The organism is Wolbachia endosymbiont (group B) of Germaria angustata, from assembly GCF_964026725.1.
GTDB classification, from domain to species: domain Bacteria; phylum Pseudomonadota; class Alphaproteobacteria; order Rickettsiales; family Anaplasmataceae; genus Wolbachia; species Wolbachia pipientis_C.
The window spans coordinates 57,672-980,417 of record NZ_OZ034691.1 but is presented as its reverse complement, the minus strand read 5'-3'; the positions used below and the strand labels follow the sequence as shown (position 1 = coordinate 980,417).

The window sequence follows — 922,746 nt, the reverse complement described above, 5'->3', positions numbered from 1 at the left end:
ACATCCACTTCTTGTCCTATTGTTACAAAACTACTAATTGGTAAATTACTCTTGCTCCAAGTTATTTCTGATGAGTGTACCAAACCCGCAATCCCAGGTTTAATCTCAACAATGAATCCACAATCTTTTATACCCGTTACACATCCTTTGTGTACGCTGTTAATTGGACATTTTGACTCTAGATCTTGCCAAGGATTGGCTTCTAATTGTTTTACACCCAGGGAGATTTTTCCATTTTCTCTATCTATTTTTATAATTTTAGTTTTTATATGCTGACCACAAGAAAAAATTGCAGATGGATGACTTACATTACTCCAAGAGATATCTGTAATATGTAGCAGCCCATCTATAACTCCCACTGTATCTGATTCATGAATGCCAACAAATGCACCGTAGTTAGTGATGCTTTTTATTTTGCCTTCTACTACATCACCTTCATTTAAAGATTCTAAAAACTTAATTTTTTCACCAACATGCAATTTCTCTAATACCAGCTTTCTTGATACTACAATATTCCCCTGCTTCTTATCCATTTTAAGCACGATGAATTTTTGTTCAGTTTCAATAAGGTGATTAGCATCTTTTATTTGCTTCAAATCCACATGACTCAGCGGTAAAAACGCACTTATTCCATCACCAAGACCAACAATAAAACCGCATTTAATTGAGCGTTTAATGATTCCTGTTACTTCATCTTTTGTAACTGCGCTTTCTTCCAATGTATTCCATTTTTCGTCTCTGATTGCTTTCTCACGACTAAGAACAACATTACCATGGTAATCTTCAATTCTTTCAACATAAACTCTAATTTTCGAGCCAACAGTGATATCATCATTACAACTGAGCTCCTTAATCAGAATTCTTCCATCTGACTTTAAACCAACATCAACCACAATGTCATTAGAATTTCTTCTTGTGATTATACCTTCTACCACATCTCCTTCTTTGATTTTGTTAGCAAAAGAATCTTCACAAAAGTCATTATCTTGATTATCAAATTGATCTTGAAATATCTCTTCTATGAACCTATTTGATAATAGTCTCTTGATAGCAACTGTACTTTCCATACCTTTTAATTTTAACTTCATTAGAACTCATATATTATATAATATTAATAATTAGTGACAAGTAAATTCTCATTAATTCATTTCGAGAATTGTTTAAGCTATAAAAGATTAAGTTATGTAAGATATGCTATCTAGGAATAATAATTGGATTAGGTCATTTTCCAGAAGATCTAGGTTGAAGTTGAATGTTTTGGAGAAGTATTCTATTAAAAACAGCAAGGAATCTATAAAAAAGATCGTAGACTTACAAAAAAGAATACGGGTAGAAATAGGTTTCGGTAATGGTGAAAATATGCTCCATCAGGCATTCAATGAATCTGATCTATTATTTATAGGATGTGAGCCTTATTTAAAGGGGGTCTCTTCCTTGCTAAAAAGCATAGAAGCACACAGCATAAAAAATATTTTAATATGGACAGAAGATGCAAGAGAATTAATTGTCAATTTTCCTGACCACAGTGTTGAAAAATTCTTTATTCTCTTTCCAGATCCATGGCCGAAAAGAAGTCACAACAAAAGACGGTTAATTAATACGGAATTTTTAAATTTATTAGCAAAAAAAATACTTGTCACAGGGGAAATATTTATTGCAACTGATCATCAGGATTATGCAGAGTGGATAGAGTTACATATAAAGCAGTGTAACTCTTTAACTTATAAGGAAGATAGTTTTGCAAATTATACCCCAACAAAATACCACAGAAAAGCGCTAGAATATCAGCGTAAAATAAAGTTTTTTAAAGTAAGTGTTATATCTAAACTGACTTAGATTTACCTCTACTTGTTAGTACAGATGTGTACATGACATTCTCAAGTAGCCCATTATGTATTGGAAATAACAGTTCACTAAATTCTTTAATCTCACTAGGAAGATCAATAAACTTGATAAATATCAACATTATCATCCAGCATTGCTTTTGTAGCTTCAATTTACCTTTTTTATGACCGATTTGGATAATTTTATAATTTATAGCATTTTGTCTATCAACCAATCTGGTGCTTCTCTACCTTTTTCCCACTTAGCAAATCTCATCTTTTCTTTTAGGTAATATTCTCTATAGGCTTCTATTGGGTTACTACATTTATATCGATCAGGTAACGCTTGTGTAAAGCTTGTATATCAGCTGATCGAAATATTAGCAAATCCTTGTTATTATCGCACCAATCTATAACTTCTTCGGATTTATGCGTTCTTTTGTATCGCAAGCTATATTCTATACACAATTCTTTTCCATGTTTTATTAACCAATCAAAGTTTCCTTTTGATTGTCTAGCCCATAAAGAACAAGGATGGTTTTTGTGAGTAAGTTTATATGGAACTTCTATATTCTGGTTTGTAATGCTAACTAAAGGATTTGGCTCTTTTAATGCTATTGAAAAAACACTGCTAAGCAATTGAGCAGTTTCTAGCGGCATTTTTACTATGTGCTTATCGCATAACATTTGTGCTGCAGTTACAGGATTTTCGTCTAATATAAAGATATTCATCTAAGCACCCAGAGATAGAATTTTTGCGTAGTATTTATTTCAATAAACCCTAAAATATCATTTAGAAAATGGATAAGTTAAATAAGCTCAGTTAAAAAAATTATACACAATTCCGAGGAACCTTTTCAAGCTACAATGAACGTATAGCTACCACTCTAGCAATATTGTTTCTCACCCACTGAAGATATTGCACGGTACTGTCTACTTGATCGTCGTGACGGGTTTCTGGAAACATTAAAATCTCATACTCAAAGTCGCTAAGCCATACTGCTTGGTTAGGGAGAAAAACCCGCTCAGATTCTATAATTGGGACAATTCGGTGAAATCGAGTTAATTTGTCATCATGTGGTACTATTTGAATAATAGGTAAATCACTGTTTTTCCTGAGCTCCTGAACCAATTGCTGATCGCTTGCTTTTGCTTCGATTAAAATTGCGTGTGGCTTCCACCTTGCAGCCAGCGATAGAACTTTCTCTTTAAGTTTTGGATATTCAAGTTTTGCGCGATATACATCGAATAAATAGAATGTATTATCTACTTTTGTCCAGGTAGTGCAGACACTAAAGTCACTTGTATTGTTTGTTGAAATTGCAGTATCCCAACTTTGTGTTACATGCAAGAGGCTATCAGGAAAATTTTTATAGCGCTTCAACCACTCTCGTTTAATTATACCACTTGAAAGTGGTAGAGGGTTTTGTTGGTATTGAGCAGCAAAACCATAACTCCCAAGTTCAGCTTTTATCATCTCAATTTCTTCTTTTCCTTCAGTTAGGGAATACAACAATTGACCTTCTTTTCTTGAGTATATTTCCTGTTCATGCTCTGGAATATGATTATTAACTGAATAAATAATCTCCTTATCTTCAGCTATTATTGGTAAACATACATGGTGCCATATGTTTTTTGGTTTACAGAGGAGGTGACCAGTTAAACCTTCCAGGTGTAACCTGTGCATTACAAGAACAATGACTCCTTTTTTTCTGTCGTTGAGCCTGGTTACTAAAGCCTGATCAAACCAGTTTGCAGCACGCTTTCTAAATGTTTCGCTCAAAGCTTGTGCGGGACTTAGTGGATCATCCACAATAATGAAATCTCCACCTTCACCGATTAATGTTCCCCCAACTGATGTTGCAATCCTACATCCTCTTTGCACTGTTTGAAATTTATATTTAGTGTTTTGATCTTTGCATAATTCTACTTTCGGAAATAGCTTTCTATACCAATCAGATTGCATTATGCACCTGGTATCGAGTGAGTGCTTTTCGCTAAGCAACCGAGAATAACTTGCAACTATTATTCTTGCAGTTGGCTGATTTCCAAGTATCCATGCGGGCCATGCAACACTTACACAAATGGACTTCATTGAACGCGGCGGCATATTGAATATTATTCTTCTTGCTTCACCAGCGCTTGCTGCTTCAAGCCTGTCTGCTATGACTTTTATATATTGATAATCATTATACTCACACCCCGGCACTACCGTTTGAAAGCATAATTCAATGAATTTGAGAAGGTTTATATTGTTCATAAATTAAGGTTTGTTGATTTTTTTAAGATTTTGTTGTGTAATTAAACCAGCATAGTGAGAGTTAAAATATGAAAGAAACAAGAGAGCAAACTGAGAGAGAATTTATAAAAACTCAAAACGGGATAAAAATAGAGACAATTACGCTTCTTGGTAAAAATCAAAACAATAATCAAGGTGAAAAACATCTGATATACTTTATTGGTGGAAATAGAGCGTTAAGCCCGGGTAAAGATTATTCCCAAAATTGGAATTGGGCCACAGAGCAAGGGATAACTGTACATCTTTTGAATTATCCTGGACTTGGTTTAAGTAAAAACAGTTCATTGATACGTAGCAATAGAGTTAAATCTGGTATAGCAGTTGTAACTAACTTGTTGGAAAAAGGTATAAAACCAGATGATATTATATTGTTTGGAGACTGCCTAGGTGGACATGTAGCTGCAGAGGTTCATAAAAATTTTAAGTATAAGGATATACATTTAAGATGCATCGTTAGCAATTCTGCAAGTTCACTTAAACAAGCTTCTCTTTATTATTTTGGATTCATAGTAAAATTAAAAATTTTTCTTGCTCCGATAATCAAATTGGTACTAAAGATTTTTGACTGCCACTGGAAGACATATAAAATCGTAAATTCAATTACTCCTTATACAATCTACTTTAATCGAGAGGGAGATAAAACGATAAAACAGCCAGCGCAACTTGCAACAGAAATAGAAAAAATAGATCAAAGCGGTAGAAGGAAAGATTATCAAAAAAAAGAAATATTTGAAGATTTTGAGGAATATGAAGGCTTTTTTAAGCAGCATACAACATTAAGAAAGAATGATAAATGTATTGATTCTAAAAAAGCTGATAAAGATATACATAAATTGCCAATTACGTGTTTAAAGTCTTCTAACAAAACTGATTACACTTTTCCTGAGTTGATTAGTTTATATATTCACATTACAGATGAATATTTTTCTAAATATGGCTCATTAAATAATGAAGAGAAGATTAAAGCATTTAAAGAAAGTAAATTTTATAAAGATTTTTCAAGCTGCAAAAATTCAAAGGACTTTTTGCATAATTACATGAAGAAGCAAGAGCATCCTTTGATGTCATTTCAGCATGTGATAATAGAATCTGGGGAAAAAAGACCTTTCTTAACAAGTCAAAGAAGGCTAGGGTAAAACTTGCTCTTAACTTGACGCGTATACTTTTTTTAACATTTGAGCCATCTGTATCTGTTCAGATGCATGCAAATATTGAAACCAGTGTTTCTTTTCTTATCATCCGAGTACTGGGATCCAGAAGAATTAATTGTGAACAAATAGCTATACGATATTTTCAATGAAGTTACAAAAAGCTGGATTCCACACTGGAATGACACCGTCATAAACTGCTAGAGGTCTTCATAATGTCATTCCAGTCCTCATAGTGTTTATCCCGGCCTTCATAATTTCATCCCAGTGTCCTCTTTCTCTTGTCATCCCAGTACTTGATACTGGGATCCAGATGCATGGCTAATGCTGAAACCAATACTCCCTTTTCTTGTCATCTGAGTACTGGGACCCAGAAGACTCAGGTAATAAGAACTAGATTCTAGCGCCACGCGCTGGAATGACACCGTCATAAACTGCTAGGTCTTCATAATATCATCCCAGTACTGAGATCCAACTAAATTGGTAAACACTTTACAGCATTTTTGATGGAAAGAACTAGATGCCAGTGTCAAGCACTGACCATTTTTTCCTTAAGTTTTTGCAGCTTGTGTTCTATTACAAAACCACTGTGGTACTAACGAGTGGTAAAATGGTAGCGAATCTAAACTAAAAAGAATACATTCTTACACTGCTTGAAAGTTTACTCAATTCGATTTTAAAACAATTATTGAAACAATTCAAATATACTTTGTGTGTGGTTAAGATAGCTCTGGAATAGTATAAAGAACTATGTCATCATTGAAGAGAAATTCATCTGTTGCTGTGTACTCTTTATTAATTTTATAAGAATTATAAATATCGTAATCTGCTTTTCTATGGTAATCACAATATTGAAACTTACCCTCTTTATTAAAAACGCCAAATTGATCAATTAATGTAGCCATTTTCTTACCTTTTCCACTTTTTGTTAATTCAAATACATCAGCTGGGCAGTGGCCTGAAGAATCTTGATTAGTAGTTCCTTTTACAATAAAAAAAGATGGTTTATCGTTAAGTAACTTGCAGAAATTTAGCTTATATTCCTTTTTCATACAGTTTAAACTTATATATTGATATTTATCTGGAATATTTGAGTATTGAGAATCGTATTTTTTATGTTCAAAAAACTCATTACCTAAGAAATTACAAAACGTTAATTTATAATCATCATTATTACTAGACTTAACGACTTTAAGATAATGAAAGTCTCTAGGAATTTTTATCTTTTCTTCTGTAATGTGATTATGTGTGACCAATTGGTCATCAAGCATGCAGTAACCTATTTTTGGTAAAGTAGCTACAAGCTTACCATTCAACATGATATTTGCTTGATAGATATCATCCGATAATTCTTTTCCCTTCTGCAAAGTAAAATCCTGCCCTGCCTTAGCTGGTGTACTGCACTGCTCAGTCTTAGTTAAGTTTTTTATTATTGTTGATACCTCACTAATTTCTAATATATCATGTTCATTTTTTGTGTATTGATACTTATAGCAACTACCATCTTCATATACTGGAAGACATTTTCCTTCTTCATCTGATATATAGATATAATCACCTTCTATTGTAAAATAAAGTCCACTTTTTTCTTCTTTAATCTTTTCTAGTACTGGGTCATTTTCATCGTTAAAATTGATAAAATTGAGTACTCCAGTTATATCTCTACCAGACAATTTGAGGCCAAAGTCAGGACTATCTTTTATGTTGTAAAGCGAAATCAAGATAGGTGTTGATTCAAGCTTTTCTATAATATTGTTTCTATTTGTACTTATTATAGCTTCTTGTTCTACAATAAGATCCTCTTTAATAGAGTTTCCACTTTCATCAGATCTTTCTGCCTGCAGGGGTAAGTTTCCTTCATATAAAGATATTTTATCTCCCTGCTTCTTTAACTTTAAACCATTAATATTCTCTACTTTAATTGGACCAATATGTGAATGGATAACCTTACTATTTTTGTTTAATATATAATATTCAGCAGGAAGTTTAGTCAATTTTTTATAGAGCGGATTTTTATCCTCTATTTTAAATATATGTTTTTCCATGATATTACCTTAAATAACCAACAACTTGCTGATTAATGGCACTTAGGCTACTAGGAGGAGAGACATAACTCATAAAACTCCTTGGCTGCTCATTATCTGCCACTATTTTTTCAGTATTAACGAAAGCTCTTTGCTGCTCATTTAATCTTTTTTCCATATGATCTTTGAAAGTAGCTAAACATTTACTAGTTTGTTTGTAATCAGGTAATGATTTTTTCGCAGCTACACATAAGAGCTTCAACAACTCATTATGATTTTCATCATTAGATAATGACTTATTGATAATGGTTGACTGCAGTTCTACTGGATTAAAATTTAGACTTTTCTTTGAAATGCCGCATTTCACAGCTGTTTCTCCTAATACTTCTTCAAAATTTTTTACAATATCTACTGCATCTATTATTTTTGTCACTCGATTAAGCTCCTCTATTTCATTTTTTACTTTATATTCGTCCTGTCCTACCGCAGGGTAAAAGAAATTTATTACTTGAGATATAAATGAAGTTGGTCTGCTTGCTCCGCTTGTCACTGATGATTTTTTAGTTTCCCTCCTTTTTCTGCGTGCACTACAAACTTGATATGCAGGATTTGTTGTACAAAACATATCTCTTACGCTATCATGAAATGCTTCCGCGTTGTTTGCGGATTGCAGTGCTTGATCAGCAGAATCTTCAGCTTCTCCTGTAAGATTCACTGTTTGATTGTGTAGTATTTTAGCCTTATCTTCCGTATCTTTAGCTTGTTTGGCAAAACCTTCTGAAGCATTTTTAGCTGCCTCTGCTGCTTTTTTAGCATCCAGAGTTTCATTTTTTGCTTTTCTTATCTCATGTAAAAACTGATCAGCTAATGTAGCACCTATTCCATCTTCTCCCTTGGAACCTGGCAATCCATTTGCACCTGGAGCTCCTTTCTCACCCCTATCACCTTTTATTCCCATGGCTCCGTCTAATCCTTTAGGACCAATATCTCCCTTTGTTCCATTTATACCTGGCTCACCTTTTATGCCTTTAGGGCCTATATCTCCTTTTAATCCGTCTATACCGGGCTCACCCTTGTTGCCTGTAAGACCTTGTGTACCATTGAAGCCCCTCAGACCTGGCTCTCCTTTAGGACCTTCTGGACCTTGCAATCCATTTGCACCTGGCGCTCCTTTGTCACCTTTAGAACCTATCTCTCCTTTTTCACCCCTATCACCTTTTATTCCCATGGCTCCATCTAATCCTTTAGGACCAATATCTCCTTTTGTTCCATTTATACCTGGCTCTCCTTTTATGCCTGGCTCTCCCTTAGGACCTTGTGCACCTGGCAATCCATCTGTTCCAGTATCTCCTTTGGGACTTTTTATCTTTCCTGGATTTTGTCTCAACTCTTCTGCTATTCCTTCACGTAAGACTGGATCATTTACCAGCACTTTTTTATCTTGATCATTTTTTGCTTCTAGTACTGCTCTTCCTAATTCACCTACTTTTTGAGTGTCAAAGAACTGATGAACAATATTTTCAACTATTGTTTTTGCTGCATTCACATCGCCTTTTAATTTGGCATACTCAAGCAAATACTCAACTAATTTTTCCTTGTCTATTTCTTGCTTCACGATTTCTAGAGCCTTTGCCTGCTTATTTAAATCACTATGAAGCAGAAGATACTTAGCAAGTGCCCAATCGCTCACCTTACCTTTTATAAGATTGTGAGCTTCTATCTCGCTCATATTGCTTCTATCAACAAGTAGTTTAGCAAGCTTTTCTGCAAATTTTTTATCTTTTTGGAAGGCTATAGGATCGGGATTATTTTTCTTTATGGCATCGCTTGTTATCTGACTCACAGTATCTTTTATAATGTTTTTTGCTTCCTCTAAAGAAAGTTTACTTACTACTCCTTCAGTAAGTTTTGCTACATCAATTTTATTCACAAGTTCCTGCGAATTAAGATTAATTTTACCGGCAATCTGAGTTGCAAGATTTTCACCTTTGATACCATTTGCGTTAAGAACTGCTTCTCCTAGCTCAGCTTTTTTACTGATAACTAATTCAGTTGCAATTTCTATAGCACTTGAGGCATCTCCCTTCTCACCTTTTGAGCCAGTATTTCCTTTAGAACCTTCTGGACCAGGAAAACCCCGGTCACCCTTATTACCTTTGGAACCTTGTTTGCCCTTTAACCCCCATTCACCGTTACGACCTGGTTCGCCCTTTTGGCCTGGAGGACCTTGTTTGCCCTTAACTAACGCTTTTAAAGAATCTTCTCGCTTTACACGCTCACCAAAAAAATGTGCTATTCTTTCTAAAAATCCCATAGAATTACGCTGATCTTCTTCCATTATAGCTGCTGCTAAAGGATATAGATGGGCTCTGTTAGAAGAAAATTCGGTAACAACTTGATTAATACTTGGAGTTATTCCATTAGTGCCTTGATTCCCTTTTTCTCCTTTAGGTCCTTGATCGCCTTTTGATCCATGCGCACCTGACGATCCAGTATCCCCCTTGTTACCTTGAGGACCAGGCGCTCCATCGAAGCCTCTATCACCTTTTTGTCCCCTTTTACCTGGCTTACCTTTAGGACCTTGTACACCAGTATGTTCTAATCTGTCTATTCTGCGTTTTAAAAGTTCAATTTCTGTTTCTAAATTTATATGTTCTTGAATATTCACATCAACCTCCAAAAAGTTATCAAAATTTTCTAAGTTATAATAATAAGGATATGGACCTGGTCTATTGTCGTTCTCATACCCAAAAGAATTAGGGTTAAAATTATAAAAATTTTTGCATGTGCTATTTTCATACGATATGCAACCAACATAACTATTGCCTAACTTTTTTACTGCGAAATAGGTATCTTGTGCTTTCAAGCTTTCCATTGTATGAAAAGGGAATAACTCGAATGTATTGCTTATACGAGTAAATGCTGAAATGATATCATTCAATATGCCAACTTTTCCACTAGTTAAATTATATACCTGAGCGCTCCTATATATTTTGTATATATTTCTTGATTCTTTAAACAAATAGTCTCCTATTTTTATTTTGAGTCTTTTATCAGGTGAACTTTTAAGATCTTCCAAAATAAGACTGACATTTTTGCTACTAATTATGTCTTTTGGATCTATTAAAACTTTCCTGTTTTCTAGCAGTTCATAATAAATACTACAGCTTTCACGATTATATGCCTTAACATGTAAACCATCTGTGTAACCATGAGGTATACGATCAATAGTATCTATCATAGTAATAATAATAAGGTTGATCAGAGGTAGTAACTAAAGCAAATTTGTAATCATTTCTTACGCTTTCTAGCTTTAGTTGTAGCCCTTGAGATAAGTCGTTTAGTATACTTCCCACGTCATGCTTCAAATCCCAAATTTGAAAACGCAGATCAATATTGTTGTCGATGATAATGTAAGATACACTAGGCAGGCTAAATGTTGTTTTGTTATTTAATCTTATTTGTGCATGTATCCTACGACCAGTTCTATTATTACAATCGTTTTGTGGAATATCTTCCTTTTCTAGTTTAAAACGCATTTCCACCTCCTTTTGCGATTAGATATAATTAATTGATGGGTATTAATTATTGATTAATACTGATGATCAGAAAATATAATTATATTTTACACTAATTTAATTATAAATTGATTTGTGAAAGAAAGTTGTTTTTTTACAACTGAGCATAAAAATGCTTTGTATTATCGAACTTCTTACCACTCCAGCTCTTTCATCTTATGGATGATATCGTTCCAGTGCTTGATACTGAAATCTAGTTCTTCCATAACCTCGTTGGAAAGGTCTTCAGTATAGGGACAAATTTTATTAATCTACAGAAACACCCTTACCCTCAGGATAAAGAAGCTAGTTAAATTTGTCAAGCAATTTTTTCATGACCAGCTAGATAAATAGCTACTTCTTCAATTTGATTGAGGTGAAAAATTGATTGCCGTTGCGGTAAATAAGCAACATTACTGAATCTTTGCCGTCTTTTTTTACTGCTGAATCAATTTGTTTTTGAAAATCATTAGTATTTTCAATATCGATTCCATCTAGTTGAATAATTATATCACCTTTCTTAATAACACGTAGTGTAGAATTACTACTACTATCTACACTAGTAACTACTACACCCTTTGTGGGTGCATTATTTTTTAGTTCTTTTGGCAAATTTGAAACGGTTAAACCACTTATATAACTAGATGTTGATTTATTTTCTTCTTGATTATTACCTGAATCATCATTTGTAGATTCCTCGATTGCAACCTTGATATTGACTTCCTTACCTTTTCTAAGTAACTTAACCTGTACTTTCTTTCCGGGCTCAGTTCGTGAAACCATATGAGGTAATTGCGTCATTCTATCAATTTTTTTGCCGTCAAATTCTAATAGTATATCACCTACTTTGATTCCTCCTTTCTCTGCAGGACTGCCCTTTACTACGCTTGCAACTAATGCACCTTTGATATCTTTTAAACCCAAGGATTCAGCAAATTCTTTTGTTATAGGCTGAACTTGCACACCAAGCCAACCATGTTTTATTTTTTTACCACTTTTTAATGTGTCAATAATTGAAATAGCTAGATTAGATGGTATAGCAAAGCCTATACCAACATTACCACCAGACTCAGATGGGGAATAAATAGCAGTATTAATACCTATAACTTTTCCATTGAGATGAAATAGTGGTCCTCCTGAATTGCCTCTGTTAATTGCAGCATCAGTTTGAATAAATTCATTCATAGTACCAATACTAATGTCTCTAGATCTTGCAGATATAATTCCTGTACTCACAGAGCCACCTAAACCAAATGGGTTACCTATTGCAATAACTGTATCACCAACTCTTGCTTTATCAGAATTACCAAATTCAACAAAAGGAAGATCTTTATCAGAATTAATCTTAAGCACAGCAAGGTCAGTTTTTGCATCATAGCCTAAAACTTCTGCTTTGAAATAAGTATTATCGTTCATAGTAACTGTAATATCTTGAGCATTTTTAATAACGTGATAGTTGGTTACTATGGTTCCACTTTTATCTATAATAAATCCAGAGCCAAGCAATGTCACCTCTCTGTTAACACTAGGAGCTCTATCAAAAAATTGATCAAAATGCTCAAAAAATTCTCTAAAATCATCAAAGAAATTATTTCTTGGTGTAAAAGGAATTTTAGTTCTACTGTTATTCTCTTGCTTAACTATTTGCTCACTTGAAATATTTACAACTGCAGGAATCAGTTCTTCCACTGTGTCAGCAAGACCTTGGTTGCAATTGCATACAGAATCTGCAACTGTTTTTGCAAACAGATTAGCATATGAAGAAAATGAAATTAAAAAATATGCAAATATAGATAAAATAATTTTCATAAACTATTTCCATCCCTTGTTCAAAATATCTAAGAAATTATTATTTGGTGAAAGCACAAATTTAGTATTACCCTCAGCAAATGATTTACTGTAAGCTTTCATAGAGCGATAAAAGTTAAAAAACTCTTCATCAACCTTGAATGCCTCATTATAGATTCTAGTTGCTTCAGCATAACCACGGCCTCTTATTTCATGTGATTCTTTTACTGCACTAGAGACAATTCCCCTTTTTAATTTATCAGCTTTTGATCTAATTTCTTGTCCAGCTTGTTCTCCTTCTGCTCTAATTTCTTTTGCTTCCTTTTCCCTTTCAGTTTGCATGCGGCGAAATATTGCAGAACTATTTTCTTCTGGTAGATCTGCTCTCTTAATTCTTACATCTATTATTTCTATGCCAAATTTTCCAGCTTCAGAATAAACTCCACGTTGAATTAATTGCATAACTTCTGATCTCTTTTCATTCAATAAACTAATTAATGAAAATCTTCCTATATTCTCCCTTATGTGAGCTTCTATGACAGGATATAATCTTCTAACTAGCCCTGATTCATTTTTCACAGTTTGATAAAAAGTGATAGGATCTATTATTTTATATTTTGCATAAGCATCTACTATAATACGCTTTTGATCTGCAGTTATCACTTCCCTTGGAGTTTTATCAGGACTTAGATCTAAAATTCTCTTATCAAGAAATTCTACGTTATTTATAAATGGTAGCTTAAAATATAAACCACTGTCCCTAACATCTTTTACGACTTTACCAAGTTGTATAACTATCGCTTGTTTTGTTTCTTGAACAACGAAGATTGAATTAGATAAGGCAATCAATAATACAACAAATATAAAAGCAAAAACAATTTTAATATTACTACTCATGACTATTTCCCTAAATTTGTAAGAGGTAAATAAGAGAACATACCTTTCAGATCGTCTGTTATAACAAACTTATCTACCTTGCTGAAAATATTTTCCATAGTTTCAAGATAAATACGATTCTTAACAAGAGAAGGATTTTGTCTATATTCTTCATAAAGAGATAAAAAGCGATTTGCATTACCTTTCGCTTCATTTATTATTTCGTTCTCATATGCTTCTGCATCTAACTTTATCTTTATTGCCTCACCTTTTGCACGAGGTATAATATCATTACTGTAAGCATATGCTTCGTTTATAGTACGCTCCTTATCTGCACGAGCACTTTGTACATCCCTAAATGAGCTAATCACTTTTTCTGGTGGGTCAATTTTTTTCATTTGAACAGATAAAATTTCTATACCCATTTGATATCCATCAAGAATCTGTTGCAATAAAATTCTAGTATCTCTGGAGATTTCAGCCCTACCTTGACCTTCGAGTGCAAAAGAGATCGTATTTTTACCTATTATTTCTCTCATAGCACTTTCAGCAGCATTTTTAACGCTGAAACCAGGCTTATAATCCCGCACTTTGAATAAATAATCTTTGGCATCTCTAACTCGCCACTGGACCTCAAAGTTAACGTTGACTATATTCTCATCTCCGGTAAGCATCACTCCTTCACCACGATCTGTATCTCGCCCATAAGAGCTGCTTATCCCAATTTCTTCGCGATTTACTTCTTTAACATTCACTTTAAAAACCTTACCAATAGGGTAGGAAAAGTGATAACGCAAACCAGATGTTTCTGTATTGGAATATTTGCCAAAAGTAAGTTCTATACCTTCCTCACTCGGATGGACAATATAGAAACCAGTACAAAAATAAAACAACAAAACAATGAAAATGATGAAATAAGGTTTTTTCCCTCTATTTCTGGTTAAGCCATTAAAAAAGCATCTTATATCAGACACAGCTTTACTTAAAATATCTTCATTACTTGGACCTGACGGTTTCTTTCCAAGATTCCAAGGATTACGCTCATCCATAAAAATTATTAATTGTATAACTAATACGTTGATATTACTTAATCTTATCGAAAAATGCAAAACTATTTTGTTTGCAAATTGAAACGAAGAATATTATCATACACTTTCTTTTCTCTATATAGTACGGTTGATTCTATAGAATTTTCTGGCTTTTTTTAAACTCTTTATTGTCGTTTTTGATAAGTATTTTTAGTTGTATATTAATTATTAACATAAAAGACAATGCCTGGGATTTAGGAAACTTAATTTTAATCAAGTAGCTGCGTAATAAATCATTGTCAAGTGATGGAATGACATTATCTACTATGCAAATTACCTGCAAATTGCAATGTTCAAACAATTGTGTATCTGAGTTTTGAGATGACGAAACTAGGGTTGTATAATCTATACATATTTGTGATAACTTCTCACCTTCGCTCAAATAACTTTTCAATATCGCTTAATTTCATTTCTATATAGGTTGGCCTTCCGTGATTACATTGTCCAGAATAAGGTGTCTTTTCCATTTGCCTCAATAATTCATTCATCTCCTCCAATTTCATCTTTCTGCCTGCTCTTATTGATCCATAACAAGCAATTGTGGCTAGTATTTTATTCACCTTATCCTCTATAGGTAATATATCTTCTATTTCTGTTAGTCTATCCACTATATCAATGAGCATTCTCTTTGTGTCTACTGTTCCTAAGATTGCAGGCACTTCTTTTACTATGATCTTATTTTCTGGTTTAATTTCAATCTCAAAACCCATCTCAAAAAGTTTATCTTTATAAGTTTTAATCATCTCCATTCCAGCTTGATTTTTGATTTCAACCATTTCAGGCAAAAGAAGTTTTTGTCTTTTTATACTTGATTTCTCCTTTAAGCACTCGTATACTAGTCTTTCATGGGCTGCATGCTGATCTACTATAATTAGTTTGTCTCTTACCTCGGCAATAATATAAGTATTGTAGATTTGACAGTGTGCAAACCCAAGTGGATAGTCCCTTATTAGATCGGTTTGTTTCTTTTCCAAAATTGTAGTTTCCGCTCGCGGAGGAGATTTTTGCATACCAGTATAATCAAACGATTTTGAATGTTCTGATAAGCTTTTTGTCTCTATATTTGGAGAAGTAAATTCTCTCATTAACTGGTTTTCAAAAGGATCAGACCTTCTTCCATAAAATTCATTTTTAAGACTAGACCTACTAAAAGGATCTGATGATAGATGATTCCTTGTTATCTCAGTCTGGCTCACCACAGTTTCTGCAAGATCTATTCTCTTTGATAATACTTTTATTAGCCCTCTTCTCACTATTTCATATATTAGCCTCTTGTTCTGAAACCTTACCTCTGATTTATTTGGATGCACATTTACATCTACTTGATCATACGGTATCTCTAAGTGCAACGCTGCAAAGGGATATCTATTGCTTGGAATAAGATCATGATACGCATAACGGATTGCGCCAATAAGTAGATTGTCTTTAATTGGTCTACCATTAACAAATGTATAGATCTGAGTTGAATTGCTACGATTGAGAGTAGGTTTACAGATGTATCCTGTAAGTCTAATGCCATCTTCTTCTTCACTAATTTGCAAAGAGTTTTCATGAAATTCTTTTTCTACTTCGCATAGCCTGCTAAATAATGAGGTCTGCTTAGCATACTTAAGAAGTTTCTTATTATCGGAGATAAGAGTAAACTCAATTCCATAATTGATCATTGCTAAGTTGTTTACAATATCAACAATGCTTTGTGTTTCTGCCCTTTCGGTTTTGAGAAATTTTAGTCTATTTGGTGTGGCAAAAAATAAATCTCGTACTTCAATATATGTTCCTATCGATAAAGGATAAGGAACAAGCTCTCCTATTTTTTCTCCCCCCTCATACCTTATAGACCATGCTTGATCTACTTTGCTTGCCTTAGATGATAATTTTATTCTGCTTACTGCTGCAATTGAAGGCAAAGCTTCTCCTCTAAAGCCAAGATGCTTGATCTCTATCAATTCACTGTCACTCAATTTTGAAGTAGCATGGCGCATAAACGCAAGTTCTAAATCATCCTTTTTTACTCCGCTACCATCATCGATTACAGTAATGAGGTTACGCCCACCACTTTCTATCTTAATTTCTATCTCTGAGCTTCTGGCATCTATTGCATTTTCCACTAATTCCTTTACCACACTTGCAGGCCTTTCTATTACCTCTCCTGCTGCTATACGATTTATGGTTTTTGTATCTAAAAGAACTATTGCCATTATAATGTTGGTTTTTCTTTTACTGCTTGAGTTTGCTCCTCTCTCCATTTTTTTAATCTATCTGCAATTTCACTATTAGAAATCGACAATATAGATGCAGCAGTAATAGCGGCATTGCATGCTCCACTCTCTCCTATAGACATTGTTGAAACCGGAACACCTTTTGGCATCTGCACTATAGATAATAGACTATCTAGCCCATTTAATTGTTTGCTATGCACAGGAATACCGATAACAGGTAAATAAGTGAGCGATGCAACCATACCAGGCAAATGAGCCGCTCCTCCTGCACCAGCTATAATAACCTTAAAGCCTTTTTCTTGAGCAGACTTAGTAAAATTAAAGAGTCTCTCTGGTGTTCTGTGTGCGGATATTATAAATACATCATGTGAAATTTCCAATTCTTTTAATAGGTTAATAGCATGCACCATAGTGCCATAATCCGACTCGCTTCCCATAATTACAGCAACATCCTTTTTCATTTTTTCTGTATTAGACATGATTTTATTTACTAACCAAATAGTATTTTAGAAGCAACAGATATTTAAATTAAATTACGAATATGATATAGCATTCTCATTAAATAGAAACTTTAAAAATTGAAATGAATCCCTATATTAAAATAAATATAGAGGTATAAATTTCGGATATTAAGGGTCTATTCATAATCTTTTTAGAAGCAAAGCGGTGGAAGCAAGAAGACGATTTGTAAGCTAGTATTGAATTTTGCTTATCACGATTGTCTACACTTTTCTATAAGAGTATTAGAGACTTACCTTTTGACAATACGGCAAAGATCTCTACAGTTACATCCTTTTATTTGTTTCTTTGCAACTACTTTTTTATATATGTTTCAAAACACTTTCTTTACTTCCGCTATGTTTTTTACTTCATTTATTAAAATAATCTTGCCATTTTGAAAACATTGTTGATTCACTGAAGCCACTTTTTAGGACCTGTAACACTATGTAAAATACATCCTAAATCTTCTTGATTTTGTTTCTTTCTACAGAACTCTACTCAGTTTTTCTCCTACTCATCTTGCTCTGTTTTCATAATTTACATACTCTATCTCCTGCTTTATTCCTTTCTTGAGATCATATACAGTCTCTAAAACGAGTTTGTAAAATGATTATTTCTGTATTTTAAACTTTGCAATTTCAACTTATTCTCTTTAATAGTAAGTTTTTTTACAAAATAATAGTTTGAAATTACTAGTATTTTGATAAAAATTATAGTCAATTTAAAATTTTGAGTATCAGATAGTTATTGACAAGTTATATACTATTAATATATTGGTATATTAAATATTATGATATAATATTTAATATAGCTAGTTGGTATGTGAGAGTAAAAATTATGGAAACAATATCATTAAACAATCTGGATAGTCAAGCAATAAAAAAAAAATTGCTTGACATAATAAGTAAAATTATAGGAAAAAATACTTGGACTCAAGCTTGTGCGGCTGAGAAACTTGGTGTTGATCAACCAAAGGTGTCACAAATTAAAAGTGGTAAGATAAGTGGTTTTTCTTTAGAGAGACTGTTAGGTTTTTTGAAAAAGCTTGATCATGAAATAACAATTACAATAACAGGAAATCAATCAGTAAAAGCTAAAGAAGAAAAAGTAGAATATAGAATTGGATCTCAATAGATCCGAAGTTGACATCTTATTTTTTGTGATATAGTATAAAGCTTATCAAGGTAGTATTTTATGGTTGAGTCTATTGTAGAAAAGTGTGTAGAACAGGTACATAACCGTTTTAAATTGGTTCTTCTAGCAAGTCAAAGAACGCATGATTTGAGTACAGGGGCAAGCGATCCCGTTGAAATGGTTAAGTTTAAAGATCATAAGGATACGATAGTTTCTTTATATGAAATAGCAGAAAAGAAGGTGAATACCCATGAGTTGTTTAACCTTTTGGTGAAAAGGTGCAAGGAGCACATGAAAGGAAACACAGATAATACTTATGTTAATAGTCCAAGTAAGCTAGCAAATTTGTTAAATTTTTCTGATCATCAATTTAACACAAGTCTGGATGTAAGTCAAGAAAGCCACGATGATGAAATGGATGATTAAGATAGTGGTGAAGAAGTACAGATTTAGAAATTTGCAGAGGTTAAATAGCTTATAAATGATTAGTATTGCTATCTATGCGCTTTTGTTCTGTATGAGTGTAATGTTATGTTGTATAGTATTTAGGTCAAGTGATGTGTACAATAAGATTTTAGCATTCAATAATTTATCAACACAAGTAGTTTTACTCATAACAGCAATATCGATTATTCTGAATGATTTTTTTTTAATTGATATAGCATTGCTATATGCTAGCATCAGCTTTATATCAACTATAGCGCTAATGAGATTAATGTTGTTTTGATAATTTATGGTAGCATCCATTCTCATATTTTTAGGTGTTTGTTTAATAGTCATTTCAAGCGTAGGAGTAGTAGTATTTCCTGATTTCTATACTAGACTACATGCTGCAGGTATTGCAGATTCTAGTGGAGCAATGTTGTTGTTGATTGGTTTTGCTTGGCAAAATGAATTTTCAATCAATACTATTAAAGTTATATTATTGATTTTTATAATATGGATAGCCAATTCAACTAACAGTTATATTTTAGCGCGTACTTATTATAAAAGTAAAGACTACTAAAGAAGGTTAAGATGCTAGAAATACTGAATCTAATATTACTTTTGCTGTTACTCACGGTTACAGTTTTTATAGTTCTTTCGAAACATTTGATTGTAAGTGCTGTTCTAATGTGTGTATTTAGTGCACTTATTGCACTTATGTACTTGATTATGAATGCGCCAGATGTTGCAATTACTGAAGCTTCTGTTGGTGCAGGATTGAGCACAGTCTTTACGTTTGCAGCACTCTCTTTGGTAAAGAATTACAAAGCAAATTTATCTCATAGCCCCACAACACTTTTTTTTATGTTATTTTTGACTGCATGTTTATCATACTTTATGATTCAATTACCAGATTTTGGCAGTCATAATGCTCCAGTTCACTTGCACGTTGCTCCTTATTATGTAGAAAATACTGAAAAAGCTATTGGTATTCCTAATATAGTGACAGCTGTTTTAGCAAGCTTTCGTGGCTATGACACATTTGGAGAAACTATAGTAGTTTTTACTGCTGCACTTTGTATAATGTTAATATTAGAAGAGAAAGAAAGTGATTAAAGATCCGGTATTAAGTGCAGTAACATTTTTGATGATACCTTTTATCATTTTGTTTGGTTTATACATACAGTTTCATGGTGACTATATTCCAGGTGGAGGTTTTCAGGCGGGAATAATTATTGCTTCTGGGATAATATTATATTCTATGTTATTTGATATACCTACAACTTTAAAAGCAATACCTTACTCTATTATCAAATTTACTAACGTACTAGGTATTTTAACCTATGGAGGAGCTGGTATTATAACAGTTTTATTTGGCCAAAATTTTTTATCCTATAGTATATTGTCAGCTGATAGTAGAACAGGTCAAAAATTGGGTATTTTCTTAGTGGAGCTGGGTGTATTGCTTACCGTCTCTTCTTCCATGTTAATCATATATATAAATTTTGCTCGCAAGAAAAAACAATGACTCTATATAATTATGTAGGCATTACTATATTAATGGTGCTAGGTTTCTATATCATTGTAAATGATAAAAACTTAATCAAAAAAATGATGGGATTAAGTATCTTACAAGCATCTGTTTTGTTGTTTTACATATCTTTAGGGTATGTAAAAAGTTCTTCACCTCCTATATTGACTTCAAATTTTCACTTATATACCAATCCTATACCTCACGTCTTAATGCTTACTGCTATAGTGGTTGGAATTGCAACATTTTCAGTTGGATTGTCCATAGTAGTAAGAATGGAGAGATTAGTTGATTAAGAAGAGTGTGAATAAATTGACAGTATCTTAAACTATATGAAGTAGCAAGTAACTATAAATTAAGAATAAAACTATAAGCTTGCTAATTGTAGGTTTATTTGATAAGTAAGAAATAAAATTATGAACTGTAAAGGTAATGATGTCAACTATTAATGGTACGGAAGATAGGAAAAAGATCATCAAAGATCTTGTAACCAAAAGTATAAGAAAGGGCGGTTTTATCACTTTTGATGATATAAATGATAAGTTGTCAGATGAAAGTTTTCCACCTGATTTTATAGATGATACTATAGCTTTATTGCAAGACTCTGGAATTAACATACTCGAAAGTAGTGAAGATGAGGAAGAAGCTCCTTCTAATGATGGTGGTAATAAGCTTGATGATGATGAGACATCGTTGAATACTACTACAACTTTAGTGCAAAATGATGATCCAGTAAGGATTTATTTACAAGATATGAGCTCTGTAAAGCTTTTGTCACGAGCAGATGAAATTAAGATAGCAAAAAAAATTGAATCTGAAAAGCATAACATGTTACGTGCAATAATTGAAACATCAGTGGCATTCAAAATAATCAAAACATGGCGTGATGATTTAAGTGGTGGAACTTTTTTACTGAGAGAAATTATAAATCTGGATGCAATTTATAACTCTGATTTCAATATGGTAGACAAAGAAGAAAGTGAAGCTGAAGATGTTAGAGATTGTGTTAATGATGAGGAAAAAGGTAATGAGAGTGAAGACATAAGTTCAGCTAACTTAAATATTTCTGTTCTTGAAATGGAAAGTGATTTATTGCCAAAGGTTATCACGGCATTGGATGAGATCATTGCTTTAACAAATGAAGCATTGGTATTGAAAAAAAATTCTAAAGATTTCTCTAATGAGCTAGAAAATTTATATAATCAAATATGGTCTGTAGCATTACAAATTCAGTTTAGTGATGCTGCTATTACCAGAATTACACAAAAACTTTACGAAATAAATAGACTAATCACGTTTGAAGAAGCTAATCTTATTACTGAAGCTAGAAAGTACGATATTGATAGAGAAAGTTTTTATAATGTTTATGATGATGTGCTTTTAGAGCACGAGTTTAGTGAAATAAGTTTTCTCAAGATTAATGAAAATCAATCTCTTTTTACAGGTGAATTAAAAAATAAATTCTTAAGGTTTATAAACGATAGCTATGAGTATATAGCTAGTGCCTTAAGCAATATTAAGAGTTATGTACAAGGAGATAAAGTTCAGGAGTTTAAGAAGGTAATTAAGAGAATACAGAAACATGAACAAGAAGTCTCTCAAGCAAAGCAAGAAATGATTAAGGCTAATTTAAGGCTAGTGGTTTCGATTGCTAAAAAGTATTCAAAAAGAGGCCTTGATCTGCTTGATTTGATACAAGAAGGTAATATTGGTCTTATGAAGGCTGTGGATAAGTTTGATTACAAACGTGGGTATAAATTTTCGACTTATGGTACTTGGTGGGTAAAACAATCAATCACTAGGGCAATACCTGAACAGTCTAAAGTAGTTAGAATACCAGTACATATGGTGGAAATTATCAGTAAAATCAACAAAGCATTAAGAAAGATGACTCATGAAATGGGTAGAGAGCCTACATTAGAGGAATTGAGTATAGAATTGGCAATGCCGCTAGAAAGAATACGCAAAGTTATGAAGATAGCAAGAGATCCGGTAAGTCTTGAAGCTCCAATAGGAAAGGATGATAGTAGTACCTTCGGTGATTGTATAGAAGATAAGCGAGTTTCTAAACCAGAGGATGCTGCAATACTTGCCGACTTGCGTGGCATTACGACCAATGTTCTTGCAACTTTAACACCAAAAGAAGAAAGAATTCTAAGGATGCGCTTTGGCCTTGGTAAAGATGGAAAGGAGCATACCTTAGAAGAAGTAGGAAAAATTTTTAATGTTACACGTGAAAGAATTAGGCAAATAGAGGCAAAAGCACTACGTAAGTTGAAACATCCAAGCCGTGCTAAAAAACTTAGAGGTTTCTTTTAAGGCAGAAGGGCTGCTCAAAAAATAGGTAAATTCAGCCAAAGTTCTATAATTTTACCCTATTTTTCTTTTTTTATAGGCTTTATAGAGCAGTATGATTAGATATTGAATGTTATGGCAAATAAAAATAATAACTCTAATTCAAAGTGTAAAAATTTTTGTGTTCTGGGTGATAGTTTATCTGATAATGGTGTAATTATTGAAATTTTAATAACTTATCCTTTGTAAGAAATGTGAAACTTAATGCCCCTTTTTATTAAGGAGGATTTTTAGCAATGGCCTTACTGTTGTTGAATATTTAGCAAAGTATTTAGGTTTAGAAGAATTTAAGTCATCATGGAGATGCTCATTTTTTGATTGATACTATGAACAGCAAGATCATAACTATGCGATTTTATATGCAACAGCATCTGAAATTCTTAACCCTATTTTTTCTTATTTCCTCAATAAATTTCGTTTAGTTAATCAGCTAAACGCAGTAATTAAACATCATCCAGACGTAGGTAAAGGAGATTTTATTTTTCATTATAATCGAGGAAATAATATTATGGGTGCCACTGCTTATAACAATGTTAAAGCAGAAAAAGTATTGAAATAAAGCGGTTAGTGAAATATGTATGCATTTGGTTCTAAATGAATATGGTGTAAAGCATGTGATTGTTGCAAATGTGACTGAGGTTGGTTTGATACTAGCTTTAATAAAGACGAAAAGCAAGAGAGCTGGCTGCAAAGCTTACACAGAGTTTCAATACAAAACTAGCTAATGATTTAGATTATATGAAGAAAGGTGCAGATCTTGAAATAAAAGCATTCGATCTTAACTCTAAAATAAAAAGTATGCTTGGTAAATATAAGAGCAAAGGGTTAAATGATCGAGATGCATACCTATCAAACATCGTAGACCAGTTTGGGGGAGGGTGATTTGGAAAAAGTATGAAGATACTCTTGTTGATATTTAAAGGAAGGCTTGATACTTACTATAATTCTGGATGCAGCACAGAAATACTAAAGGATTATTTCTTCTTTGATTATTTTTATACAACTGCAGAACCTTATTGTGAAGTTGGTAATGAAATGTATGAGTTGATAAAAAATTAGATTTCTTTTAAACATCTTTACGGTTTGTAGTAACTATCTGCGTATCTGAATGGTAAAGGTAGGGGGGTAAACAAAGTAATCTAAAATATAGAGAAAATACACAACGGTGCTTGATACATAGCTATTACGATTTTATTCTCTTTTTGTCATTTTAGTGCTAGAATGACATTCTGCTAGTGAAGTTTATTCTTTGATATATTAACTATAAATATAGAGAAGTCTTACTAAATAAAAAGGTAAAAGGAACCTCTGAGTAGTGAAATTTTGACTCTATATTACTGTAAGTGGTGCTGTAATAATGTTCTAACAAGCGCGACTTGGCTGAGTATAGAAAAAATTTAAAAAACCGCTATAATTTTACGTAATCTACCAATAAACACCTAAGTTTTTACTGGATTTTGTGATTGATCCTATAGTCAAAAACAAATTTTGAGTCATAAATACTTTTAGTGCCATAATAAAATAGGGAGGTTTGTCAAGTAAAGTTCTTTATTTCATCAGATGCGCTGCCAAATTGTTATGCAAGCAAGTTTTTTAGTTTTCGTATATCCGAAGTAATTCTTGTGCATTGGCCTTGATTAGAGTCGGACATTCTCTATCATTTAATAATGAATGCAATATTTCAATTGCACCTTTAATGTCGTTACTGTGTATCTTTACTATAGCAATAGCTTCTTGGCTTGAATAAGGGTACACTGCATTTGATTCTAAATTACTAATTTTATCTTTATTTGTTTTTTCAACGCTGGAGTGAAGTAAGCTCATTACTTCTAAGTATTGTGCTAACTCACGCAAAACATCAGGAGCATCTTTATCATCTGCCAAATTATTATAAATAATAGATGCTGTGTCTGTTGGCATTGAATCTGAGATATGATTGAATGCGCGTTCAAAATTTGCTAAATACTCCCAATTTGAATCTATTTCTTCTAGCAGCGACTTATTATCTTTTTTTAAGAATAATACTTCGTAAAACTTGTCACCTGCAGTTATAGATTGTTTTGTGTTATCAATGTTGCGCAATAAGTATAATGTGATGCCAACTAACATTGGCGCGAGAGCAAGCAGAAAGATGTATTTTTTCATGGTAATATTCCAAATAGTTATATATTTATACATTAATGCTTTTGATTTGCAAAAACATATTGACATAGTGATTATATCACATAATAATATTCTTAAGGTTGTTTGAATAGTTGGAGATTAAAATATTTCTAAAGTAGAAATAAAGACAGCAGTATTAAGCTAAATTATTTTTTGTCGGATTTATCCGATGTACCCTCAACCTTTTATAGGTTGAAGTCTAAATTTGAGAGTTTGATCCTGGCTCAGAATGAACGCTGGCGGCAGGCCTAACACATGCAAGTCGAACGGAGTTATATTGTAGCTTGCTATAGTATAACTTAGTGGCAGACGGGTGAGTAATGTATAGGAATCTACCTAGTAGTACGGAATAATTGTTGGAAACGGCAACTAATACCGTATACGCCCTACGGGGGAAAAATTTATTGCTATTAGATGAGCCTATATTAGATTAGCTAGTTGGTGGAGTAATAGCCTACCAAGGCAATGATCTATAGCTGATCTGAGAGGATGATCAGCCACACTGGAACTGAGATACGGTCCAGACTCCTACGGGAGGCAGCAGTGGGGAATATTGGACAATGGGCGAAAGCCTGATCCAGCCATGCCGCATGAGTGAAGAAGGCCTTTGGGTTGTAAAGCTCTTTTAGTGAGGAAGATAATGACGGTACTCACAGAAGAAGTCCTGGCTAACTCCGTGCCAGCAGCCGCGGTAATACGGAGAGGGCTAGCGTTATTCGGAATTATTGGGCGTAAAGGGCGCGTAGGCTGGTTAATAAGTTAAAAGTGAAATCCCGAGGCTTAACCTTGGAATTGCTTTTAAAACTATTAATCTAGAGATTGAAAGAGGATAGAGGAATTCCTGATGTAGAGGTAAAATTCGTAAATATTAGGAGGAACACCAGTGGCGAAGGCGTCTATCTGGTTCAAATCTGACGCTGAAGCGCGAAGGCGTGGGGAGCAAACAGGATTAGATACCCTGGTAGTCCACGCTGTAAACGATGAATGTTAAATATGGGAAGTTTACTTTCTGTATTACAGCTAACGCGTTAAACATTCCGCCTGGGGACTACGGTCGCAAGATTAAAACTCAAAGGAATTGACGGGGACCCGCACAAGCGGTGGAGCATGTGGTTTAATTCGATGCAACGCGAAAAACCTTACCACTTCTTGACATGGAAATCATACCTATTCGAAGGGATAGGGTCGGTTCGGCCGGATTTCACACAAGTGTTGCATGGCTGTCGTCAGCTCGTGTCGTGAGATGTTGGGTTAAGTCCCGCAACGAGCGCAACCCTCATCCTTAGTTGCTATCAGGTAATGCTGAGTACTTTAAGGAAACTGCCAGTGATAAGCTGGAGGAAGGTGGGGATGATGTCAAGTCATCATGGCCTTTATGGAGTGGGCTACACACGTGCTACAATGGTGTCTACAATGGGTTGCAAGGTGCGCAAGCCTAAGCTAATCCCTAAAAGACATCTCAGTTCGGATTGTACTCTGCAACTCGAGTACATGAAGTTGGAATCGCTAGTAATCGTGGATCAGCATGCCACGGTGAATACGTTCTCGGGTCTTGTACACACTGCCCGTCACGCCATGGGAATTGGTTTCACTCGAAGCTAATGGCCTAACCGCAAGGAAGGAGTTATTTAAAGTGGGATCAGTGACTGGGGTGAAGTCGTAACAAGGTAGCAGTAGGGGAATCTGCAGCTGGATTACCTCCTTAGGCTTTGTACGTAATTCACCATTTCAAATAATAGTGTCATTATGTACTATACTGCTGTCTTTACTTCTACTTTATTTTTTAATTTCTCGATAACGAAATTTTATGAGTAATAGGCCTCTTTCCCCATATTTACAAATATATAAAGTACAAGTTACTAGTTTTTTTTCTATTATGCATAGATTGACTGGTATCTTGCTATTTCTTTTATTAATCATACTTTCTTGGTATTTTATATTATATGTTTACTCCCCTAAGTTAATTATAGTAAGGTGCTTAAATGCATTATTGTTCACTCCTGTTGCTAAATTAGCTTATATCTTATGCTTTGTAAGCTTTGTGTATCATTTTCTTAATGGTATTCGTCATTTATTGTGGGATGCTGGGCTTAATTTAGAAATTGCTAGTGTTTTAAAAAGTGCTATGTTACTAACAATAATGCTATTTCTTTCTACTATGGCTTTTTTATTTATATTTATATGAGTCAATCTGTAAATTCAGTACATCATTGGTGGATCCAGCGTGTTTCTGCGGTGATTTTGTTATTTTTATTTCCTTGGTTTATTTACTCATTTTCTTGCACATTTTATGTTGATAGCCCTTTATCTTTTAATGAAAGATTATTTCAGGCTATTAATCATCCACTAGAGCTTTTGTTTTTTGTTATACTGGTGTTTTGCATTTTTTGGCATGCAGTTCTTGGAATGCAAGTAGTGTGCGAAGATTACATACACAGTGTACCTCTAAGAGTTTTTACGATTACTTGTATAAAGTACTTGTCGAGCATTACTTATATAATCCTCGCTTTTACAATCTTTGTCTTCTACAGGCATATTTTCTTGTAAAATTGCCAATTCTGTATTAATATATTATTAGTGTACTAGTTTTATCATTGAACTATAGTGATTTTGGTTTAGCAATATGTTAGAGGCATTGAAAAAGTGGGGAACAGACCTTACGCTAAAAGTGAAGGATCTATTTAGTTCATCTGAGTCTCAAGTTTATGTCAAAGATCTTAGAAAGGTAATGGTATATAAGGATGGGAGGAAATGCCAGTATCCAAAAAATTATGATCAAATTGTACAGTCTGCTAAAATCATAGAAAACAGGGATATGCATGGAAATGCTATACTAGATAACGATAAAAATCCAACCTATAAACTTTTGTATGGTCAAAAAGATGAGAATGGAAAACAACCAAGTTTCAGATTATCTTTAGTTACCGAAGATAAAGATAATGATAGATCTTATTTTACTATCAATTATATAGACAATCAGGATAAGCAAATTCCTATAGATTGGTTAAGTAAGTCATACTTTGAGCCATTAGGCTTTTCGAGAATGGATTTGAAAAAACACGTGCCAATTTTCGAAGCTCAAAAAACTAATGATCCTAAATATCCGTTTGAATTAACTCACTCTTCTGTACTAATGAAAAAGGTAAAAAATGGAGAATTACTATACACTAGTAATTATAAAAAATTAAGCACTAATTTTTCAGAAATTAGAGATCAAAATGGTAGTCTAGAGCTAGATAAAAGTCTGATATCTGTTCCTATTGTTTTTGCTGCGGGTTTAGCTAAGATTTGTGCTAGACTGCTGACTTTCATTCCTATAAAATTAGGAGAGAATTTGATAGCTAGAAAAAATCGAGTTGCAAAATCTTTTGGTTATCTTTTTTTCACTCCTGCAGTGGTAGTAAAAAATTTAGTAAATATGGGAGCTACAATACTTAAGGTTCCAATTTTATTATTTGTAGCAAATGAGAAAAAGTATGGTGATGCTTATCTTACTATGTCGAAACACCAATTGAAAGAATGTTGGAAAGAAATAAAAAGCGACTTTAATGTTGTTACAAATGGGGAAAGGCCAAAGCTGAAGCAGAAGGATCATAAGCCACTCAGTATAGTGGGCACATGGGATGAGCTTGACGCTAGAAGTCCAGGTATTGAAAGAGACTTGGAAAAGGCGCTGAATAAAAGTAGTGAAAGTATAGATAAATCCAGAGAATCAGGTGTTGGAGAAAGCTTAAAGGAGAAGCTGCAAAACAAAACTGATAAAAAAATAGCTGCAGCCGTTAATCAAAAAAGCAGCACTCCTCATATTGATAGAGAGATAGAAAGAAGACAAGACTCATCACGAAATGTAGGGATTCCATAATGCTCGTAGTCAACCATCACTTTAAATTACTTTTTACTTTAATCATCTCACAATAAAAACTTGCATGCATTTTGCCGTTAGTATAAGATATTAATCAAATAATTAATATCTTAATTAAATACGCCCTGTAATACTGTGTGGTGGTAGTGGCAGCAGACTTTGGCCTCTATCTAAGCCAAAGCAATTTCAGAAAATATTTAGTCAGAATACTATGTTTCACAACACTTTGTTGAGGCTAAAAGGCGATTATATGCCACCCATCATTACCACAAATATACAATATGAGTCATTATTGATGCAGGAATTACATTCATTACAGGAATGTAAAGTAGTTTTTGAACCAGTTAAAATTGGGACAGCGGCAGCAACACTAATTGCTGTGCTTCTCTGCGATAGGAACGAGACAATCTTAGTTCTGCCTTCAGACCATTTTATAGGTGATTTGAATAGTTTTTATGTTTCTATTGAGAAAGCGTCTAAGCTAGCCTCTGAAACTGACTCTATAGTCACTTTTGGGGTAAAGCCTCATGAATTCAATTCTGAATACGGCTATATAAATGCAGTATATGGTCAGAAAGAAAAATGTCATATAGTAAAAGATTTTACAGAAAAACCCGAGCGTAAGGTAAGTAACGATCATTATTGGAACTCTGGAATATTTGTGTTTAGAGCAAAACGCTATATAGATGAGATAAAAAAAATTGCTCCGACTCTCTATAATTTATGTTGTGAAAGTATAAAGCATTTTGTATCACGAGAGAGATTTCTGTATTTAGAACAGCAAAATTGTGCAGGAATGGGTGATACATCTATTGATCACCTAGTGATAGAAAAAGCAGAAAATATTGTAATGATAGAAGCCAATTTCGATTGGATGGATGTTGGCACTTGGGGTTCAGTTTTAGAGTTAAGTAAGAGATTTAATAAGAATTTTGAGTCGTTTCAAGCTGTAACCAAAGGAAGAGAGCCAGTTTTGATGACAGAAAATGATGCAAAAAATTTACTAGGTAGAGTTTATAAACGGCCAAGTAAGAGCCTAATGTTGTTCATTAATAAAGTTAAGGAAGTAAAGCCAATAAGGAAAGAGGTTAAGCCATGGGGATTTTATAGTGTAGTTTTAATGGGCAAGGATTTTCTTATAAAATACCTTTTTATAAATCCACTGAGCTGCACTTCTAAGCAATTTCACCACTATAGAGATGAATACCATATAATACTATCAGGGGTTGGATGCGTGAGTTTAGATGACAAAACATATGCTATAACAAAAAATCATGTAGTAGAGATTCCAAGGAAGGTGTTTCATAAAATTGAGAATAAAAGTACAGGATTTCCTCTTGAGATAGTTGAGTTTCAGGTAGGAAAGTTTTTATCTGATAATGATATAGTAAGATTGGACGATATATATGGAAGGTCTTAATATAGAATATTGAATATATTCTATAAGCTTGCTAAATTTAGACAACCTAATTTGAGGTAAAGGAAAAATTACAGTTATATGAAGCATAAAAAGTATGATATTTAAATCTTAGTATAATGTCTATTGCCTTTGAATTTACTATGGCTATTCGCTATTTGCGAGCAAAGAATTCTAGATTTTGCTCTATAATGGCCTTGTTTTCTATTATTGGTATTGCTCTTGGAGTTGCAACGCTAATAGTAGTAATGTCTGTAATGAATGGGTTCAGAGCAAAGCTGCTCGACTCTGTACTTGGCATTAATGGTCATATTAATGTTTACTTTGATAGAAGCATAAATTCAGATTACCACGCAGTGTTAAAATCTATTGAGAAAATCCCAGGTGTATTAAAAACTACTTCTATGACTAATGATCAAGTGATCGTTGCAGCAAATAGTGGAATTGTGGGTAGCGTAGTCCGTGGTGTGTCAACTAAAGACTTACTTAATAATACTACCGTTAAGAATAATGTAGTTATGGGTAACGTGGAAAAATTCGATGAAGGTATCATAATAGGGGCAAGATTAGCAGAAGCTTTGAATATTGATTATGGTGATAACATTATGCTTATATCACCTGAAGGATTTGATGCACTGTCTGGTGAAATACCAAAAATGAAAGAATATAAAGTTGTAGCAATATTTGATATGGGTATGTTTGAGTACGACAATACCTTGATGTATATGCCCATGAAATCAGCTCAGGCTTTTTTTAATTATAAAGATAGTGTGAGAAATATAGAAGTGTTTATAGACGATATTGCTGCGGCTAATAAGCTAGCAAATGCTATAGTAGAAGAAACAGGAATGAAAGCTGAAAGTTGGCAATCTCAGCAAAGCCATTATGTTAATGCTTTAAAAACTGAAAGAAATGTGATGTTTTTAATTCTTACTTTGATTATAGTTGTAGCAGCATTTAATATTGTTTCAAGTTTGATGATGATAGTGCAAGAAAAGAAATCCGCAATTGCAATTATGCGTACGTTTGGTGCAACAAGTGGAAGCATTATGCGCATATTTTGTGCTTGTGGATTGCTGATTGGTTTTACAGGAACTTGTCTTGGCTCTATTATAGGGGTTGTTTTTTCTCTCAATATTGAAAGTATTAGAGTGTTTTTAGAAAACATTACCAACATCAAACTGTTTGATCCTATGATATACTTTTTTTCAAGTTTGCCAGTGATATTAGTCTCTCAAGATGTGATTAACATTTCTGCACTTGCATTGTTCTTATCATTTTTAGCGACAATTCCTCCTACATTACAAGCAGCTGCTCAAGATCCTGTGGAGATATTACGTTATGAATGATACTTGGAAAAAATGCATAGGTTGGTTCTTAATTATATTGTTGTTTGTTAGCTATATTACAATAAATAACATAATATTTTTTAAAATAAATCAGCAAGAGAGTGAAAATAGTATAAGTATTGTAACGGAAAAGATAGATGAACTTAAAATGTTGCTTGAAGTTAATCAAATTAAGGTAGAGAAAAAGATATTTGATTTAAAGAGAAATCTGCACACTCAATGTGAGCAAGGTGACGGTAGTTCAAGGCATAAGAACCTCGCAAAGTTGCTGCTACTTGTGATTAAGATGAAGAATTCGTTATTGCAAGAAGCCAAGTTTGATAATCATATAAATTCAATAAAGCCTTTGATATCAGAGCTTGACGATCCAGAAATAGAAAATGCAGTAAATGAATTGGAAAATTTGAAAGAGGTAGATACTTTACGCGGGTTGAAATTGTCTTTTGAGAAGAACATGACTGTTATTAACTACAATAAAAGTAACTTGTTTAAAAAAATCATTTCAAATTGGATAAAGATAGATGATCGTAGTGATCCACTCAGGTTAAAGCTTGCAGAAATTGAAGAATTAATAAGCGATAATGATTGGCAGAGCATAGCCACCGCAATAAGTGACTTAACATACCCAGAATTCAAACCATGGCTTAATAAATTGAATGATTTTATTGTAGCTTTCAAGAATACTTCAATAATATATCGTCACTTATTACAATACATCTCATGATTTATTTTATAATTTTTGCTTTTTCGTTTTTATTTGGCATATGGATCAAGGTAAGTGGTGAAGTAATAAAATTGGAATTAGGCAATTACACTATAAGTATTGATCTATATTTCGTTATTCTTGCTTGCGTAGTCTTATTATTTTTATTGATTGCAGTTGCACGTTTTTGTTCTTCTATTTCATCAACATTTGCTAACATAAAAAATAGAAGAAGAAGTAGGGAAGAATTGCTTCTCTTTGAAGCTTTCTTTAGCTTAGACTTAGGTAATATAGAGAGCACCAATAAGCTAATTAAAAATCTAAATGAAGAAAGTGATAAATTATCTTTAGTAAAGCTCTTTAATTCAGGTAAAACGGGAAATTACAGCTTTTTCAGCCATAATTTAACGAGTATTGCAAGTAAAAATCGCAACTTAGCTCTACTTCTGATCAATAAACTGATTATTCACCTAAAGCAAGAAAGGTTAGTCTTTCAAAAATTTATAGAATATTGCTCTAGTTCAATTAATGATAAAATTTTGTCTATTCCCTTTCAAATAGAGCATTGTATATTGCAAGAAGATTGGATAAATGCAATTTCAAAGTTAAAGGAAGCTATCAAATTCAATATTTTTCTTCCCTTTGATCGTAAAAAGATGTTAGCGGTTTTTTATTGCGCTTTAGCAAAGCAATACGAAAGTAAAGGAAGTTTTTACAAAGCTATAGATTATTTAGCTAAAGCACAAAGTTATTATGCAACTTTTCAGCCCATCAATTATTTAAAGGCAGAATTATATATCAAGCTTGAAAAAATCAGAAAAGCTTCCACAGTATTAGAGGAAGAGTATAGAGTAAATCCTACTCTTCAATCAGCTAGAATGTATATCAAGTTAAATAATAAAGGCGCTGAAAGACTATATAACTTACGCCCTGATTATTATTTTAGTTATTGCTTGCTTGCTTTGTCTTCAATTAGCTTAGGGAAATATGATCTTGCAAGTCAGCATTTAGATATTGCTATGAAAAAAGCTAATTACATATCAATCTACCTTGTTATGGTACAGCTCAAGATTATGCTACAAGAGTATGATCAAGCAATTTACTGGCTAAATAAGATGGACTCAGAAGCTGTGCCTGATCCAGGTTGGAAATGTGTTGATTGTAATAAAGAGCTAAAGCAATGGGATTATAAGTGCTCAAGTTGCAATAGTCTTAATTGTATTTACCTTATATTATAAGACTCCATAAGGTGTGATACTTTTACATCGAGATTGCTTTAATATAATCTTTATCTCAAAACAGTAAATCTGTGAGTTTCTTAGTTAGGTTTGACTCCAATGTCAAAAAAACTTGTTTTTAGACATTACCAGTTATATATTTTAATAAATTAGAATTATATACAAAATGAAGAGCTTAAAGGAATTATCCTTAAGAATTAAAAATATTAAGTCTGTGCAGAAAATCACGAAAATAATGCAAATGGTTTCTGCAGCAAAGTTATTACAAAGCCAAAAGAAATTATCAAATTCAAAATTGCATATATCTAAGCTGCATAGCATTATTTCTTCACTAGCGCTATCAGCGGATCAAGAGTTACTAGCAAGAATTCTAAATATCAATAATGAAGATTCTTTCCTAGTATTTATTATTGCATCTGATCGTGGTTTATGTGGCAGCTTTAACTCCTCTGTTGTTAAATTCAGTCAGGAGCATATAAACAAATTAATTGCAAATGATAAGAAAGTAGACATTGTTTTTTTTGGTAAGAAAGCTTTTGAGACAGGCAAAAATAGATTTAATTCTAAAAATATCTTGAAGGTTGAAAATAGTAAGGGAATCACACTAAAGCGTGTGGAAGCCTTGGTTAGTGATATAGATCTAAGTAAATACAATAAAGTTAAGGTTTTTTACAGTAAATTCTATAATACCTTCATGCAAAAGCCAATATTAGAAACAATAAAACCATGGAGTAAAGACTCATTATTAATTGATAATTCTGTAGTTAGTCCTCTAACAGATTACAGCTATGAGTATGAACCACAAAATATTGAGTTTATTTTAAAATCTTTGACTCAAGATTATGTTACAGCTGCTCTTTATTCTGCTTTACTTGAAAGTGCAGCAAGTGAAAATAGTGCTAGGATGGTTGCTATGGAATCAGCAAACAGAAATACAAAAGAAATGCTAAATAAACTAGCATTACTTTATAATCGTTCTCGTCAAGCAGCAATTACAACTGATTTGATTGAAGTTATAGGTGGTGCAGAATCTTTATAGAAACTCAAGGAATGAAAAATGAATATATTAAATATTGCAGCAGATATCACTAAACTAATAAAAAAGCAGAATCAAGACGCAGAAGTTACAATATATGAAACTAATAAGACCTCGGTTTCTCAGCGTCTGTCAAAAATTGAACAAATATCACAATCTAAAAACTGTACTGTCGGAATTAGAGCTATAGCAGGTAAGAACAAAGCTGCGTATATTTCCACAAACGATTTGAATAATCTTAGTAGTGCAGTGAGCCAAGTGGTGGAAATGGCAAAGAATGCCCAGGAAGATCCTTATATTAGTTTTGCTGTAGATGGCAGTAATTATATCTCTTCTGCAGATTTAAATATCTCAGATAATAATGTTGTAACAATTGATAAATTAAAAGAAATTACTGAAGCTGCAGAAAATTCAGCTCTTGCACATAAAAATATTATTAATTCCGAAGGAGCTTCATCTTCACATACTTCAGTAAATACAGTATTATCAACCGTTTCTGGTTTTGTTGGTTCATTTAGTAAGTCAACTTTTGTTAATCAGGTTTCTGTTGTTGCTGGAGAAAAGAGTGAAATGAAAATAGGCTACGATTACGATGTAGCATGCAACTTCAGTGATTTAAAAACACCGGAGTCAATAGGGAAAGAAGCAGCAAAAAGAGCAATAGATCAATTGGATTCATGTACAATCAGGACAGGCAAATTTCCGGTTGTTTTTGAAAAAAGAGCAGCAAAAGAGCTAGTAAAGAGCTTTGCTTCTGCCATAAATGGTAGCAATATTGTAAATAATAGCTCTTTTTTGAGAAATAGTTTAAATACTCAAATTTTTAATACTGAGATTAGCATTATCGATGATCCATTGTTACCAAGAGGTATAGTATCAAGACCATTTGATGGGGAAGGAATGATGAGTAGGAGAAATGAATTTGTAAAAAATGGAGTACTACAAAACTGGATTTTAGATCTATATTCGGCTAAGAAATTAAACTTGGAAACGACCGCAAATGCAACTCGTACAAGTAATGCTGCAATTATTCCTTCAGCTAGTAACTTCTATTTCAAAAATGGTAATAGGTCATTTAAGGAATTAATTGAGGAAGTAAAAGAAGGAATATATGTAACTGATTTATTTGGTTTTGGTATTAATTTAATCAATGGCGACTATAGTCAAGGTGCATGCGGATTTTTTATAGAAAATGGTAAAATAACTGACCCAATACACGAAATTACTGTTGCTGGCAATTTGAAAGATATGTTTAGCAATTTGGTTGTTGCAAATGATCTAACTTTCTGTGGGCAATTTAATTCACCAACGATTAAAGTTAGTGAAATGACAGTAGCAGGTTCACTTAGTGATTAAAAATTTTAGTTGCATTAAGTACAATAATTGTGTACTATTACTATGTAATGTTAAGAATAGACTATGGAGTATAGGAGTTTAGTTGCAGTAACTAAGCTTAAAGCATTCTAAATCGTAATTTCAAAGTTTTTCATCACATTAATAATATTAGTTAGTAGTTTAGGAGTTATCCATATGGAATTTGGTAATATAAAATGGTTTAATGTTGAAAAAGGCTATGGTTTCATCAAGCCAGAAGGTAAAGGTGAGGACGTTTTTGTACATGTTAGTACATTAGAACGTTCAGGAATAAGACCTGATGCACTTCGAGGAGAGGATAAAAAGAAAGGAATGAAAGGGGAAAGAGTAAGTTATGAGCTTAAAGAGGAGCGTGGTAGGAACGGGGAAGATAAAAAGTCTGCAATAAATTTAAGATTAGAAGATTAGTCTATCGTGAAGCTTTTTAATAGGGTAATGTATTGTGAGTAATTTTCATGAAATGGGGCTTCCAACTTTGCTTAGGCAAGCTCTAAGTAAAAATAATCTTTGTGTTCCAACCCCGATTCAAATGCAAGCGATTCCTCTAGCTCTCCAGGGCAAAGATATTCTTGGATCTGCTCAAACGGGAACTGGAAAGACTTTGGCATTTGCTATTCCACTGGTTGCTAAATTGCTGAATGAGCCAAGCATTGGTTCAGCTTTAGTCATCGTGCCAACCAGAGAGCTTGCTCATCAGGTAACAAATGAGATAAGAAAACTCTTATCTCAAAATTCTGTACTAAGAGTCGCTTTGTTGATTGGAGGTGAGCCTATTTTTAGGCAGCTAAATCAGCTTCAGAAAAAACCACAAATCATAATAGGTACTCCTGGTCGTATTATAGATCATATTGAGCGTAAAGCTTTGATTACTCGCAATGTCAGCACTCTTGTACTTGATGAAACGGATCGTATGTTTGATATGGGCTTTGGAATTCAAATTGAAGGGATCATGAAATATCTGCCAAAAATACGTCAGACTCTTATGTTTTCTGCAACTCTTCCTAGTGATATAGTTAAACTTACTGAGAAGTACCTTAATCAGCCAGAGCGTGTTTCTGTTGATTGTCAGGCTACAATTTCTGCAAAAATTAAGCAAGAAATTGTTTATGCATCAGAATCAGAAAAATATGGAAAACTTATTACACAATTATGTCAGCGCAAAGGATCGATCATTATTTTTGTCAAAACAAAGCGAGGAGCGGATCAGCTAGCTGACAAATTGCACAAAGATGACTATAGCGCTTTGGCAATTCATGGTGATTTAAGGCAGCACAAGCGTGAAAGAGTCATTAATTCTTTTCGTCGTGGCCGCAATCAAATCATGGTTGCAACAGATGTTGCTTCTCGCGGCCTTGATATTCCGTGCATTCAACATGTTATCAATTATGATGTACCACAATCGCAAGCTGATTATGTTCATCGTATAGGTAGAACTGCACGTGCGGGAGCTGAAGGATTTGCATTATCTTTTGTTACACCTCAAGATAAGAGAAGACTGCCTGCACTAGCAGATAAAGAAGGAGAGCCAAATTTTGATTGTAGTATGCAATCTCAAAAACGTAACAGCAAAAAGATCTTTAAAAGGCCAAGTACGTTAAAGGCTAAATACGGTAGAAAAAAGATCAATGTATTTAAGAAGAAAAGCAGAGTACTAGAAAAAGCGTATTAATGTACTTAACTATTCTTCTATTCTTTAAAAGCTCCAGTAAGCTTGCTGCAAAGTGAAGTGATTGGAGGATGGTAGAAAGAATATATAGCTAGCCCAAATTAGATTTACCTACAATTTGATAATCTTAATTCTGCTGCTTATAACGTTTTGAGATTATCACAACGGTATAATGTTAGGCTGTGTGGACTATAATCTGTAGCTTCATTCAATTTGGCTACAACGAGCTGCTAGATTTCAGTTTTTTTAATAATTGTGTGCTACTAATTATATATAAATTTACACTTTTAAAGATAATAGATGATTTCTAAAAATTTGGAGGCAAGTTTAAATAGAGCGTTACAGATTGCTTCTGATTGTAAGCTTAAATATGCAAAAGTGGAACATTTGTTGCTAGCATTAACCAAAGATGTGGATGTAAATTATGTTTTATCAAGATATAACATCAGAGCTGGTGAAATCATAAATATAGATAATATTATATTAAGGAATGATAATGGTAATAATACAAAAGGTTTTTTACAAGACAACTCCGAATTAACTGTCAACAAAGTTGAGCCTGATGTGCTATTTCAACGCATAGTACATAAAGCCATGATACGAGCTCATCGTCTGGGAAGAAAAGAAATAAATGGAGCAAGTATTCTATTAGAGATTCTGTCTGAGCAAGATTTATACATTGAAGAGCTATTACGCAAACAGAATGCAAAGGATTCTAATTTGATTTATAACATATCCAATATAAAATATTCAGGTGATATAGAAGAATATGTAACTAATCGCAAGATAAAACTTGATAAGAATAACGATATCTCTACTGTAGCAAATAAAGGTGAATTATTAAAAGATGAAGCAGTTCTGCAAAATTATTGTAGAAATTTAAATGATTATGCAAGAAGCAAAAAAATAGATTATGTCATTGGTCGTGATTATGAATTAAATCGCACTATAGAAATCTTGCTAAGACGCAGAAAAAATAACCCTTTATATGTCGGAGAACCAGGTGTTGGTAAAACAACAATAGTTGAAGGCTTGGTATTGAAAATTATTGAAGGTAGTGTTCCGAGTGTACTGAGATCGAGCATAATTTATGCTTTGGATTTAGGCTCACTTCTTGCAGGAACACGCTATAGAGGTGACTTCGAAGAGAGAATAAAATCTATAATAAAAGTAATTGAGGCAAAACCTGGCGCTATTCTTTTCATTGATGAAATACACACTATTATTGGAGCAGGTTCAACAAGTGGCAGCTTTCTTGATGCTGGTAATCTGCTCAAACCTGCACTTGCAAGAGGTGCGTTGCGTTGTATAGGTGCAACTACATATAGAGAATATAGCAATAGCTTTGAAAAGGATAAAGCATTAGCAAGGAGGTTTCAAAAAATTAATGTAAAAGAGTCTTCTATTAATGATACAGTAAAGATACTAGATGGTATAAAGCATTACTATGAAAGGTATCATGGAGTGTATTACACGAAACATGCCATTAAATCTGCAGCTGAACTTTCACACAAGTATATCACTGGGCGAATATTACCTGATAAAGCAGTTGATGTTATAGATGAAGCAGGGGCATATTGTAAGTTACAAAAAAACAGGCGAAAAGTTATAAACAGTAGAGACATTAAGAGTACTATCGCTAGGATTACAAACGTACCTTGCGGGTTTGATGATATGCAAAGAGTAAAATCTTTGAAAGAAAATCTCAATAGGGCCATTTTTGGTCAAGAGCAAGCGATAGAGTTTCTCGTTAATTCTATTAAAATTGCTAAATCTGGTCTGAGAAGTTACAATAAACCCTTGGCAAAGTATCTTTTTGCAGGGCCAACTGGTGTAGGTAAGACTGAGCTTGCGAAGCAGCTAGCACAAAATATGGGTATGAACCTTATTCGGTTTGATATGTCTGAGTATATGGAACCTCACACAATATCTAGAATGATTGGTTCCCCTCCTGGATATGTGGGTTACGACCAAGGTGGATTGCTTACAGAATCTGTATCTAATAATCAATATAGCGTAGTACTTCTTGATGAAATTGAGAAAGCTCATAGTGATATTTATAATATATTACTACAAATCATGGATTATGGGTGTGTTACAGACACTTACGGACGTAAGGTTAATTTTTCCAATACGATCTTAATTATGACAACCAATGCAGGGGCATTTGAACGTAACAAAAGTTCTATTGGCTTTGGGTATAAAAACTTCAACATCAGTGACAGCGAAAAAGCAATGGAACGGGTTTTTAGCCCTGAATTTCGTAATCGTCTTGATGCAGTCATTTCCTTTTCTGATTTGGATGCGGATGTCATTTTGCACATTGTGGATAAATTTATTCAGGAATTAAAAAAACAACTTGTGCAAAAGGGTATAAGCTGCTCAGTGGAAGAAGAAGTAAAGTCTTATCTTGCGCAAACAGGTTATAGCAAAGAAATGGGAGCACGCCCAATAGAGAGGCTGATTGAAAAAGAGATAAAAAGTCATTTGGCTGAAGAAATACTGAATCGTCGATTAATTAAAGGAAAGAAATTAAGGATTTATATTGGTAAACACGGAATTGCTTTTGATATAGTTTAAATTCTTGCTTGAGTATTAAATTTGTAGTATAGTCACTATTTTTTAATTAGGCTATAGTGGCAAGTTTAACCAGAAATCAATATTACAGTAATCAAGATTTACGGAATTTATTTTCAAGGCTGGGAATAAAAGCGGAAGAAGTAATAAGTCAGGAGTTTGATGATGTACTTAAGTTAGTTGAGCGGCGCTTTAGAAGAGCTTCATTAAAATGTCACCCTGATAAAGTAGTAGGAGAGAAAGAGAAAAAAATAGCTGAAGAAGAGTTTAAAAAACTTAGTGCAGATAAAGATAGGCTAGAGCAATATCTTAACGACTTAAAAGCAGCTGGCATATCTATAACATTACAGCGAGAAGTGCAGGAAAAACAAAGGAGAATCAATGAGATTCTATTGCGTAGAGAGAAAGCTGTGAATAGAGCATGTTTATTTTTTATATTAGCAAATGTGGTACTTGGTCCGTCGCCTCAAGTCAAATATTGCTTATCACAACTTGCTAACAGTGGCAAAGTGCAAAATATTGCTTATAAATTTTATGCATTCAGCATCGGAGTTTGGCCATGGTTATTTATTATATCCTTTTGTAGTATTATCTATGCAGCAAGTAAACAAAGAGGCTCACAAGAAGGAAATATGGATAGATTCAACCGAAGGTTTAATTTACTTATTGCTGCTGATAATTATGTGATATGTATTGCAGTAGCGTTTGCTGTGTGCAGTTTAGCATCGGAAATTGCACAAAATGGCTGGCCTGTTCAATATGGAACAATGCTGATAGTTAATTTGGCATTGGATTTATTATTGATTGCTTTACTTAGAACTTTTACGAAAGCTTCTGAATTATATAGTGAGCACTGCATCCAGCGTTTATACGAAGAAGATGCAGAATTTAGCTACAAGGAAAAGTTTTCATGGTATGACTATAAATTAGTGCTTATGCCGCTCATTCTTCCTATTGTTAAAATGTATTTTGAAGATTTAATTCAAGAAAAACCACAACAGCACACCACCGATCCTAAAGTTACACCTTTAAATATAGGTGTAGGAGCAAGAGTATAAAAAGGTCTTTGCTTCAACTATAGTTTTTGCTACACTTTAAGTAAATTTGAAGATATTAATGAGTGAAGAAGTAAAAAAAATCCTAAGTTATTACGAAAGTGAAAATCCTGGAGTAAAAGCAAATCTTGCTCGTATTCTTATGCATGGAAAACTTAGTGGAATTGGCAAGTTAGTAATTCTTCCTGTAGATCAAGGATTTGAGCATGGGCCAATAAAAAGTTTTGAAGTTAATCCTGATGCTTACGATCCGCATTATCATTTTCAGCTTGCAGTTGATTCGGGAGTAAGCGCATATGCTGCTCCGCTTGGTATGATCGAAGCTGGTGCTTCAACTTATGCTGGAATGCTACCACTTATTTTGAAGCTTAATAGTGCTAACTCCTTGCACTCGAAAAACTTAACTTCTGATCAAGCAATAACTGCTTCTGTAAAAGATGCGCTGCGTTTGGGTTGCGTAGCTGTTGGGTTTACTATATATCCTGGTTCTGCTAAGTGCTTCGATATGATGGAAGAAGCTCGCGAAATTATAGCTGAGGCTAAGTCTTGCGGCCTTGCCGTAGTGCTATGGTCTTATCCACGCGGTGAAGGAATTTCCAAAGAAGGCGAAACAGCAGTTGATGTTATTGCCTATGCTGCGCACATAGCAGCTTTACTTGGCGCTAATATAATCAAAGTAAAACTTCCAATTAACTATTTGGAAAGGGAGAAAATAGAAACAGAAAATATTGAGTCATTATCTAAAAGAATTGAATATGTTAAAAGATCTTGTTTTGCAGGGAAAAGAATAGTAGTTTTTTCTGGTGGCGAGTCGAAATCAGTGAATGACATATGCAATGAAGCGAAAGAAATTAAGCAAGGCGGTGGTAATGGTTCAATTATCGGGCGTAACACTTTTCAAAGAAAAAGAGAGGATGCTTTATCTATGCTAAAAGATATAATGGATATCTATGCATAAAAAACGGCTGGGTGGCAGAATGGCTTATGCAGAGGACTGCAAATCCTTTTATACCGGTTCAATTCCGGTCCCGGCCTCTTACTCCAATTAGATCGTTTTTTCTTCTGAAATTTTAACAAGAAGTGTGGCTTTTAATGAAATATTAAAAAAAATAAGATACTATATTCAAAATATAAGCAGTAAAATGCCAAAGAGATTAACAGAAGTTTTATTATTAATTGGTTTGCCCTTCTTGCTTACCAGTTGCACTTTTCACTATTTATTAAAGAGCTCGTATACTCATCTTGCACCAGAAAAGTACCCTTCATCCAACAAACAGCCGGTTTACGTCGGTACAGCTTACAGTGCACAGACTATATATAATGCGTTATTTAATGACTTTCTGTTAATAGGTAAGTCATCATTCACAGCCAAACATGGGCGTGCTAGTCAATATGTTAACTATGGAAGAGAAGTTGGAGCAAATGTGATAATCGTATCATTTCAAAATATGCAAAAGGATAAAGAGCATTTTAGCATCACAGAAAAACTATTATGGGACACAAGCTTAACAACATTTCATACAAGGACCATTATAAACTTTGATCAGGACGTACTCTTTCTAAAAAAGGTAGGTGATGCAAAAGCTCCATGGGAATATGTCAAAGGAGAATTCAAGCTTCACGAAAAAGACGATACTGATCCATATCTAGGGAATTGGGTAGGATATAGAATATGCAAGATTGCAATATCTTCTTCAGAAGATGAATACTTAGGATTTGTAAATGAAGATAATTGTAAAGAAAAATCTGGAATAAATAAGATGCTTGCTTGGAAAAATGGGGATGTAAGGTTGCGGATTAATAAACAATCAAAACAGGGATTTTATTTAAATCGAAATAAGATTCCTATACTAATAAAATCTCAAATTAACAAATTTGGCTACCTCGAATTAGTAGATAAAAATACTGATCAAGTTCTGGTTTCCCTTCAGAAAAATTAGTTTTTACTACTCATAGAAACTATATACTTACTATTTTGATAAACCTCAAGCTTTCTAAGTTATTCTTGTTGCATGGTAAAAAATAAACTAAAAATAAGCAAAGTGTTTTACAAAATGATATTACGTAATTTATTGTTTTTACTGCCGCCTGAAATCGCTCACTCCTTGGTAATAACGGCGTTAAAAAAGATGCCCTGTAAGAAACCTATAGAACTACCTAAGTCTTTAAATGTAAACTTTTTTGGTAATAAAATTAGGAGTCCTGTAGGTCTTGCTGCAGGTTTTGATAAAAATGCGGAAGTTGTAAAGCCGATGCTCTCATTTGGTTTTGGATTTATTGAGGCTGGTACTGTAACTAAACATCCCCAATATGGAAACAAAAAACCGAGAATTTTTCGATTAATTAAAGATGAAGGAATAATTAATAGATTGGGATTTAATAATAAAGGAGTAGACTATTTTCTTAAACAGATAAGTAAAACTAAACTTGGTGATTGTATTTTTGGTATAAATATAGGAAGAAACAGTACATCAAAGGACCAAATCAGCGATTATGTTGATTTAATAAAGATAGTATATGGAAAGAGCAATTATATAGTACTGAACATCTCATCCCCAAACACACCTAACTTGCGCGATTTGCACAATAAACAAGAATTATCCAAATTGTTGAAATCTATCACTCTAACCCGGAAATCAATCGATAGCTCTGAATCCATACCGATAATATTAAAAATTTCTCCAGATATAGATCAGCAAACAAAAGAAAATATCGCTGAGCTTACACTAGAATATAAAATTGACGGCTTAATAGTAAGCAACACTACGATAAGTCGAGATTCTTACTATAATGAGAGTGGTGGGTTGAGCGGCAGACCATTGTTTCAACTTTCAACCGAGTTATTGAGTGATATGTACAAGCTTACTAAGAGCAGGATTCTATTGATAGGATGTGGGGGAGTTTCAAGTGGTATTGACGCATATGAAAAAATAAAGGCAGGAGCCTCTTTAGTACAACTGTACACTGCTCTCGTATATCAGGGGCATCAAGTTGTGAACAAAATCAATCTGGAGCTTGCAGAATTGGTAAAAAGAGATGGATTTAGTAACATTACTGAAGCAGTGGGTTGTATACATTGATTTTGGAAGTTATTGATATTGTTTTAGTAAAGTAGAGCTAACTTTTTAGTGTAAAGGTATGATAGGGAGTGCTTTTCTTTTGAATGATGAACATGAAAGTTTTGAACGATATAATATCTAAAGTTATTAATTATAAATTTACAGATCATGCAATATTAGAAGAGGCATTAACCCATCCAAGCGTAAATAAAAGGAATAGCGAAGACCAGATCGTAAGCTACGAAAGGCTAGAGTTTTTGGGCGATAGTATTTTGAACATGGTTGTATCTGCTATGCTGTTTAAAATGTTTCCTGAAGAAAAAGAAGGAGCATTGGCAAAAAGAAAAACGGATCTAGTTTGTGGCAGTACCATTGCTAATGTTGCTAAAGAAATAGAGTTAGGTAACTTTATCATCATGAATAATAGTGAACGTTGCAACGGAGGGAAATGTAACTTAAAAAATTTAGAAAATTCGCTTGAGGCACTAATAGGTGCAATTTATATTGACGGTGGACTTGAGAGTGTTGAAAAATTTATTATCCGACATTGGGAAAAGCTAGCTAAAGACATCCTCGATCCTCCTCAAGATCCTAAAACTTCACTGCAAGAATGGACTCAGAGAAATAAATTACCTTTACCAAAGTATGAGCTTGTAAAACAAACTGGACCAGCACACAATCCTGAATTTACTATATCAGTTTGCATAGAGAGTTATGACAAAGTTTCTGCATGCGCTCCTAGTAAGAAAATTGCTGAACAAAAAGCTGCTGAGTTGATCCTAGAAAAAATTAAAAAAACGACTTAGTTTAATCAAAATAGCCGTTAGCATAAATTTAAAGTAAGCTAAGCTCTTTAGTTCAGCTTACATATTTTTTTATCTCAGCCAGAATCTTATCAGATTGACTTTCATCTGAATTTAAATCAGCTACAAAGTGTGTGACATATTTTCCTTCAGGGCCAATAAGGTATATTATTGAAGAATGGTTAATTTCCTCTTCTCCACCTACTTTGTTTGCATATACTTTATACTTTGCAACTACTTCATCTATTTTTTGTCTTTCACCAGTTAGCATTTGTATTCTATGGTCAAATTGCTGCTGAAATTCTTTAAGCCTTTCTATGTTATCGCGCTCAGGATCAACTGTGATAAAAAATGTTTGTATCTTATTGTCAGTTTCCTTATCTAACTTTGCAAGTGTTTCTGAAATTATTCCGAGGTTCATAGGGCAAATTCTTTTGCATGAGGAAAATCCGAAAAAAATCATCATATACTTATTTTTAAAATCACTACTGCGTACTGTTTGTCCGTCTTGATTAATCAAAGAAAAATCCCCACCTATTTTAATTTCTGTATTTTGTGAAACAAATATGCCTTGCTTGGTAAAATAACAATAACCTAAGAAGATAGCTGCTACTGTTATTAGCAAACTAGACAATAACCTTATAAACTTTATCATTAAAGCGTTTCCAATAAAGTTAAATCATATCTTGATTAGTTGATTGATTCAATATATTCCTTCCAAAGTGGGTTGTTAATTTTATCTAACAATTTCTTATGCTCATCAATTTCTTTACTACTTGGTGAATGTTCTCTGCGAGCTAAATTACGCACTTTATGCTGAATAAACGTAGAGTTATTGTCCTGAGCACATTCATTATTAAATAAAAAGGTTTGCAATCCTCCTGTAAGCTCAACATAGACCTTTGCAAGCAATTGAGCATCAACTAATGCTCCATGCAACTCTCTACCTTCCAACGATATATCAAAACGTTTACATAATGCATTTAAAGAAGCAGGTGATCCTACAAACTTTTTTCTTGCAAGTGGTAATGTATCTAGCACTCTATCTGAGGAAATTAACCCAGCATTTAACTTGCCTAACTCCATATTAAGGAACTTAATATCAAATTCAGCATTATGAATTACCAAGATGTCATTAGATATGAAGTCAAGAAATTCAAGTGCAACATCTGAAAATAGTGGCTTATCTTCCAAAAACTCCTCACTAATACCATGAATCTTAAATGAGTGGTAAGGTATATCTCTCTCTGGATTAAGATATCGATGAAATGTTTTACCTGTTGGAATACGGTTAACTAGTTCTACACATCCTATCTCAATAATTCGATGGCCAGACTCAGTGTCAAGACCTGTAGTTTCAGTATCAAGTACTATTTCTCGTAGCCTACTTTCCATAGGTGTAACTAATCTTACTTGTCATTTGCTGTTAAATTTTTATCGGTACTTGCCTTCTTATAGTTAATGGAAACAAGCAACCAGGTTGGATCTGATGAATTAATATTTTTTTTGAATTGCCATACATCCTCAACTTTGTTAATAGTAGACATACTACCTGATATGATGTCTCCTTCACCATTCTTAACGAAGTGAATTTGCTCTGAAAGGAAGTATACTGCAATAAATACTACGTTTTTTACTAGCTTTATTTCTAAGATTTTTTGTGAAACAATAGAAACAATTATAGACTCGTGTATCTCTTTACGATGTTTAATCTTATCCACAAAGCTATTATACAAATCTTTGTCCAGAAGAGATTTTAATTGAGGTAAATTTCCTTGGTTGAAATATTTAATTATTAATTCAAAAGCTATGCTTGAACCTTCTATAAAATTGGAAATAGAGAACTTTCTGTTTTTTTGTAATATTTGTTCATAAGTAGCTTCTATTGAACTTTTGTTATTGCTATAAGTATAATCTTCGATATTTTCTACCACATCCTCGTTACTTTGACTTACATCTAATACACCTGTTAGCTTTTTTAGATTGAGACTGGATGATCTTCCTAAAGAATTATATAAGCGTGAAAAAATAAACGCCGCTAGTAAAGCATATATTACAAGCTCTATCATGGTAACTTACTCCTTGATATATAAAGTATCTAAATATTATTAATTATTGATAAAAATATGTTTTTCATATTAACCTATAGTTAGGTTTACTATTCATTTGTAAATGGATATATTATATAAGAAAGTATTAAACATCTCAACTTAATTAAAGGAGCGTAAGAAATGTCACAACACAAAATGAAAATTCATAGTCAGTATGTCAAAGATTTTTCGTTTGAGAATCCAAATTCGCCATTCCTTCCTTCTAGTAAAGCTCCTGATATTAATGTAATGGTTAATATTAATTCAGCAGAATTAGAAGGAACAGAAAATAAAAAAGGAATAAGTGAAGAAAAGCCTTTTCATGAAATTACTTTGCATATAGAGGCCAAAGCAACGGTAAAAGATGAAGATGTAAAGGGTGATATAGCTTTCATTTGCGAGGTAAAGTATTGCGGTATTTTTTCAATAGAAAACTTTACAGAGCTAAGTGAAGAAGAGGTGAGACAAGCTTTATTTATTGGTGGACCTACTTTTCTTTTCCCTTTTGCAAGAGAAATAATTGCAAGAACTACAAGTAGTGGTGGGTTTCCTCCACTTATGCTAGATCCTATAGATTTTGAAACTATGTATCAGCAGCAAAGTCAACAACAAAAAAGTAGCGCTAGTAATTCCAACTTTAACTAATACAGGATGAACAATTCTTTAAATGCAAAGACGACTTTAAATATTGATGGAAGGTTATATAACTACTTTAACCTAAGTAACGCTGGTAAATTCTTAGGAGTAAATTTAACCAAATTGCCTTGTTCACTCAAGGTATTGCTTGAAAATTTATTGCGCAATGAAGATGGAGTAAGCGTTAAATTAGATGACATAAAGATATTAGCAAATTGCGTCAAGAAACACATTAATCACGAAATTAGCTACAAGCCAGCAAGGGTTTTGATGCAGGATTTCACAGGAGTTCCTGCTGTCGTTGACTTAGCTTCAATGCGTAATTATGTGAAGAAAAACGGAGGTAACCCAAGCAAAATAAATCCATCTGTACCTGTTGATCTTGTGATCGATCACTCTGTTCAAGTAGATAGTTACGGAAGCACTTCTGCATTTGGTAAAAACGTTGCACTGGAAGTAAAAAGAAATTTGGAGAGATATCAATTCTTAAAATGGGGAGAGTCATCCTTCACAAATTTTAGAGTAGTGCCACCAGGTACTGGAATTTGCCACCAAGTGAATCTTGAATATTTAGCGCAAGTTGTATGTAACGATAGCGGAGTTCTATATCCAGATACCTTAGTCGGTACAGATAGTCATACTACTATGGTAAATGGTTTATCGGTTCTTGGTTGGGGTGTTGGTGGAATAGAAGCTGAGTCTGTGATGCTTGGTCAACCAATTAGTATGGTAATTCCAGAAGTAGTAGGATTTAAATTAATAGGAAGACTTTCAGAGGGAGTAACAGCAACTGATCTAGTGCTAACGATTACTAATATCCTGAGAACAAAAGGCGTTGTTGGCAGATTTGTGGAATTTTATGGTGATGGCTTAGATTGTTTATCTTTGGCAGATAGAGCAACCATAGCTAATATGGCTCCAGAGTATGGTGCAACTTGTGGATTCTTTCCAATTGATCAGAAGACACTAGATTATTTAAACTTAACTGGAAGGCCAAAAGAGTTGGTTAAATTGGTTGAAGTCTATGCAAAAGAACAAGGGCTATGGCGTAGTAATGACGAATTGGCGTTCTTTGATACACTGGAGCTTGATTTATCGAGCGTAGAGCCGGTAATGGCCGGTCCAAAAAGACCGCAAGATAAGGTTTTTCTTTCGCAAGTGGCAGAATCTTTTTCTAAATCATTTCCAGTTAATGAGTCAGAGGAAAGCGATAAACTCCAAGATGGAAGTGTAGTTATTGCAGCAATAACAAGCTGCACTAATACTTCAAACCCAAGTGTAATGATTGCTGCTGGACTTGTAGCGCGTAATGCAGTCAACCTTGGATTAAAATCAAAGCCTTGGGTTAAAACTTCTCTTGCTCCAGGGTCACAAGTTGTAACAGAATATTTAGAAAAGTCAGGGTTACAGGAAGATCTAAATGCTTTGGGTTTTAATTTGGTTGGGTACGGCTGTACAACTTGTATTGGAAACTCCGGCCCGCTTCATGAAGATATAGAAAGTGATATTAAGGATAAAAACTTGACTGTTGCAACAGTTTTATCCGGTAATCGTAACTTTGAAGGAAGAATCCATCCTTTAGTCAAAGCTAATTACTTGGCATCTCCGCCACTTGTTGTTGTGTATGCACTTGCAGGTACTGTACAAATTGACCTGACAAAAGATCCTATATGCAAAGATAAGAATGGAAGTGATGTTTATCTCAAAGATATATGGCCAACAAATAGTGAAGTTGAGAGCTGTGTTAAAAGTGTTGTGACGCGTGAAATGTTCATACAAAAGTATAAGGATGTTTTTTCTGGTGATGAGCATTGGCAAAAGATAAGGTGTGAGAAAAGTGAAATCTATGATTGGGACGCGAAAAGCACTTATATACAAAACCCTCCCTATTTTGATAATTTATCGACTAAGAACAATAAAAGCAACATAGTTGATATAAAGAATGCGCAAATACTAGCGATGTTTGGCGATAGCGTCACTACCGACCACATTTCCCCTGCTGGAAATATTGCCTCAAATAGTCCTGCAGGCATATATTTAAAAGGTCTTGGAGTTGAACCGCAAGATTTCAATTCATATGGATCTCGCCGCGGTAACCACAACGTAATGATGCGTGGAACCTTTGCTAATATCAGAATAAGAAATAAAATGGTGAGCGCTGAGGGTGGCTATACAAAACATATTCCTTCTCAAGAAACTATGTCAATTTTTGATGCAGCAATGCAATATAAAAGAGAAGCTGTTCCATTAGTTGTCATTGCAGGAAAAGAATATGGTACAGGTTCAAGTAGGGATTGGGCAGCAAAGGGTACTGCATTACTGGGAATTAAAGCTGTGATTGCAGAAAGTTTTGAACGCATACATAGGTCCAATTTGGTCGGTATGGGTGTTCTTCCACTTGCATTTCAGGATGGAGTAACGAGAAAGATATTTGATGGTAGTGAGATAGTGAGCATAAAAGGTGAAGTAGTACCAAATGGAAATCTAGAATGTATCATTAAAAGAAAGGATGATTCAGAGCAATCCATTCAACTCAAGTGCTGTGTACAAACTGCAACTGAGGTTAAGTACTTGATGAGTGGCGGAGTGTTGAGTTATATACTTGCGCAGTCCTTTTGAGCTATCACAGTCATTAACTAGGTTTTTTGAATCGATTCTCGCTCTTTATTTAAATAATAATTTATTCGATGCAAAGTTATGATATAATCTTACCTTATATATGGTAAAGGGTGTTTTGTAGATAATTATGATCAGTTCTATACAAGAACCTAACGCATTACGAAAACGATTGCAGGCATTTTATCGTGCTGATGAAAAAAGTCACGTACGTTATCTTGTAGAAAAATCAGAACTTTCGGCTGATTCAAAAAACATAATTTACAATATTGCAAAACAAATTGTCGAAAAGATTAGAGGTAGTAAATTAGGCATTATAGATTCTTTTATACAACAGTACTCACTTTCTAACGACGAAGGAGTAGCGCTAATGTGTCTTGCTGAATCATTACTTAGAATACCAGACGATTACACAATAGATGAATTGATCAAAGATAAAATTGCCAACCAAGAATGGAATAAACACTTGGGGCGTTCCTCTTCATTGTTTGTTAATGCTTCTACATGGAGTTTAATTATAGGAAGCAGTATATTAAGAAACAATGAAGAGGATTCAAAATTCTATCACATAATTTCCAGGTTATTGAAAAATTTAGGAGAGCCAATAATCCGCAAAGCGGTGAAACAAGCAATATCCATTCTTGGCAAGCATTTTATTGTTGGAGAAACTATAGCAAAAGCATTGGAAAGCGTGAAATCAGATGACTACAGTAAGTATTTATGCTCTTTTGATATGCTTGGTGAATCTGCTTGCACAGTTGAGGATGCGGAAGAGTATTTTAATTTATACATGCATGCAATAAAAGCCATAGGTGAAGCTGCTGACATAAATGATTGCTTTAAATCTCAAGGGGTTTCAATCAAATTGTCTTCACTGCACTCACGTTATGAATTTAGCCAATTTGGTAATATAGCTGAAGAGCTGAGAGCTAAGTTGCTGGAACTGTGTCATGAAGCGAAGAAATATAACATTTCACTTTGTATAGATGCAGAAGAATCAGAAAGACTTGAGATGTCATTAGTTTTATTTGAGCAATTGCGTCTTGATGATTCACTTTCTAAGTGGGAGGGGCTTGGCTTGGCTGTGCAAGCGTATCAAAAACGTGCTTTATCTGTTCTTGATTTTGTTGAAGATGTTGCCATTCGATCAAAGCATAAAATTATGGTGAGGCTTGTAAAAGGAGCATATTGGGACTCAGAAATCAAGCGCACACAAGAATTAGGGTTAATTGGTTATCCGGTGTTTACTAGAAAAAGCCACACAGATGTATGCTACCTTGCCTGTGCGCAGAAACTTTTAAGCAAAGAGAATCACTTTTATCCATGTTTTGGAACTCATAATGCTTATACTTTTGCTACTATAATAGAGCTTGCCGATAAAAATCATCCTGGGTTTGAGTTTCAGCGCTTACATGGAATGGGTAAAAGTTTGTATGATTATGCAATTTCAGAACTTGCAACAAGCATCAATTGTCGTATATATGCACCAGTTGGTAAACATAGTGATTTATTGCCATACCTTATTAGGCGCCTTCTTGAAAATGGAGCTAATAGCTCGTTTGTCAATCAAGTAAATGATTCTGACGTTAAAATTGAAGAATTAGTCTCAGATCCATTAGAAAAAGTAAAAAGCTTAGAATATGAGCCTCATCCAAGCATTCCGTTGCCACGAGATATTTTTGGAGAGGAAAGAAAAAACTCCTTGGGAATGGATATTAGCGATTCAATTGCAGTTTCACAATTTGCAAATGATGTAAGGGAATTTAGTGAAAAGAAATGGCAAGTTGGCCCAATAATTGATGGAGAGTCGTTTCTTGACAATGCGGAATTTACCGAAGTAGTGAATCCTGCACATTTGGAAAATGTAATTGGAGAAGTGTCAAGTGCAACAAGTGCTCAGGCTTTAAATGCTCTTGAAATAGCACATAGTGCTTTTACTAAGTGGCAGAATATTTCAGCAGAAGAGCGCGCTAAATGCCTTGAAAAAGCTGCAGATTTGCTTGAGGAAAGGATGAAAGAGTTGGTTTACATTCTGATCTTGGAAGCAGGAAAAATTTTATCCGATGCAATAGCAGAAGTAAGAGAGGCAATCGACTTTTTGCGCTATTATGCAATGATAGCAAAAAACGAACTGAATGACTGGAAAAAATTGCCAGGTCCAACAGGTGAAGATAACTTCATCTTTTTTGAGGGCAGAGGAGTTTTCTTATGCATATCACCGTGGAATTTTCCACTTGCTATCTTCATTGGGCAGGTTTCAGCTGCACTTGTAGCAGGTAATGCAGTGCTGGCAAAACCGGCAGAGCAAACGCCGATTATTGCCTATGAAGCCGTTAAGATACTACACGAAGCTGGAATACCAAAAAATGTATTACATCTTGTTCCAGGAGATGGTCGATATTTAGGTAAAATATTAGTGCCAGATAATAGAATTTCCGGTGTAGCTTTTACCGGCTCAACACAGACCGCTCAAATAATTAATAGAATGCTTGCCAGCAGAGATGGTCCTATTGTGCCACTTATCGCTGAGACTGGTGGATTAAATGCTATGATTGTTGATAGTTCTGCTCTTTTAGAGCAGGTAACTAAGGATGTTTTAATTTCTGCATTTCGCAGTGGCGGTCAACGTTGTTCTGCTCTCAGAGTGCTATTTATTCAAGAAGATATAGCAGAAAAACAGATAAAAATGATATGCAATGCAGCTCAAGAACTAAAGATAGGTGACCCAATACAACTGAGCACAGATATTGGTCCAATAATTGACAAAGCATCTATTGATATGCTCACTAAACATACGGAAAAAATATCAAGGGATGAAGATACAAACCTTTTGTCCAAGGTACCCATGGATACAAATTCTTATAATGGTTATTTCTTTCCTCCGTACATTTATGAGATACAAAAAATTTCGCAATTAAAGCAAGAAGTGTTTGGGCCTATTTTACATATCATACGTTTTAATAAGTCGCAGTTAAATGAAGTTATAAGTGATATAAATAATACAGGATATGGACTTACGTTTTCTTTGCAAAGCCGTGTACAAAGTCAGATCGATTTAATAAGCAAGAAAATATCAGTTGGAAATGTATACATCAATCGCAATCAAATAGGTGCAGCAGTTGGAACACAACCATTTGGCGGTAGAGGACTGTCAGGTACCGGACCAAAAGCTGGTGGTCCTAATTATCTGCAACGTTTTTCTATAGAAAAGGTTGTAAGTGTCAACACTACAGCATGTAGTGGTAACATTACACTTGCGTGTTTGGATTGATTTGCAATTTCTAAATTGGAAGTCTGTGCAGTTGTGTATGCAGTACTAAAACCTAAAACTCATACACTGAAAGGATAGTTGTGATTCTAAGGAGGCTTCAAAGAAAGTCTTGTCTTTAATAAAAGAAAAAGGTTGCTATAATTCTGATAAAAGCACTATAAACAAAATGAATGTAAAAAATATCTTATTAGCGTTTTTAGTACAATTTATATTCGATTTGTCATTATTTGCAGCTGATCCTATTTTGCTTAATTGTATTGAAACTCCAGGGATTTATGATCTTGAAACAAGGCCAAAAAGCTTTAACTCTTCAAATAATTTAAGAAGAAAACCTGGCTCTCCAAATAATGCAGCAGGAGAATTAATAAATGTAGTGGGTAGAGTTACTGATGTAAATTGCTTACCGATACAAAATGCTGTGGTTTCTATATGGCACGCAGACTCACTTGGCATGAGCTATTATGATGAAAATGTGGAGCTTGATCCAAATTTTGCTGGATCAGGAAGATTTGTAGTAAATAACCTTGGCTATTATAATTTTATTACAATAGTACCAGGTAAAATTGGTGATAGGGCTCCACACATCAACTTTTTGGTCCAACATCCAGATTTTCCAGAATTCACAACACAAATGTTTTTTGCTGATTATAATTGCGATAACTGTGATGATCTTCTTCTTGGTAATCTTATTGAGAGTGGACTTGCAAGCCTTCTGATAGCACCATTTACTTATAACAATCAGGTTGTGAAGACCTACACATTTAATATAACCCTAGGTGGGCATAACAAATTTTCTGATAAAAGATAAAGCCCTTGCATATCAGGGGAGTTCATAGTAGTCTTAAGCGCTATTGTACTTAAAATGTATATGAAAAATATCTTACTAATGTTTTTACTATGTTTTATGTGCAGCTTACAATTATTTGCAACGGAGATGTCAACGATGAAGATAACAATTTCTAAAGCTTTACCCGATTTTGAGACGCTAGTGGTAGGTTTGTTTGAGGGTGATAAGCTCATAACTAATGTTCTACAAGATAAGCAAGCTATAGATAACATCAAGAAATTTAGTGATTTTAATGGAGGTTTTGGTGAATTTTTTTCCGTTACTTCATCAGAGGGAAAAAATATTATAGTTGCTGGTCTTGGAATGAGAGATGAATGGGATGAAAGCAAAGGATTAAATATTGGTGGTAAAATATATTGTGAGCTAAGCAGATTAAGAATCAAGCGAGCGGCAATCTCAATCGAAGGCAATGCAGCAAATGTTGCATACGGTGCATTTTTGCGCAGTTTTAAATTTGATAAGTATAAAACCAGAAAGGATGAAAAAGTTACAGAAGTAGAGGAGATCACAGTGCTAACGAAAGATGAGCAATTCAGTAGTGCTGAAAAATCATTTGAGCGTTTAAGACAAGAAGGTGAAGGCATATTTCTTGCACGTACTCTTACCATTGAACCACCTAATGTTTTATATCCAGAATCCTATGCTGATTATATAAAAACCGAGCTTACTAAGCTTGGCCTTGAAATCGAAGTGCTTGGTAAGAAGCAGATGGAAGAGAAAAAAATGGGAGCATTGCTTGGGGTAGCACAGGGAAGTAGTAAAGAGCCAAAATTAGTAGTGATCAAATGGAATGGAGCTTCCAAGGAACAAAAGCCTGTAGCTTTTGTGGGTAAAGGCATAACGTTTGATACTGGTGGAGTGTCACTCAAGCCTTCGCGTGGCATGGAGTCAATGAAATATGACATGGCGGGTTCTGCTACTGTGGTTGGGGTGATGCGTACTCTAGCTGGACGAAAAGCAAAGGTAAATGCAGTTGGTGTAGTTGCACTTGCAGAAAATGCAGTGGACGGTAATGCTCAAAGACCAAGTGATGTAGTAACTTCGATGTCTGGACAGACGATAGAAGTGTTGAACACTGATGCAGAAGGAAGGCTCATACTTGCAGATGCTTTATGGTATACACAAGATAGATTTGCACCGAAATTTATGATTGACCTTGCAACTTTAACTGGTGCTATAGTGGTTGCACTGGGAAATAATGAATATGCTGGTCTTTTTTCAAATAACGATGAATTAGCAAATCATCTGATTGATGCAGGAAATGAAGTAAATGAAAAATTATGGCGCTTTCCTATGAATGAAACTTATAACAAAATTATTGATTCGCCGATTGCTGATGTGCAAAATATAGCTCCTACAGGTTCTGGTGGAGATAGCATAATGGCTGCACAGTTTTTACAGCGTTTTGTGAATGAAACTTGCTGGGCACATTTAGATATTGCAGGCACTGCTTGGCACGAAAAAGGTACTGACATTTGTCCAAGAGGAGCAGTAGGTTTTGGTGTAAGGTTACTTAATAAGTTGGTTGAGAAGTACTACGAAGCGAATGATTAAAGGTCTTTATATCGGCTTATTCATGGCTACATAAACGTTTATTTTCGAGAAATGAAAGTAGCTGATATATATTTTTTTTTCTGGTCAGGCACTGGAAGAAGTGACTTTTTATTCAAATAATGATTATAATAAGAGATCTATTGAAACTTTAAAGCCATTTAGCATTGACGGTGTATACTTAAGTGTTAAAATAAAATAAGAAGTTTTTAGGAGTTTATATGGCAGTAGGTGGAAAAGCAAAGACAGCTAGTAAAAATAACCCTACTCAGCGTAAGAAAGCCGAGCAAAAAATGTATAAAGATAAACCGGTAAAACCTGTTAGATATATAGATCGTGACTCGCGCATGAATTACATGTCTGCTCAATATGACAACGGCAATCTGGTTGAAGATGAGGTAAGCGGCAATCCTATAAAGTGGGAAGCTGTATAATAGTTGTGGTTAAAGTTACTATTAATTCTAAAGAATGTGAAGTAGAACATGGGCTCACTATAATTCAAGCTTGTGAAATTGTGGGCGTTGAAATTCCACGTTTTTGTTATCATGAGCATTTAGCAATCGCTGGTAACTGCAGAATGTGTTTGGTTGAAGTGGAGGGTGGGCCTCCAAAACCAGTAGCTTCTTGTGCAATGCCAGTTGCAGAGGGTATGGTTATTCACACGGATACTCCCAAGGTAAAAAAGGCGCGTAAAGGAGTGCTCGAATTTTTACTAAGTAATCATCCACTTGATTGTCCAATTTGTGATCAAGGTGGTGAGTGCGATTTGCAAGATATAACAATGGCTTATGGGAAAGGAATAAGCAGATTTGATGAGCATAAAAGAGCTGTGCCAAAAAAACATTTTGGTCCGCTGATTGAAACTGCAATGAATAGATGCATTCATTGTACTCGATGTGTTAGATTTTTGTCCGATGTTGCAGGTACAAATGAACTTGGAGGAATTGGAAGGGGAGAAAATATAGAGATTAGCACTTACATAAAAAGGCATATTAGCTCTGAATTATCTGGAAATATCATAGATCTCTGTCCGGTAGGGGCTTTAACTTCAAAGCCTTACTCCTTTACAGCACGTCCATGGGAGCTATCACATTGTGAGACTATAGACGTGCTGGATGCTGTAGGAAGCAGTATTAGAGTTGATTATCGTGGTCCTGAAGTTATGCGAATATTGCCAAGACTCAATGAAGAAGTGAACGAAGAATGGATATCAGACAAAACTCGTTTTGCTTACGATGGACTCAAAGTACAACGCCTCGATCGACCTTATATAAAAAAAGAGGGCAAATTAATTCCAGTTGATTGGAATGAAGCATTGGCTTTTGCTGCAAAGAAACTAAAGAATACGAAATCAAACAAAATAGCTGCAATTGCAGGTGATTTAGCAGATTGTGAGTCTATGCTTCTACTCAAAGAAGTGATGCAGAAGCTTGGTTCGGGGAATATAGACTGCAGGCAAGATGGTGCAAATCTTATATCAAGTAATCGTGGATCTTATGTGTTCAATACCACTATCGAGGGTATAGAAAATGCAGATTTATGTCTGCTTATAAATACAAATCCAAGAATAGAAGCACCAATCATTAATGCAAGATTGAGAAAGAGATATTTACAAGGCAATTTTCCTATTGCAAGCATTGGCCCTAACGTTGAGTATTTATACCATATTGAGAGGTTAGGCAATAACCCAAATATCTTAGACGAAATAGCAAAAGGAAATCATAAATTTTGCAAGTTGCTGAGTGTTGCCTCAAATCCTATGCTCATCATCGGTCAAGATGCATTAGTAAGAGATGATTCTGAATCAATTTTAGCGCTAACTGGCAAAATTGCAGAAAAATTTAACATGATCAGAGATAACTGGAATGGCTTTAACGTACTACATAAGGCTGCAGCAAGGGTTGGTGGACTAGATATTGGATTTGTTCCTAGCAAAGGTGGAAAAGACATTAATCAGATACTAAAGCAGGCAGAAAGTGGTGAGGTGGAAGTTGTTTATCTTCTTGGCGCAGATGAAATTGATACATCAAAATTAGAAAATACATTTGTAATTTATCAAGGACATCATGGTGATAGGGGAGCGCATATAGCAGATGTCATTCTACCTGGAGCTGCATACACAGAAAAATATGCAACTTATGTAAATACTGAAGGACGAGTACAGAGAACAAATTTAGCTGTTTTTCCTCCTGGTGAAGCAAAGGAAGATTGGTTGATTATAAAAAATTTATCCCAATATTTGGGTCTTTCCTTGCTATATGATAGTTTATTTGATGTTAGGAAAAAATTAGACACTATTGGTCCACAGTTTAGAAATGCTGATCAAGTGGTAAAAAACACATGGGTGCCAATTAGCAATGATGGGATAAGCTTAAGTAATACACCTTTCACTTTAAAGGAGTGTAATTTTTATATGACGGATTCAATCAGTCGCGCTTCAAAAATAATGTCAGATTGTACTAAGGATTTTTATGAACAATCTACTTAATATTTTATTTATTCTAACACCATTATTACTGATAATTCTGGTATATTTTCAACGAAAATTAAACTCTATATTTTTGTGTAAAGAACAAAATGCATTAGAAAAACAGTTCGTTTATAAGCTACTTTATTTTATCAATGATATTATTGTACTATTTACTGAAGGATATGTATGGATGGCAATAACATTTATTATAGTTACCGAGGGAAGAGGGAATTATTTGCCTCTCACAATGATCTTAATTATGATGTCACTAGTGTCATTCATATGCATATCATGTTACTATTCTATTAAGCTAAATGCTGTACAGAAAAATGTTGTCCTATTGATTTCAATAGGGACATTGTCTGCTGTGTCTAGAGGACTTGCTATATTTTTTATTGCCACAATTATGAACTATTTTTTTGATTTAGGGTTGCATGTACTTGATATTTGATATTCTTTTTCTTCTTCCACTTTTGCTTTCAGTAGCATATTTAGTGTACTTTGAGCGTAAAGTTATTGGTGCAATTCAACTAAGGCATGGTCCAAGTGTAGTAGGGCCATTTGGTTTATTGCAGCCGTTTGCAGATGCTATCAAATTGATAATTAAAGAGCCGATAATACCATTTAGAGCAAACACAATACTGTTTATTATGGCTCCAATGATCACCTTTATTTTAGCATTAATTTCCTGGGCAGTTATACCATTTGGAACTGAAATAACTACAGAAAATGGACAGCAGGTAATAATCCCTAAGGTAATAGCAAATATTAATGTTGGAGTGCTTTATGTTCTAGCTATATCCTCTTTGGGAATATATGGCATTATTATTGCAGGCTGGTCTAGTAATTCTAATTACGCATTTCTTGGCGCTATAAGGTCAGCTGCTCAAATGATTTCATATGAAGTTTCAATAGGTCTAATAGTTGCTACAGTTGTTATTACAACTGGCACATTAAATCTTGGAGAGATGGTGGTAGCGAAACATAATATGCCATTTTGGATTAATTTATTACTAATGCCTATAGGAATAATATTTTTTATTTCTTTGCTTGCCGAAACTAATCGTCACCCATTTGACTTACCAGAAGCTGAAGCAGAGCTCGTCTCTGGGTATAACGTCGAGTATTCATCAATGCCTTTTGCTCTCTTTTTCTTGGGAGAATATGCAAATATGATTTTAGCAAGCGCTATGATGACAATATTCTTTCTAGGAGGGTGGTATCCTCCATTAGAGCTTAGTTTGCTGTATAAAATTCCTAGTTTAATCTGGTTTGTTTTGAAGATAGTTGTACTTTTGTTTATATTTGTTTGGATTAGAGCTACAATACCTCGTTATCGTTATGATCAATTAATGCGTCTTGGTTGGAAAGTATTTTTGCCAATATCGGTACTTTGGGTAATACTCATTTCAGGAGTGTTGCTTTTTACTGGGAATTTGCCTGGATCCAATGTTTAATTTCCCAAATACAAGGTTAAGGCGTAGGCGCTCAGGCAAGTGGATTCGCAATTTAACAAGTGAAAGCACTTTATCAGTAAATGATTTGATTTTTCCCTTATTTGTTCATGACGGAGAAGAAACAATTGAGCCAATTTCTGGCTTACCTGATATCAAATGTTATTCAATAGATGGATTAATTTCTATAATTCAGAAAGCTAAGGACTCGGGGATTAATGCTGTTGCAATTTTTCCTGTAGTTGATAGTAAACTAAAATCTGAAAACGCCGAGGAAGCGTACAATCCTGACAATTTAATCTGTAAAGCAATTTGTGCTGTAAAATCAAATGTACCGGATATTGGCATTATTGCAGACATTGCACTAGACCCATACACTACTCACGGTCATGATGGCATTTTAAAAAGCAGTAGGATAGATGTAGAAAATGACGAGACTGTGTCAGCATTATGTAAGCAAGCACTTGTTTTAGCAAAAGCAGGATGCGATATAGTTGCTCCTTCTGATATGATGGATGGCAGGATAGGAAAAATAAGAAAAACATTGGATGATAATAACTTTCAGAATGTGTCAATATTGTCCTATGCAGTAAAGTACTGTTCTAGCTTCTATGCGCCATTCAGGCAAGTTGTCGGTTCGTGCGCATCATCAAATTTCATCGACAAAAGTGGTTATCAAATGGATTATAGAAATGCACGCGAAGCAATCTGCGAAATCGAAATGGATATAGATGAAGGTGCAGATTTTATTATGATAAAGCCGGGTATGCCATACTTAGATGTAATAAAAACAGCAAGTGAAAAGTTTAATTTTCCGATTTTTGCTTACCAAGTAAGCGGTGAATACGCAATGATAAAAGCTGCAGCAAATAATGGCTGGCTGGATTATAACAGAGTGATTTATGAGTCCTTAATTGGTTTTAAACGTGCAGGTGCAAGTGCAATATTTACCTATGCTGCACTTGATGTTGCAAAAAATTTGGTATCTACTTAGCAGTGTGGAACATCTAAGTAGGTAGCTTGCCGAAGTGACTTGACAAACCTTCCCACTTTCCTTATCATATCAATAAGAGTATTTATCCTTATTTTTAATCTCTGCAGATTTAACAACAAAATTCAGTAAAAAACTCAGGTATATATTGGCAGATTACATAAAATTATAGCGGCTGCATGTCTTTTTTATTTTTGCTAAATTCAGCCAAAATGCGCTTTAAATAAGCGTTAGCACATTATTACAATGCCAATTTACATTATTATAGGGTCAAAACTCACTACTAGGGGATTCTTTTGCCTTTTTCTCACTTGGTAAATTTTTTAATATTTATAGTTAAAGCTTCAGGCCAGCGCGTGACGCATAGCTATACGGAGATTAAAGATGTCATTCAAGTAGCTGACACTGGAATCCAGGAATTTTTTGAGCACAAAGGAGATCTTATTCTAAGTTTTTATTGGTAAGAAAGGCTGGATCCCAGTGTCAGCTACTCGGATGACAAGAAGGGGATAGCACTGGGATGACAAAAAAGGAGGCTACTAGTATAAAGGGGCAACGGTTTAGATCGTTTTTAACTATTTGCCTTTTTTCTATGCAAGAAGTGTATTGATAAGTCCATTACAATTCAGTATTGTGAAAAATATAAGTCAAGTGTTAGTTAGGACATGGGGATTTTTTTTCAATTTTTGGGTAAGATGCTAGGCAAGGTTTTTCCTGCCAAAATAGTAAGCTCTTTTTTAGGAGTAGGATATTTACCGGGTTGGCAGCATTATTGGTCTTCTTTTCTAATATTATTTATTACCTACATTATATTAATGATTATATACGGAGGTGATTTTATACTATATAAAATGCCGAATTCAGGCATAGTTGTAGCTGCTATTTTTACCAAGCTAGCAATAGTTATGTTAGTGCTGCAATTAGTTGCAATATCCATTTTTCACATTCAAGATCCTTCAGCCAGCAGTGATGAGAATATAGTAGTACAAATAGCATCAGGACAGGTGATGACTGTTGCGTTTTCGATGCCGGCAATAATGTCAATTTATTATATTGTAAGTAAATTCTATTTAAGTATATGCAAGGCAATACTTAAATGTCCATTTTGGTTTAATGATCTTATGCATTTGTTCTTTTTCTTTATAATACCTTATTTATTTTTTAATATTGTAGAAGTAATAAAACCATGGCCGATAAGTACGATACAGCTTAGTTATAACAATGCAATATCAATCACATTTGAAGGGATTTTTCATGTGTTTTATGCAGTGATTTTATTGTACTTGACTGCATTTATATTCTGCGATCTGACTATGCATGATGCGATTGTTTTAAACAAAAGCATATTTGAGTATGTAAAAGAAAGTTCAATAGCCTTGAGTGACTATTTTCATGGCACTATTAAAAAAATAAGTATAGAATAGTACTTATTTGCTTATGTATTCAGTTTAAAAGATATACAGTTTGCGTGAATCTACAGGATATAATAAAGGGATTACAAGATTTTTGGGCAGATGAAGGGTGTACTATACTTCATCCATATACGTCTGAAGTTGGAGCTGGAACACTACATCCTGCAACAATCATGTCAGCAATTGACGAAAAATCAACAAAAATTGCGTATCTACAACCAGTAATAAGACCTACAGATGGGCGTTATGGCGACAACCCTAATCGCTTATATCAGCATCATCAATACCAAGTTATAATAAAACCATCTGGCAGCAATTTGCAAGATGTTTACTTAAATAGCTTAAAAGCTCTTGGTGTATCGACAAAAGAATATGATATTAAGTTTATTGAAGATGATTGGGAAAACCCAAGTGTTGGAGCATCGGGACTTGGCTGGGAAGTTACATGCAATGGAATGGAAGTAACACAACTTACTTATATACAGCAAGTGGGAGGCATTGACTGCAGAATAATTCCTGGTGAGGTGGCATATGGGTTGGAACGTTTAGCAATGTGCATACAAGGTGTAGATAATGTTTACGATATAATGTGGAACGATAATGGTGTAACTTATGGAGATATTTTTAAACAAAGAGAGCGAGAGTTTTCTTACCTGGCACTTGATTATTATGATACTAAAGTAGTACAACAGCAGTTTGAGGATACAGAAAAACTGTGTAAATTCCTTGTTGAAAAAGAATTGCCGATAGCAGCTTATGACCAATGTATTAAAACGAGCCATCTACTTAATCTACTTGATGCAAGAGGTGTGCTTGGTGTGAATGAACGTACAGCCTATATTGGTAGAGTGAGAGAGTTAACAAAAAAATGCTGTGAATTATATAGAGCAAAGTAGAATATGTTGTCACAATTATTGTTTGAATGTCTTTCAGAAGAAATTCCATCAAGAATGCAGAATTCATCTGCAGCTCAGGTTAAGAGCTATATCACTAATGCTTTTAGTAAAAATAATGTGAAATTTGCATCTATAGAAATTTATGTGACTGCGCGTCGTATTGCTCTTTTTATTGATGGCATAAGTGCTTTGGAGCTAAAAGATTCTAACAATGAGATTAAAGGACCAAGAGTTAATGCACCGAAAAGTGCTATCGAAGGTTTTTTGAGAAAAAATCGGAAAGGTGAAGAAGATTTACTCATTCGCAAAGTAAACGATGAAGATTTTTACTTCATGAAGAGAGAAAGCTGCTTATTTAACATCAACGGGTTTCTCAAAAATCAACTGGAGGAAATGCTAAAAAACTTTTCTTGGCCAAAGAGTATGAGATGGAGTGAAAGAAAAGAGAGATGGGTTAGGCCAATTAAAAATATTCTATGTATTTTAAATGACGAAATAATACCTATATCTTTTGCAGGGGTTACAGCATGCAACGTGACGTGTGGTCATAGGTTTTTTTCAGGTGATGCAGTACTTACTGTTAAAACACCCAAAGACTATTTTGAATTGTTAGAAAAAAATAATGTCATTCTCCAGTTGGACAAAAGAAAGCAATTTATACTAGATCAGATTAATAAGTTTACAAAAGAGGAGAACTTACAACTTGAAAAAAATGATTATTTGCTTAATGAATTGGCAGGGCTTATAGAGTGGCCAATAGTATTATTTGGTAAAGTAAAATCATCAGAATTACCGAAGGAAGTAATACTTAGTATAATTAATACGCAGCAAAAGTATCTTGCTTTAAGTGATGGACAGAAAATATCACATTTTGTTACTGTTGTAAATGTTAACAATAATGAAGTTGTCAAAGGTCATGAAAGAATATTAGAAGCACGTCTTGCTGATGCCCAGTTTTTGATATCTCAAGACAAGAAGGAAAACCTAGATTACTATGTCAAAAAATTGAGCTCTATTTCATTTCATGCTTCGCTCGGTAGCGTAGAAGAAAAAGTGAAGCGTATTATCGCTCTTTCAAAGTATATAGCGATATTTATTCCACATGCTTCGTTAATTAAAGTTGAACGTGCTGCATATTTAGCAAAGGCAGATCTTGCAACGTTGATAGTGAAAGAATTTCCAGGATTGCAAGGATTAATGAGTGGATATTACGCTTCTTACTTTCAAGAAGATAAAGAAGTAGTAGAAGCTATAACTGAGCACTATAAGCCAATTGGATCGGAGCAAGAATGTCCTAAATCTCCTACTGCGATTGCTGTAGCTATTGCAGACAAGATGGATAGTTTGGTTGGTTTAATTGCAGCAGGTGAGAAAATCTCTGGTTCGTATGATCAGTTTGGTTTGCGGAGAATGACAATTGGTATAATTAGAACAATACTTGAAAATAATTTGCATATTCCAATTAGATTGCTGATAGATAAGTCAGTATCTTTATGTTCAAGACTTCTATTGAATAAAAATATAACTCCAGTTAATAAGCCAAGTGAAAAACAAATTTCAGAACTAGTATTTAAATTCTGCTTAGAAAGGTTCAAGATTATTTTAAAAAATAGAAATATAAGGCAAGATGTTGTAGATTCAATACTATATAAAGTCGATATTAATGATCTGCTGAAAGCGGAAAAGCAAACTGTGATATTGGATCGTTATCTTAGTACAAAAGAAGGTGAACAGGTTCTAAGCACTTATAAAAGAGCCAGTAATATGATGAGCAAAGTGAGAAAAAGTGATGGCACTACTTATAATGCATCTTACAGTAAGAAGTTTTTGATTGAAGATGAGGAGATTGCGCTATCAAATTGTGCTATAGCTGCTTGTAAAAACATCAAACAAGCGATAGAAAATAACGACTTTAATACAGCGCTTGATGAACTTGCTCGTTTTGCTCCATTTATCAATCAATTTATGGACAGTGTAAAGATTAACTGTGATTCTAATGAGCTTAGAATAAACAGGTTATCTTTGCTTGCAAATGTTGTTTCTACCTTTCATTTAGTAGCAGAGTTTAACCTTATACAGGTTAAACAATTGATAAATGCTCAGGCAATATAAGGAACAAATCAAATCATCTCCACAATCCTGTGGCGTTTATAAGATGGTTGGAGATAAGAATAAGGTTTTATACATTGGTAAAGCAAAAAACTTGAAGTCGAGATTATCCGACTACCTTCAATTCGAAAACCTTTCTGAACGAATCAGAGTAATGATCTCACAGGTTATTAAGGTTGAAATATTCATCACTGAGAATGAAATCGAAGCATTGCTTCTTGAAGCACAGTTAATAAAATCGTTAAAACCATCTTATAATATTTTGCTTAGGGATGGAAAATCTTATCCTTATATAACAATTTCTAAGCATGATTATCCAAGAATAGCGAAATATAGAGGTAAGTTTAAGAAGAATGAGTTTCATTACTACGGCCCTTTTCCATCTGCTGCTGCTGTTAAGAACACTATATTATCATTGCAAAGGGCTTTTCTCTTGAGAGTATGTTCAGATCAATATTTCTCTTCAACAAAAAGACCATGTCTTGAGTATCAAGTTAAGCGCTGTTCAGCACCATGCGTAGATAAAATTACAAAAGATGATTACTGCAAATCAGTAAAACAAGCACAAGATACTCTGCTAGGAAGGAATAAAGAAGTGCAAAGACAGCTATTTTCTACAATGGAAAAGTGCAGTAGGGAGATGAACTACGAGCTTGCTGCTGTCTATAGAGATCGATTGAAATTTCTTCAGCAAATTCAAATGCAGCCAATGGATTTTTCTTTTGAAGAAGATGCAGATTTCTTTAGCGTTGTACGTGAGGCAGACTTAGCATGCATTGGTGTACTATCTTTCAGAGATAAAGGTAACTATGGAAGCATTCCTTACTTCATTGAGAATTGTAGTGATCATTCAAATGATGAAATTTTATCCACCTTTTTGGTCAATTTGTATAATCCAGTTAGCACACCACCAGCACAAATTTACGTTCCCGATTTTATTAAGGATAAGGAAATTATAGAACAAGTACTTTATGCTCTTACTCAAAAATCAATAAGAGTTTTGCATACGAAAAATAGTAAAGAGCGTGATTTGTTGAATTTTATTTACAATAATTCTAAGCATAGCCTAGAGCAGAAGCTTACTGATTATAGAAATAACCTAGAAAAGCTCGAAGAGCTTAGGAAGATTTTCTCGTTACCAAATATTCCAAAGCGTATCGAGGTTTATGATAATAGCCATATATCTGGAAATCAACAAGTTGGTGTGATGATTGTTGCAGGGCAGGAAGGTTTTTTAAAAAGTGAATACAAAAAATTTACTATAAAAGAAGAAATTTCAGGTGATGACTATAAAATGATGAGAGAAGTGCTGACTAGACGTTTCTCTGGCAATATAAAAGATATAATCCCTGATTTTTTACTGATTGATGGCGGTCCAGGACATGTTTCCATAGTGCATAATGTGTTGGAAATATTGAATATAAAAGTTCCTTTTGCTTGTATGGCGAAAGGTCATGATCGTAATGCAGGAAATGAAAGATTTTATGTGCCGAGCAGAGAAGAATTTACTCTAGCAAGTGACAGCAAGGTCATGCTTTATTTACAATTGCTGCGTAATGAAGCTCACCGTTTTGCAATAACTTCGCATAGAAAAAAACGCGATAAACAATTTTTTGCTTCACAATTAAGTAAAATATCCGGTGTTGGCAGTAAAAGAAAGAAGGCACTCATGTCTCATTTTGGTTCGGTAGAAAATATAAGCAAAGCTTCTCTAGCTGAAATTCAAAACGTACCTGGAATTAGTAAAGGTTTAGCAGAAATCATTCTTCAACACGTGAATTCTAAGAAAGGTACTCCTAAATAGGTACTCTAAAATTAACCTTTATTTCTTCTTAATAAGACATAAAAAGCTCCTTTGCCACCATGTTTTTTTATGGCTTGCTGATAGTATAAGATCATATTCCGAACTTTTGTGTCATTCAACCACTTATTTAAGCTATTCTTTATAGAATCTATTTTATCTGTACTATTACCATGCCCCGTAATTACCAATAAGCACCTATTCCTTGCTTGATAATTTTTGATAATAAAATCTATCAATTTACAATAAGCATTATCTATACTATAGCCATGCAAATCGAGTTTATCGCTTATAAAATATTTGCCCCTATCGATCTTTAATTTTGTATTGTAGTCAAGACAAAATGATGAATCACCATTATCAGTATTAAGAAAATTTTCTTGTAAACTAGAGGCACCTTTATCAATCATAGATTTTATATTTACTTTGTGATCAACTTTCAAAGTAACTTTTCCACATTCTATTGGCTTAACATTTTTTTGCCAATCTAACTCATCATCTGACATAAATTCATTAATTGAACTGCATAATTTTACAACAATATATAAACACAGTAAAATATTGCTTACTCTATAAAAATCTGATTTTTAATAATGAGATGAAATCATCAAAAGCTAATGAAAACTGTTGGATATATGGAAAGCACACTTGTATTTCAGCATTAAGAAACAAAAATAGGCGGTGTATAGAACTGTTAGTAACAGAAAATTTCTACAGAGAATTTGAGAAAGAAATTAAACAATGTGCAGATAGTAAGGGCATTAAAGCTCGACTGGTAGAGAACAAAATGTTCAATGATGTTTTACCCAAAGGTGCAAATCACCAAGGAATTGCTTTAAAAGTTACTCCTATTTTTCACAGCTTAAATATTGAAGAAATAGCTGAAAGATCAGGTGAAAACTCTACTATAGTCATTTTAGATCAAATTACTGATACACACAATATAGGGTCGATTTTAAGAACCTCAGCTTGTTTCAACATTGATGCACTGGTTTTACCACATCACCATTCACCGAGCGAAAATGCATCTATCGCAAAAGCAGCAAGTGGAGCACTGGATATTGTCCCTCTAATATACGTTACAAACATAGTAAAGACGATGGAGTCTTTAAAAAAGATAGGCTACTGGTGTTATGGGTTTGATTGCAATGCAAAGGAAAATATAGATGAAATAAAGAATTTTGGGCAAAAAAGAGTAATTATTTTTGGTTCTGAAGAGAAAGGAATGCGGAGACTAGTTAAAGAAAATTGTGATTATCTTTTAAAAATCCCAATGTCAAACGTAATTGATAGCCTAAATGTTTCAAATGCAGCAGCAATAGGACTATATTCCATTTACATTAAAACAAAAATCACTGCAAATTAGTTGCAATAAAACAAGGATGTCATTCCAGCATGTGATACTGGAATGACAACAGTAAATGACATCGTACTATGTCATTCACCAGCACTTAAATTACCAATCCCAAGAAAGTGCTTCACTTGAATCTTTTGGAATTTCAAAAGATGGCTGTGACACTATCTCTTTTATCTCATTTTTAAGCCATTCGCTACCATCTTCTCCAGCTTCTTCAATAGCTTTCTTGAAACTGCTCTCTAGTACAGCTTTAGCATCTGCAGCTGCCTGAGGACTACCATTTAGAGTTTCTGCTATTGTAGTTAACTTAATTAACTCAGCATTTAAGTCAGCAGGCATCTTATCAGTTTTAGTTTGTATTGCAGTAACCTTGTCTCCTAAATTAGCAGCATTTGTAGCAGTTTCTATAGCAGTTTCTATAGCAGTTTCTATAGCAGTTTCTATAGCAGTTTCTATAGCAGTTTCTATAGCAGTTTCTATAGCAGTTTCTATAGCAGTTTCTATAGCAGTTTCTATAGCAGTTTCTATAGCAGTTACTTTAGCTGTTAAGTCAGCTGGAATAGTATCAGTCTTAGCCTTTATAGCAGTGACATCAGCTCCTAAGGTATCTGTAATATTATCAGTTTTAGTTTGTATTGCAGTAACCTTATTCCCTAGATTAGCAGCATTTGTAGCAGTTTCTATAGCAGTTACTTTAGCTGTTAAGTCAGCTGGAATAGTATCAGTCTTAGCCTTTATAGCAGTAACGTCAGCAGTTTTAGCTAAAGGAGCTAGTTCAGCAGATTTTGCTAACTTACCTAACTCAGTTCCTAAATCGTCAGGCATCTTATCAGTCTTAGCCCTTATTGCAGTAACATCAGCAGTTTTAGCTAAAGGAGCTAGTTCAGCGGTTTTAGCCAAAGGAGCTAGTTCAGCAGTTTTAGCTAACTTACCTAACTCAGTTCCTAAATCGTCAGGCATCTTATCAGTTTTAGTTTGTATTGCAGTAACCTTGTCTCCTAAATTAGCAGCATTTGTAGCAGTTTCTATAGCAGTTACTTTAGCTGTTAAGTCAGCTGGAATAGTATCAGTTTTAACCTTTATAGCAGTGACATCAGCTCCTAAGGTATCTGTAATCTTATCAGTCTTAGCCTTTATTCCTGATATCATATCTGTTCCGACTTGAGTTTTTATGGTAACTAAGTCAGCGCTTAAGTCAGCTGAAATAGAATCAGTCTTAGTTTTTATTGCACCTACGTTAGTTCCAATACTTAATAATGTAGCAATTGCACCTCCAGTCATGAAGTTTGTTGCTGTAGCACTGTAATCTATTTCAGCAGCACCATTAGGTTCATACCTAAAAGTGTTGAAAACACTAGTATTATCTACACCAAAGGTATACTTATTCTGTGCAGCATCTTCATAAATTATGCTTTTAATGGTAGGGGATACTACATTTGCTCCAGCACTGTCTTTAAAAGTTAAACTAGCCATATCACTTTCCGTTAATTATAAAAACCATAATGTGCATGAAAATAATATAAATTCCGTAAATACTAGATTTTGCAGAAGATTTCCTTGAAGCTTTTCGCTTCAGAATTCTTCTGTTGCCGTCCCAGCCCCCCTTTCATTCCAGTCCTTTCTTCTGTCATCCCAGTGCTTGACACTGGGATCCAGGTGCGGCCACTTATTTAAAGTTAAGTTCCAGTGTCTGGGCACTGGAATGACATCTTTTTTCTGGAGACAAGTATATCTCAATGTTCGTACAGTTGTGTGTCTGGACACCGTAATGACACCGAAGGAGCTACTTGAATGACAAGAAGAGGGCAGGGCCCTCCTTGTATATTAGATATAGGCTGAGTTATGATCGTGATAAACGTGATCGCTTGCACAGTCGAACATTTTCACAAAACCATTCTCTAGATAGAGATTATATTCATGATGTTGATCTAATAACTCAAAGTTATCTTGTGTTTCTAAGCTGAAGTGACTTGAATCTGATAGCAATTCGTAATTTGGATTATCTATTTTACTAATGCTGCTTATTACTTTGCCATTACCATTTGATATAGCCAAACTATAACTATCACCATCCTTCATTATTTTGATGGATACCTTATCTTCAGGTAACACTATAAGCTTTTTCGTATCACTATCGTGAATTAGAAATTTGCCATCTTTAAAGTAATACTTGTCTTCCGGCAAAGCGCCAACCTTATAATCTGATGTGTGCAGTTTGTTCCAAAAATCTAACACAGATTGCTTATCTGCTCCTTCTGCTCTATTATACAAGGCTTTCACATCATTATAATCTATGATTACATTTGCCTTATGCTTTCCTTCTACATCTCTATCATAGCTCTTTTCTATTTTCAAGATTGTGTCTTTCAACACTACCTGCTCTTTCTCCTCCACTGAATCTGACCTTTTTGCCCTTGTTGGAATTTGTGGTTGATCAGACTGTATTTCACTATTGTCGTTTGATACAGTTCTCTCTTCAGCAACAACATTAGTAGTACTATGGCTCATGTTAACCTCTGTCTTAGTTTCACTTACTTGCCCTTTTGGACTTTCGGTTTGTTTCTCTTTTGTGAATATTCTCTGATAGTCAGTGTAGCCTCTATTAGTTTCACCGATATCGCCATCACCTTGATCAAAAGTTATTTTTTTACTTCCATTTCCCATATCCTCAATTTCAACTTGAGGAGAAACAGATGCTAGGAAATCGTTATAACTGTAGTTATAATCAGCAGAAAAGAATATTTTTCCTTTGAAGTTATGGAAATTATTAGATAACATTCCAATTTCTTCATCAGTATCACCATCAAATAGTTTTACTTTAGTGAAATATCTTTGATTGTTGATTCTCACTATTTCACCACTCGAGTTTCTTTGTATCTGATAATCATTTGGATCATGTTTAATGGTAAAAAGTTTACCAGGGGCATATTTTTCTAAGTTTATAAGGCCCACATTTATATGTTTATGAGAATAATCTCTCTTTTCATATTCATGTGCAAATACTGGGTCAATATATTTGTATTCGTCTGGTATGCTACTATATTCTCTTCCTTCAGAATCAGATGGTGCTAATTTATATTGTCCATCTTTTTCCACCAATTTTAGGTGAGTAACATTGCCTGGCAATTGAAACCTTACGTTTTTTCCATGATCATGAATGAACAAGTTACTTTCATTTATAACTTCACCTCTTTCATTTTTTATCTCTTCAGTAATATAGAAACCCATATTTTTGAATGCATGTAGATTTTCGCCTCCTTGCTTTACAACCGCTTCGTATACATCGTCGTCTGTTCTATCAGTCCCTTTATCATCCAATAATGTTTCTTTTTCTACGATTACGCCGCTTTCTCTTTGCTCATCAGAATATTGAGCATGCTTTGAATCCTGATGATTTAGAATTTTGGTCCCTCTAAGAAGCAGAGAATCTAAATCTTTTTGAATGTGTCCAGTGCTAGGATGCAACAATTCATTTTCATGTAAATGTGCTTCATCAAAGTATTCATCACGTTCAACTGTTCTACCGTCTATTAAAGAAGCTTTATAATGACCATTTTCTTTTGTAATAGCCATATAAGCACCACCGTCATATTGAGTATTCAAGTTGTGCAATATGTCCTCAAAAACAAAAGTTTCTTTAGTTTGACCTTCAACTTGCTTAAAAAAGCCCGATTCGCTCGACAACTCTCCAAGCTTTGTATTCCCATCATATATAGATAGTGCACCCATATCTCCGTGACCAAGAGCTTTGATAGAGAAAACTTTACCTTCTTGTAGATTAATATGAGCACCTCTGATTAGGTTTGGATCGATATTGACCATCTCTTCTAACATCTTTTCTACGTCAATGTTCTGAGTTTCTTTTACTTGTTTCAAGCCAGCGTTTATGGTTTTATCAAGCAAATCATCTTTCAGTTGTGTATATTTGTCCTGTGTAGCATTATATAATCTCTTATCTTCATTATGATAATTAGTGCTGGCTGAATTGCATTTTTCTACAAATTTCGCATAAGAGATCTCTCCTCTTTTGTATTGCTCGTATGCATCATGACGCTGTGTTTCTTCCTGTTCACGCAGGCTTTTCAACACATCATTATATTTTATATCCTTCTGCTTATCTAAGTCTTCTTTCCTATCATAGTAAGATTTTCTAAGATCTTCACCATGTTTTGATAATATCCTCAAAGCTTGCATTTTATACTCTTGACTGTTTTGATATTCATTACCTTGTTGATCAGAGTAAGTCAGCTTAACCTGCCCATCAGTAGTTTTTACTGCCTTTAAGAAATGATATTCCTTTGATATATCGAGGTTATCATTTGTTGCCCTATTAATAGCACGAGCAACATCATAAAATGCAACATGTTCTACAGGAGAAAAACTTCCAACGTTTTCTCCATCTATCTTTTCTATATTTGCTTTATAGTAGGATATGTTTTTAATTTTTCCACCCACTATTCCTTGACCAGTTGCTATAAAATCTCCTTTTGTAACTTGCAAAGCGTTGAGATGTTCCATTGCAGTTTCTGTATCATTCTCAGCAAGCCAACTTTTGAAGTCAGTATCATGTCCTTTTATGTCTTTCAAGAAACTTTTTGATTCATCTGAGTTACCTTGACGTAAAGCATCTAGGTAGTCTCTTAATAAACTAGGATCTTTTTCCTGTAAGTACATTATCAACGCATGACCAGTTTTATACACTAAACTGTTTTCTTTACCATTGGCTGAGTATTGTAAATTTAAAATTCCACCTAGATCCAAATTTGCGGCTTCAGTTTTATCAATGCTTGACCCTTGAGCATTGAACTTGTGATCTGAATGATGTTCAAAGTAATCTGCAATTCCCTCCATTAATACTGTAGGTAGAGATTTTCCTCCTGTAGCCAAGTAAGTTAAACCATGTGCAAATTCATGCTGAAGGTTATGAACGCCACCTTGCTGATAGACATACATCTCAGCAAAAACATCAGCTTCTCCTTTGTAGTAACATTTACCACCCTCATCTCCAAGGTAAGAACCAAAACGTTTGCTTCCGCCAAGATGAGTGTAATCAGCCTTATCATCAAACACATAAATTTTGAACGTTTGTTCTGAGCTACCAGGCTCCAACTTAAATGCATCTTTAAAATTAGTAGCTGTTTCTCTTATTTCACTTTCAATTTTAGCAACTTTACTTGCTCTTAAATCGTGAGAATAAACCTCTACTTTAATATTTAAATCTTTAACTTCTATAACATGCTTATCGTTAAAATATTCTTCTTTAGTTATATTTTTATTTACTTGTTGATTAATTGTCATAATTCTAACCTCTAATTTATTAGTCTTTACAATATCAAGCATAAAGTGACTCATCTGAAAAAAACGTAAATTCTTATATTGGTATAATTTATATCTTAATAAAAAAGTATAGATAGTTAACTTAATATGTAACATTTAGAATGTGGCTAAAATTCTATAGCTGACCTTAGGTGGCTGCTAACAAGTAACGGAATTATAAATATTAAGAAATTTATCAATTTTAAAAAAGGCAAAAAAATCCCTATGTAGCGAGTTTTGACCCTATAACAATGTAAATTGGCGTTGTAATAATGTGCTAACAAGCGCGATTTGGCTGAATGTAGAAAAAATTTAAAAAGTCGCTATAATTTTTATGTAATTTGCCAATAAATATCTGAGTTTTTTACTGAATTTTGTTATTAAATCTGCGGAGATTAAAAACAAGGATAAATACTCTTGTTACTATAGTAAGGAAGGTAAGAAGGTTTGTCAAGGAATTTCATCCAGCAAGAATCTAAAAGCAAATTGACTTTCATTTCACTGAAACACTATACTAAAGCTACGATGGGTAATTAGCTCAGTTGGTAGAGCACTTGCTTGACGTGCAAGGGGTCGCTGGTTCGAGCCCAGTGTTACCCACGTTTTTTTGCTCATAAAAAGATTTTATATGACAGCAGTGCACAATGGCAAACACTCAATAGCAGAGTCTAAGCGCTTAATTTATTCCATAATAATAGTTGCAATAACAATGCTTATGGAGATAGCAGGTGGAATAATTTCACATTCGCTTGCTCTGTTATCAGATGCAGGACATATGCTCACTGATCTTTTTGCCTTGGTTTTAAGCTGGATAGCGCACAAATTTTCAGCTAAGAAATCTGATTTACAGAGGTCATATGGGTATCACAGATTGCAGATAATTGCAGCATTTGTTAATGGTTTAACTCTATTTTTCATTGCAGCGGTCATTATAATTGAATCAATAAAGAGATTCATTTGTCCAGTCAATGTGGAATGGAAAGTAATGCTAATAATTGCCACACTTGGCCTAATCTCTAACATTATAGTCTTTTTTATATTACATAGTAAATGCGAAAGTAATATAAACATAAAAAGTGCTGTATTGCATGTTATCGGAGATATTTTAGGTTCTGTAGCTGCTATACTTGCATCCATAATTATCATGTTTACCGGATGGCAAATAGTGGACCCTATTTTGTCAGTATTTGTCAGTGTAATAATCTTAAACAGTGGATATAAAATTCTCAAGAATTCTTGCCATATACTCCTTGAAGGTACACCTGAGAGTGTATCTGCTGAGGAGATAAAAAGTGAGATTGTATCTAAGTTACCTGAAGTGATAGATGTGCATCATATACATGCATGGTCACTATCTGATAATTATTTTATACTTACTATGCATGCCAAGATAAAGCAAAATGGGCAACATACTAATATTCTGTATGAGATAAAAAAAATACTATTAAATAGATTTGAAATTGCACACTCTACAGTTGAAATTGAATACGATGAGTGCGTAGACAGTAAAATACTTAAGCATTGACATCTATAGGCTATTTGTTATTACTACAATATCATAATATTATAGAGAGTAGGCTATGATAGGTATTTCCCAAATACAATTTCCTGGAAAGGATTCTTACAGATTAAAGACAGCAAGTTACTTCGCAGCTTTTGTTTCTTTAAGCATTTTAGTTAATCCTGCCAATGTCTTTTTATCTTTTGCCACATTGTTTTTTAGATCTGAAATAAAAACTTTTTACGTTTATAAAGACATAAAAGCTGCAAAGCAGGAAAAAATAAGTAAAAAGGAATATTGGGAAATATTTTTTGAGAAAAATAAAATTAAGATAGCATCTTTCCTTTTATTTTTTGCTTCTGTAACATATCTAACCTTTACAACTACTTTTCTGCTCGTTTCGTTACTTGCAACAATACCACTTGCAATGGTTTTAATTCTATTACAAAGTGAATTAAGGCCAAAGGATTTTAATCCATTTACGTTACTCAAAGCTGCTATAAGTTTCTTTTTAGAAGGCATAAAAGAAAATACTCGCAGTATGACAAATAAGTTTGATGGTACTTATGAGCATTTACTGCCCCATCAATTAAATAATGATATCATTAAAAATATTGACAAATTAAAAGATAAATATACTGAACAAGTATCTGAAGACACTATTAATAATGAGGGATTTAAAGAATTTATTGAATATATAAATCACTTACATATGCTTGATGGCCAACCATTTAGTAATGAGAATAAGGGAAAATTAGTAATGTTTTTGCAAGATTTTTGCAAAGGTAATGAGAAACATAGCTCTGGCTTCACTGGTGGACAAATTCTTCTGTTAGTTCTTAGAGCCTGCAATGATGGAGATAGAGAAGATGTAAAAAATAAAAAAGACGCGTTGATTGCAAATTTACTAGATAGCCAAACTTTCTCTAGAAAAGAACGAATTCCTAACACATGTTTTACTGGTGTTATCTACAGAATGTTAAGTACATTAGAGGGTATTCATTCCGATCCAGAGATTAAATTTACACCACCTAGACAAATGCTCCTTACAGAAGCAGAAAATGAAGCACGTAAGTTTATGTTAGACAGGCTAAAAAATAAGAAAAACAGTAAAGAAATTCTTAGGGCTTGGCATAACGCCCAAAATAATTATGAAGATGATAAAAGTCAAAAAATAGTTGATGATTTTATTGCAGAAGTAAGCATTACTTTAATGAGAAGATTACTGAGTTTTACTTCTCAATATAGTGAACAAATTGTGCTGACGTTAATGAAAAATATTAACTCTGTAAAGTTAAATAAATTAGAGCACTTTGCGCTGTCTCAGCACATAACAAATGAACTACAGGGGGATGGTTTAGACGATCAACTCGAAAACATCAAAGGAAAAGTTTTTTTGGAGCTTTTAAACCAAAATTTACTTAGAACAGATTTTTTTCTCAAGGACTCATCTTTAACTGAAGCTAAGAGAATAGCTAGCAAAATAATAAAAGAAGAAGTGAAAGAATTAAAATTGAAAGCCAAGAAGACTATTAAGGGTCAAGTGGTCAGAATGTTAGATAGTTTAAGAACGTTACCACTAGAGAAAAGGTGTTATAGGGTATACACGGAACTGAGTAAAAATAGCAGAGACGATAAAGAAGAAATAAAGAAAATTCTGCAAGAAAAGCTAGCAATAACAGAAGCAGTGATAAATAACATGTTAAAAAAAGAAGCTTCACACAGGCTAGAGATAGAGATTAAAGATATTTATAATCAAAATAAGCGCAATGTAACCACACTTTATGAAAAAATACAAGAAGTGAAGCAAAGATTCATTGAAGATGAATTTTTAATACCTCAAGAAGTAGAGAGTATAACAAGAGTAAAAATTACAATCTTAAATAAAGAAGATAAAATAATACCATCAAGCAGTTTATCTCGTAGTTTAAGTGTCAGTGATTTAACATCTCATTGCTTATAAAAACTTATGCTCTCTGCCTTGCAGAAGATTTGCAATATTTTTGTAATGCTTCAAGAAAATTAATATCGCTACAGTGAGTAGTATAAGGAATAACTCCTTTTGAAAAAAGAAAGATGCTATAACAGCTGCTGCATTAGCAGCCAAGGAAGCAAGAGAGGAGTACCGAAAGATAAAAAATACTATTAGCCAGACAAATATAAATGCTAATGCTAATGCTATAGAAATGTTAAGTGCTACTAAAACTCCCAAAGTTGTTGCAACCCCCTTTCCTCCATTGAACCTTAGCCAAATAGGAAACATATGCCCTAGAACTGCTAAAATTGCAGATACATATATATAAAAATCGTTATTATCACAAAATTGTTGTGCTGTATAAACTGCGATAAACCCTTTAGAGGTATCCAGAAATAACGCAATAGCAGCAAGAAATTTATTTCCTGTCCTTGCAACATTTGTAGCGCCAATGTTTCCTGAACCTACTTCTCTTAAATTTATACCATTTATTTTTGCAATAATTAAGCTAAACGGTATTGAACCTAGTATGTAGGATAATATAAGAATTATATATTTCTCCATTATTCTAGCATCCTCTCTCTTGTCATCCCAGTGCGTGACACTGGGATCCAGCGAACTTTATTCGCAAACGAATCTAGTAGATAAATATAAAATTTTACATTAAAATATAACACTACGGTGGAACTATATGCAAAATAGATCCCAGTGTCACGCACTGGGATGACAAAAGGGAATTTTGCTATGAAAAGAAGATGGCACTGGAATGACATCTGTTGTTGTACCTTCATATGCCAGAATTTAATTAATTTTATTATTCCTTAGCCTTTTTAGATAACATTGAACTTCATTGTTAATCTGATTGCTAAACAGTATAAGTGCTGTCATATTGATGAGTGCTAAACAAGAGAATAAAGCCCCACCAATATTAGCAATAGCCATTATATCTTTAGACAAACTTGACAAAAATGCAACTACTACCACCGCTATACGATATATTACTACACTTTTTACACCAAACAAATACAGCCATCCCATTTCACAACAATATACAAATGAAATTACTGAGGAAAACGCAAACAAAGGCGCAGCGATGGTTAAAAGTATAGGAAACCAAGAAGAAACTGTTTCAAATGCTTTTTGGGTGATCAATATTCCCTCGCCAATGCCGGTCTGGTATGCACCTGATATTACTATTGTTATTCCTGTCAAGCAACAAATTAACATTGTATCAAAGCATGGTTCTATCATCGCAACCAGCCCAGTTCTAACTGGCTCCTCATCTTTAGCTACAGCGTGAGTAATTGCAGCAGAACCAACACCTGCTTCACTGGCAAAAATTGCCCTTTGAATTCCAGCAACAAATGCTCCTACTACTCCTCCACCAACAGCATTGAAGTCTATCATACTGGAAAACAATATTTTCAATGTATTGCTAAAATTGTGAATATTGAATGCAATGATTGTGACACAGCTCAAAATATATATGAGTGACATAATAGGAACTAGTGCAGAAGATACTCTAGCTATTCTCCTTATTCCACCGATAATTACCAGAGCAAGTAACGTAGAAATTATGGAAGAGAGAAACCAAGGATGACCATCTACCCAATTTGAATAGCCAGATAATATTGAAACCATTTGGTTAGTCTGAAATGCCACACTTCCACCAAGACCTGATAATATAAAAAATACTGCATATATTGCAGCTAGGACAATACCAAGTTTCTTAAATCCAAATTTCTCTAATCCATTTCTTATATATTGAAAGGGACCACTGAATAACTGCTCCTGGCCTTCTGTTCTGTGTCTGAATGCTAAAGTTACTTCAGCAAATTTTGTAGACATACCAAAAAAACCTGTAATCATCATCCAAGGTACCGCTCCTGGCCCTCCCATTGAAATTGCGATTGCAACACCAGCAACAGTTCCAAGGCCTACTGTGCTTGATAGCGCGGTTACAAATGCCTGAAAATGCGTAATGTGACCATCATGATGATCTGTGTCATATTTTCCACATAAAATAGCGAACGCATGCTTAAACATCCTTATGTTGAGAAATCTAAAACGTAGTGTTAGAAATATATAACCAAAGGCCAATAAAAGTATTATAAATGGTACGTGAAAGATCTTGAAAAACAACACTTCATTCATGAAGTTGCTTACTCCATTTAACGCAGTGTCATAACTTTTATGAAAAATTGAAGCAGCGTATACATCATTAAATGGTAGGCAAAATAACACCATATAAAGCATTCTATAAATCATGTTTAATACCTTTTGTAATAAGAGTCTATTGTATTTAAAACTTCCCTTCTCAGTAGATATATCACAACAGCATTTGGGATCATAAGGCACATAAACAGGCTATCACCTAAATAAGATATAAATTCTATATTTTTTGATATACAGCTGATATACACTGAACCTACTATAAAAAACTGAAGCAATATCAGTACTTTTTTGTTACCAAATAAGTACACTAGGGCAACTTCACAGTAGTAATAGTAAGCTATTATTGTGGAAAATGCAAAGGAAAACATTATCAGCGGGAGAGCTAGCTTGCTAAATAAAGGCAAGCCTGTTGAAAATGCTGAGCTAACTAACGTAATATCACCTACGGTATTAGTGCTATGCATATCGGTGATAATTATCACAATACCAGTCAAAAATGAGACTAATATTGTGTCTACAAATGGTGCAATCATTGCAACACTTCCAACTTTAACTGGGTCTTTCTCTTTTACAATCGAATGTGCTATAGCTGCTGTTCCAGTACCTGCTTCATTAGCAAACACTGACCTTCTTACCCCTGCTATTAATCCACTCAATACTCCACCTCCTATAGCTGATTTGTTAAAGATATCTTGAAATATTATAGATAGAGCATTCAGTAGATTATTTCCGTTTACACAGATTAAATATATACACATGCCTATATATAACATTATCATGATCGGCCCTAAACCTGTTGCAACTAAAGCAATTCGCTTTATTCCTCCCAGTATTACAATTAATACAAATAGCGAGATAATAACAGATATGTTGTATTCAAATAAGTTACTTGACAACGCTGCAATTTGATTTGCCTGAAATGGTATGCCGCCTAGAATCATTGCAACAAGCAGCATAACTGCGTAGATAAATGCAAGGAATTTGCCAGTCTTCATAAATCCAATCTTTGCAAGTCCATGTTCCATATAATAAAAAGCCCCACCAGTTGTGTTTTCAGAGCGATGAGTAAATGCAAGCACTACTTCAGCAAATTTTATTGACATGCCAAGTACCCCGGTAATTATCATCCAAAAAACTGCACTTGGCCCCCCTATTGTAATAGCTATTGCAACTCCTGATATTGTTCCAAGACCAACTGTTCCTGAAATTACCGTTGCAAATGCCTGAATGTGGGTGATTATGCCGTTATTATTATGGCTCTCTAGGTTGAATAGTGTTTGTATCCCATGTTTGAACAACCTAAAGTTAATGAATTTGAATCGAATCGTACAAAAAACCCCAGTTGCAATTACCCAAATAATTATAAATGGTATGTTGAATATCTTTATATATAAAAAAGAGTTTAATAGATCAGTTACTTTTATAATCATGCTGCTCACTATTTTTTATATAGCTGACTAGTTTTATATGCGTAATGTATATAAAGTCCGATACTTATTGGAATAGTCAAGATATAAACTGCACCTAAAATTGGTAGTGTTATCCAGGGCTTACTTATAAAAAATATGATCAATATTCCAAAAAATGACACAAATATATAAGATAAACTTTTAGGAACATAAATGTATTTTGCAGAGAAAGTTGGAATATGACTTATCGAAAAAAATGAAATGGCCAAAAAGTAACAAGCTGTATTCTTTACGTTAAAAAATTGCTCTATAAGAAGTAAATATTCACTTTCATGAGATTGAAAGGTAATAATTATTGGAAACAGAACAAGTAAAGCGCATACAGGAGCTGGAACACCAGAAAAGAAAAATTTTTTCCAGTATAATTGCTCTAAATGTAGCGAAACATTGAATCTTGCAAGTCTTATTGATATGCAGATTACATATATCATTACTAAAATCCATCCTATAACTTTAATTTCATTTAACTTCCAAAAATATAAAAGAAAAGCAGGTGCTGAACCAAAATTTAGAAAATCTGCAAAAGAATCGAGTTGTGCTCCAAAATCGCTAGTTGATTTTAAAATTCTGGCTATCCTGCCGTCCATTCCATCTATTATTGCTGCAATGATAATAAAAATTGCTGAAAATTCCCATTGTTCATTAAATGTGAATTTAAGTGAAGTAAGGCCAGCACATAAACCTAATAAGGTTATAAAGTTTGGGAATAACTTGGTAATAGGTAAAAATTTACTGTTACTTTCATCGTTATTCATATAACATCAAAAGTAAGCTTCTCTTGTTTATTAAAATCTGCTATAACTGTCTCACCGCCAATAACAGTTTGCCCTTCTGAAACTCTTACTTCTGTACCAATAGGAATATAAATATTTACTCTGCTACCAAATCTTATAATTCCAAATCTTTCACCTGCTTTTACGCTCTGAGATGTCCTCAAATTACAAACAATGCGGCGTGCGATAAATCCAGCTATTTGCTCTACAATGATTTCTTTTCCCTTCTCATATTCAATCGCAATAACCTGCTTTTCATTCTCATTACTAGACCTATTGCTTATTGCGGAAACAAACTTGCCTTTTTTATAACTCATTTCCTTTATTGTACCAGATATTGGTATACGATTAACGTGGACATTCAAAACACTTAGAAATATGCTAACAAGCGTAAACTTCTTTTCTTCTTCATTCTCTTCTGATAAAGAGTAACTAATTTCTTCTATCTTTGAAATTACACCATCAGCAGGGCTTAATATAAAGTCCTTATTGTTTGGTACAGCTCTTGCTGGATCACGAAAAAAATAGGTACATAATAACGTTGGAAATAAGCAAGTAATTCCAGCTCCACAAGATATAGAGAATGCTATACATGTTACGATAAAGGAAACAACTATAAATAAATAACCTTCTCTGTTTATATTAGGCAAACCAAAGCACATAATTTATTCTCAATAATTCATTATTAACAATTTATCATTTATAATTTCTCATGAAAAGCTTTTTTTTCACTGCTTCATTTTTGGAATGATTACATAAGCAAATGCTTATGTAATCATTGATGGGTGTTAAATTTTTAATAAAAATTAAAGATTTTTAGCTGTTCTTAATATTATTTTAATAAAAAATTAATAATAATTCTTAATAATATATGAATTGTTATGTTCTTAATTTCGTATGACAGGGGAAATAGAAAAAGATGAATCTCCTTCTCTACGAGATGCAATTCAGGGAGGTGATATTGAAGCTACAGAGCTGCTAATAAAGTTTGGTGCAGATGGTGTGCCGTAGAGATACAAAGAATGTTCAAGTAAGAGCAAACTAAGTGCAAAAGCTGCACAGTAGATGAGGGTAGGTCCCTCGGAGCCGGTTTACAAGAGCAGGCTTCAAACAACCATAAGCTGCTTTGGTAAGGTAGTGAGCGTTATGGAAAAGGCATAATTATATGTCATGTAAGGAATAGAGAGATGAACGAAAGTGAACCACTGATGAAGTGTCGAAACCTTTTAAATGACGTCAAAACCAGGGGGTCGTTTGTAACCTGGGATAAATCTATCGGGAGCTTGTTTACTGGATAGATGGCGTCCGGCATAAAGGTGGCATGAATCCATTTCAGGCTATTGTGTGGAACTACGGGAACCTGTCGTTTCGATGATAAGGGAGAAATCCAAGGAGCTAAACTCTAAGGATGAGAGTACCGATGCGAAAAACAGGGGCGGATCAGCTCGTAGTAGTGAAGAAGTTTCTGTAATGGAAATCGAGAGAAGGGGCTGAGTTATTTAGTTTTAATGATTTATCAACCGAAAGGGAGGAGTTAATGAGTAAAACAAAGTCTTTTGATATATCAAAGCAACTTATTTGGAGAGCTTATAAACAAGTATCGAAAAATAAAGGTGCTGCTGGTGTGGATGAGGTTTCGATAACAAAGGTTGAAGAAAATCTAAAAGATAATCTGTACAAACTATGGAATAGGATGTCATCCGGAAGTTATTTTCCAGAGCCGGTAAAAGCTGTTGTGATACCAAAAGATACAGGAGGGCAAAGAATTTTATGTGTTCCTTCAGTATTCGACAGGATAGGGCAAACGGCTGCTGCTATGTATCTAGAGCCGCTGGTAGAACCAAAATTTCATGAGGATTCATATGGTTATAGACCAAATAAGTCTGCACTGGATGCGGTAGATACAGCTCGTAAAAGATGCTGGAGGTACGATTGGACGATAGATCTTGATATATCTGGATTTTTCGACAATTTGGACCACGGCTTGGCATTGCAAGCTATCAAAAAGCACACAGACTGCAAATGGGTCATACTGTATGTTGAGAGGTGGATGAAAGCCCCCATTCAGCAAGCAGATGGCAGTAAGGTAGTTAGGGATAAAGGAGTTCCGCAAGGAGGTTCAATTAGCCCAATCATCTCTAATATATTCATGCATCATGTGTTTGATATATGGATGAAAAAGAACTACCCGACGGTACCATTTGAGAGGTATGTGGATGATGCGATAGTACACTGCAGAACAGAGAAACAGGCAGAGTTTGTGAAAGTAATGATCGAAGAAAGATTGGCTGAGTATAAGTTGAAATTACATCCTGAAAAGACACAGATAGTGTACTGTAAGGATGACAATAGGAGTGGTGGATTTCCTAAACAAAGTTTTGATTTTCTGGGTTACACATTCAGACCCAGGTTAGCAAGAAATAAAATAGGGAAATATTTTGTCTCATTTCTCCCAGCAATTAGCAACAAGGCCAAGAAAAAGATTACTACAACCATAAGGTCATGGAAAATGCTACGAAATACGCATATAACATTAGAGGAGATGTCAGGAAAAGTAAATCCAATAGTCAGAGGCTGGTATCAGTACTATGGCAAATTTTACAGAACTGAAGTATACAAATCTCTAAAGAATATAGAGCGGCATCTAGAAAAGTGGGTGAAAAGGAAATATAAGAGACTCAGGAGTCACGGAAGACTAGCAAGACAATTTCTAGGAAAGGTGAGAAAGAGGTCTCCGGATATTTTCTATCACTGGACACTAGGGTTAGGCCAAAAGGCTGAATAATGGAAGCTGTATAAATCAAGAGGTTTACGTACAGTTTTGCGAGAGACTGGTGGGGAAGTTCCACTGGTCTACTCTCCTTAACGCAAAAACTGAAAATCATGGCAAAGATGATTTAACACCAATGCACCTTGCAATTTTTGAAAACACGCCAGAGTTTATAGAATTGCTAGCTAGCAATGGTGCGTCAATTGATGAAAGAGAAAGCACTGAAGGACATACACCTTTTCACCTTGCTGCTTTATATGGAAATAAAAGTGTAATACAAGCCTTAGTTGATAAGGGACAGAATATTGAAGATATTGATAATAATGGGCGTACAGCTTTATTTTTAGCTATTAGGCAATGCACTGGAGCAGAGGGTGATAGCAGAATAGAAGTTATCGAGTATTTGATAAATAAACTCAAAGCAGACATAACGAAAAAAGATAATAATAACAACACAATACTTTTTCCTGCTGCTAATAATTGTCCTGGAAAAGTAGTGGAACTCATCATTAAACAATATATAGAAAGCTTTGGTAGAGATCGGTTGAAGAATTTTATCAACCACAAAAATAAAGCTGGAATGGATGCTTTGGATATTGCGCTCAATAGTGGAAATGAAGAGGCCATTGAAGTGCTTAGATCATATGGAGCAGACATTGAGAAGATAGAAGGTGAAAGTCGTCTATTTCGTACAGTAAAAGAAGGTGATATAGAAAAAACGGGGCTTCTTTTAGAGCAAGGGGCAAACATTAATATAAAAAATGGAAAGGGTCTTACTCCTTTAGATCTTGCGATGCAGGAAAACGATCAAGTCATGGCTCGATTCCTAAGAGAGAATAAAGCAAAAACAGGTTTAGAGATCAAAGTTCAGTTAGCGTCATTAGTTACGCTAACTATTATAACTCTTGGTTTAGCACTAGTAGTGTATTTTGTTGTGAAAGGTATTCAAGAAATTGCTGCACAAAAAACAGGCAGTACTCTCAATAATGTAGAAAGTACAAAGATAGAACCTCCTATCAAGCAAAAATAAAGCTTTTTACAGGTAGTTGATAAGTTTCTTGCTTTATTTACATTCTTTCTATAGTATGATATATTAATGTTAGAATAGGGTATGTTTGCAGGTCAAAATAATAATCAACAGCAAAATAGAAATAGAGTACAGGCTTTAATAGAAAGAGTGCAAAATGCTTACAACAACACTAATAAAATTAAAAGATTCATTAATATAGTTTTATTAGTAAGTATGATTCCTTCATTTTTTCTTCTTTTACAGCTCTCTTTGTATTTATCATTAGTAAATTATTTTTTCAAACCAAGGGAAAATGAAAAAAGATTATCAGCGTGGCCAAAAAATGTTATTAGAATAACATTAAGCATTTTTTTAATTATACACATTATTAATTCCTGTGTGCTTTTGGTACTGCCTATATTGTGCTTATGGTTGCTAAATAAATCACTCATTGAAGAAATACAGCAGTTTAACGATTTAATACAACAAATTCCAGAGGAAGAAAGGCCTATTTTCTTTCAAGATTTAGCAGCCATTCCTTTTATGGCACAAACTACTCATGATCCAAGTGCAGTTGCTAGTATAAACTTGAGTGTTGATAGACTCATAGAAAAGTATAAAGAGAATTTAAGCAAAGATGAATTCTATGTACAGCTAAATAGAGGCAACACAACCGACATTGAAGAGTACATCAAACAATCAAATGAATTTACAGAAGGCGATAAATCTCATGCACTTGAATGCTTAAGATTTATCAATAGAACAGGAGATAATTTTAAAGACAATCATAGTAAGTTAACACTAAAGCAAGCAGCTATTTTGTGTTGGAAAGCCTGCAATGATAGAAATACAGGGACAGAAAATCAAAGAACTCCTTTGAATGATGAAGACATAAAAAACAGAAAAGATATGTTTTTAAAAGGTCTTGTAGACGCTGCAACAACTTACGGTAATCAAGGTCAAAGTTGTGCAGGTGGAACATACAATAAATTATTTGAGTCTTTATCTGGCTTACATCCATCAGTGGTTATTACACTCGATGGAGAAGAGGCTAGAGCAATGATAAAAGAAACGATCACACAAAAATTCCCTGAAATGGCCAGAGCCAATTTCACCAATTTCTCTGGAACAGAACAAGAAAGGATCCGTAGCGAGTTACCAGAGTTATCATCTGAAACAGTAAGATATATTATGACTACGCATTCAGCTCTTGAGAGAAGGTGTCAAGAGTTCAGCAATAGATTAAACAATGATAAAAAGAATGAAATATTAGAAGAGTGTATGAGCAACTTATCCTGTGTTGCGCTAGAAAGTCCAATTGAAAGAAGAAGGTAAATTGTATTTGATTGTAGCCATTTATCTTGAAATATGAAGCAGAGTTTTGTATGATTATTTGAACTTAAGTTTATGTATTGAAATAACATGTAAAACCACTTCGTGTAGGTGATATGTTATGTTTTATCTATCTCTCAACTTAAAGATGTTGCTAATCAGCACATACAAATGTAATATTAATTAATATTTATAAATAAAGCAATTCCATGGAAAGTAACTACAATGCTGACGCAATAAAAATCCTAAGAGGTCTTGATGCTGTGAGAAAGCGTCCGGGTATGTACATTGGTGATACTGATGATGGATCTGGTCTGCACCATATGGTGTATGAAGTTGTTGACAATGCGATAGATGAGTCTTTAGCTGGGTATTGCAGTAAGATTGAAGTTAGCATAAATGAAGATGGTTCAGTTTCTGTAACCGACAACGGTCGTGGCATTCCAACAGACATTCACCCAGAGGAAGGGATATCAGCAGCAGAAGTGATAATGACCCAATTACATGCAGGAGGTAAATTTGACAGCAATACCTATAAGGTTTCTGGAGGATTACATGGTGTTGGAATTTCAGTTGTTAATGCGTTATCGAGTTGGCTGGAATTAACCATCTGGCGCAATAAGAAGGAATATTTCATGCGCTTTGAAGATGGTGAGTCTATTGAATCTTTAAAGGTAATTAATGAAAACACAAATAAAAGAGGAACTAGAGTAACGTTTATGCCATCAACGGGGACTTTTAGTAGTATTGATTTTAGTTACTCCACTCTTGAGAGTCGCATCAGAGAATTGGCATTTTTAAACTCAAATATTGAGATCATTTTGCGTGATCTCCGTAATAAACCACATGTAAAGTCTCATTTTAACGATAGTAAAGAGTCTGAAGATAATTTTGGTACAGCGAATTTTGTACGGTACTTAGACAAGAATAAGACACATGTTACTAAAATTGCCAGCATTAGAGATAATGTAAAAGATCTAGGTACCAGTGTAGAAATATCAATGGAGTGGAATGATTCCTACTATGAGAATATGCTATGCTTCACAAATAATATAAGACAACGGGATGGTGGTACGCATTTGGCAGGGTTTAGATCTGCACTAACCAGATGTATCAATAACTATGCAAACAATGAAGGTTTTTTGAAGAAGGCAAAAGTGAATTTGACTGGAGAAGATGTTAGAGAAGGCTTAACTTGTGTTTTATCTCTCAAGATGCCTGATCCTAAATTTTCTTCACAGACAAAAGATAAATTGGTCAGTTCTGAAGCGCGGGCAGTTGTAGAGAGCATAGTTTTTGACAAGTTGAGTACAATACTTGAAACTGACCCCAAGTTAGCAGCAAGTATAGTAGAAAGAGCGATTAGGTCAGCAAAAGGAAGAGAAGCCGCAAGAAAAGCACGAGAGTTAGTTAAAAATAAAAACAATATTAATATTGCAACTCTACCTGGAAAGCTTGCCGATTGTCAGGAAAAAGTTCCTGAGTTATCGGAATTGTTTATAGTAGAGGGTAATTCCGCAGGTGGTACTGCAAAGCAGGGACGTAATCGTAAAACACAGGCGGTACTTGCTTTAAGAGGGAAAATTCTAAACGTAGAACGTGCAGGGCTGGATCGTATTTTTTCATCTGCAGAAATTGGCTCTCTGATCACGGCAATTGGAGCTGGAATAGGGAGTGAGCACTTCGATATTGAAAAAACTAGGTATCATAAAATTATCATTATGACAGACGCAGATGTTGATGGCTCGCATATAAGAACTTTGATTCTAACTTTCTTTTTTAGACATATGCGTGAAGTAATTGAAAAAGGATATTTATACATAGCGCAGCCACCGCTCTATAAAGTTACAAAAAATGCTAAAGATACTTATATCAAAGATGATGAAACTTTTGAAGAGTATATAGTAAATTCAGCGATTAAAAAATTAACATTAAATGGTGTAGGCAAAGATTTGCGTTTCGTTTTGAATAAGTGCCTCAGTATTTCAAACATTAGCAAAAATTATGATAGGGAAATACCAAAAGATCTCTTAGAATCATTGCTAATTTTAAGCAAAAAGAATGCTCTATTGTCTGCTGATGAGATATTAAAATATTTAAAATTGATGTATAGTGAATATAATTGGGAAGTAGAAGTAAAAGATGAGGAAATTCACATTGCTAAATTGTTTCAAGGGTTAGCAGACAAATATGTATTCTCGCTTAGTATGCTTGAAAGTAAAGAAATACGGAATATATTGAGTTCTCTTGATAACATAATTGACTTATTTAATGGTGATTCATTTTTACAATCGCAAGAAACTGAAATAAAAATAAAGTCTCCAAGTGCACTCGCAAAAATAGTGATGGATTATGGTAAAAAAGGTTTAACTCTGCAGAGATTTAAAGGCCTTGGTGAAATGAATGCTGATCAGCTTTGGGAAACTACACTCAATCCAGAAACTAGAACTCTGCTAAAAGTTGAAATAAAAGATTGTGAAGAAGCAGATAGCATATTCTCGGTGCTAATGGGTGATATAGTTGAACCACGTCGTGACTTTATAAATAACAATGCACTTAACGTGCATGATGTTGATATTTGATTTTAGAAACGCTAAACCCTTATGGCTTAGCATTGTGTGCTAAACCGGCTATTTAAAACGTACTACTAACCAATCCATTTCAGAAATCTGAATTGATCTCGGTTGTATTCCCGTTTTCGATCATAAATATATAGATTTTCTGTCCTATTGTTGTTATAATTAATGCCTCGCTAAATTGAATATTAATGAATGAATTGAGAAGGCTCACTATTACAGAGATGCATGATGGACTAAGGCGGGGGGATTTTTCTGCTGTTGAGCTTGTAGAAGCGCATGTTAGTGCAGTTGAAAATGAGCAACTAAATGCATTTGTAACAAAAACCCCAGAAATCGCGATAAAAGCTGCTAAAATAGCAGATGAATACTTTTTGAAACAAAAAGATAATATTTCATCACTTATGGGCATACCAGTTGGTGTTAAAGATTTATTCTGTACACAAGGAATAAAAACAACAGCATGCTCAAAAATGCTGGAAAATTTCATCCCGACTTATGAATCTACGGTATCTAATGTGCTTTTAAAAAGTGGAGCAGCCATGCTTGGTAAACTTAACATGGATGAATTTGCTATGGGCTCTGCGAACACAAATAGCTATTTTGGTCCTGTTAAAAATGTATGGATTAGAAAAAGTGACGGAGAAAAAGTTGTTCCTGGTGGATCATCTGGTGGATCTGCAGCATCAGTTGCTGGGTTTTTATGCGCTGGAGCATTAGGAAGCGATACTGGTGGGTCTGTACGTCAACCAGCAGCTTATTGCGGAGTAGTGGGAATAAAGCCAACTTATGGAAGGTGTTCGCGTTTTGGTATGATTGCGTTTGCAAGTTCTCTCGATCAAGCAGGAGTAATTACTCGTTCCGTTTCTGATTCAGCGTTAATGCTGGAAACAATTTGTGGCTATGATGAAAAAGATTCAACATCGAGCGAAAGACCAGTGCCTAAATTCTCTAATCTTATAAATGGTGATATCAAGGGTAAGCGCATTGGTATACCAAAAGAATATAGAATGGATGGAATTTCAGAAGAAATCGTTCATCATTGGGAAAAAGTTTCTTCCAATTTAAAAGAAAATGGTGCTGAAGTTGTTGACATTACTCTGCCTCATACTAAATATGCGATACCGGTTTACTATCTAATTTGTTCTGCTGAAACTTCATCTAATCTTGCTCGCTATGATGGTGTACGTTACGGATTTAGGGTTGATGCTGATACCCTTGAAGAAATGTATTCGCTAACAAGAGCAGAAGGTTTTGGTAAAGAAGTGAAAAGGAGAATTTTAATTGGTTCTTATGCGCTTTCTTCAGATCATTACAATGAGTATTATGAAAAAGCACAGTGCATTAGGGCATTAATCAGAAATGATTTTACAAAAGCGTTTGAAAAAATAGATTACATACTTGTGCCATCTGCTCCAACAGAAGCTTTTGGCTTAAATGAAAAGCCAGACCCGCTAATTATGTGCATCAATGATGTGTTTACCGTGCCGGCAAGCTTAGCAGGGTTACCTGCTATTTCTGTTCCTGTTGGACTTTCCAATGAAGGCTTACCACTTGCTTTGCAAGTAATTGGAAATTATTACGATGAAGCTGGAATATTAAATATGGCAAGTGTGATAGAGCAAAATTGTGGCAGAATAGTTAATTCCCTTACGTAATATGTTTTCTTATAGTAACTATAGCATTATGATTATTTTGGCTATAGGAAACAAGAGCTTGATTTTTATAGCTAAATAACAGACCATCAAAGGCACACATAAATATCTACAATGAAAGAAAAAACTTTCACAATCATTGATGGTTATGGTTTTCTTTTCAGGGCTTACTATGTCTTACATCATTTAACTACCACAGCTGGTATTCCAGTAGGTGCTGTGTACGGTTTTCTTAATATGGTTCTGAAGTATATTCCCCATTCGGACTACTTAACTATAGCACTTGATTCTGGCAAAAAAAATTTCAGGCACAGTTTGTATTCTGAGTACAAAGCAAACAGAGTAACACCTCCTGAGGATCTAATTCCACAATTTACAATACTGAGAGAAGCGGTAGAAGCTTTTAACTTTAGCTATGAAGAGATTGAAGGCTATGAAGCAGATGACATAATTGCAACACTAGCTGCAAAATATGCCAACCACGAAGACTTTAAAGTAGTAGTAGTCTCATCAGATAAAGACTTATTTCAACTTTTGAATTACAATATTTTAATATTTGATCCTATTAAAAATATATACATAGATGAAAAAAAAGTAATAGAAAAATTTGGTGTAAATTCAAATAAGCTTCTTGATTTATTTTCTCTAACTGGAGATGCATCTGATAACATTCCAGGCGTTCCAGGAATAGGGCCAAAGACTGCAGCTAAATTACTAGATGAATTTGATTCATTGGATAACGTTATAGAAAACATCAATAACATTGAGCAAACAAGAGTTCGTAATATTCTTACTGAGCATAAGGAAAAAGTACTAATTTCAAGAGAACTTTTGTCACTATGCAAAAAAGTAGATCTTCAACATGATATTGTAAAATATGAAGTCCATCCTCCAAATATGGAAAAATTGTTATCCTTTTTGAAGAAATATGAATTTAATTCATTGATAGGAAAAGTAGAAAAGCTCTTTTCTTATAGTGGATCTAGCACAAAAGAGAAAATAGAATATAGTAGTGAAGAATTAGAAAAATTTTTGGAGTATTGCAGATATGAAGGTAAAATTGCAATTCATTGCCACTTTGAAAACAATAGATTGAATAAAATCTCCTTATCTTGTAGTGAGGATAATATTTTCTACATAGATCAAAGCTGCCTACAAGATGCACTTACTATAATAAATTCAACTTTATTTTCAAATGGGGTGCTTAAAATAGTACATGATATTAGAAAGATCAGAGAAATATTTCCTACAATAGAGAGAGTGCTAGACTCAATTGATGACCTGATGATCATGTCATACAGCCTTGACACAGGTAAGCATGATCACAGCATTCCAAACATAATTGCACACAATTTAAGTAAAAATGTAGAAACTTTCTCGGCAAAAATTTTAATAGCGATCCATGAGAAACTGACACAAAGATTATTTCAGGAAAAACTTTTTACGATTTACGAGCGCTTTGATAGACCTCTCATGAAAGTAATATTTGATATGGAGCAAAATGGAATACTGCTCAATATTCAAAAACTACAGGAATTGTCTGATAAGTTTGAGCAGCTAATTGCTGTACTTGAAAACGATATACATAATTTAGCAGGAGAAAAATTCAACATTGCATCGCCAAAACAATTAAGTGATGTTTTGTTTAATAAAATGGAGCTAAGTAAAAAGAAAAAGTCAAAATCTGGGTCTTATAGCACAAACTCTGAAGTTCTAGAGGCACTTGAAGAGGAGGGGACAGAAATCGCAGGTAAAATTTTAAGTTGGCGACATTCAAGTAAATTAAAGGGTACCTATACTGACGCGTTAATAAAACAGGTTGATCCGCTTGATGGTAGGATACATACAAGCTTTTCAATCACTGTGACTGCAACTGGAAGGCTGAGCTCTAGCAATCCTAATTTACAAAATATTCCTATCAGAAGCGAAGAAGGTAGTCTTATCAGGCAAGCCTTTATTGTGCCAAAAGGTTGCAAGATAATTTCTGCTGACTATTCACAAATAGAATTAAAAATCCTGGCACACGTTGCAAATGTTACCGCATTTAAAGAAGCTTTTGCAAATAGGCAAGATATTCATGATATCACTGCAAGACAAGTTTTTGGAGTGCAAGAAATAGATGAGCAATTAAGACGCAAAGCAAAAACCATTAATTTTGGCATTATATATGGCATTAGTCCATTTGGCCTTGCAAAGCGACTTGGCATTACCTTTCAAGAGGCTGCTGAATACATTAATTACTATTTTTCTTGTTACCCAGAAATAAAGGTCTATATGGAAAAAGCAGTATCTATCGCGAGAAATCATGGTTATGTAGAGACTTTGTTTGGTAGAAGATGTTTTGTAAGAGACATCAACAATAAAATTCCTTATCTAAGACAATTTGCAGAAAGGGCAGCAATAAATGCACCACTGCAGGGAACTGCCGCTGATATAATAAAACGCGCGATGATTCGGCTTTTTGATCAGTTAAAGTCAGGTAAAATAATCCTCCAGGTTCATGATGAATTACTTGTAGAAGTGGAAGAGAGCAGAGTGCAAGAAACAGCAAAACTTATGAAAGATATAATGGAAAATGCAGTAGAAATTTCTATACCACTTGAAGTAGAAATAAAAATTAGCGACAACTGGGGCTTTTCTTAATTATACCGTAGACCCTAAGAACCTGTCTTGAAAGGACTTAAGTAGTATCTGTTCAGATGCATGGCTAATGTGTAAATATTGAAGCAAAAGTAATGTCATCCCAGTGCTTGACACTGGGATCCAAATTGCTCACAAGCAACCTAATCATAGATATTAAAAGCAACGCTTTCAATGAGACTACAAAAGGCTGGATTCCAGTGTCAAGCACTGGAATGACACCTTATTGTTGTAAATTCACTTTTACCTTATTTTGCCACACCCCTGAACGGATGCCTTGAGTGGTTAATTTCGCAAGTATAATAGTAGTCATATTAAAGAGTTCTTGAAGTAAGGAGAGCACGTTAAGCAAACAACGTTTACCTAAAATTCTGTGACATTAGCAGCTTTCTTGCCCCGTTTTCAGTAAACAGTGATTTTTCTATATATTAGAAAAATTTTTATTTTAATTAGCGTTAAACAATAGGCGCCTATTAGTTTTTAGCTAAAGTAAAGGTCAAATATCTGGAATTCTGGACATAAAATCCCCCTGTGTAAAAAAAAAAGATTAGAAAAAAGTGCAGCGCACATACAACAGAGATTAAGCATATTTACATGCACTAAAGAAGATACGCTACGCTTTTTGATTAAAAATTTGACTGAAAAGTCTGCAGACAAAGATAGATTTTGAGCTCTTAAAATATCTCTAACTGTAATTATAATCAGATTTAAAATATATGGAAGCAATTTTTTACATTCCCTTATCACTTATATCATTTGTTACTTTTCTATTTTTTGCTTTATTCTTTTCTTTTTTTCTCTTTCAAGACAGGTTCTAAGAAATTTGAACTAATGTGAAAAATATGCTATAATTAAAACATAGGTTAGTACGAATAGATCATTATGACAGTTCCAAAAGCAAAAAATAAGCCTTTAGAGTCATCTACTCAGGTGAACGGGCAAAATGAGATGCTCTTCAAGAAGGAACATAAGGAAATTTACGATTACTTTGTAAAAGTATTAGAAGCTAAAGCCAAATCAAAGAAGGACAAAGGAATAACTGATTATTTTATATCAGCTTATAAGGACATACTACTTAATAATGTCAATCCAAAAGATATAAAATCACTCAGTGAGGAGAATTTTTGTCAGTTTTTACTTTCTGTATTTAAAGAAGTTAGAGAGAAAAAATTAGCGAACAAAGAGAATGTCAAGAATGTTGAAATAAAGAAATTAGTAGATGATTGTGTAGCTGATATACGTGGTACAGAAGCTAAGGATTCACTAATAAAACTTGTTGGGTTACCATTGGGAATAAAAATAGACCCGAAAAATATTTCTGGCTCCTTTATGGAGGGAGTGAAAGAAAAAATACCATTTTTAGGTGGGGATAAAAAAGAAGAGGATGAACCACTACTTAGTGATGAAGAGATGGTAACAAAGTTCTTACGTAAAGTTTTTCTTCCTATTCTTTTTTCCATTGCTTCAATATTAATTTTTGGTCCTACTACACTTGCGATAGTTGCTGCTGTTATTGGTACAATATTTGCTGTAAAGGGAGGAGTTGAGGTTCTTTTTTCAAATAATAGTCCAGGTACTTTATATGACCCTAGCTCACCAGATAAAGATGATACAGAAAAGAGAGCAAAATTGAATGAAAAAATTTACAAGGGTATTGATGATATTTTAAAAACCCCAATTGAAAGCTCTCTTGAAACAATTGCTGACGGGAGTAAAAAACAACCTACTCTGGAACAAGCTCCTCAGGTAGGAAATAAAGGGGGTGAGCAGCTTACTATGCTTGATGGAAAAATTACTATAGATCAGCCAACCAAAAGCACAGAAAAGACAGCAGTCAAGTAAGACCTATTTGCCAAAGGTGAATTGTGTAATAGGTCCTTTATTGTTTTATAACACATACAACGGGAGTATGATCAGATGGGTTTTCTAGTTTACGCAACCTATCATCTATGTAACATATTTCCAATTTATCTGAAGCTTGTGGCGATAATAGCATATAATCTATTCGCATTCCTTGATTGTTTCTGAGTGAATTGCCTTGATAATTCCACCAAGTGAATTGTTGCAAATTTGGGTGAGATATTCTAAACGCGTCTTTAAATCCAAGATTCAAGATTCCTCTTAACTTCTCACGCTCTTTTATATGAAAGCACACTTGGCCATTTAATAAATTTGAATCAAAAACATCAATTTCATCCAGTGCAACATTATAATCGCCAGCTATGATGGTTAACTCTTCATTCTTCAACAAAGTGCCCATCCTTTCATATAGGTTATCAAAAAACTTGAGTTTATACTCAAACGTATGAGAGTCTGGGCTTTGACCGTTTGGAACGTATACACTTCCTACCCTTACCTTATTATTGGTGTGTTTTATCACACACTCTATATAACGTGCTTCTTGATGACTCTCTACAACATCAATTTTTAATTTTTCCAGTATTGGATATTTAGATAAAACACAAACACCATTTCTTGCAACCTGTCCATAGATAGCATATTCATATTCTAATTCTTCTATTTCTGCATAAGGAAATTGCTCTTCCGTACATTTTATCTCTTGCAGCAAAACTATATCTATCTGACTATCAACTATAAAACTACAAAGTTGGTTAATTCTTTTACGTATGGAGTTTACATTCCAAGTTGCAATCTTTAGCATCAACAATCCTTATTAATTATATCAATTAAACTCTCCCCTGTAGGCAACCTCGATGTTATAATTTTTTTCCACTTGATTAACTTTAAACTATCAGCAATGTTTTTACTCATGGTATATGCAACTGTATTATTCATCACAGTAGATAGCCCACTTTTTAGAACTAATGAACAAAATACCCTTGCAGTTTGTGAGGAAAAAAAAGCAACGCTATCAATTTTACCGTCCAATAGTAAATTTTTACACCTATTAGTTAGACTCCTTTTAGTAATTGTTTTATAGAGTACAACTTCTCTTACGTTAAAACCTTCTTCAGATAATCTCTTTTTTAGGTCACATGATACTTCTTGTCCCCTTATATATAAGAACTTTATTGTATTTGAATAATGAGATTTTATGAATGATATCAGACCATCAACGTTGCTGTCTGCTGAGATTATATCGGAAAATCCCAAATTTTTTGCAGCCTGCATAGTTGAATTACCAACCGTAATAATTGGAAAGCCATACTCTTTACATATTTGACTGAAAGCCTTTACACTGTTTTTACTTGTAGATATCACAACGTCAAATTCATACGTAGATATATCAGGATTTAAGTACTTTATTGTGAATACTGGCTCTATAAAAACTTTGTATCCATATTTTTTTAGCGTGCTTCTTGTGCTCAACGAATCTAATAAAGGCCTTGTCAATAAAATAGACTTCATTCTGGTTTATTTCACTATCAGTAAAATAATATCCCTTATACACAAATTATTGAATAAAAACTTTTATTTTTTAAGTTTCTTGCGTAACCTATGAAAAAGGCAAGAGAAACTCAATAGTTGGCCTAGTAATAAAAAATTGATCATAAACAAGCGAATGTTTTTGATCAAATGAAAAAAAGGATGTTACTCAGTTAGTAACATCCTTTTGAAGAAAGTAGGTAATTTTGTTTACTGTCTTTCATTCGTTTTTGGAGCTTGCTGCTCTACATCAACTTCAGCAGTTACTGTTGAAGAAGGTCCCACCAATTTGTCCAAAGAATCTGTCTTTCTTAAGTCAGCTTGGGTTTTTAACTTGCCATTTTTCTCAGTGAACATACCATGTTGCGGAGAAGAACTTGGTGAATTGAACCCACTATCAGAATTACGACGGTAACTAGCAAAGCTAGAAGTTGTAGCAGTACTGTCAGTGCTTAAAGAACCCATTGAATTGCTTCTTGGCGATTTCTCCGGAGCAACATAAAAACGGCTATTTCCTATCTCCGCAGATTGTATCTGATCCAACTCAGAATCTTGATATCTTATATAAGTAGCTTCCTCTGGCTTTTTGCCACCTTTTAGTGATAGTAACAACTTGCTCCAAAATGAAGTAGGTTCTTTTACTTTCTTATGCTCACTAGGGTTTAACAACTCCGCTTCGCTGATAACAGTACTTATAGAACTCGTTGAACTACTACCTGATAAGCTATTTTCCAGTGAATTCATAGAACTTGCTTTAAGCCTTTCTAAAGTATTAAAACGAGTATGCTTTTCCTTGCATTCTTTAATAACTTCCTTAATCTCATCATGATATTCAGAAAAAATTTCATATAGGCTGCTATTATCTTTAGCTAACAAATGTTGCAACTTCTTAGCATCTAATTTATTGATAAAATCTATTTGCTGCTTCAATCGGTTGATCAACTGGTCCTTTTTGGCACTGTGTTGACCATCAACAGAATAAGCTTTCTCTAATATTTTTTCCCCCAGCTTAGAAAATATTTTCCTAGTTAAAGCAGAGCTATTCACACCTTTGTCTTCAAAAACTTCCTTGACAAACATTTCCTTTACACTATTAAAACTTCTCGTTTTTTCTTTTGTTTTCAAAATAACAGTTTGATCTTCATTACCTATTGAATATGCGATGCCACCTAAACTAGAAATGCTTGCACCACTATCACTCATCTTCCTTCCAAGGTTTTGAATGTTATCCCCCATTTTTCTTAATGTAGAGCTAGCTCTCTCTTGTGTTGCCTGTTTTACAGAACTTGCAGTTTCTTTTACCGAATTCTTGGCATATACAGCACCATCTTTGATTTTTCCGCCAATATGCTTCGCTCCTTCAACTGTTTTTTCTGCTGACCATTTGAGTCCTTTATATCCAGATTGAACTGCTTTTACAGCAACTTTCACAGCGAAATATAAGGTAAGACCAACTATAGCACCTGGTATAGCAAGTGTTGCACCAACTGCCAAAAGTGGTATCACTGCTGCAAATAATCCACTTGCTGTACCTACTACAAGGGCCTTATCTCCTTGCTTCATTTTAGAAAATTCTGTATCTCCTTTTAACAAGTCAGTAATTCTTTCCTTTAGTTTTTTAGAATCATGAACAATACCTGCACTTAATGAATCTTGCATAATTGTACTAACACCCAAATTATCTTGTTGAGCTTCAACAGGACGTGAGTTAGATTTTATTTCACTAGGTGACATTTTTAACCTCACTATTAATTAAACATACTAATATTGTATATATCTGATTCTTAAGTTAGGGTTAATTCACCTAACAATGTCCACTTGCTTTCAAATGATTTTGCTTGATGTGTTTTTTTGAAAGCACAGAAAATTAGTGATTATTGCAATATAATATCTCGTTTGGACTGGCTATAGCTGAAGCAAAAACTCATCCTTTTCAAGAAATAGATTTTTAGGAATCTCAGCAGGGGTTGATTTTGGATCTGATAGTTCTGTTCTGACATATTTGCCTTCTTTATTGTATAAATCAATCACTTGCTCTTCAGTTTGAACTTCCATTTCTTTAGTCTTTTTTTGATCTGTTGAAGATGATGCATTAACACCTGCATTTGTACCGTGGTCTTGTGTTTTAGGAACTGTAGTTTCGTGATCACTTGCCTCTATTCCTCTACTTTCATATTCAACTTCAGTTTGAGTTGAAGTAGCTACTTTCGTAGTTACTTCACTCATCTCATCCGCAAGTGATTTTCCAGATTTAAGTTGCCAAATTTCCCTCTCTAAATTTTCATTTCTTTTTTTTAGTTCATTGAATTCTTGAGACAATTGTTTCATCTCTTTAGCCAATGTATTGTTTTTCCCTTTTTCTTCCGTCAATTCTTCTAACAACTGCTTTTCGTGATTATCCTTTAAACCTTCTGCCAATGTTTTCTTTAGATCATTTTCCAAATTTGCATTCTTTTTTTCTAGTGCACTTAACTTAGCTTTGCTTTGCTCTAATTTTTCCTGCTGCTCTTCATTTATTCTATTTGTTGACTGAATCTCACTTTCTTTATCGTTCAATTGATTAGTTAAATCTATTATTTCAACATTTTTATTTTTTTGACTTTGTTCTAGTACGGTTACTTTTTGTGCTAATTGCTCTATGTCTTTATCCTTTTCAGCTAACTCTTTTTCCTTTCTTTTCAATTCATCTTTAAGTCTTGTGACTTCTTTTTCCAAATCTTGCTTTTCCTTGGTTAATTTATTTAGTTCCTCATCACCTTCTTCTGTTATCCTTGTATTATGTTTTTTTAACTTTGCGCTTTGCTCCTTGAGATATGTGTTTTCTTCCTCTAACTCCCTTATTCTATCCTCTAACTCATTTCCTTCTTGTTTGTTCTCTTCTTCATCAAACGTGTTGCTCTCAAATGTTTCATCTTCACCATTAAATTCACTACTAATAGACAAAGAACTTCTGCGTGAAGAAGGTGTATTAAGAGAAGAATATCCACTGCTACTTGGTGTAGCTGACTGTGGTGAATCTTTTGTAAATGTTTCCTCTGCTGGTGTTTGCTGATTGTTCACACTTTTGCCCATTTCACTGAAAGCCTGAACAGACGAAATCTATAAAACCAAAAAGAAACTCTTTCTCTTTACTTTATGTTTTTTGGATATAGTTTTACGAAGAAGCGCTTCTGCAGCTATAACCGAAACAATCAATGGTGCTATAAATGCCCGTTTGAAAGCATGGTTTTGGGGGAAACGGTAAAGCCATTGATGGAGTTCTTTCTGGACTACCTCGTTTAGAAGATTGTATAACCTAACCGTCCCAAGCTGAAGTGCTTCTTATCATAATAGTATAGGAGGAATTTTATATGGCAGAAGCAAAAAGTAAATTAAAAATAATAAACCCTGACGCATCAGGGATTGATATTGGCTCGACTGTACATTATGTATGTGCACCTGAAGGAAGAGATGAACAACGTATCCAAAAATTTGGGTGCTTTACAGTAGATCTACACAACTTAGCAAAGTGGTTAAAAAAGTGTCAGGTTAGAACTGTGGCCATGGAGTCAACTGGAGTATATTGGATTCCCTTATTTCAAATATTAGAATCATATAAATTTGAGGTAAAACTAGTAAATGCGCGACATGTCAAAAATGTGCCTGGTAGAAAGTCTGATGTTCAGGATTGTCAATGGCTGCAACAATTGCACAGCTATGGACTGCTTCAAGGATCATTTAGACCGGATAATCAAATGTGTGTATTGCGTAGTTACGTTAGACAACGTGCTAATCTAATTGAAAATGCAGCTAAACATACTCAACGTATGCAAAAAGCGCTAATTCAAATGAATATTCAATTGCATAAGGTTATTAGTGATATCAACGGTTTAACAGGCATGAAAATTATTAAAGCAATAATTGAAGGAGAGAAAGACCCCCAAAAACTAGCTGAATTTAGAAATTCAAACATGAAGAATGACAAGCCTACTATAGCAAAAGCATTAACAGGAGACTATAGAGAAGAACACTTGTTTGCACTAAAACAAGAATATGCAGCATATACTTTTTTTCAAGAGCAAATAACGGAATGTGATAAAAGTATAGAGAGTTACTATAAAACATTTGAGGCAAAGTCAAATGAGAACAGGATGTTGAATAAAATACGAAAGCGGAAGCAGAAGAATGGTCCAGATTTTGCTGCGGATGAGGATTTAAATCGAATAACCGGGATAGATTTTACTAAAGTCCCGGGATTTGATGTATTAAGTGTACAAACTATCATTTCGGAAACAGGTATAAATCATAATAAATGGCCAACAGAAAAACATTTTTCTTCCTGGCTTGGATTAAGCCCTGCTAATAAAATTACAGGAGGAAAAATTGTTGGAACAGGAACTCGTAAAGTTATTAACCGCGCTGCGAATGCATTTCGAATGGCTGCCCATTGTGTGTTGAGAAGCAAAAGTGCAATAGGTGCATATAGTAGAAGGCTGAAAAAAAGGCTAGGAGCACCAAAAGCAATAACTGCGACAGCAAGGAAATTAGCATGTATCTTTTATCAAATGTTGAAATATGGACAAGAATATGTAGAGAAAGGAATGAACTATTATGAAACACTTTACAAAGAGAGAGTAGTCAAAAATTTGCTTAAAAAAGCAAAGGAATTTGGTTATATACTAATGAAAGAGGAGCCGATAGATGAAAAAGGTTCTTAGGAGTTTGTTAGAAGATTAATTGAAAAGCCTGCAGACTTGAATAAGGTGAACTTCGAGCTCTAAAATACCCTCATTCTCACTAATAATAATTAAACTACCAAATGTGTCAAGTATTTTTTTGCATTTAATTTACAACTACGAACGTTTATTTGCAAAAAATACTATAAACATAAAATGATAGATGTCATAAAAGTAGCCAGCACTGGCATCCAGTTAAATTTGCGAGCATAAAAGTTATGCTAAAATATAACGTTTCTAATGATGATGGAAAATGGATCCCAGTATCAAGTACTGGGATGACAAGAGAAATGGAATAACATTATGAAGGTGTCATTCCAGCGCGTGACGCTGGAATCCAGAAAAAAAACAGTGTCAGCTACTCCAATGACAATTTAAGGTAAAACCTAAATAAATGGGAAAAACTTTGATATTCAGTCTTTGCAAAATTCTACTCGTATAGAAAAGGTAATATAAATGTTTTTTATAAATAAAACCCTAAGGCATTTTTTACTGTAGATTAATCATTTGATTATAGTATCATTTTAATTAATCATAATATTTATGAAGAATACTTTATATTTCATACTATTAGTTGCTATATTTTTATCATCTAACCTGTTTGCTATAGAGCAACCTGAAGAAAATATAAATCAAGAAGACGTATCGAAAAGCAACACTGATGCTGAAAAAACTTCTCCGCTTCTGGGCGAACTCAAAGAAAGCACAGACCCAACAAATGTAATCAATGAAGAAGTACCTTCAAGTAATCAAACAAACCTACAGTCTGAAGAGAAGACTAATATAAAAGATACCAAAGCTCTAACAAGTCCTTTATCAGAAGAAAAAAAAGAAGAACCTGAAGAGAAGAAAATCAGTCACAATAATCAAACAAACCTACAGCCTGAAGAGGAGATTAGCAAAAAAGACACCGAACTTTCAACAAGCCAATTAACAGAGAAAAAGAAAGAAGAACAGCCTGACAATATAACACCTGTGAACAAAAAAAATGAAGAAAGCGAAAAATGGACAAAGCTAAACAAAGAAATAAAAAAACATAAAAGCAAGTCTATATATAAAAGACAATATGATAGCCTAAATGAGCACCTTCCTAAAACTATATTTACTGATGATTACAGTAAGCAATTTTTTTACTGCATCAAGAAGGGCAACTTAATTTGTCTAAGAGGAGTAATAAATAAGCTAGAAAAAATTGGATTAACAATTCAAGAAATACTAAGATTTAGAAATAAATTGGGTGATACTCCTCTAATTTATGCAGTGAAACAAGGTCAAATAGACACAGTTCGCTTTCTCTTATTACAAGGTGCTGATCCTAGAGTAGTTGATAATAATTTTAAGTCCCCTATTGACATAGCAATTGAGAAAAAGCAGATCGATATAATAAATGCAATTGCTGAAATGATGCCATACCTTTTAGAGGATAAAGAAATAAACAATGAAGAAGACTCAGAGATGTATAACTTTGCTATAAAAACAAAAGAAAGTACCTGCGATGCAAAAGATAATTAGACTTTTGATATTAATTTTAGTTGGTCATTTATGCTATGGAGATGATGCAATCAATGATTTTTTAAGTGCTCTGCACGATGTAAAATACGTATCTTACAATACAAAAGATTTTGCTAAATTTTTAGTACAGTGCAACAAAGCAGGCATACCACAAGATTTTAAGAAAGGTTTTGGTCCTAATTTAAATGGTGCTAATTTTAGTCAATTGTATTTAAGCAAATCTATTTTTGATGGAGTAAGTTTAATTGGTGCCGATTTTTCTAACACCGATTTATCAGATGTGTCTTTTATCGATGTTGATTTGCGTGGTGCTAATTTTTCCAATGCTAATTTACATGGTGTTAAAATAAAAGGCACAAATTTAAGTTTTTCAAAATTTGCTTCTACAAATCTAATAGATATCATATTTGATCAATCTAATATCAGTTATGCTGATTTTGTCAATTCTAATCTCAACAAAGTAAGTATGCGTAATATAATTGGTTTGCATACCAAATTCTTGAATGTAAAAATGAATTTCTCCAATTTATCAAACTCAAGTGCCAGCTACATCAATTTTAGTGATAGTGAAATAAACGACACTGTTATGCAGAAGAATAATTTCGACAATGCAAGTTTCTTTGGAGTGGATGCACACAAGCTCAAGATACAATTCTCTTCACTAAAAAACGCTAATATATACGGTGCTAAAATAAAAAAATTGGATTTTACAGGTAGCAATCTTTCGAACGCCTATTTTAATGCTTCTATTATAGTTGATAGTAACTTTGAAAAAGCCAATTTAAGCAATTCACAAATTTCCTATGTGAAAGGGGATAATTCAAACTTCATTAAATCTATACTAAATGGTTCCAAGATAAAACATGCATATGTTTTCGAATCAGACCTTCAGGATGCTGATTTATCTAATATTGATTTTAGTTTTAGTGAATTGCATAAAGTTAATACCTATAACGCTAACATTTGTCATGGAAAGTTTCATAATACTAAAGTTGTAAATTCTGACATGAATGGTTCGTTCTTTGACCATTCATTGTTTACCTCTGCAAAAATAGAAGATTCAGATCTTTCCACAACTTCAATGTATAAGACAAAAATTCAAGACTCTCAAATTTATAATAGTACTCTTTCCCACCATAGTATTGACTTCAGTGAGATAGAAAATTCAATATTCTTCAAATTATTAGCTGATAATTCGAGCTGGTCTAACTTAAAAGTCACTAATTCAAATTTTATTGAAAGTGATTTCAAATTCTCCGTGTTATATGATAATACCTTTAGAAAGACTAGTTTTTTTCTTAGCAATTTGAGTGATTCGACAATAAGTGATATGTCTTTTCTCTCTTCAAGCATATATAAAAGTTCAATTGCTGATATTCATTTAACAGATTGCAAATTTGATAATTCAATTTTGATTGACAATCAGGGACAGAACAAAATTACAGGTCTAGAGAGTGCTATAACTTCAATTAAAGATCTGCAAGAGAAAATATCGCAGGGTGAAAAATTTGATGTAAATTATTCTTACTTTGAGTTTAAAGACATGAATTTAGAAAATGCTAATTTTTCTAATTCAATATTAAGTAGAGCAAAGTTTGTAAACGTTAATTTGAATAAGGCAAGTCTTGAAAAAGCCGATTTACGTTATACTGTCTTTGATAATTCCTCTCTTATTGATGCCAATTTATCAAATTCTAATTTAGAGGGCTCTAGTCTTTTAAACTTTGATTCAAAAAATACAAAGTCTTAAAAAAGCTCTATAATGTACTTGTTAAATAAGGAAAAATGAACGTAAAAAATGAGGGCATACTACTGATTCTATCCTCTCCTTCTGGAGCTGGAAAAACTACTATATCAGAAAAATTACTTGAGCAATCAACCGATTTAGTTATGTCTATTTCTGTAACTACACGCAAACCTCGTCCCGGTGAAGTAAATGGAAAAGACTATTTTTTCGTTACTGAAGAAAAGTTTCATGAACTATGTAAGGCTGGTCAAATGCTTGAATATGCTAAAGTTTTTGAAAATTTTTACGGTATACCAAAAGATTTTATAGAACAAAACCTGAGTAGTGGCATAAGTGTTTTACTGAATATAGATTGGCAAGGAGCATTTCATTTATTTGAAATCTTAAGAGAAAAAGTTGTAAGTGTTTTTATACTACCTCCCTCAATGGAAGAGCTTAGACTGCGTCTACAAAGGCGTAATAGTGATGATGAAATTGAAATAGAGCGAAGATTATCCGAAGCCCAAAAAGAGATAAGTAAAAGTAATAAATATGATTACGTCATAGTTAATGATGATCTTGATAAAAGCGTAGAAGAGATAAAATCAATACTAAATAAAGAAAGGATTAAAAAATTAGAAGAAAAACAAAGCCCGAAAGATCTATAAAAATATTTGTTTATCTCTTTTAGCAGCATTCACGCTTCACAGTTTAGCCACATTTATTATTCTTTAAGATAAAATAGTTAAAATAGTAGACAAGTGCTAAAGTGGGGATTTAATTATGACAATAGATTTTCTAATAGAAACTAGCTTTCCACCTATATTTCGATAACATCTAGCTCAATTTAAAAGTCCAATTCAATAGGCTGTTAGTTGAAGCGCTAACGCCAAATAGCTTTAATATTGAGGTTTTTATATGGTTATAGATTCAAGTGTATTAGTTAGTAATGCAAATAAACTAGACAAATGTATAAACAAAAATAAAAAACCAGAGCAAGATAAAAAAGACAAGCAATTGTATAATATTATAGAGAGAAAGGTAAAAAAAGAAAAACATAAGCATGAAAAACCAAGAAGTCGAGATGGAACACTCAAGGAATGTAAAAGGTTATTTAAGGAAGGCGCTAGTCCTGAAGTATTAACTAAATTAGAAGAATCGCTTAGAGAACAGGAAAAATATCACAGATATTATGTCCAATGTTTCCTTCCAGTGCTAGGTGAAGTAATAGAACGATCGAAAAGAATATCAAATGAAACAAAAAACCAAGTAATTTCTGAAATCACTAAAAGTTGTTTGAGTAGATACAATGAACAAGAAAGTGGCTACGGTAGCGATTTTGAAGATAGAATAAATGGAATATCGGATTCTGATAATGACCAGTTACTAAATGCAATCCAAAATGGAAACAACAGGAAATTTAGAAAATACCTAAAAGATTGCACAAATGTCAGTGGCATAACAGATAAAAAAGGAAATAATATTTTACACCTTATTGCATCGCTCAAAAAGAAACAAAAGCTTAAGTTTCTAGATACCTTGATAAAAATAGCTAACGAGAAAAATTTAGTACAACTTATTGATAGTGAAAATCAAGAAGGAAAGACTCCTTTTCAGGTAGCACTAATTAACAAGATAAAAAAAGGGAAACATGATTCTCACACAATCCAAGATAACGATAACACACTTAAGTTTCTTGTAAAATTGTTAAAGTATAGAGCCAAGCTAAGCTTACCTACAGAGGATTTAGAAAAATTATCTAAAAAGCAAAATGAATACTATCTTAAATTTTTAGAAAAATTGGCTGAGCGAAAACCAGAAATAAAAACAAAAGTTGAAGAAGTTATAGCCCATACCATAAATACTCCAGATAGTAATGATAATTATCAACTACATTTAGCAATTAAAGATAATGATAAAGAACGTTTTGAAGAGTTATTGCAAAAAGGGGCAGATATTAGCCTGAAAGATACAGATGGTAATAATGCTTTACATCTAATAGTTTTAGAATTAAAGCAAAAACGAAAGTTTGAATTTTCAAATATAATATTAAATGTAAGTAAGGAGGAAGAAAAAGAGTATCTTAAAGCACAGTTTAAAAAAGCTATAAATGCTGAAAATACAGCAAAACAAACACCTCTACATCAGTTATTCCAGCATATAAAAGAAAAAAATGAGAATCGATCATGTACAGATAAAAAATTTGAAAAAACAAATAGATATAAAGCCTTAGAGTTATTTCTCCAAAATAGTGCAGACATTACTGCTCAAGACAAAGAGGGTAATAATGCTTTGCACTATATTGCTTCGCTAAAAGGAGAACAAAAGGTTGCATGCTTGGAGTTGATTTCCAGTTTAGTAAAAGAAAAAGAAATATCTGAAGATCAGTTAGGTAAGGCCATAAAGGCCATTAACGAAGAAGGAAGAACACCGCTACAAGTATCATTAACAAAAAAAGCAGAAAAAGGCAACCACCTTTCGCAAATGAAAACAATTTTTGATCTAGGGAAAAAGTACGACAATACAACAAAGTTTTGTGCAAAGCTGCTAGAAATAGGTGCTGATTCCCGTTCTCTGAAACTAAAAGATCGAGAATTTCATACTGAAAAATATTATTGCACTTTACGTAATTTAGAAAATTACTCAAAAACTCCACAAGAAGGAAAGGTAAAAGCTAAAGAACTAAGGAAAAAACTTGAAAAAAAATATAACGTTAGAACTTTTTCAAAAAAATGTCAGCATATTCTACACAAAACAGGAGATGGCCTCAAAGCTGCATGGAAATGCATTGATCCTGGCAGAAGAGCTAGTGTATTGTTAGCAATCACAGTAGCAACTACTATTATTACAATGGTAACACTTTCTTGCTTTCAAGGACAAATTGCAATGGAAGCGGCGTTACCCATCATAGCTATAACAGGAGTGGTCTGTCTGATATTCACTTTGGGACTTAGCGGCATTAGGAAGTCTGTTAAGGAATTAACCAACGATAAGCAAAGCCGTAAAGATGATCACCTAGCTGCAAAACAACCTGAAAATATTACTGAACAACAAAATTTAGCTAACAACTCAGCAGAGCAAGAAGTACAAAGATCGTCAAATCAATCGGAGCATACAGAAAGCCCAGCTACTCAAATGAGCTATGTATCAATACTACGTCAATTTATAAATAAACCAGATGGGTTAACTAATAAATTCTCTTTTCCGGGGTGATGAAATCAATCTCATCGCTCAGAGTTTTTTCAGCAACTTTTTTATAGTCAATCTCTACACTGACTTGGTTTTTCTTTTCTTTAAGCCATGCCATAGTATGTTTCATCCAGTTTTTATCATCACGTTCAGGGAAATCTTCACGAGCATGAGCACCTCTGCTTTCCTCGCGATTAGATGCGCATTCCATGGTAATAACTGCTTGTGGAATCATATTGGCAAGCTCCAGAGCTTCAACCAAATCACTATTCCATATCATACTACGATCTTCAACTGCAATGTTAGGCATCATTTTTGCTACTTCTTTTATAGCTTTTTTACCTTCCTCTAAAACTTTAGCAACACGGAATACCGATGCATATTTCTGCATAGTGTTCTGCATTTCACTTCGTATTTTTGCTACTTTGAACTCTCCAGAAGCAAATCTCATTTTATTAAATCTATCTACTATCAAGTCTGTGCAGTCTGAATGCAATTTTTTATGTGGTGTATCAGGTTTCAATTTTTCTTTTGCCCTAAGCGCGGCAGCTCTACCAAAAACCACAAGATCAAGAAGCGAGTTGGAACCTAGTCGATTTGCACCATGTACAGAAACACATGCTGCCTCTCCTATTGCAAATAATCCTTCTACCACTTCTTCTTTACCTTTTTGCAACGTGATCACTTCCCCATGATAGTTGGTTGGAATACCTCCCATGTTATAGTGAACAGTTGGAATAACAGGTATCGGATCTTTAGTAACATCAACTCTTGCAAAGGTCTTTGCTGTTTCACTAATACCTGGCAATCTGAGCTTTATTACTTCCGGATCAAGATGAGCTATATTCAAGTACATGTGATCTTTCTTTGGCCCAACTCCTCTTCCCTCTCTAATTTCAATTGTCATTGCTCGACTTACTACATCACGAGAAGCCAAATCTTTTGCCTTTGGCGCATAACGTTCCATAAACTTCTCACCCTGAGAATTAACGAGGTACCCACCTTCACCGCGGCATCCTTCCGTCATCAAGCACCCTGAGCCATATATTCCTGTTGGATGAAATTGCACAAATTCCATATCTTCAAGTGGCAACCCAGCTCTTACCACCATGCCATTACCATCACCTGTGCAGGTGTGTGCACTTGTTGCAGAAAAATAAACACGTCCATAACCACCTGTTGCTATTACCACAGAATGTGCACGAAATCTATGCAACGTACCATCACACAGCGACCAAGCTATCACCCCACAGCATGTCCCTTTGTCCATAATCAAATCGATTACAAAATATTCGACAAAAAATTCAGCGTTAAATTTAAGACATTGCTGATATAGAGTATGAAGAATTGCATGCCCAGTTTTATCTGCTGCTGCACAAGTACGCTGAGCCGATTTTCCTTTACCAAAGTGAGTTGTCATTCCACCAAAGGCACGCTGATATATTTTTCCATCTTCCGTACGAGAAAAGGGTACACCAAAATTTTCAAGTTCAATCACAGCTTTGACAGCATTTTTACACATATACTCTATTGCATCTTGATCGCCAAGCCAGTCTGAACCTTTTATTGTATCATATGCATGCCAGCGCCAGTCATCTTCAGCAATATTACTCAAAGCTGCACTAATTCCTCCTTGCGCTGCAACTGTATGACTTCGTGTAGGGAAAATTTTAGAAATGCAGGCAACTGAAAAATTAGTTGCAGCCATTCCAAGTGTTGCTCTAAGCCCTGCTCCACCTGCACCTACTATTACCACATCATATTCATGTTCTATGATTTCGTATGCTAACTTATCCATATCTACTTATTTTATCATTACAGGCTTATAGTAGCACATAAGTAGGAAAAATCCATACTAGTTTTCCAAATGTAAGCTTCTAAAACAAACCTATAGTAAACGATTCATAACAACCATAGGGTGTTATGAAAGTAGCTGACACTACCATAAAGGAGTCAGTGTAGTTACTTGCATAACATTGATGACTCATGCCTATTTAACTAGATCTAAAATTAGATAGAAAAAGGTAATCTTGATAAAACTCATTTACAACAAGTTCTCTCGCATTTGAATTTTCCGTTTGCACTTTTTTGTATCCTAATTTATGGCTTATTGAATCTTTATATGAACTAACTGCTTTATATATCTTACTTACCTCTCCTGGAAAGATACCACCAACAATTATAACGCATAACCCTGCAACTGTTGCAAAAGCTAGAGTTAAACTTTGCCTCCAGCTAGCTTTTTTTTCTTGTATAACAGCAGGGCACAATTCACTTGACATTTCTTTTAGATACTCATGCCACATGTGATTGCAGTTTGTACATTTCACTTTTCTTCCAGATTCACCTATTTGCCCACGAGACACTAAGTAAGTTTTAGTACAATTATGACATTGTATTTTCATAGTGCTTACGTATAAAATAATATAAATTTGATATCAATATGTATATAATAAATGAAAAATTTGCAACTAAAAAATTACAAGGTGAGATAGAAAATATTTGGAAAGATAAAGAAAAACTTAACGACTATAATCTAAAACACGAAGCAAGATTAATAATCAAAGAGGTAATTGAGTTACTTGACAGTGGTAAAATTAGAGTAGCAGAAAAGCTATCAAGTGGAGAATGGATAGTACATAAGTGGATAAAGCAGTCAATATTATTACATTTCCTCACTGAGGAAAGCAAAATAATAGACAACACCAATTGCTGGTTTGACAAAATCGGTAGTAAGTTTAGTGAATGGAATGAAGAAAAATTTTACCATTCAAAAATTAGAGCAGTTCCTGGGTGTTTTGTCCGCCAATCTGCTTACATAGGTAAAAATGTTGTTCTAATGCCAAGCTTTATCAACGTTGGTGCATATATTGATTCTGGTACAATGATAGACACCTGGTCAACAATTGGTAGTTGTGCACAGATAGGAAAAAATTGCCATATTTCCGGGGGAGTGGGAATAGGCGGAGTTCTTGAACCTATTCAAGCTTCTCCGGTCATTATAGAGAATAACTGCTTCATTGGAGCACGAAGTGAGGTAACCGAAGGCGTCATAATAAGGGAAGGATCAGTCCTTAGTATGGGGGTGTTTATTGGAGCATCAACAAAAATTATTGATAGAGAAACGAGTAAACTATCTTACGGTGAAGTGCCACCTTATTCTGTAGTAGTGCCAGGATCCATTCCATCTAAAAATAACATTTCAACCTATTGCGCAATTATAGTAAAAAAAGTAGACGAGAAGACAAGATCAAAAACCTCCATAAATGAAATATTGAGAACCTAACTATTTGCCATTATTTTTTTTATCATTATTACTAACTACAGTAATAGCATATGCACATAATTCTGAAAAAGAGACTCCATTTTCTTTAGATAACTTATATAATTTTTGCAGACTTTCTTTGACTTTATTAGGTATGTTTCCTCCACGCTCCTTTGCAAGCCAGGAATCTTGATGGTGAATTGGATGAGTATCACCCTTTGGATCTCCTATGTATATTGCAAAAGGTGAACTTTGCCCTTTGAAATCACACTGTACAGTAAATTTTTTTATAGACTCAACCATTTAAAGACCTCTGCTTTTCTTTTTAACCGATTTTATAGAAGGTACAAGAGGTGGTTTTTTGATAAAATCTTGCCTATTGAAAACACTTTCTTTCCCTTCCAAAGCTCTGCGAACATCAGCTCTGCTCAATTGTGACTCTTGTGCTAACCTCATTCCATGCTTTACCATAATATTAGCATATGCTAGCACTTTTTTTACTAACTCTAGGTCACCATTCAACATTCGAACTAGTACTTGAAATATTTCTGCTAAAGTTAATCCGTCGGCACCTACAACCTTATTTTCTACAAAATTGATAGCTTCTTTAAATTTATATTCAATACCATCATCTTGAGGTATAAGGGTAACATAATCCGTATCTTGACTATTCATAACCAAAGCACTATCGCCTTTAAACTTATATTATATATATAAATACTCCACTATTTTATAGTATGGCACACTATAGTTAAACATTTATTAATAATATGCTCACTTATATATACAAATTAATTGATAAAAGACAAGGGTCAATATCAATCAGTGATTTTATGAATGCTGCTCTATATCACAAAGAGTATGGTTATTACATGAGTAAATTACCACTTGGCAAAGATGGTGACTTCATTACTGCACCTGAAATTAGTCAGCTATTTGGTGAAACAATTGCAGTGTGGATAATGAATACATGGGAAAAATTAGGAAAGCCATCAAAATTTTCTCTAGTTGAACTTGGACCAGGTAAAGGAACACTCATTAACGATATAATAAGAGTTACTAAAAAATACAGCTGTTTTTTTAGCTCAATGAACATTTACCTAGTTGAAATAAGTCCTCTTTTACAGAAAATACAAAAGGAAAAATTAAAGGGATTAGATATTAATTGGCACACAGATGTCGACAACTTACCAAATCAGCCAACTATTTTTTTTGCAAATGAGTTATTTGACGCCCTTCCAATTGACCAATTTATTTATTGTGATGAGCAGTGGTATGAAAATAGAGTAATAAAACAAGATGATGGCAGTCTTTCATTGTCACTCCAGTGCTTAACCAGACCAAAAACTGGATTCCAGACTGGAATGACAGGGGGTTTCAATGGTGCAGTAGTGGAAGTATGCCTAGCCGGAATCGAAATATTAAAGAAACTTGAGAATAAGATAGTCAATAACGGAGGAGCTGCCCTGATTATAGATTATGGTTATGTATATCCTGAATATAAGAGCACTTTGCAATCGATAAGGCAGCATAAATATACTAATTTTCTTGAAAACGTCGGTAATAGTGACATCACTGCACTTGTGAACTTTCAAGCGTTAAAAGATTCATTAAAATACTTAAATTGTGAGATTTTAACTCAAAGAGAATTTTTATATTTGTTTGGTATAAAGGAAAGAGCGCAAGCTTTAATGAAAAATGCAAGTAATGAACAGAAGAATAAGATCTTCAGTGAATTTTTAAGGTTAACTGAAAATATGGGTACTCTCTTTAAGGTAATGCTGATTCACCATTTGTAGTCTTGTGTAGTTCTTATGTTAAACATACAAATACTAAAAAATTTACAGAATAAAAAAGGTAAAAGAAACGTATCTGTTCAGCAGAGTAGCAAAATAAGATAGACAGATAAGACTATCATAGGAACAAATAGGTGTCATGCAAGTAGCTGACACTGGCATCCAGCCTTTTCGCGCAAAAAACGTTGTAAAGTGTTTACCAACTTAGTTGGATCCCAGCTGGAATGACACTTGGTTATACAAGAAATCTATTGTCAAAAAAAATTACTTCCGCATATTTTGAATCTGATTATAATGACAATTAGAGATATTTTAAGAGCTCAAAATCTATCTTTGTCTGCAGACTTTCAGTTAACTTTTCAATAAAAAACGTAGCGTATCTTTTTCAGCGATCTGTCATATGTGCGCTGCATTTTTTTCTAATCTTTTTATACAGGAGGATTTTATGTCCAGAATTCCAGATACTTGACCTTTACTTTAGCTAATAACAGGCGCCTGTGATTTTTATAAAGAAAGTGTAGGAAATAACCAAAAACTGTTTCTAGGCATAAATTTGCCATATATACCTAAAAAGTAATTATATTAGCATAATATTCATACTTATATGCCAATATTAATATTCTTTGAATTGAAGAATATTATGGAATAACAAGCATCAAACAAAGATATAGGGATTAAATTTAGACAGGATCAATGTAAGCAGAAATGCTATATACCCCAGTTATGGATTATCTGAGTCAATAAAGCTTAGAAATAGAGGGCTTTTTCGACTGCATGGAATACGAAATTAATGTTGAAAAAATATGTACCAAAAAATTTATGTGGGATCTATGCCGAAGCTCAAATTGCATGACACCATTTATTTTTATGGTTTTGTCTATTTTATTTTGCCACTCTGCTAAACGGATACATTTAATTCCATTTTATCGAGCAGATAATTGTCATATATTAGCTTAGTTCTCCTGTTATACTTAAATATAAATCAGCATAGCCCTAATTTTTTTATATATTTTACTTCTTTCTCTATATTTAATAATAGGCTTGAAAATAAATGGTAAACCTATAATTGTTAAGCTTAGAGCTAGGATTGAAAGTACATAAAAGGCTTTGTGTTTACTATGTAGCTCTTTCAAGTAAAGCATCAAAAACCTACAAAATTTTTTGTAATTTTCTTCAATATTTTTTTTGCTATGAGCCTTGTCAATAAACATATCTATTGCAGTATAATCATTACTACAATTAATTGCCCCTTTTTCTATTAATAGCTGAGCTATATCAAAATAATCCTTTTGAATAGTAAGATGCAGAGGTGAAAAACCTTGTTGATCACAAATATTCATATTGGCTTTTACTGCTAACAACATTCTTACAATTTCTACATGGCCTTTTTTAGCTGCAAGTAGCAGAGGAGTTCTGTTGCATCTAGTGACGGCATTAACGTTTACCTTAAGCTCCAATAAGAACTTAACTGCTTTAGTATCACCATTATAGCTAGCTTTATGTAACCTGGTGTTACCGCTACAATCTTGGTCATCTGCTTCTATTCCCTTTGAAACAAGAAATGTTACCATTTGCCTATTATTATGCTTAATAGCGCAATCCAGTGCATCAAAACCATGTTTATTTTTTGTGCAAATAAACTCTTTTAACTTAGCTTTTGCTTGCTTTACAATAAGCTTTACCAGTTGCATTTTGTTGTTATATGCTGCTAGAAAAAGCGTAGTATTATTTTCTGCATCTTTTGCTTCTATGTTTGCACCTTTCTTTATCAGATATTCTATAATCTCTGCTCTACTTTCATAATGTGTAGTACATTGATAAATGGTCAAAAATAAAGGAGTACGAAAGTTGTTATCTTCACATTCAAGATTTGCTCCGCTATCAATTAAAATCTGGACGCTCTTTTTAGAACCGTATAATGAAGCTATGTGAAGAGGAGTATAGCCTTCCTCAGCATCTTTTTCATTAATTTTTGCGCCTTTTGCTATTACAAAATCCATTAATTCTGTGTCATCTTGTAGTGTAGCAAGGTGAAGTGGAGTAAATCCATTTTTATCTCTAGAATTAATTGTCAGTTGATTAACAAGAAGTTTAGCAATTTTTTTGTGTCCATGCATAATAGCATAATGCAGTGGATTTCTATTTTCGTTGTCCACAACATTAAAGTCAGCTTCGTGCTCTAATAATGATTTTACTCCAACTAAATCGCCTTCTTTTGTAAACTTATGCAAGAGAGTGACTCCGCTTACATCTTTTGAGTTAATATCAAATCCACTTTCTACCAATTGATGTATGTCTTCCTCACACGCCATACCATTTTAATTAAACCCTTTTCGCATTAACAATACTCCCACTTAATTAAGTTTGAATGAATCTGTAAGAGAGAGATAAATGTTAGGGAGATTTGTGATAAATAGTAAGAAAAAGAACAGAAAGTCAAAATCTATCTAACACAATTAAAATCACTATTTTACCTGCTTTCTCTGTACTCTATCTCTACTTTTGCATTTACATTCGCTGAATCACTTTCCTGTTTTACAATAAGGAGATCCATATGTTTTTTATTTAGCTAAGCCACAATATTTTTTAATTCTCTAAAATTCAAAATATTTCCCCAACCTTCTATCAAGCTACTCACTTTTTTATTCTCATTCCCAACTTCAATCTTTTTAGATTTAAGACGTTTAAGTACATTATTGAAATCATCTATGGTCACTGTCACTTTTAGCTCTTCATCTTCTGACTCTTCTTCGCAAATCTGATCTACAGCATGAAGTTTTGCTTCATTTACCAAATTTTCTAGATCAGCTCCTGAAAAACCATTAGTTTCTTCTGCAAGTTCTGCTAGATTTACATCTGGTGCCATTGGCACTTTCTTCGTATAAAGATCCAATATTTTTTCACGTAGGCTTTTATCTGGTAAAAGAATTTCAATATGTTTAGAGAGGCGACCTGATCTAATTACTGCTTCATCTAAACTTTCTAGACGATTAGTTGCAGCAATGACTGTCACGCCTTCTATAGGATTAAAACCATCAAGCTCGCATAAAAACTGATTTACAATTCGGTTGTGTTCTTCATCACTTCGTCCACTATTACTACGTTTTGTACAAACAGCATCTATTTCATCTATAAAGACTATGCAAGGAGCATTTTCTCTCGCTTTTGCAAAAAGATCTTTTATGTAATGTGCGCTGTGTCCAGCATATTTTTGCATACATTCAGATCCAGAAACGCTAATAAATTTAGCATTAGCTTCACATGCAATTGCACGAGCAATAAGAGTTTTACCATTTCTAGGTGGACCATATAAAATATAGCCTGTTGGCATTTTGCAACTTAGCATTTCAAGAGCTTTCTTCTTCTTCTCTGATATATGACCACAAATCATTTTTAACTCTTTTCTTACTTCATTTGAAACAATAACATCATCAAGTGTTACTTTTTTCTGCTTGTCTGGATCAACTATCTCTATTCTAGAAGAGCCTTTTATTGCACAAACAAGATCATTTAATTTTTTTGAGCGCGTTGCTTTATTAACCGATTTTTTTTCATCACTCACTTCTTCAATATTTATTATGTTTGAATCTTGCTCGTTTTTAATCTCATTTTCAGCATCCAATTCAGCCGCTTTGTACGTAATATATTTAGCTATAGATGCAAATGCATACAAAATACTTACACACAATAACACCTTTAATACAGGCACATCAGGTACAATTAAATTAACCGCAACAATTGATGTTGCCATAGCAGCACCTAACAACAACATTGAGCCAAAAACGATATAACCTTGAATTTTCGCTTTTTTCAGCTGCATTAAGTATCCAGAGCCATTAGGATGCTTGAATGCATAAATATTCACTGGAGTTTTACCATGAAAATTCTTTAACCAAGGATCTGCATTTTTTCTTATTAGAATTGATATTGTTTTTCTACTTCCATTATCTGCAGCATAATGCAGAGGGGTATTGCCCTCTTTATCCATTACATTAACACTTATTCCTTTATTTAAGAAAAATTCTACTACTTCAACATGACCATTTTCAGCAGCTAAATGTAAAGGAATCTTCTCGTGCCTACTATCTTTCTTATTAACATCAGCTCCTGCTGCTACCAGAACTTTTGCTACGTTTTCAAAGCCACCTCTAGCAGCTACGTGCAACAATGTAAGTTCTTGACTAAATAAATGATTTACATCAAATTTAACTTTCCTCCACTCTTCATGTAGATCTTGATTCTGTTTCTTTAGTTCTTCTTGTATTTCCTGAATTATATTATCTTCATTTAAATCTGTCTTATCGTTAATTATACTCAGTACTTCTGCTAGTAATTGATCACTTCTCATAATCTCATCTTTAATCTTAAATGATATATTTAATTATTATATAATTAAAATAAAAATTCAATATTTATTTGAAACAAGGTAATAATTGGATTGTGAATAGCAAATTAGGTCCTATCATCCAAGTAGCCCCATCTCACACTACTGTCATCCCAGTGCCCAGACACCAGCCTTTCTTACCAACAAAAACTTAGCATAACTTTTGTTCTCAAAAAATTTCTGGATTTTAGTGTCAAGCACTGATCTTCAATCTCCGTACATCTCTGCGTCACGCACTGAAATGACACCCTGAAGCTTTAGCTATAAATATTAAGCAAGCAAAAAAAGGCAAAAGAAGCCTCATGGAGATAGTTGCTCCACTCTTTTTACTTGATGCTGCTCAAGCAGGTCACTTGGATGTAGTAAAATACTTAGTAGAAATAGCAAACGCAGGTGTTAATTATGTAGTTAGTACTCTTAGTCTACCTCATTTTGACTATGAAAAAACTGCTCTAATGTTTGCTGCTAAAAGTAGTCATTTTGTATAGTTTTATCCAACTCAGACGTAGTTTAACCCTAGATTAACTAATTTATCCTTTGCAATTGTAATAAGGTCTATAAACTACTGCAAATCCAAATTTCTATTTGATCTTACATTCTTATTGTAATAACCTCTATGGATCACACAGCATTAGTCGTGTATCTGAACAGATACTTTTGTACATGGATCAGCTTTATGTGTATCAATTCTGTCTACTTCAAGTTTCCAGCAAAACTACTTTCTAATGTATTGCTTTCAATCAAGTTCTTTGTTAAGCTCACTGTTAGTGGATGTTCAATTATCTTAACATAAAAATCAAGGCAGCTTTAGGTATAAATACGAGTAACTCGTATAAGTAAAGAGGCTATAAGAAGTTTCTTACCATTCTATTCAAACGGGTTTTAAACTTTTGAAATGTCATGACATTGTTGATACGTTTGTCAAGAAACGACAGGGTATCTACAAAATCTTCTGAATAATCATTGATAAAAAAAAGTATCGTACTTAAGTACACTCCAGCTAATATTGCTCTTTTTGTATAGTAGTTAAAATCTGTTGATTGATCATGAATGCCATACCAAATCGCGCTAACAGTTCTGTACAAGAGTTTACTAGAAAAATATGTATTTTTGGGTAATATAGAGAATGATAAAACATTTTTTAAAAACTCTCTGTAATTTTGTAACTTAGCATAGTTTGAAAGGCGTATTTGGACAGCTAACTTTATCCGCTCTCTTACCTTAATATCTTCTAAATTGGAATTCCAAAGTTCAGTTTCCATTGAGCTATTTAAGTCCTCTGCTATGTACTCCAAAGCACTATATATTCCATTTTGAAATTTACAAAAACTATTGGCTAGGTTAAGGTTCGTGCACACTTTCAATAAGGTTGCATCACTTATTCCTTCAAATGGAATAACCTTAATCAGCTCATCTACTATTAACTTTTGTTCCATACAATATTATACTAAACATCACATATAATTATACCTGAGATTTTCAAACATTCTGCAAAATGCTTCACCGCGCTCTTCAAAATTTTTCCACTGATCAAAAGAAGAACATGCAGGAGAAAGTAATATCGCTACTTCTTCTTTGCTATTTATGGCCTCTTCAAAAGCCAGTTTAAATGCGTTTTCTAGATTATAGCACTTCATATAATCTATTTTGTTCTCCATAATGTTTGCAAAAACTTCAGTTGATTCTCCAATAAGAAAAGCTTTTCTAATCTTGGTGAAATGCTTGCTTAATGATTCTATTCCACCTTTTTTGCTTTTTCCGCCAACAATCCAATATATGTTTTTATAAGATAAAATTGCCTTTTCGGTCGATTCTGCATTGGTTGCTTTGCTATCGTTGATAAAAAGTACATTATGTATTTTGCCAAGAAATTCATTTCTGTGTCTTAGCCCTGGAAAGGATTTGATTTCATTGACAATAGTGCTGCTATCTACTCCAAGTAACTTGCACACAGCGTGTGCAGCTACTATATTTTCTACATTGGATACTAGGTTTACTTTCATATCACTCATTGATAAGTTGTGATTCTCTAGTTTTAGCGAGATCTCCTGAATCTCAGCACTCCTTTTGTCATCCAAGTAGCTGACACTGGGATCCAGATAATTTCGATCTATAACAGTAATCTGTTCACTATAATCAAGCAAATTGTTATCTGCCAATGATATTAGATCTCTTGCACTACCCTCTGTCATCTGAGTAGTTGGCAATGGTTTTTCTTTTCTGGTCATGCGCTGGAATGACACCAGGGAATATGTTACTGAAATTGGAATTTTGTTCCCAGTGAATTTATTAAATACATCAGCGGTAATTTTGTTATCACATCCTATCACGGCAATCTTGCTACTGTTTATCAGTTTTAATTTAGTTGCTATGTAGTTATTCATACTTCCATGTCTATCTATGTGGTCTGGTGTGATGTTGAGCAATACAGAAATGTCTACATTAATTTTATTTATTAGCTCCAATTGAAAAGAGGAGAATTCAATTACATAAATTTCTGCATCTCTTTCTAAATCCAAAATAGGCACACCTAAATTCCCGCCAATAGCTACTTTTTTCCCTGTGGATTTTAATATGTGCCCTATTAGTGACGTGGTGGTTGATTTGCCATTTGTTCCGGTGATGCCTACAACCTTCTGGCTTGTAGTTTTAGTTTCAAGAAATAGCTCAATGTCTGATTTTATTTTGCAGTCAAAGCTTCTTGCAAGTTTTACTACCCAATGCGTTGGTATTGGCACTCCAGGGCTCAAAATTAGTGTGCTTATCTCATGCCAATTATACTCATTGGGATGAGTAAAGTTACACTCTTTATATATCTTTTTTGCATTTGCTATTTGCTCTTTATTATCATCCCATGCATATATTTTTGCACTGCTTTTTGTTAGAGCATTAATAACGGACAAACCAGTTTTACCAAGGCCGAAAACCGCAACACTTTGATTTTTGTATTTGTTTAGTTGCACTTCTAGATAACTTATGCGAACCATTTTATAAAGATATAATACAAATTATAATGACTTCTTCCATAGTTTTTGGCAGTGCTTAACTTTATTGTCACAACCTTAGCCAATAGAAAACTCCTTGACACATTTTGCCAACTCCCTTGCCATGACAATAAGAGTATTTATCCTTTAGAATTAATTAAGAGAAAATTTTTCTCGACTTGTTGTATAATTTGATAAAAGTGATCAAAATCTAAGCTTGCACTACCAATTAAAACTCCCAATAGATTTGGAATACTGAGCAAGTTTCCTATATTTTCTGAGTTGACTGAGCCACCATATATAATGTGTTTTTTACCAGTACACAATTTTATTATCTCTATCACCTCAGCAATTGCGTCATTATTTGGCACATTTCCTGTTCCTATTGCCCATATCGGTTCGTATGCTATGGTATATTCACCTTGTGTTGGCAAACGGTTTTTGCATTGATATTCTATTACTTCTTTTGTTTTTTTATTTTTATAATCTTCTGAATTTTCACCTACACAGATGATTGGGTGTAATCCTGATTCTATTGCTGTTTTCGATTTAAGTTTTATTTCACTATCTTTTTCATGAGCCCTTTCAGAATGTCCAAGTATTACGTAACTACATCCTAGTTCCTTCAACATTCCTGCACTAATTTCACCTGTGTAAGAACCGAACTCTTTATGATGGCAATTCTGTCCTCCTATTTTAATATTATTGTTCAACCCTATACTGCTTGGAAATGATGTAAAAGGAGGGCAAATTACTAATTTAGAGGTAATTTCGTTGCTCTTGTTGTTAAGTTTGCCTATAAAGTCAACAAATGAAGAACGTGTTCCATTCATTTTCCAATTTGCTACTATTAAAAAAGACATCAATTTTTCTTATATGAATGAGAATGCCGGCTGTCGGACTTGAACTGACAACCTACTGATTACAAGTCAGTTGCTCTACCAATTGAGCTAAGCCGGCATTAAATACACTAACAATATACAATTATTGATGAATTTTCGTCAACTAATTTTTAAAATACTGCATACTAAGATCATATGAAAAAATTTTCACTGAAGCCAAAAAAGAGTCTAGGGCAAAATTTTATTTTATCGAATGAGATAACAAAAAGAATAGTTGCCTTAGCTGGTAGCCTGAAAGATTTTAATGTTATTGAAATTGGTCCTGGGTATGGTGCGTTAACAAGAGAAATATTGGCGTATAATCCAAAGTTTCTACTTTCTATAGAAAAAGATAGTAGTTTAGTGAAACATCACGAACAATTGCTAAATGAGCATCAGGGAAAATATAGAATTATAGAAGCAGATGCACTTAATGTTGTAGAAAAAGAGCTGGTAGAATGTCCAGTCAAAGTCATTGCTAACTTGCCTTACAATATCTCAGTAGCGTTATTTTTAAAGTGGTTAAATAATATAAAATTTTTTACGAATTTGACGTTAATGTTCCAAAAGGAGGTAGCAGAGCGTATTACAGCAGAACCTAATTCTAAAGATTATGGTTCCCTATCAGTGCTAAGCCAGTTACTATGCGACATAAAAAAGGAATTTGATATTGAACCTAAGGAATTTTTTCCAAGACCAAAAGTATATTCTTCAGTAATTACAGTAAAACCTTTACCCACTCCAAGATTTGCAGTAAATCTAGAAACCTTAACAAAGCTAACACGTGCTGTGTTCGCTCAAAGAAGAAAGATGCTGAGAAATAGCTTGCAAAGTATAACTAGTGATGTCTCAACTATTCTTGAGAATGCTAAACTGAGTGGAGACGAACGTCCAGAAAGCTTAACTATTGAGCAGTTCTGTTTGCTAGCAAATAATGTGATTTTGCGATAAATATATTAGGAGCTACATCCCTCTTCTATCCTATTTTGATCTAAAAATAGCTGGAGCCAGGCTAATTTTGCAAAAGCTCTATTGCAATTTCATTAATTGGCGTATAAGCTTTAAATAAAGCATATGAAGAAAATGGAAGCTTGTTATTCGTTTGACGATGTACTTCTCTTACCGGCCTATTCTGATGTATTGCCTCGTGATGCAGACACAAGAACTTATCTAACAAATAATATAGAACTAAATATCCCTCTCATATCCTCTGCAATGGACACTGTCACTGAATCAGGCTTTGCAATAGCTATTGCCCAACATGGTGGAATAGGTTGCATACATAAGAATTTATCAATAGATGAACAAGTGTTAGAAGTAAGAAGGGTGAAAAAATATGAAAGCTGGATCGTGTATAACCCAATTACAATTTCCCCAGATAAAACGGTTGCAGAAGCAGTTTCATTAATGAGAGAGTATAATTATTCCGGCATTCCTGTAGTTGATCAACGCAAGTTAGTGGGAATTTTAACTAATCGAGATGTGAGGTTTATTGAAGACCAGAACATGAATATAAAAGTTTCCGAGGTAATGACAAAAGATAAGTTAGTAACAGTGCGAGAGCAGGCAGTAAACAGCGCCTCAGCAATGAAATTGTTGCATGCAAATAGAATAGAGAAGCTTTTGGTTGTTGATGAAAATTCTTGTTGCATAGGTCTAATCACAGTTAAAGACATCGAAAAATACAATAGATATCCAAATTCATGTAAAGACAGTAAAGGTCGACTCAGAGTTGCCGCTGCAATTGGTACTGGTAAAAAAGATGGTATAGAAAGATGTGAAGCTTTGGTCGAAGAAGAAGTTGATGTGGTTATTGTAGATACCGCTCACGGTCATTCCCAGAACGTTATCAGCACTATTAAGGAAATAAAAAAGATGTACCCGAATACTCAATTAATCGGCGGAAATATCACAACAACAGAGGCTGCTGAAGCGTTGATTGATGCTGGTGTTGATGCAGTGAAAGTTGGAATAGGGCCAGGATCAATTTGTACTACCAGAATAGTTACAGGCGTTGGTATGCCACAATTCTCTGCGATCAAGAATATTGCAGAGGTGTGTAGAGCAAAAAACGTCAGACTAATTGCTGATGGTGGAATAAAATATTCGGGAGATGTTGCAAAAGCTATTGCAGCTGGTGCTGATACTGTGATGATAGGTTCAATCTTTGCTGGTACTGAGGAAAGCCCAGGTGAGATTATCATGTATAAGGGTAGAGCATATAAGGAATATCGAGGAATGGGATCTATTAGTGCAATGAAACGAGGGTCAGCTAGCCGTTATTTTCAAGATTCAAAACTTGATTTAGTCCCACAAGGAGTAGAAGCAAGAGTTCCTTTTAAAGGTCCAGCTTCAGGAGTGATCTGTCAGTTAATTGGTGGGTTGCAAGCTGCAATGGGTTACACTGGCAACCGTAATATAGAAGAGATGAAAAAAAACTGCAAATTTGTCACTATTACTTCATCAGGGTTAAGAGAAAGTCATGCTCATGATATAATCATTACACAGGAAGCTCCAAATTACGCTTACCAAGCATCTAATTTATCATCTGATTCAGAGTAAATATAATCCCCTTTTGAGTGTGTCATTTCAACACTGGTGTACACAATTGATATTAATATTAAGAGTCAAAAAGATGTCATCTAAGTGGCTGACACTGGAAAATCGATTGTAAATAAACTGACTACATAAAATTTTTGATCAAAATCAGTGCTATAAGTTGGAATAGCAACTTAAGGTAGATTGCCAGCTTAATATATTTTGATAAATCCAAATTATTTTAGCTATAAGAGAGCTTTGCTTTTTTGCTCCATCAGAATTGGCTTACTTTTAGTGATTCATGGAGTTAAAAAAGTCAGCATTGCTCTTTGTTAAAAGTAGTTTGTCACGTAAAAACTCCATTGCTTCAACAGATCCCATAGGGTTAAGTATCCTACGCAATACCCATATTTTATTTAGTATGGCCTTATCAACTAATAGTTCTTCCTTCCTTGTTCCGGATTTTGTAATATCAATAGCAGGGAATATACGTTTATCAGCAAGTTTTCTATCTAGTATAATTTCAGCATTACCTGTGCCTTTAAACTCTTCAAAAATAACATCATCCATTTTTGAACCAGTTTCTATAAGGGCTGTAGCGATGATTGTCAAAGAACCACCATTTTCAATATTACGAGCTGCTCCAAAAAAGCGTTTTGGTCTTTGCAGCGCATTTGAATCTACACCACCGGTTAGAACCTTTCCAGACGAAGGAATGACTGCATTATAAGCACGTGCAAGGCGAGTTATAGAATCAAGCAAAATCACTACATCTTTTTTGTGTTCAACCATTCTTTTAGCTTTTTCTATTACTATTTCAGCAAGTTGGACATGACGGTAGGCAGGTTCATCAAATGTAGAGCTTACCACTTCACCCTTTACAGAGCGTATCATATCTGTCACCTCTTCGGGTCTTTCATCTATAAGTAATACTATTAGTTCTATTTTAGGATGATTTGTAGCTATAGAGTGAGCCATTTGCTGAAGCAATATCGTTTTTCCTGTACGAGGTGGAGCAACTATCAATGCTCTTTGTCCTTTTCCAAGAGGTGTAACTATATCTACAGCACGCATGTTTATATCTTTTTTATTATCTCCGCTACTGTTGTTTTCAAGGATGAGGCTTTTTTCAGGATAAAGTGGAAGCAAATTATCAAAATGTACGTACTTTCTTAATTCACTGATTTCAGTAGAGTTTATACTGTGAACCTTAGTTAAAGTAAAATATCTTTCCTTATCACCAGGTGGCCTTATTTCTCCACATGCCATATCTCCTGTACGTAAATTAAACTTCTTTATTTGGCCATTGGAAATATAAACATCATCGGTACTTGGAGCATAATTTGCACTTGATGAACGTAAGAAACCAAAACCATCAGGCAATATTTCCACTACTCCACTTCCTGTGGTTATGCCTCCTTCTTCACTCATTTTCTTCATTAAACTGAATATCATTTCCTGTTTTAGCATCCTGCCATTGCCTTTACCACTAGTTGAAATTTTTCTTTCTTCAGCTAGCTCTAACAATTCTTCTGCTGTTTTCTCTTTCAATTCGCTCAGGTCCAATGTTTTCTTGTGTTTTTTACCATCTTCACTGGTCATTTGTTTTACTGCGTCAGCATTATGAATTTGTTCGCTTTTTTCAGGTTGACCTACAACCTCTCCTTTTGCTAAGACATCTTCATTGATTGTTGTCATAACCCTCCAAAAATTTTAATTGATGCTTACTAACCTAAAATGTGAATATAAAACAATAAATTAGGCTGAGCTAGTTTTTAGTGCGTATTTAGACTTAATTATTATTAAACTAGATACTTTACTACATTGTACTGATAAAAACTAACAAGTCAAGTCAATTTAATATTAACAAAGTACAAGAATTTGAGAATCATCAATAGCTATTATTTATATTTTTTAATCTTTGTTTCTTCTCTTCTTCTACTTTCGCTTTTTCTACTTCCGCTTCTAAATTTTCCTGGCTACATAAACCAAGTAGTACAGGATCTTGAGGTTTGATATTGAGTATGTTATGATGAGATCTATCTCTTATCTGCTCAACTGTGTAATTTGTTGTACCAATTAGCTTAGCTATTACATTATTGTTCAAGATAGGAAATTTTTTTACCAAATAATAAACCGCATTAGGTTTATCTCTACGCCTTGCTGTGGAAGCAAAGGCAAGAAAGCTAATCGTCTTTGCCCTTTTTTTCATATTTTTTATAATCAAATTTGGTACACGATTTGGATTTTTTTTGCAATTATCGATTTCTTTTTCAGTAATTATTTCAGAAATAATAGGGTCATACTTTTCAACTTCTATTTCCTCATCAGCTATGTCTTGTACTTTTTCAAGGGATAACTTGCAACATTTTGCTATTTGATCAAAAGTTAAGCTAGTGTTATCAACCAACCAAGCAGCTACTTGCATAAGAAATTGTTCATTTCTATCTTTATTGTCTTTAGAAGATTCCATTGACATTGAAAAAACATCTCCCATTTTAATATTCCTTTACTGTTATAGAAATAAAATATAAACCATTAAAACTAAAAAAGCATTAACTTTGTCATCCAATGGCTTTTTAGTTTATATTTCTTATCTCTTAGAACCTGTTCATAATCTTTTGAGGAGGAAAGAAGCAAAAGCAAATTTGTAGGCTAGTATTAAGTTTACGCTCGCAATTTTTCCAAAGTCGCCTACATTTTTCCAACCAGGCAAAAGAAGATCTCTCAACAACCCATCTTTTTGGCAATACAGCAAAGGTGTGTAATTCGCTTCACCTCAACAGTTGCACCAATAGTTACTTTCATCTGTGTTGCAAAATTTTCTCCAGTGTAGCCTGCATCAACCAGTATGTTTTTAACTTCAGAGAGACTTTCTTTAGCATTTTTAACCATTGTCAAAGCACTGCTACGATCGGTTATTTCTGCCGTTGTTATATGAATTGCGTGTGTCAAACCTTTTGTATCAACTGCGATATGACGCTTTATTACTGAAATTTTCTTGCCAGCATCATAACCTTTTTTTTCAGCAGTATCGGTATTTTTTACACTTTGGGCATCAATGATGCAGAAGCTTGTTTTGGTATTCCGACCACTGTTCTCTCCAACCAATTTTTTTTAAGACAATTTCTAGAACACTTTCTCTATCTTCATTCGTTTTTTTACTCCATTTCTTGAAGTAATCGTAACAATTTCGCCATCTTGGAAACTCTTTTGCAAGCATTCGCCATTGACAGCCACTTTTTAGTACATAAAGCACACCACAAAATAACTCATATAAACCTAATCTTCTTGGCTTTGTTTTCTTTCGCACGCTTTCTAAAATTAGTCTAATCTTTTCGAATTTTTCACAACTTATGTCACTTGGATATGTATTCCTCATACTTTACCTCATGTCAACTATACCTCATCTTACCATATTCAGAGATCACTTACAGGCTCTTAGGTTAATATAAGCTTCCATTCAATTTAATACACTACAATATTACATATATTAGCTAATTTATTAATAGATTTACAAAGATTAAATTATTGCTATTCTAAATTTAAGTGTTAGTTAACTGAGTTTACAATGAGTATTAGAAATTTTTTTACCAAGGCAATCGTTCTCCTTTTAGTTTGCTTATTAATCTTTATGGGGATTGGCAATCTTTTATCAAATGATGATGAAAGGAAAGAATTAGCTAAAGTAGGAAAGGAAGTTATAACATCAGATGAATATAAATTACTATATCAAAATTATGAAAAGCAAATTTCTGGATCTGATGTAAGTAAAGAACAAGTAAAAAAGCTGAAATATGATTTACTTAACGCACTTATAGAGCAAAAACTATTGTTTAACCTAATTAGCGAACTTGGATTAAAAGTTGGAGAAGAATCTATCAAAAGCCATATAAAAAATACCAAGTACTTTCAGGACGATAAAGGAGAATTTGACCATAATAAATTCCATCAAACTCTAAATAGCTTGCATATAACAGAAAAGGAATATATAGAAAAATTAGAGAAAATCCTGCCTGCAATGATGTTCATGACTTCGTTATTTAAAGATAATTATCCGGTAACTTTTGGTGAGAGTGTTGATGAGCAGATATACAAAAATCGCTACCAAACTAGAGTAGTTGATATTGTTAAAATAACTGAGGATGCAATTACAGACGTTCCTGAACCAGATGATCAAGCCTTACTTGATTTGTATGAAAGAAATAAGTCCAATTTTTATTACCCTGAGTATCGAACTGCGCAATACATTTCTCTGGATCAAAAATATTTTGAAGATCAAATCAGAATTTCAGATGAAGAGGTTGATAGTATAATAGAACATCAGGAACTTAAAAATCAAAGAGACATATTCAATGTGATATTTCCTACCAAAGAAAAAGCTGAAATAGCAAGAAGAGCACTTGAAGAAAGTAAAGCAAGCTTTGAACAAATAATAGAAGAGTTTAATAAAGTGAAACTCGATGAAACCAGAGTAAATAATATAACTAAGGATTTCTTACCTGAAAATATGAGAGAAAAGGTATTTGCTCTCAAAACAGGTGAAGTAAGTGAAGTTTTAACAAGCAATTTTGGATGGCACGTAATAAAGGTAGAAAGCATACATCAAATCTCTGATGAAGACTTGGTTGATTTAAAAAAAGACATAAGGTCAGTTTTAACCAATCAAAATTCTTTTGAAAAAGTCAATGATTTCATAAATCAAGTGAATTATAAGATATACAATGGTGCAACGATTGAAGAAATCTCCAATAATTACAATTTACCTATACAAACCATTGGTCCAGTAGATGCTAGTGGAAAAGACCAAAGTGGTAATGAAGTAGGAAATTCCAGTGATTTCATTTCTTTCATTTTTTCACGCGAGAAAGATCAGAAGAGTTATTTTAAGGGTGTTGGAGATACTGTTGTTGGTGTAAAAATCAGTGATATCGTTCCTCCTAAATTACAAAATTTTGAAGAAAGTAGGGAATCAGCCATAAAGCTTTGGCGTAGTGAATTTATAAAAGAAAGAATGTTTAAAATGGGACAAGAAGTAGCAGTTCAACTAAGAGAAAAGACAGATTTGGAAGAAATGCAAGGTATAAAATTGGTTAAAGGCCAGCAAATACAACGCAATGAACAAAACTACCCTTTTTCTTTCATAGAAGAGATTTTCAATATGAAAACAACTAATTCGGTAACAGATCCTATTCAATACAATAATGAAATTATAATAGGCGTTCTAAAACAAATGCATTCATCAAATGGTAAATTAAACATGCTTGACACCGGAAAACGTGTGATGATATCGCTAAAGGAACAGTTAATTAGCTATCTAAAATCAAAGTATAGAGTAGAAGTTAATCATGCTATGATTGATGATATATAAAAAAGTTTATTATCTTCCTTTTATGAGTGATTGGAGGGGCTATATTGTATTTTTAGGTAAAAGAGGTACAATTAGTTTGACTTGAGCTGTTTATTGTATTTAAATTGTAATTAATATATGAATAAAGGTTGACATGGCAGTTAAAATAAGGTTAGCAAGGTTTGGGGCAAAGAAACGTCCTTTTTATAGGATAGTTGTAGCCGACTCACGAGCACCAAGAGATGGGCGCTTTATTGAGAGAATAGGACAATATGATCCAATGTTGCCAAAAGACAATAAAAATCGTGTTGTGGTAAAAGCTGATAGATTAAAACATTGGCTAAGTGTAGGAGCGCAAGCAACTGAAAGGGTAATGTGGTTCATTAAAAAAGGCATAGTAGATTTAGAAACAGAATCGAAAAAAATAGAAAAGAAAAAAGTTGAGAAAGTACAAGGGCAAGAAGCATAAGTCCTCTTAAATGCTAAACACTGATTTAACAAAAAGTAGTAAATTAGATGATATTGTATCTTCTGATTTATTGGCTATGAATGACTTTATCTTCAAAAATGTCAATGATGAAGGTACTAAGCTTGCTACCGATGTTACATCTCATCTTATTAATTCAGGAGGAAAAAAGATAAGGCCTAAGCTCGTTTTTATTGTGTGTAAAATGCTGAATTACTCTGGAGAGAGTAGGGTCAACATTGCTGCATCGGTAGAATTTATACACAACGCTACTTTACTTCATGATGATGTGCTTGATGAAAGTAAGGCACGCCATGGAGTTGCAACAGCAAATAAAATTTGGGGGAATAAATCAAGCATTTTAGTTGGTGATCTATTATTGACCTTAGCATTTAGATGGCTTATAGAATGTGGGAATTTAAGTGTTCTCTCTATTTTATCTAAGGCATCTAATTTGCTTGTCAAGGGTGAGATAAAGCAGATGACAACACGTTTTGACCCTAACACAATTAGGAAAAATTATTTTAATATCATTGCAGAAAAGACAGCATCTTTATTTTCTGCATGCTGCGAGGCTGCATCAGTAGTATCTGGAGCCACAGGTGACGAAATAGAGAGGCTAAGGAATTTCGGGTTTAATTTTGGTATGGCATTCCAAATAATTGATGACGTGCTAGATTATACTGCTAATCAAGGCACTTTAGGAAAGCAACTTGGAAAAGATTTCTTTGAAGGTAAAGTTACTTTACCTTCTATTATAGCATATGAAAAAGGCAGCCCATCAGAACAAAAATTCTGGGAGAAATCTTTTTCTTCAGCTAGACACAATTTTGACCAAGCATTACAATATATTAATCATCATAATGCCATTCATGTTTCTATGGAAGAAGCTAAACACTATATTAATATGGCGCAAAGTAATATTGATACTTTTTCTGATTCTCTTTATAAAACTGCTTTGATTGACTTTTTAAATGCAAGCATAGAAAGACAAGGATAGCTAACGCTTGATATTTTTAGATTGATTGTTATATATTTATTAAGTTTGTAAGGGTGAATGATATGTCAGATAGTAATAAAGAGAAAAAAAAGAAATTTGCAGATATGGTCAGTAAACGAAAAGGGGATGATCAAGAAAATCAGCAAACAGGTGATTTAAGTGAAGAGCTTAATATATTAAAAGAACGTGCAGTTCAGCTTGAAGATCATTTACGTCGCGCTGTTGCGGATAATGAAAACGTTAAACGTATAATGCAAAAGCAAATTAGCGATGCAAGTGATTATGCAGTCACGAAATTTGCACGTGATATGATCGACTCTTGTGACAATTTAAAAAAAGCAATGGAAAACTTGAAAGATGATGATCCTATTCATGAAGGGATAAAAGTGGCGCACCAAAAGATTGTGAGTGATCTAAAAAAACATGGAATAGAAGAAATAGATCCAATAGGTAACTCTTTTGACAGCAATTTACATCAAGCTGTTGTGGAAAGAGAAGATAATGAAAAAGAGCCTGGCACTATTGTAGAAGTACTACAAACTGGTTATACCATTAAAAATAGGTTGCTTCGTCCTGCAATGGTTATTCTTTCTAAAAAATCTGCTGATTGCGAAAGTAATGAATAAAACACTCAAGGTATGACAGAAGTTGTTTTCTCAGGTATTCAGCCAAGTGGAGTATTACACTTGGGCAATTATCTTGGTGCAATTAAGCAGTGGATAGGCTTGCAGGATAAATATAAATCTCTTTTTTGTGTTGTTGATCTGCATTCAATCACAGCAAATAAGCTTCCCGCAAATGAATTAAAAAATAATATTTTTAAAGCAGCAGCAACTTATATTGCATGTGGAATAGATCCGGAAAAGTCGATTATTTTCAATCAATCCGCAGTTAGTGGTCATGCAGAATTGGGCTGGCTGCTAGGGTGCTATACACCAATTGGTTGGCTTAATCGTATGACTCAATTTAAAGATAAGGCTGGAAGCGATAAACAAAAAGCTTCTCTTGGGTTATATAGCTACCCAGTACTTATGGCTGCGGATATATTGCTGTATCAAACTAAATATGTTCCTGTTGGCGATGATCAAAAACAGCATTTAGAACTTGCACGTGATATTGCATCAGCTTTTAACAATCATTATGAATGTAGTCATTTCATCATACCTGAAATCTTAACTTTGGATTGTACATCAAGGATAATGAGCTTAAGAGATGGAGCAAGCAAGATGAGCAAATCTGATCCTTCAGAATATTCATGCATTAACCTTAACGATACAAATGACTTAATTGTCAAGAAAATAGAAAAAGCAAAAACAGATTCAATTCTAGGCTTTGATTTTGCTACTTTAAAGTGCCGTCCAGAAGTAAACAATTTGGTAAACATTTATTCAGTGCTTAGTGATTTAAATGTAGAAAAAGTGTGTGAAAAAGTGAATAAACATGACATGAAGAACTTTAAAAAAGAGTTAACTGACTTAATCATCAGCGTTATATCACCCATACGCGAGAAGATGAATATTCTTCTAAAAGATCAGCTTCATTTACATAAAATATTAAAACAAGGTACAGAAAAAGCAGCAGAGATTGCAAATAACAATATAAAAAAGATCAAGGATATTATAGGGTTTGTTCAATAGGTTACAACTATTTCTTCCCATGGCTTTCAAATCGTGCAGCTATTTTCTTTACACTAACATGAGTGAGGAGAGGTTTTTTACTAACCGGAAGTTTAGAATCGGACTTTGCTGTTATGGGGTTCATTTTAGATCTTTTATTTCCTACCGGAAATGAGTGAGATTGGGAGGCAGTTTTTTGCGATGGTGCAGGATCTTTCTTCATACCGATATCTGCTTGTGTTGCAGGGGTGGCTTTGCTCTTAGCAACTTGATTTTGCTCAAATTTTTCTACTATTGACTTTACTCTACCGTCCTTCTTGCTATTTACTTCTTCTTTTATAATAACCGCTTTTACTTCTGGTACTGCTTTATCAGTAGCTTTTTTTAGCGGTACTGTTGGGTTACTTTTAGCTGATTTTTACGAAGTCACTTCTACTATTATTGGTTTCGTGCTCACTTGTTGATCAGCACTGCCTAGGTTTTTAGGCTTTGGCAGTATTTCAGATTTATCTTTTTTAGTTTCTTGCCTAGCTTCTTGATTGGTAGCATTTGGCACTGGAGCCTGTTTCTTTCTATTTTCTCTTTTTGCTTCTATATGTTCCTTAGGTATTGTTGCATAAATTGGCTCCTCTTTAGGCAACTTTGAGTGCCGCGAATCTTTCGTTGACGCTTTACTCTTTTTCTCTTGATAATTTGATATTTCCTCATGTCCAGACTCTTCACTTAATGAACTTTCATAGCCTGAATCTTCAGGAGATACATTCTCTATTTCTGGTTTAAAGTGTACCTTTTTTGAGTCAGTAGGAGGTGGTGGAGGTGCCGTTGTTGGCCGTTTTATTTTCTTCATACCTGATTTTCCTGCCGGCTGTTTTCCTTTTTGCAGCTTGAAAGTATCTTCTTTCTGCTTTGATGTTGTTTTATTTTTTGAGCTTACTTCATATGATTTATGTTCTTTATTGTTTTTTCCACTCTGCTTCGAATCTAAAATTTCTTTAAGTCCTTTCTTGAATAGATTAATTGTACTTAAAATATTTGAGTACTCGGCTGCTTTTTCTATAGTGAAACCTGATAATTCATCACCAACAAAATTTTTTATGTCATTATCATTAGTTGGAATATCTTTTCCCAAGACTCTATCTAATATTCCTTTTAATGTTCCAATAAAACCGAGTGGCTTTGTGCTCAAAGGTTCTACATAATTATTCAAGTCACTATATATAACAAACTTAGCTACATCTTTTGCGTTGTTTGTAAAATTCTTCAGAGCTTGAGATAAATCTTTCAGTGTTTCATCATATTGTTCATTAATTTTTTTTGTATCCTTCAGCTTTATGACTCTTATCAAAGAATTGAGATTTTTATCATAATTGTCACTTTTAAATAGATCACTCATACCAATTACTGTTTATCGTTTACTCAAATATAAATTCAAAGTATTAAGACCGAGTAAATGTTATATGACTTATCCTCTGACTCATAAACGCTTGCGTTCCTTAATGTGCAAAAAAATTTCAATAATCTTCAATCAGCAATAGTATAGAAATCCAAAAAACAAGTAGCTAACACTGGAACCTAGGAATTATGATTGGGCACAAATTGATGAGTATAGTTGTTTTATGTTGAGATACAGCATTTATGGAAAGATTAGATGTCAGTCTAGAATGACACCCTTTCTGGAAAACTCAGATTACAGTGTTTGTATAACTTAATAATTAGAAACTAAAGGAGTTCTTTTTTAAAAAACTTAAGTTATACTCATAAGTATTTGATACTTTTGTAGTGATTATGTCCAGTTTTAAAAATAACTCCTGTTTTTATGGCGATAATGTCGAATTTGTGGAAGAAATTTATAGCCGTTACTTGCAAGGCGATAAATCAATTGGAGAAGATTGGTACAGAATTTTTTCGAGCAATTTAGAAGTTAATAAAGCGGAGGCCTGCGGTGCACAACATGTAACTAAGGTGGATGATTCAGTTTCTAGTTTAGCAAATTTTTTCAGATCTTACGGTCATTTTTTTGCGGACTTAAATCCATTATCACCGAATGTAAATAAGGAAATAGATTATCAAAAATACTTGGATCTTTCTCCTACAAGTGACACTAGAATCTACAGAGATATTTACTGCAAGAATATCGGTTTTGAATTTATGCATATTTCCTCTTATGAGGAAAGAGTTTGGCTGCAGGAGAAAATTGAAAATCAGGTCTATACGCTAAGCCCTCAGGATAAAAAAGAAATACTGAGGCACTTGATCGAATCTGAGATGTTCGAGCAATTTCTCCATATGAAATTTCCTGGATATAAGCGTTTTTCTATCGAAGGTGGGGAGTCAGCCATTGTTGCAATTGAAAGAGTTATTAGTGATTCTGCAGCTTTTGGTATTGAAGAAATAGTTCTTGGTATTGCCCACCGAGGACGGCTTAATGTTCTAACCAAAGTTATGGGGAAAGAATATGCGGCAATGCTGTCTGAATTTCAAGGTAACCTTGCATATCCAAGTGGTCTTGAGGTGTCCGGTGATGTCAAATATCACCTTGGTTACTCTTCTGATCGAGCACTTGCTGGTGGTAAAAAAATACACTTAAGTTTATGTCCTAACCCATCTCACCTTGAGGCGGTAAATCCGGTTCTAGCTGGAAGAGTAAGAGCAAAGCAAAATACGAGATCTGTGCTTGGAATATCAATTCATGGTGATGCGGCTTTTATCGGGCAAGGAGTGGTTGCTGAAACCCTGACTTTGAGCAACATTGAAGGTTATAAAGTTGGTGGTATCGTCCATATTGTCATTAATAACCAAGTTGGTTTTACTGCGAATCCTCGTTGTGCACGCTCTTCTTTTTATTGTACTGATGTAGCAAAATCAATAGAAGCTCCAATATTTCATGTTAATGGAGATAATCCAGAAGCCGTGAGTTTTGCCGCGAGTTTGGCAATGGAGTATGTGCAGAAATTTAAAAAGGATGTGGTGATTGACATAATATGCTACCGCAAATATGGCCATAATGAAGGCGATGAACCAAATTTTACTCAGCCACTTATGTATAAAGCAATATCAAGGCATAAAACTCCGGGAACAATTTACGAAGAGAAGCTGGCTGCAGAGAAAGTCCTAATTAGTGATGAAGTAAGTAAATTGCGCAGCGAATTTAGGGTAAGGTTGGATAAAAGTCTTGCTGAGTCAGTGGCTTACACTCCAAAAAAAGCTGACTGGTTTGATGGAGTGTGGTCGAAATTAAGAAGAGCAAAGTTGAACGATTTGAGTGAATATTATACGGACTCTGGTGTTTCACCAGATGAGCTAAAAAAATTAGGTGTACACATAAATAGCAATATTCCAAGTAATTTTAATTTCAATAATAAAGTCAGAAGAATACTTGATGGTAGAATAGACAGTATAAATTCCGGTAGCAACATAGACTGGGCAACTGCTGAAAGTCTTGCATTCGCATCATTGCTTAGAGAAGGAATAGGAGTGCGCTTGTCAGGACAAGATTCTGGTCGCGGCACCTTCTCGCACCGTCATTCAAGGCTTGTTGATCAAGCAACGGAGAAAGAGTTTATTCCACTAAATAACATAAGTGAGAAGCAAGCTCGCTTTGAAGTTATAGATAGCGCACTCTCTGAGTATGCTGTGATGGGTTTTGAATATGGATATAGCCTTGACTCTCCATATTCACTGGTGCTCTGGGAAGGGCAATTTGGTGATTTTGCAAATGGTGCGCAAATCATGATCGACCAGTTTATTGCATCAGCAGAAACAAAGTGGTTGCGATCAAGTGGTCTAGTTTTACTTTTGCCTCATGGTTATGAAGGGCAGGGGCCTGAGCATAGTTCTGCTCGTATAGAGAGATTTTTGCAACTCTGCGCAGAGGATAATATGCAAGTAGTTAATTGCTCTACTCCAGCAAATTACTTTCATGTTTTGCGCCGACAAATTAATCGAGATTTTCGTAAGCCTTTAGTGGTGTTTACACCTAAATCACTATTGCGTCATAAAAGCGCAGTTTCTAACCTTTCTGACTTTGAAGGAAAATTTCTTACGGTAATTCCAGAGTGTAGAAAAGGTTTAGTTGCAAGTGATAAAATACGTAAAGTTGTAATATGTAGTGGTAAAGTTTATTACGACATAATTGAAATGCTTGAAGCACAAAAAATAAACGATATAGCAGTAGTGCGTTTAGAACAATTTTATCCATTCCCGGCCGATAAACTAGGCAGTGAACTTGAAAAATATAAGAACGCTGAAATTACATGGTGTCAAGAGGAACCAAAAAATATGGGAGGATGGTTCTTTGTCAACCCATTGATAGAAGAGGTATTGTCTGGCCTCAATGCTCAAGCAAAAAGACCTAAGTGCATTGCAAGACCTGCTGCTGCATCTCCTGCATGTGGTTATGCTAATATCCATGCTCAGCAACAAGCAGAAATTTTGAAGCAAGTTGCGCAGGCATAACTGTACAAACACTGAACGGCTTCAAGCAGGCTCATTAATTAGACTCTAGCACTTAGATAACTTACAACAATCAAACCTCTTATATACTCATATAAATATAAAAAGACTTTTATTTTTTTATAAAAGTATAATATTTATTAAGATTTTCATTTATTTTTCTCAAAGTAGTTAATATAGTAAATATTAATATTAATTAATATCAGATATATATGAAGACAGAAATATTTGAGAGGCTAATAGGGCAAACTAAGCTACGCAGCAATAGCAAGGCTGAAATCATACAATTAAATAGAAGCGAGAAGGCTTTTATAGATGAGGATAAAAAGTCTATAGAATTAGCAGAGGCTATTTTTGCAGAAAATAATATGTTTCATTTTCGCAAACCAGGTCCTGCTACGGATTACATTTTGCATAAACTAATAAATGATAAAAAGCTTCTCGAGGAAATGAAAGATAGAGGTACAAGTATAATACGTCTCTTTTCTTTGCTATCAATGTATCGTAATCTTCCCAAGTGCTATGTTGTGAGAAAAGAAGGGTGTATTACTGAGTTTGGAATACTTACTTATGTTGACAACGATTTAGAACCATTACCTTTAGAAGACTTTATACTTATTGAGTCTGCCTCGTATCTAGAGTACATTTTGTTTGAGAATGATGATATTAGAAATAGGTTAGCTGAAGATTTGACTGAAGATAAAACAAAATTAGATATTTTCGTAAATGGAATTTTAGCAATAAATAGCTCGGATTTAGTATTATCTTGTATCAACACAATCGAGGCTTTTAATGAGGAAGCTAGAAATTTTGTCAATCACATACAGAAAACCAATAGGATGGACTACCTCTTTAAGGAAAATGGTACAACACTTGTAAAGTTAGTTCTAAAAGAATTATTAAAACTTTCTATTTTACAAGAAAGAGAAAACACTACATTAGAATTTCCTCAAATTTCGAGTGTGGAACATTGTAATGGGCGATAGACTTTAAAATGTGCAAGGCTCATTTAAATATGAGCCTCAGTATCGCTTAACTTTTATGGAGCATACTTTAACTTTATTTCACTTCCACTAAAGGAATATTATTCCAACTGTTACTGCTGTAGTTGTCAATAGAAGCGTTTAGGTAATCTGTATCAAATCGTACTGGTACATCAAATTCGAAGCTTGCGGTGATTATTGTACCTTTTGCTGGTGGTTTCATAAATGCTATTTCTCCAGTTGAATAATTCACTGAATATTTTTCTGTCTTTTCACCATCTAGGTAAATTTTTATTGTATCATGCACTGGCTTTTTAATAGTTCGTGTATGCTTGTCTTTTCCACTTATGTAAATTTTCATCAGTTGAAAGATCGTTTTTTTATCGTCTCCTATGCCAATTTCTTGATTGATAACGGTAAAGTCTGACCAATCCTTAAAACGAAATCCTATTGCTTTACCTTTTCGTGCCTGAAAAAATGTTATGAGTTCTGTTAGCTGCTCGTTTGACCTAACTCCATAAGCTATGTTATACCTGGCACGTGCACGAGACCAATTAATATTGCGCTGCTCACAACCATTATGAGTTGTTACAACGTCAGTGGAAAATTCAGGTCCTCCAGTGGAACCATAAGATATATTTTCTGGAAATCTAATTTCTGTGAATGACATATTTCCTCCTGTAAAAATGAAATTGAGATATTTTAGCTAAGAAAGATATATAGTGGTATCTAGGTTTCTAGATACCACTAAGAGATGAAGTAAATATAAGAAAAAAGAAATTAGTAATATTATTATATTTCAGATGATTGTAATGATGGTGATTTTTTAGACACTTCAGATTCTTGTAGAATTGTTGATATCGCTTTAGCTTGTTTACGATCATGATCTAAGAAATATATAATTAGTCCAGCAGCTATGCCAACAAGAGGAGATGCTATGATTGCACCTAATATAGCACTAGGAAAACTTACTACATCACACTCTGCTGCAATGCTCACACCCACTCCAAATACAATAAAAGTAAGACAGCTGACAGCGAATGTACGCCCTAAAGCATCATATCTAGAACTTTCTTTTTTTGAGCTAGCCTGTTCCATCATGCCTCTAATAAGCTCTTCCCTTGTTTGTCCTTGAGCTAAATCTAATGGAATCTGATTATTCGTATTTTTGATTAAAGGGTTTGCATCATATTTAATAAGGGTCTTTATATTGTTATGTTGACTATGTGAAGCTACGTAGTGCAACAACGTATTTCCTTTATTGTCTTGAAAATCTAGTAGTTCATGAAGCTTTATATATTGACATAACGACCTTTCCTTTATTGTTTTATCTAAATACTTTATTGCATTTTCTAGTGATTGCTCATTAAAATTTTGTACAAAAGAAAGCAGAATTTTATATACTTTCACCTTTGCTGTAGCTTGTGAGAATTCTAAAGCATATTTTAAACGCTTAGCTATCTTTTTATCAATCTTTATTTCAAGAGTTGTTGAATTTAAATTTGTGTTACCCACCATATTGTCCTTCTTAGTAAGGTTAGTTTATTAAAAATAATAATAAATTATATAATAAGTTATATCAAAGTCAAACAAATTAATATACTAATTATTCAAAAAAGCCTTTACTTTTGACTCAACGTCCATTTTTATCTCATGTAAAAATAAAGTTGAGCTGATGTAGGAAAGAGCTTAAGCTTTTGAAGCTACTTTATCAATCAGGCTATAAATTTTTAATCCCGTTTCTTCTAGAAAAGTATGAGCAATATTTTCCTTTGGCTCACTTTTTAGTTCATGAATGTCGTTATGACTTTGCGTTAACTGATATACACAAATACATGCAACAACTAAAGCCACTCCAGCAAGGCATGCTAAAGGAATTGGTTGAGTAAAAACAGCAGCTATAGCAGATGCTGTGAATGCCATAGCTGTTATTACAGCAGCTATGCTATAAATAGCTTCTCTTCTGTAACAACTATTGATTAATTTCTTTTCTATTGCCTCTTGTTGTGTTTCTTGCCCTTGTTGATGAGAAATAGTAATTACTGTATCTGTATGAATTGGCTCACTAGCACTGGTATCAATTCTCTCTTTTTGTGTTTTTTGTTCTTTATGATCTTGCGCAATTGCTGCTTTGCTAGTTCTGATATTATATTGTTCTTCTTGCTCTGATTGATCAGAAGCAGGAATTTCTGTCACCTCACCAAAGATTTCTTCATTAGAAACTGGTTGACTTTCTGTTATATCTTCAGAAATTTCACTTAGAAGTGGCACAAAATGCCTCATGTAATTCACTACTCCTACAGTCTTTTTACTGTTATCCATCTTTAGTTGATCAAGATTCTCGCCTTCTATAAAAAACTCAGGGTCATCATGTGCTGTAATTTTAGTTACTGTAACTTTTTGACTTTCTTCATCTATTGAATAAATATAAAGCTCCACTTCGTACTTCTCACATATCATTCTACCTTCAATGTCTGGACGACCCCATATAGGTGCGTCAGCTGTATGTGTATTAGTGATATACTCTAAATATTTGAAAAAAGACTTCGCCTTGTCTTGCTTATTAAGTCCATTTTCGCTTATTACTTCTCCATCCGGATCTTTTTGAGGTACGAAATACTCTCCGGCATCTCTTATTACCGCTTTATAAACCCACTGATCTGGCTTTCTGTTTGCTCTAGCATAATCTGCGCAGTCTTTTCTTAATGATTTTGCAGTAAAACGATAATCAGGTTTTATGTTTAATTCATTCAATCCTTGAGCCACAGAGTCAAAAAAGCAATCCCCTGTCTTTATAGCAGCCCCGATTTTTAGTTTTTCAGGATAAGCGCTCTTTAGATTATGCAATAAATCACTTGATTTTTTATTTTCTTTGATTTTTTGAAAAAGAGCAATTGGCCCTCTTACATAGTTAGAATCTCTCATGTTATAACTCCAAAATAATAATTGTATTTTAATAGATTAATCAGCCTAGGAAGGCTTATTACTTAAGGTCGTGCTGTATTGCAAGGAAACATCACCCACTTTTCTTGAACTAATATGTAGCTTATACATATTGTTACTTACTATATCCTAACTTAATTATACTTAAACTCTCTTGTGCTGTCAAGCAGGAAATTTATTAATCTTTTAACTCATTCACTTTTTTGCGTAATATATTCAAATCAGTTTTTCCTACAAAAAGACTATCTCCTATTATCAAAAAAGGTGTACCGCCTACTCCTAGATCCCTTACTAAAAGTTTACTGTTGTTTATCATTTGCTCAATTTTGTCTGCATTATTTTTCATAGAGTTATTAAAATCGTTCTCGTTGATCCCTATATTTTTTACTATATCTAATATAGTTTCGTCTGAAAATTCTCCTCTGTGATCTAGTGCAGCATAGTGAAAATCTAAGTACTTTTCTTTATCGATAAAATAAGTTGCTAAAGCACCTTTTGCTGCCTTTAAAGAATTGTTACCAAGTATTGGAGCATCCCTAAAGATATACTTAACTTTGCCATCATTGATCAATTGTTTTACATCGTTCTTTATAGCTTTGCAATATCCACAAGAATAGTCAAAAAAACCTACAGCTATGATATTGCTATTTTCATTTCCTGAGTAAGGATAAGTAGAGTCGAATATTTCATTTTTATGCTGAGAAATTTTATTTTTGGTTGCATTAGCATAACTATTTTTAGCTGACTCTTCCTGGAGAGCTTTTAGAACTCTATCAAAATTTTTACTGATGTAATTATCCAATCTCTCACCTATATAATCATCATTTAAGTTCTGACTGCGGTGTGAAAGCCAATTGTTTATTACTGGTAAACTTGCTACTGCAAGTATAAAAATCAATAAAAATGGTATCTTAGACATATACTTACTTAAAGAATACAAATATTAAAAAAATGCTTAATATTAAAACATTTTTATCAAGAAATGCAAACTTTATAAAATGAAATTTAAGATATTTTTGTAAAGTTCATCATAAGATTTGGTGATGAAAAATTTTGCAGAGTAAGGCATTTATAAAGATTTAGATAGTCTTTACCGCTATTTCTAGCAAATTGTAAGCAAAAAAGTTGATTATCTTGTAATCACTGCATATAATATCGGTAAGCGCGTCGCTAAGTAATATGAACACACTAAGTCTTACATTTCCGATAGTGTTGTTCGGATATAATAGAATGATTTTTCAATAAATGTAAGTAAAAAATGAGGTTTTTAAAAGCTGTCTTTAACTTAGCAATGTTAGCATTTTTTGTAGCTTCGACAGCTGAAGCAAGGTGGAGTAAGTACGAAGATGCTTCTGTTGAGGTTAAGTTTTCTAATGTTAACATTAATGTTAATAGAGATGGTACCTACGAAACGGAAGTAGAACTACAAGCAAAAATACTCAAGGAGTCTGGGCGTGATAGATTTTCTCTGTATAGTTTAATCTACAATGATGATAGTGCAGATTTGACTGTTTTAGAAGCTAAAACAGCTTATAACGGAGAGGAATATATAGTCACTGAAGACATGATAGAGGATAAACCGCTAGCTAGTCCTAGTAAAGGCTTCGATCAGCTAAGGCAAGTAACTATATCGTTTCCTAAAATAGAAATTGGTACAGAAGTATATTTAAGGTATAAACAAGTTAACAAAAAGGTTCCTGTTGATAATTTTTATGGCTTGAGCTTTTCTTATCATGGGGATTATTTACAAGCAGAAAATACTAAAATCAATTCTGAATTACCCCTGGAGATTAAAGTTAATGATCCAAGAGAAGTATTAGAAATCGCTGAGGAAAAAAATGATGATATACACTCTATAAGCATTGCTTTAAAGAAAGCAGTTTATGAAAACACAACAAATGAACCACATAATGGAATATTGAACATAAAACACAACACTTGGGTATCACTTTCAAGCTTATCTGAATGGGAGGATTTAGCTAAAAAATTAGCTCCTGGATATCATAGCGTTATCAATCAGCCGCTTCCTGCAACTTTTGAAGCTATAGCAGAATTTGCTGACAATGAGAGTACCGATGAGGAGAAAATTAATGCAGTCACTTCTTTATTGAATGAAAAAGTTCAGTACATGGGAGACTGGCGTACAGTGTCAGGAAAATTTTTTCCGAGAGATTTGGAGAAAATTGCTGATTCTCAAGTCGGGGATTGCAAAGACTTTTCTGCTAGCACGGCTGCTATTCTGCAAAAACTTGGTTATAAAGTTCAACCTATTTTAGTTATGAGAGGAACTACTAGCACTTCTAATCCTGAAGCATTACCTAATATGGGTAATTTTAATCATGTGATGCTCAAAGTAACAAATAGAGATGGAAAAATATATTGGATCGATCCAACTAATACCGTCAGTATGGCACAGGGTATTTTCCCAGACATTGCTGATAGGAACGCTCTAGTACTCGATTCTGAGGAAGCAGATTACATAAAGATTCCTGCTGTACAAGGTGAAAATTCAAAAGTGATATCCCATAGTGAATTAACTATAGAAGATAACGTTGTAAATGAATATGGCCAGCTTACCGTGCAAGGGGAAGCAGCCTTAGGCTTAACAGGTGTTGGATTATATTATTCAGATGAGCAGTTAAGAGATTCTGTTTTTCGTATGATTAGTGGAGTATATCTTGATGAAGAAGAAAAGAAGTTCTTAGAATTGCCTGACCTTACCTTGCGTAATGTAGAGGATCTGACAATTAAATATGAGTTTCAGCAAAAAAATAAGATTTTTAAGACAAATTTAGGGCCAGCTTTGAATTTAGGAGATAATTGGCTTAATGATGTTGTCAATACAGCTTCTGACCAAGTGTCAGACCTTTTTATTGGTGTTCCTAAAACTAAGGAAAGCCATATGATAATAAAAGATATCAAAATTAAAAACTGTGAAAATTTGAATTTTGAAATAGATTCTCCTTGGTTATATGTAAATAGGTTCTGTAAATATAAAAATGATGGAACCGAATTTAGCAATTTAATAACCATAAAGAAAAGCTTTATTACCAATGAAGAATTAAAGACTGCTGAATATAAAAACTTAAAAAGCGAATTGGAGAATAATTTTTCTAGAGCCTCTATAATAATAAGTGAATGAGTTGTGCTGGGAAAAGCACTTCTTAAAAGGCTTAAAATTTTTAAAATATGTACAATAACTTACGCGACTTCATCAGAGCATTAGAAGAAAAAAAAGATCTAATTAGAATTAAAAAAGAAGTTTCAACTATTCTTGAAATGACAGAAATTCATCGTAGGGTTTTGTCAAACAAGGGACCAGCTATCATCTTTGAAAATGTTGTCACAGAAAATGGCAAAAATTCAATTCCCGTTTTAGTGAATTTATTTGGTACTATTGAGAGAATTGCATTCGGACTTGGTATAAATTCTGATGAATTAAGGGATCTGGGTAAACTTCTAGCATTTTTGCGATCACCTGAGCCACCAAAAACCTTCAAAGATGCTGTGAAAATGTTTCCTCTACTAAAAGTTGTATTGTCGATGCGGAGCAAAGTTGTAAGCAAAGCTCCATGTCAAGAGGTGGTGCTAACTGGGGATAAGGTGGATCTTAGTTTGCTACCTATTCAGACATGCTGGCCAAACGAGCCTGCACCGATTATCACTTGGCCACTTGTGGTAACAAAAGGACCAACAGCAGACAAGCAAGATAATTTTAATCTTGGAATATATCGTATGCAGGTTGTGAATAAAAAAACGACTCTCATGCGCTGGCTTGCACATCGTGGTGGTGCAGGTCACCATAAACGGTGGAAGGAGAGGGGGCAAAATATGAAGTTTCCTGCGGCTGCTGTGATTGGTAGCGATCCTGCAACGATTATTGCTGCAGTAACTCCGGTGCCGGAGACTTTATCAGAATACCAATTTGCCGGGCTGCTGAGAAAAAAACCACTTGAGCTTGTAAATTGTAAAACTATTCCTCTTCAGGTTCCAGCTCATGCAGAAATTGTTTTGGAAGGATATGTAAGTTTGGATAATTACCAAGATGAAGGGCCATATGGAGACCATACCGGTTACTATAATGCTGTTGAACAGTTTCCTGAGTTTAACATCACTGCAATTACAATGCGCAAAGATCCAATTTATCTCAGCACTTTCACTGGCAAGCCACCTGATGAACCATCAATTCTTGGTGAAGCACTCAACGAAATCTTTGTGCCGATTCTCATCAATCAGTTTCCGGAGATAGTAGATTTTTATCTGCCCCCAGAAGGTTGTTCATATAGAATAGCGGTAGTATCGATAAAAAAGGCTTATCCAGGGCATGCAAAAAGAATTGTTATGGGCATACTCTCTTTTCTCAAACAGTTTTTATATACTAAATTTATCATAGTTGTTGATGATGATATAAATATACGTGATTGGAAGGAAGTGATGTGGGCAATGTCAACAAGAATGGACCCTGTGCGTGATACAATTACGATAGAGAATGCCCCAATTGATTATTTAGATTTTGCTTCCCCTGAAAGTGGTCTCGGAGGTAAAATAGGGTTTGATGCAACAAACAAACTTCCACCTGAAACCAAACGAGAATGGGGAAGAAAAATTGAAATGAGCGAGGAAATAATAAAGAAAGTTACAGAGAAGTGGAAGGAATATGGGTTGACAGATGATTAAACTATGATGTAGACTACCGCCGTGTATTTAGGTGTGGTTTGTGAGGCTTTTATATCTTTTATTTTTGTCGGCATGTTTTTCTCTGTATTACTATGTGGGTCCTACATTCTCGCCTTGCCCAAAAGCAACAGTTTGCTTCTCACCTGAACAAGACTGTGCTGTACCGATAATCAGCGAGATAGACCAATCTAAAGAATCTATCTTAGTTCAAGAATATACATTTACTCTTGGAACAGTTGCAAAATCTTTGATTAACGCCAAAGAGCGTGGTGTTGATGTTAAAGTCGTCTTAGATAAATCACAACTCCATTCAAAATATAGTGTCATAAGCGAATTGTTTTCAAATGGAATACCGATTTGGATCGATAATAAGCCAAAAATTGCTCATAATAAGGTAATAATTGTTGATAATCAAAAAGTCATCACAGGATCGTTTAACCTCAGTAAGACAGCTGAAAAGGGAAACGCTGAAAATTTATTAATTATTGAAAATTATCCTGAATTAGTCCAGCAGTATGTGAAGAATTGGGAAATACGAATGTCACAATCCTATCAATATGCTCCCTAGATACTTGATATCAAAAAAAGTCTTTTTATTGATAGATGTAATTTCTTGTGATATAATAAATTAAAAGGTTTTAAGGGGTAGGTAATGGATTACATAAATGATGCTGCTGATAGTTACGCTGCCATTCATGATTTTTTTCAAAATAATGGTGTTGGAGATTACAAAGTTCAATGCAATTATGGTGGTGTACCGTATGCTACTGACGAATATGTACATTCTGGAGACAAATTTTGGAGCAATAATTTTAGAGCCTGTACGTGATCTCTGAATATGGTAAGATGAGGTATAGCTGATATGAGGTAAACTGTGAGGAATACATATCCAAGTGACATAAGTTGTGAAAAATTCGAAAAGATTAGACCAATTTTAGAAAGTGTGCGAAAGAAGACGAAGCCAAGAAAACTGGATTTATATGAGTTATTTTGTGGTGTGCTTTATGTGCTAAAAAGCGGCTGTCAGTGGCGAATGCTGCCAAAAGAGTTTCCGAAATGGCGCAATTGTTACGATTACTTCAAGAGATGGAGTAAAAAAACCGAATGAAGATAGAAAAAGTGTTCTAGAAATTGTCTTAAAAAAAATTAGTTGGAGAGAACAGTGGTCGGAATACCAAAACAAGCTTCTGCATCATTGATGCCCAAAGTGTAAAAAATACCGATATTGCTGAAGAAAAAGGTTATGATGCCGGCAAGAAAATTTCAGGAATAAAGCGTCATATTGCAGTAGATACGCAAGGTTTACCACATGCAATTTATATTACTACAGCTAATATCGGAGATCGTAATGCTGCTGTAGAGATGATTTGTAAAGCAAGGAAAAATCTTTCCGAAGTTCAAAATATACTAGTTGATGCAGGTTATACAGGAGAAAATTTTGCAACTCAAATAAAAACGACTATTGGTGCAACTGTTGAAGTAATAAAACGAAGTGAATTACACACTTTTGTTGTATTGCCAAAAAGGTGGGTTGTAGAGCGTTTTTTTGCTTGGCTGGAAAAGTGTAGACGGTTGTGGAAAAATTGCGAGCGAAAGCTCAATACTAGCCTACAAATGGTCGTTCTTGCTTTTACTGCTTTGCTCCTCAAAAGATTATGAACAGGCTCTTATAGACTCACATTTTGGAAGGGAAATAAAAATGTATCCTCAAAGTGAGCTTTTAGCTAAAGAGTATGCTGGGAATACACTACCGGTTTCAATATCACTAAACGAGGATCTAATAAAAATAAAAGAATGTCAGAAAAAAACTAAATTTGTAGAACTAGAAGGGGAATCAGGTGATATAGTATATGACAAGCAAAAGCATATAAAGTGCTACACGACAAAATTATCATATGACGATGTTTCTGTTCATAATAAAAACAAATTTTCAATACTGAATATTAGATATGATGTGCCAAACGATCCGAGATACAGTTTAAACATAGCCTTCACAAAGGTTAATGATAATAAACCAGGGTTTTGGGAAAAGTTTAAAAATATGTTTTAATAGAGTAGCTTCTCAATTAGTAATGTTCTAGTGGAAAATGAATATCCGTTTAATAATGAGTTTGGTCAGTAGCTACTAAGTTTGTTTCATGGCTATGCAACAAAAGGTTTGTGCCCTCACGTTTATTCTCTGCAACACGAAAAGTTAGTACAGTTGTACATGCTATGTAGTAGATAAACTTCTACTATATTTTTTTATTCAACTTACCTCTTGTCTATTGAATAGATTTTGTATCAAACCTAAAATTCAACGCACCTAAATATATAAGCATTCCCACCAAAATCATAGGTATAGAAAGCAACTGTCCCATAGTTAAATTGAACCATAAATAGCCAATTTGATAGTCTGGCTCGCGGAAAAATTCAACCATAAAACGTGCTACTCCATACAACATAACTGCAACTCCAGTTGTTGCACCATAATACAATCTCATTTTGTTCAAGAAAAATAGTGAATTTACAACTACGAAAAGTAGCGCTCCTTCTAAAAATGCTTCATAAAGTTGGCTTGGATGGCGCAATAAATTATCACCACTTTCTGGAAATACCATACCCCACGGCATAGTTGTAACCCTGCCAAATAACTCTCCATTTATAAAATTACCTATGCGGCCTAGAAGTAAACCTATCGGAACTCCACAAGAAATTAGATCCAGTGTGTAAAATATAGGAATGTTATGTCTTCTACAGGAGATTATTACTGCAAGCAAAACTCCTATAGCACCGCCATGAAATGACATCCCTCCTTCCCAGGTCTTTAGTATCTCGATAGGATTGCTTATATAGAGAACCGGATCATATATCAATACGTACCCAATCCTACCTCCAAGGATAATGCCTATAATAACGGCTGTTAATAACGAATCGTAAAAATTCTTAGTAAATATTTTTTGATTGTCTAGCTTATGTAAATACCAATATGCAAAAACTATACCCAAAACATATGCTAAAGAGTACCAATATATAGAAACAGGACCGATGCTAAAAATAACTGGACTTAAAGACATATTTTACTACAAATTATTCTTAGACAATCTACTTTTCTCACGGTCCCACTCTCTCTGCTTTATGGTTGCTCTCTTATCGTAGAGTTTTTTTCCTTTAACAATAGCAATTTTAGTTTTTGCCAACCCTTTATCATTAAAATAGATAGAAAGTGGCACAACAGTTATTCCAGAGATTTTGATTTGACCAATTAGCTTATTTATCTCTTTTTTATGCAAAAGCAATTTTCGTTCTCTTTTTGGCTTGTGATTCTTTTGGTTTGCAGCTTTATACTCTGCGATATGCATATTGTTTAGCCATATTTCACCTTTTTTTTCGGTAACGTAAGCATCAGAAATGTTTGCTTTTCTTTCCCTTAGTGATTTCACTTCACTACTTAAGAGGATCATACCTGCTTCAAATTCTTCTAAGATAAAGTATTCAAACCTTGCTTTTCTATTTTCTGCAATAACTTCCATATCTAAAGATATCTTTAAGCTTCAATATATTACAGAACTTTTGGTTTAATTCATAACAAAACAATTATCTCAGTAAATGCAAGTTTGGTTAAAAAAGCTCCAATCTTCCTGCAAGTGTAATTTGTTCCACTCTTCCTACTGCCATTTCAGCCCTAGGACTAGCATTACCTGACAAAGAACTTATCACATCTTTGCAGCCCCATTCAATAGCAAAGTGTAAAGGAGCATATCTATTATTGTTCTGTTTACTAACATATGCCCCACTTTCAATTAAAATATCTCTTATACTTTCATGATCGCTAGCAAAATGCAAAGGAGTGCGTCCACAACTATCCCACACATTAACACATGCTCCATGTTCAATCAGAGTTCTTACTATGTTTTCATTATCACTTTCAGCAGCAAAATGCAAGGGAGTGCTTCTATAATTATCCCACGCATCGACATATGCTCCGTGTTCAATTAGAGCTATTACTATGTTCTCATAGCCACTCTTAGTAGCAAAATGTAGAGGAGTGTGTCCATCATTGTTCTGCGCGTTAACATCTGCTCCACATGCAATTAGAGCTCTTACTACACTTTCATTCCCACCTTCGGCAGCAAGATGTAAAGGTGTACATACATCATTGTCCCACGCATTAACATTTGCTCCACTTTCAATTAAAATATCTAATATGCCTTTGTGGTTCCATTCAGCAGCAAAATGTAAAGGAGTGCATCCATCGCTGTCCCATGCATCAACATATGCTCCATATTCAATTAGAGCTATTACTATGTTCTCATAGCCACTCTTAGCAGCAAAATGCAACAATGTAGTTTCTACAGGATCTAGATCACTATGTGTAGTGAATATATGATTGATATTAAATCCACTATCTTCCCACCTCCGTAAATCAATTCTTTCTAATTTTATTTTTATTCGTTCAACTATGTTGTTCTTGCTTAAACCTGAAGTATCATTTATTTCTTCAAGCATTTTTAGAAAATCATCAAGCGTCATAATCTCCACTACTTATTAAAATAACTTGGTTATTATGTTCTTTGACACAAAAATCAAGAACTTTTTATTTTCCTAAAAAATCATTTAAGTTATACTCCAAATCATGAAAGTCAGGCAAAATATTAAGTTTTTTTCTCTATCATTTGTGATTTTGTCTTCTCTATGGATTACATTGTCTGGTTATTTTGAGCCTTTTTTTATTCTCTGTGGAGTATTTTCTTCTGTGTTCACATTGATTATCTTTAAAAGGTTAATTGATGCTGAAAGTGCCCTTAGTCAAATTCTAAATGATAGTGGTAGGCTGTCACTTTATCAGCTTATAAGTTATATACCTTGGCTAATTTACCAAATTATTTTTTCAAGTATTTATGTAACAAAAAAGGTGCTACGATTCAAATCTACAGTTGAGCCAATTGTTATTGTAAGAGAATGCATAGGACATAATGATAAGACCATTGCATTATTTGCTAACTCGGTTACGATTACTCCTGGAACTTTAACTATCAATGTTGAAAAGAAGCAGAAAACATATTTATCTACCATATGTTTGATAGATAAAGATCTTGAAAGTGGCATTTCTGAAATAGAAGGTAAAGTCTTAAAAATGCTACACCTAGTTAAGTAATTGCTTTAAATAAGTTAACAGCGTCTCTGTATTCTCTTCTTAGGCTTTCAAGCATTTCTTTTGGAAGGCTATCAATAACAGTAGAACATAAATAATTGTACAAATCTTCTAGCCTTGATATGTTATTTTTCTTCTTGCTGTTGAATTTGTACGGAAAAATGCCCTCCATAATTTCAATATCAACAACCTTATTTAAAAATGCATTTTCACTTGTTATGCTTATTCTTGTAAGTATAGTATTAATTTCAGGTTCATTACTCGTATAAATATCTGATAATTCTGCCATTTTAATGACGTATAAAGTTACTACTTTTGATAAACAATTATCAGAATATTCACAATTTTTTATTACCTCCCACTGAGTAACCTGAGACTTGCTTGTTTTTGCATTGCTTGGTAATTTATTCATTGAATTTTCTCCATTTAATTCAGTGTAGTAAATTATACTAATACTTTGTTAAATAAATAATAACGCAGCCATAAAAATATGCATTTATTTACCATAAATTGTATAATATTCCTAAAATTAAATGTTAAAGTTACTTCAAACTGAATGATTTCTTTAATTCCATGTTATCCAGCAGTGTAAAGTATTGCTACACAATAGTATTTATTCTAAAATAAACTTTCCTTTTGAGCTATTTTATTAATATCCATTCTTGCGGCTGCACTAAAATGAAAAAGATAAAACTCGGAATACTAATTTCAGGTAGAGGATCAAACATGCAGGCTTTAATAGAAGCATGTCAAGATCAGAATTTCCCTGCTGAAACTGTGTGTGTTATCACAAATAATAGTGAAGCTGGAGGCCTTAAAATAGCAAAGCAAGCAGGAGTTTCAGCATTTGTTATTGAAGATAAGCCACTTGATACTGATAAAATTCATGAAATACTTGTTCAACATAAGGTTGATTTAATTTGCCTTGCAGGGTTTATGAGAATTATAAAGGCCAATTTCCTGAATAAATGGCATAACAAAGTTATAAATATTCATCCCTCTTTACTTCCGTCATTTAAGGGCCTAAATGCTCAGGAGCAAGCTCTGAAAGCGGGTGTAAAAATTACAGGATGTACTGTGCATTATGTTACTCCTGAAATTGATGCTGGAGCCATAATCGCTCAATCTACTGTTCCAGTGTTACCAAATGATGATGTTCACAGTCTCTCAGAGCGCATTCTAGCTGAAGAGCATAAGTGTTATGTAAAAGCAGTAAGATCAATAGCAGAAGGTATTAACTATTGACCTTGAGCGCTTCTTCCAACTTCAACAAAAAATAAATTTTCAGGATTCAGTAAAGAATTTGCCAGCTTATTTACTTCCTCTAATTTAACGTCGTTGATAGTATTTACATAATTATTTATACGGCTAACATCACGATCATTTATTTGCATATCATCCAATAGCATCGCTATACTTACATTATTGGATAGAAAAGAGAAGGTAAGGTCATTTACTAAACTGATTTTTGCATCCTTGAATAGTTGTTCGTCAATTCCTTCCTCTTTTATTCTGCTAAATGTATCTTTTACTGCTGATATAGCTTTGCTAGCAGTGGAACTATCAGTACTCATAAATCCAGATATAATATTTCCATGCTTATTAGGAACATTACGTGCACTGACACCATAAGTAATACCTAGATTTTGTCTCAACTCTTTCATCAGTATTGAGTTTAGACTCATACCACCAAGCGCATTAATCAAAACACTAGCATTATAGTAATTAGGGTCTTCATATGCTATGCCTCTTTGAGAAAAAAGTATTACACTCTGTGGTATATCCATAAAAACGCTCTTACTTTCTGCAGGCCCAAATTCATTTTTTACAGATACCTTCCTAATTTTTGATCTTTTTGATGGTAACTTAGATAAATATTTATCGAGCAGCGTACTAACTTCTTCTTTTGTTGCACAACCAACAATACTAATAACTATATTATCCTTAGTAAAACTACGCTTTATGTATGTTAAAACATCGTCTCTAGTAATGCTCATTATAGTGTCTAGAGTTCCATATGGATCTCTTGAGTAAGGATGTTTTTTGAACAACAACGTATCCAACTCTTTTGCAGCAATAAAATAAGGATCTTTTTCAAAATTATTAAAGTTTACTTTGGCTTTTTCAAAAACTCTATTCAATCCTTCAGGATCAACTTTAGGACGCACTATAGCATCACTTAGTAGTGAAATTGCATCCTCTAGATTCTCAGATAAAGTATTTAATGAAACCCTAAATGCTTCTAAACCAGCAATAAAATTTAAACTAATTCCTTTATCCTCAAGCTTTTTTACAAAATCTTTGGCATCATTCTTTCCTGCTCCTTCTTGAATTACAAGAGAAGTAAACCAAGCAAGTCCCTGCTTTTCTGCACTTTCATACACGTAACCTGCATCTTTGAATGATATATTGAGTGAAACTTTTGGTAAATCACGGTTTTTAACAAACAGAAACTTAAGCCCTTTATTAGTAGTAACCTCCTCTATATTTAGGTGGCTGCTCGCCTGCAAATTAAAGCCTAGACAGAAAAAAAGTAGAAATAAAAGTTTACTTACTCTCATCATTATTACCTCCTTTTGGCAGCAAACGGCCGACTAATTTATTAGTAGAAAAAATAGTACGAATTTTGTGATTTACATCTTTCAGATTGACATCATTAATTTTGCTATATGAAATGTCTATTTCATCAAGTGGGATACCTAGTGCTAGACGTGGTATATAAAACATTGCTACACTAGTTAAATCAGATAGATTATCAAACTGTGCTGCTTTGTATTTAGACTTTGTGCTTTGCAACTCTTCACTTGTTATTTCTTCAGAGGTAAAGTGATTAATAGAATTTTCTAACTCTCTTGCAACAGCATCCAAATCTACCCCGCTTTTTGGAGTTACCCGAATCTCAATGTAACCATTACTAAAAGCTAAGCTATTATAATAAGCAAACACTTCTACTGCTACATTCTTATCTAGAACTAAATCTTTATATAGCTTACTAGACTTGCCATTCCCCAAAACATCAACTGCCAAATCAACAGGAAAAGTTTCACTTATTTGCTCAAATAAAGGAATACTATAGCGAAAGTATAAAACTGGCTCTTTCACTTCAGTGCTTTCTAAAATTACCGATATATCTGCATTATGTATTGAATCTTGGTTCGGATAATGCTTAACTACAGGCTCAGCTTTAATTGCACCATATTTTTCCTTTGCTAATTCCGCTACTTCTTCAAATTCTACATCACCAACAACGAGCAGTATAGCATTACCTGGATGATAATAGTTATCATGAAACCTTGTTATGTCATCTTGATTGTAAGTTTTAATATCGCTCTCCCAACCAATAACAGACCTACCATAGCCATTACGATAAAATGCACTGTTCATTTCCTCCCATAGTAAAGCTTCAGGATTATTATCAAATCTCATCTTTCTTTCTTCTAATACGATATTTTTTTCTCTATCTATTTTGTCTTGAGTAACATCAAAATTGCCCATTCTGTCTGCTTCAATTTCCATTGCTAGTGGTAAATCTTTTTTGAGAACTAATTCGTAGTAGCAGGTGTATTCTTTAGTGGTAAAAGCATTAAATTGGGCCCCAATGCTGCCCAAAGTGGATTCTATGTCTTTAAATTTTCCTGTAGTTTCAAACATTAAGTGTTCAAAGTAGTGAGCCAAGCCTGCTTTGCCAATTGGGTCATCCATTCCCCCAACTTTATATATTATTGCATGAAAAACAGCTGGAATTCGGTGATTAGGTACTACATAAACATCCAATCCGTTACTGAGCTTAGCATGCTTTATGATTTCAGCTTCCAAAGAAATCGGACAAATAAAAAAAAACACAGATAGTATAAAAAAACTAAAGAATTTGCGAAGCATTATTTCATTCCTCATTTTGCTTAGAGATAGACCTATCATATATATACCACTTATATAACAATCTACACATTCCACAAACTACAGATAGATCTGCTAAATTAAAGGCTGGCCAATACCAATCATTGATATGAAAATATATGAAGTCATATACAGCTCCCCAATAGATTCTATCAATTACATTTCCGATCGCTCCACCAATCATCAGAGAAAAACTAAGGTAAATTGACTTATCATTAGATTTATATATCAAGTATGCAAGTATACCAATTATTAATATTGAACATGCTGAAAAAAAGAAGCTGCCATGCGGCAGAGTACTACACATTCCAAAGCTAATTCCTGAATTCCAAACTTCAACTAATTTCATAAAACTAGTAATCTCGATTGACTCCCCCTCATCAATCAAAGAGTTTATATACAATTTACTTGTTTGATCGAATAATACTATAATCAATATAATAATTAAACATATCCTTTTCATAAATTTATCTTTAACTGGTAAGCCTTCATTATATCACGATCTATCTGTTTTGTTAACTCGTTAATACTATGGAATTTTTTTTCTGCCCTAATAAATTTTAAAAGTTGTATATCAACCTTAAAATTGTATACATTTTCGTTGAAGTCAAATATATGCATTTCTACTATAGGTTTTTTTAAGTCCTTAAATGTAGGTCTCATACCAATGTTGACTACTCCATATAGCCAACTTGAACTATTTTCAGAAAATGCAACTTTGGCGTAATATGTACCAAGCTTAGGTTTTATCATGTAATCTTCTATCAGAATGTTTATGGTTGGAAACCCTATTTCTCTACCTCTACATGCACCTTTTGTTACAATACCAGAAACTTGATAAGACCTACCAAGCAATTTATTAGCAACTTCTATTTCGCCTTTTTGTAAACACTCTCTGATTGAGGAAGAAGAGCAAATTTTTCTATCGATTATCAATGGCTCTAATTTAGTTAAAGAATATTCATACATCTGAGAATATTTTTCTAGAGTTAATATGTTACCCAATCGTTTGTGACCAAAAGTACAACTTTCTCCAACAGTTATATGTTTAGCACCATACTTCTTTACCAAAATCTTACCAATAAAGTCATCGCAGCTAACCTCAGAAAAACCTCTACTAAAATTAATAATATACAAGTAATCTATACCATAGCTGCTGATTAGTTCCTTTTTTTGTTCTTGGTCTATTAACCTAAAATTGTTCCTACTAAATAAAACAGTTGATGGGTGAGGCTCAAAAGTTAAAACTGCAGAGGGTAATCCTCTTTCTTGTGCTACCTCCTTTAGATTGGAAATTGCAAACTTATGTCCTAAATGAACGCCATCAAAATTTCCGAAAGTTAGTGCCACATTATCTTTTATCCCTTGCGCACAGTTGTAAATAATTTTCATACAATTTGATATTTTATATATATTTTATATATATTTTTTATATAAAATAGTTGTATTTTATGAACTATGGAGATAAATCGTGAAAAACACTAAAGGAAAAGTTGTAATATATGTGAAGAAGTACTGCCCATTCTGCAAGAAAGCAAAAGAGTTATTGGATGAAAAAGGTGTGAAATACGAAGAAATTGATGTACTTAGAAACTCGGATTTGTTTGACGGTATAAAATCAAAATATAACGTCAGGACAGTTCCACAAATTTTTATTACTGATGAAAATGGTGATTATGTACATCATATTGCTGGATGTGACAAATTGATGGATCTTGAAAAAGAAGGAAAGTTGGATAATATGTTAAATAACAATGAAGATAGCATTAATGCAACAGCTTACACAAGTGGCAGTGATGAACACGAGGGATGTAATATAATACATAATGAAGATTTTATGTGATTTTTTTGTCTTACTGTTGCTGGCATACCCACTTTAAATAATTTTTAATGAATTAAAAATACAATTCATCTAGTGAGTTTTTTTAGTGGGAAAAAATGATAAAAAATATTATAATTGTTAGCAAAAACTTAATTAGTATTGAATTAATTAACAAACAAGATTTAGAGAGTTTCATCAAGATTTTCACAGTGCTTGATAAGCATATAGCAGCTAAAACTCTTTTTACAGAAGAAGTGACAATAGAGTATAAACAACACAATTGCATAGAAGTTGTTGAATTGATAAAAGATACAGGTTTTACATATCATGATGTTGAGAATGTGTTAAATCACCTAAGTAATCATGGAATGAAAGTACCAAGTAGCGTTATAGCAAGCACCCTTTCTTCTTCATACAATCACGCACTTGAGTCTAAGGATGTAGTATTTGCCTGTTCTAAAGGGTTGCCACAATTTTACATCAGGGTAAATAAGAATACCTTTATAATGACTCCTATAAGTGAAGAGAATCTGGAATTGAATTCGCAAAATAGCAAAATGCTTATAGAGTCATTAAAGAGCGAAAAAAGCACTTATGATTGCATAGTGGAAGAAAATATCATCAAAGTTATAGTGCATTCTAAAATACATCAGGCTATAAACTCGATTATAAAATCACTGATAAAGTCTTGCCTTTTAGCAAGAGATGAAGAAGAAAAATTCAAAGAGAAATTGAGACAACTTGCTTTTAAAGATCAAGCTTTCGTTGAGTATTCTAGCATCAAAACCATTCATAGATATCCGAATAACCATCCTCTGAGAAAGCATGAAAGTGTTATTAAAGATATAGAAAATATTTTATGTGATTTCATAATAAATGAGAACAGCGGGTTTACTATAGAGCGGTTAAATAGACTGGGCTCAGAAGTCTCTCCAAATACTCCAAGAATCATCACTAAAACTATAGATAAGCTTGTTAAGTTTCACTAAAATGTTGTTGGAATGGTTTTAGCCAATGTCTACATATATCTGATTTTACTGATTGAGTGGAGCAATTGAGCTGCTCTCTGTCATCCCAGCGTTTAACACTGGGATGATTTCGTTGTATGGTATCTTGTATAGTATTTTACAAATTCACATAGCTATTTCAAATTTACCCATATCAATGTCAGTAAATTTATTGAGAAAATATCACTTAGTTCTTTAAATTTATGTTTTTGGATATATATTAATCATTTATTTTCAAAGCCTCAATAAAAGCATTTTGTGGGATGTTTATGTTTCCCACAGAATGCAATCTTTTCTTACCTTTCTTCTGCTTTTCAAGCAGCTTCATCCTTCGTGTGACGTCTCCACCATAGAGCTTGGCTGTTACATCTTTTCTATATGGGTTAATCGTTTCTCTAGCAATAATTTTTCCTCCTACTGCCGCTTGAATCGCGATTTTATATTGCTGGCGTGGTATCAAGTCTTTCAAACGTGCACATATTTCACGGCCTCTTTTTTCTGCCCTGCTTTTATGAACAATGCAGGCTAACGCATCCACAGGTTCTCCATTAACTAAAAAACTTAATTTATCTATCTGACTTTCCTGATAATCGGATATTTCCCAATCTAAACTTGCATATCCCTTGGAAATTGATTTTAGTCTATCGTAAAAATCAAAAACAACCTCAGACAGCGGTAATTTATACTTCAGTAGTGCTGTTGTCGTATTACCAACATAAGATAAATCCTGCTGTTCTCCTCTCCTCTCTTCACACAGAGATAGAATCTCTCCTAAATATTGATCAGGTACCATTATAGTTGCAGTGATCCACGGTTCTTCCACTATTTCAATTTTTGTAGGGTCTGGCATATCGCTTGGGTTATGGATATTTAAAGCTTTACCATGTTGTGTTGCAACTTTATATATAACACTCGGTGCAGTTGCTGTTAGATCTAAATCAAATTCTCTTTCGAGTCTTTCTTGAATGACTTCAAGATGTAGCATTCCTAAGAAACCGCAACGAAATCCATAACCTAGGGCATTTGACGTTTCAGCATCAAATGTAAAACTAGCATCATTTAAATGTAATTTTTCTAGTGCTTCCCTTAAATATTTAAAATCATCTGTGTTATTGGGAAAAATACTGCAAAATACTACAGGATGTACTTCTTTAAAGCCAGGTAATGCCTTGCTGCACGGCCTTTTCTCTTCAGTAATAGTGTCTCCTACTTTGCAGTCTGCTACTTCTTTCATTGAAGCAGTTATAAAACCAACTTCACCTGCTGAAAGTTCACCAGTCATAACTTTTTTAGGAGTGAAAATACCGATATTATCGACCTGATATGTAGCATTATTAGACATCATAACGATTCTCATGCCTTTTTTTAGTACTCCATTTTTAACTCGCACTAAAATTACTACTCCTAGGTAAGGATCATACCAACTATCAACTAAAATTGCTTGCAGTGGAGCATTTGTATCACCTTGAGGAGCGGGAAGTTTTGTCACTATAGCTTCAAGTACATCCTTTATCCCAAGACCAGTTTTTGCCGATATCAAAATTGACTCAGTTGCATCAATTCCGATTACCTCTTCAATCTGAAGCTTTATCCTTTCTGGATCTGCAGCAGGAAGATCGACTTTATTAAGCACAACTATTATCTCATGATTATTGTCAATTGCCTTGTAGACATTTGCCAGAGTCTGAGCTTCAACTCCTTGGCTGCTATCTACTACCAAAAGTGAGCCTTCACATGCGGCTAAGCTTCGGCTGACTTCATATGAAAAGTCAACATGACCTGGAGTGTCCATGAGATTTAAGCAATATTGATTACCATCATTTGCAGTATAGTTGAGCCTTACCGTCTGTGCTTTAATTGTAATCCCACGTTCGCGTTCTATATCCATCGAATCAAGCACTTGATTGGTCATTTCTCTTGCTTCAAGGCCGTTACATTTCTCTATTAAACGGTCAGCAAGCGTTGACTTACCGTGGTCTATATGCGCTATTATTGCAAAATTTCTTATGTTGTTCATTTATGGCCCACTATACTTAATTAGTGAAACTATTTTACATTTTAAGTGTTGTGAGGGCAATTATTTATTAAGAGACTATTTACTCCTTCAACATAGACGACACTTTTTTCGAGCAGGAAATAACCTTATTAACCATATAGTTTTCATGATTATTATCTATTTTAGGCAACTCATACAGATAATTTACCATCATTCCAGCCGACTGACTAATACCCTTTTCAGAAGTATCCGCCATCCAGTTTAGTTGTCTTATCGATGCACCATTGCTTAAATGAAAATGCGCCACCGGGTCATAAGCATTTCGATTACTATTGTTCACTTTTAGTAAATAATATACACATAGTTTAAGCAAGCATTGTTTTACTGCACTTTCACATTCAATGTTAGTTTTTAATTGCTCTGCACTTTCTAAAATTTCTGCACTAGATTGTTTTATATTTAGTTTGCCCAATAAAGTGACATCTTGGTTTAGATTGTTTTTTAGCCATTTCGTAAAGCCAGGTATTGGAGAAAGAGTTGCGTATGTTTTTATACTTTTAAACTCTTGTGATAGCTTTTCTACAACCCTTTTGATCAAAAAATTACCAAGGCTGATTCCAGATAAACCAGTTTGAGTGTTTGATATTGAATAGAATATAGCAGTGCTTGCACTACTTGGATCACTTGAAGGCACTGATTCATCTAAAAGGTGTTGGATGCTATCTGCAATCTTATTCACCAATGCAACCTCTACAAAAATTAGAGGTTCGTTCGGTATCTTGTAATGAAAAAAAGCAAAACAGAGATGATCAGAATCTAGTCTGTTTTTTAGGTCACCCCAAGAGGAAATTTTATGTACAGCTTCATATTTTATAAGTTTTTCCAACAATGATGCAGGTGAATCCCAGGTGATTTGATGAAGATCAAGTAGATCAACATCAACCAAAGTACAGAGTATATTTTTTAATTCATTTTCTAGAGGATTTAGATTTTCATATTGGTTCTTTAGCTTAAGCACATCAGAGCGCATATCAACAATAAACTTAAGACCTTCTGGTAAGGAGATAAACTGCTTCAATATTTTAGAGCGTGGTGATTCAAGGACTTTTATTAAGTCTTGTTCAAACTTATAGCTCGACTCAGAATCTTGATTTTTCTTATATACTTTTATTTCTTCATCTATTTTCGTTTTATCCGGATTGAACTTTTCTGCCAGGGTTTGTAAAAATTTTATTTGACCTGCCTCTGATAAACTCAAGTACAAATTACCAAGAGATACGGTGTTCTTACGTGCTGAGACTTCACCCCCCTTTGGGTTTAAGCATTCGTTCATCTTCAAGACTAAACTATTGATATCGCGACTACTACTTAAATCAGGGCCAATATTGCCAACCCATGACCTTACAGCATCTGCTACTTCACCTAATATTTTAAAAAAGCCCTTTGTTGCTTTCTTATCTTCAACTTTTACTATATCAGTTTTTGCTAATGATTCTTTTGTCATATGTCCCTTTTATCGTGTATCTATCTTAATTTAAAGAAAAATCTTAGTCTACAAAGAAGGCATATATTTTCATGGCACAACTATTTTGCAATCTATTAAAATTTTCGTAAAGAGAGTTAGATTTTTAATTTCATTATTTCTCTTACAAAAGTACTTTTATTATAAAAATGCCCTTTTGCCTCTTTCTTTTCCGGGTAAGGCTGATTTTTTAATTACCTAGTCGAAGTTACTTAATTTTTACACATCTATTGTAAAGTACAAAATCTGACTTTGGAATGAAAATGCTAGCTGATGCTTGGACTTTATTGATACTTACGCTACTTGAAACTATACTTGGTATAGACAATTTAATCTTTATTTCTCTAGCAATAGATAAGGTGCCAAATCTGCTGAGAGAAAGAGCCCGCCTGATAGGTTTTGGCTTGGCGCTATTGATGCGTTTTGTAATACTATTTTTTATATCACATATATTATCAATGGAAAAGCCTATATTTCACTCTGTATCACTAGATATTTCAGTAAAAGATTTGCTTATGATTGCAGGAGGGTTATTCCTTATTGTTAAAAGTTCTATGGAGTTATGGAGCGAAATTTTTGTACATAAGGAGAACAAAACAAAGGCAAACGTTAAATCACAATTTTTTTTAGTTGTGCTACAAATTATATTAATAGATTTAGTTTTTTCTGTTGATTCAATATTAACTGCTATAGCATTAACTCATAATATGATAATCATTGCTATAGCATTTACATTTTCCATATTAGCAATGCTATTTTCATCAAGTTATACCGCTCAGTTAATAAAATCCAGCCCAAGCTTAAAAGTAATTGCCATTCTATTTATTTTACTCATCGGTATATATTTAATACTTGAAGGACTTCACATAGAGCTACCAAAAGCATGTTTGTATTCTTCATTCATGTTTGCATTGCTTGTGGAAGCTATAAGCAAAATAAAGACAATGCGGCCTTGAAATTATTTTCTACAAAGCAAAAGTCTAATTTTTATTCCGGTGTGTGACGAATATCTGTACGAACATTTCGATGTCATCCGAGTAGCTGACACAGATTCTTTTTTTCTGGATTCCAGCGTTACGCGCTGGAATGACATTAAATAGTTTTCCTTAAAATTTGAGTTATGCAAGCAGCCTCTTTGCTGTGATTCGAGTAGCTGAAACTGGAATGAAATTACTGCTACTCCCACTCAATAGTTGCTGGTGGTTTGGAAGTTAAATCATACACAACTCGATTTACTCCGGAAACTTTGTTAATAATTATACTACTGACGTCTTGCAAAAACCTCCAAAATACTAACGAATGTTGATCTTTATTTTCAAATGGAAATGCATCAGCTGTCATGCCATCAGATGAAGTCACAGCCCTTAAAGCGCAAACATATCCGTATGTACGATTATCTCCCATAACTCCCACAGTTTTTACTGGTAACAGTACAGCAAAAGCCTGCCATATTTTATCATACAGATCATAATTTTTCATTGTGTTGATATATATTTCATCTACTTCTTGCAATATTCGTACCTTTTCTTCATCAACCTCACCTATGATCCTCACTGCAAGTCCAGGTCCAGGAAATGGATGTTGAAATATTATCTCATCTGAAAGCCCAATTTCTTTGCCAAGCAGCCTTACTTCATCTTTAAAGAGATAGCGTAAAGGTTCTACTAGTTTCAGATTCATTTTTTCTGGCAACCCACCAACATTGTGATGAGATTTAATTGTACTAGTGTTTCCTGAAGCGTGACCTGATTCAACTACATCAGAGTAAATGGTGCCTTGCATTAAAAAATCCACATCACCTATTTTTTTTGCCTCTTCTTCAAATACTTCGATAAAAGTATTGCCGATAATTTTTCGCTTTTCTTCCGGATCAGTTATTCCCTTTAACCTACTTAAAAACAAGTTTGATTTATCAACGTAATTTATTGGAATTTCTTTTAACATAGCAGTGGTCTGGCTCTTACGCAATAACCCAGTATCGATAAAAATACAGTTTAATTGTTTTCCTATAGCTTTGTGTGTAAGAACTGCTGCAACACTTGAATCAACCCCTCCACTTACTGCAGCAATTACTTTTCTCCCCCCTACTAAGTTTTGAATTTTTTCCTTCTGTTTTTCAATGAATGACTTCATTGTCCAATCTCTCTCACAATTTGCAATATCTAAGAAATTAGAGAGAAGTTTACTACCATTTGTCGTGGGCTTAACTTCAGGATGGAACTGAGTACAGTAAATCTTCCGCTGTTCGTTGGCAATTATTGCGATTGTTTTATTTATTATACCTGAGGCAATAGCAGTAAATCCTTGCGGTATAGTTTCGACACTGTCTGCATGGTTCATTAGCACATCGACTTCGGAATTAACATCCCAAGTATCCTTTATAATTGGGGATTCTTTTAGTATCTTGATTTTAGTTTTGCCAAATTCCTGATTGAATTCTTTTCTTACCTTTGCCCCGAAATAATGACAAATGAGTTGCTGTCCATAACATATTCCAAGTATAGGAGTGTTTATTGTTTCGTTAAGTTTTATAATTTTATGTGCTACTTCACTTACTTCAGAGCAATTGTCATTTACAGATTGCGGTCCTCCAGAAAAAATAAATCCATTGAATTTTGATACTGTTTCGAAATCGATATTGCTTGGAAATATTTCACAGTAAACGCCCATTTCCCTGATTTGTCTTGCAATAAGCTGTGTAAACTGTGAACCAAAATCAATAACGGCAATTGCTGACAATGTGCTCCTCCATATTATTTAAAGCAATATTTGATAATAAAGAAAACAATAAAGTAAGTAAACTAAGACCTGTTTAAAAACTTTAATATATGACTAAAGTAACTTAAATTTACCGCAACAGATTTATGATTAAGCTGTCTTAATTATCATTCTGATACTCTCTTCTTATCATAATAGCAACCCCAACATCTTTCCTTAAGTTGATACCATTGCCTGAACGGATACGTTTAATATATATATAAATTCCTATCTTTTATATCTAATAAACCAAGTGTTGGTACGATTGTTGCTTTCAGGAAGATGACGGTTTCTACTGTCTTAGCCAGTTTTTGACTTTTGATGCAATAAGTTTTGGTTATCTTTTCTATGCTCTATAAGCCCACCAATTACCATAACTTCGCCGCTCTTAATTTTTAACGTAGAGTGCATTTCTCTGGTTTCAATAATTGGAATGTCACTATTTAATTTCATTTTATTCTGTTGTGCGACATATTCTATATTTGGGTCTTTAGTGTAATTGTTAATTCTTGATAAGGTTGGGTGTATATCCATAAATATTTCGTTAGTATCAATGTTAATGCTTGGGTGGATTATTAACACCACACCTATTGGAGTGCTATTCATCTTGGTAATTAAGGCATGATTGGAGTTTTCGGTATCTTTCTGTATATCGGAAGTAAAATAGATATGGTTTTTAGTAAATGAAATCATTGCTTGCTGATTATTTATAGCATGTACTCTAGGGCTTGAAATTACGGTTGAAGTGCCAAACTTGTCTAAAGTTTTTACTAAATTTTCTAAATCAGAGTTCATTACCAGGCTAGTAATGGAACTATCTTGATTTGTTATAGATTTTGTTTCATTATGCAAATCATTTAAGTTGATACCAGAAAGGTATTTATCGTCTAATACAACTTCAACTATTTTGGCCTCTATCATTACTTGAGAAGACGCCAGTCTCTTAACTTTATTAATATATTCTTCAACAGCTTTATGAATATCCTTCCTGGCATTCAGAATAATGACACCAGCTTCTCTGTTGGATGAAAGAAATTCACCATCATCCATTCCATTAACATCCATTATTGCATTTAAGCCTTTTTCTAATGAACTCCATAAGTCACTTCTATATTGAGACTTTCTAACATTCCTGTCAGCATCGCTGCTTGTAACATTGCCACTAACGACAAAATTGCTTTGAGCAGAGTGTTGAATATTGATGAAGTCTACATAATAATTTTGTGCGTATGGCAAATCCTGTTCAATTCTAATTACACCATTATTCATTGAGTAACGCAATTTGGCGCTGTTGGCTATACTCTGAATTACTTCATTTATATTCTTATCCTTTAGCTTTAAAATAATATTACCTGATATCTGGGGATCTATGTCTAAGTTAACGTCAGAAAGTTTTCCTATCTCAATCAGTAAATCCTTTACTGGTACTTTTTCATCAACATTAATCGAAAGAAACTGGTTACTGGTTGTAAGATCGGGAAACTCTACCGGTAAAGGTATCATTTCTGGTATTGCTGGTTCGTTATTCTTCAAAGGAGTATTATATTGTTGCAACGAATAATCGTGCTTATAATTGTCTATATTAACAGAATGTTGCTTGTTAGGTAGATGTGTACAAGAAATAATGAAAAGGAGTATTAAACATTTTAAAATAGCCATGAGGGCAGCATACAAATCTATACTAATAGTTTTCTATAAAAATGTTAAAAATGTATTTAATTGTATCCGTTCAGGGGAGTGGTTTAAGAAATGATAGATAGGAGATTATGAAAAAGGTTTAGCCGCATAGAAGTAGGATGAAAAGAAGCACTGGTTTCACATACGTCTGAACAGACACCATTTTACAGCATTTTAAATTTGTCCTGTGAAATGTTTGTACAGTTGCGATAAAAATTACTTGACAAATTTTGACAGCTTTGTTATTTTGATAGTGAAGATATTCTAGAGCTCTAAATCTATCTTCGTCTGCAGACTTTTCAACTTCATTAATTTATAACCTCTAGTTAAAGTATATTGTACTTATGTATAGATAACTTCTATCATAGCTATATACATTTTTCTGAGTTTTTTTATATTACTTAGGAGGATCATCATGTTTAAAATCATGGATTACGCATATCATTGACATAAATGCCTTAAAAGGACAGATGGTACCTACGTCCTCTTTATATAGGTTATGTATTTGTTCAGATACGACTACATTGTGTCTAGTGTAGAAAAAATTAGACAAATTCAGCCTTATATAGAACCAAATTCAACGTAAGTAGAATTATCCTCATTTCCATAATAGTAAGGATTTGCTTCTTGTGTATTATTAACAGCAGTTTTTAATAGTACTTCCTTATCACTATTCCATGCAACTTTCTCCATAATTGGAATATAATCCTTACACTTTTGATTGTCTCCACAATCCTTGATTTTACCATCATCATTTAGATAACGCTTCAATGCATCATAGTATACTTTATTGTTATTACCTTCTTTATCTATCATTTGTCCTAAGGTATTAACAAGTATCAATGGTGCAACTTGTTTTGCTTTTACAACACTTGTTTCACTGGACTCTCTAAAGAGATTAGGACATGCTCTTCTGGAAAAAAAGCTCTTGTTGAATTCTGGATTACTACGGTAAACGTTCGGGTAACAGAAACTCTTAATCTCTTCTTCTTGACACGCTAACTCTCTTTGATCATCCACACATTTTTCACATTCTATATTACCAAGCCAGGATATTGAATTAAGATCCTCTGTGAAGGCAAATTTAAAATTTACTGCACCATAATTACCATTTGCTCCCTCTTCTATATATTTTGCAATCTTAGGATTACTGTACATCTCAGGATATAATTCCTTTAGTAAATCAGATGCACTAAAACCTTGACAACCTATCTTATTATCAACTTTATAAAAATGAGAATACGGCCCACAATTTTCATACTTGGAACAATCTGAGGTTACTTTTCGAGATGTAATTTCTCCATTTTCATTCTCTCCTTCATCGGTAACAGGTTCGCCCGTACCACTTCCTTTTTTACATTCTTCAGCTATTTTTTTATACCACTCAGTCTCTGCTTTTGCTCGCTTAACCTCCTCTGCGCATTTCGTAAGTTCCTTTTCTGCGAGTTCAAAAGCTTCTATTACTATTGGAACTGGATTTGTAAATCGCTTCTCAGTCGTAGTTTCACCCTCAGTCATCTCGTCTATACCTTCTTTACCATAAAAAAGTTTGTTGTTATATAAATAACTATTATTAATTTGGTCACTATAGGTGTTTTTTGACATAGGAACCTCCTCTACAGTCAAAACTGGGATTACATAAAAGTATAAGTATCTACCTGAATATAAAGAAACCACAGTTCAAGAAATCTCAGGTTAATTCAGAAATTATTATAAGCTAAAGTAATTAAAAATTTAATAACTTGCATTATAAATATAGCATAATAACCAATAATTAGATTTTCTTTCAATTTCTATCTTATCTTCACCAGCTTTACATAGAGCACATCTTTATTCACTAGAGAATCATGATTCTTCTACTTGCATGTGATTAATCACTATAATCTTGAAGTGTGGTTTGTACGTAATTAGTTCTGGAACTTGCCAATGGATGATTGCTCTACATTTTAATCTCTGTCGCTGTTCACAACATTACACTCTGGAACTATATGCCTAATATCGCATGCTGATTTCTCTCTTTATCTTCTGCAAATTAATTAAATGAAGGGCATTAAGTATCCACACTACTAAAAAGAATGTTGCACAAAATATAAACATTGCAATGAGTGGCAGCAGTAAAGAACCTTCTATTGCTACTCCACCTTTTCTAAAAATACTTGCTGGCTGATGAAGAGTAGACCATAAATTCACAGAAAATTTTACTATGGGAATATTTATAGCACTAAAAATGGCAAATACTGCTGATGATTTCTCTGCTCTTGCTTGATTATCAAAAGCACTCCACAATGAAAGATAACCAACATACAGAAAAAACAAAATCAGCATTGAAGTAAGCCTTGCATCCCATACCCACCAAGTACCCCATGTTCCTTTTCCCCAGACGCTACCTGTGATTAAGCATATTGCCGAAAAGACTGTCCCTGCAGGAGCAGCAGCATGTGCCAAGACACTGGCAATACTATTGTTCCATACCAATGAAATAAAACTAAGTGATGCAATGAGTCCGTATATTCCAAGAGCAAGCCATGCAGAAGGCACATGAAGATACATAATTCGTACGATTTCTCCTTGTTTATAATCTCCTGGGGAGAAGAATAATGCTAAGAACATTCCAATTAAAAAATATGCAAGACAAATAACCCCAAGCCAAGGCAGGGCTTTCTTAGAAAAATGGGAGAAATTTGTAGGCTTTAATAAAAACATTCGTTTTTGAGAATAATTGTGTTAAGAATTTATCAATTAGTTTGAGTTTTATCAACAAGATAGTTTTTCTATATTTACGTAGTATAATAGATTAGCACAATTTCAGTAGCAGATTGCTTGCTATTATTTTTAGTATAACGTTGATGACCCTTAAAAAGCTTAACCTACACTTAGTGTCAGATTCAAGTGGTGAAACTGTTATATCAGTTGCAAAATCAGCTCTGAAACACTTTCGTTCTGTAGAAACGATCGAATATGTTTGGTCTTTCGTAAAAGGAGAAGAGCAGATTGACAAAATTTTAGAGGAAATTAATAGAAAAAGTGATGAGCATAACTTTGTTATATGTACTATTACTGATGATGGACTCAGAAAATATCTAAAAGATAATTGTATCAAGTTAAAAATTCCATATAGAGCAATATTATCACATATTATTAGAGAAATTTCATCCTATCTTGAAATTGAAAAAGATGAAAAACTTGACCTATATACTGAAATAAATAACGAATATTTTCAGCGCATTGAGGCAATAAACTATACCATTAATCATGATGATGGACAAAATATTCAAGATATTGATAAAGCCGATATAATTTTGGTTGGAGTTTCACGCACATCAAAATCTCCCACCAGTATGTATTTAGCTTACCGAGGCTATAAAGTTGCAAATGTTCCTTTTGTTAGCGAGATACCCTTTTACGTCGACTTAGCAAAATTAAAAAATAAACTGACTATAGGAGTAACAATAGAAGTAAGAAGGCTAATAGAAATACGCAAAAATAGACTGACTTCAATTAATAATGAAGGTAATAATATATATGCTGACCCTAGAAAAGTAGAAAAGGAAATTAAAGAAGCGGAGGAGTTCTTTAAGCAAAATAACTGGCCAATTATTGATGTTACGCAAAGGTCGATCGAAGAAGTATCAGCAACAATTATACAATATTTTAATAAAATGTGAAAAATTTATCAATTGACTAACTCTCTGTCAGTGATCATAATGTAAGGTAATTCTATTCTTACTATAGATATGAAAGTTAAAGGGTCACTAAAATCTCATCGTAACAGAGATAAAAATTGTAAAGTTGTGAAAAGGGGTGGTAAAGTTTATATTATAAATAAGGTAAAGCCAAGATGTAAAGCGCGTCAAGGTTCTTAGCTTTTTGTTTGCCTTTTTATGTCATATGTTTTTCATATGGAAGCATGGTTAGAAAGAAACAAAAATTGTTGTATTTAACCATAGCACTGCCCATTTCTTCTCTTACATTATATTTTGGTATTAACCTGATTACAGGCAGACGTGGCTTGTTAACATTAATTAACTTAAAAAAAGAAATTAATTACGTGCGTCAACAAGTCCATGAATTTTAGTTTCACCCTAAGCCCTCTTGAGCTTGAGAATTTTTTCTATATATAGGCTGAGCATGAATGACATCTGATCATCAATTATGCAAATCTGGATCTTGTTGTGCATACTTAAGTCATTTTGCCAAAATTCCCTTTTTGCATCACCTTTTAAACCTCTTGTGTATACTTCTGTAATTGCAGTAAATTTTTGATCATTGGCAGCCATTTCTCCACACTGCTTCCATACATGCTCTCAACTTCTTCTCGCTTTTACTGTGTATTCCTTTTGTGCTCTTTAAAACGGTACCTTCTATATATATCTTTATTGTCATTAGGCTAAGTTACCGCTTTTTTTCCATTTTTATACTTCCTGCCCTTGATTAATTTGACCTGCTAACATTTTGTTTACAGGGCCTGCTATTAACTCTGCACAATTTATTCTTATGGTAAAAACTTCTTCTTCACTCTTATTTTTCCTTAACTTGACGCATATGGTTTGTTAAATACTTCCGTCTGTCAAGGAATTTCTACTCATGAAGGTTATGGCTTGGAAGATTACTGAAATTTTGAAAAATGTAGTCTACTTCTATATTCAAATATATCAAGCAGTAATTCAAAATTAGCTATTGTACCTTTTGCACTATTATATGCAAGGTTGAGCAATTCTCTGTCCTCATATAAATCAGCAAATTTAAACTCCATGCACCCTGATTGTTTTGTGCCTAGAATATCTCCGCTACCCCTCAGCATCATATCCTTTTCAGCAATATAAAATCCATCTTGTGACTCACACATAATCTTTAACTTTGAATACGAACTTTTACTGAGATTGTCATATAACAGTACACAAAAAGACGGTTTATTTCCTCGTCCTACTCTACCTCTTAACTGATGTAATTGCGATAACCCGAACTGCTCTGCATTCTCTATAATCATAATAGTTGCATCTGGTACATCTATGCCAACTTCTATCACAGTGGTTGCAACAAGCAGAGAAAATTCATTCCTCTTGAAGGAAAACATCACTTGATCTTTCTGCTCTTGAGTTAGTTTTCCATGTATTATTCCAACTCTATCAAAAAATGTCTTTTTTAGTTCCTGAAAGCGCATTTCTGCTGCGGCAATATTGAGTTCTTCGTTTTCTTCTATATATGGACAAATCCAATATGCTTTTTCGCCTCTATTTATAGCATCTTTCAGTCTTTGAATAATATCTGATACTTTTTTAACGTTCATAATAACGGTTTTTATTGGCAATCTAGATTTTGGTTTTTCCCTTAAAATAGAACATTCAACATCACCATACATAGCTTGCTGCAAGGTTCTTGGAATGGGAGTTGCAGTAACAAAAAGTATATCGGTATTTTCTCCTTTTCCTACCAACCGATTCCTCTGCATCACTCCAAATCGCTGTTGTTCGTCTATGACTGCGAGTCCTAAATTTTTAAATGTAACGTTGGCTTGAAATAATGCATGAGTACCAATTACTATATTTAAAATACCACTTGCAAGTTCGTTCATAATAATCTTTCTTTCCTTGCGCGCAGTTTTACCGGTAAGCAAAGCAACTTTTATATCAGTACAAGATAGAGTTTCTTCGATCCAATTATAATGTTGCTCCGCTAAGATAGTGGTTGGTGCCATTAAAGCTGCTTGCATGTTATTTTCTACCACATTTAGCATCGCAAAGAGTGCAACTACAGTTTTGCCACTCCCAACGTCACCTTGCAGCAGACTTACCATACGGTATCTGGATTTTTGTCTTTCTGAGATTTCATCTATCGCTCGAATTTGATCATTTGTTAATTGGAACGGTAATTCATTTAAGACCTGCTCTTTGTATTTACTCAATATTATAAATTCTTTTCCCTCTTTTTTTACATGATTTTCCCTTGCAAGCTTTAGTGCCAACTGGTACGCAAATAGCTCATCATAAGCAAGTCTTTCTCTGTAAACTTCTGCTTCTGCGAGTGAGCTCGGTCTGTGCAATCTTATGATGCTTTCTTTCCAATTCAGCCATTTCTTTTGCTTGATTAATGTTTCATCTATCCACTCTGGCAAATCAGGCAAATCTTTTAGATTAGAACTTATTATGTTTCTAATGCTCTTGTTAGTAATACCGCGACATAATTGGTAAATTGGCTCTATGCAGGCTATTTCTTTAAATTGATTGATATCAGATAACATATAATCTGGGTGAGTAATTTGCCAATGTTCGGCAAACTTTTCAAGTTTACCACTGATTACTATATCTGTTCCAACTGGAAATAATTTATACAAATATTTAACTGAGTAATTAAAAAAAACTATAAATAAATACTGACTTTCACTTTCAACGATTATTTTATATGGCCTACCTCTAACAGTGGGGCGCTGGTGCTCATACACTTTTGCCACAAAAGTTGTAAATTCTCCCACCTGAGCATCAGGTAGTGATTTACTTCTATCCACATAACTGAGCGGCCTATAAAACAGCAAGTCCATTACTCTGTCTCCACCGCAAAGTTTAGGCAATATTGCGGAATGAAACCTTGGTATATTCTCAATTTTACTATTTAGAAAAGTCAGCACACTTGACTGCTCATCAACATTCATACTGTGTAAAACCGTTTATTCATAATAGAGCCTTACTAAAATCCTGTCACCCTATTATGACTGTCTATGTTAAGTATATTATTGACATATTAACTATTTTTATGTATTATTATACTATCGGCAATTCATATCAAAGTATTAACAATGAACAACTCTATACAGGAAAAAAAAAGGAAAATCCAGTAGTTACGCTAAAGGCTACAGCGGAAAAGTTTGATTTTAGCAAGTTAAGGGCTGATAAAACCAATAAGTCAGCAAACATTGGTGAGCAGATGCACTTAGATTTTCCAAGAATGAAGTTTATTATCAACAAAAAGGATATAGATCAAGCTTTTATTAATCAATTATATAAAAGACATGCTGGTTTAATTGGAAATGACGGAAATGGAAAGAAGAAATATCGCCAATTTGCAAAAGAAGTTTTTAAGGAAATATTTGAATATGCTGAAGCTCAAGTTCCAAGTGACTCTATCTTAGAGGAATTGGTTACCAATTATAATCAAGCAGGATATGAGTTTATATATGCACCATTTATTGAAGCACTTAATAGCAAACATAAATTACATATGGATGTTAATAGTAGTAACGTTTGTAGAAGGGTACTAATTGACTGTGAAAAAAATTCAGATTCTGTGGGAGTCAGATGTGATACTTCAATGATACCTATTCAAGTGTTGGGAGAAGAAGCCAGAGTATGTGATATATCGTTCTCACTAGAGTTCACACTTGAATCTCAAGATGGGAAAGATGATGTGATATATAAAGATAGCAAATTGTTACTTACTGTGCCCCGAAAATTGAGAGATTACACAATTGATGACAGAAATCTATTTGATATCATTAAAGAATATTTCTACAAATTTTGCGAGAAGTTAGGGTTCAAGTTTGAAGTAGAAATAGAGCATGATTTAGGTGATCCGATGAGCTACCTCGAAGAGGTAGCTCTGCCCATTCATAGCAATGAACATGAAAATACACCCTAAAACTAACAATTAAAATATCTCAAGTTCTGTTAGCTTATTTGCATAGTCAGTTGTACTAGACGCAACTTAATCTGACAGAAAAACTAATATCAATCTCTATGTTTGATGCTACTAATATTTTTCTAAAAAGCAATATGTTTGCTATCAAGAAAAGTCTGCATAGCAATATTTACCTAAATGAGGCCTTGTCTCAATTCCTAAATATAGCTGTGATTTTCTGGTTTATCATAGCCCATATCAGTCAAAATGCGTGATAATAGCACCATCAAAGAAAGATATATTAAAAAGATTAGCGGCAGTAATTGCAGTTTTCTCTGTTTGCCATAGCAACTCTTGAGTAGGTATCAATAATAATGATAATCTATATATCTGCTATAAAACCTCGAGATCCGTAGAATAGGGCTGACTAAGGTTCTCATATATTCCTGTATGCTGAGAACATAAAAGCTCTTTTGATTCTATTCCTAAATCCTCAAGTATTTGTTCCTGTTCAGCTATAAGTTCTGATAGCCCTGTTCCACTTTCACTTACTTCACTTCGTTCAAGACACATAAGTTCTGTTAACTCTACTATGTCCTCTCTAGAAAGCTGATTTTTTTCAGAAAAAGTTGCTTCACTCATATGGTCCTCTTTTTGATATAAAGAGTATCTTATACAAGAGAATAACTAAAATAATCTAAACTCTTGTGTCATATTTGTAGCTTGGTGTAGTTATATGGTACATTGCAGATAAAAGTACTGATTACCTAATTGTAGGAGAAGACCTAGTCAAGATATAAAAAAGCAGTGGAATTGGGGGTGGTAAATTTTAGATGAAGATCAGTGGAATAAAGTGGTAAATTCAGAAGTGTCTGAATAACTGTGTGAACTAAGTTCGGAGGAGAATAGTATCAAGAAAGGAGAAAATTATATGGTCTTACCTTTATTGATGTATTAATTGAGAAGAGTTCTTCAAAGTTAATGTTTTGTTAGTTGTTTTATACTGAAATAGGTATATATAAATAATTAGGGGAATGTTATGCGGTCTAATTCCAATTCACTTAATAAATACGGATATGTATCTGATGCAAATGGATTGTCTCACCAAGAAATGGGAATGTATGATGATTTAGGAAGATATGAAGTTGCTGATGAAGATATGATGTACCAAAAAAACTATGGTATTATTGGTGATAGTTTAAAAAAAATAACAAATCTGACTGGAGATACAGCAAAGAGTATAGCAGATTACCTTATTAAACCTGTTAGTGATCAGGTTGCAAAGCAAATCGTTGTTCCATTAGGAACAGAGATTATAAGTAAAATTGTCGTACCTATTACAAAGAAAGTTGCAGAACAAAATCGAGATATGATAAAAGAGCTAACAGATAAACTCATGGTTCGCGTGGAAGATTTTGCTCGGTTACAAATAGAAAAATTAAAAGAAGACGTGAAGCAAGAGATAACATCAATACCAGGTAAAGTTTTAGAGAAGATAAAACCTTCTTCGTGGCTTCCATAGAAAGCAGAAAGTTTGGATGAAGCTTATTCTGACACTTATGTACCAAATGATATAGATGGATTTGCATGGTAGAGTTTCAGGGTTTAGCAAGATGTTTTTTGGTTTATATTCGCTTGAGGTTAACATCATTGGCCTTAAGCCTTTTTTTCTAAGGAACATAATGTCAAAATGTTAAATGGTCTTACCGCATATCTGCAAATTCTCCCTGTGAGCTCCAACTCTAGCGATTCTGTTAAAGTCTACCAAAAAATAGTCATTTTGCTTGAATATTTGATATAATTTAGATCTATTAAAGCAAAAGCATGAATGAAGTAATAACATTTGGTTGTCGTCTAAATTTTTACGAGAGCGAATTAATCAAAGAAGCATTAAAAAAAGCAAAGAGAGAAAATGTTGTTGTGGTGCATAGCTGTGCAGTGACAAATGAAGCAGAACGTCAAGTAAAGCAAAAAATACGTAAGATCTATAAAAACGACCCAAGTAAAGAAATTATCGTAGTTGGCTGTGCCGTTCAATTAGATCCTAAATCATATAGTGATATTCCTGGTGTAAGTAAAGTGCTAGGTAATCAAGACAAGCTAAGAGCTGAAAATTATCTACTAAATAATGATGAAATCTTAGTTAGTGATAACCAAGTAGAACCTATTCTCATTAATAGATTTGAAGATAAATCAAGGGCGTTTATTGAAATTCAAAATGGTTGTAATCATAGCTGTACATTTTGCTCAATTACTGAGGCAAGAGGGAATAATCGATCTGTGCCAGTAAACAATATTATAGAGCAAATTAAGATTTTTATAGAAAATGGGTATCAAGAAGTGGTGTTTACAGGTGTTGATATTACTGATTTTGGTACAGATTTGTTTGGTAAGCAATCACTTGGTTCAATGATTAGAAGAGTTTTAAAGGATATACCACAGTTAAAGAGACTAAGACTTTCCTCTATTGATGTTGCTGAAGTTGATGATGAACTAATGGATTTAATAGCTAATGAGTCAAGACTTATGCCTCACTTACACTTGAGTCTACAGTCTGGTAATAATTTAATACTAAAGAGAATGAAACGTCGTCACAATAGAGAACAAGTGATAGAATTTTATCATAAAATGAAGAGCTTGAGGCCTAATATAGCATTTGGCGCTGATATTATTGCTGGATTTCCAACAGAAACTGATGAAATGTTTGAGGATACAGTTGATTTACTGAAAAAAATAAATGTAGTTTATCTACATGCTTTTCCATATTCAGAGCGGAAGAATACACCTGCTGCACGAATGCCACAAATACCAGAGAATGTGCGTAAAGAACGAGTAAAGCATCTAAGAAAAATAAATAAAGAAATGATGAGCAGTTTTTATCAATCTTTGCTCGGCACTGAGCAAAGCGTTTTGGTTGAGCAGAATAATATTGGTAGAACAGAAAATTTTGCATTAATAAAACTTACATCAAGAGTTCAAGCTAAAAGTATTGTGAAAGCCCATGTTAAAGGAATAGAAGATAATTGTTTAATTGGAAATATTATTTCTTAATTTTGTGCATTAAAGGAATATATGATATAGTAATCATACTATAAGTGATAATTCATTTATGATAACTAGAATATCTATTGCTTTATTTTTCATCTTCATTCCATGTGTCTATTTTTTTATTACTTATATCAGTAACAATACACACATTGAGCAAATACAACCCTTAAAACTAGAAACAGACAATAATGAAAATGTGATATATTCTGAAGAAGTTACTGAAAAAAAAATACTAATTAATGATTTAAAATATCAAAAGCCTGAAAATAGTTCTGTTGAACAACCTTCTGTTGTTCAAATAACTGATCAGAAAAATATGTGGCCAAGTATTGCAGATCAAACTGAACCTACAAAGGAAAAATCAAAAAAACTTGATTTCTATGTTAGTGCTAACGGTGGTAAGATATGCCATGATAATTCAGAAACATTTGTAAAGGGTATAAAGGCAATAGGAGAAAGGTTTATTAATTTAATCAATACAGCTAATCCTAATCTTTCTTTGCAAGAAAAATTAGTATCAGTGTTCATCAAAGCGGGATTAGTGGATGAAATTCAGAGTATAAAAAAATTTAACGGCAAAATTGATTTCCAGTGGCTTAGGAGCGTATCTTTAGGTTACTATGCTGGGGAAAATGGCCGAGTTGATTTTGAAGCTATGTATTCTACAGCCAATATTGAAGATAGTAATTCTCCTCCGGTATTTGAGAAATCAGCAAGCGTGTTTGGATTTTTATTAAACTTCTATTATAACTCCAGCATTCAAGATACACAATTTGCTCCGTACATTGGTCTTGGTATAGGGCCAACAGTTTTTAGATTAAAAAAGATTAATGGTTCACCAGAAAATTCAATGCCACTGAATGTTCCTTGGTTTGCTTATCAAATAAAGCTTGGTGTTAATTATTTAATAATCCCAGAAGTTAAAACCTTTTTCGGCTATCGTTACTTTAGTATCCCAATACCTATTGCAGATGATATATCCACTCATAGTATTGAAGTTGGTTTGATGTTTAATTTCTAGTAATAATATCTGTTCAAGGGCATCTGAAGCAAAAGTGGTCAGTGCTTGCCATTAGACTTCTTGGATAACTTAAGAAACAAGTAGTAGAAGCAATATTAGGGAAGGTATAAATTTTGAGCAGGTAAGTAAACTTGATGAAGAGAAGCTTCGAAGACTAAGAGGAGTAAAAGGAAAAACATTGGAAAAATAATAGAAATTTTAATAGAGGAAGAGGCCAAGAAAAAGGCAAGAGGAGGAAAACCAAATAAATAATGCATATTTATTAATAGCACTCGAATATTTGTGTAAATACTGTACATATTTCCATATAGCGCAAAGCTATGGAATAAGTGAAAGTTCTTGCTAACAGCTGAATAGAAGATGCATTAATAAAACATCCAGATTTCAGGAAGATAAAGAGCTATTAAAGTCAAATGTAGAATACGAGATTTTAGTAATATAGCTAACCGAAGTGAGATTTGCCTGAGCACTAAAAAACAAAATCAATAGCCGAATTAATATTGGGCCAAAAGGTTTGTAGAGCCTTTCTTATGGCGTGCTTGATCAGAACTTCTCAATCGGATTTAAATCTGGCGAGTATGGAGGCAAGAACAAAATTTTACACCCAATATTTTCTATCAAATTTTTTGTCCTTGCAGATTTATAAAAGCTCGCATTGTCGAGAACAATAGTCTGTCCAGGTTTAAATACAGGAACAAGTACATTTTCTACATAAGCATCAAAAATCTCACTATTGCAGTAGCCATCAATTATCCATGGTGCTTTAACTTTTCCTTCATTCAGTGCTCCAATTATGCTTACCCTCTTTCTTTTAAACCCTGGGCAAATAACTTCTTGCCTCTTTGAGACCACCCATATTCATAAAATTCATTGTCCTCTATTCCAGACTCATCTATGTATATCAAGTTTTCTTTATTTATTTCTTCTACTTTTTTTTATGAACTCTTTGCGTTTCTCTTTCTCGATAAAGAAAAGTTTTTTTTATATGTATAGTTTACTTTGCTAAGGTAGTTATATACTGTGTTTCTACACATATTACCAAATTCTTCAATTATCTTTTCAATTCTAATATCCATCCAGAAATTTGATAAATCTATCCATATCTTTAATCTTATGGCAATATCCTTTGTGATAGCCTGAAGATGGTTTCTTTTTTCCTTTTCCTCCACAAATATATTGTTTTTATGCTTACTAAATTGGTGAGCATGTTACAACGTTTTTGACGACGAAAAGACTGGATAGCTACTTGCATGACAACCATTTAGTTGTCTTTTCTCGTCTATCTTATTTTGTCACTCTTCTGAACAGATACTAAAGTACTAGCTTTTGTGGGTTGATGCACAATTCTATCAGAAGTTTTGTGACTATAATTGCAGAAAACATCGAGCATAAAACTCCTATCGATAAAGTGATAGAAAATCCTCTAATTGCTCCGCTACCAATAATGAACATTATTCCCGCAGCAATTAGTGTAGTGAGGTTTGAATCAAGAATTGTTTTTATTGCGTTTTTAAATCCTTCGTCAATGGCACGAGCTGTTCTTTTTCCTGCTCTTATTTCTTCGCGAATGCGTTCAAATATTAAAACATTTGCATCTACCGACATGCCAACAGTTAGTGCAATTCCAGCAATTCCAGGGAGAGTAAGAGTTGCTTCAAGTAAGGTAAGAATGAGTAGTATAGAGATTACATTAAAAACGAGTGCAACAGACGCTAACAAGCCTAATTTGCCGTAAGTAATGATTATAGATAAACCAACGGCTATGATAGAGATTATTGCTGCAATTTCTCCTGCTTTTATTGACTCTTCTCCAAGGCTTGGACCAATGTTTTTTTCTTCAATTATTTTAAGTGGTGCAGGTAGTGCACCTGATTTTAAAAGTATTGCAAGTTCACTCGCTTGTTTTTCAGTGAAATTACCGCTAATTTCTCCCTCTCCATTTAGAATAGGTTCACGTATTGTTGGTACAGTTAAAACTGTGTTATCTAAAACAATTGCAAAAGGCTTTCCTACATTTTCTTTAGTAATTTTTGCAAATTTTTTGCTTGCTATGCTGTCGAATTTGAAATGTACTGTTGATTTACCTAAATTGCCAAATCTAACTGATGCGTTAACTAATGAATCACCACCTATTTCAGTTTTGCGGAATATCGGGTAGGAATTACCCAAAGAATCTTTGAGCATTACAGTAGTTTCATGGTCTATATCTTGCAACTTTTCTATGTTAGTATTTGCCAAATGAAAAGCTAGCTTAGCTGTTTTGCCAAGCAGAGATTTTATCTGCTGAGTGTCTTCTACTCCAGGAACTTGAACTAATATCTTATTTTGCCCTTGTTTTTGTACACTTACTTCCTTTGTACCAAGCTTATCTAAGCGCCTTTGGACATTAATTATTGACTCTGAAACTACCTCATTGATTAATGAATTCTTATAATGCGGTTTATATGAAATGAAAATTGCAGTATTTTTTCTACTCAATTCTAAATTTGGGTTTATTTTATGTATTAACGTTGAAACTTTTTTGTAATCATCAATATTATTTAAAGTTACAACCACTTGTTTATCGTTCTTTGCGCTAAATTCAATCTTTTGTGTTAACAGACCTTCTTTTATTTCATCGGTTAGCATGCTTAGTTTCTCTTTGAAGTAAAAATCTAAGTCTACGTTTAGGAGTATAGATGATCCACCTTTCAGGTCGAGCCCTAGATTTATCCTCTTTTTTGAGGTGAGAAACTTATTATCAAAGAAGTTTGGCAGTATTATATATAAAGATAGCAAAAAAATTAGCAATACTGAAAGAGATTTAACTGTGAGCTTGTTTAGCATAAATTTAAACTATACTTAGGTACAGTGTAAACTGAATGGTTGCTAATCACAAGCACCTAAATGAAAAGGTCCGTGAAAGATAAAAAACAAGCCTAGAACCAATATCTCTATAATTGATTTTGTTCTTCTAGAACATCATTTATTGAAGCAGTATAAACACATGTATTAGGTTCAGAGTTGGCTCTCAGATTCTCTGTTTGTTTGTTTTGTCTAATTTTGTCAATTGCAAGGTAAGTGCATAAACCAAGTGTTAAGAAAATAACTATGCTAAGTGGTATGTGATTAGCAAGAAATTTACTATAACTTGAATCTTTCCAACCGAGAGGACTAGATAGAGAGGGGTGAGAGAAAAATCTGGGAATTGCTAATACTGCACTTAATGCTGTTAGAATAATAGCGACAGTGGCACCTACAAGAGGTAAAATATTCTTTTTATTAAATCTGCCATTAGAATCTTTTAAAATATCAAACATACATACTCCTCGATTACTAAATGTTCGTGATACTAAGGGCTAATTGTAAAATGTTCAATAACTAAATTGGAGATAATAAAAAATGGGCATAGAATATAGACATATAATATGAAGGATATATGCTAGTTAAAATAGGTACGAGAGGAAGCGACCTTGCGATCATCCAAGCTTTGGAAGCAAAACAAAGATTATTAGAGTCTTTTCCTAATCTATCCGTTGAGATCATTAAAATCAAAACTTCTGGTGATAAATATGCTAATGTAACCCTTGCTGAAATAGGAGGTAAAGGACTATTCCTCAGGGAGATTGAGGCTGAATTACTCAAAAATAATATAGATATGGCGGTTCATTCGCTAAAAGATGTACCTGCGTTTTTCTCGAAGGACTTAACAATTCCTTGTGTTTTAGAGAGGCTAAGTCCATGTGATGTATTTATTTCTCATAAATATAAGAGCCTAAAAACTTTGCCACAGCAGGCTACAATTGCAACTTCTTCAATAAGAAGAAAAGTTCAGCTACTAAATCTCAGGCCAGACTTAAATGTAGTGCCACTGCGTGGAAATGTGACAACTAGACTGCAAAATCAGAATTTTGATGGAATGATTTTAGCCGAAGCAGGACTGATAAGATTAAAAAAACACCATTTAATTACAGAAGTATTATCACCAAAAGTCATGTTAAACGCAGTAGGGCAGGGGGCAATTTGCATTCAATGCCGAAAGAATGATATAAAAGTTATCGATCTTTTAGAGAAAATTAATAATAATATGTCTTTTATAAGGGCAAAATCAGAACGCAGTTTCATGAAGACAGTAAATGGTTCATGCTTTACGCCGCTTGCAGCTTTAGCAGAATATGTGAGTGAAAACATGCTGAATCTTTGTTGTATGTTAGCAGATGAGAAAGGTATATACTTCACTGAGCGTACTTCGTTTGTAGAAGATGCCGAAAAAATGGGTATGGATGCAGGATTAGAGTTAAAATCAAAATGCTTATAAGCTTACCTAAAGTATGTGGAATCTACCGTTATAATGTTTCAATGTCTAAAATGACTTGGTTAAATGTTGGTGGCCAAGCTGATGTACTATTTAAGCCACGTGACGTTGAAGATCTAATGTGCTTGATAAAAGATACTGAGTTACCAATTAGCATTATCGGTGCAACATCTAACATAATAGTGCAAGATAGTGGCATTCGAGGAATAACGGTGAAATTAGGTAAGGAATTTGCATATATTAAATGTAAAGATAATAGCTCCATCGTTGCAGGTGGTGCTGCACTGCTTAGTAACCTTGCCTACTTTGCAGGGGAACAGCAAATTAGTGGGCTTGAGTTTCTTGCCGGAATTCCAGGAACAGTTGGCGGTGGAATAGAAATGAATGCAGGTGCATATGGTAGTGATATTGCGAGTGTTGTAAAATTTATAAGGGCAGTGAATCTAGAAGATGGAAATTTATATGAATTTTCCAGTGAAGAAATGGGATATTTTTATCGTGGACATAGTCTAAAAGGCAGGTGGATTTTTATTGAAGCTGAATTTAAAGGAGTAAGTTCAGAGTATGAGCTTATATTGCAAAGATTGAAAGAAGTTATTGATAAAAAAAATAAAAGCCAACCAGTAAGAGGAAAAACTGCTGGTTGTATATTCAAAAATCCAATAGGCTGCAAGGCATGGAAACTGATTGATGAATCTGGCTGCCGAGGATTAGATAATGGTGTAGCTAAAATTTCTAAGAAACATTGTAATTTTCTACTCAATTACAATAATGCAACTGCACTTGACTTAGAAAACCTTGGCAACAGAGTAAAAGATGCAGTAAAAGATAAATTTAACATTGAACTTGAGTGGGAGATAAGGGTTTTGGGTAGGTAACTTCTAACCTTCTCTAATATGACCTATTTCAATTGAGTACACTTCAATTTAAGTCCAAGGTACACTATTTTGCGAGGATAATTTATGCTTCCTTTAAAGAAAAGCATTCTTTTACTTTTTCGACTGTAGGTTCTATAATACATTCATTTATTTTTTCAACCGTCAATGCTAATAAACCTAATGCAAAAAGACTTACAAATGGTGCAATAACTCCTATTGTTGCACTCATCAAAGCTGCTAATTCTATATTTAATATTACAGTAGGAAAAATAGTACCTATAGCTGCACCAAGACCAATCCCTACTACGGCAGTGGTAGCTAAGGTACATAAAAAATAAGCTATTAGCTTTGTTTGGCTTGTTTTTTCATAATGCTTAAGACTATCTTCTCTGGAAGTAATTAAAATGAGAAATGAGTATGTAGAAACCAAAGAAATAATTCCGCCTATGATTAAAGGTGATAAAGCTGCAAAGTTTAAACTAAAGCCTATAAGTGTTCCTATTATAGCTGCTATCCCATAAGACTTTAAACGCTTTTTAATTTCTGGACCCATACCTCCTTCTATGTATATTTAATTAATAATGAAATGTTACTCATTCTTCCTTCATCTGTAAAGTTATATTAACCTAATTCCAAAAATTGTTGTATAATATCAATTTGAGGTTTTATTTCCAGTGCATAAGTTTGCAGTGTTCTTTTCTATATTGTTTGCAATAGTTGCTTACTATTTAAACAATGAAGTGATATTTGAAGTAGCAAGGCTACTTAGTGATATATTCATCAGTTTATTGAAATTGATTAGCTTACCTTTAGTTTTTCTATCTATCGTGTCCACAATTTCGGGACTTAAAGACTCAATTGAAATTAAAGTATTACTTAAGAAGACACTGTTTTATACGCTGCTTACAACCATTATAGCTGCATTTGTTGCGCTATCTTTCTATTTATTCATAGATCCAGTAAGAAAAAATTTCATAAGTAACACAATAGAAAGTGTGAGTGACAGCAACCACAATTACTTTTCATACTTAAAATCACTCATTCCTTCGAATTTTGTGCAAGTTTTTCTTGAAAATAATGTTATTGGCAGCATATTGATTGCTTTTTTGATGGGTGGAGCTATTATTTCGCTCTCAAAAGAAAAACAAGATATATTACACCAAATATTTTCTGCACTATTTGATACACTTCTTAGAATTGCTCAAGGGTTATTAAAGTTTATTCCTCTTGCTGTATGGTCTTTTATCACATGTTTTTTATACGAGTTAAAAGGTGGCAGCGAATTCCATAGTCTTTTTTGGTATTTTGCTTGCATAATGTCTGCAAATTTCGTGCAAGCATTTGTGATTTTGCCACTACTCATGTGGCATAAAGGTATATCACCAATTCAAACGATGAAAGGTGTTATGCCAGCACTTACACTTGCATTTTTTTCTAAATCATCTAGTGCAACGCTGCCTACAACTATAGAATGTGTGCAAAATCAGCTAAAGGTACCAAAGAAATTGTCATCTTTTATTCTACCAATATGCACAACAGTTAATATGAATGCGTGTGCTGCATTTATTTTAATCACAGTGATGTTTGTTGCAGAGATGAATGGGCACACATTTTCCTTAAGTGAGATGTTCATATGGATTTTTTTAGCTACAGGAGCTGCAATTGGTAACGCTGGAGTGCCGATGGGGTGCTATTTTATGGCAACTAGTTATTTGGTATCAATGAATGTTCCTTTGTACATTATGGGATTGATTTTGCCTATTTATACAATCATTGATATGTTTGAAACTGCAATAAATGTGTGGTCTGATATCTGTATAACACAGATAATTAATAAAGAATTTAAAACTCAAGAATGATATTAGATAATACAATAATAAAAGAATTTGAAGAGGCTGGTGCGATTTTGCACGGACATTTTGTACTCTCGTCAGGGCTGCACAGCAACACTTACATACAATGCGCTAAAATTTTTGAAAATCCAAGCAGAGCAATGAACGTTTGTGAGCTATTGGCGAATAAAATAAGAAAAGAGCTTATTGAACCCATAGATTTAATACTATCTCCTGCAATTGGTGGAATAATCGTGGGTTATGAGATTGGTAGACAGCTTGGAATCCGAACAATATTTTGCGAACGTGTTAATGGTAAATTTAAATTACGCCGTGGATTTAAGATTAAACAAGGTGAGAAGATATTACTAATTGAAGATGTGATTACCACAGGTAAATCTTCACTTGAAGCAGTAAAATGTGCAGAAGAGAAGGGAGGTAAAGTTGTTGCTGGAGCTTCTTTGATCAAGAGAAATAGTGAAACAAAACTACCTTTTCCTATCATATCTTTGATTGAACTAAATATCAAAAACTATAGCGAGGAAGAACTGCCAAGTGAATTAAAACAATTACCCATAATGAAACCTGGGAGTAGAGAATATTTAACAAAATAATTCTATATATGGCTAAAGTGATTCAGTAACTTTTACGTGTTATATGTTGATCTTTTTGCATCAAAGTTAGATATTACAGTTTATTTTCCTGTATTCGTTCAACGGAATGGCAAAATAAGATAGACAAATAAAGATATAAAGTAAAAACAATAATAGGTGTCATTCCGGTTCGTGACACTTGCTTTATGTAGTTTCATTGAAAACGTTGTTTTTATTATAATACCTCCTATGATTAGTTTGCTTATGAGCACCAGTGTCTGGGCACTGGAATGAAAAGAAAAGGCTAATTGAATGACAGGAAAGGAAGTACTAAAAACAAATAGGTGTCATTCCAGCGCGTGACGCTGGAATCCAGAAAAGAACAATGGATCCCAGTGTCTGAGCACTGGGATGACAAGGTAGGAAGTACTGGGATGAAACCTTTTTGCTTCAATATTTTGCACAGTAGCTATGCAACTTAACAGATACTTTTCTCTTCATTTATCCTCAGGTTTTTATGGGTTAAAAAAACATAAAAACCTTATATAAAACCCCTGTTGTAATTAAAAATACACTAAATCTTGGTTTTCACATATTTCATCTTGTGCAGCAAAAGACAATAATTTTGCGCTCTCAAGGAAACTTTTTGCACTAGCTTCTAAGATATTAGATTTTACTTCTGTAAGTTCACATTTAATCTGATCTATTTTCCCATTCAAATTTTTATGTGCATCTTCGATTAATTTATTCATTTCATCTTCTAAAAGTATTCTTATTTCTTTGCTTTGTGAAGTGACAATATCGGCTATTTTGTCTGTGATTTCAGGTTTTATAAGGCTTTCAATTTTTTCTTCAGTGTATTTTTTACTGCTTCTTCTACCTGAGTTTTTATTTCTGGCTTTAGCAGATCTGCAACTTCTGGTCCTACTTTTTTCACTGCTTTTTCAGCTGCATTTTTTGCTGCTTTTTCAGCATTTGCTTCTACTGACTTTACTGTCTTATCAATTGAAGTCGATATTTTTTTTCTATTTGATTAGCTTTTTCGGTAGCTATTTTGTTAGCTTTCTCTTCAGCTAAAGTTAGCATTTTTCCTTCTATTTTTTTTACTTCATCTTGAGCTGCTTTTCTAGCTTCTAGTTTTAAATCGTTACCCATTTTAGATATTACTTGTTCTGCTGCTTTTTTTGCTGCTTTATCTATGCCCAACCAGCTTCCTAATTTATCACTCACACCATATGCTAAAGTTTCAGAACTCAATTGACTTTCCGAATTTTGTGGTTCGTTTAGGTGTACTTTCCATACTGTATTCTGTGTGTCGTAACTCGATTGACTTTCCGAATTTTTTGGTAGTGAATCGAACAGTTCAAGATGTGATTTTAGATCATAATAGCTTGGTTGATCGTTCGAATTATTACTATATTTTGCCATATAATATACTCCTTGATTTAAAAGTAATTCTAATATTAGCATATTAATATAAACGTTATATTAATATTGATATAACTGGTTTTCAGTTTAGTAGTATAAATTTGTAACACCTTTTGAAAAAATTCATGACTTGACGACAAAGAGCATTATATTGGTATCATGACTGACTTGGAAAAGATGAGAGAAAAACTGCAAAATCAAATTAATTATCATAATATCTTATATTATCAAAAAAGTAAGCCAGAGATAAGTGATGCTGAATATGATGAACTGAAAAAAAAGTTAGCTGCGATAGAGCCAGAAGCTTATGCAACACAAGATAGTGTTGGTGCTCCGCCTGATGAGAGATTTTCTAAGGTGGAACATCAAGAACCTATGCTTTCTCTTGAGAATGCTTATGATGAACAAGGTGTAGAGAAATTTTTGTCTAAAATAAAGAGATTTTTAATTGCAGATGAAATAGAAATACTATGTGAGCCAAAAATTGATGGATTGTCATTTTCTGCAATTTATGAAGATGGGAAATTTGTTAAAGCTGCAACTCGAGGTGATGGTTTTGTAGGAGAGGATGTTACTCACAATGTTGCAACAATAAAAGACTTTCCTAAGTTTTTACAAGATGTGCAAGGAAGACTAGAAGTAAGGGGTGAAATATATATCAGTAACAGCGACTTTTTAAAGTTAAATGAAAATAATGAATTCGCTAATCCTCGAAATGCAGCTGCTGGTTCTTTAAAGCAATTGAATGCGAACATTACAGCAAAAAGGCCTCTTAGATATTTTTCTTATTCTTTAATTGGTGGAATAGAGAAAAGTCAAAGTGAAGTACTAGAAAAACTTGAGAAACTTGGTTTTTGCGTAAATGAGCATCGTTCCTTAACAAGTAGTTTGAATGGAATGCTAAAGTTCTATAACGAGATCTATGATTATCGTTATAACTTGGATTATGATATCGATGGGATAGTCTATAAAGTGAATGATTTGGTGCTACAAAGTCGTCTGGGAAGTACACACAAAGCGCCACGCTCAGCACTTGCATATAAGTTTTCTGCGATTTATGCGAAGACAAAGTTAAATAAAATATTTATACAGGTGGGTAGAACGGGGGTTTTAACTCCAGTTGCAGATTTAGTACCAGTCAATATTGGTGGAGTATTAGTTAGCAGAGCAAGTCTACATAACCAAGATGAGATAAAACGTAAAGATATAAGAGAGGGAGATGTTGTAACAATTAAAAGGGCTGGGGATGTAATTCCTAAAATTGTCAAAGTAGATGAAGGTTCTCGTCATACAAATATGCCTGAATTTGTTTTTCCTGACATATGTCCTGAATGTGGTAGTAAAGTGCAGATTGAAGGAGTGGCAGTAAGATGTCCTGAAGAATTTAATTGCAAGGCTCAAATAGTAGAAAAACTAAAACATTTTGTGTCAAAAGATGCATTTGACATTGTTGGCCTTGGTGAAAAACAAATAAAGTTTTTTTATGACCTGGAACTAATAAGACAAATTCCAGACATTTTTATTTTAGAGGAAAGATTAAAAGAGTTTTCCTTAAAAGAGCATCATGGTTGGGGCGAGAAGTCAATAGCTAATCTATTAAGTGCTATAAAAAACAGAAGAGTAATCACTCTAGATAGGTTCATATTTTCTTTGGGTATCAGATTTATCGGCCAAGTTGCAGCAGAATTGCTCGCAAATTATTATGTATCTTATGATAACTGGTATAATTCGATGTCATCAAATGATGTTGAGTTGGTAGGTATAGATGGTATAGGAGAAAAAGTAGCTGAATCTTTAAAATCGTTTTTTTCTCAGGAACGTAACATTAAAATGTTAAATGACCTGACTGCATATCTGCAAATTCTTCCCGTGAGCTCCAACTCTAGCGATTCTTTTTTGAATAACAAAATTATAGTGTTTACTGGTAAGCTACGTGCTATGAGTAGAGGGGAGGCAAAGGTAAGAGCTAAAGTTTTAGGGGCAAAGATCAGTTCAAGCCTTTCTACTAAAACTGACTATTTAATTGCAGGAGAAGATCCAGGTTCAAAATATAAAAAAGCAATGGAATTGGGTGTGGAAATTTTAGATGAAGAACAGTGGAACAAATTGTGCTAAACACAACTTAATCTGACGGGAATGAATTAACTGATAGAAGAATTGAAAACTAATATCAGACTCTTATTTAATACAATTGAACACTCCCTGCTCTTTATAAACAGCTATGCAAAAAAGCCAGTTAAATAGCTAAGCGCCCCTCTAATATATGATTTCTCTTTAACTTTTTCTAAATATGGACTAGGTAATTCTTCCTTATCTACAAATTCGAAATCATCTTTCTCAAGAAACAACTCATGTATTATTTGTGCTAGTATCATAAAGTCTTTCTTTTTAGGGGACTGAACAAAGCCTGGGTATTGCTTATCATGTGCAGTTTTTTCATAAACAGATTGAATGAAAGTAGATATTTTTTTTCTAATTTTCTCAAATTTTCTACCAATTGCTTTTCTCCCGGTAAAGGTATTTGAAGCTTTTTTTGCTTTAATACCTCCTTTTCTGATATGTGACCATAATCGTTAATAAACTTACGTGTTATTTGCTCTAATCTTTCCAAGTCTATTTCTGTATTATAATAAGAAAGAGCTGGATAATTTTCATCTTGGCACAGTTTATTATGATAATCAGAAGCTTCAATAAACTTATTTACTATTTCTTTTAATTTTTGTAAATCATTTAGCTTTTGATTGAAATCAAGATATTTTTTCAACTCCATCCACCACTCATACTTAGCAGATTTTTCTTGTTTTTCTATTTTATTTTCTAGCTCTTCTACTACTTTGCTATCTGCAAATGCTTTTATATATATTTCTTGAATAACAGAACAGAAATTTTTTTTAGAGAACTGTCCTGTACATATATAATTAATGGTCTGAAGACGCTCATTTTTTATCGAGTATGTTAGTATATTAACTAAACTCTTTAAAAGAACTTGCTGCCCTTCCGGATTGTTTTTTATATTTTTTTCAACTAAGTTCAACATTTTTTTTATTAGTCGTTTATTATCAATTAATGAGACTATAGCCAAAATTGTTTCGATCTGCCCTACTTTTCTACTAATGATCTGATTAAAATTTTTTTCATTGAGCTTGGCAATATCATTGCTTACAAGTATAAAGGCATTTTTATATATTTCCCGAATAATTGAGAATTGTGAATTAGGGTACTCGCGCCTATTTCTAGTAGGTTTTTGTGTAAAATGTTCGTATAGGTTTGTAACAATTGAAACATCTGGTTTATTTATAGCTTCCCTTAAAGAAAGAACTAACATTTTCTTTAAGTTAGCTTGTTTATCTATATCAATTAAAAGTCTAGGATCACTTTCTACAGCTAATATCTTTTTCCACCATAAAGTCATAACTTTTTTATTAGAATAATATAGCTTAATTGTTAACTATATCTGTGAGAAAATCAAGAATTATTTATTTTTTTATATTTTATATAGGATTATTAATATTCACTTTAGTTTCAGAAACATACTGCAAATTAGAATCATAGAAATCTTTAATGTTCATTTTTCCAAAAACGCAAAAAAAGTACCTACCTTTGTGAAAATAAGCCTATAAAAATATGGTTGTAAAAATGGAAGCTTAAAATCATTGCAACAAAGTTAGGCAAATTGGTTCATATGTAAATTTAGTGAAAGTAAACCAATATAGCTGATTTCATGGTATAGCAAAATCACTATATTGAAAAGTTTATATGGTACACCAATTGATTCTAAAAAAAATGTTTTCATACTAACTGGTTTTGGGTGCTGGAAGTGACCAAATTACTTAGGTTGTTTAATACTGAATGAGTATAAATTTATTTCCTTCTACTAATCGTACATGGCCCAGAGTGGACAAATGGGAAGATTATACTATTAAAGATCTACAATATTAGAGCTCTGCCTAAAAAGTAAATACATTAACTTTTATTCCATAACTTTGCAGTATTACTTATTTAATGATGAGATAAGAATTACGTATTAATAAATAATAAAGGTTAATCTAGTAATAAATATATCGACGTATTAATAATATTATTATATTCTTAATATAATTAAATAATTAAGAAAAGTTATGAGTATTGTATTGTTTTATAAGAAGTTTAATGACCATGATTTAGGTGATGATAAAAGTTCTTTGAGAAAAAAGTTCAACGAAATAATTTAAGATTTAAAGGAGAACAACAGTACAAGCCAAGGGAATATAAAATTAATAAAAGGTGATGGGAATATTGAATATTCTCGAGCTAAATTAAGTGATAGTGACAGATTATTATTCACAAGTATAAAGATTGATAACAAAGATGCTTTTATTATTTTAGAAGTAATTCTGAATCATGATTATCATAAGTCTAAATTTTTAACAAATAGAGAAAAAATTAAAAACATAGAAATAATAGATAAAAACAATGAAGAAGTTTCTAATAGCGTAAGTACATTGGAGATTGAAGATGCTCCACAAGTTAGTTATCTCGGTAAATTTATTACTTTTAGTGCAAAGCAGGAAGATATAGTTGAAAGGGTTGGAAAGCTTGAATTGCCTTTAGTTATTAGTGGATCTGCTGGTAGTGGAAAGACATCAGTGGCTTTGGAGAGCCTAAAGAAGATAAAAGGGAAGTTTGAGGGAGGAAAAATTCTATATATTACCAAATCCGAAAATCTTATAAAAGAATCAAAAAAATTACTTGAATACGAATACTATGATGAAACTGCTAATGAGTTCAAGATTGCTGCTCCGGAAGAAATTGATTTCTTATCTCTGCATGAGTTTCTTGAAAAGCGAGCAGAAGATATAAAAGGAAAGAAGCCAATCAATAGAAGTAAGTTTTTTTCATGGTTCAACGAAATATGCAAGAAAGATAAATTTAAAGAGTATAAAAAAGATGGAGATAAAATATTCGAAGAATTTACAGCTGTGATAGGTGGAGGAGACTTATTAGGAAAAGATGGAAAAGATAGATATGGTAAATTAGGAAACAGACAATCTATGTTTTCTGTAGACGAAAGGAACAAAGTTTATGATTTTTTTAAAGAGTACAGGAAGTTTATAGAAAAAGATTCAGAGTATTATGATCCTAATCTTGTTGCATATAAGTGCATTACAGAAGGAATGTATAGTGCGATTGTTGTAGATGAAGTACAAGATTTGACCAAAAGCACACTGAGTTTAATATTAAAAAGTTTAAAAGATGAAAGTAAGGATAATTTTTTGTTATGCGGTGATATTAATCAAGTAATACATCCTAGTTTTTTCTCTCTATCTAAGTTAAAATCTTTTCTCTGTCAAAATCAATGTATAAGGGATCAAGGGTCAGAAGTTTTTTATACCCTTGAGAAGAATTATCGTAATAGTGAACAAGTCATTGAGCTTGCCAACCGTATACTACATCTTAAGAATTATTGTTTTGCTTCAGAAGATAAAATAACAGTAGACGATGCTTTTCTAATGAAGAGTGAAACTAAGAACAAAGGGAACGTTGGCTTTATTATTGATGATAAAAAAGAAGAAATAGCAAAAAAAATAAATGAATCTGTAAATTGTGCTGTTTTAGTTCTGGATGATGAAAGCAAAGAAGATGCTCGTAAATCGTTTGATACTCCACTTGTGTTTAATATACATGAAGCCAAAGGCCTGGAGTTTAAAAATGTGGTTCTTTACAAGTTTACATCCTGTAAAGCTTATAATGAAATATGGAATATAGCATGTCCGAATAAAAGTGAGAGGGAGATAGATAATACTATTAATGAAATTCGTGATTCATATAACGAAAGGGAAGTTAACACTTCAAGAAATAAGGATAAGAAAGATAAGCCTTTGGAGAAATATAAATTTTATATGAACGCTCTGTATGTTGGAGTCACTCGTGCTGTTAGTAATGTCTACATTATAGATGATGAAAGTAATTTATTGAAAATAATAGAACCAGAAGAAGCAGGTAATGTAAATATTGAGCAAGAAAAATCGAGTCCTGAAGAATGGAGAAATAAGGCACTAGAGTTAATAGAGAAAGGAAACATAGAGCAAGCTGAACGTATAGCAACAAAATTACAAAACGAAGGAAAAAAAGAATATGCTGAAGAGGTTACAAATGCGTTGAAAGCTAAGGAGTATCATGAAGAACTTCAGAACAACAATCATACAAATTCAGTGTTAGAGAATGATATGAGTTCTAAGTCTTTCTCACAAAGCTCAGAACATGAAGAAAAAGAAGATGAATCTCAGAATAAAAAGGGCAAACATAATCAAAGTAAGAAGAAAGCTAAAAAACGCCATCAAGTTCAAGAGGTGAAACCACAGCTTTCTTTAGATAAAAAAGAGAGTACCAATCAGAGTAAAAAACCTCAGAATGAAAAGCGTGAACAGAACCTAAATAAGGATCAGGATAAGACAAAGTTAGGGAAAAACACAAAGGAATTATTTTCAGCTTTAAAAAATGGTCATTTGCAAAAGGCTAAATGGTTAATTAAGAAAGGAGTGAATGTGAATGCTAAGAATGAGGAAAATATAACTCCTTTACATTTTGCAGCAGGAAATGGTTACTATGAAATAGTTAAACTTCTTCTAGGGGATGGAGCTAAGGTTAATGCTAGGGATATTTTGAATTGTACTCCTTTAAGTATTGCAGCAAGAAATGGTTACTTTGATATAGCTCAACTTCTTTTGCAGCATAAAGCTGAAGTTAATACCAAAGATGCTTTAGGTAATACTCCTTTACATTTGGCAGCAAAAAATGGTTACCTTGATATAGTTGATCTTCTTATGAAGCATGGAGCTGATATTAATGCTAAGACTGAGGAAGGTAACACTCCTTTGTCGTTAGCACTAGAAAATAGCTATTCCAAGATTATTGACCTTCTGCTTGCTGACCTAAATATTAATATTGGTTGTATAAAAGTTGTATCTATTGATGAGAAGAATAAAGAAGGCCGAGAAAAACTTCTTCAAAAACTTCAACAGGATTACAAGTTGTTTAATGTGGTAAAACAAGCAGCAGAAATAGATGAAAACAAGCTAGATAAATTACTTAAAGAGATAGAAGAATTACTGGAATCAAAAAACAAACATGGTTTCAAACCAAGCTTAAACTACTCTCCAGGTGATAATAATGAAAATACGACTATTGAAATTGCTATTAAAGCTGGTGGAGAGTTATTAGATCTTTTATATACTTATGCTAAGAAGAATATAGACATAGAAACTGAAATATTTAAACGACTCAAACATGCTAAAGAAAACTCTCAGTCTAAGAGAGATCTTTGTGATGTTTCTGTTTTAAAACATTCTACTCCAGATCAAGGCTTTTTGTTTAGTAATGGTTAATGCTTCCTTCTATAATGCAAAACTCATACTCACCCAACCTAATTGATTACTTGCAATCTGGATTCCAGTTTTAAGCTACTCGGATGACAGAGAAAGGGCTACTTGCATGACATGAAAAGGAGCACCGAGCAGATCACTTCTTCACAAGGATCTTATCAGCAACACGCATATCAATTATGCTCCAATTGCTAAAAGTAAAGTCGGTTGTATTTTGCAAGTGGCTTAAATAATCCCATGCGCTATAAGGATTATCTTCAGGCAATTTTACTGTGGCACTGTCATCGAGTATGATATTCCATCTTCTATTTCCTACATAAACACAAGAAGAAATATGATCACTTAATTGAGTTTTCCTCTCTAGTATATATTTAATGAATTTTAGGCTTGATAACGAATTTTGTCCTTTGATTATAACGAGGTTATCTATCTGGTAATCATCTACGATTACTTTACCTTCAGAGTTAATTACTGAAGTTCTGTTATCATCTTTCCAAAGAGCAAAAGGTTTGTGTTCATTTACATCAATGAGTAAGGTGTTGGGTAAAATCCTATAAATTCTTACATATTTTATCCATTCGCTTACAGATTGTATATTATCTGTTAGTTTTGAGAGTGATACATACATGATAGGTTGTGTTCTATCTACTAAACTTAGAATGTCCTGTTCATTTGTAAATTTGTTTCCAGTAACGGTTACTTTGTCGATTGAAAATCCATTGCTAATTAATAAGTTCGATAAGCGATCGTTACACCAAGTAAAGTAGTAATTGAATAGATTTGTTATTTTATCAAGTGAACTATAAAGTACTAGTGTAAGGAAAAGAGCAGTTATAATCATGAAAGCACACTTGCGCAAAAAACTCCTTTGGCTTCTAGTAACATTGTTCAACATCGGCTTGATCTCTAATATTCTTGTGGTGTAAACTGTCTTTGACAATAATTTTAATTAATTCATTAAAATCAATTCCTCTTGTCAATTTTGCAATTTCTGGTACTAACGATAATTCAGTAAAGCCAGGATGTGTATTAATCTCAAGCATTTTTAAAGTGTTATTTTGGTGATTATAACGGAAGTCTGAGCGGGAAACAGTTTTGCATCCTAAAAATTGATGAACTTTTAGTGCGTGTTCCAAGGTCATTTTATATATATTGTCAGGAATTTCAGCAGGAAATATATGTTCTGCAAATCCATCTGTATACTTTGCTTCATAATCATAGAATTTATTTTTTGGTCGTATTTCCATAGTGCCAATTGCTTCATTCAGCAACACAGCAGTATGTAACTCTATACCCGGTATGTATTCTTCTATGATCATCTTTTCCATTATAGTAGAACTGTTATTTTTCAGTTCTAAGTAATCCTCATGCGAGAAAATCATGTGTACTCCAATGCTTGAGCCTTCGTTAATCGGTTTTAAGACGTACGGATAATCAATTTTAATATTATTTTTTAGCAGATCTTCTCGACTAATTACATCACCTTCTGGAGTGTCGATACTCAGGGATCGGAATATATGCTTTGACATCACTTTATTCATAGCAACAGCCGAAGCCATAACTCCGGAGTGTGTATATTTTATACCTAAGATTTCCAATAAACCTTGAATACAGCCATCTTCACCATAAGGTCCATGTAGAGCAATAAAAGCAAGGCCCGGATTAATTTTTCTAAGCTTTTCAGCAATGTTGCTATCAACATCTATTTCTATTGCATTATATGAAAGGCTATCAAGCACCTTCTTTACTGCTTTTCCGCTCATAAGCGATATTTCTCTTTCGCAAGAAAATCCACCACTTAAAATTGCTATATTTGGAACCATAAGCACCCTAATATTTTGCTATATATCATATATAAAAGATACTTTTATCTTCAATAGAAAAAACGCTTTGAAAAATTCCACAGCTGTACAGATATTGAAACTTGCAGATGGTGTCATGCAAACTGGTTCCTTTATGATCAGACACCAGATTGCAAGTAAAACTGGAAGATCTTTTTCAGTAATATTCTTTAAAAATTTAATTTTGTAATCCACTTGATTTCCACTTTACATCTTTGTAATCAACTATTTCTACACCTTCAATGTCATATTGATCAGCAACTACAGATAGTTCCATTTCATGATCTATTAAATAGTCTTTCTGCTAATTCTTGAGTGGGCTGCTTAGTAAACTCAACTAGCTTAGCAAAATGCTGTAAAGTTTTTTTACTGAAAGATACATTAGCGTTTGCCGTAAGTTTTACCAAAGTTCATGAGTAATTGTACAATATTTTCCTGAAGTTTTTAATAAAGTAAACTTATCTGGAAAGTAATTATGCTGATATAAATATTATAATTTTATTAACACATAAATGCTACCGTGGCGTTAGTTTTTTAATTTAGGAGTATATTATGGTTATACCTACACAAAACTCGAATTCATTAACGTTTCAGGCACGTAACCTATCTCATATTTGCCACAAAAACTGTGAAGAGGCGTTCAATGAAACAGACAAACCTCTATGCAAGGCTAGATGTGACGTTTTCTTTCCAGTGCCTGAACCTCGTTCACAAATTAGTGAGAAATTAATAGATATTGCAAACAATCTCCGTTTTGAGAGTGCACAATTATCGTCTATGGCAGATGAAATAGACGCTTATAATTCAATGTCTATTTAATCAAAAAAATGTAAGTCTATTTTTGTACTCTATGACCCTAAATTTTCATCAAAATAAGCTGTCTTATCCTTTTTTTCTTTATACTCTTCTGCTGTATCTAGGGGTTGCTTTTTAGCTGTAATGTTTGGCCATTTTTGCGAATATTCTACGTTTATATTGTAAAATGATTTAAAGATTTTTTGTTCATTATTCAGTAAGCCTTCATCTAGCTCTAGAATATCTTTTATGGAATCATCAGTTACAATTGCATCTACTGGACATTCAGGTATACACACTCCACAATCAATACACTCATCTGGGTTAATCACGAGCATATTTTTACCTTCATAAAAGCAGTCAACGGGACATACTTCCACACAGTCTGTATATTTACATTTTATGCATTTATCTGTAACAAAATGCGTCATAAAACACTGTATATTTACATTATCTTGGGTACACTAAATTGATAAGAAATTCAAGCCTTTTATGAAGATAAATAAATTAAATAACGAAGAATTAGAAATATGGCTAAGCTTGGCTAGAACTGTGGGACCAGTAAAGTTCTTTAGTATACTTAGAGCATGTGGGTCGCTATATGAAGTGCTTAAATATCTTAATAAGTTGACTAACAAGGATTATGGAATTCAAAATGCACGAGAAGAAATTAAGAATGCAGAAAAAATTGGAGCCAAAATAACACCAGCATGTGATCCAGATTACCCTGATATTTTAAGGAATATCTCTGGTTTTCCTCCTGTAATAACTATACTTGGTGATGTATCATTATTAAGTCGTGAGATAATTGCAATAATCGGTGGACGTAATTCTTCAATGAATGGAAGAAATTTTGCCAATAAGTTGGCACTTGATTTAAGCCAAGCTGGTTTCATCATAATTTCTGGGCTTGCAAGAGGGATTGATACTGCAGCAAACAGTGTAATATACAAAAATTACCCCACTATTGCTGTCACAGCAAGCGGAATTGACGTAGTATACCAAAGAGAAAATTTTGATCTATACAAAAAAATTACTGAAAATGGCGGATTAGTAATTACTGAGCTTCCATTTGCTACTAAACCAAAACCTCAGTATTTTCCTCAAAGGAATCGAATTATATCTGGTCTATCACTGGGTGTTGTAGTGATTGAAGCATCGAAACGTTCTGGCTCTCTAATAACAGCAGATTTTGCTTTAAATCAAGGGAGAGAGGTATTTGCAGTTTCTGGTTTCCCTCTAGATTCACGCTGTAGTGGTAGTAATTATTTAATTAAAAACGGTGCTAAGCTTATCGAATCCGATGATGACATAATAGAGAGTATTAGGTTTAGTTTACCTCCGCAGCAAAAAAACCTATTTAATGTTGAGCACTATGCTGTTAACCAAAAACAAGAAAAATTGCAACAGGCAAAATATGTTATAGTTGATCATATTAACTCTGTACTTGTTGATATAGATGAACTTATATTAGCAAGCGGACTTTCTGCCAACATAGCTCTAATGGCTCTTTTAGAACTAGAGTTGGAAAACAAAATAGAGCGTTCTCCGGGGAATAAAATATCATTAATTTTCTAGATTTCTTTAGTTATAAGTCCACAACCGTACAAACATTATGATTTGAGTCCACCAAGAAAGATATCATTCCAGCGTGTGACGCTGGCTTTCCGTAATCTCACTAAAAACGTTGTATTTTTACATAACTTTTATACTTACTAACTTAATATATAATCAGAATTCCTAGATTCCAGACTCATGCATCAATAGACCTGCTGCAAAAGGTAATGATAAAATGATGGGAGAGAGGTAGAAGAGGAATAAGTAGATAGAGTAAGGTAAAAAAATGAGCTTTAGTTACTACAATATAAAGAAACACCCAAGAAATTTTCGTAATATAACAGGCTTAACTGTAGAAGAATTTGAAAAGTTGATAGAAAAAGTGGGGAACTTCAAAAAAGTGTGTCAAGCCGAAAAGAAAAGTAATAAATTGATATAAAAAATGGAGGTTTGAAATGAGTCAAGCAAATAGAACTACCGGATTAGTAGACTATAAAGAACTAGAATCAAATATTTTATCATCTATAGCTAACCCAAGAAAGGTTTAGCTATATGGCAAAATTGGTTATAATGGTATAATAAGTAATGAGAAAGAAGAAGATGCCAAGTCCATATAGTGAGGATCTGAAAGAACGTGTTTTCAAAGTAGTCGATAAAAAAACAATGACGATAAAAAAATCAGTCAAATATTCAAAGTGAGCATAAAAACAATATATTTGTGGAGGAAAAGGAAAAAAGAAACCATCTTCAGGCTATCACAAAGGATATTGCCATAAGATTAAAGATATGGATAGATTTATCAAATTTCTGGATGGATATTAGAATTGAAAAGATAATTGAAGAATTTGGTAATATGTGTAGAAACACAGTATATAACTACCTTAGCAAAGTAAACTATACATATAAAAAAAACTTTTCTTTATCGAGAAAGAGAAACGCAAAGAGTTCATAAAAAAAAGTAGAAGAAATAAATAAAGAAAACTTGATATACATAGATGAGTCTGGAATAGAGGACAATGAATTTTATGAATATGGGTGGTCTCAAAGAGGCAAGAAGTTATTTGCCCAGGGTTTAAAAGAAAGAGGGTAAGCATAATTGGAGCACTGAATGAAGGAAAAGTTAAAGCACCATGGATAATTGATGGCTACTGCAATAGTGAGATTTTTGATGCTTATGTAGAAAATGTACTTGTTCCTGTATTTAAACCTGGACAGACTATTGTTCTCGACAATGCGAGCTTTTATAAATCTGCAAGGACAAAAAATTTGATAGAAAATATTGGGTGTAAAATTTTGTTCTTGCCTCCATACTCGCCAGATTTAAATCCGATTGAGAAGTTCTGATCAAGCACGCCATAAGAAAGGCTCTACAAACCTTTTGGCCCAATATTAATTCGGCTATTGATTTTGTTTTTCAGTGCTCGGGCAAATCTTACTTCGGTTAGCTATAGCAGCTATAATGTGCTTGCAACAACTAATTCACTACGGCAACTGCACCGTGACAGTGTTTGTATTTTTTTCCAGAGTTACAAGGGCACTTGTCATTTCTTGAAACTTTTGGAAGTCTGCTATTTTTAGTAGAGCGTGACCTATTGCCTATTTCTTGATTTTCTAGCAACTTAAAGTGCGCTAGGCGGTGAATGGTAAGCTCCCTCCACTTTTCAAGCATCGACTCAAACATTAAGAAAGCTTCGCGTTTAAATTCATTCAGTGGGTCTTTTTGCCCCATGGCACGCAAATTTATGCTTTGTCTTAGGCTCTCTAAGACCGAAAGGTGCTCCCTCCATAAATGATCAAGTGTCATGATCATCACTTGTTTCACTATCGTATTCCACAAATCTGTAGTTTGTTGACTATTGAAATATTTTTCTTTCTCAGTAAAAAATTCTTGTATCTTGTCATTTATATAATCCAAGGCTTCTTGTTTACTCAAAAACTCTGCTAGATTAAACGTTATCCCGTATCTTATGTGGAATTCTTTTGCAATATCTTCAACATAATCTTCGTAATAACCACTTTGTACTATACCTTCTATTATATCCTCATTTACTTCACTATATACTTCAACTAAATCATTGATTTCATTGTTTAAAATATGATTTCTCTGCTTAAAAATAACTTTACGTTGATTGTTGATTACATCATCAAACTTTAGCAAAGACTTCCGCACATCATAATTTCTAACTTCAACTTTCTTCTGTGCTTTTTCAAGTGCTTTATTAATCCATGGATGATGAATAGCCTCGTTGTTCTTTAGTCCCACTCTTTGCAAAAAATTCCTCATTCTATCAGAACTAAATATCCTCATTAAATCATCTTCAAGTGATAGAAAGAACTTAGAAAGTCCAGGGTCACCTTGGCGGCCAGAACGTCCACGTAATTGATCATCTATTCTCCTGCTTTCATGCCTTTCGGTTCCAATAACACATAAGCCACCAGCTTTTATAGCAATTTCCTTATCTTTTTTTACTCTTTCGACTATTTCTTGATATTTTTTTTCTCTTTCATCAGCATTTTTTATTTTCTCGAGCTCTATTTTTGCAATCATTTCAACATTTCCACCAAGCTGAATATCAGTTCCACGTCCTGCCATGTTTGTTGCTATAGTAATGCTGCCTGGTATTCCAGCTTGCGCTATTATATACGCTTCTTGTTCATGATAACGAGCATTCAATACTGAATGCTTAAGGGAATGGCTTTTCAAAAGATCGGAAAATTTTTCAGAATTTTCAATACTCACAGTGCCAACAAGCACTGGTTGAAGACGTGTGTGACATTCCGCTATAAACTTCAATACAGCACTAAATTTTTCTTTTTCTGTGCCATAAATTTTATCATCAACATCTATTCTTTTAACAGGCACATTAGTTGGAATTTTTACTACATTTAATCTATATATATCACGAAATTCTTCTGCCTCTGTTGCTGCTGTTCCTGTCATACCAGAAAGTTTGTTGTACATACGAAAGTAGTTCTGAAATGTGACTGATGCTAAAGTTTGACTTTCATGCTGAATTTCAAGATTCTCCTTTGCCTCCAGTGCCTGGTGAAGACCATCAGAATATCTCCTACCTTCCATCATGCGCCCAGTAAACTCATCAATAATTACCACCTTACCGTTTTTCACTATATAATCTTTATCAGCAGTAAACAGCTTATGTGCACGAAGTGCTTGATCTATATAATGAGTCAGTATAATATTGCTAGTATCATAGAGCGAGGAATTTCCAGGAATGAGGTTATACGATTTTAGTAATTCCTCCACTCGTGAAATGCCATTTTCAGTGAGGAACACTGCTCTACTCTTTTCATCGACTTCATAGTCAGAATCAACTAATTTGATTACTATTTTATTGATATGCTTATATATCTGATTATTTTCCTCAAGTGGGCCAGAAATAATGAGCGGAGTACGCGCTTCATCAATCAGTATAGAGTCTACTTCGTCTACTATCGCGTAATTGAAGCCTCTCTGAACCATATCTTCTTGAGAAAATTTCATATTATCTCGTAGATAATCAAAGGCAAGTTCATTATTTGTTGAGTATACGATATCTGCGCTATAAGCCTTTTTTCTCTCGTCGTCTGTCAAATTATTTGTAATAAATGCAACAGAAACTCCAAGAGAATTATATAATTTACTCATCCACTCTGTATCTCGTTTTGCAAGATAGTCGTTAACAGTTACGATGTGCACACCTTTTCCTTCTAAAGAATTTAGATATGCAGCTAAAGTTGCGACGAGTGTCTTTCCTTCTCCTGTTTTCATTTCTGATATCATGCCATTATGGAGAACCATGCCACCAATTAGCTGAACGTCGAAATGCCTCATGTTAAGGAATCTTCGTGATGCTTCTCGTACAACCGCAAATGCAGGTACGAGAAGGTCATTTAGTGTTTTTCCATTTTTCAGTTCTTGTTTTAATTCCGCAGTTTTACTAGCAAGATCCTCATCAGATAAGCTCTGCATTTCTTGCTCTAGCGCATTAATCTGCTGAGCAATTTTTCTGAAGGATTTTATTATCTTCTTGTTCGTTGATCCAAATATCCTTTTTATAAAAAAAAGTGACAACGTAAAGATGAAGAATATAAGAATAGTTGTTAAAACTAACGTAGAGTCTGGCATAAACTTAGGTAAAGTTTTATTTAATATGAGATTATATTACTAAACGTAACCTGCTGCAATTAGATTCAGAAAATCTTTATTTACAAACTAAGGAAAAGATTCTTGCAGATGAAATGTAAAAGAGTCTATTTATTTTATTAAATATTATAATTAATAATTAAACTTTCTTAATAAATTATTAAAATAGTGTTAAGCTACATGTATAAAACGGTTAGTGGAGTTACAATGTTAAGCAATATTATAAAAGTAAAATTAGAGAAAAATAGTTGTCCTTTTGAAGAATTAGAAGAATTTTTTGCTTCATTAAAATTTGGTACAAAAGGGTTTAAAGATTCTTCAATAAAATTAGTTTGCCAAGTATTGGAAGATTTCACCTTAATTCTACCAAGAGAGGCAGTACCTAATTCTTTCGCTTTGAAGCTTTTATCTTTGCTTAGTAAGGGAAATGAGCTGGCTTTACCTATTATATTAAAATACCTTTCTTGCAGAACTGTATTTAAAGATTTTGGTCAAAAACTACAGGCTAAAATGGATCAAGATATAAAAGAACAAAACGATTCTAAAATTTCTCAGGAGATTGAGTTATGCAAAAAAGACATTTTAAATCTTCTAAATGGTGGTAAATCAGTATTAGATGTTCAATTGAAGCAGCGGTATAAAAAATACTATTCGTCAATAGATAACGAGATTGAAGAGTTAAAGACTAAAATTTTAAAAGAACTAGAAGATTATATTAGCAATACTAACGTTAATAAAATGTATCGAAGCCTTAATAATAAAAAGAAAAGCGAAGAATCATTAAAAGAAGTAGCATTAGGATCTTGTTCATTGGGTGGAATTTGCGTGTTAATATTTTTTTCACTTGGTTTTTTTATTTTTTTGGCAACAACCATTGACCCACTTGCTCATATGAGTATGTATAAAGTAAAGGTTTTTAGGTGTATAGGAGCTTCACCTTTAGTTTTTGTAGCATTAGAACTAACAGTAGTAGGTGTAGCTTACTTAACAAGTTGTTATCTAAATCATAGTTTTACAAAAGAAATACAAGACTATATAGAGCAACCAATAAAATGTATGGATAAGGCAACTAATAATAAAGAATTAGACAATTTTCCTTCTGACAATTATGAAAAAGTACAACCTTCAGCACCGCTTGAGGAACTACTACCTTCATACGAAGAATCGTGTTACAGTAGTTTAGGTTATATTCAACCATCTAATCCAATACAGCAAAATAAGTTGTTGTAGTGAAGGTATAAAGAGAATAAGCAAAATTATATTTGTAATTTTGCTTCCTTTATCATGACTTAGAACATGCAGCAACATGACGATTTGTCTATACTTTATCAAGTATATTAATGGGTAAATGAATTTTAATACAATCTTATTATACTTATAAATACGTTATATGTGAGAAGATATGGAAGATTTTATAACTGAAAGAAGGAAAGATGATGCTGTGATATCTGTTTGTCAGGATAATGAGAAAAAGAACGTATTAATCTTGGGACTCAATCAAGCTGCAAGGAATTTATTAAAATGTGAGGAAGAGAATTTACTTAATAAGCCGTTAATCAATATTTTAAGTAAAAGAGCAGCTGAAGATATGAAAAGCTATTTGGAGTATACTGAAGATGGGCGCGATTTGTCCGATATATTGCCAAAAGTGATAGGCTTTTCTTTAATCGACGCTAAAGGAGAAGATATAAAAACAAAGGTAGAAGTTTTTCGCACAACGCAATTTACTAATAGCAAGATTAATTATGAGCTATTGATACGTGACATTAGCCTGTTTCATAAGCTAGCAATGTTTAAGGATAAATATCTGATGGGTAAGAAATATAAAAAACACAACTTGTTTGATATACCAGACAATGATTCAACGATTTTGGAGTTATATGTCATATTGAATTTTGCCTTTGAATATCAAATTAATGCAGTTATAGGAATAATAGGCTTCAATAATAAATTTAATGAGATAAACGATGCATTGAGTATGATCACAGAGCATTTTTATAAAAATTGCCGTAGTGATGATTTTCTAGGATTTATTGATGAGAATAAGGTGCTTTTTATTTTGATTAACTGTGATGCAAAGAACACATCTAAAATAATTAGTCGTATATATTCTACCATTAATAAGCAGTTACTAAAGCGAAAGTTACCAAGTATATCAATTATTTATGGAAATATAATTCAAAAACATAGTGTGAAGAATGCTTAAACGCTTTTGTCATTAATTGGTTTGTAGTATCTAAGTTCTACACAATATAAGAATTGTTTTTTATTTCTATTAAGCTTATATTAAAAATTTAAGCTTAACTATGAGGTTACTGATCAAACTATTTTCATTATTATTCGTGGTAGGGAGTGTCAATGCTAGGGTAATTCTGGATAAGGAGATGTTTTATGCAGAACTAGATGGAAAAATAGATTTAAGATTTGGCTACGCTTTCAACAGAGATTCTTTTAGCTCTACAAAAGACAAGACCTCAAGTTATTCAGACCTGCGCTTTCTTTATTTGCAGCAAGTTTATCCCAATACGCAAATGGGGTTTAATGTTAAGGCAGGAGTTTCTGCTATTGCAAACCTAAAAGCATTAGACATAGAAAAATTAGAAATGGAGAAGTGCTATTTTATCATAAAGAACCAGGAGTTTGGATCAGTTGAATATGGTAAAGGAAGTTTAGTTAGTCAGAGTATGTTAATTAACACTTCAAAAATTTACACAGCTGCTGGAGGAATAAATGGTCATTGGACAGATTATGCAAATTTGCGCGGTAATAAAAAAAAAGATGATGGTTCTGGGTATGATAAGGATAAGGTATTTTGGGTCAAGCCTAATATTTATAGCGACTATAATAGACTAGAACTAAAGTTAAAACAACCAACGTTAAACTATATCTCTCCTAAAATCTATAACTTTCAACTTGGATTTAGTTATGTTCCAGGTAAAAATAATTTACAATATAACAATCTGATAGCCGCTGGTCTTTCGTATGAAAATGTCCTATCAGATGATATAAGTTTTACTACTGCCTTGGCTGGTGAGTTTGCAAGGGAAAATTTAACTGACTGCTCGGATGGTACTTCTCAAAATTATGAATGCCGTAATCAATTACTACACTGGAATTTTGGATTGAAGCTAAAACTTTTTGAACTTGATTGCATTTTTTCGTACGGTAATGGCGGTAAATCTGGTGAGAAGCGTAGTCCTGAAACAAATAATATGCATTATGTAAATGCAGGTGTTGCTTATCATTCTGATTCTCGTAAAGTGAGCTTAACATATTTTAATAGTGTTAGGTATATTGCAGGTAAAGGTACAAACGAATTCACATCACAGGCTTTCAGTCTTGAATATCCATTAGCTCTTGGCACTTCATACTACTTCGATATTGTAAAATTTAGTACTCAGGAACCTGTAGTAAAAGATAATAACTACGGGTATGTGCTTTTGGCCGGATTGAAGCTAAGTTTTTAGTGAAGTAACTGGTATGTAAGTATTGTAGTAATGAGAGTAAAATTGAGTTGTTAATATATTTGATATTATAAAAATAACTATTACATAAGATTTTCAATAAAAAGACATTCTGTTACTAATCCAAGTGTAGGAGAAAACGGTTATTAATTAGCAAACCAAGCCCTTCAGTAAGCGCATCTCTTCAGGTGCTCTTTTTTTCTTTTTTATATATAAAAAAATTAGATAGTATTGTGAGTGCGGTTTTTTCTGTGTTCTGATGCTTTTCAATTCTATAGCTTTTGTATTGAATTTCCTTTTTTTACTACTATTTCTCTATATTGTTGTAAGAAAGAACAGAAAATTTAGTGAGAATCTTGAGAAGAATTTACTTAAAGTAGAACATGAACTTCAAGAGGCAAAACAGGCTTTAGTAGATAAAAATAAGGAAATAGTTGATTTGAAAGTGAGGAACGCAGAACTTCAAGTAATTCTTCAGAAAGAGCGTGAAGAAAAGAAAAAGGAAATAGAATTACTAACAAAAGCAGAGGAGAGGCTTACGAACACTTTTAAAGCACTTTCTCTTGATGCTCTTCAGGTAAACAATAATAATTTTCTGAACTTAGCAAAAGAAGTGATCGATAATAAGCTAAAAGAAACAGAAAGTGACTTCAAAAAAAGGCAAGCAACGATCAACGAAGTTATCACTCCAATAAAAGAAAAATTAGAAAAATTCGACAGTGAAATACGTGAGCTAGAGAAAGAGAGGGTAGGGGCCTACGAAGGTTTAAGGGAGCAAATTGGAGCATTAATGAACCAAACTTCTAGCCTTGCTAACGCCTTGAGGAAACCTCACATTAGAGGTAAGTGGGGTGAAATGCAGCTCAAAAGAGTGATAGAGATGGCGGGAATGATTGAATATTGCGATTTTTTTACTCAAGCCTCAGTGATTGATAAAAATGAGGACAATTTGTTGCGTCCTGATTTAATAGTAAAAATGCCATCAGGAAAGCAAATAATAATAGATGCTAAAGTACCACTTGATTCTTACATGGATGCTATGTCGCAAAATGATTTACAGATACAAAAGGAAAAATTGAAGAATCATTCTCTGGCAATAAAAAAACATATAAATGATCTAGGCAGAAAGGAATATTGGAACCAATTTGAAAATACGCCAGAGTTTGTGGTGCTTTTTTTAACAGGAGAAGGGGTTTTCAGCGCAGCACTAGAATGTGAACCAGCTTTGATAGAAATTGGAATAGAAAAAAAAGTAATTATTGCAACACCAATCACTTTAATTGCGCTACTTAGGGCAGTAGCCTATGGATGGAAGCAAGAGATGATAGCTGAAAATGCAAAGAAAATAAGTGAACTAGGCCATATTTTATATGAGCGAATCTGCACAATGGGCGAAAATTTTGATAATTTACGCAGAAGCTTAAAAAGTGCTGTTGATCATTACAATAAAACTGCTGGTTCGCTTGAGGCAAGAGTGTTTCCTGCTGCCCGAGAATTCAATAAGCTTGGTATACATGCAAAAAATAAAGAACTCACTGCTGCAAAAGAGTTGGAATCTTTACCACGCAGTTTACATGCTGAGAGGTTGAAAGTAGATTAGTATTTCAGGTCTCCTTAACTTACATTTGCTGATTAAAACAACTTTCTAAAAATTTTTTTTATATAGCTCAATTCCTGCACATCATTTGCTGCATAAACAGGTATAGTTTTTTGCTCAGTACCAGGTATTTCTACAAAAATTTTGCCCACTTCTTGACCTTTTTTAATTGGTGCGGGTACCATATCTTTATACTCAATACGCACTTTAATTTTATCATGTAATCTGCGGTTATAAGTTATGGTAACATCGTTTGCAACTGTAACGGGCACCTTTTTATCTTTTCCATAAACAATATTTATTTCTTCAACTACGCTATCCTTAGCAAATATTTTCTTGGTATTAAAATGATTTAAGGAATATTGTATTAGTCTTTTTGCTTCCTCTATTCGCTCTTTCTCGGTGTCCAAACCATTCACAACAGCAAAAATTCTCCTATCGTTCCGTTTTGCAGATACTATAATTCCATAACCACCAGCACTTGTATGACCTGTCTTTAGACCATCAACTCCAATATCATGGAAAAGTAAAAGATTTTTATTTTTTTGTACAATATCGTTATATGTCAAATATTGTTCAGAGAATAGATCATAGTATTCAGGAAAATCGGTGAAAATTCTTTTTGCCAGTGTTACCAAGTCTTTTGCGCTCATAAAATGGTTTTCATCTGGCCATCCACTTGAGTTAACAAAATGACTATCATTAAGATTCAAATCTTGTGCAACTTCATTCATTTCAGCAACAAAATTCTCTTCTGATCCTACGATACCCTCGGCTAGCGCTATGCATGCATCATTACCTGAGGCAATTGTAATTCCTTCAAGCAGTTCTTTTACAGTAACAAATTGACCTTCTTTCAAGAACATAGAGGAGCCTTTCCTTTCCCATGCTTTTCTACTTACTCGAAATTTATCTTCCATTTTTATTATTCCAGCTTTTAGATAATCAAAAGCTACATATAAAGTCATTAACTTGCTCATTGAAGATGGGGCCATTTTTTCACTGGAATTATGGTCAAAAATGAAAGAGTCTGAAGCTAAATCTAAAACAACTGCTTGCTTTGCTTTAGTTCTAAACTGATATGAGTACGAATTAAAAGGGAGTATAAAAATTAATAGCAAAGTTACTAATTTGCTTAACATATTTATAATTTTAAATTTATAATGTGCTAAATTAATAGTATGATTTTGCACGAGCATTTCAATAGATCTCTTGCATAAAACTTCCTTGACAAACTGCGCCAGCCCCCTTATTATGACAATAAGAGTATTTATCCTTGTTTTCGATCCGCGCGGGTTCAACAACAAAAATTCAGTAAAAAACTCAGATATTTATTGGCAAATTACATAAAAATTATAGCGGCTGCATGTCTTTTTTATTTTTTCTACATTCAGCCAAAACGCGCTTATTTTAAGCGTTAGCACATTATTACAGCGCCAATTTACATTATTATGGGGTCAAAACTCGTTACACGGGGATTTTTTTGCCTTTTTTTTCGCTTGGTAAATTTATTAATATTTGAGGTGTCATTCCAGTGCTTGACACTGGAATCCAGGAAAGTTTAGCTTATGAGCAAGCAAACTAGCATAGAAAGTGGTTGCAACATTTTCGGTGAGATTTCAGAAAGGCTAGATTCCAGTGTCAAGCACTGGAATGACACCCTCTTGGATGGAGGACAGTGTCAGCTACTTTCATGACACCATTTGCTGTCTTCAAAAATTTACAATTATGCTTCATGTGTTTTATTAAATATTTTACTTAAAAATTCAATTTCTTATTATAAGAGATAAGCAATTCATGAATAATGAAAGATTACAAAAAAGGTCATAGAAAGCGCCTAAGAGAGAGAATTATTTTAGATAACGGACAATCATTACTTGATTATGAGATTTTAGAACACATTTTATATTCAGCATATAGTAGAATCGATGTAAAGCCAGTAGCAAAGAGTTTGATAGAAAATTTTGGTAGTTTAAATAAGGTTTTTAATGCCGATTTAGAAGCACTGCAAAATATTAAAGGAGTTAATAATGCAGCCATATCTGCTATCTTTTGTGTGAAACAGGCTTTTGTTCGTTCTGTACGAGAAGAAGTAAAGGACCTACCTATAATCAATAACTGGGAAAATTTGCTTGATTATTTAAAAGTAAGTATAGGAAGCCTTAATAAAGAAAATTTTCGCGTCATCTATATGAATAAAAGATATCGTCTAATAGCGGAAGATCTGCAGAACTTTGGTACAGTAGATCAAACTCCTATTTACGTTAGAGAGATCATAAGGCGCGCTCTTTTGATTGGCTCAACATCCATTGTAATATCCCACAATCACCCAAGTGGAGATATACAGCCTTCAAGCAGCGATATGTTTCTCACTAGACAGCTTAAAGAAGCTTGCAAAAGCGTAGGGATAGAATTAATAGATCACATTATTATCACATTTAGTAGCTATTTTAGTTTCAAGGAAAATAGGCTTTTATTAGAGTAGATCTAAAATTACTTTTGCCATTTTTCTTATTATGGAAGTAAAGCTATACATGAGGTGGTTGCCAGTGGAACAAAAATTTTCCTTCTGGAAGACAATGTGTGATTTAGGTAGTGGCAAATTGAAAGAAATACATGGTATTTGCCACTATTAGAAATCTCCTGTTTTGATAAGACTTATGAGGTCTTTATTGGTTTTTTGAATTTTGTTGAAGCACTCACATGCTTACTCTAATATTTTGTTCACAGAGCCTAGTTAGCTCAATTTCAACGTTAATTTGTGAAGCTCTGAGTTCTGTTAGGGGATTTTCTGGTTGAATATCTAGCTTATTCTGTATGTTCGGTAAACAAATTAAAGCCGAATCAAAAATTTCATCATACTGCTCTGCTTCATGTGCGCAATTGATTATTTCTTCGAATTCTTCCACATCTTGCGGCGTATCTTTTAATATTGCTCTTATTTGGTTTAGGTTTTGACGAATTTTTTCCTGATATCTAGCAATTCTCTCTTGATATATATCAATCATTTTTTGACATGAGGTGCCTCTAAATGGGTGTTCTGCTTTTTCCTTTATGTAGGAGCTCTGAAAATTTTTGCAATTAAGGACTGCTTCTCTACATTTTTTTATGTCACTAATTATACTGGTTATTGACTTACTTGCTTTCTCCTGCTCTTCTTTTTTGATTATACATTCATTCTTTGTTTGGCTCATTTTATCATACAGATTTCTTCATTCTTTATATGATACCAGCGGTTGTAGTATTCCTTCCTCTACACCTTTATTATAAAAATTCTTCAACTCATCGCTTGATAGTATTCGTATAGCATCTTCCCTTTTACCTTGTAATTTAGGATACTTTTTGTTCAGTGAACTAATATAATTTAATAGGAAACTCTTAGTTAAATCTTCCTTTTTAACTTCTGATAATTTTTCTAGTGTTTCTATATATTTCAAAGTTTCCGCAAAAAGCTGCACACCAGATGGAGCAAACCCTGGCAGTGGTTTGCTCTGCGCCTTATAAAAATCGGTTTGTAAAAAATCTTCGGCTTGTTTTTTTATTACTGAAAGTTCATTGAAGGCTTTTTCTGGATTGATTTTTTTTAAAATACTAGTAGCTTTTTTAATCGCTCTTTCTCTCTTTATTATTATCTTGTTTTTCGTTTAAGATTAAGCTTTCAGCTTCAGTAAAAGCATTCCCTTGGGCACTTTTGGCAATATTACAAACAACGTTTTTTACAACTTGCTTAGTTGCTACATAATCTATTTCCTTTGTAAAGCAATCAATAAATAGCTGCCAAATTTTTTTGTTAACGGACTTACTTGTCTTATGTTCGAAATCTTCTACATCTTTGAATCCTAAAATAGTATAGAGATTTTTTTCAATTATTGGTTCAGCATGTTGTTTTGCCACTTTACCTTTTATATTGAATAGAAATTCACTAATCTTAGTTGTGCCCATAATATTACCTCACAATATTAATGTTATATAATATAAAGTATAAAAGCTTAATACTTAATTTTTACTTACTATTAATATAATTGAAGATTAGCTTTGTTCCTATATTAAAACTTTAACTCCCAATTTATTATTAGTAATATCATTATATGAATCTTATGCCTGAATTTGGGAATATATCGCTACTCATAGCCTGTTTGTTATCTTTAACGTATTTGTTTCTACCGCTTAGTTTTTACCGATTCGTCTCCTCTGTCATATTTTTTTGTGTATCAACATCGATGGCTATTTTGATCTACTGCCACATTACAAATGATTTCTCACTCGAAAACGTATATTACCACTCACACACAACAAAACCTTTGATCTATAAGATTTGTGGAGTTTGGGGAAATAAAGAAGGGTCTATGTTGCTTTGGACCTTAGTGCTTGTCATGTATTTATTACTAATGGATATTTATATACCTTCTTTCATCCCAGTGCCCAGACACTGGGATCCAGACAATTTAATTGCAAATGAGTACATCAAATGGCAGTGTAATAAAAACTGGATTCCAGTGTCAAGCACTGGAATGACACCAGAACGAACTAATGGTAGTAAATTAAAAAAAATATCTCTTATCACCCAAGGCTTGATTTGCTTTTGTTTTTTACTGTTCACTTTACTTGAATCCAGCCCCTTCACTAAAATGCCAGGCATCGAAACAGATGGTCTTGGTTTTAATCCGATATTGCAGGATATAGGCCTTGCTATTCATCCACCGATATTATATTTGGGGTACCTTGGATTTAGCGTTCCTTTTTCGCTCTCTATAGCTGGATTAATTGCAAATACTGAAGGAAATGTTTGGGCTAAAATTGGCAGGCCTTGGGTACTTATTTCTTGGTCGCTGCTCACTTTGGGCATCAGCTTGGGTAGCTGGTGGGCATATCGTGAACTCGGTTGGGGTGGATTTTGGTTCTGGGATCCAGTGGAAAACGTTTCTTTGATGCCGTGGCTAATTGCAGTGGCGCTGACACATTTGTTGCTCGTTGTACGAAATTTCAATACTTTAAGGAATTTTACTATTTTACTTACGCTCACAACTTTTATATTGAGTGTGACTGGAACATTTCTAGTCCGCTCAGGAATACTTACCTCAGTGCACACGTTTGCAGATGACCCAAGATATGGACTGTATATATTAGCTCTACTTGGTGTAATTACAGTCAGTAGCTTAGTAATATTTGTAGTGTTTACGAGAAAGAATCACACATCTTTCCAGTATTCGATATTGGAATCTGAAAAGAAATCTGCTACTCAAGTGACAGAAGGTAGAAGATTCTTTTCACGCCTTACGATGATACTGATGAACAATTTATTATTCATCACTGCCTTTTTCATCGTGTTCGTTGGCACTTTATACCCTACAGTGCTTGAGTATTTAACCGGTGAATTAATTTCAGTTGGAGCACCATATTACAATTCTCTATTTAATCCTATTGCGCTAGCTATTTTAGTTCTTACGATAATTGGACAATACTGTTGTTGGCAGGGAAATAGCCTATTACCAATAATTCGTGAATACAGATTTTCATTTTGTAGTGCTGCAGCTATTTTACCGTTTATCTTTCATATGGAGTTAATAATTGTACTATCAATTACCATCTCCATAGCATTATTAATCTTTGTTTTAGAAGCATATAGTAAAAGAATTTATTTATTTAAGGTAGCATTTGGTGAATCAATTTTACTCGCAAGAAGAGTTTCTAATTCTTACTATGCAATGATGCTCGCTCATGCTGGAGTGGCAATCCTTGTGCTTGGTATAGCCTGCTCAGTAGGTTGGCAGGAAAAAAAAGAAAACTACTTGGGAATAGGAGACAGCATAACAGTCAATAAATTCAAAGTCACTTTACGAAACATTGAATTTATAAAAGAAAAAAACTTCCATGCAGTAAGAGGTACAATGGATATCAGGAATTTGCTTAATAGTAAGGTAATAGGTGATGTAACTCCTGAATATAGATTTTACCTTGCAGAAGGTCAAAAAAATGTTGAAAGCAGCATTTATCACAATTTATTTTCTGATATCTATGTTGTTATTGGTGAAATTGACAAAAATAAAAGCAAAATCGCAGCCAAAGTACACTATAAACCAGGAATGTCTATAATTTGGCTTGGATCTTTTCTCATCGCCTTTGGTTCACTACTTGCTGCTTTTTCTTCTAGGAAAAAAGTAGTTCCTTCAGTATCATAAAGTTTGCATTTTTTGGCAATTTAAACTTAAGCTAAGCAACACTAACCTTGCTAGCGAATTTTCTCTATGTTCTGTTGTACAATAGGCAATAAAGATATATTTTCTAATGAAGAACTTACATGATATATGGAATCTACTTCCTCAGGCCTTTTAAAATATCCCTGCTTAATAGCGTCGTAGACAGAAGAACCACTAAGCAAGCAGTTCTCACCTAACTCTTCTTTATAATTTTTAAACTTTTCCAATATTTCCTCCTTGTTACTCACTTCTACTATAATTTTTCCTTCATCTTGCACATCAGAATACAATCTAGCATCTACTTTTCCCAAATCAGTATGAAAAGTCAGTACTATATTACCTATAAGGTCAGTATAATTTCTTACCCCACCTTCCGTTAAAATTTCTATCTCGCTTTCACCTATTGCTATCACGTCTCTTCGAAATTCTGTGCTTTCATCTGTTCCATTTATGATTTTTGCAACCTCGACTATACTATTCTTTAAATATTTCAAGTAGAAAGTGAAGTTGTCCATTTTTGCCTCTTTTACCTTACCAGTAGTTGCGTTTTTTGCAGCTTCCAAAAACCTTAGAGAATAATGTATATAGCTTTTACGTGCTTCTTTCAGATTAGCTTTGTGGTCTTTAAACTTCTCTAGTTTATCAATTACAATTATACTACTTAAAGTTTCAAATACTGCACCTCTTTTTACCAAATTACATACTATGCGACTAGCAACTTCTATGTCCCTTTCAACTTGAAAAATCTTTAATTCACTAATTCTTCTTATTACATAATCTGTAAAATTATACTTATTCTCATAAGTATTTTCATATATATTTCCCTCACAAGTAAGATTGAACCTTACCCTAGATTTTATAGCTTCATTTACAACCTGTTCTAGCTGATTTATGTCTTGAACTTCATCTAATTTACAAAAATATTTATCTGGATCTTGCTCATCTAGTAGAAAATCTTCCCCCCATAGATTTACACTTTTGCACAAATACTTTTTTCCATTATAGTCAGCTTGTGTTTTTTTACGAAAAGTTCCATAAATAACATCATCAGTTAAAAAGCACTCTTTAATATTAAGGTGGGGGTTATTAACTGCAAATTCTATTGGGGTTTTACCTTTTTTATCCTTTATATCAAGATTAGCTCCTTTCCTTAGAAGCAATTTGATAATTGTATCACAATGACCAGAACGAGTAGCATAATGCAAAGGCGTCCTTCCTGTGTCGTCCTTTTCATTAGGATCAGCACCTGAATTCAACAGTAAATCTATGCATTCTTCTGAATTGCTACATTCCATACTTGATAGAATATGCAGTATTGTCAGTTTAGATTCTCCTCTTTTAAGGTTGAGAATGGTTTTTAGATCTTGATTACTTTTATGATCTAGTAAAAATTTTTTAATTTTTTCAACATCGTTCTTATAATCCTTATAAGTAACATGTGGAAAGTCTTTAAAAGTACTTAAGAATTTTTTATTCAATTCCTTCTGACTCTCTGTTAAGTTGGACATGTCAACAAGCCACGTAGATATCAGCTTGCCAAATGCACTTCTTTCGACAACATCCGTTAAGGAGCAGTCATTGCGAAGTAGCAACGAGTATTTAATCAATTCATATTCATCATCTTCTTGTTGCTGTGTTTCTTCTTCTTTCTTAGAGTGCTTAAAATCATTTTTTATTAATTCAATCAAAAGCTTTAATGTGTTAAAACTTTTATGTCCCAATAAAGGATCTGCTTTGTTTTCAAGTAGAATTCTTGCTATTTCTGAATAGCCATTTCTAATAGCCCAGCATAACGGAGTACGCCCGTATTCATCTGCTACGTCAACATTAGCCCTTTTCTCTAATAGGAGTTCTACTATTTCTTCATGTCCATTGATAGTAGCACAATGCAAAGGAGTACACCCATTTTGATTTACTGCATCAACATTAGCCCCCTTGTCTAATATGAGTTCTACTATCTCTTTATTTTCATTGTGAGCAGCACAATGCAAAGGAGTAAACCCATTTTGATCTGCTACATTAACATTAACCCCGTTTGCTATGAGAATCTCTACCACTCCTATACTGCTACTTGCAGCAGCAAAGTGTAAAGTATTCCATCCATCTTGATCTGCTGTATTAACATTACCCCCTTTTTTTATTAAAAGCTCTGCTATCTTTACAAGATCATTTCTAGCAGCTATATGTAACAATGTACTTTGATCATCGAATGTATAATTTATGTTAAATCCATTATCTTGCCACTTTTTATACGTGTCTGGATCTTCTTTTTCCAATTCCTCTTTTACCCTTTCGATTATATTGTTCTCATTTAAGTCACTTATTGTCCTTAATATTTTTAACAACCGTTCATATTCCATAATTCTACCTCAAACTATTTGTTTTTGTACTATAGCTAAAAAAAATTATTGATCCATAATAAAATAACCAACACCAGAGTAAGTGGTTTGCTGCTAACATATTTAAAAATGTTATGAACTTAATAAGAGAAAAAAATACCCCTGTAATGGAGCAATATTTAAATTTGAAAGCTCAATACACGGATCATCTATTGTTTTATAGACTGGGCGATTTTTATGAATTGTTTTTCGATGATGCTATTAAAGCTGCGAAATTGCTGAATATAGTGCTAACCAAGAGGGGCAATTCAAATGGGCAAGAAATACCAATGTGTGGAGTGCCAGCACACAGTAGCGAATCTTACCTACACAAGTTAATAGATTTAGGATTCAAAGTAGCAATCTGTGACCAATTAGAAACTGTTGATGAAGCAAAAAAGAGGGGCTATAAATCCATAGTAAAGCGTGATGTAGTGCGAGTTGTAACTCCAGGTACAATTATAGCAGATTCACTACTGGAGGATAAAAGCAATAATTATCTCGCATCCATAGTTGAACAAAATGACGAATATGCTATTAGTTGGCTTGAATTATCGACGGGAAAATTTTTTCACACTTTAACGAGTTTGAAAGCTCTAGATAGTGATTTATTGCGTATATCACCAAGAGAATTATTAATTTCTGAAAAATTCACTGAGGATGAAAAAATTAGATCGATTTTAAAAAATTATAAAATATCAATTACGCAACACGCACAGAGCTTTTTTGAGTATAGTAAATCTCACAGAACATTATGCGAGTTTTATAAAATCAGGGAACTTGGGAGTATAGGAAATTTCAGCAAAGTAGAAATCATGGCGTGTGGTGCACTGCTTGAATATGTCAGAGTAACGCAAAGGGGTTCCATTCCAAGGCTTGAATTCCCAAAAACCTATAAGCAACAAAATTTCATGCTTATTGATGCTTCAGCAAGGAGAAATCTTGAGTTGTTTTCAACTCAATTTGGTGAAAAGAAAGGTTCACTAATTTCAGTTATTGATTACACAGTAACAGCCTCTGGTGGACGCCTGCTCAAACAAATGCTCGCTTCACCCCTTGCTTGCTCCAAGGCAATCAATTTGAGGCTCAGCACCGCTCAATTTTTTGTAAATAATCATGAGCCACGCAAAAAAATACGAGAGATATTATCTAACATTCCGGATATTGAAAGGTCTTTATCGCGCTTAATACTAGGGCGTGGTTCACCAAAGGATATGAACCTATTGAAAATAGGCCTAGGAAAGACTTTAGAATTGTCTGAGTTCTTATGTAAAATTGAATCAGGTGAAAATGTATCTCTCCCACAACAATATGTCATCCAAACTGAGATCCAGCCAGCGTCACGCGCTAAATCAGACGAGAGTGAACTAAGCACAATACATAAAAGCCTTGGCAATCATAAAGACCTATTTGAACTGTTAAATAGTGCTATACTCGATAATAACCTCAGTTCCGTGAAAGAAGGAGGATTTATTCACTCAAAATACAACTCAGAATTATCTGAGTTATCCTACATATTAAATAATAGTAATAAATTAATAACCAAACTCCGTGAATCTTATCGCGACCTAACTGGCATTGCTGCACTCAAAATATTACACAACAATATACTTGGTTATTACGTTGAAGTGTCGGCAAATCACAAAATAACTTCGGATATATTTATTCATAGGCAAAGCTTAGCAAATAGCATGCGCTACACTACTAATGAATTGAAAGAACTAGAAAATAAAATTCTTACGGCACGTGATGCTGCAATCGGCTTAGAAATGAAAATTTTTAGTGAACTGTGTAGTGAAGTCGCTAAAGAATCTGAAAAAATTGCTCTTGCTGCAAATGCTTTGGCAAAACTTGATATTAGAACCGCGTTTGCAGAGCTTGCAGTGCAAAATAATTACGTAAAACCCATCATTGATGACAGCAAAGAGTTCAATATCTGTAGCGGAAGACATCCAGTGGTTGAAGTTAACGATAAATTCATTGCAAATAGCATCAATTTAGCTGGTATACATCTAATTACTGGTCCTAATATGGCTGGAAAAAGCACTTTCTTGAGGCAAAACGCTCTCATTGCAGTTTTAGCTCATATGGGGTCATTTGTGCCAGCAGAGAGTGCGCATATTGGAGTGATTGACAAGATATTCAGCAGGGTTGGCGCAACGGATAATATAACAGCTGGTTATTCTACCTTCATGGTAGAGATGATCGAAACAGCAACGATAGTAAATCAGGCAACAGATCGTTCCTTGGTGATACTTGATGAAATTGGTAGGGGCACAGGGGTATATGATGGATTATCTATTGCACAGGCGGTGATTGAACACATTCACAACATAAATAAGTGCCGCGCCATTTTTGCAACTCATTATCATGAATTGACTAAAGTAGGTGAATACTTAGAAAATGTGAAATGTTTTTGTATGAAAATAAAAGAATGGAAAGGAGAAGTCATCTTTTTACATGAAGTAATTGAAGGCATTGCAGATGAGTCATATGGAATACATGTAGCAAAACTTGCTGGTTTTCCTGATTCTGTTTTAAACAGAGCAAGAGAAGTATTTGAGGAGCTAAAGGCTTGAGGAAAGTAACATTATATTACTCCACAATTATGGAGTTTTAGTAATCTATGGCGCTTTAATTTTAGTCAGCTTTCTGAGCAGCTAAATTAACGTAGCATTGATCTATTGCCACATTGGTCAAGATTCCAATTCCACCACCTACAACTGCACCTACAGCTCCTAATGCTAGTTGGGTACCAATTCCAGCAGAAGACCCAATGATTAATGGAGCAAGAAAATATAATGCTAAAGCGCAAGGTACTGCAGCTACAGCTACAACAGCAAGTTTTCTTGGACAAAAATTTTCTGATTCATTAGAACTAGGAGTAGGTATTAGTGATGCTTTTACTAGATTTTGTCTACTGTTGTGATCTAAAAGGCCACTCACTGTTCTCATTATAGGACGGGTAGAGTGGTCACCAGTCAAGTAAATTCTATCTCCCACTATATCATGAAGCTCTTTAACTTGAGCTTTATATTCATCCCAATAGTTTGATAACTCTTGTTGATCATTGAGAAGATCTGGTTTATTTGAAGTTGTTAACCAGTGTGAGTCATGTTCCAAAATATATCGAATTGTAGCTCTCCCTATATCTATATGCCCTTCAGTAATTGCATACTTTAAAACACCTTCTGCTTTTTCCCTTCCAACATTAAGATCAGCACCAGCTTTTATCAATAATTCTACTATCTTTGGAGAATTATGAAATATAGCAATATCTAAAGGGACCATCTCATTACAATCTTTGATATTTAAGTTTGCTTTGTGTTCTATTAAATAACTTATAAATTTTAAGATTTTATCAGATTTTTGATCGTCTATGTCTTTATGTCTGTAATATATTCTAATTGCAAAATTCAACGCAGTTTGACCCTTTAACGCACTACCACCAATAATTAAGTTCTGATAGCTTTTTACCTCTTGATTTATTAAGTTAACATCCACACCGTTTTCTATTAAAGCCTTAGCTCCTTCGAAATTGCCTTGTGCAGTTTGCAGATGAAGTAAGTAACGACCAAGATGATCAGTTGCATTAGGATTTGCACCTTGTTCAATCAAATACCTTGCAATTTTATCATTAAATTTGTGATCATAAGTTGCAGATTCTAGTGGCTCAGGATTTTGCGATAACTAATCTTTAGCTATTAAGCTGTTAATCTGACAGATTGATTTTACTGACTCTAAATCTCTTTTTTAACTGCCTTTGTGACTGCAGCGCTAAAGCTTATACCCTTTTCTATTAGATATTCGGCCATTTTGTTATTAGTAGAACACTTTAATAAATTTGTACCGCTTTGGGAATTAACCTCAGTGACAACATCTCGAATAATGGAACTATTTTCCTCAAAAATTGACTTTACTTTTTCTAAATCATTTTTGGTAACAGTGTCAACAAGATCTTTTATTACAGCATTCACCCTCTCTTTTTTAGCTAAAATTTCTTTTAATTCTTCAGGGTTCATAAATACACCTCAACACACATAATAAAAAAGTATATCTAAATCAGAATTGCTTGTAAAGGATCTTTAGATATTATCTTGCCCAAAGGTTAATTTATTTTATAATCTTTTTGTATTCTAGAAATTTCAATTAAATGAACTGTTATAAAACTCACGAGTGTAATGAATTAAGGAAGAATGATGTAGAAAAGGAAGTTATTCTCTCTGGTTGGCTGTATCGCAAACGTGACCATGGTAACCTAATCTTTGTTGATTTAAGAGATTTTCATGGGATTACTCAGTTGGTATTCAATAACGATAAAGATTTTTTTGATGAAATTTCGAATTTAAAATCAGAAAGTGTGATTACTGTCACAGGAATAGTCAAAGCTAGAACTGAAGATACGGTAAATAGCTCTATTTCCACAGGAGAAATTGAAGTTATAGTTAGTAATTTACAAGTTGAATCTGAAGTTGAGTTCCACTGTGATGAAGAAATAGCAAAAGAAGAAAGGAGTATATTAGCAAGTATCGCCGGTGAGCAAGAATACCCAGAAAACATGAGATTTAAATATCGTTTTCTTGATTTAAGACGTGAAAAGGTTCGTAATAACATTATTCTACGTTCACAGATCATTTCAGAGCTCAGGAGGCTCATGATAGAGCAAGGATTCTTAGATATTCAAACTCCCATACTTACTGCCTCTTCTCCTGAAGGAGCACGTGATTATTTAGTGCCAAGCAGACTCAATCCTGGTAAATTCTATGCATTACCACAAGCTCCACAGATTTTTAAGCAGTTGCTTATGGTTTCAGGGTTTGATAAATATTTTCAAATTGCACCTTGTTTTCGTGATGAGGACGCAAGGGCTGACCGTTCTCCTGGGGAGTTTTATCAGCTAGATCTTGAAATGTCTTTTGTAACTCAAGAAGATATATTTCAGGTTATTGAATCTACCTTATATAAAGTGTTTGCCAAATTTTCTCGTAAATCAGTTGATAAAGATTTTCCACGTATTACATACAAAGACGCAATGCTCAAATACGGTTCTGATAAACCAGATCTGCGCAATCCACTATTGATCAGGGATGTAACAGAAATTTTCCGTAATTCAGAGTTCAATATTTTCAAAAGCAATATTGAGCGAGGTATGGTAGTCAGAGCCATTCCTGCTCCCAAAACAGCGGAGGAACCACGCAGCTTTTTTGATAAAAAAATAGAACATGCGCAAAAAGAATTAGGTGCTAAAGGTCTTGGGTATATAACATTTGATAAGGACGGCATTGCAAAAGGACCAATTGCTAAATTTCTTGATGACAATAGGTTAAATTCTATAAAAGAAATAACAAATGTAAAGCCAGGAGATAGTGTATTTTTTGCTTCTGATAAGGAAAATGAAGCAGCAATAATTGCAGGGAAAGTTCGCTCTCTCTTAGGATCACAACTAGGTCTTATAGATAACAATATCTTTAGGTTTTGCTGGGTCATCGATTTTCCATATTTTGTATATGATGATAAAAGCAAAAAAATAGATTTCTTTCATAACCCATTTTCCATGCCACATGGTGGCTTGAAGGATTTAGAAGACAAAGATCCACTAGATATCCTTGCTTATCAATATGATCTCGTTTGCAATGGAATAGAGCTTTCAAGTGGGGCGATTCGTAATAACAAACTAGATATTATGTACAGAGCTTTTGCCATTGCAGGCTACAGTAAAGAGGAAGTTGATACAAAATTTGGCGCGCTTGTGCGTGCATTCAGGTTTGGAACGCCACCTCATGGTGGAATAGCGCCAGGGGTTGATAGAATGGTTATGCTACTTGCAGATGAGCCGAATATTCGTGAAGTAATCTGTTTTCCTATGAATCAGCAAGGAGAAGATGTTCTAATGGGCGCTCCTTCTAAAGTAGATGATAAGCATTTACGTGAATTATCCTTGAAGGTTATTGAATAAAAATTTTTATAGCGGAGTGTGGTAAACTAGAAGTTATGAACGATATTCAAAAAGCAATACTATCAAGTATAATCTGCAATATGATTATATGGTATGAAATAACTCTGTTTGGAGTTTTGACGCATATAATAAGTGACGTTTTTTTTTCATCAGAAAGCGACTACATAAAAAAAATCAAATTCCTTGGCAGTTTTGCAATTGGCTTTGGATTTAGACCACTTGGTGCGTTTATTTTTGGTTACATTGGAGATAAGTATGGCAGGAGGAAAATTTTACTGACTTCCGTAATATTAGCTTCGATATCGTCTACTGCAATTGCGGTTATACCAAGCTTTAGAGAAATAGGAATATTTTCTCCTATACTGCTTCTGTTTTGTAGGATAGTACAAGGAATGGCAGCAGGTGGAGAAACAAGTGTTAACTCTGCTTTTTTAATAGAGCATTCAAGCGATAAAAAAAATCTAGGATTCTTAGGGAGCATGAAAGCGTTTAGTGGTGCTCTCGGTTCTATCACATGCTTTGTAATGATAGCTATTTGCAAAAAGTTTACAGGTGAAAATTATGAAATTTGGGGCTGGAGGTTGCCCTTCTATTTCTGCTTCATTATGGGCATAATAGGCTTTTTAACAAGATATATAATGGAAGAGAGCTTAGCATATAAAATTCATGATCAAAATAGAAGCTTATCTGATTCTCCATTTTTAGAATTAATCAAAACCTACAAAAAAGCATTTATATTAGCAATTGGGCTTGGTATCGCTCAAAATGCAATCGTTTATTCGGTAATAATGTTTTATAACATATCTGTAAAAGCGCTTACTCTGTCAGGTATTGATATTAAAAATGTAGTAAGGATTATAGTTGAAATTACATTTGGAACGTCCGCAGTGCTATTTGCAATACTGTCTGATAAAGTTGGAAGAAAAAATGTAATGATTCCTACATTAGTAGCTCTAGCTTGCGCTGGTTTGCCGGTACTTTCGCTATTATCAAATGATAACCACTATATTGTCACGCTCTCTTTTCTGTTGATAAGTGTGCCGATAGGTGCATCTTTTGGAATATATAATTCTCTTGCCTGCGAGTTATTTCCAACAAAAGTTAGGTGCACCGGCTTTAGCCTCACACATAACATATCTGCAGGTATTTTTGGCGGCCTTTCTCCATCGGTATGCATGTGGCTTATAGAAAAAACCGAAACAAAACTTGCTGCAGGGATTTACCTTACTGTTTGTGCATTGATTAGCCTAATATCTGTACTTCAAATTAAAGCCAAAGACAAAAAAATTGATTGGTGAAATCGCTTTAGTCAAAAGATAGCGCTTCAATAGATTTTTCGATATGTTGAGGGATAGGAGCAGTAATAGTGACTTCTTTATTATTTAGCAATTTTAAAGACAAAGAATATGAATGTAGGTGAATCTGATTTGCTACTCCATCAATAAAAGCTTTTTTACCGCCATATTTACCGTCACCAAGAATAGGACAATTTATATGAGCTAAATGTGCACGTAATTGATGAGTTCTGCCAGTAATTGGTTGTAATTTTAAATAAGCAACATTATGTTTTAACCTTGCTATAATTGAAAAATGCGTAGTGGCATTTTGAGGTGAATCTTCATCAACGACTACTTTTTCTTGCCCTGAAATATATTTTTTCACCAACGGGTAGTCTATTGTTCCATTATCTTTGCTCGGTATACCAAAAGTTAATGCTAGGTAAGTTTTTTTTATCCTCCGTCCTTTAAATTCTTCCATAAGGTATTTGGCAACGCTGGCATTGCGTGCGAATATTATTACTCCGCTTGTATCCCTATCCAGCCTGTGAACAATTTTAAATATTTCTCTCTCTCTTATTTGGTCAAGTAAATCACTAATGCTAATTTTTACCTTTATGCCGCCTTGAACAATGACCCCTGCGGGTTTGTTTATAGCTAGTATATATTCGTCTTCATATAATATGTTCTCTCTTAGTAGATTCACTAACTTTTCATTATATTTGCAGTCAGAATTAGTGTTCTCAATATAGTCTAAGTATCTTATCATTATAGTTTGCCCAGAGCTTACCCTATCGCTGGATTTTGCCGTGCAATTATCAACCTTGATTAATCCTTTCCTTAAAGACTTCTCAATTGCAGATTGTTTCAAATTGGGAAAAATTCTTCTAATGTACCTATCGAGCCTAACGTTATTGTCTTCTACTAATATGGTTTTGATACCTTCTGACATCTTACTTATAAAAATTTTATTGTGTAAACTAAAATCTAATATACCTAATGTACTTCTCAGTTTCAGCTACTTGCATCGAGTGCTACGTGCTGGAATTTAGAGGATTATTTAACTATTTATAACGGCTTCATATTTTCCTACAGCTGAGTAAAGTGGTAACAATGATAGTTTCTCGATCATAGAGAGGTGAGTATTAGGCTCTTTAGTACTAGGGCCTGGACACGCTTCAGTGTTAGGCCCTAACTTCATACACTCAATGCCGTTAGCTAAAGATGTTACTCTTCTTACATTAACATTTTTAGTGCGATATGACCACCTGCAAGGACTATGTAATATTTGTTCTTTTACTCCATCCATTTCAGCTGAACACGCTTTAGTGTTAGTCTCTAACTGCACACATTTAATGTGGTCAGTTATAAATGCTACTCTTTTTTCATTAAGTTTATCGTTATACTGTAATTGTTCAATTTGATTAGCTTGATCTCTTATCATAAATTCAAAGCTGATAGATGGATGTAATTCTATTTCTCTCAACATATATGATGCTATGTGTTGCACTTTCATTAATGCTTTGTTTCTAAGTATACTTGATTCTAAGTTAAGCCGCGTAAGTATATCTAGTGCTCTTTGTTCTGCTTCCACTAGAAGATTACTTATGCCTTGATGTTCAGCTAAATCTCTTACAGTTTCACCGCAGTGATCAGGCAATAAAGTACTTGCGCCATAACATAGTAAAGTCATTACTACTATCCAGTGTCTATGTTCGAAAGCATAAGCTAAAGGAGATTGCCCTGAGCTATCCTGTGCATTAACATTTGCTCCATATAAAATTAAGGTCCTTACTACTTCCGCATGGCCACCTTTGGCAGCTTTATGTAAGGCAGTTGATTCTAAATCGTCACGTGCATTAGCATTTATTCCAGATTCTAATAGAGCATGTACCATTAGTGTATCACCATGTCCGGCAGCACAACGTAAAAACTCAGCTACCATCAATTTCATCACATCCTTCCATATTCCAAGTTGTATTATAGTAGTTATTGCTTCTAGATAATTATATGGACAAATAGAAAGTAATATTTTCTGTGGATCATTTGTCTCAATACTTGCTCCATGGGCTATTAGATAATTCATTACTTTTCTATTGCCTTTTGCGGCAGCACAATTAAAAGGAGTCCATTCCCATGCATCCTTATGGTTAACATTTGCTTCATAGTTTATTAAGAGCTCTACTGCTTCCACATTATCATTCGTAGCAGCAATATGTAAGGGAGATCGCCCAATTAACTTATCCTCTATATCAACACTTGCTCTACATCGTGATGTGACCTGTAATAGGATCTCTAATATTAATGTATCATTCTTTGCAGCAGCCCAATATAAAGGACTCCATCCAAATACATCTACTATCTCAATATTTTCAACAATATTCTTATCATTTTTTATTATACAATTCACCATTGCTTCATCAACATTTGCAACAGCAATATGTAAAAGAGTAAGTTTAAGCGCTCCATTCTTCTTAACATCTGCTCCATTCTCCATTAAGTACTTTGCTACTTCTTCATGGCCATTAGCGGCAGCCTTATATAAAGCAGTCAATCTCGCTAGATCCTCTGCATTAACATCTGCATTATTTTTTACTAAGATTTTTGTTATTTCTATATCGCCATTTACAGCTGGCTGATATAAAGTAGTTCGTTGAGATGAATCCAACTGATTAACATTTGCCCCTTTTTCTATTAGCTTGCGTGCTACTTCTGTGTTCCTATCTTCAACAGCCCAATGTAAAGCAGTCCATTCGGAAAACGGACTTGGTGCATTAATATCGATTCCTTTTACTTTAAGCATAGCATTTATTAAATTGTTCAGCTTAAAATCAATAGCTAAATACAATAACGTGTATGAAAAGCGTTCATGCAAACAATCTACTTTAAACCAATGATTTACATCAAACTTATTTTTCTCCCACTCTCTATACACATTTTTACTTGCTCTCTTTAGTGCCTTTAGTGTCTCTAATATCTTTCCTACATCTAGCATCACTGGTACCTTTTCTGAGATCTTTCGTGCATTTAGCATATCCTCTAGCGCCACTGCTTTTGATTCTTCTAATGTCTCTTGTACACCTAACCTTTTTAGCATTCTTTTTACCATCTGTTGCGCATTTGATACCCTTGACTCCTTTAGTATCTTTTTTGCTTCTTCTTTTGTCTGCGGTACATTTACTACCTTTAGTCTCTTTTTTAATGGCTCTTGTGTCTCTTGTACTCTTGGAATCTTGCTTGATACTTCTAATCCATGCGATATCTCTTCTAACATTCTTGATGTTTCTGCTTGCCCTAGTATCTTTATTTCCTTTAATAGCTCTTTTATTCTTTCAATTACATTGTCTTTACTTAAATTTACCTCTTGATCAATTACACCTAATATTATGTTCCACTGTTCATATGTCATTACCATAGCTTTACCTCATACTATAGAGTATTTTTTGATGCTATATATTATGGTAGAATAGTCAACGCATTTTCCATAGCGTAACTTGAGAGTCTAAAAGGACTGTTATTAACTTACAGAAAACCGAGCTTGCCTGAAACCACTTAATTGATTATAATCATAGGTTTTAAGTCAGTAAAATGACAGCTTTTTTTCCTTTGGTTATTTTTTTAATCTTATACCTTGGAAGTGGTGTCTATTTTTCCTTTATTGGAATTGATAATCCGCTTCGCCAAGTTTCACCGGTAATTTGCCTACTACCGGCGCTATTTTTTGCTGTTGCATGCAGTGCAGGTAAAATTCAACGTAACATCGATACTGTCATCGAGGGTATGGGAGATAAAAACATCCTTACTATGTGTTTAACTTTTCTATTTTCTGGAGCATTTTCTGTGGTGACTCAATCAATTGGTAGTGCAGATACTGTTGCTGATTTAATTCTCAATTTCCTTCCAGCAAGATTACTACTGCCTGGAGTATTTTTGGCTTCCGCTTTTATATCAACTGCAATTGGTACGTCTATGGGAGTTGTTGTATTAATGGTACCAATAGCTGTTAACTTAGCAAAAAGTGGGGCTTTTGGTCTTGAAATAGGAACTGCAACTGTAGTTGGAGGTGCCGTATTTGGTGATAATCTTTCAATGATATCTGACACTACTATTGCATCTATTTCTTCACAGGGGGCCACGATAAAGGATAAACTTAAAGTGAATTCTAAAGTAGCATTTGTTGCCAGCATTATAACGCTTGTCTATCTGGCAATTATGGCAGATAGTACAAAAATTATTCCTACATCAAATTTAGATTATTTATCAGTAATAAAGATTATTCCTTATATTTCTTTAATAATCATGGGGTTATTTGAAGTTACTACTTTAGTAACAATAACTATAAATATAATTGTTGCTAGTGTATTAGGGATGACTTTTTTTGACTATACTATCATTCAACTCTCTCATGACATATATAAAGGTTTCAAAAAAGTAAACGAGATAGTAATATTTGCTCTATTTATTGGCGGATTGATTCATATAATGTACAAGCAGGGTCAAAAGGCATTACACAAACTTATCGATGAAAGCAATATCACAAAAACTAAAGCTGAATTTGTAATAGCGGGCATAGCATCTATGTTTACTGTTTTAGTTGCTAATAATACCATTGCTATTTTATTAAGTGGCGATATTGCAAAAAGGCTCGCGCAAAAGCATAATATTCCGTCATACCGTAGTGCATACTTGTTAGACATTTTTGCTTGCGTTACAAAAGGCATTTTGCCTTATGGTTCCCAGCTGCTGCTAGCAGGTAGCATTGCTTCTGTCTCACCTATTTCTTTGTTAACACAAGTTTATTACTGCTTTATTTTAGCAGCAGTTACAGTAGGTGAAATAATCATCAATGGCAGACGTTGCGCGGCTACAACTTAATGTACGAAGATTTCTCTTCATATTACATTTTTGTGCTCATAAGAAACGAGTTGCCATTTTCATCAGCTACTTGGATAATAGATATATTCACAAAATTGTTCCATTTTTCTCAATAGGTTTTGGTTTTCTTTTCCCCTTATTAGCAGAGCATAAAACTTAGCTTTTTAATAAATCTCATTTTAACTCCAATACACTAACTATGAAACAATCTATATTGCCATCAAAAACGGAATTTATATTGCCAACTTCATGTCCAGTCCTTAAATCCTTTACCATTTGATATGGATGCATAACATACGATCTGATCTGACTGCCCCAACCTATATCGCATTTCTTGCCATATTCTTCGGCCATTTTCTGTTCTTTTTTTTCCAATTCAATTTGATATAAACGTCCTTTAAGTAGTTTAAGTGCTTCATCTTTATTTTTATGTTGAGAACGACCATTTTGGCATTGAGCTACAACGCCTGTTGGAATATGCGTAATACGTACCGCGCTTTCAGTCTTATTTACATGCTGACCACCTGCTCCAGAAGCACGGTAAGTGTCGATCTTTAAATCCTTTTCATCCACAACAGTATCTATTGAATCTTCAATCACTGGAGTTACTCCTACACTTGCAAAACTGGTATGACGTTTACCATTTGCATCAAATGGTGATATTCTAACCAATCTATGAACTCCACTTTCGCTTTTTGCCCACCCGTAAGCTTTTTCTCCGATGATCTTTATTGTTGTAGATTTTATACCAACTGCATCACCATCTAATTTTTCTACAACTTCAACTTTAAAATTGTGATAAATTTCTGCCCATCTTGTATACATGCGCATGAGCATCTCAGCCCAATCATTGCTCTCTGTTCCACCAGCTCCTGAGTGGATTTCTAAAAAGCAGTTATTGTTATCTGCTTCACCAGTAAATAAAGATTCTGTCTCTTTAAGTTTGATTAATTTCTCTAGCTTTACTAACTCACCTTTAACTTCAGAAAAAAATTCTTCATCATTCTCATCAATAGCAGATTTCATCAAGCTGATAGCATCGTTGTAATCGCTTTCTAGCTTTGAAAACGATTCTATGTCATGCTTAATTTTAGAGCGTTCTTTTAAAATTTCTTGTGCTTTTTGATTGTCTTGCCACAGATTATCATTCGATGCTTGAGAATCCAGCTCTTCAAGACGCAACTTCAATTTTTCTATGTCAAAGACACCTCCTGATAAGAGAAATACTTTTATTTAAGCCTTGAAAGTATTCAAGGATTTCTGGATGGGTTTTCATTATACTTTAGACTTTAATATATTTATTATCACTAACAATAACAGCAAACAAAATAGAAATTTAACCATATAATAGTTAATTCAAAATAATTTTATTATACTTGAATGTTCAATAAAATCAAGTGTGTATATTTATTAAAAAAATAAGGTAAAGTAATGAATATTAAAACAAGTTCTCATTATGGTTTAGACAAAAAAGCTATTGATGATTTAATAGAGTCTCTCGATAATCAAGAATTAGAGAATGTTCGTAATATTGTAAAAACGATAGATAGCGTTCAGTTAGCTTATTTTTTATCTACTTCGATCAGTGATCACAGGGAGAAATTAGTTAATATCCTCGATCAACATTTGTTAAGTGATGCCTTAGTACATGTAGTACCAGATTTACAAGTAGAGATCATAGAAATATTGGGAATAGAAAATACAGCAAAGTTACTAATGCTTCTTGATATAGAAGACATAGTAGCTATAGTGAAAGATTTAGATAGAAAGTCTATAGAAAATATACTTAACTACTTACCCAATGCAACTCAAAAATTAGTAGAGGAATTGTTATCATACCCAGAAGAAAGTGCAGGAAGGTTGATACATAAAAATATGGTTATAGCTCCATATTATTGGACGATAAATCAGCTAATGGAATTCTTGCGCAATTATAAAAAAATACCAGAAATATTTTACCAAATCTTCATCATTAACTCGAAATTAGAACCTATAGGTAGTTTCAACTTCAATAAGGTAATATCTCACTCAGGAGAAACAATAATAAAAGAGATAATGAGTCAAGATATAAAAATAATTAAAACTGGAATGGACCAAGAAGAAGTAGCAAGAATATTTAAAGATTACTCTCTATTATCAGCTCCAGTAGTAAATAAGAGTGGTAAAATTATCGGTGTAATCCTTATTGAAGATGTAATCAAAATTGTTCAGCAAGAAGCAGAAGAGGATGTACTTAAAATAAGCGGTGTATCATCTAAATCTGATATAAATGCTCCTATACATAAAACTATAATTAAAAGGCTACCTTGGTTATTATTTAACCTCTTAGCTGCAACAATATGTTCTATAGTAGTTGGCTTTTTCGATAACGTAATAGAAAGTTTTATAGTACTACCAATAATTATGCCAATAATTGCATCAATGAGCGGAAATGCAGGATCCCAAACAGTAACACTAACTATCCGGGCAATCGCAACAAAATATCTAACTGAGCAAAATGCAAAAAGAATACTGATGAAAGAATTTTTAATAGGTCTTATAAATGGAGTGATTTTATCTACAATTTCGCTCGTAGTATTAGCAATAAGGTTCCATAGTTTAAAAGTAGAGATCATTTTCGTGGTTTCCATGATTGTAATGTCGATTATTGCAACATTTATCGGCACTTTCATTCCTATAATGCTTCATCGTTTAAGATCCGATCCTGCTGTTTCGTCTTCAATCTTAACATCAGCAACAACTGATATTCTCTCAGCTCTTATATTTTTTGGTCTAGCCACGATCTTTTTATAAATAGCTGAATCTTGCTATATAAAAAAATTGCTTTACCAGCAACGTTATCATTACTCACAGATACATTGAAGAAGAAAAATAACAGTTGATAAAGAAATAAAAGTACATGAAACTGAGCTGCTTTAGTTTTAAAATAAAAACTAAAATGCTAAAGTATGCAAAAAAATTCTTGCTTTGCTAGATCTTTTTAGCTACAATGCAGTCTAACGTAATGAAAACATGGGGTGTGAGTTAGATGCATTGTATTATGTATATCACTCAGAAAGCAATTCTCGATTTTTTAAGAATATATCTATTTTAGTCAGAAGTCAAAAGAAAAGCACACTGTTACTCAGCAATTAAAGTTACTTAGGATTACCGTAAGGTTTCTACAGCAAATTGGTTTGGTACAGCTGCATAAGAATCAAATGTTGAAATCAATCTTCAGAAAAGAGGTTTACGACAAAACAATCAAAATATGAATATTAAAATATAGGCGGTTTTATGTTAGGTAAAGAAAATATAGGAGAACAAGTAGCAGATAATCAAATGGATTATGTAGATGCTGGATCAGCAATAGTTGATTATGAAAATATATTATCTAGTGAAGAACTTCAGTGTGGACGAAGTCAAGAGAGCCCTAGAGTAACAAGATCTTCATCTATAGGCAGCAGTAGTACATCGACTGATGATGAAGAAATGTTTAGCTGTATAAGCATTACAAGTGATGAAATAGTGAAAAAAGCAACTTTTTTTTTGTTAAGACTTTTATTAAAGAATTCGAGGAAAAACTATCTGAATGTTCTAAAGAAGCAAAACCAGGTTCAAAAGTACGTAAAACAGGTAAAGTAGTAGCTAAGGTTGTATCAACTGTGGGTAATTATATTCCACCAAGTGTGGAGAAAGTAGGTACTTCTCAAGTTATGGAGTGTATGAGTTTTATTTCTACAAACCAACATAGGAAAAAAGCAAAAATATTTTCTACAATAGTTGTGCCTTCAGAAGGTAACTTAAGAAACATTTTAATAGAAGCTGGCTTGGAAATTTTTCAAAGTTTTGAGGAGCAATTCACTAAAATTGTGGATACTAATCAGTTGTCTTGTAATAGGGGGATTGAGAAGTTAGCAATGGATACTGTATCCAGAGTAATAAATTACACTACATCTTGCAACGAGAAAGGAGAATTTCCCAATCTTCACATAACTAAAGGTGTTATTTTAGGTAAATCAAAAAGAAAGTACCCGTTTACTACACGTACTGGACATCAAGTAAAAGATAAACAAAGTGGTGAAATGTTGATGACTTCAGAGTTATATGAAAAGGTGGGAATAGAGAAAGCAGAGGGTGAGATTATTAAGTATTATCAATTGAAGTAGCATGACTTTGCTGAAAAATACGGCTATCGGCTTCCCTTTACGTGGGAATTAGAAAATTGGGAAGAGTTAGAACAAAAATATGTACTTAGTGAAACATCTAAAAAAAGAGAGTATGTGCGTATTTTAGATGAGGAAAAAAAGAAAGGATTGGCTAGTAGTATATTAAAAGAGATCAATGAAAACGATTCAGCAAAAAAAAGGATATACAAGAATTGCGTGCAGAAATCAGAAATTTACGAATACTTCATGAAAAAGAAGGTAAAAATACATTTTCCTTTAATTTGGGCTATTTACCAGAATTCTTTATAAAAAGAAAAGTGATGTTAGATGAATTAAAAAAGAAGTTAGACAGTAAAAATCAAGAAGTGGAAATGTCACGAGTGGTCTTAATTAATGGAAGACATGGAACAGGAAAAAGTGAATTGGCTAAGAACTGCGTATATAGTAAGAAGGAAGAATGACTGGAAGAAAATTGCATGGATAGATGCTACAACATATAGTACTCTTTCACAATCATTTCGTAATTTAGCTAAAGAATTAAAAATTCCTATAGAAAATGATATGAATCTCAACAGTGTGCGAGATAGAGAAATTGAATCTATTGTCAAGGATATATATCAGGATTTTAGAGATGTAAAAAGTCTTTTTATTTTTGATAACGCCAGCAAGTATACGAAGATTGAAAAATTTTTACCATCTCATTTTCCTGATTTGTTTTTTCGTAGAGAAAAGCCTTACGTTTTAATTACTTCTCGCAACAAGAAAAATTGGAAGAAGGAAATAGAAAAGGTAGAATTAGATAATGGATTTCCTCTAGGAGAAGCAATCACATTTATTGAAAGAACCTTAGGAATAAAAGATAGGTTACAAAATTGTTATCTAGTAGAGTTAGCAGAAGCATTGGATTTTCTTCCATTAGCTTTGGCACAAGCAACAGCATGTATCAAACAAGAAAAGATTGATATGATCAAATATCTGAAACAATACGATGAAGCAATGAAAGGATCAAATCTTGATTATTTTGAGGCACAGGGTATCTCTCCAGAATTATTTACAACTTTGAAAGTTAATTTTGATAAAATAAGAAGAGAAAAAAAATATTGGGCAGCAATCGCAAGATATTGTAGCATATGTGGCTTACTTGAGTCCTAATCAAATTGACATAGAAGAAATTTTCCTCCAGAAGAAATCAGAAAAAGATAAGCAACAGATTTTGGACACTCTTGATCAATCTCATAAATTTTCAGTGATTGAGTTAGAGGAGTCAATAGCAAGGATTCATAAAGGGGTACAAAAAATAATACGAACAGAGAAAGAACAAGAAGGAACAGAAGAAGAAACTCTAAGAGTAATTATGACATCATTTTGCCTTAAAAATGTAAATCACATTATATCTGTTTGGAGTCATGTAAGTAAATATAGCAAATTAGTTAATGAATTTATTGATTCTCTTTATGATGGAGATACTGTCTTACATTTACTAGCCCAAGATGGTAATGAAGAAGTTATTAGGCTTATATTGGAGAAAATAGATCCTAATAAATTAAGTAAATTTATTAATAGCATTAATGAAGAGGGTTTTACTTCTTTAAACTATGCTACCATACATGGTCACTTAGGTACTGTTCAGCATCTTGTAAGGAAAGGGGGTGATGTAAATCTAAAGAACACAAAAGGTATGAATCCTTTGCACTTTGCTGCCTTATATGGTCACTTAGATATTGCTAAATACCTTGTAGCGCAAGGGGCTATAATAAAATCATTAAACAAAGATAGTATGTGTCCTTTGCACTTTGCTGTTATACATGGTAGATTGGATATTGTTGAATATCTTGTAGAGAAAGGAGCCAATATAAATCTATATAGCAAAGAAGGTGAGAGTTCTTTGCACTTTGCTGTTATGCATGGTCAGTTAGATATTGTTGAATACCTTATAGAGAAAGGAGCTAGTATAGATAGACAAGATGAAAAAAATATGAGACTTTTGGACTATATTGTTGTATATTCTAACTCAGAAGAAATTATTTATTATCTTGAAGATATGCACTTAGCTCCAGACTTAAAAGCACAATTACATAAAAGAAACCTAGAGACATTTGATGAACATACACTACCTAAAAAAAGAAAATTAGAAAATATAAGTGAAGCATTGCAATTTGAAGATAAAAGCACGGTTAACTTAACTCATAGGTCACCTATATCTTCATTTAACAGCGTCTCTGTACAACCTGCAAACAAGGACTTAAGACTATAATTTTACAGTAAGCTATTTAATTTTATGAGGGGAATTTCAAAAAAACAGAGAAATAAAGTAATAAATTGATATAAATTCGCGTAGAACAAGTGGTAGACCAACCGATTCCAAGAAAAACACTTCTCACTGCCCTTGGTTTTGGTTGCCGGAAGTGATCATATTATTTGAGTTTTTAATGATAAATAATATTAAGTTAATATAATTTGTTTGGAATGGTGAGATCATTTGTTATAACCTGGAGCCTACATGCATTCCAAAAGGATAATATGATTTAGAATCTTATATAGCATGTGCGTAAGCTCAGACACAACACCGCCTAAACTTACGCCAATTTTTTTGCGATTTAATATCAAAGGGAAAAATAGTTTCAGCTATTCTCTCCTAATAGAGTTAACTTTTATTAGTGAAATTGAAGGGAATTTTAAATTCTCCGTGGGATAAGCAATGACATCAAGAACACTTTTCAAGACGGTTCCTACACTGTTAATGCTACTTTTTGAACACTCAATAATGCTACCACAAGTATATTTCACACTACTTTTAACAACGCCAAACGCCGATTGCGATACATCCCAAACATGTACAGCATTATCAACAGTCGCTTTTCTCCGTGCTTCTCCTTCTTTAGAATTGTCAACATATACTCCTAATATTGATTGTCCTACTATTGCTCCTAACATCCCTCCTGTTATTCCTACTAACATCACTCCTACTATTCCTCCTGTTGCCATTGTTCCTGCTACTGCTGCTTTTGCTAACCTAGAAGCAGAATTACCTTCTTCTGAGTTTTTGTAATTTCGTACGTCAATTTCTTTCTCATCAAGTTGCTTTTTTAGGCTAGCAATCTCATTACTTTGTTGATTAAGTTGATCTTTTTTCTCAGCAATAGTGTTGTTTTTACTAATTGCAGCACATGAAAATGCAATAGTTACAAAAGAAAACACAGCATCAACAACAATAAGTGGAAGACCAACACTCAAAGCTGCAACTGGAGCTAAAAAAACAATGTAAGGAGCTACAGCAAATACTCCTGATGCCAATAAAGCCGAAGTAGCCAAAGCACCACTCACAAGATAAGGTGCATTAGCTTTATTAAATATACTTTTCATTATATACCTCTCTATAGTTAATTTATTATTTTAATAAAAATATAAATAAAGATAGAATGCAATACTTTAAATTAATTAATAAACTAGACCTGCAAATTCAAAGAAAAACAGTTCTCACGACCTTTGGTTTTTATTGTTATCAATGGTTATATTATTTGGGTTTTTACTAATGTACATTAAAGAGTTAATACTAATTCATTTGGAAATAATAGAAAAATTTATGATTATTTTGTAATTCATTAATTAAATATATTGATTAATTATTTAATTTCCTATATTATTAAAAGATTAACACTGTATTTTAAAGGTAAAAACATGGTACATTCATCTGCGCAAATATTCACAAAGTTTGATGACGATTCAAAAAAGAGAAATATAGAAGGGCTAGAAAAGACTTACTTGGGAATCTTGCTGTCAATTGAATTAAATAGCAAAACTCCTCAAGCTGCAAAGAAAATAAAAGAAAAAATAGAAAGTCTGTTGAGTAGCAATAAAGATGAAATAAATGATAAAGTAACAATACGTGAAAGAGAAATTGGTGTAACTTTAACGAAGAAGGAAGAAGGTACATACAGTGTTAAATTTGATGAAAGTGATCCTTCTTCGGTAGATATTAAAGATACGAAAGATTACACTGACGAGGATCTACTTACTTTGTACACACAGCATGAGTTAACAATCAGCAGAGATAAGAAAGGTAATCACCATTATAGTGTAACAATCAAAGGTAAAGAAAAAAGTGCAACAGTAGGTGGGCTTGGTAAAATTATAATATTTCCACAACATTTATCTTACATCAAAGAAACAATAGAACACTTAAAAGAAGGTAAGAGTCCAACTAAAGAGTTTGCGCTTGCAACAGGAACTGGAAAAACATTCATAGAACTACTTGTTGAATATTTGCCTGCTAGGCTAATGGATGTACCTTACATATCTCTAGCACCTAATGAAGATCTTGTAACACAGAAACGCGATGACTGGAAAAAAGTATTATCTGACTCCGATATTGAAGATATTGAGTTGAAAGAGATAAGCGATAATAAAGGGTGCTATATATTGAGCAGCGAAAGCTTGATGAAAAATTGGAATCAATTTCTAGAGGCAATAGGTCTTGGACAGCTTCCTGGTATTATAAAAGCTCTCAACATTGGAGACAAAAGATTTGAAATAAGAAATGGAAAAATAAATATAGATGGTAAGGATTTTGTGATTCTTGCGGATAAAATTCAGTTTGATAACAAAGAATATAAAATTCAAGGTGGTAAAGTTACAATTAATGGTCAAGAATTTGAGCTAAATACTAAAAAATCTATATCTCTGTCCTTTGATGAAGAGCACCGAGTGGCAGAGCAGGAGTTGTATAAATATCGTATGGGGCTTTTGTCTGCACTTGTGCCTACGCTGTTTTTAAGTGCAACGCCTTCAATAAGCACTCATAGAGATATTAAAGGAAATGATGGGTTACTTAAAACTCTTTCTTTGACAGATAAAATGAAGTCAGATGTATATGGAGCTTTAAATTTACAAGTTCATACCAAAGTAAAAAGTAAGGATCTAGCAAAAGAATACTCTAATGGCATTGAAGAGTATGTAGATTTTAAGCCGGAAAAAAACGATCAATATAACAATGCAAATTTAACAGACGATGAATTAAAAAAAGAAGTAGAGAATTATTTGTGTAGAAATGTTCAAAGCGTAATTAGTGAACCAGCATTGATTTTAGCTGAGTCAAATAAGCAGATAGATAATCTGAAAAAAATATTGGAATATGATAGAAACGAAACTTTACCAGAGTTTAGTGGATCGAAGATTTGTGATTTCTTACAGCGAATATTCGAACCCAAACCAGACTATAAGCTAGTAACCAAATCAAAAAAATTTACTCTTATAACAGAGCAAATTTCTAAGCAGTTCAATATTAAAAAAGAAAAAGCATCGAAAATTGTAAAAGAATGTTATGACTTCAGTGGTATTGCTGATTATTCTGTATCTCGTGTAATGCATGGAATAATTGAGAATACACTTTCATGCTTAACGGGTCTAAATAGACACGAGCTTGATGAAAAGAGGTGTGCAGATTTGAAAGGCTTAGTAAAAGAAGTTAAAGCGGCGCTAGACAATAATCATGATTTAGAAACATATGTTAAAGACCAAGGTGTTCAAAGCGATAAATTGAAGAAAGAGCTTGTTCAGCATATGAAATGTGTAATTGATGCTCTAAAAGAAAATAAAGACCCTGATTTATTCATAAGATTGATAAGAAACTGAAACCAAGATAAAAAACTTCATCTCTTGATGCCATCCAAAAAATTAGAAAAAGTCCCTGAAAAGCTAGTAGATTTACTAAGTGGCGGCAATTATGCTGTAGTAAGGGACTATCTTGAATATTATGGAGTAGAAGAAAGTAAAATAGATGAATTCTGCCAGCTAGGAAAAGAAGTAGCTGCTGAAAGAACAGAGTTTATTAATTCTTTAAGCGGGTTGAGTAAGGAAAAAAAAAGTGAGCGCAAAGAATCTACACCCCTAGGCAAAAATGAGAAAAATCTACTTGAAGATCTTGGGGAAGTACTTGGAATGACATTAAAAAATGGTAGTAAGCTGACTTATTACTGGTTGACCAGCCCTTTGTATTCTTGTAATAGAAAAGAATATCCATTAGAAGCACTAAAAGATTTTTGTTACGAAAATAAGCACAAAGTAAAATTAGAAAATTTAAATCGCTCAGCCAATTTATCTGCGGCAGATCTTAAGAGTAAGCTTTCAGACTATATAAGTGGCCAACCATTAGAAGAATTAGAGCTTGTAAAAAAGAAATTGTCCCTGAGTGATAATCAAAGCGTATGTGAAGATCTAATTAACCTAGATACATATCATGCTAAGGAACTCAAGAAAGCAAGAACTGAGAAGGATGATTTTTCTATCAACTATCATAAAAAAAGAATTTTAGAAGACTTAAACCAGAAACAATTAGCTCAGTTAGCAATTGACAATTTATCAGAAGATGAGCTAGAGGATTTATATAAGGGTTTATTGAAAGAAGAAAAGGATTATCATGCTTTGTGCCGCATGGGATTAGTTGGTAATGATGTAAATCCTACCAAAGTACAGGGATATAATGATATTAATTTACAACATGTTGGAATGTTAATAGATCCAACATCTACTGATCTCAACAAGCCTGCACAACTTATTCAAGCTCCAGGTAGACTTAGATGCCTAAATTCTAATAGACACTCTACATTCTTTTGCTATTCGAGTGGTGAATTGAGCTTTGACATAAACCTACTCAAAAAAGGAGATTATATTGATGCCTACAATAAATCAGTAGTAAGATTATCAAATCAACAAGCTTATGGAAATAAACTTGCAACGGAGATAATAGGTTATATTAATCGGGAAATAAAAAGCCTGAAAAGAATTGATGATCTGGCTAATCAAAGTATTGAAATTGCCTTAAATTCGTTTATAGAAGTTTACAATATCAATGGGCATGACTTCAATAAAAGTAAGAAGGAATTTATTGATGTATTAAAACATGTACGAAGAAAGCTTAATAATTATGAAAAAGAATTAAGAGATGATTGCCAGGGTTTTGGCATGAAAACACTTAATATGCTGCTAAAAGCTTTAATGATAGTTGAATATCTCTTTAATCGTTTCACGTATTACTTGGAAACAAGGAGTACTTATAATTATTTTTTAAAGAAAGTTAATCGATTAAAAAGTGATCCTAATGTGGATACTTATGCTCATATTATAGAAAAATATAGCGTTAAAAATATTGAAGCGATTAATTTGTTAAATCAGAAATTTAATGAAGTTTATCAACAAAAAGAAAAACCACAAGACGAAACTGACACTAAGAGCTTCAATAATTATTTAGAGCATATGAGTGCATGTTTAAAACATCCAGTGTATCTTAAGTTATTTGATAAAATAACATCACCACTGATGAAAGGTGATTATTTGCTCAAGTTACTTGATCGGATTTATCCAGAAGAAAACAATCAAGATAAAGTAGAGAATTTGAGAAAATTCAGGAAAAATTTAAAAGACAAATCTTTTCAATTCACAAAAGATGATTTAAAAGATATAGAGAAGGTACAATCTTATTTGCAGAGTATAATTAAAAGAATTGGAATGTATAATAATCATTATTATAGAGTAGAAGAGTGTGATACCTCTATTATTCCTACTGAGTTATTGAAGTGTAGGGTTAATAGTAGCTTTAACGTTGAAGAGAGCAAGGAATTACAAAATCATAGAAAACTATATTTAGATTGGCAAGAAGCTAGGGCTAAAAGTGTGTGTAAAAATGACTTAAATGAGCTAGAGATTTTGTCACAAAGGGAAAATATAAAATTGGCAAAAGAAGCTGCAGATTATGTTATCTCTCCACTGCTTGGTGACTCTTCTCGTGCAGCAAAAAATAAGCAAAACTCAGAAGAAGATAAAGAAGTTATCAATGGTGTTGTTGCTAAAGCGGATCAAGTTAAAAATGATCTTGAGAAAAACGTCAAGCCTTTTACTACTGAAGAAATTATTTCACCAAGCACTGAGTTTATTAATCCTATAGCAAAATTAAGAGAAAAAGTTTTGAGAAGAGTAGGTCGATAGGAGGTAAAAAAGAGGGAGGAAAGCTACAAAGGAGTAGTTAAAAAATAAATATTTTAGAGAGCGCAAATATAAAGGGAGTGTTAAATAAACTGTGTCAAGCCGAAAAGAAAAGTAATAAATTGATATAAAAATGGAGGTTTGACATGAGTCAAAAAATAGCAAACAGAACTACCGGATTGGTAGACTATAAAGAATTAGAAACAAATATTTTATCATCTATCAGAGAAGGTAGACCGCTAACGGGAAGAGATGGAGCATTAACACCATTTATAAAAAGCTGTTGGAGGCAAGTCTGGAAGGTGAGATAGAAAGCCACTTGTCTGTTGAAAGCGAGGAAAATAATCGCAGAAATGGGAGGGATGGAAAGACTTTGCGGACAAGTGCAGGTTCATTTGAGCTGCTAACACCAAGAGATAGGGAGGGAAGTTTTGAACCGCAAATAGTCAAAAAAAAGACAAACAAGCCTACATCCAGAACTTGAAGCAAAGGTCTTAAGCACATATGCCAGTGGCATGGGATACAGAGATATAGCTTCACATGTTGAGGAAATATATGACCACAAAATATCAGCAGCAGAGATATCTAGTATTACCGATAAACTGCTACCAGTAATCAATGAATGGCGCAGCCGCCCACTGCAATCAGTGTATCCAATAGTATTTATGGATGGCATGTTTTTTAAGGTCAAGGAGGACGGACATTGCATAAGTAAATGTATATATAATATATTGGGCATAAATCAAAATGGCAGAAAAGAAGTATTAGGTTTTTATTTGGCTGAAAGTGAAGTTCTGGTTGGGAGTACTAAATGACCTCAAAGAAAGAGGAGTAGAAGATATTCTAATTGCCTGTATTGATGGGCTAAAAAGCTTTCCTATCGCTATAAATAGTGTATTTCCTAAAGCAGAAGTACAGCTATGCATAGTGCATCAGATAAGGAATTCACTGAAGTATGTATCTAGCAAAGATGTAAAAGTTTTCATAAATGATTTGAAAAAAATATATCGTGCTTCAAGTAAAGAGATTGCTAAGAATTATTTGCTTGAGCTGGAAGAAAAATGGAGTGAAAAATATCCCTTGGTTACAAAATCATGGCAAAACAATTGGGAAAATTTATCTAGTTATTTTAAGTATTCTGGGCCAGTTAGGAAGATGATTTACACCACCAATCCAATTGAGGGGTTGCATAGACAAATCAGGAAATTTACTAAAACTAAAGGTTCATTTACCAGTACAAATGCCTTGTACAAACAGGTATATTGTGCTATAAAAAAAGGTAGAGCAAAAGTGGACTACAGCTTTGCCTAATTGGGCATTAACTATGTCTCAACTTGACATTTTCTTTCCCAACAGACTGAAAATTGAGTTGAACTAAAAAAATGCGGCTTGACACAGTTTATTTAACACTCCCAATATAAAAGTTAGTGGTCACAAAGTTATTTAAGTAATACTTCTATTCAAGGTCATTTGATTCAGGATAAAGCTAAGTTAGTCTCTTAATTTTTTGATCTCATCTAAAGAAAGGCCGGTTATTTCAGCGATAACATCAATAGAAACACCGGCCTTAAGTGAGTTTTTCGCTACTTCAATTTTACCTTCAATTTTACCTTCAATTTTACCTTTTTGATGGCCGATGTGGATGCCTTCTTGTCTACCTTCTTGTCTACCTTCTTGTCTACCTTCTTGTCTACCTTCATGTTTAGCATCATCGAGTTTTTGAGCAAGGATAGCGTTTTCTTTCTGCACGCTCAATATTCTTTCTTCATATGCGATCAAATCCTTTTCATTCCAGCGAAACCTGTCCAATTCATCATATGCTAGCTTTATTATCGGAGCTTCTGCTGCTATCTTTTTCAGATCTTCATCAGTTGTTTCCTCTGCGTATTTAAAAAAGAAACACCATCTTTCTGTAGTATTCTCTAACTGCTCTACTCTATTTTTTGTAAATTTAGGCAACTCAATAAAGACAAATTGTAGATCTTTTAAGTAATGACCATTGGTTTTGATATCACGTATATTATGAGTAGAAATATAGTCAACTTCTTCAGGCAGAAGGTTACAATTGGAAATAGCAATAAAGAAGACTTTCTGAAGATCAATATAATTACCAGATTTATCTAATTGTCTTGAGTAAGCCTTAGCAGCATAAAGTTGAGCGCGTTTTTCAAAGCCCTTATCACGAGCGAGCTGCATTTCGATGACAAATCTATTACCAATAGAGTCTTTGCAAAGAACATCAACAATGCTTTGTTTGTCAGAGGCAATTTCAGGATCCATAATAGTACTAAGGAATTCAATTTCCATTATTTGATCAGAACTAGAAAAACCTAAGATATCGTTGAGGAAGTGAATGAGGATATTTTTATTCTTTTCAGAGCCAAAGATCTTTTTAAAGCTCAAGTCATTTTTGGGATCAAGAAATTTAGAAAAAGCCATGACGAATTAGCCTAGAAAATATTAGTAATTATACATAATTCTGAGGAAATATTCAACTAAAATTAAAACATAGATCCACAGGAGATAGCATTTCAGGCTGGGTTTTTACAACTATTTCTGTTTTTAAATTAGTTAAGACACCTAATAGAGAACTTGATTTGCATTGATATTCAAGCTATATCCTGATCAGACTGAGAGTTGGAAATATGGCAATAATTCTTTAGACACAAAAACTATAAATCGTATAGCAGCGGGAGAGGTAGTAGAGAGGCCGGCAAGTGTAGTAAAAGAGTTAGTAGAAAATGCAATAGATGCTGGAAGTTCAGAAATAGAGATCAAGATAGAGAGTGGTGGGCGTAACCTCATTGCTGTGATAGATGATGGAAATGGAATAGAAAAGAACGATCTAGAACTAGCGTTTATGAGATATGCCACTTCAAAATTAAGCGATAATGAGTTAATAGAAATCAAGCACCTTGGGTTTAGAGGAGAAGCTTTGCCTTCAATTGCAGCAGTAAGCAGAATGAATTTATCATCTAGGGCAAGTGGAGCAAACGAAGCATGGTCTATAAATTATGAGGGAGGGGAAAAAATAAGAGATATTACCCCTTGTTCTTTGGTGCAAGGTACATATATTGAAGTTCGTGACTTATTTTTGCTACTCCGAATAGACTAAAATTTCTAAAAACTGAAAGGGCAGAAACACAAAGCATTGTTGATATTGTAAATAACTTAGCAATGATTAACTATAGTATTGGGTTTACTCTCACTTCCAGTAATAAAAAGCTCTTGAAATATGTTAAGCAAATTTCATTATTTAACAGATTATGTGAAACAGAAGAAGAATTTCAGAGCAATTCGCTGGAAGTTAAAGAGGAAGAAGAAGGAATCAAACTTACGGGACACATCTGTAAACCAACTATTAGTCGTGGCAATTCAACTCAGATCTATACGTTTGTTAATGGAAGGCCAGTAAAAGACAATCTACTTGTTGGTGCAATTAGATATGCGTATCAAGATTTTATTCCAAGTGGGAGGTATCCTCTTGCAGTGCTGCACTTAGGGATACCATACGATCAAGTAGATGTAAATGTGCATCCAAATAAATCAGAAGTAAGATTTCAGAATAAAAGGTTAATATATGAAATAGTGAGAAGGGGGCTAATAAAAGCGTTGTCAATGAGAATAGGTACCTCTTCAGTGAGTGATATTGATCGATCTAGGTGTCAAGGTATTGGAGAAGAACTGGGTGGTTCACCTTTTAATGTTAGTGAAAGTCAAAGGGATAATGAGCGTGTTAATAATGGAAAAAGCAGAGAAGTAAAGGGTCAAAAAGAATTTTACGAAAGGAGGCCAAGTTCTTTTGAGAATCAGTTAATGAAAGAATTTAACTTGCCAAATGCAGGAGAGAAAGTCTTATTAGAACGGTCAGAATCATTTGACTATACTGGTATACAGAGATTCCCACTACAAGCGGAGACTATGGCTCTAGAAAGGGAGCAAATTGATTTAATAGAGGATCATCCTCTAGAGTATGCACGCTGTCAGGTCCACAGTACTTACATTATTGCTGAGGCTAAAGGCAAATTAATTATAGTAGACCAGCATGCAGCCCATGAGAGATTAATATACGAGTGCTTAAAGCAAAAATCAAGCATAAAAAGACAAAAACTTCTTCTTCCTGAAACAGTTGAAATCAAAAACCAAGCTGGAATGGAGATGGTTGAAACTTATAAAGATGAGCTTTTTAAAATGGGTTTTGGTATTGAAATAGAATCAGAAGATAAAGTAACGATAAAAGAAATCCCTGCAATCTTGGGAACAATAGATGTAAAAGAGATGCTAATTGATATAGTAAATAAATTAGCAGAGATAAAAGATATGTTGCCAATAGAGGATAAGGTGAATAAAATATCGGTCACAATCGCTTGCTACGGAGCAGGAAGAAAAATGAAATTGGAAGAGATGAATGAGATACTAAGACAAATTGAGAAAACTCCATATTCTGATCAAGGAAAGCTAACTTATATAGAAATGAAACTAAGTGATATAGAAAAATTATTTGAAAGGAGATGAGTTCAGTTTGTCAAAAAGGTTCCCAATTAAGTATGCGTAACAGCTCTTCTGGTTATGGAGTATAAAATTTGAGAAAAGAGAATAAATGCTCTAATTTTTTAGATTACAAAGTAATAGGACAGGAAGTAAGAAATCGTAGATTAGCAAAGGGATATACTCAAAAAGATTTAGCAAAAAAAATTGGAACAACATATCAGGTAATACTGCAATATGAAAAAGGAACACGCAGAATTTCAATTAAGAAGTTATATGAATTAGCAGAAGCATTATCAACAACTGCTAGAGACCTAGCTTGCGGACAAGAAGTATCAAATGAGGAAAGGTATGAGGAAGAAGAGATATTAAATCTAGTAAGAAGACATAAAGAGATTAAGGACCAAGAATTACGTGAAACGTTTTATTTATTAACTAAATTCATCCGTATTAGTGAGGAAGAAAGTGGAAAGGCAGTAAAAGTAGAGGTGGCAAAGGGTTTAGTTAAGGAAGGAGTTTCTGCTCATGTTATCTCTCAAACGACCAGTTTATCTATTGATGAATATGATAATGATGAGAAAAAAAATTTCTATTCCGTATAAAGTAGGTCAAAGAATAAAAGAATGGAGATTGATACGAGGATACACTCAAGAAGATTTAGCAAGTAAAGTGGGCGTAATAAATCAAAGAATATATGAATATGAACAAGGACGAGCTGCTGTTTCACTTGAAATGTTAGATGAAATAGCAAAGATGCTATTAATTAATATTACAGATCTGCTTCCAGAAACAAGAGAAAATGAGAATAGTGAAGTGGAATTATCAAGGTTAATAGAAGAATACAAAAAGATTAAAAGCCAAGAATTACGTCATGTACTAATAAAATCTCTGTTTGAAAGCATACAAGTTTGCAAAGAGAAAGTGGAGAGAGTAGAAAGGATGAAAATTGCAAAGAATTTAGTTAAGGAAAGAATTTCTATCAATATTATTTTAAAAACAGTAGGCATCTCTTTAGACGAAATTCAACAAATTTAAAATAAAAAATCAGTATCTATTAATATCTTTACTTTTTGATGAAAAAATAAGTAAAAAAGATTGAAAAATTGATTTGACTTCACTCAAAAGCTATGGTCTTATGCCAATGCTGACAAAAAACAGCAGTAAATATATAAAAACATTTTGTTATTAGTGAAGGGTAATTTTTATGAATAATAAGAAAGATCGTAGAGAAGAAATAGAATTCAGAGCATTAGAAAGCAACGGTAAAGCACTACTTGATCGTGAAGTAATAGAAACGTTTCTAAGTGCAGTGCATGAAAGGGAAGAAGCTCGAATTATTGCTAGAAAGCTAATAGATAGTTTTGGAATAGGAGGAGTTTTAGGCCAGGAAATAGATGACTTGAAAACTATAGAAGGGATAACTGACTCTACAGTAGCAGTAATTTTATGCCGAAAGGAAGCTGCAAAGAGAGTACCAAGAGAAGAGTTAAAGAAAGGACCTGTAATGGATAACTTGGAAACCATAGTAAAATATTTGAGGGTGAGTATTGGTTATTCAGAGGAGGAAAAGATGAAAATAATATATTTTGATCAAAAGTGCCGTTTAAAGGGGGAAGAAGTGTTCACTGGTACAGTGGATAAGGTACCTTTTTACATAAGAGAAGTAACAAGAAAGGCATTAATAAGAAAAGCGACGTCAATAATAATATCGCATAACCACCCAGAAGGAAGGTTAAAGACATCTGATGAGGATGAAGCTGTAACTAAAGACTTGGCTAAAGCTTGTCAGACTATAGGGATTAGGTTGCTGGATCACATTATCATCACAAGTGTTGGGTATTTTAGCTTTAAAGAGCAAGGACTGTTATAAAGCAGATGTTTGAAGATTTTCATGAGTTGTTTAACTACTTGAATGAAGAAAGTATTTGCAATTACATTAATTATTACTTATAATTAATGAGAAAGTATATATTGAATTAATAATAAAGTAATAAAGTCGGTTGTAGACTTAGTAAAATATATTTAATAGCGGAGGCTAATATGAGTAATAAAATAATTGTACCTTTTGATGATCAAGAAGGAGGTACTTACGAGTTAAATATTGATCTTGATAGATTATCAAAAGGTGAGGTGTTAAATGCTATTGTAGGAATAGGTCGTACTAAGGAGCAATCCACCTTTGTAAGCAAAATTAATAAGGCTAAAAAGCCTTAGGAAATAGCACCTTTCCCTGGTAGAGAAGTTCGCGAAAATAAAATCAACTGTGGGAAAGGATTTGACTATGTTTATAGCACAAAACCTGCAAGTGATCAAGAAGATAAAAATCCATTTACCTCCGCTTTGCAAAAAATAAAGCCAAGTATAAGCGAAAGTGAAAAGTTGAGCTGGTTTAAGAGTGGAGTGGTAAAAGCAAAAACCCCAAAAGAGATGAACAAAGTTATAGATGAAGTAATAGGTGATGGAACAAGGCTAAATGCATGTAATGATGGGGAATGGAGTTTCTCAGAGTATGTAGTATTAGGTACACATTTTCATAGATTTGATAAGGTTGATCGTAAAAAGGTAATACGTAAATTAATGTTAAGCGGTGCAGAGTTTCATGATACTCTACTACAGAATAAACTGATAGGTGAAATCTATGATGAGCTACAACCAGAAGTTCAGCCACAGATAGATAAGCAACTAGAAGAACTAGAAAAAGCTGGCGAAAGTGCTGTTCAAGAAGGATCCTTAATAGATCTCGAGATAGACAATACAACATCATATATAGAATTTTCTGATAATAGCAAGGTAGAGGTAGCCAAAATACTGGAAGCAAACAGAAAGTTAGGAAGTAATATTTTAAAAATTGGTAATGATGCAGTTGAGGTTAAAAGCGAGAAGGGAGGTATAAGAAACTATATCGATATGTCAGATGAAAGTTCTATTATATTACAATTTCCTACAAGCATTGGTCAGCTAAATATTATATTGTACCACGATGTAAAAAAATATGATCAAGTACAAGTCAGAGTAGAAAACAAGGAAATGTGGGCTGAGTTACAAAAAAGAGGCGAAGAAATAGGAAAAAAACTGCCTTTTTGGGGGAGTGAAACTTCAAGAAGCAGTAGAGAAAGGTAATTTCACTAGATGTGGCATATGGAATGAAAAGTATGCTATAAAAGAGATTAGCAATGATGAAGTATTGTCTTCATGGGTAAATAGGGTATGTGGAGGTAGTAAAGAAACCTTTAGGGAACTTTAATTCATTTATTTTAAGGTTCCAGAGTTTACATACTGTAATTGCTATTGAATGGTGGAGAGACATACTCCATTATTTTAGCACGAAGTAACAAATTCAATGAATTGGTTCTTCAAAGATAATTTAAACTTTTACAGTAGGAGCAGTCTCATGAAGTATTATAGCGGATTAGATGTCTCACTCAAAGAAACTTTTATTAGTATCGTTGATGAGAAAGGAAAAATTGTTAAAGAAGAAGTTGTTGCAAGCAAAAGTGACGCAATAGCTAAGTACCTGCTTGACCAAAGCAAAGGATACGAATCCATAGGAATAGAAAGTGGACAACTATCAATATCAATGTGCAAAGAGCTGAGAAATTTTGGATTACCAGTAACTTGTGTGGATGCAAGGCATATGGCAGCAGCATTATCTGCAAGAATCAATAAGAATGATAAAAATGATGCAAGAGGTATAGCACAGATGATGAGAGCTGGGCTATTTAAAGAGGTATTAGTAAAATCAGACGAAGCTTGCCAGATTAAAGTGGTGCTTGGGAGCAGAAGACAATTAATATGTAGCAGAAAGAAAATTGAGGGAACAATAAGAGGGTTATTGAAAATACACGGGATAAAAGTTGATCAGCGTTCCAGATCTGCAAGTTTCGCTTTAAAAGTGCAGGAAATAATTAATGAGCTAGATGAAATTAGCAAGAATTCAATTGAAGCATTAGTACATAGCTTAGAAACAATAGAAGAATCAATAGGAAAGCTTGATAAAATACTTTCAGAGCAAGGCAAAAAAGACGAGGATTGTAAATTATTAACTACTGTACCAGGAGTTGGTATTATAGTAGCAATGACATATAAAGCTGCAATAGATGATCCGTATAGGTTTGAAACATCTTATACAGTTGGAGCCTATATGGGGTTGAGCCCAAGACAATACGCTTCTGGAGAGATTGATAGGCATGGAAGTATATCAAAAATGGGACCAGTAGAATGTAGGAATATGCTGTACGAAGCTGCACAAGTCTTACTAGTAAAATGTAAAAGGACATTTAAATTGAGGAGTTGGGGATTAAGGATTGCAAAAAAGAAGGGTATGAAAAAAGCAATTGTTGCTGTAGCACGTAAGTTGTCTGTAATCATGCATAAAATGTTGGTTAACAAAACAGAATTTTGTTACTAATAAATGCAAAAAAGTAGATAATTTTATGTAAAGTAAAGATAGCAATGCCGATGGAAGGGATAAGCAAGAGCTCCGGTTGAAGCATAGACTTCGTAGTTTACATGTTGCCGTCCACTTCCGCCTAACAAGTATAGTGCGGCTTGGCTAAAATATAAACTAGCCATATCAGACCGCGGAGAGAACCATGGAAGCGTGCTATTTTAACTTATATAAAATCATTAAGGCTATGGGGGAAAAAATGATACCTTAGTTTTTATAAGCTTAATGAATATGTGGATAAATACTTTAAATGTGTGTAGGCGTATTTATCCACATATTCATTGGCTACACTAATTTAAAAGGGGTTAATTAGAAATTTAGTACTAGTTTTTAGTTGCCGATAAGGCACTCTTTGATTGAACAAAACAACATGATAGTAAATAAAAGGTTGTATTAGAGCTGAATTTTACATCAGAAAATATTTTTCATGATACAAAAAAAATTATTATTGACTTGTATGCAATTAGAGAACTGGAGCCTTTGAGCTATAGTAGAAAATATTATATATATGGTTTTTTGCGTGGAAAAAAGTCTAGATTATGAAGTAGGACAAAAAGTAAAAAGTTGGAGGTTAGAGAGAGGGTATACTCAGAAGGATTTAGCGGAGAAGGTTGGTGTAAAGTACTGGGCAATACTGCAATATGAAAAAGGGAATCGTAAAATTCCAATTAAGAAATTATATGCTATAGCAGAAGCATTATCAGTAAATGTTAAAGGTCTAGTTTGTGGAGAGACGCTACCAAATGAAAAAAGATATTTTGAAGATGAAGAAATATTAAATTTAGTAAAGGGGTATAAGAATAAAGAATTAAGCGAGGTATTTTATTTATTAACCAAATTTATTCGTTTGAGTGAGGAAAGAAGCAGAAAAGCGGTAAAAATGGAAGTAGCAAGGGGTTTGATGAAAGTAGGAGTTTCTGCTCATGTTATCTCTCGAACAACTAACTTATCTATTGGTGAGTATGAGGAGAACAAAATTCCGGTTCCATACAAAGTAGGGCAAAGGATAAAAGAGTGGAGATTGATACGAGGATATACACAAAAAGATTTAGCGAATAAAGTTGGCATAACAAATCAAGGAATATACGAGTATGAACAAGGGAGAGCTGCTGTCTCACTTGAAATGTTAGATGAAATAGCAAAGGTATTATCAATCAGTATCATAGATCTACTTCCCGAATCAGATGAGGATAGTGAAGCGGAAGAAAAGCTATCAAACTTGATAGAGGGATACAAAAAGATTGAGAGTCGGGAATTACGCGATATGCTAATCAAGTCTTTATTTGAAGGTATACATGTTTGTAGAGAAAAGGTCAGAGAGGAAAAGAAGATTGAAGTTGCAAGGAATTTAGTGAAAGAAGGAATTTCTGTTGATATTATCTTGCAAACGACAGGCTTATCAAATTATATGATTGAGAAATTTTTGTGATTTCATAAAAACTTAGCCAATAGTGGATTTTTGTGATAGAATATATGTTTGCTTCTGTAGGAAAAACAGCTTTTAGAGGATTTATCTATGATAATTCAGAGCATATTGGCTCAGTAAGCTACGAGCTAGGGAAAAAAATAGAAGGTTGTAGGATAGTACAAGGGTATACTCAGGCAAAATTAGCAAGCAAAATTGGTTTAACATATAAGGAAATACATAACTTTGAACTAGGGTGCAAGGCTATTACAATCAAAGAATCGTATATAATAGCAGGAGCATTGTCAGTTAATGTTATAGATCTACTTCCAGTACCAACAGTACTAAGAGAAAACAGTTGGTATGAAGATGAGGATAAAGAAATAGTCTATCTAACAAAAATACATAGAGAAATTAAGGATCAGGAATTACGCAAGAAGCTGTATCCATTAGTAAGGTTTGTATATATTAGCGAGAAAATTAGCCAAGAAGAAGCGAAAATAGAAGTAGCAAAGAATCTAGTGAAAGAAGGAGTTTCAGTTGATATTATTTCCCAAGTGACTCGCTTATCTACTTATGAATATGATGATATAGAGAAAGAAATTTGTACTGATTCTATACTCTACAAAGTGGGGAAAAGGATAAAAGAGCAGAGATTAATACGGGAATACACTCAGGAGGACTTGGCAAATAAAATAGGTTCAACACCTAAAGAAATACACGACTATGAACGAGGATATACAGACATTCCAATTGAAATATTATATAAGATAGCAAAGACATTATCAGTTAACATTAAAGCTCTTGGACTAACAGAATATGAAAATGAGCCAGTTTTTGGGTTTATAGGTAAATGCGAAAAAATTGAGGATCAAGAATTACTGGATACGGTAGCCAGATCTTTATCTAAAGGAATGCAAACTGGTAAAGAAAAGGTTAAAAAAGCAGAGAAAATCAAGATTACAAAAGATCTAGTTAAGGAGGGTGTTGCTATTGATATTATTTTGCGAGCAAGTGGCCTAACTACTGGTGAGTTGGGTGATTATGAAAATTGAATTGCGTTAAACAATATATTAAGATATAAGTAAAAATAGCTATATATTTAATACTTCTATACAGAATTTGTTTATCACTTTTTGATTGTCCTCTACCATTGCATTTGCCTCTTGCTGAAGAGATCTGATATTTTTTGATGTAATATTATCCATGTCAGGTGATGCTATTTTCAATTGCGATTGTATTCTTACGTATCTATTGCCTATTACTTGATTCATCTGATAATTTACGCAGTCTAATCCAGAGGCAAACATCACATTTAACAAAGGTTTTATCCAGCCTATTTTTCCAAATCTCTTTGAATTGGCATACTCTATGCTTCTATCTGTTCTGCCAGTACCTATCGATAACAGTAGAATATCATCATTTGGAAATAACCTCTTACCACTTGCATATGCACAAGCCGCTGGATTATTGGCAAACACCCCGCCATCCACTAATACTCTGTTTATCTGGTCAATTTTTAGATGTTTTGGTATAAAATAAGTAGGTGCAGCCGTTGCAGCTCTGAGTGCATCTTTTAGCCTGATAAAATTTCTGTCTTCTCTCCAGCTCTTAAAAAAGAAAGGATAGTTGTTGTTAATATCATAACTTGTTATCAGTACCTTACTTAATGTGTTTTTTAGAATATCCTCTCCAAAATATTTATCCAGTACAAATTCAATATTTTTATGTGGATATTGTGCACAGTTAAACCAAGATAATATTGATCTCCTAAAAAATGAAGACTTAAAAATATATGGTCCATATTCCCGATAGAACTTGACTAAATCATTAGCAGAATATTGAGGTTTATCTTTTTTACATAATCCTGCTACAACAATCTCACCAGTTGAGGTTCCTGCCATAAGATCAAAGATTTCAGCTATCGGTTTCTTTGCCCTCTTTTCTATTTCTGCTAGAATAATGGCAGGTATTATCCCTCTAATGCCACCTCCATCTACAGATAAAATGTACTTTGTCACTGAAAATTTAGTTCTTATTTGTGTTTGTGAATAGCTTCAAGTTCATTGACTTCTTCAGTGAGGTTTTTCACTCTCTCTTCAAGTCGATAGACTATTTCGATTAGTCCTTGGTTTTTTTCTATAAATTGATCATGGGTGTGTACTCGTAAGTCGAGTTTTGCCAACCACCAGATGAATCCTACAGTCTGTACAACTATTGTTATTATTACCGCTATTGGGATTTTTTGCTTTTTCATGTGAAAATATTAACTTGTTATGGATAGTTTTAGAAGTTTATATACAGATTATAGAAAACTTACAGCTTTAGTGATTACTTTTTGTTGATTCGTATTGATCCTCTGCTTTAGCAAGTAGCTTTATTATTTGATCATAAGGCTTGTCTTTGTTGTACCTTGATGCCATCACAGCTATTTTTCTTGGATTTTTCCCATCATTATCGTTAGTATTAGGATTTGCTCCTTGCTTTAATAGAAACTCAACAATTTCTAAATGACCTTGATCTGCAGCAGAATGAAGTGCTGTCCACTTAAATTTATTGGCAGCATTTACATCAATGCCCTTTTCTACTAAAAATTTCATAATTTCTAAACACCCTTTTCCTGCAGCATAACGCAATGCTTTTTTGCCAATGCTTACATTGTTTTGTATCAAGAGCTTGATATTTTCTAGGTCACAAGTTTCAGATGCAATTTCTAATTTAGTAATGCTATCTTTGTCTCTCTTTTTAGATAATGAAATACATACAATTACAATACATACTGCCAGTGCTATTAATAAAACTAGTCTATTTTTATGTATGATCGAATTTATGCTCATGTATTATACATTTTTTTAGAATTAAATAATCATTTGCTTAAGTTTCACTTAAACAGCTTTGCTCACTGTCGCCTCTACTATAGTTTGATATCCCCTATTATTGAGAATATGTTCTGCCTTGCTAATTACCCATTCACCTTCAATTTCCTGACAAAATCCTGAAAGGCTGATCTTAGCTTCTGCAAATAATTCTGGATTACCAGGAACAGTTACATTTAAATTTGATGTACTACGTTTTAATTGTCTTAACTTAGCTGCTGCTGCACTAATTGCTGATTCTGCAGTAGAGTAAAGCGTTTGCAGAGTATAACTTGGACCCTCATTTCCCACTTTCTCTTCTATAGTTTCTGCCTTTTCATAACTGTGCCATTTTGCAATAACAGATCCATATTTGTTACGCACATTAAAATTTACCTCCCAATTTATAACATCTTTAGGTGTAAGTACTGTTGTGCCTAACATCTTTCCAGTTGCTGATCTTGCTTCTCCCTTTGGAATAAAAATTATATATCCTCCTGCTGGTTTTACTAGTGCATCATATTTTTTGCCTAACCCTTCCAAAAAATTCATGTCGCTTTCATCTGCTTGAATGGTATGTGGTATAAATATATTTTCAAATCTTTCAGCGACTTTACCTTCATACCCATGCTTTTGTGCTATTTCTTTAATTAAATCTCCTAAGGTAATGTCCTTCCATTCCTTTGATTTTCTTTCCTTTAATGATCCTCTTAAACTTGCAGCATCACATTTTATTCTTAAAGTTTGCGGTGGACTTTGTATTGTAATTTGATTTGCCTTATATACCCCCATAGGTAATAAACCTGTTTCTTTGTATCCGAGAAAAATTTGTAAATTACCCTTAAGTTCTAAAGCGCTAGAGTTATAACTAATATATATCTCAGCTTCGTCACTTGTAGTACCGGATCCATCAGTAACACGTAATAATATTAAACTCTTTTTTAAAACCTCTGTTACTGGGTTATTTTTTGCTACTATATCAAAGTCTGGTGTCATTCATCTAAAATATTTATAACAGATTCTTTCGATATTTTCTGAATTTTAGGAAGCTTAATCCTTAATCCAGTAGGCAAAAAACTTCCATGTTCTGCAAGACCTGAATTTTCAAGCAATACTTCCTCCACTGCTCCACTACTGTATCCATAATGTTTCCAACAAATCAGATCTAACATTTCGTTTTCTTTGGTGTAATAATAAATCATTTATTGTAACTTTTTAACTTCAAAATAAACTCAATTTTTCTTGGTGTTCCATCAGGAAAAAATAATATCTGTTTTTCTTCTACATTAGTAATGACAAAATTTCCAAGCACATTTCCTGAATTATCAACTAGAACTTGAGTATCACGTATACTTTTTAGTTGCTTTAAACCATTACTCTGATAGCGTGGATAAATCACTCCTGTCAGATCAATACATTCAATTCCTGAGCCAATGTTTTGTAGCGACGTTTTTTCAATACATTCAATTGTATACCACTTTTCTTCTTTACTGTATCTTAGGCTTATTGGTTCAAGCTTACATTTTCCAAGCAACATCAATGTAACTCTTCAACTATATCAAAAAGTGCCCCACGTGCTTGTTCTCTAAATCGTTCTATTACTGCATCAGCAACGCTGCGGACATCTTCAGACTTAATGTTGATATTAAACGTTTGATAGAATGCTTGGTTATATACTTTCGATTCCCTATTTTCACATCTACTTTTCTTGAATGCTTTCTCAACTTCTTCTTGTTCCATAGCTCTTTTTTCTTCTATAACACTTTTAACTTTAAAATTCTCAAAATTGCTTTTGCTATTTTCTGAAAATTGTTTAACAGCACTATTATTTATCAATGGGTTTCCATTACTGAAAATGCTATTTTTAGAAAGCTTATTAACAACATTTCCATTATTTTCAAATTTTCTAATCGGGCTGTTTTCAGTAAATATGCTGCTTCCCATCCACGAAAAGACTTCTCCTATAGGTTTAATGATTGACTTCCAAAGGCTAGAGAAAAAGTCTTTCACTTTTTGCCAATTAGTGATAACAAGAGCTGCACCAGTGACAAGACTTGCTATTAAAAGTCCAATTGGGTTACTCATTACAGCGAGTGTTATTGCTCTTAGCCCTGTTATTACTGCAGGAAAAACTATACTTGATAAAGATGAAAATGTTGTCAGTATTGTTGCTTTAAGACCAAAAATTGTACTTCCTAATAAAGTAATTCCATAGCCTACTCCCACTACTAAGACTTTCAAACTTATTAAAGCTGCTAAAGTACTCATGATTGCCGTAGTTAAAGTTGAATGTTTTTCTGCAAAAGAAGCTATACGCTCTGTTATTGCTTTCAAACTTCCAGCTACATAATTTAAAGTAGGCAACATTACTGACCCTAGATTCATTCCAGCTTCAAATACTGCATTTTTAAGTAATTGTAATTTATTAGCTGTAGTGTTTGCCCGATTTTCAAATTCTTTCTGCATTGAGGAGCGGTACTTTCCTTTATCAGCTACCTGTTCAATAGCTTTCTTATAAATGTCTAAGCTTCCTACTAAAAGAGCAATGTCATCTTGAAACCCAGCGCCAAATAGATTCATAAGAATACCGGCACGCTCTTGATCGTCTATTCTTTTTAAAGTTTCAAGGAATTGTAATATTGCCTCTTGAGGATTTTTTTTAATGGTTTGTTCGAGCTCTTCTATACTTGTTCCCATCTCATCTAATGCATCGTGAAATTTAGGACTTTGCTCTCTTGCGGTCTGTAATTTACTAAGAAAGTTATTTATAGCAGTTGCTGCTTTTTCAGGTTGTTTACCTAAACTTATGAACGCACTTGCTAAGCTACTTGCTTGATCAACTTCTAAACCAAACTGTTTAGCATTACCACCAATTCTATTTAATGTAAGAACCATTTCTTGTGCTTTAGCAGCGGTATTATCTGAGAGATGGTTTATTATGTTACCTACATTTTCCATACCATCAACTTTAATTCCATAGACGTTGGATATTTTCGCAATAGCATTACCAGCTTCTTCTGCCGACATATCAAACGCTGTGGTCATTTTAGCAACTACTGTTGTAAACTTAATAAGATCATTTTTGCAATACCAAGCTGACCACCACTTGCAGCTATTTGTGCTAATTCTGCAGCTGACAAGGGTATCTCCCAAGATAATTTCTTTAACTCTTTAGCAAACTTTAATGCTTCATCTTTAGTGTCATTTTGCACAAATTTTACTACTTTTTTTACATCAGCCATGGCCGATTCAAAATCAATTGCAACTTTAACTGGAGCTGCAAGCGTTAGCCCTAGTCCAATAGTCTCTATAATTTGTGACTTAAAATGTGCTTTACTTGCTAAAAAACTTTGGTGACTACGTATTGCAGACCCAAGCTTACCATACTTACCTTTTAGCGCTTCAATAGATGAGCCAAGTTTATATTGATCACTTACTAAAGACTTAATGTTTCTTCCACTTTTCCTTACTTCTTCATTGAGTGAATGCAAAGCATCTCTCTTTTTCAAGTATGCTTCTTTTGCTTTTGTTGCGGAGGTTTTGGCCTTGTCAAATTCTGCTTTTAAAGTTTTGCTTGGTTTCTCTATCGCTTTCATTTGTTTAGCTAAAGATTTTACCTGATCCTCAAAACCTTTCCATGACCTTCTGCTAGTTAAAACATCACTACCCAACTGCTTAAACTTTGATACTGATTTTAAAGATGAATCAAGCTTTCTTATATTCTCACCAAGACGGGTAAGTTGACTACTGCTTCCCTTTATTACAGTATTAAAACTGTCATCAAGTACCGCACCTATTTTTATCGATAATACTGACATTTGAACTTCCTAGCTAATTTGCTCCATAAAATAAATTCACTAATCTCCATATCAAGAATGTGCTCAACTCCACCACCTATGATAGAGCCAAGCACTAGTATTTCTAATCTCAAGTTTTTTGGATAATTGATGAAAAAAAATCCTTTAATACTTCTTGCATTTTTACATAATCAGCAATATCCAACTCTTCAATTGCTTCTTTTGCAACTGATGTCAGATTGGCAGTCAAAGTTACTTCCTTACTTAGATCACTACCATTAAGTCTCTCAATAGCTAAATAATCTCTAACTTTTGGACGTCTAATGGTAAGTTCTGAGACAGAAATTCCATCAACTGTTATTGGGTTATTAAGTGTTATAGCTTGCATGTTCCTCCTTAAAAATTAATTAAATAAAAGTCTATATCGGCTTTTACATAACTAATTTTTTTACTATAGTTTTTGTGTTTGATTAACGATCCTTTATACTAAATTTCTCAATATAAAAATGATAGTAGGGGTTATTTTTCCTCAACTTGAATTAATTCTTGAACTTCATCGACAGAAAGACCTGTACACTTGACAATAGTGCTAATATCAACATTATTAGTCAACATCGCCCTTGCAACTTCAATCTTTCCTTCAATCTTTCCTTCTTTTTTGGCATCATCGAGTTTTTGAGCAAGAACAGCTTGTTCATCACGAATACGCTTGACCTCTTGTTCATAAGCAATAAATTCTTTTTCTGACCAGTTGAACCTATTTAGCTCTTCATAAGCTTTTTTGATTATTACGTCATTTCCTATTATCCTTTCCAGCTCTTCTTCACCTGTTTCGTCAGCGTGCTTAAAAAAATATACCCACTTCTCAACTATATTTGAAAGCTGATCTTCTTTAGTTTTGGGAAATTTAGGCAATTCAATAAATACAAAGTAAAAATCTTTTAGATCGTGCTCATTAGTATCTTCATCGCGAATAGTGTGCTTTGATTTATACTCAGACTTATCAGGAAACAGTATACAATCTGCTATAGCAATAAAAATAATTTCCTTAAGATCATGGCATTGATCACCCTTGTCAGCTTGTCTTGAATAGGCTTTAGCAGCATAGTACTGAGCTCGTTTTTCAAAGCCTTTGGTTTTAGCGACCTGCATCTCAATTATCCATTGTACTCCTGTTGAATCTCTACATAGCACATCAACAATACTTTGTTTTTTAGATGCAATATCAGGATCTTGAATAGTACTTAAAAACTCTATATCCTGTATTGCATTTTTGCCAGTAAAGCTCAAAATATCATTTAGAAAGTGAATGAGGATATCTTTATTCTTTTCAGTACCAAAGATACGGCGAAATGCTATATCATTTTTAGGGTCGAGAAATTTAGATAAAGCCATAGCAAAAATTCCTAAAAACCGTTAATAATTATACAGTATTATTAGTAATTTTTCAATAAAAAAGTGGTTGTATGAAAAAGCATCCATCTATTCCATTAAATCCCTAGAATCGTTTGCAGCAAGGCCATTTGATCAACACCATTTATCTTTCTAATCATATTTTCAGCATCGATTTCTATCAATTCATTGCCACCTATAGTAAGTTTGTAGTAATGGGCAGCTACAGTGCATTTTAGAGTGGCTTTTTCAGCAGGTTTCCAGCTACCAAAGTCAAATTCTTTAAAAATGCCTCTTAAGTTGATTGTTACTCCTTCAACATCATTACTACCACCCCCTTGCATTCCATCACGGAGCGTCAAAGCTACCGAATTTCCATTTATCAACCCAAAAAGCCGAAAGAGCTCTGTATCGTATTCAGAAAAAGTGAAATCTGCTTCAAGTTTCTCCATCCCCATATCTATATTTACTGGAATATCCATACCACCAGCTCTATATTTCTCAGTTTTAATGGTGAGCTTCGGCAAGGTTATCTCATCTATTTTTCCTGCATAACCACGACCATCTACGAATACATTAAAATTCTTTAAAATCTTCGGTAACATCTCTTTCTCCCATTTTTATAATATTGTACCACTCACAAGATGTGACCTGAAAGTAATCTGTTCTGCTGGATATGGCGGTGTAAACTCAAAATCAAAATATACTTTTCCACTTGCAATATTTGTTGGTGTATTGAGTTCTGGGGTTGCATAACATTTTCCGTTGATAATTGCTCCTTGCGCTTTTAAATTAGCCAAATAAGAATTCACCCCCTCAATCACATCATCTATATAAGTTTTGGTAATATTGCGATCAACTGCCCATAGATGAGCTCGAAGTAAACTATCATTGATTAAATCTGCAGTACGCCTCACTGACAGAAAGGCCCATTTCGAATCATTTAAACATGTTCTATTTCCCCAAAGCCTGTAGCCATTTTGATGAATTATTGTTGTTACTTCATTTTCATTCAAGTGATTTGCTCTACAATTTGTATTACCAAGCGTAAAATCAATAGGCCTGCTTGTGCCAATAATACCATTTATCTCTTTATTTGAAGGTGAGTGCCAGAATCCTTGTTCGCTATCTACTTTCGCTATTAAACCAGCTACAAATGGGCTTGCTGGCAAAATTTCTTCTTTTCCTTCAATAAACACCTTAACCCATGGATCAACTACGTAAACTCTTGAGCTGCCTACACTTTTTCTCCACTTGATTGCTTCTTCATCATTAGTATTTGGTCCATCTGCAACTATTATAGCTCTTAATTTTTCTGCTATAGGAATTAATGCTGAAACCACTGAATTTTTGCCATCTTCTGGTAGTTGGTGAGTAAATTGAGGTGCAATTAATATTCTTGGGGCAACATGAACTATACTTTCACTGCTGAGGAATGCCTCTATCCCTTGATACTCTCCAGTCTCTTTATCAACACCGCCAATTATATTCTTCAGCGTCTCCTCTTCTTTTAATTTTGGATCGCTGTTTTCACTTTCTTTAACTCGAATAACTACTACTGTTGCACCAATCTGGGAAAATATTCCATTTACTGCAGAAGGTAAACTGCCACTCTTTCCAAGTTTTGCTACTTCTTTTAAGCTTCCTTCTATCAGTACTGGTTTATTCAGTGGAAATTTTTGCTCATTGGCTTCAGGTGCAGTACCAATTACACCTATCACTTATGAATATTGAAAATTACGAAAGGGTTTTTATCAATTTCTGCAGCAATAAGATAAATTACAGCAGCAATATGTTTACAAGGCATAGCCCAATCAGGACAATTGCAACTTGCGTTCATTTCTTCCCAATTCGAAGGAAATAATTTAATACCTGAGTCGTTAAGTTTATCAAACAAAAGTGTTGGTAATTGTTTATTTATTAATTTAGGTAATATAGAGGGAGAATTTTCAATAATACAACGGATAGCTGATGAATTTAATTTGTTTAGTACTATTTTAACTTTATATGGATGAGGTCTTGAACCACTAACTTTGGCTGTAATTGTATTACCATTGATTTGAATACCAAAAGCTCGACCAGTATTAGCATAAGTTCTACCACGTGAAAGGCGGTTATCGTAATCAACTTCACTGAAAGCCTGAACAGACGAAATCTATAAAACCAAAAAGAAACTCTTTCTCTTTACTTTATGTTTTTTGGATATAGTTTTACGAAGAAGCGCTTCTGCAGCTATAACCGAAACAATCAATGGTGCTATAAATGCCCGTTTGAAAGCATGGTTTTGGGGGAAACGGTAAAGCCATTGATGGAGTTCTTTCTGGACTACCTCGTTTAGAAGATTGTATAACCTAACCGTCCCAAGCTGAAGTGCTTCTTATCATAATAGTATAGGAGGAATTTTATATGGCAGAAGCAAAAAGTAAATTAAAAATAATAAACCCTGACGCATCAGGGATTGATATTGGCTCGACTGTACATTATGTATGTGCACCTGAAGGAAGAGATGAACAACGTATCCAAAAATTTGGGTGCTTTACAGTAGATCTACACAACTTAGCAAAGTGGTTAAAAAAGTGTCAGGTTAGAACTGTGGCCATGGAGTCAACTGGAGTATATTGGATTCCCTTATTTCAAATATTAGAATCATATAAATTTGAGGTAAAACTAGTAAATGCGCGACATGTCAAAAATGTGCCTGGTAGAAAGTCTGATGTTCAGGATTGTCAATGGCTGCAACAATTGCACAGCTATGGACTGCTTCAAGGATCATTTAGACCGGATAATCAAATGTGTGTATTGCGTAGTTACGTTAGACAACGTGCTAATCTAATTGAAAATGCAGCTAAACATACTCAACGTATGCAAAAAGCGCTAATTCAAATGAATATTCAATTGCATAAGGTTATTAGTGATATCAACGGTTTAACAGGCATGAAAATTATTAAAGCAATAATTGAAGGAGAGAAAGACCCCCAAAAACTAGCTGAATTTAGAAATTCAAACATGAAGAATGACAAGCCTACTATAGCAAAAGCATTAACAGGAGACTATAGAGAAGAACACTTGTTTGCACTAAAACAAGAATATGCAGCATATACTTTTTTTCAAGAGCAAATAACGGAATGTGATAAAAGTATAGAGAGTTACTATAAAACATTTGAGGCAAAGTCAAATGAGAACAGGATGTTGAATAAAATACGAAAGTGGAAGCAGAAGAATGGTCCAGATTTTGCTGCGGATGAGGATTTAAATCGAATAACCGGGATAGATTTTACTAAAGTCCCGGGATTTGATGTATTAAGTGTACAAACTATCATTTCGGAAACAGGTATAAATCATAATAAATGGCCAACAGAAAAACATTTTTCTTCCTGGCTTGGATTAAGCCCTGCTAATAAAATTACAGGAGGAAAAATTGTTGGAACAGGAACTCGTAAAGTTATTAACCGCGCTGCGAATGCATTTCGAATGGCTGCCCATTGTGTGTTGAGAAGCAAAAGTGCAATAGGTGCATATAGTAGAAGGCTGAAAAAAAGGCTAGGAGCACCAAAAGCAATAACTGCGACAGCAAGGAAATTAGCATGTATCTTTTATCAAATGTTGAAATATGGACAAGAATATGTAGAGAAAGGAATGAACTATTATGAAACACTTTACAAAGAGAGAGTAGTCAAAAATTTGCTTAAAAAAGCAAAGGAATTTGGTTATATACTAATGAAAGAGGAGCCGATAGATGAAAAAGGTTCTTAGGAGTTTGTTAGAAGAATGAAGCCATTTCTTACCCCACCATGTTCTTCCGTAAATAGACATTATATATATTTTAGCCTAAATAAACCCAAGTAATCTAACATAAATCACTACAAAATGCCAAAAAAACAACAGAAAAGGCAATATGAAAACCTTTTTTCTACAGTCTCTTCATTTTTTGTGATTAAAAATTATTTAAACTTTTTTTGAGAAAATCCCGGAAAAAGTAGTAAGAAATCCGGTATATATTAGTATAGGGGCATTAAGTGTAGATGTGCTTCAAACACAAAAGTCGGCAAACGAACAGAGTAGAAAAGATTGAAGAAAGCAAAAGAAATTTAGGCTTTTGGTAAGTTACATAATTGAGAATTTGTATTTTTTTAGATGAGACAAAAACTGTACTTTAAAGCTAGATGTGACTTCAGGGTAAAATACCAACCAAAGAACGCTTCTTTAAAACTTGATCACAAGCCTTGTCACAAATTTTACTTTTTCCATTATAACATCTTTTACTTCTCTTCAACACAGTTAACGAACTACTTTTATCAGCACAGTAAAAGGGTTAATACGGTAGCCATAATCTTTACGTGATGATCCAGGCCAACCAACTGTTTGAATCACATCATTACGTTCGATGTTTAATCCTAACTTTTTAGCTAAAGTGGTTTTTATTGTTCTTTGGATTGTGTTTATTGGTTTTCTAATGTAATGTTCTGGGTCTGCTTCTGGATCAAGATTTAGGCGCTTTTCTATTTCAGTTATGCTAAGCAACATGTGTTTTTCAGGGGGTAATTCTTTTTTACAATCATTCAAAAATTGTTCAAATAATATGCGAAAAACTTTCATACATGTTACAGCTTTCTTATTTAGAATCTCTATATTGTTTACGTAAAGTGAGCCCTCTATCAATTGCAACTTTAGTAATTCCTTCTCTTTAGGAGGTTCAATTAGATTAAGTGAAGTATGCAAAATTTGCATTGAAGTATTTGGTATTAACTCTGGTACTCCTCTTTGTACTGCTTCTTGAAATACTTCAATTAAAGTCTGATGCTGAAAGAAAAGGTCAACCATTTTTACTATGGGCAAATCAAGAGGTATGTTTGATGGATTTTTTCTCAGTATTATTAATACAGTTGGATTAGCTTTAAGCTTATCTATCGTTAAGAATGTTGGATTGGTGCAAAAATCAAGTATGATTAAACTTACAATCTTACCTTGTCCACCAACATGATAAACTCCACTTTCCACTTTTTGCCACATAAAATTTGTATCACTTAGCTGACCTTCAAACCAATTCATAAATTTCTCTGGGTTAAAATATACAGATAAGCGGTGAAATCTTTGCTTCTTGTAGGTATTAGGTAAAATATCACGGTTACAATTTTCACAAATTATATTATCGCATGCTTCGTTAAAGTCCTCATCAATGAAAATCTCATTGTTACAGTATGGATCAACTATATTTGGCCAATCTAATTTATCTTGTCTACGAGAGCAGATAATGTAAGACCTCTCTTGCATCTTAATTAATTCAAGATCTGACAAATACCTTGCTGCTTTGATGTAATTTTGATTTGGATTAACCCAAGAGCTGCCAGAATTAAGAAGATCAGAGATTTGCTCTTGGCAAGATTGTAAGACCATAAAATTGTTTTATGTATGCTTTAAAATCCTCTCTTTCCCTTTTATTCAGAGGATGTTCAGAGTAGTAAATTGCTATATACTCATCACTTCTCTTGAAAAATAAGCCTATCTTTTTGCCTTGAAATATTACTTTAATCGACTCTATAAGTGGCACTATGTTTCCTACAAATGGCTTTAAAACATGCAATTCCGGTGCAATAGGATCATATGGAGCGACAGTCAAAGTGATATTAGTATAGCTGTAATTGAAACGATTTGACTGAAACTTTAACTCAAAAACACGAATATTTGAATCAGATTCATTAATACAAGTTTCTATAAATTTATGCACCTGTTCCGCGAAATTTTTATCCTGCACATCTACAAAAATACATTCGCAGCCAAAGTAACAACTTGCAATGCTATTTGCTATTTCTATAGCTTGATCAATATTTCTAGCACCAAGATCTACCTGAGTGCCATTTAGTAGAAAATCCAAAATCATCCACTCTGCCTTATGGCCATGAATAACTTTGTTTGAATTTAACAACAAATCTATATCGCTAGCTTTTCGTATTAACACATATAAACGATTCTGATGATAGAAGAAACCTTGTAGTTGATTCTCGAAACTGTCATTTCTCTTAATGTTATCTTCTTTCAGTATTTGTTGTATGATTTCCTCTGAGATAAAGTCCTTAAATGGAGTACTTGGTCGTCTTGGTATTTTTTGTAAGGCAAAAGACATGAAACTCTTTCTTTGTATTTTTTCAAAGTGATAGACAGACTTTAAAAGATTGTAATCTGCATGAAACAGTAGAAACAGCAAAGACTTCTTATCATATTTATTATTATTTTTTACAAGGTAGGATTTCATGAGTTCTGTAGTTAATGCAGATCTTGCAATTTCACTGACAGTAACTTCTAGTTTTGCACGGTCAAAACAGGTAATCAAGTAGTAAGTAACGAGAGAATCGGAATAATTAGCAATCACTTTACGTTTGTATTGTACAAATGTATTATCGTAACTTTCATCATCAAAGAGTTGAGCGTTTAATTTATCTTTAAAGGAGTTTTGAAAAATAATATTTAATTGCTTACCAGAAAGTGAATCTATCCAAGACTGACGTATTTTTGTATTGTGAAAACGATCAAGCAAATGGTTAACAGGGACTTCTAAATCATCTTCCCAAAATTTACGATTTGGATAAATGTTCATAAGAAACTAACCACACCATAATAACATAATAGACTATTTAAATAGTTAAGATAGAAATCTGAAAGTCTTGACCAATAATTATGCAAGGGCTGTTTACTGATTTTTAACCAAGTTTTTTCTAAAAAGTTTGCTTAAGAAGAAGATTTTTTGGACAAAAATTTTTCAAATCCTGAATATATATTATATAGCACTCTAGCAAAACAAATTCTGAATATAAATGTCAACCCTAACACTGGACCTTGGCAAACAAACAGGCTGGGCAATTCTAACCAATGGAGTAATTGAAAGTGGAAGCAAAAGTTTTCATGGTAGCCGTTTTAGCGGAGGTGGCATGTGCTTCTTGAATTTTCGTAATTGGCTCAATTCTTTGAAAGACATTTCTGCAGTGTATTTTGAGGAAGTGAGAAGACATCTAGGAACTGATGCAGCGCATTGCTATGGCGGTTTTCTCGCAGTTCTGTCTGCTTGGTGTGAAGAGAACAATATTCCCTACCAAGGTGTTAATGTTAAAACTATAAAACGCTTTATAGCAGGCAAAGGCAATGCAAGTAAGAGTGAAGTTATTGAAGCGATACGTGAAAAAGGTTTTTCACCTAGAGATGATAATCAAGCAGATGCTTTGGCATTAATGTTCTACGTTATGAATCTTAGTAAAGATTTTAACACATTAAAAATACCATAGAAAGTGGGTCCTTTCGGCCATACTGGCGGGTTTGGTGGTGCTGACCCCAAGCCTTCTTTAGCGTCAGACATATTTTAAATATTAACTTTTTAATTATTAAGAATTTAAATTATATGAATTTAGCAATCCACTACTATCCTACTCGAAATCTGGTCGAATATGAGCGTAATCCGCGTAAAAATGACGATGTAGTCAACAGAATGTGTGCTTCAATCAGGGAATTCGGCTTTCGTATACCAATAGTTGCAAAAAGCGATGGAACTGTGGTTGATGGTCATTTAAGACTTAAAGCAGCAAGAAAACTTGGTATGGAAAGTATTCCAGTGGTCTTAAGTGATAATCTAAATGAACCACAAACCAAAGCTTTTCGATTACTGGCAAATCAATCAGCTAATTGGGCAAAGTGGGATGATGATCTTTTAAAGGTAGAAATTCAAGAGCTAGAAGATTTGCAGTTTGACCTTAAAATGACAGGATTTGAATTGGAAAAAGTTCAACGGTTTCTCGATGATTTTGATGGTGAAAAAGAAGATCTTTCTGACTTAGTTGTTGATGACAAAAAGGTAGAAATAACAAAACTAGGTGATCTATGGATTTTAGGTGATCATAGAATCTATTGTGGTGATAGCTCTGTAATTGAATCATATAAAGCACTGTTAGATGATAAAATGGCAGACATTACTATTTGTGATCCTCCATATAACGTTGACTATGGTAGTAGCCAAGAGAGAGAAGATAAAAAAATATTAAACGATAATCAAGGTGAAAAGTATGAGCTTTTTCTCTATGACATCTGTTCCAATATTTTAGCATATACGAAGGGAGCAATTTACATCTGCATATCATCATCAGAGTTTTCAACGTTGCAAAAAGTATTTGAGGAGGCAGGAGGAAAATGGTCAACATTTATCATTTGGGCAAAAAATCACTTTACGCTAGGAAGATCAGATTATCAAAGACAATACGAAGCAATGCTCTATGGATGGAAAAGCGGCAATAAACGTGAGTGGCTTGGAGGAAGAAATCAAAGTGATCTATGGTTTTATGATAAGCCAACGCACAATACACTACATCCAACGATGAAGCCAGTAGAGCTAATGGAGAGAGCAATAGTAAACAGCAGCAGATCAGGAGACATAGTACTTGATCCATTTAGCGGTTCTGGAAGTACACTGATTGCATGTGAGAGAACAGGAAGAATTTGCAGAACAATAGAGCTAGATTCAAAGTTTGTAGATGTAACCATAAAACGTTGGCAAATATACACAGGTAGGGAGGCAATTCTTTCTGGTACTGGTAAAACTTTTGCAGAAATTCAAGAAGAAAAACAGTAAGAAAAAAGTGGAAGAGATAATGCAAACAGAAATTTAGTAAGCCTGAGTAGGTGTAATATTAATTTACTGGTATATACCGTATTTTAATGAGTTTAGTGTAGTAAATAACTTTGGATTAAATGTGATGCACTCAATGAATCAAGCAAAGACGTTAGCTGGAGTAGTAACGTCGCAAACAAGTAATGAAACATCGTTTTCTGAAGAAGTAGAAAATAATGTTTCAGATTCTACACTATCTGTTAAGAAGAGAATTGAATTGTTTGAAAAAGGTACGAAGCAAACACCTATTATTAAGGAGAAACATATGAAGCAAACTTGTGGTAGTCACGATCTGAAGCAGTGCAACACTGAATACAAGGCAGCTTTTTCGAATGTGATTAGAAATGGTAGTGATAGCAGTATTACACTAGAAATGGACGAGGCAGGTGCTGATCAATTTGATGCACTTTCATCATTAGATGAGGGTGAAGACATAGAGGACGAATTTAATGCAGTTTGTGAGGCAAATGGAATAGGATATAACGGTGGATATTATCCTGATCAGTTTAATGTGGCATTCAGCACATCTTCCAACTGCCAAACATATGACAAAATAGATGTGCATGAAGAGGATAGAAAATCAGGGGATAAGCCAAAGTCATCAGATGAGGGTGAAGACATAGAGGACGAATTTAATGCAGTTTGTGAGGCAAATGGAATAGGATATAACGGTGGATATTATCCTGATCAGTTTAATGTGGCATTCAGCACATCTTCCAACTGCCAAACATATGACAAAATAGATGTGCATGAAGAGGATAGAAAATCAGGGGATAAGCCAAAGTCATCAGATGAGGGTGAAGACATAGAGGACGAATTTAATGCAGTTTGTGAGGCAAATGGAATAGGATATAACGGTGGGTATTCTCTTGATCAGTTTGAGGCGGCATCCAACACATCTTCCAACCCCAAAATAGACAACACAAAAGAAATGCAAAAAGAGGAAGAGGATAAAGAATTAGGAGATAAACCAAAGCCGTTACCTAGAAATGGAATGTTGGAGAAGGGCAATATTAGAAATGTAGCTCCACCTTCGCCTAGAACAGCAGAAAATCATCGGTTGAGTATTATTCAGGATATTGCACCACCAAAGCCACCACATTCTTCTTTCCAATTAAATGGAAAAAAATGTGATGAGCAAGAAGCTATAGGAGAACCTATGTATGAAACTATAGACCAAAGTAAAAGATTCTCGAAAAGAGGTTTAGATGGTGAAATAAATGATCAAAGTCCAGAGATAGAAAAGTCAAATTCTGAAGAAACATCAATTAAGAAAGGATCAGAAGATATAATTGGTGAACCTGTAGATCTGAATACAAAATTTTTAAAAAAGAGTTTGGAAGGAAGTGATAGTGGAATAGACAATAGAAGTGCAGAGATGACAAGATCAAATTCTCAAGTAACAGAAATGAGTGAGTTTTGTGGCAGTCAAGGATGGGAGAATATGTCATTAAATCATGATAGTCCAGTTACACTTTCAACTAGCTCATCAGAAAAAAGTGATAATGAAGAAACCCCGTTAATTAAAAAAGAAAAGAAAACAAATAGAATTTTGCCAAGAGTAAAATATGCAGTGCAGCAGAAGGAATTTGTAATTTTCGGTATAGCTGCTGTTGCACTTAGCGCTTCTGCAGCTTTGGTATATCTACAGGATAAAGGACAATTTATTGCATTTTTTGTAAACAGCCCTCTCTATATTACTATGCCAATGATAGCAATTACTTCATTGCTTGCAATTAGCACAATATTTTGTGGAATAAAGCAATTTAGAGATACTGAAGAGTGTCAAATAGGAGGAAAGAATGCGAATGAAACTTTGAATCAGGTGCTAAAGTATCAACCAAAAGATAAAGTAATAAAATCAGTCAAACTGGAATACAGCAATGGTACTCATTCACATTTTACACTTAACGCTTGGAAGGGTAAGAACAACTTCATTAATATTGACGACAAAGTCATTAGTAGAAGAAATAAAGTAGAATCAGTAATCAAAAATAGGCCATTATTTACAGCATTATTAAGCAGTTTGGTTGCTGCAAATATAGTATTGCCTTTATTACTGTATGTAGAAGGTGGTATTAATAGTGTACAGAAGTTTTACCAGAACGCTTTGATTAATAACGTAGGGTTATCACTACTTATAGGCTCGAGTATACTTGCACTATCAGTGATATTCCTTGGAGTACATTACTACAGAAAAACAAATTGCACAAATCTTGTATATTGTGAGGAAAGAATTGAACCAGAAAAAGTTAATGGAAAGTTCATTGAGGAAACAAAGGAAGCAAGGACAAAAGTGCTTGAAGAAAACCATAGTAAAGATGCTAAATGCAGCAGTTTAACGCTAGAGCAAGTAGTGGTTGAATCTCATAACTACAAAGATGTAATTTATAGTATTAGTTGAAAATAGCCAAATTTCACTATGTAAAAAGAAAGCACCGGAGTATTTTGCTTTGTGTTAGTAAAATATCTCTAAAATATTGGCAAGTATAAACAGGTAGGGAATTGCTGATACTGGCAAAACCTTATACCTCTCAAATGGTACCGTCGGGTAGTTCTTTTTCATCCATATATCAAACACATGATGCATGAATATATTAGAGATGATTGGGCTAATTGAACCTCCTTGCGGAACTCCTTTATCCCTAACTACCTTACTGCCATCTGCTTGCTGAATGGGGGCTTTCATCCACCTCTCAACATACAGTATGACCCATTTGCAGTCTGTGTGCTTTTTGATAGCTTGCAATGCCAAGCCGTGGTCCAAATTGTCGAAAAATCCAGATATATCAAGATCTATCGTCCAATCGTACCTCCAGCATCTTTTACGAGCTGTATCTACCGCATCCAGTGCAGACTTATTTGGTCTATAACCATATGAATCCTCATGAAATTTTGGTTCTACCAGCGGCTCTAGATACATAGCAGCAGCCGTTTGCCCTATCCTGTCGAATACTGAAGGAACACATAAAATTCTTTGCCCTCCTGTATCTTTTGGTATCACAACAGCTTTTACCGGCTCTGGAAAATAACTTCCGGATGACATCCTATTCCATAGTTTGTACAGATTATCTTTTAGATTTTCTTCAACCTTTGTTATCGAAACCTCATCCACACCAGCAGCACCTTTATTTTTCGATACTTGTTTATAAGCTCTCCAAATAAGTTGCTTTGATATATCAAAAGACTTTGTTTTACTCATTAACTCCTCCCTTTCGGTTGATAAATCATTAAAACTAAATAACTCAGCCCCTTCTCTCGATTTCCATTACAGAAACTTCTTCACTACTACGAGCTGATCCGCCCCTGTTTTTCGCATCGGTACTCTCATCCTTAGAGTTTAGCTCCTTGGATTTCTCCCTTATCATCGAAACGACAGGTTCCCGTAGTTCCACACAATAGCCTGAAATGGATTCATGCCACCTTTATGCCGGACGCCATCTATCCAGTAAACAAGCTCCCGATAGATTTATCCCAGGTTACAAACGACCCCCTGGTTTTGACGTCATTTAAAAGGTTTCGACACTTCATCAGTGGTTCACTTTCGTTCATCTCTCTATTCCTTACATGACATATAATTATGCCTTTTCCATAACGCTCACTACCTTACCAAAGCAGCTTATGGTTGTTTGAAGCCTGCTCTTGTAAACCGGCTCCGAGGGACCTACCCTCATCTACTGTGCAGCTTTTGCACTTAGTTTGCTCTTACTTGAACATTCTTTGTATCTCTACGGCACACCATCTGCTCCTAGCTCCAGTAATAACTTTACTATCTCCAATTTTTTGTTGTTAACTGCATAGTGCATCGGTGTCTGATTTCGTGCATCAAAAACCTCGATTTCAGCTTTTCCTTCTCTTATCAAAATCTTTACAACTTCTGCATGTCCTATTCCTGCTGCTAGATGTAATGGCGTATGATGCAAAGCATTTCGTACATTAACGTCAATACCTTTTCCTATCAAATATCTAACTGCATTAACTTCACCTATCATTGCAGCTAAATGAAGTAAGCTATCTTGTTCTGACCCGTACTTGTTATTAATTAGCGCTTGTAATATTTCTGCTTTTTTCCCTTCTTTAGCATAGTCAAGAGATGTTTTACCATCATTATCTTCTACGAAAGGATTGATATTCTTTTTTGTGAGTAACAAATCTACCATGCTTAATTCATCAAATTCTATAGCGCAATGTAGTGGGGTTTTCCCGTTTAATCCTCTAACATTTACATCTAATCCAGGTTGATTAATGAGACACTTTATTAACTCCAAACTTAAGTTATCAGTCATTTTATATTCAAAATCTTTTTTATATTTGAAATTTAGTATTAGATAATTCTTGTAATGAGTTTGTAATCTCTTCAGTTAGCGCCATATGAATCTTTTCAGTTTCACTCAGTGATGCAAGCAATGCTGAGACTCTATTTGGAGTATTAAGCAGATTATTACGTACAACTCTTGCTACATTAAATGCATCGCGCTTTACCTCCTCTACTGCTACAAGTTCTCCTATCTCAGCCTTAGCTTTCGCCTCAAGCAGTTTACCTCGTTCCATTTCATTTTTTATTCTAGTTTTTAGCAACATCGTGGAAAGGTTACTTGTATTTTCGTTTTCTGGATTTTTCCTCCTCAGTGGCTGACTTGGATCTCTTATTGCCGCTACTGCTTCATTTGCTTGTTCTCTATTGATCAAACCATCCTCCAACTTAACTATTCCTTTTTTTACTAAATAACAGACGTATTGCTTTGATACTCCTATCTCTCTTGCCCATTCTGTTTGCGTGATTTTCACTTTTTTTTTGCCTATTTTTTACGAGTTTTCTTCTTGAGTCTCTGAAGTGGATGATGCGATAGTACACTGCAGAACAGAGAAACAGGCAGAGTTTGTGAAAGTAATGATCGAAGAAAGATTGGCTGAGTATAAGTTGAAATTACATCCTGAAAAGACACAGATAGTGTACTGTAAGGATGACAATAGGAGTGGTGGATTTCCTAAACAAAGTTTTGATTTTCTGGGTTACACATTCAGACCCAGGTTAGCAAGAAATAAAATAGGGAAATATTTTGTCTCATTTCTCCCAGCAATTAGCAACAAGGCCAAGAAAAAGATTACTACAACCATAAGGTCATGGAAAATGCTACGAAATACGCATATAACATTAGAGGAGATGTCAGGAAAAGTAAATCCAATAGTCAGAGGCTGGTATCAGTACTATGGCAAATTTTACAGAACTGAAGTATACAAATCTCTAAAGAATATAGAGCGGCATCTAGAAAAGTGGGTGAAAAGGAAATATAAGAGACTCAGGAGTCACGGAAGACTAGCAAGACAATTTCTAGGAAAGGTGAGAAAGAGGTCTCCGGATATTTTCTATCACTGGACACTAGGGTTAGGCCAAAAGGCTGAATAATGGAAGCTGTATAAATCAAGAGGTTTACGTACAGTTTTGCGAGAGACTGGTGGGGAAGTTCCACTGGTCTACTCTCCTTAACGCTTTTGAGGATGGAATGATACCTTTGATGTGCATTATTTCAGCTTTTGTTACTAGTAATAACGAGGAACATCAATATTTAGAGTTTATGGCTAAGCGGCTTGTAGAACATAAAAAAATCGATTTAAATATTAAAAGCAAGCAAGCTGTTATTAAGAGAAAACCAAAGGAACATGATGGTTATCCAGTATACATATTTCAAGGTAGAGAAGTAGTAGATATGGGTGAGAGGGGTTGTGTGTACCTTGATAATCAGCAATCTTCTAACAAACTCCTAAGAACCTTTTTCATCTATCGGCTCCTCTTTCATTAGTATATAACCAAATTCCTTTGCTTTTTTAAGCAAATTTTTGACTACTCTCTCTTTGTAAAGTGTTTCATAATAGTTTATTCCTTTCTCTACATATTCTTGTCCATATTTCAACATTTGATAAAAGATACATGCTAATTTCCTTGCTGTCGCAGTTATTGCTTTTGGTGCTCCTAGCCTTTTTTTCAGCCTTCTACTATATGCACCTATTGCACTTTTGCTTCTCAACACACAATGGGCAGCCATTCGAAATGCATTCGCAGCGCGGTTAATAACTTTACGAGTTCCTGTTCCAACAATTTTTCCTCCTGTAATTTTATTAGCAGGGCTTAATCCAAGCCAGGAAGAAAAATGTTTTTCTGTTGGCCATTTATTATGATTTATACCTGTTTCCGAAATGATAGTTTGTACACTTAATACATCAAATCCCGGGACTTTAGTAAAATCTATCCCGGTTATTCGATTTAAATCCTCATCCGCAGCAAAATCTGGACCATTCTTCTGCTTCCACTTTCGTATTTTATTCAACATCCTGTTCTCATTTGACTTTGCCTCAAATGTTTTATAGTAACTCTCTATACTTTTATCACATTCCGTTATTTGCTCTTGAAAAAAAGTATATGCTGCATATTCTTGTTTTAGTGCAAACAAGTGTTCTTCTCTATAGTCTCCTGTTAATGCTTTTGCTATAGTAGGCTTGTCATTCTTCATGTTTGAATTTCTAAATTCAGCTAGTTTTTGGGGGTCTTTCTCTCCTTCAATTATTGCTTTAATAATTTTCATGCCTGTTAAACCGTTGATATCACTAATAACCTTATGCAATTGAATATTCATTTGAATTAGCGCTTTTTGCATACGTTGAGTATGTTTAGCTGCATTTTCAATTAGATTAGCACGTTGTCTAACGTAACTACGCAATACACACATTTGATTATCCGGTCTAAATGATCCTTGAAGCAGTCCATAGCTGTGCAATTGTTGCAGCCATTGACAATCCTGAACATCAGACTTTCTACCAGGCACATTTTTGACATGTCGCGCATTTACTAGTTTTACCTCAAATTTATATGATTCTAATATTTGAAATAAGGGAATCCAATATACTCCAGTTGACTCCATGGCCACAGTTCTAACCTGACACTTTTTTAACCACTTTGCTAAGTTGTGTAGATCTACTGTAAAGCACCCAAATTTTTGGATACGTTGTTCATCTCTTCCTTCAGGTGCACATACATAATGTACAGTCGAGCCAATATCAATCCCTGATGCGTCAGGGTTTATTATTTTTAATTTACTTTTTGCTTCTGCCATATAAAATTCCTCCTATACTATTATGATAAGAAGCACTTCAGCTTGGGACGGTTAGGTTATACAATCTTCTAAACGAGGTAGTCCAGAAAGAACTCCATCAATGGCTTTACCGTTTCCCCCAAAACCATGCTTTCAAACGGGCATTTATAGCACCATTGATTGTTTCGGTTATAGCTGCAGAAGCGCTTCTTCGTAAAACTATATCCAAAAAACATAAAGTAAAGAGAAAGAGTTTCTTTAAAACATAAAGTAAAGAGAAAGAGTTTCTTTTTGGTTTTATAGATTTCGTCTGTTCAGGCTTTTATTAAAGTTTTGTAAAGCTTTTAAGAAGAGAAAGTGTTCCGGCTATAAGTTTTGGTCCTTTAACTATTACAATAAGGGTAACCAATAACGCACAGAATGAAACTAACACTCCTAACGTAGATAAAAATCCATCTTTACCCATAATGCCGAGTGAAATAAGAGTTATACCAATTGCAGGAAGGAAGTGAGTAAAAGGTAATGGAAGAGCTATTATTATTGCACAAAGCAACATCATAAATGCTAGAATCTTTTCACCCGGACCAAGAAAAATAAAAGACATTCTTGGTTTCATGAACTTTTCTATTTTTTTTAATATAGGTGAAGTTTTCTCTACCACGAGAGCTAGTGTTGACCGTTGAAAAGATTTCCTTTCTAGCCAATTAGGCATCCAAGGAGAATCAAACCCAAATAGAAGCTGCAGTGAAAATAAGATTAAAGGTATAGAAAGAATGGTTGTATAGCCAGGTGGAACAGGTATAGGTACTGATAGCGGTAAAGAGAAGATGATTATTAAAATACCAAAACCGCGCTCATTTAAAGCTGTTTTGATGTCGAACAATGTTACTTTATCACTATCGTTGTTATTGGTATCTGCAACCTCTTTTAGAATATCAGAAGCCAATTTTTTATCTTTGCTCAGTTTCGCACTTTTTTGCATAATTGCCCTTTAATAACACTCTAACTAACGTAATTATTAATATATTTCAGTTATACCTCTTCAATTCTTTAGCCTTGTTTAAACAAATGACACGCACTTTAGTGCGTGTCACGAAACATAAGGAAGCTAACGATCTGGTTCATTAGATGATAGTTTCTCTGAATCCTTAAGTTCTTGTTTAAGGTTTTTAATGCCCTTGCCTAAATCACCCATAACTTGTGGTAACCTACCTGCACCAAACAGAACTAAGATTATTATTAAGACTAGAAACAGCTGCCATGGACCTAAACTCATTTGTACCTCCGTTGAAAATATTAACTTTTAGGTATTAAAACTTGACTGAAGCCAAGGGATACATAAATTATATCACTTTTATTGAATTATAAATCAAGAGTTTTTAATTATCTTATAATAGTTTTAGTCTAACATTAAGTTTAGTTTAGCTGTAGAGTAAAAGGAAGCTCACTAAAAAATTTTGCTAACGTATCATCTTTAGGTCTGTGGTATATGTAGCTAGGAACTCCTGATTGAATAATTTTACCATTTTTCATCACGTAAATAAAATCTGCAACTTTCAACGCTTCTTGCGGGTCATGAGTTACCATGAGTACAGGAATATTTTTGCTTCTAAAAAGTGACAATATATGGTGCCTTATTCGATATTTGAGCAGTATATCTAAATTAGAAAATGGTTCATCGAGCAAAACAACATCAGGATTTTGCGCCATTACTCTTGCTATTGCAACTAATTGTTGCTGTCCTCCTGATAAAGCATGAGGGTACATGTTTTCATATTTTTCTATATTAAATAGCTTTAAGATTTCCAATGCAGTAAGGTATTTTTCTTTCTTAGAAGTACTGCAAATAGTAAAAGTTATATTTTCTATTACTGTTTTATGAGGAAATAATGCAGAATGCTGAAAAATCAATCCGATATTTCTACGCTCTATAGCAATTGACACTTTGTTACTTGCAACTAATTTATCATTTATAACAATGGTTCCAGATTTTGGATTTTCTATTCCTGCGATTAATTTTAGAATTGTTGACTTGCCACAGCCAGAATGACCTAGTAAACAGGCAACACTTCCTTTCTTCACTTGAATGTTGATGTTGCTTAAAGCAAAGCCATCTTGATTGCTATAAAAGTAATTAATATTGTTAACTAGCATTAATCTTTCAATTGGAATCGTATTATTAAATATAACAGTATTACATTCAAGAAATACAGAAATATTTTTTATTATTGTGAATTAATTGTACAGGGTGCCTAGAAAAATGCGAGACTTTTTGCTATAATTTTGCATAAATAGCAGAAGACATGGGACTATAGCTCAGTAGGATAGAGCGTTGGATTCCTAATCCGAAGGCCGTGCGTTCGAATCGCACTAGTCCCACTTAATTTTGATAAAGTGGTTTAACAATCAAGAAATTATAATTGGTTTGAAAAGTGATTCTAGGAGCTAGATTGCATGGTTTCTCAAACTTGAATTTACAGGTTCAACCTTATTTTCTCTCATTTCGCTGTAACTTGGAAGTGTAAAATTTTTTACATGTAATCCAGTTACCATTACAACTAAAATAGCTAGGACACTGCAAACTAATGCACCAGCTAAAGATGGAACCGTCACAGCAGCAGCAACAAACAATCCTGCAATAACAACTCCAACAACATCACTCCTTAATGAGGTGTAAAAACTCTCCTTACTTTTTTTGTATTTAGTTTCTTTTTCATGTGGTGGAGAAAATTGAGCCTCTACAAAGCCGTTAGCTTTCTTATCATTATTTGGTGTGACAGTTGGGCCAGTCCTTGTTGATACAGGTGCTTCATTTTTGTTATTATTACCATTAGTACTAACTGGAGGCGCTGTTGCCGTAGGTTTATTACTAATATTTTTGTTAAGTTCTGTTCTATTTTCTTCTACGCTTGGCGTAGTAACAACCTGGTCAGTCCCTGTTACTACAGGTATTTCATCCTTGTTTACTGCTGATGCGCGTGTTTCTTGATCGTTCTGTATTAGCACTGTTGCTGCTACAGAATTATTTTCTGCAATAGCAGTGCAGAATGCATCATCCTTTAACTGTTGATATAATCTGTACAATTCACTTTCAGGATCTAGTTTTGATTGCTCTGCATTAACACTTTGCAGTAACGTGCTCAGAATCTCAGCATTGTCATCATCAGTGTAAGAGACAACAAAGCATAATATAGATTTTTCTCCTTCAATTTTGCTAACGTAATACCTTCCTTCTTGACCGATTGCATTGATGATGGTCATTCCATTTTGTAAGAGAAATTTTATAACGTTCAAATTTTGATCTTTAATTGCATATTCTAGTACAGCATTTTTTTACATTTGCTCTGAAGATTAATTCTCTCCCTTCTTAACCTTTTTTGCAAATCTTCAAAACTAGTAACTGTGCTATCCTGTTTTGTAACCCTATCTATATCAAGACACAGATTCCTAATGTCATCATTATTTAGCGTGAGACCAGTGTTTGTATTACTGACATTGGACTCCGCTCCATCAGGTGTGTTTTTCTTCTCTTTTTTGTTTATTGCTGATCTAAGCAGTGCAATTATTACACAGCTTGAGAGATATTTATTGTGATCAGAATTGCTGAAATCGACTTTAAATTCAGAATCTATTTTAAGTTCTTTTCTAAGTGATAATTTCCCTTCTTCAATTATTTTTAGAAGATTTCTTATACCATCTTCTGGTATACCTGTCATATACTTTAAAAGTAACTTAACTTTTGGTAGGTCGCCATCTACAGAGGCATTACTCAAAGCTTGAACTTTCTCTTTTCCAGTAAATCTTTTGTTATTCAAGAGTATCTTCATAACTTCAGTGCTCTCATTGTGAGGAGCTGTGTTAAGAACCTCTAGTATTTTCGTATGATCTATGTAATCTAAAAATATCTCAAACTCTTGAACTTTACCTTCATTAACGGCGGTCAACAAAGCATTCGATTTTCTTTCTTGATCAAATTTACCGCTATCCAAAAATATCTTTATAACGTTAGGTTTTCCACCTGACACAGCGTAATCTAATACAGTTTTAGAAGTAGTATCTCCAATATCAATTTTAATATTTGACTTTGCGAGCAATTCAACAATTTTTAGAAATGTATCATAATCATTTAAAATACTGCTTTTCCCTGAGCGGAGAATATCCATAAACAAATCACAAATCTTTGCATCTGTTGGCCCACTTTGTTTTAGCTTCTCACCAAATTCCTGAGCAGCTATATTAGGATTATCAGTTACAAATTTCTTTACATCTTCATAAGTTAAATTACCGATCATATTCAAATCTTACTATTATTGCTATATGCTTATTATATCAACTTTTTCATTATTCAGTCAAGTAATCTTGCAGTCTCAAATGGCATGATATATATTGATTTATGATTCTCGAGTAAATGATGGAAGATTTAGCTTATAAGTTAGTGAAAGTAACCGAAGCTGCAGCACTTGCTGCATATAAATTGGCAGGCCTTGGTAATGAAAAAAAGGCCGATCAGGTTGCAGTTGATGCAATGCGTACGGTGCTAAACTCAATAGAAATAAATGGTACAATTGTGATTGGGGAAGGGGAGAGGGACGAAGCACCGATGCTATATATCGGAGAAAAAGTTGGCACAGGAAGTGGCCCTGACATTGACATCGCTGTTGATCCACTTGAGGGCACTACGATTTGTGCTCATTATAAACAAGGGGCAATGTCTGTTCTTGCTGCAACAAAAAAAGGTAATTTTTTACATGCACCTGATGTTTATATGGAAAAGATAGCAGTGGGAAAAAATCTCCCAGAGGGTGTAGTCTCACTAAAAAATAGGATTGAGAAGAATCTGGACAATTTAGCCAAGGCAAAAGGATGTAAAGCAAGTGATCTTATAGTAACTGTACTTAAACGTGAAAGACATGATGAATTAATAGCAAAAATTAGGAAGCTAGGAGCAAAAGTGAAATTAATAGATGACGGTGATGTTGCAGCCATAGTTTCGCTAATAAATGGCAATCACGATATGTATATTGGAACAGGTGGAGCTCCAGAAGGAGTGCTTGCAGCAGCAGCGCTAAGCTCAATCGGTGGGCAGATAGAAGGAAGATTAATATTTGACACGGATCAATTAAAAGAAAGAGCAAAAAATTTGAATATCACTGACCCAGAAAAAATCTACACCGTGAAAGACATGACAAGAAGTGAATCAGTGTTCATTGCAACTGGAGTAACAAATGGAGAGTTTGTGGATGGAGTAAAGTTTGACCAAGATATTTGTCTGACTCATTCATTAATAATATTGCCTGGTAAAGTAATAAAAATACAAACAAAATCAATATCTTAAACATTTGTCATATGCTGATTATAAAATTTTTATAGAAGGAAGATACTTATAATTGTCTTAAAAAATGAATTTACATATTAATTTTAGCTTTACAACATTTGGCATTAAGTTATAGTTAAATAGTAATACTAAGAGATGCTTAATGTTTAGTTCACTAACTAATTTTTTTACTAATACGTCTAAAAAGAAAAGTTCTCAATCTGAAGAAAATAATCATTCTTTCTCTAACAGCACAGAAAGTTTATTAGTCCAATCTACTAAAAAAAATCCTCAACTTGATGATCAAAGTAGAACTGACGCGCCTCCTCAAATAAATCTTCAATTTAGTGAGGATGATGTAAAAAACGTGCTCCAAGACTTCGAAAAATTGGATTATAATGATAGTAAGTATTTTAACAAAATAGCAGAAGATTATGAAAGGAGGAAAAAAAAGTGACCTTTTTAACTACGTAATATTGAATAAGCGAAAATACATAACAGATATATTAGATCAGAGGCTTGACCACAAAGATCAAGAAAATTTTAGGAAGAAATTTAGTGAATATCTTCTTAAAATAAATGAGAAAATGAATTATGGGAAAGAATTTCAAAATAAACTTCAATTTTTTGAAGATAGGGTAGAAGAAGTATTATCAGATTTTAGAAAATTGAATTTTGGCCTTAAGGATAATTTGTGTAAAGATGATAAGGATAACGTAAATTATAATAAAGGCTGGCCTGCAGATCCATTTGACAAAATAGCGAATTATTATCGATGAAATAAGAACATTTTCCTTTTTAATTATGTGGTATTAAGTAAGCAAAAAGAAATAATAAGTATATTGAATGAAAAGTCTATTCCTGAAGACAAGCGAAAGAATTTTAAAAAGAGGTTGGGTAGATATCTTCTTCGAGTCGAAGAAGGGATGAGTAACGGACAGGAATTTCTCAAAACTGATAGTGCAGTTGCCTTTTTTGATGGATGTTATGTGCCATGCGCATATACAAAACGTTCTCTTAATCATTATGATCATCTTAGTATTAATATTTCTAAGCCTGGGTGTAGCTTAGAAATCAGCCATCTTTTCACTGACAAAATTGAAAGGATGAAAAGAAATAAAAATGAGGTAAAAAGAGCAAAAATATACAGCGATGGTAAACTAATTGTAACGATTGAAAAGAATGATAAGCAACAAAGAAATTACTGTTTTGAAGAAAATGCAATATGCAACATCAAAGTTAGGTGGAGTGCAGAAGATGAGAAAGGTAATTCTGTTAACTGCTTTATTAGTTTAAATGTAAATTCTGGTGAATTTGAGATTGAGAAGGCAACTATTAATGATGAAGATGTTGAGCTAGACGAAATTTTGAAATTAGCTAAGCAAAATAAGGATATTCTTATAGAAGGTGAAGCTTTGTACGAATTTTTAGAAAGAGATCTGGAGCAAGATGCACAATCACAGAAAAAGGAATGTATTATAACGCTTAATCCATCTAGTCATTTATTAAATTCACTAAAACCAGGGGAATTACAAGCAGGATGTATAGGAGGAGCATATGATCATTATCTTCCTAGGACTAGGCTTGAAGGGCTATCTGCAGAAGAAAAATCAAACCCAGAGTATAGATCTTATGATCGTTTTCGTTAATTACACATTAAACCTAAAGTGCATTATATCACCATCTTGCACTATATAGTCTCTGCCTTCGAAGCGAATTTTGCCTGCATCTTTACATGCTGATTCGCTTCTATATTTTATATAATCTGCAAAGCTTATAGTTTCCGCTTTTATAAAGCCTTTCTCAAAATCAGTGTGAATTACACCTGCTGCTTTGTCAGCTGTTGATCCTATCTTTACTGGCCATGCCCGTGCTTCTTTGGGGCCTACAGTAAAAAAAGTTATCATACTTAGCACTTCATACATAATGCGCGCTACTCCATCAAGTCCTGATTCTTGCAAGCCAAATTCTGATAAAAAACTCTGTTTTTCTTCTTCACTATCAAGATTTGCAATATCGGCTTCGAGTTTTGCTGAAATGCAATAAAATTTGCTCTTATTTTCCTTCGCCATTCTCTCTACCTTTTTAGATAATTCATTGCCAGTTATAACATTTGTATCTTCAACATTACATACGTACATAACAGGCTTTGTTGTTAGCAGTTGAAGCGATTTCATTTCAGTTTCGTCCACGTTTCTCAAACTTCTTGCAGGTTTACCGAGTTTTAAAGTAGCCAAAACTTCCTGAATCAACACAAGCTGTTTCTTTAGTTCTTTATCACCTTGCTTTGCTTTTTTTTCAAGTTGTGGTAGCCTTTTTTCTATACTGTCAATATCAGCTAGAATTAACTCCATTTCCACTACTTCAGCATCTGATATTGGATCTACAGTGCTGTGTACGTGACTGATATCGTCATCCGTAAAGCACCTGAGCAGATGAACAATGGCATCAACTTCTCTGATATGACTCAAAAATTTATTTCCTAGTCCTTCACCTTTGCTTGCACCCTTAACCAAGCCTGCAATATCGACAACTTCTAGTTGATTGTAGATTATCTTTTCTGAGTGGGCAATTGCGGCAATTTGTTTCAAACGCTGATCTCGTATTGGCACTTTGCCAACATTTGGCTCAATTGTACAGAAAGGATAGTTTGCAGCTTCGGCTGCACTTGACTCTGTAAGTGCATTAAATAAAGTTGATTTTCCTATGTTTGGCAGTCCAACTATGCCACAGTTAAAGCTCATATTTGCTATGTAAAATTATAACTATTGCATAATTTAAAAATTTCTGCTATACTTAATTAGTTACAATTTTGTTAGTATATAGCTTAAATTAAAGTAAAAACTATGACTACAGCTAAGAAACGGAAACTACCAAGTGACTTTCATGATGTTGAGGTTGGAATAAAAAGGCCCAGGATATTAGGGCAAATGAATGTACCTAGGAAACGGAAATCATCAAGTGGTCTTCACGGTGTTGAAAGTCCGAAAAGGTTCAAGAGCTTTGGGGCAAGAAATAACTCTTTTAAATAGTAATTCTTACCCTAACGATTTCTATGAAGGTAAACTTAGTGATGTTGTAGGGCAGTCCGTTAGTGATGTGGAACAAAAACTTTCTAGCAGTCAAGTAGCTAAGTGTGATACTGCAGGAGATGGCAATTGCTTTTTCCATGCCGTGTTTGGTAAAAATAGTTTTGATGTATACAAAACTGACAAAGCTCAAGCAATGCGTAAAGAGTGGCGCGAATTTTTAAATCAGTTTAAATCATTGAATGATCCGAAAATGCCAAATGCTCTTAAGCAACACTTGAGAACATTCTTTGTAGATCTATTGAGTAACATTGGGGAAGTGCTTAATATACCAAAAGAGATGAAAAGAGCTCATTGAGGAAATAAATAAAAAAGTTGACAATGTAATAAATGAAAGTGTTGAAAGAACGAAAGCTTTAAAAAATAACATTATAGAAAAGTTTTCTGAAGATGAAAAATTTTGTAATGAAATATATGAAGTAATAAAGCAAGCTACCAATGCATATAATGAGCGTAATGCGCAGCAAAGAGATTTACTTAGTATTGAAGATTTACTAAAGAAAGAAAATGAGGAAACATTGTATAATAGAGTAGAGGAAGAGCTTGAGTCTTGTGCATATAGACTTGACACCACGCTTACTAAAGAAAAATATAAAGAGGAATATATAATTAATAACGACAGAATATTAGATTCAGTTATTGGTCAAAAAGACTTCTATCAGACTTACCTCAAAGCAATACAAAAACAAGGGTATTTTGTTTTTCACGGTGAAATCCCTATTTTAGCTTCTTTATCTAATACTGAAATCGAAGCATATTTTGAGGGTCAGGAAGGTATGACAATATATAAACCAGACCCAAACATGATAAATCCTGAGTATGTAAGGAAAGATGAATTATGGGGCAATAAGAAGAAGGAAGTAATATACCTGGGTGGAAACCATTACTCTAGAGCTAGGGTTATAACCAAGGAAATTCAAGAGCAAGAAGACTTTCAATTAGCAAAAGAACTTCAATTAGATGAAATTTTGGAGTATTGTAACCTTTCAAAGGATATCTCTGAGAGAGCAGAGGTTGAGAAGAGGTTTGATGAGTTATTGGCAAAAAATGCTGATGGAAACATTGGTGATGTTATAGCGCAGTGCATTAATGATGTACAGCAACGTATAAAATGCCTTGAGGAGCCAGTCTTATCAAGAAGATGCAGTGTGGAAGAAGCACGTGTAGGAAAAGCATTTTATCAACATACTTCTATAGGGGGCATTCTATAATAAAAGCCATGCTCATTTTTAACCACTGCTTAATAAGAATAAAGTCTTAGCAAAACAAACATAAGAACAATAGGATTTCTTGCTTGCAAAGCAACTCCAAGATCGGGAGGAAAAAGACTTTTTCCTTGCACAAGGGCAACTTCAAGAGCAACCCTCACGCACAATCTCTTAACCCAAATGGAAGAAGTAAAAATAGAAGATCAGCGGCAACAAATACTTGTAAAATAATAACTCTATGGTTAATATGCGAAGACTTAAGTAAAAAATGTTGTCATTCTAGTAGCTGATACTGGGCTCCAATGTCAATTACTCGGATAACAAAAAAACACAGGCTTCACATGCATCTGCAGTACTGTATTAGTCTACTATCTTCATTCCCACAACATTATACCCTGAATCAACATGTAAAATTTCTCCAGTTGTACCACTACTCAGGTCGCTTAATAAGTATAGTGCTGCCTTGCCAACATCTTCTATTGTAACATTGCGTCTAAGTGGAGAATTACTTCTATTCCATTCCGATATGGAGTGAAAGTCACTTATTCCAGAAGATGCCAAAGTTCTGATTGGACCAGCAGAAATTGCATTTACTCTGATGTTCTGTGGTCCGAGATCACATGCTATATATTTTACACTTGCTTCAAGTGCTGCTTTACATAAACCCATCACATTATAATTTGGCATAACTTTTTCAGCACCATAGTAAGATAAAGTAAGTAAACTACCGCCATTTAACATCATTTTTTCCGCTCTTTGCGCTAAAGCAGTAAAAGAATAGCACGATATATGCATTGCATTAATAAAGTTGTTTAGTGAAGTATTGACATATTTACCATTTAGCTCATTTTTATCGGAGAATGCTATTGCATGTACCAAAAAGTCAAGAGTATTCCATTCTTTCTTTATTTCCTCAAAAGCATTATCTATGGTTTCCTCATTTGAAACATTACAGTGCAATATTAACTCTACATTTAATTCACTTGCTATTGGTAATAATTTCTCTTTTTTTGTTTCATTTTGATAAGTGATTGCAAGCTCAGCTCCATGTTCTGAGAGAGTCTTTGCTATACCATACGCTATTGATCTTTTATTTGTTATTCCGGTTATTAACCCTTTTTTGCCCTGCAATAGACTTGTTGCCATAAAATTATTTGCCTTTCTTATAATTTGGAATATTAACTGAGTAAAGTCAATTATGTTTTAAAACATAGCTAACGTATAAAAATTACTTCCGCATATTTTCAATCTAATTATAATTACAATTAGAGATATTTTAAGAGCTCAAAATCTATCTTTAGTCTGCTGACTTTTTAATCAAACTTATTAAAAAATGTATTCTTCAGTGTATATCTGTCGTATATGCACCGCATTTTTTTCTAACTTTTTTTACACAGGAGGATTTTATGTCCAGAATTCCAGATACTTGACCTTTACTTTGGCTAAAAATCCACTGGCGCCTGTGGTTTTTATAAAGAAAGTACAGAAAATACTCTAGAGAACATGAAATAAGGATACTGAAATATAAGCTGCCTACATTTGCAAACAGCTCATAAAGTCTTCTTATTTACTTACTCCTTGAGCAAAAGAAAGTTGTTTTGATATAGTCACACTTTCCATACTTGTTGAAGGATTCTGTGAAACTTTTACTATTTCAGAACCTTCTTTACGTAAGTAGGATAGTGCATCATGCAAGGACTTCGCTTCGTATTGTTTTCCTACTTTTACTTCTTTATGTGCAGCTATTTGCTCCCAAGTGATACCATTGCTTTCAATAAGCTTGATAGAACCGTCATCACTAATATTAATTTTCATTTTACACTCTTTTTCTTCATCGTACCAATTCAAAGTCATGTTATATGAGCCATTAGCTACTTCATAAATTCTTACTCCATGCTCATCAACTCGTCCACGCATTCCTCTTTTTTCATCTCCAGGTAGCAACAATGTAACCACCGTTATCCTATTGCTTTCAAAAAAATCATTAGTTAAAATATTACTAATGTTTATTTTTCCTTTATTATCATTCAGCACAATTCTTGCAGTCAACATAGTTCTAATTGGACTTCTCACTCTAAGCTGTACAGATTCTACATCACTGTTTTCTATGTGTTTAGCAATTTCTTGCTTAGTTTCATCAATAATCTTGCCTTTTAGATATTTACCGTGATTTTCATTTTCTGAATTATAAGGAGAGCTATCAGCAAGAATTCGCCTTTTTGACTTTTCATCATCACAATCTAAATATTCAATTTTGCGGTCATGTTTGGTACCTAAAAATGGATGATCATCTTCTCTCACCCTATTATTCGGAGGAAAATTGAAAGTCCTATTCGATTTATCACTTGACACTGGTCCAGGTGTTCCTTGAACAGCCTCAGAGTTTTTTTTCTTTAGAAGAATTACTTAACATTATATACCCCTTATTCTATAAATAGCCTTATCTTAGAATGTTTTTAACATATGTCAAATAAAAATTTTGACATATTTGACATAAAAGCGTTTTAAATAATAAGAGCAAAATGGACAAATCTATTTCGTGAGTAACCAAAAATCGTTTTGTATTCATTCAGACAAGGAGAAATAGTAGATAGTGTCATGCAAGTAGCTGACACCCCTTGGTGGACCACACACACAACTTTACGAACATTTCAATTTGGCACATAGTAAATGATGTCATTCCAGCGCATGATGCTGGTTTTCATTTAATCTCATCAAATTTAGCATAAGCTTTGTAAATTTTTCTGGATTCCAGCTTCACGCGCTGGAATGACACCATCATTCTATAACACTCACCCAACCTAATGCATTACTTGCAATCTGGATCCCAGTACTTGGATAACACCAAAGGGGCTACTCGCATTTTTTAGTCCTAAATCACAGTTCTCGTACAGTAAACACTGACCATTTTTCGTATGAGTTACCTTTGCAAATGTTTGTACAACTGTAACACCCAACTTGAAAACTTCAGAAAAACTTACTTGTCGTTTTTTAATCTGTTTAAATTTCCAAAACCAATCTATTTGGATCTTCTATGTAATTTTTGATTTTAACAAGGAAAGTAACTGCTCCTTTACCATCAACTATTCTGTGGTCGTAAGAGAGGGCAATGTACATCATAGGTCTGATTTCAATTGAGCTACTCACAGCAACTGGCCTATTTTGTATTGAGTGCATGCCAAGTATTCCAGATTGGGGAGGGTTGATTATTGGAGTAGAAAGAAGTGAACCGTATACACCACCGTTTGAGATAGTAAATGTTGCACCTTCCATTTCCGATACTTGCAGCTTACCTTCTCGTGCTTTTTTGCCAAGAGCAACTAAAGTCAATTCAATCTCGGCAAATGACATTTGATCAGTATCACGAATAACTGGTACAACAAGACCTTTGTCAGTGCCAACAGCAACACCTATGTCATAGTAATTTTTATATACAATTTCATCACCTGAAATCTCAGCGTTAATCTCACGAATTTCTTTTAGTGCTTGCACTGCTGCCTTTATAAAAAACGACATGAAACCCAGTTTTATTCCATATTTCTTTTCAAAAGTTTCTTTATACTTTGCCCTCAGATCCATGACGTTTTTCATGTCAATTTCATTGAACGTGGTCAGTATTGCAGCAGTATTTTGCGATGCTTTCAAACGAGCAGCAATGACTTGCCTTATTTTGCTCATTTTTACTCGTTCTTCTCTTCTCTCTCCACTTGCTACGCTTTTTGGCGATTCATATTGTTTTACCGCAGGTTGTTCAGCCTTACTCATATGGTCTATCACATCCGCTTTAGTTATTCTGCCTCCCATGCCAGTTCCTTTTACATTTTCTGCACTAATTGCATTTTCTTCCATAATTTTACGAGCTGAAGGGGCATCTTTTTTATCAGGGCTTTCGCCTTTATCTTCTTTTTTCACTTCTTCTTTTACTTCTCCTACAGAAAGTTTTGCCAATAATTGATCAGGGCTGATTACATCATCTTCTTTCACAAGAAATTCGGTTATTTGTCCTGAAGCTTCTGCAGTTAATTCTAGTGCTGTTTTGTCAGTCTCAATTTCAAAGATCAAGTCATCTACTTTTATTGCTTCACCGATATTTTTCTTTATTTTTACTATACCTTCCGTAACCGATTCACCACCAAGAGTTTTTGGCGCTCTAATTTCTATAATTTTGCTCATAAAATAACTTCTACATAAAACTTTCTATAAATTTATACATGAAAAGAAACATAAATAAACTAATAAATTCATTAGGCCTTTTATCATAATGCTTGATTATTTCCTCCTAATACATGCAAAATTAAAATACTAAGTAAATTGAAATAAGATTATGGATTTTGATAAGGCAGGCAATGCAGAAGACTTATATAACGAAAAACTTCAACTGATATGTAAGACTTATAACAGAGAATTACTATCAAATCAAAGAGTTGTTGATGGTATCAATTCAATGGATTACAGTAAGCTTAAAATCTTATGCAAGTATCATAATAAGTTTAGTCACAAAGGTATTGAAGAATTACTATTAGATGAAAGCATTGTTAATCACATCAACGATTATGATGATGAAATGTTTAGGTCCATGCTAAATGATGCACCTTCGGAGCACAATATTCTAGAAATACTAAAAGGTGAAGAGGTTCGCAGTAGTGAATTTGACAGTAGTGATGGCGAGGAGAATGAAGAAGATTATGGATATTATGATAATTTTGATTACGAGGAAGATGAAAAAAATGATCCGAATAACTTCGCTAAAGAAGCATTAGGAGATAAAGGAACTAATGAAAAACGTGTTGATGATGTTCAGTTTTGCAACGATGCAGATGTGGGAGTACCACTAGACAATCAAAATGCTATTAGGAATATCCGTTTTATTCAATGGATGATAGTTGAGAGTGATGGTAAGCTTAGTGAGCAAAATGTTACAGAATTACTAAAAGATTCGAGTTCTATTGATCTAATTAACTCTCTTGATGATAAAAAGCTTCAACTTATACTCAAGAGTGATAAGTTTAGTGGTGAAAATATTATAGAGTTATTAGGAAATCAAAGAGTTGTTGAATACCTCTATTTTATTGATTATGAAAAATTTGAACTCATTCATAATAGTGATAAGTTTAATAGTAGCAAGTATGCTAGTAGCAGTCACAAGATTATACGTTTGCTAGAAAATCAAGAGCTTGTTAAGCACATCAATTTTATTGATTATGAAAAACTTCAATTCATACTTTGTAATGATAAGTTTCTTCTTAGCGATATTATAAGACTACTAAAAAATCAGGAGGTTGTTGAGAATATCATTTCTTTTAACATTGAAAAATTTCGACTCATATTTTATAGTGATAAGCTTAACTGTGTAGATAAAATAGAATTACTAGAAAATCAGAAAATTGTTGATTGCATCAATTCGATTACTCCTGAGAAATTAGAACTCATATTTCGGAAGTTTAGTCTTCAAGATATTATAAAAGTACTAGAAAATATTGCTCCTGAGAAATCAGAACTCATATTTGAGAAGTTTAGTCTTCAGGATATTATAGAAGTACTAGAAGATCAAAACGCTGTTAAGGGCATCAATTCTGTTACCACTCAAGAGCTAAAAGCAATAACAGATAATGTTACTGGTAAGGTATTTGTTAATATATTTAAAAATTTTAAACCTAGCGTAAAGTCGACTTTGAGGCTTGCTATACTCCTGCGTAAAGCTGGTAAAATTACAGATATTAATATCGATTACTTGAACAACAAGGAACGTATTTACGAAGATATAATTAAATATGTTCCCCAAGAGCTGAGTATATATACTCAATATCCTTTCCCAGGGATTATCTTAGGCGGTAAAGATCTTCCTCAAGAGCAGGACATAAATATAAATTCACTTGTACCATTCCTTACATTTGAAAGATATATTGAATGCAAAGAACCTGTGTCAAAATTATATAATTTATCTTTAGAGCAGGTTATTGAGAATATCAATCCACATAAAAGAGCTAGGTATTTCTAATAACACTAAATTCATTTATTTATAATAATTTTACTATATCGTAAAACCATCTATATCAGACTATTTTTACTATATTTTCTTGGTAAAATCACTGGCAGCTGACACCGAGGTTCAGAAAATTTTTATAATATAGACTATCAATGATTTTTCAGTAATAATATAGTTTTAAGTGGATATAGTGAACGTTTCATACAGAGATATAGACATTAAGCTAATTAGAACAGGTTGAATTCAAATGTTGAATCTAGAATCTCTGCCAAAACATCTAGCAATTATTATGGATGGTAATGGTAGGTGGGCAAAGAATCAAGGAATGGTAAAAATTGATGGTTATAGAAAAGGCAGTGAAGTTGCATTTGATATTGCTAAGCATTGCACAGTCCTGGCCATACCTTACTTAACTTTGTATGCATTTTCCATGGAAAATTGGCTCAGATCTGAAAACGAAACAGACTACCTATTTAATTTATTTTACTCCACTTTAACTAATGAAGATAAAATGAAATTCATTTACAATTGTAACATTAAGTTAAATTTTATTGGCAATTTAAGTCTATTGCCCAGTAAAATATTCGATCAAATCAAAAAAGCAGAAGAAGTGACACATAAGAACGATGGTCTATTACTCACTATTGCAGTTAGTTATGGAGCAAAGCAGGAAATTATACATGCTATCAACAACGTCATAAAAGGAAATATTGATTGCGTATTGGAAGAGGAATTTGAAAAATTTCTTTATACTAAAGATTTACCAAAATTGGATTTATTAATTCGCACTGGTGGCGAGAAAAGGTTAAGCAATTTTTTACTATGGCAAGCAGCTTATGCTGAATTGTATTTTTGTGATACTTTGTGGCCTGATTTTTCTTGTCAAGATTTGAGTAAAGCATTAGCAGATTATACAAAGAGAGAGAAAAAATATGGTAGATAATAATTTTATGGTGAGAACACTGTCTTCAATAGTAATATTACTGATATTTTCTTTTGCTACATATTTCAGTGATTTATCATTTTATCTACTAATTTTTTCAATTGCGGTTCTATCTTCTTTTGAATGGTATAACCTAACTAAAGGCAATAGTATCTTATACATTTTTGCATTACTACTAATTGCACTACCAAATGCATCGCTGATATACTTATATAATCTACCACAGGGAAAATATGAATTAATATGGCTTATCTTAACCATTTGGAGCATCGATATTACCGCTTACCTATTTGGTAAAAACTTTGGTGGTGCTAAAATTTGCCCAATTATTAGTCCTGGAAAGACTTGGTCAGGGCTTTTAGGTGCAGTTTTAGCTGGAGTATTTTGTACAATTTTTGGCTCAATATTTTTGAGTTTATTTCCAATTTTCTATTCCCCAATAATTGGCGTTACAATTGCTATTCTAGCCCAACTTGGAGACTTTACTGAATCACTCATGAAAAGAGTTTACAATGTTAAAGATAGTGGAGGTATAATACCTGGCCATGGAGGAGTACTTGACCGTATGGACAGTTTCATCTTTACTGCCCCTTTTATTGCTATTTACATAAGCTAAAGAATGAAGTGCTATTAACCTTTGGTCCTTTCCTTTTTATTCACTGCTTTCACCTCAACAAATTGAAATTCTTCGGAGCTTACTATTTCACTCATGGGCTTACTGCAATAAGGACAATACATTTCTCCTTCTTTATGTAAATATACTACTGGATGAACAGAACCATTATCATTCTCATCACCACGGCAGCAAACTATTAGATTATTATCCCTCACTTCTGACATACTGCTCCTTTATTTTATAGTATTTTGTACATCGAGCATAACCGCTTTGAAGTGGAGAAAACAACAAATATTTATTCTCCATTTTTTACCCTATTTAGATTAATCAATTCGCTTTGGACACTTTTTGATACAAAATTGCTAACATCTCCTCCTAATCTCGCTATTTCTTTCACAAAACCTGATGAGATAAATTGAGTATCTTCAGATGCAGGAAGAAATATAGTTTCGATTTCAGGAAGGAGTTTATAGTTTACCCAGCTCATTTGAAATTCATAATCAAAATCTGATACTGCTCTGAGCCCCCTGATAATAACAGAAGCATTTTGCTCTTTGGCAAAATTCATTAATAATCCATTGAAAGATATGACATCTGCGTCAATTCCTAGTCCTTTCACTTCATTTTTAGCCATGCTTGTGCGTAGATTTATGTTGAAACTAGTATGTTTGTTAACATTTTCTGCAACACCAATTACTAACTTATCGACTAGCTTACATGCTCTTTTTATTATGTCAAGGTGCCCCAAAGTTATAGGATCAAATGTACCAGGATAAATTCCTATTTTGTTATTAATGTTCATTCTTTGTTTCTATACTTCAAAAACTTTTGATGGACATGATAACGTTTTTTGTCTAAAAATGAAAGTACGTAGTTGGCCTGATAGCTCAGTTGGTAGAGCAAAGGACTGAAAATCCTTGTGTCGCTGGTTCGATTCCTGCTCAGGCCACATTCTTTTTCTTAATGTTCTATAGTATATTATAGTATTAATATAATTATTTAGGAAATAATGTATAAATGTTACAATAGAATATTTAATATACTATTAATTACATTTCTACTATTAAGTAATATCGCTTATAGTGAAAAAGCAAACAAAGAACCATCTGCTTTGACAGCAGAGAATGCAGTAAATTATAATATAATTGTTGGTTTATTGAAAACAGATGAATCTCAAAATATCTATGAGATATTCAATAATTTTGGGGTTAAAACTATATTCATTGACTACGACAAAATAATTAATCTAAAAGAAATCCAAGAAGAGTTTGCAAAACAAGATGAAATATTGGCAAAAAAGCTGATACTAGATCGAATAAAAGTTGAAGTTGCAAAATTTATCAAAAAGCAAAAGATAAACAGAATATTTATTTCAGATAACTTTCATTCAGCTCTTAACCCTTACCGCCAGCTTGTGAATGAAGCAATTGTAAAAATAGTAGATGACAATCCTACAATTCATTTGCTTGCCATATGCGGTGGTTTACAAGACATTATGTATGCAAAAGAAATTGAAGTAACAAATGTTGTTAATGATGAGAAGAATCATTTAAAATCAGCACAAAAAGAGAATATACCTCTTCAGCAGATAAAAATTGTTCCAGGTAGTCGTTTGGAAAAAGTGGTAGCTAGATTTTTACTACCTAATCAAAATGGCTGGTTTTCAACTTATTTTCCGAATGCTCACTCAGGTACAGTAAGTAATACTACAGAGAATAGAAGAAGGCTAGAGCTACTTGGATATAAAATTGCAGCATTTGCCAATGACGGGGTAATAGAAGCTATCGAAGATAAGCATGGTAATATTTACTTTCAAAGTCATCTAGAAGCCCTTGTTGTCAAATCAGATAAAAACTCTCGTTTGTCAAGCCAAAAGGTACGTCAGATTTCAACACTAGTTGCTATAGCGATTATAAATGATTTTCTTCATCGCATTTAATGCTAAAATAAGGAAAATCATCTAATGTCATGCCAGTACCCTTTTTCTTGTCATTCCAGTGCGTGACGCTGGAATCCAGTTTTTCATTTCATCAAATTTAGCATAAGCTCAAGTTTGCTTATAAATTTTTCTGGATGCCAGTGTCTGGGCACTGGCATGACATTATGGAATTTGAGCTCCAGTGTCAGCTACTTGAATGACACCTGATTATGATGAAAGAAATCTAATGATTTATATAAAACCCATAGCATGTCGAACGAAGCTTTTTTTAAGAAAATCTGAATTTTCAACTACCATTAAACCAAGATTTCTCAGAACTTGAGCGCAAAGTATTCTGTTGGAAAATATTCTATTTAGTCCATCAGTTGCAAGTGCCATAGTAAAATTATCAAAGTATCTATCACGTGAAATTTTCTTCAATAGATAGTTACTACCAACATCAATGCCAGAGGATTTTGCAGCAGTTATTTGTCTAATAACACTCTCTACATCTCTCATTCCAAGGTTAAGTCCTTGACCTGCAACCGGGTGGATTGAATGTGCTGCATCGCCAATCAGCAAAATTCTGCTTTTATGCAGCTTTCTTGCAAAAGAAAAACTCAAAGGATAGAATCTTCTTTCACCCTCTAACTCAATTTCTCCCAAATAAGAACCAAATCTTTTTTTGAGTTCTATGATAAACTCCGCTTCAGATAAGCTCATCAGCATTTTTGAAATTTCGCATTTTTCTGTCCAAACGATTGAAGAAGTATAGCCACCTTTCATTGGCAAAATTGCAAATGGACCACCAGGAAAAAACCGCTCTACAGCTAAGTTTTGGTGATGTAGTTCATGTTTTACATTAAATACCATGCTATTTTGTTTATAATCAAATTTTATCATTGGTATAGAAAACAACTCTGGCAGCTTAGAGTTTTTACCTTCAGCGCAGATAAATAGCGATGATATCAATTTTTGATCATTATCAAGAGTAACTTCCACGTATCCTTCGTCACAAGCAATTGTTTTATAGGAACGTGGAGAATATATATTGAGTTTATGCAAAAAATTATTATTGATTGCGTTCCATATAATAGCGCTCTTGATTACATAACCCATTGGTTCTTCACCAACCATTTTATGGTCATAATGCACAGTAAATGGACTATCTCCATCTAATATGCATATATCAAGTATTGGTTCAGCTTCACTCTCTAAGAACTGCCAAATCCCTAATTTTTCTAGTATTTTTTTTGAACCTTGAGAAATAGCGAATGCTCGATTATCATCAACTGCACGTGGCAAACTATTTTTCTCAATTACGGCTACAGATATAGAGTCATTACTAAGGCCAATAGCAGTAATAAGACCAATCAGCCCACTACCTGAAATGATTACATCGTAATTCATTTTATTTACCTAAAATTACATTCTACCCATTTTGAAAATAGTTTAAACGAACTTTGTAGACACTGAACTTCTCATTACTATCTTAGTTATAACCAAAATAGTAATAAATATTAATTATTTTACACTAAATTAGGTCTAATTTTATTAAAGGAGCTAGATTATGACTACAGATTGCAAAAAAGAATTACTAAATTGCATTAGCAAGTACAGAGAAGAACTTGCAGAAAATAAAGCAGCAATTAGACAAACTTTAACTAGCGATAAAATTAATATAAGCGATTACTTTTATAAGGGTGATAAAATCTGTAACAAAGAGCTGTTTAACATAGGAAGTGAGTGTCAAGATACAAAATATGGTAGTCGACAAGAATATACGTATGATGAGTGGAAGGAAAAAATTGAAAAACCTCATGCTAAAGATTTGCTAAAGATGTTACAAAATGAAATAAAAGGTAAAATATTAAAAAGTTTTGAAGATTATGAAAAATATCATAAAAATGCTACTGAAGCTATAAAAAGAGAATTAGACATAGATTCAAAATTAAAGGCAATACTCAAAGAAAAGCAACAACCAGAAACTGATGAAACTCGAGCATATTATGACGTTATACGAGGTTTATATGAAAATGGAGACATGCGCTCTCAACTAAAGTGCAATGATCTTGATTGTTTTAATAGAACAATAGAAGATAATCTATCTCAAAAACAATCCGAGCTAGCTGCTATAAAGGATGACTTTTTGGATAATACGCAAAATATTTTTCAACATATTCAAGTTGAAGATAGTATTTTTTAGAGAAATAAGATTATGCTATTTTTTAATGAAATTTCTTAAGTGGTAGATTATTTTTTACAGCTATGGCTGAGGTAGCTGTCACTACCTGAAATGTAACAAATAAAATACCAATCTTAAATATTGCTATATTTCACGATAGTTTCTCAACTTTACGCACATGCTTTTGGAACATTCTCATTTGTCAAATAGTTTCTGGCATGCTACACAATCTGTAATGCAGGTTTTAACTTACTTTTACGCAATATTGATCATTCTTGAAAAGCAATCTAACATTTTCTATTCCTTGATTACGAATCTTTGATGCAGCTGATTTAGCTACCTGAGCGTTTACAAAAAATGCTACATATCCCTTACTTTCTGCATTGTTTTGTTTTGGGTGACGTTTCTGCATTTCTTTTTCATATTGCCTTTTGTAATGAGGAGTATTTTGTATCAATTGTTCTGACCTCTTTCTTAAGTACTCGACTTTTACCTTCGCAAGCCCAGACTTATGAAGTCCTAAAACTTGTGCTGCTTTTTCTGACAAGTCTATTATTCTACCTTCAACAAATGGCCCTCTATCATTAACTCTTATAACAAGCTTTCTTCCATTTTCTAAATTAGTAACACGAACAAAGCAGGGTAGGGGCAAGGTCTTATGTGCTGCAGAAATCAAGTGACGATTAAACTCTTCACCGTTAGCTGTAATTGTGCCATGATCTTCTATTCCATACCACGATGCTATTCCTACTTCCTCATAACAGCTACAGTATTTTGGGTGGTAGGTGATACCATTTATTGTATAGCTATTGCCAATTTTATAATGACCTGCGGTGTGATTAGACCTATTGCTAAAACTACAACTACTCATCAAAACGAATATTAGACATAGAAAGGCTAGTTTTTTTATCATTGTACTTAGTGAAATGGTTCGATACCATGAGGGTTTTAAATTATACTATAATAAATTTAGTAATAAGTAAACGTCTACTGCCAAATATGCACAGCACTAAAAAAGAAGTAATACATATAATCGGTATAGGTGGAATTGGAATGAGCGCAATTGCTGAAATTCTTCATAATTCCAGTTATAAAGTTCAAGGCAGTGATACGCAATCAAACGACAATATAGATAGGTTACAAAAATTAGGTATAGAGGTCTATATTGGTCACAATGCAAGTAGTATTAGACAAGCTCAAATAGTTGTACATTCTTCCGCAATAAAACCTGATAATGTGGAGCTAGTTGCAGCAAGAAATAACAATAAAACCGTTTTGCATAGGTCAGACATGCTGGTTAAAATTATGAAAGGTAAATATGTGATAGCAGTTTCAGGTTCAAGTGGCAAGACGACGACGACAGCTATGATTGCTTCCATTTTTGATCATTCTGGTGCTGACGCCACTGTAATTGTTGGAGGAATATTAAATTCCTATCAGAGTAATGCAAAACTTGGCAAAAGTGACATTTTCTTAATTGAGGCTGATGAGTCTGATGGAACTATGTTAAAAATTCCTGCAGATATTGCTGTTGTAACAAGTATTAATGACGACCATATAGACCATTACGGTACATTTAACGACATCAAAAATGCGTTTTCTAGATTTGTAAACAACGCGAATTTTACTATTTTGCCTGATTCTGCAGACATCAATCATGATGCGAGTAATTCTATAAAGTTTTGGTTTGGAAATGGTAAAATTAGAGCTAGCAACATCAAACAACACAATAATAGCATAGAATTTGACGTGCTGATTAGTATAAACGAAAGTAATCGTATTCCATTGTCCACTACTCGAGTAGTTGAGAGGGGTGGAATAAAAGCAGCCCTTTCTTCATCACCTCAATGCTTGAAACTGGATTCTCGTTTCAATGTTAAACAAGATACTATAGAATTTAAGAGGACAATCCCTAGAAAATCTCTACATTCAAAAAAAGTAAATCGTACTAATGCTATTTGAACAAGCTAGCGTAAAAGTAAGCTAAATTTTTTAAGGTACAAAAATAGCAAGAAACAGTTGTTTGAAAAAAATTGGAATTTGATTGGATTGCTGAAAATTGGCTCTCAAACTTTAGACGCATGAGCAAGATAATACTCTTTAACTAATATAGATTAGGTGATTTGGAAGAGATACATCTAGAGCAGCCGACAAAGTTACAATACATATTACCGCAATAACTAGAAATGAGAAGGATCTATATGGTAATTATAGATTTTTCCAGACCTTGAAAACAATAAATAGACAGTAAATTAGAACTACTGCAAAAAAGACAAGAATAGCTACACTGGTTGCTTGACCATCGTAAACGTAGCTTGTTAAGCCGATAAAAATAGCCATGATAGAAGCTCTAATAAATGAAATTGCAGAAGAAGTTGTGCCTTTCATTTCAGGGAAAATATTTAATGATGCATTGAAAATGACTGCTTGACAAATTCCACAGCCAATACAAAAAATAACCATAGACAGCGTTACTAAGTAGTAAGCACTGGGCATGATTATACTGAATATTAAAAGTGATAGGGATCCAATAGCAATTACGCCTGTACCGGAAATTACACACCAAATTGCTCCAAGTTTCTTTAAGATCTTACTGGAAAACAGGCTAATTAGTGAGAAAGACCCAACCATTGCACCTTGATGTAGCGCATAAATAGTGCTGGATAAACCAAAAGTTTCCATATACAAAAAAGGGCCACAAGTAATGAATGACATATAAGCCGCAGAAAAAAGGCTCTGTGCCAAAGACAACACCATAAATTTTGAACTTGATAATAATTTTTATAGTCTTTCATCATTTTTTTTAGACTAAAAATATCACGGTCCTTTTTTGTTTCTGGTAACAGAAAAAGCAGCAAAACCCAAGAGATGAAACAAAGTATTGCAACACTTGCATAGTTGCCACGCCACCCAACAATTTTGTTGATGAAACTGCCTAATACTGGTGCAATTGCTATGAGAACTGTGATAATAGAATTCATGATTCCAATAAATTTTACTGCTTCGTTGCCTTTATAGCTGTCTGCAATAATTGCAAACACAACTACAGATGTGCTAACACCAATGCCTTGAATAAAGCGAGAGATTAAAAGCCAAGAAACTGACAGCGCAAAAACACAGCCAACAGCACCGATGAGTAGCAAAGTGTTGCCTATGATCATCATCCTTCTTCTGCCATAGCATTCAGACAATGGACCAAAAAATAACCCTCCTATGCAAACGCCTAAAAAATTATAAGCAATAGTTAATTGAATTGTGCCTTCCAGTACGTTAAAATAGCGTACTATATCAGGAAAACTAGGTACAGAAATATCAATTTCAATGAACTTAGCAATTAGAGATAGAATTAATAAAAACGGTAGTAACACTTAAAATCTTTAATTAATGAATAAAAATATCACATTTAAAGCGTTGAAAGAAGAACATTTTTCACTATTATTAAAATGGGTAGAAACGCCCCATATAAAGAAGTGGTGGGATGCGGATATAAATTGGACACCAGAGTTAATTGAGAAAAAATATAGCAACTACGTTAAAGGATTCAAACGTTTGAAATTTAAGACACAAATTATTGAAAAACCAATGCACGCATTCATTATTAATTGTGATGGAGTTGATATTGGTTATATTCAATATTACAACAAACATGATTTCCCACCTGAACAGATCTATAACACTTTAGAACTTCCAGAAAGTTGTGCTGCTATAGACTGGTATATCGGAGAGCTGAATTATGTAGGTAAAGGAGTTGGTTCACAAGCTTTGAATATATTTTTAAACAAATTTGTCTTTAAAGTTTATGAGAATGCCTTTGTCGACCCAGGTATAGCAAATGTTTGTGCAATCCGTGTTTACGAAAAAGTTGGCTTTAAAAAAAATATGGAAAGTAATAGTGCGATTTTAATGATTAAGGCAAGAATTCCTGAGAACCATTCAAGATGAGTGTTTTTTCAACAATCTACCTAAATTACTACAAGTGGTTTATAAAAATATACAAGGAGCTTTATATAAACTTAACATAATTTAATCATAAAAATATCATTATTAAGTCCTATATAAGAACAAATTTTGGCACTCAGTGAATCTTTTTTAACTAACTATGAACTTGATTAATTGGAAAATAAATTTTATTTGCTTTTACAATACCTTAAAATCTAATATCACTTTATCAGCAAAGATATCACAATAGGCTAGTATGTTCTTCACTCTTTTCCTCAAAATATTACCTATTTACATTACAATACTTATTGGTTACTTAGCAGGAAGATATCTTAAAATTGATAGAAGTACTATATCTCAAATACTCTTTTATATAGCTAATCCAATAGTGATTTTATACGGAGTATCTCATACAGAAGTTAATTTAAAAGTAATTTCTCTGCCGATTTTGATATGGTTTATAGGTAGTACTATGTCCTTATCAGTGTATTATCTTTCTTCTTTTTTATTTAAGGACAACACGAGAAACATATTAGCGTTTAGCTCGGGCAGCACAAGCATGGGTTATTTTGGTCTACCGATTGCCATGGCTTTATTTGATGAAGATTCAGTGTCTGTGTATGTTGTCTGTTACATAGGAATGGCACTATTTGAAAATAGCTTGGGATTTTATATAGCTGCAAATGGTATCTATACTGCAAAAGAATGCGTATTAAAGTTACTCAAACTTCCTTCATTATATGCGATGATTCTAGGCTTCTTTTTAAGTATATATGATATACAAATACCCACTTTTTTGACAGATGTTATGATAAATATCAGAAGTACATTTATCACATTAGGAATGGTGCTGCTTGGAGTAAGTATTGCACAAATTACAAATTTTAAAGTAGATTGGAAGCTTGCTTTGACCACTATTGTAGCAAAGTACATATTCTGGCCGTTATTTGTTTTGGGAATTGTCTTACTAGACAAGCATGTTACAGGTATATATGATGAAAGCATCTATAAAGCACTGATGTTACTGGCTATTATTCCAATTTCTGGATCCAGTATAATACTTGCTAATATTTTAAATTACCAACCAGATAAAGCTACTTTATTGCTCCTAATTAGTACTGCAGTGGGACTATTTTATGTTCCACTTATAATATCATTATTTTTTACTAAACTTGTCCCTTTTTGATCAAAAATTTAAGCGCTAGGCCTATTCACAAAACTTGAATTTAGACTAGACTTCTTGGATAATCATAAAAGAAACTAATCCTTTTTTCCTCTCCTTTCTTATTTTTTTACACAGAATAGGAAGTTATCAATTGATGGAATTTTCGCAATAATGTCAATAGCAGTAAGATTTCCTACACCTTTTAGCAGGTCTATAGTTGAATTTGGATGTTCTATGAGCAGCAACAAATAAATGTAACTTGCCTTTTTCTATATGATGCTATTAACCGAATAGGTATTCGCTTGACATTTCCATATCTTTGTTATCATTAGTAATACTAAAGGAAAAACTAAACTTAATAAGATTTGGAAGCATATTGTTGTTCTATGATTCACGTAATGCTGCTATGCCTTCGTTGCAAACGTCGTCATAAAGTAAATTAAATTCTTTAATATTTGAAAAACTACCACCCCTTAGCGCACTCATTAATATTATTCTACTTTCAACATCAATATCATTAGAAATTAAATCAAGTTTAACAAGATTTGGAAAGTTACCCATTCTTTAACAATTTAGTGATTGCTATTGAGCCTTCTGCGCCAATAATGCTAGAAGTTAATTTACACTCAGTAATATTTGGAAGATTAATATTCTCTAATGCTTCATTTAAAACTTCTCCGCACTGAGCATCAATATAACAATTAGATAAAGTCAAGCTTGTAATATTTTGCTTTTTCTGTAAAAAGTTTACTAGCTTCTCCATATATACATATAGATTATTTCACTCTAAGGTGTTACTATTAACATATTGATTAAAGTCAACTTCCATAGTTTCTGTAAGTTATAGAGCTGCCAATTACAGCATAAATTTAAATAATTGTCAACCTTATGAACAACTAACTTTACTTCTTTTTAACCTGATACCTATGCTTTGTTTCAAATTTCCATCAAAAAGTAACATTACCCCCTCCAGTCAACCTTTCTGCTTCATTTCGTGAAATCAATGCCTCAATAAATTCATCTAGTTCACCTTCTTTTATAATCTGTTCTAATCGATGTGAAGTCAGATTAATTCTATGGTCTGTAATTCTTGATTGTGGAAAGTTATAAGTTCTTATACGTTCAGAGCGATCTCCAGAACCAATTTGGCTTTTCCTCATTGTTGACCTTTCCATTTCTTTTTTTTGTCTTTCAATTTCGTATAGCCTTGCTCTCAACACTTTGAACGCTTTAGCCTTATTTTTGTGCTGGGATTTTTCATCTTGCTGTATTACAACTATCCCTGTTGGCAAGTGGGTGACCCTTACTGCGCTGTCAGTTGTATTCACTGATTGCCCTCCAGGACCACTGGATCTATAAACATCTATGCGTAAATCTTTTTCTTCTATTTCAAAGTCAACCTCTTCTACTTCAGGTAATATTGCAACAGTAGCTGCGGAAGTGTGCAATCTTCCTGAGGATTCAGTTTCTGGCACTCTTTGTACTCTGTGCACCCCTGACTCAAATTTCAGTCTTGCAAAAACTTCTGTTCCATTAATGAGTGCAGAAGCTTCCTTATGGCCACCTATACCTGTATTAGAAATACTTATTGGCTCAAACTTCCAATTTCTTCTTTCTGCATATTTTTGATACATACGAAATAACATCGCTGCAAATAATGCTGCTTCTTCTCCGCCTGTGCCTGCTCTAATTTCTAATATTGCATTTCTTGAGTCATCTTCATCTTTGGGTAATAATGCTAACTTTAGTTTTGCTTTTACTTTCGGTAATAGTATCTTTTGCTTCTCAAGAAGTTCTTCTTTTGCTAACTCTTTTATATCACCATCGCTGTTCTCATCTTTCATGATTTCTTCTAAATCTGAAATTTCCTCCTTTAATATATTATATTCATCGATTATCTCAATAATTGGTCTGAGTTCAGAGTATTCCTTTGAAAAACTAACGAATTCTTTTTGACTCAAATTGGTAGGGTTTTCCAGATTTCTCTCTACATCAGAAAACTTTTTTTTTAAGTCTTGTAAATTATTCTCTATATCCATATAGTACAGGTCTAGTTTTCAGCTGTTTAAGTAAGTAATATATACTGAAATAAAAAATTTCTTATATCAAGCAATAACACTATAATTGTCTTGAATATTTCTACCTAAGTATAATGGCAAAACAGATAACATCAATCTGCAGCTTCATATTTGGAGCTTCAGACAAAAAATCATTACCAGATGAGTCGGCTCCAGAGATTGCATTTGCTGGTAGATCAAACGTAGGAAAATCAAGTTTGATCAACTTGCTGATAAACAGCAAAAAAGCTGCAAGAGTTTCTTCTAAACCTGGATGCACTAGACAAATAAATTTTTACTCTATGTACAATGATAAGTTTAGGATTGTCGACCTACCGGGTTATGGCTATTCTTGTGCAAGCAAGGAAGAAGCAGTACAATACTTAAACCTAATTGAGTACTATCTAATTCACAGGAGAAATCTAAAAAGAGTGTTTGTGCTTATAGATAGCAAGGTAGGATTAAAAGAAATAGACAAAGACTTTGTTTATTGGTTAATATGTAATAATATTAACTTTAATATTGTGCTAACAAAAATAGATAAAGTGAATCAGGAAAGTCTAGATGCTATTCTAGAAAATACTCAAAAGTGGTTTAATAATGAACATGTATCAATTCATCAAATAAGCATTCGTGTTAAGCATAAAATCACCAAGGTAAGAGATGAGTTTTTCAAATTTACAAGATAAAAAAATGAAAAGTGATGAATCTTTAAATGGTAAGATGCCATTGAAGGAAAAAACAGAGATATTATTTGAAGTTCTGTCTAACATACCTAAATTTGTAGGCGAAACTTTTATCATCAAATGCGGCAGTGTAATAATCTCAGATGAAACGCTGCTTAGTGCTTTTGCGCATAATGTTGTTCTGTTGAAACAGCTTGGTATAAATCCGGTGGTAGTTCATGACGGAGAATATGAAATTAACTTAGTGTTAAAAATGCTAGGTATGAATGATAAGTTTATAAATGGTGTCAGACTTACAGACAAAAGCACTATGAAAATCATTGAAATGGCACTGTGTGGTTCAATTAATAAAAAAATTGTTCAGCATATAAATTCTGCTGGTGGTTCAGCTATTGGACTATGTGGAAAAGATGGCAACCTCATAAAAGCTGAAAAGATAAGCACTACGCTTAGGGAAAATAGATTAAATAATATTGAAAAAATACTAGACATGGGATTTATCGGTAGACCAACTGAAATCAATCCTGATATATTATTCTTTATTGAAGAATCAGATTCTATACCAGTTATTGCACCTATCGGTTATGGAAAAAATGGAGAAACATATCATATTGATACTGATAGCACTGCAAGTGCAATTGCACTTGCAGTTTACGCATCTAAAATGATAATCTTGAGTGATACAGATGAAGAAATAAACAAAGTTGGCAATAGAAGAGTCTTGATTAAAAATTTAAAAGAATCGGTTGATTGTGGAAAAATTAAAGGAGAAAAATTTATTGAAAGGCTTATGTCATATACTAAAATGGTAGAAGAATGTGCAGGGGTTGTTCACATAATTGATGGTAGAGTACCTAACATTATACTTGATTTATTTACTAAGAATAATTCAGGTATATCAATAATGGATGATTAATAGCTGTACTACTTATAACCATATAAACATTAAAAATTTGGGAGTAGCTTATGTCAAATTCCTATTCTCTTTTCCAGTTTTTTAGGTTTTTTTTCTTGCAAGCATAATAGTTTCGTATACATAATGAAACCAAATGGTATTTTTAGCTTGATAACAGAGGAAAATAAAGAGGGCTTGGGTGTAACACTCAAATAATGATTTACCTTATGGATACCGATAGAAAAGTTGACTAAGGTATACAATTCTCTCTGCGTCAAGTTACTCAAGACATCGAATCTATAAACGCTTTGGATTGAGTGTGTTTGGTCAATTTGAGTGCTTTAAATGTGAAAGGCGAAAATTGAGCATACTACGCCTCTGTACACAGTACCCTTAATGCAAATGCCCATGTGATTCCATAGATAATCTCTGTTTTTTTATTTTATCTGTCCATTTATTATTTTCTATATCTTGTTTGTTGGTTGCTCTTTTTTCTTGATCAACAATTGCCTTATCTATCTTCTGATGAATTGCATCAATTGCATTTTTTTCTTTGTATACTTCGCTTTTTCCTTCAACAATTAAATTGGTAAAAATATTTACAACAAACTGCACTTGATTATGATTAACCTGACCTTTTATCGAAGAAGGTAAAGAGTTTAATTCCATCAATACTTCTGATGCTGTTTTATCTTGAGTGGAAAGCCCTAAATTATCTGCTACTTCACTTATTAATAACTCTCTGTTTTCTTTATTATCTTCCAATTTATTATAATCACGCAGTAGATCCATAACTGAAGATACTCTGACTTCAATAATATCATCAACATCTTCACCTCCTAGAGCAACTCCTGATCCCAATAACCTCTCTCTGAGATTTTTCTTTAAAAGATTGGTAAATTTTTCATTTGCATCCGATCCTGTAGTAGATATTGTACCATCTAAATAGTTGTTTACTTTGATTTGAGTACCTAAGCTATGCTCTATTTGTATTTTTGCCTTAGGTTTAAATCCTAATTTTGCACAGAATTTCTGAAAATATTCTTTAATAGTGTCAAACAAGGTCTTGCCATTGTCTTTATAGTTTTTCAACTCTTCAGGAATAGTAAGTGATAATTTACCATCTCCATATTTTACAAGTTCTTCACCATATTGAGACTCAAGTGTAAATTCTAATGAGCTGGATAGGTCACATATTTTCTCTTCCGGATTGTCAATCGTGGTTATAGGTATTGCCATATCAGACGTCACTTTTATGCGGTTGTGATCAGTGCAGTAAATGTTTAGCACTTTTTTAGGACTGTGTGGAGTCAAATTACAACTACTGAGTGCGGCATGAGATTCATTAAATATACCAGCCCCATACCCTGCTTGATTACAATTGGTGACTAACTCTTCTAAAATAGCATCACTTGGAACCCTTGCTCCAGCGTATCTAAACATTTCCTTAAAAATTTCCTTTGCTAATGAACGGTAATCTTTTTTGGAGAATAGATGATAAGAGCTTCTCCCTGCGTTATAAAATCTCTCAAATTCCTTTCTATATTCATCAATTTTTTTTTCATCACCAACTGTAGGGCTATTACAATGATTTTCCCAAACTTCAGATAGTCTATCTTGATCAAGCTCCTTAAGTGCTGGTTTCATAAAAGCTTTACCTTCTTCAGAGAGGTTATCAAAATTATCACGGTTAAAAATCTCATTTTTATAATCTTTAACTCCTTCCTTAAATGCAATAATAAAATTTTTATCTATTTCTTTTTCATTAATAATAAAATTCATTCTTTGAAAATCTAAGAACATTGTTTCACCGGAATTCGCTAATTTATTATCTTGATCTGCTCTTAATTTACTAAAATTGAATTCTTTAGCTGTGGCCTTTAATTTAACTACCGGACTCTTCTTTGCCTCTTTCATAATTAACACCTTACTATAAATATGCTGTAAGTTGTAACATATAATGATGAATAATTTGATAATATATTAAGAAAATCGATAGTATATTTCTTTATTTTAGAGATATAGGAAAGGCGTAGATTTCTCTTTTCATTTGTAGCATGCTGCATTAATATTTACGTATTAATCTAGAAAATAGTGATGAATAATATTGTAATTGTTGGTCTGCAATGGGGTGACGAAGGCAAGGGTAAAATAGTAGATTATCTTTCTGAGAATGCAGATGTAGTTGTGAGATTTCAGGGAGGAAATAATGCAGGGCACACTATAGTAATAGATGATGAGGTTTATAAATTAAATTTACTGCCCTCTGCTGTTTTGAGAGCGGACAAAATATCTATTATAGGAAACGGTGTTGCTCTTGATTCACATGCTCTAGTCTCAGAAATAGAGTCATTGAAAGTTAAAGGAGTGGACGTAAACTATAACAACTTGATGGTATCCGAGAGCTGTCCATTAATACTTAGCGTACATAAGGACAAGGAAAAGCTATTTGAAGATTTAAACGTAAATCACAAAATTGGTACAACAAACAAAGGGATAGGGCCATGTTATGAAGATAAAGTTGGCAGGAGAGCTATACGCCTTTGTGACTTAGAAAACACAGATGAGCTCAATCAAAGAGTGGACGCTCTCCTGAGTTACCATAATGCTATCAGAAAAGGACTTAACTACCAGGTAGTTAAAAAAGAAGAAATATTAAAGGAAATTCAAGAGATTTCAGAAAAAATTCTTTTATATAAAAAACCTGTGTGGAAGATACTAAATGATTTTATGAAAGAAGGTAAGAAAATAATATTTGAAGGCGCTCAAGGCGCATTTTTAGATATCGACCACGGAACTTACCCTTTTGTTACTTCAAGTAATACCGTAGCATCTCAAGCGATAACAGGCTCAGGATTATCCTACAATGCACACATTATTGGTGTAGCAAAAGCGTATACAACAAGAGTGGGTAATGGTCCATTTCCTACTGAACAAAATAACGAGATTGGAGACAGCTTATTTTCTATAGGTAAGGAACTTGGAACAGTAAGCAATAGAAGAAGGCGCTGCGGATGGTTTGACGCAGTTTTAGTGCGCCAGGCCGTACAACTCTCTGGAGTTTCAAGCATTGTATTAACCAAATTAGATATTCTTGATTCTTTTGATACTATTAAAATAGGCACTGGTTATAAGTATGGCGGAAAAATGTATGATTATTTACCCGCATCACATTCAATACAAAAAGAATTAGAGCCAATATATGAAGAATTTCCTGGTTGGAAAGAGAAAACTCAAGGCAAAAGGTCAGTTAAGGAATTACCTGCAAATTTGATGAAATATGTGAGAAAAATAGAAGAATTAATAGGCGTATCAATTCATCTAATTTCAACTAGTCCCAATAGAGAGGATGTTATTAAGCTTAAAAATCTATGAAAACGTCTTGTTAACTTTTATCTAATAAAAAACGATACTTGTGTGACTTCAAGCAATCTATTATGCAAAGTAGCAGCGTAAACGTACAGTGAGTAGTGTGATTTTTCTTAAATACATGTTGATTGTTATAATATAAACATAGTTAATGGAGGCGTATTATGATTGCAGGTTTGACTAAGGGAGACAAAGCAATAAAAGCGGAAAAAACAAGTGATCAGCTGAGAGAATTGTCAGTTGCAGAATATGTAGTTAAGTCAATACATGACTTGCAAAAATTGCATAATAGATTATGTTCATCACAGGGCAACAATTGTGTTAATGATAGAGAGAAGTTTGTCCAAGATAGTGATGGGCTTGGTATATTTCAATTTCTCAAAAGCTATATTAATGATGTAGAAAAAAATGAGCCTTCCATTAAGAACCTTACTATAATGAAATTTCTTCGCTCAATTATAGAAGATAGAGAACTGTATAAAAAGTTATGCAGTTTCGATGATTTTCTCGATTGTGAGTTAGAAAATTTGAGAGATAGGATAAGCTTATTAGCGCTTTTAAGAGAAAAGATGGGCTTTACTGATATACAAAAAGCTTATGGTAATTGGCGTTTTAGTAATCTAATAGGTGATAATGATTTTAAGCGAATGTATGTGGATGAAGCAGTAAAAGAAAGAGAAAAGCCTGTTAATGAGGACTTTGAGAAAAATATAGGTAAATACATAGAGTTAGTAAAGGAAGGAAAAGAAGTTGCAAGTAGGTATTTTGGAAAATGGAAAGAGGACTTTCAAGTTTACTGTGAAGAAATTGACAATAATAATAAAGTTTTGAATATTAACCTTACTCATTACGACAATAGTGAGCCAACAAAGATTAGTGACGTTTTACAGCAAGAGAAAGATATTAAAGAACTGAATATCTATTGCAATAAAAAACATGAAATGCACGCTCATAAAAAAGATAAGAAAAGATATTATGAATTTAAAGAAGGTGCATATTATGAAATGACAAGCACTTGGGCTGCAAAAGATGGATCAGGAATGTGTACCATGATTATGAATGTGAGTAGCGATGGCATAACTGAAATACTAAAATTTAATGGTGAAGATTTTGTTTCATCGAAGGAGATTCTAGAATTAATAAAGCAAAACGATGAATTATATATTCAAGGTCTCTCCTTATATGATGCTGTAATGGAATCACTAGAAGAGGATAGGGCTACTCCTATTAATTTTTACAATGAATCTATGGTGGCTTATCAAGGTAAGGAACCAGAGGGGAAGTTAGATCATAAAGTTGATGCTGATAATAGCCTTCCTTCTTCTCCTTCTATTAATAGCAATGCATTGGAAGCCAATTTACAGCACACTGAAACTCAACCAGAAATTGCTTCACAACAAATAACTGATTTACAAAACAGTTTTGAAAAAGAAGAGCGAAAAAACACGGAATTGCAAACTGAACTGGTACAAAAAGATGAAAAGTTAGCAAGTGTGTTAGCAGAGTTACAAGAGAAAGCACAAGAACTTAAAAATGTATGTGAAGCAAAAGGAAAGCTAGAGGGTAAGCTAAAAGGTGTTAATACAGAAAAGAAGGAGTTAGAAGACAAATTAAAAGAAGCAGCACACATAATGAAGGAAAAGGAGCAGTATATAAGCAATTTAAAACTTCAAGTGCAAGAGTTGAAAGATGAGCATAAAGCACAACTGGAATCTTATGAACAAGGGATATGCAAACTAGCATGGTAAGTTGAAGAGTTAAGAAGCAAGCTAGAGTGTGAGAATGAATGGGATGATAAAGTTGTAGAAATAGCTGATGGACTGGGAGAAAAAATTCATGCTGATGAACAAAGAAGCCTCAATAATCAATTTTATACTCCAACAAGAAATATTTTTAATGAGACTAATAATGAGTCTTGTGTTCCACTGGAAGAAAAGATGACGTTACTCAGATCTTCAAGCTCTGATGGCGGATATGGTAGTGATAATGGTTTATCTTCTAACATAAGTTCTATAAGTTCTGTTGAGAAGGTGGCAGAGAGTAGAAACGTAGGTAACTTGCTTTCCTCTTGTATTATATGGAGATAAGTTGCAAGAGGAATACTCACGTAGAGTATAAAAATCTCCTGTATTGATAATAATTTAAAATCTATAGTAGACTGAAAAAGATTATTAAATTATAATACGATAATGATAAAAGAAGACAAATCAAAAGTAATTTTTGAAGTGGAAGGGGCAGTAACTGCTTTACTACCTGCAGCAGAATTTAGAGTGAAGCTGGACAATGAACATGAGATTATCTGTCATGTATCAGGAAGAGTGAGAAGAAGTAAAATACGTATTATTATAGGCGATAGAGTGTTAGTTGAGATGAGTATTTATGATAGGAATGCAAGAAAGGGTAGGATAATAAAAAGGCTCAAGTGATAGAACAATCTCTAGGTAATCTTATTCTTGCTTCATCATCAGAAAGGCGAGTAGCCTTACTAAAACAAATAAATATTAAGCCAGGTTTGGTTTTGCCAGCAGATACAGATGAATCGCCTTTGAAGAAAGAGCTGCCAAAAGATTACTCAATCCGTATGGCAAAAAGTAAAGCCGAGAAAATACAAAGTGCAAATCCAAATTACTTTGTGCTTGGTGTTGATACAGTTGTTGCTTGTGGTAGAAGGATACTGCTCAAAGCTGAAAACGTTGAGCAAGCAGAAAAATGCGTTCGCTTGTTATCAGGAAGAAGGCATAGAGTATACACCAGTGTGTGTTTATTAACTCCTGATCAATCTAAACAGCATATTAGGACTGTAGTTACAATAGTGAAATTTAAGCGTCTCAGCGAACAAGAAATTAAATATTATTTAGCATCAGAAGAGTGGAAAAACAGGGCAGGGGGGTGCAACATACAAGGTCTTGCAGGAATGTTTGTATTATTTTTACGTGGCTCATACTCTTCTGTAATAGGGTTACCATTACATGAAACCCATTGCTTGCTAAGTAATTACTTTAACCTATACTAATACCATTGTCCTTTTTTTGTTTTTCTTCAGCAATAAGTTTAGCCCAGATTCTATTTCTATTTGCTAATGCAATTCTATTGCGATCAGGACTATCATTGCGTTCTGTTAAAGTATCTTTTCTTTCCTCTTCTACTATTCCAGCTTTCAGTTGTGCTGCATCTTTTTCTAGCAATTTATATAGTTCGCTATTTTTGTCTATAGTCAGATTAGTATTATCATTTTCTTGTTCTGCCACTTTTCTTTCTAATAACTTACGTACAGGGTCATATTTTTTACCTTCTTTTACTTCTTTCAACATACTTTCTGAGAATAAATCTTTAGTAGCCTGGTGTGAAGGTTCTCTCAATCCTTTATTCAATTTTTCCAATGTATCTTTTGGTTCAATGGTTTCTAATCTCTTCTCTAATTGCTCAGAATTGACCTGAAAATTATAGTGGCTAGTGTAAGTTGGAGATGAGTAACCTGAGTCGTTTATTTCTTTCTCCGCTGCATTGTCTTTTAGCAATCCAGCTGCTAATAAATGTTCTTTTGTTTGCCCACTCATTTTCTTTTGATTTACTGGTTTTAGCAGGAATTTCTGAGTTTCTTTATCCAACTTACTGGTAAATTCCGTAAGTAGGTTATCATCTCTTTGTTCAACATTCATTAGGCTCGCTTTTAACTGTCCAGAATTTACTCGAGATTTTTCATGATTAGAGTGAGTTGGAGATGAATAGCCCGAATCGTTTGTTTTTATGTCTGTTGAGCTGTATTCTAGAGATTCATTTTCTTGTAATTTATCTTCGGTTTCTTTTTGTTTATCGTTTCCTCTTTCTTCGTTTTCCTTAGTGCTAAGATAATCTTTTTCTTGTTTATAATCTGATTGACGATTTGAAAGCGTTATATACTCATCTTCGTTATCGCTCCAACCATCTTCGAAGTCAGAAAATTCTTCATCATACTCACTTTCACTATGTAATAACTCATTTTTTGCTTTCCATGCAAGAATCGAAGCTACATCATTTAGTGGTTGCTTATTTCCAGTATTGCGTGATTCTTTAGCGTTTTCATACTTAAATGCATCTTTAACTTTTTTGAATGCAACGTCTTGTACTGGTGCAGCGCTTTCAGTAGTTGTAGGATCAAAAATTGCACCTTTTTGCCGATTATTAGATATTTGCTCACTTTCATCTGATTTTCGACTTCCAGGTACAGCATGTCCAAATGTAGCAAATGTAGGATTGTCATACCGTTCATCCTCTTGTGTATTATCTTGATTGTAGATTACAGACTTGGTGAAAATAGTACTGCTCGAAGAAGCATCAGAATATGGAGAATTGTAGTTATTTCTACTATTAATCCGTATTGGCTGATACTCATCTTTTTTCTGATTATTAGGTAATGAACTAGCTCTAGGTGGCAGTGATGGTGGAATCTTTTTAGCAGATGCGTTATTAGAATTTGTAGTGCTAGTCGTTGCATGCTTAAACTCAACTTCTTGATCTTGAGTAGCTTGAACGCCAACACCTTTACTAATATCACTTTCTATGAAAGTTTCAGATGATTGTTGATTCTCTTGTTCTTGTCCTTTCTCCTTGAATTGTATTTGATATAGGAATAAGCCACCTATTTTTACATCTGTGTTTGCTTTTAATTGTTCCTCAGTAACACCATTACGTTCAGTGAGATCTACACCATCTTTATCAATCTTGATTTTGATAGTACATTTTTTTCCATTTTTGTCATGCCAATTCAAAGTCATTTCATATGAACCATCGATTACAACATAATGCCTTATTCTTTTCTCTCCTTCTTCGGCAACAAAACCGTGCATTCCGCTCTTTCCATCACTATGCAGCGTTGAAAATCCCGAAATTCCTTTCTTCTGACAAAAGTCACTATTTAAAAACTCGCTGATTTTAAACTCTTTTTTGTCATCTCCCAGTGTAATACTTGCGTGATCGCCATATATTGAAACTCCTGCGATATCATCAACATACTCTTTTAACCTTGCTTTAACTTCACTTTCAAGCTTTTGTTCGGCTTTCTTTATCTTGTTCTGCTCTGGAAGAATAACTTCATAAGCTTTATTTTTGTCTTCATCTGTCTCCAAATTCCAGACGGAGTGCTCTATTAGAAACTTTACTGCATTAAAACCAACTCTGGAATTATAAATTGGGTCGTCTTCCTTTTTTATTTCATCGAATAAAGTAAAAAATCCTCGAATGAATTCATGATATTGTTGTGTGCTTTGAGTATTCATATTTTCCCTCACTAATAACCCTCTGCCTTTTAGCCTTAGCTAGTACAATTATTACGGGAATTGATTTAGTTTTTATTAAAGAAGTTGTATTGCTAACGTGATGACATGAGCTATTTTATGTTCACATCAAGCAATTTAAGTTGTCATTCCAGTCTGGAATCTAGATTTTTCTAGACTTGATCCTATAGTCAAATTCATAACTACAAACGTTGTAATATAAGAGTAATTTTCACCAAAAAGTATGTCATTTGAGTAGCTGACACTGGGATCCAGTGGCACTCAGTTAGTGAGCATAAAAGTATTATGTTAAAACATAACATTTTTGATGAAGTTCATGAAAGGCTGGATTCCAGACTGGGATGACAACTTAAAATATTGCTTTAGCTCTGTTTTTGCAACTTCAAGTATTTGCTACTCATAGTAAATACTTCTGGATCTTGAGAAGTGAGCTTGAGTATAGCAAGTATGTTTATGAGCAGCAAAGCAGCAATTGAAATATCAGCGATATCCCAGAGTAACTTAACTCCACCGATTGCACCAAATGGAATGATTAAGGTAAAAACTACAGTCCAGATTTTAGTGTATTTATTATCCATAGATACATAGCGTATTGTTTGCTTTGAACAAAAAAACCAAGTAAAGATAGTAGTAAAGGCAAAACAAAACATTATAGCCATAATTAAATAGTCAGTATAGGGCCAATTCATAGCTTTTCTAAAAGCAAAAATGCACATGTTAGTGCTCTCTAAATCAGTAATCCAAGAATCTGTGACAAGCAGTACCATTGCTGTAATGAACACTATGAGTGCAACTATAAAAGGAGATATTATTGTGATTAGACTCTGTTCAATGATAAATTTATTGTTATTTTTTTTAGGAGTAATCGAGGAGTGTACAATTCCTTCGAGGCCAAGTCCTATATCTGTTGCAAAAATACCTCGCAGAGTTCCTACTTGAATAATAGTCAACATTTCTAAAATTAAACCTAAAGATAAGCCAGAGTTAAAGCTACTAGTTGTAAAAAAATTGCTTGTTATTAGTTTTAGAGAAGGAAGAATATTTTCACTAAACTTAAATAATATGATACCGCAAAGTGTGAGGTAACTTACCGTCATTATCGGTATCATAGTCGATATAAAAATTTTAATTTTTTTTAAGCTGAGAGCTGCAACAACAAAAAATATTATGGCCATTACAATGCCGCCAATGACTACAGGTATATCTACCATGCTGAGTGGTATTGATAGAGAATTTACCTGAACAAGGTTACCAACTGTTATTGAAACCATCATCATAATAACTAGAAACACAACTGTAGCTTTTCTAGAGTTAAATGCATCAGCCATGTAGGCTACAGGTCCACCTATAAACCGTCCATTTTTTTCTTTTCTGGTTTTTATACTTAGGTAACAAGTAACATATTTTATCACAGAAGTAACAACAATAATTATTGCCATCCATAAAATGGATCCCGGTCCTCCGGTTTTTAGAGCAACAGCAGTGCCTGAAACGTTTCCTACTCCTAAATTTCCTCCTAAGATTGTAAACAGAGCGGCTATAGAGGAAAATTTATTTTCTCCTCTTTTAGCTCCAATAAGTGAAACGGCATACGGTAGTCTAAACACCTGTAACCATTTTAGTTTAACCGATAGGTAAACACCAGCAACTAGTATGAGTAGTATTGTTGGCAGTAATAAAACAAACTTTACTGTATCCATCTGTAAAAGAGAGATTTTTACTCGAGTATATAGCAAAAATTGAAAAATACCTAACTTATTGTTTATGAGAAGTAACACTATAAAAGCTATAGTAAGCCTGCTAAAATCCTATTTTTCATACCACTCATTTATGAGTTTATTGATATCGTAATCCATAAAATCCTTTAGTGGTTGACTGGTTTTTATCTCGGCATTTTTAGGGATACACCTATCTTTACATATTGCGTACTTTATATGAAAGTTAATATCAGCGTATTCCTGATTTGGAATGATATTAGTTTTAAAGGGAAATAACACCATATCTTCATATATGTTACTAATAAATGTAACTTCCCCAACTTTATCTTCATGTTCCTTGGGAGTAGGCCAATGAATATCTATATTTGATATGTTACCCTGACAGTCAAAGGAAGTAGGAAGGCCGAAATCTCCAGGGTATCTGTAATATATATGCCAACCTGGTTTTATTGTAACCTTTATTGTGCCTTCAATGGTGAGGTTTGCTTTATTTACCTTACCAATGAGCAGATCAAATTTTGCAACTTCTTCTTCAGCGCACAATTGAGTGCAAGAAAAAAGTAAAAGTAGGATTGAGTATATACGTATTTTCATAAATACTCTATTTATGAAGAAAATAATTTAAGTTCTATCTATTATAATAAAAATATTATATAAATCATTTGTTAATATAATATTATGCTAATAGAAATATACTAGCAATTATAACTTTCATATATTATTTTTTTATTTTTAAGCAGTTATAATATTAAAGAGACGTAACAAATATAAATAGTAGTGGCTTTGCATAGAAAATCACAAATTTATTTCCTTTATAAATGTAAGACTTTTTAGTAAGACTTTTTAGAACTAGAAAGATACCTTGGAGCAACTTGCTCCAAGGCTCTTGTTTACTTAGAATCCACCCATTCCGCCCATTGCTCCTGCACCCATAGGTGATGAAGCATTTTCTTCTTTGTTTGGTAGATCAACTATCATAGATTCAGTAGTAATAAGTGCGCTTGCTACAGACACTGCCGTTTCAAAAGCAATACGAACTACTTTTGCCGGATCAATTACACCAGCTGTTGATGCATTAGCGTAGTTCATAGCCTCAACGTTGTATATAAGCTCTTTATCATTCTGCTTAATCAAATAGTCAATTATAACAGCAGATTCAAGACCAGCATTTTTAACTAATCTTTTGATTGGAGCACTGAGAACTTTTTTGACAATGTTGATACCTATTTGCTCTTCATCGCTTGAAGCTTTTAGCTTATCAAGAGCAGATGCAGCGTAAAGAAGTGCAACTCCTCCACCTGGAACTATCCCTTCTTCAATTGCAGCTCTTGTTGCATGAAGTGCATCTTCTACTCTATCTCTACGTTCTTTTACCTCTACTTCAGTTGCTCCACCAACTTTGAGTACAGCAACGCCGCCTGATAATTTTGCTAAACGCTCTCTTAGCTTTTCTTTGTCATAATCAGAGGTTGAAGTTTCAATCTGAGATTTAATCTGGTTAATTCTAGCATTTACTCTGTTTTGTTTGTCACAGTCGCTGTCTTCACTAACAATTGTGGTATTGTCTTTAGTGATTTTAACATTTTTAGCAGTACCAAGATCTTCAAGAGTCAAATCTTCCATCTTGATTCCAAGCTCATCTTTTATGACATACTTAGCACCTGTTAAAGCTGCTATATCTTCGAGCATCTCCTTTCTCCTATCACCAAAACCTGGAGCTTTTACTGCAGCAACTTTTAGACCACGTAATTTGTTGATCACTAAAGTGCTTAATGCTTCACCTTCAACATCTTCTGCAATGATAAACAAAGGCTTACCAGACTTAAAAATAGCTTCAAGAATAGGAAGTAAAGGTTGAATAATATTAAGTTTTTTTTCTGTAATCAGCAAATATGGATCATCAAGCTCCACGCTCATCTTTTCATTATTTGTAACAAAGTATGGAGAGAGATAACCACGGTCAAACTGCATACCAGTTGTAAGTTCAACTTCTAATTCTTTTGAACCCTTACTCTCTTCAACAGTGATGACGCCTTCTTTTCCAACCTTTTTAACAGCATCAGCAATGCTATTACCAATATCTTTATCACCATTTGCAGAAATTATTGCAACTTGTGCAACTTCATCCATTTTCTCTAAAGAAATTGTGCGAGACATTGATGTAATTTCCTTTAATATCACATCTTTTGCCTTCTGTATTCCATTTTTGATACAAATACGATCATTTCCAGCTGCAATTGACTTTGAAGCTTCCATTATCATATTGCTAGTCAGTATTGAGCATGTTGTGGTACCATCACCAACTTTGTCATTACACTGAAAAGCACTTTGAGCAATGGTGCTTACTATCGCAGAGTGTAATGGTTTTTCAGGCTTTATACCTTTCATTACCTTATAGCCATCCTTTGTGACCTCTGGTCCACCATATGGCTTACTAATTCCTATTGTATTTCCCCTAGGCCCTGCAGTTGCTCCCACCGTTGAGTCAACCATTGCTGCAACTTCACGAAAGGCTTCTTGCAATTGTTCGCCTGATACTACTATGTTAGCCATTTTTATCACTCCTTAAATTAATAAAAAATTTAGAATATTAAAATACATAATGCACTATATAGCGCATTAAAATAGGGATACCTACTTGATAACAGCAAGTAGGTCTGACTCCTTCATCACGACATACTTTTCATTGTCATGCTCTACTTCTGTGCCAGCCCACTGCCTGTAGAAAACCTTATCACCAGTTTTTACAGTTAAAGCTATACGCTCTCCGCTTGAGTTGCGTGAACCACTACCAATTGCTATAACTTCACCTTTAGTAGGCTTCTTTTCAGCACTTGATGGTAGTACAATTCCACCTTGTTTTTCTTCAGTAATAGGCTTTATTAGCACGTTATCATCTAATACATTCAAATTTACACTTGACATTTATGTTTCCTCATTAATAGATTAACCTACAATTCTATGTAGTCATCTAAAGGTTACATTTCAAGGGTTGGAGTTAGTAAAAGTATATAATTAAGATTTGAACAGAAGTTTTATGGGTTACATACCGCTAGCAAACCGTAGTCTAATATCTTTATACGGACCAGATACGAGAGATTTTCTTCAGGGTGTTATAACAAATGATATTAATAAACTAAGTAGCCAGCAGGCAATTTACTCTTTATTACTCAACCCTCAGGGAAAATATCTGTACGATTTTTTCCTCATTGAGCATGATAAATATATTTATTTGGAGTGTGAAAATGCCCATCTACAGCAAATAATTGAAAAATTAGACTTGCTCAAAACTTACCTTAGAGTGAGGATTAAAGACATTAGTTCACTATATAAGGTTGGAGTTTTGTTTGATGCTAAGTTGGCGGAGTGTAGTAGTAAGTCACAAGTTATTTTTCAAGATCCAAGGCACAAGCTGCTAGGAATGAGGATCATACATGAAGATGAAATAAAAGAACCGGTTGGAGATTTTATTCAGTATGAAAAAGTTAGAATTAAAAACCTTGTCCCAGATGGAGCAAAAGATATGGTGCAAAATTCATCATTTCCGCTGCAATATTTAATCGATAAGATAAATGGTATAAGCTTTAATAAAGGGTGCTATATAGGTCAGGAAGTTGTAAATCGAATGAGCAGACAAGAAAAATTCAGAAGGAAACTTTACCTTGTTGAGGGAAAAAATGCACTTCCAAATATTGGCACTAAAGTAATCAGTGAACATAATGAAGAAGTAGGAGAACTACGCTCTAGTGTCTACAATATTGGACTTGCATTGCTTAATACTGGAAAAAGCCACGCAAATTTATATGTCGGTGGAGTTAGCATTAAGACGTTATAAAATATCTATTCGAGTAAAAGCCCCTTTTTCTTGTTTAAGTGTTTGCGATACTAGTTAAATTCTTGACTTTATTATTTAAATATATCATAATTAAAGTATATTATTATTTTTAATAGAGTTTGATATGCCATTAACAGAAAAACAGAAAGAATCATTTTAACAATTATATCAAAGATTTAGAGGTAATGGAGATATTGTTGAACTTTTAGGAACAGTATCAAGAGAAGATTTTCTTACTATTTTTAGTGAAACTAATGAAAAAACTCAGGAGTCAATAATTGGAACTTATGAAGCAACTCGTGTAGACTATCTAAAGCAGTTTTGAAGCATGCGAAAGAACTAGTTTTGCTTAAAGAAGTTGTAAGAGCAAAGATTTTATCTTCTAAAAATCAAAATAAGGTGAAATCTATTTCACTGATTGAATATATTACAGATCCTAGTCGCCAATATCCATCAAAAGTTTTAAATAATGTTCTAGAAGTTATTGAAAAAAAAGAAGAATTTTTTGATTCTTTAGAAAAAGGTGAGCTTGAAGAAATTAAAGGTGCTATAGAGAGAGAAATTAAAAATGAAAAATGTGCACAGCAAAAAGGAAATCTTAAGAGATTGATAACCTCAATTAGAGACCTTATTGAAAATAGAGTGAAAGCTGAAAGCAGTACGGATAAAATAAATCCAAATGTTGAAAATAAGCTATTTAGCCCAACTAGTAAAGCAATTGTTGCTGGTGCTATTTGCAGTGTTATAGCTGGATTAGCAGTTGGTGGTGGACTTTTTGCTGCTGGTGTTGGATTACAAATGCTGACTTTAATTGGCATAGCTGTAGCTGCTGCTGTACTCACTGGACTTGTTGCTGGTGGTATTACATATGCAGTATCTACTAAGATAGAAAATCCTGACACATCAAGGTCGGCAACAGAACAAGGTTTGCCTCAGCCAAATTAAGTAAAAGGAAGAAAAGACTTCTTCCTTTTCTCCAAGTTTTTTACTTCGTTAGGTACCCTTAATCCTATTCAGGGTACCTAGATCTGATAATAGGTGTAACCATTGCTCGAACAGAAACAATGTTTTTAGCGTCGTTTTTTAAAGAATGACACTATTTCCATTTGATTAGAAGCCCCTTTTTCTTGTTTTAGTTATTCACAGAATTGTTAATAACTAAGTTGATAACCCAGAGAAATACATATTTTACACATTATGAGTACTTCGGAGATCTATAATAAATATGATCTCCAAATACTAATATATATATAATTGAAAGCAAAAGAACTGTGGATAACTCTAAAAAGTTATATTTATTTTAATATTAAAAAAAAAGAAACAACCATTAAGGGAGCCAAGCTAATACAATCATATAAAAGATTACATATTTGATTATAATTTTAATATTTTTCTAACAAAAGCCAATAAGGGGGTAGTCTTGGAAAATTTTTCCTAAAAGATAAAATTTTTAAGTGCTTTTGAAGTGATACTTTAGGTATTTTTAAAGTAATACTTTTAAAGTATCAATTGAACATTTTTGAGCATTAATCTGGAGGTTCAACAGGCACTTTTTATGCTGTTTGAGAAGAGCAAAAATGCTGAAAGCTTGTGTTTCTTATATTTTCCATAATATACATTATGTAATTTTCAATACTAATAAAACTATTTCCCAATCTTTTAAACAACAACCTATCGAACCTCCGGATTAGTACTTAAAAGGAACTATTAAAGTACCTCTTTAAGTATTAAGAAGCACTTAAAATTTCAACCTTTAGCTCCAATACGACCCTCTATTTGTCTTTTCTTAAAAAGCATTAAGATATTTATCAATTGAGTAAGTTTTTCTGTAAATATTTCAATCTAATCATACTCTTTTTGATGTCTTTTTTGATCTTTTTCAGAGTTATCCACAGTTTTTTTATTCTCAATTATATATAAAAAATTTGGAGAAAAAAGGAAGAAGTCTCTTCTTCCTTTTTTTACTTAACTACACTACCATACTTGCCGCTGTACTAGCTTTTTGTTCTGCATCAACGCTATAGCTTCTCACTAGGAACCTGCTTTGACATTGCATATGTAATACCAAAAACAACAAACCCTATTGCTATAGCAACAGCTGCGCCAATAAAAGCCGATATTAGTAATGAAAGATCAGCAGCAGCAAAAAGTCCATTACCAACTCCCACTCCAGCCGTAATACCAACAATAGCACCAAATTTCATTGCTTTATTGCTTGTATTTATCTTCTGCCTTTTTTAAAAGCTGCTTTGATTCATCACGGGCATGTTTTCTTGCAGTCATTCCATAATGATCCTTTATAAAAAGATTAGCACCTGCATCTAAGTAAAATTTGTGTTACCTCTTTGTCATGACTATTGTGCAAAGGAGTTTTTCCAAAAGAATCTCGTGCATTAACATTAGCACCTTTGTCTAATAGATATCGTATTAACTTCTTCTTCTCCTCCTCTAAGCAATCAAAATCTCCACCTATTACATGCAATAATGTAACTTTATATCTATACTCTCTTTTCTCTAAGCTAAATAGATGATTTATATCAAATTCTTCCTCCTTCCACCTTTGATATGTATCGCAAGCTTCCGTTGAAACGATAAAAAAGGGTGAAGTTACTGCTATTCACTTTTTGTATCGTTTTTAGCAAAAGCTTCCTCCCAAGTGCCTTGAGTTGCTGCACGGCTATACTCTGTTACTCTATTTTCAAAGAAATTTGTATGTTCCACGCCATTTAGTATTTCATCAAGCCACGGAATAGGGTTATCTTTAACATTATATATAGATTTAAGACCTAATTGCGTTAACCTTCTGTTTGCTATGTAACGTATATAATTGCGCACTTCCTCTGCAGATAGCCCTTCAACATCTCCTAAATCAAAAGCAAGACTTATAAATTCATCTTCAAGTTCAACAATAGTGCGACATGCAGAATATAATTCTTCTTTGAACTCGTCATTCCAAATTTCATTATTCTCTTTAATAAACGTATTGAACAAATTGATAATTGAATTGGTGTGCAAGGTTTCGTCACGTGCTGACCAAGCAATTATTTGCCCCATACCTTTCATTTTTCCAAACCGTTGAAAATTGAGCAAAATTGCAAATGATGCAAATAACTGCAATCCTTCGGTGAAGGCACCAAATACTGCTAAAGTTTTAGCAACATGTTTTTTATCGTGCTTTTTACTTTCCTCAAATTCTAACATGTATTCATACTTCTTTCTCATAGCATCATATTTTAAGAATGCTTGATATTCACTTTCTGGCATGCCAATCGTATCTAGAAGGTATGAATAGGCTGCAATGTGTATAGTCTCCATATTGGAAAAGCTTGCAAGCATCATACATATTTCTGTTGGCTTAAATATATTTGAATAATGCCTCATATAGCAGTTATTTACTTCAATATCTGCTTGAGTAAAAAACCTAAAAATCTGGGTCAATAAATTTTTCTCTACATTCGAAAGTTTAGTTTTCCAATCTTTCACATCATCAGCAAGCGGAACTTCCTCAGGTATCCAATGGATTCTTTGTTGCTGCAGCCACGCATCATACGCCCAAGGGTAATTAAAAGGTTTGTATATTGGATCTGCTTCTAACAATGACATAAGACACCTATTATTTTCTAAAGTAAATATTATATTAAGTGATATTGAGAATCAGTCAATTTAACTTTTTTGAAATTTGACGGCAGATAATTTATTAGTGTATTATAGCTTCAAGCAATTTATCAACAGAAATGCGAGTATTAATATCTTTTATTTTATTATTTACAGTGAGCTGCACTCACACTATTCACAATCACGGAGCTCCTGGCATTAGTGTTGAATTGTGGAGCAAGATAAAAGTAGGTGACGATAAAGAAAAAGTGGTTCACACTTTAGGATCACCAACATTAGTATCAAAGTTCGATGACAATGTTTGGTACTATATCTCATATAAAATTAAACAAGCCAACTTTTTAGGAAAAAGGAAGTATAGTAGTAAGTCTCTGCAAATTTCGTTTAATCAGAATGACGAAGTTACAGATATAAGAGAAATCAACGTTGCAGAAAGGTCTTTAGCTGTTGTTGATTGAAAATTTGCTGATCTATTTTTCATCACAAGTAGCTAATTTAGGTAACGTAAATTCACCTATTTAGATTCAACCACTATGGATTGAAATCCAAAGATTGAGAGAGAATATAGAAGTTTTAGATTCTGAAGCTCTTAGCAATTTATTTAAAGAAGAAGGTAATAAACCAAAATTGTATGCAGTAGCAAAAGAAACAGGTGATCAACCGAAACTAAAAGATAGAACAACTCAGATTGTAAAATTTAGTAGTATTGCAACGTACGCATCAGTTATAGTAGCAGCTTTAGCATCAAAGTTGTTTCCAACTCCCGTATGTACTTTAGATCCTGCTTCTGGATTATCTGAGCAGCAGGCACATCTAGGCCAAGCTGATGGTAATTCTACTGTAAATTTACCATCTGCTCACCATGTACCTACTCCACAGACTATGTTGAAAAGTAAAGTTGATGAGTCTCACGAAATGTTAAATTCTTCTTTTAAGAGTGCTAAAAATAATTTCGGTGCATCTTAATCATTTCTTCCAAAGTAGATAACGGTATAGATACATCAAAACGCCAAGGCACTTTTTTTGACTCTGTTGAATTAAAAAGGCTAACTACAGAACGGCCAACTCAGTCTAGTCTTGTAACGGCTTACTAAGGATTCTTTAAATATCGATCCTCAAAAAAATCGGCGTAGGTTTAGGCAGTGTAATGCCTAAGCTCACGCACGCATTGCACAGAGATTGTAAGTTGCGTTGTTCTTTTGGAATTTGCAATTGATCTAGCATCATTTCTGCTGATTTTGGAATAATTGGCTGCAATAAAATACCAATTATTCTGATGTATTCGAGTAGTTTGTAAATTACTAAATCCATGCGCTTTCTATCGGTTTTACTTAACGTCCAGGGTGCACTTTTATCTATGTAAGCATTGGCCTTGGAAGAGATATTGATAATCAGTAGTATAATCTGGTTAAATTCATACTTTGATAGATGATCCATCACTTGATCAAGTATGGCTTTACAATTTGGTAAACTCTCATCATCTTTAAGCAAGTTTCGATCAACTGCTGGTACAATTCCAGAGCATTGCTTGTGCAGAAATGAAATTGTTCTTTGCACTAAATTGCCTATATTGTTTGCCAGCTCTGAGTTTATGCGGCTGATCATGTTCTTCTTACTGAAATTACCATCTTGACCGAAACTTGCTTCCCGAAGGAGAAAATAGCGTAGTTGATCAACACCAAACTCTTCTGCCAGACCAATTGGATCTATAACGTTACCAAGGGATTTGGATATTTTTTCCCCCTCGTTCAGCCACCAACCATGAACTGCAATTTGCTTTGGCAGTGATAAATCTGCTGCAAGGAGGATCGCTGGCCAGTATACAGCGTGAAAACGCAATATGTCTTTACCGATCACATGAACGTTGAAGGAGTTTGTCCAAAATTTCTTATATTCCTCATCTTCTATATTAGGAAAGCCTATTGATGTGAGATAGTTAGTGAGCGCATCTATCCAAACATAAATTACGTGCTTGTCATTCCCTGGTACTTTTATTCCCCAATTAAAACTAGTACGAGAAATCGAAAGGTCAGTAAGTCCTGATTTTACAAACGATACCACCTCGTTTTTTCTGCTCTCAGGAAAGATGAAATTCGGCTGATTTTCGTATAACTCTAGTAATTTATTTTGCCAACTTGACAAACGAAAAAAGTAGCTCTCTTCTTTTATCCACTGAACTTCAGCACCTGTTGGTGCTTTGCCATCTATCAACTCTGATTCCTGATAAAACGCTTCATCACGAACTGAATACCAACCTGAGTAAGAATCCAGATATATTTGCCCTCTCTCTTCAAGCCTATTCCATAGAGCTATAACTGCCTTTTCATGACGTTCTTCTGTGGTGCGAATAAAATCATCATAATCAAAGTTCATTAGCTCAGCTAATTTTTTGAATGTAACACTTATTTCATCTGTAAATTCTTTTGGCTCTATTCCATTTGTTTTAGCTGCTTTTTCAATTTTTTGTCCATGTTCATCTGTACCAGTAGTAAATTTAACGTTCTTTCCAGCTAATTTCATAAATCTAGCTGTAACATCACAGATAAGGGAAGTATATGCGTGGCCGATATGTGGCTTGTCGTTTACATAATATATTGGCGTAGTGATGTAAAAGCTCTCAAATTGCTCCATCTTGTAGTGCTTAAAGCTTTATCGTATCTGCACTAGTAATAAAAATCAATATATATCCTATCGTACAAGCAATCTGAAAAGCCATTATACCGCTGCGTTTTGCAGCGGTATAATGTGAGTAACTTACGTTTGAGTTGCTATGATATTGTTGTCCATAACTTCACAACTGTACAAACATTCATCTGTGAAAGCAGTGTGTTAAATATTATAGCAGATTTTGCCTCAAACACAAAAATGTCATCCCAGTGCCCAGACACTGGGATCCAGAAAAATTAATTGTAAACAAACGACTATACAACATTTTCAATAAAATCACAAAAAAGCTGGATTCCAGTGTCAAGCACTGAACATTTGCTGTGCAATTTACCTTCCAAAATGAATGTTCGTATAGCTATATTCCATGATCTCCAAAATGTTGTTCTAGATAAGAATTATCATCAAATACACTTTGAGGAGGAGCACTTGGAGCAGTATTATGTTCTTCAAAAGGATAAGGAGGTGGTGCCCCACGATGAGAAGTGTCTCTAAAATCATGCCCAGCACGATAGCTACCTACCGCTTCTTTAGCTTTCTCAATATTTTCTGACTCTTTCTCATGTTTCATATGAAAAGCCAAGCCACCAGCAAGGCACACAAGAGAATTAATGCCAAGAATGACTAAACCCCAAACTGGTAAGACTGGGTTAATAGCGCAACCTACCAAAGCTGCTAAAGAAATTGCACCAACTGCAAATTCTATATTTCTGAACATTTTAAGTTTATTATCCAGGTAATCTACCTTTTCTGATTCTCTAGCCGTTTTTTCGCTGTGTTGTACCACACACACATTAAAGCATGGAAAGCAACACACGCAACTACAGCTACTATCCCTAAAGCTAATAATTTCCTGCTGTCTTCTGAGTCTTTTTTCTTATCTTCTCTGCTTTGGTAGCCAACAGTATCAAAACCAGGGTTATTTATAACTGTAGTACGACCACCAAACAGGTTGCTAAGTAGTAAATAATCCCAAAAATCTAAACCTCTATTATCGTTTATATGTACGTGCGTGACTTGAGGGTCTGTAGGTTGTTGCCTATTGCTTCTATCATATTCTGTACTGTGCTGCTCATTAGTTAGATTACTGAGCTTAAATTCCTTATACGCATCTTCAAAAATTTTATCACTCCAGTTCTCAATATTTTGCATACCACGAGAACGTAGAAATTCTTGAACACCATTGTCACTGCCAGTTTCTTTTATATAGGCAAGTGCATACCTTTCTCAAACACTATCACGCATAAAAGTTCCCCCTAAATTAAGGTTAAATTAATAAACATTTATTATAATAAAGTAAAGTTTACTTGTCAATTCAACCATAACCTAATACCCAGTTAATATCCTTTCCACCAGTTCTTTTACTGTCGGTACGTAGCCATTCTCATAAAATGGGTCTTGCTTAAATCTGTAAACATTGTGTCCAGAAAACATGAGTTCATTTTCAACATTGCCGTCATGTACAATGTTTTGCAGTGTCTTTTGTATACAGAAACTCCGTGGATCTGGCTTTCGCCCTGTTGAATGGTCACCATGATCTTTCCAATTGCTAAACAGACAATGGCTCAAACATCCCATGCAATTAATTTGATCTTGTCTTATCTCCGCAAATTTGCTTGGTGTCACAAAAATAACAGTTGTATCTGGAGTTTTCATTGCCTCTGTATAACCTTCCTGACTCCACTTATCTGCCAGTTCTTTGTCTTGTGCAGTAAGGTAAATCTTTCTACCTCTGCTGCCCATTGCAAATTCATTGTTAAACTCTCCGCTTGCACTTTCCGAAAATTTTATTTGACGTGAATTCCTCTCCTGTAGCTCACGTATGAAGTTATTTCTTACTGCAGATGAGTAAAACCCTGTTGGACTAAATTTGTTTAAAAATACGTCACCTTCTTCTAAAGTGAGTAATTTCTTTTTCCACTCCGTAGAAATCGGACTTTCTTTTGTTAAAAGTGGACGAGTGCCAAACTGAAAAGCTATTGGTCCGATTTGTAAATTGTCAAACCAATGTTCCCAATCCTTCAAATGCCACACTCCCCCTGCCATAACAATTGGCGTTTCAGCAAGACCAACTTCGTTCATGAAAGATCTAAGCTCTGCAACTCTTTCAAATGGAGCCTGCGGTAATTCTGGGTCTTCACTATTACTGAGTCCATTGTGACCACCAGCAAGCCACGGATCCTCGTATACTACTCCACCAAGTAAAAAAGAAGATATTTTTTGGTAAGCACGTTTCCATAACGCTTTAAAAGCGCGTACTGATGAGATAATAGGGTAATAATAAACTTGATATTTAGCTGCAATTTCTCCGAGTCTGTAAGGCATACCAGCACCGCAAGTGATGCCATGAACTAAGCCTTTTGCTTTTTCTAATATGCCATGAAGGACTTGTTCTGCTGCTCCCATTTCCCAAAGCACATTCATATGTATTCTTCCACGGCCCTTTGATATTTCATTCGCTATTTTTGCTTGACTAACTCCAGCCTCAATACTATATTTAATCAATTCCTCATGCTTTTCATTTCTTGTTTTACCTCTATAAATCAGCGGTACCAACTCACCATTGTCATCAATAAGTTTAGCATTTGCACCAGAAAACGTACCAACAGCATCTGCTGCAGCAAATGCCCCACTTGATCTTCCATCACTGATTGCAATGCCTTTACCGCCCTCGATGATTGGCCAGACTTTTTTCCCTGAAATCACTATCTTTTTTATCTTATCTTTCAAAATTTCCCCTTAATCTTTCAATCTATTTTACTGAATTACTAAAAAAATAATAGCTTTTCTTTTTTATACCTATGCATTCAGTTTTAAATAGGCATAGGAGATGCTATAAATATAGTTTTATAAGAAATTTGCTATATGATCATAGGTTTAACAGGTGGGATTGCAGTTGGAAAGAGCTTTGTAGCCAATTGCTTTAAAGAATTTGGTGCCGCTTTGTTTGATGCCGACTCTGTCGTGCACCAGCTTTATAAAGCAAACAAAAACATAATAAGTTACGCAGAAGAAAAATTTCCTGGGGTGATAGTAAATGGTGAAATAGACAGAGCAGTATTATCTAAATATTTTTTGGCCTACGATGAAAATTGGAAGCAATTTCAATCTTTAGTGCATTCTGCTGTGCAGAGTGAATTAGCAATTTTTATTGCTCAGGAGAAAGAAAACGACAGAAAACTCCTAGTCCTAGACATTCCACTCCTACTGGAAACGAGATTCCGTTTATATTGCGATTTTATTGTTTTTATCCATGCAGATAGCACTGTACAAGCTCAAAGGCTTAGTGAGCGTAATATGGATAAAAAAAAGCTGGATCTAATGTCTAGTATTCAGCTACCTATTGAAGAAAAAAAGCAAATGAGCGACTTTATCATCGATACCAGTGCAAATGTTCTTTCTCAAGTGAAAGATATAATAAACTCGTTAGACCTTAACACGTGATACGGTTATTCTCCACAAGATTACTCCGAATCTTAGCTATACTATCAGCAGATTTTACCATTAAAATTTCAAACCTTGAGCCTGCATTCAAAAACGATTCTACTGATCTGCCGAAAAAATCATATCTCCATCCCTTGAATAGTTTATCTATCTGCCCAGATATTGAGCCAGCTAACTCATCTTTTGATGAAATTAACTTTCTTGATATGTTATTTTCCTTACATTTGCTCTCCAAAATAATCGAGAGTATATCAAATACAGATTTATCATAATTATCTGACAGAGTATAATTTTGCTGCACAAATTCCTTCTCATTCTCATTGAAAATATCTATAAATTCTAATAAATCTTCCTCTTTTATATTTTTTGTGTTTCTCTTAAGGTCATCTAAAATGTCATCAATATGTTCCACGTTTTTTTCAATTAAACCAGTTATTACAGCATTATTGACTACCTTATTACGATTTATATTGTAACGCTGTGCTAAGGTCTCTTGCCACTCACTAACTGCTTTAACAGTTAACATCAACCTTGGATTTGCTTCATAATTAAATTTAATCCTCTTCCATGCATCTTTTGGATTATGCAAATACTTATTAACATCAACTATTGATTCCATCTCTTCTTGAAACCAACTCATCCTATTACTTTCTTCAAGTTTATTGCACAATATTTGGTATAGATCATATAGATATACCACGTCGTTTATTGCATAGTCTAGTTGATCCTCAGACAATGGACGCCTTAACCAGTCTGAATTTTTAGCTTTAATTTTATCCAGTGCTATTCCTTGATATTGCTCTACTACTTTTGAATAACCAATAAAGTCATGATAATAATGGCAAAACATAGCAGCAACTTGGGTATCAAAAATAGGAGTGGGAACACATTTAAACATAGTGAGTAAGGATTCTATATCCTGCCGGCAGCTATGAAACACTTTGATTATTCCCTGATTTAGCATCATTTTCTTAATGAATGATAAATCAATTTCTGGCACTAATGCATCTACAATAAAACTCTTCTCTCCGTAAGAAATTTGAATTAACGATAATTTTGGGTAGTAGGTTAAATTATTTCTAATGAACTCCGTGTCAATTGCTATAAATTTTGGATCTTTTGCCATCAATTCTTCACATGCATTCTCCAGCTCCGATGTCGTACTAATTAGCATATATTTTTTATTCAGTGGCTATATTTTACCACTTATATTCAATCTCTACAATTGGTTGAAATTCAAAGCACAACTATATGATAACTAACTCTTCCGTAAGTATACAGTTTTGCCAGACACAACGGTACGTATTACGCGCCCTTTCACTTTGCGTCCATCGAAAGGGGAATTTTTTGATTTACTAGCAAAGTTGTCAACTTTAATTTTCCATTCATGATCCAAATCAACTAAAATTAAGTCCGCTGCAAGGTTTTTCTGTATGCGGCCACGTGGCACATGTATGATATCTGCAGGCTTATATGTCAATTTTGCAAGCACATCAAGTAGACCCATTTGTCCACTGTGATATAGTTCAAGTGAAATGGGCAGCATTGTTTCAAGGCCAACAATACCAAATGCAGCATTTTCAAGTGGCAAATCTTTAGAACTAAGATCATGCGGAGCATGATCGGTTGCAATACAATCAATCACACCTGTCTTTAAACCTTCAATCATAGCTAAACGATCTTCCTCTGTACGAAGTGGCGGATTCATTTTTGCGATTGCTCCATGTTGCTTTACTATATCTTCAGTTAAAGTAAAGTGATGAGGAGTTACTTCACATGTAACATTTAACCCCAAATCTTTTGCTCGTTTAATAGCATCAAGTGAATCTTTTGAAGAGACATGTAAAATATGGTAGTGTACATTTTCTATGTCCTTCATTAGTAGTATATCACGAGTTACCATAACCGATTCTGATGCACTCAAGATTCCTTTTACTCCCAATTCTTCAGAAATCTTACCCTCATTAATTGCGCCACCAGCAGATAGATTTAAATCTTCTGCATGTTGAGCAATAGGAACACCAAGCATACTTGAATAAAGCAGTGCCTGTCTCATAATCATTGGATTCATAACTGGCATACCATCATCGGTGAACCCAACCGCACCTGCTTCCTTTAAAAGCGCCATTTCAGTTAATTTTTCTTTCGAAGTGGTAATTTTGGCGTAAAATTCAACATTCACATGTGAAGTTTCAAGTGCTCTATATTTCAAATATTTAGACAAGACAACACTATCAATCGCTGGAACAGTGTTTGGCTGGCAAACTACAGTTGTAACGCCTCCTACAGCTGCAGATTTGCTACCCGTATGTATAGTTTCTTTATGCTCTTGACCTGGTTCACGAAAATGCACGTGAATGTCAATAAGTCCTGGCATTAGAACAAGCCCTTTACAGTCTATTGTTTCATCAACTCCACTTGTTGAAAGTAATGATTCGCTAAAATCAACAATTTTATTCCCTTCAGTTAACAATGAACCTTTTATATCAAGTTTAGTTTCCGGGTCAATAATACGAGCATTGATATACGCAATTTTATAGCCTTCCTTTTGGCCTTTCTGCAATAAATTCCAAGATTGTGTCATTATATTTAAGTATCAATTACAAAATAAATCTAAAGTTTTTTTAGTAAAACACAACCAAATTAAAGTGATGTTACAATAACTAGCAATGAAGAATATTTAAATTAATACTCAAGCAGCTACTCTACAACTAAACTAAAGAATGACTAAGATCATTCCCGATTTGACTAACTTCAACATTATTAAGTGCGGTATTTGCGTTATAAGAACAGTAACATCCTACTGCAAGAAAAGTTAATGCAGCTACAGCAAGCGAAACACACATTGCTAAATGAACCATTGTTAAACTTGTACCAACAGCAAATGCTCCAGATAATACAAAAGAAACAGAAGCATAATTACCTTGCCTTTTACTGTAAGTTCTTGCTTTCAAGAATTTTTCACTTAGCTCTTCATTAAGCTTGGTTACTGTTCTAGTTTGTTCATCCAGCTCTGCTTTCTTTTCTGCAAGCTGATCTTTTGTCCCTTTAAATTCTGCAGTAAGTTTATCTATTTGATCATTGAGTTGATTAGTCTTCTGTTGTTCTTGTGTTAATTTTCCTTTTTCATCATCTAGCTCTTTAGTTTTTCCAACCAAACTTTGTTGTATACTCTTTAACCTTCCCTCTAATTGAGTTTTGTCATTAGTAGGCTTAGCTACTTCTTGTTCTAGTAGTTTAATTTTCTCTTCTAATTTTGGAGCATATTGAATTGGTATCTCAGAAAGCTTAATGTCTTTATTTTCTTCCTCAACTTTTTTAAAGAACTCCTTATCATTCACATCGACATATGACAAAACTGCATGGTAAAATAGGCCAAAAATATAAGCAATATGACGATACTTAGATGGATTGTTATCTGATTTAAAATTTTCCTGCTCTACTTCCCGAACAAGGTTATAATAGATATTAATTCTATGATAGTGCAGTTCTAAGTACTCCAGAGTTTTACCTGTTTCTAATTTTAATGATTTACCTACATGTTTATAGTGCATACCAGCATTACCATGTGGCAAACATGGTACCGGATCTGATTGACAAGCTACTCTAATAGTCTTATTTCCAAGACACTGATTGTAAACTTCAGCAGCACCATTGTAGAAAACTCTTGGAGAGCCAAAAGTTGCAACATGAACATCTTCGGCATCTTCTGTTTTATTAAGACATAAAGCAGCGATATTAGCAAGAGCACCTCCCATGCTATGACCTGTAACATTAATTTTCAAATCTTTGATTGCTAATCCTTTATCATTAGCATGCCCTTTTAATATCTTATGCACACTGGGCCAAGAGCGTTTGAATAAAGAGTAAAAACCAGAGTGAACACGATGATCTTCAGGTAAAAATGACAATTTAGCTAAAGATGCACGAAGATCTTCCTTTACATCATTTAAATCACGAGTACCATGGTAAGCTGTAGTTACTTCCTGACCTTTAATAAAAACATAACCAGCATCTCGATTATATGAATTGCTACTCATTAAAGCATAACCGACATCTTGTTGCTCTAATTTATAATCAGTATCCGAGCAATATTTGTCTTCAATGAGTTCATTGTCGTAAAATTTTATAATTTGATAACCTTCTTCTTCAAATTGCCTTTTAGTTTTGTACTCATCTTGCTTTAATTTTCTGTCCACATTACCGTAGGAAATCTTGCTAAAAGTACACATTTCTTGTAATTTTTCTTTATTAAATCCTGCAATTTGCCCTTTTATCAGATCAGCAAGGTCAAAAGCATCCTTTAATCCAGCACCTTTAAAATCTTCTATCTTCTTCCATGCTTTAATTAGGTCAGAAGTTCCTAGCTCATTAAGGTCAAAACTTTGAGCTTCTAATTCGTTCTTAAATGATTCTAGCGCTTCAATTGCGCATTCTTTTATTTCATTATCACCAATATGTACAATACTATCGCTAATAGAATCCATACTTTGACCATTAGTAATACTTGGCATATTTTTTACCTACTATTTCATTTTATCACGCTTAAGACTCTTATTTATGACAACCACTGTGTCTGCGATCTTATCGTGCCAAGTTTGGCAGCGTTTGTCGAAGTTTGCCCATATAAAACCCAAGAATAGTGGTGCAGTTGACAATATAAAGGAAAAAAACCTCTTTATTGCTTGTTTGAGAGTCAATTTTTCAAAAGTTTGTGCATTTACAACTCTGAGTCCAAGTAATAACTTTCCAGGTGTAGCACCAAACCTTATCCACATATATGCCACATAACTAAAAAGCATAATGAATTGAACTATTTGATTTAGAATTAGTAACTTGATTAGTTTACTCTGCATTGCTGTTTCCTCTGCAGATAGTGGTACCTGCATTTGATATTTTGCAGCAATTTGGCCTAATATTTTACTGCTCTCCGAGCTCATGAAGAGTTGATTTAAGGCCTGACCGCAAAACTGCAAAAATAAAACGATGATGATTAAATCAAGAAGCACTGACAAATAGCGTCTAAGTCCCGTTACATAGCATATTCCATTATCATCCTTTTTCACTTTTTGAATAGCATTTATAGAAGAAAGAATGGAAAATAAACGATTAAAAAATTTATGTAACATATATGCATTTTCCAATGTTTGAGTGTCCCTGGCCGGACTTGAACCAGCATGCTTTTGCAAGCAACAGATTTTGAGTCTGCCGTGTCTACCATTCCACCACAGGGGCCTACTTTAATGCTATAAGCAATACAAGATTAGTCAAATTTTTTATCTTTTAAGTAAGGACTGAATATTCTACAATAATCAATCATTACTCTAAAAACTTAAAATGAATGAATTAGTTAACCTTATTGATTCAAGAGAAGAAATATGTAAATTGCCACATAATTTAGAAGCAGAGCAAATGCTCATTGGTGCAATGATTCGAGATAATAGAATTTGTGATGCAGTTGAAGACATAATCACAGCAGATAATTTCTATGATCCACTACATCAAAGCATTTTTACCCAGATATCTAAAACCAGAAAACACGGCATAGTCGCCAATGAACTAAGCCTAAAGATGTTTTTTGAAAATGATAAAGCATTTGCCGAATGTGGTGGAGTTGAGTACCTAGCAAAACTTGCAGCAAAGGCAAGCATTGCGCTTGACATCTATAGCTTGACCAGAATAATCCGTGATACTTATTTAAGGAGATGCTTAATCAAGCTCGGGCAGGAGATAGTTGACGATAGTTACAACTACGACATTGAAAATCCTGCACAGGTACAAATTGAGCAGGCAATGACAAAGTTGTTCAACTTAGCAGTAAAAAAGCAAGGTGATAAGACATATATAAAGCTTGCAAGTTCAATTAAAGATGTGGTTGAGAAGATCAGCAAGCTGAAGAATAACCCAGAGGCGCTAGGTATTACAACCGGACTTCAAGACCTAAACCAGCTTCTTGGTGGTTTGCAGAAATCTGATCTGTTAATTATAGCTGCAAGGCCCTCAATGGGAAAGACAGCATTGGCGCTGAACATCGCACTTAATGCTTGTAAGATTTTGCAAAAAAGAACAGATAAACAACACTACGTAGCGTTTTTCTCACTTGAAATGTCAGCAGAGCAATTGACTGCAAGATTGATTACTATAGATTCAGGCATTGGTTATTATAAGGCACTGACTGGGAGAATTAGTGATTTTGAATTACACGAATTCATTAATGCTAGTACAGATCTATCCGAATTACCTTTCATCATAGATGACACTCCTGCATTATCAATTAGTGCTCTCCGTACCAGAATACGTCTTCTCTATCAACTATATAATGTAGAGGTGGTCTTTATTGATTATCTGCAGTTAATTCGAGGAACAACAAAAAGGAGTAGTGAAAATAGAGTGCAAGAAATCTCAGAAGTGACGCAGGGTTTAAAAGCAATTGCAAAGGAACTAAATATTCCCATTGTTGCACTATCACAGCTCTCTCGTTCTGTTGAACAAAGGGATGATAAAAAACCACAACTTTCTGATTTACGTGATTCAGGAAGCATAGAGCAGGATGCGGATATAGTAATGTTCCTCTATAGAGAAGAATATTATGAATTAAGAAAGCAACCAAATGAAGGAAGTAATAAACATCGAGAGTGGCAAGAGAAAATGGAGAAAATTAGAAATATTGCAGAGCTGATCATTGCAAAACAAAGAAACGGGCCAATTGGTAGTGTGAAACTACATTTTGACTCCAATAGAGGTGCATTTAAAGATTATACAGAAAGATATAGTCTGTAGCGGTTTTGAGTGGAAGTGTTTAACAAACCATACGTGCCAAATTAAGTAGCTATCGTGAAATATAGCAATATTTAAGATTGGCATTTTATTTGTTACATTTATTTTTTTAGGAAATTCTTATCTAGGATAAGATATTTTTTTAGAAAAATCTATAAATTACTAACTTTATTACTTAATATATAAAATAGTTTTTTCTTATTTCCTTTCTTCATTACGACACTTTTTCTTAACTTGATGCGTATGGTTTATTTAACACTTCCAATCTACAACTAAAAAATAGCAAATTCTCTATAACTTGAATATAATTTTAGCTTTACCTAAACAGAAAGATGAATTACTTAATGGATTTTGTTTTAATATCTCTTTCCTTGCCACTTTTTATTACTGAGAATTATTTGTTAATTACTGCGTTGATCCCACTTTTAAGTGCATTAGCTATTTCTTTTACTAGTAAGTGGCCCAGAGTGAACAATAGCATTACTGTTGTTTCTTCTATGCTTCTATTTGCGTATACATCTCTATGCACTTTATATTTGGTGTATGGTGATCATTCTCAATTTATTCTCATAGACTTTGGTAATAATTTGCATATTAGTTTAAAGTTAGAGTCTAGTGGAGCAATATTCAGTTTATTAATATCATTTTTGTGGGTACTAACCAGTATGTATGCAATATGTTATATGCGAAATAACTATGCTGATAGTAACTACTCGAGTTTTCTATGCTTTTTTTCAATAGCGATTAGCTGTGCAATGTTTATTGCTTTTTCTGGAGATTTGCTCACTACATTTGTCTTTTACGAGCTTCTAACTATTAGTACATACCCTCTGATTACTTACAACTCAACAAATGAATCAGTAATTGCAGGACGCTATTACTTTGGTTTACTATTTTTCTCTTCTTTAGTGTTATTTTTTCCTGCAATAGGCCTCTTATATAATGAATTCCATACTTTAGACTTTGTAAGAGGTGGAATATTCAAGTTTGATACTTCGTTCATAACTTTTATTGCAGTATGTTTTGCTATGCTGATTTATGGAATAGGAAAAGCTGCATTAATGCCAATGCATTTTTGGTTGCCAAAAGCAATGGTTGCACCAACTCCTGTAAGCGCACTACTACATGCTGTTGCTGTTGTGAAATCAGGAGTGTTCATCATCATCAAAGTTATATTATACACTTTTGGCATCGATAATATGCAACGTTTTGCACAGCAAAGTTGGTTTGCTGGAGGATGGCTTCCGTACGCTGCTGGATTTACTATTATTACTGCATCGTTAATTGCATTAAAGCAAAAGGAATTAAAGAAATTGCTTGCTTATTCTACTATCTCTCAGTTGTCATATATTATATTGTTTGCTTCAATTTTTAGTGAATTCAGCATGAGGGTTGCAATTTTTCAATTAGTTTGCCACGCATTTGCAAAAATCACTTTGTTTTTCACTGCTGGAGCAATAATAACGAAAACAGGTGAGAAATACATAGATAGAATTCACGGTATAGGACGTAGTATGCCAATTAGTATGATAGCATTTACTATAGGTGCATTGTCCATGATAGGGGTACCACCTGCTCCGACTTTTTGGAGCAAATTTTTCATTTTTCAAGCTGTTTTTAACTCTAGTAATGTAACACTTTCTGTATTTGTAGCTCTGGTGTTAATTGTCAGTACTATACTCAACGCTCTATACTTTTTACCAATAATTTACAACGCCTTTTTCTCAAAGCCTTCTAGAAATTATTTTATTAAAAAGACACCAATGCTTCTAGTTTTACCCCCAGTTATTACTGCTATATGCACTTTAGTTATTTTTTTTAGCTACCAAATAATGTTATAAATATAATCATCTATATTTATAGCTATTAACAATAAATTTAAATGGTATTATACCAGTTAGAGTTGCTTTCATGTTTGATAAAGTAAAGCTAATCTCCACAGCATAGTCTTTCATTTTCTTATTTTGCTCAGCTGTAAAAACTACAGTAGCGTTTCCAGCAAATGTAACTAAGTTCTTGGTCAACCGGTCAATAGATAATGTTGTTACGTTTATGTTGGTAATTTTTCTTGTGGATGAAACAGCTTCATCGTTTACTTTTTCCTGAAAGTCTTGATAGATTTTATATATAGAATTGTTTTTTATAAAATTTTCTTGATACTTTGATTCAACGATCTGAGAGGACTCGTATGCTTCAACGTATTGACTTACCAAGTACCTTGCTATGGAAGTGTATTCATCTTCTTTTTCACTAAAACTAAGTTTATGTATTGTAGAAAACTCATCTTCTGTGTGGTTCGTGTACTTCACAAAATTTAAATCTTTTTTAACAGGAAGTAATAGGTATATGTTTAGTAATGATAAAAATAAACATACTAAGAGAAGTAACGCTATTAACGCCATCCAAGATCTTTCTATAACGCAGAACAGGTATCTGTGGCAATACCATTCTACTGCTTTCCTGAAATAACTTTTGTTTTTTACTGATTCAACTTCCATAACCTAATTATAATAACTCTAAAAAAACTTTAAAATATGTCTAAATTTTCCAAAATAGGATGAATGATTATATCACCTTGTTCTGCAATAAGGTGAAATTTATCAATTTTCTTCACATCTAAATTTATCATTTTTACACTGAAGCTTTCAGGATCATAAGTATTACTTTCTGCACTTTTGTGATAATTATAGTAGTGTAATTTATTTTGATCATCAAAATAACCAAATTCATCAGCAAGGGTTCCCACTTTTCTGCCTTTACCGTCTCTGACTAGCTCAAATAGATCAATTACATGGTTTTCAGATCCAGGCTCAATAAGACCTTCTACAGCAAAAAATTTAGGTGCATGACCAACATACTCCTTAAATTTTAGATTATTAGTCTTTTTTACACTACCAAAATCCACGAATTTATATTCATCTGAAAGATCAGAATATTGTGGATCATACTTTTTATATTCAAAAAACTCATTACCTAAAAAATTACAAAACGTTAGTTTATAGTCATCATGATTGAGTTTAATAACTTTAAGATAATGAAAATCTCTAGGAATCTTTACTTCTTCTTTCGTAATATGATTAAGTATGACTAACTCGCCACTGAGCATGCGATGGCCAATTTTTGGCAAAGTAGCTATATTGATTGCCTTATTGAGCTTAAAATTTGCTTCATAGATACTACTTGACAGCTCCTTCCCTTTTTCTAAAGTGACGTCTTGGTCTAAAGCTGTATTCTTGAGTAAACTCAATTCTTTCTGCATGTTCAATATGGTTTTTGTTAAAACTTCTATTGATTGCCATAAAGTTAATTTATTATCAGTCAAACTATATACTTTAAGTATTAAATTATCAGGATTTTATCATGAATTTATGTTAAAAGTATTATATTTTTGTGTCATGATGTTAACTACATTAGCTAAAACATGCTTTTTATCTAAGCGAAATTGCTTTGCAGCAACGAAAAGTTCATCTATTTCTTTCCATTGACTTAGCAAAATTTCAACATTATTTACTTCTTTCTTTATACTTTCTAAAATGGAGGTTTGAATGATATGTGATGCTAGTTCTAGCTCAATTTCACTATTAATTATTTTATTAACTATATCAGAATTATTTAGATTACGGAAAAATGTATAAAAATGCTTATGTGATTCATAAGCACCACTGTTTATTGCATTTATTATTACTCCCGGAGTTCCAGGAAACAAAGTAATGATCTCACTAAATATTTTATCGTCGAATTTACACTGAGATGAAACAACCTGCTTTGTTTCATCGTAAGTTAATGGAAGTAAATTCAGCTGAAAACACCTACACCGGATGGTGGTTTGTACATCATATGGCTTATGGCTAATTACAAATATTTTAGAATTTTGTGGCGGCTCCTCTAATATCTTTAATATTGCATTTTTAGCATTGCTAGTCATTGCCTCCAAGCTATCTATTATAGCTATCTTATATTCTGATTGAATGGGGCTTAGGTACAGAAAATTTTTCATTTCTCTCACCTTTTCCACTCCTATTGTATCACCTTCAACAATGTGTAAGTCTAATGCTACTTCATCGTAATTTTTGATAAGAAACCAATTAGAAAAGGATTGTGCAAGTGTTGCTTTTCCTATGCCTTTTTTACCACAGATCAGCCAAGATTGAACAGACAAGTTGTTCATTATCTTTTTTTTTGCTTGGTTGTGGCCTATCACCTTTTTCATTCTTTCTCCTATAGATCTTAGTTTGAAAATTCGTTATTTATTGTTTGTAATGAAATTTTACCTTTTCTTAAAACCTTAATCTTGTCTCCAGTTAAGTCAATAATAGTAGATTCTATACCAGAAACTAATTCATCATCTTCAATTACTGCAGATAAGTGTTGCTTAATAGACTGAGGTATATCTCTTGCTTTGCATATACTTTTTTCTCCTGAAATGTTAATACTAGTTGCAACTACTGGAGTTTTCAGTTCATTTAATATTGAAATCGCAATAGGATGATCAGGAATTCTTATGCCTATACTATCTTTAAAGAACTCATTTGGTAATATACTGTTATCTTGAAGTGGTAAAATATAGGTCATTGGTCCAGGAGAAAAATAGTTTATTAAATTGATATACTCTTCCTTTACCTTTGCTATATTTATCAAACTATCAATATTACTAACAAATACAGAGAGCGGCTTGTTTTGAGAACGCTTTTTTATTCGATATATTTTTTCTATAGATTCGTTACCTAGCGCATTACAAGAAAGAGCATATACTGTCTCTGTTGGAAAGCATGCTAACAAATTATTTTTTATTGCATTTATTACTTCAAATACCATATAGCTAAAACTTATGTCTACAATAGCTCTGGGTTTACCGTTATCTCGCTATATGGTAGCAATTAAGATACCGAAATGGCTACTGTTGTATACTTACAGTAAATTTTATTAGCAACTGCTCGTTTTTACAACAGATTTACTACAATCCGAACTCCTCATTGATTTTATCGACTATCGTCTGTGGTGGATCATCTCCCCATCCTGAATATAAAATCTCTCCATAATCTGCAACATCTATAGAGCCAGTTCTACTTTTTGCCAGAAACATTTCTCTTTTATCTTTATCAACTAATACATAGTGCCAAGCTGATCTTCCTCGATCTTTACCACGAACTAGATATATGAGATCTGATCTACTTCTTCTTGTTGCATCAGTAAAGGATCTTTCATTGATAGTTCTGCTTTTACTCTTTATGCCGCCACTTTCAGAAAAAGCTTCCTTGGCTTCAGCTTTTTTGTTTGCCAATTCAGAAATTTTTCCTTTTGCTCCTAGTGCATGTTCTTTGGTATTTTGAGATGAATACTTACTGGAAAAACCTCCTCTTGTCTCATTAGAAGTCCTATTTGTAAAACGCTTAGTAAACGAGTTATCGTTATCATTTTCTGCCATAAAAGTCTCCAAATTTTAGATTGTAGAATCCAAATTTTTACTACACCCTATCATAGGTTAGTTAAATTAATATAAATGAAAGATAATATAGTAATTATTACAGGAATTACAGCCTCAGGTAAATCAGAATTATGCGATAACTTGATAAAAAAGCATAAAAACATTAGCATAATAAACTGTGACTCAAAGCAGGTATACAAAGAGATTCCCGTAACTACTGCTCAACCACCAAAGCAGAAAGAATTTTATAGGCTATATGGTTATGTTTCAGCAAGAGAAAATTATTCCGTAGGTTTATGGCTAGAGGATTTAAAGAGGGAAGTTAACAACGCGCTGAAAAATTCACGAATACCCATCATCACTGGAGGAAGTGGGCTTTACATTAGCAGCTTAATCAAGGGATTATCATCGATTCCACAAATAAGCCAGGAAGTGAGAGAAAACGTAAATGAACTTAGAAAAAATTTAAGTAAAGAGGAATTCTACAAATTAGTGCTAAGCAAAGATCCAAGGATTCAAGGTAAAATATTTATTAATGACTCACATCGCCTCTCAAGAGCACTTGAAGTTATCACTGAAACTGGCAAGACAATCTTTGTATGGCAAGAAAATAGACAGCCTCCTTTGTTCAATAATTTTAAGGTATATACAATTCTACCTAAACGTGAGGATATATACCGAAAAATAAATTCTCGTTTTATTGAAATGGTTGAAAATGGAGCAATTGATGAAGTAAAAAACCTACTTAGCATGAACCCATCTCCACATTTGCCAGCTATGAAAGCACATGGAGTGCCAGAAATTATAAGATACTTAAAAGGGGAGATTACTTTAGACGAAGCAATACAGATTGCTCAAACAAACACAAGGCATTATGCAAAACGCCAGTACACTTGGTTTAAAAATCAATTTCCGAATTCTCAAGTGATTGACTGTGCAAATAAATTGACAGGATTTTAGATATTTTGATTATTATGTATTATATTGCTATGCCTATGCCTATGCAAACTTTTCTTGATAGTATTAAACTTTTTTCTTAAAGAACTTTCATCATTGCCTAAATTGTGATTATTAAATTCTTTGTAAAAATATTCTTACTTATGAAGCGCTACTATACCTGTAAGAGCCTTTATCACTAAATGAACTATATCACGCAATATTTCATCCTCAATTTTTCTATATTCTCTCACTAATCTTGTAACCACAATCTCCACTTTCATATCCTTGTATAGCTCTTCTCATAATAGTAGGAACAAGATAAGATAGTGATTTAGTGTAACAAGAAGGTAAAAATGCCAGCAGCGTACAGTTATGACTTAAGGAAAAAGCCATTCAGGCGTTGGATGAAGGAGAGAGCAAAACAACAGTAGCAAATTTTTGGCCCTCTCTAATAACTTCAACATCACTGAATTCAAGGGCTTGGCCTTCTATTATTTGGAATCTTTCATGTCCTTTTCCTGCAACTAGCAGAATCATATTTTCATCATGTGCTATATTTATACCTTTCTCTATAGCTTTTTTTCTATCTCCTATCTCCAGTGCATCAGGGCAATGTAACAAAATATCGTGACGAATTTTCCCTGGATCTTCATCACGCGGATTGTCATCTGTGACTATAACTTTACCTGCAAGCATTTGTGCTATTTTACCCATCTCTGCACGTTTTATTTGATCACGATTCCCGCCACAACCGAACACTAGAACTATCTTTTTATTGAAGTGCCATTTTAAAGACAACAGAGCTTGTTTGAGTGCACTTGGAGTATGAGCGTAATCGACAAATGCAAAAGTGTTCACTTTTTCCATTCTTCCAGGTGGAGAAGCGAGTTTATCTATACACATTCTTTGATAGTCCATACCAGATGAAATAACTATACCGATTGCACACAACAAATTATATGCTTGAAATTGCCCAAAAATCGGAAAAAATGCGTTATAAATTTCATCACCGATTTGAATTGTTAGGTATTGACCATTGGCAGTGGGTATCTGCTTTAATAAAGTAATATCAGAGTTTTTTTTTCCATAGGTTATAACTTTGTTGCCACGCTTTTCAGCTATGTTGAGCAACTCTCCATATTCGCCTATATCTGCATTTAAAATCGCTGTTTTTTCTTTTGGCAATACCTCATCAAACAACCTTTTCTTGGCCTCAAAATACTCATCGATACTTTTGTGATAGTCCAAATGATCTTGAGAGAAATTAGTAAAAGCTGCAGCATTGAACCTGAGTCCATGGATTCTGTATTGATCGATTCCATGGCTTGAAGCTTCTAATGCTAAGTGTTCTACGTTCTTATTATTTATGTCACGCAATGTGGAATAAAGATCATCTGCACTTGGCGTTGTAAGGCTATTATCTTTTCTATTATTATTGACACATGTTCCCAGTGTTCCTATAGACGCTGCATTATCTTGCCAAATCTGGCGACAAAATTCCACCACTGACGTTTTACCATTCGTACCAGTTACAGCAGCAACATATTTAGGTTGTTTGAATTGATAAAACCTGCTGACTATTTCACTGTATATTCCTTGAGGGTCCAAGTGGTAAAGCACTGCAAAACTTGGAGTACTTGTCATTCGAGTAGCGGACACTGGAATCCAATTTTTATTATACAATTGCCTAGTGTGCTCATTTGCAATTAAATTTTCTGGATCCAAGTAGTCAAGCACTGGGATGACATCTTTCTTGGCCCCTTGTATCACAACGTCTACACAGTTGTGTACGTAGCACTGTGATTCAGTAGGAAGGATATGGATTCCAGTATCGCATGTTGCGTATTCTTTACTCCTTTCTGACACACAAACGAAAAGATAACCTTCCCTGACTCTCTTGGGATTACATGTAACGCCCTTGATTTCAACGTCAAAGTTAACATCAACAATATCATGCAGTAATTCTCTCAGTTTCATGTCCTACTTCATCGTTTTGAAAGTCTAAACATGGTAACCTTTTTAGTGCGTCATTAAGGTCAAAGATTAAATCTTCAGGATCTTCCAGTCCACAAAATATTCGCACGAAACTTCCACCACAATCTGAATTCATTACAGATCTTGACATAGATCTACGATCTACTGGTAATATCAAACTGTCGCACCCTCCCCAAGAAGCACCAATACTAAAAATTTTCATATGATCAACCATGCAGCTTAGTTCTTCACATGAATATTCTCTATCGAGTGCTATACTAAATACACTACTTGCCCCTTTGAAATAATTTTTCCATAATTCATGTTGAGGATGGGAGGGAAGTGCTGGATACAAAACTCTTTTGATTTTTGAATGTTTTTCCAGCCACTTTGCCACTTGCATTGCTGTACTTTGATGTTTCCTCATGCGTGTTTGCAGTGTTCTAAGTCCCCTATGTGCAAGGTAACAGTCGTGCGATTGAATGGTTACTCCGTAATTTTTATAGCTCTCATAAAGCAATTTAAAAATTTTACCTTCAGCAATCATAGCTCCCATCACTAAATCTGAGTGACCGGCTAGATACTTTGTCACCGCATATAGTGCAATATCAATTCCATAATCAAGCGGCTTAAACAACAAAGGAGTGGCCCATGAATTGTCACAAACGGTTACAATTCCACGTTCTTTAGCAACTTTTACTATATGCTCTACATTCGAAATCTCAAACGTTATAGAACCAGGAGTCTCAATCATGATGAGTGAAGTGTTACTCTGAACTAAATCAGTTATATCCTGTGTCGGATCATAAAAAGTTACTTCTACTCCTCTTTTTGTTGGTAGTTCATTTTCGGCAAATCTCTTTAGCCTATAATAACTATTATCTTGTATCAGAACATGCGAACCTGCTTTAGTGAAAGTCAAAATAGCAAAAGTAAGTGCAAATAATCCAGAAGGGTAGATGAGTGCTTGTCCCCTACCCTCAATTTCAGCCAGTGCATTTGAAAAATAATGAACAGTAGGCGTACCAACATTACTATAGCTGTAATCCCTTGCAACACCATCATTGATCACATCATATATACTCTCCCCATTCGCTGCACTTAAGTAATCCTTGTAAGTAGGAAATAATATGGTAGAAGAATGATAAACTGGTGGGTTCATCGATCCTTTATAATCATTAAATTTTCTTCCTGCTTTAACTAATAAAGACTCTTCTCTCACGTTTCTACTATTTATTTTTTAAATTATATTCACTGTGCGTATATAAGTTAAGAGAAATCGCATGTACTTGTTCTATTTCACTCTTTAATAATTCATAGATCAATTTATGCCTCTTTAAAGAGCTCATTCCAGAAAAGTCATTAGATATTAATACTAATTTGATATGTGAAGGTAGTGTCGAAGAAGAAGCAAAATAATGATCTACATGCTTTGCTGATTCATCGATAATATTAATATCAATTACACCTATTGAATCGCGTAATTTTTCTTCTATTGTCTTAATAATATCCACAATAGTTCCTTTAAGCAACAATACGCTCCTCTTGTCATCCAACAGTATCTGGGCACTGGGATGACAATCGAATTACTTATTCTCTTCTTTATTATCCATGTCTTGATAATCAGAATCTACTACTTTTTCTTCCTCATTATTTGTTGTGGATGAGCTTTCTCCACCTTGTTGTTGTTGAGATTCCTTATACATAGCTTCTCCAAGTTTCATAGATAACTGAGAGAGGTTAGTAACTTTCTGTTGTATTGAATCAGCATCATCAATGTTGTCAGATTTACTCACTTCCTTTAACTCATTAACTGCATTTTCAATAGCAGATTTATCTTCTGGAGAAATTTTATCACCATATTCTGTCAGAGATTTTTCTGTAGAATGAACTAAACTATCCGCTTGATTCTTCACTTCAATAAATTTCTTACGCTTTTCATCTTCTTGTGCTTTTTCCTCAGCTTCTCTCACCATCCGATTTATTTCATCCTCCGATAAACCACCTGAAGACTGAATACGTATTTTTTGCTCTTTTCCAGTAGCTTTATCCTTTGCAGAAACATGCGCTATTCCATTTGCATCTATATCAAATTTCACCTCAATTTGAGGAACCCCGCGAGGAGCAGGTGGTATTCCTTCTAAACTAAACTGACCAAGCAGTTTATTATCAATCGCCAATTTTCTTTCACCTTGATGTACCTTAATTATAACGGCTGTTTGGTTATCTTCTGCAGTTGAAAACACCTGAGATTTTTTTGTGGGAATAGTAGTATTACGTTCAATAAGTGGAGTGAACACTCCCCCTAGAGTTTCAATACCAAGAGAAAGTGGAGTTACGTCAAGTAGTAACACATCTCTTACATCACCTTGAATGATTCCCGCCTGTATTGCAGCTCCAATTGCTACAACTTCATCAGGGTTAACCCCTCTGTGTGGATCTTTGCCAAAGAATTCTTTAACTTTCTCTATGACTTTTGGCATACGAGTCATGCCACCAACAAGAACTACTTCACCAATTTGACTAGCAGACAAACCAGCATCTTCAAGAGCTTTTTTGCAAGGAATTATAGTCCTTTCAATTAAATCATTCACTAAACTTTCAAGCTTTGCTCTTGTTAGCTTCATATTTAAGTGTTTTGGGCCACTTGCATCAGCTGTAACAAACGGTAGATTTACTTCTGTTTCCATTGCACTTGACAATTCTACCTTTGCTTTTTCTGCAGCTTCTTTGATTCTTTGCATAGCCATTGGATCGTTTTTCAAATCAATGCCATTACTTTTCTTGAATTCAGCCAGTAAATAATTTACTACTGCATTATCGAAGTCTTCCCCTCCAAGGTGAGTATCACCATTTGTAGCCTTTACTTCAAAAACTCCGTCACCTATTTCAAGAACTGAAACATCAAATGTACCACCACCAAGATCATACACTACTATTGTGTGTCCGTGCTTTTTATCAAGACCATAAGCAAGTGCTGCAGCAGTTGGTTCGTTAATTATTCTGAGGACATTTAATCCAGCAATTTTTCCTGCATCTTTTGTTGCTTGACGTTGAGAATCATTGAAGTACGCCGGCACTGTTATCACAGCATCCTTTACTTCTTCCCCAAGATAAGCCTCAGCTGCTTCTTTCAGGTTTTGTAGTATAAATGCACCAATTTGACTAGGAGAGTATTCTTTACTATCAGTTGTTTTAATCCATGCATCACCATTTTTTGCTGCAAATACCTTATACGGTACACCTAGATTCTTCATTTCAGGATCGCTATATTGGCGACCTATCAATCTCTTAGTTGCAAAAAAAGTATTATTTGCATTGGTAGTTGCTTGCCTTTTTGCTGGAGCACCAACCAACCTTTCTCCAGACGAAGTAAATGCAACTATAGACGGAGTAGTTCTTGCTCCTTCTTTATTCTCGATTACTTTTGCATCCTTGCCTTGCATTATTGCAACACAAGAATTTGTTGTTCCAAGATCTATACCTATTGCTCTTCCCATAACGAATACTCCCTTTTAAATATTATCTGATGTAAAATATATAAGTATAAAACTCGTTAATTACAAGTCCCGTTTAGTTATTAGAGCCCAAAAGGCGCGAAAGCCATTTAGTTAACCAAAAGTTGCCCGGTAGTTTACCAGCTTCTTTATCCCTGCTATTCACAATTTGACATCCAGAATTCTGCAATGGCTTATAATCATTAAAATTAATATGGTCTCCTTGCTTTAAAATAAATGTATCTGCATCTAAACTATTATCAATACTAACATTTAATGTAATATTGAACTCTTTTTCGATTGTAGAAACCATATCACGCTTATTATTAAAAATGTGTGCTATAACTGCACTGCGTGCTATTAAATCAAAGGACTTATTTTTATTAGCAATATGTTGCAAATCCCTTAGTATCGATGCAACAACCACTTCGTTTGATTTCACTCTTCCAATACCTTTACAGCGTAAGCACTCTGTAGTATTAATTTCCTGTATATTTGGTTTAATTCTTTGTCTTGAAAAGACCATTAAACCAAAGTCATTGATAAAGCTAAATTGAACTTTAGCTTTATCATCTTTAAACGCCTGCTTGATAGCAAATTCAACATTTTTGCAATACTCAAGTTTCAACATGTCAATAAAATCAACAACTATTAACCCTGATAAGCCCCTGAGATTCGCTTGCCTTGATATTTCAGATAATGCCTCCATATTAGTTCTATAAGCTGTTTCTTCTATGTTATCTTCTCCTGTCATTTTCCCTGAATTTACGTCTATTGAAACAAATGCCTCAGTTAAGGTTATCACCAAAGACCCACCAGATGGCAATTCTACTCTATTGCTATATAATTCAGAAATTTGATCTTCGACTCGATAGTAAGTAAAGATTGGAACAAAGCCTCTATATAACCTAGGACGTAATTTTCCTTGTAACACATTTTTAGTGTATTTTCTTACCGCTTCACAAACTTCTCTATCAGATACTATAATTTCTGTATCATTACTACAAAAGTCACGTACAGATCTCATAACTACATCTGCTTCGTTGTAAATTAATGATGGAACATTTAAAGAAGAGAAGTTTTGCTGGATATTTTGCCATAATAAGGTCAAATTATTGTAATCTTGCTCAATTTCTTTCTTACTTTTTCCTGCACCAACAGTTCTTACTATCAAACCTGAGCCTTTTGGTAAATTTATTGAATTTAATATATCCTTTAACTGTTTTCTAACGTTGGTATCTTCAATTCTGCGAGATACTCCACCCCTACTTATGGAATTGGGCATGAAAACACAGTATCTACCGACCAAAGTTACGTATGTTGTAAATGAAGCTCCTTTATTTCCTCGTTCTTCTTTAGTTAATTGAACTAATAACTTTTGATTTACTGAAATCACATCTTGTAACTTATATTTTCTATGTAAAGGTACCCCCCTCACAAAACCACTGCTGGATTCATTACTAGCTGTAGAATCTAGGCCTTCTTCTGTGCAATTATCATTTGAACAGTCCACACCGCTCGCATAGTCTTCATCAGGGAAAATTTCCTTCTCTTTTTCTGGAATATTAAAATAATTTAGAGATATCTCAGAAAAAGACAAAAAACCTTGCTTATTTTTTCCATACTCAATGAACACGGCCTGCAAAGCAGGCTCTATACGCTTTACATAAGCAACGTATATATTACCTCTTAATTGTTTTTTTTCCTTGAATTCTTGTTCAAACTCTACAACCCTACCATTAACTAGTAGGGCAACCCTTACCTCGTTAGAACAGGTAGTACTTTCTATCAACAATAACCTTTTGCCATCACTCACCACTTATTTACCGTCTACTTTCCATTCTGAAATGTTCTTATGCTACTTAATATATTATTGATTGTCAAGAATTTTGCGATCTGCATTATTGGGTTGACTTTCAGTGTTTTGCGTAATAAACTTGCGTAGAGTTTATTATGTCACTAACAATTATGGCGAAAAAAAATGCTTCTTTGCTTGTCAAGCTAGTTAGCACTGCAACTAAAACAACAAAAACTGGAGAAGAGAAACTAACAGGCTATTTTTGTGTAAAAAAACGTAATCCTAAGAACCTTCCCAAGAAGCTCGAGTTTAGGAAGTATGACCCAGTGGTCAGAAGACACGTATTATTTAAAGAAGAAAAATTAAAGTAAGTATATTATCATGCAAAGCTTACAGCTAAAAGGAGTGTAGCTTATTGCTCACTAGTTATACTGTTTTGCATTAGAGAAAGTTTGTTTGAGGTTTTGAAAGATTACGGTAACTTATATAAGTTACGGGAAATTGAGCCACCTGAATAAGGGCTGAAAATGGTAGCGTTTTTGTCCTGATCTGGTCTTTTTATTGCTTAAATGGGACTTGATCTGACACTTTAAATGATCCAGATAGTCTATATACCATCACACTCTGGGACCATACACTTAGAGGTTGTTCACAAACTTTTGAATTCTTTTGTTAAACTTTTACAGAAAAAAAAGATATTTTAAGAGCTCAAAATCTATCTTTATCTGCAGACTTTTTTCATTAAACTCATTAAAAAATGTGGCGTATCTTCTTCAGCGTACGTGGGTGCACACACATACTTAATCTCTGTCGTATGTGCGCCGCACTTTTTTTTCTATCTTTTTTACACAGGAGGATTTTATGTCCAGAATGCCAGATACTTGATCTTTACTTTAGCTAAAAACCAATAGGCGCCTATGATTTTTATAAAGAAAGTTTGGAAAATAACCAAAAACCACTTGCCATAAAAAGTAACTATATTAGTATGATATTCACATTTATATGCTAATATAGATATAATCAGATTAAGGAGTATATTATGGTAAAATTTACACAAGATTCTGCTTCATTGACAGTGCATGGTGTTGATTTACTTAATTTGTGCCACAGACAGTGTGAAAATAAATACGAGGGTAATGATTTATTGACAAAAATTAATAGATCTTAGTGTAAGGCTGACTGTAATAGAAAATTAAAAGCTCCTGAACACCATTCACCAGAAAAAGTAACACTTAGTGAACAGTTAACAGATATTGCAAGTAATCTCCGTTTTGAGAGCATAAAATTATCGCTTATATCAGATGAAATAGACAATTACAATTCAATGTCTTTTTAATTAGAGTAAAAGAAGATATTGGTTATCTTCTTTTTTTTTATTTCTATTATTAACTACTTGAATTTAAGTTCGTTCAGGCAAGATAATTATGAGTAAAAATAGCAGATGCAAGTAGCTGGCACACAGCTGTACTAGCATTCATTTTTGAGGGCATAGCAAATGGTGTCATTCAAGTAGCTGACATTGGCTTGCCCTAATCTCATCAAGAACGTTGTGCTTTAACATAATATTTTTATGCTTACCAACTTAACTGAATCCCAGGCTGGGATGATATACTTCTGGTAGATAATGTCGGTATAGTTGTGATTGGAATAGAAAGCACTAAGTTTGCAATGCTATCTGAATAGATAAAAGAACTCATTACTCAGTGAAACAAGACTTGAAATTTTGTGCAATGCTGCTGATTATATCTAGATATGCATCCTTTCCAGGCTCTACATCTGATCCAATAGGATCAAGAATCACCATTTTTACGTCACTAGAAAAGACATTAGGCTTTATGCTATCCTCTCGTGAATGAGAAACAATACATTTAACGTTTTCCTCTTTCATTACCTTTTTTAATTTCATTAAACTCTTCATACCTATGTAAGAATCTTCTTCTATAGAAAGAATGGCGCTTGGGTAACTTAAATCAAAATATTTTTCGAAATATTGATAAGCATCGTGAGTAACTATGTATTTTTGATTTTTTAACTCATCCAATTCTTTCGTAATTTTTTCTACTTCTTGGTCTATCTTTCTTATAGCCTCCTCTGCGTTAGTATTGTATCGATAGGCATTTTCTTTATCTATATTAGATAATGTTGCACTGATAGAAAGTATCATACTTTTTGCATTTTCAGGGCTCAGCCAAATATGCAAATCTTTTTCATCTTGAATGTGACTAGAAAATGAATGTGTTCGAGCAGGAAGTAGATCGATTGCACTTGATAGCGGTATTAACTTCTTATTTTCTTTAGCGAAAGTTTTAATGAATGTTTCCAAAGAATCATCGATATAAAATATAATATTGCTAGATTCTAATTTACTTGCGTCTGAAGGCCTGAGCATGTAGTTATGTTCAGACACTACTTCGTACATTAGTAGTTCTGGCTTTGAAATTCCATCTGTAACAGAAGCTACAAGTGAGTGTATAGGTTTGATTGTAGCTACAATTTTTAAATTGGATGAAAAGGCACTATTGTAGTATAATGTAAATGAAAGTAATAGAAAAAAAAACAGTAAATGTCTCATATAAATGTTGAGAAGAAGTCAATTTTTGACAAAAAATTAAGTAGTGTCAATAACTGCATTCTAAAAATAGAAAACCTTACTCTTTCATACGGTAATAAAAAAGTTCTTGATAATATCAACATATCAGTACAAAGAGGAGATATAGTTACAATACTTGGTCCAAATGGCGGAGGTAAAACCTCTTTAGTGAAAGCAGTTGCTGGTATAAATAAAAGTTTTATTGGCAGTATTGTATTCGCTGACAATATAAAAATTAGCTATATGCCACAAAATTTTAGTATTGGTAATTTGATGCCAATAACAGTTGAGTCTTTCCTTTTCAATAGCTCCTCGAAGAAATTGAAGAAAAATCAACCCATTGTTACAGAAGCAATAGAATTGGTTGGTATCGGTAACATTCTAAAAAATCAAGTATTAGAAATCTCTGCAGGACAAACACAATTACTGCTGCTTGCACGCTGTTTAATTTCAGAATCTGATTTGATCATTTTAGATGAACCAGTCAGTGCAATGGATATTAACGCACGAGCTAAATTTTATGATATTATAAATAAAATCGCAAAAGAACGATCAGTGTCGATTCTCATGACTTCTCATGACCTTAACTCTGTTCTACCATCCTCAGATTACATAATTTGCATAAATAATACTATCTATTATCAAGGTAAACCTGATGAAATTATGGAGATAAATGAAATATTTGGCAGTTACGCAGCGAAATGATTCAAAATATTCTACGTCTTCTGCAAATAACTACAGTGCTAACACGCTACAATGTGTTACCTTATTTACTTCCACCATCAAAAAAATCAATAAATAAAATACAAGGTCATAAACTAAAGCGTGCTCTTGAAAGATTAGGTCCGGTGTTCATTAAATTTGGGCAATCCATTTCATCACGCACTGATATTTTAAATGAGGACATAACAAATAACTTGCTATTGATATGTGATAGATTGCCATCATTTTCGTATAAAATAGCAGTTAAAACTATAGAAAGTGAGTTTAATTGTAAATTAAGCGACATTTTTTCAAGTTTTTCTGAAAAGCCAATTGCAGCAGCATCAATTTCTCAGGTGCATAGAGCAGTTACAATTGAGGGTAAGGAAGTTGCTGTAAAGGTTTTGAGGCCAAATATTGAGAAAACATTCTCAAGGGATATAAAAATGCTTTCTTGGCTTGCAGAAATTGCAGAAAAATTTAGTGAACAATCAAAAAGGCTGAAGCCAGTTGAATTAGTCAAAACTTTTGCTGAAATTTGCCGATTAGAGTTAGATCTACGTTTTGAGGCTGCCCACTCTTCGGAACTGAAGGAAAATACTAAACATGACAGAGGTTTCTACGTACCTGAAATAGATTGGAGTAGAACTTCAAAAAAGGTTTTAACATTAGAATGGATGGAAGCTATACCAATATACGAAGTTGAAAAGCTGAATAACCGCAAGCAAATAGCTATCAATCTTATAGAATCTTTTTGTAATCAGGTATATAGGGATTGTTTTTTTCATGCTGATATGCATCCTGGAAATTTAATGATCAATAGTAATAACAATATTATTGCCCTGGATTGTGGAATCATGGGTAGAATAGATCGTGAGACATGCTATTACGTTATAGAGATACTCAAAGGCTTTTTAAATAGGGATTATGATCACGTTGCAAAAATGCACTTTAGAGCTGGTTATGTTCCATCACAACATAGAAATTTTGTTACAGCTTGCAGAGCAATAGGTGAACCCATTGTTGGACAGCCTATACAGAAGATTTCATTTGCTCGATTACTTACTCAGCTATTAAAAATAACTGGTGATTTTGATATGAAAGTTCAAACACAATTGTTATTGCTGCAGAAAACTATGATTTTATTAGAAGGAACATGTAGGAAAGTCTATCCAGAAATCAATATGTGGAAAGTAGTTGAAACATGGATAAACAGTCAACATGAAAGTAAAATAGGGTATAGGGAAAAAATTAAAAGCTCTTATCCCATCAAAACAATCCAAGGAATATTTAGCCTTATAGAAAAATTAAACCTAATAGCTGACAAAAAATTACAGGTGAAAAATAAATCAAATGGAAAAGCCTACTTTTTACTTTGGTCTGTAATTATAATTCTCATCGTTAAACTTTTAATTTCTTGAACTAAAAGATAATAAAAGCAAGTTTACAACAACTATTTAAGTCTTGAAACCACTTAGGTTTACATTCACCTAAGATGTTTTCAATATTTATAAAAATTTTCAGTAGAGTTTAGAGAAGAAGTAAAAACCTTAACTCCATCATAAACTGATAACATTACCAAATTCAGTGCTTGTCACATCACTCAGTACTGTACTTGCTTTATATGAACAGTAGCATCCAATTGTAAGGAAGACAAATGCAGCTACAGCAAGTGAAATACATATTTCTAAATTCGATACTGTTAAACATGAACCAACAGCAAACGCTCCAGATAACACAAAAGAGGCAGAGGAATAGTTACTTTGCCTTCTATTATAAATGCTTGCTTCTGAAAGTTTTCTGTTTTTGTTATTTAAGTCTTGATTTTGAGTTTGAAGTTCTGATCTCTGTTGACTAAAATCCCTTTTTAACTGTGAAATTTTGTTAGTGTCTCTTTCACTTACAACCCTATCCAACTCTTGCTCTTTTTTTCTAAGTTGAGTTTTTGTTCTTTCAAGCTCATCTCTAAGGTTTTCAAGTTGACTTTTTTCTCTAGTAAGTTGAGTTACTTGATTAGTGAGAGTGCTAATCCTTGTTTGCTGAGCTGATCTTTCCTGTCTTAAATCCCTTTCTAACTGTGAAATTTTGTTAGTGTCTCTTGTTTTTTCACTTACGACCCTATTCAGCTCTTTCTCTTTTTCTGTAAGTCGAGCCTTTGTTCTTTTAAGTTCACCTTTCAGATTTTCAAGTCGCTGCAATTCTTGAGAAATAAACTCATCGTTTATTTCTGGTTGAACATTATGTGTATTTGCTGAAGGCTGTTCCATACTTGCAGGGAACTTTTCATTTAGATAATGTATAGGTTCATTAACATTTCTCAACACATCAGTGATAATTGCACGATTTATGAAGCAGTTACCTTCTACTAATTTTTTTACATCATTCAAATCTTTTCTATTAATAGCATCAGTTAATCGCTCTTTCATAGCTTGTTCAATGATTTGCTTCAATCTTGAATTTTGCTCTATAGCTGGTATTGGCTTTATTTGACTAAAATCTAGCTCCTTATGTTTTAAAAGTTTTCTCAATACTTCTTCGTTACTTTCTGTTATTCCTTGTAAACATATTAAGCTAAGCGGCGTTTCCATTTCTCCATTTGAATTTCTTTTCCAACAATTAGGGTTGAAATCTTGATTTAATAGTCTTTTTGCTTGGTCAATATTTCTGTTAGAAAGAGCATTTAATAATTCTTTTCCTGTTTGTGCTTTTTGAAATTCTAATTCTATTATGTCCTCAAATCCTCTTGTAATAAGATCTTTAGGGACTTTATTGTGATAATTTTTAATATCAGCTTTTACATCTGGGTGTGTGAGCAATCTTTTCACTATATCTACAGCTCCAGTCCAGCAAGCAATATGTAAGGCAGTATCTTTTTGTATGAAGGATGTTCTTACACTCTTCCTTACACCATCATATATGTAATTGAAAAGTATAGGTGTACCTTGATCATCGATGTTATCTACATTTTGACCATTGCTACAATATATATATTGTAACGGTCTCACTTCTGCCACTTCCTCACCACGAAATAAATATACCGGACGCCCAAATTGATCTCTCTTGTGCTCTTCTTTATAAACAGGTTGCTCACTTTGAGCGTTAATATTGATAATTCTTTTTTGTATAAGCAATTTAGCCATTTTCTCTAACGCAGCCTGTCCATCACTGCTGGCAACATAGGAATTAGCAATAGACATCAAAGGTGTCAAGCCTTCTTTATCAAACTCATTAACATTCGCACCTTCTGCCAGAGCTCGCTCAAAATCTCCTAGATTTTCTTCATCAATAGCTTTAAATAATTTTGTTGTTGATTGTCCTGAAGTTGTTTGATTTTGAGCTCGTAATGCTGTATTATTAACAGCACTTTTTCTAAAACCTACATTACTTCTCGAAAGCATACTAAATTCTCCTCAATCTATAATTTATTAACATAATCATAAAAAAAACAAAGAAGATTGTAAGTAATTTAGTTAAAAATTTTAGAATTAATTATGATTCCAAAAATTTTTCTGCATCAAGTGCAGCCATGCACCCTGTACCTGCTGCAACTACTGCCTGGCGATATACCTTATCTTGAACATCACCAGCAGCAAACACCCCTGCCCTACTGGTTAGAGTTGTTCCAGGTTTCGTAATTATATAACCTTGCTGATCCATTTCAACAAAGCCCTTAAAAATACCTGTATTTGGTGCATGCCCAATTGCAATGAACACTCCATCCACTTTTAATTCCTGAACTGTATTGGTTTTCGTCGATTTAACTCTAATACCAGTAACTTTTTTAGGATTTTCTTCTCCAAGAATCTGCTCTACGGTATGATTCCATATTACCTTTATCTTATCATTTTTAAAGAGCCTGTCTTGCATTACTTTCTCTGCTCTTAACTTATCATGCCTGTGTATCAGTATAACTTCCTTAGCAAATCGAGTTAAAAATATTGCTTCTTCAACAGCAGTATTTCCACCACCAACCACAGCTACAACTTTATTCCGAAAAAATGCACCATCACAAGTTGCGCATGCCGAAACTCCGTAACCTTGAAATTTCTTTTCACTCTTCAGGCCAAGCCACCTCGCTTGCGCACCAGCTGCGATTATAATTGCATTCGAATAGTAGTCACTAGCATTACCACAAGATCTAAATCTATATTCATTAGAATCCTCAAGTTGTTCAACGCTTTTTATTTCGTCATCTATTATCCTTGCCCCCACCTTCTCTGCATGCAACCTCTTCTGTTCCATGAGTTCTGGACCTTGTATAGAAATAAAACCTGGATAGTTTTCAACATCCGTAGTAATTGTAAGCTGACCACCAGGTTGCATTCCTGTTACTACAATTGGCTCTAAATTTGCACGTGCTGCATATATAGCAGCAGCATAACCCGCTACTCCAGATCCAATAATAAGAACTTTTGTACTCAATTTATAATTCTGCACTGTGTGAGTTTAGATAATCAGCCACTCCTTCATCGCTTGCCTGCATTGCTGGCTTACCTTTTTTCCACCCTGCTGGACATACTTCACCATGCTCTTCATTATGTTTTATTGCATCAATAATTCTAATAAACTCATCGATATTACGTCCCAAAGGAAAATCATTTATCGATTGATGACGTACAACAAATTTATCATCAATAACAAAAGTTGCTCTTAGTGCAATTGAGTCATCATATAAGACCCCATAGTCTCTTGATATAGACTTTTTGATATCAGACACTAAATTGTAGCTAACCTCTCCAATACCACCATCATTAACTGGAGTGTTTCGCCATTTATAGTGTGAAAATTTTGAATCTATACTTATTCCTATCACTTCAACATTACGTTTTGAAAAATCTTCTATTTTGTTGCTAAATGATATCAACTCAGTTGGACAGACAAAAGTAAAATCAAGTGGATAGAAAAAAAGGACAGCATACTTATCCTTTATATGTTTACTTAAACAGAAATCATCAACTATTTTTCCACTAGCAAGAACAGCCGAAGCAGTAAAATCGATAGCGGATTTTGTTACAAGATTCATAACTAACCTATTCATTCTTAATATTTATAATTTTATACCTTGATACATTTACATGCAAGTTTTCTTTAGCCCCAATCTTATAAAAACTTCCTCTTATGGCTGTAAAAATGTTATTATAAGAGCTAATTTTCATGAGTAGGGAAATACCCAAATATTACTATCTTTCACCTTTTCTCCCTTCAAATTTTTTAACCATTTCTTTTACACTTACATTCGTGGAAGGTAAATTTTTGCTGGCAAGATGGTTGATCGAAGATTTTTTATTCCCTACTGGAAATGAACGAGATTGTTTTCTCTTCACACTGATATCCGTTTGTGTTACTGAAGCAGTTTTGTTTTCAGCAGGCAACACGTTCTTTACTTGATTTCGCTCAAATCTTTCTTTTAATGCCTTTACTTTACTACTCTCGCGAGTCACTTCTTTTTTCATAGCAACTACTAGTACTTTTGGTCCATCAGCTTTTTTTTGCTGATTCTTTACCATCTTGATTTTCAGATTTTAGTGGTAGTGTAGGGTTACTCTCAGCTGATTTTTCCACTACTATTTTTTGCTCTGTGCTTACTTTTTCGCCTAAATCTTTAGGCTTTGGTGGTACTGCAGGTTTATCTTTTTTCGGTTCTTGTCTAATTTTTGATTGATAGTAAACATTTTCTCTGGAACTGGTGGTACTCTTGGTGGTTTTGGTGGTGCAAGAGATTGAAGTTGTTGTTTCTTCCTATTTTCTCTTTTTGCTTCTATATGTTCTTTAGGAATTGTTGCATAAATCGGCTCCTCTTTAATTGATTGTAGATTACGCAAATCTTTCGTTAAAGATTTGCTTTTTTCCTCTTGATAATTTGATATTTCTTCATACTCAGGATCTTCGTTTAACGAACCTCCATAACCTGAATCTTCTCGCTCATATAAGAGATTTTTCTTTTGCTGTCTATTTTCTAAATTTACTCCATATGACCTATATTTATCTTGACTTCTTTCTATTCGCTCTAAATCTGAAATTTTTTGAATAACATCTGTATATTCGATTACTGTTCTAGCAGTTGAAGGAGGCAATTTATCTTTTATAAAATTACTTATATTCCTAATCGAAACATCTCTTCCTAATATTCTATTGAATATCCTAAGAATTAATGGCTTTTTATTTGCCTTCTTTACACAATTATTCAAGTCATCACGTATAACAAGTTTAGCTACATCTTCTGCCTTATCTGTAAAACCCTCTAAAGCATGAGATAAATCTGTTACTGTTTTACCATATTGTTTCTCTGAATTCCCTAGCTTTATAGCTTTGATCAGAGAATCGAGATTTTTTTTATAATCCTCACTTTTAAATGGATCATTCATACTAATTGTAATATTTTATTGAAATATAGATCTAAAATATTAAGATCTAGTGAATATTACTTTTTTAGTTCATATATAGCTATAGTTATACGGCGATAATGCGTAGCAGAATAACGATTTCGTCATTCTAGTATCTGCTGTTACCCCTTATCTAGGTGTGTAAAAGTGAAATCTAGTTTCGCTATATAACACAGTCTCATACAAGTAGCTTCTCGATTGAGAGTTGTCTTCTGCATTGAGCTCAACATTATTTACTACTTTTTCAGTAATAATTTCGGCAAACTCAGGAGAAAGTTCTTTTGCAGAAAATGCAGCATGTACAGCATTTTTAACAAAGAAACACGTAGCAAGTGCAAATACTGCTGTTGGTACACAGCACCAATATACTAAAAAAAGTTGTAGAAGCTACTAAAGTAAATATTGCTTGAAGCATAATATACTGTTTATCAATGCCAACATATTCAGCCATCAATTTTCTAATTTTGTTATTGCTGCCGTATGGCAAAAAATATCTTAATAAAAGCTGTTACACTATTACTAGCAAGATATCAATCACGCTCTATTGGATCTACATTTTGATTTAAAATCGCCTATTTTCTTGCACCTTTTTGCCATTCATAGAATGTTAACTTTAAACCTCTTGGCTACAAATGCTCTACTTTCCCCTACATCCAATGCTTTTTTCCTTAAATCATAACTATATGCTACTGGCATTCACATCTCCTCGCTACTTTACCTATTCCACCATGTTCACACTATTAGGAAAAGAGCTATAATTTTCAACACTAACAAAACTACTTCCTAATCTTTTACACAGCAACCTATAAAACTTAATTCTGTGAATATATGATCAACAAAAAAAAACTTTGAGAAAAGGAAGAATTATCTTCTTCCTTACTGTTACACGCCTAGACTAAAATAAATTTGTTCTGATAAATCAACATTATTTAAATTCTCACTAGGCTTTGACATTTTATATGTAATACCACCAGCAACAAGTCCAGTGAGTACAGCAGCAGCCATAGCTATACCAATTATAGGCAATACCGGTAATGCAGCACCAAAATACAATCCTAACCCAACTGCCAATGCAGCTATAACACCACAAACATTACCAATGATTATTGGTTTATTAGTAGTTTTTACTATATCTTTAGTTATATTTCCTTCAGTTTTAGGAACGATGCTTTCAGCCATTGAAGACTGTTCATTACTTTCACAATCGGACATAATACTTATTTCAGATGTACTACTTTCATCAGTTATATTTCCTTCAGTTTTAGGTATGCTGCTTTCATCTACTAAAGACTGTTCTTTACTTTCGTAATCAGACATGATCTTTTCAAGTACTGTTAGCCAACCATCAATTTTAGCTTTTTGCTCTTCATCTTGCTCTTGATTTTTTAGTATTTCTAAAATATTCTTGGTTTTGTTAAGATGATCTTTTTTTATACTAGCGAAAACTGCTTCTAACATATCATTATCTTGAGCTACATCTAAAATAATTTTAATGCCTCTCTGACTAACTTCCTGATTAGTAAGATTTATAGCAAAGCTAAGCGGTTTTAGAGTATGTTCTTGATCATATAAAGACCTGATCTTTATATTCTCAGTAGTAAGAACTTTTTCTAATAACTCTTTATCTTTTTTGGCTATATTTAGAATAGTATTAATGCCTATCTGATTATTAAGAATTATAGCATAGGCAAGTGGTGTTAAAGTAATTTCTTGACCATCTAAAAACTTGATCTTTATATTCGCAGTAGTAAGAATTTTTTCTAATATACTATTTTTTTTAGCTACATCTAGAATATCTTGAATGCTTTCCTGTTGTTTTTTATTTATAACAAAGCCAAGCGGTGTTAGAGTATGTTCTTCACCATCTTTAAACTCTATACATTTCACAGTAGTAAGAATTTTCAGCAAATCCTCTTTTGAAAATCCTGTAAGAAGATCAATAATATTCTCATGTTCTTCCATCGCAGCCTGTAACTTACCATATAATTCTTGTTGTGTTCCGTTTAACTCTTCATATTTTGGCATATAAAATTCTCCTATTCAAAATAATAATATACTTTAATTATTATATATTTAAGCAAACAAGTCAATAAATTAATAAAATGCTGTGGTGCCAAAAACACTCAAACAAGAAAAAGTGCTCTGGTGCTCATTCTTTGTTTATAAATAATATTCTTGATTCAATCCTTTGCTTTCTTCTCAATATATCTACATATCAGAATAGACAGCTCATATAATATCAACATTGGAATTGCAAGCCCTACTTGGCTTAGTACATCAGGTGGAGTTAAGATTGCAGCAATAATGAAAATTACCACTATCGCAATTCTCCGTTTATTTGACAAACTTTGTGCAATGATTAGCCCTACTCTCACCATTAAGGTTAGTATGACTGGAATTTGAAATGCAGTACCAAAAGCGAACGCGAATTGAAGAACAAGGTCTAAATATTCACTAACTGATGGCATAAACTCTATTGGTATACCGAAAGATTTACCGCTATGTTCAAAAGCAATAAAAAATTTCCAGGCTAAGGGAAATATGTAGTAGTAAACTACAGCGGCTCCCATTACAAACAAAACCGGTGTTGCAATTAAGTATGGCAATAACACCGCCCTTTCTCTTTTATATAAGCCAGGTGCTAGAAACATATAGAATTGCCATGCAAACACAGGAAAAGAAAACAACAGTGCACTCATTATTGCAACCCTGAGATATACAAAAAACGCTTCTGTTAAGTCTGTATAGATTAGAGAAAAACCATTACTATCTTTTGTAACTTCTATTAAAGGTGCAAGTAAAAAGCGGTATATATTTTCTTTAAAGTAGTAACAAAACCCGAAGGTAACACAAAAAAATAGAAAGCAAAAAATAACCCTTTTTCTAAGTTCCGCAAAGTGCTCATAAAATGAAGCATATTTTTGTGAGTTTTCGTTCATACTTTACAATAACGCTATATCTAACATTCTCAGTGAAAAAGCCCATTCATTGTCATACCATGCTGCAACTCTACAGATATCACCTGTGACATATGTACCAGCTAAATCCACAATTGCACTATAAGGGTTATGGACAAAGTCTATTGAAACTAAAGGCTCGTTACATACGGAAAGCACATGATTTGCTGAATTTTTAAATATTTCGTTTATTTCCTTAGTTGTTGCTCTCTTATCAGCTAAAAATTTAAAATCAACCATAGAAACGTTGCTAACCGGAACTCTAATAGCAGTACCATCTAGCTTACCCTTTAACTCAGGAATAACAGAACCAATTGTTTTTGCTGCTCCAGTTGTAGTTGGCACCATAGAAAGGCCACAAGCTCTTGCCCTGCGTAAGTCTCTATGGTTGCCATCAAGAATATTTTGATCATTCGTATAGGCATGTATAGTGGTCATAAAACCGCTTTTTATACCTAAATTGGAGTGTAAAATGTGTACAATCGGAGCCAGACAGTTTGTAGTACAAGAACCTGCTGAGATCACTGTATGCTCCTTTTTTAGCATATCGTTATTTACGCCGTAAACTATAGTTACGTCAGCATCTGAAACTGGAGCAGAGACAATTATTCTCTCTGCATTATGCTTTGCTGCTTCCGCACGCTTGTTGAATGCACCAGTGCATTCAAGTACTACATCAACATTCCAAGGAATATTTTCAGGGCTACGTTCTCTATATAAAGAAAATTTCCTGCTATTTATAGATAGCCAATTTTCAGACTCGTTAAAATCAATATCGCCGTTAAATTTGCCATGAACAGAGTCATATTTAATCAAATGTACATGCTGCTCAGCACTGAGCGACCCATTTACCGCCACAACTTCTATTTGCTCGCTATAGTTTTCTACTTCAAAAATAGCACGCAATACACTTCTGCCTATTCTACCAAGACCATTAATTCCTACACGAATTGTCATTTTTCCATCTTAAAAGTTTAATTATAGAGGATATTGCCTGATATTTCATTCTATTCTTTTAGTTGTTAATCCTAATGTTATAATATATTGATTGACTAAAGAAACTGTATCACTTAATTAATAATGTCTAAATTTTAACTTGGAGTAGGTTATGCATGGATTACCAATGACAAATTCAGATAATTAGTATCAGCAAAGAAAAATAGAAGCATTGCAAAAAGAAAATAAAGGACTGTCAGAAAAAGTGAAAACACTACAGAAAATGTCAGTGCTGCACAATGAAATGCTAGTAATGCTACAGTGGAAATCAATAACAGAGAAACTGCGCACAGAAATATTAAAAAAACTGCTAGAAGCACCTCAAGCAGCAGTAGCATTTCAATTAGAAGAAAGAGATGAAGATCAGCAAGTAATAGAAGACATACTGGATATGCAAGAAGAATTTGAATCTTCACAAAATTTGGAAAGTACTACTATTGAACAAACAAATATTCAAGGACAGAGCATATAGCTCTTTCCTACTCTTCAGAGTTAGCTAAATAGCTGACTCTGAAAAGTAGATAACATTCTTTTACCTTTTTTATTTAGTAAATTCCTTAATATTTCTAATTATAAAGAACCCGTCAGTTATTTTTGTATTTTACGGCTAAGGATATTACTCTTTGGTATTTTATACTTTAATATATTAATATAAATCTTGATTAAGTAACTATAGTACTATATTATTTAACTCAATATTAATGATAATTATTATGGATTTAAAAAACTTACAACAAGAGTTGCTTGGAATAATTTTTCTCATACTTGCACCAGCTAGTGCAGAAGAAGAAAGAGATATGAAGGAGCGAGCATTAGAGATTATAGGTATATTAAAAGATCATATTAATGATGATATAGAAATGAACAATCTGAGAATGACAATTTTAGACTGCATTATCCTGTGTGATAGTCAAGATAACGTAAGGTTAAATAACAGATCGTTATTAGACTTAGAAGATGCCGTCAAAAGTATTGGAGGGAAAACTTCACAAGAGTTAGGGCGAGTAAATCAGATTCCACAGCAACCAAATAGTATTGGGTTAGCGTTAGCAGAAGCTACAATACAATATGAGGCGCATGTGAGAGAAATGGAAGAGAGAAATGTAAGGATTATCACCTCAATTGGAGTATTAGGTATAACAGCCTTAGGAGTTAATCTTGGAAAATCAAAAGTGAGTGAAATTATTGGTACAACACTTGGAGGACTATTATCCATGCCAATAATGGTCATGTTACCAGCATCAATAGCAGTAGCGTTAAAAAACAGGAATTCAGAGCTTAGAGAAGTAGTACAATATTCTCTTGATGCAACAAGTAAACCGTCAAGGATTGGGTTAGTAGCAGCTTTAGGAGCAGGCGCGATGATGTTAATTAACAATATAACTAGCAGCAGCACTGAAACAAATATGGAATTATTAGGCCCTGGTTTTATAGCTGCAACTGGAGCTGGAATTGGTGCTGCATTGTCAACGGCTTTAGCGAGAAGGATGTTTGCTACTATCTCTACAAATTTGGAAAGTGTTGCCACTGAACAACAAAATATTCAAGGACAGAGCATATAAACTTGTAATAGTTTTAAACTATTACATATAACTTTCTCTACTTCCTTCTTTATCGTTACCCCGGGTGTTGTAAAACTGGGGTAACACCTTCCGCTACGCAAATCACCTACAAAACACAATCTTTTTATTCCCCCAAACAATTAGTTGTGAATTTAAGCAATCATATTAATATAGTAAGTATTTACTTAATATACTAGTATTTACCTTGACTAAACAATTATAGTGCTGTATAATTTGTACTTAAGCTTTAATAGTGAGGTGTTGATGGACGCACAAGAATTAGAAAACTTACAGAAAAGTTCATCAACAAAATCCCAAGATGCTGGGGAGAAAACATCAGAAGAGTTGGAAAGAAATTTAAACCCGAATGAAGCCAATAATGATATATTCTAAAATCTATCAAGAATACGAGATGGACAGAGTCATTAATGAATGGTTTTATAGCCGCTGTTTCTTTGGGATTTGGCTTCCTTCTAGGAAAAATTCTACAAACGAAGCTGTTTCTACAAATCTAGAAAACGCTGCTGTTGAACAACCCAATGTGCAACAAACCCTACCCTTATGTATATAAAATGACAAATTTTATAACTAAAAAAGTACTTCCCCATTTTCAAAGCACTGCATATAATAGAATTATATTACAGTGCCTTATACTCATCCTGAGATATAGGAAAACAATCTATACAACATTTTAAGCTGGCTCAGAGCGCTGGCAAACCCAATACCATAATTTACAAGGAGGACTTATGAATAAGAAATTTCTCTATTCACCATTATCAATAAAAAGCATAGAAGAAAGCGGAGTATTTTCTGGCTATGCGAGCGTTTTTAATATAGTTGATAAGCAAAATGATCTGATATTGCCTGGAGCATTTAAGAGCAACTTAAATAAAAGTCAGATAAAACTTCTTTGGCAGCACAACCCAAGTGAGCCTATAGGTAATATTACAGATATTTGCGAAAATGATATTGGCCTATATATAACTGCACATTTGCTTTTTGGTATTCAAAAAGCAGAGGAAGCATATTTAATGCTCAAAACTGGAACTATTAACGGGCTTTCGATTAGCTATATACCGATAGAGTATGATGTTGATCATGAAAGCGGAGCTCGAGTGTTAAAACAAGTGGAGCTATGGGAAGTTAGTTTGGTCACTTTCCCTGCAAATTTGGCAGCTCAGGTAATCAACGTGAAAAATCAGCACAATGAACAAGAAATGTTAGCAAGAGCAATAGAAAAAGCAAATTCTGTGCTTACGAACATGTGTATTTCTACTTAAAATCTATAAAAATTTTCATACAATTTAACATTTATATTATAATTTATTTAATAATTATATTAATATATATAACTTCAATACTTTGAAAATTAGGTAATTTTATGCTGAATGCTAACAATAAGGTTAATTACGAACCTAGTATTAAACAAAAGGAAAAAAAATACAGCTTATCCACTGTGCTTGCTTGGCTATATCTAAAAACAATTGGATGAATATTGCCAGAGAGATGGAATAAATGGGCAGAGAATATTCTACACCACAATAAGGTTATTGTGGATAGTGGAGTTCAGACTGATGATCTTTTAAATTCTAACAGAGAAAAGGAATTGAAGGATGAAAATGAGAGATTAAAAGAAAAGTTGAAAGAAGGTAGTAAGAAGAAGGAAAATCAGTCAAATTTAAATCAGGAATTAACTAAAAAAGAGAAAGAAATTACTAAACTTAAAGAACAAGTAAAATCATTAGGAGAGGAAAAAGAAATATTTGCTAAATTTTTTGCAGAACAAGCACAGCAGATTGAAGATTTAGAATTAGAGAGTAATGTTTTAAAAGAGGAAAAAGAACAATTAAACTCCTTAATTAAAAAACTTAAAAAGAGTTATAAAGAATTAGCAGAAGTTGCACAAAAAAGAGGAGAAGAATTTTTAGTACAGTTGAAGAAAAAGTCTGAAGAGATATTACATTTGCAGAAAGAATTAATTGAGTGCAGCAAAGAATTTGCAAATAAAATAGAAATGCTCTCAGTAAGGGTAGAAGAAAAAGATGGGGAAATAGGTAGTTTAACGGAATTAAATAAAACATTAGAACAAGAGAAAAAGGAAATGGAGAATAAAAATAATGCACAACAGAAAACTATATTTACAAAAGACCAAAAAATAAAAGAACAAGAGGATTTAATAAAGTCATTTCATGAAAATAAAGATATAAATGAAACTGTGAAGAAAGAGAATGAAAACCTACGAGTGCAAAAAACAGAACTTGAGAATGAAGTTAGTAAGTTAGAAGACGAATCTGATGCTAAAATAAAGGAATTAAAAAATCAACTTGAGGAGAAACAAGCAGAATTAGAACAAGCTGAGGAAAAAATACTAAATTTAGAAAAAAAATTGGAAAGTGCTCAGCAACAATTAGAGCAAAAAAATACTGATCTAACAAATCAATTAAAAGATTCAATTAGTAAACTACATGCTGCTGAAATAAAGAAAAAAGAATTAGAAGATGAAGTTAACGAATTGAAAGAAAAAGCTAAGGGAAAAGATGCTGAAGTAGAGAATCTTAAACAACAATTAGAGAAAGAAAAGACTAATCTAAATACCATTGAAAAAGAGAAAAAAGAATTAGAAGGTGAAGTTAAAGAATTGAAAGAAAAATTACAGATATTAGAAAAAAATAGTGTTGAAATAGAAAAACAAAAGGCAGATTTGGAGGGAAAATTAAAATCTTCACAAGGGGAGAATAAAAAGTTACAAAAACAAATTGAACATCTGAGTGCAAAAAAAACAGAAAATGTTACGACAGTTTCTATTAGAAATAGTAAAGAAATACCTAATCAAAGTGTGACATCAAAACCTGAAAGTAAACAACAAAAGTTACAAAACGAGCAAAAAGATGCTGGTAAAAAGTCAGAAGGTATGAATAAAAAAACTAAAGCACAAGCAAAAACTAAAGAGGTAGATAAAGTTAGTACAGTATCTATTGCAAAATCAACCGCTTCAAAAATTTTGAAGAGTTCCAAGAATTTTTTTGTGAATAAGAATCTCGAAGATTTTTTATCTGATCAAAATGCAAAGTTGAAAAAAAGTTTTCCTGAATTTAAAGAAAAACACTTTTGCCATAACGTGCTTGAGAAAACTATAAAATCTCTACAATATCAAAATGGTTATAAGTTTAAAAGTGATCAGTTACTTGAGTTGTTGGAAAGTAATTTGACAAGATTCGCAAGGGGTATCATAGAAGCTGAAGTTAAAAAAAAATATTGTAATATTGGAAATACAGATAAGGAGTTACGTGGTGGTATGTTAAAAGGAAAGATGTTACTTTCTATTAAAAAATGCATGAAAAATTTAAGTTAGGATGAGGGAGCTGCTAATGCAATTACAGATTCTGTCTGGAACAACTTTCATAGCAAAGATAATAGCAATCTCCAAGAAATTGTTTCGGAGGAGTTAATAAAAGGTAGAATGAAATGTTTTTCAGATAAGATTCAAGAATTACAACTAGCATCAAGTATAAGAGATAAATTTTTATCTCCAGATCAGAAAATGTGCAGTAAAATTCCAGGAGAAAAAAATGAATACCGATTAACAGAGAAAGCTCAAAAAGAATACAAATTAACACCTAATTCTTCCATGAGTCATGCTAATAGCAATCTGTTCAGTGTGAAGCAAGTAGTAACGTCTAGATAAAACTTTTAGCATAAAGTATCAGCTCCTCCTTTGTTAAAGTGTAGGAGCTGTCTTCCCAGTGTTGTCGTAGCAATTCCAAGTTTCTACCTAAATTTTTTCCTGGTTGATGATCTATAGTTATTAAATCATCCCCAGATAAAGGAAATTTTGGAATGTTAAACATCTTAGCAAATGAAATATACTCATCAACATTTATTCCAGACTCAATACCACAAATCTTCATTAAGTCACAATATAATTCCTTACCAAATAAAGATATGTATTTCTTTTGCTCTTTTTCTGAAAGCTCTGTTTTAATATTGTTTGATAATAAAAATAATATTTTTTTCTTTTGCTTATTTGAAAGACGTAAAAACTTGCTCACTTCTTCTCCAAGACTAACTCTATCTTCAGCAGTTCTAAGAAGCAACGCTAATTTTACTAGAGCATCGATTGTGGGATCTAGGAAAGGCGTATGGCCATACGCTGAGGATTTTGTAAGAGGTTTAGTGTTGATAAGAAGTGGTGAAGACAAAATTTCACATTTTACTTCTTTTGGAATGATTTTTTGTAAAACATCAGATTTTTGCATGCTCTTAAATGTCGGAGCAGGATCATTGCATTCCAAGAGTTTAAATATTTCTTCTCTTATTCTCTCTCCAGAGAGGTTTTGAATCATGTGTGAATGCTTTTTGCACACATCCAATATTTCATCACTTAAATCTCCTATGCATATTTTAGCGTGAAAACGAAACGCTCTTAAAATACGTAGATAGTCTTCCTTAATCCTATCTTCAGCGTTACCTATAAAGTTTAACTTTCGTGCTTTTAAGTCCTGAATGCCACCAAAGTAGTCGTATATATGGCCATATTTGTCTGCATAAAGAGCATTAAACGTAAAGTCGCGCCTTGAAGCATCAGCTTGCCAATCATTAGTAAACTCTACCTTCGCATGTCTACCGTCACACTTTACATCATGCCTTAGTGTTGTAATCTCAAAGGATCTTTTATTTAAAATCGCAGTAATAGTTCCATGTTTTAAGCCAGTTGGAATAGTTTTTATATTACGGAGTTTTAACGCTTTAACTGCTTGATTAGGCAGCAGATTAGTAGCAAGATCGATGTCGTGAATGTCACGCTGTAAAATTGAATCTCTAACACATCCACCAACAAGCCTTGCCTCACCACCAAATTTCTCTATGGCCTCAATAATTACACTAGTTTCGTGATCAATTTGCATTTAGGTTACACATACTGAAAATCATGTTACAAAAAATGCGAAACTTTTGCAAAAATCCTCATATAAAAATATATAGGCAGGAGAGTGGTAAAATAAGAGGGTAAAGTGATAGAGTAAGTCTACAACAAATCCAGTGCCTAGAAACTTATAAGTATAAAAGTAATGTTAAAATACAATGTTTTCGATGATTATAAAAAAGCTGGATGAGCCACTTGCATGACACCTTTGTAGCCTTCTCTTGTCATCCCAGTACCTGCTCAAGTAACTGACACTGGTTCCCTTTATGATGGTGTTATTCGAGTAGCTCATCCAGATTTTTATCAGGAACGTTGATTACTCTTTATTCTTCGCCCTTCCTGCACGCTTACGTTCATTTGGATCGAGGAACTTCTTACGCAAACGTATAGATTTTGGAGTTACTTCTACCAATTCATCATCGTCTATATATGCTATCATATCCTCCAGTGTCATTATTTTTGGTGGAGTAAGCTTTATAGCTTCATCGCTACCTGAAGCTCTTACGTTTGTTAATTGCTTACCTTTAAGTACATTTATTTCTAAATCATTGTCACGACTATGCTGACCGACAATCATACCACAATATACCTTATCTTGTGGCTTAACAAACATAATTCCCCTATCTTGCAGATTGAAAATTGCATACGCTACTGCTTCGCCTTTATCTGTTGAAATTAAAACTCCATTACGCCTTCCGGAAATTGAACCTTTATGTGGAGCATAACTGTGAAATAAACGGTTGATTATACCAGTGCCGCGAGAATCAGTTAAAAATTCTCCCTGATAGCCAATTAATCCCCTTGATGGCACTAAAAATGTCAACCTAGTTCTGCCACTACCAGAAGGTCTCATGTCAGTTACTTCACCTTTTCGAAAGCTAAGTTTTTCCATGATGATTCCACTATACTCATCATCTACATCAATTACTACCTCCTCTATAGGTTCAAGTTTTTTGCCATCTTCTTCTTTAAACAGCACTCGAGGCCGTGAAACTGAAAGTTCAAAACCTTCCCTTCTCATATTTTCAATCAGTACCCCAAGCTGCAACTCACCACGTCCACCTACTTCAAATGCTTCACCACTTGGAGCCAAAGTTACAGTAATTGCAACGTTTGTTTCTGCTTCTGCATATAAACGATCTTTTATAACAGTTGAGGTAAGTTTTGTTCCCTCTTGCCCAGCAAAAGGTGAGTCATTAACGCTTATAGTAATCGCCATTGTTGGAGGGTCAACTGGAGTTGAGCTGATCGCAGTTGTAACTTCTGGTGCTGCTATAGTGTCTGAAACTGAAGCTTTCTCAAGTCCTGCAATGGCAATGATATCACCAGCTACAGCTTGCTCTACTGGAACGCGTTTTAAGCCAGAAAATGAGAGTAACTTAGTTAATCTCCCTCGCTCAACCACTTGACCATCAAGATCAATTACCTTAAGATCTGAGTTAACTTGCGCGATTCCTTGGTAAATCTTTCCTGTCAATATTCTGCCAAGAAATTTATCAGATTCAAGTAAAGTAACTAGCATAGCAAAAGGTGCATTTTGATCATAAACGGAAGGTTTTATGTAATCTATCACCGTTGAAAATAATGGGCTTAAATCTTTTCTCTCATCAGATAGCTCCTTAGCACACCAACCGTTTCTACCTGAAGCATAGAGTACTGGAAAATCTAGTTGCTCGTTGGTTGCATCAAGGTTAAAAAATAACTCATATATTTCATTTAGTACTTCATCAATTCTGCTGTCTGGTCGATCAACCTTATTGATTATCACAATCGGTTTTAAATTTGCCTTTAGTGCTTTTGAGAGCACAAATTTTGTTTGTGGCATTGGACCTTCTGCAGCATCAACCAGTAGTAATACACCATCTGCCATGCAGAGCACCCTTTCCACTTCTCCACCAAAATCCGCATGTCCTGGTGTATCAATGATATTGATTTTCTCATCACCCCACATTATTGACGTACATTTTGCAAGTATTGTAATACCACGTTCACGTTCTTGATCACCACTATCCATCACTCGTTCTTGAACTTCTTGATTCTCACGAAACGTGCCACTTTGTTTTAACATGTTATCAAGTAAAGTAGTTTTTCCGTGGTCAACGTGTGCAATTATTGCAATATTGCGGATTGATTTAAATTCACTCATTTCTTATCATTTCAAATTTAATTTAATAACAAGTATACGTATAATATATTTAGAGTAAATAACTAAAGCCGTGCTTTCAGAGTATTTTAGGCAGATCATGGAACTCTAACAAAAAGGTTTCATGTTCGCTGTACTTTGTAGCAACTAACACCAAGACAAAGAAGAATCTTGCTTTAGCAGTACATTTATATAAAATTAAATAAACTAAAGTAATCATTTAAATGCTAACAAGATTCGCTCCAAGCCCAACTGGCTACCTACATGTAGGAAACATACGCACTGCACTCATTTGTTGGATGTACACACGTAATCAAAATGGAAAATTTTTACTACGTTTTGATGATACTGATCTTGAGCGTTCAGATATCAAATATGTAGATAATATCATAGAAGACCTAAAATGGATTGGCATAAATTGGAATTCAAGTTTTAAGCAATCAGAGCGTTTTGAACGCTATAACGAGGTGTTCTTACAGTTAATGAAAGAAGGTCATATTTATGCATGTTATGAAACAAGAGAAGAATTAGACACTAAACGAAAATTGCAATTAAAACAAGGTCTTCCCCCTATTTACAATAAAGGTGCGTTGCTTTTAACTGAGCAAGAGAAAATTCGTTATGAGCAAGAAGGACGAAAACCACATTTCAGATTTAAATTGGATAGAAATAAAACTGTAAAATGGAATGATGAAGTTAAAGGCGAAATAAATATTGCAACAATTCATATCAGCGATCCTGTAGTAAAAAGAGAAGATGGAATTTATACGTACATGCTACCTTCTGTTATTGATGACATTGACTTTAATGTAACCCATGTTGTACGTGGGGAAGATCATGTAACTAATACCGCAGTGCAGATTCAAATGATTCAAGCATTAAAAGCGAAAATTCCTATCTTTGCTCACCTTCCCCTACTACATTTTGATGATAGCAAGATATCGAAACGGAAAGGTGGGCTGGATATCAAGTCCATAAGAGAAGATGAGATTGAACCAATGGCGCTAACTAGCTATTTAGCAAAACTTGGAACATCTGATCCAATAGAAGCTCATGTTGATATGCAGCCTTTAATTGACTCATTTGATATCAAAAAATTTAGCTCAGCATCTTTACAATTCAGCTTGAGTGAAATGTATAAGCTAAATAGCAAATTGCTGCAACAAATGCCATTTGAAATGGTGCAAGATCGTTTAAGTCAAATTGGCTCAGAGTTTTGGTATTTTATAAGGGGTAATATAGAAAAGTTTTCTGAGGTGTCCAAATGGTGGAAAATATGCAAATTTGGTATAGAACCTGTGGTTCTTAATAAAGAGTTTATAAAAATAGCGCTAAGCACATTACCTCAAGGTGATTGTAATGAAAACACATTATCAGAGTGGGTTAAAAATATTCGACAGACAATTGATATAAAGGCAAAAGATCTATTTATGCAGTTGCGCCTCGCTTTAACAGGAACAGAAACAGGTCCAGAACTCGCTAAATTATTAATTTTTATCGGTAGAGAGAGCATTATTGCAAGGTTAGAAGAAAGCCAAAGAATTATACAAAAGGTTTAAATGCACCGAATGTATTTTGAATGACACCAATAAGCATTGTTCAGGAAATGTGAAAATATTAGATTTCTTGTCATTCCAGTTTCTGCTCCTGTCATTCAGTTGTTTTTTCTCGTCTACCTTATTTTACTACTCTGCTAAACGAATAACACCAATAGTTAATCTCATGCTGAAAGATCATTTTATGGTCCAAGTCAGTTCTTTTACAGGTCACTTCCAAGCTCATCAAATTTTCTAAGATCTTCTTAAGTTCTGAAAGTTGAAAACTTTTCAAATGAGATTTAAAACTCTGCAATTGTTTGAAGAACAATGGAGGACTCAGCTGGTCAATTGCAGCTTGTTCATTCATTCCATTTTGTATTAACAGCAAAACGCTTTCTAGCCGTAGAAAATAATTTGATATAATACGGATTAATGCTATCGGTGAAAAATTCTCTTGTAATATCAATAAATCGGAAATTTTGATGAATAGTCCCATGTCTTTACTCACTATTGCAGAGCACAGATTATCAAGTGTAACATAATCATTGCCGGAGGTTGAAAAGCATAGATCTATATCAGCAAGTTTAAGATCTTTTCTTTTTCCTAGATATAAAACTAATTTTTCAAGCTCTGAATATATAGGCAGTTTGCTATGATTAAAATAAGACTGCAAGTGGTAGATTATCTCACTTGTGCACTCTATATCATTTTGTTTCAAGTAACTTGATATAATATCACAAAGATTACTACCGCTGTCCTTATAGCAGGTAATGACACCGAAAATTTTTGAGCTTTCCATATAACTTTTAGTTGTAGAACTATATGGAAGATCATTTGCGATCATTACTATATAATGATCGCCTATATTATGATCCAATATGTTTCTTAACTCTTTAGATATACTTCCACTGACATTTATCAGCTTAACTAACCTTTTTTTAGTAAACATCGAAATGTTTGCCAACTCGGAAAATAACAAGCCAGGCGACTTATTCACTACTGCAAAATCCATCACCTGAACTGAATACTCATTCAAGTTGGCAATTATTTCCTGTACAAAAATATCGACCTTACTATTGTCACTCCCATGAATTAATACACCACTTAAAGTATCGGGTTTCTCAAGGAATTTTTTAACTTTAGATGGCGTGATTCTCATGCCATCTATATTATATTATCACTACTTGGTGGTACATCATTTGATTGCACATCAGTTTCCAACAATTCTGAGCTTTCTTGATTTGCTGTATTCTGCATATCATCAGACACTTCTTTCTTTCCCGTAACATAATTATAAAAATTTTTTATAGGCTGTCCTATATATCTAGAAAAAAATCCTTCGGCCATATCTTTCACTCCACAAATTAACAATTAGCACATAAAAATAACGTAGCAAAAACTACTTTACGCTCAGATAGTTACACTCATTTGTTAATGAATTATGAACTTCCGAGACCAAAATTAAGTCGATCTACTTAACACCAATCTTATAAAATAAGCAATGATTAAATACACAGCTGCGATAAGTATAATTGCAGGTCCAGTTAATAAGTCAAAACTTGCAGATAATATCAAACCTGATACTCCAGAAATCACAGAAAAAACTGTTGCAACAATAATCATTTGCATTGGAGTTTTTGAAATGAGTCTTGCTGATGCAGCAGGTATTAACAAAAATGCAGCAATGAGTAATATTCCTATTAATTGAGCAGAAATTGCAATAAAGATAGCGAGTATAATCAAAAATTCTAGCCTAACAAAATTAACATTTACTTTCTCAACTGTTGCCAAATCTTGATTAATCGAAATCATCAGCCAATAGCGCCATCTAAATATTAATATTAAAGTAACTATTACAGAGGTTAGAAAAATTGATATTATATTACTTTGGTCAATCATTAATATGTCACCAAAAAGTGAGCTAATAATACTATTATTACCTGATGGAAGAAAAGACATAAGTATTAAACTCGATGATAAAACTACATTGGTAACTATGTTCAATATCGTATCAGCAGAGTATAATTTATTAAAATTAAGAGAAAGTAGTATAGCAAACATAATTGCAATGAGCATTATACTTACCGATGGGCTGATATTAAAGATCAAAGCAAGTGCAATACCAAGCAATGAAGAATGGGACAAACTATCACCCAAATACGATAACCTTTGCCATATCATAAATGACCCTAGAGCTCCTGTGACTAGACTAATCATAATTACCGCAATTAGACTGTTTATAAAAAAACTCTGTGTAAATATCTCTAACATGCTATCAGATAACTGACAACAAATCTATCTTCAGATATTAAAACGTTATGGGTTCTGCATGCAGAACCCGTCGTCATAAATTCAAAATTTAAATTCTTTTGCTCCATCAGATAAGACTTCATTGAACAATCGCGTATCTTACCAGTACCTATTATCAAAATCTCTATTTCCTCTGTTAAAAAAGATTTAAAATACTCCTTGTTATTTATATCACTTTCTTTCAATTTAATCACCTTTTCAGGAAAAATTATAATTGAGCCATGATATTCTTGATTATTTACCCAAAATCTTTCTTCCCTGTAACCATCTATAAGATTTTTCTTCTTGGAAATTAAGGACATAAATCAAACTATTAATTCCGTGTCGCACACCCACCATTCTGGATATTCCTTTTTGATATTTGCCGCTGCAGCTTTTGTACTTTCTTCACTATCAAATATTCCAAAACACGCTACACCGCTGCCTGACATGCGAGAAACTATAGAGCCTTCTTGTGACTCTAGTGTTGATATTACATTCTGAATTTCAGGTATAAGACTTATTGCTGCTTCTTGCAGGTCATTTTTTGTCTCTTTAAGAAGCTCTAACAAATTCTCCTCAGTGTTATCACTCCACTTAATTGGCTGAGAGAAATCCTCTTTATACTTGGAAAATACTTCTGATGTATTCAAAAACTTTTTTTTTGGTTTCACAAGTACCAGACTTATGGGTAAAGAGCATTGTTTAATGGGACATAATTCCTCACCAACACCTCTAACAAAAACTGGCTTACTATCTACACTTGCAGGCACATCAGCACCAACGCTTAAAGCTATATCACTTAAAATTTGCCTATCAATATCCCACAGCTCTCCTAGCGTGCGTATCACAGCTCCAGCATCTGAGGAACCACTACCAAATCCTGCAGCAATTGGTACATTTTTTATAACCTTTACAGTGACTTTAGTTCGTATAGGAGCGTACCTAAGCAGTAGACTCAATGCTTTCGTTATAGTATTATATCGATAATTTATTTTAAACTCAGAGTTTACAAATTGAACTGTAGAGTTATCATATCTAAAGTTTTTTTCTCCTACTTTTATCTCTAAAAAATTAGAAAGTTTAGCAAAGACAACCAAACTTTCAATTAAATGATACCCTCTTTCTTCTCTATTTATAATATGTAAAAAAAGATTGATCTTTGCAGGAGCCTTTACACAAAAACTTTCCATCTGTATATCTTCACTAACACTATCTTATTTACTATACTTGAAATGCCACTTCAGTCAAACTTTATACACTCCTAATGAGATCAAATGCCATAAATCCTAACTTCTCTGTATGGGTAAGTGCATCAGCTGGTACAGGTAAAACAAAGATCTTAATAGACAGAGTATTAAGACTTCTATTAGAGAATAAGAGAAATATTCTCTGCTTAACATTTACCAATGCTGCAGCAAATGAAATGGAGGATCGCATTTACAGTACACTTAGTAAGTGGGCAATATGTCCAGAGGGTATATTGGTCGCAGATTTAGAACAATTAGCCCAGTATGTGACCAGAGAAAATAAAGATTATTTAACAAGAGCAAGAAGGCTTTTTTCTGAACTGGAAAATCTTGGTCTTAATATTCAAACTATACACGCCTTTTGTTACAAATTAATCTCCAGCTTTCCTACAGAAGCTGGTATCGCTCCAAATTGTACATTGAGCGAATGTAAAGAATTGCATTCCATCGTATTTGAAAAAACGCTTCATAACGAAACTGTGCAGGACGATATCAATATCGTTGCAGCTGAAATTGATGAAAATAAGCTGCGTGATTTGCTCTATACCTTATGTATAAAGAGATCAGCTCTAGAAAATAATTTAGGATATATAAAAGATAAACTAAGCGTCCCAGACAAGATTGACAATTTACAGAATGAAACTATTGAGCAGATAAAAAGATTAGCTAAAATATTAAGTAAGGGAAGCAAAAGAGATCAGAGTTACAGTACGATACTTTATGATTGGTGTAATAGCACAAAATCGTCCGTACCAAATGTTGTCATCCAAGTAGCTGACACTGGGATCCAGAAAAAAAGAAATATGGATCCCAGTGTCAGCTACTTGGATGACAACAAGATAGAGAACTTAGCTAAAGTATTTCTCAAATCAGAATCGTACGAAAAAAAGAGCATATCATCCATTATAACAAAGGGTGCTTTGGAAAAATTTGAAGACGTAGAGCAAATGATAGAAAGCATTCAAAATGCATTGTTTACCCATGCAAAGGACATAAATTCTTATCAAATATTCGCAAGAACCAGTAGCTTACTTAGTATATTTAAAGTATATGTTGATCTATATAATAGTGAAAAATCAAAGAATGCACTGCTTGATTATGATGATATCATCAATTTAGCAACAAATCTCCTTAGCAATCCAGGCTATAAAGATTGGATATTGTTTAATCTAGATCAAAAAATAGACCACATTCTTGTTGATGAGGCGCAAGACAATAGTATCAGTCAATGGAAAATTATAACAAATCTCTGCAATGAATTTTTTACCGGTGGTGACGAAAAGAGAACTTTATTCGTTGTTGGGGATGTAAAACAATCTATTTACAGATTTCAAGGAGCAAATCCCCATCTATTTAATTACATGCAGCAATATTTTCACACGAAAACCGGTGGCAGAGATTGGGTATCATGTCAACTTGAAAAGTCATTTCGCTCAACTCCAGAAGTTTTGATGCTTGTAGACAGAATATTTAACAATTTTCGTGAAGAAATATCTTTCAATGATAACAAGATAAAACATATTCCATATAGAGAAAACGATCAAGGATACATTGAAATTTGGCCGTTACTGCCAGGATATGAAGAGGAAGAGCAGCAAGCCTTACAAATTCATTTAACACAGAGGAAAGATTATGTAGTAAAGGATCGATTACTTGCTCAGGCAATAGCCCAAAGAATTCACAATTGGTTAAACGAAGGGCGGATTTTAGTCGCCAAAGATCGCCATATAGAACCAAGGGACATTATGATTTTGGTACGGCAACGAAATGCGCTAGTTGACTACATAATAAGTGAACTAAAAAAAGTAAATGTACCAGTTATAGGCCGAGATTATTTTAGAATTATGGATTACATAGCTGTCCAGGACTTAATAGCTTTAGCTGAATTTTTGCTCCTCCAGGCAAATGATCTTGCTCTTGCAAATGTTTTAAAATCACCGCTATTTAACTTCACTGAGGATGATTTATTCAATATTGCATACGATCGTAAAGAACAGTCGTTGTGGGAAAAACTTCAAGATTATCACGAGATTATCTCTAATGAATTAAACTATCTAATTAATTTATCTCAGACAAAATCCCCCCTTACACTATTCACGCATATATTGCGCACAGGCAGGAAGAAATTTGCTGCAAGGCTAGGTCTTGAGTGCTTCGATATTCTAGACGAATTTATGAACCTCGTATTGCAATTTGAGCACCCATCTCTTCAAGCATTTGTTCAGTGGATCAAAGAAAATAATCCTGAGATTAAAAACGATATGCAATCAAAACTCAATGCTGTACGAATAATGACAATTCATAAATCAAAAGGTCTACAAGCTCCAATAGTGTTTTTAGTTGACACAAATACGGTACCAAGAAACAGCGAAAATATTTTGTTTGATGCAACGGAAGCACCATTTTGGTGTGGCAAAAATAGTAATGCTTATTGTAATCAAGTAAAAAGAGAGAAAAAACTAGAGGATTATAACGAATATTTGCGTTTGCTGTACGTGGCACTTACGCGTGCTGAAGATGAGTTATACATTTTAGGCAAAGAGCCAGTGCAAAAGGGCTCTTGGTATGATCTAGTTATTCAATATGGAGCATTATATGAGAGGAAAAAACTATACTTACAGCTGATATTTAAAGAAAAAGTTGAAGTGCTATGCATGAATGCAAACTACCCTTCTATTTATAAAAAACGTGATTATTTTGATGTTTCAGTGATTTCACCTCCATCAAACCTATCAATGTCATTGCAGCACGTGACGCTGGAACCTGGAGAAAAAAAGCCAGTGTCAAGTACTGTGATGACAGATGAGAATGCTGGAATGACAAAAAGGAGCATTGGAACGACAGACAGCTATGCAAGAGGCTTAATAATTCACAGTATATTGCAATATATGCCCAAGATAGAGAAAGACAGGAGAAAAAATTGGGTTAGGAAATATCTTGATAGCATAAACACTAGTGAAGATAAGGATGAAATTTACAGCAAAATATTAACCTTTAATGAAAAATATGATTACCTGTTCGACTTGGAGGGCAAATCAGAAATTCCACTTAGTGGAACAATTGACGGAAAACCAGTATTAGTGCGGCTAGACAGACTGTGCATAACAGAAGACAAAGCAATTATAATTGACTATAAATCACACCATAACGCTTCTATTTCCTCATCAAATGAAATAAAAAAGCAAATGTTGATCTATAAAACCTTAGTGCAAGAAGTCTACCCAGATAAGCAGGTAGAGTGCGTGGTTATTTGGATGGAAGATTTAACCTTACAATCTTTGATCTAAACTCAAATGTTCGTATAGTAGCTACTTGCATTTGTTGTAAACTCACTTTTACTCTATAGTTATCTTTTTACTACTTTATCTATTTTCTGAACTGATTTTCGTACTAGAAAACATCCAATAAGAAGAATTATAAAAGGAATAAACCATAAAATGTAGGTACTAGATTTTACAGGTGGTACAATGATAATTGAATCTCCATAAGAATTTTTTAACTCTGAAACTATTTGCTCGTTAGTATATCTATCACTGATCTTCTTGCGAATTGTCTTACGCATACCATATGCAACTTGAGACTCAGATTCGGATAATAATTCACCAGAGCATACTGGACACTTTATTACTGCAAATAAGCTACTTGCTCGCTCTTCCATGCTTTCGTCTCTTAGTTTATCATCCAAAGTAAAAGCATTTATGCTTAAATGGAATATCAATGTAAAAAGTAAGCTAATTACTATTCTCATTCTTGGTGAATTGAGTGATAAAATCAGTAGTGGATAATTTTCCAATAAAGCCTGAACCTACATTATTGTCGTACTTTATTGAAAATTGAATGTCGTTATTAGTGATTTTTTCTGATAAGGAAGATATTGATTTTTCCAATTTATCTGCAGTCTTTGAATCATTAGTCACAAACGAAATTAATTCTTTATAATTTGATATGGCTACATTGATTTTATCTTCAAATGAAGATGTAACTAAATTGTAATTACTTACTCCACCATTCGCAGCAATAGAAAAGTTATTACTCTCAATCAAAAATTTTTCTATGTTGAAATTAATCTTAGAAGCTGAAATATGGTTTACAAATTCATAATCTAATTTAGCGTCGACACTAAGATAATTTTCAGGACTTGCAGTATGTTTATAACGGTAAGTATAAAAATCAAATTCTAGTTTAGTATTTTCATTCAGTTCTTTATCAAAGTGAAATTGAATGTAATTACTTTTATCATTCACTTCAGTTATAACACTTTGCTGATTTTCTAAAACATCACATTTTAATCCATAATCTTCGTAACGAAATGTATCTATATAGTCTATTACAGTGCTATTTCTGTTGAATTTTAATGAAGATAGTAAATCATTTAGTTTAACAACAAAGTGGCTACTTACGTGTGTGTGACACTTTATATTCTTTTTCTCATCACTACGGACAGCAATGTTTACTTTATTGCTTGGTATATAGATATATACTGACTTATCAAATAATCTGTTTTTTATCACTAAAGCTTCAGATGAAACAGTTAATTGCTCATTAGAAAATTTTGGATTCGTTACACGAAAAACTAGGTTAAAAGGAAATCCCTTAAGATCATGTGAAATATCAACTTTTTCGTCATTAATGTAATCAGTTAAAAGACTTTTTACCTTAAATGCAGAAAAATACCAAAAACCACTATAAGCTAGAGGAATAAACAAAGGTAAGGAGATGAGAATATAGATAAAAATTTTACGCATTATCCTCTTATTTATCTAATGATATATTTCTTGTACCTCTGGGCACGGTTACGCACAAACCGTCAATATCTTTTGTGATTTTTATTTGGCATCCAAGCCTCGATGTCTCTGTTAAACCGAAAGCTAGATCCAGCATATCATTTTCCTCATCAGATATAGGGTTATGTGTTTCTACAACATCATAAAATTTTGGATCAACAATCACATGGCATGTAGAGCAAGCAAGAGAACCTTCACATGCACCTTCAAGCAGATCTGGATCACTTCTGTGGGCTAAATTAAGCAGAGTTTCTCCTTCTGCAGCTTCATAGCTTTTCTTACTTCCATCAGGTAAAATAAAAGTAACGGATGGCATACTATTAAAATCTCTACTAATTTCTCTATATTCTACAAATAATAACTAATATTTGCAAACTCTTTGTAATTCCATTGCCTATCTCTTGTCATCTATATTCCTATCAAGAAAGTAAGATAGATACCACCAGCATCTCACAGAGTTGCAAGTATAGAATTTTCTTAGTTTTAGATTTTACTAAATATATTACTGAATTAACATTATTAAACTTGATCTGCCATTTCTTCTGATCTTAAGTTATAATTTTACTAATGCCATTTGATTAATTGCAACTTCAGCATTGCTATCTTTCAATAAATTTGCAGGACTATTACAATGGTATGTGATTGCAGCAACAACAAGACAACAAACTCCAATTCCTATCCCTAACGCTAACATTCCTGAGTAAACTGCAATAGCTACTTCTAAAGCAACTCCTACTACTGCTAACGTAGAAGCAACTATGATAGAAGTATTACGACACTTAATACGAAGCTCATTTAGTTTATCTAATGCAGTAGTACCATCTTTATATTTTAGCTCTCTTAGTACATCTTTATTTTCACATTTGTTAAGCAACTTCCAAGCATAACTTAACCTTGACGCTTGACCATAAAACCCCTTCTCAACATATTCAACCAAGAGATCAAACGGAGTTTCACCTTGGTCATTTTTAACATCAAATCTCGCACCTGCACTCACAAGTGATTCAACTTTGCAAAGCATTGACTTATCGAAGTGCAAGTTTCTTAAAGCATGATGTAGAGCTGTATCCCCACTTTCATCTTGATAGTCAATTTTATTTTTATGTAAAAAGCAACCAAAAATCTCTTCATTGCAATCGCTTGTCACGATATCTTCTAAAGTAATACTTGAAATTTTTATGTTATTTTCGACTAGGAGATCTAAAGCTTCTTTATGGTTACATTTAATAATAATATCTACTAGTTTATTTAATGCAGGTGTACCTTCTAGCTTCTTTAGCTCATCAGTTTTACAACAACTAAGCACCACCGAAAGATTATTTAATCTTTCTATTTTTTTCTTACGAGAGCAGTATGTAGCATAATTGACCAAGAGATCAAAGTGATATTCCTATCCTTCCTTCAAAGAGCTCGAAAAATTCCACACGATCGTACGCAATAGCAATTTGCACTAGAGATTTAATGTCATCAGCAGCAATTGTAACTTTCTTTATTATATCAGAACACTTTTCATATTCATTTGACTTGATATTGTTCAACAATTCCAGAATAGTGCATAGATATTCGTATTCGATAGTGCGTAGATATTTGCGTTCGGTTGATTCTTCAGTCTCTTTAGCTTTGCCCATCTTGCCTATTTCTTTTAAACTATTGTTTAGCCTTTCTACTTTCTCTTTGATTAATTTTTGACCTTTCAAACAATACATAATCCTTATTTTATTAAAAATTTCTTTTCTTTTCATTTCTTGTTTAAATTTACTCATCTCTTCCCGCAACAACTCCAGTTCATCACTACAATCCCCATCCTCATACTTTCCTCTATCGTACTGGCTTTTTTTTCTTTGGTCAGATAACACTTTGTATGCTACTGATATTTCCTTGAATTTTGTCAATTTCTCTTTAAGTTGAGCTCGTTGATTTTCTTCCGATTGTAGTAGCGTTCTGTTCTTCTTTTCTCGTTCTAGCCTATCTAGCTCTTTCATTTCCTTAAGCAATTTATCTGGATGAAACTCAAGTGCCAATTTGCGATATGCTTTTTTTATCTCATCGTGAGTAGCATCTCTTTTTACTCCTAATATTTCATAATAATCAGGCATTTGTTTCTCCACTATTTTGATACATTTTTTATAACATTAGTAATACTATGTCTTTAAAAGAATTGGTACTATATAAGTATTTTAGCAAATATTATAATATTTATCAACAAATTGAGTGAAAATTTAAAGAGTTATTTATGGTAATTGAGGAGCTACAACCGCATGACGTCTGCCATTAATAACTATTTCACTTATTGCAACTGCTGCAAAAACAAAACAATAATATACTTTTATTAGTATAACAATGGGTGAAAGAGAGGCAATGCTGCTTGCTAGCAATATTTGAGAACCATAAGGTAAGATACTTTTTGTGATCGCAGTAAATATTTCTAATAAATACGCACTACGGTGTGGTGCAATGTTATATCTTTGTGCAAGTCTTTTCGCAATATTACTAGTCAATAAAATAGCAACAATATTGCTGGAAACCAAAATAGTAAACATAGATGATATTCCTGCAATCATAAGTTCAGCTTGACTTCTTGTGAGATTCACCTCATCGGTGAATTTATCTATCTTTTTCTGACTGTATTCGTACATTAAGTGGCTTAATCCACTACTGAAAAGAATAAATATCATTACCTCATTCATCTTATTAAAACCCCTACATATATCATGAGAATAATCAATAATAGAATAATCAAAAAAAGCTATTCCTAATATTCCAGCAACAACCATATTAACAGCTAATGTTACCAGTGTGTTTATTTCAAATAAACCCATAATTATTAAAGATATATAAGGGATAATTTTGACTATGGATAAAGAATTCAGACTTGAGATAGAAACAACTTCTGTGCTATTTGAAATCATTACTAGATAAGTAAGTATTATAAGACCTGTAACAGATCCTGTCTTTAAGGTTAGTTTTAGTTTATCCTTTACTGAAGCTCCTTGTGAAGAAGTAGCAGCAATAGTAGTGTCAGATATCATTGAAAGGTTGCTGCCAAACATAGACCCACCTATCACAGCTCCAACGCCCACCGCACAATCAAAAGCTCCATTTTGTGCTAGATTCACAGCTATTGGTGTTATAAGTGCAATAACTCCGATTGATGTGCCTATTGCACTTGCAATAAACGCAGAAATTAAAAACATTCCAGGAAGTAATAATTGTGCTGGAAGAAAGCAAATAGTTAAGCTAGCAATAACATTTATACTACCAAGCGATTGAGTAACAGTAGAAAATGCCCCAGCAAGGAGAAAAATCAAACACACGGTAAGAGTAGTTTTATTCCCCATACCTTTTATAAGAGTATCAACGCTATGCTGAATTTTGTTTTTATTGAATAGAATAGCAAAAAATAATGCTGGTAATAAGCAAACTAACGGTGAAATTTGATGAAGAGGATTGTCAAGTCCTATAAAGGAAAAATAAGTACCACTACCAAGATATAAGGTTAAAAAAATAATGAGAGGGAGAAATGCAAACACTTGTCGTAATTAAATAAATTGAAAATATACTAGAATAAGCTATTTTAAGCAACTACTAATACAGTGTTTTTCTAATAATTTTGAACATCTTAAGCCATCTACTTTTGAATAAATTCCATTTGCATTTCTTGTATACTATCCTCTATTTGCTTTATTTGTTCTATTAGCCTTTCCTCTAAGTCAAAATTACCGCCCAGCCTTGCTTTAATTTTTTCTTCTTGTAATACATTTAATTCTTTCCGTAATACTATGTTATTCCAGACAGTTTCTGCCGATCTCTTCTCGCTTAATTGACTATTTAGTACGCTAGTTTTTTCAAATATAAGCTTTATAATACTAGACTCCTGTAGCAGAATTTCTTTATTAAAGTTGCTCTCACTAGTTACCATATTAATTACGCACTGTTGTAATCTTTTCATCTCATTAGTAAATTCGAAATGAGAAAATTGCTCAAAAAATATAGGACGGTTCAAGATTTCAGGAAATTCTACGGCTACACGCAAAATTATGGCCTGATTTTGCTCTGCTTCAATTAGCTCTGGAGATTTATTGTAAAGATACTCACCTTTTGTTGTTTTGCTATTAAAAATCAGCTTTTTAAAGTTTCTTCTTAATTCACTGACCTTATTGTAAAAATAATCTCTATAATACCTTCTAATGCTGATGTTACTGATAGCATTTACATATTCCATAAATTTGTGCTCAAGAATTGAATATTTTTCCGGAGCAAATTTTTCATAATTTTGCAAATTGCTACCAATTATGTGATGCCATAAATATTCAGAGTGCAGTTCTGTTGAGCGGTTAAAAGCGGATAGTACATCTTCCGTCTTATATTCTAGTTCATTGCATATATCGTATGGGTCTTTATCGCTCGGCAAAGTTACAAACTTCAATGTATACCCAGGCTCCAGTATCGACAGAACAAGTTCTGCAATTCGAATAGCGGCACGATGTCCAGCACTATCGCCATCCATACAGATGGAGATTTCTTTAGCAAATCTCCATAGATTTTTTATCTGCTCTGCAGAAATTGCAGTACCAAGCGGGGCAACTGTATTGCTAATTCCCGCTTGATGTAGTGCTATTACATCCATATACCCTTCAACAACAAATATGTGTTGTTTTTTGCGTATTTCGCTTAAGGCAAGGTTTAGCCCATATAAATTCTCCCTCTTTTTGAAGAGCTGACTTTCTGGGCTGTTTAAATACTTCGGCTGTTGCTCAGAGTTCAGCGCACGTCCGCCAAAACCAATAACTTTGCCCGTGATGTTGTGTATAGGAAATATCAGCCGATCATAGAAATAATCACGAGAATTCTTATTTATTAACCCAACATCGATCAAAATCTCGTCTTTAATACCAGAGGAGTTCAAATATTCCTTCAAGCCAGAACTTGGTGCATAACCTATTCTAAATTTATCTATGATTTTGAGTGAGATCTTGCGCTGCCTTAAATAAGCCATAACACCTCGATTTTTCTGCGCGAACCAACTTGCAGCTAAGTCTAGCGTTGAAAACAATTTGTCGCTTTCTTTGGTAATATTGGGGTCTTTAGGTAACTCAACACCTGCAACTGATGCTAGCTTTTCCAATGCTTCTTTAAAGCTTAAGCCCTCAGTTTGTGAAATAAACTCAAACGCATCACCATGAGCTGAGCAACCGAAACAGTAATATAAGCCCTTAACATTGCTGACCGAAAAAGATGGGGTTTTTTCGTTATGAAATGGGCAGAGTCCAACAAAACTATCTCCTCTTTTTATTAACCTAACTTTTTTTCCTACTATGTCGGACAACAATAATTTTGACTTTATAATATCTATATGATCCATTTTACCGAATTAGTAGTTGTAGGATAAAAATTATATAGAATTTATGCATATCTGACTCGAAATTTATTCAGAAAGATCAGGAGAGCTTGACAAAAAGCTCAAAATAAATTACCCATATAAATACCCTTAAGTTGCAATTTCTTATATGTCAGATGTGATATCAGTTGCTTCAGACCACGCAGGTTATGAACTAAAATCAGAAATAAAGGCTTACTTGGAAACTTTAGATTATACAGTGATAGACCGTGGCTGCACTGCTGAACAAAAGAGTGTAGACTACCCTGACTATGCTGCTGAAGTTGTAGAAGATATAACAAACAAAAAAGCAAATTATGGAATATTAATTTGCGGTACAGGTTTGGGCATGAGTACTGTGGCAAATCGTTTTGAAGGAATCTACGCTGCTTTATGTAATAGTGTTGAGATCGCAAAATTAGCTCGCGAGCATGGCAACGCGAATATACTTTGTCTTGGTGCAGGGTTTACTGCGAGTGGATTAGCAAAAGACATAGTCAAACAATTCCTCGAAACAGAATTTTCAAAAGAAAGTAGACATAAAGAACGCCTTGATAAACTTAGCAATATTAACAAGAAAAAAACCACAAAAACTTATAACGAAGATGAAATATCAAAATTCGCTAAAATAGCAGGTGAATGGTGGGATGAGAATGGCAAATTCAAGCCATTGCACATGATGAATCCTGTGAGAGTATCATACATCGTTGAGAAAATAAAAGAATTAAAAAAATGCGATTTAAAAGAACTATCATTGCTCGATGTTGGTTGTGGTGGTGGCATTTTGTCAGAGTCAATGGCGCGTGTTGGTATTAGCGTTGCGGGAATAGATGTATGTGAGGAAAACATAAAAGTTGCACAGTCGCACGTGAAGAAAGTAGGGTTAAATATAGAATACACACACACTAGCATTGAAGAGCTAAGCAATGACAAGAAGTATGACGTGGTTTTGTTGATGGAAGTGGTTGAACATGTCGATAATTTAGAGTTTTTCATGAAAAAAGCAATAGAGCTGTTGAAGCCAGAAGGGCTAATTTTTATATCGACGATAAATAGAACTATTAAATCCTTCTGTCTTGCAATAGTCGGCGCAGAGTACATATTAAACTGGCTGCCAAAAGGCACACATAATTGGAATAAATTTCTCAAGCCATCAGAAATTGCAAATCATCTAAGAGAGAACAATGTAACACTACAAGATATGACTGGTATGGAATATAATGTAATAAAGCGTGAATGGAACTTGACCAAAGGTGTGGATGTTAATTATATACTTTGTGGAAACGTTGTAATTTGAAATCTCATTCAAGTACTAGAAGGTAATGCAAATATTCTAGGCAGTTTTACTTTACTTAGCAGCTAATTTATCATATGTATTTCCATAGGGTATCGCTATATTAGAATATGTTACAATTACTAACCTTACTTGCTGTTATCACTTCGGTTGTATTCTTTGGTCATCTAGTTCCAATGGAAGTGAAAACCTTCTTGTATTCAATAAGCCTTAGTATAAAAGAGATCTTACTATTTATAATGCCTTTTATTGTTTTTGCATTAATCTTTAGTAGTGTTAACAATCTTAAGCAGTCGGCTATAAAGTTTATATTGTTACTTATTATAACGATTTTCTTGTCGAATCTAGCTTCAAGTTTAATAGCTTATTCTGTTGGGCATTTCATCACACAAAACACTTATTCAATACAAGATATAACATATGAAGAAACAATTGTTCCTTTATGGTCATTTAGGATACCTGCATTGCTTTCTAATTTTTATGCCCTTGCTTGTGGATTTGTGTTAAGCATATTAGTGTCCACAATATTACCAAAAAAAAGCAAAGAGCTCTCGAACAAAATGTTAGATTTAACTCTCTTTATTTTGAAGACATTTTTGACGCCAATTATTCCAATGTTTGTACTTGGTCTTGCTTTAAAAATGGAACATGATCAGGTTTTACCCATAATATTTAAGGATTACTCAATAATTTTTATTATTATATCATCTGTAACCTACCTTTATGTTTTTCTCTTATATGGAGCAGCAAATTCGTTCAAGATCACAAGCTGGATAGCTAGTATAGGTAATATGATACCAGCATTTATTACTGCAATGAGCACAATGTCTAGTAATATAGCTATGCCGCTTACTCTTGAAGGAAGCAAAAAAAATGTAAAGCAGCATGATATAGCATCGTCTGTTGTGCCAATAACCGCTAGCTTTCATTTAGTAGGTGATTGCTTTTTTATTATAATACTATCAATGATAATGACTTTTGGTGGTGCATTGTCTGCAACAGACTATGTGACTTTCCTTCTCTACTTTCTGTTATTTAAATTTGCTATTGTTGCAGTTCCAGCGGGAGGGATTATGGTAATGTTGCCCGTTCTTGAGAAGTATCTTAAATTCTCCCCAGAGATGCTTTCATTAATTACAGCATTGTATATAGTGTTTGACCCAATAATAACTTCAGCAAATGTTATGGGTAACGGTGCGTTCACTATGATGTTTACAAAGCTCTATGATAAGCTTAAGTGATGTCCATTCTAGCAATTAATACTGTAGGTGCTGGTAGTTCAATAGCAGTAATTGATTACGATGGTAATTGTTTTGTAGAACGCAATTCTGCAAACAATAGTCATGCAGAATCATTTTTTCAAATACTGAATACTTTGTTTGGTAAGCATAATTACAGCTACGATAAAATAGACCATTTAGCAGTAATAGTTGGACCAGGAAGTTTTACTGGAATCAGAGTTGGTATATCAACTGCACAAGGTATAAATCTTGCTACAAATAAGCCGTTATATGGGGTTAGTGCGCTGGAAGCTCAAGCATATGCAATATCGCTACTTTGTGCAAATAGCAAAAAAAATATTAAAGCTATAATCGAAGATGATCAAAAGTTTTATACGCAGTTATTTGATTTCAATTTGTTACCGCTATCAAATCCTGCTGTAGTAAGTGAACTCCAGCCTGAAACGCACTGCATTACATATATGGATTGCAGTTTACCAAAGTTGGATGCTAGCCATGCAGGGCTATTAGTCCGTTATAGACTAAAAAATAAACAAAAATTAAATGGAGTTGAGGCTCTATATTTAAATGAGCCTCAGTATATGAAATCGTTGCCTATTGCGTAAACACTATTAATTCAGCCAAGTTTGTACATCTGACTTACTATTTCTTCTGCTACTTCTTTTATACTCATATTTGAATTTTCTACCTCTATAACATTTTGTGGTACAAATAAATCTTCCTCCCTAAATTTAATACTATTTATATTAGTAACCTTCCTATTTTTTCTTTGCTTTTTTGATATAGTACGCTCTTGTAATATCAATGGATTGCACCTAAGTACTATAGGGAGGATTTTTGTGCTCATTTTTTTACTAAATTCTACTACTGAGTTATATATTCTTATGTTGTAATCATTATTTTTAATTAATTCATCAACAAATATATAATTTTTTGAGTCAATAGGATAGGCTTCTATTGCCTGAAACATAACATGTGTAGTGTTATATATTCTATCTCGAGCTTCTTTGGAAGTTTGATTATATTCAAGTCCACTTACAATTACTGCATTTATCATACTAGATAATACTATTGCTGTAGAAAGTTTACCACTTCCTGGAAGACCAGTGATATATATGAAAAATTTTGTTAGCTGTTTTTTTATGTCAATATTTATCATATTATTTTTAATATTAAAACCTACACTTATAATAACATAAAAACGAGGCTTTAAAATATATGAAATATTACATAAAAAGTCGTTTTTATAGTTAAAATACTATGTAATCTAGAAATGTAAACTCTAATCACCTAAGGCAAGTAAAAGTGCTTAGTATTTTAATGTAGGTTCACCTTTTAGTTTGTAATAAACTTTTTTTTTCACGTATAAATCTTTAGAAAATTTTAGTCAAGAGCTATGTTATTAACAAATAGTGAGTTGAAAAGAGACCTAGTTAACGCCTATCAAATTTTATCTTATCTTAAATTAGATGATCATACGTATACTCATCTCTCTGTACGTTCTGAAGATAAAAAGTCATTTTATGTTTATCCGTTTGGTATACGTTTTTATGAAGTAGATGAAAGTTCATTGATGAAAGTATCGTTTGATGGGAATATAATTGAAGGCAAAGAATATCAATATAATAAAACTGGCTATGTAATCCATGGCTTCATTTATCAAGCAAGGAAAGATATTCAAGCAATTTTTCATCTACATATACCTTCTATTGTAGCAGTTTCTTCTCTCAAGGATGGATTAATCCCAATAAGTCAGTGGGCGCTGCACTTTTATAACAAGGTATCTTACCATGATTATAATTCCCTGGCACTTGATGATACAGAAGGAAAAAGATTAATAGCTGATTTGAAAGAAAATTTTGTAATGTTAATGCGCAATCATGGATCTATAACATGTGGTCAGACTATACAAGAAGCAATGTTTTATACGTATCACTTAGAGCAAGCTTGTAAAACTCAATGCCTGACGCTAGCAATGAATAGGGAGTTGTCAATTCCAAGTGAAGAAATTTGCTCAAAAGCCGTAAAGGATCTTCTGTCTTTCGAAAGCAATCTTGGTGAGAGAGACTGGCACGCATGGGTTAGGTTGATTAAAGGTAAGTTATAAAAGTTTCTGACTCTTCGATAGATATTAGATTTCTTGCATAACCAGCCAGTCTGAAATCCAATAATGGTTTCATACGCTGTAATTCATGTAAGAAGTCTAATGTCTCCATCTCTACTTAAGTTAACACCCTTAACTAAGCAGATACAAGTAAATAACTAGTAAGTTTTTTCAATCCTGCTCCACAGCAAATTTTAATGCTATGTGAGTAGTTATAGTACTGTTAACAATTAAAATGACAAAAATTAAGATGGTGATTAGTAGTGTATAAATATTCAAGGATAAATTTTCAAATTGAGTTAGCAATTTGAAATATACAAAAGTTGGCATTATCATTGGCAAAACAAGAATTTGCGACACTCCTGATGCTAAGTTATTTCGACCAATCATTAATGCATTTCCAGTAGCTGAAATATTAATGATTATCAGCGTATTAAATAATAAAGACACTCCAACTGCTATTGAATGTTCAATATTATTGCCTAGAATTGCAAAGCTGAACATGAAAGAAATCACTGAAATCGGTAACCCAAATAACAACCAGTGAGCGAAGATTTTATAAGCAACTATCAGCCTAGAAGAGAGTGGCTGTACAAAGATTTGCTCTAATATTCCATCATGATAATCAGATGTAAATAAATTATTTGTAGAGATCTGCAAAACAAATGTAGCACATATCCATATTAATGTTAATATGACTTCTTGTTTACTGTTGTTTTCAAGTGTATATGAAGATAAACTTAACATTATAATAAAAATACATACTATATAAGTAAGATTATTATCATTTATTACTAATTTTTTTACCAAACTAATCATACCAGGATTTTAAATGTTTATTATAAATTATAGTGTTTACTTTGAGGGTAGTATAATTTTTTGTGTTTACAAGTTATATAAGTTTTAATATATTTTATTGATAATGCTATGGAAAAATTAATAAAAATAAAGTTACCGGAAGATTACGTTCCTTCAGAAAATGAAGAATATATGAACGTAAAACAACTGGAATACTTTAGCTTAAAGTTACAATCAATACTCTCTGAACTGGAGAAACAAGATCTAGAAGATAGTAGTATTTATTCTGATAGTGAAAATGGAGAATTAATTAAGCGACGAAAAGATAGAAAAGAAAAAATTAAGGAGGCGTTGGAAAAAATAAAATTAGGCATTTATGGTTACTGCGATGGAACGGGAGAAGAAATAGGAGTCGAAAGACTTAAAGCTAATCCGCTTGCTATGTATTGTATTGAAGAACAAGAGAGAATAGAAAAAGAAAAGAACGTTTATAACATTAATGATTAGAGCTTGTCCGGGAATTCAAGCATATTTCTCTCCTTAACATAACTCTACTCATAGCCAGATATATGAAATTTTCAGTGAGTAAATCTTATTCTTTCGATAGTCTTCTATTCCTAAAGCAAAAGTCCTTTCTACAACCCACCTTCTTGGCTGTACTTTAAATCCCTCATTGGTAGTAGCTAAGGCGGTGTGTCTTTGTTGACTTATAACCTACATGAAGGCCTTTTGACAATCTCAATATCCATACCATATTCTTCCTTTATATGATTTTTAAATTTTCTCCTTGGTATCCCATCACATTTTTTTAACTATAGTATATTTTTTTCTTACTTTCCTGTATGATACTCTGGAATAGCTTTCTATTCTTGTCCATTCCCTTTGACTTAGGTCTGCTGGGTGCTTTTTTCTCGTCTTTACCCAGTACTAAAACTTTAGATATTATAGCCTCTTTTACTAATCTCTGGACAAGCTCTAGCTTCGGTAAACTCAGTAGAAGGTTCTTTTGCAAAAAATGCAGCATGTACAGCATTTTTAATAAAAAAACATGCGGCAAGTGCAAATATTGCTGTCGGTACATAGCGCAAAGGAAAAGCTATACTAAAAAAAGTAGCAGAAGCGACGATTAAGCAACAACAAGTCAGTATCGTTTGATCACGTAGATAACGTCTATCAACTCCACCGTATTAAGCCATCAACCCTTTAACTTTATCATTGCTACCGTATGGCAGAGTAAGCGTTTTAATCAAATTCATTACACCATTATTAGTGAAATATGGAGCACACTCTATAACTCTGGAGCCATTAACCTTCTGATTAGGATCTGCACCATACTTTAGAAGCAACTCTAAATATTTTTCGCGTTTATCGTTGTCACAATTGATTGCTTGATATAATGGACCTCGACCATTTTCATCTAACATATTAGGATTAGCACCATATTTCAAAAGTATTTCCATAGTATGATCATCATCAAACAAAAACGCTTCAAACAACGGATTTTTACCATTTCTATCTACCATATTAGGATCAGCACCATATTGTAACAATAACTCTACAATTCTGCTGTCGTCGAGAACCATATAATAGTATAACGAAGCTTCATTATGTAATAGCTTTATATTAGGATCAGCACCATTTTCTAAAAGAAGTTTCAAAATACTATAATTTCTTGAATCTTTAGCTTGCATTAAAGCAATAGATAATGGAAAGTAAATACAAATAAGTTCTTCATTGATGTAATCACCAAATCTTCCATCTTTACTGCTTTTGAATTTGGAAAAAAGCTTTTCAAGAAACTTTATATCCTGATTATATAGAGCCCTACTTAAGTAAAACCTCAAATCTCCAGGCGAATTAATTTCATTTAAATTTTCGTCAGTTAGATTTTTAACCCCTTCTATATTTTCCTTAGTGAGAAATTCATATGCATTACCTAGCTTTTTAAATTTCTCCTCATTTTGTTTCTTTGCAGCTTCTGAATGTTTATCAGGATGATATTTTAAGGCTAATTTTCTATACGCTGATTTAATTTCTTGTTCACTGGGCGCATCGCTTGATTCAAAACCTAATATTTTTAAAGCTTTCTTTCTACTTACAATAAATTCCCCACTGAAATATGTTAAATTAAACGTAACCCAAAATTTCAAAAAGTAAAGCTTTTATGTCAAAATTGCATCTATTTCATAACTGTACAAATATTGTAGATCAGGAAACTTCAGTCCTTGATACTGGAATAACATCTCTATACTACTCCGGGCCAATCTAAATATTAAGAAATTTACCATATAAAAAAAGGCAAAAGAAACCCTATTAGCTATTATCTATTTTTTAAATTTACGTTCTTTATTGTCTCATTTGACGTTCACTAAACAGAATGTAGTCTAAGTACAAACTTGTGAAAGGCTTATGTGTAATGCTTCTCCACATAATCACTAATAATTTCCTTAAATTCTTTAAAAATATTATCACCTTGTAAAGTTTTGAAATATTTGCCGTCTTTGTAGACTGCTGAAACAGGTTTTTCTCCGTATCCAGGCAGGCTGATCCCCAGATTTGCATGTTTGCTCTCTCCAGGACCATTTACTATGCATCCCATAACAGCAACGTTCATATACTCTACACCAAGATTCTTTTTCTTCCATGCCGGCATATGAGTTTTTATATAGCCATTTACTTCCTTAGTTAATATACGAAAACGATCGCTACTTGTGCGTCCACAACCAGGACATGAACTCACCTGAGGGTTAAAGTAGCGCAAACCTATAGACTGCAGTATTTCCTGACATACTACCACCTCATTAGTGCGTGATTCACCAGGGCGCTGAGTTAAAGAAGCCCGGATAGTGTCTCCAATACCATTTTGCAATAAATAAGTAAGCCCTGCTGTGGTATTTACTACGCCTTTGTTACCCATGCCAGCTTCGGTTAAACCCAAATGCAGCGCATAATTGGAAGATTTTGCAAGTGCCGTATAAACTAAAATTAAATCTTGCACTCTGCTGACTTTACATGAAATGATTATTTTCTCTGCATTAAGGCCAATCTTTTCAGCTTTTTTTGCACTACCAAGAGCAGACATTACAAGCGTCTTACGTAATATAACATCAGAAGTTTTTGGATTACTAGACAAGGAGTTTTCATCCATTAATTTTTGTGAAAGGTACTTATCAAGACTACCCCAATTTACTCCAATTCTGACAGGAAGATCATGCGTTATTGCATACTCTATAATTTTTTCAAATTTTTCATCACGTTTATCACCAAAGCCTATATTACCTGGATTTATCCTAATTTTACCCAGAATTTTAATGTTGTCTGGATAATCCTGAATCAGCCTGTAGAGCTCATATTGTCCACAGCCTACTAATATCTTACCATCAAAGCCTTCTTTATTTATTTCCTCTACTATATAAGGTATTGCTTTTGCTACTTCCTCTGAGTTCAAAGCAATTCGCACCAATTCTGAACCTGCATGCGCTAGTTCTATTACTTCTTTTGCATATTTCTGAGCACTGCTTTTTATGTTGTCAGAATCTATATGTGCACCAAGTGCCATGGATTGAACAACTATAGGATTATTTCCACCTATCTTCACTTGTCCAACTTTTACAGTATGAGTTTTATGCCTGGAAACCGGCGATGACTCATATGCATCATCACTCAATGTCAGGTCTCTATCTAGCATATTATTAATCGTGACACTGTTTTACTGTGTCAACTACACTGCCAAATGAACTTGAACCATTTAAACTATGCTGTGGTGTTCTATTTAGATCAGTAATAGAATCATGAGAGCACGTTCTTCTTGATGGACTTTCTTTTATAGTAACATTTATAGGGGAAACTTTTTTTTCTCGTGTTGAAGTAACTTTTTTCCCTTTTTGTTGTTCACTTTTATGCTGCTTACTTTCATACTGAGAAACTGGCTCTTGATCTATAAATACAGCACCCTTTAAACGTGCAAGATTAATACCATGCTGATTGATCATAGCATCCTCCCCATCTTCAACTATGCAAGCTCCCACGTTGTTTGGCTCGTTATCAAGGCTAGCAATTTTTTTTTCTTTTAATTTTTTGATTAGATCTTCTTTATTTATAGCTAGATCTTGTAACTTTTTTTTCTTGAGGAGCTCCCTACGCTTCTCATACAGTTTATATGACTCAGCAAAATCCTCGTCTGCATGAAAGTTTGCACCATCAGGGTTACCAGGAGGTATGTACCTCTTACTGAACTTTACCTTAGACTTCGCTTCAACATTATGTACAGTAAAGAAACTAGAAACCAAAAGTATTAATATAAATAAAACTTTAGAAAAGATCTTAAGCATACTATAGTGAATATTGTACCTTAAAAGATACCAATTAACAAACTTCAAGTAAATCAGAATCTCTACCAACTTTATAATACAAACATCTTTCTAAAAAATTTACTACCAAAACCTGCAAAATCTAAAGAAAGTTTAAGGTGTTACAAATTTTACGTAACACCCTTTCAAGAAGAGCATTACACTCTTCCTTGCTGTAAGTTATCCTTCAGTTTTTCAGCACTATCGACACTAAACTTCTCATTTGTTGGTGTATCTTTAGATGAGTCGTTTTTCTTTTCCCTATCAAGCTTAACTCCTTGATAAATACAGAATGCAACGAAACTAGTTACTGCTATTGCAGCAACAGCACTGACTATGGCACAAATTAGTAGTGTTTTTTCTTGATCTGCTACTGTTTCTGTCAAATCTGCAATTTGTCCCGTGTGATCAGATACTGTTTTAGATAGTCTTGGGTTTTCCTCGTCCCCTAGTACGATTTTTCGTACATCTTCAAACTGCTTAGTACCAACCTTGTCTTTTAATGCACTAAAAACTTTTCCAAACTGCTCAACATCTATCTTTTGAGCTTCTTGCCACTCTTTTAATGCACTAAATACCTCTTCAAACTGTTTAGCATCTATCTTTTGAGCTTCTTGCCATTCTTTTAATGCGCTAAATACTTCTTGAAACTTTTTAGCATCAATATTTTGACTTTCCTGCAATGCTGTTACATCCGATTTATCAAAACCGAATACAAATTTGGTTATACCCATTTTTAACCCCCTAGCTAATTAATATATTACTATTGTACGTTTTTAGTAGTTAATTTAGTATTAAACACTATACAACTGGGATCCAATAAGAAATATCTGATCATGCGCTGGAACTTTTGAATTCCAGTTATGCAAGAGATCTATTGATCTTAAAATAACTTTCTTTGGTTTAAGTTAAGGGTTATTCTACCAATATCTCTCTCTTTCCTGAGTAACTCGGAGCACTGACAATACCTTCTTTCTCCATTCTTTCAACAATATTTGCAGCTCTGTTATAGCCTATTCTAAGTTGCCTTTGAATGTAACTAGTTGAAACCTTTTGATCTCTCTGAATAATGGCCACTGCTTGATTGTAGAGGTCATTTTCTTCATCATCTGTTTCACCTTCTGATTCCGCAAAAGAATTTTCATCTTCTCGAGTGATTTCCTCCATGTAGTTTGGCTCACCTTGCGTTTTCAGATGATCAACTATATTTTGCACCTCATCATCACTTACAAATGGACCGTGAACTCGAATAATCTTGCCACCAGAAGCCATATAAAGCATATCACCCATACCAAGCAATTGTTCAGCTCCTTGTTCACCAAGTATTGTACGGCTATCTATCTTAGAAGTAACAGCAAAACTAATTCTCGTTGGAAAGTTTGCTTTTATCACACCTGTTATCACATCTACAGACGGGCGTTGTGTTGCCATTATGATGTGTATTCCTGCAGCACGAGCCATCTGAGCTAAACGTTGAATAGAGCATTCTATATCTTTGCCAGCAACAAGCATTAAATCTGCCATTTCATCTACAATCACCACAATATACGGAAATGTCTCCATTTTAAGTGGTATTTTTTCAAACAAAGGTTTACCTGTTGTTGAGTTAAACCCAATCTGTACAACACGTTCCAATTCTATTCCGCTATTCATCGCTTCTGTAATTTTTTGATTATAGTTTATTAAATTCCGCACATTTAAATATGACATCATACGATAGCGATTTTCCATCTCTTTCACGATCCACTTAAGAGCAATAACAGCTTTTTTTGGCTCTGTTACCACTGGTGTTATTAGATGCGGTATTGCATCATATATTGAAAGCTCAAGCATTTTTGGATCGATCATTATCATCTTGCATTCATCAGGACTTAGTCGATAAACAAGCGACAGAATCATCGTGTTAATTGCAACCGACTTACCTGACCCTGTAGTTCCGGCAACAAGCAAGTGGGGCATTTTAGTCAGATCTGCAATAACTGGTTTTCCGCTTATTTCCTTGCCAAGCGCAATTGGAAGATTTAAGTTTGCATTTTGGTATTCTGGCGATTCAAGTAAATCACGCAGCATTACAATCTCTCGCTCCTTGTTTGGCAATTCTATTCCCATGGCATTTTGTCCACGAATTATTGAAATACGTGCAGAAAGTGCACTCATTGAACGTGCAATATCATCTGCAAGACCAATCACTCTTGCAGATTTTGTACCTGCTTGTGGTTCAAGTTTGTATAAAGTCACAACCGGTCCATAACATACACTTATAATTTTTCCTTGCACACCAAAATCACTCAGCACCTGTTCGAGCAGAGATAAATTCTTATTGCTCTCTAATGCATTCAACTGTTTTCTCTGCATAGATTCTTCTACTTTAGAAAGTAAGTGAATGCTTGGAAACTCAAACTCGCTAGAAGGTGGTTTAAAAATCTCTTCGGTAGCTTTTTTCTGTCTTTCTTTTGGTTGTTGTCTAGTGGTTCTATATTTTCCCTCTATTACTAATGGTGCTATTGAATAATCAGTAGTTTTACGTAACCTGAAAAACAGAAACTTTGCAAAAAAGGAAGCTATTTTTTTGCATAGGAAAAGTAAAGAATAAACTGTTCTCTTCCAATCAACCAACCCTACAACACCTATTGATGCTACTACTGTGAATATGTAAAATGGGCAGTGGTCAATTAGAGCATTACCGACTATTCCACCGTGCATGTATCTAGCAGTAATGCCAAGCGAAAGTTGCGACAATATAGCATATATTGCTACATTAATTAACGTTAGGTAGATAATTTTCAGCAATGATGCTCTGAAAATTAAAAAGTAAACTATGGTTGTAGCTATTGTAATACTAGCGAGTCCAAGAAATTGAACCAATATATCAGCTAAATATGAACCTACTACTCCGCCCAAATTTGTTACTTCCTGATTTGTAGCTGTATTTAAGGATGGATCTTTATAATTATAGCTAAAAACCGATATATATATATACATTAATAGTGACAAGTATATCGCTGATTTTAGCTGTTTTTTTAACATCTACTTAAAGTAATAAGTAATTGTATATTTTACAAAGTGAATTGCTATTATCAATATCATCACGGATAAATCTAATCCATTGAATGGTTGTATATACCTTCTGATAACCTTTAGTGGAGGATAAGTGAGTCTGTTTAAAGTTTGCATTATGCTGCTTACAATCTCATTATACATGTTAACTACATTCAATTTAATCAACAAATCGAGAGCAACTGAGCATATTAGAACGAAGCTGTAAAGATCAAGTAAAAGGTTAAGTAAGTATATGATTGGATGCATATTACTAATTTACACTAAAACCTATTATGTGTAGTGATATGTATAAAATCAAGCCCCACAATAATTTTTATGCTGAAATAGGTGTAAACAATAAGCTATAAGATATTATACCCTTTGATTCCACGTGGATAAAAAACTTATTGATAAATTAACGGAGAGATGTGTACTGTATGAATAGCTTTTTGATCATGTTTATTACATGCAGGATAAGTGTTCAGGTACGTATGAAACCAGCGCTTCTTTTCTTGTCACCTCTTGTTACCTAAATAGCCTCTGTTCAAGTAGCCCCTTTGTTGTCATCCCAGTGCCCAGACACTGGGATCCAGATTGGCACTAAGTTGGTAAACATGAAAGCGCTTTACAACGTTTTTTATGTGAAAGCCAATGTCAGCTACTCAAATGATACCATTTGTTATAAACTCACTTTTACTCTATGGTCTTGTCGATATCCTGAACAGATACAATATTTTTTATTTATAAAATGAAGTAACTACTTATCGTAAAGTTGATCTATAGATATAATACTACCGTTTGATGATTTTTCAGCACATTTTTCACTTTCGTATTCTTTATCAGAATCAACGCTAAATACTAAAGTATCTCCTGAAATTTTATCATGAAACTCACTAATAGCAAAAAACGGTACAGTGACTTGTTCTTGTTTTCCACGAAAGCTCAAACTGACGCTAAACTTATCTTCAAGAACTTTTAGACCAAAAAATTGATGCTGTAATATAATAAGCATTTTAGTAGGGTATGATTCTTTCAAGTAGTCTGGTATGACAACACCATTAAAGCGCGTAAAAAATACTATTTCTAAGTGAGGAGTAAAAACATTATCTAATATAGTATTCAAAGCCTTTTTGATAACTTGAAATTTAGCATAACTAAGCGACTTCTGATAATCTGTTTTATCCATATAACCCTTACATGTTTGGGGGAACTTCTGTTACCCGGCGTTCCCTAAACCGTGCTTATAGCAATGAAGTTATAGTGCCTAAATTAAGCAGCTAATGCAACATTGTCTTCGGCAGCAAAGTTATCGTTTGCATCTAAATTATGAACTCTTAGCGGTGGTATCTAACCGAGCAAAGCTACCATCTTTACTATGCATGTCGATCCTTATTCGCCCCCGTATCAAAAATATGGTGGAGGCGCCGAGTACTGCCCTCGGGTCCAATACACCTATTACAAGGTAATTTTATTGCCATAGTGTATAAAAAATACACATGTTTATTATACAGTAGTATTGAATAAATGTCAAGTTATTGAACTCCAAATTGATTGGCAACTAAAAAACTAATATAAAAATTACTTCGCCTATTTATCTAATCTTAGTATAATCAAAGTAGAGGTATTTTTAGAGCTCAAAATCTATCTTCGTCTGCAGACTTTTCTATCAAATAATCAAACTAAGTAAAGAATGTAGCGTATCTTCTTCAGCGCAAATGGGTGCACACATATGCTTAATCTCTGTCGCATGTGCGTTACATTTTTTCTGTTCTTTATTAATAAATATGGGGGATTCTATGCCTAATTCTTAATAAAAATTGCTCAAATGCTTGTGTAACTATTGAATTTACTGAATTCAAGCAAGTAAGAGACAGTGTAAAAAGTGAAATAAGCCGAAAAAAAGATAAGTTGTGGAACAAAAAATGCAGACAACTGTGGAAAATTACCCACTGGAATCCAGACTTTGATTGTCAAATAAAAAATTCACATCTTAAAAGGATCATATACATTAATTTCCTTAGTTTTCACTTTCTCGTTTAATAATCTCAAGATGGGTTGTAAATCATCGTCGATTGATAAGCACAGTACTTCTCTATCAAGAAAACCGGCTAGGTGATTCCTTTTCTCAAGGATTTCTGTTTCTTCCAATAAGTCACATTTATTTAACACTACAATTTCCTCTTTTTCAACAAGATCGCTATTGTAAAGCTTCAGTTCATTATGTGTACAATTATAAGCTGAAATAATGTCATCGTGAGTTACATCAATTAAATGCAGTAGAATTTTGCACCTTTCTATGTGCTTTAAAAACTTGTGTCCGAGCCCAACTCCAAGATGAGCATCAGCGATTATTCCAGGAATATCTGCTATTACAATTTCGCTATAATCCACTTTTGCTACACCTAAATGTGGTCTTATAGTAGTAAATTCATAATCGCCTACTTTCGTATCAGAATTTGAGCAGCGGGTTAAAAATTTAGATTTACCTACATTTGGCATACCAATAATGCCAACATCAGATAAAACTTTTAGCTTCAATATTATATTTCTTTCTTCGCCGGGCTGACCATGAGTAAAATGTCTTGGTGCCCTATTAGTAGCAGATTTAAAGTTAGTATTTCCAAGCCCACCTTTTCCACCTTTCACTACTTGAAATTCCATGTCAGGTTTATCAAGATCTACTATTATTTCCTCACTTTCTTCATCGATTATTTGTGTACCAACTGGAACTTTAAGTATAATATCTTTTCCTGCTGTGCCAGATTTATCTCTACTCGTACCACTTTTTCCACTACTCGCTTTAATATGTCTTCGACAACGAAAATTAAGCAAAGTGTTGAGATTTGCATCACTGATGAAAATTATGTCTCCTCCCCTGCCCCCATTACCACCGTTTGGGCCACCAAATTCAACGAATTTTTCTCGACGAAAACTCGCGCAGCCATCGCCACCATCACCTGCTTTTAAATATAATTTAACTTCATCTATGAAATCCATGCCAACCCGCGATAATATTTAGCATTTTCTCCTAATGAACTTTCTATTCTCATTAATTCATTATACTTTGCAAGCCTATCAGAACGCGACAGCGAGCCAGTCTTTATTTGCCCACAATTCGATGCAACCGCTATGTGGGATATCGTTGTATCTTCTGTTTCACCTGAGCGATGCGAAATAATAGCCCTATAGCCATTTGATTTTGCCATTTCAATAGCAGCAAAAGTTTCCGTAAGCGTTCCTATTTGATTTGGTTTAATTAGTACAGCATTTGCCATTTTCTCCTCTATTCCTTTACTTATTAGTTCACAATTTGTAACAAATAAATCATCTCCAACCAATTGAACTTTATTCCCAAGTTTTACAGTAAGTAATTTCCAACCTTCATAGTCGTCTTCATTCATTGCATCTTCTATAGAAATTATTGGATATTTGCCTACAAGGTCAAAATAATACTGAACCAATTCCTCTGAAGTGAGTTCTCTGTTTTCAAATTTATAAACTCCATCTTCATAAAAAGTAGATGCAGCAACATCAAGACCCAGTGCAAAGTGATTTTTCATCGAATAACCGGCAGATTCAACAGCCTGAATTATCAAATTAAGAGCTTCTTCAGTGCTTCCAATATTTGGTGCAAAACCACCTTCATCTCCTACGTTTGTGCTATAACCTTTTTTCTTAAGAATGCTGCGCAAGTTATGAAATACCTCTGCAGATATTCTGATTGCTTCACTGAAAGTTTCAGCACCAACGGGAAGAATCATAAATTCTTGAAAATCTAGTTTATTATCCGCATGTACTCCACCATTAATTACGTTAATAAGTGGAACTGGCATCTGCTCTTCCCCTACTCCCAAATACTTATATAACGGCATTTTAAAGCTGTTTGCTGCTGCTTTTGCAACAGCAAGAGACACACCCAAAGTTGCATTTGCTCCAAGTTTAGATTTATTTTTTGTTCCATCTAGTTCAATTAAAATTTTATCAATTGCACTCTGGTTTGCTGCATCCATGCCAATGATTTTATTTGCTATCACTTCACTCACAGATTGAACAGCTTTCAGCACTCCTTTACCACAATACCTTTTTTCATCTTGATCTCTCAGCTCCAATGCTTCTAGTTTACCGGTCGAAGCCCCAGAAGGGACAGCGGCTCTACCTGTTGCTCCATCACATAGTTCTATTTCTACCTCAATTGTTGGGTAACCCCTGCTATCTAAAATTTCTCTTGCAAATACACTGCTAATTGTCTTTTTCATCATGCTAAACCTCTACTAGATTCACAATTGTGTGCACGTTCGGGAAATGTCACCCCAGCGCTGTAACATTCCAGTGTACGAACATTGCAACCTACAGATAAACAGATAATTTGAGTAGCAGATGGTGTCATTCCAGTGCTTGACACTGGAATCCAGTTTTTATTATACAGCCACTTATTTAAAGTTAAGTTTTCTGGATCCCAGCGTCTGGGCACTGGGATGACACCATTCTTAATGGAAGCTATCCCCATATCGCAATGTCTGTACAGTTGTTTGCCTAGACACTGGGATCCAGTCTTACTACACAATTTTATCATATAAATCACCAATGCTTAAGTTTATTTTACTAGCAGCAGCTTTGCAGCTTCTCTTGCTAGTTTAGCTATATTACTACCAGCACCAATAAATAATACTACATCTCCTGAACTTGTCGAATTACTAATAAAATGTGAAATGAGTAAAGCATCATTCATAATCTTCACATCATTAAACCCATTACTGATCAAGGCTTTTTGTATATCATCAATTCCACAGCCAGAAATAGGCTTATCTTCTGGAGGGTGGATAGGAGTGAGAATTACATAATCAAACATCATGAAAATTCGTACGAACTCATCAAAAAAATTACGAATACGAGCAAAACGAAGCGGCTCGATAATTCCTGTTACCTTTCCTTTAGTGGTCAAACGTGCTGCTGACAGGGTTGCCTGTATTTCATTTGGGTGGTGAGCATAATCCTCAATTAACTTAACACCTTTAATATCGGCAATTAATGAAAATCTCCTTGCTACTCCTTTAAATTCCAAAAGACCTTTTTTAATCTCTTCATCACTAATTCCAAGTTTCACTGCAACTGATATTGCAGCCAGGGCGTTGCTAACTTTATGCATTCCTATTGCATTTGATAGCACTACATTCTTTATAATTCTGGTACAAGGTTGAATATCTTCTTTTTGTCTTTCGAGAGCGAGTTCTTTTAATCGAAAGACTATATGTATATTATCGTCATCAATTTCAATACGCTGAACTAACTTTTTAATTATATTAAATTTAGTCTCCCAATCTACCTCTGATAAATCACACTTTTCCTTCGTTATATGCTCTCTTACCATCTTCGCTTCTTTCCATATTACCTCTTCTAGTATATCCGCGCATATTGATTTGCTGTTACATTCATCAAAACGGATTCCGGAACAACAATAGTAACTTTTTCCTTCCTTAGTATGACTCATTCCATAATAAGTGTATTTACAATACTGACATACAATTAATTCTTGTAATAAGTATTTACTTCCTCTTTGTTGCATTTTTTCTATTTGTAGCTCTTCTTTTTCCATGCTACCTCCCTACAACTTATATCTATTTTGCCTACAGTAAAATACGCACATAATGAGACAAATAAAGGAAAGTGCAAACCAAGTAATTGCATACTCCAAATGCTTAATTGGCTGTATAGTCAATTTTCCACCAAAATTGTCTTGCCACAATATACATTTTTCTAGCTTAATACCTAGATCATTGGAGATTTCTTCTGTATTTAGGGTAAACCACGTATTTGAAGCAATATCATTTTTGATAAACCAATTTTTGCTACCATCACAATATAAAACTCCACTCAAAGCTACTTTTTCAATTTTTGCTTTTTCTTCTTTTTTTTCTCTGACTATCCCTTTATTTATTAACATGTAATGTCCATTGATAAGCAACATAGGAGACAGCACATGATAGCCACGTTGACCTGCGAAAACATATAGTTCTATATCACTTAAAATTCCGTCGATTTTAACGTTTCTGTAGTTAAACTTTGAAAGATTATCACTAGGCAGTAGATGAATAACTGGAAGATCCATATTTTTGATAATATTATTCTTCCAGCTCAATCTAAATAACTGCCATAACCCGAGTGAAAAAAGAAGTAAAAAAGGTATAATGAAAATAAATACTGTTTTTCTTAACACTCTATATTTGTGTTCTCAAGTAATTTTCAATACCCATAAGCTCAATAAGGTCAATCTATCCTTTGATCCAATGTAAGTGCTCTTCCTCATTTTTCAGTAGTTCTTCTAATAACATTACACTCACGAAATCCTTTTCTTTTTCAGCAACGGAAATTGCCTCTTTGATGCCCTTGATACCTTCTTCTTCTAAGTTAGAATTATCTTCTAAGATTTTCTGCATTGTATCTTTTGTGAACTTTCCTTCATACTTTGAGATTTTATTTGTATCTTGAAAATTTGGCATGCCCTTAAGCAGTAAAATTCTTTCTGCCAGCCTATTTGCATGCTCAAGTTCTTCATTAAGCTCCTTTCTCATCTTTTCTGCAAGTTTATTGATTCCGCTATTTTTAAGAATCGCAGAATGCAAAAGATACTGACGTACGGAAGTTAATTCATGAGTCAATAATTTATTCAAATGTTCTACTATTTCTTTATTCATAACCTTTCTTTAGCTAATATACCAATGTAATCTACACAACAATCAAGGCAACATCAATTCATTTTTCTCACAACAATCGTATCAAATAGCACATCATGAAATGCCTGTTTCCTCTGAGAGAAGCAAGCAACTAAATACCAACTGAAGGTAAGCATCACTATAATCACTTCTAGTGTACTTAAAGCATTTACTGATGTTTGAAAAAGTTTGATAAAGGTGATAATTGAATTATTTAGCATAGGAAGAAAAAACTGAGAGATAGTACGATCAAATGCTAAGCTCAAACCTATTTTAGAACTATCTAAAGTGGTAGTATATATATTCATTAACTGTTGACCAGGAGTTGCTTGAGCTGTTGAAGATATAAAATATGTAAAGTAACCACAATTTATACACATGTATGACAGGTGTAAAATTAATGGAAAATCCCCTAATAACAACACAATTAGTAAGGTTGGAATTAATAAAACTGCTACATCTATTAAATATGCGCAAAAGCGCCTGTGTACACTAGCGATCTCTGTCATTACCACCTATCTTTCAAATACTTTACTATGAACTCTGTAAGTTTATTAAAATGTTGAAAATATAACAAATCTTCATAACCGCTTATTGATTGGCCGTATATAATAGGTAAGCAATTGGTATTTTGTGCACATAGAATGTCTGTGATGCTATCACCAACAAAAAACACATTTTCTCTATTTATAGGTAACGTACTCTCCTCCAGTGCAAATAGTAGTGGAGTTGCAGATGGCTTATCTTCTGCAGTATCACATGAGCCAACTATTCTTTCAAAGTAAGAATCTAGTTTAAAATAGGCAACTTCTTGACGTAAATTAGTATTTTTCTTATTGCTCACTATTGCTAGGTAAATATTGTGGCTTTTGAGTGTCTGCAGCATTTTCTCTACTCCTTCGTTCAGAGTAATATTTTGTAACAGTGCATTATCTAGGTATTTTTGATATATCTGATTCGCTTTTTTCCACTGATCACCAAACAAATTGACCATGTAGCTCTTTCTTGATTCATGAGAATTTCTATCAGCAACTTTGTTGCTGCACCCCATTGAACTCAAGGTATGCTGAATGGCATTAGAAATATTATCTTGAGTGTCAACTAAGGTATTATCCCAATCGAATACTACTGCTAACGGGCTATTTTTCATTTTTATATTGTTACGTATTTTAAGTTAATAAGTAAATGATATTTTGATGAAAAAAGCATAAATGAGGTGCTCCTTGTGTCTTAACCATTTTTACATAATCAACTAATATACTGATTTTAATATAAGCTTTTATTTAGTTAGGTATGACACAGCTTAAAGATACACAAGATATTGAGAAGAAATTCAAGGATGTCTTTGCTGGTGCTTTTCCAGAAGGTACGTCGCTGGAAGATAAAGTGAATATTATCAATGATTTCCGCCAGGAACTTAAAGCTTACAAAAGGCAAGTAACCAAAGAAAATCCCGGGAAAAGGTTAAAAGATATTTCTGCAGCAGATAATTCTTCACTGGGAGATAAAATCAAGACTATTGCAAAATTAAATCGTAGTCTTAGAGATCGAATGAACCGTGCAGTTAAAAAAGTAGCTAAAGATTTTGAAAAGATCGTCGAATTGAATCGGGAACTTAAAGATGTTTTTCCAGAAAATTCTTCATTGGAAGATAAAGTAAAAATTATTGTTGAATTGTCCCGGGAGCTTAAAGCTCAAAAAGGGCGTACAGATGAAGTGAAGATTATTAAAAAATTGATTCATAATCTTGAAGGTCGAATGGATCGTGCAGCCAAAAAAATAGCTGAAGATTTTGAAAAGATTGCTGGATTTAAACAGAAATTCGAAGGAAAAGACGTTTTTACAAGTAAAAAAGTTGCAGAGTTTGAAAGTAATAAAAAATCTCAAACTACATTAGAAGGCAAAATTTCTGATCAAAATAAACAAGAAAAGACCTCTGTGCAAACAGACAAAATTCGTGACTCAGTTAGCGAAACAAATACTTCTGGAAGATCCGTTTCAGAAAATAAAAACTTTGAACAAGAAAAGACCTCTGTACAAAAAGACAAAATTCGTGACTCAGTTAGCGAAATAGATACTCCTGGAAGAGCTATTTCAGAAAATAAAAACTTTGAACAAAAAAAGATTTCTGTTCAAACAGATACAGTACAACCTTCAGTAAGCAAAGATCCTATAAAAGATAAACCTAGCGACAAAAAGCCTGAAATTTCGTTAAAACAAGTCTCAGTGGATAGGAATGCTACAGAAAAAAAATCTAATAATAAAAAATCTCAGTTAAGTGAAAAGAAAAATATAGCTCAATTGAAAGAAAATCAAAAAGAAGAAGGCTTTTTGGTACGTTTTCTGAAGAAAATATTCAAAAAACTTTTTGATGAAGATAAAAAGAGTGTAGAGGATATAAAAGGAACTACTCAAAAAAGCACTTCAAACGATGAAGGGCAACAACAAAATAAGCTCCTTTCAAATCAAGATCAAAGCGCAAGTGAAGGTTTAAAGCAAATTGATAATCCATTGGTAACTCCTGTCACGAAAGTAGAAAAAACAAAGACAGACCATGAAAGATAATTCGCCTTAGATTTCTTGCATAGTCTGGGGTCTAATTTGTCATCCTATGGCTTGACCATAGCTAAAAATCTGGATTCCAGCTTCACGCGCTAACTTAAATTATTTATAAAATTTGTTCCGGTTCTCTAATTGCATACAAGTCAATAATAATTTTTTTTGTATCATGAAAAATATTTTCTGATGTAAAATTCAGCTCTAATACAACCTTTTATTTACTATCATGTTGTTTTGTTCAATCAAAGAGTGCCTTATCGGCAACTAAAAACTAGTACTAAATTTCTAATTAACCCCTTTTAAATTAGTGTAGCCAATGAATATGTGGATAAATACGCCTACACACATTTAAAGTATTTATCCACATATTCATTAAGCTTATAAAAACTAAGGTATCATTTTTTCCCCCATAGCCTTAATGATTTTATATAAGTTAAAATAGCACGCTTCCATGGTTCTCTCCGCGGTCTGATATGGCTAGTTTATATTTTAGCCAAGCCGCACTATACTTGTTAGGCGGAAGTGGACGGCAACATGTAAACTACGAAGTCTATGCTTCAACCGGAGCTCTTGCTTATCCCTTCCATCGGCATTGCTATCTTTACTTTACATAAAATTATCTACTTTTTTGCATTTATTAGTAACAAAATTCTGTTTTGTTAACCAACATTTTATGCATGATTACAGACAACTTACGTGCTACAGCAACAATTGCTTTTTTCATACCCTTCTTTTTTGCAATCCTTAATCCCCAACTCCTCAATTTAAATGTCCTTTTACATTTTACTAGTAAGACTTGTGCAGCTTCGTACAGCATATTCCTACATTCTACTGGTCCCATTTTTGATATACTTCCATGCCTATCAATCTCTCCAGAAGCGTATTGTCTTGGGCTCAACCCCATATAGGCTCCAACTGTATAAGATGTTTCAAACCTATACGGATCATCTATTGCAGCTTTATATGTCATTGCTACTATAATACCAACTCCTGGTACAGTAGTTAATAATTTACAATCCTCGTCTTTTTTGCCTTGCTCTGAAAGTATTTTATCAAGCTTTCCTATTGATTCTTCTATTGTTTCTAAGCTATGTACTAATGCTTCAATTGAATTCTTGCTAATTTCATCTAGCTCATTAATTATTTCCTGCACTTTTAAAGCGAAACTTGCAGATCTGGAACGCTGATCAACTTTTATCCCGTGTATTTTCAATAACCCTCTTATTGTTCCCTCAATTTTCTTTCTGCTACATATTAATTGTCTTCTGCTCCCAAGCACCACTTTAATCTGGCAAGCTTCGTCTGATTTTACTAATACCTCTTTAAATAGCCCAGCTCTCATCATCTGTGCTATACCTCTTGCATCATTTTTATCATTCTTATTGATTCTTGCAGATAATGCTGCTGCCATATGCCTTGCATCCACACAAGTTACTGGTAATCCAAAATTTCTCAGCTCTTTGCACATTGATATTGATAGTTGTCCACTTTCTATTCCTATGGATTCGTATCCTTTGCTTTGGTCAAGCAGGTACTTAGCTATTGCGTCACTTTTGCTTGCAACAACTTCTTCTTTAACAATTTTTCCTTTCTCATCAACGATACTAATAAAAGTTTCTTTGAGTGAGACATCTAATCCGCTATAATACTTCATGAGACTGCTCCTACTGTAAAAGTTTAAATTATCTTTGAAGAACCAATTCATTGAATTTGTTACTTCGTGCTAAAATAATGGAGTATGTCTCTCCACCATTCAATAGCAATTACAGTATGTAAACCTAATTTGGGTTAGCTATAGAAAGCAAAACAGACACAAATCAGGAAAATAAAAAAAATTATAGATTTTCTATTTTTATTAGAAAAATAATTAATTTTTAAATATTTTATATTGATTTTATCATCAAAGTTCATATAATATTAATATATTAACTTTGATGGTGGTAAAGAAATGCATGGTAGTATAAGCGACGAAGTGGTGAAAAATTTAAACAAGTTAATTAACTCTGACCAAACAAATAAATTTAGAAAAGCATTTAATAACCTTAGCACTAACCATAAAAATCAATATATAAAGCATGTTAAAGCAAAGCCTCAAGGCTCTTCAGCTATGTCCGGCATACTAAATGCTCTAGATAAGAAAGAAGCACTTTCTATCTTTAATCAGTTACCTCAAAAGTTTGCTTTCAATACACTCGATTGTATTATTCCCAGATATACTTTATTTAAAACTCTATTTAATCAACTGAATCCTCAGCAAAAAGAAGATTATAGAGTACATTTGAAGAAAAAAACAACAGGCAAAGCTAAGCTTGTCTTAAAGAATTTTTACTTAAGCAATGATGATTTGCCAGCAGCAGATTTCTCTCCTATAACTCCTGCATTCGAGGAAACAGTTGTTGAACATACATTTGATACTAGACTAGAACTTTCTTCTGACAAAGAGGATCAATTATGTAGCCAAATAGTACCTCCATTTGAGGGTTTTGCTGAATTCCATAATCAATTCCGCAATATAGTACTAGAAAATTCGACAACTAGTAGTAGTTTTACGTCGAACGAGAATATATCAGATAGCCTAGAAGGTGAGCAATTATCCCCAGAGTCTTATTATAACTATTTGATAAATGGAGTAACTAGTCTGCAATCCTCAATTGTGGATGATTTGCCAGAGTTAAATTTATCTCCTATAACTCCTGCATTCGAGGAAACAGTTGTTGAACATACATTTGATAGTAGACCAGACTTTTCTTATGAAAATGAACCGTTAGTACACAAAAGAAAGAGAGATGATCTGAATGAATTTTCAGAGCTAAGTTTAGAAAATTTTCTTCCAAGTTTTGCTACATTAGAACAAATAGTTGCTGAATGTGAGTTTGATAATGGAATAGACAAAATATCTACAGTGGAGCCACCAGCAAAGCGCCAGTGCATATCAGTAATTCCATTTCCTGGTTTTGCTGAATTCCATAATCAATTCAGCAATATAGTAAAGGAAGATTCAACAGTTAATGATAGTTCAGTGCCAGAAGAACATACTAGCCTGGAAGATGAGCTAACTTTCCTAGACTCTCAAATAAATGGCGGAGAGCCATTAACTAGTCTGCAATCCTCAAATGTGAATCCATTGCCAGAGTTCAGTTTCTCTCTAAGCTCTGTTACGCTAGATGAGATGGTTAAGAGATATGGCTTTAATCACAATGACCACGCTCTAAGTGATTTAGAAGAGGTATATGTAGAGCAACCAGCAAAGTTCCATACATATTACCACAATTAACTAGGGACAAAAAAAGGTGGTAGTTTAACCTACCATCTCCTCTGGTTTCACTATCCTTTCAAACTCCTCCTCAGTGAGCAGTTGAAGTTTTGCTGCTGCTTCTTTTAGAGTGATATTTTCTTTATAAGCAAGCTTCGCTATTTTTGCTGCATTGTCATATCCTATATGCGTATTTAATATAGTAACTAGCATTAACGACTGATTTAGTAAATCCTTTATTCTTTCTTCGTTTGCTTTAATATCAACTACGCATTTCTCTGCAAAATTTAAACTTGCATCAGCTAAAAGTCTTATAGACTGCAAAACATTGTAAATTATCACCGGCTTAAACACGTTCAATTCAAAGTGACCATTTGAGCCACCAATTGTCACGGCAACATGATTTCCCATAACCTGAGCACATACCATAGTCACTGCTTCGCATTGAGTTGGATTCACCTTACCCGGCATGATTGAAGAGCCAGGCTCATTTTCTGGTAACATTATTTCTCCAATTCCACATCTTGGACCAGAACCAAGTAACCTTATATCATTTGCAATTTTCATCAAGCTTACTGCTACTGTATTGAGTGCTCCACTGAGCTCAACTAAAGCATCATTTGCTGCTAGTGCTTCAAACTTATTTTTTGCTGAAATAAATGGAAAATTAGTGATTTTTGCCACTTCTTTAGCAAAATCCTCAGCAAAACCCTTTTTAGTATTGATTCCCGTGCCAACTGCAGTGCCACCTTGTGCAAGTTCATATACATTGCTTAGAGTTGACTTTACTCTCTCTATTCCCTTTTTAATCTGAACTGCATAGCCAGAAAATTCCTGCCCAAGTGTTAGAGGAGTTGCATCTTGCAGATGAGTACGCCCTACTTTTATTATATCTTTAAATTCATGAACCTTATTATTTAGCGCTTTATATAATTCTTCAAGATTGGGAATAAGCAAGCGGTCTATTTGTTCTGCTACTGCTATATGCATTGCTGTTGGAAAAGTGTCATTTGATGACTGACCACAGTTTACATGATCATTTGGATGCACTGGAGATTTACTACCTAAATCACCGCCCAAAATTTCTATTGCACGATTGCTGATCACTTCATTCACATTCATATTGGTCTGCGTCCCAGACCCGGTTTGCCAAACAACAAGTGGAAATTGATTATTAAATTTACCGTCTATTATTTCCTTTGCAGCTGAGCAGATTGCATCCCCTACTCTATTATCTATGCTACCCTGTTTCATGTTAACACGTGCTGCTGCAAGTTTTACTATTGCTAGCGCTTTAATCAGGGGCTCTGGCATTTTCTCTGTACCAATTTTGAAATTTTCCAAAGAACGCTGAGTCTGCGCTCCCCAGTAATGTTCACTTGGTACTTTTACTTCTCCTAAGCTATCTGATTCTATTCTAACTTTTTTATCCATATTTCCTCATTCTAGTGTTTGACATTACCTACATATATGATTAGTTAAATCAAATTGTATTTCAGTGTCAAGTTGAGACATTTTTAGTGAAGACCTTAGAAAACTTTCAAGCCATATCTTTTGCTTCTATTATTTTTTTATTGTTATTAAGGCAATCATGCAACCTTAAGCAATAAACCTACTTTCACTCTCTATAAGGCTATTCTACCTAGAGCTTGAATAGTGAAAATATCTTTAAGCGCAGAAGCTATACCTGTGTTTGCTTTCTCTTTTTTTACTTCTACAACTGTATAACCAAAAATTGCACCTAACGCTAGACTAATGGTAGCTGATGCTGCACAAACTGCAATCGCTGCTCCCGCAGAACATGATATTGTCATACCTGCAACATAACCTATTGCACCACTCACGCCAATGCAGACGTATTTCTTCCGCAGTTCTTTTTGTATGTAACCTTTCAGATATTCTTTTACATCTAAATGCCCGTTTCTAGTAGCATAATTCAGAGCAGTGTTTTCATAGCCATCTTTCACATTAACATTTGCTTTTGCTGTTTCTATCAGGTACTGTACTACCTCTAAATAGCCACTTCCAGCAGCCCACATTAGAGCAGTTCTTCCATAGTGATCTGTTGAATTAATATCTTCTTTCTGTTTTTCTATCAGGTATCTTACTGTTTCTAATTGACCATTTTTGGCAGCTGAAAATAATCCTGCATGATTGTTAATCATTTGTGCAAATGATAATGTTTTTAGTTTAGGGGGTTGTAATTCTTGAGTATTAAAGTTTAATTGTGCTGGAACAATTTCTACTTCAAGCTCTACATGTTCTCTTGTGAAACGATCAAGTAGGCTTCTTACCTGATCAATTGTTTGAATTCTTACCTTATAATACCGCAATAAAGAATTGATTATTTCCCTGTTGTTAAGAAAAAATATCACTAATTCTATTTTACCTGTTAAATCTTTAGCATAGATTGAGTATTCTATATTTAATCTATCTTGTGAAATATTTTGTATTGTCTCACTCTCTGTCCAAATTCTTACCTGTTCATTAATTCTCTTACTTACAAGAAAATTATATAATTCACTATCTTCTTCTTTCATTTTATTGAGCTCATCCTTACAGTCATACCAATAAGATGACAACTCTGGTATACAAGTAGGAAGAGGCAAGCGAGGTATTGACATATCAAGATTAGCTATTAAATGATATCTAGTTAGAAGCTTTGCTACCTCCGTATGGCCATTTACAATAACATATGTTAGGGCAGGGAATTGACCTTTACGTTTCACATTTAAATCAGCTCCATTTGCTATTAGAAGTTGTACTACCTCAAGATGACCATGGGCAGCAGCATGAATTAGAGCAGTTATGTTTCCCGGAGATTCTACATTAACATTTGCTCCCTCTTCTATCAAGTATTGTACTATCTCTAATTGACCATTTCTGGAAGCCCACATTAGAGCAGTTCTCCCATAATCATCATCTATTGTATTAATAATTGCTCCACCCTGTATGGCTTGCTGAACAAAACATAGCTCACCTTCTTTAGCAGCATCAATTAGCTGCGCATTTAGCTGTTTTTGTGATGGCATATACCCCTCCTAAAAATATACAATTTAAAGCTATTTTAGCCACTATTCAAGTTTTAATGGCTAAAATTGATTGAATCACTTTTTAGTGTTTTTTTTATGGTTATTTGAGTCTAGCAAAGATGAGTCTATATCACAATCTAGTAATTCTCCTACTGCACTTAGTAAACCAGCTGTACAACCAGCTATTTTGATCTGGATGAGAGGAGATATAATTTATAACCACTCCCCTATCCTTTCTAGTTGTTTGTAGCTGTTAAATCTCAGGAATTTATCAAAATAAGGAGAGGCAATAAAGGGAGTAGTATCTCTTAAATAATTAGATAAGAAATCTGGTAGAATATTCTGAAATTCATGCATTTTTTGTCTATAATCTTTCAAAGCAATAACCTTTATTTTATCATAATCAAGTTTCCAATAAGCAAGCTCCGAGACTTCTTTTTTTGTTGTGTATTCCACTGCTAAAGCTTGTAAAATTAATTGCGGGAAAAATCCTGACATAACTTCCTCATTGGAAGGTGGTGAACCAAGTTTATAGTCTATAATTGCTACTTGCCCACCTGGTAGATACTCAACTCTATCACATCTTGCTGTCAATAAAATTTCTTCTGTCATTCGAGTATCTGACCAGCTCTTATTACACAATTGTCTGGTGTGTTCATTTGCAATCAAATTTTCTGGATCCAAGTAGTCAAGCACTGGGATGACACCCTTATTCTTAGTGGAAGTTGTACAGCATCCGCGCAGTTGTGTGTCACGCGCTGGAATATGAAATATCGGATAGGAAAAGCTCTTCTCCAACTCAACTTGATTGTTTCTAGTCCTATCAAACTCAACAAAAGATTGAATTATCCTCTGTAACCTTACCCACCACATATTTGAAAAATTAAACTGACTAGTTGAGAACACTTCTCGTGCAATACTCATTGGTGACTTTTTGTTGCGTAAATATCTTGCAAGAATGTTATGTACCATAGTGCCGAATTCCAATATCGATGGCTTAAAATTTAAGTCTTTCAACTTTCTAAGGTTCAGTATGTATTCAACATAAAATGAATAAGGGTTACGAATCAGTTTTTCTACCGCACTGCAAGACATCACTTGCATTTTTTCTTCTCTGACTTTGGCTTGAGGTTTTGGCATAGGCTGAGTACATGGAACAATACACTCAGGTGTATTTAATATTCTTAGCCAATCGCGGTAAGGATATTTTGGTTCTTGTAACAGAACTTCCAAATGGCGCAATAGAATTGATTTTCTATCACTCACTAGCCTCGTAATATAAACCTTGCCGGCACCAAATAAATTGCGCAAAGTATACAAAAAGTACCCTTGCTCTTCTTGCACAGAAGGAAGGTTAAATTTTTCTCTATTCAGTGCACTCAAAAACGGATTCTGAAAATTTGGTATATCATTAAATCCAGCAAGTATTACAACTTTATTTTGATATAAGCTAAATTTATCAAAGTTATTTTCTGGAGAAAAAAACTTCCTTTTTAAAAATAATATCAGGATTTGACTGTATAACTCTAAGGAACACTCAATTGCTATACCGTCACATGCATTTAAGAAATCGCGAGTAAAATTACCTATTTCACCATTTAGCTCTAGAAAATTCACATTAGAAAGCACATTAACACACTGTAAATGAGCTGCTACTATAGCAGAAATAGGATGATTTATAAGATTAAGTAACAGATTAAATATAGTTTCCAATCTACTGATAATAATTAATATATCTTCTTTATATCTTAGCTTTTTACATGTACTAATAGCGTTGATAATATCCTTAAGACCATTTATATCAAAGCTACGCAATACTTCTATCTCAAACTCAGATAAAATACGAGTGTACTCTTCTTGAGCGTAACCAAAAGTCACTAGCCTATGTTTAAGAAGAGAAAGCAATGCCACACCGTTCCATTTTGAGTTCAAAATCTCAATACTATAAAGCAGAAGCGTCACATAAGAATAGTTTTCCGATATGGGGCACGCCATACGAACTGCAAGTAATTTATCAAAAACAAACAAAGAAACGTTTTCATAACCTTCATTCTCTATAATTAGTGACGTCACCTGTGCTTCTTCCTCTCTGGAATTACAAGTGATGACTTCAATATTGTCAATATATCCATTACTAACTTTACTTAGATCGGCAGTTGTATCAAAGACATAATCTAGTTCAGGACTGCCTGTCATCCCAGCCCTCTGATTTTTAGTGTACGAACATTGTAATTTGCAGGTAATTTGAGTAGTAGATGATGTCATTCTAGTGCTTGACACTGGAATCCAGTTTCTATTGTACAGCCACCTGGTGCACTCATTTAAAGTTAAGTTTTCTGGATCCGAGCGTCTGGGCACTGGAGAACACACTTCTGGCAGAAAACTTACATCCTCTCTGCCTATACTTAAATAATCGAGCAGATCTTTCAGGCAATATTGATAATGTTTTTTATCAAGTGATTGCCAATCTTTCTCTTTAATTTTCAAATTCAGATTAGGTAAAATTATCTTTCCAAATTGCAGGTCGTATACAGCTTTAATCAACGACTTATAAATCTCCTCCTTCCCAATTCCAATAAAGATCATATGCTGATCTTTCTTCAGGGAGGCTATCATATTGTTTATGTAGTCACTCTTATGCTTTAGTATATCTACTACTCCTAAATTTTTTAAAGTGTTACTCCAAGTCTTGATAAGTAAGTTTATGAAATTCTCCATTTTCTTCGAATGCTCATCAAGCTGATAACAATCCGCTATTTGGGTATATTGAAGTAATGACGGCAAACTGTAAACTAGATCGATTGGAAAACTATCATTGTGTTTTTTATTCCACTCCAATATAAATTGAATGAGTAGCAGCGTTCTCTTTGTCGGGTTAATAACTTTAACTCTATCAAGATTTAATATTAAATCTTCTTCATCAATGTTTTCTAGTGAAACTATCTCTGGCAAAATTATAGTTCTGTAATTCTTGAATGCACTCAGCAATGCTATCACATCCCTCTTGCAGGGAAGTATGATCTTTATCTCGGGAATTTTTTCTCTTTCATATTCAGAAAATATGTGCTGAACCAGCACATCAAAAAGGGACTCATTCACATTAACAGTAAAAACTCTTCCCACTAACAGTAACAATTAATACAACACTTTTATTGTATAGAAATTATTTAAAATATAAATGTGCTCGCAGTTTCTTATGCTATGATATATTAAAGTCTTTCACAATATTACATGGCAAACATCAGAATAGAAGTTTTTAATAAATGTGAACAAGTTGGCCGCAGAAGGGTAGTTAATGTTTACTTGATTTACATAAGCAAAGAATTACCATCAAAATTACATGAAGAAATTTGTGGGCTATTTTATAATAAAGTCATACAAGACTGCCGTTATTATTCCTACAATGAAAACCTTAAAGAAGTTCAATATAACTTCATAGAATCACAAGCAAAGTGGGGCTTGGAGATAAGCTTTTTACCTGGCATGACCGATAACGTAGGAAACACGGCAAAACAAATTGTTAGAGAATATCTAATGAGCAAAGGCCACATTGATGAAAGTGTTTCTATCAAGGCAAGAAGTTCAAAATTGATTCTAAGTCAAGGGAACTTGCCAACTAAAGATGATATAAAACAAGAATTCAACCCTATCACTGAATATTGCACACTTATCTGTAAGAACTATAGCTGGAAATATTATGGTAAATCCAATATCACACCTGGTGTCATTACATCGCATGACCAGGAAAAAAAAGAATGGATCCCAGTGTCAAGCACTGGGATGACGCCAGGTAATAATGGAGCAAAATCTGTCAAACTCAATGTGAGTGACCAAGAGCTTGAAAAAATCAGCAGAAATGGAATCGATGGTAATGGCACTTTAGGGCTCTCGCTGGCAGCAATGAAAGCTATAAAGGATTACTTTAAAAAACTCGGTAGAAATCCATATGATATTGAACTTGAGTCTCTGGCACAAACTTGGTCTGAACATTGTAAACACAATATTTTTTGCTCCCCTATTGATGAAATAAAAGACGGTCTATATGCTCATTATATTAAGCGTGCAACGCGTGAGATAAATTCTAACATATGCGTGTCAGTTTTCTCCGACAACGCAGGAGGAATAATTTTTGATGACGATTACTTGATTGTAGATAAAGTTGAAACTCACAATAGTCCTTCAGCTCTCGATCCGTTCGGTGGAGCAATGACTGGAGTGCTTGGAGTTAACCGAGATATAGTCGGTTTTGGCAAAGGTGCAGAACCTATCATGAATACTTATTACTTTTGCTTTGCCAAAGAATCAAAAGGTAAACTTTATAGAGATAAAGAGCGTACTGATAAAATCTTACCACCAAAATATATAATGAAAGAAGTGATTCACGGTGTTAATGTTGCTGGTAATTGCTCCGGTATTCCAACGCAACTTGGATCAGTATACTTTGACGATAGATTCTGTGGAAAGCCATTAGTTTTTGTTGGAAGCATCGGAATTATTCCACGGAATATAAATAATGCACCTTCACACATAAAAGAACCCAAAAACGGTGATAAAATTGTAATTATTGGTGGAAGAGTTGGAAGGGACGGAATTCACGGTGCAACTTTTTCTTCAGAGGCATTGTCGGGAAACAGTCCTTCAACAATTGTGCAAATTGGTGACCCTATAACACAAAAAAAATTATCCAACGCCGTCGTAGAAGCAAGAGATCTTGGTCTTTATAATGCAATAACGGATAATGGAGCAGGAGGTCTATCATCGTCCATTGGTGAAATGGGAAAAGACGGATTTGAAGTTGATTTGAGCAAGGTTCTCCTTAAAAACGATGGTATGGCTCCGTGGGAAATATGGATATCAGAATCACAAGAGAGAATGACCTTAGCAGTGCCAGAAGAAAATCTTCCTGCGTTTAAGCAAATCATGAAAACACATGATGTGGAGGTCTGTGTAATTGGAGAATTCAACAAAAGTGGCAAAGCCGTTGTTAAATGTCCCCCAGGAGAAGTAATAATGGACATCGAAACTGAATTTCTGCATGACAGTAATCCTAAAGTGCATTTACAGACAAGGCCGTGGTCTAAGGAGTCTGCTGTATCTTTTTCTGCCATCCCAGCGCTTTACACTGGGATCCAGCAGGTAAAGCCTGCAAACATTTTACGCCAAAACTCATCTAATGGTGGAATTGAATGTGAAATGGATTCCAGTATCAGCTACTTGCATAACACCTTTGAACTAAAAGAAATGCTAAGCAGACCAAACATACGCAGCAAAGAGTTTATAGTGGTGCAATATGACCATGAGGTTCAAGGATCGTCAATACTGAAACCACTGCAAGGCAAGGGAAGAGTGTGCAGCGAAGCTGTTGTCTCGAGGCCAGTCCTTTCTTCAAACAAAGGTGTTGTAAAATCGCAGGGATTTGGCTCAAGTTATGGAGAAATTGACACTTATCACATGGCAGCATGTGCGATTGACACTGCCATACGCAACTACGTAGCTGCAGGAGGAAATATAAATCATCTAGCGTTACTCGACAATTTTTGCTGGTGCGATGCTTATAATCCAGAAAGGTTGTGGCAACTAAAGAGAGCTGCAGAGGCTTGTTACAACTTTGCAACTGCATTTAAAACACCATTCATATCCGGAAAAGACAGTATGTTCAATGACTTCAAGGGATATGACGAAAATGGCGAGAAAGTGATAATCTCTGCACCACCTTCATTACTCATCTCAGCAATTGGAATTATAGAAAATATTGAAAATGCGGTATCGCTTGATGTGAAAATACCAGGGGACTTGATATATGTGCTTGGTACAACCCACGATGAGCTTGGTAGATCTGAATATCAGTTATATAGTGGAATAGATAATAACAACGTGCCAAAAGTTAATGCAAAGAGCGCTAGGAAGTTGTATGAACGTTACAACCAGGCAATAAAAGATGGCATAATTGTCTCTGCAATTGCACCAAACTTAGGGGGCTTAATTATTGCTCTGGCAAAATCGCTAATTGCAGGAGACCTTGGTGCTGAAATTGATCTTTCACTAGTACCAATAGGAAAAACACAAAATACAGACATAATAAACAAGATAATAATGTTTTCTGAATCGCAAAGTAGAATATTAGTAACCATTGCCCCGCAAAATCAGCGGAAGTTTGAAGAATTGTTTAAAGGTATAGTTTTTTCATGTATTGGAAAAGTGACAGAGGAGAAAGCTCTCAATATAAAGGATATTATAAGAATAGATTTGAAAGACTTAGGTACTAGTTTAAATAACTTTTGATTACGCTAGACAAATTTTTCATTATGTGTAATGTCTGATTAAAATAAATGCATGTTATTAAATTTGGGTAGGTGATTATGTCCATTTTATCAATACTCTTGCTTATCAGTCTTTCTTTACTTAACACTTCAAATAAATTAATGATATGTGCTACCTTATTTGTAGGAGCTACTTTAGTTGTAAACTCAATGGTTGAGTTTCATGGTAGAAGCAAAGCTACTTACAGCTTAATAGTGTGTACGGTGATATGCTGTCTTTTTAAATTGCAAAATTTTAGTTTGGTAATATTGGTTTCATATACTGCAATTCTAGTCTCTCTTCTCTCAAGCATAGTTATTTTAAAAAAATTAAAGTCCAAATTGAATTTTCATATGGCAAATTTCATCACTTTAATTATAGCATCAGTCATTGATAGTACGATTGTTTGTGTTGGACTACTATACAAAATTTCTGCAGGTAAATGCTTATCAAGATATATTAAAGATTTAATTTTCAAGTTTTCCTATGCATCGATATTGAGTATCTGCTTGTTTGTAGGAATGTATTTATTCTCCTTGGCAAGCAAGAAGTATTTTAAGGTTTCTGCATAACCCGTCTTCTGATATAGCCAAAATAGTTTAGATTTAACTATAACCGTCATTCCGCTATTTGTTAGCAGCTTGGTAGTATAATGTGAAAAGCTCTTATTCGGATAGCGGTTCTAAAATCAAAGTAATTGGAAACTGTTAACTTAAGTTATCCTTTAAGAGAGCTAGTACAATTTCTTACAGGTTTCATACATGATAAGAGTTTTATTTTTAGCTAAACCAATTGAAATAAGCTATAAAATCTGTTAAAGTCAACTTTGTGCAAGCACCCTTAGCTCAGTTGGATTAGAGCATTTGACTACGGATCAAAAGGTCGGGCGTTCAAGTCGCTCAGGGTGCACCATATTTTATAGGAAATAGAGGTCATGCTTGAAATTCATATGTGTAATACCTATCTTTAAAGGTAAAATACTGAGCTATTATATATGAACAAAAAAGACTATTATGATCTGCTAGAAGTGAGCAGAAATGCTAGTACTGACGAGATAAAAAAAGCATATAAAAAACTAGCATTAAAATATCATCCTGACAGAAATCCTGGTAATAAGGAAGCAGAGGAAAAATTTAAAGAAGTAACAGCTGCATATGAAGTTCTATCTGACTCTGAAAAAAGAGCAGGTTATGATCGTTATGGTCACGATGGTGCTTCCGGTGGATTTGATTTCAGCCAAGCTGGAGGGGATTTTAGCGATATATTTAACGATTTTTTTGGTGGAGGATTCGGCGGCAGTACAAGTAGGTCAAGAACAAAAAGAAGTACAACAGGAGTATCTGGATCAGATCTGCGCTACGATCTTAAAATTACCTTAGAAGATGCATTTAAAGGAATACAAGCACCTATACATTATGTGACAAATATAAAATGTAATACATGCCAAGGCACAGGTAGCGAAGGAGTAATCAAACCAGTTCAGTGCAACACATGCCAGGGAAGCGGTAGAATTAGAACTCAACAGGGCTTTTTTACCATTGAAAGAACGTGTACTACATGCTATGGGGAAGGAGAAATAATACAAAATAAATGTAAGAAATGCGGTGGAAGTGGGCGTAAAAGAGATGAAGTAAATATCTCCGTTTCAATTCCAAAAGGCATAGAAGAAGGAGCTAAGGTAAGGGTCAGTGGTAAAGGAGAAGCTGGAGCAAGAGGTGGAAAAAGCGGAGATTTATACGTATGTGTGAAAATAGCTACTCATCAGATCTTCACTCGCAATAGAGCAGATTTACACTGTAAAGTGCCTATAAGAATGACACTAGCAGTACTTGGTGGTGAAATCGATATTCAATCAATTGATGGAGCTAAAATAAAAGTAAAGGTCCCTGAAGGCACTCAAACTGGTACCAAACTACGTTGTAGGGAAAAGGGTATGCCATATATGAACTCACATGCTCGTGGTGATTTATACGTACAGGTAATAGTTGAGACTTTAAATCCAAAGAATTTAACCCAAAAGCAGATTGAGCTATTAAAAGCGCTTGAGGAAGAGGAACATGAAAGTGTAGAGCAGAAATCTGAAGGATTCTTTGGAAAAGTAAAAAAAAAATGAGAAATTTGCTAAATGATATAAAGAGGTAGCTGTCTACACTTAATTCTTTTTACCAATTTGAAAGCCTTCTCTTTTAGTGAAAAGATTTTTTAAGTTATGCAAAAGTGATAAATTCCTTTATTTAAGGTCGAAGTTTTGCTATTCTCACATTTTAATAATTTAAAATTAATGAACATAAACAAAAATGAGTTTTTATTTCTTCCTCTTGGAGGAGTAGGAAGAATTGGGATGAACGTTAGCCTATATCATTATCAAGGCAAGTGGATTATGATCGACCTTGGTATCGGTTTTGCAGATGAAACTATGCCAGGTGTTGAGCTACTCATTGCTGATGTAGATTTTATTGCTCAAAGAAAAAAAGATTTGCTTGGAATAATAATTACACATGCACATGAAGATCACTGTGGTGCAGTGCCTCATCTGTGGGAAGATTTGCAATGTCCCATATATACAACAAAGTTTACAGTTAATTTTCTCAAGGAGAAACTAAAGGAGTTTCGATTGGAAGGTGTGGTACCTGTGAAAGAGGTAGACATAAATGGCAGCATAAATTTGGGTCCTTTTACCGTTGAGTTTATAAATGTAACTCACTCAATTCCTGAGGCAAATTCAATATTAATTAGCACTAAAGCAGGTAGTGCACTTCATACTGGGGACTGGAAATTTGATCCAAAACCTGTTGTTGGATTAATTTCTAATATAGAGCGTTTAAAAGAAATTGGCGATAAAGGTGATCTACTTGCAGCAATTTGTGATTCAACAAACATACTGAGCAAACACGACCCTGAATCAGAAAGTGAAATTTATGATAATATTTACAATATAATAAAGCGGTCTAAAAAATTGGTTGCTGTCTCGCTATTTGCCTCGAATGTGGCGCGAATTGAAACAATAAGCCAAGCTGCAAAAGCACTAAATAGAAAAGTGGTTTTACTTGGCAGATCTTTATGGAGAATAGTGAAAGTTGCTCAGGATAGTGGTTATTTAACTGATTCTCCTGAGTTTCTAGAAGCAAAGGAGGCAGTAAATTTTCCAAGGGAAAAGCTGGTGCTACTTTGCACAGGTTGTCAAGGTGAGCCACTGGCAGCTACCGCAAGACTTGCCGCTAAGAGTCATCAAGCATTTAAAATGCAGCAAGGTGATACCATGATCTTTTCATCAAAAATCATTCCTGGCAATGAAACTCGTGCACATAACATGCTCAATGCCTTTATTGAGATGGGAGTGGAAGTTATTACTGAAAAAACAGAGAATGTTCATGCTTCCGGACATCCAGTAAAAGCAGAGCTAAGGGAAATGTATTCTTTGATAAAACCTAAGATGTCTATTCCGGTTCATGGTGAGTATATTCATACGGATGCACATGTAAAGTTTGCTAAAGAGTGCGGTGTGAAAAAAGCAATAATGATTGCACCAGGTGATATTGTTAATTTGGAAAATGGGGAAAAAGTTAGCTCTATTGATGTCGACTACTTTGGTATTGATGGTATGTTACTCCGTCATCCAGAATGCAGCGTTATAAAAATGCGTGAGAGAATGAGAGATGCCGGAGCTATCGTAGTGACAGCAGTTGTAAACAAGAAAAATAAACTGCTTGCTAAGCCAAAAGTATTTGCACCTGGTGTTTTCGAAGCGCAAAAAGATGCAGCCATTATGCAAAAGATCATAAAGAAGGTTGAGTCAGCATTTGACTCACAGCCGATAAAAAAAATAAGAAATAAAATTGAGAGCTCAATATTTAGTATCTTAAAAGAATATTTACTAAAAAGACCTATAATTGAAGTCCAGATAGAACAGGTATAGAAATACACCTTTTTTTATTAACCATTATTTGAGTAAGAAGTTAACAATGTATTCTTTGATGTTATTTCAGCATGCAATACTGGAATCCGTAAAAAAAAATCAGTGTCAGATCACACAACTATACAAACATTGTGATTTGAATCTACCAGAAGGGTGCCATCTCAACGCCCATGCAAACATTGTAGTTTTAGAGCAATCTCCACCAGTAGGGTGTCATCCCAGTGCTCTGAAACTGGAATCCAGTTTTTCATGCAACCTTGTCAAAGACGTTTATTTTAGAATAAAACAGCTACTTTTATGCTTGCCACCTCAGTGCACTTACTTGCAGTCAAATTTCTGGATTCCAGTGTCAAGTACTGCAGAAATTGATTTACTCTACTGTCATGCAGTTTAACTTCAAAAGTAAGCTATTTGCTGAGATGACAGGAGGTAATGCAAGAAATCTAATGAAGCTATTCGTTCAACTGGTGTTATTTATTTCGTTATTTATTCCTTATTCCACAAAAGCTGTTTTATATGTTGATATAAAAAAAAGCAATATTGGTAATATTGATCTTGTTGTATCTAAATGTGCATGCAAGACAGAAGTGGAAAGTGAGCTAAGTGAAAGCATCACAAAAGTAATTGAAACAAATCTATCTAATTGTGGCTTATTTAATGTGAAACGTGACGCGAAAGTTGAGTCTTGGAAAAGCGATACTGTAGTCACAGTAAGTTTAAGTGAAGTATCAAACAGAAATTTAGAGCTATCTTTTCGTTTATCTGACAGCTTTACAAACAGAGAATTGCTTACTCAGTCGGTTGTTTTTCTAGCAAAAGACTGGAGGAAAATTAGTCATCTTGTTTCAGATTTGATACATGATAGATTGATTGGTGAGAAAGGGCATTTCAATACAAAAATTACATATATCGCTGAAGAAAAAGATAGCAATTACAAATCCGTCCGTAAAATTGCTGTGATGAATCAAGATGGAAGTAATATAAAGTACTTAACAAATGGTGAGAAATTTGTGTCAACACCAAGATTTTCACCAAATGGAAAGGGTATTGTTTATATCTCATACACAAATGGTAAAAGTTATATAATATTAAAAAATTTAAAAGATAACACTGAATCAATAATCAGCGCATTTGAAGGAGTTATTTCTGCACCAAGATTTTCTCCTGATGGTAAATCTCTTTTTATTTCCCACTCATTGAGTGGTGAAACAAATATATTATCTCTAGACTTAAGCAGTAAACGAACAAAAAAAATTACTAAAGGTTCAGCTATAAGTACTTCTCCCTCTTTGTCTCCAGATCAAAAGTACATGGTTTTTAGTTCTGATATAAGTGGAAGTCAGCAACTATATATAATAGATTTCACTAAAAAAAGCAAAAAACCCAAGAGAATTAGTTTTGGAAATGGAAGATATGCTACACCTGTTTGGTCGCCAAAAGGAGATCTGATAGCTTTTACAAAAATTCAGTCAGGAAAATTTTACATAGGAGTTATGAAGCCAGATGGCAAAGAAGAGCGCTTGCTTTCAGAGGGACATAAAATTGAATCTCCGGCATGGCTACCAAATGGCAGAGAAATTATCTTCACTAACGCAGAATCACCAAGCAACTCTAAATTATATTTAGTAGATTTAGTAAAGAAAAATCAAAAAATGGTTTTTACTCCAACGAATGCTTCTTTACCAGATTGGTCTTATTTTTGAAAGTAGATCTATAAAATCGTTATAAATCTTGCTTTATCTTAATCGTTTATAACCTTCGGTACTACGAAATACCCATGCTCCGATTTTGTATTGGATAATATTTCTTCTTTAATGTTTTGAGAATTTATAATATCATCGCGTACATGAATATCCTTATCTATAGTTCCATAACGCATAGGAGAAACACCTTCAGTATTAACTTTCAACAAAGTATCATGTATCCAATCCAGCATTGTCAGTTCTTTTGAGTAGTATTGAATCTCATCATCGGATAACTTAATCCTCACAAGCTGTGCAGTTTTAAGCATTTCTTCTTTAGTAATTGTTATTTTTCTCTTATTTGCAAATTCTATTAACGAAGTGATAACATCTTCTGTTGATCTAGCTGGCACTTTTACCTCCTTGCATAAAGCAAATTAAAATATTTGCAATTGAAACAACCTCTATCTTATCATTTTTTTCAAATTTGTGAAATACGGTGTCCATAATTACTAATTTATCCAGAGAAGAGGAAGAGATTTTCTCAACTGCATTTCCTGAAAGTATTCCATGTGTAATGCATGAAACTACAGACTTTGCTCCTCGGTTTTTTAAAGCAAGAGCTGCATTACATAATGTTCCGCCAGAGTCAACTATATCATCAACAATGACGCAATTTTTGTTTGCAACTTCTCCGATTACATTCATTACCTCAGATGTACCTGCTTTTTCTCTATATTTATCTACTACAACAATATCATTATCTAACTTGTATTTTTCCTCTAAAATCTTTGCAAAAGCACGAGCTCTTCCAATTGCTCCAACATCAGGCGCAACTATTGCCAAATTCTCCTTGTATATAGAGTTAACAAATACTTCAAAACAGCTTAAATTAGTAACTGATATATCAAAAAAACCTTCAATTTGACTTGAATGCAAATCAATAGCAGCAACGCTATTTGCACCTGCAGTTTGAATAAGATTTGCAACTAATTTAGCACTTAAAGCAGATTGCATATTATTGTTTTTAATAACCCTATCCTGCCTACTGTATCCGTAATAAGGAATAATAGCCGTTATTCTCTTGGCTCCTGACCTCTTTGCTGCATCAATTGTAAGCAGAAGCTCCATAAGGTTATCATTTACAGGGGAAGAAATAGATTGTACTACGTATACTTCTTGATCACGTAGATCATTTGCTACTTCTACATTTACCTCACCATCAGCAAATCTTGACACCTGAGTAGGAAATAGCTGAGCATTTAGCCCACTTGCTATTAAATCTCCTAATTGTTTACTAGCGCTACCTATTATTATCTTCATATATATCAATTAAGTTTTGAAAATTATACAGAAACCATGGAATGATTAAAACTTTATTCTTACCGTCAAGTAGCTCATAGAAAAGAAAAAGTTACTCGAAACATTTCACTAGCTTTCTTATCATAATAACGGTACTGGCTGAGTTCATTAAGTAATTTTATGGGCAGTGGAATGATAAAAAGCGTTTTCACAAACACATTTTACTACATAGTCAGCGCTAATATTAAAATGCTTATAAAGAGCTTCATAAGGTGCTGATTCTCCAAAATTTTTCATGCCAATAAATATACCGTTTGAACCTATATATTTATGCCAACCCACTTCACTTCCAGCTTCAATTGCAACTTTAATACTATCATTATTTAATATTACCCCTTTATATTCATCACTTTGCTCGTCAAAAAGCCTCCAACACGGCATAGAAATGACCCTTGTACCTACACCTTTTTCCTGTAATTTTTCTCTTGCCTCAACTGCAATTTCAACTTCAGATCCGGTAGCAAATATCGTCACTTCTAGCTTCCCTGAATATTCGCATAGTATATATGCACCAAATTTTGATAGGTTGACCAATTGGTCAGTATAAGAGTGCATGTAATTAATATTTTGCCTTGAAAGCGCAAATAGTGCAGGTGACTCTTTTTTTTCAAGTGCAATGCTAATGCACTCCAAAGTTTCAATTGCATCTGCTGGCCTAAAAACATACAGATTTGGTATAGCTCTCAGAGAAGCTAAATGCTCTATTGGCTGGTGAGTTGGACCATCTTCTCCTACTCCAATTGAGTCATGAGTCATTACATAGATAACCTGCTGTTTCATCAAGGCTGAAAGACGTATAGCAGGGCGGCAGTAGTCGGAAAATACTAAAAAAGTTCCACCATAAGGAATAATCCCACCATGAAGAGCCATACCATTCATACAAGCTGCCATAGCGTGCTCTCTCACTCCATAGTGTACATAAGAGCCACTATAATTATTACTATCTATTGCCTGCATGTGCTTATATTTAGTACAATTTGAACCGGTAAGATCAGCAGAGCCACCAATTAGTTCTGGCATAGACTTAGTTAATAGTTCCATTACTCTGCCGAAAGAAGATCGAGTAGCTTCGTTTGGCATTAGCTTACATATTTGTTTCTTCAGATCAGCCAAATCACTCTCGATATTATTCGGCAAACGTTTCTCAAGTCTTCTTTGTAGTTCTTTATTGATCAAGGATGTATAGTTTTGCTTTGCCCTCTTAACTGTTTCTATCCAAGCGTTTCTCACATCTTCTGGTACATGAAATGGTTCATAGTCCCAATTTAATTTTTCTCTCATCTGTTTTACATCTTCCTCTGTAAAGGCACCGCTATGAGCAGAAGATGTGCCAGCACGGCTCGAAAATTTTCCGATAATAGTTTTGCAACAGATTAGTGTAGGTTTATCAGACTTTTGCGCCTGCTCTATTGCAAGGGATATAGCATCAAAGTCATGCCCATCGATTTTGTCAACATTCCATCCATACGCTGAAAAACGCTTTTCTACATCATCAGAGCAAGAGAGGCTAGTAGAGCCGTCTATAGAGATGTCATTGTCGTCAAAAAGTGCTATCAGCTTATTTAATTTAAGATGCCCAGCAAGGGACGCTGCTTCATGGCTTATACCTTCCATAAGACAGCCATCTCCTAGCATTACGTAAGTGTAGTGGCTGATTTCAAACTGCTTTGCAAGAATCGATTCAGCAAGTGCCATGCCAACAGCAGTGGCAAATCCCTGACCAAGCGGGCCTGTTGTTGCTTCTATACCAGAAGTCAAGCCAAATTCTGGGTGACCTGGAGTTTTTGATGTAAGTTGCCTGAAGTTTTTTAGTTCATCTATACCAATGTAGCCTGTCAGATATAATATAGAGTATTGCAGCATCGAACCGTGACCATTTGATAGGATGAAACGATCTCTACTGATCCATTGAGAATCATCAGGGTTATGGTTTAGATATTTAGCAAATAATACAGTGGCAACATCTGCCATGCCAAGTGGCATACCTGGATGTCCAGAATTTGCTTTTTGTACTGCATCAATTGATAAAAAGCGGACAGCATTTGCCATGGATTTTAGTAGTAGATGATTCATGTATTAATAGGAAAACTTAAAAGTGAAGTATACTATATCATAGCGGCAAAAACAAGTTGACACTTAATGTTAAAATCATTAATAATTTATAGTTAGATTGTGAGAATTTTTGTATGACAACTGTTATCAATAGAAAGTATAGAATCAGTCGCAGGCTTGGTGTAAACTTATGGGGTAGAGCAAAAGATTCGGTCAATAAAAGAAAATACCCTCCAGGTCAGCATGGTATTCTTGGATTTAAGAAGTTATCTGACTTTGGTAAGCAGTTTGCTGCACATAAAAAATTTAAGTTCTACTATGCAATTTCAAGCAAACAGCTTAGACGTACATTTTTAGATGCCTACAAAAGAAAGGGTTATACGGCTGATAATTTTATTGGTGCCTTGGAATCAAGGTTAAGTTCTGTTTTATATCACTCTGGTTTTGTGCCAACAATTTACTCGGCAAAACAGCTTATATCTCATAAACATGTTACAGTTAATGATAAGGTGGTTAACATATCAAGTTATAGAGTGAAGCCTGGTGATATAGTAAAAATAAGGGAAAGAGCAGCAAAAATTCCTATATTAATAGAGGCTGAACAAAAACAAGAACGTAAGGCCCCAGATTATTTAGAGGCAGATAGCAAAGCACTTTCAGTGAAGTATTTGAGAGCGCCTCAATATTCCGAAGTCCCATATTCAGCAGACATGGAAGTCAATTTAGTAGTAGAATTTTACTCTAGATAAACAACATAAGGCCCGTGTGGCGGAATCGGTAGACGCAGCGGACTTAAAATCCGTGGGTTTTGCGACCTTGGGAGTTCAAGTCTCCCCATGGGCACCAGTTTAATTTATTAAAAAAGTATGAAATGGCTTGATATAGAAGATATTGCAGAAGCTCTAGAAGAGAAATTTCCAAATGAAGATATAATTAGTATTAGATTCACTGAACTTAAAAGAAAAGTCTTGGATTTAGAAGAGTTTGATGATGATGAAAAGTATTGTAATGAAAAAATATTAGAGGCCATTCAAGCAACTTGGATTGCAGAAAGATCTTAAAAAACAGATAGCTATAAGAAAATTACTGCATACAGTAAAAAGATAATCTTCTTGGAAATACTATACTTTACTCGAATTTTACTTAGCTTCATAATAATTTAACAAATTACAATTAAAAATGATTACAAGGTAGGAAACACAAAATTCTGGCAAATGCTAGATATACAAATACTGCTTTTTATGTGTGAGGCCGAGGGTCATGAAAACAATAAGTTAGTTTTTTGTATAAGAAAGTTGTAATATAATTTAATTTTAAGCACTGGAAAGATGTTTAAATATAGCGGGCCAAAGAAATTAAAATCTATAATAGAAAACTATGCATTAAAATGCATGAAAAATAAGATCAGCAAAAATGAAATACGTCTTATTTTAAACTGGAAAAGTATAGTTGGAGAGGAATTAGCAGAATGTACAAAACCACAAAAGATCTCATACGCACAAAACGTAAATTCTGGTGTTCTTCATCTGTTAGTAACAAATGGCAGTAAAGCATTGGAAATGCAGCATATGGTTTCTCTTGTAATAGAAAAAATTACAGTTTTTTTTGGCTATAAAGCAGTATACGGTATAAAAATCAAGCAAGGGAGTTGACTATTTTACTATATCAGGTTAACCTAGTTACATAGGATAAATTGGTATATTGAAGTGAGTAGAATTTGTGAGTTAACAAATAGAAAAAAGTCTTTTGGTAATAAGGTATCGCATTCAAATCGTAAAACAAAGCGTACCTTTCTCTTAAATTTACATAAAGTTACATTGACGAGTAATATATTAGACAAAAAGTTTAGCTTTCGTATAGCAACAAGAACTTTAAGAACTATAGACTATAAAGGTGATCTTGATGCTTTCTTGCTCAATACAAAAACAATTAAACTAAGCAAAGAAGCACAAAAGATAAAAAGAAGGTTAAAGAAAGTTTTAGCAAAACAAGAGGTAGAATTAGCTGTTTCAGATGCATAGTAAGCCTATATGGCTCAGAGCAAAAGCTCCAGCTGGTAAAATATTCAATGAAACCTTAAACACTGTTAAGCTACATAACTTACATACAGTATGCGAAGAAGCTGCGTGTCCAAATATTGGTGAATGTTGGAATAAACGTCATGCTACTGTGATGATTCTCGGTTCTGTTTGTACTCGTGCTTGTGCGTTTTGCAACGTTGCAACTGGCATTCCTGATAAGCTCGATCCTCATGAACCAGAAAATTTAGCAAAAGCAATAAAAAAGTTAAATTTAAAGCACGTTGTCATTACCTCTGTTGACCGTGACGATTTACCAGATGGTGGTGCAAATCAGTTTATAAGGTGTATAGAAGAAATTAGAAAGATAACTTCGGAAACAACAATAGAGATTCTTACTCCTGATTTTTTAAATAAGAAAGAAGCGTTTGAAGCAATAGCTATTGCATCACCTGATGTTTATAATCACAATATCGAAACAGTACCAAGGCTGTATGCAAAAATAAGACCAAGAGCTCGTTATTTTCATTCACTATATTTGCTAAAGATGGTGAAACAGATTAATCCTAAACTTTTTACGAAGTCAGGGCTTATGGTTGGTCTTGGAGAAACAAAAGAAGAAATCTTTCAGGTTATGGATGATTTACGTAGCGCCGAAGTTGACTTCATTACAATTGGTCAATATTTGCAACCAACTCCAAAGCATGTAAAGGTTGATAGACATGTTACCCCAGAAGAGTTTGAGCATTATAAATATATTGCTTATTCCAAAGGCTTTTTGGTAGTTGCATCAAGCCCATTAACGCGGTCATCGTACCACGCTGAAGAAGATTTTAACAGACTTTCTGCTGCTAAAACTTCAACCTAATTTAACCTATCTGTTCAAGGAAATGTGCACTCCCTTTCTTTTCATTCAAGTAGCCTCTTATCCTTCCAGTATCCCCTGTCATTAGAGTAGTTAACACTGAAATCAATAGGACTGACCAGGCAATAAGAACTGGTCACGCGCTGGAATGACACCGTCATAAATTGCTAGGCCTTCATAATGTCATCCCAGTTTCCTCTTTACTCTTGTCATCCCAGTACTTGATACTGGGATCCAGAAGACTGATTAGTCAATCAGAACTGGTCACGCGCTGGAATGACATCATTGTTTTTTGCATGAAAAGACTGGATTTTCATGATACCCACTTATTAGTTTCGTCTAATTTATTTTACCACTCTGCTGAACGGATACATTCTAACTGAGAGCAAAGCACACTTACATCATTTAACACCTTCAGTGGCTCCCCTAGACTATGTTCCACTTTTGTCTCAAATTTAAACCCCAAATTTCCAAAAAATTCTTGAAAATACTCAATAGTAATGTCACACAAACTTCTACCACTTGCTTTATAATTTTTCAGCTCTTTCGGAATATTAATAAGCACTTTACCATCTTCATATGTTATACTTCTACCCTTAGATTTTAACTTAAATTTTATTGAACTGTGAAAATTTGGTGTTTTAATATCATTAACAGGATTAATGCTGCACACCTTTATACAATCCATGCTAAAATTGAGTTTTAGACAATTGGAGTCACGGCAATCCATACTATAAGTTATTATTATGTGAGAATCTAACACAAGCAAGCCAAATGGAGAAAGAGCCTTTAATATATGAAGAAACAGAAAATGATTACACCCTTCTTGATGATAGTTAGTTATCAATTCTTCCATGATAGAGTCACTCGGAACTTCTGCACCAGCATATTCAAATATTTTTATGAAAATTTGCTTAAGAAATGGACTATAGTTCTTTCTTCCATTCTCATCTTCTAAAATGAGATCTTTATGTTTTGAATATAGCTTCTCAATAAGCTCATTAGGCACTTCTTTCTCATTAATAGTAAGGTTGTGTGATCTATCAAGGTCAATATATGTTTTGTAACTAAAGTTCCAACTATCTGATTTTATTGATATAGACTTTAAATCAGCATATTTGAGCTTTTCTACTTCAGATTTTAATGCATTAACTATTTTTTTTGACATATCACAATCTTATATTATATACGTATTAAGTACTTTTCATCATAAGTAAAGGTTTTCTGTAAAACTTGATTTACTTTTTATTATACTCACCTTATTAAAAAAAGCAGAGATTTCAATATCTTATTTTAAATTCTTCAAGTTTAGATTCTTATCTTGGGATGTATTTATATCACTTAATGCTCGAAGTGGCTTATCCAGATTATACTCAAAATTTTCCTCAAAAAAGTGAAATCCAAATTTTTCGCAAAATTTCTGAAAATACTCAATAATAACGTCAAACAAATTCTTATCATTTGCTTTGTAGTTTTTCAGCTCCTTAGGAATAGTAAGAGACACCTTACCTCCTTCATACTTCACATTTTAGTTTAAACTCCACTACGCTAAAACTGAACTTCAGACAATTGGAATCTTCACAACTCATACAGGTCATTTCTCTGTAAGAAGGATTTGAGAAATATGAGGAATAAACGCGCAACCCAAAAGGATGAAATGTTTGATTACGAAAAGAATTTCTTGTACCCAAGTCTATTATAATGAGTTATCAGTTCTTCCATAATAGAGTCATTTGGAACTGCTGCACCGGCGTATTACGTGAAGATTTGCTTAAGAAACAGACGATAACTCCCTTTTTTGTCCTTATCTTCTGTAATGAGATTTTCATATTTTAAATATAAATTTTTAATTAAATCATTAGTTATTGCCTTCCCATTAATAACAAGGTCACAAACAAATTCATATTCACTATTGAAGTCCATATCCAAATCTTTATATGTTCTATAATCAGAACTCTCTGTAGACTGCAAATCAGCATATCTCCTCTCCCTCGCCTTATCTTTCAGCTCATTAATCACTTCTTTTGACATATATACTATTAATAGCTCTTATACTATAATACATATATAATTATTAACCTTTTAATAATATAGACTATCAACTGTAACCTGAGTTACTTTCCGGTTTACACTTGATTACTCTAACGATAGATTTTCCAATTCCATCTGATCTACTTGTACTTTTTCTAACTCACTTTTTACCTGTTTATGGTATAAGTTTGCTCCTCTAACCCAAGATAGGTCACCATTTATTGTACAAACGTAATTGCCATTGTTCTTTTCAAAAAAAAATAACCCTATTTTGCTTTCGTCTTGACCGATTAATCCATTACGGACTACTTCTACGGTATAAAATTGACCTAAATTTAAACCTATTTCACGATACCTAGAATAATGACACACTAGCGGCTCATATAGTTCTCTGATCTTACCATTTCTTAGATCAACTATTTTGTGCTCTATCTTATCTAATTCCTCTATAACACTCTTACCTTTTTTCTTCGCTTCATCATCTAACAGCTGTTTCTCTCCCAACCCTTTATAAATAGCAAAAAACCGTAATTTTTCTTTTTTCGCAAAATTAGATAAACGCTCTGCTAACTCATAGCACATTTTTTCTTGACTCAGTATTTCGCTTTTATATTGAGATAAAATATTCATCGCTATACGTGGACAACTTACTGCAATCAGATCATTATTTAAATCCGTTTTAATAATTTTGCCGGTCTCTTGATTAACATGTGCAGTAATTTGCCCTAACAAAATTCCCTCAGGGATTGTTATATCCTTCCCTATATGAGAGTTAATGGCTTTTAAAGAATCAAAATCTATATATATTCCATCTTCATGTTCTGTAAACTTCTTCAAGAGTGCCAGAGCAATTAATCTAAAAGTATCTATTTCAACAGCAAAGTATGTTCTTTGTTCATCTGTCATGTTATACATATTTTTGAAGAAGTCCTTTATGCTAATGTCTTCGCCATCTATCTTTCATCCCGTATCTATTTCGCTCCAGTCATACTGATGCAAGTCTATAACATGTACTCCTTCAATTCCTTTCAGTTCACGCTTTAAATCATCTATTTGATTTTCTTCGAACCCAGGACCATTGATAACCAAATATATGTCCCTCTCCTCTTTATTTTTTAATTTATGATTTTTAATTATTTCTAAATAATTCAGGGTACTATTTTTACCATTCGGTAAAGATGCACCACGTACTCTTGGTACCCATGTTAGTATTATTGGCGCTTTATTTAATAATTCATTTACATTATTAGTCATAATTTTATCTTACTATATTGCTATGTTAATATTATAGTGGATTTTTTAATGAAACACAAGTTCCTGCTGGTAAGATCTCATTTATGAAGTCCTTCTCTCCTAGTTCACAATTTTTGTTTCCGTATTTTCCAATGAATCACCATAAGTGACTGCTTTTAGGTAAAATTTTCTTCCTTCTTGCACTTCGAAAGAAATTATTGAATCATCAAGTAGAATGAATTTCTCACCTGAGGTATGTTCATATTTCTTAGTACCCTCTTGGCCTCTAATTAGGTCGATAAGCTGATATTTATTCTTACCTATGAGCTTGGCATCTTGGAATTTTATTATCTCTTTGCCAACCAGCGCTAACACAGTTGGATTCATGACGTCTAGCTTACCAAAACGTAGCACTACTGTAATTCCCTCATCGGTAGATTCGATTACATATCCGTAAATAGATTGTGTATTTGCGCTCGCGATGGGCTTATAATTTTTATCATCATACGAAATAAAAAGCGTTGCTCCTTTCCAACCTTCCTCTTCACTAATTAAAGTAAAACTTGCGATATTACCTTTAATATGCGGTAAATCTATCATTTCTATGATAGATTTACTGATGTGAGAAGGAGGGCATTCTTTAAGCATAAGTGATCTTGTTGAAGGAAAGGAGAGCTTGTATATAGAGGGATCATAACCAACTCCTATTACTTGAATGGACATGCTTTCAAACTTTGTTTTTATAATTCTCATCGTATGTCTTTTCTCACCATCTGAAATTGCTATTACATCACTTGGTAAAAGCCATGCATATTTTATCGGTAGCTTAAAGTTGTATAAATTTCTCTCTTGCCACGAAGAATAAAGTAAAACTTCAGCTATATTTTGCGCCTCCCCTTCCTCCATAATGAGCGGTATTGGAACTGTTGCAGCATTGCCCTGCCTTGGGAGTTCAGCATATTTCACATCAATTGGATAGCCAAAATTGCGGTTAAAATAAACGATGTTAATCCTATTGTTTAAATCTAATTGACTAAGCTGTATCAGCTTGGGATTGTGATTGAAAACAGTTTCGTCAACTGGTATACCAGTTGTCACTCCCCTGCCCTTTTGAATAAATTTCAGTTTTGAGTTCTGTTCAACCACATCAAAAAAATAGCACCTTCGCAGCATTTTAATAATTGAGCGTACGGGTTGCTGATCATTTATTACATACCCAGATAGTAATCCTTTAACATCACTTGTATCAAACTGATCGCCTTTGAGACCTACCTTTTGCAACAGATCAGACAAAACATCGGAAACATTAAGTTGTGAAATTTTTCCCTGAATCCAGTGCCCGGTCTGCCAGTTATGGCAGTCAGCCCACATGTCACATAAATTGGGGAAATAAGGAAATGGCCTTGCATCCCACGCCCAGAGGAACATTTTCTCCACCATTTCTGAATTTTGCCACTTTTTTAGTGTCCCTTCGATAGCAGTTTTCTGCGAAAGAAAGCTCACCTCTCCGTTTGAGTATCGTGGATATTTACTCTCTATACTACCTTTATTAACAAACACATTGGGCTCATTAGTGCAGCCGTTCATACTGGGAAATCCATATTCGGTAAACCATATTTTCTTCATTTTTAGTTGCCATTTTGTTTTACTACCACCTGGATTTACATGAACTTCACTCCACCATTTCTCAATATTTTTCCATGCATATTCGCTGTCATTATACTTTATTTTCTCAGGATCACTTTTTGAGTAATCGTAAAAATAATCATACCCTACCCCACTGCTCCAACCACCCGCTACATCTTCCGCGGAATAGCCAAAAGGAGGTTCTGGGCCATCAGTTAGTGGAAAATAAGCATCGATGCCAACAACGTCAATGAACTCTGAAGACCAAAGTTCATCCATATTATACCAACCATCATATGAATGATACTCACTCCAATCGGCAGCGTAAGTTACGTTTACTTCTTTTCCAAGCTGAAGCTTTACTTGCTTTGCAACTTTAACTAGCTCTGCTACTGAAGGATAATCACCCTCTACATCTTTTACTCTGGTAAGCTGAGCAAACTCAGAACCAATAATAAACCCTTCCACTTTAGTTTGTTTGGCAATGCTCGTGTAATGCTCTATGAATTTGCTATACTGATTCTCAAAAAAATCACTTATATCCTGAGGAGTACCGCTCAATTTTCCTCGCCACTCTTTGTTTTTTGTGTCAAGCAAGAGCATTGGATAGAGCATCACCTTATAACCTCTGCTATGCAGCTCTTCTATATATCTTATTAGTGCTGCATCGCTAACTGTACCACCATATCTTGGATTTCCATGATTATCTTTTGAAATGAGCTGGGCATTATCCCTGGTTATATTTCCCACTTGCCAATCATCAGGCACTATAGCAGAATCGTCTTGAAATTCAACTGCAGGATATATTTTACAATCTTTGATATTCAAACTGCTTGCAAATCAATTAACCACTACCGATGCCCATTCAACATTTGGTAAACTTTCCTTCAATTGGTCCAAAGAAAGCATAGCATCGCTCTTTTTTGTGTGATTATTGTGATTTACTCTTTATACCGGTCCATAGGGAATATATTGACTACTGCTTATTTTTTCTCGTGCAATTTTCTTCTGTATTTTCGTATCATACACAAACTCCCCTGAACCTGGTATGATATTGATATTTTTAATGTTTTCTGCTACTGAGAATCCACTGAGCTTCAGTGCAGTTTGCACTTCAAATGTAAACACCGGAACACGATTACTATAGTCTGCCAAAGGGAAATTTTTGATGACTATGTAAGATATTCCTCTATAAGCTGGTACATTCTTCTCACCTTCGATTGATAACATAAACGGATCAGGGTTTTGGTCTTCTCTGCCGTGGTAAAAAGTATAATCTATTTCATCAAAACTAAGCGATTTTATATCCGCCCAGATTCTATTTAATTTTTCTACTTTCCCCTTGCAAATTGCAATTGCGAGTGTTGCATAGTAGTTATATGTAATATTTATACCTCTTCCTGTTTTATTTTGAGTGGTTATCGCCTCCTCTTTTATTGGCTGTGACCAAATAATGTTTCCAGCAATGCGAGCAGTGCCATAGATAATTGGAATTGCTTTGCCATAAGTTGAGGTTTGAACTTGCAGATTTTTCAGCCTCGCCCCATGCGTTATCTTTTGCTCAGCATCAAGACTAAACATTGCACTATCAAGCTGTGCACCAAGCAGAGCCCCGAGCTCTGAGCCGATAATTTGGCCAATTGGACCAAAGATACTACCTGCTTGACCTAAAATTGATGATAAAATTATTGTAGACATAATAATCCTCCTTTTTGATAGATTGTTTTGAATTTTTGAAAGAAGATCCCAGACTGGGATGAAATTGAGATCTACTGTATAGTAGTGTCATGCGACTGGTATCCAGGAAAAAAAGGATGTAATCCGAGTAGCTGACACTGGGATCCATTGTTCTTTATTTCTGAATTCCAGCGTCACGCGCTGGAATGATATTAAATGATTTTTCTTTGAATTTGAGTTATGCAAGCAAGCCCCTTTGTTGTCATGCAAGTAGCCCCTTCGATGTCACCCGAGTAGCCCTCTTCCTGTCATCCCAGTACTGGGATCCAGCCTTTCTTACCAACAAAAAACTTGGCATAACTTGCGTGCTCAAAAAATTCCTGGATTCCAGTACTGGAATGACACCCTTTTAGAAGTTCAATGACCCTTCTGGATAAAAACTATTGTCAAGCACTGGAATGACATGACTCGACTTGCATTGCGTCATCCCAGACTGTGTAGTAATTCTCTTTATTCCTCGATTTGCCACTTACTTCCTCGAGAAGATACATCACTCAATGAAGAGCTTACTGATGAACTTCTAGATAAGCTTCCAGATGATAGCCTTGTATCCTTGTTTTTAGTTTTTCCGTTACTATGTTTCTCATTCTTCTTATCTTCAATGTTATGTTCCTTCTTAAATCTTTCACATAAAGTGAAAATAGGAGTGCTTTTGCCTTTACTTTTCTCCTCTAGTATATACTTGGCTAAACCAATCAGATTTGCTGGTGAAAAACCATTAGTACTCTTTACAATAGTTTCAATATTTAGAGGGCTTAATTCTTTGAGATATTCTTTTAGTATTCCCCTACGTGTACTTTCTTTATCCAGCCCAGGAACCTCAATGTTTCTCAAGCGTTCATGTCTAACTAGTGCTCCGTCTAAATCATTCGCACAATTAGTTGTGGCAATTACTATATTTCCTTCAAGAAAGGTTTTATTCAATTTATCGAGTAAATGAGTTAAAGATTCTACATTCTTGTTTTTACCACCCTTGCGATCTAGACCAATGCCGTCAATCTCTTCCATAATAATTATACAAGGAGTGTTTTTTCTTGCCCTCTCAAAAACTTGATCTATATTCGATATATTACATAAGGAAAATGCAGAAATACGTATAACAGCAAATTGAGATTTAATTTCATTCGCAATCGCTTCACAAATACTACTCTTACCAGTCCCTCCTTTACCATTTAAGAGATATCCTCCGCTTTTTGATTTACAAATCTCTCTCAAATTTTCTTTTATGTCACTTGGTAATATAATATTATCAAGTATTGTATTCCACCCTCTTTCCTGATCTTTTGCATAAAATTCCATCTTCAGCTTTACTTCTACTTCATCTTTTGTTGCAGGACTATTAATTAACTTTGCAGAAAGATCACTAACCTCTTTTTTTAACCCCTCCACTTCATCTTTCGTTGCAAAATTCTCTGAAATTCTATGGACTTTTTCTTCTAGACCACTAAACCCGTATTTATTTTCTTTATCCTTTCCATCTTCTAATTCTTCTTTAATTGGAGTTAGCTTATTTTCTTCTTTCCTTAACCCTTTATTCGGCTCTTCGACTTCAGCTTTCGAGTTTTCTTGAGATTTTTTACTTTGTTTAATCATTTTATATGAAAACACAATTACTACTGCAGAAAGCACAAATAAAATAAAAATAACAGGGGGAGCTATATTTAAAGCTGCAACTGAAGATAAAAATGCAACGTAAGGAGCTACAGCAAAAACTCCAGATGTAATTAATGTAAGGGAAGCAATAGCACCAGCTATAAAAAAGGTATATTAGCTCTACTAGACATATTTTAGCTTATAAACAGTTAATTTATAAATAATACATTTAAAGAGTACAAGCTTTTCATAGTAAAGCAAGACTAACTAAAGAGATAACTCAAGGTGTCCTTAATCAATCTATGATCGAGGTATTATGCAGTATTAAGATATAAGATGGTATGTTGTATTTTTAATTCAGTGTTCTTTTTCTTTCATTCCAGGGTACTGGAATGAAAGATGTTATGATAAGAAATTCAATAACTTAAAGTAGGTAATTAAAGCCTCTAATTAAGATCTAAATCTATAGTTATTATAAGCAACACTAAAGAAGTGCGGAAGTAAAAAGTTACGAAAGAGCATTATGTATACGTATGCTTTGTATATCTACACTTTGCCTCCCTTCCATTACGTTTTGTCGCTCTTTTATTTCTTTTATTTCGTTATCGAATTTTGACATTAGATATTTAGCATAACCAGATGTTAATGCTGTTGATGCAGATACAGCTATTGCTACCGTAACAGATGTTAATGTAATTTCCATTGTCTCGGTTATAAAAAGCGTCGATGTTACAAAATTCCCTAACATGGCAACTAAGCCACCAACAACTACACTACCTTGAACTACTTTATTTTTTAAAAACCCTTTTATACTCTCTACCGTATCTTCTTGGTGATTTATAATGGCATAATACAAAGGAGTTTTCTGCAAACTATCTTTTTCATAAACATCTGCACCTCTGTCTAGTAGAGCATCTACTATCTCTAAATAGCCATTTTTAGCAGCATAATGCAAAGGAGTACTACCATTTCTATCTTTTACATGAACACTTGCGCCTTCAGCTAACAGAGCATCTACTACCTCTACATGATTACTTAAAGTAGCATAATGCAAAGGAGTACTACCACTTCTGTCTTTTACATCAAGGAGAGTAGACCAGTGGAACTTCCCCACCAGTCTCTCGCAAAACTGTACGTAAACCTCTTGATTTATACAGCTTCCATTATTCAGCCTTTTGGCCTAACCCTAGTGTCCAGTGATAGAAAATATCCGGAGACCTCTTTCTCACCTTTCCTAGAAATTGTCTTGCTAGTCTTCCGTGACTCCTGAGTCTCTTATATTTCCTTTTCACCCACTTTTCTAGATGCCGCTCTATATTCTTTAGAGATTTGTATACTTCAGTTCTGTAAAATTTGCCATAGTACTGATACCAGCCTCTGACTATTGGATTTACTTTTCCTGACATCTCCTCTAATGTTATATGCGTATTTCGTAGCATTTTCCATGACCTTATGGTTGTAGTAATCTTTTTCTTGGCCTTGTTGCTAATTGCTGGGAGAAATGAGACAAAATATTTCCCTATTTTATTTCTTGCTAACCTGGGTCTGAATGTGTAACCCAGAAAATCAAAACTTTGTTTAGGAAATCCACCACTCCTATTGTCATCCTTACAGTACACTATCTGTGTCTTTTCAGGATGTAATTTCAACTTATACTCAGCCAATCTTTCTTCGATCATTACTTTCACAAACTCTGCCTGTTTCTCTGTTCTGCAGTGTACTATCGCATCATCCACATACCTCTCAAATGGTACCGTCGGGTAGTTCTTTTTCATCCATATATCAAACACATGATGCATGAATATATTAGAGATGATTGGGCTAATTGAACCTCCTTGCGGAACTCCTTTATCCCTAACTACCTTACTGCCATCTGCTTGCTGAATGGGGGCTTTCATCCACCTCTCAACATACAGTATGACCCATTTGCAGTCTGTGTGCTTTTTGATAGCTTGCAATGCCAAGCCGTGGTCCAAATTGTCGAAAAATCCAGATATATCAAGATCTATCGTCCAATCGTACCTCCAGCATCTTTTACGAGCTGTATCTACCGCATCCAGTGCAGACTTATTTGGTCTATAACCATATGAATCCTCATGAAATTTTGGTTCTACCAGCGGCTCTAGATACATAGCAGCAGCCGTTTGCCCTATCCTGTCGAATACTGAAGGAACACATAAAATTCTTTGCCCTCCTGTATCTTTTGGTATCACAACAGCTTTTACCGGCTCTGGAAAATAACTTCCGGATGACATCCTATTCCATAGTTTGTACAGATTATCTTTTAGATTTTCTTCAACCTTTGTTATCGAAACCTCATCCACACCAGCAGCACCTTTATTTTTCGATACTTGTTTATAAGCTCTCCAAATAAGTTGCTTTGATATATCAAAAGACTTTGTTTTACTCATTAACTCCTCCCTTTCGGTTGATAAATCATTAAAACTAAATAACTCAGCCCCTTCTCTCGATTTCCATTACAGAAACTTCTTCACTACTACGAGCTGATCCGCCCCTGTTTTTCGCATCGGTACTCTCATCCTTAGAGTTTAGCTCCTTGGATTTCTCCCTTATCATCGAAACGACAGGTTCCCGTAGTTCCACACAATAGCCTGAAATGGATTCATGCCACCTTTATGCCGGACGCCATCTATCCAGTAAACAAGCTCCCGATAGATTTATCCCAGGTTACAAACGACCCCCTGGTTTTGACGTCATTTAAAAGGTTTCGACACTTCATCAGTGGTTCACTTTCGTTCATCTCTCTATTCCTTACATGACATATAATTATGCCTTTTCCATAACGCTCACTACCTTACCAAAGCAGCTTATGGTTGTTTGAAGCCTGCTCTTGTAAACCGGCTCCGAGGGACCTACCCTCATCTACTGTGCAGCTTTTGCACTTAGTTTGCTCTTACTTGAACATTCTTTGTATCTCTACGGCACACCCCATCGTGGCACTATCACAAATTAGTCGCAGAGTAGAAGAAAGACAAAACAAAAGACCGCAATTATCAGACCTAAGAGAGTCAGGGAGCATCGAACAAGACGCTGACATAGTTTTACTACTCTACAGAGACAACTACTATAAAACAGACGCTAATAACGAATTAGAGATAAACGTTGCAAAGAATAGAAGTGGCTCAACAGGTAAAGTTACCGTGCCTTATCAGGTTAATACTGGTAGGATATTAATCTAGGATTCGTAAATGTCTTTCCTGTGTTTTATTGAAACAATGGTTACTTCATATTTTGCAGCATTTACATGATACATAATACGATAATCGCCAGTTCTCAGTCTTCTATGTCCTTTGAGTTTGTAACGCAACGATTTACCAAGATCAATTGGGTTAACTGTAAGGCGCTCTTTTACTATTTCTTCAATTCTTAGCTTTATTGTTTTTGGAAGAGCTGGTAGATCTCTCTTACTAACATTTTTTAGGAACTTAATCTTATAGCGCTTTAGTCCCACTTGACGTCTTTTAGATCAACTGTTTCTGCACCTGGAACATTAAGTTCAGCAGCACGTTCAATTAATATTTTATCTTCCTCATTTTCAATTGCTTCTTGCATCAGCTCCTCTACTAGCTTTGTAACGGGCTTGTTTCTTATTTTAGCCAGCCCAGCAAGACACTCTGAAATTTCACTGTTGAAAGTTACGTTGATTCCTGAATCCGCCATAAGTTTTACCGAAGTTTATCAGTAATTATACAACATTTTCCTGAATTTTTCAATAAAGATCTCTCCTAAACTTAGAAGAGATCTTTTATGTGTGATTAACGCTGCATAGAAGAACCAGCTTCTTTGACATTCGCTTTTGTGATATCTGTCAAAGGTTTCATTGACTCAGAACTCTCTTCTTTTACCTCTGAAGCAAATTCTTTAAGTGCAGATTGTACCTCTGGATTCTTTTCCACGAGCTCTTTTATTTCCTTGCTTTTTTGTGGTTGAGAACATTTGTACAACTTAGGTTGTATTTTTTCCATACTCTTTCCTTGTGTTTGTTGTAGTCCCAATGCTTCATAGAGAGACTTTGTTTCATGCTGTTTTTCTACCATTACTTCTGTGTGCGCGTATATCTCTTCATCAGTAACGCCGTTTCTTTTAAGAATCTTTGCAGAACCATCGCTACTAACTGAAATTTTCATTTGACACTTTTTCCCTTCAACTTCCCAAGCAAGATCCATATCATATGTTCCATCGAGAATCTCATATGATCTTATTTCCTGTTCATCTTCATCGTAACAAGTCGATAAACGCACTCCTCTTGTTTTGTTTTTGTCAGGTTTGCACATTGTAATTGCATCTATACCATATTCTTTGGACTTACTAGCCTCGAGAAAATCCATCAAACAAATTGGATCTTTTCCCGCAATAGCTAATCTTGCAACCGGAAAAGAACGATTCTCTTCATCTAAAAACTCTTCAAGTGCGGCAAACTTTATTTTATCACTTTTTATATTATATAATTCTTCTACAACTTTCCGAGAAACCTCTCCTTCTAGTAGTGTATTAATATGACTTTTATAATCATCACCTTCACCATGAGATTTTCCAACTTTGTGCTTTTGAAATATCTTCCACGATTCTTCATCTGGAAGACCGCTAACATCTGAAATATTCAGATTAGCTTTATCCTTTATTGCTAGCTGAGATTGATAAAATACACCATTCTCCATATATCCAAAATTTACATAAGGATAAGATGGATTTAAGGCATTTTTTTTCTGGAAGACAGTTTTCTTTATCAATATTTTTACTTACACCCTGACCATGAGTAATGGTACTCACCAATTCCTTGGCTTTACTTTTTAGATTTTTCAAAGCACTTAACATAATAACCCCTCTGTTGTTAACATAATAATATAGCATACTAATATAAGTTATGCAAAGTCAAGCCTACAATCTAAATTTTTATGATAAATAACGGAAAATTAATTATGGTATAAAAAATGCCATATTCTACTCGTTCTAGTAGAAATCAAGCTTAAAATTTAAGGGGAATTTATGTAAGGAAAGAGCTGGAGCGGCGGCTCAAACTCCTATTATTAACTGCACTAACTTACTAATACTTAAGTATGGGGGTACAGAAACGTATACATGTTGACGCAACTCTACCTCTCTACTTGATTATTTGCACATACTTCTTGTACAACTTCTTTAGCTTTCTGTCCAATATCTCCAACTAATACTGGATATCGATATTTTGTTATCCACACTATGTGATATATATATACAGAGTGACTGCTTTTTCTATAATATTCCACATTCTTTGAGATTTTTCACCTTTAAATTATATTCTTAAAAGGATGGACTTTAAGTCCAGGGTTTTTCTCCCAAATTTGGGACAATAAAATCTAACGTGACTTCGCGCCAAATGTGATGCTGTTCAGCAGGTAAGCCAATTAACGGGCTACATTTATATACTGCACGCATTGCATTATCTGCTGCTGATCTAAAAAGAGGATTATTTTGATAAGAACTACTATCTGCTACGGTGGCTACAACGATCTCGCCTTTACTGGATAATAATAAGTTAATTTTTATACTAAAATTTTCTTTATAAACTATGCCCTCAGGAATGCTCCAACACTCTGTCAGTTTATCCCTTATAGAATTAATAATTTCTGTTATAGCCAATTCATTATCTTTGTTCTCAATATTTTTCTTATCTCTTATTTCATTTTTCACCTCTTTGATGTCTTCTCTTAGTTTTCTTTCTACACCCTTTTTTCTTTTGGGAATTGGAATACCCTCATCAATTTCCTGTATTTTAATAATTTGCCTCGGTTGTACTAACTCAACTAATTCTTTTTTTCTTTGTGGTATAGTAATAACTGACGAATCATCCGTTTGGGCTTTCATTGAAAAAAGCAAAAAACAACATAGAAACAAAAGAAGAATATAATTAAAATAGAGAGGGCGCATATGTTAAGCAGCTTGTTTTACTAGTTTAAAGCTAATATTGCACATAAAGTCAATATATTTCAGTTGACTTAAACTCAAATTTGCTACACTAATTTTATTATCTCTATAATATCATATGGTCAATATACTCTAAATGAGATGGAAAGATGAAGGTGTTATTATAGCTGTTAAAAAATACGGTGATAAAAATTTAATTCTTTCTCTATTTACAAAAAATCATGGAAAGCGCAGGGGATTAACTAGGTTAACAAACAATAGCAATTATAAGTTTCAAATAAGTAATCTATTACATGCAGAATGGAGTGCTAAGCTACCTGAAAATCTAGGTTTTTTAAAGTGCGAATTGATTGAATCTCCATTTTATCATTTCTTTCAAGATAGGTTAAAAAGCATTGCTATTGTTTCTTTCTCGTCTATATTAGAAAAAGTGCTTCCAGAAAGTGAATCCTGCATCAAGTTGTATGATAATTTTAGACACTTCATCGATGTAATAAAACATAATAGCCAGTTTTGGCAAAGTCATTACCTTAACTTAGAGCTTCTGCTTCTTACGCAACTTGGATTTAAGTTAGACCTATCAAAATGTGCTGTCACAGGTGTGAAAGAAAATCTACAATTTATTTCTCCAAAAACTGGTAGAGCAGTGTCAAAAAAAGTAGGTGACTGTTATGCAGATAAATTACTACCTTTTCCACAGATGTTGCATGATGTATACAATAACAACCTACAAAATAGCTACTCGTATCAAGAATTCAGACTAGGGTTAAAAATTACAGGGTATTTTTTAAATAAATATCTATTTCTGCAGTTAAATGCAAAATTTCCAGAGTTGAGAAATTTTATGCTATCATTTGAATCTTAGTTACTACTTATTTGAAAGAACTTCAACCAGTAACCACTCTATTTCTACCACTGTTTTTTGCTTTATATAAATATTTGTCAGCACGTACTATAAATTTTTTAACATCATCAAGGTCAGATCTTTGCATTGCTGAAATTCCAATGCTCACAGTTACATTATGGGTTGTATTTTTATCCACAAGTATAAAAGGTTCTTTGGCAATAATTTTCCTTATTCTCTCTGCAATAGTATACGCATCTGATACATTGGTATCTGGCATTACAACAACAAATTCCTCACCACCAAACCTAGCTAATAAATCTGTCACTCTGATATTTTCAGAAATTCTTTTCTGTATTTCCTTTAAAAGTTCATCTCCAGCATTATGCCCAAAGTTATCATTCACCATCTTAAAATAATCTATATCAAGTATCATAAGAGATAAACTTCTATCTTTTTCCACAGAATCCTTAACAATATTTCTTAAGTGTGCATCAAAATATCTTCTATTATAACAGTTAGTTAATGGATCCTTTATAGACATTTCCACATTATTAAATAAATTCATTCTCAAGGCATCTTGATACCTTTTGCGTTTCACTTGCAAATTAACCCTAGCTATTAATTCACTCTCATCTAAAGGTACTGTTAAATAATCATTAGCACCTACATCAAGTGCCTTTACTAAATTGCTTTTATCATAATCTTCAGAAAGGATCAGAATTGGTGTATAACGTGTTTCTACTTTACTACGAAACTTAGAACACAACCGTAGGCCGTCAGTTTTTGAAAACTGCATGTCAGAAATAATCAGGTCGTAATTATCCTTAATACCAACCTTTAATGCTTCTTTTGGATCGTGCAGTATTTTAATTGATCTGAAGCGTTGCTTTAGAACATTGTGTATCTGCTCTGCTTGAAAGGTGTCCTCATCTACAACAAGTATGTTAGCATCAAAAATCTGATTAGAATAATCCATAATACTGCTTTCTGCTACTCCACCAATCTCAGCATTAGTTTCTCCTCTCAAGCACAACTCATCTATTATCATCTTTAAGCGCACAAGAGACTTAATTCTTGCAGATAAAGCAGTTTCATCTATCGGCTTAGTTAGAAAGTCATCCGCACCAGCATTAATTCCTTCCACTCTATCATGAGTGTCATGCAGCGCAGTTACCATAATTATTGGAATATAAGTAGTTAAGGGATCATTCTTTAGCTTCTTACAAACCTCAAAACCACTCATTTTTGGCATCATAACATCAAGTAAGATAATATCTGGCTGCTGTTCCGCTACTAAATCTATCGCCTCCTCGCCATCATAAGCTACAATAACTGTATAGTACTCTGCTTTTAGCTGAGCCTCCAAAAGCTTAACATTAGATGGTATATCATCTACTACTAGGATTTTTGCTGTCATTTTTTGTACTATCTACATTGTAAGTAGGATAAAGCTTGCCATCTTCACCAATTATGTAATTGACTTTTTCAACGTTATGCTCTTCATATGATTCTTTAATTCCGGTATCCTTCAACAATTTCCTAACTCTTGATTTTACAACCCAGAAATACCTATATATATTTTTAATAAGATTAAGAAATACAGGTACTTTACTTTTATCAAGAATAATTATACTCACTAAAGCTACAACTAAAATTTCTGAAAGACCTATATTAAACATTTTTCCTATGAAGCAAGTACTTTAACTCTCCTGATTATAAGTATTAATTTACTTAAATCAAGTTTATAAGCGACCATCTCATCTAAAAAGCTATTGTAGCGCTCTATATAATCCTTATCATTAATAGCCCAAGTTTGAACCTTGTCTACATGATTATCAGTAGCTTTTATAACTTTAACAGCTAGCTTATGTTGATAATTGCTTAAATCATCTAATAAATCATTAATTAAGCTGCGATCCCAATAGGAAGAATGGCTTTTCATCTTGCCAGCAACTGTTCTAATCATATCAAATCTTAGCAGCGACTTTAATTCAAAGTATATTCTACCAGCCTCAAGGATGGACAAAGATGTCTGCTCAGCAACAGATATAACGTCCAGCGCATAAATAAGAATACGTAGATCAGCAACCCTTTTTGCTAGATCTTTATTTATATTAAGCTCTAACAAAGAAGCTAATCCATGATTATAGACCTCTAATAGGTGCTCATCTAAAATATCATGGCCTAAAGTTTCAATTGCACCCCTAAATTTTGTAACACCATCTAGTTCTACAAGATTAAGCTTACCAAGATTTTTTACTAACCAAAATGATACCCTACCAATAAATTTTTGCATACTTCTCACTACTTGCAAATATGAATCAACATCAATTTTTCCATCCAATTCATCAATTTTCTGCCAAAGGCTACTTAAATTATATAGGTGATTAACAACGATATATATGTTAACTGCTTCATGTACTTTAATTCCAGTACTCTCAACCAAATTATTAATAAATATACAGCCCATCCTATTTACTACATCGTTTGTAATGCAAGTAGAAATAATTTCCCTACAAAGTTGGTGTTTCAATATGGAATCCTTGAACTCTGTTACCATCCTTTGTGGAAAGTAATTTAGTAAGTAATCACGGCACAAAAAATCTTTTTCAGGTAGCTCAGAGTGTATAACTTCATTTTTTATTGCTGTTCTTGCATAAGACATCAGAACAGCAAGCTGAGGAGAACAGAAACCTTCTCCATCAGTTAACATTCTTGCTACCTCTTCTTCAGCTGGAAGAAATTCTACATCTCGGTTTAGCAGCCCAAATTTCTCTAAACTGAGTAATAATTTATGGTGCTGCTCTAATCTTTCTTTAGCTTTTAAGCACTCAAGAAGCAATGCTTTTGTTTCAATCCTGTTATGGTCTTCAAGCACCTTAAATGCAACATCGTCTATCATGCTAGTCAGTATTTCATTCCTTTTTTCTAAGGAAATTTTCCCTACTTTCATAAAAGCAATTTTGATATTAACTTCAAGATCAGAACATATTACTCCTGCTGAATTATCAAAAAAATCTGCATTGATATACCCACCTATTTTAGCATATTCTACCCTTCCAAGCTGCGTGCAACCAAGGTTACCACCCTCTATAAACATAGAAGCTCTAATATCCTGACCGTTTACTCTTAATTCATCGTTTGCTTTATCACCAACCATACCGTGACTTTCACTCTTTGCCTTAACGAATGTGCCAATTCCTCCATTCCATATGAAATCCACTTTTGCCTTGAGCAGATATCGGATCAAGTCATTTGGAGATAGTGTATCTTCCGTTATATCAAAGCACTTTTTCATTTCTTGAGAAATGTCTACTTGCTTGCTGCTACGCTCAAATACCCCGCCACCACGAGAAATCAAATCTTTGCTGTAATCCATCCAAGTTGAAAACGGTAATTCAAAAAGGCGTTTACGCTCTGCGAAACCCTTTGCTGAATCAGGATTTGGATCAATGAAAATATGCATATGGTTAAATGCGCCGATTAAACGTATATTTCTTGAAAGCAGTATGCCATTTCCAAACAGATCGCCAGCCATATCTCCAATTCCAATAACAGTTGTATCCTGGTAAATATCCTTATTCATTCTCCAAAAATGGCGTTGTGCTGCAATCCATGCACCTCTTGCTGTAATACCCATCTTTTTGTGGTCATAACCTGCTGATCCACCAGATGCAAATGCATCTTCGAGCCAAAAGTTACATTCAGAGGATATTTCGTTTGCATAATCAGAAAATGAAGCAGTGCCTTTATCTGCTGCAACTACCAAATATGGATCATCTTCGTCATACCTAATCACATTTTCTGGTGGAGTTATTTTGCCATCAACTACATTATCAGTAATATCAAGCATTCCTCTGATGAAATTCTTATAGCATTCAACACCTTTCTCCCTTAAAATGTTTTTGTCTTTATAAACTTGCTTTATTACAAATCCACCCTTTGCGCCAACAGGTACAATGACCGCATTTTTTGTCATCTGGGCTTTCATGAGTCCCAAAACTTCAGTGCGAAAATCTTCCGTTCTATCCGACCATCTCAAACCACCACGAGCCAACTTCCCTCCTCTTAGATGTATTCCCTCAAAAAGGTTTGAATAAACATACAATTCACGGTATGGGCGCGGGTCAGGTAAACCATTTATTTTACTTGAATCAAATTTGATAGATAAGTATGGCTTATCATCTTGATAATAACTGGTTCTCAAAATTGCCATTATCAAGTTAAATATCGAACGCAAAACGTAATCATGTGAAACGTTGCTGATCTCTTTTAGTAATTCTTCAATTTTTTCTATCAAAATGCTAGTAGTTTCTGCCCTATCAATATCTATTTTAGTATCAAATCTTGAATGAAATAATTCTACTAAATACCTTACTACTTTTGGATACTCTGATACTACTTTCTGGATATATTCTGGGTTATAGCTAAATGATGTCTGCTTTAGGTAGGCGCTTAGCGCTCTAATCAGAAGCACTTCCTTCCACTCGAGCCCAGCAATAATGATCAAGCTGTTAAAATAGTCATTTTTTATTTCCTTGCTGAACACTTTTACAAGTGTTACCTCAAACTGCTCTTTTAAAGTAATGTTGTCTATTAATTCATCAACTCTTGACAACACAAAATGATGTATCCATATTCCACCGTTGATTTCTATATAATAACCATTATGAGATAGAATCTTAGCCCCTAAATTCTTAGTAACCTTTAATATCTTTGACAATTCAAGGCCTCCGTTGCTTGGAGTGTAAACCTTCAATTGATAGTTGAGATTGTCACGAGTAAGCCTCAAATCAACTTCGCTGACTTTTTTCTTTCTCACTATCTCCAATTTTTTCATATCATAATACGCATCATGAGGTTCAAAATTCTCTTGATAACTTATCGGAAATGCCTTGCAATAGCGGATAAATATATCCTCAACAGTGCTAAAAGTATTATATAAATTGTCTATAAAACGATCTTCCCACTTTTCTGTAATGTTTCTTAACTTGTTTTCGATACGCAAAACTTCATCATCAAAAACGCTAGCGCTTTTGGTTCTTAGCACCACGTGTAATTTCATCAAATCATATTCATTGATAATGTGATTGTTATAAATATCTGAACTTTCTGCATTCGTTTCATCTTTCAATATATCGCGTATCTTAAACATTAGTCTTGCACTAGCATAACGCATCGGTATCAATACTATGCAACTAATAAAGTTCCCTACCTTTCTCAAAAATAATTTGACTCTTGGTCTAATCGCAAGAGACATGATCGAGGTGCAAATTTCAAATAACTCGTCTTCATTTGATTGGAATAATTCGTCACAAGAAAATGCCTGTAAAATGGAAATTAAAGCTTTATTGTTATGGCCACCAGGAACAAATCCTGCCTTTTTTTCTATTGTTGTAACCTTATCCTTTATTACCGGAATAGTTCGAATATCTTGCACTTCTGCTATAGAAGTAAATAGCCCAAAAAAATGCTGTTCCCTTATTACATCACCCTGATCATTAAATTCTTTCACTCCTATACAATTCATATAGGTACGCCGATGAACTATTGAGATTAGGTCTGATCTTAGTATGTATAAAGAATTCAAGCTTTCAGAAAAAATTGATGAATTTTGGTACTCTTCACTTGCTCTCATTAACCCGAGGCTCTCCTTACCACTTAGAGCAAGCTTTCCTTCTTTATTAGTAATGTATTCTTGATAACCTAAAAATATAAAATTGTTATTTTTCAACCAAGCTAAAAAATCTCTGCCTCCAGCATCCAATGCCGGATGCTCAAGAAGCTTCTTGAGCATCAATTGCCAGTCCTTTACAACGCAGTTAACTGCTTTTAGCGTCTTTCGTAGAGATTCTTCTAATGTATTAACAAAATTATCACTTATACCTTTAATAATTACATATATTACTGACTCTTTGATTCCATTACTTTCTTCCAAAAGATGAATTTTATCTATTAGGCTATTTTTTCTTTGAATATTAATTATGCTGTTACTATAATAGCATATAGTTAAACCGTGTGACTTAATAGTGGAAATGACAGAATCCACTAAAAAGGGCATGTCATCATTTGTGATTTTAATTATAGTGAAATTACCTTCTATTCCTGAAATATCATTTACATTACTTACTGCCAATTTACTTTCTTCTTTTTCTTTTTTAAGAATGAAGTTGTATGCATCTTCTGCAATGTATAAAAGAAATTTATCGTTGACTTTTAGGTCGCTATTATAAACAAAATTATAAAAGTATTTTATAAACTCTTTAATTTTTTCTTTCTCTTTTTTATTCCCTTGATCAACTAGCTTAAATAAAGACTCAACATTAACATTATGATTTATACACATTTTTCAAAACAAAAATACACAGCGAATCTAGATCTTTTTAACTAAGATTTCGTTACCAGAAGTATACACTATTAGTTCATCTCCTTCTACTACTTTCCCCGATAAAACTAACTTAGCTAGATTATTTTGAATGCATTCTTGTATTACCCTTTTCAGAGGCCTCGCTCCATATTCAGGGTCATAGCCAGTTTGTGCTATTAGCTCCTTAGCTTCTTGCGATAAACTAATACTCAGTTTACGCTTAGCAAGCATCTTTTGTAAATAAGAGAATTGAACATCTATAATTTTATAAATGTCATCTTTGGTTAAACCGTGGAATATAATAATTTCATCCAGTCTATTTAAAAATTCTGGACGAAACGCTAACTTAACTATTTTCATCACCTCATCTTTTACAGATTCAGCAGTTCCTCTGAGCATCATCTCAGCGCCAAGGTTAGAAGTTAAAATCAGTATGGTATTGCGAAAATCAATTAATTTGCCATGGCTATCGGTGAGTCTACCTTCATCCAAAATCTGCAGTAATATATTAAATATATCTGGATTTGCCTTTTCTATCTCATCAAACAAAATTACCTGATATGGTCTTCTCCTCACTGCCTCAGTTAATCTTCCACCTTGTTCATAGCCAACATACCCTGGAGGTGCACCAATCAGTTTTGAAACGGAGTGTTTTTCCATATACTCTGACATATCAAAGCGTAGAAGTGCTGATTGATCATCAAACAAAAATTCGGCAAGAGATTTTGCTAACTCTGTTTTTCCAACTCCGGTTGGACCTAAGAATAAAAATGAACCAAAAGGTCGATTAGTATCCTGAACACCAGAACGGGAGCGCCTTACTGCATTACTTATAGCTTCAATTGCATCTCTCTGCCCTATTACTCTTTTTCCTATTTCATTTTCCATATTAAGGAGCTTTTCCTTTTCACTATGCATCATATTATCAACTGGAATGCCTGTCCATTTTGAAACAATATTTGCAATATCACTCTCAGTAACTTCTTTCTTTAGGAAACTATCAGTAACTTTTTCCTGATTTTTTAACTCATTTTCAAGTTGAGGAATCACACCATACATCAACTCCCCTGCCCTTCCTAAATTTCCATTGCGCTGAGCCAATTCTAGCTCTTTCCTCGCGTTATCCAATTTTTCAGCAGTTTCTTGTATTTTAGCTATTTTATTCTTTTCCATCTGCCATTTACTGCTTAAGTCAGCAAATTTACTGTTTAGACTCTCAATTTCCTCATTTATCTTTTTTAAACGTTGCTTAGAGTTTTCATCACTTTCTTTTTTCAAAGCCTCTGACTCAATTTTCAGCTGTATAATCTTTCTTTCAAGCTCATCAACAACCTCAGGCTTGCTGTCCATTTCAATTCTAACCCTACTTGCTGCTTCATCAATTAAATCGATCGCTTTATCAGGTAAAAACCTATCTGTTATATATCTATTAGAAAGCGTTGCAGCAGCGATTATTGCACCATCTGTGATTCTAATACCATGGTGCACCTCATACCTCTCCTTCAAACCCCTCAGTATTGAAATAGTATCAGTCTCAGTCGGTTGAGAAATAAACACAGGCTGAAAACGCCTTGCAAGCGCAGGGTCTTTCTCTATATGTTGACGATACTCATCCAAAGTTGTAGCCCCTATACAGCAAATTTCTCCACGCGCAAGAGCAGGCTTGAGCAGATTTGAAGCATCCATCACACCACTTGTCGCTCCTGCTCCCACTAAAGTATGAAGCTCATCTATAAACAAAATAACTTTTCCCTCTGCTTTTGAAATCTCATTAATCACTGCTTTTAGTCTCTCTTCAAACTCCCCTCTAAATTTTGTTCCAGCAATTAATGCACCAAGATCCAAAGCTAAAACTTTTGCATCACGCAAACCAAATGGTACATCATTTGCAACAATTCTGTTTGCTAAACCTTCAACTATTGCAGTTTTTCCAACACCAGGTTCACCTATCAGTACTGGATTATTTTTTGTTCGCCTCAACGATACCTGCATAGTTCTTCTGATTTCCTCATCACGACCAATTACAGGATCAAGCTTACCTTGCATAGCAAGCTCTGTAATATCTTTTGTATACCTCTTTGCCGCATTTAATTTTTCCTCGCTATTTGGAGAGTCTGCACTGCCACCTTTTCTCATTTCTGCAATAACTGAATTTAATTTTTGCGGTGTTACACCACCTTCTGCTAAAATTTCACCTACAATTTCATCTTTTTGTGCAGCAAGGCCCTGCAGCAACCGCTCAACAGTAACAAATGTGTCTTTATTTCTCCTCGCAATACCAATTGAATCATCAAAAACTTTTGCTACCTCTCTTGAAAGCTGAAGTCCACCACTACCTGGTCCTCCAACCACTGGAAACTTTTTAATTGTACTACTCACAGCATCAGAAATATTCTGAATATTTCCACCACAAGTGCCTATCAAATCCTGAACTAAACCTGACTCATCTTCAAGCATTACTTTAAGTAAATGTTCAGGCATAAAAATCTGATGCCCAGCTCCCAATGCTTTCATTTGAGCGCTCTGGATTAAGCTTTTTGCTTTTTCGGTAAATTTATTCAAGTCCATAATACAAATTTAACTCATACTTGCTGATATATATAACAACTACTTTCTCAATTTTAAACTTAAAGTCATTCAGCATTCAACCACTATGGATTTCAATCCATAGTGGTTGAATATTTGATCGTAGGGCTTATCTTTGTTATGCCTTGACCTTAACACAGCTACATTTCTAGGTTTTTTTTCCATCATCGTTTATAATGTTAGGATTAGCGCCTTTTTCTAGCAAAAATTTGATAATCCTTAAATCACCATAATATGCAGCATTATGTAGTGCTGTGCTTACATACTTGTTAATAATGTTTACGTTAACTCCCTCATCTATTAAAAACCTAACTATCTCTAAACATCCCCTTCTGCAGCGTAATGTAACGCAGTTAACTTAGGCATGTGTGTATCAGTATCTAATAAATTTTTTACTGAGAATTTTACAGTTTCTAAGTTACAATTTTGAGAAGCAATGCGTAATATCGTTTTATAATTATCTGCAGCTTTTGCCTTCATGTAATAATAGGTAGCAATAATACATACTATTACTGTTATAAGCCACCAAAAATGCAGCTTGTTTTTTGTATCTTGACTCAATTTATCCATATTCAACATCTTTTTAATATTAAATAGATCATTTACTCATTTTTTATTAACATTACTTACTCAAAGATGCTGACAATATAGTAAGGTAACCCGAGTTGGCTTTGTTGCATAGCGAGTAGAGATGGGAGAAAAAAGGGAGAAAATCTAAAGAAAGTGGTTACTTTATTAAGAAATGAACATTTTGTAGAGTATATGCCAAAGAAGATGAAAGTCAGTAATCATTAAAGAGTATAATCAATTTTTAGAAAAAAGAGGAAATGTCTTTCATTTTATCGATGAAGCTATAGAAAACTGGTACGAAAGTTCAGAAAAAATTCCTGGAGATTTATAGCGATAAGGTTGTTATCGCAGTACATATAGTCGTTAATCTATTTAGAATATGCTTAAGGCAAGCAGTTGGATTTATAAAAGGATATTTACAAAGTATAGTGAAGAATCTCCAAGTATTCACAAGCTTCTCGTCAAACTTAATTTGAAATTATGTGACCACAGAACAGATAAAAATGACATAGAGAATATTGAAATTGCTATAGATAGTACTGTAATGCATATTTATAGTAACAGTACTCAACATAACAAAGATAACGCCAAGATAAGGAAGTATCACAAAAGCCAATAAAGAAGAGTTAAAGCAAGCAGTATCTTCTTACGTAGAAAGTATAAAACTATTTAATAAAGAATATCAGAATGATACAATAAGATTAAGACTTCTTGATTTGAATGATGATGACAAAAAAAGTGTGATGAAAAAAACATTAGGTAATAATCCTGTACCAAACGATAAAGAGTTTATAAAAACTGTAATCGACGCAGCTAAAGATGCATTAGAAACTAAATTCTTAAGAAAAAATGAACTTGGTGAATATGACGAAGGATATCCTACATCAAGGATAAAGTATGGAAATAATGAAACGATTACTATACCTGAATCTATAGGTTATATAAAACTACTGATTGATAATTTTTGCGTTCCGCTGGAAGAAAAAAAACAATTGCTAGTTACTCTTATGGAACAAAACCCAGAACTAGTAAGAGAAAAATTACCTGTAATAAGAAAAGAACTTGGAAATAGTGACATCTTGAATAAAGAACAATTTGAGAAAAAAGAATTATATGTATTGTTAAATAGTATAGATGATAGTGAAAAAATAAATAAGCTCTTTAAAGAAATCAGTGGCTTAGATATAGAAAAGGTCTGGAGAGAGCAAAAAGAGTTTGTTCTTCTAAAACAAATATATATAGCAGCAACGACATATGGTGAAGGTAGTAGTGCTTGTATCCAAGGGACATGGAGCCAAATTATTAATAGTATAAACGAAATTAGTACCGAAATCTTGGCACAATATGATGACTATTTACAAGAAGAACAAAAGCTAGAAGCACAGAAAAATGTTATTACAGAAGAGAACATTAAACCATTTATAGAAGATTTAGCTAATAAACTAATTGAATATGTAGAACTTCATCCTGAATTAAAAGAAGCCTTAAAAGATTTTGCCGTAAGCATCGTAGATATTGATGAGCCTGAAGAAATTACCCTTGAATAGCAAAAAATTTTAGCAGAGATAAATAAGTACTTTAGCCAAAATATTAAAAAATTTTTACAGAATTACGATAGAAATATACCAAGTAGGAATGAATGTGACCTTATCATTAAAGAATTATCAGAAGTGGGAGTAATGCAACGTTTTGCACGAGAAGGTCAAGCGCCTTCTAATGCAGAAGATAATAGTAACAGTTACGCAACTATTAGTACAGATGAAGAGCTTCTAGATGATGCAGATCAAGAGCTGTTTAAGTTTCAGGCAGAGGAAATTGAAACTAAAGATAGTATGAATAAAGTAAGTATGGACTTGTTTACAAGTCATGAATCCAACAGTAGAACTGTCGATACTATTATTAGTTTTTCTACTGTTAAAACGGCAGCTTTAAAACAAGAAAGTGATAAGAATGAACAAGCTACTACTCAATTAACTGGACATGTAATACAAGAGGATTTCATACAAGTATTACAGCCGAAAAGTTTAGTAAGTATTAGGGATGATAACATTCAACTTGTAGGCGAAATAACACCCGTGGTAGAGGTTAATGCAGATAGTACTTCTTTACACCATGCTGCTGAGATTGGCGATAAAGAGGGAGTAAAGGCTCTAATAGAGATAGAGGAAGATATTAATCCAAGGAATAAATATGGTAGAACTCCTTTACATTATGCCGCTAGCAAAGGCTACGTAGAAATATTAAAATCCTTACTAAATGCAGGAGCAAAATTTGATGAAAAGGATAATGTAGGAATGACTCCTTTATGTCTTGCTATTGTAAATGACCATAAAGAAGTAGTGGCAATGCTAGTAGAAAACAAAGCAAATGTTAATGTAGTAAGTAAAAGTGGAAAAACTCCTTTAGACTGGCTTTCTATTTCTAGACACACATCGGATGATTTATGTAGTAGCAGTAGTAGCAATTGCAGCCATACAGAAATAGAGGAAATTTTACTAAAAAATGGAGCAGTAGGTAATACTGAAAACTCAACAATATATGATAATGTTCAAGCCAAGAGTGTACAGCTTAATAACCCAGAAAATAAAAGTACTTCCACAATAAGCGATCAACTACAAACATTAACACAAGAACATGCTATTTCTTCTGATAATGAGTATGAACAAGCGGAATGTTCAGTAACTATACCAGAAAATCAAAGCAACTTTGGAACTATTGGTAGTAACTCTTTTTCTTATTCTTCTGAAGAGCAACTCCTATTAAAGGTGTCAGCAAGTGATAATAAACAAGGTATACAATCAGAAAGTGAAGATAATAAAAGCAATATTACTATGATATTAGCTGATACTAAGAAGGAAAAACAAACCCCTACTCATAAGCAAGATATTAGTAATAAGGACAATAGCAAAAGTAAACCGAAAGAAAATAATGTGATTTCTCAAAATAAAAAAATGTATATTGTAGCTACTTCTGCACTTGTAGTAGCTGGAATTATTTCAGGGATAGCTGTTGCAGTTTACTCAGGAATGTTAGCGGTAGGAATAGCACTTGGAGTTTGTTGTCTAATTGCTGCTGCAGTCATATACTGTTGTAATAGTCCTTCAAATTTACTTAAAGGTAGCAATCCTGAAGTTGCAGTGAATCAAGGGAAGATTATATAACTCAAGGTAAGGAGAAATATCAGGAAGTTTGGGGAGTGTTAAACAAACTGTGTCAAACCAAGAAATGATGTATTTTAGTTAATATAAAAACGGAGGTTTTACACATGAGTGAAAAAATAGCAAATAACTATGTTGGGTTAGTAAATTATCAAGAGTTAGAGTCAAATATCCTGTCATCTATACGAGAAGGTAGGCCACTTACCGGAAGAGATGGAGCGCTAACACCATTGATAAAGAAGCTGCTAGAGGCAAGTTTAGAAGGTGAAATGGAGAGCCATCTATCAAATAATAGGAACGAAGAAAACAATCGCAGAAACGGCAAAAACTCAAAGACTTTACGAACAAGTTCCGGATCATTCGAGCTGCTAACACCAAGAGATAGAGAAGGAAGTTTTGAGCCACAAATAGTCAAAAAAAGACAAACAAACCTGCATTCTGAACTTGAAACAAAGATCTTGAGCATGTTTGCCAGCGGTATGGGATATAGAGACATAATGTCACACGTCGAAGAAATTTATGACAATAAGGTATCGGTTGCTGAAATATCCAGTATTACTGATAAATTATTGCCAGTGATTAACGAATGGCGCAGTCGTCCTTTACAGGCAGTTTATCCGATAATTTTTATGGATGGAATGTTCTTTAAAGTAAAAGAGGACGGACGATGTGTAAGCAAGTGCATGTATAATATATTGGGCATAGATTAGAATGGCAGAAAAGAGGTATTAGGCTTCTATTTGGCTGAAAGCGAACTTCTGGTTAGGTGTGCTAAACGACCTCAAGGAAAGAGGTGTAGAAGATATTCTAATAGCCTGTGTTAAAAAGTTTTCCTACAGCTATAAACAGCGTCTTTCCTAATATAGAAGTACAACTATGTATAGTGCATCAGATACGCAATTCATTGAAGTATGTGGCTAGCAAAGATACAAAGAGCTTTTTAAGTGATTTGAAGAGGGTATATCAAGCACCAAGCAAGGAAATTGCTGAGAATTATCTACTAGAACTGGATGAAAAATGGGGTACAAAGTACCCTATGGTTATAAAATCGTGGCAGAGTAACTGGGAAAATTTGTCTAGTTATTTCAAGTATTCTGATCCAATGAGGAGAGTAATTTACACCACTAATCCAATTGAGGGGTTGCATAGACAAATTAGGAAATTCACCAAGACCAAGGGCTCATTTACCAGTATAAATGCTTTGTACAAGCTGGTATATTGTGCTATAAAAAAGGTGGAAGAAAAGTGGACGATGCCTGTACGTGATTGGGCATTAACTATGTCCCAGCTCGACATTTTCTTTCCTGATAGATTGAAAATTGAGTTGAATTAAAATGTGGTTTGACACAGTTTGTTTAACACTCCCATCATGCTTGTAATTTTGCATGACAAAAGGCTCCTTTGACGGAATGTAATTTTTTTGCACTTCACTTTAACAAGGAATTGTACTTTCTAGCTCTTTATATTTTTCCCATGGAGTTTTCCCTTGAAGAGAGCTATGAGGACGTTGTCTATTATAATGGTTTTCCCAATCTCTGAGTTTAATTTGTAGGTCAGGATCCTTGATGTTAACACTACTGTAAAATTCATCTAAATCTGTACGCTGCGCTCTTTCCACTTTACCGTTTAAATGCGGGGAAAATGGCTTGATAGGACGAAATTTGATTTTCCATTTTCTCAAATATTCTTGCACCCCATAAGCAAAAAATTCCTGTCCTCTATCGGTTTGAATTCTTTGACAATGAAATGGCATTTTTTCTCTTAGTTGTTCAAGAAAATCTAGAGTGTTTTCTGCAGTACGTCTTGGGTACAATGTAACAACTTTATAACGTGTACAATCATCTATAGTGGTATACTGATAAAGTCCAGAAGCTATTTTGCATACATCCATCTGTATACGCTCTCCTGGTACTTTACAGTTGTAACGCTTTATTTGTTTGCGGTAATGACGTTTAATACGTAAAAGACTTACATCATATTTTTTGAAAACTTTGTGTATAGTAGCCAATGAAAAAGAGAGATCATGTAAACGTTTCAATTCAGCTTGAAAAGGAGAGTAGACCAGTGGAACTTCCCCACCAGTCTCTCGCAAAACTGTACGTAAACCTCTTGATTTATACAGCTTCCATTATTCAGCCTTTTGGCCTAACCCTAGTGTCCAGTGATAGAAAATATCCGGAGACCTCTTTCTCACCTTTCCTAGAAATTGTCTTGCTAGTCTTCCGTGACTCCTGAGTCTCTTATATTTCCTTTTCACCCACTTTTCTAGATGCCGCTCTATATTCTTTAGAGATTTGTATACTTCAGTTCTGTAAAATTTGCCATAGTACTGATACCAGCCTCTGACTATTGGATTTACTTTTCCTGACATCTCCTCTAATGTTATATGCGTATTTCGTAGCATTTTCCATGACCTTATGGTTGTAGTAATCTTTTTCTTGGCCTTGTTGCTAATTGCTGGGAGAAATGAGACAAAATATTTCCCTATTTTATTTCTTGCTAACCTGGGTCTGAATGTGTAACCCAGAAAATCAAAACTTTGTTTAGGAAATCCACCACTCCTATTGTCATCCTTACAGTACACTATCTGTGTCTTTTCAGGATGTAATTTCAACTTATACTCAGCCAATCTTTCTTCGATCATTACTTTCACAAACTCTGCCTGTTTCTCTGTTCTGCAGTGTACTATCGCATCATCCACATACCTCTCAAATGGTACCGTCGGGTAGTTCTTTTTCATCCATATATCAAACACATGATGCATGAATATATTAGAGATGATTGGGCTAATTGAACCTCCTTGCGGAACTCCTTTATCCCTAACTACCTTACTGCCATCTGCTTGCTGAATGGGGGCTTTCATCCACCTCTCAACATACAGTATGACCCATTTGCAGTCTGTGTGCTTTTTGATAGCTTGCAATGCCAAGCCGTGGTCCAAATTGTCGAAAAATCCAGATATATCAAGATCTATCGTCCAATCGTACCTCCAGCATCTTTTACGAGCTGTATCTACCGCATCCAGTGCAGACTTATTTGGTCTATAACCATATGAATCCTCATGAAATTTTGGTTCTACCAGCGGCTCTAGATACATAGCAGCAGCCGTTTGCCCTATCCTGTCGAATACTGAAGGAACACATAAAATTCTTTGCCCTCCTGTATCTTTTGGTATCACAACAGCTTTTACCGGCTCTGGAAAATAACTTCCGGATGACATCCTATTCCATAGTTTGTACAGATTATCTTTTAGATTTTCTTCAACCTTTGTTATCGAAACCTCATCCACACCAGCAGCACCTTTATTTTTCGATACTTGTTTATAAGCTCTCCAAATAAGTTGCTTTGATATATCAAAAGACTTTGTTTTACTCATTAACTCCTCCCTTTCGGTTGATAAATCATTAAAACTAAATAACTCAGCCCCTTCTCTCGATTTCCATTACAGAAACTTCTTCACTACTACGAGCTGATCCGCCCCTGTTTTTCGCATCGGTACTCTCATCCTTAGAGTTTAGCTCCTTGGATTTCTCCCTTATCATCGAAACGACAGGTTCCCGTAGTTCCACACAATAGCCTGAAATGGATTCATGCCACCTTTATGCCGGACGCCATCTATCCAGTAAACAAGCTCCCGATAGATTTATCCCAGGTTACAAACGACCCCCTGGTTTTGACGTCATTTAAAAGGTTTCGACACTTCATCAGTGGTTCACTTTCGTTCATCTCTCTATTCCTTACATGACATATAATTATGCCTTTTCCATAACGCTCACTACCTTACCAAAGCAGCTTATGGTTGTTTGAAGCCTGCTCTTGTAAACCGGCTCCGAGGGACCTACCCTCATCTACTGTGCAGCTTTTGCACTTAGTTTGCTCTTACTTGAACATTCTTTGTATCTCTACGGCACACCATTCGCTCCTTCTTTCAATGCTTGTTGAAAATGATTCCAAGCTTCCTCAGGTGTTATTCTTTCACCACTAGCACTTTGCAATTCAATAGCTTTAAACAACTTTCTTGTTGCTTCACTTGTACTAAACATTTTAACCCCCTATCACAACAAACTTGATAAAATTATACATAGAAAAAAAAATTAAAATATCAACTATTAAGCTAATGATCCAGAATATACTCCTTCGTTAAGGGAGATTGAGCATTTTCAAATATTTCTTGAGTACTTCCGAATTCAACAATCTTGCCATTGCAAAAGAAAATTACGCTGTCAGATAATTTTTTAGCCTGCTTCATCGAATGAGTTACCATAATTATGGTGAACCTCAATTTCAATTCTTGTATAAGATTTTCGATTGCATTGGTTGCCATTGGATCAAGAGCAGAGCATGGTTCATCCATTAATAAAATAGTTGGCTTTACTGCAATTGCACGAGCAATGCATAATCTTTGTTGCTGGCCACCAGATAAATTTAGTGCACTATCTTGCAATCTATCTTTTAACTCTTCCCATAAACCAACCTTAGTTAAACTACTTTCTACTATTTCATTCAATTTTTGCTTATTTTTCACCATGCCATGCAATTTAGGCCCATAAGCAACATTATCATATATTGACTTTGGAAAAGGATTGGGTTTTTGAAATACCATACCAACTTTTGCTCTGAGCAATACAACATCCATATCACGTGAATATATATTACCCAGCCCATCGATTACCAGTTCACCAGTCGCTCTACATCCAGGTACGTAATCATTCATACGATTAAAACAACGCAAAAATGTCGATTTACCGCACCCAGAAGGTCCGATAAAAGTTGTGACTTTCTTTTTGCAAATATTCAAATTTATATCGAATAAAACTTGTTTAGAGCCATACCAAAGATTTAAATTTTTAACGAAAGCGTATTTATCGTTCATACTAAATCCTGCATTGAATAAAGTCCTGGAGTTTTATTCTCGCACAACCATATTGCTGCCTGAACCGCCCCTCTAGCAAACGTTGTACGATCAATTGCTTTGTGATTTAATTCTACTCGTTCATCGGAATTGACAAACATGACACTGTGATCTCCTATTACTCCACCTCCACGAGATACTGCAAAGCCTATTCCTCCTTTCCCTCTTATATTTGAATTATTATGTAAATATTGATTGAGCTCAAAATCCACTTTTGCAGCGTTAGCAACTGCTTTACCAAACTCTATAGCTGTTCCAGATGGTGAATCCTTTTTTAAATTGTGATGCATTTCCAAAATTTCAACGTCATACTCATTACCTAAAAGCTTGGCAGCTTCTTTTACCAATTTCAGCAACACATTAACTCCTATACTCATATTTGCTGACCATAATATTGGAACTTTAGCAGCATAGTCTTTTAAATTTAGACCTTCTATTCCAGTTGTGCCACTAACTAGCGGCTTTTTAAATTTTACAGCTGCCTTAAGGCAGTCTAGCATACATTCTTTAGTTGTAAAATCTATTACAACATCGGACGATTCAAATACCTCACTAATAGAACTTGTAACTTTGATTCCTAAATCGGAGCCATGGCCTGCAATAGACCCAATATCTAAGCCTATATACTCACTGCCCAAGCGAGCAACAGCACCTGCTACTTCCACTTTGGTATTCGTAATTAATTCATTGAGTATTTTCTTACCCATTCTGCCTAAGCAGCCTATTACTCCAACTCTGATTTTCATAAAGCTTTTTCCACTATGTTAGGCTTTTTTTGAAGCTTTGTCATCTTTATAAGCTTAGCATATTTAGCCTTACACTGATAAAACTATAGCTATACATCGATGAATCTATTGAAAATTGATACGAGGAAGATACAAATTGTAATTAGTCAATTTTCCTTATGGAGAAAACTTATAAAGAAAAAAAGAGCACCAAAGAAGATGCTCTTTTTTGAAGACTAATAACCGTTTCCTGCTTTGCTCAGATTAGAGATATAATGTATTTGTGCTTCTGGCACTTCAATTGTTGGACTTGGTTTTGTACCTTTTTCATCTTGTTGTGCCGTAATAGGATTGAGATTATGCTTCTCCAACGCTGTACCTTTAAACGGCTGATTAGATATACTATCTACTTTAATCTCTGTTACATCATCTTTCAATCCTAACATTTCTTTTATACGGTAGGTGTTATCTTTTCTACTATAAATTGCATTACAACTTAAATACCTACCATCTTCATTCTTTTTTGTTATTGATTCTATACGTACACTTGTGATGTTATTAAAGTAATTATTACCATAACCAACGATTTTATATTCATTTTTACCGCACTTTACATATACAAGTAGTTTAGTCAATGAATTCACTGTATTATTGAGATTTTTATACTCTCCTTCTGCTAAAGGTTTATTTAATAAAAGAAAGAATTGGTTATCATGAAATTCAATCTCACCTACCGTTTTAGGTTCATCATTTAATCTTTCTGGAAAATTTTCTGCTGGCTCGACGTTTATATCTGTTTTAGATACAGATTCTTCAGTCTCATTTTGCATAGGGGTGCTAACAGTTGGACTTTTATTTACATTCTCATCTGAAGGTCTCTTTGGTGATATATTTTCTTGAGCAGTATTTGCTTTACTGCTAAATAACCAATTCCAACCTGATGAAATTTTTCTTGCAATCCATGAAATTCCTGTACGATAAGCAATCGACTGAAAAAAGTTTTTTATACTTTCCCACATACTTTACTACTTAAATTAATAATTTAATTATTATATATAAAATTTAATTTGTCAATTTTCTCCTATGGAGAAAACTTATAAAGAAAAAAGAGCACCTCTTTAGGTGCTCTTTTGTGAAGGATAGTAACTATATCTTAACAGATCGACCAGTACCAGCAATGTGTTGTTCCGCTTCTGTATTAGTAGTTTCTGAATTTGGTGTGTTACTAAGCGATTGACCGACTTGTCTTCTTATTTTATTGGTATTAGCTGAGTCTAATAAAAGCTTTTCCATTTCTTCTGGTTTATTATCACCATAAACTTCGTTGCTATCTAGGGTACCAACTGAATTAATAGATAGACATATATTACCATCTTCCATCATCGTTTTCGAGTCGTAACGACCTGTGATATACAATGATTCATCATTAAAATCTAAACGAAACTCATTATTAATTACATTACCATATCCATCTTTATTGTTTGGAAGTGTTAAGTCAATACCTTGCGGTATAGCCAATACTACTTTACCGTTGTCCAATTTTTTAACATTTAACATTATCTTTTTATTAGGATCAATTACTTGGTTTACCTTATTACCAGAACACCAATTCTTAATGCTGTTCCAGATTGATGCAATTCTTCCTGCAATCGACTGAAAAAAGTCTTTTATTTTTTTTAACATATTTTACTCCTTAAATTAATAATAATTTAATTATTATATAAAAAGTATAATATGTCAATTATTTCATAAAAATTTTAGTACTTGCTCGCAATTTTCAACAATTTAATAGCACTGGTGTTGACAACCTCCCCACCGACACGCTTAGTGACAAAAAATCTAACATAAGGTTTGTTTGTATAAGGGTCTCTAAGTATTCTCATTCCTCTGTTATCTACGATCTTATAAGCTTGTTTGAAATCTGCTACTGCAATTATTGTAGGTGGCATATCAGCAGATTGATATACTGGTATTCCCATTAAAGTATCTGGTGTTTCAAGCGATAAACTCGGCTGCCAGAGATACTGACCTGTTTCAGATTTTAGTAGCCTCACGTCCTTTAACGTACTCCTGTTCATTAAAAATGATGCATTTTTAGAGTAATGTTCATTTAGAGAGTAGTACAATATCATTATGGCGTCGCTGTCTAGCTTATCAGCTTTAATTTGCTCTATCTTATTATGACCATTTCCATTTTCGTAAGTTAAAATTCCTTTAGGCTGAAAAGTGCCATCACCTTTAATAAAGGCTTCATTCTCCTTCTTACTGAAAGTTTCGGCAACCTTTTCTACAAGCCAATTTTCAACATTGACAAATGCATCATCGAGCAATTTTTGTGATATTTGCGGCTGAGCATAGAGCTCATAAGTTGTGATGGAAATCTTTTGAATTTTAGGTGTACTTGTGTCTTGTGCAAAATCATACTTGGATTTATAGCCACCATCTTCGTCGTCTACCACTTCACCACTCCAACCTGCACCAGCACGGTCACAATCTTCTATAATATAATCCAATGTTTCAGTAGAGATTCTTTGACTAGAACATATTTGCCGCATTGGAGATGAATCAGTTATACGCTTGTTTATGCGTTTTACAATATGAGGAGTAACTAAATACCCTCCAATATCATTGTCATCTCCACTTAGGGTTTTGTGTGATAATCTGTTTTCCATTCCTTTGCGAATATAATCAGAAAAATATTTATCACCTGTACTAAAATCTGTGCTAATCTCTGGGCGTTGAGCTGAGGTTTCAATAAAATCTAAGCACTCTTTGCAATTATCAATATTACTATTTATTTTGCATAGCTGCTCAGGCCCTTTGCTTTCGATTTCTTTTAGTTTACGATCATTTATTAGTTTAAATTGCTCCCATGATGAAGCAAGTTCATTAACACGGTGAGCGATATCAGTAAGTGACATAATAGCCTCCTTTAAAAATAAAATTAGAATAGTTATTGTAATTTGAAGGTAATCTTTATCAGTAATCTCAGCGTTGTCATGCAAACTGCATTCAGAAAAAAGACAGGTGAATGGCAGCTTAGTATAACTCAAACGCTTGTTTACAATATGGATCCCAGTGCTGGGAGGCGCCCTCATGGTAAACAACGTTCATACAACTGTATACGTATAATGCTCGTACCTGCCATTCACCGGTCTTTTTTCTGGATTCTAGCATTGGCTTCATGGTAGATACAAATGAACGTAAGCTGCTTGGTAACGGGAGAAAAATGATAATGATTACTTGTTGAAGTAAAAAAAAGCAGTGTAGTATTACACCACGCTAAGTATTATACTTAATTGTCAGTACTATACAGCATCCATTTTTTTTGTGTCAAGCACTTTTTTTCACTGAGTATCTATTCAGGAGAATGTGCAAATAAAGTACGTAGCCGTACAAATTTGCCAAAACAATAAATGGTATCCTGTGCTGGGATCCATTTTTCTATCATCACCAGAAACGTTGATTACTTTTATACCTGTAAATTTAACTGGATCCCAGTGTCAGGGCACTGGGATGACAGAAGAAAAAGGCCTGTATCGGCTACTTCGATGACACTCACAGCCCTGTCATTCCAGCGCGTGACGCTGGAATCCAGAAAAAAAAGAAAATGGTCAAGCACTGGGATGACACCCATTTAGTTATCTTTTCTCGTCTACCTTGTTTTGCCACCCTGCTGAACGGATACATACCGTTTGTTGCTTTTACTCTATGCTACCTTATCTGCCCTGCTTCAATCAGTAAGGGATTTCAATATTAACTCTGCACTACTTGCGGGATTGCTACTCTCTGTAATGGGTCTGCCAATTACGATATAATCAGCTCCTGAATTTATTGCTTCTTTTGGTGTTGCTGTCCTTTTTTGATCATCATGACCTCGATTCATACGGATTCCTGGAGTAATAATTTTAAAGTCTTTACCACATTCTTGGCGCACTTCTTGAGCTTCTAGTGCAGAGCAAATTACTCCATGTAGACCAATCTTTTTTGCAAGCTTTGCCAGCAAAATTACCTGTGATTTTGCTTCCCTTGCCACTCCGAGTTCACTCAGATCTTCATTGCTCATGCTAGTTAATACTGTTACTCCAATTAGCTTTATTTTAGTGCCTTGCACTATACTTAGCGCTTCTTGAAGCATTTTTGTTCCACCGCTGATATGCAATGTTAGCATTTCAACATCTAGAATCTTGATTGCTTCAATCGTTCTAGCGACAGTGTTTGGAATATCATGCAATTTCAGATCTAAAAAAATTGGTATATTGCATTTTGCAACTTCTCTCACTCCAGAAGGGCCATGTGCAGCAAAAAATTCTAACCCAAGCTTTACCATGCAAACCTTATCACGCAGAGCATTAGCTAAAGATATAGCTTTATTCAAATCTTGTGTATCCAGTGCGCATATTATTGGGTTCATTATCTTGTATAATTTTTTTTATAATAAGAGTAATTATTGCATTTTACAATCCATATTCAGGGATTGGTCCACTTGCAATGCTTTGTACAGACACTGAACCCGATAATCTGGTCGGAGTGGGTGAACGACTGGCATATCCAAGATCTTCCTGTAAAGAATCAGACGTTTCCTCCGATGTTTTGGAACCGTTAACTGGAGTGAATTGTGCAAGTTCCCCTAATATAAATTTTATTTTCTGAGTCTCCCCTAATATTATTTTTTTGCTATAATCTTTAATTGTTTCATTTTCTCTTATCGATTCTTCTATCTTATCTATCACATATTGAAGTTGTTTTATTTGACTGTCTCGCTCTAAAAGTGAATTTCTTAAATTTTTCACTTCGTTATTACAATCTTGTCTTATTCTGTCTAACTCAAAAGACTGATTTTTAATTAAACCATCTGCTTTATCTAGCTCTTCAAATTTCCTTTTTAACTCTTGAGATAAGTTTTTATTTTTTTGATTAATTTCTTTAAATTTACATTGTAATTCACCTAATTCTACACAAAGTTCTTCTTGCCTTTTATATAATTCTTCTTTTTGTGTATATAGCATATGTTTCTCTTTACGTAATTTATCTATTTCCTTAGATAATTCCTCTTTTTCTTTGGATAATTTTTCTATTTCCTTATGCAATTCTTCATATTTATCATTGTCTATTTTTCTTTTCAATTCCATTATGTGTTTTTCCCTCTCAGTTAGATTAGCTTCTTTTTCCTTTAACTGTTTACACAAATGCAAGATTTTATAATGTAATTCTTTTTCTTGTGCAGCAAGCTCATCTCTTTCTTTCGTTATTTTTTCTAATTCGTCTGTTATTCCAATTATACGGTTCATTTTTACTTCTAATTTCTCCTCCAAAGATTTTTTTTCTTTAAGAAAAGATTTCCTCTCATCTTCTATTTTTTGACCAAATTTTCTTTCTTCCTCGTATAAATTGTGCTTTTCTTGAGTCAACTCAAGCTCTTTGTTAGCTAATTTCTTCTCCACTTTACTAGTGTCAATAATTATTTTATACAGAATCATAAGAGCCAAAGCAGATAATACAGCTAAAGCGAGAATTAAAGAACTAGGTACATTAATAAGCGCTAAAGATGTAAGTAACGTGAGAGTAGCCAGAGAACTAGCTATAAAATAAAATGTATTATATTTATTAAGTAAATTGCTCATCACCCATATACAAAACTTCAGCAGTCTTGTATATATTGATTAAAATTATCTTACCTGTAGAGGAGAACACTTATCACAATTGTACCAGTGATAAACTTTAGTTGATATGCTAACTAAACTCAAAATGCAAGGTGGCATCAGACGGGAGTAGAACGTCTACTAGAATATCCAAAATCTTCTGCATATGAAGTTTCATCCAGCTCTTTATTTGGTAGTGCTGATAAATCTCCATTACTTATATCTGAAGGAGCAAGGCTATCATTAGTTTGTACAGATATTTCTTCAATTACTCCTTTTATTTCTTGATCACTGACTCCAACATTCTTGATTAATTCCTCCAATCTATTCAAAATCTCTAATACACTTTCCTGCGATATAATCACGTTATCTCCTTCTTTTACATTCTCTTTGAACAAATATATTATGTTTTTTGCAAAATCTTGTGCTAAGCTCACACGATTCTGATGAGCTAATGAAGATTGATCATTCAAATCTGAAATTTCTTCTTTTATAGAATGCTTCTCAAATAGTAACTCTTTGTACTTTTCATGTTGAATTTGACTTTCTAATCTCTGGATTTCACTTTTAAGATCTGATCGCCCTATTTGATCAACTAGAACTTTAGCATATTCTTCTAAGCCTTGCTTTTCTTGCACTAATTCAGCTTTTTCTTTACTTAACTTTTGTATCTCTTTTTGCGCTTTCCTTAACTTCTCCTCTAACTTTTCCTTCTCTACTTTTTTCCTTTCAAATTCACTCTCTACCGAATCACTTAGCTGCTTGAGTTTTTGTGTTACTTCAGCCAAAACTTCATCTTTTTCCCTTACCTTTCCATTCAATTCCTCCACCTCTCTCATTTTTTGCTGTAATTGTTCTAATATAGTTTGATTATTTCCAGTTAATCTTGTATTTTCTTTTTCCAATTTATTAATTCTTTCGTTTAAGCTGTCATCTACAACTTGTGCACTTTTGTCTTGCATTTTAGTACTGTCTATTTGAGCTTCTTTGCTGCCACGCTCAATTTCTTGAGTTGTTTGAATGTTAATATTTCTATTACCATTTTCTATCACAATCTCAGATGATTTATGATTGCCTTTCTCCTTATTTCTAAATTTTATTTGATACAAGAATAAGTTACCTATTTTTACATCTTTATTTGCTTTCAATTGATCATCAGTAACACGATTACGCTCGATAAGTTCTATACCATTAGCATCAATATTAATTATAATAGTGCACTTTTTTCCGTCCTCATTACACCAATTCAGAGTCATTTCGTATGCACCATCAGTTACAACATAGTGCCTTATTCCTTCTTCAGAAACAAAACCGTGCATTCCATTTTTTCCATTGCTATGCAGAGTTGAAAACCCTGAAATTCCATTATCTTGACAGAAATTACTATTCAAAAACTCACTGACTTTGAATTTGTTTTTATTAGCTCCCAATTTAACTTCTGCACAACTACCATATATTGACACTGTTTCAACATCACTTTCAATATACCCATTCAATACTTTTTTAGCCTTATCTTGAAGCTCTAGTCTCGCCTCCTTTACATTATTGAAATCTTGGATAACGGCTTTATACACTTCATCTTCATTAAAATTGGCATTGTATTTTATTAAAAAAGATAATATGTGAAAACTAGCTACAGCAGTGTGAATTGATTTATTCTTTTCTTTTATCTTACCGAGCAAAAACAAAAACCTTTGAATGAAGTCATGATAATCATCTTTTTGTTCTTCAATTTTATTATCATATGAATTACCAATCATTATTACCTCACAACTAAATAATTAGTATAGTAATACGAATGCTAAGTTACATCAATCAATAAACTTACAGTAAATTTTCCATTCTCAGTTATAAGCTCTGCTTCTGTACTCTCAACCCATTCTATCACTTCAGCATTGCAAACTGACTGCAAATCATGCTGAGCAGAATAATTTAACTCATCCTCTTTTACACTCGCTTTTATCATCAACTTTTGTATAAGATGCTTAACTGATACGTTATTATCTGCTTTTATTTTTCTCACAAGGTTTAATATCTGCACGAAATTATCTCCCATTTCCTCAGAATACTTATCATAGATAAGTTCTTCCTTGTTAGGCCAATTACTTTTATTGTGAACGGAGTTATAACTATACAACTGATGATATATTTCCTCTGTAATGTATGGCAAAAATGGTGCAAATAACCGCAAAATAATATTGAGTACATATGCCAAACTCTGTTTCGCACTCATGTTTGCCTCGCTGTCCAATGCATCTCCATATGCACGTTTTTTAACTAACTCTAAGTAATTATCACAAAAATCTTTCCAAAAAAATTCTTCTATTGCGCTCAAAGCTTCGCAGTATTCAAACTGTAATAGGTTGTTCGTCGTTTTTTCTATCACTTTATATAATTTGGACAATATCCACTTATCCATCGTCTCACTGATGGAATTTATGCTCAATGCTTGATATTTTTCCATAAATATGGAAACAAATTTGCTAGCATTCCAAAGTTTCGTAACAAGTCGTTTGCCAATTTTGAAGATATTTTCAGAGTAGACTGTGTCAACTCCAAGTCTTGAGTTTGCTGCCCAATAGCGTACTACGTCAGCTCCATAGGTTTCAAGCATTACATGAGGAGTGATGATATTACCTTTTGATTTACTCATCTTTTTTTTATCATCAGCCAAACACCAACCACTAATCATGATATTTTTCCACGGCAGTGAATCTGCATGATAATGTGCCTTCAAAATCGTATAAAAAGCCCAAGTTCTTATTATCTCATGGCTTTGGCTGCGCAGATCTGCAGGAAATATCTTGTCATACCGATGGTTTGGTAAATTGAGCTCACTGTTTACTGCCAGTGCACTTAGTTGAGTAGTGATCGCACTTGTGGCCCACGTATCCATTACATCTTGGTCTGGGTTAACCTCTTCCTTACTATACCCTTTCGGCAAATCTTTGAGTGGATCGATAGGTAAATCCTTTACTTCAGCTAGAATGATTTTACCCTCTTCCCCTTTACGTTTTGAATACCACACCGGAAATGGCACACCAAAATAACGCTGTCTTGAAATGCACCAATCCCAATTTAGCCCTTCTATCCATACCTCCATGCGTTTACGCATAGACTTTGGATGCCAACTACACTTTTTTACTTTATCTAACACTTGAGCTTTTTGCTCTAAAGTCTTGATAAACCATTGATAAGTTGGTAATATTTCAAGTGATGCACCAGATCTTTCTGCACACTTTACGGAATGAGAAATGTTAGTACTTTCTATCAAAAGGCCCTTTTCAGTTAGGATTTCAATAATTCTCTTTCTTGCTTCTTTAACCTTTAGGCCATTTATTTCATCGTAGATTCCAGCGTCACGCGCTGGGGCGTGTGTCTCCTCTAATGGCTGGATTCCAGTGTCAAGCACTGGAATGTCACTCCCCTTTGTCATCCCAGTGCCTTGACACTGGGATCTATTATTACCATACACTGAATCTAGACTTATCCTACCATCCTGATCGATAATAATTTTCATCGGCAGACCATGCTTTTGCTGCCAATATATGTCGAGCTCATCACCAAACGTACAGCACATAACAAGCCCAGTACCTTTATCTATTTTAACTTTATCATCAGCTATTATTGGAACTTTTGCTCCTGTTATTGCCACCACGGCTATTTTTCCAATCAGCTGAGTGTAGCGTGCATCTTCTGGATGGCAAAAAACTGCAACACATGCTGGGATCAACTCAGGCCGTGTAGTTGCAATCTTAATCTGCTCATTTTCTTCAGTGGAAAAAACTATCGTGTTCAAAAATGACTCAAAGACTTTATCCTCTATTTCTGCTTGTGCAATTGCAGTTTTATCGACTGGGTCCCAAAGAATAGGTTGCATTTTTCTGTATGCATACTCTTTATTATATAGATCAATGAATGACATTTGAGAAAGTGCCACAGCTTCCTTGCTGATCGTGTGGTATTCCAAATCCCAGTCATAGCTAATGCCAACTGATTTAAACAATTCTTTGAATTCTTGCTTTGATTTTTCAATAACCTCATGGCACATCTCTATAAATTTTTCTCTGCCAACTTCTTTTGCGCGGGTTTTATAGGTTTGCTCAACTAACCTTTCAGTCGGAAGGCCATTATCATCAAACCCAATTGGATAAAATACATCTTTTCCCAGCATACGCTGAAACCTTGCAATAAAGTCTGTGTGGCAATAGCTGAATATATGGCCAATATGCAACTTTCCTGATATCGTTGGTGGGGGAGTATCTATAGTGAAAGTGTTACCCTTTTCACTACTCCATTTATAAACTTTACTTCCTTCCCATAATACATTGTATTTGTCTTCAACTTCTCTAAAGCTGTATTTTTCTTCCAACATAAATATTTTTCAGTTTTAAGCTTTAAGTTAGCACAATTGAGCAAATACAGCAATTTTAATGTCTGACATTTTAGTTTATAATACAAAATTTCTTGATTTTAGTTTTTTATGTATTACACGATAAATTTTTAGTATTGAGGTTTATTATGCCTGATTTTAAATTTTCTGATTTACAAGATCTTGTTAATGCTCTATATGATCCATACTATCTGCCCTCCAATGAAAAAATAAAACTAGCAGAATTGCTTGAGGACGTGTTGGAACTAGAAGTTAAAAAAAGCCCAGAAAAGGCAATATCTAAATTAAAAAATAAAATAAAAAATGAACTAAAAAGTGAAGTATCGAATGAACTGAAACAAAAAATAAATACTCAAATCCAGCAGTTACAGCAAGAAAAGAAAATATTAGAAACCAAAAATGAAGCAAATAAACAACTGAAAGAAAAAGCAACATACATCGCTACTGCTAGCACTGGTCTTGCTGTTGGGTTAGTAGTGTATATTACACTTGAACATACAACTAAATTGGACATATGGTTAATCGTTGTTATAGCAACAGTATCTGCATTCTTAGCTGGTGGTTTAATAATGAAACCTAGCTCTCAAATAAATGGAACACAAGAACCAAAAGGAGTAGCAAATAAGAATTCAGTCTAGCTTGATATAGTTTTTTTCATTTCACTGCCTTTCCAAATTTGAAGCAGGTTGTTTGAGCCATAGTACAAAGTAAATATAGTAATTTTACACTAAAATTTTTAATTTTGTTTCTGTGGGTTAGTTGGTACGAGCCTTGCCTTTAAGAAGATGTAACATCACAATTATTATGAATAACATTCCACCAATAACTGATATAGCTCCACCCGTAATAAAACAAGCACGTGCCAACATTGATGAAATACTTGGCAGATCTGCAACTTTTCTTAAGGCACCATATCCACCAAGCCAAACAAGGCCAGTAATATGGAGAAAATGTCCCAAACTGTAAGCGTAAATCTGTAATCTTACTATGGAGCTTTTTATTTCTTTACAGCCCAATTTTGGTAACAGCCAGTAGACAAAATTCATAAAAGCTATAGTAATACCAACCACAGAACCGTGATAATGCGCAAGGATAGTGACATTTCCTTCAATAGTTAGCACTCCAAGCACACCTCCATAAATGAACAATACAAACGAGTGGAGAAGATAATTGCCCTTATCATTGAGTAGAGTTTTTATGTTGCAATACACTAATATTGTTAAAAAGCACGGCAGAACTGCTCCAGCAATTCTCATATGCCAGGTAAAAACTGTATCAATTCAGCACTATCCGACGAATAAATAAAGTATATAAACGGCGCACCTACGGTCAAAACTGTGTTTATAAATAGTGGTAAAATGGTAATTTTATTTAGACTAATATAGCGAGCATTCAGTATGATCAAATAAACTAAAAACATTGCTTGAGCAAAGGCAAACTGCAGTAAATGTCCGCCTCCCCAAAAGAGATATTCATAAAATAAATTCTTGTCCGAGTGATATAGACCTGGAGGCATATTTTTATGTGCTAAAACAACACAAAGAAATGATGACACAAGTATAATGACCAGGCCAATTTGTCCGATTGAAAGATATGAGTCTTGTTTATTTGATATGTAGGCTAGAGCTGTATTTATCAATATGCTGGTAATGAAAAGACTGAGTCCAAGTAAAAATAATTTGTTTTGTAATACAGGTATATAGTTACTTTTGATAACTTCAGTATTTGGAACAAATGCAGATATAAACATTAGCAGCATGGAAAGGATTGAGAGAATCCATGAGAAGTTAAACCAATGATTGGTGTTTTTTAAGTTTATGATGAAGAGCAGAGATATTATAGAGCACATCCATACCAAAATTGACAAATTTACGTGTATCACCAGTGCATTATCAAAGATATATTGTGCAGAAGGAATGAGAGAAGAAATAAAAGGCAATCGTAGAAAAATAACAATTATTGACAGCAGTCCAGAACAAGCAAGAGCAAGTACTGCCAAGAATATCCATTGCCTGCAAAGTGAAGCGTTATTTTGTATGTTGAGCATTTATTTTTAGGTACTATAGCATAAGACAATGTACATTTTTCAAATTGATATGCATAGTTTAAATGAATGACATTACAACAATATCTTTCATCGTGAAAATGCTGCGTACATTTCCATTTCATATTATGGTAATATTACTGACAGCGTTAGTCTGGGCTATCGAAATGTGTTTTTATCAATACTTGATAAAAATTATTACAGTAAGAGAATCTTTACATAATGGCATGACATTACGTTAATGCTTTTGATCCACAATTAAGAACATTTTCGTTGTGATTTACGTTTCTAGTATGTATATTAATGAATCTTGTTTTCACTAAATAATGAAAATAATAATTGTCATGATAATGTTATTGTATAGTAACTATACAATGGCAAGCGAACGAATAAGTTTAGTAGATAAAAAATTATCTCAAGGATATGTAGCTCCAATACTTACAGAAAATAGCGTTATTTTACCAGACAAGCACGGTACCTTATATTCCTTTGATATCGATAACCCAAGAGTTATAAATTGGAAATTATACCTCTCAAGTAGGAAAAAAATTGGTAATATGAGTTTATCGAGCTACAAAGAAAATGTTTTCTTTGTAGTGGATAACATTCTACACACAATAGATGCGAAAACAGGGGAGATTCAATGGGAAAAAGAATTAAGAGCTCCGGCAAGAGGGAAAGCAATAGTAATAAACAATAAGTTGGTAGTATTGACTATTGATAACTATCTACATGCATTTGATATAAAAGATGGCAGCCCCATTTGGGCTTATCAAAATGGTATAAATGAGGTTCGAGGTTTATATTCCATCTCACCAGCAGTCTCTAATGATAAAATAATGGCACCATTTTCAAATGGTGCGTTAATAGCTTTTAATGAAGAAGGTAAAAAACTATGGAGCCAAAAATTAGCTACAAATCTTTTAGATACACAGCTTACAGATGTAACTACTACGCCTAGAGTACACGATAATATCTTAATAGCTACGAGCAACTCTTATATTTATAGCATTGACGTAAACTCAGGAAATATTTTATGGTCAAGGCCACTACAAGTAAAAAGTATATCAAACATTGAGTCATATTATAGCCCTCTTATTCCTGCAGAGAAACAAAAAGAAGGCGGAAGAATTTTCATGGTGACTAAAGATAATAAGGTAATTGGCATCGACATACAAAGTGGAGAAACAGTTTGGACATCTGATTTTATAGAGAATGTGCAATTGTTTGTTCCAATTATGTATGCCCATACGCTTTGGGTAACAAGTAATAAAGGTTCAATATTTGTTTTTCCTGGATCTGAAAGTACAGGAAGGGTAATTAAAATACCTGGTAATGTGTTTCATGCTCCAGTATTTACCCATGGTAAGATGTATATAACGACTGAAGGAAATGGTGTTTATTCTTTAGAAAATAGGTTTGTTTTTTATGACTGATTATGATTTGATTATTATAGGTGGTGGTCCAGGTGGTTACAAATGCGCTATTGCTGCTGCAAAACTTGGACTCAAAGTTGCTTGTATAGACAAAAATAGCATTTTTGGTGGCACGTGTTTGCGAGTTGGGTGTATACCATCAAAAGCATTACTCCATTCCTCTTATCAGTATGCTAGCGCGAAAAATAATCTATCAAAACTTGGCATAAAAGTTAAGGATGTAAGTCTCGATTTGAAAGAAATGCTAGGCTATAAAGACGCTAGAGTTCAAGAACTTGGAAAAGGCATAGAATATCTGTTTAACCTTTACAAAATTACTAAGATCAATGGACTTGGAAAAATTACTTCTTTTGATCAAGACAACCTTGAAGTTTCAGTTGAAGGTAAGGTACTGAAGGCAAAAAATATAGTAATTGCAACTGGTTCTGATGTTAGTTCTCTACCAGGAATTGATATTGATGAGAAAAATATCATTTCATCAACTGGTGCATTGTCTTTAACTGAAGTACCAAAAAAACTTGTTGTAATTGGAGCTGGGGCAATAGGACTTGAAATGTCTTCTGTGTGGAATAGGCTAGGCTCTGAAGTTACTGTAGTAGAGTTTTTTGATAGAATCGCTGCAGCAATGGATAGCGAACTAAGTAAGTCTTTACTTTCTAGTCTACAAAAGCAGGGAATAAAATTTTTACTCAGCACCAAAGTTGAAGAGATAAAACAAAGTAGTAACTCTTTGAGTGTGAAAGTTTGCTCTGTAAAAGATAATCAAATAAACACTATAGAGGCGGATAAGGTATTGGTGGCAGCAGGACGCAAACCATGTACTGATGGTCTTGGTATTGATGAAAAAATGGAAAAAGATAATCGTGGTTTCGTTCAAGTTAACAACAGATATGAAACTAATGTGAAAGGAATATTTGCTATTGGTGATGTGATTGGTGGAGCAATGCTTGCTCACAAAGCTGAGGAAGAAGGGGTGGCAGTTGCAGAGATACTAGCAAGGCAATTGCCTCACGTTGATTATGAAATCATACCGTCAGTCATTTACACCCACCCTGCAGTTTCTTCAATCGGTAAAACTGAAGAAGAACTAAAAAGTGCTGGTCGAAAGTATAAAGTTGGTAAATGTCAATTTGCTGCAAACGGTAGAGCAAAAGTCACTGACGATGCTGAGGGATTCGTGAAAGTTCTGACTTGTAGCAAAGCAGATACAATACTCGGTGTACATATCATAGGAGCATACGCTGATACGCTAATCAATGAAGCAGCGGTTGCAATGGCATATGGTGCAGCAGCAGAGGATATATACAGAATTTGTCACTCTCATCCTGATATAAATGAAGCCTTTAGGGATGCGTGCATCGATGCTTTCTTTAAAAAGTAACTGTGGACCTCGGTTCAATCATTGAAAAATGGTATGATTGGCTAAAGTACAACAGGTCTTACTCACCAAACACTTTGGAGTCATACATGAGGGACCTCAAAGATCTTATAAGTTTCCTAAATACTCACATTGGTGAAGAAGTAAATGTTGGCTCTTTAGAAAAATTAAGCATACCTGAACTGAGAAGTTGGTTTACCTCTCGTTATACAAGAGGTGTAAATGCGAGATCTAACACTCGCGCATTATCAGTAATCAGAAATTTTTTCAAATATATAAAAAACAATTATGAAATAAATAATGAAGCGGTATTTTCTTTATCAAGGCCAATTCAGAGAAGAACTCTACCTAAAGCACTTTCAATATCTAACATAGAAACTCTATTGAAAGAAATGAAATTGCCTGATCTAGGCGAGCCTTGGGTGGTAAAAAGAGAAATTGCAATTGTCGTTCTGCTATATGGTACGGGTTTAAGAATCACTGAAGCATTGAATCTTAAGGTTAGTGATATTAGCAATGAAAGTTTAATAGTAACAGGTAAGGGAGATAAACAAAGGCAGGTATTTATTCTTCCAGTAGTAAAAAAGTGTATACAAAAATATATAAAAGCTTGTCCCCACTTTGACGAAGCGGGACATCTTTTTGTGGGGGTAAGAGGAAAAAAATTGGGAAGAACTTATGTTGCTAATCGTTTGCAAAAAATAAGAAGATTTTTAAACTTACCAGAAATTTTATCTCCACATGCATTTCGCCATAGTTTTGCTACTCATTTGCTTCAGAAAGATATTGATATAAGATCAATACAACAGCTGCTTGGCCATTCAAGCCTTGAAACTACTCAAGTTTACACTCACCTAAATTATCAAGATGTCTTCAATATGTATAAAAACTTTCAGAAGAGTTTGAATAAAAAATCAAAATCTTAACTTCGTCTTAAATCGATAATATTGCCGAACTGAGTGCTTGCAACATCATTCAGTACTATACTTGCTTTATATAAGCAATAGTGACCAGCAGAGAGAAAGCAAAGCGTTTTGCAAAAGGTTGTGAATAGAATAGACAGCAGAATTTAAATTAGAAGCTATGTAAAGAAACAAGTCAAGCAAATAGCAAAAGATCTGGGATCGTACACCTAGGCACTCAATTTTAATTTTTCACTCAAAATCAAGTTTACGACATCAGGGCTAGCTTTTCCTTTGGTAGATTTCATAACTTCACCAACAAAGAATCCATACAATCTTGTTTTACCACCCTTATATTCTTGAACTTTATCTTGGTTGTTATTGATGATTGTATCTATTACCTCTGAGATTTGACATGTGTCAGTTATTTGCTTGAGATCCTGCTCTTCTATAATAAGGGATGCAGGCTTTCCAGTTTCAAACATAATATCAAAAACTTGTTTACCAAGTTTAGCAGAGATCGTTCCATCGACGATAAAGTCGAGGAGTTCGGATAAAGCATCTGCTTTAATTGGAGAGCTAACAATATCAATATTTGTTTTATTTAAACGACCGAAAAGTTCGACGGTTAACCAGGTAACTGCAATCTTTGAATCATGCTTTTTTGCTAATTTTTCAAAATAATCAGCAATTTCTTTATCAGAAGTGATAACGTCTGCATCGTATTCATTTATACCTAATTCCTCTATGTATCGAAGTTTTTTTTGATCTGGCAACTCGGGTAAAGATGATTTAATAGAATCAATTTTGTCTTGGCTTATTTCAACAGGTAGTAAATCAGGTTCAGGGAAATATCTATAGTCACTTGAATCTTCTTTGCTTCTCATCACTTTTGTTTTTCCTAAAGTGACATCAAACAATAAGGTATCTTGACTTATTTCTCCTCCGCTTTCCAAAATTTTGATCTGCCTTTGTGCTTCATAATCTATAGCTTGTACAATATAACGTATTGAATTTAAGTTTTTTATTTCACAACGAGTGCCAAATGTGCTACTGCCCTTTGGGCGAACAGAAACATTTGCATCACAGCGAAGTGACCCCTTTTCCATATCACCATCACATGAACCGATGTAACGCAAAATCTGCCTCAATTTTTTCATGAATTCTGCAGCTTCTGCAGATGAACGAAAATCTGGCTCTGAAACAATTTCCATTAAAGCAACACCTGCACGATTTAAATCTATGTAAGTTTTGCTTTCTTCATGAATACTCTTTCCTGCATCTTGCTCTAAGTGAATTCTTGCGATTCTTATTTCTTTTTCATTATTATTGATAAAAACTTTGCCATTTTTAACTATTGGCTCAAAGAACTGGGTTATTTGATAACCTTGTGGTAAATCGGGATAAAAATAATTTTTCCGGTCAAAGTAAGAGCATTTATTAATTTCTGCAGAAATTGCAAGTCCGGTGCATATTGCTTGCTCTATGCAGCTATAATTTAATATTGGCAATGTACCTGGCATTGCCGCATCAACTAGAGAAACTTGAGTATTGTGCTCAGTGCCAAATTCCGTTAGTGAACTAGAAAATAGCTTTGTCTTAGAAGAAACCTGAGCGTGTACCTCAAGTCCAATTACTGTCTCCCAGTTTTCTTTTGTCATGTATTTTATTCAATTAATAACTTTATATTCTGCAAACTAGCACAAAAAGTCAAATAAAACTCATTTAACCTATGATCCAAGAGCGGTGTATATCAATAATATAAGAGTTACTACAGTTTCTATTGACTAGGCTGTTATATAATAAAGTTAAGTGCTGCCAAAAAATATCTATAGTAGGCCAAAACATAATTTTGATGGCAACTGATTAGCTAACAAATTTATAAACATCAGTATATAGTTCATCAATGCATGGCTCTTTACTATTTTTAGCAAAATCTTCTGACTTTTTTACTAAATCTCGTATTTCCTTATCAATAGCTTTGCATTCTTCATCAGAAGCGATTTTATTGTCTGTTATATACTGCTTTAAGGTGCTTATAGGATCATGATTTTGCTTCATATCTTCAACTTCTTCTTTTGAGCGATAAGTAGCAGGATCTGACATCGAATGGCCACGATATCTATATGTCTTCATTTCAAGCAAGAGAGGTCCTTTTCTCCCACGTACGTGCTCAGCTATTTCACTTGTTATCTCATAGACAGAGAAAAAATCCATTCCATCAACTTGTTTTCTAGGAATACCAAAACTCTCTCCTCTTTTATATAGTTCAGTTACTAAAGTTGATCTTTGCACAGAAGTTCCCATTGCGTATTCGTTATTTTCTATGATATAAACCACAGGTAACTTCCACAAAGATGCCATATTAAATGATTCATATACTTGTCCTTGATTTGCAGCACCGTCACCAAAATATGTGAATACAACGTTATCTTTTTTCTTGTATTTATTAGCAAATGCTATTCCTGTACCAATTGGGACTTGTGCACCTACTATTCCATGTCCACCAAAGAAATTTTTTTCAACATCAAATATGTGCATGGAGCCACCTTTACCTTTTGAACACCCTGTTTCTTTGCCGTTTAGTTCTGCCATCACAACATTCGGATCAGAATTACATGCAAGCATTAAGCCATGGTCTCTATAGCTTGTGATAAAAGCATCACCAGATTTTGATGCAGCTTGAGTCCCAACTGCAACTGCTTCTTGCCCTATTGATAAGTGACAGAATCCGCCTATTAATCCCATTCCGTATAATTGTCCTGCTTTTTCCTCAAATCTGCGTATGAGAAGCATTTTTCTGTAGAATCCAATCACCTGTTCTTTAGTGAAATTTTTTGCTTTCATATTGACTTTCTTTTATTAAATTGAGATCATACCAGAAATTTCTAACATTTTATAATACTATCTATATGGACTACTATCACTGGCTTGAAGCTTTTCACGTTATCTCTGTAATTATGTGGGTGGCAGGTATGCTCTATTTGCCAAGGCTTTATGTTTACCATGCATCTGTAAAACCAGGGTCAGAAAATGACAGCTTACTTCAAATAATGGAGAAGAGACTCCTTAGATATATCATAAACCCTGCAATGCTTTTCTCCCTTAGTTTTGGAATTATGCTAATGATTATTAGGGAAGCATATCGCGAAGGGTGGTTTCATGTAAAAGCGCTAGCATTATTCTTAATGTTTGCTATTCATGTCCTACTTGCAAAACATAGGAAAAATTTTGCAGTGGGCTTGAATAAGAAAACTCACGTTTATTTTCGTGTTTTAAACGAAGCAGTAACAGTGTTAATAATAATTATAGTTATTATGGTTATTGTAAAACCTTTTTGATTTTCTAGCCTAATGCTGAACCATTGAATGGAGTATAAGAATTGTTACTAAATAGTTTATTCTGATGTTCCATAGTCTAAGTAAAGTACTTAAGGTATAGATTCTTTGTTTTTGTGTGTTATCCTGGTTAACAAGAATTCGCAGTAGCATTATAATGAGTAAGTTAAAAAAGCTTAGTGCTGGACTTTCTTTGACAGGCCTGATTGGTAGTGATGATATAGATGTGCAAAGGGCAGGAAATAGAAAGAAGAAATATCAATTTTTGGATAAGACGTTCGCATGGATTGATGCGATGATAAATTTTATTTTTAAACGTGAGAGTAATAACGTAAATGAAGTCCTAAAAGTCACATGGGGACCACTATTTTTTGGTTTAGTGGTGATATTCATCTTTTTTGGAATAGGTGGTATTTGGTCAGCTATAGCTCCAATTGACGGAGCAGTGCATGCAAGTGGAGAAGTTATTGTCTCTTCAAATAGAAAAATAGTGCAACACTTGGGTGGGGGAATAATAAGCAAAATTTTAGTAAAAGAAGGTCAGGCAGTTAAGAAAGATGAGCCTTTAGTTTTATTAAGTGATGTTAACGAAAAGGCAAATTTGAGTATAATTAAAGAAAAACTCTTATCGTTTTTGGCAACTGAAGCAAGACTTATTGCAATTAGGGGAGACTTAGATACGCTAGAATTTTCTGATGAGGTTAAAAGATTATCTAACGATGAATTTGTAAATAAAGCGATAAAGAATCAGGTAAAGTTGTTCAACTCTCAGAGAAAGAGTATATTAGGAAAAACTGACATACTGCAACAACGTATAAAGCAGTTAAATGATGAATTAGCAGGGCTAAATTTTCAACTAAATGCAGCCCATAAGCAATATGACTTGATAACTGAGGAGTTAGAAACAAAAAGACAATTACTTGATAGTGGCCATATAAGCAAACCTCACATTTTAGCTTTAGAAAAACAGTTTGCTGACATTGAGGGTAGAGTTGGGCATTACCGTTCTGCAATATCTCAAGTACAGCAAAAGATTGGAGAAAATGAGTTAGAGATTATAAATGTGAAGAATGATGCTCAAGAAAGAGCAAATGCTGAGCTTAAGGAAGTTAATACATCTATTGCAGACTTAAAAGAGAGGCTGATGGTTGCTGAAGATTCGTTAGCACGTACAATAATTAAATCACCTCAAGATGGTATAGTTACAGATATAAGATACCACACTGAAGGTGGTGTTATACAATCTGGAGTTCCAATCATGAGTATAGTACCATCAGATGATGATCTAATAATAGATGCTAAAGTTCTAACCAGAAACATAGAAGAGATACTGTCAGCAAAAAAGAAAGATAGCAATATAGTCTCTATCGATGGACTAGAAGGGCTGAAAGTTAAAGTAAGGCTGAGCGCTTATAGTGCACGTCGCTTAAGTTTAATTAACGGTATAGTAAACCATATTTCCCCTGATGCTCTTGATGATCCAAGGATGGGGCGTTATTATTCAGTGCGAGTGGTGATACCAAAATCAGAACTTGCTCAATTTAAAAACGTATACCTATATCCTGGTATGCCAGTAGAGGTATATATAGTTACTCAATCCCGCACTCTTTTATCGTTCTTGTTTACACCTATAATTGCAACATTCGATAGATCTTTCATAGAGAGATAATTTATTTGGCTTTTCTAAAAAATTTGTTTACAGAGTTTGATATGCAAAAAAATTTACACACAAGTAGTGTATTATTTTATAATTATTTTCTATAATATGTAAATCTTTGATTTAAGATGCAAATGCTAATGTAAACATTAAAGGTTAATTAGTAAACTCAGCTGTATAATAGAATTAAAGGAATTAGTAAGATTTTTACCTTAATGAATTATAAATAGACAAACTTACCTAAAGTTTAATAGTGTCTGTTACTGCTTTTAGGTGTGAGGCTAGAGGGTTATTAGCAATAACAGACACTATTAAACTTATTATAGAATTTCCTTAAAGTAAATACTTAACTTAAAATAGATTCATGTAAATGCTTTTTCCTCAAGTTAGTATCGTATTATTATATTTATTAAATGCTAAAAAAACATTAATCATCATTTACTTTTGATTCAATATTTAGCAAAACACTTGTGTATATCCTATAATCTTTGTTTGCATAGTAAGTTTATATATATACTATTATATAGTTAGTTTTACAGCAAAAAATATGGTGAAGTTATTTGCACTATTGATAATATTTTACTCAAATATATCTGTTGCCTCTGCTCCTACTTCCTGGCAATTTGGATTTCCTGCTCCTGCAACTGAAGTAATGGAGGCTGTAGTTAGGTCACATTCGTTTGTGATGCTTGTGATGGTTACAATAATGCTTTTTGTGTGGGTGCTGCTTGCTTATATAGCGTTTCGCTTTCGTAAAAGCAAAGTAACAAACATAAGTAAAACTACCCATAGTGTTCCTTTAGAAATTATTTGGTTTGTTATACCAACTATCATTGTTGGAATATTAGCCTTTGAAAACGCTAAATTACTGAAGCTACAGGAAGAAATACCGAAAGCTGACATAACACTAAAAGTTATTGGCCATCAATGGTATTGGAGCTACCAATATCCAGAATATCAAGGTGTGTCATTTGATAGTTATATCAAGGGAAAAGATGACTTTATTGAAGGGGATTTGAAGCTATTCTCTGTTGATAACAACATCATTTTACCCGTTAATACTAACGTTCGTTTACAAGTTACAGCAGGAGATGTGATACACAGTTGGGGAGTGCCGGCTTTTGGTGTAAAAATTGATGCGATACCAGGAAGGCTGAATGAGGCGTGGTTTAATGTCAAAAAGCCAGGTGTTTATTACGGGCAGTGCTACGAATTGTGTGGTCAAGGCCATGGATTTATGCCAATTGTTGTTGAAGCAGTAAGCAAAGAAGATTTTAATAAGTGGATCGAAAATAGAAAATTAGTGAGTTAAATTTGGAGTATAGATATGAGTGATGTACCAAAGGGCATAAAGCGTTGGTTGTTTTCCACTAATCATAAAGACATAGGGACACTGTACATTATTTTTTCCATATTAGCTGGAATTATTGGTGGATTATTATCGGTGATTATTCGCACTCAGCTAATGCACATTAATATACTTAACAATAATTATCAATTATATAACGTAATGGTTACAGGGCATGCGTTGATAATGGTGTTTTTTATGATAATGCCAGCCCTCATGGGAGGATTTGGTAACTGGTTTGTACCTCTCATGATTGGTGCACCAGATATGGCATTTCCTCGTATGAATAATTTAAGTTTTTGGTTATTAGTGTCATCTTTTATTTTGCTCATTCTCTCAGTGTTTATTGGTGAAGGTCCAGGTACAGGTTGGACTTTATATCCACCTTTATCACAGGTAATATCCCATCCAAGTGCAGGAGTTGACCTTGCTATACTTGCACTTCATGTTGCTGGTATGTCGTCAATTGTTGGGGCGATCAACTTTATAGTTACTATATTTAACATGCGCGCAAAAGGAATGTCATTAACTAAGATGCCACTGTTTGTTTGGTCTGTCTTGTTAACAGCATTTATGCTGATTGTTGCCTTACCAGTGCTTGCCGGTGCTATAACTATGCTTCTTACTGATCGCAATATTGGTACTTCCTTTTTTGATCCTGCTGGTGGTGGTGATCCTGTGTTATTTCAACATCTGTTTTGGTTTTTTGGTCATCCGGAGGTTTACGTAATTATTTTTCCTGCATTTGGCATCATAAGTCAGGTTGTATCAACTTTTTCTCACAGACCTGTATTTGGTTACATAGGAATGGTTTATGCAATGATAGGTATAGCAGTATTTGGCTTTATGGTTTGGGCTCACCATATGTTCACTGTTGGGCTTAGTGCTGACGCTGCTGCATTTTTTAGCACTACCACAATTTTTATCGGTGTTATAACTGGTGTAAAAGTCTTTAGCTGGATTGCAACTATGTGGGGCGGAGCAATTGAGTTTAAAACCCCTATGCTATTTGCGTTGGGTTTTATTTTCATGTTTGTTGGCGGTGGAATAACGGGAATAATTCTTTCTCATGGTGGAATAGATAAGCTCTTGCACGACACCTATTATGTCGTTGCTCACTTTCACTATGTCATGTCGCTTGCTACATTATTTGGAGCTTTCGCCGGTTTTTATTATTGGATAGGTAAAATGTCAGGTAAGCAATATAATGAGTGTTTAGGAAAGATACACTTTTGGCTCACTTTTATTAGCACCAATGTCACTTTCTTACCCCAGCATTTCCTGGGATTAGCAGGTATGCCAAGGCGTATACCTGATTATCCCGACGCGTTTATCCCTTGGAATTATATATCCTCAATTGGTTCATATATGTCCTTTGTTTCAGTTATATTTTTTGTATTTATAGTTATACATCTCTTTAAGTGGGGCAAAAAAACTGGAGATAATCCTTGGGGGGGTGATACCTTAGAGTGGACGGTATCTTCACCACCACCTTTTCATACTTTCGAAAAGCCACCAGTGGTAAAATAAAGTGTACATAAGTGCTTTGTTAAACGTTGAATCGACAATATTAGATTTTTGGCATTTGCTAAAGCCAAGGATAATGTATCTTGTAGTATTTACTGCAGTTGCTGGAATGGTTGCTGCACCAGGTAGCATTCATCCTTTCCTTGCACTAATATCTCTTATGTGCATTGCTCTTGGTTCAGGATCTGCAGGTGCAATAAATATGTGGTATGACAGAGATATAGACTTGGTTATGGAGAGGACAAAAAGTCGTCCTATACCTTCGGGTAGAGTTTTTGCAGAAAGCGCGCTTGAGTTTGGTATAACTCTTGGAATATTGTCAGTATTTATCATGGCAATAGCAGTAAATTATATTTCTGCTGCTTTACTTGCAGTTAGCATATTATTTTACGTTTTCGTATATACAATTTGGCTAAAAAGGCGTACTCCACAGAATATCGTTATCGGTGGTGCAGCAGGTGCTTTTCCTCCAATGATTGGCTGGGCGGTTGTAACTGACTCTGTAAGTTGGGAAAGTTTTATTCTATTTTTAATAATTTTTATGTGGACACCACCACATTTTTGGGCTCTATCTCTAAATAGTTCTAAGGATTATGTAAAAGCATCAATTCCAATGTTTAATATTATCCATGGACCGGAAAAGACAAGAAAACGTATATTAATTTATAGTGTATTATTGGTGTTAACTAGCTTACTCCCAGCACTATTTTTGAAAAAGGCTCTATTTTACCTGAGTATGGCAATTATTGAAGGTTGCGTTTTTATTTGGTTTGCCATATCAGTTATAAGGCTTAAGAGTCATAGCTCGCAGAGAAAGCTGTTTTCTTATTCGATCTCCTATCTATTTTCTCTGTTTGCTAGTATTATTTTTTGTTCTATTGACTTGTTTTGATTATGAAAGAACACAAAAACTATCTTTTACTTTCTCTTCTAATAATGCTAGTTGTAGCACTTTTCTTTGTTTCCATAATAAAATTTAAAGGTGGGGCTTAAATTGCCTATATATCTATAAAAATAGTATTTTCATAGAAGTAACGGTATACTTTAATTCATTCACTACAATAAAGATGAATAAAAAGGAAGTGACAATATATACAGATGGAGCATGCCTTGGTAACCCTGGTTTAGGGGGATGGGCAGCAATCATATTATTTCAAAATCATAGAAAGAACATCTGTGGTAGAGAAGAAAATACTACAAATAATAAAATGGAGTTAACAGCAGTGATCAATGGACTGAAGGTATTAAAATTTCCTTGTAATATCAGTTTGTATACGGATAGCCTCTATGTTAAATGCGGTATAACAGAATGGATAAGTAAGTGGAAAATGAACGGCTGGAAGACAAGTAATAAGAAGTCAGTAAAAAATATAGAATTATGGAAGGAATTGGATAATGTTGCTTTGCAACACGAAATTAATTGGAAGTGGGTAAAAGCACATAATGGTGATAAATACAATGAGGAAGCTGACAGTTTAGCAAGAAAAGCAATAATCGATGCTTAAAAAAATAGCTCTATCATTTTCTATAATTTTATTATTTATATTCTGTTTCTTTATCCCTTTTAAAGGGGAAGGTCCTTTAGAAATCAATATTAGTTATATTAATTTTTATATAAAGAAAAAAATATCAAAGATATTTACCAATTCGGATGTCAGCATGGAGAGTACCTCGGTTATTTGGCAGAAAGATGGCAAGCTAGTCATTACAGATTTAAAAATAACAAATCCTGACTTTACCATAGAAGTTCCTGAGCTTTTTGTACACTTTAAGTTAAGTTCCAAAAAGTTCTCTCAGGTTTTAGCTGGTAATGTACACATATATATCAAGAAGGAAGAGACCAGAGGAATAACAACATCTGTAATGACAGATAAGATGAGTAGTACAAAAAATCTGCTGAAGACAATAAGAAAAATTTTTTTCTACTTAAATGCAGACTCAAGAATTGAAATTACTAACATTGCTATCAATAAAAATATGGAAGGTGAATTCTTCATTGATAAAGTATATTTAGGAAAGGAGGAAAATTTTAATGTTTTGGATATTCGTGTTCATACAAAAGATAAAAAGGGGATTCTAGATGATTTATCTATTATGATAAAAAATCGCAATAATTTGTTAAATTTGTATGGAACATTTTATAACCTAAAGTTGGGGCTATTTAACGAGTTTTCCACACTAGTTAAAAGTTACAATTTGGACAAAGAAATAGGGTTCAAAGGGAACTTCTCAATGAGAATTAATGGAAGGGATGAAGTTATGGATGGAAACATATACGTGTTAAATACAGAGAGTCACTCAGGTAAAAACTTAGCCTTGACTAATGTAAATGTAAATTTGACATATAGTGATGAAATCATTAGCGTAAAAAACTTTCATTTTAAGTTAAATGATACTTACCTTTCTTTGATTGGCAAAATGAACTTTGGCACAAATCATGCTTTGCTTAGAGTTAATATTAGTAAACTTGTTGCAAAAGATTTATGTACTTATGTACCAGATGGTCTAGTGAACAATGAATTTAGAAAGTGGTATTGTAATAATATTGATGGGAATATTATAAATACAATCATAAGTTTTAACGGTAAAATCGATAGTTTAATAAATGATGATCTGTCAGGTATTGTAATTGTTGCTGATATAGAAAATGGCAGCGTTCAATTTGATGAAGATTTTGAACGAGTAGAGAACTTGAACGGTGAGTTAACTCTCAAGGATAACAATCTCAAAATTATTGTAAATAGAGCTAAGTTTCAGAATTTTACTATCAATAGTGGTCATATTGAAATGAACTCTCTCAATAAAGAAGATTCTGTTCTTACCATTAATGGTCAGGCTGTAAGTGATGCTTATGGGTTATATGAGCCTATAAAATTTAAGCTGGATGATGTGGTAAAATTTGAAAGAGATAAAATAGGTGGAATAGCAAATTCTATATTCAATTTTCGTATTTTTAATCTAAATGGTGATAGTAAAAAAGTGGACTTCTCAGCAAATTTCTATTCTGAAATTGATAATTTGGTCGTATATAATGAAAGTCTTGGTAAGTATGATATTAAGCTTGATTTCGGCAGAGATTTTATTGATTTAAATGGCAGTGGTATGGTAAATAATACACAGCTGCTATTTGACCTCAAAAGTAGCAATAAAAATGAAAATTTTGCCTGGAGTTTGACTGGAGATTTACCTGCTCAAATACTTAATTTCGGTGATGGTTATATCAATGCAAATATAGAATCAGCGATAAATCAAGATAAGACTGGATATGTTAATGGTAATATAGATTTATCAGAGCTTGAGTTGCGTTCAAGCTACTTAGGATGGAAAAATCATTTTGAAGATCACAATGAAGTTTTATTTTCTACAAGGCTAAAAGGAGCAGGTAAGTTACTAATAGATAAACTAGACGTTGTAGGAAGTGATCTAGACATAAAATTTAGCGGAAGAGTAGAAAATGGAAATCTATATTTAAATTCTAGCAATTTTAAATTACCTGATAATGATTTTAGTATAGAAATTGAATCAGGTAAGGAGAAAGATGCCATAACTATTCACGGTGAGAAAATCAACTTAAGTGATGTGTTAGGTTTACTTGGCAAAGATAGTAATCGATTAAGTAACAAAATAGAAGTTACTATGAATGTTGACAATATAATTATGAAAGAAGGCATTACCATAGAAGATGCCAAGCTGAACGTAACTTGCGCTAAAGGTGATTGCAGTGGAAGTCAATTTACAGGAAAGTTTTCAGAGGATAATAGTAGTATATTAGCAGAATACAGTGAAATAGGGCTTGAAATATACGCGGATAATTCAGGTATGCTTTTGCGTTCTTTAGGGATTAGTAAATCAGTTAAAAACGGCAAATTCTCTCTTTATCTATCTTCTAAGAGAGAAAATGGAGGACATTATGGTATGTTATCTATCAGCAATTTCTATATCAAAGATGCTCCATTACTTACTACTTTATTATCAATGTCCTCACTTCCTGGCATTGTAAATGCTATAAAGAACGAAGGTGTGCATTTTTATAAGTTTAATGTACCTTTTTCATATAAAGATGGCACTGTTGAAATTGAAGAATCTTGGCTTGAAGGAGCGGAACTGGGCATTAGTACTAGTGGTACGCTCAATACTAAGGATTATAAGTTCCAGGTTGAAGGACAAGTAATACCGGCATACTCAATTAACAAATCTTTGTTGAAAATCCCTATAATCGGAAAACTTCTGACTGGTGGGAAGAGTAGGGGGATTATTTCAATAGACTACAAAGCAAATGGTGATGATAAAAACAATAACGTATCTGTTAATCCTATCTCTTCTCTCACTCCAAGCTTATTTAAGAGGTTATTAGGAGTATTTGATCGTATTATGACAAAAACTAATAAAAACGTTTTAAAAGGTAGTGTGGAGAAGAAATTTAGCTCAATATGACCAGAAGAAAAGTTATTTATTGATGTTTAGTTAGATGGTAAACGTTAGATACAACAAACAGAGGAAGTTAGATAAAATAATTAAGGGAACAAGAATATAAAGGTTTAACTTGAAGTAACCGGATAAAATCTGAGTCACACTTCCAAGTGCTGGTACCCACGAAAGCAATGCAACTGCACAAATCAGTAGGTGCCTTACAATTTTTGGTGTTTTGTCTTCATTCTCTAATTTGTGATGTGATCTTCTGATAAAAATTGTTATTCTACCTAAATACCAGTTAGCTATTCCACCAAGACTGGATCCCGATACTCCAAAAAGTAATATAAGTAGTGGATTGTAATGTGACCTAAAGCATAACATAGTGTAAAGTACAAAACCTTGATGTATGGGTAAGATAAGCGATGATACTAGGCTATCTATAAACAATAGGAGATAATTTTCCATACCAAGTTGTTGTACCATCTTCGTTGTCAGAAATTGTAACCCCCATTTGTTTCAATTGCTCTCTTATTTTGTCTGCAGTATCATAATCTTTATTTTGTTTTGCTACTTTTCTTAAGTCTATCAACCTTTCTATTTCTTGATGACTCACACCACTTGCAAACCACTCTTGATAACTTGACTCAAGAATACCAATGAACCTTGCGCTTTTAACAAACTTCTTAGTTAATTTGAGCCTCTCACATTCATTACTTGTCTTATTGATTTCTGTAGCCATTTCATGCAATATGGCTACAGCTTCAGGAATGTTTAAATCGTTTTTCAAAGCCTCTATAAAATCTTTAGAGACTTCTGCATCACTTTCCTCAATACATGTACTACGTAATAACCGATAAAACTTGTTTAAAGTTTCTTGCGACTCAGAGATAACATTTTCTGTCCAATCAAGTGGTTTTCTGTAGTGAGTTTTAAGCAGCGCATAACGTATTACTTCACCCTTTATTCCACTATCTAACAAATCCCTTACTTTGACTATATTAAATAAGGATTTGCTCATTTTCTCTTCATTTACCGTAAGAAACCCGTTGTGTACCCAATATTTTGCAAACTTTGACCCAGCAAATGCAGATTTACTCTGCGCAATTTCATTCTCATGATGAGGAAATTGCAAGTCTATACCGCCACCGTGAATATCAAAATCTTTGCCAAGGTAAGCATATGACATTGCTGAACATTCTATATGCCACCCTGGTCTTCCCTCTCCCCATGGACTATTCCAGTGACTTGAAAGTTTATAGTCAGTTTCGTTTGCAGGTTTCCAAAGTACGAAGTCTCCTGGGTGTTTTTTATTTTCACCCACTTCAACTCTATTACCATGATCCAACTCATCAATTTTTTTCCCTGATAAAACACCGTACTCAGGGTAAGATTCTACACTAAAATATACATGTTTATTTGATTCATAAGCATGACCAGAATGCAGCAAAGATTCAATTAACTCAATAATTTGGTCTATATTTTCTGTTGCTTTTGGTTCATGTGTTGGTTCTACGCAATTTATGCTTCTCATATCTTCATGAAAAGCTTTGGTATAATATGCGCTGATACTTTCTATATTACTACTTTTCTTATTTGCTGCATTGATTATCTTGTCATCGATGTCGGTTATATTACGCACATAAGTAACTTTGCCATAACAAAATTTCAGTAGTCGAAATAATACATCATAAACAACAACAGAACGTGCATTTCCTATATGTGCAGTATCATATACTGTTGGTCCGCAGACGTACATTTTTATATGATCTTTGTCGATCGGTGTAAAGGGCTCTTTTTTTTTTGTTAAAGTATTGTAAAGCTTAACCATATACAAAGCTTTTTAGAAAAGAAAATGCTCCAAATATAAGCTGTGGTCCTTTAACTATTACGACAAGAGTAAGTAATAACCCACACAATGATACTAATACTCCGATTATAGAGAGAAATCCATCTTTGCTCATGATACCCAGTGAAATGAGAGTTGTACCAATTGCAGGAATGAAGTTAGTTAAAGGAAGTGGGATTGCTATCGATAATGCACAAAGCAGCATTATAAATGCTAAAATATTTTCACCAGGACCACGAAAAATGAAAGACATTCTTGGTTTCATGAACTTTTCTATTTTTTTTAATATAGGTGAAGTTTTCTCTACCACGAGAGCTAGTGTTGACCGTTGAAAAGATTTCCTTTCTAGCCAATTAGGCATCCAAGGAGAATCAAACCCAAATAGAAGCTGCAGTGAAAATAAGATTAAAGGTATAGAAAGAATGGTTGTATAGCCAGGTGGAACAGGTATAGGTACTGATAGCGGTAAAGAGAAGATGATTATTAAAATACCAAAACCACGCTCATGTAAAGCTATTTTAATATCAAATAATGTTACTTTATCATTATCGTTATTATTAGTATCTGCAACCTCTTTTAGAATATCAGAGGCCAATTTTTTATCTTCAGTCAATTTCACACTTTTTTCCACAGTTACCCTTTAATAACAATATAACTTCTAACTAACATAGTTATTGCTATATTTCAATATCGATTATTCATTTCATGCTGTACTTCATTCTTCTAACAAACTCCTAAGAACCTTTTTCATCTATCGGCTCCTCTTTCATTAGTATATAACCAAATTCCTTTGCTTTTTTAAGCAAATTTTTGACTACTCTCTCTTTGTAAAGTGTTTCATAATAGTTTATTCCTTTCTCTACATATTCTTGTCCATATTTCAACATTTGATAAAAGATACATGCTAATTTCCTTGCTGTCGCAGTTATTGCTTTTGGTGCTCCTAGCCTTTTTTTCAGCCTTCTACTATATGCACCTATTGCACTTTTGCTTCTCAACACACAATGGGCAGCCATTCGAAATGCATTCGCAGCGCGGTTAATAACTTTACGAGTTCCTGTTCCAACAATTTTTCCTCCTGTAATTTTATTAGCAGGGCTTAATCCAAGCCAGGAAGAAAAATGTTTTTCTGTTGGCCATTTATTATGATTTATACCTGTTTCCGAAATGATAGTTTGTACACTTAATACATCAAATCCCGGGACTTTAGTAAAATCTATCCCGGTTATTCGATTTAAATCCTCATCCGCAGCAAAATCTGGACCATTCTTCTGCTTCCGCTTTCGTATTTTATTCAACATCCTGTTCTCATTTGACTTTGCCTCAAATGTTTTATAGTAACTCTCTATACTTTTATCACATTCCGTTATTTGCTCTTGAAAAAAAGTATATGCTGCATATTCTTGTTTTAGTGCAAACAAGTGTTCTTCTCTATAGTCTCCTGTTAATGCTTTTGCTATAGTAGGCTTGTCATTCTTCATGTTTGAATTTCTAAATTCAGCTAGTTTTTGGGGGTCTTTCTCTCCTTCAATTATTGCTTTAATAATTTTCATGCCTGTTAAACCGTTGATATCACTAATAACCTTATGCAATTGAATATTCATTTGAATTAGCGCTTTTTGCATACGTTGAGTATGTTTAGCTGCATTTTCAATTAGATTAGCACGTTGTCTAACGTAACTACGCAATACACACATTTGATTATCCGGTCTAAATGATCCTTGAAGCAGTCCATAGCTGTGCAATTGTTGCAGCCATTGACAATCCTGAACATCAGACTTTCTACCAGGCACATTTTTGACATGTCGCGCATTTACTAGTTTTACCTCAAATTTATATGATTCTAATATTTGAAATAAGGGAATCCAATATACTCCAGTTGACTCCATGGCCACAGTTCTAACCTGACACTTTTTTAACCACTTTGCTAAGTTGTGTAGATCTACTGTAAAGCACCCAAATTTTTGGATACGTTGTTCATCTCTTCCTTCAGGTGCACATACATAATGTACAGTCGAGCCAATATCAATCCCTGATGCGTCAGGGTTTATTATTTTTAATTTACTTTTTGCTTCTGCCATATAAAATTCCTCCTATACTATTATGATAAGAAGCACTTCAGCTTGGGACGGTTAGGTTATACAATCTTCTAAACGAGGTAGTCCAGAAAGAACTCCATCAATGGCTTTACCGTTTCCCCCAAAACCATGCTTTCAAACGGGCATTTATAGCACCATTGATTGTTTCGGTTATAGCTGCAGAAGCGCTTCTTCGTAAAACTATATCCAAAAAACATAAAGTAAAGAGAAAGAGTTTCTTTTTGGTTTTATAGATTTCGTCTGTTCAGGCTTTTAATGAAGGATTTATACCTCAAGATTATGCTCGTGCAGAGGAGGAAATTAAGACCGGCAAGAAGAAAAAGAATACAGCTTTACACATTGCTTGCGAGATGGAAAATGTAGACATGGTAAAAATATTACTTACACATCCAAATATCAAACCTAATATTAAAAACTATGAAAACAAAAGTCCAAGAAATTGTATTGCAGGACATGTTAAGGAAATAATAGAACCAGAGTTCATAAAGGTAGAAGAAGTTGCTCAAAAAAGGAAACAAACTAATTATGCTTATGCTTCTTTGTTATCTGGAGTACTTGCTGCTGGTATATGTTTCGCAGTTGATAACCCAACTCCGCTTGTTGCAACTTCGTTGCTTTTTCTTGCAATAGGATGCGGTTATCTGTATAGAGCAAATACAGTTATTAATGATGTAAGCTTCTCTCAAGTTATTGTGAACGAACGTGCTAGTGATGTATCTGTTCAGGTAAGGTATCATTCCAGCACTTGATGCTGGTTTTCATTTAATCTCATTGAATTTAGCATAAGCTTTGTAAATTTTTCTAGATCCCAGTGTCAAGCACTGGGATGACACCCATTTCTTTCTAGTCTTGTCATTCGAGTAGCTGAAACTAGCTGCTTTTCTTAATCCCAGTGTCAGCTACTAGGATGACATTATGGAAAATCTGGATCACGTTGTCAGCTACTAGGATGACAAAAAGGCAAGGTACTGAGATGACAGGAGTATGAAATGGGGCTACTTGACCATTTAGTTGTCTTTTCTCGTCTACCTTATTTTATCACTCTGCTGAACAGATACCTTTACTTTTTATGATTTCATTGACAAGAATACGGCTTTCAAAATCGACACTTATTATGTCAGATAGTGAGTTAATATCAGAGTACTTGTCAAAGTTTTCTATTGTTGATTTTACTACCTCTACTACTTCTAAAAAGCTGATTCGTGATTTCAAGAATTCATTAACAGCTATCTCATTTGCAGCGTTCAAAACAATACTATTTGTATGTGGAGAAGAAGAATTTAACACTTCCATGCTTAGCTTTAGTGAAGAAAAACATTTGTGTTCTGGTTCTTGAAAGGTCAATTTTCCTTGCTTTGTTAAATCTAATTTATGATTTAAAGTTGATCTTTCTGGCCAAGACAAAGCATATGCAATGGGAATTTCCATATCAGTTTCTGCAAGCACAGCAAAGCTGAATCCATCGTGATAAACGACAATTCCATGTACTATCGATTCAGGGTGCACTACTGCTTCAATTCTATTTGGACTGATATTGAATAAATGATGTGCTTCTATTATTTCTAGTGCTTTATTCATCATTGTTGCACTATCAACTGAGATTTTCTTTCCCATTTTCCAAGTAGGGTGACTTAGTGCCTGATTTACTGTGATATTTCTTAATTGTTCAAGGCTATAATTTAAAAATGGTCCACCAGAGGCAGTGAGTATAATCTTTTCTACACATTTATCATCATTTTGCAAAACTTGAAAAATTGCGTTGTGTTCAGAGTCGATGGGAATTATTTGTACGCTCCTTTCTTTAGCTTTTTTAAGTAGTAACTTACCACCGCAAACAATACTCTCTTTGTTTGCTAGAGCAATAACTTTAGTACCGCTTTCTATAACCTTTATAACTGGCTCAAGGCCTGCGATGCCAACTATTGCAATAACTGAGAGATCAACGGGTAGAGAAGCAACATTTGCTAGACCTGGAGCACCAACTTCTACTTTGACGTTTGTACCAAGTAGATCTTCTTTTAAATCTTTGTAGAACCTTTCATCAGAAATGGCAGCATATTTTGCATTAAGCAGTTTTGCTTGGTGTGCTAGTAGAGCAAAGTTAGAATTGGCACTTAGTGCTTCCACCTGATATTCTTCCTTTCTCTTTGAGAGCAAATCTACAGTCTTTTTTCCAATGCTTCCTGTTGATCCTAAAACTGAAACTTTTTTCACTAACTACAATAAAATCTTCTTAGTTATTTAGTAACCAAGCTCATGATCATCACCAACAGATGGTGAAGGACCAGGTGAAAAAGATTGGCCATGATGATCACCTGCATCATGCATATCATGCAAACCATCGGCACTTTGAGCTATTTCATTGTTAGAGTGGGGATAATCATCCGGATGATGCCCCTCATCACCGTAGTCCATACCCATTCCTTCTGATGGCATATCTTCTCCACCACCACCTGAAAAATATTCTGCAAGACCTTCAAGAAATTTTATGCCAAACATATTACCTGATTTCCCAAATAACGTTACTAGACTGCTACCACTGACCAAACCTTCAAACACATTATTATAAGCAGCAATTGCTCCTTCATGAAAGTTGAACATCCACTTCATTCCATCCACAATTGTTGAAACAGAGTCGCTATGACCAAGACCGAAACCACTTTTCTCACTAGCGGCTTCCTGGTGTTGCTGCTGTGCCTGCCATTCTGCAATATTTGGACCTTGTGCTTCACTCATAAACTTTTACTTTAAGCCTTAAGCTATCATTTTATCACAAACACCGCAAAATATCAATTGTTTAAGAGAGGTTATCATAAAAATAGCTAACACTAAATTCTGATTACTCTATACCAAAACATTGATAATGTGCTGTAGTAACAAAGTGATGACTTGAGGTTTAAGACAGCTTCTATTTCTTCTTAGAAGACTGCTCCTCTCTCTTTTCTTTTTATTATATATTATCTTAGTATTAACTTACTCATAAATTATTGACAAGTATTAATAATTTAATTATTAATATAATATTAATAATGAGGAAGAAAAATGCTTACTAATGATTTATCTAATAACAACACACCATCATCAGCTCCACCACCCCCCCACCTCCACTACCTGCAGATTTGGGAAAAAATTGGAAGCCAGCGAAAAATAACGATAAAAATGAAAACACTCTTGGTAGTACTCCATCAAAAACCAGCAATAGCACTCAATTAAGAAAAGTTCAATCTAAGAGTCCTGTTCAACAATCATCTCTTAATTTTGCAGAAAATCCACTATTTAAGAAAAAACAAGAAGAACATAATGTAAATAGCGAAACTGCAGATGAAGGAAGCAATATTAGACAGAGTGAGCCAAATAGAGGATTAACTCACAAGCCTGTATCAACTAGAGTTTTTAGTTCTCAACAAGGTAATTGTAATAGTAACAAACCTTCCAGTAATTCAGGAACTAACAATAGTACTCAATCAGAAAAAGGGCTATCTGAGAATCCTATTCAACTTGCAACAGAACAAAAAATCGATACTCCCATTTTGGTTAATACTTCAGTTGGCATAAGCAAGGCAACTGCCTTAAAATATTCAATTGCTACTTTGTTGCTATGTATATCTAGTGTTACAGCTGGTATATATACTTATCTTGCGATTTCAGCAACACTAAGTGCTCCAGTACTTTTCACAGTTATTGCTTTTGTTTCTGCATCGGTTATGTTGAGCTTAGCTGCATATCTTATCAATTCACACCTTTCTGCAATAAACAGCGAGAAAAAAGTTGATCCTGGTAGAGAACAATCACAAGATTTACAGAAAGCAAAAGAACTTGAACAGAGCAATACTTATACATCATCACTTTCAGTAATAGCTGAAACACCCATTTTACCACCACCACCACCACCTCCTCCATTGCCACAAAATGCTGCACCACTACCACCTCCTCCTACAGCTTCCAAGTGTACGGAGAAACCTAAGAATGGTGCACAGGAGAAGGCTAATGAATCTGAGCATGATCGTTCTGCTCTGCTTGAACAGATAAGAAAAGGAGGTGTTAAGTTGAAACGTGTTAACAATGAGGTTGAAAATGCTAAGACACCAGGTAATAACAAAGATGGGAAATCACAAGATTTTTCAGATGAATTGAAGGAAAAGCTTAAAAGCCGAAGGAAAGGAATTGTTGGAAAGGACAACGTACAACAGCCAAGTAACCTGTACGGGGCATTCAGTAAAATATCAGCTATAATCTCACCACTACGGAGTCGTAGTGGTAGTGTATCGAGTAGAAGTAGTGAAGAGTCTGAACAAGATTGGAGCGATAATGAAAGTACATATTCAACACCTCTAAACCCTCAACTAGACAATAAAAAAAGAAGGGATAGTTCTGACAGTGGTCATGAATCTGATGATAATGTAAAACCTAAATCCACAACTCCACCACGTTCTGCATCAAAGGTAGAGAAGCCACCGATATCGCCTAAGCCTGTTAATTCAAAAGCGAAATGTGAAGCTTCTCCTGCAGCACAAGCAAATAATGTTGACCCAGTGAATAATGAGGTGCAAAAACCATCTTCTTTGGTTAGTCAAAAGATTAAATTTTTTAGTGAAAAAAGCATACGCATGTCAACTTAAAATTGTCATGGATCAAGGTAAGAGAAAGTAGTACACTCTTCTTAAAATAAGTTTACCTACAGGTCTGATTGTACTAAGATTACTTAGTACAATCAGATTTATGAAATGCGTTTATCTCAATATTACCTGCCAACTTTAAAAGAAACCCCGGCTGGTGCTGAAATTATTTCTCATCAATATTTGTTACGTGCGGGCTTAATCAAGCAGACAGCATCTGGAATTTATTCTTGGCTGCCGCTTGGTCTTTTGGTACTTAAAAATATTGAAAATATTATCAGAGATGAAATTGGTGCAATTGAAGTGTTGATGCCTTGTGTGCAGCCAGCAAGTCTTTGGCGAGAGTCAGGACGTTACGATGATTACGGCAAAGAAATGCTACGTATTAAAGATAGGCATGAAAGCGATATGCTTTTTGGTCCAACGCACGAGGAAGTGATAACTGACTTAATTAGAAATACGGTAAAAAGTTACAAAGATTTGCCACTTTGTTTATATCAAATTCAGTGGAAATTTCGTGATGAAGTAAGACCTCGTTATGGCGTTATGAGAGGCAGAGAATTTCTGATGAAGGATGCGTATAGTTTTGATGTAGATTACGAAAGTGCACTAAACTCATATAACATGATGTACAAAACTTACATAAAAATCTTCAAACGAATGGGGCTTACTCCAATTGGAGTGAGGGCAGATACAGGACCAATTGGAGGAAATTTAAGTCATGAATTTCATATATTGGCAAGCACCGGTGAGAGCACTTTATATTATGACAATAAATTTTCTGAACTGCTAGAGAGTGAAGATATTGAAAGCCTGAAGAGCATATATGCAGTTGCAGACGATATGCATGATCCTAAAATTTGTCCTATACCGCAAGAACAGTTAAATGTTAGCAAGGGTATTGAAATAGGGCATATTTTTTATTTTGGTGATAAATATTCGAAGCCTATGAAGGCAAGTGTTACTTCTCAAGATGGAAAAAATGTTAATATGCATATGGGTTCGTACGGTATTGGAGTTTCAAGGCTTGTTGGCGCAATAATAGAAGCTTTCCATGATGATAAAGGAATTATCTGGCCAGAGGCAGTAGCTCCTTTTAAAGTTGGTTTGATCAATTTACAAACAAAAGTAACGGAGGCTGCAGATAAAATATACAAAGCTTTGAAAAGCGATGAAGTGCTTTATGATGATACGGACGAAAGTGTAGGAGTGAAATTTGCCAGAATGGATCTGATAGGCTTGCCGTGGCAAATAATTATTGGAAAGAAAGCAGTAACTTCAAATATAGTTGAAGTAAAAAATAGGGCAACTGGAGAGGTAGAGGAAATACAAGTTGAAGAAGCAATAAATCGTTTTAGCGCAAAATGATATACGGTATTGGCACTGACATAGTATATATACCCAGAATATTGAGAATATCACAAAAATACGGGGAAAAATTTCTCAATAAAGTCTATACTAAGAAGGAGATAGAGATAAGCAAAAAATATAATAGCCAAGAAGTAAGGGCAAAATATTTTGCTAAACGCTTTGCTGCAAAGGAAGCTTTTGTTAAAGCGCTAGGCACTGGATTTAGCCAGGGAATTATAATGAAAGATATAGAAATATACAGTGATGTGAAAGGCAAGCCATGTCTTGCTGTCAGAAAGGATTTCATCTCAAAAGACTACAAGATACACCTTTCTCTAAGTGATGATCAAGATTATGCTACTGCGTTTGTTGTAATTTGCGTTGAGTAGATATTGTTTAGTACATACGATTTCAAAAATTTTTTTGAAATTATACTTTGACCTACACAGATCGACCTTTTTGTGAATCTTGGTTTCTACTTTCTTCAACTTGTTTTGCAAAAGACGTCTCTTGTGTGTTCATATGTTGAAGTGGTTTAGCAATTTCGCGCACAACAGCAGCAACTGCAGTTAAAAACGCCTTGAACAATCCACCTAAAACTCCACCAACTGCTTCTCTACCGTACATACGAGCTTGCTTTTCATTGTCATCAGCAGTTTCCCCTGCCCTCCTTCTTGGATCCATTCTATGAGCAATAACTGAAAACAACACTCCCCTAATTGAAGACTTCACTCGTGCTTTTGCCTTCTGAACATCCCCATCACTTGCTACTTCATGTTTTTCCCTACTATTCATTAGCTCCTTTTGTTGTTGAAAACTTAAGATCTCTTCCATCAGTTGTTTTCTTCTCTTTTCCAGAACTCTTTTCTTGGACTCTGATTTATCGCTAGTGTGTTTTGTGGTTTCAAGTTCTACATCAATATCCTCAGATGCTGCTTGGCTATATAAGGTTTCTATGAGCCTATCTATACTTCGCTTTACTTGCATAGTCCTTTCGTAACTATCTAAATTATCAACTCCTTCATCAATTTGACTTAAAATATCCTCGAAAGGTTTTAAATACTCTTTGCACTGCTCTTCAAGCTGATTTTCATTCTTCAAATTCCTTTCTCTTCTGTCATCGCTATTCTCTTCAACATTATCATCGCCTTCTTCGAAAAGATCCTCATCGTTCATAATTTTTTTTAATTTATTCCCACTTAATTATTATTGTATATGAAAAAATTAAATTAACACTAATGAAAAGTGTTCACAACTTCAGCACTGGCTAAAACTACAGTGAAGCTGTCAAAAGTGGCAGGATCGTAATATCTCTCATATAATTCAACCGAACACCTGAGTTTTATCTTCTCCTTAGCATTAAAACTAATCTCATAATCATTATTAGAGTTTAACATTGCAGAATTACGCAATAATTCATCAGCCAATACTGAATTTAAAATGCCATTAATTTTTATTGTAATCTTTCTACTTCCAGCACAATCAAGCACTTTTCTCCAGCCAAAAGAGGAAATATCTTTCATCTCTTCTTTGTTATTACGCAAAGTAAACCTTAAGTTTCGTATATTATTCAGCACAACAAAATTATTGTCATGACCTTTAATTTTCAGCTGTAATTTGCTCATCGCTACCTCCTTGTATTAAAATATCAAAATTAATTGTTGAATGTAAAACTTCATCATGCTAATTTATAGCACAATTACTTTCCAAAATGGTCTCACTACTAATGCTCTTTACCACCAAGCTAACATGCTTTATAGCAGCAAGCATGCTGCTTATATGATAAGTATATATGTCGCATGAAAATCTTACTTTTGTAGCAAAATTAGATAGCATATGCAGGTTAACATAATTTACTATGCGCAATCTCAGATAAGGAATAGTAACCTGCTTAGGCAGGTAATTATAGATGTTAGTAACATATTTCTTTAAATCAGAGTTTGCTTTTAATGCTGCATAAATACTATTATACAACTCATTTATAATTTGAATTTTTTCCATCTCACAGATACGGTTACGAAGATTGCAATTTGCAGGTACAACAGATGGTGTTATCCCATGCCCAGACACTGGGATCCATGTTGCTCACAAGCAAACTAGCATAGAAAGGGTGGTACAACGTTTTCGATGAGATTGCAGAAAGGCTGGATTCCAGCATCAAGTGCTATCTCTATAGGACTCCTCACTAATCCAAAATATTAATAAATTTACTAATTATAAAAAAGGCAAAAGGATCCCCACTTAGTGAGTTTGACCCTATAATAATTTAAACTGGCGCTGTAATAATGTGCTAACGCTTAAAATAAGCGCGTTTTGGCTGAATGTAGAAAAAATAAAAAAGACATGCAGCCGCTATAATTTTATGTAATCCGCCAATAAGTACCTTAAGTTTTTTACTGAATTTTTGTTATTGAGCCTGCAGGTCAAAAACAAGTTTTGAGTCATAAATACCCTTAATGTCATAATAAGGAAAGTTGGCAATATTTGTCAAGTAGTTTTCTTATCTTTTACAGGCATAATTTACATGCTACAATCAAATTTTCATAACTGGTGAATAAAAATGCAAAGAGACAAAATTAAAGTAGAAATAAAAAAGTTATCACACGGAGAAGACTTGTCTCTTCCATGTTATGCAACTACGCAGAGTGCTGGCATGGATCTTTATGCCGCACTGGACAACTCTGTTATTTTAAATCCACTTGAAAGGTTACTTATTCCAACTGGCATTGTGATTGCAATACCAAACGGTTTTGAAGGACAAGTACGCCCACGTTCTGGGCTTGCTGCAAAACATGGAATCACTGTCTTAAATTCTCCGGGCACTATAGACTCCGATTATCGAGGTGAAGTTAAAGTTTGCCTAATCAATCTAAGTAATCAGCCATATGAAATAAAAAGAGGAAATAGAATCGCACAAATCCTCATCACTCCTGTATCTCAGGTAATTTGGGATGACAGAGAAGAATTCTGCACAGAAGAAACCGTCCGCAATGAAGGGGGCTTTGGCTCAAGCGGTAGGTAGTTTTTTATATGTAAGTTGACTGTATTGATTTTTTAATATATAATATTAATATATTATTAACTTATTTTAAGAGGAAATTATGTCAATTTTAAAAACCCACCGTCATAAAACAAACATTGCAATTGTAGCGCTTACTTCTCTGTATGTTATAGGCACAGCAGTAGCACTTTCAACACCGTATTGGGTGTCTTCAACTTCGCTTTTAGCACCAATTGCAGTTTTTGCAGCTACACCACTTGGAATAAGTGTTTTAGCATTTGCTGCTGTTGCACTGGCTAGTTTAGCAATATATTCCATCATCAAAAACAATGAAATATCTGAGCTTAAAGCTCCAAGAATTGTTATTAAAAGTTGTGAAGGAGATCTATTTGTGAAAGTAAAAGATGAAGGTTTTGAGTATATCAAAAAACACAACCGAAATAAGAAGCCAGATGGCAGTGTTATCCCCGATGAGTATCTTATATATTTTAGCTTAGGAAGTAAAAGTTACTACATTACTGCTATAAGTAAGGAAATGGATAACAATAATGGATTATTAAAGATAAATTCATTAGGAAAAAAATGATAAAGGTGAGTATGAATTAATACCTGAATATAAAAAAGAGTTAGAAACGTTAAGTTTAGGCTCTGAAGAAAATGGTCCTAAAGAACTCATCACTAAACTTGAGCCAAGCTCAAGTGTTAAATCACCAGAAGCTGAACAACAAAAGAACGAAAGATCATTATAAAACTAAGTATAAAAGGGGTAGACTAAATAAGTCTGCCCTTCATTTTTTAGTGTTAGTTATTTAAGCTTATTATAGAAGCTATCTCAAAGTATCCGTTCAGATGCATGACTAATGTGTAAATATCGAAGCAAAAGTGGTGTCATCCCAGTGCTTTACACTGGGATCCAGTTTTCTTTACCAAAAGTGTTTCATTCTATAACGCAAAATCCATACTTACCAAACCGAATGCATTACTTGCAATCTCGATCCCAGTGTAAAGCACTGGGATGACAGAAAAAGGAGCACTGCCATCATATTGGATAACACCATTTATTTCTATAGCTGTCTTTTCTATCTTATTTTTCCACCCTACTGAACGAATACCTTACGAGAAGTTACTAAGGATTTTTATTTAGTCTGACTGCATCCTTTACCTTATCTAACAACCCATTAATAAAGCCAATTTTGTTTGGAGCATCAAGTAAATCAGATGCAATGTTAGTATATTCATTAATAACAATTGGTGCTGGTGTATCAAAATCAATTAACTCACATACTGCAATACGCAAAATAGATAAGCTTATAAGATTTAACCGTGAAAGTGACCAGCTTGGGTGTAAATAAGACTCTATTATTTTATCATATTCTTCACTGCTTTTTATAACCTTACATAACAAGTTTTCTAAGAACTGATGTTCAAATTCTTCACATTCAAATATATCTTTCAACGTACTTATGTAGTCCTTAAGCTCACAATTTTCCAATTTAAAAGTGCTTTTGTTGTAACTTACAAAAATATTTGAATAAGCAATTTGTACAGCAAGAAATCTTGCCGTACTTCTTTTTATGCGCCACTTTTTATCTACTGGTTTTTCCTCCATTATTTTAATTTATTGTGTAGATCTATCATATGCAAAACAGTTGAGGCTGCATGGCCACCAACGTTCTTTTTATTTTTGTCAGCTCTAATTAGTGCTTTATCTTTGCTGTCAGCGGTAATTACGCCCATACCAAGGGGTATTGCATAATGCATAATAACTTCATTTAAGCCTTCGATTACTCCTTTACAAACGTATTTATAATGATCAGTTTCACCACGAATTACACATCCAAGAGCTAAATAACCATCATAATTAGCATTCTTGCTTTTTACTGCAAAGAGAATTGTAGCTGGTATCTCAAATGCACCAGGAACTTCAATTATATCATAGCTTGCATGACTTTCTTTTAATCTATCGACTGCACCTTCAAGCAAAAGGTTCGCTATTTCAGTGTGGTAAATTGAATTAACTATTAGTATTTTCGACATTCATCCCCACTTTTCTTGTTAAAAGCAACTTTATTAATGATTGTTGAACCAGAGTTATAATATTACTAAATATCCAATATATTACCAGGCCGGCAGGAAAAGAAGAAAAAATAAAGACAGAAATATAAGGTAAAAACTTCATAACATTTACTTGAATATCATCTTTACTGGTTTGATCGTTCTCACTTAGCTTCTGCTGAATTATCATGGTAGCGCCGAAAATTATAGGTAAAATGCCTATAGAAATAGGAAAGTTATAATTAAACAACCCAAATAATGTAAAAATGTTTGTTGGATCAGAAGCTGAAAGATCCTTAATCCATAAATAAAAAGGGGCGTGTCTCATCTCTATAGTAACAAATAATACTTTATACAGAGCAAAAAATACTGGTATTTGTATGAGCATAGGGAAAATGCTCGACATTGGATTTACATTGTTTCTCTTGAACAACGCAATTGTCTCTTTGTGCTGCTTTAAGCTGTCATTTTTGTACAACTCTTTTATACGAGTTAATTCAGGCTGCAGGCTTTTCACCTTGAACATCGAAATATATGATCTATTAGATAAGGGAAGCATCAAAAGTTTGATTACTAAAGTTAGCAATAATATTGCTAAGCCAAAATTTTTCAAAACAAAGTTAAAATATTCAAGCAGTAAAAACACCGGCTTGGTTATAAAATAAAGAACACCAAAATCTACAGCCTTATCAAACAAAGGTATATTGAGAGTGTCTTTATAAGAATCAAGTAAATTTAATTTCTTTGCCCCAGCAAAAAAGTAGTTCAGAGTAGAAGCACTTGTACCAGGAAGTATGTGTGTGTACGGTCTAACAAAATCTGCTTGAAACTTATCAATGTTATTAACATTCGTGTGTTTAATGCTCACATTTATTTTATCTGATTTCTCAGGTATGATGGCTGTAAGCCAGTATTTATCAGCAAAACCAAACCAATTTTTTTCACTCGTGCTTGCCTTTATTAAACGCTTCTTAGAAATATCCTTATATGTCCACTCCTCTAGCTTATTGTTAAATGCACCTAGTACTCCTTCATGTGATATCCAATAGGATTCATTAATATTATCACGTTTACGATTGATTTTACCATAGGGAACTAAAACTACATTATCTTTTGTATTGTTTTCAATAATTTGCTCAACTTTAAACATGTAGTTATCGTCAAGGCTAATTTTCATTCTAAATAAAATGCCATTTTCATTATCCCAAAATAAATTGACCTCTTTTTGATTGAGTTTATTTGCTTGCCATACTGTTTTAGAATCTGGAACTTTAATCTTTTCATTCGGATCGAGCCACCCAAATTCTGCGAAATATACATCTTTTGATTCTGCAGGTGACAGTAACACCACTTGTGGAGAAGAAGAACTCGGTTCTAAGTGGTAGTTAGTTAAGATTAAGTCATCAAACCTTGCACCTTTCAGAGAAATTGATCCTTCAAGCATGTTATTGGTTAAATTAACTCTCTGTTCTCTAGTAGAATTAATAATTTCAGAACGATTTTGGTATATCATAGGAGCAAGGTCGTTAGAAGATTCGATATGTTCAATATTTTCAATCGATGGTTGGCTTTGGCTCGTGTTAAGAAAATTATCATAAATAATATGCCATAATACTATAATCAATATAGAAAGAATTGTTGCTAAAATTAAATTTTTTGCTTCTGACATGAAATTAAATCGAACATACCTCCTTAAAGTATATATTAAATATTGTACTAAAACAATAAAATTTACTTATTTTTAATAACAGCTTTTAACGCTAATCTTAAAAATTTACTCTTATGGCTTCAAATTTTAATAATATGAATGCAGCAACAAATCTAGTTATTTGGCTACTGATAATAGTTATTACAGCAATGTTTATTGATTCACAAGGAGATAAACTAAGCAATAGGTTTCTGAGCACTTTTCTACCGTACAAAGGAAGGGTTCAAAATGGCAGAAGTATCGAATTTACAAAGTCATACGATGGACATTTTTATATTCAAGCTCAAGTCAATGATCGTAATATAACGTTTTTGCTTGATACCGGAGCAACTGATATTGTTCTATCGCAAAAAGATGCGTTACATGCTGGTATTAACTTACAAAACATTCAAGACTTTAAAATATATGAAACTGCAAAAGGTCAAATAAAAGCTGGAGTGGTTCAAATACCTCAAGTTAAAATAGGAAATTTTTTAATTAATGATGTGCACGCTAGTGTTAATACTCACTCTATGTCCCATTCATTACTTGGTATGAGCTTTTTGAGATATTTTTATTTCACTATTAGGGATAATAAGCTAATATTATATCGTAGTTAAACGTTCTATACTCTACTTATCAACGCTCTGCAGGTCAATATAGGAGCAGAGATAAATATTGCGGAACAGGTGCCAATTGCAATGCCAAAAGAAATGATTAAGCAGAAGTCTCTGACCACACCTGTACAAATCAGCACTAAAGGAAGAGCAGCAAGAAGAGTAGTACCTGAAGTTAACATAGTACGAAATAGTGTAGAATTAATGCTAGCATCAACTATTTCATCCATTTCTACATCTTTTCTATTTTTTTTATACTCTCGAATCCGATCGTATATAACCACTGAATTATTGATTGAATAGCCAATCACGGTAAGTAGAGCTGCAACTGATGAAATATTAAACTCAATACTCGTTAAGCTGATAAAGCCAAGAGTTAAAATCACATCATGGATCAGTGCCATTATTCCACCAAGTCCACACTGCCAGTTAAATCTAAGCCAAACATAAAAAAATATTCCAATAATTGCAATTAACATGGCTGATATCCCTTCAAATATCTGCGTTGAGCCTATTTGTGGACCAACATAATCTATTTTACGATAAGTTACTAAATTACCTAATTTGCTTTCTAATATACTTTTAACCTTTTTAATTTTATCTTCATCTCCCTCATCTTTAAACCGCACAACTAAGTTATTACCAGCTTTTGAACTCTGTATCGTAAATCCACTCTCTTTTAATATACCGAGAATAGCATCATCCTTGCTTGAAGATTTTATCTCTATCAAAATTCCACCTGTAAAGTCTATACCTAAATTCATTCCACGCAGCATAAAAGTAAGCATTGAAAAAATGATAAGAATAACGCTAACAAGTGCTGTCAAATTTCTATATTTACTAAATCTTATATCAAGATTATCTGGAATAAGTCTAATTGCCATATTTCCTACTTAAATTGTGATTTTATATACTTTTTAAGCAATCGACTAGCTATTTTCTCTTAGCTTATACTAATAATGATCTTTGATTTACTTAATCTACTTGAAAAAGATATTTGATCAAAAAAATGAAAACAGCCTGGTTGTCATTAATAAAGTGCTACTTAAACATCTTTTTTAATCGATTGATTTCATCAGCAAATTTTGGGTCAGTTCTTATGAAATTTTCCACTTGTTTGACTGCGTGTATAACAGTAGCATGATCTCTACCACCAAAATTTCTTCCAATATCTGGTAAACTTTTTTGCGTAAACTTCTTTGCGAAATACATAGCTATTTGTCTCGGCCTCGCAAGACTGCGGAGCCTTCTATTAGATTGCATATCTGCAATCTTTATATTGAAAAATTCAGCTATTTTTTTCTGTATTTCTTCTATTGTGATTGACCTATGATTTGACCTAAGAAGATCAATTAGGGTCTCACTAGCTGATTCTACTGTCATGCTTCTTCCAATTAAAGAGGTATGAGCAACCTTATTTAATGCTCCTTCTAGTTCTCTTATATTGGATTTTATATTCCTTGCCAAAAATTCTAGGACATCCTTTGGAACATACATATTCATTCGTTCCACTTTCGCCTGCAATATACCAAGTCTTAATTCAAAAGTTGTTTCATTAATATCTGCAACTAATCCCCAACCAAGTCGTGATTTTATTCTTTCTTCTACTCCATCAAGATCACTAGGAGACCTATCAGCTGATATAACCAATTGTTTATTTTGGTCTATCAATGCATTGAAAGTGTGAAAAAATTCTTCTTGTGTACTATCTTTACCACTGATAAATTGCACATCATCTACCATCAATACATCTACTGATCTAAATTGCTCTTTAAATAACATAATATCTTTGCTCCGCAGCGCCGTAATATATTGATACATAAATTTCTCTGCTGATAAATATACCACTTTTCTTTTTGCTGACGGAGAATTGACTATGTCCCAAGCTATAGCATGCATTAAATGTGTTTTACCAAGTCCCACTCCACCATATAGAAATAAAGGGTTGCTTCCTGATATTGGATCTATAGATTCCGCTACACGCTTTGCCGCTGTAAATGCTAACTCATTTGACTTTCCTACCACAAAATTATCAAAAGTGAATCTGGTATCTAGTGGTGAACCAAGATTATGATTATTTTCCTCTCTATTTTTTAGTATCGTATTAGAATTTGAATTTCTTTCTTCAATTAATTGAATATCAATAGAACATACACTTTGATCTTCGCTTTGCCATAATGACAATATTTTTTCCATGTAGTGAACTGTAATCCACTCCTTTATAAATCTTGTTGGTACAGACAACAAAACTTCTCCATTTCTGTTGCTGATAAATCTTAGTGAACTCAGCCAGCTGTTATATGTTGCTTCTCCATAGAGATTATGGAGATAATTTTGGATTTTTTCCCAAGTAACATTGTGGTCCGTTACTGTAATAATCTGATCAAAAAACATAGTAGAAACCTTAGGGTTAGTTAAGTTCATATACCACACCAAGAAAGAACAATAATCAGAAAGATGCAAGATAATCAATAGCTTACTGTAAGATAAAAAGCTAACACTACTTAATACATATCTAAAATTATGAGGATTTTTTGACGAGTTGTAAAGAGTATAAAAGCACTAAAATTGATCATTTTTTTGAAATAAAAACAATCAATTTGTAAATGTCGCTTGTACCGAGGATTAGAAGTATGTTATTAAAAAATAGTAATATATTATGTATAAATAAGATATTAAATTTACTGATAAATAAGTAAAGTACTTGTATAAATATAGCTGATTTAGTATAAATTTATTGAAGTAAATTTGTGATTATATTAAGTAATTTGAGTCATAATACTGTATTCGGTATTGAACTGGAGTTTTACACTGAGGGAATAAAAAAAGAATATTTATTTCTGAATAGCATCAAAAATAAAATAGCTTCTCTTGGATTTTTTTGTGAAAAAGAGAGTTCTTTAAACCAATATGAAATAAAAAGTGACTGTTATACGAGCTCTGATAATTTAATTATGCATTTTGAGTTGGCAAAACAATTACTGATTGGAACAGCACAAGAGTTCGATGGTAATGTTTCTTTTAAAGCAAAACCTTATTTGGATAGAGCAGGCAGCGCACTAAATGTACATGTTAGCCTCATGGATTCAAATAATAATAACTTATTTTATGGCAAGAAGCAAAAATATAGTGACTACCTGATTCACAGCATAGGTGGATTATGTGCAATGATGAAAAAACATATGTTGTTTTTTGCTCCAAATGATGATTCATATTTAAGATTTCAGTACCCAGATATTCATACTCCAACGACGATTAGTTGGGGAGTGAATAACAGAACTGCTGCAATAAGAATCCCCTATTTTGGCAACGATTCCAAAAGATGCCGCCTAGAGCACCGTGTTCCTGGAGCAGATTGTAACCTTGAAAAAGTACTCACAGCAATAATTGAAGGTATAGTTTTTGGTATAGAGAACAAAATTGCTCCGCCAAATAGAGTGTATGGCATTGCATCTGATCCTCAATATAAGATGGAGAGTTTGATATAGCAACTACCTGTTAAACCCTAACCCATTAAACTCCTTTGAGGTAATTAGCCATTCTATCACTTTTTCCTCACATCATTATTTACATTCCCATACCGTAATAGCAAGTCTGCAGCAGATAGTTTCTGCGTACTTTTAGACTTAGGCCCTATATTGGTAAGGTTGCTTGGTGGCTGCTCAGGAAGTGGATTACCAGATACATCCATGTGTTCAGGAAGAGATTTCATCTGATTCTTTATAGAGCTAGAGCTATTTTGTGTAAGAGTTTTATCATCTGGCATGCCAAGAATAATTTTCTCAGGCACTACCATAGTTTTTGTATAATCAACAGGATTGCTATTTTCAGCATCTATAGTCACATGAATTGGTTCGCCAAACGCATTTATAGGGCCACCAAGTGATCCTTTCTCCATGCGTTCTTGTGCTCTTTTCCTTATTATTTCTTCTTCTAACTCAGTTTCAGTTCTTTTTGGTTCTTTTACGGTATCTTTTTCTTCACCTTCATCAACACTGCTATACCCTTCATCTTCTGACATATCATCAGTTTTAACAGACTTAGCTCCTGCTTTATTAAGCAATGAAAGTAATGCGTAAGTAACTGCAGCAGCAGTAACTATAATGGCTATCTTTGCAGCAATGTGAATCACTGTTAAAAATACTAAAGTTGATGAAACACCAACCAACCCAGATACGATCACTTTATTCTTGCCTTCTGTCACACTTAAAACTGCTACCATAATAATCCCTCAAATACCATACTAAAGTCATATTATATAGAAATTTTCTTACGCTTGCAAAATTATAAAAATTTTAATTATTTACATAAAGCTATATAAGGATTAATTAATATATAATTTATCTTAGCTATAATATGATGTAAATACGTATATGTCCGGAATGAAAAGCTTAATTATAGAGAGGAATAGAACAGTAATATTATTGCTTATCGTGATTTTTACCTTCGGCTCATACACTTATATAAAAATGCCAAGAGAAAGCAATCCTGATATACAGATTCCTATAATTAGCGTATTTGTCGGGTTTCCTGGTATTTCTGTCGAGGATAGTGAAAAGTTATTAGTTATTCCAATAGAAAATGAACTAAGGTCCATTGAGGGCGTGAGAGAGCTAAAGGCACTTGCAACTAATGACGGTGCTCACATGATAATTAAGTTTGGTACAGAATATGATAACAAAGAAGTACTTGATAACGTCTGTTCAAAGCTTTTAAACATAAAATCAAAATTACCTATTGAAGCAGAATCTCCGATAATCAATGAAATAAACTTGAGCTTATTTCCGATACTAAACGTTGGCTTGATTGGTAATTTGCCGGAAAGAGCTTTAACTGAAATAGCACTCAAACTAAAGAAAGAAATAGAATCTCTGCCAAATGTTCTTAAAGTTGAAGTGGCAGGTATGCGTAAAGAAACAGTTGAAGTTATAATTGAGCCCACAGTTCTAACAAAATATAACATTCAATCAAATGAGATATTTCAAGCTATATCAAACAACAACAGATTGGTAGGAGCAGGATCACTAGAAAACGATACCGGTAAATATTCGATTAAAATATCAGGGTTATTAAAAGACATAGAAGATATTATGAATATTCCTATTAAATCTCAAAGTGATGCAGTTTTGAGAATCAAAGATATAGCAAAAGTATACCTTGAGTTTGAAGATCACCAAGGATTTGCTCGTATTAATGGACTACCTAGCATTGTACTAGAAATTTCAAAACGTAATGGAAAAAACATAATAGACACGGTAAATCAAGTAAAATACTTAATGGACAAAGCAAAAGATCAATTACCTGAAAATTTAAAAGTAGTTTATTTGAATGACCAGTCAAAAAATGTACGTGATGTGCTTGAAGACTTGGAAAATGGTATAATATTTGCCGTATTACTAATACTAACCATAATAATGCTCTTTATGGGAACAAGGGCTGCTATTCTTGTTGCACTATCAATACCTGGCTCCTTTCTCATAGGAATAATGGCTCTTTACCTAATGGGTATTACTCTAAATATAGTTGTGCTCTTCAGTCTAATTATGGCAGTTGGGATGCTGGTTGATGATGCAATTGTAATCAGCGAATATGCTGATAGAAAGATGATTTGTGGCATGGATAAAGTAGAAGCCTTTTGCACCTCAGTTCATGATATGTTCTATCCAGTTTTATCATCAACATTGACTAAATTAGCAGTGTTTTTCCCTCTGTTACTCTGGCCCGATACAGTCGGTAAATTTATGCAGTACATACCAATTACAATAATTCTAACTTTAACTGGATCGCTAATTATGGCTTTAGTTTTTATACCAACACTTGGTGCAATATTTGGTAAACCTTCAATAACTTCAAAAAAAGAAATAATAAGAATGAGTGCTATAGAAAGTGGTAAGGTAAAAAATACTGGGCTTATAATAAGAACTTATGTACGTATGTTAGAGAAAGTCTTAGATCACCCAAAAAAATTTGTATGTGTTGTTGTATTTGTTTTATTTTTGTCTAGTATATTATATTTTACTTTTGGTCCTGGATTAAAGTTCTTTCCGAATGTAGATTCAGATAACATTTTAATCAGCGTTAAAGTAAAAGAAAGCTTATCAGCCAAAGAACGAGATTTGATACTTAAGAAAGTAGAAGAACGTATTTTGGGTGTTGAAAAAGAAATTTATGTTTTTTATGCTCGGTCAGGAAAATTTTCAGACAACGTTATTGCCAAAATTCAATTGGAACTTGTAGATTGGCGCTGCAGGCGCAAAGCTCAGCAAATACTAAATGATATAAGGAGCAGTGTGCAAAACATAAAAGGAGTAATAATTGATGTACAGGAACAAAAGTCAGGACCATCAGCTGACAAGCCAATACAAATTAACTTAAGCGGAAGTGAATCCAACTTGAATTCAGTAGTAGAGAAAATCCTAAAAATTATGGACCAACCTTCATCTGGATTTATAAATATTCAAGATAGTAGATCAGCACCTGAAATAGAGTGGAATATGAGTATTGATAAGAGTAAGGCTACAAGCTCTGGAGTAAGTGTTGCAACCATCGGTGATTTTATAAAGATGGTTACAAATGGAGTATTAATTGGAAAATATAGACCAAATAACACAGATGAAGAAATTGATATTGTACTACGCTTTCCCAGAAAGAATCGCAACATGAAAACTATAGATAACCTTTTTATTAATACAGCAAATGGACCATATTCTATGAGTAGCATAGTGAAATACGTTCCCGAAAAAAAGGCAAATAAACTAAGTAGGATTGATGGATCACGCACAGTAACAATCTCTGCTGACGTTGATACTGGCTATCTTGTTGATGAAAGAGTTAAGTTCATTCAAAATTCGATTACTCAAGACTGTAGTAAAGGAGTAAAGATTGATTTCAAAGGTGACAAGGAAGATCAACAAAAATCAGGAGCATTTTTATTAAAGGCTTTTATATTAGCAATTACATTGATGATATTGGTGCTAGTGGCACAGTTTAACAACATATACTATACATTTATCGTAATGACAGCAGTGTTTTTATCAACAACATGTGTATTTTTCATTTTCTTTCTTATTCAGAAAGTTTTTGTAGTTGTCATGTGTGGAGTGGGGATAATTGCTTTAGCAGGAATTATAGTGAATAATAATATACTATTGCTTGATGCCTTTCATCAGCAAATTAAGGTGCGCAAAAATAACATTAAGCAATGTATAATAAACGCTTCAATTTCTCGCATCAGGCCAATACTACTTACCGTTGCAACTACAGTTCTTGGTTTAATACCGATGATTACTAGGTTAAATATCAGTTTTTTACGCTACAAATCACATATGATGCTCCATCAAGCCAGTGGTGGGTTGATATTTCAGCAACCATAGCAAGTGGAATATTGGCTGCAACGGTCTTAACTTTATTCTTTACTCCGGCATTGCTTATCATACAAAGACATGAAAAAACTTGACTTAAATTAGCAATCATTTAACATTTAAGATAGCGTTTTTTACCTGTTGAAGCTATAATTATAACTAATTAAATTGGATTTATTTATATGATTGCTAATCGTAAAAGCAGTGTTAAGCAGAAAAGCAACAAGAATAACATAGTTGGAAGCCTTGATGTAATAAAAACAGCGGGAGAGCTCTCACTTCAAAAAGGTTTGGATTTTAATATTATAATAAATGCACTTAAAAGTGCTATCGAAGCAGTAGCTCAACAAAAGTATGGTAGCAAAAGTAAAATTGTAGTTAATATAGATAAAAACACAGGCAAAGTTACCTCATATAGACAACTAAAAGTCATTAATGATGAATCAAATGAAAATGAGTGTGACTTAATTAAGTTGACACAAGCTAAGTTAATAAAAGAAGATGCAAAAGTTGGAGATACTATTAGTGAGTTGATTTCTCTTAACACTGATCTTGTTTCAGCAAGAATTGCCCAGCAAAAGATTTCTGAAATAATCAAAGATGAAGAGTTAAAAAAGCAATATGAGGAATTTAAAGATAAGGTAGGAGAAATGAGGTATGGCATCGTTAAACAAGTAGAATATTCAGATCTTATTATAGACATAAACGGAATTGGAGCATACCTCCCTTTACGAAACTTAATTGGTGGTGAGTCATTTCGTGAAGGCGATAAGGTTAAAGCTTACATACAGGCTGTTAAGCGCTCTGACGATGGACGTCAAATCATTCTTTCTAGGGCTCATGAAGGCTTTTTAGAGGCATTGTTCAATCAAGAAGTACCAGAAGTTGCTGACGGATTGATAACAATTAAGGGTATAGCTAGAGACGCTGGTTCAAGATCTAAAGTTGCTGTTTTTTCATCTGATAAGAATATCGATCCAGTAGGTGCTTGCGTTGGAGTTAAAGGAGATAGAATAAAAACTATTATACACGAATTAAACGGTGAAAAAATCGACGTCATACATTACTCATCAGATTTGGGTCAATTTGTTATTAAAGCCATTACTCCTGCAGAAGTATCAAAGGTCATTATTGACGAAAATGAAAATTGTATAGAGTTAATAGTTGCTGAAGATCAATTGAGTTTAGCTATAGGAAAAAAGGGTCAGAATGTAAGATTAGCTTCAGGGCTTGTTGGATGGAAAATTGAGATATTAAGCACTCAGCAAGAATCAGAAAGAAGAAATAAAGAATTTAGTCAATGTTCAGTTTTATTTGCTGAAGCTTTAAACTTAGAAGAGATTATGGGCCAATTATTGGTAACAGAAGGTTTTTCAAGTGTAGAAGATATATCTAACACTTCAATTAAGGAACTTGCTTCAATAGAGGGCTTCAATGAAGATATTGCAAATGAACTTCATAATAGAGCAAACAATTACCTGAAAGCAGAGAATGATAGAAAAATAGAAGAGCTAAAAAATTTAGGTATGGAAGACGATGTAATCAACTTAGCCTTATCAATAGATAATAAAATTGCTCTTAGTAAACATAATATTAAAACTTTAGAGGACATAGCAGATTTATCAAATTATGAGTTTTGTAGCATACTCTCTTCCTCAACTAATAATAAAGACAATCTAAAAGATACAGCAGATTTAATAATCATAGAAGCACGTAAAAAGCTTGGATTAATATAAAAACAATATGAATAATGAAGATATCAGTAATAAAAAATTAACCCTACAAGGCTTAAGCAAGCTTAAATTAGACATTAATTTAAACTCTTTAGATAGTCAAAGTACTGGTACTACAATAGTAAAAAAAAGAAGAAAAATTCATTCTGCAGAAGAATATAGTTTATTTGACGAGAGTAAATTAGGCTCTTTAACTGAAAAAGAACAAATTTCCCGCATTAATGCTGTACAGAATGCTACTTTGCTGAAAGAAAGGAATCAGAGAGAACAAGAAGAGAAAATAAAAAAAGAAGAAAGCAATCAAGAAGCTGAAGATAAAAATGAATCACACTCTTTACCTAAAGAAATAAATAAGGAAGTTTTAAGTAATACTAACTCAGTTGAACAAAAAGAAGATAGTATTGAATATGAGAACAATGATAAAAAGTCTTTTAAAGCTAGCAAAGATATATACTCTAAGCATTCTAAGCTAGTAATTACACAGGCAATAGATGAAAGAAATGAACACCTCCCTGTATTTAAGCAAAAATTTGGTATAAGAAGTAAACAATCAAAGTTTACTAAGGGTAAAAATATAGCAAGAGAAGTTATTATACCAGACAAAATAACTATCAGGGAATTATCTATTCGTATGGCAGAAGATAGCAAAAGTGTGTTAAAAATGTTTAAAGAAGAAGTTGGTGAGAATTATAGAGTAGATGATACAGTAGATCCAGATATAGCATGTGAAATAGCAAAAAAATTTAATCATACGGCTAAACGAGTAAGTGATGCTGATAAAGAAAAGAATTTACTCTTCATAAGCAACAGAGAAAACTTACCTAAAAGACTCAAACCACCTATCGTTACTTTTATGGGACATGTCGATCATGGTAAAACATCATTACTCGATGCATTTCGTGAATCCAATGTTGCAGAAAGAGAGTCAGGTGGCATCACTCAACACATAGGTGCTTATCAATTAACGACAAAAAATAAGCAAAAAATTACCTTCATTGATACACCAGGGCATGAAGCGTTTACTGCGATGCGTGCACGTGGTGCCAATATTACTAATATAGTTGTGATAGTAGTTGCAGCTGATGATGGAATCATGAAACAAACAATTGAAGCAATAAACCATGCAAAAGCAGCAAATGTCTCTATTATAGTTGCCATTAATAAAATTGATAAATCACAACCTGGCGATGTAGAAAGAATAATTAATAGTTTGCCTCAGTATGACCTCATCCCCGAAGAACTTGGTGGTGATGTTATAATTGTTCCAGTATCAGCAAAAAAGAAAATCAACTTAGATAAACTAGAAGAGGCAATTTTATTAATTGCTGAATTAATGACGCTAGAAGGAATAGAGGATTGTCGAGCACTTGGATGGGTAATAGAGTCCAAAATAGATAAAGCTAAAGGAATATCAGCTACATTAATAGTTGAAGAAGGGACATTAAAGATTGGTGACATATTGGTAGTTGGTACAACATACAGCAAAGTACGCAGTATGGTTAATCACCTTGGTCAAAGAGAAAAAGCGGCACTACCTTCTACTCCAGTTGAAGTTACTGGTTTAAATGGTGTACCAAATGCTGGAGATAAATTTGTTGTTGTAAACTCTGAAAGGCAGGCTCGTGAAATTGTTAAATACAGGTTAGAATTAATCAAGAAAAAGCAAGAAGATTTAGACGACAGTAATTTAGATATATTCAGTCGTAATGATAGTGAAACAGAAGAACTATCTGTAGTTTTAAAGTGCGATGTCACTGGTTCTATTGAAGCAATATCAAGTTCAATTGATAAGCTTGGTAAAGACCAAGTAAAATTAAATATTCTACACAAAGCAGTAGGAGGAGTAACAGATTCAGATGTGCTGCTTGCAGAAGCATCAAGCGCAGTAATTTTAGCTTTTAATGTAAAAGTGGATTCAAAAATAAGAGAATTAGCAAAACAAAAAGGTATAGAAATACATACTTACAATATAATATATGAGCTTATTGAAGACATGAGGATGTATCTAACTAAAATGTTAAAGCCTGTTACACGAGAGGTTCGTGTTGGTTCTGCATCTGTAAGGCAAATATTTAATTCATCCAAAGCCGGTAATATCATCGGATGTTATGTCACTGATGGAGTTATAAAAAAAGATTCCCTAATTAAGGTAGTACGTGGCAGTAAATTGGTGCATGAAGGAAAGTTAAAAGCACTACGTAGATTTAAAGATGACGTTAAAGAAGTAGGTGTAAACTTTGAATGCGGAATATCGCTAGAGGGTAATATCGATATTAAAGTTGGAGACATTTTGGAAGCTTATCAATTAGTGCAAGAAGAAAGGACGTTATAGTAGTTGAATATGAAAAAGGAAATTAGAAACCTCAAAGTAGCATCGGTATTACACAGGGCAATATCAAAAGTCTTAATGGAAGGTAATGTTCTTAATGAAAAAGTAGTAGTATCTGATGTAAAGCTAAGCAAAGATTTGAAGAAAGCAGATGTATATATTGTGTTATCTTCATTAAACATCCAAAATGATAATGATGATATCAGCACTGTTGTTAATGAAATGAACCAATCTGCATGGTCAATACGTAAATCTATATTATGTTATGTTGATTTGCGATTTATACCTGAGTTAGTTTTTAAGCCTGATTTAGCATTCGATAATTTTGTCAATGTAAGCAAAATATTACATAATCACACTTAATTAATGTATTTCAACCATTATTTCTCATTAATGAGAATACACAGTTTAACAGGTTTATGGCTTGTGCTATTTTCTAGCTTAAGCGGCATTCTTTTAGCCTCAACTTCTCTATCGTATCAAGCTCTTTTTCTCCTTGTTTTGTTTACTATAGGTGCATTTTTAATGAGACCCGCAGGGTGCATAATCAATGATATCTTCGATAGAGAAATAGATGCACATGTTGAACGAACAAAATACAGACCACTTGCAAGTGGTGCATTAAACATAAAGCAGGCTTTGGCTTTACTTTCACTGTTACTGTCTATTGCCCTATTAATCTTATTATTAACCAATAAAACTACTCTTATACTTGGAATAATTTCAATGTGCATGATAGTTATCTACCCCTTGCTAAAGCGTTATGTTTGGTGGCCACAATTGTTTTTAGGGTTTACTTTCAACATGGGATCACTCATGGGTTCAGCAGCAATAACAAACCAGATTAGCATAGAATCCTTGCTATTTTATATAGGATGCGTCTTTTGGACGCTTAGTTATGATACTATATACGCTCATCAAGATAAAAAAGATGATGAGAAATTAGGAATGAAATCTACTGCATTATACTTTGGCAATACAACAAAATCTTGGTTGAAAAGATTTTATTTAATATCCTTAATGGCATGGTTGTACGCTGGTATACTATCATCATTAAATAACATCTTTTATATTGCTTTACTTACCATAGGATTCATATTTCACCACCAACACAAAAATTTCAATCCAGACGATTCTAATCAATGCATGTCCATATTTAAAAATAATTCCCAGATAGGACTCCTGCTCTTTTTCGGTATCCTTTTAGATAGAATTGTAAATTCTACTTTTGTATCCGTTTAGATGCATGGCCAATGTGTAAATATCGAAGCAAAAATGGTGTCATTCCAGTGTCAAGTACTGGGATGACAGAGAAAGTATCATATTGGGATGACACCATTTATTTCTATGTCTGTCTTTTCTATCTTATTTTGTCACCCTGCTGAACGGATTCTACTTTTTAGAACATATCTTGAAAGGAAATCAGGAAGATAATATGATAGGATCAGTAAAAAATATATCCAGGTGATGTAAGTGACAAAGAATGGAAATTTTTGGAGCTAAGAGTTGCACAAGGTGTGGCCAAGAAAGCACAAAATCAGAACAATTATTAATGCTATACGATACATAATGAGAGGTATTTGTCAGTAGAGCAAAAGATTTTCCTCTATGGAAGACAGTGTATGATTGTGGCGTAATAGTCACACATTGCTTGAATGCATACAAAATAAAGGCTGGTGTGCTCATTGATGTTATAAGATCAAATTACCAACCTTTTACTAGATGAAATCAAAAAGCTAAGGAATTAAGCCTTACCTTGATTTATTAAACCTCTATCCTGAATTAAATGACCTTGAACAGAAGTATTACTTAAATAACTTTGAGGCTCTAAGTTTATTTGCTGTTCTTCAACTTCTAATGTACTATCTCTATTGTGTAATATCTGCTCTATTGATTGATTTACTATTAAATCTAGTTCCTTATTAAATACAACCATAAATTTGTTAAACTTCTTTGGACTTAACTTACCTGTTTCTCTATCGTGGCATGCTTGCTCTACATATGAGTTTAAAAATCCTGAAATCTCATTAAACTTACCACCCGTGATTTTTGCAGTAACCTCTTTCTGCATTTCTACACAATCAATATTTAACCGATGCATTGATATCCCACTTTTTAATGCAGCTTGCTCTACTACTTTCTCAAATTCCTCTATAATATTTAATGCATAGCCCTGTGCTTCTAATGGTGATATAGACTGAACTACTGTGTAAATATACTTCTGACCTGTGATTTTCCTTATAAATACATCTAATAAAAGAAGTACACCGTTGTTATCAATACCTTGAACTGTAATAGCTTTAGAAGGTTCCATACTTATAGCTGCCTTAAAAGGAGAAGAAACAAACTGAAAAATACCTTTAATAGTATCTACCGTAGTGTAAGAAAAAATATTGATAAATGAAGATGGCTTACTTGTTCCGCTTGTAACTCCTATTTTATTAGGACCTATCTTATCATTTTGCAACGAATTTTCATCTTCTTGTGCAATACTGCGGCGATTATGGACACGTGTTGATAGGGAGCTTCTTTCTTCTTGTAAGTTAAGATGTTGGGTGATTTCTTCATTTCTTCTTATTCTTTCTTCTAGAAGGTTTCGTATTTCCAAGCTGTTTTCTTCATTAAGCGTATTTGCCACGGCTAAAGCTCCTCTAGCATCAACACCATTCTCTCCATCAAGAATGAGCTTAACTATATTTAAATTGCCATCAGCAGCTGCAAAGTGCAAAGATGTCCAACCATCTTTATTTTTAGCATTAACGTCAGCATGTTTACTTATAAGAAATTCAGCTACTTCTAAATGACTACTTTTAACAGCCCAATGCAAAGGAGTATCGCCATTATTGTTCTTAGCATTAATATCAGCTCCTTTCTCTATAAGCTCTTCTACTATACTTAACCTACCATAACTTGCAGCCCAGTGTAAAGGGATATTACCATATTTGTTTCTTGCATTAAGGAGAGTAGACCAGTGGAACTTCCCCACCAGTCTCTCGCAAAACTGTACGTAAACCTCTTGATTTATACAGCTTCCATTATTCAGCCTTTTGGCCTAACCCTAGTGTCCAGTGATAGAAAATATCCGGAGACCTCTTTCTCACCTTTCCTAGAAATTGTCTTGCTAGTCTTCCGTGACTCCTGAGTCTCTTATATTTCCTTTTCACCCACTTTTCTAGATGCCGCTCTATATTCTTTAGAGATTTGTATACTTCAGTTCTGTAAAATTTGCCATAGTACTGATACCAGCCTCTGACTATTGGATTTACTTTTCCTGACATCTCCTCTAATGTTATATGCGTATTTCGTAGCATTTTCCATGACCTTATGGTTGTAGTAATCTTTTTCTTGGCCTTGTTGCTAATTGCTGGGAGAAATGAGACAAAATATTTCCCTATTTTATTTCTTGCTAACCTGGGTCTGAATGTGTAACCCAGAAAATCAAAACTTTGTTTAGGAAATCCACCACTCCTATTGTCATCCTTACAGTACACTATCTGTGTCTTTTCAGGATGTAATTTCAACTTATACTCAGCCAATCTTTCTTCGATCATTACTTTCACAAACTCTGCCTGTTTCTCTGTTCTGCAGTGTACTATCGCATCATCCACATACCTCTCAAATGGTACCGTCGGGTAGTTCTTTTTCATCCATATATCAAACACATGATGCATGAATATATTAGAGATGATTGGGCTAATTGAACCTCCTTGCGGAACTCCTTTATCCCTAACTACCTTACTGCCATCTGCTTGCTGAATGGGGGCTTTCATCCACCTCTCAACATACAGTATGACCCATTTGCAGTCTGTGTGCTTTTTGATAGCTTGCAATGCCAAGCCGTGGTCCAAATTGTCGAAAAATCCAGATATATCAAGATCTATCGTCCAATCGTACCTCCAGCATCTTTTACGAGCTGTATCTACCGCATCCAGTGCAGACTTATTTGGTCTATAACCATATGAATCCTCATGAAATTTTGGTTCTACCAGCGGCTCTAGATACATAGCAGCAGCCGTTTGCCCTATCCTGTCGAATACTGAAGGAACACATAAAATTCTTTGCCCTCCTGTATCTTTTGGTATCACAACAGCTTTTACCGGCTCTGGAAAATAACTTCCGGATGACATCCTATTCCATAGTTTGTACAGATTATCTTTTAGATTTTCTTCAACCTTTGTTATCGAAACCTCATCCACACCAGCAGCACCTTTATTTTTCGATACTTGTTTATAAGCTCTCCAAATAAGTTGCTTTGATATATCAAAAGACTTTGTTTTACTCATTAACTCCTCCCTTTCGGTTGATAAATCATTAAAACTAAATAACTCAGCCCCTTCTCTCGATTTCCATTACAGAAACTTCTTCACTACTACGAGCTGATCCGCCCCTGTTTTTCGCATCGGTACTCTCATCCTTAGAGTTTAGCTCCTTGGATTTCTCCCTTATCATCGAAACGACAGGTTCCCGTAGTTCCACACAATAGCCTGAAATGGATTCATGCCACCTTTATGCCGGACGCCATCTATCCAGTAAACAAGCTCCCGATAGATTTATCCCAGGTTACAAACGACCCCCTGGTTTTGACGTCATTTAAAAGGTTTCGACACTTCATCAGTGGTTCACTTTCGTTCATCTCTCTATTCCTTACATGACATATAATTATGCCTTTTCCATAACGCTCACTACCTTACCAAAGCAGCTTATGGTTGTTTGAAGCCTGCTCTTGTAAACCGGCTCCGAGGGACCTACCCTCATCTACTGTGCAGCTTTTGCACTTAGTTTGCTCTTACTTGAACATTCTTTGTATCTCTACGGCACACCATTCGCTCCTTTTTTTAGTAGAGCATTTACTACACCTACACATCTACTATAAACGGCATGATGCAAAGCAGTCTCTCTATTTTCATCTTCTACATGAACATCCGCATGCCTATCTAATAAAACATTCACTAAATCCTTACAGCCAGCTGCTGCAGCTGCAATTAATAATGTAAATTCGGCATCAGGATCACTTTGGATGAATGTATGATTTATACTAAAATTTTTATTTTCCCACTCTTGATACGCTATTGTATCTTCCCTTCGCAATACCTCTTTTATTTTATTAATTACGTTATCTTTATTTACACTTGCATCTTTATCAATTGCACTTAATATTTTTTTTAGATTTTCAAAATTCATCTTTACCTCCTATAACTTTACGATGCAGTTACTACACAATTACAAACAAAAGTAAACACATTTTTAGGAATTATTTAGAAAAAGAAACCATTGAAAAAGTCAGTAATTTACAATAAATAACTGATACATTTAATTGGAAGAAATATGTGATGTAACTATAGCCATTATAAACAACAACAGAAAAAACACGGAAGTAAAAAATTTATGTTGACTGTACAATATCGATTTCTAATATAATCCAGAGATAAAAAAATGTCGGTGCTGAAGTTATATATCTGCCTCCATATTCTCCTGATTTTAATCAAACCATTGGTTTGCTATAAAAAATTGAGCCAGAAAGAATATCCACCTGTTCGAACTATTAGAAAAAGAGCTATAATTATAGACTCAGTATACACTATAACTAGACTTTTTTTTTAAGAGGAATGATATAGAAGTTATTACTAAGACACTAAACAGTTTTCAAAAATGAAAATTATACCTTAAAACTGATTTTCATATAGTTCTTGCAAGCGATAACACTCTCACTTCTCTTGCACCAGAGTTTAAAATTTCCTGAGAGCAAGACCTTGCAGTTGCACCAGTTGTTACTACATCATCAACCAATATCACGATTTTGTTTTTGATAATTTCGCTGTTGCTTATTTTAAAAGCCTTTCTCAAATTTTTTTTCACGCCTTTTAAGTGAAAGACCAGCTTGAGGTACAGTGTGACGAATACGTTTTATTGCAAATGGTGTATAAGATAAATGAGATAACTTACTTAATTCCTTCGCGAGCAATGCTACTTGATTATATTTACGTTTAAATAAGCGTATTTTATGTAGCGGTATGGGAATTATGACCTCTGCATTTTGAAACATGTCTTTGTTAGCTTTGTACATCCACTTTGCATAGACTTTCATGTAGTTTAAGTTATCAAAAAATTTAAAATTTACAATCATATTTTTGCTATGTTCATCGTAGGCAAAAACTGATCTTAATACTTTAAATGGCGGAGGATTACTGATGCATTTGCCGCATGTATAAAAACTATCTGGAATTACTACACCACAAACATTACAGTAATGCTTAGTTAAAAAATTGATTTTTTTATTGCATTCACTACATAAATCATAACTTTTATCAATTATACGTTCACAACTTACGCATACGTTTGGAAATATGAGATCTGTAGCTTTTTTTAATAAGAGAAGATTCATGAATTAAATATGTTAGGTATACCTTTTAAAATGCTCCTCATAACCTAATTATTAAGAAATAGTCGATACTTGATCCAATAAATATGTTTTAAGATACTTGCCTGTAACGCTTTTTGGAGTCTGTACAACTTTTTCTGGAGTTCCTACAGCAACCACTTCGCCACCTTTTACTCCACCCTCTGGACCAATATCTATTATGTAATCAGCAGTTTTTATAACATGTAAATTGTGCTCAATAACTATAACAGTATTTCCTAAATCAACTAGCCTATGGAGTATTTTCAGTAAATTATTTACATCTTCAAAATGTAACCCAGTTGTTGGCTCATCGAGAATATACAATGTTTTCCCGGTAAATCGCTTTGATAGTTCCTTAGACAGCTTTATTCGTTGTGCTTCACCCCCGGACAACGTTGTTGACGACTGTCCAAGCGTTATATAGCCAAGCCCTACTTCCTGTAAAGAAATCAACTTTTCCCTTATCATTGGAAGATTTTCAAAAAAGTCACATGCTTGATCTATTGTCATATCAAGCACATCAGAAATTGATTTTCCCTTGTAAGTAACTTCCAATGTTTCTCGGTTATACCTCTGTCCTCTACATTGCTCACATTTCACATAAACGTCCGGTAGGAAATGCATCTCGATCTTTAAATGCCCATCACCTTTACAAGCTTCACATCTTCCTCCCTTGGTATTAAATGAAAATCGGCCTATATTGTAACCTCGTGCCTTCGACTCTGGGAGACCTGCAAACCAATTTCTGATGTGAGTAAACATACCAACATATGTTGCTGGATTTGATGCTGGAGTCCTACCAATTGGTGACTGATCAACTTCTATAATTTTATCTATATACTCAAGGCCTTCTATTTTATCGCATTTACCATGCTTTGCAGATGAATGATTTATCTTCTGTGCTGAGTATTTATATAGTGTTTCTATTACTAAACTTGATTTTCCTCCTCCTGATATTCCAGTAACACAAATAAAATTCCCTATAGGAAATTCAACATTTATATTTTTTAAGTTATTCTCACATGCGTTAACTACCTTTATGAACTGAGTTGTTTGCTTTCTTCTTTTTGAAATTGAAATTTCCTTCTTTCCACTTAAATACTGTCCTGTTATGCTCTCTAAATTTTTTTGTACCTGATCTGGTGTTCCTTCTGCAACGATTTTTCCTCCATTCACGCCAGCTCCAGGACCAATATCAATCACATAATCAGCAGCCATTATTGTGTCTTCATCATGTTCAACAACAATCACAGTATTACCCATGTCTCTCAGATTTTTAAGTGTGGCAATTAATCGATCATTATCACATTGATGAAGGCCAATTGAGGGTTCGTCAAGCACGTATAGCACTCCTGTTAAACCAGAGCCAATTTGCGAAGCAAGCCTGATCCTCTGGCTTTCACCACCAGAGAGAGTGCTAGATTCACGGTCAAGTGTAAGGTAATTTAGCCCTACATTCTTTAAAAATGTCAGCCTTTTGATTATTTCGTTTAATATTTTATTTGAAATTTGCCTTTGTTGTTCTGTAAGTCTGTCTGATAAATTTCCAAACCACTTAAGGGATTCATCGATGCTGAGCCTTGATATTTCACCTATATGTTTTTCGTCAATTTTCACTGTAAGTGCTTCTTTTCTCAATCTATAGCCAGTACATTCTTTGCAGTCAGTAACAGAACAATACCTATCAATAAGTGATGCATCGTAATCCATCTGGCGTTCTAGGATACTGACCAAACCTTGAAATTTCATTTCTCTAGAGCCAAAAAGTATTAAATCCTTCACTTTTTGGTCTATATTCTTCCACGGAACATCAAGGCTAAATTTGCAATTTTCAGCCAGTGATAGAATTGCATTTTTTAGCAATCCATAGTTTGTATGCACTTGACGGAATATTGATCCAATTGGCTTTAAAGCACCTTCAGATATCGAGAGCGTTTCATCTGGCACTATTAGCTTTGCATCAACACTTAGTTTTTTACCGAGCCCATTGCATGAACTGCATGCACCGTAGGGGCTGTTAAAAGAAAACAATCTTGGCTCTATTTCTTCAAGAGTAAAGCCAGACTCAGGACATGCAAAATTCTCTGAGAAAGTTAAAGTTTGACCATTTTTATACTCGGAATTGTGGTTATCAGGTAAGTTCACTATTTCTGCATACATTAAGCCATGGCCCAGCCTTAATGCTGATTCTACACTGCTTGGTAGTCGATTTCCTATATCATCTGATATGGAGATTCTATCTGCAATAACAAAAATATCATGTTTCTTGTTTTTATCGAGTTTAGGCAAGTCATCTATATTGTATGTTTCACCATCTATTTTTAGTCTCACGTAACCCTGCTTTTTAATTTCCAATATCTCTTTGAAGTGCTCTCCTTTTCTGCCACGCACAATAGGAGCAAGTATATATATTTTAGTTTCTAAAGGTAATGCTATAATAGTATCTACAATTTGAGATACAGCCTGTTTCGTTATTGGCAACCCAGTTACAGGCGAATAAGGTATTCCCACTCGTGCATATATTAAGCGTAGATAGTCATAAATTTCAGTAACAGTTCCAACGGTTGATCTTGGATTTTTTGAGATCGATTTTTGGTTAATTGATATTGCAGGAGAGAGGCCTGTGATTGACTCAACATCTGGTTTATCTTGAATATTAAGAAATTGACGTGCATAAGCCGATAGACTTTCGACGTATCGGCGTTGGCCTTCTGCATAAATCGTATCGAATGCGAGGCTAGACTTACCAGAACCACTTAGCCCAGTTATAATAACTAACTTATTTTTTGGTATATTGACATCAATACCCTGCAAATTATGCTCTCTTGCACCTTTAACTCTGATCATACTTCATATACCTTTGACCATTACAGCCTAAAAATACATAAACTTACAACAACTTGCTACTAATTTTTTTAACTATTACGGAAAACGAGATAGCACAACTAGTGCAAAACATTTTGCCACACAACTATATAAACATCTGTTTTCGCCAAGTTAGTTCGTACAACAAATGGTGTCATAAAAGTATGTTTTCTACAATCTCATCAAAAACATGCTTACCAATTTTTGGAAACAGCAAATTTTATTTTATATAAAATATAGAATTTTGATAAATTTAACTTTTTTGTGAGATTATGCAGCGATAAAAATAAATTTAGAGGGAAAGGTTATGGCAATAGAGAAGCAGAAGTTTTTTGAAATAATAAATGAGGTAGGTGAAAGTGGAGGTTTGGATGAAGATAATTTACTTGAAAGAATAAAGAATGAGTTAAAAGGAAAAGATGAAGGAGAGTACAACAAGTTTAGTAAAAATTTTAGTAAAAAACATCAATTTAGTATAAAAATTTCAGAAGAAGCTGCGGAAGATTGGACGTTGTTACATCTTGCTACAGCATGCAACACTATGTTAATAGTGGAACTTCTACTAAAAAAGAAAGCAAGTGTTAGCGCTCGAGTAAAAGATGGTTCTAAAAATGATGGACTAACTGCTTTGCATATTGCTGCTTCTTGTGGACATAAAGACATGGTAAAACGGTTACTAAACGATAATCGAGTTGATCCTTCATTAAAAAGCAAAAATAAGACTCCAAGAGAGGTGGTAGGTAATACAGAAAATAAGGAAGCGATATTACAAATGTTAGAGGAAGCAGAAGAAAATTTTTATGCAAAGCATAAGAAAAAAACTGATATATCAGCAGATGTTATAAATTCTGTGAAACAATACAATACCATACGTAGTAGTGAACAGGCTCCCATTACGTGTGGAAGTAGTGACAATATAGTAAGTGAGCAATACTTACATGCTGGTGTTAAGAATATTGTAGAAAAATTTGAGTCACTGCAAAGAGGAAGTGTTACATGTAGTGGTAAACAGACTCCTATTGGTAAAAGCGTTAGTAGTGACGACAGCGGTCTAGAGTCTGAGGCTACATTTGATACTTCTTTCTGCTCCGAAATAAATCACGACGGGACAGCTAATGAAGTTGATGACCAAATTTTAGAAAGTCTGCAACCTCAAATTCAGCTGCAAGATAGACAAATTCGGAAGTTAGAAAAGCCAGGTCAAGAATTAAAACATGTTGAGAAAGAACTAGAAAAGTTAAAGAGTGACTTAGCTGGACATGAGACTCGGTTAGAAATACTTGATAAACTCAGTGAAGAGAATCAATCACTAAAACAACAAATACAAGATCTAAAAAGTAAAAATACAACACTTAATAGTGAATTAAGCAAAACCAAAGCAAATAAAGTATTACTAGAAAAAACAGAAAAAAGACAACTGTCTTTCTTAAAAATTGCTTCTGTAAACTTTGCAATCATGTTGACAGTAGGTGTTGCCTTTAGTATAGCCTTCCAATTACCAATTCTATTGATGATTGCAACTTCTGTGATGTCTTCATTGATAGTCGGTGGAGTTACATACGCACTATCACCGCAACCTACTGAATTAAAAGAAGTAAGTATTCAATGCTCAATGCAACATGATGCTTGTAAAACTTAACTTGTGCGCTTCCTGGTAATTTTGATATAGTTATTTCAGTTGAAATCTACAGGTTTACAAATGGCAATCTTAAGTGTAAGAGAAGCTTTATGCACAGCGATCAGAGAAGAAATGCAAAATGACCCTGATATATTTATCATGGGTGAAGAAGTTGCAGAGTATGATGGTGCTTATAAAGTAACAAAAGGATTACTGAAAGAGTTCGGAGAAAATAGGGTAGTTGATACACCTATTACCGAACATGGATTTGCTGGTCTTGCTGTTGGAGCAGCGTTTGCTGGGCTCAAACCTATTGTTGAGTTTATGACTTTTAATTTTTCTATGCAGGCTATTGACCAAATTGTGAATTCCGCAGCAAAAACAAATTATATGTCAGGTGGACAACTTGGATGCCCTATAGTGTTTCGTGGACCAAATGGCGCTGCAGCAAGAGTTGCAGCACAACACTCTCAATGCTTTGCATCTTGGTATTCGCACGTACCAGGGTTAAAAGTAATAGCACCTTATTTTGCCTCCGATTGCAGAGGTCTGCTTAAAGCTGCAATTCGTGATCCGAATCCAGTAATATTTCTAGAAAACGAGATTGCTTATGGGCATGAACATGAGATTCCTGATTCTGAGCTATCAAATAAAGATTATCTACTTGAGATAGGCAAAGCCGCTGTTATACGGGAAGGAAAGGATGTAACTATTACTGCTTTCTCATTGAAATTAATGGATGCGTTAGATGCAGCAGATTTACTCTCTGGTAAAGGCATAGAAGCTGAAGTTATTGATCTTAGAACCCTAAGGCCACTTGACACTGAAACTGTTATTAATTCTATTAAAAAAACTAATAGATTGGTCAGTGTAGAAGAGGGTTGGCCATTTGCAGGAATAGGTGCAGAGCTCTCGGCTGTGGTTATGGAACAAGGATTTGACTATCTTGATGCTCCAGTTGTACGGGTAACCGGCAAGGATGTCCCCTTACCTTATGCTGCAAACCTAGAAAAGAAAGCATTACCACAAGTGGAAGATATAGTTGAAGCTGTGCACCAAGTCTGCTTTAGAAAGAAATAGTCCTATTGACTCTTTTTTTTTATCTCCCGTTCCACATTCTTCCATAAAAGAGGCATTTGTAGAGTTTATACCACCCATTACTTTTATGACAATAGTTTTAGCGCCAAAAAACACAGCGCAAAATACACCGAGGGCGAAAAGAGCAGGCCACGGCATTCTACCAAATATTGCAAGTAAAGCTGCTCCTATTATCACTACGGTCATAAGCGGTCCACCTATTCCCCAAACGTAGCCAATAATATTACATATTACTTGAGCAGTTGTATCGTCATTAGAGTTAGCAGCACTTCCAACATGAGAAAAAGAAATAAATAATACTATAATTAGAATACAAAAAACCTTTCTAATTGTAGGGTTCATCCCTATACCTTAAGTTTAAATATTATAATTATATCTAAAATAGTATAATTTTCAGTAAAACTAGCATTGTGATTTATACAATATTACATAGCAAACGATGTCTATTGGTTGTCAATCATTGCCAATTACTTGAGAGCTTATTTCGACTTTCGAAAAAGAACAATAACACTTATGAGTAAAATTTCACATTACCACTTTTATGTGTTATGATAAGTTTAAATTTATAAAGAAAATAAAATTGAAAGAATTGAGAGAGAACCGGATAGCAAGAACGAGAAAGTTTTTATCTTCACTGTTTTTTTTGCTACTAATTGCACTATCAATACGTAGTTTTTTATTTGAGCCATTTCATATTCCTTCTGGTTCAATGAAAAGCACTCTACTTGAGGGAGATTATATTTTTACTAGTAAATATTCATATGGTTATAGTAAACACTCTTTTCCATTTTCTCCAAACATCTTTAGCGGTAGAATCTTTTATACCCCTCCGGAGCGTGGTGATATAATAGTTTTCAAGCCTACAAGAAATGACAGCATTAGATTTGTTAAGCGGGTAATAGGAATACCGGGCGATAAAGTGCAAATGATAGAGGGGGAGTTATATTTAAATGATCAGAAAGTAAAGCGAAGACAAATTGAAAATTTTTTTGATTATGAGTCAAAGCATAATATAGCAAGATACATCGAAACACTCCCGAGCGGCAAGGAGCATGAAATTCTAATAGATAATCTTTCTAATAAGTTATCATACAATACTCCAATTTATTATGTGCCTGATGATCAATTTTTTGTTATGGGAGACAATAGAAATAATTCTCGCGATAGCAGATTTTCAGATGTTGGTTTTGTACAAATGGAAAATATAGTTGGACGTGTAAGCATAGTTGGTTTATCATTTAAATTAGGCAAAGTTGATTGGTTACCATTTAACTTTAGATTACCTGTTGCCCTGAGATTTGACAGGATACTGCACAAAGTTGTGTAAATTCTATCTGTCTGATGATTCGCATAATTCTAAAGCAGAATTTTCTAACTCAGCGATAGCATTATTAATGTTGTCTAAGTCATTTTCCTGTAAAGTATCTTTTGCGTTCTGTAGTAAAATTTTTAACTTTTGCTCAGTGGAAACATTTTCAACTAGATGTATGAGCTTGTTACCGTTAATTTTAGCCTCTGCAAGGGAACGAGCCTTCATGTCTTCATCAAAGTTACTTACTGACTGATTGACCATATCTTGAATATCTTCTTCATTTAAGCCAGAGCTTGAATTTATTTCAACTGTCTGTTCGACTCCAGTAGTTTTTTCTCTTGCAGTGACAGTCAATATTCCATCAATGCTAACTGTAAATCCTATTTCAACTTTTGCAGAACCTGCAGGCAATTGTGGTATACCTTTGAGTTCAAATCGTGCTAGAGATTTATTATCTTTTATCATTTCACGTTCTCCTTGACAAACGTGAATTTTCATTGCTGTTTGCCCGTTAGCGTAAGTTGTAAACTCTTTTATTTCTGAAACTGGTAGTGGTGTATTTCTTGGTATAATTTTTTCAACTATTCCCCCCATAGTTTCTATGCCAAGTGATAAAGGCAGCACATCAAGGAGAATATTCCTATCTTTTGAGTTTGAAGTTAAATAATGAGCCTGCAAAGCTGCCCCATTGGCAACTGCTTTGTCCGGATCCACATCATTCAGCACTTTATTGCCAAAGAGTTTGATTAGTGAATTTTGCACTAATGGCACTCTAGTTGCGCCACCAACTAAAATTACCCCTTTTATATTATCGATTTTAAGATCTATGTTGCTTATAGTACGAGTAACTATATTTATAGTCTTATTAACCAAAGGACTGATTGCTTGCTCGAATTCTTCTTTGGTAATTTCACATTCAAATAATTCACCATTGATGCTGAATTCAAAAGTGCCAGAGGTATTATTACTAAGATATTCTTTTACAATACGTGATTCAATAAGTGATGGCCCTGCCATACAAGTAGCTGACGCTGGGATGACACTTTTGCTTAAACCTACCTGTTCTCTATACTTTTCAAGCACGATTAAACTAAGTAGATGATCAAAATCATCACCACCAAGTTTAGTATCACCACCAACTGCAAGAACTTGAAACACTCCTTGATGTAATTTTAATATTGAAATGTCAAATGTTCCACCACCGAGGTCATAAACTGCATATATGCCACTGTTATTGTTCTTTTCAATGGAGTAAGAAAGTGCTGCAGCGGTTGGTTCATTAATGAGGCGAAGAACATCTATGCCAGCTAATTTTGCTGCATATTTGGTTGCGTTACGTGCTGAATCATCAAAATAAGCTGGTACAGTAATCACTGCTTTGTTAACTTTCATCCCTGTGAATTTTTTTACCCTCTTGCATAGAGTTTTTAGTATCTCAGCAGAGATCTCAATAGGAGTGAGATACTTTTCTTCTGAGCATTTTACCCTAATAACTTTTTCACTTTCGTTATCTATTTCACAATTGATACCTTCTTTATGCAAATCTTTAACACTTTTACCCATTAAGCGTTTTATAGAGCAGATAGCGTTTTCGCCAACATCGTAGCCTACTTTTAGTACATCCTTTTCATATGAAATGACAGAAGGTAATAGTTCACGACCTTGCTCATCTTTAAATATTTCTACGTTGCCAGCTTTATTTACCATGGCAATTAAAGAGTTAGTAGTTCCAAGATCTATACCAAAAACTACCTCATTTGAACCTGGTTCAGAAATTTGAACTGGCCGCATTTTCCTTCATCTCCTCAAATGACTTATATAAATATCTCAATCTAAAAACTTGCGTAGCAGCTTCATCAAAATTTTTTGTAGCAAAAGCATTAATTAGGTTTTTAGTACAATCTTTTACCTTTTCATCAATCATCCTACTTGCAAATTGTAAATCATCGCAGTCTAGAAAGTATTCTCTTATTTCCATTGATTCATTTAATATTTCAGGATCAAGATGCTCTTTTTTGCTTTTTACGTCAAAAAGATCCAACAAATGTTCGGCACGCTTTAGCGGTGACTTCAGTACCTGATAAGCTTTGTTGATATTTTCCATATTTTTGGACTCTCTTTCATTTATATCAGTTTTGCTTAGCTCAATATATTTTTTCTCCAGCTCATCAAAGCTGATGTTAAAAGCCGGTTCAATTCCAAATAATGTGAAATGGTTGCTAGACATGAAAACTCTCTCCACAACCACATTTTCCTTTCTCATTAGGATTTTTGAAAATAAAACCTGATGAGAATTTTTCCTCTACATAATCCATTTCAGAGCCAAGGATAAACATGATAGATTTTGGATCGATCAGCACCTTGACTTTTTGATCATCACTGCAGTTTTCTTCAATTACTAACTCCAAAGGACGAACATCATATGCATACTCAATATCATATTTTAAACCAGAGCATCCTTTTTGCTTAATTAGAACTCTTATTCCTATTGCTTCTTCAAGGTTAGCATGCTTCTTTTTGTCCAATAAAAACCTTACCCTCTCTACTGCATTTGCAGTTAGAGTGATAGGTTTTTTAACAGAATTTACTCCTTGAAATTCACTCATATTCCTCAATGTTTTTGTTTATTTTGATAATCATGAATAGCAGCTTTTATAGCATCCTCAGCAAGTACTGAACAGTGTATCTTTACTGGCGGCAAAGACAATTCTTCCACTATTTGAGTATTCTTTATCTTTGTTACATTCTCAATAGTTTTTCCTTTGATCATTTCTGTAAGCAAAGAACTTGAAGCTATAGCAGAACCACAACCAAAAGTTTTAAATTTTGCGTCTTCAATAACACCTTTATCGTTGACCTTTATTTGCAGTTTCATTACATCTCCGCATGATGGTGCACCAACTAAACCAGTACCAACATTTGGATCATTTTTATCCAGAGAACCAACATTCCTTGGATTTTCGTAATGATCTAAAATTTTCTCATTATAACTCATAGAACTACCCGTAAACCATTACTTACATTATAACATATTTAGGTTAAAAACTAAAGTAAAATACACTAGCAAGCAGTACATTTTACTCACAAAATATATAGGTTACGAGTGTATTTACTTTACAAATACATATAGTGCATGTCATTCTTTATATGGTAATTTTAGAAGGAGTATTTCTTGAGTTTATTCAGTAATCTTTATCAAGGACTATTAAAAACCTCCTCCCGTTTTAGTGATGGAGTAAAAAATATTTTTTCTGGCAAAAAAAAATTAGATCAGTCGCTTTTAGATGATCTGGAAGAGCTGCTGATTAGCATGGATATAGGTCATAAAACTTCTAGATTGCTTATTGATAAGCTCGCAAGTATCAAATTTGAATCAGAAGTTGAGCATAGCGTTATCACACAGCAGTTAATGAGCGAAATAGAGTCGATATTAAACCCTGTAGTGCAGCCGCTCATTTTGAATAAAAAACCACACATAATAATGGTGTGCGGAGTGAATGGTAATGGAAAAACTACAACTATAGGTAAACTTGCCTATAAATATAAGGAAAAAGGGAAATCCGTTATGCTTGTTGCGTGCGACACATTCAGAGCTGCTGCGAGTGAGCAATTAAATATTTGGGCAGAACGTTCTGATTGCTCTATTGTTACTGGAGAGCACGGTAGCGATTCTGCAAGTGTGGCATATAGAGCTGTAAGTCAAGCGATAAAAGATAGCGTTGATGTTGTTTTAATTGATACAGCAGGAAGGCTACAAAACAATGTAAATCTCATGCAAGAGCTGTCAAAAATACATAGAACGATAAAGAAATTGGATGATACTGCTCCTCATGATGTTATTTTAGTTCTTGATGGAACTACTGGCCAAAATGCTTATAGCCAATTAGAGGCCTTTAGTAAAATGGTTGGTGTTACCGGGTTAATTGTAACAAAGCTAGATGGTACTGCCAAAGGTGGAGTAGTGATTGGGCTTGCAGAAGCTTATAAGGTGAAATTACACGCTATAGGAATTGGTGAAAGTATAGAAGACCTGAGGGAATTTACTGGCAAAGAGTTTGCTGAAGCGCTGTTTAAATGTGATTGAAGATTTCCTTTAACTTTTTCATATGACCAAGCTTCAATTTTTAGATGGTGTCATTCCAGTACTTCCTATCCGAGTAGCCTTTTCTTGCCATCCCAGTCTGGGATCCAGATTGCAAGTGGGTTGGGTGAGCCGTTAACGTATAAAAATTACTTCCGCATATTTTCAATCTCATTATAATTACAAATAGAGATATTTTAAGAGCTCAAAATCTATCTTTAGTCTGCAGACTTTTTAATCAAACTTATTAAAAAATGTATTCTTCAGTGTATATCTGTCGTATGTGCACTGCATTTTTTTTCTAACTCTTTTTTACACAGGAGGATTTTATGTCCAGAATTCCAGATACTTGACCTTTACTTTAGCTAAAAACCAACTGGTACCTATGGTTTTAGAAAGTGTAGGAAATAGAAACGTTTCTGTTTTTTGAGTAATTAAAAACCACTTCAGCTTGTCACTCATGCCTAAAAAGTTACTATATTAATGTAATATTGATACTTGTATACCAACATAAATATATTTTAAAAATTTAAGGAGTATATTATGACAATGTCTACCACAAATTAGTGAGAAATTAGCAGCTAGCGCAAAAAGTCTCTTTGATGAGAGCGAAAAATTATTGCTTATAGCAGAGGAAATACACAATCAAGATTTAATGTATCTTTAATCACAAAAAAGAAGATATTCTACATCTTCTTTTTTTTATGCGATAATTAGCTACTTGTTTTCGTATTCGTCCAGACAAGGTAGTTATGAGTAAAAACAGCAAATGGTCAGTGCGTGAAACTGGAATCCAGCTAAACACTTTACAATGTTTTTGATAACGAAAAGACTGGATGCCAGTGTCTGGACACTGGCATGACAGGAGTGTGAGATAAGGCTACATACATACTCCAACAGGTATGATGGTGTCATTCCAGTGCTTGACACTGGAATCCAGAAAAAAAGAAGCTTATGTCACCTACTCAGATGACATTATGGAAGCTGGGATAACATCCTTCTCACAAGCAAAATGTTCATGCAGATAGTATTTAACTGTGATTAAAGATCTCTTTTAACTCTTTTATATGACCAAGCTTAATTATTTCAATATTATGAGAAGAATAATTGCTATTTTTAGGCATAATCGCTTTTTTAAACCCTAATTTTTGTGCTTCCCTTAGTCTGAGATCAGCATGCGAAACATTCCTAATTTCTCCTGAAAGTGCAACTTCACCGCAGATTATTGAAGAAGTTGGTAGCGGTAAATTTACTAAACTTGAAATAAGGGAAGCAGCAACAGCAAGATCAGCTGATGGTTCCTGTATTTTGAGTCCTCCTGCAATGTTTAGGTATACTTCTTTATCATGCAAAAACATTTTACAACGAGCACTTAGCACCGCGATGATCATAGCTAATCTATTAATATCCCAACCAACTACTGCCCTTCTTGGAGTTGCCATATTAGTCCTTGCTATTAATGCTTGCACTTCCATTAAGATTGGTCTTGAGCCTTCAACTCCTGCAAATACGGCGCTGCCAACTACTTCTCTATCATGTACGGTCAAGAATAATGATGATGGATTATCAACAGGCATGAGTCCTGCTTCAGACATCTCAAAAACACCAATTTCATTTGCAGGGCCAAATCTATTTTTAATAGTACGTAAAATGCGATATTGATTACTATTTTCACCCTCAAAATATAGTACTGTATCTACCATATGCTCCAGGGTTTTAGGCCCCGCTATTTGTCCATCTTTCGTTATATGGCCAACTATTAAGAGAGAAACACCATATTGCTTTGCAAGAACAGTCAATTCATGAGCGCAGGTACGGACTTGAGTTACAGTTCCTGGTGCTGATGTGACTTTGCTATCATACATAGTTTGTATAGAATCAATTATCAAGAACTTAATACTTTTATTTTTCCTTATTGTTGCTACTACATCAGTTAAAGATACTGTAGATAAAAGCTTAATTTTAGGTTCATTTATCTTAAGACGCTTTGCTCTGAGGCTCACTTGCTCTAAAGATTCCTCGCCAGATGCATAAAGACATTCAAAAGAGGAAAGTTGTACAACATTAGCTGCAATCCTAAGCAAAAGAGTAGATTTTCCAATTCCAGGTTCACCACCAATTAAAATGCTAGCACCTTGAACGATACCTCCACCAAAAACTCTATCTAACTCTTCTATTCCTGTTAAAAAACGATCGGGGGTAATAATTTCACTATCTGATAACGCTTTTATTGAAATTGGTGCAGATGTACTTCTCGTTTCTGTTTTTAGTACTATTTCTTCGACAACCGTATCCCAACTGTCACATGCAATACACCTTCCTACCCACCTTCCAGTGCTATGACCGCAGAATTGACATACGTATGCAGTTTTCATAAAAGCCAAAATTATAATTGTAATAAAAATTAGCTAAATAAGTGAAATAAATTTAAATAGAGAAAATTACCAATCACACTTTTTATCTTGTGGTTTTATTTGCAATATTGCTACTAAGCTGACTAATAAGCAAAAAATTACATAAAGCCCAGCAGCAAAGTCTATTTTAGGAAACATTATAGTAAACAAAGTGCATATCATAGGAGTAAATCCACCATGCAGGGCATAAGAAATGTTACGTGATAAACTCACACCACTAAATCTAACATTAGTAGGAAAAAGCTCAGCAGTAACTATCCCTATAGGATTAATACCCCTCTCGATTATAGAAAGAGCCATCACACTCAACATAATTATTAGGTAGCTTTTATAGTAATATACAATAGATAACATAGGACAACATATTACCATTGTTATCACTATAAATAAGATTGCAGTGCGTTCTCTTCCTGTTTTATCAGCTAAAATTCCAAGCACTATTGAAGATATCGGCATTAATATACTGGTTATAATGAGTACAACTTCGTTGACATACGTTGTTACATAAGTTTCAACAGACACTATTTCTTTTGCAATTGTTCTAAGAAATATGGTAAATCCAACAGCAACATTAACAGGTACAGATATTAAAATGGCAAGTATCAGGGCTCTTTTATAGCGTTTTGTAAGCTCTATTATTGGTACATTAGGTAAATTTCTTTGTTCTCGATTTTTTTCATACGCTGGAGTTTCTCCTAGTGTATATATACTACATGCGCTTATTAATCCTAAAATGGCTGAAAAAATAAACGGCAGCCTCCAACCCCAAGCGTTAAAATCAGTGGTTTTTTTACAGATGATCACTGCAACCACAGAGAGCAATATGCCAATGGAGCGACCAAAACTTATTATTCCAAAAAACATTCCTAGTTTTTTCTTATTAGGTAAATGCTCTATGAGATAAACAGAGCTACCTCCTTGCTCAGCGCCAAGTGCAACCCCTTGTATCATATGGATTGAAAGAAGCAATGTAGTAGAGGTTATTCCTATTTTACTATAACTTGGAATAAACGCAACGAGACTAGAAGGAATCGATATTAGCAAGATAGCAATCGTTAACGCCATTCTCCTTCCATACCTATCACCAATGTGACCAAATACAGATGCACCAAGTGGTCTTACCATTGCACCCAGTCCTGCAATTCCAAACAATTGCAATATGCTGTAGTAGATATCTTTTGCATAACAAAATTCTCTACTAATTATATTAACCAGATCAATAAAGAGCATATGGTCATACCATATTGCGATTCTACAGAGTATTGTTGCAATCAATACTCTTGTTTGTTGATTGTACACTTAGTTTAATTTATAAATGTCTACTTATTTTTATTTTGGCTGCTTTTTAGAACTTTGCAACTCAAGCGTATGGCTTATATGTAAATATTATTAAAATTGGAACTTATATAACCAGATATCATGCAAGTAGTCCTTTCTTGTCATCCGAGTAGCTGATCTTTATTATAATGTCATCCAAGTAGCTGACACTGGGATCCATTGTTCTTTTTTCTGGATTCCAGCGTCATGCGCTGGAATGACATGGTGGAATGTCCTTCTTGTCATTCCAGTACTCCTTTTCTTGTCATCCCAGTGTCGGAGCACTGGGATCCATTTTTCCATCATCAGAAACGTTGATTACTTTTATACTCGTAAATTTAACTGGATCCCAGTGTCGGACTGGGATGATACCTCTCGTAAATTACTTTAGCTACAAATATCAAGAAATTTACTAAGCAGAAAAAAGACAAAAGAAATCCCCTATTAGCTAGTTGTGACTCCTGAAAATTGGCCTGTCTTAAACAGACCGTTTCAGCTTATATGGTTAAAAAACTGGAAGTTTTGTAAAGAAATAAGATGCACATAGTGCAAAAAATTAAAAATAAGACGACAACTGCGTTATGCTTTTGTCGTTTAATCTGCACAGACGAAGATAAATAGTATAGCGTTATCCTTATGGTAAGGGAGTTGAAAAAATTTATAAAGCAAGTTCTTTCATTAGTTTTTTTGCGAACATCAAACAATTACTTAGAAAAATTGGAAAGACCATTAAAATATTTTTTTACTTTTTATTCTATATATTTCAACATATTATCTTTAAGTACTAATAATTATGGCATTATTAATAGTTGAGTCGCCGGCAAAGGCAAAGACGATAGGTAAATATTTGAGTAAAGAATTCAAAGTGGCTGCATCCTTTGGCCACGTCAGAGATCTGCCAGCGAAGAATGGTTCTGTTGATCCTGATAATGACTTTGCCATGAAGTATGAGATTATTGAAAAAGCAGAAAAGTATGTAAAAGAGTTAGTCAAGGAAGCTAGTAAAACATCAGATATATACCTTGCAACAGATCCAGACAGAGAAGGGGAAGCAATAGCTTGGAATGTGATAGAGGCACTAAAGGAAAGAAAAGCAATCAATGATGAAAGCAACATTCATAGAGTAGTCTTTAACGAAATAACAAAAAGAGCAGTGCAAGAAGCTATAAAAAATCCACGTGAAATTAATATGGACTTAGTGCGTGCACAGCAAGCACGCAGAGCTTTGGATTATCTAGTTGGATTTAGCTTGTCACCGCTGCTGTGGACAAAATTGTCGGGAAGCAAATCTGCAGGGCGAGTGCAGTCTGTTGCATTAAAGCTTATATGCGAACGGGAGGATGAAATCAGTAAGTTTATAACACAGGAGTATTGGAGCATAAAGGCAGAAATGCAAAATAGCAAAGATGAGGCTTTTTTTGCTATGCTAAGCCACTATGACAATAAAAAGCTAGAAAAATTTGATATTAAGAATGAAGAAGAGGCAAAGAACTTAGTCAGGGAGATCGAGTCAAGGCAGTATGCTGTAAGCACAGTAGAACGCAAGCAAGTTAAGAGAAACCCGCTTCCTCCATTTATCACCTCAAGTCTTCAGCAAGATGCAGTGAATAAACTGTATTTTAATGTGAAAAATGTTATGCGAGTAGCGCAAAATTTATATGAAGGTATCAATATTGGTGGTGAAACCGTAGGGTTGATAACTTACATGCGTACAGATGGGTTTCATATTGCAGATGAGGCTATAAACTCAATCAGGGGATCAATTAAGTCATTATATGGTGATAAATATTTACCGCATTCTCCTCGTAAATATGTAAAAAAGGTCAAAAATGCTCAAGAAGCACATGAAGCAATTCGTCCAACTGATATCAACAGAACGCCGGGTAGTATTAAGGATTACTTAACGCCAGAGCAATTTAAATTGTATGATTTAATCTGGAAAAGAACCATTGCAAGTCAAATGGAATCGGCGATCCTTGATCAAGTGGTAGTTGAAATTAGTTCTACTGACCAGAAAGTAATTCTGCGAGCAAGTGGATCAAGTATATTCTTTGATGGTTTTTATAGAGTCTACCAAGATAACATAGAAGCCGAAAATGAAGGCTTGCTGCCTGCCATGAAGGAAGAGGAAACGTGCAAGTTGATTTCTGTTGATCCGAAACAGCACTTTACTCAACCGCCACCTCGTTATAGTGAAGCGAGTATAGTAAAAAAAATGGAAGAAGTCGGTATAGGTCGCCCATCAACTTATGCAACAATTATTTCGGTATTACAAGATCGTGAGTACGTTTCATTGGATAACAAAAGATTTATTCCAAGCAGCCGCGGTAAGATCGTAACTATATTTTTAGAAACTTTTTTTCAGCGTTGTGTAGAGTATGACTTTACAGCACAAATCGAAGAAAGGCTTGATTCAATCTCAAATGGACATGCAGATTGGAAAAAAGAATTGAGCCATTTTTGGGTGCCATTTTTTGGTCATGTAAACTCTGTCAAGCAAATGACACATGATGAAATTTTCAGTGGCATTCACAATTTGGTAGTCGATTGGTTTTGTTCAGAGGAAGGAAAGGAAGAAATAGGTAAAAAATGTCCTAATTGCTCTGGTGGCATATTGAAATTGAACTTTGGAAAAGCCGGGGTGTTTCTTGGATGTTCTAACTATCCTGAATGCAACCATACAAAAGAAATTACGGGCAGTAATGACAATTCAGAATATCCAAAAAGTTTGGGTATAGATGATGTGACAGGCCAAGAGGTAATGATCAAAAAAGGTCCTTTTGGACTTTATCTGGAGTTTAATAGTGAGTCAGAAAAGAAAAAAAAGATTTCTGTACCAAAAGATATAAATGTTAATGATATTGATCTAAATACCGCCACTCGATTACTTTCCCTGCCGAAAATAATCGGAGAACACCCAGAAACTGGAAAGGAAGTAAAAATAGGTCTTGGACGATTTGGGTACTATATTCTCTATGATGGTCGATACTTTTCTCTTAAAAAAAGCTCTAAGGAGGTATTAGACACACAATTAAACGAAGCTATACAAATTATTGAGAGCAGCCCACGCAAAGAGCTAAAATCTCTTGGTTTTAATGAAAAGGGAAAAGAAGTTTTTATCTGCAACGGTAGGTACGGATTCTATATAAAATGCGGTAAAACAAACGTTGCGTTGGGCAAGAATGCAGATATTGAAAGTATAGATCTGAAGAAGGCTTTAGAGTTAATTAAGAATAAAAAGTAGACTTCTTGCATAACCATTCTTTATATGTTCTTTATTGTTGTTCCAGCCCTACACGCTGGAACTGAGAAAAAAGAGCCTGAATTACAGAAAGAAAATATTCAGATAACGAGAAAGTTGTCACCTGGTTAGCAGCTACAGTCGTGTGACGCAGACGTGCTACCAGGAAAATGTCTCTATCAGAGTTAAGCTTTGCTGGCAAAATGAAAAGTAAGACCAGCTTCTATACCGTGTGTGTGAAACACTTGATTGCCTATACTGATACTTTCTTTGTGTAACTTCTGGTCCGATGGTTTTTGACCTTTCTTCAATTCTAATATCTTTTTTCCATCTGGGTTTGCCTGTTGCTTTGCTTTCATTTCTCCTAACACCTCTGCTTCAAAATCAACATTACTACCAAGAACACCAAAACCTCTATATCCGATGTGCATATTTACATCTTCGTTTATACGATAATCAAAGCCAGCTTTCAATTGACCTGCAGGTCTTATTGACGATTTTTCAAACATTGTCATTCTTGTTGCACCGACTCCAACCCCAACATAAGGAGAAAAAGAGAAACTATCACTTTTCCAATAATGATAAACATTTGCCATTACAGATGCGTTTTCTACTTGGTCATGATTAATTACAGTTTTATACATATAAGTTTTTTTATTAGCACTCTCATCAACGTCTTTGTCTTTTAGATACGAAACAGTTACTTGATTACTTGATAAACCAACATTATCTACTTTTACAGAAGAGTACATCCCTTCCAATTCAGCTCTATAGCTATTATTGCCTAGTTCTCCTGTGTAACCAAACGTTACATTTGCAGCAAAAGGTGGATTATAATCTCCTTTATACTTACTTATTAACTGACCTTCTGTTCTCTGAGCGTCTATGTCATTTATAGATACACGGTTATCATCTGTAGCATCTTTGCCTCCAATTTTTGCTTTCAACTTACCCAAGTTCAAATATTGACCGTAATATCCACCACCAAAGTAAAATCCTTCTGTTTCACTTGCAAAAGATTGTTGTGACAACAATAAAGCAAGTGCCGTAACTGCTAATGTTTTTTTACTCATCATTACTATTCCTCTAGTTAAAATAGCTAATCTAGTACTAATTAATTAAAAATGATTTAATATGAAAAAACTAATTATTTTCTAAGCTAAAAAATAGGTAAAATTAACCTCTATCCTCGATTTTATTGCCGTCTAGTTTGTCCTCATCTTCAAATTCATCATCGTCAAATTCATCCTTACCGTCTTCATCATCAAACCCATCATCGTCTTCCTCATCATCAAACCCATCACCACCTTCAAACTTATCATCAATATCCTCGTCTTCAAACCCATCTTCAATCTCTGGCTCATCGTATATTGCATCTTCAGTTTTAGCTTCAACAGGATAATCAGCAGCTTCAATAGCATTACTCTCTTCTTCATTACTAATCTTATCTTTGTTAGCAGCAGAAAAGACCTTGTTTGGATCATATGGCTCTTGTGTAGGCACAAGTGTTGGTTTAATCAGCCTCCTTGTGAATGTGCTATCACTATAGTACAAAATTTTCTTTGACTTAATTGGATAAGTCGACTCTATCAAAATTATTTGATCATCACGTGGCAGCATAATAATTTCTTGAGGTAAGAGCAATGCTCTCTGTATTTCAGAGATATGCAATGATCTTGATGCAGGATTCAAGTCTAAAAATTTAGGTTTGTTTAATGATTCTTGTTGTACAGTTTTGTTTCCTATAAGCTGAGATATCAAATTAGCCGTTTCAATATTATTGGCTGCAAAAGTTATTCTATAGGTTGAGTTTGATAAAAAGGAGTTCATTCCTGCTTCTTCATATATTCCTTTAAGCTGTTCAGTATCTTGAACAATTAAAAATAACCTTACTCGATAGCCACGAAAGTATGCGATGCCCGTTTGAAATTGCTCCATTTTTCCAAGTGTTGGAAACTCATCCATTAAAAATAATACGCCGTAAGGCTCGTCATCCGATGGCAATTTTCTACATAAAAACTCAGTTGCCTGTTGGTAAAAAACCTGCATTAAAGGCCTGAGCCTAGTTAAGTTATCAGGAGTTAAACCAACATAAACTGTAGTTTTCTTCTTTTTAAAATCCAAAATATTAAAATCACTTGATGCAGTTGCAGTATCGATCAATGGGTTTGCCCACAATTCAAGCGACGAGTTCATAGTTGACACAACACCTGATCTTTCTTTGTCAGCCTTTTGCAAAAAAGCTGCAATGTTCATATACGCTACCGGATGTATTATTTTACCCATTGTGTCCAAAACTACAGCAAGATTGTAAACTACGTCATCGCTACGCATCGTACGCACAACCTCACCAAAAGATTTAACTTTCTCTGGTGCAGCAAGTAAATATAGTACCACCCCAACAAATAAGCTTCTTGCTTCGTTTTGCCAAAAATCTTGTTCAGGCATGATTAGGTTAGCTATTTTTTGCACATCGTCAACCATCTGTCCAGGTTTTTCACTAATCCATTCCAGTGGATTATAACAATGGCTTACCCCATCTGGCTGCGCTGGGTTCCATACATATACTTTTTGTCCTTGTCGCTCTCGCCAACCACTTGTTATTTCATAGTTTTCTAATTTTATATCATGCACAATTACCGAATCATTCCAAAATAACAAATTAGGAATTACAAAACCAACACCTTTACCAGAGCCTGTAGGTGCAAAGAGCAATGCATGCTGAAACCCATCAGCAATAAAATATCCTCTCTTATCTTTACCAAGCAATAGACCTTTTTTGCTTCTTAATCCCGCTTTTCGTATGTCTTTCTCTGATGCCCACTGTGAATCTCCATGAAGTGATTCTTTCTTTTTAAATGGCCGCCACTCAATTAGTCTTTCTCTCACATTCCACAAAATAATCATCAAAACAATTTGAGGCAGTAGAGAAGATACAACTAATTTAATTTTGAGCTCAAAGCTATATAGCTCTGGATGATGCCAACAATATTGTATATGATCAAAAATTGTCGGCCAGAGAGCTTGAGGAAAAGGTGTCAAGCTAGGATTAATTGCTCTAAAATCTACACCATCTGGACCGTCAACAAACAGGTAGAATAATATACCAGACAAATAGAAGCAAAATTCAAGTATGCTAAAAGATACTACACCTCCTATGAGAATATTGCGTAGGTGATTTCCATTACTCATAAACTACTTTTTCTTAACTTACGTATAAATTTAAGTATTTTCATTTGAAGATCTAGTAAATAATATTTCAGAAATACTTCTTTTTCCACCACTGGTCCTTTTGAGTTGAATAACAATGTCAATTACATTTCTAATGTATGGTATGATCTGATCTGGGGGAATGCCAAGATTTGCTTGCATAACCATAAGTTTTATTTGCTCAAGAGCCATTGCCGGACTATCTGCATGAAGAGTTGATATTGACCCTGGGTGGCCAGTGTTTATTGCCCTGAGAAAACTAAAAGCTTCCGCTCCACGGAGCTCACCAACTATTATTCTGTCTGGTCTTAAACGTAAGCACGCTTCTATCAAATCTTGAGTGGTTACTTTTGCTCTGCCCTGCCCTCCTTTAGAAACAATAAGATGTACTCTATTCGGATGATCATTCAAAACTATCTCTCTTGCATCTTCAACAGTAATAATTCTTTCTTCAGATGGAATAGTACGCAAAGTAGCATTAGTAAAAGTGGTTTTACCAGTGGAAGTTCCACCACTAATTATGATATTTTTCTTATTTATTACAGCATATTCTAAAAACTCTTTTATTTTTTTTTGTTTCAGTAGCAAATCTAGGTGACGATCTACTGGATTATCGGTCACTCCTATAACAGTTTCAGAAAAAGCCCCCATTTTTTCATAATCATCCAATGCCAATTGCATAGAAGAAGGTTTACGAATTGAAATGACTACTTTATCAGGCTCACATGCTGGAGGAAACACTATCTGTATACGATAACCATTTGGTAATGTAGCTGAAAGCAGCGGTGTCTCTTCGCTCAGTTTTTGTTCTGTAGCTTGAGCAATCAACCTGCTAAGAGATTTTAAATGATTAAGATCAAATATTTCTAACTTTTCGCATCTTATTTCACCGCGATTTTCAATCCATACTTCCTTCGGTTTATTTATTGATATTTCATTTACACCTTCCTCTTGAAATATCCCTTGTAATGGCTCCAAGTATGTATCAAGTGCAGCATAGTTCATTTCAGTTATTTAATATTGACTGTGGAGGAAATACTATATCTTGGTTAACAAATACTTTCAATGCAGTTCCTTGATTAACATAAATAATTGGTTTTTTATCTACACTCCTATCAACTATATCTCGCATGTCTTTGGAAAAATCATTGATTGACTTCCCAATTGCTTCATTATAAACAGATTTGCTTCTTTTCTGAGTTTGCCTCAACAGTTGACGTACATCGTCTAAAGTTATACCGATATTGTCACTAGTAATTGTATCAACTCCACTAGCTCCAGAACTTTTTATCACACTTACTATTTCTTCCTTTATTATTCTCAGCAAATCCTGATCACTTTTAGCATTTCGAATTTTTTCAATAGCCCTAACACCCAATTTCCATTTTTCGTCTCCTACCTTCCCAACTTCAGTTTTTATAGAATTCTCTAATCTCTCAATAATAGCCCCTTTGAGAGAAGAAATATCTATTTCAGTTGCAGTAATAGACTTCACTACATCCATGGCAGTTAGCGCATCGATAAGATTAGAGGCTTTTTGTCCTACAACAGCTGAACCAATCGAAACACCAGCAAGTGCCACTGAAGAGAATAATGCACTTGCTATTTTATTATCAACTATTCCAGCTATCCCTGCCCTTCCAAGCTCATCGGTACCAGATGATGCAATAGCAACATCTATACCATGAGGAAGAATGATCCTATTCCAATTTATGTTCACGCGGGCTTTTGCAACGTTTGAGTCAAATGAATAACCACCTATTAACCTTGAACCTTTTGGTATTAAAATTGTATCACCAGTTTCTGCATAAACGTCTCTACTAACAACAGCACGGAGCATTCCTTGTAAGTCAGAACTTATTGCAGTTTCAAGAATAGCGTCAATAACTTTACCTTGAATAATCATTAAACCAAGCTTTCCAGCTTTGATAGCTTTGCTCGATTGTGCTGAGGTATTGGATAAAACAGCATCTGTAGCTTTACCTTCCCCACTACTACCTGAAATTGCTAACATTTGTGCACTACGTCTGTCTCTAGGATAACCGCCACCCCCTATTGTAGGAAATGAAGTAGGCAAATTGCTAATAACATTACCAGAAGGAAAATTTTGCTTTGGTAAAACAGGTATATTTGACAAGGGAATTTCTTTTAGTTGCTCTTCTTTTTTTGTCACTTCCTCTTTTTTGATTTGTTTTACTTCTGGTATGATTTGTGGAATAGGAAGAGGAGGTAAGGGTGGCAAGAGATCAGTTACTACTCTTTCGGAAACTATTGCATTATCTGGAACTTGTTCTAACTTTCCTTTCAATTCTTGAATGTTTTGCTTTGTTTCCTCTTTTTTAACAATCTCTGGACCCTCTTTATTAGAAGGACTAAAATAAAGATAGTACACTCCACCAACTAAGAGCGCTACCATAACTATCATCAATGCCTTATAACCTTGATTAGAGCCAACTGTTACTACCTTGCTTTCTATCTCTGATTCATCTTCTACACTATTATGCCTTTCTTTACTCATATTATATGTACCACAACTAAAGTGACCTATTTATAACTTCAACTTCACTACCTTCATAACGCATTAATAGCTTTTTATGTACTCCTTTTATTACAACATAATCATCAAATAACAGCCTTTTACAGGATTCCCCTTCTATAAAAATCTGAGGAATTTTATTACTATTTCTAAACTTTAAATAGGTTAAATAACCATCATCGAATAACTCAATTGGAACTATATCTACGTTACCACCTTCATCAATATATGTATAGTTGTACCTCGTATTATTTTCTTGTATTATTTTTTCTGGCTTTTCTGTAATGTATTGCATTTGAGTAGGTAAAGAAACCTCATCCAAATCAACATCAAATTCATCTTCTTCTTGAGGGTAATAAAAACGTATTACGTAAGATATATCCTTTTCGACGGAATAATCATGATCCACTTTTTTAGCATCAGTATCTGGGTATTTATCGTAATTTGGTCTTGAAATTAGATCAAAAATGTAATTTCTCTTTTTAGTTGTCGTAATAATCATGTTAGTGCGACTACTGACTTCAAATGGCATGACAAGCAGTTTATTATCATAAGGATTAATTTTCCAACTTGATGCATCACCAACAGCAATATTTTTGACTTTTTCCCCTTCTGCAAACTCAATATAAGAATAGTAACCTTGACTAAAAATTACTGTAAACACCTCATTAGGGCTATATACAAAAGTCTTTATTCTACTATCTACAGAAATAGGTTTATTATTAATAGATGCATTTAAGTTGCCACTTATTAGTAAAGCTAAAACTAACAATATCCTACACATATTCATCATCTACTCTATATGAAATAACTTGAAACCCTAACGGGTTAATATATCTTTGCTGATCATTCATTTCAAGCGATGCATATTTATATGACATCACAACTATCTTATTTTTCCTTGAGGAATTTCCATCTTTTCGTGTAAATTCTATAGAAAATCTCACTTGAAGAGCATCGTTACCTAATTTTTGAATTGAACGAATTTTCAACTCACCTTTAGCATCTGAATATAAATTAAAAAGGTCATTCATATTCTGCGATTTTATATAATTGCTAAATTCACTATATACACTAGGCGAAGAAAACAACCTTACTTTTGTATAATAATTATAATTATAATTATACGGGTCAAAAACTTCCCTTGCTTTTATATACTCTGAAATAAAATAATCGCTCAGAGTTTCATTTGCAGAATATTGTTTTACTGTAACAGGATCAACCAACTGCACTATTCCTGACTTTTTGTCAATTTCTATAACGAATGGCTCAATAGTGCTACTTGTGCTAATTTTAAATATAGCTAATATGCTTACAGAAATTGCAACTAGTAATATTAATGTAAATAAAAGTAAAGTATTTCTCTGAGCAACAACTGTGCTATAGCGACTTGAATTCCAATTTATATCCTTATCTAATGACTCATTATTTTTTTCTTGTTTTAAAAATTTCAGCATCTCAATATTCTTAAAAATCTTAACTTATATTAATTAACATAGCAAGCTAACAAAGTAGTTATAACAAAAAAGCTAATAAACCCTTAATCCATGGCCTAACTTGCCAAATTTTGTTTCCATATATGAATCATTATATTCATTGCGTTCCATAATAAGTGGTATACACTTTGTAACTTCTATATCGTTATTTTTCAACTCTGATAACTTTCTACCATTGTTTGTAAGTAATTGTATTTTGTTAATGTTCAATTTCTTAAGTATTTTAGCTGCAACAGCAAAGCTCCTTTCATCATCTTCAAAACCCAATACTCTATTTGCATCAACAGTATCAAGATTATATTTTCTTTGCATACTGTATGCTCTTAGCTTATTAGTCAAACCAATACCTCTCCCATCTTGCATCAAGTATAATATAATGCCATTCCCAAAGTCAGTCATTATTTGAATCGCTTGATGTAACTGGCTTCTGCAATCACATGATAAGCTGTCTAATAAGTCTCCTGTATAGCATGAAGAATGAATTCTCACTAATGGCTCATTATCTTTATCTGGATTGCCAATGATAATTGCATAATGTTCTCTTCCGCCACTTTTGGTTCTATAAGATATGATATCTACTTCTTGAGTCTGCTTTAAAAATAATGATGTTTTGCACACTTCATACACACTATGATTTCGTTGAAAATCATTCACAAGTAACGTATTTAGTGCAATAATGTCATTTTCTTCACACCAATTTTGCATTTCATGTTTATTCTCAAAAGTCATATCAGCCACTAATGCGTATGGCAATAACTCTGAGAACTTAAGCAAGGCAACAGCATACGCATCTATTGTCTTTGAGCATTGCAATTCTTTTATGCTATCTTCCTTTGAACAGTTTATTAAATGGAGCAGTTCATCAAAATTGCTTATCAATAGACGTTTGCTACTATGTTCTTTACTCTGACATATGTATTTTACCTTACTTGCAGTCAAAGTAACATATACATTACCTGATATAAGCTTATATTGACTAAATAAATTTTTTTCTAAAGTTTCAGCAGCAGCAAGCAATAGATAGTTATTTTCATCATCATATATTAAAATTGGAAGACCACGCCTGATTTCGCTGATGGCCCTTTCTACTTTATTTCTACTTTGATTTCCTATAAACATTTCACCTACACCAAACAACTTGGTGCGGTCGAGAAGACTTGAACTTCCAAGGCTTTGTGAGCCACAGCGACCTCAACGCTGCGTGTCTACCAATTCCACCACGACCGCACTTTATTCTAGTTTCTATATAATTACTTTAAATTACTTAATCATTTTAGGATTTTTCATCTAAAGTGTCAATCTGATACTAGGATAATTTAGGAAATGCCTGTATAATTTAACTATGAATTTTATGGTTACAAACTTTAATCATTTAAGATAATCTTAATACTAATTCTTAATTTAGGTTTTTATACAAATGAAAGTAGCTAATATCTTCATTTTTTTAATTCTATCTCTTACAATTAGCTTTCACTCTAATCATGCACAAATATTGTACACATGGTCTCAAATCATTCCAGAAAATAAATTAAGCATACGTGCGATTATAGACAATAACATGTGTCCCATTGCTTACGTCGATAATAAGGAAGTAGAAATGCTAAGTCGCAGCTCAATTAACAACACCGAAACAGTTTGTGAACTGATAGTAGAAACAAATGCTCAAAACATTAGTATTGACAATATAAAAGTTCCCGTATTAGCGGAAAAGATCAGCAAAATTGCCTTCATTGGCGATACAGGATGTAGAATAAATATGTTATTTCAGCAAGAATGTAATTCTGTAGATAACTGGCCTCTGAAAAAAAATTTAGATTCAATCGCTTTTCATAAACCAGATTTAATTATCCATGTTGGTGATTATCATTATAGACAAACAAAATGTAGAAACACAAAAAAGTGCGGCGATATTTATGGATATAGCAAAGAAGCTTGGTACGCTGATTGGTTTGAGCCTGCAAAAGATATTTTAACACAATCTCCTTTTCTTTTTGTTCGTGGGAATCATGAGAGTTGTAATAGAGCTTATGAAGGATGGTTCAGATATTTAGATTCATACCCCTTTTTCCCTCAAAAATGTGAAGATCTTATTTCCAGTTGGTTCTTAGATACTGGGCCGATGAAGTTTTTTATCTTCGACTCTTCATCCGGTAAGGAAATTTTTACAACCCAAAGCACAGTTGATGCTTTTGAGAGACAATTTGATAAATTGATACAAGATAAGCCCACGTGGTTTTTGACTCATAAACCGCTTTGGAGATCTCCAAAAAAAGAATTTTTGACATTAAAAAGCCATGGTAATCTTACACAAATTGAAGCTTTTGGAGATAAATTTCCAAACAATGTTACTACCATAGTTTCTGGCCACATTCATATAGCCCAGATTTTATTAATGGATGATGTTCCAGATCAGATTATAGTTGGAAACGGCGGTGCATTATTACACGCTCAAGATCAAGAACCTGTTTATCAAAATGTAGAATTTAACTATCCAAATAGTAGAAATTACTTAGCACACGAAGTTAGAAACTTTTTCGGCTTTGGCTTTGCAATATTAAGTTTAGATGATCACAAATTTACTTTCTATAACCAAGATAATAAGGAAATGTATTCTGCAAACCTAAAGAAAGACTTTAAACTCAAAACAAATTTAAATTAGGACTATTTAAGGACGCAGAAAAAACGTGCTGAGCTTAAAAAACTCATAGCAACAAAAAAACACTGAAATTCTTGTATATATCGACTAATCTGGAATTGATAACACAAAAGTCAGCGTATTGTATGATTGCAGCTTTGAATAAGGGAAAAATTATGGCGCCCATGATTTTTGAAGGCTACTGCGATACAGACGTTTTTAATAGCTAGTTCAAGCTTTTTGCTGGGTGATTTTGGATAATGCAACTTTTCATAGAAAATAAGTGAATTTGTTAAAAGTGTCGGTGCTGAAGTTATATATCTGCCTCCATATTCTCCTGATTTTAATCAAACCATTGGTCTGTTATAAAAAATTGAGCCAGAAAGAATATCCACCTGTTCGAACTATTAGAAAAAGAGCTATATATGAGCATGTTTTAGCACAGACATTATTTTGTAACTAGGCGAATGCAATCAGTGTTAGCTGCTTGAGAGGATATCAATTAATAAAGAAATGCATCTATAATAATTAGAAGAAAGAATGAAAAAGTACAGAAGTAGAAACGTGAGTTGACAAAATAAGAGAAATATAGTATATTGATGATAGTAAAACTGTTTAAAATTAATTATGCCAGTAGCAGTAAATACACCAGATAACATACAAAGAACGTCAAAATTAAGAGATATTTTACTAGCCCCTGTGAGGTGGCTAATCATAGGTTTAGTGATACTATTATCTATAACACTCCTTATTCTTTTCATGGCATTTGTCCTAGTCTTTCAAGCGTTGAGCAAGCTATATCTTTTTGCAGGAGGCAAATTACCAGAATGGTTAGAGCAAAGAACTGAAGCATTTATGGAGGCAGCGCGTATCCCACAAACAACGCATGATACTAATGTAAATGATGCAATTAATATTAACGTTCAAAAGCTAAAAGAAAACTATGGCGAGCCTGATGTTGATGATAAGTTTATAAAGGAAATAGAAGGATTTATTGATCAGTTAGAGTGCATAGCAAATGGCATACAAAAAGCTGTAGATAAAGATCAACTCACATCAGATGAGAGAAAACATGCACTTAAGTGCCTAAAGCGTATAAAAAATGACCCTAATTCACATAGTGGAAGTGGATTAAGATTGAAGCAAGTTTTAAGTTTGGTTTGGAAAGCTTGTAAGGATAAAAATAAAAAAAGTACTGATAATAATATAGATATTAATACCCGCATATCACAGAGAAAATATCAACTGGTTAAACATTTAGTAGAATCGGAAACAGAATACGGAGTACTTGTTGGCAGTGCATGTTTTACTGGTACCTTTAACAGTATTGTCTCTTCCTTGTACACTTTTGAAGAGTTTTTCTTCTTGCAAAGAGCGGATAAGGCTACTGTAAAACAAGAATTTCAAAATGAGCTACAAAAAAAAGGTGAAGAATTATTTAATCAGCTTGCCAATGATGAAGAAAAAAAAGAAGTTGCAAAAGCTTTAAGTAATCCTTCTACAAATTTCTTTATTAGCTTTATAGAATCATTTAAAGATCACTCTGCACGTGCAGTTTTAGGTGATAAAAAATGTGATGAACTAATAAAAGAAAATTTTGCTAATCTTCAATACAAAAAATCAATATCTAGCTTTATCTAAAGTAATCACTTAACTAACGGCAAAGTGATACCATGTTGATTCATATATTTTCCTTTCATATCATCATATGACTTCTCACACTCACTTTCGCTGCTTAAAAACACAAATTGGCATGCTCCTTCATTAGCGTAAATTTTTGCAGGAAGTGGAGTAGTGTTAGAGAATTCAAGTGTGACGTGACCTTCCCATCCAGGCTCTAAAGGTGTAACGTTTACTATAATACCACATCTTGCATAAGTTGATTTACCAACACAAATTACCAGTACATTCCTTGGTATACGAAAATATTCCACCGTGCTGGCAAGTACAAAACTATTTGGTGGGATTATACATACATCTGTTTCCTTATCTATGAAACTATTCTCAGAAAAATTCTTGGGGTCTACAATAGCTGAATTAACATTAGTAAAAATCTTAAACTTATTACTAACTCTTGCATCATAGCCATAAGATGATAATCCGAAAGATACAACACCCTTACTGCTTTTATGATTCACAAAAGGCTCTATCATTCTAGAGTTTTCAGCCTTCTCCCTTATCCATTTATCTGGCATAACTGCCATAATTGTCCTTTAAAGTTTTGTAATACTTATAATAATATGTAATAGAATTTAAATGTAAACCTGAATTAGCGTTACACTCTGGAATGGCAAAGTTTCCAGTATAAACTACCTATACAAAAATAAATTGGCAATATTTCAAGCCTGCCAAGCAGCATCAAAAACGATAGAAATAGCTTTACTCCACCACTAAAGGAGGAATAATTACCTGAAGGACCTATTAGGTTACTAAATCCTGGGCCAGAATTTGTAAGCATTGCAGAAACAGAGCTGATGCTAGTTATAAAGTCCGCATTGCTCAAGTAAGACATCACTATTGATGATATAGTGAACGTTAACATGTAAATCGCAAAAAACGTAAAGACGGATTGAACTTCATCATTTTCCAGTATTTTACCATTGAGTTTTACTCTATCGCTTTCACTTGGATTTAATAAAGAGCTAAAGTAATTCCTTATAGACTTTAGAAAAATGACTAAACGGAAGATTTTGATTCCACCACTAGCAGAACCACCACATCCACCAATAAAGGCTAAAAAGAAAGCTAAGACTGAAATAAAGCTCCAATTCAAGTAGTTGCACATTACATAGCCAGTTGATGTGATAAAGGAGGTAATGGTGAATGTGCTGTACCTAAATGATAAAAATACTCCTAAGTCAAAATTTTTATATAACCAAAAACAAGCAAGCAAAGATGAGATAACAACTATCTTAATAAAGTAAGAGACCTGTTCATCATAACAAACGTCTAATCGTCTTATAATTTTTAAATAGCTCAGAAAAGGTAAAGAGCCTAAAATCATAAAGATAATTGTTATGACCTCCAATATAGGGTTATTGTAGTAGCCTATAGAATCGTTATAGTTAGCAAATCCACCAGTTGATACAGCGGACATTCCGTGACATACTGCGTCAAATAATGGCATGCCAGCTAGATAGTAGGAAAATATGCACAATAAAATTAGGCAGTAATATATTTCTGCAATATGTATTACTACGCTTCGCGTATGTGGTAACTTTCTTTTAAGAGCATCTGAGTACTCAGAATAGAGTAAATTATTTAAGCTCAAAACCTTAAATATGGGAAAAATTGCAATTCCTACTGTAATTATTCCAAATCCTCCTATACCATGCAGCATTGCTCTCCACAGTAGTATCTCTGGAGATTGTTGTTCAATTTCGCTGAGCACAGTTGCCCCTGTGGTTGTAATCCCAGATACTGCTTCAAATAGTGCATCAACGTAGCTTAGACTATCAAGATAGAATGGAATAGCTGCAAATAGAGATAATACAATCCAGGTACAGCTAGTAATCGCAAAAATTGCCGGCATTCCATGTAACTTACTTAGTTTATCCAATAAAATAAAAATTGCACTAAATGTGCAGGTAACTATAAATCCAACCAGAAAATTTTTCCATTCGTAACCTAGATAATTATTAGTAATAGCAGGAATAAGCATTGCTACGCCAAACAACAATAGAAAAATTCCCACAATAAACGCAATTGAACGTAAAACTTGCAGATTTTCCATAGATAGTAACGTGAAAGCTATATGTTATTAAAACTTCAACCGCTTTGCTAATTTTTTCTCTTGACTTGATTATAAATACGTATAATTATAGCGCTAAATTTGCCATAAGAGGTAGAGGTAAGGTATGTTATTAACTGAAAGACAAAAAAACATTCGAGATTCATTAATTAGTGAAGCTATACAAGGCAACTTTGAGAATATAAAAATAATTACGATAGCGATATACAAGAAGTTTTGAAAAGCGAGTTACCTAGTAATATACAAAAAGAGTTTAAAGACGATCTACCTAATCCTTGTACCATTTCACAGTTGATTATATTCAAAAAAAATCAAAAGGAAATTAATCAATGTATACAGAAAATGGAGCAAAAAATTGAGAGTATTTCGTGTGATATAGCTATGCAAGAAGAGGAAGGAAGTGATGATTCGCATATGCAAAAAGTGAAAAACTTAAAGAGAACAAGTGATCTTCACCACAAATTACGTCAAGCAATAGATTATTTAGATGTTAAAAAAGTTAAAGCAGTATTAGAAGATTGTGATACAAATCTAGCAATGATTTTAAATAGACCTATACATTCACAGAGCAAAACTACCCTTTTACTTTATCCTCTGCAAGTTGGTCTTAATAAACGATATATAGGTGATGGTAAAAGATTGAAACAAGAAGATCTGAAAAATATAAAAGAAATTACTAAACTTCTTTGGGATAAAGCTTCTCCTGATATTCGCGATTTCTGGTTTAAATTCCATCAAGATCAACAAGAAGAAAGTACAAAAGACACAAAAGCAACCTTTGAAGCTCATTTGAAAAAGCTCCTCCTGATATTCGTGACTTGTGGCTTAAATATCAAAGAGTGCCTGAAAATCAAGATGCAGCTGTAATAAAACTTCTTAAAGGTGAGCAACAACGACATGCCAAGATAGGTAGTGAGAAGTGGCTTGAAGATTTCATTCAAGAAGTTAAAGATTACACAGAACAAAAAAGCATAGAAGAAAACCTTGAAATAGCTACAGAGAAACCTACAACAAAATCTGTTCTACAAGACGCACAACTTTCTCAAATAAATAGAACTTGTTGTATTTTGTAGTAAATAAGTTCTTAGGGAATCTAAGCATGATAACAATAAAAACAAGAAATTTAAACGTTCTATTTTTACCTAGTATCCAGAATAAAAAAATATCAAAGTCATCATATTATATCACGAACCTTTTCCAAGACTTTTTTCATATTTTCGCTTGAAAGTGGAATTAAGCCAAGCCTAGATAAATATCCACCTTCAGTACTAATAGAGTCTACAACTTCTCTAATGAATTCCCTTAATCCATCAACAGTATCTAAGTGTTCTTTCTTTATATAAAGATATAAAGGCCTTGCTAACATATACTCCCCCGATGATATATTTTTATAAGTTGGCTCAATTCCTGTGATTGTGCTTCCTTGAATCTCATCTTGGTTTTTCGCTAAAAAGCTGAAGCTAAATATTCCTAAAGCATTTTTATTGCTCTTCAATTTTTGTATTATTATGTTTTCATTAATTCCAACTTCTATATATCTTCCATCATCTCTGATATTACTACATGCTTTCTTTCTTTTTTCTTGGTCTTGATAATTCTCTTTGAAAATCCTTGAGTTCATACATGAATATTGATCAAGCATAATAAAATTAATCAAAGTTTCATGTGTACCTGTATTTTGATGTGGGCCATAGATTTTAATTTCTGTTTTTGGTAGAGCTTGATTTACATCAGACCAAAACTTCTTGTTATTCTTTACTAATCTATCATTGTCTTCAGAATATGAAGATAAAGTTTCAAACAGGTCATTTTTTGTAAAATCAAATCTATGGCTTTGATTTGAATTTGCAATAACAATTCCATCATAGCCAATTATGATCTCTATTACTTCATTCACTTTATTTCTTTTACATAATTCTCTCTCTACTTCCTTCATAGGGCGAGATGAAGTAGTGATATCTGGTGTGCCTTCCCCTATTCCTGAACAAAACATTTTGAACCCTGATCCACTTCCTATCGATTCTACAACTGGAGTTTTAAAGGAAAATATACGGCTGAATTCTTCAGATATAAATGAGATAAAAGGAAAAACAGTTGAAGATCCAACAATTCTGATATATCTTCTGGCATCAACATTTGACAGTGGGATGAGTAATACAAATGCAAAAATAAGGAAAAGGCGTTTCAGCATCGTTTTCGCTCAAGAGTGTAAACTTAATTATCGTAATAAAAAATCAAACTGAAAAGCTTTTTTTCTAGGTTTCAAAAGGTATAACGATCAAATGTGTGCGTAATGATGAGATCTGAATCACAGCATTCATACAACTGTATCTATATCGAATCCTCTTATGTTTTTCAATACTGAAAAATTCTTTTATATTAACTTAATGATGCAATATATCCTTTTCTTTAATAGATAAGTCATCATCGACTTTTTTTACATTATCATCAGTAATGTTTTGTATTTCCTTTTTGGCAACATGAAAATCATCTTCTGAGATTTCCTTATTTTTCTTCATTTCCTCTATTTCTTCTATAACATCTCTGCGTATATTTCTAATTGCAACTCGTGCATTTTCAGAAAATTGATGCAATAATTTCACTAATTTTTCACGAGTTTCTTGTGTTAAGTCTGGAAGAACTATACGTATAGTATTTCCTTCAACAACAGGATTTAAATTTAGGTTAGCATTGATTATCGCATTTTTCACTTCACCGATAACAGTAGCATCCCAAACTTTAACTGATAGAGTTTTGTTATCTATAGCTGAAACGCCTGCAACTTGGTTCAGTTTTTGATGTCCACCATAGATATTTACAACTATACCATCAAGTAATGATGAGTTAGCTCTACCAGTACGTACACCTTTCATATCATCATGAAAAGACTGAATAGTTTTTAGCATTCTTTCTTTTGTTTTAGCTTTTATTTCGTTTAACATAAATTACCTAATGTTTATAACCTGAGACTATAGTATAAGTACCTTGACCCTTAATAATATCGACCATTTTTTCTCTTTTTAAAGAAAAAACTATAATCGGGATAGAATTCTCACGAGCAAGTGAAATTGCTGATGCATCCATAACTTTTAAATCACGAGTTAGTAAATCTGTATAAGAAAGCCTATCATACATCACAGCATCCTCATTTTTTTTTGGATCAGCAGAATATACACCTCTTACTTGCGTACCTTTTAGAATAACATCACAATTCATTTCAACAGCACGTAAAGCTGCAGCTGTATCTGTGGTAAAAAATGGGTTACCTGTACCTGCTGCAAAAATGACAACTCTACCTTTTTCTAAATGATGAATAGCCTTCCTTCTTATGTAAGGCTCACATATGGTAGTCATAGGTATAGCAGACAACACCCTAGAGACTATAGAGCTTTTTTCTAAAAAATTTTGCAAAATTAAAGCATTAATGACAGTGCCAAGCATTCCAATATAATCACTGCTTGCTCTTTCACAGCCACTTAAAGATGCTGATGCACCACGAAAAATATTCCCACCACCAACAACAACACAAACTTGAACTCCGAGATTACAAACTTCAACTATGTCTTTGGATAGTTTATCTATCACTTCCATATCATGGCCAAACAGCTTTGATCCCATCAAAGCCTCCCCAGAGATTTTGAATAACACTCTGGGGTATTTTACTTCTGAAGTTTTGTTACTTATTTTCACCATCCAAAGTAAGTAACTTATAATTAGCTAATTTAACAGCACTTGATTCTATAAAATCAGCAATCTTCATTTTATCATCTTTTATAAATTTCTGCTCTAGCAGAACAACTTCTTCATAGTATTTAGCCATTCGTCCATCTACTATTTTTTTCGCTACCTCTTCAGGTTTATTTAAGCTCTTTACTTGCTCCTCAATTATAGAACGCTCATTGTTTAATTTTTCTTGATCTAAATCATCTATAGATAAAGCTTCAGGTTTCATAGCAACTACATGCATAGCTATTTGCTTTCCAATCTCTTGTTTATCACCAGATGATTGCAATGCTACTAAAGCACCAATCTTACCTAAGCCATGCATATCACCATGTACATAGCCAGCAATAATCCCATCCTTAGTCTCTAGGTAGCAAAGATTGCTTAACTCTAACTTCTCACCAAGAACCGATGTACCACTCATAATAGCTTCCTGTACTGTACCAACATCTTCATATTTGGCATTTTTTAACTCATCAAGACTAGTACAACGTTCTTGACAAGCAATTGATGCTAAATTTGAAACTAATGCTATGAACTTCTCATTTCTAGCAACAAAATCAGTTTCACAATTGACTTTAACCAATACACCATAATTTTTAGCCAAGCACATAGCAATAAGCCCATCCGAAGCTACTCTATCAGACTTTTTGTCAGCTTTAGCAAATCCTATTGTACGTAACCTATCAACGGCTTTCTTAATATCACCATCACACTCTTCTAACGCTTTCTTACAATCGCTTAAGCCAAGCCCTGTTCTATCGCGTAATTCCCTTATACTACTTGAATCCATCTTCATTTACTTACTATTACCTCCCTTTCTGTTTCAACCTTAATACGCTTCTTTTTAGTTTGCACAATATCCTCTTCTTTTTCTTGAATAAGCTCATCATCCTTAACTCTAGACCTTGTCAAACTAGACTCTATTCCAGCTAATATAGAATCAGCAACTAATTTACAATAGAGCTCTATTGATTTTCTTGAATCATCATTTCCTGGTATAGGATAGGCAATACCATCTGGGTCAGAATTGGTATCAAGTACTCCAACTACAGGAATACCCAGTTTTTTAGCCTCTTTAACCGCTATATGCTCTTTGTTAGTATCAATAATAAATAAAATATCAGGAACTGCTCCCATTTCTCTAATTCCACCCAATTCTTTATCAAGCTTTTTTCTTTTCTTTTCAATGTTTCCTAATTCTTTTTTTGTTAAGATGCTATCTTCATCATTGGATATTTTCTCATATTGTATCAAAGTTTTTATCGAAGAAGAAACAGTGTTCCAATTAGTAAGCATACCACCAAGCCATCGATCATTTACATAATACTGACCACAACGAACTGCTTCACTTGCAACAATATCTAAAGCTTGAAATTTCGTACCAACAAATAAAATGCGACCATCTTGAGATGCAACATCGTATAAAGCTTTCATCGCCGCCTCTAACAATGGTAATGTTTTTCGTAAGTCTATTATGTGTATACGATTCTGTTGATGTATACCATATATATATGGGGCCATTTTCGCATTCCAGCGACTAACTTTATGGCCAAAATGCACACCAGATTCAGCTAAATCACGTATAGTGACTTTAGGCAAATTTGTCATATTTACTCCTCCAAATAGTTTATCCTCCATGGCATAACCCTAACGGGACTACTTGCATAAGCCATGTGTGAAATTAAGTTATTTACATAGTAATAAAAAAGACAAAAAAGCGCAAACAAAAAATATTGACAAGTGGCAACACGTTGATTAGCTTTAAAGTTGCAAACGTTAAAAAGCAATGGGGGGTGTAGCTCAGTTGGTTAGAGCGCATGCCTGTCACGCATGAGGTCGTGAGTTCAAGTCTCATCACTCCCGCCATTACAGCAGAAACACCTTAAAATTCTTTAAGTTTCTTATTAATTTGAATTAATTTCTTTCAGAGACTTGACATGATATTGTAATTGCTGCTTAATCTATTTAATTTTATCGTTAATAATTGGGATTAAATATGTTCATTTCTGAGGTTTTTGCGGCAGATGCGACTAACAATGTATCAGCATCTGTTGCTAGCTTTATTCCACTCATTTTAATATTTGTAGTATTTTATTTTCTCATTATTCGCCCCAATCACAAAAAACTAAAAGAACATAGAAGGATGATAGATCAAATAAAACGTGGTGATACGGTTATTACTTCTAGTGGAATAATAGGTGAAGTAAACAAAGTTGACGAAGTAAATGCACAACTAATACTAGAAATAGCACCAAAAATTGAAATAAAAATCCTAAAGTCTGCTATATCTGAAATCTTAAATAAAGAAATTCAAAAGCCAGTAGCTAAATCTATTGAAAAAAGCAAAGTTGAAAAGAATGGCAAGAAAAATAAACTAGAGGAAAGTAAAAAAGACAAAAATGCTTCATAATTTACGAAGTGTGTGGAATATTAGGTATAGTAAGTAGCGGTGATTCAGTAATACCAACTTTACTAACCGCGTTGCAAAAATTGGAATACAGAGGGTATGACTCTTCAGGTATAGCAATTATAAATAATAGAGGTAAGATAGAAGTCAAAAAATCAGAAGGTAAAGTTGAAAGATTATGTGAAGTTGTTCATGAGAGCAAGATATCTAGTAGCAAAGTTGGTATAGCACATACTCGTTGGGCTACACATGGAGTTCCAAATCTTAAAAATGCTCATCCCATTTATATAAATAATGTTGTTGTTGCTCATAATGGCATAATTGAAAATTACAATATATTAAAAAAGGATCTGGAGGAAAAGGGAGTATCTTTTCATACCGACACTGATACAGAAGTAATACCAAACATATTAACTGCATATCTTAATGAAGGATTGTCACCAGTTGATTCTATATTACAGTGTCTAAACAATTTACAAGGTTCACTTGCTTTGGCTTTATTATTTGCAGAATATCCAGATACTTTATTTGTTGCAAAAAGAAATTTGCCTTTAGCAATAGGATATAACTGTAATAAAGTGTTTGCTGCTTCTGATACTAATACTTTGAATTCATTTGTAGAAAAAATATTGCATTTAGAAGATAATGATATTGCAGTAATAAAATCTAACGAATTCAGTATATATAATAATGGTATACAAGTTAAACGCAGAACAGAAAATAGCAGTCCAAGAAATTTTCTAATTAGTAAAAATGGTTACCCTAGCTTTATGCTAAAAGAAATTTTTGAGCAACCGTATGCATTAAACAAAACAATAAATCAATTTTATAAACAATATAAAGAAATCAACAAAGAATTATTTTCTGAACTAGGTTACATTACTATAGTTGGATGCGGTTCATCCTATTTTGCTGGACTAATAGCAAAGTGTTGGCTGGAAAGTATTGCTCAAATTCGGGTATATCTAGAAATCTCGTCAGAATTTAGGTATAGCAGCGTCAAGCTCGAAGAAGGTAGTATTGGCTTATTCATTTCTCAATCTGGTGAAACTGCAGATACTATGGAAGCACTACGTTATGCGAGATTGCAGAAACAAATGATCATTAGCATAATTAATACATTTAATAGCAGCATAGAGAAAGCCTCAGATATTGTATTGCATACTCTTGCTGGACCTGAGATTGGTGTTGCTTCGACAAAAACCTTTTCTACGCAGCTTGCAATTTTAGCATGCTTTGCTGTAGAGCTTGGAAAAATAAAAGGTATACTAGGTAGAGAGAGGATAAAGGAACTAAGCGATGCTATTAATTCTATTCCCGAACATGTTGAGCATGTTTTGAATGTGATGGAAATACAACATATATCAGGCAGTATATTAGAGCACAATAATATAATTATAATTGGGAGAGGAAGCTCATATGGAGTTGCAATGGAAGGTGCATTGAAGATAAAAGAGCTTTCATATATCAACACAATTGGTATTGCAGCGGGAGAAATGAAGCACGGTTCTATCGCCTTGATAGACTCTACTGTACTTGTTATCGCAATTATTCCTTACGATAATTTATTCTTTAAAACGCTATCCAATATACAAGAGATTATTGCAAGAAAAGGTAAAGTAATTGCCTTTAGTGATAAGCAAGGAGCACCGCTCTTAAAGGGAATTTGCATAGATGTGGTGCAACTTCCAAAAGTTGACAATTTTGTTTCTCCAATTATCTACAGTGTTGCTATGCAATTTCTTGCTTATTCTATTACAGAAAAAAAAGGGTTAGATGTAGATTGTCCGAGAAATTTAGCTAAATCTGTCACAGTTGAGTAACTTATTTAAAGTGAGTTGCTAATTAACAGCTCTAATTGTCAGTTATAAATTACTGAATTTTACTAATAAATTCATTAGCCCTCTGCGAAAGAATATGTAACTAATGTAAGGATGAAAGAGGCTAAAATCCACGCCTCAAATTAACAAGATTTGCCATTATGGTTACCAGACACAACTTAACCTAGCAAGCAAGAATTAACTAACAGAAAAATTGAAAACTAATATCAGTCTCTTAATGTAATGCTACCAATATTTTTCTAAAAAGCAATATGTTTTCTATTCAGAAAAGTCTACATCGCCATAACAATATTTACTAGAATGAGGTCTTGTCTCACTGTAAAAACGCAACCAATGATCAACGTCTATCTGAAGATCTTCTAATGAATTGTAGATTGTTTTACAAAAAAAGAGGAGTAAATGAGAGTTCAGTAACTTGATCATAGAGTTGTACTGCCTTTCCATATTTGAAGCAAGTTGTTATTCTACCTCAAACCATAGCACAAAGTAAATATGGCATTTTATACTAAAATTTTCTGTTTATGAGTTATATTATGTAAAGATACTATTTGACATTGAGCTTTAAAGATATTATGTAATAGCATTATTTAATATGTGAGGTTTATTATGGCTAAAGTAAGTGCTGGTGAAAACTCAAAAAAGCTTAAAGATAGTAAAAATCAGCCCATATCACCAAAAAAGTTCAAAGGCAGTCAGTCTATGTCACCAAAACGGAGTCAGAATTCTGGTGAAAAGCTATGGAGTGCATTTCACGCATTAATGAACGTAATATCGGAGCTAGAAGAAACAAAGGTTACAGTGGAACTAAAAAAAGACACTGAAATATCAGAAGAACAATTGAATAAAATAATAGCATTAAAAAATCAAGTAGAAGAAGAAACAGAGCAAATAATGATGCCATGTTTCAAGAAAATAATAGTAGAATTGAAAGGAACAAAAATAGAGAAATTGTCTACGGAGCTAAAAAAGCTGGCAGAAGTACAAGGTGAAAAAATACAAGAGTTATGTAAGAGACTAAAATCAGGTACTGGAACAGAAGAAGATCAAAACAAACTCAAGAGAGCAGTAAAAGGATTAGCAAAAGAGTGTTCCAAAGAGCTCACAAATTACGTATCTGATTCAAATTCGATAATGTTGTACACTGCTGTTATTGGTGTTGGTCTTGCTGTTGGACTGATAGCAAATACTATACTTCAGCACACAACTAGACTAAGTATGTTAGCAATAATTATCATAGCTACAGCATCTGCACTCGTAGCTGGTGGTGCTACACACACAACACTAAGACCTAATACTAAAATAGATGAATCAAAAGAAGTCCAAATAAAGAGTTCTCATCACTCACTTTCCTAATCACACTTTAATTCAAACTTTATCAGTTTTATTCAAGTTGCTTCTAAAAGGAGAATATCAATGGTGTTCTCTTTACTGATTTGGTTAAAATGCAGAAAACGCCTATGTCAAAATTTACACAGATGTTAAGTGCTGCCACTAATTCCCAGTTAGTACAATTTGTGTATCTTATTGACATATTTAATTTATTCTGTTACAATTTTTAGTAATTAGGTTGAGGTAAAACAATGAAGAGTTTTAAATGGCTACTTAATCAAGTCAGACTTTCATGGATTAGCTTAATATCAAAAGTAAAGAGCTTTTTTCAAACTAACGATACACATCATCAAACAACTGCTAGCAATGGAAATGACCATACAAAAAAAATAAGTATAGAAACGAAAGGTAATGAGATTGATTTAGAGGATGAACAGGATGTGTTTGAGGATGCTCTAACAGGAGAAGAGCTAGATGAAGAAGAATTTTTTTATGCTGTTGAAAGTTTTAATGAACAGGAAGTTAATGCTAATAGAGAAAAAAAGGAATATGAAAAAAATAAGTACTATAGTCTACAAGATGGTCTACAAGAAAAAAATGAATTTGATCACACAACGCACACTCTTACACTTGCTTTTGAAATTGAAAAGCCATTTCCAAACTCTGACCTTAGTAAATTTAAATTGTGCGAGCTTAAGCAAAATCGTGGTAAATACACATTTATTCTAGAGGATGACCAGAAAAATCGTATAGAGCTACACTCTGAATACCTTAATATGTATTTTCCTAAGTATTTTGAGAAACACAGAAAAAAAGGAGCATACACTGAACTTTTTTCTCAAGAAGAAAATGGAATTAGCAATGATATTATCATCCCATTAGAAGTTCCAAAAGAGGTAGGGATACTTACTGAAAAATTCGGCCGGATGAACTTCATAAAAGCAAATATACAATCTCAAATACCAGATTTTCTGGGAGATATAAATCTAAAAGATTGTAAAGATCATGTAAACTTCTATCTTAATTCAAATAATACTATATCTCTTTTTCTAACGTCAGCACCGATAAAATTTACAGCTAAATTATCAGGTACTCCAACAGAAACAAACTGGCCAATAAAGGATATTCTAGTCAGAGGTAGTTTTATTAATCAGCATATTGATAAGCAAACTAGAGTTGAAAAAGTGATTGAGCCTTATATTGATAAGCATTCTATAGTTGAAGAAGCTTTTGAAGTAGTTAACGTAGAATGTGCATCAGAGCTGAAGATTTCTCAACCTAGCATATAGCCTTATATTCTTTCATCAGCATGATATAATTTTGTGCAGATTGTGTAATATGTTTAATTTCCTCATCTGACATTTTTTTGAAGAATTGTGCTGGCCTGCCAGCCCATACTTCACCACTTTTTATCACTTTCCCATGCGTTACCAGTGAGCCAGCAGCTACCATAGCTTCAGACTCCACAATCGCATGATCCATTATAACAGAGCCCATACCAATAAATGCTTTATCATGTATCGTGCATGCATGTAACACACAAAAATGTCCAACCGTCACCATACTACCAATAATCGTATCACCGCCTGGATTTCTATCTACATGAATTACGGTGCCATCTTGAATATTCGTTTCATCACCTATTTTGATTGATCCAACATCTCCTCTGATCACACAATTAAACCAGATACTCGCATTCCTTCCTATTTCAACGTTACCTATGATACGCACACCATCTGCGATAAAAGAACTTTCATCCATTTTTGGTTCATAATCTTTGTATTTTAAAATGTGATAGCTCATAATTTAAATAAGGTTTAATACATACTTGGATTCCAGTAGTCAAGTTACTCGGTTAAAGATATTCTTGACTTATGATCCTTATGCTCCTAAAATCTTTATTTTTAGCTCTATTCATAATGTCAGTAACAGTACTTAGTGTACTTCAAATAATATTAGTTGTTGTATTGGTAATTTTAGTGCTCCTGCAGCCACCTGGAAGTAGTTCATTAAGTGGCTTTAGTAATTCACAACAGGGAATGAATTCAATAATTCCGGTAAAGTCTTCTGAAAATCCACTCAGTAGAATAACTTCTATAGTTGCTGGGCTGTTCATTATAAATACACTGTTACTATCAGGATTATGTTCAAAAGATGTACATAAAAAATCAATTGCAGAGAAGATTATATCAGAAAAGAAGCAAGAAGGCCAATCAACTTCTGTTCCATTTGAAAATTAATGAAAGAAACCAAGTTTATCTTTGTTACAGGTGGAGTTGTTTCATCACTTGGTAAGGGTTTAGTTGCTTCAAGTGTGGGAGCACTTCTTCAAGCTCATGGATTCAATGTTCGCATCAGAAAGCTTGACCCATATCTCAACATTGATCCTGGAACAATGAGCCCAGCTCAGCACGGGGAAGTATTTGTTACTGAGGATGGTGCTGAAACTGATTTAGACCTTGGACATTACGAGCGTTTTACTAAAATTAAAACAACCAAGGACGACAATATAACAACTGGTAAAGTATATAATAAATTATTAAAGAAGGAAAGGTGTGGTGATTATCTAGGCAAAACTGTGCAAATCATTCCTCATGTGACAGATTTAATCAAATCTTTCATTTTTAATGGTACAGAAGATTTAGATTTTGTAATATGCGAAATAGGCGGAACCGTAGGTGATATTGAAAGCCAACCGTTTTTGGAAGCTATACGCCAAGTTAATTATAAACTAGGAAAGCAAAAAGTTATCCTTATTCACTTAACTTTAATACCATACCTCACTGCAGCACAAGAATTAAAGACAAAACCGACACAGCATTCAGTTCGAGAGTTAAACTCTGCGGGGTTACAACCAGATATTATATTATGTCGCAGTGAAAAAGAAATTTCCGATAATCAAAAAGAAAAGATAGCCAATCTTTGCAATGTTTCTTTATCTAACGTAATACCTGCTCCTGATGTAAACCATATATACGAGTTACCGTCCTTGTATAATCAATGTGGGCTCGGGACACAAATTTTGGATCACTTTCACTTAAGTAAGCCAAAACCAAGCTTACCTGAATGGGACCAAATAGTATACTCTATGAGACATCCAACACAAGAAGTTATCGTTTCCATAGTAGGAAAATATACTGAATTTCCTGACGCATATAAATCACTGATTGAAGCATTAAACCATGGTGCAATTAGTAATAAAGCTAGAGTGAAGATAAATTGGGTCAACTCAAGAGAAGAGAATGGAAAATCTATAGATGCAAAGTTTATCAGAGAAAAATTACAAAGCTCTAATTCAGTCCTTGTTCCAGGAGGATTTGGTGATAATGGAATAGAAGGTAAAATATTAGCAATAAACTATGCCCGTGTAAATAACATTCCTTTTTTAGGAATATGTCTTGGTATGCAGCTTGTAGTGATTGAATTTGCTCGTAACGTTATTAAGCTTGAAGATGTACACTCTGAAGAATTTTATACTTGCAAACACCCAATCATCAAGCTCGCTGATGGTAAGAACGTTGATCTTGGTGGAACCATGAGACTTGGAACATACAAGTGTAATATAAGTCCAAATTCAAAAATGGCAAATGTGTATAGTAGTGTCACTATTTCAGAAAGACACAGACACAGATATATAGTTAATTTAGATTATAAAAATAACTTAGAAGAGAATGGAATGATATGCAGTGGTATATCAGAAGATAAAACATGCATAGAGGCAGTGGAGCTAAAAAATCACTCATGGTTTATTGGTGTGCAATTTCATCCAGAATTTCAATCAAGACCATTTTCTCCTCATCCTCTCTTTACATCATTTATTAAGGCAGCTATTGACAATAGAGTTTAATAGAACTGAATAAACTCTATTCTAATAGAGAGGTAAAAAATGTTACTAAGAAATAGTAAAGATAGCATTACATATGAATCTGCGACCTTCGAGGAATTGAATAGGCATGTAGAACAAATAATATATAAATTAGAGGAGGATCAAATTATAGAGGATATAATGGAAGAAGTAGTTGTAGCTATAAACGAACTAAAATCGGTAGAAGAAATAAAAAAATATTTAAAGCGAGAAATAGATAGCCTTGTAAAAAGGACAATAGTCCTTAGTGAATTCTATAACCTAGAAAAAATAGAAAAGCCAAGAAAAGAAAATTATATTTACCCAAGCACCTAATGTTTAAGTACCAATACATGGAACTTGCCATAGAGCAAGCAAAACTTGCTCAGAAAGATGGCGAAGTGCCAATAGGTGCTGTAATAGTTAATGGAAACAATATCATCTCCTCTGCACACAATATATCTAATGATCCAACTGCACATGCAGAAATGTTAACAATTAGACAAGCATTTTCAACTTCCACGCTTTATGAAGCTGAAATGTACGTAACGTTAGAGCCGTGCCCGATGTGCGCTCAAGCTATCTCTTTTGCAAAAATTAAACGTCTGTACTTCGGGGCTTACAATCCCAAAGGTGGAGGAGTTGAAAACGGCACTAGAATATTTCAATTCTGTAACCACATACCTGAAGTTTATGGTGGAATATTAGAAACAAAATGTTCTCTTTTATTAAAAGATTTCTTTGAGAAATTGAGAACTTAGTTTAAGATGTGTGAGATTGTTTCAATATTTTTTGAGTAAAATCTGTATTATAACTCTTTCGTATACTTGACCAATCTGCTCATGCAACGTACATAAGGGATGTTATTACGACAACTCCGTTGCAGAAAAGTTTACTCAAAAGGGAGCTTCTTATTGATACTTCTCAACGTTCTGTTCAGCAAACTAGAACTTCCATATTTCAATACGTAGAAATTAGATTTCTTGCACTACTGGAATTTAAAGAGTTTCAGCGCGTAACGCTGGAATCTAGATTTTCTTGCTAAATCCCAGACTGGCTGGTTATGCAAAAAATCTATTTTTTATCATAAATAACTTAAATATTATATTATAAACTCTGCTAAATTTATTCTCACAACAAAAACTTCTTCTCTACTTTTTTTGAGTAAGGTCACCAATTCTATTTTTCTACAAAAGTGTTCTCTGAACTAAAAAATCAAGAGAACATTCTCTCTTATATCAACTCATTATCAATGGGAAAAGAATTAACCTCATTATCATAAGAATAAGGAGTTGTTCTTTGCACATTATCAAAGACAGCTTTTAATAGTACTTCCTTATCACTATCCCATGCAACTTTCTCCATAATTGCATTATAATCTTTACACTTTTGATCATTTCCACAGTCCCTGATTTTACCATTAAGCTTTAGATAAGGCTTTAATGAATTATAGTGTACTTGAGTATTATTGCCCTCTTTATCTATCATATTCCCTGCGTTATTAACAATTATCAATGGTGCAACTTGTTTCGCTTTCACAATACTTGCTCCACCGGAGTCTTTGATGAGATCAGGACATGATTCTCTAGAAAAAAAATTCTTGTTTAATTCTCTATTATCATAATCAGTGCCAAACTGGCAGAAACTCTTAATCTTCTCGTCCTGACAAGCTAACTCTAGTGGACTATCAATACATTTAAGACATTTCGTATTACTAAAGTTGGCTGCTGAACTAATATTATCAGTAAAGGCAAATTTAAAATTTACTGCACCATAAACACCCTCTGATCCCTTTTCTATATATGGCACAATTTTAGAATTACTATACATCTCAGGATAGAGTTCTTTTAATAAATCAGATGTATTAAAACCTTGATAACCTATCTTATTACTCGATTTATATAAAGTAGCCTTAGGCCCACAAATTTCTGGCAGGCTACGATCTGGTGTTATTTCTCGAGATGTAATTTCTCCACTTTCATTCCCTCCTTCATTGGTAACATGTTTGCCTCTATCATTTTCATCCTCTCCCCTAATACTAGGTTTATCTTTATCAGTGCGATCGTCCTCATTGGTAACATGTTTGCCTCTATCATTTTCATCCTCTCCCCTAATACTAGGTTTATCTGTACCGATTCTTTTCTCATTTTTACATTCTTCAGCTGCTTTTTTATACCACTCAGCCTCTGCTTTTGCCATGTTAATTTTACACTTTAAAAGTTCTTCTTTTACTCCTTCAATCTTACTCTGCATCACTTCTTCTTTCTCCTGTTCAATTTTGTACCTCAAAACTTCCTCTTTTGCTAGTTTAGCTTCTAATTTTGCTTGTTCAGCTTCTGCTTTAATATCATCACATTTTTCCTGATTAATTGCCTGTCCACCGTTTTCTTTCATCTTCTCAGCATCTTTTTTACACTGTATTAACTCATTTTTTGCTGCCTCAGCTTCATTCTTAGTTTGTTCTACCTTCTCTCTTTCTTCTTGAACCTGTGACTTTAATTCACTAGTTTCTGCTTCTAATTGTGTAATTTCTCTTTGTGATTCCACAGCATCTTTTTTACACTGTATTAACTTATCTTTTGCCTTCTTAGTTTCATCTCTACAGTCACGAAGTAAATCTTCTTCTAATTTATCATCCTCTTCTCCCGCAACCTGATCTCCTAGATTTTCGACTTGCTCACCCTCTTCACCATAAAAAAGTTTGTTGGCATATAAATTACTATTATTAACTTGATCGCTATAGATATAGTTTGACATTGTGACCTCCTATACAGTCAAAACTGGAATTAAATTAGAGTATAAAAGCTGAGAATTCAACATGAGTAAAAGAAACCACAGTTCAGGAAATCTCAGGTTAACTCAGAAATTATTATAAGCCAAAATGATTAAAAATTTTATAACTTATATCTTAGATCTAGCATGATAACCAACAATTATTCAATTTCCACCTTACTCACCAGCTTGACACAGTCCATCTTTATTCATTAGAGAGCCGTGATTCCTTCTCCAATGATTAATCACTTGTCAGTTTTGAGTGTAGTAGTTGATAGCCTGTACGTAAATACGTTGCTTTTGTTCTTTAGAAATTTTTAGTCTACTATCTTTATCCAGAAAAAAATTGTAAAATTTCTATAGTTATGGTATAATTGTAAATACCGCTTGCCAATAAGCTGAGTATAAAAATGCCGTTCGGACAAATCATTACATATAGTACAATATTACTTGCTGTAATTGCAGTATTTCTCTTTTTGAGAAAAATATACAAAAATCATATTAGAAAAATTATATTTCCTCTAAAAGTTCTCAAAGAAGAGTGGGAAGAAAATAGAAGATTTAATGAATTGTATCAAAAAAATAAGCAAAAAGAGTTGATGAAACAACAGGAAATGCTAAGTGAGAAACAAAAGAATATGCAAGTTTACAAAGAAGATCTAGAAATAGTTGATATAGCAAAACCGTTAGGCAAATGGACAAAGATGGTTATGATGGGTAATAGTTTAATGAAACATTTTACACAATTGATACACAGAGAAGGTGATAAAAAAGGATTTTGGGAGCTGTTTATAAAAGCTCAGTCTTCAACTAAGGGTAAGCATAAAGGAAAAGGCAGATGATCCATGCTTGAATGTAAAAATCTATCCTGTGCTCGTAATAACAAAGTATTATTTAAAAACCTAAATTTTAAAGCTGAACCAAAATCAAAAATCTTAATCACTGGTCCAAATGGTAGCGGCAAAACCAGCTTAATCAGAAGTTTATCTGGACTTTTGCCGCCAGTGTCAGGTAATATAATGTACTGTGGAAAAGACATATATGATGACCCAAAATCCTTTATACCTTCCATGGTCTATATAGGACATAAAAATGCCTGTAAAGATAGCTCAACAGTTGGTGAAAACATACAATTCTGGGCAAGAATACGGAATACTAGAGAATTAATTATGGCAGCCGTTTGTTGCTTACAGTTGCAGCCTGTATTTAACATTAGATATGGTGAACTTTCTGCAGGCTGGAAAAGAAGAGTTGCGCTTGCTCGCCTTTTAATTTCTAATGCAAACGTTTGGCTGATAGACGAACCATTTTGTAATCTCGACAGTGCAACGTGTGAATTAATATTAAATCTAATCTCAATACGCTCTGAGCAAAACGGTATAGTAATTATTACAGGACATAGCTCTACAGAACAATTGTGTGACTTCAAGACAATCGACATACGTGATTTTAACAGACCTCTTGTATAATTTTTGGCCTTATTGTACTTACATCAATAATTTATTATCACATTTAATATTACGCATTAAAATTAACTCATCTCTTTCAAAGGCTCTATATTAAAAATAGAAAGCCCAGAAGCGATTACGTGCGCTAAGGCTTGGACGAGAAACATTCTTGCAGCGGTGAGATTTAAGTTATTCTCCAGTATAAACCGCATATTTAAATCACTTTTGCCATATCCCCATAAAACGTGAAACGCTTCTGCAACTTCAAGTAAGTAGAAAGTAATTCTATGTGGCTCGCAAAGCCTTGCAGATATTTCTACCACATCTGGCCACTTTGCTAAGGTTTTTATGAGGAATAGCTCCCCATCTGTCTTTAAAAGTGAAAGGTCTGCTGTTGGAAGCTCTTTTGGAGCATTACGCATTAGTGAATGAGCACGAGCGTGCGCATATTGCACGTAAAAAATAGGATTGTCTTTTGATTGTTCTTTAACTTTAGCAAAATCAAAGTCCAAGACCATATCATTCTTGCGTGTTAACATTATAAAACGAGTTATGTCCTTGCCAATTTCTTCCACTACATCTCTTGCTGTGAGAAAGCTTCCTGATCTTTTGGACATCTTAACAGGTTTGCCATTTTCAAAAAAATTCACAATGTTATGCAGTTTTACTTCTATCTTCGCTTCTAGCGCAGAGACAACTGCTCTAAGCCTTTTGACATAACCGCCGTGGTCACTGCCGAGCTCTACGATCATGTTGTTAAAGCCACGTGATATCTTATCGAAATGATAAGCGATATCTGAGGCAAAATAAGTCCAACTGCCATCCTCTTTTTTCAGTGCGCGGTCAACATCATCGCCAAATTTTGTAGAACGAAATAACATTTCTTTTCTGGAAGTCCAATTTTCGCTTTCTTTGCCTTTTGGTTTCTCCAAGTACCCTTCATACACTAGACCCTTATCAGACAATATTTTTATACTCTCTTCGATTTTGCCACGTAGCTCATACTCTGAAGTAAAGACATCATGACTTACTCCAAGTAAGTTCATGTCTTCCTTTATGAGTTCTAAGATAGAACTTAAAGTATATTCTCTAATTATTTGATTATCCTCCTCTTCTCTAAGCTCCTTGCCATATTTTTTGGCCAGCCCAGCCCCTATTGGTTTTAAATATTCACCTGGGTATAAACCTTTTTCGATGCTGATTTTTTCTCCCAGAGCTTCCTTATACCGCAAATATACTGACCGAATTAGCGTATCTATCTGTGCTCCAGCATCATTGATATAGTACTCCTTAGTAACATTATAGCCAACTTTCTTTAGTAAATTTGCTAAAACATCACCAAACACTGCCCCTCTTGCATGACCAATATGCAGTGGACCTGTTGGATTTGCAGATACAAATTCAACATTGACAGCTTGGTTATTTCCAATATTTAGAGTGCCAAACTCTGTTTTTAGCTCATTTATTTGTTTTAAAATTCCATGCCACACTTCTATTTTTAAGTGCATGTTGATGAAACCAGGGCCTGCTATTTCCACTTTTTCAACTTCATCAAAAAGTTCAAACTCTTTAGCTAAAACCTCTGCAATTTCAATGGGATTCTTCTTTTCATGTTTTGCAAGCACCATAGCAACATTTGTATAGATATCACCATGTGCTCTATTGCTTGGAGGTTCTACAATAAAATTTTCTGCACTTGTATTTATGATACCCCTTCGCTTCAATTCATTTAGTTTGCTGGAAATGAGAGAGGAAATCTGCTTGAAAATATTCATTAACTAAAAAGCCATAAAACCTTTAGCAGTATAGCGAATAAATGGGGGAAGTTGAAGGGTTATCTTAACTATTTCACCTTGATTTTCTCTTTTGCTTTAACAGACTGATATAACACTTGATAGATTCAACTGAGAAAGCAGCTCTTCATATATAATAGTATTTACTCTGAAACCATGAACTTAGATCAACATTAATTCAGAATAACCAAAGTCAAAAAACTCCGGATACCATATAGTTCCAGGTAGTTCTTTTTCCCAATCCCAAATTGTATTCAGCACTACTGTGTTGCCAGCATCGCAAGTATTAGACCATGCTACATCATGATTACTACAATATGAATCATAACAATCGTTGAAACAGAAATTATAATAATACTTGCAGCATGGGTGTAGTTTACACTCATCTACGGAAGGTTTTACCTTATTTCCTTCATCTATAGGAGGTTTTACTTTATTTACTTCATCTACAGGAGGTTCTCCTCCAGTAGGTTCTTCTCCTCCATATTGAACAGCATTCATTAAATCATCATTAACACTAGCATATGTTTTATCATCATACCTGTGATTAAGATCATTCTTTAACATAGAAATCTCCCATACAATTAGAATTATATATAAAATTATCAATAAAATAAGCGAAAAAAGCTACATTCTGCATTAGTTATTAATGACTCTCTAAATTAATAGACAAAGGGGCATAATATACCCCTCATATCATAATATAGCTTGTTATGCTATCAACATACCACATCAGTGCTATACTTAACTCATTATGTTTTCAGCACAGAGTATCTCTACACGTCCTTCACACCTTTTACACCCTAACTAAGTTTTATCGTCTTCAAAAGAAATCGTTTTGCTCTGAAGCTAATTTTGGATCAGTTCCTATCCCAGTTCTTGTTCCCCAACCACAACATGGTACATTTAACACTACTGTGTTACCAGAATCGTGAGCATGATACCATGATGCTGTACCATGACCATAACCGTGATTATTACCGTAGCATGGGTCATAACAATGATTATTACCGTAGCATGAGTCATAACCATGTCTACAATGTGAGTTATAACCATAGTGGTATGGAGTACAATGATGCTTGGAAAACGGGTCTTGATTGTGACATAAACGAGTAATATGACAATGATCATCTTTATCAGGAATGCATATTGATTTACAGCCTGGCAAAGAAGTTTTGGTATTATGAGAACAAACGTTGTGTGGAAGTGCAGTTTGATAGTAAGTCATAAATATCCTTTAAAAAATAACTATTAGACTATTATAGGATAAAATAATTAATAAATTTATAATTTAATATTAAAATTAACATATTTAAAATTTCCTTTCCAGCCGTTATACAAGTAATAGATATCAGAGCTTAGAAATTTTACTATGAGCAGAATAATGATAAGATTCCTAGAAGGAGCTGTCAGTAGTTAAACTAGTTGTGTTGCTGAAATAAATTTTTGTAGAACTGCTATGTCGCTGCAAATGAAAATCAAGCACCTGCTTATTATATTTTTAAGCAAAATGTGAAGCACATGGTCTCCCATGTGCTCTTAGATGGCAGCACGTGCATTTATGAATTGTTTAAAAACAATCTTCTAATAAAAAAAACCAAATCCATCACAAGGACTATTACAAGCGTCATAATAGTTATGATATGAGTTAAAATGATTGTGACACAAATTAGTAGCACAAGGTGCGTATGCAGGTGCATAAGCTTGTGCACAGTGCGAAATTGGTGCTGGTAAAACTTGTGTTGGCAAGTTGAAAGCCGTACAAGGTGATTTTGGGAAATGACTATAATTATAAACCATAATAATCCTTAAAAAAAATACTATGATATTATTATAAGTTTAAATAATTAAAAATTTAATAATTTTAATTATCAATCTAGCATAACAACCAATAAGTATGACTCAAATTTTCCTTCAGTTTTTACTATATCTTTACCAATTTTGCATACAATCCATCTTTACTCATTAGAGAATCATGAGTACCGACTTCTTCCACTTTCCCGCAATTAATCACTATAATCTTGTCAGTTTTGAGTGCGGTTGATAGCCTGTGCGTAATTATAATTGTTGTTCTGTTTTGCATTAATTTACTCAGTGCTTTTTGAACTAGGTTCTCACTTTTATAATCAAGAGCAGAAGTTGCTTCATCAAGTATTAAAACCTGAGGGTTTTTGAGTATTGCTCTTGCTATTATGATGCGTTGTTTTTGTCCTTCAGAAAGTTTCAGTCCTCTTTTTCCTACAAATGTATCAAATTTATCCGGCAGCTTATCAATAAATTCCATTGCATACGCACTGATAGCTGCTTGCCTGACTTCCTCATATTCAGCACCCGGTTTGCCGTATAGTATATTTTCCATTATTGAGCAAGAAAATATCATGTGATCTTGTGGTACTAAGCCAAACAGCGATCTTAGGTCATTTAGCGCAATTGTCTTAATATTCTGTCCATCGATAGTAATACTGCCTTCACTTGGATCGTGAAAACGGAGCAAAAGCTTTAAAATGGTGCTCTTGCCACTGCCAGATGGTCCAACAATTGATACTGATTGGCCTGCCTCTATAGAAAATGATACGTTATTTAATGCTGGCTTATCAGCATAAAAAAATGTTACATCGTTAAACGCAATTTCTTTTTGAATACTATTAATTCTTATAGGATTTTCGCCATTTACTATAGAGCTTTTCACGTTCGTAAACTCAAACAAACGCTCTACAATTCCAAGACCTCGTTGTAAATCACTGATATTATCGCTCAAATTATTTATAGCTCCTGCCGCAAGCGCTGAATAAAACACAAATGAGGAGAGTTCTCCAATGGTCATATTATTACTTAAGACTTCTTTTATTCCAAAAAAAAGCAAAATAACTAGCGAACCTATCACACACGTGATAACTAGAGTTACTAAAATAGCACGCAAGAGTACTAATTTTACGTATGATTTTGATACTGAGTTTAGATGTTTCTGAAAACGAATTTTTTCATTTTCTTCTAGTACAAATGATTTAATGGTTACTATAGATCTAAAATTTTCCTCACTAAATGATGCAAGCTCACTTAATTTATCCTGAGCAAAGCGTGCATAATTGCGAACTTTTTTTCCAAGTGAAGTCATGATAATGAGCAGTATGGGTATTATTGCAGCTGCATATGCGGTTAAATGTAGATTTGTGTATAACAGCATTGCAACACTACCAATCAGTACCACAAAATTCCTCAATATTGTCAATAAGCTGCTGTTTATTATCGATTGCAATGCAGAGGTATCAGTAATGAGTGCTGAGATAACATCTTGCACACCTGTATTCTCAAAGAAACTTGGTTGTAAATCAGTAATACTGCTATATAAGTCATATCTGATTCTTGCGACAACTTTTTCGCTGCCAATGCCAATGAAATATAACCGAATAAATGCAGTGAAAGAAATGCCTAAAACTATCAGTATTGCAACTACGAGCTTGGTAGTAAAGTTATGCTCTGCGCCAGAATCAATTATGTTGCTTAAGCCCCTACCAAAAAGAAGAATCGTTAAAGCTGAAAATAGAACTGCAATAAAAGCTACGGTAAAATAATGTAGACTAGGTTTTATATAGTAAAATAGCTGCTTAATGTTAGATCGCATTTTATTTTAAAGTTAAGTATTTAGCTTCAGGAAAAAGTTACAATATTAGTCTACAGTGTACTTCGTTAGAACAATACGTTCAAGAAACTTTAGCTTGATTTCTACTCAAGGAAAAACGCTGCGAAATTACAGAAAGTTAGCAAAAAAACTACTGAATAGAACAGAGTTTATTTTGTTCCAATATGTAATGCTACTATTCCATAGCTCATATTATAGAACTCAACATTCTTAAAGCCTATCTCTTCAATTTCCATTTTAAAATTAGTTTGAGTTGGAAATTCTCTTATGCTTCTTACTAGGTATTCATAAGAACCCTTATCTTTAGCAACTATGCTACCAATTTTAGGAATTACTTTAAATGAGTATAAGTCATAAAATTTGGTGAATATCTCATTTTGATAATGCATAGGGGCAAATTCCAAGCAGACAAATTGTCCATTTGGCTTTAGTACCCTATATGCTTCACTTAAAGCCCTCTTACGGTCGGAAAAGTTTCGAATACCAAAAGCTACTGTATAATAATCAAATTCGGAATCTTCAAATGGTAAACTCTCTGCATTTGCACATACCCAATTGAAATTTAGCTGATTTGAATTTATAGCTTTATCACGCCCTTTGTCCAGCATGTTTTGATTTATATCACATACTGTAACTTGAGCACTTGGCTCCCCTCTTGCTATTCTTATAGCTATATCTCCGGTTCCTCCAGCAATATCCAAAACCTTGGAGTACTTTTTAAAATTCACACTACTTACCATCTTCTCTTTCCATAGCCTGTGCATTCCAAGGCTCATTATATCATTCATGATGTCGTAGCAATTTGCTACAGAATCGAAAACCTCTTTAACTAGTTGTGATTTATCCATATTTTATATAGAGATTGCTTACATAATTATTTTAAACTTTAGCAGTTAAATTAATATACTAATGAGAAAAATATACTACAATTAAACATATTTAATCCAGTAAATCATTAGTGTCGACAGCTTTTTCACAAAATATCATCTCCCTTATTATGATATTATCTGTAGCAGTTGTTGACATGGCAACAGACTTATACTCAGTTGCATTGCCAAGTATTGCCAACTATTTTAAGGTGAAAGGTAATATAGCGCAGCTTACGATCAGTTTAAATTTAGTAGGAATTGCAATATCTGGATTAATTTATGGCCCATTGTCAGACTATTATGGCAGGCGCCTAATAATGCTGATTGGTATGACAATTTTTACTTTGGCAAGTATTGTATGTTGTATAGCTGATAATATTATACTTTTAATATTAATCCGGTTTATACAAGGAGCTGGAGCTGGTGTTGCAGGCGTTGTCGGATATGCAGCAATCAGGGATATGTACTCAGGTAGTGAATACTCAAGAGTAATCTCAAAGTTAAATATGATAGTAGCACTTTCACCTGGAATAGCTCCAGTGGTAGGCAGTTATATAATTTCACATGGTTATAGTTGGAAGTTTTTGTTTTTTATCATATCACTTGCCGCAATTATTATGCTCATTTTTATTTACTTGAAGCTACAAGAAACGCTGACCGTAAATAAAAGTAAAGCCAGTATTAATATCTTCAAGCAGTATATATTAATATTTAAGAATTATCGTTTCCTTGGGTTTTCAGCCATTCATGGATTAACTTTCATGTGGCTTTGGGCATACATTGCTAACTACCCGTTCATATTTGAATCAATGGGCGTTGAAGTACAATATTTTGGCTATCTCATATCAATCATAGTTATATTTTACATAATTGGAACTTTAATTAATAGAAGGTACGTACCAAAAATAGGAGTGAGCAAGATGTTAATAATAGGTTTGGTATTACCGATGATATCGGATGGTTTATTGGTATATTTTTATCTCACAAACAAATTAAGTGTACTTATTCTTCAAGTTCTTTGGATTCCGAGCAATATCGGGCTTGCACTCGTAATCAGCAATAACGTAACTTCTGCTTTAGAAACAATCAAGGGTATAGGGCTTGGTAGTGCAGTCCTCTCATTCTGCAATATGATGTTTGGAGCTATTGGAATATATATAGTAGGAAAATTTTTTCACTATAGTATTTTACCAAATTTACTGTTAACAGTTGCATGTTCTATAATTGCAATTCTTATATATAGTTTACTTAAATATACTGAAAAACACAGAGAAGGCTGATTACAATAGATTTCTTATATAACCTTATGAAGGTGTAATTTCGGTATGTGGTGCTGGCATCCAGAGAACTTTATCTGCAGAGTTCATTGATTATTAGCAACTGTACCATGATAATACAATTTCTATAGAAAAGTGCAGATGAGTGGCAATTTTATTGATTATACACATTTTAACAGCTCTCTAAATCAGGGTGAGAAAGTTCGATTAGCTGAAAAGACTCACAAAGTTAGGGAAATCTTCTTAAAATATATCAGCAATGATGTTCATAATATGTCAGTTGAGGTTCTTAACACCTATGATTTTGGAAAAGAATATAATGATATATTCAAACAACCAAACAGTATTCATGTACAATTTGGAGATGTTGGAGATAAAGTATTAATTTACTCATGGCCTCGTTACAACGAGTTTGATGAAAGTAAATGGAAAAATTTTTTATCACAATTAACAAAGGATCATAATCTAAAATTTATTGGAACTGGGCCACTTGAGTTTAAATATGAAGGTTTTAATTACAGTGTGTATCCTCCAGCTTTCAACTTTTCACAAAAAGAAATATCTTCAAGACAAATCAATAAAGTTTATACCCTTTTCAAAGCGACAATTTCTGATGATTATAAAGATTATGAACCTTTAGCTTTCAGCTTTTCACAAGAAGAAGTAAATAAAATTATAGAAAATATTAAAAGATCTCATAAGTCAATAAAAAAGCAAGTCATTGACCATTACCAATCATCAGGAAAAGATTTTGTTAAAAATGATTTAGACTTCATAAAGATTGGTACCGATATAAATAATAAAACAAGATTTAGTTCTGTAATATATTTTAACAAACCCAATGGTGTTAATGAAATTAAACTAGAATTATATAAAGCGACTCCCTTACACTTATTTGCTAAGCTTGGGGACAGTTTTTCTCAGCAGCTAGAAGATGATCTAGATAAGGGGGCAGATGGTGTGCCGTAGAGATACAAAGAATGTTCAAGTAAGAGCAAACTAAGTGCAAAAGCTGCACAGTAGATGAGGGTAGGTCCCTCGGAGCCGGTTTACAAGAGCAGGCTTCAAACAACCATAAGCTGCTTTGGTAAGGTAGTGAGCGTTATGGAAAAGGCATAATTATATGTCATGTAAGGAATAGAGAGATGAACGAAAGTGAACCACTGATGAAGTGTCGAAACCTTTTAAATGACGTCAAAACCAGGGGGTCGTTTGTAACCTGGGATAAATCTATCGGGAGCTTGTTTACTGGATAGATGGCGTCCGGCATAAAGGTGGCATGAATCCATTTCAGGCTATTGTGTGGAACTACGGGAACCTGTCGTTTCGATGATAAGGGAGAAATCCAAGGAGCTAAACTCTAAGGATGAGAGTACCGATGCGAAAAACAGGGGCGGATCAGCTCGTAGTAGTGAAGAAGTTTCTGTAATGGAAATCGAGAGAAGGGGCTGAGTTATTTAGTTTTAATGATTTATCAACCGAAAGGGAGGAGTTAATGAGTAAAACAAAGTCTTTTGATATATCAAAGCAACTTATTTGGAGAGCTTATAAACAAGTATCGAAAAATAAAGGTGCTGCTGGTGTGGATGAGGTTTCGATAACAAAGGTTGAAGAAAATCTAAAAGATAATCTGTACAAACTATGGAATAGGATGTCATCCGGAAGTTATTTTCCAGAGCCGGTAAAAGCTGTTGTGATACCAAAAGATACAGGAGGGCAAAGAATTTTATGTGTTCCTTCAGTATTCGACAGGATAGGGCAAACGGCTGCTGCTATGTATCTAGAGCCGCTGGTAGAACCAAAATTTCATGAGGATTCATATGGTTATAGACCAAATAAGTCTGCACTGGATGCGGTAGATACAGCTCGTAAAAGATGCTGGAGGTACGATTGGACGATAGATCTTGATATATCTGGATTTTTCGACAATTTGGACCACGGCTTGGCATTGCAAGCTATCAAAAAGCACACAGACTGCAAATGGGTCATACTGTATGTTGAGAGGTGGATGAAAGCCCCCATTCAGCAAGCAGATGGCAGTAAGGTAGTTAGGGATAAAGGAGTTCCGCAAGGAGGTTCAATTAGCCCAATCATCTCTAATATATTCATGCATCATGTGTTTGATATATGGATGAAAAAGAACTACCCGACGGTACCATTTGAGAGGTATGTGGATGATGCGATAGTACACTGCAGAACAGAGAAACAGGCAGAGTTTGTGAAAGTAATGATCGAAGAAAGATTGGCTGAGTATAAGTTGAAATTACATCCTGAAAAGACACAGATAGTGTACTGTAAGGATGACAATAGGAGTGGTGGATTTCCTAAACAAAGTTTTGATTTTCTGGGTTACACATTCAGACCCAGGTTAGCAAGAAATAAAATAGGGAAATATTTTGTCTCATTTCTCCCAGCAATTAGCAACAAGGCCAAGAAAAAGATTACTACAACCATAAGGTCATGGAAAATGCTACGAAATACGCATATAACATTAGAGGAGATGTCAGGAAAAGTAAATCCAATAGTCAGAGGCTGGTATCAGTACTATGGCAAATTTTACAGAACTGAAGTATACAAATCTCTAAAGAATATAGAGCGGCATCTAGAAAAGTGGGTGAAAAGGAAATATAAGAGACTCAGGAGTCACGGAAGACTAGCAAGACAATTTCTAGGAAAGGTGAGAAAGAGGTCTCCGGATATTTTCTATCACTGGACACTAGGGTTAGGCCAAAAGGCTGAATAATGGAAGCTGTATAAATCAAGAGGTTTACGTACAGTTTTGCGAGAGACTGGTGGGGAAGTTCCACTGGTCTACTCTCCTTAATGCAAGAGATGAAAGTGAAAAGACCCCTTTACATTATGCTGCTAAAAATGGTCATATAGAAATAGTAAAAATTCTATTAGCAGTAGACGGAATCGCTATCAATGTAAAAGACAAGGATGAAAAAACTCCTTTTGATTTAGCTAAAACAGAAGAAATAAAAGCTCTATTAAAAAAAGCCGCAGAAAAAACTGATGACAGTTCAGTATCGACAGATAGTGAAGGAGATCAAGAGGAAGATGCTGGACAAGAAGGTAATGTCCAACCAGTTACACAAGAGCAAGACCCAAAGGAAGAACAACAGGAGATCAGTGCAGAAGAAGAAAGTGATGTAAAAATTGAAGCTGCTGATAATGGACATTCTATTGACATAACACTTACACAAAATGGTGTTAGTCCACAAAGTGAATCATCAACAAATGAAGAACAGCCAAGCTCTTTTTTTAGTAGTTTGTTTGGTATACTGATTAAACCTTTTTCTTTAATAGGATCATTTTTGGGTGGATTTTTTTCATGGTTGTTTGGATCTGATGAACCATCAACTGAATCTGATCAAATAATTGCACCAAGTAACTCAGGAGGAGAGGAGCTAACAAACTATCAAGAGGGTGATAATAATATTATATAATAGATTTCTTGCATAACTGGAATGCAAAAGTTGATGTCATGAAACCAATTAAATTTACGGAGTATAATGGATTCCAGACTGGAATGACGCTCTTTTGGTTCACAACCTTTGGTGTATTACGAAACGATTCCCATTCAAGACAATGTCATCCCAGTGCTTGACACTGGGATGACAATAAGGAGCTACCTGAATGACAAGAAAAGACTACTTGAATGACAAAAAAGGGAGCATTGGCTTGCACATTCCCCTGAACAGATACCTTGATACATTAAAGTTTCTAGGTTTGAGTGGTGGAATCCGATTCAGTGTGAAAATTAGCAAACTCCTTTTTGAGCTGTAGAATAAAATTTTTTATTTTAATGAAAAAATTGCTTCCGCATACTCAAGATGCCATTATAATGATAATAGAGATATTTAGAGAGCTCAAAATCTATCTCGGTCTGCAGACCTTTTAACCAATTTTTCAATAAAAATTCAGCCACATCTGTTGTGTGTACATTCTGAATCTTTTTTATACAGGAGGATTTTATGTCCAGAATTCCAGATATTTGACCTTTACTTTAGCTAATAACAGGCGCCTGTAGTTTTTAGAATTAGTGTTAACACGGTTTTTCTACTTTTTTTTCTTAATGTTTTAACTCAATACACACCATCATCATTTACTGCTTCTAAATATATCATTGCTAAACACACGCCGCTGTGTATTTCTATAGATAACTCATTGCCTAAACTTCGATTAAAGCAAGAATTCTTTCCTGGAAAAGCAAGGTTACTAAGGTACAGTTCCCATTTTAATCCTTTAGTTGATATTTGAGCTTTCGGTATACCAAGTAAGGACATTTTAGTATTTTTTAGCAAAGAGGAAAAATAGGTAATACCCTTTTGTAAGGCGTACCCCACCATGGGAGGCGAAGGTATATAAAAGATACTATCTGTACTTAAAAAAAAGTTAATATTTTGTAGTATATGATCAATTGCTCCTCCAGTAATACCCGTTACTATTGATGGCAATAACTTTACTGTTTTTAAGTGAGCCATTGCTTTAGAAAAGTCGCAATAATCTTGATCAGGTAGATATACTGTATTTAAATTAGCACGTAAATTCGGATTTATACTATCCAAATCTCCTATTACAAGATCAGGTTTTACGCCAATTGATAGAAGCTTATTTGCTCCTCCATCTACAGCAATAACAGGTATATCTTGTTTAAAAAACGATGAATCAGGCATTTCTCCATTTAGTACTACAATAGAACGATATTCTTGCTCCACGCTACAATGTAGCATATGGTTATAAAACGCTCCGTGCAGTTTTTGCATCGTAGTAACATTTTTGAATAATTGATATTATACTGATCACTAATCCAGCAATATTACTGAGTATCACAAAAGTTAAACCCTGACAAATACCGTAAATAAGCCAAGATGATGAACAAATAAGATAATTCACCAACATTAGCATCGATATGTCACGAGTAAGTTTTGTGATATATGCTCTATATACTTGAGGCAATAACCCAATGAGAGATGTAATGAACGCGATGAAGCCAAAGCATTCTTCAATATTTATATACATACATTTTCCTACGTTTGTTTTAACAAGATCAGGTTCAAAGGGTTGTACTTTATGTACTCTCAGCTTTTTTAGAGCACCCCTAATGCGTGTAATTTATAACATCATTTAGTCTATTAATCAAGAAATTAACAGTGACTTGCATTCATGAAACCCAATCGGCTTCTATGCTAATTATTATCCAAACTAATAGTCGGCTGTGCATCCTGCTCAGAGATCAGAGCAACTAGCAAATTGTTTATCAATTGAACCTTTTGTTTTCCATCCAATTGTAAGCTTTTATTTTTTTCAAAATGGGCTATTACTTCTTCGATAATTCCTATTGCATTTTGCACTATATGCATTCTTGCAGAGGTGATGGCATGTGCTTGTTGACGCCTCAGCATTGCCTGTGCAATCTCAGATGAATACGCCAAATGCGATATTCTCGCTTCTGTAATTTCAATTCCAGCAATATTCAATCTTTGTTGTAGCATTGACCGCAATTCATTTGAAATTTTGTCAGAGTTTTTACGCAAAGATTCTTCATCGTTTTCGCTATCATACGGATAATTACTTGCCAGTTCTCTAATTACCGAGTCACTTTGCACAAAAACAAAATCATGATAATTATTAACATTATAATATGCCTTCGCAGGACTACTCACTCTCCAAACAATTACTACTAAAATCTCTATCGGACTTCCATTAGCATCATTAACTTTAATTTTTTCTGTATTGATATTCTGAAATTTCAAAGAAACTCTATATTTACTCGAAAACGGAAGCGTTACGCATATTCCAGATTTAAAATAAGTTCCAATATAATGACCAAAAAACTCTATCACTCTTGCTTCATTAGGATCATTAACGAAAAATCCTTGAGAAAAAGTCAATATTGAAACAGCAGCGACTCCAAGTGCAATTGTGCTGTCATACAAAAAAGTACCAATAAAATTAACCCTAGCGCTATTAGTACAGGAAAAGCCCGAATTTTACTTAGATTTCTATCATTTATTGTATTTTTATCTGTACTGTCTTCATCAGATTGCTTTTTCACTTGCACCCTCTCTGCTGATTATTTCATCTACCTTACTTACAAATAATTTAAACTCTCTTAATTCACGATCAGGCAACTTTATCTCATTGCCATGAGCTATCGTAAGCGGATCAATATGTTTACCATTATATATAACTTCATAATGTAAATGAGGTCCTGTTGCAACACCAGTGCTGCCAACATAAGCAATGATTTGTCCCTGCTTTACTTTAGAGCCTAACTTTATATCGCTACTAAATTTGCTTATATGTGCGTAACAAGTTGAATATTTATTGTTGTGCTTTATTTTGATGTAATTCCCATAGCCACCATTCTTTCCTATATATTCTATTACACCTTCTGCAGTGGCGTGTATAGGAGTGCCAAGTTTAGCTGCATAATCTACTCCTTTATGAAAAGCAATTTTACCATGAATGGGATGCTTTCTATTACCAAAATTCGAGGATATACGAAAATCTCCGTTCAAAGGACTTACGAAACTCTTTAAGCTTATCCCCTCTTTATTAAAATACTCTTCTTTGCCGTTTTGTGACTCATAATAATATAAACTTATAGCTTTATTGCTTGTTGTGAGTGAAGTATATAAAATTTTTTCTTCAGCCTTCTGATCACTCTCACACAGAACTTCCAACTTGCTTTTGGGCACAATGTCTTTTTTAAAATCTACACCATAATCTTTATATATGCTGATTAATCTCATTATTGTATCTGGCGCCAAACCTTCTGCATCAAAAAAAGAGGATTTTATGTCACTGGATATGAATAACAACTTTCTATCACTTTCTGTCACCAAAGCAGCTTTTTTTTTTCTGATCCCGTCTTGGAATAACACTGAAGAGTGGGTTAGTGTCATTTCAGTGCTTGACCAATTTTTTAATCGAAAATGTTGTATAGCGTGCTGTTTACAATCAATTTTGCTGGATTCCAGTGTCTGGGCACTGGAATGACAATAGTCTTTCTGCGCAAATGTTTCAGTTGAATATGCTGGTAAAATACAAAGCAGTGGAAGTATTACCAGCCTCATAGTTTATCAGCAAAAATAAAATTACCTTCAACATACTGCACATCATCATTATCTTCTAGCTCTTCAACTAATATAGATAATTTATCAATTAATTCTTTGTCGCTAACTTCAATCAGGTCCTTTGGTTGCCATGAAAGACGAGCAAGTTCTGGTTCTCCAAATTTTGTATAGAAAGCGTCACGTACTTTACCAAAGTCTTTTACTTCACAAGTTATAACATATAATTCTTCTTTGTTATTTTCCTCAACATTCAATACTTCTAATTCAATTCCATAGTTAAATAAATCTTCAAAATTTATACCCTCTGCTTTATAGACAATTAAGCCTACATGATCGAAAAGGTAACTCACACATCCTGTTTCTCCCAAATTACCGCCTTTGCGAGAAAAGATATAACGTATCTCAGAAGCAGTTCGGTTGCGATTATTTGTCAGAGCATGGACAATAAGTGCAGCACCAGAAGGTCCGCAGCCTTCATATTGTATTTCTTCATAACTTTCTCCAGCAACGTTACCAGCTGCATTTTTTATTGCTGTTTCTATTTTATCTTTTGGTAGATTTTCCTTTCGCGCAGCAAAGATAGCAGAGCGAAGACGTGGATTGAGTTCGGGATCAGGCAGCCCTTGTTTTGCAGCAACTGTTATTTCCCTAATGAGCTTCGTAAATTTTTGCGAGCGCTTTGCATCCTGAGCACCTTTTCGATGTTTTATATTTGAAAACTGTGAATGACCAGCCATAAGAAAACTAATTCACCCCTTCTGCTAACATATTTTCATACTGCTCAGCTTCTAAGTCAAGGCCAAGAGCTAAGTGAGCTGTTATTAAATAACTAATAACTCTAGAAGAATATTTATCGCTTATCATATTTTGAAAACGCTTAATTGCTGCTAAATATTCACCACGCTTTAGGTAAAATTCACCAATAGAATACTCTTTTTTTGATATATGTTCTGTGATTAATTTTTCTTTTTCTTTGATCTCTTCTATATATTCGCTATTCGGAAAAAGATTAATATATTCAGTAGCTAGCTCTAAAGTTTTATATGCAATTTGTTGCCCAAGCTGCACTTTATTAATTTGCATGTAATAAGATAATACTCTTAAGTAATATACATATGGCAAATCTTCACCATTTGGATAAACGTATATATAATCATCCATATCACTTGCAGCACTGCTGTAGTTACCCATATTATAGTAAGAAACTCCAGATAATAATTTTGCTTTCATTGCCCAATAAGATAAAGGATACAAATCCTCTATCTTTTGAAATGCTCTAATAGCTTGCTTATATTTTTTCTGATCATAAAGCTTAACTGCCTCCTCATATAGTTCAGTTTCAGTGTGTTCCAGATCATTCCCATACGACTGCACAAAGGAGCAAATAAGGAGAAAAAAGCATATGATTAAAGTCTTATACATAAGATTTTTTTTGATCAAAATAAAGTATAGACTAAATATTACCTAAATAAACAAATTTTTGGCATTATCATCGAGCAAAAACCTGCCCTTTCCCTATATTACCTATACCAGCACCTGTTGGAACACCTTTTCCACTCACTTCTACGTTCTCTAGCTTTCTAATATAAGAATGTATGATCAATCCACTTCCGACCATCAAAAGAGCAATACCTACCAGACCTAAAGCAGGCCCAACAGCAGATGATGCTAATGCTACTTCAGAAATCAACATTATACTCCTAATTAGTAATAAAGAAGAACCAGCAAGCATTAACTTAGCTGTAGACATATTGCTTGTCTTTTTTTCAAATTTCTCATCAAAGCCTTGCTCTTTTTCTACTTCAGAATTTTTATTTTTCTTGTACTCACAATAGCAAAAAGTAGCACTCGCTACAAAGTAGAATATACTAGAAATTGAAAAAGCTACGTCTTCTATTATTCCTTGTGCCAATGCTTCGCTTACTATGCTAGCCACAATAACTAATGTAACTAAAGCAGCATCAGCATAGTTACAGTAATCATCAACTGTATAAGGAATGTCTCTCTTTTCTTTTTCTCCATCTTCAATATTCTCCAACTCTCGTTCTTTTTCTGCTATTTTTCTATTATTATAAATTAAATATAGCGTGCAAATAAGAGATAAGACTGTGAAAGGTAATATAATATGGCCTAATGCACCGCTTATAAGGCCAAGTAATACCTGATCGCTACATGTTTTTTCGAGCTCAATTGCCATCAGCAATGCAAATGGAACCATTGTTGCCAATGATACACATTTTCTATTTAGCTCTCTTTTTTTTAAAGTTAATAACTCCTGTTCCAGCTTCTGCTTTTTTTTTCCTTCTTCAAGTATTAATAATTCTTGCTCAAGTTTTTTTCTCTTTTTTTCTTCTTCATCAACTGTTGACCAAAAATCTCGAAAAAAATCCTCTATTTTAGTATCTTTCTCAGAACTTGATCTCTTAAAGGAAGACTCAGTATTAAAGCTATCTATAATAATACCAGTCATACAAACTTGACTAATTTATAAACTAATACATTATACAGGATTTTAACTAATCAGTCAATATTGTGAAATTATTAACTTTCTTTGTATACTCTTAAGCAATTTAGTCAATCTGTTTGATGCCAGCTAGAACGTAATTATAGCCTGACCACATAGTCATAACAGCTGCAGCCCACAAACAAATCACACCTATGTATTTAGTTGTTTCATAATCACTCATTATTAACGCCACTATAGCAACCATCTGAAAAAATGTTTTAATTTTCCCAGCTTTGCTCACAGGTAGACTAACGTTTGTAGCTATCAAAAACTCTCGTAAACCCGAAACTAATATCTCTCTACAAACAATTATAACTGACGGTATGATTGTAACATCATCTATTTTTTGCTTATAAACTAGCATGATTATTGTTGAAACTACTACTAACTTATCAGCAATTGGGTCAAATAATTTGCCAAAATTCGATTGGACTTTCCATGCACGTGCTAAATAACCATCAAAAAAATCTGTAATGCACGCAAACATAAAGATCAATATTGTTATTAGACTTGCATATTTACTTTCTATATAAAAGCTTGATATTATTGCCGGTATCGCGAGCGCACGAGAAATTGTTAGCAAATTAGGCACGTTTTTCTTAAGCATGTAAGTCACACTATTGGTAGATAAACTTATACAGAAGTACAACAGAATTCACAAGCTAATAGTTGAACATTCATAAAAACCCCATATACTTAAAAAATTACTAACAATAAGCTCAAAGCATGAATAATGATTTAGATAACACCACAAAACAAGAAGCACTTAAGTACCATAATAAAAGTGGTAAACCTGGTAAGGTATCGGTTATACCAATAAAACCCTTATCCACACAGCATGACCTATCACTTGCTTATTCCCCTGGTGTTGCAGCCCCATGCCTTGCAATAGCTAAAAATCCTAAAGCTATTTATGATTACACGGCAAAAAGCAATTATGTGGCTGTCATTTCAAATGGCACCGCAGTCCTGGGACTTGGCAATATCGGTCCTCTTGCTTCAAAACCCGTCATGGAAGGCAAAGCTGTTTTATTTAAGCGTTTTGCTGACATTGATGCAATTGATATAGAAGTTGACACAGAAAACATAGAAGATTTCATCAATGCAGTAAGGTATCTTGGTCCAAGTTGGGGGGGAATAAATCTAGAAGATATAAGATCTCCTGATTGTTTTATAATAGAGAAACGTCTAAATGAGTTGATGGATATTCCGGTGTTCCACGATGATCAACATGGCACTGCAGTAGTTGTTGCAGCTGGTATAGAAAATGCCCTCGATATTGTTGGAAAGAAATTAGGAAATGTAAAGATCATCATGAATGGTGCTGGAGCAGCTGGTATTGCGTGTTTGGAAATACTGAAGTCTATGGGTGCTAAGAACATAGTACTATGCGATAAACAAGGAGTAATACACAAAGACAAAAAAGAGGATATGAATGAGTGGAAAGAAAAATATGCAATTGACACTAAAGAACGTTCTCTACTCGATGCCATAAAAGATGCTGATGTATTCATCGGACTCTCTGCAAAGGATGTGCTCAGTGAAGGAATGTTAAAAAGCATGGGTAAAGACCCAATCATTTTTGCTCTTGCTAACCCTGATCCAGAAGTAAGGCCTGAATTTGCAAAATCTGTAAGGCCAGATGCAATAATTGCAACTGGTAGGTCAGATTATAACAACCAAGTCAATAATGTAATGGGATTTCCTTACATATTCAGAGGGGCACTTGATGTATATGCAAAGACAATAAATGATGAAATGAAAATTGCTGCTGCAGATGCAATAGCAAAGCTTGCTCGCGAGCCAGTGCCGCACGAGATATCTGCAGCCTATGGTGGTCGTAAAATGAGCTATGGACGTGAATATATAATACCTACTCCATTTGACCCAAGATTAATTTCTATAGTATCTCCTGCTGTTGCAAAAGCTGCAGTTACCTCAGGTGTAGCAAGAAAGGAAATAAAGGACTGGAATGAGTATGCAAGTCAATTAAAATCTCGTCTTGCTAGTGCTCTCAGCACGCTGAATCTATTGTCTTCACAATAATCAATTGCATATTTTAGACTTATAATTAAAATAAACTGATGACTATTACAATTCACGAGTTAGAGAAAATTATCAAACAATCATTTCCTGATGCTGATATAAAAATTAAAGACCTTGCTGGAGATGATGATCACTACCATTTAAAAATAACTTCCAAGTGTTTCTCTGGAAAGACAAAAATAGAACAACACAGAATGATATATAAGGCTCTTGAAGGTCAGTCTATACATGCATTGCAACTAGAAACTGGAGCTTAAAATTAAGGTGATATTTATGAACAACTTTGAACAAATAAAAAAAGACATAGCAGAAAACGATGTAGTGCTGTATATGAAAGGCACCTCTGACTTTCCTCAATGCGGATTCTCTGGGCTCGTCGTATCAATTCTCAAAAATTTGAATGTAAAGTTTAAATGCATCAACGTACTTGAGAATGATGAAATACGTCAGTCCATAAAAAGTTTTTCTGATTGGCCAACAATTCCACAAATATATATAAAGGGAGAGTTTATTGGTGGCTGTGACATAATCCGCGAGATGTATGAAAAAGGTGAATTACAGAGTTTATTGAAAGAAAAACAGATTATTTAGTAAGGAAATAAGCAAAAAAAATAGGCGTGCCTCACACCTAGCCTGATTAAAAACTTTAGTTTTTTGACTTTTGTACACTATTTGTACATAAGACATTCTCTTTAAGAAATGTACCAGGCCAAGTAATATTTGCCTGTACATCACTAATAGCGCGTGCCATATTTACATTTTGTTTAGCCTTTTTTATTAGAGAACTTAATGACGTACTGATTTTATCAATAATGCGCAGATCAGCTTTAGGAACACTTGCTTCAATTGCTTTCAGACCACTTTGCACTTTATCAAGGCTATCACTTCTTATGGCAGCAGCAATATCTATAAACAATCGCTTTAGCTCTCGAGGTTGATCTTTTATAGTAAAAAGATAGTCTGGAACGATTTCGTAATCACCATTACCATTTTGTGTGCAATATTCTTCAATAGCCTCTTTTGCATCGTAGTAATCTTGTGGATTATCAGAACAAGAATATGCTGCACAAGATTCATTTCTATAATAAGGACTCCCATTACTCTCAATGTTTTCTATTCTCTTCTTTACACTAGAAACTAAACCTTTTCCAAATACGATAGTATCGTCTCTGTCTGATTTTGAAACAGCCTCTAATAGAGTAGGTATTGCGTCTTGTCTGTAACTAAAGATAAATTCTATGCATGGAATATTACCCAAACTATTTCTAGGGCCTTCTCCACACAAAAATTTACTTGGAACATGTTGTATAAAAAAGTTAACTACATCACTTGAACTACTGTCTCCTAGCATAAGTAAAAATTCGGGAAATCTAGGATATTTATTCAAAAATAATGCACCATATATTTTATCGTCAATTGACTCCAATTCATTGTCAGAAATAATACTCCTTATCTTATTATAATCCTGCTCATTTATAGCTTCTTTTAACTTTTTATTTAAGTCAAGGTTATTCAACTCACGATAACGCTTATACTTTTCTTCACTAATACGTGGCATATAATACACTCTCTTTTTATAAAACATTTATACAATTAGCTTGCTTATTAACAATTATCAATACTTAGATAAGTATATTAGTAAGTATTTTTATAATTATTGCTAACACGGAATTTTATCTGATTTTTACTAAAAGTGTATATACAGGCTAAACCTTATCACCAGGCTTAACAAAGAGATGGCCCAATGTTATTAACTTTATAGGCTTATCTTCGTTATTTACTACCACCCAAACACCATCATCTTCATGATCAACAATTTCTATTGCTGTAAATACTACATAATTATTGTCATCAACAATCTTTATTCCAAGAACGCCATCATCACTTAAGCTTAAGGCCGAAGAAGGAATTTTATATGCAAATCTTTCACCTGAAGGGAGGCTTACACTAGCAGTCAGTCCTTGCAAGGATATAATCTCATTATCAGTTACCTTTACCTCCACTCTATAAGATCCAGTTTTAGGCTCAGCAATTTTACTAATAAAACTCACTTCACCTACTAATTCCCTTCCTTCTAGCAAATTAATTTGCGCTGCACTACCCAGTTTTATTTTATTTACTTCATTTTCTGAAACATACAACACTACAAGAACCTGATCAAAATTAACTATGTCAGTTATCTTATGTCCAAGATTAACAAAATCCCCTTCATTTACGTTGATCTTATCTATATAACCATCAATAGGAGATTTAATCGCAGTGTTTTCTAAATCCAACTCTAGCCTTTTTAGGTCAGCTTTTGCACTCTGCAATGCAGTAAAAGCTGCTTCCACTTTTATTTGTGCTCCATACCCTTTTGTATTCAATTTTTTAGAGGAATGATACTCAATTTCACGCTGATTTAATAAAGCTTTGGCTTTCTCAACTTGTGCAACTCTGTCATAATCTTCTATCTTTAAAATTACATCGCCTCTTTTTACTTTTTCACCATCAGACAAATAAATAGCAATAACTTGACCACTTGTTCTTGAGACAAGGCTTGCCCTATGCAAGGGATTTACTGTACCAGAAAAATTTAAATATACAGTGCGATTTTGTGGAGTATAATCCTGAGTTTTTACTGAAAAACTACTAATTGGATTATCACTATGAACCGCCTGATCTTTTTTTAAAAATGTACTGTTGATAAAAAACAGTAGAATAAGAGCAATACTGGAAACGATGATTACTTTGTTTCTCATCCTTAAACAGTAAAATTTATTGAACAATCTTGTTAGAAATAACTGCATAAATTTTCGAATCAGAAGTGTAAGTATAATACATCTATTGTCACTCTATAAACAGTTTTATGTGAGCAAATTTTTCTAAAATTAAGTAAGTTTGCTAAAACGCAATTTTAAATCAAGAAACCTTATCCGAAAAGTTATTATGTCAATATAAGAATTAACATTATATTATCATATAAGTACTAACGTGGTGTTAGTTTTATAATTAAGGAGTATATTATGACAAATCCTATACTAAACCCTCCATTTCAATGGAAGGCACTTCATGATTGCTATAGAGAATGTGAAGAAAAGTCCCCAGGTAATAGTTGGTGGGTAACAACAGAGCGAAATAATTGCAAGTGGTACTGTCGTCTGAAAGATACTCATGGCTTATTTAAATCTGATTCACAAGAAGAGTCGACACCTATTGATATAAGTAGTACATTCAGAGAGATTGGAAATAAATTCTATGATCTTGCAGATTCAGTGTCTGTTCTATAGTAAAATAAAGGTATCTATTCAGCAGAGTGGTAAAATAAGGTAGATGGGAAAAGACAACTATAGGAACAAATAGGTGTCATCCCAGTGTCAAGCACTGGGATGACACCTATTTGTTTTCGGTGCTTCCTTTCTTGTCATCCGAGTAGCCTTTGCTTGTCATTCAAGTAGCAGACACTCGAATCCATTATACTCCGTAAATTTAACTGGATGCCAGTATCTGAGCACTGGCATGACAACAAAGGAGCTACTTTCATGACACCCATTTGTTTATATGGGGTCTTTTCTCATCCACCTTATTTTGCCACCCTGCTGAATAGATATATTAGCATATATTTAAATAGGGTAATAGCCCATCACTAAATGGGTACCCAATTGCTCAACACTATCAATTTTAATTTGTAAAGTGTCCTTTATAAACTTGTTAGCCTTTTCTATGCTCATCGTAATTATATATTTATTTTTTTGAATACGCGATGAATAGCTACATTTATGTAAGTCTAAAATTTCAACAAATCTGCTTCTATCATCTTTATAGTGAAAAATTACGTTAACACCTACAGCTTCTTCTTTATCATATTTAATATCAATTTTTGGTTTATGGCCATAGTTTGCTCCAATAATCCTTCTTATTGAGTGTTCTACTGCCATTTTTATTATTTTAGGATTACTGCAGTCTGAAACAGGCACTGATTTATAATCATGAGCAGCTACTTTAGCATAAACCGACTGGCTTTCTAATTTATCTGAGTATTTTTCATTAAATTCCTTTATCTTTTCAAAATGTCTTTCATATTGAGTCAATCCATCTTTCCCTTTTTTCTCCATCCTTTTCAAGAATTCCTCTACTGGCTCTCGTTTGGCTAGAGTAATTTTGCGTATAAGCGGAATTTGTTTTTTCAAGCTAATCCAATATGGTAGGCAAACAACTTTTGCATCTTTCGAAAATAGACCTTCTAATTTTTTCACTGCATTGTATAAGTTTGCTGGTTCTGGTTTATAATGCCCACTATTATTGTCTATATAAGTTATTTCACCATTTACCACTTTCATTAAACCAGAACATAAAACTGGCTTACCACCTGCAAGAGTTGAATGACGATAAGCCCATTCGCTTTTGTTAACATTAATATGTTCATGAGTTACTAGCTTTCCGTCAAGCGTGATCACATAAGCTACACAACCTTTTTTATCCTTACTAATTTTATCAGTTGTATCATATAGTTTGCCTTTAAAGCCTTTTAACTTGTTATCTTCCATTTCTAGCATTAAGTCAACGTATAATTTTCCTTTATAAGGAATTTTGGTATATTCTGCTTGGTCATCTGGAGTAAAATACTTAACCCTTGTATTAGTTCCAGGAATTTTTCTTCCTTCAACTCCAACTTCTGGAAACAAATTATATCGTGGAAAAAAATAAGTAAAATTATTCTCTATCCAATACAGAATCTTATTTATGATACCAAAAACCTTTCTATTACCTAAATCAATAGAGAGTTGCTGTTCCTTTGGTACTGCTAGATGATTGGACTTTGTACCAGATTTGCCAAATTCTTTGGCAGCATATTTAAACTTTTCTAGTAAATATTCCTTACGTTCTTTTGATATTGACATTTTTACCTCACTTACTATTATTTTAGACAAAAAGTCAATCTTTCTTAAGATGTTCAGAAAAAAAGTAGCAGCAAAATAGCTAAACTGACTTAGATTTATCGACAATTTGAAAAATCATCATTCCACTACTTGTTAGCGAAATCTATGTTCGTACAGTTGCGCTGCCCAACAAACTTATGCTAAGCTGTGCTGCCACTAATTTTGCAACCGGTACTCTATAGGGCGAGCATGACACATAATCAACCCCTGATTTGATGAAAAACTCTATGGACTGTGGATTCGCTCCATGCTCTCCACATATACCAAGTTTAATTTCTTTTCTGGTTTTTTTGCCCCTTTCGATAGCTATTCTGATTAATTCCCCTACCCCTTCGACATCTAGCACCTCAAAGGGATCGTTTTTGAATATGTTGCTTTCCTTATAAGAATCGAGGAAATTAACTGAATCATCTCGTGAAAGTCCCATAGTTGTTTGTGTTAAATCATTAGTGCCAAAACTAAAAAATTCTGCGTGTTTTGCGAGTTTGTCAGCAATAAGTGCTGCTCTTGGCAGTTCTATCATCGTTCCGATTGAATAATTCACATCGAAATTTTTAGCTTCTTTCTTTACTAACTCGCATATCAGAACAAACTCTTTCTCGCTCATGATAAAAGGAATCATGATTTCAGGTTTCACTTCTATCTTCTTTTCTTTCCTTAATTCACTTGCAGCACTGAGTATTGCCCTAATCTGCATTTTATATATTTCAGGATGAGAAATAGCAAGCCTACACCCTCGATGGCCAAGCATTGGATTTTTTTCTGATAACTGTACTATTTTATTTTTTACCGATTCAACTGACTTATTCAGTGATCTGGCGATTTTTTCTATAATGGATTGATCATGAGGTAAAAACTCATGTAGAGGTGGATCAAGTAATCTTATAGTGACTTCCTTGCCCTCCATAATAGAAAACATTTCTTTGAAATCAGACTTTTGCATTTCTTCGAGTTTATTTAATGCATTTGCCCTTTCATTTTCATCATCAGCTATTATCAATTTTTGAATGAATTCGATTCTATCACTAGCAAAAAACATATGTTCTGTGCGACATAATCCTATACCTTCTGCACCGAATTCTTTCGCAATTTTTGCATCTTTTGGAGTATCAGCATTCGCTCTCACCTTCACTGTTTTGATTTTATCTACCCAGTTAATTATCGTTTTGAACTCTTGAGATAATTCAGGCAAAATTGTAGGGAGAATACCAAGCATAACCTCTCCTGTTCCTCCATTGATGGTGATTGATTCACCTTTATTTACTTTTATATCCCCCATAGAAAGAAATTTTTCATCTTTATCAATATAAAGTCCATTTAGACTACAAATGCATGGTTTACCCATCCCACGAGTTACAACAGCGGCATGGGAGGTCATACCTCCCCTCGCTGTTACTATTCCACTTGCAGCATTCATTCCATTAATATCTTCAGGGCTCGTCTCTGATCTTACCAAAATTACTTTTTTACCCTGCTCTGCAGCTTTTTCAGCATCACTTGCACTGAATACTACATATCCAGAAGCAACACCTGGAGAAGCTGGCAGTCCTTTGCCTATTACTTCTTGATCGATTTTAACATCAAGAACTGGATGCAATAAATTGTCAAAAGTTTTTGGATCAATTCTCAATATTCCTTCCTCTTTTGTAATCGCTCCTTCTTCTACCATATCAACTATTATGCGAATAGCAGCTTCGGCTGTGCGCTTGCCAGACCTAGTCTGCAAAATCCATAACTTACCGTCCTGTACAGTAAATTCGATATCCTGCATGTCCTTATTATGCCTTTCAAGTTTTTCACATACCGCGCATAATTCTCGGTAGACACTTGGTAGCAACTTCTCCATGGTACTTTCTTGCTCCCCGTCAATTGGCATAGGAGTATAAACACCAGAAACCACATCCTCACCCTGAGCATTAACTAAAAACTCACCAAAAAGCTTTTTTTCTCCAGTTGAAGGATTCCTTGTAAATATCACACCAGTTGCTGAATTATCATTCAGATTACCAAAAACCATTGCTTGTACATTAACTGCAGTTCCAAGGTTTTCAGGAATATTATTTATTTTTCTATAGGAAACAGCTCTATCATTTTGCCAAGAAGAAAACACTGCATTTACTGAATTGAGTAACTGTTCTTCAACGTTCTGCGGGAAATTTTTTCCTATTTTCTCATATACTACATCTTTGAAATCATTAACAATCCCCTTTAAAACATCAACATCAAGATCAGCTAAGCTTTTTGCTCCACTTTTTTGCTGTTCACTATCAATAATGTCTTGAAATAGGTTGTGGTCAAGCTGTAGTACAACATTCGAGTACATCATGATGAAACGGCAGTAGCTATCGTAAGCAAAACGTTCGCCACTTTTTTTTGCAAGACCAACAACGGTTGCATCATTTAGGCCAACATTTAGGACTGTATCGAGCATGCCCGGCATTGAATTCACACTACCAGAGCGTATGGAAACTAATAAAAGATTATTTGAATCCCCGAATTTACAACCGATGTCACTTTCGAGCATCGCCATGTAGTTTTTTATCTCGTTACGTAGATCACAAGACAATTCATTATCTTGACAATAGGCCTGACAAACAGCAGTGGAAATTGTAAAACCAGGTGGAACAGGAATGCCAATGTTACACATCTCTGCCAGATTTGCTCCCTTCCCTCCTAGTAGATTTCTCATTGCTGCATTGCCTTCACAGTTGCTTTGGCTAAAGTAATATATTAACTTTTCTTGCATTTTTTTCTGATTTTCACTAATAAACATACTATACATACTATTCTAATAAATTTGTCAGGCAGGAGTAATAAATTTTGTAAAATTCAGCACAATTAAATAGCCTCTTTTTCTTTCATTCTAGTGTCCCTATTGTCATTCAAGTCTGTCATCTCAATGAACTCTATGATATCATTCCAGCGCATGACGCTGGAATCCAGTTCGTCCATAATCTCAACAAAAACGTTGTGTTTTAGCATAATTTTGTGCTCAATATGCTTATTTATAGTAAAGACTTCTGGATTCCAGCATCAAGTGCTGGAATGACACCGTCATACCTGTTGGAGTATGAATGTAGCCTTATCTCACACTCCTGTCATCCCAGTACTGGGATCCAGAAGACTGATCAAGTAATAAGAACTAGTCACGCGCTGGCTCTCTTAAATTACTTTAGCTACAAGTGTTAAGAAATTTACCAATCAAAAAAAGGCAAAAGAATCCACATGGTGCTAATTTTATTACTGTAATTGATAATGTGCTAACGCTTTAAATAAGCGCGATCTGGCCGAATGTAGAAAAAATAAAAAAGGCATGCAGTCGCCATAATTTCGCCAATAAATACAAGATTTGTCAAGAAGCTTCTATTAAATGAAAGTTATGAAAAAATCTATTGCAAGTCTTTTAATATTCTGTTAAGAGCTGGAGCAAATAAAAATTATTATGTTTGGATTAGAGAATAAGAAATTTCTGATTACTGGTGCATCAGGCGGAATAGGCCAGGCAATTGTAGAAATTATGCATAAGGCCAGAGCAACTTTATGTATTTCTAGTACAAAAAAAGAAATACTCGAAGAAGTTGCTAAAAAATATGAAAAAAACATTCACGTACTTCCTTGCAACTTATCAAATCCTGAAGAGGTAAATCAACTAATAAATAAAGCAAGTGAGTTGATGAAAGGCTTTGATGGACTCATATGCAATGCAGGAATTACACAAGACAGCTTATTGTTGAGAATGACAGATGAAGCATGGCAAAAGGTGATTGACATTAATTTGACCTCCACATTTAAGCTAAATAGAGAAGCATGCAAGAAATTCATTAAAAATAATTGGGGAAGAATCATAAATATTTCCTCAATAGTAGGATTGACAGGAAATGCCGGGCAAGTAAATTATGCAGCATCAAAAGCTGGAATAATAGCTATGAGCAAATCTATAGCAAAAGAAGTTGCAAGTCGTGGTGTAACAGTAAATTGCATTGCTCCTGGGTTTATAGATACTAAGATGACTGAAGTTTTAAATGAAAAACAAAAAGAAAAAATATTAGATAATATTCCAATGAAAAGAACGGGAACAGGAGAAGAAATAGCAGCAGGGGTATTGTTTTTAGCAAGCGACGAAGCAAAATATATAACGGGGCATGTGCTTAACATCAATGGTGGGCTATTTATGTAGCAACACTTATTTATGGACAAATTATGAGTTTTACCTTAAAATAAATATGTATATAAATTTAGATTCACACTAGTTTATTATTTGGAGGCAAAAGAATGAGCTATGTAATAAAAAAACTTTTTCATGCTTTATGTATAGTGCTGTTTCTCTCTTTTTCAGATTACGCAAATGCTGCTAATGATATAGAGGATACAACTGCCCAAGTAATATGCAATATTATTGGTTATATTTGGGGAATAGGTGGGCCACTTATGACTGTAGTCATAATAGGTGCAGCTTTGCTTGCAATATTTGGTAGAATGCCATGGCCAGCTCTCTTTGCCTTAGGTATGTTTTGTGGTGTATTTTTTGGTGCCAAAACGATTATAACGAAAATTATACCCAATATAAGCAATGAAGTAAGAGAGACGTTGAATAAGTGTGGGGAAAGATAACCTAAAATAAGTGTGTTTTTGTGTGTATTGTTCCTTCATATCCTCAATTTGCAGCAAGCAAGAGCTATCTTTCGGTAAAGTTTTAATAGCTAACTCAGCGTACTTCATAAATTTCTCTAAATTACCTTCAATACAAGCCTTTTTCGTCAAAGCAAAATAATACATTGCCATATCAGCGCTACGTTTATATGCAATACTTAAATACTTCCAGACAAAGGCGTTATTTGTTTCTACGCTTGCAACCTGCTCTAGGTAAAAAATTGCCTTCTCTATTTCACCGTGTAATAATAAAGTATGAGATAACGCAAGTTTCACTAAATAGTTATTCTTCTCAGATAAATATCTAAGTGATTCTTCATACATTTTTATTGCTTCACTTAAATTTCCAGCTTTGTATAACATCTCCGCTTTTAATTCATATAAATAAGGATCATTGCGTGACTCTTGAATCAATGAATTAACTTTAGTAATAGCCTCTTCTATCTTTCCTTGCCTATAGTGAATTACAGCATTTACATACTTAGAACTACCTTCATATTTATTAGATAACACATGAATAGGAGCAAAGAAAGAGTCTAGCTTTGCAACCATACGCTCAAACTTCAGCAATTTATCTGCAAGGATTGGTTTTATATTGTTTTTAACCTTATAATTCTGTACAGCAAATATACGCTTATCACTAAGTGGGTGAGTGCGGAAATACTCTTCAGTGTTTTCATGCTCAATACTCTTAAAATAGTCAAAAATCTCTTTCATACCCAAATTATCATAGCCAGATTCATCTAAGTATCTTAAAGCATAGCTATCTGCTACACTCTCTTGCTCTTGAGAATAGTTAAAAAACAACCTTGAACTAAGCGTTACACCACTAAGCAAGATTGCACTCGCAACCTGAGGGTTAATGACAATACTAGAAACTAATCCTACCATATAACTAACCATTGCTATTGATTGAAAATAACCTACAGCACTACTCATTTGTAATACATGACCAGCAGATATATGAGCAATTTCATGTGCTAATATACCAAGTAAGACATAAGGTTCAGTCGAATATTGTAAAAGCCCTAAATGAATGAAAATGCTATTATTGTTAATTACAAAAGCATTAATCGATCTATCATCAACTATAAAAACTTTTATTTTATCATTATCAATACCCGCAGCAGAAAATAAAGGTTGCGCTAGATCCTTCACTACCGCTTCCACTTCACTATCTCTAATAATACTAACAGAGTAAGCGCTATTACAGTATACGAAGAAAAATAGTAAAACAAAAAGCCTAGACATGGAAGTTCCTTGTTTGTATAACTTTTAGGAATTTTACATTTTAACATTTAAACTATACGAATTTATAAACGCTAGTTTAAATTTTGAACGTAACTGATAAGTTTATCGATGGTAGTTAACTTAATTTTGTGTTGTTCAGCAAATTCAAGCAACTGGGGTAAGCGCATCATAGAGCCATCATCATTCACTAATTCACACCCTACAGCCGCATGACTAGATCCAACCAATTTTGCTATCTCAACACTTGCCTCAGTATGACCGTTGCGTGCTAAAACCCCGCCCTCACTTGCAATAATAGGAAAAACATGACCAGGGGTAATAATATCATCCTTAGTACTTTTTCCATCAATAGCGGTAAGTATCGTATGCGTTCTATCATGAGCAGAAACACCTGTTGTAATACCATAACGAGCATCGATTGACGTAGTAAATGCAGTGTGAGGAATAAGTGCTTCATCTACATTACTTCTCTTCATAAATTCAAGGTTAAGTTTATTCATGTAAAACTTTGTCATAGCTAAAAACACAATACCAGTGCCATACCTAACCATAAAAGCAATATGTTCTGGTTTCACCTTTTCAGCTAAAATAACCAAATCACCTTCATTCTCTCTGTTTTCATCGTCAACTAAAATGAATAATTTACCATAACTAGCATCCCTCAATACATCTTCCACAGAAGAAATATCGGGTAGACTAATTGAAGGATAAGTTACTTGTACCATGATTTACTTAAACTCAATCTTAACTATTTTATACAATTTCTCTCCATTTGGCACTATCACTTCCACATACTCACCAACTTTTTTGCCAATTAAAGCACTACCGAGTGGTGAATCCGTAGAGATCAACTGCTTTGAAGCATCAGCTTCATATCCACCTACAATCTTATAAACATATTCAATTTCACTGTTATCATCATTTAACATGCTTATCGTAACAGTTGCACCAAACATTACTGTATCACCAGACAAATTTTTTACTTCTATCACTTCTGCATGTGAAAGTTTACTTTCTACCTCAATTATACGGCCTTCAATAAAACTTAATCTCTCCCGTGCTGCATGATATTCTGCATTTTCGGATAAATCGCCTTGATCACGAGCATCAGAAATAGCCTGTATGATAGAAGGCTTTTCTTCCTTTAATTTCTCAAGTTCGACTTGCATACTCTCAAAACCTTCCCTTGTAATAGGAAACTTGTTAACAATGGATGAAGTCATAATCACCGCCTAAACGCAATTAAATTGAGTGACAAAATCACTCACAATACCAAGAATATCATCTTTTATATCATCATTCATGTCACCCGACAACTTTTTTAAAACTCCAGGGTGAACAGTTTGAAAATAATTGATAAGATCACACTCGAACCTATTGATGTTGCTCACCTGTACCTTATTTAATTGACCATACAGATTAGAAAAGATATACATAAGCAATACTTGCTCTTCTATTTGCATAGGTGAATACTGTTTTTGCTTTAATAATTCAATAAGGTATTTACCTTTGTTTAAGGACAATTGAACAGTAGCATCAAGATCAGAACCAAATTTAGCAAAGTCTTCCAGTTCTCTATATTGGGCCAAACTTAGCTTTATAGAACCAGCAACTTTTTTCACAGATTTCAATTGTGCAGCAGAGCCAACCCGAGAAACCGATAAACCTATATTCACTGCAGGGCGAAATCCTTTGTGAAACAATTCAGACTCAAGAAAAATTTGTCCATCGGTAATTGAAATCACATTAGTTGGAACATATGCAGATACATCACCAGCCTGAGTCTCAATAATCGGCAAAGCAGTCAAAGATCCCTGTCCTTTTTCATCAGACATTTTAGCAGCTCTTTCAAGCAAGCGAGAGTGTACATAGAATATATCTCCAGGATAAGCTTCACGACCAGGAGGACGTCTGAGCAATAAGGACATCTGCCTATATGCCACAGCATGCTTAGATAAATCATCATATACCACCAAGCAATGCATTCCATTATCACGGAAAAATTCTCCAATAGTGCAACCGGTATAAGGTGCTAAAAATTGCATAGGCGCGCAGTCAGATGCGCTAGCCACAACTACGGTTGTATACTCTAATGCTCCACTTTCTTTTAGCTTATTCACCACTTTTGCTACCGTCGAAATTTTTTGTCCAATAGCAACATAAACACAGTAAATTTTTTGATTTTCGTTTACCTCATCATTAATCTTCTTCTGATTGATAATAGTATCAATCGCAATAGTGGTTTTACCAATTTGTCTATCGCCAATAATTAATTCACGTTGCCCTCTACCTATAGGAATCAACAAATCTATAATTTTAATTCCTGTCTGCAGAGGTTCATGCACAGATTTACGGTCAATAATACCTGGCGCTTTAGATTCTATATACATTTTGTTCTTGGCTCTAATTTCTCCGCCATCGTCTATAGGATCGCCTAATGCATTTACAACTCTCCCTAATAATTCATGACCTACAGGCACCTGTACAACATCGCCACTACATTTTACAACGTCCCCTTCTTTTACATCACGGTCATTGCCAAGCACAACTATTCCAGCTGTATCATGATCTAAATCAAGAACTATTCCTTCTACACCGCTTGCAAAAGATACCTTTTCACCAAACTTTGCTTTTTCCAGCCCATAGACCAATGTGATACCATCCGTTACTGAAATTACTTCACCTATATTTTCTCGTTTTATAGGATTATCAAATGTCTCAACCTTCTCTTTTATTATGTTTACTACTTCAGAGGCATTTATGCTATTCTTCATATAGAATTCCTTATTTTCAACATTTCCATTTTACTCAAATCAACCAATCTATCCAAATAACTCTTAAGCGAAGCATCAATCAAGTTAAAACCATACCTAACTACGAAGCCACCTAGTATAGAAGGATCAACCACATTACTGACTTTTATTATTTTACCAAGAAAGTTCAAAGATTCAGTAATTATTTTTATATCAGGTTTCTTTAAAACCTCTGCTGATTTTATAGTAATTTCCAATTCGTTTTCACTTTCCCTTACAAGATTTAAGAATTTTTCTAATATAAGGATTAATAAACGGGAGCGCTTGTTTGCAAGTGTAACCATAATAAATTTGACTAAGTTTTCACTCAAGTTCTTATTTATAGAAAGTATCGCTTCTTTTTTGTGCAAAAGAGAAACCATAGGATGAGATAGATACACAAAAACATCACTTTGATCTTTAAAAAAAGCTAACAAAAATTCTACTTCTTTTCTTATAATACCTAATCTGCTTCCTGAGACATGAAACAGTGCTCTAGCATAAGATGAAACTAAATTATTGTTTTTCATATTAAATTACCTATTCTAGTAAATCTAAGTTATTTAAGCTACCATTCCTCAATCCAAGCATTTTTTATATAAATAGGTCTTCTCCTTAAGGAAAGAAAACATAAATCATATCTGACTGAATAATCTAAAAAATCAAGATTTTTACTTAAGAAATATTTAGAAGAATTTATAATAGACTGACACTGAAAATGAGATATCGGTACTTCTTTTCCAAATAAACTTGTTTTAACTTCTATAAAAATCAGCTCCTTTTTTTTAGATACAATTAAGTCAATTTCACCCAACTTACAACGGAAGCGACGTTTTATAACATTATAGAATTTCAGCTTTAAATATATCGAAACTAACAATTCTCCAAAGTAACCTACAAAATAGCGTAACCTACTTACCATAAAAAGAATAATTAGCTTTGTGTAACTACTTTGCTTCCTTTTTTATTTTTACTATAAATCTCACCTTTTGCTGAAATATCTCTATCAACTAGCTCTATCACTGCCATTGGAGCACAATCACCCTTTCGAGTACCAAATTTTATTATTCTAGAATATCCACCTTTACGGTCTTGATAACGATTAGCTAGAACGCTTAATAATTTATCAACTACTAACTTACTATTATGAAGACGTGAAAGCAAAAGCCTTCTACCATGTAAAGAATCGTTATTCTTAGCAATTGTAATAAACTTTTCCACATATGGACGAAGTGCTTTAGCCTTTGGTAAAGTAGTTACAATCTGCTCATGATTAATTAACGAGATAGATAGATTCTTTAACATTGATAACCTATGCTCGGTACAACGAGACAGTTTATTTTTCTTTATTCCATGTTTCATATACTACCTAATCCTCATCAGTATGTTGTTTAGCCAGTTCATCTATATCCTTAGGCGGCCAATTTGGTATATTCATACCCAAAGACAAACCTGAATTATTTAAAATTGCCTTGATTTCATTCAAAGACTTTCGGCCAAAATTAGCAGTTCTTAACATTTCAACTTCCGTCTTTTGCACAAGATCACCTATATAAGTGATATTTTCATTTTTCAGACAGTTATGAGATCTAACAGATAATTCCATTTCATCTACTTTACGCAATAGAACAGGATCATAGCCCAAATCTTTAGCACCACTAGACAAAGAAACCTGCGATTTTTTATAACTAATATCAGAACTAATAAAAGGCTGAAGTTGCTCCTGTAATATTCTTGCAGCATAGTCAACAGCTTGACTTGGAGAGATTGTACCATCAGTTTCAATTGACAATATCAGCTTATCTTTATCAGTAACTTGACCAACACGACTATTCTCTACTCTATACGAAACCCTCTCAACAGGACTATATAAAGCATTAACTGGAATAAAACCAATTAAATCTTGTTCATTCATAGACTTTAAAAATTCATTTTCTTTATATTTATTTACAGAAAGATAACCTTTTCCACTAGCAACATATATAGTAATGTTAAGCTCCACATCTTGACCTAGTGTACATATCACCAAATCTTTATTAACAATAGAGCATTGGTCATCAGTTTCTATCATTCCAGCTAATACTTGACAAGGCCCTTTAGCGCTCAAATTTAAGCACTTATTAGACGTGTTATTTAGCTTACATCTCAACATGCCCATATTTAATGCTATATCAGTTATGTCTTCCCTAACTCCTTGGATCGAAGTAAATTCATGATTCACGCCTTCAATTTTTATTCCATAAACAGCACTACCGCGAAGAGAAGACAACATTACACGCCTTAATGCATGACCCAACGTTAAAGCAAAACCACTTTCCAAAGGTTCTAGAACTATATCACTTTTTTTACTTGAATCACCTGATATTACCTTAATCGCATTAGGCTTAGTTAATCTATCTAAATTTCCACAGAAAGAAACACTATCACTATAATACATACAAAAACCTTCCAAATATCCTATACTCTTCTTTTTTTCCTTAATCTACACCCATTATGAGGTATCGCCGTTTTATCTGCAATTGAAGTGACAGTCAATCCACAATTCCGAAGTGCTTTAACTGCAGCTTCTGCACCAAAACCAGGACCACGAATTATTACAGAAACAACCTTCATACCAAATCTCTCTATTACTTTCTTCGCAGCAGAATCGGCAACCTTACCTGCAGCATAAGGTGTGGATTTTCTCGAACCAGAAAAACCACATGCACCAACAGAAGTCTGGTAAAGCGTATTACCACAAACATCAGTCACATTTACAAAAGTATTATTAAAAGTTGCACGAATATGGACAATACCAGTAATAAACCTTTTTGTATTCTTACCAACCGTTTTAACTTTTTTCATAAAAACTCACGATAATAACAAATTTTATTTTTTCCCAGCAATAGGCAATTTAGATCTGCCTTTACGAGTTTTAGCATTAGTATGGGTTCTTTGTCCCCTCACAGGCAAACCTTTTCTATGCCTTAATCCTCTATAGCAACCGATTTCCATTAAAGATTTTATATCCATAGCCACTTTTTTTCTGAGCTCACCCTCTATGACATATTTTTGCCTAATAAAACTACTAATTTTCTCTATATCTTCATCTTGTAATCCTGAAACGCGCTTACGCTCATCAATTTTACAGCTACGACAAATTATATTCGCAGTAGTAATACCTATACCATATATATAAGTTAATGCAAAAGCAATACACTTCTTCACTGGAACATTTATGCCTGCAATACGTGCCACTGATACCTCGATACTTTATTAATAATAACTCTTAATTTATACCATAAAACAACTTATAGTCAAATCAAATTACAAGAAATTTTACTTTCAATCTCTTGCATTACTCTATCAATACTCAAATTAGCGTTAATTGTTAACAACTTGCCCTTATAATACTCGCGCAAACCCTTCATCTGAAAATGATATTCTCTTATCCTCTTATTAATTGCAAGCATATTAGCATCATCAATTCTCTTCTCCAATCTCGTACTTTTACATTTAGCACAAGTAGTATTTTTAAAAGAAGATATACTATATATACTTTTACAATCCAAACAAGTAAGACGATCTTTTAATCTATCAATTGCAATATTATCGTCAAGCTGCAACTCAATTACAAGATCAACATCCCTATTACATCTTTTTTGCAAAACTTGAGTTAAAAAATGAGCTTGATTTAAATTTCTTGGAAACCCATCTAACAAAAAATCACCATCTATTAATGCAAGCTGGTCACACAATAATTTACATATAACTTCATCTTGAATTAAATTACCAGATTCAACAGTATCCTTTATTTCTTTACCTAATTTACTCCCACTAGATATAATATTCCTTAATAAATCTCCTACTGAAACTAATTTAAAATTATACTTTGCTATTAACAAACTGGACTGAGTACCCTTACCAGAGCCAGGAGGACCAAAAATTGTAATAATCACTTTAGTCTCCTTGTTTTAGACTCATATTTCTTTATCCAACTATCGTACCTATTTGAAAAAACATAAGATTGTACTTGCATAATAGTATCAGTAATAACGTTAACTATAATCAGCAAGCTCGTCCCACCAAAAATAAATGGTATATCATAATGATACCTCATAATTTCAGGTATAGTACATATTACCACCAAATACGCAGATCCAATAAATGTTAATTTAAAAACTATATCTTGAAGATAATCAGAAGTATGTTTTCCAGGCCCTCTACCAGGAATAAAACCACCATTTTTCCTAAGAAAATCAGCATTTTCCTCTGGATTAAATATAAAATTGGTATAGAAAAAATTAAAAAGTACTATGAGTATTAAGTAAGTTATAATGTACATCACTTTATTTGCCATAAAGTAGTTTAAAATAAAATCAGCAATGGCATGACCTTTATAGAAATTTGCAATTGAAATAGGCGTTAATAAAATTGCGTTAGCAAAAATAGTTGGTATTACACCAGATAAATTGATCTTCAATGGAATGTAAGTAAAATCATCATTATGTAATTTTTTAAACTGTTTTTTGGGATATTGAACAATTACCTTTCTATAAGAAGATTCTATAAAAATGACTAAAAGGAGCAGTAAAAAAAACAATGCTATAACAAAAAGGGTAATGAAAAACGACATACTACCATTTTTATTTAATGTTAGCAGAGATGATAAAGCATTATGTAATTCAGATATTATGCCAGTAAAAATGATTAATGAGATACCATTGCCTATACCGCTCACACTGATCCGCTCACCAAGCCATATTAAAAATATAGTTCCACCTAAAAGGCTAAAGACACCTATAGTACGAAACATAATACCAGGTTCAACTACAACTAATACCCCTTCTCTATTCATTCTTTCTAACCCTATTAAGATCGTAATTGATTGAAAGATACAAAACACTATAGTCATATAGCGTATATAAGAGTTCATCTTTCGACGTCCCAACTCTCCGTCATTTTTAATTTCATTGATTCCTTTAACGGCAGAAGACAATAATTGCATAACTATGGATGCAACTATGTATGGCATAACGTTTAACGCCAAGATCGTCATTCTAGCTAAAGCGCCACCAGAAAATAAATTAAATACTCCAAAAATACCAGAACTCTCTTTTGGAAATATATCATTGATTATATCAAGATTAATTCCAGGAATAGGAACATAAGTGCCTAAACGATAACAAACTAAAGCCATCAGCGTAAAAAATATGCGCTTTAGTAAATCAGTTTTATATAATAATGTAGAATCCAAACTATCAAATGCAAATTTACTGTTCATAATTCATGATAGTATTTCTACACTACCACCAACTGAAGCTACAGATCTTTTTGCAGCTTCTGATGCAAAATCAACATGAAACACAAATTTCTCGCTTAATTTACCCTTATTAAGAAGTTTGATTTTACTTTTTACAGATCTGATAAAACCTAATTTATGCAGTAGCTCCTTATCTATTATAGAATCCTTGACTATTTTTTTAGCTTCCATTAAGCACTGTACATCACCAACATTAAATATAGAGTATAAGTTTTTGCGTATAGGCTTAAAACCTCTTTTAGGTAAACGAGTATATATAGACTGCTGTCCACCTTCAAAACCATTTATAGAAACGCCACTTCTCGCTTTCTGCCCTTTATGCCCCCTACCGGATGTTTTACCTTTACCACAACCAATACCTCTACCTAATAATTTAGGCTTCTTTTTCTTAGATAATTTGGTAAATACAGAATTTAATTTTACAGCATCATTCATACTTTACCTATTTCCAACTATCTCACTAATCTTTTTACCCCTCTTACCTGCCACTTGGCGAGGAGATAACATAACATCAAAAGCCTTAAATACTGCACATATAATATTATGAGGATCATTTGATCTAGTAGACTTAGCTACCACATCCTTTATACCTAATACCTCAAAAACCGACCTCATTGCTCCACCAGCAATAATACCTGTTCCAGTTCTTGCAGCTCTTAAAACTATCTCACCAGAACAAAATTTAGCTTTAATATCATGATGTAAAGTTCTACCTTCACGTAAGTACACCCTAATCATCGACTTTTTTGCAGCATTTACAGCTTTCACTCTTGCTTCAGCAACCTCTGCGTGTTTACCTAGTCCACATCCTACCCTACCCTTACCATCACCAACAACAACCAAAGTTGAAAATGAAAATCTTCTACCACCTTTAGTAACCGTTGTTACCCTTCGGACTGAAACCAAAAGTTCTGATAAATCATTATTATTTTGTAAATTCTTTACAGCCATACTTCAAACCTTCTAAAATTCAAATCCAGAGCTTCTTAAAGCTTCAGCAAATTGAGAAATCAATCCTGTATACTTATATGCCCCCCGATCAAAGACGAACCGCTGCTGCAATTTTGTACTAGACAGACGCTCAATCAATAAAGAAGAAACCTGTTTTATAGTTTCAGCATTGACCCTACCTTTACATACATTCCTAATTTTATCATCCAAAGTAGAAGCAGAAGCTAGGGTTGTTCCTTTTGCATCGTTAATCAACTGAACATAAAAATGTTTATTAGACTTAAATATGGATATACGTAAACGCCCAGCGCTCTTATCGAGCTTCGCTCTATTACGAAGTTTCCTTTTTTCATAGCTACTTAAAAAATTATACAATCTTTTCATTTTAATTACTTCTTTTTATTTACAACCTTACGCAGCATAAATTTGCCTTTTATTACAATACCCTTACCTTTATAAGGATCATATTTTCTAATTTTGCATATATCAGAAGCCACCATATAGACTTTTTGCTTATCCATACCGCGAATCACTAAATGAGTTGGCTTTATACACTTAATCTCAACGTCTTTAGGCACTTTATACTTAATATTATGACTATAACCAAGATATAAAGTCAAATACTTATCATCACATTCTGCTTTATACCCTACACCATTAATCTCAAGATCAACAGAAAAATCATTAACCATACCGTTAATCATGTTATTAATATTACTTCTATAAGTGCCCCATATAGATTTTATTTTATCATAATCATCCCTGCCTTGATCAACAGAAAGTAACAATTGATTATCAACTATCTGACACAGAATGCCACTACACAAATTCAGCTCTTTTTCTGCCCTAACACTTCTTATTAATACCCTACCATCATTATATTCAACTGAAAGATCAGCAGGAATATTGATAGGTGCGGCACCTATACGAGACATACATTTCTCCTATCATTTAAAATACACGACACAAAACTTCTCCACCAACTTTTAATCTACGTGCATTATAATCGGTCATCACTCCTTTCGGCGTGGATATAATAAAAATTCCAAGACCATTATATGCTTTAGAAATGTCCTTACACTTAGAATAATAACGACAACCGGGCTTTGATACCCTAGCTATATCATTAATCACAGGTGATTTATCATAATACTTCAACTGCACAACAAGCGAAGGGACACTATCACTCTCTTGCTTTTTATAATTAAGAATATACCCTTCCTCTTTTAAGATCTTCAATATAGAAGAATTCACTTTAGAGAATAGGACTCTTGTTTCCCTATGCATTGCCAATTGAGCATTACGTATTCTTGTTAAAAAATCACCAATACTATCAGATAACGACACTATTACACTCCTTATATCACATTTACCAACTAGATTTTGTAACCCCTGGAACTTGTCCAAAAGAACACAAATCACGTAAAACAATCCTACATAAACCAAATTTTCTATATACCCCTCTCGGCCTACCAGTTAAAGCGCATCTATTCCTAATTCTGATTTTAGAAGAATCTCTAGGCAATTTTTTAATCAGCTTACTTTGAGCTGCAAACCTTTTTACAATAGATAAATCCTTATTATTCATTATAGATTTTAATTCTTCCCTTCTCTCCCTATACTGATCGCATAACTTTATTCTACGAAGATTCTTCTGTATCATGGATTTTTTTGCCATATATATTTTCTCTCAATTATCAAAAAAAGGGAATTTAAGAGCCAGTAATAATTCCTTTGCTTCCTTATCACTAACTGCACTTGTTATAATATTAATATCCATACCTCTAATTTTACTTATTTTATCATAGTCTATTTCTAAAAATGATATATGCTCCTTGATACCAAAGGAAAAATTACCATGACCATCAAATTGCTTCACACTAAACCCTCTAAAATCTTTTTCCCTTGGCAAAGCAATATATATTAATCTTTCTAAGAATTCATACATTTTATTTCTACGCAAAGTCACTTTACAACCTACAGTTGCACCTTTTCTAATTTTAAAACCAGAAATAGATTTTTTTGCAAAGGTTAACACAGGCTTTTGCCCAGCAATCAAATGTAGATTATCAAGTGGCTCATTTATCGCTTTATTGTCCGTAGCAGCATCTCCAACACCCATATTGATACACACCTTGACAAGTTTAGGCACTTGCATTACATTGCCGTAATTAAACTTATCCTTTAAGGATTTTACTATATTATCTTTATACAATTGTTTAAACATATCAACCTAATCTATCACTTCTCCAGAAACTTTTGCAAAACGCACTTTTCTACCATCTATAATCTTAAATCCTACTTTAGTTGGAGTTTTACACTTAGGATCCAATATTGCAACATTAGATACATCAATAGCTAACTCTTTATTCAATATACCACCACCACTACCAGCTCTTGGTTTAGTATGTCTCTTACACACATTTACTCCAGAAACAACTACTTTCTTTTTAGCATCACGTATTATAACTTTGATTACCTTACCAATTTTTCTCTTATCTTTACCAGTTAAAACTATAATATCATCACCACTTTTTATTTTAGCACTCATTATAAAACCTCATCAGCTAATGACATTATTTTCATAAAAGAACCAGATAATAACTTTTTTACTGGACCAAACACCCGAGTGCCAAGTGGTTCACCTTGATCATTAATTAAAACCACAGCATTGCTAGAAAAACGAATTACAGAACCATCAGATTTCTTAACACTATTTTTTACTCTAACAACAACTGCTTTATATACTTTTCCTTTTTCAACTTTACCTTTTGGGTTAATAGACTTAGTAGATATAATAACCGTATCACCTACAGATGCAGATTTCCTACCACCTAACAAGCCAATACAAAGGACTGCACGCGCGCCAGAATTATCAGCTACTTCTAACAATGTATTTTTTTGAATCATATAAATACCTATTCCTTTTTAGCTATTGATAACAACCCATTTTTTAGTAACAGAAATAGGCTTATGTTCCTGTATTAAAACCCTATCTCCCTTTTTGCAACTATTATTCTCATCATGTGCTGTATACTTCTTGTATTTTTTAATAACTTTTTTATACAGCCTATCCTTATACACTTGTAACACCGAAACCTTTACAGTCTTATCAGATTCAGCATTAGTTACGACACCACAAAAAACCTTTTTAGGCATTTTTTCCCTCTCTCTTTCTTCTATTTAATACAGTTAGACCATGAGCTATGCTCTTTCTTATTAAGCTAAAACGCGAAAAATTGTTGCACTGGCCCAGCTTTTTTTGAAAAGCCAAATTAACAAATTCTTTCCTCAAATTCACAAGAAGTTCATGTAATCCTTGTGAAGATTCTGATTCAAATTTAACTATATCCATTGCAACTCCATTCAATTATGATTAGATATAAATTTACACTTCATAGGAAGCTTAGCAGTCGCTTTTTCAAGCGCCAATCTTGCTAAATGCATGGGAACATCACTACTAATTTCAAACAAAACCCTACCGGGCTTAGCTTTAAATACCCAAAATTCAACACTACCTTTCCCTTTACCCATACGTACATCTGCTGGCTTTTTACTAACCGGGGTATCAGGAAAAATTCTTATCCACACTTTACCAGAGCGTTTTAACGTTCTAGATATTACGCGCCTTGCAGTTTCAATATGTTTAGACTGAACCTTACCTACTTCCATAGCTTTTAATCCATAATCTCCAAAAGACAGCGTGCTACCACCCTTAGCATTACCCTTGATTCTCCCCTTAAATACCTTTTTATATTTACTCTTTTTGGGAACAAACATTTCAATATACCTTAACTACCAACATAAACCCAAACTTTAACTCCTATAATACCACATATAGTCTTCGCTTCACAAAAAGCATAATCTATATTAGCACGCAAAGTGTGTAAAGGCAAACGACCTTCTTTGTACCATTCAGTACGAGCTATTTCAGCTCCGCCAAGACGCCCAGAGCAACTTACTTTAATACCCTCAGCACCCATCTTCAAACAATTTTGAATAGCTTTTTTCATCGCTCTTCTACATGAAATCCTTTTTTCTAGCTGATGTGTAATACTCCTTGATATTAAAACTGCATCTATTTCAGACTTTTTAACTCCTACTACATTCACTTCGACACTACTTTCTACTTTTTTAGCTATTTTTTGCTTTATCTTCTCAACATCTAAACCTTTCTTACCTATTACAATTCCAGGCTTAGAAGAATGTATTATTACAGACACTAAATTAACTGTACGCTCTACAATTACTTTAGAAATACCAGCATGCTTAAAGGATTCATTTATATAACTGCGAATAAATAGATCGTGATGCAATCTCTGCTTATAATCGTCTGTAGCACACCAAACAGAATCCCAGGTATTACTATTTACTTGTAATCTAAATACTTTAGGATTAACCTTCTGTCCCATATTTTTACACTTTCCTTATTAACTTTCCATTTCTATAAATCATACAATTTCTTTCAATTTTATAGTAATATTACTATAAAATTTACTCATTCTATTAGCCCTACCCATAGCTTTTGGATATACTCTACGCAAAGTAAGGGACTTACCTATTAAAACTTCCTTTATATATAAATTATCAATGTTCAATCCATAATTATTTTGAGCATTAGAAATTGCAGAATTCAACACTTTCATTATAAAACCAGCAGCTTTTTTTTCACAAAATCTTAATTGTACATTAGCAAAAGAAACTTTTTTATTACGTACTAAATCAGCAACCAAATTCAATTTGCGAGGAGTCGATCTTAAAACCCTAGAACCAGCCTCAACTATTATATCCCTATTTTTCATATAAATTACCTATCTTCTTGTTGCCTTTTTATCACTACCGTGCCCAGTAAATTTACGAGTAGGTGAAAATTCACCAAATTTATGACCTATCATATTCTCATTATCAACACTAACAGGAATGTAATCTTTACCATTATAAACAGCAAACTTTAAACCCAAACAATTAGGAAGAATTACAGAAGCCCTGGAATGAATTTTTATCACCTTATTAATAGAACCCTCTTTTAAAGTTCTCTGAACTAATCTTAGTACAGATGGGTGTAAAAAAGGTGGTTTCCATACAGATCTACTCATAAATTAACCTTTCAATTTTTTTATATACTTATCACTAGATTTATTTTTTTTCCTAGTTTTCTTTCCTTTTGTTGCAACACCCCAAGGAGTAACAGGATGACGACCACCAGAAGTTTTTCCCTCTCCACCTCCATGAGGATGGTCAACCGGATTCATTGCAACTCCACGTACAGTAGGTCTAATCCCAAGCCACCTACTTCTCCCAGCTTTACCCAACTTTCTATTCTTATGGTCAGGGTTAGATACTACACCAATAGTAGCCTTGCAAGAAGATAAAATCAACCTAATTTGACCAGACCTGAGTCGTAATAAAACATATTGGCCATCACGACCAACGATTTGTGCATAACAACCAGCAGCTCTAGCAATCGCAGCACCATTACCTGGCTTCAGCTCAACATTATGAACGAAAGAACCAACAGGTATATGCTTGAGTAGTAAACAATTCCCTGGTAAAATATCAGCATCATCTCCAGCTGTCACAACATCACCAGGCTTCATACCTTGAGGAGCTAATATATAAGATTTAGTATCATCTTCCTTATATGATACTAATGCTAAAAACCCACTTCTATTTGGATCATACTCTATTTTCTCAACTATACCCTGATCACTTCTATTACGTTTAAAATCTATAACTCTATACTTCTTCTTGTGACCACCACCCCTGTGACGAGTTGTAATTCTACCATGATTATTTCTTCCACCACTGGATTTCTTACCAAATACAAGAGACTTCTCCGGCTTATCTTTTGATAAACCAATTTTACTTATTAATATAGTCCCACGAGAAGACGGAGTAACAGGATTAAAAAGTTTCATACCCATATTAAACGCTCATTATATCTAATTTTTGACCATCTATCAAAGAAAAATAAACCTTTTTTCTCTGTTTTTTACAACCAACCACACCCCTGAAACGTCTATATTTAGGTTTAACTCTAATAACATTTATAGAAGAAATTCTGACATTAAATAAAGACTCTATTGCCGATTTTATTTGACGCTTATTTACATTTACAAAAACATACAAAGAGTATTTATTAAACTTCTCTCTTAAAAGAGAAGCCTTTTCTGTGATTACAGGAGATTTTATTATATTATTATATTTAATCATAACAATCTACCTTCAAGATGCTTTAAAGTGTCTTTTGTTAACATCACGCATTCATGATTCAATATATCAAAAACATTTAACCCAATAGGTTTGATTAAATCTACATAATGCAAATTTTTAGCAGCACGTAACAAATCATCTCCATAATCACCAACTATTAAAAAAGAAGAAAATTTAAAATTTTTAATATATTCACACATTTTAGATGTTTTCTTCACATCAACATTTAAACTATCAAGAACAATAACTTGATTATTTAAATATTTTAGAGATAAAGCAATTTTCAAACCAAATTTACGTACCTTTTTATTAAGAGAATAAGCATGACTCCTCACAACAGGACCAAAAATAATTCCACCACCTCTAAACTGAGGAGATCGCAAGCTCCCCTGTCTCGCCCTGCCGGTACGTTTTTGACCATACGGCTTAGCTGTTGTACCAGAAACATCACTGATACCCTTTGTTTTATGAGCACCAACTCTTCTCTTTGCTAATTGCCATCTCACTATATCATGCAAAATACTCAATTTTTGCTTGGCAGAAAATATCAAGGGATTAAGCTCAACACTACCTACATTATTATTAGATAGATCAACTAATTCACATTCCATAACTAACTCACCAAATTATTAGCATCATCACTCATATTCAACAGCAGACCTGCTGGAAAAGGAACATCTTTATGTAAAGGCTTTTTAACTGCATCTCTCACAAAAACATAAGAGTTTTTATACCCAGGAACATTATTACCCTTTACAGCAATTATGCTATTTTCATAATCAATGGATAATATTTTCATATTCTGCACAGTTACTCTGCTATTACCTAAATGACCAGCCATTTTCTTCCCCTTGAATACTCTACCAGGATCTTGACATTGACCAGTAGAACCTTGTGATCTATGAGCAATAGAAACACCATGAGATGCCCTAAGCCCACTGAAGTTATGCCGCTTCATCACACCAGCAAACCCTTTGCCTAAAGAATAACCCGTAATATCAAGATATTGACCAACTACAAAATGATTAACTCCCACCTTTTTACCACACTCTATTCCGAATAGATCAGTTAATCTACTTTCGTATAATTTACATTTACTATTTATACCCTTTTTCTTTAAATATTCCAACTGAGGTTTTGCTATTTTTTTTAAATCTCCTGTGCCCAAAATGACTGAATTGTAGCCACATTTATCTTGTCCTTTTATATCGATAATATAAGTTTCGCTGAGATGCAATAAGGTTACAGCCATGCGACTATTATCAAAATACATAGCAGTATGGCCAACATTCGTCATTAACAAACCAATTCTCCTAAGCGAATTTATTCTCTTCATTTCCTTTTCCTAAATATTAACTTCCTTAACCTTTAAATCCACTTCTACACCAGCAGAAAAAGATAAATCTGCAAGCATCTTCATCATAGTAGAAGTAGGATTATGCACAATAATTAACCGCTTAGAAATTCTCATTTCAAATTGCTCACGAGATTTTTTATCAACATGAGGAGACCTATTAACAGTAAATTTAGAATCTTTTCTTGGCAACACAATCGGACCAGATAAATCTGCATTAAACTGCTTTAATTGATCAATAAACTCGCGAATACACTTTTCCAATAAAGAACAATCGAAAGCTTTGATTCTAATATATATATCTTGCTTCATCTTAGTTATTATACTCATTCTAAAATTTCCGAAACAACGCCAGAACCAACAGTTCTACCACCTTCTCTTATCGCAAAACGCAATCCTTTATCCATTGCTATTGGTACTTGCAACTCCACTTCTATACTTACATTGTCCCCTGGCATTACCATCTCCTTTCCATCTAGCAATTTTATGCTCCCAGTTACATCCGTTGTCCTTAAATAAAACTGTGGCTGATAATTTCCAAAAAATGGTGTATGCCTTCCTCCTTCTTCTTTCTTCAATATATACACCTCCGCATTAAATTTCTTATGCGGGGTTATTGTCCCTGGTTTTGCCAATACTTGCCCTCTCTCCACTTCTTCTCTCTTTGTTCCTCTTAGTAGTATTCCTACATTGAGTCCTGCACTTCCCTTATCTAGCAACTTCTTAAACATCTCAACACCAGTACATATCGTCTTTTGCGTCGCTTTCAGACCTATTATCTCTATCTCATCCCCTGTCTTTATCTCCCCCTTCTCTATTCTTCCTGTTACTACCGTCCCTCGGCCCGATATTGAAAATACATCTTCTATTGGCAACAAAAACGGCAAATCTATAGGCCTTGGAGGTACTGCCACATACTCATCTAACTTCTCCATCAATTTATCTATTGATTTCTTTCCATACTCACTACTATCATCCTCTAATGCTTTTAACGCAGACCCAACTATCATAGGTACTTCATCACCTGGAAATCCATACTTACTCAGCAGCTCTCTCACTTCCATTTCTACCAAATCTATCATATCAGCATCAGCAACATCAGCTTTATTTATATATACCACGATATATCCAACACCCACCTGTTTTGCCAGCAATATATGCTCTCTCGTTTGTGGCATCGGCCCATCAACCCCTGACACTACCAATATCGCTGCATCCATCTGTGCTGCACCTACTATCATATTCTTTACATAATCAGCATGTCCAGGGCAATCAACGTGTGCATAGTGTCTCTTTTCTGTTTGATATTCAACATGCGCTGTTGCTATTGTTATCCCTCTCTTTCTTTCTTCTGGCGCTTTATCTATTTGATCATATGCTACAAAATTACCATAATGCTTTGTTATCGCCGCTGTTAACGTTGTCTTCCCATGATCCACATGTCCTATCGTTCCCACGTTTACATGCGGCTTTCCAAATGCTTCTACTATCGCTGTCATAATTTTAACTCTTCTACCTAAAATACAAATACATCAATAAATAATATGTTGATTTTATATAAATACAACAAAAAAAGAGCGGATAGTGGGAATCGAACCCACGTCACTAGCTTGGAAGGCTAGAGCTCTACCATTGAGCTATACCCGCACAATGGAGGAGGTAGGATTCGAACCTACGTACGCAATGCGGACAGATTTACAGTCTGTTACCTTTAACCACTCGGTCACTCCTCCACAAAAATCTGTTAAGAGAACACTATCTTAACTTAAGTTTTATTACTCCTAATATTAAACATCCAAATCCAAAAGATCAAGTAATAAAAGCTAATCTAACTGATTTCAGTTAGATTAGCTTTTATATAACAAAATATTGTCAATAAAACGCCCAAATAAATAATGTGAATCATGTGTACCTGGCGCTTCTTCTGGATGGTATTGAGTAGAAAAGACTGGGTAATCCTTTATCATTATCCCCTCTACACTATTATCAAATAGAGAAATATGAGTAACTTCAACGTTACTTGGAAGAGAAGCTGAATCAACAACAAAACCATGATTTTGGCTAGTTATCTCAACTTTTTTACTCTCCAGATCATAAACTGGATGATTACTCCCTCGATGACCAATATCCATCTTGACAGTCTTTGATCCCAAAGTAACTGCAAGTAATTGATGGCCCAGGCATATACCAAAAACTGGTATTTTAGATTTCACAATAATTTCTATTTCTGAAATTACACTCTCTCCTATCTCTTGTGGATCACCAGGGCCATTTGAAAGCACTATACCATCTGGATTCATGCTTAATATTTTGTGAGCAAAACCTGTATCTGGTTTGACTAATTCAACCGTACAATCAAGTTCTACTAAGCGTGAGATTATACTATTTTTTACACCGAAATCAACAATTACAACCCTATATTTTGCATTAAGAGCACTTTGAAAGTTATTACTTAAACTGACTTTCTTAGTTATTTCTATTCCATTTACAGATTTGTATTTCTTCAATTCATCTAATATATGTGCCTCACTTGACGGACATATCATTCCATTTTGAGATCCATGTTTTCTCAAATATCTCGTCAAAGCTCTAGTATCAATTCCCGATATCCCAACTACATTATTTTTCTCCAACCAATCATTTAAACTAATATATGAAGAAGAGTGAGACATAGGAGAAAGTTCACGCATAATCACACCACTTGCAAAAACTTTTTCTCCTTCATTATCTTTGTGATTTATTCCAACATTACCAATATGAGGAAAAGTGAACGCTATTATTTGATCAGCAAAAGAAGGATCGGTTATAGTATGTTGATACCCGGTCATACCAGTGGTAAAACAAACCTCACCTATACATTTACCTTTTTTACCTATCGATTTTCCCAAAAAGCACTTGCCATCTTGTAAAACTAAAGCTGCATTCTGCATTTAACTCTCTCTTAAACTCATTTAATATTATATAAGAATTTTAAATAACATGCCAAAACTCAATCGCAAACTTCTCCACATAAAAATATCTTGACTATTGCATGTTTCACACTACATGAATAAATTGTTAATGAAAGTGGAGGGTTGCAATGTCTAATAATACAGATCAGTCTAAAAAAATAAATGAGAAATGGTTATTTATAGGAGGTGCTTCATTGTTTCTTGTAATAATGCTACCATCAATTTTTCTCTTAGCAAAAATAGCTATGATGTTTGTTATAATCTCAACTACAGCAATAGCAATAAAAATTGCCTCAAAAGCAATATCAAACGTTTTAGAGGATAAAGAGAATCAATCAACACAAAATAAAATTATAAACCTAGCTATTGGAGTAGTGTCCATACTTGCAGGTGGGCTATCATTACTTATTACAGCAAAAGTTGGTTTCATCGCAATATGCTCAACTATAGCTATTTTAGCTCTGTATGAATATATTAAAGATGAAAAAATAGGTAAGGATATAAATGATAAATTCGATGAAATAGCTAACAACACGGCTGAGTTTTGTGTAGACAGCATTGAAAAACTTATTCCATCACAAAGCCAAGGAGTGTGATCTTTTATTTATAAATAATTAAATTTGAGATACATGGCTAACGTACAAAAACTGAAACCAGTACTTCCTTTCTTGTCATCCTAGTAATGGCTTCCGTCATCAAAAATGTTGTATTACTTTTATACTCGCAAATCTAACTGGATTTCAGTACTGGAATGACAACAAAGAGGCTACCTAAATGACATATTCAATCTCTATACAGATGTACGTCATGTTCATAAAATTACGATAAAAATTACTTGACAAGTTCTGATAGTCTTTTTACTATTCGTAATGAAGGTGTTCTAGAGCTTGGAATCTATCTTCGTCTGCAGGCTTTTCAATTCAATTAATCTATAATCTTCAGTTAAAATATATTTTAGCTATACTTCGGTCGTAGCTGTATACATTTTTCTGAATCTTTTTTTATTAACAGGAGGATCATTATGTTTAAAATTCTGAATTACGCATATCATTAACCTGCATGTCTTTAAGGGACAGATGGTACCTATGTCCTTTTTATATTATATTTTATAGCAATATCATGTATTACTTTACGCCCCAGTCTTTTTCAAATATTGCGAGCCCTTGATCAGTAAGTGGATGATTAATTAACTGTCTAAGTATTTTTGCTGGCACAGTAATTGAATGAGCACCAAGTCGTGCAGCTTCTATTACATGCGCTGGACTTCTTACTGATGCAACAAGAACTTTTGTCTTAAAATTATAATTAGAATATATAGTGCATATATCTTCTATTAGCGATAAGCCATCATAGCTTATATCATCAAGGCGACCAACAAAGGGAGAAATAAAACAAGCACCGGCCTTAGCGGCAAACAGTGCTTGTCCAGGAGAAAAACACAATGTGATATTAGCAGGTATTTTATGTTCTGTCCACAACTTTTTACAAGAAATTAATCCTTCATGTGTAAGGGGCAACTTTACTACGATATTACTAGCGATTTTCGCTAACTTAAGGCCTTCCTTAACCATATCTTCATGGCTATCTGCAACAACTTCAACACTAACAGGTCCTTTTATAATAGAACATATTTCGCTTACTAAATCTTCGTACTTATCTTTATGTCCAGATTTTGCTATTAAAGAAGGATTAGTTGTTATACCATCAATGAACTCTTTTAGCTCCTTAATTTCATTCAAATCAACACTATCAAGAAAAATTTCCATATTATTGTCCTATTAAAAACCTATTTTTACAAAATATTGTCATCTTTGAAAAGTATTAAATAAAATCGGATTTTTAACTCAACTCAATTTTCAGTCCGTTAGGAAAGAAAATATTGCACTGAGACACAGTATAGCGCTTTCCTTAATTGGTTGCATTTTATTAACAAAATTAGCATAACCAATTTCTGAAGTTTACTAGCTTTACGTCCAATAGAAATTCTTGCATAGCCTAAAACTTAGTGCTACTATTAGTATAGTAACACAAATAGGTAGTGAGGAACAATAAACAAAATGACTAAGTTCGAGTTTAACGCTCGCAATTAAATTCAACTAAAAAGGTTAATATAAAAGGAGTTAATCACTCCTAAAGTAAATATATTATCAGAACAATAGTAACAAGGAGTATACTATGTCAACAAATTTCCCGACATTGAAAAACATATTAGCAGAGCTGAAAAGAAAAAATAGCATTACTGTTTTAGAAGAACATTGTCAGGAAAAATGGGAGGTTTATGACTTGCTCATGGATTTAACAAATGATGAAAATTTTAAGCAAGCATATATAGATCTATCTTTCAACAAGAGCTTTAAAAAAAACTTTATAGAATTAGCAAATCAGGCAAAAAAAGCTGTAAGTAAGTATTTTAGAGACAAAGACATAGACCTTCGAGCTTTTTATGTAGAAACTAACAATTCTGATAAAGTGTTAAACATTAATCTTATTAATTACAATAGAAGTGAGCCAATAAGAATTAGTGATATCTTACAGCAAGAAAGGGATATTAGCACATTGAATATCTATTGCGATAAAAAGCATGACATATACGCTTACCGAAAAGGTAAGGAAAGACATTATGAATTTAAAGAGGGTGCATGTTATGAAATGACAAGCACTTGGCCTGTGCAGGACAAGGATGGGAAAACTTTTACCTGTACTATGGTTATGAATGTAAGTAATTCTGGTATAACTAAAGTACTACAGTTTAATGGTAAAGATTTTGAATCGCCACCTGAGGAGTTTTGGGAATTAATAAGACAAAATGAGGAATTATATATTCAAGGCCTCTCTCTACATGATGCTGTAAAAGCATTATTGAAAAAGAACAAAAATGCTAACATTGCACCGGCTGTTAGTAATCTGCAAAATAACGAACATATCGTAATCAATCAAGACGAAAAGCTGAAAGATCTTAAAAATGATGCTAAAAGCAATCCTATTCTTTCTTTCACTAGCAACAATGTATCAGAGGTTAATCCACAGCAGATTGCAACTCAGGCAATTGCAACTCAAACAGAAGTTAATTCACAACAACTAGATCAAAAGCTTACAAAAGCTGAGCAAGAAATTAGAGAATTAAATGAACTGAGGAACAATTTACAGCATAGGCTCGAAGAGGCCAAGCAAGAATTTGAAAAGCATAATAGTGATTTACAGAATGAACTTGGAGAAGAAAAGCAAAAAAATGCAAAATTGCAAGCTGAACTGACACAAAAAAATGAAAAGCTAGCAAATATGTTAACAGAGCTGCAAGAAAGAGCGCAAGAACTTGAAGGTGCATATGAAGAAAAGAAAGACCTGAAGAAAAAGCTGGAAGTTGCCAATGCAGAAAAAGAAGAGTTGATAAGTGAGTTAAGAAAATTGCACGAGGAATTAAATCAACTGAAAGAAGAAAAGTATAGTTTGGAAGACAAGCTTGATCAATTAGAACACTATAGCAATAGTACAAAAGAAAGCAGTGAACAACAAATATCAGATTTGAAAGAAGAGTTATTATTACTGAAAGAAGCAAATCAAATGTTAAAAGCAAAGCAAGTAGAATCAGAACAAGAACTCGTGGAGGCTAAGCAAAAAATTGAGGAATTGGAGGAACAGTGCAATGATTTACAAGTTGAGTGTAAAGAAAAGGAACAAAGACTTGAGAAAGAAATGAGTAAAACAGATGAGCGAATAATCCAGCTCAATAAGGAGCAAGAGCAGAAAATTCAAGAAATTTATGGAAAAAATAAGGAACTGGAAGAAAAGGTAGAAGAACTGAAGGAAAAGCTAAAAACTGCTAATGCAGAACAAGAGAAACTACAAGGTAAATTGAACCAGTTTGAAAAAAAAGAGGAAGAGATAGAGGAAGCAGAACACATGATAAGTGCAAGGGATAAGTGTATAGCGAGTTATAAATCTCAAATACAAAATTTAGAAAATGAGCATAACGCACATTTGGAATCTGATGAACAAGAGGCAGATCAGCTAACGTGGGATTTTGAAACGTTAAAGAACGAGATAGAGCTTAAAGATGAGAAGATCGAGACAATAAGAGGGCAATTACTGCAGGAGATAGAAGAAGAAATAGTTAATAAGTACCGTCCATCACTGGAATTAAAGCTTAAAGAATATGAAGATGAGATTGAAAGATTAATAAGAGAAAAAAAAGAGCTAAACGATAAAGTACAATACTTAAATAGCCAAGTAGAACTGTTAAGTCCAGTAATTAATCAAGTACTTGTTAATAAAAAGGAAGTTTTTGATAATAATTCAAAAATGTTTTACCAGCTTACAGAGAAAATTGATGATTCAGAAAAAAAATCTAGGTCTTTAAGCCTTGATAGCTCATTTCATAGCGATCACTGTAATTCACTTCTAGACTTAATCAGCAGTCCCTCAAAGGTGTGTAGCCAAAGTCAGCGTGGAGGTGTTTAATACTGTTCAGATGCATATGAAATCAGTGCTTCTTCTTGTCACTCAACTCTTGTCATCCCAGTGCGTGACACTGGGATCTGGACATAAAAACATTTGCAAATTATGCAATGGACAACAGATTCTAGGAACATATGTTAAAATCATATCCATGATGAAAATAAGATAGATCCCAGTGTCACGCACTGGGATAACAAGAAGGAAGATACTGGAATGACATCTTCCCTGAACCATAATGTTCGTACAGTTGTGTGTCAGCTACTTGAAGTGGGAATGACAAGAGTAAACTCATTTCTTGAACACAAAAAGAGCCCCTAAAGAGATTTGACATCAAGATAACTTAAATATATACCAACTCTCTTATTTTTTAATGATTCCTCATCATGAGTCAAATGATCAAAAACCTGAATTTGATTCGTTATAATGCTACAATTATTATTTGCAACCTCTAATATACCATTATCAATTACAACTTTTTCCTTTGTCTGGTTACTCATTTGAACAGTAATTATACCAGGCAATAAATAAATTAAGTAAGGAGAATGGTAAGCTAAAATCACTAGCTCTCCTTCAAGCCCATTCACTGAAAGCGAAACCACTTCATCGAATGAAATTCGATTATCAGGAGAAAAAAATTGCACCTTAAAAGTGTTCATAATCTTTAATGTCCGGCTCCAACTTCAGCTTTTATTGATTCAGCCTTTTCTATTGCTTCACTTATACTTCCCACCATATAAAAAGCAGCTTCTGGCAGGTTATCATATTTACCTTCAATAATTCCTTTAAAACTAGAAATAGTATCAGAAAGTGAAACAAATTTGCCAGACATGCCAGTAAATACCTCCGCAACATGAAAAGGTTGAGAAAGAAACTTCTGAATTTTACGAGCTCTATCAACAATAATTTTATCTTCATCAGATAGTTCATCCATACCAAGTATTGCGATAATATCTTGCAGCGACTTATAAGTTTGCAATATACGTTTCACTTCAGAAGCCACATTATAATGCTCTTCACCAATGATTTCAGCAGATAAAGACTGAGAAGTTGAGTCAAGTGGATCAACAGCAGGATATATACCCATTTCAGCTATCTGCCTTGACAACACTGTGGTTGCATCAAGATGAGAGAATGTCGTTGCTGGAGCTGGATCGGTCAAATCGTCTGCAGGAACATATATAGCCTGTACAGAAGTAATAGAACCAGCAGTAGTTGAGGCTATTCTCTCTTGCATAGCGCCCATATCAGTCGCAAGAGTTGGCTGATAACCAACAGCCGACGGTATTCTTCCAAGCAAAGCAGAAATTTCAGAGCCAGCTTGAGTAAAACGGAAGATATTATCTACAAAAAATAGAACATCTTGATTTTCATGATCACGAAAATACTCCGCCATAGTTAGTGCTGTTAAAGCAACCCTAGCCCTTGCTCCAGGAGGTTCATTCATTTGACCATAAACCAAAACGGCTTGAGATTTTTCGTGCTCATTTATATCTATTACATTCGAAGTAATCATCTCGTTATAAAGATCATTACCTTCACGCGTTCTCTCTCCTACTCCAGCAAACACAGAAAATCCTTTATGAGCTTTTGCTATGTTGTTAATCAGCTCCATTATCAGAACTGTTTTACCAACACCAGCTCCACCAAATAAGCCAATTTTTCCTCCTTTAAGATAAGGAGCAAGAAGATCTATAACCTTTATTCCTGTAACTAAAACCTCTTCCTGTATCTTCTGCTCGGTAAAACTTGGAGGTGATCTATGTATAGGTTCTAAATTATACTTTCCTTTTAAAGGACCACACTCATCTATAAGCTCTCCTACAACATTAAAAATCCTTCCTAAAGTTGAGCGCCCAACCGGAACTGATATTGGTGCACCTGTATCAACAAACTCATCACCTCTTGACATACCATCTGTGCTATCCATAGCAATGCAACGAACTATATTGTCACCTATATGTTGTGAAACCTCTAAAACTAGCCCCTTGCCCTTACATTTTAGTTTGCTTTTCAAAGCATTAAATATCTTAGGTAACTCGCCTTCAAATTTTAGATCAACAACTGCTTGAGTTATCTTAACCGTTCTACCTATATTCATCTCTTTCATCACCTAACACTATAATTCTATAAAAGAACTTCTAAAAAATAAATCTTATATTATTAACAGAAATTTTGCAATATTAAAACACTTACTAGTTACGTTTCATTATAAATAGTGCAAATGCATTCAATAGCCAAGTAATAACAAACAGCACCAAACTAAGCGCATAAGCAGCAAGAGTTTGCACACTATTGAAATCCTGATCTCCGGTAAGTAATGTAGCAATTTGTACAGTGATAGTAGTAACTGAATTGAGAGGATTAAAGGTCAAATTTGCATTGATTCCCACAGCCATTAGTACAATCATTGTTTCACCTATCACTCTTGAAATTGATAATAAAATTGCACTTAAAATTGTAGGCATTGCATAAGGTATTGTTATATGCCATATAGTTTCCGCTGGTGTTGCGCCAAGCGCCATAAAACCATAACGTAAACTTTTTGGAACAGATCTTATAGCATCTTCAAGCAAAGAAATAATAAAAGGAAGAATCATTACCCCGATCGATAAACCAGCAATCAAAGCACTTTCTGAGTGTATACTTAAATTAAAAAAACTTGCTACCTGCTTTATAAAAAAAGACAAAAATACAACTGAGAAGTATCCATATACAACAGTAGGAATAGCAGACAAAACCTGTAAGGCTGTATTAATAACATAACGCACTTTTTCACTCGCATACTCACTAATATATATTGCAGAAAATAAACCAAGCGGCACCGCAACTAACATTGCTACAATAGTTATAAGTAATGTCCCCACTAAAAGTGGCGCTATACCAAAACATCCCACCTCTCCTTCGCCGATAATAGCTACATTATGCTTCCATTTTAAGCAAAATAAGAATTCTGAAATAGCTACTTTGTTAAAAAAAGAAATGGACTGAATAAAAATAGATAGCATTATAAATAAAGTGATAAAAAGTGATATGGTTAAAGCCATAAATAACAAAAATTTTACCATCTTATTTCTTTTATCTTTAAAGATAAAAATCAGCATAAAAAAAAGTAACGCTATAGAAATAGAAGTTATAAAATAACCACCATAGAGTGCTAACAAACAAGCTAACATCCACATACAACTCAAATACATATAAGACTTAACTTTACTTACTGCTTGAAACCTACTCAAACAAAATAAAAGGATTAGTAAAACAGGTATGCCTATAATTAAATTCATTTTTCCATATATCAAATTTTATTCAATAAGAATGCCATAGAAGTTGACCATTATTTGACAATAGAACAAAATAATTTAAAATAAATAGTCATATTAATATAAAAACAATGAAAAGAACATTTCAACCAAAAAATTTAAAAAGAAAGCACAGACATGGATTTCGTTCACGTATGTCAACAAAAGCTGGAAGAAAAATTCTTAATAAGCGTCGTTCATTAGGGTGTAATAAATTATGCGCATAGTAAGCATAAAAAAAAAGAGTTTTCCTTTGCTTTTAAAAACAGATTAGCACCTGACAGTCTTTTTTATCGAGGGGTATATATATCACTATATGCTATAAAAGAAAGAGAACCTGAAAAGTATATTCATGTTATTAGAGTAGGTCTGGCTATCAGTAAAAAAGTCGGAAAAGCAGCAAAAAGAAATAAAATAAAAAGGCAATTACGAATGCTAGCTAAAGTTAGCATTTCTAATATAAGTAATGTAGGATACTATTACATAATACTAACCCATAAAAACATTATGCAAGTAGGCTATAAAAATTTACAAAAAGACCTTAATATTTGCTTAAGAAAGATAAAATAAGAAGAAATTTTCACTAAAGTATTTACAGCTATATTTTTTATGATAAAATAAGCAAAGTTTTTAAAATAAATTAATAGATGTGGGTGCTTGATGGTAGAGAGTATAGAAAAACAAGATAAAAAGCTCGATACAAATAATGCTGAAGAGAGTTTTTATGAATATAGAAAGTCTAGCTATCGTACACAATGGGAAATGGCATTTGAACAAAGCCAATACTTAGAACAAAATAAAGATAATCCTAGAGGGAAGTTGCTAAATTTTAATATAGAAGCAACTCATTACAATAAGAGAGTAGTTTGATAAAAGTACCCGTTCAGGGAAGTGGTTCAAGAAATGATAGGCAGGGAATTGTATAGTTCTCTTTGTTTTCATGTTAAGTATAATGAAATTATCCTTTCAAGTTCCTAGCTCTGATTACGTAAAATATGAGCTTTTACAGTAAACGATATAATGACTAATTTGCTGTTCAGCGTGATAGTGAAATACTTTCTGGTTTACTTAAAAAATTTCACATCATTCTTTCAGATTTTAAAATATTTTTCGCAACTTGAGAAGCTCCAATTGCTTCAGATAGGTAGCTTCAAGTAATACCTTATACGTTTTGCAACTTTCTTACACTTCTGTTAAAACATCTATTTCACTTTTTAATAAAGCTTTTTTTAGTACAAATAATTCAGTGGATCGTTTTTTAAGTAACAGCCCAGAATTTTAACTTCAATAGTCCAGCTATGTTTCAAATTACCTGTCAGCGACTATTACGATTGCAACATACACTGTCTTTTAAATCTTCTTTCCCTTTAAAACTTGCAGTATTGCTTCAGCACTAACCAAGTTTACCTTTATTATAACACGTTGATGCGCAAAACCTCAGTTTTCTTATTCGATTTGCTCATACACCTTTTTGCATTTTGAAGGAACTCTATATTCACTATTTGATACGCTTTCAATTCACATTAAAAACATCACTTATAATTCTTACGTTTTGAATTTTTATAGAATCCACTGAGTGCTACAATTATCACCTAACTCTTGGACCAAATGTATCTGCTTCTTGGTAGTTTGCTACTTCTTCTTTCTCCTCATCTCCAACAACTTAATTAATATTCAATTATATAAAGTTTGATTTTCGGAAGATCAATTGTTTGATGATTTGTTAAATGTTGCTATCTCTCTTCCTTATTTGCAAACAAGTGAGAAATTCTACTTTTTAAATTTTCTACTTTTATTTTAAAGTTTTCACAGAGTTCTAAAAGATCAGTTATATTACCTCACAGCTACTCTATGCTTACCTTGTTTCATCGCTCTACTGAACAGATATAAATAAAAAGAAATTTTTATAAACTTGGCAACGACCTACTTTCCCTTTTTAAGTATCATCGGCGCTAAAAAGTTTCACTTCCGAGTTCGAAATGAGATCGGGTGGTTCATTTTTGCTATAGCCACCAAGTCAACAAAAATTTCTGACTTAACAAATTTTAATTTAATATTTAACACTGCATATGCACATATAGAAAGCAAATAAATCAATCAGGCTATTAGTACCAGTTAGCTTCACATGTTACCATGCTTCTACACCTAGCCTATCAACGTGGTAGTCTCCCACGGCCTTAATTGGGAAATTTTTTTGAAGAGGGTTTCTTGCTTATATGCTTTCAGCAATTATCCCATCTATACATAGCTACCCAGCGATGCTATTGGCATAACAGCTGGTACACCAGAGGTATATACATCTCGGTCCTCTCGTACTAGAGTCAGATCTTCTCAAATTTCCTTCACCCACGGCAGATAGAAACCGAACTGTCTCACGACGTTCTAAACCCAACTCACGTAACACTTTAATCGGCGAACAGCCGAACCCTTGGGACCTTCTCCAGCCCCAGGATGTGATGAGTCGACATCGAGGTGCCAAACGGTGTCGTCGATATGAACTCTCGAACACCATCAGCCTGTTATCCCCGGCGTACCTTTTATCCGTTGAGCGATAACCCTTCCATACAGAATTACCGGATCACTATGACCGACTTTCGTCTCTGCTTGGTTTGTCAACCTCGCAGTCAGGCAAGCTTATGCCATTATACTATCAAGCTGATTTCCGACCAGCTCTAGCTTACCTTCGCACGCCTCCGTTACTTTTTAGGAGGCGACCGCCCCAGTCAAACTACCCACCATACAATGTCCTAGTTCCAGATAATGAAACATAGTTAGATATCAAAAGTGTAAAGGGTGGTATCTCAAGGTTGACTCCATTATAGCTAGCGCCATAACTTCAAAGTCTCCCACCTATCCTGCACATCACACCTTTAATAGCAATGTAAAGCTATAGTAAAGGTGCACGGGGTCTCTTCGTCTAACCGCGGGTACCCCGCATCTGCACGGGGAATTCAATTTCGCTGAAGTGATGTTGGAGACAGTGGAGAAATCGTTACGCCATTCGTGCGGGTCGGAACTTACCCGACAAGGAATTTCGCTACCTTAGGACCGTCAGTGTTACGGCCGCCGTTTACTGGGGCTTCAATTCAGAGCTTGCACCCCCCCTATTAACCTTCCAGCACCGGGCAGGCGTCAGACCCTATACTTCCACTTACGTGTTTGCAGAGTCCTGTGTTTTTAGTAAACAGTCGCTACTCCCTATTTTGTGCCACCTACTCATAGTTGCCTAAAAGCAGGTTACCCTTCTTCCGAAGTTACAGGTATAATTTGCCGAGTTCCTTCAACATCATTCTTTCAACACCTTAGTATACTCTACTCATCCACCAGTGTCGGTTTACGGTACGGCCTCATAAATATAAGTGCTATTTCCTGGAGCTTCTTTTAAGCATAGATCAATCCAATAAGACCTATACAAATACAAAACCCGTCACACTTAAGAGGTTTAGGAATATTAACCTAATTGCCATCGACTACTCCTTTACGGACTCGCCTTAGGAACCGACTAACCCTACGCAGATTAACTTAACGTAGGAACCCTTAGATTTTTGGTGAGAGTGTTTTTCACACTCTTTTACGCTACTTATGTCAGCATTCTCACTTCCGATATCTCCAGCAGTTTTCACAAACCACCTTCACAGACTTACGGAACGCTCCGCTACCGCGCCTACTAATCGAAATCAATAAGCACCCACATCTTCGGTATACAGCTTTAGCCCCGGTACATTTTCGGCGCAGAAAAACTTATTTAGACAAGTGAGCTGTTACGCTTTCTTTAAAGGATGGCTGCTTCCAAGCCAACCTCCTAGTTGTAATGGTTTTTCTACTTCCTTTCCCACTTAGCTGTAATTTTGGGACCTTAGATAGTGATTTGGGCTGTTTCCCTTTCCACCACGGACTTAGCACCCATAGTGTGTCTGCTGTATAATTAATTATTGGTATTCGGAGTTTGGTTAGATTTGGTAAGATGATGAATCCCCCTAGTCTATCCAGTGCTCTACCCCCAACAACATAAATACAACGCTCTACCTAAATAGATTTCGCGGAGAACCAGCTATTTCCAAGTTTGATTGGCCTTTCACCCCTAATCACAACTCATCCAATAATGTTGCAACATTAACTGGTTCGATCCTTCAGTATGTTTTATCATACCTTCAATCTGGTCATGACTAGATCACTTGGTTTCGGGTCTAATCCATAAAACTAAACGCCCTATTCAGACTTGCTTTCGCTACGCCTACACCTAACGGCTTAAGCTTGCTTCATAGATTAACTCGCTGACCCATTATGCAAAAGGTACGCTGTCACTCTAGATATCAATAAATTGATATAGAGCTCCAACTGTTTGTAAGCACTTGATTTCAGATTCTATTTCACTCCCCTCCCGGGGTTCTTTTCACCTTTCCCTCACGGTACTTGTTCACTATCGGTCGTTAAGGAGTATTTAGGCTTGGAGGATGGTCCCCCCACATTCAAACAGGATTTCACGTGCCCCGCTCTACTCAAGGATTTAAAAACTTTCTATTTATACAGGACTATCACCTTCTATGGTTACCATTTCCAGAGTATTCTAATTCTTATTTTTAAATCACTAGCCTTTTCCGCTTTCGCTCGTCACTACTAACAGAATCTCGGTTGATTTCTTTTCCTTTGGCTACTTAGATATTTCAGTTCACCAAGTTTGCTTTATATACTTAGTATATAATAACTAGCTAAGCTAGTTGGGTTTCCCCATTCGGAAATCTGCGGATCAAAATTTGTTGACAATTTCCCACAGCTTATCGCAGCCTGCCACGTCCTTCATCGCCTCTTAACGCCAAGGCATCCATCAAGTGCTCTTAGTAATTTATTTACTGACTATATGTAGAATATGCAGAGTTAAATATTAACTTACAATTGAATTGAGATTAAATAATCTCTACCATAAAACTTTTCAAACATCTAAAAACTAATCTTTTATATGTTACAATCTGATAAATCATATGTCAACGCCTTTTTACACAAAACATTTACCTATTATTATCAACAACAATATACCAGCAATCTTAAACAGTACAATCTGAGAAATATTCGACAAATTGATATGTACAGAAAAATTAATGAAAAAGATATTTTGTAAGATAAAATGTGTTAAAATTAGTTACCTAAAAATGAAAATGAACATTTGGAGTATTTCTAATGTATGAAAAGTAATCTATCTTTTATAAAAAACTTTGCTTTAAATTGTATATCTAAGCTCACTGGCTTATTAAATATTAAACAAGTAAAAAATTTCATTATGGATAAATACAATACTCTCCATAAAGAAATTGTAGTGTTTCTTGAAAAATCTAAAAACCGGTTAAATACCAACATTGAAATCGGGTTATATCATTTCTATAAAGGTAATATATCAGATGCAAAGTTAAGATTTTGGTTAATTAGCATATTCTACCCCAATTTACCTATAATCTGGTATAATATTGGAAGATGTCATTTTGCAGTAGGAAATACTAATAAAGCTTATAATTATTTAACAAAGACGCTAAAATTAGATAGTAGTCACAAAGAAGCTTCTTACTACTTAAAAAAAATAACAAACACATCAGATATCGTAGAATTGCCTGAAAATCTCATAAAACAATATTTTGATTACACAGGTGAATATTTTGTTGAACATTGGTTGATTGCCAAACAGTACAGAGGACATGAACTAGTACATATGATAATCAAAAAAATCTTTCACAACTCCACTTCTGAACTGAATATACTTGACCTTGGTTGCGGTACTGGAATATGTGGTCACTTCCTAAAAATAAATAATATTAGAAGTCGCATAACAGGAGTTGACATCTCAAATAGAATGCTCAATATTGCAAGAGGATGCCTTATAAAAGGTAAACCTGTTTACGATGAGTTAATACATACAGAAATGAAAGAGTTTCTTAAACAACAGAAGAACCAGCAGTATGATGTAATTATCTTTGCTGAAGTGCTACACTATCTACATGATTTTCTAGCAGAATTGGAACTAGCAAAAGGATTGACAAACAAAAAAGGGGTTATTGTATGTTTAGTAAGAAGAAAGGAAAGTAAAGGTATTGACTTTGTAAACAAGGGAGATTATTTTCGTCATTCAGAAGATTATATTCAGCATGTTGCAAAAAAAACAAATATGCAAATAAGTCAAATGAGTTACTGTAAAATATATGGCAGCCAAGTTGATGGTATCTTGTTTGCATTACAGTATCCACAAAAAAATTTAACAACTTAATCGAGAAATCGCTCAAATAAATGTCTATATTATCATAAAAGGAGCCTTATGAATTACATTGCTATTAACTACGCAAAGGATAGTAAATTAACTGATTTTGGAAAAGCAGTTCTATTGGACAGGTATTTAATAGAAAATGAAAGTTATCAAGATCTCTTTATACGTATTGCCAATTACTACTCTGATAATAAAGAGCATGCACAACGTCTTTATGATTACATGAGCAATTTATGGTTCATGCCTTCAACTCCAATACTTAGTAATGGTGGTACCAAGAGAGGATTGCCTATTTCCTGCTTTCTTAACGAAACTGAAGATAGCTTGCAGGGAATAGTTGATTTATGGAATGAAAATGTTTGGCTCGCTGCACGTGGTGGTGGAATAGGTAGTTATTGGGGAAATTTACGTTCAATTGGTGAAAGTGTCAAAGGTAGCGGTAAAACATCAGGAATTGTGCCATTTATCGTAGTACAAAATGCTCTGACGCTTGCAATCAGCCAAGGATCCTTAAGAAGAGGAAGCTCAGCAGTTTATCTTCCTGTATGGCATCCAGAAATAGAAGAGTTTCTAGATTTACGTAAGCCAACTGGTGGTGACCCAAATCGCAAAGCATTAAATATACATCATGCTGTAATAGTAACAGATAAGTTTATGCAAGCTGTTGAAGATGATCAAGAATGGAATTTAATAAGCCCTCATAACAATAAAGTTATTTCAACAGTAAAAGCACGGGATATATGGATTAAAATATTAACAGCAAGAATTGAAACTGGAGAACCTTATATTATCTTTCTTAATGCAACAAATAACAATAAACCAGAACCTTACAAAAAGCTCAATTTAGATATCAAAATGTCAAACCTATGCAGTGAAATAACTTTAACTACAGGTTACGATCACCTGAACAAGTCACGCACTGCTGTATGTTGTTTATCATCCGTAAATCTTGAATACTACGAAGAATGGAAAGATAATGAGCTTTTCATAGAAGATATAATGCGTTTTCTTGATAATGTATTAGAGGATTTCATATACCAAGCACCAAATGAAATACAGCGAGCAAAATATTCCGCAATAAGAGAGCGTAGTATCGGTCTTGGCGTGATGGGTTTTCATTCATTTTTACAAAGTAAAATGGTTCCTTTTGAATCAGTAACAGCCCAACAATGGAATAAAAAAGTATTTAAGCATTTGCGCGAGCAAGCAGATGTAGTTTCTAAAAAATTAGCAGAAGAAAAAGGGCCATGTCTTGACGCTAAAGAAATCGATCTAATGGAAAGGTTCACACATAAGCTCGCTATTGCTCCAACTGCCTCAATTTCGATTATCGCAGGCAACACTTCCCCTGGAATAGAGCCATATGCAGCAAACGTATTTATACAGAAGACATTGACAGGTTCATTTGTAGTACGAAATAAATTCTTGCAAAAACTACTAGCAGAAAAAAATCAAGACAATGATGAAACATGGTCCTCAATTTCAACAAATGAGGGTTCTGTTCAGCATTTAGATTTTCTTAGCAAGCATGAAAAACTGACATTTAAAACAGCATACGAACTTGATCAACAATGGATCATAGAACATGCAAGTGATAGAACTTCTTATATTTGTCAATCTCAATCAGTAAATCTGTTCTTACCTGCCAATGTGCATAAACGTTACTTACATAAAATACATATGCTTGCTTGGAAAAAAGGATTAAAGAGCTTATACTACTGCAGGTCACAATCAATGCAGAGAGCTGACAAGATTTCTCATGATATATTCAAAAAAAGCGAAATACTGCAGCAAAAAACAGATATTAATTATGATGAATGCCTATCATGCCAATAGATTTATGATATTGAATTTACAGATCATGTAACAAATAACGATGTAAAAAACAAAAAATCTCATGAATGCTCTATAGAAACCTCAATGAATTTTTACAATCCATCCCAAAAGATAAACGGTTAATGTGCCTTGATATGGGAGAAAAACAAATAGGCATAGCGTTTAGTGATAAAACACAGCTTATAGCTACAGCTCATAGTATATATTATAGAAGAAATATGAGCAAAGATTTAGGTTATCTAAATAGAGTACTTAAAGAAAATGAAGCTGGATCAATGGTAATAGGACTACCATTCAAAATAGATGACCAAGAAACTGAATGGTGTAAAGCAATAATCCAGTTTGCAAATAAAATAATAAAAAAATGTAAAGTACACATATACCTACAAGACGAAAGTCTATCAACATCTCTTGCAACTCACGCACTAAAAATTACTGGAATATCAATCACAAAATCAAAAAAAATAGATGATAAAATTGCTGCATGTATTATTCTGCAACGAACGTTAGATAAGATAAATACCATCAAATAGTTTTTTTAACTGAATTCATGTAAAACTATTCAATAAAACAAGAACTTCTCGTATAAGCATGACAAATTGCTGTAGCAAGAGCATCAGCAGTATGATGACATTTTATATTTAAGTTTTTAACTATTTGCTTCACCATAAATATAATCTGATCCTTATCAGCATGACCATTTCCGGTAATGCTCTTTTTTATATAGTTTGCATCATATTCATTCATGGGTAAATCCGTCATTTGTAATATTAAAATTGCAATTGCTCTTGCATATCCCAAAGTTAGTGAAGATTTTGGATTTTTATTAACAAAAATTTTTTCTACAGCAGCTTCATCTGGAGAGTATAAAGAAATTACTTTCTTTAATTCTTCAAAAATTATATGTAGACGCTCACCTATACCCGACTTACTATCAGTTGATATGGTGCCACCATCCAAAAATTTAATATTATTTTTTTCTTCCAGGCTGATAATAGTCCAACCAGTCTTACTCATCCCTGGATCTAGGCCTATTATTTTAATCACTTAATAAAGGCTTAACCAATAAACAAACACAAATAAAAATATCCAGACTACATCAACAAAGTGCCAATACCAAGAGGCAAATTCAAAGCATAAATGATCTTGAGGTGTAATTTGATCTCTTCGAGCTCTAAACAAACACACTGACAAAAATATTATACCTATTATAACATGCATACAATGAAAACCAGTAATCATGTAAAAGTTGGATGTATAGATAAGTTTCTCTCCTGCTTCTTGTAGAGAAAAACTTGCTTCATAATACTCAATTGCTTGCACTATTATAAAGAAAATTCCAAGCAATATAGTTATAGATAACATTTTAATCATGTTTTTTTTATCATTTTCAAGTAAAAAATGATGTGCTGAGGTAATTGTTGTACCAGAAAGTAATAATATTAGTGTATTCATAAATGGTAACGACCACGGATCAGGTGGTAAAATCCCTTCAGGGGGCCATTCAATTTTTTTTGTAGGAGAAAACGCTTCAAACAAAAAAATCGGATCAAGCCAGGCTTTAAAGAATGAACAAAAGAACGCTATAAAAAACACAACTTCCGAGAGGATAAATAAGTACATTGCAAGCTTGAGTCCATGTTTTACAATGGCAGTATGGCATTTATCATAAATTGCTTCTCTTATTACATCTCTCCACCAATAAAACAGCACCCCTGATACCGCAGAGATTCCCAAAACTAAACCAAATATTCCAGAAATTTGTTTATGGAGTGTACCAACTAATCCAAGTGCAAGAACAAGAATTGCTGCTGATATAGCAATTGGCCAGGGACTTGGATCTACTAAATGAAAATCATGTTCTTTACTTTTCATATCATCTTCAAAAATACGTACCAAGCATACAAATTAGCTTAAAATTGTCAATATTTCTTAAAATTTTGATCAAATTTTGAAAAATTATATGCGCTATTCCAAAAGCCTAACTCAAATTGTGCAGTTATTTTAAATAATTCGAGCATTCTGGTTCTTTCACTTTCCCTTACTTTATTACAATACTCGTCAACAATATCTTCCAAAGCAACACATCCAGATTCCATCAAGCTACTGCTAAAAAAATCAAACCAATTCTTATACCTATTATTTTTTTTAATTTTATTTCTCATATTATCAACAACAATTTTATATATAAAATGGCAAGAGTAAAGAACTGTTACAGCTTCATAAACATCGCTATATGAAGTAGACAAAAGAAAGTTAGTAAAATTGAAACACTCAAGCGACTTTTCTCCACGATTTATGGAGTATACAGTAAAGTAGTGGTCGTATAACACTCTCATAATCTCTATTCCTCCTTTAGCCACCCCAATCAATGGAACAATGTTATTACAACTCTCCATTTTTGATGCAATCATTAAAACAGTACGAACATAATCAGCTAAAAAGAATGCATCTTGTTGTATATAAAATTTGAAGTTTTCTATGTTTAAAGTATTATTCACTAATTCAACATTGAAAGGATGCTCAATAATATCCTTTAAAAGATTTGACCCATAATAGCTCTTAATTATACCACTAAACATCAGATAAACTAGAATATAATTTAGTGTTAATACTACAGACTATGCTAGAGAATATATCCCATCCCAAAACAATATTTCTAGCTCTAGACCTCTCTTAAAAAACTCACGCATCTTTTTCCTCTCACAATCACCAGCCTTTGCATATAGATTATTTGCAACGTCAGTAACTTGATTAATCGTAGTATTCATTACTGTGTTATTATAGATATCAATCCACCCTTGATATCTGTGATCTTCAACTTTTTTAGGCATAACCTCTCCTACCATATGATTTATAATAATTTGGTATATATTAAAACAAGGACAAAACGCTGCTAAAGCTTCAGCAACAGAATTATAATATGCAGCACGCATAAAAAAGTCAGTGAAAGCAGAACAAGATTCTGATTTTTTATGATTATCGGATAAATCACAAGTCTCAAAATATTCAGTATACTGCTTTCGAACCTCAAATATTCCCCTTGCTACATTAACCAAACTGCTCATTATTTCAATGTCATCAATTTTAGATGCAATAATCAATAAAGCACGAGTACAGTCCACTAAATATAAAAAATCCTGCTGAAGATAAATTTTGAACTTTTCATAATCTAGCGTATTGTTTATCAATTCAACATTGAAAGGATGTTCTTTTATTTCTTCAATAAGATCAGATGATTCTTTTATAGCAATATCATAAAATTCTTCTTTTGGTTTGTCGGACATCTTGTAAGCCTCATAAATATTAAAACTAGTATAGTTACTAAAAAGTTACTTACAATTTATAATAAGTTATCATATCAGTATCAAGCTAGAAATAAAAGAGTTTAATAGTTTAAAGACATTCTCTCTTTTCTTCTTCTATATTAAATTCTTTACAAAAATCAGTAGATAAGTCCACACCTTCCCAAGAAAATCCACCATCACTTTCCGATTCTTTACCAAAATGCCCATAGCAGGCTGTACGTTTATATATAGGACGATTAAGTGATAAATGTCTTATTATACCTTTAGTTGATAAATCTATGTTACCTTCAATAAACCCTTTAATCCTCTCTTCATCTATTGTATTCGTGCCAAATGTATCAATGTAAAATGAAGTAGGTTTTGAGACACCAATTGCATAAGAAAGCTGCACAAGACAACGTTCAGCTAAACCTGCAAAGACAATATTTTTAGCAAGGTATCTCGCCATATAAGCTGCGGATCTATCAACTTTTGTTGCATCTTTTCCAGAAAACGCTCCTCCACCGTGTGGAATATAGCCTCCATAAGTATCAACCATAATTTTTCGTCCGGTTAATCCACAATCACCAACTGGCCCACCGATAACAAATCTACCTATTGGATTAACTAAGAGATTTTCTTCAGGACACATCCACCCTTCAGGTAAAGATGAAGCTATGTAAGGATAAATTATTTCCTTCACTTTCGATTGACTCAGATCCTCAAGATGCTGTATTGAAACAACAATACTTTCAGCACGCACTGGAAGGTTATTCTCATACGCCAAAGTGATTTGCGATTTTGCATCCGGACCAAGCTTTAACTCTTTGACCATACTCATGATATTTCTCAGAATCGAGTGTGCATAAAAAATGGGTGCCGGCATGAGGCTTTCTGTCTCTATTGTTGAATAGCCATACATTATGCCCTGATCCCCAGCACCTTGATCCACACCTATTGCAATGTCATTTGATTGTTCATGTAGCAATATATTTACTTTCACTGTTTCCCAGTGGAAACCATCATGCTCATAACCAATATCTTTTATTGTATTCCGTACAATACTTTCAATCTTGCTATTTTCAATGTTCGGCCCAAATACTTCCCCAGCTATAATAACATTATCTTTAGTAACTAAAGTCTCTATTGCAGTACGAGAGGAAGAGTCATTAAAAAGGTATTCGTCAAGTATTGCATCTGAAATCTGGTCTGCCACTTTGTCTGGATGACCGGCTGCTACTGATTCACTGGTTACTGAATTCTTATGTAAAACCATCGTTTAGTTACACAATATCAAAACTATTGCAAATTTAAATGGTGGGTCTGGGAAGAGTTGAACCTCCGACCTCACGCTTATCAGGCGTGCGCTCTAACCACCTGAGCTACAGACCCGTATCTATTCAAGCCAAGGCTTGCATATCATCTGTAGGCACAACATCAATAAACGTCTTTTTATTTGCTGATTTTCTAAAACTCACCCAGCCTTTCGTTTTAGCAAAAATCGTATGATCTTTACCCATACCAGCATTCTTTCCAGGATGAAATTTTGTACCTCTTTGACGTACAATTATGTTACCTGGAATAACCTCACCATTCTTCTTTATCCCGAGCCGACGCCCTGCCGAATCTCTACCATTACAGGAACTACCACCTGATTTTTTAGTTGCCATATCTTACCTCTTACTTTTGAAGACTAATTTCATTGATACGAAGAACAGTAATATACTGCCTATGACCATTTTTCCTACGGTAATTTTTTCTTCTCTTTTTCTTAAAGATTATAATTTTTTTATCTCTACACTGCTCCAGTACTTCAGCTTTAACAACAGCATTAGATGAACAAGATAAGCCATTACTTGAAACACAAATCACTTTATTGATTTCCACTTCCTCTTTTTCTTCAGCTTGTAATCTTTCTACTTTAATTATGCTGCCTTTTTTTACTAAATACTGCTTTCCACCAGTTTCGATTACTGCAAACATGACAAATATCAATTATTGTTATTAACACTAATCGTAAATGATGTTACACATACTGTCAATATAAATAAAAACATGAAATACTTCTACCTTTATCTGCTTTTCCTTTGAGAGTAGTCAAGTTTTAAAACTTGACTACTCTCAAATTCTCTTAGTATCATGAAGACTTTACGACGTTAATAAAAACTCAAGCTTTCACTAAAAACATTCAATCGGAGCTTATAAATTAAAACTCATTCCAAGTTCAAACCCATGAGAAAAATTACTGAACTTGTGAAGTTTATAGCCAGCGAAAACATTCGTTCTCTCAGAAAGTGGAAGATTAATACCAGCACCTATCTGGTAGGAAAAACTTTTTTACGTCTGGCTGTTGACCTTGCTGTGCTGGTTGAGATACTTTAGCTCCACCTCCTACACCAAAAGTAACATAAGGGGTAATATCCGTACTTTCAAGTTGATGATGATAATGAAGCTTTGCCATGAATCCTAACTCTGCCAAAGATCCTCCAAACAAAACAGATTTCAATACAGGACCAGCTGAAATTTTTATGCTATCTGTATAATGATAGCCAAGCTCATAATTAATACCAAGATTGCCATATGACGACGAAGTATAGATTCTATCTCTAATCCAATCAACTCCAAAAGACGGTGCTGACAGAGAACAGCAGACTACCAAAGTAAGTAATTTTTTCATTTTTACCCTCTAACCATGAATATACGCATATATACTCACAGAAAAGTTAAAAATCACATAACTTACATAATAAAATCGGAATCACTTTCTTAGCTACTTGCCTTTCTCTTGCAATTACCAAACTTTTCTTTTTCACATTTTATTACCTACTACAATCATCATTTTAGCCTATATAACTTGCTTTTATTCCAACAAAAATTCAAACCAGACTTCACTAAAAACATTCAATCGGAGCTTACAAATTAAAACTCATTCCAAATTCAACCCCATGCGAAAGTTCATGGAACTTTTGCAGCTTGTAGCCAGCAAAAACACTTGTTCTCTCAGAAAGTGGAAGATTAATACCAGAACCTATTTGATAAGAAAAAAAATTCATCATTGACTACAGCTTTGAAAGCCTCTCCAAGTAAAGCACTTATGTTTTCACCTATACTATCAGCTCTACCTACATTAGGTTTAGCCTTCATTGTACGAACTATAACAGCATCAACACCAGCAGTAATATAAGGAGTAATACCCGTATTTTCAAATTTATGATGATAATGAAGCTTTGCCATAAGCCCCACCACTGCTCCAAATTCTTCATCAAGAGTAGGTTTGATTAGAGAATTAATAATAGGTTTGATTACATAGCCAACTGAAATTTTAACACTATCTGTATAGTGAAACCCAACGTCATAATTAACACCAAGCCGGCTATATGATAAAGAAGTATAAATTCTATCTTTAATCCAATCAACTCCAAAAGACGGTACTGACAGGAAACAACAGACCACCAAAATCAGCAACTTTTTCATTTTTAACATGTATATTGATATACATGTATACTAATACATATATTAAAAATAACATAATTCGCGTAATAAAAATTAGAGTTATTTTATTTTCTTAGTTATTTGCCTTTCTCTTGCAATTGCAAGACTTTTCTCTGGCACATCCTCTACTATAACGCTACCTGCTGCAATGACAGAGTCATCATGAACATTAAGCGGTGCAATTAATGAACTATTGGCACCAATAAAACAATTGCTTCCAATATTTGTTTTATGTTTCTTTTTCCCATCATAATTACAAATAACGGTACCTGCACCTATGTTACTCCCCTGCCCTACCTGAGTATTTCCTATATAACTTAAATGCTTTATCTTAGTATTTATACCTATATCACTTGCTTTTGTTTCAACAAAATTACCTATGATTGCACCATCACCTATTGTTGTATTTTCACATTTGGCAAATGGACCAACCCTAACACCAGATCCTATTTTTACTCCAGGACCAAAAAAAACGTATGGGTAAACAATCGAATCCATACCAATTTGCGTATCAAGAGAGAAGAAAACAGTTTCTGGAGCAACAAGCGTTACTCCAGAGTTAGTGAAAAACTTTCTTTTTTCTTCTTGAAAGTAAAACTCGGCCGTTGCAAGGTCATTCCTATTATTTATGCCAGTTGCCTCCTCCTCATCAGCAATAACATAGCCAACATTTAAATTACTCTTTACTGCAATGGCAACTATATCAGTCAGGTAATATTCGCGAGCTTGATTATTACACTCTATTTTCTCCACTAATTCATGTAAATCTTTTGTATATGCAACCATTATTCCAGCATTAGCAAGAAATTCCTCATCATTATTTCTACCATTTTGTACTTCTACTATTTCTCTTAGGGAACCGTTCTCAATAATTAGTCTACCGTATCCTTTATTATCAGTTTTAAACCCAAGACAAACTAAAGCATTGCTCTCTCCTAAGCAGCTTATCATTTTAGTTATTGTGCTGCTTTTTATCAGCGGAGTATCTCCATACTGCACAACAACTATGTCTGATAATTCTTTCAGGTTTCTCATTGCAATTTTGACTGCATCCCCTGTGCCGAGCGTTGACTCTTGTGTAATTAATTTTATATCCTCAAAGCATTCCAGCCTTTGAGTTAAAGGCAAATCGACTACAACAGCTATTTTTTCAGGATTTAGCTGCTTTGCATTGTAAATGACGTGCTCAAGCATGGAGAAATTACCTATTTTGTGCAGAACCTTAGGCAAGCTTGAATTCATTCGTTTACCATGCCCAGCAGCAAGTACAACAAATGTATAAGATTTATTTGTCACTTATCTTAAAGACGAAAAATGAAAACCATAATGGTTGAGCCAACTAACTCTATTGTCGTAAAAGCTCCTTAGATCACTAATTTGATATTTCAGCATTGCTAGCCTTTCTATACCAATCCCAAATGCAAAGCCACTGTATTTAGTATGTTCTATTCCAACATTTTTAAAGACATTTGGATGCACCATACCACATCCAAGTACTTCAATCCATTTACTACCTTTATAACTTATGTCCACTTCTGCAGAAGGCTCAGTAAAAGGAAAAAAACTATTACGAAAGCGTATTTTTAGACCTTTATCTCCGAAAAATTTACTAAGGAAGCGATGAATAGTAAATTTTAATTGGCCCATATTGACATTTTCATTAACATAAAGCCCTTCTATCTGATGAAACATAGGAGTGTGAGTTGCATCAAAGTCATTTCTGTATACCCTGCCTGCAGCCACTATTTTAATTGGAAAAGTTTTTGTCTTTTCCATAGTTCTAATCTGCACAGATGAGGTATGAGTGCGCAGCACCATTCTTTTATCTTTTATTTTATTCTTTAAGTAGAAGGTATCTTGCTCCTCTCGCGCAGGATGATGACTTGGAGTATTTAGCGCATCAAACACGTGAAATTCATCTTCAATATCAGGACCATCAACTGCTTTGAAGCCCATATGTGCAAAAATGAGCTTTACTTCATTTATAACTTTGCTCAGTGGATGAATCTTGCCAATTCTTTCTGGTCTGACAGGCAGTGTGATATCAACTGCTTCATTTTGCAGTTTTAACTTAACTTCTTTATCTTTTAGTTCATTTTCTTTGCTTGTTATAAGCTGGTCTATCTTATTGCGTAAAACATTAATCACTGCACCTAGGTCGCGTTTTTCTCCTGCATCATCTATATTCTTTAAGTCATCGAAATAAGCTTTTACTACACCTTTTCTCCCCAAGTACGACAACCTAACTTTTTCTAAATCCTGCAAAGAAGCAGCATTTTCAATTTCAGAAACTGCCTTATCTTCAAGTAAAGGTATTTCACTTATTAGCTCTTTATTCACCTTAAAAACGCTAGCTTAAACTTTAATTATAGTGCAATCTTTAATATCATCAATAAAACTATTTGGATAAAAAGGTGTCATCCCAGTACTCTCCTTCTTGTCATTCCAGTGCGTGACACTGGAATCCAGGAATTTTATTAGGTTGGTAAGCATAAAAGTAGCCGTTTTATGTTAAAATACAACGTTTTGATGATCATGAAAACCTGGATGCCAGTGTCTGGGCACTGGCATGACATCATCTTTTTTATCAGATACATATGAAATCAGCGCTTTCTTTCTTGTCATCCCAGTGCTCTCCCTTCTTGTCATCCGAGTAGCTGACACTGGGATCCATAACAGGTAGTAAGAAGTGCTGGAATAACATGTCTATAGGACTCCTAACTAATCCAGAATATTAAAAAATTTACCAGGCGAAAAAAAAGGCAAAAGAACCCCCCAGTAGTGAGTTTTGACCCTATAATAATGTAAATCGGCATTGTAATAATGTGCTAACGCTTATTTAAAGCGCGTTTTGGCTGAATGTAGCAAAAATAAAAAAGACATGCAGCCGCTATAATTTTATGTAATCTGCCAATATATACCTGAGTTTTTTACTGAATTTTGTTGTTAAATCTGCAGAGATTAAAAACAAGGGTAAATACTCTTATTGTCATGATAAGGAGACTGATGAGGTTTGTAAAGTAACTTTTTCTGCTTATTGAACCCAACGCGCCGCTGTTATGCAAGGGTGCTATAATTATTAATTTATTGACTAATTATATTTTTTTTATTAAAATTATATTAAAAAATTAGAAACATGCACAGTAATAATACCACAACTCCGTGGGAGCAAACAAAAAATTCATTTAAGTCTTTTATGGATAAGGCTAAAAAAAACACAAGTAGAGTAATTCTTACCTTTAAAGCTCGTGTAGAGGATTTACCTGAGTCCTTAGCGGGTTTAAAAACAAATGTAAACAAAGCAGTTTCTGGAGTTAGAACTAATGCAGAAAGCTTATCAAAACTTCTCAAAGATAAGTTTCAAGATACAGGAAAAACCCCCGTCAACGTTAAAACTAAGAGAAAATATGAGGTAGAAGATTTACCTAAATTTTTCAAAGATAAATCTAAAGAGATAGGCAAAGTATTTTCCGATGAAGTAGTAGAAATCAGCACTATTCGCTCAAGAAGTGTTGTAAGTGATACACAAGAGTTTTCATTTAAGATCAAACTTCTGACAGAGGTAAACCCTAATACAATATTACCTCAAATAAAACATTTAATTGACTTTTTTAAAACCAGCCTTTCTCGGAAAAAAAAATTTATAGTCAACATACAAGTATCAAAAGAAAGCAGTGAATTATATAATAACTACTGTAAAACTCATAGTGATAAAACTGTAGAAGAATGCATAAGTAATGCTCCAATTCAAATCCTCCTGCAGGGCATAACGATAACGCTATAAACAAACGTTAAAAACATTAACCTCGATAGCTTGCAACAAATCGAGATATTCTTAGATGAGCAGCTAAAACATTTAGAAAAAGCCAAAAGTGAGGAGCAAAGTCAAGATACGTTACAAGCAGAAGAAACTGAAAATAAAAACGAAAATGTGGTTGAAAAAAGGAACACGCAAGGCAACCAAATTGTGCAAGGTTCGTTTGGCTACAATATAGTAAGCAACAGAAAGCAAATTACACGCGCACCAGTAATTGTTGCTGCAATGCATGAAAATATTTCCTGGTTTAGGTCTCTTTTTCAGCCATTCAATTTTTTTAATACGGCACAATTCTTTTCTCCACAACTGCCCAAATTTTCTATACAGAGTAACAATATGCCATCTGGTGTTATTCCAGCGCTTGACCAAAAAGAAAAAGAACCAGTGTCAGAAACTCGGATAACAGAGGGTAGTATAGGAAATCTAGTACCTAAAGAAATAGAGAGGGATATAGGTCAAACTAAGTCGCACACAGACTACTTTAAAGCTAACAGAAAAAAGAAATCCGAAAATCAGGCTAAAGAATTATTGCAAGAAGAAAAACAATCAATCATAAAACAAGCTCAAATTGATGCTAGAGTAGCTATGATAGATAATGTAGCTAAGCACAAGGGAAAAAACTCGATGAAATATTCGTAGAAGTAGTAAGTGAATATAAAAATCAAGATCCAGAAATATTTCACAATATTTTCAACTCAATGTTTAATATTATTTATTTCCAAGATAAACAACTACATGAAGTATTAGAACCAGATGAGATATCAGAAGCATTAGAAATGCTGAAGATACCACAAACAGCCGGCAAATCTTCTTTTCCAAAAGAGTATTTACACAAGCAAGTATATAGAAAAAAAGAGCAGTTGATTAAATTAGTTTCAGGCCAACCTTCTCCACAGCCTAAAAATGTTTCTCATGAAATTTTACTAAGCAAAGCTGTAGACCATTTACCAAAAACAAATGAAGCTAAAACTCGATTGCCTACTAATATTAGGCTCAAATCACCATTAAAAGCTATGTTTTCTTCGAAAGAGACTTATCTTTGTCTATTTTTAGTAGCAGCTTCTATATCAGCACTCTGCCTATGGCACTTGCCGCTGGGAAAAGTGTCAATTTTAAAGGAATTGGTGCCAACAGAAAAAAGGGAAAGTATCGGTCTAACATTAAACATAGGGTTACCAATATTAATTACACTGTGCGTTTTGAACCTGGCTTACTTTCTATATTCTGAATATTCTGTAGAATCTATTGAGCAGATAAGTAAAAAAGATCTTCCTTTGCGCACCTAACAAATAAGATCTTTTGTGATATAATTATTTATTTTATTGCATGTTTAAAGGAATTATCAAAGATATTGGCACTATAACTGATATCACTATCCACCCTAACTCTGATCAAATCTTCCATATTGAGACACAAAATTTATCCTCTATAAACAAAGGAGATTCAATATCCTGCTCCGGAGTGTGTTTAACTGTTGTCAACATAATGAGCAATGTATTCACAGTTCAAGTATCTCAAGAAACTATGAAAGTTTCTAACTTAAATATGTGGAAAACAGGAAAAAAAATAAACCTAGAGCAAGCAATGAAACTGAGTGACAAAATTGACGGCCACTTGGTTCAGGGTCATGTGGATGACACAGCAGAAATTTTAACAATCAATCAAAATTTAGAATCTCATGAAATCAGACTATCATGCCCACAAGAATTAATTAAATTTATTGCAAAAAAAGGTTCTGTAACGCTAGATGGAGTTTCCCTTACAGTAAATTCAGTTGTCGATCAAGAATTCACTGTGAATATAATTCCCTATACATGGAAAAACACAACTTTTCAGCATAATAAAACAGGTAATTACCTAAATTTAGAAGTTGATATGATTGCTCGGTACTTAGACCAGCTGATAAAATATCAACACAATTAATTTTACAACTTTGTTATTTACAACTATTATATCTTGAAAATCATATAGATACAAAATATGTTTTTCGATAGCCTAATTATCTTTATTATTGTCTTGTGTGTAATAATATCGATAACTAGAGGTTTTATAAAAGAGCTATGTGCATTAATGTTCTTGCTCTTATCAGTCTTTTTGACAGCTAATTACTATGATTTTTTTATTATAAATTATAGTAATTATTTTGACTCTAAAGTTACACAAAACATACTTTCTACAATCTCTGTATTTATCATACTTAATCTTACATTCATGACAATGAATAACTGGCTAATGTACATATTATCACCTATAAGATTGGGATTAATGGATAGAGTTACTGGAATCTTTGTCGGAGCACTTAGAGGAATATTGCTTTCTTATGTACTATTTTTCGCTGTGCACTTATATTGCCACACAGTATACGTTAAACAAGAGGGAGAGTCTAAAGTAGAAGCAGAAGACATATTGCCCAATTGGATAATAAATTCACACTCTTATCAGGCTTTATTTGTGACAACAGAAGAAGTAATTAACATGTATGTGCCAGAATCATTGATACTAAAAATAAAAGAGATCGGTGAGGAAATGGTTGATCAAGAAAAACCTCAAAACAATAAAGAAAAGTGAGTGTTGATTTTCTATAGCTAAACTAGCGTAGACAGCTATTATCCACAGCAATTCGCCATAGGTTACCAATTCCTATGACTAATCAAACAAAACTGCAAACATTGACGAATAAGTAAACCATCAAAAAAAATTTAAATGTATAATTTTAGTTCATCAATGTAATAAAACAAAACTTTTTTAGTGAGTTCAAAATCTTCTAAGGTATTTCCTTCACATCTTGCTGTAATGCAGTTTTGCGTATTTGATACTCTAAGAAGCCACCAACCTTTATTATCGGTTACCTTAATACCATCAAGCTCTGAAAATACAATATTTTTCTGCTTTAGTGTCTCCTTTACTGACTCAATTATTTGAAATTTTTTCTCATCCTTCACTACAATTTTCACTTCATAAGTGATATATAACTTTGGCAAATCTTCAATCATCTCAGATAGGCTGTGGTTTTTCTTAAGTAAAATGTTAATGACTTTAACAGCAGAATATAGTCCATCATCGAAACCCAGCTCAGAAAAGAAAAAATGCCCACTGAGTTCACCGGCAAAATTTGCCCCTTCTTCTACCATCTTTTTCTTAACTAGTGAGTGTCCAGTGGCACAGGTAATTACTTGCCCCCCTAATTTGCTAACGAAATCATGCACTTTCATACTCATTTTTACGTTGGCAATAACTTTGCTTTTTGGATGTTCCGCCAATACTTCACGTGCAAAAATCATAAACAAGTGATCATTGGAAACAACATTACCTTTATTATCAATCAAGCGTACCCTATCACCATCACCATCAAGTGCAATACCAAGATCACATTTATCTTTCTTGACAATATCTATTAACTGAGCAAGATTTTTCTCTTCTATGGGATCTGGGTCGTGCAGTGGAAACGTTCCATCGATAGAATTATTGGTTACGATGTGTATATGATCTGGTAAAATCTTTTCAATATACCTTACAATTGTTGGACTATTGCCAAAATCCCAAGCTATTTTTAGTTTTTGTGTAGCGTTATTCTTGAGCGCATTTTTTAATATGTTAACGTACTCACTATATATATTCGTGTTAATTAAGCTTCCAATTTTCGTGCTGTTTTTAATTGTATTGCCTATAATTTCCTTCATTTCTTGATCTGAGTAAACTTTTTTACTACTGAAAAATTTAAAGCCGTTATATTCTCTGGGATTATGAGAAGCAGTAATCATAATCCCAAGATCTGCCTGCATTGTTGCAGCGTAGAGCATAGGTGAAGAACAGAGCCCAACGCGTATAACATTCGCACCGGACAAAATTAAGCCTCTGATTAATTCTTTTTCTATACTTGGTGAATCTATCCTGCTGTCATAGCCTACACAAACGTTAGCTGCAGTTTGACCAAATTTTCTGCCTATTTCATACCCATCACTGATTTGCAGGTCTCTACCTACTACACCTCTAATATCGTATTTTCTTATAATAGTATTGTCCATAGTGCACTTCTTGGAGTGGTTAATATATAACATTTCCGCCAAATACTCAAGTTTATTTAACTATAAGATTAGTTGATTTTTTAAGAAAATATGCTAATATTATAATATAGTTCTCTAAAAACAGAAATTATGCCAAAAGAAAACTTATTTATAGCTGAAAATCAAGATTTAGATGTAGATCAGCAAAAGAAAAATGATATTTTAAGTTTCATTGAACCTTGCAACAATTTTTAGGATTTTATAAAAAAACTAGAGGAAGAAAATTTAATCTGGTATTTGATCGGTCCTTTACGCAACGATAAGGACATTAAAAAACAGATAAATTTAAAGTGGGAAAATGAGTTTCAAAAGTTTGAGCAATTAATAAATGAAACACATAGAAAATTTGAAGAATCTCTACCAGGTGAAAATTTCTTAGTATATACAACAAAAGATAATGACTTTAAAATTAGGTTTGAAAATAAAGAAAAACCAATAGAGATTAGCGCCCTTTTAAGAGCCAGCGACGAAGGTAAGGTTTATAACCTATCTTTGGGGAAAGATAGTCAAATAACTGCAACCAAAAAAGGCAGCGAAAGGCACTATAATTTTGCTGGTTCAAGCTCATGTAAAATGACCATCAACTGGCAAGCTAAGGATTCTAAAGGCAATAGCATAGATTGTAGCATGACTGTAGAAGTAAGTTCTAAGGGCATAAAAAGAGTGACTGATGAACCAAAATTTGGTGATTTAATTTTCAAAGATTTAGAATCAGAAGAAACAAAAAAGAAAATATTAGAATTAGTAGAACAAAACACAGAAGTTTTTATCAACGGAAAAACTCTGCATCAAGCTTCTAACAAACTCCTAAGAACCTTTTTCATCTATCGGCTCCTCTTTCATTAGTATATAACCAAATTCCTTTGCTTTTTTAAGCAAATTTTTGACTACTCTCTCTTTGTAAAGTGTTTCATAATAGTTCATTCCTTTCTCTACATATTCTTGTCCATATTTCAACATTTGATAAAAGATACATGCTAATTTCCTTGCTGTCGCAGTTATTGCTTTTGGTGCTCCTAGCCTTTTTTTCAGCCTTCTACTATATGCACCTATTGCACTTTTGCTTCTCAACACACAATGGGCAGCCATTCGAAATGCATTCGCAGCGCGGTTAATAACTTTACGAGTTCCTGTTCCAACAATTTTTCCTCCTGTAATTTTATTAGCAGGGCTTAATCCAAGCCAGGAAGAAAAATGTTTTTCTGTTGGCCATTTATTATGATTTATACCTGTTTCCGAAATGATAGTTTGTACACTTAATACATCAAATCCCGGGACTTTAGTAAAATCTATCCCGGTTATTCGATTTAAATCCTCATCCGCAGCAAAATCTGGACCATTCTTCTGCTTCCGCTTTCGTATTTTATTCAACATCCTGTTCTCATTTGACTTTGCCTCAAATGTTTTATAGTAACTCTCTATACTTTTATCACATTCCGTTATTTGCTCTTGAAAAAAAGTATATGCTGCATATTCTTGTTTTAGTGCAAACAAGTGTTCTTCTCTATAGTCTCCTGTTAATGCTTTTGCTATAGTAGGCTTGTCATTCTTCATGTTTGAATTTCTAAATTCAGCTAGTTTTTGGGGGTCTTTCTCTCCTTCAATTATTGCTTTAATAATTTTCATGCCTGTTAAACCGTTGATATCACTAATAACCTTATGCAATTGAATATTCATTTGAATTAGCGCTTTTTGCATACGTTGAGTATGTTTAGCTGCATTTTCAATTAGATTAGCACGTTGTCTAACGTAACTACGCAATACACACATTTGATTATCCGGTCTAAATGATCCTTGAAGCAGTCCATAGCTGTGCAATTGTTGCAGCCATTGACAATCCTGAACATCAGACTTTCTACCAGGCACATTTTTGACATGTCGCGCATTTACTAGTTTTACCTCAAATTTATATGATTCTAATATTTGAAATAAGGGAATCCAATATACTCCAGTTGACTCCATGGCCACAGTTCTAACCTGACACTTTTTTAACCACTTTGCTAAGTTGTGTAGATCTACTGTAAAGCACCCAAATTTTTGGATACGTTGTTCATCTCTTCCTTCAGGTGCACATACATAATGTACAGTCGAGCCAATATCAATCCCTGATGCGTCAGGGTTTATTATTTTTAATTTACTTTTTGCTTCTGCCATATAAAATTCCTCCTATACTATTATGATAAGAAGCACTTCAGCTTGGGACGGTTAGGTTATACAATCTTCTAAACGAGGTAGTCCAGAAAGAACTCCATCAATGGCTTTACCGTTTCCCCCAAAACCATGCTTTCAAACGGGCATTTATAGCACCATTGATTGTTTCGGTTATAGCTGCAGAAGCGCTTCTTCGTAAAACTATATCCAAAAAACATAAAGTAAAGAGAAAGAGTTTCTTTTTGGTTTTATAGATTTCGTCTGTTCAGGCTTTTAATAAAAAAATATAGCACAGTCTACTTCAGTGCATACTTAATTTCTGTCATGAGGTGTGTTATATTTTTCTAAATCGTTTTTTATAGGAGGATCATTATGTCTAAAATTCCTTAAAATTAATTAAAGTTAAACATTAATTAAATAGTGCAGTACTGCCTTACGCGTTGCTAATCCAAACTTTACTTGCTGTAAAATAACACAATCTGCTATATCATTGCTAGTTTCGATACCTCTATTTATTGGTCCTGGGTGCATAACAATTGCATCGGGTTTTGCATGCGATAGTTTTTGTGCATCAAGTCCATACAAATGAAAATATTCTTTTTCTAAAGAATTATTATTCATACGCTCTTTCTGCAACCTCAAGAGCATAATTACATCAGCATCCTTTATACCTTCGATTAATGAATAATGAAGTGAATCTACTTCAGGAAGATGCTTACAAATCAAAGCTGGTGGTGCAACTAAGCTTATTTTTGCTCCAAATATTTTTAGCAATCTTATATTTGATCTTGCAACTCTACTGTGCAAAATATCTCCACATATCACAACTTTGAGGTTTTTTATTTGCTTTTTATGATTGATAATTACAAGATAATCTGCAAGAGCTTGAGTGGGATGTTCACTGCTTCCATCGCCTGCGTTGATTAGCAAGCAGTTGACATGCTTTGCCAATGTATTAATAATACCACTACTTTTATGCCTGATTATCATATAGTCAGGATTCATTGCATTTAGTGTTTTTATCATATCTTTTAGATCTTCCCCTTTGTTAATAGAAGAAGATTTTATTGGTAAAGTTATAACATTTGCTCCAAGGCTTTTTGCTGCTATTTCAAAAGATGCGAGCGTACGTGTTGAATCTTCAAAGAATAGGTTTATGACTATTTTATTTTTCAGAACATGACTATTTTCAACTTTTTCTTCAAGGTATTGGTTGGCTAATTTAGTTATATTTTCTACATCACCGATTGTGAGGTCTGAGATATTTAATAAATTCCTTCTCTTGTCCATAGCTCCTTTTTTGAGCTTATTCTACTTTCTTAATTTCAATTACACAACTGTAAAGTAAAGTAGAAGGAAGCTATAAAATTTTATTTCCACTTACATTCATCTGCTATCATAACAGCCTCAAAAAGGTGCTCCTCAAGCTCACTTATAGGTAGATCACTTTGTGGATAATTTCCCCAAGATTTTAACACATCAGAAGTTTCAATACCTTCAACAACAGGATATTCTTGATTTTTTTTAGCATATAGCTCATGAGCCTGTTTGCTTACAAAAAACTCCAATAAAGCTATGGCATTTTCTCTGTGTTTTGCGTTTTTTGTTACTGCTGCACCACTAATATTCACCATTACACCATCATTAGGAAAAAAAGCTCCTAACTTGTCTGTGATATTCTTTTTATTTTCTGATGAAAGGATTCTTGCAAAGTAGTAGCTGTTTACTATTGCAACATTGCCTTCACCAGCGGCTACAGCATAAATTTGATCTGTGTCACCACCGCTTGGTTTTCTTGCCATGTTGCTTACAATTCCACTCACCCATTCTTTTGTTTTTTCAAAACCATTTTTTGCAATCATAAAAGCGATCAATGATCGGTTATATGGACTTGTGGAAGAGCGTACTAATATTTTCCCTTTCCATTTTTCATCCGCTAAATCTTCATAGGTACTTAATTCCTTAGGATCTACTGATTCTTTATTGTAAACCAATATTCTAGCTCTTTTTGTGAGACCAAACCAATAATCTTCATTATCTCTAAATTTTGCAGGTATGGCATTTTTTAGAGTCTCTGAATCCACTTGAGATAAGAGCCCTCTTTTTTTGGCTAAAATCAAATTCACTGCATCTGCAGTTAAAAACAAATCAGCTTCACCGCCATTTTCCATACGTGAAAGCAATTGGGAATAATCGTCAATGATATAACGTACCTTGATGCCAGTGGTTTTTGTAAAATCATCAAACAAACTATGTACTAATTCTTCTTTACGAGATGAATAAACGTTTACTACTTGTGAATCATCAATTCCGCTATTTTTATATAAAAAATTAACGACTATCAATACAGCCGCTACAAAAGATATAAATATTAAACCTTTTTTCATAAACAAACCCCTTCCTTTTCATCATCTCAAGCTATCAAAATAGCAAGGTCTTAGCAAGTGTAAATCTTCAAAAAGTTGCAGTTACAGTACTGGAATAGCGATAAAAAGAAGTACGAGCCAGATTTAATTAATAATATAAGTAATATCTGGATGGCCACATCGTTCAGCAACTACTTGTAACAATTTTGAACTAATCTTTTCTTGACTGCTTTTTACAGTTTTAATAGCTGTTTCATTAGGATTTTCACTATTAGCATTTTGTTTATGTAATAACAAATAATCTTTAAAATCAGTTTTGCTCCAATGATGAATTGTGCAAGCTAAAGTGAAAAGCAGTAGAGTGCCTGAAATTGCAACGATTGGCCAGTAAATAGTAGGATTTGTGTATGAACTTACTATATTGCTCAAACCACCTGTTGAATAAAGTGCTAAAGGGAAGGTTATGTTTCCAGTAATAAGAACTGTTCCTAAGATAGGAAGCCATATTCTATCATTGATTAATGAATTTACTTTACTCTTGTAATAGATTGGCTGGCCTGTAAGTTCTACGATGTTTGAATTACTTTTTGCTTTTTCTGGAAGAGAGTGAAACGTAAAGTAAACACGATTACCGTTGCTATATTTTAATACCAAAGACTTGATGCATTTCTCATCTTGCTTAAGTGTATCTAATATCTCACCTAAAACTTCTTGAGTGTCTCTTTTTGTAATCTTGTGCTCCTTAGTACGGACTGCTTGCATAAGTTCCCACGTAATTCCCAAGACTAAACAAGACGCTAATACCACGCCGAATATAGTAACAGGATTTACGCTGCCGATGAATCCAATAAATTCTCTTTGCTTCACAGCTAAAACGATTGCTGTAATACAACACGCCGTAACAAGGCCTACAAAAGGCATTGTAACTTTCTTCTTTTGCATCGTATATTTTACTTTCTGTAAAAATCTGTTTGTCTTTTTATTATCTCCAAGCAAAGATTTTTCAGAGCCATCTGTTTGATATGATGGTGGAGGAGTTGGATTTGCCTTCACTCTTTCTTTTAAATTTTCTAATGTTTTTTGACTATTCCAAGGTTCGCTGTATACTGTTTCTTGAAAAGATAACTTGCTTAGGTTTGTATTACCTACTTCACTATCTGAACTCTTTTTCGAAGTTTTTTTACTTCTATCTATTGATGCATAAAGAGATTCTGAACTGTTCACATTCGATTCTTTTTGCCTTTTTTCATCAGAACTTGATTCGCTAGCCGAATTTGTTTGTAACGCTGTGTTTCTAGGTGCTGGTGTTGGTAGAGTTGCTGCACTATTTTCACTCACCGTTGTATGAGAAACCAGTGTGACGTTATCTTTATTTCCTGATCCAGGCATATTCGCTCCAAAATTAATTACAATGTTATGTTGATTACGCTATAGTTATTAAGATATAGTGAATACTAATTTAAGAATAAATATTAGTATAAGAACTGCTGATCAAAGATCCTTTCATTCAAAGGGCAATCTTTGTCAAAAAGTAGAGTGACTGTATTTTCGTGATCTTTCTGTATTTTTACCTGCGATATGTCGTGAAATTCCTTGTAATCTGATACTACAAGTGCTGGACGATTTTTCACATCATTGATATCAATTTGCACTATTGTATCATTTGAGATTAGCGCTCCATTCCAACGACTTGGGTAGTAGCTATTAATGGAAGTCAGTGCAAGTAAATTTGAATTAAGTGGTAAGATTGGCCCACCGGCAGAGAAGTTATATGCAGTGCTACCTGTTGGGGTAGACAATATAATTCCATCTCCTCTGAATTTTTCTACTTTTAGCTTATCATTAATGGTAATATTCATCTCCACTATTTGATTTGCATTTCTAAAGACATACACTTCATTTACTGCGATGTAATGGTGTTTTTTGCCACTTATGTCTGTGGCTTCCATTTTTAGTAAAGTTAGCTGAGCAGGAACTGCATGTTCTATATGATCAATTAGATCTTTAAAACATTTATTCATTAAAAACCCGACATTACCGGTATTTATTCCATACACATGTATATCTTTATTTCCTATGACGTAGTCGTGCAGAGTGCGTAGCATAAAACCATCGCCACCAACAACTATCAGCAGATCAACTTCATGCTTACCTGCTTCTGCTATATTGATAAAATTGAGTTTCTGTAGTAGTTTAGATACTTCCTGAGACTTGGTTAGCGAAGAAGCAATATAGACTACATTTTTATATTTATACATGTTAAATAAAGAGGGGAGGAACTAAAAAAGACTCCCGTATTTATCATTAAACTTAGCTATTTTACTATCCTTCTCCCCTGAACCGCTTGTCAAACTTCCAGTCCATGCAGGATGAGTAAGAGGATCTCTATCAAGCTTTATTCTTTGACCTTCTTTTCCATAAGTGGAATAAGTTTCAAACTCTTGACCATCTGTCATAACTATAGTAACTTTGTGATAATCGATTTCTGCCATTGTTCTTACAAATTTCTTACCAGCTAAGATTTTAGTGAATCTGGTTCATTTGGTCAATCATTATTGTGAAATATTGACAAAAAATAAATAAAGTAGTATACTTAATGAAAAATAAATAATTTATTATGATCTTTGCTTTTCCTGGTCAGGGCTCTCAATTTATAGGAATGGGAAAGAACTTATATGATGAATTTTCAGTTGCAAGGCAAGTATTTGATGAAGTAGATGACGTATTAGGTAGAAAGCTGTCTCATTTGATTTTCAATGGTCCTATTGAAAAATTAACCATCACGGAAAACGCTCAGCCAGCTATAATGGCAGTGTCAATTGCAACGCTACGTGTTATGAAGCACGTATTTGGTGAATATCTTTACAGAGTTCAGTATGTTTGTGGGCATTCAGTTGGCGAGTATACAGCGCTATGTGCTGCAGGAGCATTGACGCTTGAGTCTGCAGTCAAGTTGCTAAAAGTTCGTGGTGAAGCAATGCATGAAGCTTCACTGAAATGCAAAGGTGGAATGGTTGCCCTACTTGGAGCAGAAATAAGCGAAGTAGAAGGTATATTAAAATCAGCTCAAATTGATTGTGAAATTGCAAACGATAATGGTGGCGGGCAGGTAGTGGTAAGTGGTACTTCAGAAGCCCTTGAAATGTTACCTGAATTGTTTAAAACCTCAAGTGTAAAGAAAATAATTAAATTGCAAGTTAGTGGGCCTTTTCACTCATCTTTTATGAAACCCGCTGATGAAAAACTTCTAGAATTTTTGGAGAGCGTTAAAATAACTCGCCCTTCGATTCCTTTTGTGTCAAATGTTACAGCTAAAGAGGAAAGTGATCCAGAGGTCATAAGAGCTTTGCTCGCTAAGCAAGTCGTAAGCAGAGTGAGGTGGAGAGAAATGATTTTACATATGACAAGCCGTGACACTAATAAATTCGTTGAAATTGGGCCTAATAAAGTTCTATCCAATTTAGTTAAAAGAATTGACCAATCTATCAATACAAAAAGCATAGGTAGTATTGATGATATTGATGGCTTCTTTAATGAATCATTAATGTTGACAGCAAAAAATTTTAAAATAAAAGCTTATAACTAACATAAAGTAAAATTTGGGCTATTTTTTTTGCTTTGATTATTGATAGCAGAGGAATGTCAAACATCGACACTAAAGAATATGATCTGGCGCTAGGTGATACTACAGTTAAACTTTTTATTAAAAGTAGCGATACAAGTGGAATCAATTTTATCAATGTGCATCAAAATGAAGTAACTTCAAAAGAAGCTGGTGAGAATATAATCGAGGAGTTTGGTGGAAGAATGCTGTACATTACTCATGGTGATGGTACTCCGCGCAATGTAGAATTTTACTTAAATGGTGAGCGGTATGAATTCGATCCCAATCGCATGTTTGATGATGTAGGTGCAGAAGCTAGCTTAAGAGAGTTTGGCAATTTTTCAGAAGATGCTTTGAGAATTACTAGAAACTTTGCAGAAAAAATTTTAGACTTTTTGCTTCCTGGTCAAGATCATGTTATTGCTCTGCACAATAATCACAACTCTCCCAGCTACTCATTCAAAAGCTATTTTGCTCCACCACTTTCTCATGATGTGCTAAAGATTTATCCAGAGGTATGTCCAGAAAATGGAACGGGTGAATTTTTTTACACGACAGATGAGGGCTGGTTTAATGCTTTAAAACAGAAGGAAATTTTTAATATAGTATTGCAAAATAACAAAGCAGTCGAAGACGATGGTTCTTTATCTGTGTATGCTAGCAAAAATCATATTCAATACTCTAATGTAGAAGCACAACATGGCCATTTGGAGCAGCAAATAGATATGCTATCTGCTATGCACAGTGTTTTATTTCCTAATGCAAATCAGCCCTTATTTATAGATTTATAGTAATATAAAGCGCACTACACAATTAATGAACTACCTGTCATTTCATTTGGCTTTTTGAGTCCAAGTAGCTGTAAAATAGTAGGTGCAATATCAGATAATTTTCCATCTCTCAGTTTTAAATTTTCACAAGATATAATAAATGGAGCTTTATTTAGAGTGTGCGCTGTGTGAGGTGTGTTATTTTCTTCATCGAACATACATTCTACATTGCCATGGTCTGCTGTAATAATGAGTGTGGTGTTACCAACTTCTTCAGCAGCACTCAGCACTCTTGCAAGGCAATCATCTACAGCGAGTACTGCTTGCTCAGCCGCTTTTATATTACCTGTGTGTCCCACCATATCAGGGTTAGCGTAGTTTACAACTATCAGTGCAAATTCCTGAGAATGAATTTTTTTCACAAGCTTTTCTGTGAGCTCAAAGGCTGACATTTTAGGCTGCAAATCATAAGTTTTAACTTTTGGTGAAGGAATGAGTATTCTTTCTTCACCGGAAAAAGGTTCTTCTCTTCCGCAATTAAAAAAGAAAGTCACATGAGCATATTTCTCAGTTTCAGCAATGCGCAGTTGCCGTAGTTTATTGTCTTCTATTATCTGTCCCAAAGTGTTAGCAAAAGATTCAGGAGGAAAGAGATAAGGGATTTTTAAATCCGCTTTATATTGCATCATACTTAAAATTGAAGAGAATTTTGCCACTTCAGTATAGCCTGCTTTACCAAGACAAATACTTGCCAATTGTATCATTCGATCAGCACGAAAGTTAGCCAATAGCAATCCATCTTCTGGTTTTATACCTTGATAATCGCCTATTACTGCGGGCCTGATAAATTCATCGGTTATATTATTTTGATAATTTTCATCAATAAGCGATACTGCATCATCATAACGAGGCGCCTTTGCAAATGCGATGGCTTCATAAGCTTCAATTGTTCTTTCCCACCTACTATCACGGTCCATAGCATAATAACGTCCAGAGACAGTGGCAATTTTTATATCATTGTCTTTTATACTCTCTGTAAATTCTTGAATGCATCTTTTCCCTGAATTTGGAAACGTGTCTCTGCCATCTAAAAATGCGTGTATTACAACTTTAATTCCGCGCTGTGATATTTTGTTTGCTAAAGATGAAATGTGCTTTTGATGCGAATGAACACCGCCATCTGATATCAATCCCATTATATGGCATATGCCATTCTTACTTTTTAGATCATTAATAAAATTCTGTAGATTTGCATTATTTTCTATCGTTTCGATTTCTTGATTAATACGCTGAAGGCTTTGCATTACCACTCTACCACTGCCAATATTCATATGGCCAACTTCTGAATTGCCTATTTGGCCTTCTGGTAATCCAACATCAGTTCCACAGGCAGATAAACTGCACTTTGGATAATTAGAGTTAATATGTTGCCAACAAGGGAGATTTGCATTGCTAATAGCGTTGTATTTACTATTTTCTATTCCATTGCCCCAGCCATCTAGTATACATAAAACGACTGATTTAAAGTTCATATAAAAGTTAACATCGAAACCCCCAATGGTACCAAAAACAAACTCTTCTCACAACTTTTGTGTTAAAATAAGAGATATAAAAAGCTCCTTAGAGGTATGAGATTTTTCATAAAATATTTTATTAAAGTGATTGACAGTTGCTGAAGTGTTTACTAAAACACTTGCATAGCTTTAATAGTGAGGTCAAGTGAGTTATAGCCAATATATAAAAGGTAATACTTTAGCAATATCAGGCGCTATAGTTAACACAAACAAGTTCGTAAATTTTTTAAAAAATAATACACACATTAGAAAGCTTATTTTACGATATTCAAGCATTGATTGTGAAGTTGTAAAAGAATTAGCTAAGCTTTCACATCTTACTTCACTTGATCTAAGTTGCTGTTGTATTGGTACAGAAGGTGCGAAGATTTTAGCAAGCGGAAATCTTATAAATCTTACTTCGCTTGATTTAGGAGGAAACGAAATTGGTGATGAAGGTGTAGAGGCTTTAGCCAGTGGAAATCTTACAAGTCTTACTGAGCTTAAATTATATGATAATAAAATTGGCGATAGGGGGGCAAAAGCTTTAGCAAGTAGAAATCTTACAAATCTTACTTTGCTTAGTTTAGGATGGAATGAAATCAGTGACAAAGGTGCGGAAGTTTTAGCGAGTGGAAATCTTACAAATCTTATTACACTTAAAGTATATGATAACAGCATTAATTACAGAGGTGCACAGACTTTGGCGGGTGGAAATTTGGTGCGTCTTACTTCGCTCATTTACAATTATTGCAGTATTGATGAAACATTGCCAAAAAATGTCCTTCCTCAATTAAAAAGGAAATGTAATAAAAGAAAAATAGAAGAGGAGCCAGATAGCAAGCTAAGTGAAGCGCAGACATCTTTGCATTTTGACAGTAAAGGCTTTAAACCTATATAATTTCACACGTTTTGTCTGTTTAAGAGACAAAAAAAGGTAGTGAATTTTGGGCTAAAAGTGAAATGTACAGATTGTATAAAATAGTGCTCCCCGGGCCGGATTCGAACCAGCGACCAATTGGTTAACAGCCAACTGCTCTACCACTGAGCTACCGAGGAATAAACTGCTTTCAACTTATCACATTGAACGCCGATTGTAAACGATTTTTATGTAGACTTTAGACCTAGATATCATTCCAGTGCATGGAGCTGTAATCTAGTTCTTATTACCTGATATGCTCATTTGACAGTTAAGTCTTCTCTACCCCTATTTGCATAATACCTTGACGATTCCGTTTACGGTTAAAAGATATCGAGGTAGTAGGGTGTATTAGTTTTTGCAAGCTGTTATTTTGCTATGGATTGCTGTAATGGCATCATCTATTTTATTGTTATCACAGCCTGTTTGGGCAAGTTCGGTATTTCCACTGCAATCCCTTCTGGTTACAGTAGATACTAGCTCTTTTGCATTGATCTTATTAGTTAAATCTTTACTTACTTTGACAATCAAAACTGTTTTATCCTTTTCTGTTACCATGAAGGCTATTACAGTTTTCGGTTTTTGTTGCTGTAGAGCAAATTCCCTTATGATACTTCCTGGAACGTCAGTAAAAGTGTGGCTTACGAAATTTATTCCATTTATTTCAGTACTTTTTATATTTTCTACACTGATAATCTTTTTATAAAGATTTTTTATTTTGGTTTCAAATTCTTTGCGCTCTTGGCTTAAAATACTGAGTCGACTTATTATTTCATTTGCTGGTGCTTTTACGCATTCTGCAACTTTTTTTAAGCTAATTTCGTTATTGCGTACATAATTAATTGCTTCTTGACCGGTTAAAGCTTCGATCCTTCTTACTCCAGATGCAACGGAACATTCTGCTGCTATCTTAAACAAACCAATTTCTCCGGTACGCTCCACGTGTGTACCACCACATAATTCTTTTGAATCTCCAATTTTTACAACCCTAACATTATCACCATATTTTTCACCAAATAAGGCCATCGCTCCTTCGTCTATTGCCTTATCCATACCTTGAACTTTTGTGGACGTAGAAAGATTTTCTCTGATTAGAGAGTTTACTATATCTTCTACTGAAGACAGCTGATCCTGAGTGACTGGCTTATTGTGACTAAAGTCAAATCTTAGTCTATTTGGTGCGACTAGAGAACCTTTTTGAGTAACGTGATCACCTAAGATTTTTCTGAGTGCAAAGTGTAGAAGATGTGTAGCTGAATGATTTCTGCTTAAGTCTTGTCTTCTTTTTTTGTTAATACTCGCTGTAACTGTATCACCTTTACGAACTGAACCAGACTCCACTATACATCTGTGTAAATATAGGTCATTAATCTTGTTGGTATTTTCCACTATGATTACGCCTAAATCTGGTGTCATTCCAGCGCGTGACGCTGGAATCTGGATCCCAGTATCAAGTACTGGGATGACAAGAAGGAACTTTCCAATATCTCCCACTTGTCCACCTGACTCGCCATAAAAAGGTGTTTTATCAAGTATAATAGTTATCTTTTCTCCTTCTTTTGCAGAATCAATTACTTCATTTTTAGAGGAAATTATTGCGAGTACTGTTGCATCCTTTACTTCATCATACTCATAACCAACAAATTTTGTTTTGCCAAATTTATTGATCAAATCAAACCATACTTGCTCAACAGATTTTTCACCAGATCCAGCCCATTTAGCACGTGCTCTTTCTTTTTGCTCTTTCATTGCATTATCAAAACCTTTTTGGTCAAAATTTATTTTCCTTTCTTTCAAAATATCAAGTGTGATATCCAAAGGAAATCCATAAGTGTCATATAGTTTGAATGCTGATTCTCCAGATAGAGTGTCACCTGATTTTAAATCTGCAGTAAATTTGTCCAAGAGATTAATGCCTTTCATTAAAGTGTCTTTAAAGTTTTCTTCCTCTGATTTTAACGTTGTTTCTATTAAGCTTTTAGCTCTGATTAGCTCTGGATAAGCATCTCCCATATAAGCCAAACTTGTGCCATCTATGAGTGCAGGAAAAACAAGGTTCAATAGAGAATCATTATATCCAAGTAGATGGATATAACGTACTGCTCTCCTGATCAATCTGCGTAGTACATAATTTCTTCCTTCATTTCCAGGAAGTACTCCTTCTGCGATGAGAAATGCAGTTGCACGAAGGTGATCTGCAATAATCTTATGAGCTACTTTATTTTCCGTATTTCCACAGTACTCTTGCGATTTACTTACCAGAGCAGAAAATAGGTCAATATCATAGTTATCATGAACGTTCTGCATAACAGCTGCTATTCTTTCAAGGCCCATTCCGGTATCGATGCATTTTTTTTGTAATTTTTGTAAATTACCTTCTTCATCTTTATTAAATTCCATGAACACCAGGTTCCAAATTTCAACAATTCTGTCGTCTTCATGCAAATCCTGATTTGCATGATCGTAAAAGATTTCAGAACATGGGCCACATGGACCAGTATTGCCCATGCTCCAAAAGTTATCATCTGTTGTAATTCTTATGATTTTATCATCTGAAAAGCCACTTATCTTACGCCAAATTTCATATGCTTCATCATCAGTGTGGTAAACAGTTATGGATAGTCTGTTTTTATCAAGAGACAATTCTTCAGTAATAAATTTCCACGCAAATTCTATCGCAGTTTCTTTAAAGTAATCACCAAAGCTAAAATTTCCGAGCATTTCAAAAAATGTGTGATGTCGAGATGTATAGCCAACATTTTCAAGATCATTGTGTTTACCACCTGCTCTGAGACACTTTTGACTTGAGACGGCACGTTTCATTTCAGTTTTTTGCGTGCCGGTAAAGATGTTTTTGAACTGTACCATACCAGCATTTGTAAACATGAGTGTTGGATCGTTCTCTGGAATCAAAGGAGAAGAAGGAACTTGCTCATGATTATTATTTACAAAAAATTTTATAAATCTTTCTCTAATTTCGTTTAGCTTCATCGTTTTTACTGAGGTTATCTATGCATAATAAGTTGTAACAGAAGTAAAATCAATTTATCAATCTAAATATTAATATATATATTACTTAGTATAATAAAAGTAACTTTTACATAAAAATTTTAATAAAAAGATATAGGTTTAAATATTTTATCCACTAACATAGAGAAGTATTTGTTAATTCAAATAATACTTTTATTAATTAATTTAAGGAGTGTGAAATGCCAAAAAAAATTCCAAAACACTAAGAATAGCATGCGAAAGAGAGAAACAACAAATAAGCAGGAGATGGATGGTCCAACAATTAGAATTGTATCTGACTTGGAAAGTATAAAACAAAACAGAAGGGTAGAATTTTTAATTAAAGGAGAGAATTTAACAGTAAAAGACCTCTCTATATCTTCTAGAGCAGCTGAGATAGGCTTGGTTACAGGAATAGTAAATTCAATAGACATTCCTCAAGCAATTCGTGAATCGACAATAGATAGAATTATTTTAGGTCTTAAGAGTGGAGAAATAGAAAAAGGTAAAGAATATAATTATAGAGAATTTAAGAAAATATATCTACAAAACCTTGTAGATGAATTGGGTAAGGATAGTTCAAAAAAGCTAAAAGAAAGAACTGATGAAAATAGCCAATTGAGAGGATCTACTACTGAAGAAATTGATTATCAGATGAAGGAAGGTGTAACTATCGAATCAGCTTCTTTAACAAAACAAGAATTCGATTTTGCATCAAGCAAAGTAACTACTAAAGAGATTAATGACGTAATAAATGAAATAGAAGAATCAAACGCTAGTTATGGAATTACACCTGAAGGTATAAGTAGTGTTTCCCGTTTTGATAGTAATTCACAAGAAGTATTAGATCATTCTATATTTAATAGCACAGATGTGGAAGGGCCTAAATTACCCGAAATAAATGGAGGACAGTATATAGGAATAGCAGGGATTGCTGGTGGTATATTGGGTGGAGTGCTAGCAGTAGCTTTTGCAGGATTAGGATACTTTGTATGGCATAGAAAAAATAGGGAAGGTAGCTACGATGTTGAAAAAGCTATGAAAAACCTTCCTGAACAAACTCAACTTGAGCATTCCGGATCTACATCAGAAATAGAATCTTTGCTCAGCAATGCTACATCGGTAGCACATCTATCTTCTCAGATTAGTGTTGAGTAAAATTCCAGAGTTTGATGGCACAACAGTGCCATCAACTTAGCGCTTACAGCACTTATATGCTCTGGGACCAAAGGAGAAGAAATTTTCCTGTCTTACACAAAATTTATAATTCTTTCTCTAATTTTATATCATTTTTACTAAGGTATAATAAATTGCAATGAGAAATTCAGATATTAATATATGTATTATTTAGTATAATAAAAATATAAAAATCTTAGTGAAAAGATGTGGACTTAAATAATTTATCTTTTATACATAAGGAAATATTGGTCAGCTTGGGGGTCATATATGTCAAGAAGATTTAAAAATACTGTAGGAAAAAAAAGATCAATCAATAAGGAAAAAAGGAATAGATGGATTAGTATTGAATCAGAATTGCGAGATGTAGAACAAAACAGAACAATATATTTTCTATTGGGAGGAGGTGATTTAAAACTTAAGTATGTATGTATGCCTGACGATACATCTTATCGTATTCTTGTTGCTGAAGGAGAAATAGTGCATGCAGAAAATCCAAAAGTGATGATTGATGATATTGTTTCTGACCTCAAGAGTGGAAAAATACGAAGTTATAAAAGATATAATGCCAAAGAGTTTTATGAAAAGTATCTCAAAGAGTTTTTGAGTAATGAGAATTTGCAAAAGCTGGAAGCTGTTGATATTGAAAGTACAACAACAGAACTACCAAACTTAAAACAAGTAATGGAAGAAATGAAAAAATCAAACGCTAGTAATGGAATTACAATTCAAAATATAGGAAATGTTAAAAATACGACAAATATTTTGGGTAATCCTATGATTCATGATAGGAACTTGAGAAGATTTAAATTATTGGAAACATCTCGATCAAATAAGGAAAATATGGGAGTGTTAACAGTAGATATGTTAGCAATGGGAGTAGTCTTGTTAGCAGCTATCGCAGCAGCTGTACCATTTAAATGTTGGTTTTATAATAGAAAAAATAAAAGCCATAGTAGTTCTAAGGAAGAAACTTCATCTAGTAATTTATTAAGTGCAATAACCTTAGAAAGTAGAGGTAATAGTATTATTTAGTCAAAATATTGCAAAAATAGAATTTTTTTATTATTTTTTTACAGTTTCCTCATTTAATAATTTTTATGCTCTAATTATTATACTTAATTTATCATTACCTGTTGTGTAAACAGGATGAGAATTTTCAATAATCTACATCCTTTAGTAAGAAAAAATCAATACATTCACGATAAATTTACCTCATATCTGTGTTTTATATGTGGAATTTCGAATGGAAAATTATACAGGCAAAGAAAGAAGAATAGTGAATATAGTTACTCAACATTGGAGTGATATAAAAGGATCAGATAGAGAATGGCCAGAAAGACATGAAATAGACACTGCAGAAATCATGGAGTCATGGCAGCATTGTTTTATCATTGAAGTTAAAGATCGAGGTTATATTTGTGAAAATGCAGGAGAAAAAGCTATTGAATTCTATGGTTTTGAAAAAAAGATGTACATCGATGATAAGTATGCAATTGATGCACCATTTTTGCGGTTATATAAAATAGATGCAGTTATTGATAAACTTGAGACTGTAATAGAGAGTAAATGCTCAATTAACGAAGAGGAAGAAAGTGAAAGTGTTAAAATAAGGCAAGTATTGCTACCAATTGGGAATGAAGAAGGTATAACACATATACTGGGTGTGATTACATTCAAGCTGCTTTAAAATACAATTTTAATTTGATTCTTTAATAAAATTATCTATACTCATACTTAATTACTAATAAAGAATTAAATAGTGGTGTTTGTAAATTTGTTTAGAATATGACGAAAATAAAATTAAAAACCAAATCTTCTGTCAAAAAGCGCTTTCACCTTACAGCTAAGGGTAAAGTCATCTCTACTCAGTCAGGTAAGAGACATGGCATGGTAAAGAGAAGTAAATCTAATATTCGTAATCAACGCGGTACAACGATTCTCAATAAATCTGACTCGCGTATAGTTAAACTTTATATGCCTTATGGTATTTAATAAAATGGAGGTAAGATAAAAATGGCTCGGATAAAGCGTGGAGTCGCTACTCATGCTCGTCATAAAAAGGTATTAAAATTAGCAAAGGGTTATAGAGGACGGGCAAAGAATTGTTATAGAATTGCATTACAAAGGGTTGAAAAAGCACTACAGTATGCTTATAGAGACAGAAGAAATCGCAAGCGTGATTTTCGTGGTTTGTGGATAATACGTATTAATGCAGCGGCAAGAGAACATGGACTTACTTATGGTAGGTTTATGCATGGTCTTAAACTTGTTGGAGTTGATTTGAATAGAAAAATTCTTGCTGAGATGGCTGTTAATCATAAGGATGATTTTGCTAAATTAATAGAAACTGTAAATAGTAAGTTAGCAGAAAATTCCTAAAGCAAACACACCTAAAAACATGAGAATTATTTTCATGGGGTCACCGGGGTTTGCTGTTGGTGCGTTAAACTTACTATTGAAATTACAGAGTGAAATAGTAGCAGTATATACCAAAGCTCCAAAACCTTCTGGACGTGGGCAGAGGTTAACAAAATCGCCAGTACACATCGTTGCTGAAAAAAGTGATATAGAGGTATGTACTCCTACCTCTTTAAAATCTTCGATAGAGCAAGAAAAGTTTGGAAATTTTAAGCCAGACGTTGCAGTTGTTGCTGCGTATGGATTGATACTTCCAAAAGAAATTTTAAATATTCCCAAATATGGTTGTATTAATATTCATCCATCATTGCTGCCTAGGTGGCGCGGTGCAGCTCCGATACAGCACACAATTTTAGCCGGAGATCAAGAAACCGGAGTTAGCATTATGCAGCTAGATGAAGGATTAGATTCTGGCCCTATTTTAAAACAGAAAAAATTTCTTATTGAAAAAAGCGATAATTATAAGACGTTGTATGATAAATTGTCTGAATTAGGTAGTGATTTACTGCTGAAAGTACTAAACGAAATTGAAAAGCAAGTTCCCTTAAAACAGAGCGATAACGATGCGTGCTATGCTGACAAAGTAAAAGACTATAAAATTTACGCAAGTGACGCCTGTGAAATTGCTTATAGAAAGGTTAAAGCATTTTATCCAAAAGCATTCATTAAGGTAGAGAATAAACGTATCAAGATACTTGATGCTGAATTTGAAGCCTTCACTTCAGGACAAGGTGAAATCATTAATGATAATATGCATATAAGTTTAAAAGGTGGTACTTTAATTCCTAAAGTTGTACAAATGGAAGGAAGAAATCCTTGCGATATTAAAGATTTTGTTCGTGGCTTAAAATCAAGTTTAACAAAAAAATTTATAGAATAGACTACTTTGAAGGGAGGGTGAGAAGAGCTAAAGCAACTTCTACAATTTGGTATTCCGCTGCTTGTTAGCAGAATCTACAACAAGATACCGCGTTTTGGTGTACGAACATTGCAATTTGCAGGCAATTTGAGTAGTAGATGGTGTCATTCCAGTGCTTGACACTGGAATCCAGTTTCTATTGTACAGCCACCTGGTGTGTTCATTTAAAGTGAAGTTTTCTGGATCCCAGTGTCTGGGCACTGGGATGACATCTTTCTTGGTCTCTTGTATCACAATGTTCGTACAGTTGTGGATAACGTGGCGGTATGACGTAGTAGCTATATATAGACAAATTTTCTTTTCTTAGATATAATCTTAAGAAACCTTCCATATGAAAATTAAAAGAGCTTTAATATCAGTATACGATAAGACAAATATAATTGAACTTGCATCGTTTTTGATGCAGCAACAAATAGAAATTCTCTCAACAGGGAATACTTATAAAGTGCTATCAGGTGCGGGAATAAAAACGCAAGAAGTTTCAGATTACACACAATTTCCAGAAATACTAGATGGCAGAGTGAAAACTTTACATCCTAAAATTCATGGAGGAATACTCTGTGATCGAAAAAGGCACGAAAAGGAAATGCAGAATCTAGAAATTAAGCCGATAGATCTGCTTATAACTAACTTATATCCATTTTGGAAAACGGTTAATAGCAACTCAAGTGAGAAGCAAATCATAGAACAAATAGATATAGGTGGAGTAGCATTAATTAGAGCTACAGCAAAAAACTTTCATTTCACTTCAGTGATTTCTAGCATTCAAGATTACGAAACACTGAAAGCTGAGATGATCAAAAATAACAATCAGACAACATTAGAATATAGAAAACATCTAGCAACTAAAGCATTTGCTCTGACTGCACAGTATGATTCTAATATTTACAATTGGTTTTTATCACAGGGTAAAAGCAATGAGTTACCAGAGTTTTTTACTTTATATGGATGTAAAGCACAAGGACTCAGGTATGGTGAAAATCCTCATCAAAAAGCTGCATTTTATAGCAATCAATTTAGCAAGTATCCACTGGAGAAAATACATGGAAAAGAGTTGAGCTATAATAATATAGTCGACATAGAGTCTGCACTTAACATAATTTCTGAGTTTCAAGAACCTGCAGCAGTGATAATAAAGCACAATAATCCATGTGGCGCTGCTGTTAGTGATAGTGCTTTAAAAGCATATGAAAAAGCTCTATCATGTGATGAAATAAGCAGTTTTGGTGGAATAGTTGCTTTCAATCGGGAGATAGATTTAAAGCTAGCAGAGAAATTAAACGAGATATTTTTGGAAGTGGTGATAGCACCATCGGTAAACAATGAGGCGCTAAAAATTTTACAAAAAAAGAAAAATTTAAGAGTGATTATTCATCAATCTCTTCAGCAAAATGCAAAATATCAAATCAAAAATGTTGTTGGCGGGTTCTTAGTGCAAGAAAATAATAACCATACAGTAAAAGTAGAAGAAATAAACCGAGTGACAGAATGCACTACAACAAAAAAAGAGAAGGAAGATCTTATTTTTGCTTGGAAAATATGTAAACATGTGAAATCCAACGCAATAGTGATAGCAAAAGACGGTTGTGCTATTGGCATCGGTGCAGGACAAACAAGCAGAATAGATAGTGTGAATATTGCAGTAAAAAAAGCAGGTGAAAAATGTAAAGGCGCAGCGCTTGCTTCAGATGCATTTTTTCCATTTCCAGATAGTATAGTAGAGAGTGCAAAGCATGGAATTACAGCTATAATTCAGCCAGGTGGCTCATTGAAAGATCAAGACGTGATAGCAGCTGCAAATGAGAATAAAATTGCCATGTTTTTCACTTATGTTCGTAACTTTCTCCATTAAGCTTTGTATCCTGTCAAAATTATACCCACACAGGGCTTTGTTGCATAGCAGCTTATAGGTTTGAAAATTGTAGTAAATTGATGTAGTTACTTTAAACTCAACTATACCTATCTGTAATTGTAAGCTGTACTCTTGAGCTCCTGATGCGATTTATAGCAAATCCTAAAAGCCTTGCTGTTTTTCCTTATAGACATTCAGCTTACCTTGTATATTAGTCTATCTGGATGACATTTTACTTTTTCTAGAATATAATAATTCCCTAGAAATTACCCTACTCAATTCTATTGTACCTTGTTTAACATTGAAACATGAGTCTGGAATCTAGAAATTTTTTAAGAACAAAAGTTATTCTAAGTTTTTGTTGGTAAGAAAGACTGGATTCCAGTGGGCTTTGTTGCATAGCTCAGATAAAAAGAACTGGAAGTTACTGACGAAATTCACTATAAAACAGGCATTTAACCTACGAAAGAAAAATATGCCAACTAAAATGAAGGTCAGTAACTGCCATGGATATAACAGATTTCTGCAAGAAAGAGGAAATATTTTTCATTTTATTAATGAGGCAATAGAAAATTGGTACGAAAATAGCCCCAAAATGCGAGGTGGAAATTATATTTATAGTAATAAAGTTGTGATTTTAGTGCATATAGTCGCTAGTCTCTTTAGAATTGGCTTAAGACAAACGGTAGGGTTTATAAAAGGATATTTGCAGCAAGTAGTTAGCAGTCATTAGCTATTCGCAGGCTTCAAGAAGGTTTCAATATTAAGATCAATGATTGCAGAGTTGATAAAAACAATATGGAAGATATTGAAATTGCCATAGACAGTACAAGTATCAGATAATACACCTGGTAACAGTAAGGAAAATAGCGAAGTATCGCAGTTATAAACAGGTAAGAAAGCTACACGTAATATTGAGTATAAATAGTAAAAAAGCTATAGCTGCACAATATAGCAATGGTGCCTACTCCGACCATTATGGTGCTTGCGACTTGCTCAGCTTTCAGCATGCTATAAAAGCATTATATGCAGACAGAGCCTATCAAGCTTTATAAATTGTGCAAAAAATATGATATAAAGACAAAAATTTTACCGAAAAATCGTGCAGCGGAGCATACAAAATTGGATTATATGGCTGAAAGGAATGCTGCCATTAGATTATGTGGTAAAGACGGTGTGAAAGAGTGGAAGAAGGAAGCAGTTTATGGAAAAAGGTCATATATTGAAGGATTTTTTTCAAGATTAAAGCAAATATTTGGGTTTAGTTTTAGAAATAGATCTGAAGTAAATCGAGAAAAAGAGTTGCTAATAAAATGTTACTTACTCAATAAATTTACTGATATTGGCATGGCTAAGTTTGAGGTAGTTTCATGAATTTATTATCCTTTACCCACTATCCGATAAGCGATGCAACAAAGCCATCCCAGTGTCAGCTACTCGGTTGACACCATCATAGAGATCAGCTACTTGGATGATAAAAGCAAGAAATATCGAAGTGTTGTGCTAACCTCTTGCATTCAAACTCACATAAATCATGAATTGTGCACGCTTCACACAAAGGTTTTTGTGCCTTGCAAATGTATCTACCGTGTAAAACTAGCCAATGATGAGCATAAAGCAGGTATTTTTTTGGAACCACATTTAAAAGAGATTGCTCTGTTTTAAATATATCTTTTTCTTTCACAAGCCCAACTCTATTGCTTACTCTAAAAACATGAGTATCAATTGCCAATGTTGGAATACCAAGCCCTGAATTTAAGAACACATTAGCGCTCTTTCTCCCAACCCCTGGTAAAGATACCAAATCATCGAAATTAGTAGGCACTTTGCTATTGTACCTCTCAATCAATATTTTGCTGAGCCCGATTATATTTTTTGCTTTGGAATTATATAAACCAATACTGCTTATGTATTTTCTCAGCTCACTTTGCCCAAGATTCAGCATTTTTTCTGGAGTATCAGTGATACTAAACAGCTCCTTTGTAATTTTATTAACGCTTATATCAGTTGTTCGCGCTGATAGAACTATCGCAACTAATAACGTAAAATGATTGGTATAATTCAGCTCTATTTTTGGTACAGGATTTGATTGTTGAAACTTTTCAAATATCAATTCTACTTTTTTTGAGTCCATGCATAGAGCTAAAAACTTATACTACACTGTTTGCTGTGTAAATCCAATTCCTTGAGGTTCAAATTGCTGCTCAGCTTTGACATCAGACACATTAGTGTTTACCTCATCAAAATTCCTCTCAGCAAATTCGCTTGCCACTTCTGCAAACACTTTCTAACAAGAGGCATAATTATCGGCATTAATAGCCTTCGTGGATCATACCGTCCTAACAGATCAGTCTCCTTTTGCACTCTATCTCTTGGATCCTCTTCTAGTAAATCTTTTGTGTGCTTGTCAGCATATATTTCACAGCCTTTTGAGAAAACAGGAGCTAACATTTCAATTAATACTGCCAATAACAATAGTGGACCAAGTATAGCTCCACCAACAGTTAATCCATTAGCAATGAAATTTGTTGTAACTAAATAAACAGAAAAAGCAGCTAAAGGATAGTTGATAAGAAGTTTACTACTTAGCTCGATATAGCTCATTTTACTCATGAATTCATCAGTAGAAATTTCTGAGTTTTTATACTTCTCCATATAATAATTTACTAATGAATTACAGAGCTTATTGATAATGATATTAAATGCTATGATCCACCATGAAAAATAGCAACCTATAGTAATTGTAGTTAATAGAGCTAAAGGCAGAAGACTTATTTTTGGTACTAACATTAGAGCATTTTTGCGCTCTATAAATTTCAATGCTAATGTCTTTTTATCTTCTTCAATTAGGCTTCTCTTTTCTTTTAGAGGAGTAATATAATTGAATAATTGTATGCTTGGCTTTGCTATATATTGATATAACTCTTGCATTAACTTTGCACTTTTTACACTCTTCTGAAAATTATCTAAATTTTGATTTAGCAAAATCCTCTCTATTTCAGCCTGAAGTTCATTATAGCTTTTTAGGTCTTCTCCAAACGAACAATCATTTCTTTTTAGTATAGCAATCAACCCATCAAAATCTTTACCTACAGCTTCTTCCTCACTGATTTTTAGCTCGTTAAACAACTTTCTCCTATAGTGAAACTCTCTTGCTGTTAAACGTCCATTACTTTCAGCACCAACACTGACTTTAACACAAGGATTTCCTGACTCCAAAGGTTCAATGTACTTTTTTAGCCCTTGATCAGCTTTATAAAGCTGATCAAATCTATTTTTGTCTCCACCTTTGTCAGGATGGTTTACAAGTATCAATTTATTATATTGTTTTTTCAGAAACTTGCTAAGAGCTTGATAATCCTTACCTACAATTTGTTCAGCTTTTATCTCTAGTACGTTAAACAGATCATTATTATCATAAAACCCCTGACCAGTTAACTTAAAATGTTGACTCATTACTACGCCTCACATAAATACATGATACTATTAGTATAATATATTTAATGTTTCACACAAGCATAAAAATATCAAGCAACCACTAAGAGAAGAAACCCTCTTTCCCATCATACAAATACAACTTATCCATTCTCACCACATCAAAATTATGTTCCTCAAATTTGACTAGCAAGTTATTCACATCACTATTTGTAATTTCATTATTTGCAATGAACCTGCAGGTTATTTGGTCACTTGAAGACTTTGAGCCTCCTGGCCAAATTGCAAGTCCTTTTGAGTATATTGCTATCATTTTCAGATTACTCGATTCAAATAACCTAACTATTTGATCAAAATTGTTGGATTTGTCCCAGGCAAGCGTTATATCACTACCCACTAGCTTTTTAACTTTGTAATCTTGTTCGTAATTGTCTTGTACTTTATTTATTTTACTATCCGAATCACTGCTAATTATAAGCTCAGATAACGTTGTGGGTTTTTTCCCTAGATTATCTATAACAGCTTTTGCAAATTCTTTGGTACCAACTTTCTGCTTACTCCTTTTCTTCTTATATAAATCGGCAGTGTGTATTCCATCCTCCAAAGTCTTCAGCCATGCATCATAGATTAGTTTTGCAGTACTCACTTGACCAATATAGACCAACATATGTACTGTGGCATTTAAAAGACCAGAAGGATTAGCCATGTTTTTTCCTGCAATATCAGGAGCAGAACCGTGCACTGCTTCAAACATTGCATATTCATTACCTATATTGCTACTTCCTGCAAGCCCTACAGAACCTGAGGTTTGTGCCACTATATCTGATAATATGTCGCCATATAGATTTTCAGTTACTATAACATCGAAATTCTCGGGCTCTGTAGCAACTTTTGCCATTCCAATATCAACTATATAATGTTCTATCTTTATATTTGGGTATTCTTTTGCAATACGATCAAACGCTGCATGAAAAGCGCCGTCAGTCATTTTCATTATGTTGTCTTTAGTCAGGCAAGTTACTTTTTTTCTGTTGTGTTTTTTCGCGTATTCAAAAGCATACCTGCATATCTTCTCTGAGCCAGATCTAGTAATAATTTTAGTGCATTGGTAAGAATCACCAGTGAGCCTATGCTCTATTCCCGTATAAACGTCTTCTTCATTTTCACGTATTACAACAACATCAAATTTATCGAATTTATTTTCTATAACAGGGTGATACGAAATGCATGGTCTAATATTTGCATACAGCCCTAAGTTCTTTCTGAGCGCAACGTTTAAGCTTTTGTGCCCTTTACCTTGAGGGGTTGTTGTTGGAGATTTGAGTAATATCTTTGTCCTTTCGATAGATTCCCAACCACTCGGAGAAATTCCATGAGACCATTCCTTACTATAAACACGCTCTCCTATTTCAATAATATCTATTGAGATCTCTGCTTTCGCTTCACGCAATATCGACAGCACCGCTTCCATAATTTCTGGTCCGATACCGTCACCATACGCAACTGTGATTGGTGTTGACATAACTTTCCTAATTACACATGACTTAATGTTAATTCAAATGATAGAGTGACACAAGTAGCTAATATTACCCAAATTAGTATAGTTACGGTTATTTAATAACGCATCTTTATATTAGATAGTGATACTAGAAATATAAATTAGGCTATGAATATTGAAATAAATCATGTGGGCTTCATGAAGCGTACTGTAGCATCCGTCCTTGATGCGGTCATATATTCACTCGCTTCTTTTTTATTTAAAGAATCAATATATGAGATCTTTATACTTATACTATATATAGTAGTAGAAATACTACTGATAACAAGATTTGGTGGTACTCCAGGAAAATTATTGCTAAAAATATACATAAAAGGTGTAAATACATTTACAAATGTTACTCTAAAACAGGTAATAATAAGAGGCTTTTTTAGAAACTATTCTTGGATTATTTTTCTTCCATTTTGGCTGCTGTCTTATTATTACCTTGAACATTCTCAATTTGACTATATTGCCTTATGTTGTCTCTTGTGTCCTGTTGTAATATTAATTTTACTTTTTGTATTAGCAATATTTGATAAACGCAAACAAACGTTTTATGATAAGATTGCAAAAACAGTAGTAATAGAATATAAACCTAGTTGATGTTTTTCTTTATAGGTAGTACATAGATAAAAAAGTAAACTACTCAACGATGACAAGACGTACTCTAGCATTTATAGTTGATTATATTTTATTTATCGCAATACCATTTGGTTTAATGGCGGTGGGTTTCTCACTTACACACGCAATACAAGGGACCATGGGTGCAATAATTGTAATCACCACGATTGTATTTTCTTTATTTTTAATGATACCATGTATATTTCATATATTCATGCTAGTAAAATTTGGCGGCACTCCAGGACACTTGTTATTTAGCATGCGTGTAAAAGACAAAGATACATTTGAGTCAATCACTACAATGCAAGCAATGAAAAAGACTATAGCTCTTTTTATAATTTATTGCATATCACTTTGTAATCCCATTTTATTCTTAGCTATACTAATCTTAGTTTTAGTATGTGTAGTAGGTGATGAACATAAACAAGCTTTTCACGACAAAATTGCAAACACGGTAGTGATAGATTATAAACCTAGTTGATGTTTTTCTTTAGTTTACTGCTTGCAAAGTGACTTTTTTCGTTTCTGCATGAGCTAAATTAACTACCAATATCATACCTGAAGAACCCACCTGACCATTCTAGAAAATTTAATGCTGAGTACACTTTACTTTTAGCTTCTTCCAAAGTGTTTCCTTCTCCTACTATATTTAGTACCCTTCCGCCATCAGAAATCCAATTACCATTTTCATCTAGCTTAGTACCAGCATGAAAAACTAGCACACCAGGAATGTTTTCAATTTTATCCAATCTTTTAATTACCTCTCCTTTTTGATAATCACCAGGATAGCCTTTACTTGCAACAACTACACAAACTGTAGTTTTGTGATTAAACTCCACCATTTTTGTATTTAACTTGCCTTCTGCAACTGACAACATCAACTTTAGCAAATCACAATTTGGATCAAGTCTAGGTAACATAGATTGTATTTCCGGATCCCCAAACCTAACATTATACTCAAGAAGCTTTGGACTATCTTTGCAAATCATTAAACCAGCAAAGAGTACTCCTTTATAGGATGTTCCCATGTTAGTCAGTGCTTGAATTGTAGGATATATTATTTTTTGGATAATTTTTTGCTCCATCTCCTTACTTATAATCGAAGGTGATGAGTATGACCCCATGCCTCCAGTATTTTGTCCCTCGTTATTTTCACCAACTCTCTTGTAATCTTTTGCATACCCAAGGGTTACTACCTTCAACCCATCAATAAGAGCAAAAAAACTTACTTCCTCTCCAATTAAAAACTCTTCTATGATTATTTCTTCACCTGACTCACCAAGATTTTTCTCCACTAGCATTGAATCTATTGCTGAAAAAGCCTCATTTTCTGTGTGGCATATTATGACACCTTTCCCTGCTGCAATTCCATTTGCTTTAATTACAAGCGGCAATTTTATTTTATTACTACGGACAAAATTTTTAGCTAACCTTTCATCAATAAAACGTTCATACTTGGCGGTCGGTATACCATATTGTTTACATAGTTCCTTCGTAAAAGACTTTGATGCCTCAAGTTTTGCAGCTGCTTGACTTGGAGCAAAAACATTTATTCCCTCTGCAGTTAAATCATCAGCAAGTCCATTAATTATCGGTTGCTCTGGACCAATAATTACTAGCTCTATATTTTCTTTCTTGCAAAATTGTGTAACATCCACTGAATCTTGAATATTTATATTCACAAGAACTCCAAAATTCTCCATGGCCGGGCGACCAGGAGTAACATATAACTTAGTCAAGGTAGGAGACTTCTTTAGAGCCCAAAGTAAAGCATGCTCACGCCCACCAGAACCTATAACCAAAACCTTCATCTTTATTTCCTCGCTTTTCTATATATGTCAAAATTATTGTTTGCTTATAACAGTATCATTACTCATGTATCTTTGCAACACGTTTGGTATTGCAACTGACCCATCGGAATTTTGATAATTCTCCATTATAGCAACAATTGTTCTTCCTATGGCTAAAGCTGAGCCGTTTAAAGTGTGAACGTATTTTTTTGTTTTTCTGTCAGTTTCTAAGAAGTATTTAGTGTTCATTCTTCTTGCCTGGAACGTACCGCAATTTGAGCAGCTTGATATTTCTCTATATTTATTTTGCTCAGGTAACCATACCTCTATGTCATAAGTCTTTTGTGCAGCAAAACCCATATCGCCACTGCAAAGTAGCATTACTCTGTACGGTAATTCTAGTTTTTTTAATATCTCTTCAGCAACACTAGTCATACGTTCAAGCTCGTCTTTTGACTGGTCTTCAGTTGTGATGCTTACCAACTCCACTTTACCAAATTGGTGTTGCCTTATCATACCTCTTGTATCTCGTCCTGCACTGCCAGCTTCTTTACGAAAACATTCTGAATATGCAGTAAAACGAATAGGCAGTTCTTTTTCTTCTATTATTTTGTCAGCAACTAAATTTGTTAAAACTACTTCACTTGTGGGAATTAATCTTAATTTATCGGTAGTTAAATATGAGTCATCAGAAAATTTTGGTAGCTGACCAACGTTATACATCGCCTCGTTTTTCACCAGGGCTGGGTGATACACCTCAGTATAGGCAAATTCATTAACATGTGTTTCCAGCATAAAATTTATTAATGCTCGTCCAAGCTTAGCTAACTGTCCTTTTAATATTGTAAACCTTGATCCAGAAATTTTTGCTGCTTGTTCAAAATCCATCAAGCCTAACCTTTCTCCGAGTTCATAATGAAATTTTGGTGTAAAATCAAATTTTCTTCTCTCTCCATATTTTCTGATTTCTACGTTGGAGCTCTCATCTTCACCTATTGGCACGTTTTGTGCAGAGATATTTGGTAAGTTAGATAAGATATTCATTAAGTTATCTTTCTCCGTTTGCTCTTTTAAGCTGATTGCTTCTATCTCATTTGTTATGTTTCTTGACACTTCTACCTCATTTTTACAGGGGCTTTTGTTCATTTTAAGCCTCTTTATTTCTTCCGTGATCTCATTGCGTTGCTTATTTAAAGCTTGCAATTTAGTAGTCAGTGATCTTTTTTTATGGTCAATCTCTAATATTTCTCCTGTAGTAAATTCTTTCACCCCTCTGCTTTTTATTGCTTTTTCAAATCCTTCAGGGTTTTTGCGTATATGTTCTATATCATGCATATGTTGTGCTATTACTAACATCATTACTGTACTTCAAAATCTTTTAATGCTCAATATTTTACATATAAATGCAGATAAATGCTAATATTGATTTTATCTCCAGAATTTGCTAGAATTGATAAACGTGAAATATAATATGTTAGGCATCATAGAAAGATACAATAAATTTAAAGAGAGTACTCACTTCACTAAATTTAAGGCTAGTGGAAGATTTGCTGTCTACGCTTTTTGTATATATTTGGCGACTACATTTACCATTGGCTGTTTGGGATTGATAATGGGATCTTTCCTCTTAACCTTACCACTTGCTATGCTCATCTCCAACCCTATAGTTTGGATTTTAATGGGAATAGTGCTTACAGCAACATACAAGGTGGTTATTGAACCTTTATTTTACTTGGTAAAAGATTATGTTGATGGAAAAGGAACTGTAAAGGAAGAAAAGAGTCCAAAAGAGCAAAAATTCACAAGAAGTAAATCACTGGATAGTGGACTAGATACTATATCAAGACAAACAAATGATTCGGATAAGAGGGTACGTAGAAATTCCTATTCTCCATCTACAGATAGTGGTATTGCACCAGGAAGTGAACCTACCTCAAGTAACAATAGTCGTAGAAATTCTAATGCTTCAGGAGATAGTGGTTTGGGTGGCAAGGAGTTTCATGAAGATTTACAAACTCTTATGCATCAGACAAATCTCAAAAAATATGATTACTTGTTGCGGCAGCATGATATTGCGCATATTGCAAGAGTGAAATATGGATATTCAGAATCCTCCACGAATAATGTATTTTTCTCTATTCCTGGAGATGTAAACTCATTAAATGAAAGGTTAAAAGAGTACAAAAATGAAGTAAAGCGGGAAAACTCAAAAAAAACATTTACTGCAGTTGTTAATATAGGAAATTATCATTGGGTAACATTAGTCGGTACATATGAATCAACAAATAAACAATTTAGAGCTTACTATTGTGACTCATTTGGCACTCAATTACCAAATAAGATTGATGGAACAATAAAAGATAATATAAGTCTTGCTAATGAGATTACTGCGGAATGTGTGGAGCCTTTAGACAATGAAATCGGAGATTTGATAAGGGAAAAAGAAAATAATCCAGACAATGTCATCCTTAAGGAAAAAAAAGATGATGTTCAAGAAACATTAAATTGCGCAAGAAAACACAAAAACAAATTAGTTAGTAAGCAAATTGATGGCAATTATATAGTGAGTATATTGCAGGAAACGTTGGAGATAGGAAATGATGACAACATAAGAAGCTCACCAACTAAGCAGCAAAAAGATGGTTGTAATTGTGGAGTGTTTGCTTTAGAAAATGCTCATAGGATTACGGAAATGCTCAACGAGGATAAATCATTTGATGAAATTGACAGAGAGTTATCAAAGTACAAGCCTAAGCCAGAAGAATTGCAAGAAAAAAGAAGAGAGTTCGCAAAAGCACTTATGGAGGATGAAGAGTGGAAAGAATCCATTGCTGAAGGTGGAATTTTACATGATACTATACAGCAGCTTAGTCTTGAAGATAGTAAGAAAGAGGAAACACAACCTGCCACAAGTTCATCTCTGCAAGATGCTATAATAATGGCTTATAACAGTGTCAAAAATACATTTTTTAGCAACTAGAAAGCCTGTGTCTCTCCAAGTAGGAAATCTAACTATTGATTCTCCAGTTATTTTAGCGCCAATGTCTGGAGTGACTGACTATCCATTTAGGAGTATTGTAAAGAAACTTGGTGCAAGTTTGCTAGTCTCAGAAATGATTGCAAGCAGAGCTATGATCATGCAAACTCGCCAGAGCATGCAAAAAGCAAAAGTCGATGAACTAACCGCTGTACAACTTGCTGGTTGTGAGCCTGATGTTATGGCGGAAGCTGCAAAGTTAAATGAGGGCATGGGTGCAAAAATCATAGATATAAATTTTGGTTGTCCAGTTAAAAAAGTTGTAAACGGTTACGCAGGGTCAGCACTTATGCGTGATGAAAAAAAGGCTGCTGAGATAATAGAAGCTGTAGTCAAGGCAGTGAGTGTGCCAGTTACAGTAAAAATGCGTACTGGATGGAATGACGAAAATCGTAATGCTCCGCGCTTGGCAAAAATTGCAGAAGATTTGGGAGCAAAGATGATTACTGTACATGGAAGGACAAGGGCACAGCTTTATAATGGTCAAGCAGATTGGAAATTCGTTAGAAATGTTAAAGAGCAGGTAAAAATTCCAGTTATAGTAAATGGAGATATTAAGAGTTTGAATGATGTTCAAAGTGCACTTAAAGAATCTGGGGCAGATGGAGTAATGATAGGTCGTGGTGCTTACGGCAAACCTTGGCTGATTAATCAAGCAATAAACTTTTTGAGTGGAAATAAAGTTTCTGAGCCAACAGCCTCAGAGAGATTAAGCATAATACTCAAGCATTATGACAGTATTCTTGAGTACTATGGAAGCGATACAGGAATAAAGATGGCCCGCAAACATATAGGATGGTACAGTAGCGGGCTTCAAAACTCATCTGAATTTCGTGTAAGAGTAAATAACATAATAGACAGCACAGAGGTGAAAGAAAATATAATTGATTTTTTTAGTTAAAAACAGATTAAACATACTACCTCATTAGCTATATTCAACTTGACTGATCATAGTGCGATGCCACCACACTCTCTTCTTCATCAGAATGTAATTGATAACTATTATCACTCAGCAATTTTTCGTCATAAGTTTCAATATCAAAATATTTTTCATATTTATCTATATTTTCACAAAGCGAAAGTGCTTTCACCTTATTCATAACTAAACCCGTACCAGCAGGAATTAATCTTCCTACTATAACATTTTCTTTTAACCCACTCAAAGGATCACTCTTTCCACAAAATGCTGCTTCCGTAAGTACTTTTGTTGTTTCTTGAAAAGAGGCAGCAGAAATAAAGGAATTAGTTTCAAGGCTTGCTCTAGTAATTCCCTGCAGAATAGAAAGATAATGAGCAGGTCGTTTTCCAGAGTTATTCATAGCATCATTTTCTCTATCAATTTCCAGCCTGTCAATATTTTCTCCAATTAAGTACATAGTATCACCAGGATCGGTAATTTCTACTTTTTGTAGCATTTGCTTTAAGATCACTTCTAAATGCTTGTTATCTATGCGCACACCTTGCAATCTATAAACTTGCTGTATTTCAGAAATCATATAGTGTGCTAACGCTTCTAACCCAAGCACACGTAGAATATCATGAAGATCAGGATCGCCATCCATCAATAAATCACCTTTACGCACAAAATCACCTTCATTGACTATTACATGCTTACTTCTTGATACTAAATACTCAACTGGAGAAGCTTGCTCATCTACAGGTTTAATTACTATACTACGTTTTCCTCTACGGTCTTTTTCAGAGAACGTTACATAGCCATCTATTTCACTAACGATAGCATGCTCTTTAGGACGACGTGCTTCAAATAATTCTATAACCTTAGGCAAGCCACCAGTAATATCACGAGTTCTAACTGACTCTCTCGGCGTTCTTGTGATAACATCACCTGCATGAACCTTTTGGCCATCCTGTACATTAAGCACTGCACCAACTGGTATAAAGTAACATGCTTCCACACCACTTGAAAGTGTTATTACTTTTTCATTATCATCAAGCAGTGCAATACGAGGACGTAAATTAGCTACACCAGAGTGCAATTTCCAATCCTTTACTACTCTATTTGATATTCCTGTAGATTCATCCATCACTTCAGTGATTGAAATTCCATCTTTTAAATCCTGGTAAGATATTGTACCACTCTTTTCCGTAATAATAGGTAGTGTATACGGATCCCATTCCGCAACTTTATCACCAATTTTTACTAACTCACCCTCATTTACATAAAGTTTAGCACCATAAGGTACACTGTGCTTCAATTTTTCACTACCAAGGCTATCAATTAAAACGACTTCACAGGAACGGCTTATCACAATTTTATTTCCGTTTTTATCTATAATTATATTACTATTGTTTAATTTTATTCTAGCATTGATAGAAGCTATAATGTTTGAGGATTCAACACCTCTAGTCATTACCCCACCTATATGGAAAGTACGCATCGTTAACTGAGTACCTGGCTCTCCAACAGATTGAGCAGCGATAACACCAACTGCTTCACCTATTGAAACAATTTTACCAGTTGCAAGGTCTCTTCCATAACACAAAGAACACACACCAGGACTTATTTCACAAGTTAAAGGCGATCTAATTTTTATAGCATCAAGACCTGCAATGTTGATTTGCTTTACTTTATCTTCATCAATTAATTCCCCTGCTTTTAATAATAACTCTTTGGTTACTGGGTTATATATATCATTTGCAGCTGTTCTACCCAGTACAACACTCTCTAGAGATGCAACTATAGTACTACCTTCAACTATAGCTCTTACAATAAGGCCATTTTTCGTTTTACAGTCATGTTTTGTAACTATGCAATTTTGAGATACATCAACCAAGCGACGAGTTAAGTATCCAGAGTTTGCAGTTTTAAGTGCAGTATCAGCTAAACCTTTACGCGCACCATGAGTAGAATTAAAGTATTCAAATACATTTAATCCTTCGCGAAAATTAGAAATTATAGGTGTTTCTATAATTTCACCAGAAGGTTTGGTCATTAACCCTCGCATTCCTGCTAACTGCTTCATCTGGGAAGTAGAACCTCTTGCACCGGAGCTAACCATCATATATATTGAATTGTACTTACTATTTTCATCATACAGAGATATCGCTTTTAACATATCATTCGCTATTATATCTGTGCACTTAGACCACTCATCTATAACTTTATTATACCTCTCACTTTTAGTGATTAGTCCGTCTTGATACTGTGCAGAAAATTTCTTAATTTCACCCCTTGTATAATCAACGTGTGCAGCTTTAGTTTCAGGTATGACCATATCGCAACGACTAAAAGAAGTACCAGAAAATGTAGCATACTCAAAGCCAAGTGTCATCAATTTATCAGAAAATACCACTGTAGCACTTTGACCGCAGCTACGATATACTAAATCAACAATGCTAGTTATTTCCTTAACTGTTAATACCTGATTTATTAAATCGAAGCTTAGATTCTTATGTTTAGGAAAAATCTGCCATAATATTAAACGTCCAGGAGTTGTAAAAATAGTTTTATACTGAATGTTTCCATCGCTATTGATGTATTCCATTTTGTACTTTATATGAGAATGAATATGTAGAGTACCGTTGTTTAAGGAATGCTCAACTTCACAAAAAGCACAGAAAAGTGGTAAATCATCTTCCTTAAGTTGCTGTAAAGTTAGGTAGTATATACCAAGCACTATATCTTTACTAGGAACTATAATCGGTCTTCCATTAGAAGGACTTAAAACGTTATTAATTGACATCATCAACACTCTAGCTTCAAGTTGAGCTTCCAATGAAATTGGCACATGTACCGCCATTTGATCACCATCAAAGTCAGCATTAAATGCTGTACAAACAAGTGGATGAAGCTGTATTGCTTTACCTTCAATAAGGACTGGCTCAAAAGCCTGAATACCAAGCCTGTGTAGCGTAGGCGCTCTATTTAGTAAAACAGGATGCTCTTTTATTACTTCTTCAAGCATATCCCAGACTTCTGGCTTTTCTGCTCTTATTAACTTACTAGCAAATTTAATAGTTGGAGCCATTCCATATATTTTAAGCCTTGAGTAAACAAAAGGTTTGAATAACTCAAGAGCCATTCTTTTCGGTAATCCACACTGATTTAGTTTTAAAGTTGGACCAACAACTATTACAGAACGTCCAGAGTAATCTACCCTTTTTCCTAAAAGATTCTGACGGAAACGACCTTGCTTTCCTTTCAGCATATCGCTAATAGACTTTTTATATCCAGCAGTGCCAGCTTTATTTACCAGAGCATTACGACGACTATTATCAAAAAGAGAATCAACTGCCTCTTGTAACATTCTTTTCTCATTACGAATCATAATCTCAGGAGGATTTAAACTTAACAATTTTCTCAATCTATTATTTCTATTAATAATAGTTCTATAATGATGATTTAAATCAGAAACTGCAGGTCGACCACTTTCAAGCGATACCAAGGGACGCAAGTCAGGTGGTAAAATAGGTATAGCTGTAAGTATCATCCACTCAGGTCTGTTTCCAGACTTGATAAAATTTTCAACAATACGTAATCTCTTTATAATTTTCTTTCTTCTCATTTCAGAAGCAACAGACTCTAACTCCTGTCTTAAATTCTTCCTAATTTCATGTAAATCAAGGCGTATTAGCAATTCTCTTATAGCTTCAACACCTTGCATAGCTATAAAGCTATCGACCCCATAGCTATCTTTAGCTTCATTATAAGCTTTCTCACTAATAATTTCACCTTTTTCAAAAGAGGAAACAAGAGGATCTATTACAACATAATTATCACTATATAAAATACTTTCGATATCTCTAAGAGACATATCTAATAATGCTCCAATTCTTGAAGGAAGTGACTTCAAAAACCATATATGAGCAACAGGAGATGCAAGCTCTATATGACCCATTCTTTCTCTTCTTACTTTAGAAGATGTAACTTCTACTCCACATTTTTCGCATATACGGCCCCTATGTCTTCTTTTTTTGTACTTTCCACATAAACATTCATCATCATTGACAGGACCAAAAATTTTAGGACAAAATAATCCACCTTTCTCAACTTTGAATGTACGGTAGTTTGCAGTTGAAACATCTGTTATCTCTCCATAAGACATACGTTTAATACTTTCAGGGCTAGCAATGGAAATGCTAACCTCATTAAAAGATTGTGCGATATTAGTGTGAGATATATCTTCAATTACTATGTCATTTTGCTTCAAATCCACATTAAAACACAAGGAACGCAACTCTTTTATCATGACATTAAAGGATTCAGGAATTCCACATTCAAAGTTACTGTCACCTTTTATTACCGATTCATAAATCTTAACCCTGCCATTAATGTCATCAGACTTCACAGTTAACATTTCCTGCAAAGTGTAAGCAGCACCGTAGGCTTGCAGTGCCCAACATTCCATTTCACCAAAACGCTGACCACCAAAATGAGACTTTCCTCCAAGAGGTTGTTGAGTAACCAAACTATAAGGTCCTACTGAACGCGCATGAATTTTACCATCTACTAAGTGATGCAACTTAAGCATGTACATGTAACCAACTGTAACTTTGCGATCAAACTTCTCACCCGAACAACCATCATATAATACAACTTGCCCAGAGTTATCCAATCCAGCAAGTTCAAATAGCTTTACTATTTGTTCATCTTTTGGACCTTCAAATACAGGTGCAGTAACAGGAATGCCATCACGCAACTTATACGCAAATTCAATGAGGTGATTATCATTAATATCGCGAATGTTATTACAAATAGATAAATTACTGCCACAACTATAAACCTCAATCAGGAAGTGACGTAAACTACTGTGTGCATCTTTACAAGAGTTGAAATAATTCTCTACTAATGTAGTCAATTCATTATTTAATTCATCTTTATTAGGCGTATCTAAAATAGAAGCCGTTATTTCATCATCATTAATATCCTCAAATTTTTTATTATCAAGATATAATGCTGCAAATTTTTCAAAATCATCATCACTGAGAGATCTAATTGCCTCACAAAAAGCACGTTTGATTTTATTGATCTCATCAAGAATATTGCCTACTTTTTCTCCTAATTTTTTACAAGCCCAACCTACATGCGTTTCCAATATTTGACCTACATTCATTCGCGAAGGAACGCCAAGAGGGTTAAGAATAATATCAATAGGAGTACCATCTTCTAAATAAGGCATATCTTCTACTGGAACAACTCGAGAAATCACACCTTTATTTCCATGTCTACCAGCCATTTTATCCCCTGGCTGCAAACTATGTTTTACAGCAATAAAAACTTTTACTGACATCGACACACCTTGAGGCAGATCATAACCTTCATGCAATTTTTCTACTTTTCGCTTAAAGTTTGTTATTGCATGTAATACTTTTTCATCAAAATCTTTTTTTAAGCTCTCAACTTGCTTAGAAATAGATTGGTTTTTCAATCCTATATCCCACCATCCCTCACGTTCAATAAAATTAATACTTTCTCGATCTTGAGAGCCAGAATTAATAAGAATTTTTCTTAATTCATCATAGAAATATTGATTAATAACATTGATTATATGGTCTCGTTCTTTCTCAAAGTCGTTTGCCTCTTTTTGCTTAATAAGAAACGCCCTTTCGTTTTCTTCTTCCCCTCTGCGTGTAAAGACCTGCACATCAATCACTATCCCTTCAATATCTGGAGATGTATATAAAGAGGAATCCACACAATCGAATGATTTTTCACCAAAAATTGTCATTAACAATTTTGTCTCAGGAGGCAATGAAAGAGAATGCTTAGGTGTAACTTTCCCCACCAAAATATAACCTGGACCAACTCTTGTACCAACCTTTACTATACCACTATCATCCAAGTGATAAAGATTTTCTTCATTAACACCGGGTATGGCACGAGTTATTTTTTCCGACCCTAAAGGAGTGTCATGTACAACACATTCAAATTCTTCTATATGAATAGAAGTAAATAGATCTCTTTTAACAACTTCACTAGAAATAATGATTGAGTCTTCAAAATTATAACCTTGCCAAGACATAAAAGCGACTAGCAAGTTTTGGCCAAGTGCCAATTCACCGTTATTAATAGCAGGACCATCAGCTATCACATCACCTTCCTTAACACAATCACCTACATGCACCAGTGGTTTCTGGTTAATACAAGTATTATGATTAGAACGCTGAAATTTTCTTAGATGATAAATATCTACATCCAAGTAGTTAATTCCTCCTTTGTCAAAAGCACGTATAACTATAGAGTTACTATCTGAGCTGTCAACTATGCCACCACGTTTTGCTAAAACTACAGCACCAGAGCCAGAAGCTACGAAAGACTCCATGCCAGTAGCAACCAAAGGAGCAGTAGGCTTCAATAAAGGTACAGCTTGACGCTGCATATTTGAACCCATTAACGCTCTATTAGCATCATCATTTTCTAAAAATGGAATTAAAGAAGCAGCAACCGATATTACCTGCTTAGGAGATAAATCAATGTAACTTACTTGATTACTATTTACCATTACAAAGGTACCAGCATACCTACAGTATAACATATCATCAACAAAGCAGTTGTTCTCATCAAGCTTTGCGCTGGTATCGGCTATATAATATAAACCTTCATCTATAGCAGACAGATACTCAATTTGATCAGTAACAACCTTATTAACTACTTTCCTATAAGGACTTTCAATGAACCCATATTTATTAATACGAGCGTATATAGCTAAGCTGTTAATTAAGCCTATATTCTGCCCCTCAGGAGTTTCAATAGGGCAAATTCTTCCGTAATGAGTTGGATGAACATCACGCACTTCAAATCCCGCTCTCTCTCTTGTTAAACCACCAGGACCTAACGCTGACAACCTTCTTTTATGTGTTATTTCAGATAATGGATTAGTCTGATCCATAAATTGAGATAATTGGGAAGAGTTGAAAAAATCTCTTAAGACATTGGTTAACACTTTTGGATTTATAAAATCAGATGGAGAGACTTTATCTAAACTAGAAGTAGACATAGAATCAACTACTGCCCGTCCCAATTTTAATAATCCAGTTCTAAATTGATTTTCTATAAACTCTCCAACTGAACGGACTCTTCTATTTGCTAAATGATCAATATCATCTACAGATCCTTGACCATCACGTAACAATACTATTTTTCTTATAATTTCAATAATGTCTTCATGTGTTAAAGTAGTTAAATTTTCCTCATAATTTAACCCAAGGCAAGAGTTAAGTTTCAATCTACCAATGTTAGACAAATCATAATATTCCGGACTGAAGAAAAGATTACGAAAAAACTCCTCTACTATCTTTAAAACAGGAACTTCACCTGGACGCAAAACCTTATATATTTCATATAGAGCGTTCTCATAAGACATGTTTTCATCTAAGAAAAGTGTGTTTAATATGTAAGGTCCAACAGAAACATTATCTATGTTCAACACTGATATTTTATCTATAGATAATAATTCAAGCTTTTTTATATCCTCTAATTTTATAGATTCACCAGCAGATAAGATTTTTGTAGAACTAGCACTATCTATTAAATCTTCTGCAAAAAATAAACCACATATAGAATCATAAGGAATTAGATACTCTTTCAACCCGTTATCATATAGATTTTTAGCTAATTTTGAAGTAATACGAACATTAGCTTTAAGTAACACATTGCCTTCAACATTCTTTAAATCAAAAGGAAGCCTCACTCCCTTGAATTTATCAGGGAAAAAAGGTACTTTCCAGCCACTTTTATGTTTTATATACTCTATTTTTTCATAAAATTTATTAAGTATGTCATTATTTGATAAGCCTAAAGCCTTTAATAAAACTGATATTGGCAACTTTCTCTTTCTATCAATACGAAAATACAAATGATCTTTAACATCAAACTCAATATCAAGCCAAGAACCTCTATAAGGAATAACTCTAGCAGAATAGATCAATTTGCCAGAATTGTAAGTTTTTCCCTTATCACTATCAAAAAACACTCCAGGAGATCTATGCATTTGTGAAACGATAACTTTCTCTACGCCATTGATGATGAAAGTACCTTTATCAGTCATCATAGGCAGTTCACAAAAGCGAACCTCCTGCTCTTCAGCAGATTTTATAACAGTTGCAAGCTTAGAATGATCATCATATTCTTTAATCTCTTGATATTTTTCAAGAGAAACACCATCCTGCATAATAACAAGACGTATAGAAGCAATAACCTGAGCAGAAAAAGTTATACCACGTTTTATACATTCAGATTCACTATACTTAAGATCATCTACCCTACAATTCAAAAATTCGATAGTAGCCCTATGCAAAGGATCAGATATTGGAAAAATTGTATGAAAGATAGCTTCAAGTCTTTCATTACTCTCATTATTAGGAGTAAAGGAATTATATGACCCCTTTTGGACTTTAACCAAATCCAACAAAGAATCTTTTAAATCAATCGACCTGGAATAAGAAACTCTAGGAACAAAAGCACTAGAAGCACACATATAAGAAGAATCAACCATAAAAATACCTTCACTAATTAAAAGAGCTATATCAACATAAAATTAATATACTAACATTTTACTCAAGCTCAACTTTAGTTGCTCCTGCTTCAATAAGTTTTTGCTTTATTTTTTCTGCTTCGTCTTTAGAAACATTAGCAGTCAAATCTTTGGGTAAAGACTCAACTAATTCTTTCGCTTCTTTTAAATTCAATGTAGAATTAACTTCTCTAATAGCTTTAATCACTCCTATTTTTTTGCTTGCATCAATCTCTTTGATTACAACTTTATATTCAGCTTTTTCTTGAGCAACAGGAGCAGTAGCATTATCACTAATAGGCACCCCAGCACCAACAGCTCCACCAAAAAAAGAACCACTAGGCAACCCTATTTTTTCTTCTAGAACCTTTACAAGTTCAGAAGCCTCTAATAGATTTAAAGATAATATTTTATCAACCAAATCACTTGTTACATTATTCATACTTACCACCTTATTTAACAACAAATTTATTTTTCAGAACTACAGTAATCCAAAACTCTCATAAGCCTCATAGAAGATGAATTAATAGACAATGCTAACCTAGCAGGAATATCATAAGATATTAAACGCATAATTTTAACACGCAATTCATCCAAAGAGGGAAGCTTAGCCAATTTGTTAACATCTTCCACTGTTAACAATTCATTTATATGAGCCGCACAAATCACAGACATTTTTTCTTTGTTAGCATTAATAAAATCAACTATTAACTTTGCAGCTTCTACTATAGCGCTAGAGTATATAATAGCAACAGAACCAGAAAATTTATCTGATAAATAAGAAAATTTACCAGTCCTTTCCAAAGCCAAGCAAGCTAGAGTATTTTTAACTACTAACATCCCACCCATTACAGATTTTAGACTATTCCTAAGAATTAATGAATTGCTAACATTCATAGACTTGAAATTTACCAATATTAAGAAATCATTATTGACAAACACATTCATTATGTTTTGTATAAATTCATCCTTATCTTTACGCTTCACAACTTCGCTCCCTTAAATTATATCTTCTACTTTGTTTATTTTATGAGCTTTACCCATAGTTGAATTTAAAAAAACGCTTTTAAAGTAAACTCCTTTCACAGAAGCAGGTTTATTGTCTCTAATTACTTTAAGAAAGGCTTTTAAATTTTCCAGCAAATCATCAATATCAAATTTAATACTTCCTAATTTACCATGAATAACCCCATTTTTATCCGTCCTGAATTTTATTTGACCAGACTTAATGGTTTTAGTAGCTTCCGCAATGTTAGAAGTCACAGTACCAAATTTAGGGTTAGGCATCAGCCCTTTAGCACCCAATACTTTTGCAATAGGAGTGATTTTTGCCATGAAATCAGGAGTAGTGATGCACCAATCAACATTCAACTTTCTACCTTTTTTTATCTCTTCAACTAAATCTTCTCCTCCTGTAATATCAGCACCAGCTTTTTCAGCTTCTAATAAATGTTTATCTTGAGCAAAAACAGCTACTTTAATATTCTTTCCGATACCTTTAGGCAAAACTACTGTACCACGCACCTGCTCTTCAGATTTACGTGAATCTACACCTAAATTGACTGCGATATCAACTGATTCATTAAATTTTGCTGAAGCAGACTCAACAATCTTCTCCAAACACTGCTTAGAATTATCATTATATGTACTCATTTACCTAACCTTCCACAACTTCTATACCCATAGATTTTGCAGTGCCTATAACCATCTTCACTGCTGAATCTTCATTATCCACTTTCATATCAACCATCTTACACTTTGCCACTTTAATGATAGCAGACATAGATAATTTAGCCACTAATTCTTTACCAGAATTACCAGAACCTTTACTTAATTTAGCTTCCTGCTTAAGCAAATAAGCCACAGGCGGACCGCTGACAGTAAAATCATGAGAGCGATCATCCTTTATGGAAATTCTCACCGTTACTAAATCACCTACTTTATAGCTAGCGTTAGCAGCGCTAGTAGCTTTATTAAAAGCTTCACAAAATTTAGGAACAGGTATACCACGCGGGCCAAGTACTGAAGCAATTTTCGGTCCTGGAACTGCTTTCCCAGCTTCCATAAGTAAGTTAATCTTAGCAACTATATTACTCATAATTAATCCTCTATTTTCTCTACTTGAGCCAAATCAAGCTCTATTATTGTTGGCTTACCTAAGATTGATACTTCAACATTAATAATTTTTTTCTCGCCATTTACCATATCTACCTTACCAGTAAAATTTTGAAAAAGACCATCATTAATTTTTACTTTTTCACCTTTCTCATAACCATAACTCAACTTTTTCGTTTCTTGAGCATTGTAAAGCGCACTACACATTGAGCGAATCTCATTATCCTCAATCACCTTTGGAGCATTACCATTTTTCAAAAATCCATAAACCTTAAGAGATTTTGGTATATTATTAATAAAATTTAATACCTCATCGCATAAATTCATGTATAAAAAGACATAACCAGGAAAGGACTTCCTTCGTTTAGCATTTTTTTTAGATTTTAAATCCATCTCACTTAATTCTTCACAAGGAATAAAAACCCTATTAAAATAACTATTAATATTCAATCTCATAGAATTTTCTAATATATATTGGCGCACTTTCTCTTCATAATTAGAGGCAACTCTTAAAATGTACCACTTATATCTATTAAATTCCTTACGTTTTAAAATTACCTCATCATCTGAAATCATCTCAAAATGACCAGACTCATCACCACAAAACCCAGTCATTTGATTCAAAATATTTTTGCTTTCATCACACAGATGCATACATATATATACTTCACATAACTCTTTTATATCAGATTTTACATCACATACTGTCTGATAAGGAATAAACACCTCCTTAAAGTAAACAGTATTGGTTGCCAACTCGCATATATCCTTCTCATACCCGTAATCGACTTTAATGATATACCATTTATACTTATATTCCATAAATAATTCCAAATAAAGTCTTAATTACGTAAAGAGACATAAAATCTACGAAGCAAAAGAAAATCGAAAAGCATAATATAACAGTTATTACAATAAACAAAGATGACAATACCTGCTGTTTTTTTATCCAAGCAATTCTCCTTATTTCTTGCTTTATATCGCAAAAAAAAACATACAGTTTTTTTAACATTTCTACCATAATATTAATGCAGGAGCGATAGGAATTGAACCTACAACCTCTGGTTTTGGAGACCAGCGCTCTACCAATTGAGCTACACTCCTATAATTCAAAGTTTACTCTAAAATTTCCGAAACAACGCCAGAACCAACAGTTCTACCACCTTCTCTTATCGCAAAACGCAATCCTTTATCCATTGCTATTGGTACTTGCAACTCCACTTCTATACTTACATTGTCCCCTGGCATTACCATCTCCTTTCCATCTAGCAATTTTATGCTCCCAGTTACATCCGTTGTCCTTAAATAAAACTGTGGCTGATAATTTCCAAAAAATGGTGTATGCCTTCCTCCTTCTTCTTTCTTCAATATATACACCTCCGCATTAAATTTCTTATGCGGGGTTATTGTCCCTGGTTTTGCCAATACTTGCCCTCTCTCCACTTCTTCTCTCTTTGTTCCTCTTAGTAGTATTCCTACATTGAGTCCTGCACTTCCCTTATCTAGCAACTTCTTAAACATCTCAACACCAGTACATATCGTCTTTTGCGTCGCTTTCAGACCTATTATCTCTATCTCATCCCCTGTCTTTATCTCCCCCTTCTCTATTCTTCCTGTTACTACCGTCCCTCGGCCCGATATTGAAAATACATCTTCTATTGGCAACAAAAACGGCAAATCTATAGGCCTTGGAGGTACTGCCACATACTCATCTAACTTCTCCATCAATTTATCTATTGATTTCTTTCCATACTCACTACTATCATCCTCTAATGCTTTTAACGCAGACCCAACTATCATAGGTACTTCATCACCTGGAAATCCATACTTACTCAGCAGCTCTCTCACTTCCATTTCTACCAAATCTATCATATCAGCATCAGCAACATCAGCTTTATTTATATATACCACGATATATCCAACACCCACCTGTTTTGCCAGCAATATATGCTCTCTCGTTTGTGGCATCGGCCCATCAACCCCTGACACTACCAATATCGCTGCATCCATCTGTGCTGCACCTACTATCATATTCTTTACATAATCAGCATGTCCAGGGCAATCAACGTGTGCATAGTGTCTCTTTTCTGTTTGATATTCAACATGCGCTGTTGCTATTGTTATCCCTCTCTTTCTTTCTTCTGGCGCTTTATCTATTTGATCATATGCTACAAAATTACCATAATGCTTTGTTATCGCCGCTGTTAACGTTGTCTTCCCATGATCCACATGTCCTATCGTTCCCACGTTTACATGCGGCTTTCCAAATGCTTCTACTATCGCTGTCATAATTATTAACCTTTAATTATACTTTAACTTTAATTCATCAACCACATATTGTGGCACTTGTTCATAACAAGAAAAATGCATACTATACTGAGCTCTTCCCTGAGATATAGAACGCAAAACATTTATATAACCAAACATATTCGCAAGAGGAACCGAAGCAGTAATTATTTTGCTATTATTACCTAAATCCAGCATATCAACAACACTGCCTCTTCTACCATTTATATCACCCATAACATCACCCATATATTCTTCAGGAGTAATGATTTCCACTTTCATTATAGGTTCTAGCATTTTGGGACCAGCTTTATTTGCCATTTCCTTAAAAGCACCTTTAGCAGCAAGCTCAAAAGCCAAAGGACTAGAATCAACATCATGAAAAGCACCATCAAGAAGAGTAGCCTTAAAATCAATCAATGGAAAGCCAGAAATTATACCACCTTCTTTTATCAACTCTAAGCCATTTTGCACTCCAGGTATATACTCTTTTGGAATAGCACCGCCTACAATTTTACTTTCAAACTGAAAGCCAAAACCAGGTTCAAGAGGTTCGAATTTTATTTTAACTTTAGCAAACTGACCAGCACCACCTGATTGTTTTTTATGAGTGTAATCAATTTCAACAGATTTAGTGATAGTTTCACGATATGCAACTTGAGGGGCACCAACGTTAGCTTCAACATTAAACTCGCGCTTCATTCTATCAATAATAATCTCAAGATGCAGCTCACCCATACCTTTCAATATAGTCTGCCCACTCTCCGCATTTACTGACATCCTCAAAGAAGGATCTTCTGCAACTAATCTATTCAAAGCAACACCTAATTTTTCCTGATCTGAGGTAGTTTTCGGTTCTATAGCAGTTTCAATAACAGGATCAGGAAATTCCATACGCTCTAATAGTATAGGAAAATCAGATGAACATAAAGTATCACCAGTAATTGTCTTCTTTAATCCAACTAAGGCAACTATATCACCAACTTTAGCTTCGTTTATATCTTCTCTGTTATTTGCATGCATAAGTAACATTCTACCAATTCCTTCAGTCTCATTCTTTCCAGCATTTAACACAGCAGATTTAGATTTTAACTTACCAGAATAAATACGAATAAACGTCAAGCTACCTACAAATTTATCCGTCATCACTTTAAACGCAAGAGCAACGAATTTCTCTTTTTCTGAAGGTTTGATCTCAATTTTCTTTTCTGAATCTTTAGGATCAGTTCCAATAATTACATCAACATCAATAGGAGAGGGTAAAAAATCAACCACACCATCCAAAAGTGATTGCACGCCTTTGTTTTTAAAAGCTGACCCACATAATACAGGGACAAATTTTCCTTTAATGGTCCCTCTTCTCACACACTTTTTCAATAAATCAGTTGGCAGATCGTTAGATTCAAAGTAAATATTTATCGCCTCATCATCCATTTCAGCTGCAGCATCTAATAAAAGATTTCGATACTCTTGAGCCTTATCAAGCAAATCAGAAGGAATATCTTCATAAGAAAATTTAGCGCCTAATGTTTCTTCTTGCCATATAATAGCTTTCATAGAAATAAGATCGATTATGCCTTTAAAATCTTTCTCACTTCCTATTGGCAATTGAATAACTAAAGGTGATGCGCCAAGCTTCGTTTTTATCATATCGATACATCGATAAAAATTTGCTCCTATTCTATCCATTTTATTAACAAAGCAGATACGAGGAACGGTATATTTATCAGCTTGACGCCAAACCGTCTCAGACTGAGGCTCAACTCCAGCAACTCCATCAAATACAGCAACTGCACCATCCAAAACCCTCAAAGATCTCTCAACCTCAATAGTGAAATCAACATGACCAGGAGTATCTATTATATTAATCCTATGATCATTCCAAAAACATGTTGTTGCAGCAGAGGTAATTGTAATGCCACGCTCCTTCTCTTGCTCCATCCAATCCATAGAAGCCGCACCATCGTGCACTTCACCAATCCTATTTTGTTTGCCAGTATAAAATAAAATACGCTCTGTTGTGGTGGTCTTGCCAGCATCTATATGAGCCATTATTCCTATATTTCTATACCTAGATATTAAAACTTCCATACCACAATCAATCAGCTAATATTAAAAACGAAGATGAGAAAATGCCTTATTAGCTTCAGCCATTTTATACTTTTCTTCACACATCTTAAATGCACCACCACATTTATTATAAGCATCTAATATTTCAGACTGCAAACAATAAACAGTAGTTCTACCACTCTTTTTTCGAGCAATAGAAGTTGCTCTAGCAATCCACCTTAATGCCAAAGAAATTGCTCTACCTTGACGAATTTCAACAGGGACTTGATAAGTTGCACCACCAATACGCCGAGAGCGTACTTCTATAGAAGGGGTAACATTTTCTACTGCTGTTTCAAAAATTGATAAGGCATCTTTGCCTATTTTCTTTTCAGCTAAGGACAAAGCACTATAAGCAATCTTTTCTGCAATAGATTTTTTACCACATTTCATAATTATATTAATAAAACGCATAAGCAAGACACTACCATAACGAGAGTCAGGGCTTGTTCTTTTTTTTGCTTTATTACGACGTGCCATAAATTTTAACCAGATTTCTTTACACCATATTTTGAACGGGCTTTCTTTCGATTTTGCACACCACGTAGATCAAGAGCACCTCTTATTATGTGATAACGCACACCCGGCAAATCCTTAACTCGCCCACCACGTATTAAAACAACGGAATGCTCTTGTAAATTATGACCTTCGCCAGGTATATAAGCCGTCACTTCACCGTATCCACTAATCTTTACTCTAGCTACCTTACGTAGTGCTGAATTAGGCTTTCTAGGAGTTGTAGTATATACCTTAGTGCAAACACCCCTTCTTTGAGGATTGCATTTTCCCAAAGCTGGCACCTTCTTCTTGCGAGTTAACCCTGATCTACCCTTACATATTAATTGATTTATCGTAGGCATATACTGTAAATTTAAAACTCTGAAAATAACTAAGTCTTAGTTATAAAATAATAAACCTCAATAGTCAATATAAAAATAAACATTACTACTCTAATAATCTCAGCCTAATTGCTTTGAAAGCTACTGATAATTATATGCTAAAGCGCATATTGGTTTTAATATTAAGAAATTATCACTTGCTGTGGTCGAATTAATATAGATATGGAACAAGTAATATACTGTGATGGCTATCAAAGAATATGCAGAAAATAATCCTTATAATAGAGCCAAGAGTTTCTAACATTAATGCAAAAATACTAACCGAATTACCAGTAAAGCCAGATGATTTTTACAATCCTACTCTTGACACTTAGATTTAATGCAGCTACCCTAAGTTCAAAATTCTATACTCAATTTTGCTGTTCTTGCATACAAGGAACACGTTTTTAGAATAATGAAAACAATCAGCGCTTTAATTAAAGAAGGGTCAAAGCTACTATCATCACATAGAATTGAATCACCACATTTGGATTGTGAAATCATCATGCAGTACGTACTTGGAGTAGAAAGATCATTCACAATCATGAATCACACCAATCAGGTACCAAGAAACAAAGAGCTTCTATTCTGGAAATTAACAAAAAAAAGAGCAGAAAGATATCCAATATCGCAAATAATAGGTAATCGTGAATTCTGGAGTAAAAATTTTATAGTTAACCAACATGTTCTAGATCCAAGACCAGATAGTGAGACAGTAATTTCAACAGTGTTAAAATATTACCAAAATAAGAAGCAAAAAATAAAAATTGCAGATTTTGGCACAGGCACAGGCTGTTTGTTGATCTCCATACTTAGTGAGTATGAATATGCTATTGGAGTTGGTTTTGAAAAAAGCCTGGAAGCATACAAAATTACCTGCCAGAACACAAAGAAACATAATCTTCTCAACAGAGCTAAAATATTTCCAAATTCGTGGACAGAATGTAGAGATTTATTTGATCTCATAATAAGCAATCCTCCATATATTAAAAGAAGTAAGTTAAAAAATCTGCAAGCTGAAGTGCAAAAAGAGCCAAGAATTGCTCTTGATGGTGGTATCGATGGATTGAGCTGTTACCTGAGTATTTTTCCAATATTGAAAAAGTGCCTTAAAAAAGATGGGTTTGCGATACTGGAAATAGGCGAAGATCAAAGCAATATTGACAAAATAATACCCTTATATGGACTGGCTTTTCAGGAATACGTATACGACTTGGCTGGAATGAAAAGATGCATTGTTGTAAAGCAAGATAAAGAACATGACTAGTAGAACGCTAGCTTTCTAAGAACCTGTTCATAATCTCAAGAAAGGCATAAAGTAAGAAAGAGTGTATAAATTAGGACATATGAGGAGTGTATACCCAAGTGACATAAGTCGAGAGAAGTTTGAGATTATTTCACCAAATCTGGAGTCTTGTGGAAAAAACAAAACCAAGAAAACTTGATTTGTATGATATATTTTGCGGAGTGTTGTACGCCCTAAAAAGTGGTTATCAGTGGAGGATGCTACCAAAAGGGTTTCCCAAAACGGCGCAATTGTTATGATTATTTCAAAAATGGAGTGAAAAAGTAAAAGGAAATAAAAAAAAGTATTTTGGAGTGCATGTTAAAAAAAATAGTTAGTGTGGTCCGACAAAACAATGTTTGGAAAGAAAAAACAGCTTGTGCATAATTGACGCTCAGAGTGTAAAGAACGCAGACACTGATGAAGAAAAAGGCTATGACGCTGGTAAAAAAATCTCAGGAATAAAACGCCATATCGCACAAGATATAGATGTTTGCTATTTATTCTTAAGCTTATTTAAATAGCATTTTACTTTTTTTAGTATGCAGAGATTTTCTAGAAATTATTCTATTGAATTCTATGATATTATTTTTTGTAGCATTGTTATACATACCATAAGAGTGAACTGACGAAATTTGTAAAGTAGCTTTATGGCTTAGCTACATGATACTAACACTCAAGTAAATTTTCATCAATGACGCAATTTGCTATGTCTATATCTCACATAACTTACAACTTGCTTTACTCCTTTTACTTTTCTTGCAATTGCTATTACAGCTTTCAATTCTGCCTTATTTTGAGCTATGCCCATCAAATAAACGACTCTATCAACTGTATTAACGCTATAATTAATTGATTTAATATTTCTTTTTCCCAAAAGCCTTGTGCTTATCTCTGCTGTTATCATACCATCTACAGTAACATCTAGCATAGAAGCCATTTTAATTGGTGTGACTCTTATTTCATTTATCACTTCTTTAATCTCTTTTTGCTGCCAAGCTATTTTCTCTGCTGTGAGTTGCTTTTCATGATTATCAACATTTCCAATGAGTAATACTCTTCCTTCACTCACTTTAACTTTTATAGATGAGAACAGTCCGTGTTTTAAGAGTCCCTTATTGATTCTTATTACTATAGTTGTATCATCAATAATGTTTCCCAAGGATTTATCTTGCATTGTTATTGCTGTAGCCGCTGCAGTTGCTGTTAACACTATACCACTTACAAGAGTCGTACAGCCACTCTGTGTAATCAGAAAAATTGCGAGTAAGAAGCTTGCTATTAATCTCATTATTAATTTCCAGAGTTTAGAGCCTTAATTAAAGAATATTAATAGCTTTTTTTATTGTGTAAATACTATAAATTGAATAAGCCTTGAATATTTCTAAGACAGTACTTATCTTAATAGTGTTAGTTAAAGTAATTCAGGCTTAGATTCATAGTGGAGTTAACCAGTATTATAAGTTCAGTCTGTGGTACTAAAATCTAATCTTTAAATTGCATAAGATGACAGAAGTGGTTATCTATAAGTTAATGAAGGGCTCTTGCGGATATGGCGGAAATTGGTAGACGTGCCAGGTTTAGGTCCTGGTGAGCTTGCTCGTGGGGGTTCAAGTCCCTCTATCCGCACTTAAAGTCATGTAACTCAGGTTTTAAGAGAAAATTTATAATCACTAAGTACACTTTGTTTGTATAAGAACCTGTTCTTAAGGATTGTATTTAACTTAAATTCTGATAAAATGGCTTTATTAAAACATAAATAAAATATTGATAACAGGTTGTAATGTCTAGTAATATACCTCAAAATGCAGTCGAAGCAGATACATTAAGTAATATATATACCTATAAGGAACTTAGTGTAGATAAACTAAAGTATGAGTATGAAATCACAGTTAGTAGTGATTATATAGAACAAAAGATAAACTCTAGATTACAAGAAATAGCGAAGAATGCAAGATTGCCTGGATTTAGATCAGGAAAGATGCCTTACGATCTTGTTGTTACAAATTATAAAAACGAAGCTTTGGAATATGTGATAAACGATACGATTGACTATTGCTCAAGTGATTTAATGAAAAAAATCGAAGTTAAGTCTCACATCCATCCTAAGGTTGATATTATGTCATTACCAAACCTGGATAAAAAGGATGAAAAAGGTGACTTTCTGTACAAATTATCTTTTGAATCGATGCCAAAAGTGCCAGTAATAGATCTTGATAAAATAAATTTGAAGAAAGTTAAGGCAAAAATCAAAGAGGGAGACATAAAAGAATTTATTGATTCTATAAAAACAAAATTCCCTAACTTTGTCTCTGTTGATGATGCTTCTTATCAAGCAAAAAACGAGGATAAACTGATAATTGACTTTGAAGGACGAATTAGAAATAAGCTCTTTCAAGGTGGAAGTGGCAAAAATTTTACTGTTAATTTAGGATCTGGAACATTTATAAATGGTTTTGAAGATCAATTAATTGGCATGAAAAAAGGGGAAACAAAAAGCTTTAAGTTGAGATTTCCTGAAGATTACCAGGTAATTTCCTTTGCGGGGCAGGAGGCTGCTTTTTCTGTTCGAGTTAATGATATTCAGATTGCCAAAGATTTGCAAAGTGATAATGAAATAGCTAGGAGAATTGGTTTTGAAGATCATTCTTCGCTAATAAATCATGTAAAAGAAGTAATTGATAATCAGTGTAAAGAAATGGAAGATCTCTTAATTAAGAAAGAGCTATTTGATTGTTTGGATGCTAGTTATAGTTTTGATTTGCCTATAGAAGTAGTAAAACAGGAACAGCAGAGAGTGGAAAGAGAGTTGAATGCTAAAGGTGATTCTTGTAAAGAAGCTGAAAGACGTGTAAAGCTTGCAATGCTATTTATGGAGTTCAGTAAAGAACATGAAATATCATTAACTCAAAATGATGTTATGAACGTTATTGTAAATCAATATGTCAGTAAAGATGTATCATTTGAAAGAGTATTTAAACATTTTAAATCAGATAAACAATTTCAGGAATTAGTTAGAGGGCAAGCGCTTGAGTATAAAGTGACAGATTATATGATAGAAAAAGTTAGTAAAGAAGAACAGATTGTTTCTGTGAAAGAATTAAAGGAATTATTTGATAATATTTGATAGGAAAAGGTATGACTCTTATACCAATTGTAGTTGAACAAACTAGTCGCGGTGAGCGGGCTTATGACATATATTCAAGGCTAGTAAAAGAAAGAATAATTTTCGTAACTGGCCCTATTGAAGACAACATGGCCAGCGTAATAGTAGCACAGCTTTTATTTTTAGAATCGGAAAATCCCGATAAAGACATTTGTATGTATATTAACTCACCAGGTGGTGTTGTAACTGCTGGTTTGTCGATCTACGATACAATGCAGTATATAAATCCAGACGTTTCAACTTTGTGTATAGGTCAAGCTGCATCTATGGGTTCTTTGTTGCTTACAGCTGGTGCGGAGGGTAAACGTTACTCGCTACCTCATTCAAGAATTATGATACATCAGCCATCTGGTGGTTATCGAGGTCAAGCAACTGACATAGAGATACATGCTAATGAAATTTTGCGAGTTAAGAAAAAACTAAATCAAATTTATGAAAAACATACTGGAAATTCACTAAAGAAAATTGAAGGAATGATGGAAAGAGATAAATTCATGGATCCTGAAGAAGCAATGAAAATTGGCTTAATTGATAGAGTAATAGCTGAGCGTAAAGATATGAAGATTGAAAATATTAAAGTTAAACAAAAGGTAGTTTAATGGATAACAATAATGATTTACACTACTGTTCTTTTTGTAACAAGGCACAAAACGAAGTAGATAAATTGATTACTAACTCTTCAGATGGTTTAAAGGTGTTCATTTGTAATGAATGCATAGAGTTATCCCATAAAGCAATAAGTCAAAAGAAAGAGAGGGCTTTTAATTCAGATCGTATATCTGATATGAAGCTATCAATAAAGAAACCCGAAGATATAAAAAATTTTCTTAGCAAGCATGTTGTAGGTCAGGAACATGCGCAACATGTTTTATCTGTAGCTATGTATAATCATTGTCAATCCATGGTGCAACTTCATTCTATAAGTGATGTTGAAATCGAGAAGTCAAATATAATGCTTATTGGCCCTACGGGTTCTGGTAAGACTTTGCTAGCAAAAACACTTGCCAAAGTTTCAGATGTACCATTTGCTATGGCTGATGCAACAACTTTGACTGAAGCAGGTTATGTAGGTGATGATGTAGAAAGCGTGTTATCACGTCTATTACAAGCTGCAAATTATGATGTTGCAAAGGCGCAGCATGGTATAGTGTTTATCGATGAAATAGACAAGATCACAAGAAAGTCTGAAAGCGCTTCAATAACCCGTGATGTTTCAGGTGAAGGGGTCCAACAAGCTCTACTAAAAATCATGGAAGGTACGGTTGCTTATGTTCCTCCACAAGGAGGGCGAAAACACCCGCAACAAGAGTTTATACAAGTAGACACTAGTAACATACTATTTATTTGTGGAGGAGCTTTTGAAGGCCTAAATAAAATTATTGAGGCAAGAAAAAAGGGAACATCAGTTGGCTTTGGAGCGGATATAAGTCAGTCTAAAGCACAAAAGAAAAAAAATGCTTTACGCGATGCTCAACCTGAGGACTTAATCAAATTCGGTTTAATACCCGAATTTGTAGGACGGGTTCCGATAATTGCTGTTTTAGATGAGCTGAATCATGAGGATTTAATACATGTGTTAACGGAACCAAGAAATGCGCTAATAAAACAATATAAAGCATTACTTGCATTTAGCAAAGTAACCCTTGAGTTTTCAGATGAAGCAATATCAGCTATTGCTAAAAAAGCTATGAGCTATAAAATAGGCGCAAGAATATTACGTACTATCTTAGGGTCACTTTTGCTTGATGTTATGTATATATCCGGCAACGGAGGTTTTGAAGGTAGCACTATAACGGTTACTAAGAAAATGGTAGAATTAGGCAAAGCAACGATTAATCATAATAATAAGGGTAGTGTTATAACGGTTAATGATTAATTTGAGGCATATATTATGAGTATTGGACGTGCTATAAACTTTAATTCTACTGTATTACCAGTATTACCTCTAAGAGATGTAGTAATTTTTCCAAATAGAATGTTGCCTTTATTCGTAGGTAGAGAAAAATCTGTTCATGCACTAGAGTATGCAATAAGTAGCAGTAGTCACCAAAACGAGATTTTTCTCATAGCACAAAAAGATGGTTCTGTTGATAATCCAGAGCCAGAGAATCTTTATGAAGTAGGCGTGTTAGCAAATATTATACAACCATTAATAAAACTGCCTGACAATGCAATAAAAGTCATGATTCATGGGGTAAGAAGGGGAAGAGTTATAGAATATATTAGCTCTCACACTTTGTTACAGGCCAGAGTAGAGTTGGATGATCATTATGAGTATGGAGAAAATGAAGATAATATTGATTTAGAAGCTTTAAGGCGTTCTGTTATAGATGCATTCGACAATTTGTGTAAACTAAGCAAGAAAAGTCGACCCGAGATTATTATTGACCCCATTGATCAAGTTAAAGAGGTTAATCAAATTGTAGATATGATAGCTTCGCACTTAAATATAAAGGTATCAGATAAGCAAAACATACTTGAAGTTTATAACCCAAAAGAGCGTTTAAAAAAAGTTTTTGTTCTTATTGAGAGAGAAATAAGTATTTTGAGTGCACAAAACCGCTTGTATAAGACAATTAAATCACAGGTTGAAAGTACTCAAAAAGTTTACTACCTTAATGAGCAATTAAAAGCTATACAGAAAGAATTAGGTGAGTTTGAAAATGGAGATGAAGGGAATATACTCAATGAATTTGAAAAAAAGATAAATGAAACAAAGCTTTCTGAGGAAGCAAAAGAGAAAGCCATAACTGACTTAAAGAGATATAAGAAAATGAATCCCATTTCTCCTGAAGCAACAGTTATATCTAGTTACTTGCATTGGTTGCTTGATTTGCCATGGGGAAAGTACAAAGATGCAAAAATTAACTTAAATGCGGCTAAAAAAATCTTAGATGAAAATCATCATGGCATAGAGAAAGTAAAAGATAGAATAATAGAATTTTTAGCAGTATTAAAGAGAGTAAAAGAGATAAAGGGTCCTATACTTTGCTTAGTTGGACCACCTGGTGTTGGTAAAACTTCTTTAGCTAAGTCTATGGCAAAAGCAGTAGGGAGAGATTTTGTTCGCATATCCCTTGGTGGTATACATGATGAATCTGAAATACGAGGACACAGAAAAACTTATATTGGCTCAATGCCTGGTAAAATCATTCAACACATGAAAAAAGCTAATTCATGCAACCCGCTTTTCCTGCTTGATGAAATAGATAAGATGGGTTCTGATTCGCGTGGTGATCCTGCATATGCATTACTTGAGGTTTTGGATACTGAGCACAATAAACATTTTACAGATCATTACTTGGAAGTTGAGTTTGATCTTTCAAGTGTAATGTTTGTAGCCACAGCAAATAGCTTAAAATTACCGCATCCTTTGCGTGATAGGATGGAAATTATACAATTATCTGGCTATACCGAAGACGAGAAGATCAGTATTGCTACACATCACCTTATTCCAAAATTAAAAAAAGAGCATGGTTTGCATCAGAAGGAGTGGGAAATAAGCAATGAAGCATTATACGAGTTGATACGTTTATATACACGTGAAAGCGGCATGCGAAGCATGGAAAGGGAACTTGCAAAACTCATGAGAAAAGCAGTTAAAGCAATATTAACTGCTAAAAATAAGAAAATATCCGTAGAGGTTGGTAATTTACAAGATTATCTAGGGGTACGTAAGTATACCTTTGGCATTGCAGAAAATGAGAGTTTGGTAGGGATAGTAACTGGTCTTGCCTATACTGAAACAGGTGGTGATATTTTGATGATAGAGTCAGTCCTAATTCCTGGTAAGGGGGAGATAAAATATACAGGAAAGCTTGGAGAAGTTATGCAAGAGTCTATAAGAGCTGCGTATAGTTATGTGCGATCAAATTGTTTATTTTTCGGTATAAAGCCCGAAAAATTCCAAAATAATGATATACATTTGCATGTACCTGAAGGTGCTGTGCCAAAAGATGGCCCTTCTGCTGGCAGCGCGGTATGTACGTCTATTGTTTCTCTTATGACGAATATACCAGTTAACAAAAATGTTGCTATGACAGGCGAAGTGACATTGCGTGGTAGAGTGTTGGCTATTGGGGGTTTGAGAGAAAAATTGCTTGCAGCGCTCAGAGGATCAATCAAAACTGTGATTATACCAAGTGAAAATGAGAAAGATATGCAAGAGATTCCCGCAAATATTAAAAAAGGGATCAACGTAATTTTTGCTAAGAATATTGATGAAGTTATAAAAATTGCTTTAACTCGCCCTATTACTTCAATTGATGGTGATAATCAAAATAGTCTACCTTCCTCTATAGAAAATAAAGATAGTACCTTCTCTGCGTTAGAAACATTAAAGCACTAAATTGAAAAGGTTTATGCAATTTTCGTTTCTTTTTTTTAATTTCAAAGCTCTGATTTGAATATATAAATTACAAGTAACATATATGGCAATTTCATAAGTTCATTTTTCAAGCATATATTGCAATATCTCACTAGCAATTGCAACATCTTGGCGTGGGGTTTTGCCGTGTTCTATAAACACTGAGATTGCATAGCGCGGATCATGGTAGGGGCCATAAGCGATAAACAATTTATGACTTTCACCTTTAGAGTTTATCTCTGGTGTACCGGTTTTGCCAGCAATTTGTATACTGCCTAGTCCTTTTCTATAGTTAGAATTCACCACGTCAAACATAGCTTTTCGAACCACACTAAGATGCTCATGATTCACATCAATATCAAGAAAGTCTTGCCCTGATTTACTCATCTCAATGTGGGGAATTACCTCCTTTCCTGTTGCAACCCTCGCTGCAAGAACTGCAAGCTGTAATGGCGTTGTAAGTAAATACCCTTGTCCTATAACTAAGTTAATGGTATCACCTAAATACCACTCTGAATATAGCTTGCGTGCACGCCAATTCATGTCAGGCAACAATCCCGGAGCTTCTTCCTTAAACATTCCAATTAATGGTCCACTTCCTATACCAAATTTGCTAGCCATTTCTAGTAGAGAATCTACATTTATTTTTTTTCCTATATTATAAAAGTAAGTGTTGCATGAGAAGGACATTGCCTCGTTTAAAGATACATATCCATGGACTTTGCTTTTTAGGCAACGAAATTTTCGTTCACCTATTTTCATATAGCCCCTACACGAGAACTTTTCTTCTGGTGTTATTATTCCATCTTTTAAACCCGCAAGCGCATCTATTATTTTAAATATTGAACCAGGTGGAATTTGATATGATAATGCACGGTTTACAAGCGGTAACGAAGGAATATTTAAACTTTCCCAAGTTTCATTTGATAATCTGCTAGTGAAAAGATTATTATCGTAAGAAGGTGAGTTATACAATGCTAAAATTTCTCCGTTATTTACATCAATTACCACTGTGGAACCTTGGTGGTCTTTAAATATCTCTGCGATTTTTTTCTGTAAATCAACATCAATTGTCAGCTGTACATCTTGTCCGTCTTGCTGCGGTATACTAGACAACTCTCTCGTGATATGCTTCTTAGAATTTATTTCCTGCTCGGACTTTCCCGGCTTGCCTTTTAATACATGATCATATGTATATTCAATTCCACTAACCCCTGCTTCATTTATGTCTTGCTGTCTTTTTGTATATCCGATTATATGAGAACATATCGAACCAAACGGGTAATAACGTTTATAAAGAGCAGTTATTTTTGTATCTGATGATTTTGTTGCATCAGGTTTAATTTCTGATAACATCTGCAAATCAACTTCCCTAGTAAAGGTTTTTTGCCCATCAAATAAAACAATATATGAAATTTTGTTTACTGCGAGTTCAACGCTATTCCTATCCAAAATCCTGCCTCGTTTAGGCACAATAGTAACAACTTTTATCCTATTATTATTGGATAGCACTTCATATTTTTGTCTATCTCGTACTTGTAAAGTATACAACCTATAACTAAAAATAGCAGAAATAGTAAGCTGAATACCACCTAATATGAATGCCCTGCGGTTGAAGACCTTGTTTTTTGTCCACATAGAATTCCTTTAGAATGCACTCCTTCTCTTTTTACTGGCACATTTCTAGCTTTCACTACATCACAAACCCTTTCTTCCCACTCACTTAAGGTAACAAGTTTGTAACCCGATTTTTTTAGTATTTCAATAATCTGAGGTAAAGCTTCAACTGTATTTGATTTGTTATCGTGATCATGGAACAATATAATCGCTCCATTATGTACATTGCTTAAAACTCTTTCAACCAGAATCTCTGATTTATCACCTTGCCAATCCAGAGAATCAACAGTCCATAATATGGAATACATATTTAATCGATTAGTATTTTCGATCAAATTATCATTGTGACATCCATATGGTGGACGAAACCATTTTACATTCTGTTCTGTTGCATTTTTAATTGCCACATTTGTCTTTTCCAGTTCTTGCAATTGCTCCTCACTTGAAAGTGATGTCAACTTCCTATGCGACCAAGAATGATTACCTAATTCATGACCTGCTTGATGGATCTTTTCTACTATTTTAGATGTTTTTTTATTTATGCGTTCACCAAGCAAAAAAAATGTCGCTTTTGTTTTATTGCTCTCCAGAATATTAATAATATCTCCCGATCTATTATAAGATGGACCATCATCAAACGTAAGCGCAACGAACTTATCGTTGTTATTCAATAATTTCTTTATATTACTTAAATTTTTATATGATAGATCCAAATCACAATTGAGCCCACGATACGGTAAGTTAAAGTTACAATCACTACAGAAAACTGCGCTTGAATATAGCAAAAGAAAAGCGATTATTCTTATAAACATATATAATCAGCAAAGTGATAGAGTACTACACTTTTTTGCTAAATTAAACCACTTTTAACAGCTACTGTTTACTTCGTTACTTTGTCAATATATTATATTAATAACTTTACATAATATAGTATGATTGCAAATATAAATACCGTTGCACTTCAGGGAACCAGCACAGTAAATGTTAATGCACAAATTCACATGGCAAATGGTATTCCAGCTTTTAATATTGTTGGACTGCCGGATAAAACTGTTGCAGAATCGAGAGAGCGTATCAGAGCAGCGTTAAATTCAATCAATCTTCTGTTACCTCCAAAAAGGATTACGGTTAATCTTTCCCCTGCGGATTTGCTTAAAGAAGGTAGTCATTATGACTTAGCTATTGCTGTTGGATTACTTGTTGTAATGAATGTGATACCAGTTGAAAAAGTTCAGTCTTATATAATTATGGGCGAGCTTGCACTAGACAGCAGAGTCATACCAATCTCAGGAGTACTTCCAACAGCAATCAATGCAAAACAGGCAAATAAAAGAGTAATTTGCCCAAGGGGAAATGGAGTAGAAGCTTCATGGGTAAAGAATGTTTCTATTCTAGCTATAGAGAAATTAACCGATATTATCAGACATTTTAAAGGTGAGCAGTTAATTCAGCCGGTAACTTTTAACTATAGCGCTGCACCCAAAGAAAAAAATTCAGTTCTAGATATAAAGGATATTAAAGGTTAAGTTGTTGCAATAAAGAGCAGCTGAAATTGCAGCAGCAGGTGGACACAATATGCTTCTTGTTGGACCTCCTGGTACTGGAAAGTCAATGCTTGCTAAGCGATTTATAGGGCTATTACCCGATTTGACTGAACAAGAGATGATTGATGTTAATATCATCTCTGGCATAACAAAAGCCGGTAACGAAACATTTAAAGTAACTCGCCCCTTTCGTGAACCTCATCATTCATGCTCCATGCCAGCGATGATCGGAGGAGGAAAAAATGCAAAGCCTGGGGAAATCACCATGGCTCACAATGGTGTGTTATTTCTTGATGAGCTACCTGAATTTCCAAGGCTTGTGCTTGATTCTCTACGTCAACCACTTGAAGATAGAAAAGTTACTATTGCACGTGCAAATGCTCACATTACTTATCCAGCTAATTTTCAACTTATAGCTGCAATGAATTCCTGCAGGTGCGGTTACTTAGGTGATGCAAGTAGATCGTGCAACAAAGCTCCAAAATGCGGCACAGATTATAGAAATAAAATATCAGGACCTTTGCTTGATAGAATAGACATATGCATTGAAATGCCAAACGTTAGCATACTTTCTCCTGAAATCTCTGTGGAGGGAGAAAGTACCGAGGTTATAAGAGGAAGGGTGATAGGAGCGAGAAAAATTCAAACTGAGCGTTATAGTAAATTTAATATTCGTTGCAATGCAGAAGTCAGTGGTGAAGCATTAAATAAATTCACTGAACCAGATCAGGAAGGGTTAGAATTGCTAAAATACGTACTGAAAGAAAATTACATTTCCAATCGAGGCTATACACGTGTATTAAGAGTCGCAAGAACCATTGCAGATCTTGCGAAAAGTGAGGAAATAAAAAGAGCACACATCTCAGAAGCGCTGAATTACAGAATAAGAATGTATAAATAAATTAATTTACTTGACGGGCAGCTTTTTTTGCCATATACTACCCTTAGTGAAATTTTAATATTTTTGGAGTATGGTTATGGGAAAATTTGAAGCAATAAAAAGTAAATATACAGACAAAGGATTTTGGTCAGCAGCTAAAGAAGTGCCTGTGCAAGGTTGGGATCTCGTAAAAGAACATAAAGGCAAGACAATTGGTATTTCTTTAGCAGTTATAGCAGTAGCCTCGCTTACAGCTGCTTATCTCTTAAGCCCAGCTTATGCAACTTTTGTTGGTAAAGTTGGAACAAAAGCTGCAACACTTGTTAGTCCTGCTATTACTGCAATGTCTGCATTTGCAGTTGCTCATCCACTCATTGCTAGTTTGGTAGTTCTTGCTGCAGTAGCAGCTTTAATAACTGCACCTGTGCTTGCATATAAGAACAGTAGTAAATCAGAGGAAATTAAAGACTTTAGTAAAGGCATCGAGGAAATAGAGGAAATAAAAGAAATAGTGTACAAAGACAAAGATAGTCAACAACCAAGCACTAAAATAGATAGTCTTAAAGCACTACCTTATTTGGCGCAAGATCTCTCTGTATAAATTATGTTTTCAACAAAAGGGATAGGCTTCTATCCCTTTTCACAATTTTTTTTTGCATCTTAAGCAGTGTTATTTGAAAGTCTATAATTATTACATCTACTGATTAATAATGTTAAGAATAAGTAAATCTTGTTTACTATTTGCATATATCAAAATGAAAAATGTTTGCATATTGTTAAAAAAGCAGTAACTTATTATCAAGTGAATTCACTAATATTTGAGTAAAATTTAAATGTCAATCGACCTTAGTTTACCAGAGCTACCTGTATTACACCCAAGGATTACCGTTGTGGGGGTGGGTGGTGCTGGCGGAAATGCTGTAAACAACATGATCCAATCCAATTTGCAAGGGGTAAATTTTGTTGTAGCAAATACCGATGCTCAAGCGTTAGAGAAGTCATTATGTGATAAAAAAATTCAACTTGGTATTAACTTAACTAAGGGTCTTGGTGCCGGCGCTTTGCCTGATGTTGGTAAAGGTGCAGCAGAAGAATCAATTGATGAAATTATGGAGCATATAAAAGATAGCCATATGCTCTTTATCACAGCAGGGATGGGTGGTGGTACTGGAACAGGTGCTGCACCGGTAATTGCAAAAGCAGCCAGAGAAGCAAGAGCGGTAGTTAAAGATAAAGGAGCAAAAGAAAAAAAGATACTGACTGTTGGAGTTGTAACTAAGCCGTTCGGTTTTGAAGGTGTGCGACGTATGCGCATTGCAGAGCTTGGACTTGAAGAGTTGCAAAAATACGTAGATACACTTATTGTCATTCCCAATCAAAATTTATTTAGAATTGCTAACGAGAAAACTACATTTGCTGACGCATTTCAACTCGCCGATAATGTTCTGCATATTGGCATAAGAGGAGTAACTGATTTGATGATCATGCCAGGACTGATTAATCTTGATTTTGCTGATATAGAAACAGTAATGAGTGAGATGGGTAAAGCAATGATTGGTACTGGAGAGGCAGAAGGAGAAGATAGGGCAATTAGTGCTGCAGAGGCTGCGATATCTAATCCATTACTTGATAATGTATCAATGAAAGGTGCACAAGGAATATTGATTAATATTACTGGTGGTGGAGATATGACTTTATTTGAAGTTGATGCTGCAGCCAATAGAGTGCGTGAAGAAGTGGATGAAAATGCAAATATAATATTTGGTGCCACTTTTGATCAGGCGATGGAGGGAAGAGTTAGAGTTTCTGTTCTTGCAACTGGCATTGATAGCTGTAACGACAATTCATCTGTTAATCAAAACAAGATCCCAGCAGAGGAAAAAAATTTTAAATGGCCTTATAATCAAATTCCAATATCAGAAACAAAAGAATATGCTTCAACTGAGCAAACAAACGAAAGAGTTAAGTGGGGCAGCAATGTTTATGATATACCAGCTTATTTAAGAAGAAAAAAATAATGCAATTTTGGCTACTAAAGTCAGAGCCAAGTGAATACTCGTGGCAAAAAATGGGAAAGGAGCAGGTGACGCAGTGGAATGGTGTATGCAATTATCAAGCTCAAAATTACATGAGAGCTATGAAATTAGGCGATCTTGCATTTTTTTATCATACAGGTAAAGAGAGAGTTATACTTGGAATAGTTGAAGTATTAAAGGAGTATTATCATGTTTATAACTCCAAATTTGGACTAGTGAATGTAAAACTTTTAAAACCTTTAAGTAACCAAGTGACGTTAAACAGTATAAAACAAAACCCACTTTTGAAAAATATGGTTATATTAAAACAATCACGTTTATCAGTTTCTCCGGTTTTAGAGACTGAGTGGAATGAAATAATAAGGATGAGTGATGTGTAATATCTGTTGCCAAACAATATTACCTCAGCACACAACATACAGCTGTATGAGTGTTTGTTTCGAAGTAGCCGATTTTGCATCAAACACAAAGCAGTGCTTGACACTGGAATCCAGCTGTAATGCAACCACATTAAAAATGTTGTGTTTTAATATAGCTTTTATATTCACTCACCTAATGTCTAATCAAAATTCCTGGATCCCAGTGTCGGGGCACTGGGATGACATCCTTCTAGTGTACAATATTCGTATAGTTGTGTGTATGATACGATGGTCTATAATTCTTCTTTTTTGGGTTCCAATGTCAAGTGATGGGGTAATGTCCTTTCTGGTGCTTTATTCATGTTAGAAGTAAATATTCTTGATAAGAGGTGGCATAGTATTACGAAGGACCCACAGAGTTTTGTATTAAATATTATTAATGCTTCTCTAAAAGAATTAAAAATAGATCATTATAAACCAAATATATCAATAGCTCTCGCTGATGATAACTTGCTACATCAACTTAATCTTAAGTTTAGAGAAATAGATAAGCCAACTAATGTACTATCATTTCCATGCGAACAGTTATCTAGTGAATGTGATCTAGGAGACATAGCAATTGCAGTAGATACAATAGAAAGAGAGTCTCATGAGTACTGTATATCTATCCTCACTCACACTGCACACATGTTAGTTCATGGATTGCTGCATTTACTTGGCTATGATCATCAAAAAGAAGATGAAGAAATTATAATGAAAAGTTTAGAGAGCAAGATTTTAGCTTTGCTTGAATTTGAAAAGGAAAAGTATGGTAGATAATACCAAAATATGTTATTTACAAAAAAGGGGTTTTAGCTGTAAAAGGTAAGCAATATGGTTCAGTTTTCTTTACCAAAAAATTCTAAAGTTAATAAAAAGGGCAAGGTTTATCCTACTCCTACTGGAGCAAAAAATATTAGAAGATTTCAAATTTATCGTTGGTCTGCTGATGATGATAAAAATCCAAGAATAGACACATTTTTTATCGATATGGATAATTGTGGCCCTATGGTACTTGATGCATTAATAAAAATAAAGGATGAAATAGATTCAACCTTAACTTTTAGACGCTCTTGCAGAGAAGGAATATGCGGATCTTGTGCAATGAATATTGATGGTACCAACACTCTCGCATGCACTAAATCTATACATGATATAAAAGGTGAAGTAAAAATATATCCACTACCTCATATGTATATAGTAAAGGATCTAGTTCCAGATCTAAGCCAATTTTATGAGCAATACAAATCGATTAAACCTTGGTTACAAACAGATAAATCTGCCTTACAAAATAAAGAATACTTTCAATCTCCTGAAGATAGAAAAAAATTGGATGGTCTGTCTGATTGTATACTATGTGCTTGCTGTTCGACTGGTTGCCCAAGCTATTGGTGGAATGGTGATAAATTTTTAGGGCCAGCGATATTACTGCAAGCTTATAGATGGATTGCTGACAGTCGTGATAATAAGAAAGAAGAAAGACTTGCTTCTTTAAACGACCCATTTAAGTTGTATCGTTGTCATACAATAATGAATTGTACAAAAACCTGCCCGAAAGGTCTTAACCCAGCAAAAGCGATAGCGAAAGTAAAACAGCTTATGGTAGAGAGAGGAGGAATTTGAGTGTTATTTCTGGCACTCTTCGTAAGAAAATAGTAGACCCTCTGAAGCATAGGGTATTGTTAATACCCTAAACGTTCTTCCGTTCATGAAATGTATTGTTTCACCATATGATTCCAGTAATCTTTTGAACAACTCATGTCTTTGATTATTAATAGTTTGAAAATCATTTTTTCCTAAAAGCTTTTTAGATTCAAATAGGTGAAGCATAATCTCGTGATAAGTTGGATAAGACTCCAAAAATTTTGGATCAAACTGAAAAGTTCTTATAAAAGCATTATTATAAAATTTTAGCTTTTGATTCTTACTATATATCGCTACAGCAATCGATAGCTTCTCAAGCAAACTTTCTTGTGCAGCTAAACAATTGCTTAGCTCAGTATGTAATTTTTTTTCATCACTAATATCTTTTCCATACATTACTATGCTATTAGAATTTTGCATTGGAACTTCAACAAAATTAAAAACCTTAGGTTCGTTCTTGTAAGTTATTACACACTCTCCTGGTTTTACGTTATAGGAGCCACTCGCAACAGTAAATTTTTTAGAGCTGCCTATATATTTATCATAAAATAAGTTATAAAACCTTACTTTTTTATTCTTATTGTGCTTCAGTATTGGAAATGGTAAAGAGTCAAAAATTTTTTTATAGTTCTCCAATTCTCGCATAAGCCTACTATTTTCTAACTCAAGTTCATTAGCTTTTATCTTATAATCGGAGATATTCCTTATCCACAACAACACACCAATCACATTATTAGAATAATCTATTATGCTTTTACCATAACATGTGCAATAAACCTCACTGTCTTTTGACTTTAAATCTAGAGTAAAAGATTTATTTATTTCCTTTGCCTCAGCAAAACTTTTAATTAAGCTTTCTGATTGCTCAAAAAAATTTACAAACTCATTAAATGAATAAAAAACAGTATTAAGCAAAATTAGTAAATTGGGAGAAAATTTTTCTATACGTTTTTTTGCGTCCCAAATATAAAATCCATCATTTACAGTATCTATTAAATTATTTATGATAACATTTTGATGTTGTAAGTCCTTAATTTTATTACTAATTTTTAATTTAGAATATGAGAAAAAGAAGAATACTAGAATTAGTAGTAAAACTATTTCATACAAAAAAAACATAGCATTCTAAAACAAATATAAAAATTTATAACCTCTCAGCAAAGAGATTGTACTGAAGAGGTATATAAGTGAAGATTGCCCAATACCCTAAAGCCTAATCTTTTATAAAGGTTTACAGAAGGTTTCATGCAATGTGCTACTATGTATTTGCATTCAAATTGCCTAGCTATCTTTATTCTTTCTAGAACCATTTGAGTTCCTATTCCACGACCCCTGTAAATTGGTAAAACTCCATCACTATAAAAACCAGCTATGCTGTCTTGAATATAAAGACCGCATGTTCCAACAATTTCGTTATTTAGCATTACAAGAAAAAATCTTAACCTTGAGCTCTTATCATCATAATTCGATAATTGGCGAAAAAATGTGCTAACAATACTAATTCTATGATAAAAAATTTTAGAAGTGTGTAAATCTAATTGCTCTAAGAGCTCACTACTATTTACAACATTGAACTTCAAATTTGGAACAGCATCATCAGGCAAAAAATAATCTTTTATATTGAGTAAAACTTTTTTTGGTGTGCTAACGTGTTTTATTTCGCATTTTTCTAAAATACCCCCTATTTTTATACGTGGACTTATTATCCATGTTGCTTCTATATTTCGTGCTTTGAGATAATTTAGAGTTCTGTATATGGAAAGCTCAGTACATTGATCTTCACAAAACACAAAATTAAATAACGATTCTCTGGTACCATTTACTGTAAATATAACATTATCAAATTTGTCATGTATTTCCCACTTGGACAAATTCGTTGCATAAAGTATATAATCCTTTAGGTTCTGAATAATTAAGCTTGAATAACAAATTTTTTTATTCTGCATAAACCAACAATAAACAATAAAAGGCTCCTATAAAAACAAAGGCTAAAATTGCAGCTACAACATCATCTAGCATAATACCTAAAGGACCTTTTGTATTTTTATCAATCAAATTTATAGGCCACACTTTTATTATATCAAAAAACCTAAAGGAGAAAAAGCACACCAACAATACAGAGCTATTCATTTCTTGTTCTAATAATATTGAAACTAGAAGTACTGTCAGCAATTGACCAACTACTTCATCAATTACTACCTCTTTTGGATCATGCGGAGCTTTGTAATGTTGTATATAATTGCCTGTAGACCATAATCCAACTAAGAATAAAAAAAAAATAATTGCTGTACCTAAAATTCTGTCATTGAGTAATATAGGAACAATTGGGTAAGCAGCCAAGCTGCCTATAGTACCTGGCATGTTTTTTACCGTGCCAGATAGCCACCATGTTGATATTAATTTATATAAAAATTTCACAATATACCGAAATATAAAACTAATTTACAAGAACAGAAATAGTATCTTCTATAGAAGTATTTTCATATAGCAATCTATAGATCGCTTCACATATGGGCATTTTTATCTTTAGCTTTTCTGCTAAATCAAATGCAGACTTAGCAGTGTTAAAACCTTCAATTACCGACTTACCTTCTGATAAAATCTGCTGAGCACTAGAACCATTACTATTAGCTACTTTAGATCCAAAAGATAGATTTCTTGAATTTAATGATGTGCATGTCACAACCAAATCGCCTAAGCATGCTGGTCCAAGTAGTGTATTTATATCTACATTGCCGTCACCAACTTTTGCTGAGTATAAAGCCTTAATTTCACTCATACTTTTCGTAATTAATGCTGCATGAGCATTAAACCCAAACCTACCTAGAACAACCCCACATGCTATAGCAAAAACATTCTTTAACGCTGCACAAACCTGTATTCCTATAACATCGCTACTAAGGTACAATTTAATATTTTCTTGCTGTAGCTCTGATACTAATTTTGAACCTAATACTTCATTTTGACATGCAAGAACCATCGAATATGGTAATTTTCTTGCAACTTCTATAGCAAAGCTAGGACCAGAAAAAACAGCAAGAGGATTATTAGGTAAAACTTCATTGACTACTTCACTAGGTAATTTTAATGTAGATTTTTCTATTCCCTTACAAGCCAAAATTATTGCTACATTTTTTTTTAGGTTACAATCATTCAATTGATGACATATCTCCCTTAGAGACTGAGTGGGAACAGCTAGAATTATTACTGAAGCATTAACTGCATCTTCAATAGCTAATTTTACTGATACATTATCAGAAATTGGACAATCAGGTAGCTTGTCACTTTCTCTTTTCTCTTTAATTGATTCAAACATGGCCTTATTGCGAGTCCACAAAATTACATTTTTCTTACTACTTAATGAAATCGCAATTGCTGTACCCCATGCGCCAGCACCTAAAACTGATATTACCACTCAATATTCCTGAAAGTATTACTTATAATTTAAAACTGTAGAATAAGTAAATTAAAAATATAACATAAAAGTATAAAATAGTTTAAATATCTATTAACCTAAGTATTCTTTTAATAAAATAGCTTCTATTCAATATTTACTAAAAATAGTATTATTATAGTATATCTATTGTATTTTAGATCTATTTGTATAATTTTGGAACGACATATTAACTATTAATTAATAAGTGTAATTTCTATTATTCATTAATAAAAATTTGATTTATTACTTTCCTTGGTTATATATATTACTAAAATTATAAATTATTTATGGGGTGTAAAATATGCGTATATTATTAATTGAAGATGATCAAGTAAGTGCAAAGACTGTAGTTAATGCCTTAACTTCTGATGGACATTTTTGCGAAGTTGTTACTTCTGCACAAGATTATAACAATAATATGGTTTCCTCGGGTGGAGACTATTACGATCTAGTTATTCTAGATATACACCTGCCTGGTGATATTGATGGATATGATATACTGTTAAGATTAAGAAGTGCAAAAATCAAAGTTCCTGTTTTAATACTTTCGTGTATCTCCGCTGCCAACCATAAAGCTAAAGGACTTGGGTATGGTGCCGACGATTACTTAACCAAGCCATTTCACAAGAGCGAATTATTAGCTCGAATTAAGGCCATAGTCCGACGTACTAAAGGTCATCCCGAATCAGTGATAAAGATTGGTAATATGAATATCAATTTTGATCACAGGATTGTTGAGGTAAAAGGCAAAACAGTTCACCTTACTAACAAAGAGTATTCCATGATAGAATTGCTGGCATTGCGTAAAGGAGCAGTGTTGACAAAAGAAATGTTTTTAAACCATCTTTACAATGGCTTGGACGAACCTTCAGACAACAAAATAGTTGATGTTTTTATGTGTAAATTACGTAAAAAACTTGAAAGTGCAAATGATGGAATAAGCCACATAGAAACCATTTGGGGTAGAGGATATGTCCTAAAAGAGTATGTTGACGATGAAGAATACTCTAGTGCTAATATAAGCGAAAGCAGTAGTGACTATCAAGCAGAACAAGTGAAGGACAGCGCATGAAATGCTTTATTCACCCATTCATTGAAGCAACAAAATAGGTAGATGAAATAAGATAAAAACCAATCGTAAAAGTGAGGTAACATGGTTAGTCTTTTAGAACTTTACAAAGACTTGCAGCAAAAAATAGAAAAGTTGGAAGCTAAGCTAAAAGTTATAGGTAAGAAAATAAGGTTTTAGAGATAGAGGGTGATGAGTTAAAGGAAAAGCTTTGTTAAGTTCTAAAGGAAATACAAAAAGAGATAAGCCAAGAAGTAAAAGGAATATAGGTGGTCAAATTGAGCGTACAGGGTATGTGAAATGTTTGATACATTTACATAGTATGGCTGACATTCATGCATTGCCTAGGTGAAATATAAGCCGAGTTCTGTTTATGTAGCTATTTATCTGGAGTAAATGTTACCATTTACTTCATGCGATTTACCCGAGTAGATATGAGAAAAACATAAAATCTACTTCTATTTAATCTTGCTCCTAGTGTTGGTTACTTGACTACCAATGTTGCCATTGTTATGGTGTGCTCTTACCACACCTTTTCACCCTTGCCTAATAATATTTAGGCGGTAATTTTCTGTAGCCCTATAACTGGAGTTACCTCCGGCGGGCGTTACCCGTCACTACCTTTTCTTGGAGCTCGGACTTTCCTCTGCTGTGTTTATCACACAACAGCAGCTACTTATTGCACCTAGGAATTATACTTTAACATTAAAACCACAAAAGCAAAAGAAATTTTCCTAACAGTCTACATACTAAAAACATTCAGACAAATAGCTAAAGGTGATATTCCGGTACATCATCGCTATCCCAAGATAAGCTTTTTTCACTTTTAGATTCTAGCTCAGTCAGTCAAGACCCTGGTCCACCGCTTGAAGACGATGAGCTACTTCTTGACCGACTACTACTCTCCACCGATATACTGTTTAGCACTGTTTCAGATTGATCCATAGTTCGCATAGATATATGTCTCATTCTGTTATTAGCGATAAAAATTTCTTCATCGCTATTGCCACTTGAAGATGATCGCCTTCTATCATTGAAATTAGTTAGTTCTAACACAGGAGCAGCATTACGACCCTTAACATATTTGTATGCTATGAATCCTATAATTCCAGCAATACTTATTATCGCTCCAACCAAAGACCCACCTATCATTCCTGCCCTATTAGACTCTATAGCAAGCTGAGTGGGCTGTGGTGAAGGAGTAGTTTGAGGAAGTAAAGTTGTAGTGAACAGAGGAATTGTTACCTTTGTTCCAGTACTTGATATAGTGGACACTGTTTGTATAGTTTTCTCTGAGTTTGTTGTTGGCGCATTAGTTGGCATTGTAGTAATCATAGTTGCTTGTGAAGTCGCAATAGTTTCAGCTACTGTTGTTGGTTCTGATGACGTACTCATCTTAGTTGTTAATTCTGTTAAAGGCTTACTCATCGTAGTACTGCTTGCTGTAAAAGTTGACTCAACAGTCGCTGCTGTAGATTTTACAGTACTTGTCTCAGTTTCTGAAGTTACTATCGGTGCACTAGTTGACGTTGTAGCAACTGTGGTCGCTTGTGGAGTAGTAGTTGTTTTTGCTACTGTTGTTGGCCCCACTGTTACTGTACTTGTTTGAATTGTTGACTCTGTTGAAGGCCTACTCGTTGTAGAAGTAGGTGCAGTGGTAGTTGATGCTACTGTTGTTGACTCCACTGTTACTGTACTTGCCTGAGTTGTTGACTCTGTTGAAGATTTACTCATTGTGGAAGTTGGTACAATGATAGTTGATGCTTCTGTTGTTAATTTGGTAGTCTTTACAGTGTCGGTTTCTGTTGTGCTAGTAATTGCAGCAGTCGTCGTTTTCTTAGAAGTCACAACCGTCTCTGTAACAGTTATAGGAGACACAGTACTGCTGGAAATAATACTAGGCATCAATTGGCCGTTAATGATATTAACAAAATCACTGAGAGCTTTGATACTGCTTGTCGGTATTATCGTTGCTTCAGAAGATTTTCCAGAGCTCTCTCTATTAAAAGTTATAATACTCTCTCCACTTACCGCAGTGACGATAAAACCTCCTTGGCCATTGTCTTTAACGTACAATTGTTCTATAGGATCTTCACATTCACAAACAGTAAAATTTGATTTTGGTCCTTTCTTAGCAAGGCTTACTAAATGCAATTCTTGCGTATTAGAAGATTGTTTTTTTGCAAGAAAAGCAACCTGATCATCGCCTTCAGTTTGTTTCACATACTGTAAAAAGCTTATTTCATATTCTCTGGAAAGAGATAGTGCTTTATTATCTATCTGACATCTCTTACTAAGCAAACATTCATCTTTCTTTCCACTTTTTAGATCCTCAACCACTTTGGCCATATCGAACTTAAAAATATTTGTTCTTACCTCTTGATTTTCAATACTATTTTTTCCCACTTGCGAATAAAGCATCGTATTTTCATCTAGTACTAATTGCCCTGGATTATTAAACTTGAATAATTTTCTTTCTATGATGCCGTTTGCTCCAGATAAAGCTTTAAATTTTCCATTCGTGTCTGATTGTAAATACCAAGAAACTAAAGCTTGATCCTTTAAATTATGAGCAACTACAACAACATTACCATTACCAACTTTCACTGCTTTTGGTTGAAAGTAGCTATTGCCTTTATTTGCATCATTATGGTTATTAATGTTTTTTTGTAATTTTACTTTTCCTGAATGCTCAACTAAGGGAGCATTCGTTGAATGCTTGATTTCGTAAGTGTTGAATGTTAAGCCTTTGATGCACTTTCTTTCTTTGTTAGTTTCTTCTGTAGGAAAGATAACTCCAACTTTATCTACTTCAGCTGAATTTTCTATTAGTGCGGGAGATAATTGGCCCTTAAATTCATTTGCTACGTTGACACCTGTATCACACTCGTATGTTTTTGATTGATATAGTAGGCTAATAAGTAACTTTACTCTACTGCTTCCATTGCCATTATCTTGATAGCTTAGTCCATAAGTAACTCCATTTCCTTCAATCAACCCTACGTTTTTTGGATTAAAACCTATCGCTTCTTTAACTTTCAGTATAGTTGTATTAACTCCAAATAATCTACTTAATATAGACATAATTATATTTAAAATCTTAATAAATGCTATTATGATTATTTCTGCATGTTAATGTCAATGAAAATTTTAACTAAAATTAATACCTTTATAATCTGCAAAGCGAGATATGGAAAATGAGTAGCAGTAAAGAATTCACAAATTGAGTGCACCCACTCTACAGATATAATATTGTAGAGCTCAAAAAACCAACAATTGCAATTGTTAACTCTTCAAGTATAATTTGTTGAGATTTACACGAACCTTATTAGATGAAAGAGAAAGAAGAACAGTTTAGTTTTACATCAGACAACCTCAGAAAAGCGAAAAAGTCTATAGAGATGTATCCTAAAGGTAGAGAAGGTAGTGCCGTCATGCCTTTACTATACCTGGTTCAAGAACAATGCGGATGGGTTCCTGAATCTGCCATGCGCTGCGTTGCTGACATGCTTCATATTCCACATATTCGCGTTTATGAAGTGGCAAATTTTTATACCATGTATAATTTAAAGCCAGTGGGTAAATATTTGATACAAATTTGTAGGACAACTCCTTGCTGGTTATGCAATAGCGAGGAAGTTTTAAGTACCTTTAAAAAGAAGCTTGGAATCAATATCGGTGAAACCACTAAAGATAATCTATTTACTTTAAAGGAAGTTGAATGTCTTGGTGCATGCGTTAATGCCCCTGTGGTGCAGATCAATAATGACTTTTATGAAAATCTCACTCCTGAAAAAGTGGAAAATATCATAGCAGAGCTTTCAAGCAAATAGATGGAAAAGTTTTCGTTTAGGATAACCAAGCAATCAGGTTCTGCAAGAGTTGGCATAATTAAAACTCCAAATGGAAACATAGAAACACCAGCATTTATATTTTGTGCAACCAAAGCTGCCATTAAAGCTGCAGATATCGAAAGAATCAGAGAAGCAGGTACTCAGATAATACTTTCTAACACTTATCACCTAATGCTTCAACCTGGAGAGGATACTGTGGCAAAACTTGGTGGCTTGCACAAGATGATGGGATGGAATGGACCAATGCTCACTGATTCTGGTGGATACCAGATATTTAGTTTAGGACACGGATCAGTTTCAGAAGAAATAAAGGGAATAAGACAGAAACAAAAAACTCTGATCAAAATTAATGAAGATGGGGCAATTTTTCGTTCTTACATAAATGGTAAAATTTATTGCTTAACTCCTGAAAAATCTATACAAATTCAACAAAAATTAGGCGCAGATTTAATCCTAGTTTTGGATGAATGCACTCCATTTCACGTCAGCAAGGAGTATACAAGGAAATCGATGCTCATGAGCCATAGATGGGCTGAACGTTCTTTAAATGAGTTTGAAAAAAATAATGATGGCAAACAGGCGCTGTATGGAATTAGCCAAGGTGGAGTGTATCAAGATTTACGTAGAGAAAGTTGTAATTTTATCAATAATTTGCCATTTTTTGGTCAAGCAATAGGTGGATCGCTTGGTCAGAGTAAAGAGCAGATGTATGATGTAGTTTCCTTTACTATGGAACATTTAAAAAAAGATAGGCCTACTCATTTGCTTGGTATTGGTGGAATTGTAGACATTTTTCGTGGAGTAGAGCTTGGAGTTGATACATTTGATTGCGTGCATCCAACTCGCCTCGCAAGACATGGTGGCGCACTTGTTAAAGTAAAAAACAGAGATTCTATTTCTTCAAAGTGTAAAGAGCATATTAATTTGCGAAATCAACGATTCGAACTAGATGATAACCCAATTGAAAATGACTGTTTGTGCTTTACTTGCAGAAAACATTCAAGAGCTTATATACACCATCTACTGAAAGCTAAAGAGTTGCTGGCTTATACACTCGTTACCATTCACAATGTTTTCTTCATGAATAAGTTGATGGAATCAATAAGACAAGCAATATTGAATGATAGGCTAGATCAGGAAAAAAATAATTGGATTAGTGAAATACCGCTGCATTGTGAATTATATACCTAGTTCATATTTTGCACATGTGCGTTGCATTTTTTAATCTTCTTTAAAAACTTGACAGTACCGTATATATACGGGTATACTAGAAATACAATTTTGTGAGGCATTTATGGTTAAAAATAAAGAAAAACATCAAATAGCGTTTTGCGTTTCAGCCTTTACACTCTTAGCTGGTTTATCATTGATCGCAACTGGAATTGCAGTGGGTACTGTACCTGCTATAGCTTCTTGTTTAGTGACAGGAGGAATTCTAACTGCCTTGTCTATTGTGCAATCAGTAGAAAGCTATTTATTTTTACAAAACAGCGAAAAAGCTTTCAATAAAATGATTAGTGGTATACGCGATGAACCAGAAAGTAAACTTTTTATAGAAAGGATTTTGCAACCATTCATTGAACTTTTTAGTGAGCATAAGCAACATAACTAAAGTACACTAAGCATAGAAACAACTTTATCGTAACTTGGCAGTGACTTAATTTCTCCAATCGCAGCTAAAGTAATTTTTTCATGCTGAGATAGCAATTCTTCTGCTGCTTTTTTTATATCGTAAATAGTAACAGCACTAATTTTTTCTATTAATTCGTTTTTACTGATGTATTTATTATAGTTGCCGTAGTAGTGTCCTAACGTTTCAGCACGCGAGCTAACACTTTCGCGTGACATTAAAATTTGGGATTTTACTCGCTCTTTTACTCTATTTACTTCTTCTTCCTTTAAATCATCTGTAGACAATTTCTTTAGCTCTGTCGTTATGGATTTCAAAAGCTTATCTAGATTACTGCTATCTGTACCAGCAAAAATCGAAAGCATTCCTGTATCAGCATAGCTAGAGTTGAATGAGTAAATGGAGTAAGCAAGCCCCTGCTTTTCTCTTACTTCCTGAAACAGGCGTGATGACATTCCACTTCCCAGTATAGAATCAAGCACCTTGAATGTGTGATATCTATTATCATCACGAGAAACACTAGGTAGACCAATTAATAAATGTACTTGATCTAATTTACGATGTTCTAAATACTCACCACTGGTATAACTTGCATTCTCGCTTTTTTTCAGCTCTTTTGAATGAATCTTTGAGAGAAAGTCTTTGATTAATTGAACAACTTCCTCATGCTCAACATTTCCTGCAGCAGCAAATATCATATTTCCGCCAAAGTAATGCTCCTTTATGTAGTTATTCAGATCTTCTCGAGTAAAAGATTTGACAGTATCTTGCGTACCCAAGATTGACCTACCAAATGGTTGATCTTTATAAGCTGCTTCAAAATACTTATCAAAAATGATATCGCTCGGTGAATCATTAGTTTGAAAAATCTCTTGTATTACAACACCCTTTTCGCGTTCCAATTCATCCTCTGGAAATGTAGAATTCATTAATATATCTATTAATATATCAATGCCAGTCTTTATATCTTTTTTAAGAACCTTTGCGTAATAACTTGTACTTTCTCTACCGGTGCAAGCATTGAAAGCTCCACCTATGTCGTCAAAAGCTTTTGCAATTTCAAAAGCAGTTCTTGTCTTTGTTCCTTTGAAAGCCATGTGCTCTAGGAAATGAGATATTCCATTTTGACTTGCACTTTCAGCTCTACTGCCAACACCAACTCGTATATTTAAAGCTACGGAATCAACTTCATGCACTCGCTCAGTTATTATGCGCAGACCATTATCTAGTTTTGTTACTTGTGGTATATTCATCTTATATATTCTTCTTTAAATTCTCTTCTACAAAATCCCAATTGATCAAATGATCAAGAAAAACTTTTATGTAGTCAATTCTGCGATTTTGGCAATCCAAATAGTATGCATGCTCCCATACATCCATAGTAAGTAGTGGCACCTGGCCATAAATTAGCGGTAGATCCGCATTTGGAGTTTTAGTGATTTTGAGTTTTCCTTTTTCAAGCACTAACCACACCCATCCACTACCAAATTGGCTTACTCCATAATTTGAAAATTCTTCACAAAATTTGTCAAAGCCACCAATATCATCTTGAATTTTTTTTGCTAGAAGACCATCATCTTGAGGCTTACCACCACCATTCTTTTTCATTGAATTCCAATAAAAAGTGTGATTCCAAACTTGTGCTGCATTGTTAAAAATAGGAACTATATTATTATTTCCGTGAACTTTCGTTACTAATTCCTCAATTTCCATATGTTGATAATCTGTGTTTTCAACCAGTTCGTTGAGTTTATTTAAATATCCCTTATGGTGCTTATCATAATGAAAATCTAATGTCTTTACAGATATATAAGGCTCTAAAGCTGCTTTATCATATGGCAACTCAGGTAAAGTAAAACTCATGCTGACCTCTTTATTTTCGATGGTATGGTAATATGTGCTTTTGCGCAACACATAATTTAGTTAGGTAGTGATTGCATTTATTCTAAAACAAGCGATATTAGTAAGATAATTATGTTTTTATTATTAGAGGGGTAATATGTCAAGTTTATTCAAGAATTTTAGTAGATATGCTAAGTTCGGAGATGTTCCTACCAAAAGTGTTGGATGTAACAAAATTCCACAAAATAGTTTCTATAAATCCGTTCATTATATTAATAGTGTTATTGGGCCAGTGAAAAATGTAGCTCTTGGTAGTTACAAAAAAATCCTTCTATGATTAGGATTATTACTTTTGCGTTAGCTAGTGTAATTCTGCAACCTTTATATCTAGCATTGGCGTATTTGTCATACTGGCCAGCAAAAGGATTAGCGAAAGTAGTAGATAGTTTTGATCTTAAGCGTAACACAAAATCGTTAATAGATTATTCATCCATGTTGTCATGTAAGGCATGGGACCATAGTAGTGCATTATCTAAATTTGTTAACACAGTTTTAAGTTATGTTGTTAGTGCTGTTATTTGGGCTGCTGCGCTCGTTGTTACGCCACTCGTTTGGACTATTGATAAAGTGGCAAGTAAATTTAGTGATGCAAAAAGTGAAGGTGTTGGTAGTCCTTCTTTTTCAAAATAGATAGCCTACCAAGTACATGTGAAACCATTGTATCTGTGTGGCAAAATAAAGTAGACGAGATAAAGACAACTATAGAAGCAAGAGGATGTCATGCAAGTAGCTGACACTGGGCATCCAGCTTTTTCGCGCAAAAAACGTTGTAAGGTGTTTACCAACTTAGTTGAATCCCAGCTGGGATGACACTTGGTTATGCAAGAAATCTATTGTCAAAAAAAATTACTTCCGCATATTTTGAATCTGATTATAATGATAATTAGAGATATTTTAAGAGCTCAAAATCTATCTTTGTCTGCAGACTTCAACTAACTTTTCAATAAAAAACGTAGCGTATCTTTTTCAGCATATATACACGTCTGTCATATGTGCGCTGCATTTTTTTCTAATCTTTTTATACAGGAGGATTTTATGTCCAGAATTCCAGATACTTGACTTTTACTTTAGCTAATAATGGGCGCCTATGATTTTTATAAAGAAAGTGTAGGAAATAGAAACATTTCTGTTTTTTGAGTAACAAAAAACCACTTTAACTTGCCATTTATATTTGAAAAGTAATTATATTAATATAATATTCATATTTATATACTAATATTAGTATATTTGCAAAATTAAGGAATGTATTATGTTTCGAGGAAATTTACAGGGTTTCAATAGTGAGGAAAAGGGAGTAGATTTACAACAAAAGTTGGATGATTTTTCAAGTTACAGTGTAATTCGAGACATTATGCGTATATGCTCCAATAAATGTCAAAATAGTTCATCACTGCAAGAATGCCTACAACAATGTCTTCAAGTATTATCATTTTATAGTCTTGAACTTTCCGAACTTCGTTCACAAATTAGTGAGAAATTAGCAGCTAGTACAAAAAGTCTCTATGATGAAAGCGAAAAATTATTGCTTATAGTAGATGAAATACACAATCAAGATCCAATGTATTTTTAATCACAAAAGAAGATATTAGTAAACTAATATCTTCTTTTTTTTATCCGTTTAGCAGAGTGATAAAATAAGGTAGACAGATAAGACCACCATAAGAATAAAAGGTATCATGCCAGTGCTTGACACTGGAATCCCGATACAATGTCGAACACTTTTTTTTGCCTTTCGAGAGTAAGTTCTTTCAATCGAAACACTATATGTACGTTATCATCGTCAATTTCAATGCGTTGAACTAACTTTCTTATTATATCAAGTTTAGTTTCATAGTCTGCTTGATTAAGCTCTCTCAGAGGAAAAACTTTCTACACTGTTTGTGATAAAATCTAATTCTCTCTGTAGCCTCTTTTCATCGATAGCTTCTTCCCTTTGATCTCTGATTCCTTTAACTCCTTTTCCATGCTCTCAACTTCTAAGTCATACTTTTCCTTCGTTATATGACCCCTTGCATATACATAAGCTAATCTTTCTATACCTTGTTCTATTTTATCTGCGCGTTTTTCAATCTCATCCTTTGCATGCTTATTTTCATATTTTAAAAGTCTAACCTTTGTCATTGCCTCTGGTTCTTTGAGTACCATCTTCATTTCTTTCCATACTGCTTCTTCTAGTATATCAACTCGTATTGATTTGCTGTTACACACCCTATTCCCACCAAAACGAATTGATTTTTTCTTTCAGTCCTCGGAAAAATCTTACTTAGCTTAGCTATAGATGTTTACAAAAGAAATTCAAGTGAGTGAAGAAAGAAAAATTATTTTTGCAATACCGTAGGTACGCTCCACAATTATATTGAAGTTTTTATTGCACTCAAAACCTTCATTTTTCCTCATTTCTAGAATTATTAACGCATTATCATTTAACCATCCTGAGTGAGCTAACTCGTCTAAAGTTGAGTTAATCAGATTGATATTATAAGGTGGATCCATAAAAACTATATCGCACTTTGAAATAGGTCTTGGTAATACGTTAGCATTGCAACAAATTAACGTGATATCGTTCGTAATTCCAAAATCTTCTGCTGTTTTTTTAGGCAGTTGCAAATTGTAATAATCTGAATCTACCATGAATGCATGTTTAGCACCTCGAGAAAGTGCTTCAAATGAAAAAGAGCCACTTCCGCAGAATAAATCAAGTACATTTAGGTTGTAAATAGGTTTTCTTGAAGAAAGTATACTAAATATTGCTTCTCGGACACTACTCATAGTGGGCCGTACAGATAAATTCTTGCCTGTAGTTATTTTTCTTCCACGATATTTACCCGCAATAACACGTAACATATAAAACAAGTTCGAAGTTAACTAATTATTTATAATACACATTTAATGTCAACATAGCTTCAGCAGTCTAATAGAAAGAAGGTTGCTTGTGGAGGAACGCAAGATCAATCGCTTTTCTTTGATTTATTTTCTATACTGATTGCATGACCAATCTCATCTTGTAAATCATCATGGTTGTTTTTTTCATCATGACCCATCCCTTCAATTCTACTTTCTAACTCTAACTTAATTAAAGTATTGATTTTCTCTATACTATCGAGGAAATTGTGACACTCTTCATCACTATATTCCTCACCAGATGCTTTTTTTTCTATAAATAGACTTTTGAACCCTATTAGATCAGAACTCTGATCGGCATTCAACACAATATTTCTCTCTATAAAACTAAGATCTGATAGTAACAAACTAACCTCTAATAGATCTTCACTTTCAATGTTTGCAAGATTATCAAGATCATCTAAAATAGAGAACATCTTAAGCTCCTTCTGTGCAATTTCTTTGTCTTCTTTGTCAAATTCTGACGATAGCCCTTTATCATCTATAAATCTCTCATTCAGAGCTTTATTTAGCTTTGAAAGACTAACATCACCTTGCTTAGTGCTATCTAGCAATAAGTCCACTTTTGCTCTGCGTGCATTTAAAATATCATTGTAATCGTTTAACTTGATATTACCATCTTCGTCTTGCTGAAGACCATAATAACTTAGCCCTTTGAAATTACGATTCTTCATCATTCTCTATGTTCTCATTCCTTTCATTATCTTGACGCTCTCTATCTTCTCCGGCACGTATAGCTTCTGTAGTGTTTTTTAGGGTTTCTGGTTCCGTACCTAATTTTCGATTTGATTGATTAGGCTTATTTTCTTTTGATGATTCATCTTCTTCTGGTTCTCTCTTGCGGCCAATAGTGTAGTCATGAAGCTTCTCAAGAAATTCCCGTCTATATGTTTTTGCTCTATAGAGTAGATTATGCTGGTAACCATCCTTTTCTCCTGTAGCAGGGTTAATTCCTATAGAGTCGAGACCATGTTCCCAAGTAAACTTCATAGCATCTTCTATTGTATAGCCCAAATGTGATCCTACATATCCTTTATAATATTCTAAATATTTATCAATTCTTCTATGTGCAATATCTTCTTTATCAATTCCAAACGCCCTGTAGATTTTTTCCTCAAGCTTATCAACATCATTTTTAGGTGATGTTGCAAATTTTGTTGCTTCAATAGTAGCACCTACAAGCTTACGTGGCACATTAATAGCATATTTCAGCACACCCCCAACTCCTGGTATTCTACCTAGCAAATTAGCTGTACCTCCAGCTAATCTGTCTGGTACATGAGTAGCCCAATCACCTAAAGACTCTAACTTTCCGCCAGCAAAGTTCTGCCACTGCTGCTTTAATCCCTCTGTGACACCAGTTAGAGGTGATGCTTGATACATACTAGATATATTGTAAACACCAAACCCACCACCGGCAATGCTTGAGCCCATCTGTTGTACAAACTCCTTCAAAGAAAACATCAAAAACGAAAGCAAGAACAATACAAAGATCTCTCCTGCGTTGATTAAATAACCTCTCTGTATGTCTTGCACCCTTTGGTAATCACTATTTTCTTGATAATTTTTGCAATCCTCACAATCTTTACAATCTTTACAATCTTTACATTTCTGACAGTATTCACTGTTGTGATCCTTATATAAATCATGAAGTTTCAGTATTCTACAACCTTGTTTTTCTACCGCACTCCGCACTAAAGATCTTATTTCATTAATTATTTCCCTATAACTATTGCATTTATTTATATCTTGACAGTAGCGTTTTATTATTTCACTAACATCACCTATCCTTTTCTCTATATTGTTGATCAGTAATATAATGTCAGCCCTCTCTGATGCATGTAATAAACTATTCGTTAGACGCACTAGATCTTTTTCACTACAATTAGCATCAACTACTATATCACTTTCTGCTATATAATGGTCTGCTGGATTTTTCTCAGTACCAGGCACTGGGTTAAAGAAAGGGTAATCTATATAACGAAACCCTTTTATATGTTCACCATTTTTATCTTTAGGGTAATTCGGTGGAAGCGGGATATATCCAGCGCCTCCAGTAAATTTTATTGTACCACCTTCTCTGCTTATCTTTTCTATACCTTCTATACTTTTATCCATGTTAAGAGAAGAAGCTTCTCCAAGAGTGTAAGGTACAAAAATTTGCCCTGGAGTCCAGCTAAAGTATTCTTTATCAATTATACAAAAACCACCAAATACCCATTTTGGAGCACATAACTTTATTTCAAGCCATTTATTATAGCACACAGTAAAGCCTAACTGTTTATAAAAGGTATTCATTATCATCGCAGCAAGTAATGACAGCAGGGTAAATATCATAATTGATTGCAAACAGAAACTAATACATAATTTTATCCAACCCTCAAATAGACTTTTCAGTGGTGAAAATAAAATAGAGATTAGGAATAGCGGCATTATAGCTACAAGAAAAGCTATACCCATAAAACCAGAAAGGAATATTATGTAAGCATACATACACAGCAGGAAATATAAGACAATCCCTATAAAAATTGCCGGTATCATAAGGAGACTTGCCCACATTTGATAATGTAAAAATGCTGCAAACTTTTTCCAAACAGAATAAGAAAAAAACTTATTGAACATGTCCTCCATGAAGCTAAACAACTTAGCTTCATCTCCTTGAGTAATACTTCCGGTGTTCATGTTGGGAGCAAAGTTAGTAATTACACTTATCAAGTGTTCAAGACCTTTAACGAATAAAACAAGAAAATGATCATAGAAAAATCTAAAACTTCCAGGAGATATAAGCACTATTACTAGAGTGATTTTCATCATTCTGATGAGCATATCATGCTTAGTTTCTCGTATCATGCCAAAAAGATAAAGAAGCGATGAAATCATTACAAATAGAACAAGCAAGGAAAGAACAAAATTGTGAAAGCTCGTACTTTTTTCAGCTATATTTTTGAACATCGCCTGTGCAGCTGCAGGATCATTGCTATCAAAATGCTTTTTACAATTTTCGTTAATCAATAATACACATTTTAGATAGTTATAAACGTAATCAAAAAATCCAAAGTTACTTGGTTTCTGCACTCCGTTCAAAAATTCAAAAGAGTAGCCACCTACATTATCTAGATAATATCTATCTAATATCTTTACATATATTTTCCATCCTTTTTCTAACCCCACCTTATTACAATTTCTGTCCTGTAATGTGGTGTTATTTCTGTCTAAAGTAAAAAGCCCACTTCCATCTTCCGCTACGGAATTGTAACCTAGATGTACAGTAGGAGACTCAGGGTTACGCATGGATTTTAAATTTTCGTTAGGACTAGAATCGCTAGGCCTTTTAAATAAAAGATAAGCACCATGGCCGTTAGTAAACCAACATGGAGCACCACGTGATACTGTATTTGCGCTATCATCTTCATTAATGCACTTGCAATTTACAGTGCAACTTGTATTAGGCTTACTTGAAAATTTTTGTATGCTAGGTTTATAATCATTACAAACCAAGTGAAAGTCAGGCAGACTGTTGTCACCTTCCCCTCTTTCAAATTTGGTTGCATATTTTAACTGCTCCAAACTTTCCAAACTATAACTATTTTGAGATTCCTTCTTATTACTATTGCTCCAAGATGTCCATGCACCATTTACTCGTACTACTAAACTATCTCCATTGGTTTCAAGGCCGGTATCCTTCCACTTCACTACTTGATTAGGGTGAAAACCATAATTGATTTCTCCGGTTTCAGGATCAATAGGTTCTCCACTTTCACCTTCTGGAAAAAACGCATCATGACCGATTGGAAAATGAGCACCAATTGCAATGGGTTCAGGACCAAAATAATCAGCAGATATACATCTTGGAAAAGGCATATCATTCTTACTACAACCTATAACCAGCACAAAGATTACCAAAATTAATAACCTAAACCAACATTTGCCTAAGCGTGATTGCATACCTAAACTTTTTCCAATACAGAATAAATTTCTAAAACCTTACTTCAAATATCTTTTTAATTAGTTACTCCATATATCTCATCAATCTTCCTTGACTTGTCCTTTTGTTTTATCAGAATCCTTTGGCTGGCTTAGTGTTTCAGATTTGCTCATTTCTCTGCCAGTACTCGCTTTCCCATCTGCTTGCTTTGGTATATCAGGCAATTTAGCTTCAATTTTGCTACGATCTTTACTCATTCCCTGCTTGATGTTATGTATCATATTTTGGGTTCTATCATCAAGGCCAACAGTTGACAGCATAGCTTGTGATGCGCTCCTAGAAATATGACTAACACTATGGGCAACTCCATAACCAGAGCTGAACAACGCCTGCGCCATAGTTTCTGATATAGAAACAAAAGCTTCCATTGCACTAGCAATGATGAGATATATAAATGCCTGGATTAGATCTATAGGTAATGCTGCAAAGTGCCCACCAGCCCTTTCTCCAGTACTGAGCGCAACATCAACACTAGTACCAGGACTATACCCAAGAGGTAATATTGATTTCATAAGACACAGATCATACGATAAAAAATTTACACTAATTAAGCATTGATAGCATGCAGAAAAATTTGTGAGGTTGTATAGAACTGAATACATTAACTGGTTTAAAAGAGACAAGGATGAAAATAAAATGACTGGTTGCAATGAAACATGAGCCAGCGTTTTTATCCAATTATCAAATAATGTTTTAGTTTGTTGAAATAGAATAAATACGATAAATAAAGGTGCCAACGATAATAAAAATGCTACTAAAACAGTAGATATTACATACTTAAACGTAGCACTAATAATGCATCTTAAAAACACAAAAGTGGCATAAAGTATTGCCAAAAATGCAATAAAGCCAAAAGGACCAGAGAGCATCAACGATAAAAATTTTAACCAAGTTTCTGCTGTGAATAATACTCCTGCTGTTAAGTCTAAGAATGCAAATTTTTTACCTCCTTCTCCTATATAGCCAGAAAAACTATCAATCAAATAAATGCTACCATCAACAAAAAGCCCAGACAAAGTTGTACCAAAGAATTCCCAACTTCTATCACTAAAAGCAAAAGCTATAAATGCTATTTTGAATATTCTTATAATAAAATCGAATTTACTTAATTGTATTGTTCCTAGCATATAGCCAACAACAGTAAATATAACGTATAGAATAAGCAAAGCTCTTACTCCTTGTAGAAGCCCTTTTCTATATCCTTCATATGGAATTTTAATTCCGTCTTCACTCCCGTCTGTTATGAAATAAAAAATCTTGTTTACAGTGGATGAAATAAAATCGTTTATTTTTCTTTTTAAAAATAAATTTACTGTGTATTTGTTATCTTCATAATATTTGCCTTCTTTGTCCGTAATATCATCTTTCTTTACGTTTTCTACATTAATACCAAAGTATATCTTTTTAGACTCTTTATCCTTTAAATGACTTCCATCTATTATGTAATAGTCTACATTATCCTCTGTTATTTTATCTAATTTCTTTACTTTTTTGAAATTATTAGTCTTTCGAGCAGATGGATCTCCTGGCGGACTATCACCCAAGTACATATACAATTTTTTGCCACTATCGAAGTTACATGATCTAGTTACTTCAACATGATATCCACCTCTATGAAGAAAGTAATTGCCATTGCTTGCTATAGCAAGCATTACACTACTACCAGGTTTCACCTTTTTATTTACCCCATAGTCATGATTTAACTTTAAGGAAAAATCCCTAAAATTATCACTTATTTTTGAGCATACTAGTCCATCATTTGTTTCTTTTCTTTTTGGAAAACATTGAACAGTATTCTGATCATCAAGATCGCCAATTTTTGCAACAAGAGCTTCGGCCCAAGAAATATCTCCTCTGTCCTCTTTGAAGTTTAATTTAGAATTTGATATTAAATTAATGTCAATCTGCTTAGAATCCCTCTTATTTTCTTCAATCTTTTTTAGTTCATCCTCAATACCTTTAAGGTGAGAATACATGTCACATTTATTGTCTTTATCATACTTCTCGTACCTGACAGAAGAAACACAATTTCGCTTTCCTTCCGCACCTATCCCAGAACTCCATATACCCTCTTCATTGTAGCATATGCTCTGATAGTAACAATTAAGCTCATAAGCGCTGTACTTTTTCATCTCGTCAAAATCGCAATTTTTTCCTTTGCATAATCGTTTCAACTCTATTCCAATAGAGCTATACTTTTTCATCTTGTTAAAATCGCAGTTTTTCCCACCACATAATTCATTCAATCCTATTTTAGTTCGTCGTAGATCTAACAACGCACCATTCATCCATGGACTTTCATCTTCAATATAATCCTTATTAAAATGTACTTTATTATCGTATGGAGTGTAGCCGTTACCAACTAACACTTTTCTTTTATTCATTTCTTCTTTATTCAGCGGCGGAAATTCTACTACAGTTCTTTTACCACTTTCTCCACAAAAGAACTTTCCTCCGTTTAGCATGTCTCTTATTGTAGCTCTGTCTTTTTCATCCCCTTTTTCAGTTCTATAGCAATTATCATCAAAACTGATACCTTTTCCTTGTGGATTGTCATAATCAATCGTTATCTCTCTGGGAACTAAGCTAAAGCTTAACTTATCACCAGGATTTGCTTTAATTCCAGTATCTACATAACGTCTATTGCTATAGAATTCATTATTTCCAAAGCCTATGTCCCCACATATTTCTCGTTCATCAAGACTAGCATTATCAGTTAACTTATTACTGTAATTTGGTATTAAATCATTAGCACAAAATACAGCGGGCACAAGTACTCTCTTTGAATTTTTCCCTTCTTTAAGAGGACAAAGATTTACTGACCCACCAAGAGTAAATTTGATTTTCTCATCCTTGCTAATTACTTGACCAGAATCAACCCAATGAATTTTAACTCCTTCGCCAGCTTCACGAACTGGAACATTTATACTGATACTAGTATTTCTGCTCTGCAACCCAGGTTCAACACAATCCATTGTGCAGCCAGTAATTACAAGACATAGTATCAATAATAATGATTTTCTGCTCATCATTGATTTCCTGTGTTTGTCGGTATTTTAGGTGCTGATCTTTGAGCTGATTGTGGTATTTGAGGTCTTCGACTTGGTGTACCAGATTGCTGACCTGCTCTTCTTTGGATACTTTGTTCATCTAAACCTACTGTTCCCATTAAGCTTTGCTGATATTGCCTTCCTGGTTCGCTTGCTACATAAACACCAAACAACGAATCAGATATTGTTGAAGATGCCTCAACTAAAGCTTTCATAGCATGTCCCAAAATCACAAAAGCCATCATAGCTGTGATGTTAGGTGCATGTTTGGAAGCATAACCATAAATAATACAAGGATTAAAAATCTTTAAGTTAAGATTAAGTATACATGTAGGACAGACCTCAAAATTAAAGACCGAATACACAATATAATCCATAACCTGGCTTATTAATGATATAAAAATTAAAAGCACTACCGGATGAATTGCAAATCTTGCTAAATTTTTGACCCAATTGTGAAACATCTGTCTAGTATATCCAAATAGAAGGCAAATAATAAAAAGAGGCGCCAAGGAAAGCAATAATGCAACTATTGCTATAGATGTGATAAAAGAAAATAAGGCGTTAAACATCGATAAGCTCACTGTTATCAAACCCCAAATCACCAAGCAAAACGATACAATACCCAAAGGACCGGAGAATATAAGAGATACTATTAGTAACACTGAGTGTGCTGATAAAAACCTATTGAGCGGTAAATCAAGAAATTCAAAAACATTTGATGTTGTACCTCTGAAATTTGCTATTTCTATTAACTGTTTTGGAGCATTAACAAAAATAGAAAATGCATTGTTATAAAAAAAACTCCAACTGTTATCGTTCAGCAATTGGGTAATAACTCCTATCTTTACACATATAATTAAAAATTCATATATAGAAGCATGAGACAATCCAAAAAAGTAATAAAGGGTGTATAAAACTATATATAATACTAATAACGACACTATTGTAGATCTGATGGTATTTGTTCTATTTGATGCTACAAAACTTTGATAAAGAGACTTCACAGGGCTAGTATCAGAGTGAATCGCGTTAGTGTCTTTGTAGCTAGAACCGAAAAATGCAGTTTTTACTTTTTCATCAAAAAAATTATATATCGCACTAAAAGTTCTTACAGGTGGCTCTTTAGTTGTAAGGTTAATGCTAAACTGACCCTCATTTTTCTTATAATCACAGCCATGATCTCTTATTCCGTAATATATAGTGCCACTCTTGTCCTTTAGCTTTTCTTTTAAGCCTTCCATATATTGAGTATTATAAACTTTGCTAATGTCTACAGGTATATCTCCCTGAGTTTCATCGGGCTCACGCTCAGGAAATTTGTCAGAAACGCTTATATATAAGCTTTTTTCTAAATTAGGGATTCTTGTTACTCTTATGTTGAAACCACCCTTGCCCTTACCATCACCTAAACTAAAAGTTAACTCTGGTTTTGGATGGTTACGATCTATCTTATGATCACAGTTAATACATATACCGCTTCCTGGAATGTGTTCAAATTCCTCATTATCCATGTGAACACGTAATAGTGTAATGTCAGTTTTTACCCGTTTTTCCTTTAATACGTTATCAATAATTTCAGCAATAACAGATTCACCTCTAGAATTTAAAGTATTGAATATCTCACCTTCTATACTATTGTATTCAATATATATGCAACCTTTTTCTCCGCTGCCGAAAGAAAATTTACATATACGTCCACAGAGTAAATTTAAAATGCGCGTATCTATCTTACTTGCACTGCTCTCTGAAAGCTTCCTACAGTCTACATTTTCCCCTTGCTGTTTTATAGAGTCGATGACATTTCTAATTTCCTCTCTTTCACTTTGATCTAATTCTGAAGACCAGTACTCTTTTCCATTTAACCATTGTGCATTGCCTATTTCATATTTATTAGGACATATTGTGTACTTGTATTCTCCATTTTGCCATATTGCCTGACATTCATTTTGATTTAAAACATGTGCAAAATACTCCGTCTCTCCTTCACCGCAATTTTCGTCAATTTTTTTGTAGGTGACCATGCCATTATTGTTTTTACACATTTTACTTCCAACAACACTAAAGCTTATCGCATCGCCAGCTTTAAGCGCAAACGGTAATGTAACGTTTCTTACTCCAGGTTCAATTGCAAAATCTTTATATTGCGAACAAAAATTAACCTTATTAGGTACTATATTAATCTCTGTTACTTTTATTTCATCCGAAATATAGACTCCAGAATCAACCCATTTCTGCTCTGTTGACACTATATCCAATTTCTCACGCAAGCCTGATGAATCTTCTGGCTTAATACACCCGCACCCAGATAATAAAAAGAGTATCACAAAACTTATGCATAGCTTAACCAAATTTTGGTTGCTCAAATGTTCAAACATCTGTTACTCACCTGCGCTCACTCTCCACCTGATTTTATAGATTCACTAGAGGAAGATCCCGATCCCTTATTATCATCTCCACCTCCTCCAATAGCCCCTCTTGCCTTATTTACAGCCGCAGCAGCAACTTGACCAGCACCTCCAGCAGCAGCTTTGGCAGCAGCTTTGGCAGCAGATAAAGCTTTATTCACCATTTGTGCAGGAGTGCTACCTGAACCAAGTGCTGCTCTGTGATTACCAGCAAGCTCAGCAGCCATGCCGGGAAGAACGTTTAAAAAGTGGTAAAAGAGGAATAATACTAAACACAATTTTAATAATTCTCCGATTAGAGAGCTGCCAAACTCCATGTATGTAAAGTCGAATAGACCAAGTATGCTGCTCTTTTTAAAGCTATAATTTTGCATCATACATGCGAGAGTAGTTTCATTTTTATCACATTCCCTATCTTTCAACTTAAACCACTGTTTTTTCTTACTATATGAGATTTCTGCTTGTTTCTTTTCATATGACTTGTCTGGTTGTTCATTTTTATATGACTCGTCCAGTTTAAAATTTAAATTTTTAAAATAGATTTTATCACATGCTATGAACATAAAGGATAAAAACGCAAAAAGGATAACTGGGTATAAACTGTAGGTAATTAACTCTTTTAGCCAACCATCAAAATATCCCTTAGTATGTTGAAACAAAACCATAGGAATGAATAAAGGCGATAAGATGATAATTACACTAAGCGCAACTAAAGATAAGATAAATACATAGCACATCCACAAAATAACCATCATCATCAAAATGGCCATAAATATACAGACAAGAGCTACTAAGATCTGTCCACCAGCGAAAATAATACCAATCACCGAACCTGCAACTAATAAGACAGGAGCAGCGCCAAGCAAAACCGCTAACGTTGCAACACCTCCAGTACCAATTTTGCCACCAATTCCATCTAAAGGGGCACCTAAATAAAATAAAATTCTGCAATCAAGCCTATCCCAAGGTGCAAGATAACTGTAGGATACCCTCTTTCCTGCGCGATCGTATTCATAATCTGTACCTGACTCATAATTACATATATTTTTACTTTCAGATGACGCTTTAAGCACTATCTCTGACAAACCATTTGAAAGCTTTGTTAATTCCCCGTAATAATGAAACATAGTGCTACCTGTCGTAAAGTAAATCACTAAAGCGAATTTAATGATCAACATGTACATTTCTTGCGGACTACGCACTCCACCAGACATAACTTTTATAGAGAACAGTATTAAAGCTAAAACTAGAACAGCAGTTACAGTATTTTTCAACCTTCCTTGTGCTACAGACAAAAAACTACCCTTAGCATGTCCATTTTTGTCTGTAAGTAAGTTACCACTTGAATCAATACCTGCCACTAAATTATCTAACGACTCCTTAATACATTGCACTATCATAGAAGTTATGGGAATAGGAGATAATGACTTACTTCCCGCTTGATTGTAGCAAGCTTCAGAGACATACGAGCTAAAACAGCTTTTATTGTCATAACCTACAAAAATTTTTCCTTCTTTTTCTTTTTTCCTGATAAGAGTTTTATAATCGTCATCCCTGTTGATAAAACTCCTTTCTTCACCACCTGTACCATCTTTATTTTTGAATAATATCACAGATTGTTCACACATAGGAGCAATCGGATCAGGTGGTAATTCCGTGCATCCTATATCAATTCCTTGCGGCCAAACAGTTCCAGCTGCCCTAACTTCAGCCAATTCCACACATAACCTACCCATTTTTCTCAGTGCCCTGAACGTTGATCCATATATGTCTTCGCTCTGTCCAGCTTTAAGCACTTTACATTCTAGATCGCCATCAACCTTCGGAGACCATGACCCACTTTCATATCCAGTATCTTTCTCTCTGATATCAAAGTCTATGTATCCATCTTCCCCTCTGAAATTAAAGTCATTCGTCTTGAAAAGGTTGCCAAATGTTAAAGGATTGCGATGACATACTTCTATGTATTCACTATATTGCACACCATTTTTTGGCCAGTAGTAGTGTTCCCTATCAACATTCACAACATCCCAATCAGTAAAGTTTAAAATATCTTTCTCTGTTTGTTTTCCATCTTTTCCTGATCTTTTCTGTAATGCAGAAAAATATTCATCTTCTGTTCGATAATTTTTATCTGTGTCACCACTATAACCTGTGTCTTTTAGTTTAAAATTTTTATATCTCCCATCATTATCGTATGCAACTGGATGCCTAACAAAACTATGCTGACAAACAATAAGCCCCCCCACTGCCTTCCAGATTCCAACAATTGCAGCTATCATTCCAACGATAACAAGAGCAGTAAATAAACCAGCAGAAGAGACAATCAAAACAATACCAGTAAATATTGCACCAATAGCAATTGCTATCCCAGCAACTGCTGCAGCTGTTTCAAACGCCTTACAGTCAGGATTAGAAGCACGACTAAAGCTGCCAATAGAATTAAATCTGCTAACAAATTCCGTTTTGTCAGTACCACTTACTGTATCTGCAAACACTGGATATGAGAGCAAAAAATCTATATTTAACAAAAATATCGCAACTAACAGTAATGACAGTTTAGTTTTAAACATTTTTCACCTTTTGATAAAACACAGGCAACCACATCTTTGGATCATCTCCGACTTCTTTCAGTATATCATGTAACAATAGGACACTTTCTGCACGTCCAGATAACACGTTGACCACATCATCCAAATCTTTCAGATCTATTCTAGCTACTACAGCATTAACTCCCTGCTTTACTAAAAAGAATCTAGTACTTGGATCTGTGTGTTTGATCAGTATGTACTCACGTTCAGTTAACATAAAAACATCTCGATAGACACTAGTAGCTTTCAGATTTGGCAAAAAAATTTGTGTTGCTGTCTGCTGTACAAGTGTATCACTAATAGCACTTTTACTTGCATCTTCAACACTCTGAGTAGCAAAAATCACAAAAGCATTTAACTTTCTCAGCACTTTCAACCAGTCTTTTATCTTAGGTGCAAAAACTGGATTATCTATTAACGCCCATGCTTCATCAAGAACAATAATAGATGGAGTGCCATCAAGTGATATACTAATCCTATGAAACAAATAAATCAAGACCGGCCCAAGAGCAACAGGATCTTTTAGCAAGCTAGCCATTTCAAAGCCAAACACTCTTGCTTTTGAAAAATCTAGCAAATCTTCTTTATTGTCAAATATTGCAGCATGAGAGCCATCATCATGCCACATAGATATTGCTCCAGCTAGAGTATCAGGGCCCGCAAGTCCTAAAAATGGTACAAGATTTCTCAAAAATCTGTCTTCTTTTTTTAATTTAAAATTTCCCTCAATTGCATCATTAATTCTAGCAATATCTTCTGAAGTGAATTTATCGTTGTACACTAAAATTAAAGATTTTATCCATTCCATCAAAAATGTTTTATTATCAGGAGTATCGTCAAGTTGCAGAGGATTAAAATTTGTCTTAGTTCTTGGTTCTATTATAGTATAGATACCACCAAGTGCTCTTAAAAAAATTTCTGCACCGCGATCTTTATCAAAAAAGAATATTCTTGGAGAAAATTTCATTGCTTGAGCACATAAAAAATTCATTAAAACAGTTTTGCCAGCACCTGTTGGCCCAATTATCATAGTATGTCCAACATCCCTTATATGAAAGTTGAAGAAAAATGGAGTGCCAGATGTTGTATCAAAAACTGTAACAGCATCTCCCCAGTGGTTATTGAATTTTTTACCAGTAGGATAATTATGTTGAGATGCAAAACCGGCCAAATTAAGACTACTTATTGTACCTTTTCTTACTATATAATCAAAATTACCAGGAATTTGCGCCCAAAATGCTGGTTCTAGATTAACCCTCTCACGAACAGGATAAACACCACAATTAGAAAGCTCCGATTCAACCAATGATAAAGCATTGTCCAATGATTTAGGGCTTTTTTCTATACATAAGATAGTTAAATGGTGTTCACCAAACGCAATTTTACCACTCATTGCATCATCAAGCGCATGAGAAATTTCTGATATTTGAGAAATAGCTTTATCTGCAGATTGTATCATACGATTTTGCTGTATCTGCATTTTCGCAATTGCCATTTGCCTATTTGTAAATTGAAAAGACTGCGTGATAATAAATTCATAAGGAAGTTGTAAAAAAGAATCAAGCATTCCTGCAGAAGTATTATTTCCATATTCTTTGATACTAACTATTCCAGCATATTTACTTTCATTATGAGTCACAACCTGTATCATCTTATGGCCAAAAAATAACCTATGAACTGGTAAGTATCTTGATATTTCAGTTTTTAGTGGAAAAAGCGTATTTGTAACAAAGCCACAATTTACAATTCTAGACAGAAACTCCATCATTTCACAAAACAGTCCGCTTGGAGTTTCTTTTACTCCAAGGACTTTAGGCAAATAACTCCTAAGGCTTGTTACTATACGATTTGTCGTTTCCTCTAAATCTTCATAGGTATCACGCATATCACTTTCCCAAGCATGTTTTGAAGTTACATGCCCAAAATTTTTCAGTAGATGTGATAAAAATTCTACTCCCTTTGTATCTGCCCTACGAATAATCGTAATGTATAAATCATTAATAAAAGATTGCCTAGTTGCGTGTTTTTCTCTCCATTTTAGATTTACATGGTTAGCAAAAAAATTTGGTAAACTCTGGTTTGCAAATTCATCAGAAAAGATATTCTTCTTACGCCTGATGGTATGAAAGTACAAACTAAATGCTGGAGATGAAATGCTTCTTAGCATCTGATTTCTGATATTATTTTGTATCACCAAGTCTTCATCATCGGCCGTTTCAAACGCAAAGCCATTTAATTTTATAAATTTAACTAACCAATTCTGCTTTGTTATCAAGGTTGTACTATTCCAATAGCAAGAATAAGGTATAAATTCAGCAGCGTGAACCTCTCTACTTAGAATAGATTTATTCTTTGATTGAATAGCTCTAAATCTCAACATTGCATAACATCAAGTAATGTCATAAGAATTGGCTCCATGATAAAACCGATTTAAACATTTGGAGCATTTTCCCAACTTTACCATAAATAACTCAATAAACAACGGTTCCTTTGCAGAAGCTATATAGCCAAGTCCATGTATACCTGGTAACATCAGGAGAATTACTCTAAGATCATTTGTATTAATGAAAATTAGCATGCAAATTAGAACGTTTAATATTGCAAACATATAACTCACACCAAAGAGCATTGCAGGTCTTGTAAGACCTTTAAATAATTGATTCGTTTGTATGCTGCCAGTAGACATATCTTTAACCTTCTAATAAGAGCTCTAACACTAATACTACATCATTAATTAAAAATCTATTGAAATGAATAGCACTTTAGGTAAGATAATTAATTTAAATTCAATGATTACAAGCTGGCCATTTCAAGAAGCAGAAAAAATACTACAAGAATTCCCTAATAAAAAAGAGATAATATTTGAGACTGGTTATGGTCCCTCGGGTTTACCACATATTGGTACTTTTGGGGAAGTTTTTCGTACCACAGTTATTGCAAACGCTCTAAAAAAAATAGCTCCTAGTATAAAAACCAAAATCATTGCAGTTTCCGACGATATGGATGGTTTGCGAAAAATACCAGATAATGTACCAAATCAGGAAATGCTAAGAGAGAATCTGAACAAGCCATTAACCATGATACCTGACCCATTTGGCACTCATGAGAGTTATGGTCATCACATGAATTCGTTGTTGTGTAAATTTCTTGATTTGTTTGGATTTGAATACGAATTTAGGAGTGCAACAGAGTGTTATAAATCTGGCGTTTACGATGAAAAACTTTTACTCCTGCTGAAAAATTATGATAAAGTGATGGACGTAATGCTTCCATCATTTCGGGAAGAAAGGCAGCAGACTTACAGTCCATTCTTGCCGATATGCCCAAAAACTTCCCAAGTTTTACAAGTTCCAGTAATTGAAACAAATACAGATAAAGGAACAATCACGTATGAAGACCCAAACGGGGAAAAAATAGAAGTTCCAGTGACAAAAGGAAAATGTAAACTGCAATGGAAACCTGATTGGGGGATGAGGTGGGCTGCATTCGGAGTTAATTACGAAGCTCATGGAAAGGATTTGACTCCATCTGCTGTGCTTTCAAGTCAAATATGTAAAATACTTGGAGAAAAGCCACCGCTTTTGTTTTGCTATGAGTTATTTCTTGATAAAGAAGGAAAGAAGATATCAAAATCAAAAGGAAATGGTATTTCAATTGAGGAGTGGCTAACTAATGCACCCACAGAGAGTTTAGCGTTATACATCTTTCAGAGTCCTAAAAAAGCTAAACGTTTATGTTTTGATGTGATACCAAAATCAACTGATGAATATTTAGAGTTTGCTAAGCGTTACAATGAGAGTGAAGAAAAGGATGTAAATAGCCCTGTATGGCACATCCATCAAGGTAAAGTTCCAAACGTAGAAACTTCAGGCATAAATTTTTCGTTACTTTTAAACCTGGCAGCAGCTTGTAATGCTGAAAATAAAGAGATTCTTTGGGGTTTTATATCAACTTATGCACCAAACGTTACACCAGAAAGCAACAAAATGCTAGATAGGCTTTCGGATTTTGCAGTTAGGTATTATCACGACTTTATCAAGCCAACAAAAGCGTATAAAGCTTCAAACGAAAAAGAGAAAGAAGCGTTACTAGATTTAAAGAACAACCTACATTCCCTGCCTATTACAGCCACTGCTGAAGAGATTCAATCTCAGGTTTTCTCCATCGGAAAAAAACATAATTACAATAACTTACGCGATTGGTTTCAGTTTTTGTATGAAACATTACTTGGACAAAAAACCGGTCCTAGAATGGGATCTTTTATCAAGCTTTATGGGATAGATAATACAATCTCTCTTATAGAAAGTGCTACTGAACGTACACTTTAGAGTTTACCTTCTTTCATTTGAGCCTATAGTTTTACTACTTGACAAACTTTCCCACTTTTCTTATCATACTAATGAGAGTATTTATCCTTGTTTTTGGGCTCAACGACAAAATTCAGTAAAAAACTCAGATATTTATTAGCAAATTACATAAAATTATAGTGGCTTTTTTTATTTTTTCTACATTCAGCCAAATCGCGCTTGTTAGCACATTATCAATTTACATTATTAAAACTAGCTATACGGGGATTCTTTTGTCTTTTTTTATTTAGTAAATTTCTTAATATTTGTAGCTAAAGTAATTTTAGAGAGCCAGCGCGTGACCAATCTGGTCAGTTTTCTGAATCCCAGTACTGGGATGACAAGAAGAGAGCTGACTTGAATGACACCAAATGGACACTGGGACAGAGGCTACTTTAATAATATTTCACCATGTCATTCCCGAACTTGATGCTGGAATCCAGAAGTTTTTTTGAGCACAAAAATTATGCTAAGTTTTTCTTGGTAAGAAACCAGTGTCAGCTACTTGAATGAAACTATTTGGGATGAAAATCAGTGTCAGCTACTTGAAAAGGAAGAAGGGACTTCTTCCTTCTACTTAACTACACTGTTGCGCCTAACTCTGAAGAAACTTCTAGTTGTGAATCAACTTCATTTAGCTCATTACAAGGCTTACACACTTCATACGTAATACCACCAGTAACAAGTCCTGTAAGTACGAAAGCAGCAACAGCTATACCAATTAAAGCCAATATTGGTAATGCAACACCAGCAGCAAAACATCCACCACCAACTGCTAATGCAGCTACAACACCACAAACACTACCAATCATTATTGATTTATTAGTAGTTTTTACTATATTTTCTTCAGTTCTAGGCACACTACTTTCAGGCACTAAAGGCTTTTCATTACTTTTACAAGTAGTTTTTACTATATTTTCTTCAGTTCTAGGCACGCTACTTTCAGGCACTAAAGGCTTTTCATTACTTTCACAACTAGATATGCTATCTGCAACTATTGCTAGCCAATTATCAATTTTAGTTTCTTGCCCTTCATCTTGCTCTTTACTTTTTAATGATTCTAAAATCTTCTTGAGATTTGCACGATCACTTTCCTGCATGCTATTAAGCAATTCTTCTAATACACTATTTTTTTGAGCTACATCTAAAATAACTTTGATTTCTTCCTTAAAATTATTGAAATTCATAGCATAGGCAAGCGGTGTTAGATTATACTCTGTACCACCTGGTAACTTTTCAGTTATATTTGCAGTAGTAAGAACTTCTTTTAATACGCCTGCTTTTTTAATTTCTTTAAGAATAGGAGTAATATCCTTTTTATTTTCTATCGCATCCTTTAACGTATTATATAATTCCTTTTGCTTCTCTGTTAAATCTTCGTACCTTGACATATTAACTTTTCCTATAATAATATACTTTAATTATTATATTCTTAAGCAAGAAAGTCAAGAATTTAATTAATTATTATAAATATTTAAACAAAAAAAGGTACCTTTGCTCGAACGGAAATAGCGTTATTAATCTTCAGTTTAATAGGATAAGATTCGTCAACGTTTCTGTAAGTACCTGCTATACAGAATAGTTGCCACCAATAAAGCCTAAACTTACTAAATACATTTCTGTAGATTCAGATCTACTTGACTTTGGTTTGAAGTATCTTACTGTTTTGAACATTTTTTTTAGCTCATTGCAGAAATCTTTATCAGACTCTCCTTGAAAAATTTTTACTACAAATTTGCCATCATGATTCAAAAAATGCTTTGCAAAATTGAGCGCTGCTTCGCATAAAAGCATAATTCTGATATGATCTAACGATTTTAAACCACAAGATTCTGGTGCCATATCAGATAAAATTACATCAAATTTGTGATTCTTGAATTTTTCTCTTAAAATTTCAAGTTCGCTGATAATATCACACTGTATACACTCTACTCCACTAATTGCGTTTATTGGTTTTATGTCAACAGCAATCACACTCGCTCCTTTCTTAGATGCAACTTGTGACCACCCACCAGGAAAAGCGCCAAGATCAATAATTTTTTGCCCTTGTTGGAGTAGTTTAAATTTATCGTCTATTTCTATTAACTTATATGCCGAGCGCGATCTATAACCGTCCTTATTGGTTTTTTGCACATACTGATCATTCAAATGGCGATGTAGCCATCTTGTTGAAGATAACTTTCTACCTCTAGCTGTTTTTACTCTGGTCTTTATACTAATAACCTACTTATTATTGATTATATCTTTGAGCTCTTTTTCAACTACTTCTTTTACCAATGCATGTAGATACTTATTCAGCCACTCTGAAAGCTGGGGTTTTAAAAGAGATGTAACTAATTCTTCAACAGTAAGATCAGCTCTTTTTTGTTGTTTATGCCGTAGTTCGCTTTGCATCTTTTCAAGCAATGTTTTAATTTTCTCCATATTTTCTTTTAAAACTAAATGCTCGTTACTTTGTTCTTGATAGCTCACTTTGTTATTACTCATTTGGATATTATCATACAAATTTTTCTCTTCTGAGTTATAACTATGGCTATTAAATTGGTTATTCATTTTTTCAATTTGGCAATTATTCTCTTCTTCACTATTTTCTTTTTCTTCGATGTCTTCTGGGTACTCCTCTTCAAGGCATAATACGTCATCATCTTCATCTATTATTTCTGCTCTATCGCCATTTGGATTTTTACCCGATATAGCTTTTTTTATATCTTCTAGTATATCTTTTACAGATTGATTATCGCTCATACCATTAAATTTAAAGGTTTATACTATTTATCATAAAAAGCAAGTTGTAAACACTAATTACATAATTGCTTTTTGCCTGAATTAGATCGGAACGTGCTTTAAATAGTTCATCTTCAGTATCCAAAAGATCAATTGTGCTCTTTAAATTTAAGTTTACTTCTTGCGCAACTCCTTCCAATGCTAAAGCTGCTGCTTTTTCTGCTTCTTGACTTGCTTTAATAATAGCTTTTGCTGTCAGCACGTTATTCCAAGCATTTACAACTGCTTGTTCTATATTTTTTACTGCTTCGTAATAATCGTAAGTGGATTGTTTTGCATCCATTTTAGCTCTACTAACACCAAAAACATTAACTCCTCTTTTAAAGATCGGAATATCAAGAGTAAAGACAACATTCACATTTTCTAGTAACGTGTCTAATTTTATATTGTCCTTTCCAAAATTTTTACTTGCGCTTAGATTCAAAGAAGGAAGCCACTTGGAACTTTCAGCAATCACTTCCATTCCAGCAGCTCTTTTTTTATAAATAGCTGCTTTTAGGGACAAGTTGTTAGTTTTTGCTAACTGTAAACATTCATTTAATTCTGGTATAGAAGGTAGTTTACCATTAGTCTCGTGAAGATTATCAGCATCTTCACCAATTAAATGATAGTAAGCAATATTAGCGAGCTTTAATTCACCTTCAGCATCAACTCTTTTGGATATAGAAGATGAAAATTTTGCTTTTGCGAACAAAACCTCAGCATTAGTAACTTCTCCAAGAGAAAAGCGTTTTTTCATAGCTGACAAATATTCTAAAGAAACACGTTCTTTATGTTCCCCCAGTTTTAATATTTCTGCCTTTTGTAAAACATTAACATATGCTTTCACAGCGCTGAGTGCAACTTCCTGCTTAGATTGCTGAAATCTAATTTTTGCTGCTTTAAGAAGATGATTTGATCGGCTGAATGTAGCAAAAGTGCCACCACCATCTATTATTCTTTGACTTAATGTTAGACGTTTTCCAGAGTTTTGTAGACCGTTAATAATATTAAAATTACTATCGAAATTATATTGTAAATTGATGTCAGGTAAAAACCCAGCCAATCCAGAAGATTTTAGTTGTTTTTCATCACTCTTATATTGGTAAAATTGAGACTTTATTTTTGAGCTGTTTTTGATAGCTTTGCTTATAGCTTCCTCCAAATCAATTGCATAGCAACCTATGGTACAAAAAGCAATTACAAATATAATAATCAATCGAAACATTTTGCTTTCTAGCATGTTGTTTAAGTTATTAGCATAAATTACTTTAATAATCAATAACTAATATTGTTGACACTATCAAGCAACTTAGTATATCATAATCTACTGTTATGTATTGATATATGAAGACTTTTTTCTTAAAAAAGAAACAAATTGATAAAAAATGGCTTGTTATAGATGCAGAAGGATTAGTAGTAGGAAGGCTTGCAGCATTTGTAGCAATGCTATTGCGTGGAAAACATAAACCTGAATATACACCTCATATGGACTGTGGTGATAATGTAATCATTGTTAATGCAGAAAAGGTACATTTTACCGGAAAGAAATTTAAGGATAAAATCTACTATAGGCATACAGGTTATTCTGGTGGTTTAAAGAAAACTACTCCAGATAATATTTTAAATGGCAAATTCCCTGAGCGTGTAATAAAAATGGCAGTAAAAAGAATGCTTGATGATGGTCCTATGGCACGTAGACGATTTGAAAATTTGTATGTTTATTCTGGTTCAGGACATAAGCATCAAGGACAGCAACCTGAAAAAATAGATTTTGCCTCTTTAAATCGTAAAAATAAGAAATAATGGAGTAAAAAGTGAAAATAAATAATAATGATCAGCCAAAAAAGGCAATAATTGACTCACTTGGTCGTTCATATGCCACAGGTCGAAGGAAAGAATCTGTAGCAAGAGTATGGATAAAGCCAGGAAGTGGAAAATTTAGTGTTAATAAAAAAGATGATTTAATTTCTTATTTTAAAAGAGAATCAGTGTGTCAAATGATTAAAGCGCCATTCATAGTAACTTCTATGTTAGATAGGTATGATGTGTTTGCAACTGTAAAAGGTGGAGGACTATCTGGCCAAGCAGGTGCCTTAGCTCATGGAATAAGCAGAGCTTTAAGTAGTATAAGTCAAGATCTACACTCTATATTACGTAAAGGTGGATTCCTAACTAGAGATTCACGTGTTGTTGAGCGTAAGAAATATGGTCAACATAAAGCTCGAAAAAAATGTCAGTTTTCTAAGAGATAATTGTTTTATAATGGTATTTTTTTGTAAATGTTATACAAGTTCTTACAAGGGTTTATGACATTTTCTCTTTTTATGACGAATTTAGTTGACTATTAGCATAATATGCTGTTTATGTAATTTTTCAATATTAAGGTAATTTATGAGTAAAGAAGATATAGTAAACCAACTGAGTAAAGAGTGCTCTAGTCAAGGTATAGATATAACAAAAGCTAGTTTAGGTAAGATTCATGATATTTTTATGGAAACAATTAAGAATGATCTAATTTGTCAGGGTGAAATACGTTTGCATGGAATAGGGACATTCTCTACTGCTATAAGTAAGGAAAGACAATGCCGCAATCCTCAAAATGGTGAGATTATGACTGTTCCTGAAAAGAAAAGGGTAAAGTTTAAAGCAAGTCAAGCTCTTTCAAGTGTTTTAAATAACAAAGAGAAAGCATCAGCTATTTAGATATAGTCATTTTCATCTTTTTAGTTACATTGTGTAAGCCATGAAATATAGCCTCGCTGATTAAAGAATGGCCTACATTAAGAGCTGAGATATGAGGTATCTCTTTTATTCTTTTAGCATGTTTATAATTTATGCCATGTCCTGCGTGGCATTCTATTCCTAGCTTATTAATGTATTCTGCAGAGTTAGTAATAAGTTTTAATTTTTCTTCTGATGGATTATCACAGTAATTCCCCGTGTGAATTTCTATTATGTCAGGCTTTCTTTCTAGCTTCTCAAGATATTTTAGTTGATTAATATTTGGATCGATAAACAGTGAGACTTTTATGTCAAAGCTGTGCATTTCCTCTATTATACCAGAAAGTTTACTGTGCATATTCACGATATCCAAGCCACCTTCGGTTGTTAATTCTTCTCTTTTTTCTGGTACTATACAAATCGAGTAGGGTTTTACTTCTTTTGCTATTTTGAGCATTTCTTCCGTAGCTGCAATTTCAAGGTTCAACTCAGTGCTAATGTTTTGTTTTAGATTGAATACATCCTCATCTCTGATATGCCTTCTGTCTTCTCGTAAGTGTACGGTGATAAAATCTGCTCCAGCATCAATAGCTATTTTTGCTGCTTTTAATGGATCTGGATAAGAAGCTCCACGTGCGTTGCGAAGGGTTGCAACGTGATCAATATTAACGCCCAATTTCACAATTTACCTCAAAAATTATTTATAAATTATACATATTATTAGATCTTATGCATGTCATTGTTTAATGCCATAGCTGAAAGACGGAGCTAGCAGTTATACCAATTCTCATTGTTGGCAAGTCAAATAAGAAACATTCAAAATTGTTTGATTGTGGAAGTGGAAAGAGAAGTAATAAATTTGCATACACTTGCCCTTTTTTACAGTTAATCTAGTTTATAGAACTACTCGTGGTAATCCAAACAAGATTTTTTCTCATAATCAAGTTATAGTAAACGGGGAAAATTTTTCGCATCTAAAAAATTTTAGATTTAGGATTGAAATTAATAAGTGGAGTGATTATGTAATGCATGTATTAGTAAAAGGAGGTACAACATGAGTAATATAGTTCATTTAAATAAAAACAATAATCGTGATAATTTTAGTGTAAGAGGGCTACAAAGAGCCGTTGATGACATATTTGATAGCTTTTTTACAGGATGGAACCCAGAGCTTTCCAAAAGAGGCAGTAGTCTACTACCAGTTTGTGATTTTTATGAAACAAAGGAAAGCTATTGCCTATCATTAGAGTTACCAGGTATTCCTAAAGAAAGCATAGACATTAGTATATCTGGCGATAACTTAATAGTGAAGGGTGAAAAAACATGTAATAATGAATCAAAAGATAAGCAGTTTTACCATAAAGAAAGGTACTATGGTTCTTTCTATAGATCTATTCAACTTCCAACAAATGTAGAGCAAGATAAGGTATCTGCCAACTTTTTAGATGGAGTATTGCATGTAACCATACCTAAATCAGAGAAACACATCAAGAAAATTGATGTAAAGTAACCAGTAAGTAATAGCAGGCTTCTGACCTTGAGGCTTGCTATTTTAATATCTGTTCAGCAGAGTGGCAAAATAAGGTAAACGAGAAAAGACAACTAAATGAGTGTCATGAAAGTAGCTGATGCTGGCTTCCTTATGAAGGTGTCATCTTAGCATCCAGACACTGGTTTTTTAATTGAAAATGTTGTCTTGTTTGTGATAAATTTTGCTGGATGCCAGTGTCGAGCACTGGCATGACATTATAGAAGCTGGAATAGCTACTTGAATGACAATATTTGCTGTGTAATTTACCTTAAAAAATGAATATTCCTACAGCTACGTGTAAGCTACTTTCATGATACTCATTTACTTGTCTTTTTTGCCACTTTGCTGAACAGATATGTAAAATATTAACTTAGCAATACAAAAAATTATCTATAGATTAGACACACCATTAGATCTTATGCATAGTCATTTTTTAGTTCCATAGCTGAGACGGAGCCTGCTCCCCTTATCATGAAACTGAAGTCTATATGGTACCACAGTATAATGATATAATAAAATATGAAAAAAATACCAATAAAAAAAGGCAAAAAAAGCCCGTATTAACTTTAACAATTTAAAATGATTTAATGTGAAAACCATAGGCGCCAATTGTTTTTTTAACTTAAAAATAAAAGTCAAGTATCAGGAATTCTAGACATAAACCCTCCTATATGAATAAAGAGCTAGCAAAAATAAACTTATATATTTTTTGCTGAAATTTGATTATTTGGTGAAAAAACCTGCAGGTGAAGATAGATTTTGGATCCTAAAAAATCTTCATTCTCCACTATAATGAAGCCACCAGAGTCTGTCAAGTAATTTTTTATTTAAATTGCTTGCAATCTTTTTATACACTCATCTTTACCAAGAATTACCATGATATCGATGATTCCAGGCGCATCCATTATTCCAGTTATTGGGGCGCGTAATGAGTGGTATATATCGCTCATTTTTATATTATGTAATTTTGAAAATTCCTTAATCTGAGAAGATAAAAAATTCTTATTCCAATCTTCACTACCTACACTCGAAAGAAATGATGCAAGTAACTTAATTATATTGATGTTAGACTTGACAATTCTCTCAGCTTCTTCACTAAAATCAACTTGAATATAAAATTTTGCTAAATCCAATAATTCGGTCAGATAGTTTGCTCTTTTTTTCAGCTCTGTCAGTCCCTGAAGTAAATAGCCCTTTTTTTTGTCAGTTAGAGTATTTTCTTCAAAAATAAGAGTAAGGATATCTTCATTGCTCATGTTACTAATATAATGATTATTTAAATGTTCCAGTTTTTTAAAATCAAGTCGTGCAGGTGAACGACCGATATTTTCCAAATTAAACCACTCTATTGCTTGCTCATCGCTAATAATCTCATCGTTGCCATGACTCCAGCCAAGTCTTAGCAAGTAATTACGCATTGCCTGTGGCAATATTCCCATCTTTTCATAATCGTAAACACTTGTAGCCCCATGCCTTTTAGATAGCTTATTCCCGTCTTCTCCATGAATTAGCGGTACATGTGCAAAGCGTGGAACATCAAAATCAAGAGCTTGGTATATTAGTAATTGCTTGAAGGTATTAGTGAGATGATCAGAGCCACGTATAATATCGGTTATTCCGGCATCATGGTCATCAACCACTACAGCAAAAATATATGTTGGAGTATTCTCAGAGCGCAAGATTACTATGTCATCAAGCTGATCGCTACTTATTGTAACTTGGCCGTATATTTTATCGTCAACAACAATATCTTCTGAGTCTGGCACTTTGAAACGGACAACAGGGTTTGCGCTTGATGTCGAATGAGTACACTTATGCTTATATATTTTTCCTTCTTCTCTTGCTCTTGCCTTCTTTTCTGCAACTTCATCTTCAGGGCAGTAACAGTGATACGCCCTACCCTTTTCAACTAAAAGATTTGCAACTTCAATATGTCTAGCTATTCTTCTCGATTGGTATATTATTTCTCCATCATAGTTTATTCCAAGCCATTTTAGCCCATCCATTATTGCATCAATTGCTTCTTGTGTTGAACGTTTTCTATCGGTATCCTCAATCCTTAGTAAAAACTGGCCACCATGACGCTGCGCATAGAGCCAATTAAATAAAGCTGTGCGAGCTCCTCCAATATGTAAAAATCCTGTTGGTGATGGAGCGAATCTAGTGACTATACCTGGCATATTTGTCTATTGTGATAACGTAACCGATGATAACTAAAATTTGCACTTGCAACAACGTGGAACTATAGTAAATTTGAAAGATCAATTTACATTTATTTTTAACAAACTGTATTGTATAATTTAATATTAGTGAATGCAGTGAGGTGTATATATGGATAATTTATTTGAAATTGCAAGAGGAGTTGTAACAAAAGAGGATGAAAATAAATTTATTGAAGCTTGCAAGAAAAGAGTTGCTTGTGTAGCTAAGCATAGAATTGATGAAAATGGAAACCCATTTCATATAGCAGCAAGTAAAGGGTTTCTATTATCTACGTTACAGGAGATCATAAAGTATTTAGAAGAAGATACTGAGAGCAAAGTCAAGAAAGCAAAAGAAGCTAAAGATTGGGAAGAAGTAAAAAGATTAGAAAAGGAACTTAAGAATAATAAGAAATATATTAAGGAAGCACTCCTCAATAAAAGCTATATTAAGGATGACGGGAAGAAGGCAGTATCACCCCTTTACTTCTTGGACCCTGCAGAGCGGAAGGAAGTTAAGCAAATTGCAGATATAAAATGTGGCTTTATATGTAATAAGAAGTTTCATATATGCTTATATATAGTAGGAGCTATAGTGTGTGCTATCACTATGTGTGTATCTTTGTATCTTCTATTTTCGGCTTCTCAATCTCTTGCATTGGCTTCAATAGCAACAATAGCTTCTGGAGGATCTTCATATCTGTTATTTAAGGCATGTAATGAAGTATATGGCCTCTATAACGAAAGTACTATAGTGACAGATCCTGATGTTATGCAACTTTTAGATAGTGGTTTAGCCCCAGTGTGAAGTATTTGCAGGTAGTAATACAGAAATTTACTTTCTTAACTTAAGAAAGTATACTGATAAGATGATAAGAAAGAAGTATAGTAAGATTTTAGTAGCGAACAGAGGGGAGATTACCTGCAGGATAATCAAAACTGCGCACAAGATGGGCATATCTTGTGTGTCTGTGTACTCAGATGCAGATGCAAATTCTGTGCATGTAAAGCAAGCAGATGAGTCAAGGCACATTGGCCCTTCGCCTGCTTATCTTAGTTACTTAAATATCGAAAAAATATGCGAAGTAGCAGTTGAAACAGGTGCCGAGGCGGTTCATCCTGGCTATGGGTTTTTAGCAGAAAATCCAGATTTTCCCCGTGCTCTGGAAAAACATAACATAGATTTCATTGGTCCAAGTGCAGAAACAATAGAAGTTACAGCCAATAAAATAACAGCAAAAGAAGAGGCAAGAAAAGCTGGAGTAAATGTAGTGCCAGGATATATGGGTAAGATCGAAGATGCTGCCCACGCAGCCATCGTTGCTGAAGAGATTGGTTTTCCTGTGATGCTCAAAGCTGCATCAGGCGGTGGTGGCAAAGGAATGCGAATTGTATATTCCAAAAAAGAAATTGAACTAGCATTTACATCAGCAACAAATGAAGCAGAGAAAAGTTTTAAAGATGGTAGTATTTTCATAGAAAAATATATAGAACTACCAAGACACATCGAAATACAAATTATTGTAGATAAATACGGCAATATAGTGTGTCTTGGGGAGAGAGAGTGCTCGGTACAGAGGAATAACCAGAAAATAATAGAAGAAACACCAAGCCCATTTATTAGTGAAGAAGTAAGACAAAAAATGTATGCTCAATGTGTTTCTTTGGCAAAGCAAGTTGATTATTTTTCAGCAGGTACTGTCGAGTTTGTTGTAGATAAGAACCAAAACTTCTATTTTCTTGAGGTAAATACGAGATTACAAGTTGAGCATCCAGTAACAGAATTTGTCACTGGAATAGATATAGTGGAAGAGATGATCAGAATTTCTTGCGGAGAAAAATTAAGATTTGGTCAGAATGATATTAAACTTATTGGCTCTGCAATAGAAAGCAGAATTTGCGCTGAAGATCCATCAAAGAGATTTTTTCCTTCCAGCGGAAGAATCAAATATTACGACAAACCAGATGAAAATGGTCATGTAAGAATAGATGATGGAGTAGCTAGCGGTTCAGAAATCAGCATGTTCTACGATTCAATGATTGCAAAGGTGATAACCTATGGAAAAGATAGAATAGAGGCAATCAGCAGAATGCAAAAAGCTTTGTCTGAGTGCTATATAGGGGAAGTAATAAACAACATAGAATTTCTAGAATCCATCTTCCATAATCCAAATTTTATTGCAGCAAAACTCCACACAAGATTTATTCCCAACCATTATCCCAGTAGATTTCAAGGTGATTTTATCACAGAGGAATATATTAAAATATTTATTTTTACTGCACTGTATGTTCACTTAGAAAATGAGGAAAGGTATTACAGTAAGTCAATAGATGAAGCATTCATAGTGAAAATAGACGATAATGAGTACTCCGTAAATGCAAAGTATCAAGATAACACATTAACAACAGTATATAACCACAATAAATACTCCGTGTTAGGTAGGTGGAAATCAAGTTACAGATTACTATATATCACAATTAATGACGATACCAACATAGCACTTAAAATAGAAAGACAAGACAGCAAATATTTCGTAAGGCACGCAGGTATGAAAGCTGAATGTTGTGTATTGAAACCTCATGTAGCTAAACTAAGCAAATTAATGCTAAACAACAAAACAGAAGGGATTTCAGTAGACACTGTGAAATCTCCAATATCTGGTTTATTGGTTAAATTACATGTAAATGCTGGAGATCATGTAGAGGTAGGACAACCTCTATTTGTTGTAGAGGCAATGAAAATGGAAAATATAATATGTGCTGAATCAGAAATGGTGATAAAAAATATCCCTGTTAAAGAAGGAAAAAATATACATGCTGGTGATTTAGTATTAGATCTGGTTTCTTAAATAACATAAGCAGTATAAACTTGACCCGAATAAGATAAATGAAAACATCTGATGGGCTATAGCAATGGCCATTGGTATATGCAGCAACAAAGCGACTACTCCTAGAATTACCTGAATGATGACGGAGAATAGCATAACATATAATGGTTTTATACTGGCATTTTTTATTGTGAGTATTGCTGTCAGAACTAATATCAGCAATGCCAATGCCCGGTGTATGAATTGCACTGTTACTCTATTTTCAAAGATATTTAGCCAAGCAGGCTGTAAGTAAAATAAATCTTCTGGAACAATTTGTCCATCCATTAGTGGAAAGGTATTATAAATTAAACCAGCATTTAGCCCTGCAACAAATGCACCGAAGATTATTTGTATTGCGATTAGAATCAGAGTAAGTGTTGTGTAATATATACTACTGTTAATGGATTGAAATTCTGAAGTACATCTAGTCTTAGTTTTGTTTTGTAAACTTATCTGATAGTCAAAAAATTGATACGACAATAATGCAAAAATAACCAATGCAAGCAGTAAGTGAAGTGCGAGCTTATAGTGGCTAACATGAGGATTAGATACCAAACCGCTTTTAACCATATACCAACCGGCAAAAGCTTGTAAAATTCCAAATAATAGTGCTATAGATAGCCTTATTATTGTCTTCTTATCTATTCTTTTTCTGAGTATAAAATATATAAATGGTAAGATGAAAAATAAACCTGTCAGCCTTGCAATTAACCTGTGCACATATTCTATTAAGTATATGGTGCGAAACTCTTCCATACTCATACCATAGTTAAATGCTTTATATTCAGGTGTAGCTTCATATTTTGATTTTTCTTTTAGCCAGTCTTGTTCACTCAGCGGTGGCAACGTTCCGGTAATTGGTTTCCATTCCGTGATTGACAATCCTGCTTTTGAAAGTCTGGTAAATCCACCAATTCCCACCATGCAAATCACCATGAGAGAGCAGAGAAAAAGCCAAATAGCTACAGGTTTTGCTTCCATAATCCATGCTGAGTTTTATTCCATTGCTGAGGGTGAATAACAAATTCCCACAAAGCGAGAAAAGCTGCAACGCTATGTAGTAGACTATAGACGGGAAAAAATATTGATACTATATAAAAATAAAAAGGAATTTTTTGTTGTCTGATAGCTATTATCAAAAAAATCAAGTTAATACCGTATACTATTATAAAATAATATAAGAATAATTCATTCAAAATTTGAGTCAGCACCAATGAAAGTAACAAAAAAGGAGTCGTGAAAAATATAAAAGCTGAGGAACCAACAAAAAGGTTTAATAGCAAAACTCCCTTAAGCCCAGTGTGCTTAAAAAGTAATTTTATATTTTTTAAATGAACGATATAAGTTTGCATATAACCTTTAATCCAGCGTGCTCTTTGTTTGATCCAAGCAAACACAGTAGTTGGTGATTCTTCCAATGTTTCTGAATCAATAATCCTGGTTTTATATCCCATTTGCGCAAGTCTCAAACCAAGATCAGCGTCTTCAGTGACATTGTAAGCATCCCAAAAAAGCACTTTCTTTAAAATTTCCACTGAAAAATGGTTACTGCTACCACCCAAAGGTATTGGCATGTTCATTTTTTGAAATCCAGGCAAAAAATATTGAAACCAGTTCATATACTCGAGAGAAAAGAATTTTGTAAGAAAATTGCAACCAAAGTTATAGTAATTTAATTTCGCCTGTACACAAGCTAACTTTTCGTCACCATTATTAAATTCAATTAGTGCTTTTTTCAACTGCAACGGATCTGGCCTATCATCTGCATCATATATTACCACATACTTTCCTCTAGCAAAGCTCATAGCATAATTGCATGACTTAGCTTTTGTTCTAGGCAGAGAATGAGGCACTTTTATTACTTCAAAATACTGTGGTAAAGTGCATTTTTCTATAGCTGCCAACATTTCTTGGTCATCGCTCTCTATCACAAGCTTTACATCTAATTTTGATTTTGGATAATCTAAACTTTCAATGCTCTTAATCAATTGCTTTATAACCGCATTCTCTTTAAAAGTAGGCAATAAAATAGTATATATAGGTTCATTCATCTTATCATAATCTGCTTTTTGGTTAGAAATTTTACGCAAGCCAAAAATTTTAGTTACAAATTTGAATAAAGAACTAGAACATCCGATTATAAATATCAACATCAAAGCAAAATATGCATATTTTTTTGTCAGTGTTAAAGTCGAAATTATAACAAAAAAAGAGGAAAAAAAGATTGAACTGAGCCTAATGCTTTTAGCTGAAAAATTACGATTCTTATAATATAAGTAGTTACTTGCGAATTCTGAAATACCAAAGTGCGAGTTAAGAAGATTTAAAATCTGTTCACTATTCGCTTTTATTAATACATATTCAATACCGTAATGAGATTCGACCCAAAGGTTGATATCTTGGCTTATGTCTTCAACCATAAAAAAAGTAGTATCATTTAATTTTTGCCAAGGAATTATATTAAACCTATAGTAGAAAAGTTTCTCTTGTTCTTTGCATAAACTAGAATCAAATTTAATTTTTTCTACATTATCAGTTTGAAGTACAGGTATTAAACTTAATGCAACTTTTTGCTCAAGTCACGTGAAAACGAAGATATAACCTCACTACTACGCTTATCATCTTTACGTTCATGCATTATTTTTTTTACAGCATCAGCAGCTATACTCGCTGTGTTAGCTTGTAAATCCCCAAGAGCTTTTTCAACTTGGTCAGTAACTTTCTTCAAATTAGAATGGGCATTTTCATCTAACGTTTGATCGAGTTGCTGTCTATTATGCTTAATAATACTATTAGCCTTATCAAGTGCTTCATTCATCATTTTGTTAACTTCTGCATCTAATTTTTTGTATTTTTCAGAAGATTTTTTGTAATACTCCAACATATCTTTTCTGAATTTTTCAGTTTCTTCACTTGAAAACTTGCTTTTGTTACGTTTATTGTTAAGTGCGTTTTTTATTACCTTCCTTAGCAATTTATACGAAAGGATAAAACCTACTAAAAAAGCAAGACTGATAACTAGTAATGTAGACATAAAAACCCTAAAATTCTTTGGACACCAAGTCAGCAACAAATTCCTCTTCAATTTCAGAATTAGTTAACTTAGTGTAGTAAATTAAAGCAATACTAGTAGCCATTTGTTTTAACTCACTAATATACTTAGATTTAAATTTCGCCACTCTTTCTTCAACAAGCTTGACTATTTTTTTGTCCTCCTCCTCCAATATACTCTTAACACTCGCTCTCATTTCTTCCACCTGAGCAAGTGCATCATCTATGATTTTTTTTGCCTGTACTTTAGCTTGATTTAAAACTGCATTATACTTGGCAATCTGCTCTTCTGCACGTCTTAAAAGGTGAATAGAACTATTAAAAGAATCTAATACTGCTTTACTCCTAGTGTTTATTATTTCATCTAACTTTGGTAAGAATAAACAACTTACTACAAAAAAAAGTGAAGAGAAAGAAATCAAAAACCAAAAAATTTGAGAAGAGAAAGTTGAAACATCAAGCTGTGGCATCTGTTAAGCAGCAAATATTAATAACATTGCAAGTACAAACGCAAGCAACCCCATGATTTCAACCATGGCAGCACCAATATAAACGTAACTTTTCATTTTACCTTCTGACTCAGGGTTTCTCGCAATCCCATTTAACATAGCAGAGAAGATATTAGCTATACCTAAACCAGCACCGAGCATTCCAAATACAGCCAAACCAATTGCTATAAATTTTAAAGCCACTAAATCCATATATTACCTTTAACTATTTCTTTATAATATAATTGTAAAATATTCTGCAAGGAAGTCAATTACTTTACTGCATCTGACAAATATACACATGTTAATATAGTAAATATATAAGCTTGCAAAACTGCAACAAATACTTCAAATCCTATTAGTGCAATTATAAACAAAAAAGGTGCAGGTGTAAAAAATATGTTCATATTTACGATAAATCCTGCTATCACTTTAATGATCGTATGACCCGCAATCATATTTGCTGCAAGCCTTATTGATAGGCTAATCGGTCTTACTAAATAAGCAAATAACTTAATAATAATTATTATAGGCGCAAGCCACGAAGGAGTTCCTTTTGGTAGCAATATGCGCAAAAATCCTACTCCTCTTTCCTTAAACCCAACAATCGTTATATAAATAAAAGCCACCATCGACAAAGCAAAAGTGACTATTACATGACTTGTGACCGTGAAACTATAAGGCAGAACACCAACTAAATTACATGATAAAATGAAAATAAATACTGTAAATATCAATGGAATATGTTTTAGACTCTTACTTCCAGTGTTATTTTCTATTATTGAAATAACAAAATCATATACATATTCAACTGCGGCCTGCAAATATCCTGGTATTACTGCCCCTTTTCTTACTCCAAGAAGCAAAAAGAGTACTGCCAATATTACCGAAATCATCATAAAAAGAGATGAGTTGGTAAAGCTTATGTCATATCCAAATAACTTTGGTAGCTCTATTATTGTATATACTTTAAATTGTTCTAGCGGATTTAACGCCATTTTGACCCTGTATACTTAAACTGCAGAAGTAAATAAAGTATAAATTTTATAGAATAAAGTCAAGAATTAAGATTATGTAGGCTCTATACACAAATATAGAGCCGTTTATTTATTTTACTTTTAGGCCATAAGCTTTTGCCTTATTTTTGACCTTTACAGCATTTTCTTCAGTATCAGCTTCAAATTCCACTCTTGCAGTAACAAATTTATCATTTTCACGATCAAACTCTACTTTCTTGATAACTAGATCCTTTTCAAAAATATCACTAAATTGCTCTGCCAAATCGGGACCATAATAATCATAATATTTAATAAATTCTAAAGAAGAACTATCCACTTCACCTGAATCTTGATAAAAAGAACGATCATAATTTATCACTACAGCATCCTTACCTTGCATTGCTGTTACTTGCAGGTTCGTACCTTCATGGTCGGGATAAGCATGAAAATCAAAATTCATCCCGCCATCATTGCTATATAGTGATTGAAATTCAAATGTTATTGTATTATCCATATTAATACCTAATAATTAAAATTATTATTATAATATAAGAAAATATGTAATTAAGATATAATTATAGTTAGTTACCAACTTTACTTTAAATTCTTGACTTAATATCTTATTTTAACTATAATTTAATTTTAATATGAGGCAATTATGAACGAAATAGATTTTACTAATCCACCTTTGAATTTAGAACAAGAATGTGGCAACGGTTATGTCAAGTTTACAGATTATTCTTCTAATCCAGACACTGGTCTTTTCTACATGGCAGATGAAATGCTAGATGAAAACCATGATATTATAGGAAATTTCACTGGCGATGCTTACATTTATAATTTCCATATAGATGATCACAATATGAATATTCAACTCTGCATGGAGATGGATTATAAAGATGATATAAAGAAAATTCTTTCTTTGTAGAAAAAGTAGGCTTCTCCTTCGTTTTTTACAATTAGAGAAGCTACTCACTACAACAAGCTTTAAAATCATTATATTTTACATTACAATAACTTTTTTATTTTCTGTTAAATAAATGAAGTTCACATTATCTTGGTTACTAGATCATCTAGAAGCCAATGCCAGTTTAGAAGAAATTACTGATGAGCTAACTCACATAGGATTGGAAGTAGAAGATGTGATCGACAATGCTAAATTGGCTGGGTTTATTGTTGCAGAAATATTAGAAATCGCACCTCATCCAGATGCTGATAAACTAAAGCTATGCAAAGTAAATGATGGAAGTAAAGTTCTGCAGATAGTCTGTGGAGCAAAGAATGTTAGAGAAGGAATGAAAACCGTACTTGCATCTCTTGGCAGCACATTACCAAAAAGTGACTTCACAATTAAGCTTGCAAAAATACGAGGAGTGTTAAGTGAAGGAATGCTCTGCTCTGCTTTCGAACTTGCGCTGACTCAAGATGAAAGTGAAGGAATCATTGAGCTTTCTGATGATTATAAAGTAGAAGATAAATTTTTCAATTGTGATCCTGTAATTGATATAAATGTCACTCCAAATCGTGGAGATTGCCTAGGTGTTTATGGAATAGCACGTGATCTAGCAGCAACTGGAATTGGGACACTCAAGACTTTAAGCATTACACAACTTACCTATTCTATGGCCTCACCAATAAACGTCAAAGTCATCGATGGGGAGAGCTTTATTAGTGGAATATACATCACCAATGTAAAAAATAAAGAGAGCCCAAAATGGCTGAAAGATAAATTGGAATCGATAGGAATGCGCTCCATTTCTGCAATAGTTGATATTACTAATTACATTATGATATCCTTTAATCGCCCAATGCATGCATATAATGCAAAAAAAATAGAAGGAGAGCTCACAGTACGTAAAGCAAATGATGGAGAAAAATTTATTGGTTTAAATGATAAAGAATACTTATTGAACAAAGACATAAGCGTTATTTCTGATGATAAAAATGTTCATGCAATTGCTGGAGTTATGGGTAGTAAGTACAGTGAATGCACTCTTGAAACTACTGACATCTTTTTAGAGTCTGCTTGGTTTGACCCTATTTCTATCACTAAATCTTCAAGGCAGCTAAGCATCTCCACAGACTCAAGTTACAGGTTTGCACGTTCAGTTGACCCTAGTTTTACCCTTGATGGACTCAATCTTGCAGCCCAGATGATTTTAGATTTATGTGGTGGAGAAGTGTCAAGTGTAGTGTCTGCTGGCAATCTGAATAAGGCTGATACCAAGATAAATTTCGATTATCAAGATGTAAACAAACTTGGAAGTGTATCTGCATCACCTGATGAATTATTCAATATTCTAACAAAATTAGGGTTTAGTATTGATAAAAGAACTGAAAATAATTGGAGCATACATGTACCAACCTGGAGATCGGACGTAACCATACCTGCTGACTTAGTTGAAGAGGCAGTAAGAATATACAGCTATGATAAAATAAAGGAAGAGCCACTAGCAGAAGACGTTACAGTAGAAGAAGAGACACAAGATGATTTGCGCATTTTTATGACGAGCAGAGGGTTTCATGAAGTGATAACTTGGTCTTTTATGAGTGAATCAACATCTGAAAAGTTTGGTTACTTGAATAAATTATTTATTATCGATAACCCATTTAATAATGACTTTAATATAATGAGACCAAGTATCATACCAAATTTGTTGAAAGTTACTGCAGATAATACTGCCCATGGTACACTTGATTTTGCAATTTTTGAAATTGGACCAATTTATAATGATGAAGCTCAGTCTAAGTATGTTTTAAGCGGAATCAGGTCAGGAAATAATCTACCACGAAACCATTATAACACTGACAGGAAAGTAGATGTTTTTGACGCAAAGGCTGACCTCATAACAGCTTTGGAACTTTTTAATGTCAATTGTGATAATTTAGCAATAGAGAGAGCAGAAAAAGAATATTACCACCCAGGAAAGTCAGGTACCTTATCTTTTAGAAGTAAAATAGTTGGTTATTTTGGAGAACTGCATCCAAGTATACTGAATTTTTTTAACATCAAACAAAAAGTTGTAGGCTTTGAGTTGATATTAGAAAATATTGAAAATTTACCTGTAAGTAAGAAAAAATTTATCGATTATAAATATCAAAGTGTAAAACGCGACTTTGCATTTATTGTAAATAAAGATGTAGCAGCAGGTAATATAATCAATATGGTGAAAAAAAGCTCAGAGCTCATCACAGAAGTTTTGATATTTGATGTATATCATGGAAACAATATAGAATCGAATAAGATGTCTATAGCATTTTCAGTTACTTTCTGCTCTCCAACTCACACTTTAACTGAAGAGGAAATCCAAAAAGAATCAAATATGATAGTCAACTTAGTGTGTAAAAATACTGAAGGAACTTTGAGAGCTCATTATTAAGCTGTAATCACAGTTCCCTGATTTTGCTGTGTCACGTTTACTTCATCCAATTTATTCCCTATCTTGAATTCAATATCCTTGAAAAACCTATCCCACATTCCATGCAAATGCTCTTCTACTTTAGGCCATACATCATTTTTAAATGTCGTTCCATCATCAGAAAATAAATTGCCTAAAAAGCCTCCAACTCCTTCATAACTTGATTGAAAATGTTGAAGAAATGTTTCTACTTCCTTATGAGTATCATGCGCCACACTCAACGCTTTTCCCTCTGCGCTCTTATCCCCATGCATTGCAACAGCAAGACCTGTTTTAATATATCCCAAACCTGTCTTAACAGCTTTCATAGGCTGGAGCCATGAACTCTTATCGCTTTTTGGTACATTATTTACTATATTTTCCACCAATCTGTTTATTAAAGGAGACAGTAAATCTTGACAAAAGTGTTTGATATTATCTTTTGTTTTAATTACAGGACTTTTTATGCACTTTTCTGCCAAATAGTACTCAAGTTCTGCTCTCTCTAGTAACTTCTTAATTGCTTCTTCATCAAGAATTTCATGCTCGAATGCTTTAAGTAAATCATCTTCTATTATTGCAAATTTTATTTTTTCACGAGATTCCAGTTCTTCTCTATAATCATTTTTTGTTTTTTCATTTATCAACAATCCTTTTTCTTCTAATTCTAACTGTTTTAATGTTTTCAGAATTTCTTGGTTATTTTTCAAGTGCTTCTCTATTAATTTTGTACTTGGATGCTTTTCTCCTTTTATCTTTCGCTCATCTTCTAAGTACTTATTTAAATCCTTACTCCCTTCTATTATTTTTCTCAATAGCATAGGTTGTTCAGGTCTTTTTAAGTATTTTTCAATTCTCACTCGATGTGAATTAATCTTTTCTACTAGATCTGGTGCCTCCCTTTCTAATAACTTACATGAATTCTCTATACCCTTTGCTTGACTTTTAAACAAATCTTGCGTTTTACGTTTCGTTATTTCTAAATACATCTTTGCTATAAAAGCATTCACTTTACCTGAAGCTTCTTCTAAACTTTCCCCATTCAAAGGACCTTTTATCTCCTCTTCTAAATCTCGAAACTGGTCTATTAAGCTTAGTATTCCGAACAGGCCTAACTCACCCTTAGCTTTTTTCATTACTGATTCTACTAGCCTTCGCTCAACTTTTTGATCACCATACTCGAACTTAAAAAGACCTTCTAATTTCCTTTTTAAATCATCGTTTGTTAAGTTGTTTTTCCCTTCATCATATACTTCTTTCAATTTTTCGCGCACTCTAATATATCTTTCTCGTCCTTCTTCTTTTAAATCCTTAATTCTCTTTTCAGCATTATTTAGAGCTTTTTCTGTTTCTCCAGGATTTATACCCTTATAAACATTAGTTATTGTTTTCTTAGTTATCCTCCCTTCTTGTATAAATCGTTCCCATTCTGCTTTAAATACAGGAAGTGCATCATCACTTATATCACTTATATCACCTACTTTCATAAGGGACTCTAGCCGATCATCTTCATCAGTCAAATTAAGTGACTCCTTTATTTTTAGTTCTTTCAAATCTTTGATTATCACTTCTTTCTCATTTGGTAATTCCTTACCTTGATTCTCCAGTTCTTGTTTCACTAAAGTATTTTTTAGCTTATCTTCCAGTGAAAAATCTTCTCCCCGTCTATTTTGCTGAAACTTAATTGCTTGTATAAAGGCAACTTGATAAGCATTTTCTATTAAGTAAGTTGTCAACTTAGAACCTATACTATCCACCACTTTTAACCTGAATTCGTCCAACAATTCCTTCAATTTATCATATGTAATATCTTTCTTTTCTAACTTCATCAGCTCTTCCATAGTCTTTGCGAATTCCTGAATAGAAGTTGCAAGTACATCCTTGATTTCATTGCGTAAGGGCTTAAGACCATTTTTTAAATTGATGTTAATTGACAGTTTCAGTACGGTATTATGCTTCGAATCCGGCTCTACACTAAAGCACTTATTATTTTCATTATCGCACAAATCTCTAAGTAATTGTTTAAATTGCGGTGGAAACTTTATTTCCATATCATATACAATGCTTGACTCAGAAACCTCCATTTCATGAAAAGATACCTCTATATTTTGGTGCTTATTAGAATACTGCCCCATACTTATTTTAAGAGCAGTAACTAAAGAGTGAGATAAATCTCTATTTAAAAGATAAAAAGTAGCCAAAGCAACTGTTGCAGGAACGATTAAGGCCACAAGCACAGTCACATTAACAAAAATTGCCATTGCAGCAAGAGCGCCATATGCCAATCTTTTTGGCACACCTGTTTCACTCTTTTTTGTATTATCTTCCACTACACCTTCTTGTGTCTTGCTATTTGCTTTAAATCTACTGTATATGACTAACCCTAGTGCAGTAAAAGCAATATAAGGGAGCATTAAAACTAACAGAGCTAAATTTAATACTTTCTTCTCTGGGCAAGCTCTGTTTATCTCTTTCAATATTTCGCTTGACATATTATACCAAGAGGTAAAAAAGTCAGAGTCATAATCCTTATAATGGAATATACTGAGCGGAACATTAAAAGCAGCTATTTGTTTAATTAACCAATCCTGCTTACTTACAGCATCAAAAAACTCTTCTTTCTCTTCCAAAGCAACATTGGAAATAGATTCTACTTTACCTAAACCATCACTGTTGTTATTTAAATCAATAACTTCTCTATGACCATCTGCAACAACTTGATTTATATCACCACCCTACTTAAATTAATTTAAGTATAGCATAAACATTACTAACTTTGCAACTTTATTAACTTAATACCAACTGTCAAACCTTGGTATTCCTTAAAATAGAAATCGGCCTCGATCTCTTTATTAGTGTCCAAAGATAAGGCAAGGGTCTGCTCTTTTATGTATTTATTCCATGTAGTTATTGCTTCCTTAATTTTTTCATCTTCTGTTTTTATTGTTACTCTAATTCTATCTGATATATGAAAATCAGCTTGTTTTCTAGTTTCTTGAATAAGCCTCACAACATCTCTCGCAAGCCCTTCTAGAATTAGTTCGTCATTGAGCTCAGTACTCAGAACAACAATCCCTTTATTGTTATCAAATACAGAAGAATATTCACTGTCTGCTTTTAACAATAGTTCATATTCACCTTTTTCTATAGTATAGTTCTCTGTTTCATCCCCCAGAAATATTTGCTCATTCTCAATTTGCTTCCACTTTTCTTCTTTGACATATTGAACTAGTTTCTTGATTTTATCTGCAATCTTCTTACCAAGTAGCGGAAAATTTAGTTTTAGCTCTAGTGATGCAATATCTTCAAGTCTGTTTACTAATTCTAATTTTTTTACATTTACCTCATCTCTTATTATCTCTTGATATTCATTTTCAAGGAAATCGCAGGAAGAACTATGATAAATGGTCATACTGCCAAGTGGCTGCCTGATACGTATATTAAACGTATTTCTGATGGATAATGCAGAGTTACATATCTCTCTTACCAAATCCATCTTGACAATGAGCTGACTATTATATCTCTCTAATTGTGGGAAACCAGCCAAATGAACAGATGTTTCTTTGTACTTAAGCCCTTGCCATATAGTCTCTGTTATGAGTGGCAACAAAGGAGCTGCAGCTCGAAGCATGTAATAAAAAACTGTGTACAGAACATTATAAGCGTCAGTTTTGTCTTGATCTAAATCACCTTTCCAAAAACGCTCACGACTGCGACGAATATACCAGTTATTTAGCACTTCAAAGAAATCTGTCAGGATTTTGCAAGCCTCCTGGGAGTTATAGTTGTTCATAGAAGCTTGGATACCTTCCACAGCTTCAAAACATTTTGAAATCATGTAGCGATCAATAGTACTTTGATAATCTTGACAAATCTCAGCTTTAATTCCATCTGCATTTGCATACATAGTAAAAAAGTGATAACTGTTCCAAATAGGTTTTATTACGTTTTTTAGAACATCACGCACTAAATTTCCTTCTTTATCGAGTAGTAAATTACCACCGCAAACAATGGAACCAGACAGCATAAGAAAACGCAGCGCATCAGAACCATATTTGTCAAAAACCTCCATTGGATCTGCATAATTATTCAAACGTTTGGATAATTTCTGACCTTTCACATCAAGAACCACACCGTGGCATATGCAATTCTTAAATGGCTCACTGTCAAATAAAGCAGTGGAAAGCACAAAAAGCGTATAGAACCATCCTCTTGTTTGTGCTATATATTCAGTGATAAAATCCGCAGGGAAATTTTTCTCGAACCATTCTTTATTTTCAAACGGATAGTGAACTTGCGCGAACGGCATCGAGCCAGACTCAAACCAACAATCAAACACATCAGGCACACGACGCATAACTGATTTTCCTGTTGGATCATCAGGATTTGGTCTCGTCAAAGTATCGATAAACGGTCTGTGCAAGTCATCTATCTTAACATTAAAGTCTCGCTCTAGTTCTGCTATTGAGCCATACACATCCACTCTTGGATATTTTGCATCGTCTGATTTCCACACAGGAATTGGAGTACCCCAGAATCGATTGCGTGAAATAGACCAGTCGTGCGCTCCTTCAAGCCATTTTCCAAATTGACCATCTCTAATATGATTCGGCATCCAATTAATTCTCTTATTCAGTTCTGCCATTCTCCCCTTGAACTTTGTCACAGCAACGTACCAAGAAGGCATAGTGCGATAGATCAAAGGAGTATCAGTTCTCCAGCAGTGAGGATAATTATGAATATGTTGCTCAGTCTTAAACCAACTCCCCTGCTCTTTTAATTTTTTTATTACTGTATCATTGGCATCAAAAACATGAATTCCTGTTAAATCTGAAACTTCAGCAGTAAACTTTCCAGCGTTATCAATTGGACAAACAGCCCGAATATCATGTCTTTGGCAAAGGTAAAAATCTTCTTCACCAAAGCCAGGAGCAGTGTGCACAACACCAGTACCATCTTCTGCTGTAACATAATCGGCAATGAAAACACGGAACGCATTTTTTGTATCTTTAAAGTAATCAAACAGTGGTTTATAGGAAAGACCTGCAAGATCACTCGCTTTAAGTTTTGTATTACAGTTTTCATATTGAATATTGCTTTGTTCACAGTGGCTGACAAATTTCTCTAAATAACTTTCAGCAAAGATGCAGACTTCACCATTTACTAACACCATACAATACTCAATATCCTCCCCTACTGCCAGTGCGAGGTTGCTTGGCAACGTCCAAGGGGTTGTAGTCCAAGCAAGCAACTTACATTTTTGTTTAAATTGCTTTGGGTTTTCTAAAAGTTCAAACGCAACAGTTACAGCCTTGCTAGCTTTTTCTCTATAAGCATTATCTAGTCTTGTTTCAAAATTAGAGAGTGGAGTTTCGCACGCCCAGCTATAGGGAACAACGCGTATTGATTCATACACCAGACCTTTATCATAAAGCTGCTTAAATGCCCACATGACCGACTCCATGAATGACTTATCCATAGTCTTATAGTCATTGTGAAAATCTACCCATCTTGCTTGTCTATTTACATACTTCTCCCATTCTGATGAAAATTTCATCACAGAAGTACGGCAATGATTATTGAATTTTTCAATGCCAAACTTCTCTATCTCAGTTCTACCAGATATTCCAAGTTCCTTTTCTGCACCCATCTCAGCTGGTAAGCCATGGCAATCCCAACCAAATCTACGCTCAACCCTTTTTTGCAGCATAGTTTGATATCTTGCAAATGCATCTTTTATAAAACCAGTAAGCAAGTGTCCGTAATGCGGAAGTCCATTTGCAAACGGAGGCCCATCATAAAATACAAAACAATGACCCTTGGAACGTTTCTCGACTGACTGCTCAAAAATTTTATTTTCCTGCCAAAATTTTATGATTTCCTTTTCTAGCAATGAAAAATCAGGACTGCTGCTTGTATCAGGATAATACTTCATATTCATTTTAACTGGATAAAATCAAAGAATATAGAGCTTTCTGGAAAATTACAAATTCAAAAACTCTGTTTCTATAAACATAGATAGGTATTGACATCATTATACAACATATTAATTCATTAGACTTATTTATTGAGGTTGAAGATGAATAAAGACAATAGAAGTTGGCCTTATCAGAAATTTCATGATGCTAACAAAAATAATAGTAAAAGCAGCTTTGTTTGGGAATCAGTTTCTTATGAATATAATAATTCTGGAAAGATTAAAAAGGTACACTATCAGTGGGAAAAGAAAAAAAATCCCGCAAATCTATTATATCAAGTCTCATATGATTACGTAACAGAGAGCTGTAGTCCTTTAAGGATTAAATCTAGATAGCTTATAAACTTATAAAACACACAAAGTGCTTCTACATGAGACCATGGGAGCACTTTTCTCTAATTAGGCAGCGCATCCCAACAAACTATTTTGCCTAGCTTCCAATATCCTTACATTTACTATTTTATCTTTGTATTTGTCGTCAGGATCATCAACGCATACTGATTGCATGTATGGGCTTTTACCAATAATTTGATTTTGGTGTTTACCTTTTTTATCACTGAATAGAACAGGAATAGTTTTTCCTATCATACTCTGATTAAATTCAAGTTGTTGCTTGCTAATTAATTCCTGTAACCGAAGAAGACGCTCTGTTTTAACCTCTTCTGGTACTTGATCTTTTCTTTCCGCCCCTGGCGTTCCTGGCCTTGGGCTATATTTAAAACTATAAGCCTGAGCATATTTTATTTTTTCTACTAATTTCATAGTTTCCTCAAAGTCTTTTTCAGTTTCTCCAGGAAAACCAACAATAAAATCAGAAGAAAATTCAATTTCAGGTTTCAATTTGCGCAATCTGTCTATTATTTCCAAATACTCCTCTGCCGTGTGTTTTCTATTCATTGCATGCAATATTTTATTCGAACCTGACTGCACAGGTAGGTGAACAAACGGCATGAGTTTTGATTCCTCCGCATGTACCAAGTAGAGAGATTCGTGCATATCTCTTGGATGAGAAGTTGTGTAGCGGATTCTTTCTAGCTTTTCAATTTTAGCAATGTGACTAATTAATTTTCCTAAATCCCACACTTCTCCCTCACACTCCCCATGATAAGCATTGACATTCTGACCAAGCAAAGTAATTTCCCTTGCTCCACTTGCAACTAACTTTAATGTTTCACGGAATATTTCATTTACTGATCGTGAATACTCAGCCCCGCGAGTGTAAGGCACCACACAAAACGTACAAAATTTATCACAACCTTCTTGTATAGCAAGAAACGCAGAAGACCCCTGGCTATTGCCATAGCATTCATCTGGCAATTTATCAAACTTCGCAACTTCTGGAAAATCAGTATTTATTACATGACCTTTACTTCTACTTGCTTTGACTATCAGCTCCGGTAAAATAGCGATACTCTGTGGACCAACAACAATATCAACAAAAGGAGCCCTTCTGAACACTTCTTCTCCCTCTGCTTGCGCTACACATCCAGCCACCACTATGGTCATTTCCTTATTTTTTTGTGATGAATGAATTCTTCCAAGCTCTGAGTAGAGCTTTTCTGCTGCCTTTTCTCTAATATGACAAGTATTTAATATCACCAAATCAGCTTGTTCTGCATCACTCACAACACTGAACCCTAGAGGCTTAACTATATTCTCCATTAAAACAGAGTCATAAACGTTCATCTGACAGCCGTAAGTTTTAATATATAGGCCTTTCATATTTAAAATTCTTCACACAAATTCTAGCAAATTATACGAAAAACTGAATTCTAGTACAACAGCCAATAAAGATTGCTTGACAAACCTTCTCGCTTTCCTTACTCTAACACTAGGGGTATTTTAAGAGCTCAAAAATCTATCTCAGTCTGCAGACTTTTCAGTCAATTTCTCAATAAAAAGTGTAGCGTATCCTCTTCGGTGTATACTGTAGTATGTGCGCTGCATTTTCTTTCTAATCTTTCAGGAGGATTTTATGTCCAGAATTCCAGATACTTAACCTTTATTCTTAAGCTAAAAACCGATTGGTACCTATGGTTTTTATAAAGAAAGTGCAAAAAATACTTTAAAGAATATGAAATAAAGTTAGAAAAGGCTTAAGTAGCCAAAAACTGTTTCCAGGCATAAATTTGTCATGTATACCAAAAAGTAATTACACTAATATAATGTTCACACTTACATGCTAATATAGATATGATGCTAATTAAAGAGCATGTTATGCAAGAAGAAGTATCAGATTTTACAGATGCTCTTTGTCAAAATAAATGTGATTCCTTTCGAGTGACACTCTCTTATATCCTTCCTTTAGGTTATACAGAAATCTAACACAATTATAGAACAAGCGTAAAAGTTCTGGTAAAGTAGTTTTATTTACAAAAAATATGCTACTTGATATTGAAAAACGCAGCATAACAAATGCACTGTGGAAGTTACAAGAAGCAGATCAAAGGGAGATTTTTACTCTTATACAGAGATTTGAGTTGCCAGAAATATTAGCAAGAATATTAGTTGCTCGTGGTGTTAACATAGAAAATGCACATGACTTCTTACACCCACTAATCAGATCGCTATTACCAGATCCCTTTCACCTCCTTGATATGGATAAAGCTGTTTCTCGCATAATAAAAGCAATAAACAATAATGAGAATATTGCAATATTTGGTGATTACGATGTTGATGGTGCAACGTCATCAGCATTGATTAATAGGTACCTAAGAGCGATTGGGACACACTCTATAATCTATATTCCAGATCGTGTTGATGAGGGCTATGGATTGAACACAGATGCTTTATTACAACTTAAAAAGAATGGTATTGATTTATGTATTTCTGTTGATTGCGGTACGCTTGCATATCAACCAATAGAAGAGGCAAGGGTTTTTGGACTTGATATTATAGTTGTCGATCATCACCTTGGTATAGAAAAATTACCAAGTGCTGTAGCAGTTGTTAATCCCAACCGCCTTGATGAGAGCTCTCCTTATAATAACTTAGCAGCAGTTGGAGTGTCATTTCTGCTAATTGTTGCTCTTAACAGAAGCCTACGTGAGCAAGGATTTTTTACCAACAAAAAAGAACCAGATTTATTTGATCTACTGGATTTGGTTGCTCTTGGAACTGTTTGCGATGTTATGCAGATTACAGGCCTAAATAGGGCTTTTGTTTTACAAGGATTAAAAGTTATGTCAGCAAGAAAAAATGTTGGCTTACGTGTTTTGTTTGACGCTTTGGGAATCCTTGAAAAACCAAGTGTTTCACGATTAGGGTTTAGTATTGGGCCATGTATAAATGCCGGAGGAAGAATTGGAGAAGCATCGCTCGGTGCAAGGTTGCTTTCCACTGATGATGAAGAAAAGGCGCATTCAATCGCGCTAAAACTAATAGATTTGAATAATGCAAGAAAAATGCTAGAAAATGAGGCTATTTTGGAAGCTACAACACAAGCGGAAAATTTTGCCCACTTAGGTGTAAATTTTATAATGGTAAGTGGTAATTGGCACCAGGGAATAATTGGTATCATTGCATCAAGACTAAAAGAGCAGTTTCACTTACCAACGATAGTGATATCTTTAAACAATGGAATAGGAAAAGCAAGCTGCAGGTCAATTTCTGGGATAGATATTGGCGCTGCGGTTCTTTCTGCAAAATTTACCAACCTAATCATTGAAGGTGGTGGTCACAGTATGGCAGCAGGATTTTCGATTGAAGAAGATAAAATAAGTGATCTACATGATTTTTTTACTGCAAGATTTGCAAACTCTACAAATGACAAAATCATAAAAGCCGATGGTATAGTAACAGCTAAAGCAATAAACTTATCCCTGTGGAATCAACTGCAGCGCTTAGAGCCATTTGGAGCTGGCAATCCTGAACCGAGATTCATCATTCAAGGAGCAAAGATAAGGAGGCCTGAAGTTGTAGGAGTTGACCATATAAAATGTTTTATTGCTGACGATAATGTTATGGTCAAAGCTATTGCGTTTCGCTGTGCAAATACTGAGCTTGGCTCTGCTATTATGCAGGGTAATGTTAAAGCCATTTTGGGTAAAATCTCTATGAATTACTGGAATGGCAATGAATTTATACAACTTATGATAGAAGATGTCTTAACCATTAGTTAAGTTACTATTTTACAATAATTACCTATCAATCTCACCAAAGACTATATCGAGTGAACCGATAATTGCTGCAATGTCAGCAAGCATGTGTCCTTTTGCCATGAAATCTAAGGCCTGTAAATGCGCAAAGCCAGGTGCTCTTATTCGACATCTATAAGGTCTATTGGTACCATCTGAAACTATATATACTCCAAACTCACCTTTTGGTGCTTCAACTGCAGCATATGCTTCACCTTCTGGCACATGATATCCTTCTGAATAAAGCTTAAAATGATGAATCATAGCCTCCATAGATTCTTTCATTTCTGCTCTTGGCGGTGGAGAAATTTTTCTATCTTCAGTTTTTATTGGCCCTTTAGGAATTTTCTCTATGCATTGCTTCACTAAGCTAATAGATTGCCTAATCTCTGCCATTCTTACTAAATAACGGTCATAACAGTCACCATTTTGGCCGATAGGTATATCAAAATCTAATTGATCATATATCTCATATGGCTGGCTTTTCCGCAAATCCCAAGCGAGACCAGCAGCACGCAGCATCGGTCCACTAAAGCCCCAATCAAGAGCTTCTTTAATTGATATCTTGCTGATTTCTACAGTGCGTTGCTTCCATATCCTGTTTTCTGTTAGAAGCTCATCAACATCATCTATATACTTTGGAAATTGCGCTATAAATTTTGCAATATCCTCAATCAAACCTTCTGGAATATCTGCTGCAACTCCACCTGGTCTTATATAAGCTGCGTGAAATCTTGCACCTGAGGCCCTTTCATAAAATTCGAGTATTTTTTCTCTCTCTTCAAAGAGCCACAAAAGAGGGGTCATTGCCCCAACATCAAGCGCTTGGGAAGAGATATTTAGTAAATGATTTAGTATTCTTGTTAGCTCACAAAATAGAACACGCAAATATTTTGCCCTAATCGGAACTTCGCACTGCAATAATTTCTCTACACATAACGAATATGCATGCTCTTGTGACATTGGTGACACATAATCAAGGCGGTCAAAATAAGGCAGAGCTTGAAGATACGTTTTATGTTCTATTAACTTCTCAGTGCCGCGATGCAAAAGTCCAATGTGGGGATCTGCCCTCTCGATCACTTCACCATCCATTTCTAAAACAAGACGTAGCACCCCATGTGCAGCTGGGTGCTGAGGGCCAAAGTTTAGCATCATTGTCTTTAGATCTGGCATGTTTGGAAGTTTAAGATGTTAAAATTGTATAGGGTAAAATGTGCTTAAAGTCAATAGGCTTCTTGTACAAGCTATAACTCATCGTTACAATAGAAAAACTCTCAAAAACTTCACCACTTCTTCATGATCTGATAGACAATGTTTATGTGTCACATACAATTATTGCACTTATGTTGATCAAGGCAGCGAAATTATGTATAGATAATTTTGATTGAGAAAATAGTTTTTCTACTATATAAATTCTACTTTAGAGTAATCAAAATTAATGAAAAACAATAAATATAGTTTAGGCTTAAGGATCATTCATTGGTTAATGTCTGCTCTTATTATTGGTATGCTTTGTTCTGGACTGTACATGAAAAGTTTGCCGATTAGCAGTGAAATTAAATTCAGCATATACGCTATTCATAAGGCTTGTGGTATCACCGTTCTTGGATTAATTATAGTACGTATATTTTTTCGCGTCTTTACTTATGTTCCGCCATTACCAGCAAATTTTTCTCGGTTCGTAATTAATGCGAGCAAAACGATACACTTTGGTTTGTATTTTTTGATGGTGCTAATGCCATTATCTGGTTATGTCATGTCTTCTGCTTCTAGTAAAGAGATCAAATATTTTGTTCATATCCCTTTGTTAATCAATGAAAACAAAGAGCTAGCTAGTGCAGCTAATCAGCTACATTCGATGCTTGCATATCTTATGATAGTCTTTATAAGCTTGCATATACTTGGTGCTTTAAAACACACATTTATAGATAAACAAAACATTTTTAAACGTATGATATAGGTTGTATGTTAAATAGCCTCTGGAAAAAAGGAACGAATTTTCTTGGTAGTGAGTTTGCAGTAATGGGTGGTGCTATGAGCTGGGTTTCAGAGAGAAATTTAGTTTCAGCAATCTCAAATGCCGGTGGTTTTGGTGTAATTGCATGTGGTGCAATGTTTCCAGACTTACTGAAAAAAGAAATCATAGAGACACAGAAATTAACTCATAAGCCATTTGGTGTAAATCTAATTACTATGCACCCAAATTTGAGTGAGTTAATAGATATATGCATTGAAACAAAAGTAAGCCATGTAGTTCTTGCTGGCGGATTACCAACAAAACCTAATATAGCAAAAATCAAGAATGCAGGCATTAAAGTTATATGTTTTGCACCAGCATTAAGCCTTGCGAAAAGGTTAGTAAACATGGGGGTAGATGCGTTAATAATAGAAGGTATGGAAGCAGGAGGACATATCGGTCCTGTTAGCACTTCTGTTCTCGCACAAGAGATATTACCTCATTTTAAAAATGAGAAAACACCGGTGTTTGTTGCAGGTGGAATAGGAAGAGGCGAAATGATAGTGAACTACCTAGAAATGGGAGCAAGTGGCTGTCAAATAGGTACATTATTTGTCTGCACGAATGAGTCAATCGCTCACAAAAATTTTAAAGAAGTATTCATCAAATCAGCTGCGCGTAATGCTGTATCTTCTGTGCAGATTAGTGCTGATTTCCCTGTAATTCCAGTAAGGGCTATAGTTAACAAAGCAAGTGACGATTTTATGAAACATCAGAGAGAAATTATTGATAAATACCAAAAGGGGCAAATTTCAAAAGAAGAAGGGCAGCTTGAAATAGAAAAGTTCTGGGCTGGAGCTTTAAGAAGAGCTGTAATTGAAGGGGACATTGAAACAGGATCTTTAATGGCTGGTCAAAGTGTTGGCATGGTTGATAGAGAAAAGCCTGTAAAAGAAGTGATAGATATGCTAGTTCAACAGGCAAGCAATTATGTTAAAATGTAAAACCAGTAATCAGCAAAGCAAATAGTTAGCAAATTGCTATAATTATCCGTAATAAGGCATAACCACTTAGTTTTAATGTAAAATTAACGCTAAAGAGGTATCTATACATTTTGTTATGTATGGAGAGATGTTATGCTAAGTACTTCAAAAAAAACTCAGAGTAATGAAGTAGATATTAACCAAAAATTGTACGACACTATATACAAGAAGGTAACAAAAAAAACACATAGCAATCAAAGTACAAAAAAAGATGGAAAGGGAACTATCAAAAAATGCATAGAGTTGTTCAACAAAGGAGCTGATCCTAACATATTAATTCAATTAGAAAAATCACTGAGAGAGCAAGAAAAATACTATAATTATTACACCGAGAAATTTCTTCCAGCATTGGAAAAAGAAGTAATGGGATTAGAGGTTGGACTTCCAATATTTAAGAATGAAATAGAACAATCACAAGGATCACCAACAAGAAGAGGAAAAATATTAGGAATAATTTCAAAGCTTACTAATAAAAGTAGTAACAAAAATCATTCTAGTAGCGTTATTCAAAATCAAAAAGATAGACAAGGTAATGCTATGGAACTATTTAACAAACAAAGTCTTTCTGGTGAAGTTGAAATTCCCAAAAATTCAGGTATTAATCCTCTGGAAAAGGATTCTTTAGCTAAGGGTGTAAGTGGAACAGGAATCTCTGGAACATATAATAAATTTGGAAGTTCAATTCATTGTGGTGATTTAACAACTCCTACATCAAAACAATCACAAGCAAAAAAGGAGATCCCACAATTACAATTGAATAGTCAATCTGACCTTTCGATTGATAGTAAAGATTTAAAAAATGAAAAGCCTAATATAACTGTGAATGCTGTAGAAGTGCCAAGCGGTGCAAATACTTCTAAACTAAGTAGTGGCAATGACTCAGATAGTGGAATAAATTCATCTGGCTTGGCATCAAGTAGCAGAAGGAGCAGCTTAACTTCAGTAACAAGCATTTCATCTGAGGAAAGTGTACACTTAAAATTAAACTCTGCTGGGGAAGATAATGGTTTGCAACTAGAAGATGAAGGAAAAACAAAATTAGCACATCCGAACAAAACAAAGCCCAAAGGGCCAAGCGGAAGAAGATCCCCTTCTAAATATTATAAGAAGACTGAAGAAGGGCTAGCACCTCATTGTGTGATCTCAGTGACAGGCAGTAAGATAAAAGATACAATGCAATCCAATAATTATGGAAATAATAGTAAAGTTAAACAACCCCATAACAGAAATCTTCACGTCACACTTGTAACAAGTTCTGCTCTCTTAGCAATAGGGTGCATTGTTGCAGGAGCAATGACACCAGGATTAGTAGGAGCAGGACTGTTTGTGGTGGCTGCAGTGTTTGCTACAGCAGCTGCTGCTGAATTGTGTTCAAACTTTCTGTCAAGTAAATTGACATCCATTAGTGTGAGTCCTCTTGTTGATAATAAAGAGCTAACACGGTGATAAAAGTTAAATATGAGTTACTTATGGTGAGCAAGTGAATTCGGTTCTTGCCTATTGATGTAAAAATTGTTACATTTGAGGAGTATCTTAAAGGTATTTAGCTGATGCATATTCAATTGGGTAGAGTTTTTGCTATTGTAGCCCTGTTAAGTTTTATCTTCATGTCATGTTCTAGCAAAGCAAGTGATGAATTGAAAAATATACCAGGAACGTTGAAAGAACTTATTTCTTCATTTTCAGTTAAAGATACTGTAGAAAATATGAGTCCCTCAACAATTATAGGTTTATGTATAGCTACAGTGATACTTGCAGTAGTGTTCAGAGGCCTAATTTTTTTCATGATAATATTTGGCGTACTGATCATGATGTTTGGAAGCACAGAAAAGGCAACAGATTACCTGAAAGAAAAATTCAACTTTGCAAAGGACATACAGTTACAATCCAATAACAAAAAAGAAGATAAGGATTAAGTAAGATAGATGATTCTTTATTATCTTTTTATTGAATACGCATGATATTGTATGCAACCAAAAGTACCAGCCACTAGCTCTAATTCTAAAAAAGAGAACAATTTAGCGTTACTAGAAAGTATTAATTTAGATTTTATCCCTTATGCTTGCCACTACAATGAAGAAACTATACTAACAAAACAGGGGGAATTGTTAAAAATAATCAAATTAGAAGACTATTCTCCAGTTGATAACTATGGTGATCTTAGAACTGAAATTAGAAAAAGTATATCAAAAAATATCAAGAGTTTATATTTTACCGTTTGGATTCACACTGTCCGTAAGCGCAATAAACTGAGCTTACAGTGGAATAAAACTTCAGACTTTTCCGATCAGCTACACTCAACGTGGTTTAATAAACTAGTTGATAGTAAACTACAGTATATAAATGAGCTATACATTGTGGTGTTACTTAGTGATTTTGGCAAACATATTAATAATGCATTTTTTTTTGGCGGGATAAAGAATAGGCACAAGTTATTTTTACAAAAAAATCATCAAGAATTACAAAAAATAACTGACCTGATTCAAAAAGATTTAGAACCTTTTGGAGCTAAAAAACTGGGCCTTAGATCTAGTGAAGGCAAAATATATTCTCAAATGATGGAATTTCTCCATTACATTATTACATTAACACACAAAGATTATCCAATATGTGAAAGGGATCTATCGCAGCATGTGAAAAACCTAAAAGTAGCTTTTGGTTTCAATAAATTTCAAACATCGTTTGAAGGTCAACAGAAGTTTGGTTCTATTTTTTGCATAAAGGAATATCGAGAAATCCCCTTAGAAAATATAGATAGGTGTTTGCAACTTGACTCTGAGCTTATCATCACAGAAATAATAATATTTACTAGTAATAATAAAGCAGTAAAAGAATTTAAAAAACAAATTAATATACTGCAAATCAGTGAGGACAATACCTTACTTCAAAACTCAGGAATAAATGAAATAATAGAGCTTGAAAAAATTTCTGCTATGGATTTTTGTCAACAGAACATTATTGTTACAATCTTTGCAGATGATAAGAATAGGTTAGCTAAAAATATCAGTGATTTATCCTCTGTAATGTCGTTAATCGGATTGATGATGTTTAGGACTGATCTGCACATGGAAAATCATTTTTGGGCACAGCTTCCTGGAAACTTTGCTTTTGTCACACAACCAAAAAATATATTAGAAAAATATGCTTGCAGCTTTGCTATGTTGCATGATTTTACATCAGGTACGTTAAAAGGAAGAAGATGGAAAGAAGCAGTAACAGTTTTTTTTTCAAAAAAAGGCAGTCCTTACTTTTTTAACTTTCATGGAAAGAAAAATAATGGTCATACCACAATACTTGGAGCTCCAAATTCAGGTAGAACCTCACTGATCAATTTCTTACTTTCGGAGTCAAGAAAATTTAACCCTAGGATTGTTATATTGGATAATACTGGAAAATCAATAATATTTACTAAAGCAGTAAGCGGCCAATATTACATAATTGATCCAAAATATAAAGATAAAAGTCTAAAATTTAACCCACTGAACATTGAAGATAGTGCTTCTAATCGCAATATGCTTGTTGAATTGATCAAAAGGATGGTTGCAGATGCAAGTTTGGTAGACGTAGAAGAAAAGACAAAAAAAATTGTAGATTCTATATTTGCTATACCAAGAGAATCGCGCTCTATTTCTCAAATTTCTGAAGTGCTTTTACTTCTTGGGGGTAAAATAAGTAAATGGTGTGGTGATGGTGAATTTGCTTACTTATTCCAAGATGGTGATGAGTCAGACATTGACTGGGAAACAAAAATCATATCTCTCAATACTGCGAATCTCACTAAGCAAAAAGAATGTATGTCCGTGATACTTTACTATTTCTTATACTCTTTCGAAGCAAAATGTGATGGCTCACCTGCAATACTTGTTTTGGATGAAGCATGGGAGATAAGTAATATTTTTCCTACAGAGGGAGAGTTTGACAACTGGATGCAAAGAATGACAAAGTTAAATGTTGTAGTAATTCTAAGTACTGAAAACTTAAACCTAGCATTTGCTAGCAAGTTTACTCAATATTTAGATAAGCATGTCGATACCAGGATTCTGATGCCGAACATCAATGCAAACAGATTATACATGAAGGCATTTTCTCTGTCGAAAGAGGAACTGAATGTCATTTTGCAAACACCAACACAGGAAGGTTTATTTTTGATAAAGCAATACAAAGGTTTAGTAACTTTAAATCTAGATTTGAAAAATATGAAAGAAATACATGTACTTTCAGCCAATAAAGAGACTATAAAGTATATGTATGAGGCGATGAAGGAAAAAGGCGAAAAAGTGAGTAAGTGGTTACCGGTGTTCTATGAAAAATGTAAAGCTTAATTTTTTATTGATATTCTCCTTGATATTTTGTCTTTCTTATCAAGGATATGCTGATTGTCCGCATTTTGTGGAAAGTAATACTGATATTGAGGCAAATGCAAGTAAAGTAAATAAAGGCTTTTGGAACTTCTTTACTGGCAAGTGGGGTAGCCTGGATTTTGATCCTCATCTATTAAAAGAAATCAAAGTAACAATGGTGAAAGATCAAGGAGTAGGCGGTTACTTCGATCCAAAAATTAAGGTCTGCGATTACGAAGGGAACGACAACTGTTATATATTATCCAGTGGAACATTCTGCCGCCAGATATATGGAACGCAGAGTACAGGAGCTGGAGTTTCTGCAGCAGCTTTTATCGATTGGGAAGGAGATAAAACAAAAGCTGGAGGAGAAATTGCCCAAGGTCTTGGATGGGAATGGGCAGATGGTGTTACTGATGAAGAAAAAGTAAAATTTGCTAATGCCCCTAAAATATGTGCTTGCAGTCAGAAAGGGGCTTGTATGAACACTTTTTTTGGAGGTCTTTCTAGAATCTTTTTAGGGGAAAATATTTTCCGTCCAGGGAATATGAAAAATGTTTGCGATACCTGCTATCAAACCAAAGTACAATGTGTGCCTGTACCACTTGCACCTAGTCCACCTCCATTTTGTGAACAACTTGCGATGTCACCACCACAAGTTAGAATTGTTCCTATAAGAAACCAAGATAATGATTACTTTCATCCAAGAGTTGGAGTCATTATCGGTGGGCTGAAGGAACGAGAAGAGCTGCCTTTCCCGCGCGGTTTTTCAAACAGTGAGAATACTCGTATTTATCCACGTACTATTAAAGATACTATCCATTACTTCAAAACCTATAGAAAAAAAGGTCAGCTCTGCACTGAATATTATGGTACTGAGAGAGAAGAATCTAAAAGAAAATTACAATTTCCTGCTCGCTGCTTCTCAGCGCCACCTGCTCCAAAGATTCAAGAAGTGAGCATACCAAAGCCTAATGAGGGTAAAGGCGAAAATACGCTAAAAGTAAAAATGAAGATTAGTGAGTACGTTTGCACTCATCACGCACATGGAACTCACAATAATGGAGTCTGTACTTTTTATGTTAATGCGAATTCTCCTACATATATTGGTCATCTACCTTTAAAAGTAGTAAAGCCGGCAATAGTAGAAAAAACAGCTGGTACCGGTAACATAAAAAGCGATATCGATAACATAATAGAAGGTATATTAAAAAATAACTCGCAATTTGAAGTTCTAGAAAAATATGGATATGTTCCCGATATTGAAACAGAATGTAAAGAGCTTCAGAATGGTAAGTGCAAACTAGATGGCTCAGGATATCCCAAAATAGAAGTAAAGTATAAAGAAAATCCTAAAAGTAAAATGCTATGCCTTTCTGGTTGGCAGCCAGAACCGGAGGAATTCGTTCTTGAAAAAGAAAGTAAGCTAATATCGCTAAAATCAATGGGGGCAAGATACAATAAATACAATACTGTTTATTCAAAGGAGTCTAATCAGCTTTATTATTTTCCCTGTAACAAAACAATTGAGGTTTTAGCAAAGCCACAAGATGCACTGAATGAAATAATATTTAATAAAAAAGGATATATTTCCATTCCTGCTGAAAATAAGTCTAGAGATAACTGCATGGCAAAAGAGGATAAAGAGGTAGATACAAAACAAAATTGTGACAAATGCAAAATAGTATATGAGTTAACAGATGGAAAGTATGAAGAAAAAAACTGTAATCATGGTGATGATTGTTGCCTCTGCTTTGATGGAGTGTGTAGTCGCTCAACACAGTATGTGAACAAGGATAATAAGCCATTTTACTTAAGAGTTTCACAAGATGGAAATGGCGTTGTAACGAAATTAGATAATCCAGTTAAAGCAAATAGAACAGAAGTCTTTTTCGCTGATAAATTATGCAGGTTCGATTTAGACGGTTTAAAAAAGAGATTGCGTGAAATAATAGTAACACAATTGAAACATAAGAAGCAGATTATTGAAGACAGGGATCAAAAACTTTATGAGCTTGGAGATGGCTATACAGATGATCTGTCAATGTACGATTACGTTGAAATAGAAGCATGGGGAGGTGGTGAAGCTGGTCATATAATTGGTAAAGCTCGGTCTACTGTAAGCAAGCAAGGAAGGCCAGGTGATTACATTAAAGCTAAACTAAAAATCAACCCCGATTATCCCTACATTAAAGTAAAAGTAACAGAAGGTGGTGGTGGGCAAGAAGATTATAAATCTAACAAAGATGGGGGACCAACTTTAATAAAAATGTGCAAAGACCCTTCAGAAATAATTTGTAAAGATTTAATTACTGTTGCAGGTGGTTTTACATACAGAACCTATGGAAAAATAGATTATAAAGAGACAATAATTCATGAAGAAAGTTTAAAATTAGAAGAAAAAGTTACAAGAGGAGATAAGCTAAACTCTGAAGAGGATAATAAAATAGCATACATAAGAAATGGTGAGATTGGGTATGAAAATGTAAAAAAATGTAATAAAAACTATGTGAATAAAAAATACGGTGCTGGCGGTTGCATTAACAAAAGCACCAAAAGTTACAGTAAAGGTGCTCCTGGTTATGTGAAGATTAAACCTATATTTGATAAACTTAATAAAGGAAGAGTAAAAAAAATAGATGATGCTATTGAAAAAATGATACAAAATCCAGATGACATCACAGGTATTGATGATTCCTTAATAAATAAACTTGATCAAAAGATTATTGATACAATTAAAGAAGAAATTAGAAAAGAATTGTTAGGTCTATAGTCAAAAAACCCTGATGGTTGCAAATGGAATAACGTCGAAATTACATCACTGAAACAGATGCATGTGAAACCAGTGTTTCTTTTCTTGTCATCACAGCTTCCATAATGTCATCTCAGTGCGTGATGCACAGCTGTACAGAACATTGAAGATGTCATTCGAGTAGCTGACACTGGAATCCATGTAAATTCAACTGGACGCCAATGTCACAAACTAGTTTTCTCGTCTATCTTATTTTATCACTCTGCTAAACGGATACAATCATTCCAATGTGATTTCAGTATGTAAGCTCTTTAACCCTACCTTATAGTTAGGATAAACTAGAGAGACACCAAGATCTTTTTTAATTTTAGTATTGCTTACTTTTTTTGACCCTAAATAAAAACCCCGTGCGTAATTTGGTACGGAAGAAATCTCAACTGGCTCTGGAGGGCTAATATTGAGAAGCTCGGCTGCATACGTGACCACTTCAGATTGCGTAGCAGGTAAATCATCTGCACAATTGTATATCTCATAAGGCTTTATATTTTGCATGGAAGAAAATAAAATATTCGATATATCTTCAACATGAACACGAGAAAAAATTTTTTTCACATTTCTTGCTTTGCCAAGCTGCAGGTCAATTAGCGCATTTCTACCAGGACCATATATCCCAGCCAAACGAAAAATATGTACAGGCAATTTGCTACTTAGCCACTTCTTTTCAGACTCAAGGCGCTTTTCTCCTCTAATTTCTATAGGCTTTGTTTCAGATTCCTCATTCACCCAATTACCACAGTGGTCACCATAAACATTAGTTGCAGACAGATAACCAAGCCATTTAATATTCTCCAGACAATGACCGTATCTCTCCATAACATCATCGCCGTCTGGAGGAATAGAAACTAAAACATGTGTTACACTTTTAAGCAGATCTTGATCAACCTTTTCATAATCAAAAAGTTGTATATCTTTATTTCTTGATGTACCGTTAACTTTCCAGCCTAAATTTAGCAATTTTTTCGATAGAAATTTAGCTACATATCCGTAACCAAAGCAAAACAAGTGCATGGAAATTAATTTCCAAAATTCTTCTTGATAAACTCAACCCCTAACCTTATTCCTTCTTCATTAATAATATGGCCTAATCCATGAATTGGGTATCCTTGAGCGTTTACTCCATTTTCTTTCAGAGCTTTAACCGCTAAATCAAGGGAAGAAAAAGGTACCACATCATCAGCATCACCATGAATAACACATATGCTGGGTTTTGATTTGATCTCCGGTGCAATTTTTGAAGGTGAAAGAAACCTACCAGAATATGCAACAACCGATGCACAAGACTGAAGCCGGGTAAGAGCTACATGCATTGCAAGCATTGCCCCTTGAGAAAATCCAACTAAAGAAAGCTGAGTATCTTTTAAATTAAGCTCCTTTAATTTTGTACCAATAAAATGATTTACAATTGATGCAGCATTTTTCACCCCATTATATAGTGCTTCCTCACTACGATCCTCTAAACTAAACCACTGATAACCATCACCTATTTCTCTTTCAAATGGAGCATTGGGAACTACTAAATATGAATCAGGCAAAAACTTGCTCATAACTTTAGCAAGATGCACGAAATTATCGCCACTTGAGCCCCAACCATGAAAAAAAATAATCAAATTTTTCTTACTTCCATTTGGGCAAATTTCTTGGCTTTGTAGTTCAATCATCTCTTCATCCCTTTATGTTTATATTTAACTCTATGGTAATACTAAATTTGAGGAACAAGACCTCACTACTGCTATAGCTCTTTGATATGAATAAATACTACTTAGCTTCAACTTTCTCTATCAATTTCTTGACCAAGCCTCTCAATCTTCTGCTGGAATCATCAAGCTCTTGAATTTGTGAAACATCTTTTCTCATGAGCTCTTTGTGATTACTCTTTATGTAATCATACATTTCCTTCATCTGAGCAATCATCTTGTTGATATCCATACCACCCATATCAGGTATCATGCTAGGCATATTTCCTTCTAGCATACCGCCAGCCATAAGTTGCTGAGACATTTGCATGAATGGCTTTAAGGTCTGTTGAAGCAAATTAGGATCGCTTGCCAATTTTTCTATTTGCTCTTTGCAAGTATCCATGTACTGCTTCATAAATTCATCGTCTTGCACTTTATCTGTCATAATTACACCCATTTGAAACTAATATTATATATTGTTTTTAATTAAAAACAATACAAGAACAACTATATTAATACTTGATTAAATGACAAATTAACTATTTTAAAGGTTCACATACTCTCTTTAACCATTCCTTATCTTTTATGCCATTTTCTATATTTTTATAAACAAATTGGTGATAGCTATTTATCCATTTAACTTCATCTTCAGTAAGCATTTGTATATCTATTAGCTTTTTATCATAAGGAATAGAGGTCAATTGTTTAAAGCTTAAAAAGACGTTTTCTCGCCTTTCAATATACATCAGATTCTCAATTCTTATTCCATACTTTCCTGGAATATAATAACCAGGCTCGTTAGAAAGTATCATGCCTGGAATGAGTTCCACTTTATTTCCTCTTGATATTGCTTGCGGTCCTTCGTGTACCGAAAGGTAACTTCCTACTCCATGTCCTGTACCGTGCATGTAATCCATTCCAAATTTCCATAAATGTATACGCGCTAATATGTCCAATTCCCCACCAGTGGTGCCAGGGAGAAAGACTGCACTTGCTATCGAAATGTGAGCTTTTAGTACTATTGTGTAGTGAGCTCGTTGCTCATTGGTTGGACTACCAACTGCTATAGTTCTTGTAATATCGGTTGTACCATCAAGGTACTGACCACCAGAATCGATCAAATATAGTCCATCTTTTTTAATAGCTTTATTTGTCTTATTGCTTGCACGATAATGAATGATTGCTCCATTCTCGTTGAATGCTGAAATTGTTGGAAAACTCAATTGCTTAAACAAATTCTGCTCTTTTCTGTATTCTAAAACTTTTTCTTCAGCTTCAAGCTCAGTAATTTCACTGTCAATATTATTTTCAAGCCAATATAGAAAATTTGTAACTGCTACTCCATCTTTGATGTGAGCACTTATAGCTCCAGTTATTTCAGTTTGATTTTTTACTGCTTTGTGAATCAAACAAGGATCCTCCTTCTCAATTATCTGCTTATTTTCTATTAGACCTCTTTCATTACTTATTTTCATCCCAGTGCTTGACACTGGGATCCATGCTTTTTTATTTCTGGTCAAGCACTGGAATGACACCGAAGCTGATTTTTCATTTAAATAATGGTTATACAAGGAATCTATTGCATTCATAATGCTCATTGGAGTCGTGCTTGGATCTATCACCACCAAATTTAACTTATGTAGTGAATTTTCTAGCTCACTAATATCAAAAACATTTATATGGTTATCAAAATTTGCTTCTATAGTTGAATGTTCTTTATCTTGAATAAATAAATCAACATTGGCATTTTTATACAATATAGCACGACCCAATATACAAGGAGTATATTCAGCACTTTCATTTCTTAAATTTAATAACCACGAAATTGAATTTGGATCAGTCAGAAGCACTGCTTCAGCCTCTATGTTTTTAGCTACTCTTTCACATTTATCCTTACTACTCTCACCAGATACATGTGAGACTATTGTTTGTGCTTTATGACTACTATCTTTTTCAATTAAGTATGGTACTAGTTTACAAATGCCTTCATATTTTCTTATGTCCTTCATAGTAAAATATTGCGGATAGTAACCCAGTGAGGTAGTCAATGTTAAGTTTGCTTTTACCCATTTGTGTGGATCCTCTTCTTGTATATTATATACTCGAAAACTGCCCTGATCGAGCTGACTGCGAGCTTGTGTGATATAGCGTCCATCTGTAAAAAATGGGCACTTATTACTCTTTGTAACGATAAGTAGCCCATTTGTTCCCGTGAAGCCACATAACTCTGCTAACTCTTTTGAATATTCATTTAAATACTCGTCTTTAGTATGCAACATAAATGCATTAACATTGATTTCGTGCATAAAAGAGCGAAATTCTTCGATTTTTGACATGGAATACCTTACGCAGAATTAGCAGCTATTTTCGTTTTCTTATTCCTAAGGTACACTAATATGCTAACTATTGCTGCTGGAGTGATGCCCTGTATTTGCTTTGCAATGCCAATTGTTGCTGGTTTTATTGATTGCAACTTCTCTATCACTTCAGTTGACAAGCCTTTAATCTGTGAGTAGTTGAAATTAGTTGGAATTTGAGTATTAACTTCCTCTTGTAGAAACTTCATATCTGCTTCTTGTCTTACTAAATAAGGCTTGTATTTTGCTTCAATTGCAACTGCTTCATATATTTCATTCTTGGCTATGCTATCAGTTATAGTGTTATTCCAGCACATGACGCTGGAATCTACATTTTTTTCAGTGTCAACTGCATCCATTCCATCATCATTCAAGTACTGGATCCCAGTGTCAGCTACTTGGATGACAGGAAGAGGTGCTTTGGCGTTATGCAAGTAGCTGACACTGGAACCTATGTTTAACTCTGGCCATATTTCTCGTAATTTATTCCAGTCAATATTTGGATAACCGAGCAAATCTAATGCTGTTTTTCTTATTCCATCATAAGATATTTTAATGCCATAGGACCTGAGCTGCTCAGGAGTAATTGTTAGGCTCTCTAATTTCTCCTCAAGTTGCTTAATGGATTTAAGTTTACCCTGCAAAACAGAGTATCTCTCATGCGATACAAGGGAAATGTCATAACCTTTTTGTGTCAACCTTCTATCTGCATTATCTGACCTAATCGCCAGCCTGTACTCTGCGCGTGAGGTGAATAATCTGTAAGGCTCAGCAACTCCCTTAGTGACCAAGTCGTCTATCATTACACCGATATATGAGTCTGTACGATGAAGAACAAAACTTTTTTGAGATAAAGAGAGTGTTGCATTGATTCCGGCAATAATTCCCTGCCCAGCTGCTTCTTCATATCCAGTGGTACCATTAATTTGACCAGCAAAATATAGTCCTTTAATTTTCTTAGTTTCAAGAGTATGAAATAGCTCTCGTGGATCGATATAATCGTATTCAACTGCATATCCAGGTCTTAATATTTCTGCATTTTCAAGCCCTTTTATACTCTTTATCATTTCATACTGCACTTCGATGGGCAATGAATTTGAAATTCCATTTGGATATATAGTGTTATCATCAATCCCTTCTGGTTCTAGAAATATTTGGTGATTATTTTTTTCTGCAAATTTTTTAACTTTAGTTTCAATTGATGGGCAGTATCTTGGTGCAATAACGTTATCTAAATATGAAGAAGCTGATCTGTGAAGATTCTCTCGAATTACTCTGTGTGTATGTTCATTAGTATGAGTAATAAAACATGAAACCTGAGGCTGGTTAATTTTCTCTGTAAGATAAGAAAATGGTGTAGGTGGATTGTCACCCACTTGTTCTTGTAATACCGACCAGTTTATAGTGCCACGATCAAGCCTCGGTGGAGTTCCGGTACGTAACCTGCCCAGTTTAAAATCATACTTCTTTAGCGTGTTTGCAAGCTCTATTGCAGGTTTATCTCCCATTCTTCCAGAAGGAGTTGTTTGCTCTCCTATATGAATCACACCACGTAAAAAAGTCCCTGTAGTCAAAACAACTCTGCTTGTCAGTATACGTTCACCTGAGTCTGTTATTACAGCTTTTATATAAGATTCTCCATTGCTATCACTTTCGATAAGAAAATCGTCAACTGACTCTTCTTTTACTGTCAAGTTGTTATAATTTAGAATAATTTCCTGTATTGCTTTTTTGTATAATTTTCGGTCTGCTTGTGCACGTGGGCCCCATACTGCTGCGCCTCTGCTGCCATTTAAAACGACCGAGTGTATGCTTGCTCGGTCGATAGCTCTCCCCATTATTCCATCAAGGGCGTCTACTTCTCTAACTACAACACCCTTTGCAACTCCTCCAATTGCTGGATTACAAGACATCTCTCCTATAGTTGAAATTTTGTGAGTTATAAGTAGCGTGCTTGCACCAAGGCGTGCTGCAGCTGTAGCTGCTTCACACCCGGCATGACCGCCACCTACTACCACTACGTCGTACTTATGCATCTTCTTGAGTAATTCCTACTCTATAATATTCCAACTATCAGTGATTGATGTCAAATTTTACAGATTCCAGTGTTACACACTAACTTAGCTCAAATTATCGTCTCTTTTACAGAAGAAACTTTTTCAACTGTAGGAGAGGTAATACACTCATCCACTTCTTCTTCCTGAGATATTCTAACAAATGTAGAATCTGTAATCGAAGTTGCACTTGCTGCAAATGTAATTGCTGCTTCATCTGCACAATGCACTAAAGATGTGGCTACATAAACCCCCATAATTGTTGCTATTAGCCCTGTTATTGCACTTACTAAGATAATCACTGTTACTACTGGATTAGGAAGAACAGCAATCACACTTGCATTAAGCACTGCCCCAATCATAGTACTTATAGGTATAGCCATACCCAAAAAAAATTGCTATTTTTCCATGATCTTCCTCAATAGGATCTCTTTTGCAAAACTTATATAGCAAACATCCTACGTGCAAAACCGCAATCAATGCTAGAGCCATAGAACCAGCAATTGCACCTATGGCTAAAGGTGATGAAGTGTCAAAACTCAACCACCAAGCTAATATTCCTAGTGCTGACACTATACTATAAGCTAACAAACAAATATACATACAATCCCTCTCACTAATTAATAGGCATCATTTTTACTCTAAATCGCAAACTTCCCCTCCGCCATCTAAATACTAGAGCAACAAGGAATGCTAACGGACGTGCAAAAATATCTAATGTTTATATTTATGTAAAGTGAAAATTTTTAGTGGGGCGAGCGACCAGGATTGAACTGGCGACATTCAGTACCACAAACTGACGCTCTACCAACTGAGCTACGCCCGCCAAGATATAAAATTTTTAACATACGAGCACAAATAGTCAATTAATTATTTAAGCTACCTCCTTTTGCAGAGGGTTTTAAATATTTTCATTCATGCTTTTATCATTATACTCAATCGTATTGACACCGTGATATGTTTAAAAGTATTTTCACATTTAGTTTTTTTACAGCTATTTCAAGAATCTCAGGGCTAATAAGAGATGTATTGATTGCTACGGTTATTGGTGCAACCTCTCTTGCAGATATATTCTTTTCCTCGTTTCGCTTTGCTAATTTATTTCGATCGTTTTTTGCAGAGGGGGCATTTACTACCTCATTCATACCATTATACTCTGCAGAGTCATATGATAATAAAAAGGCATTTAATTTCGCAAGTAGTGTAATATCCATTACGTTTATTATTCTAGTAATTTTTTGCCTTATCACACAAACCTTCTTCCCTTACATGATCAAAATCTTCACTCCTGGATTTGACCAAAATAAATTTACCTTTACTGTAACTTTGTTGAAAATTATGATGCCCTACATAATCTTCGTGTCAATCGCATCACTTATTGGTGGAATGTTGCAAGTAAAACAGCATTTTGCTTCAACAGCTATTTCACCAATCATTTTGAACCTCTGTTTAATCATCAGTTTGTTTTTACCTTACATTGAAACACCGGCTCATAACCTTTCTATAGCCGTCCTGATTGGAGGGATTTTGCAGCTACTTTTAATAATATTTAGTGCATACAAATTAAAGGCTTTCTTTTCTTTTAATTTAGAATTAAGTAACGAAGTGAAGTTGTTTTTCAAGCGTGTAATACCTGCAATTATCAACAATTGTGTAATACAAATAAGTGTATGGATTGACACAATCATGGCGAGTTTTATACCAAATGCAGTTTCTTATATATATTATGCCGATAGACTAAATCAACTACCGCAAGGAGTAATTGGCACTGCAATTGGTACAGTACTTCTTCCCCTGATTTCAAAACGAATAAATGATACTGAGAATATAGTCAAAATACAGAACAAGGCCCTTAATATAGGGTTAATATTAATTATGCCAATAACTGCTGCTTTTATCATTATTCCTGACATAATTTTACTTACGCTTTTTTCTTACGGCCGATTTGATTATTATGCAGTGCAGCAAACTGTTCCTACATTAGTAGCATTTTCTCTTTCTTTACCCGCATTTATTATAAATAAAGTATTGCTACCCACATTCTTTGCTAGGGGAAAGCTAAAAATACCAACTATGTTCTCATTAACGTGCCTTGGAATTAACGTAATACTAAATCTCCTATTAATGAACAAATACCAACATATAGGAATTGCTATTGCTACTTCCATTTCCACTTGGATAAATTCTATTTTATTGATTAATTATTTAACAATAAATAAGATGTATAAGCTTAGCCAAGCATTATTACTAAATATTGTAAAAATTCTCACTGCAACATTGGTTATGTCAATAGTTCTTTATCTCTCTAATTACTTATCAGCAGGGTTGTTTTTCGATAGAGGGCTAGCTCGTATTGTTTATTTAGTAACTTTAATAGCTTTGAGTGTTATTATTTATTCTAGCACTCTTTACCTAATTTTTAGAGGAAATTTGAATAATTTGAAATATGTGTAAATTACACCCTTTGTATTGCTATATGTCATTTCAGCTACTATTCCAATATCCACTCCTTTCATCCCATAACCTATTCCTGTCATCCCAGCACCTATTCCTGTCATCCCAGTGTCAAGCACTGGGATCCAGAAATTTTGTTGATTATATAATCTGGAAAACCTTATTTAAGTCACACTGGATCACAGTGTCACACACACAACTATATAAGTGTTGTGGTTTGAGAGCAATTTCCACTGGGAACCCAGTGCTCATCAGACCAGCTTCTCATGTAAAAATGCTGTGCTTTAACATAAGAATAGCTACTTTTTTGCTAATTAACTTAATGTCTAATCAAATTTCCTGGATCCCAGTGTCAAGCACTGGGATGACAAGAAGAGAAGGGATGCTGGAATGAGAGGTCTATTATGAAACTTTCTTTATACGCCATATTATCAATCTCGTTGCTATTAATTCTCATACACGTTGCTGCAACTTTTAAGGATTGGAGTGGCTACAGAAAATATATCGTAAAAGAGTTAGAGAAGACATATGATGCTAAAGTACATGTTGGAGGAAAAATTGAAGTTTCGCTCATTACTCCAAAACTTACTATTCACAATGTATATGTACAATACAACAAAAACAAGGAGCAAAAATTATCAGATTTAATTAGTGCAAAAAAAATTGAAATAAGGCCATCGCTATTATCGTTGTTTTCATTTTCATTGCAACCAAAGTCAATCTCATTTTTGGGCATGAAAAGCAACAAAGAAAATTTACTTAATATTATGAATACGAAAGCCAATGATAATACAGTTGATATATTAATAAAGGACAGCCAAATAAGTTTTAACGCCGATACTATTAATATCAAGGAAGTTGCTATAAAAAAAAATAAGCAGTTTTTTGGTGAAGTACAGATTGGTGACAACAATTACGATTTTTCTGGAAAGGTTAATGTCACAAAAAATAATGTACACATTAGTGTTGATTCAAATTTTGCAAATTTGCTATTTAAAGGTAATAGAAATCAAGAAGAGCTCAAGGGCAATTTAGTATTGACGATTAATAATAATTCTGATTCTATGAGCGACTTGGCAAAAATCATTAATCTTAGCTTCCTTTCTTATGTAATTCCCAGCGAAAATATTGAGATATCATCCAATATCAATCTCAATGAAAGCGAGTTTACGGCAACTGATTTAAAAATTGAGTCCAAAAGCATGCAAGGCACTGGTATAATACAAAATGATAGAAAAAGTGATCATACTAATATCAATATTAGTTTTAGTAAAGTCGACCTAAAAAACGGCTCACACAAAACAACAGATATGAAGGGTCTTTTAGAATCTTTTAGAGAGGTTGTGCCAAAGAACCTGAGCTTGGATTTTAATATGGAAGCTTCAAATATTCAATATCAAAACAGGATATTGGACAAATTTCATGCTACGCTAAAATTTGCTAATGGCGAAATAAACGTTGATACTCTTCTTCAGTTTCCTGGAACCAATAATATATCTCGCTTATCAGGAAAAGTTTCAAACAATGGCAACTTGTCTGAATTTAATGGTGATATATTGATAAAGGGTGAGTCGTTCATTTCACATATTTTACCTTCTATCAAGATGCAAGAAAGAGAGAAAAGTCAATTTACAGCAAGTTCTAAACTATATTTAGCACCTAGAATATTATCTCTTTCAGATATCAGATTGCTAAATAACAAAGAATCTTGGCAAGGATCAATTAAGGTAAATCACACAAAAAAACACAATATGATCGATAGTAAATTTAGCATACATAACATTAATATAGATAAATATGATTATTCATTATTCAGCAAAGTGCAATGGCTGAAAAATCTTAAATATGATGTAAATATAAGAACTAGTGTTAAAGATTCTATATTCAATGGTACAAAAATTGAAGATTTGGATTTTTCATTAAAAATACAAGAGAACAAGCTAGTTGCAGATAAAATAAAGTTATTCGGAGAAGATTTCGACATTACCGGTAGTGTAAAAATATTAGTGGATCAAAAATACACTAAGCCTTTATTAGATGTAAACCTTACAGGTAATAAATTTAATGGAAATATCTTTAAATTACCAAAACTATTAGAGGTAAAAAGAAACTCAAGAAATGAAATAAATCAAATTCAATGGTCAACAAAGCAGCTTAATTTTTTAGATGAGAAAGGAGATTTTGATGCAAACGTGCAAATCAAAACTACAGAATTTAAAATTGGGCAAAACGTCTTAAAAGATTTTAACTTGGATACAGTGATAAGAAACAACATTATCACTATCAAACAGATAAGTTACATACTAGAACATGGACAAATGTTTTTTCAGGGTTATCTAAAAGCAGGCTCAATTCACATAAAATTTTCTATTGCAAATTTGGACACCAAGGAAGTTATAGGAGTTAATAACATAAATGGCAAGATAAGCTTAAGTGGTGAAATCAAAACTCAAGGAACAAGCTTTGATGATTGGGCTAGTAACTTATCAGGAAATGTAAACTTTCAAGCACAGAAAATAGAGTTTACAAATGTGGATTTTAATTCATTCATCACTAAGTTGTTAAGCAGTAAGAATAAACCTGAAATTTCCAAGCTTGCTTACGTTGATATATATAATGGCAGTACGCTTTTTGAAAATATTAATGGAAAAGTAAGTATTAACAGTGGTATATGTTCAACTAGTTCACAGTTTAGTATCGATCAAGCATCAGGTTCTATCTCTTCTAATTTAATCTTATCTAAGTTCTCCTTAACTTCTATATTCAGACTCTTTTTCATACTACTAAATCATAATAGTCCTCTTTATATCGAGGCACACTTAGATGGCCCTATTTGGTGCCCTAAGATGAGTTTTGATGTAGACCAAATTTACAACACCTTAGTTAGCAAGAAAAATAGTTAACTCATTTAGCTACATGATTTAGGGTATCCGTTCAGCAGGGTGGCAAAATAAGATAGACAAAAACGTAGCAACAAATGGTCAGTGCCTGACACTGGCTTTTTCACAAAAAACGTTGTAGAGCGCTTTCGTCAAACTGGATCCCAGTGTCAGCTACTTTCATGACAAGAAAAAAAGGACTGATTTCACATGAATCTGAACAGATACGATTTAGGAGATAGTAAACTTCATCTACCCTCTAATAATAAGACTTATTAGTTACTTGTAACTCTTCAATGCTTATATCGCTGCAGCTTGTACTTGGAGTCTCCATATCTCCAAGCAATAACTTTGTTATCTCTGTGTGGCCTTTGAGAACAGATAAATGTAAAACAGTCTTGCTAGAATTATCTGCTATATTAATATTTGCTCCGTTTTTAAGCAATAATTTTACCACATTCTCATGGCCTCCCTGAACAGCTAAATATAAAGGAGTAGCACCGAAATGATTTCTTACATCAATATCTGCTCCGTTTTTAAGCAATAATTCCACCTCCTCTTTACAATTTATGGAAGCAGCATAATGTAAAGGAGTAAAACCATAATTATCCACTGCATTAAGGAGAGTAGACCAGTGGAACTTCCCCACCAGTCTCTCGCAAAACTGTACGTAAACCTCTTGATTTATACAGCTTCCATTATTCAGCCTTTTGGCCTAACCCTAGTGTCCAGTGATAGAAAATATCCGGAGACCTCTTTCTCACCTTTCCTAGAAATTGTCTTGCTAGTCTTCCGTGACTCCTGAGTCTCTTATATTTCCTTTTCACCCACTTTTCTAGATGCCGCTCTATATTCTTTAGAGATTTGTATACTTCAGTTCTGTAAAATTTGCCATAGTACTGATACCAGCCTCTGACTATTGGATTTACTTTTCCTGACATCTCCTCTAATGTTATATGCGTATTTCGTAGCATTTTCCATGACCTTATGGTTGTAGTAATCTTTTTCTTGGCCTTGTTGCTAATTGCTGGGAGAAATGAGACAAAATATTTCCCTATTTTATTTCTTGCTAACCTGGGTCTGAATGTGTAACCCAGAAAATCAAAACTTTGTTTAGGAAATCCACCACTCCTATTGTCATCCTTACAGTACACTATCTGTGTCTTTTCAGGATGTAATTTCAACTTATACTCAGCCAATCTTTCTTCGATCATTACTTTCACAAACTCTGCCTGTTTCTCTGTTCTGCAGTGTACTATCGCATCATCCACATACCTCTCAAATGGTACCGTCGGGTAGTTCTTTTTCATCCATATATCAAACACATGATGCATGAATATATTAGAGATGATTGGGCTAATTGAACCTCCTTGCGGAACTCCTTTATCCCTAACTACCTTACTGCCATCTGCTTGCTGAATGGGGGCTTTCATCCACCTCTCAACATACAGTATGACCCATTTGCAGTCTGTGTGCTTTTTGATAGCTTGCAATGCCAAGCCGTGGTCCAAATTGTCGAAAAATCCAGATATATCAAGATCTATCGTCCAATCGTACCTCCAGCATCTTTTACGAGCTGTATCTACCGCATCCAGTGCAGACTTATTTGGTCTATAACCATATGAATCCTCATGAAATTTTGGTTCTACCAGCGGCTCTAGATACATAGCAGCAGCCGTTTGCCCTATCCTGTCGAATACTGAAGGAACACATAAAATTCTTTGCCCTCCTGTATCTTTTGGTATCGCAACAGCTTTTACCGGCTCTGGAAAATAACTTCCGGATGACATCCTATTCCATAGTTTGTACAGATTATCTTTTAGATTTTCTTCAACCTTTGTTATCGAAACCTCATCCACACCAGCAGCACCTTTATTTTTCGATACTTGTTTATAAGCTCTCCAAATAAGTTGCTTTGATATATCAAAAGACTTTGTTTTACTCATTAACTCCTCCCTTTCGGTTGATAAATCATTAAAACTAAATAACTCAGCCCCTTCTCTCGATTTCCATTACAGAAACTTCTTCACTACTACGAGCTGATCCGCCCCTGTTTTTCGCATCGGTACTCTCATCCTTAGAGTTTAGCTCCTTGGATTTCTCCCTTATCATCGAAACGACAGGTTCCCGTAGTTCCACACAATAGCCTGAAATGGATTCATGCCACCTTTATGCCGGACGCCATCTATCCAGTAAACAAGCTCCCGATAGATTTATCCCAGGTTACAAACGACCCCCTGGTTTTGACGTCATTTAAAAGGTTTCGACACTTCATCAGTGGTTCACTTTCGTTCATCTCTCTATTCCTTACATGACATATAATTATGCCTTTTCCATAACGCTCACTACCTTACCAAAGCAGCTTATGGTTGTTTGAAGCCTGCTCTTGTAAACCGGCTCCGAGGGACCTACCCTCATCTACTGTGCAGCTTTTGCACTTAGTTTGCTCTTACTTGAACATTCTTTGTATCTCTACGGCACACCATTCGCTCCTTTATTAAGCAGCAACTCTGCTACTTCCTTATGACCATACCTAACTGCAATATGTAAAGGAGTCTCCTTTTGCACAGTTGTTACTGCATTAATATTTGCTCCAGCTTCTATCAACTCCGTAATCTGCTGTATATTCTCTCCTTTAGAAGAATTCATTAATAGTTCATCCAATTCTCTTTGTTCCCTTTCATTCATAATTTACCCCACAATTTCATTGTAGTTAATTTAATATGCAAAAAAATAATATCAATCCAATTTATCACCACCGGGTAACGGTTGCAAGCCAAAAGCTTCTCTTTTTTCATTGAGCGTCATGAAGCTTGCGTTTTCTACGTATTTCCACATCTTTTGCCTTTTTTCCATTAGAATTTCTATCGCGTCTTTATCATATGACAAACATAAATCTTTGCCAAACTTGGGCACTAGCCAAGAATTCAGGTGAGAGATAATATTTTCTAGCGTTGGTAAGACTGTCTGTTCCCAAAGGGAAAGGCGTGCTTCCACCAAATTGCTATAAGTATTATCACCTGGTATGCCAAGCAACTGCGGCGGAACGCCAAAAGCCAGCGCAATATCACGAGCTGAGCTATGCTTGGATTCAATAAAATCCATATCTCTTGGTGATAAGCTCATCTCCTTCCACTCTAAGCCTCCTTCAAGCAATATAGGTCTTCCAGCGTTGACAGGACCTGAGTAATGATCATTTATCTGCGCTTTTAAGCGTTGGTACTGCTCTTGACTTAAGTTTCCAACGCTTCCATCCTTTTCTGATTTCACAACTATTGCACCACTTGGTCTTGCTCCATTTTGCAGCATTGCCTGATTCCAAGCTCCCGCTTGGTTATGCTGATCTATACTATATGCAGCTGCCTCAATTGGTGAAAGTCCATACCAATCATTCAAAGGGTTAAAGGTTTTAAGATGCAGTACTGTTGAACGCCCAGTCAATTTATCAACTTTAAAGTCATAACTGTTGTTATTTACGGTATAACGATAGGCATAAGGAACGTTACTTCTCCCCGGAACAATTTCAACTCTATCAGGGCGCAGAAGATAAAGCTCTGTTGGTTTGTTCTGCAGCTCAATCATCAATATATAAGAATTGCCGTTAACTAACCGATAAGTTACAATCCCCTCAATAAATTCTGATTTTGATGTCATTGGATTAGGAGAATAAAGTAACTTCAGTAACGGATGTGCTTTTAGTTGTGATTTTCCCTGGTCAGTAAGCTGGCAGAGAATAAAAGGTACCGAAGATGCAGCACTTGCGATCATATTAATTGCTCGAAAGGCAATGACATTTTTTATGTAGCCTTCCTCAGCAAAACTTGCATAATCGCGCCTACTCCAACTTGGTTCCATCATTAGTTGCAAAGCAGAGTATTCACTGCTTTTCTTTCTTTGAAAAATATTAAAATTCATATGTGCCTCCTGAAAAATTGAATTCGTTAAAAGCCTGAACAGACGAAATCTATAAAACCAAAAAGAAACTCTTTCTCTTTACTTTATGTTTTAAAGAAACTCTTTCTCTTTACTTTATGTTTTTTGGATATAGTTTTACGAAGAAGCGCTTCTGCAGCTATAACCGAAACAATCAATGGTGCTATAAATGCCCGTTTGAAAGCATGGTTTTGGGGGAAACGGTAAAGCCATTGATGGAGTTCTTTCTGGACTACCTCGTTTAGAAGATTGTATAACCTAACCGTCCCAAGCTGAAGTGCTTCTTATCATAATAGTATAGGAGGAATTTTATATGGCAGAAGCAAAAAGTAAATTAAAAATAATAAACCCTGACGCATCAGGGATTGATATTGGCTCGACTGTACATTATGTATGTGCACCTGAAGGAAGAGATGAACAACGTATCCAAAAATTTGGGTGCTTTACAGTAGATCTACACAACTTAGCAAAGTGGTTAAAAAAGTGTCAGGTTAGAACTGTGGCCATGGAGTCAACTGGAGTATATTGGATTCCCTTATTTCAAATATTAGAATCATATAAATTTGAGGTAAAACTAGTAAATGCGCGACATGTCAAAAATGTGCCTGGTAGAAAGTCTGATGTTCAGGATTGTCAATGGCTGCAACAATTGCACAGCTATGGACTGCTTCAAGGATCATTTAGACCGGATAATCAAATGTGTGTATTGCGTAGTTACGTTAGACAACGTGCTAATCTAATTGAAAATGCAGCTAAACATACTCAACGTATGCAAAAAGCGCTAATTCAAATGAATATTCAATTGCATAAGGTTATTAGTGATATCAACGGTTTAACAGGCATGAAAATTATTAAAGCAATAATTGAAGGAGAGAAAGACCCCCAAAAACTAGCTGAATTTAGAAATTCAAACATGAAGAATGACAAGCCTACTATAGCAAAAGCATTAACAGGAGACTATAGAGAAGAACACTTGTTTGCACTAAAACAAGAATATGCAGCATATACTTTTTTTCAAGAGCAAATAACGGAATGTGATAAAAGTATAGAGAGTTACTATAAAACATTTGAGGCAAAGTCAAATGAGAACAGGATGTTGAATAAAATACGAAAGCGGAAGCAGAAGAATGGTCCAGATTTTGCTGCGGATGAGGATTTAAATCGAATAACCGGGATAGATTTTACTAAAGTCCCGGGATTTGATGTATTAAGTGTACAAACTATCATTTCGGAAACAGGTATAAATCATAATAAATGGCCAACAGAAAAACATTTTTCTTCCTGGCTTGGATTAAGCCCTGCTAATAAAATTACAGGAGGAAAAATTGTTGGAACAGGAACTCGTAAAGTTATTAACCGCGCTGCGAATGCATTTCGAATGGCTGCCCATTGTGTGTTGAGAAGCAAAAGTGCAATAGGTGCATATAGTAGAAGGCTGAAAAAAAGGCTAGGAGCACCAAAAGCAATAACTGCGACAGCAAGGAAATTAGCATGTATCTTTTATCAAATGTTGAAATATGGACAAGAATATGTAGAGAAAGGAATGAACTATTATGAAACACTTTACAAAGAGAGAGTAGTCAAAAATTTGCTTAAAAAAGCAAAGGAATTTGGTTATATACTAATGAAAGAGGAGCCGATAGATGAAAAAGGTTCTTAGGAGTTTGTTAGAAGATTGAAATTGTAGTTGAATTATATCAATTAGTGTTACAAGAATGATGTCATCCCAGTGCTTGACACTAGAATCCAGCTTTTCATACAATCTAGTCAAAGACATTCTTTTTAGCGTAAAGCAACTATGCTCACCAGTTCAGTGTGCTATCTACAATTAAATTTCTGGATTCCAGTGTCAAGCACTGGAATGACATTGATAGACCTAAAGAAATAGAACATGACGGAATGGCTAATATCTAACCAACTTATTGATTATAACAATGCTGTAGAATTCATGGAAGCAAAAATTCAACAAATTTACAATAATTTATCTGATGAGCTAGTATGGTTGCTCCAGCACCCTCCACTTTATACTGCAGGAATCGGTGCAACAGATGATGACATTATTGAAAAATTATTTCCCATATACAAAACAGGTAGGGGCGGTAAATACACATATCACGGACCAGGGCAGCGCATTATATATTTAATGCTAAATCTTAAAAAAAGAAACAAATGTGACATAAAACTATATATCAGAGACCTAAGTAATTGGATCATAAATGTCTTAAAGCACTTTAATATATTCGGAGAATTCAAAGAAGATAGAATAGGCATTTGGGTGAACAACAACGGAGTAGAAGAAAAAATAGCAGCTTTTGGCATTCGCTTGAGAAAATGGGTAACTTATCACGGCATAGCGCTTAATGTCTCTCCAAACCTTTCCCACTATGAGGGTATTATTCCTTGTGGACTAAAAGATTACGGCGTTACATCAATGGAAAAACTAGGAGTAAAAGTTCTACTTTCTGAACTCGATGATATACTAAAAAAAGAGTTTTATAAGATATTTTAATGATCATTTACCTTTTATATTTTATTTTCACTTTATGTGCTAACACACAACTGTACGAACGTTGTAGTTTGGGAGCAATTACCACCAGTGGGGTGTCATCCCAGTCCCCAGACACTGGGATCCAGCTTCTATGCAACTTAATTAAAAACGTTTGTTTTAGCGTAAGACAACTACCTTTAGCTCATCAGCTCAGTTATAAGCAAAATTTCTGGATTCCAGTGTCAAGCACTGGAATGACACCATTTGCTGTCTTCAAAAATGAATGTTCGTACAGCTATGGTGCTAACACAGATATTCATGCAATGGACCAAGTTGATATTATCGCTCCTTCTTCAAAGGGAAAAGAATCAGATTTGCCAACTATAAAAAAATATATAGAGGCTTTGGGTTTTAATCCCCATATTTCGGAGAAAATATACAGTAACGACAATCCATTTTATTCCAACTCTGATGAGTTTAGAGCGAATGATTTGGTTAATGCTCTCACTGATGATAGCAAAATAATTTGGTGTATTAGAGGGGGAGAAGGGGCTTCTCGGTTAATCCCTTATCTGGAAAATCTACCGAATGACAAAAAAGAAAGAATTGCCAAAAATAAAAAAGTTCTCATAGGCTATAGTGATATCACTGCTTTACATATTTATCTGCAAGTTAAATATGATTGGCAAACTCTTCACGGCACTATGTTGGAAATGATAGTAAATAACTCCGTTGCTGAAAGTTCTGTTGAGAAATTGAAAGAGTTAATTCTTAACCAACGCAACTCTATCAGATTTGACAACTTAAAGATGATAAATAATGGAGTTAGACTAAAAAATGGCAGATTAGAATCTAAAATCATCGGTGGTAATATGACTTTAGTTGAAAACAGTATAGGAACCGCTTGGCAAGTAAACGCAAAGGACAAAATTCTATTTTTAGAAGACATAAGAGTTTATCCATATTCAATTGAGCGCAGTCTAGATCACCTAAAACAAGCTCATATTTTTGATGGAGTAGATGCAGTAATATTCGGTGACTTTGTTAACTGTTATAATGATAATCTTGTTGAAATTGTAAAAGAAAGGTTTGCAAAAAGTGTCAACTTTCCAGTATTTACAATGAAAGGAGTAGGCCATGGACATATAAATGACCCTTTACCTTTCAACACTCACACTATCATCAGCATTCAAAACGAGAAGGAGTTTATGGATGTGCAACAGTTATACAAGTAGCTTTATCTAACACTCCTTTCATTCCAGCATCTTCGTTGTCATCCGAGTAGCCTCTTTGGTGTCATTCAAGTAGCTGACACTGGAATCCAACTAAGTTGGTAAACACGAAAGCGCTTTTTTTTGACGGAATTGCACAAAAAAAACTGGATGCCAGTGTCAGCTACTTGCATAACATCATCTTTTTTATTAGATGCATATGAAATCAGTGCTTTCTTGTCATCCCAGTACTCCTTATTCTTGTCATTCGAGTAACCCCTTCAGTGTCATCCAAGTAGCTGACACTGGGATCCAGAACAGGTAATAAGAAGCACTGAAATGATATCTCTATAGAACTCCTAACCAATCAAAAATATTAAGAAATTTACCAAGCAAAAAAAAGGCAAAAGAATCCCCCAGTAGTGAGTTTTAACCCTATAATAATGTAAATTGGCATTGTAATAATGTGCTAACGCTTATTTAAAGCGCGTTTTGGCTGAATGTAGAAAAAATAAAAAAGACATGCAGCCGCTATAATTTTATGTAATCTGCCAATATATACCTGAGTTTTTTACTGAATTTTTGTTGTTAAATCTGCAGAGATTAAAAACAAGGATAAATACTCTTATTGTCATGATAAGAAGACTGATGAGGTTTGTCAAGTTGACTCTATTGCATATCCTTATAAGTAAATTAATGTTATCCTTTTATTGCTAATCTAAAGTTTTTTATGTTCATACACTTGCGTGTTCATAGCGTTTATTCTCTGCTTGAGAGTTCGGTTAAAATTGAGGAGCTGATTGGTCTTTGTTTGCAGAACAAAATGCCGGCAGTTGCAGTTACTGATTCAGGCAACTTATTTGGCTCACTTGAATTTGCAGAATATGCAGCTAATAGGGGAATACAGTTAATAATAGGATGCAATATTATCGTTCAACACTTAGAACAAAATTTATCAATACTGCTACTTGCAAAAAATGAACAAGGGTACACTAATTTAGTCACCTTGGTGAGTGAGTCTTTTAAAAAGCGCAAGAATAACAGCGATATTCCTTACGTTGATTTTGATGAGCTATTAAGTTTTAATACAGGTCTAATCGCCTTAACTGGTGGATGTTTGGCTCAACTGTTATTGGAGCAAGACAAAGAAACGGTTGAAAAACTGCTTTCAGCATTCGATGGTCATTTATATGTTGAATTGCAGCGTCATGGGCTGAATAAAGAGCTAGAGCTTGAAGAAGCTTTAATAGATTTTGCTTATCAGCGCAATATACCACTAGTTGCAACGAATGATGTGTTTTTTTCAAATAGATCTGATTATGAAGCTTATGATATATTAACGTGCATATCGGAGGGCAGTTATGCCCTGGAGAATAACAGAAAGAAGTTAACTACCGAGCATTACTTCAAATCTGTGGAAGAAATGGAGGAACTGTTCAGCGACATTCCCGAAGCAATTTATAACACTTTAGTGATAGCTAAGCGGTGCTCTTACATGCCAAGAAGCAGGCAGCCTATCTTGCCTAAATTTCCTTGTCGAGAAAATAAAACTGAGAATGAAGAACTGAGGGAGCAGGCAGTTGCAGGATTAGAATTCCGCATTGCAAATGAAACAGACATAGACCTTAAACAATACTACGATCGGCTGAATTACGAACTAAGCGTAATAACTTCGATGAACTACGCTGGCTACTTTTTGATAGTTTCTGATTTTATTCGTTGGAGCAAAGCAAATGGCATTCCAGTTGGACCGGGAAGAGGTTCTGGTGCTGGATCAATTGTTGCTTGGAGCTTGCAGATTACAGATCTTGATCCAATAAAATTTGGTCTGATCTTTGAAAGATTTTTAAACCCTGATCGTATATCAATGCCTGACTTTGATATCGATTTCTGCCAAGAGAAAAGGGACCTGGTTATTGATTATGTTCAGAAAAAGTACGGTTATGTTGCTCAAATAATCACTTTTGGAAAATTGCAAGCAAGGGCAGTATTGCGTGATGTTGGTAGAGTATTGCAAATGCCTTACTCTCAAGTGGATAAAATATCTAAAATGGTTCCATTTAATCCAGTAAATCCTGTAACTTTATCGCAAGCGATAGAGCTTGATCAAAACCTGCAGAAAGAACGAGATAGTGATGAGGTAATTGCAAAGCTTCTTGATATATCACTAAAGCTCGAAGGAATATATCGTCACGTTTCAACTCATGCTGCTGGAATTGTAATATGCGATCAAAAATTAGAAAATTTTCTTCCCATCTATTATGATCCAAATTCGGCTCTGCCAATCACTCAATACAGCATGAAATATGTAGAGAAAGCTGGGTTAATAAAATTTGATTTTCTTGGACTTGGTACGCTAACACTAATAGATCACGTATGTCGTTTAATTAATCGTGATGAAAAAAAATTTGATATTTCCTCGGTTTCTTTGATTGATCAAAGAACCTATGAAATGCTCTCAAGAGGTGATTCAATCGGAGTGTTTCAACTTGAAAGTTCGGGAATGAGAGAAGCTTTAATCAAACTAAAGCCAGACTGCATTGAAGATATCATCGCTTTAATTTCTCTTTATCGCCCAGGGCCTATGGATAACATTCCAACTTATGTTGCAAGAAAGCATGGACTTGAAAAGCCAGATTACATTCATCCATTGCTTGAGAAGGTGTTAAAAGAAACATTCGGAGTAATAATCTACCAAGAACAGGTAATGGAAATAGCGCGTATTCTCTCTGGATATAGCTTAGCAGAGGCGGATTTACTCAGACGTGCCATGGGTAAGAAAATTAAGGAAGAGATGGACAAACAACGTGAACTTTTTGTTCAAGGAGCAACAAAAAACGGTGTTGATTACGACAGGGCAAGTTATATTTTTGATCTTGTTGCAAAATTTGCTGGTTATGGATTTAATAAATCCCACGCTGCAGCATATGCGATTATATCTTACCACACAGCTTACCTTAAGGCTAACTACCCGCTAGAATTTTTTACGGCCTTGATGAATCTCAATATTGATGATAGAGACAAACTGAATTTGTTTTATCATGCTGCAAAATTCAGTGGAGTTGCTGTTTTTTCGCCTGATATCAGCAAATCTAAGGCTGAATTTTCAATAGAGGGTGAGCACATACGCTACGGAATTGCTGCTTTGCGTAATGTTGGTTTTGCTATAGCAGAAGGAATAGTAAATGCACGCTCAAGTTCTTATAAGGACATATGGGAATTCATTCAAAATTTGGGGCATATAATAAATAAAAGGGCATTAGAAAGTTTAATTAAATCTGGAACATTCGATAGTGTGCACCAAAATAGAAAGCAGTTATACGAGTCAATAGACACATTGATTTACTTTGCAAATAAAAATAGGCAGTTAAATCAAGCTGTTTTATTTGGCAATCTTGATGTCCTCAAGCCAAAACTCGAGGATGTGGAAGATTTTAATGAAGAGGAAAAATTAGAGCATGAGTTGTTTTCACTAGGGTTTTATTTAACTAATCACCCGCTTAAAAAATTTAAAACTCTTTTGAAAAAATTAAATATTGGGTTTATCGGAGAGAGTAAGACAATAAAAACTGCTGGTGTAATATTAAATGTGCGTATGAGAACCTCAGAACGTGGAAGATTTGTTATCCTAACACTTTCTGATCCCCACAATGTTTCTGAAATAGCATTCTACAATAATGAAATAATAGAAGAAAAAAGGAATCTATTTTCACCTGGAGCATTTGTGATAATTGATCTTGAAATTTCAGAAAACACAACGAGACTATCAGGAAAGGACATATCTGAATTTACAGAAAAGGTTACTTCTCTAATGAAAGGATTAGTTTTAACTGCTGTATGTGCAGACTCGCAAAAAGTTGCTGAGGAGTTGAATTCAGTGTTGAAAAATGGAGGCAAAACCAAAATAATGCTAAAGTTTCTTCTCGAAAAACATAAAGTCAGCATCTTGTTGCCAGGTGCATATTCAATCACCCCCCAAGCTATTTATGAAATATCTCACTTAAGTTGGATTGAAGGCGTAGAAATTAATACAAATAACTTGCTTATATAAAAAAGTTTTATATAATAAAGTGTTTAATTGATATTAAAGGAAGATATAGTGAATCTCTATGAATTTACTTTTATAGCACAACCGAACTTATTGCAGCAAGAAGTAGAAGAAATGGTCCAAGAATTGGCTATTTTGTTGAAAAATATTAAAGCAGATATTATTTCTCAGGAGGTTAAAGGTCTCATAGAAAGAGAACATAGCACAGTTACAAAACAAGAGCTAGAGGCAAGTACTGAAAGCATTAAAAAAAGTCTGATTGTTTACTCTGATTTTTTGGAAACTCTGACAAAAATTTTATGGTTTGAATTGGAAGAAGATTTTTCAAATTTAAAAGAAATAAAGTCAAGAATCGATAAAGAATTGAAAAATGAACTAAGTGATACGGGAATAAAACAAAATTTTATGGACCTTCCAGGAGCTAAAACTAAAAGTGCATTTATCTATAATGTAGTAAATGCTTTTAAGGAAAATATTTCACAACATCTAATAAAGCCCCTTCAAGAGGTTTTAAAAAGTTTTAAAATAGTAGACTCAAATCAATTGAGTAAAACGCTGGAAGTGCTTTTGAAAAATATTGAAGCTTCAGGATTGATAAAATATGAATATTGGGGTCTATTGGATTTTGCATACCCAATAAATAAGATGAAAAGTGGTCATTACTGTATGATGTGTATAAGTTTTACTTCAAGCATTATGGATGAATTTGAGCGTAGAGTAAAATTGAATGAGAATATTATTCGCCACTTGTCTGTACGGGTTAATGAGTTTTTTAAAGGTAAATCTTACATGATGGATAAACAAATTGAGGAGAAAAGTGCATAATGATGAAAAGACGAAATAGTTTTAATAATTCTTACGTGTCTGTAAATAACAGAACTGGTTTTAGGCGTCCTAAGGTCTGTCCTCTTGCTGCATCTAAAGATGAGGACATAGACTATAAGAATATAGATTTATTGTCCAAATTCACCTCTGACTATGGTAGAATATTACCTAGAAGGTTAACAGGTGTGTGCGCAAGAAAACAAAGAAAGTTGCGCTTAGCAATTATAAGAGCACGCTTTTTAGCTCTTGCTCCTTACTGTACTAAAAAAGTTAGGTAATTTATGTTAATAATTTTAAAGGAAAATATAACAACTTTAGGTAAGATTGGTGAAGTTGTCAAAGTTAAGCCAGGTTATGCACGTAATTTTCTTTTTCCACAAAAAAAGGCGATGAAAGCCACTAAGGAAAATTTAATAAAGTTAGAGGAACAGCGTTTATTATTGGAAGAAGAAAATACCAAAAAATTAAATGCAGCAAAAGTGCTTGCATTATCACTGCATGATAAATTTATTATATTAATAAAGCAAGCTTCAGAGGATGGAAAGATTTTTGGCTCTGTAACCACACGTGAAATTGCAAAAACTTTATCACAAGAAGGATATGATATAAGTCATCATAGTTTATCTTTTGGTGGAATAAGTATCAAAAATTTGGGCGAGTATCAAGTGAATATAGAATTACATAGTAAAGTGATAGTGCCAATTACTATATACGTTGTCAGATCTGAGAAAGATGCACATGAATTGAGGCAAGTAAAGTTGCAAAATCAGAAATCTGAGCAACAAGAAGATACAAATAACGAATAGCAGTGAATAAAATATTTCAACTACTCCTGTCACTCCAGTGCATTTTTTTTCTGTCGTCCCAGTGTTACACACTGGGATCTAGCATGTTCAAAGATAAGACAGGGATCATCTAATGATCCCACGCTATAGCCGCAAAGAAATCTCTTCCATTTGGGAAGAAAAAAATAAGTTCAACATATGGCTCAAAATAGAAAAATTAGCATGTGAAGCTCAAGCAAAATTAAAAGTTATTCCAAATGATGTTGCTGAAAAGCTCTCTGGTGCTATTGAATTTGATATTGAGCGTATTAACGAAATTGAATCCATTGTAAAACATGATGTTATAGCTTTTTTGACATATATTGCTGAAAAAGCGGGAGTTGATGTTCGTTATCTCCATTACGGAATGACAAGTTCTGATGTTTTAGATACATGCCTTGCAGTGCAGTTGAAAGAGTCATGTGATATTTTACTCAAGAATCTAAAAAATTTACTTATAGTATTGAAAAAAAAAGCTGAGGACTATAAAGATATTGTTTGTGTTGGGCGCAGTCATGGAATGCATGCAGAACCAATAACTCTTGGGTTAAAATTTGCTAGATTTTATGCTGAATTTAAACGCAATTATCAGAGATTAATTAGCACGCAAAAAGAGATCTCAATTTGTAAAATATCAGGTGCAGTAGGTAATTTTGCAAATATTAATCCATTTGTTGAAGAGTATGTAGCGAAAGAAATGGGACTCATACCTGAAACCATATCGTCTCAAGTCATCCCTCGTGATAGACATGCCATGTTCTTTTCAATTTTGGGAGTAATTGCAAGCTCAATAGAAAATATTGCAATTGAGATTCGTCATTTGCAAAGAACTGAAGTCGGCGAAATCTCTGAATATTTTTCCACTGGGCAGAAGGGAAGTTCTGCTATGCCGCATAAGTGTAATCCTATTTTAAGTGAGAATTTGACTGGGCTCTCACGCTTAATACGCAGCTATGTTTTTCCTGCATTAGAAAATGTTGCACTATGGCACGAACGAGATATATCGCACTCGTCTGTGGAAAGGTGCATTGCTCCTGATGCTTGTATAGCAATGGATTTTGCTTTAGTACGATTAACAGATTTGATAGATAAATTGGTGATCAATAAGGAAAATATTGAAAAGAACTTAAATTCTTCAAAAGGCTTGTTTTTTTCACAACGTGTATTGCTTGAGTTGGTAAGTAGTGGTTTAACTAGGGAAGAGGCATATAAAATTGTTCAGAATAATGCAATGAAAGTAAAGCAAGATAACAGTGATTTTCTGTTCGAATTGAAACAAGATAAATCCTTGCATAGAATTATTGACTCTGAAAAACTTGAGTCTTTGTTTGATTTGAAGTATTATATGAAACATATAGATTACATATATAGCAAGGTTTTTAATTAGGCTGAGTAGCTCAGTGGTAGAGCAGGAGGATCATAATCTCTTGGTCGGGGGTTCAAATCCCTCCTCAGCCACTCAAGCTAAACTATGGTTTGGCAAGAGCAGCGCATTTGACAAAATAACGTGATTCATTGTCCAATTAACTGAAGTTTTTTTTTCAGTTGTTCATATAGTATATGGAATAATGTATGTGAAGTGATAAAGATACAACATTTGTTGTATCTATTCAGGGGAATGGCTAATGGTATCCGTTCAAGAAAGTGGTAAGGTAGATGAGAAAAGACAACTAAATGAATTTCATCCGAGTAGCTAACACTGGCATCTATATAAAGACAATCTAATGCACTCATTTAAAGTGAAGTTTTCTGGATCCCAGTGTCTAGGCACTCGGATGACAAGAAAAGAGTTGACTTGAATGACACTGAATAGGCACTGGGACAGAGGCTACTTGAATAATATTTCACCATGTCATTCCAGCACTTGATGCTGGAATCCAGAAGTTTTTTGAGCACAAAAGTCATGCTAAGTTTTTGTTGTTAAGAAAGGCTGGATAGCTACTTGAATGACACCATTTGTTACTGTGTTTTTGTCTATCTTATTTTGCTACCCTACTGAACGAATACACAAAATCTAACTTTTTTCTATACAACCAGCTAGGTCAAGAAAGGTGAATCTATCTCTTGTTGCAAATGTAAGATTGACTACCTTGCAATATTGCTCTTTGTTCCAATTAAGATGCTCCGGTAAGTACGGAATTGATAGATCTTCAAATACTATCTGCAGGTGTTTTGCAGATAGTAAATTTTGCTTAATTAAACTAGAAATATTACTCCATTCTTTGCAAATAATCTCTTGAATTTTTTGCTGCATAATTTGCTTCTGCTTTAGAATTTTTATAAATTCGGTATTACCAAAGCACTGAGTTATATGTTTTACATCTAAAGTGATCGGTTTGGTAATCGGGTTTTGTATTGACAATATCTCCTCTTGCAAGTTAGCCATAGTAATCGTCGTAACAGCAATTTTTTCGCCATGTAACGAGGAGGAATAATCTTTTGTTACCGTCTCCATTGCATGAGCTATCATATGTTCTCCTTGGCTTGCAGAGTAGCTGCCTTTTGACATCACCATTCCAAGTCCTGAAATCAATAAGGCTTCCATAAGTAATAAAACTACTCTTTTATCTTTTTTAGCAAGTGCCAAGTGTTCTCTGAGCAAAATTTCCTCCAGATCCCGAACAAGTTTAAAGGGGAGTTCATTATATTCTGTGCCAAGTAATAGATTAGATAATAGCCAATCGGCTTGTACTGTTGAACGGCAGATGAAATCTGCAAATCCACTTAATGTAAGGCGTAGTGGTGCGTTGACAATTATATCGGTATCAATGTATATTGCCTTTGGAAGATGTGCTCCGAACGATTTTTTATATCCATCAACTAATATTGAAGCGTTTGCAGAGCTATATCCATTCATGGAAGCAGCTGTTGGAAAGGATATGTAGTCTTTGCCTTCTAAATAGCTTGCGTACTTACAGATATCATTAACAGTGCCACTGCCAAATGCAACCATTAAGTCACTATCTTTTGCTTTATTTCTAACTAGGTTTACAGCTTGGAGAGAAGCAGCTCTGTTCAGTCTATTTGGTGTCATCCAAGTAGCGTGACACTGCGATCCATCATAGTCACGCACTGGAATGACAGGTGTGGCTGGAATAATTAAATGAGAAACTTTATTAAGTATGTTTTTGTTTAAAAGTTTTGCTGTATTTTCATCTGCAATCAGAAAAATGTCATTTCCGTATTGTCTACATATTTCATAGATATTATCAGCAAGTACTGTTACTTCCCTTATAAGAACTTGTTCTGTGTGCTGTAATATTTGTTTTAAATATCGCATAGAATGTTTACAATACGGTAATGTTAGTATTTTAAGATTGATATGAAGATTGACCCTGTAGAACTAACTAAGAAATTAATTTCTTTTAAAAGTATAACACCAAAAGACGATGGGGCAATAGAGCATATAGCAGCCATTCTCAAGAAAAGTGGTTTTGAATGTGAGATTTTAGAGTTTGGTGATAAAGTTAAAAATCTTTATGCGAAATATATAAATGGAGTACCAAACTTGTGTTTTGCTGGACATGTTGATGTTGTACCACCAGGTGAGTTAAAAGATTGGATATCTGATCCATTTAAGCCAGAAGTTAGAGATGGAATGCTATATGGAAGAGGAGCAGCTGATATGAAAGGCGGAGTAGCTGCATTTATTGCTGCTATCGTAGATTCAGTTGCAGGTAAGTTTCAATTCAGCGGTTCAATCAGTGCATTGATTACCAGCGCTGAAGAAAGCACGGAAGAACATGGAACAAAGGCCATTTTGGAATGGATGAAAAGCAAGCAAAAAAAGATAGATTTTTGTATAGTTGGAGAACCAACGAGTAGTGAGAAATTAGGTGATACCATAAAAATAGGTAGAAGAGGTTCTGCAACATTTAAATTGATTTGCCATGGTAAACAAGGGCACGTTGCCTACCCAGATCTAGCAGATAATCCAATATATAAAATGGTATCGATACTAAGTAAGATAAAAGATACCACTTTTGATACTGGTAATAAATACTTTCAGCCTTCACATTGCGAAATTACTACTATCGACGTTGGAAATAATACTAATAATCTAATACCTAGTTCAATAGCAGCAGGTTTTAATGTTCGATATAACAATACACAAACACCAGACGTTTTATATAAGATGATTGATGCAATATGCACCAATGTGACTAACGATTATAAACTGTCTATGCAGAGCAGCAGGGACGTTTTTCTCTCTATTCCTGATAGAAATACTGATATTATGCTTGATGCGATAAATAAAATTACCGGTATTGATGCTGTGCTGAGTACAAATGGTGGCACATCTGATGCTGCGTTTATTAAGGATATTTGTCCAGTAATTGAATTTGGTATGATCAACAAAACCGCACATCAGGTAAATGAATGCGTATCAATAGACGATATACATAAATTAACAGCTATATATAAGGAGTTTATAAAAAATTATTTTTACCCCAGTAATAAAATATTAAACCAAATCAATGTAATTGGTAATACGCCTGATGGTCCATTATTAGCTTGAGGTGCAGTTGTATAGAGAAGAAAACTTACTAGACACATTTTACTAACCCCTTATTATAATATTAAGGGTATTTTTGACTCAAAACTTGTCTTTGATCTGTGCGAGCTTAATAACAAAAATTCAGTAGAAAGCTTATTGGCGAAAATTATCTGTTCAGCAGAGTGACAAAATAAGATAGACAAAAAGGGTGTAAGAACAAATAGTGTCATGCAACACTGGCTTTTGTACACAAAACGTTGTAAAGCGCTTTTGTCAACCTGGATCCCAGCTCGGATAACAAGAAAAGAAGCACTGGTTTCACATAGATCTGAACAGATATAATTTCTTAAACATTTATAGCTCACATAAAACCCGGTCTGACTGTCATAAAGGCTACTCATTGCAGCAGACAACTTTCGCACTACTTCAAATTCTAATTTTCAACTTAAAGAGGTACGTAATGTCAAATAACTTCAATTTCAAAGAATTTTTTCACCATCACGAAGCAAATAGCACTTTAGATGATATACAAAGGTACTGCATACTGTGGCAATCAGTGATATCACAGGCAATGATTGATGCAGCAAGTAACTGTAAAAAAACAGAAAGCTTGGTAGAGAAACGTAAAGCAATTTCCTGGCTATCAGACTTCAGTCAAGATTTTGTTGAAACATGTATACTGGCTGATTGCGATCCATTATACGTAAAAAACAAAATACAGCCAATTCTAAAAAAGATAAAGCCCTTTTAATGAGATTTACCCCTCTCACCAAGAAAAATATCATTTAATCTTTTTTCTATAGCTTCATCTATATCTTGGATTAATAGCTGCTTTATCATATTCACTTTCCGTTCTGCCTCTTGAAGATTATTGTTACCGTAACTGTTCTTATTACTATAACCATAACTACTGCCATTTGGTTTATTACTCATTTTTCTTCTTGTGCTGAGTATCTGAACTATCTTCTCCTTGAAAAAAGACTTCCAGCCTGTGCCAGAAAATAATTTGTAGAGAAAATGCGGAGTAAGAAACGCTACTAATATTCTAATAGAAACTCCATAACCCAAATCATCTCTATTTTCATAATACCATTTTAAATATTGATACAAATGGTAAAATGCATTTTTGAAGGAGCTAAACTCTACAGCATACCAAAAGCCACTGGTGAGAAACATGAGCATAATGCTCGATGTATAAAGATACAAAGTGAAAAGAAATAGCTTGACAACTATATCTTTCAAACTGCCGAGTATGTAATTAAATAACCTTAATTTATAAAAAAGTGATATCATTTCACGCACACTTCAATAAAGCTGGGGTGGAAGGATTCGAACCTTCGCGTGGCGGTATCAAAAACCGCTGCCTTACCACTTGGCTACACCCCAATATTGTTTATATCAATAACATTATTAACCCAATTAGTAAAAGATTTATTCGCTTTTCCTATGGGTATTATCACAACGGCTGGTTGATCATAAGAATGCATTGACTCGATTTTTTCTACAATCTTATCAGCCTGATCATTCCTACTTTTCATAATTGCCACTACTTCACAATTACTATTAGTTTTACCTTCCCATAAATACAGAGAGTTTACTTCAGGAAATATATTTACACACACAATTAACTTCTCGTTTAACAATTCTTCAGAAATAGCCTGAGCCTCTTTCAAGTTTGAAAAAGTTATATAGACTAAAACTAAGTTGCTCATTAATCGCTACATAAATGCATTTTTACTATACTCTACTTAGATTTATTCATCAAGAGAAAATAGGAGAGACCTCTTCAGTGCTTGACACATAGAAATTGAAGATGTCATTTAGTAGCTCTCCCCTTGCCATCCCAGTAGTTCTCCTCTTGTCATTCAAGTAGCTATCCAGCCTTTCTTAACAACAAAAACTTAGCATGACTTTTGTGCTAAAAAAACTTCTGGATTCCAGCATCAAGTGCTGGAATGACATGGTGAAATATTATTCAAGTAGCCTCTGTCCCAGTGCCTATTCGGTGTCATTCAAGTCAACTCTTTTCTTGTCATCTCAGTGCCTAGACACTGGGATCCAGAAAACTTCACTTTAAATGAGTGCATTAGATTGTCTTTATATAGATGTCAGTGTCAGCTACTCGGATGAAATTCATTTAGTCTTCTTTTCTCTTTTTCTTATTTTACTACTCTGATGAACGGATACAAAAAAAACTAATGCAACTTGATGTAAGTAGATCTTGCAAGCATTTTAAGATTGCCGGTTCACTAGTTAATATATAAAAAGCTTAGCAAAATTATAAGAATAGTATATAATTGAAAGTATTTTATAGTGAGAATAATGCCTAACGAAATACATCTTATATTCTTTCATGGACTAGGGGATAATTATAAAAATGCAACTACATTCTGTAAAGATATGCAATCTGAGCTCATGCACCACCATGATATACCTAATTTTCACACTCATGCACACAAATACCCGGCTGCATTTCAAAATTATATAACTTATGCCTTAACCAGCTTCGTATGCTTACTAGCATCAATATTGCCACCTACTGTCATACTGCTCACTAATCCAATAACAGCTAGAACAGCTGGATTGGCAGTCTTATCAGCTTCAGCTTGTGTTTTTTTATCTATATTGCTACTCATGATTCCGTTTCTAAATAAGAATCAAAACTTATTCAAGTCTTCAATAGAGAAAATTAATCAACTAATAAATCAAGGTGTAAAACCCGAAAATATTATACTTTTCGGTCATTCTTTTGGAGGAGCAGTTGCATCAGAAGTATCAAGGCATTTTGCGAATAGAGATGTTAAACTTGGAGGAATTGTCTTCACTAGCACTTTTAGTTCTTTTCATACAGCAATAGAGCATTTTCCAATGCCTCAGACGAAAATTTTGAGTATACTGCCCTCATTCCTACTAAAAAGAATACTAAAAGCCTTCGATTTAGACTTTGATATAGTAGATAATTTACAAAAGTCACAAAATGAAAAAACGCTAATAGTAATTATTAATCACGCAAGAGACAAATTAATACCACTTCCTGCACAGTTGGCAAATGCAATGAGAGACGATCGATTATTAAATGGTAATCCGATCAAGATTCGTGATGATCTGTGTATATATGGAGATGATCCTCATAACAGTGTTTTGGATAGTGGCACACTGACTGAAAAATTAAGAGAAATGGTACTTAGTAAAGTTACGTCTAGAACGCGTTAACTTTTTTGCTGCTTTTTTTTGGCTAAGGTCACACTTCATTATGCATTAAATTGTATGCATCTATTCAGGGAATTTGCTAATGTGAAAGCCAGTGCTTCCTTTCTTGCGATGTAGCTGTACAGAAATTGAAGATGTCATTTAGTAGCTCTCCCCTGTTATTTAAGTAGCTAACACTGAGATCCATAAATTTAACTGGATGCCAGTTTCTGGGCACTGACCATCATAAAGGAGCCAGTGTCATGCACTGATAGTTGTCTTTTCTCGCTTACCTTATTTTACTACTCTGCTGAACGGACACAATTGCATATAGTATAGTCTTTAGTTTTAGTGAGAATAGTTTTATTCCACTGATCAAGGAGTGCTAAATTGAAATACGTATCACCTTTATAAGTTTTATGCATTTCAGTCATAATAAATTCTGAGATTAGGTTATGCTCTAAAAAAAGGTGTACTATTTGTGCCCCACCAATCACAAAGACTTGAGAACTACTTTGAATTGACAGAAATTCTTGCATGGAAGAGACAACAGTACATTTTGGGCCTCTATTAAAACACTTGTTACGGGAGAAAACAATAGGTGTACGATTCTTTAGTATGCTTTGAGGCACGGTTTCAAATGTCTTTCTTCCCATCACAATAACTTGCTTGTCGGTTACTTGACAAAAATGTTTAAACTCACTTGGATAACGCCAGGGCAAATCATTATTTATTCCAATTAACCCATTAGGGTCAATAGCCATAATTCCAATAATCTTCATCCCTTTAAGACAGCTTGGGCTACAAAAAATCTCATGTGGTCACGTACATTATGTACTCTAAGGAAATCAACCTTATTTTGCAGTATAGCAGATGTAGCAATTGTTTCTAAATCTCTATTAGAGGGAGATTCTATGGAAAAAGAGGAAATAAATGACTTTCTGGAATGACCAACTAAAACCTTGCAGCCAAAATTTTGTAAAGTTTCTATACTGCGTAAAATCTGAATATTCTGATACATAGATTTGCCAAAACCAATACCAGGATCAATAATTATTGAATTTTCATCAAAACCAAGGTCAAGTAACCTATTAATGCTCTCCTCTGCCCAATTATTTATGATATCAATTGGGTCAATATCATGTGGAATAATATTGTCCTTATGTGGTGGTATCGAAAGTGAATGCATAATAACGACATTACACCCACTGCTAGCAACTTCTTTTAAGGTATTACTACTCAGATCTCCCTTCTGATCATTTACCCAGGCAATATTGTAGTGCTTCAAAACGTTTAAAATAACGTCTGGCCAAAAACTATCAATGCTGACTTCAATATCACCATTTTTCATATAGTCACTAAGATTATCAAGTACTGGTTTTAGACGTTCATACTCTTCCTCTGGCGTCTTTATTGAAGCTCCAGGCCTTGTTGATTGAGCTCCAAGATCAACTATGCTTGCACCATCTGATACCAGCTGCAATGCCTGCTTGGTTGCTCGATTCGCATCATAATAAAGACCACCATCTGAAAATGAATCAGGGGTAATATTGACGATACCCATAAGCTTTGGTGAAAGCGTAAAACTCTTTGAAAAACAGTCTTGAACATTGAAAGCAAAGGTTTTGTTAACCATTGCCATCAAGTGGAGCAAAAATGGTCTATTTACTAATTCTGGGTGAGGAATTTTAAGGTCAGGTATATCAAGCGTTAGATCATCCCATAACAAAATATCTAAATCAATAACACGAGGTGCCCTTTTTTCGTAGACTTGTGGACGACCAATATCACATTCGATTTGTTTTAAGCCTTTTAGTAGCTCCTCAGGAGAAGAAGAACAACTTCCATAGACAATCATGTTGAGAAATGGCTTGTTCCAATCAGGTGGAGCACCATTTGGTAAAATAGCCTTAGTTTCTAGAATGATTGAAGACTTTAAGTCTTTTAAATAGCGCTTCTTTAGTAACTCAGTAGCCTTTTGTAAATGGGAAAGGCGATTCCCTATATTTGAACCAATAGAAATATAGATCATTCTTGCAATTCATTACAGTAAGTAAAAAAAACGCCCCCATGCACACCAGGAACTGGTGGTGCAGTTTTATGAGTAGTCACCTTGACAGAAGAAATAATATGCTTCTTTCGCAGCAAAAGGTTATTAATGGCTCTGTATATCTCATGAGTTAAATGTTCGATTAAATTAAATTGCTTGCCCTGAACAAGAGATTGAATATTCTGCACTACCTCCAAATAGCAGATAGTATCTTTAAGTTGATCAGTTGTAAGTCCTAAAGGAGGAGATTTAAAAGTGACATCAACATCAATACTCACCAATTGGGGAGAAAACTTCTCTTCTGCACTACATCCTAAATGAACCCAAAGCCGCAGATCAGATATAAGAAGATTACATGCTACCACTGAATTTAGTATCTACTTATAATTAATGGCAAACGTTAACATTCAGCATGCCGTCAAGAAAACCCCATAAGAGTTTTGCTCCTTTTTTAGCGCCTTGTATGACTTTCTCTTGCTCTTCTTCGCTTAAATCTGCAATAAGGTTTGCACATTCCTCAGAATGCCACTCATCAGCTTCCATATGAACGGTAAAAAATTTGAGAGAACGCTCATCATTTATTGAATAGTGTTTTTTCAGACCTTCAATTTTAGACTTAGAAACCTCTGGAGTTTGACGTTCATAAGCGTACAGAGCTCCAAGACCTGCTGCAAAATCTGATTTTACAATGTCAAAATAACCATCAACTAATTCTCGTGTCTCCTTAATTTGTTCATTTTCACAAAGTTCTGAACGTGCTACTCCCAGTCCTTCAGCAAAACGCTGCCATAATTCTGGGTGATTCTCGTCGCCTTGTTCTTCCTCTATTAAATTACCAAGTAAAACTTGCCGCATTTTCAAATTCGGACACAAGGAATGTATACCGCTGATATAACGAGGAAAAGCAGCAACATGGTGATAATATTCCTTAGCATAGGTTTGCAGAGCCTGCAGGCTTAAGCTACCTTCATTCCATGACTCGTAAAACGGGTGTTTTAATAAGTGTAAACTATCTAATTGATTATTAAGTGATTGAACAAATGTCATAAATAAACACTAAATTGTTTTAGGCTACGTTTAGGTTTATCAAATGTCAAGAGACATTTCTCATTACTACCTTAATTCCAATAAATACAAAGATAGATGCGTTATTGGTTAATTTTTTAGTAAAAATTGATTTTTTCTAAAATTTCATGTATTATTAAATCAATATAGTGAAAAACGCAAAATGAAAGTAACAGAAGAAAATACAATAAAAATTAGGGAAGAGTTCGTAGAAGTTCAAAATGGAATGCGAATTCAAAAGATAGTGATGTCAAACTCGAAGAGCAGTGCAGATAGCAGAAAGAAAAAGCATATAGTTTACTTTCCAGGGCTTACATATACTTTTGAAAAAGAGCCAGATGAAGACAAAAGTGAATGGAATTGGGCAGCTGAAGCAGGTATGGATGTTCACCTTATTAATTTTCCTGGTTCTGGAAAAAGCAAAGGTCATTCTTTAAACGGTCAAAATCGAGTAAATGCAGGAACTGCAGTCATTTCAGATCTTCTAAAGCAAGGCATTTACCCAGATAATATAGTATTATATGGAAGCTGCGCTGGAGGACCAATAGCTGCAGAGGTTTATAAAAAGTTTAAAAAAGATGACAATGTTCATTTAAGATGCATTATCAATAAATCCTTTAGCTCATTCAAAAAACTTGTAGTGAAATTACTACACATATCAAAACCTAAATGGCTATTTCCTCCTATAATAAAATTCATACTCAAATGCTTTGGTTGGCACTTTAAGCCACATACAATAGTAAACGATATTACTCCATACACAATTTGTTTTAATCTAGAGAACGATGGCTTTATTAGTAAGCAGGCAAATATAGGTACTAAAATTTCTGATATAGAAAAAAGTCATAGGAAAAAAAAACTACCAAAAAAAAAGAAACTTTTGAAGGTTTTGAGCAATACAAAGAGTTTTTCATGGAGCATACCGATTTAGCTAAAATAAAAAACCTTGAATCTGAAGTTGGAATAATGAGAAAATGCTGGAATAAGTTTCTATCGTTACTACCTATTAAGGCAGATGATATTCACTTTTCTCCGATTACAGAATTGTGCTCATCAAGTGAACACAAATACACTCTTCCTGAGCTAATTTCACTCTTTTTAGAATTCACAGATAATTATTTTGAAAAGAAGGGCTCTCTCAATCAAGAGAAACAACCAGAGATAAAAACAGAAGCGATATGTGGAAAGAATAGTGAAAAAGAAATAGAGGAAAAGAAACAGTATTTTACCAATTTAAAGAATTATTCAATAAGTCAGAGTATATCTAAAAAGCTAACATCTCTTCAAATATTGAAATAAGTGTTTCTTTTGTGATTAAAAAAACATTGCATCTTGATTGTGTATTTCATTTGCTATAAGCAATAATTTTTCGCTTTCATCATAGAGATTGTTTTCACTAGCTAATAATTTCTCACTAATTTGTGGATAAAGTTTAGAAACGTACTTCTCATAGCATTTATCTAGGCATTCTTGGTCTGTCCGTTTTGTTTTGTAGGAATGGCATTTCTCCTTACATTGATTATATCTAAATTCAATCCCTTTCTCTTTGTTTGATGCTTGTTGTTCCATAATATTCTTCAATTTAAATAATATTAGCATACAAATATGAACATTATGCTAATATCATTACTTTTTAGGTATGCATAGCAAATTTATGCCTGGAAATAGTTTTTGGTTATTTCCTACACTTTCTTTATAAAAACCATAGGCGCCCATTGATTTTTATTAGCTAAAGTAAAGGTCAAGTATCTGGAATTCTGGACATAAAATCCTCCTGTATAAAAAGATTTGGTAGCGCACATACGACAGAAATTAAGTATGTGTGTGCACCTACATACACTGAAAAAGATACGCTACGTTTTTTATTGAAAAGTTAATTGAAAATCTGCAGACAAAGATAAATTTTTGAGCTCTTAAAAATATCTCTAATTGTCATTATAATCAGATTCAAAATACGCGGAAGTAATTTTTTGACAATAGATTTCTTTCATAACCAGGCGTTATCCCAGCTGAGATCCAATAAGAAAATCTGATCACACGCTGGAATGACACCGTCCTGCCAGTGCGTGATGCACCAAAAGTTGTGCATCAACAAGGGTATCATGTGAGTAGCCTCTCTCTTGTTGTTATCCCAGTGCCCAGACACTGGGATCCATTTTTTTTCTTCTAGATTCCAGCGTCACGCGCTGGAATGACACCCATTTAGTTTTCTTACCTGTCTACCTTATCTTGCTACTTTGCTGAACAGATACATTTTATTAATAGTGGTGGGATTGGTAGGACTCGAACCTACGACCAATTCGTTATGAGCGAACTGCTCTAACCGACTGAGCTACAATCCCTTTTATCAACACTTATAATACACACAAAAGGAAATTTGTCTACTCGCTTATTTCACTATCAACCCAACTTTGCAAATCATTTGGTGCACCAATTTTACGTGCAATTTCCTTACCATCTTGAAATATAATCAAAGTAGGTATAGATTGAATCCCATACTTACTTGGTATTTCTGTTTCTCCATCTATGTCAAACTTACAGATTTTGATCTTGTCTTTTCTATCCTTGGCTAATTGCTCGACACGTGGCATCAGACTTTTGCATGGCCCGCACCATTCTGCCCAAAAATCTACCAGCACAAACCCTTTATAGTCAGCAACCTCAGATTTGAAATTTTGATCATTTACCACTTTAATATCATCACTCATAAAATACCTAAATTTTTATAAATATAGCGTATCAATTAGCAGCTGATCAACTAAATTTTTCTGGATTCAAGTGAAGTGATTACATCTGATGGTTAAAGATATCCACGTTTCCCCAACCCATTAAGTCTAGCTCAATACGAGTAGAAAGAAATTCAAAGCACTTTTGGGCCAACTCTTTTCTGTTTTCACGTTCCAGCATTGAGTCTAGCTTTTCCTTTATTCTCTGGAGATATAAAACATCAGATGCAGCATAACTTTTTTGCTTGTCTGTTAAATTTTCATTTCCCCAATCAGAAGATTGTTGTTGCTTATTTAATTTTATATCAAGTAGTTCTAAGCACAACTCTTTTAAGCTATGACTATCTGTATAAGTGCGAACTAAACGTGAGGCTATTTTCGTGCAATAGCAAGGCAGTGCCCAGATTTTTAAATAATAATGTATTATACTTACATCAAACCGTGCAAAGTGAAATATTTTGGTTATATTTTTATCCTCTAATATTTTTCTCAAATTTGGAGCTGTATAATCGTTTTTAAATTGAATCAAATGAGCGTTGCCATCATCAAAAGAGAGCTGCACAAGGCATAATCTGTCTCTACCATGAAGTAGCCCCATTGCCTCTGTATCAACAGCTATAGATTTTATATCATTCGGTATTGCACTGGCTGGCAGGTCGTCTTTATATATAAATATTCTCATAAATTTAATATGTTTTATGACACATACAATAATCAAAAATGAGTTTTAAGTATACGAAAAGATCATAGAAAATTGGCTCTCATGATTTTCATGTATGTAGGGTTTACAAATTATGATATGCATCTATAATAAGAATAAGTAAATTTTCATTGCGGGAGTGGCTCAGTTGGTAGAGCGCAACCTTGCCAAGGTTGAGGTCGAGGGTTCGAACCCCTTCTCCCGCTCTTTGAGTTTTAATCACATTTAATCATAAAAAAATTAATTGATCTATCTAAGAAATTTAGCTATACTAGAAAAGTTTTTTAGAAATTTATATTTAAGGAGATTATATGAAAAAAGATGATGTTATATTCCTCCGTTTAACAGTTTTAGGCGTAGTAGCATCAATAGGAGCACTTACAGGTTTGGGACTCAGTTTTACAGCTTTGTCACCATTGGTGATGGGTGGAATTATTGCTGCGGTTCCTGCACTCTTAGACTTTGCCATTTGTACAGATGATAAACTCTCACAATTCGAATTCTCTTATGCTCATGCTTGTCTCTTTGTTGCAAGCGCTGCAATTGGAGTTGGTCTTGCTGCAGCTACAATGGCTATTTTTCCTGGTGCAACGCTTGGAATGGGATCGGTAGCTTTAGCAGGTGCAGTAATAGCGCCCATTGCATTACAAGCAGCGATATTTGCAACAAATTATATTATACAACCAATAGCTGAAAAAGTGAATGAGTATATTATATCACCTATAGTTGGAAAATGTTTTTCTTCAAAAGAGGAAGAAAACGGGCTAGTTAAAGGATAATTAAAAAAAGTTGTTTGACGTTAACGTTTAGTTTTCTTTATAACTTCCTTTGTGAAAGAAGAAAAATGCTTATTTGTAACGATAGCTGGTTTGCCAAATGCTGGAAAGTCAACGCTAATTAACAGCATCGTAGGCAAGAAAATTGCAATTGTCACCCCTAAAGTGCAGACAACAAGGACGCAGGTAAGAGGTGTTGCTATATGCAACAATGCGCAAATTGTTTTTACTGACTCTCCAGGAGTGTTTTCAGCAGAAACAAATCTTGAAAAAGCTTTAGTCAAATCTGCATGGGGAGCAGTTAAGGATAGTGACATTACTTTGTTGCTTGTTGATGTAAACAATTACCTAAAAAATATAGAAAGAATAAAAACGATATTTGCACGACTGGAGCGCACAAAGGGCAGATGCATTTTGGTTATCAATAAAACTGATTTAGTAAAGAAATCAGAGCTCAAGATGGCACATGAGCACCTAAATTTGCTTTATAAGTTTGAAAAAATTTTTACGATATCGGCACTGAAGAATGATGGACTTTCTAATTTGATGAATTACTTATCTGAAATTGCACCGATAAGCCCTTGGTTCTATGAAAAAGATCAAGTAACCGATTCCTCAGCTGATTTTTTATCAGCAGAAATTACAAGAGAGAAGTTATTCTTGAACCTACGTGAAGAATTGCCATACTCTACAGCTGTTATAACTGAACAATTTGAGGAAAAAAAAGATAAGAGTTTAGTCATAAAACAGATCATATTTGTATTGAAAGATAATCATAAGAAAATAGTGCTAGGAAAAGACGGCAGTAGCATAAAAAAAATTAATATCGAGGCGCGTACAGAATTGGAAAAGTTATTTGAGTGTAAAGTTCATCTCTTTTTGTTCGTAAAAGTGCGACCTTGGACTGATCGCCCTGAGGAATATATAAGTAATGCTTAATTCTTTGTTGGTATTTGATATTGAAACTATACCAGATGTAAATTCCTGTAAGAATTTACTCAATATTAGTGATGATAGCAGTGTAGAAGAAAAGAGGAACGCATTAACAAAATATCATCTTGAAATAACAAACGGGCAAAACTCTTTTCTGCGTCAGCCCCTCCACCTTGTTGTAGTTATTAGTTTTTTACTTTGTAATATAACACGCCAGAGCGGTTATGAAATGTTCACACTACAAGAAATAAGATCTGGAGGCACATTAAACTCCAATGAAAAAGAGCTAGTAAAGGGATTTTTTAACTACATATCAGAGAAAAAGCCAAGACTAGTTTCGTTTAATGGACGCACTTTTGATATACCGGTACTGAAGTACCGTGCTATGGTTCATGGCACTCAAGCAGAATATTTTCACAAAGCTGGCGATAAGTGGAATAGTTACAATCAGAGGTACAGTAGTGATTGGCATTGTGATTTGCTTGAATCTCTCTCTGATTTTGGAGCTTCTGCAAGAATGAAGATGAACGAAGTTTGCGCAGCATTTAATCTTCCCGGTAAGATTGGAGTTGATGGATCACAAGTTATGGGCTTATACGATAGTGGCAAAATACAAGAGATTCGCGATTATTGCGAAACAGATGTGATTAACACCTATTTGATTTACTTGAAGTTCATGCATCATCAAGGAAGAATTACTACAGAAAGCTATAATAAGAGCATAGAAGAACTGCTTTTGGAATGCGAAAAAAAAGAACATCTAAAAAAGTTTAAAGAAGAGTGGGAGATAACTTGCGATGGAAATTTTTATATTGAATTTAAATGAATAGATATTATGGAGCAATCTAATAATTGCCCCATAATAATATTTATAAACTCCTTGTAGTAGAAAAGGCATTCTGATATGCCATCTGCTTAACTTCTGTTTGTTCAAGCTTAGAAAAATTTTCTAAGTTTTTATCTTGGTATTCCTTTTTTACTTTCTCGAAAAAATTTTGTCCACCAAGAATATAATTACCTAAATTAGCAGCATAATATTGAGCATTACCTAAAACTGCACAGTTAATTCGACTTAATATTCTCGAAGGGTAATAAAAGAGAGAAACGTTATTGTTCGATCGGAAATCCTTTTCATCCATTATTTTAATGGCTTCATGATAACCATCTATTTGATGAACAAAATATCCTTCAGGTACTGATATTCTCAATTGTGCACCTACATGAGCATAACCACAAATACCAGGTGATACCGCTGGTACTGGGTCTTGTCTATGTTGAGTTACTCTAATGGTTTTTTCTTGAAGAACATCATTATAAAATTCACTAGCAGTAAGATCAAAAACTCGTGGATCACCAAAAGTTGCAACATGAACATCTTCAGCTCCTTCTGTTTTATTGAGGCATAAAGCAGCTATCTTAGCAATAGCTCCTCCCATACTGTGACCTGTGAGATTAATTTTAAAATCCTTGATTTCTGATCCCTGTTTTTCAGCATGAGATTTCAAAATGCCATACAGATTAGGCCATGAATCCATAAATGAATTATAGAAGCCACAATGAATTCTTCCACCTTCAGGTAAAAATTCCGAAGTAGCAAAAAGTACATTTATATCAGTAATTCCATCATTAAAACTCTGGCTCAGACGAGTACCATGGTAAGCTATTGTTATTTCTTTACCTTTTATAAAAACGTGACCAGCATCTTTTTCAAAGCTATTACCAAATGGAATAATTTCATAACCTTCGCTGATGAGTTCAGCTCTAGTTTTATACATTTTTTCAGTAGATGGAACAATTTCAAAATCTTCTACAATTTCAAATTCAGTTTTGTACGCTCTTTGAGCTAGGTTGTTACATCTTTTTTTACTTAATTTACCATCATCATCGCCATAGCTTATCTTGCAGAAATTACCCATTTCTAATAATTTCTCTCTATCAAATCCTGCAATTTTTACAATACTTTCATCTATTTTATAGTCAGAAGGTAAAGAACATGGCTCATTTGGATCAGCACGATTTATAAATTCATAATCTTCAATGATCTCAAATTCATCGTCATATTCTTTCATCTCGTATTTGCCATCATCTACTGAAATAGAGTCTGGCTGTTCAGTATTACCTGGCTCTGAGCCTGTAGCAGCACCTGTAGTGCTAAACCAATTTCGTAAAAAACTAAAATCCATAAATACCTTGATTATTAAAAATAAAACAATAATTCACTAAATTATAATATAAACTAATATTATTGTCAATAGTTATATTAATGTTTTTAATCTTTATGTACTTTCACTTGAGTAAATTTTACTTCCATAGAATAAGTATAGAGTTATAATACACTAACAAGCAAACCTCTGTACTAAATTTTGGTTAATATACACGTTGAGCGTATTAAGAAAGTTGCTTTTAAGTATTGCATTTTACTTTTATTTTCGCTATAAGGTTGCTTTAAGTTGGATTTTCAACACCTTTATACTATTTATGTTTTATGTTATGATTTTAAAATTTTTTGGGGGCACTTCATGAAAAAATCTATTTATACTAGAACTGCTCTAGCTTCTCTATTGACTTTATGTTCTTTCAGTGGCTTTGCTGCTAACTTTTCTGACGAGAGTATGAAGGAAGTAAAAAAGCAAGAGAGTAACGAGTCAATCAAAACTTCTGGAAAGATGGAAGTGATGAAGACGTCAAATAAGAAACTAAAAGAAAAAATGGACAGGATATGTAATGCTGATCCAAGAAAAAAAGCCGAGGAGCTTAAGAAAAAAGAAGAACTAAGATTAGCAGCTGAGCAGAAGAAAAAAGAGGAGTTAAAATTAGCAGCTGAACAAAAGAAGAAAAAAGAAGAGTTAAAATTAGTAGCAAAACAAAAGAAAAAAGATGAAATTAGGCTAGCAAAAGAGAAAAAAGCAAAGCTTATAGAGGATTCAAAGGCGAAAGCTCTAAGCACTAAAAATTCTAATGTAGAAAAGTCAAAAATTAAGGGTTCTAAAACTAAGAATGCTAAAATTGAAGCTAAAGATATAAAAAAGGATGTAAAAGTTGTTAACAGCAATACAGAGGAAAAAGGTAAGGCAAGTCCTGTTGTTTCAGTTGGTGGGGTTGATATTATCAATACCAATCAAGGGGATGGTTTAAGAATAACTTTCGGTGGCGTTGTTGATTCTCAAGGTTATGGTAACCATGGGCTAAGTGGCTATAACCATTATACTGTTATGCCAGGTAAATCTACAGATTATTTTAACAATACTCCAGATAGTATAAAAGGAGCAAATCCAATATTTCCTAAAGGGATAGGGAATATTGGTGATTACAGTGAAAACATGAGCATGATTTCAAATGCAATATTGCACTTAAGAGCTGAAAATAAAAATGAGGATATTGGTCTTCGTTATGGTGCCGATGTACAATTCCATGTTCCAGTTACTGAAGGTAAAGAAGCTTCACAAGGCGTGAATGCTGCAAGAGGTAGAGGTGCACATGTGTTTTTGAATTCAAAATATGGTGATCTGAAACTTGGCTATCAGTTTGGTCCTGAGTCTCTGATGAGACTTGATGCAACAAGAATTGCAACTGTTGATGGAGCTGCAGATAGTGACTGGTTCAGAAAAGTAAACTTAGAAGGAAGTGCTGCAAACTTCCCATTTTACGTAACACCACGTCTTTACACTGAAAGCTTCTCGAGCGAGAGCGAAAAACTCTCCTTCCGTATGGCAGGAAAATACAACAAAGAGGTTATGACCACATTGCCATTTAGAGCTGCTTACTACTCACCAAATTATATGGGTGCAAGATTTGGTATTAGCTACTCACCTCACTACGATAGTGGTTTATCCGTTGTAAAAGAAATAGTTCCAGATTTCCTCAAAGATTCAAGTAATACGATAACAGGGGTAAAGAATGAGGAAATATTAAGACATGTTGGGCCAGATTATCAGCATATAGTAAGCGCTGGTGCATCATATGAATATGACTTTAGTAAACATAATGTAAAAGTTAAAACTTCCGTAGTTGGTGAATATGGGTTTTTAAAGCAACCGAGTAAAGATAAGCACCTTTATAATGAGTTCATAGAATACAATAACCTAGCAGGTATGAATTTAGGTGCAAGCGCTGATTATAAGATTGATGAAGATCAAAGTGTAAAATTTGCTGCCTCTTTTGCATACTTGGGCAAGTCTGGTCAACCGAAGGGTATTAAAAAATTAGTCGGTGATACCTATACAGAAATTGATGGTAAAGGTACTACTGATGATGACAAAAGAGTACAAGGGCTGAAAGCTCAGTTTGATGGGGATGATAAAAACACTATGTATTGGACTGCAGGTGCTGGTTATCAATATGATAATATCTACACAAGCTTGACATACTTTGGTAGCAGAATGAGCAATAAAGATATGCTTCATGATGTTGCACTTGGTGTTCAGTATGATCTATCTTCTTGCAATAAGAGCAAATTTGTTCCTTATGCAGCCTTACATTATTTTATGACTGATGAAAAAGGTGCACTGAAAGATAAAAGTAATACTGATGTACCTTCTAACAAAGGAGTTCTTCTCCTCACTGGTGTGAAGTTTTCTTTCTAGTTATTTAACAATACACACCACAACTTGAATGTGGTGTGTGTCTTGTCTGTTAGTGTTTATTTGTCGATCAAATAAACATAAGCCAGTGCGTAACAAACTCTACGAGTATTTATTTTATTCACACAATAAGTAATGTCATCCCAGTCACAGCTGTACGAAAATTGTGGCAATTTGCATAGTAAATGGTGTCATCTCAGTGCTTGACACTGGGATCCATTTTTCCATCATCATCAAAAACGTTGTATTTTAACATTACTTTTATACTCGTAAATTTAACTAGATGCCAATGTCTGGGCGCTGGCATGACACCCTATGGCTACTCAGATAATGGATATAATCCCTTACCTATCGAACGTTTTCAAATTCAATCAATTAAGCAGTATGCAAACCAAACTAAAAAACCATTTAGCTGGAGAATTACTTACCATCGCTACTTGCTGGAAATTAACACTTGTAGGTGGAGAAGTAATGGGATTTACTGACTATGATGAAGATTTAAATCTCAATAATATACTCTATAAATCTTCAAGCGGTTTTATAGCCAGCAGTATAATATTAAATAGCGATTTGAGAACTGATAATCTAGAAATTGAAGGAATATTAAATAGTGTTGATATTAAAGAAAAAGATGTTTTATCAGGAAGGTATGACTTTGCAAATATTGAAATATTTCTTGTGAATTATAAAGATTTGAGTCAGGGAATTATGAATTTGCATGCAGGAACTTTTGGTAAAGTAACATTAAATAGCGGGAGGTTTATCGCTGAAATTAGAGGTCTTGGGACAAAGCTTGAGAGAAGCATAACAGAGCTATATTCTCCTGTATGCAGAGCACAATTTTGCGATAATAGATGTAAAGCTGATGCTAAAAAGTTTAGTAGAATGAGCACAATTACTAAAGTGATAGATGAAAGAAGATTTGAAGACACTAATTTAATCGAAAGTGATGGATATTATAAGCACGGAGTGGTAAAATTCTTTAGTTCAGCAACATTTGAAGTTATAGTTAAAGAATACAAAAATAAAGTAGTCACATTATTTGCTTCTCCTCCATATCAAATTTCTACCGGAGATAAATATTCGATACTTGCAGGTTGTGATAAAGCGTTTTTAACGTGCAAAAACAAGTTTAACAATACTGTGAATTTCCGTGGCGAACCATATATACCAGTTGTTTAGCAGCATAATTTTTAATATTATGAATAAGTATGGAAAGGTGGCTGAGCGGTCTAAAGCACACGCTTGGAAAGCGTGCACATATGAAAATATGTCGGGGGTTCGAATCCCCCCTTTTCCGCACATTATTTCTAGTATAATATAGGATTTTCCGTTTTGTTCTTGAACGTAATAACCATATAGCATTAGCACTTCAGTCCGCAATTTTTCAGAGTCATCTACGTCAATAAAAGAATAGAGTTATCAAGTTGCAGAGCCTTCTTGATTTTTGATGACGAAGAGTAGTTGTTATCATAGAAATACATCCAGTAGCCAGCTGCTGGCATACCTTCCCTATTCCTAATAATGTCTTGCAGTACTATACTTAGTCTGTGTAATTTCTCACGAGTATCAGCAAACTCGTGTATACTCAACCTATCATAATCTGTCAATATAATTCTTTTTTGAAAAAATAGAGCCTCACATTTTTTAACCTTTGCCTACTACAGAATAGACACTGAATCTGCAAGAGCATGGAAATTGTCTCCAATATTTTTTAATACCTCACTTGTGTAAATAGGTTCTGACTCTTTTGATTCAGGAGCATCCAAATCCCAATTATGCCCGAACCTATACTGACATCCCCTTATGCACGAACCCATAAGTTTTTCATCATGTTGGTATTTGTTATAACATGCTCCAAAACACTCTTCGAATGTATTTACCTCCGCATTTTCACTAACCGTAGGTTCAACAGAATACTTAACTTTTGCACTTGAAAGTCCTTTTTCTTTAATATTTTTCATAATATTCTCCTTAATTAAAAACTAATATAATACTAACATAATAATATTATGTTAGTATTATTATAATCACTTCGCTTTCTTTATTGAAAATTTCATGAAAATATTGTATAATTATTAGTAGATTTCGGTAAAACTTATGGCAAATTTAGCTTTCAGTAAAGAAACTTTACAGCATCTTGCTGAATTATCTGAACTTACTAAGCAACCTGCTCAAGCATTAGCAGAAAAACTACTTAAAGAAGCAATAGATAGTGAAATGGAAGATTTTTTACTATCTGTAGTTGCTGATCAATATGATATTGAAAATGAAAAAAAAACTAAAAGTGAGGACGTGGATTGGAATACACTATTATCTTCCTAGACAGTGTTCTTGAAAAAGATCTTCCAAGTCTTCCAAAAAAAGTACGGTCAAGAGCTGTAGATGCAATAAATGAGCGACTTACAGTCGATCCAGTGAATCTTGGTGAGCCTTTATACCATAGCTTTAAAGGGTTCAGAAGACTAAGGGTTGGTGACTATCGTATCATGTATTGTGCAGACACCACAAAATATGAAGTAACTATCGTTACAATAGGACATAGAGACACCATTTACGAGAAAGCTTTGAAAGTACTTAAGAACTATGTTTTTCAATAATTTCTAAGTTACGTAAGTAAATTATAAATATATTATTATACAGCCCTTCTTTCTGATCCATTCTCCCGATATAATTCTTTATTGAAAATTTTAGGGAAAAATAAAGAAGCCTCACACTTTTTTGTTAAATAGAAATGTAATCGTATTCATCCAAAGATGATTCCATTATTGTCTTTTGTGGATCAAATGGTTCAGAACTTAGACCATATATATCATTACATCTTACTTTGCATATAGATCGCCCGGCAGGATCATACCAATCATGTATCTCTTCACATTTTCTGTGGCAAAGATTATGGTCACGTGCTCTTTGCTCGTCTATCCAAGAAAATAATTTTTGTGTAGATTCTTGCATCTTACTTTTACTCGTAAAAGGATAAGTATGGTAGTTTTGTGTATTTTTTGACATAACATTCTCCTTAATTAAAAACTAATATAATACTAACATAATAATATTATGTTAGTATTATTATAATCACTTCGCTTTCTTTATTGAAAATTTCATGAAAATATTGTATAATTATTAGTAGATTTCGGTAAAACTTATGGCAAATTTAGCTTTCAGTAAAGAAACTTTACAGCATCTTGCTGAATTATCTGAACTTACTAAGCAACCTGCTCAAGCATTAGCAGAAAAACTACTTAAAGAAGCAATAGATAGTGAAATGGAAGATTTTTTACTATCTGTAGTTGCTGATCAATATGATATTGAAGGTGCAGAAACAGTTGATTACAAAGATGTAAAGTGGAGATCAAGTGGATTACAAGATTAAATTTTTGAAGAATGTCACTGAAAAAGATCTTCCAGCTTTACCGATAAAAATAGAATCAAGAGTAAATAAAGCAATACAGGAACGCCTTACAGTCGATCCAGTTAATCTTGGTGAGCCTTTATATCATAGCTTTAAAGGGTTCAGAAGACTAAGGGTTGGCGACTATCGTATCATGTATTATACAGACACCAAAAAACATGAAGTAACTATCGTTACAATAGGACATAGAGACACTATTTACGAGAAGGCTCTTAAAGTACTAAATAACTATGTTCTTCAATAAACTCTGTTTCGTTAAGTAAATTATAAATATATTATTATACAGCTCTCCTTCCTCTTCACCTTAGGCGGCTTTGCTCAGCTCAAAAAAAACCATTTTTTTGGGGTACCCCCCACTATAAGTTATATTATTTATATATAATTTGACATCCTCCCCGCCCTAAAGGGCAAGGATTCCTACCACGTTCAGACCGAAGTCTGAATCATCTCGGCGGGTTCCTGCTTCATCGGGAGGCTAAATGCACTATCCCCTCCACAGGCATAACACGGCATGCCCTGCCGCTAAATCTATTATAGTTTGGCGTATATTCGGTCCGCTTCCGCCTTATATCCCCGCCCTGAAGGATGGGGTTTTACGGAGTTTTTTTGATAAACGTTGCAAAAAATAGAAGTGGCTCAACCGGCAAAGTCACTGTGCGTTATCAGGTTGATACTGGCAGGATATTGAAATGAAGCCTTTGAAAAAAGGCTTCATTTCAAATTCTAAATTTAAATAGCTGCTTGTCTGTTAACTCCCGTAGTGATTTGGATGCTTTCCACACTTGTTGGAGGCTGACATGAAGCTTTTATTACTTCAGAGCTTTCTTGTTTTAAATATGACAATGCGTCATATAGAGTTTTTGCTTCATATTGTCTTCCTACTTTCACCTCTTTATGTGCAGCTAATTGATCCCAAGTGACACCATTGCTTTCAATAAACTCTACAGAACCATTATCCCTAATGATAATTTTTATTTTACACTCTTTTCCCTCAACATACCACGTTAAATCCATATCATATGAACCATTAGCCACCTCATAAATTCTTACTCCATTCTCATCAACTCTGCAGCGTATTCCTCTTGTTTCACACTTACTTTGATTAGGCAGTAATAATGTAATTCCATCTACATTATATTTTCTGCATGCATCACTATTTAGAATATCAAACATATTTACTGGTTTTGTAAGATCGCTGAGCATAATTCTGAGTGCAGGTTTAATCTTACCTTTCTTTCTACTTTCTTTAATTCCTACATATTCTAAAGTATTGTCTTTTATACTTTCATTTACGCCTTGTGCAATTTTTTGAGCAATTTTGCCTACAATATTTTTGCTATCGTACTTATTAGCATATTTGTATTCATATCTGCCGTTAACCTCATATCTATACTGTTGCTGCCCTTCTTCACTAGGAACCACAGTAGAAAAGTGTTTAAACCACACTTTATCATCATCAATACTAACTTCTTCGTTCTTCTCTTCAGAATCTATAAGTATTTTACTATCTGGGCTTACACTTTTAAAGAACTCATCCTTTAAGCGCAAATAAATTCTCACCTGTCTCTTGACTAAGAGAACCTATAGTTTTAATTAGACCTTTAGGATTACCTAACATATACCTCCACGCATTAAATTATATAAAAGTATATCAGCGTTGACCTTCTAGGTCAATTATAAATCTCTTATGCAAAAGAGCTTTCACAAGAAAGCTCCCATATAATCGCCAGTTCTCAGTTTTCTGTATCCTTTGAGTTTGTAACAAAATGATTCACCAAAATCAATTGGATTAACTGTAAGTCGCTCTTTTACTATCTCTTCAACTCTTAACTTTATTGTTTTTGGAAAAGCTCTTCTTACCAACATTTTTCAGGAATTTAATCTTATAGCGCTTTAGTCCCACCTATAGTGGTAAGATTATCTACTTATTCTTATATGGGAATCTACCAACTATTAAGACATTAAGTGTAGTAAAAATATATTCTAATAGTATGGAAAAATAAAATGGATTTTGAAAAATATGTAAACGATGGCGTTATAAATTTATATGATTTGCATAACGACACAAGTGACAAAGAAATACGTAAGCTTATCAATTTTATAAAAGAAAGAAAAGATATCAAAGAATTTGGTTTTGGAGATCATAATACTAGTGGTAATAATATGAAACTTAGGTGTATAGGTGTAGGCATTGGTTTAGTTGCTGGTCTAGTTGCAGGATGTTGTTTAGGGCAAGAAACTTTAGCTCTTATTGGCGGTTCTGGTGTAGTGTTGATTGCATTTGCTATAGTTGGTGCGTTACTTGGAGCTGGAGCGGGCTATGTTGTAGGTAAATGCCTTGATAAAATTAAGGTTACAAATATGCAAAGAGAAAGAAGTTGTTAAAGGTTCGTGTTGTATTCTGAATTTCTTTCAATACTTAAAGATTTACAATCAGAGCAAACTACCTGGCCACGTGAAACTGATTTCAGCTCATCAGTTGAAACTTTACTTGAGCAGAATATGCATTTTATTTTATCACTTGGGGCGAGTGAGTGATCAACAGCAATTCTATCATCAAAAACAAAACACTCGCCCTCCCAACTACCACTTTTGTTGTGAGTTTTTTCAAGGTAGGAAAGAATACCGCCTTTAAGGTGGTAAACATCGTTAAATCCAAGGCTTTTCATATATGCTGTAGATTTCTCGCATCTGATTCCACCAGTGCAGTACATAGCCACTTTCAGATCTTTACTCTCAGAGAAAGACTCTGCCCACTGAGGAAAATCGCGAAAACGTTGAGTATGTGGGTTAATTGCATTTTTAAACTTGCCTAGTTTTACTTCGTACTCGTTTCGTGTGTCTATTACTAAAACATCAGGTTGAGAGACAAAATCATCCCAATGTTCTGGATCAACGTACTGGCCTCTAACGGAAGTACCGAGATTACTTACACCAAGATTCACAATTTCTCTTTTTAATCTCACTTTCATCTTACTAAATGGTTGATATTCTGCCGAGCTCTCTTTCCAAGTAAGACCTTTTAGCCTGTCATCAGAACGTAGAAAATCAAGTATTTTATCAATTGCGTTTCTTTCTCCAGATACAGTTGCATTAATACCCTCTTCTGCAAGGAGTATAGTACCTTTTAATTCAACGTTGTCGCATGCAACTTTTATTTCGTCTTTCATGTCATAATAATTAGAGAGTTTTACAAAATGATAGAAAGTTGCAATGACAAAACTCATAATTAATTAGTTTATCGATTTAAAACATAATATATAAAATTATGAAGATATTCAATAGGACGGCTGTTAATTACTGGATATCTTTAGTTTTTGCATATAACATTTCAATATCAAATATAGATTCAAGTTAATGTTTCTGAGAGTATTTAAAAATATATTCTTGTTTTTAGTAAGTGTATTATTTGTCTGCCCTATACTATCGTTAATATCGATTCTATTTACAGAATCAGCAAACTTTGGATGGGTAATTAGTAGACTTTTTCCTGAATATATACTCAATACGTTGATTTTGATGGTAGGAGTGGGGTTAATATCCTTTATATTTGGAGTAATTCCAGCTTGGCTTACTACATTTTTTTCGTTTCCCGGAAGTAGAATTTTTGAGATTGCCTTATTCTTTCCGATATCAATTCCTGGATATATAGTATCGTTTGTTTATGTAAACACGTTAGAGTTTTCAGGTCCAATTCAGAGCTTGTTAAGAGATACTTTTCAATTGAACAAAGGTAACTATTGGTTTCCCGAGATCAAATCCCTAGGTGGTGGAATATTAGTAATGGGATTTAGTCTATATCCATACGTTTATATGTTGGTCCGCTCAAGTCTAAAGAGCGTTAGTAACTCAGTCACTATTGCATCAACACTTGGGTTCTCCTCATTACAGAGTCTGTTTTCTGTCATCATACCCTCCATACGTCCATCAATTATAGCTGGGTTATCCTTGGTACTAATGGAAGTAATTACAGATTTCGGCACACCACAGTTTCTTGCTATCGATACTTTCACGACAGGAATATACCGTACTTGGTTTTTATTGCATGACAAATATTCAACTACTGTTTTGGCAGTTGCAGAACTGATTTTCGTTGCAACACTAATAGTTATCGAGAAAAAACTACAAAAAAGAGAAATATCTTACTCTTCAATCAATACTAATGCAGATTATCACAATAAACGTAGTATAAACGGTTCTATATCGTTGATCTTTTCTTATCTTATGTGTTTATTGCCGATATTAATAGGCTTTATTTTACCAATGATTCCACTTATATATTGGAGCATAGAGAAAGGCTTTTTCATATACGAAGCAAGATTTTATAATATAATAACAAACAGTATTAGTTTATCATTTATTACCGCGCTAATCTCGATCAGCATTGCAATAATTATTGGATATACAGCACGTAAAAATAAGGTAATAAGCAATATAGCACGTCTCATTTCTCTTGGATATGCAATTCCAAATGCAATTATTGCAATTAGCATAATAATGTTTTTAAGCAGAATATCTTCTTTCATTACTCAATATATTGTAGAAATTAGCTTGGTAGGAACTATTGGCGCATTAGTTTACTCATATTTATTTCGTTTTTTTGCTATATCTTTCAAGGCGATAGAGTCGGGACTCAAAAAAACACCAAATGAAATTGAATGGACTGCATATACTATGGGTCATGGACCTATTTCCACGTGCCTGAATATTCATATTCCCCTTATCAAGAAAAGCATACTATCGGGATTTCTGCTCGTGTTTATGGATACGGTAAAAGAACTCACGGCAACACTAATTATCAGACCATTTAATTTTGAAACTATATCAACTAGAGTATATGAACTTGTCAGCGATGAGCGTTACAGAGAAGCTGCCCCATTTTCGTTAATGATAGTTATTATAGGTTTAACCTCTACAATAATCTTATTCACACTTGATGATAAGAATCAAAAATAAACTATTTTGCATCTGTTCAGCAGAGTAACAAAATAAGATAGACGAAAAAAGACAACTATAGAAGCAAATGGTCAGTGCTTTCGTGTTTATCAACTTAGTTGGATCTCAGTATCAGCTACTCGGATGACATTATGTAAGCTCAAATGACAAAACAAGAAGCACTGGTTTCAGATGCACTTAAACAAATACACTATCTTGATGATCAATGAGGTCTAGTGTTAACATATGGACTGTCTAAGGAAAAGAGTGGTATCATAACATCAAAGGTTTTTATGCTCTCTTCGTTCAGAAATTCATATTTACCCTGCATTATTCCTGATGGTGTATTTAAGTATGTTCCACTTGTATATTTGAATACCTCTCCAGATTTTATTACAGGTTGTTCTCCAACAACACCAACTCCGGCAATTTCATTTATTTTGCCCTTATGATCTATTATTTGCCAATAGCGACTTAATAATTGAATGGTTGATGAGCTTTTGTTTTTTATCTTAACATTATACATCCATACGTAACAATTTTCATAAGGAATGGATTGCTCTTCAATGTAAATTGGCAAAACTGTAACTTCAACAGAATTAGTAATAAGTGTGTATTTCATGGTCATCGTAAAGTGTTCATGATAAAAGTTTAACACACTTCAATTATACACTTTTTTCATAGATTTTCCAAGCATATTATCGTACTCTAACTAGGAAATATTAATCTACATGATGAACAAAACAGATCCACTGGATAAAAAAGTGATAGGAATAATAGGAAGTGGGCAATTAGGTAAAATGACTGCTATCGCTGCAATAAAACTTGGGCACAAAACGCATATTTTTGCCAGTACTAAAAACGATCCAGCTTGTTCTGTTGCTGATGATTTAACAATAGCAGACTTCTGTGATAAGAGGGCACTTGAATCTTTTGCACAGAGTGTGGATTTAGTCACTATTGAGTCTGAAAATATTCCATGTAGTGCAATTGATATTGTGTCGCAGCATACAGATTTTTATCCAGGTAAAAAGGCGTTACACATTTCGCAAAATAGGCTGAGAGAGAAAGATTTTATTAGAGATTTAAGCATAAAAACTGCTGATTACAAAAGTATACAAAATTATAATCAGCTACTAGAAAGTAGTGAAACTTTTAGCTATCCAGTGAGGCTAAAAACAACAGAAATGGGTTATGATGGAAAAGGACAATATGTGATTGAAAATGATTCTGAACTGAAGCAATTTGCTTCCTTCGATTGGAATAAAGAGTACATTCTTGAAGAAAGTGTTGATTTACTGAAAGAGGTTTCAATAGTCGTTGCAAGAGATAAAAACAGTAAAGTAGCTTTTTTTCCTATAGCAGAGAATCACCACGTTGACAGAATACTTAATACTTCAATAGCACCAGCTAAAATAGATAATAAATTAGCCCAAGAGGTACAAAAAACTGCAGAGAAAATAGCAACTGCACTTGATGTAGTAGGAATTCTAGCTATTGAATTTTTCATCACTCAAAATCATGAATTACTAGTTAATGAACTGGCCCCAAGACCCCACAATTCTTGCCACTGGAGCTTGGATGCATGCAACGTTAGTCAATTCGAGCAGCTAGTTAGGATAATATGCGGGCTATCTATGCAGGAAGTAGTATTACGCTTTCCTTGCATGACAAAAAATATAATAGGTAATGATATATATAATTCTCACAAATATTTGAGCAACGAAAAAGCTAGTTTAACCATATATGGGAAAAAAGAGGTTAGGGACAAGCGTAAAATGGGACATGTCAATATAGATTTAAGTTATTGAGCTATAAATGCTCTTTGATCAAGATCTCCAAGATCTGCACTATATTTAGTGCTGCACCTTTGCGTAGATTATCAGCTACTATCCACATATTTAATCCGTGTTTAACGGTATCGTCTTGTCTAATACGCGATATGTATACGGCATCCTCTTGCACAACATCAATCTGAGTCATATATCCACCATCTTCGCGCTTATCTTGCACTAAAACTCCATCGTCTTCACTGAGCATTTCACGAGCTTCTTCTTCAGTTATATGCTGATCAAATTCTACATTTACTGCTATAGCATGACCAACAAGAACAGGTACTCGGACACAAGTTGCAGTTACTTTTATATCCTCTTCTAAAATTTTTTTTGCCTCCTCTTGCATTTTCCACTCCTCTTTTGTAGAACCATCTTCCATGAACTCTCCTATATGAGGAATGCAATTAAATGCTATTTGCTTAGGAAATATTTCAGGTTTTTTAGCTTCATTCATAAAGATTTTTTTTGTCTGATTGTAAAGCTCATCCATTGCTGCTTTACCTACACCAGAAGTTGATTGATAAGTTGAAGCAACGATTCTCTTTATTTTTGCTTTTTGGTGTAATAAATGTAATGCCAACAACATTTGTATTGTAGTACAGTTTGGATTAGATATTATGTTATGGTTTTTATACTCCGTAATTTTATCTTTGTTGATCTCTGGAATAACTAGTGGCACGCCTTCTTTCATCCTAAAACGAGAGGTATTATCTACGACAATACATCCAGCTTCAGTTGCAATCGGTACGTATCTCTCGGAAACATGAGACCCAGCACAGAAAATTGCTATATTAATTCCAACAAAATCGTAGTTCTCAAGGTCTAAGACGGTTAATTCTTCATCGCCGAAACTTACCTTTTTTCCCTCTGATTTTTTTGATGCAAAAGCAACAACAGAATCTATTGAAATTTTTCCTTTGTCTTGAAACTCGGCAAGGGCGCTTAATACCTCACGCCCTACTCTTCCTGTTGCTCCAATAACAGCAATTTTATATCCCATATAGATAAACCTCTGACTTTAAAGCTATATTATATTTTTACTGATAAAATTTACAATTACTTTAATATTTTTACCTTGCAATTAACCATAATTTAGTTATAATTATAAGATACTAGTAATATTGCATGGTAGAATGAAATGAGTAAAAAACATGATGACACTAAGGTCAAATCTGCATTTCAAAAGCCTGAAAAAGTCAATAGATTAGAGATTCAAAATGTTCTTTCGAAAAAAAGCAAGCCAGCGATAAATTTTGATGATAAAAAGTATGGTGTGAAAATTTCTAAGATAGACCAGCATCTTTCAAACAAGAAGCAAGAATCTTTTGGATTAAGAGATTTTTTAAGTTCAATACCAATAATAGGAAGATTTTTAGTGAAAATTTTCACGCCTGAAAAAGAAGAGTATAAAAAACTGCAATCACAAATAGGTCTTTCTAATAAAGCAAAAAATGAGATCTACATAGATAATAAACGCACAGAAGAAGTAGGTAGCAAACTTGAGAATGGTAATATTGAACAAGTAGATAAAGAGAAAAAAAACCTTGGCCCATAAATATTAACCATTTAAAGTGTATCTCTCACTACTGAATTTGTTGCACAGAAGTTTTGCAGTACCAAAATAAATAAATGGGTATGCCACTTGCAGTGAACAGGCTCGAAATCAGCAGAGTACCTACAGGGGTTTCTAATATCACCCAACAACAAAAGGTTGTTGCTATGCTACCAATTAAAAGCTTATAACAACTCCTCTCCTGTATAATAACCTTTAGAAAGGCAAAACAGCACGCAAGATAAACGAACAAAAATGAAATTACAGAAAAGTCAATAATCGACGTAATCTGCTGGGCAAAATTGTTGTTTGAAGTGAGAATTAGTAAAATTGCAGTTCCAATTGAACTAACTGTTATTCCCAAAAAAGGAGAGCCATGCTTGTTCCTTTTAGCAAAGAATTTTGGCATTAGTCTATCTTCTGCAAGACCAAAAGCAACTTGTCCACTAGATAAAACCCAGGCATTTAGACTGCCAACACAAAAAATGAATGCAACTATAGAAACAATTAAATGCCAATTACCAGAAAACATAATTTTTATCGCATCAACATATGGTGCTCTTGAACTTGCTAAATTGTTGCCATTGATCAATCCCATAATCGCAAAATTGTTGATAAAATATATAACAGCAACACAAACTGTGCCAAGCACCACAGCTTTTGGTATAGTTTTAGCTGGATTATCAACTGACCCTGCAGGTGCTGTTGCCAATTCAAGTCCAATAAAACACCATAAAGTAAGGAGTGTAGAGCGCGCAAGAATTTGCGATGTTGTAAGACTTAATATTTCTTCACTTATGATAAAATTATTTCTATCGAAAAAAAACAACGCTGCTACAGGTATTGCAAGCAATACAGCAACCTTCACAACCGTGAGCAGAAACTCAACGTGCCCTGCAGTAGCTATTCCCCTTAAATTTATTAATGTAATGATTGTAAATAACAACAGCTCTAAAAATAAACGCATACTTTTGATATCTTCATGGAAAAATGGTGTAAGATAGCCAACACCCACAACTATTAAAGCTGTTGTACTAACCCATGAGATTACCCAATATGTCCAACCAACAAAGAACGCTGCAGCAGGACCAAAAGTATGTTTCACATAAACGTGAGGACCTCCTGTTTCTGGAAACTTTGCACATAGCGTAGCAAAAACTAGCGCAAGAGACACAGCACCAGCTCCTGATATCATCCAACTTATAAGGCTATAAGCGCCATATGGAGCAAGGCTAATTGGAAGCATAAAAACCCCAGAGCCGATCTGACTACTAATGACTAAAGCAAAAACAGCCCAAAAACCTATTTTATTTGACACAATACCTCTTAATTCTATTAATGTAAGCCAGTAGTATAGCTTAAGAATTTTAGCAAATAAAAAATTTAAGTTAAGTTTTTAGTTTATGATACCAAAGTAGATAAATAAGTGTTCCGCTTAAAGGGAATAGACTTGATATTAACAATGTTTTTATAGAAGTCTCGTATATTATCCAACAGCAAAAAGATACAGCCACACCTCCAATTAAAAATTTGCAGTAGCTTTTGTCTTGTATATTAACTTTGAGAAAAGCAAGGCTACATGCTAAGTAGATAAACAAAAATGACACCACAGAGATATCAATTATTGAAGTTACTTGCTCAGCAAAACTTTTGTTTGACGTTAAGATAAGTAAAACTAACACCCCTAAAGTACTGAGTATTATTCCCCAGAATGGAGCATCGTACTTGTTTTTTTTTGCAAAAAATTGCGGCATTAACTTATCTTCTGCAAGGCCCAAGGTGACCTGTCCATCAGCTAAAAACCAAGCATTTAAATTACTTACAGAGACAATAAAAGCAATAACAGAAATTATCAAATGCCAATTACCTGGAAGCATAATTTTTACTGCGTCAACATATGGTGCTTTTGAACTTGCTAGGTCGTGACCGCTTATTAACCCCATGATTGAAAGGCTATTGATGAAATATATAACAGCAACACAAATTGTTCCGAGTACAATGGCCCTTGGTATTGTTTTAGAGGGATTATTGACAGATCCTGCAGGTGCCGTTGCTGATTCAAGTCCAATAAAACACCATAGAGTAAGGAGTGTAGAGCGCGCAAGGACTTGAGACATCGTAAAGTTTGATACTTCCTCACTTACAACAAAATTATTTCTATCAAAGAAAAATAATCCTGCTATGGGTATTGCAAGAAGTGCGATAATTTTAACAATGGTCAGAAGAAGCTCAACATGCCCAGCAGTAGTTACCCCTCTTAAGTTTATTAGCATGATAGCTAAAATTAATGTTATTTCTAAAAGCAAACGTATATCTTGTATATCATTATGAAAAAGCGGGGCTAAATAACCGATACTTGCAATTGTCACAGCTGTTGAGCTTACCCACGAGCTTACCCAATATGTCCAGCCAACAAAAAAAGCTGCTGTAGAGCCAAAGGCATGTTTCACATAAATATGAGGACCACCCGTTTCTGGAAATTTTGCGCAGAGTGAAGCAAAAACTAAAGCAAGAGATATAGCACCAAATCCTGATATAACCCAGCTTATGAGGCTATAAGCGCCGTATGGTGCAAGGCTAATTGGGAGCATAAAAATTCCAGAGCCGATTTGGCTACTGATCACCAAGGCGAAAATAGCCAAAAAGCCTATTTTATTTGACACGACAATGTTTAATTTTTATCTGAATATATTAACAATATAGCTGAAGCTCGAAAATTTCAATTGATCTTTTTTGTATAAAAATTTGCATTTTTTTAATTTAAGCATATAATGAGAAGTATATTAATAGGTTATTAAGAAGTGGTTTATGAATCCGAGGTTAAAAACATTTTTGGTTGTTTGTGGGTATGTTCTATTAGTTGGTGCTGCTATTGGAGCAATTTTTTTATTTGACTACTTACTTGAGATCTTTATTGATGCGCTTTATGCATTCTTTCTTGCAAAAACTCCAAGTGAGGTGTTAGCTGTTTTTGGAACACTTGCAGTTTTACTTGCCACTTGTGTTTTGTGCTACGGACTGCATAAGCTCTGTTCTATTTTTACAGAAAGGGTTACAAGCAGCTATCAGTCTTTCAAAAATGAAAATAGTAATGATAACATTTTTTCTGAAGTATATAATGACCCGACAATAGGGTTGAAAGATAAGATTTTATTTTTTTCTATATACTCAATATATTGTATCCAATTACCATTTTTGTATTGTTCATCGAAGATATCAGAGCTTAGCAGAACATTATCAAATAGTAGAGCGTTGGGTCTTAGAATATGTTTAGTGCTTATTAATACTATATTATTGATCCCAGTAGCACTTCTTGAGTTAATAAAGTATCCATTGATAAAGCTCTTCTCGCCTCTGGGTTTAAGTGTAAAGCAAATGAGCTTTTTGTTTAATGTAAGTGATGTAGGCACCGGCAGTCAGAGTGTTCATACGAGTAGTTTTGAATACAGCATTCTCCAATGCGCTTAAGACTTAAAGCAGAAATTCGGAAATCAACCAAATATGCTCAATAAAGAGTTTGCAGACTACATAAATAATTCAGATGAGCTTACACCTCCACAAAAAGAGCAATTAAACCTTTATCTTAACTTTAATGGCTCCAATAGAGCAACTTATAGAGAATCAAGAACTGGATTAACGCTAACGCAAGCTGCAAACTTAGTTTTAGCTGCAGCTAAGAATCAGAAGTTAGATGTAGACTTACTAAAATGCATGTTACTCATGCGTTTACAAGAAGGAAGTGGTGCATGTCATCTTGGAATGTTTAATCGTATTATTTATTCACTTAGTTGTCTTGAAGCAAAAAACAACTTTACAGTCGAGGTAAATGCTCAAGTATACGAAAGAATGCCGAGCATTACGGAAGAGTTTCTTAAGCATTGTAAAAGTAAAAAGATGAAGATTTTAAAGGATAATTTTGACAATTTCTACTCTGAGAATGATATGGATCTTGAAGTAAAAGATAGTATGGGTAAGTTGATGGAAGAGGCAAAGCAATTTGTCTTTAATAAATTGTATATTGATTACTATAATAGATATGGTCAAGAAGTTGGAAGGGGCCCTATAAAGCAGAAATTGAAAGAACTAATTACAGATGAGGATATCAAGGAAGCAGTAAGTGCTGTAATAGATAATATAGAAATCCCTGAAAAACCATCTACTTATCTTGAAAAGATGAAAGCATTTTTTGCAGGGCATACAAGATTCTCTGCTGCTTAGAGCTCTGAGACTTGCCTAAGCTTTGATTGTGAGTTAGGCGTGAAGCTAAAATTGGTATTTACAATTAACTCACAGCAAACTAAACAATGGCAACCTAGAAACACTTCTAATTTTTCCTTATTGATTTGTAGCAGGTTCTTTGTTATGGTTATGAAAAGAAACTTCAAACCTCATTAGTATACTTTGATAGGTTAGTATTACATATGATAATATTGATAACAAACGATGATGGTTTTGAAAGTAAAGGAATAAAATTACTTAAAAAGATTGCACATAATTTTGCATCAGAAATATGGATAGTAGCACCAGATACTGACAGGAGTGGATCTGCAAGATCTCTTGACTATCCAGTAAAGCAATTTATTAAAATAAGTCAACATAGTGAAAGGGAGTTTAGTGTGTCTGGTACTCCCGCAGATTGTGTCATTATTGCACTAAATAAGATTATGAATAAAAAACCAGACTTAATATTATCTGGAGTAAATATTGGATCAAATGTCGGAGATGACATTTGTTATTCAGGCACAATCGGTGCTGCAATGGAAGGTGCTGCAAGATCTATACCTTCTATTGCGCTGAGCCAAGTTTATCATGGTAAAATAGACTGGAACAATACAAAGATTTTTGCACCAAAGGTTATTGCCAAGCTAATGAAAGTTGGTTGGCCTAAGGATATAGTGATGAGTATAAATTTTCCTGCTACAGAAAAAGTGAAAGGGGTCGAATTTGCTGAACAAGGTGAATATAACATTGATGGTGATTTAACTTTTACTGAAAACTTGAATGGTTCTTTGAGCTTAAATTGGTCTCGAGAGCACTCAGGCAGTGGTAGTATAAATAAAATAAAAGGAGGTTTTATTACTATTACACCGATAAAATTAGATTTTACAGATTATGATATATTAAATGCTATGAAAAATTCTTGTGCAGAGGAATTTTCTTCTATAGCTAACACTCCTATTGCTTCTGATTAGATATTTTCTACGATTTTATCGCGAGTAATCATTTTTTCTTCACCCGTGTCCATGTTTTTAATTTTTAAAGTTTTACTGCTTAGCTCTTCATCACCAAAGATTAATACAACTTTTGCATTTGCTTGATTTGCTTTTTTCATTCGGGTTTTTAGAGTTCCACTATATTCGTAAATCACATATAAACCATTTCTGCGTAATTCACTTGCAAGTGTTAGAGCATGTTCTTCAGCTTCTCCACCGATTGGAATTATATAAATAGGCCTCTCTTTTTTTTCAGCATAGTTGATTAATTCCATTATACGCTCAATCCCCCCTGCAAATCCTATTGCTGGAGTGTGTTTTCCACCTACTGAAGATACTAGATTATCGTATCTTCCACCGGCAAAAACTGCTCCTTGTGCACCTAAATCTTCTGTGACAAATTCAAATACTGTGTGACAATAATAGTCTAGACCTCGAACTAATTTGCTATTTACAGTGTAAGGTATGCCAAGAGCTTGCAGTCCATTTAACACCTGGTCAAAGAAATATGAAGATTCTTTTGTATAATAATCACTGATTTTTGGTGCGTCAGAGATTATTTCTTTATCTATCTTATCCTTAGAGTCTAATATTCTGAGTGGGTTTTTAATCAATCTATTTTGACTATCTTCTGATAGGTCATTTTGAAACTTTTTTAAATACGATATCAAAGCCTCTCTATACTTACTTGTTGTTTCACTCTCACCCAAAGAGTTGATTTCCAGTCTTACATTCTCATTGATGCCAAATTCAGTGAGTAAATGCTGAGCAAGTGATATCAATTCAATATCAGCTTTCGGATCTTCTATGCCAAAAATCTCAAAATTTATCTGATGAAATTGCCTTTGTCGTCCCTTTTGTGGTCTTTCATAGCGGAATGCAGGTCCTGTTGAGAATAATTTTATCGGTGTTTGCAGTTTTTTTTCAATGAGTAACCTAACAATAGCTGCAGTGAATTCAGGACGCAGAGTTATGCTCTTTCCTCCTTTATCAATAAAAGTATACATCTCTTTATTTATGATATCTGAACTATCACCTAAAGTCTTTGTAAAGACTTCTGTGTATTCAAATATCGGAGTTTGAACAGGTAAAAAGCCGTATAAACTTGAGATTCTATTTGCTGTTTGCTCTATGTATTTAAATTTATACCATTCATCAAACAGAAGATCTTTCGTTCCTTTAACTGTTTGATTAGTCATAGCATAGTCTCTATACCTGAAACTTCTGGTATGTGATAGCTTAGCATATTCTGCACTCCTTGTTTTAAGGTAATTGCAGCACTTGGGCACCCAGAGCAAGCTCCTTGCAGTTCAACGTAAACTATTCCGTCTTTATAGCCACGGAACTTGATATCACCACCATCTTGAGCAACTGCAGGTTTAATATAACTTTCCATCAATTCTTTTATTCTATTTACAATTTCTATATCATTTTCATTAAAGAATTCTTCCTCTAGCATTTTATTATCACTTACTCCTTCTTTATCAAATGCTTTTCCACCAGAAGTAAAGTGATCCATAATTGTAGTTAAAATTTCCACCTTTACTATATCCCAATTCATTCTATCTGATTTTGTTACTGAAATAAAATCATGACCAAAAAATACTCTTACAACATGTTCTATTTGAAAAAGATTTACTGCTAGTTTGGAGTTCTTTATTTCATCTGCATTTGAAAAATCAGCTGTTTCTCCTTCGCTCAGAATTTCAAAACCAGGAAGAAATTTCAGCGTGTTTGGGTTTGGTGTTTCTTCAATCTGGATAAACATGTTATTTACCATGACAATTATAATTGTTACTATTTAATCATAAAATGATAAAAAAATATACATGTCATTCATCTTCTTCCTTTTTTTGATATTCACAATAATCACGTTTGTTTTACCTAGCGTTGTTGTATTTTTTCTCTTTTTGGCAAAGAGAAATAACATAAGTTTTATGATGAACTCTATATTAAGTAAGTTTTTGAACGAATTTAACAGTAGTAAAAGTTACACCCAAAATTACACTGGTGATAATATGTCCAAAGATGAAGCATTAAAAATACTGGGGCTGAATTCCGAGGCAAGCCAAAATGAAATCAATAAGGCATACCAAAATTTAATGAAACTGGTCCATCCAGACAAGGGAGGATCGGAATATTTTGCACAAAAGTTAAACGCAGCACGTGATAGGTTGATGAAGACCTAATTTTAACCATTGTTTTCTCTGTAAATTTTGCTTGTACATATTAAGTTGCATGATATAAAGCCGGAAACATTATTCTTTAGGAGGTATTTGATGAAAAAACTTGAGAGATTGAGAAAGAATTTATTTGCGGCTATAGATGAGCTTAATATTAAGAAAGTTAAAAGATATGTTAAAAAGGCAAGATATATAAATAAAGAAAAAGAGATTATTAATGGTAAAAAAGATGGTATGGCACCTATACATCTTGCTGTTTATAAAGGTAGCTTAAAGATAGTGCGGTTTTTGCTTAAAAATAATGCTAATATTAATGCTGTTAGTGATGGATGTCTTGTTCCTTACTCGTACGTTACTACCATGAGTAGCAAAACAGAAATAAAAGAAATGATATATCATTGTACTAGTAGTACCACTTCCCAAGTAATGCAAGGTTTTACAGCTTTACAATTAGCCTTTTTTTATTGTCGATTAGATATCGCGAATCTTCTGCTCAATAATAACATTAATAATGTTATTATTAGAAATGCAAATGGCAAAACGGCATTTGAGGTTATCCCAGGTTATGAAAGCCTTTGCAGTGATGGCTGTGACATGAGCAAAATATACTTAGATTTATCAAAATTTCACAAAAATAATTGTACAGAACTATTACTTTCTGCTAGAATAAATACTAAGTTAGAATTAGAAGCTGGTGATACTCCAGATGCAGCAAGTAGTACAGCGAACCCTTTCTCAGCCTCCACCAGGGCAGATATTAAGATAGGATTGGAAGCTGGTGATACTCCAGATCCTGCACCAAGCAGTGCAGTAAAATCTTTTTCTTTTATTAATAATATATTTAGTTGGGTAACCACTGCCACACTCAGCAGCTTATTCAGCAGTGCTCCTGCTTTACCTTCTGCACAGCAATCTGTTGACCACTTAGATGGTAGCCCTATTGGTTCTTCACAAGTTGATTTTAATGGAACAGCTCTACTAACTGATGTAATGATCAGAAAGTTCACAGGGAAAAAATACTCAAGCCCACTAGAAGATTCACTTCTCACAATAGAAGAAATTAGAGAAAGAAAGCTTAACACTATAGAAAAAAACTTCGAGACAGCACTGAGTAAGTGTGAAAACTTTATCAATGTCCTGAAAGTTCATTAAGTAATTTAACGATATCTAAAGGTATGCATCAAAAGTCCCTCTAAATCAGTTAAAATAAGCACTCTAATTAGAGTGCTTATTTTCCCTTATTTCCTTTTCTAAAGCAGATTGCTTCTTATTAAGAACAAAAAAATGTGAATAAGGAAGCTCAGCATGTCTTGTACGAAAGTTAAAGTGATAAATTGGTGAAGACCTAATTTTTAACTATTGAAATTTTTCTCTGTAAATTTTGCTTGCACATATTAAGTTGCATGATATAAAGCCGGGAGCATTCTCTTTTAGGAGGTATTTGATGGAAAAACAAAAAATAATTGAGATTTTAGGAAGAAAATTAGTTTCTACTATAAGCAGAGGTGATTTTCAGAAAGTTAAAGAATGTATTAAAGAGATAGAGTATAAACAAATAAAAAATGAAGTGTTGAATTATGAAAGATACTATATGAAACCTATACATCATGCTACTCTCTTGGGTAATTTAAAGATATTAGAGTTTTTATGTAACAGCGGTGCTGATGTTAATGCTACTATTAGTAATCGATATTTGAGTACTCCCTTGCACATTGCTGCTAGACATGACAAACTAGAAATAGCAAAGTTTTTACTTGATCGTGATGCTAACATCAATGCTACAAATTATAAAGGTTTTACACCTTTGTACTTAGCATCTAACGATTGTCATTTAGATATGGTAAAACTCCTACTCTGTAGAGGTGCTGATGCTAGTATTCAAAGTCGTTACGGCAAAACAGCATTAGATGTTGTTGGAAATGCTAGAAAAGATGAATGTAGTAGTAGTGAAATTCAAAAAATAGAATCTGTATTGAGCAGTGCTACTGAAGCTGACTGTGAAGCAAAATTAACTTCTATAAAAGCAGGTATTAAAGACGCTAACGACAGCACAGATTTTGTAAGTAGTGCAGCGAGTCTTCAATTATCCCCTACCAAAGCAATTAAGGTAGAATTGGAAGTTAGTAATACCAAAAACTTGGCAAGTAGCACAGTGAACTCTTCCTCCACTCTTATCAGAGAAAATTTTGAAGAAGTTAGCAGCACTGCAAGCAATGCTGTAAAACCTTCCTCTTTTATTAATAGTATATTTAGTGGGATAACTACTACCATCAGTAGCTTGTTCAGCAGTGCTCCTGCCTTACCTCCTGCACAACAATCTGTTGATCACTTGGCTGTTAGCCCTATTGGTTCTTCACAAATTGACTGTAATGGAATAGCTACGCTAATTGCTATGGCAGTAAGTTATATTAAAGGAAAACAATATTTAAGGCCACTGGACAATCCACCTCTGACAAGAATTGATATTATAGACAAAAAAGTCGAGACGGCAATTAGTAATTGTGAAAAACGTTATCAATGTCCTCGAATTCATTAAGCAATTCAACAATATCTAAAGGCATGCATCAAAAGTCCCTTTAAAATAAGCACTCGAGTTTGAGTGCTTATTTTCCTCCTTCTTCAGCATACTGCTTCTTATCAAGTACTGAAAATTTAAATGAGGGGCTTCGAATATCTTGCACAAAAGTTACGTGATAAGTTACTGAAGACCTCATTTTTAACCATTGAAATTTTTTCTCTGTAAATTTTGCTTGCGCATACTAACTTGTGTGATATAAAGCCAGGAACGGTGTAATTTGGGAAGTATTTAATGCAATATATGCAAAAACGGATAAGGATTGAGAACTTTATAGATGAGTTATTTGTTGCTATAGAAGAGCATAGTCTTCTAAAAGCTAACATATGTATCAAAACTGCAGTGATGATGAAACTAAAAAATCAGGTTTTTATTGGTGAAAGATACGGTATGAAACCTATAAGTTTTGCTGTTAAAGAAAATAGCTTCAAGACATTGAAGTTTTTGGTTAATAACGGTGCCAATGTTAATGCTGCTAGTAGTGAAAGTTTGAGAGTTGCCTTGCACGTTGCTGCTGAATATGGTAGAGAAGACGCAGGACAGTTTCTACTTAGTCGTTATGCTAAGATCAATTTGCAAGATATAATGGGTAAGGTGCCTTTGCACTTAGCGTCTTTCCATTGCCAAGTGGAAATGGTGGAACTTCTGATCAAGCATGATGTTAATATTTATATAAGAGATGCGGGTGGTAGAATACCACTGGATGTTGTTGGAGATGATCCAAAATCTATATGTAATAGTAATACAAGGCAAAAAATAATATCTATATTAAAATGTGCTGATAAAGTTAATTGTCAGACATTAGCTTCTAGGACAAATCTTAAGGTAATAGAAGCTAGCAATAACTTTAGCTATCATAATAGTACAAGTGTGTTAAGCAGCGCAGTAAAACCTTCTTCTTTTATTAATAGTGTATTTAGTTGGATGGGAACTTCAACAACTGCTGCACTCAGTAGCCTATTTCAGAGTGCCCCTGCTTTACCTCCTGCAAAGCAATCTATTGCACATTCGACTGGAAGCTCAATTGGTTCTTCACAAGTCGATTGTAATGGAACAGTTCTCCTAACTGCTATAGCAATAAGTAAATTCACAGGGGAAAGATATTCAATGCCACTGGATGATTCACTTTTAACGATAAGACAGGTTAAAGAAAGAAAACTTAATTCTCTAGAAAGAGATGTCAAGATGGCACTTAGCAAGTGTGACAAACTTTATCAGTATCCTGAAAGCTCACTGAGCAACTTCACAATATCTAAAGGCCTGCACCAAAAATCCCTTTCAATCAGTTAAAATAAGCACTCAAGCTTGAGTGCTTATTTTCGTATAATCCTCTTTAAGTTAAAGCTCTTATATGTTGGGAATAAGCTGCTACGAAATTTAAGTAAATTAAGGAGGCTTATGGTATTTTGTACAAAAACTAAATGTAGCACGTGATGAAATAACAATCTCTTACGTTGTAAATTTCTTTTAATTTTACATATAAATTGTACTAGCATATGCCCAAATTATGTGGTACAAAGGTAAAAATTTTATCCTTTAGGAGGGATTATGGTTACAAAAACAGAAGTTGAAAAATGGAGAGATGGGCTACGTTCTGCAGTAAAGGAACGTGATTTTCAAAAAGCTGAGGAGTATATTAGAGAAGGAAAGACACATACTACTAACGTTATTAACTCTAAAGATAGAAATGGTAACTCACCCTTATCGATTGCTGTTAGTAAACAAGATTTAGAAATGATGAGTTTTTTAATTGAGAATGGCGCAGATGTTAATATTGAGAACTTTTTTCGTGTGCCTCCTATATACTATGCTGTTACAAAGAGCACCACAGAAATGATAGAGCTTCTAATCGATAAAAAGGCTAGCATTAGTGGTTATTTTTCATATGCTGGTGAAAAACGCACTCTTGTAGGCTGGGCTATAGATGAAAATAGTCCGGAAAAAGTTGAAGTCCTGCTTAAGCATGGTGCTAGTCCAAATAGCAAATTTGACTTTTACGATGATTCACAAGATTCGTGTCTACATGCTGCTATCCTAAGAGATTACAAAAAAATAGTTGAACTTCTCGTTAAATATAAAGCTGATGTCAATGTTCAAAACGAACGGGGGGAAACACCTATATATTTGGCTATTAGTTCAAAACGTCCAAAAATAATTAAGCTGTTATATGATAATGGTGCCGACATTGATAATGTTAAGAATATAAGGAACGAGACACCATCAGATTATGTTAAGTTATTTTATTCCGGCAAAACGATAAAAGAAATTGCTGCAGAAGCAGAGAGTGCCAATGTAAACTCAGAAGATATTACTCCTGCACCAAGTAGTGCAGTAAGACCTTCTTCTTTTATTAATAGTGTATTTAGTTGGATGGGAACTTCAACAATTGCTGCACTCAGTAGCTTATTTCAGAGTGCCCCTGCTTTACCTCTTGCAAAGCAATCTATTGCACATTCGACTGGAAGCTCAATTGGTTCTTCACAAGTTGATTGTAATGGAACAATTCTGCTAACTGCTATAGCAATAAGTAAGTTCACAGGGAAAAGATATTCAATGCCACTGGATGATTCACTTTTAACGATAAGACAGGTTAAAGAAAGAAAACTTAATTCTCTAGAAAGAGATGTCAAGATGGCACTTAGCAAGTGTGACAAACTTTATCAGTATCCTGAAAGCTCACTGAGCAACTTCACAATATCTAAAGGCCTGCACCAAAAATCCCTTTCAATCAGTTAAAACAAGCACTCAAGTCTGAGTGCTTGTTTTCGTGAAATCTATTATTTAAATTAAACTTTTTATTGTGCGTTGTAGGTAAGTTGTTACAATAAAATGAGTTAAGATGAAAAAAACTTTAAGTTATGGAAGATGATAGCAAGAAAGAAATAACAGAAGAAAAAGGTATATTAGGTTGGATAGAGTATAGACTGCCTATATTTTCTTTTCTAAAACATACTGCTTCTTATCAAGTACCAAAAAATTTAAATTATGCTTGGAATTTTGGTTCTTTGGCTGGTATAGCACTAATTTTGCAGATAATAACAGGTATATTTCTTGCCATGCACTACACTCCGCATGTTGATCATGCATTTAATAGTGTGGAGCGTATAATGCGTGACGTAAGTTATGGATGGCTGATACGTTATACTCATGCTGTTGGGGCGTCACTCTTCTTTATGGTGGTCTATGTTCATATCATGCGTGGATTATATTACGGATCTTATAAGAGACCGCGAGAAATGGTGTGGTTTATTGGCATATTTATATTTTTTGCAATGATGGCAACTGCCTTTATGGGATATGTTCTTCCATGGGGACAAATGAGCTTTTGGGGTGCAACAGTTATAACTAACTTATTTTCAGCCATACCTTTAATTGGCAATAAAATAGTTATATGGTTGTGGGGTGGTTTTTCCGTTGATAACCCAACGCTCAATCGTTTTTTTGCACTTCATTATCTTCTTCCTTTCATTATTATTGCTTTAGCTATGTTGCATGTTGTTGCTCTGCATAGATTTGGCTCTAATAACCCAAGTGGAATAGAAGTAAGGTCAGGTAAGGACACTATTCCTTTTTATCCTTATTATATAGCAAAGGACTGCATAACTTTTGGTTTATTTTTTATAATTTTGTTTGGATTTGTTTTTTATGCCCCTAATTATCTTGGGCATCCTGATAATTATATAGAAGCTGATCCTATGGTAACTCCAGTACACATAGTACCAGAGTGGTATTTCCTACCTTTTTATGCGATGTTGCGCTCAATTCCAAATAAGCTCATTGGTGTACTTACCATGTTTGGATCTATTTTAGTTTGGTTTCTTTTGCCTTGGCTTGATAAATCAAAAGTTAAAAGTGGTGCTTATCGCCCATTATTTAAGAAATTTTTTTGGGTTTTTGCAATAAATTTTGCATTTCTTGCTTGGCTTGGGGGGCAGGAAGTTAAAGAGCCTTACATTACTTTAAGTAGACTCTCAACTCTTTATTATTTTTCATATTTTGTGATAGTTTTACCTTTACTTAGTAAATATGAGAAACCAAAAAAATTACCAAAAACAATAAGCGATTCCGTTCCGGAGATGAAGTGATGCTGTTGGTTAAAGTTGCTGTGTTTTGTGTATTATTTTTCGCTAATTCTCTATCTGCAGAGGAGTTTAAACCTTTACCAAATAAGAAAATCGACTGGAGTTTTGATGGAATTACTGGATCTTTCGATAGAGAGTCAATTCAGCGTGGCTATAAAGTATACAAGGAAGTCTGTGCTGCTTGCCATTCAATGAATAGAATAGCGTTTCGTAATTTGCAAGATGTTGGTTTTTCTGAAGAGGATGTAAAACAAATTGCAGCCTCTTACCAAGTTAAAGATGGTCCGAATGATTTGGGTGAAATGTTTGATAGGCCGGGAGTGTCTTCGGATTATTTTATTGCACCTTTTGATACAAAAGAAGCAGCTGCAGCAAGCAACAATGGAGCAATTCCACCGGACTTATCATTAATTGTCAAAGCAAGACATGATGGTGCAAATTATATCTATTCACTACTAATTGGTTATCAAAACGGTGAACATGATGAGAACGGTTTATATTTTAATCCATATTTTTCAACAGGCAGGTTAGCTATGGCACCACCACTCTCTGAAGGAATGGTAGAATATGATGGTACAAGGCAAGCCACAGTTGAAAATATGGCATATGATGTGGTAAATTTCTTACAATGGGCAGCAGAGCCAGAACTGGAGCGCCGACATAAACTTGGGCTAAAAATAGTGACATATTTTATAATTTTGACGGTGTTTTTTGTTCTCACTAACAATAGAGTTTGGAGCCAACTCTATAAAAAAGGAAAATAGAACTTCATTTACGCTCGTTTTTATACCTTACTCATAATATCATGTGTATTATGTAATGATAAATATATTATGAAAGTATAGGGATTATGGCATTTCAAATAGTTACAAATTTTCAGCCAGCTGGGGATCAACCACAAGCAATAGATAGTTTAGTTGAAGGACTAAATAACAAAAAAAGAGATCAGGTTTTACTTGGAGTAACTGGCTCTGGAAAAACTTTTACTATGGCAAATGTTATTGCAAGAACAAACAGGCCTGCGTTAATTATGGCGCATAATAAAACTTTAGCGGCACAGCTTTACGAGGAGATGAGAGGATTTTCCCCCCACAATGCTGTTGGATACTTCATTTCTTATTATGATTATTATCAGCCTGAGGCTTATTCGCCACAAACAGACACTTATATTGAAAAAGACTCTTTAATAAATGAAAGAATTGATATGCTACGCTATTCTGCTATATGCTCTCTTTTGGAGCGTAGGGACACGATTGTAGTTGCGAGTGTTTCTTGTATATATGGTCTTGGTTCGCCTGAGAGCTATCTCAGCATGACCTTGACTTTAAGTGCTGGAGATAAGATTCATGTTAATGACTTTCTGAATAATTTAGCTAATCTCCAATATAAACGTTCTGATGTCAGATTTGAGCGAGGATATTTCAGAGTGCGCGGCGATATTATTGATATATTTCCTGCCTATTATGAAAATAAAGCTTGGCGTTTATCATTGTTTGGTGATGAAATAGAAGAAATTTCTGAGATTGATGCCATGAATGGCAATATTATCAGACGCATAGATAAAGTCACCATTTTTCCAAATAGCTATTACACTACATCACGTGAGACTCTTTTGCAAGCAGTTCAATTGATTAAAAAAGAACTACATGAACGCCTGGATTATTACTATTCACAGAACAAAATTGTTGAAGCAAAACGCCTTGAGCAGCGTACTAATTTTGATATTGAAATGATGATGGCAACGGGAGTGTGTAAAGGTATTGAAAATTATTCGCGTTATCTTTATGGAATGAAAGCCGGAGATCCACCGCCTACATTGTTTGAGTATTTACCTAAAGATGTAATTTTATTTGTTGATGAAAGCCATGTAACCGTTCCCCAGATAGGTGCAATGTATAGCGGTAATGAAGCACGTAAAAAGAAATTGATAGATTATGGTTTTAGGCTACCTTCTGCTTTTGATAACCGTCCATTAAAATTGGAAGAGTGGGAGGCAATACGGCCCCAGACTATTTACGTTTCGGCTACTCCAGGAAAATATGAGTTAGAAAAGACTAACCACGCATTCATAGAGCAAGTTATCCGCCCAACAGGACTGACAGATCCCATCTGCACCATAAAACCAACAGAGAGTCAGGTTGATGATGTGATTCACGAGGCGCAAGTAACAATAAAAAAAGGATTTTGTATTCTAATTACCACATTGACAAAAAAAATGGCTGAAAAGCTAGCTGAGCATATGAGTGAGCTCAGTATGAAAGTAACTTACCTACATTCAGATATTGGTGCACTGGAAAGAATTGAAATTATATGCAAATTAAGATCTAAAGAAATAGATGTTCTTGTTGGCGTTAACTTATTGCGGGAAGGTCTTGATATTCCCGAATGTGGGCTGGTTGCAATTTTAGATGCTGACAAAGAAGGTTTTTTACGATCAGAGACTTCGCTCATTCAAACGATAGGCCGTGCTGCACGCAATGTTGAAGGCAGAGTAATTTTATATGCAGACAAAATTACTAATTCTATGGATCGTGCACTGAAAGAAACTGAAAGGAGAAGAAAGAAACAGACAGAGCATAATACACTGAATAATATTGTACCAAAAACTATAATAAAGCCTATATCAAATACTTTACAGGAAAAAGTGGTAGTTGAGAATTTTAGTAAGAATGATCTAAATAGTTTGAAAAAGCAAATGTTGAAGCATGCTGAAAATTTAGAGTTTGAAGAGGCGGCAAAAATAAAAGGTATTATTGAAAAATTTAATAACAGACCCGTTACATAACTAGAAAAAAGATAAATAATTAATAGTTAAGCTGACTTTGATTTACCAAAGATTTGAAAAACTATTATCTAAGAACATATCTTGAAAGGACTTAAGTGGTTAAATATTAAAGAGTTCTTGAAGTAAGGAGAGCACACTCATACGTTAAGCAAACAACGTTTACCTAAAATTCTGTGACATTAGCAGCTTTCTTGGCCCGTTTTCAGTAAACAGTGATTTTGTAATTCTTCTATATATTAGAAAAATTTTTATTTTAATTAGCGTTAAACTATAGGCGCCTATTGTTTTTTAGCTAAAGTAAAGATCAAGTATCTGGAATTCTGGATATAAAATCCCCCTGTGTAAAAAAGATTAGAAAAAAGTGCAGCGCACATACAACAGATATGCACTAAAGAAGATACGCTACGCTTTTTGATTAAAAATTTGACTAAACAGTCTGCAGACAAAGATAGATTTTGAGCTCTTAAAATATCTCTCACTGCGATTATAATCAGATTTAAAATATATGGAAGCAATTTTTTACGTTAGCTATTTAATATTTTAAATTAGGCCTCTTGCATAACTATATTAAAGGTTAGCACCAGCAACTACTACTCATTACATATTTTATCGCATTAATAATTGTTATGTTTTTGCTCTCCCTATTGCTACTTGTGCAACATTTGGCCTTGTCACTTATATCACTTGTTACCCTCCTATTTCTTGCTTTATTCTTTTTTTTTCCCTTTCAAGACAGGTTCTGAGTGGCAAAAAATAGGTCCTCTTTAATGTGTATTAAACAAGATTTTATAACTCTAATTGTCTTTGCTTGTGCTGTTCAACTGTGACATCAACCATTACATTCAATGGAAGATGATCTGAAGGGTATCTCTCTTGTTGGAATTATATCATCTTTACCCAGGCCTTTCACCGTACGCTTTATACTCCTTTATAACAGGGGATAAAAAGCAAAAATCTATTCTTTTTTTGAGATCATATACAGATTCTAACAATTAAAATCTCACAACAAATTTGTTGTTTCATAGCTTTTATATAATCTATAATTGCAACTGTTTTAACATTAATCAGAACCTAAAAGAGGCTTGTTATTAATGGATTACTTATAAAATCTTATGGAAAGTAGAGCTTGGTTCATTTGGCTGATCAGCAACTTAATTGTTCTATTCAGCAATATGCAAATAATCTACACCTTTATAAGTGTGGATCTTGAAAAAGAACTTGGGATCACGATTGCGCAAGTTGCACTGGCTAATTCAGCATATACTTGGACTTTTGCTATCTCACAATTTTTTAGTGGGGCAATGTTTAATGTTTTTTCCAGCAAAAAAATTTATTTTCTCTCATTATCGATTATGATCTTTGGGTTTTTTATCCTTATTAGTAGTGACAGTTTTGTCCATCTAATTTTATCTCAATTCTTGATTGCAATTGGAGCATCATTTGGTTTTGTTGGAGCTGCTCATATAAGTAGCACATATTTTCCCATTACCCAATTTGGACTGATGTTCTCACTAGTGCAGACAATTTCAAGTCTTTCCGCTTTGATGATTCAAATGTTGTTCTCTAGCTTCCTTGCTGAAGGTATGGATTGGAAGAATTTGATTGTATACGTAATATTATTTGGCGTATCGATATTTGTACTTATGTTTTTTTATCCGAAAGGACTTTCAAAAAAAAGTTTGGAAAAATGCACAATAACAAGCTCTATAAAAACAGTAATATGTTCTATACTAACGGTGCTAAAATTAAGAGATATCTGGATAACTTCAGTAGTAGGTGCTATTACTTTTGGAACATTTTTAGCGCTTAATATGCTGTGGGCACCAAGGTTACTAAGCAACTTAGAACTAAATACAATGGAGTTAGGTGTGGCAACTGCAATATTGTGGCTTGGTCTTGCAGTTGGTGCTCCAATTGCAGATTTAATCTCAAATCTATTTAAAAATAGAAGGCACGTAATCTCTGCTTTTGCCATATTGCAAGGTATTTCAGTTATTATTTTACCATACGGCAATTTAACAGTTCATATTATATACTTTTGTATGTTAATGTTTGGTTTTTTTGCAGGCGGACATATGCTTAATTTTACTGTTGGCAGTGAGATTGTTGAGCAGAAGTATATTAGCACATCATCATCCATTATCAATGGATTTATGTTTGTTATGAGTGGAATTTTAGTGTCAATTTTAGCACTTTTTTCAGATCATCAAATGGCGCTTTTCACAATATTTGCAATGTTAACATTTGCTAGTATTTTTAATTATGCTACAAAAGAAACATACTATAAAAATAAAGTAGCTGAATCTTGAGTCGACTGTTATATTATATTAACATACTATAATAAATTATGACAACAAAAGACACAACAGTAACTAAGGCAACAATAGCTGAATGTATAAACCAGGAAATTGGATTATCGAAAGAAGACTCTATTGCAATAATAGATGATATATTGGATGAGATAAAAACGAGCTTAGCAAAGGATGGGATAGTAAAAATATCTTCATTTGGAACATTTTTGGTTAAAAACAAGAAAGAAAGACCAGGAAATATACCAAAGACATTGGAAAGGGTAGTAATTCAAGCGAGAAAATCAATTTCTTTTAGACCTTCAAAAGTGATGAAGAAATTAATAAATAACCGATGAATAAGGAAAAATTATTTTACACAATTGGAGAAGTAGCTGAAGAACTACATTTGGAGCAGCATGTTTTAAGATTCTGGGAAAGTCAATTCCATCAAATTAAACCCATAAAACGGAAGGGAAGAAGACTATATGATCATAAGTGTATAGAGGCAATAAAGAAAATAAAATATATGCTATATGATAAAGGATATACAATAAAAGGAGTACAAAAGGAATTTGGTAACGATGTAAGAATTGATCATTATTCAAGAAATTTGTTGCAAGAACTTACCGATTTAAGAGACTATTTGACTGATAAAATAAATGAAGAAAGTAATAAATAGACGAAAAATACTATAAAGTTTTGTGAAAGTTGATCTATCTAGAGATAAGTTTATGTGTCGTATAGCCTTGTTCTTTATATTATCAGCAATACTGATAAGCTGTGGCCTGCAAAAACCTGCACCTGTACTACTTAAAGGCGAAGAATTTTATGGAAAAAGAGACCTAGAGTACACAAGGGAGTATCATTTAATTAAAGAAAATGTTGATTCTTCGCTGCAAAAAGAAAGTAGAAAAGCCTTCGTAGATAAGGTATATAACAATAATGCACAAAGCATGTGTAAATTTGTAATACCGGTTAAAGGTGCAGTTATCTCTTCTGATAAAATATGTCAAGATGGCATAAAAATTACTGCTCAAAGTGGAACAAAGGTTATTGCTTCTGCACCTGGCAAAGTAATATACGTAGGCAAAGGCCTGAGGTGGTACGGAAATTTAATTATAGTGGAACATAAAGATAATTACATGACTATGTACTCCTACTTAAAAAACATACAAGTTGAAATTGGTGATAAAGTAAAACAAGGTCAAGTAATTGGATCTGCAGGTAAATCAAGCACACAAGATAAAGATCCGCAGATGTGTTTCACAATAAGGCATAATGGTCAAGCAGTCGATCCTTTAGTACATATAAACTGTGATTGAATTTATGAAATATGATTTTAAAACCGTTGAAAAATTCTACCAAAATAAGTGGGATTTTTCTGTAAGCAAAGATAGTAAAAAGAAGAAATGTTACGTGTTGGAAATGTTTCCATATCCATCTGGTAAGATTCATATGGGGCACCTGCGTAACTATGCAATAGGAGATGTTATAGCACGTTACAAGAGAGCTCGTGGATTTGAGGTTTTGCACCCAATTGGCTGGGATGCGTTTGGATTACCAGCTGAAAATGCAGCAAGGGACAATAACATTAACCCTGCAGCATGGACACAAGATAATATAGATAATATGCGCGCGCAGCTAAAATCTATAGGTCTTTCATACAATTGGGATCGTGAGCTCTCCACATGTGAGCCTGATTATTACAAACACGAACAGAAATTTTTTCTGGATTTTTTAAAGCATGGTCTTACCTATCGAAAAGAGTCGTGGGTTAATTGGGATCCAGTGGACCAAACAGTGCTTGCAAATGAGCAAGTGGTTGATGGAAAAGGATGGCGATCAGGTGCAGTTGTTGAAAAACGTAAGTTATCTCAGTGGTTTTTAAAGATTACTGATTTTGCTGAAGATTTGCTTCATTGTTTGCAAAGTTTAAAAAATTGGCCAGAAAAAGTCAAAACTATGCAAGAGCGCTGGATAGGAAAATCTGAAGGGGCAACTATAGATTTTGAAATAGTTGGCCTGAATAAGAAATTAAAGATTTTTACAACTTCTCCTCATACTTTATTTGGAGCTTCTTTTCTTGCAGTAGCAGCAGAGCACCCTATTGTACAAGACCTTAAGGACGAAGACATACAAGGCTTTATCGACAGTGTGAAGGCAAAGGGGGAGAATGATGAAAAAATTGGAATTTACACTGGACTGAACGTCAGGCACCCATTTCTCGACAAGGAATTACCAATTTATATAGCGAATTTTGTGTTGATGGAGTATGGAGAAGGTGCGATTTTTGGTTGCCCTGCACATGATCAGCGTGATTTTGAATTTGCACAGAAGTATGGTTTACCGATTATTCCTGTAGTTTGTGAAGAGACCAAAGAGATCTTAAAAGAACCGTACTTCGGTGATGGAGTGATGTTCAATTCTGAATTCTTAAACGGACTAATGATTAATGAGGCAAAGGAAGTAATCATTAAAAAGCTTGAAGAAAAAGGAATAAGCAAAAAAACAGTAAACTACCGTTTGCATGATTGGGGAATTTCAAGGCAACGTTATTGGGGATGTCCTATACCTGTTATATATTGTAAAGATTGTGGAATTGTTCCAGTTCCAGAAAAAGACCTCCCTGTTGTTCTACCAACGGATGTAGAATTTACAAGTGGTGGTAATCCCCTGAACAAGCACCCAACCTGGAAATTTGTTGATTGTCCAAAGTGCGGAAAGCAAGCAGAACGTGAAACTGATACATTTGACACTTTTTTTGAATCTTCTTGGTATTTTGCTGCATTTTGCAGTGAAAATAAATCGATTAATAAAGATACTTGTAATCGTTTTATGCCTGTTGATTATTACATAGGTGGAATAGAACATGCAATTCTACATTTGCTTTACTCAAGGTTTTTCTGCCGTGCTTTAACTAAATGTGGCTATTTTGACATTAAAGAGCCTTTCTCTACTTTAATCACTCAAGGAATGGTCTGTCATGTAACTTATAAAGATGAGAATGGCAAATGGCTCTTTCCCGAAGAAGCAAAAGAGTTGATTGCGAAGGGTACTAAGATCCAAGTTGGAAAAGTCGAAAAGATGAGCAAGTCGAAAAAGAACACAGTTGACCCAAACTTTATCATAGAAAAATACGGTGCTGATACTGCTCGTTTGTTTGTATTATCTGACACTCCTCCGGAAAAAGATATGGAATGGTCTGATGATGGAGTGGAAGGTTGTTTTCGCTACATAAATAAATTGTGGCGTATGATAGTGCAACTTAGGCCCGTAAACATACACTATGATAATGAAAACATTGTAGGTAAACTCCTAGAGTACAGAAAAAAAATCCATAAACTATTGCAAGGACTTACAGATGACTTGGAAAACTGCAGATTAAACTGTGTGGTAGCAAAGTTTCGTGAAATGACAAATTTAATAGCTGAAATAGACGTAAAAACTGGAAAATCTCTTATTGATGAAGGTATATGCATACTAATCAGAGTAATTGAGCCATTCATGCCACACCTGGCTGAAAATTTATGGCAAGAAATAGGAGGCGAAGGTATGCTATATCTAAAGCCTTGGCCAAAAGCTGATGAATCACTACTAATTGATAATATGGTGACTGTAGCAGTGCAGATCAATGGAAAGTTACGTGCGACCATTGAAGTGGCAACTGATTTACCTCAAGAAAAATTGAAGAAAATAGCAACAGATTCTGTATCTAACAAAATCGATCAAAGCAAAATTCGCACTATATATGCTGTACCAAATAAGATAGTAAACATAGTTATATAAAAATTTTGAGTAGCATGTCGCTAATTTCGTAGGTATACTTTTTTTGATATGAGGTTATATCTTTTTTAATATAAAGGATATATACTTGTGCATTATATATTTTTTTGTATGGGTAGTTATATGAAAATAAAAGGATTGTGTGTTTTAGCTGTGTTGCTCACTTCATCTCTAGCAGGTGCAGCTAGTAATAGTGCAAAAGAGCAGTACTACGCAGGTTTAAACTTTGGTGGTGGATGGGGTACTGGATTAAAAATAAAACCTGGCTTAGTTTTTGGTTATAATTATGATAAAAGCTCTAAGTTTGAACTTGAGATTCTCACTGACGTAAGTGATATGTTTGGTAAGGAAACCAAGAAAATGGGAGCTAGTTTATTAGCAAATTACCGTTATTATCCTGACGTTGACATTGATCCTGTGAAACTATATGTCAGTGGAGGTTTAGGAGGACATCTACAAGTAATGCCTTTTTCTCTTGGCAAAGGTGAAACACTAGATAAAATACTGGGTGCTATTTCGTACAAACTGAAGGTTGGTGTTGATTATGAAGTTGCTCCACAGATAGTTAGTACAGCTGCTTTAACCGTAGGCGGGCAACTGAGTGGTTTAAAAGCAAAACAAATACCAGATGCGATGCTGGAAGTAGGAGTACGTTATAGTTTTTAATGCTGGATGGCATTGTGTACATGTTTAATGGTTAGGTGTAACCATAAGCAATGCTCAAAACTTGCTGCTAGCATGTTTGAACACTTATTCCAGTCTGTTTTAAGGAAGTAATGTGTATGAATTATATGAGAACGATGAAAGTGTTCGCTGTGTTGATTGCTTTAGCAAGTACAGCTAATAATGGTACAAGTGAGTTAGAAGATCAGTACAAAGATCGGTATGAAGACCAGTACAAAGATCAGTATGAAGATCAGTATGAAGATCAACACAAAGATCATTGTGAAGATCAATACGAAGATCGATATGAAGACCAATACGAAGATCATTACTATGTAGGTTATGTAGGTTTAAACTTTGGGACTCGATGGGGTGAAAGCTTTAAATTGAACCCTAACGTTGTCTTTGGTTATCATCATAACAAAAATTCTAAGTTTGAACTTGAGGTTCTTGCTGACATAAGTGATATAACTGATAAAGCAAAAAGAAAAGTAGGAGCTAGTTTATTGGCAAATTACCTTTACTATCCTGATCTTGAAATTGATCCTATTAAATTATATGCTAGTATAGGACTGGGTGGATATATTCGAATATTGCCATCTTTTGGTCTTGGTGAGGATACAAATGCAGTTAACACTCCAAATTCAGCTGCAACTGTAGCCGCAGCCGCAGGTCAAAATGAAACACTAGATAAAATACTGGGTACTATTGCCTATAAAGTAAAGTTAGGTGTTGATTGTGAAATTATTCCGCAGATAATTGGCACAGTTGCTATTGCTGCAAGCGGTCAATTAAGTGGCTTTAAACCACCGATGAAAAAACCAGATGCAATCATAGAAGTAGGTATACGTTATAATTTTTAAGCTATGAACACTTTGAATCCTTATACACAGTTGTATGCTCGGTGCTATATATGTGCTATTTGTAAAGGTATTCTGTTTATGCTAACATTAAGCTAAACCTTAAGCAATAAAATCAGAAGGATCAACTTCCCGCTGTAAGCAAGCAGCAACTACAGTGTTTATAATAAGAAATGCTATTGTCATCGGGCCAACTCCACCAGGCACTGGAGTAATAGCTTTGACTTTTTCTTTTACTCCCTCAAAGTCAACATCACCCACAAGCTTACTTTGATTTCCTATGTTAATGCTATTTATGCCAACATCAATCACTATTGCACCTTTTTTTATCCAATCTGGTTGAACAAAATTTGGCTTTCCAACTGCTGCAACTACTATATCCGCCTTAGAGCAATAATCAGCTAAATCCCTACTTTGCGAATGCAAGATGGTAACAGTGCAATTTTCTTGCAACAATAGGTGAAACATTGGCTTACCCACAATATTTGATCTGCCAATGATTACCGCATTTTTACCGGACAGATTATTTTCAACTGACTTAATTAAATGCAAAGAACCTTTGGGAGTACAAGGTATCAGACAATTTTTTTCACCTTTAACTAACCTGCCAACATTTTCATCATGAAAGCCATCTACATCTTTTTCAACACTTACTGTATTAATTATTCTGCTTGCACTGATGTGCTTTGGTAAAGGTAACTGAACTAAAATTCCATGCACAGATGAATCTTCATTTAATGTATTAACTTTTTCAATCAATTCGTCTTCTGAGATACTATCAGGCAAAACAATAGTTTCAGAACTTATGCCTATTAATTCTGCTTTTCTTTGTTTATTACGAACGTAGACCTGACTTGCTGGATTGCTACCCACAAGAATTACTTTAAGACAAGGAAAAACATTATACTCTTTCTTTAAAATATCAATTTTTTTTGATAGCTCCTCACAGAGATCATTTGCTATTTTTTTACCGTTAATAATAATTGACATTTCCTTGCCACTCCTTGAAGTCAGGTAATGCGATATCAAATAAATTCAATGCTTTACCAACAGAATGATTTACAATATCATCCAAAGATTTTGGTTTAATATAAAAAGCAGGCATCGACGGAGCAATAATTGCTCCCATCTCCGTTAGTTTTAACATATTTCGGAGATGTCCAAGATGTAGTGGAGATTCTCGCACCATAAGAACTAATTTTCTTCTTTCTTTTAGAGTTACATCTGCAGACCTTGTTAATAGATTGGAAGTCACCCCCGATGCTATTTCAGACATTGTTTTCATAGAACATGGAGCAATAACCATACCTGAGGTTTTAAATGAGCCGCTTGCTATTTTTTCTCCTATTTTTTCTTCAGAATAGTAAAAATCTGCAAGCGATATAATATCTTCAAGTTTTTCTTTAATCTCATGAGCTATAGTTATTTTTCCAGCACTGCTGATTACTAAATGAGTTTCATGATTGGTATTTTTTAGTGCCTCTAGAATCCGTACACCGTAAATAGAACCAGATGCTCCACTTATTCCAATTACAATCCTACTATTCACCTTCGTAATTCATTCCCAATGCACGTTTGTAGGTATCAAGTAATATTTCCTGTTCCTCCCTGTCATCATCATCCATCTTTCTTAGCCTAATAATCTGTTTCATCACTTTTATATCCCAACCTTCATCTGCAGCTTTTGCATATACATCACGAATGTGATCTTGCACATCCCTTTTTTCTTGTTCAAGTTTTTCGATTCTCTCTATATAGCTCTTCAAATCTTCAGCCGTTATTTTTACTGTATCTTCCATAGAACCCAACTAATTAATTGCTACTACAGTATTATCAGTTTTTACTTGTACTTCAATCATAGTAATAATATTTTTATCTTTTTTTAAAATCTTAAAGTAAAAACCGTACATGGAAAACTCCTCATTTTCTTCAGGAATGCGCTCTATCTCGTTTACAATCATACCTGCTAGAGTTGTAGCTTCTTCATCAGGAAGATCCCAATGTAACTGTCTATTAATATCCCTAATAGTAGATTTTCCTTCTATGTGATACATATTATCGGATATCTTTTTTATAAAATTCTCTGTGATCAAATCATGTTCATCTGAAATTTCTCCAACTATTTCTTCCAGTATATCCTCAAGAGTTACGATTCCCTGTAGTGCTCCATACTCATCAATAACAAATGCAAGGTGTTTCCTGTTTTTACGGAAGTTGTGAAGTTGTACACTGAGTGGAGTACTTTCTGGTATAAACCAAGGCTTTGACATAACTTTGGCAATCTCTATTTTATTATCCTTTTCACGCAAGGCATTTATTAGATTTTTCACGTGAACCACTCCAACAATATTATCTGGTTCTTTTTGCCATAAAGGTACTCTGCTATGGCTACTGGTTAAAATCTCTCTTATTAACTCTTCTTTGTTTCGATCTATATCAAGAGAAAATAAGTTTCTCCTGTGGGTCATAATTTGTGATATTTCTGTCTCAGCCAAATCAAGTATACTATTTAGCATATCTAAATCCTGTTGTAACATAGTGCCCTCACTGCGGTGAAGAGTAATCATATTACGCATTGCATCTGCTGCAGATATTACCTCCCTATTCTTATGAAGCCCACATAACTTCAGAATGATATTGACAATAAACTGAATGCCTAATGTCAATGGAGAAAGAATCTTGACAAAAAACAGCATAAAATAAGCAGAAAGTAATGTAAATTTTTCAGGATTTTGCATGGCGTAAGTTTTTGGTAAAACTTCACAAAATAGCAAAATACAAAACGTCATCATGAATGTTGAAAGAAATATGCCCTCACTCCCAAAAGAATTTATAAATATTACTGTAAATAAAGCAGAGCAAGTAATGTTAATAATTGTATTACACAGTAATATTGTTCCTATTGTTAATTCTTTTTTACCTAACAAAAGCTCTATTATCTTGGCTTTTTTGTTACCTTCTAGCTTTAGTTTATTCACTCGGGATCGGCTAATTGAGGTTAACCCTATTTCTGCTCCTGAGAACAAAAACGATAAAATCAATAAGAAAAAAATTGCTGACAATACTGAAATCAATAACCAATCCATTAAAGTATGATGTTATTGCGATATAGAAACAGAGTTGATTTTATATGTTGTAAGAAGCATTTGCAAGTCTATATATCTTTAATATAAAAAAATAAATCATGAAATATATCACACACTGCATTCACATGCATATTCTCAACAACAAGTGGAGGAGTTATTCTTATTACTCTATTATTTAAAATTTTAGTCATTATTAAGCCTTTGTCAAGAGATTGTTTAACAATTTTATCAGCCAAAGGTAATCTAAGCTCTATCCCTATCAATAAACCCTCCCCACGAACTTCTGAAACGATCTTCGGAAATTCTTCAGTCAAAGACAACAACTTTTCTTTTAGATATTTACTGACCTTCTTAACATGGTCAAAAAAGCCTTCCTTTAGCATTACATCGAGTACTGCATTACCAACAGTCATAGCAAGTGGATTACCTCCATAAGTTGACCCATGAGTTCCTGGAGTGATTGCTTCTGCTATATAATCTTTTACTAAACATGCAGCCAGAGGAAATCCATTACCCATAGCCTTCGCACAAGTGAGCATATCAGGTTCAACTCCTATATTTTGATAGTAAAATAGAGAGCCAATCCTTCCATATCCGCATTGCACTTCATCAAAGCATAAAATTATTCCTTGAGCTTTTGTTATCTCTCTTACTTTTTTAAGATACTTTACGTCCAATGGATGTACTCCGCCTTCACTTTGTATGGGCTCTAAAAATATGGCAGCTGTTTCGCTATTGATTTTCTTTTCTAATGCTTCAATGTTATTTCTTGGAACTTTATCAAAACCAGAAAGGAGTGGAGCAAAACCTTCGCGTGATTTTTCATTTCCCCCAGCTGAAATTGCAGCAATACTGCGGCCATGAAAACCTCCTTCAATTGTAATGATGTGACTGCGCTTTTCTTGTCCATTTAAGTAGAAATAGCGGCGAATAAATTTAATTGCAGCTTCTGTTGCTTCAAGTCCACTTGAGCAGAAAAAAACTTTATCGGCAAAGGTAAGTTCTGTTAAACGCTGAGCAAGCCTTTCCTGCTGGGGAATAGTAAAAATATTAGAGCAGTGCCATAATGAATCCAGTTGCTCCTTCAGTTTATCTGTAATGTATGGATGACAATGCCCTAGAGAGGTTGTAGAAATTCCTGCAGCAAAGTCTAAATATTTTTTACCATCCTTATCGAAGAGATATACTCCTTCTCCTCTAACTATAGAAGCTTCAGATCTATTATAAGCATTAACAACATGATCCATTTTAAATATTATCTATACTGTGCATGAAAAAGCTTTCCCTTAATATTGCTTAAACTAAAAATTGGGCTAATATTATACAGTTCAACATAAAATTCAGAAATTTAATATGTAAAAAAGTAAAACTACACCAATTCACATTCAGCAAAAAAGAAAGCTATTTCTCTATGAGCATTCTCTAGACTATCAGAACCATGCACTCTATTTTCACTAATATCATTAGCAAAATCACCCCTAATTGTACCTTTATCTGCCTGTTTTGGATCTGTAGCACCCATGATTTGTCTGTATTTACTGACTGCATTTTCACCAATTAAAACTTGAACTATCACAGACCCAGAAGTCATAAATTCCACCAACTCTTCAAAAAAAGGCCTATCCTTATGAATTTCATAAAACAGCTCTGCTTGTTTTTTTGTCAGCAGCATCTTTCTCTGTGCTATAATTTTTAGTCCAGATTTTTCAATGTAAGAATTTATACTGCCTGTAATATTATTTTTTACTGCATCAGGTTTTAATATCGAAAGTGTTCTCTCAATTGCCATATCATTTCCTTATATTAAGATCGTATATTTACTTTATTGTGAATTTTTGTTCCATCAAAGAGATTTTTTATTTATAGTCAAGAATAAAACATCAAGGGGTAGTTTATGGTTTACCGTCGTAAGAAACTAGTGAATAATCTTAAATCATCAATTTTCTGCGGAACAAAAGGTTTTTTAACCTTTAATTTGGCACTTTTAAGTTATTTAGAGTATAGCTTACACAATAATACAAAATTAAAAGAAGGTGCCGCTTTTGCGATGAAAAGGAACGTTGTTCCATTTGGTGAAATGATTTCCATACCGCTGTTTGTTTGCTTTGTATTACCAGCTATGGTAGGCAACATAAGCCTTATCGAGTGCGCACTTATATGTGCTGCACTGATGGTTGCAACATGTTTTGTTGTAAGAACCTTTCACTTGCGTGAAAAGTTATTGAAAAAAATGACTAATAATGAAAATGATACCGAGAAACAAATAGAGCCGGAATTTAAGAAAGACACTATAAAATTTCCTATCTTTGATAAAAACAGGCAGCATATTGAATATAATTCTCCTAATCCAGGACAACTAATGAATGAAAGCCCTCCCTCTCTCTTTGTTAGGGTTCTACTTTTTCCCCTTACGATTTTTCTGAAGGCTCTACAAAGCTGCATAATGATATCTTTGGCTGCTGTTGAACTTTTTGAAGCAGTGCCAAGTTTTTGTGTTGATGTGGTTTTTGATAGAAACTTTGTATCTACACAGAGTAACGTGAAGAGATCTGGTCATCTATTGTATGCCAGTGTAAGAAATTTAGTGCCTGTAACTAAACTTGATGAGTGTGTAGCTGATTTTATAGGCAAACCTGAAGAAAGGTGCTGTCAGTGAAGAAGGCAGTAATCTTATTTAACCTTGGTGGACCTGATTCACTAAGTGCAGTACGTCCTTTCTTGTTTAATCTATTTTATGATAGAAGAATAGTCAATCTACCCAATCCTTTCCGCTTTCTTTTAGCAAAGTTTATCTCCAAAAGGCGAGAAAGTACTGCACAAGAAATATACGAGCACATTGGAGGTAAATCGCCAATCTTGGAGAATACAAAAGCACAAGCTGATGCTTTAGAACTAAAATTAAATGAAAATGGAAACCATGTATATAAGATATTCATCTGCATGCGTTATTGGCATCCATTTGCTGATGAAGTTGTTAAAAACGTAAAGCAATTCGACCCTGACGAAGTCATTCTACTACCACTATATCCGCAATATTCAACCACCACAACTCTATCATCCATCGAGAATTGGCAAAAAAATGCCAAACTGGAATGTAACACAAAAACAATTCACCATTATTATGACAATGAAGACTTTATTGAAGCTCATGTTAATCTGACGTCTAAATATTATAAATTAGCTAGCAAAATCGGTAAGCCAAGAGTCCTATTCTCGGCTCATAGCTTACCTCTTAGTATCATTAAAAAAGGCGACCCTTACGCTTCACAGATAGAAAAAACAGTAAAATTAATAGTAAAAAAATTGAATATTGAAGATCTTGATTGGGGAATATGTTATCAGAGTAAGGTTGGCCCTATAAAATGGTTGGAGCCTAGCACTGAAAGTGAGCTATCACGCGCAAAAGACGATAATATACCTGTAGTTTTATCACCTATATCTTTTGTTTCTGAGCATTCTGAAACACTGGTTGAACTTGATATAGAGTATAAAGCAATTATCAAAGACGGATATTACTTTCGCGTACCAACTCTCAGTACTGATCTCTTGTTTATCAAGTGCTTGGCCGATTTATGTTTAGATCACTCTCAAAGTACTGATTTATAGCACTTTTCTTTTTAGATTTTTATACTATAATATTAAAAAGTTATTATTTTATTATCTACTTATGCCAAAAGGTAAACCAAATACATTTATACAAAGTATACATGATGTTCACAATCATGATATTAGAAAGATGTATTGTATTGCAACAGGTTTAACAGGTATATTATGTAAAATTTCATTGCAATTTTGTTGCGATTTTATTGACAACAACAGATCAAGTATTTGCACTGTATTAGATATTTCTAAGTTCATAAAACTACCAACATCAATAATATTTGCTCTTCATCTTGGGCTAAATCTAGCTGGATATAAATCTAAGAAACCTGCGAATGGTGAAGAGGAAAATAAACCTGAAAAACCAATACAGGTTGTAGGTAACTCAGCGTACTTGGCAAGCTGTATCATAGGAATATTGATGCAGGCAAAAATCATTCATTTCTTAGCTAGAAACAACAAGGATGTAATAAGTTATATTAGCTTAACATCAGTAGTTCTATTTCTATTTTCAGAATTCGTAAGCTGTTATTATAAGTGCGAAGAATATAAGGAAGTGCATAAAAAATATCAAGAAGCATGTAAAAAATACAAAAAGGGTGATGACGAACTTACGAAATGTGAAGCTGAGCTTGCTAAATGCAAGAAGAATGTTATGTTTAGCACATTCACTTTGTCATTGGGCTTGTTAAGCTTCATATTAAAAAGAATGGAACTTCCAACCATACCAATAGACTTGGGTGGTGGCATAATCTATAATTTCAACTTAACTGTTACGGTCAGTTTGATACTAAGTATAGCATATCTAGTATCAAACATCGATAAGTTTGTCAATCAACCTAATAATGGTACTGATCCTTCTACTGGACTTGATGACGCTCACCATATTCAGCATAATGGCAGCATTGTAGGAATTAATTATTAGAGATGAAAAGACTTAATTTCTATTGCCAATGCTAGCACTGCTAATTTGCTAACAATATTCCAAAGTGGCAAAGTTTTATTTTCTTGGCTGATGTCATAAAATTCACAGTCAGTGGAATTCAAGCTAGAATATACATCTTTCCTGCTATTACATCGGTATAAGTAACATGTTGGAGTATCTCCTATATAGTATATTAGCGGTTCTGCAGAACTACTTTTAAATATGTCAATAGTTGGTACACCTTCTTGTATAATAACACTATTGATTGCTATTCCTTCTTTTATCTTTTTCATTTTATGACGCTTTTTTTTATTGAGATTTAATATTTCCTTTCCACTTGTTGCTGTTATAATGCCCATTCCATATGTGCCATTGCTTGCTTTGATAAAAACGTAAGGTTGTGTTTTTATTTCATATTCCTCATATTTTTTTTGCACTAGAGATAATATTTGGTCAACTTTAGTCGCTACTGCTCCTAGTGATGAATCATCATTAAAGTCAACTCCATTACAGCTTTCTGTAAGCACAGAAATAAGCCATGGATCCATTTTAAATTCGCCACAAAATTCGGACACTAATTTTTGATAGATTTCAAAATATTGAAATTTCTGCCTACTGTGCCAGCCATATAATGGACTTGGCACTATCTCTTGTTTTACGTTTTCTAGTGTGTCTGGAATGTGGCTCGTCATATCACGGTTCAGTATAATAACATCAGGCACAAATCCTGAAGTTGTCTTCAGCAAAGAGTTTTCTTTCACAACAGTTTCATACTGTTCTATTAAATTGTACGTTTCATTATGAAAGAGGCCAATTCTAGTTTCAAAACCTGCGAGTTGCAGTACTTTCTCTATAACAAATACGTTTTCTATATACATTTTATTTCGTGTGTAATTCTCCGGTATTATAAGAGTCTTTTTATATTGTTTTGTTTCAAAATAACTTTTTATTAGTTTTGCTGCTGTTGCTCTTGATGTCTCACTTAGATTGTTGAACCCTGCAGGAAATAAATTAGCGTCCACTGGGGCAATTTTGTAGCTGGAGTTTCTAAGATCTATAGAGCTATAAAATGGCAATGTAAGGCCGTTAAATTTTGCCTCAAACCAATTATTTATACTTTTTTCCAAATCTGGGCGAATTATGTTTTGCATCTACACTTTAAATGTTATAAGAAAAGTACTATATTATAAGCTATAATCTTAATATAATATAACGAATTAAAATAACAAAAAAATGATTCATCATGACAGCAGTAAAATGTATGGTACTACTATACTATCAATTAGAAGAGACAAAAATGTAGTAGTAATAGGTGATGGGCAAGTCTCGCTAGGCCATACCGTTATAAAATCTGGAGCAAAAAAAGTTAGGCGTCTTTCTGGTGATTCCGTAATTGCCGGTTTTGCTGGAGCAACAGCTGATGCATTTACTCTCTTCGAAAGGCTAGAATCTAAACTTGATAAGCACCCAGGACAGTTAATGAGGGCATGTGTTGAACTTGCAAAAGACTGGAGAATGGATAAATATCTAAGAAAATTAGAAGCTATGATGATCGTGGCAGACAAGTCCATTTCATTGGTCATTACAGGAACGGGTGATGTTCTTGAACCTGAAGATGGCATTGCAGCCATTGGCTCTGGAGGAAATTTTGCTTTATCTGCAGCAAAAGCTTTGATTGACGTTGAAGGAATATCAATAGAGGAGATTGCAAAAAAGGCTATGAAGATAGCTGCCGATATATGTGTTTATACAAACCATAATCTAATTATTGAAAAAATAAAGGAGTAATATGTCAAGAACTTTGTATACCAATTCTTCTGGTCAACCTGTAGCAGGTCAATCTGATAATAATGATGACTGCAATAAAAAAAACGGCCTCTATGAAAATGAAGGTACAGAAAGTAGCAGCATCCAAAGCTCACAAGCTTTATTAGATGATCTACCACCACAGAAGATAGTTAAAGAGTTGGATAGATTTATAATCGGGCAGAATGACGCAAAGCGCGCTGTTGCTATTGCACTCAGAAATCGTTGGCGTCGAAATAAAGTCCCACTTCCACTACGTGAAGAGATTATACCTAAGAATATACTCATGATAGGCCATACGGGAGTTGGTAAAACTGAAATAGCTCGCCGTTTAGCAAAGCTTGCTGGTGCACCTTTTATAAAAGTTGAAGCAACGAAATTTACTGAAATAGGATATGTTGGACGTGATGTTGACTCGATAATACGTGATTTAGTTGATGCAGCAATAGTTTTAGTTAAGGAAAAAGCACGTAAAGCCTTAACTAAAAAAGCTTTAGGTTTGGCTGAAAAGATAATAGTCAACTCCATGGTTGGTGAAGATGCAACCGAGGAAAGCAAAAAAGTTTTCAGAGAAAGACTGAGAAATAAGGAATTTGAAGATGGAGAAGTTTCTATTAACGTCAGGGAGAGCAAGAGTATGTTACCCACTTTTGATATACCTGGCATGCCAGGTGGGCAAATTGGTGTGATGAACGTAACAGAAATCGTGGGCAAGATGTTTAATGGGAGCAAAAAAACAAAAACTATTACAGTTAAAGTGAAAGAAGCACGTGAAATATTGATTAATGAAGAAAGCGAAAGGTTAATGGATGAAGACAAGATAATCAAAGAAGCGATTGATCTTGTTAGCAATGAAGGTATAGTGTTTTTAGATGAAATAGATAAAATTGCAGCACGTACAGAAATAAAAGGTGAAGTCAACAGAGAAGGAGTGCAGCGCGATCTGTTACCATTACTTGAGGGAACAACTGTTTCAACTAAGTATGGCCCTGTAAAAACAGACTATATATTATTTATTGCATCTGGTGCCTTTCATTTATCTAAGCCATCTGATCTTTTACCAGAATTACAGGGTAGATTGCCAATTAGAGTGGAACTTAAGGCGCTTACTCAAGAGGATCTAATAAAAATATTAAAGGAACCAGAATCTAGTTTGTTAAAACAGTATATAGCGTTAATGAAAACGGAAAATGTAACACTTGAGTTTACTGATGATGGTATAGAGACTATAGCTGAAATAGCATTTACAGTTAATAGAGAAGTGGAAAATATAGGTGCAAGAAGACTTCATACTGTCATGGAGAAGCTTTTGGATGAAATAAGTTTTATCGCTTCTGAAAAAAATAGTGAAAAATTTGTTATAGATAGCAAATATGTAAGAGATAAACTAGAGTCAATTTCAAAGCAGCTTGATTTATCTAAATTTATACTTTAGAGGAAGCCTACTTTAAGTAATATAGAGCATTCAAGAGGTTTTATTTTTTCTTACTTCGTAATTCTTTAAGCTATTTTTCAATAGTAGAATTCAAGCTTAAATCAATTATTGAGATATTTTCTTCATCAAAATCTATTTCTTTTATTAATATACCAGTTAAAAGATCAGGTGGAGAAAGAACTGTTCTTTTATTACCAGCTCTCATTCCCACAACTCCAAGTTCTATAGCAAGTGGTATTTTTTTGTCACCAACCTTAAACTGCACTATTTGATCTTTGATTATATACTCACCATTATGTCTCTTTATGCTATATTGAACTGATATCTCATCGCCACATTTTACTCGCTTTCCAGTTTTGTTAATTAAGTCATTAAAAATCATCAGGTTATTTACTGAATCGGGATATTTATCTTTTACTTCAATCAGTTTGATGTAATAAGAGTTAAAACTCATTTTATTGTCATCAGCAGCAATAGTAACTACACGCTCTCCGCCTTCTTTCATACCTATTACCCCTAAACTCACTTCTTTTAAGTAATCCTGACCTATTTTCAAATTGACATCAGTCGGAAGTAGCGTTGCTAGGTTGTTGGAGACTTTGTACATTTGTAACAGAACTTCTTGGCCACAGAAAACTTTACTGCCACTACCTTCAGTAATTTCATAAAAGTTTATCATCTCTTCTTCTTTTTGCTGTGTTATTTCTTCTAAATATTCTGCTAACCCATGCTTTTCAATATAACGATCAAGAGCTGATTCAAGTATCGGCCTGACCAAATAACTTGCTATCATCTGTGTCAAACCACCATGTATAGCATTTATTTCGTAAAGCTTTTCCCTTTTCTCTGGTTTATCTTTGTTTATATAAACAATCGTAATTATAAAAGCAGAAGCTAAAGTGAGAATCATTACTACAGAGATAAACATTTGTAATATAATTTTTCTAACCATCTTTTTTTACTTGATTCAATAAATCATATAAGTCACTAGTATTCCCTGAAAGCGTACTTAAATTATCTGAGGCCTGTTTAAAGAGACTATCTATATAGTTTTCCATTTCATTTTTTCCAAGCACGGACATTAAATTGTTCGTTTTATCTTGCTCATAATCTTCGATATCATCCTTGGCTTGAAAAATAAGCCCTAGATTTATTCCATAGTTATATAATGCTTCCCGCTCCTTGTCTGTAGCACCTCCTATTATAGCCCCTATTTCACATGAAGCTGCAAATAGTTTTGCAGTTTTCATCAAATGAATTTCTTTTATTTTGTCAAAATCTGCACCTATATCTAAAATCTGCCCTCCCACCATTCCCTTCATTCCTATTGCTTGAGAGAGCACTTTTATGATCTCACAATTTAACAAAGATAATACCTCAAAAGCCAGGGTAAGTAATGCATCTCCGGCCAGTACTGCTGTTGCTTCACCAAATTTTTTGTGGCAGCTTGGCTGGCCTCTGCGGGTGTCACTGTTATCCATACATGGCAGATCATCGTGAATGAGGGAGTAAGTATGAATAAATTCAATTGCTGCTGCTGCTGTTATTGCTTTTTCAACCTTTATGTTGAATATCGACGAAGATGCTATAACTAAAAAAGAACGTATATGTTTTGCAGGAGCAAGAAGCACATAACGCATAGCTGATATAAGTTTATTCTCGCTATTTTCAGGTAAGAGCTTATTCACTTCTACAACAAGCAAATTTTTTGTTGTTTCGTCTAGCATTTTTAAATTTATTAACTATCGAGTGCTAAGAGATAGGAAGTTTTTAATAGTTTATATAATCATAAAAGCTATTGCAAACATCAAAATTTCTTATAACATCAGAGAATAGATTATTTTTTAGTAAGAAATGAACGAATTGGCAAAAAGCACTAGAGAAGATATAGAAGAAAAAGTAAAGAAGATTATACTAGAGCACATCAGTAAGGATGTAGAGGGATTTAGTAGTTCTTCAAAGCTTTCAGACCATGGCACAGATAGTTTAGATGCAGTTGAAATAATCATGGCAGCTGAAGAAGAATTTGGTATAGAGATTCCTGATGAAGATGCGCAAAAAATGGAAACTATGGAACAGATAGTTGAATATGTAGTAAACAAAGCAAACAATTGATGTTGAATGAGCAGAAGAGTAGTAGTTACCGGTGTTGGCTTAATTACTCCACTAGCAGCAGATGTTAATAACACCTGGTTAAAGCTGAAAGAAGGTAAATCTGGCATAAAAGCAATCAGTACAGATAGGTTCAACTCTTCTGATCTTGCTTGCAGGGTTGCAGGACAGGTATCCTACAACGCTGAAAGCTGTTTTAATCCGCTAGATTATATTTCTGAAAAAGACCTAAAAAGAACAGATCGTTTTATTCACTACGGAATTGCAGCAGCTGTTCAGGCAGTAGAAGATTCACTAATTTTGGAAAATAAAAATATTAATAAAGAGCGAATAGGTGTAGCTATTGGTTCTGGTATAGGTGGTCTTCCGTCAATTCAGGAAAATGTAATTACCATGCAGGAGAAGGGGCCTAGACGTGTTAGCCCATTTTTTGTTCCTGCAAGTCTAATAAATTTGATATCTGGTCATATTTCTATTAAATACGAATTTATAGGTCCAAATGACTCAGCGGTTACTGCATGTGCAACAGGTGCGCATGCGATTATAAACTCAGCAAGAGCTATAAAACTCGGTGAAGCTGACATTATGATTGCAGGCGGAGCAGAAAGTGCGTTATGCAGAGTTGGAATTGCAGGTTTTGCATCGATGAAGGCGCTATCAACTAAATTCAATGATAAGCCTGAAGAGGCCTCAAGGCCATGGGACGAAGAACGCGATGGATTTGTCATGGGCGAAGGGGCAGGTATATTAGTTCTGGAAGAATATGAACATGCAAAAAAAAGGGAAGCAAAAATATATGCAGAACTCACTGGATATGGACTCACAGGAGATGCGCACCACATCACAGCACCACATCCAGAAGGAAGAGGCGCACTTAAGGCAATGGAACTTGCTTTAAGGAGTGCACAAGTAAGTCCAAGTCAAATTGGGTATATCAATGCACATGGGACTTCAACAACACTTGGGGATAAAGTTGAAGTAATAGCAATGAAGCAGTTATTCGGTGACTATGCCTATAAAATACCTGTTTCCTCGACTAAATCTTCTATAGGACATTTACTTGGTGCCGCAGGAAGTGTTGAAGCAATATTTAGTATCCTTGCATTAAACAATGGAATTGTTCCACCAACTTTAAACCTACACAAACCTTCAGAAGGGTGTGATTTAAATTTTGTACCACTTAAAGCTCAAGAGCATAAAATTCAATATGCGCTTTCTAATTCATTTGGTTTTGGTGGTACCAACGCGTCTCTCATCTTTGGAAAGGTGTAGTTAATTATGCTATTTTGAATCGACTACGAAAATGTCATTCGAGTAGCTGAAACTGGAATCCAGTTAAATTGGTCAGCATAAAAGTAATGTTGAAATATAACATTTTGATGATGAAATGGATCCCAGTGTCAGCTACTCGAATGACAGAAGAAGAAAAAGCAAAATTTTGCCTTTTACGGCTAACCTATTATACTTACTTGATAAGTTCTATCGCTTGATTAAATGCATAAAATATTAGTAAGAAGTAACCATAAGCCCTTGATTGGAAAAATCAAGATTAATGGTTCAAAGAATGCCGTCTTGCCAATAATGGCGGCAAGCTTGTTTAGTAATTCTTCAATAACTTTGCATAACGTACCTGATTTAATTGACGTGCATTTGATGTCTGAGCTGCTTAAGAGTCTTGGTGCAGAAGTAAATTTTATATGCAATAAAGACTATAAAGCAAATCATACTTTGGAAATTGACTGTAGCAATATCAATAACTATTTAATATCACATGAAATTGCAAGCAGACTGCGAGCATCTTTTTTAATGCTAGGTCCAATGCTCAGCAGATTTGGTAAAGTTTCAACAGTATTTCCTGGTGGATGTAATATTGGAAAACGTCCTGTTGACATGCATATCAAGGCACTCGAAGAAATGGGAGCTAAAATTAAAATTGATAGCTGTAATATAACTGCAACAACAAAGGGGAAATTGCAAAGCAAAGAAATAACATTTGAAAAAGTAAGTGTTGGCGCAACAGAAAACATAATCATGGCAGCAACACTTGCAGAAGGAGTAACAACAATAAACAATGCCGCAACGGAGCCGGAAGTTCTTGATTTAATAGAGTTTCTAAAAAAAATGGGTGCCAATATTGAAGTTAATAATACAAAAATCACAATAGAAGGTGTTGAAGCATTAAATGGGTGTGAGCATAAAATAATACCAGATCGCATAGAGGGCGGTACTTATGCTTTGGCTGCTGTCATTACCGACGGCGAGCTAAAGTTAGAAGGAGTAAGTTTGTCTGATATAGAATGCATTGCAAATGAATTGAAGACTATAGGAGCCAGAGTTGAGTTACATGATGATGGTATTATTATTTCTAGAAAAAATGGCCCTATTAAATCTGCTCATGTTGCAACAAATCCATATCCTAACTTTCCCAGCGATATGCAACCACAACTAATGTCTGCTATGTGCATTGCAGATGGAATATCAATCATTGAAGAGAACGTTTTTGAAAGTAGATTTGCACATGCAAATGAGTTAAGAAAATTAGGTGCTAACATTAGCATTGAAAAAAGTAAAGCTACTATAAGTGGAACAAAGAGCCTATCTGGAGCTAATCTGCATGCTAATGACTTAAGGTCAACAGCAGCTTTAATTCTCGCTTCTTTGGTAGCTAAAGGAGAAACTACAATAAATAACTCACATCATTTATGGAGAGGCTATGAAGCAATGGACGAAAAACTCAATTCGTGTGGAGCCGATATTTCCTTGAGGACATGTTATGAATAAGCAAACTACAGTAAAAGAGATAGATGAAATTCTATACGAAGAACATAAGGCGTTAGATCATGGATTTGTTCGAGTAATTGATTATATGGGCTCTGATAGTGCCATAGTTCAAGCTGCTCGTGTTTCTTATGGAAAAGGAACAAAACAGATAAATCAAGATGAAGCGCTTATAAAGTATTTGATGAGACATCATCATACAACTCCATTTGAAATGTGTGAAATTAAGTTTCACGTGAAACTTCCAATTTTTATTGCAAGACAGTGGATAAGACACAGAACTGCAAATGTGAATGAATATTCCGGAAGGTATTCGATACTTGATAATGAATTTTATATACCAGAACAGGTTGCAAAACAATCTGATAATAATAAACAAGGCAGCGGTGAAGCTTTTGACTCAAGTACTTCAAAAGAAATAATAGATTCTCTAATAAATGATTCTAATTTAGTATATTCTCATTATGAAAAATTTATTGAACAGGGCCTTGCAAGGGAAATTGCCCGAACTAATCTAACACTTAATTACTATACTCAGTTTTATTGGAAAATAGATTTACACAACCTTTTTCACTTTTTAAGGCTTAGAGCTGATCAGCACGCCCAATATGAAATTAGAGTCTATGCAGAAATTATGTTGGACATAGTGAAGAAATGGGTTCCGCTGGCCTATAATGCTTTTGTTGAATATTCCCTAAAATCAGCCTGCATTTCAAAAACTGGCCTTGAAATAATTCGCAAGCTAATTAAAGGAGAAAATGTTACAAGGGAAGAAAGTGGCATTGGTAAAAGAGAATGGAATGAGTTGATGTCTATACTTTGTAAATAACCAAAAAGATCAAGATATGTACGTTCACAGACTTGCAGGTGTGAACAACAATTGATTCATGCCTTTATCAACTGATATATCAATTATTTTTGAATTTGTTCTTTCCATTGTTTCGTAAAGCTTTTCAGCTTTCTTTAACATCAGTGTTGCATTTCTAAGCGTAATAAAAATTTCGCAATAATCTGCAAAATTTTAATATACATATCATATGAATAACGGTTTACAGCAAGTTCCATTACCTTACAAACTTCCTCTAATGTAAAATTGGCAATTCTTGTGCTAGGACAAAAGCCAACCGCTCCTTTATTAGAGTCAAAAAATATGTATTTATCATTCTCTGCTTTATACACCAACATAGAATGTCCAGCACCCTTGACATCTGCTCTATTATAAGTAAAACAAAAAGAACTAAATTCTAAGTAGCATCCTATCTCCACATCATTTAAGACACGTTTGATTTGTTCTTGGTTAGTATCTATCCATACTTTTGTTGAAGATAAATCATCACATAATTGCTCATATATTGTCTCATCAGAATAAAATGGATCTCCTTCTCGCTTTTTAATGCTCTGAACATCAAGAATAGGTAAGAATTGCGATAAAAACTGCATCATCAATAACTTAATCGTTTGTTCTTTTCTTCCATCAATATAATTCATAAAATCTTGCTCAGATATAATATTATCAGACTCGCAAAATTCAACAAAATCTTGCCTATTCTCTAATTTTAGAAAAGTAATAAAGTAATTTAATGAGTGACATAACCCTCTTTCGAGAGAAAAACCTAAAATTTCTTCAAATCTATCTTTTAATTGTACAATTTTAGATATACTATCTGACATAAAAGTATTCAAATTAAATTGAATAGCTTTCTCACTTTCAAATAATTTATTGTATTTTTCTTCAGCTGATAAATCTGGCGCCTTATATACATATCTACCATTTTCTCTACGTATACCTTCTATATCTTCAACGATACCACGTTCTACATTTTTACTGATAGCAAGTTCTTTATTTCCTTGATTCCTTATATTAGTGAATAGGTTTAAAAATTCTACAATTTGCTGTTTTGAAAGTGTTTTTTCAACTTCTCCATCTTTAGTTTTAGAAAATACTCTAATTTTAGCGTTTTTCTTGTCAGTATAGACTTTTAATACAATAGATTGAGCAATGCGATTAATATATTTTGGCATATTGATTATTAAGATATTAACTATATATCTTAATAATAGTATAACCCACGCCACCTGTCAATTAATAAATTAATATTATTTGTTATATAAAAAAGTAAATTGCATAGTAGATTCCAGTGCTTGACACTGGAATCCAGGAATTTTGATTCTAAATTGGGTATTGGTCTTAAATTAAAATAAACGTTTGTGATGAGATTATATGAACACTGGATCCCAGTGTCGGGGCACTGGGATGACAGGAGAAGGAAATGCCGGAATGGCAGGAGAAAGAAACACTGGGATGACAGTGAAAGATCTAATTCCTTATATCAATTAATTCTCATCCACCTTTTATGTTACATAAACTCATCACTTTTATAGAACATCTCATTAAAATCATGAGAAATTCCAAAATCTTGATTTTTAATAAATAGATGCCCATCTGCAATATAGGACTCAGCAAGAGTAAATGGTTCATCATGATGCTGTGATGCTGGCCTAACAATTTCATTGTACAAAACCATTACTTGCTCATAATTGTATCCACTACCATCATGATATTTATCACGTATAGTGTCATAAAAATTTCTTACATCATCATACGTAACTTGCAGTTCTACCTTATATTTCCCTATTTCAACAGCCTCACCCACTTTGATTTTTAAAGGATGTTGTGATTCTTCTTTCACATTATCTATAACAATTGTTTCCTCTTGCTTCTCTTCGTCTACTCTTATCGATCTTTTACTCCTTTCTTCAATTACAGGTTGATCTGCTGGCATTTGGTCTATATCGTTAGATTCTTCTTCTTGCATAGTAATTTTTTTGAGATAGCTAAGCATATCTTTTCCATCTTTTTCCCAAGTTGCAGCTTCTTTTGAAAGCTCACGATAATAAGAATCATTATCGCCTTTGCTATCTATTACATCTCTTGCTAGTCCTTTCTCTTCTGCCCATAACTCAGCATGTTCAACAAGTGTCCTGCCATCTTTGCCTACAACGTCAACGTCAGCTTTGTTTTTTATTAGATATTCTATTGTATCTAACTTTCCATGCCTCACTGCATGAACTAAAGGTGTCCAACCATCATTATCCTGAGCATTAATATTCGCACCTTTTTCAACTAACTGCTCTATCATCTTCTTATTCCCAAGATCAACAGCAAGATGCAAAGGTGTTAAGCCGTAGCTATCCTGAATATCAATATCCGCATTGTGCTCTATGAGATATTTAACTACTTCCATATTTTTCATGTGCATGGCAAAATGTAGTGGAGATTTACCAGAGCTAATATCACGGGTATCAACATCTATAGCACGATCTATTAAGTATTTAGCAATTTCCGTATGTTTTAGCTCAATTGCATAGTGCAGCAGTGTTTGAGCTGACGTGTTTTTGATACCAAGATCTGCGCCATGCTCAATTAAACTCTTAACTATTTCCGCATTCCCTAGCTTAATAGCAGCAAGTAACGGAAAAGTATAATAACTTTTACTATTAGGATCTGCGTTATAATCTAATAGATAGTTCACTATTTCTGTATTACCTGAATAAATAGCACTGTATAATGGCATTTTGGAATAAGCATCTTGAATATTAGGATTTGCACCACGATCTATTAAGTATTTAGCTATCTCTATATTTCCAGACTCAATAGCATAGTGTAAAGGTGTCTTATAATACACATATTTAGTATTAGTTTTCTGATAATAATTGTCATGAACATTAAGATTTGCTCCATGATCAATAAGATATTTTGCTACTTCCGTATTTCCTGACTGAATGGCATAATGTAGTGGCGTTTGTCCATTATGGTCTCTTGTATCAGTATATGAATTGTGTTTTAGTAGCATTGCTACTTTGCTTAAATCTCCCAATGAAGCAGCAAAATGTAAACTCGTCGCACCTGTTACCTTATTTATCTCGTTTACTTTTCCTATAGTGTTTTCTACATTATTGTCATCAATATTCACCTTTAAGAAAGGCTGTTTATTATACTTCATAACTTTTGTTGTAACAGCTTTTCCTTGTTCGTCTTCACTCGCTTTTTTAGCAGGTTGCATAGAATCTTCTCTACTGACACTTTCTATCTTGGTTTTATCACCACTTACATTATGTACTGGGCTATAACCATATAGACCCTTGCCTGCACTTTGTTGGCTTGTTGAACTTTCAACACTGTTAGATTCAACAACATTATATTCCATATGTTGCGAATGTTGTTCACCACTTAGCTCAGCTTTGACCCATTGTTTAAATTCTTGATCATAACCCTTCAGCTCAGCCAAAAAATCCTCAACTAATTTCTTACCTTCATCCCTATCATGATATCTCTTATAAGTGGAGAGGCTCTTTAGTAAATTATCAATTAAGTCCGGGTGTTTATGTTCAAGAAACTTTACTACTTGCTCTGCTTCTGAATAGTAGTGATTTCCTTGATAATCATTACGTAATATCTCATCTAGTTTAAGATTCTTATTTTTTATTGCAATTAAAGCTTCTTTATCTCCGTGATCATTAATGTGCTTGCCATTTTCTAAACCAGCAACATAGTTAGCAATAGCTTCGTGCATTGCTTTTGGCAAGATATAGCTTAGACCAAGATTTGCAAAGTGCATTGCATGCCCTATCTCGTGCTCTAACGTATGTTGATTTAAATTCCCTTTACTATCTAGGTAAACATAAACGTCAGCAGCATTTCCCTTATTTAGATCGATCATTCTTGTGTAGCCATTAACACCGTCGCCAGCATCAAATCCAACTTTTTTCAAGTACTCTTTAAACTCATTTTGAGTGTTGAATACATAAGCATTGATCCTTATATCATGGTCAGAGGTATTAAAAGCACCCTTAAAGTCTCGTACAGCATCTTTAATGCTTTTTTCTATTGTATCTAGCTTATTAGCAGCTAAGTCATACTTGATATTTATATTAGTGTTATCAAGGGACACAGTTTTGCTAAGTGAAAGGTTTGACATTACACTATCCATGTAATTTACTATTTCCACTTGCCCTTGCTGTTTAGCATAAGTAAGAGGTGTACCATCGCATGCTCTTTTAATATAAAGATCAGCACCATTATCTATCAGACATTTCACCATATCTAAATTTCCACGTGTAATAGCTAGGTGTATCGGAGTGTAGTTATGAGTAAGATTTATATCTGCACCGTTTTTTACTAAATAATCTACTACTTCTATATGACCTTTATTGACTTTTACATTTGCAGCAACATGAAGAGGAGTATCATTCCATTTATCTAAAACATCAAGCCTAGCACCTTTTTCTACTAAAAATTTCACTGCAGCTAAATTTCCATTTTCAGCAGCTTTATGCAGAAAGGTTCTGCCGATACTGTCTTGTCGGTTTATATCTGCACCTTTGTCTATCAAATATTCTGCTAATTCCATACGTCCACGTGAAATAGCCATGCCAAGAGGATTATTATATTTACCCAGGTTAACATCGGCATTACCTATTTCGACTAGAAATTTTATCATTTTCTCATCATTATTCATAACAGCATAAAAAAGTGGAGTGAGCTCATGTTTATCTTGCACGTCCACTCTAGCGCCTTTATCTATTAACAGTTTGACCTCATCGAAACGCCTACTAAAAACAGCTTTATGTAGAGGAGCATAGCCTGTAGAGTCTTTAGCATCTAAGTCTAAATTTTTTGATTTATCATATCCAGAATTTGTTTTAAATTTCATACTCACCTCTTAAAAATTTTCACTATAAATAAGTCTTGAGAAAAATGCGTTAACTGTAGATTCAGCCTTTACCTTGTTTTTGCATAACTGCTTAGATAGTTGATCATCGCTAAAAAGCAGATTCTTAGTATCGAGATATTTAGCATAGTTGCCAGCAAGTATTGAGTAGAAACCACTTTCAAGTTCAAGATAAGAGCTGCTATTGAGAACAAAAAATAAATCGCTCTGGTCAAGCAGTATGTCATAACCAGAGCTCGTGCAATGTAAGTATTCATTGCCTTCATACTCTGCTATGTAGTACTTACTTGCATCAAGATCACCATCAAGCTGCAAAATTGCCGCTGAACGTCCATTCCCAATACTATGGCCTTTTATTACTTTAAGTACTTTAATCTCATCATTTTCTATGAGTTCTCTTAACTTTTCATTCTTTTGATTTAATTCTTTCTCTGCTTTTCTTCTGTCTTCTTCTAATTTTATTTCTTTTTCAACAAGCTCATTTTGTATTTGCAAAAACATATCTTGAATGGTTAAGCCATTTAGAAAGTAATCCAATACAATTGACACAAACGGCTGCAATTCACCATTATCTTCAAAGCTCTTTTCCTGCTTTTTGTCATATTGAGTGGGGTTATAGATTGCATACATAGGATAAAAGCCATAATTCACCTCGTCGAATGATAACTCTATCGAAAATCCGCTCTGATCAAGTGGAAGTTTAGTAGCTAAATATCTACCATTATTATCTCTGACATACAGCTCATTTATACCATAGTGTCCACTATATTTGTTGTAATAAATATAAAAATTCTCAGGATTAAGATTAAAGTAATCATCTAAATTGTTAGGTTTACCGAGCTTTTCACATAGAAAACTCTTGCTCTTATCTGTAAGTTTGATGCGTGTAGAGAAGTAACACCGATCTATTCGGTCACCTTTTTCTATTTCAAAGTCTAGGACTATTTTATCGCTAAACATACAGAATTTCCTCACATTTCCAATATTTATGATTATAAATTGTATACTATGAAAAAAGCATTAAGGCTTCTCTATGTATCTAAAAACAGCGCTAACTTATGACAAAAACAGTTGACGTATTACTGCCACTTCCAATTGATCAGCTATTTTCATATGCAGTTGAGGAAGATACTGAAGTTTCAATTGGAGATTACGTAGTGGTGCCGTTTGGCAGAAAGCGTTTGATTGGAATAGTTTGGAGAGAAAGTAGCAAAAGCGATCGAGAATTAAAATTTATTGAGCAAAAGATCGATTTGCCGAGCATCAGACCAAAACTGATCGAATTTGCAGAGTGGGTTGCACAGTATAATGTAATACCTATCGGTATGCTTGCCAAAGTGATAATGGGAGGAGTATTAAAGGTAAATCAAATAGATAAGTTAGTTTGCACTAAGCAAAAGCAAGAAATAAGTGAAATAGATTACCAATTAAGCCCTGAGCAGCAGGTAGCTCGAGATAAAATAATAAGTAATTTGAATGAGTATTCAGTAACTTTACTTGACGGTGAAACCGGGTCTGGAAAAACGGAAGTTTATCTCTCTGTGATTGCAAGGTTAATTAAGAATCATAGTATTTACGAACATTGTCTACCAAAAAGGTGTCACTCCGTGATGTTTCCCCTATGGTGTCATTCCGGTGTTTCCTTTTCCTGTACCTCCTTCTCCTGTCATCACAGCGCCTACTTTTTTTGCAATTCCAATGCTCTCTTCTCTTGTCATCCCAGTGCCCCGACACTGGGATCCAGTTTTTCATATAATCTCATCACAAACATTTATTTTAATTTAAAATCAATACCAAATTTAGAATCAAAATTCCTGGATAAACACTGGAATGACACCCTTATATTTAAGGTAAAACCCACTGTAACACTTAGCATACTGCCTTTGCCAAGCACTGGAATGACACCATTTGCTATGCAATTTACTTTCAAAAATAAACGTTATGTCATTCCAGCGTTCAATACACAACTAGACGAATGTTACAATATAAGAGTAATTTTTACCAAAAAGGATGTCATCCCAGTGCCCCGACACTGGAACTTAATTTCAAATCAGTACACTAAGCAGTTGTACGATAAAGACTGGATTCCAGTGTCAAGCACTGGAATGACACCAGAAGAGGGTAATGCACAAGTCCTTATCCTTCTGCCAGAAATTGTTCTAACTTCACAATTGGTAAATCGTGTTCGCAGTCAGACATCTGGCAATATAGCTGAGTGGCATTCAGGACTTACTCCAAAAGCTCGCCGAAATAATTGGCTCAGTATTGCAAATGGAAGTGCGCAGATAATTATTGGAGCACGGTCAGCGCTTTTTTTGCCTTATAAAAACCTAAAATTAATTATCGTCGATGAAGAGCATGACTCATCCTTTAAACAAGAACAGGGGATTATATATAATGCTCGAGATATGGCCATTATCTTAGCCAAGCTCGAAAATATTCCGATTATTTTATCATCCGCTACTCCGCTGCTTGAAACAATTTATCATGTTAAAAAAGGGAATTACAACCATGTAAAGCTAACTAGAAGATTCGGTGGTGCAGAACTGCCACTAATTAAAGTGGTAGATATGAGAAACAACAAACAATGGATTTCCAATGAGCTTTTCGAAGGCATAAAACAAACCATAGAGAAAAAACAGCAAGTTATGCTCTTTCTAAACCGCCGGGGGTATGCACAACTTGTAGTTTGTAAAAAGTGTGGATACAAAATTTCCTGCTCAAATTGCGCTGTTTGGCTTACGTATCACAAGAAAAAGAATGTCCTTTTATGCCATCACTGTTCTTATCAATTAAAACTTCCAGAAAAGTGTTCTAATTGTCAAAGTCAGCAGTCATTATCCCTTTGTGGTATAGGAATTGAGAGGTTACTTGAAGAAATAGTAAAATTAATACCAAACGCAAAGACTGCGATTATTAGCAGCGACCAGAAGTCGCTTGGTAGCGTAATTGACTCAGTGCTCAAAGAAGAAGTGAATATTATAATCGGTACACAAGTGATTGCTAAAGGGCATAATTTCCCTAAATTAACTTTGGTTGGAGTGATAAATGCAGATTTAGGACTTGAAAATTCTGATCTTAGGGCAACAGAAAAGACGTATCAATTATTGCATCAAGTTGCAGGAAGGTCGGGAAGATTCAATAAAAAAGGAACGGTAATAGTACAAACTAATAATCCTGAAAGTTTGATAATAAAAGCATTGCAGCAGCAAAAAAGGGATTTGTTTTATGAAATTGAACTTGAGTTAAGACGCAAAGCTAAAATGCCCCCATTTAGTAGGCTAATAGCGCTTATAGTTTGTGGTAAGGATCAATTTGCAACGCAGAAAGCAGCAAATGAGATAACAAACTTTTTGCATAATCAATGTTCAACTACCTTTCAGCACTTGACATTGAAAGAATTTGAAATTTTTGGCCCATCACCAGCAGCAATAAATTTCTTAAATAATAAATATCGGTATAGAGTGTTACTCAAAATACACAATAAATACAGTCTGTCTATAAAGAAAAAGCTGAAACATTGCTGTAACTTGAGTTCAAACATTGCAATAACAATAGATGTTGATCCTGTGAGTTTTTTTTAATGTTATTTGAATTTATTTGACATTTGTAGAAATTGCTAATAAGTTCTATTAATTCTTTAATTAAAATTTGACTTTTATTAGAATTTATTATATTATTGATATAATTAGAATGGGTAAATAATATGACTACTTTACTTGAAATCGTCTGTAAGAAAGAGATAAGGTATAAAGACAAAACTAGAGAATTGCAGGAGTTTCTTGATAAGAATAACGAAATATTAATTAACAAAGAGTTATTTAAATCAGCTTTATCTATAAAGGGTGCTGTAGATATAAGAAAAAAGATGGTGTATCTTATTTTGCAACACTGCATTGCACACAATAGTGCAATATCTGAGAAAAAAGAGAAATTATCGTTCCAAAACGTGATGAAGATTTTAGATGAAATGGTGAATAGATTTGTTACTCCCCAGTATTTCTACAAATTGATCAATTTTCAAGATCAAAATCGAGAGACGTTATTACACCAAGCTGTTACAAGTAATAACACTGATGCAATAGAAGCCCTTTTGAAATATGGTGCAAATCCTTTGATAAGGAATAAAGGAGACAAAATGCCATTAGATTTAGCTCAAGAAGAAAAAACAAGAGAAGCACTCATTAAATCTATGAAAGATCAAGCTAAATCGAAAAAAGAAAGTGCTAGATGTAATAGTTTGATTGGCATTGAACTCGGTGTTGGTGGTGCTTTAGTCCCTTCAATGACTATTATATTATGCGCACTCGCAGTATCTGCTCTTGTTGCTGGAATAGCAGTTGGAGTGGCTATATATTTCCTAAGTCAAGACTATAAACAGGCTAAATCAATAGAAGAAGCTGTTAATTCTCAATTCTCTTCTGTCGAGCATGAAAAGACTGCAGATAATAAAGCAGTACTAGGATAACTGTGAGTTTTTTAACATTAGATTTCTTGCATAACTGGAATTCGAAAGTTCCAGCGCATTTTTCTTATTGGATCCCAGTGTCAAGCACTGGGATGACATCTGATTATGCAAGAAATCTATTCATTTAAAACTTATTTGAGAAAACGTAGCTATAAAAACCGCAGGTACCAGTTGGTTTTTATTAGCTAAATTAAAGGTCAAGTATCTGGAATTCTGAACATAAGATCCCCTGTATAAAAAAGATTAGAAAAAATGCAGTGAACATACGACAGATATGCTCTGAAGAGGATACGCTACATTTTTTAATGAGTTTAATAAAAAAGTCTGCAGACGGAGATAGATTTTTGAGCTCAATAAATATCTCTAACTGTAATTGTAATCAGATTTAAAATATGCGGAAGTAATTTTTTAGCTATAAAATCTTCTAAAAAATTAACACAGAAGTTAGTTTCATAAGTATTTTTATCAAAAACTATTTTAAAAAAATTTAAATAGAGTTGAAAAATTTTAAAGATGAGATACCCTACCTGAAATGCAACTTCTGAAAAAAAAAGAAATATGAAAGGTGAAATGAACGCTGCAGCAAATTTTCAATCAGAAGACTTTGTATCTAAAAATAAGGATTTTGATTGTTTAGCTAACCCTATAAGTGCTTCGAATGAAAAGCTAGAAAATAGTGTTAAAGCTAAAGATAAAAAGAATGAGGCACCTTTTTCCAGTAGAAGAGGCAGCTCGCATGTTTTAGAACTTTTTTCTAATGAAAATGTTGAGATTCACATTCAAGATAAAACGCCTTGTGCTGCTCGGAGTGAATCAGGTATAGCTGGAATATTTAGAGGTATAGCTGGGTTATTTAAAGGTAGGAATAGTATGGACGTAACCCTTTATCAATCTAAAGTGCAACGTAGCTCTGCAATTGATTACAGTACTACAGAAAGTATAGGGTTACGGCTACTAAATATCTGTAAAGGAGAAGAAGATATCTCTTTTGATCAAGAGATTAATTTTTTATATAAAGAGGGTTATTTGTATGATGTCTTATTGTTGCAAGACGAGGAGAATCATGACACACCTTTACATGTAGCTATAAAAAGAAATCGTACTTGTTTTGTAGAAAAACTTTTGTGTATTCTTAAGGAACCATACTGTTCAAGTGAGTTTTACAAACTCAAATATTTTGAACGTAAGCAAGAGAATGAAAAGCCGCTTTTCAAAGTTATTAATACTAATAACAAGGATGGAAAAGATGCAATTACTCTGGCTATTGAAAGCAATAATTCAGAATGCATTTCAGCTCTTTTTAACTACTTAACTCGTGAAAATATTAACAGAAGAAAAGATGTTGAAAATGAGTACACACCTCTACACGAAGCTATGCTTCTTAACAAAAATGAAGCAATCAAAGAGCTTCTCAAATCAAAGGATATAGATACTGAACTCATAGATAAGGAATCTTACAAAGCATATAATTATGCTAATAACAAAGAGGCAATAGAATTGTTTATTCAGCACTATAGTAGTAAAATTAGTGAGTTGCGTATAAAATTAGAAGATAATAATAAAAAACTAGCACGAATTAAGTGCGTCCTAAACAAAACAAAACTTACTTGTGTATGCTTAGCAGCCTTCGGCTCTTGTTTTAGAATGTATAGAAATTCCCATGACATAATAAATGAAGAAGTGAGTGAAGATATGTTATATTATTCTCTTGCATTGCTTGCCAACACTACAGGTCTAATATTATTTTTTAATTATTTGATCGATACAATACTTTCCAAGTATGAAGAAAAAAATTCTAGTTTGAATAAAGAGTCAGACAGTTATGTAGAAGAAAGAAATATGTTGAAAAATAAATTGCGTCATTTTCAAAAAAGAAATACTAGAACAAATACTCAAATGTCTGAGATAATTTCAGTTACACCTGAGTCAGACTTAAGTTACAGTAGATTGTGATTACATTACTTTTTTCAAGACAATTTCTGAGAAAAGTGGAAAAATTTTTCTATAGCTAATCAAGATAAAGACTTACTACTTTCTTTACGAAAGGTTTGATGTTATCATTTTTGAACTATCTTGAATTTACTGAATGAACATTAATATAAAGAGTTTAGTTCATGCTTTTTCTAAATTGCCAAGTTTAGGTCCATCATCATCAAGAAGGCTAGTTATACATTTGCTCCAGAACAAAGAGAGGGTCATGCTACCACTTGCATCTTTGATTAGAGAGTTAGCAGATCTTATAATAGAGTGTAAGATTTGTGGAAACCTAGATACTAAATCGCCGTGTTCTATTTGTACTAACCCAAAGCGTGACACCAAGTTAATGTGTGTAGTAGAAGAATTGGGCGATTTATGGGCATTTGAAAAAGGAAATATATATTCAGGTATGTATCATGTTTTGGGTGGAAGGCTATCAGCAATAAATGGTATAGGTCCAAAAGAACTGAATCTTGATAACATTCCCAAAAGAGTTACAGAATTTAAAATTGAAGAGGTCATTATTGCAATCAATCCGACATTAGAAGGCCAAGTTACTGCACAATATATAATTGAATTGCTAAAAAACTTGAATGTCAAAATATCGCGCCTTGCTTGCGGCATACCGATAGGTGGAGAAATTGACTACCTAGATGAAGGGACGCTGAAGATAGCACTTACTTCAAGACAGGATATTAAATAATATTCCATTTCTTCTGAGCAACATACTTTAAAAATACTGTGACGTACTTCAGCTTAGAAACTTGCTTACTAATTGAAAATATTATACATTTAAAATATAGTGTTTTAAAATGAGGGATTATATTAACTTTTGTACTAGATGGAGTACGTTATACTTATAATTGGTTAATCACAAAATCAAGATCAATCGCTCTTGATTTCATTGCGTTATTTAACAAAGAGTACGCAGATAGTAAACGAATTGGATACATATTAAAGGATATAAAGATTGACTTAGGACTACAAGTGCCTAATTTAGAAGTGAAAAAATTAAAAGAGTTTGATTTTAAATCAAATGATCTACTTTTAACAAAAAGCGATATTAATTTTCACAATACAGATTTATTAAAGGATATTATTATTAAACCTGATTTCAGTAAAATAATAAGAGAATTAAATCAAGACGAATATGCTCGATATATTGATAACCTAAGCTTTATATTTCCATTAATGCTGGTGTATAAAAACTTTGTGCATAGTGACTGGGTATCTGATAAGTATGGTAATTCTGCACTAATAGAATTAATAAAAACTTGTGATAGTAGGAAAATCATGGAGGAAAAAATAGACTTATGGAAGGAAGAAGGAAAGTTAACAATAGATATCAGTTTAGATGCAGGAAGCTTAGCTTATATAAACAAGATGTTTCCTTTAATACAAAAAGCTATTAAAAACAGGAGTTTTATAATTCAAAACTATTCTAGACTCTATGAAAGTGGAATTGAGCAACTAGTAACTGAATTCAAAGATTGTAAAAGTTTAAAGGAAACACAGGAAGTAATAAACGATCTTACACAAAATTACGTGCAATACGTGGAAAGATGCATAGAAGAAAAAACAGGAATAAAAACTATCACATATGATCCATATGGTGATCCTGTAAGCAGCTTGAAGAATCTTTCCATTTCTGCAGTGATAGAAAATTATGGGTTATTTAAGTAAATAGACTCTTAACTTATAAAATACTATAGTAAAATATAGTGTAAGAATCTTATGTGCTTTAAAAAACTTATATCATTAGTAAGATTCAGAAAAAAAGAAAATGAGCAATTACCTAAGGTAGCAACTTGGGAGAATGATTGCTTAGGCTATAAACAAGTTGCAAGTAAATTTAGTTCTATAATTAAGACAATTGATAAGTCTTTTTCTATTGTATCCTTAGAAGGATATGATAAGTGGGGTAAGACGTTTTTTTTGAAAGAGTGGGCAAAGGATCTAGAGCAGCAAAATGAAATTGCAGCTTATTACAGCGCATGGGATATTAGTGCGCTAGATCAACCATTGCCTTCTTTTTTGCATTTCCTGTTTGAGGATCTATTCGCATCATACAAAGTAAAAAGGAGTGTTATACAGCAGTTCAAAAACATAAACCAAGAACTATTTTCTCTCAATACATTAGGAAAGCTAATCAGTAAATCTCCACTTGCTATGCTTTCAGTATTTCTCGATGCTGCAAAAGAGGCTGATAAGAAAGACATTGGTTTTGTCTTGGGTGAGTTAAATCTTCTCCAAAGGAGAAAAGAGAACATTAGAGATTTTAAAATACAACTAGCAGATGTGGTTAATAAAATCAGGAAAGACAAAAACATTTATATAATGGTGGATGATCTTGATATATGTCGCCCTAAATTCATTGTCGATTTTTTAGAATCCATAAAGTACATGCTTGATGTTGAGGGACTGGTTTTCATTATCTCTGTTAGTCAAGATAAAAGTAACGTGCAAAGAGCAATCAGCACAATACTTGGACCAAATTCCAGCCTAAAATCTTTTACTGATCTCTCTTTGCATTTACCAAAAGAGCCAACAGAGAGGTTTATAAGAAAACTGTTTGAAAGTTCTGAATTACCGAAAAAATCAAAGAGCTTAATTATAGATAGCTTTATATTTTATGCAGAAAGCTTCTCATTATCATTAAAAGCAATACAGTACTGCGTAAAGAAAATAAAGCTATGTTTTTTAAACTATGTGAAAGTTGATCCAAATTTATTTACATTTTTAATAATACTACAGTCAGTAAACACTGATTTGTATGAGGAATTATATTCATCACCTCAAAAAGCACTGGAGAAGATTGAGAGCGCTTTGATTCTAAACGTTCAGGAAGAATGGGAAAAGCTTAAAACTTCTCTTGAGACTACTTTTAAAGAAAAAGAATCAAAGACTCACAAATCTTTGAAGCAAATAAGAGATATCTTATTCTAAGAATAAAGAGAATTGTAGAACAGAACCCTCTTCTTATCATTTCAGCTTGTATGACAAATTGGCTCACATAAATTTTAGCATATATGACCTTGAAAGATCGCTGTGCAATACTTAAATTATTAGAATAGCAAGCTAATAATGGAGCTCAGAATGCACAACATACAAGAAACTGAAAGTTTAAAATTTGACGCTGAAGTAGGCAAAGTACTAAATATAGTAATTCATTCACTTTATACCAATAAGGATATTTTCTTGCGTGAGTTAATATCAAATGCATCAGATGCATGTGATAAATTGCGTTATGGATCACAATTAAATGCTGATTTATTAGATTCAAGTGATGAGTTGAAGATTACTATTAGCTCCAGTAAAGATAAGAATGAGCTGTATATAACCGACAATGGAATTGGAATGAACAGACAGGATTTAATAGATAATCTTGGTACGATTGCAAGTTCTGGTACGCAAAAATTCTTGGATGCAATTAAGAATAATAAAGATTCAAACCAAGCTGTAGAACTGATTGGAAAATTTGGTGTTGGTTTTTATTCAAGCTTCATGGTTGCCTCAGAAGTTATAGTAGAATCAAGAAAAGCAGGAGAAGAAGAGTCTTGGGTATGGAAATCTAAAGGAGATGGAGAATATTCAATCAGCAAGTTAGATGGTCAAATCTCTCGTGGCACAAAAATTACGCTCATCATGCGTCCTGAAGAAAGCGAATTTTTAGACAAATTTCGTATTGAAAACATCGTTACTACTTACTCTGATCACATAAATTTTCCCATTGAGTTTGTAAATGAAGAAGGAAAAAGTGAAAAATTAAATAGCAAAGCTGCAATTTGGACTAAGCCAAAAAATGACGTTACTCCAGAAGAGCACAACGACTTCTTCCGTGGTGTTGCGCATGTAGGTGATGAGCCTTGGATGATACTGCATAATAAAAATGAAGGTGCAATAGAATATACGAATTTGCTTTATATTCCTTCTATCAAGCCTTATGATTTGTTTCATCCAGATAGACGCTGCTCTGTAAAGTTATATGTCAATAAAGTATTTATTACTGAAGATAATGTACAAATTATACCACAATACCTGCGTTTCTTGAAAGGTGTGGTTGATTCACCAGATTTGCCTCTCAACATCAGCAGAGAAACACTGCAGAATAATCGCGTTGTTGAGCAGATTAGGAAATCCCTAACTAAACGCGCGGTATCAGAGCTCGGCAAAAAAGCAAAAGATAATTTAGAGGAATACACAAAATTCTGGGGCAATTTTGGTGCGGTGTTAAAAGAAGGTCTTTGCGAAGCTATGCCAACTGATGAAAGAGAAGCGTTGCTTTCCATTTGCAGATTTCATAGCACCAGTGATGATAAGCTAGTTAGTATTGATGATTATATAAGCAGAATGAAGCCTGAACAGGAACATATCTACTATCTCACAGGTAATAGTCTCGATTCAGTGAAAAACAGTCCACAACTTGAAGGATTTGTCAGTAAGGGATTGGAGGTGCTTCTATTTGTTGATCCAGTTGATGATTTCTGGACTAGCGTAATTCATGAATATAAAGATCAAAAATTTAAGTCTGTGACCCGTGCTGATGTTGATTTAGAAAAATTCTCTTCAGAAGAAGGTAAGAAAGATGAAGAAAATAAATCAGATGAAAACAAAAGCGAAGAAAACGCGGATTCTATACTCGAATACTTCACCAAGGTTCTTGGAAGCTTAGTAAAAAGTGTAAAGATCTCTAAGAAATTAACCGATAGTCCTGTGTGTCTAGCAGTTGATGAAGGAACTATGGATCTCCGTATGGAGCGTTTTTTACGTGAACAGAAGCAGCTAAATTACCGCACGCCAAAAGTACTTGAAATTAACATTAAGCATCCTTTGATAAGAAACATAATGGAATCTCACGCTGAAAATGGTGAAAATCCAACACTTGGAGATATGATTTACTTATTGTTCTATCAAGCTTGTATAGTGGAAGGTGAAGAGATGGAAGACGTAAGTCTATTTGCTAAAAGGCTCAATAACTTGCTTGGCAAAATTTCTATTTAATGCTATACTTAGTTTAGCTAATAATTAGGGGGTAAAACATGGGGTGGAATTTACTTGGTGGGCTCATGCCGCCAGCAGTAGATACTGCAGAAGAAAGGGAGCGTCGCCATTCCAGAGATTCAGGTGCTGAAGAAGAATTTGAAGTTTTAAATAATGAAAATCAAGATGTTTCATATGCTAAGGATCTAAGCTTAGAGAATGCAATACTTGCAAACTTTCCTGATGGTTGTGATAGATCATTTATTGTAGAATCAAAAGATGAAGACTCGTATGACATTATTCCTAAAATTTAACTTTTGCTGAAGTAATAAGTATCTTAAATCAAGCTGTAAAAGAAGATAATTATGAAAAATTAGACGAAGTTATACAAAATATTGAGGATTATGAAGGCAGGTCTATTACGCTAGAGAGTACAAACTTAAAGAATTTTTGTGAGCAACAACTTAACTTAGATTTACGAAATAATCAACATATATATTCAAATATACTATCACAGTATAAATTTAATCAAGTAGAGCTTAAGTACGATTATTTAGTAAAAGAATTGGTGTTACTTGCAATTGCAGCTAACGATAAATTGGCAGAAAAATATCAAGACATACTTTTTGCTGAAGGAAACTTAAGTCTTTTACCTTTACTTGTTGGTGGTCAAGAATATATAAAAGCTTTTATAGAAAAATTCCATAGTATCGATGAGGTTTATAATAAAATAAAGGATCAAACTATACAACTTGTTGAACCCAATAAGATTGGCTTTTTCTCAACCATAGCATTAAGAAAAGAACAAGAGTTACTAGAGACAGTTCTTGCAGAACCCTTCTTAAGGGATCTTGAGCATGTACTAAAAACAAGTAATCCCGATCCTTTATATGGCGTCCTTGAAACAGCATCTTTGGTCAAAAATGAAAAATTTATCACGTTAGTGCTAAACGCATTTGAAAGATATATTAATGAGCCAACTAAAGATGTAAAAGATCTGCTAAAAGGGAGTTTTGTTACTCTATTAGAGACTGCGATAAGTCAGGAGCATCTGCCTATCATCGAATACTTGTGCAAACGATATATCAATAACAAGGGTTCTACTAATTATGATATATATGAGCAAGCATTTGCTGACGATAGAGTTATTAAGGTGCTCAATCAACAAATTTTAAAGAATATAGGAGCTCGTGATAGAAAAAAATTTATGATTTAGTTCTAAAAACTGCACTAGATGCTGGTAATATCACATTTATTGAGCACTTATGTGAAGAATATGCTGAGTGTAGTAACGATGTTATCGATTATCTCAATCAAAAATTTAAAAATAACGAATTTGATAATGCATATGAATTAGCTCTTATTACCTTGTCTAATATCAAAAGCAAGGATATTGTAATCGATACAATTGCCCACATTCAAATCTATCAGAGCATATCACACAATGAGCAAATAACTAGGCAGGTCATACAGAATATACTGAGAAATGCGGTACACTACTCGACAGATCAAGAAGATTACTCATTAGTCAAAAAAGTATGTTATTTGTGCACAGAAAGTGATGAAATTAGCATAATTTTTCGAGAGGAGTGTGAGATTTTTAAATCTAGCATAGAGAAGCGCATGGAAGATCTAGAAAGGGAAAATAAATTATTGCAGTCTGAAGCTTTACATGAATATAACTACAATTATGTGCCGGGTGTTATAAATGGATTAGCTCAAGTTGCTCATGCAGGATATGATATATACACTGAAGATCCAAAATACAATAAACGCCAAGAGAATACCGATCTTGTATCAAATTTAATACATATTAGAAATATTCTGCAATTTTCTATCGATGTGCAAGAATATTCTTGCACCGAACGTCAAGATTTATGGAATCAAATGTACAGCACTCCAGCAACTTTTATTGTACGGAAAAAAAAAGTGATAACACTGCAGATAAATCAGCAATTCCAGCCATAACAAGCGATATTTTATCAGAAAATTCAGAATCTCAAAGCACTGATAGTAAGCAGCTACAAAAGAGTATTGTTGATGAAGGAGAAAATATTATGAATAATAAAAAGGTTTCAATAGAAGAAACTATAGATAATAATAATTATAGGAGGGTTAAAATGAATAGTAGTGATCAAAATATAAAAACCGTAGGGGAAATGTTGTCTGATGCTATCTTCGCCCTTAATTATGAAGAAGTAATATCTTTAGTGGAACAGGCAAAGCAAGAGGGCAATAGTGTAGACACAAAGCAAATCTTGAATAAAGCCTTAGAAGACGCTAATAGGACGGAAGTTGGTAAGAAAGATAAAGTATCTAAAAGCAAACTCGCAGAAATTAAAATATTTCTTGAAAAAGAGTTAGAAAAAACTACTGCTGTATTACCAGTAAATGATAGTGTAGAAAGTATGGGTGCTACTGTAATTAGCCAAGAAATTCCTGTGGTAGAGCGTGAAGGAAGTGAATCATCACTGAGTTCTGAAGATGATGATTTTTCTAAACTTAAAGGTAATAAAAGTGATTGCTCTGCCGGAACTTCCTCAGACTCTAATAGTAATTCTCCATTTGAAAAAATTAGTGAAGAAGGTCATGAAACAAGGATATCTGTAATTGACACAGTGGAAGCTGAAGCAACAGCTAATGGTAATGTTTCTAGTAATCCTGTTCCTTGTACTTCAAGAATAGAATTAACAAGTGATGATGAAGATGAATTTCTTTCGATTGCAATTGAAGATGTTAATAATGGTGTTAACGTTAATCAACCTACTGGACATGTAGAACAAGTTGCTAACGGAAATGGACAGCCAAAAACAGAATTGCCAAGAATTAATGAGCAAAGCAGCAAAAGTGGCCTCAAAAAAAATTCACAAAACACAAAAAAGTATGTCGTAGCTGCTTCTGCGCTTGCAATAACTGGTATTGCCTTAGGAGCAGCTGTTGCAGTTTACTTGGAAATGTTAGCAATAGGAATAGCAGTTGCAGTTTGTTGTCTTATTGCAGCTACAATTACGTACTGCTATAGGCCTAAAAGCTTAGTTGAGGATAATCAGGTCAAAAAGGTTATGCAGACAGAAGAATGTCAGTCTAAGTAATAAATATAGTAGTCTATCATTTAATAATTTATTATGATTATATTTATTGTTAATAGATAAAAACTTGGTAGACTACGAAAAAATATTCTTAAATAAAATCAAAGATATAAAAGAAGAAGGGCGCTATCGTGAATTCACGCATTTTGCGTCATTACCTGGCAAACTTCCCTATATTATGGATTATGAAAGAAATAGAGAGGTTATTGTCTGGTGCAGTAATAATTATCTGGGAATGTCACAAAACGATAGTGTCATTGCTGCTATTCAAAATTCATCTGTTGGTGCTGGAGGAACAAGAAATATATCAGGTACAACAAAGGAAGTTGTTGAGCTCGAGAAGTCTTTGGCTGACTTGCATCAAAAAGAAGCTGCTTTAACTTTTGCTTGTGGCTATCTTGCCAACCAAACTACACTTAGTACTTTATCGTCTGTTATTCCGGGCGTGGTAATTTTTTCAGATGAGAAAAACCATTCTTCAATGATAGAAGGTATAAAGTCAGGCAAAAGACCGAAGCACATATTTAGGCATAATGACACTGATCACTTAGAGCAATTGCTAAGATCTATAGATATAAAAACACCGAAAATAATAGCGCTTGAATCTGTATACTCAATGGATGGTGATGTAGCACCGCTTGAAGCGATATGTGATCTAGCAGATCAGTATAATGCAATTACCTATTTGGATGAGGTACACGCAGTTGGCATGTATGGACCGCGCGGTGGCGGAATTGCAGAAAGAGAAGGTTTGATGGATAGAATAACTGTTATTCAGGGTACATTATCAAAGGCTTTTGGAGTGATGGGTGGATATATAGCGTCTTCAAAGAGCTTGGTGGATGTAATAAGAAGTTCAGCCCCAGGATTTATTTTTACTACTGCTATGTCACCCGTTTTAGCAGCAGCAGCAAAGGCAAGCGTTGAGCATTTAAAATCGAGCAATGTTGAAAGAGAGAAGCAAAAGCAGTCTGTTGAAAAGGTAAAAGACTCACTGAGAAACGCAGGAGTGAATTTTATGCAAACAGAAACTCATATAATTCCAATCATAATTGGCGATCCTGAGTTGTCCAAAAAAGCATCAAAATTGTTATTTGATAAGTATGGAATATATGTACAACATATAAATTACCCAACAGTTTCAAAGGGGACTGAGCGCTTCCGTATTACTCCTACGCCTTACCATACAAATGAAATGATAGAGCATTTAACAAAATCTCTTGTAAAAGTTTTTGAGAAATTGTCTGTTTGTGTCTGTTGTTGAGTTTAAAGTTGTCAAGAATAAGGTATCTATTTAAAAGCATGGTTAATGTACAAAATCAGTGCTTTATTTCTTGTCATGAAAGTAGCTAACACTGGGATCCAACTAAGTTACTTTACAACGTTTTTTGTGCTAAAGGACTAGATGCCATTGTCACACACTGACTATTTGTTCCTATAGTTGTCTTTTCTCGTCTATCTTATTTTGCCACCCTGCTGCAATGAGGGATAGGTAAGACAATTTATTATTTTCACTACGTGACTTTTGCTCTTTTGAATGAACTTTAGTTTATATCTCCAGCAATGACAAGCGCGTTATCTTCCCTTAATCTCCCACCGCTTTCTTGCAGAAAAAGCTTACCGAGTGAAGTTTTATATTTATTAATTCCAGAGTAAATTATTCCATTGTATCTTCCGGCAGCAAGATATGCAAAACCTAGTACCGTTGAGCCAAGGGAGCGTAGATTATTATTGTCAAGTGGTAATTTATTTAACAAATTACCACTTATGTCTATTATTCCCCCTTCACGAGCTTTCATCCGCATTTTTACATGGCGAGATTTGAAATCTTCAAGAAAAGCTCCTTTCTTTTCCTCTGCCCAGAAAGTTTCTCTAAGGGCTGGAGCATCAATCACAGCTGCTACAACTCTGTTTTTATGAATGAGACAAACTGATACTGCAAAATAAACCATACAACTAAAAAGGTTTTCCTTGCCTTCTATAGGCATAATAAACCAAGTATAACTGCCTTCTTTTAGATCTTGGCCTACATTGTCTTCAAAAATAAAGTCATAGTTCTGGTTGTAGTTTTTCAAGCAATCGTACATAAGTTGCTTGGATTTCAAATAAGTTTTATTGATAAAGTCTGCTGACTTAACGCTTGAAATTTGCAATTCATTAAAATCACGTATAAGCTGCTTGGAGGCACTGCGTACAGAATCAAGCATCACATTGATTCGTGGTGATGAAATGGCCATTTACTCTTTTACTCTTTCGTAATAGCTGTTATCAGGAGTATGTAATACAATTTTATCCCCTTCTTTTATAAATTGAGGCACGTTAACACGTATTCCGTTTTCCAAAATTGCAGGCTTATAAGAAGCATTAACAGTCTGACCTTTGATAACAGACTCTGTCTCTTTTACAGTTAGTGTAACGTGATCAGGCACATGTGCAGAAATTATTTTATCTTGATAAGTTACTACTTTAATTTTCATATTATCTTGCAAATAAGCCTTCTTTTCCCCTAATAAGTCTAAATTTATAACAATCTGCTCGTAACTACTTGGATGCATAAGATTTACGATATTCCCTTCAGTAAAGAGATAAACATATTCCTCTTCATCTAAAATTGCCCTTCTGATTGTTGCATCAGAGCGAAACCTCTCATAGTACTTTGCTCCTGTTTGGATATTTTTCATTTCAGCTTGTATATATGCACCACCTTTACCAGGTTGAGTATGCATAATACTTACAACCAAAAACAATCCACCGTTATGTTCTAGTACCTGACCTGGCCTGATATCATTAGCCCTTTCTGCCATAATTACACTTTTAATTTGGTCTGATTATTATAAATAACTTTATACAAATATCAAAATTTTTATTGGCCAATGAATTCTGGCATGTTGATTACTATATACCTTTCCTTCATGTTGATGTATGGAAATACTTCTTTAGTAAAAGATAACATAATGTTTTTTTTTGTGCTGATAACCAAAATTTCTAATATATCCCCCGAGCCGAAATTATTCACAGACTTCACATAGCCATATAATTCATTACTCTCTAGTCTTACTTCCATATTCACAAGATCATCTTGGTAAAATTCATCCTCATCATTTAACTGTGGTAGCTTATCTCTTTCTATATATAACTTTTTATTTCTTAAAAGCTCTGCTTCATTACGGGAATTCACACCGCTAATTGTTGCTATTACTAAATTATTACTGACAACAGACACCAAGCTTATTTTATAATTTTCACTTCCGATTATTAGTTCACCATATAGGAAAATATTTTCGGGCTTTTCAGTAAAGGTTTTTATTTTGACAGCTCCTTTGATTCCATGAGGAGAAGTAATTATTCCGAGGCATATATTCATATTAATATGATAGTTGAAATCAGCTTTTTGTCCATAGAATTGACAATTTACTGAATTAACATACAATTAATATTGTAATAATTATAGCGGGTAATGTGTGAGTTCTATCAGTAATCAAGAAAGGCAAAGTATTATAAGTACCTTAGAAAAAATCAACTGCAAGCTAAAAGGTGAATCTATAAAACTTGATGATACAAAGGAATCTATAATAGTAGCACGTCGTAAATCTGTTGTTAAAGGGATATTGGAACATCTCAAAAACCCTTCCATTGCTAACTGTAATGTTATGATCGATGCAGAAACTGGATTTGGTAAGACTTACGACATTAGAATACTGAGTCATGTACTAGCCCAAGCAGGATTTCATCATCTGGTTGCAGTACCAAGCAGTGATCTAGTAAACCAAGCTAAAAAAATGATGAGTAGTGCATTTACTGTAAACATTAGGACACCTAAAACTGCTGAGGAAATTAAAAATGCACTGAAGGCAACTAAACCTACAACAATTATAGTGACACATAACCTGTTATTACAGCAAGAAAATGATCGTAAATTTAAAGACCAAAATACCAAGTTGTGGATTAGTGTTGATGAAGCAGACAGTATTAACAAGCAGCAGGATTTTGAGAATATGTGCAAGCTTGATGAGAAATATCCTACAACTTACCTAACTGTAACACCAAAGAGAAGGATTTTAAATAGATGCGGAAAAGTTATCAGCCCGACAAGATTGAGTAGACGTTGTATTGCAAACGCCATCGAAACAGCAAGTGTTATTGCAAAAACCAATAGGAGAACAAATTTCACTCTAGCATTTGTAGTGAATATTGCTGTTACTATAATACCTATGATTACATTATTTCCTGTTATAAATAGTAATGTTGCTGCTGTAATTGGTCTAACTTCAGATTATTGGCTGTATTCTGCTTTGACTGGAAACTTATATTATACAATTTCTATGTTTATATTTGGTATAGTAATGTTGCCAATTTGGTGGGTACTAACTAAAGCAACTGGTGTAGAGTCAAAAGAACTGCTTTCTAGATTTCTTGCTAACGTGCGTAGCTTATTTACTAGAGAAAAATCGAGCCCAGCTCATGAATATGTTGAAGAGAGCGAAGAAGTTTTTAATTACAATAAGCTTGTTGATACCGATGATTTATTAACTTCTATAAGATGGAATGTGCAAAGCCCAATTGGAGAAAGTGCTCTGCTTTTAGCTGATGATGTAAATAGTATAGTTAATCTTAACTTTGCGTTGCAGGGTAGAGATAATTTAGTATATGAAGGTAGTACACGTTATGAAGTGTATAATAAATTTCAGCCTGAAGGGATATCTTATCAAGACTATAGGCTCAAGTTACGCGAAGCGAACTTTATAAGCTGCGTTAAAAAGCAACATCCTAGTCTGACAGAAGAGCAGATATCTGAATTAAAAGAAAAGGTGGATTTCAGTAGTACTGCTGAATATCTAAAATATAGAGTAATGCATTCAATGATCGATCTTACTCTCTCATATTTAATGAAGTGTGATAATATTACTTTAGATAAAAAAAGAAGAGAAGGTTTGAGTGAATTGATAGAAGATGTTAAAAAGAATGTTAGCACCACTAATGATAACAATATTATAAGCTACCTAGAGAGAAAAGGCTTTAGTGAGCAATTTGCTAGAGATGAGCTCTTACTGCAAATAAAGACAGTAATTGAAGCACTGAGTAAAAGTGATAATGAGCAATGCAGCTTAATAGTTGATAATTGGCGCTTAAGCAAAGAGCTCCATGACCTCATGGAAAGAGAGGAAGGTATACTACATAGTCTCATTGATTTCTGCAAACAAAATAAATGTATCTTTGCAGGAATTGGGAAAAATGATCTTGGTATTGGAGAAAACAGACTCTTTTCAGCGATAATACGTAATCAGATAGGTGGATATCGAACTCTTTATTGTGATTATGAAAAAAGAGATTTTGATTCATTGGCTAAATATGCGTTGATAACGGTTATAGATGGATCGAAAGGTCGTGGATTTGATAGTGAATATAATCATGTTGCATCAATATTTGCAGATTCGGTTAGTCAGTTCAATAATCCATCTGAAGCCCTACAGAATCTTGGAAGAAATAGAGAGCGTAATGAGAGCAGACAATCATGGTTTTTCGCTGCTGCAGGTGAAGAAGTTGAGCTATTTGTGAATAAGATCTTAGCAAATTTTAAAAACGAACCACAGAAATTTTGTCAGAAAGTTTTGTTTCCAGCTACTAATAAATACAATAAGTTGCTAAAAAATAGAATGGGAGAAGAACTTGGAAGAAAAATAGAAATCTATATTAGTAAAAATATTGATGCATTAGGAAATATTGATGATTCAGCTCTGAAGAAGTTTTCTAGTGATTTGATAAAAGAAACGTATGAAAAAGTTCATGATATAAATGATTTTGATGTCAAAAAGACAGAATAAGATTTACATAAGATTTTAAAAAGTACAGAGGCATACCTTCGTTCATATGAGAACAGAATTAAAAACAACGGTAAATTATCTTGCACACGCTCAGCTTTATTTTCTGTGGGGAGTGCTATAACAAAGGTAATGTATTATCTTTGGGCAGGGTTTGACTATTTAGTCTTTTTGGCTAAAGCGTACAATATAGATAAATCTGGAGATACCAGTGCAAGAGCGTATGTACACATAATCAGAAACTGTCACTGTGAAAGTAGTGTGAAGGCGCAAAATGTATTGGTTCATGCATTAGAAATTGCCAAAGAACATGACAGCAGTTTCAAAAGAAATAGTTTGTACGAAGGCAATGAGGATAGATGTAAAGAAAAAATCATCTCATATTTTCAATCCAAGCAATATATACGTGCATTAGATAGAACAATTGCTCAAATTGAAAATAAACACTTGGTAACAATTTTGAAAGCTGTAGGCTACAAAGATGATGCTAATAAAATGGCACAAGAAATCAAAGATTTTTTATGTGATTTAAAGAATTTAAATTGTGTAGACTTGAGAGAAAAATATTATCAAGGCAACTTATATCAAGAAAGCAAATTATACAAAATCAATAATCAAGTTAGTACGATAATTGATGAAATTGTAAGGTGTCATAAGTGGCATCATGGAATAGAGGATTTGGAGCTAAAATTAAAAAATGGCCATAGTATTTTTGAAGTAAGAGTTAACAATGATTTTTCTAAGTTACGTGAGAAAAACTTTAACAAACGCTCTAAAGAAAGGACATATCTAGGTAGAGCTATGTTACTTATTGGGTTTATAATTTCAATGGAGCTTATAGGTAGAATATCATCAGGTCAGACCATGCCATTGCCTTTACTTTGCGGTTTTATAGTATTTGGACCACTGGCACTCTTGTGTGGTGCATTGTTATATGAAATAACAACCTATTTAGTGAGAGGAGCATTTTTTACTTTTGGAGTGCCAGTTGTGTTAGAGGAGCTATTTAAATTCATTGTTAAAAACAGTTTAATGCAGAAGTTATTAGATGTGGCATTATCGTTTGGTAATGGTGCTTTCTTAGGTGTTGAGAAGAGTGCCGTGCAATCTTTTATATTTAAAGATGCAACAAAATTTGACTCACTAAGTGATATAAATGAGCTTACACTGATAAGAGAACAGGAAAAGGCAAAGTGTACAAATGAAGTAGCTGATAAAGTTGTAGCTACTGCTTTATCTGCAATTTTGATACAGCCAACAACTAGTGAGCAGGAAGGTTTAGTTTTTAACTAGAACTTTTCAGATAAATACTGAGTGAGGATTTCAATGCCTTCATCAATCTCTTTTTCAGTGATAATGAGTGGAGGCAAGATTCTTAGAACATTATCTGATGTTACTCCAACAATAAGTAAACCACGGTGACTTAGCTCTTCTGCAAATTTTTGGTTATTCATTTTTACTTTTATTCCTAGCATCAACCCTTTTCCTCTCACTTCTTCTATCATTGGAAACTTGCTTGCTAAATTTTCTAGTTTGTTTTTTAAGTACTTACCTCTAACTTCAACATTTTCTAAGAAGCCAGGGCTGAGCAATTCATCCAATACAGCATTACCTACTGAAGTTGCAAGTGGATTACCACCAAAAGTAGAACCATGCATACCGACCGCCATGTACTTAGCAACCTTTTCAGTTGCAAGACAAGTCCCCAGAGGGAAACCTCCTCCTATTCCTTTTGCAAGAGCACATATGTCAGGCTTAATTCCTATGTGTTCATATGCAAATAACTTTCCTGTCCTGCCAGCACCGCACTGAACGCAATCAAAAAATAGCAGTATGTCGTTTTCGTTACATAGTTCTCTTAGCTCTTTCATGAAGACTTCACTCATTACTTTAATACCACCTTGTCCCTGTATTGGTTCTATTAATATAACACCTATGCCATTAGAAATTGCTTTCTTTACACTCTCAATATTGGGCTCTATGTTATCACACCAGTCAATATAAGGATTCAGTAATTCAGAAAATTTCTGTCTATCCTTTGTTGCACAAGTTAAAAATGTCCTTCCATGAAATGCACCATGAAATGTTAGAATTCTATAGCGATTTTTATTACCTTTTCCATTTTGATAGGCCCTAGCGATTTTAAGTCCACATTCCACTGCTTCTGATCCAGAATTTGCAAAAAATACAGTATTAGCAAAGCTGTTGTTTATTAAATTTTCTGCAAATTTGTTGGCAGTAGATATATTATAGGTATTTGATATATGCCATAGTTTTTCTCCTTGTAATTTTAGGACATCAGTTAATCGTGGGTTGGCATGACCTAAACTGCTAACAGCTATTCCAGAGTGAAAATCTATATAGCGCTTATTATCAATATCATACAAGTAAATACCTTTGCCATAAGAAAAATTTATGTTAATAGGAGAATAAACTGGCAAGATAGGAGAAATTGTCATAAAAGTATGATATGCTAATTTTTTATTAATACCATAAAAGACGTTATTTCACAATGAGAAGAATATGTATAAATTAAGTAAATTAATGTTTACTACACTAAAAACAAATAGATATACAAAAATTATCTCGCTATTCTTATTAATTTTTGTGGTTTTATTGGGCACAATATACTGCAATTATTCATTAAAGAATAATTTTCTTTCTTTTTACCGTAATTCAAATGCAAACTTAAAAGATCTATTGGAAAATAGTATAATAAAAAAATATCATTATTTACTAATAGAAAAACATCATATTAAATATAACAGTTTTGATTACATAAACCAGTTGGTAAAATTGCGTGCTGAATTGTTACAATCAGTAAGCAAAGTAAGAAATTTTAGCTTAATACTGTATGATCAAAATGCCAGAATAATTTTCAGTAATTTTAATACTCAAGGTCATGACTATGAGCAGTTGCTTACAAATGATGAAATTGATAAATTGCTAAGCAATCAAGAAATATTTTACGCTACAGGAAATACATTAACTTCTACTTTCCCTATATTTCATGAAGATGACATTAAGCCTTCATTTTTTTTGAAGATCATTCAAAGCTATAATGACTCTTATATTATGGTATATAGTCTATTTTCAATATTAATAGGCTTATTACTGGTTATCTTAATACTAATAATGCTTTATTTGCACCTTTCCAACACCCAAATGCTAGCCAAGCAGCATAAAACTAATATTGAATTACAAAGGGTTAAAGAGGCATTAGAGCAAGAAAATGCAAATAAGATAAAATTTTTTGCAAGTGTTACACATGAGTTGCGTACACCTCTTAATGCTATTATTGGATTTGCAAAGTTGATCAAAAATGAAACTTTAGGTTCGGTAGATCACTCTAAATACAAGGAATACGTAGACGATATATATAATGCTGGTACACATTTACTTGCTTTGATTAATGATGTGCTCGATTTTTCTAAAGCTGAATCAAGTAGTTTAACAGTAGAGAAAGTAAAGTTTAATCTGAATAAGATAATAGATTCGTGCTTAAAAATGTTATCACCTAAACTAAAAGAAACAGGAATTAGTTTAAAGAAAGAGATATCTGATAAACAATTATTAGTTATCGCCGATCCCAAAAGAATGAAGCAAGTTATAATAAATTTGTTATCAAATGCAATCAAGTTCTCTCCTCAAGGTGGTTTAATAAGAATGGTTGTTAAAGAGAATATAGAAAAAAATTTATTAACTATTGAGTTTCATGATAATGGAATAGGGATAATGCAGCAGGAAATATATAAAGTTATGTCCGTTTTTGGCCAAGCAGATTCGGGATATAGAAACGAAGGCACAGGTATCGGATTACCTCTAAGCAAGAAATTAGTAGAGTTAATGGGTGGGACTTTCAACATTCAAAGTGAAGCAAAACTTGGTACTACGATAACATTGAGCTTCTTTTATGAAGAGCAAACATGTGAAAAGTTGATTGATTTTTAGTAAAATATATTTGATATTGCACTTTTATATCTAGTACATTCCTAAGTCATACTGACGTGATACCTCTTGGCTAATAATAAGTAGCGGAATGTAAGTAAATTAAACTTTTTTAGCTATACTTCCTGAAAACACTTTATAATTCTTGAGCATAAAGAAAATTCCTTTAATAATGAAGCATGCTAATCAGAAACTTAATAAAACAAGCAACTCAAGTAGGAAATAGTGAAAACGTAATACAATATGTCAAATATCTCTATCAATTTGAGAAGTTTAGAAATACATTAAACCTCACTTTGTCACTAATAAAGCAAAATAGACTCTCGTTTGAAATATATCAAGAAGGATTAGTGGATATGGAAGAGGGAGTGTGTAAGACAATTCGTTCTTCTGGTTTAAATAAGTATGTTATTGTGCTAAGAAGGTCAAATCCTTACATCATAGTACATGAACTTTCACATATGATTGAAAATGAACTGAACTTAAGCTTAGAGCAAGAATTTCTCTATAAAGTTTATCAGGATATTGAACAGAACTTAAAGCAGTCAAATATTCTGGTACAAAAAATTATTGGTCAAATTATATTTGAAGAGATACAAGCTTATCAAACTCCAAAATCACGTGCGTCTGAATTATTCGCACGCTATTTTGAGCTGTTTGCTTGGGCTCAGGAAGTTTATCCTAAAGATAAAGAATATCTAATTCGCACTCAAGATTTAAACAGAGTATTTCTTGCTACTAACCAATGGAAAAAGAGCTACCTGGATCTACAAATAATGGAGAGAATAGATAAAGAAGTAAAGGAATATAGCGATAAAACTGCTTTTAAAGATATAAACAAAGTACAAAGCAGTTGGACTAATAAATTTTCTCCTGGAAGCAAAAAAATTGGTTCTATATTTGAAGATGATAATTAGCTCAGCAGAATATAGTTAACTTCTACAGCATTTCAAGGTATAGTTTTTTATAATCAAAGTATTTATGAAGACTATTTTAGCTATTGAAACAAGCTGCGATGAAACTGCAGTTGCGATTGTAAATAGCAACAAGCAAGTTCTTGCTCACGAAATTCTTTCTCAGGCAGAGCATAAAAAGTGCGGTGGAGTGATTCCTGAAATAGCATCACGTGCTCATATGAAGCATTTAAGTGGTTTAATAAAAAGTGCTATGGAAAGATATAACCTTAATTTTTGTGATTTGGATGCAATTGCAGCAACATCAGGACCAGGACTCATAGGTGGATTAATAATTGGTACAATGATGGCTAAAGCAATTGCACACGTAACACAAAAACCATTTATTGCAGTTAATCACTTAGAAGCACATGCGTTAGTTGTTAGGCTACTATATGAGGTTGAATTTCCGTTTTTAGTCCTGCTGATATCAGGTGGTCA

The 922,746-nt window shown here is 34.0% G+C and carries 827 protein-coding genes, 22 tRNA genes, 3 rRNA genes, 2 other RNA genes, 37 pseudogenes and 1 riboswitch (2 of these 892 running past the window's edge); of the genes and pseudogenes, 406 read left to right on the top strand and 485 right to left on the bottom strand.

Annotated features, from left to right (window positions below):
• A protein-coding gene (locus AAGD63_RS04735; RefSeq protein WP_341813211.1) for a 30S ribosomal protein S1 crosses the window boundary here: on the bottom strand, positions 1–1,088 show its 5' portion. The gene continues 565 nt to the left of window position 1, outside the view; only the first 1,088 of its 1,653 coding nucleotides appear in the window; the start codon lies at positions 1,086–1,088; its stop codon lies off the left edge, out of view.
• Between the two features lie 103 nt (positions 1,089–1,191).
• On the opposite strand from AAGD63_RS04735, the gene trmB reads away from it, so the two are divergent.
• Entirely contained in the window at positions 1,192–1,836 is a 645-nt protein-coding gene (trmB, locus tag AAGD63_RS04730; protein WP_264330833.1) for a tRNA (guanosine(46)-N7)-methyltransferase TrmB, read from the top strand.
• Here the strand turns inward: trmB and AAGD63_RS04725 are convergent.
• The 3 genes and pseudogenes from AAGD63_RS04725 to terL form a co-directional block, all read right to left on the bottom strand.
• Complete coding sequence (locus tag AAGD63_RS04725; protein ID WP_341813210.1) at positions 1,823–2,059, bottom strand: hypothetical protein; 237 nt, start codon at positions 2,057–2,059, stop codon at positions 1,823–1,825. The two genes, trmB and AAGD63_RS04725, sit on opposite strands and share 14 nt — an antisense overlap.
• Positions 2,035–2,555 (bottom strand): annotated as a pseudogene (locus AAGD63_RS04720) (pyrimidine dimer DNA glycosylase/endonuclease V). Before AAGD63_RS04720 ends, AAGD63_RS04725 begins: the two are co-directional and overlap by 25 nt.
• Before the next feature lie 130 nt (positions 2,556–2,685).
• Positions 2,686–4,083 carry a phage terminase large subunit gene (gene terL / locus AAGD63_RS04715; protein ID WP_341813209.1) on the bottom strand — a complete coding sequence of 466 codons (1,398 nt, stop codon included), beginning with the start codon at positions 4,081–4,083 and terminating at the stop codon, positions 2,686–2,688.
• Positions 4,084–4,151: 68 nt separating this feature from the next.
• Between terL and AAGD63_RS04710 the strand changes: the two genes are divergently transcribed.
• A complete protein-coding gene (locus AAGD63_RS04710) occupies positions 4,152–5,258 on the top strand; it encodes an alpha/beta hydrolase (RefSeq protein WP_341813208.1) in 1,107 nt (368 codons plus the stop codon).
• Positions 5,259–5,989: 731 nt separating this feature from the next.
• Here the strand turns inward: AAGD63_RS04710 and AAGD63_RS04705 are convergent.
• The 9 genes from AAGD63_RS04705 to purE form a co-directional block, all read right to left on the bottom strand.
• Positions 5,990–7,315, bottom strand: coding sequence for a hypothetical protein (locus AAGD63_RS04705; protein WP_341813207.1), 1,326 nt, complete (start codon positions 7,313–7,315; stop codon positions 5,990–5,992).
• Positions 7,316–7,319: 4 nt separating this feature from the next.
• Positions 7,320–10,535 (bottom strand): collagen-like protein, encoded by a 3,216-nt coding sequence (locus AAGD63_RS04700; protein WP_341813206.1) that lies wholly within the window; start codon positions 10,533–10,535, stop codon positions 7,320–7,322.
• A complete protein-coding gene (locus AAGD63_RS04695) occupies positions 10,519–10,833 on the bottom strand; it encodes a hypothetical protein (RefSeq protein WP_341813205.1) in 315 nt (104 codons plus the stop codon). The genes AAGD63_RS04700 and AAGD63_RS04695 overlap by 17 nt, the downstream gene beginning before the upstream one ends.
• A gap of 372 nt (positions 10,834–11,205) precedes the next feature.
• A complete protein-coding gene (locus AAGD63_RS04690; RefSeq protein WP_341813204.1) occupies positions 11,206–12,660 on the bottom strand; it encodes a DegQ family serine endoprotease in 1,455 nt (484 codons plus the stop codon).
• A 3-nt stretch (positions 12,661–12,663) separates the two neighbouring features.
• Positions 12,664–13,536 (bottom strand): protease modulator HflC, encoded by an 873-nt coding sequence (gene hflC / locus AAGD63_RS04685; RefSeq protein WP_010407101.1) that lies wholly within the window; start codon positions 13,534–13,536, stop codon positions 12,664–12,666.
• Positions 13,537–13,538: 2 nt separating this feature from the next.
• Positions 13,539–14,564: an FtsH protease activity modulator HflK gene (gene hflK / locus AAGD63_RS04680; protein ID WP_341813203.1), complete on the bottom strand. Its 1,026-nt coding sequence runs from the start codon at positions 14,562–14,564 to the stop codon at positions 13,539–13,541.
• Positions 14,565–14,697: 133 nt separating this feature from the next.
• Positions 14,698–14,997 (bottom strand): hypothetical protein, encoded by a 300-nt coding sequence (locus AAGD63_RS04675; RefSeq protein ID WP_264330793.1) that lies wholly within the window; start codon positions 14,995–14,997, stop codon positions 14,698–14,700.
• Entirely contained in the window at positions 14,972–16,801 is a 1,830-nt protein-coding gene (gene mutL / locus AAGD63_RS04670) for a DNA mismatch repair endonuclease MutL (protein WP_341813202.1), read from the bottom strand. Before mutL (AAGD63_RS04670) ends, AAGD63_RS04675 begins: the two co-directional genes overlap by 26 nt.
• Positions 16,801–17,301, bottom strand: a complete 501-nt coding sequence (gene purE, locus AAGD63_RS04665; protein WP_143689212.1) for a 5-(carboxyamino)imidazole ribonucleotide mutase — start codon at positions 17,299–17,301, stop codon at positions 16,801–16,803. Before purE ends, mutL (AAGD63_RS04670) begins: the two co-directional genes overlap by 1 nt.
• An 859-nt stretch (positions 17,302–18,160) precedes the next feature.
• Between purE and AAGD63_RS04660 the strand changes: the two genes are divergently transcribed.
• The 11 genes from AAGD63_RS04660 (at position 18,161) to AAGD63_RS04610 (ending at position 23,828) form a co-directional block, all read left to right on the top strand.
• Positions 18,161–18,457, top strand: a complete 297-nt coding sequence (locus AAGD63_RS04660) for a helix-turn-helix domain-containing protein (protein ID WP_341813201.1) — start codon at positions 18,161–18,163, stop codon at positions 18,455–18,457.
• A gap of 60 nt (positions 18,458–18,517) precedes the next feature.
• A complete protein-coding gene (rpoZ, locus tag AAGD63_RS04655; RefSeq protein WP_341813200.1) occupies positions 18,518–18,883 on the top strand; it encodes a DNA-directed RNA polymerase subunit omega in 366 nt (121 codons plus the stop codon).
• Positions 18,884–18,938: 55 nt separating this feature from the next.
• Positions 18,939–19,184, top strand: a complete 246-nt coding sequence (locus tag AAGD63_RS04650; protein ID WP_039950888.1) for a monovalent cation/H+ antiporter complex subunit F — start codon at positions 18,939–18,941, stop codon at positions 19,182–19,184.
• Between the two features lie 6 nt (positions 19,185–19,190).
• A complete protein-coding gene (gene mnhG, locus AAGD63_RS04645; protein WP_012481981.1) occupies positions 19,191–19,463 on the top strand; it encodes a monovalent cation/H(+) antiporter subunit G in 273 nt (90 codons plus the stop codon).
• An 11-nt stretch (positions 19,464–19,474) separates the two neighbouring features.
• Entirely contained in the window at positions 19,475–19,999 is a 525-nt protein-coding gene (locus AAGD63_RS04640) for a DUF4040 domain-containing protein (RefSeq protein WP_341813199.1), read from the top strand.
• The gene (locus tag AAGD63_RS04635) at positions 19,992–20,411 is read left to right on the top strand and encodes a Na(+)/H(+) antiporter subunit B (protein ID WP_341813198.1); all 420 of its coding nucleotides are present in this window, start codon (positions 19,992–19,994) and stop codon (positions 20,409–20,411) included. Before AAGD63_RS04640 ends, AAGD63_RS04635 begins: the two co-directional genes overlap by 8 nt.
• The gene (locus AAGD63_RS04630; protein ID WP_341813197.1) at positions 20,408–20,710 is read left to right on the top strand and encodes a cation:proton antiporter subunit C; all 303 of its coding nucleotides are present in this window, start codon (positions 20,408–20,410) and stop codon (positions 20,708–20,710) included. Before AAGD63_RS04635 ends, AAGD63_RS04630 begins: the two co-directional genes overlap by 4 nt.
• A gap of 139 nt (positions 20,711–20,849) precedes the next feature.
• Entirely contained in the window at positions 20,850–22,733 is a 1,884-nt protein-coding gene (gene rpoD / locus AAGD63_RS04625; RefSeq protein WP_341813800.1) for an RNA polymerase sigma factor RpoD, read from the top strand.
• 614 nt (positions 22,734–23,347) lie between these two features.
• Positions 23,348–23,494 carry a GDSL family lipase gene (locus AAGD63_RS04620; protein WP_341813196.1) on the top strand — a complete coding sequence of 49 codons (147 nt, stop codon included), beginning with the start codon at positions 23,348–23,350 and terminating at the stop codon, positions 23,492–23,494.
• Between the two features lie 13 nt (positions 23,495–23,507).
• Positions 23,508–23,651, top strand: coding sequence for a GDSL family lipase (locus AAGD63_RS04615; RefSeq protein ID WP_341813195.1), 144 nt, complete (start codon positions 23,508–23,510; stop codon positions 23,649–23,651).
• A 12-nt stretch (positions 23,652–23,663) separates the two neighbouring features.
• Positions 23,664–23,828 carry a GDSL family lipase gene (locus AAGD63_RS04610; RefSeq protein WP_341813194.1) on the top strand — a complete coding sequence of 55 codons (165 nt, stop codon included), beginning with the start codon at positions 23,664–23,666 and terminating at the stop codon, positions 23,826–23,828.
• 534 nt (positions 23,829–24,362) lie between these two features.
• On the opposite strand, the gene AAGD63_RS04605 is transcribed toward AAGD63_RS04610, so the two are convergent.
• Entirely contained in the window at positions 24,363–24,980 is a 618-nt protein-coding gene (locus AAGD63_RS04605; protein WP_341813193.1) for a hypothetical protein, read from the bottom strand.
• 153 nt (positions 24,981–25,133) lie between these two features.
• On the opposite strand from AAGD63_RS04605, the gene AAGD63_RS04600 reads away from it, so the two are divergent.
• From AAGD63_RS04600 to rnc, 19 genes are all read left to right on the top strand, one after another.
• Positions 25,134–26,637: ribosomal RNA gene (locus tag AAGD63_RS04600) — 16S ribosomal RNA — on the top strand.
• A 102-nt stretch (positions 26,638–26,739) separates the two neighbouring features.
• Positions 26,740–27,117, top strand: coding sequence for a succinate dehydrogenase, cytochrome b556 subunit (gene sdhC, locus AAGD63_RS04595; RefSeq protein ID WP_264330787.1), 378 nt, complete (start codon positions 26,740–26,742; stop codon positions 27,115–27,117).
• Positions 27,114–27,479 (top strand): succinate dehydrogenase, hydrophobic membrane anchor protein, encoded by a 366-nt coding sequence (gene sdhD, locus AAGD63_RS04590; protein WP_264330786.1) that lies wholly within the window; start codon positions 27,114–27,116, stop codon positions 27,477–27,479. The genes sdhC and sdhD overlap by 4 nt, the downstream gene beginning before the upstream one ends.
• 76 nt (positions 27,480–27,555) lie before the next feature.
• On the top strand, positions 27,556–28,794 hold the full coding sequence (locus AAGD63_RS04585; protein ID WP_341813192.1) for a hypothetical protein: 1,239 nt from the start codon (positions 27,556–27,558) through the stop codon (positions 28,792–28,794).
• A 118-nt stretch (positions 28,795–28,912) separates the two neighbouring features.
• Positions 28,913–30,214, top strand: a complete 1,302-nt coding sequence (locus tag AAGD63_RS04580; protein WP_341813799.1) for a sugar phosphate nucleotidyltransferase — start codon at positions 28,913–28,915, stop codon at positions 30,212–30,214.
• Positions 30,215–30,330: 116 nt separating this feature from the next.
• The gene (locus tag AAGD63_RS04575; protein ID WP_341813191.1) at positions 30,331–31,560 is read left to right on the top strand and encodes a lipoprotein-releasing ABC transporter permease subunit; all 1,230 of its coding nucleotides are present in this window, start codon (positions 30,331–30,333) and stop codon (positions 31,558–31,560) included.
• Entirely contained in the window at positions 31,553–32,284 is a 732-nt protein-coding gene (locus tag AAGD63_RS04570; RefSeq protein ID WP_341813190.1) for a hypothetical protein, read from the top strand. Before AAGD63_RS04575 ends, AAGD63_RS04570 begins: the two co-directional genes overlap by 8 nt.
• Positions 32,281–33,501 carry a heme biosynthesis protein HemY gene (locus tag AAGD63_RS04565; protein ID WP_341813189.1) on the top strand — a complete coding sequence of 407 codons (1,221 nt, stop codon included), beginning with the start codon at positions 32,281–32,283 and terminating at the stop codon, positions 33,499–33,501. Before AAGD63_RS04570 ends, AAGD63_RS04565 begins: the two co-directional genes overlap by 4 nt.
• Positions 33,502–33,667: 166 nt before the next feature.
• Positions 33,668–34,540 carry an ATP synthase F1 subunit gamma gene (atpG, locus tag AAGD63_RS04560; RefSeq protein ID WP_264330782.1) on the top strand — a complete coding sequence of 291 codons (873 nt, stop codon included), beginning with the start codon at positions 33,668–33,670 and terminating at the stop codon, positions 34,538–34,540.
• An 18-nt stretch (positions 34,541–34,558) separates the two neighbouring features.
• Complete coding sequence (locus tag AAGD63_RS04555; protein ID WP_341813188.1) at positions 34,559–35,893, top strand: TldD/PmbA family protein; 1,335 nt, start codon at positions 34,559–34,561, stop codon at positions 35,891–35,893.
• 174 nt (positions 35,894–36,067) lie between these two features.
• Positions 36,068–36,319 carry a cold-shock protein gene (locus tag AAGD63_RS04550; protein ID WP_006015726.1) on the top strand — a complete coding sequence of 84 codons (252 nt, stop codon included), beginning with the start codon at positions 36,068–36,070 and terminating at the stop codon, positions 36,317–36,319.
• A 34-nt stretch (positions 36,320–36,353) separates the two neighbouring features.
• Positions 36,354–37,580, top strand: a complete 1,227-nt coding sequence (locus AAGD63_RS04545) for a DEAD/DEAH box helicase (RefSeq protein ID WP_341813187.1) — start codon at positions 36,354–36,356, stop codon at positions 37,578–37,580.
• 297 nt (positions 37,581–37,877) lie between these two features.
• On the top strand, positions 37,878–40,157 hold the full coding sequence (locus tag AAGD63_RS04540) for an AAA family ATPase (RefSeq protein WP_341813186.1): 2,280 nt from the start codon (positions 37,878–37,880) through the stop codon (positions 40,155–40,157).
• A 56-nt stretch (positions 40,158–40,213) separates the two neighbouring features.
• Entirely contained in the window at positions 40,214–41,212 is a 999-nt protein-coding gene (locus AAGD63_RS04535) for a molecular chaperone DnaJ (RefSeq protein ID WP_341813185.1), read from the top strand.
• A gap of 58 nt (positions 41,213–41,270) precedes the next feature.
• Entirely contained in the window at positions 41,271–42,167 is an 897-nt protein-coding gene (locus tag AAGD63_RS04530; protein WP_264719642.1) for a class I fructose-bisphosphate aldolase, read from the top strand.
• A gap of 5 nt (positions 42,168–42,172) precedes the next feature.
• Positions 42,173–42,244, top strand: a tRNA-Cys gene (locus AAGD63_RS04525).
• Positions 42,245–42,351: 107 nt separating this feature from the next.
• The gene (locus tag AAGD63_RS04520; protein WP_341813184.1) at positions 42,352–43,149 is read left to right on the top strand and encodes a hypothetical protein; all 798 of its coding nucleotides are present in this window, start codon (positions 42,352–42,354) and stop codon (positions 43,147–43,149) included.
• Positions 43,150–43,221: 72 nt separating this feature from the next.
• Positions 43,222–44,289 carry a quinone-dependent dihydroorotate dehydrogenase gene (locus tag AAGD63_RS04515; protein ID WP_341813183.1) on the top strand — a complete coding sequence of 356 codons (1,068 nt, stop codon included), beginning with the start codon at positions 43,222–43,224 and terminating at the stop codon, positions 44,287–44,289.
• Positions 44,290–44,381: 92 nt separating this feature from the next.
• The gene (rnc, locus tag AAGD63_RS04510; protein WP_039950902.1) at positions 44,382–45,074 is read left to right on the top strand and encodes a ribonuclease III; all 693 of its coding nucleotides are present in this window, start codon (positions 44,382–44,384) and stop codon (positions 45,072–45,074) included.
• Positions 45,075–45,126: 52 nt separating this feature from the next.
• On the opposite strand, the gene AAGD63_RS04505 is transcribed toward rnc, so the two are convergent.
• The 3 genes from AAGD63_RS04505 to AAGD63_RS04495 are packed head-to-tail and all read right to left on the bottom strand — an operon-like array spanning position 45,127 to position 47,140.
• Positions 45,127–45,726, bottom strand: a complete 600-nt coding sequence (locus AAGD63_RS04505; protein WP_341813182.1) for an SCO family protein — start codon at positions 45,724–45,726, stop codon at positions 45,127–45,129.
• 35 nt (positions 45,727–45,761) lie between these two features.
• Entirely contained in the window at positions 45,762–46,466 is a 705-nt protein-coding gene (gene dnaQ, locus AAGD63_RS04500; RefSeq protein WP_341813181.1) for a DNA polymerase III subunit epsilon, read from the bottom strand.
• A gap of 14 nt (positions 46,467–46,480) precedes the next feature.
• Positions 46,481–47,140, bottom strand: a complete 660-nt coding sequence (locus AAGD63_RS04495; RefSeq protein WP_341813180.1) for a Tim44/TimA family putative adaptor protein — start codon at positions 47,138–47,140, stop codon at positions 46,481–46,483.
• A 162-nt stretch (positions 47,141–47,302) separates the two neighbouring features.
• On the opposite strand from AAGD63_RS04495, the gene secB reads away from it, so the two are divergent.
• The 14 genes from secB (at position 47,303) to uvrC (ending at position 67,218) form a co-directional block, all read left to right on the top strand.
• Positions 47,303–47,806, top strand: coding sequence for a protein-export chaperone SecB (gene secB / locus AAGD63_RS04490; RefSeq protein WP_341813179.1), 504 nt, complete (start codon positions 47,303–47,305; stop codon positions 47,804–47,806).
• 6 nt (positions 47,807–47,812) lie between these two features.
• Positions 47,813–50,416: an aconitate hydratase AcnA gene (gene acnA, locus AAGD63_RS04485; RefSeq protein WP_341813178.1), complete on the top strand. Its 2,604-nt coding sequence runs from the start codon at positions 47,813–47,815 to the stop codon at positions 50,414–50,416.
• A gap of 127 nt (positions 50,417–50,543) precedes the next feature.
• A complete protein-coding gene (putA, locus tag AAGD63_RS04480) occupies positions 50,544–53,684 on the top strand; it encodes a bifunctional proline dehydrogenase/L-glutamate gamma-semialdehyde dehydrogenase PutA (RefSeq protein WP_341813177.1) in 3,141 nt (1,046 codons plus the stop codon).
• A gap of 166 nt (positions 53,685–53,850) precedes the next feature.
• Entirely contained in the window at positions 53,851–54,492 is a 642-nt protein-coding gene (locus tag AAGD63_RS04475; protein ID WP_341813798.1) for a protocatechuate 3,4-dioxygenase, read from the top strand.
• Positions 54,493–54,627: 135 nt separating this feature from the next.
• Positions 54,628–56,085 carry a leucyl aminopeptidase gene (locus tag AAGD63_RS04470; protein WP_341813176.1) on the top strand — a complete coding sequence of 486 codons (1,458 nt, stop codon included), beginning with the start codon at positions 54,628–54,630 and terminating at the stop codon, positions 56,083–56,085.
• Between the two features lie 218 nt (positions 56,086–56,303).
• The gene (locus AAGD63_RS04465; RefSeq protein ID WP_006015760.1) at positions 56,304–56,516 is read left to right on the top strand and encodes a hypothetical protein; all 213 of its coding nucleotides are present in this window, start codon (positions 56,304–56,306) and stop codon (positions 56,514–56,516) included.
• Positions 56,517–56,521: 5 nt separating this feature from the next.
• Positions 56,522–58,570 carry an NADH-quinone oxidoreductase subunit NuoG gene (nuoG, locus tag AAGD63_RS04460; protein ID WP_341813175.1) on the top strand — a complete coding sequence of 683 codons (2,049 nt, stop codon included), beginning with the start codon at positions 56,522–56,524 and terminating at the stop codon, positions 58,568–58,570.
• Positions 58,571–58,643: 73 nt separating this feature from the next.
• A complete protein-coding gene (locus tag AAGD63_RS04455; RefSeq protein WP_341813174.1) occupies positions 58,644–59,003 on the top strand; it encodes a hypothetical protein in 360 nt (119 codons plus the stop codon).
• Entirely contained in the window at positions 58,987–60,009 is a 1,023-nt protein-coding gene (gene nuoH / locus AAGD63_RS04450) for an NADH-quinone oxidoreductase subunit NuoH (RefSeq protein WP_341813173.1), read from the top strand. The genes AAGD63_RS04455 and nuoH overlap by 17 nt, the downstream gene beginning before the upstream one ends.
• Positions 60,002–61,000, top strand: coding sequence for a porphobilinogen synthase (hemB, locus tag AAGD63_RS04445; protein ID WP_010404406.1), 999 nt, complete (start codon positions 60,002–60,004; stop codon positions 60,998–61,000). Before nuoH ends, hemB begins: the two co-directional genes overlap by 8 nt.
• A gap of 662 nt (positions 61,001–61,662) precedes the next feature.
• The gene (locus AAGD63_RS04440) at positions 61,663–62,421 is read left to right on the top strand and encodes a phosphatidylglycerophosphatase (RefSeq protein WP_341813172.1); all 759 of its coding nucleotides are present in this window, start codon (positions 61,663–61,665) and stop codon (positions 62,419–62,421) included.
• A 44-nt stretch (positions 62,422–62,465) separates the two neighbouring features.
• Positions 62,466–63,305 (top strand): glycine--tRNA ligase subunit alpha, encoded by an 840-nt coding sequence (locus tag AAGD63_RS04435; protein WP_341813171.1) that lies wholly within the window; start codon positions 62,466–62,468, stop codon positions 63,303–63,305.
• A 3-nt stretch (positions 63,306–63,308) separates the two neighbouring features.
• Positions 63,309–65,417 carry a glycine--tRNA ligase subunit beta gene (gene glyS / locus AAGD63_RS04430; protein ID WP_341813170.1) on the top strand — a complete coding sequence of 703 codons (2,109 nt, stop codon included), beginning with the start codon at positions 63,309–63,311 and terminating at the stop codon, positions 65,415–65,417.
• Positions 65,401–67,218, top strand: a complete 1,818-nt coding sequence (gene uvrC, locus AAGD63_RS04425) for an excinuclease ABC subunit UvrC (protein WP_341813169.1) — start codon at positions 65,401–65,403, stop codon at positions 67,216–67,218. The genes glyS and uvrC overlap by 17 nt, the downstream gene beginning before the upstream one ends.
• Before the next feature lie 11 nt (positions 67,219–67,229).
• Here uvrC and AAGD63_RS04420 read toward each other — a convergent pair whose 3' ends face one another.
• The gene (locus AAGD63_RS04420) at positions 67,230–67,721 is read right to left on the bottom strand and encodes a Smr/MutS family protein (RefSeq protein ID WP_341813168.1); all 492 of its coding nucleotides are present in this window, start codon (positions 67,719–67,721) and stop codon (positions 67,230–67,232) included.
• A gap of 92 nt (positions 67,722–67,813) precedes the next feature.
• Here AAGD63_RS04420 and rlmB point away from each other — a divergent pair, with 92 nt between their 5' ends.
• Positions 67,814–68,581, top strand: coding sequence for a 23S rRNA (guanosine(2251)-2'-O)-methyltransferase RlmB (gene rlmB, locus AAGD63_RS04415; protein WP_341813167.1), 768 nt, complete (start codon positions 67,814–67,816; stop codon positions 68,579–68,581).
• A gap of 90 nt (positions 68,582–68,671) precedes the next feature.
• On the opposite strand, the gene AAGD63_RS04410 is transcribed toward rlmB, so the two are convergent.
• On the bottom strand, positions 68,672–70,045 hold the full coding sequence (locus AAGD63_RS04410; RefSeq protein ID WP_341813166.1) for a hypothetical protein: 1,374 nt from the start codon (positions 70,043–70,045) through the stop codon (positions 68,672–68,674).
• A 351-nt stretch (positions 70,046–70,396) separates the two neighbouring features.
• Positions 70,397–73,912 (bottom strand): peptidase M2, encoded by a 3,516-nt coding sequence (locus AAGD63_RS04405; protein WP_341813165.1) that lies wholly within the window; start codon positions 73,910–73,912, stop codon positions 70,397–70,399.
• Between the two features lie 503 nt (positions 73,913–74,415).
• Here AAGD63_RS04405 and AAGD63_RS04400 point away from each other — a divergent pair.
• The 3 genes from AAGD63_RS04400 to AAGD63_RS04390 all read left to right on the top strand — a co-directional run bounded on the left by AAGD63_RS04400 (position 74,416) and on the right by AAGD63_RS04390 (position 77,352).
• Positions 74,416–74,488: transfer RNA gene (locus AAGD63_RS04400), tRNA-Val, on the top strand.
• 28 nt (positions 74,489–74,516) lie between these two features.
• Complete coding sequence (locus AAGD63_RS04395; RefSeq protein WP_341813164.1) at positions 74,517–75,413, top strand: cation diffusion facilitator family transporter; 897 nt, start codon at positions 74,517–74,519, stop codon at positions 75,411–75,413.
• 55 nt (positions 75,414–75,468) lie between these two features.
• Entirely contained in the window at positions 75,469–77,352 is a 1,884-nt protein-coding gene (locus tag AAGD63_RS04390; RefSeq protein WP_341813163.1) for a hypothetical protein, read from the top strand.
• Here AAGD63_RS04390 and plsY read toward each other — a convergent pair.
• From plsY to AAGD63_RS04360, 6 genes are read right to left on the bottom strand one after another with little or no spacing between them, the layout of a single operon-like run.
• Positions 77,347–77,928, bottom strand: a complete 582-nt coding sequence (plsY, locus tag AAGD63_RS04385; protein ID WP_341813162.1) for a glycerol-3-phosphate 1-O-acyltransferase PlsY — start codon at positions 77,926–77,928, stop codon at positions 77,347–77,349. The two genes, AAGD63_RS04390 and plsY, sit on opposite strands and share 6 nt — an antisense overlap.
• Entirely contained in the window at positions 77,928–78,155 is a 228-nt protein-coding gene (locus tag AAGD63_RS04380) for a hypothetical protein (RefSeq protein WP_341813161.1), read from the bottom strand. The genes plsY and AAGD63_RS04380 overlap by 1 nt, the downstream gene beginning before the upstream one ends.
• Positions 78,156–78,165: 10 nt before the next feature.
• Complete coding sequence (locus tag AAGD63_RS04375; RefSeq protein ID WP_341813160.1) at positions 78,166–79,632, bottom strand: amino acid carrier protein; 1,467 nt, start codon at positions 79,630–79,632, stop codon at positions 78,166–78,168.
• Positions 79,633–79,634: 2 nt separating this feature from the next.
• On the bottom strand, positions 79,635–80,969 hold the full coding sequence (locus tag AAGD63_RS04370; RefSeq protein WP_341813159.1) for an amino acid carrier protein: 1,335 nt from the start codon (positions 80,967–80,969) through the stop codon (positions 79,635–79,637).
• 8 nt (positions 80,970–80,977) lie between these two features.
• On the bottom strand, positions 80,978–81,763 hold the full coding sequence (locus AAGD63_RS04365; protein WP_341813158.1) for a CDP-alcohol phosphatidyltransferase family protein: 786 nt from the start codon (positions 81,761–81,763) through the stop codon (positions 80,978–80,980).
• A complete protein-coding gene (locus AAGD63_RS04360) occupies positions 81,760–82,443 on the bottom strand; it encodes a phosphatidylserine decarboxylase (protein WP_341813157.1) in 684 nt (227 codons plus the stop codon). The genes AAGD63_RS04365 and AAGD63_RS04360 overlap by 4 nt, the downstream gene beginning before the upstream one ends.
• Positions 82,444–83,125: 682 nt before the next feature.
• Between AAGD63_RS04360 and AAGD63_RS04355 the strand changes: the two genes are divergently transcribed.
• The 8 genes and pseudogenes from AAGD63_RS04355 to AAGD63_RS04320 all read left to right on the top strand — a co-directional run bounded on the left by AAGD63_RS04355 (position 83,126) and on the right by AAGD63_RS04320 (position 95,605).
• Positions 83,126–83,275, top strand: a complete 150-nt coding sequence (locus tag AAGD63_RS04355) for a hypothetical protein (RefSeq protein WP_265024380.1) — start codon at positions 83,126–83,128, stop codon at positions 83,273–83,275.
• A gap of 43 nt (positions 83,276–83,318) precedes the next feature.
• Entirely contained in the window at positions 83,319–84,566 is a 1,248-nt protein-coding gene (gene ltrA / locus AAGD63_RS04350) for a group II intron reverse transcriptase/maturase (protein ID WP_341813156.1), read from the top strand.
• A 76-nt stretch (positions 84,567–84,642) separates the two neighbouring features.
• Positions 84,643–85,212 (top strand): annotated as a pseudogene (locus tag AAGD63_RS04345) (ankyrin repeat domain-containing protein); the annotation flags it as partial.
• A 450-nt stretch (positions 85,213–85,662) separates the two neighbouring features.
• Positions 85,663–86,895 carry a hypothetical protein gene (locus AAGD63_RS04340; protein WP_341813155.1) on the top strand — a complete coding sequence of 411 codons (1,233 nt, stop codon included), beginning with the start codon at positions 85,663–85,665 and terminating at the stop codon, positions 86,893–86,895.
• A 206-nt stretch (positions 86,896–87,101) separates the two neighbouring features.
• Positions 87,102–89,474, top strand: coding sequence for a DNA topoisomerase (ATP-hydrolyzing) subunit B (gyrB, locus tag AAGD63_RS04335; RefSeq protein WP_341813154.1), 2,373 nt, complete (start codon positions 87,102–87,104; stop codon positions 89,472–89,474).
• A 185-nt stretch (positions 89,475–89,659) separates the two neighbouring features.
• Positions 89,660–91,126 carry an Asp-tRNA(Asn)/Glu-tRNA(Gln) amidotransferase subunit GatA gene (gene gatA / locus AAGD63_RS04330; protein WP_341813153.1) on the top strand — a complete coding sequence of 489 codons (1,467 nt, stop codon included), beginning with the start codon at positions 89,660–89,662 and terminating at the stop codon, positions 91,124–91,126.
• Positions 91,127–91,237: 111 nt separating this feature from the next.
• Positions 91,238–93,766 carry a DNA polymerase I gene (gene polA, locus AAGD63_RS04325; RefSeq protein WP_341813152.1) on the top strand — a complete coding sequence of 843 codons (2,529 nt, stop codon included), beginning with the start codon at positions 91,238–91,240 and terminating at the stop codon, positions 93,764–93,766.
• Between the two features lie 879 nt (positions 93,767–94,645).
• Complete coding sequence (locus tag AAGD63_RS04320; RefSeq protein ID WP_341813151.1) at positions 94,646–95,605, top strand: hypothetical protein; 960 nt, start codon at positions 94,646–94,648, stop codon at positions 95,603–95,605.
• A gap of 37 nt (positions 95,606–95,642) precedes the next feature.
• On the opposite strand, the gene AAGD63_RS04315 is transcribed toward AAGD63_RS04320, so the two are convergent.
• The 4 genes from AAGD63_RS04315 to AAGD63_RS04300 all read right to left on the bottom strand — a co-directional run bounded on the left by AAGD63_RS04315 (position 95,643) and on the right by AAGD63_RS04300 (position 100,210).
• Positions 95,643–96,425 carry an exodeoxyribonuclease III gene (locus tag AAGD63_RS04315; protein WP_341813150.1) on the bottom strand — a complete coding sequence of 261 codons (783 nt, stop codon included), beginning with the start codon at positions 96,423–96,425 and terminating at the stop codon, positions 95,643–95,645.
• A complete protein-coding gene (locus AAGD63_RS04310) occupies positions 96,425–97,132 on the bottom strand; it encodes a uroporphyrinogen-III synthase (protein WP_006012088.1) in 708 nt (235 codons plus the stop codon). The genes AAGD63_RS04315 and AAGD63_RS04310 overlap by 1 nt, the downstream gene beginning before the upstream one ends.
• Before the next feature lie 228 nt (positions 97,133–97,360).
• The gene (locus AAGD63_RS04305) at positions 97,361–98,884 is read right to left on the bottom strand and encodes a hypothetical protein (protein WP_341813149.1); all 1,524 of its coding nucleotides are present in this window, start codon (positions 98,882–98,884) and stop codon (positions 97,361–97,363) included.
• A gap of 171 nt (positions 98,885–99,055) precedes the next feature.
• Positions 99,056–100,210 carry a hypothetical protein gene (locus AAGD63_RS04300; protein ID WP_341813148.1) on the bottom strand — a complete coding sequence of 385 codons (1,155 nt, stop codon included), beginning with the start codon at positions 100,208–100,210 and terminating at the stop codon, positions 99,056–99,058.
• 290 nt (positions 100,211–100,500) lie between these two features.
• On the opposite strand from AAGD63_RS04300, the gene AAGD63_RS04295 reads away from it, so the two are divergent.
• The 5 genes from AAGD63_RS04295 to AAGD63_RS04275 all read left to right on the top strand — a co-directional run bounded on the left by AAGD63_RS04295 (position 100,501) and on the right by AAGD63_RS04275 (position 108,316).
• Positions 100,501–101,847, top strand: coding sequence for an IS110 family transposase (locus AAGD63_RS04295; RefSeq protein ID WP_341813147.1), 1,347 nt, complete (start codon positions 100,501–100,503; stop codon positions 101,845–101,847).
• A 561-nt stretch (positions 101,848–102,408) separates the two neighbouring features.
• Positions 102,409–103,377: an ankyrin repeat domain-containing protein gene (locus tag AAGD63_RS04290; protein ID WP_341813146.1), complete on the top strand. Its 969-nt coding sequence runs from the start codon at positions 102,409–102,411 to the stop codon at positions 103,375–103,377.
• Complete coding sequence (locus tag AAGD63_RS04285; protein ID WP_341813145.1) at positions 103,361–105,127, top strand: pentapeptide repeat-containing protein; 1,767 nt, start codon at positions 103,361–103,363, stop codon at positions 105,125–105,127. Before AAGD63_RS04290 ends, AAGD63_RS04285 begins: the two co-directional genes overlap by 17 nt.
• A 35-nt stretch (positions 105,128–105,162) precedes the next feature.
• Positions 105,163–105,771 carry a guanylate kinase gene (gmk, locus tag AAGD63_RS04280; RefSeq protein ID WP_341813144.1) on the top strand — a complete coding sequence of 203 codons (609 nt, stop codon included), beginning with the start codon at positions 105,163–105,165 and terminating at the stop codon, positions 105,769–105,771.
• A 250-nt stretch (positions 105,772–106,021) separates the two neighbouring features.
• Entirely contained in the window at positions 106,022–108,316 is a 2,295-nt protein-coding gene (locus AAGD63_RS04275; protein WP_341813143.1) for an ankyrin repeat domain-containing protein, read from the top strand.
• Here AAGD63_RS04275 and sdhA read toward each other — a convergent pair.
• Together sdhA and AAGD63_RS04265 are read right to left on the bottom strand one after the other, a co-directional pair.
• Positions 108,291–110,090 carry a succinate dehydrogenase flavoprotein subunit gene (gene sdhA, locus AAGD63_RS04270; protein ID WP_341813142.1) on the bottom strand — a complete coding sequence of 600 codons (1,800 nt, stop codon included), beginning with the start codon at positions 110,088–110,090 and terminating at the stop codon, positions 108,291–108,293. The two genes, AAGD63_RS04275 and sdhA, sit on opposite strands and share 26 nt — an antisense overlap.
• A 196-nt stretch (positions 110,091–110,286) precedes the next feature.
• Positions 110,287–110,697 carry a zinc-ribbon domain-containing protein gene (locus AAGD63_RS04265; RefSeq protein WP_006013614.1) on the bottom strand — a complete coding sequence of 137 codons (411 nt, stop codon included), beginning with the start codon at positions 110,695–110,697 and terminating at the stop codon, positions 110,287–110,289.
• Positions 110,698–110,735: 38 nt separating this feature from the next.
• On the opposite strand from AAGD63_RS04265, the gene dapD reads away from it, so the two are divergent.
• The gene (gene dapD / locus AAGD63_RS04260) at positions 110,736–111,578 is read left to right on the top strand and encodes a 2,3,4,5-tetrahydropyridine-2,6-dicarboxylate N-succinyltransferase (RefSeq protein ID WP_341813141.1); all 843 of its coding nucleotides are present in this window, start codon (positions 110,736–110,738) and stop codon (positions 111,576–111,578) included.
• On the opposite strand, the gene AAGD63_RS04255 is transcribed toward dapD, so the two are convergent.
• On the bottom strand, positions 111,579–111,860 hold the full coding sequence (locus AAGD63_RS04255; RefSeq protein WP_341813140.1) for a DUF2610 domain-containing protein: 282 nt from the start codon (positions 111,858–111,860) through the stop codon (positions 111,579–111,581).
• Positions 111,861–112,232 carry a hypothetical protein gene (locus AAGD63_RS04250; protein WP_341813139.1) on the bottom strand — a complete coding sequence of 124 codons (372 nt, stop codon included), beginning with the start codon at positions 112,230–112,232 and terminating at the stop codon, positions 111,861–111,863.
• A 95-nt stretch (positions 112,233–112,327) separates the two neighbouring features.
• Between AAGD63_RS04250 and AAGD63_RS04245 the strand changes: the two genes are divergently transcribed.
• A complete protein-coding gene (locus tag AAGD63_RS04245) occupies positions 112,328–113,356 on the top strand; it encodes a class I SAM-dependent methyltransferase (RefSeq protein ID WP_341813138.1) in 1,029 nt (342 codons plus the stop codon).
• 734 nt (positions 113,357–114,090) lie between these two features.
• Here AAGD63_RS04245 and AAGD63_RS06160 read toward each other — a convergent pair.
• The 3 genes and pseudogenes from AAGD63_RS06160 to AAGD63_RS04235 all read right to left on the bottom strand — a co-directional run.
• Positions 114,091–114,189, bottom strand: a pseudogene (locus AAGD63_RS06160) (IS982 family transposase); the annotation flags it as partial.
• Positions 114,190–114,324: 135 nt separating this feature from the next.
• Complete coding sequence (locus AAGD63_RS04240) at positions 114,325–115,665, bottom strand: ankyrin repeat domain-containing protein (RefSeq protein ID WP_341813137.1); 1,341 nt, start codon at positions 115,663–115,665, stop codon at positions 114,325–114,327.
• 257 nt (positions 115,666–115,922) lie between these two features.
• Positions 115,923–117,701 carry an AAA family ATPase gene (locus AAGD63_RS04235; protein WP_341813136.1) on the bottom strand — a complete coding sequence of 593 codons (1,779 nt, stop codon included), beginning with the start codon at positions 117,699–117,701 and terminating at the stop codon, positions 115,923–115,925.
• A 338-nt stretch (positions 117,702–118,039) separates the two neighbouring features.
• Here AAGD63_RS04235 and AAGD63_RS04230 point away from each other — a divergent pair, with 338 nt between their 5' ends.
• Positions 118,040–118,225: an ankyrin repeat domain-containing protein gene (locus tag AAGD63_RS04230; protein ID WP_006013526.1), complete on the top strand. Its 186-nt coding sequence runs from the start codon at positions 118,040–118,042 to the stop codon at positions 118,223–118,225.
• Positions 118,226–118,582: 357 nt separating this feature from the next.
• On the opposite strand, the gene AAGD63_RS04225 is transcribed toward AAGD63_RS04230, so the two are convergent.
• The 4 genes from AAGD63_RS04225 to AAGD63_RS04210 all read right to left on the bottom strand — a co-directional run bounded on the left by AAGD63_RS04225 (position 118,583) and on the right by AAGD63_RS04210 (position 121,681).
• Positions 118,583–119,173, bottom strand: a complete 591-nt coding sequence (locus tag AAGD63_RS04225) for a COQ9 family protein (RefSeq protein WP_341813135.1) — start codon at positions 119,171–119,173, stop codon at positions 118,583–118,585.
• 18 nt (positions 119,174–119,191) lie between these two features.
• A complete protein-coding gene (gene murD, locus AAGD63_RS04220) occupies positions 119,192–120,724 on the bottom strand; it encodes a UDP-N-acetylmuramoyl-L-alanine--D-glutamate ligase (RefSeq protein ID WP_341813134.1) in 1,533 nt (510 codons plus the stop codon).
• Between the two features lie 137 nt (positions 120,725–120,861).
• Complete coding sequence (locus AAGD63_RS04215) at positions 120,862–121,584, bottom strand: triosephosphate isomerase (RefSeq protein WP_341813133.1); 723 nt, start codon at positions 121,582–121,584, stop codon at positions 120,862–120,864.
• Between the two features lie 24 nt (positions 121,585–121,608).
• Positions 121,609–121,681: transfer RNA gene (locus AAGD63_RS04210), tRNA-Thr, on the bottom strand.
• 77 nt (positions 121,682–121,758) lie between these two features.
• Here AAGD63_RS04210 and rsmA point away from each other — a divergent pair.
• Positions 121,759–122,553 (top strand): 16S rRNA (adenine(1518)-N(6)/adenine(1519)-N(6))-dimethyltransferase RsmA, encoded by a 795-nt coding sequence (gene rsmA, locus AAGD63_RS04205; RefSeq protein WP_226079784.1) that lies wholly within the window; start codon positions 121,759–121,761, stop codon positions 122,551–122,553.
• Between the two features lie 123 nt (positions 122,554–122,676).
• On the top strand, positions 122,677–124,164 hold the full coding sequence (gene guaB, locus AAGD63_RS04200; RefSeq protein ID WP_341813132.1) for an IMP dehydrogenase: 1,488 nt from the start codon (positions 122,677–122,679) through the stop codon (positions 124,162–124,164).
• A gap of 267 nt (positions 124,165–124,431) precedes the next feature.
• Here the strand turns inward: guaB and rho are convergent, their stop codons facing one another.
• The 3 genes and pseudogenes from rho to AAGD63_RS04185 all read right to left on the bottom strand — a co-directional run bounded on the left by rho (position 124,432) and on the right by AAGD63_RS04185 (position 127,522).
• The gene (gene rho / locus AAGD63_RS04195) at positions 124,432–125,838 is read right to left on the bottom strand and encodes a transcription termination factor Rho (protein WP_341813131.1); all 1,407 of its coding nucleotides are present in this window, start codon (positions 125,836–125,838) and stop codon (positions 124,432–124,434) included.
• Positions 125,839–126,031: 193 nt separating this feature from the next.
• A complete protein-coding gene (locus tag AAGD63_RS04190; protein WP_341813130.1) occupies positions 126,032–126,637 on the bottom strand; it encodes a cell cycle transcriptional regulator TrcR in 606 nt (201 codons plus the stop codon).
• A 114-nt stretch (positions 126,638–126,751) separates the two neighbouring features.
• Positions 126,752–127,522 (bottom strand): annotated as a pseudogene (locus AAGD63_RS04185) (IS5 family transposase).
• Between the two features lie 189 nt (positions 127,523–127,711).
• Between AAGD63_RS04185 and AAGD63_RS04180 the strand changes: the two are divergent.
• From AAGD63_RS04180 to trpS, 5 genes are all read left to right on the top strand, one after another.
• Entirely contained in the window at positions 127,712–129,511 is a 1,800-nt protein-coding gene (locus AAGD63_RS04180; protein WP_341813129.1) for a SurA N-terminal domain-containing protein, read from the top strand.
• Between the two features lie 133 nt (positions 129,512–129,644).
• Positions 129,645–129,959 (top strand): 30S ribosomal protein S16, encoded by a 315-nt coding sequence (gene rpsP, locus AAGD63_RS04175; RefSeq protein ID WP_006015540.1) that lies wholly within the window; start codon positions 129,645–129,647, stop codon positions 129,957–129,959.
• A gap of 10 nt (positions 129,960–129,969) precedes the next feature.
• Positions 129,970–130,956 carry a polyprenyl synthetase family protein gene (locus tag AAGD63_RS04170; protein ID WP_341813128.1) on the top strand — a complete coding sequence of 329 codons (987 nt, stop codon included), beginning with the start codon at positions 129,970–129,972 and terminating at the stop codon, positions 130,954–130,956.
• A gap of 62 nt (positions 130,957–131,018) precedes the next feature.
• A complete protein-coding gene (locus AAGD63_RS04165; RefSeq protein ID WP_341813127.1) occupies positions 131,019–131,582 on the top strand; it encodes a nucleotide exchange factor GrpE in 564 nt (187 codons plus the stop codon).
• 12 nt (positions 131,583–131,594) lie between these two features.
• The gene (gene trpS, locus AAGD63_RS04160) at positions 131,595–132,593 is read left to right on the top strand and encodes a tryptophan--tRNA ligase (protein WP_341813126.1); all 999 of its coding nucleotides are present in this window, start codon (positions 131,595–131,597) and stop codon (positions 132,591–132,593) included.
• Between the two features lie 7 nt (positions 132,594–132,600).
• Here trpS and AAGD63_RS04155 read toward each other — a convergent pair.
• Positions 132,601–133,965, bottom strand: a pseudogene (locus tag AAGD63_RS04155) (hypothetical protein).
• Between the two features lie 392 nt (positions 133,966–134,357).
• Here AAGD63_RS04155 and AAGD63_RS04150 point away from each other — a divergent pair.
• Together AAGD63_RS04150 and AAGD63_RS04145 are read left to right on the top strand one after the other, a co-directional pair.
• Positions 134,358–137,027 (top strand): 2-oxoglutarate dehydrogenase E1 component, encoded by a 2,670-nt coding sequence (locus AAGD63_RS04150; protein WP_341813124.1) that lies wholly within the window; start codon positions 134,358–134,360, stop codon positions 137,025–137,027.
• A 209-nt stretch (positions 137,028–137,236) separates the two neighbouring features.
• Positions 137,237–138,010 (top strand): hypothetical protein, encoded by a 774-nt coding sequence (locus AAGD63_RS04145; protein WP_341813123.1) that lies wholly within the window; start codon positions 137,237–137,239, stop codon positions 138,008–138,010.
• A 73-nt stretch (positions 138,011–138,083) separates the two neighbouring features.
• On the opposite strand, the gene AAGD63_RS04140 is transcribed toward AAGD63_RS04145, so the two are convergent.
• The 4 genes from AAGD63_RS04140 to AAGD63_RS04125 all read right to left on the bottom strand — a co-directional run bounded on the left by AAGD63_RS04140 (position 138,084) and on the right by AAGD63_RS04125 (position 141,869).
• A complete protein-coding gene (locus AAGD63_RS04140) occupies positions 138,084–138,677 on the bottom strand; it encodes a TIGR02217 family protein (protein WP_341813122.1) in 594 nt (197 codons plus the stop codon).
• A gap of 122 nt (positions 138,678–138,799) precedes the next feature.
• Positions 138,800–139,525 carry an ankyrin repeat domain-containing protein gene (locus AAGD63_RS04135; protein ID WP_341813121.1) on the bottom strand — a complete coding sequence of 242 codons (726 nt, stop codon included), beginning with the start codon at positions 139,523–139,525 and terminating at the stop codon, positions 138,800–138,802.
• A gap of 171 nt (positions 139,526–139,696) precedes the next feature.
• Positions 139,697–140,932 carry a hypothetical protein gene (locus tag AAGD63_RS04130; protein WP_341813120.1) on the bottom strand — a complete coding sequence of 412 codons (1,236 nt, stop codon included), beginning with the start codon at positions 140,930–140,932 and terminating at the stop codon, positions 139,697–139,699.
• 196 nt (positions 140,933–141,128) lie between these two features.
• Positions 141,129–141,869 carry a DsbA family protein gene (locus tag AAGD63_RS04125; RefSeq protein WP_264337133.1) on the bottom strand — a complete coding sequence of 247 codons (741 nt, stop codon included), beginning with the start codon at positions 141,867–141,869 and terminating at the stop codon, positions 141,129–141,131.
• A 339-nt stretch (positions 141,870–142,208) separates the two neighbouring features.
• Between AAGD63_RS04125 and AAGD63_RS04120 the strand changes: the two genes are divergently transcribed.
• From AAGD63_RS04120 to AAGD63_RS04095, 6 genes and pseudogenes are all read left to right on the top strand, one after another.
• Positions 142,209–144,092: a DUF3857 domain-containing protein gene (locus tag AAGD63_RS04120; RefSeq protein WP_341813119.1), complete on the top strand. Its 1,884-nt coding sequence runs from the start codon at positions 142,209–142,211 to the stop codon at positions 144,090–144,092.
• A gap of 47 nt (positions 144,093–144,139) precedes the next feature.
• Complete coding sequence (locus AAGD63_RS04115; RefSeq protein ID WP_006015485.1) at positions 144,140–145,627, top strand: UbiD family decarboxylase; 1,488 nt, start codon at positions 144,140–144,142, stop codon at positions 145,625–145,627.
• Positions 145,628–145,667: 40 nt separating this feature from the next.
• On the top strand, positions 145,668–146,195 hold the full coding sequence (locus AAGD63_RS04110; protein ID WP_211908428.1) for a phospholipase D family protein: 528 nt from the start codon (positions 145,668–145,670) through the stop codon (positions 146,193–146,195).
• A gap of 84 nt (positions 146,196–146,279) precedes the next feature.
• The gene (locus tag AAGD63_RS04105) at positions 146,280–146,456 is read left to right on the top strand and encodes a hypothetical protein (RefSeq protein ID WP_341813118.1); all 177 of its coding nucleotides are present in this window, start codon (positions 146,280–146,282) and stop codon (positions 146,454–146,456) included.
• Between the two features lie 45 nt (positions 146,457–146,501).
• A pseudogene (locus tag AAGD63_RS04100) lies at positions 146,502–147,286 on the top strand (IS5 family transposase).
• 40 nt (positions 147,287–147,326) lie between these two features.
• Entirely contained in the window at positions 147,327–147,677 is a 351-nt protein-coding gene (locus AAGD63_RS04095) for a hypothetical protein (protein ID WP_341813117.1), read from the top strand.
• Between the two features lie 214 nt (positions 147,678–147,891).
• Here the strand turns inward: AAGD63_RS04095 and lgt are convergent, their stop codons facing one another.
• The 3 genes from lgt to AAGD63_RS04080 form a co-directional block, all read right to left on the bottom strand.
• Positions 147,892–148,683, bottom strand: a complete 792-nt coding sequence (gene lgt / locus AAGD63_RS04090; protein ID WP_341813116.1) for a prolipoprotein diacylglyceryl transferase — start codon at positions 148,681–148,683, stop codon at positions 147,892–147,894.
• Between the two features lie 6 nt (positions 148,684–148,689).
• Positions 148,690–149,139, bottom strand: coding sequence for an SsrA-binding protein SmpB (gene smpB, locus AAGD63_RS04085; protein ID WP_341813115.1), 450 nt, complete (start codon positions 149,137–149,139; stop codon positions 148,690–148,692).
• A gap of 88 nt (positions 149,140–149,227) precedes the next feature.
• Positions 149,228–150,139: an ankyrin repeat domain-containing protein gene (locus AAGD63_RS04080; RefSeq protein WP_007301945.1), complete on the bottom strand. Its 912-nt coding sequence runs from the start codon at positions 150,137–150,139 to the stop codon at positions 149,228–149,230.
• Between the two features lie 103 nt (positions 150,140–150,242).
• Here AAGD63_RS04080 and AAGD63_RS04075 point away from each other — a divergent pair, with 103 nt between their 5' ends.
• Positions 150,243–150,764: a Na+/H+ antiporter subunit E gene (locus AAGD63_RS04075; RefSeq protein WP_006015458.1), complete on the top strand. Its 522-nt coding sequence runs from the start codon at positions 150,243–150,245 to the stop codon at positions 150,762–150,764.
• On the opposite strand, the gene AAGD63_RS04070 is transcribed toward AAGD63_RS04075, so the two are convergent.
• On the bottom strand, positions 150,757–151,173 hold the full coding sequence (locus AAGD63_RS04070) for a hypothetical protein (protein ID WP_007301944.1): 417 nt from the start codon (positions 151,171–151,173) through the stop codon (positions 150,757–150,759). The two genes, AAGD63_RS04075 and AAGD63_RS04070, sit on opposite strands and share 8 nt — an antisense overlap.
• Before the next feature lie 266 nt (positions 151,174–151,439).
• Between AAGD63_RS04070 and purN the strand changes: the two genes are divergently transcribed.
• Positions 151,440–152,006 (top strand): phosphoribosylglycinamide formyltransferase, encoded by a 567-nt coding sequence (gene purN, locus AAGD63_RS04065; RefSeq protein ID WP_341813114.1) that lies wholly within the window; start codon positions 151,440–151,442, stop codon positions 152,004–152,006.
• Here the strand turns inward: purN and AAGD63_RS04060 are convergent.
• From AAGD63_RS04060 to ribF, 4 genes are read right to left on the bottom strand one after another with little or no spacing between them, the layout of a single operon-like run.
• Positions 152,000–153,322, bottom strand: coding sequence for a pitrilysin family protein (locus AAGD63_RS04060; protein ID WP_341813797.1), 1,323 nt, complete (start codon positions 153,320–153,322; stop codon positions 152,000–152,002). The genes purN and AAGD63_RS04060 overlap by 7 nt on opposite strands.
• A complete protein-coding gene (locus AAGD63_RS04055) occupies positions 153,309–154,640 on the bottom strand; it encodes a M16 family metallopeptidase (RefSeq protein ID WP_264331222.1) in 1,332 nt (443 codons plus the stop codon). Before AAGD63_RS04055 ends, AAGD63_RS04060 begins: the two co-directional genes overlap by 14 nt.
• Positions 154,641–154,644: 4 nt before the next feature.
• Positions 154,645–155,121: a signal peptidase II gene (lspA, locus tag AAGD63_RS04050; RefSeq protein ID WP_341813113.1), complete on the bottom strand. Its 477-nt coding sequence runs from the start codon at positions 155,119–155,121 to the stop codon at positions 154,645–154,647.
• Positions 155,118–156,050 carry a riboflavin biosynthesis protein RibF gene (ribF, locus tag AAGD63_RS04045; RefSeq protein ID WP_341813112.1) on the bottom strand — a complete coding sequence of 311 codons (933 nt, stop codon included), beginning with the start codon at positions 156,048–156,050 and terminating at the stop codon, positions 155,118–155,120. Before ribF ends, lspA begins: the two co-directional genes overlap by 4 nt.
• A 79-nt stretch (positions 156,051–156,129) precedes the next feature.
• Here ribF and AAGD63_RS04040 point away from each other — a divergent pair, with 79 nt between their 5' ends.
• Both AAGD63_RS04040 and AAGD63_RS04035 read left to right on the top strand, forming a co-directional pair.
• Positions 156,130–156,501: a glutaredoxin gene (locus AAGD63_RS04040; RefSeq protein WP_006015443.1), complete on the top strand. Its 372-nt coding sequence runs from the start codon at positions 156,130–156,132 to the stop codon at positions 156,499–156,501.
• Positions 156,502–156,596: 95 nt separating this feature from the next.
• A complete protein-coding gene (locus AAGD63_RS04035) occupies positions 156,597–157,469 on the top strand; it encodes a hypothetical protein (protein ID WP_341813111.1) in 873 nt (290 codons plus the stop codon).
• Between the two features lie 238 nt (positions 157,470–157,707).
• Here AAGD63_RS04035 and lepA read toward each other — a convergent pair whose 3' ends face one another.
• Together lepA and AAGD63_RS04025 are read right to left on the bottom strand one after the other, a co-directional pair.
• The gene (gene lepA, locus AAGD63_RS04030) at positions 157,708–159,504 is read right to left on the bottom strand and encodes a translation elongation factor 4 (RefSeq protein WP_341813110.1); all 1,797 of its coding nucleotides are present in this window, start codon (positions 159,502–159,504) and stop codon (positions 157,708–157,710) included.
• Between the two features lie 79 nt (positions 159,505–159,583).
• On the bottom strand, positions 159,584–160,987 hold the full coding sequence (locus tag AAGD63_RS04025; RefSeq protein WP_341813109.1) for a malonyl-CoA decarboxylase: 1,404 nt from the start codon (positions 160,985–160,987) through the stop codon (positions 159,584–159,586).
• Positions 160,988–161,268: 281 nt separating this feature from the next.
• On the opposite strand from AAGD63_RS04025, the gene AAGD63_RS04020 reads away from it, so the two are divergent.
• Positions 161,269–161,961, top strand: coding sequence for a TerC family protein (locus AAGD63_RS04020; protein WP_143689513.1), 693 nt, complete (start codon positions 161,269–161,271; stop codon positions 161,959–161,961).
• Between the two features lie 220 nt (positions 161,962–162,181).
• On the opposite strand, the gene guaA is transcribed toward AAGD63_RS04020, so the two are convergent.
• From guaA to ccmC, 4 genes and pseudogenes are all read right to left on the bottom strand, one after another.
• A complete protein-coding gene (gene guaA / locus AAGD63_RS04015) occupies positions 162,182–163,744 on the bottom strand; it encodes a glutamine-hydrolyzing GMP synthase (RefSeq protein ID WP_341813108.1) in 1,563 nt (520 codons plus the stop codon).
• A 227-nt stretch (positions 163,745–163,971) separates the two neighbouring features.
• Positions 163,972–165,436 (bottom strand): annotated as a pseudogene (locus tag AAGD63_RS04010) (secretion system protein).
• Between the two features lie 564 nt (positions 165,437–166,000).
• Positions 166,001–167,044: a hypothetical protein gene (locus AAGD63_RS04005; RefSeq protein ID WP_341813107.1), complete on the bottom strand. Its 1,044-nt coding sequence runs from the start codon at positions 167,042–167,044 to the stop codon at positions 166,001–166,003.
• Positions 167,045–167,431: 387 nt separating this feature from the next.
• On the bottom strand, positions 167,432–168,142 hold the full coding sequence (ccmC, locus tag AAGD63_RS04000) for a heme ABC transporter permease CcmC (protein WP_006015382.1): 711 nt from the start codon (positions 168,140–168,142) through the stop codon (positions 167,432–167,434).
• A 143-nt stretch (positions 168,143–168,285) separates the two neighbouring features.
• On the opposite strand from ccmC, the gene AAGD63_RS03995 reads away from it, so the two are divergent.
• On the top strand, positions 168,286–169,104 hold the full coding sequence (locus tag AAGD63_RS03995; RefSeq protein ID WP_341813796.1) for a pyruvate, water dikinase regulatory protein: 819 nt from the start codon (positions 168,286–168,288) through the stop codon (positions 169,102–169,104).
• A gap of 69 nt (positions 169,105–169,173) precedes the next feature.
• Positions 169,174–169,302, top strand: coding sequence for a type B 50S ribosomal protein L36 (gene ykgO / locus AAGD63_RS03990; protein WP_006015378.1), 129 nt, complete (start codon positions 169,174–169,176; stop codon positions 169,300–169,302).
• Positions 169,303–169,521: 219 nt separating this feature from the next.
• Here ykgO and AAGD63_RS03985 read toward each other — a convergent pair whose 3' ends face one another.
• Positions 169,522–169,716 carry a hypothetical protein gene (locus AAGD63_RS03985; protein ID WP_341813106.1) on the bottom strand — a complete coding sequence of 65 codons (195 nt, stop codon included), beginning with the start codon at positions 169,714–169,716 and terminating at the stop codon, positions 169,522–169,524.
• A gap of 329 nt (positions 169,717–170,045) precedes the next feature.
• The gene (gene recG / locus AAGD63_RS03980; RefSeq protein ID WP_341813105.1) at positions 170,046–172,085 is read right to left on the bottom strand and encodes an ATP-dependent DNA helicase RecG; all 2,040 of its coding nucleotides are present in this window, start codon (positions 172,083–172,085) and stop codon (positions 170,046–170,048) included.
• A gap of 101 nt (positions 172,086–172,186) precedes the next feature.
• On the opposite strand from recG, the gene AAGD63_RS03975 reads away from it, so the two are divergent.
• Positions 172,187–173,068, top strand: coding sequence for a hypothetical protein (locus AAGD63_RS03975; RefSeq protein WP_341813104.1), 882 nt, complete (start codon positions 172,187–172,189; stop codon positions 173,066–173,068).
• 372 nt (positions 173,069–173,440) lie between these two features.
• Here the strand turns inward: AAGD63_RS03975 and AAGD63_RS03970 are convergent, their stop codons facing one another.
• Entirely contained in the window at positions 173,441–173,689 is a 249-nt protein-coding gene (locus AAGD63_RS03970) for a hypothetical protein (protein WP_341813103.1), read from the bottom strand.
• A gap of 397 nt (positions 173,690–174,086) precedes the next feature.
• Between AAGD63_RS03970 and AAGD63_RS03965 the strand changes: the two genes are divergently transcribed.
• From AAGD63_RS03965 to AAGD63_RS03955, 3 genes are all read left to right on the top strand, one after another.
• On the top strand, positions 174,087–174,569 hold the full coding sequence (locus AAGD63_RS03965; RefSeq protein WP_341813102.1) for a hypothetical protein: 483 nt from the start codon (positions 174,087–174,089) through the stop codon (positions 174,567–174,569).
• Positions 174,570–174,871: 302 nt separating this feature from the next.
• Positions 174,872–176,098: a tRNA (N(6)-L-threonylcarbamoyladenosine(37)-C(2))-methylthiotransferase MtaB gene (gene mtaB / locus AAGD63_RS03960; protein WP_341813101.1), complete on the top strand. Its 1,227-nt coding sequence runs from the start codon at positions 174,872–174,874 to the stop codon at positions 176,096–176,098.
• Between the two features lie 58 nt (positions 176,099–176,156).
• Positions 176,157–177,116, top strand: a complete 960-nt coding sequence (locus AAGD63_RS03955; protein ID WP_341813100.1) for a P44/Msp2 family outer membrane protein — start codon at positions 176,157–176,159, stop codon at positions 177,114–177,116.
• A gap of 543 nt (positions 177,117–177,659) precedes the next feature.
• Here AAGD63_RS03955 and AAGD63_RS03950 read toward each other — a convergent pair.
• From AAGD63_RS03950 to AAGD63_RS03935, 4 genes are all read right to left on the bottom strand, one after another.
• Positions 177,660–177,968 carry a transposase gene (locus AAGD63_RS03950; protein WP_341813085.1) on the bottom strand — a complete coding sequence of 103 codons (309 nt, stop codon included), beginning with the start codon at positions 177,966–177,968 and terminating at the stop codon, positions 177,660–177,662.
• A gap of 83 nt (positions 177,969–178,051) precedes the next feature.
• The gene (locus AAGD63_RS03945) at positions 178,052–178,285 is read right to left on the bottom strand and encodes a hypothetical protein (protein ID WP_341813086.1); all 234 of its coding nucleotides are present in this window, start codon (positions 178,283–178,285) and stop codon (positions 178,052–178,054) included.
• A gap of 142 nt (positions 178,286–178,427) precedes the next feature.
• Complete coding sequence (gene secD, locus AAGD63_RS03940) at positions 178,428–179,942, bottom strand: protein translocase subunit SecD (RefSeq protein WP_341813099.1); 1,515 nt, start codon at positions 179,940–179,942, stop codon at positions 178,428–178,430.
• A 107-nt stretch (positions 179,943–180,049) separates the two neighbouring features.
• Positions 180,050–180,415 (bottom strand): hypothetical protein, encoded by a 366-nt coding sequence (locus tag AAGD63_RS03935; RefSeq protein WP_264331238.1) that lies wholly within the window; start codon positions 180,413–180,415, stop codon positions 180,050–180,052.
• A 119-nt stretch (positions 180,416–180,534) separates the two neighbouring features.
• Between AAGD63_RS03935 and hemC the strand changes: the two genes are divergently transcribed.
• Both hemC and murB read left to right on the top strand, forming a co-directional pair.
• Positions 180,535–181,413, top strand: a complete 879-nt coding sequence (gene hemC / locus AAGD63_RS03930) for a hydroxymethylbilane synthase (RefSeq protein WP_341813098.1) — start codon at positions 180,535–180,537, stop codon at positions 181,411–181,413.
• The gene (gene murB / locus AAGD63_RS03925) at positions 181,404–182,288 is read left to right on the top strand and encodes a UDP-N-acetylmuramate dehydrogenase (RefSeq protein WP_341813097.1); all 885 of its coding nucleotides are present in this window, start codon (positions 181,404–181,406) and stop codon (positions 182,286–182,288) included. The genes hemC and murB overlap by 10 nt, the downstream gene beginning before the upstream one ends.
• Positions 182,289–182,370: 82 nt before the next feature.
• On the opposite strand, the gene AAGD63_RS03920 is transcribed toward murB, so the two are convergent.
• Positions 182,371–182,841: a hypothetical protein gene (locus AAGD63_RS03920; protein ID WP_341813096.1), complete on the bottom strand. Its 471-nt coding sequence runs from the start codon at positions 182,839–182,841 to the stop codon at positions 182,371–182,373.
• A 121-nt stretch (positions 182,842–182,962) separates the two neighbouring features.
• Here AAGD63_RS03920 and AAGD63_RS03915 point away from each other — a divergent pair, with 121 nt between their 5' ends.
• Together AAGD63_RS03915 and pyrE are read left to right on the top strand one after the other, a co-directional pair.
• Positions 182,963–184,147 (top strand): dicarboxylate/amino acid:cation symporter, encoded by a 1,185-nt coding sequence (locus AAGD63_RS03915; RefSeq protein ID WP_006015333.1) that lies wholly within the window; start codon positions 182,963–182,965, stop codon positions 184,145–184,147.
• Positions 184,144–184,734 (top strand): orotate phosphoribosyltransferase, encoded by a 591-nt coding sequence (gene pyrE, locus AAGD63_RS03910; protein WP_341813095.1) that lies wholly within the window; start codon positions 184,144–184,146, stop codon positions 184,732–184,734. The genes AAGD63_RS03915 and pyrE overlap by 4 nt, the downstream gene beginning before the upstream one ends.
• 542 nt (positions 184,735–185,276) lie before the next feature.
• On the opposite strand, the gene AAGD63_RS03905 is transcribed toward pyrE, so the two are convergent.
• Both AAGD63_RS03905 and AAGD63_RS03900 read right to left on the bottom strand, forming a co-directional pair.
• Complete coding sequence (locus AAGD63_RS03905) at positions 185,277–185,465, bottom strand: hypothetical protein (RefSeq protein ID WP_341813094.1); 189 nt, start codon at positions 185,463–185,465, stop codon at positions 185,277–185,279.
• A 238-nt stretch (positions 185,466–185,703) separates the two neighbouring features.
• Positions 185,704–186,141: a hypothetical protein gene (locus AAGD63_RS03900; RefSeq protein ID WP_341813093.1), complete on the bottom strand. Its 438-nt coding sequence runs from the start codon at positions 186,139–186,141 to the stop codon at positions 185,704–185,706.
• A gap of 159 nt (positions 186,142–186,300) precedes the next feature.
• On the opposite strand from AAGD63_RS03900, the gene ligA reads away from it, so the two are divergent.
• Entirely contained in the window at positions 186,301–188,256 is a 1,956-nt protein-coding gene (gene ligA, locus AAGD63_RS03895; protein ID WP_341813092.1) for an NAD-dependent DNA ligase LigA, read from the top strand.
• Positions 188,257–188,360: 104 nt separating this feature from the next.
• Here ligA and AAGD63_RS03890 read toward each other — a convergent pair whose 3' ends face one another.
• Both AAGD63_RS03890 and AAGD63_RS03885 read right to left on the bottom strand, forming a co-directional pair.
• On the bottom strand, positions 188,361–188,516 hold the full coding sequence (locus tag AAGD63_RS03890) for a hypothetical protein (protein ID WP_006015317.1): 156 nt from the start codon (positions 188,514–188,516) through the stop codon (positions 188,361–188,363).
• Positions 188,513–189,553, bottom strand: coding sequence for a hypothetical protein (locus tag AAGD63_RS03885; RefSeq protein ID WP_341813091.1), 1,041 nt, complete (start codon positions 189,551–189,553; stop codon positions 188,513–188,515). The genes AAGD63_RS03890 and AAGD63_RS03885 overlap by 4 nt, the downstream gene beginning before the upstream one ends.
• A 1,069-nt stretch (positions 189,554–190,622) precedes the next feature.
• Between AAGD63_RS03885 and AAGD63_RS03880 the strand changes: the two genes are divergently transcribed.
• Entirely contained in the window at positions 190,623–193,505 is a 2,883-nt protein-coding gene (locus tag AAGD63_RS03880; RefSeq protein WP_341813090.1) for an ankyrin repeat domain-containing protein, read from the top strand.
• 133 nt (positions 193,506–193,638) lie between these two features.
• Here the strand turns inward: AAGD63_RS03880 and AAGD63_RS03875 are convergent, their stop codons facing one another.
• Entirely contained in the window at positions 193,639–194,397 is a 759-nt protein-coding gene (locus tag AAGD63_RS03875) for a cell division protein FtsQ/DivIB (RefSeq protein ID WP_341813089.1), read from the bottom strand.
• Positions 194,378–195,331, bottom strand: coding sequence for a D-alanine--D-alanine ligase (locus AAGD63_RS03870; protein WP_341813088.1), 954 nt, complete (start codon positions 195,329–195,331; stop codon positions 194,378–194,380). Before AAGD63_RS03870 ends, AAGD63_RS03875 begins: the two co-directional genes overlap by 20 nt.
• Positions 195,332–195,895: 564 nt before the next feature.
• Here AAGD63_RS03870 and AAGD63_RS03865 point away from each other — a divergent pair.
• Positions 195,896–196,162: a hypothetical protein gene (locus AAGD63_RS03865; RefSeq protein ID WP_007302779.1), complete on the top strand. Its 267-nt coding sequence runs from the start codon at positions 195,896–195,898 to the stop codon at positions 196,160–196,162.
• 29 nt (positions 196,163–196,191) lie between these two features.
• Here AAGD63_RS03865 and AAGD63_RS03860 read toward each other — a convergent pair whose 3' ends face one another.
• Complete coding sequence (locus AAGD63_RS03860) at positions 196,192–196,569, bottom strand: ferredoxin family protein (protein ID WP_254229739.1); 378 nt, start codon at positions 196,567–196,569, stop codon at positions 196,192–196,194.
• 61 nt (positions 196,570–196,630) lie between these two features.
• Between AAGD63_RS03860 and dprA the strand changes: the two genes are divergently transcribed.
• From dprA to AAGD63_RS03840, 4 genes are all read left to right on the top strand, one after another.
• Positions 196,631–197,716, top strand: a complete 1,086-nt coding sequence (dprA, locus tag AAGD63_RS03855; protein WP_341813087.1) for a DNA-processing protein DprA — start codon at positions 196,631–196,633, stop codon at positions 197,714–197,716.
• 265 nt (positions 197,717–197,981) lie between these two features.
• Positions 197,982–198,134 (top strand): DUF4423 domain-containing protein, encoded by a 153-nt coding sequence (locus AAGD63_RS03850; RefSeq protein ID WP_264330511.1) that lies wholly within the window; start codon positions 197,982–197,984, stop codon positions 198,132–198,134.
• Positions 198,135–198,413: 279 nt separating this feature from the next.
• Complete coding sequence (locus tag AAGD63_RS03845; protein WP_341813086.1) at positions 198,414–198,647, top strand: hypothetical protein; 234 nt, start codon at positions 198,414–198,416, stop codon at positions 198,645–198,647.
• Between the two features lie 83 nt (positions 198,648–198,730).
• Positions 198,731–199,039: a transposase gene (locus AAGD63_RS03840; protein WP_341813085.1), complete on the top strand. Its 309-nt coding sequence runs from the start codon at positions 198,731–198,733 to the stop codon at positions 199,037–199,039.
• 130 nt (positions 199,040–199,169) lie between these two features.
• Here the strand turns inward: AAGD63_RS03840 and secA are convergent, their stop codons facing one another.
• Positions 199,170–201,821, bottom strand: a complete 2,652-nt coding sequence (gene secA / locus AAGD63_RS03835) for a preprotein translocase subunit SecA (RefSeq protein WP_341813084.1) — start codon at positions 201,819–201,821, stop codon at positions 199,170–199,172.
• 225 nt (positions 201,822–202,046) lie between these two features.
• Here secA and AAGD63_RS03830 point away from each other — a divergent pair, with 225 nt between their 5' ends.
• The 4 genes from AAGD63_RS03830 (at position 202,047) to rmuC (ending at position 206,903) form a co-directional block, all read left to right on the top strand.
• Complete coding sequence (locus AAGD63_RS03830) at positions 202,047–203,069, top strand: hypothetical protein (RefSeq protein WP_341813083.1); 1,023 nt, start codon at positions 202,047–202,049, stop codon at positions 203,067–203,069.
• Between the two features lie 172 nt (positions 203,070–203,241).
• A complete protein-coding gene (locus AAGD63_RS03825) occupies positions 203,242–204,045 on the top strand; it encodes a hypothetical protein (RefSeq protein WP_341813082.1) in 804 nt (267 codons plus the stop codon).
• A gap of 100 nt (positions 204,046–204,145) precedes the next feature.
• Complete coding sequence (locus AAGD63_RS03820; protein ID WP_341813081.1) at positions 204,146–205,306, top strand: porin; 1,161 nt, start codon at positions 204,146–204,148, stop codon at positions 205,304–205,306.
• A gap of 256 nt (positions 205,307–205,562) precedes the next feature.
• Positions 205,563–206,903, top strand: a complete 1,341-nt coding sequence (gene rmuC, locus AAGD63_RS03815; RefSeq protein ID WP_341813080.1) for a DNA recombination protein RmuC — start codon at positions 205,563–205,565, stop codon at positions 206,901–206,903.
• 32 nt (positions 206,904–206,935) lie between these two features.
• Here the strand turns inward: rmuC and AAGD63_RS03810 are convergent, their stop codons facing one another.
• A complete protein-coding gene (locus AAGD63_RS03810) occupies positions 206,936–208,042 on the bottom strand; it encodes a D-alanyl-D-alanine carboxypeptidase family protein (RefSeq protein WP_341813079.1) in 1,107 nt (368 codons plus the stop codon).
• Between the two features lie 662 nt (positions 208,043–208,704).
• Here AAGD63_RS03810 and radC point away from each other — a divergent pair.
• On the top strand, positions 208,705–209,385 hold the full coding sequence (radC, locus tag AAGD63_RS03805; protein ID WP_264330503.1) for a RadC family protein: 681 nt from the start codon (positions 208,705–208,707) through the stop codon (positions 209,383–209,385).
• 214 nt (positions 209,386–209,599) lie between these two features.
• On the opposite strand, the gene AAGD63_RS03800 is transcribed toward radC, so the two are convergent.
• The 3 genes from AAGD63_RS03800 to AAGD63_RS03790 form a co-directional block, all read right to left on the bottom strand.
• A complete protein-coding gene (locus AAGD63_RS03800) occupies positions 209,600–210,094 on the bottom strand; it encodes a hypothetical protein (RefSeq protein ID WP_341813078.1) in 495 nt (164 codons plus the stop codon).
• An 18-nt stretch (positions 210,095–210,112) separates the two neighbouring features.
• Complete coding sequence (locus tag AAGD63_RS03795) at positions 210,113–210,337, bottom strand: hypothetical protein (RefSeq protein WP_341813077.1); 225 nt, start codon at positions 210,335–210,337, stop codon at positions 210,113–210,115.
• Positions 210,338–210,503: 166 nt separating this feature from the next.
• On the bottom strand, positions 210,504–210,842 hold the full coding sequence (locus AAGD63_RS03790) for a hypothetical protein (protein ID WP_341813076.1): 339 nt from the start codon (positions 210,840–210,842) through the stop codon (positions 210,504–210,506).
• A gap of 146 nt (positions 210,843–210,988) precedes the next feature.
• On the opposite strand from AAGD63_RS03790, the gene AAGD63_RS03785 reads away from it, so the two are divergent.
• Positions 210,989–213,079: a heme lyase CcmF/NrfE family subunit gene (locus tag AAGD63_RS03785; protein ID WP_341813075.1), complete on the top strand. Its 2,091-nt coding sequence runs from the start codon at positions 210,989–210,991 to the stop codon at positions 213,077–213,079.
• A 50-nt stretch (positions 213,080–213,129) separates the two neighbouring features.
• On the opposite strand, the gene AAGD63_RS03780 is transcribed toward AAGD63_RS03785, so the two are convergent.
• On the bottom strand, positions 213,130–215,457 hold the full coding sequence (locus AAGD63_RS03780) for an ankyrin repeat domain-containing protein (protein ID WP_341813074.1): 2,328 nt from the start codon (positions 215,455–215,457) through the stop codon (positions 213,130–213,132).
• 113 nt (positions 215,458–215,570) lie between these two features.
• Between AAGD63_RS03780 and mutS the strand changes: the two genes are divergently transcribed.
• The gene (mutS, locus tag AAGD63_RS03775) at positions 215,571–218,054 is read left to right on the top strand and encodes a DNA mismatch repair protein MutS (protein WP_341813073.1); all 2,484 of its coding nucleotides are present in this window, start codon (positions 215,571–215,573) and stop codon (positions 218,052–218,054) included.
• Between the two features lie 61 nt (positions 218,055–218,115).
• Here mutS and AAGD63_RS03770 read toward each other — a convergent pair whose 3' ends face one another.
• Both AAGD63_RS03770 and AAGD63_RS03765 read right to left on the bottom strand, forming a co-directional pair.
• Positions 218,116–219,093, bottom strand: coding sequence for an ankyrin repeat domain-containing protein (locus AAGD63_RS03770; RefSeq protein ID WP_341813072.1), 978 nt, complete (start codon positions 219,091–219,093; stop codon positions 218,116–218,118).
• Positions 219,094–219,215: 122 nt separating this feature from the next.
• Positions 219,216–219,497: a hypothetical protein gene (locus AAGD63_RS03765; protein WP_341813071.1), complete on the bottom strand. Its 282-nt coding sequence runs from the start codon at positions 219,495–219,497 to the stop codon at positions 219,216–219,218.
• A gap of 131 nt (positions 219,498–219,628) precedes the next feature.
• Here AAGD63_RS03765 and aspS point away from each other — a divergent pair, with 131 nt between their 5' ends.
• Both aspS and AAGD63_RS03755 read left to right on the top strand, forming a co-directional pair.
• Positions 219,629–221,431: an aspartate--tRNA ligase gene (gene aspS, locus AAGD63_RS03760; RefSeq protein WP_341813070.1), complete on the top strand. Its 1,803-nt coding sequence runs from the start codon at positions 219,629–219,631 to the stop codon at positions 221,429–221,431.
• Positions 221,432–221,466: 35 nt separating this feature from the next.
• Positions 221,467–222,729 carry an MFS transporter gene (locus AAGD63_RS03755; protein ID WP_341813069.1) on the top strand — a complete coding sequence of 421 codons (1,263 nt, stop codon included), beginning with the start codon at positions 221,467–221,469 and terminating at the stop codon, positions 222,727–222,729.
• A gap of 7 nt (positions 222,730–222,736) precedes the next feature.
• Here the strand turns inward: AAGD63_RS03755 and AAGD63_RS03750 are convergent, their stop codons facing one another.
• Together AAGD63_RS03750 and AAGD63_RS03745 are read right to left on the bottom strand one after the other, a co-directional pair.
• On the bottom strand, positions 222,737–223,660 hold the full coding sequence (locus tag AAGD63_RS03750) for an RluA family pseudouridine synthase (protein WP_341813068.1): 924 nt from the start codon (positions 223,658–223,660) through the stop codon (positions 222,737–222,739).
• Between the two features lie 108 nt (positions 223,661–223,768).
• The gene (locus AAGD63_RS03745; RefSeq protein ID WP_341813067.1) at positions 223,769–226,123 is read right to left on the bottom strand and encodes an ankyrin repeat domain-containing protein; all 2,355 of its coding nucleotides are present in this window, start codon (positions 226,121–226,123) and stop codon (positions 223,769–223,771) included.
• A 173-nt stretch (positions 226,124–226,296) separates the two neighbouring features.
• Between AAGD63_RS03745 and AAGD63_RS03740 the strand changes: the two genes are divergently transcribed.
• Complete coding sequence (locus tag AAGD63_RS03740) at positions 226,297–227,583, top strand: Na+/H+ antiporter NhaC family protein (protein WP_341813066.1); 1,287 nt, start codon at positions 226,297–226,299, stop codon at positions 227,581–227,583.
• 174 nt (positions 227,584–227,757) lie between these two features.
• Here the strand turns inward: AAGD63_RS03740 and prfB are convergent.
• Positions 227,758–228,859 (bottom strand): peptide chain release factor 2 gene (gene prfB / locus AAGD63_RS03735; protein ID WP_341813065.1). Its coding sequence is split into 2 segments (ribosomal slippage): positions 227,758–228,792 and positions 228,794–228,859, totalling 1,101 coding nucleotides; the frame shifts between segments, so codons are not numbered across the junction.
• A gap of 155 nt (positions 228,860–229,014) precedes the next feature.
• On the opposite strand from prfB, the gene mgtE reads away from it, so the two are divergent.
• The 6 genes from mgtE to AAGD63_RS03705 all read left to right on the top strand — a co-directional run bounded on the left by mgtE (position 229,015) and on the right by AAGD63_RS03705 (position 233,985).
• Entirely contained in the window at positions 229,015–230,376 is a 1,362-nt protein-coding gene (gene mgtE / locus AAGD63_RS03730) for a magnesium transporter (RefSeq protein WP_341813064.1), read from the top strand.
• Between the two features lie 483 nt (positions 230,377–230,859).
• Entirely contained in the window at positions 230,860–231,207 is a 348-nt protein-coding gene (locus AAGD63_RS03725) for a hypothetical protein (protein WP_341813063.1), read from the top strand.
• Positions 231,208–231,227: 20 nt separating this feature from the next.
• Positions 231,228–231,731 carry a hypothetical protein gene (locus AAGD63_RS03720; RefSeq protein ID WP_341813062.1) on the top strand — a complete coding sequence of 168 codons (504 nt, stop codon included), beginning with the start codon at positions 231,228–231,230 and terminating at the stop codon, positions 231,729–231,731.
• 212 nt (positions 231,732–231,943) lie between these two features.
• Entirely contained in the window at positions 231,944–232,192 is a 249-nt protein-coding gene (locus tag AAGD63_RS03715) for a hypothetical protein (RefSeq protein WP_341813061.1), read from the top strand.
• Positions 232,149–232,883, top strand: a complete 735-nt coding sequence (locus tag AAGD63_RS03710; protein ID WP_341813060.1) for a hypothetical protein — start codon at positions 232,149–232,151, stop codon at positions 232,881–232,883. Before AAGD63_RS03715 ends, AAGD63_RS03710 begins: the two co-directional genes overlap by 44 nt.
• Positions 232,873–233,985 carry an ankyrin repeat domain-containing protein gene (locus AAGD63_RS03705; RefSeq protein ID WP_341813059.1) on the top strand — a complete coding sequence of 371 codons (1,113 nt, stop codon included), beginning with the start codon at positions 232,873–232,875 and terminating at the stop codon, positions 233,983–233,985. The genes AAGD63_RS03710 and AAGD63_RS03705 overlap by 11 nt, the downstream gene beginning before the upstream one ends.
• Positions 233,986–234,356: 371 nt before the next feature.
• On the opposite strand, the gene AAGD63_RS03700 is transcribed toward AAGD63_RS03705, so the two are convergent.
• The gene (locus tag AAGD63_RS03700) at positions 234,357–235,094 is read right to left on the bottom strand and encodes a hypothetical protein (protein WP_341813058.1); all 738 of its coding nucleotides are present in this window, start codon (positions 235,092–235,094) and stop codon (positions 234,357–234,359) included.
• Between the two features lie 315 nt (positions 235,095–235,409).
• On the opposite strand from AAGD63_RS03700, the gene AAGD63_RS03695 reads away from it, so the two are divergent.
• From AAGD63_RS03695 to AAGD63_RS03685, 3 genes and pseudogenes are all read left to right on the top strand, one after another.
• The gene (locus AAGD63_RS03695; RefSeq protein WP_341813057.1) at positions 235,410–237,362 is read left to right on the top strand and encodes a DEAD/DEAH box helicase family protein; all 1,953 of its coding nucleotides are present in this window, start codon (positions 235,410–235,412) and stop codon (positions 237,360–237,362) included.
• 27 nt (positions 237,363–237,389) lie between these two features.
• The gene (locus tag AAGD63_RS03690) at positions 237,390–239,711 is read left to right on the top strand and encodes a hypothetical protein (protein ID WP_341813056.1); all 2,322 of its coding nucleotides are present in this window, start codon (positions 237,390–237,392) and stop codon (positions 239,709–239,711) included.
• Between the two features lie 143 nt (positions 239,712–239,854).
• A pseudogene (locus tag AAGD63_RS03685) lies at positions 239,855–241,086 on the top strand (IS256 family transposase).
• 113 nt (positions 241,087–241,199) lie between these two features.
• Here the strand turns inward: AAGD63_RS03685 and AAGD63_RS03680 are convergent.
• A complete protein-coding gene (locus AAGD63_RS03680; RefSeq protein WP_341813055.1) occupies positions 241,200–242,147 on the bottom strand; it encodes an Rpn family recombination-promoting nuclease/putative transposase in 948 nt (315 codons plus the stop codon).
• Between the two features lie 166 nt (positions 242,148–242,313).
• Here AAGD63_RS03680 and mutL (AAGD63_RS03675) point away from each other — a divergent pair.
• From mutL (AAGD63_RS03675) to AAGD63_RS03640, 7 genes and pseudogenes are all read left to right on the top strand, one after another.
• Positions 242,314–244,223: pseudogene (gene mutL, locus AAGD63_RS03675) on the top strand (DNA mismatch repair endonuclease MutL).
• A gap of 68 nt (positions 244,224–244,291) precedes the next feature.
• Positions 244,292–245,231, top strand: a pseudogene (locus tag AAGD63_RS06155) (helix-turn-helix domain-containing protein).
• 169 nt (positions 245,232–245,400) lie between these two features.
• On the top strand, positions 245,401–246,066 hold the full coding sequence (locus AAGD63_RS03660; RefSeq protein WP_341813052.1) for a RadC family protein: 666 nt from the start codon (positions 245,401–245,403) through the stop codon (positions 246,064–246,066).
• Between the two features lie 170 nt (positions 246,067–246,236).
• Positions 246,237–247,440: pseudogene (locus AAGD63_RS03655) on the top strand (hypothetical protein).
• 96 nt (positions 247,441–247,536) lie between these two features.
• Positions 247,537–248,604: an IS110 family transposase gene (locus AAGD63_RS03650; protein ID WP_264337368.1), complete on the top strand. Its 1,068-nt coding sequence runs from the start codon at positions 247,537–247,539 to the stop codon at positions 248,602–248,604.
• 547 nt (positions 248,605–249,151) lie between these two features.
• Positions 249,152–250,072 (top strand): helix-turn-helix domain-containing protein, encoded by a 921-nt coding sequence (locus AAGD63_RS03645; protein ID WP_341813051.1) that lies wholly within the window; start codon positions 249,152–249,154, stop codon positions 250,070–250,072.
• A 44-nt stretch (positions 250,073–250,116) separates the two neighbouring features.
• Positions 250,117–251,103 carry a helix-turn-helix transcriptional regulator gene (locus tag AAGD63_RS03640; RefSeq protein ID WP_341813050.1) on the top strand — a complete coding sequence of 329 codons (987 nt, stop codon included), beginning with the start codon at positions 250,117–250,119 and terminating at the stop codon, positions 251,101–251,103.
• 39 nt (positions 251,104–251,142) lie between these two features.
• Here the strand turns inward: AAGD63_RS03640 and AAGD63_RS03635 are convergent, their stop codons facing one another.
• The 12 genes and pseudogenes from AAGD63_RS03635 to AAGD63_RS03580 form a co-directional block, all read right to left on the bottom strand.
• On the bottom strand, positions 251,143–252,069 hold the full coding sequence (locus tag AAGD63_RS03635) for a patatin-like phospholipase family protein (RefSeq protein ID WP_341813049.1): 927 nt from the start codon (positions 252,067–252,069) through the stop codon (positions 251,143–251,145).
• Between the two features lie 14 nt (positions 252,070–252,083).
• Entirely contained in the window at positions 252,084–252,305 is a 222-nt protein-coding gene (locus tag AAGD63_RS03630) for a hypothetical protein (protein WP_341813048.1), read from the bottom strand.
• A gap of 67 nt (positions 252,306–252,372) precedes the next feature.
• A complete protein-coding gene (locus AAGD63_RS03625; RefSeq protein WP_341813047.1) occupies positions 252,373–252,885 on the bottom strand; it encodes an ankyrin repeat domain-containing protein in 513 nt (170 codons plus the stop codon).
• A 48-nt stretch (positions 252,886–252,933) separates the two neighbouring features.
• Positions 252,934–253,899, bottom strand: a complete 966-nt coding sequence (locus AAGD63_RS03620) for a phage late control D family protein (protein ID WP_341813046.1) — start codon at positions 253,897–253,899, stop codon at positions 252,934–252,936.
• Entirely contained in the window at positions 253,896–254,075 is a 180-nt protein-coding gene (locus AAGD63_RS03615; protein WP_410542016.1) for a tail protein X, read from the bottom strand. Before AAGD63_RS03615 ends, AAGD63_RS03620 begins: the two co-directional genes overlap by 4 nt.
• A 26-nt stretch (positions 254,076–254,101) precedes the next feature.
• Positions 254,102–254,440, bottom strand: a complete 339-nt coding sequence (locus AAGD63_RS03610; RefSeq protein ID WP_341813044.1) for a phage tail protein — start codon at positions 254,438–254,440, stop codon at positions 254,102–254,104.
• Positions 254,440–256,145, bottom strand: a pseudogene (locus AAGD63_RS03605) (phage tail tape measure protein). Before AAGD63_RS03605 ends, AAGD63_RS03610 begins: the two are co-directional and overlap by 1 nt.
• Positions 256,146–256,830: 685 nt before the next feature.
• On the bottom strand, positions 256,831–257,088 hold the full coding sequence (locus tag AAGD63_RS03600; protein ID WP_341813043.1) for a phage tail assembly protein: 258 nt from the start codon (positions 257,086–257,088) through the stop codon (positions 256,831–256,833).
• Between the two features lie 131 nt (positions 257,089–257,219).
• Positions 257,220–258,095, bottom strand: a complete 876-nt coding sequence (locus AAGD63_RS03595; RefSeq protein WP_341813042.1) for an Rpn family recombination-promoting nuclease/putative transposase — start codon at positions 258,093–258,095, stop codon at positions 257,220–257,222.
• A 95-nt stretch (positions 258,096–258,190) separates the two neighbouring features.
• On the bottom strand, positions 258,191–258,697 hold the full coding sequence (locus AAGD63_RS03590; RefSeq protein ID WP_341813041.1) for a phage major tail tube protein: 507 nt from the start codon (positions 258,695–258,697) through the stop codon (positions 258,191–258,193).
• Between the two features lie 15 nt (positions 258,698–258,712).
• Positions 258,713–259,813: a phage tail sheath subtilisin-like domain-containing protein gene (locus tag AAGD63_RS03585; protein ID WP_341813040.1), complete on the bottom strand. Its 1,101-nt coding sequence runs from the start codon at positions 259,811–259,813 to the stop codon at positions 258,713–258,715.
• A complete protein-coding gene (locus tag AAGD63_RS03580) occupies positions 259,810–259,989 on the bottom strand; it encodes an SWIM zinc finger family protein (protein WP_341813039.1) in 180 nt (59 codons plus the stop codon). The genes AAGD63_RS03585 and AAGD63_RS03580 overlap by 4 nt, the downstream gene beginning before the upstream one ends.
• 509 nt (positions 259,990–260,498) lie before the next feature.
• Between AAGD63_RS03580 and AAGD63_RS03575 the strand changes: the two genes are divergently transcribed.
• Positions 260,499–261,845: an IS110 family transposase gene (locus AAGD63_RS03575; RefSeq protein WP_341813038.1), complete on the top strand. Its 1,347-nt coding sequence runs from the start codon at positions 260,499–260,501 to the stop codon at positions 261,843–261,845.
• A gap of 525 nt (positions 261,846–262,370) precedes the next feature.
• Here AAGD63_RS03575 and AAGD63_RS03570 read toward each other — a convergent pair.
• On the bottom strand, positions 262,371–263,486 hold the full coding sequence (locus AAGD63_RS03570; RefSeq protein ID WP_341813037.1) for a hypothetical protein: 1,116 nt from the start codon (positions 263,484–263,486) through the stop codon (positions 262,371–262,373).
• Positions 263,452–264,684 carry a hypothetical protein gene (locus AAGD63_RS03565; RefSeq protein WP_341813036.1) on the bottom strand — a complete coding sequence of 411 codons (1,233 nt, stop codon included), beginning with the start codon at positions 264,682–264,684 and terminating at the stop codon, positions 263,452–263,454. Before AAGD63_RS03565 ends, AAGD63_RS03570 begins: the two co-directional genes overlap by 35 nt.
• Before the next feature lie 217 nt (positions 264,685–264,901).
• Between AAGD63_RS03565 and AAGD63_RS03560 the strand changes: the two genes are divergently transcribed.
• The 3 genes from AAGD63_RS03560 (at position 264,902) to AAGD63_RS03550 (ending at position 269,143) form a co-directional block, all read left to right on the top strand.
• Positions 264,902–265,366 carry a Holliday junction resolvase gene (locus AAGD63_RS03560; protein WP_341813035.1) on the top strand — a complete coding sequence of 155 codons (465 nt, stop codon included), beginning with the start codon at positions 264,902–264,904 and terminating at the stop codon, positions 265,364–265,366.
• A 113-nt stretch (positions 265,367–265,479) separates the two neighbouring features.
• Positions 265,480–266,700 carry a DNA modification methylase gene (locus AAGD63_RS03555; protein WP_341813034.1) on the top strand — a complete coding sequence of 407 codons (1,221 nt, stop codon included), beginning with the start codon at positions 265,480–265,482 and terminating at the stop codon, positions 266,698–266,700.
• A gap of 133 nt (positions 266,701–266,833) precedes the next feature.
• Entirely contained in the window at positions 266,834–269,143 is a 2,310-nt protein-coding gene (locus AAGD63_RS03550; protein WP_341813033.1) for a hypothetical protein, read from the top strand.
• 54 nt (positions 269,144–269,197) lie between these two features.
• Here the strand turns inward: AAGD63_RS03550 and AAGD63_RS03545 are convergent, their stop codons facing one another.
• From AAGD63_RS03545 to AAGD63_RS03530, 4 genes and pseudogenes are all read right to left on the bottom strand, one after another.
• On the bottom strand, positions 269,198–269,941 hold the full coding sequence (locus tag AAGD63_RS03545) for a reverse transcriptase domain-containing protein (protein WP_341813032.1): 744 nt from the start codon (positions 269,939–269,941) through the stop codon (positions 269,198–269,200).
• Positions 269,942–269,984: 43 nt separating this feature from the next.
• The gene (locus AAGD63_RS03540) at positions 269,985–270,134 is read right to left on the bottom strand and encodes a hypothetical protein (protein ID WP_265024380.1); all 150 of its coding nucleotides are present in this window, start codon (positions 270,132–270,134) and stop codon (positions 269,985–269,987) included.
• A gap of 345 nt (positions 270,135–270,479) precedes the next feature.
• Positions 270,480–271,025: pseudogene (locus tag AAGD63_RS03535) on the bottom strand (ankyrin repeat domain-containing protein); the annotation flags it as partial.
• 19 nt (positions 271,026–271,044) lie between these two features.
• Positions 271,045–271,527 carry a hypothetical protein gene (locus AAGD63_RS03530; RefSeq protein ID WP_341813031.1) on the bottom strand — a complete coding sequence of 161 codons (483 nt, stop codon included), beginning with the start codon at positions 271,525–271,527 and terminating at the stop codon, positions 271,045–271,047.
• A 46-nt stretch (positions 271,528–271,573) separates the two neighbouring features.
• On the opposite strand from AAGD63_RS03530, the gene AAGD63_RS03525 reads away from it, so the two are divergent.
• Positions 271,574–272,146 carry a group II intron maturase-specific domain-containing protein gene (locus AAGD63_RS03525; RefSeq protein ID WP_341813030.1) on the top strand — a complete coding sequence of 191 codons (573 nt, stop codon included), beginning with the start codon at positions 271,574–271,576 and terminating at the stop codon, positions 272,144–272,146.
• 49 nt (positions 272,147–272,195) lie between these two features.
• The gene (locus AAGD63_RS03520; RefSeq protein ID WP_341813029.1) at positions 272,196–272,540 is read left to right on the top strand and encodes a hypothetical protein; all 345 of its coding nucleotides are present in this window, start codon (positions 272,196–272,198) and stop codon (positions 272,538–272,540) included.
• On the opposite strand, the gene AAGD63_RS03515 is transcribed toward AAGD63_RS03520, so the two are convergent.
• The 4 genes from AAGD63_RS03515 to AAGD63_RS03500 all read right to left on the bottom strand — a co-directional run bounded on the left by AAGD63_RS03515 (position 272,502) and on the right by AAGD63_RS03500 (position 275,981).
• Positions 272,502–273,848: an IS110 family transposase gene (locus tag AAGD63_RS03515; RefSeq protein ID WP_341813028.1), complete on the bottom strand. Its 1,347-nt coding sequence runs from the start codon at positions 273,846–273,848 to the stop codon at positions 272,502–272,504. The genes AAGD63_RS03520 and AAGD63_RS03515 overlap by 39 nt on opposite strands.
• Positions 273,849–274,152: 304 nt before the next feature.
• Positions 274,153–274,809: an exopolysaccharide biosynthesis protein gene (locus tag AAGD63_RS03510; protein WP_341813027.1), complete on the bottom strand. Its 657-nt coding sequence runs from the start codon at positions 274,807–274,809 to the stop codon at positions 274,153–274,155.
• A gap of 126 nt (positions 274,810–274,935) precedes the next feature.
• Positions 274,936–275,103, bottom strand: a complete 168-nt coding sequence (locus AAGD63_RS03505) for a twin-arginine translocase TatA/TatE family subunit (protein ID WP_006013840.1) — start codon at positions 275,101–275,103, stop codon at positions 274,936–274,938.
• Positions 275,104–275,243: 140 nt separating this feature from the next.
• Positions 275,244–275,981, bottom strand: a complete 738-nt coding sequence (locus tag AAGD63_RS03500) for an ABC transporter ATP-binding protein (RefSeq protein ID WP_341813026.1) — start codon at positions 275,979–275,981, stop codon at positions 275,244–275,246.
• Between the two features lie 151 nt (positions 275,982–276,132).
• Here AAGD63_RS03500 and AAGD63_RS03495 point away from each other — a divergent pair.
• Positions 276,133–276,206: transfer RNA gene (locus AAGD63_RS03495), tRNA-Arg, on the top strand.
• Positions 276,207–276,272: 66 nt separating this feature from the next.
• On the opposite strand, the gene AAGD63_RS03490 is transcribed toward AAGD63_RS03495, so the two are convergent.
• Together AAGD63_RS03490 and AAGD63_RS03485 are read right to left on the bottom strand one after the other, a co-directional pair.
• The gene (locus AAGD63_RS03490; protein WP_341813025.1) at positions 276,273–277,121 is read right to left on the bottom strand and encodes a hypothetical protein; all 849 of its coding nucleotides are present in this window, start codon (positions 277,119–277,121) and stop codon (positions 276,273–276,275) included.
• Positions 277,122–277,144: 23 nt separating this feature from the next.
• Entirely contained in the window at positions 277,145–278,119 is a 975-nt protein-coding gene (locus AAGD63_RS03485; RefSeq protein ID WP_341813024.1) for a hypothetical protein, read from the bottom strand.
• Between the two features lie 119 nt (positions 278,120–278,238).
• Here AAGD63_RS03485 and glpX point away from each other — a divergent pair, with 119 nt between their 5' ends.
• From glpX to AAGD63_RS03465, 4 genes are all read left to right on the top strand, one after another.
• Entirely contained in the window at positions 278,239–279,162 is a 924-nt protein-coding gene (gene glpX / locus AAGD63_RS03480) for a class II fructose-bisphosphatase (protein WP_341813795.1), read from the top strand.
• 142 nt (positions 279,163–279,304) lie between these two features.
• Entirely contained in the window at positions 279,305–279,598 is a 294-nt protein-coding gene (locus AAGD63_RS03475) for a hypothetical protein (protein ID WP_341813023.1), read from the top strand.
• Positions 279,576–279,920: a hypothetical protein gene (locus AAGD63_RS03470; protein ID WP_341813022.1), complete on the top strand. Its 345-nt coding sequence runs from the start codon at positions 279,576–279,578 to the stop codon at positions 279,918–279,920. Before AAGD63_RS03475 ends, AAGD63_RS03470 begins: the two co-directional genes overlap by 23 nt.
• A 27-nt stretch (positions 279,921–279,947) precedes the next feature.
• Positions 279,948–280,790, top strand: coding sequence for a hypothetical protein (locus tag AAGD63_RS03465; protein WP_341813021.1), 843 nt, complete (start codon positions 279,948–279,950; stop codon positions 280,788–280,790).
• Here the strand turns inward: AAGD63_RS03465 and ychF are convergent, their stop codons facing one another.
• Entirely contained in the window at positions 280,791–281,885 is a 1,095-nt protein-coding gene (gene ychF / locus AAGD63_RS03460; protein ID WP_341813020.1) for a redox-regulated ATPase YchF, read from the bottom strand.
• Between the two features lie 190 nt (positions 281,886–282,075).
• Between ychF and AAGD63_RS03455 the strand changes: the two genes are divergently transcribed.
• Both AAGD63_RS03455 and AAGD63_RS03450 read left to right on the top strand, forming a co-directional pair.
• Positions 282,076–282,528, top strand: a complete 453-nt coding sequence (locus AAGD63_RS03455; protein ID WP_341813019.1) for a hypothetical protein — start codon at positions 282,076–282,078, stop codon at positions 282,526–282,528.
• Positions 282,529–282,748: 220 nt separating this feature from the next.
• The gene (locus AAGD63_RS03450) at positions 282,749–283,441 is read left to right on the top strand and encodes a hypothetical protein (protein ID WP_264331045.1); all 693 of its coding nucleotides are present in this window, start codon (positions 282,749–282,751) and stop codon (positions 283,439–283,441) included.
• A gap of 357 nt (positions 283,442–283,798) precedes the next feature.
• Here AAGD63_RS03450 and AAGD63_RS03445 read toward each other — a convergent pair whose 3' ends face one another.
• From AAGD63_RS03445 to odhB, 3 genes are all read right to left on the bottom strand, one after another.
• On the bottom strand, positions 283,799–284,584 hold the full coding sequence (locus AAGD63_RS03445; protein WP_341813018.1) for an enoyl-ACP reductase: 786 nt from the start codon (positions 284,582–284,584) through the stop codon (positions 283,799–283,801).
• A 417-nt stretch (positions 284,585–285,001) separates the two neighbouring features.
• The gene (locus tag AAGD63_RS03440) at positions 285,002–285,790 is read right to left on the bottom strand and encodes a hypothetical protein (protein ID WP_341813017.1); all 789 of its coding nucleotides are present in this window, start codon (positions 285,788–285,790) and stop codon (positions 285,002–285,004) included.
• 648 nt (positions 285,791–286,438) lie between these two features.
• Positions 286,439–287,611 (bottom strand): 2-oxoglutarate dehydrogenase complex dihydrolipoyllysine-residue succinyltransferase, encoded by a 1,173-nt coding sequence (gene odhB / locus AAGD63_RS03435; protein WP_341813016.1) that lies wholly within the window; start codon positions 287,609–287,611, stop codon positions 286,439–286,441.
• 151 nt (positions 287,612–287,762) lie between these two features.
• Here odhB and AAGD63_RS03430 point away from each other — a divergent pair, with 151 nt between their 5' ends.
• The 3 genes from AAGD63_RS03430 (at position 287,763) to AAGD63_RS03420 (ending at position 290,983) form a co-directional block, all read left to right on the top strand.
• Positions 287,763–289,436, top strand: a complete 1,674-nt coding sequence (locus AAGD63_RS03430; protein WP_341813015.1) for a hypothetical protein — start codon at positions 287,763–287,765, stop codon at positions 289,434–289,436.
• A 235-nt stretch (positions 289,437–289,671) separates the two neighbouring features.
• Positions 289,672–290,367 carry a polyprenyl diphosphate synthase gene (gene uppS, locus AAGD63_RS03425; protein ID WP_341813014.1) on the top strand — a complete coding sequence of 232 codons (696 nt, stop codon included), beginning with the start codon at positions 289,672–289,674 and terminating at the stop codon, positions 290,365–290,367.
• Positions 290,357–290,983 (top strand): phosphatidate cytidylyltransferase, encoded by a 627-nt coding sequence (locus AAGD63_RS03420; protein WP_341813013.1) that lies wholly within the window; start codon positions 290,357–290,359, stop codon positions 290,981–290,983. Before uppS ends, AAGD63_RS03420 begins: the two co-directional genes overlap by 11 nt.
• Before the next feature lie 14 nt (positions 290,984–290,997).
• Here AAGD63_RS03420 and AAGD63_RS03415 read toward each other — a convergent pair whose 3' ends face one another.
• Together AAGD63_RS03415 and coaD are read right to left on the bottom strand one after the other, a co-directional pair.
• Positions 290,998–291,207 carry a zinc-finger domain-containing protein gene (locus tag AAGD63_RS03415; RefSeq protein ID WP_341813012.1) on the bottom strand — a complete coding sequence of 70 codons (210 nt, stop codon included), beginning with the start codon at positions 291,205–291,207 and terminating at the stop codon, positions 290,998–291,000.
• Positions 291,208–291,278: 71 nt separating this feature from the next.
• On the bottom strand, positions 291,279–291,785 hold the full coding sequence (gene coaD, locus AAGD63_RS03410; protein ID WP_341813011.1) for a pantetheine-phosphate adenylyltransferase: 507 nt from the start codon (positions 291,783–291,785) through the stop codon (positions 291,279–291,281).
• A 74-nt stretch (positions 291,786–291,859) separates the two neighbouring features.
• Here coaD and AAGD63_RS03405 point away from each other — a divergent pair.
• Positions 291,860–291,932 (top strand) — tRNA-Phe (locus tag AAGD63_RS03405).
• A 60-nt stretch (positions 291,933–291,992) separates the two neighbouring features.
• The gene (locus AAGD63_RS03400) at positions 291,993–292,922 is read left to right on the top strand and encodes a gamma-glutamyl-gamma-aminobutyrate hydrolase family protein (RefSeq protein ID WP_341813010.1); all 930 of its coding nucleotides are present in this window, start codon (positions 291,993–291,995) and stop codon (positions 292,920–292,922) included.
• Between the two features lie 231 nt (positions 292,923–293,153).
• Here AAGD63_RS03400 and ubiH read toward each other — a convergent pair whose 3' ends face one another.
• Positions 293,154–294,311, bottom strand: a complete 1,158-nt coding sequence (gene ubiH / locus AAGD63_RS03395) for a 2-octaprenyl-6-methoxyphenyl hydroxylase (protein ID WP_341813009.1) — start codon at positions 294,309–294,311, stop codon at positions 293,154–293,156.
• Positions 294,312–294,471: 160 nt separating this feature from the next.
• Here ubiH and AAGD63_RS03390 point away from each other — a divergent pair, with 160 nt between their 5' ends.
• Positions 294,472–295,107, top strand: coding sequence for a hypothetical protein (locus AAGD63_RS03390; protein ID WP_341813008.1), 636 nt, complete (start codon positions 294,472–294,474; stop codon positions 295,105–295,107).
• A 223-nt stretch (positions 295,108–295,330) separates the two neighbouring features.
• On the opposite strand, the gene AAGD63_RS03385 is transcribed toward AAGD63_RS03390, so the two are convergent.
• Positions 295,331–295,999 (bottom strand): septal ring lytic transglycosylase RlpA family protein, encoded by a 669-nt coding sequence (locus tag AAGD63_RS03385; RefSeq protein ID WP_341813007.1) that lies wholly within the window; start codon positions 295,997–295,999, stop codon positions 295,331–295,333.
• A 26-nt stretch (positions 296,000–296,025) separates the two neighbouring features.
• Between AAGD63_RS03385 and AAGD63_RS03380 the strand changes: the two are divergent.
• A pseudogene (locus AAGD63_RS03380) lies at positions 296,026–296,854 on the top strand (Mur ligase domain-containing protein); the annotation flags it as partial.
• Positions 296,855–297,294: 440 nt separating this feature from the next.
• On the opposite strand, the gene AAGD63_RS03375 reads toward AAGD63_RS03380, so the two are convergent.
• Together AAGD63_RS03375 and AAGD63_RS03370 are read right to left on the bottom strand one after the other, a co-directional pair.
• On the bottom strand, positions 297,295–297,717 hold the full coding sequence (locus tag AAGD63_RS03375) for a hypothetical protein (protein WP_341813005.1): 423 nt from the start codon (positions 297,715–297,717) through the stop codon (positions 297,295–297,297).
• Positions 297,696–298,454 (bottom strand): MFS transporter, encoded by a 759-nt coding sequence (locus AAGD63_RS03370; RefSeq protein WP_341813004.1) that lies wholly within the window; start codon positions 298,452–298,454, stop codon positions 297,696–297,698. Before AAGD63_RS03370 ends, AAGD63_RS03375 begins: the two co-directional genes overlap by 22 nt.
• 16 nt (positions 298,455–298,470) lie before the next feature.
• On the opposite strand from AAGD63_RS03370, the gene AAGD63_RS03365 reads away from it, so the two are divergent.
• Together AAGD63_RS03365 and AAGD63_RS03360 are read left to right on the top strand one after the other, a co-directional pair.
• Positions 298,471–299,028, top strand: a complete 558-nt coding sequence (locus AAGD63_RS03365; RefSeq protein WP_341813003.1) for a GNAT family N-acetyltransferase — start codon at positions 298,471–298,473, stop codon at positions 299,026–299,028.
• 253 nt (positions 299,029–299,281) lie between these two features.
• A complete protein-coding gene (locus tag AAGD63_RS03360; protein WP_341813002.1) occupies positions 299,282–300,211 on the top strand; it encodes an AEC family transporter in 930 nt (309 codons plus the stop codon).
• 363 nt (positions 300,212–300,574) lie between these two features.
• On the opposite strand, the gene AAGD63_RS03355 is transcribed toward AAGD63_RS03360, so the two are convergent.
• From AAGD63_RS03355 to prfA, 3 genes are all read right to left on the bottom strand, one after another.
• Positions 300,575–300,751, bottom strand: a complete 177-nt coding sequence (locus AAGD63_RS03355) for a hypothetical protein (protein ID WP_225247200.1) — start codon at positions 300,749–300,751, stop codon at positions 300,575–300,577.
• Positions 300,744–300,953 (bottom strand): hypothetical protein, encoded by a 210-nt coding sequence (locus tag AAGD63_RS03350; RefSeq protein ID WP_341813001.1) that lies wholly within the window; start codon positions 300,951–300,953, stop codon positions 300,744–300,746. The genes AAGD63_RS03355 and AAGD63_RS03350 overlap by 8 nt, the downstream gene beginning before the upstream one ends.
• Before the next feature lie 184 nt (positions 300,954–301,137).
• A complete protein-coding gene (prfA, locus tag AAGD63_RS03345; protein ID WP_341813000.1) occupies positions 301,138–302,229 on the bottom strand; it encodes a peptide chain release factor 1 in 1,092 nt (363 codons plus the stop codon).
• A gap of 110 nt (positions 302,230–302,339) precedes the next feature.
• Here prfA and yihA point away from each other — a divergent pair, with 110 nt between their 5' ends.
• Together yihA and argB are read left to right on the top strand one after the other, a co-directional pair.
• Positions 302,340–302,936 carry a ribosome biogenesis GTP-binding protein YihA/YsxC gene (yihA, locus tag AAGD63_RS03340; protein WP_410542030.1) on the top strand — a complete coding sequence of 199 codons (597 nt, stop codon included), beginning with the start codon at positions 302,340–302,342 and terminating at the stop codon, positions 302,934–302,936.
• Positions 302,911–303,849 carry an acetylglutamate kinase gene (argB, locus tag AAGD63_RS03335; RefSeq protein ID WP_341812998.1) on the top strand — a complete coding sequence of 313 codons (939 nt, stop codon included), beginning with the start codon at positions 302,911–302,913 and terminating at the stop codon, positions 303,847–303,849. The genes yihA and argB overlap by 26 nt, the downstream gene beginning before the upstream one ends.
• Positions 303,850–304,221: 372 nt before the next feature.
• Here the strand turns inward: argB and AAGD63_RS03330 are convergent, their stop codons facing one another.
• On the bottom strand, positions 304,222–305,745 hold the full coding sequence (locus tag AAGD63_RS03330) for a hypothetical protein (protein ID WP_341812997.1): 1,524 nt from the start codon (positions 305,743–305,745) through the stop codon (positions 304,222–304,224).
• Positions 305,746–305,925: 180 nt separating this feature from the next.
• On the opposite strand from AAGD63_RS03330, the gene AAGD63_RS03325 reads away from it, so the two are divergent.
• The 4 genes and pseudogenes from AAGD63_RS03325 (at position 305,926) to AAGD63_RS03305 (ending at position 310,210) form a co-directional block, all read left to right on the top strand.
• Positions 305,926–307,203 (top strand): adenylosuccinate synthase, encoded by a 1,278-nt coding sequence (locus tag AAGD63_RS03325; protein WP_341812996.1) that lies wholly within the window; start codon positions 305,926–305,928, stop codon positions 307,201–307,203.
• Positions 307,204–307,361: 158 nt separating this feature from the next.
• A pseudogene (locus AAGD63_RS03320) lies at positions 307,362–309,315 on the top strand (hypothetical protein).
• A 71-nt stretch (positions 309,316–309,386) separates the two neighbouring features.
• Complete coding sequence (gene infA, locus AAGD63_RS03310) at positions 309,387–309,623, top strand: translation initiation factor IF-1 (protein WP_341812993.1); 237 nt, start codon at positions 309,387–309,389, stop codon at positions 309,621–309,623.
• On the top strand, positions 309,620–310,210 hold the full coding sequence (locus AAGD63_RS03305) for a Maf family nucleotide pyrophosphatase (RefSeq protein WP_341812992.1): 591 nt from the start codon (positions 309,620–309,622) through the stop codon (positions 310,208–310,210). Before infA ends, AAGD63_RS03305 begins: the two co-directional genes overlap by 4 nt.
• On the opposite strand, the gene AAGD63_RS03300 is transcribed toward AAGD63_RS03305, so the two are convergent.
• The 5 genes from AAGD63_RS03300 to AAGD63_RS03280 all read right to left on the bottom strand — a co-directional run bounded on the left by AAGD63_RS03300 (position 310,197) and on the right by AAGD63_RS03280 (position 317,113).
• Positions 310,197–312,452: a hypothetical protein gene (locus tag AAGD63_RS03300; RefSeq protein WP_341812991.1), complete on the bottom strand. Its 2,256-nt coding sequence runs from the start codon at positions 312,450–312,452 to the stop codon at positions 310,197–310,199. The two genes, AAGD63_RS03305 and AAGD63_RS03300, sit on opposite strands and share 14 nt — an antisense overlap.
• A gap of 380 nt (positions 312,453–312,832) precedes the next feature.
• Positions 312,833–314,170 (bottom strand): alanine:cation symporter family protein, encoded by a 1,338-nt coding sequence (locus AAGD63_RS03295; RefSeq protein ID WP_341812990.1) that lies wholly within the window; start codon positions 314,168–314,170, stop codon positions 312,833–312,835.
• Positions 314,171–314,278: 108 nt separating this feature from the next.
• Positions 314,279–314,782 (bottom strand): protein-disulfide reductase DsbD domain-containing protein, encoded by a 504-nt coding sequence (locus AAGD63_RS03290; RefSeq protein WP_341812989.1) that lies wholly within the window; start codon positions 314,780–314,782, stop codon positions 314,279–314,281.
• A gap of 300 nt (positions 314,783–315,082) precedes the next feature.
• On the bottom strand, positions 315,083–316,741 hold the full coding sequence (groL, locus tag AAGD63_RS03285; protein ID WP_341812988.1) for a chaperonin GroEL: 1,659 nt from the start codon (positions 316,739–316,741) through the stop codon (positions 315,083–315,085).
• A gap of 81 nt (positions 316,742–316,822) precedes the next feature.
• A complete protein-coding gene (locus AAGD63_RS03280) occupies positions 316,823–317,113 on the bottom strand; it encodes a co-chaperone GroES (RefSeq protein WP_007302813.1) in 291 nt (96 codons plus the stop codon).
• Positions 317,114–317,225: 112 nt separating this feature from the next.
• Between AAGD63_RS03280 and AAGD63_RS03275 the strand changes: the two genes are divergently transcribed.
• Both AAGD63_RS03275 and AAGD63_RS03270 read left to right on the top strand, forming a co-directional pair.
• A complete protein-coding gene (locus AAGD63_RS03275) occupies positions 317,226–318,023 on the top strand; it encodes a folate-binding protein (RefSeq protein ID WP_341812987.1) in 798 nt (265 codons plus the stop codon).
• 321 nt (positions 318,024–318,344) lie between these two features.
• Positions 318,345–318,968: a hypothetical protein gene (locus AAGD63_RS03270; protein ID WP_341812986.1), complete on the top strand. Its 624-nt coding sequence runs from the start codon at positions 318,345–318,347 to the stop codon at positions 318,966–318,968.
• 1,073 nt (positions 318,969–320,041) lie between these two features.
• Here AAGD63_RS03270 and AAGD63_RS03265 read toward each other — a convergent pair.
• From AAGD63_RS03265 to AAGD63_RS03260, 3 genes are all read right to left on the bottom strand, one after another.
• Positions 320,042–320,227 (bottom strand): hypothetical protein, encoded by a 186-nt coding sequence (locus AAGD63_RS03265; RefSeq protein ID WP_341812985.1) that lies wholly within the window; start codon positions 320,225–320,227, stop codon positions 320,042–320,044.
• 104 nt (positions 320,228–320,331) lie between these two features.
• Positions 320,332–320,505, bottom strand: coding sequence for an ankyrin repeat domain-containing protein (locus tag AAGD63_RS06150; protein ID WP_410542014.1), 174 nt, complete (start codon positions 320,503–320,505; stop codon positions 320,332–320,334).
• Between the two features lie 131 nt (positions 320,506–320,636).
• A complete protein-coding gene (locus AAGD63_RS03260; RefSeq protein ID WP_006013958.1) occupies positions 320,637–321,626 on the bottom strand; it encodes a ribonucleotide-diphosphate reductase subunit beta in 990 nt (329 codons plus the stop codon).
• A 131-nt stretch (positions 321,627–321,757) separates the two neighbouring features.
• Between AAGD63_RS03260 and AAGD63_RS03255 the strand changes: the two genes are divergently transcribed.
• Together AAGD63_RS03255 and AAGD63_RS03250 are read left to right on the top strand one after the other, a co-directional pair.
• Positions 321,758–322,096: an outer membrane protein assembly factor BamE gene (locus tag AAGD63_RS03255; RefSeq protein ID WP_006013961.1), complete on the top strand. Its 339-nt coding sequence runs from the start codon at positions 321,758–321,760 to the stop codon at positions 322,094–322,096.
• A gap of 94 nt (positions 322,097–322,190) precedes the next feature.
• Positions 322,191–322,604 carry a hypothetical protein gene (locus AAGD63_RS03250; RefSeq protein WP_341812984.1) on the top strand — a complete coding sequence of 138 codons (414 nt, stop codon included), beginning with the start codon at positions 322,191–322,193 and terminating at the stop codon, positions 322,602–322,604.
• Positions 322,605–322,739: 135 nt separating this feature from the next.
• On the opposite strand, the gene metG is transcribed toward AAGD63_RS03250, so the two are convergent.
• Entirely contained in the window at positions 322,740–324,269 is a 1,530-nt protein-coding gene (gene metG / locus AAGD63_RS03245) for a methionine--tRNA ligase (protein WP_341812983.1), read from the bottom strand.
• Between the two features lie 114 nt (positions 324,270–324,383).
• Between metG and AAGD63_RS03240 the strand changes: the two genes are divergently transcribed.
• The gene (locus AAGD63_RS03240) at positions 324,384–324,545 is read left to right on the top strand and encodes a hypothetical protein (RefSeq protein WP_341813817.1); all 162 of its coding nucleotides are present in this window, start codon (positions 324,384–324,386) and stop codon (positions 324,543–324,545) included.
• A gap of 115 nt (positions 324,546–324,660) precedes the next feature.
• Here the strand turns inward: AAGD63_RS03240 and AAGD63_RS03230 are convergent, their stop codons facing one another.
• The 3 genes from AAGD63_RS03230 to AAGD63_RS03220 form a co-directional block, all read right to left on the bottom strand.
• Positions 324,661–325,020, bottom strand: a complete 360-nt coding sequence (locus tag AAGD63_RS03230; RefSeq protein ID WP_341812981.1) for a hypothetical protein — start codon at positions 325,018–325,020, stop codon at positions 324,661–324,663.
• Between the two features lie 23 nt (positions 325,021–325,043).
• Positions 325,044–325,454 carry a hypothetical protein gene (locus tag AAGD63_RS03225; RefSeq protein ID WP_341812980.1) on the bottom strand — a complete coding sequence of 137 codons (411 nt, stop codon included), beginning with the start codon at positions 325,452–325,454 and terminating at the stop codon, positions 325,044–325,046.
• A gap of 174 nt (positions 325,455–325,628) precedes the next feature.
• On the bottom strand, positions 325,629–327,032 hold the full coding sequence (locus AAGD63_RS03220; protein ID WP_341812979.1) for an NAD(P)H-dependent flavin oxidoreductase: 1,404 nt from the start codon (positions 327,030–327,032) through the stop codon (positions 325,629–325,631).
• Between the two features lie 135 nt (positions 327,033–327,167).
• Between AAGD63_RS03220 and coaE the strand changes: the two genes are divergently transcribed.
• Complete coding sequence (coaE, locus tag AAGD63_RS03215; RefSeq protein WP_006013234.1) at positions 327,168–327,746, top strand: dephospho-CoA kinase; 579 nt, start codon at positions 327,168–327,170, stop codon at positions 327,744–327,746.
• Here the strand turns inward: coaE and AAGD63_RS03210 are convergent.
• The 5 genes from AAGD63_RS03210 to AAGD63_RS03190 all read right to left on the bottom strand — a co-directional run bounded on the left by AAGD63_RS03210 (position 327,736) and on the right by AAGD63_RS03190 (position 332,981).
• Positions 327,736–328,920: a ribonuclease D gene (locus AAGD63_RS03210; protein ID WP_341812978.1), complete on the bottom strand. Its 1,185-nt coding sequence runs from the start codon at positions 328,918–328,920 to the stop codon at positions 327,736–327,738. The two genes, coaE and AAGD63_RS03210, sit on opposite strands and share 11 nt — an antisense overlap.
• An 84-nt stretch (positions 328,921–329,004) precedes the next feature.
• Positions 329,005–330,330 (bottom strand): dihydroorotase, encoded by a 1,326-nt coding sequence (locus tag AAGD63_RS03205; RefSeq protein WP_341812977.1) that lies wholly within the window; start codon positions 330,328–330,330, stop codon positions 329,005–329,007.
• A gap of 127 nt (positions 330,331–330,457) precedes the next feature.
• The gene (locus AAGD63_RS03200; protein ID WP_341812976.1) at positions 330,458–332,260 is read right to left on the bottom strand and encodes a lipase family protein; all 1,803 of its coding nucleotides are present in this window, start codon (positions 332,258–332,260) and stop codon (positions 330,458–330,460) included.
• A 12-nt stretch (positions 332,261–332,272) separates the two neighbouring features.
• Complete coding sequence (locus AAGD63_RS03195) at positions 332,273–332,875, bottom strand: RDD family protein (RefSeq protein ID WP_264331179.1); 603 nt, start codon at positions 332,873–332,875, stop codon at positions 332,273–332,275.
• A gap of 23 nt (positions 332,876–332,898) precedes the next feature.
• A tRNA-Leu gene (locus tag AAGD63_RS03190) sits at positions 332,899–332,981 on the bottom strand.
• A gap of 102 nt (positions 332,982–333,083) precedes the next feature.
• Here AAGD63_RS03190 and AAGD63_RS03185 point away from each other — a divergent pair.
• Both AAGD63_RS03185 and AAGD63_RS03180 read left to right on the top strand, forming a co-directional pair.
• On the top strand, positions 333,084–334,526 hold the full coding sequence (locus tag AAGD63_RS03185; RefSeq protein ID WP_264331109.1) for a replicative DNA helicase: 1,443 nt from the start codon (positions 333,084–333,086) through the stop codon (positions 334,524–334,526).
• Positions 334,527–334,867: 341 nt separating this feature from the next.
• Positions 334,868–336,364 carry a proton-conducting transporter membrane subunit gene (locus AAGD63_RS03180; protein WP_264331108.1) on the top strand — a complete coding sequence of 499 codons (1,497 nt, stop codon included), beginning with the start codon at positions 334,868–334,870 and terminating at the stop codon, positions 336,362–336,364.
• Between the two features lie 6 nt (positions 336,365–336,370).
• Here AAGD63_RS03180 and AAGD63_RS03175 read toward each other — a convergent pair whose 3' ends face one another.
• The 5 genes from AAGD63_RS03175 to AAGD63_RS03155 all read right to left on the bottom strand — a co-directional run bounded on the left by AAGD63_RS03175 (position 336,371) and on the right by AAGD63_RS03155 (position 339,948).
• Positions 336,371–337,021, bottom strand: coding sequence for a VirB8/TrbF family protein (locus AAGD63_RS03175; protein WP_341812975.1), 651 nt, complete (start codon positions 337,019–337,021; stop codon positions 336,371–336,373).
• Between the two features lie 29 nt (positions 337,022–337,050).
• Positions 337,051–337,845, bottom strand: a complete 795-nt coding sequence (locus AAGD63_RS03170; protein ID WP_341812974.1) for a hypothetical protein — start codon at positions 337,843–337,845, stop codon at positions 337,051–337,053.
• Positions 337,846–337,881: 36 nt separating this feature from the next.
• Complete coding sequence (locus tag AAGD63_RS03165) at positions 337,882–338,733, bottom strand: DNA polymerase III subunit delta' (RefSeq protein ID WP_226080389.1); 852 nt, start codon at positions 338,731–338,733, stop codon at positions 337,882–337,884.
• A gap of 17 nt (positions 338,734–338,750) precedes the next feature.
• The gene (locus AAGD63_RS03160) at positions 338,751–339,338 is read right to left on the bottom strand and encodes an L-threonylcarbamoyladenylate synthase (RefSeq protein ID WP_341812973.1); all 588 of its coding nucleotides are present in this window, start codon (positions 339,336–339,338) and stop codon (positions 338,751–338,753) included.
• Between the two features lie 139 nt (positions 339,339–339,477).
• Positions 339,478–339,948 carry a hypothetical protein gene (locus tag AAGD63_RS03155; RefSeq protein ID WP_341812972.1) on the bottom strand — a complete coding sequence of 157 codons (471 nt, stop codon included), beginning with the start codon at positions 339,946–339,948 and terminating at the stop codon, positions 339,478–339,480.
• Between the two features lie 75 nt (positions 339,949–340,023).
• On the opposite strand from AAGD63_RS03155, the gene miaA reads away from it, so the two are divergent.
• On the top strand, positions 340,024–340,908 hold the full coding sequence (miaA, locus tag AAGD63_RS03150; protein WP_341812971.1) for a tRNA (adenosine(37)-N6)-dimethylallyltransferase MiaA: 885 nt from the start codon (positions 340,024–340,026) through the stop codon (positions 340,906–340,908).
• A 372-nt stretch (positions 340,909–341,280) separates the two neighbouring features.
• Here miaA and AAGD63_RS03145 read toward each other — a convergent pair whose 3' ends face one another.
• The 5 genes from AAGD63_RS03145 to AAGD63_RS03125 all read right to left on the bottom strand — a co-directional run bounded on the left by AAGD63_RS03145 (position 341,281) and on the right by AAGD63_RS03125 (position 348,177).
• Positions 341,281–342,864 carry a UDP-N-acetylmuramoyl-L-alanyl-D-glutamate--2,6-diaminopimelate ligase gene (locus tag AAGD63_RS03145; protein ID WP_341812970.1) on the bottom strand — a complete coding sequence of 528 codons (1,584 nt, stop codon included), beginning with the start codon at positions 342,862–342,864 and terminating at the stop codon, positions 341,281–341,283.
• Positions 342,839–344,083, bottom strand: coding sequence for a cystathionine beta-lyase (gene metC, locus AAGD63_RS03140; RefSeq protein ID WP_341812969.1), 1,245 nt, complete (start codon positions 344,081–344,083; stop codon positions 342,839–342,841). Before metC ends, AAGD63_RS03145 begins: the two co-directional genes overlap by 26 nt.
• A 7-nt stretch (positions 344,084–344,090) precedes the next feature.
• The gene (locus AAGD63_RS03135) at positions 344,091–344,375 is read right to left on the bottom strand and encodes a BolA family protein (protein ID WP_341812968.1); all 285 of its coding nucleotides are present in this window, start codon (positions 344,373–344,375) and stop codon (positions 344,091–344,093) included.
• A 72-nt stretch (positions 344,376–344,447) separates the two neighbouring features.
• A complete protein-coding gene (gene dnaK / locus AAGD63_RS03130) occupies positions 344,448–346,361 on the bottom strand; it encodes a molecular chaperone DnaK (RefSeq protein ID WP_341812967.1) in 1,914 nt (637 codons plus the stop codon).
• A 73-nt stretch (positions 346,362–346,434) separates the two neighbouring features.
• Positions 346,435–348,177: an Rne/Rng family ribonuclease gene (locus AAGD63_RS03125; protein ID WP_341812966.1), complete on the bottom strand. Its 1,743-nt coding sequence runs from the start codon at positions 348,175–348,177 to the stop codon at positions 346,435–346,437.
• Positions 348,178–348,326: 149 nt separating this feature from the next.
• Between AAGD63_RS03125 and rpmG the strand changes: the two genes are divergently transcribed.
• Both rpmG and AAGD63_RS03115 read left to right on the top strand, forming a co-directional pair.
• Positions 348,327–348,527: a 50S ribosomal protein L33 gene (gene rpmG, locus AAGD63_RS03120; protein ID WP_012481745.1), complete on the top strand. Its 201-nt coding sequence runs from the start codon at positions 348,327–348,329 to the stop codon at positions 348,525–348,527.
• 668 nt (positions 348,528–349,195) lie between these two features.
• On the top strand, positions 349,196–349,324 hold the full coding sequence (locus tag AAGD63_RS03115; RefSeq protein ID WP_264374830.1) for a hypothetical protein: 129 nt from the start codon (positions 349,196–349,198) through the stop codon (positions 349,322–349,324).
• Positions 349,325–349,852: 528 nt separating this feature from the next.
• Here the strand turns inward: AAGD63_RS03115 and AAGD63_RS03110 are convergent.
• A complete protein-coding gene (locus tag AAGD63_RS03110) occupies positions 349,853–350,728 on the bottom strand; it encodes a zinc ABC transporter substrate-binding protein (RefSeq protein ID WP_007302707.1) in 876 nt (291 codons plus the stop codon).
• On the opposite strand from AAGD63_RS03110, the gene AAGD63_RS03105 reads away from it, so the two are divergent.
• Together AAGD63_RS03105 and ubiB are read left to right on the top strand one after the other, a co-directional pair.
• Positions 350,720–351,451, top strand: coding sequence for a metal ABC transporter ATP-binding protein (locus AAGD63_RS03105; protein WP_341813788.1), 732 nt, complete (start codon positions 350,720–350,722; stop codon positions 351,449–351,451). The genes AAGD63_RS03110 and AAGD63_RS03105 overlap by 9 nt on opposite strands.
• Positions 351,448–352,869, top strand: coding sequence for a 2-polyprenylphenol 6-hydroxylase (gene ubiB / locus AAGD63_RS03100; RefSeq protein ID WP_341813787.1), 1,422 nt, complete (start codon positions 351,448–351,450; stop codon positions 352,867–352,869). The genes AAGD63_RS03105 and ubiB overlap by 4 nt, the downstream gene beginning before the upstream one ends.
• A 138-nt stretch (positions 352,870–353,007) precedes the next feature.
• Here ubiB and AAGD63_RS03095 read toward each other — a convergent pair whose 3' ends face one another.
• From AAGD63_RS03095 to gap, 9 genes and pseudogenes are all read right to left on the bottom strand, one after another.
• The gene (locus AAGD63_RS03095) at positions 353,008–354,846 is read right to left on the bottom strand and encodes a hypothetical protein (RefSeq protein ID WP_341813786.1); all 1,839 of its coding nucleotides are present in this window, start codon (positions 354,844–354,846) and stop codon (positions 353,008–353,010) included.
• 91 nt (positions 354,847–354,937) lie between these two features.
• Positions 354,938–355,885 carry a thioredoxin-disulfide reductase gene (trxB, locus tag AAGD63_RS03090; protein WP_341813785.1) on the bottom strand — a complete coding sequence of 316 codons (948 nt, stop codon included), beginning with the start codon at positions 355,883–355,885 and terminating at the stop codon, positions 354,938–354,940.
• Complete coding sequence (locus AAGD63_RS03085) at positions 355,872–356,471, bottom strand: peroxiredoxin (protein WP_010401485.1); 600 nt, start codon at positions 356,469–356,471, stop codon at positions 355,872–355,874. Before AAGD63_RS03085 ends, trxB begins: the two co-directional genes overlap by 14 nt.
• Positions 356,472–356,628: 157 nt before the next feature.
• A complete protein-coding gene (locus tag AAGD63_RS03080; protein ID WP_341813784.1) occupies positions 356,629–356,955 on the bottom strand; it encodes a hypothetical protein in 327 nt (108 codons plus the stop codon).
• An 87-nt stretch (positions 356,956–357,042) separates the two neighbouring features.
• Positions 357,043–357,813 (bottom strand): hypothetical protein, encoded by a 771-nt coding sequence (locus AAGD63_RS03075; RefSeq protein ID WP_341813783.1) that lies wholly within the window; start codon positions 357,811–357,813, stop codon positions 357,043–357,045.
• 561 nt (positions 357,814–358,374) lie between these two features.
• Positions 358,375–358,527 (bottom strand): annotated as a pseudogene (locus AAGD63_RS06145) (IS630 family transposase); the annotation flags it as partial.
• Positions 358,528–358,713: 186 nt separating this feature from the next.
• On the bottom strand, positions 358,714–359,856 hold the full coding sequence (locus AAGD63_RS03070; protein ID WP_341813782.1) for a magnesium transporter: 1,143 nt from the start codon (positions 359,854–359,856) through the stop codon (positions 358,714–358,716).
• 155 nt (positions 359,857–360,011) lie between these two features.
• Positions 360,012–360,770, bottom strand: coding sequence for a twin-arginine translocase subunit TatC (gene tatC, locus AAGD63_RS03065; RefSeq protein ID WP_341813781.1), 759 nt, complete (start codon positions 360,768–360,770; stop codon positions 360,012–360,014).
• 3 nt (positions 360,771–360,773) lie between these two features.
• A complete protein-coding gene (gene gap / locus AAGD63_RS03060) occupies positions 360,774–361,745 on the bottom strand; it encodes a type I glyceraldehyde-3-phosphate dehydrogenase (protein ID WP_341813780.1) in 972 nt (323 codons plus the stop codon).
• 211 nt (positions 361,746–361,956) lie between these two features.
• Between gap and AAGD63_RS03055 the strand changes: the two genes are divergently transcribed.
• The 6 genes from AAGD63_RS03055 (at position 361,957) to AAGD63_RS03030 (ending at position 367,031) form a co-directional block, all read left to right on the top strand.
• Positions 361,957–362,256 carry a hypothetical protein gene (locus tag AAGD63_RS03055; protein WP_341813779.1) on the top strand — a complete coding sequence of 100 codons (300 nt, stop codon included), beginning with the start codon at positions 361,957–361,959 and terminating at the stop codon, positions 362,254–362,256.
• Positions 362,257–362,497: 241 nt separating this feature from the next.
• Entirely contained in the window at positions 362,498–363,346 is an 849-nt protein-coding gene (locus AAGD63_RS03050; RefSeq protein WP_264331159.1) for a hypothetical protein, read from the top strand.
• Positions 363,347–363,610: 264 nt separating this feature from the next.
• Complete coding sequence (locus AAGD63_RS03045; RefSeq protein WP_006013643.1) at positions 363,611–363,739, top strand: hypothetical protein; 129 nt, start codon at positions 363,611–363,613, stop codon at positions 363,737–363,739.
• Positions 363,740–364,092: 353 nt separating this feature from the next.
• Positions 364,093–364,626: an HK97 family phage prohead protease gene (locus AAGD63_RS03040; protein WP_341813778.1), complete on the top strand. Its 534-nt coding sequence runs from the start codon at positions 364,093–364,095 to the stop codon at positions 364,624–364,626.
• Between the two features lie 272 nt (positions 364,627–364,898).
• Positions 364,899–366,698, top strand: coding sequence for a hypothetical protein (locus AAGD63_RS03035; RefSeq protein WP_341813777.1), 1,800 nt, complete (start codon positions 364,899–364,901; stop codon positions 366,696–366,698).
• 108 nt (positions 366,699–366,806) lie between these two features.
• Entirely contained in the window at positions 366,807–367,031 is a 225-nt protein-coding gene (locus AAGD63_RS03030; RefSeq protein ID WP_341813776.1) for a hypothetical protein, read from the top strand.
• Here AAGD63_RS03030 and AAGD63_RS03025 read toward each other — a convergent pair.
• Both AAGD63_RS03025 and typA read right to left on the bottom strand, forming a co-directional pair.
• On the bottom strand, positions 367,024–368,250 hold the full coding sequence (locus AAGD63_RS03025; protein ID WP_341813775.1) for a CCA tRNA nucleotidyltransferase: 1,227 nt from the start codon (positions 368,248–368,250) through the stop codon (positions 367,024–367,026). The two genes, AAGD63_RS03030 and AAGD63_RS03025, sit on opposite strands and share 8 nt — an antisense overlap.
• A 333-nt stretch (positions 368,251–368,583) precedes the next feature.
• Positions 368,584–370,413, bottom strand: coding sequence for a translational GTPase TypA (gene typA / locus AAGD63_RS03020; protein WP_007302691.1), 1,830 nt, complete (start codon positions 370,411–370,413; stop codon positions 368,584–368,586).
• 221 nt (positions 370,414–370,634) lie between these two features.
• Here typA and gltX (AAGD63_RS03015) point away from each other — a divergent pair, with 221 nt between their 5' ends.
• Positions 370,635–371,969, top strand: a complete 1,335-nt coding sequence (gene gltX, locus AAGD63_RS03015) for a glutamate--tRNA ligase (RefSeq protein WP_341813774.1) — start codon at positions 370,635–370,637, stop codon at positions 371,967–371,969.
• 118 nt (positions 371,970–372,087) lie between these two features.
• On the opposite strand, the gene holA is transcribed toward gltX (AAGD63_RS03015), so the two are convergent.
• The 5 genes from holA to AAGD63_RS02990 all read right to left on the bottom strand — a co-directional run bounded on the left by holA (position 372,088) and on the right by AAGD63_RS02990 (position 375,430).
• On the bottom strand, positions 372,088–373,107 hold the full coding sequence (holA, locus tag AAGD63_RS03010; protein ID WP_006013692.1) for a DNA polymerase III subunit delta: 1,020 nt from the start codon (positions 373,105–373,107) through the stop codon (positions 372,088–372,090).
• Positions 373,108–373,112: 5 nt separating this feature from the next.
• Positions 373,113–373,295 (bottom strand): hypothetical protein, encoded by a 183-nt coding sequence (locus AAGD63_RS03005; protein WP_015588477.1) that lies wholly within the window; start codon positions 373,293–373,295, stop codon positions 373,113–373,115.
• A 114-nt stretch (positions 373,296–373,409) separates the two neighbouring features.
• Positions 373,410–374,219: a metal ABC transporter permease gene (locus AAGD63_RS03000; RefSeq protein WP_015588476.1), complete on the bottom strand. Its 810-nt coding sequence runs from the start codon at positions 374,217–374,219 to the stop codon at positions 373,410–373,412.
• Positions 374,213–374,560 carry an Mth938-like domain-containing protein gene (locus AAGD63_RS02995; RefSeq protein ID WP_108784117.1) on the bottom strand — a complete coding sequence of 116 codons (348 nt, stop codon included), beginning with the start codon at positions 374,558–374,560 and terminating at the stop codon, positions 374,213–374,215. The genes AAGD63_RS03000 and AAGD63_RS02995 overlap by 7 nt, the downstream gene beginning before the upstream one ends.
• Positions 374,561–374,563: 3 nt before the next feature.
• The gene (locus AAGD63_RS02990; RefSeq protein WP_341813773.1) at positions 374,564–375,430 is read right to left on the bottom strand and encodes a 4-(cytidine 5'-diphospho)-2-C-methyl-D-erythritol kinase; all 867 of its coding nucleotides are present in this window, start codon (positions 375,428–375,430) and stop codon (positions 374,564–374,566) included.
• Between the two features lie 74 nt (positions 375,431–375,504).
• Here AAGD63_RS02990 and AAGD63_RS02985 point away from each other — a divergent pair, with 74 nt between their 5' ends.
• Positions 375,505–378,774, top strand: a complete 3,270-nt coding sequence (locus AAGD63_RS02985) for a UvrD-helicase domain-containing protein (RefSeq protein ID WP_341813772.1) — start codon at positions 375,505–375,507, stop codon at positions 378,772–378,774.
• A 59-nt stretch (positions 378,775–378,833) separates the two neighbouring features.
• On the opposite strand, the gene AAGD63_RS02980 is transcribed toward AAGD63_RS02985, so the two are convergent.
• From AAGD63_RS02980 to dnaG, 7 genes are all read right to left on the bottom strand, one after another.
• A complete protein-coding gene (locus tag AAGD63_RS02980; RefSeq protein WP_341813771.1) occupies positions 378,834–379,235 on the bottom strand; it encodes a cytochrome c-type biogenesis protein in 402 nt (133 codons plus the stop codon).
• Positions 379,219–380,232 carry a hypothetical protein gene (locus AAGD63_RS02975; RefSeq protein WP_341813770.1) on the bottom strand — a complete coding sequence of 338 codons (1,014 nt, stop codon included), beginning with the start codon at positions 380,230–380,232 and terminating at the stop codon, positions 379,219–379,221. Before AAGD63_RS02975 ends, AAGD63_RS02980 begins: the two co-directional genes overlap by 17 nt.
• 7 nt (positions 380,233–380,239) lie before the next feature.
• Entirely contained in the window at positions 380,240–380,587 is a 348-nt protein-coding gene (locus AAGD63_RS02970; protein WP_006013713.1) for a ferredoxin family 2Fe-2S iron-sulfur cluster binding protein, read from the bottom strand.
• Between the two features lie 237 nt (positions 380,588–380,824).
• A complete protein-coding gene (locus tag AAGD63_RS02965; RefSeq protein WP_341813769.1) occupies positions 380,825–381,643 on the bottom strand; it encodes an ankyrin repeat domain-containing protein in 819 nt (272 codons plus the stop codon).
• Positions 381,644–381,647: 4 nt separating this feature from the next.
• Complete coding sequence (locus AAGD63_RS02960; RefSeq protein WP_341813768.1) at positions 381,648–382,367, bottom strand: DnaJ domain-containing protein; 720 nt, start codon at positions 382,365–382,367, stop codon at positions 381,648–381,650.
• Positions 382,368–382,502: 135 nt separating this feature from the next.
• The gene (locus tag AAGD63_RS02955; protein ID WP_341813767.1) at positions 382,503–383,801 is read right to left on the bottom strand and encodes a Na+/H+ antiporter NhaC family protein; all 1,299 of its coding nucleotides are present in this window, start codon (positions 383,799–383,801) and stop codon (positions 382,503–382,505) included.
• A gap of 98 nt (positions 383,802–383,899) precedes the next feature.
• The gene (dnaG, locus tag AAGD63_RS02950) at positions 383,900–385,633 is read right to left on the bottom strand and encodes a DNA primase (RefSeq protein ID WP_341813766.1); all 1,734 of its coding nucleotides are present in this window, start codon (positions 385,631–385,633) and stop codon (positions 383,900–383,902) included.
• Positions 385,634–385,778: 145 nt separating this feature from the next.
• On the opposite strand from dnaG, the gene ubiG reads away from it, so the two are divergent.
• The 3 genes from ubiG (at position 385,779) to tsaB (ending at position 388,788) form a co-directional block, all read left to right on the top strand.
• Positions 385,779–386,945 carry a bifunctional 2-polyprenyl-6-hydroxyphenol methylase/3-demethylubiquinol 3-O-methyltransferase UbiG gene (ubiG, locus tag AAGD63_RS02945; RefSeq protein WP_341813765.1) on the top strand — a complete coding sequence of 389 codons (1,167 nt, stop codon included), beginning with the start codon at positions 385,779–385,781 and terminating at the stop codon, positions 386,943–386,945.
• A 107-nt stretch (positions 386,946–387,052) separates the two neighbouring features.
• Positions 387,053–388,183: a cation:dicarboxylate symporter family transporter gene (locus tag AAGD63_RS02940; RefSeq protein WP_341813764.1), complete on the top strand. Its 1,131-nt coding sequence runs from the start codon at positions 387,053–387,055 to the stop codon at positions 388,181–388,183.
• Positions 388,183–388,788, top strand: a complete 606-nt coding sequence (gene tsaB, locus AAGD63_RS02935) for a tRNA (adenosine(37)-N6)-threonylcarbamoyltransferase complex dimerization subunit type 1 TsaB (RefSeq protein WP_264331069.1) — start codon at positions 388,183–388,185, stop codon at positions 388,786–388,788. The genes AAGD63_RS02940 and tsaB overlap by 1 nt, the downstream gene beginning before the upstream one ends.
• 11 nt (positions 388,789–388,799) lie before the next feature.
• On the opposite strand, the gene AAGD63_RS02930 is transcribed toward tsaB, so the two are convergent.
• The gene (locus tag AAGD63_RS02930) at positions 388,800–389,342 is read right to left on the bottom strand and encodes an AAA family ATPase (protein WP_341813763.1); all 543 of its coding nucleotides are present in this window, start codon (positions 389,340–389,342) and stop codon (positions 388,800–388,802) included.
• A 237-nt stretch (positions 389,343–389,579) separates the two neighbouring features.
• On the opposite strand from AAGD63_RS02930, the gene AAGD63_RS02925 reads away from it, so the two are divergent.
• Complete coding sequence (locus AAGD63_RS02925; RefSeq protein ID WP_341813319.1) at positions 389,580–390,290, top strand: class II aldolase/adducin family protein; 711 nt, start codon at positions 389,580–389,582, stop codon at positions 390,288–390,290.
• A gap of 168 nt (positions 390,291–390,458) precedes the next feature.
• Here AAGD63_RS02925 and AAGD63_RS02920 read toward each other — a convergent pair whose 3' ends face one another.
• Positions 390,459–391,106: a heme exporter protein CcmB gene (locus AAGD63_RS02920; protein WP_341813762.1), complete on the bottom strand. Its 648-nt coding sequence runs from the start codon at positions 391,104–391,106 to the stop codon at positions 390,459–390,461.
• 108 nt (positions 391,107–391,214) lie between these two features.
• On the opposite strand from AAGD63_RS02920, the gene AAGD63_RS02915 reads away from it, so the two are divergent.
• Complete coding sequence (locus AAGD63_RS02915) at positions 391,215–391,592, top strand: TraR/DksA family transcriptional regulator (RefSeq protein WP_007302671.1); 378 nt, start codon at positions 391,215–391,217, stop codon at positions 391,590–391,592.
• On the opposite strand, the pseudogene AAGD63_RS02910 reads toward AAGD63_RS02915, so the two are convergent.
• The 18 genes and pseudogenes from AAGD63_RS02910 to AAGD63_RS02830 form a co-directional block, all read right to left on the bottom strand.
• Positions 391,582–391,916: pseudogene (locus AAGD63_RS02910) on the bottom strand (IS5 family transposase); the annotation flags it as partial. The gene AAGD63_RS02915 and the pseudogene AAGD63_RS02910 sit on opposite strands and share 11 nt — an antisense overlap.
• A gap of 104 nt (positions 391,917–392,020) precedes the next feature.
• Positions 392,021–392,173, bottom strand: coding sequence for a hypothetical protein (locus AAGD63_RS06140; protein ID WP_410542029.1), 153 nt, complete (start codon positions 392,171–392,173; stop codon positions 392,021–392,023).
• 99 nt (positions 392,174–392,272) lie between these two features.
• On the bottom strand, positions 392,273–393,235 hold the full coding sequence (locus tag AAGD63_RS02905; protein ID WP_410542028.1) for an ankyrin repeat domain-containing protein: 963 nt from the start codon (positions 393,233–393,235) through the stop codon (positions 392,273–392,275).
• 257 nt (positions 393,236–393,492) lie between these two features.
• A complete protein-coding gene (gene ispG / locus AAGD63_RS02900) occupies positions 393,493–394,773 on the bottom strand; it encodes a flavodoxin-dependent (E)-4-hydroxy-3-methylbut-2-enyl-diphosphate synthase (protein ID WP_341813761.1) in 1,281 nt (426 codons plus the stop codon).
• Positions 394,774–394,777: 4 nt separating this feature from the next.
• Positions 394,778–395,416 carry a TRP75-related protein gene (locus AAGD63_RS02895; protein WP_341813760.1) on the bottom strand — a complete coding sequence of 213 codons (639 nt, stop codon included), beginning with the start codon at positions 395,414–395,416 and terminating at the stop codon, positions 394,778–394,780.
• A 176-nt stretch (positions 395,417–395,592) separates the two neighbouring features.
• Positions 395,593–396,168 (bottom strand): hypothetical protein, encoded by a 576-nt coding sequence (locus tag AAGD63_RS02890; protein ID WP_341813759.1) that lies wholly within the window; start codon positions 396,166–396,168, stop codon positions 395,593–395,595.
• Between the two features lie 181 nt (positions 396,169–396,349).
• Positions 396,350–398,461, bottom strand: coding sequence for an FtsK/SpoIIIE family DNA translocase (locus AAGD63_RS02885; protein WP_341813758.1), 2,112 nt, complete (start codon positions 398,459–398,461; stop codon positions 396,350–396,352).
• Complete coding sequence (locus tag AAGD63_RS02880) at positions 398,462–398,740, bottom strand: YggT family protein (protein WP_214250092.1); 279 nt, start codon at positions 398,738–398,740, stop codon at positions 398,462–398,464.
• A gap of 490 nt (positions 398,741–399,230) precedes the next feature.
• Positions 399,231–399,659 carry a ClpXP protease specificity-enhancing factor SspB gene (locus AAGD63_RS02875; protein WP_341813757.1) on the bottom strand — a complete coding sequence of 143 codons (429 nt, stop codon included), beginning with the start codon at positions 399,657–399,659 and terminating at the stop codon, positions 399,231–399,233.
• A 14-nt stretch (positions 399,660–399,673) separates the two neighbouring features.
• Positions 399,674–400,008, bottom strand: a transfer-messenger RNA (tmRNA) gene (gene ssrA / locus AAGD63_RS02870).
• Positions 400,009–400,456: 448 nt separating this feature from the next.
• Positions 400,457–401,470, bottom strand: a complete 1,014-nt coding sequence (cgtA, locus tag AAGD63_RS02865) for an Obg family GTPase CgtA (protein WP_341813756.1) — start codon at positions 401,468–401,470, stop codon at positions 400,457–400,459.
• Entirely contained in the window at positions 401,458–402,732 is a 1,275-nt protein-coding gene (eno, locus tag AAGD63_RS02860) for a phosphopyruvate hydratase (RefSeq protein WP_341813755.1), read from the bottom strand. Before eno ends, cgtA begins: the two co-directional genes overlap by 13 nt.
• Complete coding sequence (locus AAGD63_RS02855; RefSeq protein WP_341813754.1) at positions 402,729–403,046, bottom strand: WPE palindromic element domain-containing protein; 318 nt, start codon at positions 403,044–403,046, stop codon at positions 402,729–402,731. Before AAGD63_RS02855 ends, eno begins: the two co-directional genes overlap by 4 nt.
• Before the next feature lie 21 nt (positions 403,047–403,067).
• Positions 403,068–404,066: a glutamate ligase domain-containing protein gene (locus AAGD63_RS02850; RefSeq protein ID WP_341813753.1), complete on the bottom strand. Its 999-nt coding sequence runs from the start codon at positions 404,064–404,066 to the stop codon at positions 403,068–403,070.
• Positions 404,067–404,075: 9 nt separating this feature from the next.
• The gene (locus AAGD63_RS02845) at positions 404,076–404,687 is read right to left on the bottom strand and encodes an SURF1 family protein (protein WP_341813752.1); all 612 of its coding nucleotides are present in this window, start codon (positions 404,685–404,687) and stop codon (positions 404,076–404,078) included.
• Positions 404,688–404,742: 55 nt separating this feature from the next.
• Positions 404,743–405,165, bottom strand: a complete 423-nt coding sequence (locus AAGD63_RS02840; protein ID WP_341813750.1) for a bacterioferritin — start codon at positions 405,163–405,165, stop codon at positions 404,743–404,745.
• A gap of 53 nt (positions 405,166–405,218) precedes the next feature.
• Complete coding sequence (locus AAGD63_RS02835; RefSeq protein WP_341813749.1) at positions 405,219–405,692, bottom strand: RDD family protein; 474 nt, start codon at positions 405,690–405,692, stop codon at positions 405,219–405,221.
• A complete protein-coding gene (locus tag AAGD63_RS02830; protein ID WP_341813748.1) occupies positions 405,692–406,333 on the bottom strand; it encodes an HAD-IA family hydrolase in 642 nt (213 codons plus the stop codon). The genes AAGD63_RS02835 and AAGD63_RS02830 overlap by 1 nt, the downstream gene beginning before the upstream one ends.
• 236 nt (positions 406,334–406,569) lie before the next feature.
• Between AAGD63_RS02830 and AAGD63_RS02825 the strand changes: the two genes are divergently transcribed.
• Entirely contained in the window at positions 406,570–407,748 is a 1,179-nt protein-coding gene (locus AAGD63_RS02825) for a hypothetical protein (protein ID WP_341813747.1), read from the top strand.
• A 631-nt stretch (positions 407,749–408,379) separates the two neighbouring features.
• On the opposite strand, the gene AAGD63_RS02820 is transcribed toward AAGD63_RS02825, so the two are convergent.
• Entirely contained in the window at positions 408,380–409,447 is a 1,068-nt protein-coding gene (locus AAGD63_RS02820; protein ID WP_264337368.1) for an IS110 family transposase, read from the bottom strand.
• Positions 409,448–409,690: 243 nt separating this feature from the next.
• On the opposite strand from AAGD63_RS02820, the gene AAGD63_RS02815 reads away from it, so the two are divergent.
• Complete coding sequence (locus AAGD63_RS02815) at positions 409,691–411,016, top strand: hypothetical protein (protein ID WP_341813746.1); 1,326 nt, start codon at positions 409,691–409,693, stop codon at positions 411,014–411,016.
• A gap of 24 nt (positions 411,017–411,040) precedes the next feature.
• On the opposite strand, the gene fumC is transcribed toward AAGD63_RS02815, so the two are convergent.
• The 3 genes from fumC to AAGD63_RS02800 form a co-directional block, all read right to left on the bottom strand.
• Positions 411,041–412,429 carry a class II fumarate hydratase gene (gene fumC, locus AAGD63_RS02810; protein WP_341813745.1) on the bottom strand — a complete coding sequence of 463 codons (1,389 nt, stop codon included), beginning with the start codon at positions 412,427–412,429 and terminating at the stop codon, positions 411,041–411,043.
• A gap of 191 nt (positions 412,430–412,620) precedes the next feature.
• On the bottom strand, positions 412,621–414,027 hold the full coding sequence (locus AAGD63_RS02805; protein WP_341813744.1) for an ankyrin repeat domain-containing protein: 1,407 nt from the start codon (positions 414,025–414,027) through the stop codon (positions 412,621–412,623).
• Between the two features lie 213 nt (positions 414,028–414,240).
• Positions 414,241–417,150, bottom strand: coding sequence for a WPE palindromic element domain-containing protein (locus AAGD63_RS02800; RefSeq protein ID WP_341813743.1), 2,910 nt, complete (start codon positions 417,148–417,150; stop codon positions 414,241–414,243).
• 108 nt (positions 417,151–417,258) lie between these two features.
• Here AAGD63_RS02800 and AAGD63_RS02795 point away from each other — a divergent pair, with 108 nt between their 5' ends.
• The 6 genes from AAGD63_RS02795 to AAGD63_RS02770 all read left to right on the top strand — a co-directional run bounded on the left by AAGD63_RS02795 (position 417,259) and on the right by AAGD63_RS02770 (position 425,946).
• The gene (locus AAGD63_RS02795; protein ID WP_341813742.1) at positions 417,259–420,309 is read left to right on the top strand and encodes a phosphoribosylformylglycinamidine synthase subunit PurL; all 3,051 of its coding nucleotides are present in this window, start codon (positions 417,259–417,261) and stop codon (positions 420,307–420,309) included.
• A 77-nt stretch (positions 420,310–420,386) separates the two neighbouring features.
• Positions 420,387–420,899 carry a hypothetical protein gene (locus AAGD63_RS02790; RefSeq protein WP_015588585.1) on the top strand — a complete coding sequence of 171 codons (513 nt, stop codon included), beginning with the start codon at positions 420,387–420,389 and terminating at the stop codon, positions 420,897–420,899.
• A gap of 262 nt (positions 420,900–421,161) precedes the next feature.
• A tRNA-Arg gene (locus tag AAGD63_RS02785) sits at positions 421,162–421,239 on the top strand.
• A gap of 82 nt (positions 421,240–421,321) precedes the next feature.
• Entirely contained in the window at positions 421,322–422,440 is a 1,119-nt protein-coding gene (gene dnaJ / locus AAGD63_RS02780; RefSeq protein ID WP_341813741.1) for a molecular chaperone DnaJ, read from the top strand.
• Positions 422,441–422,608: 168 nt separating this feature from the next.
• Positions 422,609–424,243, top strand: a complete 1,635-nt coding sequence (locus AAGD63_RS02775) for a ribonuclease J (protein ID WP_341813740.1) — start codon at positions 422,609–422,611, stop codon at positions 424,241–424,243.
• A 446-nt stretch (positions 424,244–424,689) separates the two neighbouring features.
• On the top strand, positions 424,690–425,946 hold the full coding sequence (locus AAGD63_RS02770) for a protein TolB (RefSeq protein ID WP_341813793.1): 1,257 nt from the start codon (positions 424,690–424,692) through the stop codon (positions 425,944–425,946).
• Between the two features lie 38 nt (positions 425,947–425,984).
• Here AAGD63_RS02770 and gatC read toward each other — a convergent pair whose 3' ends face one another.
• The 3 genes from gatC to tkt form a co-directional block, all read right to left on the bottom strand.
• Positions 425,985–426,338: an Asp-tRNA(Asn)/Glu-tRNA(Gln) amidotransferase subunit GatC gene (gene gatC / locus AAGD63_RS02765; protein WP_007302647.1), complete on the bottom strand. Its 354-nt coding sequence runs from the start codon at positions 426,336–426,338 to the stop codon at positions 425,985–425,987.
• The gene (locus tag AAGD63_RS02760) at positions 426,328–427,248 is read right to left on the bottom strand and encodes a ribose-phosphate diphosphokinase (protein ID WP_341813739.1); all 921 of its coding nucleotides are present in this window, start codon (positions 427,246–427,248) and stop codon (positions 426,328–426,330) included. Before AAGD63_RS02760 ends, gatC begins: the two co-directional genes overlap by 11 nt.
• 147 nt (positions 427,249–427,395) lie before the next feature.
• Positions 427,396–429,360 (bottom strand): transketolase, encoded by a 1,965-nt coding sequence (gene tkt, locus AAGD63_RS02755; RefSeq protein ID WP_341813738.1) that lies wholly within the window; start codon positions 429,358–429,360, stop codon positions 427,396–427,398.
• Between the two features lie 113 nt (positions 429,361–429,473).
• Here tkt and rpsD point away from each other — a divergent pair, with 113 nt between their 5' ends.
• From rpsD to lipA, 6 genes are all read left to right on the top strand, one after another.
• Positions 429,474–430,088: a 30S ribosomal protein S4 gene (gene rpsD / locus AAGD63_RS02750; protein WP_006012690.1), complete on the top strand. Its 615-nt coding sequence runs from the start codon at positions 429,474–429,476 to the stop codon at positions 430,086–430,088.
• Positions 430,089–430,098: 10 nt separating this feature from the next.
• Positions 430,099–430,185: transfer RNA gene (locus tag AAGD63_RS02745), tRNA-Leu, on the top strand.
• Between the two features lie 20 nt (positions 430,186–430,205).
• Positions 430,206–430,400 carry a Fe-S cluster assembly protein IscX gene (iscX, locus tag AAGD63_RS02740; protein WP_264330429.1) on the top strand — a complete coding sequence of 65 codons (195 nt, stop codon included), beginning with the start codon at positions 430,206–430,208 and terminating at the stop codon, positions 430,398–430,400.
• A 267-nt stretch (positions 430,401–430,667) separates the two neighbouring features.
• On the top strand, positions 430,668–430,991 hold the full coding sequence (locus tag AAGD63_RS02735) for a DUF721 domain-containing protein (RefSeq protein ID WP_006012687.1): 324 nt from the start codon (positions 430,668–430,670) through the stop codon (positions 430,989–430,991).
• Between the two features lie 54 nt (positions 430,992–431,045).
• Positions 431,046–431,360, top strand: a complete 315-nt coding sequence (gene rpmB, locus AAGD63_RS02730) for a 50S ribosomal protein L28 (RefSeq protein WP_015588578.1) — start codon at positions 431,046–431,048, stop codon at positions 431,358–431,360.
• Positions 431,353–432,225 (top strand): lipoyl synthase, encoded by an 873-nt coding sequence (lipA, locus tag AAGD63_RS02725; RefSeq protein ID WP_341813737.1) that lies wholly within the window; start codon positions 431,353–431,355, stop codon positions 432,223–432,225. The genes rpmB and lipA overlap by 8 nt, the downstream gene beginning before the upstream one ends.
• Positions 432,226–432,571: 346 nt before the next feature.
• Here lipA and AAGD63_RS02720 read toward each other — a convergent pair whose 3' ends face one another.
• The 10 genes and pseudogenes from AAGD63_RS02720 to AAGD63_RS02670 all read right to left on the bottom strand — a co-directional run bounded on the left by AAGD63_RS02720 (position 432,572) and on the right by AAGD63_RS02670 (position 443,046).
• Positions 432,572–433,390: a hypothetical protein gene (locus AAGD63_RS02720; RefSeq protein ID WP_341813736.1), complete on the bottom strand. Its 819-nt coding sequence runs from the start codon at positions 433,388–433,390 to the stop codon at positions 432,572–432,574.
• A 120-nt stretch (positions 433,391–433,510) separates the two neighbouring features.
• Positions 433,511–433,726 (bottom strand): hypothetical protein, encoded by a 216-nt coding sequence (locus AAGD63_RS02715; RefSeq protein ID WP_264330432.1) that lies wholly within the window; start codon positions 433,724–433,726, stop codon positions 433,511–433,513.
• 251 nt (positions 433,727–433,977) lie between these two features.
• Positions 433,978–434,253 (bottom strand): hypothetical protein, encoded by a 276-nt coding sequence (locus tag AAGD63_RS02710; protein WP_264330433.1) that lies wholly within the window; start codon positions 434,251–434,253, stop codon positions 433,978–433,980.
• Between the two features lie 105 nt (positions 434,254–434,358).
• The gene (locus AAGD63_RS02705) at positions 434,359–435,159 is read right to left on the bottom strand and encodes a hypothetical protein (protein ID WP_341813735.1); all 801 of its coding nucleotides are present in this window, start codon (positions 435,157–435,159) and stop codon (positions 434,359–434,361) included.
• Between the two features lie 54 nt (positions 435,160–435,213).
• On the bottom strand, positions 435,214–435,507 hold the full coding sequence (locus AAGD63_RS02700) for a hypothetical protein (RefSeq protein WP_341813734.1): 294 nt from the start codon (positions 435,505–435,507) through the stop codon (positions 435,214–435,216).
• A 99-nt stretch (positions 435,508–435,606) separates the two neighbouring features.
• Positions 435,607–438,810: pseudogene (locus AAGD63_RS02695) on the bottom strand (glycoside hydrolase TIM-barrel-like domain-containing protein).
• A 489-nt stretch (positions 438,811–439,299) separates the two neighbouring features.
• Positions 439,300–440,442, bottom strand: coding sequence for an AAA family ATPase (locus AAGD63_RS02685; RefSeq protein ID WP_341813731.1), 1,143 nt, complete (start codon positions 440,440–440,442; stop codon positions 439,300–439,302).
• A 508-nt stretch (positions 440,443–440,950) separates the two neighbouring features.
• Positions 440,951–441,556, bottom strand: coding sequence for an ankyrin repeat domain-containing protein (locus AAGD63_RS02680; RefSeq protein WP_341813730.1), 606 nt, complete (start codon positions 441,554–441,556; stop codon positions 440,951–440,953).
• A gap of 49 nt (positions 441,557–441,605) precedes the next feature.
• Complete coding sequence (gene ltrA / locus AAGD63_RS02675; RefSeq protein WP_341813156.1) at positions 441,606–442,853, bottom strand: group II intron reverse transcriptase/maturase; 1,248 nt, start codon at positions 442,851–442,853, stop codon at positions 441,606–441,608.
• A gap of 43 nt (positions 442,854–442,896) precedes the next feature.
• Entirely contained in the window at positions 442,897–443,046 is a 150-nt protein-coding gene (locus tag AAGD63_RS02670; RefSeq protein WP_265024380.1) for a hypothetical protein, read from the bottom strand.
• A gap of 314 nt (positions 443,047–443,360) precedes the next feature.
• On the opposite strand from AAGD63_RS02670, the gene AAGD63_RS02665 reads away from it, so the two are divergent.
• Positions 443,361–443,642, top strand: a complete 282-nt coding sequence (locus AAGD63_RS02665; RefSeq protein ID WP_410542027.1) for a DnaB-like helicase C-terminal domain-containing protein — start codon at positions 443,361–443,363, stop codon at positions 443,640–443,642.
• Here AAGD63_RS02665 and AAGD63_RS02660 read toward each other — a convergent pair.
• The 5 genes and pseudogenes from AAGD63_RS02660 to AAGD63_RS02640 form a co-directional block, all read right to left on the bottom strand.
• The gene (locus AAGD63_RS02660; protein WP_341813729.1) at positions 443,639–443,914 is read right to left on the bottom strand and encodes a type II toxin-antitoxin system RelE/ParE family toxin; all 276 of its coding nucleotides are present in this window, start codon (positions 443,912–443,914) and stop codon (positions 443,639–443,641) included. The two genes, AAGD63_RS02665 and AAGD63_RS02660, sit on opposite strands and share 4 nt — an antisense overlap.
• Positions 443,905–444,123 carry a hypothetical protein gene (locus tag AAGD63_RS02655; protein WP_341813728.1) on the bottom strand — a complete coding sequence of 73 codons (219 nt, stop codon included), beginning with the start codon at positions 444,121–444,123 and terminating at the stop codon, positions 443,905–443,907. The genes AAGD63_RS02660 and AAGD63_RS02655 overlap by 10 nt, the downstream gene beginning before the upstream one ends.
• Positions 444,124–444,218: 95 nt before the next feature.
• Positions 444,219–445,121, bottom strand: a complete 903-nt coding sequence (locus tag AAGD63_RS02650) for a hypothetical protein (protein ID WP_341813727.1) — start codon at positions 445,119–445,121, stop codon at positions 444,219–444,221.
• Positions 445,122–445,482: 361 nt separating this feature from the next.
• Positions 445,483–445,709 (bottom strand): annotated as a pseudogene (locus AAGD63_RS02645) (transposase); the annotation flags it as partial.
• A 49-nt stretch (positions 445,710–445,758) separates the two neighbouring features.
• Positions 445,759–446,307, bottom strand: coding sequence for a hypothetical protein (locus AAGD63_RS02640; RefSeq protein WP_341813726.1), 549 nt, complete (start codon positions 446,305–446,307; stop codon positions 445,759–445,761).
• Positions 446,308–446,503: 196 nt separating this feature from the next.
• Here AAGD63_RS02640 and recO point away from each other — a divergent pair, with 196 nt between their 5' ends.
• Positions 446,504–447,232, top strand: a complete 729-nt coding sequence (gene recO / locus AAGD63_RS02635) for a DNA repair protein RecO (RefSeq protein WP_341813725.1) — start codon at positions 446,504–446,506, stop codon at positions 447,230–447,232.
• A 22-nt stretch (positions 447,233–447,254) separates the two neighbouring features.
• Here the strand turns inward: recO and AAGD63_RS02630 are convergent, their stop codons facing one another.
• The 5 genes and pseudogenes from AAGD63_RS02630 to AAGD63_RS02610 all read right to left on the bottom strand — a co-directional run bounded on the left by AAGD63_RS02630 (position 447,255) and on the right by AAGD63_RS02610 (position 456,737).
• On the bottom strand, positions 447,255–448,631 hold the full coding sequence (locus AAGD63_RS02630; protein ID WP_264377851.1) for a PleD family two-component system response regulator: 1,377 nt from the start codon (positions 448,629–448,631) through the stop codon (positions 447,255–447,257).
• On the bottom strand, positions 448,603–448,893 hold the full coding sequence (locus tag AAGD63_RS02625) for a hypothetical protein (RefSeq protein WP_341813724.1): 291 nt from the start codon (positions 448,891–448,893) through the stop codon (positions 448,603–448,605). The genes AAGD63_RS02630 and AAGD63_RS02625 overlap by 29 nt, the downstream gene beginning before the upstream one ends.
• 5 nt (positions 448,894–448,898) lie before the next feature.
• Positions 448,899–453,560, bottom strand: a complete 4,662-nt coding sequence (locus AAGD63_RS02620; RefSeq protein ID WP_341813723.1) for an NAD-glutamate dehydrogenase — start codon at positions 453,558–453,560, stop codon at positions 448,899–448,901.
• Positions 453,561–453,587: 27 nt separating this feature from the next.
• Positions 453,588–456,149, bottom strand: coding sequence for an ATP-dependent chaperone ClpB (clpB, locus tag AAGD63_RS02615; protein WP_341813722.1), 2,562 nt, complete (start codon positions 456,147–456,149; stop codon positions 453,588–453,590).
• A gap of 69 nt (positions 456,150–456,218) precedes the next feature.
• Positions 456,219–456,737 (bottom strand): annotated as a pseudogene (locus tag AAGD63_RS02610) (ankyrin repeat domain-containing protein).
• A gap of 379 nt (positions 456,738–457,116) precedes the next feature.
• On the opposite strand from AAGD63_RS02610, the gene AAGD63_RS02605 reads away from it, so the two are divergent.
• From AAGD63_RS02605 to AAGD63_RS02590, 4 genes and pseudogenes are all read left to right on the top strand, one after another.
• The gene (locus AAGD63_RS02605; protein WP_341813721.1) at positions 457,117–457,356 is read left to right on the top strand and encodes a hypothetical protein; all 240 of its coding nucleotides are present in this window, start codon (positions 457,117–457,119) and stop codon (positions 457,354–457,356) included.
• 97 nt (positions 457,357–457,453) lie between these two features.
• On the top strand, positions 457,454–458,284 hold the full coding sequence (locus AAGD63_RS02600; RefSeq protein WP_341813720.1) for a hypothetical protein: 831 nt from the start codon (positions 457,454–457,456) through the stop codon (positions 458,282–458,284).
• A 132-nt stretch (positions 458,285–458,416) separates the two neighbouring features.
• Positions 458,417–459,898 carry an ankyrin repeat domain-containing protein gene (locus AAGD63_RS02595; protein ID WP_341813719.1) on the top strand — a complete coding sequence of 494 codons (1,482 nt, stop codon included), beginning with the start codon at positions 458,417–458,419 and terminating at the stop codon, positions 459,896–459,898.
• Positions 459,899–460,002: 104 nt separating this feature from the next.
• Positions 460,003–461,228, top strand: a pseudogene (locus tag AAGD63_RS02590) (IS256 family transposase).
• Between the two features lie 99 nt (positions 461,229–461,327).
• On the opposite strand, the gene AAGD63_RS02585 reads toward AAGD63_RS02590, so the two are convergent.
• The 14 genes from AAGD63_RS02585 to AAGD63_RS02520 all read right to left on the bottom strand — a co-directional run bounded on the left by AAGD63_RS02585 (position 461,328) and on the right by AAGD63_RS02520 (position 475,549).
• Positions 461,328–461,987, bottom strand: a complete 660-nt coding sequence (locus AAGD63_RS02585; RefSeq protein ID WP_341813718.1) for an integrase core domain-containing protein — start codon at positions 461,985–461,987, stop codon at positions 461,328–461,330.
• Positions 461,988–462,023: 36 nt separating this feature from the next.
• Entirely contained in the window at positions 462,024–463,271 is a 1,248-nt protein-coding gene (gene ltrA / locus AAGD63_RS02580; RefSeq protein ID WP_341813156.1) for a group II intron reverse transcriptase/maturase, read from the bottom strand.
• Between the two features lie 43 nt (positions 463,272–463,314).
• Positions 463,315–463,464 (bottom strand): hypothetical protein, encoded by a 150-nt coding sequence (locus AAGD63_RS02575; protein WP_265024380.1) that lies wholly within the window; start codon positions 463,462–463,464, stop codon positions 463,315–463,317.
• Positions 463,465–463,797: 333 nt separating this feature from the next.
• Positions 463,798–463,938 carry a hypothetical protein gene (locus AAGD63_RS02570; protein WP_341813717.1) on the bottom strand — a complete coding sequence of 47 codons (141 nt, stop codon included), beginning with the start codon at positions 463,936–463,938 and terminating at the stop codon, positions 463,798–463,800.
• Between the two features lie 71 nt (positions 463,939–464,009).
• Entirely contained in the window at positions 464,010–464,768 is a 759-nt protein-coding gene (gene pstB / locus AAGD63_RS02565; RefSeq protein ID WP_341813716.1) for a phosphate ABC transporter ATP-binding protein PstB, read from the bottom strand.
• Positions 464,765–465,553, bottom strand: coding sequence for a 4-hydroxy-tetrahydrodipicolinate reductase (dapB, locus tag AAGD63_RS02560; protein WP_341813715.1), 789 nt, complete (start codon positions 465,551–465,553; stop codon positions 464,765–464,767). The genes pstB and dapB overlap by 4 nt, the downstream gene beginning before the upstream one ends.
• Before the next feature lie 215 nt (positions 465,554–465,768).
• The gene (locus tag AAGD63_RS02555) at positions 465,769–466,551 is read right to left on the bottom strand and encodes a hypothetical protein (protein ID WP_341813714.1); all 783 of its coding nucleotides are present in this window, start codon (positions 466,549–466,551) and stop codon (positions 465,769–465,771) included.
• Positions 466,552–466,678: 127 nt separating this feature from the next.
• A complete protein-coding gene (locus AAGD63_RS02550; RefSeq protein WP_341813713.1) occupies positions 466,679–467,215 on the bottom strand; it encodes a hypothetical protein in 537 nt (178 codons plus the stop codon).
• Positions 467,216–467,289: 74 nt separating this feature from the next.
• A complete protein-coding gene (locus AAGD63_RS02545) occupies positions 467,290–468,453 on the bottom strand; it encodes a phage major capsid protein (RefSeq protein WP_341813712.1) in 1,164 nt (387 codons plus the stop codon).
• A gap of 637 nt (positions 468,454–469,090) precedes the next feature.
• Entirely contained in the window at positions 469,091–469,222 is a 132-nt protein-coding gene (locus AAGD63_RS02540; protein ID WP_341813711.1) for a hypothetical protein, read from the bottom strand.
• Positions 469,223–469,265: 43 nt separating this feature from the next.
• Positions 469,266–469,946 (bottom strand): orotidine-5'-phosphate decarboxylase, encoded by a 681-nt coding sequence (pyrF, locus tag AAGD63_RS02535; RefSeq protein WP_341813710.1) that lies wholly within the window; start codon positions 469,944–469,946, stop codon positions 469,266–469,268.
• Between the two features lie 43 nt (positions 469,947–469,989).
• Entirely contained in the window at positions 469,990–471,156 is a 1,167-nt protein-coding gene (locus tag AAGD63_RS02530) for a hypothetical protein (RefSeq protein WP_341813709.1), read from the bottom strand.
• Between the two features lie 137 nt (positions 471,157–471,293).
• Positions 471,294–472,934, bottom strand: a complete 1,641-nt coding sequence (locus tag AAGD63_RS02525) for a hypothetical protein (RefSeq protein ID WP_341813708.1) — start codon at positions 472,932–472,934, stop codon at positions 471,294–471,296.
• 41 nt (positions 472,935–472,975) lie between these two features.
• Positions 472,976–475,549 (bottom strand): valine--tRNA ligase, encoded by a 2,574-nt coding sequence (locus AAGD63_RS02520; protein WP_341813707.1) that lies wholly within the window; start codon positions 475,547–475,549, stop codon positions 472,976–472,978.
• Positions 475,550–475,695: 146 nt separating this feature from the next.
• Between AAGD63_RS02520 and AAGD63_RS02515 the strand changes: the two genes are divergently transcribed.
• On the top strand, positions 475,696–476,205 hold the full coding sequence (locus tag AAGD63_RS02515) for a hypothetical protein (protein WP_341813706.1): 510 nt from the start codon (positions 475,696–475,698) through the stop codon (positions 476,203–476,205).
• A gap of 117 nt (positions 476,206–476,322) precedes the next feature.
• On the opposite strand, the pseudogene AAGD63_RS02510 reads toward AAGD63_RS02515, so the two are convergent.
• A pseudogene (locus tag AAGD63_RS02510) lies at positions 476,323–477,518 on the bottom strand (cbb3-type cytochrome c oxidase subunit I).
• Here AAGD63_RS02510 and AAGD63_RS02505 point away from each other — a divergent pair.
• The 5 genes from AAGD63_RS02505 to AAGD63_RS02485 all read left to right on the top strand — a co-directional run bounded on the left by AAGD63_RS02505 (position 477,427) and on the right by AAGD63_RS02485 (position 481,351).
• Positions 477,427–477,624 carry a hypothetical protein gene (locus tag AAGD63_RS02505; protein WP_341813792.1) on the top strand — a complete coding sequence of 66 codons (198 nt, stop codon included), beginning with the start codon at positions 477,427–477,429 and terminating at the stop codon, positions 477,622–477,624. The pseudogene AAGD63_RS02510 and the gene AAGD63_RS02505 sit on opposite strands and share 92 nt — an antisense overlap.
• A 52-nt stretch (positions 477,625–477,676) precedes the next feature.
• The gene (locus AAGD63_RS02500; protein ID WP_341813705.1) at positions 477,677–477,853 is read left to right on the top strand and encodes a hypothetical protein; all 177 of its coding nucleotides are present in this window, start codon (positions 477,677–477,679) and stop codon (positions 477,851–477,853) included.
• Between the two features lie 84 nt (positions 477,854–477,937).
• Entirely contained in the window at positions 477,938–479,047 is a 1,110-nt protein-coding gene (locus tag AAGD63_RS02495; RefSeq protein WP_341813704.1) for a PQQ-binding-like beta-propeller repeat protein, read from the top strand.
• Positions 479,040–480,428: a dihydrolipoyl dehydrogenase gene (lpdA, locus tag AAGD63_RS02490; protein ID WP_264720147.1), complete on the top strand. Its 1,389-nt coding sequence runs from the start codon at positions 479,040–479,042 to the stop codon at positions 480,426–480,428. The genes AAGD63_RS02495 and lpdA overlap by 8 nt, the downstream gene beginning before the upstream one ends.
• Positions 480,429–480,430: 2 nt before the next feature.
• Positions 480,431–481,351, top strand: a complete 921-nt coding sequence (locus AAGD63_RS02485) for a tyrosine-type recombinase/integrase (protein WP_341813703.1) — start codon at positions 480,431–480,433, stop codon at positions 481,349–481,351.
• Positions 481,352–481,557: 206 nt separating this feature from the next.
• Here the strand turns inward: AAGD63_RS02485 and gatB are convergent, their stop codons facing one another.
• A complete protein-coding gene (gene gatB / locus AAGD63_RS02480) occupies positions 481,558–482,988 on the bottom strand; it encodes an Asp-tRNA(Asn)/Glu-tRNA(Gln) amidotransferase subunit GatB (RefSeq protein ID WP_341813702.1) in 1,431 nt (476 codons plus the stop codon).
• 205 nt (positions 482,989–483,193) lie between these two features.
• Positions 483,194–484,174, bottom strand: a complete 981-nt coding sequence (pdhA, locus tag AAGD63_RS02475; RefSeq protein WP_341813701.1) for a pyruvate dehydrogenase (acetyl-transferring) E1 component subunit alpha — start codon at positions 484,172–484,174, stop codon at positions 483,194–483,196.
• A 65-nt stretch (positions 484,175–484,239) separates the two neighbouring features.
• Here pdhA and hemJ point away from each other — a divergent pair, with 65 nt between their 5' ends.
• The 7 genes from hemJ (at position 484,240) to AAGD63_RS02440 (ending at position 493,631) form a co-directional block, all read left to right on the top strand.
• Positions 484,240–484,668: a protoporphyrinogen oxidase HemJ gene (gene hemJ, locus AAGD63_RS02470; RefSeq protein ID WP_012481732.1), complete on the top strand. Its 429-nt coding sequence runs from the start codon at positions 484,240–484,242 to the stop codon at positions 484,666–484,668.
• 154 nt (positions 484,669–484,822) lie between these two features.
• Positions 484,823–486,334, top strand: coding sequence for an HlyD family type I secretion periplasmic adaptor subunit (locus AAGD63_RS02465; protein ID WP_341813700.1), 1,512 nt, complete (start codon positions 484,823–484,825; stop codon positions 486,332–486,334).
• A gap of 535 nt (positions 486,335–486,869) precedes the next feature.
• Positions 486,870–487,634: a cytochrome c oxidase subunit II gene (gene coxB, locus AAGD63_RS02460; RefSeq protein WP_341813699.1), complete on the top strand. Its 765-nt coding sequence runs from the start codon at positions 486,870–486,872 to the stop codon at positions 487,632–487,634.
• Between the two features lie 15 nt (positions 487,635–487,649).
• Positions 487,650–489,200, top strand: a complete 1,551-nt coding sequence (gene ctaD / locus AAGD63_RS02455) for a cytochrome c oxidase subunit I (RefSeq protein WP_341813698.1) — start codon at positions 487,650–487,652, stop codon at positions 489,198–489,200.
• Between the two features lies 1 nt (position 489,201).
• Positions 489,202–490,089 carry a heme o synthase gene (locus tag AAGD63_RS02450; RefSeq protein WP_006013853.1) on the top strand — a complete coding sequence of 296 codons (888 nt, stop codon included), beginning with the start codon at positions 489,202–489,204 and terminating at the stop codon, positions 490,087–490,089.
• Between the two features lie 175 nt (positions 490,090–490,264).
• Positions 490,265–490,702, top strand: a complete 438-nt coding sequence (gene rnhA, locus AAGD63_RS02445) for a ribonuclease HI (RefSeq protein WP_006013851.1) — start codon at positions 490,265–490,267, stop codon at positions 490,700–490,702.
• Positions 490,695–493,631, top strand: coding sequence for an AsmA-like C-terminal domain-containing protein (locus AAGD63_RS02440; RefSeq protein ID WP_341813697.1), 2,937 nt, complete (start codon positions 490,695–490,697; stop codon positions 493,629–493,631). Before rnhA ends, AAGD63_RS02440 begins: the two co-directional genes overlap by 8 nt.
• A 30-nt stretch (positions 493,632–493,661) precedes the next feature.
• Here the strand turns inward: AAGD63_RS02440 and AAGD63_RS02435 are convergent, their stop codons facing one another.
• The 4 genes from AAGD63_RS02435 to AAGD63_RS02420 all read right to left on the bottom strand — a co-directional run bounded on the left by AAGD63_RS02435 (position 493,662) and on the right by AAGD63_RS02420 (position 497,537).
• Complete coding sequence (locus AAGD63_RS02435) at positions 493,662–494,075, bottom strand: DedA family protein (RefSeq protein WP_319606761.1); 414 nt, start codon at positions 494,073–494,075, stop codon at positions 493,662–493,664.
• On the bottom strand, positions 494,044–495,438 hold the full coding sequence (cysS, locus tag AAGD63_RS02430; RefSeq protein ID WP_341813696.1) for a cysteine--tRNA ligase: 1,395 nt from the start codon (positions 495,436–495,438) through the stop codon (positions 494,044–494,046). Before cysS ends, AAGD63_RS02435 begins: the two co-directional genes overlap by 32 nt.
• A complete protein-coding gene (locus AAGD63_RS02425; RefSeq protein ID WP_341813695.1) occupies positions 495,431–496,087 on the bottom strand; it encodes an exopolysaccharide biosynthesis protein in 657 nt (218 codons plus the stop codon). Before AAGD63_RS02425 ends, cysS begins: the two co-directional genes overlap by 8 nt.
• A gap of 103 nt (positions 496,088–496,190) precedes the next feature.
• Entirely contained in the window at positions 496,191–497,537 is a 1,347-nt protein-coding gene (locus tag AAGD63_RS02420; RefSeq protein WP_341813694.1) for an IS110 family transposase, read from the bottom strand.
• 368 nt (positions 497,538–497,905) lie between these two features.
• Between AAGD63_RS02420 and AAGD63_RS02415 the strand changes: the two genes are divergently transcribed.
• A complete protein-coding gene (locus AAGD63_RS02415) occupies positions 497,906–498,304 on the top strand; it encodes a hypothetical protein (RefSeq protein ID WP_341813693.1) in 399 nt (132 codons plus the stop codon).
• Between the two features lie 289 nt (positions 498,305–498,593).
• On the opposite strand, the gene dxr is transcribed toward AAGD63_RS02415, so the two are convergent.
• Positions 498,594–499,769: a 1-deoxy-D-xylulose-5-phosphate reductoisomerase gene (gene dxr / locus AAGD63_RS02410; protein WP_341813692.1), complete on the bottom strand. Its 1,176-nt coding sequence runs from the start codon at positions 499,767–499,769 to the stop codon at positions 498,594–498,596.
• A gap of 27 nt (positions 499,770–499,796) precedes the next feature.
• A complete protein-coding gene (locus tag AAGD63_RS02405) occupies positions 499,797–500,291 on the bottom strand; it encodes a hypothetical protein (RefSeq protein ID WP_341813691.1) in 495 nt (164 codons plus the stop codon).
• 383 nt (positions 500,292–500,674) lie between these two features.
• Here AAGD63_RS02405 and AAGD63_RS02400 point away from each other — a divergent pair, with 383 nt between their 5' ends.
• The 3 genes from AAGD63_RS02400 (at position 500,675) to AAGD63_RS02390 (ending at position 503,910) form a co-directional block, all read left to right on the top strand.
• Positions 500,675–502,174, top strand: coding sequence for a WH2 domain-containing protein (locus AAGD63_RS02400; protein WP_341813690.1), 1,500 nt, complete (start codon positions 500,675–500,677; stop codon positions 502,172–502,174).
• Positions 502,175–502,279: 105 nt separating this feature from the next.
• Entirely contained in the window at positions 502,280–503,539 is a 1,260-nt protein-coding gene (proS, locus tag AAGD63_RS02395; RefSeq protein ID WP_341813689.1) for a proline--tRNA ligase, read from the top strand.
• Entirely contained in the window at positions 503,536–503,910 is a 375-nt protein-coding gene (locus AAGD63_RS02390; RefSeq protein ID WP_341813688.1) for a holo-[acyl-carrier-protein] synthase, read from the top strand. Before proS ends, AAGD63_RS02390 begins: the two co-directional genes overlap by 4 nt.
• A gap of 52 nt (positions 503,911–503,962) precedes the next feature.
• Here the strand turns inward: AAGD63_RS02390 and AAGD63_RS02385 are convergent, their stop codons facing one another.
• The 3 genes and pseudogenes from AAGD63_RS02385 to AAGD63_RS02375 all read right to left on the bottom strand — a co-directional run bounded on the left by AAGD63_RS02385 (position 503,963) and on the right by AAGD63_RS02375 (position 505,522).
• On the bottom strand, positions 503,963–504,697 hold the full coding sequence (locus AAGD63_RS02385; protein WP_341813687.1) for a hypothetical protein: 735 nt from the start codon (positions 504,695–504,697) through the stop codon (positions 503,963–503,965).
• A 59-nt stretch (positions 504,698–504,756) separates the two neighbouring features.
• Positions 504,757–505,146, bottom strand: coding sequence for a phage tail tube protein (locus tag AAGD63_RS02380; protein WP_007302803.1), 390 nt, complete (start codon positions 505,144–505,146; stop codon positions 504,757–504,759).
• A pseudogene (locus AAGD63_RS02375) lies at positions 505,121–505,522 on the bottom strand (DUF3168 domain-containing protein). The gene AAGD63_RS02380 and the pseudogene AAGD63_RS02375 overlap by 26 nt, the downstream one beginning before the upstream one ends.
• A 559-nt stretch (positions 505,523–506,081) precedes the next feature.
• On the opposite strand from AAGD63_RS02375, the gene dut reads away from it, so the two are divergent.
• Together dut and AAGD63_RS02365 are read left to right on the top strand one after the other, a co-directional pair.
• The gene (gene dut / locus AAGD63_RS02370; protein ID WP_341813686.1) at positions 506,082–506,543 is read left to right on the top strand and encodes a dUTP diphosphatase; all 462 of its coding nucleotides are present in this window, start codon (positions 506,082–506,084) and stop codon (positions 506,541–506,543) included.
• A gap of 79 nt (positions 506,544–506,622) precedes the next feature.
• Entirely contained in the window at positions 506,623–507,108 is a 486-nt protein-coding gene (locus AAGD63_RS02365) for a hypothetical protein (protein ID WP_341813685.1), read from the top strand.
• Positions 507,109–507,648: 540 nt separating this feature from the next.
• On the opposite strand, the gene nusB is transcribed toward AAGD63_RS02365, so the two are convergent.
• From nusB to yidC, 3 genes are read right to left on the bottom strand one after another with little or no spacing between them, the layout of a single operon-like run.
• Complete coding sequence (gene nusB / locus AAGD63_RS02360; protein WP_006014794.1) at positions 507,649–508,131, bottom strand: transcription antitermination factor NusB; 483 nt, start codon at positions 508,129–508,131, stop codon at positions 507,649–507,651.
• The gene (locus AAGD63_RS02355; RefSeq protein WP_264331124.1) at positions 508,131–508,559 is read right to left on the bottom strand and encodes a 6,7-dimethyl-8-ribityllumazine synthase; all 429 of its coding nucleotides are present in this window, start codon (positions 508,557–508,559) and stop codon (positions 508,131–508,133) included. The genes nusB and AAGD63_RS02355 overlap by 1 nt, the downstream gene beginning before the upstream one ends.
• On the bottom strand, positions 508,537–510,246 hold the full coding sequence (gene yidC, locus AAGD63_RS02350) for a membrane protein insertase YidC (RefSeq protein ID WP_341813684.1): 1,710 nt from the start codon (positions 510,244–510,246) through the stop codon (positions 508,537–508,539). The genes AAGD63_RS02355 and yidC overlap by 23 nt, the downstream gene beginning before the upstream one ends.
• 113 nt (positions 510,247–510,359) lie before the next feature.
• On the opposite strand from yidC, the gene AAGD63_RS02345 reads away from it, so the two are divergent.
• Positions 510,360–510,884, top strand: a complete 525-nt coding sequence (locus AAGD63_RS02345) for a TIGR02281 family clan AA aspartic protease (protein WP_341813683.1) — start codon at positions 510,360–510,362, stop codon at positions 510,882–510,884.
• A gap of 5 nt (positions 510,885–510,889) precedes the next feature.
• Here AAGD63_RS02345 and secF read toward each other — a convergent pair whose 3' ends face one another.
• Positions 510,890–511,765, bottom strand: coding sequence for a protein translocase subunit SecF (gene secF / locus AAGD63_RS02340; RefSeq protein ID WP_264331122.1), 876 nt, complete (start codon positions 511,763–511,765; stop codon positions 510,890–510,892).
• A gap of 157 nt (positions 511,766–511,922) precedes the next feature.
• A complete protein-coding gene (dnaA, locus tag AAGD63_RS02335; protein ID WP_012481713.1) occupies positions 511,923–513,305 on the bottom strand; it encodes a chromosomal replication initiator protein DnaA in 1,383 nt (460 codons plus the stop codon).
• A 326-nt stretch (positions 513,306–513,631) separates the two neighbouring features.
• On the opposite strand from dnaA, the gene AAGD63_RS02330 reads away from it, so the two are divergent.
• Positions 513,632–514,369 carry a glutamine synthetase gene (locus AAGD63_RS02330; protein WP_341813682.1) on the top strand — a complete coding sequence of 246 codons (738 nt, stop codon included), beginning with the start codon at positions 513,632–513,634 and terminating at the stop codon, positions 514,367–514,369.
• Positions 514,370–514,372: 3 nt separating this feature from the next.
• Here AAGD63_RS02330 and AAGD63_RS02325 read toward each other — a convergent pair.
• A pseudogene (locus AAGD63_RS02325) lies at positions 514,373–515,103 on the bottom strand (hypothetical protein).
• Between the two features lie 160 nt (positions 515,104–515,263).
• On the opposite strand from AAGD63_RS02325, the pseudogene AAGD63_RS02320 reads away from it, so the two are divergent.
• From AAGD63_RS02320 to ubiA, 5 genes and pseudogenes are all read left to right on the top strand, one after another.
• Positions 515,264–518,337: pseudogene (locus AAGD63_RS02320) on the top strand (efflux RND transporter permease subunit).
• An 87-nt stretch (positions 518,338–518,424) separates the two neighbouring features.
• On the top strand, positions 518,425–519,978 hold the full coding sequence (gene nusA, locus AAGD63_RS02315) for a transcription termination factor NusA (RefSeq protein WP_341813681.1): 1,554 nt from the start codon (positions 518,425–518,427) through the stop codon (positions 519,976–519,978).
• Between the two features lie 7 nt (positions 519,979–519,985).
• Positions 519,986–522,307 carry a translation initiation factor IF-2 gene (infB, locus tag AAGD63_RS02310; protein WP_341813680.1) on the top strand — a complete coding sequence of 774 codons (2,322 nt, stop codon included), beginning with the start codon at positions 519,986–519,988 and terminating at the stop codon, positions 522,305–522,307.
• 9 nt (positions 522,308–522,316) lie between these two features.
• Entirely contained in the window at positions 522,317–522,667 is a 351-nt protein-coding gene (locus AAGD63_RS02305) for a ribosome-binding factor A (RefSeq protein WP_006015187.1), read from the top strand.
• A gap of 3 nt (positions 522,668–522,670) precedes the next feature.
• Positions 522,671–523,546, top strand: a complete 876-nt coding sequence (ubiA, locus tag AAGD63_RS02300) for a 4-hydroxybenzoate octaprenyltransferase (protein WP_341813679.1) — start codon at positions 522,671–522,673, stop codon at positions 523,544–523,546.
• A gap of 502 nt (positions 523,547–524,048) precedes the next feature.
• Here the strand turns inward: ubiA and AAGD63_RS02295 are convergent.
• The 4 genes from AAGD63_RS02295 to AAGD63_RS02280 form a co-directional block, all read right to left on the bottom strand.
• Entirely contained in the window at positions 524,049–525,290 is a 1,242-nt protein-coding gene (locus tag AAGD63_RS02295) for an ankyrin repeat domain-containing protein (protein ID WP_341813678.1), read from the bottom strand.
• Positions 525,291–525,339: 49 nt separating this feature from the next.
• Positions 525,340–526,587 carry a group II intron reverse transcriptase/maturase gene (gene ltrA, locus AAGD63_RS02290; protein WP_341813156.1) on the bottom strand — a complete coding sequence of 416 codons (1,248 nt, stop codon included), beginning with the start codon at positions 526,585–526,587 and terminating at the stop codon, positions 525,340–525,342.
• A 43-nt stretch (positions 526,588–526,630) separates the two neighbouring features.
• The gene (locus AAGD63_RS02285) at positions 526,631–526,780 is read right to left on the bottom strand and encodes a hypothetical protein (protein ID WP_265024380.1); all 150 of its coding nucleotides are present in this window, start codon (positions 526,778–526,780) and stop codon (positions 526,631–526,633) included.
• A 333-nt stretch (positions 526,781–527,113) separates the two neighbouring features.
• Complete coding sequence (locus tag AAGD63_RS02280; protein ID WP_341813677.1) at positions 527,114–527,485, bottom strand: ankyrin repeat domain-containing protein; 372 nt, start codon at positions 527,483–527,485, stop codon at positions 527,114–527,116.
• A gap of 248 nt (positions 527,486–527,733) precedes the next feature.
• Here AAGD63_RS02280 and AAGD63_RS02275 point away from each other — a divergent pair.
• A pseudogene (locus AAGD63_RS02275) lies at positions 527,734–527,813 on the top strand (IS630 family transposase); the annotation flags it as partial.
• 167 nt (positions 527,814–527,980) lie between these two features.
• On the opposite strand, the pseudogene AAGD63_RS02270 reads toward AAGD63_RS02275, so the two are convergent.
• Positions 527,981–528,686: pseudogene (locus tag AAGD63_RS02270) on the bottom strand (double zinc ribbon domain-containing protein).
• A gap of 51 nt (positions 528,687–528,737) precedes the next feature.
• Positions 528,738–531,551, bottom strand: a complete 2,814-nt coding sequence (gene uvrA / locus AAGD63_RS02265) for an excinuclease ABC subunit UvrA (protein ID WP_341813676.1) — start codon at positions 531,549–531,551, stop codon at positions 528,738–528,740.
• Positions 531,552–531,876: 325 nt separating this feature from the next.
• Here uvrA and AAGD63_RS02260 point away from each other — a divergent pair, with 325 nt between their 5' ends.
• Entirely contained in the window at positions 531,877–533,208 is a 1,332-nt protein-coding gene (locus tag AAGD63_RS02260; protein ID WP_341813675.1) for an ankyrin repeat domain-containing protein, read from the top strand.
• Positions 533,209–533,268: 60 nt separating this feature from the next.
• Positions 533,269–534,267 carry a pyruvate dehydrogenase complex E1 component subunit beta gene (locus tag AAGD63_RS02255; protein WP_264720101.1) on the top strand — a complete coding sequence of 333 codons (999 nt, stop codon included), beginning with the start codon at positions 533,269–533,271 and terminating at the stop codon, positions 534,265–534,267.
• Here AAGD63_RS02255 and AAGD63_RS02250 read toward each other — a convergent pair.
• On the bottom strand, positions 534,208–534,627 hold the full coding sequence (locus AAGD63_RS02250; protein WP_341813674.1) for a TrbC/VirB2 family protein: 420 nt from the start codon (positions 534,625–534,627) through the stop codon (positions 534,208–534,210). The two genes, AAGD63_RS02255 and AAGD63_RS02250, sit on opposite strands and share 60 nt — an antisense overlap.
• A gap of 199 nt (positions 534,628–534,826) precedes the next feature.
• Here AAGD63_RS02250 and lepB point away from each other — a divergent pair, with 199 nt between their 5' ends.
• Positions 534,827–535,612 (top strand): signal peptidase I, encoded by a 786-nt coding sequence (gene lepB, locus AAGD63_RS02245; RefSeq protein ID WP_341813673.1) that lies wholly within the window; start codon positions 534,827–534,829, stop codon positions 535,610–535,612.
• 3 nt (positions 535,613–535,615) lie between these two features.
• On the opposite strand, the gene hscA is transcribed toward lepB, so the two are convergent.
• The 4 genes from hscA to iscU are packed head-to-tail and all read right to left on the bottom strand — an operon-like array spanning position 535,616 to position 538,592.
• Positions 535,616–537,388, bottom strand: coding sequence for a Fe-S protein assembly chaperone HscA (gene hscA, locus AAGD63_RS02240; protein ID WP_341813672.1), 1,773 nt, complete (start codon positions 537,386–537,388; stop codon positions 535,616–535,618).
• Entirely contained in the window at positions 537,366–537,824 is a 459-nt protein-coding gene (locus AAGD63_RS02235; protein ID WP_264330518.1) for an iron-sulfur cluster co-chaperone HscB C-terminal domain-containing protein, read from the bottom strand. The genes hscA and AAGD63_RS02235 overlap by 23 nt, the downstream gene beginning before the upstream one ends.
• Complete coding sequence (locus AAGD63_RS02230; protein ID WP_341813671.1) at positions 537,817–538,203, bottom strand: iron-sulfur cluster assembly accessory protein; 387 nt, start codon at positions 538,201–538,203, stop codon at positions 537,817–537,819. The genes AAGD63_RS02235 and AAGD63_RS02230 overlap by 8 nt, the downstream gene beginning before the upstream one ends.
• A 5-nt stretch (positions 538,204–538,208) precedes the next feature.
• Entirely contained in the window at positions 538,209–538,592 is a 384-nt protein-coding gene (gene iscU / locus AAGD63_RS02225) for a Fe-S cluster assembly scaffold IscU (RefSeq protein ID WP_007302620.1), read from the bottom strand.
• 177 nt (positions 538,593–538,769) lie between these two features.
• Here iscU and ftsY point away from each other — a divergent pair, with 177 nt between their 5' ends.
• Entirely contained in the window at positions 538,770–539,681 is a 912-nt protein-coding gene (gene ftsY, locus AAGD63_RS02220) for a signal recognition particle-docking protein FtsY (RefSeq protein ID WP_127464245.1), read from the top strand.
• Between the two features lie 1,028 nt (positions 539,682–540,709).
• Here the strand turns inward: ftsY and radA are convergent.
• From radA to AAGD63_RS02205, 3 genes are all read right to left on the bottom strand, one after another.
• A complete protein-coding gene (gene radA, locus AAGD63_RS02215; protein WP_341813670.1) occupies positions 540,710–542,053 on the bottom strand; it encodes a DNA repair protein RadA in 1,344 nt (447 codons plus the stop codon).
• Positions 542,054–542,119: 66 nt separating this feature from the next.
• Complete coding sequence (locus AAGD63_RS02210; protein ID WP_341813669.1) at positions 542,120–543,391, bottom strand: MFS transporter; 1,272 nt, start codon at positions 543,389–543,391, stop codon at positions 542,120–542,122.
• 162 nt (positions 543,392–543,553) lie between these two features.
• Complete coding sequence (locus tag AAGD63_RS02205; protein WP_341813668.1) at positions 543,554–543,715, bottom strand: WPE palindromic element domain-containing protein; 162 nt, start codon at positions 543,713–543,715, stop codon at positions 543,554–543,556.
• 487 nt (positions 543,716–544,202) lie between these two features.
• Here AAGD63_RS02205 and topA point away from each other — a divergent pair, with 487 nt between their 5' ends.
• Positions 544,203–546,653, top strand: a complete 2,451-nt coding sequence (gene topA, locus AAGD63_RS02200) for a type I DNA topoisomerase (protein WP_341813667.1) — start codon at positions 544,203–544,205, stop codon at positions 546,651–546,653.
• Positions 546,654–546,835: 182 nt separating this feature from the next.
• Here the strand turns inward: topA and AAGD63_RS02195 are convergent, their stop codons facing one another.
• The 8 genes from AAGD63_RS02195 to AAGD63_RS02160 form a co-directional block, all read right to left on the bottom strand.
• Entirely contained in the window at positions 546,836–547,726 is an 891-nt protein-coding gene (locus AAGD63_RS02195; protein ID WP_341813666.1) for a P44/Msp2 family outer membrane protein, read from the bottom strand.
• A 100-nt stretch (positions 547,727–547,826) separates the two neighbouring features.
• Positions 547,827–549,842, bottom strand: coding sequence for a type IV secretory system conjugative DNA transfer family protein (locus AAGD63_RS02190; protein WP_341813665.1), 2,016 nt, complete (start codon positions 549,840–549,842; stop codon positions 547,827–547,829).
• Between the two features lie 30 nt (positions 549,843–549,872).
• Complete coding sequence (virB11, locus tag AAGD63_RS02185; RefSeq protein WP_341813664.1) at positions 549,873–550,865, bottom strand: P-type DNA transfer ATPase VirB11; 993 nt, start codon at positions 550,863–550,865, stop codon at positions 549,873–549,875.
• Position 550,866: 1 nt separating this feature from the next.
• Entirely contained in the window at positions 550,867–552,378 is a 1,512-nt protein-coding gene (locus AAGD63_RS02180; RefSeq protein WP_341813663.1) for a TrbI/VirB10 family protein, read from the bottom strand.
• 16 nt (positions 552,379–552,394) lie between these two features.
• A complete protein-coding gene (virB9, locus tag AAGD63_RS02175) occupies positions 552,395–553,186 on the bottom strand; it encodes a P-type conjugative transfer protein VirB9 (protein WP_019236950.1) in 792 nt (263 codons plus the stop codon).
• Positions 553,173–553,853 (bottom strand): type IV secretion system protein, encoded by a 681-nt coding sequence (locus AAGD63_RS02170; RefSeq protein WP_341813662.1) that lies wholly within the window; start codon positions 553,851–553,853, stop codon positions 553,173–553,175. The genes virB9 and AAGD63_RS02170 overlap by 14 nt, the downstream gene beginning before the upstream one ends.
• 72 nt (positions 553,854–553,925) lie before the next feature.
• Positions 553,926–555,011, bottom strand: a complete 1,086-nt coding sequence (locus AAGD63_RS02165) for a GTP cyclohydrolase II (RefSeq protein WP_341813661.1) — start codon at positions 555,009–555,011, stop codon at positions 553,926–553,928.
• 20 nt (positions 555,012–555,031) lie between these two features.
• Positions 555,032–555,119: transfer RNA gene (locus tag AAGD63_RS02160), tRNA-Leu, on the bottom strand.
• A 190-nt stretch (positions 555,120–555,309) separates the two neighbouring features.
• Between AAGD63_RS02160 and AAGD63_RS02155 the strand changes: the two genes are divergently transcribed.
• The 3 genes and pseudogenes from AAGD63_RS02155 (at position 555,310) to AAGD63_RS02145 (ending at position 558,168) form a co-directional block, all read left to right on the top strand.
• Complete coding sequence (locus AAGD63_RS02155) at positions 555,310–556,551, top strand: metallophosphoesterase (RefSeq protein WP_341813660.1); 1,242 nt, start codon at positions 555,310–555,312, stop codon at positions 556,549–556,551.
• A 9-nt stretch (positions 556,552–556,560) separates the two neighbouring features.
• A pseudogene (locus AAGD63_RS02150) lies at positions 556,561–556,901 on the top strand (transposase); the annotation flags it as partial.
• Positions 556,902–557,154: 253 nt separating this feature from the next.
• Positions 557,155–558,168, top strand: coding sequence for a hypothetical protein (locus AAGD63_RS02145; protein ID WP_341813659.1), 1,014 nt, complete (start codon positions 557,155–557,157; stop codon positions 558,166–558,168).
• Between the two features lie 5 nt (positions 558,169–558,173).
• Here AAGD63_RS02145 and dcd read toward each other — a convergent pair whose 3' ends face one another.
• Positions 558,174–558,731 carry a dCTP deaminase gene (gene dcd / locus AAGD63_RS02140; RefSeq protein WP_341813658.1) on the bottom strand — a complete coding sequence of 186 codons (558 nt, stop codon included), beginning with the start codon at positions 558,729–558,731 and terminating at the stop codon, positions 558,174–558,176.
• A gap of 71 nt (positions 558,732–558,802) precedes the next feature.
• Positions 558,803–560,260, bottom strand: a complete 1,458-nt coding sequence (locus AAGD63_RS02135) for a TrkH family potassium uptake protein (RefSeq protein ID WP_341813657.1) — start codon at positions 560,258–560,260, stop codon at positions 558,803–558,805.
• Between the two features lie 234 nt (positions 560,261–560,494).
• Between AAGD63_RS02135 and AAGD63_RS02130 the strand changes: the two genes are divergently transcribed.
• Complete coding sequence (locus AAGD63_RS02130) at positions 560,495–561,145, top strand: hypothetical protein (protein ID WP_341813656.1); 651 nt, start codon at positions 560,495–560,497, stop codon at positions 561,143–561,145.
• Complete coding sequence (locus AAGD63_RS02125) at positions 561,118–561,351, top strand: hypothetical protein (RefSeq protein WP_341813655.1); 234 nt, start codon at positions 561,118–561,120, stop codon at positions 561,349–561,351. The genes AAGD63_RS02130 and AAGD63_RS02125 overlap by 28 nt, the downstream gene beginning before the upstream one ends.
• A gap of 101 nt (positions 561,352–561,452) precedes the next feature.
• On the opposite strand, the gene AAGD63_RS02120 is transcribed toward AAGD63_RS02125, so the two are convergent.
• The 5 genes from AAGD63_RS02120 to rpsB all read right to left on the bottom strand — a co-directional run bounded on the left by AAGD63_RS02120 (position 561,453) and on the right by rpsB (position 565,612).
• Positions 561,453–562,469 carry a substrate-binding domain-containing protein gene (locus tag AAGD63_RS02120; RefSeq protein WP_341813654.1) on the bottom strand — a complete coding sequence of 339 codons (1,017 nt, stop codon included), beginning with the start codon at positions 562,467–562,469 and terminating at the stop codon, positions 561,453–561,455.
• A 193-nt stretch (positions 562,470–562,662) separates the two neighbouring features.
• Entirely contained in the window at positions 562,663–563,220 is a 558-nt protein-coding gene (gene frr, locus AAGD63_RS02115) for a ribosome recycling factor (RefSeq protein ID WP_341813653.1), read from the bottom strand.
• A gap of 7 nt (positions 563,221–563,227) precedes the next feature.
• Entirely contained in the window at positions 563,228–563,971 is a 744-nt protein-coding gene (pyrH, locus tag AAGD63_RS02110) for a UMP kinase (protein ID WP_341813652.1), read from the bottom strand.
• Positions 563,955–564,800, bottom strand: a complete 846-nt coding sequence (gene tsf / locus AAGD63_RS02105; protein ID WP_341813651.1) for a translation elongation factor Ts — start codon at positions 564,798–564,800, stop codon at positions 563,955–563,957. The genes pyrH and tsf overlap by 17 nt, the downstream gene beginning before the upstream one ends.
• On the bottom strand, positions 564,797–565,612 hold the full coding sequence (gene rpsB, locus AAGD63_RS02100) for a 30S ribosomal protein S2 (RefSeq protein ID WP_264682668.1): 816 nt from the start codon (positions 565,610–565,612) through the stop codon (positions 564,797–564,799). Before rpsB ends, tsf begins: the two co-directional genes overlap by 4 nt.
• 181 nt (positions 565,613–565,793) lie before the next feature.
• Here rpsB and AAGD63_RS02095 point away from each other — a divergent pair.
• The 3 genes from AAGD63_RS02095 (at position 565,794) to glmS (ending at position 568,234) form a co-directional block, all read left to right on the top strand.
• Positions 565,794–565,870 (top strand) — tRNA-Asp (locus tag AAGD63_RS02095).
• A gap of 130 nt (positions 565,871–566,000) precedes the next feature.
• Positions 566,001–566,414, top strand: a complete 414-nt coding sequence (gene yajC, locus AAGD63_RS02090; RefSeq protein ID WP_006012489.1) for a preprotein translocase subunit YajC — start codon at positions 566,001–566,003, stop codon at positions 566,412–566,414.
• 8 nt (positions 566,415–566,422) lie between these two features.
• Positions 566,423–568,234, top strand: coding sequence for a glutamine--fructose-6-phosphate transaminase (isomerizing) (gene glmS / locus AAGD63_RS02085; protein ID WP_341813650.1), 1,812 nt, complete (start codon positions 566,423–566,425; stop codon positions 568,232–568,234).
• A 257-nt stretch (positions 568,235–568,491) separates the two neighbouring features.
• Here the strand turns inward: glmS and AAGD63_RS02080 are convergent.
• Positions 568,492–568,645: pseudogene (locus AAGD63_RS02080) on the bottom strand (IS481 family transposase); the annotation flags it as partial.
• A gap of 213 nt (positions 568,646–568,858) precedes the next feature.
• On the opposite strand from AAGD63_RS02080, the gene AAGD63_RS02075 reads away from it, so the two are divergent.
• Both AAGD63_RS02075 and AAGD63_RS02070 read left to right on the top strand, forming a co-directional pair.
• Positions 568,859–569,605, top strand: coding sequence for a hypothetical protein (locus AAGD63_RS02075; RefSeq protein ID WP_341813649.1), 747 nt, complete (start codon positions 568,859–568,861; stop codon positions 569,603–569,605).
• Positions 569,606–569,832: 227 nt separating this feature from the next.
• Entirely contained in the window at positions 569,833–570,870 is a 1,038-nt protein-coding gene (locus tag AAGD63_RS02070; RefSeq protein WP_341813648.1) for a hypothetical protein, read from the top strand.
• Here the strand turns inward: AAGD63_RS02070 and AAGD63_RS02065 are convergent.
• The gene (locus AAGD63_RS02065) at positions 570,860–571,384 is read right to left on the bottom strand and encodes a gamma carbonic anhydrase family protein (RefSeq protein WP_015588396.1); all 525 of its coding nucleotides are present in this window, start codon (positions 571,382–571,384) and stop codon (positions 570,860–570,862) included. The genes AAGD63_RS02070 and AAGD63_RS02065 overlap by 11 nt on opposite strands.
• Positions 571,385–571,500: 116 nt before the next feature.
• On the opposite strand from AAGD63_RS02065, the gene secG reads away from it, so the two are divergent.
• Genes secG through AAGD63_RS02045 form a run of 4 tightly spaced genes read left to right on the top strand, consistent with a single transcriptional unit; the run spans position 571,501 to position 574,186 of the window.
• Positions 571,501–571,821: a preprotein translocase subunit SecG gene (gene secG / locus AAGD63_RS02060; protein WP_007302593.1), complete on the top strand. Its 321-nt coding sequence runs from the start codon at positions 571,501–571,503 to the stop codon at positions 571,819–571,821.
• The gene (locus tag AAGD63_RS02055) at positions 571,821–573,428 is read left to right on the top strand and encodes a CTP synthase (protein WP_341813647.1); all 1,608 of its coding nucleotides are present in this window, start codon (positions 571,821–571,823) and stop codon (positions 573,426–573,428) included. The genes secG and AAGD63_RS02055 overlap by 1 nt, the downstream gene beginning before the upstream one ends.
• A 39-nt stretch (positions 573,429–573,467) precedes the next feature.
• Positions 573,468–573,761, top strand: a complete 294-nt coding sequence (locus tag AAGD63_RS02050) for a hypothetical protein (RefSeq protein WP_341813646.1) — start codon at positions 573,468–573,470, stop codon at positions 573,759–573,761.
• 17 nt (positions 573,762–573,778) lie between these two features.
• Positions 573,779–574,186 carry a nucleoside deaminase gene (locus AAGD63_RS02045; RefSeq protein ID WP_010404879.1) on the top strand — a complete coding sequence of 136 codons (408 nt, stop codon included), beginning with the start codon at positions 573,779–573,781 and terminating at the stop codon, positions 574,184–574,186.
• Positions 574,187–574,658: 472 nt separating this feature from the next.
• Here the strand turns inward: AAGD63_RS02045 and AAGD63_RS02040 are convergent, their stop codons facing one another.
• Positions 574,659–576,182 (bottom strand): hypothetical protein, encoded by a 1,524-nt coding sequence (locus AAGD63_RS02040; protein ID WP_341813645.1) that lies wholly within the window; start codon positions 576,180–576,182, stop codon positions 574,659–574,661.
• A gap of 425 nt (positions 576,183–576,607) precedes the next feature.
• Between AAGD63_RS02040 and AAGD63_RS02035 the strand changes: the two genes are divergently transcribed.
• Together AAGD63_RS02035 and ccmA are read left to right on the top strand one after the other, a co-directional pair.
• Positions 576,608–577,039, top strand: a complete 432-nt coding sequence (locus AAGD63_RS02035) for a hypothetical protein (RefSeq protein WP_341813644.1) — start codon at positions 576,608–576,610, stop codon at positions 577,037–577,039.
• Positions 577,040–577,042: 3 nt separating this feature from the next.
• A complete protein-coding gene (ccmA, locus tag AAGD63_RS02030; RefSeq protein ID WP_341813643.1) occupies positions 577,043–577,666 on the top strand; it encodes a heme ABC exporter ATP-binding protein CcmA in 624 nt (207 codons plus the stop codon).
• A gap of 62 nt (positions 577,667–577,728) precedes the next feature.
• Here the strand turns inward: ccmA and argS are convergent, their stop codons facing one another.
• From argS to ubiE, 5 genes are all read right to left on the bottom strand, one after another.
• On the bottom strand, positions 577,729–579,420 hold the full coding sequence (gene argS, locus AAGD63_RS02025; RefSeq protein WP_341813642.1) for an arginine--tRNA ligase: 1,692 nt from the start codon (positions 579,418–579,420) through the stop codon (positions 577,729–577,731).
• A gap of 180 nt (positions 579,421–579,600) precedes the next feature.
• A complete protein-coding gene (locus tag AAGD63_RS02020) occupies positions 579,601–580,005 on the bottom strand; it encodes a hypothetical protein (RefSeq protein ID WP_341813641.1) in 405 nt (134 codons plus the stop codon).
• A gap of 256 nt (positions 580,006–580,261) precedes the next feature.
• Positions 580,262–580,666: a hypothetical protein gene (locus tag AAGD63_RS02015; protein WP_341813640.1), complete on the bottom strand. Its 405-nt coding sequence runs from the start codon at positions 580,664–580,666 to the stop codon at positions 580,262–580,264.
• A 696-nt stretch (positions 580,667–581,362) separates the two neighbouring features.
• Positions 581,363–583,060, bottom strand: a complete 1,698-nt coding sequence (locus tag AAGD63_RS02010) for an ABC transporter ATP-binding protein (protein WP_341813639.1) — start codon at positions 583,058–583,060, stop codon at positions 581,363–581,365.
• Between the two features lie 167 nt (positions 583,061–583,227).
• Positions 583,228–583,926, bottom strand: a complete 699-nt coding sequence (gene ubiE, locus AAGD63_RS02005; protein WP_341813638.1) for a bifunctional demethylmenaquinone methyltransferase/2-methoxy-6-polyprenyl-1,4-benzoquinol methylase UbiE — start codon at positions 583,924–583,926, stop codon at positions 583,228–583,230.
• A 149-nt stretch (positions 583,927–584,075) separates the two neighbouring features.
• Here ubiE and AAGD63_RS02000 point away from each other — a divergent pair, with 149 nt between their 5' ends.
• The 6 genes from AAGD63_RS02000 (at position 584,076) to AAGD63_RS01975 (ending at position 589,013) form a co-directional block, all read left to right on the top strand.
• Positions 584,076–585,227, top strand: coding sequence for a Bcr/CflA family efflux MFS transporter (locus AAGD63_RS02000; protein WP_264331000.1), 1,152 nt, complete (start codon positions 584,076–584,078; stop codon positions 585,225–585,227).
• Positions 585,228–585,497: 270 nt separating this feature from the next.
• On the top strand, positions 585,498–586,193 hold the full coding sequence (locus AAGD63_RS01995) for a hypothetical protein (protein ID WP_341813637.1): 696 nt from the start codon (positions 585,498–585,500) through the stop codon (positions 586,191–586,193).
• A 333-nt stretch (positions 586,194–586,526) separates the two neighbouring features.
• The gene (locus tag AAGD63_RS01990; RefSeq protein ID WP_265024380.1) at positions 586,527–586,676 is read left to right on the top strand and encodes a hypothetical protein; all 150 of its coding nucleotides are present in this window, start codon (positions 586,527–586,529) and stop codon (positions 586,674–586,676) included.
• A 43-nt stretch (positions 586,677–586,719) separates the two neighbouring features.
• Positions 586,720–587,967, top strand: a complete 1,248-nt coding sequence (gene ltrA / locus AAGD63_RS01985) for a group II intron reverse transcriptase/maturase (protein ID WP_341813156.1) — start codon at positions 586,720–586,722, stop codon at positions 587,965–587,967.
• A gap of 49 nt (positions 587,968–588,016) precedes the next feature.
• The gene (locus tag AAGD63_RS01980; protein ID WP_341813636.1) at positions 588,017–588,673 is read left to right on the top strand and encodes an ankyrin repeat domain-containing protein; all 657 of its coding nucleotides are present in this window, start codon (positions 588,017–588,019) and stop codon (positions 588,671–588,673) included.
• A gap of 190 nt (positions 588,674–588,863) precedes the next feature.
• Positions 588,864–589,013 carry a hypothetical protein gene (locus AAGD63_RS01975; RefSeq protein ID WP_341813635.1) on the top strand — a complete coding sequence of 50 codons (150 nt, stop codon included), beginning with the start codon at positions 588,864–588,866 and terminating at the stop codon, positions 589,011–589,013.
• A 299-nt stretch (positions 589,014–589,312) separates the two neighbouring features.
• Here the strand turns inward: AAGD63_RS01975 and AAGD63_RS01970 are convergent, their stop codons facing one another.
• The 8 genes and pseudogenes from AAGD63_RS01970 to pgsA all read right to left on the bottom strand — a co-directional run bounded on the left by AAGD63_RS01970 (position 589,313) and on the right by pgsA (position 595,422).
• Complete coding sequence (locus AAGD63_RS01970) at positions 589,313–589,993, bottom strand: thiamine diphosphokinase (protein WP_341813634.1); 681 nt, start codon at positions 589,991–589,993, stop codon at positions 589,313–589,315.
• Positions 589,965–590,249 carry a SemiSWEET family sugar transporter gene (locus tag AAGD63_RS01965; RefSeq protein ID WP_341813633.1) on the bottom strand — a complete coding sequence of 95 codons (285 nt, stop codon included), beginning with the start codon at positions 590,247–590,249 and terminating at the stop codon, positions 589,965–589,967. Before AAGD63_RS01965 ends, AAGD63_RS01970 begins: the two co-directional genes overlap by 29 nt.
• Positions 590,238–590,340: riboswitch (TPP riboswitch) on the bottom strand. Its footprint overlaps the gene before it by 12 nt.
• Positions 590,341–590,416: 76 nt before the next feature.
• A pseudogene (locus tag AAGD63_RS01960) lies at positions 590,417–591,285 on the bottom strand (SPFH domain-containing protein).
• The gene (locus AAGD63_RS01955) at positions 591,269–592,309 is read right to left on the bottom strand and encodes a M23 family metallopeptidase (RefSeq protein WP_341813632.1); all 1,041 of its coding nucleotides are present in this window, start codon (positions 592,307–592,309) and stop codon (positions 591,269–591,271) included. The pseudogene AAGD63_RS01960 and the gene AAGD63_RS01955 overlap by 17 nt, the downstream one beginning before the upstream one ends.
• Positions 592,306–593,046 carry a YebC/PmpR family DNA-binding transcriptional regulator gene (locus AAGD63_RS01950; RefSeq protein WP_211907905.1) on the bottom strand — a complete coding sequence of 247 codons (741 nt, stop codon included), beginning with the start codon at positions 593,044–593,046 and terminating at the stop codon, positions 592,306–592,308. Before AAGD63_RS01950 ends, AAGD63_RS01955 begins: the two co-directional genes overlap by 4 nt.
• A 7-nt stretch (positions 593,047–593,053) precedes the next feature.
• Positions 593,054–593,731 (bottom strand): outer membrane protein assembly factor BamD, encoded by a 678-nt coding sequence (bamD, locus tag AAGD63_RS01945; protein ID WP_264330555.1) that lies wholly within the window; start codon positions 593,729–593,731, stop codon positions 593,054–593,056.
• Between the two features lie 67 nt (positions 593,732–593,798).
• Positions 593,799–594,779 (bottom strand): hypothetical protein, encoded by a 981-nt coding sequence (locus AAGD63_RS01940; protein WP_341813631.1) that lies wholly within the window; start codon positions 594,777–594,779, stop codon positions 593,799–593,801.
• A gap of 100 nt (positions 594,780–594,879) precedes the next feature.
• Positions 594,880–595,422, bottom strand: a complete 543-nt coding sequence (gene pgsA, locus AAGD63_RS01935) for a CDP-diacylglycerol--glycerol-3-phosphate 3-phosphatidyltransferase (RefSeq protein WP_264330557.1) — start codon at positions 595,420–595,422, stop codon at positions 594,880–594,882.
• A 119-nt stretch (positions 595,423–595,541) separates the two neighbouring features.
• On the opposite strand from pgsA, the gene AAGD63_RS01930 reads away from it, so the two are divergent.
• Genes AAGD63_RS01930 through grxD form a run of 3 tightly spaced genes read left to right on the top strand, consistent with a single transcriptional unit; the run spans position 595,542 to position 597,452 of the window.
• On the top strand, positions 595,542–596,861 hold the full coding sequence (locus tag AAGD63_RS01930; protein ID WP_341813630.1) for a malic enzyme-like NAD(P)-binding protein: 1,320 nt from the start codon (positions 595,542–595,544) through the stop codon (positions 596,859–596,861).
• Between the two features lie 38 nt (positions 596,862–596,899).
• Positions 596,900–597,118 (top strand): BolA/IbaG family iron-sulfur metabolism protein, encoded by a 219-nt coding sequence (locus tag AAGD63_RS01925; protein ID WP_264377690.1) that lies wholly within the window; start codon positions 596,900–596,902, stop codon positions 597,116–597,118.
• Between the two features lie 16 nt (positions 597,119–597,134).
• Positions 597,135–597,452 carry a Grx4 family monothiol glutaredoxin gene (gene grxD / locus AAGD63_RS01920; protein ID WP_341813629.1) on the top strand — a complete coding sequence of 106 codons (318 nt, stop codon included), beginning with the start codon at positions 597,135–597,137 and terminating at the stop codon, positions 597,450–597,452.
• 55 nt (positions 597,453–597,507) lie between these two features.
• Here grxD and AAGD63_RS01915 read toward each other — a convergent pair whose 3' ends face one another.
• Together AAGD63_RS01915 and AAGD63_RS01910 are read right to left on the bottom strand one after the other, a co-directional pair.
• The gene (locus AAGD63_RS01915) at positions 597,508–598,419 is read right to left on the bottom strand and encodes a hypothetical protein (RefSeq protein WP_341813628.1); all 912 of its coding nucleotides are present in this window, start codon (positions 598,417–598,419) and stop codon (positions 597,508–597,510) included.
• A 148-nt stretch (positions 598,420–598,567) separates the two neighbouring features.
• A complete protein-coding gene (locus tag AAGD63_RS01910; RefSeq protein WP_341813627.1) occupies positions 598,568–599,602 on the bottom strand; it encodes an efflux RND transporter periplasmic adaptor subunit in 1,035 nt (344 codons plus the stop codon).
• A 264-nt stretch (positions 599,603–599,866) separates the two neighbouring features.
• Here AAGD63_RS01910 and AAGD63_RS01905 point away from each other — a divergent pair, with 264 nt between their 5' ends.
• Positions 599,867–600,130 (top strand): hypothetical protein, encoded by a 264-nt coding sequence (locus AAGD63_RS01905; RefSeq protein ID WP_264330562.1) that lies wholly within the window; start codon positions 599,867–599,869, stop codon positions 600,128–600,130.
• 333 nt (positions 600,131–600,463) lie between these two features.
• On the opposite strand, the gene AAGD63_RS01900 is transcribed toward AAGD63_RS01905, so the two are convergent.
• The 3 genes from AAGD63_RS01900 to AAGD63_RS01890 form a co-directional block, all read right to left on the bottom strand.
• Positions 600,464–601,741: a hypothetical protein gene (locus AAGD63_RS01900; protein ID WP_341813626.1), complete on the bottom strand. Its 1,278-nt coding sequence runs from the start codon at positions 601,739–601,741 to the stop codon at positions 600,464–600,466.
• Between the two features lie 142 nt (positions 601,742–601,883).
• Entirely contained in the window at positions 601,884–604,553 is a 2,670-nt protein-coding gene (gene ppdK / locus AAGD63_RS01895) for a pyruvate, phosphate dikinase (protein WP_341813625.1), read from the bottom strand.
• Positions 604,554–604,618: 65 nt separating this feature from the next.
• Positions 604,619–604,762: a hypothetical protein gene (locus AAGD63_RS01890; RefSeq protein WP_341813624.1), complete on the bottom strand. Its 144-nt coding sequence runs from the start codon at positions 604,760–604,762 to the stop codon at positions 604,619–604,621.
• Positions 604,763–605,222: 460 nt separating this feature from the next.
• On the opposite strand from AAGD63_RS01890, the gene fabG reads away from it, so the two are divergent.
• Together fabG and AAGD63_RS01880 are read left to right on the top strand one after the other, a co-directional pair.
• Entirely contained in the window at positions 605,223–605,957 is a 735-nt protein-coding gene (fabG, locus tag AAGD63_RS01885) for a 3-oxoacyl-[acyl-carrier-protein] reductase (protein ID WP_264330565.1), read from the top strand.
• A 95-nt stretch (positions 605,958–606,052) separates the two neighbouring features.
• Positions 606,053–606,391, top strand: coding sequence for a TrbC/VirB2 family protein (locus tag AAGD63_RS01880; protein WP_341813623.1), 339 nt, complete (start codon positions 606,053–606,055; stop codon positions 606,389–606,391).
• On the opposite strand, the gene AAGD63_RS01875 is transcribed toward AAGD63_RS01880, so the two are convergent.
• The 36 genes from AAGD63_RS01875 to carA all read right to left on the bottom strand — a co-directional run bounded on the left by AAGD63_RS01875 (position 606,281) and on the right by carA (position 627,223).
• Positions 606,281–607,681, bottom strand: a complete 1,401-nt coding sequence (locus AAGD63_RS01875; protein WP_341813622.1) for a M48 family metalloprotease — start codon at positions 607,679–607,681, stop codon at positions 606,281–606,283. The two genes, AAGD63_RS01880 and AAGD63_RS01875, sit on opposite strands and share 111 nt — an antisense overlap.
• A gap of 71 nt (positions 607,682–607,752) precedes the next feature.
• The gene (ribB, locus tag AAGD63_RS01870; RefSeq protein WP_341813621.1) at positions 607,753–608,406 is read right to left on the bottom strand and encodes a 3,4-dihydroxy-2-butanone-4-phosphate synthase; all 654 of its coding nucleotides are present in this window, start codon (positions 608,404–608,406) and stop codon (positions 607,753–607,755) included.
• A 3-nt stretch (positions 608,407–608,409) separates the two neighbouring features.
• Complete coding sequence (greA, locus tag AAGD63_RS01865; RefSeq protein WP_341813620.1) at positions 608,410–608,904, bottom strand: transcription elongation factor GreA; 495 nt, start codon at positions 608,902–608,904, stop codon at positions 608,410–608,412.
• Positions 608,905–608,913: 9 nt separating this feature from the next.
• Positions 608,914–610,455, bottom strand: coding sequence for a F0F1 ATP synthase subunit alpha (gene atpA, locus AAGD63_RS01860; RefSeq protein ID WP_007302558.1), 1,542 nt, complete (start codon positions 610,453–610,455; stop codon positions 608,914–608,916).
• Positions 610,452–611,003: an ATP synthase F1 subunit delta gene (gene atpH, locus AAGD63_RS01855; RefSeq protein WP_341813619.1), complete on the bottom strand. Its 552-nt coding sequence runs from the start codon at positions 611,001–611,003 to the stop codon at positions 610,452–610,454. Before atpH ends, atpA begins: the two co-directional genes overlap by 4 nt.
• A gap of 38 nt (positions 611,004–611,041) precedes the next feature.
• Entirely contained in the window at positions 611,042–611,395 is a 354-nt protein-coding gene (locus AAGD63_RS01850; protein WP_264330569.1) for a YraN family protein, read from the bottom strand.
• A gap of 11 nt (positions 611,396–611,406) precedes the next feature.
• Positions 611,407–611,835 (bottom strand): 50S ribosomal protein L17, encoded by a 429-nt coding sequence (rplQ, locus tag AAGD63_RS01845; protein WP_010404731.1) that lies wholly within the window; start codon positions 611,833–611,835, stop codon positions 611,407–611,409.
• Positions 611,836–611,842: 7 nt separating this feature from the next.
• Entirely contained in the window at positions 611,843–612,910 is a 1,068-nt protein-coding gene (locus AAGD63_RS01840; RefSeq protein ID WP_341813618.1) for a DNA-directed RNA polymerase subunit alpha, read from the bottom strand.
• Between the two features lie 20 nt (positions 612,911–612,930).
• A complete protein-coding gene (rpsK, locus tag AAGD63_RS01835; RefSeq protein WP_006012273.1) occupies positions 612,931–613,317 on the bottom strand; it encodes a 30S ribosomal protein S11 in 387 nt (128 codons plus the stop codon).
• 24 nt (positions 613,318–613,341) lie between these two features.
• Positions 613,342–613,710: a 30S ribosomal protein S13 gene (gene rpsM, locus AAGD63_RS01830; RefSeq protein WP_341813617.1), complete on the bottom strand. Its 369-nt coding sequence runs from the start codon at positions 613,708–613,710 to the stop codon at positions 613,342–613,344.
• 59 nt (positions 613,711–613,769) lie between these two features.
• A complete protein-coding gene (locus tag AAGD63_RS01825; RefSeq protein WP_341813616.1) occupies positions 613,770–614,411 on the bottom strand; it encodes a nucleoside monophosphate kinase in 642 nt (213 codons plus the stop codon).
• On the bottom strand, positions 614,408–615,736 hold the full coding sequence (gene secY, locus AAGD63_RS01820) for a preprotein translocase subunit SecY (protein WP_341813615.1): 1,329 nt from the start codon (positions 615,734–615,736) through the stop codon (positions 614,408–614,410). The genes AAGD63_RS01825 and secY overlap by 4 nt, the downstream gene beginning before the upstream one ends.
• Before the next feature lie 3 nt (positions 615,737–615,739).
• Positions 615,740–616,210 carry a 50S ribosomal protein L15 gene (rplO, locus tag AAGD63_RS01815; protein WP_006012263.1) on the bottom strand — a complete coding sequence of 157 codons (471 nt, stop codon included), beginning with the start codon at positions 616,208–616,210 and terminating at the stop codon, positions 615,740–615,742.
• A gap of 3 nt (positions 616,211–616,213) precedes the next feature.
• The gene (gene rpsE, locus AAGD63_RS01810) at positions 616,214–616,726 is read right to left on the bottom strand and encodes a 30S ribosomal protein S5 (RefSeq protein WP_341813614.1); all 513 of its coding nucleotides are present in this window, start codon (positions 616,724–616,726) and stop codon (positions 616,214–616,216) included.
• 12 nt (positions 616,727–616,738) lie between these two features.
• Complete coding sequence (rplR, locus tag AAGD63_RS01805; RefSeq protein ID WP_127464117.1) at positions 616,739–617,110, bottom strand: 50S ribosomal protein L18; 372 nt, start codon at positions 617,108–617,110, stop codon at positions 616,739–616,741.
• 5 nt (positions 617,111–617,115) lie between these two features.
• The gene (gene rplF, locus AAGD63_RS01800) at positions 617,116–617,661 is read right to left on the bottom strand and encodes a 50S ribosomal protein L6 (RefSeq protein ID WP_010404706.1); all 546 of its coding nucleotides are present in this window, start codon (positions 617,659–617,661) and stop codon (positions 617,116–617,118) included.
• A gap of 16 nt (positions 617,662–617,677) precedes the next feature.
• On the bottom strand, positions 617,678–618,073 hold the full coding sequence (gene rpsH, locus AAGD63_RS01795) for a 30S ribosomal protein S8 (RefSeq protein WP_006012252.1): 396 nt from the start codon (positions 618,071–618,073) through the stop codon (positions 617,678–617,680).
• A gap of 22 nt (positions 618,074–618,095) precedes the next feature.
• A complete protein-coding gene (rpsN, locus tag AAGD63_RS01790; RefSeq protein ID WP_264330575.1) occupies positions 618,096–618,404 on the bottom strand; it encodes a 30S ribosomal protein S14 in 309 nt (102 codons plus the stop codon).
• A gap of 12 nt (positions 618,405–618,416) precedes the next feature.
• A complete protein-coding gene (gene rplE / locus AAGD63_RS01785) occupies positions 618,417–618,953 on the bottom strand; it encodes a 50S ribosomal protein L5 (protein WP_264330576.1) in 537 nt (178 codons plus the stop codon).
• A gap of 6 nt (positions 618,954–618,959) precedes the next feature.
• On the bottom strand, positions 618,960–619,277 hold the full coding sequence (gene rplX / locus AAGD63_RS01780) for a 50S ribosomal protein L24 (RefSeq protein ID WP_010404700.1): 318 nt from the start codon (positions 619,275–619,277) through the stop codon (positions 618,960–618,962).
• Positions 619,277–619,636: a 50S ribosomal protein L14 gene (rplN, locus tag AAGD63_RS01775; protein ID WP_006012242.1), complete on the bottom strand. Its 360-nt coding sequence runs from the start codon at positions 619,634–619,636 to the stop codon at positions 619,277–619,279. Before rplN ends, rplX begins: the two co-directional genes overlap by 1 nt.
• A gap of 18 nt (positions 619,637–619,654) precedes the next feature.
• Positions 619,655–619,885: a 30S ribosomal protein S17 gene (gene rpsQ / locus AAGD63_RS01770; protein ID WP_010404696.1), complete on the bottom strand. Its 231-nt coding sequence runs from the start codon at positions 619,883–619,885 to the stop codon at positions 619,655–619,657.
• Positions 619,878–620,081 carry a 50S ribosomal protein L29 gene (gene rpmC / locus AAGD63_RS01765; protein WP_341813613.1) on the bottom strand — a complete coding sequence of 68 codons (204 nt, stop codon included), beginning with the start codon at positions 620,079–620,081 and terminating at the stop codon, positions 619,878–619,880. Before rpmC ends, rpsQ begins: the two co-directional genes overlap by 8 nt.
• 11 nt (positions 620,082–620,092) lie before the next feature.
• Positions 620,093–620,506, bottom strand: coding sequence for a 50S ribosomal protein L16 (gene rplP, locus AAGD63_RS01760; protein WP_006012233.1), 414 nt, complete (start codon positions 620,504–620,506; stop codon positions 620,093–620,095).
• An 11-nt stretch (positions 620,507–620,517) separates the two neighbouring features.
• Positions 620,518–621,138: a 30S ribosomal protein S3 gene (rpsC, locus tag AAGD63_RS01755; protein ID WP_341813612.1), complete on the bottom strand. Its 621-nt coding sequence runs from the start codon at positions 621,136–621,138 to the stop codon at positions 620,518–620,520.
• Between the two features lie 39 nt (positions 621,139–621,177).
• Positions 621,178–621,528 carry a 50S ribosomal protein L22 gene (gene rplV, locus AAGD63_RS01750; RefSeq protein ID WP_341813611.1) on the bottom strand — a complete coding sequence of 117 codons (351 nt, stop codon included), beginning with the start codon at positions 621,526–621,528 and terminating at the stop codon, positions 621,178–621,180.
• Between the two features lie 9 nt (positions 621,529–621,537).
• Positions 621,538–621,822, bottom strand: a complete 285-nt coding sequence (gene rpsS / locus AAGD63_RS01745; RefSeq protein ID WP_341813610.1) for a 30S ribosomal protein S19 — start codon at positions 621,820–621,822, stop codon at positions 621,538–621,540.
• Positions 621,823–621,825: 3 nt separating this feature from the next.
• Complete coding sequence (rplB, locus tag AAGD63_RS01740) at positions 621,826–622,650, bottom strand: 50S ribosomal protein L2 (RefSeq protein WP_341813609.1); 825 nt, start codon at positions 622,648–622,650, stop codon at positions 621,826–621,828.
• Position 622,651: 1 nt separating this feature from the next.
• Positions 622,652–622,939 (bottom strand): 50S ribosomal protein L23, encoded by a 288-nt coding sequence (locus AAGD63_RS01735; protein WP_010404680.1) that lies wholly within the window; start codon positions 622,937–622,939, stop codon positions 622,652–622,654.
• A complete protein-coding gene (gene rplD / locus AAGD63_RS01730; protein ID WP_006012216.1) occupies positions 622,936–623,550 on the bottom strand; it encodes a 50S ribosomal protein L4 in 615 nt (204 codons plus the stop codon). The genes AAGD63_RS01735 and rplD overlap by 4 nt, the downstream gene beginning before the upstream one ends.
• Before the next feature lie 2 nt (positions 623,551–623,552).
• Positions 623,553–624,275: a 50S ribosomal protein L3 gene (gene rplC, locus AAGD63_RS01725; protein ID WP_341813608.1), complete on the bottom strand. Its 723-nt coding sequence runs from the start codon at positions 624,273–624,275 to the stop codon at positions 623,553–623,555.
• A gap of 9 nt (positions 624,276–624,284) precedes the next feature.
• Positions 624,285–624,605: a 30S ribosomal protein S10 gene (gene rpsJ, locus AAGD63_RS01720; protein WP_341813791.1), complete on the bottom strand. Its 321-nt coding sequence runs from the start codon at positions 624,603–624,605 to the stop codon at positions 624,285–624,287.
• Between the two features lie 14 nt (positions 624,606–624,619).
• On the bottom strand, positions 624,620–625,792 hold the full coding sequence (tuf, locus tag AAGD63_RS01715) for an elongation factor Tu (RefSeq protein WP_007301992.1): 1,173 nt from the start codon (positions 625,790–625,792) through the stop codon (positions 624,620–624,622).
• 77 nt (positions 625,793–625,869) lie between these two features.
• Positions 625,870–625,940, bottom strand: a tRNA-Gly gene (locus AAGD63_RS01710).
• Positions 625,941–625,944: 4 nt separating this feature from the next.
• Positions 625,945–626,026, bottom strand: a tRNA-Tyr gene (locus tag AAGD63_RS01705).
• Positions 626,027–626,140: 114 nt separating this feature from the next.
• Positions 626,141–627,223 (bottom strand): glutamine-hydrolyzing carbamoyl-phosphate synthase small subunit, encoded by a 1,083-nt coding sequence (carA, locus tag AAGD63_RS01700; RefSeq protein WP_341813607.1) that lies wholly within the window; start codon positions 627,221–627,223, stop codon positions 626,141–626,143.
• Between the two features lie 149 nt (positions 627,224–627,372).
• Here carA and AAGD63_RS01695 point away from each other — a divergent pair, with 149 nt between their 5' ends.
• Positions 627,373–627,840 (top strand): hypothetical protein, encoded by a 468-nt coding sequence (locus AAGD63_RS01695; RefSeq protein ID WP_341813606.1) that lies wholly within the window; start codon positions 627,373–627,375, stop codon positions 627,838–627,840.
• Positions 627,841–628,368: 528 nt separating this feature from the next.
• On the opposite strand, the gene fsa is transcribed toward AAGD63_RS01695, so the two are convergent.
• Positions 628,369–629,010, bottom strand: coding sequence for a fructose-6-phosphate aldolase (gene fsa, locus AAGD63_RS01690; protein WP_341813605.1), 642 nt, complete (start codon positions 629,008–629,010; stop codon positions 628,369–628,371).
• Between the two features lie 409 nt (positions 629,011–629,419).
• Here fsa and AAGD63_RS01685 point away from each other — a divergent pair, with 409 nt between their 5' ends.
• On the top strand, positions 629,420–631,702 hold the full coding sequence (locus AAGD63_RS01685; protein WP_341813604.1) for a hypothetical protein: 2,283 nt from the start codon (positions 629,420–629,422) through the stop codon (positions 631,700–631,702).
• A gap of 311 nt (positions 631,703–632,013) precedes the next feature.
• On the opposite strand, the gene AAGD63_RS01680 is transcribed toward AAGD63_RS01685, so the two are convergent.
• The 3 genes from AAGD63_RS01680 to pstC form a co-directional block, all read right to left on the bottom strand.
• Positions 632,014–632,355: a F0F1 ATP synthase subunit epsilon gene (locus AAGD63_RS01680; RefSeq protein ID WP_010404622.1), complete on the bottom strand. Its 342-nt coding sequence runs from the start codon at positions 632,353–632,355 to the stop codon at positions 632,014–632,016.
• Positions 632,356–632,360: 5 nt separating this feature from the next.
• Positions 632,361–633,797 (bottom strand): F0F1 ATP synthase subunit beta, encoded by a 1,437-nt coding sequence (gene atpD / locus AAGD63_RS01675; protein ID WP_341813603.1) that lies wholly within the window; start codon positions 633,795–633,797, stop codon positions 632,361–632,363.
• 94 nt (positions 633,798–633,891) lie between these two features.
• Positions 633,892–634,980 carry a phosphate ABC transporter permease subunit PstC gene (gene pstC / locus AAGD63_RS01670; protein ID WP_341813602.1) on the bottom strand — a complete coding sequence of 363 codons (1,089 nt, stop codon included), beginning with the start codon at positions 634,978–634,980 and terminating at the stop codon, positions 633,892–633,894.
• A gap of 107 nt (positions 634,981–635,087) precedes the next feature.
• On the opposite strand from pstC, the gene rpmH reads away from it, so the two are divergent.
• The 3 genes from rpmH (at position 635,088) to AAGD63_RS01655 (ending at position 635,865) form a co-directional block, all read left to right on the top strand.
• Positions 635,088–635,222, top strand: a complete 135-nt coding sequence (rpmH, locus tag AAGD63_RS01665) for a 50S ribosomal protein L34 (RefSeq protein ID WP_015588337.1) — start codon at positions 635,088–635,090, stop codon at positions 635,220–635,222.
• Positions 635,206–635,565 (top strand): ribonuclease P protein component, encoded by a 360-nt coding sequence (gene rnpA / locus AAGD63_RS01660; protein ID WP_341813790.1) that lies wholly within the window; start codon positions 635,206–635,208, stop codon positions 635,563–635,565. Before rpmH ends, rnpA begins: the two co-directional genes overlap by 17 nt.
• Positions 635,566–635,655: 90 nt before the next feature.
• Entirely contained in the window at positions 635,656–635,865 is a 210-nt protein-coding gene (locus tag AAGD63_RS01655) for a hypothetical protein (RefSeq protein WP_341813601.1), read from the top strand.
• Between the two features lie 117 nt (positions 635,866–635,982).
• On the opposite strand, the pseudogene AAGD63_RS01650 reads toward AAGD63_RS01655, so the two are convergent.
• The 3 genes and pseudogenes from AAGD63_RS01650 to AAGD63_RS01640 all read right to left on the bottom strand — a co-directional run.
• Positions 635,983–636,713, bottom strand: a pseudogene (locus AAGD63_RS01650) (IS66 family transposase); the annotation flags it as partial.
• Positions 636,714–636,905: 192 nt separating this feature from the next.
• Positions 636,906–637,012, bottom strand: a 5S ribosomal RNA gene (gene rrf / locus AAGD63_RS01645).
• Positions 637,013–637,079: 67 nt separating this feature from the next.
• Positions 637,080–639,844: ribosomal RNA gene (locus AAGD63_RS01640) — 23S ribosomal RNA — on the bottom strand.
• Between the two features lie 330 nt (positions 639,845–640,174).
• Here AAGD63_RS01640 and AAGD63_RS01635 point away from each other — a divergent pair.
• The 3 genes from AAGD63_RS01635 (at position 640,175) to ruvX (ending at position 643,611) form a co-directional block, all read left to right on the top strand.
• A complete protein-coding gene (locus AAGD63_RS01635) occupies positions 640,175–641,245 on the top strand; it encodes a methyltransferase domain-containing protein (protein ID WP_341813600.1) in 1,071 nt (356 codons plus the stop codon).
• 48 nt (positions 641,246–641,293) lie between these two features.
• Entirely contained in the window at positions 641,294–643,078 is a 1,785-nt protein-coding gene (locus AAGD63_RS01630) for a ribonucleoside-diphosphate reductase subunit alpha (protein WP_341813599.1), read from the top strand.
• A 65-nt stretch (positions 643,079–643,143) separates the two neighbouring features.
• Positions 643,144–643,611: a Holliday junction resolvase RuvX gene (ruvX, locus tag AAGD63_RS01625; protein ID WP_006012162.1), complete on the top strand. Its 468-nt coding sequence runs from the start codon at positions 643,144–643,146 to the stop codon at positions 643,609–643,611.
• Positions 643,612–643,636: 25 nt separating this feature from the next.
• Here the strand turns inward: ruvX and ruvC are convergent, their stop codons facing one another.
• The 13 genes and pseudogenes from ruvC to AAGD63_RS01560 form a co-directional block, all read right to left on the bottom strand.
• Positions 643,637–644,125, bottom strand: coding sequence for a crossover junction endodeoxyribonuclease RuvC (ruvC, locus tag AAGD63_RS01620; protein ID WP_006012163.1), 489 nt, complete (start codon positions 644,123–644,125; stop codon positions 643,637–643,639).
• Positions 644,126–644,953: a cytochrome c oxidase subunit 3 gene (locus AAGD63_RS01615; RefSeq protein WP_006012165.1), complete on the bottom strand. Its 828-nt coding sequence runs from the start codon at positions 644,951–644,953 to the stop codon at positions 644,126–644,128.
• A 47-nt stretch (positions 644,954–645,000) separates the two neighbouring features.
• Complete coding sequence (locus AAGD63_RS01610; RefSeq protein WP_341813598.1) at positions 645,001–645,660, bottom strand: TenA family protein; 660 nt, start codon at positions 645,658–645,660, stop codon at positions 645,001–645,003.
• Positions 645,661–645,699: 39 nt separating this feature from the next.
• Positions 645,700–646,365, bottom strand: coding sequence for a TenA family protein (locus AAGD63_RS01605; protein ID WP_341813597.1), 666 nt, complete (start codon positions 646,363–646,365; stop codon positions 645,700–645,702).
• A 109-nt stretch (positions 646,366–646,474) separates the two neighbouring features.
• Positions 646,475–647,641, bottom strand: a complete 1,167-nt coding sequence (metK, locus tag AAGD63_RS01600; RefSeq protein WP_341813596.1) for a methionine adenosyltransferase — start codon at positions 647,639–647,641, stop codon at positions 646,475–646,477.
• Positions 647,642–647,680: 39 nt separating this feature from the next.
• Positions 647,681–647,757, bottom strand: a tRNA-Ile gene (locus AAGD63_RS01595).
• Positions 647,758–647,765: 8 nt separating this feature from the next.
• Complete coding sequence (rpmA, locus tag AAGD63_RS01590) at positions 647,766–648,035, bottom strand: 50S ribosomal protein L27 (protein ID WP_341813595.1); 270 nt, start codon at positions 648,033–648,035, stop codon at positions 647,766–647,768.
• 10 nt (positions 648,036–648,045) lie between these two features.
• Positions 648,046–648,348 carry a 50S ribosomal protein L21 gene (gene rplU / locus AAGD63_RS01585; protein WP_015588327.1) on the bottom strand — a complete coding sequence of 101 codons (303 nt, stop codon included), beginning with the start codon at positions 648,346–648,348 and terminating at the stop codon, positions 648,046–648,048.
• 216 nt (positions 648,349–648,564) lie between these two features.
• A pseudogene (locus tag AAGD63_RS01580) lies at positions 648,565–649,042 on the bottom strand (outer membrane protein).
• Positions 649,043–649,380: 338 nt separating this feature from the next.
• The gene (locus AAGD63_RS01575) at positions 649,381–649,839 is read right to left on the bottom strand and encodes a hypothetical protein (protein WP_341813594.1); all 459 of its coding nucleotides are present in this window, start codon (positions 649,837–649,839) and stop codon (positions 649,381–649,383) included.
• Positions 649,840–649,917: 78 nt separating this feature from the next.
• On the bottom strand, positions 649,918–651,153 hold the full coding sequence (locus AAGD63_RS01570) for an NTP transferase domain-containing protein (protein WP_264330594.1): 1,236 nt from the start codon (positions 651,151–651,153) through the stop codon (positions 649,918–649,920).
• Positions 651,154–652,197 carry a phenylalanine--tRNA ligase subunit alpha gene (pheS, locus tag AAGD63_RS01565; RefSeq protein ID WP_341813593.1) on the bottom strand — a complete coding sequence of 348 codons (1,044 nt, stop codon included), beginning with the start codon at positions 652,195–652,197 and terminating at the stop codon, positions 651,154–651,156.
• A 171-nt stretch (positions 652,198–652,368) separates the two neighbouring features.
• Positions 652,369–652,506 (bottom strand): hypothetical protein, encoded by a 138-nt coding sequence (locus AAGD63_RS01560; RefSeq protein ID WP_341813592.1) that lies wholly within the window; start codon positions 652,504–652,506, stop codon positions 652,369–652,371.
• A 547-nt stretch (positions 652,507–653,053) separates the two neighbouring features.
• On the opposite strand from AAGD63_RS01560, the pseudogene AAGD63_RS01555 reads away from it, so the two are divergent.
• The 3 genes and pseudogenes from AAGD63_RS01555 (at position 653,054) to AAGD63_RS01545 (ending at position 656,242) form a co-directional block, all read left to right on the top strand.
• A pseudogene (locus AAGD63_RS01555) lies at positions 653,054–654,960 on the top strand (hypothetical protein).
• A 40-nt stretch (positions 654,961–655,000) separates the two neighbouring features.
• Complete coding sequence (locus AAGD63_RS01550) at positions 655,001–655,597, top strand: riboflavin synthase (protein WP_341813591.1); 597 nt, start codon at positions 655,001–655,003, stop codon at positions 655,595–655,597.
• A 57-nt stretch (positions 655,598–655,654) separates the two neighbouring features.
• Positions 655,655–656,242 carry a CvpA family protein gene (locus tag AAGD63_RS01545; protein WP_341813590.1) on the top strand — a complete coding sequence of 196 codons (588 nt, stop codon included), beginning with the start codon at positions 655,655–655,657 and terminating at the stop codon, positions 656,240–656,242.
• Between the two features lie 131 nt (positions 656,243–656,373).
• On the opposite strand, the gene AAGD63_RS01540 is transcribed toward AAGD63_RS01545, so the two are convergent.
• On the bottom strand, positions 656,374–657,699 hold the full coding sequence (locus AAGD63_RS01540) for a phosphomannomutase/phosphoglucomutase (protein WP_341813589.1): 1,326 nt from the start codon (positions 657,697–657,699) through the stop codon (positions 656,374–656,376).
• A 276-nt stretch (positions 657,700–657,975) separates the two neighbouring features.
• Between AAGD63_RS01540 and AAGD63_RS01535 the strand changes: the two genes are divergently transcribed.
• Positions 657,976–658,584 carry a hypothetical protein gene (locus tag AAGD63_RS01535; RefSeq protein ID WP_341813588.1) on the top strand — a complete coding sequence of 203 codons (609 nt, stop codon included), beginning with the start codon at positions 657,976–657,978 and terminating at the stop codon, positions 658,582–658,584.
• On the opposite strand, the gene AAGD63_RS01530 is transcribed toward AAGD63_RS01535, so the two are convergent.
• From AAGD63_RS01530 to rpmE, 6 genes are all read right to left on the bottom strand, one after another.
• Positions 658,546–659,892, bottom strand: coding sequence for an IS110 family transposase (locus AAGD63_RS01530; RefSeq protein ID WP_341813147.1), 1,347 nt, complete (start codon positions 659,890–659,892; stop codon positions 658,546–658,548). The two genes, AAGD63_RS01535 and AAGD63_RS01530, sit on opposite strands and share 39 nt — an antisense overlap.
• A 399-nt stretch (positions 659,893–660,291) precedes the next feature.
• Positions 660,292–661,179, bottom strand: coding sequence for an aspartate carbamoyltransferase catalytic subunit (locus AAGD63_RS01525; protein ID WP_341813587.1), 888 nt, complete (start codon positions 661,177–661,179; stop codon positions 660,292–660,294).
• A gap of 80 nt (positions 661,180–661,259) precedes the next feature.
• The gene (locus AAGD63_RS01520) at positions 661,260–662,276 is read right to left on the bottom strand and encodes an extracellular solute-binding protein (RefSeq protein WP_341813586.1); all 1,017 of its coding nucleotides are present in this window, start codon (positions 662,274–662,276) and stop codon (positions 661,260–661,262) included.
• A 123-nt stretch (positions 662,277–662,399) separates the two neighbouring features.
• Positions 662,400–663,644, bottom strand: coding sequence for a hypothetical protein (locus tag AAGD63_RS01515; RefSeq protein WP_341813585.1), 1,245 nt, complete (start codon positions 663,642–663,644; stop codon positions 662,400–662,402).
• Between the two features lie 83 nt (positions 663,645–663,727).
• Positions 663,728–664,513 (bottom strand): NAD kinase, encoded by a 786-nt coding sequence (locus AAGD63_RS01510; RefSeq protein ID WP_341813584.1) that lies wholly within the window; start codon positions 664,511–664,513, stop codon positions 663,728–663,730.
• Between the two features lie 21 nt (positions 664,514–664,534).
• Positions 664,535–664,747, bottom strand: coding sequence for a 50S ribosomal protein L31 (gene rpmE / locus AAGD63_RS01505; RefSeq protein WP_006013575.1), 213 nt, complete (start codon positions 664,745–664,747; stop codon positions 664,535–664,537).
• A gap of 125 nt (positions 664,748–664,872) precedes the next feature.
• Here rpmE and fabD point away from each other — a divergent pair, with 125 nt between their 5' ends.
• Together fabD and AAGD63_RS01495 are read left to right on the top strand one after the other, a co-directional pair.
• On the top strand, positions 664,873–665,841 hold the full coding sequence (fabD, locus tag AAGD63_RS01500; RefSeq protein WP_341813583.1) for an ACP S-malonyltransferase: 969 nt from the start codon (positions 664,873–664,875) through the stop codon (positions 665,839–665,841).
• A gap of 53 nt (positions 665,842–665,894) precedes the next feature.
• On the top strand, positions 665,895–666,650 hold the full coding sequence (locus AAGD63_RS01495) for a hypothetical protein (RefSeq protein WP_341813582.1): 756 nt from the start codon (positions 665,895–665,897) through the stop codon (positions 666,648–666,650).
• A gap of 14 nt (positions 666,651–666,664) precedes the next feature.
• Here AAGD63_RS01495 and gpmI read toward each other — a convergent pair whose 3' ends face one another.
• The gene (gene gpmI / locus AAGD63_RS01490; protein WP_341813581.1) at positions 666,665–668,161 is read right to left on the bottom strand and encodes a 2,3-bisphosphoglycerate-independent phosphoglycerate mutase; all 1,497 of its coding nucleotides are present in this window, start codon (positions 668,159–668,161) and stop codon (positions 666,665–666,667) included.
• A 187-nt stretch (positions 668,162–668,348) separates the two neighbouring features.
• On the opposite strand from gpmI, the gene AAGD63_RS01485 reads away from it, so the two are divergent.
• Positions 668,349–669,083, top strand: a complete 735-nt coding sequence (locus AAGD63_RS01485; protein ID WP_341813580.1) for a hypothetical protein — start codon at positions 668,349–668,351, stop codon at positions 669,081–669,083.
• An 86-nt stretch (positions 669,084–669,169) separates the two neighbouring features.
• Here AAGD63_RS01485 and AAGD63_RS01480 read toward each other — a convergent pair.
• Both AAGD63_RS01480 and alaS read right to left on the bottom strand, forming a co-directional pair.
• A tRNA-Asn gene (locus AAGD63_RS01480) sits at positions 669,170–669,241 on the bottom strand.
• Between the two features lie 211 nt (positions 669,242–669,452).
• Positions 669,453–672,092 (bottom strand): alanine--tRNA ligase, encoded by a 2,640-nt coding sequence (gene alaS / locus AAGD63_RS01475; protein ID WP_341813579.1) that lies wholly within the window; start codon positions 672,090–672,092, stop codon positions 669,453–669,455.
• Positions 672,093–672,344: 252 nt separating this feature from the next.
• Between alaS and AAGD63_RS01470 the strand changes: the two genes are divergently transcribed.
• The 6 genes from AAGD63_RS01470 (at position 672,345) to fmt (ending at position 676,587) form a co-directional block, all read left to right on the top strand.
• Positions 672,345–673,268: a hypothetical protein gene (locus tag AAGD63_RS01470; RefSeq protein WP_341813578.1), complete on the top strand. Its 924-nt coding sequence runs from the start codon at positions 672,345–672,347 to the stop codon at positions 673,266–673,268.
• Between the two features lie 288 nt (positions 673,269–673,556).
• Positions 673,557–674,321: a hypothetical protein gene (locus AAGD63_RS01465; protein WP_341813577.1), complete on the top strand. Its 765-nt coding sequence runs from the start codon at positions 673,557–673,559 to the stop codon at positions 674,319–674,321.
• A gap of 211 nt (positions 674,322–674,532) precedes the next feature.
• Positions 674,533–674,976: a PAS domain-containing protein gene (locus AAGD63_RS01460; protein ID WP_341813576.1), complete on the top strand. Its 444-nt coding sequence runs from the start codon at positions 674,533–674,535 to the stop codon at positions 674,974–674,976.
• 98 nt (positions 674,977–675,074) lie between these two features.
• Positions 675,075–675,281: a 50S ribosomal protein L35 gene (gene rpmI / locus AAGD63_RS01455; protein WP_006013548.1), complete on the top strand. Its 207-nt coding sequence runs from the start codon at positions 675,075–675,077 to the stop codon at positions 675,279–675,281.
• A gap of 21 nt (positions 675,282–675,302) precedes the next feature.
• Positions 675,303–675,668 carry a 50S ribosomal protein L20 gene (gene rplT, locus AAGD63_RS01450; RefSeq protein WP_264331293.1) on the top strand — a complete coding sequence of 122 codons (366 nt, stop codon included), beginning with the start codon at positions 675,303–675,305 and terminating at the stop codon, positions 675,666–675,668.
• 19 nt (positions 675,669–675,687) lie between these two features.
• Positions 675,688–676,587: a methionyl-tRNA formyltransferase gene (fmt, locus tag AAGD63_RS01445; RefSeq protein WP_211908448.1), complete on the top strand. Its 900-nt coding sequence runs from the start codon at positions 675,688–675,690 to the stop codon at positions 676,585–676,587.
• 141 nt (positions 676,588–676,728) lie between these two features.
• On the opposite strand, the pseudogene AAGD63_RS06135 reads toward fmt, so the two are convergent.
• Positions 676,729–676,881 (bottom strand): annotated as a pseudogene (locus AAGD63_RS06135) (WPE palindromic element domain-containing protein); the annotation flags it as partial.
• Positions 676,882–676,957: 76 nt separating this feature from the next.
• Between AAGD63_RS06135 and purH the strand changes: the two are divergent.
• The 3 genes from purH to AAGD63_RS01425 all read left to right on the top strand — a co-directional run bounded on the left by purH (position 676,958) and on the right by AAGD63_RS01425 (position 679,852).
• The gene (gene purH / locus AAGD63_RS01435) at positions 676,958–678,478 is read left to right on the top strand and encodes a bifunctional phosphoribosylaminoimidazolecarboxamide formyltransferase/IMP cyclohydrolase (protein WP_341813574.1); all 1,521 of its coding nucleotides are present in this window, start codon (positions 676,958–676,960) and stop codon (positions 678,476–678,478) included.
• A gap of 358 nt (positions 678,479–678,836) precedes the next feature.
• Positions 678,837–679,211 (top strand): transposase, encoded by a 375-nt coding sequence (locus tag AAGD63_RS01430; protein ID WP_341813573.1) that lies wholly within the window; start codon positions 678,837–678,839, stop codon positions 679,209–679,211.
• A 293-nt stretch (positions 679,212–679,504) separates the two neighbouring features.
• Positions 679,505–679,852 carry a transposase gene (locus AAGD63_RS01425; protein WP_264331290.1) on the top strand — a complete coding sequence of 116 codons (348 nt, stop codon included), beginning with the start codon at positions 679,505–679,507 and terminating at the stop codon, positions 679,850–679,852.
• Between the two features lie 85 nt (positions 679,853–679,937).
• On the opposite strand, the gene nth is transcribed toward AAGD63_RS01425, so the two are convergent.
• The 3 genes from nth to icd all read right to left on the bottom strand — a co-directional run bounded on the left by nth (position 679,938) and on the right by icd (position 683,435).
• Positions 679,938–680,612 carry an endonuclease III gene (nth, locus tag AAGD63_RS01420; RefSeq protein WP_341813572.1) on the bottom strand — a complete coding sequence of 225 codons (675 nt, stop codon included), beginning with the start codon at positions 680,610–680,612 and terminating at the stop codon, positions 679,938–679,940.
• Positions 680,613–680,710: 98 nt separating this feature from the next.
• Positions 680,711–681,934: a molecular chaperone DnaJ gene (locus AAGD63_RS01415; protein WP_341813571.1), complete on the bottom strand. Its 1,224-nt coding sequence runs from the start codon at positions 681,932–681,934 to the stop codon at positions 680,711–680,713.
• 82 nt (positions 681,935–682,016) lie between these two features.
• Positions 682,017–683,435 (bottom strand): isocitrate dehydrogenase, encoded by a 1,419-nt coding sequence (gene icd / locus AAGD63_RS01410; protein WP_341813570.1) that lies wholly within the window; start codon positions 683,433–683,435, stop codon positions 682,017–682,019.
• A gap of 174 nt (positions 683,436–683,609) precedes the next feature.
• On the opposite strand from icd, the gene AAGD63_RS01405 reads away from it, so the two are divergent.
• Both AAGD63_RS01405 and AAGD63_RS01400 read left to right on the top strand, forming a co-directional pair.
• Positions 683,610–684,056 (top strand): RDD family protein, encoded by a 447-nt coding sequence (locus AAGD63_RS01405; RefSeq protein WP_341813569.1) that lies wholly within the window; start codon positions 683,610–683,612, stop codon positions 684,054–684,056.
• Between the two features lie 49 nt (positions 684,057–684,105).
• Positions 684,106–684,555 carry an RDD family protein gene (locus AAGD63_RS01400; protein WP_341813568.1) on the top strand — a complete coding sequence of 150 codons (450 nt, stop codon included), beginning with the start codon at positions 684,106–684,108 and terminating at the stop codon, positions 684,553–684,555.
• 58 nt (positions 684,556–684,613) lie between these two features.
• Here AAGD63_RS01400 and purD read toward each other — a convergent pair whose 3' ends face one another.
• Positions 684,614–685,885 (bottom strand): phosphoribosylamine--glycine ligase, encoded by a 1,272-nt coding sequence (purD, locus tag AAGD63_RS01395; protein ID WP_341813567.1) that lies wholly within the window; start codon positions 685,883–685,885, stop codon positions 684,614–684,616.
• A gap of 33 nt (positions 685,886–685,918) precedes the next feature.
• A complete protein-coding gene (gene serS / locus AAGD63_RS01390; RefSeq protein WP_341813789.1) occupies positions 685,919–687,199 on the bottom strand; it encodes a serine--tRNA ligase in 1,281 nt (426 codons plus the stop codon).
• A gap of 277 nt (positions 687,200–687,476) precedes the next feature.
• Between serS and AAGD63_RS01385 the strand changes: the two genes are divergently transcribed.
• Complete coding sequence (locus AAGD63_RS01385; RefSeq protein ID WP_341813566.1) at positions 687,477–688,844, top strand: hypothetical protein; 1,368 nt, start codon at positions 687,477–687,479, stop codon at positions 688,842–688,844.
• A 7-nt stretch (positions 688,845–688,851) separates the two neighbouring features.
• On the top strand, positions 688,852–689,802 hold the full coding sequence (gene dusB, locus AAGD63_RS01380) for a tRNA dihydrouridine synthase DusB (protein WP_264331334.1): 951 nt from the start codon (positions 688,852–688,854) through the stop codon (positions 689,800–689,802).
• Between the two features lie 34 nt (positions 689,803–689,836).
• On the opposite strand, the gene AAGD63_RS01375 is transcribed toward dusB, so the two are convergent.
• The 12 genes from AAGD63_RS01375 to rpsL all read right to left on the bottom strand — a co-directional run bounded on the left by AAGD63_RS01375 (position 689,837) and on the right by rpsL (position 705,744).
• On the bottom strand, positions 689,837–698,356 hold the full coding sequence (locus AAGD63_RS01375) for a DNA-directed RNA polymerase subunit beta/beta' (RefSeq protein ID WP_341813565.1): 8,520 nt from the start codon (positions 698,354–698,356) through the stop codon (positions 689,837–689,839).
• Between the two features lie 58 nt (positions 698,357–698,414).
• A complete protein-coding gene (gene rplL, locus AAGD63_RS01370; protein WP_341813564.1) occupies positions 698,415–698,816 on the bottom strand; it encodes a 50S ribosomal protein L7/L12 in 402 nt (133 codons plus the stop codon).
• 26 nt (positions 698,817–698,842) lie between these two features.
• Positions 698,843–699,361, bottom strand: coding sequence for a 50S ribosomal protein L10 (gene rplJ, locus AAGD63_RS01365; RefSeq protein WP_341813563.1), 519 nt, complete (start codon positions 699,359–699,361; stop codon positions 698,843–698,845).
• A 12-nt stretch (positions 699,362–699,373) separates the two neighbouring features.
• Entirely contained in the window at positions 699,374–700,027 is a 654-nt protein-coding gene (gene rplA / locus AAGD63_RS01360) for a 50S ribosomal protein L1 (RefSeq protein ID WP_213864005.1), read from the bottom strand.
• A 4-nt stretch (positions 700,028–700,031) separates the two neighbouring features.
• The gene (locus AAGD63_RS01355) at positions 700,032–700,472 is read right to left on the bottom strand and encodes a 50S ribosomal protein L11 (protein WP_143689749.1); all 441 of its coding nucleotides are present in this window, start codon (positions 700,470–700,472) and stop codon (positions 700,032–700,034) included.
• 2 nt (positions 700,473–700,474) lie between these two features.
• A complete protein-coding gene (gene nusG / locus AAGD63_RS01350; protein ID WP_341813562.1) occupies positions 700,475–701,311 on the bottom strand; it encodes a transcription termination/antitermination protein NusG in 837 nt (278 codons plus the stop codon).
• A complete protein-coding gene (secE, locus tag AAGD63_RS01345; RefSeq protein WP_341813561.1) occupies positions 701,301–701,501 on the bottom strand; it encodes a preprotein translocase subunit SecE in 201 nt (66 codons plus the stop codon). The genes nusG and secE overlap by 11 nt, the downstream gene beginning before the upstream one ends.
• A gap of 19 nt (positions 701,502–701,520) precedes the next feature.
• Positions 701,521–701,593: transfer RNA gene (locus AAGD63_RS01340), tRNA-Trp, on the bottom strand.
• 12 nt (positions 701,594–701,605) lie between these two features.
• A complete protein-coding gene (tuf, locus tag AAGD63_RS01335) occupies positions 701,606–702,778 on the bottom strand; it encodes an elongation factor Tu (RefSeq protein WP_007301992.1) in 1,173 nt (390 codons plus the stop codon).
• A gap of 12 nt (positions 702,779–702,790) precedes the next feature.
• On the bottom strand, positions 702,791–704,866 hold the full coding sequence (gene fusA, locus AAGD63_RS01330; protein ID WP_341813560.1) for an elongation factor G: 2,076 nt from the start codon (positions 704,864–704,866) through the stop codon (positions 702,791–702,793).
• A 21-nt stretch (positions 704,867–704,887) separates the two neighbouring features.
• The gene (gene rpsG / locus AAGD63_RS01325; RefSeq protein WP_341813559.1) at positions 704,888–705,364 is read right to left on the bottom strand and encodes a 30S ribosomal protein S7; all 477 of its coding nucleotides are present in this window, start codon (positions 705,362–705,364) and stop codon (positions 704,888–704,890) included.
• 5 nt (positions 705,365–705,369) lie between these two features.
• Complete coding sequence (gene rpsL, locus AAGD63_RS01320; protein ID WP_010406837.1) at positions 705,370–705,744, bottom strand: 30S ribosomal protein S12; 375 nt, start codon at positions 705,742–705,744, stop codon at positions 705,370–705,372.
• A 433-nt stretch (positions 705,745–706,177) separates the two neighbouring features.
• On the opposite strand from rpsL, the gene prmC reads away from it, so the two are divergent.
• Both prmC and AAGD63_RS06130 read left to right on the top strand, forming a co-directional pair.
• Positions 706,178–707,029: a peptide chain release factor N(5)-glutamine methyltransferase gene (gene prmC / locus AAGD63_RS01315; protein WP_019236648.1), complete on the top strand. Its 852-nt coding sequence runs from the start codon at positions 706,178–706,180 to the stop codon at positions 707,027–707,029.
• A gap of 79 nt (positions 707,030–707,108) precedes the next feature.
• Positions 707,109–707,532 (top strand): annotated as a pseudogene (locus AAGD63_RS06130) (transposase); the annotation flags it as partial.
• Between the two features lie 206 nt (positions 707,533–707,738).
• Here AAGD63_RS06130 and AAGD63_RS01305 read toward each other — a convergent pair.
• Positions 707,739–708,338, bottom strand: a complete 600-nt coding sequence (locus AAGD63_RS01305; protein ID WP_264331275.1) for a BON domain-containing protein — start codon at positions 708,336–708,338, stop codon at positions 707,739–707,741.
• Positions 708,339–708,593: 255 nt separating this feature from the next.
• Here AAGD63_RS01305 and AAGD63_RS01300 point away from each other — a divergent pair.
• The 5 genes from AAGD63_RS01300 to lon all read left to right on the top strand — a co-directional run bounded on the left by AAGD63_RS01300 (position 708,594) and on the right by lon (position 714,561).
• Positions 708,594–708,676, top strand: a tRNA-Leu gene (locus tag AAGD63_RS01300).
• A gap of 154 nt (positions 708,677–708,830) precedes the next feature.
• A complete protein-coding gene (gene tig / locus AAGD63_RS01295; RefSeq protein ID WP_341813557.1) occupies positions 708,831–710,174 on the top strand; it encodes a trigger factor in 1,344 nt (447 codons plus the stop codon).
• Between the two features lie 11 nt (positions 710,175–710,185).
• Positions 710,186–710,812: an ATP-dependent Clp endopeptidase proteolytic subunit ClpP gene (gene clpP, locus AAGD63_RS01290; protein WP_039950743.1), complete on the top strand. Its 627-nt coding sequence runs from the start codon at positions 710,186–710,188 to the stop codon at positions 710,810–710,812.
• Positions 710,812–712,089, top strand: coding sequence for an ATP-dependent Clp protease ATP-binding subunit ClpX (clpX, locus tag AAGD63_RS01285; RefSeq protein WP_341813556.1), 1,278 nt, complete (start codon positions 710,812–710,814; stop codon positions 712,087–712,089). Before clpP ends, clpX begins: the two co-directional genes overlap by 1 nt.
• Before the next feature lie 15 nt (positions 712,090–712,104).
• Positions 712,105–714,561 carry an endopeptidase La gene (gene lon / locus AAGD63_RS01280; protein ID WP_341813555.1) on the top strand — a complete coding sequence of 819 codons (2,457 nt, stop codon included), beginning with the start codon at positions 712,105–712,107 and terminating at the stop codon, positions 714,559–714,561.
• Between the two features lie 99 nt (positions 714,562–714,660).
• Here lon and AAGD63_RS01275 read toward each other — a convergent pair whose 3' ends face one another.
• Both AAGD63_RS01275 and AAGD63_RS01270 read right to left on the bottom strand, forming a co-directional pair.
• Positions 714,661–716,217 carry a penicillin-binding transpeptidase domain-containing protein gene (locus tag AAGD63_RS01275; RefSeq protein WP_341813554.1) on the bottom strand — a complete coding sequence of 519 codons (1,557 nt, stop codon included), beginning with the start codon at positions 716,215–716,217 and terminating at the stop codon, positions 714,661–714,663.
• Positions 716,172–717,008 (bottom strand): polysaccharide deacetylase family protein, encoded by an 837-nt coding sequence (locus AAGD63_RS01270; RefSeq protein WP_341813553.1) that lies wholly within the window; start codon positions 717,006–717,008, stop codon positions 716,172–716,174. Before AAGD63_RS01270 ends, AAGD63_RS01275 begins: the two co-directional genes overlap by 46 nt.
• A 120-nt stretch (positions 717,009–717,128) precedes the next feature.
• Between AAGD63_RS01270 and AAGD63_RS01265 the strand changes: the two are divergent.
• The 6 genes and pseudogenes from AAGD63_RS01265 to AAGD63_RS01240 all read left to right on the top strand — a co-directional run bounded on the left by AAGD63_RS01265 (position 717,129) and on the right by AAGD63_RS01240 (position 722,677).
• Positions 717,129–718,641: pseudogene (locus AAGD63_RS01265) on the top strand (YifB family Mg chelatase-like AAA ATPase).
• Positions 718,642–718,717: 76 nt separating this feature from the next.
• Entirely contained in the window at positions 718,718–719,221 is a 504-nt protein-coding gene (locus tag AAGD63_RS01260) for a hypothetical protein (RefSeq protein WP_341813552.1), read from the top strand.
• Positions 719,222–719,453: 232 nt separating this feature from the next.
• Positions 719,454–720,638: a cell division protein FtsZ gene (gene ftsZ / locus AAGD63_RS01255; RefSeq protein ID WP_108784061.1), complete on the top strand. Its 1,185-nt coding sequence runs from the start codon at positions 719,454–719,456 to the stop codon at positions 720,636–720,638.
• The gene (locus AAGD63_RS01250; RefSeq protein WP_264330442.1) at positions 720,638–721,036 is read left to right on the top strand and encodes an EVE domain-containing protein; all 399 of its coding nucleotides are present in this window, start codon (positions 720,638–720,640) and stop codon (positions 721,034–721,036) included. The genes ftsZ and AAGD63_RS01250 overlap by 1 nt, the downstream gene beginning before the upstream one ends.
• 339 nt (positions 721,037–721,375) lie before the next feature.
• Positions 721,376–721,834 (top strand): rRNA maturation RNase YbeY, encoded by a 459-nt coding sequence (gene ybeY / locus AAGD63_RS01245; protein ID WP_015587883.1) that lies wholly within the window; start codon positions 721,376–721,378, stop codon positions 721,832–721,834.
• A 54-nt stretch (positions 721,835–721,888) separates the two neighbouring features.
• A complete protein-coding gene (locus AAGD63_RS01240) occupies positions 721,889–722,677 on the top strand; it encodes a succinate dehydrogenase iron-sulfur subunit (RefSeq protein WP_006014752.1) in 789 nt (262 codons plus the stop codon).
• A 3-nt stretch (positions 722,678–722,680) separates the two neighbouring features.
• On the opposite strand, the gene AAGD63_RS01235 is transcribed toward AAGD63_RS01240, so the two are convergent.
• The 4 genes from AAGD63_RS01235 to AAGD63_RS01220 all read right to left on the bottom strand — a co-directional run bounded on the left by AAGD63_RS01235 (position 722,681) and on the right by AAGD63_RS01220 (position 726,113).
• Positions 722,681–723,817 (bottom strand): hypothetical protein, encoded by a 1,137-nt coding sequence (locus AAGD63_RS01235; RefSeq protein ID WP_341813551.1) that lies wholly within the window; start codon positions 723,815–723,817, stop codon positions 722,681–722,683.
• A 35-nt stretch (positions 723,818–723,852) separates the two neighbouring features.
• The gene (locus AAGD63_RS01230; RefSeq protein ID WP_341813550.1) at positions 723,853–724,644 is read right to left on the bottom strand and encodes a GNAT family N-acetyltransferase; all 792 of its coding nucleotides are present in this window, start codon (positions 724,642–724,644) and stop codon (positions 723,853–723,855) included.
• A complete protein-coding gene (locus AAGD63_RS01225; protein WP_010406878.1) occupies positions 724,634–725,059 on the bottom strand; it encodes a phosphatidylglycerophosphatase A in 426 nt (141 codons plus the stop codon). The genes AAGD63_RS01230 and AAGD63_RS01225 overlap by 11 nt, the downstream gene beginning before the upstream one ends.
• A gap of 76 nt (positions 725,060–725,135) precedes the next feature.
• Complete coding sequence (locus AAGD63_RS01220; protein WP_264330445.1) at positions 725,136–726,113, bottom strand: NAD(P)H-dependent glycerol-3-phosphate dehydrogenase; 978 nt, start codon at positions 726,111–726,113, stop codon at positions 725,136–725,138.
• A 322-nt stretch (positions 726,114–726,435) separates the two neighbouring features.
• Here AAGD63_RS01220 and AAGD63_RS01215 point away from each other — a divergent pair, with 322 nt between their 5' ends.
• Together AAGD63_RS01215 and AAGD63_RS06125 are read left to right on the top strand one after the other, a co-directional pair.
• Positions 726,436–727,206 carry a response regulator transcription factor gene (locus AAGD63_RS01215; RefSeq protein ID WP_341813549.1) on the top strand — a complete coding sequence of 257 codons (771 nt, stop codon included), beginning with the start codon at positions 726,436–726,438 and terminating at the stop codon, positions 727,204–727,206.
• Between the two features lie 208 nt (positions 727,207–727,414).
• A complete protein-coding gene (locus AAGD63_RS06125) occupies positions 727,415–727,555 on the top strand; it encodes a hypothetical protein (RefSeq protein WP_410542026.1) in 141 nt (46 codons plus the stop codon).
• Here AAGD63_RS06125 and rnpB read toward each other — a convergent pair.
• Positions 727,544–727,892: RNase P RNA component class A (gene rnpB / locus AAGD63_RS01205), an RNA gene on the bottom strand. The two genes, AAGD63_RS06125 and rnpB, sit on opposite strands and share 12 nt — an antisense overlap.
• Before the next feature lie 157 nt (positions 727,893–728,049).
• On the bottom strand, positions 728,050–730,287 hold the full coding sequence (locus tag AAGD63_RS01200; protein ID WP_341813548.1) for a hypothetical protein: 2,238 nt from the start codon (positions 730,285–730,287) through the stop codon (positions 728,050–728,052).
• A 248-nt stretch (positions 730,288–730,535) separates the two neighbouring features.
• Between AAGD63_RS01200 and nuoE the strand changes: the two genes are divergently transcribed.
• The 3 genes from nuoE (at position 730,536) to AAGD63_RS01185 (ending at position 732,669) form a co-directional block, all read left to right on the top strand.
• Complete coding sequence (nuoE, locus tag AAGD63_RS01195) at positions 730,536–731,036, top strand: NADH-quinone oxidoreductase subunit NuoE (protein WP_264330482.1); 501 nt, start codon at positions 730,536–730,538, stop codon at positions 731,034–731,036.
• On the top strand, positions 731,037–732,248 hold the full coding sequence (tgt, locus tag AAGD63_RS01190; RefSeq protein WP_341813547.1) for a tRNA guanosine(34) transglycosylase Tgt: 1,212 nt from the start codon (positions 731,037–731,039) through the stop codon (positions 732,246–732,248).
• A gap of 103 nt (positions 732,249–732,351) precedes the next feature.
• Positions 732,352–732,669 carry a hypothetical protein gene (locus AAGD63_RS01185; RefSeq protein WP_341813546.1) on the top strand — a complete coding sequence of 106 codons (318 nt, stop codon included), beginning with the start codon at positions 732,352–732,354 and terminating at the stop codon, positions 732,667–732,669.
• On the opposite strand, the gene AAGD63_RS01180 is transcribed toward AAGD63_RS01185, so the two are convergent.
• Complete coding sequence (locus tag AAGD63_RS01180) at positions 732,666–733,940, bottom strand: pitrilysin family protein (RefSeq protein WP_341813545.1); 1,275 nt, start codon at positions 733,938–733,940, stop codon at positions 732,666–732,668. The two genes, AAGD63_RS01185 and AAGD63_RS01180, sit on opposite strands and share 4 nt — an antisense overlap.
• 1 nt (position 733,941) lies before the next feature.
• Complete coding sequence (locus tag AAGD63_RS01175; protein WP_341813544.1) at positions 733,942–734,550, bottom strand: superoxide dismutase; 609 nt, start codon at positions 734,548–734,550, stop codon at positions 733,942–733,944.
• 136 nt (positions 734,551–734,686) lie between these two features.
• Here AAGD63_RS01175 and AAGD63_RS01170 point away from each other — a divergent pair, with 136 nt between their 5' ends.
• The 3 genes from AAGD63_RS01170 to AAGD63_RS01160 all read left to right on the top strand — a co-directional run bounded on the left by AAGD63_RS01170 (position 734,687) and on the right by AAGD63_RS01160 (position 736,159).
• A complete protein-coding gene (locus tag AAGD63_RS01170; protein WP_341813543.1) occupies positions 734,687–734,866 on the top strand; it encodes a hypothetical protein in 180 nt (59 codons plus the stop codon).
• Between the two features lie 65 nt (positions 734,867–734,931).
• Positions 734,932–735,219, top strand: a complete 288-nt coding sequence (locus tag AAGD63_RS01165; RefSeq protein ID WP_341813542.1) for a hypothetical protein — start codon at positions 734,932–734,934, stop codon at positions 735,217–735,219.
• 619 nt (positions 735,220–735,838) lie between these two features.
• Complete coding sequence (locus AAGD63_RS01160) at positions 735,839–736,159, top strand: hypothetical protein (RefSeq protein WP_341813541.1); 321 nt, start codon at positions 735,839–735,841, stop codon at positions 736,157–736,159.
• 320 nt (positions 736,160–736,479) lie between these two features.
• On the opposite strand, the gene AAGD63_RS01155 is transcribed toward AAGD63_RS01160, so the two are convergent.
• From AAGD63_RS01155 to AAGD63_RS01115, 9 genes are all read right to left on the bottom strand, one after another.
• On the bottom strand, positions 736,480–736,797 hold the full coding sequence (locus AAGD63_RS01155) for a hypothetical protein (protein ID WP_341813540.1): 318 nt from the start codon (positions 736,795–736,797) through the stop codon (positions 736,480–736,482).
• An 87-nt stretch (positions 736,798–736,884) separates the two neighbouring features.
• Positions 736,885–737,433: a 16S rRNA (guanine(966)-N(2))-methyltransferase RsmD gene (gene rsmD, locus AAGD63_RS01150; RefSeq protein ID WP_341813539.1), complete on the bottom strand. Its 549-nt coding sequence runs from the start codon at positions 737,431–737,433 to the stop codon at positions 736,885–736,887.
• Positions 737,434–737,537: 104 nt separating this feature from the next.
• Positions 737,538–738,167 (bottom strand): hypothetical protein, encoded by a 630-nt coding sequence (locus tag AAGD63_RS01145; protein ID WP_341813538.1) that lies wholly within the window; start codon positions 738,165–738,167, stop codon positions 737,538–737,540.
• Complete coding sequence (locus tag AAGD63_RS01140; protein ID WP_341813537.1) at positions 738,151–741,435, bottom strand: type IV secretion system protein; 3,285 nt, start codon at positions 741,433–741,435, stop codon at positions 738,151–738,153. Before AAGD63_RS01140 ends, AAGD63_RS01145 begins: the two co-directional genes overlap by 17 nt.
• 81 nt (positions 741,436–741,516) lie before the next feature.
• Entirely contained in the window at positions 741,517–744,507 is a 2,991-nt protein-coding gene (locus tag AAGD63_RS01135) for a type IV secretion system protein (protein ID WP_341813536.1), read from the bottom strand.
• On the bottom strand, positions 744,504–746,903 hold the full coding sequence (locus AAGD63_RS01130; RefSeq protein ID WP_341813535.1) for a type IV secretion system protein: 2,400 nt from the start codon (positions 746,901–746,903) through the stop codon (positions 744,504–744,506). Before AAGD63_RS01130 ends, AAGD63_RS01135 begins: the two co-directional genes overlap by 4 nt.
• A 17-nt stretch (positions 746,904–746,920) precedes the next feature.
• Positions 746,921–749,506 (bottom strand): type IV secretion system protein, encoded by a 2,586-nt coding sequence (locus AAGD63_RS01125; protein WP_341813534.1) that lies wholly within the window; start codon positions 749,504–749,506, stop codon positions 746,921–746,923.
• Positions 749,499–751,904 carry a VirB4 family type IV secretion/conjugal transfer ATPase gene (locus tag AAGD63_RS01120; protein ID WP_341813533.1) on the bottom strand — a complete coding sequence of 802 codons (2,406 nt, stop codon included), beginning with the start codon at positions 751,902–751,904 and terminating at the stop codon, positions 749,499–749,501. The genes AAGD63_RS01125 and AAGD63_RS01120 overlap by 8 nt, the downstream gene beginning before the upstream one ends.
• 9 nt (positions 751,905–751,913) lie before the next feature.
• Entirely contained in the window at positions 751,914–752,210 is a 297-nt protein-coding gene (locus AAGD63_RS01115; protein ID WP_006015054.1) for a type IV secretion system protein VirB3, read from the bottom strand.
• A 64-nt stretch (positions 752,211–752,274) separates the two neighbouring features.
• On the opposite strand from AAGD63_RS01115, the gene AAGD63_RS01110 reads away from it, so the two are divergent.
• The gene (locus AAGD63_RS01110; RefSeq protein ID WP_341813532.1) at positions 752,275–753,852 is read left to right on the top strand and encodes a lysine--tRNA ligase; all 1,578 of its coding nucleotides are present in this window, start codon (positions 752,275–752,277) and stop codon (positions 753,850–753,852) included.
• Between the two features lie 599 nt (positions 753,853–754,451).
• Here the strand turns inward: AAGD63_RS01110 and AAGD63_RS01105 are convergent.
• The 4 genes from AAGD63_RS01105 to AAGD63_RS01090 form a co-directional block, all read right to left on the bottom strand.
• Positions 754,452–755,261, bottom strand: coding sequence for a hypothetical protein (locus tag AAGD63_RS01105; RefSeq protein WP_341813531.1), 810 nt, complete (start codon positions 755,259–755,261; stop codon positions 754,452–754,454).
• A gap of 178 nt (positions 755,262–755,439) precedes the next feature.
• Positions 755,440–756,018, bottom strand: coding sequence for an RlmE family RNA methyltransferase (locus tag AAGD63_RS01100; RefSeq protein ID WP_341813530.1), 579 nt, complete (start codon positions 756,016–756,018; stop codon positions 755,440–755,442).
• A gap of 75 nt (positions 756,019–756,093) precedes the next feature.
• The gene (locus tag AAGD63_RS01095; protein WP_341813529.1) at positions 756,094–756,615 is read right to left on the bottom strand and encodes a DUF2497 domain-containing protein; all 522 of its coding nucleotides are present in this window, start codon (positions 756,613–756,615) and stop codon (positions 756,094–756,096) included.
• A gap of 10 nt (positions 756,616–756,625) precedes the next feature.
• Entirely contained in the window at positions 756,626–757,876 is a 1,251-nt protein-coding gene (locus tag AAGD63_RS01090; protein WP_341813528.1) for a TolC family protein, read from the bottom strand.
• 104 nt (positions 757,877–757,980) lie between these two features.
• On the opposite strand from AAGD63_RS01090, the gene rplM reads away from it, so the two are divergent.
• The 3 genes from rplM to AAGD63_RS01075 all read left to right on the top strand — a co-directional run bounded on the left by rplM (position 757,981) and on the right by AAGD63_RS01075 (position 759,339).
• Complete coding sequence (gene rplM / locus AAGD63_RS01085; protein ID WP_341813527.1) at positions 757,981–758,439, top strand: 50S ribosomal protein L13; 459 nt, start codon at positions 757,981–757,983, stop codon at positions 758,437–758,439.
• 11 nt (positions 758,440–758,450) lie between these two features.
• A complete protein-coding gene (gene rpsI / locus AAGD63_RS01080) occupies positions 758,451–758,888 on the top strand; it encodes a 30S ribosomal protein S9 (RefSeq protein WP_341813526.1) in 438 nt (145 codons plus the stop codon).
• A 139-nt stretch (positions 758,889–759,027) separates the two neighbouring features.
• Entirely contained in the window at positions 759,028–759,339 is a 312-nt protein-coding gene (locus tag AAGD63_RS01075) for an HU family DNA-binding protein (RefSeq protein ID WP_341813525.1), read from the top strand.
• Here the strand turns inward: AAGD63_RS01075 and AAGD63_RS01070 are convergent.
• Positions 759,332–760,039 (bottom strand): pyridoxine 5'-phosphate synthase, encoded by a 708-nt coding sequence (locus AAGD63_RS01070; RefSeq protein WP_341813524.1) that lies wholly within the window; start codon positions 760,037–760,039, stop codon positions 759,332–759,334. The two genes, AAGD63_RS01075 and AAGD63_RS01070, sit on opposite strands and share 8 nt — an antisense overlap.
• A 372-nt stretch (positions 760,040–760,411) precedes the next feature.
• On the opposite strand from AAGD63_RS01070, the gene AAGD63_RS01065 reads away from it, so the two are divergent.
• Complete coding sequence (locus AAGD63_RS01065; RefSeq protein WP_017532141.1) at positions 760,412–760,867, top strand: Hsp20/alpha crystallin family protein; 456 nt, start codon at positions 760,412–760,414, stop codon at positions 760,865–760,867.
• 848 nt (positions 760,868–761,715) lie between these two features.
• Here the strand turns inward: AAGD63_RS01065 and gltX (AAGD63_RS01060) are convergent.
• Positions 761,716–763,068 (bottom strand): glutamate--tRNA ligase, encoded by a 1,353-nt coding sequence (gene gltX / locus AAGD63_RS01060; RefSeq protein WP_341813523.1) that lies wholly within the window; start codon positions 763,066–763,068, stop codon positions 761,716–761,718.
• 151 nt (positions 763,069–763,219) lie between these two features.
• Between gltX (AAGD63_RS01060) and AAGD63_RS01055 the strand changes: the two genes are divergently transcribed.
• Together AAGD63_RS01055 and AAGD63_RS01050 are read left to right on the top strand one after the other, a co-directional pair.
• A complete protein-coding gene (locus tag AAGD63_RS01055) occupies positions 763,220–763,897 on the top strand; it encodes an ankyrin repeat domain-containing protein (protein WP_341813522.1) in 678 nt (225 codons plus the stop codon).
• 61 nt (positions 763,898–763,958) lie between these two features.
• The gene (locus AAGD63_RS01050; RefSeq protein WP_341813521.1) at positions 763,959–765,938 is read left to right on the top strand and encodes a biotin carboxylase N-terminal domain-containing protein; all 1,980 of its coding nucleotides are present in this window, start codon (positions 763,959–763,961) and stop codon (positions 765,936–765,938) included.
• Here the strand turns inward: AAGD63_RS01050 and AAGD63_RS01045 are convergent.
• The 7 genes from AAGD63_RS01045 to AAGD63_RS01015 form a co-directional block, all read right to left on the bottom strand.
• On the bottom strand, positions 765,921–766,940 hold the full coding sequence (locus AAGD63_RS01045; RefSeq protein WP_341813520.1) for a COX15/CtaA family protein: 1,020 nt from the start codon (positions 766,938–766,940) through the stop codon (positions 765,921–765,923). The genes AAGD63_RS01050 and AAGD63_RS01045 overlap by 18 nt on opposite strands.
• Positions 766,922–768,511 carry a glycosyltransferase family 2 protein gene (locus AAGD63_RS01040; RefSeq protein ID WP_341813816.1) on the bottom strand — a complete coding sequence of 530 codons (1,590 nt, stop codon included), beginning with the start codon at positions 768,509–768,511 and terminating at the stop codon, positions 766,922–766,924. The genes AAGD63_RS01045 and AAGD63_RS01040 overlap by 19 nt, the downstream gene beginning before the upstream one ends.
• Before the next feature lie 5 nt (positions 768,512–768,516).
• Positions 768,517–768,993 (bottom strand): ATP synthase F0F1 subunit B, encoded by a 477-nt coding sequence (locus tag AAGD63_RS01035; RefSeq protein ID WP_052264897.1) that lies wholly within the window; start codon positions 768,991–768,993, stop codon positions 768,517–768,519.
• A 7-nt stretch (positions 768,994–769,000) separates the two neighbouring features.
• Positions 769,001–769,480 (bottom strand): hypothetical protein, encoded by a 480-nt coding sequence (locus AAGD63_RS01030; RefSeq protein ID WP_341813519.1) that lies wholly within the window; start codon positions 769,478–769,480, stop codon positions 769,001–769,003.
• 3 nt (positions 769,481–769,483) lie between these two features.
• Positions 769,484–769,711 carry a F0F1 ATP synthase subunit C gene (locus AAGD63_RS01025; protein ID WP_006014985.1) on the bottom strand — a complete coding sequence of 76 codons (228 nt, stop codon included), beginning with the start codon at positions 769,709–769,711 and terminating at the stop codon, positions 769,484–769,486.
• A gap of 59 nt (positions 769,712–769,770) precedes the next feature.
• Positions 769,771–770,496, bottom strand: a complete 726-nt coding sequence (locus AAGD63_RS01020) for a F0F1 ATP synthase subunit A (RefSeq protein WP_264330964.1) — start codon at positions 770,494–770,496, stop codon at positions 769,771–769,773.
• 109 nt (positions 770,497–770,605) lie between these two features.
• Positions 770,606–771,010 carry a hypothetical protein gene (locus AAGD63_RS01015; RefSeq protein WP_341813518.1) on the bottom strand — a complete coding sequence of 135 codons (405 nt, stop codon included), beginning with the start codon at positions 771,008–771,010 and terminating at the stop codon, positions 770,606–770,608.
• Between the two features lie 144 nt (positions 771,011–771,154).
• On the opposite strand from AAGD63_RS01015, the gene AAGD63_RS01010 reads away from it, so the two are divergent.
• On the top strand, positions 771,155–771,424 hold the full coding sequence (locus tag AAGD63_RS01010) for a hypothetical protein (RefSeq protein ID WP_341813517.1): 270 nt from the start codon (positions 771,155–771,157) through the stop codon (positions 771,422–771,424).
• A gap of 112 nt (positions 771,425–771,536) precedes the next feature.
• A complete protein-coding gene (gene pheT / locus AAGD63_RS01005; protein WP_341813516.1) occupies positions 771,537–773,876 on the top strand; it encodes a phenylalanine--tRNA ligase subunit beta in 2,340 nt (779 codons plus the stop codon).
• Here the strand turns inward: pheT and AAGD63_RS01000 are convergent.
• On the bottom strand, positions 773,873–776,620 hold the full coding sequence (locus AAGD63_RS01000) for a hypothetical protein (RefSeq protein ID WP_341813815.1): 2,748 nt from the start codon (positions 776,618–776,620) through the stop codon (positions 773,873–773,875). The two genes, pheT and AAGD63_RS01000, sit on opposite strands and share 4 nt — an antisense overlap.
• A gap of 44 nt (positions 776,621–776,664) precedes the next feature.
• Entirely contained in the window at positions 776,665–779,835 is a 3,171-nt protein-coding gene (gene ileS, locus AAGD63_RS00995; protein WP_341813515.1) for an isoleucine--tRNA ligase, read from the bottom strand.
• A 138-nt stretch (positions 779,836–779,973) separates the two neighbouring features.
• On the opposite strand from ileS, the gene AAGD63_RS00990 reads away from it, so the two are divergent.
• Positions 779,974–780,207, top strand: coding sequence for a hypothetical protein (locus AAGD63_RS00990; RefSeq protein ID WP_264330959.1), 234 nt, complete (start codon positions 779,974–779,976; stop codon positions 780,205–780,207).
• A 63-nt stretch (positions 780,208–780,270) separates the two neighbouring features.
• Here the strand turns inward: AAGD63_RS00990 and miaB are convergent, their stop codons facing one another.
• On the bottom strand, positions 780,271–781,593 hold the full coding sequence (gene miaB, locus AAGD63_RS00985; RefSeq protein ID WP_341813514.1) for a tRNA (N6-isopentenyl adenosine(37)-C2)-methylthiotransferase MiaB: 1,323 nt from the start codon (positions 781,591–781,593) through the stop codon (positions 780,271–780,273).
• Between the two features lie 659 nt (positions 781,594–782,252).
• On the opposite strand from miaB, the gene recJ reads away from it, so the two are divergent.
• Complete coding sequence (gene recJ / locus AAGD63_RS00980; RefSeq protein ID WP_341813513.1) at positions 782,253–783,992, top strand: single-stranded-DNA-specific exonuclease RecJ; 1,740 nt, start codon at positions 782,253–782,255, stop codon at positions 783,990–783,992.
• A gap of 18 nt (positions 783,993–784,010) precedes the next feature.
• Here recJ and AAGD63_RS00975 read toward each other — a convergent pair whose 3' ends face one another.
• The gene (locus tag AAGD63_RS00975) at positions 784,011–785,183 is read right to left on the bottom strand and encodes an NADH-quinone oxidoreductase subunit D (RefSeq protein WP_264330956.1); all 1,173 of its coding nucleotides are present in this window, start codon (positions 785,181–785,183) and stop codon (positions 784,011–784,013) included.
• A 265-nt stretch (positions 785,184–785,448) separates the two neighbouring features.
• Between AAGD63_RS00975 and AAGD63_RS00970 the strand changes: the two genes are divergently transcribed.
• The 6 genes from AAGD63_RS00970 to AAGD63_RS00945 all read left to right on the top strand — a co-directional run bounded on the left by AAGD63_RS00970 (position 785,449) and on the right by AAGD63_RS00945 (position 794,123).
• Positions 785,449–785,970 (top strand): cytochrome b, encoded by a 522-nt coding sequence (locus tag AAGD63_RS00970; protein WP_341813512.1) that lies wholly within the window; start codon positions 785,449–785,451, stop codon positions 785,968–785,970.
• 5 nt (positions 785,971–785,975) lie between these two features.
• A complete protein-coding gene (locus AAGD63_RS00965) occupies positions 785,976–786,971 on the top strand; it encodes a nitronate monooxygenase (protein ID WP_341813511.1) in 996 nt (331 codons plus the stop codon).
• 132 nt (positions 786,972–787,103) lie between these two features.
• Positions 787,104–788,456 (top strand): DUF350 domain-containing protein, encoded by a 1,353-nt coding sequence (locus AAGD63_RS00960; protein WP_341813510.1) that lies wholly within the window; start codon positions 787,104–787,106, stop codon positions 788,454–788,456.
• Positions 788,457–788,560: 104 nt separating this feature from the next.
• A complete protein-coding gene (locus AAGD63_RS00955) occupies positions 788,561–788,926 on the top strand; it encodes a hypothetical protein (protein ID WP_226079535.1) in 366 nt (121 codons plus the stop codon).
• A 51-nt stretch (positions 788,927–788,977) separates the two neighbouring features.
• Entirely contained in the window at positions 788,978–791,332 is a 2,355-nt protein-coding gene (locus AAGD63_RS00950) for a type VI secretion protein (RefSeq protein WP_341813509.1), read from the top strand.
• Positions 791,313–794,123: a hypothetical protein gene (locus tag AAGD63_RS00945; protein ID WP_341813508.1), complete on the top strand. Its 2,811-nt coding sequence runs from the start codon at positions 791,313–791,315 to the stop codon at positions 794,121–794,123. Before AAGD63_RS00950 ends, AAGD63_RS00945 begins: the two co-directional genes overlap by 20 nt.
• A gap of 258 nt (positions 794,124–794,381) precedes the next feature.
• Here the strand turns inward: AAGD63_RS00945 and AAGD63_RS00940 are convergent, their stop codons facing one another.
• The 8 genes from AAGD63_RS00940 to AAGD63_RS00905 form a co-directional block, all read right to left on the bottom strand.
• A complete protein-coding gene (locus AAGD63_RS00940) occupies positions 794,382–795,170 on the bottom strand; it encodes an SDR family oxidoreductase (protein WP_341813507.1) in 789 nt (262 codons plus the stop codon).
• Positions 795,171–795,175: 5 nt separating this feature from the next.
• The gene (locus tag AAGD63_RS00935) at positions 795,176–795,820 is read right to left on the bottom strand and encodes an alpha/beta hydrolase (protein ID WP_341813506.1); all 645 of its coding nucleotides are present in this window, start codon (positions 795,818–795,820) and stop codon (positions 795,176–795,178) included.
• A gap of 97 nt (positions 795,821–795,917) precedes the next feature.
• On the bottom strand, positions 795,918–796,283 hold the full coding sequence (locus AAGD63_RS00930; RefSeq protein WP_341813505.1) for a hypothetical protein: 366 nt from the start codon (positions 796,281–796,283) through the stop codon (positions 795,918–795,920).
• 94 nt (positions 796,284–796,377) lie between these two features.
• A complete protein-coding gene (locus AAGD63_RS00925; RefSeq protein WP_341813504.1) occupies positions 796,378–798,174 on the bottom strand; it encodes an aminopeptidase P family protein in 1,797 nt (598 codons plus the stop codon).
• An 8-nt stretch (positions 798,175–798,182) separates the two neighbouring features.
• Complete coding sequence (mnmG, locus tag AAGD63_RS00920; protein ID WP_341813503.1) at positions 798,183–800,231, bottom strand: tRNA uridine-5-carboxymethylaminomethyl(34) synthesis enzyme MnmG; 2,049 nt, start codon at positions 800,229–800,231, stop codon at positions 798,183–798,185.
• Positions 800,232–800,320: 89 nt separating this feature from the next.
• Positions 800,321–800,632, bottom strand: a complete 312-nt coding sequence (locus AAGD63_RS00915; RefSeq protein ID WP_341813502.1) for a hypothetical protein — start codon at positions 800,630–800,632, stop codon at positions 800,321–800,323.
• Complete coding sequence (locus tag AAGD63_RS00910; protein WP_341813501.1) at positions 800,592–800,852, bottom strand: hypothetical protein; 261 nt, start codon at positions 800,850–800,852, stop codon at positions 800,592–800,594. Before AAGD63_RS00910 ends, AAGD63_RS00915 begins: the two co-directional genes overlap by 41 nt.
• Positions 800,853–800,999: 147 nt before the next feature.
• Positions 801,000–801,075, bottom strand: a tRNA-His gene (locus AAGD63_RS00905).
• 131 nt (positions 801,076–801,206) lie between these two features.
• Between AAGD63_RS00905 and murJ the strand changes: the two genes are divergently transcribed.
• Together murJ and AAGD63_RS00895 are read left to right on the top strand one after the other, a co-directional pair.
• Positions 801,207–802,703: a murein biosynthesis integral membrane protein MurJ gene (gene murJ, locus AAGD63_RS00900; protein WP_341813500.1), complete on the top strand. Its 1,497-nt coding sequence runs from the start codon at positions 801,207–801,209 to the stop codon at positions 802,701–802,703.
• 404 nt (positions 802,704–803,107) lie between these two features.
• Positions 803,108–805,606 (top strand): AsmA-like C-terminal region-containing protein, encoded by a 2,499-nt coding sequence (locus AAGD63_RS00895; protein ID WP_341813499.1) that lies wholly within the window; start codon positions 803,108–803,110, stop codon positions 805,604–805,606.
• A 235-nt stretch (positions 805,607–805,841) separates the two neighbouring features.
• Here the strand turns inward: AAGD63_RS00895 and AAGD63_RS00890 are convergent, their stop codons facing one another.
• The 5 genes from AAGD63_RS00890 to AAGD63_RS00870 form a co-directional block, all read right to left on the bottom strand.
• A complete protein-coding gene (locus AAGD63_RS00890) occupies positions 805,842–806,231 on the bottom strand; it encodes an ankyrin repeat domain-containing protein (RefSeq protein WP_341813498.1) in 390 nt (129 codons plus the stop codon).
• Between the two features lie 49 nt (positions 806,232–806,280).
• Positions 806,281–807,528 carry a group II intron reverse transcriptase/maturase gene (ltrA, locus tag AAGD63_RS00885; protein ID WP_341813289.1) on the bottom strand — a complete coding sequence of 416 codons (1,248 nt, stop codon included), beginning with the start codon at positions 807,526–807,528 and terminating at the stop codon, positions 806,281–806,283.
• A 43-nt stretch (positions 807,529–807,571) separates the two neighbouring features.
• A complete protein-coding gene (locus AAGD63_RS00880; protein ID WP_265024380.1) occupies positions 807,572–807,721 on the bottom strand; it encodes a hypothetical protein in 150 nt (49 codons plus the stop codon).
• Between the two features lie 333 nt (positions 807,722–808,054).
• Positions 808,055–808,270, bottom strand: coding sequence for an ankyrin repeat domain-containing protein (locus AAGD63_RS00875; protein ID WP_341813497.1), 216 nt, complete (start codon positions 808,268–808,270; stop codon positions 808,055–808,057).
• Between the two features lie 51 nt (positions 808,271–808,321).
• Complete coding sequence (locus AAGD63_RS00870; RefSeq protein ID WP_341813496.1) at positions 808,322–809,497, bottom strand: phage portal protein; 1,176 nt, start codon at positions 809,495–809,497, stop codon at positions 808,322–808,324.
• A 331-nt stretch (positions 809,498–809,828) separates the two neighbouring features.
• On the opposite strand from AAGD63_RS00870, the gene AAGD63_RS00865 reads away from it, so the two are divergent.
• The 9 genes from AAGD63_RS00865 (at position 809,829) to AAGD63_RS00825 (ending at position 820,369) form a co-directional block, all read left to right on the top strand.
• Complete coding sequence (locus tag AAGD63_RS00865) at positions 809,829–811,175, top strand: IS110 family transposase (protein WP_341813147.1); 1,347 nt, start codon at positions 809,829–809,831, stop codon at positions 811,173–811,175.
• A 231-nt stretch (positions 811,176–811,406) separates the two neighbouring features.
• Positions 811,407–812,024, top strand: coding sequence for a lipoyl(octanoyl) transferase LipB (lipB, locus tag AAGD63_RS00860; RefSeq protein ID WP_341813495.1), 618 nt, complete (start codon positions 811,407–811,409; stop codon positions 812,022–812,024).
• Between the two features lie 302 nt (positions 812,025–812,326).
• Positions 812,327–813,238, top strand: a complete 912-nt coding sequence (locus AAGD63_RS00855; protein ID WP_341813814.1) for an LD-carboxypeptidase — start codon at positions 812,327–812,329, stop codon at positions 813,236–813,238.
• A 706-nt stretch (positions 813,239–813,944) separates the two neighbouring features.
• Positions 813,945–817,265, top strand: a complete 3,321-nt coding sequence (gene dnaE / locus AAGD63_RS00850) for a DNA polymerase III subunit alpha (RefSeq protein ID WP_341813494.1) — start codon at positions 813,945–813,947, stop codon at positions 817,263–817,265.
• 48 nt (positions 817,266–817,313) lie between these two features.
• Complete coding sequence (gene rpsF, locus AAGD63_RS00845) at positions 817,314–818,087, top strand: 30S ribosomal protein S6 (protein WP_341813493.1); 774 nt, start codon at positions 817,314–817,316, stop codon at positions 818,085–818,087.
• A complete protein-coding gene (rpsR, locus tag AAGD63_RS00840; protein ID WP_015587948.1) occupies positions 818,087–818,365 on the top strand; it encodes a 30S ribosomal protein S18 in 279 nt (92 codons plus the stop codon). Before rpsF ends, rpsR begins: the two co-directional genes overlap by 1 nt.
• Before the next feature lie 3 nt (positions 818,366–818,368).
• Positions 818,369–818,893 carry a 50S ribosomal protein L9 gene (gene rplI, locus AAGD63_RS00835; RefSeq protein ID WP_341813492.1) on the top strand — a complete coding sequence of 175 codons (525 nt, stop codon included), beginning with the start codon at positions 818,369–818,371 and terminating at the stop codon, positions 818,891–818,893.
• A gap of 112 nt (positions 818,894–819,005) precedes the next feature.
• Complete coding sequence (gene purB, locus AAGD63_RS00830; protein WP_341813491.1) at positions 819,006–820,298, top strand: adenylosuccinate lyase; 1,293 nt, start codon at positions 819,006–819,008, stop codon at positions 820,296–820,298.
• Positions 820,298–820,369 (top strand) — tRNA-Met (locus AAGD63_RS00825). The genes purB and AAGD63_RS00825 overlap by 1 nt, the downstream gene beginning before the upstream one ends.
• 556 nt (positions 820,370–820,925) lie before the next feature.
• On the opposite strand, the gene AAGD63_RS00820 is transcribed toward AAGD63_RS00825, so the two are convergent.
• The gene (locus AAGD63_RS00820; RefSeq protein ID WP_341813490.1) at positions 820,926–822,191 is read right to left on the bottom strand and encodes an iron-containing alcohol dehydrogenase; all 1,266 of its coding nucleotides are present in this window, start codon (positions 822,189–822,191) and stop codon (positions 820,926–820,928) included.
• A 42-nt stretch (positions 822,192–822,233) separates the two neighbouring features.
• On the opposite strand from AAGD63_RS00820, the gene dapE reads away from it, so the two are divergent.
• Entirely contained in the window at positions 822,234–823,430 is a 1,197-nt protein-coding gene (gene dapE / locus AAGD63_RS00815) for a succinyl-diaminopimelate desuccinylase (protein ID WP_341813489.1), read from the top strand.
• A gap of 439 nt (positions 823,431–823,869) precedes the next feature.
• Positions 823,870–824,160 carry a hypothetical protein gene (locus tag AAGD63_RS00810; protein WP_007301973.1) on the top strand — a complete coding sequence of 97 codons (291 nt, stop codon included), beginning with the start codon at positions 823,870–823,872 and terminating at the stop codon, positions 824,158–824,160.
• Here AAGD63_RS00810 and AAGD63_RS00805 read toward each other — a convergent pair.
• The 4 genes from AAGD63_RS00805 to AAGD63_RS00790 form a co-directional block, all read right to left on the bottom strand.
• A complete protein-coding gene (locus AAGD63_RS00805; RefSeq protein ID WP_341813488.1) occupies positions 824,157–824,519 on the bottom strand; it encodes a hypothetical protein in 363 nt (120 codons plus the stop codon). The two genes, AAGD63_RS00810 and AAGD63_RS00805, sit on opposite strands and share 4 nt — an antisense overlap.
• A 204-nt stretch (positions 824,520–824,723) precedes the next feature.
• Positions 824,724–824,795 (bottom strand) — tRNA-Gln (locus tag AAGD63_RS00800).
• Positions 824,786–825,121 carry a divalent-cation tolerance protein CutA gene (cutA, locus tag AAGD63_RS00795; protein WP_006015205.1) on the bottom strand — a complete coding sequence of 112 codons (336 nt, stop codon included), beginning with the start codon at positions 825,119–825,121 and terminating at the stop codon, positions 824,786–824,788. The genes AAGD63_RS00800 and cutA overlap by 10 nt, the downstream gene beginning before the upstream one ends.
• A 777-nt stretch (positions 825,122–825,898) precedes the next feature.
• Positions 825,899–826,045: a hypothetical protein gene (locus AAGD63_RS00790; protein WP_019236717.1), complete on the bottom strand. Its 147-nt coding sequence runs from the start codon at positions 826,043–826,045 to the stop codon at positions 825,899–825,901.
• Between AAGD63_RS00790 and AAGD63_RS00785 the strand changes: the two genes are divergently transcribed.
• The gene (locus AAGD63_RS00785) at positions 826,044–826,622 is read left to right on the top strand and encodes an alpha/beta hydrolase (RefSeq protein ID WP_341813487.1); all 579 of its coding nucleotides are present in this window, start codon (positions 826,044–826,046) and stop codon (positions 826,620–826,622) included. The two genes, AAGD63_RS00790 and AAGD63_RS00785, sit on opposite strands and share 2 nt — an antisense overlap.
• A gap of 278 nt (positions 826,623–826,900) precedes the next feature.
• Here AAGD63_RS00785 and AAGD63_RS00780 read toward each other — a convergent pair whose 3' ends face one another.
• Genes AAGD63_RS00780 through AAGD63_RS00765 form a run of 4 tightly spaced genes read right to left on the bottom strand, consistent with a single transcriptional unit; the run spans position 826,901 to position 829,695 of the window.
• Positions 826,901–827,380, bottom strand: a complete 480-nt coding sequence (locus AAGD63_RS00780; protein ID WP_341813486.1) for a dihydrofolate reductase — start codon at positions 827,378–827,380, stop codon at positions 826,901–826,903.
• Complete coding sequence (gene folP / locus AAGD63_RS00775; RefSeq protein ID WP_341813485.1) at positions 827,377–828,630, bottom strand: dihydropteroate synthase; 1,254 nt, start codon at positions 828,628–828,630, stop codon at positions 827,377–827,379. Before folP ends, AAGD63_RS00780 begins: the two co-directional genes overlap by 4 nt.
• A complete protein-coding gene (locus tag AAGD63_RS00770; protein WP_264719786.1) occupies positions 828,627–829,013 on the bottom strand; it encodes a dihydroneopterin aldolase in 387 nt (128 codons plus the stop codon). Before AAGD63_RS00770 ends, folP begins: the two co-directional genes overlap by 4 nt.
• Before the next feature lie 22 nt (positions 829,014–829,035).
• Positions 829,036–829,695: a CADD family putative folate metabolism protein gene (locus tag AAGD63_RS00765; protein WP_341813484.1), complete on the bottom strand. Its 660-nt coding sequence runs from the start codon at positions 829,693–829,695 to the stop codon at positions 829,036–829,038.
• 181 nt (positions 829,696–829,876) lie between these two features.
• On the opposite strand from AAGD63_RS00765, the gene AAGD63_RS00760 reads away from it, so the two are divergent.
• The gene (locus AAGD63_RS00760; RefSeq protein ID WP_341813483.1) at positions 829,877–830,644 is read left to right on the top strand and encodes a hypothetical protein; all 768 of its coding nucleotides are present in this window, start codon (positions 829,877–829,879) and stop codon (positions 830,642–830,644) included.
• A complete protein-coding gene (locus tag AAGD63_RS00755; protein ID WP_341813482.1) occupies positions 830,626–831,012 on the top strand; it encodes a hypothetical protein in 387 nt (128 codons plus the stop codon). Before AAGD63_RS00760 ends, AAGD63_RS00755 begins: the two co-directional genes overlap by 19 nt.
• A 15-nt stretch (positions 831,013–831,027) precedes the next feature.
• Here AAGD63_RS00755 and AAGD63_RS00750 read toward each other — a convergent pair whose 3' ends face one another.
• The 4 genes from AAGD63_RS00750 to AAGD63_RS00735 form a co-directional block, all read right to left on the bottom strand.
• Positions 831,028–831,282: a hypothetical protein gene (locus AAGD63_RS00750; protein WP_264336264.1), complete on the bottom strand. Its 255-nt coding sequence runs from the start codon at positions 831,280–831,282 to the stop codon at positions 831,028–831,030.
• A 696-nt stretch (positions 831,283–831,978) separates the two neighbouring features.
• A tRNA-Ile gene (locus tag AAGD63_RS00745) sits at positions 831,979–832,055 on the bottom strand.
• Between the two features lie 39 nt (positions 832,056–832,094).
• Entirely contained in the window at positions 832,095–832,421 is a 327-nt protein-coding gene (gene trxA, locus AAGD63_RS00740) for a thioredoxin (RefSeq protein WP_341813481.1), read from the bottom strand.
• A gap of 79 nt (positions 832,422–832,500) precedes the next feature.
• Entirely contained in the window at positions 832,501–833,121 is a 621-nt protein-coding gene (locus AAGD63_RS00735; protein ID WP_341813480.1) for a ribonuclease D, read from the bottom strand.
• 151 nt (positions 833,122–833,272) lie between these two features.
• On the opposite strand from AAGD63_RS00735, the gene AAGD63_RS00730 reads away from it, so the two are divergent.
• From AAGD63_RS00730 to AAGD63_RS00715, 4 genes are all read left to right on the top strand, one after another.
• Positions 833,273–833,345, top strand: a tRNA-Gly gene (locus AAGD63_RS00730).
• Positions 833,346–833,450: 105 nt separating this feature from the next.
• The gene (locus AAGD63_RS00725) at positions 833,451–833,918 is read left to right on the top strand and encodes a hypothetical protein (RefSeq protein WP_341813479.1); all 468 of its coding nucleotides are present in this window, start codon (positions 833,451–833,453) and stop codon (positions 833,916–833,918) included.
• A gap of 51 nt (positions 833,919–833,969) precedes the next feature.
• Positions 833,970–834,854 (top strand): GTPase Era, encoded by an 885-nt coding sequence (gene era / locus AAGD63_RS00720; protein WP_017532191.1) that lies wholly within the window; start codon positions 833,970–833,972, stop codon positions 834,852–834,854.
• On the top strand, positions 834,847–835,674 hold the full coding sequence (locus AAGD63_RS00715) for a 3'-5' exonuclease (RefSeq protein WP_341813478.1): 828 nt from the start codon (positions 834,847–834,849) through the stop codon (positions 835,672–835,674). The genes era and AAGD63_RS00715 overlap by 8 nt, the downstream gene beginning before the upstream one ends.
• Before the next feature lie 43 nt (positions 835,675–835,717).
• Here the strand turns inward: AAGD63_RS00715 and AAGD63_RS00710 are convergent, their stop codons facing one another.
• Positions 835,718–837,031, bottom strand: a complete 1,314-nt coding sequence (locus AAGD63_RS00710; RefSeq protein WP_341813477.1) for a lipase family protein — start codon at positions 837,029–837,031, stop codon at positions 835,718–835,720.
• A gap of 336 nt (positions 837,032–837,367) precedes the next feature.
• On the opposite strand from AAGD63_RS00710, the gene AAGD63_RS00705 reads away from it, so the two are divergent.
• From AAGD63_RS00705 to AAGD63_RS00695, 3 genes are all read left to right on the top strand, one after another.
• Positions 837,368–839,431 carry a porin gene (locus AAGD63_RS00705; RefSeq protein WP_341813476.1) on the top strand — a complete coding sequence of 688 codons (2,064 nt, stop codon included), beginning with the start codon at positions 837,368–837,370 and terminating at the stop codon, positions 839,429–839,431.
• A gap of 381 nt (positions 839,432–839,812) precedes the next feature.
• Positions 839,813–840,610, top strand: coding sequence for a DUF2163 domain-containing protein (locus AAGD63_RS00700; protein WP_341813475.1), 798 nt, complete (start codon positions 839,813–839,815; stop codon positions 840,608–840,610).
• 31 nt (positions 840,611–840,641) lie between these two features.
• A tRNA-Ser gene (locus AAGD63_RS00695) sits at positions 840,642–840,728 on the top strand.
• A 97-nt stretch (positions 840,729–840,825) separates the two neighbouring features.
• Here AAGD63_RS00695 and AAGD63_RS00690 read toward each other — a convergent pair.
• Both AAGD63_RS00690 and AAGD63_RS00685 read right to left on the bottom strand, forming a co-directional pair.
• Positions 840,826–841,038, bottom strand: a complete 213-nt coding sequence (locus AAGD63_RS00690) for a hypothetical protein (protein ID WP_341813474.1) — start codon at positions 841,036–841,038, stop codon at positions 840,826–840,828.
• 51 nt (positions 841,039–841,089) lie between these two features.
• Positions 841,090–841,392 carry a hypothetical protein gene (locus tag AAGD63_RS00685; RefSeq protein ID WP_006013179.1) on the bottom strand — a complete coding sequence of 101 codons (303 nt, stop codon included), beginning with the start codon at positions 841,390–841,392 and terminating at the stop codon, positions 841,090–841,092.
• 136 nt (positions 841,393–841,528) lie between these two features.
• Here AAGD63_RS00685 and AAGD63_RS00680 point away from each other — a divergent pair, with 136 nt between their 5' ends.
• Positions 841,529–841,753: a hypothetical protein gene (locus tag AAGD63_RS00680; RefSeq protein WP_264331326.1), complete on the top strand. Its 225-nt coding sequence runs from the start codon at positions 841,529–841,531 to the stop codon at positions 841,751–841,753.
• Entirely contained in the window at positions 841,729–842,028 is a 300-nt protein-coding gene (locus tag AAGD63_RS00675; protein ID WP_341813473.1) for a type II toxin-antitoxin system RelE/ParE family toxin, read from the top strand. The genes AAGD63_RS00680 and AAGD63_RS00675 overlap by 25 nt, the downstream gene beginning before the upstream one ends.
• A 124-nt stretch (positions 842,029–842,152) precedes the next feature.
• On the opposite strand, the gene AAGD63_RS00670 is transcribed toward AAGD63_RS00675, so the two are convergent.
• A complete protein-coding gene (locus AAGD63_RS00670) occupies positions 842,153–842,437 on the bottom strand; it encodes a hypothetical protein (RefSeq protein WP_341813472.1) in 285 nt (94 codons plus the stop codon).
• Between the two features lie 136 nt (positions 842,438–842,573).
• Between AAGD63_RS00670 and AAGD63_RS00665 the strand changes: the two genes are divergently transcribed.
• Complete coding sequence (locus tag AAGD63_RS00665; protein ID WP_341813471.1) at positions 842,574–842,801, top strand: hypothetical protein; 228 nt, start codon at positions 842,574–842,576, stop codon at positions 842,799–842,801.
• Positions 842,785–843,084 (top strand): type II toxin-antitoxin system RelE family toxin, encoded by a 300-nt coding sequence (locus AAGD63_RS00660; RefSeq protein ID WP_264330840.1) that lies wholly within the window; start codon positions 842,785–842,787, stop codon positions 843,082–843,084. Before AAGD63_RS00665 ends, AAGD63_RS00660 begins: the two co-directional genes overlap by 17 nt.
• Before the next feature lie 485 nt (positions 843,085–843,569).
• Here AAGD63_RS00660 and AAGD63_RS00655 read toward each other — a convergent pair whose 3' ends face one another.
• Positions 843,570–844,388, bottom strand: a complete 819-nt coding sequence (locus AAGD63_RS00655; RefSeq protein WP_341813470.1) for a hypothetical protein — start codon at positions 844,386–844,388, stop codon at positions 843,570–843,572.
• A 153-nt stretch (positions 844,389–844,541) separates the two neighbouring features.
• On the bottom strand, positions 844,542–844,706 hold the full coding sequence (locus AAGD63_RS00650) for a hypothetical protein (protein ID WP_341813469.1): 165 nt from the start codon (positions 844,704–844,706) through the stop codon (positions 844,542–844,544).
• Between the two features lie 138 nt (positions 844,707–844,844).
• Here AAGD63_RS00650 and AAGD63_RS00645 point away from each other — a divergent pair, with 138 nt between their 5' ends.
• Positions 844,845–845,225 carry a hypothetical protein gene (locus tag AAGD63_RS00645; protein WP_341813468.1) on the top strand — a complete coding sequence of 127 codons (381 nt, stop codon included), beginning with the start codon at positions 844,845–844,847 and terminating at the stop codon, positions 845,223–845,225.
• Here AAGD63_RS00645 and AAGD63_RS00640 read toward each other — a convergent pair.
• Complete coding sequence (locus tag AAGD63_RS00640) at positions 845,222–846,067, bottom strand: rhodanese-related sulfurtransferase (RefSeq protein ID WP_341813467.1); 846 nt, start codon at positions 846,065–846,067, stop codon at positions 845,222–845,224. The two genes, AAGD63_RS00645 and AAGD63_RS00640, sit on opposite strands and share 4 nt — an antisense overlap.
• Before the next feature lie 130 nt (positions 846,068–846,197).
• Between AAGD63_RS00640 and AAGD63_RS00635 the strand changes: the two genes are divergently transcribed.
• The gene (locus tag AAGD63_RS00635) at positions 846,198–847,796 is read left to right on the top strand and encodes an iron ABC transporter permease (protein ID WP_341813466.1); all 1,599 of its coding nucleotides are present in this window, start codon (positions 846,198–846,200) and stop codon (positions 847,794–847,796) included.
• 202 nt (positions 847,797–847,998) lie between these two features.
• On the opposite strand, the gene apaG is transcribed toward AAGD63_RS00635, so the two are convergent.
• Positions 847,999–848,403, bottom strand: a complete 405-nt coding sequence (gene apaG, locus AAGD63_RS00630; protein ID WP_341813465.1) for a Co2+/Mg2+ efflux protein ApaG — start codon at positions 848,401–848,403, stop codon at positions 847,999–848,001.
• A 106-nt stretch (positions 848,404–848,509) separates the two neighbouring features.
• Between apaG and AAGD63_RS00625 the strand changes: the two genes are divergently transcribed.
• The gene (locus tag AAGD63_RS00625) at positions 848,510–849,586 is read left to right on the top strand and encodes a 5-(carboxyamino)imidazole ribonucleotide synthase (RefSeq protein WP_341813813.1); all 1,077 of its coding nucleotides are present in this window, start codon (positions 848,510–848,512) and stop codon (positions 849,584–849,586) included.
• 1 nt (position 849,587) lies between these two features.
• On the opposite strand, the gene AAGD63_RS00620 is transcribed toward AAGD63_RS00625, so the two are convergent.
• On the bottom strand, positions 849,588–850,610 hold the full coding sequence (locus tag AAGD63_RS00620; protein WP_341813464.1) for an aspartate-semialdehyde dehydrogenase: 1,023 nt from the start codon (positions 850,608–850,610) through the stop codon (positions 849,588–849,590).
• A 138-nt stretch (positions 850,611–850,748) separates the two neighbouring features.
• Here AAGD63_RS00620 and AAGD63_RS00615 point away from each other — a divergent pair, with 138 nt between their 5' ends.
• Entirely contained in the window at positions 850,749–851,165 is a 417-nt protein-coding gene (locus AAGD63_RS00615) for a hypothetical protein (RefSeq protein ID WP_264330846.1), read from the top strand.
• 28 nt (positions 851,166–851,193) lie between these two features.
• On the opposite strand, the gene AAGD63_RS00610 is transcribed toward AAGD63_RS00615, so the two are convergent.
• Together AAGD63_RS00610 and AAGD63_RS00605 are read right to left on the bottom strand one after the other, a co-directional pair.
• Positions 851,194–852,480 carry an APC family permease gene (locus AAGD63_RS00610; RefSeq protein WP_264330847.1) on the bottom strand — a complete coding sequence of 429 codons (1,287 nt, stop codon included), beginning with the start codon at positions 852,478–852,480 and terminating at the stop codon, positions 851,194–851,196.
• Positions 852,481–852,550: 70 nt separating this feature from the next.
• Positions 852,551–853,825: an APC family permease gene (locus tag AAGD63_RS00605; protein ID WP_341813463.1), complete on the bottom strand. Its 1,275-nt coding sequence runs from the start codon at positions 853,823–853,825 to the stop codon at positions 852,551–852,553.
• Between the two features lie 145 nt (positions 853,826–853,970).
• Here AAGD63_RS00605 and AAGD63_RS00600 point away from each other — a divergent pair, with 145 nt between their 5' ends.
• The 3 genes from AAGD63_RS00600 (at position 853,971) to surE (ending at position 856,354) form a co-directional block, all read left to right on the top strand.
• The gene (locus AAGD63_RS00600) at positions 853,971–854,630 is read left to right on the top strand and encodes a hypothetical protein (RefSeq protein ID WP_341813462.1); all 660 of its coding nucleotides are present in this window, start codon (positions 853,971–853,973) and stop codon (positions 854,628–854,630) included.
• Between the two features lie 33 nt (positions 854,631–854,663).
• The gene (locus AAGD63_RS00595) at positions 854,664–855,380 is read left to right on the top strand and encodes a hypothetical protein (protein WP_341813461.1); all 717 of its coding nucleotides are present in this window, start codon (positions 854,664–854,666) and stop codon (positions 855,378–855,380) included.
• A gap of 203 nt (positions 855,381–855,583) precedes the next feature.
• Positions 855,584–856,354 carry a 5'/3'-nucleotidase SurE gene (surE, locus tag AAGD63_RS00590; RefSeq protein WP_341813460.1) on the top strand — a complete coding sequence of 257 codons (771 nt, stop codon included), beginning with the start codon at positions 855,584–855,586 and terminating at the stop codon, positions 856,352–856,354.
• Here the strand turns inward: surE and hisS are convergent.
• Both hisS and AAGD63_RS00580 read right to left on the bottom strand, forming a co-directional pair.
• Positions 856,351–857,574, bottom strand: a complete 1,224-nt coding sequence (gene hisS, locus AAGD63_RS00585; RefSeq protein ID WP_264336367.1) for a histidine--tRNA ligase — start codon at positions 857,572–857,574, stop codon at positions 856,351–856,353. The two genes, surE and hisS, sit on opposite strands and share 4 nt — an antisense overlap.
• On the bottom strand, positions 857,571–858,143 hold the full coding sequence (locus tag AAGD63_RS00580; protein WP_006015115.1) for a NifU family protein: 573 nt from the start codon (positions 858,141–858,143) through the stop codon (positions 857,571–857,573). Before AAGD63_RS00580 ends, hisS begins: the two co-directional genes overlap by 4 nt.
• Before the next feature lie 169 nt (positions 858,144–858,312).
• On the opposite strand from AAGD63_RS00580, the gene AAGD63_RS00575 reads away from it, so the two are divergent.
• The 15 genes and pseudogenes from AAGD63_RS00575 (at position 858,313) to AAGD63_RS00505 (ending at position 875,600) form a co-directional block, all read left to right on the top strand.
• Positions 858,313–858,564, top strand: coding sequence for a J domain-containing protein (locus AAGD63_RS00575; RefSeq protein WP_341813459.1), 252 nt, complete (start codon positions 858,313–858,315; stop codon positions 858,562–858,564).
• A 90-nt stretch (positions 858,565–858,654) separates the two neighbouring features.
• Positions 858,655–859,754: pseudogene (locus tag AAGD63_RS00570) on the top strand (hypothetical protein).
• A 248-nt stretch (positions 859,755–860,002) separates the two neighbouring features.
• Positions 860,003–861,094 carry an ankyrin repeat domain-containing protein gene (locus AAGD63_RS00565; RefSeq protein ID WP_341813458.1) on the top strand — a complete coding sequence of 364 codons (1,092 nt, stop codon included), beginning with the start codon at positions 860,003–860,005 and terminating at the stop codon, positions 861,092–861,094.
• A gap of 282 nt (positions 861,095–861,376) precedes the next feature.
• Positions 861,377–862,423: an ankyrin repeat domain-containing protein gene (locus tag AAGD63_RS00560; protein ID WP_341813457.1), complete on the top strand. Its 1,047-nt coding sequence runs from the start codon at positions 861,377–861,379 to the stop codon at positions 862,421–862,423.
• A gap of 258 nt (positions 862,424–862,681) precedes the next feature.
• Positions 862,682–863,869 carry an ankyrin repeat domain-containing protein gene (locus AAGD63_RS00555; protein WP_341813456.1) on the top strand — a complete coding sequence of 396 codons (1,188 nt, stop codon included), beginning with the start codon at positions 862,682–862,684 and terminating at the stop codon, positions 863,867–863,869.
• A gap of 122 nt (positions 863,870–863,991) precedes the next feature.
• Positions 863,992–865,218: a cytochrome b gene (locus AAGD63_RS00550; RefSeq protein WP_211907500.1), complete on the top strand. Its 1,227-nt coding sequence runs from the start codon at positions 863,992–863,994 to the stop codon at positions 865,216–865,218.
• The gene (locus AAGD63_RS00545; protein WP_341813455.1) at positions 865,218–865,979 is read left to right on the top strand and encodes a cytochrome c1; all 762 of its coding nucleotides are present in this window, start codon (positions 865,218–865,220) and stop codon (positions 865,977–865,979) included. The genes AAGD63_RS00550 and AAGD63_RS00545 overlap by 1 nt, the downstream gene beginning before the upstream one ends.
• Positions 865,980–866,065: 86 nt before the next feature.
• Positions 866,066–868,000, top strand: coding sequence for an excinuclease ABC subunit UvrB (gene uvrB, locus AAGD63_RS00540; protein ID WP_341813454.1), 1,935 nt, complete (start codon positions 866,066–866,068; stop codon positions 867,998–868,000).
• A gap of 1,112 nt (positions 868,001–869,112) precedes the next feature.
• On the top strand, positions 869,113–870,309 hold the full coding sequence (locus AAGD63_RS00535) for an MFS transporter (RefSeq protein ID WP_341813453.1): 1,197 nt from the start codon (positions 869,113–869,115) through the stop codon (positions 870,307–870,309).
• A gap of 38 nt (positions 870,310–870,347) precedes the next feature.
• Complete coding sequence (locus AAGD63_RS00530; protein WP_341813452.1) at positions 870,348–870,647, top strand: integration host factor subunit alpha; 300 nt, start codon at positions 870,348–870,350, stop codon at positions 870,645–870,647.
• A complete protein-coding gene (locus tag AAGD63_RS00525; RefSeq protein WP_010402982.1) occupies positions 870,644–870,970 on the top strand; it encodes a MerR family transcriptional regulator in 327 nt (108 codons plus the stop codon). The genes AAGD63_RS00530 and AAGD63_RS00525 overlap by 4 nt, the downstream gene beginning before the upstream one ends.
• Before the next feature lie 52 nt (positions 870,971–871,022).
• Positions 871,023–871,613, top strand: a complete 591-nt coding sequence (locus tag AAGD63_RS00520) for a murein hydrolase activator EnvC family protein (RefSeq protein ID WP_264336359.1) — start codon at positions 871,023–871,025, stop codon at positions 871,611–871,613.
• A gap of 4 nt (positions 871,614–871,617) precedes the next feature.
• Positions 871,618–874,077 (top strand): leucine--tRNA ligase, encoded by a 2,460-nt coding sequence (gene leuS, locus AAGD63_RS00515; RefSeq protein WP_341813451.1) that lies wholly within the window; start codon positions 871,618–871,620, stop codon positions 874,075–874,077.
• 108 nt (positions 874,078–874,185) lie between these two features.
• Positions 874,186–874,740 carry a hypothetical protein gene (locus tag AAGD63_RS00510; protein ID WP_341813450.1) on the top strand — a complete coding sequence of 185 codons (555 nt, stop codon included), beginning with the start codon at positions 874,186–874,188 and terminating at the stop codon, positions 874,738–874,740.
• Positions 874,741–874,850: 110 nt separating this feature from the next.
• Complete coding sequence (locus AAGD63_RS00505) at positions 874,851–875,600, top strand: cell envelope biogenesis protein OmpA (RefSeq protein ID WP_341813449.1); 750 nt, start codon at positions 874,851–874,853, stop codon at positions 875,598–875,600.
• 99 nt (positions 875,601–875,699) lie between these two features.
• On the opposite strand, the gene folD is transcribed toward AAGD63_RS00505, so the two are convergent.
• From folD to ndk, 6 genes are all read right to left on the bottom strand, one after another.
• A complete protein-coding gene (gene folD / locus AAGD63_RS00500) occupies positions 875,700–876,587 on the bottom strand; it encodes a bifunctional methylenetetrahydrofolate dehydrogenase/methenyltetrahydrofolate cyclohydrolase FolD (RefSeq protein ID WP_341813448.1) in 888 nt (295 codons plus the stop codon).
• Complete coding sequence (locus tag AAGD63_RS00495) at positions 876,571–877,146, bottom strand: UbiX family flavin prenyltransferase (RefSeq protein WP_341813447.1); 576 nt, start codon at positions 877,144–877,146, stop codon at positions 876,571–876,573. Before AAGD63_RS00495 ends, folD begins: the two co-directional genes overlap by 17 nt.
• The gene (locus AAGD63_RS00490; RefSeq protein ID WP_006014634.1) at positions 877,139–877,396 is read right to left on the bottom strand and encodes a DUF2312 domain-containing protein; all 258 of its coding nucleotides are present in this window, start codon (positions 877,394–877,396) and stop codon (positions 877,139–877,141) included. The genes AAGD63_RS00495 and AAGD63_RS00490 overlap by 8 nt, the downstream gene beginning before the upstream one ends.
• A 9-nt stretch (positions 877,397–877,405) precedes the next feature.
• Complete coding sequence (locus AAGD63_RS00485; protein ID WP_006014632.1) at positions 877,406–878,683, bottom strand: HlyC/CorC family transporter; 1,278 nt, start codon at positions 878,681–878,683, stop codon at positions 877,406–877,408.
• Positions 878,684–878,751: 68 nt separating this feature from the next.
• A complete protein-coding gene (locus tag AAGD63_RS00480; protein WP_341813446.1) occupies positions 878,752–879,930 on the bottom strand; it encodes an aspartate aminotransferase family protein in 1,179 nt (392 codons plus the stop codon).
• A 122-nt stretch (positions 879,931–880,052) separates the two neighbouring features.
• The gene (ndk, locus tag AAGD63_RS00475; protein WP_015587995.1) at positions 880,053–880,472 is read right to left on the bottom strand and encodes a nucleoside-diphosphate kinase; all 420 of its coding nucleotides are present in this window, start codon (positions 880,470–880,472) and stop codon (positions 880,053–880,055) included.
• A 105-nt stretch (positions 880,473–880,577) separates the two neighbouring features.
• Between ndk and AAGD63_RS00470 the strand changes: the two genes are divergently transcribed.
• The 3 genes from AAGD63_RS00470 (at position 880,578) to AAGD63_RS00460 (ending at position 883,208) form a co-directional block, all read left to right on the top strand.
• Positions 880,578–881,339, top strand: a complete 762-nt coding sequence (locus AAGD63_RS00470; RefSeq protein WP_341813445.1) for a hypothetical protein — start codon at positions 880,578–880,580, stop codon at positions 881,337–881,339.
• Positions 881,336–882,289 (top strand): ferrochelatase, encoded by a 954-nt coding sequence (gene hemH / locus AAGD63_RS00465; RefSeq protein ID WP_341813444.1) that lies wholly within the window; start codon positions 881,336–881,338, stop codon positions 882,287–882,289. Before AAGD63_RS00470 ends, hemH begins: the two co-directional genes overlap by 4 nt.
• 61 nt (positions 882,290–882,350) lie before the next feature.
• Complete coding sequence (locus AAGD63_RS00460) at positions 882,351–883,208, top strand: hypothetical protein (RefSeq protein ID WP_341813443.1); 858 nt, start codon at positions 882,351–882,353, stop codon at positions 883,206–883,208.
• Here the strand turns inward: AAGD63_RS00460 and gshA are convergent.
• A complete protein-coding gene (gene gshA, locus AAGD63_RS00455; RefSeq protein ID WP_341813442.1) occupies positions 883,205–884,359 on the bottom strand; it encodes a glutamate--cysteine ligase in 1,155 nt (384 codons plus the stop codon). The genes AAGD63_RS00460 and gshA overlap by 4 nt on opposite strands.
• A gap of 82 nt (positions 884,360–884,441) precedes the next feature.
• Here gshA and hslV point away from each other — a divergent pair, with 82 nt between their 5' ends.
• Both hslV and hslU read left to right on the top strand, forming a co-directional pair.
• Complete coding sequence (gene hslV / locus AAGD63_RS00450; protein ID WP_026092657.1) at positions 884,442–884,996, top strand: ATP-dependent protease subunit HslV; 555 nt, start codon at positions 884,442–884,444, stop codon at positions 884,994–884,996.
• A gap of 1 nt (position 884,997) precedes the next feature.
• On the top strand, positions 884,998–886,449 hold the full coding sequence (gene hslU / locus AAGD63_RS00445; protein WP_341813441.1) for an ATP-dependent protease ATPase subunit HslU: 1,452 nt from the start codon (positions 884,998–885,000) through the stop codon (positions 886,447–886,449).
• Between the two features lie 70 nt (positions 886,450–886,519).
• On the opposite strand, the gene AAGD63_RS00440 is transcribed toward hslU, so the two are convergent.
• The gene (locus AAGD63_RS00440) at positions 886,520–887,401 is read right to left on the bottom strand and encodes an FKBP-type peptidyl-prolyl cis-trans isomerase (RefSeq protein ID WP_341813440.1); all 882 of its coding nucleotides are present in this window, start codon (positions 887,399–887,401) and stop codon (positions 886,520–886,522) included.
• Complete coding sequence (locus AAGD63_RS00435) at positions 887,394–888,176, bottom strand: polyprenyl synthetase family protein (RefSeq protein WP_341813439.1); 783 nt, start codon at positions 888,174–888,176, stop codon at positions 887,394–887,396. The genes AAGD63_RS00440 and AAGD63_RS00435 overlap by 8 nt, the downstream gene beginning before the upstream one ends.
• Positions 888,177–888,303: 127 nt before the next feature.
• Here AAGD63_RS00435 and acpP point away from each other — a divergent pair, with 127 nt between their 5' ends.
• The 5 genes from acpP (at position 888,304) to thyX (ending at position 892,168) form a co-directional block, all read left to right on the top strand.
• The gene (gene acpP / locus AAGD63_RS00430) at positions 888,304–888,564 is read left to right on the top strand and encodes an acyl carrier protein (protein WP_007302173.1); all 261 of its coding nucleotides are present in this window, start codon (positions 888,304–888,306) and stop codon (positions 888,562–888,564) included.
• A gap of 6 nt (positions 888,565–888,570) precedes the next feature.
• The gene (fabF, locus tag AAGD63_RS00425; RefSeq protein WP_006014597.1) at positions 888,571–889,833 is read left to right on the top strand and encodes a beta-ketoacyl-ACP synthase II; all 1,263 of its coding nucleotides are present in this window, start codon (positions 888,571–888,573) and stop codon (positions 889,831–889,833) included.
• 86 nt (positions 889,834–889,919) lie between these two features.
• The gene (locus AAGD63_RS00420) at positions 889,920–890,051 is read left to right on the top strand and encodes a hypothetical protein (RefSeq protein ID WP_341813438.1); all 132 of its coding nucleotides are present in this window, start codon (positions 889,920–889,922) and stop codon (positions 890,049–890,051) included.
• A gap of 4 nt (positions 890,052–890,055) precedes the next feature.
• Positions 890,056–891,342 (top strand): UDP-N-acetylglucosamine 1-carboxyvinyltransferase, encoded by a 1,287-nt coding sequence (gene murA / locus AAGD63_RS00415; RefSeq protein WP_341813437.1) that lies wholly within the window; start codon positions 890,056–890,058, stop codon positions 891,340–891,342.
• The gene (thyX, locus tag AAGD63_RS00410) at positions 891,335–892,168 is read left to right on the top strand and encodes an FAD-dependent thymidylate synthase (protein WP_341813436.1); all 834 of its coding nucleotides are present in this window, start codon (positions 891,335–891,337) and stop codon (positions 892,166–892,168) included. The genes murA and thyX overlap by 8 nt, the downstream gene beginning before the upstream one ends.
• A 140-nt stretch (positions 892,169–892,308) precedes the next feature.
• On the opposite strand, the gene AAGD63_RS00405 is transcribed toward thyX, so the two are convergent.
• From AAGD63_RS00405 to AAGD63_RS00395, 3 genes are all read right to left on the bottom strand, one after another.
• Complete coding sequence (locus tag AAGD63_RS00405; protein WP_341813435.1) at positions 892,309–893,361, bottom strand: hypothetical protein; 1,053 nt, start codon at positions 893,359–893,361, stop codon at positions 892,309–892,311.
• A 335-nt stretch (positions 893,362–893,696) separates the two neighbouring features.
• Positions 893,697–897,053 (bottom strand): ankyrin repeat domain-containing protein, encoded by a 3,357-nt coding sequence (locus AAGD63_RS00400; RefSeq protein WP_341813434.1) that lies wholly within the window; start codon positions 897,051–897,053, stop codon positions 893,697–893,699.
• Between the two features lie 9 nt (positions 897,054–897,062).
• The gene (locus AAGD63_RS00395) at positions 897,063–898,031 is read right to left on the bottom strand and encodes a hypothetical protein (RefSeq protein WP_264336308.1); all 969 of its coding nucleotides are present in this window, start codon (positions 898,029–898,031) and stop codon (positions 897,063–897,065) included.
• 98 nt (positions 898,032–898,129) lie between these two features.
• Between AAGD63_RS00395 and priA the strand changes: the two genes are divergently transcribed.
• The 13 genes from priA to hemA all read left to right on the top strand — a co-directional run bounded on the left by priA (position 898,130) and on the right by hemA (position 912,849).
• Positions 898,130–900,655: a primosomal protein N' gene (gene priA, locus AAGD63_RS00390; protein ID WP_341813433.1), complete on the top strand. Its 2,526-nt coding sequence runs from the start codon at positions 898,130–898,132 to the stop codon at positions 900,653–900,655.
• 122 nt (positions 900,656–900,777) lie between these two features.
• Positions 900,778–901,539: an ankyrin repeat domain-containing protein gene (locus AAGD63_RS00385; RefSeq protein WP_341813432.1), complete on the top strand. Its 762-nt coding sequence runs from the start codon at positions 900,778–900,780 to the stop codon at positions 901,537–901,539.
• Positions 901,540–901,541: 2 nt separating this feature from the next.
• Positions 901,542–901,667, top strand: a complete 126-nt coding sequence (locus AAGD63_RS00380; protein WP_341813431.1) for a hypothetical protein — start codon at positions 901,542–901,544, stop codon at positions 901,665–901,667.
• Positions 901,668–902,109: 442 nt separating this feature from the next.
• On the top strand, positions 902,110–903,492 hold the full coding sequence (locus tag AAGD63_RS00375; RefSeq protein WP_341813430.1) for an ankyrin repeat domain-containing protein: 1,383 nt from the start codon (positions 902,110–902,112) through the stop codon (positions 903,490–903,492).
• A 139-nt stretch (positions 903,493–903,631) separates the two neighbouring features.
• Positions 903,632–904,219 carry a recombination mediator RecR gene (gene recR / locus AAGD63_RS00370; protein ID WP_341813812.1) on the top strand — a complete coding sequence of 196 codons (588 nt, stop codon included), beginning with the start codon at positions 903,632–903,634 and terminating at the stop codon, positions 904,217–904,219.
• Between the two features lie 284 nt (positions 904,220–904,503).
• Positions 904,504–905,199 carry a hypothetical protein gene (locus AAGD63_RS00365; protein ID WP_341813429.1) on the top strand — a complete coding sequence of 232 codons (696 nt, stop codon included), beginning with the start codon at positions 904,504–904,506 and terminating at the stop codon, positions 905,197–905,199.
• A 51-nt stretch (positions 905,200–905,250) separates the two neighbouring features.
• The gene (locus tag AAGD63_RS00360; RefSeq protein ID WP_341813428.1) at positions 905,251–906,462 is read left to right on the top strand and encodes a P-loop NTPase fold protein; all 1,212 of its coding nucleotides are present in this window, start codon (positions 905,251–905,253) and stop codon (positions 906,460–906,462) included.
• A 150-nt stretch (positions 906,463–906,612) separates the two neighbouring features.
• Positions 906,613–908,517, top strand: coding sequence for a molecular chaperone HtpG (gene htpG, locus AAGD63_RS00355; protein ID WP_341813427.1), 1,905 nt, complete (start codon positions 906,613–906,615; stop codon positions 908,515–908,517).
• A gap of 38 nt (positions 908,518–908,555) precedes the next feature.
• A complete protein-coding gene (locus AAGD63_RS00350) occupies positions 908,556–908,810 on the top strand; it encodes a hypothetical protein (protein WP_341813426.1) in 255 nt (84 codons plus the stop codon).
• A 254-nt stretch (positions 908,811–909,064) separates the two neighbouring features.
• Positions 909,065–909,712, top strand: coding sequence for a hypothetical protein (locus AAGD63_RS00345; RefSeq protein WP_341813425.1), 648 nt, complete (start codon positions 909,065–909,067; stop codon positions 909,710–909,712).
• A 152-nt stretch (positions 909,713–909,864) separates the two neighbouring features.
• Positions 909,865–910,464, top strand: a complete 600-nt coding sequence (locus tag AAGD63_RS00340; RefSeq protein ID WP_341813424.1) for a hypothetical protein — start codon at positions 909,865–909,867, stop codon at positions 910,462–910,464.
• Positions 910,374–911,588, top strand: coding sequence for a hypothetical protein (locus AAGD63_RS00335; protein WP_341813423.1), 1,215 nt, complete (start codon positions 910,374–910,376; stop codon positions 911,586–911,588). Before AAGD63_RS00340 ends, AAGD63_RS00335 begins: the two co-directional genes overlap by 91 nt.
• Before the next feature lie 64 nt (positions 911,589–911,652).
• Complete coding sequence (gene hemA / locus AAGD63_RS00330) at positions 911,653–912,849, top strand: 5-aminolevulinate synthase (protein WP_341813422.1); 1,197 nt, start codon at positions 911,653–911,655, stop codon at positions 912,847–912,849.
• Positions 912,850–913,129: 280 nt separating this feature from the next.
• Here the strand turns inward: hemA and AAGD63_RS00325 are convergent, their stop codons facing one another.
• Genes AAGD63_RS00325 through rimM form a run of 3 tightly spaced genes read right to left on the bottom strand, consistent with a single transcriptional unit; the run spans position 913,130 to position 914,949 of the window.
• Positions 913,130–913,822 (bottom strand): inositol monophosphatase family protein, encoded by a 693-nt coding sequence (locus AAGD63_RS00325; RefSeq protein ID WP_341813421.1) that lies wholly within the window; start codon positions 913,820–913,822, stop codon positions 913,130–913,132.
• The gene (gene efp / locus AAGD63_RS00320; RefSeq protein WP_341813420.1) at positions 913,823–914,389 is read right to left on the bottom strand and encodes an elongation factor P; all 567 of its coding nucleotides are present in this window, start codon (positions 914,387–914,389) and stop codon (positions 913,823–913,825) included. It lies immediately after the preceding gene.
• A 59-nt stretch (positions 914,390–914,448) separates the two neighbouring features.
• The gene (rimM, locus tag AAGD63_RS00315; protein WP_006014540.1) at positions 914,449–914,949 is read right to left on the bottom strand and encodes a ribosome maturation factor RimM; all 501 of its coding nucleotides are present in this window, start codon (positions 914,947–914,949) and stop codon (positions 914,449–914,451) included.
• Positions 914,950–915,046: 97 nt separating this feature from the next.
• Here rimM and AAGD63_RS00310 point away from each other — a divergent pair, with 97 nt between their 5' ends.
• Both AAGD63_RS00310 and AAGD63_RS00305 read left to right on the top strand, forming a co-directional pair.
• A complete protein-coding gene (locus AAGD63_RS00310; RefSeq protein WP_341813419.1) occupies positions 915,047–917,407 on the top strand; it encodes a DEAD/DEAH box helicase in 2,361 nt (786 codons plus the stop codon).
• Positions 917,408–917,512: 105 nt separating this feature from the next.
• Positions 917,513–918,697: a hypothetical protein gene (locus AAGD63_RS00305; protein ID WP_341813418.1), complete on the top strand. Its 1,185-nt coding sequence runs from the start codon at positions 917,513–917,515 to the stop codon at positions 918,695–918,697.
• Here the strand turns inward: AAGD63_RS00305 and AAGD63_RS00300 are convergent.
• The gene (locus AAGD63_RS00300; RefSeq protein WP_341813417.1) at positions 918,694–919,863 is read right to left on the bottom strand and encodes an aspartate aminotransferase family protein; all 1,170 of its coding nucleotides are present in this window, start codon (positions 919,861–919,863) and stop codon (positions 918,694–918,696) included. The two genes, AAGD63_RS00305 and AAGD63_RS00300, sit on opposite strands and share 4 nt — an antisense overlap.
• A 64-nt stretch (positions 919,864–919,927) precedes the next feature.
• Between AAGD63_RS00300 and AAGD63_RS00295 the strand changes: the two genes are divergently transcribed.
• The 3 genes from AAGD63_RS00295 to tsaD form a co-directional block, all read left to right on the top strand.
• Positions 919,928–921,355, top strand: coding sequence for a HAMP domain-containing sensor histidine kinase (locus tag AAGD63_RS00295; protein WP_341813416.1), 1,428 nt, complete (start codon positions 919,928–919,930; stop codon positions 921,353–921,355).
• 176 nt (positions 921,356–921,531) lie between these two features.
• A complete protein-coding gene (locus tag AAGD63_RS00290) occupies positions 921,532–922,269 on the top strand; it encodes a hypothetical protein (RefSeq protein WP_264330689.1) in 738 nt (245 codons plus the stop codon).
• Between the two features lie 64 nt (positions 922,270–922,333).
• Positions 922,334–922,746, top strand: partial view of a tRNA (adenosine(37)-N6)-threonylcarbamoyltransferase complex transferase subunit TsaD gene (tsaD, locus tag AAGD63_RS00285; RefSeq protein WP_341813415.1) — the start only. The gene runs 598 nt beyond the window's last position; 413 of the gene's 1,011 nt are visible here — the first part of the coding sequence; it begins with the start codon at positions 922,334–922,336; its stop codon lies off the right edge, out of view.

What these genes read in the sequence shown, in the direction of transcription:
- AAGD63_RS03265 (WP_341812985.1), bottom strand. Translation starts at nt 320,227, where the DNA reads ATGAAATTTGGTGCTATTGTTGGTATTACGGCTGGAGTGGGAGTTGGT.
- putA (WP_341813177.1), top strand. Translation starts at nt 50,544, where the DNA reads ATGATCAGTTCTATACAAGAACCTAACGCATTACGAAAACGATTGCAG.
- AAGD63_RS01610 (WP_341813598.1), bottom strand. Translation starts at nt 645,660, where the DNA reads ATGTTTAGTGGTATAATTAAGAGCTATTATGGGTCAAATCTTTTAAAG.
- AAGD63_RS02180 (WP_341813663.1), bottom strand. Translation starts at nt 552,378, where the DNA reads ATGAGTAAAGAAAGGCATAATAGTGTAGAAGATGAATCAGAGATAGAA.
- AAGD63_RS00970 (WP_341813512.1), top strand. Translation starts at nt 785,449, where the DNA reads ATGAAAAACAATAAATATAGTTTAGGCTTAAGGATCATTCATTGGTTA.
- AAGD63_RS04305 (WP_341813149.1), bottom strand. Translation starts at nt 98,884, where the DNA reads ATGTCACCTAGTGAAATAAAATCTAACTCACGTCCTGTTGAAGCTCAA.
- AAGD63_RS00990 (WP_264330959.1), top strand. Translation starts at nt 779,974, where the DNA reads ATGAATAAAGACAATAGAAGTTGGCCTTATCAGAAATTTCATGATGCT.
- lipB (WP_341813495.1), top strand. Translation starts at nt 811,407, where the DNA reads ATGACGGAATGGCTAATATCTAACCAACTTATTGATTATAACAATGCT.
- AAGD63_RS01425 (WP_264331290.1), top strand. Translation starts at nt 679,505, where the DNA reads ATGCAGACAGAGCCTATCAAGCTTTATAAATTGTGCAAAAAATATGAT.
- rpsB (WP_264682668.1), bottom strand. Translation starts at nt 565,612, where the DNA reads ATGACAAATTTGCCTAAAGTCACTATACGTGATTTAGCTGAATCTGGT.
- AAGD63_RS03865 (WP_007302779.1), top strand. Translation starts at nt 195,896, where the DNA reads ATGGTTATACCTACACAAAACTCGAATTCATTAACGTTTCAGGCACGT.
- AAGD63_RS04610 (WP_341813194.1), top strand. Translation starts at nt 23,664, where the DNA reads ATGAAGATACTCTTGTTGATATTTAAAGGAAGGCTTGATACTTACTAT.
- rpoD (WP_341813800.1), top strand. Translation starts at nt 20,850, where the DNA reads ATGTCAACTATTAATGGTACGGAAGATAGGAAAAAGATCATCAAAGAT.
- infA (WP_341812993.1), top strand. Translation starts at nt 309,387, where the DNA reads ATGATAAAAGAAGACAAATCAAAAGTAATTTTTGAAGTGGAAGGGGCA.
- rplB (WP_341813609.1), bottom strand. Translation starts at nt 622,650, where the DNA reads ATGGGTATGAAACTTTTTAATCCTGTTACTCCGTCTTCTCGTGGGACT.
- AAGD63_RS00615 (WP_264330846.1), top strand. Translation starts at nt 850,749, where the DNA reads ATGAGTAAAAAACATGATGACACTAAGGTCAAATCTGCATTTCAAAAG.
- AAGD63_RS02630 (WP_264377851.1), bottom strand. Translation starts at nt 448,631, where the DNA reads ATGACAGCAAAAATCCTAGTAGTAGATGATATACCATCTAATGTTAAG.
- atpG (WP_264330782.1), top strand. Translation starts at nt 33,668, where the DNA reads ATGAAGAGCTTAAAGGAATTATCCTTAAGAATTAAAAATATTAAGTCT.
- AAGD63_RS02975 (WP_341813770.1), bottom strand. Translation starts at nt 380,232, where the DNA reads ATGCGTAAAATTTTTATCTATATTCTCATCTCCTTACCTTTGTTTATT.
- AAGD63_RS04690 (WP_341813204.1), bottom strand. Translation starts at nt 12,660, where the DNA reads ATGAAAATTATTTTATCTATATTTGCATATTTTTTAATTTCATTTTCT.
- AAGD63_RS03900 (WP_341813093.1), bottom strand. Translation starts at nt 186,141, where the DNA reads ATGGCAAAATATAGTAATAATTCGAACGATCAACCAAGCTATTATGAT.
- AAGD63_RS04470 (WP_341813176.1), top strand. Translation starts at nt 54,628, where the DNA reads ATGAAGATAACAATTTCTAAAGCTTTACCCGATTTTGAGACGCTAGTG.
- rplM (WP_341813527.1), top strand. Translation starts at nt 757,981, where the DNA reads ATGAAGACTTTTTTCTTAAAAAAGAAACAAATTGATAAAAAATGGCTT.
- AAGD63_RS03160 (WP_341812973.1), bottom strand. Translation starts at nt 339,338, where the DNA reads ATGGTATTTGAAGTAATAAATGCAATAAAAAATAATTTGTTAGCATGC.
- bamD (WP_264330555.1), bottom strand. Translation starts at nt 593,731, where the DNA reads ATGTATAAGACTTTAATCATATGCTTTTTTCTCCTTATTTGCTCCTTT.
- AAGD63_RS04170 (WP_341813128.1), top strand. Translation starts at nt 129,970, where the DNA reads ATGCTAAACACTGATTTAACAAAAAGTAGTAAATTAGATGATATTGTA.
- AAGD63_RS03550 (WP_341813033.1), top strand. Translation starts at nt 266,834, where the DNA reads ATGAATCAAGCAAAGACGTTAGCTGGAGTAGTAACGTCGCAAACAAGT.
- ltrA (WP_341813156.1), top strand. Translation starts at nt 586,720, where the DNA reads ATGAGTAAAACAAAGTCTTTTGATATATCAAAGCAACTTATTTGGAGA.
- recJ (WP_341813513.1), top strand. Translation starts at nt 782,253, where the DNA reads ATGCTACTTGATATTGAAAAACGCAGCATAACAAATGCACTGTGGAAG.
- surE (WP_341813460.1), top strand. Translation starts at nt 855,584, where the DNA reads ATGATAATATTGATAACAAACGATGATGGTTTTGAAAGTAAAGGAATA.
- AAGD63_RS04290 (WP_341813146.1), top strand. Translation starts at nt 102,409, where the DNA reads ATGAAGAATACTTTATATTTCATACTATTAGTTGCTATATTTTTATCA.
- AAGD63_RS02045 (WP_010404879.1), top strand. Translation starts at nt 573,779, where the DNA reads ATGGAACTTGCCATAGAGCAAGCAAAACTTGCTCAGAAAGATGGCGAA.
- recO (WP_341813725.1), top strand. Translation starts at nt 446,504, where the DNA reads ATGAGATGGAAAGATGAAGGTGTTATTATAGCTGTTAAAAAATACGGT.
- AAGD63_RS04230 (WP_006013526.1), top strand. Translation starts at nt 118,040, where the DNA reads ATGGAGATAGTTGCTCCACTCTTTTTACTTGATGCTGCTCAAGCAGGT.
- clpP (WP_039950743.1), top strand. Translation starts at nt 710,186, where the DNA reads ATGACTCTTATACCAATTGTAGTTGAACAAACTAGTCGCGGTGAGCGG.
- pstC (WP_341813602.1), bottom strand. Translation starts at nt 634,980, where the DNA reads ATGAATTTAATTATAGGCATACCTGTTTTACTAATCCTTTTATTTTGT.
- murB (WP_341813097.1), top strand. Translation starts at nt 181,404, where the DNA reads ATGCTTATAAGCTTACCTAAAGTATGTGGAATCTACCGTTATAATGTT.
- AAGD63_RS03095 (WP_341813786.1), bottom strand. Translation starts at nt 354,846, where the DNA reads ATGCTTTCGAGAAGTAATGTAGGTTTTAGAAAAAGTGCTGTTAATAAT.
- AAGD63_RS00485 (WP_006014632.1), bottom strand. Translation starts at nt 878,683, where the DNA reads ATGGATTGGTTATTGATTTCAGTATTGTCAGCAATTTTTTTCTTATTG.
- AAGD63_RS01605 (WP_341813597.1), bottom strand. Translation starts at nt 646,365, where the DNA reads ATGTCCGACAAACCAAAAGAAGAATTTTATGATATTGCTATAAAAGAA.
- AAGD63_RS03455 (WP_341813019.1), top strand. Translation starts at nt 282,076, where the DNA reads ATGTACCTAGGAAACGGAAATCATCAAGTGGTCTTCACGGTGTTGAAA.
- rplL (WP_341813564.1), bottom strand. Translation starts at nt 698,816, where the DNA reads ATGAATAATGTAACAAGTGATTTGGTTGATAAAATATTATCTTTAAAT.
- AAGD63_RS02260 (WP_341813675.1), top strand. Translation starts at nt 531,877, where the DNA reads ATGGCAATAGAGAAGCAGAAGTTTTTTGAAATAATAAATGAGGTAGGT.
- AAGD63_RS02055 (WP_341813647.1), top strand. Translation starts at nt 571,821, where the DNA reads ATGAAAGAAACCAAGTTTATCTTTGTTACAGGTGGAGTTGTTTCATCA.
- rpmA (WP_341813595.1), bottom strand. Translation starts at nt 648,035, where the DNA reads ATGGCAACTAAAAAATCAGGTGGTAGTTCCTGTAATGGTAGAGATTCG.
- AAGD63_RS01680 (WP_010404622.1), bottom strand. Translation starts at nt 632,355, where the DNA reads ATGAACACTTTTAAGGTGCAATTTTTTTCTCCTGATAATCGAATTTCA.
- fsa (WP_341813605.1), bottom strand. Translation starts at nt 629,010, where the DNA reads ATGGAAATTTTTCTTGATAGTGTTGATTTGAATGAAATTAAGGAGCTA.
- AAGD63_RS01145 (WP_341813538.1), bottom strand. Translation starts at nt 738,167, where the DNA reads ATGATGAAGAATCGTAATTTCAAAGGGCTAAGTTATTATGGTCTTCAG.
- sdhD (WP_264330786.1), top strand. Translation starts at nt 27,114, where the DNA reads ATGAGTCAATCTGTAAATTCAGTACATCATTGGTGGATCCAGCGTGTT.
- murA (WP_341813437.1), top strand. Translation starts at nt 890,056, where the DNA reads ATGCATAAAATATTAGTAAGAAGTAACCATAAGCCCTTGATTGGAAAA.
- AAGD63_RS00535 (WP_341813453.1), top strand. Translation starts at nt 869,113, where the DNA reads ATGGAAAGTAGAGCTTGGTTCATTTGGCTGATCAGCAACTTAATTGTT.
- AAGD63_RS04105 (WP_341813118.1), top strand. Translation starts at nt 146,280, where the DNA reads ATGGATTACATAAATGATGCTGCTGATAGTTACGCTGCCATTCATGAT.
- lon (WP_341813555.1), top strand. Translation starts at nt 712,105, where the DNA reads ATGAGTATTGGACGTGCTATAAACTTTAATTCTACTGTATTACCAGTA.
- AAGD63_RS02605 (WP_341813721.1), top strand. Translation starts at nt 457,117, where the DNA reads ATGCTTAAGGCAAGCAGTTGGATTTATAAAAGGATATTTACAAAGTAT.
- AAGD63_RS03505 (WP_006013840.1), bottom strand. Translation starts at nt 275,103, where the DNA reads ATGAGTTTAGGTCCATGGCAGCTGTTTCTAGTCTTAATAATAATCTTA.
- AAGD63_RS01495 (WP_341813582.1), top strand. Translation starts at nt 665,895, where the DNA reads ATGTCAAACATCGACACTAAAGAATATGATCTGGCGCTAGGTGATACT.
- AAGD63_RS01385 (WP_341813566.1), top strand. Translation starts at nt 687,477, where the DNA reads ATGGGATCTTTCCTCTTAACCTTACCACTTGCTATGCTCATCTCCAAC.
- AAGD63_RS03470 (WP_341813022.1), top strand. Translation starts at nt 279,576, where the DNA reads ATGAAAGGAGGAAAAAAAAGTGACCTTTTTAACTACGTAATATTGAAT.
- trmB (WP_264330833.1), top strand. Translation starts at nt 1,192, where the DNA reads ATGCTATCTAGGAATAATAATTGGATTAGGTCATTTTCCAGAAGATCT.
- AAGD63_RS01025 (WP_006014985.1), bottom strand. Translation starts at nt 769,711, where the DNA reads ATGGATTTAGTGGCTTTAAAATTTATAGCAATTGGTTTGGCTGTATTT.
- ruvX (WP_006012162.1), top strand. Translation starts at nt 643,144, where the DNA reads ATGCTCTATAGAAACCTCAATGAATTTTTACAATCCATCCCAAAAGAT.
- mutS (WP_341813073.1), top strand. Translation starts at nt 215,571, where the DNA reads ATGAACTTAATAAGAGAAAAAAATACCCCTGTAATGGAGCAATATTTA.
- AAGD63_RS03660 (WP_341813052.1), top strand. Translation starts at nt 245,401, where the DNA reads ATGAATAATAAGAAAGATCGTAGAGAAGAAATAGAATTCAGAGCATTA.
- AAGD63_RS03350 (WP_341813001.1), bottom strand. Translation starts at nt 300,953, where the DNA reads ATGGAGAAGCTAGTAAACTTTTTACAGAAAAAGCAAAATATTACAAGC.
- AAGD63_RS01635 (WP_341813600.1), top strand. Translation starts at nt 640,175, where the DNA reads ATGAAAAGTAATCTATCTTTTATAAAAAACTTTGCTTTAAATTGTATA.
- AAGD63_RS02830 (WP_341813748.1), bottom strand. Translation starts at nt 406,333, where the DNA reads ATGAAAAATAGCCCGTTAGCAGTAGTATTCGATTGGGATAATACCTTA.
- AAGD63_RS03820 (WP_341813081.1), top strand. Translation starts at nt 204,146, where the DNA reads ATGAGGTTACTGATCAAACTATTTTCATTATTATTCGTGGTAGGGAGT.
- rnhA (WP_006013851.1), top strand. Translation starts at nt 490,265, where the DNA reads ATGAATAAAAAGGAAGTGACAATATATACAGATGGAGCATGCCTTGGT.
- ispG (WP_341813761.1), bottom strand. Translation starts at nt 394,773, where the DNA reads ATGCTAGATAGAGACCTGACATTGAGTGATGATGCATATGAGTCATCG.
- AAGD63_RS00895 (WP_341813499.1), top strand. Translation starts at nt 803,108, where the DNA reads ATGAAACTTTCTTTATACGCCATATTATCAATCTCGTTGCTATTAATT.
- metK (WP_341813596.1), bottom strand. Translation starts at nt 647,641, where the DNA reads ATGGTTTTACATAAGAATTCAGTAACCAGTGAATCAGTAGCAGCCGGT.
- AAGD63_RS03165 (WP_226080389.1), bottom strand. Translation starts at nt 338,733, where the DNA reads ATGAAAAAGGTGATAGGCCACAACCAAGCAAAAAAAAAGATAATGAAC.
- AAGD63_RS04035 (WP_341813111.1), top strand. Translation starts at nt 156,597, where the DNA reads ATGATAAAAAATATTATAATTGTTAGCAAAAACTTAATTAGTATTGAA.
- AAGD63_RS03445 (WP_341813018.1), bottom strand. Translation starts at nt 284,584, where the DNA reads ATGGCAACAAGTCTATTGCAGGGCAAAAAAGGGTTAATAACCGGAATA.
- AAGD63_RS00595 (WP_341813461.1), top strand. Translation starts at nt 854,664, where the DNA reads ATGCTCAATAAAGAGTTTGCAGACTACATAAATAATTCAGATGAGCTT.
- AAGD63_RS02775 (WP_341813740.1), top strand. Translation starts at nt 422,609, where the DNA reads ATGAACATAAACAAAAATGAGTTTTTATTTCTTCCTCTTGGAGGAGTA.
- AAGD63_RS01735 (WP_010404680.1), bottom strand. Translation starts at nt 622,939, where the DNA reads ATGATTAAATATAATAATATAATAAAATCTCCTGTAATCACAGAAAAG.
- AAGD63_RS04145 (WP_341813123.1), top strand. Translation starts at nt 137,237, where the DNA reads ATGAAGACAGAAATATTTGAGAGGCTAATAGGGCAAACTAAGCTACGC.
- AAGD63_RS02700 (WP_341813734.1), bottom strand. Translation starts at nt 435,507, where the DNA reads ATGACTAATAATGTAAATGAATTATTAAATAAAGCGCCAATAATACTA.
- gatB (WP_341813702.1), bottom strand. Translation starts at nt 482,988, where the DNA reads ATGACAAAAGAAAACTGGGAGACAGTAATTGGACTTGAGGTACACGCT.
- rpmG (WP_012481745.1), top strand. Translation starts at nt 348,327, where the DNA reads ATGGCGAAAAAAAATGCTTCTTTGCTTGTCAAGCTAGTTAGCACTGCA.
- terL (WP_341813209.1), bottom strand. Translation starts at nt 4,083, where the DNA reads ATGAACAATATAAACCTTCTCAAATTCATTGAATTATGCTTTCAAACG.
- fumC (WP_341813745.1), bottom strand. Translation starts at nt 412,429, where the DNA reads ATGGATAAAAAAGTTAGAATAGAATCAGATAGCTTAGGAGAAGTAAAA.
- argS (WP_341813642.1), bottom strand. Translation starts at nt 579,420, where the DNA reads ATGAATATTTTCAAGCAGATTTCCTCTCTCATTTCCAGCAAACTAAAT.
- AAGD63_RS04660 (WP_341813201.1), top strand. Translation starts at nt 18,161, where the DNA reads ATGGAAACAATATCATTAAACAATCTGGATAGTCAAGCAATAAAAAAA.
- AAGD63_RS01545 (WP_341813590.1), top strand. Translation starts at nt 655,655, where the DNA reads ATGTTTTTCGATAGCCTAATTATCTTTATTATTGTCTTGTGTGTAATA.
- tgt (WP_341813547.1), top strand. Translation starts at nt 731,037, where the DNA reads ATGGAAAAGTTTTCGTTTAGGATAACCAAGCAATCAGGTTCTGCAAGA.
- ubiE (WP_341813638.1), bottom strand. Translation starts at nt 583,926, where the DNA reads ATGGATAAATCACAACTAGTTAAAGAGGTTTTCGATTCTGTAGCAAAT.
- rlmB (WP_341813167.1), top strand. Translation starts at nt 67,814, where the DNA reads ATGAAATCATCAAAAGCTAATGAAAACTGTTGGATATATGGAAAGCAC.
- AAGD63_RS03690 (WP_341813056.1), top strand. Translation starts at nt 237,390, where the DNA reads ATGCCATCCAAAAAATTAGAAAAAGTCCCTGAAAAGCTAGTAGATTTA.
- AAGD63_RS01120 (WP_341813533.1), bottom strand. Translation starts at nt 751,904, where the DNA reads ATGTTGAGATTTAGAGCTATTCAATCAAAGAATAAATCTATTCTAAGT.
- secG (WP_007302593.1), top strand. Translation starts at nt 571,501, where the DNA reads ATGTCAGTAACAGTACTTAGTGTACTTCAAATAATATTAGTTGTTGTA.
- secA (WP_341813084.1), bottom strand. Translation starts at nt 201,821, where the DNA reads ATGCCAGACTCTACGTTAGTTTTAACAACTATTCTTATATTCTTCATC.
- AAGD63_RS00460 (WP_341813443.1), top strand. Translation starts at nt 882,351, where the DNA reads ATGCCAAAAGGTAAACCAAATACATTTATACAAAGTATACATGATGTT.
- rplV (WP_341813611.1), bottom strand. Translation starts at nt 621,528, where the DNA reads ATGAAAAATAGGGATATAATAGTTGAGGCTGGTTCTAGGGTTTTAAGA.
- AAGD63_RS00680 (WP_264331326.1), top strand. Translation starts at nt 841,529, where the DNA reads ATGGCAAATTTAGCTTTCAGTAAAGAAACTTTACAGCATCTTGCTGAA.
- AAGD63_RS00600 (WP_341813462.1), top strand. Translation starts at nt 853,971, where the DNA reads ATGAATCCGAGGTTAAAAACATTTTTGGTTGTTTGTGGGTATGTTCTA.
- rplR (WP_127464117.1), bottom strand. Translation starts at nt 617,110, where the DNA reads ATGAAAAGATTGTATAATTTTTTAAGTAGCTATGAAAAAAGGAAACTT.
- tsf (WP_341813651.1), bottom strand. Translation starts at nt 564,800, where the DNA reads ATGAAGATGGATTCAAGTAGTATAAGGGAATTACGCGATAGAACAGGG.
- rplD (WP_006012216.1), bottom strand. Translation starts at nt 623,550, where the DNA reads ATGGAATGTGAATTAGTTGATCTATCTAATAATAATGTAGGTAGTGTT.
- AAGD63_RS04700 (WP_341813206.1), bottom strand. Translation starts at nt 10,535, where the DNA reads ATGATAGATACTATTGATCGTATACCTCATGGTTACACAGATGGTTTA.
- leuS (WP_341813451.1), top strand. Translation starts at nt 871,618, where the DNA reads ATGAAATATGATTTTAAAACCGTTGAAAAATTCTACCAAAATAAGTGG.
- AAGD63_RS04095 (WP_341813117.1), top strand. Translation starts at nt 147,327, where the DNA reads ATGTATCCTCAAAGTGAGCTTTTAGCTAAAGAGTATGCTGGGAATACA.
- AAGD63_RS01125 (WP_341813534.1), bottom strand. Translation starts at nt 749,506, where the DNA reads ATGTTTAAAACTAAACTGTCATTACTGTTAGTTGCGATATTTTTGTTA.
- AAGD63_RS00930 (WP_341813505.1), bottom strand. Translation starts at nt 796,283, where the DNA reads ATGACAGATAAAGTGCAAGACGATGAATTTATGAAGCAGTACATGGAT.
- frr (WP_341813653.1), bottom strand. Translation starts at nt 563,220, where the DNA reads ATGTTAAACGAAATAAAAGCTAAAACAAAAGAAAGAATGCTAAAAACT.
- AAGD63_RS03070 (WP_341813782.1), bottom strand. Translation starts at nt 359,856, where the DNA reads ATGCCAAAATATGAAGAGTTAAACGGAACACAACAAGAATTATATGGT.
- AAGD63_RS03105 (WP_341813788.1), top strand. Translation starts at nt 350,720, where the DNA reads ATGTCTCATATAAATGTTGAGAAGAAGTCAATTTTTGACAAAAAATTA.
- pstB (WP_341813716.1), bottom strand. Translation starts at nt 464,768, where the DNA reads ATGAACGATAAATACGCTTTCGTTAAAAATTTAAATCTTTGGTATGGC.
- AAGD63_RS02440 (WP_341813697.1), top strand. Translation starts at nt 490,695, where the DNA reads ATGCTTAAAAAAATAGCTCTATCATTTTCTATAATTTTATTATTTATA.
- AAGD63_RS01240 (WP_006014752.1), top strand. Translation starts at nt 721,889, where the DNA reads ATGGTTCAGTTTTCTTTACCAAAAAATTCTAAAGTTAATAAAAAGGGC.
- AAGD63_RS03985 (WP_341813106.1), bottom strand. Translation starts at nt 169,716, where the DNA reads ATGGCTGCCAATGATCAAAAATTTACTGCAATTACAGAAGTATACACA.
- AAGD63_RS00405 (WP_341813435.1), bottom strand. Translation starts at nt 893,361, where the DNA reads ATGCCAAAATATATTAATCGCATTGCTCAATCTATTGTATTAAAAGTC.
- carA (WP_341813607.1), bottom strand. Translation starts at nt 627,223, where the DNA reads ATGCAGAATGCAGCTTTAGTTTTACAAGATGGCAAGTGCTTTTTGGGA.
- AAGD63_RS02960 (WP_341813768.1), bottom strand. Translation starts at nt 382,367, where the DNA reads ATGCCTGATTATTATGAAATATTAGGAGTAAAAAGAGATGCTACTCAC.
- AAGD63_RS01230 (WP_341813550.1), bottom strand. Translation starts at nt 724,644, where the DNA reads ATGCAGAATAAAAAAATTTGTTATTCAAGCTTAATTATTCAGAACCTA.
- AAGD63_RS02365 (WP_341813685.1), top strand. Translation starts at nt 506,623, where the DNA reads ATGTCAATTTTAAAAACCCACCGTCATAAAACAAACATTGCAATTGTA.
- AAGD63_RS03275 (WP_341812987.1), top strand. Translation starts at nt 317,226, where the DNA reads ATGGGTTACATACCGCTAGCAAACCGTAGTCTAATATCTTTATACGGA.
- AAGD63_RS02920 (WP_341813762.1), bottom strand. Translation starts at nt 391,106, where the DNA reads ATGATTAGTTTGGTAAAAAAATTAGTAATAAATGATAATAATCTTACT.
- AAGD63_RS00440 (WP_341813440.1), bottom strand. Translation starts at nt 887,401, where the DNA reads ATGGTTAGAAAAATTATATTACAAATGTTTATCTCTGTAGTAATGATT.
- AAGD63_RS02570 (WP_341813717.1), bottom strand. Translation starts at nt 463,938, where the DNA reads ATGTTTAGTACAAGTGAAGCAACAAGAAAGTTGTTTAAAGCTATTGAA.
- ligA (WP_341813092.1), top strand. Translation starts at nt 186,301, where the DNA reads ATGACTGACTTGGAAAAGATGAGAGAAAAACTGCAAAATCAAATTAAT.
- AAGD63_RS00395 (WP_264336308.1), bottom strand. Translation starts at nt 898,031, where the DNA reads ATGTTTAGCGATAAAATAGTCCTAGACTTTGAAATAGAAAAAGGTGAC.
- AAGD63_RS02595 (WP_341813719.1), top strand. Translation starts at nt 458,417, where the DNA reads ATGCAACGTTTTGCACGAGAAGGTCAAGCGCCTTCTAATGCAGAAGAT.
- AAGD63_RS04550 (WP_006015726.1), top strand. Translation starts at nt 36,068, where the DNA reads ATGGAATTTGGTAATATAAAATGGTTTAATGTTGAAAAAGGCTATGGT.
- AAGD63_RS03025 (WP_341813775.1), bottom strand. Translation starts at nt 368,250, where the DNA reads ATGCAAATTGATCACGAAACTAGTGTAATTATTGAGGCCATAGAGAAA.
- AAGD63_RS03810 (WP_341813079.1), bottom strand. Translation starts at nt 208,042, where the DNA reads ATGTTAAGCAAATTAGTAACTTTGCTATTAATTTTTATACTCCCTTTT.
- AAGD63_RS01405 (WP_341813569.1), top strand. Translation starts at nt 683,610, where the DNA reads ATGAAGCGTACTGTAGCATCCGTCCTTGATGCGGTCATATATTCACTC.
- coxB (WP_341813699.1), top strand. Translation starts at nt 486,870, where the DNA reads ATGGTGAAGTTATTTGCACTATTGATAATATTTTACTCAAATATATCT.
- rsmD (WP_341813539.1), bottom strand. Translation starts at nt 737,433, where the DNA reads ATGTTACGTGTTATTGCGGGTAAATATCGTGGAAGAAAAATAACTACA.
- rpsE (WP_341813614.1), bottom strand. Translation starts at nt 616,726, where the DNA reads ATGGCTGTAAAGAATTTACAAAATAATAATGATTTATCAGAACTTTTG.
- rplN (WP_006012242.1), bottom strand. Translation starts at nt 619,636, where the DNA reads ATGATTCAAAAAAATACATTGTTAGAAGTAGCTGATAATTCTGGCGCG.
- AAGD63_RS00945 (WP_341813508.1), top strand. Translation starts at nt 791,313, where the DNA reads ATGAAAAATGTAAAGCTTAATTTTTTATTGATATTCTCCTTGATATTT.
- acpP (WP_007302173.1), top strand. Translation starts at nt 888,304, where the DNA reads ATGAACGAATTGGCAAAAAGCACTAGAGAAGATATAGAAGAAAAAGTA.
- AAGD63_RS01215 (WP_341813549.1), top strand. Translation starts at nt 726,436, where the DNA reads ATGCGTATATTATTAATTGAAGATGATCAAGTAAGTGCAAAGACTGTA.
- rpsC (WP_341813612.1), bottom strand. Translation starts at nt 621,138, where the DNA reads ATGGGACAGAAGGTTAATCCTAAAGTATTTAGATTACAAGTAAATAGT.
- glyS (WP_341813170.1), top strand. Translation starts at nt 63,309, where the DNA reads ATGTTGTCACAATTATTGTTTGAATGTCTTTCAGAAGAAATTCCATCA.
- AAGD63_RS04650 (WP_039950888.1), top strand. Translation starts at nt 18,939, where the DNA reads ATGATTAGTATTGCTATCTATGCGCTTTTGTTCTGTATGAGTGTAATG.
- AAGD63_RS01090 (WP_341813528.1), bottom strand. Translation starts at nt 757,876, where the DNA reads ATGCTAGAAAGCAAAATGTTTCGATTGATTATTATATTTGTAATTGCT.
- AAGD63_RS02195 (WP_341813666.1), bottom strand. Translation starts at nt 547,726, where the DNA reads ATGATGAGTAAAAAAACATTAGCAGTTACGGCACTTGCTTTATTGTTG.
- AAGD63_RS02515 (WP_341813706.1), top strand. Translation starts at nt 475,696, where the DNA reads ATGCCTGATTTTAAATTTTCTGATTTACAAGATCTTGTTAATGCTCTA.
- AAGD63_RS03355 (WP_225247200.1), bottom strand. Translation starts at nt 300,751, where the DNA reads ATGGGTAACTTTCCAAATCTTGTTAAACTTGATTTAATTTCTAATGAT.
- uvrA (WP_341813676.1), bottom strand. Translation starts at nt 531,551, where the DNA reads ATGATCAGAGTTAAAGGTGCAAGAGAGCATAATTTGCAGGGTATTGAT.
- dnaK (WP_341812967.1), bottom strand. Translation starts at nt 346,361, where the DNA reads ATGGGAAGAGCAATAGGTATAGATCTTGGAACAACAAATTCTTGTGTT.
- AAGD63_RS02550 (WP_341813713.1), bottom strand. Translation starts at nt 467,215, where the DNA reads ATGTTAAAAAAAATAAAAGACTTTTTTCAGTCGATTGCAGGAAGAATT.
- AAGD63_RS04060 (WP_341813797.1), bottom strand. Translation starts at nt 153,322, where the DNA reads ATGAGAGTAAGTAAACTTTTATTTCTACTTTTTTTCTGTCTAGGCTTT.
- AAGD63_RS03295 (WP_341812990.1), bottom strand. Translation starts at nt 314,170, where the DNA reads ATGGATACAGTAAAGTTTGTTTTATTACTGCCAACAATACTACTCATA.
- ubiA (WP_341813679.1), top strand. Translation starts at nt 522,671, where the DNA reads ATGTATTTCAACCATTATTTCTCATTAATGAGAATACACAGTTTAACA.
- AAGD63_RS04360 (WP_341813157.1), bottom strand. Translation starts at nt 82,443, where the DNA reads ATGTGCTTTGGTTTGCCTAATATAAACAGAGAAGGTTATTTATTTATA.
- AAGD63_RS00725 (WP_341813479.1), top strand. Translation starts at nt 833,451, where the DNA reads ATGAAAAAAGATGATGTTATATTCCTCCGTTTAACAGTTTTAGGCGTA.
- AAGD63_RS04615 (WP_341813195.1), top strand. Translation starts at nt 23,508, where the DNA reads ATGAAGAAAGGTGCAGATCTTGAAATAAAAGCATTCGATCTTAACTCT.
- dapD (WP_341813141.1), top strand. Translation starts at nt 110,736, where the DNA reads ATGTATATAATAAATGAAAAATTTGCAACTAAAAAATTACAAGGTGAG.
- fabF (WP_006014597.1), top strand. Translation starts at nt 888,571, where the DNA reads ATGAGCAGAAGAGTAGTAGTTACCGGTGTTGGCTTAATTACTCCACTA.
- AAGD63_RS01630 (WP_341813599.1), top strand. Translation starts at nt 641,294, where the DNA reads ATGAATTACATTGCTATTAACTACGCAAAGGATAGTAAATTAACTGAT.
- AAGD63_RS04540 (WP_341813186.1), top strand. Translation starts at nt 37,878, where the DNA reads ATGATTTCTAAAAATTTGGAGGCAAGTTTAAATAGAGCGTTACAGATT.
- AAGD63_RS03780 (WP_341813074.1), bottom strand. Translation starts at nt 215,457, where the DNA reads ATGGAATATGAACGGTTGTTAAAAATATTAAGGACAATAAGTGACTTA.
- AAGD63_RS03750 (WP_341813068.1), bottom strand. Translation starts at nt 223,660, where the DNA reads ATGTCAGAAGGTATCAAAACCATATTAGTAGAAGACAATAACGTTAGG.
- AAGD63_RS04705 (WP_341813207.1), bottom strand. Translation starts at nt 7,315, where the DNA reads ATGGAAAAACATATATTTAAAATAGAGGATAAAAATCCGCTCTATAAA.
- ychF (WP_341813020.1), bottom strand. Translation starts at nt 281,885, where the DNA reads ATGAGCTTTAACTGTGGCATAGTTGGACTGCCAAACATAGGAAAATCA.
- AAGD63_RS04255 (WP_341813140.1), bottom strand. Translation starts at nt 111,860, where the DNA reads ATGGTTGAGTCTATAAAAAAATTTACTGTACAGTGTGATTTCAAAGGG.
- ftsZ (WP_108784061.1), top strand. Translation starts at nt 719,454, where the DNA reads ATGTCAATCGACCTTAGTTTACCAGAGCTACCTGTATTACACCCAAGG.
- AAGD63_RS00965 (WP_341813511.1), top strand. Translation starts at nt 785,976, where the DNA reads ATGTTAAATAGCCTCTGGAAAAAAGGAACGAATTTTCTTGGTAGTGAG.
- AAGD63_RS00360 (WP_341813428.1), top strand. Translation starts at nt 905,251, where the DNA reads ATGTGCTTTAAAAAACTTATATCATTAGTAAGATTCAGAAAAAAAGAA.
- AAGD63_RS00580 (WP_006015115.1), bottom strand. Translation starts at nt 858,143, where the DNA reads ATGTTTATCCAGATTGAAGAAACACCAAACCCAAACACGCTGAAATTT.
- AAGD63_RS04005 (WP_341813107.1), bottom strand. Translation starts at nt 167,044, where the DNA reads ATGTCAAAAAACACCTATAGTGACCAAATTAATAATAGTTATTTATAT.
- AAGD63_RS03280 (WP_007302813.1), bottom strand. Translation starts at nt 317,113, where the DNA reads ATGTCAAGTGTAAATTTGAATGTATTAGATGATAACGTGCTAATAAAG.
- lepA (WP_341813110.1), bottom strand. Translation starts at nt 159,504, where the DNA reads ATGAACAACATAAGAAATTTTGCAATAATAGCGCATATAGACCACGGT.
- secY (WP_341813615.1), bottom strand. Translation starts at nt 615,736, where the DNA reads ATGAACAGTAAATTTGCATTTGATAGTTTGGATTCTACATTATTATAT.
- AAGD63_RS02435 (WP_319606761.1), bottom strand. Translation starts at nt 494,075, where the DNA reads ATGGAAAATTATCTCCTATTGTTTATAGATAGCCTAGTATCATCGCTT.
- ltrA (WP_341813156.1), bottom strand. Translation starts at nt 526,587, where the DNA reads ATGAGTAAAACAAAGTCTTTTGATATATCAAAGCAACTTATTTGGAGA.
- trpS (WP_341813126.1), top strand. Translation starts at nt 131,595, where the DNA reads ATGACAGAAGTTGTTTTCTCAGGTATTCAGCCAAGTGGAGTATTACAC.
- AAGD63_RS01460 (WP_341813576.1), top strand. Translation starts at nt 674,533, where the DNA reads ATGGAAAATTATACAGGCAAAGAAAGAAGAATAGTGAATATAGTTACT.
- AAGD63_RS00300 (WP_341813417.1), bottom strand. Translation starts at nt 919,863, where the DNA reads ATGACAATTTCTCCTATCTTGCCAGTTTATTCTCCTATTAACATAAAT.
- AAGD63_RS04265 (WP_006013614.1), bottom strand. Translation starts at nt 110,697, where the DNA reads ATGAAAATACAATGTCATAATTGTACTAAAACTTACTTAGTGTCTCGT.
- prmC (WP_019236648.1), top strand. Translation starts at nt 706,178, where the DNA reads ATGAAAACAATCAGCGCTTTAATTAAAGAAGGGTCAAAGCTACTATCA.
- AAGD63_RS03360 (WP_341813002.1), top strand. Translation starts at nt 299,282, where the DNA reads ATGTTCTTCACTCTTTTCCTCAAAATATTACCTATTTACATTACAATA.
- AAGD63_RS03085 (WP_010401485.1), bottom strand. Translation starts at nt 356,471, where the DNA reads ATGAATCTTGTAACAAAATCCGCTATCGATTTTACTGCTTCGGCTGTT.
- AAGD63_RS03205 (WP_341812977.1), bottom strand. Translation starts at nt 330,330, where the DNA reads ATGACACAATCTTGGAATTTATTGCAGAAAGGCCAAAAGGAAGGCTAT.
- fmt (WP_211908448.1), top strand. Translation starts at nt 675,688, where the DNA reads ATGAGAATTATTTTCATGGGGTCACCGGGGTTTGCTGTTGGTGCGTTA.
- AAGD63_RS04640 (WP_341813199.1), top strand. Translation starts at nt 19,475, where the DNA reads ATGCTAGAAATACTGAATCTAATATTACTTTTGCTGTTACTCACGGTT.
- ccmC (WP_006015382.1), bottom strand. Translation starts at nt 168,142, where the DNA reads ATGTTTTTATTAAAGCCTACAAATTTCTCCCATTTTTCTAAGAAAGCC.
- AAGD63_RS01015 (WP_341813518.1), bottom strand. Translation starts at nt 771,010, where the DNA reads ATGGATAATACAATAACATTTGAATTTCAATCACTATATAGCAATGAT.
- AAGD63_RS02000 (WP_264331000.1), top strand. Translation starts at nt 584,076, where the DNA reads ATGATATTATCTGTAGCAGTTGTTGACATGGCAACAGACTTATACTCA.
- AAGD63_RS00400 (WP_341813434.1), bottom strand. Translation starts at nt 897,053, where the DNA reads ATGAAATTTAAAACAAATTCTGGATATGATAAATCAAAAAATTTAGAC.
- plsY (WP_341813162.1), bottom strand. Translation starts at nt 77,928, where the DNA reads ATGGAGAAATATATAATTCTTATATTATCCTACATACTAGGTTCAATA.
- AAGD63_RS00735 (WP_341813480.1), bottom strand. Translation starts at nt 833,121, where the DNA reads ATGAGAATATTTATATATAAAGACGACCTGCCAGCCAGTGCAATACCG.
- AAGD63_RS02250 (WP_341813674.1), bottom strand. Translation starts at nt 534,627, where the DNA reads ATGAACCCTACAATTAGAAAGGTTTTTTGTATTCTAATTATAGTATTA.
- AAGD63_RS03695 (WP_341813057.1), top strand. Translation starts at nt 235,410, where the DNA reads ATGGTACATTCATCTGCGCAAATATTCACAAAGTTTGATGACGATTCA.
- pyrF (WP_341813710.1), bottom strand. Translation starts at nt 469,946, where the DNA reads ATGAACCCAATAATATGCGCACTGGATACACAAGATTTGAATAAAGCT.
- AAGD63_RS04120 (WP_341813119.1), top strand. Translation starts at nt 142,209, where the DNA reads ATGAGGTTTTTAAAAGCTGTCTTTAACTTAGCAATGTTAGCATTTTTT.
- topA (WP_341813667.1), top strand. Translation starts at nt 544,203, where the DNA reads ATGGCATTATTAATAGTTGAGTCGCCGGCAAAGGCAAAGACGATAGGT.
- AAGD63_RS00555 (WP_341813456.1), top strand. Translation starts at nt 862,682, where the DNA reads ATGGTTACAAAAACAGAAGTTGAAAAATGGAGAGATGGGCTACGTTCT.
- AAGD63_RS03920 (WP_341813096.1), bottom strand. Translation starts at nt 182,841, where the DNA reads ATGGGTCCAGAAATTAAAAAGCGTTTAAAGTCTTATGGGATAGCAGCT.
- AAGD63_RS01975 (WP_341813635.1), top strand. Translation starts at nt 588,864, where the DNA reads ATGACAAGAAAAGACTACTTGAATGACAAAAAAGGGAGCATTGGCTTG.
- secD (WP_341813099.1), bottom strand. Translation starts at nt 179,942, where the DNA reads ATGCTAAACAAGCTCACAGTTAAATCTCTTTCAGTATTGCTAATTTTT.
- AAGD63_RS00350 (WP_341813426.1), top strand. Translation starts at nt 908,556, where the DNA reads ATGGGGTGGAATTTACTTGGTGGGCTCATGCCGCCAGCAGTAGATACT.
- AAGD63_RS00785 (WP_341813487.1), top strand. Translation starts at nt 826,044, where the DNA reads ATGATTCCGTTTCTAAATAAGAATCAAAACTTATTCAAGTCTTCAATA.
- AAGD63_RS00635 (WP_341813466.1), top strand. Translation starts at nt 846,198, where the DNA reads ATGTTTCTGAGAGTATTTAAAAATATATTCTTGTTTTTAGTAAGTGTA.
- ppdK (WP_341813625.1), bottom strand. Translation starts at nt 604,553, where the DNA reads ATGTTTATTAGTGAAAATCAGAAAAAAATGCAAGAAAAGTTAATATAT.
- AAGD63_RS01900 (WP_341813626.1), bottom strand. Translation starts at nt 601,741, where the DNA reads ATGTCAATATCAAAAGAACGTAAGGAATATTTACTAGAAAAGTTTAAA.
- AAGD63_RS00490 (WP_006014634.1), bottom strand. Translation starts at nt 877,396, where the DNA reads ATGGAAGATACAGTAAAAATAACGGCTGAAGATTTGAAGAGCTATATA.
- AAGD63_RS03210 (WP_341812978.1), bottom strand. Translation starts at nt 328,920, where the DNA reads ATGCTAATTAGTACGACATCGGAGCTGGAGAATGCATGTGAAGAATTG.
- AAGD63_RS04565 (WP_341813189.1), top strand. Translation starts at nt 32,281, where the DNA reads ATGATTTATTTTATAATTTTTGCTTTTTCGTTTTTATTTGGCATATGG.
- rpsD (WP_006012690.1), top strand. Translation starts at nt 429,474, where the DNA reads ATGACAACTGTTATCAATAGAAAGTATAGAATCAGTCGCAGGCTTGGT.
- AAGD63_RS03230 (WP_341812981.1), bottom strand. Translation starts at nt 325,020, where the DNA reads ATGTTCAGAAATATAGAATTTGCAGTTGGTGCAATTTCTTTAGCAGCT.
- AAGD63_RS00375 (WP_341813430.1), top strand. Translation starts at nt 902,110, where the DNA reads ATGAACGCTGCAGCAAATTTTCAATCAGAAGACTTTGTATCTAAAAAT.
- AAGD63_RS01305 (WP_264331275.1), bottom strand. Translation starts at nt 708,338, where the DNA reads ATGAGATTAATAGCAAGCTTCTTACTCGCAATTTTTCTGATTACACAG.
- AAGD63_RS02685 (WP_341813731.1), bottom strand. Translation starts at nt 440,442, where the DNA reads ATGATTAAACAAAGTAAAAAATCTCAAGAAAACTCGAAAGCTGAAGTC.
- rimM (WP_006014540.1), bottom strand. Translation starts at nt 914,949, where the DNA reads ATGAATATATGCCTCGGAATAATTACTTCTCCTCATGGAATCAAAGGA.
- AAGD63_RS03765 (WP_341813071.1), bottom strand. Translation starts at nt 219,497, where the DNA reads ATGAACCCTGAAGAATTAAAAGAAATTTTAGCTAAAAAAGAGAGGGTG.
- AAGD63_RS01030 (WP_341813519.1), bottom strand. Translation starts at nt 769,480, where the DNA reads ATGCCACAGCTTGATGTTTCAACTTTCTCTTCTCAAATTTTTTGGTTT.
- AAGD63_RS03800 (WP_341813078.1), bottom strand. Translation starts at nt 210,094, where the DNA reads ATGAGCCAAACAAAGAATGAATGTATAATCAAAAAAGAAGAGCAGGAG.
- rpsK (WP_006012273.1), bottom strand. Translation starts at nt 613,317, where the DNA reads ATGAAAAAAGTTAAAACGGTTGGTAAGAATACAAAAAGGTTTATTACT.
- fabG (WP_264330565.1), top strand. Translation starts at nt 605,223, where the DNA reads ATGTTTGGATTAGAGAATAAGAAATTTCTGATTACTGGTGCATCAGGC.
- AAGD63_RS01415 (WP_341813571.1), bottom strand. Translation starts at nt 681,934, where the DNA reads ATGAGTCAACATTTTAAGTTAACTGGTCAGGGGTTTTATGATAATAAT.
- rpoZ (WP_341813200.1), top strand. Translation starts at nt 18,518, where the DNA reads ATGGTTGAGTCTATTGTAGAAAAGTGTGTAGAACAGGTACATAACCGT.
- AAGD63_RS01275 (WP_341813554.1), bottom strand. Translation starts at nt 716,217, where the DNA reads ATGTGGACAAAAAACAAGGTCTTCAACCGCAGGGCATTCATATTAGGT.
- AAGD63_RS03005 (WP_015588477.1), bottom strand. Translation starts at nt 373,295, where the DNA reads ATGGCCGAAGGATTTTTTTCTAGATATATAGGACAGCCTATAAAAAAT.
- AAGD63_RS04310 (WP_006012088.1), bottom strand. Translation starts at nt 97,132, where the DNA reads ATGAAGTCTATTTTATTGACAAGGCCTTTATTAGATTCGTTGAGCACA.
- AAGD63_RS00530 (WP_341813452.1), top strand. Translation starts at nt 870,348, where the DNA reads ATGACAACAAAAGACACAACAGTAACTAAGGCAACAATAGCTGAATGT.
- rsmA (WP_226079784.1), top strand. Translation starts at nt 121,759, where the DNA reads ATGAAAAAATTTTCACTGAAGCCAAAAAAGAGTCTAGGGCAAAATTTT.
- murJ (WP_341813500.1), top strand. Translation starts at nt 801,207, where the DNA reads ATGTTTAAAAGTATTTTCACATTTAGTTTTTTTACAGCTATTTCAAGA.
- prfA (WP_341813000.1), bottom strand. Translation starts at nt 302,229, where the DNA reads ATGGATATAGAGAATAATTTACAAGACTTAAAAAAAAAGTTTTCTGAT.
- virB9 (WP_019236950.1), bottom strand. Translation starts at nt 553,186, where the DNA reads ATGAATATGTGTAGGATATTGTTAGTTTTAGCTTTACTAATAAGTGGC.
- AAGD63_RS03515 (WP_341813028.1), bottom strand. Translation starts at nt 273,848, where the DNA reads ATGGCAGAAGCAAAAAGTAAATTAAAAATAATAAACCCTGACGCATCA.
- ndk (WP_015587995.1), bottom strand. Translation starts at nt 880,472, where the DNA reads ATGGCAATTGAGAGAACACTTTCGATATTAAAACCTGATGCAGTAAAA.
- AAGD63_RS03400 (WP_341813010.1), top strand. Translation starts at nt 291,993, where the DNA reads ATGTATAAATGTTACAATAGAATATTTAATATACTATTAATTACATTT.
- nusG (WP_341813562.1), bottom strand. Translation starts at nt 701,311, where the DNA reads ATGGAATATAAGTATAAATGGTATATCATTAAAGTCGATTACGGGTAT.
- AAGD63_RS01095 (WP_341813529.1), bottom strand. Translation starts at nt 756,615, where the DNA reads ATGAGCGATAATCAATCTGTAAAAGATATACTAGAAGATATAAAAAAA.
- AAGD63_RS04420 (WP_341813168.1), bottom strand. Translation starts at nt 67,721, where the DNA reads ATGTCAGATGATGAGTTAGATTGGCAAAAAAATGTTAAGCCAATAGAA.
- AAGD63_RS00685 (WP_006013179.1), bottom strand. Translation starts at nt 841,392, where the DNA reads ATGAAAAATATTAAAGAAAAAGGACTTTCAAGTGCAAAAGTTAAGTAT.
- AAGD63_RS04140 (WP_341813122.1), bottom strand. Translation starts at nt 138,677, where the DNA reads ATGTCATTCACAGAAATTAGATTTCCAGAAAATATATCTTATGGTTCC.
- AAGD63_RS00560 (WP_341813457.1), top strand. Translation starts at nt 861,377, where the DNA reads ATGCAAAAACGGATAAGGATTGAGAACTTTATAGATGAGTTATTTGTT.
- ubiG (WP_341813765.1), top strand. Translation starts at nt 385,779, where the DNA reads ATGTCAGATGTGATATCAGTTGCTTCAGACCACGCAGGTTATGAACTA.
- AAGD63_RS03050 (WP_264331159.1), top strand. Translation starts at nt 362,498, where the DNA reads ATGGATTTAAAAAACTTACAACAAGAGTTGCTTGGAATAATTTTTCTC.
- AAGD63_RS00470 (WP_341813445.1), top strand. Translation starts at nt 880,578, where the DNA reads ATGGTTTACCGTCGTAAGAAACTAGTGAATAATCTTAAATCATCAATT.
- tatC (WP_341813781.1), bottom strand. Translation starts at nt 360,770, where the DNA reads ATGAACGAAAACTCACAAAAATATGCTTCATTTTATGAGCACTTTGCG.
- AAGD63_RS01550 (WP_341813591.1), top strand. Translation starts at nt 655,001, where the DNA reads ATGTTTAAAGGAATTATCAAAGATATTGGCACTATAACTGATATCACT.
- yajC (WP_006012489.1), top strand. Translation starts at nt 566,001, where the DNA reads ATGTTCATTTCTGAGGTTTTTGCGGCAGATGCGACTAACAATGTATCA.
- AAGD63_RS03955 (WP_341813100.1), top strand. Translation starts at nt 176,157, where the DNA reads ATGATAACTAGAATATCTATTGCTTTATTTTTCATCTTCATTCCATGT.
- AAGD63_RS01170 (WP_341813543.1), top strand. Translation starts at nt 734,687, where the DNA reads ATGTCAAGTTTATTCAAGAATTTTAGTAGATATGCTAAGTTCGGAGAT.
- dnaA (WP_012481713.1), bottom strand. Translation starts at nt 513,305, where the DNA reads ATGAACTTAACTAACCCTAAGGTTTCTACTATGTTTTTTGATCAGATT.
- AAGD63_RS03260 (WP_006013958.1), bottom strand. Translation starts at nt 321,626, where the DNA reads ATGTCATTGTTAGAAGCAGATCCAATATACAAACCTTTTAATTACCCT.
- atpA (WP_007302558.1), bottom strand. Translation starts at nt 610,455, where the DNA reads ATGAAGAATAGCATAAATGCCTCTGAAGTAGTAAACATAATAAAAGAG.
- AAGD63_RS01110 (WP_341813532.1), top strand. Translation starts at nt 752,275, where the DNA reads ATGAATAGCACTTTAGGTAAGATAATTAATTTAAATTCAATGATTACA.
- AAGD63_RS00295 (WP_341813416.1), top strand. Translation starts at nt 919,928, where the DNA reads ATGTATAAATTAAGTAAATTAATGTTTACTACACTAAAAACAAATAGA.
- AAGD63_RS01010 (WP_341813517.1), top strand. Translation starts at nt 771,155, where the DNA reads ATGAACGAAATAGATTTTACTAATCCACCTTTGAATTTAGAACAAGAA.
- infB (WP_341813680.1), top strand. Translation starts at nt 519,986, where the DNA reads ATGAATAATGAAGATATCAGTAATAAAAAATTAACCCTACAAGGCTTA.
- rplO (WP_006012263.1), bottom strand. Translation starts at nt 616,210, where the DNA reads ATGAATGATGCTGTAAAATTAAATTCTGTATTTACCAAATTATCTAAG.
- AAGD63_RS04620 (WP_341813196.1), top strand. Translation starts at nt 23,348, where the DNA reads ATGCATTTGGTTCTAAATGAATATGGTGTAAAGCATGTGATTGTTGCA.
- gatA (WP_341813153.1), top strand. Translation starts at nt 89,660, where the DNA reads ATGAATGAATTGAGAAGGCTCACTATTACAGAGATGCATGATGGACTA.
- grxD (WP_341813629.1), top strand. Translation starts at nt 597,135, where the DNA reads ATGAACAACTTTGAACAAATAAAAAAAGACATAGCAGAAAACGATGTA.
- AAGD63_RS02205 (WP_341813668.1), bottom strand. Translation starts at nt 543,715, where the DNA reads ATGATGGAAAAATGGATCCCAGTGCTCCGACACTGGGATGACAAGAAA.
- AAGD63_RS04465 (WP_006015760.1), top strand. Translation starts at nt 56,304, where the DNA reads ATGGCAGTAGGTGGAAAAGCAAAGACAGCTAGTAAAAATAACCCTACT.
- AAGD63_RS03650 (WP_264337368.1), top strand. Translation starts at nt 247,537, where the DNA reads ATGAATTGGTTCTTCAAAGATAATTTAAACTTTTACAGTAGGAGCAGT.
- AAGD63_RS03725 (WP_341813063.1), top strand. Translation starts at nt 230,860, where the DNA reads ATGTTAGGTAAAGAAAATATAGGAGAACAAGTAGCAGATAATCAAATG.
- AAGD63_RS04395 (WP_341813164.1), top strand. Translation starts at nt 74,517, where the DNA reads ATGACAGCAGTGCACAATGGCAAACACTCAATAGCAGAGTCTAAGCGC.
- AAGD63_RS04695 (WP_341813205.1), bottom strand. Translation starts at nt 10,833, where the DNA reads ATGCGTTTTAAACTAGAAAAGGAAGATATTCCACAAAACGATTGTAAT.
- AAGD63_RS04475 (WP_341813798.1), top strand. Translation starts at nt 53,851, where the DNA reads ATGAATGTAAAAAATATCTTATTAGCGTTTTTAGTACAATTTATATTC.
- AAGD63_RS01115 (WP_006015054.1), bottom strand. Translation starts at nt 752,210, where the DNA reads ATGTCTACTGGCAGCATACAAACGAATCAATTATTTAAAGGTCTTACA.
- nuoH (WP_341813173.1), top strand. Translation starts at nt 58,987, where the DNA reads ATGTACTTGATATTTGATATTCTTTTTCTTCTTCCACTTTTGCTTTCA.
- AAGD63_RS01655 (WP_341813601.1), top strand. Translation starts at nt 635,656, where the DNA reads ATGGTAGAGAGTATAGAAAAACAAGATAAAAAGCTCGATACAAATAAT.
- atpH (WP_341813619.1), bottom strand. Translation starts at nt 611,003, where the DNA reads ATGAAAAACAATAATTTAGTTTCATCTTATGCTAGAGCACTGTTTCAT.
- AAGD63_RS01035 (WP_052264897.1), bottom strand. Translation starts at nt 768,993, where the DNA reads ATGTCTACATTACTAGTTATCAGTCTTGCTTTTTTAGTAGGTTTTATC.
- AAGD63_RS02540 (WP_341813711.1), bottom strand. Translation starts at nt 469,222, where the DNA reads ATGTATCCGTTCAGCAGGGTGGCAAAACAAGGTAGACGAGAAAAGATA.
- sdhA (WP_341813142.1), bottom strand. Translation starts at nt 110,090, where the DNA reads ATGGATAAGTTAGCATACGAAATCATAGAACATGAATATGATGTGGTA.
- rpsR (WP_015587948.1), top strand. Translation starts at nt 818,087, where the DNA reads ATGATGAAAAGACGAAATAGTTTTAATAATTCTTACGTGTCTGTAAAT.
- AAGD63_RS02010 (WP_341813639.1), bottom strand. Translation starts at nt 583,060, where the DNA reads ATGCGATCTAACATTAAGCAGCTATTTTACTATATAAAACCTAGTCTA.
- AAGD63_RS02855 (WP_341813754.1), bottom strand. Translation starts at nt 403,046, where the DNA reads ATGATAAAATTGTGTAGTAAGACTGGATCCCAGTGTCTAGGCAAACAA.
- thyX (WP_341813436.1), top strand. Translation starts at nt 891,335, where the DNA reads ATGAATAAGCAAACTACAGTAAAAGAGATAGATGAAATTCTATACGAA.
- AAGD63_RS03115 (WP_264374830.1), top strand. Translation starts at nt 349,196, where the DNA reads ATGGTAAAATTTACACAAGATTCTGCTTCATTGACAGTGCATGGTGTT.
- AAGD63_RS03555 (WP_341813034.1), top strand. Translation starts at nt 265,480, where the DNA reads ATGAATTTAGCAATCCACTACTATCCTACTCGAAATCTGGTCGAATAT.
- AAGD63_RS04405 (WP_341813165.1), bottom strand. Translation starts at nt 73,912, where the DNA reads ATGCTTGATATTGTAAAGACTAATAAATTAGAGGTTAGAATTATGACA.
- gshA (WP_341813442.1), bottom strand. Translation starts at nt 884,359, where the DNA reads ATGCAAAACATAATTCGCCCAGATTTGGAAAAAAGTATAAATAATTGG.
- AAGD63_RS02890 (WP_341813759.1), bottom strand. Translation starts at nt 396,168, where the DNA reads ATGGGTATAACCAAATTTGTATTCGGTTTTGATAAATCGGATGTAACA.
- AAGD63_RS00665 (WP_341813471.1), top strand. Translation starts at nt 842,574, where the DNA reads ATGGCAAATTTAGCTTTCAGTAAAGAAACTTTACAGCATCTTGCTGAA.
- AAGD63_RS02165 (WP_341813661.1), bottom strand. Translation starts at nt 555,011, where the DNA reads ATGTTTATAGGAAATCAAAGTAGAAATAAAGTAGAAAGGGCCATCAGC.
- AAGD63_RS03365 (WP_341813003.1), top strand. Translation starts at nt 298,471, where the DNA reads ATGAATAAAAATATCACATTTAAAGCGTTGAAAGAAGAACATTTTTCA.
- AAGD63_RS03375 (WP_341813005.1), bottom strand. Translation starts at nt 297,717, where the DNA reads ATGGTTGGGTCTTTCTCACTAATTAGCCTGTTTTCCAGTAAGATCTTA.
- AAGD63_RS00950 (WP_341813509.1), top strand. Translation starts at nt 788,978, where the DNA reads ATGCAACCAAAAGTACCAGCCACTAGCTCTAATTCTAAAAAAGAGAAC.
- rpsN (WP_264330575.1), bottom strand. Translation starts at nt 618,404, where the DNA reads ATGGCAAAAAAATCCATGATACAGAAGAATCTTCGTAGAATAAAGTTA.
- AAGD63_RS01880 (WP_341813623.1), top strand. Translation starts at nt 606,053, where the DNA reads ATGAGCTATGTAATAAAAAAACTTTTTCATGCTTTATGTATAGTGCTG.
- mtaB (WP_341813101.1), top strand. Translation starts at nt 174,872, where the DNA reads ATGAATGAAGTAATAACATTTGGTTGTCGTCTAAATTTTTACGAGAGC.
- AAGD63_RS00650 (WP_341813469.1), bottom strand. Translation starts at nt 844,706, where the DNA reads ATGTTGGTAAGAAGAGCTTTTCCAAAAACAATAAAGTTAAGAGTTGAA.
- dapB (WP_341813715.1), bottom strand. Translation starts at nt 465,553, where the DNA reads ATGAAAATCAGAGTTGGAGTAATAGGCTGCTTAGGCAGAATGGGTAAG.
- AAGD63_RS03075 (WP_341813783.1), bottom strand. Translation starts at nt 357,813, where the DNA reads ATGAATGATCCATTTAAAAGTGAGGATTATAAAAAAAATCTCGATTCT.
- AAGD63_RS02850 (WP_341813753.1), bottom strand. Translation starts at nt 404,066, where the DNA reads ATGGAAAAAGAAGAGCTACAAATAGAAAAAATGCAACAAAGAGGAAGT.
- virB11 (WP_341813664.1), bottom strand. Translation starts at nt 550,865, where the DNA reads ATGAACTATGCTGCACTTGATACATACTTGGAGCCATTACAAGGGATA.
- AAGD63_RS00565 (WP_341813458.1), top strand. Translation starts at nt 860,003, where the DNA reads ATGGAAAAACAAAAAATAATTGAGATTTTAGGAAGAAAATTAGTTTCT.
- AAGD63_RS04515 (WP_341813183.1), top strand. Translation starts at nt 43,222, where the DNA reads ATGGTAAAAAATAAACTAAAAATAAGCAAAGTGTTTTACAAAATGATA.
- hflC (WP_010407101.1), bottom strand. Translation starts at nt 13,536, where the DNA reads ATGAGTAGTAATATTAAAATTGTTTTTGCTTTTATATTTGTTGTATTA.
- rplA (WP_213864005.1), bottom strand. Translation starts at nt 700,027, where the DNA reads ATGAGTACATATAATGATAATTCTAAGCAGTGTTTGGAGAAGATTGTT.
- AAGD63_RS02135 (WP_341813657.1), bottom strand. Translation starts at nt 560,260, where the DNA reads ATGGAAAATCTGCAAGTTTTACGTTCAATTGCGTTTATTGTGGGAATT.
- tig (WP_341813557.1), top strand. Translation starts at nt 708,831, where the DNA reads ATGTCTAGTAATATACCTCAAAATGCAGTCGAAGCAGATACATTAAGT.
- AAGD63_RS04250 (WP_341813139.1), bottom strand. Translation starts at nt 112,232, where the DNA reads ATGAATAGTCAAGATACGGATTATGTTACCCTTATACCTCAAGATGAT.
- cutA (WP_006015205.1), bottom strand. Translation starts at nt 825,121, where the DNA reads ATGAGCAACTTAGTTTTAGTCTATATAACTTTTTCAAACTTGAAAGAG.
- rplF (WP_010404706.1), bottom strand. Translation starts at nt 617,661, where the DNA reads ATGTCTCGTATAGGTGCCGCACCTATCAATATTCCTGCTGATCTTTCA.
- lipA (WP_341813737.1), top strand. Translation starts at nt 431,353, where the DNA reads ATGCATAGTAAGCCTATATGGCTCAGAGCAAAAGCTCCAGCTGGTAAA.
- AAGD63_RS03415 (WP_341813012.1), bottom strand. Translation starts at nt 291,207, where the DNA reads ATGTCAGAAGTGAGGGATAATAATCTAATAGTTTGCTGCCGTGGTGAT.
- AAGD63_RS02280 (WP_341813677.1), bottom strand. Translation starts at nt 527,485, where the DNA reads ATGAATTTTGAAAATCTAAAAAAAATATTAAGTGCAATTGATAAAGAT.
- AAGD63_RS01530 (WP_341813147.1), bottom strand. Translation starts at nt 659,892, where the DNA reads ATGGCAGAAGCAAAAAGTAAATTAAAAATAATAAACCCTGACGCATCA.
- ubiB (WP_341813787.1), top strand. Translation starts at nt 351,448, where the DNA reads ATGATTCAAAATATTCTACGTCTTCTGCAAATAACTACAGTGCTAACA.
- apaG (WP_341813465.1), bottom strand. Translation starts at nt 848,403, where the DNA reads ATGACCATGAAATACACACTTATTACTAATTCTGTTGAAGTTACAGTT.
- fabD (WP_341813583.1), top strand. Translation starts at nt 664,873, where the DNA reads ATGATCTTTGCTTTTCCTGGTCAGGGCTCTCAATTTATAGGAATGGGA.
- pyrE (WP_341813095.1), top strand. Translation starts at nt 184,144, where the DNA reads ATGATATTAGATAATACAATAATAAAAGAATTTGAAGAGGCTGGTGCG.
- AAGD63_RS03885 (WP_341813091.1), bottom strand. Translation starts at nt 189,553, where the DNA reads ATGACTTTATGGTGGAAAAAGATATTAGCTGTAGAAAGTGATCCTAGA.
- rnc (WP_039950902.1), top strand. Translation starts at nt 44,382, where the DNA reads ATGAAAGTTTTGAACGATATAATATCTAAAGTTATTAATTATAAATTT.
- secE (WP_341813561.1), bottom strand. Translation starts at nt 701,501, where the DNA reads ATGTTAAAAAAACTGTATGTTTTTTTTTGCGATATAAAGCAAGAAATA.
- AAGD63_RS03180 (WP_264331108.1), top strand. Translation starts at nt 334,868, where the DNA reads ATGGATTTTGTTTTAATATCTCTTTCCTTGCCACTTTTTATTACTGAG.
- AAGD63_RS00510 (WP_341813450.1), top strand. Translation starts at nt 874,186, where the DNA reads ATGGGTAGTTATATGAAAATAAAAGGATTGTGTGTTTTAGCTGTGTTG.
- AAGD63_RS01955 (WP_341813632.1), bottom strand. Translation starts at nt 592,309, where the DNA reads ATGAGGCTGGTAATACTTCCACTGCTTTGTATTTTACCAGCATATTCA.
- AAGD63_RS03905 (WP_341813094.1), bottom strand. Translation starts at nt 185,465, where the DNA reads ATGAATAAATTAATCGAAGATGCACATAAAAATTTGAATGGGAAAATA.
- AAGD63_RS04070 (WP_007301944.1), bottom strand. Translation starts at nt 151,173, where the DNA reads ATGAATAAATTACCAAGCAATGCAAAAACAAGCAAGTCTCAGGTTACT.
- AAGD63_RS02885 (WP_341813758.1), bottom strand. Translation starts at nt 398,461, where the DNA reads ATGTTAAAAAAACAGCTAAAATCAGCGATATACTTGTCACTATTAATG.
- hflK (WP_341813203.1), bottom strand. Translation starts at nt 14,564, where the DNA reads ATGGATGAGCGTAATCCTTGGAATCTTGGAAAGAAACCGTCAGGTCCA.
- AAGD63_RS03700 (WP_341813058.1), bottom strand. Translation starts at nt 235,094, where the DNA reads ATGAAAAGTATATTTAATAAAGCTAATGCACCTTATCTTGTGAGTGGT.
- AAGD63_RS01050 (WP_341813521.1), top strand. Translation starts at nt 763,959, where the DNA reads ATGATAAGAAAGAAGTATAGTAAGATTTTAGTAGCGAACAGAGGGGAG.
- AAGD63_RS02735 (WP_006012687.1), top strand. Translation starts at nt 430,668, where the DNA reads ATGTTTAAATATAGCGGGCCAAAGAAATTAAAATCTATAATAGAAAAC.
- glpX (WP_341813795.1), top strand. Translation starts at nt 278,239, where the DNA reads ATGGAAGATTTAGCTTATAAGTTAGTGAAAGTAACCGAAGCTGCAGCA.
- alaS (WP_341813579.1), bottom strand. Translation starts at nt 672,092, where the DNA reads ATGAAGCTAAACGAAATTAGAGAAAGATTTATAAAATTTTTTGTAAAT.
- gyrB (WP_341813154.1), top strand. Translation starts at nt 87,102, where the DNA reads ATGGAAAGTAACTACAATGCTGACGCAATAAAAATCCTAAGAGGTCTT.
- AAGD63_RS00710 (WP_341813477.1), bottom strand. Translation starts at nt 837,031, where the DNA reads ATGGATTTTAGTTTTTTACGAAATTGGTTTAGCACTACAGGTGCTGCT.
- AAGD63_RS01065 (WP_017532141.1), top strand. Translation starts at nt 760,412, where the DNA reads ATGAGTAATATAGTTCATTTAAATAAAAACAATAATCGTGATAATTTT.
- rpsS (WP_341813610.1), bottom strand. Translation starts at nt 621,822, where the DNA reads ATGAGTAGATCTGTATGGAAACCACCTTTTTTACACCCATCTGTACTA.
- dprA (WP_341813087.1), top strand. Translation starts at nt 196,631, where the DNA reads ATGAAGATAAATAAATTAAATAACGAAGAATTAGAAATATGGCTAAGC.
- AAGD63_RS00820 (WP_341813490.1), bottom strand. Translation starts at nt 822,191, where the DNA reads ATGCGATATTTAAAACAAATATTACAGCACACAGAACAAGTTCTTATA.
- AAGD63_RS03825 (WP_341813082.1), top strand. Translation starts at nt 203,242, where the DNA reads ATGGAAGATTTTATAACTGAAAGAAGGAAAGATGATGCTGTGATATCT.
- rplU (WP_015588327.1), bottom strand. Translation starts at nt 648,348, where the DNA reads ATGTTTGCAGTAATCGAAACTGGTGGAAAGCAGTATTTAGTAAAAAAA.
- AAGD63_RS00575 (WP_341813459.1), top strand. Translation starts at nt 858,313, where the DNA reads ATGATGAACTCTATATTAAGTAAGTTTTTGAACGAATTTAACAGTAGT.
- AAGD63_RS02235 (WP_264330518.1), bottom strand. Translation starts at nt 537,824, where the DNA reads ATGTCTAGCAACCATTTCACATTATTTGGAATTGAACCGGCTTTTAAC.
- ileS (WP_341813515.1), bottom strand. Translation starts at nt 779,835, where the DNA reads ATGAATATGAAGTATTATCCTGATACAAGCAGCAGTCCTGATTTTTCA.
- AAGD63_RS04295 (WP_341813147.1), top strand. Translation starts at nt 100,501, where the DNA reads ATGGCAGAAGCAAAAAGTAAATTAAAAATAATAAACCCTGACGCATCA.
- AAGD63_RS03755 (WP_341813069.1), top strand. Translation starts at nt 221,467, where the DNA reads ATGAACGATATTCAAAAAGCAATACTATCAAGTATAATCTGCAATATG.
- cgtA (WP_341813756.1), bottom strand. Translation starts at nt 401,470, where the DNA reads ATGGATTTCATAGATGAAGTTAAATTATATTTAAAAGCAGGTGATGGT.
- AAGD63_RS00325 (WP_341813421.1), bottom strand. Translation starts at nt 913,822, where the DNA reads ATGGCCATTTCATCACCACGAATCAATGTGATGCTTGATTCTGTACGC.
- AAGD63_RS03330 (WP_341812997.1), bottom strand. Translation starts at nt 305,745, where the DNA reads ATGAAAGAGGCAAAGAAGAGTCCGGTAGTTAAATTAAAGGCCACAGCT.
- pdhA (WP_341813701.1), bottom strand. Translation starts at nt 484,174, where the DNA reads ATGAAAGCAAAAAATTTCACTAAAGAACAGGTGATTGGATTCTACAGA.
- AAGD63_RS04130 (WP_341813120.1), bottom strand. Translation starts at nt 140,932, where the DNA reads ATGAGAGATTCTAACTATGTAAGAGGGCCAATTGCTCTTTTTCAAAAA.
- AAGD63_RS03030 (WP_341813776.1), top strand. Translation starts at nt 366,807, where the DNA reads ATGAAATGTTTTTCAGATAAGATTCAAGAATTACAACTAGCATCAAGT.
- mnhG (WP_012481981.1), top strand. Translation starts at nt 19,191, where the DNA reads ATGGTAGCATCCATTCTCATATTTTTAGGTGTTTGTTTAATAGTCATT.
- AAGD63_RS03630 (WP_341813048.1), bottom strand. Translation starts at nt 252,305, where the DNA reads ATGAAAAAGCAAAAAATCCCAATAGCGGTAATAATAACAATAGTTGTA.
- AAGD63_RS01930 (WP_341813630.1), top strand. Translation starts at nt 595,542, where the DNA reads ATGAATAATGATTTAGATAACACCACAAAACAAGAAGCACTTAAGTAC.
- AAGD63_RS04340 (WP_341813155.1), top strand. Translation starts at nt 85,663, where the DNA reads ATGTTTGCAGGTCAAAATAATAATCAACAGCAAAATAGAAATAGAGTA.
- AAGD63_RS02020 (WP_341813641.1), bottom strand. Translation starts at nt 580,005, where the DNA reads ATGTTAAAGAATGATCTTAATCACAGGTATGATGATAAAACATATGCT.
- AAGD63_RS04190 (WP_341813130.1), bottom strand. Translation starts at nt 126,637, where the DNA reads ATGGGAGATGTTTTTTCAATGTCAATGGAATCTTCTAAAGACAATAAA.
- AAGD63_RS04555 (WP_341813188.1), top strand. Translation starts at nt 34,559, where the DNA reads ATGAATATATTAAATATTGCAGCAGATATCACTAAACTAATAAAAAAG.
- AAGD63_RS00910 (WP_341813501.1), bottom strand. Translation starts at nt 800,852, where the DNA reads ATGTATATTTGTTTGTTAGCTTATAGTATAGTGTCAGCACTAGGAATA.
- AAGD63_RS01185 (WP_341813546.1), top strand. Translation starts at nt 732,352, where the DNA reads ATGGTTAAAAATAAAGAAAAACATCAAATAGCGTTTTGCGTTTCAGCC.
- AAGD63_RS00790 (WP_019236717.1), bottom strand. Translation starts at nt 826,045, where the DNA reads ATGAGTAGCAATATAGATAAAAAAACACAAGCTGAAGCTGATAAGACT.
- trxA (WP_341813481.1), bottom strand. Translation starts at nt 832,421, where the DNA reads ATGAGTGATGATATTAAAGTGGTAAATGATCAAAATTTCAAATCTGAG.
- AAGD63_RS02620 (WP_341813723.1), bottom strand. Translation starts at nt 453,560, where the DNA reads ATGTGTATAAATCATAATGTTAATGTTGAGTCTTTATTTAAGCTAGTT.
- folD (WP_341813448.1), bottom strand. Translation starts at nt 876,587, where the DNA reads ATGTCAATTATTATTAACGGTAAAAAAATAGCAAATGATCTCTGTGAG.
- priA (WP_341813433.1), top strand. Translation starts at nt 898,130, where the DNA reads ATGACAAAAACAGTTGACGTATTACTGCCACTTCCAATTGATCAGCTA.
- AAGD63_RS03225 (WP_341812980.1), bottom strand. Translation starts at nt 325,454, where the DNA reads ATGCAAAATATTGAGAACTGGAGTGATAAAATTTTTGAAGATGCGTAT.
- rplP (WP_006012233.1), bottom strand. Translation starts at nt 620,506, where the DNA reads ATGTTTGTTCCCAAAAAGAGTAAATATAAAAAGGTATTTAAGGGGAGA.
- AAGD63_RS03430 (WP_341813015.1), top strand. Translation starts at nt 287,763, where the DNA reads ATGGATTTTGATAAGGCAGGCAATGCAGAAGACTTATATAACGAAAAA.
- AAGD63_RS03040 (WP_341813778.1), top strand. Translation starts at nt 364,093, where the DNA reads ATGAATAAGAAATTTCTCTATTCACCATTATCAATAAAAAGCATAGAA.
- AAGD63_RS01915 (WP_341813628.1), bottom strand. Translation starts at nt 598,419, where the DNA reads ATGCCACGTATTAGTGAAGAAAAGTATAAGCGTTATCGTGAGTTGAAT.
- AAGD63_RS04285 (WP_341813145.1), top strand. Translation starts at nt 103,361, where the DNA reads ATGCAAAAGATAATTAGACTTTTGATATTAATTTTAGTTGGTCATTTA.
- tsaB (WP_264331069.1), top strand. Translation starts at nt 388,183, where the DNA reads ATGTCCATTCTAGCAATTAATACTGTAGGTGCTGGTAGTTCAATAGCA.
- AAGD63_RS04375 (WP_341813160.1), bottom strand. Translation starts at nt 79,632, where the DNA reads ATGATTTATAGAATGCTTTATATGGTGTTATTTTGCCTACCATTTAAT.
- AAGD63_RS00385 (WP_341813432.1), top strand. Translation starts at nt 900,778, where the DNA reads ATGACTACTTTACTTGAAATCGTCTGTAAGAAAGAGATAAGGTATAAA.
- AAGD63_RS01075 (WP_341813525.1), top strand. Translation starts at nt 759,028, where the DNA reads ATGAGTAAAGAAGATATAGTAAACCAACTGAGTAAAGAGTGCTCTAGT.
- hscA (WP_341813672.1), bottom strand. Translation starts at nt 537,388, where the DNA reads ATGCGGCCAGTTCAAATTTCTGAACCAGGTTCAAATGAGGTAGTTTTT.
- AAGD63_RS03595 (WP_341813042.1), bottom strand. Translation starts at nt 258,095, where the DNA reads ATGGCTTTATCTAAATTTCTCGACCCTAAAAATGATATAGCATTTCGC.
- ribF (WP_341813112.1), bottom strand. Translation starts at nt 156,050, where the DNA reads ATGAAAATTATTTACAACTGTGCGCAAGGGATAAAAGATAATGTGGCA.
- AAGD63_RS03300 (WP_341812991.1), bottom strand. Translation starts at nt 312,452, where the DNA reads ATGAATACTCAAAGCACACAACAATATCATGAATTCATTCGAGGATTT.
- AAGD63_RS01180 (WP_341813545.1), bottom strand. Translation starts at nt 733,940, where the DNA reads ATGAATATACCACAAGTAACAAAACTAGATAATGGTCTGCGCATAATA.
- pheT (WP_341813516.1), top strand. Translation starts at nt 771,537, where the DNA reads ATGAAGTTCACATTATCTTGGTTACTAGATCATCTAGAAGCCAATGCC.
- rho (WP_341813131.1), bottom strand. Translation starts at nt 125,838, where the DNA reads ATGACAACAATCAATGAAGATGTCTTAGCAAAAGGAGAGGTTGTAGGT.
- hisS (WP_264336367.1), bottom strand. Translation starts at nt 857,574, where the DNA reads ATGACTAATCAAACAGTTAAAGGAACGAAAGATCTTCTGTTTGATGAA.
- hemJ (WP_012481732.1), top strand. Translation starts at nt 484,240, where the DNA reads ATGGACTACTATCACTGGCTTGAAGCTTTTCACGTTATCTCTGTAATT.
- AAGD63_RS04710 (WP_341813208.1), top strand. Translation starts at nt 4,152, where the DNA reads ATGAAAGAAACAAGAGAGCAAACTGAGAGAGAATTTATAAAAACTCAA.
- AAGD63_RS03745 (WP_341813067.1), bottom strand. Translation starts at nt 226,123, where the DNA reads ATGGTAATGACATATGAACAGTGGAACATAATATTAGGTGTAATTGAT.
- AAGD63_RS04320 (WP_341813151.1), top strand. Translation starts at nt 94,646, where the DNA reads ATGACAGTTCCAAAAGCAAAAAATAAGCCTTTAGAGTCATCTACTCAG.
- AAGD63_RS02970 (WP_006013713.1), bottom strand. Translation starts at nt 380,587, where the DNA reads ATGCCATCCGTTACTTTTATTTTACCTGATGGAAGTAAGAAAAGCTAT.
- AAGD63_RS00875 (WP_341813497.1), bottom strand. Translation starts at nt 808,270, where the DNA reads ATGAATGAAAGGGAACAAAGAGAATTGGATGAACTATTAATGAATTCT.
- AAGD63_RS03485 (WP_341813024.1), bottom strand. Translation starts at nt 278,119, where the DNA reads ATGATCGGTAATTTAACTTATGAAGATGTAAAGAAATTTGTAACTGAT.
- AAGD63_RS01575 (WP_341813594.1), bottom strand. Translation starts at nt 649,839, where the DNA reads ATGAAAAAGTTGCTGATTTTGGTGGTCTGTTGTTTCCTGTCAGTACCG.
- purE (WP_143689212.1), bottom strand. Translation starts at nt 17,301, where the DNA reads ATGTCTAATACAGAAAAAATGAAAAAGGATGTTGCTGTAATTATGGGA.
- uppS (WP_341813014.1), top strand. Translation starts at nt 289,672, where the DNA reads ATGTTGAATCTAGAATCTCTGCCAAAACATCTAGCAATTATTATGGAT.
- hslV (WP_026092657.1), top strand. Translation starts at nt 884,442, where the DNA reads ATGATTCATCATGACAGCAGTAAAATGTATGGTACTACTATACTATCA.
- AAGD63_RS04240 (WP_341813137.1), bottom strand. Translation starts at nt 115,665, where the DNA reads ATGGCGTGTGAGGAAGACATACATCAATTGGTAGAAAGTGGATTTGAT.
- AAGD63_RS02380 (WP_007302803.1), bottom strand. Translation starts at nt 505,146, where the DNA reads ATGAGCAAATTACAGCTGAAAATTAAAGGTCATGACAATAATTTTGTT.
- AAGD63_RS02625 (WP_341813724.1), bottom strand. Translation starts at nt 448,893, where the DNA reads ATGTTTAATATAGGTCTTTCAGAAATTTTAGTTGTAGCTTTAGTGAGT.
- AAGD63_RS04275 (WP_341813143.1), top strand. Translation starts at nt 106,022, where the DNA reads ATGGTTATAGATTCAAGTGTATTAGTTAGTAATGCAAATAAACTAGAC.
- AAGD63_RS03475 (WP_341813023.1), top strand. Translation starts at nt 279,305, where the DNA reads ATGTTTAGTTCACTAACTAATTTTTTTACTAATACGTCTAAAAAGAAA.
- gpmI (WP_341813581.1), bottom strand. Translation starts at nt 668,161, where the DNA reads ATGAACTTTAAATCAGTCGTTTTATGTATACTAGATGGCTGGGGCAAT.
- ykgO (WP_006015378.1), top strand. Translation starts at nt 169,174, where the DNA reads ATGAAAGTTAAAGGGTCACTAAAATCTCATCGTAACAGAGATAAAAAT.
- AAGD63_RS01235 (WP_341813551.1), bottom strand. Translation starts at nt 723,817, where the DNA reads ATGTTTTTTTTGTATGAAATAGTTTTACTACTAATTCTAGTATTCTTC.
- gap (WP_341813780.1), bottom strand. Translation starts at nt 361,745, where the DNA reads ATGACAATTCGTGTAGGAATTAATGGTCTTGGTAGAATAGGCAGAAGT.
- AAGD63_RS03200 (WP_341812976.1), bottom strand. Translation starts at nt 332,260, where the DNA reads ATGCCAAGTATTACTAATGGTCAAAGTATGGATTCTATTAGCGATAGT.
- guaB (WP_341813132.1), top strand. Translation starts at nt 122,677, where the DNA reads ATGAAGAAAATGGAAGCTTGTTATTCGTTTGACGATGTACTTCTCTTA.
- ribB (WP_341813621.1), bottom strand. Translation starts at nt 608,406, where the DNA reads ATGGTACAAGTAACTTATCCTTCAATTAGTCTACCCGATATTTCTTCT.
- rpmI (WP_006013548.1), top strand. Translation starts at nt 675,075, where the DNA reads ATGACGAAAATAAAATTAAAAACCAAATCTTCTGTCAAAAAGCGCTTT.
- tuf (WP_007301992.1), bottom strand. Translation starts at nt 702,778, where the DNA reads ATGACAGCGATAGTAGAAGCATTTGGAAAGCCGCATGTAAACGTGGGA.
- AAGD63_RS02255 (WP_264720101.1), top strand. Translation starts at nt 533,269, where the DNA reads ATGGCAATCTTAAGTGTAAGAGAAGCTTTATGCACAGCGATCAGAGAA.
- typA (WP_007302691.1), bottom strand. Translation starts at nt 370,413, where the DNA reads ATGAGTGAATTTAAATCAATCCGCAATATTGCAATAATTGCACACGTT.
- AAGD63_RS00420 (WP_341813438.1), top strand. Translation starts at nt 889,920, where the DNA reads ATGTTGAAATATAACATTTTGATGATGAAATGGATCCCAGTGTCAGCT.
- AAGD63_RS02805 (WP_341813744.1), bottom strand. Translation starts at nt 414,027, where the DNA reads ATGCCATCACAAAAACAGCTAAATGCGCAGCTAATTGATGCTGCTAAA.
- serS (WP_341813789.1), bottom strand. Translation starts at nt 687,199, where the DNA reads ATGCATGATATAGAACATATACGCAAAAACCCTGAAGGATTTGAAAAA.
- AAGD63_RS04115 (WP_006015485.1), top strand. Translation starts at nt 144,140, where the DNA reads ATGTACAATAACTTACGCGACTTCATCAGAGCATTAGAAGAAAAAAAA.
- AAGD63_RS04630 (WP_341813197.1), top strand. Translation starts at nt 20,408, where the DNA reads ATGACTCTATATAATTATGTAGGCATTACTATATTAATGGTGCTAGGT.
- AAGD63_RS00435 (WP_341813439.1), bottom strand. Translation starts at nt 888,176, where the DNA reads ATGCTAGACGAAACAACAAAAAATTTGCTTGTTGTAGAAGTGAATAAG.
- AAGD63_RS02790 (WP_015588585.1), top strand. Translation starts at nt 420,387, where the DNA reads ATGTCCATTTTATCAATACTCTTGCTTATCAGTCTTTCTTTACTTAAC.
- AAGD63_RS01970 (WP_341813634.1), bottom strand. Translation starts at nt 589,993, where the DNA reads ATGCAAAAACTGCACGGAGCGTTTTATAACCATATGCTACATTGTAGC.
- AAGD63_RS04575 (WP_341813191.1), top strand. Translation starts at nt 30,331, where the DNA reads ATGTCTATTGCCTTTGAATTTACTATGGCTATTCGCTATTTGCGAGCA.
- secF (WP_264331122.1), bottom strand. Translation starts at nt 511,765, where the DNA reads ATGGCAATTAGACTTATTCCAGATAATCTTGATATAAGATTTAGTAAA.
- nusB (WP_006014794.1), bottom strand. Translation starts at nt 508,131, where the DNA reads ATGGAGGAAAAACCAGTAGATAAAAAGTGGCGCATAAAAAGAAGTACG.
- sdhC (WP_264330787.1), top strand. Translation starts at nt 26,740, where the DNA reads ATGAGTAATAGGCCTCTTTCCCCATATTTACAAATATATAAAGTACAA.
- AAGD63_RS03185 (WP_264331109.1), top strand. Translation starts at nt 333,084, where the DNA reads ATGAATGAATTAGTTAACCTTATTGATTCAAGAGAAGAAATATGTAAA.
- AAGD63_RS04605 (WP_341813193.1), bottom strand. Translation starts at nt 24,980, where the DNA reads ATGTCAATATGTTTTTGCAAATCAAAAGCATTAATGTATAAATATATA.
- AAGD63_RS01540 (WP_341813589.1), bottom strand. Translation starts at nt 657,699, where the DNA reads ATGGACAATACTATTATAAGAAAATACGATATTAGAGGTGTAGTAGGT.
- AAGD63_RS01850 (WP_264330569.1), bottom strand. Translation starts at nt 611,395, where the DNA reads ATGGTAAGTAGGTTACGCTATTTTGTAGGTTACTTTGGAGAATTGTTA.
- AAGD63_RS03195 (WP_264331179.1), bottom strand. Translation starts at nt 332,875, where the DNA reads ATGTTACATAAATTTTTTAATCGTTTATTTTCCATTCTTTCTTCTATA.
- AAGD63_RS01260 (WP_341813552.1), top strand. Translation starts at nt 718,718, where the DNA reads ATGGGAAAATTTGAAGCAATAAAAAGTAAATATACAGACAAAGGATTT.
- AAGD63_RS01840 (WP_341813618.1), bottom strand. Translation starts at nt 612,910, where the DNA reads ATGTATTATAGTGATAGTGTTTCTTTCTGTGGAAATTTAGATAGATTA.
- AAGD63_RS03000 (WP_015588476.1), bottom strand. Translation starts at nt 374,219, where the DNA reads ATGTTAGAGATATTTACACAGAGTTTTTTTATAAACAGTCTAATTGCG.
- AAGD63_RS02815 (WP_341813746.1), top strand. Translation starts at nt 409,691, where the DNA reads ATGCATGGTAGTATAAGCGACGAAGTGGTGAAAAATTTAAACAAGTTA.
- rplE (WP_264330576.1), bottom strand. Translation starts at nt 618,953, where the DNA reads ATGTTTAAACAATTGTATAAAGATAATATAGTAAAATCCTTAAAGGAT.
- dnaE (WP_341813494.1), top strand. Translation starts at nt 813,945, where the DNA reads ATGTTCATACACTTGCGTGTTCATAGCGTTTATTCTCTGCTTGAGAGT.
- AAGD63_RS02915 (WP_007302671.1), top strand. Translation starts at nt 391,215, where the DNA reads ATGGAAAAATTAATAAAAATAAAGTTACCGGAAGATTACGTTCCTTCA.
- ybeY (WP_015587883.1), top strand. Translation starts at nt 721,376, where the DNA reads ATGTTAGAAGTAAATATTCTTGATAAGAGGTGGCATAGTATTACGAAG.
- AAGD63_RS04135 (WP_341813121.1), bottom strand. Translation starts at nt 139,525, where the DNA reads ATGGTGGGTAACACAAATTTAAATTCAACAACTCTTGAAATAAAGATT.
- AAGD63_RS02990 (WP_341813773.1), bottom strand. Translation starts at nt 375,430, where the DNA reads ATGGAAAGTTTTTGTGTAAAGGCTCCTGCAAAGATCAATCTTTTTTTA.
- AAGD63_RS02070 (WP_341813648.1), top strand. Translation starts at nt 569,833, where the DNA reads ATGAAGAGTTTTAAATGGCTACTTAATCAAGTCAGACTTTCATGGATT.
- gltX (WP_341813523.1), bottom strand. Translation starts at nt 763,068, where the DNA reads ATGCCAGGTATAGTCACTAGATTCGCTCCATCACCAACAGGATTTTTA.
- AAGD63_RS02880 (WP_214250092.1), bottom strand. Translation starts at nt 398,740, where the DNA reads ATGCATCCAATCATATACTTACTTAACCTTTTACTTGATCTTTACAGC.
- argB (WP_341812998.1), top strand. Translation starts at nt 302,911, where the DNA reads ATGAGTTTTTCAAATTTACAAGATAAAAAAATGAAAAGTGATGAATCT.
- AAGD63_RS04055 (WP_264331222.1), bottom strand. Translation starts at nt 154,640, where the DNA reads ATGCTTCGCAAATTCTTTAGTTTTTTTATACTATCTGTGTTTTTTTTT.
- AAGD63_RS02155 (WP_341813660.1), top strand. Translation starts at nt 555,310, where the DNA reads ATGAAAGTAGCTAATATCTTCATTTTTTTAATTCTATCTCTTACAATT.
- recG (WP_341813105.1), bottom strand. Translation starts at nt 172,085, where the DNA reads ATGAATGTTGATGAGCAGTCAAGTGTGCTGACTTTTCTAAATAGTAAA.
- AAGD63_RS02795 (WP_341813742.1), top strand. Translation starts at nt 417,259, where the DNA reads ATGGCAAACATCAGAATAGAAGTTTTTAATAAATGTGAACAAGTTGGC.
- nuoE (WP_264330482.1), top strand. Translation starts at nt 730,536, where the DNA reads ATGAAAGAGAAAGAAGAACAGTTTAGTTTTACATCAGACAACCTCAGA.
- AAGD63_RS03255 (WP_006013961.1), top strand. Translation starts at nt 321,758, where the DNA reads ATGCGAGTATTAATATCTTTTATTTTATTATTTACAGTGAGCTGCACT.
- AAGD63_RS03560 (WP_341813035.1), top strand. Translation starts at nt 264,902, where the DNA reads ATGTCAACCCTAACACTGGACCTTGGCAAACAAACAGGCTGGGCAATT.
- atpD (WP_341813603.1), bottom strand. Translation starts at nt 633,797, where the DNA reads ATGAATATAGGTAGAACGGTTAAGATAACTCAAGCAGTTGTTGATCTA.
- mgtE (WP_341813064.1), top strand. Translation starts at nt 229,015, where the DNA reads ATGAATATTAAAACAAGTTCTCATTATGGTTTAGACAAAAAAGCTATT.
- eno (WP_341813755.1), bottom strand. Translation starts at nt 402,732, where the DNA reads ATGATGAAAAAGACAATTAGCAGTGTATTTGCAAGAGAAATTTTAGAT.
- pgsA (WP_264330557.1), bottom strand. Translation starts at nt 595,422, where the DNA reads ATGCTTAAGAAAAACGTGCCTAATTTGCTAACAATTTCTCGTGCGCTC.
- AAGD63_RS04020 (WP_143689513.1), top strand. Translation starts at nt 161,269, where the DNA reads ATGCTAGCTGATGCTTGGACTTTATTGATACTTACGCTACTTGAAACT.
- AAGD63_RS03625 (WP_341813047.1), bottom strand. Translation starts at nt 252,885, where the DNA reads ATGAGCATAAATTCGATCATACATAAAAATAGACTAGTTTTATTAATA.
- AAGD63_RS01560 (WP_341813592.1), bottom strand. Translation starts at nt 652,506, where the DNA reads ATGACAAGAAGGGAGAGCACTGGGATGACAAGAAAGAAAGCGCTGATT.
- AAGD63_RS02820 (WP_264337368.1), bottom strand. Translation starts at nt 409,447, where the DNA reads ATGAATTGGTTCTTCAAAGATAATTTAAACTTTTACAGTAGGAGCAGT.
- AAGD63_RS03975 (WP_341813104.1), top strand. Translation starts at nt 172,187, where the DNA reads ATGTATTATTATACTATCGGCAATTCATATCAAAGTATTAACAATGAA.
- AAGD63_RS00620 (WP_341813464.1), bottom strand. Translation starts at nt 850,610, where the DNA reads ATGGGATATAAAATTGCTGTTATTGGAGCAACAGGAAGAGTAGGGCGT.
- AAGD63_RS00670 (WP_341813472.1), bottom strand. Translation starts at nt 842,437, where the DNA reads ATGTCAAAAAATACACAAAACTACCATACTTATCCTTTTACGAGTAAA.
- AAGD63_RS00480 (WP_341813446.1), bottom strand. Translation starts at nt 879,930, where the DNA reads ATGGATCATGTTGTTAATGCTTATAATAGATCTGAAGCTTCTATAGTT.
- AAGD63_RS03640 (WP_341813050.1), top strand. Translation starts at nt 250,117, where the DNA reads ATGTTTGCTTCTGTAGGAAAAACAGCTTTTAGAGGATTTATCTATGAT.
- AAGD63_RS03965 (WP_341813102.1), top strand. Translation starts at nt 174,087, where the DNA reads ATGCGGTCTAATTCCAATTCACTTAATAAATACGGATATGTATCTGAT.
- AAGD63_RS00290 (WP_264330689.1), top strand. Translation starts at nt 921,532, where the DNA reads ATGCTAATCAGAAACTTAATAAAACAAGCAACTCAAGTAGGAAATAGT.
- AAGD63_RS01250 (WP_264330442.1), top strand. Translation starts at nt 720,638, where the DNA reads ATGCAATTTTGGCTACTAAAGTCAGAGCCAAGTGAATACTCGTGGCAA.
- AAGD63_RS02895 (WP_341813760.1), bottom strand. Translation starts at nt 395,416, where the DNA reads ATGCTTAAGATCTTTTCTAAAGTTTTATTTATATTAATACTTTTGGTT.
- AAGD63_RS02355 (WP_264331124.1), bottom strand. Translation starts at nt 508,559, where the DNA reads ATGTCGAAAATACTAATAGTTAATTCAATTTACCACACTGAAATAGCG.
- yidC (WP_341813684.1), bottom strand. Translation starts at nt 510,246, where the DNA reads ATGTCAGAAGCAAAAAATTTAATTTTAGCAACAATTCTTTCTATATTG.
- AAGD63_RS02495 (WP_341813704.1), top strand. Translation starts at nt 477,938, where the DNA reads ATGAAAATAATAATTGTCATGATAATGTTATTGTATAGTAACTATACA.
- ltrA (WP_341813156.1), top strand. Translation starts at nt 83,319, where the DNA reads ATGAGTAAAACAAAGTCTTTTGATATATCAAAGCAACTTATTTGGAGA.
- AAGD63_RS03420 (WP_341813013.1), top strand. Translation starts at nt 290,357, where the DNA reads ATGGTAGATAATAATTTTATGGTGAGAACACTGTCTTCAATAGTAATA.
- AAGD63_RS03500 (WP_341813026.1), bottom strand. Translation starts at nt 275,981, where the DNA reads ATGCTAGTTAACAATATTAATTACTTTTATAGCAATCAAGATGGCTTT.
- AAGD63_RS01875 (WP_341813622.1), bottom strand. Translation starts at nt 607,681, where the DNA reads ATGTCTAGGCTTTTTGTTTTACTATTTTTCTTCGTATACTGTAATAGC.
- AAGD63_RS01615 (WP_006012165.1), bottom strand. Translation starts at nt 644,953, where the DNA reads ATGAAAAGTAAAGAACATGATTTTCATTTAGTAGATCCAAGTCCCTGG.
- AAGD63_RS02980 (WP_341813771.1), bottom strand. Translation starts at nt 379,235, where the DNA reads ATGAGAATAGTAATTAGCTTACTTTTTACATTGATATTCCATTTAAGC.
- AAGD63_RS04390 (WP_341813163.1), top strand. Translation starts at nt 75,469, where the DNA reads ATGATAGGTATTTCCCAAATACAATTTCCTGGAAAGGATTCTTACAGA.
- AAGD63_RS04495 (WP_341813180.1), bottom strand. Translation starts at nt 47,140, where the DNA reads ATGATAGAGCTTGTAATATATGCTTTACTAGCGGCGTTTATTTTTTCA.
- acnA (WP_341813178.1), top strand. Translation starts at nt 47,813, where the DNA reads ATGAACAATTCTTTAAATGCAAAGACGACTTTAAATATTGATGGAAGG.
- nth (WP_341813572.1), bottom strand. Translation starts at nt 680,612, where the DNA reads ATGGACTCAAAAAAAGTAGAATTGATATTTGAAAAGTTTCAACAATCA.
- AAGD63_RS04180 (WP_341813129.1), top strand. Translation starts at nt 127,712, where the DNA reads ATGAGTATTAGAAATTTTTTTACCAAGGCAATCGTTCTCCTTTTAGTT.
- rmuC (WP_341813080.1), top strand. Translation starts at nt 205,563, where the DNA reads ATGCTTTTCAATTCTATAGCTTTTGTATTGAATTTCCTTTTTTTACTA.
- AAGD63_RS01950 (WP_211907905.1), bottom strand. Translation starts at nt 593,046, where the DNA reads ATGGCTGGTCATTCACAGTTTTCAAATATAAAACATCGAAAAGGTGCT.
- icd (WP_341813570.1), bottom strand. Translation starts at nt 683,435, where the DNA reads ATGTCAACACCAATCACAGTTGCGTATGGTGACGGTATCGGACCAGAA.
- murD (WP_341813134.1), bottom strand. Translation starts at nt 120,724, where the DNA reads ATGGTTCGCATAAGTTATCTAGAAGTGCAACTAAACAAATACAAAAAT.
- AAGD63_RS01200 (WP_341813548.1), bottom strand. Translation starts at nt 730,287, where the DNA reads ATGTCTATATTAAGTAGATTATTTGGAGTTAATACAACTATACTGAAA.
- AAGD63_RS04380 (WP_341813161.1), bottom strand. Translation starts at nt 78,155, where the DNA reads ATGAAGGTACAACAACAGATGTCATTCCAGTGCCATCTTCTTTTCATA.
- AAGD63_RS00955 (WP_226079535.1), top strand. Translation starts at nt 788,561, where the DNA reads ATGCATATTCAATTGGGTAGAGTTTTTGCTATTGTAGCCCTGTTAAGT.
- AAGD63_RS04440 (WP_341813172.1), top strand. Translation starts at nt 61,663, where the DNA reads ATGGGGATTTTTTTTCAATTTTTGGGTAAGATGCTAGGCAAGGTTTTT.
- AAGD63_RS01465 (WP_341813577.1), top strand. Translation starts at nt 673,557, where the DNA reads ATGTCAAGAAGATTTAAAAATACTGTAGGAAAAAAAAGATCAATCAAT.
- AAGD63_RS01270 (WP_341813553.1), bottom strand. Translation starts at nt 717,008, where the DNA reads ATGTTTATAAGAATAATCGCTTTTCTTTTGCTATATTCAAGCGCAGTT.
- AAGD63_RS03325 (WP_341812996.1), top strand. Translation starts at nt 305,926, where the DNA reads ATGAATAATATTGTAATTGTTGGTCTGCAATGGGGTGACGAAGGCAAG.
- AAGD63_RS04075 (WP_006015458.1), top strand. Translation starts at nt 150,243, where the DNA reads ATGAAAGTCAGGCAAAATATTAAGTTTTTTTCTCTATCATTTGTGATT.
- AAGD63_RS02040 (WP_341813645.1), bottom strand. Translation starts at nt 576,182, where the DNA reads ATGTCAAACTATATCTATAGCGATCAAGTTAATAATAGTAATTTATAT.
- rpmH (WP_015588337.1), top strand. Translation starts at nt 635,088, where the DNA reads ATGAAAAGAACATTTCAACCAAAAAATTTAAAAAGAAAGCACAGACAT.
- AAGD63_RS04520 (WP_341813184.1), top strand. Translation starts at nt 42,352, where the DNA reads ATGCCAAAGAGATTAACAGAAGTTTTATTATTAATTGGTTTGCCCTTC.
- rplQ (WP_010404731.1), bottom strand. Translation starts at nt 611,835, where the DNA reads ATGAAACATGGAATAAAGAAAAATAAACTGTCTCGTTGTACCGAGCAT.
- AAGD63_RS04080 (WP_007301945.1), bottom strand. Translation starts at nt 150,139, where the DNA reads ATGACGCTTGATGATTTTCTAAAAATGCTTGAAGAAATAAATGATACT.
- lspA (WP_341813113.1), bottom strand. Translation starts at nt 155,121, where the DNA reads ATGAAAAGGATATGTTTAATTATTATATTGATTATAGTATTATTCGAT.
- AAGD63_RS04585 (WP_341813192.1), top strand. Translation starts at nt 27,556, where the DNA reads ATGTTAGAGGCATTGAAAAAGTGGGGAACAGACCTTACGCTAAAAGTG.
- AAGD63_RS00915 (WP_341813502.1), bottom strand. Translation starts at nt 800,632, where the DNA reads ATGGCTATACCTATAAGTACTATGATTGGGGCAGTGCTTAATGCAAGT.
- AAGD63_RS01160 (WP_341813541.1), top strand. Translation starts at nt 735,839, where the DNA reads ATGTTTCGAGGAAATTTACAGGGTTTCAATAGTGAGGAAAAGGGAGTA.
- radA (WP_341813670.1), bottom strand. Translation starts at nt 542,053, where the DNA reads ATGAAAACTGCATACGTATGTCAATTCTGCGGTCATAGCACTGGAAGG.
- AAGD63_RS03155 (WP_341812972.1), bottom strand. Translation starts at nt 339,948, where the DNA reads ATGGCAGAAAATGATAACGATAACTCGTTTACTAAGCGTTTTACAAAT.
- AAGD63_RS02655 (WP_341813728.1), bottom strand. Translation starts at nt 444,123, where the DNA reads ATGGCGGATTCAGGAATCAACGTAACTTTCAACAGTGAAATTTCAGAG.
- miaB (WP_341813514.1), bottom strand. Translation starts at nt 781,593, where the DNA reads ATGAAAGGCCTATATATTAAAACTTACGGCTGTCAGATGAACGTTTAT.
- clpX (WP_341813556.1), top strand. Translation starts at nt 710,812, where the DNA reads ATGGATAACAATAATGATTTACACTACTGTTCTTTTTGTAACAAGGCA.
- efp (WP_341813420.1), bottom strand. Translation starts at nt 914,389, where the DNA reads ATGGCAGAAAGGGCTAATGATATCAGGCCAGGTCAGGTACTAGAACAT.
- AAGD63_RS02530 (WP_341813709.1), bottom strand. Translation starts at nt 471,156, where the DNA reads ATGAGCAATTTACTTAATAAATATAATACATTTTATTTTATAGCTAGT.
- AAGD63_RS02465 (WP_341813700.1), top strand. Translation starts at nt 484,823, where the DNA reads ATGAGTAAGTTAAAAAAGCTTAGTGCTGGACTTTCTTTGACAGGCCTG.
- AAGD63_RS03830 (WP_341813083.1), top strand. Translation starts at nt 202,047, where the DNA reads ATGTTAAGCAATATTATAAAAGTAAAATTAGAGAAAAATAGTTGTCCT.
- AAGD63_RS01105 (WP_341813531.1), bottom strand. Translation starts at nt 755,261, where the DNA reads ATGTCAAGGTACGAAGATTTAACAGAGAAGCAAAAGGAATTATATAAT.
- AAGD63_RS00335 (WP_341813423.1), top strand. Translation starts at nt 910,374, where the DNA reads ATGGAATCAAATGTACAGCACTCCAGCAACTTTTATTGTACGGAAAAA.
- rpmC (WP_341813613.1), bottom strand. Translation starts at nt 620,081, where the DNA reads ATGGATATAGTTAAATTTGAATCAGAATCTTCACAAGGATTACATGAA.
- AAGD63_RS03875 (WP_341813089.1), bottom strand. Translation starts at nt 194,397, where the DNA reads ATGTTGAACAATGTTACTAGAAGCCAAAGGAGTTTTTTGCGCAAGTGT.
- AAGD63_RS03890 (WP_006015317.1), bottom strand. Translation starts at nt 188,516, where the DNA reads ATGATACTAGCACAAATAATACATGAGTTGTTTCTTGAGAAAGATGAT.
- AAGD63_RS00940 (WP_341813507.1), bottom strand. Translation starts at nt 795,170, where the DNA reads ATGCACTTGTTTTGCTTTGGTTACGGATATGTAGCTAAATTTCTATCG.
- ubiH (WP_341813009.1), bottom strand. Translation starts at nt 294,311, where the DNA reads ATGAATTACGATGTAATCATTTCAGGTAGTGGGCTGATTGGTCTTATT.
- AAGD63_RS00755 (WP_341813482.1), top strand. Translation starts at nt 830,626, where the DNA reads ATGGAGCATACCGATTTAGCTAAAATAAAAAACCTTGAATCTGAAGTT.
- purB (WP_341813491.1), top strand. Translation starts at nt 819,006, where the DNA reads ATGATCCCACGCTATAGCCGCAAAGAAATCTCTTCCATTTGGGAAGAA.
- AAGD63_RS02710 (WP_264330433.1), bottom strand. Translation starts at nt 434,253, where the DNA reads ATGTCAAAAGAAGTGATTAATGAGCTGAAAGATAAGGCGAGGGAGAGG.
- smpB (WP_341813115.1), bottom strand. Translation starts at nt 149,139, where the DNA reads ATGGAAGTTATTGCAGAAAATAGAAAAGCAAGGTTTGAATACTTTATC.
- metG (WP_341812983.1), bottom strand. Translation starts at nt 324,269, where the DNA reads ATGGAGCAATTTGAGAGCTTTTACATCACTACGCCAATATATTATGTA.
- AAGD63_RS01525 (WP_341813587.1), bottom strand. Translation starts at nt 661,179, where the DNA reads ATGGACAAGAGAAGGAATTTATTAAATATCTCAGACCTCACAATCGGT.
- AAGD63_RS02925 (WP_341813319.1), top strand. Translation starts at nt 389,580, where the DNA reads ATGTTATTAACAAATAGTGAGTTGAAAAGAGACCTAGTTAACGCCTAT.
- AAGD63_RS01510 (WP_341813584.1), bottom strand. Translation starts at nt 664,513, where the DNA reads ATGTATAAATATAAAAATGTAGTCTATATTGCTTCTTCGCTAACCAAG.
- AAGD63_RS03385 (WP_341813007.1), bottom strand. Translation starts at nt 295,999, where the DNA reads ATGATAAAAAAACTAGCCTTTCTATGTCTAATATTCGTTTTGATGAGT.
- ltrA (WP_341813289.1), bottom strand. Translation starts at nt 807,528, where the DNA reads ATGAGTAAAACAAAGTCTTTTGATATATCAAAGCAACTTATTTGGAGA.
- purD (WP_341813567.1), bottom strand. Translation starts at nt 685,885, where the DNA reads ATGAAGGTTTTGGTTATAGGTTCTGGTGGGCGTGAGCATGCTTTACTT.
- AAGD63_RS03785 (WP_341813075.1), top strand. Translation starts at nt 210,989, where the DNA reads ATGAATCTTATGCCTGAATTTGGGAATATATCGCTACTCATAGCCTGT.
- AAGD63_RS02305 (WP_006015187.1), top strand. Translation starts at nt 522,317, where the DNA reads ATGAAAAAGGAAATTAGAAACCTCAAAGTAGCATCGGTATTACACAGG.
- AAGD63_RS01905 (WP_264330562.1), top strand. Translation starts at nt 599,867, where the DNA reads ATGACAAATCCTATACTAAACCCTCCATTTCAATGGAAGGCACTTCAT.
- AAGD63_RS01695 (WP_341813606.1), top strand. Translation starts at nt 627,373, where the DNA reads ATGTCTAATAATACAGATCAGTCTAAAAAAATAAATGAGAAATGGTTA.
- dut (WP_341813686.1), top strand. Translation starts at nt 506,082, where the DNA reads ATGCAAAGAGACAAAATTAAAGTAGAAATAAAAAAGTTATCACACGGA.
- rpsQ (WP_010404696.1), bottom strand. Translation starts at nt 619,885, where the DNA reads ATGCCTAAAAAGGTTTTTTGTGGTGTCGTAACTAATGCTGAATCTGAT.
- AAGD63_RS03570 (WP_341813037.1), bottom strand. Translation starts at nt 263,486, where the DNA reads ATGGTCTTACAATCTTGCCAAGAGCAAATCTCTGATCTTCTTAATTCT.
- AAGD63_RS03790 (WP_341813076.1), bottom strand. Translation starts at nt 210,842, where the DNA reads ATGGGCACAACTAAGATTAGTGAATTTCTATTCAATATAAAAGGTAAA.
- AAGD63_RS03145 (WP_341812970.1), bottom strand. Translation starts at nt 342,864, where the DNA reads ATGAAACTGAGAGAATTACTGCATGATATTGTTGATGTTAACTTTGAC.
- AAGD63_RS02875 (WP_341813757.1), bottom strand. Translation starts at nt 399,659, where the DNA reads ATGGATAAAACAGATTATCAGAAGTCGCTTAGTTATGCTAAATTTCAA.
- AAGD63_RS02420 (WP_341813694.1), bottom strand. Translation starts at nt 497,537, where the DNA reads ATGGCAGAAGCAAAAAGTAAATTAAAAATAATAAACCCTGACGCATCA.
- AAGD63_RS03620 (WP_341813046.1), bottom strand. Translation starts at nt 253,899, where the DNA reads ATGACACCAGACTTTGATATAGTAGCAAAAAATAACCCAGTAACAGAG.
- AAGD63_RS03575 (WP_341813038.1), top strand. Translation starts at nt 260,499, where the DNA reads ATGGCAGAAGCAAAAAGTAAATTAAAAATAATAAACCCTGACGCATCA.
- AAGD63_RS03860 (WP_254229739.1), bottom strand. Translation starts at nt 196,569, where the DNA reads ATGACGCATTTTGTTACAGATAAATGCATAAAATGTAAATATACAGAC.
- AAGD63_RS03610 (WP_341813044.1), bottom strand. Translation starts at nt 254,440, where the DNA reads ATGTTGCTTGGAAAATGTAAGCTTGAACCAATAAGCCTAAGATACAGT.
- AAGD63_RS02145 (WP_341813659.1), top strand. Translation starts at nt 557,155, where the DNA reads ATGCCAGTAGCAGTAAATACACCAGATAACATACAAAGAACGTCAAAA.
- AAGD63_RS02035 (WP_341813644.1), top strand. Translation starts at nt 576,608, where the DNA reads ATGCCGTTCGGACAAATCATTACATATAGTACAATATTACTTGCTGTA.
- dcd (WP_341813658.1), bottom strand. Translation starts at nt 558,731, where the DNA reads ATGGCAGTTATGCCAGATAAATGGATAAGGGAGAAGGCTGAAAACTCT.
- AAGD63_RS03110 (WP_007302707.1), bottom strand. Translation starts at nt 350,728, where the DNA reads ATGAGACATTTACTGTTTTTTTTTCTATTACTTTCATTTACATTATAC.
- AAGD63_RS01890 (WP_341813624.1), bottom strand. Translation starts at nt 604,762, where the DNA reads ATGCTAAAACACAACGTTTTTGTTGAGATTATGGACGAACTGGATTCC.
- purN (WP_341813114.1), top strand. Translation starts at nt 151,440, where the DNA reads ATGAAAAAGATAAAACTCGGAATACTAATTTCAGGTAGAGGATCAAAC.
- AAGD63_RS02840 (WP_341813750.1), bottom strand. Translation starts at nt 405,165, where the DNA reads ATGAATAAAGAAATAGTAGAACATTTGAATAAATTATTGACTCATGAA.
- AAGD63_RS02385 (WP_341813687.1), bottom strand. Translation starts at nt 504,697, where the DNA reads ATGAACGATGAGGATCTTTTCGAAGAAGGCGATGATAATGTTGAAGAG.
- purH (WP_341813574.1), top strand. Translation starts at nt 676,958, where the DNA reads ATGAAAATTAAAAGAGCTTTAATATCAGTATACGATAAGACAAATATA.
- radC (WP_264330503.1), top strand. Translation starts at nt 208,705, where the DNA reads ATGAAAGATTACAAAAAAGGTCATAGAAAGCGCCTAAGAGAGAGAATT.
- AAGD63_RS00975 (WP_264330956.1), bottom strand. Translation starts at nt 785,183, where the DNA reads ATGCCAGATCTAAAGACAATGATGCTAAACTTTGGCCCTCAGCACCCA.
- AAGD63_RS03680 (WP_341813055.1), bottom strand. Translation starts at nt 242,147, where the DNA reads ATGGCTTTTTCTAAATTTCTTGATCCCAAAAATGACTTGAGCTTTAAA.
- coaE (WP_006013234.1), top strand. Translation starts at nt 327,168, where the DNA reads ATGATCATAGGTTTAACAGGTGGGATTGCAGTTGGAAAGAGCTTTGTA.
- AAGD63_RS03590 (WP_341813041.1), bottom strand. Translation starts at nt 258,697, where the DNA reads ATGTTACCGAAGATTTTAAAGAATTTTAATGTATTCGTAGATGGTCGT.
- AAGD63_RS04315 (WP_341813150.1), bottom strand. Translation starts at nt 96,425, where the DNA reads ATGCTAAAGATTGCAACTTGGAATGTAAACTCCATACGTAAAAGAATT.
- ctaD (WP_341813698.1), top strand. Translation starts at nt 487,650, where the DNA reads ATGAGTGATGTACCAAAGGGCATAAAGCGTTGGTTGTTTTCCACTAAT.
- AAGD63_RS02835 (WP_341813749.1), bottom strand. Translation starts at nt 405,692, where the DNA reads ATGACAGAGATCGCTAGTGTACACAGGCGCTTTTGCGCATATTTAATA.
- rpsJ (WP_341813791.1), bottom strand. Translation starts at nt 624,605, where the DNA reads ATGAAGCAAGATATATATATTAGAATCAAAGCTTTCGATTGTTCTTTA.
- aspS (WP_341813070.1), top strand. Translation starts at nt 219,629, where the DNA reads ATGAACTGTTATAAAACTCACGAGTGTAATGAATTAAGGAAGAATGAT.
- AAGD63_RS01965 (WP_341813633.1), bottom strand. Translation starts at nt 590,249, where the DNA reads ATGTATATAAATATTGAAGAATGCTTTGGCTTCATCGCGTTCATTACA.
- tkt (WP_341813738.1), bottom strand. Translation starts at nt 429,360, where the DNA reads ATGAATCATCTACTACTAAAATCCATGGCAAATGCTGTCCGCTTTTTA.
- AAGD63_RS01925 (WP_264377690.1), top strand. Translation starts at nt 596,900, where the DNA reads ATGACTATTACAATTCACGAGTTAGAGAAAATTATCAAACAATCATTT.
- AAGD63_RS02525 (WP_341813708.1), bottom strand. Translation starts at nt 472,934, where the DNA reads ATGATTGGTAATTCATATGATAATAAAATTGAAGAACAAAAAGATGAT.
- AAGD63_RS01375 (WP_341813565.1), bottom strand. Translation starts at nt 698,356, where the DNA reads ATGGTTGATTCTTCTTATATGTGTGCTTCTAGTGCTTTTGTTCCTAGA.
- ltrA (WP_341813156.1), bottom strand. Translation starts at nt 442,853, where the DNA reads ATGAGTAAAACAAAGTCTTTTGATATATCAAAGCAACTTATTTGGAGA.
- AAGD63_RS00640 (WP_341813467.1), bottom strand. Translation starts at nt 846,067, where the DNA reads ATGAGTTTTGTCATTGCAACTTTCTATCATTTTGTAAAACTCTCTAAT.
- AAGD63_RS04125 (WP_264337133.1), bottom strand. Translation starts at nt 141,869, where the DNA reads ATGTCTAAGATACCATTTTTATTGATTTTTATACTTGCAGTAGCAAGT.
- rpsP (WP_006015540.1), top strand. Translation starts at nt 129,645, where the DNA reads ATGGCAGTTAAAATAAGGTTAGCAAGGTTTGGGGCAAAGAAACGTCCT.
- rplI (WP_341813492.1), top strand. Translation starts at nt 818,369, where the DNA reads ATGTTAATAATTTTAAAGGAAAATATAACAACTTTAGGTAAGATTGGT.
- AAGD63_RS02545 (WP_341813712.1), bottom strand. Translation starts at nt 468,453, where the DNA reads ATGTCACTTACTGATATCGCTCACCGTGTTAATGAACTTGCTTCATCA.
- AAGD63_RS04165 (WP_341813127.1), top strand. Translation starts at nt 131,019, where the DNA reads ATGTCAGATAGTAATAAAGAGAAAAAAAAGAAATTTGCAGATATGGTC.
- AAGD63_RS03995 (WP_341813796.1), top strand. Translation starts at nt 168,286, where the DNA reads ATGACCCTTAAAAAGCTTAACCTACACTTAGTGTCAGATTCAAGTGGT.
- odhB (WP_341813016.1), bottom strand. Translation starts at nt 287,611, where the DNA reads ATGAGCAAAATTATAGAAATTAGAGCGCCAAAAACTCTTGGTGGTGAA.
- AAGD63_RS00705 (WP_341813476.1), top strand. Translation starts at nt 837,368, where the DNA reads ATGAAAAAATCTATTTATACTAGAACTGCTCTAGCTTCTCTATTGACT.
- AAGD63_RS03935 (WP_264331238.1), bottom strand. Translation starts at nt 180,415, where the DNA reads ATGTTTGATATTTTAAAAGATTCTAATGGCAGATTTAATAAAAAGAAT.
- AAGD63_RS00855 (WP_341813814.1), top strand. Translation starts at nt 812,327, where the DNA reads ATGGACCAAGTTGATATTATCGCTCCTTCTTCAAAGGGAAAAGAATCA.
- gltX (WP_341813774.1), top strand. Translation starts at nt 370,635, where the DNA reads ATGCTAACAAGATTCGCTCCAAGCCCAACTGGCTACCTACATGTAGGA.
- AAGD63_RS02050 (WP_341813646.1), top strand. Translation starts at nt 573,468, where the DNA reads ATGTTACTAAGAAATAGTAAAGATAGCATTACATATGAATCTGCGACC.
- AAGD63_RS02770 (WP_341813793.1), top strand. Translation starts at nt 424,690, where the DNA reads ATGAAGCTATTCGTTCAACTGGTGTTATTTATTTCGTTATTTATTCCT.
- clpB (WP_341813722.1), bottom strand. Translation starts at nt 456,149, where the DNA reads ATGGACTTGAATAAATTTACCGAAAAAGCAAAAAGCTTAATCCAGAGC.
- AAGD63_RS00550 (WP_211907500.1), top strand. Translation starts at nt 863,992, where the DNA reads ATGGAAGATGATAGCAAGAAAGAAATAACAGAAGAAAAAGGTATATTA.
- AAGD63_RS00520 (WP_264336359.1), top strand. Translation starts at nt 871,023, where the DNA reads ATGTGTCGTATAGCCTTGTTCTTTATATTATCAGCAATACTGATAAGC.
- AAGD63_RS01140 (WP_341813537.1), bottom strand. Translation starts at nt 741,435, where the DNA reads ATGCAATCACGCTTAGGCAAATGTTGGTTTAGGTTATTAATTTTGGTA.
- AAGD63_RS00505 (WP_341813449.1), top strand. Translation starts at nt 874,851, where the DNA reads ATGTGTATGAATTATATGAGAACGATGAAAGTGTTCGCTGTGTTGATT.
- folP (WP_341813485.1), bottom strand. Translation starts at nt 828,630, where the DNA reads ATGATCTATATTTCTATTGGTTCAAATATAGGGAATCGCCTTTCCCAT.
- AAGD63_RS03545 (WP_341813032.1), bottom strand. Translation starts at nt 269,941, where the DNA reads ATGAGTAAAACAAAGTCTTTTGATATATCAAAGCAACTTATTTGGAGA.
- AAGD63_RS03850 (WP_264330511.1), top strand. Translation starts at nt 197,982, where the DNA reads ATGAGCTTTAGTTACTACAATATAAAGAAACACCCAAGAAATTTTCGT.
- AAGD63_RS03565 (WP_341813036.1), bottom strand. Translation starts at nt 264,684, where the DNA reads ATGAACATTTATCCAAATCGTAAATTTTGGGAAGATGATTTAGAAGTC.
- mnmG (WP_341813503.1), bottom strand. Translation starts at nt 800,231, where the DNA reads ATGCATAAGTACGACGTAGTGGTAGTAGGTGGCGGTCATGCCGGGTGT.
- AAGD63_RS02705 (WP_341813735.1), bottom strand. Translation starts at nt 435,159, where the DNA reads ATGACAGATGAACAAAGAACATACTTTGCTGTTGAAATAGATACTTTT.
- AAGD63_RS00645 (WP_341813468.1), top strand. Translation starts at nt 844,845, where the DNA reads ATGGATTTTGAAAAATATGTAAACGATGGCGTTATAAATTTATATGAT.
- groL (WP_341812988.1), bottom strand. Translation starts at nt 316,741, where the DNA reads ATGGCTAACATAGTAGTATCAGGCGAACAATTGCAAGAAGCCTTTCGT.
- AAGD63_RS03510 (WP_341813027.1), bottom strand. Translation starts at nt 274,809, where the DNA reads ATGCAAAAAAGTGCGAAACTGAGCAAAGATAAAAAATTGGCTTCTGAT.
- coaD (WP_341813011.1), bottom strand. Translation starts at nt 291,785, where the DNA reads ATGAACATTAATAACAAAATAGGAATTTATCCTGGTACATTTGATCCT.
- uvrC (WP_341813169.1), top strand. Translation starts at nt 65,401, where the DNA reads ATGCTCAGGCAATATAAGGAACAAATCAAATCATCTCCACAATCCTGT.
- AAGD63_RS01130 (WP_341813535.1), bottom strand. Translation starts at nt 746,903, where the DNA reads ATGTTTGAACATTTGAGCAACCAAAATTTGGTTAAGCTATGCATAAGT.
- AAGD63_RS02230 (WP_341813671.1), bottom strand. Translation starts at nt 538,203, where the DNA reads ATGAGTGAATTTCAAGGAGTAAATTCTGTTAAAAAACCTATCACTCTA.
- AAGD63_RS02415 (WP_341813693.1), top strand. Translation starts at nt 497,906, where the DNA reads ATGGAAAATGTAGACATGGTAAAAATATTACTTACACATCCAAATATC.
- AAGD63_RS02520 (WP_341813707.1), bottom strand. Translation starts at nt 475,549, where the DNA reads ATGTTGGAAGAAAAATACAGCTTTAGAGAAGTTGAAGACAAATACAAT.
- AAGD63_RS00810 (WP_007301973.1), top strand. Translation starts at nt 823,870, where the DNA reads ATGTCAAATAACTTCAATTTCAAAGAATTTTTTCACCATCACGAAGCA.
- AAGD63_RS02345 (WP_341813683.1), top strand. Translation starts at nt 510,360, where the DNA reads ATGGCTTCAAATTTTAATAATATGAATGCAGCAACAAATCTAGTTATT.
- AAGD63_RS02720 (WP_341813736.1), bottom strand. Translation starts at nt 433,390, where the DNA reads ATGTCAAAAAAAATAGTTAATGCATTAAAATCTGAAGTAGAAAAGCTC.
- dnaJ (WP_341813741.1), top strand. Translation starts at nt 421,322, where the DNA reads ATGAACAAAAAAGACTATTATGATCTGCTAGAAGTGAGCAGAAATGCT.
- AAGD63_RS00625 (WP_341813813.1), top strand. Translation starts at nt 848,510, where the DNA reads ATGAACAAAACAGATCCACTGGATAAAAAAGTGATAGGAATAATAGGA.
- AAGD63_RS04025 (WP_341813109.1), bottom strand. Translation starts at nt 160,987, where the DNA reads ATGACAAAAGAATCATTAGCAAAAACTGATATAGTAAAAGTTGAAGAT.
- AAGD63_RS01135 (WP_341813536.1), bottom strand. Translation starts at nt 744,507, where the DNA reads ATGATGAGCAGAAAATCATTATTATTGATACTATGTCTTGTAATTACT.
- AAGD63_RS01400 (WP_341813568.1), top strand. Translation starts at nt 684,106, where the DNA reads ATGACAAGACGTACTCTAGCATTTATAGTTGATTATATTTTATTTATC.
- AAGD63_RS00700 (WP_341813475.1), top strand. Translation starts at nt 839,813, where the DNA reads ATGCAAACCAAACTAAAAAACCATTTAGCTGGAGAATTACTTACCATC.
- AAGD63_RS03045 (WP_006013643.1), top strand. Translation starts at nt 363,611, where the DNA reads ATGGACGCACAAGAATTAGAAAACTTACAGAAAAGTTCATCAACAAAA.
- htpG (WP_341813427.1), top strand. Translation starts at nt 906,613, where the DNA reads ATGCACAACATACAAGAAACTGAAAGTTTAAAATTTGACGCTGAAGTA.
- AAGD63_RS02405 (WP_341813691.1), bottom strand. Translation starts at nt 500,291, where the DNA reads ATGAGTGAAGCACAAGGTCCAAATATTGCAGAATGGCAGGCACAGCAG.
- AAGD63_RS03080 (WP_341813784.1), bottom strand. Translation starts at nt 356,955, where the DNA reads ATGGTAAAGAATCAGCAAAAAAAAGCTGATGGACCAAAAGTACTAGTA.
- AAGD63_RS01045 (WP_341813520.1), bottom strand. Translation starts at nt 766,940, where the DNA reads ATGGAAGCAAAACCTGTAGCTATTTGGCTTTTTCTCTGCTCTCTCATG.
- AAGD63_RS02065 (WP_015588396.1), bottom strand. Translation starts at nt 571,384, where the DNA reads ATGAGCTATCACATTTTAAAATACAAAGATTATGAACCAAAAATGGAT.
- AAGD63_RS02120 (WP_341813654.1), bottom strand. Translation starts at nt 562,469, where the DNA reads ATGCTGAAACGCCTTTTCCTTATTTTTGCATTTGTATTACTCATCCCA.
- miaA (WP_341812971.1), top strand. Translation starts at nt 340,024, where the DNA reads ATGAAAGATAATATAGTAATTATTACAGGAATTACAGCCTCAGGTAAA.
- lpdA (WP_264720147.1), top strand. Translation starts at nt 479,040, where the DNA reads ATGACTGATTATGATTTGATTATTATAGGTGGTGGTCCAGGTGGTTAC.
- AAGD63_RS02075 (WP_341813649.1), top strand. Translation starts at nt 568,859, where the DNA reads ATGGCTAAAGTAAGTGCTGGTGAAAACTCAAAAAAGCTTAAAGATAGT.
- secB (WP_341813179.1), top strand. Translation starts at nt 47,303, where the DNA reads ATGTCACAACACAAAATGAAAATTCATAGTCAGTATGTCAAAGATTTT.
- hemC (WP_341813098.1), top strand. Translation starts at nt 180,535, where the DNA reads ATGCTAGTTAAAATAGGTACGAGAGGAAGCGACCTTGCGATCATCCAA.
- AAGD63_RS00865 (WP_341813147.1), top strand. Translation starts at nt 809,829, where the DNA reads ATGGCAGAAGCAAAAAGTAAATTAAAAATAATAAACCCTGACGCATCA.
- AAGD63_RS04570 (WP_341813190.1), top strand. Translation starts at nt 31,553, where the DNA reads ATGAATGATACTTGGAAAAAATGCATAGGTTGGTTCTTAATTATATTG.
- AAGD63_RS04150 (WP_341813124.1), top strand. Translation starts at nt 134,358, where the DNA reads ATGTCCAGTTTTAAAAATAACTCCTGTTTTTATGGCGATAATGTCGAA.
- AAGD63_RS00715 (WP_341813478.1), top strand. Translation starts at nt 834,847, where the DNA reads ATGCTTAATTCTTTGTTGGTATTTGATATTGAAACTATACCAGATGTA.
- AAGD63_RS00545 (WP_341813455.1), top strand. Translation starts at nt 865,218, where the DNA reads ATGCTGTTGGTTAAAGTTGCTGTGTTTTGTGTATTATTTTTCGCTAAT.
- greA (WP_341813620.1), bottom strand. Translation starts at nt 608,904, where the DNA reads ATGACTTCATCCATTGTTAACAAGTTTCCTATTACAAGGGAAGGTTTT.
- AAGD63_RS04245 (WP_341813138.1), top strand. Translation starts at nt 112,328, where the DNA reads ATGCTCACTTATATATACAAATTAATTGATAAAAGACAAGGGTCAATA.
- AAGD63_RS04225 (WP_341813135.1), bottom strand. Translation starts at nt 119,173, where the DNA reads ATGGAACAAAAGTTAATAGTAGATGAGCTGATTAAGGTTATTCCATTT.
- AAGD63_RS02640 (WP_341813726.1), bottom strand. Translation starts at nt 446,307, where the DNA reads ATGAAAGCCCAAACGGATGATTCGTCAGTTATTACTATACCACAAAGA.
- AAGD63_RS01225 (WP_010406878.1), bottom strand. Translation starts at nt 725,059, where the DNA reads ATGCCAGGTACTATAGGCAGCTTGGCTGCTTACCCAATTGTTCCTATA.
- AAGD63_RS02940 (WP_341813764.1), top strand. Translation starts at nt 387,053, where the DNA reads ATGTTACAATTACTAACCTTACTTGCTGTTATCACTTCGGTTGTATTC.
- AAGD63_RS02760 (WP_341813739.1), bottom strand. Translation starts at nt 427,248, where the DNA reads ATGAAGATAATAATAGGTAGCGCTAGTAAACAATTAGGAGATTTAATA.
- AAGD63_RS04235 (WP_341813136.1), bottom strand. Translation starts at nt 117,701, where the DNA reads ATGAGAAGTGATCAATTACTAGCAGAAGTACTGAGTATAATTAACGAT.
- AAGD63_RS02995 (WP_108784117.1), bottom strand. Translation starts at nt 374,560, where the DNA reads ATGTCCTTAATTTCCAAGAAGAAAAATCTTATAGATGGTTACAGGGAA.
- hslU (WP_341813441.1), top strand. Translation starts at nt 884,998, where the DNA reads ATGTCAAGAACTTTGTATACCAATTCTTCTGGTCAACCTGTAGCAGGT.
- AAGD63_RS01685 (WP_341813604.1), top strand. Translation starts at nt 629,420, where the DNA reads ATGTCAACAAATTTCCCGACATTGAAAAACATATTAGCAGAGCTGAAA.
- ltrA (WP_341813156.1), bottom strand. Translation starts at nt 463,271, where the DNA reads ATGAGTAAAACAAAGTCTTTTGATATATCAAAGCAACTTATTTGGAGA.
- AAGD63_RS04370 (WP_341813159.1), bottom strand. Translation starts at nt 80,969, where the DNA reads ATGATTATAAAAGTAACTGATCTATTAAACTCTTTTTTATATATAAAG.
- ccmA (WP_341813643.1), top strand. Translation starts at nt 577,043, where the DNA reads ATGCTTGAATGTAAAAATCTATCCTGTGCTCGTAATAACAAAGTATTA.
- AAGD63_RS03600 (WP_341813043.1), bottom strand. Translation starts at nt 257,088, where the DNA reads ATGCAAGCTATAACACTTAATAACCCAATAACAGTTGATGGAATTTCT.
- AAGD63_RS01995 (WP_341813637.1), top strand. Translation starts at nt 585,498, where the DNA reads ATGTCAGTTGAGGTTCTTAACACCTATGATTTTGGAAAAGAATATAAT.
- fusA (WP_341813560.1), bottom strand. Translation starts at nt 704,866, where the DNA reads ATGGAAGTTTTAATATCTAGGTATAGAAATATAGGAATAATGGCTCAT.
- AAGD63_RS03645 (WP_341813051.1), top strand. Translation starts at nt 249,152, where the DNA reads ATGGTTTTTTGCGTGGAAAAAAGTCTAGATTATGAAGTAGGACAAAAA.
- AAGD63_RS02190 (WP_341813665.1), bottom strand. Translation starts at nt 549,842, where the DNA reads ATGAGTAATGGAAATCACCTACGCAATATTCTCATAGGAGGTGTAGTA.
- iscX (WP_264330429.1), top strand. Translation starts at nt 430,206, where the DNA reads ATGAAATGGCTTGATATAGAAGATATTGCAGAAGCTCTAGAAGAGAAA.
- AAGD63_RS01910 (WP_341813627.1), bottom strand. Translation starts at nt 599,602, where the DNA reads ATGAGAAACAAAGTAATCATCGTTTCCAGTATTGCTCTTATTCTACTG.
- AAGD63_RS04410 (WP_341813166.1), bottom strand. Translation starts at nt 70,045, where the DNA reads ATGGCTAGTTTAACTTTTAAAGACAGTGCTGGAGCAAATGTAGTATCC.
- pyrH (WP_341813652.1), bottom strand. Translation starts at nt 563,971, where the DNA reads ATGGTGAAAATAAGTAACAAAACTTCAGAAGTAAAATACCCCAGAGTG.
- AAGD63_RS00760 (WP_341813483.1), top strand. Translation starts at nt 829,877, where the DNA reads ATGAAAGTAACAGAAGAAAATACAATAAAAATTAGGGAAGAGTTCGTA.
- AAGD63_RS02650 (WP_341813727.1), bottom strand. Translation starts at nt 445,121, where the DNA reads ATGGAGAATGGTGTATTTTATCAATCTCAGCTAGCAATAAAGGATAAA.
- AAGD63_RS02555 (WP_341813714.1), bottom strand. Translation starts at nt 466,551, where the DNA reads ATGTGGGAAAGTATAAAAAACTTTTTTCAGTCGATTGCTTATCGTACA.
- AAGD63_RS01470 (WP_341813578.1), top strand. Translation starts at nt 672,345, where the DNA reads ATGCGAAAGAGAGAAACAACAAATAAGCAGGAGATGGATGGTCCAACA.
- AAGD63_RS00870 (WP_341813496.1), bottom strand. Translation starts at nt 809,497, where the DNA reads ATGAATTTTAATATTTTTCAAAGAAAGAAAAGCAGTGAATACTCTGCT.
- AAGD63_RS04215 (WP_341813133.1), bottom strand. Translation starts at nt 121,584, where the DNA reads ATGTCTTTTTTAATAGTAGCAAATTGGAAAATGAATGGAACACGTTCT.
- AAGD63_RS03740 (WP_341813066.1), top strand. Translation starts at nt 226,297, where the DNA reads ATGACAGCTTTTTTTCCTTTGGTTATTTTTTTAATCTTATACCTTGGA.
- dnaQ (WP_341813181.1), bottom strand. Translation starts at nt 46,466, where the DNA reads ATGGAAAGTAGGCTACGAGAAATAGTACTTGATACTGAAACTACAGGT.
- uvrB (WP_341813454.1), top strand. Translation starts at nt 866,066, where the DNA reads ATGGCATTTCAAATAGTTACAAATTTTCAGCCAGCTGGGGATCAACCA.
- AAGD63_RS00780 (WP_341813486.1), bottom strand. Translation starts at nt 827,380, where the DNA reads ATGAAGATTATTGGAATTATGGCTATTGACCCTAATGGGTTAATTGGA.
- mutL (WP_341813202.1), bottom strand. Translation starts at nt 16,801, where the DNA reads ATGGCAATAGTTCTTTTAGATACAAAAACCATAAATCGTATAGCAGCA.
- AAGD63_RS01055 (WP_341813522.1), top strand. Translation starts at nt 763,220, where the DNA reads ATGGATAATTTATTTGAAATTGCAAGAGGAGTTGTAACAAAAGAGGAT.
- AAGD63_RS04505 (WP_341813182.1), bottom strand. Translation starts at nt 45,726, where the DNA reads ATGATAAAGTTTATAAGGTTATTGTCTAGTTTGCTAATAACAGTAGCA.
- AAGD63_RS01520 (WP_341813586.1), bottom strand. Translation starts at nt 662,276, where the DNA reads ATGAAAAAAGGTTTAATATTTATATCTTTTGTAGCGGCTGTATTGATA.
- AAGD63_RS00525 (WP_010402982.1), top strand. Translation starts at nt 870,644, where the DNA reads ATGAATAAGGAAAAATTATTTTACACAATTGGAGAAGTAGCTGAAGAA.
- rplX (WP_010404700.1), bottom strand. Translation starts at nt 619,277, where the DNA reads ATGAGTGCTAAAATAAAAAGTGGTGATGATATTATAGTTTTAACTGGT.
- gmk (WP_341813144.1), top strand. Translation starts at nt 105,163, where the DNA reads ATGAACGTAAAAAATGAGGGCATACTACTGATTCTATCCTCTCCTTCT.
- hemB (WP_010404406.1), top strand. Translation starts at nt 60,002, where the DNA reads ATGTTTAATTTCCCAAATACAAGGTTAAGGCGTAGGCGCTCAGGCAAG.
- AAGD63_RS03615 (WP_410542016.1), bottom strand. Translation starts at nt 254,075, where the DNA reads ATGTTAGATCTGATTTGTTGGAAACATTATGGATACAGTAGTGGAGCA.
- AAGD63_RS03970 (WP_341813103.1), bottom strand. Translation starts at nt 173,689, where the DNA reads ATGAGTGAAGCAACTTTTTCTGAAAAAAATCAGCTTTCTAGAGAGGAC.
- AAGD63_RS02985 (WP_341813772.1), top strand. Translation starts at nt 375,505, where the DNA reads ATGAGATCAAATGCCATAAATCCTAACTTCTCTGTATGGGTAAGTGCA.
- AAGD63_RS02170 (WP_341813662.1), bottom strand. Translation starts at nt 553,853, where the DNA reads ATGCTGAAATTTTTAAAACAAGAAAAAAATAATGAGTCATTAGATAAG.
- polA (WP_341813152.1), top strand. Translation starts at nt 91,238, where the DNA reads ATGAAAGAAAAAACTTTCACAATCATTGATGGTTATGGTTTTCTTTTC.
- AAGD63_RS00935 (WP_341813506.1), bottom strand. Translation starts at nt 795,820, where the DNA reads ATGATTGAACTACAAAGCCAAGAAATTTGCCCAAATGGAAGTAAGAAA.
- AAGD63_RS02390 (WP_341813688.1), top strand. Translation starts at nt 503,536, where the DNA reads ATGATATACGGTATTGGCACTGACATAGTATATATACCCAGAATATTG.
- AAGD63_RS03290 (WP_341812989.1), bottom strand. Translation starts at nt 314,782, where the DNA reads ATGAAAATACGTATATACTCAATCCTACTTTTACTTTTTTCTTGCACT.
- AAGD63_RS04530 (WP_264719642.1), top strand. Translation starts at nt 41,271, where the DNA reads ATGAGTGAAGAAGTAAAAAAAATCCTAAGTTATTACGAAAGTGAAAAT.
- AAGD63_RS02500 (WP_341813705.1), top strand. Translation starts at nt 477,677, where the DNA reads ATGAATGACATTACAACAATATCTTTCATCGTGAAAATGCTGCGTACA.
- AAGD63_RS02015 (WP_341813640.1), bottom strand. Translation starts at nt 580,666, where the DNA reads ATGACTTACTATCAAACTGCACTTCCACACAACGTTTGTTCTCATAAT.
- AAGD63_RS00750 (WP_264336264.1), bottom strand. Translation starts at nt 831,282, where the DNA reads ATGGAACAACAAGCATCAAACAAAGAGAAAGGGATTGAATTTAGATAT.
- tuf (WP_007301992.1), bottom strand. Translation starts at nt 625,792, where the DNA reads ATGACAGCGATAGTAGAAGCATTTGGAAAGCCGCATGTAAACGTGGGA.
- rpmE (WP_006013575.1), bottom strand. Translation starts at nt 664,747, where the DNA reads ATGGCAGAAATCGATTATCACAAAGTTACTATAGTTATGACAGATGGT.
- AAGD63_RS00765 (WP_341813484.1), bottom strand. Translation starts at nt 829,695, where the DNA reads ATGACATTTGTTCAATCACTTAATAATCAATTAGATAGTTTACACTTA.
- iscU (WP_007302620.1), bottom strand. Translation starts at nt 538,592, where the DNA reads ATGAGTTATAATGAGAAAATTTTAGATCATTACGAAAATCCAAGGAAT.
- AAGD63_RS01940 (WP_341813631.1), bottom strand. Translation starts at nt 594,779, where the DNA reads ATGACTGGTATTATTATAGATAGCTTTAATACTGAGTCTTCCTTTAAG.
- AAGD63_RS03390 (WP_341813008.1), top strand. Translation starts at nt 294,472, where the DNA reads ATGACTACAGATTGCAAAAAAGAATTACTAAATTGCATTAGCAAGTAC.
- AAGD63_RS00925 (WP_341813504.1), bottom strand. Translation starts at nt 798,174, where the DNA reads ATGTCAAAAATCGAAGAATTTCGCTCTTTTATGCACGAAATCAATGTT.
- lgt (WP_341813116.1), bottom strand. Translation starts at nt 148,683, where the DNA reads ATGTCTTTAAGTCCAGTTATTTTTAGCATCGGTCCTGTTTCTATATAT.
- AAGD63_RS01175 (WP_341813544.1), bottom strand. Translation starts at nt 734,550, where the DNA reads ATGAGTTTTACTTTACCTGAGTTGCCATATGATAAAGCAGCTTTAGAG.
- AAGD63_RS01355 (WP_143689749.1), bottom strand. Translation starts at nt 700,472, where the DNA reads ATGAGTAATATAGTTGCTAAGATTAACTTACTTATGGAAGCTGGGAAA.
- rplT (WP_264331293.1), top strand. Translation starts at nt 675,303, where the DNA reads ATGGCTCGGATAAAGCGTGGAGTCGCTACTCATGCTCGTCATAAAAAG.
- rpsG (WP_341813559.1), bottom strand. Translation starts at nt 705,364, where the DNA reads ATGGCACGTCGTAATAAAGCAAAAAAAAGAACAAGCCCTGACTCTCGT.
- rpsL (WP_010406837.1), bottom strand. Translation starts at nt 705,744, where the DNA reads ATGCCTACGATAAATCAATTAATATGTAAGGGTAGATCAGGGTTAACT.
- AAGD63_RS02930 (WP_341813763.1), bottom strand. Translation starts at nt 389,342, where the DNA reads ATGATAAATATTGACATAAAAAAACAGCTAACAAAATTTTTCATATAT.
- dnaG (WP_341813766.1), bottom strand. Translation starts at nt 385,633, where the DNA reads ATGGATCATATAGATATTATAAAGTCAAAATTATTGTTGTCCGACATA.
- AAGD63_RS01515 (WP_341813585.1), bottom strand. Translation starts at nt 663,644, where the DNA reads ATGCCTGGATCAGGAAATAAAGATAACGTCACACTGGTTTCTCATACA.
- cysS (WP_341813696.1), bottom strand. Translation starts at nt 495,438, where the DNA reads ATGGTTAAGCTTTACAATACTTTAACAAAAAAAAAAGAGCCCTTTACA.
- AAGD63_RS00960 (WP_341813510.1), top strand. Translation starts at nt 787,104, where the DNA reads ATGCTAAGTACTTCAAAAAAAACTCAGAGTAATGAAGTAGATATTAAC.
- dapE (WP_341813489.1), top strand. Translation starts at nt 822,234, where the DNA reads ATGAAGATTGACCCTGTAGAACTAACTAAGAAATTAATTTCTTTTAAA.
- nusA (WP_341813681.1), top strand. Translation starts at nt 518,425, where the DNA reads ATGATTGCTAATCGTAAAAGCAGTGTTAAGCAGAAAAGCAACAAGAAT.
- holA (WP_006013692.1), bottom strand. Translation starts at nt 373,107, where the DNA reads ATGAGAATCACGCCATCTAAAGTTAAAAAATTCCTTGAGAAACCCGAT.
- AAGD63_RS01020 (WP_264330964.1), bottom strand. Translation starts at nt 770,496, where the DNA reads ATGGCGTTAAATCCGCTAGAACAATTTAAAGTATATACAATAATAGAG.
- lepB (WP_341813673.1), top strand. Translation starts at nt 534,827, where the DNA reads ATGTGTTATGATAAGTTTAAATTTATAAAGAAAATAAAATTGAAAGAA.
- AAGD63_RS04365 (WP_341813158.1), bottom strand. Translation starts at nt 81,763, where the DNA reads ATGAATAACGATGAAAGTAACAGTAAATTTTTACCTATTACCAAGTTA.
- proS (WP_341813689.1), top strand. Translation starts at nt 502,280, where the DNA reads ATGCGTTTATCTCAATATTACCTGCCAACTTTAAAAGAAACCCCGGCT.
- rplC (WP_341813608.1), bottom strand. Translation starts at nt 624,275, where the DNA reads ATGAAGAGAATAAATTCGCTTAGGAGAATTGGTTTGTTAATGACGAAT.
- AAGD63_RS03175 (WP_341812975.1), bottom strand. Translation starts at nt 337,021, where the DNA reads ATGGAAGTTGAATCAGTAAAAAACAAAAGTTATTTCAGGAAAGCAGTA.